Source organism: Bradyrhizobium sp. SZCCT0153, from assembly GCF_018129995.1.
Classification (GTDB): Bacteria; Pseudomonadota; Alphaproteobacteria; order Rhizobiales; family Xanthobacteraceae; genus Bradyrhizobium; species Bradyrhizobium japonicum_G.
This window is the reverse complement of the sequence record NZ_JAFCKS010000003.1, coordinates 1-914,534: the sequence shown is the minus strand read 5'-3', so window position 1 is coordinate 914,534 and position 914,534 is coordinate 1. Positions and strand designations below refer to the sequence as shown.

General features: G+C 64.8%; 842 protein-coding genes, 9 tRNA genes, 4 pseudogenes and 3 riboswitches (1 of these 858 running past the window's edge). Of the genes and pseudogenes, 430 read left to right on the top strand and 425 right to left on the bottom strand.

Going from position 1 to position 914,534, the window contains the following annotated elements; translation table 11 throughout:
* Positions 1-381, bottom strand: partial view of a response regulator gene (locus tag JQ572_RS17910; RefSeq protein ID WP_211384034.1) — the start only. It extends 546 nt beyond the left edge of the window; the window shows 381 of its 927 coding nt (coding positions 1-381); its start codon is at positions 379-381; its stop codon lies beyond the left edge, outside the window.
* A complete protein-coding gene (locus JQ572_RS17905; protein WP_211384035.1) occupies positions 365-3,736 on the bottom strand; it encodes a hybrid sensor histidine kinase/response regulator in 3,372 nt (1,123 codons plus the stop codon). Before JQ572_RS17905 ends, JQ572_RS17910 begins: the two co-directional genes overlap by 17 nt.
* A 167-nt stretch (positions 3,737-3,903) precedes the next feature.
* Here JQ572_RS17905 and urtA (JQ572_RS17900) point away from each other — a divergent pair, with 167 nt between their 5' ends.
* The 9 genes from urtA (JQ572_RS17900) to JQ572_RS17860 all read left to right on the top strand — a co-directional run bounded on the left by urtA (JQ572_RS17900) (position 3,904) and on the right by JQ572_RS17860 (position 15,032).
* Positions 3,904-5,163: an urea ABC transporter substrate-binding protein gene (gene urtA, locus JQ572_RS17900; protein WP_211384036.1), complete on the top strand. Its 1,260-nt coding sequence runs from the start codon at positions 3,904-3,906 to the stop codon at positions 5,161-5,163.
* A gap of 132 nt (positions 5,164-5,295) precedes the next feature.
* The gene (urtB, locus tag JQ572_RS17895; RefSeq protein WP_211384037.1) at positions 5,296-6,222 is read left to right on the top strand and encodes an urea ABC transporter permease subunit UrtB; all 927 of its coding nucleotides are present in this window, start codon (positions 5,296-5,298) and stop codon (positions 6,220-6,222) included.
* A gap of 17 nt (positions 6,223-6,239) precedes the next feature.
* On the top strand, positions 6,240-7,382 hold the full coding sequence (urtC, locus tag JQ572_RS17890; RefSeq protein ID WP_211384038.1) for an urea ABC transporter permease subunit UrtC: 1,143 nt from the start codon (positions 6,240-6,242) through the stop codon (positions 7,380-7,382).
* Between the two features lie 10 nt (positions 7,383-7,392).
* Positions 7,393-8,148 carry an urea ABC transporter ATP-binding protein UrtD gene (urtD, locus tag JQ572_RS17885; RefSeq protein ID WP_211384039.1) on the top strand — a complete coding sequence of 252 codons (756 nt, stop codon included), beginning with the start codon at positions 7,393-7,395 and terminating at the stop codon, positions 8,146-8,148.
* A gap of 11 nt (positions 8,149-8,159) precedes the next feature.
* A complete protein-coding gene (gene urtE, locus JQ572_RS17880; protein WP_211384040.1) occupies positions 8,160-8,849 on the top strand; it encodes an urea ABC transporter ATP-binding subunit UrtE in 690 nt (229 codons plus the stop codon).
* Positions 8,850-8,876: 27 nt separating this feature from the next.
* On the top strand, positions 8,877-10,106 hold the full coding sequence (gene fmdA / locus JQ572_RS17875; RefSeq protein WP_211384041.1) for a formamidase: 1,230 nt from the start codon (positions 8,877-8,879) through the stop codon (positions 10,104-10,106).
* 95 nt (positions 10,107-10,201) lie between these two features.
* Positions 10,202-10,579 (top strand): FmdB family zinc ribbon protein, encoded by a 378-nt coding sequence (locus JQ572_RS17870; protein ID WP_211384042.1) that lies wholly within the window; start codon positions 10,202-10,204, stop codon positions 10,577-10,579.
* Positions 10,580-10,623: 44 nt separating this feature from the next.
* On the top strand, positions 10,624-11,664 hold the full coding sequence (locus JQ572_RS17865) for an aliphatic amidase (RefSeq protein ID WP_211384043.1): 1,041 nt from the start codon (positions 10,624-10,626) through the stop codon (positions 11,662-11,664).
* Between the two features lie 371 nt (positions 11,665-12,035).
* Positions 12,036-15,032 (top strand): autotransporter outer membrane beta-barrel domain-containing protein, encoded by a 2,997-nt coding sequence (locus JQ572_RS17860; RefSeq protein ID WP_211384044.1) that lies wholly within the window; start codon positions 12,036-12,038, stop codon positions 15,030-15,032.
* 3 nt (positions 15,033-15,035) lie between these two features.
* Here JQ572_RS17860 and JQ572_RS17855 read toward each other — a convergent pair whose 3' ends face one another.
* From JQ572_RS17855 to JQ572_RS17840, 4 genes are all read right to left on the bottom strand, one after another.
* Positions 15,036-15,866: an MlaD family protein gene (locus JQ572_RS17855; RefSeq protein WP_211384045.1), complete on the bottom strand. Its 831-nt coding sequence runs from the start codon at positions 15,864-15,866 to the stop codon at positions 15,036-15,038.
* Positions 15,867-15,968: 102 nt separating this feature from the next.
* Positions 15,969-18,188 carry an acetate--CoA ligase family protein gene (locus tag JQ572_RS17850; RefSeq protein ID WP_211384046.1) on the bottom strand — a complete coding sequence of 740 codons (2,220 nt, stop codon included), beginning with the start codon at positions 18,186-18,188 and terminating at the stop codon, positions 15,969-15,971.
* 114 nt (positions 18,189-18,302) lie between these two features.
* Positions 18,303-18,878 carry a class GN sortase gene (locus JQ572_RS17845; protein WP_211384047.1) on the bottom strand — a complete coding sequence of 192 codons (576 nt, stop codon included), beginning with the start codon at positions 18,876-18,878 and terminating at the stop codon, positions 18,303-18,305.
* Positions 18,879-18,977: 99 nt separating this feature from the next.
* The gene (locus JQ572_RS17840; RefSeq protein ID WP_211384048.1) at positions 18,978-21,239 is read right to left on the bottom strand and encodes a marine proteobacterial sortase target protein; all 2,262 of its coding nucleotides are present in this window, start codon (positions 21,237-21,239) and stop codon (positions 18,978-18,980) included.
* Positions 21,240-21,424: 185 nt separating this feature from the next.
* Between JQ572_RS17840 and JQ572_RS17835 the strand changes: the two genes are divergently transcribed.
* Positions 21,425-22,195 carry a helix-turn-helix transcriptional regulator gene (locus JQ572_RS17835; protein WP_211384049.1) on the top strand — a complete coding sequence of 257 codons (771 nt, stop codon included), beginning with the start codon at positions 21,425-21,427 and terminating at the stop codon, positions 22,193-22,195.
* Between the two features lie 76 nt (positions 22,196-22,271).
* On the opposite strand, the gene JQ572_RS17830 is transcribed toward JQ572_RS17835, so the two are convergent.
* On the bottom strand, positions 22,272-23,492 hold the full coding sequence (locus JQ572_RS17830) for an ABC transporter substrate-binding protein (protein WP_211384050.1): 1,221 nt from the start codon (positions 23,490-23,492) through the stop codon (positions 22,272-22,274).
* A 78-nt stretch (positions 23,493-23,570) separates the two neighbouring features.
* Positions 23,571-25,121, bottom strand: coding sequence for an acyl-CoA synthetase (locus tag JQ572_RS17825; RefSeq protein WP_211384051.1), 1,551 nt, complete (start codon positions 25,119-25,121; stop codon positions 23,571-23,573).
* Positions 25,122-25,375: 254 nt separating this feature from the next.
* Here JQ572_RS17825 and JQ572_RS17820 point away from each other — a divergent pair, with 254 nt between their 5' ends.
* From JQ572_RS17820 to JQ572_RS17790, 7 genes are all read left to right on the top strand, one after another.
* Complete coding sequence (locus JQ572_RS17820; RefSeq protein ID WP_211384052.1) at positions 25,376-26,512, top strand: acyl-CoA dehydrogenase family protein; 1,137 nt, start codon at positions 25,376-25,378, stop codon at positions 26,510-26,512.
* 127 nt (positions 26,513-26,639) lie between these two features.
* The gene (locus JQ572_RS17815) at positions 26,640-27,803 is read left to right on the top strand and encodes an acyl-CoA dehydrogenase family protein (RefSeq protein WP_211384053.1); all 1,164 of its coding nucleotides are present in this window, start codon (positions 26,640-26,642) and stop codon (positions 27,801-27,803) included.
* Complete coding sequence (locus tag JQ572_RS17810) at positions 27,803-28,459, top strand: glutathione S-transferase family protein (protein WP_211384054.1); 657 nt, start codon at positions 27,803-27,805, stop codon at positions 28,457-28,459. The genes JQ572_RS17815 and JQ572_RS17810 overlap by 1 nt, the downstream gene beginning before the upstream one ends.
* Positions 28,460-28,646: 187 nt before the next feature.
* Positions 28,647-29,447, top strand: coding sequence for an AraC family transcriptional regulator (locus JQ572_RS17805; protein ID WP_211384055.1), 801 nt, complete (start codon positions 28,647-28,649; stop codon positions 29,445-29,447).
* A 197-nt stretch (positions 29,448-29,644) separates the two neighbouring features.
* Positions 29,645-30,511 (top strand): beta-keto acid cleavage family enzyme, encoded by an 867-nt coding sequence (locus JQ572_RS17800; protein ID WP_211384056.1) that lies wholly within the window; start codon positions 29,645-29,647, stop codon positions 30,509-30,511.
* Between the two features lie 114 nt (positions 30,512-30,625).
* Positions 30,626-32,242, top strand: coding sequence for an acyl-CoA carboxylase subunit beta (locus JQ572_RS17795; protein WP_211384057.1), 1,617 nt, complete (start codon positions 30,626-30,628; stop codon positions 32,240-32,242).
* Positions 32,239-34,215 carry an acetyl-CoA carboxylase biotin carboxylase subunit gene (locus JQ572_RS17790; RefSeq protein ID WP_211384058.1) on the top strand — a complete coding sequence of 659 codons (1,977 nt, stop codon included), beginning with the start codon at positions 32,239-32,241 and terminating at the stop codon, positions 34,213-34,215. Before JQ572_RS17795 ends, JQ572_RS17790 begins: the two co-directional genes overlap by 4 nt.
* A 101-nt stretch (positions 34,216-34,316) precedes the next feature.
* On the opposite strand, the gene JQ572_RS17785 is transcribed toward JQ572_RS17790, so the two are convergent.
* From JQ572_RS17785 to JQ572_RS17755, 7 genes are all read right to left on the bottom strand, one after another.
* Positions 34,317-35,312 carry an ABC transporter ATP-binding protein gene (locus tag JQ572_RS17785; RefSeq protein WP_211384059.1) on the bottom strand — a complete coding sequence of 332 codons (996 nt, stop codon included), beginning with the start codon at positions 35,310-35,312 and terminating at the stop codon, positions 34,317-34,319.
* On the bottom strand, positions 35,309-36,316 hold the full coding sequence (locus JQ572_RS17780) for an ABC transporter ATP-binding protein (RefSeq protein ID WP_211384060.1): 1,008 nt from the start codon (positions 36,314-36,316) through the stop codon (positions 35,309-35,311). Before JQ572_RS17780 ends, JQ572_RS17785 begins: the two co-directional genes overlap by 4 nt.
* Positions 36,316-37,209 (bottom strand): ABC transporter permease, encoded by an 894-nt coding sequence (locus tag JQ572_RS17775; protein WP_211384061.1) that lies wholly within the window; start codon positions 37,207-37,209, stop codon positions 36,316-36,318. Before JQ572_RS17775 ends, JQ572_RS17780 begins: the two co-directional genes overlap by 1 nt.
* Before the next feature lie 9 nt (positions 37,210-37,218).
* Entirely contained in the window at positions 37,219-38,166 is a 948-nt protein-coding gene (locus tag JQ572_RS17770) for an ABC transporter permease (protein ID WP_211384062.1), read from the bottom strand.
* A gap of 40 nt (positions 38,167-38,206) precedes the next feature.
* On the bottom strand, positions 38,207-39,805 hold the full coding sequence (locus JQ572_RS17765; protein ID WP_211384063.1) for an ABC transporter substrate-binding protein: 1,599 nt from the start codon (positions 39,803-39,805) through the stop codon (positions 38,207-38,209).
* A gap of 265 nt (positions 39,806-40,070) precedes the next feature.
* Positions 40,071-41,621: an AMP-binding protein gene (locus tag JQ572_RS17760; RefSeq protein WP_211384064.1), complete on the bottom strand. Its 1,551-nt coding sequence runs from the start codon at positions 41,619-41,621 to the stop codon at positions 40,071-40,073.
* A gap of 18 nt (positions 41,622-41,639) precedes the next feature.
* Positions 41,640-42,794: an iron-containing alcohol dehydrogenase gene (locus JQ572_RS17755; protein WP_211384065.1), complete on the bottom strand. Its 1,155-nt coding sequence runs from the start codon at positions 42,792-42,794 to the stop codon at positions 41,640-41,642.
* 523 nt (positions 42,795-43,317) lie between these two features.
* On the opposite strand from JQ572_RS17755, the gene JQ572_RS17750 reads away from it, so the two are divergent.
* From JQ572_RS17750 to JQ572_RS17740, 3 genes are all read left to right on the top strand, one after another.
* Positions 43,318-44,523, top strand: coding sequence for an efflux RND transporter periplasmic adaptor subunit (locus JQ572_RS17750; protein ID WP_211384066.1), 1,206 nt, complete (start codon positions 43,318-43,320; stop codon positions 44,521-44,523).
* Positions 44,520-47,687 (top strand): efflux RND transporter permease subunit, encoded by a 3,168-nt coding sequence (locus JQ572_RS17745; RefSeq protein WP_211384067.1) that lies wholly within the window; start codon positions 44,520-44,522, stop codon positions 47,685-47,687. Before JQ572_RS17750 ends, JQ572_RS17745 begins: the two co-directional genes overlap by 4 nt.
* A 164-nt stretch (positions 47,688-47,851) precedes the next feature.
* Positions 47,852-49,042, top strand: a complete 1,191-nt coding sequence (locus JQ572_RS17740; RefSeq protein WP_211384068.1) for an ABC transporter substrate-binding protein — start codon at positions 47,852-47,854, stop codon at positions 49,040-49,042.
* Between the two features lie 82 nt (positions 49,043-49,124).
* On the opposite strand, the gene JQ572_RS17735 is transcribed toward JQ572_RS17740, so the two are convergent.
* The 4 genes from JQ572_RS17735 to JQ572_RS17720 are packed head-to-tail and all read right to left on the bottom strand — an operon-like array spanning position 49,125 to position 53,723.
* The gene (locus JQ572_RS17735; protein WP_211384069.1) at positions 49,125-49,511 is read right to left on the bottom strand and encodes an MAPEG family protein; all 387 of its coding nucleotides are present in this window, start codon (positions 49,509-49,511) and stop codon (positions 49,125-49,127) included.
* Positions 49,512-49,538: 27 nt separating this feature from the next.
* Complete coding sequence (locus tag JQ572_RS17730) at positions 49,539-50,621, bottom strand: lipocalin-like domain-containing protein (protein ID WP_211384070.1); 1,083 nt, start codon at positions 50,619-50,621, stop codon at positions 49,539-49,541.
* A complete protein-coding gene (locus tag JQ572_RS17725; RefSeq protein WP_211384071.1) occupies positions 50,611-53,073 on the bottom strand; it encodes an ABC transporter permease in 2,463 nt (820 codons plus the stop codon). Before JQ572_RS17725 ends, JQ572_RS17730 begins: the two co-directional genes overlap by 11 nt.
* A complete protein-coding gene (locus tag JQ572_RS17720; RefSeq protein WP_211384072.1) occupies positions 53,070-53,723 on the bottom strand; it encodes an ABC transporter ATP-binding protein in 654 nt (217 codons plus the stop codon). The genes JQ572_RS17725 and JQ572_RS17720 overlap by 4 nt, the downstream gene beginning before the upstream one ends.
* A gap of 143 nt (positions 53,724-53,866) precedes the next feature.
* On the opposite strand from JQ572_RS17720, the gene JQ572_RS17715 reads away from it, so the two are divergent.
* On the top strand, positions 53,867-55,192 hold the full coding sequence (locus JQ572_RS17715) for an MFS transporter (RefSeq protein ID WP_211384073.1): 1,326 nt from the start codon (positions 53,867-53,869) through the stop codon (positions 55,190-55,192).
* 109 nt (positions 55,193-55,301) lie between these two features.
* On the opposite strand, the gene JQ572_RS17710 is transcribed toward JQ572_RS17715, so the two are convergent.
* The 10 genes from JQ572_RS17710 to soxX (JQ572_RS17665) form a co-directional block, all read right to left on the bottom strand.
* Complete coding sequence (locus tag JQ572_RS17710; RefSeq protein WP_211384074.1) at positions 55,302-56,510, bottom strand: MFS transporter; 1,209 nt, start codon at positions 56,508-56,510, stop codon at positions 55,302-55,304.
* A 156-nt stretch (positions 56,511-56,666) separates the two neighbouring features.
* Positions 56,667-56,867 carry a hypothetical protein gene (locus JQ572_RS17705; RefSeq protein WP_211384225.1) on the bottom strand — a complete coding sequence of 67 codons (201 nt, stop codon included), beginning with the start codon at positions 56,865-56,867 and terminating at the stop codon, positions 56,667-56,669.
* Between the two features lie 61 nt (positions 56,868-56,928).
* Positions 56,929-57,969 carry an MBL fold metallo-hydrolase gene (locus JQ572_RS17700; protein ID WP_211384075.1) on the bottom strand — a complete coding sequence of 347 codons (1,041 nt, stop codon included), beginning with the start codon at positions 57,967-57,969 and terminating at the stop codon, positions 56,929-56,931.
* Between the two features lie 153 nt (positions 57,970-58,122).
* Positions 58,123-58,581 (bottom strand): DsrE family protein, encoded by a 459-nt coding sequence (locus tag JQ572_RS17695; protein ID WP_211384076.1) that lies wholly within the window; start codon positions 58,579-58,581, stop codon positions 58,123-58,125.
* A gap of 2 nt (positions 58,582-58,583) precedes the next feature.
* Positions 58,584-60,329: a thiosulfohydrolase SoxB gene (soxB, locus tag JQ572_RS17690; RefSeq protein ID WP_211384077.1), complete on the bottom strand. Its 1,746-nt coding sequence runs from the start codon at positions 60,327-60,329 to the stop codon at positions 58,584-58,586.
* Positions 60,330-60,384: 55 nt separating this feature from the next.
* Positions 60,385-60,702: a hypothetical protein gene (locus JQ572_RS17685; RefSeq protein WP_211384078.1), complete on the bottom strand. Its 318-nt coding sequence runs from the start codon at positions 60,700-60,702 to the stop codon at positions 60,385-60,387.
* On the bottom strand, positions 60,699-61,562 hold the full coding sequence (gene soxA / locus JQ572_RS17680; RefSeq protein ID WP_211384079.1) for a sulfur oxidation c-type cytochrome SoxA: 864 nt from the start codon (positions 61,560-61,562) through the stop codon (positions 60,699-60,701). Before soxA (JQ572_RS17680) ends, JQ572_RS17685 begins: the two co-directional genes overlap by 4 nt.
* Positions 61,562-61,873: a thiosulfate oxidation carrier complex protein SoxZ gene (gene soxZ / locus JQ572_RS17675; RefSeq protein WP_211384080.1), complete on the bottom strand. Its 312-nt coding sequence runs from the start codon at positions 61,871-61,873 to the stop codon at positions 61,562-61,564. Before soxZ (JQ572_RS17675) ends, soxA (JQ572_RS17680) begins: the two co-directional genes overlap by 1 nt.
* 11 nt (positions 61,874-61,884) lie before the next feature.
* Positions 61,885-62,370 carry a thiosulfate oxidation carrier protein SoxY gene (gene soxY / locus JQ572_RS17670; protein ID WP_211384081.1) on the bottom strand — a complete coding sequence of 162 codons (486 nt, stop codon included), beginning with the start codon at positions 62,368-62,370 and terminating at the stop codon, positions 61,885-61,887.
* 37 nt (positions 62,371-62,407) lie between these two features.
* The gene (soxX, locus tag JQ572_RS17665; protein ID WP_211384082.1) at positions 62,408-62,761 is read right to left on the bottom strand and encodes a sulfur oxidation c-type cytochrome SoxX; all 354 of its coding nucleotides are present in this window, start codon (positions 62,759-62,761) and stop codon (positions 62,408-62,410) included.
* A gap of 301 nt (positions 62,762-63,062) precedes the next feature.
* On the opposite strand from soxX (JQ572_RS17665), the gene JQ572_RS17660 reads away from it, so the two are divergent.
* On the top strand, positions 63,063-63,737 hold the full coding sequence (locus JQ572_RS17660; protein ID WP_211384083.1) for a DUF938 domain-containing protein: 675 nt from the start codon (positions 63,063-63,065) through the stop codon (positions 63,735-63,737).
* Between the two features lie 177 nt (positions 63,738-63,914).
* Here JQ572_RS17660 and JQ572_RS17655 read toward each other — a convergent pair whose 3' ends face one another.
* On the bottom strand, positions 63,915-65,984 hold the full coding sequence (locus JQ572_RS17655) for a prolyl oligopeptidase family serine peptidase (protein ID WP_211384084.1): 2,070 nt from the start codon (positions 65,982-65,984) through the stop codon (positions 63,915-63,917).
* Positions 65,985-66,183: 199 nt separating this feature from the next.
* On the opposite strand from JQ572_RS17655, the gene JQ572_RS17650 reads away from it, so the two are divergent.
* On the top strand, positions 66,184-67,431 hold the full coding sequence (locus tag JQ572_RS17650; protein ID WP_211384085.1) for an MFS transporter: 1,248 nt from the start codon (positions 66,184-66,186) through the stop codon (positions 67,429-67,431).
* 130 nt (positions 67,432-67,561) lie between these two features.
* Positions 67,562-68,800, top strand: coding sequence for an MFS transporter (locus JQ572_RS17645; protein WP_211384086.1), 1,239 nt, complete (start codon positions 67,562-67,564; stop codon positions 68,798-68,800).
* 69 nt (positions 68,801-68,869) lie between these two features.
* On the opposite strand, the gene JQ572_RS17640 is transcribed toward JQ572_RS17645, so the two are convergent.
* Complete coding sequence (locus JQ572_RS17640; protein WP_211384087.1) at positions 68,870-69,364, bottom strand: VOC family protein; 495 nt, start codon at positions 69,362-69,364, stop codon at positions 68,870-68,872.
* 89 nt (positions 69,365-69,453) lie between these two features.
* Entirely contained in the window at positions 69,454-69,999 is a 546-nt protein-coding gene (locus JQ572_RS17635) for a carboxymuconolactone decarboxylase family protein (protein ID WP_211384088.1), read from the bottom strand.
* 139 nt (positions 70,000-70,138) lie between these two features.
* Between JQ572_RS17635 and JQ572_RS17630 the strand changes: the two genes are divergently transcribed.
* Together JQ572_RS17630 and JQ572_RS17625 are read left to right on the top strand one after the other, a co-directional pair.
* Positions 70,139-71,338 carry an acyl-CoA dehydrogenase family protein gene (locus JQ572_RS17630; RefSeq protein WP_211384089.1) on the top strand — a complete coding sequence of 400 codons (1,200 nt, stop codon included), beginning with the start codon at positions 70,139-70,141 and terminating at the stop codon, positions 71,336-71,338.
* A gap of 146 nt (positions 71,339-71,484) precedes the next feature.
* On the top strand, positions 71,485-72,624 hold the full coding sequence (locus tag JQ572_RS17625; protein ID WP_211384090.1) for an acyl-CoA dehydrogenase family protein: 1,140 nt from the start codon (positions 71,485-71,487) through the stop codon (positions 72,622-72,624).
* 240 nt (positions 72,625-72,864) lie between these two features.
* On the opposite strand, the gene JQ572_RS17620 is transcribed toward JQ572_RS17625, so the two are convergent.
* The 13 genes from JQ572_RS17620 to JQ572_RS17560 form a co-directional block, all read right to left on the bottom strand.
* Positions 72,865-73,902 carry an amino acid ABC transporter substrate-binding protein gene (locus tag JQ572_RS17620; protein ID WP_211384217.1) on the bottom strand — a complete coding sequence of 346 codons (1,038 nt, stop codon included), beginning with the start codon at positions 73,900-73,902 and terminating at the stop codon, positions 72,865-72,867.
* A 132-nt stretch (positions 73,903-74,034) separates the two neighbouring features.
* Positions 74,035-74,628 carry a L,D-transpeptidase gene (locus JQ572_RS17615; protein WP_211384091.1) on the bottom strand — a complete coding sequence of 198 codons (594 nt, stop codon included), beginning with the start codon at positions 74,626-74,628 and terminating at the stop codon, positions 74,035-74,037.
* Positions 74,629-74,869: 241 nt separating this feature from the next.
* Positions 74,870-75,844 carry a hypothetical protein gene (locus tag JQ572_RS17610; protein ID WP_211384092.1) on the bottom strand — a complete coding sequence of 325 codons (975 nt, stop codon included), beginning with the start codon at positions 75,842-75,844 and terminating at the stop codon, positions 74,870-74,872.
* Between the two features lie 106 nt (positions 75,845-75,950).
* Positions 75,951-76,079, bottom strand: coding sequence for a DUF2474 domain-containing protein (locus JQ572_RS17605; protein ID WP_211384093.1), 129 nt, complete (start codon positions 76,077-76,079; stop codon positions 75,951-75,953).
* Positions 76,079-77,089: a cytochrome d ubiquinol oxidase subunit II gene (gene cydB, locus JQ572_RS17600; RefSeq protein ID WP_211384094.1), complete on the bottom strand. Its 1,011-nt coding sequence runs from the start codon at positions 77,087-77,089 to the stop codon at positions 76,079-76,081. The genes JQ572_RS17605 and cydB (JQ572_RS17600) overlap by 1 nt, the downstream gene beginning before the upstream one ends.
* Entirely contained in the window at positions 77,086-78,495 is a 1,410-nt protein-coding gene (locus JQ572_RS17595; protein WP_211384095.1) for a cytochrome ubiquinol oxidase subunit I, read from the bottom strand. The genes cydB (JQ572_RS17600) and JQ572_RS17595 overlap by 4 nt, the downstream gene beginning before the upstream one ends.
* Positions 78,496-78,636: 141 nt before the next feature.
* The gene (locus JQ572_RS17590; protein ID WP_211384096.1) at positions 78,637-79,200 is read right to left on the bottom strand and encodes a thioredoxin family protein; all 564 of its coding nucleotides are present in this window, start codon (positions 79,198-79,200) and stop codon (positions 78,637-78,639) included.
* A gap of 31 nt (positions 79,201-79,231) precedes the next feature.
* Positions 79,232-79,930 carry a cytochrome c biogenesis CcdA family protein gene (locus JQ572_RS17585; RefSeq protein WP_211384097.1) on the bottom strand — a complete coding sequence of 233 codons (699 nt, stop codon included), beginning with the start codon at positions 79,928-79,930 and terminating at the stop codon, positions 79,232-79,234.
* A 506-nt stretch (positions 79,931-80,436) separates the two neighbouring features.
* Positions 80,437-81,048 (bottom strand): sigma-70 family RNA polymerase sigma factor, encoded by a 612-nt coding sequence (locus JQ572_RS17580; RefSeq protein ID WP_211384098.1) that lies wholly within the window; start codon positions 81,046-81,048, stop codon positions 80,437-80,439.
* Positions 81,049-81,350: 302 nt separating this feature from the next.
* Positions 81,351-82,088, bottom strand: a complete 738-nt coding sequence (locus JQ572_RS17575) for a response regulator (RefSeq protein WP_211384099.1) — start codon at positions 82,086-82,088, stop codon at positions 81,351-81,353.
* Positions 82,089-82,098: 10 nt separating this feature from the next.
* The gene (locus tag JQ572_RS17570; protein WP_211384100.1) at positions 82,099-83,844 is read right to left on the bottom strand and encodes an ATP-binding response regulator; all 1,746 of its coding nucleotides are present in this window, start codon (positions 83,842-83,844) and stop codon (positions 82,099-82,101) included.
* Positions 83,814-85,844 (bottom strand): sensor histidine kinase, encoded by a 2,031-nt coding sequence (locus JQ572_RS17565; protein WP_211384218.1) that lies wholly within the window; start codon positions 85,842-85,844, stop codon positions 83,814-83,816. The genes JQ572_RS17570 and JQ572_RS17565 overlap by 31 nt, the downstream gene beginning before the upstream one ends.
* Positions 85,845-85,898: 54 nt before the next feature.
* Positions 85,899-86,894 carry a TRAP transporter substrate-binding protein gene (locus tag JQ572_RS17560; protein ID WP_211384101.1) on the bottom strand — a complete coding sequence of 332 codons (996 nt, stop codon included), beginning with the start codon at positions 86,892-86,894 and terminating at the stop codon, positions 85,899-85,901.
* 162 nt (positions 86,895-87,056) lie between these two features.
* Between JQ572_RS17560 and ugpB (JQ572_RS17555) the strand changes: the two genes are divergently transcribed.
* The 10 genes from ugpB (JQ572_RS17555) to JQ572_RS17510 all read left to right on the top strand — a co-directional run bounded on the left by ugpB (JQ572_RS17555) (position 87,057) and on the right by JQ572_RS17510 (position 98,305).
* A complete protein-coding gene (gene ugpB, locus JQ572_RS17555; protein WP_211384102.1) occupies positions 87,057-88,421 on the top strand; it encodes a sn-glycerol-3-phosphate ABC transporter substrate-binding protein UgpB in 1,365 nt (454 codons plus the stop codon).
* Between the two features lie 222 nt (positions 88,422-88,643).
* Positions 88,644-89,603 (top strand): aminoglycoside phosphotransferase family protein, encoded by a 960-nt coding sequence (locus JQ572_RS17550; RefSeq protein WP_349643098.1) that lies wholly within the window; start codon positions 88,644-88,646, stop codon positions 89,601-89,603.
* Between the two features lie 237 nt (positions 89,604-89,840).
* Positions 89,841-91,463 carry an ABC transporter substrate-binding protein gene (locus JQ572_RS17545; protein ID WP_211384104.1) on the top strand — a complete coding sequence of 541 codons (1,623 nt, stop codon included), beginning with the start codon at positions 89,841-89,843 and terminating at the stop codon, positions 91,461-91,463.
* 200 nt (positions 91,464-91,663) lie between these two features.
* Entirely contained in the window at positions 91,664-92,677 is a 1,014-nt protein-coding gene (locus JQ572_RS17540; protein ID WP_211384105.1) for an ABC transporter permease, read from the top strand.
* A gap of 3 nt (positions 92,678-92,680) precedes the next feature.
* A complete protein-coding gene (locus JQ572_RS17535) occupies positions 92,681-93,580 on the top strand; it encodes an ABC transporter permease (RefSeq protein WP_211384106.1) in 900 nt (299 codons plus the stop codon).
* A 190-nt stretch (positions 93,581-93,770) separates the two neighbouring features.
* On the top strand, positions 93,771-95,573 hold the full coding sequence (locus JQ572_RS17530; protein WP_211384107.1) for a dipeptide ABC transporter ATP-binding protein: 1,803 nt from the start codon (positions 93,771-93,773) through the stop codon (positions 95,571-95,573).
* 26 nt (positions 95,574-95,599) lie between these two features.
* Complete coding sequence (locus JQ572_RS17525) at positions 95,600-95,779, top strand: DUF4089 domain-containing protein (protein WP_211384108.1); 180 nt, start codon at positions 95,600-95,602, stop codon at positions 95,777-95,779.
* Between the two features lie 7 nt (positions 95,780-95,786).
* Positions 95,787-97,184 carry an AtzE family amidohydrolase gene (locus JQ572_RS17520; RefSeq protein WP_211384109.1) on the top strand — a complete coding sequence of 466 codons (1,398 nt, stop codon included), beginning with the start codon at positions 95,787-95,789 and terminating at the stop codon, positions 97,182-97,184.
* Between the two features lies 1 nt (position 97,185).
* The gene (gene hpxZ / locus JQ572_RS17515; protein ID WP_211384110.1) at positions 97,186-97,578 is read left to right on the top strand and encodes an oxalurate catabolism protein HpxZ; all 393 of its coding nucleotides are present in this window, start codon (positions 97,186-97,188) and stop codon (positions 97,576-97,578) included.
* Positions 97,579-97,582: 4 nt separating this feature from the next.
* Entirely contained in the window at positions 97,583-98,305 is a 723-nt protein-coding gene (locus tag JQ572_RS17510; protein ID WP_211384111.1) for a GntR family transcriptional regulator, read from the top strand.
* A 173-nt stretch (positions 98,306-98,478) separates the two neighbouring features.
* On the opposite strand, the gene atzF (JQ572_RS17505) is transcribed toward JQ572_RS17510, so the two are convergent.
* A complete protein-coding gene (gene atzF, locus JQ572_RS17505) occupies positions 98,479-100,284 on the bottom strand; it encodes an allophanate hydrolase (RefSeq protein WP_249129081.1) in 1,806 nt (601 codons plus the stop codon).
* Between the two features lie 208 nt (positions 100,285-100,492).
* Positions 100,493-100,981 (bottom strand): MarR family winged helix-turn-helix transcriptional regulator, encoded by a 489-nt coding sequence (locus JQ572_RS17500; protein WP_211384113.1) that lies wholly within the window; start codon positions 100,979-100,981, stop codon positions 100,493-100,495.
* Positions 100,982-101,133: 152 nt separating this feature from the next.
* Between JQ572_RS17500 and JQ572_RS17495 the strand changes: the two genes are divergently transcribed.
* Positions 101,134-102,990, top strand: a complete 1,857-nt coding sequence (locus JQ572_RS17495) for a feruloyl-CoA synthase (RefSeq protein ID WP_211384114.1) — start codon at positions 101,134-101,136, stop codon at positions 102,988-102,990.
* A 410-nt stretch (positions 102,991-103,400) separates the two neighbouring features.
* On the opposite strand, the gene JQ572_RS17490 is transcribed toward JQ572_RS17495, so the two are convergent.
* Positions 103,401-103,907: a MarR family winged helix-turn-helix transcriptional regulator gene (locus JQ572_RS17490; RefSeq protein WP_211384115.1), complete on the bottom strand. Its 507-nt coding sequence runs from the start codon at positions 103,905-103,907 to the stop codon at positions 103,401-103,403.
* An 83-nt stretch (positions 103,908-103,990) separates the two neighbouring features.
* Here JQ572_RS17490 and JQ572_RS17485 point away from each other — a divergent pair, with 83 nt between their 5' ends.
* From JQ572_RS17485 to JQ572_RS17475, 3 genes are read left to right on the top strand one after another with little or no spacing between them, the layout of a single operon-like run.
* On the top strand, positions 103,991-105,199 hold the full coding sequence (locus JQ572_RS17485; protein WP_211384116.1) for a cytochrome P450: 1,209 nt from the start codon (positions 103,991-103,993) through the stop codon (positions 105,197-105,199).
* Positions 105,200-105,210: 11 nt separating this feature from the next.
* On the top strand, positions 105,211-105,534 hold the full coding sequence (locus tag JQ572_RS17480) for a 2Fe-2S iron-sulfur cluster-binding protein (RefSeq protein ID WP_211384117.1): 324 nt from the start codon (positions 105,211-105,213) through the stop codon (positions 105,532-105,534).
* A gap of 57 nt (positions 105,535-105,591) precedes the next feature.
* Positions 105,592-106,803, top strand: a complete 1,212-nt coding sequence (locus JQ572_RS17475; RefSeq protein WP_211384118.1) for an ABC transporter substrate-binding protein — start codon at positions 105,592-105,594, stop codon at positions 106,801-106,803.
* A 137-nt stretch (positions 106,804-106,940) separates the two neighbouring features.
* On the opposite strand, the gene JQ572_RS17470 is transcribed toward JQ572_RS17475, so the two are convergent.
* Positions 106,941-107,738, bottom strand: a complete 798-nt coding sequence (locus tag JQ572_RS17470) for a slipin family protein (protein WP_249129083.1) — start codon at positions 107,736-107,738, stop codon at positions 106,941-106,943.
* A 186-nt stretch (positions 107,739-107,924) separates the two neighbouring features.
* Positions 107,925-109,187 carry an NAD(P)/FAD-dependent oxidoreductase gene (locus JQ572_RS17465; protein ID WP_211384119.1) on the bottom strand — a complete coding sequence of 421 codons (1,263 nt, stop codon included), beginning with the start codon at positions 109,185-109,187 and terminating at the stop codon, positions 107,925-107,927.
* 308 nt (positions 109,188-109,495) lie between these two features.
* Here JQ572_RS17465 and JQ572_RS17460 point away from each other — a divergent pair, with 308 nt between their 5' ends.
* Positions 109,496-110,668, top strand: a complete 1,173-nt coding sequence (locus JQ572_RS17460; RefSeq protein ID WP_211384120.1) for an ABC transporter substrate-binding protein — start codon at positions 109,496-109,498, stop codon at positions 110,666-110,668.
* Between the two features lie 177 nt (positions 110,669-110,845).
* On the opposite strand, the gene JQ572_RS17455 is transcribed toward JQ572_RS17460, so the two are convergent.
* The 10 genes from JQ572_RS17455 to JQ572_RS17410 form a co-directional block, all read right to left on the bottom strand.
* Positions 110,846-112,717: a bifunctional sugar phosphate isomerase/epimerase/4-hydroxyphenylpyruvate dioxygenase family protein gene (locus JQ572_RS17455; protein ID WP_211384121.1), complete on the bottom strand. Its 1,872-nt coding sequence runs from the start codon at positions 112,715-112,717 to the stop codon at positions 110,846-110,848.
* Positions 112,714-113,772: a Gfo/Idh/MocA family protein gene (locus tag JQ572_RS17450; protein ID WP_211384122.1), complete on the bottom strand. Its 1,059-nt coding sequence runs from the start codon at positions 113,770-113,772 to the stop codon at positions 112,714-112,716. The genes JQ572_RS17455 and JQ572_RS17450 overlap by 4 nt, the downstream gene beginning before the upstream one ends.
* Positions 113,769-114,506 (bottom strand): ABC transporter ATP-binding protein, encoded by a 738-nt coding sequence (locus JQ572_RS17445; RefSeq protein WP_211384123.1) that lies wholly within the window; start codon positions 114,504-114,506, stop codon positions 113,769-113,771. Before JQ572_RS17445 ends, JQ572_RS17450 begins: the two co-directional genes overlap by 4 nt.
* Positions 114,507-114,518: 12 nt before the next feature.
* A complete protein-coding gene (locus tag JQ572_RS17440) occupies positions 114,519-115,262 on the bottom strand; it encodes an ABC transporter ATP-binding protein (protein ID WP_211384124.1) in 744 nt (247 codons plus the stop codon).
* The gene (locus tag JQ572_RS17435; protein ID WP_211384125.1) at positions 115,259-116,257 is read right to left on the bottom strand and encodes a branched-chain amino acid ABC transporter permease; all 999 of its coding nucleotides are present in this window, start codon (positions 116,255-116,257) and stop codon (positions 115,259-115,261) included. The genes JQ572_RS17440 and JQ572_RS17435 overlap by 4 nt, the downstream gene beginning before the upstream one ends.
* The gene (locus JQ572_RS17430) at positions 116,254-117,129 is read right to left on the bottom strand and encodes a branched-chain amino acid ABC transporter permease (protein ID WP_211384126.1); all 876 of its coding nucleotides are present in this window, start codon (positions 117,127-117,129) and stop codon (positions 116,254-116,256) included. Before JQ572_RS17430 ends, JQ572_RS17435 begins: the two co-directional genes overlap by 4 nt.
* A gap of 107 nt (positions 117,130-117,236) precedes the next feature.
* Positions 117,237-118,367, bottom strand: coding sequence for an ABC transporter substrate-binding protein (locus tag JQ572_RS17425; protein ID WP_211384127.1), 1,131 nt, complete (start codon positions 118,365-118,367; stop codon positions 117,237-117,239).
* Between the two features lie 65 nt (positions 118,368-118,432).
* Positions 118,433-119,311, bottom strand: a complete 879-nt coding sequence (locus tag JQ572_RS17420) for a shikimate dehydrogenase (RefSeq protein WP_211384128.1) — start codon at positions 119,309-119,311, stop codon at positions 118,433-118,435.
* Positions 119,312-119,455: 144 nt separating this feature from the next.
* On the bottom strand, positions 119,456-120,394 hold the full coding sequence (locus tag JQ572_RS17415) for a LysR family transcriptional regulator (protein WP_211384129.1): 939 nt from the start codon (positions 120,392-120,394) through the stop codon (positions 119,456-119,458).
* A gap of 198 nt (positions 120,395-120,592) precedes the next feature.
* The gene (locus JQ572_RS17410) at positions 120,593-120,769 is read right to left on the bottom strand and encodes a hypothetical protein (protein ID WP_211384130.1); all 177 of its coding nucleotides are present in this window, start codon (positions 120,767-120,769) and stop codon (positions 120,593-120,595) included.
* Between the two features lie 166 nt (positions 120,770-120,935).
* On the opposite strand from JQ572_RS17410, the gene JQ572_RS17405 reads away from it, so the two are divergent.
* From JQ572_RS17405 to JQ572_RS17375, 7 genes are all read left to right on the top strand, one after another.
* Positions 120,936-121,664, top strand: coding sequence for a helix-turn-helix transcriptional regulator (locus JQ572_RS17405; protein ID WP_211384131.1), 729 nt, complete (start codon positions 120,936-120,938; stop codon positions 121,662-121,664).
* Between the two features lie 82 nt (positions 121,665-121,746).
* Positions 121,747-122,406: an acyl-homoserine-lactone synthase gene (locus JQ572_RS17400; protein ID WP_211384132.1), complete on the top strand. Its 660-nt coding sequence runs from the start codon at positions 121,747-121,749 to the stop codon at positions 122,404-122,406.
* A gap of 1 nt (position 122,407) precedes the next feature.
* Entirely contained in the window at positions 122,408-122,626 is a 219-nt protein-coding gene (locus JQ572_RS17395) for a hypothetical protein (RefSeq protein ID WP_211384133.1), read from the top strand.
* Positions 122,627-122,929: 303 nt separating this feature from the next.
* Entirely contained in the window at positions 122,930-123,847 is a 918-nt protein-coding gene (locus JQ572_RS17390) for a branched-chain amino acid ABC transporter permease (RefSeq protein ID WP_211384134.1), read from the top strand.
* Positions 123,844-124,788, top strand: a complete 945-nt coding sequence (locus tag JQ572_RS17385; protein ID WP_211384135.1) for a branched-chain amino acid ABC transporter permease — start codon at positions 123,844-123,846, stop codon at positions 124,786-124,788. The genes JQ572_RS17390 and JQ572_RS17385 overlap by 4 nt, the downstream gene beginning before the upstream one ends.
* Positions 124,781-125,548 carry an ABC transporter ATP-binding protein gene (locus JQ572_RS17380; RefSeq protein ID WP_211384136.1) on the top strand — a complete coding sequence of 256 codons (768 nt, stop codon included), beginning with the start codon at positions 124,781-124,783 and terminating at the stop codon, positions 125,546-125,548. The genes JQ572_RS17385 and JQ572_RS17380 overlap by 8 nt, the downstream gene beginning before the upstream one ends.
* Positions 125,541-126,269, top strand: a complete 729-nt coding sequence (locus JQ572_RS17375) for an ABC transporter ATP-binding protein (RefSeq protein ID WP_249129084.1) — start codon at positions 125,541-125,543, stop codon at positions 126,267-126,269. Before JQ572_RS17380 ends, JQ572_RS17375 begins: the two co-directional genes overlap by 8 nt.
* A gap of 82 nt (positions 126,270-126,351) precedes the next feature.
* Here JQ572_RS17375 and JQ572_RS17370 read toward each other — a convergent pair whose 3' ends face one another.
* From JQ572_RS17370 to JQ572_RS17360, 3 genes are all read right to left on the bottom strand, one after another.
* Positions 126,352-126,732: a hypothetical protein gene (locus tag JQ572_RS17370; protein WP_211384137.1), complete on the bottom strand. Its 381-nt coding sequence runs from the start codon at positions 126,730-126,732 to the stop codon at positions 126,352-126,354.
* Positions 126,733-127,083: 351 nt separating this feature from the next.
* Positions 127,084-128,520: a glutamine synthetase family protein gene (locus JQ572_RS17365; protein ID WP_211384138.1), complete on the bottom strand. Its 1,437-nt coding sequence runs from the start codon at positions 128,518-128,520 to the stop codon at positions 127,084-127,086.
* A 130-nt stretch (positions 128,521-128,650) separates the two neighbouring features.
* Positions 128,651-130,009, bottom strand: a complete 1,359-nt coding sequence (locus JQ572_RS17360; RefSeq protein WP_211384139.1) for an aromatic ring-hydroxylating dioxygenase subunit alpha — start codon at positions 130,007-130,009, stop codon at positions 128,651-128,653.
* Positions 130,010-130,124: 115 nt separating this feature from the next.
* Between JQ572_RS17360 and JQ572_RS17355 the strand changes: the two genes are divergently transcribed.
* Together JQ572_RS17355 and JQ572_RS17350 are read left to right on the top strand one after the other, a co-directional pair.
* Positions 130,125-130,910 carry an IclR family transcriptional regulator domain-containing protein gene (locus JQ572_RS17355; RefSeq protein ID WP_211384140.1) on the top strand — a complete coding sequence of 262 codons (786 nt, stop codon included), beginning with the start codon at positions 130,125-130,127 and terminating at the stop codon, positions 130,908-130,910.
* A gap of 69 nt (positions 130,911-130,979) precedes the next feature.
* The gene (locus tag JQ572_RS17350) at positions 130,980-131,312 is read left to right on the top strand and encodes a PRC-barrel domain-containing protein (protein WP_211384141.1); all 333 of its coding nucleotides are present in this window, start codon (positions 130,980-130,982) and stop codon (positions 131,310-131,312) included.
* 75 nt (positions 131,313-131,387) lie between these two features.
* Here the strand turns inward: JQ572_RS17350 and JQ572_RS17345 are convergent, their stop codons facing one another.
* Complete coding sequence (locus tag JQ572_RS17345) at positions 131,388-131,783, bottom strand: group II truncated hemoglobin (RefSeq protein WP_211384142.1); 396 nt, start codon at positions 131,781-131,783, stop codon at positions 131,388-131,390.
* Positions 131,784-131,796: 13 nt separating this feature from the next.
* Positions 131,797-132,705, bottom strand: a complete 909-nt coding sequence (locus JQ572_RS17340) for a helix-turn-helix transcriptional regulator (RefSeq protein ID WP_211384143.1) — start codon at positions 132,703-132,705, stop codon at positions 131,797-131,799.
* 142 nt (positions 132,706-132,847) lie between these two features.
* Between JQ572_RS17340 and JQ572_RS17335 the strand changes: the two genes are divergently transcribed.
* From JQ572_RS17335 to boxB (JQ572_RS17315), 5 genes are all read left to right on the top strand, one after another.
* A complete protein-coding gene (locus JQ572_RS17335; protein WP_211384144.1) occupies positions 132,848-134,389 on the top strand; it encodes a benzoate-CoA ligase family protein in 1,542 nt (513 codons plus the stop codon).
* Positions 134,390-134,639: 250 nt separating this feature from the next.
* On the top strand, positions 134,640-135,458 hold the full coding sequence (locus JQ572_RS17330; RefSeq protein WP_211384145.1) for an alpha/beta fold hydrolase: 819 nt from the start codon (positions 134,640-134,642) through the stop codon (positions 135,456-135,458).
* Positions 135,459-135,479: 21 nt separating this feature from the next.
* Positions 135,480-136,004: a DUF309 domain-containing protein gene (locus tag JQ572_RS17325; RefSeq protein WP_211384146.1), complete on the top strand. Its 525-nt coding sequence runs from the start codon at positions 135,480-135,482 to the stop codon at positions 136,002-136,004.
* A gap of 121 nt (positions 136,005-136,125) precedes the next feature.
* Positions 136,126-137,814, top strand: a complete 1,689-nt coding sequence (gene boxC, locus JQ572_RS17320; RefSeq protein ID WP_211384147.1) for a 2,3-epoxybenzoyl-CoA dihydrolase — start codon at positions 136,126-136,128, stop codon at positions 137,812-137,814.
* A 178-nt stretch (positions 137,815-137,992) separates the two neighbouring features.
* Positions 137,993-139,444, top strand: coding sequence for a benzoyl-CoA 2,3-epoxidase subunit BoxB (gene boxB / locus JQ572_RS17315; RefSeq protein WP_211384148.1), 1,452 nt, complete (start codon positions 137,993-137,995; stop codon positions 139,442-139,444).
* 175 nt (positions 139,445-139,619) lie between these two features.
* Here boxB (JQ572_RS17315) and JQ572_RS17310 read toward each other — a convergent pair whose 3' ends face one another.
* The gene (locus tag JQ572_RS17310) at positions 139,620-140,420 is read right to left on the bottom strand and encodes an SDR family oxidoreductase (protein ID WP_211384149.1); all 801 of its coding nucleotides are present in this window, start codon (positions 140,418-140,420) and stop codon (positions 139,620-139,622) included.
* A gap of 179 nt (positions 140,421-140,599) precedes the next feature.
* Positions 140,600-141,658, bottom strand: coding sequence for a polysaccharide deacetylase family protein (locus JQ572_RS17305; protein WP_211384150.1), 1,059 nt, complete (start codon positions 141,656-141,658; stop codon positions 140,600-140,602).
* 165 nt (positions 141,659-141,823) lie between these two features.
* On the opposite strand from JQ572_RS17305, the gene JQ572_RS17300 reads away from it, so the two are divergent.
* Both JQ572_RS17300 and JQ572_RS17295 read left to right on the top strand, forming a co-directional pair.
* Positions 141,824-143,218, top strand: coding sequence for an OmpA family protein (locus tag JQ572_RS17300; protein WP_211384151.1), 1,395 nt, complete (start codon positions 141,824-141,826; stop codon positions 143,216-143,218).
* A 2-nt stretch (positions 143,219-143,220) separates the two neighbouring features.
* Positions 143,221-143,517, top strand: a complete 297-nt coding sequence (locus JQ572_RS17295; protein WP_211384152.1) for a hypothetical protein — start codon at positions 143,221-143,223, stop codon at positions 143,515-143,517.
* A gap of 68 nt (positions 143,518-143,585) precedes the next feature.
* Here the strand turns inward: JQ572_RS17295 and JQ572_RS17290 are convergent, their stop codons facing one another.
* Complete coding sequence (locus JQ572_RS17290) at positions 143,586-143,843, bottom strand: hypothetical protein (protein WP_211384153.1); 258 nt, start codon at positions 143,841-143,843, stop codon at positions 143,586-143,588.
* Positions 143,844-144,431: 588 nt separating this feature from the next.
* Between JQ572_RS17290 and JQ572_RS17285 the strand changes: the two genes are divergently transcribed.
* From JQ572_RS17285 to phoB (JQ572_RS17250), 8 genes are all read left to right on the top strand, one after another.
* Complete coding sequence (locus JQ572_RS17285) at positions 144,432-145,487, top strand: putative bifunctional lysylphosphatidylglycerol flippase/synthetase (protein ID WP_211384154.1); 1,056 nt, start codon at positions 144,432-144,434, stop codon at positions 145,485-145,487.
* Between the two features lie 67 nt (positions 145,488-145,554).
* Positions 145,555-146,853, top strand: a complete 1,299-nt coding sequence (locus JQ572_RS17280) for an ATP-binding protein (protein WP_211384155.1) — start codon at positions 145,555-145,557, stop codon at positions 146,851-146,853.
* Between the two features lie 144 nt (positions 146,854-146,997).
* On the top strand, positions 146,998-148,011 hold the full coding sequence (gene pstS / locus JQ572_RS17275; protein ID WP_211384156.1) for a phosphate ABC transporter substrate-binding protein PstS: 1,014 nt from the start codon (positions 146,998-147,000) through the stop codon (positions 148,009-148,011).
* Between the two features lie 130 nt (positions 148,012-148,141).
* Positions 148,142-149,131 (top strand): phosphate ABC transporter permease subunit PstC, encoded by a 990-nt coding sequence (gene pstC, locus JQ572_RS17270; RefSeq protein WP_211384221.1) that lies wholly within the window; start codon positions 148,142-148,144, stop codon positions 149,129-149,131.
* Positions 149,132-149,135: 4 nt separating this feature from the next.
* Positions 149,136-149,981, top strand: a complete 846-nt coding sequence (pstA, locus tag JQ572_RS17265) for a phosphate ABC transporter permease PstA (RefSeq protein WP_211384157.1) — start codon at positions 149,136-149,138, stop codon at positions 149,979-149,981.
* On the top strand, positions 149,978-150,802 hold the full coding sequence (gene pstB / locus JQ572_RS17260; RefSeq protein ID WP_211384158.1) for a phosphate ABC transporter ATP-binding protein PstB: 825 nt from the start codon (positions 149,978-149,980) through the stop codon (positions 150,800-150,802). Before pstA (JQ572_RS17265) ends, pstB (JQ572_RS17260) begins: the two co-directional genes overlap by 4 nt.
* 11 nt (positions 150,803-150,813) lie before the next feature.
* The gene (phoU, locus tag JQ572_RS17255) at positions 150,814-151,530 is read left to right on the top strand and encodes a phosphate signaling complex protein PhoU (RefSeq protein ID WP_211384159.1); all 717 of its coding nucleotides are present in this window, start codon (positions 150,814-150,816) and stop codon (positions 151,528-151,530) included.
* A 22-nt stretch (positions 151,531-151,552) separates the two neighbouring features.
* Positions 151,553-152,260 (top strand): phosphate regulon transcriptional regulator PhoB, encoded by a 708-nt coding sequence (phoB, locus tag JQ572_RS17250; protein WP_014491300.1) that lies wholly within the window; start codon positions 151,553-151,555, stop codon positions 152,258-152,260.
* A gap of 131 nt (positions 152,261-152,391) precedes the next feature.
* Here the strand turns inward: phoB (JQ572_RS17250) and JQ572_RS17245 are convergent, their stop codons facing one another.
* Positions 152,392-152,904 carry a GcrA family cell cycle regulator gene (locus JQ572_RS17245; protein WP_211384160.1) on the bottom strand — a complete coding sequence of 171 codons (513 nt, stop codon included), beginning with the start codon at positions 152,902-152,904 and terminating at the stop codon, positions 152,392-152,394.
* Positions 152,905-153,359: 455 nt separating this feature from the next.
* Between JQ572_RS17245 and JQ572_RS17240 the strand changes: the two genes are divergently transcribed.
* The 3 genes from JQ572_RS17240 to JQ572_RS17230 all read left to right on the top strand — a co-directional run bounded on the left by JQ572_RS17240 (position 153,360) and on the right by JQ572_RS17230 (position 156,712).
* Positions 153,360-154,568, top strand: a complete 1,209-nt coding sequence (locus tag JQ572_RS17240; RefSeq protein WP_211384161.1) for an aspartate aminotransferase family protein — start codon at positions 153,360-153,362, stop codon at positions 154,566-154,568.
* Positions 154,568-155,491: an ornithine carbamoyltransferase gene (argF, locus tag JQ572_RS17235; RefSeq protein ID WP_211384162.1), complete on the top strand. Its 924-nt coding sequence runs from the start codon at positions 154,568-154,570 to the stop codon at positions 155,489-155,491. The genes JQ572_RS17240 and argF (JQ572_RS17235) overlap by 1 nt, the downstream gene beginning before the upstream one ends.
* A 201-nt stretch (positions 155,492-155,692) precedes the next feature.
* The gene (locus tag JQ572_RS17230; protein WP_211384163.1) at positions 155,693-156,712 is read left to right on the top strand and encodes an Hsp33 family molecular chaperone; all 1,020 of its coding nucleotides are present in this window, start codon (positions 155,693-155,695) and stop codon (positions 156,710-156,712) included.
* A 781-nt stretch (positions 156,713-157,493) separates the two neighbouring features.
* On the opposite strand, the gene apaG (JQ572_RS17225) is transcribed toward JQ572_RS17230, so the two are convergent.
* On the bottom strand, positions 157,494-157,886 hold the full coding sequence (apaG, locus tag JQ572_RS17225) for a Co2+/Mg2+ efflux protein ApaG (RefSeq protein ID WP_211384222.1): 393 nt from the start codon (positions 157,884-157,886) through the stop codon (positions 157,494-157,496).
* Between the two features lie 194 nt (positions 157,887-158,080).
* Between apaG (JQ572_RS17225) and JQ572_RS17220 the strand changes: the two genes are divergently transcribed.
* Genes JQ572_RS17220 through JQ572_RS17210 form a run of 3 tightly spaced genes read left to right on the top strand, consistent with a single transcriptional unit; the run spans position 158,081 to position 161,118 of the window.
* Positions 158,081-159,337 (top strand): OpgC domain-containing protein, encoded by a 1,257-nt coding sequence (locus tag JQ572_RS17220; RefSeq protein ID WP_211384164.1) that lies wholly within the window; start codon positions 158,081-158,083, stop codon positions 159,335-159,337.
* Positions 159,337-160,116 carry an SGNH/GDSL hydrolase family protein gene (locus tag JQ572_RS17215; protein ID WP_211384165.1) on the top strand — a complete coding sequence of 260 codons (780 nt, stop codon included), beginning with the start codon at positions 159,337-159,339 and terminating at the stop codon, positions 160,114-160,116. The genes JQ572_RS17220 and JQ572_RS17215 overlap by 1 nt, the downstream gene beginning before the upstream one ends.
* A 12-nt stretch (positions 160,117-160,128) precedes the next feature.
* Positions 160,129-161,118 carry an SGNH/GDSL hydrolase family protein gene (locus tag JQ572_RS17210; protein WP_211384166.1) on the top strand — a complete coding sequence of 330 codons (990 nt, stop codon included), beginning with the start codon at positions 160,129-160,131 and terminating at the stop codon, positions 161,116-161,118.
* Positions 161,119-161,241: 123 nt separating this feature from the next.
* Here the strand turns inward: JQ572_RS17210 and JQ572_RS17205 are convergent, their stop codons facing one another.
* Positions 161,242-162,438, bottom strand: coding sequence for an O-succinylhomoserine sulfhydrylase (locus JQ572_RS17205; protein ID WP_211384167.1), 1,197 nt, complete (start codon positions 162,436-162,438; stop codon positions 161,242-161,244).
* Between the two features lie 67 nt (positions 162,439-162,505).
* Positions 162,506-162,585, bottom strand: a riboswitch (SAM riboswitch).
* A gap of 109 nt (positions 162,586-162,694) precedes the next feature.
* On the opposite strand from JQ572_RS17205, the gene JQ572_RS17200 reads away from it, so the two are divergent.
* The 4 genes from JQ572_RS17200 (at position 162,695) to JQ572_RS17185 (ending at position 167,553) form a co-directional block, all read left to right on the top strand.
* Complete coding sequence (locus JQ572_RS17200; RefSeq protein ID WP_211384168.1) at positions 162,695-163,801, top strand: 2'-deoxycytidine 5'-triphosphate deaminase; 1,107 nt, start codon at positions 162,695-162,697, stop codon at positions 163,799-163,801.
* A gap of 218 nt (positions 163,802-164,019) precedes the next feature.
* The gene (locus JQ572_RS17195; protein ID WP_211384169.1) at positions 164,020-165,072 is read left to right on the top strand and encodes a hypothetical protein; all 1,053 of its coding nucleotides are present in this window, start codon (positions 164,020-164,022) and stop codon (positions 165,070-165,072) included.
* A 166-nt stretch (positions 165,073-165,238) separates the two neighbouring features.
* Positions 165,239-166,684: an MATE family efflux transporter gene (locus tag JQ572_RS17190; protein WP_211384170.1), complete on the top strand. Its 1,446-nt coding sequence runs from the start codon at positions 165,239-165,241 to the stop codon at positions 166,682-166,684.
* Between the two features lie 161 nt (positions 166,685-166,845).
* Positions 166,846-167,553, top strand: coding sequence for a hypothetical protein (locus JQ572_RS17185; protein ID WP_211384171.1), 708 nt, complete (start codon positions 166,846-166,848; stop codon positions 167,551-167,553).
* Between the two features lie 36 nt (positions 167,554-167,589).
* On the opposite strand, the gene JQ572_RS17180 is transcribed toward JQ572_RS17185, so the two are convergent.
* The 5 genes from JQ572_RS17180 to JQ572_RS17160 all read right to left on the bottom strand — a co-directional run bounded on the left by JQ572_RS17180 (position 167,590) and on the right by JQ572_RS17160 (position 170,642).
* Entirely contained in the window at positions 167,590-168,072 is a 483-nt protein-coding gene (locus tag JQ572_RS17180) for a hypothetical protein (RefSeq protein WP_211384172.1), read from the bottom strand.
* 100 nt (positions 168,073-168,172) lie between these two features.
* Positions 168,173-168,568, bottom strand: coding sequence for an SRPBCC family protein (locus JQ572_RS17175; protein WP_211384173.1), 396 nt, complete (start codon positions 168,566-168,568; stop codon positions 168,173-168,175).
* A 147-nt stretch (positions 168,569-168,715) separates the two neighbouring features.
* On the bottom strand, positions 168,716-169,075 hold the full coding sequence (locus JQ572_RS17170; RefSeq protein ID WP_211384174.1) for a VOC family protein: 360 nt from the start codon (positions 169,073-169,075) through the stop codon (positions 168,716-168,718).
* 56 nt (positions 169,076-169,131) lie between these two features.
* Positions 169,132-169,971, bottom strand: a complete 840-nt coding sequence (locus JQ572_RS17165; protein WP_211384175.1) for a helix-turn-helix transcriptional regulator — start codon at positions 169,969-169,971, stop codon at positions 169,132-169,134.
* Positions 169,972-170,066: 95 nt separating this feature from the next.
* The gene (locus JQ572_RS17160) at positions 170,067-170,642 is read right to left on the bottom strand and encodes a methylated-DNA--[protein]-cysteine S-methyltransferase (RefSeq protein ID WP_211384176.1); all 576 of its coding nucleotides are present in this window, start codon (positions 170,640-170,642) and stop codon (positions 170,067-170,069) included.
* A gap of 172 nt (positions 170,643-170,814) precedes the next feature.
* Here JQ572_RS17160 and JQ572_RS17155 point away from each other — a divergent pair.
* A tRNA-Gly gene (locus JQ572_RS17155) sits at positions 170,815-170,888 on the top strand.
* A gap of 416 nt (positions 170,889-171,304) precedes the next feature.
* On the opposite strand, the gene JQ572_RS17150 is transcribed toward JQ572_RS17155, so the two are convergent.
* Entirely contained in the window at positions 171,305-172,861 is a 1,557-nt protein-coding gene (locus tag JQ572_RS17150) for an ISL3 family transposase (RefSeq protein ID WP_211384177.1), read from the bottom strand.
* A gap of 211 nt (positions 172,862-173,072) precedes the next feature.
* Complete coding sequence (locus JQ572_RS17145) at positions 173,073-174,494, bottom strand: DUF1254 domain-containing protein (protein ID WP_211384201.1); 1,422 nt, start codon at positions 174,492-174,494, stop codon at positions 173,073-173,075.
* A gap of 316 nt (positions 174,495-174,810) precedes the next feature.
* On the opposite strand from JQ572_RS17145, the gene JQ572_RS17140 reads away from it, so the two are divergent.
* Positions 174,811-175,623, top strand: a complete 813-nt coding sequence (locus JQ572_RS17140; RefSeq protein ID WP_211384200.1) for an aminoglycoside phosphotransferase family protein — start codon at positions 174,811-174,813, stop codon at positions 175,621-175,623.
* Positions 175,624-175,810: 187 nt separating this feature from the next.
* Here JQ572_RS17140 and JQ572_RS17135 read toward each other — a convergent pair whose 3' ends face one another.
* Positions 175,811-176,299 carry a lipocalin-like domain-containing protein gene (locus tag JQ572_RS17135; protein ID WP_211384199.1) on the bottom strand — a complete coding sequence of 163 codons (489 nt, stop codon included), beginning with the start codon at positions 176,297-176,299 and terminating at the stop codon, positions 175,811-175,813.
* A 114-nt stretch (positions 176,300-176,413) separates the two neighbouring features.
* On the opposite strand from JQ572_RS17135, the gene JQ572_RS17130 reads away from it, so the two are divergent.
* Positions 176,414-177,319, top strand: coding sequence for a LysR family transcriptional regulator (locus tag JQ572_RS17130; RefSeq protein ID WP_211384198.1), 906 nt, complete (start codon positions 176,414-176,416; stop codon positions 177,317-177,319).
* A gap of 190 nt (positions 177,320-177,509) precedes the next feature.
* On the opposite strand, the gene JQ572_RS17125 is transcribed toward JQ572_RS17130, so the two are convergent.
* Positions 177,510-177,803, bottom strand: coding sequence for a hypothetical protein (locus tag JQ572_RS17125; protein WP_211384226.1), 294 nt, complete (start codon positions 177,801-177,803; stop codon positions 177,510-177,512).
* An 85-nt stretch (positions 177,804-177,888) separates the two neighbouring features.
* A complete protein-coding gene (locus JQ572_RS17120; protein ID WP_211384197.1) occupies positions 177,889-178,263 on the bottom strand; it encodes a hypothetical protein in 375 nt (124 codons plus the stop codon).
* Positions 178,264-178,685: 422 nt separating this feature from the next.
* Between JQ572_RS17120 and JQ572_RS17115 the strand changes: the two genes are divergently transcribed.
* Positions 178,686-179,639, top strand: a complete 954-nt coding sequence (locus JQ572_RS17115; RefSeq protein ID WP_249129114.1) for an ABC transporter substrate-binding protein — start codon at positions 178,686-178,688, stop codon at positions 179,637-179,639.
* A gap of 181 nt (positions 179,640-179,820) precedes the next feature.
* On the opposite strand, the gene JQ572_RS17110 is transcribed toward JQ572_RS17115, so the two are convergent.
* Together JQ572_RS17110 and JQ572_RS17105 are read right to left on the bottom strand one after the other, a co-directional pair.
* The gene (locus JQ572_RS17110; RefSeq protein ID WP_211384195.1) at positions 179,821-180,309 is read right to left on the bottom strand and encodes a cupin domain-containing protein; all 489 of its coding nucleotides are present in this window, start codon (positions 180,307-180,309) and stop codon (positions 179,821-179,823) included.
* Between the two features lie 182 nt (positions 180,310-180,491).
* Positions 180,492-181,421, bottom strand: a complete 930-nt coding sequence (locus JQ572_RS17105) for a transglycosylase SLT domain-containing protein (RefSeq protein ID WP_249129087.1) — start codon at positions 181,419-181,421, stop codon at positions 180,492-180,494.
* A gap of 1,056 nt (positions 181,422-182,477) precedes the next feature.
* Between JQ572_RS17105 and JQ572_RS17100 the strand changes: the two genes are divergently transcribed.
* Genes JQ572_RS17100 through JQ572_RS17085 form a run of 4 tightly spaced genes read left to right on the top strand, consistent with a single transcriptional unit; the run spans position 182,478 to position 184,268 of the window.
* Positions 182,478-182,981: a hypothetical protein gene (locus tag JQ572_RS17100; protein WP_211384193.1), complete on the top strand. Its 504-nt coding sequence runs from the start codon at positions 182,478-182,480 to the stop codon at positions 182,979-182,981.
* Positions 182,978-183,280, top strand: coding sequence for a hypothetical protein (locus JQ572_RS17095; protein WP_211384192.1), 303 nt, complete (start codon positions 182,978-182,980; stop codon positions 183,278-183,280). The genes JQ572_RS17100 and JQ572_RS17095 overlap by 4 nt, the downstream gene beginning before the upstream one ends.
* 2 nt (positions 183,281-183,282) lie before the next feature.
* Positions 183,283-184,002 (top strand): SOS response-associated peptidase, encoded by a 720-nt coding sequence (locus tag JQ572_RS17090; protein WP_211384191.1) that lies wholly within the window; start codon positions 183,283-183,285, stop codon positions 184,000-184,002.
* Entirely contained in the window at positions 183,999-184,268 is a 270-nt protein-coding gene (locus JQ572_RS17085; RefSeq protein WP_211384190.1) for a hypothetical protein, read from the top strand. The genes JQ572_RS17090 and JQ572_RS17085 overlap by 4 nt, the downstream gene beginning before the upstream one ends.
* A gap of 620 nt (positions 184,269-184,888) precedes the next feature.
* Here the strand turns inward: JQ572_RS17085 and JQ572_RS17080 are convergent.
* A complete protein-coding gene (locus JQ572_RS17080; protein ID WP_211384189.1) occupies positions 184,889-185,125 on the bottom strand; it encodes a DUF6894 family protein in 237 nt (78 codons plus the stop codon).
* 359 nt (positions 185,126-185,484) lie between these two features.
* Between JQ572_RS17080 and JQ572_RS35535 the strand changes: the two are divergent.
* Positions 185,485-185,838: pseudogene (locus tag JQ572_RS35535) on the top strand (Crp/Fnr family transcriptional regulator); the annotation flags it as partial.
* Between the two features lie 137 nt (positions 185,839-185,975).
* Here JQ572_RS35535 and JQ572_RS35070 read toward each other — a convergent pair.
* Both JQ572_RS35070 and JQ572_RS17070 read right to left on the bottom strand, forming a co-directional pair.
* Positions 185,976-186,173 (bottom strand): hypothetical protein, encoded by a 198-nt coding sequence (locus JQ572_RS35070; RefSeq protein ID WP_249129086.1) that lies wholly within the window; start codon positions 186,171-186,173, stop codon positions 185,976-185,978.
* 1,301 nt (positions 186,174-187,474) lie between these two features.
* Positions 187,475-187,630 carry a hypothetical protein gene (locus JQ572_RS17070; protein WP_211384188.1) on the bottom strand — a complete coding sequence of 52 codons (156 nt, stop codon included), beginning with the start codon at positions 187,628-187,630 and terminating at the stop codon, positions 187,475-187,477.
* A gap of 110 nt (positions 187,631-187,740) precedes the next feature.
* On the opposite strand from JQ572_RS17070, the gene JQ572_RS17065 reads away from it, so the two are divergent.
* Positions 187,741-188,097, top strand: a complete 357-nt coding sequence (locus JQ572_RS17065) for a hypothetical protein (protein ID WP_211384187.1) — start codon at positions 187,741-187,743, stop codon at positions 188,095-188,097.
* 296 nt (positions 188,098-188,393) lie between these two features.
* Positions 188,394-188,567, top strand: coding sequence for a hypothetical protein (locus JQ572_RS17060; protein ID WP_211384186.1), 174 nt, complete (start codon positions 188,394-188,396; stop codon positions 188,565-188,567).
* 140 nt (positions 188,568-188,707) lie between these two features.
* On the opposite strand, the gene JQ572_RS17055 is transcribed toward JQ572_RS17060, so the two are convergent.
* Positions 188,708-190,255: a winged helix-turn-helix domain-containing protein gene (locus JQ572_RS17055; protein WP_211384185.1), complete on the bottom strand. Its 1,548-nt coding sequence runs from the start codon at positions 190,253-190,255 to the stop codon at positions 188,708-188,710.
* Positions 190,256-190,368: 113 nt separating this feature from the next.
* Between JQ572_RS17055 and JQ572_RS17050 the strand changes: the two genes are divergently transcribed.
* The 5 genes from JQ572_RS17050 (at position 190,369) to JQ572_RS17035 (ending at position 193,973) form a co-directional block, all read left to right on the top strand.
* On the top strand, positions 190,369-191,328 hold the full coding sequence (locus tag JQ572_RS17050; protein WP_211384184.1) for a Bug family tripartite tricarboxylate transporter substrate binding protein: 960 nt from the start codon (positions 190,369-190,371) through the stop codon (positions 191,326-191,328).
* A 35-nt stretch (positions 191,329-191,363) separates the two neighbouring features.
* Positions 191,364-192,377 (top strand): methyltransferase, encoded by a 1,014-nt coding sequence (locus JQ572_RS17045; protein ID WP_211384183.1) that lies wholly within the window; start codon positions 191,364-191,366, stop codon positions 192,375-192,377.
* Positions 192,378-192,541: 164 nt separating this feature from the next.
* Complete coding sequence (locus JQ572_RS17040; protein ID WP_211384182.1) at positions 192,542-193,288, top strand: IS5 family transposase; 747 nt, start codon at positions 192,542-192,544, stop codon at positions 193,286-193,288.
* Positions 193,289-193,450: 162 nt separating this feature from the next.
* Positions 193,451-193,579 carry a hypothetical protein gene (locus JQ572_RS35350; RefSeq protein ID WP_283814081.1) on the top strand — a complete coding sequence of 43 codons (129 nt, stop codon included), beginning with the start codon at positions 193,451-193,453 and terminating at the stop codon, positions 193,577-193,579.
* 193 nt (positions 193,580-193,772) lie between these two features.
* The gene (locus JQ572_RS17035) at positions 193,773-193,973 is read left to right on the top strand and encodes a hypothetical protein (RefSeq protein ID WP_211384181.1); all 201 of its coding nucleotides are present in this window, start codon (positions 193,773-193,775) and stop codon (positions 193,971-193,973) included.
* A 178-nt stretch (positions 193,974-194,151) separates the two neighbouring features.
* Here JQ572_RS17035 and JQ572_RS17030 read toward each other — a convergent pair whose 3' ends face one another.
* A complete protein-coding gene (locus tag JQ572_RS17030; protein WP_249129085.1) occupies positions 194,152-194,565 on the bottom strand; it encodes a hypothetical protein in 414 nt (137 codons plus the stop codon).
* A gap of 294 nt (positions 194,566-194,859) precedes the next feature.
* Between JQ572_RS17030 and JQ572_RS17025 the strand changes: the two genes are divergently transcribed.
* The 4 genes from JQ572_RS17025 to JQ572_RS17010 all read left to right on the top strand — a co-directional run bounded on the left by JQ572_RS17025 (position 194,860) and on the right by JQ572_RS17010 (position 197,566).
* Positions 194,860-195,060 (top strand): hypothetical protein, encoded by a 201-nt coding sequence (locus tag JQ572_RS17025; RefSeq protein ID WP_211384180.1) that lies wholly within the window; start codon positions 194,860-194,862, stop codon positions 195,058-195,060.
* Between the two features lie 12 nt (positions 195,061-195,072).
* Positions 195,073-195,477 (top strand): hypothetical protein, encoded by a 405-nt coding sequence (locus tag JQ572_RS17020; RefSeq protein ID WP_211384179.1) that lies wholly within the window; start codon positions 195,073-195,075, stop codon positions 195,475-195,477.
* Positions 195,478-195,573: 96 nt separating this feature from the next.
* Entirely contained in the window at positions 195,574-195,783 is a 210-nt protein-coding gene (locus JQ572_RS17015) for a hypothetical protein (RefSeq protein WP_211384178.1), read from the top strand.
* Between the two features lie 226 nt (positions 195,784-196,009).
* Entirely contained in the window at positions 196,010-197,566 is a 1,557-nt protein-coding gene (locus JQ572_RS17010; protein WP_211384177.1) for an ISL3 family transposase, read from the top strand.
* 416 nt (positions 197,567-197,982) lie between these two features.
* On the opposite strand, the gene JQ572_RS17005 is transcribed toward JQ572_RS17010, so the two are convergent.
* Positions 197,983-198,056, bottom strand: a tRNA-Gly gene (locus tag JQ572_RS17005).
* A 172-nt stretch (positions 198,057-198,228) separates the two neighbouring features.
* On the opposite strand from JQ572_RS17005, the gene JQ572_RS17000 reads away from it, so the two are divergent.
* The 5 genes from JQ572_RS17000 to JQ572_RS16980 all read left to right on the top strand — a co-directional run bounded on the left by JQ572_RS17000 (position 198,229) and on the right by JQ572_RS16980 (position 201,281).
* Positions 198,229-198,804, top strand: a complete 576-nt coding sequence (locus JQ572_RS17000) for a methylated-DNA--[protein]-cysteine S-methyltransferase (protein ID WP_211384176.1) — start codon at positions 198,229-198,231, stop codon at positions 198,802-198,804.
* Between the two features lie 95 nt (positions 198,805-198,899).
* A complete protein-coding gene (locus JQ572_RS16995) occupies positions 198,900-199,739 on the top strand; it encodes a helix-turn-helix transcriptional regulator (RefSeq protein ID WP_211384175.1) in 840 nt (279 codons plus the stop codon).
* Between the two features lie 56 nt (positions 199,740-199,795).
* Complete coding sequence (locus tag JQ572_RS16990; protein ID WP_211384174.1) at positions 199,796-200,155, top strand: VOC family protein; 360 nt, start codon at positions 199,796-199,798, stop codon at positions 200,153-200,155.
* Positions 200,156-200,302: 147 nt separating this feature from the next.
* On the top strand, positions 200,303-200,698 hold the full coding sequence (locus JQ572_RS16985; RefSeq protein WP_211384173.1) for an SRPBCC family protein: 396 nt from the start codon (positions 200,303-200,305) through the stop codon (positions 200,696-200,698).
* A gap of 100 nt (positions 200,699-200,798) precedes the next feature.
* Positions 200,799-201,281: a hypothetical protein gene (locus tag JQ572_RS16980; protein WP_211384172.1), complete on the top strand. Its 483-nt coding sequence runs from the start codon at positions 200,799-200,801 to the stop codon at positions 201,279-201,281.
* Positions 201,282-201,317: 36 nt separating this feature from the next.
* On the opposite strand, the gene JQ572_RS16975 is transcribed toward JQ572_RS16980, so the two are convergent.
* The 4 genes from JQ572_RS16975 to JQ572_RS16960 form a co-directional block, all read right to left on the bottom strand.
* The gene (locus JQ572_RS16975; protein ID WP_211384171.1) at positions 201,318-202,025 is read right to left on the bottom strand and encodes a hypothetical protein; all 708 of its coding nucleotides are present in this window, start codon (positions 202,023-202,025) and stop codon (positions 201,318-201,320) included.
* Positions 202,026-202,186: 161 nt separating this feature from the next.
* Positions 202,187-203,632, bottom strand: a complete 1,446-nt coding sequence (locus JQ572_RS16970; RefSeq protein ID WP_211384170.1) for an MATE family efflux transporter — start codon at positions 203,630-203,632, stop codon at positions 202,187-202,189.
* Positions 203,633-203,798: 166 nt separating this feature from the next.
* Positions 203,799-204,851 (bottom strand): hypothetical protein, encoded by a 1,053-nt coding sequence (locus JQ572_RS16965; protein ID WP_211384169.1) that lies wholly within the window; start codon positions 204,849-204,851, stop codon positions 203,799-203,801.
* A 218-nt stretch (positions 204,852-205,069) separates the two neighbouring features.
* Positions 205,070-206,176, bottom strand: a complete 1,107-nt coding sequence (locus JQ572_RS16960) for a 2'-deoxycytidine 5'-triphosphate deaminase (protein ID WP_211384168.1) — start codon at positions 206,174-206,176, stop codon at positions 205,070-205,072.
* 109 nt (positions 206,177-206,285) lie between these two features.
* A riboswitch (SAM riboswitch) is annotated at positions 206,286-206,365 on the top strand.
* A gap of 67 nt (positions 206,366-206,432) precedes the next feature.
* Between JQ572_RS16960 and JQ572_RS16955 the strand changes: the two genes are divergently transcribed.
* The gene (locus JQ572_RS16955) at positions 206,433-207,629 is read left to right on the top strand and encodes an O-succinylhomoserine sulfhydrylase (protein ID WP_211384167.1); all 1,197 of its coding nucleotides are present in this window, start codon (positions 206,433-206,435) and stop codon (positions 207,627-207,629) included.
* A gap of 123 nt (positions 207,630-207,752) precedes the next feature.
* On the opposite strand, the gene JQ572_RS16950 is transcribed toward JQ572_RS16955, so the two are convergent.
* Genes JQ572_RS16950 through JQ572_RS16940 form a run of 3 tightly spaced genes read right to left on the bottom strand, consistent with a single transcriptional unit; the run spans position 207,753 to position 210,790 of the window.
* Entirely contained in the window at positions 207,753-208,742 is a 990-nt protein-coding gene (locus JQ572_RS16950; protein ID WP_211384166.1) for an SGNH/GDSL hydrolase family protein, read from the bottom strand.
* Between the two features lie 12 nt (positions 208,743-208,754).
* On the bottom strand, positions 208,755-209,534 hold the full coding sequence (locus tag JQ572_RS16945; protein ID WP_211384165.1) for an SGNH/GDSL hydrolase family protein: 780 nt from the start codon (positions 209,532-209,534) through the stop codon (positions 208,755-208,757).
* A complete protein-coding gene (locus JQ572_RS16940) occupies positions 209,534-210,790 on the bottom strand; it encodes an OpgC domain-containing protein (protein ID WP_211384164.1) in 1,257 nt (418 codons plus the stop codon). The genes JQ572_RS16945 and JQ572_RS16940 overlap by 1 nt, the downstream gene beginning before the upstream one ends.
* Before the next feature lie 194 nt (positions 210,791-210,984).
* Here JQ572_RS16940 and apaG (JQ572_RS16935) point away from each other — a divergent pair, with 194 nt between their 5' ends.
* On the top strand, positions 210,985-211,377 hold the full coding sequence (gene apaG / locus JQ572_RS16935; protein ID WP_211384222.1) for a Co2+/Mg2+ efflux protein ApaG: 393 nt from the start codon (positions 210,985-210,987) through the stop codon (positions 211,375-211,377).
* A gap of 781 nt (positions 211,378-212,158) precedes the next feature.
* Here the strand turns inward: apaG (JQ572_RS16935) and JQ572_RS16930 are convergent.
* From JQ572_RS16930 to JQ572_RS16920, 3 genes are all read right to left on the bottom strand, one after another.
* Positions 212,159-213,178: an Hsp33 family molecular chaperone gene (locus tag JQ572_RS16930; protein ID WP_211384163.1), complete on the bottom strand. Its 1,020-nt coding sequence runs from the start codon at positions 213,176-213,178 to the stop codon at positions 212,159-212,161.
* A gap of 201 nt (positions 213,179-213,379) precedes the next feature.
* Positions 213,380-214,303 carry an ornithine carbamoyltransferase gene (argF, locus tag JQ572_RS16925; RefSeq protein ID WP_211384162.1) on the bottom strand — a complete coding sequence of 308 codons (924 nt, stop codon included), beginning with the start codon at positions 214,301-214,303 and terminating at the stop codon, positions 213,380-213,382.
* A complete protein-coding gene (locus tag JQ572_RS16920) occupies positions 214,303-215,511 on the bottom strand; it encodes an aspartate aminotransferase family protein (RefSeq protein WP_211384161.1) in 1,209 nt (402 codons plus the stop codon). Before JQ572_RS16920 ends, argF (JQ572_RS16925) begins: the two co-directional genes overlap by 1 nt.
* A 455-nt stretch (positions 215,512-215,966) precedes the next feature.
* On the opposite strand from JQ572_RS16920, the gene JQ572_RS16915 reads away from it, so the two are divergent.
* Complete coding sequence (locus JQ572_RS16915) at positions 215,967-216,479, top strand: GcrA family cell cycle regulator (RefSeq protein WP_211384160.1); 513 nt, start codon at positions 215,967-215,969, stop codon at positions 216,477-216,479.
* Between the two features lie 131 nt (positions 216,480-216,610).
* Here JQ572_RS16915 and phoB (JQ572_RS16910) read toward each other — a convergent pair whose 3' ends face one another.
* The 8 genes from phoB (JQ572_RS16910) to JQ572_RS16875 form a co-directional block, all read right to left on the bottom strand.
* Positions 216,611-217,318: a phosphate regulon transcriptional regulator PhoB gene (gene phoB, locus JQ572_RS16910; RefSeq protein ID WP_014491300.1), complete on the bottom strand. Its 708-nt coding sequence runs from the start codon at positions 217,316-217,318 to the stop codon at positions 216,611-216,613.
* A 22-nt stretch (positions 217,319-217,340) separates the two neighbouring features.
* Positions 217,341-218,057: a phosphate signaling complex protein PhoU gene (phoU, locus tag JQ572_RS16905; protein ID WP_211384159.1), complete on the bottom strand. Its 717-nt coding sequence runs from the start codon at positions 218,055-218,057 to the stop codon at positions 217,341-217,343.
* Between the two features lie 11 nt (positions 218,058-218,068).
* The gene (gene pstB, locus JQ572_RS16900) at positions 218,069-218,893 is read right to left on the bottom strand and encodes a phosphate ABC transporter ATP-binding protein PstB (RefSeq protein WP_211384158.1); all 825 of its coding nucleotides are present in this window, start codon (positions 218,891-218,893) and stop codon (positions 218,069-218,071) included.
* Positions 218,890-219,735, bottom strand: coding sequence for a phosphate ABC transporter permease PstA (gene pstA / locus JQ572_RS16895; protein ID WP_211384157.1), 846 nt, complete (start codon positions 219,733-219,735; stop codon positions 218,890-218,892). The genes pstB (JQ572_RS16900) and pstA (JQ572_RS16895) overlap by 4 nt, the downstream gene beginning before the upstream one ends.
* Positions 219,736-219,739: 4 nt before the next feature.
* Positions 219,740-220,729, bottom strand: a complete 990-nt coding sequence (gene pstC / locus JQ572_RS16890; protein ID WP_211384221.1) for a phosphate ABC transporter permease subunit PstC — start codon at positions 220,727-220,729, stop codon at positions 219,740-219,742.
* A 130-nt stretch (positions 220,730-220,859) separates the two neighbouring features.
* Positions 220,860-221,873 (bottom strand): phosphate ABC transporter substrate-binding protein PstS, encoded by a 1,014-nt coding sequence (pstS, locus tag JQ572_RS16885; protein WP_211384156.1) that lies wholly within the window; start codon positions 221,871-221,873, stop codon positions 220,860-220,862.
* Positions 221,874-222,017: 144 nt separating this feature from the next.
* On the bottom strand, positions 222,018-223,316 hold the full coding sequence (locus JQ572_RS16880) for an ATP-binding protein (RefSeq protein ID WP_211384155.1): 1,299 nt from the start codon (positions 223,314-223,316) through the stop codon (positions 222,018-222,020).
* Positions 223,317-223,383: 67 nt separating this feature from the next.
* The gene (locus JQ572_RS16875; RefSeq protein WP_211384154.1) at positions 223,384-224,439 is read right to left on the bottom strand and encodes a putative bifunctional lysylphosphatidylglycerol flippase/synthetase; all 1,056 of its coding nucleotides are present in this window, start codon (positions 224,437-224,439) and stop codon (positions 223,384-223,386) included.
* Between the two features lie 588 nt (positions 224,440-225,027).
* Here JQ572_RS16875 and JQ572_RS16870 point away from each other — a divergent pair.
* The gene (locus tag JQ572_RS16870) at positions 225,028-225,285 is read left to right on the top strand and encodes a hypothetical protein (protein WP_211384153.1); all 258 of its coding nucleotides are present in this window, start codon (positions 225,028-225,030) and stop codon (positions 225,283-225,285) included.
* Positions 225,286-225,353: 68 nt separating this feature from the next.
* On the opposite strand, the gene JQ572_RS16865 is transcribed toward JQ572_RS16870, so the two are convergent.
* Complete coding sequence (locus JQ572_RS16865) at positions 225,354-225,650, bottom strand: hypothetical protein (protein ID WP_211384152.1); 297 nt, start codon at positions 225,648-225,650, stop codon at positions 225,354-225,356.
* A gap of 2 nt (positions 225,651-225,652) precedes the next feature.
* Positions 225,653-227,047, bottom strand: a complete 1,395-nt coding sequence (locus tag JQ572_RS16860; protein ID WP_211384151.1) for an OmpA family protein — start codon at positions 227,045-227,047, stop codon at positions 225,653-225,655.
* A gap of 165 nt (positions 227,048-227,212) precedes the next feature.
* Here JQ572_RS16860 and JQ572_RS16855 point away from each other — a divergent pair, with 165 nt between their 5' ends.
* Together JQ572_RS16855 and JQ572_RS16850 are read left to right on the top strand one after the other, a co-directional pair.
* Positions 227,213-228,271 (top strand): polysaccharide deacetylase family protein, encoded by a 1,059-nt coding sequence (locus JQ572_RS16855; RefSeq protein ID WP_211384150.1) that lies wholly within the window; start codon positions 227,213-227,215, stop codon positions 228,269-228,271.
* Between the two features lie 179 nt (positions 228,272-228,450).
* The gene (locus JQ572_RS16850) at positions 228,451-229,251 is read left to right on the top strand and encodes an SDR family oxidoreductase (protein ID WP_211384149.1); all 801 of its coding nucleotides are present in this window, start codon (positions 228,451-228,453) and stop codon (positions 229,249-229,251) included.
* A gap of 175 nt (positions 229,252-229,426) precedes the next feature.
* Here JQ572_RS16850 and boxB (JQ572_RS16845) read toward each other — a convergent pair whose 3' ends face one another.
* The 5 genes from boxB (JQ572_RS16845) to JQ572_RS16825 form a co-directional block, all read right to left on the bottom strand.
* Positions 229,427-230,878: a benzoyl-CoA 2,3-epoxidase subunit BoxB gene (gene boxB / locus JQ572_RS16845; RefSeq protein ID WP_211384148.1), complete on the bottom strand. Its 1,452-nt coding sequence runs from the start codon at positions 230,876-230,878 to the stop codon at positions 229,427-229,429.
* A 178-nt stretch (positions 230,879-231,056) separates the two neighbouring features.
* Positions 231,057-232,745, bottom strand: a complete 1,689-nt coding sequence (boxC, locus tag JQ572_RS16840; protein ID WP_211384147.1) for a 2,3-epoxybenzoyl-CoA dihydrolase — start codon at positions 232,743-232,745, stop codon at positions 231,057-231,059.
* A 121-nt stretch (positions 232,746-232,866) separates the two neighbouring features.
* Complete coding sequence (locus tag JQ572_RS16835) at positions 232,867-233,391, bottom strand: DUF309 domain-containing protein (RefSeq protein ID WP_211384146.1); 525 nt, start codon at positions 233,389-233,391, stop codon at positions 232,867-232,869.
* A 21-nt stretch (positions 233,392-233,412) separates the two neighbouring features.
* On the bottom strand, positions 233,413-234,231 hold the full coding sequence (locus tag JQ572_RS16830) for an alpha/beta fold hydrolase (protein ID WP_211384145.1): 819 nt from the start codon (positions 234,229-234,231) through the stop codon (positions 233,413-233,415).
* Positions 234,232-234,481: 250 nt separating this feature from the next.
* The gene (locus tag JQ572_RS16825; RefSeq protein ID WP_211384144.1) at positions 234,482-236,023 is read right to left on the bottom strand and encodes a benzoate-CoA ligase family protein; all 1,542 of its coding nucleotides are present in this window, start codon (positions 236,021-236,023) and stop codon (positions 234,482-234,484) included.
* Between the two features lie 142 nt (positions 236,024-236,165).
* On the opposite strand from JQ572_RS16825, the gene JQ572_RS16820 reads away from it, so the two are divergent.
* Both JQ572_RS16820 and JQ572_RS16815 read left to right on the top strand, forming a co-directional pair.
* Positions 236,166-237,074, top strand: a complete 909-nt coding sequence (locus JQ572_RS16820) for a helix-turn-helix transcriptional regulator (RefSeq protein ID WP_211384143.1) — start codon at positions 236,166-236,168, stop codon at positions 237,072-237,074.
* A gap of 13 nt (positions 237,075-237,087) precedes the next feature.
* Positions 237,088-237,483, top strand: coding sequence for a group II truncated hemoglobin (locus JQ572_RS16815; protein WP_211384142.1), 396 nt, complete (start codon positions 237,088-237,090; stop codon positions 237,481-237,483).
* Positions 237,484-237,558: 75 nt separating this feature from the next.
* Here JQ572_RS16815 and JQ572_RS16810 read toward each other — a convergent pair whose 3' ends face one another.
* Positions 237,559-237,891, bottom strand: coding sequence for a PRC-barrel domain-containing protein (locus JQ572_RS16810; protein WP_211384141.1), 333 nt, complete (start codon positions 237,889-237,891; stop codon positions 237,559-237,561).
* A 69-nt stretch (positions 237,892-237,960) separates the two neighbouring features.
* The gene (locus JQ572_RS16805) at positions 237,961-238,746 is read right to left on the bottom strand and encodes an IclR family transcriptional regulator domain-containing protein (RefSeq protein ID WP_211384140.1); all 786 of its coding nucleotides are present in this window, start codon (positions 238,744-238,746) and stop codon (positions 237,961-237,963) included.
* A gap of 115 nt (positions 238,747-238,861) precedes the next feature.
* Here JQ572_RS16805 and JQ572_RS16800 point away from each other — a divergent pair, with 115 nt between their 5' ends.
* The 3 genes from JQ572_RS16800 to JQ572_RS16790 all read left to right on the top strand — a co-directional run bounded on the left by JQ572_RS16800 (position 238,862) and on the right by JQ572_RS16790 (position 242,519).
* The gene (locus JQ572_RS16800) at positions 238,862-240,220 is read left to right on the top strand and encodes an aromatic ring-hydroxylating dioxygenase subunit alpha (protein WP_211384139.1); all 1,359 of its coding nucleotides are present in this window, start codon (positions 238,862-238,864) and stop codon (positions 240,218-240,220) included.
* A 130-nt stretch (positions 240,221-240,350) separates the two neighbouring features.
* Positions 240,351-241,787: a glutamine synthetase family protein gene (locus JQ572_RS16795; protein ID WP_211384138.1), complete on the top strand. Its 1,437-nt coding sequence runs from the start codon at positions 240,351-240,353 to the stop codon at positions 241,785-241,787.
* A gap of 351 nt (positions 241,788-242,138) precedes the next feature.
* Positions 242,139-242,519, top strand: coding sequence for a hypothetical protein (locus tag JQ572_RS16790; RefSeq protein ID WP_211384137.1), 381 nt, complete (start codon positions 242,139-242,141; stop codon positions 242,517-242,519).
* A gap of 82 nt (positions 242,520-242,601) precedes the next feature.
* Here the strand turns inward: JQ572_RS16790 and JQ572_RS16785 are convergent, their stop codons facing one another.
* The 7 genes from JQ572_RS16785 to JQ572_RS16755 form a co-directional block, all read right to left on the bottom strand.
* The gene (locus JQ572_RS16785; RefSeq protein ID WP_249129084.1) at positions 242,602-243,330 is read right to left on the bottom strand and encodes an ABC transporter ATP-binding protein; all 729 of its coding nucleotides are present in this window, start codon (positions 243,328-243,330) and stop codon (positions 242,602-242,604) included.
* Positions 243,323-244,090, bottom strand: a complete 768-nt coding sequence (locus JQ572_RS16780) for an ABC transporter ATP-binding protein (protein WP_211384136.1) — start codon at positions 244,088-244,090, stop codon at positions 243,323-243,325. The genes JQ572_RS16785 and JQ572_RS16780 overlap by 8 nt, the downstream gene beginning before the upstream one ends.
* Positions 244,083-245,027, bottom strand: a complete 945-nt coding sequence (locus tag JQ572_RS16775) for a branched-chain amino acid ABC transporter permease (RefSeq protein WP_211384135.1) — start codon at positions 245,025-245,027, stop codon at positions 244,083-244,085. Before JQ572_RS16775 ends, JQ572_RS16780 begins: the two co-directional genes overlap by 8 nt.
* The gene (locus JQ572_RS16770; RefSeq protein ID WP_211384134.1) at positions 245,024-245,941 is read right to left on the bottom strand and encodes a branched-chain amino acid ABC transporter permease; all 918 of its coding nucleotides are present in this window, start codon (positions 245,939-245,941) and stop codon (positions 245,024-245,026) included. Before JQ572_RS16770 ends, JQ572_RS16775 begins: the two co-directional genes overlap by 4 nt.
* 303 nt (positions 245,942-246,244) lie before the next feature.
* Positions 246,245-246,463: a hypothetical protein gene (locus JQ572_RS16765; protein ID WP_211384133.1), complete on the bottom strand. Its 219-nt coding sequence runs from the start codon at positions 246,461-246,463 to the stop codon at positions 246,245-246,247.
* Between the two features lies 1 nt (position 246,464).
* The gene (locus JQ572_RS16760) at positions 246,465-247,124 is read right to left on the bottom strand and encodes an acyl-homoserine-lactone synthase (protein WP_211384132.1); all 660 of its coding nucleotides are present in this window, start codon (positions 247,122-247,124) and stop codon (positions 246,465-246,467) included.
* 82 nt (positions 247,125-247,206) lie between these two features.
* On the bottom strand, positions 247,207-247,935 hold the full coding sequence (locus JQ572_RS16755; protein ID WP_211384131.1) for a helix-turn-helix transcriptional regulator: 729 nt from the start codon (positions 247,933-247,935) through the stop codon (positions 247,207-247,209).
* Positions 247,936-248,101: 166 nt separating this feature from the next.
* On the opposite strand from JQ572_RS16755, the gene JQ572_RS16750 reads away from it, so the two are divergent.
* The 10 genes from JQ572_RS16750 to JQ572_RS16705 all read left to right on the top strand — a co-directional run bounded on the left by JQ572_RS16750 (position 248,102) and on the right by JQ572_RS16705 (position 258,025).
* Complete coding sequence (locus tag JQ572_RS16750) at positions 248,102-248,278, top strand: hypothetical protein (protein WP_211384130.1); 177 nt, start codon at positions 248,102-248,104, stop codon at positions 248,276-248,278.
* A 198-nt stretch (positions 248,279-248,476) separates the two neighbouring features.
* Positions 248,477-249,415, top strand: a complete 939-nt coding sequence (locus JQ572_RS16745) for a LysR family transcriptional regulator (RefSeq protein WP_211384129.1) — start codon at positions 248,477-248,479, stop codon at positions 249,413-249,415.
* Between the two features lie 144 nt (positions 249,416-249,559).
* Positions 249,560-250,438, top strand: a complete 879-nt coding sequence (locus tag JQ572_RS16740; protein WP_211384128.1) for a shikimate dehydrogenase — start codon at positions 249,560-249,562, stop codon at positions 250,436-250,438.
* 65 nt (positions 250,439-250,503) lie between these two features.
* On the top strand, positions 250,504-251,634 hold the full coding sequence (locus tag JQ572_RS16735; RefSeq protein WP_211384127.1) for an ABC transporter substrate-binding protein: 1,131 nt from the start codon (positions 250,504-250,506) through the stop codon (positions 251,632-251,634).
* Between the two features lie 107 nt (positions 251,635-251,741).
* Positions 251,742-252,617, top strand: a complete 876-nt coding sequence (locus tag JQ572_RS16730) for a branched-chain amino acid ABC transporter permease (RefSeq protein WP_211384126.1) — start codon at positions 251,742-251,744, stop codon at positions 252,615-252,617.
* Entirely contained in the window at positions 252,614-253,612 is a 999-nt protein-coding gene (locus JQ572_RS16725; RefSeq protein ID WP_211384125.1) for a branched-chain amino acid ABC transporter permease, read from the top strand. The genes JQ572_RS16730 and JQ572_RS16725 overlap by 4 nt, the downstream gene beginning before the upstream one ends.
* Positions 253,609-254,352, top strand: a complete 744-nt coding sequence (locus JQ572_RS16720; protein WP_211384124.1) for an ABC transporter ATP-binding protein — start codon at positions 253,609-253,611, stop codon at positions 254,350-254,352. Before JQ572_RS16725 ends, JQ572_RS16720 begins: the two co-directional genes overlap by 4 nt.
* Before the next feature lie 12 nt (positions 254,353-254,364).
* Positions 254,365-255,102: an ABC transporter ATP-binding protein gene (locus tag JQ572_RS16715; protein WP_211384123.1), complete on the top strand. Its 738-nt coding sequence runs from the start codon at positions 254,365-254,367 to the stop codon at positions 255,100-255,102.
* Positions 255,099-256,157 carry a Gfo/Idh/MocA family protein gene (locus JQ572_RS16710; protein WP_211384122.1) on the top strand — a complete coding sequence of 353 codons (1,059 nt, stop codon included), beginning with the start codon at positions 255,099-255,101 and terminating at the stop codon, positions 256,155-256,157. The genes JQ572_RS16715 and JQ572_RS16710 overlap by 4 nt, the downstream gene beginning before the upstream one ends.
* On the top strand, positions 256,154-258,025 hold the full coding sequence (locus tag JQ572_RS16705) for a bifunctional sugar phosphate isomerase/epimerase/4-hydroxyphenylpyruvate dioxygenase family protein (protein WP_211384121.1): 1,872 nt from the start codon (positions 256,154-256,156) through the stop codon (positions 258,023-258,025). Before JQ572_RS16710 ends, JQ572_RS16705 begins: the two co-directional genes overlap by 4 nt.
* Before the next feature lie 177 nt (positions 258,026-258,202).
* Here JQ572_RS16705 and JQ572_RS16700 read toward each other — a convergent pair whose 3' ends face one another.
* On the bottom strand, positions 258,203-259,375 hold the full coding sequence (locus JQ572_RS16700) for an ABC transporter substrate-binding protein (protein WP_211384120.1): 1,173 nt from the start codon (positions 259,373-259,375) through the stop codon (positions 258,203-258,205).
* A 308-nt stretch (positions 259,376-259,683) separates the two neighbouring features.
* Between JQ572_RS16700 and JQ572_RS16695 the strand changes: the two genes are divergently transcribed.
* Both JQ572_RS16695 and JQ572_RS16690 read left to right on the top strand, forming a co-directional pair.
* Positions 259,684-260,946, top strand: a complete 1,263-nt coding sequence (locus JQ572_RS16695; protein WP_211384119.1) for an NAD(P)/FAD-dependent oxidoreductase — start codon at positions 259,684-259,686, stop codon at positions 260,944-260,946.
* Between the two features lie 186 nt (positions 260,947-261,132).
* Positions 261,133-261,930: a slipin family protein gene (locus tag JQ572_RS16690; RefSeq protein WP_249129083.1), complete on the top strand. Its 798-nt coding sequence runs from the start codon at positions 261,133-261,135 to the stop codon at positions 261,928-261,930.
* 137 nt (positions 261,931-262,067) lie between these two features.
* On the opposite strand, the gene JQ572_RS16685 is transcribed toward JQ572_RS16690, so the two are convergent.
* From JQ572_RS16685 to JQ572_RS16675, 3 genes are read right to left on the bottom strand one after another with little or no spacing between them, the layout of a single operon-like run.
* Entirely contained in the window at positions 262,068-263,279 is a 1,212-nt protein-coding gene (locus JQ572_RS16685; protein ID WP_211384118.1) for an ABC transporter substrate-binding protein, read from the bottom strand.
* Between the two features lie 57 nt (positions 263,280-263,336).
* Complete coding sequence (locus JQ572_RS16680; RefSeq protein WP_211384117.1) at positions 263,337-263,660, bottom strand: 2Fe-2S iron-sulfur cluster-binding protein; 324 nt, start codon at positions 263,658-263,660, stop codon at positions 263,337-263,339.
* Between the two features lie 11 nt (positions 263,661-263,671).
* Positions 263,672-264,880 carry a cytochrome P450 gene (locus tag JQ572_RS16675; RefSeq protein WP_211384116.1) on the bottom strand — a complete coding sequence of 403 codons (1,209 nt, stop codon included), beginning with the start codon at positions 264,878-264,880 and terminating at the stop codon, positions 263,672-263,674.
* A gap of 83 nt (positions 264,881-264,963) precedes the next feature.
* On the opposite strand from JQ572_RS16675, the gene JQ572_RS16670 reads away from it, so the two are divergent.
* The gene (locus tag JQ572_RS16670; RefSeq protein WP_211384115.1) at positions 264,964-265,470 is read left to right on the top strand and encodes a MarR family winged helix-turn-helix transcriptional regulator; all 507 of its coding nucleotides are present in this window, start codon (positions 264,964-264,966) and stop codon (positions 265,468-265,470) included.
* A gap of 410 nt (positions 265,471-265,880) precedes the next feature.
* Here JQ572_RS16670 and JQ572_RS16665 read toward each other — a convergent pair whose 3' ends face one another.
* A complete protein-coding gene (locus tag JQ572_RS16665; RefSeq protein ID WP_211384114.1) occupies positions 265,881-267,737 on the bottom strand; it encodes a feruloyl-CoA synthase in 1,857 nt (618 codons plus the stop codon).
* 152 nt (positions 267,738-267,889) lie between these two features.
* Here JQ572_RS16665 and JQ572_RS16660 point away from each other — a divergent pair, with 152 nt between their 5' ends.
* Together JQ572_RS16660 and atzF (JQ572_RS16655) are read left to right on the top strand one after the other, a co-directional pair.
* The gene (locus JQ572_RS16660; protein WP_211384113.1) at positions 267,890-268,378 is read left to right on the top strand and encodes a MarR family winged helix-turn-helix transcriptional regulator; all 489 of its coding nucleotides are present in this window, start codon (positions 267,890-267,892) and stop codon (positions 268,376-268,378) included.
* Between the two features lie 208 nt (positions 268,379-268,586).
* A complete protein-coding gene (gene atzF / locus JQ572_RS16655; protein ID WP_249129081.1) occupies positions 268,587-270,392 on the top strand; it encodes an allophanate hydrolase in 1,806 nt (601 codons plus the stop codon).
* Between the two features lie 173 nt (positions 270,393-270,565).
* Here the strand turns inward: atzF (JQ572_RS16655) and JQ572_RS16650 are convergent, their stop codons facing one another.
* From JQ572_RS16650 to ugpB (JQ572_RS16605), 10 genes are all read right to left on the bottom strand, one after another.
* Complete coding sequence (locus JQ572_RS16650) at positions 270,566-271,288, bottom strand: GntR family transcriptional regulator (protein WP_211384111.1); 723 nt, start codon at positions 271,286-271,288, stop codon at positions 270,566-270,568.
* Positions 271,289-271,292: 4 nt separating this feature from the next.
* Positions 271,293-271,685, bottom strand: coding sequence for an oxalurate catabolism protein HpxZ (gene hpxZ, locus JQ572_RS16645; RefSeq protein WP_211384110.1), 393 nt, complete (start codon positions 271,683-271,685; stop codon positions 271,293-271,295).
* A 1-nt stretch (position 271,686) separates the two neighbouring features.
* The gene (locus JQ572_RS16640) at positions 271,687-273,084 is read right to left on the bottom strand and encodes an AtzE family amidohydrolase (RefSeq protein WP_211384109.1); all 1,398 of its coding nucleotides are present in this window, start codon (positions 273,082-273,084) and stop codon (positions 271,687-271,689) included.
* Between the two features lie 7 nt (positions 273,085-273,091).
* Positions 273,092-273,271 (bottom strand): DUF4089 domain-containing protein, encoded by a 180-nt coding sequence (locus JQ572_RS16635; RefSeq protein WP_211384108.1) that lies wholly within the window; start codon positions 273,269-273,271, stop codon positions 273,092-273,094.
* A 26-nt stretch (positions 273,272-273,297) separates the two neighbouring features.
* Positions 273,298-275,100, bottom strand: coding sequence for a dipeptide ABC transporter ATP-binding protein (locus JQ572_RS16630; RefSeq protein ID WP_211384107.1), 1,803 nt, complete (start codon positions 275,098-275,100; stop codon positions 273,298-273,300).
* Between the two features lie 190 nt (positions 275,101-275,290).
* A complete protein-coding gene (locus tag JQ572_RS16625) occupies positions 275,291-276,190 on the bottom strand; it encodes an ABC transporter permease (RefSeq protein WP_211384106.1) in 900 nt (299 codons plus the stop codon).
* 3 nt (positions 276,191-276,193) lie between these two features.
* Entirely contained in the window at positions 276,194-277,207 is a 1,014-nt protein-coding gene (locus tag JQ572_RS16620; protein WP_211384105.1) for an ABC transporter permease, read from the bottom strand.
* A gap of 200 nt (positions 277,208-277,407) precedes the next feature.
* Positions 277,408-279,030 (bottom strand): ABC transporter substrate-binding protein, encoded by a 1,623-nt coding sequence (locus JQ572_RS16615; protein ID WP_211384104.1) that lies wholly within the window; start codon positions 279,028-279,030, stop codon positions 277,408-277,410.
* 237 nt (positions 279,031-279,267) lie between these two features.
* Complete coding sequence (locus JQ572_RS16610; RefSeq protein WP_349643098.1) at positions 279,268-280,227, bottom strand: aminoglycoside phosphotransferase family protein; 960 nt, start codon at positions 280,225-280,227, stop codon at positions 279,268-279,270.
* Positions 280,228-280,449: 222 nt separating this feature from the next.
* Positions 280,450-281,814: a sn-glycerol-3-phosphate ABC transporter substrate-binding protein UgpB gene (gene ugpB, locus JQ572_RS16605; RefSeq protein WP_211384102.1), complete on the bottom strand. Its 1,365-nt coding sequence runs from the start codon at positions 281,812-281,814 to the stop codon at positions 280,450-280,452.
* A 162-nt stretch (positions 281,815-281,976) separates the two neighbouring features.
* Between ugpB (JQ572_RS16605) and JQ572_RS16600 the strand changes: the two genes are divergently transcribed.
* The 13 genes from JQ572_RS16600 (at position 281,977) to JQ572_RS16540 (ending at position 296,006) form a co-directional block, all read left to right on the top strand.
* The gene (locus tag JQ572_RS16600) at positions 281,977-282,972 is read left to right on the top strand and encodes a TRAP transporter substrate-binding protein (RefSeq protein WP_211384101.1); all 996 of its coding nucleotides are present in this window, start codon (positions 281,977-281,979) and stop codon (positions 282,970-282,972) included.
* A 54-nt stretch (positions 282,973-283,026) separates the two neighbouring features.
* Complete coding sequence (locus JQ572_RS16595; protein WP_211384218.1) at positions 283,027-285,057, top strand: sensor histidine kinase; 2,031 nt, start codon at positions 283,027-283,029, stop codon at positions 285,055-285,057.
* Positions 285,027-286,772, top strand: coding sequence for an ATP-binding response regulator (locus JQ572_RS16590; protein WP_211384100.1), 1,746 nt, complete (start codon positions 285,027-285,029; stop codon positions 286,770-286,772). The genes JQ572_RS16595 and JQ572_RS16590 overlap by 31 nt, the downstream gene beginning before the upstream one ends.
* Positions 286,773-286,782: 10 nt before the next feature.
* On the top strand, positions 286,783-287,520 hold the full coding sequence (locus JQ572_RS16585) for a response regulator (protein ID WP_211384099.1): 738 nt from the start codon (positions 286,783-286,785) through the stop codon (positions 287,518-287,520).
* A 302-nt stretch (positions 287,521-287,822) separates the two neighbouring features.
* Positions 287,823-288,434, top strand: coding sequence for a sigma-70 family RNA polymerase sigma factor (locus tag JQ572_RS16580; RefSeq protein WP_211384098.1), 612 nt, complete (start codon positions 287,823-287,825; stop codon positions 288,432-288,434).
* 506 nt (positions 288,435-288,940) lie between these two features.
* Entirely contained in the window at positions 288,941-289,639 is a 699-nt protein-coding gene (locus JQ572_RS16575; RefSeq protein ID WP_211384097.1) for a cytochrome c biogenesis CcdA family protein, read from the top strand.
* A 31-nt stretch (positions 289,640-289,670) separates the two neighbouring features.
* Positions 289,671-290,234 (top strand): thioredoxin family protein, encoded by a 564-nt coding sequence (locus JQ572_RS16570; protein ID WP_211384096.1) that lies wholly within the window; start codon positions 289,671-289,673, stop codon positions 290,232-290,234.
* 141 nt (positions 290,235-290,375) lie between these two features.
* On the top strand, positions 290,376-291,785 hold the full coding sequence (locus JQ572_RS16565; RefSeq protein ID WP_211384095.1) for a cytochrome ubiquinol oxidase subunit I: 1,410 nt from the start codon (positions 290,376-290,378) through the stop codon (positions 291,783-291,785).
* Positions 291,782-292,792 (top strand): cytochrome d ubiquinol oxidase subunit II, encoded by a 1,011-nt coding sequence (gene cydB, locus JQ572_RS16560; protein ID WP_211384094.1) that lies wholly within the window; start codon positions 291,782-291,784, stop codon positions 292,790-292,792. Before JQ572_RS16565 ends, cydB (JQ572_RS16560) begins: the two co-directional genes overlap by 4 nt.
* Positions 292,792-292,920, top strand: a complete 129-nt coding sequence (locus tag JQ572_RS16555; protein ID WP_211384093.1) for a DUF2474 domain-containing protein — start codon at positions 292,792-292,794, stop codon at positions 292,918-292,920. The genes cydB (JQ572_RS16560) and JQ572_RS16555 overlap by 1 nt, the downstream gene beginning before the upstream one ends.
* Positions 292,921-293,026: 106 nt before the next feature.
* Positions 293,027-294,001: a hypothetical protein gene (locus JQ572_RS16550; protein ID WP_211384092.1), complete on the top strand. Its 975-nt coding sequence runs from the start codon at positions 293,027-293,029 to the stop codon at positions 293,999-294,001.
* Between the two features lie 241 nt (positions 294,002-294,242).
* Positions 294,243-294,836: a L,D-transpeptidase gene (locus JQ572_RS16545; protein ID WP_211384091.1), complete on the top strand. Its 594-nt coding sequence runs from the start codon at positions 294,243-294,245 to the stop codon at positions 294,834-294,836.
* Between the two features lie 132 nt (positions 294,837-294,968).
* The gene (locus tag JQ572_RS16540; protein WP_211384217.1) at positions 294,969-296,006 is read left to right on the top strand and encodes an amino acid ABC transporter substrate-binding protein; all 1,038 of its coding nucleotides are present in this window, start codon (positions 294,969-294,971) and stop codon (positions 296,004-296,006) included.
* Between the two features lie 240 nt (positions 296,007-296,246).
* Here JQ572_RS16540 and JQ572_RS16535 read toward each other — a convergent pair whose 3' ends face one another.
* Both JQ572_RS16535 and JQ572_RS16530 read right to left on the bottom strand, forming a co-directional pair.
* Positions 296,247-297,386, bottom strand: coding sequence for an acyl-CoA dehydrogenase family protein (locus tag JQ572_RS16535; RefSeq protein WP_211384090.1), 1,140 nt, complete (start codon positions 297,384-297,386; stop codon positions 296,247-296,249).
* A 146-nt stretch (positions 297,387-297,532) separates the two neighbouring features.
* Positions 297,533-298,732 (bottom strand): acyl-CoA dehydrogenase family protein, encoded by a 1,200-nt coding sequence (locus JQ572_RS16530; RefSeq protein ID WP_211384089.1) that lies wholly within the window; start codon positions 298,730-298,732, stop codon positions 297,533-297,535.
* 139 nt (positions 298,733-298,871) lie between these two features.
* Here JQ572_RS16530 and JQ572_RS16525 point away from each other — a divergent pair, with 139 nt between their 5' ends.
* Complete coding sequence (locus JQ572_RS16525; RefSeq protein ID WP_211384088.1) at positions 298,872-299,417, top strand: carboxymuconolactone decarboxylase family protein; 546 nt, start codon at positions 298,872-298,874, stop codon at positions 299,415-299,417.
* Positions 299,418-299,506: 89 nt separating this feature from the next.
* Positions 299,507-300,001, top strand: coding sequence for a VOC family protein (locus tag JQ572_RS16520; RefSeq protein WP_211384087.1), 495 nt, complete (start codon positions 299,507-299,509; stop codon positions 299,999-300,001).
* A 69-nt stretch (positions 300,002-300,070) separates the two neighbouring features.
* Here the strand turns inward: JQ572_RS16520 and JQ572_RS16515 are convergent, their stop codons facing one another.
* Together JQ572_RS16515 and JQ572_RS16510 are read right to left on the bottom strand one after the other, a co-directional pair.
* On the bottom strand, positions 300,071-301,309 hold the full coding sequence (locus tag JQ572_RS16515) for an MFS transporter (RefSeq protein WP_211384086.1): 1,239 nt from the start codon (positions 301,307-301,309) through the stop codon (positions 300,071-300,073).
* Positions 301,310-301,439: 130 nt separating this feature from the next.
* The gene (locus JQ572_RS16510) at positions 301,440-302,687 is read right to left on the bottom strand and encodes an MFS transporter (RefSeq protein ID WP_211384085.1); all 1,248 of its coding nucleotides are present in this window, start codon (positions 302,685-302,687) and stop codon (positions 301,440-301,442) included.
* 199 nt (positions 302,688-302,886) lie between these two features.
* Here JQ572_RS16510 and JQ572_RS16505 point away from each other — a divergent pair, with 199 nt between their 5' ends.
* The gene (locus tag JQ572_RS16505) at positions 302,887-304,956 is read left to right on the top strand and encodes a prolyl oligopeptidase family serine peptidase (protein WP_211384084.1); all 2,070 of its coding nucleotides are present in this window, start codon (positions 302,887-302,889) and stop codon (positions 304,954-304,956) included.
* Between the two features lie 177 nt (positions 304,957-305,133).
* On the opposite strand, the gene JQ572_RS16500 is transcribed toward JQ572_RS16505, so the two are convergent.
* On the bottom strand, positions 305,134-305,808 hold the full coding sequence (locus JQ572_RS16500; protein WP_211384083.1) for a DUF938 domain-containing protein: 675 nt from the start codon (positions 305,806-305,808) through the stop codon (positions 305,134-305,136).
* 301 nt (positions 305,809-306,109) lie between these two features.
* On the opposite strand from JQ572_RS16500, the gene soxX (JQ572_RS16495) reads away from it, so the two are divergent.
* The 10 genes from soxX (JQ572_RS16495) (at position 306,110) to JQ572_RS16450 (ending at position 313,569) form a co-directional block, all read left to right on the top strand.
* On the top strand, positions 306,110-306,463 hold the full coding sequence (soxX, locus tag JQ572_RS16495; RefSeq protein ID WP_211384082.1) for a sulfur oxidation c-type cytochrome SoxX: 354 nt from the start codon (positions 306,110-306,112) through the stop codon (positions 306,461-306,463).
* A 37-nt stretch (positions 306,464-306,500) separates the two neighbouring features.
* Entirely contained in the window at positions 306,501-306,986 is a 486-nt protein-coding gene (soxY, locus tag JQ572_RS16490) for a thiosulfate oxidation carrier protein SoxY (protein WP_211384081.1), read from the top strand.
* 11 nt (positions 306,987-306,997) lie between these two features.
* Positions 306,998-307,309 (top strand): thiosulfate oxidation carrier complex protein SoxZ, encoded by a 312-nt coding sequence (soxZ, locus tag JQ572_RS16485; protein ID WP_211384080.1) that lies wholly within the window; start codon positions 306,998-307,000, stop codon positions 307,307-307,309.
* Positions 307,309-308,172, top strand: coding sequence for a sulfur oxidation c-type cytochrome SoxA (gene soxA / locus JQ572_RS16480; protein ID WP_211384079.1), 864 nt, complete (start codon positions 307,309-307,311; stop codon positions 308,170-308,172). Before soxZ (JQ572_RS16485) ends, soxA (JQ572_RS16480) begins: the two co-directional genes overlap by 1 nt.
* Positions 308,169-308,486 carry a hypothetical protein gene (locus JQ572_RS16475; protein ID WP_211384078.1) on the top strand — a complete coding sequence of 106 codons (318 nt, stop codon included), beginning with the start codon at positions 308,169-308,171 and terminating at the stop codon, positions 308,484-308,486. The genes soxA (JQ572_RS16480) and JQ572_RS16475 overlap by 4 nt, the downstream gene beginning before the upstream one ends.
* 55 nt (positions 308,487-308,541) lie before the next feature.
* Complete coding sequence (gene soxB / locus JQ572_RS16470; protein WP_211384077.1) at positions 308,542-310,287, top strand: thiosulfohydrolase SoxB; 1,746 nt, start codon at positions 308,542-308,544, stop codon at positions 310,285-310,287.
* Positions 310,288-310,289: 2 nt separating this feature from the next.
* Positions 310,290-310,748 carry a DsrE family protein gene (locus JQ572_RS16465; protein WP_211384076.1) on the top strand — a complete coding sequence of 153 codons (459 nt, stop codon included), beginning with the start codon at positions 310,290-310,292 and terminating at the stop codon, positions 310,746-310,748.
* A 153-nt stretch (positions 310,749-310,901) separates the two neighbouring features.
* The gene (locus JQ572_RS16460) at positions 310,902-311,942 is read left to right on the top strand and encodes an MBL fold metallo-hydrolase (protein ID WP_211384075.1); all 1,041 of its coding nucleotides are present in this window, start codon (positions 310,902-310,904) and stop codon (positions 311,940-311,942) included.
* 61 nt (positions 311,943-312,003) lie between these two features.
* The gene (locus JQ572_RS16455; protein ID WP_211384225.1) at positions 312,004-312,204 is read left to right on the top strand and encodes a hypothetical protein; all 201 of its coding nucleotides are present in this window, start codon (positions 312,004-312,006) and stop codon (positions 312,202-312,204) included.
* A 156-nt stretch (positions 312,205-312,360) separates the two neighbouring features.
* Positions 312,361-313,569 (top strand): MFS transporter, encoded by a 1,209-nt coding sequence (locus JQ572_RS16450; protein ID WP_211384074.1) that lies wholly within the window; start codon positions 312,361-312,363, stop codon positions 313,567-313,569.
* 109 nt (positions 313,570-313,678) lie between these two features.
* Here JQ572_RS16450 and JQ572_RS16445 read toward each other — a convergent pair whose 3' ends face one another.
* Positions 313,679-315,004 carry an MFS transporter gene (locus JQ572_RS16445; protein WP_211384073.1) on the bottom strand — a complete coding sequence of 442 codons (1,326 nt, stop codon included), beginning with the start codon at positions 315,002-315,004 and terminating at the stop codon, positions 313,679-313,681.
* A 143-nt stretch (positions 315,005-315,147) separates the two neighbouring features.
* Here JQ572_RS16445 and JQ572_RS16440 point away from each other — a divergent pair, with 143 nt between their 5' ends.
* Genes JQ572_RS16440 through JQ572_RS16425 form a run of 4 tightly spaced genes read left to right on the top strand, consistent with a single transcriptional unit; the run spans position 315,148 to position 319,746 of the window.
* The gene (locus JQ572_RS16440; protein WP_211384072.1) at positions 315,148-315,801 is read left to right on the top strand and encodes an ABC transporter ATP-binding protein; all 654 of its coding nucleotides are present in this window, start codon (positions 315,148-315,150) and stop codon (positions 315,799-315,801) included.
* The gene (locus JQ572_RS16435; protein WP_211384071.1) at positions 315,798-318,260 is read left to right on the top strand and encodes an ABC transporter permease; all 2,463 of its coding nucleotides are present in this window, start codon (positions 315,798-315,800) and stop codon (positions 318,258-318,260) included. The genes JQ572_RS16440 and JQ572_RS16435 overlap by 4 nt, the downstream gene beginning before the upstream one ends.
* Positions 318,250-319,332: a lipocalin-like domain-containing protein gene (locus JQ572_RS16430; protein WP_211384070.1), complete on the top strand. Its 1,083-nt coding sequence runs from the start codon at positions 318,250-318,252 to the stop codon at positions 319,330-319,332. The genes JQ572_RS16435 and JQ572_RS16430 overlap by 11 nt, the downstream gene beginning before the upstream one ends.
* A gap of 27 nt (positions 319,333-319,359) precedes the next feature.
* Positions 319,360-319,746 carry an MAPEG family protein gene (locus tag JQ572_RS16425; protein WP_211384069.1) on the top strand — a complete coding sequence of 129 codons (387 nt, stop codon included), beginning with the start codon at positions 319,360-319,362 and terminating at the stop codon, positions 319,744-319,746.
* An 82-nt stretch (positions 319,747-319,828) separates the two neighbouring features.
* Here JQ572_RS16425 and JQ572_RS16420 read toward each other — a convergent pair whose 3' ends face one another.
* The 3 genes from JQ572_RS16420 to JQ572_RS16410 form a co-directional block, all read right to left on the bottom strand.
* Positions 319,829-321,019: an ABC transporter substrate-binding protein gene (locus tag JQ572_RS16420; RefSeq protein WP_211384068.1), complete on the bottom strand. Its 1,191-nt coding sequence runs from the start codon at positions 321,017-321,019 to the stop codon at positions 319,829-319,831.
* A 164-nt stretch (positions 321,020-321,183) separates the two neighbouring features.
* Positions 321,184-324,351: an efflux RND transporter permease subunit gene (locus tag JQ572_RS16415; RefSeq protein ID WP_211384067.1), complete on the bottom strand. Its 3,168-nt coding sequence runs from the start codon at positions 324,349-324,351 to the stop codon at positions 321,184-321,186.
* Positions 324,348-325,553: an efflux RND transporter periplasmic adaptor subunit gene (locus tag JQ572_RS16410; RefSeq protein ID WP_211384066.1), complete on the bottom strand. Its 1,206-nt coding sequence runs from the start codon at positions 325,551-325,553 to the stop codon at positions 324,348-324,350. The genes JQ572_RS16415 and JQ572_RS16410 overlap by 4 nt, the downstream gene beginning before the upstream one ends.
* 523 nt (positions 325,554-326,076) lie before the next feature.
* On the opposite strand from JQ572_RS16410, the gene JQ572_RS16405 reads away from it, so the two are divergent.
* From JQ572_RS16405 to JQ572_RS16375, 7 genes are all read left to right on the top strand, one after another.
* Positions 326,077-327,231 carry an iron-containing alcohol dehydrogenase gene (locus JQ572_RS16405; protein WP_211384065.1) on the top strand — a complete coding sequence of 385 codons (1,155 nt, stop codon included), beginning with the start codon at positions 326,077-326,079 and terminating at the stop codon, positions 327,229-327,231.
* A gap of 18 nt (positions 327,232-327,249) precedes the next feature.
* Positions 327,250-328,800, top strand: coding sequence for an AMP-binding protein (locus tag JQ572_RS16400; protein ID WP_211384064.1), 1,551 nt, complete (start codon positions 327,250-327,252; stop codon positions 328,798-328,800).
* Positions 328,801-329,065: 265 nt separating this feature from the next.
* Positions 329,066-330,664, top strand: coding sequence for an ABC transporter substrate-binding protein (locus JQ572_RS16395; RefSeq protein ID WP_211384063.1), 1,599 nt, complete (start codon positions 329,066-329,068; stop codon positions 330,662-330,664).
* A gap of 40 nt (positions 330,665-330,704) precedes the next feature.
* A complete protein-coding gene (locus JQ572_RS16390) occupies positions 330,705-331,652 on the top strand; it encodes an ABC transporter permease (RefSeq protein ID WP_211384062.1) in 948 nt (315 codons plus the stop codon).
* Positions 331,653-331,661: 9 nt separating this feature from the next.
* Entirely contained in the window at positions 331,662-332,555 is an 894-nt protein-coding gene (locus tag JQ572_RS16385) for an ABC transporter permease (protein WP_211384061.1), read from the top strand.
* The gene (locus tag JQ572_RS16380) at positions 332,555-333,562 is read left to right on the top strand and encodes an ABC transporter ATP-binding protein (protein ID WP_211384060.1); all 1,008 of its coding nucleotides are present in this window, start codon (positions 332,555-332,557) and stop codon (positions 333,560-333,562) included. Before JQ572_RS16385 ends, JQ572_RS16380 begins: the two co-directional genes overlap by 1 nt.
* A complete protein-coding gene (locus JQ572_RS16375; RefSeq protein WP_211384059.1) occupies positions 333,559-334,554 on the top strand; it encodes an ABC transporter ATP-binding protein in 996 nt (331 codons plus the stop codon). The genes JQ572_RS16380 and JQ572_RS16375 overlap by 4 nt, the downstream gene beginning before the upstream one ends.
* Positions 334,555-334,655: 101 nt before the next feature.
* Here the strand turns inward: JQ572_RS16375 and JQ572_RS16370 are convergent, their stop codons facing one another.
* The 7 genes from JQ572_RS16370 to JQ572_RS16340 form a co-directional block, all read right to left on the bottom strand.
* Positions 334,656-336,632 carry an acetyl-CoA carboxylase biotin carboxylase subunit gene (locus JQ572_RS16370; RefSeq protein ID WP_211384058.1) on the bottom strand — a complete coding sequence of 659 codons (1,977 nt, stop codon included), beginning with the start codon at positions 336,630-336,632 and terminating at the stop codon, positions 334,656-334,658.
* A complete protein-coding gene (locus JQ572_RS16365; RefSeq protein WP_211384057.1) occupies positions 336,629-338,245 on the bottom strand; it encodes an acyl-CoA carboxylase subunit beta in 1,617 nt (538 codons plus the stop codon). Before JQ572_RS16365 ends, JQ572_RS16370 begins: the two co-directional genes overlap by 4 nt.
* Positions 338,246-338,359: 114 nt before the next feature.
* Positions 338,360-339,226, bottom strand: a complete 867-nt coding sequence (locus tag JQ572_RS16360) for a beta-keto acid cleavage family enzyme (protein WP_211384056.1) — start codon at positions 339,224-339,226, stop codon at positions 338,360-338,362.
* A gap of 197 nt (positions 339,227-339,423) precedes the next feature.
* On the bottom strand, positions 339,424-340,224 hold the full coding sequence (locus JQ572_RS16355) for an AraC family transcriptional regulator (protein ID WP_211384055.1): 801 nt from the start codon (positions 340,222-340,224) through the stop codon (positions 339,424-339,426).
* A gap of 187 nt (positions 340,225-340,411) precedes the next feature.
* Positions 340,412-341,068, bottom strand: coding sequence for a glutathione S-transferase family protein (locus JQ572_RS16350; RefSeq protein WP_211384054.1), 657 nt, complete (start codon positions 341,066-341,068; stop codon positions 340,412-340,414).
* Positions 341,068-342,231: an acyl-CoA dehydrogenase family protein gene (locus tag JQ572_RS16345; protein ID WP_211384053.1), complete on the bottom strand. Its 1,164-nt coding sequence runs from the start codon at positions 342,229-342,231 to the stop codon at positions 341,068-341,070. Before JQ572_RS16345 ends, JQ572_RS16350 begins: the two co-directional genes overlap by 1 nt.
* A 127-nt stretch (positions 342,232-342,358) precedes the next feature.
* Positions 342,359-343,495: an acyl-CoA dehydrogenase family protein gene (locus JQ572_RS16340; protein ID WP_211384052.1), complete on the bottom strand. Its 1,137-nt coding sequence runs from the start codon at positions 343,493-343,495 to the stop codon at positions 342,359-342,361.
* A 254-nt stretch (positions 343,496-343,749) separates the two neighbouring features.
* On the opposite strand from JQ572_RS16340, the gene JQ572_RS16335 reads away from it, so the two are divergent.
* Positions 343,750-345,300: an acyl-CoA synthetase gene (locus JQ572_RS16335; RefSeq protein ID WP_211384051.1), complete on the top strand. Its 1,551-nt coding sequence runs from the start codon at positions 343,750-343,752 to the stop codon at positions 345,298-345,300.
* Between the two features lie 78 nt (positions 345,301-345,378).
* The gene (locus tag JQ572_RS16330; protein ID WP_211384050.1) at positions 345,379-346,599 is read left to right on the top strand and encodes an ABC transporter substrate-binding protein; all 1,221 of its coding nucleotides are present in this window, start codon (positions 345,379-345,381) and stop codon (positions 346,597-346,599) included.
* Positions 346,600-346,675: 76 nt separating this feature from the next.
* Here the strand turns inward: JQ572_RS16330 and JQ572_RS16325 are convergent, their stop codons facing one another.
* The gene (locus JQ572_RS16325) at positions 346,676-347,446 is read right to left on the bottom strand and encodes a helix-turn-helix transcriptional regulator (RefSeq protein WP_211384049.1); all 771 of its coding nucleotides are present in this window, start codon (positions 347,444-347,446) and stop codon (positions 346,676-346,678) included.
* Positions 347,447-347,631: 185 nt separating this feature from the next.
* On the opposite strand from JQ572_RS16325, the gene JQ572_RS16320 reads away from it, so the two are divergent.
* From JQ572_RS16320 to JQ572_RS16305, 4 genes are all read left to right on the top strand, one after another.
* Positions 347,632-349,893 (top strand): marine proteobacterial sortase target protein, encoded by a 2,262-nt coding sequence (locus JQ572_RS16320; RefSeq protein ID WP_211384048.1) that lies wholly within the window; start codon positions 347,632-347,634, stop codon positions 349,891-349,893.
* A 99-nt stretch (positions 349,894-349,992) separates the two neighbouring features.
* The gene (locus tag JQ572_RS16315) at positions 349,993-350,568 is read left to right on the top strand and encodes a class GN sortase (protein ID WP_211384047.1); all 576 of its coding nucleotides are present in this window, start codon (positions 349,993-349,995) and stop codon (positions 350,566-350,568) included.
* Positions 350,569-350,682: 114 nt separating this feature from the next.
* Entirely contained in the window at positions 350,683-352,902 is a 2,220-nt protein-coding gene (locus JQ572_RS16310) for an acetate--CoA ligase family protein (RefSeq protein ID WP_211384046.1), read from the top strand.
* Between the two features lie 102 nt (positions 352,903-353,004).
* Positions 353,005-353,835 (top strand): MlaD family protein, encoded by an 831-nt coding sequence (locus tag JQ572_RS16305; RefSeq protein ID WP_211384045.1) that lies wholly within the window; start codon positions 353,005-353,007, stop codon positions 353,833-353,835.
* Between the two features lie 3 nt (positions 353,836-353,838).
* Here JQ572_RS16305 and JQ572_RS16300 read toward each other — a convergent pair whose 3' ends face one another.
* The 9 genes from JQ572_RS16300 to urtA (JQ572_RS16260) all read right to left on the bottom strand — a co-directional run bounded on the left by JQ572_RS16300 (position 353,839) and on the right by urtA (JQ572_RS16260) (position 364,967).
* The gene (locus tag JQ572_RS16300; RefSeq protein ID WP_211384044.1) at positions 353,839-356,835 is read right to left on the bottom strand and encodes an autotransporter outer membrane beta-barrel domain-containing protein; all 2,997 of its coding nucleotides are present in this window, start codon (positions 356,833-356,835) and stop codon (positions 353,839-353,841) included.
* A gap of 371 nt (positions 356,836-357,206) precedes the next feature.
* Positions 357,207-358,247 carry an aliphatic amidase gene (locus tag JQ572_RS16295; RefSeq protein ID WP_211384043.1) on the bottom strand — a complete coding sequence of 347 codons (1,041 nt, stop codon included), beginning with the start codon at positions 358,245-358,247 and terminating at the stop codon, positions 357,207-357,209.
* A gap of 44 nt (positions 358,248-358,291) precedes the next feature.
* The gene (locus JQ572_RS16290) at positions 358,292-358,669 is read right to left on the bottom strand and encodes an FmdB family zinc ribbon protein (protein WP_211384042.1); all 378 of its coding nucleotides are present in this window, start codon (positions 358,667-358,669) and stop codon (positions 358,292-358,294) included.
* Between the two features lie 95 nt (positions 358,670-358,764).
* Entirely contained in the window at positions 358,765-359,994 is a 1,230-nt protein-coding gene (gene fmdA, locus JQ572_RS16285) for a formamidase (RefSeq protein ID WP_211384041.1), read from the bottom strand.
* A gap of 27 nt (positions 359,995-360,021) precedes the next feature.
* Positions 360,022-360,711 (bottom strand): urea ABC transporter ATP-binding subunit UrtE, encoded by a 690-nt coding sequence (gene urtE, locus JQ572_RS16280; protein WP_211384040.1) that lies wholly within the window; start codon positions 360,709-360,711, stop codon positions 360,022-360,024.
* 11 nt (positions 360,712-360,722) lie between these two features.
* The gene (gene urtD, locus JQ572_RS16275) at positions 360,723-361,478 is read right to left on the bottom strand and encodes an urea ABC transporter ATP-binding protein UrtD (protein WP_211384039.1); all 756 of its coding nucleotides are present in this window, start codon (positions 361,476-361,478) and stop codon (positions 360,723-360,725) included.
* A 10-nt stretch (positions 361,479-361,488) separates the two neighbouring features.
* Positions 361,489-362,631: an urea ABC transporter permease subunit UrtC gene (urtC, locus tag JQ572_RS16270; RefSeq protein ID WP_211384038.1), complete on the bottom strand. Its 1,143-nt coding sequence runs from the start codon at positions 362,629-362,631 to the stop codon at positions 361,489-361,491.
* Positions 362,632-362,648: 17 nt separating this feature from the next.
* A complete protein-coding gene (gene urtB, locus JQ572_RS16265) occupies positions 362,649-363,575 on the bottom strand; it encodes an urea ABC transporter permease subunit UrtB (RefSeq protein ID WP_211384037.1) in 927 nt (308 codons plus the stop codon).
* Between the two features lie 132 nt (positions 363,576-363,707).
* A complete protein-coding gene (gene urtA / locus JQ572_RS16260; RefSeq protein ID WP_211384036.1) occupies positions 363,708-364,967 on the bottom strand; it encodes an urea ABC transporter substrate-binding protein in 1,260 nt (419 codons plus the stop codon).
* Positions 364,968-365,134: 167 nt separating this feature from the next.
* Here urtA (JQ572_RS16260) and JQ572_RS16255 point away from each other — a divergent pair, with 167 nt between their 5' ends.
* A complete protein-coding gene (locus tag JQ572_RS16255) occupies positions 365,135-368,506 on the top strand; it encodes a hybrid sensor histidine kinase/response regulator (protein ID WP_211384035.1) in 3,372 nt (1,123 codons plus the stop codon).
* Positions 368,490-369,416 (top strand): response regulator, encoded by a 927-nt coding sequence (locus JQ572_RS16250; RefSeq protein WP_211384034.1) that lies wholly within the window; start codon positions 368,490-368,492, stop codon positions 369,414-369,416. Before JQ572_RS16255 ends, JQ572_RS16250 begins: the two co-directional genes overlap by 17 nt.
* 242 nt (positions 369,417-369,658) lie before the next feature.
* Here JQ572_RS16250 and JQ572_RS16245 read toward each other — a convergent pair whose 3' ends face one another.
* The gene (locus tag JQ572_RS16245) at positions 369,659-371,161 is read right to left on the bottom strand and encodes a flavin-containing monooxygenase (protein WP_211384033.1); all 1,503 of its coding nucleotides are present in this window, start codon (positions 371,159-371,161) and stop codon (positions 369,659-369,661) included.
* Positions 371,162-371,286: 125 nt separating this feature from the next.
* Positions 371,287-372,045, bottom strand: a complete 759-nt coding sequence (locus JQ572_RS16240) for a S1 family peptidase (protein WP_211384032.1) — start codon at positions 372,043-372,045, stop codon at positions 371,287-371,289.
* Between the two features lie 110 nt (positions 372,046-372,155).
* Here JQ572_RS16240 and JQ572_RS16235 point away from each other — a divergent pair, with 110 nt between their 5' ends.
* Complete coding sequence (locus tag JQ572_RS16235; RefSeq protein ID WP_211384031.1) at positions 372,156-372,791, top strand: HAD-IA family hydrolase; 636 nt, start codon at positions 372,156-372,158, stop codon at positions 372,789-372,791.
* A 121-nt stretch (positions 372,792-372,912) separates the two neighbouring features.
* Here JQ572_RS16235 and mtnA read toward each other — a convergent pair whose 3' ends face one another.
* The 3 genes from mtnA to JQ572_RS16220 all read right to left on the bottom strand — a co-directional run bounded on the left by mtnA (position 372,913) and on the right by JQ572_RS16220 (position 375,297).
* Entirely contained in the window at positions 372,913-374,019 is a 1,107-nt protein-coding gene (gene mtnA / locus JQ572_RS16230) for an S-methyl-5-thioribose-1-phosphate isomerase (RefSeq protein WP_211384030.1), read from the bottom strand.
* 18 nt (positions 374,020-374,037) lie between these two features.
* The gene (locus JQ572_RS16225) at positions 374,038-374,913 is read right to left on the bottom strand and encodes an S-methyl-5'-thioadenosine phosphorylase (protein WP_211384029.1); all 876 of its coding nucleotides are present in this window, start codon (positions 374,911-374,913) and stop codon (positions 374,038-374,040) included.
* A 111-nt stretch (positions 374,914-375,024) separates the two neighbouring features.
* The gene (locus JQ572_RS16220; RefSeq protein ID WP_211384028.1) at positions 375,025-375,297 is read right to left on the bottom strand and encodes a phosphopantetheine-binding protein; all 273 of its coding nucleotides are present in this window, start codon (positions 375,295-375,297) and stop codon (positions 375,025-375,027) included.
* A 360-nt stretch (positions 375,298-375,657) separates the two neighbouring features.
* On the opposite strand from JQ572_RS16220, the gene JQ572_RS16215 reads away from it, so the two are divergent.
* From JQ572_RS16215 to JQ572_RS16200, 4 genes are all read left to right on the top strand, one after another.
* A complete protein-coding gene (locus tag JQ572_RS16215) occupies positions 375,658-376,875 on the top strand; it encodes an acyl-CoA dehydrogenase family protein (protein WP_211384027.1) in 1,218 nt (405 codons plus the stop codon).
* A gap of 83 nt (positions 376,876-376,958) precedes the next feature.
* Positions 376,959-377,939: an amino acid--[acyl-carrier-protein] ligase gene (locus tag JQ572_RS16210; protein ID WP_211384026.1), complete on the top strand. Its 981-nt coding sequence runs from the start codon at positions 376,959-376,961 to the stop codon at positions 377,937-377,939.
* 37 nt (positions 377,940-377,976) lie between these two features.
* Positions 377,977-378,852: an acyl-CoA acyltransferase gene (locus JQ572_RS16205; protein ID WP_211384025.1), complete on the top strand. Its 876-nt coding sequence runs from the start codon at positions 377,977-377,979 to the stop codon at positions 378,850-378,852.
* 174 nt (positions 378,853-379,026) lie between these two features.
* Positions 379,027-381,894: a PAS-domain containing protein gene (locus JQ572_RS16200; protein WP_211384024.1), complete on the top strand. Its 2,868-nt coding sequence runs from the start codon at positions 379,027-379,029 to the stop codon at positions 381,892-381,894.
* Positions 381,895-381,941: 47 nt separating this feature from the next.
* Here the strand turns inward: JQ572_RS16200 and JQ572_RS16195 are convergent, their stop codons facing one another.
* Positions 381,942-383,636: a GGDEF domain-containing phosphodiesterase gene (locus JQ572_RS16195; RefSeq protein ID WP_211384023.1), complete on the bottom strand. Its 1,695-nt coding sequence runs from the start codon at positions 383,634-383,636 to the stop codon at positions 381,942-381,944.
* A 220-nt stretch (positions 383,637-383,856) separates the two neighbouring features.
* Here JQ572_RS16195 and JQ572_RS16190 point away from each other — a divergent pair, with 220 nt between their 5' ends.
* Complete coding sequence (locus tag JQ572_RS16190) at positions 383,857-384,117, top strand: hypothetical protein (RefSeq protein ID WP_211384022.1); 261 nt, start codon at positions 383,857-383,859, stop codon at positions 384,115-384,117.
* Between the two features lie 6 nt (positions 384,118-384,123).
* Here JQ572_RS16190 and JQ572_RS16185 read toward each other — a convergent pair whose 3' ends face one another.
* The 3 genes from JQ572_RS16185 to mtgA all read right to left on the bottom strand — a co-directional run bounded on the left by JQ572_RS16185 (position 384,124) and on the right by mtgA (position 385,926).
* A complete protein-coding gene (locus JQ572_RS16185; protein WP_211384021.1) occupies positions 384,124-384,762 on the bottom strand; it encodes a hypothetical protein in 639 nt (212 codons plus the stop codon).
* A 143-nt stretch (positions 384,763-384,905) separates the two neighbouring features.
* Positions 384,906-385,088: a 50S ribosomal protein L32 gene (rpmF, locus tag JQ572_RS16180; RefSeq protein WP_007598106.1), complete on the bottom strand. Its 183-nt coding sequence runs from the start codon at positions 385,086-385,088 to the stop codon at positions 384,906-384,908.
* Positions 385,089-385,251: 163 nt separating this feature from the next.
* A complete protein-coding gene (gene mtgA / locus JQ572_RS16175; RefSeq protein WP_211384020.1) occupies positions 385,252-385,926 on the bottom strand; it encodes a monofunctional biosynthetic peptidoglycan transglycosylase in 675 nt (224 codons plus the stop codon).
* Positions 385,927-386,087: 161 nt separating this feature from the next.
* Here mtgA and JQ572_RS16170 point away from each other — a divergent pair, with 161 nt between their 5' ends.
* Together JQ572_RS16170 and JQ572_RS16165 are read left to right on the top strand one after the other, a co-directional pair.
* Positions 386,088-387,011 (top strand): polyprenyl synthetase family protein, encoded by a 924-nt coding sequence (locus JQ572_RS16170; RefSeq protein WP_211384019.1) that lies wholly within the window; start codon positions 386,088-386,090, stop codon positions 387,009-387,011.
* A 7-nt stretch (positions 387,012-387,018) separates the two neighbouring features.
* A complete protein-coding gene (locus JQ572_RS16165; protein ID WP_211384018.1) occupies positions 387,019-387,708 on the top strand; it encodes a DUF1345 domain-containing protein in 690 nt (229 codons plus the stop codon).
* Positions 387,709-387,761: 53 nt separating this feature from the next.
* Here the strand turns inward: JQ572_RS16165 and JQ572_RS16160 are convergent, their stop codons facing one another.
* Together JQ572_RS16160 and JQ572_RS16155 are read right to left on the bottom strand one after the other, a co-directional pair.
* Complete coding sequence (locus tag JQ572_RS16160; protein ID WP_211384017.1) at positions 387,762-389,573, bottom strand: caspase family protein; 1,812 nt, start codon at positions 389,571-389,573, stop codon at positions 387,762-387,764.
* 184 nt (positions 389,574-389,757) lie between these two features.
* Complete coding sequence (locus tag JQ572_RS16155; RefSeq protein WP_211384016.1) at positions 389,758-390,186, bottom strand: GFA family protein; 429 nt, start codon at positions 390,184-390,186, stop codon at positions 389,758-389,760.
* A 93-nt stretch (positions 390,187-390,279) separates the two neighbouring features.
* Between JQ572_RS16155 and JQ572_RS16150 the strand changes: the two genes are divergently transcribed.
* The 3 genes from JQ572_RS16150 (at position 390,280) to JQ572_RS16140 (ending at position 393,266) form a co-directional block, all read left to right on the top strand.
* Positions 390,280-390,654 (top strand): nuclear transport factor 2 family protein, encoded by a 375-nt coding sequence (locus tag JQ572_RS16150; protein WP_211384015.1) that lies wholly within the window; start codon positions 390,280-390,282, stop codon positions 390,652-390,654.
* A gap of 98 nt (positions 390,655-390,752) precedes the next feature.
* Positions 390,753-391,610 (top strand): class A beta-lactamase, encoded by an 858-nt coding sequence (gene bla, locus JQ572_RS16145; protein WP_211384014.1) that lies wholly within the window; start codon positions 390,753-390,755, stop codon positions 391,608-391,610.
* Between the two features lie 45 nt (positions 391,611-391,655).
* Complete coding sequence (locus JQ572_RS16140; RefSeq protein ID WP_249129076.1) at positions 391,656-393,266, top strand: Na+/H+ antiporter; 1,611 nt, start codon at positions 391,656-391,658, stop codon at positions 393,264-393,266.
* A 25-nt stretch (positions 393,267-393,291) separates the two neighbouring features.
* Here JQ572_RS16140 and JQ572_RS16135 read toward each other — a convergent pair whose 3' ends face one another.
* The 6 genes from JQ572_RS16135 to JQ572_RS16110 form a co-directional block, all read right to left on the bottom strand.
* Positions 393,292-394,104, bottom strand: a complete 813-nt coding sequence (locus JQ572_RS16135; RefSeq protein WP_211384013.1) for an N-acetylmuramoyl-L-alanine amidase — start codon at positions 394,102-394,104, stop codon at positions 393,292-393,294.
* A gap of 3 nt (positions 394,105-394,107) precedes the next feature.
* Positions 394,108-395,445, bottom strand: coding sequence for a Rieske 2Fe-2S domain-containing protein (locus tag JQ572_RS16130; RefSeq protein ID WP_211384012.1), 1,338 nt, complete (start codon positions 395,443-395,445; stop codon positions 394,108-394,110).
* Positions 395,446-395,517: 72 nt separating this feature from the next.
* Positions 395,518-396,414: a TauD/TfdA dioxygenase family protein gene (locus JQ572_RS16125; protein ID WP_211384011.1), complete on the bottom strand. Its 897-nt coding sequence runs from the start codon at positions 396,412-396,414 to the stop codon at positions 395,518-395,520.
* Between the two features lie 245 nt (positions 396,415-396,659).
* Positions 396,660-397,943 carry a flavodoxin-dependent (E)-4-hydroxy-3-methylbut-2-enyl-diphosphate synthase gene (gene ispG / locus JQ572_RS16120; protein ID WP_211384010.1) on the bottom strand — a complete coding sequence of 428 codons (1,284 nt, stop codon included), beginning with the start codon at positions 397,941-397,943 and terminating at the stop codon, positions 396,660-396,662.
* A 12-nt stretch (positions 397,944-397,955) separates the two neighbouring features.
* Positions 397,956-398,909, bottom strand: coding sequence for a DMT family transporter (locus JQ572_RS16115; protein WP_211384009.1), 954 nt, complete (start codon positions 398,907-398,909; stop codon positions 397,956-397,958).
* Positions 398,910-398,944: 35 nt separating this feature from the next.
* Positions 398,945-399,439: a Fur family transcriptional regulator gene (locus tag JQ572_RS16110; protein WP_211384008.1), complete on the bottom strand. Its 495-nt coding sequence runs from the start codon at positions 399,437-399,439 to the stop codon at positions 398,945-398,947.
* 157 nt (positions 399,440-399,596) lie between these two features.
* Here JQ572_RS16110 and JQ572_RS16105 point away from each other — a divergent pair, with 157 nt between their 5' ends.
* Genes JQ572_RS16105 through JQ572_RS16095 form a run of 3 tightly spaced genes read left to right on the top strand, consistent with a single transcriptional unit; the run spans position 399,597 to position 402,796 of the window.
* Complete coding sequence (locus JQ572_RS16105) at positions 399,597-400,079, top strand: MarR family winged helix-turn-helix transcriptional regulator (RefSeq protein ID WP_211384007.1); 483 nt, start codon at positions 399,597-399,599, stop codon at positions 400,077-400,079.
* Complete coding sequence (locus tag JQ572_RS16100) at positions 400,072-401,235, top strand: HlyD family secretion protein (RefSeq protein ID WP_211384006.1); 1,164 nt, start codon at positions 400,072-400,074, stop codon at positions 401,233-401,235. The genes JQ572_RS16105 and JQ572_RS16100 overlap by 8 nt, the downstream gene beginning before the upstream one ends.
* 4 nt (positions 401,236-401,239) lie before the next feature.
* Entirely contained in the window at positions 401,240-402,796 is a 1,557-nt protein-coding gene (locus JQ572_RS16095) for an MDR family MFS transporter (RefSeq protein ID WP_211384005.1), read from the top strand.
* A gap of 56 nt (positions 402,797-402,852) precedes the next feature.
* Here the strand turns inward: JQ572_RS16095 and JQ572_RS16090 are convergent, their stop codons facing one another.
* The 3 genes from JQ572_RS16090 to JQ572_RS16080 all read right to left on the bottom strand — a co-directional run bounded on the left by JQ572_RS16090 (position 402,853) and on the right by JQ572_RS16080 (position 407,801).
* Positions 402,853-403,917: a phosphotransferase gene (locus tag JQ572_RS16090; protein WP_211384004.1), complete on the bottom strand. Its 1,065-nt coding sequence runs from the start codon at positions 403,915-403,917 to the stop codon at positions 402,853-402,855.
* 75 nt (positions 403,918-403,992) lie between these two features.
* Positions 403,993-405,684, bottom strand: a complete 1,692-nt coding sequence (locus JQ572_RS16085; protein ID WP_211384003.1) for a methyl-accepting chemotaxis protein — start codon at positions 405,682-405,684, stop codon at positions 403,993-403,995.
* Between the two features lie 341 nt (positions 405,685-406,025).
* Positions 406,026-407,801, bottom strand: a complete 1,776-nt coding sequence (locus JQ572_RS16080; protein WP_249129075.1) for a methyl-accepting chemotaxis protein — start codon at positions 407,799-407,801, stop codon at positions 406,026-406,028.
* On the opposite strand from JQ572_RS16080, the gene JQ572_RS35065 reads away from it, so the two are divergent.
* Positions 407,772-407,996: a hypothetical protein gene (locus JQ572_RS35065; protein WP_249129074.1), complete on the top strand. Its 225-nt coding sequence runs from the start codon at positions 407,772-407,774 to the stop codon at positions 407,994-407,996. The genes JQ572_RS16080 and JQ572_RS35065 overlap by 30 nt on opposite strands.
* Before the next feature lie 246 nt (positions 407,997-408,242).
* On the opposite strand, the gene pcaG is transcribed toward JQ572_RS35065, so the two are convergent.
* The 4 genes from pcaG to pcaF all read right to left on the bottom strand — a co-directional run bounded on the left by pcaG (position 408,243) and on the right by pcaF (position 411,828).
* Positions 408,243-408,845, bottom strand: a complete 603-nt coding sequence (gene pcaG, locus JQ572_RS16075; RefSeq protein WP_211384001.1) for a protocatechuate 3,4-dioxygenase subunit alpha — start codon at positions 408,843-408,845, stop codon at positions 408,243-408,245.
* Positions 408,846-409,547, bottom strand: coding sequence for a protocatechuate 3,4-dioxygenase subunit beta (gene pcaH / locus JQ572_RS16070; protein ID WP_211384000.1), 702 nt, complete (start codon positions 409,545-409,547; stop codon positions 408,846-408,848).
* 126 nt (positions 409,548-409,673) lie between these two features.
* The gene (locus tag JQ572_RS16065; RefSeq protein ID WP_211383999.1) at positions 409,674-410,567 is read right to left on the bottom strand and encodes a dioxygenase family protein; all 894 of its coding nucleotides are present in this window, start codon (positions 410,565-410,567) and stop codon (positions 409,674-409,676) included.
* Positions 410,568-410,619: 52 nt separating this feature from the next.
* Complete coding sequence (gene pcaF / locus JQ572_RS16060) at positions 410,620-411,828, bottom strand: 3-oxoadipyl-CoA thiolase (protein ID WP_211383998.1); 1,209 nt, start codon at positions 411,826-411,828, stop codon at positions 410,620-410,622.
* Positions 411,829-412,044: 216 nt separating this feature from the next.
* On the opposite strand from pcaF, the gene mutS reads away from it, so the two are divergent.
* Positions 412,045-414,783 (top strand): DNA mismatch repair protein MutS, encoded by a 2,739-nt coding sequence (gene mutS, locus JQ572_RS16055; RefSeq protein ID WP_211383997.1) that lies wholly within the window; start codon positions 412,045-412,047, stop codon positions 414,781-414,783.
* Positions 414,784-414,827: 44 nt separating this feature from the next.
* On the opposite strand, the gene JQ572_RS16050 is transcribed toward mutS, so the two are convergent.
* The 3 genes and pseudogenes from JQ572_RS16050 to JQ572_RS35530 form a co-directional block, all read right to left on the bottom strand.
* On the bottom strand, positions 414,828-415,622 hold the full coding sequence (locus JQ572_RS16050; RefSeq protein WP_211383996.1) for a hypothetical protein: 795 nt from the start codon (positions 415,620-415,622) through the stop codon (positions 414,828-414,830).
* A 43-nt stretch (positions 415,623-415,665) separates the two neighbouring features.
* A complete protein-coding gene (locus JQ572_RS16045; protein WP_211383995.1) occupies positions 415,666-416,175 on the bottom strand; it encodes an OsmC family protein in 510 nt (169 codons plus the stop codon).
* A gap of 70 nt (positions 416,176-416,245) precedes the next feature.
* A pseudogene (locus JQ572_RS35530) lies at positions 416,246-416,473 on the bottom strand (ABC transporter ATP-binding protein); the annotation flags it as partial.
* Between the two features lie 443 nt (positions 416,474-416,916).
* On the opposite strand from JQ572_RS35530, the gene JQ572_RS16030 reads away from it, so the two are divergent.
* The gene (locus JQ572_RS16030; RefSeq protein ID WP_211383994.1) at positions 416,917-419,706 is read left to right on the top strand and encodes a [protein-PII] uridylyltransferase; all 2,790 of its coding nucleotides are present in this window, start codon (positions 416,917-416,919) and stop codon (positions 419,704-419,706) included.
* Positions 419,707-419,718: 12 nt separating this feature from the next.
* Here the strand turns inward: JQ572_RS16030 and JQ572_RS16025 are convergent, their stop codons facing one another.
* Entirely contained in the window at positions 419,719-420,249 is a 531-nt protein-coding gene (locus JQ572_RS16025) for a methylated-DNA--[protein]-cysteine S-methyltransferase (protein WP_211383993.1), read from the bottom strand.
* Between the two features lie 39 nt (positions 420,250-420,288).
* On the opposite strand from JQ572_RS16025, the gene JQ572_RS16020 reads away from it, so the two are divergent.
* From JQ572_RS16020 to JQ572_RS16010, 3 genes are all read left to right on the top strand, one after another.
* Complete coding sequence (locus JQ572_RS16020; protein ID WP_249129073.1) at positions 420,289-420,705, top strand: DUF1304 domain-containing protein; 417 nt, start codon at positions 420,289-420,291, stop codon at positions 420,703-420,705.
* 135 nt (positions 420,706-420,840) lie between these two features.
* Positions 420,841-422,082, top strand: coding sequence for an ABC transporter substrate-binding protein (locus JQ572_RS16015; protein WP_211383991.1), 1,242 nt, complete (start codon positions 420,841-420,843; stop codon positions 422,080-422,082).
* A gap of 195 nt (positions 422,083-422,277) precedes the next feature.
* Positions 422,278-423,504, top strand: coding sequence for an ABC transporter substrate-binding protein (locus JQ572_RS16010; RefSeq protein WP_211383990.1), 1,227 nt, complete (start codon positions 422,278-422,280; stop codon positions 423,502-423,504).
* 211 nt (positions 423,505-423,715) lie between these two features.
* On the opposite strand, the gene JQ572_RS16005 is transcribed toward JQ572_RS16010, so the two are convergent.
* Positions 423,716-424,141, bottom strand: a complete 426-nt coding sequence (locus JQ572_RS16005; protein WP_211383989.1) for a DUF1330 domain-containing protein — start codon at positions 424,139-424,141, stop codon at positions 423,716-423,718.
* Positions 424,142-424,310: 169 nt separating this feature from the next.
* On the opposite strand from JQ572_RS16005, the gene JQ572_RS16000 reads away from it, so the two are divergent.
* A complete protein-coding gene (locus JQ572_RS16000; protein WP_211383988.1) occupies positions 424,311-426,509 on the top strand; it encodes a transglycosylase domain-containing protein in 2,199 nt (732 codons plus the stop codon).
* Between the two features lie 197 nt (positions 426,510-426,706).
* Here the strand turns inward: JQ572_RS16000 and JQ572_RS15995 are convergent, their stop codons facing one another.
* From JQ572_RS15995 to JQ572_RS15980, 4 genes are all read right to left on the bottom strand, one after another.
* Positions 426,707-427,546: a M48 family metallopeptidase gene (locus JQ572_RS15995; RefSeq protein WP_211383987.1), complete on the bottom strand. Its 840-nt coding sequence runs from the start codon at positions 427,544-427,546 to the stop codon at positions 426,707-426,709.
* A gap of 310 nt (positions 427,547-427,856) precedes the next feature.
* Positions 427,857-429,185, bottom strand: a complete 1,329-nt coding sequence (locus JQ572_RS15990; RefSeq protein ID WP_211383986.1) for a polyhydroxyalkanoate depolymerase — start codon at positions 429,183-429,185, stop codon at positions 427,857-427,859.
* A 121-nt stretch (positions 429,186-429,306) separates the two neighbouring features.
* Complete coding sequence (locus JQ572_RS15985; RefSeq protein WP_211383985.1) at positions 429,307-430,125, bottom strand: ABC transporter permease; 819 nt, start codon at positions 430,123-430,125, stop codon at positions 429,307-429,309.
* Entirely contained in the window at positions 430,122-430,925 is an 804-nt protein-coding gene (locus JQ572_RS15980) for an ABC transporter ATP-binding protein (protein ID WP_211383984.1), read from the bottom strand. Before JQ572_RS15980 ends, JQ572_RS15985 begins: the two co-directional genes overlap by 4 nt.
* Before the next feature lie 106 nt (positions 430,926-431,031).
* Here JQ572_RS15980 and JQ572_RS15975 point away from each other — a divergent pair, with 106 nt between their 5' ends.
* Positions 431,032-432,354, top strand: coding sequence for an ActS/PrrB/RegB family redox-sensitive histidine kinase (locus JQ572_RS15975; RefSeq protein ID WP_211383983.1), 1,323 nt, complete (start codon positions 431,032-431,034; stop codon positions 432,352-432,354).
* A gap of 103 nt (positions 432,355-432,457) precedes the next feature.
* A complete protein-coding gene (locus tag JQ572_RS15970; protein WP_008141807.1) occupies positions 432,458-433,012 on the top strand; it encodes an ActR/PrrA/RegA family redox response regulator transcription factor in 555 nt (184 codons plus the stop codon).
* Between the two features lie 108 nt (positions 433,013-433,120).
* Here the strand turns inward: JQ572_RS15970 and JQ572_RS15965 are convergent, their stop codons facing one another.
* Complete coding sequence (locus JQ572_RS15965; RefSeq protein WP_211383981.1) at positions 433,121-433,612, bottom strand: MmcB family DNA repair protein; 492 nt, start codon at positions 433,610-433,612, stop codon at positions 433,121-433,123.
* A gap of 126 nt (positions 433,613-433,738) precedes the next feature.
* Between JQ572_RS15965 and JQ572_RS15960 the strand changes: the two genes are divergently transcribed.
* Positions 433,739-435,436 carry an alpha-amylase family protein gene (locus tag JQ572_RS15960; protein WP_211383980.1) on the top strand — a complete coding sequence of 566 codons (1,698 nt, stop codon included), beginning with the start codon at positions 433,739-433,741 and terminating at the stop codon, positions 435,434-435,436.
* Positions 435,437-435,547: 111 nt separating this feature from the next.
* On the opposite strand, the gene JQ572_RS15955 is transcribed toward JQ572_RS15960, so the two are convergent.
* Positions 435,548-437,146, bottom strand: a complete 1,599-nt coding sequence (locus JQ572_RS15955) for an alpha-amylase family glycosyl hydrolase (RefSeq protein WP_211383979.1) — start codon at positions 437,144-437,146, stop codon at positions 435,548-435,550.
* Between the two features lie 185 nt (positions 437,147-437,331).
* On the opposite strand from JQ572_RS15955, the gene JQ572_RS15950 reads away from it, so the two are divergent.
* Positions 437,332-438,024 carry an MBL fold metallo-hydrolase gene (locus JQ572_RS15950; protein ID WP_211383978.1) on the top strand — a complete coding sequence of 231 codons (693 nt, stop codon included), beginning with the start codon at positions 437,332-437,334 and terminating at the stop codon, positions 438,022-438,024.
* Between the two features lie 3 nt (positions 438,025-438,027).
* Here the strand turns inward: JQ572_RS15950 and JQ572_RS15945 are convergent, their stop codons facing one another.
* Positions 438,028-438,402: a winged helix-turn-helix transcriptional regulator gene (locus JQ572_RS15945; protein ID WP_211383977.1), complete on the bottom strand. Its 375-nt coding sequence runs from the start codon at positions 438,400-438,402 to the stop codon at positions 438,028-438,030.
* Between the two features lie 167 nt (positions 438,403-438,569).
* Here JQ572_RS15945 and JQ572_RS15940 point away from each other — a divergent pair, with 167 nt between their 5' ends.
* Entirely contained in the window at positions 438,570-438,872 is a 303-nt protein-coding gene (locus JQ572_RS15940; protein WP_249129072.1) for a hypothetical protein, read from the top strand.
* A gap of 1 nt (position 438,873) precedes the next feature.
* Here JQ572_RS15940 and JQ572_RS15935 read toward each other — a convergent pair whose 3' ends face one another.
* Entirely contained in the window at positions 438,874-440,043 is a 1,170-nt protein-coding gene (locus JQ572_RS15935; protein ID WP_211383975.1) for an extracellular catalytic domain type 1 short-chain-length polyhydroxyalkanoate depolymerase, read from the bottom strand.
* A gap of 149 nt (positions 440,044-440,192) precedes the next feature.
* Positions 440,193-441,605 (bottom strand): MFS transporter, encoded by a 1,413-nt coding sequence (locus JQ572_RS15930; RefSeq protein ID WP_211383974.1) that lies wholly within the window; start codon positions 441,603-441,605, stop codon positions 440,193-440,195.
* Between the two features lie 170 nt (positions 441,606-441,775).
* On the opposite strand from JQ572_RS15930, the gene sthA reads away from it, so the two are divergent.
* From sthA to JQ572_RS15915, 3 genes are all read left to right on the top strand, one after another.
* Positions 441,776-443,167, top strand: a complete 1,392-nt coding sequence (gene sthA, locus JQ572_RS15925) for a Si-specific NAD(P)(+) transhydrogenase (RefSeq protein ID WP_211383973.1) — start codon at positions 441,776-441,778, stop codon at positions 443,165-443,167.
* Positions 443,168-443,447: 280 nt separating this feature from the next.
* Entirely contained in the window at positions 443,448-444,683 is a 1,236-nt protein-coding gene (locus JQ572_RS15920) for an LLM class flavin-dependent oxidoreductase (protein WP_211383972.1), read from the top strand.
* A 138-nt stretch (positions 444,684-444,821) separates the two neighbouring features.
* Positions 444,822-446,198, top strand: a complete 1,377-nt coding sequence (locus JQ572_RS15915) for a cytochrome P450 (RefSeq protein ID WP_211383971.1) — start codon at positions 444,822-444,824, stop codon at positions 446,196-446,198.
* Positions 446,199-446,348: 150 nt separating this feature from the next.
* Here the strand turns inward: JQ572_RS15915 and JQ572_RS15910 are convergent, their stop codons facing one another.
* Positions 446,349-447,191 (bottom strand): SDR family NAD(P)-dependent oxidoreductase, encoded by an 843-nt coding sequence (locus JQ572_RS15910; RefSeq protein ID WP_211383970.1) that lies wholly within the window; start codon positions 447,189-447,191, stop codon positions 446,349-446,351.
* A gap of 194 nt (positions 447,192-447,385) precedes the next feature.
* Between JQ572_RS15910 and JQ572_RS15905 the strand changes: the two genes are divergently transcribed.
* From JQ572_RS15905 to JQ572_RS15885, 5 genes are all read left to right on the top strand, one after another.
* Positions 447,386-448,351: a sensor histidine kinase gene (locus tag JQ572_RS15905; protein ID WP_211383969.1), complete on the top strand. Its 966-nt coding sequence runs from the start codon at positions 447,386-447,388 to the stop codon at positions 448,349-448,351.
* Positions 448,352-448,559: 208 nt separating this feature from the next.
* Positions 448,560-450,296, top strand: coding sequence for a putative bifunctional diguanylate cyclase/phosphodiesterase (locus JQ572_RS15900; RefSeq protein WP_211383968.1), 1,737 nt, complete (start codon positions 448,560-448,562; stop codon positions 450,294-450,296).
* Positions 450,297-450,487: 191 nt separating this feature from the next.
* Positions 450,488-453,601, top strand: a complete 3,114-nt coding sequence (locus JQ572_RS15895; protein ID WP_211383967.1) for a bifunctional diguanylate cyclase/phosphodiesterase — start codon at positions 450,488-450,490, stop codon at positions 453,599-453,601.
* A 1-nt stretch (position 453,602) separates the two neighbouring features.
* Positions 453,603-454,658: a sensor domain-containing diguanylate cyclase gene (locus JQ572_RS15890; protein ID WP_211383966.1), complete on the top strand. Its 1,056-nt coding sequence runs from the start codon at positions 453,603-453,605 to the stop codon at positions 454,656-454,658.
* Between the two features lie 59 nt (positions 454,659-454,717).
* Positions 454,718-454,794, top strand: a tRNA-Arg gene (locus JQ572_RS15885).
* Positions 454,795-454,886: 92 nt separating this feature from the next.
* Here the strand turns inward: JQ572_RS15885 and JQ572_RS15880 are convergent.
* The 4 genes from JQ572_RS15880 to JQ572_RS15865 form a co-directional block, all read right to left on the bottom strand.
* Positions 454,887-455,096 carry a hypothetical protein gene (locus tag JQ572_RS15880; protein WP_211383965.1) on the bottom strand — a complete coding sequence of 70 codons (210 nt, stop codon included), beginning with the start codon at positions 455,094-455,096 and terminating at the stop codon, positions 454,887-454,889.
* A 253-nt stretch (positions 455,097-455,349) separates the two neighbouring features.
* Positions 455,350-455,643, bottom strand: coding sequence for a hypothetical protein (locus JQ572_RS15875; protein WP_211383964.1), 294 nt, complete (start codon positions 455,641-455,643; stop codon positions 455,350-455,352).
* Positions 455,644-455,849: 206 nt separating this feature from the next.
* On the bottom strand, positions 455,850-456,143 hold the full coding sequence (locus JQ572_RS15870; protein WP_211383963.1) for a DUF1330 domain-containing protein: 294 nt from the start codon (positions 456,141-456,143) through the stop codon (positions 455,850-455,852).
* A gap of 28 nt (positions 456,144-456,171) precedes the next feature.
* On the bottom strand, positions 456,172-456,858 hold the full coding sequence (locus JQ572_RS15865) for a DNA-3-methyladenine glycosylase I (protein ID WP_211383962.1): 687 nt from the start codon (positions 456,856-456,858) through the stop codon (positions 456,172-456,174).
* A gap of 168 nt (positions 456,859-457,026) precedes the next feature.
* Between JQ572_RS15865 and JQ572_RS15860 the strand changes: the two genes are divergently transcribed.
* Complete coding sequence (locus JQ572_RS15860) at positions 457,027-457,854, top strand: metallophosphoesterase family protein (RefSeq protein ID WP_211383961.1); 828 nt, start codon at positions 457,027-457,029, stop codon at positions 457,852-457,854.
* Here JQ572_RS15860 and JQ572_RS15855 read toward each other — a convergent pair.
* The 5 genes from JQ572_RS15855 to JQ572_RS15835 form a co-directional block, all read right to left on the bottom strand.
* Positions 457,793-458,281 (bottom strand): Crp/Fnr family transcriptional regulator, encoded by a 489-nt coding sequence (locus JQ572_RS15855; RefSeq protein WP_211383960.1) that lies wholly within the window; start codon positions 458,279-458,281, stop codon positions 457,793-457,795. The genes JQ572_RS15860 and JQ572_RS15855 overlap by 62 nt on opposite strands.
* An 88-nt stretch (positions 458,282-458,369) precedes the next feature.
* Complete coding sequence (locus tag JQ572_RS15850; protein ID WP_211383959.1) at positions 458,370-458,903, bottom strand: GNAT family N-acetyltransferase; 534 nt, start codon at positions 458,901-458,903, stop codon at positions 458,370-458,372.
* A gap of 165 nt (positions 458,904-459,068) precedes the next feature.
* Positions 459,069-459,809, bottom strand: coding sequence for a di-trans,poly-cis-decaprenylcistransferase (locus tag JQ572_RS15845; protein WP_211383958.1), 741 nt, complete (start codon positions 459,807-459,809; stop codon positions 459,069-459,071).
* Between the two features lie 29 nt (positions 459,810-459,838).
* The gene (locus tag JQ572_RS15840; RefSeq protein ID WP_211383957.1) at positions 459,839-460,213 is read right to left on the bottom strand and encodes a winged helix-turn-helix domain-containing protein; all 375 of its coding nucleotides are present in this window, start codon (positions 460,211-460,213) and stop codon (positions 459,839-459,841) included.
* Positions 460,200-460,817 (bottom strand): hypothetical protein, encoded by a 618-nt coding sequence (locus tag JQ572_RS15835; protein WP_211383956.1) that lies wholly within the window; start codon positions 460,815-460,817, stop codon positions 460,200-460,202. Before JQ572_RS15835 ends, JQ572_RS15840 begins: the two co-directional genes overlap by 14 nt.
* 202 nt (positions 460,818-461,019) lie before the next feature.
* Between JQ572_RS15835 and JQ572_RS15830 the strand changes: the two genes are divergently transcribed.
* Entirely contained in the window at positions 461,020-462,267 is a 1,248-nt protein-coding gene (locus JQ572_RS15830) for a S1C family serine protease (protein WP_211384215.1), read from the top strand.
* 130 nt (positions 462,268-462,397) lie between these two features.
* Here JQ572_RS15830 and JQ572_RS15825 read toward each other — a convergent pair whose 3' ends face one another.
* Positions 462,398-463,372, bottom strand: coding sequence for a Bug family tripartite tricarboxylate transporter substrate binding protein (locus tag JQ572_RS15825; RefSeq protein ID WP_211383955.1), 975 nt, complete (start codon positions 463,370-463,372; stop codon positions 462,398-462,400).
* A gap of 125 nt (positions 463,373-463,497) precedes the next feature.
* Here JQ572_RS15825 and JQ572_RS15820 point away from each other — a divergent pair, with 125 nt between their 5' ends.
* Together JQ572_RS15820 and JQ572_RS15815 are read left to right on the top strand one after the other, a co-directional pair.
* Complete coding sequence (locus JQ572_RS15820; RefSeq protein WP_211383954.1) at positions 463,498-463,908, top strand: VOC family protein; 411 nt, start codon at positions 463,498-463,500, stop codon at positions 463,906-463,908.
* A gap of 224 nt (positions 463,909-464,132) precedes the next feature.
* Positions 464,133-465,713: an ATP-dependent acyl-CoA ligase gene (locus JQ572_RS15815; protein WP_211383953.1), complete on the top strand. Its 1,581-nt coding sequence runs from the start codon at positions 464,133-464,135 to the stop codon at positions 465,711-465,713.
* Between the two features lie 54 nt (positions 465,714-465,767).
* Here JQ572_RS15815 and JQ572_RS15810 read toward each other — a convergent pair whose 3' ends face one another.
* The 3 genes from JQ572_RS15810 to JQ572_RS15800 all read right to left on the bottom strand — a co-directional run bounded on the left by JQ572_RS15810 (position 465,768) and on the right by JQ572_RS15800 (position 469,902).
* Positions 465,768-466,862 (bottom strand): HD-GYP domain-containing protein, encoded by a 1,095-nt coding sequence (locus JQ572_RS15810; protein ID WP_211383952.1) that lies wholly within the window; start codon positions 466,860-466,862, stop codon positions 465,768-465,770.
* Between the two features lie 269 nt (positions 466,863-467,131).
* Positions 467,132-469,414 (bottom strand): xanthine dehydrogenase family protein molybdopterin-binding subunit, encoded by a 2,283-nt coding sequence (locus tag JQ572_RS15805; RefSeq protein WP_211383951.1) that lies wholly within the window; start codon positions 469,412-469,414, stop codon positions 467,132-467,134.
* On the bottom strand, positions 469,411-469,902 hold the full coding sequence (locus JQ572_RS15800; protein WP_027514647.1) for a (2Fe-2S)-binding protein: 492 nt from the start codon (positions 469,900-469,902) through the stop codon (positions 469,411-469,413). Before JQ572_RS15800 ends, JQ572_RS15805 begins: the two co-directional genes overlap by 4 nt.
* Positions 469,903-470,283: 381 nt before the next feature.
* On the opposite strand from JQ572_RS15800, the gene JQ572_RS15795 reads away from it, so the two are divergent.
* From JQ572_RS15795 to JQ572_RS15780, 4 genes are all read left to right on the top strand, one after another.
* Positions 470,284-471,057, top strand: a complete 774-nt coding sequence (locus JQ572_RS15795) for an alpha/beta fold hydrolase (protein WP_211383950.1) — start codon at positions 470,284-470,286, stop codon at positions 471,055-471,057.
* A gap of 42 nt (positions 471,058-471,099) precedes the next feature.
* Positions 471,100-471,435, top strand: coding sequence for a hypothetical protein (locus tag JQ572_RS15790; protein ID WP_211383949.1), 336 nt, complete (start codon positions 471,100-471,102; stop codon positions 471,433-471,435).
* 177 nt (positions 471,436-471,612) lie between these two features.
* Positions 471,613-472,284, top strand: a complete 672-nt coding sequence (locus tag JQ572_RS15785) for a dienelactone hydrolase family protein (RefSeq protein WP_211383948.1) — start codon at positions 471,613-471,615, stop codon at positions 472,282-472,284.
* A 177-nt stretch (positions 472,285-472,461) separates the two neighbouring features.
* Complete coding sequence (locus JQ572_RS15780) at positions 472,462-472,944, top strand: hypothetical protein (RefSeq protein ID WP_211383947.1); 483 nt, start codon at positions 472,462-472,464, stop codon at positions 472,942-472,944.
* 1 nt (position 472,945) lies between these two features.
* Here the strand turns inward: JQ572_RS15780 and JQ572_RS15775 are convergent, their stop codons facing one another.
* The 3 genes from JQ572_RS15775 to JQ572_RS15765 all read right to left on the bottom strand — a co-directional run bounded on the left by JQ572_RS15775 (position 472,946) and on the right by JQ572_RS15765 (position 475,117).
* Positions 472,946-473,692 (bottom strand): polysaccharide biosynthesis/export family protein, encoded by a 747-nt coding sequence (locus tag JQ572_RS15775; protein WP_211383946.1) that lies wholly within the window; start codon positions 473,690-473,692, stop codon positions 472,946-472,948.
* A gap of 262 nt (positions 473,693-473,954) precedes the next feature.
* Positions 473,955-474,611 carry a peptide-methionine (S)-S-oxide reductase MsrA gene (gene msrA, locus JQ572_RS15770; protein WP_211383945.1) on the bottom strand — a complete coding sequence of 219 codons (657 nt, stop codon included), beginning with the start codon at positions 474,609-474,611 and terminating at the stop codon, positions 473,955-473,957.
* A gap of 188 nt (positions 474,612-474,799) precedes the next feature.
* Positions 474,800-475,117 carry a hypothetical protein gene (locus JQ572_RS15765; protein WP_211383944.1) on the bottom strand — a complete coding sequence of 106 codons (318 nt, stop codon included), beginning with the start codon at positions 475,115-475,117 and terminating at the stop codon, positions 474,800-474,802.
* Positions 475,118-475,519: 402 nt separating this feature from the next.
* On the opposite strand from JQ572_RS15765, the gene rpsT reads away from it, so the two are divergent.
* The 13 genes from rpsT to JQ572_RS15700 all read left to right on the top strand — a co-directional run bounded on the left by rpsT (position 475,520) and on the right by JQ572_RS15700 (position 492,656).
* A complete protein-coding gene (rpsT, locus tag JQ572_RS15760; protein WP_211383943.1) occupies positions 475,520-475,786 on the top strand; it encodes a 30S ribosomal protein S20 in 267 nt (88 codons plus the stop codon).
* Positions 475,787-477,045: 1,259 nt separating this feature from the next.
* Positions 477,046-478,458 carry a chromosomal replication initiator protein DnaA gene (dnaA, locus tag JQ572_RS15755; RefSeq protein ID WP_249129102.1) on the top strand — a complete coding sequence of 471 codons (1,413 nt, stop codon included), beginning with the start codon at positions 477,046-477,048 and terminating at the stop codon, positions 478,456-478,458.
* 285 nt (positions 478,459-478,743) lie between these two features.
* Complete coding sequence (gene dnaN, locus JQ572_RS15750) at positions 478,744-479,862, top strand: DNA polymerase III subunit beta (RefSeq protein WP_211383941.1); 1,119 nt, start codon at positions 478,744-478,746, stop codon at positions 479,860-479,862.
* Positions 479,863-479,992: 130 nt separating this feature from the next.
* Complete coding sequence (locus tag JQ572_RS15745) at positions 479,993-480,358, top strand: endonuclease domain-containing protein (protein WP_211383940.1); 366 nt, start codon at positions 479,993-479,995, stop codon at positions 480,356-480,358.
* Between the two features lie 87 nt (positions 480,359-480,445).
* Positions 480,446-481,582: a DNA replication/repair protein RecF gene (gene recF / locus JQ572_RS15740; protein WP_211383939.1), complete on the top strand. Its 1,137-nt coding sequence runs from the start codon at positions 480,446-480,448 to the stop codon at positions 481,580-481,582.
* Between the two features lie 121 nt (positions 481,583-481,703).
* Positions 481,704-482,447, top strand: a complete 744-nt coding sequence (locus JQ572_RS15735) for a hypothetical protein (RefSeq protein WP_211383938.1) — start codon at positions 481,704-481,706, stop codon at positions 482,445-482,447.
* Between the two features lie 107 nt (positions 482,448-482,554).
* The gene (locus JQ572_RS15730; protein WP_211383937.1) at positions 482,555-484,738 is read left to right on the top strand and encodes a hypothetical protein; all 2,184 of its coding nucleotides are present in this window, start codon (positions 482,555-482,557) and stop codon (positions 484,736-484,738) included.
* Between the two features lie 353 nt (positions 484,739-485,091).
* Positions 485,092-487,527, top strand: a complete 2,436-nt coding sequence (gene gyrB / locus JQ572_RS15725) for a DNA topoisomerase (ATP-hydrolyzing) subunit B (RefSeq protein ID WP_211383936.1) — start codon at positions 485,092-485,094, stop codon at positions 487,525-487,527.
* Between the two features lie 489 nt (positions 487,528-488,016).
* Positions 488,017-488,487, top strand: coding sequence for a hypothetical protein (locus JQ572_RS15720; protein ID WP_211383935.1), 471 nt, complete (start codon positions 488,017-488,019; stop codon positions 488,485-488,487).
* 144 nt (positions 488,488-488,631) lie between these two features.
* Complete coding sequence (gene murA / locus JQ572_RS15715; RefSeq protein ID WP_211383934.1) at positions 488,632-489,927, top strand: UDP-N-acetylglucosamine 1-carboxyvinyltransferase; 1,296 nt, start codon at positions 488,632-488,634, stop codon at positions 489,925-489,927.
* A 190-nt stretch (positions 489,928-490,117) separates the two neighbouring features.
* Positions 490,118-491,512 (top strand): MATE family efflux transporter, encoded by a 1,395-nt coding sequence (locus JQ572_RS15710; protein WP_211383933.1) that lies wholly within the window; start codon positions 490,118-490,120, stop codon positions 491,510-491,512.
* On the top strand, positions 491,509-491,997 hold the full coding sequence (locus JQ572_RS15705) for a DUF2867 domain-containing protein (RefSeq protein WP_211383932.1): 489 nt from the start codon (positions 491,509-491,511) through the stop codon (positions 491,995-491,997). Before JQ572_RS15710 ends, JQ572_RS15705 begins: the two co-directional genes overlap by 4 nt.
* The gene (locus JQ572_RS15700) at positions 491,994-492,656 is read left to right on the top strand and encodes a 2-hydroxychromene-2-carboxylate isomerase (protein WP_211383931.1); all 663 of its coding nucleotides are present in this window, start codon (positions 491,994-491,996) and stop codon (positions 492,654-492,656) included. Before JQ572_RS15705 ends, JQ572_RS15700 begins: the two co-directional genes overlap by 4 nt.
* A 1-nt stretch (position 492,657) precedes the next feature.
* Here the strand turns inward: JQ572_RS15700 and JQ572_RS15695 are convergent, their stop codons facing one another.
* Positions 492,658-493,773: an FUSC family protein gene (locus JQ572_RS15695; RefSeq protein ID WP_211383930.1), complete on the bottom strand. Its 1,116-nt coding sequence runs from the start codon at positions 493,771-493,773 to the stop codon at positions 492,658-492,660.
* A 123-nt stretch (positions 493,774-493,896) separates the two neighbouring features.
* Here JQ572_RS15695 and JQ572_RS15690 point away from each other — a divergent pair, with 123 nt between their 5' ends.
* Entirely contained in the window at positions 493,897-495,264 is a 1,368-nt protein-coding gene (locus JQ572_RS15690; protein ID WP_211383929.1) for an MmgE/PrpD family protein, read from the top strand.
* A 56-nt stretch (positions 495,265-495,320) separates the two neighbouring features.
* Here JQ572_RS15690 and JQ572_RS15685 read toward each other — a convergent pair whose 3' ends face one another.
* On the bottom strand, positions 495,321-496,748 hold the full coding sequence (locus JQ572_RS15685; protein ID WP_211383928.1) for a serine hydrolase domain-containing protein: 1,428 nt from the start codon (positions 496,746-496,748) through the stop codon (positions 495,321-495,323).
* A gap of 146 nt (positions 496,749-496,894) precedes the next feature.
* The gene (locus JQ572_RS15680; RefSeq protein WP_211383927.1) at positions 496,895-497,956 is read right to left on the bottom strand and encodes an AraC family transcriptional regulator; all 1,062 of its coding nucleotides are present in this window, start codon (positions 497,954-497,956) and stop codon (positions 496,895-496,897) included.
* A gap of 286 nt (positions 497,957-498,242) precedes the next feature.
* Here JQ572_RS15680 and JQ572_RS15675 point away from each other — a divergent pair, with 286 nt between their 5' ends.
* From JQ572_RS15675 to JQ572_RS15665, 3 genes are all read left to right on the top strand, one after another.
* Entirely contained in the window at positions 498,243-499,160 is a 918-nt protein-coding gene (locus JQ572_RS15675; RefSeq protein WP_211383926.1) for a pirin family protein, read from the top strand.
* Positions 499,161-499,237: 77 nt separating this feature from the next.
* Positions 499,238-500,152 (top strand): phosphoribosylaminoimidazolesuccinocarboxamide synthase, encoded by a 915-nt coding sequence (locus JQ572_RS15670; protein WP_211383925.1) that lies wholly within the window; start codon positions 499,238-499,240, stop codon positions 500,150-500,152.
* A gap of 300 nt (positions 500,153-500,452) precedes the next feature.
* A complete protein-coding gene (locus JQ572_RS15665) occupies positions 500,453-502,669 on the top strand; it encodes an SLC26A/SulP transporter family protein (RefSeq protein WP_211384214.1) in 2,217 nt (738 codons plus the stop codon).
* A 5-nt stretch (positions 502,670-502,674) separates the two neighbouring features.
* Here the strand turns inward: JQ572_RS15665 and JQ572_RS15660 are convergent, their stop codons facing one another.
* The 4 genes from JQ572_RS15660 to JQ572_RS15645 all read right to left on the bottom strand — a co-directional run bounded on the left by JQ572_RS15660 (position 502,675) and on the right by JQ572_RS15645 (position 507,462).
* Entirely contained in the window at positions 502,675-503,811 is a 1,137-nt protein-coding gene (locus JQ572_RS15660) for a sugar ABC transporter substrate-binding protein (protein ID WP_211383924.1), read from the bottom strand.
* A complete protein-coding gene (locus JQ572_RS15655; protein ID WP_211383923.1) occupies positions 503,808-505,310 on the bottom strand; it encodes a sensor histidine kinase in 1,503 nt (500 codons plus the stop codon). Before JQ572_RS15655 ends, JQ572_RS15660 begins: the two co-directional genes overlap by 4 nt.
* A gap of 225 nt (positions 505,311-505,535) precedes the next feature.
* Positions 505,536-507,029, bottom strand: coding sequence for an NAD-dependent succinate-semialdehyde dehydrogenase (locus JQ572_RS15650; protein WP_211383922.1), 1,494 nt, complete (start codon positions 507,027-507,029; stop codon positions 505,536-505,538).
* A 112-nt stretch (positions 507,030-507,141) separates the two neighbouring features.
* Complete coding sequence (locus JQ572_RS15645) at positions 507,142-507,462, bottom strand: hypothetical protein (RefSeq protein WP_211383921.1); 321 nt, start codon at positions 507,460-507,462, stop codon at positions 507,142-507,144.
* Between the two features lie 348 nt (positions 507,463-507,810).
* Here JQ572_RS15645 and JQ572_RS15640 point away from each other — a divergent pair, with 348 nt between their 5' ends.
* The gene (locus JQ572_RS15640; RefSeq protein WP_211383920.1) at positions 507,811-509,004 is read left to right on the top strand and encodes a serine hydrolase domain-containing protein; all 1,194 of its coding nucleotides are present in this window, start codon (positions 507,811-507,813) and stop codon (positions 509,002-509,004) included.
* Positions 509,005-509,111: 107 nt separating this feature from the next.
* Positions 509,112-510,818 carry an AMP-binding protein gene (locus JQ572_RS15635; protein ID WP_211383919.1) on the top strand — a complete coding sequence of 569 codons (1,707 nt, stop codon included), beginning with the start codon at positions 509,112-509,114 and terminating at the stop codon, positions 510,816-510,818.
* A 121-nt stretch (positions 510,819-510,939) separates the two neighbouring features.
* Here JQ572_RS15635 and JQ572_RS15630 read toward each other — a convergent pair whose 3' ends face one another.
* Positions 510,940-511,941 (bottom strand): adenosine kinase, encoded by a 1,002-nt coding sequence (locus JQ572_RS15630; RefSeq protein ID WP_211383918.1) that lies wholly within the window; start codon positions 511,939-511,941, stop codon positions 510,940-510,942.
* Positions 511,942-512,066: 125 nt separating this feature from the next.
* On the opposite strand from JQ572_RS15630, the gene murJ reads away from it, so the two are divergent.
* From murJ to trmB, 16 genes are all read left to right on the top strand, one after another.
* Entirely contained in the window at positions 512,067-513,617 is a 1,551-nt protein-coding gene (gene murJ, locus JQ572_RS15625) for a murein biosynthesis integral membrane protein MurJ (protein ID WP_211383917.1), read from the top strand.
* Positions 513,618-513,690: 73 nt separating this feature from the next.
* Positions 513,691-514,743, top strand: a complete 1,053-nt coding sequence (trpS, locus tag JQ572_RS15620) for a tryptophan--tRNA ligase (RefSeq protein WP_211383916.1) — start codon at positions 513,691-513,693, stop codon at positions 514,741-514,743.
* A gap of 108 nt (positions 514,744-514,851) precedes the next feature.
* Complete coding sequence (locus tag JQ572_RS15615) at positions 514,852-515,346, top strand: universal stress protein (protein ID WP_211383915.1); 495 nt, start codon at positions 514,852-514,854, stop codon at positions 515,344-515,346.
* Between the two features lie 157 nt (positions 515,347-515,503).
* Positions 515,504-516,073, top strand: coding sequence for a NifU family protein (locus JQ572_RS15610; protein WP_211383914.1), 570 nt, complete (start codon positions 515,504-515,506; stop codon positions 516,071-516,073).
* Between the two features lie 170 nt (positions 516,074-516,243).
* The gene (gene tsaB, locus JQ572_RS15605) at positions 516,244-516,939 is read left to right on the top strand and encodes a tRNA (adenosine(37)-N6)-threonylcarbamoyltransferase complex dimerization subunit type 1 TsaB (RefSeq protein WP_211383913.1); all 696 of its coding nucleotides are present in this window, start codon (positions 516,244-516,246) and stop codon (positions 516,937-516,939) included.
* Positions 516,936-517,421, top strand: coding sequence for a ribosomal protein S18-alanine N-acetyltransferase (gene rimI, locus JQ572_RS15600; protein WP_211383912.1), 486 nt, complete (start codon positions 516,936-516,938; stop codon positions 517,419-517,421). Before tsaB ends, rimI begins: the two co-directional genes overlap by 4 nt.
* A 38-nt stretch (positions 517,422-517,459) precedes the next feature.
* The gene (locus JQ572_RS15595) at positions 517,460-517,915 is read left to right on the top strand and encodes a Fur family transcriptional regulator (RefSeq protein WP_211383911.1); all 456 of its coding nucleotides are present in this window, start codon (positions 517,460-517,462) and stop codon (positions 517,913-517,915) included.
* 52 nt (positions 517,916-517,967) lie between these two features.
* On the top strand, positions 517,968-518,648 hold the full coding sequence (locus JQ572_RS15590; RefSeq protein WP_211383910.1) for an HAD family hydrolase: 681 nt from the start codon (positions 517,968-517,970) through the stop codon (positions 518,646-518,648).
* A gap of 176 nt (positions 518,649-518,824) precedes the next feature.
* Entirely contained in the window at positions 518,825-520,213 is a 1,389-nt protein-coding gene (miaB, locus tag JQ572_RS15585) for a tRNA (N6-isopentenyl adenosine(37)-C2)-methylthiotransferase MiaB (RefSeq protein WP_211383909.1), read from the top strand.
* A gap of 64 nt (positions 520,214-520,277) precedes the next feature.
* Positions 520,278-521,273, top strand: coding sequence for a PhoH family protein (locus tag JQ572_RS15580; RefSeq protein ID WP_014438680.1), 996 nt, complete (start codon positions 520,278-520,280; stop codon positions 521,271-521,273).
* Between the two features lie 60 nt (positions 521,274-521,333).
* On the top strand, positions 521,334-521,843 hold the full coding sequence (ybeY, locus tag JQ572_RS15575) for an rRNA maturation RNase YbeY (protein ID WP_211383908.1): 510 nt from the start codon (positions 521,334-521,336) through the stop codon (positions 521,841-521,843).
* 1 nt (position 521,844) lies between these two features.
* On the top strand, positions 521,845-522,960 hold the full coding sequence (locus tag JQ572_RS15570; protein WP_249129069.1) for a hemolysin family protein: 1,116 nt from the start codon (positions 521,845-521,847) through the stop codon (positions 522,958-522,960).
* A complete protein-coding gene (lnt, locus tag JQ572_RS15565) occupies positions 522,957-524,570 on the top strand; it encodes an apolipoprotein N-acyltransferase (protein ID WP_211383906.1) in 1,614 nt (537 codons plus the stop codon). The genes JQ572_RS15570 and lnt overlap by 4 nt, the downstream gene beginning before the upstream one ends.
* A 231-nt stretch (positions 524,571-524,801) precedes the next feature.
* A complete protein-coding gene (locus JQ572_RS15560) occupies positions 524,802-525,215 on the top strand; it encodes a helix-turn-helix domain-containing protein (RefSeq protein WP_008131807.1) in 414 nt (137 codons plus the stop codon).
* Positions 525,216-525,299: 84 nt separating this feature from the next.
* The gene (locus JQ572_RS15555; RefSeq protein ID WP_211383905.1) at positions 525,300-526,457 is read left to right on the top strand and encodes a M20 family metallopeptidase; all 1,158 of its coding nucleotides are present in this window, start codon (positions 525,300-525,302) and stop codon (positions 526,455-526,457) included.
* The gene (gene trmB / locus JQ572_RS15550) at positions 526,454-527,164 is read left to right on the top strand and encodes a tRNA (guanosine(46)-N7)-methyltransferase TrmB (protein WP_211383904.1); all 711 of its coding nucleotides are present in this window, start codon (positions 526,454-526,456) and stop codon (positions 527,162-527,164) included. Before JQ572_RS15555 ends, trmB begins: the two co-directional genes overlap by 4 nt.
* Here the strand turns inward: trmB and JQ572_RS15545 are convergent.
* The gene (locus tag JQ572_RS15545) at positions 527,161-528,243 is read right to left on the bottom strand and encodes a DUF2336 domain-containing protein (protein WP_211383903.1); all 1,083 of its coding nucleotides are present in this window, start codon (positions 528,241-528,243) and stop codon (positions 527,161-527,163) included. The two genes, trmB and JQ572_RS15545, sit on opposite strands and share 4 nt — an antisense overlap.
* A 374-nt stretch (positions 528,244-528,617) precedes the next feature.
* On the opposite strand from JQ572_RS15545, the gene rimP reads away from it, so the two are divergent.
* From rimP to JQ572_RS15500, 9 genes are all read left to right on the top strand, one after another.
* On the top strand, positions 528,618-529,373 hold the full coding sequence (gene rimP, locus JQ572_RS15540; RefSeq protein WP_211383902.1) for a ribosome maturation factor RimP: 756 nt from the start codon (positions 528,618-528,620) through the stop codon (positions 529,371-529,373).
* Between the two features lie 2 nt (positions 529,374-529,375).
* A complete protein-coding gene (gene nusA, locus JQ572_RS15535) occupies positions 529,376-530,986 on the top strand; it encodes a transcription termination factor NusA (protein WP_211383901.1) in 1,611 nt (536 codons plus the stop codon).
* A gap of 23 nt (positions 530,987-531,009) precedes the next feature.
* Positions 531,010-531,693 carry an RNA-binding protein gene (locus JQ572_RS15530; protein WP_211383900.1) on the top strand — a complete coding sequence of 228 codons (684 nt, stop codon included), beginning with the start codon at positions 531,010-531,012 and terminating at the stop codon, positions 531,691-531,693.
* Positions 531,694-531,763: 70 nt separating this feature from the next.
* Positions 531,764-534,469, top strand: a complete 2,706-nt coding sequence (gene infB / locus JQ572_RS15525) for a translation initiation factor IF-2 (protein ID WP_211383899.1) — start codon at positions 531,764-531,766, stop codon at positions 534,467-534,469.
* 154 nt (positions 534,470-534,623) lie between these two features.
* Positions 534,624-535,055, top strand: a complete 432-nt coding sequence (gene rbfA / locus JQ572_RS15520; protein WP_211383898.1) for a 30S ribosome-binding factor RbfA — start codon at positions 534,624-534,626, stop codon at positions 535,053-535,055.
* Positions 535,052-536,170: a tRNA pseudouridine(55) synthase TruB gene (gene truB, locus JQ572_RS15515; protein WP_211383897.1), complete on the top strand. Its 1,119-nt coding sequence runs from the start codon at positions 535,052-535,054 to the stop codon at positions 536,168-536,170. The genes rbfA and truB overlap by 4 nt, the downstream gene beginning before the upstream one ends.
* Positions 536,171-536,172: 2 nt before the next feature.
* Positions 536,173-536,442, top strand: coding sequence for a 30S ribosomal protein S15 (rpsO, locus tag JQ572_RS15510; RefSeq protein WP_008131787.1), 270 nt, complete (start codon positions 536,173-536,175; stop codon positions 536,440-536,442).
* Positions 536,443-536,905: 463 nt separating this feature from the next.
* The gene (gene pnp / locus JQ572_RS15505) at positions 536,906-539,062 is read left to right on the top strand and encodes a polyribonucleotide nucleotidyltransferase (protein WP_211383896.1); all 2,157 of its coding nucleotides are present in this window, start codon (positions 536,906-536,908) and stop codon (positions 539,060-539,062) included.
* A gap of 207 nt (positions 539,063-539,269) precedes the next feature.
* The gene (locus JQ572_RS15500; protein WP_283814080.1) at positions 539,270-540,001 is read left to right on the top strand and encodes a superoxide dismutase; all 732 of its coding nucleotides are present in this window, start codon (positions 539,270-539,272) and stop codon (positions 539,999-540,001) included.
* A gap of 69 nt (positions 540,002-540,070) precedes the next feature.
* On the opposite strand, the gene katG is transcribed toward JQ572_RS15500, so the two are convergent.
* Positions 540,071-542,236 carry a catalase/peroxidase HPI gene (katG, locus tag JQ572_RS15495; RefSeq protein WP_211383895.1) on the bottom strand — a complete coding sequence of 722 codons (2,166 nt, stop codon included), beginning with the start codon at positions 542,234-542,236 and terminating at the stop codon, positions 540,071-540,073.
* A 114-nt stretch (positions 542,237-542,350) separates the two neighbouring features.
* Here katG and JQ572_RS15490 point away from each other — a divergent pair, with 114 nt between their 5' ends.
* From JQ572_RS15490 to JQ572_RS15480, 3 genes are read left to right on the top strand one after another with little or no spacing between them, the layout of a single operon-like run.
* Positions 542,351-543,277, top strand: coding sequence for a hydrogen peroxide-inducible genes activator (locus tag JQ572_RS15490; RefSeq protein ID WP_211383894.1), 927 nt, complete (start codon positions 542,351-542,353; stop codon positions 543,275-543,277).
* A 7-nt stretch (positions 543,278-543,284) separates the two neighbouring features.
* Positions 543,285-543,749 carry a GNAT family N-acetyltransferase gene (locus JQ572_RS15485; protein WP_211383893.1) on the top strand — a complete coding sequence of 155 codons (465 nt, stop codon included), beginning with the start codon at positions 543,285-543,287 and terminating at the stop codon, positions 543,747-543,749.
* The gene (locus JQ572_RS15480) at positions 543,746-544,342 is read left to right on the top strand and encodes a glutathione S-transferase family protein (RefSeq protein ID WP_211383892.1); all 597 of its coding nucleotides are present in this window, start codon (positions 543,746-543,748) and stop codon (positions 544,340-544,342) included. Before JQ572_RS15485 ends, JQ572_RS15480 begins: the two co-directional genes overlap by 4 nt.
* A gap of 9 nt (positions 544,343-544,351) precedes the next feature.
* Here JQ572_RS15480 and fabI read toward each other — a convergent pair whose 3' ends face one another.
* The 3 genes from fabI to fabA form a co-directional block, all read right to left on the bottom strand.
* Entirely contained in the window at positions 544,352-545,152 is an 801-nt protein-coding gene (gene fabI / locus JQ572_RS15475; protein ID WP_211383891.1) for an enoyl-ACP reductase FabI, read from the bottom strand.
* Positions 545,153-545,253: 101 nt separating this feature from the next.
* Positions 545,254-546,477 (bottom strand): beta-ketoacyl-ACP synthase I, encoded by a 1,224-nt coding sequence (gene fabB / locus JQ572_RS15470; RefSeq protein WP_211383890.1) that lies wholly within the window; start codon positions 546,475-546,477, stop codon positions 545,254-545,256.
* Between the two features lie 39 nt (positions 546,478-546,516).
* Positions 546,517-547,038, bottom strand: coding sequence for a bifunctional 3-hydroxydecanoyl-ACP dehydratase/trans-2-decenoyl-ACP isomerase (fabA, locus tag JQ572_RS15465; RefSeq protein ID WP_211383889.1), 522 nt, complete (start codon positions 547,036-547,038; stop codon positions 546,517-546,519).
* Positions 547,039-547,387: 349 nt separating this feature from the next.
* Here fabA and irrA point away from each other — a divergent pair, with 349 nt between their 5' ends.
* Positions 547,388-547,879: an iron response transcriptional regulator IrrA gene (gene irrA, locus JQ572_RS15460; RefSeq protein ID WP_211383888.1), complete on the top strand. Its 492-nt coding sequence runs from the start codon at positions 547,388-547,390 to the stop codon at positions 547,877-547,879.
* Between the two features lie 66 nt (positions 547,880-547,945).
* Here irrA and JQ572_RS15455 read toward each other — a convergent pair whose 3' ends face one another.
* Positions 547,946-548,476 carry an SH3 domain-containing protein gene (locus tag JQ572_RS15455; RefSeq protein ID WP_211383887.1) on the bottom strand — a complete coding sequence of 177 codons (531 nt, stop codon included), beginning with the start codon at positions 548,474-548,476 and terminating at the stop codon, positions 547,946-547,948.
* Between the two features lie 327 nt (positions 548,477-548,803).
* Here JQ572_RS15455 and JQ572_RS15450 point away from each other — a divergent pair, with 327 nt between their 5' ends.
* Complete coding sequence (locus JQ572_RS15450; RefSeq protein ID WP_211383886.1) at positions 548,804-549,805, top strand: 2-hydroxyacid dehydrogenase; 1,002 nt, start codon at positions 548,804-548,806, stop codon at positions 549,803-549,805.
* A gap of 67 nt (positions 549,806-549,872) precedes the next feature.
* Here the strand turns inward: JQ572_RS15450 and JQ572_RS15445 are convergent, their stop codons facing one another.
* Entirely contained in the window at positions 549,873-550,148 is a 276-nt protein-coding gene (locus tag JQ572_RS15445) for a DUF3303 domain-containing protein (RefSeq protein ID WP_211383885.1), read from the bottom strand.
* A 194-nt stretch (positions 550,149-550,342) separates the two neighbouring features.
* Positions 550,343-551,146 (bottom strand): HesA/MoeB/ThiF family protein, encoded by an 804-nt coding sequence (locus JQ572_RS15440; protein WP_211383884.1) that lies wholly within the window; start codon positions 551,144-551,146, stop codon positions 550,343-550,345.
* A gap of 233 nt (positions 551,147-551,379) precedes the next feature.
* On the opposite strand from JQ572_RS15440, the gene JQ572_RS15435 reads away from it, so the two are divergent.
* Positions 551,380-552,741 carry a serine protease gene (locus JQ572_RS15435; RefSeq protein WP_211383883.1) on the top strand — a complete coding sequence of 454 codons (1,362 nt, stop codon included), beginning with the start codon at positions 551,380-551,382 and terminating at the stop codon, positions 552,739-552,741.
* A gap of 3 nt (positions 552,742-552,744) precedes the next feature.
* Here JQ572_RS15435 and ggt (JQ572_RS15430) read toward each other — a convergent pair whose 3' ends face one another.
* A complete protein-coding gene (ggt, locus tag JQ572_RS15430; protein ID WP_211383882.1) occupies positions 552,745-554,424 on the bottom strand; it encodes a gamma-glutamyltransferase in 1,680 nt (559 codons plus the stop codon).
* A gap of 240 nt (positions 554,425-554,664) precedes the next feature.
* Between ggt (JQ572_RS15430) and JQ572_RS15425 the strand changes: the two genes are divergently transcribed.
* On the top strand, positions 554,665-555,408 hold the full coding sequence (locus JQ572_RS15425) for a ParA family protein (RefSeq protein ID WP_211383881.1): 744 nt from the start codon (positions 554,665-554,667) through the stop codon (positions 555,406-555,408).
* A gap of 128 nt (positions 555,409-555,536) precedes the next feature.
* On the opposite strand, the gene mutM is transcribed toward JQ572_RS15425, so the two are convergent.
* Entirely contained in the window at positions 555,537-556,418 is an 882-nt protein-coding gene (gene mutM / locus JQ572_RS15420) for a bifunctional DNA-formamidopyrimidine glycosylase/DNA-(apurinic or apyrimidinic site) lyase (RefSeq protein ID WP_211383880.1), read from the bottom strand.
* A gap of 81 nt (positions 556,419-556,499) precedes the next feature.
* Between mutM and ubiE the strand changes: the two genes are divergently transcribed.
* The 11 genes from ubiE to trxA (JQ572_RS15365) all read left to right on the top strand — a co-directional run bounded on the left by ubiE (position 556,500) and on the right by trxA (JQ572_RS15365) (position 573,554).
* Positions 556,500-557,261 carry a bifunctional demethylmenaquinone methyltransferase/2-methoxy-6-polyprenyl-1,4-benzoquinol methylase UbiE gene (ubiE, locus tag JQ572_RS15415; protein WP_211383879.1) on the top strand — a complete coding sequence of 254 codons (762 nt, stop codon included), beginning with the start codon at positions 556,500-556,502 and terminating at the stop codon, positions 557,259-557,261.
* Positions 557,258-558,832, top strand: a complete 1,575-nt coding sequence (gene ubiB, locus JQ572_RS15410; protein ID WP_211383878.1) for a 2-polyprenylphenol 6-hydroxylase — start codon at positions 557,258-557,260, stop codon at positions 558,830-558,832. Before ubiE ends, ubiB begins: the two co-directional genes overlap by 4 nt.
* A 56-nt stretch (positions 558,833-558,888) precedes the next feature.
* The gene (coaBC, locus tag JQ572_RS15405; protein WP_211383877.1) at positions 558,889-560,319 is read left to right on the top strand and encodes a bifunctional phosphopantothenoylcysteine decarboxylase/phosphopantothenate--cysteine ligase CoaBC; all 1,431 of its coding nucleotides are present in this window, start codon (positions 558,889-558,891) and stop codon (positions 560,317-560,319) included.
* A complete protein-coding gene (gene dut / locus JQ572_RS15400; RefSeq protein WP_211383876.1) occupies positions 560,316-560,774 on the top strand; it encodes a dUTP diphosphatase in 459 nt (152 codons plus the stop codon). Before coaBC ends, dut begins: the two co-directional genes overlap by 4 nt.
* 191 nt (positions 560,775-560,965) lie before the next feature.
* The gene (locus JQ572_RS15395; protein WP_211383875.1) at positions 560,966-563,470 is read left to right on the top strand and encodes a sensor histidine kinase; all 2,505 of its coding nucleotides are present in this window, start codon (positions 560,966-560,968) and stop codon (positions 563,468-563,470) included.
* Complete coding sequence (gene tsaE / locus JQ572_RS15390) at positions 563,467-564,981, top strand: tRNA (adenosine(37)-N6)-threonylcarbamoyltransferase complex ATPase subunit type 1 TsaE (protein ID WP_211383874.1); 1,515 nt, start codon at positions 563,467-563,469, stop codon at positions 564,979-564,981. Before JQ572_RS15395 ends, tsaE begins: the two co-directional genes overlap by 4 nt.
* Positions 564,982-565,099: 118 nt before the next feature.
* Positions 565,100-565,417 (top strand): PilZ domain-containing protein, encoded by a 318-nt coding sequence (locus JQ572_RS15385; RefSeq protein WP_211383873.1) that lies wholly within the window; start codon positions 565,100-565,102, stop codon positions 565,415-565,417.
* Positions 565,418-565,541: 124 nt separating this feature from the next.
* Positions 565,542-566,264, top strand: coding sequence for a nucleotidyltransferase family protein (locus tag JQ572_RS15380; RefSeq protein ID WP_211383872.1), 723 nt, complete (start codon positions 565,542-565,544; stop codon positions 566,262-566,264).
* Between the two features lie 252 nt (positions 566,265-566,516).
* Positions 566,517-569,663 carry a double-strand break repair protein AddB gene (gene addB, locus JQ572_RS15375; protein WP_211383871.1) on the top strand — a complete coding sequence of 1,049 codons (3,147 nt, stop codon included), beginning with the start codon at positions 566,517-566,519 and terminating at the stop codon, positions 569,661-569,663.
* Entirely contained in the window at positions 569,657-573,166 is a 3,510-nt protein-coding gene (gene addA / locus JQ572_RS15370; RefSeq protein WP_211383870.1) for a double-strand break repair helicase AddA, read from the top strand. The genes addB and addA overlap by 7 nt, the downstream gene beginning before the upstream one ends.
* Before the next feature lie 67 nt (positions 573,167-573,233).
* Complete coding sequence (gene trxA, locus JQ572_RS15365) at positions 573,234-573,554, top strand: thioredoxin (RefSeq protein WP_007598398.1); 321 nt, start codon at positions 573,234-573,236, stop codon at positions 573,552-573,554.
* A gap of 62 nt (positions 573,555-573,616) precedes the next feature.
* Here trxA (JQ572_RS15365) and JQ572_RS15360 read toward each other — a convergent pair whose 3' ends face one another.
* From JQ572_RS15360 to aroA, 12 genes are all read right to left on the bottom strand, one after another.
* The gene (locus JQ572_RS15360; protein WP_211383869.1) at positions 573,617-574,360 is read right to left on the bottom strand and encodes a metallophosphoesterase family protein; all 744 of its coding nucleotides are present in this window, start codon (positions 574,358-574,360) and stop codon (positions 573,617-573,619) included.
* Between the two features lie 37 nt (positions 574,361-574,397).
* The gene (locus JQ572_RS15355; RefSeq protein ID WP_211383868.1) at positions 574,398-575,741 is read right to left on the bottom strand and encodes a bifunctional folylpolyglutamate synthase/dihydrofolate synthase; all 1,344 of its coding nucleotides are present in this window, start codon (positions 575,739-575,741) and stop codon (positions 574,398-574,400) included.
* Complete coding sequence (gene accD / locus JQ572_RS15350; protein ID WP_211383867.1) at positions 575,738-576,679, bottom strand: acetyl-CoA carboxylase, carboxyltransferase subunit beta; 942 nt, start codon at positions 576,677-576,679, stop codon at positions 575,738-575,740. Before accD ends, JQ572_RS15355 begins: the two co-directional genes overlap by 4 nt.
* Before the next feature lie 112 nt (positions 576,680-576,791).
* Positions 576,792-577,628, bottom strand: coding sequence for a tryptophan synthase subunit alpha (gene trpA / locus JQ572_RS15345; protein WP_211383866.1), 837 nt, complete (start codon positions 577,626-577,628; stop codon positions 576,792-576,794).
* Entirely contained in the window at positions 577,625-578,842 is a 1,218-nt protein-coding gene (trpB, locus tag JQ572_RS15340; protein WP_211383865.1) for a tryptophan synthase subunit beta, read from the bottom strand. The genes trpA and trpB overlap by 4 nt, the downstream gene beginning before the upstream one ends.
* Positions 578,839-579,498, bottom strand: coding sequence for a phosphoribosylanthranilate isomerase (locus tag JQ572_RS15335; protein WP_211383864.1), 660 nt, complete (start codon positions 579,496-579,498; stop codon positions 578,839-578,841). Before JQ572_RS15335 ends, trpB begins: the two co-directional genes overlap by 4 nt.
* A gap of 81 nt (positions 579,499-579,579) precedes the next feature.
* Positions 579,580-579,972, bottom strand: coding sequence for a lipopolysaccharide assembly protein LapA domain-containing protein (locus JQ572_RS15330; protein WP_211383863.1), 393 nt, complete (start codon positions 579,970-579,972; stop codon positions 579,580-579,582).
* A gap of 70 nt (positions 579,973-580,042) precedes the next feature.
* Positions 580,043-580,348 (bottom strand): integration host factor subunit beta, encoded by a 306-nt coding sequence (locus JQ572_RS15325; protein ID WP_007598410.1) that lies wholly within the window; start codon positions 580,346-580,348, stop codon positions 580,043-580,045.
* 172 nt (positions 580,349-580,520) lie between these two features.
* Positions 580,521-581,501, bottom strand: a complete 981-nt coding sequence (gene sppA / locus JQ572_RS15320) for a signal peptide peptidase SppA (protein WP_211383862.1) — start codon at positions 581,499-581,501, stop codon at positions 580,521-580,523.
* Positions 581,502-581,742: 241 nt separating this feature from the next.
* Positions 581,743-583,449 carry a 30S ribosomal protein S1 gene (gene rpsA, locus JQ572_RS15315; RefSeq protein ID WP_211383861.1) on the bottom strand — a complete coding sequence of 569 codons (1,707 nt, stop codon included), beginning with the start codon at positions 583,447-583,449 and terminating at the stop codon, positions 581,743-581,745.
* A 266-nt stretch (positions 583,450-583,715) separates the two neighbouring features.
* Positions 583,716-584,354, bottom strand: coding sequence for a (d)CMP kinase (cmk, locus tag JQ572_RS15310; RefSeq protein ID WP_211383860.1), 639 nt, complete (start codon positions 584,352-584,354; stop codon positions 583,716-583,718).
* Positions 584,351-585,748, bottom strand: a complete 1,398-nt coding sequence (aroA, locus tag JQ572_RS15305; protein WP_372703242.1) for a 3-phosphoshikimate 1-carboxyvinyltransferase — start codon at positions 585,746-585,748, stop codon at positions 584,351-584,353. Before aroA ends, cmk begins: the two co-directional genes overlap by 4 nt.
* A gap of 110 nt (positions 585,749-585,858) precedes the next feature.
* Here aroA and JQ572_RS15300 point away from each other — a divergent pair, with 110 nt between their 5' ends.
* The 3 genes from JQ572_RS15300 to JQ572_RS35525 all read left to right on the top strand — a co-directional run bounded on the left by JQ572_RS15300 (position 585,859) and on the right by JQ572_RS35525 (position 586,829).
* The gene (locus tag JQ572_RS15300) at positions 585,859-586,266 is read left to right on the top strand and encodes a TIGR02300 family protein (protein ID WP_211383858.1); all 408 of its coding nucleotides are present in this window, start codon (positions 585,859-585,861) and stop codon (positions 586,264-586,266) included.
* 98 nt (positions 586,267-586,364) lie between these two features.
* A tRNA-Ala gene (locus JQ572_RS15295) sits at positions 586,365-586,440 on the top strand.
* Positions 586,401-586,829 carry a GIY-YIG nuclease family protein gene (locus tag JQ572_RS35525; RefSeq protein ID WP_211384212.1) on the top strand — a complete coding sequence of 143 codons (429 nt, stop codon included), beginning with the start codon at positions 586,401-586,403 and terminating at the stop codon, positions 586,827-586,829. The genes JQ572_RS15295 and JQ572_RS35525 overlap by 40 nt, the downstream gene beginning before the upstream one ends.
* Positions 586,830-586,847: 18 nt before the next feature.
* Here JQ572_RS35525 and JQ572_RS15285 read toward each other — a convergent pair whose 3' ends face one another.
* Positions 586,848-587,309: a MarR family winged helix-turn-helix transcriptional regulator gene (locus tag JQ572_RS15285; RefSeq protein WP_211383857.1), complete on the bottom strand. Its 462-nt coding sequence runs from the start codon at positions 587,307-587,309 to the stop codon at positions 586,848-586,850.
* Positions 587,310-587,463: 154 nt separating this feature from the next.
* Between JQ572_RS15285 and JQ572_RS15280 the strand changes: the two genes are divergently transcribed.
* The 8 genes from JQ572_RS15280 to JQ572_RS15245 all read left to right on the top strand — a co-directional run bounded on the left by JQ572_RS15280 (position 587,464) and on the right by JQ572_RS15245 (position 594,886).
* Positions 587,464-587,889, top strand: a complete 426-nt coding sequence (locus tag JQ572_RS15280; protein ID WP_211383856.1) for an organic hydroperoxide resistance protein — start codon at positions 587,464-587,466, stop codon at positions 587,887-587,889.
* Positions 587,890-588,081: 192 nt separating this feature from the next.
* Positions 588,082-589,299, top strand: a complete 1,218-nt coding sequence (locus JQ572_RS15275) for a CaiB/BaiF CoA transferase family protein (RefSeq protein ID WP_211383855.1) — start codon at positions 588,082-588,084, stop codon at positions 589,297-589,299.
* A 384-nt stretch (positions 589,300-589,683) separates the two neighbouring features.
* Positions 589,684-591,000, top strand: coding sequence for a sn-glycerol-3-phosphate ABC transporter substrate-binding protein UgpB (gene ugpB, locus JQ572_RS15270; RefSeq protein WP_211383854.1), 1,317 nt, complete (start codon positions 589,684-589,686; stop codon positions 590,998-591,000).
* A gap of 63 nt (positions 591,001-591,063) precedes the next feature.
* On the top strand, positions 591,064-591,945 hold the full coding sequence (ugpA, locus tag JQ572_RS15265; protein ID WP_211383853.1) for a sn-glycerol-3-phosphate ABC transporter permease UgpA: 882 nt from the start codon (positions 591,064-591,066) through the stop codon (positions 591,943-591,945).
* A 3-nt stretch (positions 591,946-591,948) separates the two neighbouring features.
* Positions 591,949-592,797: a sn-glycerol-3-phosphate ABC transporter permease UgpE gene (ugpE, locus tag JQ572_RS15260; RefSeq protein ID WP_211383852.1), complete on the top strand. Its 849-nt coding sequence runs from the start codon at positions 591,949-591,951 to the stop codon at positions 592,795-592,797.
* A gap of 4 nt (positions 592,798-592,801) precedes the next feature.
* Positions 592,802-593,881 (top strand): sn-glycerol-3-phosphate import ATP-binding protein UgpC, encoded by a 1,080-nt coding sequence (locus tag JQ572_RS15255; protein ID WP_211383851.1) that lies wholly within the window; start codon positions 592,802-592,804, stop codon positions 593,879-593,881.
* 255 nt (positions 593,882-594,136) lie between these two features.
* Complete coding sequence (locus JQ572_RS15250) at positions 594,137-594,562, top strand: Hsp20 family protein (protein ID WP_211383850.1); 426 nt, start codon at positions 594,137-594,139, stop codon at positions 594,560-594,562.
* 51 nt (positions 594,563-594,613) lie between these two features.
* The gene (locus JQ572_RS15245) at positions 594,614-594,886 is read left to right on the top strand and encodes a BQ00720 family protein (protein WP_011083553.1); all 273 of its coding nucleotides are present in this window, start codon (positions 594,614-594,616) and stop codon (positions 594,884-594,886) included.
* Positions 594,887-595,074: 188 nt separating this feature from the next.
* Here the strand turns inward: JQ572_RS15245 and ptsN are convergent, their stop codons facing one another.
* From ptsN to JQ572_RS15205, 8 genes are all read right to left on the bottom strand, one after another.
* A complete protein-coding gene (gene ptsN, locus JQ572_RS15240; RefSeq protein ID WP_008141251.1) occupies positions 595,075-595,536 on the bottom strand; it encodes a PTS IIA-like nitrogen regulatory protein PtsN in 462 nt (153 codons plus the stop codon).
* A gap of 222 nt (positions 595,537-595,758) precedes the next feature.
* A complete protein-coding gene (gene hpf, locus JQ572_RS15235; RefSeq protein WP_211383849.1) occupies positions 595,759-596,358 on the bottom strand; it encodes a ribosome hibernation-promoting factor, HPF/YfiA family in 600 nt (199 codons plus the stop codon).
* Positions 596,359-596,528: 170 nt separating this feature from the next.
* Positions 596,529-598,172: an RNA polymerase factor sigma-54 gene (gene rpoN, locus JQ572_RS15230; RefSeq protein ID WP_211383848.1), complete on the bottom strand. Its 1,644-nt coding sequence runs from the start codon at positions 598,170-598,172 to the stop codon at positions 596,529-596,531.
* Between the two features lie 91 nt (positions 598,173-598,263).
* A complete protein-coding gene (lptB, locus tag JQ572_RS15225; RefSeq protein WP_211383847.1) occupies positions 598,264-599,262 on the bottom strand; it encodes an LPS export ABC transporter ATP-binding protein in 999 nt (332 codons plus the stop codon).
* A gap of 223 nt (positions 599,263-599,485) precedes the next feature.
* On the bottom strand, positions 599,486-600,196 hold the full coding sequence (locus JQ572_RS15220) for an LptA/OstA family protein (RefSeq protein WP_211383846.1): 711 nt from the start codon (positions 600,194-600,196) through the stop codon (positions 599,486-599,488).
* Between the two features lie 5 nt (positions 600,197-600,201).
* On the bottom strand, positions 600,202-600,933 hold the full coding sequence (lptC, locus tag JQ572_RS15215; RefSeq protein WP_211383845.1) for an LPS export ABC transporter periplasmic protein LptC: 732 nt from the start codon (positions 600,931-600,933) through the stop codon (positions 600,202-600,204).
* A 145-nt stretch (positions 600,934-601,078) separates the two neighbouring features.
* On the bottom strand, positions 601,079-601,693 hold the full coding sequence (locus tag JQ572_RS15210) for a ribonuclease D (protein ID WP_211383844.1): 615 nt from the start codon (positions 601,691-601,693) through the stop codon (positions 601,079-601,081).
* A 295-nt stretch (positions 601,694-601,988) separates the two neighbouring features.
* A tRNA-Leu gene (locus JQ572_RS15205) sits at positions 601,989-602,075 on the bottom strand.
* Positions 602,076-602,223: 148 nt separating this feature from the next.
* On the opposite strand from JQ572_RS15205, the gene JQ572_RS15200 reads away from it, so the two are divergent.
* Positions 602,224-603,189: a complex I NDUFA9 subunit family protein gene (locus tag JQ572_RS15200; RefSeq protein ID WP_211383843.1), complete on the top strand. Its 966-nt coding sequence runs from the start codon at positions 602,224-602,226 to the stop codon at positions 603,187-603,189.
* A 46-nt stretch (positions 603,190-603,235) separates the two neighbouring features.
* On the opposite strand, the gene JQ572_RS15195 is transcribed toward JQ572_RS15200, so the two are convergent.
* Positions 603,236-604,042: an undecaprenyl-diphosphate phosphatase gene (locus JQ572_RS15195; RefSeq protein ID WP_211383842.1), complete on the bottom strand. Its 807-nt coding sequence runs from the start codon at positions 604,040-604,042 to the stop codon at positions 603,236-603,238.
* 169 nt (positions 604,043-604,211) lie between these two features.
* Between JQ572_RS15195 and JQ572_RS15190 the strand changes: the two genes are divergently transcribed.
* The 3 genes from JQ572_RS15190 (at position 604,212) to JQ572_RS15180 (ending at position 606,985) form a co-directional block, all read left to right on the top strand.
* The gene (locus JQ572_RS15190) at positions 604,212-604,904 is read left to right on the top strand and encodes a glutathione S-transferase family protein (RefSeq protein WP_211383841.1); all 693 of its coding nucleotides are present in this window, start codon (positions 604,212-604,214) and stop codon (positions 604,902-604,904) included.
* Positions 604,853-606,040 (top strand): tRNA epoxyqueuosine(34) reductase QueG, encoded by a 1,188-nt coding sequence (queG, locus tag JQ572_RS15185; protein ID WP_211383840.1) that lies wholly within the window; start codon positions 604,853-604,855, stop codon positions 606,038-606,040. Before JQ572_RS15190 ends, queG begins: the two co-directional genes overlap by 52 nt.
* Before the next feature lie 147 nt (positions 606,041-606,187).
* Entirely contained in the window at positions 606,188-606,985 is a 798-nt protein-coding gene (locus tag JQ572_RS15180) for an acyl-CoA thioesterase domain-containing protein (RefSeq protein ID WP_211383839.1), read from the top strand.
* 5 nt (positions 606,986-606,990) lie between these two features.
* Here JQ572_RS15180 and JQ572_RS15175 read toward each other — a convergent pair whose 3' ends face one another.
* The gene (locus tag JQ572_RS15175; protein ID WP_211383838.1) at positions 606,991-607,458 is read right to left on the bottom strand and encodes a nuclear transport factor 2 family protein; all 468 of its coding nucleotides are present in this window, start codon (positions 607,456-607,458) and stop codon (positions 606,991-606,993) included.
* A 34-nt stretch (positions 607,459-607,492) separates the two neighbouring features.
* Positions 607,493-608,305, bottom strand: a complete 813-nt coding sequence (locus JQ572_RS15170) for an alpha/beta hydrolase (RefSeq protein WP_211383837.1) — start codon at positions 608,303-608,305, stop codon at positions 607,493-607,495.
* A 247-nt stretch (positions 608,306-608,552) separates the two neighbouring features.
* On the opposite strand from JQ572_RS15170, the gene infC reads away from it, so the two are divergent.
* Entirely contained in the window at positions 608,553-609,092 is a 540-nt protein-coding gene (infC, locus tag JQ572_RS15165; protein ID WP_211384211.1) for a translation initiation factor IF-3, read from the top strand.
* Between the two features lie 167 nt (positions 609,093-609,259).
* On the opposite strand, the gene JQ572_RS15160 is transcribed toward infC, so the two are convergent.
* Positions 609,260-609,664 (bottom strand): hypothetical protein, encoded by a 405-nt coding sequence (locus JQ572_RS15160; protein WP_211383836.1) that lies wholly within the window; start codon positions 609,662-609,664, stop codon positions 609,260-609,262.
* 273 nt (positions 609,665-609,937) lie between these two features.
* On the opposite strand from JQ572_RS15160, the gene rpmI reads away from it, so the two are divergent.
* Together rpmI and rplT are read left to right on the top strand one after the other, a co-directional pair.
* Positions 609,938-610,138 carry a 50S ribosomal protein L35 gene (gene rpmI, locus JQ572_RS15155; RefSeq protein WP_007598540.1) on the top strand — a complete coding sequence of 67 codons (201 nt, stop codon included), beginning with the start codon at positions 609,938-609,940 and terminating at the stop codon, positions 610,136-610,138.
* Positions 610,139-610,219: 81 nt separating this feature from the next.
* A complete protein-coding gene (rplT, locus tag JQ572_RS15150) occupies positions 610,220-610,579 on the top strand; it encodes a 50S ribosomal protein L20 (RefSeq protein WP_211383835.1) in 360 nt (119 codons plus the stop codon).
* Between the two features lie 8 nt (positions 610,580-610,587).
* Here rplT and JQ572_RS15145 read toward each other — a convergent pair whose 3' ends face one another.
* Positions 610,588-611,013 carry a hypothetical protein gene (locus tag JQ572_RS15145; protein WP_211383834.1) on the bottom strand — a complete coding sequence of 142 codons (426 nt, stop codon included), beginning with the start codon at positions 611,011-611,013 and terminating at the stop codon, positions 610,588-610,590.
* A 151-nt stretch (positions 611,014-611,164) separates the two neighbouring features.
* Here JQ572_RS15145 and pheS point away from each other — a divergent pair, with 151 nt between their 5' ends.
* From pheS to JQ572_RS15125, 4 genes are all read left to right on the top strand, one after another.
* The gene (gene pheS / locus JQ572_RS15140) at positions 611,165-612,247 is read left to right on the top strand and encodes a phenylalanine--tRNA ligase subunit alpha (RefSeq protein ID WP_211383833.1); all 1,083 of its coding nucleotides are present in this window, start codon (positions 611,165-611,167) and stop codon (positions 612,245-612,247) included.
* Positions 612,248-612,327: 80 nt separating this feature from the next.
* Positions 612,328-612,792, top strand: coding sequence for an endonuclease domain-containing protein (locus tag JQ572_RS15135; protein WP_211383832.1), 465 nt, complete (start codon positions 612,328-612,330; stop codon positions 612,790-612,792).
* Positions 612,789-615,197: a phenylalanine--tRNA ligase subunit beta gene (pheT, locus tag JQ572_RS15130; protein WP_211383831.1), complete on the top strand. Its 2,409-nt coding sequence runs from the start codon at positions 612,789-612,791 to the stop codon at positions 615,195-615,197. Before JQ572_RS15135 ends, pheT begins: the two co-directional genes overlap by 4 nt.
* 55 nt (positions 615,198-615,252) lie before the next feature.
* A complete protein-coding gene (locus JQ572_RS15125) occupies positions 615,253-616,023 on the top strand; it encodes a sulfite exporter TauE/SafE family protein (protein WP_211383830.1) in 771 nt (256 codons plus the stop codon).
* Here the strand turns inward: JQ572_RS15125 and JQ572_RS15120 are convergent.
* A complete protein-coding gene (locus JQ572_RS15120; protein ID WP_211383829.1) occupies positions 616,020-617,417 on the bottom strand; it encodes a flavin monoamine oxidase family protein in 1,398 nt (465 codons plus the stop codon). The two genes, JQ572_RS15125 and JQ572_RS15120, sit on opposite strands and share 4 nt — an antisense overlap.
* 192 nt (positions 617,418-617,609) lie before the next feature.
* On the opposite strand from JQ572_RS15120, the gene JQ572_RS15115 reads away from it, so the two are divergent.
* Positions 617,610-618,584 carry a YiiX/YebB-like N1pC/P60 family cysteine hydrolase gene (locus JQ572_RS15115; protein WP_211383828.1) on the top strand — a complete coding sequence of 325 codons (975 nt, stop codon included), beginning with the start codon at positions 617,610-617,612 and terminating at the stop codon, positions 618,582-618,584.
* A gap of 34 nt (positions 618,585-618,618) precedes the next feature.
* Here the strand turns inward: JQ572_RS15115 and JQ572_RS15110 are convergent, their stop codons facing one another.
* Positions 618,619-618,894, bottom strand: coding sequence for a metal-sensitive transcriptional regulator (locus JQ572_RS15110; RefSeq protein WP_092027570.1), 276 nt, complete (start codon positions 618,892-618,894; stop codon positions 618,619-618,621).
* A 50-nt stretch (positions 618,895-618,944) separates the two neighbouring features.
* Here JQ572_RS15110 and JQ572_RS15105 point away from each other — a divergent pair, with 50 nt between their 5' ends.
* Positions 618,945-621,383 (top strand): heavy metal translocating P-type ATPase, encoded by a 2,439-nt coding sequence (locus tag JQ572_RS15105; RefSeq protein WP_211383827.1) that lies wholly within the window; start codon positions 618,945-618,947, stop codon positions 621,381-621,383.
* A 54-nt stretch (positions 621,384-621,437) separates the two neighbouring features.
* Positions 621,438-621,884, top strand: a complete 447-nt coding sequence (gene nikR / locus JQ572_RS15100) for a nickel-responsive transcriptional regulator NikR (RefSeq protein WP_211383826.1) — start codon at positions 621,438-621,440, stop codon at positions 621,882-621,884.
* Between the two features lie 63 nt (positions 621,885-621,947).
* Here nikR and JQ572_RS15095 read toward each other — a convergent pair whose 3' ends face one another.
* Complete coding sequence (locus JQ572_RS15095; RefSeq protein ID WP_211383825.1) at positions 621,948-622,895, bottom strand: hydroxymethylglutaryl-CoA lyase; 948 nt, start codon at positions 622,893-622,895, stop codon at positions 621,948-621,950.
* Entirely contained in the window at positions 622,892-624,064 is a 1,173-nt protein-coding gene (locus JQ572_RS15090) for a CaiB/BaiF CoA transferase family protein (protein ID WP_211383824.1), read from the bottom strand. The genes JQ572_RS15095 and JQ572_RS15090 overlap by 4 nt, the downstream gene beginning before the upstream one ends.
* A 105-nt stretch (positions 624,065-624,169) precedes the next feature.
* Here JQ572_RS15090 and JQ572_RS15085 point away from each other — a divergent pair, with 105 nt between their 5' ends.
* The 4 genes from JQ572_RS15085 to JQ572_RS15070 all read left to right on the top strand — a co-directional run bounded on the left by JQ572_RS15085 (position 624,170) and on the right by JQ572_RS15070 (position 630,077).
* On the top strand, positions 624,170-625,102 hold the full coding sequence (locus JQ572_RS15085) for a LysR family transcriptional regulator (protein WP_211383823.1): 933 nt from the start codon (positions 624,170-624,172) through the stop codon (positions 625,100-625,102).
* 236 nt (positions 625,103-625,338) lie between these two features.
* Positions 625,339-626,772, top strand: coding sequence for an MFS transporter (locus JQ572_RS15080; protein ID WP_211383822.1), 1,434 nt, complete (start codon positions 625,339-625,341; stop codon positions 626,770-626,772).
* A gap of 453 nt (positions 626,773-627,225) precedes the next feature.
* A complete protein-coding gene (locus JQ572_RS15075; protein ID WP_211383821.1) occupies positions 627,226-629,253 on the top strand; it encodes a S8 family serine peptidase in 2,028 nt (675 codons plus the stop codon).
* Between the two features lie 83 nt (positions 629,254-629,336).
* The gene (locus JQ572_RS15070; protein WP_211383820.1) at positions 629,337-630,077 is read left to right on the top strand and encodes a sulfate transporter family protein; all 741 of its coding nucleotides are present in this window, start codon (positions 629,337-629,339) and stop codon (positions 630,075-630,077) included.
* Between the two features lie 7 nt (positions 630,078-630,084).
* Here JQ572_RS15070 and JQ572_RS15065 read toward each other — a convergent pair whose 3' ends face one another.
* From JQ572_RS15065 to nth, 3 genes are all read right to left on the bottom strand, one after another.
* The gene (locus tag JQ572_RS15065) at positions 630,085-631,713 is read right to left on the bottom strand and encodes an MFS transporter (protein ID WP_211383819.1); all 1,629 of its coding nucleotides are present in this window, start codon (positions 631,711-631,713) and stop codon (positions 630,085-630,087) included.
* Positions 631,700-632,836, bottom strand: coding sequence for an HlyD family secretion protein (locus JQ572_RS15060; protein WP_211383818.1), 1,137 nt, complete (start codon positions 632,834-632,836; stop codon positions 631,700-631,702). Before JQ572_RS15060 ends, JQ572_RS15065 begins: the two co-directional genes overlap by 14 nt.
* 63 nt (positions 632,837-632,899) lie before the next feature.
* Entirely contained in the window at positions 632,900-633,694 is a 795-nt protein-coding gene (gene nth, locus JQ572_RS15055) for an endonuclease III (protein ID WP_211383817.1), read from the bottom strand.
* 22 nt (positions 633,695-633,716) lie between these two features.
* On the opposite strand from nth, the gene JQ572_RS15050 reads away from it, so the two are divergent.
* Positions 633,717-634,235 (top strand): DUF2244 domain-containing protein, encoded by a 519-nt coding sequence (locus JQ572_RS15050; RefSeq protein ID WP_211383816.1) that lies wholly within the window; start codon positions 633,717-633,719, stop codon positions 634,233-634,235.
* A 54-nt stretch (positions 634,236-634,289) separates the two neighbouring features.
* Complete coding sequence (locus JQ572_RS15045) at positions 634,290-635,186, top strand: methylated-DNA--[protein]-cysteine S-methyltransferase (RefSeq protein ID WP_211383815.1); 897 nt, start codon at positions 634,290-634,292, stop codon at positions 635,184-635,186.
* 113 nt (positions 635,187-635,299) lie between these two features.
* Here the strand turns inward: JQ572_RS15045 and JQ572_RS15040 are convergent, their stop codons facing one another.
* The 8 genes from JQ572_RS15040 to dnaK all read right to left on the bottom strand — a co-directional run bounded on the left by JQ572_RS15040 (position 635,300) and on the right by dnaK (position 642,711).
* The gene (locus tag JQ572_RS15040; protein WP_211383814.1) at positions 635,300-635,923 is read right to left on the bottom strand and encodes a 2,3-bisphosphoglycerate-dependent phosphoglycerate mutase; all 624 of its coding nucleotides are present in this window, start codon (positions 635,921-635,923) and stop codon (positions 635,300-635,302) included.
* 19 nt (positions 635,924-635,942) lie between these two features.
* Complete coding sequence (gene dapB / locus JQ572_RS15035; RefSeq protein WP_211383813.1) at positions 635,943-636,758, bottom strand: 4-hydroxy-tetrahydrodipicolinate reductase; 816 nt, start codon at positions 636,756-636,758, stop codon at positions 635,943-635,945.
* Between the two features lie 210 nt (positions 636,759-636,968).
* Entirely contained in the window at positions 636,969-637,280 is a 312-nt protein-coding gene (locus JQ572_RS15030) for a DUF1330 domain-containing protein (RefSeq protein ID WP_211383812.1), read from the bottom strand.
* A 97-nt stretch (positions 637,281-637,377) separates the two neighbouring features.
* Positions 637,378-638,091 (bottom strand): orotidine-5'-phosphate decarboxylase, encoded by a 714-nt coding sequence (gene pyrF, locus JQ572_RS15025; RefSeq protein ID WP_211383811.1) that lies wholly within the window; start codon positions 638,089-638,091, stop codon positions 637,378-637,380.
* Positions 638,092-638,097: 6 nt separating this feature from the next.
* Positions 638,098-638,676, bottom strand: coding sequence for an NADPH-dependent FMN reductase (locus JQ572_RS15020; protein ID WP_211383810.1), 579 nt, complete (start codon positions 638,674-638,676; stop codon positions 638,098-638,100).
* Between the two features lie 58 nt (positions 638,677-638,734).
* Positions 638,735-639,334 carry a class I SAM-dependent methyltransferase gene (locus JQ572_RS15015; protein ID WP_211383809.1) on the bottom strand — a complete coding sequence of 200 codons (600 nt, stop codon included), beginning with the start codon at positions 639,332-639,334 and terminating at the stop codon, positions 638,735-638,737.
* Between the two features lie 93 nt (positions 639,335-639,427).
* Positions 639,428-640,558 carry a molecular chaperone DnaJ gene (gene dnaJ, locus JQ572_RS15010; RefSeq protein ID WP_211383808.1) on the bottom strand — a complete coding sequence of 377 codons (1,131 nt, stop codon included), beginning with the start codon at positions 640,556-640,558 and terminating at the stop codon, positions 639,428-639,430.
* A gap of 251 nt (positions 640,559-640,809) precedes the next feature.
* Positions 640,810-642,711, bottom strand: a complete 1,902-nt coding sequence (gene dnaK / locus JQ572_RS15005) for a molecular chaperone DnaK (RefSeq protein ID WP_063198803.1) — start codon at positions 642,709-642,711, stop codon at positions 640,810-640,812.
* Positions 642,712-643,107: 396 nt separating this feature from the next.
* Between dnaK and JQ572_RS15000 the strand changes: the two genes are divergently transcribed.
* On the top strand, positions 643,108-644,049 hold the full coding sequence (locus JQ572_RS15000; protein ID WP_211383807.1) for a hypothetical protein: 942 nt from the start codon (positions 643,108-643,110) through the stop codon (positions 644,047-644,049).
* 120 nt (positions 644,050-644,169) lie between these two features.
* A complete protein-coding gene (gene pncA / locus JQ572_RS14995; protein ID WP_211383806.1) occupies positions 644,170-644,892 on the top strand; it encodes a bifunctional nicotinamidase/pyrazinamidase in 723 nt (240 codons plus the stop codon).
* Between the two features lie 140 nt (positions 644,893-645,032).
* On the opposite strand, the gene grpE is transcribed toward pncA, so the two are convergent.
* Both grpE and hrcA read right to left on the bottom strand, forming a co-directional pair.
* Positions 645,033-645,650, bottom strand: a complete 618-nt coding sequence (gene grpE, locus JQ572_RS14990) for a nucleotide exchange factor GrpE (RefSeq protein WP_211383805.1) — start codon at positions 645,648-645,650, stop codon at positions 645,033-645,035.
* Positions 645,651-645,746: 96 nt separating this feature from the next.
* Positions 645,747-646,835, bottom strand: a complete 1,089-nt coding sequence (gene hrcA / locus JQ572_RS14985) for a heat-inducible transcriptional repressor HrcA (RefSeq protein ID WP_211383804.1) — start codon at positions 646,833-646,835, stop codon at positions 645,747-645,749.
* A gap of 163 nt (positions 646,836-646,998) precedes the next feature.
* Here hrcA and rph point away from each other — a divergent pair, with 163 nt between their 5' ends.
* Genes rph through hemW form a run of 3 tightly spaced genes read left to right on the top strand, consistent with a single transcriptional unit; the run spans position 646,999 to position 649,500 of the window.
* Entirely contained in the window at positions 646,999-647,712 is a 714-nt protein-coding gene (gene rph, locus JQ572_RS14980) for a ribonuclease PH (protein WP_211383803.1), read from the top strand.
* Positions 647,713-647,723: 11 nt separating this feature from the next.
* Positions 647,724-648,359: an RdgB/HAM1 family non-canonical purine NTP pyrophosphatase gene (rdgB, locus tag JQ572_RS14975; RefSeq protein WP_211383802.1), complete on the top strand. Its 636-nt coding sequence runs from the start codon at positions 647,724-647,726 to the stop codon at positions 648,357-648,359.
* Positions 648,346-649,500, top strand: coding sequence for a radical SAM family heme chaperone HemW (hemW, locus tag JQ572_RS14970; RefSeq protein ID WP_211383801.1), 1,155 nt, complete (start codon positions 648,346-648,348; stop codon positions 649,498-649,500). The genes rdgB and hemW overlap by 14 nt, the downstream gene beginning before the upstream one ends.
* Before the next feature lie 150 nt (positions 649,501-649,650).
* On the opposite strand, the gene JQ572_RS14965 is transcribed toward hemW, so the two are convergent.
* The gene (locus JQ572_RS14965) at positions 649,651-650,883 is read right to left on the bottom strand and encodes a penicillin-binding protein activator (protein ID WP_211383800.1); all 1,233 of its coding nucleotides are present in this window, start codon (positions 650,881-650,883) and stop codon (positions 649,651-649,653) included.
* Positions 650,884-651,234: 351 nt separating this feature from the next.
* Between JQ572_RS14965 and rsmI the strand changes: the two genes are divergently transcribed.
* The 7 genes from rsmI to JQ572_RS14930 all read left to right on the top strand — a co-directional run bounded on the left by rsmI (position 651,235) and on the right by JQ572_RS14930 (position 658,430).
* Positions 651,235-652,185, top strand: coding sequence for a 16S rRNA (cytidine(1402)-2'-O)-methyltransferase (gene rsmI / locus JQ572_RS14960; protein ID WP_211383799.1), 951 nt, complete (start codon positions 651,235-651,237; stop codon positions 652,183-652,185).
* On the top strand, positions 652,172-652,573 hold the full coding sequence (locus JQ572_RS14955) for a YraN family protein (protein ID WP_211383798.1): 402 nt from the start codon (positions 652,172-652,174) through the stop codon (positions 652,571-652,573). Before rsmI ends, JQ572_RS14955 begins: the two co-directional genes overlap by 14 nt.
* A gap of 10 nt (positions 652,574-652,583) precedes the next feature.
* Positions 652,584-653,528: a glutathione synthase gene (gshB, locus tag JQ572_RS14950; RefSeq protein WP_211383797.1), complete on the top strand. Its 945-nt coding sequence runs from the start codon at positions 652,584-652,586 to the stop codon at positions 653,526-653,528.
* A 463-nt stretch (positions 653,529-653,991) separates the two neighbouring features.
* Entirely contained in the window at positions 653,992-654,807 is an 816-nt protein-coding gene (gene cpaB / locus JQ572_RS14945) for a Flp pilus assembly protein CpaB (RefSeq protein WP_211383796.1), read from the top strand.
* A 14-nt stretch (positions 654,808-654,821) separates the two neighbouring features.
* Complete coding sequence (locus tag JQ572_RS14940) at positions 654,822-656,339, top strand: type II and III secretion system protein family protein (RefSeq protein ID WP_211383795.1); 1,518 nt, start codon at positions 654,822-654,824, stop codon at positions 656,337-656,339.
* A gap of 70 nt (positions 656,340-656,409) precedes the next feature.
* On the top strand, positions 656,410-657,144 hold the full coding sequence (locus JQ572_RS14935; protein WP_211383794.1) for a CpaD family pilus assembly protein: 735 nt from the start codon (positions 656,410-656,412) through the stop codon (positions 657,142-657,144).
* Positions 657,141-658,430: a CpaE/TadZ family protein gene (locus JQ572_RS14930; protein ID WP_211383793.1), complete on the top strand. Its 1,290-nt coding sequence runs from the start codon at positions 657,141-657,143 to the stop codon at positions 658,428-658,430. The genes JQ572_RS14935 and JQ572_RS14930 overlap by 4 nt, the downstream gene beginning before the upstream one ends.
* A gap of 18 nt (positions 658,431-658,448) precedes the next feature.
* Here the strand turns inward: JQ572_RS14930 and JQ572_RS14925 are convergent, their stop codons facing one another.
* Both JQ572_RS14925 and JQ572_RS14920 read right to left on the bottom strand, forming a co-directional pair.
* Positions 658,449-659,234: a tetratricopeptide repeat protein gene (locus tag JQ572_RS14925; RefSeq protein WP_211383792.1), complete on the bottom strand. Its 786-nt coding sequence runs from the start codon at positions 659,232-659,234 to the stop codon at positions 658,449-658,451.
* A 79-nt stretch (positions 659,235-659,313) separates the two neighbouring features.
* Complete coding sequence (locus JQ572_RS14920; protein ID WP_027534981.1) at positions 659,314-659,559, bottom strand: PilZ domain-containing protein; 246 nt, start codon at positions 659,557-659,559, stop codon at positions 659,314-659,316.
* Between the two features lie 226 nt (positions 659,560-659,785).
* On the opposite strand from JQ572_RS14920, the pseudogene JQ572_RS35520 reads away from it, so the two are divergent.
* Positions 659,786-659,890 (top strand): annotated as a pseudogene (locus JQ572_RS35520) (ATP-binding protein); the annotation flags it as partial.
* A 22-nt stretch (positions 659,891-659,912) separates the two neighbouring features.
* On the opposite strand, the gene JQ572_RS14915 reads toward JQ572_RS35520, so the two are convergent.
* The 5 genes from JQ572_RS14915 to JQ572_RS14895 form a co-directional block, all read right to left on the bottom strand.
* Positions 659,913-660,218 carry a hypothetical protein gene (locus JQ572_RS14915; protein WP_211383791.1) on the bottom strand — a complete coding sequence of 102 codons (306 nt, stop codon included), beginning with the start codon at positions 660,216-660,218 and terminating at the stop codon, positions 659,913-659,915.
* Between the two features lie 108 nt (positions 660,219-660,326).
* Positions 660,327-660,713 (bottom strand): hypothetical protein, encoded by a 387-nt coding sequence (locus tag JQ572_RS14910; protein WP_211383790.1) that lies wholly within the window; start codon positions 660,711-660,713, stop codon positions 660,327-660,329.
* Entirely contained in the window at positions 660,713-660,889 is a 177-nt protein-coding gene (locus tag JQ572_RS14905) for a hypothetical protein (RefSeq protein ID WP_211383789.1), read from the bottom strand. The genes JQ572_RS14910 and JQ572_RS14905 overlap by 1 nt, the downstream gene beginning before the upstream one ends.
* A gap of 417 nt (positions 660,890-661,306) precedes the next feature.
* Positions 661,307-662,236 (bottom strand): ParB/RepB/Spo0J family partition protein, encoded by a 930-nt coding sequence (locus JQ572_RS14900; protein WP_211383788.1) that lies wholly within the window; start codon positions 662,234-662,236, stop codon positions 661,307-661,309.
* Positions 662,233-663,726: a recombinase family protein gene (locus JQ572_RS14895; RefSeq protein ID WP_349643097.1), complete on the bottom strand. Its 1,494-nt coding sequence runs from the start codon at positions 663,724-663,726 to the stop codon at positions 662,233-662,235. Before JQ572_RS14895 ends, JQ572_RS14900 begins: the two co-directional genes overlap by 4 nt.
* Positions 663,727-664,149: 423 nt before the next feature.
* Here JQ572_RS14895 and JQ572_RS14885 point away from each other — a divergent pair.
* From JQ572_RS14885 to JQ572_RS14875, 3 genes and pseudogenes are all read left to right on the top strand, one after another.
* Positions 664,150-665,601: pseudogene (locus JQ572_RS14885) on the top strand (YifB family Mg chelatase-like AAA ATPase); the annotation flags it as partial.
* A 98-nt stretch (positions 665,602-665,699) separates the two neighbouring features.
* A complete protein-coding gene (locus JQ572_RS14880; RefSeq protein WP_211383785.1) occupies positions 665,700-666,173 on the top strand; it encodes a hypothetical protein in 474 nt (157 codons plus the stop codon).
* Between the two features lie 125 nt (positions 666,174-666,298).
* Positions 666,299-668,524: an ATP-binding protein gene (locus tag JQ572_RS14875; protein WP_211383784.1), complete on the top strand. Its 2,226-nt coding sequence runs from the start codon at positions 666,299-666,301 to the stop codon at positions 668,522-668,524.
* A gap of 226 nt (positions 668,525-668,750) precedes the next feature.
* Here JQ572_RS14875 and coaA read toward each other — a convergent pair whose 3' ends face one another.
* From coaA to hisB, 7 genes are all read right to left on the bottom strand, one after another.
* A complete protein-coding gene (coaA, locus tag JQ572_RS14870; RefSeq protein ID WP_211383783.1) occupies positions 668,751-669,707 on the bottom strand; it encodes a type I pantothenate kinase in 957 nt (318 codons plus the stop codon).
* Between the two features lie 20 nt (positions 669,708-669,727).
* Positions 669,728-670,054: a phosphoribosyl-ATP diphosphatase gene (locus JQ572_RS14865; protein WP_211383782.1), complete on the bottom strand. Its 327-nt coding sequence runs from the start codon at positions 670,052-670,054 to the stop codon at positions 669,728-669,730.
* Between the two features lie 94 nt (positions 670,055-670,148).
* On the bottom strand, positions 670,149-670,925 hold the full coding sequence (gene hisF, locus JQ572_RS14860; RefSeq protein WP_129270185.1) for an imidazole glycerol phosphate synthase subunit HisF: 777 nt from the start codon (positions 670,923-670,925) through the stop codon (positions 670,149-670,151).
* A 10-nt stretch (positions 670,926-670,935) separates the two neighbouring features.
* Positions 670,936-671,670, bottom strand: coding sequence for a 1-(5-phosphoribosyl)-5-[(5-phosphoribosylamino)methylideneamino]imidazole-4-carboxamide isomerase (gene hisA, locus JQ572_RS14855; RefSeq protein WP_211383781.1), 735 nt, complete (start codon positions 671,668-671,670; stop codon positions 670,936-670,938).
* Between the two features lie 166 nt (positions 671,671-671,836).
* Positions 671,837-672,487, bottom strand: coding sequence for an imidazole glycerol phosphate synthase subunit HisH (hisH, locus tag JQ572_RS14850; RefSeq protein ID WP_211383780.1), 651 nt, complete (start codon positions 672,485-672,487; stop codon positions 671,837-671,839).
* Complete coding sequence (locus tag JQ572_RS14845) at positions 672,484-673,014, bottom strand: DUF2628 domain-containing protein (protein WP_211383779.1); 531 nt, start codon at positions 673,012-673,014, stop codon at positions 672,484-672,486. Before JQ572_RS14845 ends, hisH begins: the two co-directional genes overlap by 4 nt.
* A 67-nt stretch (positions 673,015-673,081) precedes the next feature.
* Complete coding sequence (gene hisB / locus JQ572_RS14840) at positions 673,082-673,675, bottom strand: imidazoleglycerol-phosphate dehydratase HisB (RefSeq protein WP_028150158.1); 594 nt, start codon at positions 673,673-673,675, stop codon at positions 673,082-673,084.
* A 189-nt stretch (positions 673,676-673,864) separates the two neighbouring features.
* Here hisB and hslV point away from each other — a divergent pair, with 189 nt between their 5' ends.
* The 4 genes from hslV to JQ572_RS14820 all read left to right on the top strand — a co-directional run bounded on the left by hslV (position 673,865) and on the right by JQ572_RS14820 (position 677,757).
* Positions 673,865-674,425, top strand: coding sequence for an ATP-dependent protease subunit HslV (gene hslV / locus JQ572_RS14835; RefSeq protein ID WP_211383778.1), 561 nt, complete (start codon positions 673,865-673,867; stop codon positions 674,423-674,425).
* A gap of 200 nt (positions 674,426-674,625) precedes the next feature.
* Positions 674,626-675,249: a DUF2585 domain-containing protein gene (locus tag JQ572_RS14830; RefSeq protein ID WP_211383777.1), complete on the top strand. Its 624-nt coding sequence runs from the start codon at positions 674,626-674,628 to the stop codon at positions 675,247-675,249.
* Between the two features lie 50 nt (positions 675,250-675,299).
* Positions 675,300-676,604 (top strand): ATP-dependent protease ATPase subunit HslU, encoded by a 1,305-nt coding sequence (hslU, locus tag JQ572_RS14825; protein ID WP_211383776.1) that lies wholly within the window; start codon positions 675,300-675,302, stop codon positions 676,602-676,604.
* Between the two features lie 28 nt (positions 676,605-676,632).
* Positions 676,633-677,757: a hypothetical protein gene (locus JQ572_RS14820; protein ID WP_211383775.1), complete on the top strand. Its 1,125-nt coding sequence runs from the start codon at positions 676,633-676,635 to the stop codon at positions 677,755-677,757.
* Between the two features lie 64 nt (positions 677,758-677,821).
* On the opposite strand, the gene JQ572_RS14815 is transcribed toward JQ572_RS14820, so the two are convergent.
* From JQ572_RS14815 to JQ572_RS14805, 3 genes are read right to left on the bottom strand one after another with little or no spacing between them, the layout of a single operon-like run.
* The gene (locus JQ572_RS14815; protein ID WP_211383774.1) at positions 677,822-678,412 is read right to left on the bottom strand and encodes a Smr/MutS family protein; all 591 of its coding nucleotides are present in this window, start codon (positions 678,410-678,412) and stop codon (positions 677,822-677,824) included.
* Positions 678,409-679,992 carry a murein transglycosylase A gene (mltA, locus tag JQ572_RS14810; RefSeq protein ID WP_211383773.1) on the bottom strand — a complete coding sequence of 528 codons (1,584 nt, stop codon included), beginning with the start codon at positions 679,990-679,992 and terminating at the stop codon, positions 678,409-678,411. The genes JQ572_RS14815 and mltA overlap by 4 nt, the downstream gene beginning before the upstream one ends.
* Entirely contained in the window at positions 679,970-680,665 is a 696-nt protein-coding gene (locus tag JQ572_RS14805) for a Tim44/TimA family putative adaptor protein (protein WP_211383772.1), read from the bottom strand. The genes mltA and JQ572_RS14805 overlap by 23 nt, the downstream gene beginning before the upstream one ends.
* 418 nt (positions 680,666-681,083) lie before the next feature.
* Between JQ572_RS14805 and secB the strand changes: the two genes are divergently transcribed.
* Positions 681,084-681,566, top strand: a complete 483-nt coding sequence (secB, locus tag JQ572_RS14800; RefSeq protein ID WP_211383771.1) for a protein-export chaperone SecB — start codon at positions 681,084-681,086, stop codon at positions 681,564-681,566.
* Here secB and dnaQ read toward each other — a convergent pair.
* From dnaQ to JQ572_RS14780, 4 genes are read right to left on the bottom strand one after another with little or no spacing between them, the layout of a single operon-like run.
* A complete protein-coding gene (gene dnaQ / locus JQ572_RS14795; protein ID WP_211383770.1) occupies positions 681,557-682,279 on the bottom strand; it encodes a DNA polymerase III subunit epsilon in 723 nt (240 codons plus the stop codon). The genes secB and dnaQ overlap by 10 nt on opposite strands.
* A gap of 31 nt (positions 682,280-682,310) precedes the next feature.
* On the bottom strand, positions 682,311-682,910 hold the full coding sequence (gene coaE / locus JQ572_RS14790; protein WP_211383769.1) for a dephospho-CoA kinase: 600 nt from the start codon (positions 682,908-682,910) through the stop codon (positions 682,311-682,313).
* A 23-nt stretch (positions 682,911-682,933) separates the two neighbouring features.
* Positions 682,934-683,542 carry a Maf family nucleotide pyrophosphatase gene (locus JQ572_RS14785; RefSeq protein WP_211383768.1) on the bottom strand — a complete coding sequence of 203 codons (609 nt, stop codon included), beginning with the start codon at positions 683,540-683,542 and terminating at the stop codon, positions 682,934-682,936.
* 20 nt (positions 683,543-683,562) lie between these two features.
* Complete coding sequence (locus JQ572_RS14780; RefSeq protein ID WP_211383767.1) at positions 683,563-684,402, bottom strand: pyruvate, water dikinase regulatory protein; 840 nt, start codon at positions 684,400-684,402, stop codon at positions 683,563-683,565.
* A gap of 455 nt (positions 684,403-684,857) precedes the next feature.
* Here JQ572_RS14780 and hemJ point away from each other — a divergent pair, with 455 nt between their 5' ends.
* The 7 genes from hemJ (at position 684,858) to JQ572_RS14745 (ending at position 693,597) form a co-directional block, all read left to right on the top strand.
* Positions 684,858-685,292 carry a protoporphyrinogen oxidase HemJ gene (gene hemJ / locus JQ572_RS14775; RefSeq protein ID WP_211383766.1) on the top strand — a complete coding sequence of 145 codons (435 nt, stop codon included), beginning with the start codon at positions 684,858-684,860 and terminating at the stop codon, positions 685,290-685,292.
* Positions 685,293-685,542: 250 nt separating this feature from the next.
* Positions 685,543-686,808, top strand: a complete 1,266-nt coding sequence (rho, locus tag JQ572_RS14770; protein WP_166811593.1) for a transcription termination factor Rho — start codon at positions 685,543-685,545, stop codon at positions 686,806-686,808.
* A gap of 315 nt (positions 686,809-687,123) precedes the next feature.
* A complete protein-coding gene (mnmE, locus tag JQ572_RS14765) occupies positions 687,124-688,479 on the top strand; it encodes a tRNA uridine-5-carboxymethylaminomethyl(34) synthesis GTPase MnmE (RefSeq protein ID WP_211383765.1) in 1,356 nt (451 codons plus the stop codon).
* A gap of 532 nt (positions 688,480-689,011) precedes the next feature.
* Positions 689,012-690,892: a tRNA uridine-5-carboxymethylaminomethyl(34) synthesis enzyme MnmG gene (gene mnmG / locus JQ572_RS14760; protein ID WP_211383764.1), complete on the top strand. Its 1,881-nt coding sequence runs from the start codon at positions 689,012-689,014 to the stop codon at positions 690,890-690,892.
* A 9-nt stretch (positions 690,893-690,901) separates the two neighbouring features.
* Positions 690,902-691,678 carry a 16S rRNA (guanine(527)-N(7))-methyltransferase RsmG gene (gene rsmG, locus JQ572_RS14755; protein WP_211383763.1) on the top strand — a complete coding sequence of 259 codons (777 nt, stop codon included), beginning with the start codon at positions 690,902-690,904 and terminating at the stop codon, positions 691,676-691,678.
* 30 nt (positions 691,679-691,708) lie between these two features.
* Positions 691,709-692,575: a ParA family protein gene (locus tag JQ572_RS14750; RefSeq protein WP_211383762.1), complete on the top strand. Its 867-nt coding sequence runs from the start codon at positions 691,709-691,711 to the stop codon at positions 692,573-692,575.
* A 137-nt stretch (positions 692,576-692,712) separates the two neighbouring features.
* Positions 692,713-693,597 (top strand): ParB/RepB/Spo0J family partition protein, encoded by an 885-nt coding sequence (locus JQ572_RS14745; protein WP_211383761.1) that lies wholly within the window; start codon positions 692,713-692,715, stop codon positions 693,595-693,597.
* Positions 693,598-693,743: 146 nt separating this feature from the next.
* Here JQ572_RS14745 and holA read toward each other — a convergent pair whose 3' ends face one another.
* The 3 genes from holA to leuS form a co-directional block, all read right to left on the bottom strand.
* Entirely contained in the window at positions 693,744-694,772 is a 1,029-nt protein-coding gene (gene holA / locus JQ572_RS14740) for a DNA polymerase III subunit delta (protein ID WP_211383760.1), read from the bottom strand.
* 64 nt (positions 694,773-694,836) lie between these two features.
* Entirely contained in the window at positions 694,837-695,388 is a 552-nt protein-coding gene (lptE, locus tag JQ572_RS14735) for an LPS assembly lipoprotein LptE (RefSeq protein WP_211383759.1), read from the bottom strand.
* Positions 695,375-698,011 carry a leucine--tRNA ligase gene (leuS, locus tag JQ572_RS14730; protein ID WP_211383758.1) on the bottom strand — a complete coding sequence of 879 codons (2,637 nt, stop codon included), beginning with the start codon at positions 698,009-698,011 and terminating at the stop codon, positions 695,375-695,377. The genes lptE and leuS overlap by 14 nt, the downstream gene beginning before the upstream one ends.
* Before the next feature lie 191 nt (positions 698,012-698,202).
* Here leuS and JQ572_RS14725 point away from each other — a divergent pair, with 191 nt between their 5' ends.
* Positions 698,203-699,246 carry a GGDEF domain-containing protein gene (locus JQ572_RS14725; RefSeq protein ID WP_211383757.1) on the top strand — a complete coding sequence of 348 codons (1,044 nt, stop codon included), beginning with the start codon at positions 698,203-698,205 and terminating at the stop codon, positions 699,244-699,246.
* A gap of 105 nt (positions 699,247-699,351) precedes the next feature.
* Here the strand turns inward: JQ572_RS14725 and JQ572_RS14720 are convergent, their stop codons facing one another.
* A complete protein-coding gene (locus JQ572_RS14720; protein ID WP_211383756.1) occupies positions 699,352-701,049 on the bottom strand; it encodes a diguanylate cyclase domain-containing protein in 1,698 nt (565 codons plus the stop codon).
* Positions 701,050-701,158: 109 nt separating this feature from the next.
* Between JQ572_RS14720 and JQ572_RS14715 the strand changes: the two genes are divergently transcribed.
* Positions 701,159-701,848, top strand: coding sequence for a YggS family pyridoxal phosphate-dependent enzyme (locus tag JQ572_RS14715; protein WP_211383755.1), 690 nt, complete (start codon positions 701,159-701,161; stop codon positions 701,846-701,848).
* A gap of 79 nt (positions 701,849-701,927) precedes the next feature.
* Here JQ572_RS14715 and JQ572_RS14710 read toward each other — a convergent pair whose 3' ends face one another.
* Positions 701,928-702,713: a 2-keto-4-pentenoate hydratase gene (locus tag JQ572_RS14710; RefSeq protein WP_211383754.1), complete on the bottom strand. Its 786-nt coding sequence runs from the start codon at positions 702,711-702,713 to the stop codon at positions 701,928-701,930.
* Between the two features lie 6 nt (positions 702,714-702,719).
* Positions 702,720-703,289 carry a L,D-transpeptidase family protein gene (locus tag JQ572_RS14705; protein ID WP_211384210.1) on the bottom strand — a complete coding sequence of 190 codons (570 nt, stop codon included), beginning with the start codon at positions 703,287-703,289 and terminating at the stop codon, positions 702,720-702,722.
* A gap of 203 nt (positions 703,290-703,492) precedes the next feature.
* Here JQ572_RS14705 and JQ572_RS14700 point away from each other — a divergent pair, with 203 nt between their 5' ends.
* Positions 703,493-704,179, top strand: a complete 687-nt coding sequence (locus JQ572_RS14700) for a response regulator transcription factor (protein WP_007598630.1) — start codon at positions 703,493-703,495, stop codon at positions 704,177-704,179.
* A gap of 58 nt (positions 704,180-704,237) precedes the next feature.
* Positions 704,238-704,681 (top strand): cyclic nucleotide-binding domain-containing protein, encoded by a 444-nt coding sequence (locus tag JQ572_RS14695; protein WP_211383753.1) that lies wholly within the window; start codon positions 704,238-704,240, stop codon positions 704,679-704,681.
* Between the two features lie 22 nt (positions 704,682-704,703).
* On the opposite strand, the gene xth is transcribed toward JQ572_RS14695, so the two are convergent.
* From xth to JQ572_RS14635, 12 genes are all read right to left on the bottom strand, one after another.
* Positions 704,704-705,519 (bottom strand): exodeoxyribonuclease III, encoded by an 816-nt coding sequence (gene xth / locus JQ572_RS14690; protein ID WP_211383752.1) that lies wholly within the window; start codon positions 705,517-705,519, stop codon positions 704,704-704,706.
* A 120-nt stretch (positions 705,520-705,639) separates the two neighbouring features.
* Positions 705,640-706,398: an outer membrane lipoprotein carrier protein LolA gene (locus JQ572_RS14685; protein WP_211383751.1), complete on the bottom strand. Its 759-nt coding sequence runs from the start codon at positions 706,396-706,398 to the stop codon at positions 705,640-705,642.
* A gap of 152 nt (positions 706,399-706,550) precedes the next feature.
* Positions 706,551-709,031 carry a DNA translocase FtsK gene (locus JQ572_RS14680; protein ID WP_211383750.1) on the bottom strand — a complete coding sequence of 827 codons (2,481 nt, stop codon included), beginning with the start codon at positions 709,029-709,031 and terminating at the stop codon, positions 706,551-706,553.
* A gap of 8 nt (positions 709,032-709,039) precedes the next feature.
* Positions 709,040-710,254, bottom strand: a complete 1,215-nt coding sequence (locus JQ572_RS14675) for an aminotransferase class I/II-fold pyridoxal phosphate-dependent enzyme (protein ID WP_211383749.1) — start codon at positions 710,252-710,254, stop codon at positions 709,040-709,042.
* Between the two features lie 224 nt (positions 710,255-710,478).
* Positions 710,479-710,883: a GFA family protein gene (locus JQ572_RS14670; protein ID WP_211383748.1), complete on the bottom strand. Its 405-nt coding sequence runs from the start codon at positions 710,881-710,883 to the stop codon at positions 710,479-710,481.
* A gap of 204 nt (positions 710,884-711,087) precedes the next feature.
* Complete coding sequence (locus JQ572_RS14665) at positions 711,088-712,536, bottom strand: ammonium transporter (RefSeq protein WP_211383747.1); 1,449 nt, start codon at positions 712,534-712,536, stop codon at positions 711,088-711,090.
* 37 nt (positions 712,537-712,573) lie between these two features.
* A complete protein-coding gene (locus JQ572_RS14660; RefSeq protein ID WP_008142813.1) occupies positions 712,574-712,912 on the bottom strand; it encodes a P-II family nitrogen regulator in 339 nt (112 codons plus the stop codon).
* Between the two features lie 432 nt (positions 712,913-713,344).
* Positions 713,345-713,947, bottom strand: a complete 603-nt coding sequence (locus JQ572_RS14655) for an ATP-dependent Clp protease proteolytic subunit (RefSeq protein ID WP_211383746.1) — start codon at positions 713,945-713,947, stop codon at positions 713,345-713,347.
* A gap of 42 nt (positions 713,948-713,989) precedes the next feature.
* A complete protein-coding gene (locus tag JQ572_RS14650; RefSeq protein WP_211383745.1) occupies positions 713,990-714,364 on the bottom strand; it encodes an SRPBCC family protein in 375 nt (124 codons plus the stop codon).
* Between the two features lie 12 nt (positions 714,365-714,376).
* Positions 714,377-714,691 (bottom strand): ArsR/SmtB family transcription factor, encoded by a 315-nt coding sequence (locus JQ572_RS14645; RefSeq protein WP_211383744.1) that lies wholly within the window; start codon positions 714,689-714,691, stop codon positions 714,377-714,379.
* An 85-nt stretch (positions 714,692-714,776) separates the two neighbouring features.
* Positions 714,777-716,078: an ammonium transporter gene (locus tag JQ572_RS14640; RefSeq protein ID WP_211383743.1), complete on the bottom strand. Its 1,302-nt coding sequence runs from the start codon at positions 716,076-716,078 to the stop codon at positions 714,777-714,779.
* A gap of 73 nt (positions 716,079-716,151) precedes the next feature.
* A complete protein-coding gene (locus JQ572_RS14635; RefSeq protein WP_008142802.1) occupies positions 716,152-716,490 on the bottom strand; it encodes a P-II family nitrogen regulator in 339 nt (112 codons plus the stop codon).
* Positions 716,491-716,727: 237 nt separating this feature from the next.
* On the opposite strand from JQ572_RS14635, the gene JQ572_RS14630 reads away from it, so the two are divergent.
* Positions 716,728-717,618 (top strand): DUF4339 domain-containing protein, encoded by an 891-nt coding sequence (locus JQ572_RS14630; protein ID WP_211383742.1) that lies wholly within the window; start codon positions 716,728-716,730, stop codon positions 717,616-717,618.
* On the opposite strand, the gene tesB is transcribed toward JQ572_RS14630, so the two are convergent.
* Positions 717,619-718,479, bottom strand: a complete 861-nt coding sequence (tesB, locus tag JQ572_RS14625; RefSeq protein ID WP_211383741.1) for an acyl-CoA thioesterase II — start codon at positions 718,477-718,479, stop codon at positions 717,619-717,621. It lies immediately after the preceding gene.
* Between the two features lie 148 nt (positions 718,480-718,627).
* Here tesB and JQ572_RS14620 point away from each other — a divergent pair, with 148 nt between their 5' ends.
* Positions 718,628-719,848 (top strand): ubiquinone biosynthesis hydroxylase, encoded by a 1,221-nt coding sequence (locus JQ572_RS14620; RefSeq protein WP_211383740.1) that lies wholly within the window; start codon positions 718,628-718,630, stop codon positions 719,846-719,848.
* A gap of 136 nt (positions 719,849-719,984) precedes the next feature.
* Here JQ572_RS14620 and JQ572_RS14615 read toward each other — a convergent pair whose 3' ends face one another.
* Positions 719,985-720,182, bottom strand: a complete 198-nt coding sequence (locus tag JQ572_RS14615; RefSeq protein WP_007598651.1) for a Trm112 family protein — start codon at positions 720,180-720,182, stop codon at positions 719,985-719,987.
* Between the two features lie 59 nt (positions 720,183-720,241).
* Positions 720,242-720,772, bottom strand: a complete 531-nt coding sequence (locus JQ572_RS14610; RefSeq protein WP_211383739.1) for a TetR/AcrR family transcriptional regulator — start codon at positions 720,770-720,772, stop codon at positions 720,242-720,244.
* A gap of 109 nt (positions 720,773-720,881) precedes the next feature.
* Between JQ572_RS14610 and JQ572_RS14605 the strand changes: the two genes are divergently transcribed.
* The 4 genes from JQ572_RS14605 to JQ572_RS14590 all read left to right on the top strand — a co-directional run bounded on the left by JQ572_RS14605 (position 720,882) and on the right by JQ572_RS14590 (position 725,065).
* On the top strand, positions 720,882-721,232 hold the full coding sequence (locus JQ572_RS14605; RefSeq protein ID WP_211383738.1) for a hypothetical protein: 351 nt from the start codon (positions 720,882-720,884) through the stop codon (positions 721,230-721,232).
* A 222-nt stretch (positions 721,233-721,454) separates the two neighbouring features.
* Positions 721,455-721,733, top strand: coding sequence for a PepSY domain-containing protein (locus JQ572_RS14600; protein WP_211383737.1), 279 nt, complete (start codon positions 721,455-721,457; stop codon positions 721,731-721,733).
* A gap of 43 nt (positions 721,734-721,776) precedes the next feature.
* A complete protein-coding gene (locus JQ572_RS14595; protein WP_211383736.1) occupies positions 721,777-722,370 on the top strand; it encodes a cytochrome b/b6 domain-containing protein in 594 nt (197 codons plus the stop codon).
* 193 nt (positions 722,371-722,563) lie between these two features.
* Entirely contained in the window at positions 722,564-725,065 is a 2,502-nt protein-coding gene (locus JQ572_RS14590) for an EAL domain-containing protein (protein ID WP_211383735.1), read from the top strand.
* Positions 725,066-725,077: 12 nt separating this feature from the next.
* Here the strand turns inward: JQ572_RS14590 and JQ572_RS14585 are convergent, their stop codons facing one another.
* Both JQ572_RS14585 and trxA (JQ572_RS14580) read right to left on the bottom strand, forming a co-directional pair.
* Complete coding sequence (locus JQ572_RS14585) at positions 725,078-725,755, bottom strand: LON peptidase substrate-binding domain-containing protein (RefSeq protein ID WP_211383734.1); 678 nt, start codon at positions 725,753-725,755, stop codon at positions 725,078-725,080.
* Between the two features lie 109 nt (positions 725,756-725,864).
* Positions 725,865-726,788 carry a thioredoxin gene (trxA, locus tag JQ572_RS14580; protein ID WP_211383733.1) on the bottom strand — a complete coding sequence of 308 codons (924 nt, stop codon included), beginning with the start codon at positions 726,786-726,788 and terminating at the stop codon, positions 725,865-725,867.
* A gap of 273 nt (positions 726,789-727,061) precedes the next feature.
* Between trxA (JQ572_RS14580) and JQ572_RS14575 the strand changes: the two genes are divergently transcribed.
* From JQ572_RS14575 to JQ572_RS14560, 4 genes are all read left to right on the top strand, one after another.
* Positions 727,062-727,136, top strand: a tRNA-Gly gene (locus JQ572_RS14575).
* A 76-nt stretch (positions 727,137-727,212) separates the two neighbouring features.
* Positions 727,213-728,199 carry an NAD-dependent epimerase/dehydratase family protein gene (locus JQ572_RS14570; protein WP_211383732.1) on the top strand — a complete coding sequence of 329 codons (987 nt, stop codon included), beginning with the start codon at positions 727,213-727,215 and terminating at the stop codon, positions 728,197-728,199.
* Between the two features lie 382 nt (positions 728,200-728,581).
* Positions 728,582-729,850 carry a PQQ-dependent sugar dehydrogenase gene (locus JQ572_RS14565; RefSeq protein WP_211383731.1) on the top strand — a complete coding sequence of 423 codons (1,269 nt, stop codon included), beginning with the start codon at positions 728,582-728,584 and terminating at the stop codon, positions 729,848-729,850.
* 191 nt (positions 729,851-730,041) lie between these two features.
* On the top strand, positions 730,042-730,623 hold the full coding sequence (locus JQ572_RS14560) for a c-type cytochrome (protein WP_211383730.1): 582 nt from the start codon (positions 730,042-730,044) through the stop codon (positions 730,621-730,623).
* Between the two features lie 21 nt (positions 730,624-730,644).
* Here JQ572_RS14560 and panE read toward each other — a convergent pair whose 3' ends face one another.
* The 4 genes from panE to JQ572_RS14540 form a co-directional block, all read right to left on the bottom strand.
* Positions 730,645-731,568, bottom strand: coding sequence for a 2-dehydropantoate 2-reductase (panE, locus tag JQ572_RS14555; RefSeq protein ID WP_211383729.1), 924 nt, complete (start codon positions 731,566-731,568; stop codon positions 730,645-730,647).
* Between the two features lie 117 nt (positions 731,569-731,685).
* On the bottom strand, positions 731,686-732,294 hold the full coding sequence (locus tag JQ572_RS14550) for a 2-hydroxychromene-2-carboxylate isomerase (protein ID WP_211383728.1): 609 nt from the start codon (positions 732,292-732,294) through the stop codon (positions 731,686-731,688).
* 95 nt (positions 732,295-732,389) lie between these two features.
* A complete protein-coding gene (locus tag JQ572_RS14545) occupies positions 732,390-733,739 on the bottom strand; it encodes an MATE family efflux transporter (protein ID WP_211383727.1) in 1,350 nt (449 codons plus the stop codon).
* Between the two features lie 86 nt (positions 733,740-733,825).
* A complete protein-coding gene (locus tag JQ572_RS14540) occupies positions 733,826-734,422 on the bottom strand; it encodes a DUF2239 family protein (RefSeq protein ID WP_211383726.1) in 597 nt (198 codons plus the stop codon).
* Positions 734,423-734,575: 153 nt separating this feature from the next.
* Between JQ572_RS14540 and JQ572_RS14535 the strand changes: the two genes are divergently transcribed.
* Complete coding sequence (locus JQ572_RS14535) at positions 734,576-735,241, top strand: glutathione S-transferase family protein (RefSeq protein WP_211383725.1); 666 nt, start codon at positions 734,576-734,578, stop codon at positions 735,239-735,241.
* Between the two features lie 3 nt (positions 735,242-735,244).
* On the opposite strand, the gene JQ572_RS14530 is transcribed toward JQ572_RS14535, so the two are convergent.
* Both JQ572_RS14530 and ggt (JQ572_RS14525) read right to left on the bottom strand, forming a co-directional pair.
* Positions 735,245-736,639, bottom strand: coding sequence for a serine hydrolase domain-containing protein (locus tag JQ572_RS14530; RefSeq protein ID WP_211383724.1), 1,395 nt, complete (start codon positions 736,637-736,639; stop codon positions 735,245-735,247).
* A gap of 79 nt (positions 736,640-736,718) precedes the next feature.
* Complete coding sequence (gene ggt, locus JQ572_RS14525; protein WP_211383723.1) at positions 736,719-738,470, bottom strand: gamma-glutamyltransferase; 1,752 nt, start codon at positions 738,468-738,470, stop codon at positions 736,719-736,721.
* A 98-nt stretch (positions 738,471-738,568) separates the two neighbouring features.
* Here ggt (JQ572_RS14525) and JQ572_RS14520 point away from each other — a divergent pair, with 98 nt between their 5' ends.
* Positions 738,569-739,954: an MFS transporter gene (locus JQ572_RS14520; RefSeq protein ID WP_211384209.1), complete on the top strand. Its 1,386-nt coding sequence runs from the start codon at positions 738,569-738,571 to the stop codon at positions 739,952-739,954.
* Between the two features lie 53 nt (positions 739,955-740,007).
* Here the strand turns inward: JQ572_RS14520 and purH are convergent, their stop codons facing one another.
* The 3 genes from purH to JQ572_RS14505 form a co-directional block, all read right to left on the bottom strand.
* Positions 740,008-741,600, bottom strand: coding sequence for a bifunctional phosphoribosylaminoimidazolecarboxamide formyltransferase/IMP cyclohydrolase (gene purH / locus JQ572_RS14515; protein WP_211383722.1), 1,593 nt, complete (start codon positions 741,598-741,600; stop codon positions 740,008-740,010).
* A gap of 25 nt (positions 741,601-741,625) precedes the next feature.
* Positions 741,626-741,707, bottom strand: a riboswitch (ZMP/ZTP riboswitch).
* Positions 741,708-741,766: 59 nt separating this feature from the next.
* Complete coding sequence (locus tag JQ572_RS14510) at positions 741,767-743,485, bottom strand: heparinase II/III family protein (protein ID WP_211384208.1); 1,719 nt, start codon at positions 743,483-743,485, stop codon at positions 741,767-741,769.
* Positions 743,486-743,641: 156 nt separating this feature from the next.
* Positions 743,642-744,988, bottom strand: coding sequence for an RsmB/NOP family class I SAM-dependent RNA methyltransferase (locus tag JQ572_RS14505; RefSeq protein ID WP_211383721.1), 1,347 nt, complete (start codon positions 744,986-744,988; stop codon positions 743,642-743,644).
* Positions 744,989-745,174: 186 nt separating this feature from the next.
* Between JQ572_RS14505 and JQ572_RS14500 the strand changes: the two genes are divergently transcribed.
* A complete protein-coding gene (locus tag JQ572_RS14500; RefSeq protein ID WP_211383720.1) occupies positions 745,175-745,384 on the top strand; it encodes a DUF1674 domain-containing protein in 210 nt (69 codons plus the stop codon).
* Between the two features lie 55 nt (positions 745,385-745,439).
* Positions 745,440-746,024, top strand: coding sequence for a thermonuclease family protein (locus JQ572_RS14495; protein WP_211383719.1), 585 nt, complete (start codon positions 745,440-745,442; stop codon positions 746,022-746,024).
* Positions 746,025-746,081: 57 nt separating this feature from the next.
* Here JQ572_RS14495 and JQ572_RS14490 read toward each other — a convergent pair whose 3' ends face one another.
* Together JQ572_RS14490 and acs are read right to left on the bottom strand one after the other, a co-directional pair.
* On the bottom strand, positions 746,082-746,597 hold the full coding sequence (locus JQ572_RS14490) for a L,D-transpeptidase (protein WP_211383718.1): 516 nt from the start codon (positions 746,595-746,597) through the stop codon (positions 746,082-746,084).
* Between the two features lie 398 nt (positions 746,598-746,995).
* Positions 746,996-748,942 (bottom strand): acetate--CoA ligase, encoded by a 1,947-nt coding sequence (gene acs, locus JQ572_RS14485; RefSeq protein WP_211383717.1) that lies wholly within the window; start codon positions 748,940-748,942, stop codon positions 746,996-746,998.
* A 411-nt stretch (positions 748,943-749,353) separates the two neighbouring features.
* Between acs and JQ572_RS14480 the strand changes: the two genes are divergently transcribed.
* Complete coding sequence (locus JQ572_RS14480) at positions 749,354-750,523, top strand: DNA topoisomerase IB (RefSeq protein ID WP_211383716.1); 1,170 nt, start codon at positions 749,354-749,356, stop codon at positions 750,521-750,523.
* Here JQ572_RS14480 and JQ572_RS14475 read toward each other — a convergent pair.
* Positions 750,520-750,990, bottom strand: coding sequence for an SRPBCC family protein (locus JQ572_RS14475; RefSeq protein ID WP_211383715.1), 471 nt, complete (start codon positions 750,988-750,990; stop codon positions 750,520-750,522). The genes JQ572_RS14480 and JQ572_RS14475 overlap by 4 nt on opposite strands.
* A gap of 101 nt (positions 750,991-751,091) precedes the next feature.
* Between JQ572_RS14475 and JQ572_RS14470 the strand changes: the two genes are divergently transcribed.
* Positions 751,092-752,186 carry an adenylate/guanylate cyclase domain-containing protein gene (locus JQ572_RS14470; protein ID WP_211383714.1) on the top strand — a complete coding sequence of 365 codons (1,095 nt, stop codon included), beginning with the start codon at positions 751,092-751,094 and terminating at the stop codon, positions 752,184-752,186.
* A 15-nt stretch (positions 752,187-752,201) separates the two neighbouring features.
* On the opposite strand, the gene JQ572_RS14465 is transcribed toward JQ572_RS14470, so the two are convergent.
* Genes JQ572_RS14465 through tsaD form a run of 3 tightly spaced genes read right to left on the bottom strand, consistent with a single transcriptional unit; the run spans position 752,202 to position 754,674 of the window.
* On the bottom strand, positions 752,202-752,615 hold the full coding sequence (locus JQ572_RS14465) for an EVE domain-containing protein (protein WP_211383713.1): 414 nt from the start codon (positions 752,613-752,615) through the stop codon (positions 752,202-752,204).
* Positions 752,616-752,617: 2 nt separating this feature from the next.
* Positions 752,618-753,598 (bottom strand): NAD(P)H-dependent glycerol-3-phosphate dehydrogenase, encoded by a 981-nt coding sequence (locus JQ572_RS14460; protein ID WP_211383712.1) that lies wholly within the window; start codon positions 753,596-753,598, stop codon positions 752,618-752,620.
* 2 nt (positions 753,599-753,600) lie between these two features.
* Positions 753,601-754,674, bottom strand: coding sequence for a tRNA (adenosine(37)-N6)-threonylcarbamoyltransferase complex transferase subunit TsaD (tsaD, locus tag JQ572_RS14455; RefSeq protein WP_211383711.1), 1,074 nt, complete (start codon positions 754,672-754,674; stop codon positions 753,601-753,603).
* A gap of 151 nt (positions 754,675-754,825) precedes the next feature.
* On the opposite strand from tsaD, the gene JQ572_RS14450 reads away from it, so the two are divergent.
* From JQ572_RS14450 to JQ572_RS14430, 5 genes are all read left to right on the top strand, one after another.
* A complete protein-coding gene (locus tag JQ572_RS14450; protein ID WP_211383710.1) occupies positions 754,826-755,572 on the top strand; it encodes a uroporphyrinogen-III synthase in 747 nt (248 codons plus the stop codon).
* Between the two features lie 65 nt (positions 755,573-755,637).
* A complete protein-coding gene (locus tag JQ572_RS14445) occupies positions 755,638-756,876 on the top strand; it encodes a COG4223 family protein (RefSeq protein ID WP_211383709.1) in 1,239 nt (412 codons plus the stop codon).
* 36 nt (positions 756,877-756,912) lie between these two features.
* Positions 756,913-758,661, top strand: a complete 1,749-nt coding sequence (locus JQ572_RS14440; RefSeq protein WP_211383708.1) for a heme biosynthesis protein HemY — start codon at positions 756,913-756,915, stop codon at positions 758,659-758,661.
* Positions 758,662-758,761: 100 nt separating this feature from the next.
* Positions 758,762-758,837: transfer RNA gene (locus tag JQ572_RS14435), tRNA-Thr, on the top strand.
* A gap of 242 nt (positions 758,838-759,079) precedes the next feature.
* Entirely contained in the window at positions 759,080-759,499 is a 420-nt protein-coding gene (locus JQ572_RS14430) for a hypothetical protein (protein WP_211383707.1), read from the top strand.
* Between the two features lie 74 nt (positions 759,500-759,573).
* Here JQ572_RS14430 and JQ572_RS14425 read toward each other — a convergent pair whose 3' ends face one another.
* Positions 759,574-760,623 carry a polysaccharide deacetylase family protein gene (locus JQ572_RS14425; protein WP_211383706.1) on the bottom strand — a complete coding sequence of 350 codons (1,050 nt, stop codon included), beginning with the start codon at positions 760,621-760,623 and terminating at the stop codon, positions 759,574-759,576.
* A 251-nt stretch (positions 760,624-760,874) separates the two neighbouring features.
* Here JQ572_RS14425 and JQ572_RS14420 point away from each other — a divergent pair, with 251 nt between their 5' ends.
* Together JQ572_RS14420 and JQ572_RS14415 are read left to right on the top strand one after the other, a co-directional pair.
* Positions 760,875-761,183 carry a hypothetical protein gene (locus JQ572_RS14420; RefSeq protein WP_211383705.1) on the top strand — a complete coding sequence of 103 codons (309 nt, stop codon included), beginning with the start codon at positions 760,875-760,877 and terminating at the stop codon, positions 761,181-761,183.
* Between the two features lie 168 nt (positions 761,184-761,351).
* Positions 761,352-761,567 carry a hypothetical protein gene (locus JQ572_RS14415; protein ID WP_211383704.1) on the top strand — a complete coding sequence of 72 codons (216 nt, stop codon included), beginning with the start codon at positions 761,352-761,354 and terminating at the stop codon, positions 761,565-761,567.
* Between the two features lie 39 nt (positions 761,568-761,606).
* On the opposite strand, the gene JQ572_RS14410 is transcribed toward JQ572_RS14415, so the two are convergent.
* Positions 761,607-763,295 (bottom strand): MFS transporter, encoded by a 1,689-nt coding sequence (locus tag JQ572_RS14410; protein ID WP_211383703.1) that lies wholly within the window; start codon positions 763,293-763,295, stop codon positions 761,607-761,609.
* 140 nt (positions 763,296-763,435) lie between these two features.
* Here JQ572_RS14410 and JQ572_RS14405 point away from each other — a divergent pair, with 140 nt between their 5' ends.
* The 7 genes from JQ572_RS14405 (at position 763,436) to JQ572_RS14375 (ending at position 771,193) form a co-directional block, all read left to right on the top strand.
* Positions 763,436-764,806: a hydrolase gene (locus JQ572_RS14405; protein WP_211383702.1), complete on the top strand. Its 1,371-nt coding sequence runs from the start codon at positions 763,436-763,438 to the stop codon at positions 764,804-764,806.
* A gap of 34 nt (positions 764,807-764,840) precedes the next feature.
* Positions 764,841-766,211, top strand: coding sequence for a cytochrome P450 (locus JQ572_RS14400; RefSeq protein WP_211383701.1), 1,371 nt, complete (start codon positions 764,841-764,843; stop codon positions 766,209-766,211).
* Positions 766,212-766,260: 49 nt separating this feature from the next.
* The gene (locus JQ572_RS14395) at positions 766,261-767,670 is read left to right on the top strand and encodes an adenylate/guanylate cyclase domain-containing protein (RefSeq protein WP_211383700.1); all 1,410 of its coding nucleotides are present in this window, start codon (positions 766,261-766,263) and stop codon (positions 767,668-767,670) included.
* Between the two features lie 137 nt (positions 767,671-767,807).
* A complete protein-coding gene (locus JQ572_RS14390) occupies positions 767,808-768,296 on the top strand; it encodes a tellurite resistance TerB family protein (protein WP_211383699.1) in 489 nt (162 codons plus the stop codon).
* 228 nt (positions 768,297-768,524) lie between these two features.
* On the top strand, positions 768,525-769,304 hold the full coding sequence (locus JQ572_RS14385; RefSeq protein WP_211383698.1) for an SDR family NAD(P)-dependent oxidoreductase: 780 nt from the start codon (positions 768,525-768,527) through the stop codon (positions 769,302-769,304).
* 129 nt (positions 769,305-769,433) lie between these two features.
* The gene (locus JQ572_RS14380; RefSeq protein WP_211383697.1) at positions 769,434-770,228 is read left to right on the top strand and encodes a glutamine amidotransferase; all 795 of its coding nucleotides are present in this window, start codon (positions 769,434-769,436) and stop codon (positions 770,226-770,228) included.
* A 152-nt stretch (positions 770,229-770,380) separates the two neighbouring features.
* Entirely contained in the window at positions 770,381-771,193 is an 813-nt protein-coding gene (locus JQ572_RS14375) for an enoyl-CoA hydratase (RefSeq protein ID WP_211383696.1), read from the top strand.
* Between the two features lie 120 nt (positions 771,194-771,313).
* On the opposite strand, the gene JQ572_RS14370 is transcribed toward JQ572_RS14375, so the two are convergent.
* A tRNA-Ala gene (locus JQ572_RS14370) sits at positions 771,314-771,389 on the bottom strand.
* Between the two features lie 204 nt (positions 771,390-771,593).
* Here JQ572_RS14370 and JQ572_RS14365 point away from each other — a divergent pair.
* The 3 genes from JQ572_RS14365 to folD are packed head-to-tail and all read left to right on the top strand — an operon-like array spanning position 771,594 to position 773,139.
* Positions 771,594-771,884 carry a YggT family protein gene (locus JQ572_RS14365; protein ID WP_007598721.1) on the top strand — a complete coding sequence of 97 codons (291 nt, stop codon included), beginning with the start codon at positions 771,594-771,596 and terminating at the stop codon, positions 771,882-771,884.
* 15 nt (positions 771,885-771,899) lie between these two features.
* Entirely contained in the window at positions 771,900-772,253 is a 354-nt protein-coding gene (locus JQ572_RS14360) for a DUF167 domain-containing protein (RefSeq protein WP_211383695.1), read from the top strand.
* A gap of 1 nt (position 772,254) precedes the next feature.
* Complete coding sequence (gene folD, locus JQ572_RS14355) at positions 772,255-773,139, top strand: bifunctional methylenetetrahydrofolate dehydrogenase/methenyltetrahydrofolate cyclohydrolase FolD (protein ID WP_211383694.1); 885 nt, start codon at positions 772,255-772,257, stop codon at positions 773,137-773,139.
* A 90-nt stretch (positions 773,140-773,229) separates the two neighbouring features.
* On the opposite strand, the gene ppa is transcribed toward folD, so the two are convergent.
* Both ppa and JQ572_RS14345 read right to left on the bottom strand, forming a co-directional pair.
* Entirely contained in the window at positions 773,230-773,766 is a 537-nt protein-coding gene (ppa, locus tag JQ572_RS14350) for an inorganic diphosphatase (RefSeq protein ID WP_007604168.1), read from the bottom strand.
* A 177-nt stretch (positions 773,767-773,943) separates the two neighbouring features.
* A complete protein-coding gene (locus JQ572_RS14345) occupies positions 773,944-774,453 on the bottom strand; it encodes a GNAT family N-acetyltransferase (RefSeq protein WP_211383693.1) in 510 nt (169 codons plus the stop codon).
* Positions 774,454-774,718: 265 nt separating this feature from the next.
* Between JQ572_RS14345 and JQ572_RS14340 the strand changes: the two genes are divergently transcribed.
* From JQ572_RS14340 to JQ572_RS14325, 4 genes are read left to right on the top strand one after another with little or no spacing between them, the layout of a single operon-like run.
* The gene (locus JQ572_RS14340) at positions 774,719-775,618 is read left to right on the top strand and encodes a dienelactone hydrolase family protein (protein WP_211383692.1); all 900 of its coding nucleotides are present in this window, start codon (positions 774,719-774,721) and stop codon (positions 775,616-775,618) included.
* Positions 775,615-776,082, top strand: a complete 468-nt coding sequence (locus JQ572_RS14335; protein WP_211383691.1) for a DUF2269 family protein — start codon at positions 775,615-775,617, stop codon at positions 776,080-776,082. Before JQ572_RS14340 ends, JQ572_RS14335 begins: the two co-directional genes overlap by 4 nt.
* Positions 776,083-776,090: 8 nt before the next feature.
* On the top strand, positions 776,091-777,410 hold the full coding sequence (locus tag JQ572_RS14330) for an SDR family oxidoreductase (protein ID WP_211383690.1): 1,320 nt from the start codon (positions 776,091-776,093) through the stop codon (positions 777,408-777,410).
* A complete protein-coding gene (locus tag JQ572_RS14325) occupies positions 777,410-777,817 on the top strand; it encodes a thiol-disulfide oxidoreductase DCC family protein (protein ID WP_211383689.1) in 408 nt (135 codons plus the stop codon). The genes JQ572_RS14330 and JQ572_RS14325 overlap by 1 nt, the downstream gene beginning before the upstream one ends.
* Before the next feature lie 26 nt (positions 777,818-777,843).
* Here JQ572_RS14325 and JQ572_RS14320 read toward each other — a convergent pair whose 3' ends face one another.
* From JQ572_RS14320 to JQ572_RS14295, 6 genes are all read right to left on the bottom strand, one after another.
* A complete protein-coding gene (locus tag JQ572_RS14320) occupies positions 777,844-779,091 on the bottom strand; it encodes a flavin monoamine oxidase family protein (protein WP_211383688.1) in 1,248 nt (415 codons plus the stop codon).
* Positions 779,092-779,191: 100 nt separating this feature from the next.
* Positions 779,192-781,018, bottom strand: coding sequence for a translational GTPase TypA (gene typA / locus JQ572_RS14315; protein ID WP_211383687.1), 1,827 nt, complete (start codon positions 781,016-781,018; stop codon positions 779,192-779,194).
* Positions 781,019-781,274: 256 nt separating this feature from the next.
* Complete coding sequence (locus JQ572_RS14310) at positions 781,275-781,535, bottom strand: hypothetical protein (protein WP_211383686.1); 261 nt, start codon at positions 781,533-781,535, stop codon at positions 781,275-781,277.
* A gap of 14 nt (positions 781,536-781,549) precedes the next feature.
* Positions 781,550-782,995 (bottom strand): radical SAM protein, encoded by a 1,446-nt coding sequence (locus JQ572_RS14305; protein ID WP_211383685.1) that lies wholly within the window; start codon positions 782,993-782,995, stop codon positions 781,550-781,552.
* Positions 782,976-783,692 carry a prolipoprotein diacylglyceryl transferase gene (locus JQ572_RS14300; RefSeq protein ID WP_211383684.1) on the bottom strand — a complete coding sequence of 239 codons (717 nt, stop codon included), beginning with the start codon at positions 783,690-783,692 and terminating at the stop codon, positions 782,976-782,978. Before JQ572_RS14300 ends, JQ572_RS14305 begins: the two co-directional genes overlap by 20 nt.
* A gap of 87 nt (positions 783,693-783,779) precedes the next feature.
* A complete protein-coding gene (locus JQ572_RS14295; protein ID WP_211383683.1) occupies positions 783,780-784,547 on the bottom strand; it encodes a Crp/Fnr family transcriptional regulator in 768 nt (255 codons plus the stop codon).
* 179 nt (positions 784,548-784,726) lie between these two features.
* Here JQ572_RS14295 and JQ572_RS14290 point away from each other — a divergent pair, with 179 nt between their 5' ends.
* Positions 784,727-785,110, top strand: a complete 384-nt coding sequence (locus tag JQ572_RS14290; protein WP_211383682.1) for a response regulator — start codon at positions 784,727-784,729, stop codon at positions 785,108-785,110.
* A 10-nt stretch (positions 785,111-785,120) separates the two neighbouring features.
* Here the strand turns inward: JQ572_RS14290 and JQ572_RS14285 are convergent, their stop codons facing one another.
* Together JQ572_RS14285 and JQ572_RS14280 are read right to left on the bottom strand one after the other, a co-directional pair.
* Positions 785,121-786,662, bottom strand: a complete 1,542-nt coding sequence (locus tag JQ572_RS14285; protein ID WP_211383681.1) for an alkaline phosphatase D family protein — start codon at positions 786,660-786,662, stop codon at positions 785,121-785,123.
* A 103-nt stretch (positions 786,663-786,765) separates the two neighbouring features.
* Positions 786,766-788,211, bottom strand: a complete 1,446-nt coding sequence (locus tag JQ572_RS14280) for a TAXI family TRAP transporter solute-binding subunit (protein ID WP_211383680.1) — start codon at positions 788,209-788,211, stop codon at positions 786,766-786,768.
* Positions 788,212-788,363: 152 nt separating this feature from the next.
* Here JQ572_RS14280 and JQ572_RS14275 point away from each other — a divergent pair, with 152 nt between their 5' ends.
* Together JQ572_RS14275 and JQ572_RS14270 are read left to right on the top strand one after the other, a co-directional pair.
* Entirely contained in the window at positions 788,364-788,666 is a 303-nt protein-coding gene (locus tag JQ572_RS14275; protein WP_211383679.1) for a 4a-hydroxytetrahydrobiopterin dehydratase, read from the top strand.
* 91 nt (positions 788,667-788,757) lie between these two features.
* A complete protein-coding gene (locus JQ572_RS14270) occupies positions 788,758-789,138 on the top strand; it encodes a YkvA family protein (protein WP_211383678.1) in 381 nt (126 codons plus the stop codon).
* Positions 789,139-789,219: 81 nt separating this feature from the next.
* On the opposite strand, the gene JQ572_RS14265 is transcribed toward JQ572_RS14270, so the two are convergent.
* Entirely contained in the window at positions 789,220-790,194 is a 975-nt protein-coding gene (locus JQ572_RS14265) for an NADPH:quinone oxidoreductase family protein (protein ID WP_211383677.1), read from the bottom strand.
* Between the two features lie 149 nt (positions 790,195-790,343).
* On the opposite strand from JQ572_RS14265, the gene JQ572_RS14260 reads away from it, so the two are divergent.
* From JQ572_RS14260 to argG, 6 genes are all read left to right on the top strand, one after another.
* Complete coding sequence (locus JQ572_RS14260) at positions 790,344-791,183, top strand: SDR family oxidoreductase (RefSeq protein WP_211383676.1); 840 nt, start codon at positions 790,344-790,346, stop codon at positions 791,181-791,183.
* 116 nt (positions 791,184-791,299) lie between these two features.
* Entirely contained in the window at positions 791,300-791,962 is a 663-nt protein-coding gene (locus JQ572_RS14255) for an invasion associated locus B family protein (RefSeq protein ID WP_211383675.1), read from the top strand.
* A gap of 201 nt (positions 791,963-792,163) precedes the next feature.
* Positions 792,164-793,366: a dual-specificity RNA methyltransferase RlmN gene (rlmN, locus tag JQ572_RS14250; RefSeq protein ID WP_211383674.1), complete on the top strand. Its 1,203-nt coding sequence runs from the start codon at positions 792,164-792,166 to the stop codon at positions 793,364-793,366.
* A 126-nt stretch (positions 793,367-793,492) separates the two neighbouring features.
* On the top strand, positions 793,493-793,987 hold the full coding sequence (locus JQ572_RS14245; RefSeq protein ID WP_211384207.1) for a hypothetical protein: 495 nt from the start codon (positions 793,493-793,495) through the stop codon (positions 793,985-793,987).
* Positions 793,988-794,044: 57 nt separating this feature from the next.
* A complete protein-coding gene (locus tag JQ572_RS14240; RefSeq protein WP_211383673.1) occupies positions 794,045-794,821 on the top strand; it encodes a phosphatase PAP2 family protein in 777 nt (258 codons plus the stop codon).
* A 94-nt stretch (positions 794,822-794,915) separates the two neighbouring features.
* A complete protein-coding gene (argG, locus tag JQ572_RS14235) occupies positions 794,916-796,259 on the top strand; it encodes an argininosuccinate synthase (protein WP_211383672.1) in 1,344 nt (447 codons plus the stop codon).
* Between the two features lie 157 nt (positions 796,260-796,416).
* On the opposite strand, the gene JQ572_RS14230 is transcribed toward argG, so the two are convergent.
* From JQ572_RS14230 to sdhC, 11 genes are all read right to left on the bottom strand, one after another.
* Positions 796,417-798,594, bottom strand: coding sequence for an OmpA family protein (locus JQ572_RS14230; RefSeq protein WP_211383671.1), 2,178 nt, complete (start codon positions 798,592-798,594; stop codon positions 796,417-796,419).
* 186 nt (positions 798,595-798,780) lie between these two features.
* The gene (locus JQ572_RS35060) at positions 798,781-799,023 is read right to left on the bottom strand and encodes a hypothetical protein (RefSeq protein WP_249129063.1); all 243 of its coding nucleotides are present in this window, start codon (positions 799,021-799,023) and stop codon (positions 798,781-798,783) included.
* Positions 799,023-799,508, bottom strand: coding sequence for a pyridoxamine 5'-phosphate oxidase family protein (locus JQ572_RS14225; protein WP_211383670.1), 486 nt, complete (start codon positions 799,506-799,508; stop codon positions 799,023-799,025). Before JQ572_RS14225 ends, JQ572_RS35060 begins: the two co-directional genes overlap by 1 nt.
* Before the next feature lie 72 nt (positions 799,509-799,580).
* Positions 799,581-799,967: a VOC family protein gene (locus tag JQ572_RS14220; RefSeq protein ID WP_211383669.1), complete on the bottom strand. Its 387-nt coding sequence runs from the start codon at positions 799,965-799,967 to the stop codon at positions 799,581-799,583.
* Between the two features lie 21 nt (positions 799,968-799,988).
* On the bottom strand, positions 799,989-800,813 hold the full coding sequence (locus tag JQ572_RS14215; RefSeq protein ID WP_211383668.1) for an FkbM family methyltransferase: 825 nt from the start codon (positions 800,811-800,813) through the stop codon (positions 799,989-799,991).
* A 109-nt stretch (positions 800,814-800,922) separates the two neighbouring features.
* Positions 800,923-802,881 carry an ABC transporter ATP-binding protein/permease gene (locus JQ572_RS14210; RefSeq protein ID WP_211383667.1) on the bottom strand — a complete coding sequence of 653 codons (1,959 nt, stop codon included), beginning with the start codon at positions 802,879-802,881 and terminating at the stop codon, positions 800,923-800,925.
* Positions 802,882-802,934: 53 nt separating this feature from the next.
* Positions 802,935-805,109: a hybrid sensor histidine kinase/response regulator gene (locus JQ572_RS14205; protein WP_211383666.1), complete on the bottom strand. Its 2,175-nt coding sequence runs from the start codon at positions 805,107-805,109 to the stop codon at positions 802,935-802,937.
* 192 nt (positions 805,110-805,301) lie between these two features.
* A complete protein-coding gene (locus tag JQ572_RS14200) occupies positions 805,302-806,084 on the bottom strand; it encodes a succinate dehydrogenase iron-sulfur subunit (protein ID WP_211383665.1) in 783 nt (260 codons plus the stop codon).
* 104 nt (positions 806,085-806,188) lie between these two features.
* Complete coding sequence (gene sdhA, locus JQ572_RS14195; protein ID WP_211383664.1) at positions 806,189-808,027, bottom strand: succinate dehydrogenase flavoprotein subunit; 1,839 nt, start codon at positions 808,025-808,027, stop codon at positions 806,189-806,191.
* A gap of 3 nt (positions 808,028-808,030) precedes the next feature.
* Entirely contained in the window at positions 808,031-808,435 is a 405-nt protein-coding gene (sdhD, locus tag JQ572_RS14190; protein ID WP_211383663.1) for a succinate dehydrogenase, hydrophobic membrane anchor protein, read from the bottom strand.
* Complete coding sequence (gene sdhC, locus JQ572_RS14185) at positions 808,432-808,830, bottom strand: succinate dehydrogenase, cytochrome b556 subunit (RefSeq protein ID WP_211383662.1); 399 nt, start codon at positions 808,828-808,830, stop codon at positions 808,432-808,434. Before sdhC ends, sdhD begins: the two co-directional genes overlap by 4 nt.
* Before the next feature lie 502 nt (positions 808,831-809,332).
* Between sdhC and JQ572_RS14180 the strand changes: the two genes are divergently transcribed.
* On the top strand, positions 809,333-810,193 hold the full coding sequence (locus JQ572_RS14180) for a sulfite exporter TauE/SafE family protein (protein WP_211383661.1): 861 nt from the start codon (positions 809,333-809,335) through the stop codon (positions 810,191-810,193).
* Positions 810,194-810,316: 123 nt separating this feature from the next.
* Here JQ572_RS14180 and JQ572_RS14175 read toward each other — a convergent pair whose 3' ends face one another.
* Positions 810,317-811,846 (bottom strand): malonate--CoA ligase, encoded by a 1,530-nt coding sequence (locus tag JQ572_RS14175; RefSeq protein WP_211383660.1) that lies wholly within the window; start codon positions 811,844-811,846, stop codon positions 810,317-810,319.
* 114 nt (positions 811,847-811,960) lie between these two features.
* On the opposite strand from JQ572_RS14175, the gene JQ572_RS14170 reads away from it, so the two are divergent.
* From JQ572_RS14170 to JQ572_RS14155, 4 genes are all read left to right on the top strand, one after another.
* A complete protein-coding gene (locus JQ572_RS14170; RefSeq protein ID WP_211383659.1) occupies positions 811,961-812,722 on the top strand; it encodes an SDR family oxidoreductase in 762 nt (253 codons plus the stop codon).
* Positions 812,723-813,021: 299 nt separating this feature from the next.
* Positions 813,022-813,576 (top strand): fasciclin domain-containing protein, encoded by a 555-nt coding sequence (locus tag JQ572_RS14165; protein WP_211383658.1) that lies wholly within the window; start codon positions 813,022-813,024, stop codon positions 813,574-813,576.
* A 182-nt stretch (positions 813,577-813,758) separates the two neighbouring features.
* Positions 813,759-814,388, top strand: a complete 630-nt coding sequence (locus tag JQ572_RS14160; protein WP_211383657.1) for a cytochrome b/b6 domain-containing protein — start codon at positions 813,759-813,761, stop codon at positions 814,386-814,388.
* Positions 814,389-814,402: 14 nt separating this feature from the next.
* Entirely contained in the window at positions 814,403-815,185 is a 783-nt protein-coding gene (locus JQ572_RS14155) for a molybdopterin-dependent oxidoreductase (protein ID WP_211383656.1), read from the top strand.
* Between the two features lie 33 nt (positions 815,186-815,218).
* Here JQ572_RS14155 and JQ572_RS14150 read toward each other — a convergent pair whose 3' ends face one another.
* Complete coding sequence (locus JQ572_RS14150) at positions 815,219-816,415, bottom strand: YbfB/YjiJ family MFS transporter (RefSeq protein ID WP_211383655.1); 1,197 nt, start codon at positions 816,413-816,415, stop codon at positions 815,219-815,221.
* A gap of 133 nt (positions 816,416-816,548) precedes the next feature.
* On the opposite strand from JQ572_RS14150, the gene leuB reads away from it, so the two are divergent.
* A complete protein-coding gene (gene leuB, locus JQ572_RS14145; protein WP_211383654.1) occupies positions 816,549-817,661 on the top strand; it encodes a 3-isopropylmalate dehydrogenase in 1,113 nt (370 codons plus the stop codon).
* A 136-nt stretch (positions 817,662-817,797) separates the two neighbouring features.
* Positions 817,798-818,433: a DapH/DapD/GlmU-related protein gene (locus tag JQ572_RS14140; RefSeq protein ID WP_211383653.1), complete on the top strand. Its 636-nt coding sequence runs from the start codon at positions 817,798-817,800 to the stop codon at positions 818,431-818,433.
* A 74-nt stretch (positions 818,434-818,507) separates the two neighbouring features.
* Here the strand turns inward: JQ572_RS14140 and JQ572_RS14135 are convergent, their stop codons facing one another.
* Together JQ572_RS14135 and JQ572_RS14130 are read right to left on the bottom strand one after the other, a co-directional pair.
* Positions 818,508-818,885 carry a hypothetical protein gene (locus JQ572_RS14135; protein ID WP_211383652.1) on the bottom strand — a complete coding sequence of 126 codons (378 nt, stop codon included), beginning with the start codon at positions 818,883-818,885 and terminating at the stop codon, positions 818,508-818,510.
* Positions 818,886-819,042: 157 nt separating this feature from the next.
* Entirely contained in the window at positions 819,043-819,834 is a 792-nt protein-coding gene (locus tag JQ572_RS14130; protein ID WP_211383651.1) for a hypothetical protein, read from the bottom strand.
* A gap of 116 nt (positions 819,835-819,950) precedes the next feature.
* On the opposite strand from JQ572_RS14130, the gene JQ572_RS14125 reads away from it, so the two are divergent.
* A complete protein-coding gene (locus JQ572_RS14125; RefSeq protein ID WP_211383650.1) occupies positions 819,951-820,985 on the top strand; it encodes an aspartate-semialdehyde dehydrogenase in 1,035 nt (344 codons plus the stop codon).
* A 203-nt stretch (positions 820,986-821,188) separates the two neighbouring features.
* Here JQ572_RS14125 and JQ572_RS14120 read toward each other — a convergent pair whose 3' ends face one another.
* Entirely contained in the window at positions 821,189-821,833 is a 645-nt protein-coding gene (locus JQ572_RS14120; protein WP_211383649.1) for a carbonic anhydrase, read from the bottom strand.
* A gap of 110 nt (positions 821,834-821,943) precedes the next feature.
* Here JQ572_RS14120 and JQ572_RS14115 point away from each other — a divergent pair, with 110 nt between their 5' ends.
* Positions 821,944-822,825 (top strand): HpcH/HpaI aldolase/citrate lyase family protein, encoded by an 882-nt coding sequence (locus JQ572_RS14115; RefSeq protein WP_211383648.1) that lies wholly within the window; start codon positions 821,944-821,946, stop codon positions 822,823-822,825.
* Here the strand turns inward: JQ572_RS14115 and JQ572_RS14110 are convergent.
* The 5 genes from JQ572_RS14110 to JQ572_RS14090 form a co-directional block, all read right to left on the bottom strand.
* Positions 822,822-823,643 (bottom strand): LssY C-terminal domain-containing protein, encoded by an 822-nt coding sequence (locus JQ572_RS14110; RefSeq protein WP_211383647.1) that lies wholly within the window; start codon positions 823,641-823,643, stop codon positions 822,822-822,824. The two genes, JQ572_RS14115 and JQ572_RS14110, sit on opposite strands and share 4 nt — an antisense overlap.
* Before the next feature lie 222 nt (positions 823,644-823,865).
* The gene (locus JQ572_RS14105; protein WP_211383646.1) at positions 823,866-824,285 is read right to left on the bottom strand and encodes a DUF6455 family protein; all 420 of its coding nucleotides are present in this window, start codon (positions 824,283-824,285) and stop codon (positions 823,866-823,868) included.
* A 338-nt stretch (positions 824,286-824,623) separates the two neighbouring features.
* Positions 824,624-825,409 (bottom strand): glycosyltransferase family 32 protein, encoded by a 786-nt coding sequence (locus JQ572_RS14100; protein ID WP_211383645.1) that lies wholly within the window; start codon positions 825,407-825,409, stop codon positions 824,624-824,626.
* Between the two features lie 137 nt (positions 825,410-825,546).
* Positions 825,547-826,152 (bottom strand): 3-isopropylmalate dehydratase small subunit, encoded by a 606-nt coding sequence (gene leuD / locus JQ572_RS14095; protein WP_211383644.1) that lies wholly within the window; start codon positions 826,150-826,152, stop codon positions 825,547-825,549.
* A gap of 81 nt (positions 826,153-826,233) precedes the next feature.
* The gene (locus tag JQ572_RS14090; RefSeq protein ID WP_211383643.1) at positions 826,234-826,632 is read right to left on the bottom strand and encodes a metallopeptidase family protein; all 399 of its coding nucleotides are present in this window, start codon (positions 826,630-826,632) and stop codon (positions 826,234-826,236) included.
* A gap of 253 nt (positions 826,633-826,885) precedes the next feature.
* Here JQ572_RS14090 and JQ572_RS14085 point away from each other — a divergent pair, with 253 nt between their 5' ends.
* From JQ572_RS14085 to JQ572_RS14075, 3 genes are all read left to right on the top strand, one after another.
* Positions 826,886-827,164 carry a hypothetical protein gene (locus tag JQ572_RS14085; RefSeq protein WP_211384206.1) on the top strand — a complete coding sequence of 93 codons (279 nt, stop codon included), beginning with the start codon at positions 826,886-826,888 and terminating at the stop codon, positions 827,162-827,164.
* A 42-nt stretch (positions 827,165-827,206) separates the two neighbouring features.
* A complete protein-coding gene (locus tag JQ572_RS14080) occupies positions 827,207-827,470 on the top strand; it encodes a hypothetical protein (RefSeq protein WP_211383642.1) in 264 nt (87 codons plus the stop codon).
* Positions 827,471-827,622: 152 nt separating this feature from the next.
* A complete protein-coding gene (locus tag JQ572_RS14075) occupies positions 827,623-828,174 on the top strand; it encodes a hypothetical protein (protein WP_211383641.1) in 552 nt (183 codons plus the stop codon).
* 51 nt (positions 828,175-828,225) lie between these two features.
* Here JQ572_RS14075 and JQ572_RS14070 read toward each other — a convergent pair whose 3' ends face one another.
* The 7 genes from JQ572_RS14070 to ffh form a co-directional block, all read right to left on the bottom strand.
* A complete protein-coding gene (locus JQ572_RS14070) occupies positions 828,226-828,435 on the bottom strand; it encodes a hypothetical protein (protein WP_211383640.1) in 210 nt (69 codons plus the stop codon).
* Between the two features lie 95 nt (positions 828,436-828,530).
* Positions 828,531-829,937, bottom strand: a complete 1,407-nt coding sequence (gene leuC, locus JQ572_RS14065) for a 3-isopropylmalate dehydratase large subunit (protein ID WP_211383639.1) — start codon at positions 829,935-829,937, stop codon at positions 828,531-828,533.
* Positions 829,938-830,355: 418 nt separating this feature from the next.
* On the bottom strand, positions 830,356-830,736 hold the full coding sequence (gene rplS / locus JQ572_RS14060) for a 50S ribosomal protein L19 (RefSeq protein ID WP_211383638.1): 381 nt from the start codon (positions 830,734-830,736) through the stop codon (positions 830,356-830,358).
* A 109-nt stretch (positions 830,737-830,845) separates the two neighbouring features.
* Positions 830,846-831,601 carry a tRNA (guanosine(37)-N1)-methyltransferase TrmD gene (gene trmD, locus JQ572_RS14055; RefSeq protein ID WP_211383637.1) on the bottom strand — a complete coding sequence of 252 codons (756 nt, stop codon included), beginning with the start codon at positions 831,599-831,601 and terminating at the stop codon, positions 830,846-830,848.
* Positions 831,602-831,635: 34 nt separating this feature from the next.
* Positions 831,636-832,205 (bottom strand): ribosome maturation factor RimM, encoded by a 570-nt coding sequence (gene rimM, locus JQ572_RS14050; protein ID WP_211383636.1) that lies wholly within the window; start codon positions 832,203-832,205, stop codon positions 831,636-831,638.
* A gap of 9 nt (positions 832,206-832,214) precedes the next feature.
* On the bottom strand, positions 832,215-832,547 hold the full coding sequence (gene rpsP / locus JQ572_RS14045) for a 30S ribosomal protein S16 (protein WP_014438992.1): 333 nt from the start codon (positions 832,545-832,547) through the stop codon (positions 832,215-832,217).
* A gap of 85 nt (positions 832,548-832,632) precedes the next feature.
* On the bottom strand, positions 832,633-834,177 hold the full coding sequence (ffh, locus tag JQ572_RS14040) for a signal recognition particle protein (RefSeq protein ID WP_211383635.1): 1,545 nt from the start codon (positions 834,175-834,177) through the stop codon (positions 832,633-832,635).
* Between the two features lie 316 nt (positions 834,178-834,493).
* Here ffh and JQ572_RS14035 point away from each other — a divergent pair, with 316 nt between their 5' ends.
* A complete protein-coding gene (locus tag JQ572_RS14035; RefSeq protein WP_211383634.1) occupies positions 834,494-835,558 on the top strand; it encodes an MBL fold metallo-hydrolase in 1,065 nt (354 codons plus the stop codon).
* 200 nt (positions 835,559-835,758) lie between these two features.
* Here the strand turns inward: JQ572_RS14035 and JQ572_RS14030 are convergent, their stop codons facing one another.
* The gene (locus JQ572_RS14030) at positions 835,759-836,460 is read right to left on the bottom strand and encodes an SIMPL domain-containing protein (RefSeq protein ID WP_211383633.1); all 702 of its coding nucleotides are present in this window, start codon (positions 836,458-836,460) and stop codon (positions 835,759-835,761) included.
* Positions 836,461-836,465: 5 nt separating this feature from the next.
* Complete coding sequence (locus JQ572_RS14025; protein ID WP_211383632.1) at positions 836,466-837,239, bottom strand: GyrI-like domain-containing protein; 774 nt, start codon at positions 837,237-837,239, stop codon at positions 836,466-836,468.
* A gap of 269 nt (positions 837,240-837,508) precedes the next feature.
* On the opposite strand from JQ572_RS14025, the gene dapF reads away from it, so the two are divergent.
* A complete protein-coding gene (dapF, locus tag JQ572_RS14020; protein WP_211383631.1) occupies positions 837,509-838,387 on the top strand; it encodes a diaminopimelate epimerase in 879 nt (292 codons plus the stop codon).
* The gene (gene mtaB / locus JQ572_RS14015; RefSeq protein ID WP_211383630.1) at positions 838,384-839,637 is read left to right on the top strand and encodes a tRNA (N(6)-L-threonylcarbamoyladenosine(37)-C(2))-methylthiotransferase MtaB; all 1,254 of its coding nucleotides are present in this window, start codon (positions 838,384-838,386) and stop codon (positions 839,635-839,637) included. The genes dapF and mtaB overlap by 4 nt, the downstream gene beginning before the upstream one ends.
* Positions 839,638-839,640: 3 nt before the next feature.
* Here mtaB and JQ572_RS14010 read toward each other — a convergent pair whose 3' ends face one another.
* Both JQ572_RS14010 and JQ572_RS14005 read right to left on the bottom strand, forming a co-directional pair.
* A complete protein-coding gene (locus JQ572_RS14010) occupies positions 839,641-840,750 on the bottom strand; it encodes a DUF2336 domain-containing protein (protein ID WP_211383629.1) in 1,110 nt (369 codons plus the stop codon).
* A 182-nt stretch (positions 840,751-840,932) separates the two neighbouring features.
* The gene (locus JQ572_RS14005; protein WP_211383628.1) at positions 840,933-841,634 is read right to left on the bottom strand and encodes an RluA family pseudouridine synthase; all 702 of its coding nucleotides are present in this window, start codon (positions 841,632-841,634) and stop codon (positions 840,933-840,935) included.
* A 60-nt stretch (positions 841,635-841,694) separates the two neighbouring features.
* On the opposite strand from JQ572_RS14005, the gene ftsY reads away from it, so the two are divergent.
* Entirely contained in the window at positions 841,695-842,642 is a 948-nt protein-coding gene (gene ftsY / locus JQ572_RS14000) for a signal recognition particle-docking protein FtsY (protein ID WP_211383627.1), read from the top strand.
* Between the two features lie 3 nt (positions 842,643-842,645).
* The gene (locus JQ572_RS13995) at positions 842,646-843,248 is read left to right on the top strand and encodes a septation protein A (RefSeq protein WP_211383626.1); all 603 of its coding nucleotides are present in this window, start codon (positions 842,646-842,648) and stop codon (positions 843,246-843,248) included.
* Between the two features lie 99 nt (positions 843,249-843,347).
* On the opposite strand, the gene JQ572_RS13990 is transcribed toward JQ572_RS13995, so the two are convergent.
* From JQ572_RS13990 to ccmA, 5 genes are all read right to left on the bottom strand, one after another.
* Positions 843,348-843,938 carry a DsbE family thiol:disulfide interchange protein gene (locus JQ572_RS13990; RefSeq protein WP_211383625.1) on the bottom strand — a complete coding sequence of 197 codons (591 nt, stop codon included), beginning with the start codon at positions 843,936-843,938 and terminating at the stop codon, positions 843,348-843,350.
* Positions 843,935-844,120 (bottom strand): heme exporter protein CcmD, encoded by a 186-nt coding sequence (gene ccmD / locus JQ572_RS13985; protein WP_211384205.1) that lies wholly within the window; start codon positions 844,118-844,120, stop codon positions 843,935-843,937. Before ccmD ends, JQ572_RS13990 begins: the two co-directional genes overlap by 4 nt.
* Positions 844,117-844,908: a heme ABC transporter permease gene (locus JQ572_RS13980; protein ID WP_211383624.1), complete on the bottom strand. Its 792-nt coding sequence runs from the start codon at positions 844,906-844,908 to the stop codon at positions 844,117-844,119. Before JQ572_RS13980 ends, ccmD begins: the two co-directional genes overlap by 4 nt.
* A gap of 90 nt (positions 844,909-844,998) precedes the next feature.
* Positions 844,999-845,667: a heme exporter protein CcmB gene (gene ccmB, locus JQ572_RS13975; RefSeq protein ID WP_211383623.1), complete on the bottom strand. Its 669-nt coding sequence runs from the start codon at positions 845,665-845,667 to the stop codon at positions 844,999-845,001.
* A 250-nt stretch (positions 845,668-845,917) separates the two neighbouring features.
* A complete protein-coding gene (gene ccmA, locus JQ572_RS13970; RefSeq protein ID WP_211383622.1) occupies positions 845,918-846,520 on the bottom strand; it encodes a heme ABC exporter ATP-binding protein CcmA in 603 nt (200 codons plus the stop codon).
* Between the two features lie 244 nt (positions 846,521-846,764).
* Between ccmA and acnA the strand changes: the two genes are divergently transcribed.
* From acnA to JQ572_RS13955, 3 genes are all read left to right on the top strand, one after another.
* Positions 846,765-849,485 carry an aconitate hydratase AcnA gene (gene acnA / locus JQ572_RS13965; RefSeq protein ID WP_211383621.1) on the top strand — a complete coding sequence of 907 codons (2,721 nt, stop codon included), beginning with the start codon at positions 846,765-846,767 and terminating at the stop codon, positions 849,483-849,485.
* A 232-nt stretch (positions 849,486-849,717) separates the two neighbouring features.
* Positions 849,718-850,494, top strand: a complete 777-nt coding sequence (locus tag JQ572_RS13960) for a DUF1223 domain-containing protein (protein WP_211383620.1) — start codon at positions 849,718-849,720, stop codon at positions 850,492-850,494.
* 590 nt (positions 850,495-851,084) lie between these two features.
* Positions 851,085-851,453: a DUF2794 domain-containing protein gene (locus tag JQ572_RS13955; protein ID WP_211383619.1), complete on the top strand. Its 369-nt coding sequence runs from the start codon at positions 851,085-851,087 to the stop codon at positions 851,451-851,453.
* Positions 851,454-851,460: 7 nt separating this feature from the next.
* On the opposite strand, the gene JQ572_RS13950 is transcribed toward JQ572_RS13955, so the two are convergent.
* The 4 genes from JQ572_RS13950 to JQ572_RS13935 all read right to left on the bottom strand — a co-directional run bounded on the left by JQ572_RS13950 (position 851,461) and on the right by JQ572_RS13935 (position 856,571).
* Positions 851,461-851,991 (bottom strand): GNAT family N-acetyltransferase, encoded by a 531-nt coding sequence (locus tag JQ572_RS13950; protein WP_211383618.1) that lies wholly within the window; start codon positions 851,989-851,991, stop codon positions 851,461-851,463.
* Between the two features lie 228 nt (positions 851,992-852,219).
* Positions 852,220-853,011: a Bax inhibitor-1/YccA family protein gene (locus JQ572_RS13945; RefSeq protein WP_211383617.1), complete on the bottom strand. Its 792-nt coding sequence runs from the start codon at positions 853,009-853,011 to the stop codon at positions 852,220-852,222.
* 270 nt (positions 853,012-853,281) lie between these two features.
* Positions 853,282-855,852, bottom strand: coding sequence for an ABC transporter permease (locus JQ572_RS13940; protein ID WP_211383616.1), 2,571 nt, complete (start codon positions 855,850-855,852; stop codon positions 853,282-853,284).
* Positions 855,849-856,571, bottom strand: coding sequence for an ABC transporter ATP-binding protein (locus JQ572_RS13935; RefSeq protein ID WP_211383615.1), 723 nt, complete (start codon positions 856,569-856,571; stop codon positions 855,849-855,851). The genes JQ572_RS13940 and JQ572_RS13935 overlap by 4 nt, the downstream gene beginning before the upstream one ends.
* Before the next feature lie 55 nt (positions 856,572-856,626).
* On the opposite strand from JQ572_RS13935, the gene JQ572_RS13930 reads away from it, so the two are divergent.
* Positions 856,627-857,262, top strand: coding sequence for an arylesterase (locus tag JQ572_RS13930; protein ID WP_211383614.1), 636 nt, complete (start codon positions 856,627-856,629; stop codon positions 857,260-857,262).
* A gap of 174 nt (positions 857,263-857,436) precedes the next feature.
* Positions 857,437-857,973 carry an RNA 2',3'-cyclic phosphodiesterase gene (gene thpR, locus JQ572_RS13925; protein WP_211383613.1) on the top strand — a complete coding sequence of 179 codons (537 nt, stop codon included), beginning with the start codon at positions 857,437-857,439 and terminating at the stop codon, positions 857,971-857,973.
* An 18-nt stretch (positions 857,974-857,991) separates the two neighbouring features.
* Here the strand turns inward: thpR and JQ572_RS13920 are convergent, their stop codons facing one another.
* Both JQ572_RS13920 and JQ572_RS13915 read right to left on the bottom strand, forming a co-directional pair.
* Positions 857,992-858,396: a type II toxin-antitoxin system VapC family toxin gene (locus tag JQ572_RS13920; RefSeq protein ID WP_211383612.1), complete on the bottom strand. Its 405-nt coding sequence runs from the start codon at positions 858,394-858,396 to the stop codon at positions 857,992-857,994.
* Entirely contained in the window at positions 858,396-858,650 is a 255-nt protein-coding gene (locus JQ572_RS13915) for a type II toxin-antitoxin system VapB family antitoxin (RefSeq protein WP_211383611.1), read from the bottom strand. Before JQ572_RS13915 ends, JQ572_RS13920 begins: the two co-directional genes overlap by 1 nt.
* A 196-nt stretch (positions 858,651-858,846) precedes the next feature.
* Between JQ572_RS13915 and zapE the strand changes: the two genes are divergently transcribed.
* The 10 genes from zapE (at position 858,847) to JQ572_RS13865 (ending at position 871,407) form a co-directional block, all read left to right on the top strand.
* Complete coding sequence (zapE, locus tag JQ572_RS13910) at positions 858,847-860,031, top strand: cell division protein ZapE (protein ID WP_211383610.1); 1,185 nt, start codon at positions 858,847-858,849, stop codon at positions 860,029-860,031.
* 221 nt (positions 860,032-860,252) lie between these two features.
* Positions 860,253-861,221, top strand: a complete 969-nt coding sequence (gene mdh, locus JQ572_RS13905; RefSeq protein ID WP_094972741.1) for a malate dehydrogenase — start codon at positions 860,253-860,255, stop codon at positions 861,219-861,221.
* A 220-nt stretch (positions 861,222-861,441) separates the two neighbouring features.
* Positions 861,442-862,638, top strand: coding sequence for an ADP-forming succinate--CoA ligase subunit beta (gene sucC, locus JQ572_RS13900; RefSeq protein WP_211383609.1), 1,197 nt, complete (start codon positions 861,442-861,444; stop codon positions 862,636-862,638).
* A gap of 4 nt (positions 862,639-862,642) precedes the next feature.
* Positions 862,643-863,122, top strand: a complete 480-nt coding sequence (locus tag JQ572_RS13895; protein ID WP_211383608.1) for a DUF1579 family protein — start codon at positions 862,643-862,645, stop codon at positions 863,120-863,122.
* Positions 863,123-863,156: 34 nt separating this feature from the next.
* Positions 863,157-864,041 carry a succinate--CoA ligase subunit alpha gene (gene sucD, locus JQ572_RS13890; protein WP_148755124.1) on the top strand — a complete coding sequence of 295 codons (885 nt, stop codon included), beginning with the start codon at positions 863,157-863,159 and terminating at the stop codon, positions 864,039-864,041.
* 137 nt (positions 864,042-864,178) lie between these two features.
* Entirely contained in the window at positions 864,179-867,148 is a 2,970-nt protein-coding gene (locus tag JQ572_RS13885) for a 2-oxoglutarate dehydrogenase E1 component (protein WP_211383607.1), read from the top strand.
* 177 nt (positions 867,149-867,325) lie between these two features.
* Positions 867,326-868,567 (top strand): 2-oxoglutarate dehydrogenase complex dihydrolipoyllysine-residue succinyltransferase, encoded by a 1,242-nt coding sequence (odhB, locus tag JQ572_RS13880; protein ID WP_211383606.1) that lies wholly within the window; start codon positions 867,326-867,328, stop codon positions 868,565-868,567.
* A gap of 55 nt (positions 868,568-868,622) precedes the next feature.
* Positions 868,623-869,384, top strand: a complete 762-nt coding sequence (locus tag JQ572_RS13875; protein ID WP_211383605.1) for an SDR family oxidoreductase — start codon at positions 868,623-868,625, stop codon at positions 869,382-869,384.
* A gap of 57 nt (positions 869,385-869,441) precedes the next feature.
* Positions 869,442-870,842: a dihydrolipoyl dehydrogenase gene (lpdA, locus tag JQ572_RS13870; RefSeq protein WP_211383604.1), complete on the top strand. Its 1,401-nt coding sequence runs from the start codon at positions 869,442-869,444 to the stop codon at positions 870,840-870,842.
* Between the two features lie 34 nt (positions 870,843-870,876).
* Positions 870,877-871,407: a hypothetical protein gene (locus JQ572_RS13865; RefSeq protein WP_211383603.1), complete on the top strand. Its 531-nt coding sequence runs from the start codon at positions 870,877-870,879 to the stop codon at positions 871,405-871,407.
* Between the two features lie 78 nt (positions 871,408-871,485).
* On the opposite strand, the gene JQ572_RS13860 is transcribed toward JQ572_RS13865, so the two are convergent.
* Both JQ572_RS13860 and JQ572_RS13855 read right to left on the bottom strand, forming a co-directional pair.
* Positions 871,486-872,076, bottom strand: a complete 591-nt coding sequence (locus JQ572_RS13860; RefSeq protein ID WP_211383602.1) for a DUF4337 domain-containing protein — start codon at positions 872,074-872,076, stop codon at positions 871,486-871,488.
* Positions 872,077-872,156: 80 nt separating this feature from the next.
* A complete protein-coding gene (locus tag JQ572_RS13855) occupies positions 872,157-873,122 on the bottom strand; it encodes a tyrosine recombinase XerC (protein WP_211383601.1) in 966 nt (321 codons plus the stop codon).
* Between the two features lie 111 nt (positions 873,123-873,233).
* On the opposite strand from JQ572_RS13855, the gene JQ572_RS13850 reads away from it, so the two are divergent.
* Complete coding sequence (locus JQ572_RS13850; protein ID WP_211383600.1) at positions 873,234-875,441, top strand: primosomal protein N'; 2,208 nt, start codon at positions 873,234-873,236, stop codon at positions 875,439-875,441.
* A gap of 175 nt (positions 875,442-875,616) precedes the next feature.
* On the opposite strand, the gene JQ572_RS13845 is transcribed toward JQ572_RS13850, so the two are convergent.
* Entirely contained in the window at positions 875,617-876,126 is a 510-nt protein-coding gene (locus tag JQ572_RS13845; protein WP_211383599.1) for a septal ring lytic transglycosylase RlpA family protein, read from the bottom strand.
* Between the two features lie 648 nt (positions 876,127-876,774).
* Between JQ572_RS13845 and JQ572_RS13840 the strand changes: the two genes are divergently transcribed.
* The 6 genes from JQ572_RS13840 to JQ572_RS13815 all read left to right on the top strand — a co-directional run bounded on the left by JQ572_RS13840 (position 876,775) and on the right by JQ572_RS13815 (position 883,674).
* Positions 876,775-877,335, top strand: coding sequence for a F0F1 ATP synthase subunit delta (locus JQ572_RS13840; protein WP_211383598.1), 561 nt, complete (start codon positions 876,775-876,777; stop codon positions 877,333-877,335).
* Complete coding sequence (atpA, locus tag JQ572_RS13835; RefSeq protein WP_140979601.1) at positions 877,335-878,864, top strand: F0F1 ATP synthase subunit alpha; 1,530 nt, start codon at positions 877,335-877,337, stop codon at positions 878,862-878,864. Before JQ572_RS13840 ends, atpA begins: the two co-directional genes overlap by 1 nt.
* Positions 878,865-879,006: 142 nt before the next feature.
* Entirely contained in the window at positions 879,007-879,882 is an 876-nt protein-coding gene (locus JQ572_RS13830) for a F0F1 ATP synthase subunit gamma (RefSeq protein ID WP_211383597.1), read from the top strand.
* Between the two features lie 52 nt (positions 879,883-879,934).
* Positions 879,935-881,377 carry a F0F1 ATP synthase subunit beta gene (atpD, locus tag JQ572_RS13825; RefSeq protein ID WP_211383596.1) on the top strand — a complete coding sequence of 481 codons (1,443 nt, stop codon included), beginning with the start codon at positions 879,935-879,937 and terminating at the stop codon, positions 881,375-881,377.
* Positions 881,378-881,468: 91 nt separating this feature from the next.
* Positions 881,469-881,876 carry a F0F1 ATP synthase subunit epsilon gene (locus JQ572_RS13820; RefSeq protein ID WP_211383595.1) on the top strand — a complete coding sequence of 136 codons (408 nt, stop codon included), beginning with the start codon at positions 881,469-881,471 and terminating at the stop codon, positions 881,874-881,876.
* Between the two features lie 151 nt (positions 881,877-882,027).
* Positions 882,028-883,674 (top strand): adenylate/guanylate cyclase domain-containing protein, encoded by a 1,647-nt coding sequence (locus JQ572_RS13815; RefSeq protein ID WP_211383594.1) that lies wholly within the window; start codon positions 882,028-882,030, stop codon positions 883,672-883,674.
* Between the two features lie 199 nt (positions 883,675-883,873).
* On the opposite strand, the gene JQ572_RS13810 is transcribed toward JQ572_RS13815, so the two are convergent.
* From JQ572_RS13810 to proB, 10 genes are all read right to left on the bottom strand, one after another.
* On the bottom strand, positions 883,874-884,374 hold the full coding sequence (locus tag JQ572_RS13810) for an RNA pyrophosphohydrolase (protein WP_211383593.1): 501 nt from the start codon (positions 884,372-884,374) through the stop codon (positions 883,874-883,876).
* A gap of 64 nt (positions 884,375-884,438) precedes the next feature.
* Positions 884,439-884,945, bottom strand: coding sequence for an RNA pyrophosphohydrolase (locus JQ572_RS13805; protein WP_211383592.1), 507 nt, complete (start codon positions 884,943-884,945; stop codon positions 884,439-884,441).
* A gap of 76 nt (positions 884,946-885,021) precedes the next feature.
* Entirely contained in the window at positions 885,022-886,239 is a 1,218-nt protein-coding gene (locus JQ572_RS13800) for a divergent polysaccharide deacetylase family protein (protein ID WP_211383591.1), read from the bottom strand.
* Between the two features lie 154 nt (positions 886,240-886,393).
* On the bottom strand, positions 886,394-887,752 hold the full coding sequence (locus JQ572_RS13795) for a S41 family peptidase (RefSeq protein WP_211383590.1): 1,359 nt from the start codon (positions 887,750-887,752) through the stop codon (positions 886,394-886,396).
* On the bottom strand, positions 887,749-889,113 hold the full coding sequence (locus tag JQ572_RS13790; protein ID WP_211383589.1) for a murein hydrolase activator EnvC family protein: 1,365 nt from the start codon (positions 889,111-889,113) through the stop codon (positions 887,749-887,751). The genes JQ572_RS13795 and JQ572_RS13790 overlap by 4 nt, the downstream gene beginning before the upstream one ends.
* Positions 889,114-889,146: 33 nt before the next feature.
* Entirely contained in the window at positions 889,147-889,629 is a 483-nt protein-coding gene (gene rlmH / locus JQ572_RS13785) for a 23S rRNA (pseudouridine(1915)-N(3))-methyltransferase RlmH (RefSeq protein ID WP_211383588.1), read from the bottom strand.
* Between the two features lie 94 nt (positions 889,630-889,723).
* Complete coding sequence (gene rsfS / locus JQ572_RS13780; RefSeq protein ID WP_027515020.1) at positions 889,724-890,080, bottom strand: ribosome silencing factor; 357 nt, start codon at positions 890,078-890,080, stop codon at positions 889,724-889,726.
* A gap of 208 nt (positions 890,081-890,288) precedes the next feature.
* A complete protein-coding gene (locus tag JQ572_RS13775; RefSeq protein WP_211383587.1) occupies positions 890,289-890,933 on the bottom strand; it encodes a nicotinate-nucleotide adenylyltransferase in 645 nt (214 codons plus the stop codon).
* Between the two features lie 20 nt (positions 890,934-890,953).
* Positions 890,954-892,249: a glutamate-5-semialdehyde dehydrogenase gene (locus tag JQ572_RS13770; protein ID WP_211383586.1), complete on the bottom strand. Its 1,296-nt coding sequence runs from the start codon at positions 892,247-892,249 to the stop codon at positions 890,954-890,956.
* 146 nt (positions 892,250-892,395) lie between these two features.
* Positions 892,396-893,517, bottom strand: coding sequence for a glutamate 5-kinase (gene proB / locus JQ572_RS13765; RefSeq protein WP_211383585.1), 1,122 nt, complete (start codon positions 893,515-893,517; stop codon positions 892,396-892,398).
* A 241-nt stretch (positions 893,518-893,758) separates the two neighbouring features.
* Here proB and JQ572_RS13760 point away from each other — a divergent pair, with 241 nt between their 5' ends.
* Entirely contained in the window at positions 893,759-894,724 is a 966-nt protein-coding gene (locus JQ572_RS13760; protein WP_211383584.1) for a Bug family tripartite tricarboxylate transporter substrate binding protein, read from the top strand.
* A 134-nt stretch (positions 894,725-894,858) separates the two neighbouring features.
* Here JQ572_RS13760 and JQ572_RS13755 read toward each other — a convergent pair whose 3' ends face one another.
* The 3 genes from JQ572_RS13755 to JQ572_RS13745 form a co-directional block, all read right to left on the bottom strand.
* Positions 894,859-896,493: an alkaline phosphatase family protein gene (locus tag JQ572_RS13755; protein ID WP_211383583.1), complete on the bottom strand. Its 1,635-nt coding sequence runs from the start codon at positions 896,491-896,493 to the stop codon at positions 894,859-894,861.
* Positions 896,494-896,563: 70 nt separating this feature from the next.
* A complete protein-coding gene (obgE, locus tag JQ572_RS13750) occupies positions 896,564-897,604 on the bottom strand; it encodes a GTPase ObgE (protein WP_211383582.1) in 1,041 nt (346 codons plus the stop codon).
* Between the two features lie 138 nt (positions 897,605-897,742).
* A complete protein-coding gene (locus JQ572_RS13745) occupies positions 897,743-898,222 on the bottom strand; it encodes a MaoC family dehydratase (RefSeq protein ID WP_211383581.1) in 480 nt (159 codons plus the stop codon).
* Positions 898,223-898,485: 263 nt separating this feature from the next.
* On the opposite strand from JQ572_RS13745, the gene JQ572_RS13740 reads away from it, so the two are divergent.
* Entirely contained in the window at positions 898,486-899,400 is a 915-nt protein-coding gene (locus tag JQ572_RS13740) for a DMT family transporter (protein ID WP_211383580.1), read from the top strand.
* A gap of 172 nt (positions 899,401-899,572) precedes the next feature.
* Here the strand turns inward: JQ572_RS13740 and JQ572_RS13735 are convergent, their stop codons facing one another.
* The 3 genes from JQ572_RS13735 to rplU all read right to left on the bottom strand — a co-directional run bounded on the left by JQ572_RS13735 (position 899,573) and on the right by rplU (position 901,077).
* The gene (locus JQ572_RS13735) at positions 899,573-900,166 is read right to left on the bottom strand and encodes a GNAT family N-acetyltransferase (RefSeq protein WP_211383579.1); all 594 of its coding nucleotides are present in this window, start codon (positions 900,164-900,166) and stop codon (positions 899,573-899,575) included.
* A gap of 154 nt (positions 900,167-900,320) precedes the next feature.
* Entirely contained in the window at positions 900,321-900,590 is a 270-nt protein-coding gene (rpmA, locus tag JQ572_RS13730; RefSeq protein ID WP_008137923.1) for a 50S ribosomal protein L27, read from the bottom strand.
* Positions 900,591-900,687: 97 nt separating this feature from the next.
* Positions 900,688-901,077 carry a 50S ribosomal protein L21 gene (rplU, locus tag JQ572_RS13725; RefSeq protein WP_211383578.1) on the bottom strand — a complete coding sequence of 130 codons (390 nt, stop codon included), beginning with the start codon at positions 901,075-901,077 and terminating at the stop codon, positions 900,688-900,690.
* A gap of 329 nt (positions 901,078-901,406) precedes the next feature.
* On the opposite strand from rplU, the gene JQ572_RS13720 reads away from it, so the two are divergent.
* The gene (locus JQ572_RS13720) at positions 901,407-902,552 is read left to right on the top strand and encodes an ROK family protein (RefSeq protein ID WP_211383577.1); all 1,146 of its coding nucleotides are present in this window, start codon (positions 901,407-901,409) and stop codon (positions 902,550-902,552) included.
* Positions 902,553-903,143: 591 nt separating this feature from the next.
* Here JQ572_RS13720 and JQ572_RS13715 read toward each other — a convergent pair.
* A complete protein-coding gene (locus JQ572_RS13715; protein ID WP_211383576.1) occupies positions 903,144-904,007 on the bottom strand; it encodes an alpha/beta fold hydrolase in 864 nt (287 codons plus the stop codon).
* 236 nt (positions 904,008-904,243) lie between these two features.
* Between JQ572_RS13715 and JQ572_RS13710 the strand changes: the two genes are divergently transcribed.
* Positions 904,244-904,333, top strand: a tRNA-Ser gene (locus tag JQ572_RS13710).
* An 82-nt stretch (positions 904,334-904,415) separates the two neighbouring features.
* Here JQ572_RS13710 and JQ572_RS13705 read toward each other — a convergent pair.
* Both JQ572_RS13705 and JQ572_RS13700 read right to left on the bottom strand, forming a co-directional pair.
* A complete protein-coding gene (locus JQ572_RS13705) occupies positions 904,416-904,637 on the bottom strand; it encodes a hypothetical protein (RefSeq protein ID WP_211383575.1) in 222 nt (73 codons plus the stop codon).
* Positions 904,634-904,924 carry a hypothetical protein gene (locus tag JQ572_RS13700; protein WP_211383574.1) on the bottom strand — a complete coding sequence of 97 codons (291 nt, stop codon included), beginning with the start codon at positions 904,922-904,924 and terminating at the stop codon, positions 904,634-904,636. The genes JQ572_RS13705 and JQ572_RS13700 overlap by 4 nt, the downstream gene beginning before the upstream one ends.
* Positions 904,925-905,649: 725 nt before the next feature.
* Here JQ572_RS13700 and JQ572_RS13695 point away from each other — a divergent pair.
* Positions 905,650-906,510: a DMT family transporter gene (locus JQ572_RS13695; RefSeq protein WP_211383573.1), complete on the top strand. Its 861-nt coding sequence runs from the start codon at positions 905,650-905,652 to the stop codon at positions 906,508-906,510.
* A gap of 11 nt (positions 906,511-906,521) precedes the next feature.
* On the opposite strand, the gene JQ572_RS13690 is transcribed toward JQ572_RS13695, so the two are convergent.
* Both JQ572_RS13690 and JQ572_RS13685 read right to left on the bottom strand, forming a co-directional pair.
* Positions 906,522-907,736, bottom strand: a complete 1,215-nt coding sequence (locus tag JQ572_RS13690) for an EAL domain-containing response regulator (protein ID WP_211383572.1) — start codon at positions 907,734-907,736, stop codon at positions 906,522-906,524.
* Positions 907,737-908,326: 590 nt separating this feature from the next.
* Positions 908,327-909,490 carry a hypothetical protein gene (locus tag JQ572_RS13685; RefSeq protein WP_211383571.1) on the bottom strand — a complete coding sequence of 388 codons (1,164 nt, stop codon included), beginning with the start codon at positions 909,488-909,490 and terminating at the stop codon, positions 908,327-908,329.
* 337 nt (positions 909,491-909,827) lie between these two features.
* Here JQ572_RS13685 and JQ572_RS13680 point away from each other — a divergent pair, with 337 nt between their 5' ends.
* Positions 909,828-910,451, top strand: coding sequence for a helix-turn-helix domain-containing protein (locus JQ572_RS13680; RefSeq protein WP_211383570.1), 624 nt, complete (start codon positions 909,828-909,830; stop codon positions 910,449-910,451).
* Between the two features lie 81 nt (positions 910,452-910,532).
* Here JQ572_RS13680 and JQ572_RS13675 read toward each other — a convergent pair whose 3' ends face one another.
* The 4 genes from JQ572_RS13675 to JQ572_RS13660 all read right to left on the bottom strand — a co-directional run bounded on the left by JQ572_RS13675 (position 910,533) and on the right by JQ572_RS13660 (position 913,072).
* Complete coding sequence (locus JQ572_RS13675; RefSeq protein ID WP_211383569.1) at positions 910,533-910,781, bottom strand: hypothetical protein; 249 nt, start codon at positions 910,779-910,781, stop codon at positions 910,533-910,535.
* Between the two features lie 162 nt (positions 910,782-910,943).
* Positions 910,944-911,321 carry an Hpt domain-containing protein gene (locus JQ572_RS13670; protein ID WP_211383568.1) on the bottom strand — a complete coding sequence of 126 codons (378 nt, stop codon included), beginning with the start codon at positions 911,319-911,321 and terminating at the stop codon, positions 910,944-910,946.
* Positions 911,322-911,474: 153 nt separating this feature from the next.
* Positions 911,475-912,173 (bottom strand): Crp/Fnr family transcriptional regulator, encoded by a 699-nt coding sequence (locus JQ572_RS13665; RefSeq protein WP_211384204.1) that lies wholly within the window; start codon positions 912,171-912,173, stop codon positions 911,475-911,477.
* A gap of 188 nt (positions 912,174-912,361) precedes the next feature.
* Positions 912,362-913,072 (bottom strand): Crp/Fnr family transcriptional regulator, encoded by a 711-nt coding sequence (locus tag JQ572_RS13660; RefSeq protein WP_211384203.1) that lies wholly within the window; start codon positions 913,070-913,072, stop codon positions 912,362-912,364.
* Positions 913,073-913,505: 433 nt separating this feature from the next.
* Here JQ572_RS13660 and JQ572_RS13655 point away from each other — a divergent pair, with 433 nt between their 5' ends.
* Complete coding sequence (locus JQ572_RS13655; RefSeq protein ID WP_372703282.1) at positions 913,506-913,988, top strand: response regulator; 483 nt, start codon at positions 913,506-913,508, stop codon at positions 913,986-913,988.
* Positions 913,989-914,534 lie beyond the last annotated feature (546 nt).

The following is a 914,534-nucleotide window of genomic DNA, read 5'->3' as shown; positions in this document are numbered from 1 at the left end:
ATGGACGCGGATGCGCGCCAGCATCTCCTCGATCACGATCGGCTTGGTCACGTAGTCGACGCCGCCGGCCTCCAGCCCGCGCACGATGTGCTCCGTTTCGGCAAGGCCCGTCATGAAGATCACGGGCACATTGGCAAGGCCGGCGTCGCGCTTCAGGCGCCGGCAGGTCTCAAAGCCGTCGATGCCGGGCATCACCGCGTCCAGCAGCACGATGTCGGGCGTGATCTGGTCGACGATGCGCATCGCCGAGGCGCCGTCGAGCGCCACCATTACCGTCATTCCGGCGCCGTCGAGCGCGTCGGTGAGCAGCCGCAGCGTCTCCGGGGAGTCGTCGACCACCAGCGCGACGTCGCGCTTTTTCGGCTCAGTGCTCATACGCATGCAATGTTTTCAATGTGGCCATGTACTGGTCGAGGTCGAAGCGGTCGACCAGCGATCGCATCTGCGCGACGAAATCGGCATGTTCAGGGTGCTCGCTGCCGATCTCGTCCAGCTTCAATTGGATGCCTTTGACGTAGCCGATCTGGCCAAGCCCGATCAGTGCCTCGATGTGCCGCACCGGCGGCCGCGAGCCGCTCTCCGGCTGCCACAACGGCACGAGGATCTCGTCCGAGCCGTATTGCCACTCGAGCTTGAGGAGCTGGCGAATCGTCTCCAGCAATCGCGGAATGTCGATCGGCTTCATCAAATAGCCGTCGTGGAAGGGCTGCGCCAGCGGCGTGCCGTGGGCTTCGAGCGCACTGGCCGACACCATCAGGATGCGCGCCTGGTGATGGCCGCTCGCGCGCAGCGTCTCCGCGACCGTCCAGCCGTCCATGCCCGGCATGGAAATATCGAGCAGGAACAGATCGGGCCGGCAATGCTGCGCCAGCGCCAGGCAGCCCGGCCCGTCGGGAGCGCTGAGCAGGATGAAGCCGAGCGGAGTCAGTACCTCGCGCAACAGGTCGCGATGAACGGGGTCGTCGTCGGTGACGAGAATGGTCTTGCGCGCGCCGTGATAACCGGAGACCGGAGCCTCCACCGGCGCGATGCGCCTGGGATTGGTGACCTCCGAGAGCAGTATCTTCACCTTGAAGGTGCTGCCGCGGCCGACCGTGCTGGCGACCTTGATGTCGCCGCCCATCACGCCGGCCAGCAGCCGGCTGATCGTAAGCCCCAATCCCGTACCGGTCTGTGGCTGCGAAACCCCGAGCGCGCCGCGCTCGAAGGGCGCGAAGATCCGTTCGAGATCGTCGCCCTGGATGCCGGGGCCGGTATCGATCACCTCGAACTCCGCGACGGGGCTGCGATAGTGCACGACGAACTGTACGCTGCCGGTCTGGGTGAATTTGATCGCGTTGGACAGCAGGTTGATCAGCACCTGGCGCAGCCGCTTCTCGTCGGCATAGACGACAACCGGCAGGTGCGGCGGCCGCCTGAATACGAAGTCGATGCCCTTGGCGGCGGCCTGAAGACGGAACATGCCGACGAGCTGGTCGAGGAACTCGCTCAAGCGCACTTCGTCGCGCGAGAGATAAAGCCGCCCCGCCTCGATCTTGGAGATATCGAGGATGCCGTCGATCAGGCCGGAGAGGTGATCGGCGCTGCGGCGGACGACGCGGACCTGGTCGCGCGGCTTGGTGTTGAGCGTCGAATCCTGTTCGAGAAGCTGGGCATAGCCGCTGATCGCGTTCAGCGGCGAACGCAGCTCGTGGCTCAGGCCCACGACGTAGCGGCTCTTGGCGAGGTTGGCGGATTCGGCGACCTCCTTGGCGCGCTGGAGCTCGGCGTCGGTGCGCTTGTGCGCGTCGATCTCCTGGATCAGCAGTGTGGTCTGCCGTTTGGTTTCGGCCTCCGCCGCGCGGCGGCTTTGCTGTGCCAGCACGAACAGCCAGGCGACCACGCCGATGATGATGCTGAGCGAGAAGAAGACCTTCCAGAGCACGTTGGAGACGAGCGTGTTCTCGCCATGAATGCTCGCCGAGGTCTGGAGATAAATCAGCCCGAGCACCAGCGCGACGAGGCCGGCGGAGACGACGAACACGCCGATGTAATGGCCGAACTGCGAGTTGATCCGCTGATAGATCGGCTGCGGCAAAATCCTGCTGAGCGCGTCGGCGAACTGTACCTGCGCGCGCGCATGTGGCTTGCAGAGGTCGTGGCAGCGCGCGTCGAGCGAGCAGCACAGCGAACATATGGGACCGGCATAGGCGGGGCAGGACGTCATGTCCTCGGGTTCGAAGCTGTGCTCGCAGATGCAGCACTGGATCGACTCGATGTTGGCCCAGCTCCGCTTCGGCTTGCGCGCGATGTAGTACTTACCGTCGGTGAGCCAGGCGATCACCGGCGCGGTGACGAAGGCGACGGTGAGCGCGACGAAGGCCGCGAGCGCCTTCATGGTCGGCCCGAACAGGCCGTAGAACGCCGCGATCGAGACGATGATCGCGAGCGTCATCGCGCCGACACCGACCGGGTTGATGTCGTAGAGATGCGCGCGCTTGAACTCCATTTGCGGTGGACGCAGGCCGAGCGGCTTGTTGACGACGAGATCGGACACCAGCGCGCCGACCCAGGCGATTGCGACGTTGGAGTAGAGCGCAAGCGTCTGCTCGAGCGCCTTGTAGACGCCGATCTCCATCAAGAGCAGCGCGACCATGACGTTGAACACCAGCCAGACGACGCGCCCGGGATGGCTGTGGGTGAGGCGCGAGAAGAAGTTCGACCAGGCGATCGATCCGGCATAGGCGTTGGTGACGTTGATCTTGAGCTGCGACAGGATCACGAATACGCCGGTCAGCGCGAGCGCGAGATCCGGCTCCGACAGCACGTATTGAAATGCGACCAGGTACATATGCGCGGGTTCGGCGGCCTCTTCCGGCGGCACACCGTGGCTCAGCGCAAAGAAGGCGAGGAACGAGCCGGCCAGAAGCTTTAGCGCGCCGAGCACGATCCAGCCCGGTCCCGCGCTCATCAGCGCAATCCACCACGACGCCCTGGAGGTGCGGCGGTCGCGTGGCAGAAAGCGCAGAAAGTCGACCTGCTCGCCGATCTGCGCCACCAGCGAGAAAACCACCGAGGAGGCGACGCCAAACAGCAGCAGATCAAAATGTCCGCCGAGGTCGCCGTGCTCGCCGGCAAATTTGTGCCATTCCGTGAAGGAGTGGGGATTGGCCCATGCAATCGCGGCAAAAGGCAGGATGTGCAGGACGACCCAGAGCGGCTGCGTCCAGAGCTGGAAGCGGCTGATCAGCGTGATGCCGTAGGTCACGAGCGGGATGATCGCGACCGCGCTGATGAGGTAGCCGATCGGACGCGGAATCCCGAGGCACATCTCGAGCGCGGTCGCCAGGATCACCGCCTCGACCGCGAAGAAGATGAAGGTGAAGGAGGCATAGATCAGCGACGTGATGGTCGAACCGATATAACCGAAGCCGGCGCCGCGGGTGAGCAGGTCAATGTCGATGCCGCATCTGGCGGCATAATAGGCAATCGGTACGCCGCAGCAGAAGATGATGGTTGAGACGACGAGGATCGCGGCAGCGGCGTTGGTGACGCCGTAATTCAGGGTGATGGTGCCGCCGATCGCTTCGAGCACCAGGAACGAGATCGCGCCTATGGCCGTGTTGGCGACGCGGGCGGCGGACCAGCGGCGTGCGCTCTTGGCGGTGAAGCGCAGCGCGTAGTCTTCCAGCGTCTGGTTGGCGACCCATTGGTTGTACTGGCGCCTGACGCGGTCTATTCGCTGCCGCCCTGCCACTGAAACCCCGCTCCCGAACTCGCCGGACCTCTCGCAAATCCCGTACCAAAAGCCTACGTCGCTATTTTGCGGTGCAGTATACGCGATCTTGCGTATGCTTGCGGTGCACAAATTCGAGCCATCCTCTCAGGACCAATCGCGTGTCCTCGAACAAAAGTGGGGTGCTCATGTCAGACGAAGCAAACAAGGGCCTGTTATCGCCGCTCCGGCGCAAATTATTGATGGGAATGGCCGCCGTGCCGGCCATCTCGATGCTGCCGCGGGCGTCTTTTGCGCAGACGCCGGCCACCTCGGCGGTCAATACGACGGGCCTTGCGGTCACCGACACCGAAGTGACCGTCGGCATCCTGCATTCGGCGACCGGCACCATGGCGATCTCCGAGACCGGCTCGATCGAAGCCGAGAAGCTCGCCATCGAGCAGATCAACGCCGCCGGCGGCGTGCTCGGGCGCAAGATCAAGTTCATCCAGGAGGACGGCGCCAGCGACTGGCCGACCTTCGCCGAGAAGGCCAAGAAGCTGCTCGTCAACGACAAGGTCGCGGCGATCATGGGCTGCTGGACCTCGGCCTCCCGCAAGGCCGTGCTGCCCGTCGTGGAGCAGTACAACGGCATGCTCTATTACCCGACCTTCTACGAAGGCCTCGAGCAGTCCAAGAACGTGATCTACACCGGCCAGGAAGCGACCCAGCAGATCCTCGCCGGCCTGGACTGGATAGCGAAGGAAAAGGGAGCGAAGTCGTTCTTCTTCATCGGCTCCGACTACATCTGGCCGCGCACCTCGAACAAGATCGCGCGCAAGCACGTCGAAAACGTGCTGAAGGGCAAGGTCGTCGGCGAGGAGTACTATCCGCTCGGCAACACCCAGTTCAACTCGGTCATCAACAAGATCAAGCTGACCAAGCCCGACGTGATCTTCACCGACGTCGTCGGAGGATCGAACGTCGCCTTCTACAAGCAGCTCAAGGCTGCCGGCATCGACCTGTCCAAGCAGGCGCTGCTGACGATCTCGGTGACCGAAGACGAGATCGACGGCATCGGCGGCGAGAACATCGCGGGCGCCTATGCCTGCATGAAGTACTTCCAGTCTCTCGACAATCCGAACAACAAGGCCTTCGTGCCCGCGTTCAAGAAGATGTGGGGCGAGAAGACCGTGATCGGAGACGTCACCCAGGCTGCCTATCTCGGCCCGTGGCTGTGGAAGTTGACGGTCGAGAAGGCCGGCTCCTTCGATGTCGACAAGATTGCGGCGGCTTCGCCCGGCGTCGAGTTCAAGGGCGCGCCGGAAGGCTATGTGCGCATCCACGAAAACCATCACCTCTGGTCGAAGACCCGGGTGGGACGCGCCAAGCTCGATGGTCAGTTCGAGCTGATCTACGAGACCGCCGATCTGGTCGAGCCGGATCCGTTCCCCAAGGGCTACCAGTAAAAGTCGCGGCGTCAGCCGCGGCTTCCCTCAAGATCACACCGCTCCCTGGCGTGGATTGCAAGTCCATACCCAAGACCCCCGCGTCGCGAACCTGCTCGCGACGCGGGACCCTATCCCCGACGGAGGACATCGATGTTCGGCGACTATTCGCTTGGTGATCTTGGTTCCATCTTCGTCATGCAGGGCTTTGCAGGACTGATCCTGTTCTCGGTCTACGTCCTGATGGCCCTAGGGCTCGCGATCATCTTCGGCCAGATGGGCGTCATCAACATGGCCCATGGCGAGTTCATGATCCTCGGGGCCTACGTCACCTGGATGACCTCGAATTTCTTTCAGACCTATTTGCCGAGCCTGTTCAGCGGCTATTTCTTCCTCGCCATGATCCTGGCCTTTGTCGCGTCCGGCGCATTGGGGATGCTGGTGGAGTGGGTGCTGATACGGCATCTCTACAAGCGCCCGCTCGACACCCTGCTGGCCACCTGGGGTCTCAGCCTGATGCTGCAGCAGGCCTATCGCTCCGTGTTCGGCGCGCGCGAGGTCGGCGTCGAGTTGCCGCAATGGATGCTTGGCTCGCTGCACGTCAGCGACAGCATCGAGGTGCCGATCAACGGTGTCTTCGTGATGTGTCTCACCGTCCTCATCACCGTCTGCGTCGCCTATGTGATGTACAAGTCGCGCTGGGGCCGCCAGGTGCGCGCTGTGGTGCAGAACCGCATCATGGCCGGCGCGGTCGGCATCAACACCGAGAAGGTCGACCGTTACACGTTCGGGCTCGGTTGCGGTATCGCCGGCGTCGCCGGCAGCGCCTTCACCATGATCGGATCGACCGGGCCGACGTCGGGTCAGCTCTACATCGTCGATACCTTCCTCGTCGTCGTGTTCGGCGGTGCCGCCAGCCTGCTCGGTACCATCGCGTCGGCATTCTCGATCTCGCAGACGCAATCCACCCTCGAGTTCTTCATGTCGGGCTCGATGGCCAAGGTGCTCACGTTGCTCGCCGTTGTCGGAATCCTGATGCTGCGGCCGCAGGGGCTGTTCGCCCTCAAGGTCCGCAAGTGAGAAATGGGGCTGATGCCATGACCGACAATCGGTTCTTCAATCGATCGGAGCTCATCGGAATTCTGGTGCTCGCGGTCTTCCTGGTCGTTGTCCTGCCGCTCACGCTGGATGTCTTTCGGCTCAACCTGGTCGCAAAATATCTGACCTATGCCTTCGTCGCGCTGGGGCTGGTGATCTGCTGGGGTTATGGCGGAATTCTCAGCCTCGGCCAAGGTGTGTTCTTCGGGCTCGGCGGCTACTGCATGGCGATGTTCCTCAAGCTCGAAGCATCGAGCGTCGAGAACACCAAGATCCAGTCGACCCCCGGCATCCCGGACTTCATGGACTGGAATCAGATCACGTCGCTGCCGCTGTTGTGGCAGCCGTTTCACAGTCTCACCTTCACCATCCTCGCCATTATCCTGGTCCCCGGCATCTTTGCCCTGATCATCGGCACGGCGATGTTCAAGCGCCGGGTCGGCGGCACCTACTTCGCCATCATCACCCAGGCAGTCGCGGCCATCCTCACCATCCTGATCGTGGGACAGCAGGGCTACACTGGCGGCATCAACGGCATGACCGATCTGCGGACGCTGAAGGGTTGGGACATCCGGCCCGATCACGCCAAGATAGTGCTGTACTTCTTCGAAGTTGGACTCTTGCTCGCCTGCATCATGATCGCGCAGTTCGTCCGGCACTCCAAGCTTGGACGTATCCTGGTTGCGATGCGCGAGAAGGAGGACCGGGTCCGCTTCTCCGGCTATAGCGTCGCGAACTTCAAGATCTTCGCCTTCTGCATCGCCGCCGTGTTCGCCGCGATCGGCGGCGCCATGTTCGCGCTCAACGTCGGCTTCATGTCGCCGTCCTTCGTCGGCATCGTGCCCTCGATCGAGATGGTGATCTACACCGCGGTCGGCGGCCGGTTGTCGATCCTTGGTGCAGTTTACGGCACGCTGCTGGTCAATTTTGCCAAGACCAGCCTGTCGGAATCCTTTCCCGAATTGTGGCTGTTTGGATTGGGCGGGCTGTTCATCACCGTCGTGCTGGCCTTCCCGAACGGCCTTGCGGGGATCTGGGGCGACTATGTGCAGCCGCGCATCGATCGTCTGATCTCGTCGCGCAAACCGAAACCCGAAGGCTGGACCGACAATTCGGTCGCCGACGGTGCCCCGGCGGAGTGAGGAGATCATCATGCTCGTAGGTCAACAGCCCAGGGAATTCCTGCTCGCCGTCGAAGCGCTGACCGTGTCGTTCGACGGGTTCAAGGCGGTCAACGATCTCTCTTTCTACGTCGATGAGAACGAGATCCGCGTCATCATCGGCCCAAACGGCGCCGGCAAGACCACCGTGCTCGACCTGATCTGCGGCAAGACCAGAGCGACATCCGGCTCGATCCAGTTCCGCGGCAAGGAGCTAACCCGGATGAAGGAAAACGAGATCGTCAAGACCGGCGTCGGCCGCAAGTTCCAGAATCCTTCGATCTATGACGACCTCACGGTGTTCGAGAATCTGGAGATCTCCTATCCGCGCGGCCGCTCGGTGTTCGGCGCGCTGACCTTCACCCGCGATGCGGCCGTCCGCGACCGCGTGCACGAGGTCGCGGAGATGATCTTCCTCCAGGATCGGCTGAACATGAGCGCCGACCTGCTCAGCCACGGCCAGAAGCAATGGCTCGAGATCGGCATGCTGCTGATCCAGGATCCGGACCTTTTGATGCTCGACGAGCCCGTCGCCGGGATGAGCGTGTCCGAGCGGGCCAAGACCGCCGAACTGCTCAACCGCATCATCAAGAACCGTTCGGTGCTGGTGATCGAGCACGACATGAAGTTCGTCGAGGACATCGCGCACAAGGTCACCGTGCTTCACCAGGGCCAGATTCTCTCCGAGGGGACCATGGACAAGGTGAAGAACGACCCCAAGGTCATCGAAGTTTACCTGGGACACTGAGGAGAATCTCGATGCTGGCTATTTCCGATCTTCACGTCGCTTACGGCCAGAGCGAGGTGCTGCACGGGCTCAACGTGAAGGTCGCCGCGAACGAGATCGTGGCGATCATGGGCCGCAACGGCATGGGCAAGACCACGCTGATGAAGTCGCTGATGGGTATCCTGCCGGCGAAGAGCGGCTCGGTCAGCATGGACGGCGCCGAGCTCGGCGGCCTGCCGAGCTACGAGCGGGTGGCCAAGGGCCTCGCCTATGTACCGCAGGGCCGCATGATCTTCTCGACCATGACGGTGAAGGAGAACATCGAGACCGGCCTCGTCGTCTCCGGCGGGACCGAAGTGCCCGCTGACATCTACGAATTATTTCCGGTGCTTCTGGAGATGAAGGGCCGCCGCGGCGGCAATCTCTCGGGCGGCCAGCAGCAACAGCTCGCGATCGCGCGCGCGCTCGCGACCAAGCCGAAAGTGCTGCTGCTGGACGAGCCGACCGAGGGCATCCAGCCGTCGATCATCAAGGAAATGGCGCGCACCTTGAAGCGCATCCGCGACGAAAAGGGGCTCTCGATCGTCGTGTCCGAACAGGTGCTGAGCTTCGCGCTCGACATCGCCGACCGCGTGCTGGTGATCGAGAACGGCGAGATCGTGCGCGACGATCCGCGCGATGCCGTCGATGCCGCGCAGGTCTCGAAATATCTGTCCGTCTAACCAACCGTGTAAAAGGGGAGCTTCTCGATGCCAGAGACACTGATCAAGGTCGATCTCACCAAGTCGGCTTACGAAAATGACATGGTGCATAACCGCTGGCACCCCGATATCCCGATCGTGGCCTGGGTCAATCCCGGCGACGATTTCATCATCGAGACCTATGACTGGACCGGCGGCTTCATCAAGAACAACGATTCCGCCGACGACGTGCGCGACATCGACCTGTCGATCGTGCACTTCCTCTCCGGTCCGATCGGCGTCAAGGGCGCCGAGCCCGGCGATCTCCTCGTGGTCGACCTGCTCGACGTCGGTCCGATGAAGGAGAGCCTCTGGGGCTTCAACGGCTTCTTCTCCAAGCAGAACGGCGGCGGTTTCCTCACCGACCATTTCCCCCTGGCGCAGAAGTCGATCTGGGACATCAAGGGTCTCTACACCTCGTCGCGTCACGTCCCCGGCGTGAACTTTGCCGGCCTCATCCATCCCGGCCTGATCGGCTGCCTGCCCGATCCGAAGATGCTGGACACCTGGAACAAGCGCGAGGCCGAGCTGATCTCGACCAACCCGACCCGCGTGCCCGGTCTTGCCAATCCGCCGTTCGCGCCGACCGCCCATGGCGGCCGCGCCAAGGGCGACGTCAAGGCCAAGATCGGAGCCGAGGGCGCCCGCACCGTGCCGCCGCGCGAGCATGGCGGTAATTGCGACATCAAGGACCTCTCGCGCGGCTCGAAGATCTACTTCCCGGTCTATGTGCCCGGCGCCGGTCTCTCGATGGGCGATCTGCACTTCAGCCAGGGCGACGGCGAGATCACCTTCTGCGGCGCGATCGAGATGGCCGGCTGGCTGCATCTCAAGGTCGAAGTGATCAAGGACGGCATGGCGAAGTACGGCATCAAGAATCCGATCTTCAAGCCGTCGCCGATCACGCCGAACTACAAGGACTATCTGATCTTCGAGGGCATCTCGGTCGACGAGCAAGGCAAGCAGCACTATCTCGACGTCCACATCGCCTATCGCCAGGCTTGTCTGAACGCCATCGAGTACCTGAAGAAGTTCGGCTACTCCGGCGCCCAGGCCTACTCGATCCTCGGCACCGCGCCGTGCCAGGGCCACATCTCCGGCGTCGTCGACGTGCCCAACGCCTGCGCCACGCTGTGGCTGCCGACCGAGATCTTCGACTTCGACGTCATGCCGTCGGCGGCGGGTCCCATCAAGCACATCACCGGCGATATCCAGATGCCGATCTCGCCGGACAAATAGTCTCCCTGCGCGACGGGATGCGGGACGGCACGGATTTGCCGCCCCGCATCCGCCGCGGGACTTCTCGAAACAGGCAAAAGCGTGGGGATGATGCGATGCCGGTCTACGAATATCTCTGTGACGATTGCGGTCCGTTCAAGGATCTGCGCCCGATGGCGGAATGCGACGACCCGCAGGAATGCCCGCATTGTGAAACCATGGCGCCGCGCGTGATCCTGACCGCACCAAATTTCTTCTGCATGCCGGCGGAGACCCGCAAGGCGCACGCCGTCAACGAGCGCAGCACGCATGCGCCGCAAACGCTTGCGCAATACAAGGCCTCGCATGGCCCCGGCTGCGGCTGCTGCTCGTCGGGCAAGACCGTGAAGGACAAGAGCGCGCCGGACAGGAAGAAGCCGGCGCGGCTGGTGACCAAGACCAGGAGCGGAGCAAAGGGCTTTCCCACGGCGCGCCCCTGGATGATCAGCCACTAACGCGCGCGGCAACCCAACACGAACAAGATACAGGAGCGCTCAAGATGCTTCACGGCGATATTTCCAGCAGCAACGACACCGTCGGCGTCGCGGTGGTCAACTACAAGATGCCTCGCCTGCACACCAAGGCCGAGGTGCTCGACAATGCCCGCAAGATCGCCGACATGCTGGTCGGCATGAAGGCCGGCCTGCCCGGCATGGACCTCGTGATCTTCCCGGAATACTCCACCCAGGGCATCATGTACGACTCCAAGGAGATGTACGAGACCGCCTCGGCGGTGCCCGGCGAAGAGACCGCGATCTTCGCCGAAGCCTGCCGCAAGGCGAAGGTATGGGGCGTGTTCTCGCTGACCGGCGAGCGCCACGAGGAACATCCGCACAAGGCGCCCTACAACACCCTGATCCTGATGAACGACAAGGGCGAGATCGTCCAGAAGTACCGCAAGATCATGCCCTGGGTACCGATCGAGGGCTGGTATCCCGGCAACTGCACCTATGTCTCCGACGGCCCGAAGGGGATGAAGGTCAGCCTGATCATCTGCGACGACGGCAACTTTCCCGAGATCTGGCGCGACTGCGCCATGAAGGGCGCCGAACTGATCGTGCGTTGCCAGGGCTACATGTATCCGGCCAAGGAGCAGCAGATCCTGATTTCCAAGGCGATGGCCTGGGCCAACAATGTCTATGTGGCGGTCGCCAACGCCGCCGGCTTCGACGGCGTCTATTCCTATTTCGGTCACTCCGCGATCATCGGCTTCGACGGCCGCACGCTTGGCGAGTGCGGCGAGGAAGATTACGGCATCCAGTACGCGCAGCTCTCGAAACATCTGATCCGCGATGCGCGCCGCAACGGCCAGTCGCAGAACCATCTCTACAAGCTGGTCCACCGCGGCTATACCGGCATGATCAATTCCGGCGAAAGCCCGCGCGGTGTTGCGGCCTGCCCCTACGATTTCTACAAGAACTGGATCGCCGATCCGGAAGGGACGCGGGACATGGTCGAGGCCATGACCCGCTCGACCCCGGGGACCGACGAGTGCCCGATCGAGGGCATCCCGAACGAGGCAGCGGCCAGCAATTACTGAGCCGTTGCGGATGGCGCAGGGCGGGTAGCATGTTTGGCGCACCCGCCCTTCATCGCGAATGATGTGAACGACCGTACACAAGGCCGGACCCCCTGGTGCACCTTCGCACGCGTGAATTGAGAGCCGGGCGCGGCAACGCGTGGCGCGGTTGCAACATGAGCTGTTGAATCTGCCTAAGTTGCAGCCTCCTTGGCTGATTCTTGCCTTGCCGTAGTTCTACTGGCCGTACCCATGCCCTACGTTCCGCGCGGCGCCGCTGAGAGCGCCGGGGGCAGGGGCTGAGCGTGGGAGCTGGATTTCCATCGAGCGGGCAGGGTTGCTCGCGCCGGGGTGTTGCCCCGGTTCGCACGGCATTCTGGCTTGGCCTCGCCTTGAGCGCGGCCGCCGCGACAAATCCCGTAGCAGCGCAGCAGGTCTTCAACGGATCGCAGACCACGCCGAACGGTGCCATCAACGGTGGCGGCGGGGTGTGGGACACCACCACCACGAACTGGACGGATGTCTTCGGTTCGACCAGCAGCGCCTACGATCCCGCGTCAGCCGGCACGATATTCGGCTACTCGGGAGTCTTGACGCCGGCCACGGCCGGCACCGTGACGGTCGCGCCGAGTGGCGTCCAGCTCACCGGCCTCGTTGGCTTCGACGTCACCGGCGACAATTCGGTCTACACCATCCAGGGCGGCGACCTTCGGCTAGCCCCGGGCGGCACCACGTTCTTCACCAACGATGTCACCGGCACGGCGGATCCGTCGGCCGTGATCGCCTCGCGCATCACCGGCAGCGGCGGGATCAACGTCCAGGGACCCGGTATCCTGGCGCTGCTCGGCGCAAATATCTATACCGGCGACACTTTCATCTGCTCCTGCGCGGCGTTGCAGCTTGGTGACCCGACGCATACCGCGAGCATCATCGGCGCCGTCGTCAACGACGGTCTCTTCAACGTCGTCAATGCCGACACGTCGGGCATCACGTCGCTCCTGAACAGTTTCTCCGGCACGACGATGTTTCTCAACGCAACATCCGCCGGCTCTATGGTCATTACCAACAACGGCCAGCTGTACTTTGGCGATCCGTTCGGAACCGGGACCGACACCGCCACGGCCGGCCGGGCGACCATCACCAACGATGGCGGCTTGATCGGCTTCTTTGGCCGGACCAATGCAGGCTCCGCCAGCATCACTAACCAGAACGGCGGCACCACCGCGTTCATCGATCAAGCCTCGGCGGGCTCGGCGACCATCGTCAACAAGGACTTTGGCGGCACGAGCTTCGGCGCCGTGCCGGGAAGCACCGCGACCGCCGACAACGCAACAATCATCAACGATGTCGACGGCCAGACCGCTTTCGGCGGATTGTCGACGGCCGCCAATGCCACCATCATCACCAAGGACGGCGGCGCGACCAAGTTCTATGACAATTCCACCGGCGGCAACGCGCGCTTCATCACCACCGGCACGGGCATCGTTGACTTCGGGATCAGCCGCGGCCTGAACGGTGACGGCCGCATCACGGCCGGTTCGATCGAAGGCAATGGCACCTACTATATCGGGGGTGGCAACACGCTCGTCGTCGGTAGCAATAATCGCTCGACGCTGGTCGACGGTGTCATCGGCGACTACGATCCCTGCGGGTGCGGTTTCATCGGCGCCGGTTCCCTCGAAAAAGCAGGCAGCGGAACGCTGGTCCTTTCGGGCACCAATACCTATACCGGCACGACGACCGTCAATGGCGGCATCCTGCGGGTCGATGGCGACATCTCCCAATCGAGCCTGACCACCGTGAACGCGGGCGGAGCGCTGTTCGGCGCCGGGATCGTCGGTAATACCACCGTCGCTGCCGGCGGCATCTTCGCGCCCGGTGACGGTGGTCCGGGCTCGAGCGTGCTGGTTCTGGGGGACCTCGCCTTTCAGTCCGGTGCGGTCTACCTCGTGCAGGTCGGCAGCGGATCCACCGCGAGCTTTGCCAATGTTCTCGGCAATGTTGGCCTGAACGGCACCGTCGGCGTCTCGTTGTACGCTGGCAGCGCCATCTTGCCGCAATACAAGATCATGCAGTTTTCCGGCTCTGCCTCCGACAACTTTGCCGGTGTCGCCGCTCCCGGCGGCCTGATTGGCACGACGACCGTGGATCCCAGCGGCACCGTCTATCTCAATTTCACGCTGGACTACGCCGCGAAGTACGCCCTCAACGTCAATCAGAAGAACGTTGCCGCGACGCTTCAGAATTTCTTCAACGCGAATGGCTTTCTGCAAGCCGAATTCGCAGGCCTCGGCCCGAACGGCCTGACACAGGCTTCCGGCGAACCGGCGACGGGTTCGCAGCAGACGACCTTCAACGCGATGAACCTGTTCCTCGGCTTGCTCACCGACGTGTTCGGCTCTGGGCGCAGTGGCACGCCTGGTGCGACGCCATACGCCGACGAGATCAGTGCGAACGCCTATGCCGCGACCGGCAAGGCCGCGCGTGACAAAAGCGCGCGCGACGCCTTTGCCTCGATCTCTCGCAAGGCACCGGCTCTGACGTTCGAGCAGCGCTGGGACGTGTGGGCGGCCGGCTATGGCGGCTCGCAGACCACCGATGGCAAGGCCGGCCTCGGTTCGAACAACACCACCAGCAGCGTCTATGGCACCGCCGTCGGTCTCGACTACCGCTTCTCGCCTTCGACGATTGCTGGCATCGCGCTTGCCGGCGGCGGCACCGGCTTCAACGTCAACGGGCTTGGCTGGGGCCGCTCCGACCTGTTCCAGGCCGGCGCGTTCGTGCGTCATACTGTGGGACCGGCCTACATCATGGCCGCGCTGGCCTACGGCTGGCAGGACGTCACGACCAATCGCATCGTCACCGCTGCCGGGGTCGATCAGTTGCGTGCGCAGTTCAAGGCCAATGCGTTCTCGGGCCGTATCGAGGGCGGCTATCGCCAGGCCACGCAGTGGATCGGCCTCACGCCCTACGCAGCGCTCCAGGCCACCATGTTCAGCCTGCCGGGCTATTCGGAGTTCGCGGTGGTCGGCAACAATACCTTTGCGCTCAACTATGCCGCCAAGGACATGACCAGCACCCGCACCGAACTCGGCCTGCGCGCGGACAAGTCATTCGCCGCGGCCGGCGGCCTGATGACCTTGCGCGGCCGCGTCGCCTGGGCCCATGACTACAATCCGGACCGCGCCGTCGGTGCGGTGTTTCAGACGTTGCCGGGATCGGCGTTCGTCGTGAACGGGGCCGTCCAGGCGCGCGATTCCGCATTGACCACGGCGGCGATACAGATGAGCTGGATGAACGGCTGGTCCGCGTCGGCGACCTTCGAGAGCGAGTTCTCGAACGTCACCCGCTCCTATGCCGGCAAGGGCGTCGTGCGTTACGCGTGGTAGGCGCTACCGCTTCTTCTGCGCCGGCTTGCGCGGCGGGCGCGGTGCGGCGGCGGGTGTGGGCGTCCCGCTCATCTTGTTGGCGGCCTCGCTGACGTCGAGCAGCGAGCGACGGATGTCGTCGAGGTAGCTCGCCGATTTCTTCTTCATGGTGTCGGCGAGCTCGCGCAGTCCCTGAACCTTTTCGAACAGCTCGTCGGCCTTGCCGTCGACGAAGCCGGGCACCACGCCTTCGATCTTCGTGACAGCCTTGTCGAAGCCCACGAAGGCACTGTCGACTTTGGCCATGACGGAATCGATTTCGTCGCCCTTGCTCTTGAGATCGGCGGTGTAGGTCTCGAACGTGCGCAGGCCCTCCTTGATCGCCGGGGCATTGCTCACGATCGTGCGGTCGACACTGTGCAGGGTGTCGACGATGGATTCGGCATCGCTGAGATCGGCGGTCAGTACCGGGACGCCGTCCGAGTCGAGGGGTACCGGCGGGGCGGAGGGGGCGCCGCCGATCAACGACACCGCGGCGACTCCGGTGAGGCCCTGGAACTCGATGCCGGCCACGGTATCCTTGCGGATCGGCGCGGCGTTATCGAGCGATACGAGCGCCACGACCTTGCGGGGATTGTCCAGCTTGATCGACAGGATCTGGCCGGCGGGCACGCCGTCGAAATTGACCGGCCCGCCGCGCCGCAATCCGCTGGCGGAGCCGCCCTCGAACACCACGCGCAACTGGCTGCGGCTCTGGAGGGTGCGCCATTTCTGCATGCCGAGCAGGCCGCCGAACGCCACGGCGATCACCGCCAGCGTCGCCGTTCCGATCACCAGATTGCTCGCGCGTGCCATCAGGGGCGATTCTACGGCCAAAGCAGGAAAGTTGGAAGGAGCCCGAATGGCCGCGATTCTAGGTAAGGCAGGTTAGGGAAGCGTAACCCGCCTTCCGCGACGTCAATGTCCGGCCGCACGCTTTGCCGCGGCATTGTTCAGGACGATGAGGGCATCGACGGCGACGCCCGTCCTGGCATTGATCAGGAACGGATTGATGTCGATCGAGGCGATCCGGTCGCCGGCATCCGCGATCAAATTGGACAGGCCGACCAGCGCCTTCACGGCGGAAGCCTCGTGCAAGGCCGGCTTGCCGCGATAGCCGCGCATCTTGATACCGGCCTTGGTGCGACCGATCAGGAGTCGCGCTTCGGCCTCGTCCAGCGGCGCTCCGGCGAGCGCCACGTCCTTCATCAGCTCGATGTCGATGCCGCCGGTGCCGAACAGCACGACCGGACCCATCTCGGCATCGAGCGAGGCGCCGACCACGAGCTCGAGATCGGCCTTGACCTGCTGCGCGATCAGGATGCCGTCGAGCTTCGGCTTGCCCTTCAGCTTGTTCACGCGCGCGGTGATGTCGCTGAACGCCTTCTTCACCTCGGCCGCGGTGGTGAGATTCAGCACCACGCCGCCGATGTCGGATTTGTGCAGGATCTCGGCGCTGACGAGTTTTGCCACGACCGGGAAGCCGATCTGCTTGGCGATCTTCACGGCCTCGGCTGCCGTCTGCGCGATCGCCTCCTTCGAGATCGGGATGCCGTAGGCTTTCAGGAGCTTCTTCGAGGCGACCTCGTCGAGCGCGGCGCCGGTTGCCGATCTCAGCGCCTTCTCCAGCACGGCACGCGCGGCAGGCTTTGAGCTCGAGGCGATGTCAGGCACCTCCTTGCGAAGCTTGGCATAGGCAAGCAGCGACCTGATCGCGGTCACCGCGCGGTCCATGCCCTGCATCACTGCAAGATGCGGCAGCGATTTGCGCAGGGACTTGGTGAACTCGGTGAAGCCGATCGACATCGCGCTGATGTAGATCACCGGCTTACCGGCCCGGCTCGCCATCTCGTTGACGATGCGCAGATTGCGCTCACGCAGCTCGTGCGGCGCTTTCGGCAGTTCGGCATCGATGATGACGATGTCGATATCGGGATCCTCGATCATCAGCTCGATCGACTTCATGTAGACGGAGGGATCGACCACCGCGGCAAAGCCGGCGTCGAGCGGATTGCCGACGATCGAGCCTGGCCCGAGCATTTTCGCAAGCTCCGAGCTGACATGCGTGCTCAGCGGCGCGAAGTTCAGATCTTCCGCGTAGAAGGCATCGATCAGCATGCCGCGCTTGCCGCCGGACAGCGTGACCGCGGCGAGCCGGTCGCCTTTGGGCACGACAGAGTGAACGAAGCATTCGGTGGTCTCGATCAGTTCGTCGAGCCCGCCAACCCGGATCACGCCCTCGCGCGTTGCAACGGCATCGAATGTCTCGATCGAGCCTGCGAGCGCTCCGGTGTGCGCCATCGCCGCCGCGCGGCCTCCCTCGGACGCGCCGAGCTTGAGCGCGATCACCGGCTTGCTCGCGGCACGTGCAGCCTTGCAGGCCTCCCGGAACGCCTTGGTGTTGCGCACGCCCTCGAGATAGACGACGATCACCTTGATGCTCGGATCCTCTGCGAAATAGCGCATCAGGTCCGGCGTCTCGAGGCCGGCTTCGTTGCCGGTTGTCACCATGTAGCCCACCCCGACGCCGCGATCCTCCAGCGCCTGGCGGATCGCCATGACGATGGCGCCGGATTGTCCGGCGATCGCCACCGCGCCCTGTTCCATGGTGACGATCCGGTCGTCGATATTGGTGAAGAGCTTTTCGCCTGCGCTCAGATTGCCGAGGCAATTCGGGCCGGTGACGGCCAGGCCCGTCTCGCGCACGGCCGCCTGCAGTTCGGCCGCGAGCTTCTGGCTCTCCTCATCCTGCAACTCGCTGAAGCCCGAGGTGACGATGGTGGCCGAGCGCGCGCCGGCCGCTGCGGCATCGCGGATCACTTGCACCGCAAAGCGCGCCGGCACCAGCACCAGCACGTGATCTGGCTTCTCCGGGAGGCTGGCAAAATCCTTGAAGCAGGGGACGCCCCAGATGGTCTCTCGCTTGGCATTGACCGGATAGAGTCCGCCCTCGAAGCCGTATTTGACCAGATTGTTCCAGATGCGCTCGGCATAGTTGCCGGGCTTGTCGGTCGCGCCCACCAGCACGATGTTGTGCGGGTGCAGCATGGCGTGGATGCCCTTGACGATGTCGCTGGCGTCGGGCGTTGGAGACCATGGGCGCGAAGAACCGGACGCAGCAGATACGCGAGCTTCCATGGCGTGACCTCACCTGTTGTTCTTGTTGGCGGTGCGTCACTCTGTTCTATGGCGAGTTCTTCGGACTGGCAACCACATGGTATGCCGCGTGATGGAATGAGCGATGCATCGCACTTATTCATCTTTATCGACGCCAATCAGGACGCCATGCAGGACATAACGTTCGGGCCCGGGCGTCACCGCCTCGAACGGCCAGCACGTGGTGAGCACGAGTTGGAAATCCTGCGCCGTGGGATCGATGCCGGATTCATCGAAGCGGACGATGGCCGAGGCGTCCGCGCGATAGCGGAACTGCCTACCGTCGCGACGGGTGATCTCGATGATATCTCCGATGGCGACGTTTCGCAGGAAACGGAAATGCGTGTCGCGATGGCCGGCATAGACGGCAACACCGCGCTCGCCCGCGTCAGCCGTTTGGAGGATATGGCCGGGACCGAAAGCGAGCGCCTGGCCGCTCGTGCCTTCCAGCACGATCGCGCTGGCGCCGATCCGCTTTACCTCGATCCGCGCGACGGGCCAGGTGTCGGCCCATGACCATGGCTTGACCACTTCGCCGGTCGCAACACTCCTGTCGAACGCGCGCTGCAGCAGCACCTGCGCGAGCCAGGCCTTGGCGTGGATGTAGGCGCCGTCGCCGAACAGGAGGATGCCTATCAGCGCCAGGACCAGGGGAGAGACGAAGCGGGTCATCGGTGTCTCTCGTTCGTCATTTCGAAAAAGGCGCGCGCGGCCGTTGGTGTGGGACGGGCAGCCGCGCGCGCTAACAGAGGAGTTTGGGGGGCTCCTCTCTCAAGCGGCGTCAGTGAGCAAGGTCTGACGCCGGTTGAACACGAACAGGACCAGGGCAAGCACGATCAGGACCAGGCCTGCGATCATCTTCAGCTCGGCCGAGGTTGCGGTCTTGGGCAGACGGATCGCATCGGGTGAAGCTGGTGTCGGCCGCCTTGCCGTCGGTTGATTGCGCGCATCGGCATGGCGCTCGCGCAACTGATCCGGCACCTGCGGCCGCTCGCCAAAGACCTTCTCGAAGTCCCAGCCGGCCGGCAGGTTGATCGGCAATTCGCTGAGCCTGAGCGGCTCGCCTTCGGGACGGCTCGGCGTCTTGTCGACCGCGACGAGGCTCGTCAGTCGCGTGACGATCTGATGGTCGAGCGCCAGCGCCAGGATCGCCTTGTCGGCCTGCTCCGGCGTGAGTTCCCGTATGGTGCGCGCCACTTCGGCGTCGCCGATCTTGCGCTTCGCCCACAGCTTCGACGGGCCCTTGCCTTCGGCTGCGCTCTGCAGCGGCAGCGTCACCGACCACGGACGGTCGCCGACGCGTCCCTTGATCTCGATCGAGCCCGCGAGCTTGTCGAGTTTTGCCGCCAGCACCAGCGGCTCGTCGCGATAGACATCCGGAATGATCGCCGGTGTCACGTCGGCCTTGGCTTCGGAGAACCTTACACTGAGGCCGGTCACCGCCGGGTTCTCCAGCTTGGCGAACAGACCGCGCATGCGTTCCTCGACCTGCTCGACGGAGCCGATATGGGTGAAGGCACCGCGGCCGAGCTCGGCGGCGCGCGTCATCAGGTAGGTGTTGGGCGCGGAGCCGATGCCGACCATGAACACACGTGAGCGGCCGCGCATCGCCGTGATCGTTTCGAACAATTGCTGCTCATTGCCGATGGCGCCGTCGGTCAGGAACACGACCTGGCGAACCATGCTGGTGTCGCCGAGCTTGTCGGTCAGCGCTGCACGCATCGCCGGCACCATCTCGGTGCCGCCACGCGCCTGCAGCGCATCGACGAACGAAGTCGCCTCGCGGACATGCGTGCCATCCGCCGGCACCGAGGTCGGAAACAGCACGTCCATGGTGTCGTCGAAGCGAATGACGTTGAAATGATCGGTCGGCTGGAGACGAGCGAGCGCATAAGTGAGGCTGGCCTTGGCCTGTACGATCGACGTTCCGCCCATCGAGCCGGAATTGTCGATCACGAACACGACTTCGCGCGGGAGCGGCTTCTGGGTCGCCTGCTCGGTGGTGGGCGGTGTAACGAAAGCGAGCAAATAGTCGGCATCGCCGACATGCTCGCGGAACAGGCCGACCGACGGCGCCTTCTCCGCGGCCGGTTTCCAGGTCAGCTCGAAATCGCGGTCGGCGGGGACAATGCCGTCGGAGAGCGTGACGATTCGTGTCGTGCTGTCCGGGCTCTCGATCTTGACGTTATGGTGAGGGCTCTTGACCTCACCCAGCGCAAACCCGGCCTTCAGGCGCACCGTGATGCTGGTCGGATTGACCGGCGCATTCCGGGCAGGATCCAGCACCGGCGGCGAGATGCGGTTGCGGTCCGGCACCGGGTCCGACGTCGTCGCGCCCCAGCCGGAGCCATCGTTGCGGAAGTCGACGCTCTGCACGATCGGCGCCGGATTGTAGCGTGGCCCGACCACCAGCGGCAGGCGCAGCGAATATTCGTTGGCGGATTGCTGCACCGGCTCCTGATATTCGATCTGCACCAGCACGGTTTCGCCGGGGCCGATATTGGCGACCGAGTTGGTGAAGATGTTCGGCCGCTCCTGCTCGGTGAGCGCGGCCTTCTGGCCGGCGCGTCGCGCCTCTTCGTAGATCACGCGCGCTTGCTGCCGCTCCTTGATGTCGCCGACGATGACGCGGTCGCCGACCACCATCTTCAGCGTATCGACGGCCCCGCCGGTGGGAAGCGGATAGACATAGGTCGCCTCGACCCAGTCCTTGGTCGGGTTGCGGAATACCTGCGTGACGCGGGCGCGCAACGTCGGGCCGGAGACCGTGACGTCGATATCGATGCCGAGGCGGATCGCTTCGATGGTGGCGCCGTCTTCTTTGAGGAGGAGGGTGCCGGATCGGGCATCGCGGGGCTGGAGCAGGCTGGCCTGCTCCGTCGTCGCCGACCAGCCCGGCTCGAAGCTCACCAGCAGGGCCACGAAGGCGACCAGCATCACCGCGATGCCCTGCGCCAGAAGGAACAGTCCGACCACAATGAGTCTGCCCAGCCAGGGGTGTTCGTTGCTGTCGACCGCGTCGTAATTGTCCATTTGGCTTGCTCCCGAAGGTGTTTGACGTTGCAGAGCATCGGTCGGGAGCGGGCGATTTCGCGAGCAGAATGATCGGCAATGTTCCGCCGCGGCCGGCCTGGATCGGCCGCCGCCGGGATGGCCAGGTGCGGTTTTGTGCTGGTTTGTCCGCCCTGCTAGGATGGCCGTCCTGGAGCAGGGCCACGATGCAGATGCAGGACAAATTCACCGACAAGCAGCTCTCGGACGAGCAGAGCCGCGAGGTCGCGGAGACTATTCGCGAGGAACTCGCCAGACGCCGGATCTCCCGGCAAGCGCTGGCCGAGCAGGCCAAGCTCAGCCTGTCGACGCTGGAGAAGGTCCTTGGCGGGCGGCGGCCGTTCACGCTGGCGACGACGGTGCGGCTGGAGCAGGCGCTGGGCGTCTCCTTGCGCAAAAGCGTCGTCGTGATGACGCCTCCGGCCGCAAGCGATGTCGCGCCCGACAGCCTTGGCTCCTACGCCCATCGCGCGGTGACCTGGCTCGAGGACGTCTACATCACGCTGCGGCCGTCGTTCGGGGACAAGGACGCGATCTTCGCCTACCGCACCGAGATCGTCTGGGAGCCGAGGGTCTCGTCACTGGTGTTCCGCGAAGGTGAGCGAACCGATGCCGCCTATGAGCACACCGGCGAGGTCGCAGTGCCGCATCAGTCCGGCTTCATCTATCTCGTCATCATAAAGCACGGACAGCATCGCGTGATCACGGTGTCGCGGCCGACGGTTGCCGGCGAAATGTACGGCATCATCTCGACGCTCCGCGCCGGGCCCGGCTCGCAGCTGACGCCGATCGCTGCGCCGATCGCCTATGTGCCGCTCAGGAATGTCCCGAAGCCGTCGCTGGGACGGGTCGCGCCTGATGACGCCAACCATGCGCTTTATCGCGGTCACTTGCGCCGCACGATCGACGAGTCTTTTGCGCTCTTCCTGCCGGGATAGCTCGCCCGCCGAGCGCACATAAAAAATAGCGGCCTTTCGGCCGCTATTTCGTTGAGACCTGTCCAATCGAGGTGAGCTAGCCTCCGGTCTCGGCGGTGATGATGTCGCCGAACAGCTCCCACTGGCCCTTCTTGAACCGCCACATCTTGAGCTGCTCGATCGGCGCGAAGTCCGTGGCGGAGGTGTTGATCTTGATCCCCGGGATCAGCGTGTCGGGCACGAAGTCCTTGAGGCTGGCCGCCTGCTTCATCACGTTTTCACGAGTCAGGTTGTCGCCCGACTGCTTCAGCACCTGCACCATCGTCTGGGCTGCTGCATAGGCGTAAACGAGATTGGCGTCGGAAATGTTCGCGCCGGGCATGTACTTGTCGATGAAGACCATGAACTTCTTCATGCCCTCGTCGTCCTTCCACTGCGGATCCGACGCGTCCTTCAGATAGCCGGCGGACAGCACGCCTTCGGAGGCCTCGAGGCCGGCGGGCTTCATCACCGCACCGATCGACACCGAGACGTCGGTCATCAGGTGCATCGGCTTCCACTCCAGCTCCGCGATCTTCTTGATGGCCTGCGCCGCGAACTTCGGGGTCGCGATGTTGACGAAAACATCGGCGCCGGTGCCCTTGAGCTTGACGATATGGGCGTCGATCGAAGGCTCCGAGGTTTCGTAGCTCTCTTCGGCCACGATCAGCTTCGATGCCTTGTCGCCGAACACGTCCTTGATGCCGGCGAGGTAATCCTTGCCGAAATCGTCGTTGGCATAGAAGATCGCGACCTTGGCGTCCGGCTTCTCCTTCAGGATGTATTTTGCGAAGATCTGTGCCTCGACCCGGTAGCTGGGCTGGAAGCCCATGGTCCAGGGGAAGTTCTTGGGGTCGTTCCACTTGCTGGCGCCGGTGGCGAGGAACAGCTGCGGCACCTTCTTGGCGTTGTGATATTTCTGCACGGCGGTCTGGGTCGGCGTGCCCAGCGCGTTGAAGATCAAAAATACCTCGTCGCTCTCGATCAGCTTGCGGACCTGCTCCACGGTCTTGGGCGGCGAATAGCCGTCGTCATAGGAGATCCAGGTGATCTTGCGGCCGTTGATGCCGCCCTGGTCGTTGATCATCTTGAAATAGGCTTCCTCGGTCTTGCCGATGACGCCGTAGGCGGAAGCTGGACCGGAATAGGCGTCGACGTTGCCGATCTTGATCTCGGTGTCGGTGACGCCGGTGTCGTATTTCTTTTGCGCCTGGGCGGATTGGGTCGCAAGCAGCGTCATCGCTGTTGCTGCGGCAAGCAGTGTCAGTTTCTTGTTCATGAAAATTCCTTGGGGTTTCTTTGGGTTTCTTCTGGGCAGGCACGCAAAAAAGAAAAGCGCCCGCAAGGGGCGCTCCGATCAGGCGTTGGCGGCCTTCTTGTCGACTTCCGAGGCCGCCGAGAATTCCTTGCGCAAGGTCGGTTTGTGGATCTTGCCGGTTGCGTTGCGTGGCAGCGCATTGACGAAGCGGATCTGGCGTGGGCATTTGAAACGCGCCAGATTGGCCGCGCAATGCGCGATGACATCGGCCTCGGTCAGCTTTTGTCCCGGCTTGACCGCAACAATGGCAAGGCCCACTTCACCCCATTGCGGATCGGGAATGCCGATCACGGCGGCTTCGGCGATGGCGTCGAGCTGGTGCAGGACGTTCTCGACCTCCGCCGGATAGACGTTCTCGCCGCCGGAGATGTACATGTCCTTCCGGCGGTCGACGATGTAGTAGAAGCCTTCCTCGTCGACGCGCGTTGCGTCGCCGGTGTGCAGCCAGCCGTCGGTGAAGGACGTCTTGTTGGCCTCCGGCCTGTTCCAGTAGCCGGGCGTGATGTTCGGCCCCTTCACCCAGAGCTCGCCGAGCTCGCCGACATCGGCATCGTTGCCATCGGGCCGCACGATGCGGACCTCCGTGTGCAGCACCGGCTTGCCCGCGGAGCCGGCTTTGCGCGCGGCATCTTCGCGATCCAGCACCAGCACGGCCGGCGAGGTCTCGGTCATGCCGTAGCCTTGCTGGAGCGCGACGCCGCGCGCTTCCCACGCTTTCAGCAGCGGCACCGGCATCGGCGCGCCGCCGACACCGCCGACGATCAATCGGCCGAGATCGGTGGTCGCGAAGGCCGGATGCTGCGCCATGAACTGGTAGTTCGCGGGCACGCCGAAGAACGCGTTGATGCCCTGCGCGGGATCGTTGATCAGGCCGAGCGCCATGCCGGGATCGAAGGCGCGCATGATCATCGCGGTGCCGCCGGCATGCAGCACCGGATTCGTGTAGCAATTGAGTCCGCCGGTGTGGAACAGCGGCAGCACGGTGAGCAGCACCGAAGACGGTCCGATGCAGGCCGGGCCGCCGAGATTGACGCAGTTCCAGAAGGTCATGCCATGGGTGATGGTCGCGCCCTTCGGATGCCCAGTGGTGCCCGACGTGTACATGATGGTCGAGACGTCATCGAGCGTGACCTCCTCGATCGCCGCGAGCGGTCTTGCGGCCGCGATGCCGGCTTCATAGCTCCCGCCGGGACCGAGCAGCAGGCTGGTCGCGATGCCGCAGAGTTTTGCGACGGCAAGCGCCGTCTCGGCCAGCTCGACGTCGTGGATCATCACCTTCGGCGCGCAATCGCCGGTGATGAACTGAAGCTCGGGAACGGTGAGACGCGTGTTCAGCGGCACGAAGATCGCGCCTAGCCGGCCGCAGGCAAACTGCACCTCCAGCGTATCGGTGGTGTTCAGCGCCAGCACCGCGACGCGGTCGCCGCGCGAGACTTCCAGCGTGTGACGCAGGAAGGAGGCGAGGCGCGAGATGCGGGCGTCGAGTTGCGCATAGGTGAAGCGGCGCTCGCTCGCCAGATCGATCACCGCAACCTTATCAGGTGTCCGGCGGCGATGGTGGGCGATCCAATCGTAGTAACGAACGGCCAAAAATCCCTCCCTCGGCGGTCTTGTGCCGCCTGCGCTCTATTGCCGTGCACCATGCCCGGCGTGGCCAAGGGAGGCCAGCCGGAGTTTTGTGCACCACTTTTTTTGACCCGGAGTTGGCCTGTGAGTGACGAAAATCGTCTTGCGTTGAGTTGCTAGATTGTCGCCATGGCCGCAGCCAGCCACTCCGCGCAAGTGAACCGCCAATGTTCCAGCGATGGTGGGCGAGATGAATCCGTCAACGAGGCAGGAGTGCGATGACGAGCCCGTTCTACACCGCCGAGCATGACGCTTTCCGCGACGTCATGCGCCGCTTCGTCGAGAAGGAGATTACGCCGTTCGCCCATGAATGGGACGAAGCGGGTGAATTTCCCCGCGCCCTCTATCGCAAGGCGGCCGAGATCGGCCTGTTGGGACTTGGATTCCCCGAGGAACATGGCGGGATCGCCGCCGACCAGTTCATGAAGATCGTGGCGAGCCAGGAGCTGGCACGGGCGGGCGCCGGCGGCATCAGCGCGAGCCTGATGAGCCACACCATCGGCTCGCCGCCGATCGCGCGGGCGGCGCGCCCGGAGGTTAGGGCGCGCGTGCTGCCGCAGGTGCTCGCCGGCGAGAAGATTTCCGCTCTTGCGATCACCGAACCGGGCGGCGGCTCGGACGTCGCCAATCTGCGGACCAGGGCTCGGCGCGAGGGCGATCACTACGTCGTGACCGGCGAGAAGACCTTCATCACCTCCGGGATGCGCGCCGATTATCTGACCGTTGCGGTGCGCACCGGCGGCGAGGGTGCCGGTGGCGTCAGCCTGCTCCTGATCGAGGGGGATACGCCCGGCCTGTCGCGGACAAAACTGAAGAAGATGGGTTGGTGGGCCTCCGATACCGCGACGCTGCATTTCGACGACTGCCGCGTGCCGGCCGAAAACCTGATCGGCGAGGAAGGCCAGGGCTTCAAGATCATCATGCAGAATTTCAACAGCGAGCGCATCGGCATGGCGGCGAGCTGCACCGCCTTCGCGCGTGTCTGCCTCGACGAGGCGATTGCCTACGCCAAGGAGCGCAAGACGTTCGGCAAGCCGTTGGCGCAGCACCAGGTCATCCGCCACAAGATCGTGGACATGGCGCAGAAGGTCGCCGCAAGTCAGGCAATGCTGGAAATGCTGGCATGGCGCCTGGAGCAGGGCGAAAGCCCCGTCGCCGAGATATGCATGATGAAGAATCAGGCGACGCAGACCATGGCGTTTTGCGCCTCGGAGGCCGTGCAGATTTTCGGCGGCGCCGGCTTCATGCGCGGTATCAAGGCCGAGCGCATCTACCGCGAGGTCAAGGTCAACGCCATCGGCGGCGGCACCGAGGAGATCATGAAGGATCTGGCGTCGCGGCAGATGGGGCTGTGAGTATTCTTCCTTGCGCCATTCCGGGGCGCGAGCGAAGCGAGTGAGCCCGGAATCCATAACCACCAGCCGTGGTTATGGATTCCGGGCCTGGCCCTTCGGGCCATCCCGGAATGACGATGGAGAGAGAATGCTATTCACCGCCGACCACGACGAGATCCGCCGGAGCTTGCAAAAATTCATCGCGGGCGAGATCAACCCCCATGTCGATGAATGGGAGAAGGCCGGCATCTTCCCGGCGCACGAGCTGTTCAGGAAAATGGGCAGCCTCGGCTTTCTCGGCCTCAACAAGCCGCTCGAGTTCGGCGGCTCGGGTCTCGACTATTCCTACGCGCTGATGATGGCGGAAGAACTGGGCGCCATCACCTGCGGCGGCGTGCCGATGGCGATCGGGGTGCAGACCGACATGGCGACGCCGGCGCTGGCGCGGTTCGGCTCGGACGAGGTGCGGCGCGAGTTTCTCAGCCCCTCGATCTCGGGCGACTTCGTTGCCTGCATCGGTGTCTCCGAGCCGGGCGCGGGCTCGGACGTCGCCTCGATCAAGACCAACGCGCGTTCGGATGGCGACGACTACGTCATCGATGGCGGCAAGATGTGGATCACCAACGGCACACAGGCTGACTGGATCTGCCTGCTCGCCAACACCGGCGACGGGCCCGTTCACCGCAACAAGTCGCTGATCTGCGTGCCCATGAAGACCAAGGGCGTCACCGTCGCGCGAAAGCTCGACAAGATGGGGATGCGCTCCTCCGACACCGCGCAGATATTCTTCGACGATGTCCGCGTGCCCAAGCGCAACCGGATCGGCGAGGAGGGCAAAGGCTTCACCTACCAGATGATCCAGTTCCAGGAGGAGCGGCTCTGGGGCGCCGCCGCCTGCCTGAAGTCGCACGAATACATCATCAATGAAACGATCGAATACACGAGAAACCGCAAGGCGTTCGGTAAGTCGATTCTCGACAACCAGGTCGTCCACTTCAAGCTCGCGGAGATGCAGACCGAGGTCGAGCTGTTGCGCGCGCTGATCTATCGCGCCGCCGAGCAGCTGGTCGCCGGCGAGGACGTGACGAAGCTTGCGACCATGGCCAAGCTGAAGGCCGGCCGGCTCGGCCGCGAGCTCACCGACGCCTGCTTGCAATATTGGGGCGGAATGGGCTTTACCAACGAGACGCCGGTCAGCCGCGCCTATCGCGACGGCCGGCTGACCTCGATCGGCGGCGGCGCCGACGAGGTCATGCTGATGGTCCTGTGCAAGATGATGGGCACGCTGCCCGGCAGCAAGGGAAGTTCCTGATGATCACGCTCTATCACTGCGACGCCGCGCGCTCGTTCCGCCCGCTCTGGATGCTGGAGGAGATGGGGCTGCCGTATGAGCTCAAAATGCTGCCGTTCCCGCCGAGGGTCTTTGCCAAGGATTATCTCGGCATCAATCCGCTTGGCACGATCCCTTTCCTGATCGACGGCGAGACGAAGATGACCGAGTCCTCCGGCATCTGCCACTATCTCGGCATCAAGCACGGGCCGACGCCGCTGATGGTCGGTCCGGAGGATCCCGCCTATGGCGCCTTCCTGAACTGGATGTATTTCAGCGACGCCACGTTAACCTTCCCGCAAACGCTGGTGCTCCGATACACCCAGCTCGAGCCGGAGGAGCGCCGCAATCCGCAGGTCGCCGGCGACTACGCCAAATGGTTTCTGGGCCGGCTGCGCGCCGTCGAGGCCGCCACCGCAAATGCCGAAACCCTGTGTGCCGGCCGCTTCACCGCCGCAGATGTCGTGATCGGCTATGCGCTCCGCCTCGCCGACAATATCGGGCTGGCCAAGGATTTTGGGCCAAATGTCGCAGCCTATTGGGCGCGTTTGCAGCAGCGCGACGGCTTCAAGCGCGCGGTTGCTGCAGAGCAGAAGGCCGGGATCGAGCAGAACATTGTGCCGAGGGTAAGGGCCTAAGACTTGTCGTCCCGGCGTAAGGCCGGGACGACGATTGTTGAAGGGTTCCGGATGCGGTTCGACAGCCGCCCGGGAATGCTGACCTTTTGCGCGCCATGACAGCGCTATCCCGCCGTGACACCGCCCGAATTTAGGCTAAGGTGATCTCCGTCCGCAGCGGCCAAAGAGCCGCGCGAGGAGGATCCCCATGGAAGATAACGGTCGCGAATCCGACCATCTGATGCTGATCACGCCGGAGCGGGTGTTCTATGCCGGCCTGCTCGGCCGCCCCCGCAAGCGGACGCCCGGCTGCTGTCACGTCTACGTGGCGGTCAAAGGCAGCCTGCATCTGACGATCGACGACGCCCTCGCCACCGGCGAGCTGTTCGTCACCCTGCCGAACCAGCGGCATTCCATCGCCAGCGACTACCGCACCGCAATCAGCGTGACGCTCGAGCCCGAGAGCTTGCCGGATGGCGTGATCGAGGCTCTGGCTGAGCGGCTGACCGGACCGGACAAGGCCGTCTATGCCCGCAAGATCCTCGCCGCTTATACGTTGCTGCGCCAGCGCCGCTATAACGACATCACCACCGCCGAATTCGACGAGATGTGTTTTGGCGAGGCGCTGCCGCGCCGCGTGCTCGACCCGCGCGTGATGCGCGCAGTGGCCCGCATCGGCCGCTTCTCCGGAGAGCCGGTGACCGCGGATACTTGTGCGGCCGAAGCGGGGCTCTCGGCGTCGCGCTTCCTGCATCTGTTCAAGGAAGAGACCGGCATCTCATTCCGGTCCTTCCGCGCCTGGAAGCGCGCGCGGCACCTGCTGCATTTCGCCAACCAGGACCTCAACCTCGCCCATCTCGCGCAGGACATCGGTTATCCCGACTCGACCCATTTCAGCCACTCGATCCGCCGCTTCTACGGATTGAAGCCGCGCGCGATCTTCGTCGGCTCGCGCGACCTCGCGATCTATCGCAGCAGCGAGACGGTACGGCTGGCGGAGGCGAGCTAGCGTCGCTCTTGCAGGGCGGGCAAAGCGAAAGCGTGCCCACCGCCTGCGCAAGGTCTGGAGAGATGGTGGGCACGGCGCAGGAGCGCCATTGCCCGCCCTGCAGCATCTCGCTTTCCAGCTTCTCCGCGCAAGAAGCCGCATGCCGCGCATCACATGATCGCAAGCGTTGAATTCTCAACGTGCGAGATATCTAGGGCATGAGCGACAAGGCCGTCATCACCTGCGCGCTGAACGGTGTGCTCACCGATCCGAAGCAGCACAACGTGCCGGTCACGCCTGAAGAAATGGCGCGCGAGGCCAAGGCTGCGTTCGATGCGGGCGCGTCCATCATGCACATCCATCTGCGTCAGCAGGCGCCGAACAAGGGACATCTGCCCTCCTGGGAGGTCAGCGTCAGCAAGGAAATCCAGCAGGCGATCCGCGAAGCATGTCCCGGCGTCCTCATCAATCACACATCCGGGGTATCAGGGCCGAACTACAGCGGCGCGCTCGAATGCATCCGTGAGACCAGGCCCGAGATTGCGGCCTGCAACGCCGGTTCGCTGAATTATCTGAAAGTGAAGGCCGACAACAGCTGGGCCTGGCCGCCGATGATGTTCGACAACGCGGTCGAGAAAGTGAAGGACTATCTCGACGTCATGAACGCGGTCGGCACCATCCCCGAGTTCGAATGTTTCGACGTCGGCATCGTGCGTTGTGTCGGCATGTACACCCAGGTCGGCATGTACAAGGGTCCGCTCGAATATAATTTCGTCATGGGCGTCGCCTCCGGCATGCCGTCGGATCCGGAGCTGCTGCCGATCCTGCTCAAGCTGAAGCGCCCCGAAGCGCATTGGCAGGTCACCGCCATTGGCCGCGAAGAGATCTGGCCGCTGCATCAGCGCTGCGCCGAGCTCGGCGGCCATCTGCGCACCGGCCTCGAGGACGCCTTTTATCTCGCCGACGGCAAGAAGGTGACGTCGAACGGCCAGTTGATCGAGGCCATCGCCGCCTGCGCCCGGCGCGCGGGCCGTGAGATCGCGAGCCCGGCGGAAGCGCGAAAGATATTTGGGACGAATCGGTAAGGTATCGCCTCATCCGTCATTGCGAGCGAAGCGAAGCAATCCAGAATCTTTCCGTTGAGGCAGTCTGGATTGCTTCGTCGCTTCGCTCCTCGCAATGACGAGCAGGATCAAGTCATGTCCATTCTCGAAAACACCGTTTCCCCTGGCAGTGCCGGCTACCGCGCCAACCGCGACGGCATGCTCGGACTGATCGACCGCATGCGCGCGCTGGAAGAGCGTACGCGCGCAGCCTCGGCCGCGGCAAAGGAGCGCTTCCACAAGCGCGGGCAGCTGCTGCCGCGCGAACGCGTCGCGCTGGTGCTCGATCCTGGCGCGCCGTTCATCGAGCTGTCGACGCTGGCCGGCTACATGTTCGATGTGCCGGATGCCGACAAGAGCGTGCCGGGCGGCGGCGTCATCGCCGGCATCGGCTTCGTCTCGGGAGTCCGCTGCATGGTCAGCGCCAATGATTCCGGCATCGATGCCGGCGCACTGCAACCCTATGGCCTCGATAAGACGCTGCGTGTGCAGGAGCTCGCGCTAGAGAACAAGCTGCCCTACGTGCAACTGGTCGAAAGCGCCGGCGCCAACCTTTTGCGCTACCGCGTCGAGGATTTCGTCCGCGGCGGCAACATCTTCCGCAATCTGGCGCGGCTTTCGGCGGCGGGGCTGCCGGTCGTTACCGTCACGCACGGCTCGTCCACTGCCGGTGGCGCCTATCAAACGGGCCTGTCCGACTACATCGTCATGGTGCGCGGCCGCACCCGCGCCTTCCTCGCGGGGCCGCCGCTGCTGAAGGCCGCGACCGGCGAGATCGCCACGGAAGAAGAACTTGGCGGCGCCGAGATGCACACGCAGGTCTCCGGCCTCGGCGACTATCTCGCCGAGGACGACCGCGATGCCCTGCGTATCGCGCGCGAGATCATGGCGGCTCTGGAGTGGGAGCGGCCGGGCCGGGCGGAAGCTGATCACAAGCCGCCGCGCTACGACCAGGACGAGCTGCTCGGTATCATGCCGATGGACCACAAGCGCCCCGTGGACATGAAGCAGGTGATCGCACGCATCGTCGACGATTCCGATTTCACCGAGATGGCGCCGAATTACGGTCCGGCCACCGTCTGTGGCCATGCACGCATCGAAGGGCAGGCGATCGGCATCATCACCAACAACGGCCCGCTCGATCCGGCCGGCGCCAACAAGGCAACGCATTTCATCCAGGCCTGCTGCCAGACCCGCACGCCGCTGCTGTATCTGAACAACACCACCGGCTACATGGTCGGCAAGGCCTATGAAGAAGCCGGCATGATCAAGCACGGCTCGAAGATGATCCAGGCGGTGACGTCGGCGACGGTACCGCAAATCACGATCTATTGCGGCGCCTCGTTCGGCGCCGGCAATTACGGCATGTGCGGCCGCGGTTTCCACCCGCGCTTTTGCTTCTCCTGGCCGAACGCCAAGACTGCCGTGATGGGCGGCGAGCAGGCCGCCGAGACCATGGCGATCGTGACGGAAGCCGCCGCAGCCCGCCGCGGCAAGCCGATCGAAAAGGACAAGCTCGACGCCATGAAGGCGCAGATCATCGGCGTGTTCGACGGCCAGATGGACGTGTTCTCGACCAGCGCGCGCGTGCTCGACGACGGCGTGATCGATCCGCGCGACACCCGCGCGGTCCTGTCTGAGGTACTTGCGATCTGCCGCGAGGGCGACGCACGGACACCTCAGCGCATGCAGTTCTCGGTGGCCCGCCCATGAGGAACGGATCAGTGCAGCACCGGCCGTACTTCAGGGTTCTGATCGCCAATCGCGGCGAGATTGCGCTGCGGGTGATGCGCAGCGCGCGCCGGCTCGGCCTTGGCGTCATCGCGGTCTATTCGGATGCGGATAGCGATGCCCTCCATGTGCGGCAGGCCGATCAGGCCGTGCGCATCGGCGAAGCGCTGCCGGCGCGGTCCTATCTCAACATTCCCGCGATCATTGCCGCGGCGAAAGCCAGCGGCGCGGATGCCGTGCATCCCGGCTACGGCTTCCTCGCCGAGAACGAGGATTTTGCGCAGGCCTGCAAGGACGCTGGCCTCGTCTTCATCGGCCCGTCGCCACAGGCGATCGAGGCGATGGGCAACAAGGCCGGCGCCAAGGAGATCATGAAGAAGGCCGGCGTGCCCTGCGTGCCCGGCTACCAGGGAGCCGACCAGGGCGACGATGTCATGCTTGCGGAAGCCAGGAAGATTGGCTTCCCCGTGATGATCAAGGCTGTCGCCGGCGGTGGCGGACGCGGCATGCGGCTCGTGACCGATGTAGCTTCGTTTCCGGATGCGCTGCGCAGTGCACGGTCGGAGGCCAAGGCCGCCTTTGGCGATCCGACCGTGATCCTCGAACGCGCCATCCAGAATCCGCGCCACATCGAGATCCAGGTCTTCGGCGACAGCCACGGCAACGCCATCCATCTCGGCGAGCGCGACTGCTCGGTACAGCGGCGACACCAGAAGCTGATCGAGGAGGCGCCGTCGCCGGCGGTGACGCCGGAGTTGCGCGCCAGAATGGGTGAGGTCGCGGTCGCCGCCGTGAAGGCGCTGCGCTATGAGGGCGCCGGCACGCTGGAATTCCTGCTCGATACGAACGGCGAGTTCTACTTCATGGAGATGAACACGCGGCTCCAGGTCGAGCATCCCGTGACCGAGGCGATCACCGGGCTCGATCTCGTCGAGCTCCAGCTGCGCGTGGCGCGCGGCGAGACATTGCCGGTGAAACAGCAGGACATTCGCTTCGAAGGCCATGCCATCGAGGTGCGGCTCTGCTCGGAAGATGCCGCACAGGATTTCATGCCGCAGTCCGGCCGCATGGCGCTCTGGCAGGTCCCGGAGGACATCCGCGTCGAGCATGCGCTGCAATCGGGCTCGGAGATCCCGCCGTTCTACGATTCCATGATCGCCAAGGTGATCAGCCACGGCGCCACGCGCGAGGAGGCGAGGGGACGGCTGATCGTCGGGCTGGAGCAACTGACAGCATTCGGCGTCACCACCAACCAGGCGTTCCTGATGGCCTGCCTGCGTCATCCCGGCTTTGCCAGGGGCGAGGCGACGACGGCCTTCATCGGCGCGCACCGCGACGAGTTGCTGGCGCCGCGCGCCGACGCCGCATTCGAAACGGCGTTGGCGGGCTTGCTGCTCTACGTGACAAATCCGCGCGCGCCGTCGTGGCACAGCGGACGGAGCCTTGCGGCTACGTTCCCTCTGCCCGCGAAAATCGAAATCGCGGGTCACGCGTGTGAGCTCGAGGTCACCCGCGAGCGCGATGGCGGCTACACCGTTGCCGTCGACGGACGGCAAGACAGGTTCGAGATCGACCAGCTCGATGCCGACGCGATCCGCTTTCGCCATGATGGCGTGATGGACAGCGCAAGATTCCTGCGCGGCGGGAACCAGCTCTACCTTCAACACCGCGGCATTCCGCTTGCGGTCACCGATCTCACCCTCGCCGCGCCGAAGGCTGCCGCGAGCAATGGCGGCGACGGAAAAGTCCGCGCCGCCATGAACGGCCGCGTCGTCGCGGTCCTGGTGAAGCCCGGCGAGCGCGTCACTGCCGGCCAACCGGTGCTGACGCTCGAAGCGATGAAGATGGAGCACGTCCACAAGGCCGGTATCGACGGAGTCATTGCCGCGATCGACGTCGCGGAGGGCGAGCAGGTGACGACGGGAAGGATCGTGGCCGAGATCGGGGCGGGGTAGGCCGGCACGACGCTATCGTAGGGTAGGCAAAGGCGCATAGGGCCGTGCCCACCAGTGCCGCGATTGCCATGGAATGGTGGGCACGCTTCGCTTTGCCCGTCCTACGGGATCGAGTTCGGTCGCCCCGTCCCCTCATTGAGCAAACACGCCACCTGATGACGATCACCGGTATCCACCAGCGCCGGCCGCTCCGTCCTGCATCGCTCCATCGCAAACCGGCAGCGGGTGTGGAACGCGCAGCCGGAGGGTGGATTGACCGGGCTCGGCACGTCGCCGTCGACCAGCGGCACGAGCTTCTTCGCGAGCGGGTTCGCAACCGGCACCGAGGCGAGCAGGGCCTGCGTGTAGGGATGGCGCGGACTGCGGAACAGCTCGTCCTTGTCGGCGATCTCGACGATGCGTCCGAGATACATCACGGCGACGCGGTGGCTGATATGGGCGACCACGGCAAGGTCGTGCGCGATGAAGAGATAGGAGAAGCCGTGCTGGCGTTGCAGGTCGATCAAGAGGTTGATCACCTGGGCCTGGATCGAGACGTCGAGTGCGGAGACCGGCTCGTCGCAGACGATCAGACGCGGCCCGAGCGCCAGCGCGCGCGCGATGCAGATGCGCTGGCGCTGGCCGCCGGAGAATTGATGCGGGAAATTGCGCATCTGGTCGGGCCGAAGGCCAACCTGCTCGAACAGCCTTGCTGTGCGTGCCTCCAGCGCCTTGCCGGTCGCGAGCCCGTGCACGGCGAGCGGCTCGCCGACGATGTCGCCTGCGGTCATGCGCGGATTGAGCGAGGCGAACGGGTCCTGGAACACGATCTGCATCGAGCGCCGGTGCGGGCGCAGCGCCGTCTTTGAGAGATGGGTGATGTCCGCGCCATCGAGGCGGATCTGGCCCGAGGTCGGCTCCACCAGCCGCAGCACGCTGCGTGCCACCGTCGATTTGCCGCAACCGGATTCGCCGACCAGGCCCAGCGTCTCGCCGACTCCAACTGAAAACGAGACGCCGTCGACGGCATGCACGGTGCCGACCTGCCGGCGCAACACGCCCGCGCGCACCGGATAGTGTTTCGTGAGATCGGTGACCTCGAGCAGCGCCTCGGTCATGCCACCTCCGCCACGTCGGCCGCGCGCCAGCATGCGGCGAGATGGCCGCCGCCCCAATCCGTGAGCGGCGGATATTCGGCCTCGCAGCGCTTGATCGCGAGCTTGCAGCGCGGCGCAAAAGCGCAGCCTTTCGGCAGCCCGACCAGCGACGGCACAGTGCCGGGAATTTCGTTCAGCCGTTCCTGCGCGGCGACACCCGACGCCGGCACGGCCGGGATCGAGGCCATCAGCCCGCGCGTGTAGGGATGCATCGGCGCGGCGAACAGCGCCTCGACGCTGGCTTCCTCGACTTTCCTGCCCGCGTACATCACGATCACGCGCTGCGCCGTCTGCGCGACGACGCCGAGGTCATGCGTGATGAGCACGAGCCCGGTGCCGAGCTCCTTCTGGAGGTCGAGGATCAGCGCCAGGATCTGCGCCTGGATGGTGACGTCGAGCGCGGTCGTCGGCTCGTCCGCGAGCAGCAGCGCCGGCCGGCAGGCCAGCGCCATCGCGATCATCGCGCGCTGGCGCATGCCGCCGGAGAGCTGGTGCGGATATTCCCGTGCGCGCCGCGCCGGTTCGGGGATGCGCACCAGGCGCAGCATCTCGACCGCGACGTCGCGGGCCTCTTTCGACGACATGTTCCGATGCAGCCGCACGGCCTCGACGATCTGGTCGCCGATCCGCATCACCGGATTGAGCGAGGTCATCGGCTCCTGGAAGATCATGGAGATGCGGTTGCCCCTGACAGCGCGCATCGCTGCCTCGTCCAGTGCCAGCAGATCGGTGCCTTCGAGCGTGATCGAGCCGCCGACGATGCGGCCGGGCGGGTCGGGTACCAGCCGCATCAGCGAGAGGGCAGTGACGCTCTTGCCGCAGCCGGATTCGCCGACGATGGCCAGCGTCTCGCCGCGCCTCACGGTGAACGAGACGTCGTCGACCGCCCTGAACAGGCCGGAATTGGTGAAGAACACCGTCTTCAGATTCTTCACCTCGAGCACGAGATCGGATTTTTCCGCCATCAGCCGCGCTGCCGGGGATCGAGGATGTCGCGCAGGGCGTCGCCGAACAGGTTGGCGCCGAACACGGCGAGGCTGATCGCGATGCCCGGGAAGATCACCAGCCACGGCGCGGTGCGGACATATTCGGCCGCGGATTCCGACAGCATGCGGCCCCAGGACGGATAAGGCTCTGGAATGCCGAGGCCCAGGAACGAGAGCGAGGCCTCGGTCAGGATGGTCGAGCCGAGTTGCGCGGTCGCAAGCACGATCAGCGGCGCCAGCGTGTTCGGCAGCACGTGGCGCAGTGCGATGCGCACTTCGCTCATGCCGATCGACTTGGCGGCCTCGACGAATGGCAGTTCGCGCAGCGCCAGCGTGTTGGCGCGGACGACGCGCGACACGGTCGGGATCAGCGGAATGGCGATGGCGATGATGACATTCGGGAGCGACGGGCCGAGCGCCGCCGTCATGATCAGGGCCAGAACCAGCAGCGGCAGCGCCTGGAGAACGTCGGAGATGCGCTGGAACACAAGATCGACCCAGCCGGAGAGATAGCCCGAGGTCAATCCGACGATGACGCCGATCGCGCCGCCGAGCGCGGTCGAGCCGATCCCGACCGCAAGGGAGATCCGCGAGCCGTGGATTATGCGGCTGAAGACGTCGCGGCCGAAGGAATCGGTGCCCATCCAGTGCGTCAGGCTCGGGCGCGCCAGCGCGCCGGCGGCGTCGATCGTCAGGGGATCATAGCGCGCGATGAAATCGGCGAAGATCGCCGTGACCACGAACAGTGTCATGATGACGAGGCCGGCCGCGCCCAGCACGTGCCGTTGCGCCAGAAACAGCACACGCCGCCAGCCGCCGGCAGCATGCGCGCCGGCGCGTCTCAGTTCGAGATCATAGTCGATCGTAGCCAAGCAGCTCTCCTAATCCGTGTACCTGATCCGCGGATCGAACACGGCGTACAGCATGTCGACGATGAAATTGGCGCTCACCACCACGACGGCGATCAGCATCACGAGGTTCTGCACGATCGGATAGTCGCGCCAGCGGATCGCCTCGACCAGGAAGCGGGCGACGCCGGGGATGTTGAACACGGTCTCCGTCACAATGAGGCCGCCGATCAGGAACGCGGCCTCGATGCCGATCACGGTGATGACGGGCAGGATCGCGTTCTTCAGCGCATGCTGATAATTCACGGTGGCATCGGAGGCGCCCTTGGCGCGCGCGGTGCGGATATAGTCCTGCCTCAGCACCTCCAGCATCGAGGATCGGGTGATGCGCATGGTCAGCGCGGCGCTGCGGAAGCCGACGGCGGCGGCGGGCACGGCGTAGGTGGCGAACGCCTCGAGCCAGGTCTGTGGATTTGGATTGAAGATCGGCATCCGATTGAACATCGCCACCGACGCGGTGAGGATGAGCAATCCAAGCCAGAACGAAGGCAGCGACAATCCGCTCAGGCTGACGACGCGGAGCGCGTAATCGAGCCGCGTGCCCTGCTTCACCGCGCTGATGACGCCGAGCGGAATGCCGATCGACGCCGAGAACAGCAGCGCCAGCCCGGCAAGCCGCGCGGTGATCGGAATCCGCGGCAAGATCTCCTGGAGCGCCGGCTTCTCGGAGACGTAGGAGTAACCAAAGTCACCACGCAGAAAACCGCTGATCCAGTGCCAGTATTGCAAGATCAGCGGCTGGTCGATGCCGAGCTCCTTTTCCAGATTGGCCTTGTCGGCGGGATCGACATAGCCGGCCGCGGCAAACAGGATGTCGACGATGTTGCCGGGCACGATGCGCAGCAGGAAGAAGATGACGACCGAGATCCCGAACAGGGTCACGAGCATCAGAAGCAGGCGCCGCACCAGATAGGCAAACATCCTTCGCCCTCCGCGAGCCGCTAGTCTTCAGCCTGGCGCGCTACTTGTCGAGCCACACGTCCTCGTAGCGAAAGCCGTTATAGGAGCTGTTCGACATGATCGTGACGCCCTTGACATAGGGCTGCCAGCAGGTACCGGCCCGGGCATGGAAGATGATCGGACGGGCGACGTCCTCCTGCAGCTTTTTGTCGATATCCCAGACCAGCGGCTTGCGCTTGCCGATGTCGGTCTCCTGCGACTGCGCGTCGAACAGCTTCTCGATCTCCTTGTTGCAGTAATTGGTGTAGTTCCGTTCTGAGCCGCAGGAATAGTTTTCGTAGAAGGATTGGTCGGGGTCGTCGACGGAATTGCCGGTCAGATTGAGGCCGAGCATGTAATCCTTGCGCGCGACTTTCGGGAACCAGTTCGCGGTCTCGACGACGTCGAGCTCGCCGTCGATATAGATGCTCTTGAGCTGATCGATCAGGATCACCGCGGGGTCGCGATATTCGGCGATATTGCGCGTCGAGATTTTTACCGCGAGGTGCTTGTCCGGGCCGTAGCCCGCCTTCTGCATCAGCTTCTTCGCTTCCTCCCGGCTCGCGTTCACGTCAGGGCCATAGCCCGGAATGGTCGCCAGCTTGTCCTTGGGCATGCCCCAGATGCCCTGAGGTGGCGGCAGCATGGTGCCGCCGATATCGGCCTGGCCTTCGAACAGGATATCGACGAAGGCCTTCCGGTCGAGTGCCATCGCCATCGCTCGGCGGATATCGATGTTGTCGAACGGTGGGGAGGTCGAATTGACGATGATGTTGGTCGAGACATTGGTCGGCTCGACGACGCAAACCGCGTTCGGCGCCTGCGACTTGATGTCCTTCAAGAGCGGAATCGTGATGTGCGTCGGGAAGGTCATGTCGAACTTGCCGGCGACGAAGGCGAGAATCGCGGTCGAGCGGTTCGTGATGATCGTGTACTCGATGCCGTCGAGATATGGCAGGCCCTTCTTCCAGTAGTCAGGATTTCGCGTCAGCTTGATCGATTCGTTGGCCTTGAACTCGACGAATTTGAACGGCCCGGTTCCGATCGGATGGGTGCGCATGTCCGCCGGCGAGACGTGACAGGGATAGACCGGCGTATAGCCGGACGCGAGCATCGCCAGCAGCGAAGGTTGCGGCCGCTTCAGATCGAAGGAGACCTCGAAATCGCCGTTGGGCGTGACGTCGTTGACTTCGCTGTACCAGGCCTTGCGTGGATTCTGCCGCAACTTCTGCTGCGATTTGCCCATCAGGAGATCGAAAGTGCACTTGACGTCGGCCGATGTGAACGGCTTTCCGTCATGCCATTTGACGCCCTGACGCAGCTTGAACGTCAGTTTCTTGTTGTCGCTGCTCCAGGACCAGCTCTCGGCCAGATCAGGCCTCAGGGTATCAGGGCTGTTCTGCGCGATGTGCTGGTCATAAATGACGAGATTATTGAAGACCCCCATGAACGGCACGTTGACCGAATAGGTCGCACCTTCGAGGATGGAGGCGTTGGCCGGACTGTCGCGATGATACATCCGCAGGACACCGCCCTGCTTGGGCTCGCCGGCGAGCGTAGTGGTTGAGGCCGTCAGCACAGATAGCGCCGCCATCGCGGCGAGCGCCCATACGCTCCGCATGCTCATCCTCCCTGGACATCGGCCTTTTGCGGCCTGTTTGTCGCGACGATAGCGACGCGGGCCCTGCGAAGCAACCCGCAAGGGCGGCAGCGCTCTCGACAATTCGGATGACGCGAGGCCGCAGGAGGTTCACACATTTCATAATGTGGGAGTGCAGGTGCGAACGGATGGTTCCTGTGCCGAGCCGCCGCGACAAGCTTCGCTGTCGTCCCGGGTCCGCGCCGACGTTGGTTCTGGATGACAGTGAAGTTTGTGGTTGTGCCTGTCACACGATCCTTGACGTCTTGTTCCCCCAATACCGGTCCCGCAGCAGGCGCTTGTAAAGCTTCCCCGTCGGCAGCCGCGGCAATTCCTTCTCGAAATCCACCGAGCGCGGCACCTTCTGCCGCGACAATGACGCGCCGCAGAAGGCGATCAGCTCCTCGGCGAGCGCCTCGCCCGGCACCACGCCCGGCATCGGCTGCACCACGGCCTTCACCTCTTCGCCGAGATCGGGATTGGGGACGCCGAACACCGCGGCGTCCGCGACCTTCGGATGGGTGATGAGCAAATTCTCGCATTCCTGCGGATAGATGTTCACCCCGCCCGAGATGATCATGAAGGTCGCACGGTCGGTGAGGTAGAGGTAGCGATCCGCGTCGACATAGCCGACGTCGCCGACCGTGCTCATGCTGCCGTCGGCCGAGCGCGCCTCTTTCGTCTTCTCCGGATCGTTGAAATATTCGAACGGCGATCCAGTCTTGAACCACACTTGCCCCGGCGTGCCGGTCGGGCACGCCTGCATGTTCTCGTCGAGGATATGGAGGTCGCCGAGCAGCACCTTGCCGACGGTGCCGCGATGGGCGAGCCATTCCTCGCTGTTGCAGGCGGTAAAGCCGAGGCCCTCGGTCGCGCCGTAATATTCGTGGATGATCGGGCCCCACCATTTGATGATGTCGTCCTTGACCAGCGCCGGGCAGGGCGCGGCGGCGTGGATCGCGATCTCCAGCGAGGACAAATCGTAGCGCTTTCGTACCTCCTCAGGCAGCTTCAGCATGCGCGAGAACATCGTCGGCACCAGCTGGGTATGGGTGATGCCCCACTGCTGCACGAGCTGCAGGTAGCGCTCGGGATCGAAATTCTCCATGATGATCACGGTCCCGCCCATGCGGATCGTGAGGTTGACCGCCGCCTGCGGCGCCGAGTGATAGAGCGGCGCCGGCGACAGATAGACCATGCCCTCGCGGTAGTGCCAAAGCTTTGTCAGGAAATCGAACAGCGGCAGATTGTGCTTCGGCGGCTCCTCCGGTAGCGGCCGCAGGATGCCCTTGGGCCGTCCAGTCGTGCCCGACGAGTAGAGCATCGCGGTGCCGAGCCATTCATCCGCAATCGGCGTCTTCGGCATGTCGGCGGTCACCTCGGCAAGTCCGACGATGCGGTCGCTCTCCCCGGGGCCGTCGGCGACGATGCAGAGCTTGATGTCGGGGCAGGCCTTGATCGCCTCGCGCGCGATGTCGAGTTTCGCCGCAGATGTGATCAGGATCTTCGACTGGCTGTTGACGAGGAGATAAGCGAGCTCGCCCGGCGTCAGGAACGAGTTGATGCAGGTGTAGTACAGCCCGGAGCGCTCGCCCGCGCCGCAGGCTTCGAGGTAGCGCGAATTGTTCTCCATGAAGATCGAGTAATGGTCGAGCCGCTTCAGGCCGCGCTTGCGGAACAGATGCGCCAGGCGATTGCTGCGCGCGTCGAGCTCGCGATAGGTGACCGCCTCGCCTGTTCCAGCCATGATGAAGGCAGGCTGGAGCGGGCGTAGGCGGGCATGCTGACCTGGGTACATCGATCCTCCGGCTTTGAATCATGCGGCGAGAAGCAGGATTTCGCGCAACTGCGCCGGGCTGTCGATCTTGCGCGGATTGCGCGGCACCCAGGGCGTGCGCATCGCCTGTTCGGCGATGGCGTCGAAATGCTCGGGCGAGACGCGCACGTCGGCGAGGCTGCGCGGCATGCCGAGCGAACGGATGAAGGCATCGAGCACGTCGGCGGCGTTGTGGCCGGGAAAGCCCATCGCGGCCGCGACGATCATCTGGCGCTCGGCATTCGCGCTCGCGTTCCATCGCATCACGGCCGGCAGCATGATGCAGGAGGTGTGGCCGTGCGGCACGTCGAAGGCCGCGCCCAGAACGTAGCCGATGCCATGGCTCGCCCCCATCGGCACGCCGGCTGCGAGCGCGCCCATCGACAGCCAGGTGCCGATCTGGGCGTCCATCCGCGCGTCGAGATCGGAAGGGTCGGCCTTCACCCGCGGCAGCGAGTCGGCCAGCATCGCGAGCCCCTTGACCGATTGCGCGTCGGCATAGGGATGGGTTTCGCGCGAGCAGATCGCCTCGACGCAATGATCGATGGCGCGGATGCCGGTCGAGAGGAACAGCCATTCCGGCGTGTGCACGGTGATGGCGGGATCGAGGATGGTCGCCCGCGGCACCGTCAGCGGGTGCCGCAGCATCTGCTTCACATGCGTGCTGCGGTCGGTGACGCCCGCGATCGATGAGAACTCGCCGCCGGCGATCGTAGTCGGCACGCTGATCTGGCGCACGACCGGCGCAGTCATCTCGGGCGCGACGCCCTTGTGCACCCGGATACGCTCGATGCCCTCGATGTCGTCGATGCCGTTGGCGAGGCAGAGCTGCACCGCCTTGGCGCCGTCGGTGATCGAGCCGCCGCCCACCGTGACGATCAGATCGGCGCCCGCCTCGCGCGCCGCATTGGTGGCCGCGATCACCGCTTCGCGCGGCGTGTGCGCCGGCATCGCGTCGAACAGGCCGGCGCAGCGCGCGCCCAGCGCATCTTTGATCTTCGTGATCTCGTCGGTCTGCCGGTTCAGCGTGCCGGAGACCATGAGGAACGCACGGCGCGTCCCCAGCCGGTCCATCTGCGCGACGATGGCCGCGGCCGCCGGGTGACCGAACACGACCTCCTCGATCGCGCCGTAAACGACACGTCCCTGGTGCACGCCTGTCCTCCCGGACAATTCGTCTTGCTTTTGTGAGGATAATCTAGCCGAGCCGGGCGCGCCCGTCATGTGCGAAGACGCTGGGGCAACTCTTGCCCTACCCCTCCAGGGCAGGGCTATCGCATATGACAGCGGGAGGTTTCCGAAAGACCTCGGCCTGCATGGTTCGAGACGCCCGCTTTGGCGGGCTCCTCACCATGAGGGTCTGATATCTCACCGCAAAACGCGACCTCATCCTGAGGGCCCGCCGTAGGCGGGCGTCTCGAAGGATGGGCCGCAGGCAAGCTGCCCGCCACGCTTTTCTTCATATGCGATAGCCCTGCCCTCCAGGGGAGGGTGACACCTTCAATGCGGCTCGAGCGCAGTCGACCATCCATCTGTCAACCCGCCATCCGGCCGGGGCGTCGTTCAAAGCAATGCGCGCGCTTTGGTCTTGAAGAGTTCATCATTGCCACCCATCTTGTGGCGCCCGCGGGGAGAAGAGTATCCTGCTTTTTCCGCGGCTTTTATGCGAGGACCTGGGATGGCTGGACCGGACGGAAGCGAGCAGTTTGTCAAAAAGCACGATTTCGTTTCGCCTCGGCCCTACACAATTGCCGGGCTTCTCGCCGCGGCGTTCGCGCTCACCGGTTGCGGACAGCCGACTTCGCAGGCGGGCGCCCCGCCGCCAGCGCCGGTCACCGTCGCTCAGCCGGTCAAGCGCACCGTCACCGATTGGGATGAGTTCACCGGCCGCTTCGAGGCGGTCGAGGAGGTGCAGGTGCGCCCCCGCGTCGGCGGCTTCGTCAACTCCGTCGAGTTCCAGGACGGCGCCATCGTGCACCAGGGCGATCTGCTCTACGTGATCGACCCGCGTCCGTTCGAGGCGGTGGCCGAACAGGCCGACGGCCAGCTGTCCGATGCGCGCGCCAAGGTGGAGCTTGCCAAGCGCGAGCTCGACCGCGGCCTGAACCTGGTTCAGACCAGCGCGGTCTCGGAGCAGGTCGTCGACCAGCGCCGCCAGGCCCTGCAGGCCGCACACGCCGCGGTGTCGCAGGCCGAAGGTGCGCTGAAGGCCGCCCGGCTCAATATCGAGTTCACGCATGTGACCGCGCCGATCACCGGCCGCGTCAGCCGCCATCTCGTCAGTCCCGGCAATCTCGTGCAGGGCAGTGACAACGGCTCGTCGACGCTGCTGACGTCGATCGTCACGCTCGATCCGATCTACGTCTATTTCGACATGGATGAGACCACGTTCATGAAGTACAGCAAGCTGTGGTTCGAGGGTAAGCGCCCGAGCTCGCGCGATACCGCGAACCCCGTGCAGGTGACGCTGGCCGGCGAGACCAAGCCGTCGCATGACGGCTCGATCAACTTCCTCGATAACCGCCTCGACGTCTCGACCGGCACGCTGCGCAGCCGCGCCGTGGTCAAGAACACCGATCTCTCGATCCTGCCCGGCCAGTTCGGCCGTATCAGGCTGATCGGCAGCGCGCCCTACGAGGCGCTGCTGATTCCGGACGTGGCGGTCGCGACCGACCAGTCCCGCAAGATCGTGTTCGTGGTCAAGCCTGACGACACCGTGGAAGCGCGTGCCGTGGTGCTCGGACCGCTGGACGAAGGTTTGCGCGTGATCCGCGAAGGCCTGAAGCCGGACGACCGCGTCATCGTCAACGGCATTCAGCGCGCCCGCGTCGGCGCCAAGGTCGCCCCGCAGACCGCGCCAGCGCCGGGCGGTGGCAAATCATGAACCTGGGCCGTCTCTCCATCAACCAGCCCATCCTGGCGATGGTGCTGTCGATCGTGCTGCTGATCGTCGGCGCGCTCGCCTACACCACGCTGCCGGTCTCCGAATATCCGCAGGTGGTGCCGCCGACCGTCGTGGTCACCACGCAATATCCGGGCGCGTCGGCGCAAACCGTGTCCGACACCGTCGCCGCTCCGATAGAGCAACAGATCAACGGCGTCGAGGACATGCTGTATCTCTACAGCCAGGCGACCTCGAACGGCCAGCTCACCATCACCGTCACCTTCAAGCTCGGCACCGACCTCGACAAGGCGCAGGTGCTGGTGCAGAACCGCGTCGCGATCGCGCAGCCGCAACTGCCCGACGAGGTGCAGCGCAACGGCGTCGTCACCCGCAAGAACTCGCCCGACATCCTGATGGTCGTGTTCATGCTGTCGCCGGACGACACCTTCGACCAGCTCTACATCTCCAACTACGCGCTGCTCCAGGTCCGCGACCAGCTGCTGCGGATCGACGGCGTCGGCGACATCCAGATCTTCGGCGCACGCGACTATTCGATGCGGCTCTGGCTCGATCCCGACCGGATCGCCAATCTCGGCCTGACCTCGGCCGAAGTGCTCGCCGCGATCCGGGCGCAGAACGTGCAGATCGCGGGCGGCCAGATCGCCGAACCTCCGATCGCCGACCGCGCCTTCCAGCCCAATCTCACCTTCACCGGGCGCTTGAAAGACCAGAAGCAGTTCGAGGATATCCTGATCAAGGCCGGCTCTGATGGCCGCACGGTGCGCCTGCGCGACGTCGCGCGCATCGAGCTCGGGGCGCTGGCGTATTCCACCAACAGCTTCCTGCTGCGCAAATCGGCGGTCGCCATGCTGGTGACGCAGCGGCCGGGATCGAACGCGCTCGCCACGGCAAAGAACATCTCCGACACCATGACGAAGCTCAAGGAGAGCTTTCCGAAGGGGCTCGACTACAATATCGGCTACAACCCGACCGAGTTCATCGCGCAGTCGGTCCACGAGCTGATCAAGACCATCTACGAGGCCATGCTGCTCGTGGTGATCGTCGTGCTGGTGTTCCTGCAAGGCTGGCGGCCGGCGATCATTCCGATCATCGCGATCCCGGTCTCGCTGGTCGGCACATTTGCAGTGATGGCGGCGCTGGGCTTCTCCATCAACAACCTTACCCTGTTCGGCCTCGTGCTCGCCGTCGGCATCGTGGTCGACGACGCCATCGTGGTGGTCGAGAATGTCGAGCGACATCTCGAGCACGGCATGAGCAGGCGCGATGCCGCGCTCAAGACCATGGAGGAGGTCGGCGGCGCGCTGGTCTCGATCGCGCTGGTGCTGTGTGCCGTGTTCGTCCCGACCGCGTTCTTAGGGGGCATATCCGGGCAATTCTTCCAGCAATTCGCCGTCACCATCGCGGTCGCGACCGCGATCTCCTGCTTCTGCTCGCTGACGCTGTCGCCGGCGCTGGCCTCGCTTCTCCTCGTTCCGCACGAGGAGAAGCGGCCGCCGGCGCGCTGGAATATCCTCGCCCGCGGCTGGAGCGCGTTCACGGGTGCCTTCAACCGCGTGTTCGACCGGCTGGCGCACGGCTATGCCGGTGTCGCCAATTTCGTCATCCGGCATTCTGTGGTGATGATCCTGATCTATGTGGTCCTGATCGGCAGTGCCGGCTGGCTGATCGGGACCACGCCGCAGGGCTTTATTCCGGCGCAGGACCGCGGCTACGTCATCATCTCCGTGCAATTGCCGGGTGCGGCCTCGCTGGCGCGCACCACCGAGGTCGTGCGCGAGATCGAGCGGATCTCGCTGGATACGCCGGGCATCGTCCGCGTCGCGGCCTTCGCCGGCTTCTCCGGCGCCACGCGCACGCAGGCCGGCAACGCTGCGGCGCTGTTCCCGGTATTCGAGGAGCCCGAGGCACGAATCAAGAAGGGGCTTACCGCAAATGCCATCACGGTCGAGCTGCGCAAGCGCCTGGCAGCGATCCAGGGCGCCTTCATCATCGTGATTCCGCCGCCGGCTGTGCCCGGCATCGGCACTGGCGGCGGCTTCACCATCCGCATCCAGGACCGCCAGGGTCGCGGGCCTGAACTGCTCGCCGCAGCCACCGACGAGCTCGTCGCCGCGGCGCGCAAATCGCCCTTGCTGCTCGCTCCGACGGTGTTCTCGCCGTTCTCGGCCAACACTCCGCAGCTCTTCGTCGACATCGACCGCACCAAGGCGCAGAAGCTCGGGGTGCCGATCGCCAACATCAACGACACGATCCAGACCTATTTCGGATCGACCTATGTCAACGACTTCAACCTGTTCGGCCGGACCTATCACGTCACCGCGCAGGCCGATTTCCCGTTCCGGAAAGAGCCGACCGACCTCGCGCGGCTACGCACGCGCAACGCCTCCGGCGACATGGTGATGCTCGGCAGCGTGGTCGACTTCAAGGATGTCTCCGGCCCTGACCGCGTCGCCCGCTACAATCTCTATGCAGCATCCGAGCTCCAGGGTGAGCCAGCGCCGGGCGTGAGCTCGACCACGGCGCTCAACACCATCAAGAAGCTTGCGGACGATACCTTGCCGAGCGGCTTCACTTTCGAATGGACCGACCTTTCCTACCAGCAAATCACCGGCGGCAATGCCGGCCTGCTGGTGTTCCCGATCTGCGTGCTGTTCGTCTATCTCGTGCTCGCCGCGCAATATGGCAGCTGGACGCTGCCGTTCGCGGTGATCCTGATCGTGCCGATGTGCCTGCTCGCTGCGACCATCGGTGTGCGCATCATGGGGCAGGACGTCAACATCCTCACCCAGATCGGATTTGTCGTTCTCGTGGGGCTCGCGGCGAAGAATGCGATCCTGATCGTTGAGTTTGCGCGCGACATCGAAAAAGAAGGCAAGCCGCGGCTGGAGGCCGTGATCGACGCCTGCCGCCTGCGCTTGCGGCCGATCCTGATGACCTCCTTCGCCTTCATCCTCGGCGTGCTGCCGCTGGTGATATCGTCCGGCTCGGGCTCGGAAATGCGTCAGGCTGTCGGCGTCGCCGTGTTCTTCGGCATGATCGGCGTCACCCTGTTCGGTCTTCTGTTCACACCGATCTTCTATGTGGTGGTGCGGAACCTGGCCGAGGGGCGGAACGACAAGAAGCCGGAGGTCGTGGCTCCATAGGGCCGGGGTTGACCACTGGCGTATCGACCACCTCGGTGTCGGGACGACGCCGTTTGCTTGGCGCTTCCTCCAACTAACGACCAACATGAAATGGATGGGCAGGCCCGGGGTTCTTCATTAGTATCCGCGCGATTTCAAAACAGAAAACTGCTGGGAGCCAACGAATGAAATCAGCACTTTTGGCCGCTGTCGCAACCTCTGCCCTGTTGCTGGCGGCGCCAGCCTCCGCGCAGGGCGTCAAGATCGGCATCCTCAACGACCAGTCCGGCGTCTATGCCGACTACGGCGGCAAGTACTCGGTCGAAGCCGCCAAGATGGCGATCGAGGATTTTGGCGGCGAAGTGCTCGGCCAGAAGGTCGAGATGATCACCGCCGATCACCAGAACAAGCCTGACCTCGCCACCTCCATTGCACGCCGCTGGTACGACGCCGACAATGTCGACATGATCACGGAACTCACGACATCGTCGGTGGCGCTGGCCGTGCAGGACCTGTCGAAGGAAAAGAAGAAGATCGACATCGTGGTCGGCGCGGCGACCTCGAGCATCACCGGCAGCGCCTGCTCGCCCTATGGCTTCCACTGGGCGTTCGATACCCATGCACTCGCGGTCGGTACCGGCGGTGCGCTGACCAAGGCCGGCGGCGATACCTGGTTCTTCCTCACCGCGGACTACGCCTTCGGCTACGCGCTGGAGAAGGACACCAGCGAGATCGTCACCCACAATGGCGGCAAGGTGCTCGGCTCGGTCCGCGTTCCGCTCAACTCGTCGGACTTCTCCTCCTTCCTGCTGCAGGCGCAGAGCTCGAAGGCGAAGATCGTCGGCCTCGCCAATGCGGGCCAGGACACCACCAACTCGATCAAGCAGGCGGCCGAGTTCGGCATCGTCTCCGGCGGCCAGAAGCTCGCCGGTCTGTTGATGACGCTTGCGGAGGTGAACGGCCTCGGGTTGCAGGCGGCGCAAGGCCTGGTCCTGACCGAAGGCTTCTATTGGGATCATGACGATGCGTCGCGGGCATTCTCCGAGCGCTTCTTCAAGCGCACCGGGAGAATGCCGAGCATGATCCACGCCGGCACCTATTCGGCGACGCTCAGCTACCTGAAGGCGGTGAAGGCCGCCGGCACCAAGGACACCGAAGCGGTCGCCAAGAAGCTGAAGGAGCTGCCGGTCGACGACGCCTTCGCCAAGGGCAAGGTGCTGCAGAACGGTCGCATGGTCCACGACATGTATCTGTTCGAGGTCAAGAAGCCCTCGGAATCGAAGAAGCCGTGGGACTACTACAAGCAGCTCGCCGTGGTCCCCGGCGACCAGGCCTTCCTTACCGCCAAGGAAAGCGGCTGCCCGCTGACCAAGTGAGGCGGGGACCGCGCTAATAGCTCCGCCGTCGTCCCGGCCTTCGCGCCGGGACGACACTGAGTGTGTTGAGGTTGCTCGAGCCTCACACCAGCCGCAGCACCACTGCCCCCAGAGCGCCTGCCCACAACGCAATCGCGGCGATGCCCTGGATCGCAAAGCCGGGGCCGCGCCTTGCGGCGGCCTTCGAATAGCCGATGAAATAGACGATGCGGCCGATGATCCAGACCGCGCCGATTCCGGCTGCGACGGCGTCGCCGATATGGATCGCAAACAGCCAGAGCGCCGGCAGGAAGATCGGCAACCATTCCAGCGTGTTCATCTGGATGCGGAAAGCGCGCTCGAAATCGGGATGGCCTGTCATCGCCGGCACCCTGACGCCCGTTTTGGTCCGCGACCGCGAGACATTGATGCAGGTAAAGAAATAAAATGCGATCGCCAGCAGCGTGACGAGGGCAGTGAGATGATACATGGCGAATCCCTTTGAAGAGGTCGCGGTTCAATACCCGGTCAGCTCGAGATAGCCAACGCCGTCATGCGTGCCGGCGAAGCTGATCGGTCCTTCCCAATAGGAGAAGCCGGTCCCCATCCAGGCCTTGGGATTGAGCGGCTTGCAGCGGATCGAGAACGACCGCGAGGGAATCGCGATCTGCCATTCCACCGGCAGCTTGCGTCCAGCAACCTCCGCCGTTGCGCTCGGAAACATCTGGATGTCGTTGCCTGCAATCATCTGCGTGCCGCCTGCGGCGGTGATCCAGTTGCCGAACGGATAATTCCGGCCGTCCTTCTGCCGCAGCCGGTACAGCATCAGCTTGTCGCCGGATGACAGGTGCAGCGACAGCCAGTCCCAGCCGGTCTGGTCGGCGTCGAGCGGCTGGCTGCTCCATTCGCGGTCCATCCAGGCCTGGCCGGAGACATCGGCCGGCTTGTCGTCGATGGTGAGCGTGCCCCGCGCGCGGTAGAACGGCTGGCTGTAATAGTACGACGCTTGCCCGCGCTCCGACTTGCGGCTGTAGCCGCCATCGCCCTGCAGCACCACGGGACGATCGGCCTCCAGTGTCAGCGCGTAGCTGAAGTCGGTACCCGCGGCCTTCAGCGTCAGCGGCGCCAGGGTGCGATCGTCGCTGCGCTCGAGACCCTTCATCTCCCAATCGTCGATCCAGGCCGCAAACGGTTTTGCCGTGACGCCGGCCTGTCCGATCCCGCCGCGGGAAAATACCTCGTTGAAGCGGTGGGTGTCCGCGCGCGTCACTGCGGCGTGCGCCATCCAGATCTGCTGATTGGCCCAGCCTTCGCCCTGCGGTCCCGGCTGCGCCGCCTGACGGAACAGCGTCCATTGCAGGCCGCAAGCCGCGCCGCTCGCGTCGACGAGATTTGCCGTGAGATACCACCACTCGATGCGAAAATCAGGATGCGGCCCGTGATCGGCGGGAAAGGCGAACGTCTTTCCCGGCGTGACCTTCGCAAAGCCGTCGGCCGTCTCGCCGAGCCCGGCATAGCCTTGCGCGCCCGCACGGCGTGCAAGCGCGAGCGCAGCGATGCCGCCGAACAAAGCGCGCCGCGAGATTTTGTCAGCGCTCATTGGCAAACACCTTGACGAGGTTCGCCGGTTGCATCCGCGCCAGCCTTATCATCGGCAGCAGTGCCGCAAGCAGCGACGCGACCAGCGCCACCGCGACCAGCCCCACCAGTTGCAGCGGAAACACGTGGAACGGCAGCCGCCAGCCGAACGCCTTCACGTTGACGATCGCGATCAGGCACCACGCCACGAGCAGTCCGAGCGGCACGGCAAGGAGCGATGTGAACAGCGCGACCGACAGCGTCTTGGTCAGCTCGATCGCGGCGAGGCGCGGCCGCGTGATGCCGATCGCCCACAGCGGCGCGAGCTGCGGCAGGCGGGAATTCGCCAGCGTCAGCAGGCTGGTCAGCAGCGCGATGCCCGCGACGCCGAGCGTGAAGGCGTTCAGCGCAGACGTCACCGCAAAGGTGCGGTTGAAGATGCGGATCGATTCCGCCTTCACCGTCGCCTGGTCGGCGACGCTGCGGTCGTCGAGCGCAAACTGCTTCTGCAACGCCGCGATCAGGCCTGGGATGTTCTGCTTCGCGACGATGAGGCCGATCCGCGTCTGCGGCGTCTGCGGAAACTGTCGAATGAGCGCGGCGACGTTGACGGCGAGCTGCCCCTTGGGGTTGCCGTAATCGGCATAGATCCCGGCGATGTCGAGCTCCCAGCTCCCGCCCGGCGCCGGGACGTCGATGACATCGCCGACCCGGACGTTCAGGCGCCGGCTCAGCTGCTCGCTGATGAAGGCGGCGTTGCCCGGCACGAGCAGGGTCCAGGCGCGCGGCGCGGCTTCCAGCAGCGGCCAGCGCTCGCGATAGAGCGGGTGATCGGGTAGGCCGAGCAATTCGACCGGCTGGCCCTGAACCTGCGTCTCGGCGCGCCCGCCCGAGAGGATCGCCTGCACGTCGCTACGCTCCTTCAGCCAGCTCCGGATCGCGACGCCTTGCGCATTGTCGGAGGCGCTGATGTAGACGTCGGCCGCGAGCCGTCCGTTGAGCCAGCCGATGAAGGTGCGGCTGAACGTTTCCACCATGGTGGAGACCCCGACGTTGACGGCGAGCGCGAGCAGCAGCGCCATCAGTGCCAGCGACAATCCGGAAAGCTGCTGGCGGCTGTCCGCCCAGAACCACAGCGCCAGCGGGCCCCGTGCGAAACGCTGGCCCGCGAGCAGGAGGATCTCGAGGAAGGCCGGCAAGATCAGTGCCGCACCGAGCATCAGCGCTGCCAGCACGCCGAAGCCCGCGATCAGCGATTGTCCGTAGTGAAGCAGCAACAGTGCGACCGCGAACACGGCGCAGGCCGCTCCGCTCTGCAGGATCAGCCAGCGGCGCTGTCGCTGCTGCCAGGCATGCGGCTGCGCGGTGGCCAGCACCGGCATCCTGATCGCCTTGATCAGGCTGGTCGCCGCCGCAACAAGCGCGCCGGCAATGCTGATGCCAATGCCGGCGAGCCACCATTCAGGTCGCAAGCTGAGCTGTCCCGGGATCTGCGCGCCGTAGAGCCCGCGCAGCGACGCCGCAACGTCGGGCAAGAGCGCAGCCGCGATGAAATAGCCGCAGGCGAGCCCGATCAGTCCGGCGATCAGTGCCAATGCCACCAGCTCGACCACCAGCGCGGTGTTGACCAGACGCGCCGAGGCACCGCAGGCTCGCAACGTCCGCAGCATCGGGAGCCGTTGTTCGAAAGCGAGGCCGACGGCGGAGTTGACGATGAAGAGGCCGACGAAGAACGACAGCAGGCCGAAGGCCGTGAGATTGAGATGGAAGCTGTCGGTGAGGCGTTCCAGCTCCGTCTCCGCATTGGGCTCGACCCGCTGCAATTGCTCGCCGACGACGCTTGCCAGCGGTGCGAGCTTGCCCCTGGGCTTGCCGATCAGCAGCCGCGAGACCTGGTCCGGCTTGTTCAGCAGCCGCTGCGCCACGCCGATGTCGACCACCAGCACATCGGGCACGAGCTGGGGCAATACGCGCAGCGGCGGCAGTTTTGCGCCGCTGCTGATCGCGGGTGCCGCGCCTTGCTGTTCCTGCAGATCGGCAAGCGTCTCTTGCGCGACCAATGTCTGGCCCGGCGCGGCAACAAAACTGCCCAGATCCGAAGCACCAAGGCGCGGCGCGTTGCCGACATCGGCCGGCAACGTCACCGGCTCGATGCCGAGCAATCGCACTGCGCGTCCGTTGATCTGGACGCGTCCCTCCAGCATCGGCGAGACCGGCCAGCCGGCGCGGCGGAGCTTGACGAAAAGGTCCTGCGAGAAAGTCGCGGTATCAGGTGCGACCAGCATCGCCGTGCGAGTGCCGCCGAACGTTGCCGCCGCGCGATCATAGGCGTTGCGGGCCTGCTGGTTGATCGCCTGCACGCCGCTCCACAGCGCGGTCGCCGCGATCAGCCCGATCAGGAGCGTCGCAAACTGCATCTTGTGGCGCCGCCAATGGCTGAGCAGCACCGCGAGGATCCACAGCGCGCGCTTCATGCGATCCGCCCCGCGTGCAAGGTGACTTGGCGGTCGAGCGTTGCGGCCAGATGCAGGCTGTGCGTCACCATCAGGAAGCCGCAGCCGGTGCGGATGACGAGATCGCGCGTCAGGGCCAGCACGTCCTCGGCGGTCGACTCATCCAGATTGCCGGTCGGCTCGTCCGCGAGCAGCAACGATGGCCTTGTCGCCAGCGCTCGGCCGATCGCGACCCGTTGCTGCTGTCCGCCTGATAATTGTTCCGGATAACGCTTGAGCAGGCTGCCGAGACCGAGCCGCTCGATCAATTCCCTGGACCAGGCCGCATCGTGGCGGCCGGCGATCCGCGCCTGGAAGGCGAGATTATCCGCGACGGAAAGGCTCGGGATCAGATTGAACTGCTGAAAAACCAGGCCGATCCGGTCGCGGCGCAGCTGCGCGCGCCCGGCATCGGAAAGCTTGGTGACCTCGGTGTCGTCCAGCCGGATCGTGCCGCCATCGGCGGCATCGAGCCCCGCGACGAGGTGCAGCAGCGTGCTCTTGCCGCTGCCGGACTCGCCGGTCAGCGCGACGCGTTCGCCGGCCTTGAGATCGAGATCGACACCGCGCAGCACATGGACCGGCTCGCCGGCCGAAGAGAATGTCTTGGAGAGGTTTCGGATACTCAGCACGATGGATGGCGCCGGAAGGAATTAACGGAATTGCTGCGTAGCACACCTGCTGCGGAAATGCCGGGTTGCGTTGGTCTCGAAGCCGTTGTTAGCTCGCAAAACGACCAAATCAAAAAAGTGCCAAAAAGACGACGGGGAGAATCATGAGCGCTCAAGGAACGCCCAAGGTGGCGAGCGAGACGACCGGGACGCCAAAGGGAGCCTGGACCGTCACCTTTCTGCTGTTTCTGTTCATGCTGGTAAACTTCGCCGACAAGATCGTCGTCGGCCTCGCCGGCGTGCCGATCATGTCGGACCTGAAGCTCGAGCCGGAGCAGTTTGGCCTGCTCGGCTCCTCGTTCTTCTTCCTGTTCTCGATCTCCGCGATCGTTGTCGGCTTCATCGTCAACAAGGTGCCGACGCGCTGGGTGCTGCTCGCGCTCGCGGTGGTCTGGGCGCTGGCGCAGTTTCCGATGGTCGGCACCGTCTCCTTCACCACGCTCTTGATCTGCCGCATCGTGCTGGGCGCGGGCGAAGGCCCGGCCTTCTCGGTCGCCGCGCACGCGATCTACAAATGGTTTCCCGACGAGAAGCGGACGCTGCCGACCGCGATCCTGTCGCAGGGCTCGGCCTTCGGCGTCATCCTCGCGGTGCCGGCGCTGAACTGGGTCATCGTCAATCATTCCTGGCACTACGCCTTCGGCGCGCTCGGTGTCGTCGGCCTGATGTGGGTCTGTGCCTGGCTCGCGTTCGGCAAGGAAGGCCCGCTCGAGGATACCCAGGCTCTGGCGGCGGCCGAGACGAAGATTCCCTACATTCAGCTGCTCACCTCCCGCACGTTCCTCGGCTGCGTCGCGGCGACGTTCGGCGCTTACTGGGCGCTGTCGCTCGGGCTGACCTGGTTCACGCCGTTCATCATCAAGGGCCTCGGCTTCTCGCAGAGCCAGGCCGGCTGGATCTCGACCCTGCCATGGCTGTTCGGCGCCACCATCGTGATCCTGACCGGCTGGATCTCGCAGCTGATGATGGCCCGCGGCTCGACCACGCGCATCGCCCGCGGCGTGCTCGGCTCCGTGCCGCTGGTCATCGGCGGCCTGATCCTGGCCACGATGCCGTATGTCCAAGGCGCGGCCCTTCAGCTCACCTTGCTCGTGGTCGGAACGGGCCTGTGCGGCGCCATCTACGTGGTCTGCCCGCCGATGCTCGGCGAGTTCACGCCGACCTCGCAACGCGGCGCGATCCTCGCAATCTACGGCGCGCTCTACACGCTTTCGGGCATCATCGCGCCCGCCGTGATGGGCACCGTGATCCAGCGGGCCGGCAGCATGCTCGACGGCTACATGACCGGCTTCACCATCAACGCCGCGATCATGGTCGGCTCCGGTCTGCTCGGGCTGCTCCTGCTCTGGCCGAACACTGAAAAGGCCCGGCTGACCGGCGCCGCCGCGCCGCAGGCCGGCGCGTTGAAGGGCGCGGTGTCGCCGACGTAGGGTCGGTGTTTCGCCCGCTCCAATCAATAGCTTCGTCCCGGCAAAGGTCGGGACGACATCCAGTGTGTTGATGCGGGACGACGATTGAATTTGTAGCGACCTTCGCCGCTCACGAACCGGTTTTCGCCCGCCGTTCGGTGAACGGCGACAGCACCACCGTTGCGAGCATGAAGATCACGGACGCCCCGAATACCCAGTGCGGCGCGCTCTGGTCCATGATCCAGCCGAACAGCAGCGGGCTGACGATGCCGCCGAGATTGAAGCCGGTGGAGACGATGCCGAAGGCGCGGCCGGCGGCACCGGGCGGCGCGGCATTACGCACCAGCATGTCGCGCGAGGGCGCGATCACGCCGGAGAGGAAGCCCGCGGCCGTCATCGTCGCGGTCAAAGCCCAGCCCGGCAGCGTCACCAAAGCGATCAGCAGCACGATTCCCGCGTTCGCGGCAAAGCAGGCCGCGGCGACGTAGCCGTGACGCTCGGTATGGTCGGCGAGGAAGCCGCCCGCGAGCACGCCCGCTGCACTGGCGCCGAGAAACGCGGTGAGCGCGATATTGGCGGCCGAATAGGACGTGCCATAGCCGCTCATCAGCGCCACCACGCCGAAATTGTTGATGCCGGCGACCGACAGGCTGAGCAGCATGAACAGCGCCGTGAGCGTGATCAGCGCCGGGGTGATCACGGCCTGCTTCGGCGCGTTCGCTGCGCCCGGCTTTGCCTTGTGGGCACCGGCATCGGGAATGTTCATGACGACCAGCAGCAACGCCACCGCAACGCCGGTCGCACCCGCTGCGATCAAAGCCCCGACACCGCCGGACACGACAACCAGCGCGGCGACAATCGCCGGCGCCACCGCGCCGCCGAAGTAGCCGGCAAAGGTGTGGATCGAGAAGGCGCGGCCCATCCGCGCCTCGTCCATGTGCTCGGCGAGGATGGCGTAGTCGGCGGGATGGTAGACGCTGTTGGCGAGCCCGAGCAGCACGGCGCAGGCGATCAGCGAGGCGTAGCTGAGGTGCAGGCCGAGCAGGATCAGCGCGACGCCGCCGAGCGTGAGGCCGCCCAGCAGGATCCTTCGCGCGCCAAAATGATCGACGAGATAGCCGGTCGGCGCCTGCGTCAGCCCCGACACCACCGCGGACACGGTGAGCGCGAAGCCGAGCTCGATATAGCCGACGCCGAGCTGGCCTTTGAGGAACGGAAACAGCATCGGCAGGACCAGCAGATGGAAATGGCTGACCCAATGCGCGATCGAGATTCCGGTCAGCGTGCGCAGTGCACTGTCCGCCTTGCCTTGCTGCGGTGCAGCGAGAACGTCGACCATTGCAGTTCCGTTTTACGTTCCTTGGGGACGCGCAAACTATCGGGCACAGCGGTTATTTGTCCATGAACGCGGGCGCATGGCAGCTAGCGCGGGTCGGGGCGAAGGCGGAGTTTGCAGCGCGAGCAGGTGTTTAGAACGTCCGCCGTCGATCGCTGCTTACAGGGGCTCGTCATCCGGCCCGTAGCGGTCGCGCTTCGGCGTCGCGATGTCGCCGTCCTCGTAATCATCGTCGTCGGTGTCGCGCGGAGGCAGGGGCTTCTTCGCCTTGTCTTCCGCTGGCTTGTCGTCCGCAATTTTGGGCGGCGCGCTCGGCTTGCCGATCTTGGCCATGGCTGGTCCCGGATGGTGATGCGTCATCCGACCCTATCCCGAAAACATGTGGAGAGCCTGACCTATCTCAAGGGTCGCGACAACGACGTCAGCCGTGCACCACCGGCCCGCCGGCCTTCTTCCAGGCGTCGATGCCACCGGCGATATGCGCGGTGTTGGTGAGCCCGGCCTCCTTGGCGGCGGCCACCGCCATCGCCGAGCGTTCGCCGAAGGCGCAGAAGAACACGACGCGGCGGCCCGTCGCGGCCGCAACCTCGCGCAGCATGCCGCCGGGCTTCAGGCTATCCTCGACGGACGGATAGGGCGTGTGCAGTGCGCCCTCGAGCATGCCGTGCTTCATCCGCTCGTTGGTCTCGCGCAGATCGACCAGCAGGATATCGGGTCGCCCGAGGACGCGGATCGCCTCGACCGCGCTCAGCGCGCGGCCCTCCTTCTCCAGCTCCTCCTGATGCAGGCCGACATGCATGTTGGCGGGCACCGCGACGTCCATCATCTTCGGATTGGGCAGCTTCAGATTGGCCATCAGCTCGATATATTCGTCGACCGAGCGCACCTGGAGCCGCGGATTGTAGCGCTTCTCCTCGCCGATGGTGGAGACGGTGTCGCCCTTGTAGTCGTGCGCCGGGAACACCATCGTCTCGTCGGGCAGCTTGAGCAGGCGGTTGAAGATCGACTCGTACTGCGCACGCGACGAGCCGTTCTGAAAGTCGGTGCGGCCGGTGCCGCGGATCAGCAGCGTGTCGCCGGTGAAGACGCGGTCGCCCATCAGATAGGAATAGGAATCGTCGGTGTGGCCGGGCGTGTACATCACGTCGAGCGACAGGCCCTCGATCGTCACCTTGTCGCCGTCGGCGACCCGCATCGCCACAACGTCGGCCTTGGTCTGGTCGCCCATCACGGTCATGCAATGGGTGCGGTCGCGCAACTCGCCGAGGCCAGTGACGTGGTCGGCGTGGAGATGCGTGTCCACCGCCTTGACCAGCTTGAGGTCGAGCTCGCGCAGCAGCTGGCAGTAGCGGTCGACCTTCTCCAGCACGGGATCGAGGATCAGCGCCTCGCCGCCGGGGCGGCTCGCGAGGACGTAGCTGTAGGTGCCCGAAACGCTGTCGAAGAGTTGGCGGAAGATCATGGCAGGGAGTCCGGCAATGGAACTGATTTCCAAGATTCTACTATGCCGAGGGCTATAAAGAGAAGCAATTCACTGTGCAAACAAGAAAATTTAGAAGATTCTTATTGCGGTGACGAGCTCCTGTCCTGCCCTCAAACTCGACGGGGGAGGGCCCTACGGCCGCACCAGCGTATACCCGTTCTCGCTGAGGAACAGGATCTGCCCGACCCCGACCTGCACCGGCGTAGCAGCGGGAATGAACTCAGGCCGCTTGCCCGTCTCCCGCTCCATCGTATCGACCGTGTTGAGGCAGATATCGAAGCGCACGCCCTGCGCGATCAGGCTTTCCACCTGCTTGCGGCGTTCGCTGCCGGACAGCAGCAGAGCGATGCCGGGGCCGAACGCCACCACCTCGATCGCGACCTTGTCGGGATCGTAGGCCTTCAGCAAATTGTTGGCGACGCTGAGCACCAGCGCCTGCTTCTTCGCGTCGCCGTCGGAGAGCTGCAGCACGATCCTGTGCTCGGCGAACGGCTTGTCCTGCAGCGGCACCTGTTGCGCAAAAGCGAGCGGTGTCGCGGCGCAGGTGAGCAGCACAAGCGCCAGCGCGCGAAAGACGAGCGACTGCATCATCACTATTCCGCAATGCCGGGGTTGTCCTCGACGCCTTTCAACGTGACGCCGTACCCAAGCCGTTCCGGCAACGTCCGGCCCGAGCGCAGATATTTGCCGACGACGTCCCACACCGGCGCACCTTGCTGGCCGTTGATCGAGGCCCAGCCGGCGACCTTGTAGCGGTGGTTCGCGCTGAGGGCTTTGCCGTTGCCGAGCTTGAGATCGGAGATGCGGCTGCCGATCGCGGCCGTCGGCGTGCAGGTGTAGCTGAGCCCGCCGGCGCGCACCATGTCGCCGCCCTGCTGGTAGTATGGATCGGCATTGAAGAGATTGTCGCAGATGTCTTCCAGCACGTCCTTGATCTGGCCGCCGGTCATCGCCTGCACATAGGTCTCGGGATAGGTGATCGCGGTTTCCGCGAGCACATCCTCCATGGTCAGCGCCTGGCCGGACAGCGCGGTGACGCCCCAGCGAAAGCCCGGCGACAGCGCGATCTCGGCGTCGAGCTCGGTGCGCAGCGCGGTGCAGATCAATTCGTCGACGGGGCCGGAGAAATTGCCGCGGCGATAGAGCAGGCGGTCGAGCGTTGCGACCTTCTCCGACCAGTCGGTGACGTGCGGGGCGCGCAGTCGCCCGATCAGCTCGGCCATGGCGGGGTCGGGCTTGAGCAGCTCGGAATAGACCGGCAGCAGATGATATCGGACGTCGCCGACCTTGCCTTTTTCGAGCGTGAGATCGAGCACGCCCAAAAACTTCCCGTTGGAGCCGGCATTGGTGACGAGCGTCGTGCCGCCGGCATTCTTCACGGGGATGGGCTGCGGCACGGCGTCATGGGTGTGACCGCCGAGGATGACGTCGATGCCGGTGACCCGGCTCGCGAGCTTGAGGTCGACATCCATGCCGTTATGGGACAGCAGGATCACGGCATCGACCTTGTCGTGGCCGCGCAACGCGTCGACGTGCTTCTGCAATTCCTCCTCGCGGATGCCGAAGGTCCAGTCCGGCGTGAACCGTTTTGGATGTGCGATCGGCACGTAAGGGAAAGCCTGGCCGACGATCGCGACGCGATGGCCGCCGAGATCCTTGATCACAGACGGCTTGAACACGCGCCCCGTGGCCTTGTCGAAGGCGATCGCGTCGTTGAAGGCGGCTTCCTCGGTCAGGAAGACGTTCTGCGCCAGAAACTCGCCCTTGAAGCGCTCGAGATTGTCGCGCAGCACCTGCTCGCCATAGGTGAATTCCCAATGCCCGGTCATCGCCTCGATGCCGAGCAGATTGGCGACCTCGACCATGTCGCGGCCCTGCATGACATTGGCAAGCCCGGTGCCCTGCCAGAGATCGCCGCCGTCGACGAGCAGCGAACGGGCCTCGCCGACATCGCTGCGCAGACGATCGACCAGTGTCTTCAGATGAGCGAAGCCGCCGAGCTTGCCGAAGCGGCCCGCGGACTTCTCGAACTCCAGGCAGGTGAAGGCGTAGGCATCGGCACTGTTGGGCCGGATGCCGAATCGCTCGAGGAAGGCGCGGCCGACCAGGTGCGGCGGCCGGCCCGCCATCTCGCCGATGCCGATATTGACGCTGGGCTCGCGGAAATAGACCGGATTGAGCTGCGCATGGGTGTCGGTGAGGTGCAGGACCCGCGCATTGCCGAACCGTTCGAGGTCGTAGATGCCGGCGGTCTCGGCGCCGCGCGCGAGCTGCGGCAGGCCGAGCGATGCGGCCGCAAGGCCTGCACCCTTCAGGAAATCGCGGCGGCGGATCGCCATCCAGAAATTCTCCGCGCCCCTCAATGGTCGCAAGGCTGTTCCACTGGCGAACAGTCTAGCGGATTTCCATCGCCTTCCAGGCTTCTTTTTCGGACGTGGCCTGGAAGATCGACGCCTTGGCCAGCGCCTCGGCCTCCCTGGCTGCGGCCACGGCACGGTCGAAATCGCCGCCGTCCCCCGCCTTCTTCGCCGCGGCCAGCGCCGAGACGGTCACGGTCCATTGGTGACGCAAGCCGGCAGCCTCCTTCGATGCGGCGTCCGCGGCAGCGTAGGCCGCCTTGTAATCCGCCTCATTTGCCGCGCGCGCCGCCGGCGCGAGGCCCAGGGCGAGCATGGGGGCGAGCAGCATGGCCAGGACAAATGACCACTTCATGGCCGCGCTCCCGGGCCCGATATCGGCAGGCCGTTGGCGACGTAGGAGAGGAAATATTCGACGTCGCGATATTCATCCGCCTGCGGCTCCAGCGGAACCGCGCGAGTCTGGCTGTTGCAGGTGACGAAGCGGCGGCTGGTCGTGCCCATGCCGCTCCATTCGGAGCGGTAGATCGGCATCGCGTTCAGGATGCCGAGCGCCGGCGCCAGGATCTCGGCGCGGATACGTTCGCCCGGGCTCTGCACATGGCAGCTCGCGCAGGAAAAATTCATCTGGCCGCGGCGGGTGTAGAAATAACGCTTGCCGTTCTCGAATGCCGCCAGTGCGCGCGGATCATCGGGAATCTTGATGTCCATCGGCTTGCCGCGCGAGGTGAACGCCATGTAGGCGGTGAGCGAGGCCATCTCGTCCTTGACGTAGGAATAGGGCGCCTCGCCATTGGCTTCGCGGCAGCGGTTGAGCGCGAGCTCCAGCGTGACGACCTTGCCTTCCTTCGTGTCGAAGTAAGGATAGTTCTGGCGGATGCCGATGCCGCCGTTCGGGAAGCAGTCGGCATAGGTCTTGCCGTTCTTGAACGGCGTCGTGAACATGTCCTTGCCGGCGTCGAGCGCGAACTCGTAAGGCGGGAATTCCTCTTTCTCCTGCCACTGCCGCTTCATGTCGGCATTCATCGAATAGGGACCGTTGACGAAATCCTCGTGCTTCACGTTGGGGAATTTCTGGAAGAAGAAGTTCTGGAACGCTTTCGCGTCGGCCACGGGATCGACCTTGTCGGCGGCCACCACGCGCGGAGAGGTGAGGGCGAACGCGACGAGCGCGGCGCCGAGCGAGCCAAGCAGGAGGGCGGACCGGGCCTTCATCACGAGATCTTCGCGGTGGTCGTATCCGACGCACCCTTGTTGTCGGTCCAGGATACCTTGAGGTCGTCGCCCTTCCTGGCGCCCTTGAAGCTGAACTTGACGTAGGGGTCCTTGGAGACCGCGGTGCCCCAATCGGCGATGAAGACGTCCTTGCCGTTACATTCGAACTTCAGCTCCTGGATGAAATGCGCCGGGATCAGTTCGCCCTTGGAATCCTTGACGAAGCCGGAGTCCATGGGATGCTGGATCAGCGCCTGCACCTCGGTGGTGTCGCCGTTGGCGGTGGCGCGGACGCGAATGCTGGATGCCATCTCGGTTCTCCCTAGCCGCCGCAGCCGCCGACGGTGACCTTGACCTCTTTGGTCGCGCTGTAGAGCTTGCCGTCGGCTTCCACGATCGCGGTCAATTTGGTGGTCTTTGCCATCTTCAGGCGGTTGGCGACACTCGGCATGGTGCCGTCGGGAATCCTGTAGCTTGCCGCGAGCGCGTTCGGATTCTCGGCCACGAAGAACGAGATCGAGGTGACCTTGTCGAGCGTCGTCGTCACCGAGATCGGCACGACGCCGCCGTTTTCGGCGATCTCGGGGGCATCGAGCTTGACCTTGTCGGACGGCTCGGCGGTCTTGCCATAGAGCGCCTTGATCGCATCGGCCTCGTTCTTCTGCTTGAAGGCGTCTTCCGGATATTTGTCGTTGGCCGCGGCGCGGGCGGGAGCGAACGGCAGATTGCCAAGGCCGAGCAGCGCGACCGAGGCCGCGCCCTGAAGGAGCAGGCGCCGCGTCGGATGAGGGCCGGTGGTCGTGGTCATCAGAGTTCTCCTGGACAATCTCTTGGCGTGCCGGCGGTCACAGTGTTTGCAGGAAATCAACGATCGCGCTGATTTCCTGCTCGGTCAAAATCCTGTTCCGGCCGAACGGCGGCATCATGGTCTGCGGATTGCGCTTGGTCTCGTCGAAGATGATCGCGCTCAGCTCGTTGCGGTCGGGGTACTTCGCCTTGAGGTCCTTCAGTTCCGGCCCGATCGTGCCCGGCAGGTCGCCGCCCTTGATGACGTGGCAGGTCAGGCAATTGCCCTTGCCGCGGTCGAAGGCGAGCTTCTGGCCCTCGGCCACGGCGGATTGCGCCAGCGCCGGGCCGGCGAGGCCGGCGGCGAAGGCCAGCAGGAGGAGCAGGGCAGGCGTCCGGGAAAAAGCGGTCAAGGCGTCATTCCGAGGCGTTATGTCGTTGGTCTCGATCGCGGAAATAGAAGCGTTCCAAAGCACAAAGGGCATCGCCTGACAATCAAGACTATGCACGGGGCAAAATGGAGTTAATATCTTCCGCATTGCAACTAAAGAGATTGTCTGTTCGGCGGGTTTGGCCCCGAGAGTAAGGTCACTGGCGCGGGGGGCGGCTGTTTTCTCGGCGTATTTCCTGGACGTGTTTCCTCGACGTGTTTCCTAGGCGTTTGGGCGCTCATCCTGTTTTCATCGCGTTCTCGTTTTTTCAAGGGGACCTCACTTGGCGGACTATGTCGTCGAATTTGGCAGGGATGGCGGACGGGTCGAGCCGGACGGCCGGCTCGATGCGCCGGCATTTCATCGCAATCACGAACCGCTCTGGGCAGCACTGCAGAAGCATCTTGCGGGCTGCACCGGCAACGTCGTCGAGCTCGGCAGCGGAACCGGCCAGCATGTGGTCCATTTTGCCCGCCATTCGCCGGGCCTGATCTGGTGGCCCAGCGACCTCAACCAGCGCCACCTCAAGAGCATCGAGGCCTGGCGCGTTCATTCGGGCCTGCAAAACATCCGCTCGCCGCTGCGGATCGATCTCACCGATCCGGACTGGTGTCCTGAGATGAAAAGCGGACAGGCGCCGACAAGCCTTGCCGCATTGTTCTGCGCCAATGTCATCCACATCGCGCCATGGAGCGTGGCCGAGGGCCTGTTCGCCGGCGCCGGCCGCCACCTGCGGGCGGACGGCAAGCTGTTCCTCTACGGCCCGTTCAAGCGCGACGGCAAGCACACTGCGCTCAGCAATGCGGTGTTCGACACGTCCTTGCGCGAAGGCAATCCCGATTGGGGCGTGCGCGACATCAGCGATGTCGAGACGCTCGCTCGCGGGGTTGGCCTCCGTCTCGTCGATACGATCGACATGCCCGCCAATAATCTCACGCTGGTGTTTGCGCGGGCTTGAGGCGCGGCGTTGCTGCGAAGCCGCTCGGCCTCTATGGTTCGAGACGCGCCGTAAGGCGGCGCTCCTCACCATGAGGGTCTAGGACTTCGCCGCGAAACGAGACCTCATCCTGAGGAGTCGCGGAGCGACGTCTCGAAGGATGGCCGCGAAGCTCCTGCATCTCAGAACACTAGCCCGTCACGCCTCGCCGTCCCGCCAGCCGATCTTGTCCTTCAGGAACCGGAAGCCGAGCACCTCGAAGCCGGCGCGCTCCCTGTTGTCCTTGCCGTAGCCGTGGCCGCCGGCTTCCGGCTCGTAGAACCAGGCCTCATAACCCATCGCCTGGAGTTTTGCCGTCATCTTGCGCGCATGGCCGGGATGGACGCGGTCGTCGCGCCGCGTGGTGGCGATCAGGATCGGCGGATAGGTTTGGCCGGCTTTGACGTTGTGATAGGCCGAGTAGGTCTTCAGCCAGTCCCACTCCTCCGGCTTGTCTGGGTCGCCATATTCCGCGATCCAGCTCGCGCCGGCGAGCAGCCTGGTGTAGCGGCGCATGTCGATCAGCGGGATGGTGCAGAACAGCGCGCCGAACCGTTCGGGGTAGCGCACCAGCATGTTGGTGATGAGGATTCCGCCGTTCGATCCGCCTTGCGCGGCGATGCGCTTTGCGCGCGTCACGCCACGGCGGACCAGATCGGCGGCAACGGCCGCGAAATCATCATGCGACAGCTTCTTGCCGGCGAGCCGGCCGGCATCGTGCCAGCGCGTGCCGAATTCGCCGCCGCCGCGCAAATTCGCCTGCACCGTCGTGCCGCCGCGCTCCAGCCACAGCTTGCCGAGCGAGGCGTTGTAATAGGGCTTCACCGAATGGGCGAAGCCGCCATAGGCGCTCATATAGACCGGCGCATCCCCGGTCTCGCCGGCGGGACCGGTCTGAACATAGGGAATGCGCTCGCCGTCGATCGAGATCGCCTCGTGCTGCGTCACCACCAGACCGTCGGCGGTGAACGTCTTCGGCGCCTGTTTCAGCACGGTCGGACCTGCAACGCCGCGTTCCATCAGCAGCAGCGACGGCGGCGTCAGCGGGTCCTGCACATTGGCGAGCAAATCGCCATTGCTTTCGGAGGGATGGCGGTCGAGCGGCCAGATGTCGACGACGCCGATCTGCGGCAGGCCGGGAAGCGTCTCGCGGCTCCAGCCGGTGGCTGATGGCGTGCAGATCTCGAAGCGCGGCCTGAGCTCGTCGAGGATCGAGAGCACCAGCCTGTCTGCCGCCCAGAAGAAGCCCTGGACGGCGCGGCGCGGCGCCGGCTCGAACAGCACCGTGAATTCGCGGCCGCCGGCCAGAAAGACCGAAAGCGAGATGCCGAGCACGGCATCGGCCTTGTACGTCCGTCCGTCCACCGGCCAATCCGCGCGCGGCTTGACCGTGAGCCAGTCGCCCTGGGCTTGCAGTTCTATGTTGGTGGGAAGGTCCATCTTCGAGAGCGGACCGGTCTGGTCTCCGATCGAGACGCTGAAGTTGAAGAAATCCAGCATGCGGCCGAACCATATCGTTCGGTTTGATGTCATGCGATCGACATGGCAATACGCCGCCATATCGCTCGCCGAGGCTTCGAACAGCACCGTGGCCTGTTCGACCGGTTGGCCGCGCCGCCACAGCCGCACGGTTCGTGCATAGCCGGATGTCGTCGCCATGCCCTCGCCATGGGCGCTCGCCAGCAGCAGCGCGTCGGCATCGAGCCAGTCCACGCCGCCTTTCGCTTCCGGCAACGCAAAACCGTCCGCAACGAAGCTCTTCGTATCGAGGTCGAATTCGCGCAAGGTCACGGCGTCGCTGCCGCCGCGCGACAGGCTCAGAATGGCGCGCGAGCTTCCCGGCATCGTGGCGATGCCGCTCAGCAGCCAGTCTTCGCCTTCCTTCGCCGCGAGCCGGTCGACATCCAGCATGATCTCCCACGCCGGATCGGCCTTGCGAAATTCCGCCAGCGTGGTCCGCCGCCACAGGCCGCGCGGATTGGTGGCGTCCTTCCAGAGGTTGTGCAGATCGTCGCCGCGCCGGCTGACATAGGGAATGTTATCCGGGCGATCGTAGATCGCCGCGAGAATGTCGCGGTCGCGCGCGAAGGCCGCGCCGCCGAACGCGTCGAGCGTCAGGCTGTTCTGCCGCGCGACGAAATCGAGCGCCTGCTTGCCTTCGATCTCCTCCAGCCAGAGCCAGGGATCGTCGTCGGGAGCGCTGAGCGTGGGCCTGTCGTCGACGGTCATGAACGAAACTCCCGGAAGATTGCGGCGGATAGGATTTGATCGAGCGCAAGCCGTCAAGAGCGCGGCCCGCTATCATCCGTTTGATTGCGTCAGAGGCATGGCCTGCGCCCGTTTGCGCCGGTTGCCCGCCCTCCCGCGCCCCTCCATAGTGCCGGGAATCAACAGAGCCCCTTGAAGGCCCTTTGGGGCGGAAATGCCGATGCTAGACGTGACTTCAGCCAACGAGATCGTCGACGACGTCCGCGTGCGCGCCAACGTGGTGCGCCTTGCCGCCGCGCAGGCGCTGACCGGCGCCAACTCGGCGGTGATCTTCGCGACGGGCTCGATCGTCGGCGCCACGCTCGCGCCGGACATGTCGTTCGCGACCGTGCCGATCTCGATGTATGTGCTTGGGCTCGCCGCTGGCACGCTGCCGACCGGTGCGATCTCGCGCCGCTTCGGCCGCCGCGCCGCCTTCATCGTCGGCACGGGTCTGGGCACGCTCACCGGCCTGTGCGGCTCCTTCGCGATCCTGCGCGGCTCGTTCGCGCTGTTCTGTCTGGCGACCTTCCTCGGCGGTCTCTACGGCGCGGTGGCGCAATCCTATCGCTTCGCCGCCGCCGACGGCGCCAGCGCAGCTTACCGGCCCAAGGCGGTGTCGTGGGTGATGGCGGGCGGCGTGTTTGCCGGCGTGCTCGGTCCGCAGCTCGTGCAATGGACCATGGACGTCTGGTCGCCCTATCTGTTCGCCTTCAGCTTCCTGGTGCAGGCGGCGGTGGCGTTGGTCGCCATGGGCATCGTCGCCGGCGTCGACATGCCGAAGCCGGCCCCGGCCGATCTGCATGGCGGCCGTCCGCTCATGACGATCGTGACCCAACCGCGCTTCATCGCGGCCGCTTTGTGCGGCGTCATCTCCTATCCCATGATGAACCTGGTGATGACTTCGGCGCCGCTCGCCATGAAGCTGTGCGGGCTGAGCGTCAGCGATTCCAATTTCGGCATTCAATGGCACATCGTCGCCATGTACGGGCCGAGCTTCTTTACGGGCGCGCTGATAAGCCGCCTCGGCGCGCCCAAGACCGTCGCGATTGGCCTGTTGCTGGAAGCCGGAGCGGCCACCATCGGTCTTTCCGGCATCACCGCGATGCACTTCTGGGCCACGCTGATCGTGCTCGGTATCGGCTGGAATTTCTCCTTCATCGGCGCCTCCGCGCTGGTGCTGGAGACGCACCGGCCGCAGGAGCGCAACAAGGTGCAGGCCTTCAACGATTTCCTGGTGTTCGGCATGATGGCGATCGGCTCGTTCTCGTCCGGCCAGTTGCTCGCCAATTACGGCTGGTCCGCGGTGAACATGGTGGTGTTCCCGCCGGTGGTGCTCGGCCTCGTCGTGCTCTTGCTGGTCTCCAGGGCGCGCCGCCGCAAGGCGCGGCTGGAAGCGGCGATGGGCGAGTTCCCGGATGCGATCTGAGTTGGCAGGAGGCTGTCAGCAGCGTTGATACTTCGATCGCGGTCGAAGTGATTTTCTGCTCCCACGTCGATACATGATGGTCGTCATGGACAGAAAATCACAACGCGGGGGATGCGAAGGAGAAGCGCAAATGCTCGACAATCCCCGTCACGGCGCACCGATCGACGAATCCTCCCTCCGTTACGAAGGCTGGCGCATCGTCGCGGTCTGCTTCCTACTCGCGACCTTCGGCTGGGGGCTCGGCTTCTACGGCCAGAGCGTCTACGTCGCCGAGCTCCAGCGTGCGCACGGCTGGTCGGCCTCGCTGATCTCCTCGGGCACGACGTTCTTCTATCTGTTCGGCGCGCTGCTCGTCGTGTTCGTCGGCGAAGCCGTCCGGAAATATGGTCCGCGGCTCTGCCTGATCGCGGGCACGCTGGCGATGGCGGCCGCCGCGGTCGCGATCGGCGCGGTGCGCGAGCCCTGGCAGCTCTATCTCGCCGATGCCGTGCTCGCCTTCGGCTGGGCCGGCACCAGTCTGGCCATGATCACCAACACCATCAGCCTGTGGTTCGACCACAAGCGCGGCATGGCCATCAGCCTCGCGCTGAACGGCGCAAGCTTCGGCGGCATCGTCGGCGTGCCGCTGCTGGTGACCTTGATCGGCCATACCGGCTTCGCCAGTGCGATGTTTAGCGTCGCCGGCGCCATGCTGATGCTGCTCGTGCCGGTGATCCTGATCGTCGTCGGCCGGCCGCCTGATCTGCATGGTTGGCACGCGGCGACGAATGCGAAGCCGCAATCGTCGGCGCAGATCCGCAAGGCCGCGCTGCGCGACGTTGGCTTCCTCACGGTGACGATCGCCTTCGCGCTGGTGCTGTTCGCGCAGGTCGGCTTCATCGTCCACCTGATCTCGTTCCTCGATCCCGTGATCGGGCGCGAGCGCGCCGCCGTGGCTGTCGCGGTGCTGACGGCGATGGCCGTGGTCGGCCGGGTGCTGTTCTCGCTGGTGATCGACCGGATCAACCAGCGCCTCGCCTCCGCGCTGTCGTTCCTGAGCCAGGCGGCGGCGCTTCTGGTCGTCATCAACCTGCACAACGACTACGTGCTGATCGCGGCCTGCGCGGTGTTCGGCTTCTCGGTCGGCAACCTCATCACCCTGCCGTCGCTGATCGTCCAGCAGGAGTTCGATTCCGCCTCGTTCGGCGTGCTGATCAGCCTCAACACCGCGATCAACCAGGTGACCTATGCCTTCGGTCCCGGCGTCGTCGGCTTCCTGCGCGATCTCTCCGGCGGCTATTCGCTGCCGTTTTATCTCTGCATCGCGCTGGAGGTGGCGGCCGCGGCGCTGATCATGGTGCGGGGTGCGCCACACGCGAAGACTTCGTAGAGACGCGGCGCCTCGACACACTCCGTCATTGCTTCGCTGCGCTCGCAATGACGAGAGGCGAAAGCGGCGTCACGCCTCCCGCTGTCGCAGCAGCTCCTCGACGTCCAGCCGCTTGGTGATCATCGCAAGCTTGCCGTCCGGCCCGAACGGCCACTGCTCCTTCGGCCGGTCCCGATACAGCTCCACGCCATTCTGGTCCGGATCGCGCAGATACAGCGCTTCGGACACGCCATGGTCGCTCGCCCCATCCAACGCAATGCCCGCCGACAGCACGCGGTGCAGCGCGTCCGCCAGCGCGGGGCGCGTCGGATAGAGGATCGCGGTGTGATAGAGCCCGGTGGTGCCTGGCGGTGGCGGCGAGCCGCCCTTGCTCTCCCAGGTGTTGAGCCCGATGTGGTGGTGATAGCCGCCGGCCGAGATGAACGCCGCGCCCGACCCCATGCGCTGCATCAGCTCGAAACCGAGCACGCCGCAATAGAAGCCGAGCGCGCGATCGAGATCGGCGACCTTGAGGTGGACGTGGCCGATCCTGGTGCCGGCATGGACGGCTTGGTTTTGCGACATGGTGCTGCTCCGTTGATCACCTCACATAAGGCGGGCCTCGGGACAGTGCTACCGGCCCATCCCGAAACCCAGCGTTTCCGGTTGGGCAATCAAGCCAGCTCCGACACCTCGCCCTCGGGCAGGCCGAACTCGAACGTGTTCAGCGTCATCGACACCAGCGTGTAATAGCCACACAGCCCGATCACCTCGACCACGCCGCGCTCGCCGAGCAGCTTCACGGCCTCATGATAGAGGCCCTTCTCGACGCCGTGGCCCTCATGCAGCGACTTTGCCACGTCGTAGATCATCCTGCCCTTGGGGTCGTCGAACTCAGGCGTGCGGCGGTCGCGGATGGCGTCGATGATCTCGGGCTTCATGCCGCCTGCAAGCGCGAGGCGCTTGTGCGCATACCATTCGTAATGAGCGGTCCAGTGCCGCGCCGTCACCAGGATCGCGATCTCCGAAAGCTTTGCCGGGAATATCGTGTCGTAGCGCAGGACCTCGCCGAGCCGCGTGGCATGACGCGCCATGTCGGGACTGTTGAGCCAGGCCATCATCGGCGCCGGCGGCTTGCCGCGCTTGCCGGCAATCGACTCGTCATAGGTCTGCCGCTGGCTCTCGTTCATTTCGCCAGGCGAAAGAAGTTTCAGGCGCATTGTTGTTTCCTCTTTGTTTTCAAGCCTCGCCGTGGCCGCGACTATAGCCGAATGCAGCGGCACGGAAGTGGTTGAATTCCACGAGACGATGGCCCAGAGTCGCGACCAATAAGTCGATTTTGCCTGATGGAAACGACGCATGACAGATTCTGAAACGGCTGATCTCGAACAATTCCGCAGCGAGACGCGCGCCTGGCTCGAAGCCAATTGCCCGCCGGAGATGCGCAAGCCCGCGACCTCCGACGCAGACGTGTTCTGGGGCGGACGCAATACGAGGTTCTCCTCCGAGCCGCAGCGCATCTGGTTCGAGCGCATGCGCGACAGGGGCTGGACCGTGCCGGACTGGCCTAGGGAATATGGCGGCGGCGGTCTGAGCGCGGCCGAGCACAAGGTGTTGCGCGCGGAGATGGCGAAGATCGGCGCGCGTCCGCCGCTGTCGAGCTTCGGCATCTGGATGCTCGGGCCGGCGCTGCTCAAATACGGCAACGAGGCGCAGAAGCAGGAACATCTGCCGAAGATCGCGGCGGGCCTGATCCGCTGGTGCCAGGGCTATTCCGAGCCGAACGCCGGCTCCGATCTCGCGTCGCTCCAGACCCGCGCCGAGAGCGACGGCGACGACTTCGTCATCACGGGGTCGAAGATCTGGACCTCCTACGCCAATTACGCCGACTGGATATTCTGTCTCGTCCGTACCGATTCCACGGCGAAGAAGCACGACGGCATCAGCTTCATCCTGTTCGACATGACCTCGAAGGGCGTGACGACCAAGCCGATTCTGTTGATCTCAGGCTACTCGCCGTTCTGCGAGACCTTCTTCGACGGCGTCCGCGTGCCGAAGTCGCATGTGGTCGGCACCGTCAACCGCGGCTGGGACGTCGCGAAATACCTGCTTCAGCACGAGCGCGCGATGATCTCGGGCATGGGCGAGCGCGGCGTCGGTCGTCCGCTCGGCCAGATCGCGGCCGATTCCGTCGGCGCCGACGCGCAAGGGCGGCTCGACGATGCGATGCTGCGCGGACGGATCGCCACCTTCGATGTCGATGAAGCCGCGCTTGCGGCCTGCGCCGAGCGCGCGGTCGATCTGGCCAAGGCGGGGCAGGCGCATCCGGCGTTCTCCTCGGCGATGAAATATTACGGCACCGAGCTCAACAAGCGCCGCTACGAGATCCTGATGTCGGCCGGCGGCGTCGATGCGCTGGAATGGGAGAGCGAGCGCTCCAGGCAAGGCGCCCGTCCGCGCGCCTGGCTGCGCACCAAGGCCAACTCGATCGAGGGCGGCACGAGCGAGGTGATGCTTGGCATCGTCGCCAAGCGTATCCTCGATCTGCCGGGGGCGTGAGGCTTTGCGTCATTCCGGGGCGCGCGAAGCGCGAACCCGGAATCCATTCATCCACCAACTCTGCCGCTCAATGGATTCCGGGTCTGGCCCTTCGGGCCATCCCGGAATGACGAAGCAAAAACAGATTTCGAATCGGAACCACGCACATGGCCCTCGTCCTCACCGAAGAACAATCGATGCTCCGCGATTCAGCGCGTGGACTGATCAGCGACAAGGCGCCGGTGCCGCATCTGCGCCAATTGCGCGATAGCAAGGATCCCACCGGCTTCTCCAAGGAGTTCTGGCATTCCTTCGCCGAGATGGGCTTTGCCGGCTTGCTGGTGCCGGAAGAGTTCGGCGGCTCTGGTCTCGGCTTCGTCGAGGCCGGCGTGGTGATGGAGGAGATCGGCCGCACCTTGATGCCGTCGCCGTTCCTCGCCACCAGCGTGGTCGCGGCCTCGGCGCTGAACCGCGGCGGCAATGCCGCGCAGAAATCCGAGTACCTGCCAAAAATCTCCAACGGCTCGCTGCTGGCGACGCTCGCGATCGACGAGGGCGCAAAGCATCGCCCGCTCCAGACCAGCCTCCAGGCAGTGCGCGCCGGCAACGGTTTCAGGCTGAGCGGTGCCAAGGCACTGGTCGTCGACGGCCACGTCGCCGACCTCTTCATCGTCGCCGCGCGCACCGCGGGTTCGGCCGGCGAGCGCGAGGGGCTGACGCTGTTCCTGGTCAACCCCAAGGCCAAGGGCGTTGCAATCGAGCGCACCATCATGGTGGACGCGCACAACGCGGCACGGATCGAGCTTGCCAATGTCGAGGTCAATGCCGACAGCGTGCTCGGCGAAATCGATCAGGGCGCCGGCCTGCTCGATGGCGTGCTCGACATCGGGCGCGGCGCGGTCGCCTCCGAAATGGTGGGCCTCAGCGAAGAGGTGTTCGGCCGCACCGTCGAGTATCTGAAGAGCCGCAAGCAGTTCGGCAAGCTGATCGGCGAATTCCAGGCGCTGCAGCACCGCGCCGCCGAGCTCTATGTCGACATCGAGATCACCCGCGCCGCCGTGATGAAGGCGCTGCAGGCGCTGGATACTGACGTTGCCAAGGCCACGTCAGCCGTCGCAGTCGCAAAGGCGCGCGCCGGCACCACCGCCACCCGCGCGGTGCAGGAAGGCGTGCAGATGCATGGCGGCATGGGCATGACCGACCAGTTCGACATCGGCTTCTTCATGAAGCGCGCGCGGGTGTGCGAGGAATTGTTCGGCGACGCCAATTACCACACCGAGCAGCTGGCCCGGGCGCGGGGGTATTGAGGCGGGGGCGGGGCAACACGGCACCCTGCGCTCCCTCCCCCCTTGCGGGGAGGGCGGGGGAGAGGGGTAGCCCAGGAAAAGGTGCGTCCGTCGCGACAGAGCCGCACGCCTCACGTAGAGCGCGAAGGATAGAGTGTGCCGTGTGGCACCCCTCTCCCTAACCCTCCCCCGCAAGGGGGGAGGGAACGCAGCGTACGCTTTGGCACCACCGTCAACGCAATGACGGCGGTTAGACCGCCCTTACCGCATCGGCGGCGCGTACTGCACGCCGCCGGCATTCCACAGCTGGTTCATGCCGCGCGGAATCTTCAGCTTGGACTTCGCGCCGATATTGCGCTCGTACATCTCGCCGTAATTGCCGACGTGGCGGATGATGCGGACGACCCAGTCCTTGGTGAGGCCGAGTTGCTCGCCGTAATTGCCCTCGGTGCCGACGAGGCGCATCACTTCCGGCTTCTTCGACTTCAAGGCCTCGTCGATGTTCTCGGAACTGACACCCAGCTCTTCCGCGTTGATCATCGCGTAGAGCGTCCACTTCACGATCATCATCCAGTCGTCGTCACGCTGGCGCACCACGGGGGCGAGCGGCTCCTTGGAGATCATGTCCGGCAGGATCATGTGGTCGCCGGGCTTCGACAGGTTCAGCCGCAGCGCGTAGAGCTGGGAGACGTCGGCGGAGAGCGTGTCGCACTTGCCGGTGTCGTAGGCCTTCACGACGTCGTCGAGCTTGTCGAACTTCATCTCTTCGTACTTCATGTTGTTGGCACGGAAGTAGTCGGCGACGTTGAGCAGCGTGGTGGTGCCGGACTGGACGCAGACCTTGCTTCCGGTCAGGTCCAGCGACGTCTCCTTGTTGCGTGCGCGCGGAAGCATGAAGCCGGCGCCGTCGTAATAGGCGACCGCGGGGAAATAGAGGTCGTAGTCGAGCTCGCGCGCCATGCTCCAGGTCGAGTTGCGCGAGAGGATGTCGACTTTCCGGCTCTGCAATTCCTTGAAGCGCTCGCTGGCGTCGAGCGGAACGAACTTCGCCTTGCCCGGATCGTCGAAGATCGCAGACGCCACCGCGCGGCAGAAATCCACGTCGAAGCCGGTCCAGTTGCCCTTGTCATCCGGGATCGAGAAGCCCGGCAGGCCCTTGTTGACGCCGCACAGAACCTCGCCGCGGCGAACCGTGCGCTTCAGGGTGCGGGTGTCGTAGAACTCATAGATGATGGCCAGAACCGCGACCAGCACGGCAACCGCGAGCCCGATCAGCAGGCCGCCTCGAAATGTGCGCATCATGTTGCTCTCTCGAAATAATCGGGAAAAGGAGTCCGAAGGAAGGCTGAGAGCATGATCCGGGCCCGGAGGGCCGCGCTAGCGCAAAGTGCGAAGCGGCTTTCCGGAAAGATCATGCTCAAATTACAAGACTTAGATTTCGGGCTTCTGCCGGATGACCACCTTGGTGCCAACAGGGACGCGATCGTAAAGATCGGCGACGTCATTGTTGACGAGACGGAAGCAGCCCGAGGACACCTTGGTCCCGATCGTATCGGGGCGGTTGGTGCCATGGATGCGGTAGACGGTGGTGCCGAGATACATGGCGCGGGCGCCGAGCGGATTGCCGGGGCCGCCGGCCATGAAGCGCGGCAGATAGGGCTGGCGCTGGATCATTTCCGCCGGCGGCGTCCAGTCCGGCCATTCCTTCTTGTTGGTGATGTTCACCAGCCCCTGCCACTGGAAGCCGTCGCGGCCGACGCCGATGCCGTAGCGGATCGCGCGCCCGCCGGGCTGCACCAGATAGAGGTGACGCTCGGAGGTCGAAATGATGATGGTGCCCGGCGCTTCGGTCGTGCGGTAGTAGACGACCTGCTTCTGCCATTCCGGATCGAGCTGGTAGGAATCGTCGGCGACCAGGCCGGGCTCGTCGCCGCGGTCGGGCTGCTGGGCGAAGGCTTGGGGTGCGGACAGGATCAGGCCGATCGCAGCCACAAACGCCCCGGTCAGGCGACGAAAATCCGTCATTTCAAGCTCTCCCCGCTGCCACAGCGCAAATCATTCGGAACCATCAAATCTCAGGGCCATGTTCATGGCAAGTTGATGGCGCGCCCGGCTGGTATGTCACGAGAATGCTTTGCTTTTTTGACGGTATCGGGCAATGCCACAAACAGGGGATGGCGCGAAAAGCCCAGATTGCTGCCCACGATGGCGGTGCGCTCCCTCCGCCGCGGTGAGATCAACTTCGCCAATTCGCGCTGGATGCTAGCTAGATCTTGTTGTTCTCCGGCGCGATCCCGAGCCGCCGGACGATTTCGGTCCCCACGGCGCGCGCCTCGAGCCGCGAGCCGATGCGCGGACTGCGAAACCGCTGTCCGGACTGCAATCGGATCACCACGATGCAATGCTCGTCCTCGGACCGGCCACGGCGCTCGACCGTGATCGTCTTCACCTCGCGCCCCGCGATATGGTCGGCGCGCAAGCTGCCGTCGCCCCACAGGCGCTCGACGCGAATGTCCTCCGGCCGAATGATCCAGAAGGCGCCGGTCACGAGATTGGCATATCTGTGCACGGCGAAAGCGGCGATCGCACCAACCGGCAGCAGCATGATGTCGACCGGGCCGGGCGGCAGGCCGCGCCAGAGCTTGTAGGCGTAGGGAACGGCACACAATGCGACGACGATCAGCGCGACGATCCTGATATCCCTTGCGGGAAACGGCTCGAGCGGATCGCCGAGACGCATCTCGGGATTGCTGGCATCGAGCGGATTGAGCGGTGCCTCGACGTCGGGGACGTCGAACTGCGCCGCGATCCGCGCCACCGTGTCGCGCACATGCGTGACGTCGGAGATCGGCGGGGAGGTCAGGCGCTCGCCCGAAGCCAGCGTGAAGGCCAGTTGGAAGCGGGCTTTCGCCCTCTTGCTGCCGGGGACCTGCAATCCGCTGATGTCGTCCTTGGCGACGATCCGCGTGCGGAGCTTTCCGAACGGACGTTGTTGCCCGATCAGGATCTCGGTCGGCGTGATGATCCACACCACCGCGGGCGCCAGCATGATGCCGGTGACGAACGCCGCTCCCAGCAGGAGCGCCGCCACGGAGATGGTCACCTCCATGGCGTCGTGGGTGAAAAGGCCCGGCGTGAAGCACAGCGCGACGGCGGCCGCGGAGCCGGCCATCACTAGCCGCTGCGCGATCGAGGAGCCTTCACGAAGGCGGATGTCGTTGCTGGTGGTCGCGTCGTCCATTGCGGGCGGCTGATTTCAAGGCCGCGAAACTCCACGGACGGGTCCGTGGAGTCAAGCCGCATCGGGGCCTGCCGCGTCAGCTATTGGGGTTCAGCGGCCGGGCCGATCATTTCGGCGCAAGCCACAGTCTGAGACCGAACGAAATCGCGGTCACGGCGCCCACCCCGCCGAGCCAGAGGATGGCGAACCACATCAGCCGCCGCCCGAGCTGCCCTGGCTCTGCCCTGCGCGGCATCAGTGATAACCGCTCCCGGCCCGGACCTTGCCGCGAAACACCCAATAGGCCCAGCCGGTGTAGCCGAGAATCAGCGGCACCAGTCCAGCCACGCCGACCAGCATGAAGATCTGACTGTTCTGCGGCGCGGCTGCCTGCCAGATCGTGATGCTCTGCGGCACGATGTAGGGATACATGCTGATACCGAGCCCGGCATAGGACAGGGCGAACAACATCAGCGAGAGCAGGAACGGTCGCGAGTCCTGCTTTTGCGCGAGGCTGCGCATCAGAAGCGCGGTGACCCCGGCGACCGCGATCGGAACCGGCGCGGCCAGGACGACGCTTGGCCAGGCGAACCAGCGCTGCGCGTACTGGATGCTGAGAAACGGCGTGGCGATGCTGACCAGAGCAATCGCCGCGAGCATCCCGAACAGCAGATACCAGCTCAGCCGATAGGCCTTGTCGCGCAGGGCGCCCTCGGTCTTCAGGATGAGCCAGGTGGCGCCCAGCAGGGAATAGCCGATGATCAGGGCGACGCCCGTCAATATGCTGAACGGCGTCAGCCAATCCCACCAGCCGCCGGCATAGTGTCGCGCCTCGACGTGCACGCCTTGCAGGATGGCGCCGAGCGCGACGCCCTGCGCCAGCGTCGCCAGCAGCGATCCGCCGGCAAAGGCAATGTCCCAGCGGTTTCGTGTGGCCGTGGTGCGCCAGCGGAATTCGAAGGCAACGCCGCGGAACACCAGACCGATCAGCATCGCGATCATGGGTGTGTAGAGCGCCGGCATCAGCACCGCATAGGCGAGCGGAAAGGCCGCCATCAGGCCGCCGCCGCCCAGCACCAGCCAGGTCTCGTTGCCGTCCCAGACCGGCGCCACCGTGTTCATCATGACGTCGCGGTCGGCCTTGGCGGGAAATAGGGGGAACAGCATTCCGAGGCCGAGATCGAATCCATCCATCACGACATAGACGAACACCGCGAAGGCGATGATGAATGCCCAGACTGTAGCGAGGTCAATGGCGGCGATCATGACAGCGCCCCTTGTCCCGCGACGCCCGAAGCCGGCGTGATTCCGGCGGCGCGCGTCGGCATGTCGCCGCCTGGCCCCTGTTCGCCGTGATGCGGCGAGGCCGCCATCAGACGCAGAATGTAGATGGCGCCCGCCGCGAACACGATGAAATAGACGGCCACGAAAGCCAGCAACGACGAGCCGACCGCGGGCGCGGCCAGCGGCGAGACGGCGTCGGCGGTTCGCAACAGGCCGTAGACCGTGAAGGGCTGCCGGCCGGTCTCGGTGGTGATCCAGCCAGCGAGCACCGCGATGAACCCCGCCGGCCCCATCGTCAGCGCGAAAATATGCAGCGGCCGGGAGACAAACAGGGTGCCGCGCCAGCGCGTCCACAGGCTGAACAGCCCCAGCGCGAAGATCAGGAAGCCGAGCGCGATCATGATGCGGAATGACCAGAATGTGATCGGCACCGGCGGCCAGTTTTCGCGCGGTACGGTATCGAGTCCCGCGAGCGGCGCGTCGAGAGAGTGCTTCAGAATCAGCGACGACAGTTTCGGGATGGCGATCTGATAGTCGACCCTGCCGGCCGCCTGATCGGGCAGGCCGAACAGGACCAGCGGCGCGCCGTCGGGATGGCTCTGGTAATGCCCTTCCATCGCCATCACCTTGGCCGGCTGATGCTCCAGCGTGTTGAGGCCGTGCTGGTCGCCCGCCAGGATCTGGATCGGCGCGACGATCGCCGCCATCCACATCGCCATCGAGAACATCACCCGCGGACCGGCAAGATGCGGGTCGCGCAGCAGGTGATAGGCGCCGACGGCGCCGACCACGAGCGACGTCGTCAGATAGGCAGCGAGCACCATGTGCACGAGACGGTAGGGAAAGGACGGATTGAAGATCACCTTGAACCAGTCGGCGACCACGAACTGGCCGTCGGCATTCACGGCGTAGCCGGCCGGGGTCTGCATCCACGAATTGGCCGAGAGGATCCAGAACGCCGAGATCAGGGTGCCGATCGCGACCATCAGCGTCGCGACGAAGTGCAGCCGCGGGCCGACGCGTTCGAGACCGAACAGCATGACGCCGAGGAAGCCCGCCTCGAGGAAGAACGCGGTCAGCACCTCGTAGGCCATCAAGGGACCGATCACCGGTCCGGTCTTGTCGGCGAAGACCGACCAGTTGGTGCCGAACTGGTAGGACATCACGATGCCGGACACCACGCCCATGCCGAAAGCGATCGCGAAGATCTTCAGCCAGTAGTGGAACAGGTTGATGAAGACCTCGCGGCCGGTCCATAGCCAGAGCGCTTCGAGCACCGCCAGGTAGCTGGCAAGCCCGATCGAGAACGCCGGAAACACGATGTGAAACGACATCGTGAAGGCAAACTGCGCGCGTGCGAGCACGATCGGATCAAGGTTCGATAACATCGGCGCTCCCGTCCAACACGACAAGTCGTGGCGATGCGGGCGCCGATCTGGCGGCTCAGCTAAGCCATCGCGCCCGGCCAGTGCATTGATGACCCATGCCGTGCTCGCATCCTATAGGACTCTTTGTCTACCTCCACGAAATCAGCTGCTGGCGTTCAGCAGCTTTGCCACGGTGCGGTCGATCTCGTCGTAGCGGCCTTCGCCGGCGTGCTGGAACACGATCTTGCCGTTCTGGTCGATGATGTATTGCGCCGGCCAATACTGGTTGCTGTAGGCGTTCCAGGTCTTGGAATCATTGTCCTGCGCCACCGGATAAGTGATGCCATGGCGCTTCAGCGCGGCCTGCACGTTGGAGGCCGAGCGCTCGAACGGGAATTCCGGCGTGTGCACGCCGACCACGACGAGGCCCTTGTCCTTGTATTTTGCATAGAGGTCGGTGACGTGCGGCAGTGTGTTGACGCAGTTGACGCAGCCATAGGTCCAGAAGTCGACCAGCACGACCTTGCCGCGGAGATCGGCAATGTTGAGCGGCTTCGAGTTGAACCAGGTGCTGATCCCGGTGAAGTCGGGCGCGGTCTGTAGGCTCGCGGCCGCGACCTGGATCGGCGCCGCGGGCGTGGCCTCGTCGCAGATGCCCGGAATGGCGGCGCCGGTCAGGGCGAAGCCGATCAGCGAGGCAGACACGGCGAGCAATTTCAGGGTCATTGAAGCGTCCTCCGGTTGAGATGCAGGGTGATCACAGGCCGATCTGGCCGGTGGGATAGAAGCCGGTGAGCCACGCCACGATCAGCGTGTCGTATTGGAAGTAGGCGGCGACCGCGAAGGCGATCACGACGAGTCCAAAACCCTGCTGGAGCCGCGGCGAGATGCGCGAAAGACTGCGCACCCGCGTGGTCGCGGCCTGTCCGCCATAGGCGATCGCCAGCATCGGGATCGCCGCGCCGATGGCGTAGGCGATCAGCAGCGTGCCGGCCCAGGCAAGATTTTTCGACGTCGCAACCAGCGTCAGGATCGAGCCGAGCACCGGGCCGGCGCAGGGCGTCCAGACCAGGCCGAGCGTGGTGCCGAGCACCAGCCCGCCGAGCGCGCCCTCGCGTTGCGTCGTGCTCGCATTGCCGAGATCGAGCCAGCCATTGAGGCGGATCGACAGCCATTCGAACGGCGCCGGCCACAGCATCAACAGGCCGAAGCCGAGCAGCAGGATCGAGGCGGCCTCGCGCAGCACGTTCGGATCGAAATCGAATGCCTGCGTGATCGCACCCAGCAGCAGCGCGGCCGCCGAGAACGAGACGACGAAGCCGAGCGCGATCATCGCGGGCCGCAGATGCCCCGCGCGCCCGATCGAAGCACCGAGCAGGATCGGCAGCATGGGCAACGTGCAGGGCGCGGCGATGGTGAGGATGCCGGCAAGGACGGCGAAGGTCAGCTCGAGCATGGGGCACTCGTGGAGGGAGTCACGAGGGCAGTTCGGGCCGGATGTGCCGGTCGTTACGTGGCGTCACACGTTCGTGACGTGTGGCTGCGTCGCGAGGCAACTGTGCCGGCGACGACGGTGGTGCGCTCCCTCCCCCCTTGCGGGGGAGGGCAGGGGAGGGGGGTAGCCCCAAGCGAGGTCGGAGTTCGTGGCACCCCCCTCCCTGCCCCTCCCCCGCAAGGGGGGAGGGAATGAGAAAGTGGTGGCCGCCTCACTCAAGTGGGCCACCGACGCCGGAGCTAGTAGCCGACAGGTAAGCCCCAGATACAAAACGACCCGGAGGGGGGCATCCCGTCCGGGTCGTTGGAGGTCTTGGGAGGTTTAAGCGAAACCGTGTGTGAGCTTTATAGGAGGGAAGTTTTTCCGCCTGATGTTGTGCTTTGTTTCAATTGTTTCGTCGGCGGTAACACTTCCGTGTCCGGGGACAGGGCCGAATGGGCGGTCCTATCCCGTTGAAATCCTTGGCCTTAGGCGGCGAAACGGTCGACGCCGGCGACCTTAAGCAACTCGGCCAATTGCTTGCGGGCGTAGAACATCCGGGTCTTCACCGTGCTCTGGGGGATGCCGATGATTTGGCCGACCTCCTCCACCGACTTCTCGTGATAGTAGACGAGGGTGATGATCTCGCGATGTGCGGGTGACAGTTTTTGCACACAGGCGCGCAGGATGGCGCTGGTGTCGCTGCGGTCGAGCGAGGTCTCCGGCGTGTCGCAATCATCCGCGATCTGGCGCACGTCTTCCTGGTCGATGTCCTCGAAGCGGCGCTGGCGCATCGCGGTCAGCGCCTTGAAGCGGGCGATCGAGAGCAGCCAGGTCGAAACCTGCGAGCGGCCCTGGAATTGACCGGCGGTCCGCCACACGTCCAGAAACACCTGGCTGACGAGGTCTTCCGCCGTGGTGGCATCGCGCACGATGCGCAGGATGAAGCGGTAGACGCGCACATTGTGACGGCAATAAAGGATGTGCATCGACGTCCGGTTGCCGTCGGCAATGCTTTCAAGAAGCATGTCGTCCGAGGTCGCCTGAGCGGCAATGATGCTCTGGCTGGCTTGGGCGTTGATGGCGATGACGTTCGGCATTGACTTGGCTCCCCGTAGCGCCGCAACCGAGCGGCGTTTCCTTGGACCAAAGTGTTAATGAGCCAACGTTTCGGGACGTCTGCACGAAAAGCGGAAAATGGTTTCGTGCGCCGCCAAATTGTTTCGTGGGACAGGGCGCGACGAAACATTCGGGGTAAAAAAGCGTGTAATTTCAATGTGCGGAAAATACGGGGGTCGAGATTTGGAGGCCGTCCGAGGCGCCGGGAACGAATTTCCGTCTGTTGCGTTCGGTTGCTGCCTCAATCTCGATGTCGTCCCGGCGAAGGCTGTTGTTATCGCCGCTACGCCTTCTCGCCTGCGGGCGAGAACAGATAGCCGCCGCCGCGGATGGTGCGGATCACGGCGGGTTTTGCGGGATCGGGCTCGATCTTGCGGCGGATGCGCATGATACGCAGATCCACGGCGCGGTCGAAGGCTTCGGCGTCGCGCGCGTTGGCCAATTCCAGCAGGCGCTCGCGCGACAGCACGCGCTTCGGATTGGCCGCGAACACCTTCAAGAGCCCGAATTCGGATGCGGTCAGCGGGTGCTCGTTGCCTTCGTCGTCGCGCAAGGCCTGGGCTTCGAGATCGAGCCACTTTGTCCCGAACCGTACCAATTGATCCTTGTCCGATTTCGCAGCCGCCGTTTCCGTCGCCGCCGCCTTCACCGGTGCGCTCCGGCGCAGCACCGAGCGGATGCGCGCCATCAGTTCGCGCAGCTCGCACGGCTTTGCCACGTAATCGTCGGCGCCGAGCTCGAGGCCGACGACGCGGTCGATCGGGCTCGCCGTCGCGGTGAGCATGATCACCGGCACGTTGATGCGGCTCTTGAGGTCGCGGATGATCGAGAGCCCGTCTTCCTCGGGCATGTTGAGGTCGAGCACGACCAGATCGGGCATGCCGCCCTGGATCGCGGTGCGCAAGCTCTTGCCGCCGTCGCACAGCGTCACGGTGAAGCCGTGCATCTTGAGGTAATCGCCGACCATCTCCCGGGCCGGGGCCTCGTCGTCGACGATCATGATGTGCTGGCTTTGGGTCATGGTCTCAACATCACGGCATTTCGGTCGCGGGAAGGGCGATGGTGAAGGTCGAGCCCTTGCCGGGGCCCTCGCTGTCGGCGGTCACTTCGCCGCCATGCATGTCGATAATACGCTTGACGATCGACAACCCAAGCCCCGTCGAGCTCTCGCCCGCGGTCGGTTTTGCCGACAGCCGCTGGAACCGGCCGAACAGGCGGCCGAGGTCTTCCGGCGACAGGCCGGCGCCCTCGTCGCTGACGCGGATGACGGTGTCGCCGCCCTCATGGCTGACGACGACGCCGATCTTGCCGCCGATCGGCGAGTATTTGATGGCGTTGCTGATGAGGTTGTCGATCGCCTCGCGGATGCGGTCGGTGTCGCACATGGTGACGATGTTGGACGGCGCGGTGACGCTGATCGCCTGCTGCTTGTTGACGGCGAGCGGCTGGTTGGCCTCGGCGACCTCCTTGACCAGGGCTGCGACGTCGACCGGCTCGCGGCGGATGGTGATGTCGAAGGCATCGGCCATCGCGTCCGAGATCAGGTGATCGACCATCGTGGTCAGGCGCTTGGTGGCGTCGCGGATGTGGTCGACCTGGGCGACCACTCCGCCTTCCGACGCGCCGGTCGAGATCAGCTCCTTCAACATCTCGGTGCGGCCGAGGATGACGCCGAGCGGGTTCTTCAGGTCGTGCGCGACGGTGCCCAGAATCTCGTTCTTGAAGCCATTGGCACGCTGCAGCCGCAGCCATTGCGCCGAGAGGCGGCGGTTGGCCTGCATCAGGGCGCGGGTGCGCTGGGCGACGCGGTCCTCGAGCTGCGTGTTGGCAGCCTGGAGCTGCTGGTAGAGGATGACGTTGTCGAACGCGATCGAGAGCCGGCTGGAGAAGATCTCGACCAGCGAGCGGTCGGTCTCGGACAGCTCGCGCTCGGCCTGGAGCAGCACCACCACCTCGCGGCCGCTTCCGGTGCGCAGATAGATCACGCTGCGATGGTCGGCGAATTCGTTCTTGCGGCGCTGGAAGGCGTCCTCCACCATCTGGCGCAGCTCCGGGTCGAGCGTCTTCGACGTGGTCATGCCGATGAAGCGGCTGTAGCAGCCGCTCCCGGCGAGCACCGAGAGCTCGGGGTCGACGCCGCCATTGTCGCGCAGGACCAGTATGCCGGCGCAATCGACGTTGAGCAGCGAGGCGAGCTGGGTCAGCACGCCCTCGGCGAGCCGCTGCATCGACTTGAAGTCGTACAGCGTCGAGGCGGCGTCGATGATGATCTCGAGCCCGCGCCGAGTCTGCAACATGCGCTCGAGCTGCTGGTAGGAGCGCAGTGCCGCGGTCAGCGACGTGAACAGCTTGTCGGCGGTGAGCTCGGTCTTGGCCTTGTAGTCGTTGATGTCGTACTGCACGATCACGCGCCGCTCGGGCGCCTGGCCCGGCTGGCCGGTGCGCAGGATGATGCGCACTGTCTCGTTCTTGAGCTCGTTGCGGATGAACTCGACGAGATCGAGGCCGGCGACATCGGTCTCCATGATGACGTCGAGCAGCACGGCGGCGATGTCGCTATGCGCGGCCATCAGCTTGCGACCTTCCGCCGCGGAATGGGCCGACAGGATCTCCAGGCCCTGGCCGTTGAGGCTGTAGTCGGACAGCGCGAAGCGGGTGCCGTCGTGCACGGCCTGATCGTCGTCGATGACGGCGATCTTCCATTTCCGGGCGTCCGTATCCTCCGACGCGCTACCGGTGTCGTCGATCAGGTGGAGGACATCGTCCTGTTCGGCCATTGAGAAGTCCCGTCGGTCTCTGTGCATTGCGTGCCGCCCTTGGCGACCCGCGGCATGATAATGCGAAAAGTAGTGCCTTGTCCCAGCTTGGATTCCAGCATCATGCGGCCGCCGAGCTGCTGGGTGACGAGGTTATAGACGATATGCAGGCCAAGTCCCGTGCCACCTTCATTGCGCCGGGTGGTAAAGAATGGGTCAAAGGCCTGGCGCTGCACGTCGGGGGTCATGCCGGCCCCGTCATCGCTGAAGATGATCTCGACGTCGTCGGCCCCCCGCGGCCGCGCCGAGATCGTGATGGTACCGGCCCGGCCGTCGGCAAAGGCGTGGTTGGCGGCGTTGAGGAAGAGGTTGGTCAGGATCTGGCCGTAGGAGCCGGGGTAGCCGTCGAGCAGCAGCCCCTCCGGCATGTCGACCTGGAGCGTGGTCGGCGAGCGCTTCAGCACCGGGCGCAGGCTCGCGATGATCTGGTCGGTGGCTTCGCTCAAGGAAAACTGCCGCCGCTCGGCATGCGAGCGGTCGACCGCGACCTGCTTGAACGACTGGATCAGTTCGCCGGCGCGCTGGAGGTTGCCGACCAGCTGCTGCGAGGCGTCGCGCGAGGACTGCACGAATTCCTCCAGCTGCGAGCGGCGCAGGCCGCCTTCGCCCTTGAGCTGGGCCTCGAACATCTCGGTGCGCCGGGCAAGGCTGGACGCCACCGTGAGGCTGATGCCGATCGGGTTGTTGACCTCGTGCGCGACGCCGGCGACGAGGCCGCCGAGCGCCGCGAGCCGCTCGGCGTCGATCAGATTCTGCTGCGCGGCGTTGAGCTCGAGCAGCGCGCTCTCGGCCTTCTCCTTGGACGCGCGCAACTCGTCCTCGGTCTGGCGCTTGGCGATCGCGTTCTCGCGGAACACTTCGACCGCGCGCGCCATGGCGCCGACCTCGTCGCGCGCCGTGATGCCCTGTACCTCGCGGTCGAGGTCGCCGAGCGTGATCGCGCGCATCGCCGCCATGATCTGCTGCAGCGGCAGCCGGATCGACAGCGCGATCAGCACGCCGGCGCTGAGGATGATGCCGAGGAAGATCACCGCGATCGACAGCACCCGCCGCGAAATATCGGCGAGCGCGCGGTCGAACGTCGCCTGCGCCTTCTGCTCGCGCTGGCGCATCTTGGTCGAGAGATCGTCGATGGCGCCGATGGCCTCGGCCTGGTTGGCGTCGATCGTGTTGCGCAGCAGCTCGGTGCGGCTCGTGAGCTGCTCGGAGAGCTTTGCGAAGCCCTCGCGCAGCGCGGCGGTGCGGGTCCCGAGCCGTTGCAGCGCCATCCTCTGCAGGTCGTTGTCGGCGAGATCGATCATCACGGGGACGGTCTTCTCGATCGTCTCGGTGTTGCGGCGCGCGTCGTCTGCCGCGCCCGATGACAGCGACAGATAATAGGAATTGGCCGCGACCAGCATCGCGGTGAAGGCCTCGCGCGACTTGCCGAGCGACGGCCAGATCAGCGCGTCGCGATGGCCGGTGGCGCCTTCGATGATGGAGTAGAGGCCGGCCATGTCCTTGGCCGGTCCCTGCACCTGCTCCTCATAGGTCTTGGCGATGGTGGCCTGGACGCTGCGCAGCTCGCCAAAGCCGTTGAGGAAGCGGTCGGTGGTGCGCTCCAGCTCCTCGACCGAGCCCGACAGCATCGGGTCCTTGGCGGCGCGGTTGGTCAGCGTGCCCAGCACCGCCTCGCGCAGCAGCAGAATTTCGGCGAACAGGTCCGGGCTCGGCTGGTTGATGTAGCGGTGGATCAGATTGTGCAGCCGCCCGGTCTCGCTTTCGAGCAGCGCCAGAATCCGGTCGGATTCACGCACCTGGCGCACGTCGTCCCAGGCCGAGCCCAGCACCTGCGAGCCGTTCCAGATCAGCGCGACCAGCACCACCACCACGGCGGAATTCAGCGCCGCGATCGACAGGATGCGCCAGCGGATCGGCACCGCGCGGAGCACGCCGACGAGCCGCGCGCGCAGCCGCCCGATCGGGCTGGGCGGCCTGTCTGCGTGCTCGCTGTGTCCAAGCCCGGGCAAGAGGCCTCACTCCACCTTGCGGATGCGTTCGATCAAAGCGGCGGCGGCGGGATCGCGCTCGGCCCCGACATAGATCCCGACCATCGCGTCCTCGAACGGCTTGCGGTCGATGTCCCTGACGATGGTGACGCCCGCCTCCTGCGCCGTGCGCTGCGACTGCTCCTCGAGGTCGCGCCATTTCTCGCGCATGAAGCGGCTGGAGCGCTGGGCGGCCTCCCTGAAGATGGTCTGGTCGTCGGCCGACAGGCTCTTCCAGGCCTTCAGCGAGATCACCAGCACTTCGGGGCTCATCGTGTGCTCGGTGAGCGCGAGGTAGCCGGCATGTTTGTAATGGTCTGTCGTCACGAAGGATGGCCAGTTGTTTTCGGCGCCGTCGATCAGGTGGTTGGCAAGCCCGGCGAGCACCTGCCCATAGGGCATCTCGACCGGCTCCGCGCCGAGCGAGCGGATCATCTGGCTCATCAACTCCGACTGCTGCACCCGGATCCGCAATCCCTTGAGGTCCGCGATGCTCCTGACCGGGCGGACGCCGTTGTAGATCGACCGCGCGCCGGAATCGTAGAAGGCGAGCCCGACGAAGCCGTAGGGCTCGAAGCTGTTCAGGATCTCGCTGCCGATCGGCCCGTCCAGCACCTTCTGCATGTGCTCGATGGACCGGAACAGGAACGGCATCGCAAGCACGTTCATCGCCGGAACGAAGTTGCCGATCAGCGCGACATTGGTCCGGTTGAGGTCGATCGCGCCGGCCCGGGTCTGCTCGATGGTCTCCTTCTCCTCGCCGAGCTGGCGGGAATGAAATACCTTGATCTCGTGCCGGCCTCCGGTGCGCTCGGCGATCAGGGCGCCCATGTAGCGCAGCGCCTGCACGGTGGGGTAATCCTCGGTCTGGGTGTCGGCAGCGCGGAATTCGCGCGCAACGGCGCCCGTCGCGCAGATGGCGATCAGAAGCGCGACGAAAACCACCCCGGTCCGCGAAAATTCGGCACGGTTCAACACTGGCACACTCAACCCCTCAGTGGTGGAGTCTATGGCGGGAGCAAAAGGTTCAATGCAATCTAGCAGATGGTTAAGGGAAGGCCATCCCGCCGGGCGCCACGGCGTAATTGTGCGGCGCGGCCGGCGCGCATTCCCGGTTGAAACTGGAAATGCCGCGCCGTAAGCAGGATGCGTCGCCTTTTGCCGCGCGACACGGAAACAGCCATCGTGATTTCAGCATTGCGCTTTTTGCAGGTCGTTGCCGCCGCCGCGGCCTTTACGTTCTCCGCGCAGGCAAACGCCGCCACCGACATCGCACTGTGGCACGCCATGTCGGGCGAACTCGGCAAGCAGCTCGACAAGCTCACCTCCGACTTCAATGCCTCGCAGTCCGACTACCGCATCGTGCCGAGCTACAAGGGCAACTACACCGAAACGGTGACGGCGGCGATCTTCGCCTTCCGCTCGCGCAGCCAGCCCGCGATCGTGCAGGTCAACGAGGTTGCCACCGCCACCATGACCGCGGCCAAGGGCGCGATCTATCCGGTGTTCAGCCTGATGCGCGACCAGGGCGAGCCGTTCTCGCTCAACGATTACCTTCCCGCCGTATCCGGCTATTACACCGATGCGGCCGGCAATCTGTTGTCGTTCCCGTTCAACTCGTCGACGCCGATCCTCTACTACAACAAGACCATGTTCCGCGATGCGAGCCTCGACCCGGAGACGCCGCCGAAGACCTGGCCGGAGCTCGGTGCGGCTGCAAAGCGCCTGCGCGACCGCGGCGCCGTATGCGGCTTCACCACGTCCTGGCCGTCATGGATCCATGTCGAGAACTTTTCGGCATTTCACAATCTGCCGCTCGCAACCCGCACGAACGGCTTTGCCGGGTTGGATGCCGAGCTGACGATCAACAATCCGGTCGTCGTCAAACACGTTGCCCAGCTCGCCGAATGGCAGAAGACAAAACTGTTCGACTACAGCGGCCGCGGCCAGTCGGCCGAGCCGCGCTTCCAGAACGGCGAATGCGGCATCTTCATCGGTTCCTCGGCGACGCGCGCCGACATCAAGGCGAACTCGAAATTCGAGATCGGCTACGGCATGATGCCGTACTGGCCCGACGTGAAGGGCGCGCCGCAGAACTCGATCATCGGCGGCGCCACGCTGTGGGTGCTGCGCGACCGCCCGCGCGAGGAATACAAGGGCGTGGCGCGATTCTTCGCCTATCTGTCGCAGCCCGGCGTGCAGGCCGCCTGGCACCAGAACACCGGCTATCTGCCGGTCACCCGCGCCGCCTTCGAGCTGACGCGCGCGCAGGGTTTTTACGAGCGTACCCCGGGCTCCGCGATCTCGTTCGAGGAGATCACGCTGCATCCGCCGACCGAGAATTCGAAGGGCATCCGGCTCGGCTCCTTCGTGCTGATCCGCGGCGCCATCGAGGACGAGCTGGAGCAGGCCTTTGCCGGCCACAAGAGCGCGCAGGAAGCGCTCGATTCCGCGGTCGAGCGCGGCAACAAGCTGCTGCGCCAGTTCGAGCGCGCCAGCCCGGACCGGTAGCATGTCGCGATTAGATGTCGCTGCCGCCGCGAACGCGGTGCGCTCCCTCCCCCGCTTGCGGGGAAGGGTTGGGGAGAGGGTGTCTCCGCAACGGGATAATCGCCAGGAGGAGAGAACCCCGACCCGGCGCTTCGCGCCGACCTCCCCCGCAAGCGCGAGAGGTGCACCGTCTGCCTGGTTTGCATGGAATCAATCAAAACCCGCCTGGCTGAGCGGGCGCCCGTGACCAAAGCCACTTTGCACGAGCTCCCTCAGCTCGACGATGCAGCCAGCTTTCGCGCCTTTCGCTCGGACCCGCAGCAATGGCTCCCCATCGCACTCGACATCGCGCGTAGCCACGGTCTTAATACCAGTGCGCCGCACGTATTCTCGACCGGCACCAATCTCGTCGTCGGCCTCGGCGAAAGGCTGATCCTGAAGATTTTCCCGCCGCTGCTGCGCGCGCAATTCGTCTCCGAGCGCGGATCGCTGACGCAGCTTGCCGGCCGCCTTCCTCTGCCAATCCCCGAGATCGTCGCGGGTGGGACACGCGACGGCTGGCCCTATCTGATCATCACCCGTCTTGCCGGCACGCTCGGCTCGGAGGTTTGGCCGCAACTCGCCGAAGCGCAGAAGGAACGCCTGCTGCGCCAGATCGGCGAGACCATCGCGGCCGTGCAGTGCGCGCCGCTCGGCCCGCTCGCGCACATCGAACCACGCTGGCACGACTTCATGCGCGCCCAGATGCAGGGATGCAAGGCGCGGCACACGCGTCTCGGCCTTGCGCCCCAATTCCTTGCCGGCCTCGACGATCTCCTGCGCGACGCGGCCGCGCTGATCCCGATGGATGCGCCGCCGGTGATTTTGATCGGCGAATACATTCCGGAGAACTTTCTGCTCGCCTGCGATGACGGCCAATGGTCGCTGGCCGGACTGTTCGACTTCGGCGACGTTTTGGCGGGATGGCGCGACTACGATCTGCTCGGCCCCAGCGCCTTCATGGCGGCCGGCCGGCCGGGGAGGGTCCGCAGCCTGCTTGAAGGTTTTGGCTATGCGAAGCTGGATTTCGCACTCAAGCGCCGGCTGATGGCCCTGATGCTGCTGCACCGCGCCAGCGACCTCAACAGCCACGTCTGCATCGAGGGCTGGCAGGAGCAGGCGCGTGATCTGATCGAGCTTCAGGAGTTGATCTGGCGGGGGTGAAGCAGGTCCCGGTTCTTGCTTAATTCGAAAGCGCCCCATTTTGTCGCCTAATTTAAGAGCAAAATCGTCTCTTTGTATGCAATTGAAGGGGCTGCTTAAAATATGACCTGCGTGGCAAAAGGCCGATAATTCTTTATATATCAGCGTGTTAATGGCCGGATTAGCGTCCCGCTAAGTTTTGGCACGAACTTTGCGAATCCAGTTCCAACCAGAAACTTTTTGAGTTGGAGCCGTTTCATGAAACGCCGCGATTTCCTCAAGTCCGCCACCGGATTGGCCGCAGGCGCGGCGCTTCCGGCCATGCCGTCGGTGATTTCGTCCGCCCAGGCGGACGCGCGTTCGGAGACGCTGCTGATCGTCTCGGAGGGCGGGCCCAACAATCTCGACATCCACGGCGTCGGCACCAACGTGCCCGGCTATGAAGTGTCCTGGAATTGCTATGACCGGCTGATCAGCCACGAGATGAAGAGCGGTCCCGGCGGCGTGCCCTATTACGACCGCGACAAGTTCAAGGGCGAGCTCGCCGAGGACATGAAGATCGACGACATGTCGGTCACCTTCAAGCTGAAGAAGAACGCCAAATTCCATGACGGCGCGCCCGTCACCGCCAAGGACGTGAAGTGGTCGCTCGATCGCGCCGTCAGCGTCGGCGGCTTCCCGACCTTCCAGATGAGCGCGGGCTCGCTGACCAAGCCGGAGCAGTTCGTCGTGATCGACGACCACACCGTGCGCGTGGATTTCCTGAAGAAGGACAGGCTGACGATTCCCGATCTCGCCGTCATCGTGCCCTGCATCATCAATTCCGAGCTGGTGAAGAAGAACGCCAGCGAGAAGGACCCCTGGGGCCTCGAATACACCAAGCAGCAGACCGCGGGTTCCGGCGCCTACAAGGTGACGAAGTGGACTGCCGGCACCGAAGTGGTGATGGAGCGCAACGAGGATTGGGTCGGGGGGCCCCTGCCGAAGATCAAGCGCGTGATCTGGCGCATGGTGCCGCAGGCCGGAAACCGCCGCGCGCTCCTGGAGCGCGGCGACGCCGACATCTCCTACGAGCTGCCGAACAAGGATTTCCAGGAGATGAAGGCGAACGGCAAGCTCAACGTCGTGTCGCTGCCGTTCTCCAACGGCATCCAGTATATCGGCATGAACGTCACCAAGCCGCCGTTCGACAATCCCAAGGTCCGTCAGGCGGTCACCTATGCGCTTCCCTATCAGAAGATCATGGACGCGGTGATGTTCGGTCTGGCGAACCCGATGTTCGGCGCACCCAAGGACAAGCCGACCGAAGTGGCCTGGCCGCAACCGCACAAGTACAACACCGACATGGAGAAGGCGAAGGCACTGATGGCCGAGGCCGGCCACGCCAACGGCTTCGAGACCACGATCTCGTTCGACCTGAATTTCGCCGGCGTCAACGAGCCGCTCTGCGTGCTGGTGCAGGAATCGCTCGCGCAGATCGGCATCAAGACCACCATCAACAAGGTGCCCGGCGCCAACTGGCGCACCGAGCTGAACAAGAAGGAAATGCCGCTCTTCACCAACGTGTTCTCGGGCTGGCTCGATTACCCCGAGTACTTCTTCTACTGGTGCTATCACGGCAACAATTCCGTATTCAACACCATGAGCTACAAGTCGGCGGAGATGGACAAGCTGATCGACGGCGCGCGCACCGCCGCCGCCATCGCCGACAAGGCGACCTACGATGCCGACGTGAAGGGCTTTGTCGATCTCGCCTTTACCGACATCCCGCGCATCCCGCTGTACCAGCCCTTCGTCAACGTCGCGATGCAGAAGAACATCAGCGGCTACCAATACTGGTTCCACCGCCGCTTGGATTATCGCGCGATGGCAAAGGGGTGACGTGTCATGGGTGAGGTGAGCTCGCTCTTCAGGCTCCCTCCCCCCTTGCGGGGGAGGGTTGGAGAGAGGGGTAGCCACGAACTCAGACCTCGCTTGGGGCCACCCCTCTCCCTAGACCTCCCCCGCAAGGGGGGAGGGAACGCAGCGGCGCAAGCCGTGCGAGGTTGCTCCCAATTGCAAGGCAGAAGGAGAGCGCTCTTATGCTGACCATGATCGGCAAGCGCCTGATGTTCGCGATCCCCTCGCTGATCGGCGTCGTCATCGTCACCTTCCTGCTGACGCGCGCTCTGCCGGGTGATCCCGCCGCTTATTTCGCCGGCCCCGCCGCGACCAAGGAAGCCGTCGAGCAGATCCGCAAGAAGCTCGGCCTCGACAGGCCGCTGATCGAGCAGTTCTTCCGCTACACCAACGATCTCGCCCATGGCGATTTCGGCAACTCGCTCACCACGGGCCAGCCGGTCGCAGCCGAGATCCGCAACCGCCTGCCGGCCTCCGCCGAGCTGACGCTGCTCGGTCTCGTCGTCTCGATCGTGATCGCGATTCCACTCGGTGTGCTGGCGGCGACGCGGCCGGGATCATGGGTCGATCATCTCTGCCGGGTCACGACGACGGCCGGCGTCTCGCTGCCGGTGTTCTTCACCGGCCTCGTTCTCGTTTACGTTTTCTATTTCCGGCTCGGCTGGTCGCCCGCACCGCTCGGGCGTCTCGATGTGTTCTACAGCGCACCGCCGACGGTAACCGGCTTCTACCTGATCGACACCCTGATCGCGCGCGACTTCGAGGCGTTCCGTTCGGCGCTGAGCCAGCTGATCCTGCCGGCGACGACGCTTGCGATCTTCTCGCTGGCGCCGATCGCGCGCATGACCCGCGCCTCGATGCTGGCGGTGCTGTCGTCGGAGTTCGTCCGCACCGCGCGCGCCAGCGGCCTGTCGCCGGCAACCGTCATCGTCACCTACGCCTTCCGCAACGCGATGCTGCCCGTCATCACCACGCTCAGCATGGTGTTCTCGTTCCTGCTGGGCGCCAACGTGCTGGTGGAGAAAGTGTTCGCCTGGCCCGGCATCGGCTCCTACGCCGTGGAAGCGCTGATCTCGTCGGACTTCGCACCGGTGCAGGGCTTCGTGCTGACCATGGCGGTGATGTACGTGCTGCTCAATCTCGTGATCGACATTCTCTACGGCGTGATCGATCCGCGCGTCAGGTTGGAGGGCTGAACCATGAGCTCCGTTGCACCTGCTGTTGAACCCGCCGGCCCCGCACGCACCTCGGGACTGGTCGCGATCCTCGAACAGACCCGCTACGTTCTCGGCGAGAACAAGGTCACGGGATTTTCCTTCGCACTGCTGATCGTGATCCTGCTTGCCGCGATCTTCGGTCCCTATGTGGTGCCGTATGATCCGCTCGCCTCCGATACCGCGGCGGCGTTGAAAGCACCCTCGGCCGCGCATTGGTTCGGCACCGACCAGCTCGGCCGCGACATCTTCAGCCGCGTCGTGGTGGCGACGCGGCTCGACACGTTCATCGCGGTGGCCTCGGTCGTGCTGGTGTTCCTGATGGGCGGGCTCGCCGGCATCGCCGCCGGCTATTTCGGCGGCTGGACCGACCGCATCGTCGGCCGCATCGCCGACACCATCATGGCGTTCCCGCTGTTCGTGCTGGCGATGGGCATCGTCGCAGCCCTCGGCAACACCGTGCAGAACATTATCCTGGCGACCGCCATCGTGAACTTCCCGCTCTACGCCCGCGTGGCGCGCGCGGAGGCCAACGTCCGCCGCAATGCCGGCTTCGTGCAGGCTGCGCGACTGTCGGGCAATGGCGAATTCCGCATCCTGCTGGTGCACATTCTGCCGAACATCATGCCGATCATGATCGTGCAGATGTCGCTGACCATGGGCTACGCCATCCTCAATGCCGCGGGCCTGTCCTTCATCGGCCTCGGCGTCCGCCCGCCGACCGCCGAATGGGGCATCATGGTCGCCGAGGGCGCGGGCTTCATGGTGTCGGGCGAATGGTGGATCGCGCTGTTCCCGGGCCTTGCCCTGATGATCGCCGTGTTCTGCTTCAACCTCCTCGGCGACGGCCTGCGCGACATCGTCGATCCCCAGCGGAGGACGTGATGATTGCTTCCTCGTTCACCGGTGCGCTCCCTCCCCCCTTGCGGGGGAGGGCGGGGGAGAGGGTGGCCCCGGGCGGAATGAGAGAGCAGTGCCCGCCCTTATGCATTCTCCGGCGGAAAATCCCCAATGATTCCAATGCCATTCTACTGTGCATGGGGTTGTTTTCGACATTTTTGAGTGGGAGCCAGCCATGACCGCCCAGCCGCTCCTCGACGTCCAGGACCTCACGGTCGAATTCACCACCCGCCGCGGCATCGTCAAAGCCGTGCAGCACGTCGACATCTCCGTCGCCAAGGGCGAGACGCTCGCCATCGTCGGCGAGTCCGGCTCCGGCAAGTCGGTGACGTCCTATGCGGTGATGCGCATCCTCGACCGCGCGGGGCGGATCGCCGAGGGCTCGGTGATGTTCTCCGGCATCGACGTCAAGGCCGCGACCGAAGACCAGATGCGCGACCTGCGCGGCCGCGAGGTCTCGATGATCTTCCAAAACCCGCGCGCCGCGCTCAATCCGATCCGGAAAGTCGGCGACCAGATCGAGGACGTGCTGCGCACCCATGTGCAGCAGGCCATGGTTTCGGATCACGGCGAGAAGGCGATCGAGGCGCTGGAGCAGGTCAAGATCGCCCGTCCGCGCGAGCGCTATCACGCCTATCCGTTCGAGCTGTCAGGCGGCATGTGCCAGCGCGTCGTCATCGCGCTCGCGCTCGCCTGCAATCCGCAGCTGCTGATCGCGGACGAGCCGACCACCGGCCTCGACGTCACCACGCAGAAGGCGGTGATGGATTTGATCGTCGAGCTGACCAAGCGCAAGTCGATGTCGACCATCCTGATCACGCATGACCTAGGTCTTGCGGCGGCCTATTGCGACCGCGTCGTTGTGATGGAGAAGGGCCGTGTGGTCGAGACCGCCAAGGCCGCCGACATCTTCGCCAATCCGCAGCACCCCTACACCAAGAAGCTGATGCGCGCGACGCCCCGACTTGGCGTGTCGTTGCGCGATCTGTTGCCGGAGGAAGAGGCTCTTGCCTCTCCCCGCGCGCGGGGAGAGGCCGATGCACGAAGTGCGGCGGGTGAGGGGGGCTCTCCCAGCGCCGTGCTCGCGGAAACAGCCCCTCACCCCAACCCTCTCCCCGTGAAGGACGGGGAGAGGGAGAAGACGCCCCTTCTCCTGATCGAAAAGCTGGTCAAGGAATATCCCCGCCAGGGCGCCACTGCGACGCTCGGCAAATTGTTCGGTCGCAAGCCGCCGGTCGAGCCGGATGTTTTCCGCGCCGTCGACGGCATCAGCTTCTCGATCGGCCACGGCGAGAGCGTCGGCCTCGTCGGGGAATCCGGCTGCGGCAAATCGACCACCTCGATGATGGTGATGCGGCTGCTCGACCAGACCTCCGGCCTGATCCAGTTCGACGGCGAGGACATCGGCGCCATGCCGCCTGCCTCGTTTGCCCGGCTGCCGCAACGCAGCCACATCCAGATGGTGTTCCAGGACCCGACCGACAGCCTCAACCCGCGCTTCACCGCCGTGCGCGCCATCGCCGATCCGATCATGCAGCTCGGCGACGTCAGGGGGCGCGACGCGCTCCGCGCCCGCTGCGAGGAGCTGGCCACCATGGTCGGATTGCCGCTCAACCTGCTGGATCGGTTTCCGCACCAATTGTCCGGCGGCCAGAAGGCCCGTGTCGGCATCGCCCGCGCCATCGCCCTGCATCCCAAGCTCGTCATTCTCGACGAGCCGACGGCGGCGCTCGATGTCTCGGTCCAGGCCGTGGTCCTGAACCTGCTCCAGGACCTCAAGGCGCGGCTAGGTATGAGCTATCTGTTCGTCTCGCATGATTTGAACGTAGTGCGCTTGTTGTGCGATCGTGTCATTGTGATGCGGACGGGTCGAATCGTCGAGGAAGGCTCTTCCGAGAGGGTTTTGAGCGATCCGCAGGACGACTACACCAAGGAGCTGTTGACGGCGATCCCGCATCCGCCGTTGCCAGTACACTGAGAGTGCACTGATTGTTTGGGAGCGTGATGGCCGAGCCGCTGGACGACTATATCGACGCCGTATCCAAGGCGCTGGCACTGCCGGTCGAGCAGGCCTGGAGGCCGGCGGTTCGCGCCAACCTCGAAGTGTCGCTGCGGCTCGGCCGCCTCGTCGACGAATTCGCGCTGCCGGACGAGACCGAGCCGGCGCCCGTATTCACCGTCTGACGCCGCCATGACGACCAAGCCAGAGATGACGGCTGCCGACATCGCCAAGGCGGTGGCCGGCGGCAAATTGTCCGCGCTCGATGCCACCGAAGCCGCGCTCGCGCGCATCAAGCAGCACGACACCATCCTCAATTCCTTCACCGACGTCACCGCCGATCGCGCCCGCGCCAAGGCGCGCGCGATCGATGCGGACATTGCCGCCGGCAAGACCGTCGGCCCGCTCGCCGGCGTGCCTTTCGCGGTGAAGAACCTGTTCGACGTCGCGGGCCTGCCCACGCGCGCAGGCTCGAAGATCAACCGCGATCTTGCACCCGCCAAGCGCGATGCCACGCTGATCGAACGCATGGAAGCCGCCGGCGCCGTGCTGGTCGGCGCACTCAACATGGGCGAATACGCCTACGACTTCACCGGCGAGAACGTCCATGACGGCCCCTCGCGCAACCCGCATGACACCACGCGGATGAGCGGCGGCTCCTCCGGCGGTTCGGGAAGCGCTGTCGGCGGCGCGCTGGTGCCGATCGCGCTCGGCTCGGACACCAACGGCTCGATCCGCGTGCCGTCCTCCTTCTGCGGCATCTTCGGCCTGAAGCCGACCTATGGCCGGCTGTCGCGCGCGCGGTCGTTTCCGTTCGTCGCGAGCTTCGATCATCTCGGCCCGTTCGCACGCTCCGTCACCGATCTCGCGCTCGCCTATGACGCGATGCAGGGGCCGGATGCCGACGATGCCGCCTGCACGACCACACGCGGTCTGGAACCGACGACGCCGCTGCTCGCCAATCCGGTTTCGGACCTGCGCATCGCCGTCGCCGGCGGTTACTTCCAGAAGAACGTTTTCCCGGAAGCGGTCGAAGCCGTCAGCCGTGTCGCCAAGGCGCTCGGTGCGACGCAGGTCGTCGAGGTGCCCGAAGCCGCGCGCGCCCGTGCAGCGGCTTACGTCATCTCCACCACCGAAGGCGCCTCGCTGCATCTCGACCGGCTGCGCAAGCGCCCGAACGATTTCGATCCCGCCGTGCGCGACCGGCTGATTGCGGGCGCGATGGTGCCGGCACCGCTGGTCGACCGCGCGCAAAAGTTCCGCCGCTGGTACCGTGCGCAATTCGCCGAGATTTTCAAGTCGGTGGACGTGCTGATCGCGCCGGCAACGCCCTGCACCGCGCCAAAACTCGGCCAGGTGAATTTCACGCTCGACGGCGTCGAATTGCCGGTGCGCGCCAATATCGGCATTCACACCCAGCCGATCTCGTTCATCGGCCTGCCCGTCGTCGCCGTGCCGGTGCCGCTCGAGCCGCTGCCGATCGGCGTGCAGATCATCGCCGCGCCATGGCGCGAGGACATCGCGCTGCGCGTCGCGTACGCATTGGAGAAGATGGGCGTTGCGTCCGCGCCGTCGCCGAGAGGAATTTAAAATGGAGATCGATCTCCCCGAGGTGATCGCGGAAGTGAAGGCCGCGTTCGATCGTTACGAGCAGGCCCTCATCACCAACGACGTCGCCGTGCTCGGCGAGCTGTTCCGCAACGACCCCCGCACGCTGCGTTACGGCATCGGCGAGAACCTCTATGGCTATGAGGCGATCTCCGGTTTTCGCGCGGGCCGCTCGCCGGTCGGGCTCAACCGCCGCACTGCAAAAACCGTCATCTCCAGCTACGGTCGCGACGCGGCCGTGGCCTCCACCCTGTTTTATCGCGACACGGCTCCCGGCAAGGTCGGCCGGCAGATGCAGACCTGGATTCGTTTCCCGGAGGGCTGGCGCGTCGTCGCCGCCCATGTCAGCATCATCGACGAGTCGAAAGAGACCTGACCGTATGACGCTTGACGATCTTCCGCCCGGAGCATTGCCGGCCGAGCCGGTGGTGCCGCGCGTCGACCGGGCGCAACCCAGCGTGCACAAGGTCACGCGCGCCGAGGAGCTGCGCCTTCAGCTCGCCGACGAGATCGTGCGCGGGACCCTCGCCCCCGGCGCGCCGCTGGACGAGACCGATATCGCGCGGCGCTTCAACGTGTCGCGGACCCCGGTGCGCGAAGCGCTGCGTCAGCTCGTGGCAAGCGGTCTCGTCGAAGCGCGGGCCCATCGCGGCGCGGTGGTGGCGCAGCCTTCATTCGAACGGCTGACGGGCATGTTCGAAGCGATGGCGGAACTCGAGGCGCTGTGCGCCGGCCTCGCCGCCGAGCGCATGTCCGCGGCCGAGCGCCACGGCCTGGAAGCCATCCACGAAGAGTTGCGGGTGTTGAGCTATGCCGGCAATCCCGATCGCTTCCACGAGGTCAACGAGCGTTTCCACAACGCGATTTATGCGGGCTCGCAGAACGGCTACATCGCCGAGATCACGCTGGCGACGCGCGTGCGCGTGCAGCCGTTCCGCCGCGCCCAGTTCCGCAACCTCGGCCGTCTCGCCAAATCGCAAGCCGAGCACGACCGCGTCGTCGTCGCCATCATGCGCGGCGACAAGCAGGGCGCCGCCGCCGCCATGCGCGCGCATATCGAACTGGTGCGCGGGGAGTACGAGATCTACGCGGTGTCGGTGTAGTGACGGCGCTTCAACGAACTCCGTGTCGTCCCGGCGAAGGCCGGGACCCATAATCCCGGGGCTTAGTTGTGACGCGAAGCTGATAACTCCGAGTCTTCGCCAATTCCAATCCTGTGGGTATGGTTCCCGGCCTTCGCCGGGACGACAGCATTTGTTGGGCCCGCAGGGTTGTCCTACGTCGTCGCAGCTTCCGCCATATACGCGCGCCAGCCGCCATACGCGGTGATCTCGCGGGCTTCGCTCAGCACTTCCGGCTCGACGAGAAAGCCTTTTACGCTGCGGCCATCCGCCAAGCGAACAGTGCCGATCGCCATCGGCGAAGGGATCGCGTTGACGAACTTGCCGAAGGCGGAGGATGACAGCGACCAGATTTCCAGCTCGATCGACGCGCCCTTGCCGGCTTCGACGCGCAGCATGCCCGGCTTCGGCGGCGTGGTGTTCAATGCGTAGAGCTTGTAGTCCGGTGCCGTCTTGGTCGCTTCGATCAGCTTTCCGTTCAGCGCCTTCAATTCGCCGTTCAGCGCCATGCCAGACAGATGCGCGCCAACGACGGCGATCGGAATCTCATCGCTGCTGTCAGCGGGAAGCGGCACGAGTGTAGCCTGCGCCGCGCCCTTGGCTCCAACCGTCAGCCTGGTATCGGCGTGAAACACGCGGCCGATGCTCGCGAGCAGCGCATCGCGTCCCGCGGGAGCGAGCAACGTGATCCCGAACGGAATGCCGTCCGCGCGCATCGACGCCGGCACGGCGAGGCCACAGAGGTCGAGCAGATTGACGAAATTGGTGTAGGTGCCGAGCCGGCTGTTGAGCTCGACCGGATTGGCCAGCACCTGGGCGGTCGTATAGGCCGTCGGCGCCGTCGGCAGCACCAGCGCGTCGATATTGGCGAAGGTGCGCTCGGCGATCTTGCGCAGGCCCTGCAGGCGATAGAGCGCGGAGAAAGTGTCGGCCGCGGTCAGTCGCGCACCGGCGGCGGTGATCTCGCGCGTCACCGGATGGATCGAGTCGGGCGCAGAGGCGAGCAGATTCTTGATCACGAGGTAGCGCTCGGCGACCCAGGGTCCCTCGTAGAGCAGCCGCGCCGTCTCGTAGAACGGCTCGAGGTCGAATTCGACCAGCGTCGCGCCAAGCGCAGTCCAGCGCTTCAGTGCATCGGCGTAAGCGGCTTCCGCCTTCTTGTCGCCGAAGAAGATCAGCTGTCCGTTGCGCGGCACACCGAGGCGCAGGTTTGCCGGGAGCGGCGTAAGCGCGCCAAGCGGCCGGTCGCGCGAGAACGGATCGGCCTGGTCGGGGCCGGCCATCACGGAGAGCGCGAGCGCGGCGTCATCGACCGTCAGCGCGAACACCGAGATGCAGTCCAGTGTGCGGCAGGCCGGCACGAGGCCCGCGGTCGAGATCATGCCGAGACTCGGCTTCAGCCCGACGATGTTGTTGAGCATCGCCGGCACGCGGCCCGAGCCGGCGGTGTCGGTGCCCAGCGACAGCGGCACCAGCCCGGCGCCGACGGCGGTGGCCGATCCCGAACTCGATCCGCCGGGAATGAGATCCTCGCGGATCGAATTCCTGGGGATGCCATAGGGCGAGCGCACGCCGACGAGGCCGGTCGCGAACTGGTCCAGGTTAGTCTTGCCGACGATGATCGCACCGGCCGCGCGCAGCCGCTCCACCGCGGTCGAATCGTGCGCTGGCGCATAGGAGAAGGCGGGGCAGGCCGCGGTGGTCGGAAAGCCCAGCGCGTCGATATTGTCCTTCACCGCGACCGGGACGCCGTACAGCGGCAGGCTGGCGGCGTCCTTCGCGGCCAGCTTTTCGGCTTCTGCAATCGTGTCCTTCTCGTCACGCAGGCTGATGAACACGGCGGGATCGTTGTGGTCGCGGATGCGCTGATAGGTCCGCGCGATCGTCTGCGCCGGCGTGACCGTGCCCGCGCGATGTGCGGCCACTATCGCGGCGATCGTTTCAGGCTGATCAGCCCCCATTTCAGCCCCCATGGCGACAAAACTCCGGCAACAGGTCCCCTTACCCGGTTTGAAGCAAGCGATGTGCCATTGTGTACAGAATCCGGGCAGGGCGGATGATCGGGATACTATCGCGAGATCAGTAGGTTGGGGGATATTTCGGTGGCCCTGCGGATCATCGCGCCAGCGCCCCGTTCCGGGCATTTGCGCAAATATTGGGCAGGCAGGATCAGGTGAAGTCCGCGAGGATTCGGAGCAGGCGTTCCCGGTTGTCCCTGCCGATCTTTTCCTCGACATGCCTTTCATGCTCGGCGGCGAGCCGCTTGAACTTTGCCAGCGCCGTCTCGCCCTGCGTCGTGAGGTGCAGCGCGTGGGAGCGCCGGTCCGTCTTCGACTTGACCCGCTTCACCAGCTTGCGCTGTTCGAGGCTGTCGAGCAGATGCACCAGCCGCGCGCGCTCGATACCGAGGCGTTTGGCCACGGCCATCTGGCTGAGGCCCGGATTGGCACCAATCACCGTCAGCACCGAATATTGCGTCGGCCGGATATCGACCTCGCCGAGCGTCCTGATGAAGTCCTGAAAGATCCAGATCTGGAAGCGCCGCACGGCGTAGCCGGCGTGCCCGACCAGCGCGTCGAGGCCGATCTCCTCCGCGTCGATCGGACGCACGGCGCCGTTGCCGGCGCGTTTGCGTGGGGACGACTGGGCTGCGGTCACGTCGCGTCTCCTGCCAAGCGTCCCTTGTAGCGCCTCGGACGGCCGCGCGAAAGATTGTTGTTGACGACAACAATTGTCGTGCCCAACATTATAGCCAACGCGGCCCGCTACGAGGCTGCGGCCGATCCCGGCTTCCGGGCGAGGAGGAAACCATGACAGCCGCCCCACGCGGTGATGCTTCAAGCCTGTTCGCGACACCGAGGACCGTTGTCGAGCATCGCTCCGACGGCAGCATCGTGCTGCGGTCGCCCGAGCCCCTGCGCGAGAGTGCGCGCTGCATCGGCGACTGGCTGGAGCAATGGGCGCGGCAGAGGCCTGACGCGATTTTCCTCGCAGAGCGCAGCGATACCGAAGCGCCCTGGACCACCGTCACCTATGCGCAGGCGCTGCGCCGGGTGCGGGCGGCCGCGTCCTGGATCCTGGCGCAGGGTCTCAGCGCAGAGCATCCGCTCGCGATCCTGTCCGACAACAGCATCGATCATGCGCTGCTCGCGCTTGCCGCCCAGCATGTCGGAGTGCCCTCGGCCGCGATCTCGCCGGCCTATTCGTTGATGTCGAAGGACTTCGACAAGCTCAAGAGCATGATCGCGCTGCTCGAGCCCGGCGCGATCTATGTGTCCGCGACAAAACCGTTTGCGGCGGCGCTGGCTGCGATCAGGCCGCTGCACCAGGCGCAACTCATCAGCGGCAATGGCGATGACAGCGATGCGCTGGCTTTCCACAGCATCGCGGCAACGCCCGAGAGTTCCGATGTCGCAAAGGCCTTCGCCGCGGTGACGCAGGACACGATCGCGAAATTCCTGTTCACCTCGGGCTCGACCGGCACGCCGAAAGCGGTCGTCAACACCCAGCGCATGCTGACCTCGAGCCAGCAGGCCAAGGCGCAGACCTGGACGTTTCTCGAACAGGGACGCGACGATCTCGTCATTCTGGACTGGCTGCCCTGGAGTCATACCTTCGGCGCCAACCACAATTTCAATCTCGTGCTGCGCAATGGCGGCTCGCTCTATATCGACGGCGGCAAGCCCGCGCCCGGTCTGTTTGCAACGTCGCTCGCCAATCTGAAAAGCGTGATGCCGACGGTCTATTTCAACGTGCCGCGCGGCTTCGACATGCTGATCGCGGCTCTGCGCGGTGACGAGGAATTGCGACGCCGCTTCTTCAGCGAGGTGAAGTTCGCCTTCTATGCAGGCGCCGCGCTGCCGCAGAATCTCTGGGACGCGCTCGAACAGCTTTCGGTCGCGACCGTCGGGCGCGCGATGCCCATGGTTTCGGCCTGGGGTTCGACCGAGACCTCGCCGCTCGCGACCGATTGCCATTTCCTCGCGGAACGTTCGGGCAATATCGGTGTGCCTATACCTGGCACTGAATTGAAGCTTGTCACCTCCGGCGACAAGCTGGAGGTGCGCGTGCGCGGGCCGAACGTCACACCGGGCTATTGGAAAGCGCCGGAACTGACCAGGCAGGCGTTCGACGACGACGGCTTTTATCTGATCGGCGATGCCGTGAAGCTTGCCGATGCCGAACGGCCCGAGCGCGGCCTGTTCTTCGACGGCCGCGTCGCCGAGGACTTCAAGCTCAATTCGGGCACCTGGGTCAGCGTCGGAACGCTGCGCGTCGCCGGCATCGCCGCGCTGGCGCCGCTCGCACAGGACATCGTCGTCACCGGCCATGGCGGCGACGAGGTTCGCTTCCTGGTGTTTCCGAACGTGGTTGCCTGCCGTGCCCAAGCCGGTTTGCCAGAGACGGCCGGGGTGAACGATGTGCTCGCACATGGCAAGGTCAGAGCCGCGATCGCGCAGGGACTGGCCAGCCTCAAGCAGCAAACCGCCAATTCCTCCGGCCACGCCACCCGCGCGCTGCTGCTTGCCGAGCCGCCATCGGTCGATGGCGGCGAGATCACCGACAAGGGCTACATCAACCAGCGCGCGGTGCTGACGCGGCGCGTCGATGCGCTGGCCCGGCTCAACGACGATGCGTCGGTTGAGTGGATCGGTTGCGGCGATTGAGCCGGCAACCCTCCGCGTCGGTGTGGCGGCGGCAAGTACCTTTTCTCCACATCGTTATTACGAGCGCAGCGAAGCAATCCAATCCAGAGTCTCTCCGCGGAGGGATCCTGGATTGCTTTGCTACGCTCGCAATGACGGAGGGAGTGAAGCAGCTCGCCAAATAAGCCAGCCATTCTGCCGTATTATCTCGCTGATTCTTTTGTTGCCTAAGCAACTAATTTATGCGAACCGTTCGGGCAAGGATGACGGCGGGGGAACCGCCGCGTCGGATATCGGAGGAGACAATGCTCGGCAGGAACGGTGCCGTCGGCAACCGCCGGCGCATGCCCGGACATGATAGGTCTGGAAATGACATGCCTGGAAAAGGCATGCCTGAAACAGACATGGTCCCGCGCCCGGCGCGAGGCCTGTCAGGTCCCGGTGCCGCCCGTCACTGCGCCGAGATTCTCGTGCAGCCGGCGCAACAGATCGATCAGCACCTCGCGCTCGTCCTTGCTGAGGCAGGACAGCAGACGCCGTTCGCGCTCGAACGCTGCGACGATCACCTTGTCATGGGTGGCGCGGCCCTTCGCGGTCAGCGAGATCGAATGGGTGCGGCCGTCGTTCGGGTCGGTGCGGATCGAGACCAGCCCGCGCTTCTCGAGTCCGGCCAATGTCCGGCTGACCGGGCCCTTGTCGAAACCGATGACGTGGCAGATGCGCGAGGCGGGAATGCCGGGCTCGATCGCCAGCAGCGACATGATCCGCCATTCCGTGACGTTGACGCCGAACTGCCGCTGATAGAATGCGGTCGCACTGTTCGAGAGCTTGTTGGCGATGAAGGTGATGAACGCCGGGACGTAGCGGTCGAGATCGAGCATCGGTCCCATGTCAGCGGGCGCAGGCTTGTGGCGGGATCTGGTCGGAGACGGCGGCATATCGGGCTTCTTGATCGCGGCGGGCCCGAAGACCTAAGGGCATGCGCCGCCCTTTCACAAGATCAAAATGAGGGAGGGCGTCCATGAGCGCATCCGGATCTTCGGCAATTGGCGTCCCGCATCTCGACGTCGATCCCTTCGACATGAATTTCTTTGCCGATCCCTATCCCACGCATGAGCTGCTGCGGGAGGCGGGGCCGGTCGTCTATCTCGACAAGTGGAACGTTTACGGCGTGGCGCGCTATGCCGAGGTCCATGCCGTCCTGAACGATCCTTCGACGTTCTGCTCCAGCCGCGGCGTCGGCCTCTCCGATTTCAAGAAGGAGACGCCGTGGCGGCCGCCGAGCCTGATTTTGGAAGCCGATCCACCCGCGCACACCCGCACCCGCGCCGTGTTGTCAAAAGTGCTGTCGCCGACCGTGATGAAGCAGGTGCGGGACCGCTTCGCCGCCGCAGCCGAGGAGCGGGTCGATGCGCTGCTGGAGAAGCGCAGCTTCGACGCGATCGCCGATCTTGCCGAGGCTTATCCGCTGTCGATCTTCCCGGATGCGCTTGGCTTGAAGCCGGAAGGCCGCGAGCATCTGATTCCCTATGCGAGCCTGGTGTTCAACGCCTTCGGTCCGCCGAACCAGCTGCGCCAGGACGCGATCGAGCGCTCGGCGCCGCACCAGGCCTATGTCACCGAACAGTGCCAGCGTGACAATCTCGCGCCGGGCGGCTTCGGCGCCTGCATCCACGCCCGCGTCGACGACGGCGAGATCACCGCGACCGAAGCGCCGCTCCTGGTGCGGTCGCTGCTGTCGGCCGGCCTCGACACCACCGTCAACGGCATCGGCGCCGCAGTGTACTGCCTCGCCCGCTTCCCCGATCAATGGCAGCGCCTGCGCAACGATCTCACCCTCGCGCGCAACGCCTTCGAGGAAGCCGTCCGCTTCGAGAGTCCGGTGCAGACCTTCTTCCGGACGACGACCCGCGAAGTCGAGCTGTCCGGCGCGAGGATCGGCGAGGGCGAGAAGGTCCTGATGTTTCTCGCCGCGGCCAATCGGGATCCGCGGCGATGGGACCAGCCCGACAGTTACGACATCACCCGCCGCTCCTCCGGCCATGTCGGCTTCGGCTCCGGCATCCACATGTGCGTCGGCCAGCTCGTCGCGCGCCTCGAAGGCGAGGTGATGCTGACCGCGCTGGCGAAGCGCATTGCCAGGATCGAGATCACCGGCGAACCAAAGCGCCGCTTCAACAATACGCTGCGCGGGCTCGACAGCCTGCCCGTCACCATCACTCCGGCCTGACGAGGAGCTTCATGCCCGCCATCATTTTCATCCTTCCCGACGGCAAGTCGGACCGCGTCGAGACCGGCGAGGGCGAGAGCGCCATGCAGGCCGCGACCCGTCACGGCCTCGACGGCATCCTGGCCGAATGCGGCGGCAACGCGATGTGCGCAACCTGCCACGTCCTTGTCGACGAGGGCTGGCTCGCGCGGCTACCTGCGATTGGCGCCGACGAGGACGCGCTGCTCGACGGCACCGCGACCGAACGGCAGCCGAACAGCCGGCTGTCCTGCCAGATCCACGTCACGCCCGCGCTGGACGGGCTCGTTCTGAGACTGCCGGAGCGGCAGATTTGACGTCTCGACCGCGCCGGCAACGACCGGCGCGGCATCACATCAACCGGGGAGGGAATCATGAAACATCTGAAGTGGACGCTTGCGCTGGCCGCGAGCCTGATCGGCGGCGCCGCAAGCGCCGAGATCTCGGACAACGTCGTGCGCGTCGGCGTGCTCAACGACATCTCCGGCATCTTCCAGGACACCAACGGCATGGGTTCGGTCGAGGCCGCGCGCATGGCGGCCGAAGATTTCAATGGCGGCGGCAAAGGCATCAAGGTCGAGATCGTGTATGCCGACCACCAGAACAAGGCCGACGTCGGCAGCGCGATTGCGCGCAAATGGCTGGATGTCGAAGGCGTCGATGCCATCGTCGACGTGCCGAATTCGGCCGTCGGCCTCTCCATCAACACGCTGCTGCGCGGCAGCCGCATGACCTTCCTGGCGTCCTCGACCGCAAGCTCCGACCTCACCGGCAAGGCCTGCTCGCCCAACACCATCCAGTGGGTCAACGACACCTGGGCGACCGGCAACGCCACGGCGGCCGCGATGATGTCGCGCGGCGGCAAGGACTGGTACTTCCTCACGGTCGACTTCGCGCTCGGCAAGGGCATCGAGGCAGAAGCGCAGAAATATATCGAGGGGCACGGCGGCAAGGTGCTCGGCTCCTCAAAGCATCCGCTCGGCACCTCCGACTTCGCGTCCTATCTGTTGCAGGCGCAGGGTTCGAAGGCCCAGGTGATCGGGCTTGCCAATGCCGGCGGCGACACCATCAACGCGGTGAAGCAGGCCGCCGAGTTCGGCATCCAGCAGGGCGGGCAGAGGCTCGTCGCCTTCCTGCTCTTCATCAACGACGTCCACGGCATGGGCATCAAGGTCGCGCAGGGCCTCCAGCTGATGGAAGCTTTCTATTGGGACATGAACGACGACACCCGCGCCTTCGCCAAGCGGTTCGCTGCGCGGCCCGGCATGAACGGCAAGATGCCGAGCGGCAACCAGGCCGGCGTCTATGCCTCCACGCTCGCTTATCTCAACGCGGTCGCCGCGACCGGCAGCGACAATGCCAGGGACGCCGTTCCCGAGATGAAGAAGTTCAAGGGCAAGGACAAGCTGTTCGGCGACACCACGATCCGCCAGGACGGCCGTGTCGTGCATCCGATGTATCTGTTCGAGGTGAAGAAGCTGGAGGAGTCGAAATATCCGTACGACTATTACAAGCTGGTCTCGACGATCCCGGCGGACCAGGCGTTCCGGCCGCTGGCGGAGGGCGGGTGCGAACTGGTGAAGTAGGTGCTGCGGGCGTTGTTTCATTCGCCTCTCCCCGCATGCGGGGAGAGGCCGGGATTTGCGGAAACAACCCCGTCACTCCGACCCTTCCCTAGTTTAGTAAGGACCGGGAAGAAAGGGGCAGGCGCATCGGCTCGTCTTCAACCCTTGCTCGCCACGACCTTAGCCGCATCCGCAATGCCCCTTGCCATCGCGACGAACTCGCTCGGCATCATGATGATGGTCATCGTGTTCTGCTCGGCGCCGACCTCGGTGATCATCTGCATGCGCCGCAGTTCGAGGCCGGCGGGGTTTTGCATGATGACCTCGGCGGCTTGACGGAGTTGTTCCGCGGCGTCGAGCTCGGCTTCTGCCTTGATCAGGCGGGCTCGCTTCTCGCGTAGCGCCTCGGCTTCCTGGGCCATTGCGCGCTGCATGCTCGGCGGTATCTCGACATTCTTCATCTGTACGAGTTCTACCTTCACGCCCCAGGGCTCGGTAATCGAGTCGATCGACTTCTGCATGACCTCGGCTATGGTGTCCTGCGCCTTCAGTATCTCGTCCAGCGTATGCTGGCCGAGCACGGCGCGCAGTGTCGTCAAGGAGACCTGCACAACCGCATTCGAGACCGCCTTCACCTCGATCACGGCGCGTTCAGGATCGACGATGCGATACCAGACCACGGCATCGACCTTGATCGGCACGTTGTCTCGCGTGATGCCCTCCTGCTGCTCGACATTGGCTGTGATGGTGCGCAGATCGAGCTTGGTCTGCCATTCGAGAAACAGCCAGACGAGGTAGAGGCCCGGGCCGGCGGTGCGGTTGAATTTGCCGAGCCGGAACACGACGCTCCGTTCATATTGATTGGCGACGCGGATGCTTCCGATGAGGTAGGCGAGTGCTGCAAGAGCGATGACGGTCAGAAAGGGATGCGCGGCGAAAAGCTCCATGATGAACATGGATGCCTCCTGTTATCCATTGCGCGGCGGATTAAGTGACGGCGATCCCGGCTTTCAAGGCCACAGGCTGTCCGCCGTTGCGGATAATTTTTCGTCGTCAACCACTTGACGGTCGCATCACGACGTCGCGATCGAGCGGTGTCGATACGGTGCCTCTTGTCTCTTCCCACGAAGGGAAGAGCCTCCCTACACCACCTTGCTGCTGCCCTGCGTGATTAACCTCGCCGCCCGCTGGTCGCGGGCGTAGATCCAAAGCCAGCTCAGGGCGACGCTGAGGCGGTGGCGCAGCCCGATCAGGAAGTAGATGTGGGCGATGCCCCAGATCCACCATGCAATGGTGCCGCGCAGCTTGATGCGGCCGAAATCGATCACCGCGAGCCGCTTGCCGATCTGCGCGAGGCTGCCGGCGTGCTTGTAGCGGAACGGGCCGGTCGGCGCGCCGCGCAGGCGTGCCTTGATGGTCTCGGCGACATGCTTTCCCTGCTGCTTGGCGGCCGGCGCGATGCCGGGCACCGGCTTGCCCTCCCAGGCGTTGATCAAAACGGTGTCGCCGATCGCAAAGATCTCGGGATGGCCGGGGATGGTCAGGTCGTCCTCGACCTGCACGCGCCCGGCGCGATCGCTTGGTGCGCCCAGCCACTCGGCCGCGGGCGAAGCGCGGACGCCGGCGGCCCAGATCCGGGTCTTCGCTTCGAGCAGCTTGCCGCCGAACACGACGCCCTCGCGGTTGATCTCGGTGACGGCTTGTCCCAGCACGACCTCCACGCCGATCTTTTCCAGCGACGCCTGGGCATAGGCCGAGAGGTCGTCGGGGAAGCCCGCGAGCACGCGCGGACCCGCCTCGATCAGCACCACGCGGGCCTTGGTCGTATCGATGTTGCGGAAGTCGCCGGGCAGCGTGTGGTGCGCCATCTCGGCGATGGTGCCGGCGAGCTCGACGCCGGTCGGGCCGGCGCCGACGATGACGAAAGTCAGCCGCGCTGCGCGCTTTGCCGGATCGGTCTCGCGCTCGGCGCGCTCGAACGCCACCAGGATGTGACGGCGCAGCGTGGTCCCGTCCTCCAGCGTCTTCAGGCCCGGCGCGAACTGCTCCCATTCGTCATGGCCGAAATAGGCGTGCCGCGCTCCGGTCGCGAGCACGAGGGTGTCGTACGGCACCTCGCTGCCGTCGTCGATCAGCACGCTGCGCCTCGCCGCATCGACGCCGCTCACGGTGGCAAACAGCGTCGTCACGTCACGCCGGTCGCGCATCAGGTGCCGGACCGGCCAGGCGATCTCGCTGGTCGCGAGCGAGGCGGTCGCGACCTGGTACAGCAGCGGCTGGAATAAATGATGATTGCGGCGGTCGATCAGCGTGATCGCGACCGGCGCGCCCGCGAGCCGGTAGGTCGCCTCCAGCCCGCCGAAGCCGGCTCCGACGATGACGACGCGATGCGGTGTCGTGGTCATGATGGCCCTCGAATCTCGCTGCTCTACTTATTCATTTAAGTGCGGATTGGGCGCCGCGGTCCAATAGCCGTCATCAATCGACGGATAGGGCGAATGTATCGATATACTGCGAAAAAGCGCCGCAGGCTTGGGCAGTCCTTGGCCGAAGTGAGTAGAATTATATTTCTTGCTATCCTCGATTGGGGCGAAATATGGTGCAGGGGCAGGAGCTGAGCCATTGGCGGCGCGATGAATTTTGCGTTCAATGGAGACGACCCGGGGCGGCGATCACCTCGTTTCCGGGATCAATAATAAGGAGGGGAGTGGTTATGAGGACGGCATTCTGGTTGGCGGGCGCGGCTGCGCTTGTGCTGGCAAGCCCGGCATCCGCCGGCGACACCATCAAGATCGGTTTCGTTTCGACCTTCAGCGGCCCGACCGCCGTGATCGGCAACGACATGCGCAATTCGTTCGAGCTCGCGCTGGATCACATCGGCCGCAAGATGGACGGCAAGCCGGTCGAGGTGATCTATGAGGACGACGGGCAGAAGCCCGATGTCGGCAAGCAGAAGACCGAGAAGCTGGTGCAGTCCGACAAGGTCGATTTCATCGTCGGCTACATCTGGTCGAACGTGCTGCTCGCCTCCCTCAAGACCGCGGTGGACTCGCAGACCTTCCTGATCTCGGCCAATGCCGGCCCGTCGCAGCTCGCGGGCGAGCTCTGCTCGCCTTACGTGTTCTCGACCTCCTGGCAGAACGACCAGACGCCGGCCGCGATGGGCCTCTACATGAACCAGAAGGGGGTCAAGAGCGTCTTCCTGATCGGGCCGAACTATGCGGCCGGCAAGGACATGCTCGCGGGCGTGAAGAGCACGTTCAAGGGCGAGGTCAAGGGCGAGGAATACACGGTCTGGCCGAGCCAGCTCGACTTCTCCGCCGAGCTGTCCAAGGCGCGTGCTTCGGGCGCCGAATCGATCTTCGTGTTCTATCCGGGTGCTGCCGGCGTGCAGTTCCTCAATCAATATGTGCAGGCTGGCCTCAAGGGCACGATGCCGCTCTATACGGCGTTCACCGTCGACGAGCTCTCGCTGCCGCTGCAGAAGGAGAACGCGCTCGGGGTACCCGGCGCGCAGGAATGGGTGAATGATTTGCCCAACGAGCAGAACAAGCGCTTCGTCGCCGACTACCGCAAGAAGTACCCCGGCCTCCGCCCGACCTATTACGGCGCGCAGGCCTATGACGCCGCCCAGCTCATCAACAGCGCTGTGGTCGCGGTGAAGGGCGACACCAGCAAGAAGGACGCGATCAAGGCCGAGATGGAGAAGGCCAACTTCAAGTCGCTGCGCGGCTCCTTCAAGTACGGCAAGAACCACATCCCGGTGCAGAACTTCTACCTTCAGGACGTGGTCAAGGACGGCGAAGGCCAGCTCTCGCTGAAGACGGTCGCCACCATCGTCGAGAACGACCAGGACCGCTTCCACGACAAGTGCGCGATGAAGTGAGCTGATTGTAGCCACAAGCGACGTAGCCCCTTCTCCCCTTGTGGGAGAAGGTGGCGCGGAGCGCCGGATGAGGGGTCTCTCTTCGCGAATTGGTTTCTATCGGCTTCGTCGAGAGATACCCCTCACCCGTCTCGCCGCTTCGCGGCGAGCCACCCTCTCCACAAGGGGAGAGGGTAATCACACCCTTGGCATACTGACAGGACGCACCTCGCGGGCTTGCGCCGCCAGCCTGATGCCGGCGTTGGCTGCGCCAAATCCCTGGTAGTTCCTTCGCTCGACGATCTCGAAGAAAAACCGCTCGTCGAAAATGTGCGTGTAGACCTGGAAGAACTCGCCGTCGCCCTCGCGGTCGTAGAGGATGTGGTTGGCGCGAAGCTGCGCCATCAGCTCGGGCGCAAGGTCGTATTTGGCTTCGATGTCGTCGTAGTAATTATCGGGGATATCCAGGAAATCAGCGCCGCGCTCGCGCATCGCGGCGACCGTCGCAAAGATGTCCCGGCACGAAAACGCGACGTGCTGCACGCCGGAGCCGAAGAACTCCGAGATGAAGCGCGCCGGCAGCGTGCGGTTGGCGGAGGAGCCGTTGAGCACGAAGCGCAGGCTCTGGTCGCCGTTGATGACGGCCTGGCTCTGCACGAGGCCCCTGGGATCGGCGATCTCCATCTGCGGCAGTCGCGTCAGGTCGAGAATGCCGGTGTAGAACAGCAGCCAGGACAGCATCTCGTCATAGGGCATCGACTGCGCGATGTGATCCACTGCCAGCAGCGCGTCTCCGTTCGTGTTGCTTGTGACCGGTTCGAAATCGGTGTCCCAGTTCTTGCCGGCCTGATCCAGGAAATACAGCAGGCTGCCGCCGACGCCGTGGATCGCGGGGATTTCCAGCTCGTCCGGCCCGACCGGCTGATAAAAGGTGCGCGTCTTCAGTGTTTCGGCGCGCTGCATGGCGAGGCCGGCATTGTCGACATCGAGCGCAATCGCGCAGACGCCCGGGCCGTGCGTGACATAGTGCGAATGCGCAAAGCCGTCGGTCTCGGAGTTGATGACGAGCTCGACCTTGCCTTGCGACCAGCGCTCCACCGCCTTGCTGCGATGCTTGCCGCTTTTGCGGAAACCGAGCTGCGACAGCAGGCGGGCGAGGTCGGTCGCCTTGGTCTCGTTGACGGCAAACTCGATAAACCCCGTGCCGCGGCTCCTGGCCTTCGGCGCCAAGGGCTCGCTGACGAGCTTTGGCCAGTCCGGCGCAAGCTGGTCCTCCAGCAGGATCAGCGAGCGCAGGCCGTCGACGGCGGTCTGAGCGGCCGAGCCGGCCCGGAACTGGTCGTTGAAGATCTCCAGCGACAGCGGTCCGGCATAGCCGGTCGCCGCGATCGCCGCCATGAACTCGCCGACCGGCAGATCGCCCTGGCCGGGGAAGGAGCGGAAGTGCCTGCTCCACGAGAGGATATCGAGCTCGAGCCTGGGCGCGTCCGCGAGCTGCACGAGGAAAATCTTGTCGCCTGGGATCGAGGCCATCGCGCGAACCGGAAAGCCCGGCGCCAGCGCGTGAAAGCTGTCGAGGATGACGCCGATCGCGGGGTGATCGGCGCGCCGCACGATCTCCCAGGCATCGCGGTAGTCGTGGACATGGCGGCCCCAGGCCAGCGCCTCGTAGCCGACGCGCAAGCCGCGCTTTCCTGCGCGCTCGCCGAGCTCGCGAAAATCGTCGGCCGCACGGTCGATGCCGCCGAGCGAACTGGGGGAGACGTTGGAGCAGATCAGTAGCAGATCGGTGCCGAGCTCCTGCATCAGATCGAATTTCCGCTCGGCGCGGGCAAAGTTGCGCGCGCGCTGCGGCTCCGGCATGCCCTCGAAATCACGGAACGGCTGGAACGCGCAGATCTCGAGCTTGAGGTCCCTGCAAAGCTGCCCTACCTCGCGCGGGCTCGCGCCGAACGACAGCAAATCGTTCTCGAAGATCTCGACCGCGTCGAAGCCGGCTGACGCGATGGCGCGGAGCTTTTCGTCGAGGGCGCCTGAGAGGGAGACGGTGGCGATCGAGCGCTTGTTCATGCTGCCTGCTCCATGATTCGCCCCGGTGAGATTGTCTGGCCCGTGCGCGCGGCCTCGCTGACGGCTTCGACGACGGCGAGCGTTCCCATTGCGTCTTCGGCGGAAATCAGCGGCTGTTCGAGGCCCCTGATGACCGCGCAGAAATGCCGGAGTTGCTCGGCCAGCGGATCGAAGGCGGCCGGTGCAACGGTTGCGCGCGACAGCGGCGTGTACCAGCCGGGTTGCTGCGCGTAGGACCACAGCTCCATGTTTGGCACGGACAGTGATCCCTCCGTGCCGGAGAATATGTAGCAGGGCTGGTCCTGTTTGGGATAAGCGGGGTTCTCGCCCGATGTCAGTTCCCAGCTCCACGGCGCCGGCGTCGCGTCCGACACGGTCACCGTCCCCAGCGCGCCACTCGCGAAGCGCAACAGCAGCGCCGCGGTGTCCTCGACGGCGAAGCCGCGCACCTTGTTCGAGGTCAGCGCCTGCACCTCGGCGATCTCGCCGCAGATGAAGCGGAGGTTGTCGATGTCGTGGACGAGGTTGATGAGCAGCGGCCCGCCACCCTGCTCGCGCCGCCAAGCCATCTCGAAATATTCGTCGGGCTTTTTGAGCAGCCACAACCCGACCACGGCGGTAAGCCGGCCGAGCCGGCCGGCTGCGACCGCCTCGCGTGCGGCCTTGATGATCGGATTGTGCCGGCGGTGGTGGCCCACCAGCATCGGAACGCCGGTTCGCTTGATTGCCGCGCAGAGGCGCTGCGCGGTGGCAACCGTATCCGTCACCGGCTTCTCGATCAGCGCAGACACGCGTGCGGCCGCGCAATCGAGCGCCATCGGCAGGTGCAGCGTGTTGGGCGAGGCGATGACGATGCCGTCGGGCTTTTCATGCTCCAGCAATGCGCGGTGATCGGCATACCAGCGCGTGGCGCGGGCTTGCGCATATTCCTTCGCGGCAGGCGAGGGATCCGCGATGCCGGCGAGCTCGCAGTCCGGCGACGCCGCGATCAGTTCCATATGGCGGCGGCCGATCAGGCCGGCACCGGCGACGGCGACGCGCATTCGCGCGCTCATGCTGCTGTCTCCTCCATGGCACCCCCGAGGAAGAGTTGCCCGATGCGAGGATCGTTCAATATCCGCTCGGCCTTGTCGATCATGCGGGTCTGGCCGAGCTCTAGCACGATGCCGATGTCGGAAATCTCCAGCGCCGAGCGCGCGTTCTGCTCGATCATCAGGATGGTGACGCCGCGGTCGCGCAGGGATTTCAGGATGTCGAAGGTCTGCTGCACCATCAGCGGCGACAGCCCGATCGAGGGCTCGTCGATCAACACGAGCTTTGGTTCGAGCAGCAGCGAGCGGGCGATCTCGAGCTGCTTCTGCTCGCCGCCCGAGAGCGTTGAGGCCTGCTGCGCGGATTTGCGGCGCAGCGCCGGAAACAAGTCGAGTGCCGCCTCGATCCGCTTGGGCAGATCGAGACCCTTCCCGGCGGCGACGCCGCCGAGCTCGATATTGTGGCGCACCGACAGCTCGGGAAAGATGTTGCGACCCTGGGGCACGTAGCAGATGCCGGCATTGAGCAGCGCGCGCTGGCTCAAATTCGTGACATCGCGGCCGGCGAAGCTGATCTTGCCCTCGCGCAGCTTGAGCAGCCCGAAGATCGCCTTGAACACCGTCGACTTGCCGGCCCCGTTCGGACCGATGATCGTGGTGATGGTCGCCTGCGGCACGGAAAAGGTCGTGCCGTTCAGGATCGTCATCTTGCCGTAGCCGCCGACGAGATTGTGAACCGAGAGGATCGGGTCGCTCATGGCTCGCTCTCCCTAATGTCCCAGATAGGCTTCGATCACGGCGGGATTCTTGCGGACCTCGTCCGGCCGTCCCATCGCCAGCACCTTGCCTTCCGCCATCACCATCACGCGCGAGCACAGCGACATCACGAATTCCATGTTGTGCTCGATCACGACGAAGGTGGCGTTCTTCTCGCGGTTGATCGCGACCAGGCGATCCTTCAGGTCGGCCAGCATCGACGGGTTGACGCCGCCGGCGGGCTCGTCGAGCAACACCAGGCGCGGGCCGCCCATGAAGGCCATGGCGGCGTCGAGCAGCTTCTGCTGGCCATAGGACAATCCGCCGGCCGGCTCGTCGGCGAGATGATCGAGCTTGAAGAAGCCGATCATCTGGTTGGCGGCCTCGGTCAGTCCGGCATCGGAGCGGCCGACCAGGCGCGAGGCCATGTTGCCCTGGTGCTCCTGTCCGGCGAGGATCAGGTTCTCGCGCACCGAGAGCTTTGGAAACACCTGCAACAGCTGGAAGGTGCGGCTGACGCCGAGCTTGTTGAGCTCCGCGGGGCGCAGGCCCGTGACGAGCTTGCCGTCCAGCTTCACCTCGCCGCCTGATGGCGTGAGCTGGCCGAGGATGCAGTTGAACAGGGTCGACTTGCCGCAGCCGTTCGGCCCGATCAGGCCGAGGATCTCGCCTTCGCGAACGTCGAAGGAGACGCCGTCGACGGCGCTGATGCCGCCAAAATTCTTCTTGATGCCGGTGACTTCGAGGACCGCGTTCATTGCACCGTCTCCAGCCGCGATTTCGCAACTGCGCGCAACGCGGAAGCCGCCTTGGTGCGCCGCTCGGCGAGATAGCGGTCGAGAATTCCCAGAATTCCGGTCGGCGACCAGATCAGCAGCAGCATCACCGCGACGGCGTAGAGCATCAGATAGTAGCCTTCGGTGAAGCGCAGCCATTCCGGCAGCAGCACCGCGATCATCGCGCCGAGGAAGGGGCCGAAGTAAAAGCCCGCGCCGCCGACGATCACCATCATCAGGAGGTCGAGCGAGAGCGACAGGTTGAACGGCACCGGATCGATATATTGCGTCAGTGGCGCATAGAGCGCACCGGCGACGCCGCCGAGTGCCGAGCCGATCGCGAACGCCATCAACGTGTAGCGTTTGGTATCGATCCCGAGCGACTGCGCGCGCAGCGGGTTTTCGCGCAGCGCCATGAAGGCGCGGCCCCAGGGCGAGCGGATCAGCCACCACACCGCCAGCGAGACGATCGCGAGCGAGCCGAGGCAGACATAGTAGAAGGGCAGCGGCTTGCTGGTCGCGATGCCGAGGATGTGCGGACGCGGAATGTTGGAGATGCCGTAGATGCCGCCGGTGAGCCAGCTCTCGTTGCGGAACACCAGGAAGGCCAGGGTGGAGAATGCGAGCGTGACGAAGGCGAGGTAGTGGTGCTGCACCCGCAGCGCGGGATAGCCGAGCACCCAGCCGACCGCGAAGCTCAACGCGATCGCGACGACGACCGCTACCGGCAGCGGCCAGCCATGCGTGGTCATGATCGCCGCGGCATAGGCGCCGATGCCGACGAAGGCGCCCTGCGCCAGCGAGACCTGCCCGGCGTAGCCGAGCGTAAGATTGAGCCCCATCGCGGCGATGGCCATCACCGCCCATTGGCTCAGGATGAACAGGCCGTAGCGGTTGAAATTCATGGGGACGATGATCAGGCCGGCGATGACGGCAAGGCCGAGCGCGATCTTCAGGGGTTTGGCGAAAGCGCTCATACCGTGCGCTCCTCGGCGCGGCCGAGCAATCCCTGCGGCCGGAACAGAATGACGAGGATCAGGAAGATCAGCGGCACCGCGGCGCGGTATTGCGTGGAGACATAGGATGCCGCCAGGTTGTCCAGCACGCCGATCAGCAGGCCGCCGGCGATCGCGCCGCGTACCTGGTTGAAGCCGCCGACGATCGCCGCGATGAAGGCGGCCTGTCCCAGCACCTCGCCGGAGGAGAATTTCGCGAGGTAGATCGGCGTGATCAGCAGTGACGCCAGCGCCACCAGGAATGCGTTGATCAGGAACGTCAGCAGGATCATGCGCTCGACCGGAACGCCGATGATGCGGGCCACCGTCGGGTTCTGCGCCGCCGCCTGCATCTGGTGGCCGAGCGAGGTGCGGTTGAGAAGGGCGGTCAGGCCGAAGACAGCGAGGATGGCGAGGACGAGAACGCCGATGCTTTGCAGCGATACGACATGGCCGAGAATGGAGATGTCGCCGGTCGGCACGATCGACGGGAACGGCGAGGCTTCGGCGCTGAAGAACTGTTTTACGGCTTCCTTGATGCCGATCGCCAGCGCCATGGTGGCGATCGCCAGCGGCAGCACGCCATGACGCATCATCGGGTCGACCAGCAGCATCTTGAAGGCGAGGCCGAGCAGGATCATCGACAGCAGGATGCCGAGGATGATCGCGAGCCAGAACGGCGCACCGGCATGCATCGCCGCCAGCATCAGGAACGCCGGCAGCATCACGAATTCGCCTTGCGCGAAGTTGATGGTCTGCGAGGTCTGCCACAGCAGCGTGAAGCCGACCGCGACCAGCGCATAGATCGCGCCAGTGGCAAGTCCGGCGACCAGAAGATCGAACAGATTGGACATGGGTTCTCTTTGATCGCTAGAGCCCGGGTAAACTGGTTCGACGCGAATTCAGGTCCATCGCTCCCTCTCCCCGTTCTTACGGGGAGAGGGCGGGGTGAGCGAGGAGGTCACTTCACCTTCGGCAGCACCTGCTTCACGACCTGCTTGCCTGCGACCACCTCGACCAGAAAGCTCTGGCGGTCGATGTCGCCGGTCTCGCTGAAGGTGACGTCCATCAGGATGCCCGGCTCGTCCGCGGCCTTGATGGTCAGGCCGTGCAGCGTGTCGGCGAACGCCTTGGAATCGACCTTGCCCATCTTCTCGGTGGTGGCCTTCACCATGTAGATGGCGAGGTAGCCCTTCAGGCCGTTATGGTCCGGCACGTAATTGTACTTCTTGACGAACTTGTCGCGGAACGCCTTGATCAGGTCTACCGGCGCATCGGTGGTGAGGCCGACATGGCCGCGCGCGCCGTTGGCGGCATCGCCCGCAAGCTCGATCACCTTCTGGCCGATCAAGGTGGTCTCGCCCATCAGCGGCGCGGTGACGCCCTGACGCTTCAGCTCCTTGAGGATGCGCGCGCTCTCTTCTTCATTGAGATAGACGAATACGGCATCGGGATTGGCGGCCTTGATCTTGCCGACGTCGGCGGCGAAGTCGGCCTGGCCCGCTTCGGTGGAGAGATCGGCGACGACCTTCGAGCCGAGCCGGTCGAGCTCCTTGACGACGACGTCGCGGCCGCCGCGGCCAAAATCGTTGTTGACCCAGACCACAGCGACCGACTTGGCCTTCATGTCGTCGTGGATGTATTTGGCGACCTTCGGCATCGAGGATTGCTGGCCGAACGAGGTGCGGAACAGGAATTTGTTTCCGGCTTGCGTCAGCTCGGCGGCTTCGCCGCCCATGATCTGCGCGATGCCCGCTTCGGCCGCCAGCGGCGCGGTGACCTTGACCGAACCGGAATAGCCGGGTCCGAGCAGCACATAGGGTTCGGCGTCGAGCGCCTTCTGCACCTGGGCGCGCGCGACGCCCGGGTTGGACTGCGAATCGGCATGGGTGACCTCGAGCTTGCGGCCGAGCACGCCGCCCTTGGCGTTGATTTCCTCGATCGCGAGGTCGATGCCGTTCTTCCAATTGGTGCCGACGGTGGCGCCGCCGCCGGAAAGCTCGGCGACGTCGGCGAGCTTGATCGCCTGGGCGTGGACGCTGGTTGCAGTCGCGAAGGCAAGCAGGGCGCCTGCCAGAATGGTCGATTTCATGATCTCTCCTCCCATTTTTCGTTGATGTTTGATGTTGTCCGCGGCCTTGTATCCGGCCGCTTCCGTCACGCCGCGTGATAGGCAGAACTTCGTGCCGCCATCACCTCGTCGAAAGCCTCTCCCATGACTTCGGTCGATGGGGCAAGGCCGGTGAACAGTTCGAAAGCGTCGGCGGCCTGATAGATCGCCAGCTCCCGCCCGGTCATGATCCGCGCGCCATTGGCCTGCGCGGCCGCCAGCAGCGGCGTGATCAGCGGCGAGTAGACCGCATCCGCAACCCATAATTCGTCGTGCAGCAGCGTGGCGGGGACAGGCAGGCCGCGGTTCGGCAGCATGCCGACCGGCGTGCCGTTGACGAGGCCGGTCGCGCCCTGCAGTGCGTCCTCGATGCTCGACGCCACCCTTGCGGAGCCCTGCGCGGCCAGCAGAGAAACCACCGTCTGCGCGCGCGCCGGCTCGCTGTCGAAGATGCGGATGTCGGTCACCTTCAGGCTCGCCAGCGCAAACGCGATCGCCTTGCCGACGCCGCCTGCGCCGATCACGGCGACGGCGTTGCCGGATGGCGCCAGCAGCGGTGCCACCGCGCGCGCAAAGCCGGTCGTATCGGTGTTGTGGCCGGTCAGCCGACCGTCCCTGGCGACGACCGTGTTGACCGCGCCCATGGCGGCGGCGCCAGGCGCCAGATCGTCGAGCAACGGGACCACGGCTTCCTTGTAGGGGTAGGTGACGTTGACGCCGGCAAAGCCGAGCCGGCGCACCCCTTCGAGCATCATGCGCAGCCCGGCCGCGTCGGCGCCGGCGACCTCGATGAGCTGGTAATGGCCGCGCAGGCCAAGCGCCTCGGCGGCGCGCTCATGCATGGCGGGTGATGCGGAATGCGCAATCGGCGCGCCGATCAGGCCGGTGAGGAGCTTTTTGCTGGCGGCGTATCCGCGCTTGGACATGGTTCGCTATCGTCTCGTTGGGAGCGTTCGGTCCCGGCCATTAGCGTGGAAATCCGCGCAATTCCAAGAGGACTTCCGGGTAAGACGATAGCCATTCTCCCGCCTAACACAATTACCCATTTATCGGACAAACCTAACATAATGTTATTTCTTTCGCCCGCGCGCCGGGGCGGCCTTGCCGTGGCCCCGGGACGGCTCCACCGCGCGCATCTCGGCGCGCAGCGACTCGATGAAGTACTCGACATGGAGCGACAGCGGCGCGCCGCGCTTCACCGCGATATAGGTGTCGAACCGCGTCGGCTCGGTGATCTTCAACAGCTCGATGCCGGGATAGCCGCCATGGGCGACCGTGAACTGGTCGATGATGGCGATGCCGAGCCCCGCCTTCACCAGCGCGCAGACCGTGGTGCCGAACCGCGCGCGGATCGTGATGTTGTAGTCGAGCCGGTTGCGCGCAAAGATCTCGGCCATGATGCGGCCGTAAGGGTCGTTCGGGTCGATGCCGATCAGCGGATAGCGGGTGATCTCGGCCGCGGAGACCTGCTTGCGGCCGGCGAGCTCGTGGCCCGGCGGCACGATGCAATAGAGCTCGCCCGAGGCGAGCGGCATGAAGTCGAGCCCGGAATGTTCCAGCCGGTAGCTCATCGCGACGCACTCGCCGCGGCCGAGCATGAGGTAGTCGATGGCTTCCTCGAGCTTGAGGATATTGATGTCGATGCCGAGATCGGGATAGCGGCGGCGGACGCGCTCGATCGCGCGCGGCACCATCACCTGCGAGATGCTCGGCACCGAGCCGATGCGCAGCTCCGACAATCCGCCGCGGCCGATCTTGGAGATGAGTTCGGAGAGATCGTCGACCTTCTTGTAGACGCCGTTGATCTGCTCGAAGATGTTCTCCGCTTCCGGCGTCGGGAAGTAGCGGCCGTTCTGACGCTGGAAGAAGCGGATGCCGAGCGAGCGCTCGGTGTATTTGACGAGACGGCTGATGCCCGGCGCGGACACGTTGAGCAGCTTCGCCGCGCCGCCGATGGTGCCCGTCACCATCACGGCACGGATCACTTCAACCTGGCGCAGCGTCATCATGTCGTGGGCATCCGAAAGAGGATCGTGGCGGCGATCATCTCACGGGAGCCGTGATGTCATCCAGCGGCAAGTGTGTTGATGCGGATGGAGAGGGCTGCGCTTTACCCTGTCAGATTGTCAGGACGAAAATCAGCGCGTTCGAACGGATGGCATCGTCGCGCGACTCGTTTCATCGGCGTCGTTTGCTGCAACTGCGTTCTAGCTCGCCGGGCCCTCGGGCGATGCGCTGTCTGCCGGCTTGGTGCGCTCGCTTTGCAGCACCTCGCGTGCGAACTCGATGATCTTCTGCTTGTTCGCCGTTTCGCAGACGGCAAAAAACACGCGGTTCAGTTCCAGGCCGAGCACGCTGTTGAGGGCAATGTCCTCGTCTTCCATCGTGGTTTTCCCGCTTCAGACGTCATAGGTGTAACTTGACGTCACTTCTTCCACAAGTAGATTAATCTTCGAGGTCAATGACATACCGGGAAACTACGGAAACCGTGAATTGAGGCAGTCACCGAAGACGTGCTATACTTGACGGCGAGGGTCAGGAAACGCACCGATGTCCGCCGTGGATTATGGCCGGGAGGCGCTCGACTTCATCGAGGGCCTGGGGACCTATCGCAAGGTGCCCGATGCCATGCTTGCGCTCGAATCGGCCTTCGGTCGCTTCGGCTTTGAAACCATCATCGTGACGGGGTTGCCCAATCCCGACCAGCGATTTGCGCAGATGGTGCTCGCCAAGCGCTGGCCGGCGGGATGGTTCAACCTCTACACTCAGAACAACTACGATCGCTTCGATCCCGTGGTGCGGTTGTGCCGACAGTCGGTCAACCCGTTCGAATGGTCGGAAGCGCCATACGATGCCGAACTCGAGCCGAACGCGGCCGAGGTGATGAACCGCGCCAGCGATTTTCGCATGTCGCGCGGCTTCATCGTGCCGATCCACGGGCTCACCGGCTATGAGGCCGCGGTGTCGCTCGGCGGTGTCCATCTCGACCTCAACCCCCGCAGCAAGCCGGCGCTGCACCTGATGGCGATGTACGGCTTCGACCACATTCGTCGTCTGCTGGATCCGGCGCCGTATCGGTCGACGCGTCTCACCCCGCGCGAGCGCGAGGTGATCTCCTGGGCCTCGCAGGGCAAGTCGGCCTGGGAAATCGGCGAGATCCTGCATATCACCCAGCGGACCGCAGAAGAACATCTTGCAACCGCTGCGCGCAAGCTCGGTGCCGTCAACCGTACGCATGCGGTTGCCTTGGCGATTCGCAACAAGATCATCAATCCCTAAGCGACGTACTGGGAAATTTCCCAATATCGAAGCTGCCTCTTTTCGCAGACTCTGCCCCCATTGAGAATGGATGGGGGCTTTCATGATTCACGCAATTTCAGCCGTTAATCGCCACTTATACGAAGACGTAATCGAGCAGCATTTCCGGCTGCGCCATGACATCTTCGTCGAGGAGCGGCGCTGGGAGGCGCTACGCAGGCCGGATGGCCGCGAGATCGATTCCTATGACGACGAGGACACTGTCTATCTGCTTGCGCTGGAGGGGCGCCGCGTCGTCGGCGGTCACCGGCTCTATCCAACGACCAAGCCTTCGATGATGAGCGAGGTCTTCCCGCATCTGGCGGTGGTGCGCGGCTGCCCCGCGAATCCGCTGGTCTGGGAATGGTCGCGCTATTTCGTCGTGCGTGATCGCCGCGACGGCGCGCTCAACCTGCAACTGATGGCGGCGGTGCAGGAGTTCTGCCTCGACCAGGGCATCGCGCAGGTCAGCGCGATCATGGAGACCTGGTGGTTGCCGCGCTTCCATGAGGCCGGCTTCGTCGTGACCCCGCTCGGTCTGCCGGCGCTGGTGGAGGATGCGTGGACCATGGCGGCGACGATCGACATTCGTCGGGAGACGCTCGATGCCCTGCATGATCGCATCGGCACGGCTTCGATCGTGCAACAGGACGGCCCGCGTCTGGACGCCGTCGCCCGTGCCAACCTCTGCGGCCTCGCTGCCGCGCAACGAAAGAGCGCCTGAGATGTCGAATATGATGCGGGACAGCCAGATCATGGCGCAGACCAAGGACGAGAATCTCGGCTACATGTCTGACATGGCGCTCGAGCTGGCACAGATGGCGGAAGACACCGGATTGGCGACGCTCGCCTATCTGTTCCGGATGGCGGCGCTGGAGGCCTCGACGGCCAACAGCGTGGTTGCCGAGCCGGATGACCTTCCCCGGCAGATGACGTCACACTAGGCGCATCTCGACGCGGCGACGGATTTCACACCCTCTCCCCGGCAACGGGGAGAGGGTGATCGTTTTGGGTGCGGCAGGTTGACCCATCCTGCACGGCAGCTTTCTTGCACGGGCGCACAAGGAGATTTCGATCGGATGCACCGGCATGCAACAAAGTGCATGTCTGGTGTCAAATCGCTCTTGCCTCGGAACGATACTGCCATTACCCATTTTTCTGCCTTGTAGAGGCAGGGGGAGCTCTTTCACTGATGGCGACCGTGTTCGAACATCGGCGCGAACCTGCGTGCGCCTGAAAGAGTTTTGATGCTGCTCGTCGTCGAACAGTTCTTGAACGGATTGCAGTTCGGCCTGCTGCTGTTCCTGCTGGCCGCCGGCCTGACGCTAGTGTTCGGGATCATGGATCTCGTCAACCTCGCGCACGGCTCGCTCTACATGATGGGCGCCTATTTCGCCGCGACTTTCGCGGCCTGGACCGGCAGCTTCCTGCTCGGCGCGCTGCTGGCGCTCGGCGCGACTCTGGTGCTCGGCATCGTGCTCGAGATGGGCGCGCTGCGGCATCTCTATGGACGCGACCATCTCGACCACGTGCTCGCGACCTTCGGCCTGATCCTGTTCTTCAACGAAGCCGTGCGGCTGATCTGGGGGCCGGCCGGCCTTGCGCTGCCGCTGCCGGCCTGGCTCACGGTGCCGGTGCCGATCCTGCCCGGCATCCACTATCCCGCCTATCGCCTCGCCATCATCGTCGTGGCGCTGCTGGTTGCGCTCCTGCTCTATCTCGGCGTGATGCGCACCCGCATCGGCATGCTGATCCGGGCCGGCGCCTCCAACCGCGAAATGATCGGCGCGCTCGGCATCAACATCAAGCTGCTCTACACCCTGGTGTTCGGGCTCGGCGCGGCGCTCGCCGGGCTCGCCGGCATGATGCAGGCGCCGATCCTCACCGTGCAAATCGGCATGGGCGAGAACATCCTGATCCTCGCCTTCGTCATCATCGTGATCGGCGGCATCGGCTCGATCCGCGGCGCGTTCCTCGCTGCGATCTTCGTCGGCATGATCGACACGCTCGGCCGCGCCTTCCTGCCGAACCTGTTGCGGCAGGTCTTGAGCGGCGCCGCCGCCTCCACCGCCGCGCCCGCCCTGTCCTCCATGCTGATCTACCTGCTGATGGCGATCGTGCTGGTGGTGCGGCCGGAGGGGCTGTTTCCGGCCAACCGTCGATGAAGTCTTTCACTGTAGCCAAGGCCGTGACGGCCCTGATGCTGGCGGGGCTCGTGCTGCTGCCGCTCTATTCGCAAGCATCGGGCAACATCTTCATCCTGACGCTGTTCACCCGCATCGTCATCCTGGCACTGGCGGCGGCGAGCCTCAACCTCATCATGGGTTTTGGCGGCATGATGAGCTTTGGTCACGCTGCCTATCTCGGCATCGGCGGTTACGCGGTCGGCATGCTGGCGCAGGAAGGCGTCGGAAGCGGCTTCATCCAGTTTCCGGTCGCGCTCGCGGCGTCCGCGATCTACGCACTGGTGATCGGCGCGCTCTCGCTTCGCACCCGCGGCGTCTATTTCATCATGATCACGCTCGCCTTCGCACAGATGGCCTATTACGTCGCTTCGGGGCTGGCGCGTTACGGCGGCGATGACGGCCTCACCGTCTACAAGCGCAGCGATTTCTCCGGCCTGGTCAACCTGTCGAACCGCACGCAGTTCTATTATCTCTGCCTTGCCTGCCTGTTCGCGGTGATCTTCCTGATCTGGCGCATCGTCAATTCGCGTTTCGGCCTCGTCGTGCAGGGGCTGCGCTCCAACGAGCAGCGCATGCAGGCGATCGGCTTCCCGGCCAAGCGCTATCAGCTCGTCTGCTTCGTCATCTCCGGCACCATGTGCGGTCTTGCCGGCGCGCTGCTCGCCAACAACACCGATTTCGTCAGTCCGGCCGTGATGTACTGGACCCGCTCCGGCGACCTCATGGTGATGGTCATCCTCGGCGGCATGGGCACGCTGTTCGGCCCGGTCATGGGCGCGGTGGTCTTTCTGCTGCTGGAAGAATTCCTGTCGCAGCTCACCGAATATTGGGCGCTGATCATGGGGCCGCTGCTGCTGCTGATCGTGCTGTTCGGGCGCGGCGGCATCATGGGACTGCTCGGGAGGCTCAATCGTGGCTGAGCCCTTGCTCCGCGTCGAGAAGCTGGTGCGCCGCTTCGGCGGTATCATTGCGACCGACAACGTCTCGCTCGACGTTGCGGCCGGCGAACTGCACGCCATCATCGGCCCGAACGGCGCCGGCAAGACCACGCTGATCAGCCAGCTCACCGGGCATCTCGAACCGCATTCCGGCAGCGTCTCGCTAGGCGGTCGCGACATCACTTACCTGCCGGCCTATCGCCGCTGTGCGCTTGGCCTGGCACGATCGTTCCAGATCACCTCGCTGCTGCTCGATTTCACCGCCGCAGACAATGTCGCACTCGCGGCGCAGGCGCATGCCGGCACCTCGTTCCGCTTCTTCGCGCGTGCGCGCAAGGAAAAGGGCCTGCGCGATGCCGCGCACGCCGCGCTCGATCGCGTCGGCCTGTTGCACCGTGCCGATGTCCTGGTGTCCAGGCTCAGCCATGGCGAGCGTCGCCAGATCGAGCTTGCGGTCGCGCTGGCCAGCAAGCCCAAGCTCTTGCTGCTCGACGAGCCCATGGCCGGCCTCGGCGTCACCGAATCCCAGCGCATGGTGCAACTGCTCCAGGAGCTGCGGAAGGAAGTCTCGATCGTGCTGGTCGAGCACGACATGCCCGCGGTGTTCGCGCTGGCCGACCGCATCTCGGTGCTGGTCTATGGCCGCGTCATCGCTTCCGGCGATCCGGCCGCGATCCGGGCCAACGAGGACGTCAAGCGCGCCTATCTCGGCGAAGCGCATGTGGTGACGCACCATGTCTGAAAAGGTGATGGCTGACACGCTGCTCGACGTCGAAGGCATCGAGACCTGCTACGGCCTCAGCCAAGTGCTGTTCGGCCTGTCGCTGTCGATCAAGCCGGGCGAGATGGTCTCGCTGATGGGTCGCAACGGCATGGGCAAGACCACCACCATCCGCTCCATCATGGGCCTGACGCCGGCACGTGCAGGCAGCATCCGCTTTGCGGGCGCGGAGGTGCGGACGCAGCCGTCCTACAGGATCGCAAAACTCGGCATCGGCCTCGTGCCCGAGGGGCGCCAGATCTTCCCGAACCTCACCGTGCGCGAGAACCTGGTCGCCGCCGCTGCCGACCGCTTCAACAGCGCCAATCCCTGGACGCTGGCGTCGATCTACGTGATGTTTCCGCGCCTCGCCGAACGCGCCTCCAACATGGGCAACCAGCTCTCCGGCGGCGAGCAGCAGATGCTGGCGATCGGCCGGGCGCTGATGACCAATCCAAAACTGCTGATCCTCGACGAAGCGACCGAGGGCCTTGCGCCATTGATCCGCGAAGAGATCTGGCATTGCCTGTCGCTGCTCAAGAGCCGGGGACAGTCGATCCTTGTCGTCGACAAGAACGTCGACCATCTCGCCCGCATCTGTGACCGTCACACCATCATCGAACGCGGCAAGACGGTGTGGAGCGGCACCTCCGACGAGCTGATGGCCGAGCCGGATTTGCAGCACAAATATCTGGGGATTTGAGGGTCGGATCTCATCTTTCCGCGGCGGCAATCAGGATTGCTTCGCTGCGCTCGCAATGACCGGGGGGAGATCTGTCCGCTCTTTACCAATAAATACCGTGCCGATGCAGTTCGCGGATCACGCGCGCTTCCGTGGACGGCTGGCGGCGCTTCGGCTTGGTTGTCCCGGTTGTGCTGGTCACCGCTGTGGCCGAGGGTTGCGCCGGCGTTGTTGCGGTGGGCGCTGTCGCGGTCGGCGGCGCGGTGGCAGCGGTTGAAGTCGGGGCGGTGGTCGCCGTCTGGACATTCGGCGCCTGCGTTGCCGCCGGGGCTTGCGTCGTCTGCGGCGTGGCCGTCGGCGAGGCCGGTTGCTCGGCGGCCGGCTGGCTTGCGCTGGTCGCCGCGAGGCTCAGACTACGCGGACCACCCGCATGGGCTTGTGTTGCGAGCAGCGACATCGCTGCTATCAGGATCAGCTTGCGCATGGCAACCCCGCTATCTGGTCAATCCGTCTTACCTAATTCGCATCCACCCGGGGCTAGCGCGCAAACCGATGCGTGCCGATTTCGATCAGAGTGGTCCGGCAGGACAGACGATAGATCAGGCTGAACAATTGACCCCACATGACCGAACTCCATTGTTGATCACGGATCAAAGCCTAACCCCGGTGTTTTTCCGGCGGTTTTCGGGGCGTGAGGAAAATGGCTTCGTCGCACCGCGATGTGATGTCGTTGGAACAGGTGGGACGAAGTCACCTCACGGGTGTGTGAGCTTTGAGCCGCTGCGCCCCCACCTCCAAGGGAGGTGGTCAGAGGGAGGATGTCAGAGTGAGGAGGTCAGAACATCTCGAAATATTCGCGGTGTTCCCAGTCGGTCACCTCGGACAGGAAACGGTCGATCTCGGCGTTCTTGATGTGGGTGTAATAGTCGACGAAGTCAGGCCCGAGCTTCTCCCGGAAGAATGGATCGTCCTTCAGCGCACCGACGGCATCGCGCAGCGATTTCGGCAAGAGCGGCGCCTTGGTCTCGTAGGGCGTGTCGGCCGACGGGCCGGGGTCGAGCTTGCGGTCGACGCCGTCGAGGCCTGAGAGTATCTGCGAGGCCATGTAGAGATAGGGATTGGCCGCGGGCTCGCCGATGCGGTTCTCGAGCCGTGTGGCGGGATCGCCGGCCGCCCCAAGCACGCGGATCATGACGCCGCGATTGTCCCGGCCCCAGATCGCGCGGTCCGGCGCCAGCGAATAGGAGCGGTAGCGCTTGTAGCCGTTGAGGGTCGGCGTGGTGAACACGGTGGAGGCGCGGGCGTGATCGAGCAGGCCGGCCAGGTACGCGCGGCCGAACGCGCTGAGCGGCTCGCCGCCGTCCTTCGCCATGAACTGGTTCTCGCCGCTCGTGCGCGAGACGATCGACTGATGCAGGTGCCAGCCGCTCGCGAACAGGTTCGGCAGTTTTGGCCGGCACATGAAGGTGGCGTGATAACCGTGGCGCCGCGCGATCTGCTTCACCGCCGAGCGGAACAGCACCATGTTGTCGGCGGGCTCCAGCCCTTTCTTCGGCGCGAAGGTGAATTCGCACTGGCTAGGCCCGAACTCGACCTCGACCGAGCGCAGGGGCAGCCCGAGCGCGACGACGTCGCGGCGCAGGATCTCCAGCACCGGCTCCATCTGATCGAAGCGCTGCTCGGTGAGATATTGATAGCCATGGCTGAGCAGGCTCACCGAAGGTGGCGTGCCGGGCTGGCCTGCGTCCTCGGCGCGCATATGCGGATCGTCGAGCTTGAAGATATGGAATTCGACCTCGAGCCCGGCGACGAAATCATGGCCGCGGCTTGCGAGATCGTCGAGCACCTTGCGGTAGAGCCCGCGCGTTGCGAACGGCACCGGGCGGCCGTCATTGAAATGGAGATCGCACAGCACCCAGCCCGTGGCCGGCGCCCATGGCAGCACGCGAAAAGTGGTGGGATCAGCGACCATCAGCACGTCGGCCGCCCCCTCCATCTCCTTCATGCCGAAGCCGCCGCCCGAGGTGAACACCGGGAATACCGTGCGGTGCGAGGTGTCCTTGGCGAGCATGGTGGTGGTGATGGAGCAGCCGCTTTCCAGCGAGGCGATCGCCTCCGACGCGATGATGGTCTTGCCGCGCAGGATGCCGTGCTGGTCGGGAAAGGCGAGGCGGATGACCTCGAGGTTCTTTTCCTCGACGAGGCGCCGCATGCGCGTCGCCGCGTCCTTCTGCTCATCCGACCACAGCGCATGACGCGCGACGAAAGTCACTTTGCCGCTCCTTCAGCTGCCGTAGGGTGGGCAAAGCGAAGCGTGCCCACCACGTCTGTCGTTCGCACGCGGGCATGGCGGGCACGGCGCTTTGCGCCTTTGCCCACCCTACGGGAGCCGACCACAGTCGTCACTCCGCCGCCGTCAACCGATGCACGTTGTCCGCGATCTCCTTCGGAACAGGCGCGGTCCACGGTGCGCCGCGGCGGCGCTTGACGTCGACTTCCATCCAGTAGGTCTCCCAGCCCCGCGTCGGCCCGATGCCGTCCATGGTCGCGGGTCCCTGGATGCTGCGCGCATTGGCCTCGTCCAGAAACAGCATCGGCTTCTCGCCGCCCAGAACCTTCTCGATTTCCTGCCGCAGCAGGCGGCGATACTGCACGATCGCCTTGTCGCTCGAGCCGAGATGCTCCTTGGTGCGATCCTGGATCGCGCCCATCGACTCCACCGCCCACTGGTCGTGGACGTTGATGTCGCTGCCCATGCCGGTATAGGTCGCGGTCTGCTGCTCGTGCGGATCGAAACCGTAATCGTTGCTGCGGTTTTTCCGCGACTTGTAGTCGGGCAGCTCGTACAGCTCGAGCCGCTGGTCGCGCATCTTCTGCTTGTCGACCGGGTTCGCGTAGCTGGTGAAGATCGCATACCAGTAGCAATTCTCGTCGTCGACCGGCACGTGCCATTGCGTGATCGTCATCTCCGTGCTCATGGGGATGACGAAGCCGTGCGGGAAGAGCTGGTTGGTGACGCGCACATGGGTGCGCTCCTCGTCGATCTCGCGCAGTGCGATCAGCCGCAATCCGTATTCGGTATGCTCGACATTGATGATCGGACGGTCGTATTCGCGCAGGATTTTTGTCATCGGAAGGTCGGAGCCGGCGGAGGCGCCGCGGAACTGCTTGCCGTAGGCCGTGGAGGTGTCCTCGTCCTCGAAGAAGCGATGCAGGTACGATGCGTGGGCGGGATCGATGCCGACTTCGAGTGCCTGGAGCCAGTTGCAGGCCATATGGCCTTTGAACGCAAAAGTGTGCGTGCCGGGCGCGACGAAGCAGTCGAGCTCCGGAAATGCCGGCGGCTCGCCCTCGCCGAGATAGGCCCAGAGGATCCCGCTCTTCTCCACCACGGGATAGGAGCGCTGACGGATGTTCTGGCAGAGCTTCGAGTCCTTCGGCTCAGCCGGGGTCTCGATGCACTGGCCGGTGGCGTCGAACAGCCAGCCATGGAAGGCGCAGCGCAGGCCGCCGTGCTCGAGCCGCCCGAAGGCGAGGTCGGCGCCGCGATGCGCGCAGTGACGGTCGATCAGCCCGTAGCGTCCGGTCTCGTCGCGGAACAGAACCAGGTTTTCGCCGAGCAGCCTGACCGGCCGGATCGGCCGCTCGCCCTCCAGCTCATCCACCAGCGCCGCCGGTTGCCAGTAGCTCCGCATCAGTCTGCCGCAGGGATCCTTCGGCCCGCTGCGGGTGATCAGGTCGTTCTGCGCCTGGCTCATCATGGCGAGTGCATCCTTCAATCTCGGAGTGGCGTTTGTTCGCCTATTGAACGAATGGGCGAATTATGACATGCCTTGGACCGGCAGCAAGCACTATTTTGCAGGAATGTCCGACGCCATGCCCAAGCTGAAGCGAAGCGAGACCGACGAGCGCGCGACGGATTTCGTCGAAAGCCTCGATCGCGGCCTGCGCCTGCTTCAGTCCTTCGGCACGACGGTAGGCCCGATGACCTTGAGCGATCTCGCCCGCGCCGCCGATCTTCCGCGCGCCACCGCCCGGCGCATGCTGTTCACGCTCCAGCGTGGCGGCTTCGTCGGTGGTGACGGCAAGCTGTTCACGTTGACGCCGCACGTGCTGACCCTTGCCGCCTCGTTTCTGCGCTCCAACCAGCTCGTCACGGTGCTGCAACCGGTGCTCGATCGCGCCGCGACTGCGGCAAATGAAATCGCGTCACTCGCGGTGCTCGACGGTGACGACGTCGTGTTCGTGGCGCGGAGCAGTCCGGCGCGGATGTTTTCAGGCGGGCTGGAGATCGGCTACCGGCTGCCGGCGTTCTGCACCTCGGTCGGCCGCGCCATGCTGGGTCAGCTCGGCGATGCCGAACTCGCCGCGCGCCTGAAAACAATGACGCGCGAAGCGCTGACGCCGCAGACGGTGACCGATCCCGGGGCGCTGCTGGCACGGATCGTCGCCGACCGCGGGCAGGGCTATTCGCTGGTCGACCGCGAGGCCGAGCCGCATTTCCGTTCAATCTCGGTTCCCGTCCGCCGCTACGACGATGTGATCGTCGCCGCGATCAACATGGGCGCCCATGTCGACCGCGTGCCGGCTCAGGAGCTGATCGACCGCTTCCTGCCGCTGCTGCGCGAGGGCGCCGACGCGGTCCGTTCGCAGTTGCTGTAGCTACAGCGCACTTCGCTCGGGCTGCCTGGCAGGCTATAATGCGCGGCACAAGAGAACAGGGAGGATGCCATGCACCATACCATGGTTCCCAGTGATCGCGTGGAGCACGTCGCCGTCTACGGGCGCGACGGCACGAAGCTTGGCACGATTGAGCGACTGATGCTCGACAAGGTCAGCGGAATGGTCACCTATGCCGTGATCAAGACCGGCGGGCTGCTCGGTACTCATCATCATTATCCGGTGCAGTGGAGCGCCCTGAAATACGATCGCGGCCGTCAGGCCTTCCAGGTCGAACTGACGATGGACGAGTTCAGCGGCGGTCCATGCGAGTTCGATGGCGATGAGTTCGATTGGGGCGACCGCTCGCGGTCCTACCCGCATCCGAATTACTGGTCGGTCTAGTCGCGTCGGAAGACTTGCAGCCCGGGTCAGCGGAGCGATAGCCGAGAGCGCTACACGTTGGCTTGATCGACGCGCTTACGGCCGGTTGCGCATCCAGTCGGCGAGACCGGACAGCGCGCGGTCGAGGTCTTGCCGCGCGGCCGCATCAGTCACCGTCTCCTCCAGCGCGCCGCGCATGCAGAGTAGCCACGCATCGCGCTCGGCATCGCCGATGGCAAAGCCGATATGGCGCTGGCGCAGCCGTGGATGGCCTTTTTCGACGGAGTAAAGTTTTGGCCCGCCGGTCCATTCGGTGAGATAGCGCTTCAGCACGTCCCTGATCAGGCCGAGATCGGCGGCATGCATCGCGCGAATGGCGTTTGCTTCCGGCAGGGTGTCCATCCGCTCGTAGAAGCGGTCGACCAGCCGGTCGATCGTGGCACTGCCCCCGATCCGCTCGAACATGGACGTTGCGACGTCGCTGTCGGCCATATCAAGTCCCGACCTACAGCGCCACGCTGCGCAGCCCGAAGCTGCGGGCTTCGTTCTGGAGCACCGGACGCACCGCATCGATCAGCCGCGCGGCCGCGGCGTCGACCGACAATCCCGCCGTATCCACCACCGCCGTCGCGCGTGCGTACAACGGCTCGCGGCTCAGCAGGATGTTGCGCAGCTCGGCCATGGCGGAGCGGTCGTCGGCCATCGGGCGGAGATCGCCCTGGCGGCGGACACGGGCCATGTGCTCCTCCGGCTCGGCCTTCAGCCAGATCGTGTAGAACGACGACAGGATCTGGTCGAAGGTCAGCGGTTCCGAGACGATGCCGCCGCCGGTCGCCAGCACCATCAGCTCGTTGCGCGCGAGCAGCTGTTGCAGCGCCGCCTGCTCCATGCGGCGAAAGCCTTCCTGGCCGTAGAGCGCGATGATCTCGGCGACCGAGAGGCCGTTCTGCTGCTCGACCTCCTTGTTGAGCTCGACGAAGCTCCAGCCGATCTTCTTCGCCAGCATCCGGCCGAGCGTGGATTTGCCGGCGCCGCGCAGGCCGATCAGAGCAATGCCGCAGAACGGCGCGCGCCGCGGCGCGGATGCGCTGCCGCCGGCGAGGACATCCTTGGCCTGAGCGATCTGTGCCGGCGTCGCCTTGCGCAGCAGATCGCGAAACATCTGCCAGTCGGGCGTCGGATCGGTCGAGGGGAGCAGGTCCTCGAGATGCGCGCCCATCGCGTCCGAGACGCGGCGCAGCAGCACGATCGAGACGTTGCCCTTGCCGCTCTCGAGCTGCGCGATGTAGCGCTCCGAAATCCCTGATACCTTGGCGAGCACTTTGCGCGACATGCCGCGCAGCGCGCGCATGGTGCGCACGCGCTGGCCGAGCTGTTCGAGGAAGCGGGATTCGGCGTCGGGACTGTCGGTCATGGACTACAGATCAGAGCCTTCTTTAGGGTTTAGGGGATGTCCCGCGGCGTGCTTTAATGAAACATAGTGCCTGCTAGCATTGACAGCAAGCCGCCACAGTGTCTTTGTATGAATTATAATTCTAAAATCGAGGGAGAAGTCCGTGAGCGAGGGATCCTATAACGCGGTGACCTGGCTGCTCGACCGTAACGTCGAGGCGGGCCGCGGCGGGAAGCTGGCTTTCGACGACACCGTCTCGCGGCTCACCTATGGCGAGCTTCAGCGCGAGACGCGGCGCGCCGCCAACATGCTGCGCCGGCTCGGCGTCCGCCGCGAGGAACGCGTGGCGATGATCATGCTGGACACGGTCGATTTCCCGATCGTGTTCCTGGGTGCGATCCGCGCCGGCATCGTGCCGGTGCCGCTCAACACGCTGCTGACGGCGGACCAATACGCCTACATCCTCGCCGATTGCCGCGCGCGCGTGTTGTTCGTGTCGGAAGCGCTCTACCCCGTCATCAGGGACGTCGTCGGCCGCATGCCCGATCTGGAGCATGTCGTCGTCTCCGGCGCCAAGCAGAACGGTCACAAGCAACTCGCCGAGGAGCTCGCGGACGAGAGCGACAAATTCACCACCGCCGCCACGCATCCCGACGAGCCGGCGTTCTGGCTCTATTCGTCCGGCTCGACCGGCATGCCCAAGGGCGTGCGTCACATCCATTCGAACATGCAGGCGACCGCCGACACTTATGCGAGCCAGGTCTTGGGCATCCGCGAGAGCGATGTCTGCCTCTCCGCCGCCAAGCTGTTCTTCGCCTATGGCCTCGGCAACGCGTTGACCTTCCCGATGTCGGTCGGCGCCAGCGTCATCCTCAACAGCGAGCGGCCGACGCCGGCGCGCATGTTCGACCTGATGAACCGCTACAAGCCGTCGATCTTCTACGGCGTGCCGACGCTGTTCGCGGCGATGCTCAACGACGAAACCATGAAGAGCGAGCGCGGCGGCGGCGCCCTGCGCATCTGTACCTCGGCCGGCGAGGCGTTGCCGGAATCCGTCGGCCTCAGCTGGAAGGCGCGCTTCGGCGTCGACATCCTCGACGGCGTCGGCTCGACCGAGCTGTTGCACATCTTCCTGTCGAACGCGCCCGGCGACATCAAATACGGCTCTTCCGGCAAGCCGGTGCCGGGTTATGCCGTGCGGCTCGTCAACGAATCCGGCCAGGACGTCGCCGACGGCGAAGTCGGTGAGCTCCTGGTCGATGCGCCTTCCGCCGGCGAAGGCTACTGGAATCAGCGCCACAAGAGCCGCCGCACCTTTGAAGGACCGTGGACCCGCACCGGCGACAAATATGTCCGCGACGGCGAGGGCCGCTACACCTTCTGCGGCCGCGCCGACGACATGTTCAAGGTTTCCGGCATCTGGGTCTCGCCGTTCGAGGTCGAGAGCGCGCTGATCACGCATCCCGCCGTGCTGGAAGCTGCCGTCGTGCCCGAGGCCGATCCGGAGGGCCTGCTGAAGCCGAAGGCCTTCGTCGTGCTGCGTCCGGGTGTGAAGACGACCGACTTGCAGGAAATGCTGAAGGAGCACGTCAAGCAGAAGATCGGCCCCTGGAAATACCCGCGCTGGATCGACGTGGTGGAGTCGTTGCCGAAGACCGCGACGGGAAAGATCCAGCGGTTCAAGCTGCGGGACGGGACGAATTGAGTGAGCGCATGTCGAACGTGACTGACACTGTCGCAGCGGACTCCACTGCGCTCCCTCCCCCGCAAGGAGGGAGGGCGGGGGACAGGGGTAGCCCAGCAAACGGTTTTCATTGTCGCGCGCCAGATGGTCTCCGCCACACCGGGAGTCCCCGTGTGGCACCCCTCTCCCTAGCCCTCCCCCGCAAGGGGGGAGGGAACGACGGAGCGCTTGGCCACGTCTCGTTCTCATCGCCCGAAGATTGAGTGACAGCATGACAAACCTCGCCCCCACCGGCTTCCTCAGCATCGATGGCGCCAGCCTCGAATACAAATGGCTCGCGCCGCAATCGGCTGACGCGCCGACCATCGTGTTGCTGCATGAAGGGCTCGGCTCCGTCGGCCTCTGGGGCGACTTCCCTGAAAAACTCCGGCAGGCAACCTCCGCCGGCGTCTTCGTCTATTCGCGCGCGGGCTATGGCCAGTCGAGCCCGGTGACGCTGCCGCGACGGCTCGACTACATGCATCGCGAGGCGCTCGACGTGCTGCCGAAAATCCTCGATGCGATCGGGTTCAAGCGCGGCCTCCTGCTCGGCCATTCCGACGGCGCTTCGATTGCGACGATCTATGCCGGCGCGCATCAGGACCACCGGCTGAGCGGCCTCGTGCTGATCGCGCCGCACTTCATCGTCGAGGACGTCTCGGTGAAGTCGATTGCCGAAATCAAGACGGCCTTCGAGACCACCGATCTCAAGGCAAAGCTTGCGCGCTGGCACAAGGACGTCGACAACGCCTTCCATGGCTGGAACGGCGCCTGGCTCGACCCCAAGTTCCGCGACTGGGATATTTCCGAATATCTCGCCTATATCCGTGTCCCTGTCATGATCCTGCAAGGCGCGAATGACCAATATGGGACACTGCGTCAGGTCGAAATCGCGCAGGAAGAGTGTTATTGTCCGGTAGATTTGAAAATCATTTCAGACGCGGGCCATTCCCCGCATCGTGAAGCGCCGGGGGCGACGCTTGACGCGATTGAGCAATTTGCAAGTGCGGCCCTGCGCGACGATCAGGGACTCCAGGGACGCGCCGCATGATGTTGCGGAGGCACGCCCTCAATGAGTGTGCCGTCGAACGCGAGCGGCCCGCTGCCGTGGCCGCAATGGGCCCACGTGCCGGGCGAGACCGGTGCGGTCGATGCGGACCACGAGACGCTCGACCTGGCCAAGGCGCTGGTGCCTTCGGCCTTTCGCGGCCATGTGCCGGCGCGCCATCCGGCGCTGCGTTACGGGCTCGCTCTCAACGACCGCGGCTATTTCTGGGAATCGCAGGAGGTGCTGGAAGCGGTGTGGGCCGCAGCGCCGCAAGGCGGCCGCGAGCGCATTCTGCTGCGCGCCTGCATCCACATCGCCAATGCGAATCTGCGGCTGCGCATGCAGCGGCTGCATTCGGCCGCCCGGCTGTTCGGCGAGGCGCTCGGCGAACTGCGGCCGCTGAATTCCCGCAAGGCGGCTGCGGCCGGCGATGGCTTCGTCGAGACCTTCCCTGTTCCGGCCCTGGTCGCGCTGTTGCAAGCCAAGCTCGGCCGGTCTGAGCTTTCCAAGGCAGACTGGATCGCCCTCGGCGCGATCGTGCGGTCCTGAATTGCGCGCATGAAACAAAATGCATGTCCATCCCGCTAAGGGGTAGACGGCTGTAAAAAGATGCACTATTGTGCATCTAACGCTAAAGCTCAGAACGCATAATCAAGCTCAAGGGTGGCCCATGGCCGGGGAAGATCGGCGCCTCGCAGGCGGCGCGACATTCATCGATTTCCAGACCGAGCCGTCCCGCTATCGGCACTGGAAGGTTGCGGTCGAAGGTGACGTCGCGACGCTGACCATGGATGTCGACGAGAACGGCGGTCTGTTCGAAGGCTATCTGCTCAAGCTCAATTCCTACGATCTCGGCGTCGACATCGAACTCGCGGACGCCGTGCAGCGGCTGCGCTTCGAGCACCCCGAGGTGAAGGTCGTGGTGATGCGCTCGGCCAAGAACCGCGTGTTCTGCGCCGGCGCCAACATCCGCATGCTCGCGGGCTCCACCCATGCCCACAAGGTCAATTTCTGCAAGTTCACCAACGAGACCCGTAACGGCATGGAGGATTCGTCGGAGAATTCCGGCCAGCGTTTCATCACCGTGGTGAACGGCTCGGCCGCCGGCGGCGGCTATGAGCTGGCGCTCGCCACCGACCACATCATCCTCGCCGACGACGGCTCGTCTGCCGTCGCTCTGCCCGAAGTGCCGCTGCTCGCGGTGCTGCCTGGCACCGGCGGCCTCACCCGCGTCGTCGACAAGCGCAAGGTGCGCCGCGACCACGCCGATTTCTTCTGCACCATCGAGGAGGGCGTGAAGGGCAAGCGCGCCGTGCAGTGGCGATTGGTCGACGAGATCGCGCCGAACTCAAAACTCGAAGCCAAGGTCGCCGAGCGCGCCAGGGAATTCGCAGCCGCCTCGAAACGCAAGGGCAGCGGCAAGGGCATCGCGCTCACCCCGCTCAAGCGCATCATCGACGAAACCAGCATCCGCTACGGCTTCGTCACGGTCGATATCGACCGCACGGCCCGCATCGCCACGATCTCGATCAAGGCGCCGGAGGCGCCGCCGCCGGCCGACATTGACGGCATGATGGCGCAGGGGGCGTCGTTCTGGCCGCTTCAGGTCGCGCGCGAGATCGACGACGCGATCCTGCACCTGCGCATCAACGAGCTCGAGATCGCGATGCTGGTGTTCAAGAGCCATGGTGACCGCGCCCACGTGCTCGCCAGCGATGCCTTCCTCGAAGCCAACAAGGTGCACTGGCTGGTCAACGAAATCCGGCACTACTGGAAGCGCGTGCTCAAACGCATCGACGTCACCTCGCGTACACTGGTGACGCTGGTCGAGCCCGGCTCCTGCTTTGCCGGCACGCTCGCCGAGCTCGTCTTCGCCGCCGACCGCTCCTACATGCTGATCGGCACCCGCCAGGGCGACAATCGTCCGCCGCCCTCGATCGAGCTGTCGGCGATGAATTTCGGTCCGTATCCGATGAGCCATGGCCTGACGCGGCTTTCGTCGCGTTTCCAGGCCGATCCGTCCGATGTGGAGCGCGCGGAAGCCACCATGGGTACCGCGATCGATGCCGAGCAGGCCGAAGAACTCGGCCTCGTCACCTTCGCGCTCGACGACATCGACTGGGACGACGAGGTTCGCGTGTTTCTGGAGGAGCGCGCCAGCTTCTCGCCCGACAGTCTCACCGGCATGGAAGCGAATTTGCGCTTCGTCGGTCCCGAGACGATGGAATCGAAGATCTTCTCGCGTCTCACCGCCTGGCAGAACTGGATCTTCCAGCGCCCCAACGCGGTCGGCGAGGAAGGCGCGCTGCGCCGCTACGGCAGCGGCCAGAAGCCGAAATTCGATATGACGAGAGTGTAGTTTTCGTGTCCCGGGCGCGCTGCGGCACCAAAAGCGCAACGCGCGTCTTCAACGCGCTATGGTGCCGCTGCGCAGAACCGGGACCCGGAACGGACCAGACAATAGGTCCCGGCTCAGCAGTGCAGCACTTCGCGCCGCACTGCGTCCGGGACACGAGACGGAGCAAGGAGATGCGGCCATGAACATGAACATCATGAACGTCGACTACTCGACCAAGATTCCGAACAACGTGAATCTCGCCGAAGACCGCCAGGTGCTCAAAGCGCTGGAAGGCTGGCATCCCGGCTACATGGACTGGTGGAGCGACATGGGCCCCGAGGGCTTCCAGGAATCGCTGGTGTATCTGCGCACGGCCTATTCAGTCGATCCGCGCGGCTGGGCCAAGTTCGACTATGTGCGCATGCCCGACTATCGCTGGGGCATCCTGCTCGCGCCGCAGGAGGAAAATCGCGTCGTCCCGTTCGGCGAGCATTTTGGCGAGCCGGCCTGGCAGGAAGTCCCGGGCGAGTATCGCGCCATGCTGCGCCGCCTGATCGTGATCCAGGGCGACACCGAGCCGGCCTCCGTCGAGCAGCAGCGCCATCTCGGCAAGACCGCGCCCTCGCTCTACGACATGCGCAATCTGTTCCAGGTCAATGTCGAGGAGGGTCGTCACCTTTGGGCGATGGTCTATCTGCTCCAGAAATATTTCGGCCGCGACGGCCGCGAGGAGGCCGATGATCTGCTGCGTCGTCGCTCAGGCGATGCCGACGCGCCGCGCATGCTGGGCGCCTTCAACGAGGCGACGCCGGACTGGTTGTCCTTCTTCATGTTCACCTATTTCACCGACCGCGACGGCAAGATGCAGCTGCACAGCCTCGCCCAGTCGGGCTTCGATCCGCTCTCGCGGACCTGCCGCTTCATGCTGACGGAAGAAGCGCACCACATGTTCGTCGGCGAGACCGGCATCACCCGCGTGGTGCAGCGCACCTGCGATGCAATGCGCGAAGCCGGCATCACCGATCCCACCGACATCGCCAAGGTCCGCGCGCTCGGCGTGATCGACCTGCCGACGATCCAGAAGAAGCTGAACCTGCACTACACGTTGTCGCTCGACCTGTTCGGCTCGGAAGTCTCGACCAACGCGGCGAATGCCTTCAACACCGGCATCAAGGGCCGCTATCACGAGACCCAGATTGACGACGATCACCAGCTCAAGAACGCGACCTATCCGGTGCTCAAGTTCATCGACGGCGAGATCAAGCTGGTCGATGAGCCGGCGCTGACCGCGCTCAACATGCGCCTGCGCGATGATTACAGCCAGGATTGCGTCAAGGGCATGCTGCGCTGGAACAAGGTGATCTCGACCGCTGGCTATCAGTTCCAGCTCAAGCTGCCGAATGTCGCCTTCCACCGCCACATCGGCGAGTTCAAGGACGTGCATGCGACCCCGGACGGTCTCTTGATCGACGATGCCACCTGGGCGAAGCGCAAGGACGAATGGCTGCCTTCGACGGCCGACGGCGACTTCATCTCCTCGCTGATGCAGCCCGTGACCGAAACCGGCCAGTTCGCCTCCTGGATCTCGCCGCCGAAAGTCGGCATCGACAACAAGCCCGGCGATTTCGAGTACGTGAAGATCGAGTCGTAGGCGACTTCTTCACCTCTCCCCGCTTGCGGGGAGAGGTCGGATCGCTCTTGCGATCCGGGTGAGAGGGTACAGGTGCGGCGACAATCTCACGTGAGGAGAGAGCCCCTCACCCCAACCCTCTCCCCGTAAGAACGGGGCGAGGGAGCGCACCGTCCGCGCCGCGGGCTCGCGCCGCCTACCCCGCGATCTCAAGCCCGGCATTGGCGTAGACCACGCCGCCGTCGACGGCGATGGTGTTGCCGACCACGTAGTCGCCGGCCCGCGACGCGAGATAGATCGCCACTCCCGCCATGTCCTCGTCGGTTCCGATGCGCCGCGCCGGAATACGCTTTGCGACGTCGTCCGCATGGTCGCGCGCGGCCCGGTTCATGTCGGACTTGAACGCGCCGGGCGCGATCGCGGTGACATTGATGTTGTCCTTGATCAGTTTCGTCGCCATGCGCCGCGTCAGATGGATCACGGCGGCTTTGCTGGCGGCGTAGGAATAGGTCTCGCTCGGATTGACGAAGATGCCGTCGACCGAGGCGATGTTGATGACCTTGGCCGGACGTTCTGCGCTTGCAGCCGCGCGCAGCGGTTTCGCCAGCGCCTTGGTCAGGAAGAACAGCGACTTGACGTTGAGGTCCATGACCTTGTCCCAGCCGCTTTCCGGGAATTCGTCGAACTCCGCGCCCCAGGCGGCGCCGGCATTGTTGACGAGGATGTCGAGCTTCGGCTCCAGCTTGATGATTTCGCCGGCGAGCTTGTCGCAGCCTTCGACGGTCGAGATGTCGATCGGCAGCGCGATGCACTCGCCGTGATATTGGCCTGACAGCTCTTTCGCCGTAGCCTCGCAAGGTCCCGCCTTGCGCGCGGTGATGTAGACCTTCGCAGCGCCTTGCGCGAGGAAGCCCGCCGCGATCATCTTGCCGATGCCGCGCGAGCCGCCGGTCACGAGTGCGATGCGGCCTTTGAGCGAGAACAGATCGTCGAACATGGTGCCTCCCTTTGGTTTGGCGACGTTTTGAGCGCGGCAGGGAGGGGAGTCAAGGAACCGTCGCGCGCTCCGCCCTCATCCTGAGGAGCGCGTCAGCGCGTCTCGAAGGATGCGGGCGGCCCATCCTTCGAGACGCGCTCCTTCGGAGCGCCCTCAGGATGAGGTCTGAGTGTGAAGGATCAGGCCGCCGCGATCCGGCGGAAGCCGTTCCACATCGCGGTCGCGGCGCCCGAGGTCAACACCGGCAGAATTCGCGCGTCCTGGTAATTGCCGTTGAGCGAGACGCGCGGCAGCGCGGTCATGTGGCCGGCGTTCTCGGCGAACAGCATGCCGGGCCGCGTCGTCACCGCGGTCTTGAATCCGGCGGCCGCAGCAAGGGTGAATTCGCGCGCGCCCGCCGCTCCACGGTCGCCATAGGGATAGGCGAAATGCTGCACCGTGCGGCCGAGCGCCTGCTCGATCCGCGCGCGGCTCGCCGCCATCTCCTGCGTGGCGATCTCTTCGCTTTGCCTGGCCAGGTTGCAATGGCTGACGGTGTGGGCGCCGATCGTGACGAGGGGATCGGCGGCAAACGTCTTCACCTCGTCCCAGGACAGGCAGAGGTCGCGGCACAGCGCGGCGATGTCGACGCCGTATCTCGTGCAGAGCGCCTCGATCTCGCGCTTGAGATCGTGCTCACCCGGCAGCGCGCGCAGCCAGTCGTGCAGACGGTCGAATGCGACCTGCTTGGCCGCGGGCGTGGTCGCATCGAGCCGCAGCGCCGAAGTGCCGATCTTCACCTCGATCTGCTCGGTCTTGGCGATCACGGCCTCCAGTGCCGCCCACCACAGCCGTCCGGTGCCCTCGGCGAAGTCGCTGGCGACATAGACCGCCAGTGGCGCGTCAAATTCGCGCAGAACGGGCAGCGCATGGTCGAGATTGTCGCGATAGCCGTCATCGAGCGTGAAAGCGGCGAAGCGGCGGGAGAACCGGCCCCGCACCAGCCGCTCATGCAGCTCGTCCATGCTGACGATGTCGATCTCGCGCGAGCGCAAATGGCTCAGGGCGGCGCGCAGGAATTCGGGGGTGACCTCGAGATGCCGGTTCGGCTGGAATGCGGCCTCGCGGGCCGGCCGCACGTGATGCAGCATGAAAATGGCGCCGACGCCCGACAAAAGCGGGCGCAACAGGTGGTGCGCCCCGCTGAAATAGAGTGCTTCCAGCCCGGCGCGGATGACGTTGTTACGAAGTTGTTTCATGACCGGCTGGCGGACTCTGGCATTCCACCCTCAACTTACGGAAGAACCCTTGAAGAAAAAGTTATTCCAATTGTCCATGCAAAGGCCTTGGGAGGGCCGCCATTTCCGGTTTGACAGCCTGACAAGGGTTTGTTTTGTCTCCGGTTCCAGAGTTCGGGTCGTCGAATGCAGAAGCTTTTCAGGTGGGCCAGCAAATGGTGGCCGGGGCTGATCCCCCTGGCTGTCATGTGGGGATTTGCGGCCTGGAAGAACACCTTACCGGTCGAGGCGGACCTGTCCGCCCGCAGCTCGGCGGCGCTCAAGGATACCGTTCTGGACAAGACCCGGATCGCGGTGGACGGCCGCGACGTCCGCCTGGCCGCGGACGCCTTTTCCGAGGAAGGGCGCCGGGACGCCGTGATGGCGGTGGAGATCGTCCCGGGCGTGCGCCTGGTCGACGACCAGACCCGCCTCGTTGCCGAGGCCAAGCCCTTCGTCTGGAACGCCGAGCGTGACGTGGTGCGGGTGACGCTGTCGGGCTCCGCGCCCTTGCCGTCGATCAAGGGCCGCCTGACCGAGGCGGCCCGCAAGGGGGGTGGCGGTGTCGAGGTGGCCGATCAGATGGGGCTGGCGCGGGGCGCGCCGCCGCGGTTCGAGGCGGCTGCGATGCTGCTGCTCGACCAGATCGGCAAGCTCAAGGACGGCAAGATCACGATAACGGACACCAAGGTCAACCTGTCGGGCATGGCGCGCGAACTCGGCGGCCGCGAAGCGGTCGCAGCCGCGCTCAAGAACCTGCCTGAAGGCTTTTCGATCGCCGCCAACGACGTCAAGGCGCCGCCCTACGTCTTCCAGGCCTACAAGGATCCGGTGGCCGCGACGGTGACGCTCACCGGCTACGTTCCCGACAACAATGTCCACGCAGCCATCGCCACAAGCGCGTCGCGAAAGTTCTTCAACGAAAAGGTCGTCGACAATCTCAAGGCCAGCGTCGGCGCGCCCGGCTCCTTCAACATCGCCGTGATTGCAGCGCTCGGCGCGCTGTCGCGGCTGTCGACCGGCACGCTCGTCGTATCCGACCGCGAGGTGAAGCTGTCGGGCGATGCGCTCTATGAAGGTGCGGCCAACGACATCCGCGCGGGCCTCGGCAAGGACTTCCCGAAAAACTGGCAATACAAGCCGGAAATCACGGTCAAGCCGGCGGCCGGCCCGGTCGACGGCACGGTGTGCCAGCAACTGTTCTCGGAGCTCCTGAGCAAGGCCAACATCCGCTTCGGACCCAAGCGCGCCGACATAGATCCGGATTCCGTCGGCATTCTCGATCATCTGATCGAGAATGCACTGCGCTGCCCCACCACCAATATCGAGGTCGCCGGCCACACCGATGCCGATGGCGAGGACGCCTTCAACCAGGCGCTCTCGGAGAAGCGCGCGCAGGCGGTGATCGACTATCTGGTCAAGGCCGGGCTGCCGGCCAGCCGCTTCACCGCAGTCGGCTATGGCAGCACGCGGCCGGTCGCCGGCAACGACACCGACGACGGCAAGGCGCAGAATCGCCGTATCGAATTTCTGGTGAGGTGACGATGCCCTATCTCGTCTCATTCCATCTGGGCTGGCTGATCGGCTCGCTGCTGCTCGGCTTTTGCATGGGCTGGATCTCGGTGGTCCAGCGCGGCAATGGCACCTCGAAAGTGACCGCGCGCTGGCTCGCGGTGCTCGCGATCGCTCTGGTCGGCGCTTCGCTTTCGCATGTGGTCCCCGGCCGCTTCGGCTACTGGCTCGACCTCGGCCTGATCATGTTCGCCTGCTACCTCGTCGGCTGCACCATTGGCGCCTGGCTCCGCGATCGGGTGGTCTCGCGTACCGCGCCGGCGGGCTGACCGAGTCCATATCGTGCTGGCGAAACGTCACTGACCTTGCGGCCGGGAAAACTCGTGCTGCGATGCGCTCAGTGAAAGCCGGCGCTCAAGTTGCGGTCGCGAATTCCGATGGCCTTGGCCTGCGCAGCAGACACGCCATCCCGGCACTGGATATACCGCAACACTTGCGCGTCAGTGCCCGCGGCGTGCGCGCGCCACATGTCGAGATTGAAACCGTTCTTGGCCATGCACGCCTGCGAATGCGGACTGTCGTTGCGCTCTCTGGCGCCGGCTGGAGCGGCGGCCATAACGACCACCGCGATGACGGCGCCGAGCTGAAACCTCATGGTTTCTCCCCCCTCTCATGCAAATTCTTGTTTGAAGCGACCGCTGCCGAGACCGGCGGCCGGCTATCTTGCTGCCGAGAACCTCGCCGATTGTCCGTTCGCTCGCCAGAGGCAGCGGAGAGATAACCACAGGTAGTTGCGGCGGGAGCGCTCAACGGCCCGGCCGATCGTCTCGTTGCACCGGCCCGGGTGCGGCAGGGGGCGGGCAGCCGGCAAGTCGGGTCCCCCCCTCTTTCAACAGGCGGGTGCGGCCCATAGATTGACGTCGGCTTAAGTCGTGACGGAACATTGTACGGTCGAAATCATCAAAACTTCATGGCGACTGCGCAGGATTGCCGTGGAGATTCGCGCCAGTCTTGCCGCCGAAAGCGCCAAACCGTGCATCAGGAGCCCGCAACCCTGCCTAAAATATTGAAGGCACGAGTTTTTGTTCGAATTGCCGAATTCCACTCCGCCCGGAAACGCGCTAGTGGAAGGGGAGCGGGCATGCGCGATGCCGGGGCCGGCGGCGAGGGGTCGTTGGGTACCTGCATGTCGTCCGCCTGTTCGCCGGCCACCCCGGCCGCTGAAGCGTTGTTCGAGGTCTAGATGCTGGAAGCCATCCGCAGGGCGATATCGTTTCTGCGCCAGAAGCAAATCCTGCATAAGCTTGGAGTTGTGATCAGCGTCGCGGTCATCGGCATCGCTTGCTATGTGCTCTATCACATGCTGCGAGGCATCGATTTCAACGAGGTCGTCGAAGCGATCAAGAGCACCGAGCCGAGCCAGATTGCGATGGCGGGGCTGTTCGTCGCTGCGGGCTATTTCACCCTGACCTTCTACGACCTGTTCGCGGTGCGGGCCATCGGCCACTCCCATGTGCCCTATCGCATCAATGCGCTCGCGGCCTTTACCAGCTATTCGATCGGCCACAATGTCGGCGCCAGCGTCTTCACCGGCGGCGCGGTGCGCTACCGCATCTATTCGGCCTACGGCCTGAACGCGATCGACGTCGCGAAAATCTGCTTCCTCGCCGGCCTGACCTTCTGGCTCGGCAATGCCGCCGTGCTCGGCCTCGGCATCTCCTATCATCCGGAGGCCGCCGCCTCGATCGACCAGTTGCCGCCGTGGCTGAACCGGGCGGTGGCGATGATGATCATCGTCGGGCTGGTCGCCTATGTGGTCTGGGTCTGGACCCAGCCGCGGGTGGTCGGCCGCGGGCCGTGGACCGTGATGCTGCCGGGCGGCCCGTTGACCCTGCTCCAGATCGCCATCGGCATCATCGACCTCGGCTTCTGCGCGCTCGCGATGTACGTGCTGGTCCCGGACGAGCCCAATCTCGGCTTCGTGGTGGTCGCGGTGATCTTCGTCTCGGCCACCCTGCTCGGCTTTGCCAGCCATTCGCCCGGAGGCCTCGGCGTGTTCGACGCCGCCATGCTGGTCGGCCTCTGGCAGATGGATCGCGAGGAACTTCTGGGCGGGATGCTGCTGTTCCGCGTCCTCTATTATCTTTCCCCCTTTGTCATATCTGTAATCTTGCTGACGTTTCGCGAAGTTATCATCGGCGCACGATCGAAGCGCCTGCAGCAGGCGGCGCTCAAGCTCGACCCCGGCCCGGCGCGTGAAGCCGCCTATGTGAGAGAGCGTAGCGACAGCGGCGCCTGACCGGCGCAAGTCATGAGTCTCAAGTCTTGAGTCTCAAGTCCAGAGCCTCCAGGAGAAGCCCGCCCCGATGGCGATCGACGCCCCATCTTCTCCCACCGCCCAGCCCTGGTCCGACCGGCTGCGGCACTCGACCATCATCCTGATCGCCGCAGCGCTGGCGCTGTCGGTGGTGGTTTCGCTCGACGAATTGTCGGTGATGCGGGCGGCGACGGTGTTCCTCTGCATCGCGGCTGCGGCGCTGATCCCCTGGCGGCTGCACGATAACGCGGCCTCGCGCGAGGATACCCGCCGCATCAATCCGGTCGAGAGCGCGGCGGTGGCCGCAGTCGTCGCCGGCATGCCGGATCCGGCGGTTCTGCTCGACCGTGCCGGCCGCGTCATCCACCTCAACGCCGCTGCCGCCCAGCTCGCCCCGGCGCTGCGGCGGAACGAGCTCGCCCAGTTCGCGCTGCGCTCGCCGGAGATCATCACGGCGCTGCGCGAGTCGATCGCGACCACCGAGCCGCGGCGCACGACCTATCTCGACCATGTCCCGGTCGACCGCTGGATGGAGCTGACGATCACGCCGGTGCCGGTGCCGACCTCGTTCGGCGGCGCCGACAAATGCATGCTGATGACCTTCCACGACCAGACGCCGCTGCGCCGGGTCGAGGAGATGCGCGCCGACTTCGTCGCCAATGCCAGCCACGAGCTGCGCACGCCGCTGGCCGCGCTGTCCGGCTTCATCGACACGCTGCAGGGCCAGGCCAAGGACGATCCCAAGGCACGCGAGCGCTTCCTCGGCATCATGCACAACCAGGCCACCCGCATGGCGCGCCTGATCGACGACCTGCTGTCGCTGTCGCGGGTCGAGCTGTCCGCCCATGTGCGGCCCGACACCCTGGTCGACCTGCTGCCGATCATCTTCCAGGTCGCCGACGGCCTCGAGCCGCTGGCCCGGGAACGCCAGGTCGAGGTCGAGACCCATCTGCCGGAAGCGCCGGTGATGATCGCCGGCGACCGCGAGGAGCTGCTGCGCCTGTTCGAGAACCTGATCGAGAACGCGCTCAAATACGGTGCCTCGGGCGGACGGATCATCGTGTCGCTCAATTCGGCTGCGGCCCCTGATGGAACTCCGGAAATCCGGGTCCTGGTCCGCGATTTCGGCCCCGGCATCGCGCCCGAGCACCTGCCGCGGCTGACCGAGCGGTTCTACCGGGTGGACGTCGGCGACAGCCGCTCGCAGGGCGGGACCGGGCTCGGATTATCGCTGGTGAAACATATTCTTAACCGCCATCGCGGCCGGCTTCTGATCGAAAGCGTGCCCAAGCAGGGCGCCACTTTCACCGCCTGTTTTCCCCAGGTCAGGACTGCGGCTTCAGCCTGAAATCCAAGTGATTTGAGCTGGTTGCGCGTGTCATCCGAGTGTCACGAAACCTTCGTAAAAGCACAGCCGACCGCTCCTAAAGGGACGGCACGGGGAGCGCGATCGGGCGCTGATGGCGCTTCGCTCCCCTGTATGGAGACCAGCATGAATTTCATCAAAACGATCGTCGCTGCCGGCTTGGTCGCCGCATCGACGACGGTGGCCTTTGCTGCCGATATCACCGGTGCCGGGGCGACCTTCCCGTTCCCGATCTATTCCAAATGGGCTGACGCCTACAAGAAGGAGACCGGCAACGGTCTGAACTACCAGTCGATCGGTTCCGGCGGCGGCATCAAGCAGATCCAGGCCAAGACCGTGACCTTCGGCGCGACCGACATGCCGCTCAAGGCCGAGCAGCTCGAGAAGGATGGCCTCGTCCAGTGGCCGATGGTGATGGGCTCGATCGTTCCCGTCGTCAACCTCGAGGGCGTGAAGCCGGGTGAGATGGTGTTCGACGGCGAGACGCTGGCCAGCATCTATCTCGGCAAGATCACCAAGTGGGACGACGCCGCGATCAAGAAGCTCAATCCCAATGTGAAGCTGCCTTCGGACGCGATTACCGTGGTCCGCCGCTCGGACGGTTCGGGCACGACCTTCAACTTCACCAACTACCTCTCCAAGGTCAGCCCGGACTGGAAGAGCAAGGTGGGCGAGGGCACCGCGGTCGAGTGGCCGGTCGGCGTCGGCGCCAAGGGCAACGAGGGCGTCTCCGGCAACATCGGCCAGACCAAGAACTCGATCGGCTACGTCGAGTATGCCTATGCCAAGCAGAACAAACTGACCTACACCAAGATGGTCAACAAGGGCGGCAAGACCGTCGAGCCGACCACCGAGGCCTTCCAGGCGGCCGCCTCCAACGCCGACTGGGCCAAGGCTCCCGGCTATTATGTCATCCTGACCGACCAGCCCGGCGACAAGTCCTGGCCGATCACCGCGGCGACCTTCATCCTCATGCACAAGGATGCGACCGACAAGGCGGCCGCGAAGGAGGCCCTCAAGTTCTTCACCTGGGCGTTCAAGAACGGCGACAAGATGGCTGAGGAGCTCGACTACATCCCGATGCCCGACAGCGTTGTGAAGCTGATCGAGAAGACCTGGTCCGCCGACATCAAGAGCTGAGTGCTCTGGTCCCGGACGCAGTGCCGGGATCTGCAAGACGTCCGCTCCGGATCGGCTTTGCGCCGCATCCGGAGCGCAAGACCGACAATAAGCGTATATAAAACGGGCACAGGGGATCGGCGTGGCTGAGATGGCTGTCGAGAGCAATGTAGTTGATGCCGCCGGACCGTATGATCGCGCCAAGGCGTTGAGCGCGTTCAAGCTCGGCGATGTCACCTTCTACTGGATCACCCGGCTGAGCGCGATCTCGGTGCTGCTGATCCTCGGCGGCATCATCATGTCGCTGGTCGTCGGCGCCTTCCCGGCGATGAAGGAGTTCGGCCTCTCGTTCCTGTGGACGCAGCGCTGGGCACCGTCGGCCGATCCGCCCGTGCTCGGCGCGCTCGGGCCGATGTACGGCACGCTCGTCACCTCCTTCATCGCGATGCTGATCGCCATTCCGGTCGGTATCGGCATTGCGATCTTCCTGACCGAGCTCTGCCCGCAATGGCTGCGCCGCCCGATCGGCATGGCGATCGAGCTGCTCGCCGGCATTCCCTCGATCATCTACGGCATGTGGGGCTTCTTCGTGCTGGGCCCGTTCCTGGCCAACACCTTCCAGCCCTTCATGATCAAGATCTTCGACGGCATCCCCGTGCTGGGCACAATCTTCGCGGGACCGCCGTCCTATCTCAGCCTGTTCAACGCGGCGCTGATCCTCGCGATCATGGTGCTGCCCTTCATCACCTCGATCTCGGTCGACGTGTTCAAGACGGTGCCGCCGGTGCTGAAAGAGGCCGCCTACGGCGTCGGCTGCACCACCTGGGAAGTCGTCCGCAGCGTGGTGATCCCCTACACCCGCGTCGGCGTCATCGGCGGCGTCATGCTGGCGCTCGGACGCGCGCTGGGCGAGACCATGGCGGTGACCTTCATCATCGGCAATTCGTTCCGCATCTCGGGGTCGATCTTCGCGCCGGGCACCACGATCTCGGCGGCGATCGCATCCGAATTCGCCGAAAGCGACGGTCTGCACCAGTCCGGCCTGATCCTGCTCGGCCTCTTGCTGTTCGTACTGACGTTCTTCGTGCTGGCCGCGGCGCGGCTGATGCTGATGCGGCTGGAAAAGAAGGCGGGGAACTAACGCGATGAACCCGATCTATGCACGTCGCCGCCGCAAGGACCTCATCATCCGCGGTCTTTGCTTCGCGGCTGCCGCCTTCGGCGTCACCTGGCTCGCGCTGATCCTGATCACGCTGCTGTACAACGGCCTTGCGGGCCTGAATGTTCAGCTGTTCACCGAGAACACGCCGCCGCCCGGATCCAACGAGGGCGGCCTGCTCAACGCCATCGTCGGTTCGCTGATGATGACCGTGATCGGCGTCGGTATCGGTGCGCCGCTCGGCATGTTCGCCGGCACCTATCTCGCCGAATACGGCCGCAACGACAAGCTGACGTCGGTGATCCGCTTCATCAACGACATCCTGCTCTCGGCGCCATCGATCATCATCGGCCTGTTCATCTATGGCGCCGTGGTGGTGCCGATGCGCGGGTTCTCGGCGGTCGCCGGCTGTCTCGCGCTCGCCGTCATCGTCATTCCGGTGGTGCTGCGCACGACCGAGGACATGCTGCTCTTGGTACCGAACGCGCTGCGCGAGGCGGCCTCGGCGCTCGGGCTGCCGCGCTCGCTGGTGATCAAGCGGATCGCCTACCGTTCGGCGCGCGCCGGCCTGATCACCGGCGTGCTGCTCGCCACCGCCCGCGTCGCCGGCGAGACCGCGCCGCTGCTGTTCACCGCGCTGTCGAACCAGTTCTTCAGCCTGGACCTGACCAAGACGATGGCCAACCTGCCGGTCACCATCAACAACTTCGTGCAGAGCCCCTACGCCTACTGGAAGCAGCTGGCATGGAGCGGGGCGCTGCTCATCACCCTGACCGTGCTTGCCCTGAACATTGGCGCGCGCATACTTGGCGCCGAGAGGACCGCAAAATGAGTGAACTTTCAGTATCGTCGATGAGCGCGGCCGGTGGCCTGCCCCAGACGGCAGCATTGCCCGAGGCTCCCCCCAAGGTGACGGTGCGCAACCTCAATTTCTATTACGGCGAGCACCACGCGCTGAAGAACATCAACCTGACGCTCGGCACCAACCGCGTCACGGCGTTCATCGGCCCGTCGGGCTGCGGCAAGTCGACCCTGCTGCGCATCTTCAACCGGATGTACGACCTCTATCCGGGCCAGCGCGCGACCGGTCAGGTGATGCTCGACCAGACCAACATCCTCGACGGCAAGCTCGACCTCAATCTGCTGCGCGCCCGCGTCGGCATGGTGTTCCAGAAGCCGACGCCGTTCCCGATGACGATCTACGAGAACATCGCTTTCGGCATCCGTCTTTACGAGAAAATCCCGAAGTCCGAGATGGACGGCCGGGTCGAGAAGGCGCTGCGCGGCGGCGCGCTCTGGAACGAGGTCAAGGACAAGCTCAACGCGTCGGGCCTGTCGCTGTCCGGCGGCCAGCAGCAGCGCCTCTGCATCGCCCGCACGGTCGCGGTGCGGCCCGAAGTGATCCTGTTCGACGAGCCCTGCTCGGCGCTCGATCCGATCTCGACCGCCAAGGTCGAGGAGCTGATCCAGGAGCTGTCCGAGAACTACACGATCGCGATCGTCACCCACAACATGCAGCAGGCGGCGCGCGTCTCCGACAAGACCGCCTTCATGTATCTCGGCGAGTTGATCGAGTTCGACGAGACCAGCAAGATATTCACGTCGCCGACCGATCGGCGCACGCAGGACTACATCACCGGCCGGTTCGGCTGAGGAGACAGGACATGGGTTCCGAACATACCGCAAAGGCCTTCGACACCGACCTCCAGGAGCTCACTCGCCTGGTCGCCGAGATGGGCGGAATCGCAGAGCGCATGATCGTCGATTCCGTCGATGCGCTGATCCGCCGCGACGTCGCGCTCGGCCAGCGCGTCGTCGCCATCGACGTCGAGCTCGACGCGCTGCAGAAGAAGATCGAGGAGCGCGCCGTCCTCACCATTGCGCGCCGCCAGCCGATGGCGGTGGATCTGCGCGAGATCGTCGGCGCCATGCGCGTCGCGACCGATCTGGAGCGTATCGGCGACCTCGCCAAGAACATGGGTAAGCGCGTCGCGGCGCTGGAAACGGATTTTCATCCGCTCAAGCTGTTCCGCGGCCTCGAGCACATGACCGACCTCGTGCAGCAGCAGGTCAAGTCGGTGCTGGACGCCTATGCCGCGCACGATCTGCCGGCGGCGATGGCGGTGTGGAAGGGCGACGAGGAAGTCGATGCCATCTGCACCTCGCTGTTCCGCGAGCTTCTCACCTACATGATGGAGGATCCGCGCAACATCTCGTTCTGCATCCATTTGATGTTCTGCGCCAAGAATATCGAGCGCATCGGCGACCACGCCACCAATATCGCCGAGACCGTGTTCTACATGATCGAGGGCCAGGCGATCACCGACAAGCGGCCGAAGGGCGACATGACGAACTTCGCCACGACGGTTCCGAATACCTGATCACGCAAGGAGCGACGACACCATGGGCGCACGCATTATGGTGGTTGAGGACGAGGAAGCTCTCACCGAGCTTCTTCGCTACAACCTCGAAGGCGACGGCTATGACGTCGAGACGGTGATGCGCGGCGACGACGCCGACACCCGGCTCAAGGAGCACATCCCCGATCTCATCGTGCTCGACTGGATGCTGCCGGGTCTGTCCGGCATCGAGCTGTGCCGACGGCTGCGCACCCGGCCCGAGACCAAGCAGCTCCCGATCATCATGCTCACCGCGCGCGGCGAGGAGAGCGAGCGGGTGCGGGGTCTTGCGACCGGCGCCGACGATTACATCGTCAAGCCGTTTTCGGTGCCGGAGCTGCTGGCGCGGGTGAAGGGCCTCTTGCGGCGCGCAAGCCCGGAGCGGCTCGCCACCGTGCTCGCCTATGGCGACATCGAGCTCGATCGCGACAAGCGCCGCGTGGCGCGCTCCGGCCGGCCGATCGATCTCGGCCCGACCGAATATCGCCTCCTGGAGTTCTTCCTGGAGCATCCGGGCCGGGTGTTCTCGCGCGAGCAGCTGCTCGACAGCGTCTGGGGCCGCGACATCTACATCGACGAGCGCACGGTCGACGTGCATATCGGCCGCCTGCGCAAGCTGCTCAATCTCGGCCGCGAGCAGGACCCGATCCGCACCGTCCGCGGCGCCGGCTATGCGCTGGACGACCGTTTCGCGAAGGCGGAGCAGGCGTAAGTTCAGCCGCGAACAGGCAAGTAAAAAGCGCGCCGGGCGGCGCGCATTTCCATTTTTCGATCGTTCCGGTCCCTACTGCGCAATTGCGCGCTAGCTAGTTAGGCCGGGACGATGTCGTTTGGAGCCGGGCTTCAGCGCGGCCCCGGCTTCGCCGGTGCGCGCCGGCGATCCGCCGCGGGCTGATACGCCACGCGCGAGTGCTGGGCGCAATAGGGCAGGCCGGAGAGGGCCTTGCCGCCGCAGAAGAAGAAGTCCGGGCTCGAGGGATCGCCGACCGGCCAGTGGCAGGTCGCCTCGTTCAGCTCCAGCAGCGACAGCCGCTGGCTCATCGGCACCACGTTGTCGTAGGTGACCGGCTCGGCCTCCACCTCGACCTCGAAGGCCTGCGCCAGCGCGGTGTTGCCGCGCGAGATCGGACGGGTCACCCGCATCATGTGCTGCGCGGGACGCGCCTTGCGCGGCCGGGGCGCTGCGGAAGATGGGCTCTTGGCGCGGCCCGACAGGCCGAGCCTGTGCACTTTGCCGATCACGGCATTGCGGGTCACATTGCCGAGCTCAGCCGCGATCTGGCTGGCCGAAAGTCCGGCCTCCCAGAGCTTTTTCAGCTGCTCGACGCGATCATCGGACCAGGTCAAAACCGTCATTGCACCCTTTCCCTCGCTGCGCGCCAGCCATCCTGGGGCCTCGCAGCGAATGCCTAAGCCTTAAAAACCCGTGCCGTCAGAATCCCTTAAGGCTCGCCGGGCGCGCCAATGACGCCCGAACGTTTACGCCGGTACATAAGGACTTAGAGATCAGAACCGCTGCACGAGATGTCGTATCTGACAATCCAAACGCTACAATATGGCGTGACTCCCGCGCAAGAGTCCGCCGACTCGCTTCCACATGTTCCGTGGTGAAAAACCCGCAAAATCGGCACCGCAAGACTACGGATTCTGCGTTTCGCGAGGCTTTCCGGGCGGCATTGACACCCGTCTTGCCAGGCATAAGATAGTGCTGCGTGCCGCCCTTAAAAGGCGGCACGTTTCGTTTTCCGGACCGGTCAATGGTGCGTTGCGCAATGCACATTCAGGCCGTCCACAACATTCAAGTGATCGTCATGACCAACAGCGCCGCGCCGCATTTGCTCCCTGTTTTCGCCAGGGCCGACCTCGGCTTCGAGCGCGGCGAGGGCTGCTGGCTGATCGCGACCAATGGCGAGCGCTATCTCGATTTCACTTCGGGCGTCGCCGTGAATGCGCTCGGTCATGCTCATCCCGCGCTGGTCGCAGCGTTGCAGGAGCAGGCGACCAAGCTCTGGCACATGTCGAACCTGTTCCAGAGCCCGGACGGCGAGAAGCTTGCGAACCGCCTCTGCAACGAGAGCTTTGCGGACTTCGTGTTCTTCTGCAATTCCGGCGCCGAGGCGCTGGAAGGTGTGATCAAGCTGGTCCGCCATCATCACTTCTCCAAGGGGCATCCGGAACGCTATCGCATCATCACCTTCGAAGGCGCGTTCCACGGCCGCACGCTGGCGACGCTGGCCGCGACGGGTTCTGCGAAATATCTCGAAGGTTTCGGTCCGCCGATGGATGGTTTCGACCAGGTGGCGCATGGTGACATCGAGGCCGTGAAGAAAGCGATCGGTCCGCAGACCGCCGGCATCCTGATCGAGCCGATCCAGGGCGAGGGTGGCGTGCGTTCGGCGCCTCCCGGCTTCCTCAAGGCGTTGCGCCAGCTCTGTGACGAGAAAGGCCTGCTGCTCGCGTTCGACGAGGTGCAGACCGGCATGGGCCGCACTGGCGATCTCTTCGCCTATAAGCGCACCGGCGTCACGCCTGACGTGATGTCGCTGGCCAAGGCGCTCGGCGGCGGCTTCCCGATCGGCGCGATTCTGGCGACCGCGGACGCGGCTTCCGGCATGGGGCCCGGCTCGCACGGCTCGACCTTCGGCGGCAATCCGCTCGCGATCTCGGCCGCGAACGCCGTGCTCGACGTCATGCTCAAGCCCGGCTTCTTCGATCACGTCCAGAGGATGTCGCTGCTGCTCAAGCAGAAGCTCGCCTCCGTGATCGACCGTCATCCCGATATCGTCAGCGAAGTGCGCGGCGAGGGCCTCCTGATCGGCATCAAGGCCGTGGTGCCCTCGGGCGATCTGGTCGCAGCTTTGCGCAACGAAAAATTGCTCACGGTCGGCGCCGGCGACAATGTCGTGCGTTTCCTGCCGCCTTTAATCGTCACCGAAGCCGAGATCGAGGACAGCGTCGGGCGGCTCGAGCGCGCCTGCACCGCGATCTCGTCCAGTCAGACCAAGCGGGCGGCAAGCTGATGAGCAAGTCGCCGAAGCACTTCCTCGATATCAACGAGCTGCCGTTGTCGGAGCTCAAGAGCATGCTCGCCGCCTCCTCCGCCATGAAGGCGAAGCAGAAGGCGCATCAGCCGGTCAGGCCGCTCGAAGGCAAGACGCTTGCGATGATCTTCGAGCGGCCCTCCACGCGCACCCGCGTCTCGTTCGACGTCGCGATGCGCCAGCTCGGCGGCGAACCGATCATGCTCACCGGTGCCGAGATGCAGCTCGGCCGCGGCGAGACCATCGCCGACACCGCGCGTGTGCTGTCGCGCTATGTCGACGCCATCATGATCCGCATCCTCAATCACGATGCGCTGCTGGAGCTTGCGGAATATGCGACCGTGCCCGTCATCAACGGCCTGACGCGCCGGTCGCACCCATGCCAGGTGATGGCCGACCTCATGACCTACGAAGAACATCGCGGCCCGATCGAGGGCAGGACGGTGGCCTGGACCGGCGACGACAACAACGTGCTCGCCTCCTGGGCGCACGCCGCCGAGCGCTTCAAGTTCCAGCTCAATGTCGCGACCCCGCCGGAGCTGGCGCCGAAGAAAGTGATGCGCGACTTCATCAAGGCGACCGGCGCGTCGATCGTGCTCGGCACCGATCCCGAAGCCGCCGTGAAGGGGGCCGATTGCGTCGTCACCGATACCTGGGTGTCGATGGGCGACAAGGAAGGCGAGCACCGGCACAACGTGCTCAAGCCCTATCAGGTCAATTCGAAGCTGATGTCGCTGGCCAAGCCCGACGCGCTGTTCATGCACTGCCTGCCGGCCCATCGCGGCGAGGAGGTCACGGATGAGGTGATCGACGGCCCGCAATCCGTCGTGTTCGACGAGGCCGAGAACCGCCTGCATGCGCAGAAGGGCATTCTGGCCTGGTGCTTCGACGCGGTGAAATGATCTGAACGCGTGTCGCGTTGCCGTCGCCTCACATGGCGCTGTCGTCCCTGACAAGCGTAGCTCATGGCAATGCATAGCGTTGCCGGGACCGAAGCGCTTGTCCGGGACGACAGCGAGTTCGAGGTTGCTTGGTACGGTTCAAACGGCTCCCGCGCACGCTACCCCCTTCCATTTTTCTCCTCCGACCCCAGATAAAGCGCCATGGTTTCCCAATCCCCTGACATGAAAACCGGGCCCGAAGGCCCGGTTCGCGCACCATCGGCGGTTCCGATCGATGACGCCGTGCTGCCCTACGAGGTCGACGCACTCGACGTGCGTGGGCGCCTGGTGCGGCTCGGTCCGGCACTCGACGAGATCCTGACCAAGCACGATTATCCTGCGCCGGTCGGCAAGCTGCTCGGCGAGGCCATCGTGCTGACCACGCTGCTCGGCTCGGCGCTGAAATTCGAGGGCCGCTTCATCCTCCAGGCCCAGACCGACGGTCCGGTCTCGTTCCTGGTCGTCGACTACATGGCGCCGGATCGCCTGCGTGCGTACGCGCGCTTTGATGCCGCGCGCCTCGGCGAGGCCAGGGATTCCGGCATGCAGTCCGGCGCCCTGCTGGGCCACGGTCATCTCGCCATGACCATCGACCAGGGCCCCGACATGAGCCGCTACCAGGGCCTGGTCGCGCTCGACGGCGGCAGCCTGGAGGACGCGGCTCACGAATATTTCCTGCGCTCCGAGCAGATCCCGACGCGCGTGCGTCTCGCCGTCGGCGAGGAGTGGCGCTCGAACGACGGCGGCAAGCATCGCTGGCGCGCCGGCGGCATGCTGATGCAGTTCCTGCCGAAGGCCCCGGAGCGCGCGCGGCAGGCCGATTTGCATCCCGGCGATGCGCCCGAAGGCGTCGAGGTGCACAGCGTCGCTGAGGACGACGCGTGGGTCGAAGCGCGTTCGCTGATCGAGACCGTCGAGGACGTCGAGTTGATCGATCCCGAGCTGTCCGGCGAGCGGCTGCTCTACCGTCTCTTCCATGAGCGCGGCGTGCGCGTGTTCAATCCGCTGTCCTTGAAGGCGCAATGCTCCTGCTCGCGCGAGGCGGTCGCCTCGATGCTGAAGAGTTTTTCGCCGGACGACCGCGCCGCGATGGTCAAGGACGACAAGGTCGTCGTGACCTGCGAATTTTGCTCGTCGGTGTACGAATTCACGCCGGATGAAGCGGGCGTCGAGGACGCGTAGGCACTCGGCCTGCGAGCCCTCGCGACCCGACGGGCAATACACCTGCGAGGCTGTCAATCCTCTCTGGCAAAATATTCCACTTTACCGAAATTCGGATTTATCGTAGATGTTGCCTATCCCGGCTCATCCTTGAGGGGCGATCGTACGTCGTCACGATATGCGAGCCGGGTTGCGGTGGACGCGGCAGCGTCGTGCGCGAGAGGTGCGGGCAGGGCGGGTAGTCCCTGCGAGCCCGTGGCCACGTGCGGACGAGCGACGCTGATGCGTACGGCAAAACCGTGTGGTCCTGACCGTCGTTGCTACGGTCAAGCTTTCGCGGAGATGCGCGCGAGCCCAACCGGGCGGACGGCATCGTCAATTCGCGGGGCGAGGGAGGCCAGAACGAACTCGGCTCCCGGGAGAGCACGGCATAAGCCGTCCGACCATCGCGCAGGGAAGGCCGAGTGATTGGCTACACCTGTATGCTGCTGTGCGGTTCTTTTGCGCTACATCTTCGCGCAGCGGACCGCGGGTGCCAGCCGGCACCCGGCCTTCCCTGCGCCCTCTTGGCTCAAGAGGGTGGAGAGATGGAGCAAAGCTCGGGCGAACGCGCCGCGAGACCGCAAAGGCGTGTCTGCAAGCTGAGTTGCCAGTTGGAAGCGCTCGCAATGACGAGGTTGGGGAAGCTGCGCGCCATAGACTCGGACATCGGTGGGCAAAGTGAAGCGTGCCCGCCACCTTATGCCGTGATCGAAATGGTGGACACGTTGCTTCGCGCCTTTGTCCACCCAACGGCATCCCGCTAGTTCAGCACCCGCTTGTTGTCCGGACTGTCCAGCGAGAACGTCGGTACGTCGATCTCGAAGCGCTCGCCGCTTTCGCTGACCATCTGGTAGCGGCCGGTCATGAAGCCGGAGGCGGTCGTGAGCGGCACGCCGGAGGTGTACTCGAACCGTTCGCCGGGGGCCAGGGTCGGCTGCTCGCCCACGACGCCCTCGCCCTTCACCTCCTGCTGCCGGCCGGTGGCGTCGGTGATGATCCAGTGCCGCGTCTTGAGCTGCACGGTCTCGTCGCCGGAATTGGTGATGACGATGGTGTAGGACCAGAAGTAGCGGGAGCGGTCGGCCGACGACTGCTCCGGAACAAAGTTCGGCTCGACGGTCACTTCGATCTGGCGGGTCACGGCGCGGTACATGGTTGCTATCATACCGAAATCCGCCCGGGAACCAAACGCCGGAGGCGGCCTGGGCGACATCGTCCCGCCAGAATTCGCAGGGAAGTACGCCCCCCGGGGTGTACTCACATGTGATCCGATCGCTTTGCGAGATGACGAACGGACCGGTACACTCCTTGACACGCCGCGATCTGCGGAAGGGTTTTTAGGCCCCGATGACCATTGCCGACCAAGTGACGGGATCGACGATCGCGGGAACCACGGGTGCCAAGCCCGCAGGCCCCAGGCCGCGCACCGCGGCGCCGGCGATTTCGCTACCCGCCATTGGCGAGCGCGAGCTTCGGCTCGACCTGTTCCGCGGCCTCGCGCTGTGGCTGATCTTCATCGACCATCTGCCGACGAGTCTGCTGACCTGGTTCACGATCCGCAATTACGGCTTCAGCGACGCCACCGAAATCTTCATCTTCATCTCCGGCTATACCGCCGCCTTCGTCTACGGCCGGGCCATGCTGGAGTCCGGCGTCGTCATCGCCACCGCGCGCATCCTGCGTCGCGTCTGGCAGATCTACGTCGCCCACGTCTTCCTGTTCACGATCTTCCTCGCCGAAATCTCCTATGTCGCGACCAGCTTCGAGAACCCGCTCTACACCGAAGAGATGGGCATCATGGATTTCCTCAAGCAGCCCGACGTCACCATCGTGCAGGCGCTGCTGCTGCGCTTCCGTCCCGTCAACATGGACGTGCTGCCGCTCTACATCGTGCTGATGCTGGCGCTGCCGCTGATCCTGTGGTCGATGAAATGGAAGCCTGACGTCACGCTCGGCCTCTCCGTCGTGCTCTACGCAGTGACCTGGGAATACGACCTCTACTTCTCGGCCTATCCGAACGGCTTCTGGGCCTTCAATCCGCTGGCCTGGCAATTGCTTTTCGTCTTCGGTGCATGGTGTGCGCTCGGAGGTGCGCGGCGGATGTCGCGCATTCTGGCTTCGCGGGTGACGATGTGGATCTCGATCGCCTATCTGGTCGCGGCATTCTACGTGACGCTGACCTGGTACGTGCCGCAGCTTTCCCACTTCATGCCGAAGCGGCTCGAGCAGTGGATGTATCCGATCGACAAGACCGATCTCGACGTGCTGCGTTTCACGCATTTCCTGGCGCTGGCCGCGCTCACCGTGCGCTTCCTGCCGCGGGAGTGGCCGGGCCTGAAGTCGCCCTGGCTGCGGCCGCTGATCCTGTGCGGCCAGCATTCCCTGGAGATATTCTGCCTCGGCGTCTTCCTCGCTTTCGCCGGCCATTTCATCCTGGCCGAGGTCTCCGGCGGCGCAGTCATGCATGCGGTGATTAGTCTCTCCGGAATCCTGATCATGTGGGGCGTCGCTTGGGTGATTTCGTGGTACAAGCGCGTAGCTGACAAGAGCGGTGCGAAAACCAAAATCGCCGTCGGCAACGCCGATATGGCGGGAGGGGGCTGATGAAGGCGAAGGTTCTCCTGAGCCTTGTCCTGCTATGCGGTAACCTCGCCGCGCCGCCGGCGCGCGCGGGCGATGCTGCGCCTGCCGCCTCCGCCGTGCCCGCGGCCTGCGAATTGCCTGCCTATCTGCTCACCAGCGAAAGCCAGCTTCCCAAGGTCGCCGATGCCATCAAGGCCGGCAAACCGCTCGAGATCCTGGTCATCGGCAGCGGTTCGACCAGGATTCCGGCTTCGGAGGACAGCTCTTATCCGGCGCGGATGCAGGCGGTTTTGAAAGACAAGCTGCCGCCGGCGGAGGTCGTGCACGTCTCCGTAGAAATACAGAGCAAGAAGACGGCCGAGGAGGCGACCGGATCCTTCGTTAAGCTGATGGAAGCAAAAACGCCTACTTTGGTCATCTGGCAGACCGGGACGGTGGATGCTATCCGAGCCATCGATCCCGACGATTTTCGTGGCGCGGTAACCGAAGGGGTTGCTGCGTTGCAAAAGGCAGGGGCTGACGTCGTCTTGATGAATTTGCAATACAGCCCGCGTACCGAAACCATGATCTCGGTGCCGCCATACCTCGACAATATGCGGGTGGTTGCACAGGAGCATGATATCCCGCTGTTTGATCGTTTCGCGATCATGCGGCAGTGGAATGATCAGGGGCAGTTCGACCTGTTCAGCCCGTCCCGCGGGCCCGAGCTGGCGAAGCAGGTCCATGATTGCCTTGGCCGGGCGTTGGCACAGTTCGTGATCGACGCAGCCCATCTGGAGCCGGCCCAGCAGCAAAATTGAGGTCTAGCGTTAATGAGTTCTCTCCGCCCTTTTTGCCTGACGGCATGGCTGGCTGTGCTCGCAGCAGCAGTGCTGCTGCTGACGCCGGCCTCGGAGTCGCGCGCGCAGGCACAGGCCACGCAGTCGCCGCCAGCTCCGCAGCAGTCGGCTAGTCCCGCTCCCGCTTCGCCCTCCCAGACCACCGTCGCCGCGACGTCACCCGAGCAGCGCGGCATCACGGCGCGCGCCATCGATAAGGTGAAACAGGTCGCGAAATCCGCCGGCGACATCTTCAGCCGTGTCCCCTGCCTGTCGCCGAAGGGCGTCTCGAAGACGATGGGCTCGCTGCCGCATGTCGCGGGCAAGCTCGTCGCCGGCCAGCCCGTCGTGATCGTCGCGTTCGGCTCGTCGTCGACCGCCGGCTATGGCGCGAGCTCGCCCGATTTCAACTATCCGAACCGTCTCGCCGCGCAGCTGCGTCGGCAATATCCGACCGCCGACATCACCGTCATCAATGCAGGTGTCGGCGGCGAGGACGCGCCCGAGATGATGAAACGCCTCCAGAAGGAGGTGATCGACGTGCATCCGGATCTGGTGATCTGGCAGGTCGGCACCAACGCCGTGCTGCGCAATCTCGATCCCGGCGAGACCGCCAGGCTCGTCGAGGACGGCATCTCCCGCATCCAGGCCGCCGGCGACGCCGACGTCGTGCTGGTCGATCCGCAATATTCGCCGGCCATCAACCAGCGCGCGGAGAGCGCCGGCAAGATGGTGAAGCTGCTCGGCAAGGTCGCCGAGCTCCGTCACGTCGGCATCTTCCCGCGCTTCGAGGTGATGCGCGAATGGCACGAGAAGCAATCGATTCCGGTCGAGAGCTTCGTCATCGCCGACGGCCTGCACATGAACGATTGGGGCTATGCCTGCTTCGCCCAGCTTCTCGGCGACGACATCATCCGCTCCGTCGGCCAGATCAAGCTCGGTGTCAACGTGCCCGCGGACGTGCGGACCTATCGGCCGATGTAAGGCCGCTGCGTAGCTGTGCAGGGTGGGCAAAGGCGCAAAGCGCCGTGCTCACCATCTATCGGCAATGTGATCGTGAAGTGTGGGCACGCTGCGCTTTGCCCACACTACGAGAGCTCGATCGCCTCACGCCTTCTCCAGCGCTGCCGTCAGATCCTCGATCAGGTCATCCGCGTGCTCCAGCCCCGCCGAGAAGCGGATGAACCCCTCGCTGATGCCGAGCGCGGCGCGATCCTCCGGCTTCAAGCGCTGATGCGTCGTCGTCGCCGGGTGCGTGACGAGGCTCTTGGCGTCGCCGAGATTGTTCGAGATCTTGGCGAGCTTCAGCTCGTTGAGTACGCGGAACGCCGCCGCCTTGCCGCCCTTGACCTCGAAGCCGACCAGCGTCGAGCCGCCGCGCATCTGCTTCTTCACCAGCGCCGCCTGCGGATGATCGGCGCGGCCGGGAAAGACCAGCCGCGAAATCTTCGGGTGGTCCGCCAGCACCTCGGCCACGCGCGCCGCCGTGTCGGTTTGCGCGCGCACGCGCACGGCCAGCGTCTCCAGGCCCTTGAGCAGGACCCAGGCATTGAATGGCGAGATCGAAGGGCCGGTCTGGCGCATGAAATTGTGGATGTGCTCGGCGATGAACGCTTCCGACGACAGGATGATGCCGCCCAGACACCGGCCCTGGCCGTCGATGTGCTTGGTCGCGGAATAGACCACGACGTCGGCACCGAGCGCGAGCGGGCTCTGCCAGATCGGGGTTGCGAACACGTTGTCGACGACGAGCCGCGCGCCGCCCTTGTGCGCGATCTCGGCGATCCCTGGAATGTCGAGCACGTCGAGCGTCGGATTGGTCGGACTCTCGAGGAAGAATGTCTTGGTGTTCGGCTTCAGCGCGCGCTGCCATTGGTCGAGATCGAGACCATCGACCAGCGTGGTCTCGATGCCGTAGCGCGGCAACAGGTCCTGAATGACGTAGAGGCAGGAGCCGAACAGTGCGCGCGAGGCCACGACGTGATCGCCGGCTTTCAGCGGCGCCAGGATCGCGGTCGTCACCGCCGCCATGCCGGTCGCGGCCGACCGTGCCGCCTCGGCGCCTTCGAGCTCGATCATGCGGCGCTCGAACATCGCGATGGTCGGATTGGAATAGCGCGAATAGATGAAGCCGGGGTCTTCGCCCTTGAACCGCGCCTCGCACTCCTCGGCGCTGTTGTAGACGTAGCCCTGGGTCAGGAACAGGGCCTCCGACGTCTCGCCGAATTGCGAGCGCAGGGTGCCGGAATGGACCAGACGGGTTTCGGGACGATATTGCGCGGTGGGCGCCGGTGACTTCGACATAGGACCTCCTGCGTGACCACCGAAATGGTCACAAAAAAACCGGCCTGGATAAAACCACGGGCCGGGATCACAGAGGTCCCCGGCCTGTTTAGCGACTTATTTAACGTGGCTGCAAGCCGGCCGGCTCAAATCACCACGGGATAAGTCATGCTCATATTCCGCAATGCTCTTTCCGTCAAGACGTCCATCGGATAGCCGTAAAACGCTTGTATTTCCCGCATGTCGGGATGTGTTTGACCCGGATGAGGGCCCCCGGTTGAGTTTCACGATCGCCGCCGACGCCAATGGTATCCTGCCCGACCGCATGATCGCGGCGATGGCGGAGGCAGGGCTCATCCTGCCCGCCTACGACTTCGTCGAAAGCCAGATCCAGCCGGCGAGCCTCGACCTGCGGCTTGGCGACATCGCCTATCGGGTGCGCGCGAGCTTCCTGCCCGGTCCCGGCGCCACCGTCGCCGAGCGCATCGACGAGTTGAAGCTGCACGAATTCAGCCTCGCCGACGGCGCGGTGCTGGAGACCAACTGCGTCTACATCGTGCCGCTGCTCGAGAGCCTCGCGCTGCCACCGGAGATCGTTGCGGCGGCGAACCCGAAAAGCTCGACCGGGCGGCTCGATGTCTTCACCCGCGTCATCGCCGACGGCACCCGCCGCTTCGACATGATCGGCGCCGGCTATCACGGCCCGCTCTATGCCGAGATCAGCCCGAAGACGTTCCCGGTGCTGGTGCGCGAGGGCTCGCGGCTGTCGCAGGTACGCTTCCGCACCGGTGACGCCATCCTCAATGCCGACGAGCTCGATGCGCTGCATGCCGCCGAGCGTCTCGTCGACATCGACGATGCCGATCTCTCAGGCGGCGTCGCCGTCTCCGTCGATCTCGCCGGCGAGAAGGGAAGCGGCTTCGTCGGCTACCGCGCCAAGCGCCACACCGGCGTGGTCGATGTCGACCGCCGCGCGGGCTACGCGGTGGAGGATTTCTGGGAGCCGATGTCGGCGCGTCCCGACGGCAGCCTGATCCTCGATCCCGGCGAATTCTACATTCTCGCGTCTAAAGAGGCAGTGCAGGTGCCGCCCGATTTCGCCGCGGAGATGGTGCCGTTCGATCCGCTGGTTGGCGAATTCCGCGTGCACTATGCCGGATTCTTCGACCCCGGCTTCGGCTATGCCGGCGCCGGTGGGCAGGGCTCGCGCGCCGTTCTCGAAGTGCGCTCGCGCGAAGTGCCGTTCATTCTCGAGCACGGCCAGATCGTCGGCCGCCTCGTCTACGAGAAGATGCTGGCCCGCCCCGACGCCATGTACGGCCAGCGCATCGGCTCGAACTACCAGGCGCAGGGCCTCAAGCTGAGCAAGCATTTTCGGGTGTAGCGCCAACCCAGCTTTCCGCTGTCGTCCCGGCCTGGTGCGCAATTGCGCACGGGGGCCGGGACCCTTCACCACAGGGAGCAGTTTGGCGAGGACTCAGGGTTGATCTCTCGTGCGAAAATGACGCCCTGTGGCTATCGGGCCCGGGTCGCGCTTCGCTTGCCCGGGACGACAGGGTAGGGTGTTGCGGCACCAACGATAACAACAATCCGGGAGCGCACATGACCGCTGCATCAGACACAGCGCAGCAAGCCCAGTGGAAACGCTGGCGCGCGGTCGCCGATCTCTACCATGCCTATTTCACCGGGCTGATCCTCACCGTGGTCACGCGGCGCGGCACGGCGGATGCCGCGGAGTTCGTGTTTCGCGTGTTCCGCCGCCAGCAGCAGGAGCGCTTCCTGCCGGGGCTGGAAAAGCTCGGGCTGAGCCATCTGCCGCCGGCGGTCGCCGCCGCGCAATATCACTACCTCTCCAACTGGATCGGCGGCGTGCATGTCGAATACATGCATGAGAGCGACCGCAAAGCCTGGATCCGCTATCCGCCGCCGCGCTGGATCTGGAAAGGCACCGCGATCTGCGGAGTGCCTGGTGAGGTCAGCCGCGCGATGCTGCGCGGCTGGCACGCCAACAACGGCGTGGCGCTCGGCGATACCAGGCTCGGCTTCGTCTGCACCAAGCAGAGCGTCGACGGCCAGGACGGGCTCGAAGGCTACTATCATCTCTACGACCATCCGCTCGAGCTCGACCAACGCCTTGTGTTCGCCCGGCATCTCGAAGCGCCGCTGTTCGACGCGGCCACGGCGCCGGCCTTGCCGGTCGCAAGCTGGCCAAAACCGCGACTGGAAAAGGCCTATCGCAACTACGCCATGGAATATGTCCGCACCGCCGCGCCCGTGATGGTGCAATTGTTCGGACCGGAAGATGCCGGCTATCTCCTGCACCTCACCGGCAAACTGATCGGCATGCAATATTTCGACGAGGTCGCCGCGGCGCTGGCCATGAGCCGCGGTGGCGCAGCCGAGTTCGCGTCCTTCCTCAACGCGCTGTTCGCCGCGCAGGACGACGTGGCTGACACCAAGCAATCGGAGGGTGGCTTCGAGATCCGTCAGCAGAGCTGGAAGCTGATGGACGACGTCACCGACTATCACCGCGCCTGCGCGAAGGTGCTGGAGGGGCTGTTCGAAGGGCTCGCCGCGGGATGCGGCCGGCACATCGGCGTGCATCTGCGCCCGACGGCAGGCGGACGACCGCCGCTGGCCTGGACGATCAGCTAATTCCACCATTTGAAATGCGCTGCCGCAGGGCACGCCTGCACAAGGCGCAGGAGGAATCGGCAATTGCCGTGGTAACAAGCCTCTTGCCGCGCGCCCTGCGCGCACAAATCATTGGCACACCAAGTGATTGCTGCGCCGCAAATGGCGCTTCCGCCCGGGAGACGATATGTCAGACATCGCCGAAATCCCGGTCGATGAACAGGAGCGCCCGCTGCCGCCGCCTCCGCCGCCGGTGAAGAGCGCGCTGACGGACGGGCCGATCCTGCGCACGCTGCTTGGGCTTGCCTGGCCGAACGTCGTCGCATTGTCGGCCGGCACCTGTACCGTGATCGCGGAGACCTCCTATATCGGCCGGCTCGGCGTCGAGGCATTGGCCGCGATGGCGCTGGTGTTTCCAACCGTGATCCTGACCATGACGATGTCCGGCGGCGCCATGGGCGGCGCGGTGGCTTCCGCGATCGCGCGAGCGCTCGGTGCCGGCGATCGCGAACGTGCAGGCACGCTCGCCGCGCATGCGCTCCTGATCGGCATCACCTTCGGCCTCGTCTTCATGCTGGGCATGCTGATCTACGGGCCCAAAGTGCTCGAGATGCTCGGCGGCCGCGGCGATGTGCTGACGCATGCGATCGCCTATACCCAGGTGTTTTTCGGTGGCGCCGTGCTGCCCTGGCTGCTCAACACCATGGCCGGCGTGCTGCGCGGCACCGGCAACATGAAGCTTCCGTCGTTCCTGATTCTCAATTCGGCGGCCTGGCAGATCGTGCTCGGCGGCACGCTGGGTCTGGGACTCGGACCGGTGCCGCAGTTCGGCATGCGCGGCGTCGCGGCCGGCGCGCTGATCGCCTATTGCATGAACATCGCCATCATGGGCTGGTACCTGTTCTCGGGCCGTGCCCGCGTCGTCCCGAAACTGCGCGGCCTGCGCATCCAATGGGCGATGTTCTTCGACATCCTGAAGGTCGGCGCCATCGCCTGCTTCTCGCCGCTGCAATCGGTGCTGACGATCTCGATCTTCACCCACATGCTGGCGAAGTTCGGCACCGCGATCCTCGCCGGCTACGGCATCGGCGCGCGGCTGGAATTTTTGCTGACCTCGATCGCGTTCTCGTTCGGCATCGCCTCGGTGCCGATGGTCGGCATGGCGATCGGCGCCGGCCGCACCGCACGCGCCCGCCGCATCGCCTGGATCGCGGGCGCGAGCGCCTTCGTCGCCGTCGGTGCGCCGGCGTGCCTGGTCGCGCTGTTCCCCGATCTCTGGGTCAACATCTTCACCGACAGCGCCACCGTGCGCGCCACCAGCCATCAATATCTGTCGACGGTGGCGCCGTTCTACGCCTTCATCGGGCTGGCCTCGACCATGTATTTCTCGTCGCAAGGCGCGGCCAAGGTCATCGGTCCCGTGCTGGCGCAGACCGTGCGGCTGATCTACATCGCGGCGGTCGGCTGGTGGCTGTCGACGCATGATGCCACCGCGCAAAGCTTCTTCTGGCTGGCGGCGAGTTCGATGGTCGTGCTCGGCCTGCTCTCGTGCTCCAGCGTGGTGCTGACGCGCTGGGGACCGCGCGAGACGAAGCCTGCGATCAGGCCTGCGCTTTCGGCCGCGGCTGACTAGGGCGCACGTGCCTCGGGCGCGCTTGCCGGATTTTTGTTTCCGAATATTTCCAATCATGGCTTGGCAATACCGGGTAACCGGAATGGCTCTTCGTCAAAGGCTCCGCGCCAGCTCCTGAGGACACCGTCACCGCGCGTTCACCAGAAGCACGGAAAGCCATCATGACCTCGATTTCGGCGCTCTCCTCTCACCACCACCACACATCACCATTGCAGCGGCTGCAAGATGAGCTGCAGGCGGAAGCCGGCTCCGGCACAATTAATTCGGCCGATCAGCCGGCGCTGTCGCCCGCGCTCGGCGACATCGATTCCGCCCTGCAATCGAGCAGTGCGAGCGATCAATCCAGCGGCGGCACATCGTCGCCTGAGGCTTTCAAGTCGAAGATCGACGGCCTCATCCAGCAGGAAGTTTCGGCCGGCAAGCTGACCGACCAGCAGGCCACCGAGCTGCAAGGTATCTTCAAGGCGGCGCTCTCCCATGGGCCGGGCGGGACAGGTGGGCCCGGTGGAGCAGGTGGCCCGCCGCCCGATGGTCCCGCTCGCGCCAGCGGCACGGATAATTCATCCAGCGGCAATTCGGCGTTGGACCTGCTTCAGCAATTCCTCGATTCGCTCAAAAGCCTGCTCGCGGATTCGACCTCGTCCAGCGGCACGGAATCGAGTGACACGACGAGAGCGGGCGGCTCGTCTTCGCCCAACGCCACGGACAGTTCGACGAGCGGCGATTCGGCGACGGACCTGCTCGAGCAATTTCTCCAGTCCCTGAAGAACTCGCTCGCGGATTCGACCTACAGCGCGGTGCGTTCAGGCGACCAGACGAACGCAAGCGACTCGTCGATTTCCGGCGTCCTCATCGACGATCGGATTTGATATCGGCGTCGCTTGCGTCCAGTCCGCCGGCGCGCCTCAGCGATGCTTGTGGCGGCGATGGCCGCCACCGCCGCCGACATTGGCCAGCCGCATCAATTGCGGGATCATCGCCATCATGTCGCCGCCGCCGGCGCCGCCGAGCATGCCCATGATATCGCCGCCGCCCATGCCGCCGAGCCCGGTCGGCATATAGCCGCCTCCGCCCATCGCGGTGTAGCCGCCATAATTGGGTGCGCCAAAGCCGCCGCCAAAGCCGCCACCTGTCATGCCGCCGATTCCGCCGCCGTCATTCTCCATCATGCGGCTCATCATCGGGCCCATGGTCTGCATCATAATGGCAAAGCGGCGCTTGCCCATCTTCGCCTTCATCATCTCCAGCATCGGGGCCATCTGGGTCATCATGTCCTCGCCGCCGGCACCGCCGCCGCCGAGGAACTGCGCCTTTGCCGGCGCGCTCGAAATCGAGAACATCAGCAGCACGGCGGCCGCCTGGCAGATCACCTTGTCCGCACCTCTCATGGCCTGCTCCTCGCGTGCGCGGCGCCGCCGGGAGAGCGGAGCCAACCGGACGCACGCCGCCATGGTTACGGCCGAGGAGAGGGAAGCTCTGTGAGAAAGATCACGCAGGCGGAAACGCCCGGTGGATCGCAGCGACGGCGTCCCTGGTTTGCCCCTGAACATAGGGCGCAAGCTCATTGGGTAGCATGTCGATGATCCAGAGCAGACGGCAGGCCTTGTCGCCCTCGGCGATCACCTGCACCGAGGCGCTGTAGTGCTTCAGCCGTTCGTTGTCGATCGCATAGACAAGCCGTTGCCGAGCATCGTCACAGTCGACCAGCACCTCGCGCGCCACCGATCCATTGGCGAAAGTGACTATGCGGGCATCGCCGTCGAGCGTGCAGGCCGTGACGAAGCCCGGCGCCAGCCGCTGATGCAACGCGCCGAAATCGCGGACGGCGTCCCAGACTTTGTCAGCGGAGGCGTTCAGGGGAACGTCGTTATAGACGGAGGTCATGAAAGGTGTCCTTGATCATGTTGGGTAGTCGCTACAAACGCCGTCATTGCGAGTTCCGCGAAGCAATCCAGAGATGTTGCCGCAGAGACAGTCAGGATTGCTTCGTCACAAGAGTTCCTCGCAATGACGAGAGCTAGTGGCCAAAGCTCACACACAAACCGCCTCGACGTTGTTACCGTCAGGATCGATCAGGAAAGCCGCATAGTAAGTCGGGCTGTAATCCTTGCGCGGGCCGGCGCCGCCATTGTCGCGGCCGCCGCTCTTCAGGCCTGCGCTGTGGAACGATTTGACCGCATCGTGGTCCTTGGCGCGGAAGGCGATATGCGTGCCATCCGCCTTGCGGCCCTTGTTCAGATGCAGCCAGAGCGCCGGCTCGCCCTTCGGTCCGAAGCCGGCATAGCCGTCGCCGCTCGAGCACAGGACATGACCGAGCGGGGCCAGCACCGCGGTGTAGAAGCGCGTGGCGGCGTCGAGGTCGGCAACGCGCAGTCCGATGTGGTCGTACATGGTCGTCTCCATTTCCAAAGCGCGCCGCAATCGGCGCGCGCCGGAGACGAACCTAGTCAGTTGAGGGCGAGCTGCTCTTGGAGAATCTTGCGCTTCCCCTTCGAGGCCTGCCGGAACTTGGTCGGCGATACGCCGGCGGCGCGGTGGAAGGTGCGGACGAAGTTGGAGAGGTCGCCGAAGCCGACGTCATAGGCGATGTCGGTGACCGCGATATCGTCGTCGGCGAGCAGACGCGCCGCATGCCGCAGCCGCGAGCGCACCAGATATTGATGCGGCGTGACGCCGAGCACGCTCGAGAACAGCCGCAGGAAATGAAACGGGCTGAGGCCCGCCTGCCGCGCCGCCTGTTCGAGATCGACCTCGGCATGCGAGTTGGAGTCGATCCACAGCGCAGCTTCCACGGCGCGGCGGCGGTCGCGCGCGGTCGGCGTGGTCGGCTTGCGCGGCCTGCCCGAGACGACATCGACGAACCGGCCGGCAAGGATCTGCCCGACCTCGTCGAGGCTCAGGTCGCTGTTGCCATCTGCCGCCGTCTGGGCGAGCTCGCCCAGCACCATCAGCTCGGGCAGCGGCGGCGTCGCACCGACCTGCCAGACCTCGCGCCGTCCGCCGAGGGCGTCGACCAGATCCTCACCGAGGAAGAACGACAGGCAGACGTCGCCGCTGACATGCTCATGCGTGCAGGTGTATTCCTCGCCGGGCGCGCCGACCAGCATCGAGCCCGCCACCAGCTCGAAGAACCCGGCGCGGCAATGGCAGCCAAAGCTGCCGGCTCGGACATAGGCGATGGAGTGGCCGGTGCGGCACTCGGCAAACGGGCTGTCGTCCGGCCCCGCATCGCAGCGAAACTCGGAGACCGTCATCGAGCGCGTGGTCAGCAGCGTGGTTGCGTCCATGCCACCTATCTAGGCATGATCCGGACAAGTGTGTAGCGGTTGTCCGACAAGATCATGCCCAAAAAACAAAGCTGAGGTGCGATTGCGATCGCGCCTTAGCTGGGCCTCGGCGGGGCAACGGGCAGCAGCACGTCGAACAGCGTCTTGCTGGCGATCGGATGGGCGCCCTCCAGCGAGAGCAGCCGCCGCTTGGAGATCACCCCGCCGTAAGGCGAGAGCCGGTCGGCGTAATTGCCGGCCTCCAGCACCCGGTGGCAGGGCACGATCAGCATGTAGGGATTCTTGGAGATCGCCTGCGCCACCGAATGCGCGGCGCCGGAGGCGCCCAGCGCCCTGGCGATCTCGTGATAGGTGCGGGTCTCCCCGCGCGGGATGGTGCAGGTGTGCTCGTAGACCCGGCGGTTGAAGCCGGGCACGCCACCGGCATCCAGGCTGACCTCGGAGAAATCGGGATCGCCGCCTTGCAGCAGGCCTGCGATCCCCTCGATCGCGAGCTCGACGTTCTCGGAAGGCCGCTGCTCGCGCGCCTCGGGATGGACCTGGAAAATCCGGCGGCGGGTGTCGATCTCCCGCGCCTCCGGCAATTGCACGGCGACGATTCCGGTGCTGCTCCAGATGATGCCGCAGCGCCCTATGGCCGTGTCGAATATCGCGTAGCCACGCCCCACCATGCACACGCCCCACTCAGTGCACGTCTCTCCCCAGACACATGATCATAACACCGCCACAATCCGGCGCACCTGGAATCTTGCCAGGACGTTAAGAAGCGTCGGGCCAGTAGCGCCAAAGCGCTTGGCTGGCGGCGCCGTCTCGGCTAATCAGAGGGGCGCAAGCTGCGCATCCGCGGGCGTAGTTCAATGGTAGAACGGCAGCTTCCCAAGCTGCATACGAGGGTTCGATTCCCTTCGCCCGCTCCAACTTGAAAAACTTAGCTAAACCAAAGATTTCTGTACTGTTCTAACGCGCTCGTCCCTGTCCCGCACAGATACCCCGTACAACGGTGATACAAATCCCGACTGCCGCGGGCTTTTTACATCGATCATCTGAGCAGGCGTCCTACCAATCGGCAGGCGGCCTCACGCAGTGCTGGATACGAACTTGAGGACTCCCGGCGCGCGCCTACGCGATTGTTCAAGGAATCGTAGCGGGCGCTCCTTATTTCGCTCGGTTGGCGCGAGCGCATGGCGAGAGAACCAGCTGAAGATGAATTCCCCCATTATCATCCGCGACGCATTCCCGTTTCAAATCCCAGATGATGAGAATCCACCTCTTAAGAACAGATTGTCATTCGGCCTGCAATATTGGCTCTGACGCAATTTTGGTGCAACTCCGATTATTCTGCGCCGATCAATCTGGCTTGAAGCAGATCGATTTTCCCGCGACCGTACATTTGACGTCTGACGAGCTTGAGGCGCGTGATCTGACCCTCAGTCTGTCCGTTGGACCAGGGCAAAGTAATTGCTGCTCGAACCGCTGCTTCATCTTTCGCGACGCCGCTGGCGAACGAGGCGACGAGACTGGCGCGGGCGCGCTCGATCCATGGCATGAGGCCCGCCTCGGTCTTGCGCCGGATCATCAGGTGAAATTCGGCGATGATCTCGCGTGCCTCGATCAGGGCTGGTACGCCGGCTTCGATCGCCGCGACCGTGACGGTCTCCGCTTTCGTGAGCAGGTCCCGACCGATGGTCATGAGGCGCGCAATCGTTCTGGCCGACGGAATCCGCTGAAGGTTTTTTGCGTCGGCCTTTTCGGCCCTTCGTCTGCGGGTCGCCCACTCGCTGACGACGCGGAGCGAGCCGCGGAAGCCACGCGCCGTTAAGCGGCGCCAAAGTTCGGCCCCATTGCGACAGCCAGCAGCCCACTGATCGTCCAGCCATGGCAAATGCAGATCCAAAGAACTTTGTCGGGTCCGGAAGACGTCGGTGCGTTCGCCGCGGATCACCTGCCGTACCAGCTTCCTGCTATGGCCAGTCTGGCGCACGATCTGCTTGATGGGTATGCCGCTCTTCGACAGAGCCAGGATGGCTTCATTGGCCTCCTCGCGGCGCAGATAGCCCTCATACTGGAGGCGCTCGGCGGCTGTTAGCAGCTTGGGATCAATTGTGGTCGCGCCGATGACGATGCGAATCTGGCGCATCGATTTGCGGACGGCGTCAAGGAAGGCCCGACTGGCGTTCTCCATCAGATGCCAGCGGTCGGCGACCTGCACCGCGTGGGGCAAGGCTTTGGCCGCCGCTTCGCCATATCCGCCGCCACGATCGCGGGCGACGATCGCGATCGTGCGATGCCCAGCGAGCCAGGCTTGGGCGGTCGCGGGCTCACGATCCGGCAGCAGGGTGACTACCCGGCGCCTTTCCAGGTTGCAGATGATGCTGGCGTATCGGTGATTGCGACGCCAGGCCCAATCATCGATGCCGATAACCTTGAGCGGGTCAGCCGGCGGACGGTGACGGCGTCGGACCACGCGCAGAAGCGTGTCGTTGCTCACGGGCAACATCAGCCGTTTTGCGAGGCCTGCTGCCGGCCGGCCGCCAAGCGCCAGACCAAGGTGATGGACGATAGAGTCCAGCCTCGCCGTGCGTCGCGCTGATGGAGCCAATATCCCGTCGGAGAAACGCTCAGTGAAGATCTGGCGTCCGCACAGGACGGCCTCGCAGCGGAAGCGGCGGGCGATCACCAGGAGCTCAACGACCCGCCCGGAAAGCGGCAGATCGGTCACGCGGCGTCGATACCGGCTATGGATACGCCGCGAAACTGTCCCACACGATGGACACAAGCCGAAACTTCCGGATGGCCGGACAGTGATGACGGCCTTATCACCCTCGTAGCACGCACTCTCTACAACAAACCCAGGCGGCACCAGACTGGAGCGGTGGAGTGCTTGCTGCATGGCGCTGATTCTCCCCAATCAAAGCGCCAGACATCCTCCGAACTGCATCAAAAGTGAGTCAGAGCCAATATTGCAGGCCGAATGACATCCGATGGGCCAACATGCGACATCGCGCAAAAAAAGGCCCCGGCGTTGAGGCCGAGGCTTTTGTCATTGCTGGCAGTGAACCCGATCTACTGCCGTGAATACATGCCATGAGGCGACGTTCCAATTAGTTAGAAACGGCTACTGCGCGCTTCAGTGGCGGCGCAGTCCACTTGCCATCAAGTGCTTCTTCTTTTGGCCAGTAGAGGCGCATGGCCATCACAAACGGCCCTTTGGGCGCGGGAAGCCAATTGGCTTCCTTATCTTTTCCGGGCGATTCGTTCTGGATGTGCACCATTAAGCCGCCATCGGCGTCGCGCTGCAACTGCGGGAGCATTGGCGAGTTGATCAGGTATCGATTGATGGGATTTGCCACAAGCAGGCTCTGCGGCATTCCGTACATTGTGACCGACCAGAAGGCGTTGACGGGTGGTAGCTTGCCCGGCGCAAATCGCAAAGTGTAGCGGTTGGTCCCATCGAGTGTCTGCTTATCGGCGTCGACACCGTAGAACGGATACATCGCCTCCTGCTTGGAATTTCCGTAGAGGCCAATCACGCCAGCGGCCATTCGATAGAGGTAATTATTCTTCAGGAACTGCCGGGTGCCGAATACGTCGCCGGAAGTGACTTGTCCCGTGTCAAATCGCGTCTTTTTGAAGTTCGCAAGTTCAGCCCATGCATCCGCCATGCCCTGTTCAAGAGCCGCTTTCATTTCGGGCGAGAGTTTGCTCACGTCAAAGTTCTTCCCCGCGCCGACTCCAATCTTGGCGAACCGCGCCATGAGCGCTTTCTCTGAGGGATTCGTCGGGCAGAATTGCAGGATGAAGCTCAGGATGTTGAGAAATTCGGGTGAGGTCTTCTGGGTCTCGGGCGTGAGCGGCTTGATGAAATTGATCGCTGCTGCGGTCTTAGGTGCGCCTTTGCCCAAAAACTCCGATAGTGGTTGCACCTTGTAGCCGGACTGGACCTTTTTCACGTTATCGATATCGCCGGGATCGAACAATTGCGTTCGGTACACGCCGAGCGCCAACTCAGTCTCCGAGTAAAATACCTTTTTCACGCGCCTGGGGGTTTCACCTTTCCAGTTCGGTCCGGCAATCATGTAGCTGCCGCCATCGTTACCGGTCGTGCGGCTCCCGATGTAATTGAAGTTGAACGTGTAGAGATCGATGAGCTGAACGCTGAAATAGCGTTTCTTCTCTATCTGCGGCACCGTGAGCACCACTGGTTCGGAACGAAGGTCCATACCGACCATGGAGTACGGCGTGTCCGAATTGGGCGACACGATTGCCTTGTCCTCCGGTGTGTAGACGCGAGGAATGTTACGAATCTGGTTCCATGGCGCTTTAAACTCCGGATTTTGGCGATCCACAAAGTATTCGTATTGGACGCGATATCCGTCAACCATGGGATAGCCGTAGATATAGGCTTCCTTGGCGATAGCGCGGGCCTCGGCGGGAGTGACATCCGCTGCGTGAGCGTTGGTCGTGAACGCCAGCGCGCCGACGGAAGCGACACCGAGAAACATTTGTCTGCGCGTGGTTTTCATCGCCGCATTCCTTCGTTGATGATCTGGTTGGAATGTTTAAATGAACGGCGGGAACCGATGTTTGAGGTGGATCAATTGCCGCCCCACAATGGCGAAAAGAGCCGACTCATGTCCGCAAGGGGTCATTCACGTCGGTTTGGCGCTCGGATGCAAACGTCCGGTCTACCCCTGTGAGGCGACACATAGCTGCACCGCGCCAACGGAAACGATGGGCCACAACCGGACTTGGGACCATTTAGCAATCATAATGTTCGGCTCGATGGGAGGGGTTCCTTTTTGCTCGCCGCTGGTGTTTCCTCTGCGGCGGAGAACGGGCATGCAGGGATCACTGGGGGAAAAGATCGGTGAAGGCGCCTTCTCCGAAGCCTACGCCTGGACGCCCGGTCAGGTCGTGAAGCTGTTCAAGGCCGGTGTCTCTCATCTGCTCGGCCGGCACGAGGTGCGCATGATCCGCGCCGTGCGCGCCGCCGGCGTCCCGGTGCCGGAGGTCTTCGGCGAGGTGACGTTGGACGGGCGCTTCGGCATCGTGATGCAGCGTCTCGATGGACCGACCCTGTGGCATCTCTCGCGGACCGGCGCGGTGACTTTCGAACAGGCGGGCGCGATCATCGCGGCTCTTGCCATGTCTCTTCACAAGACGGCCCCGCCGCCGGAGGTCATCTCCATGCGCGAGTATATGGAGAGCGAGTTGCGGCACGACGACGGCAAGGTCCCGAAGCACCTCGCTACGGATATCCTCGCGCTGATTGATCGCCTATCGCCCGGCGACGGGCTCTGCCATTGCGACCTTAGCCCCGGCAATGTGATCATGACGGTGGAAGGCCCAAAGCTCGTCGACTGGTCCTTCGCGATGCGCGGGCCTGCCGCCCTCGACCTGGGGTTCTTGCATGTCATCCTCTCCGAGCTCGCGCCGGAAGTCGCCGACAATCCGGAGCGTCCGCGTGCGACCCATGCGGCAGCGCAATCTGAATATGCGCGGCTGGCCGGCATGTCTCTCGCGGAGCTGACGGCGGCAATGGAGCCGTATCTGCCCATCGTCCGCACCTTCGTCGTCCTCGGCAACGTGGTGCCTTCCTTGCGGAAGCGGCTGATCCAGCGCATCGAAGCGGGGCTGCCCTCGGAAGACTGAACCGTCTTGGTCGCGCGCGCGAGCCGAAGTGGCCTGTCGAAGCGAGGCGTCAGTGTCTCCTTTGGGACATTCACGTCGGTTTGGCGCCCGGATGCAAACGTCCGGTCTACCCCTGTGAGGCGACACATAGCTGCACTACGCCAACGGAAGCGATGGGCCAATAAGAGACGAAGCTTGTTGTGCTCGCTCAATTGGCACGCCTCCAGGTAACGGTCCCGACGCCGCCGCTGGACGCCGTTGGGGTGATGTATTTCAGCTCGTCTTTGCTTACCGCGATAATGATTCGCTTCTGTGTAGTGCCGTTCCAGTTCGGAAATGTCGAGCTTTCGACCTCGAAGGTCAAAGTCTTGTTGGCCGCGTTGTGTGAATAGGTGCCGATCATGGCGATGCTCATCGACATAACTGCCTTGTTTTCCTCCGGTGTGCCGCCGGCGCGGTTGTTGGAAGCAAATCGCGGGAGATCGGGACCGATGATCGTCAGCATAAAATGCCCGCCGGCGTCCAGGGTCATCATGCCCGCGGCGCCGGAGCCGAACTGTTCGGTCTTCTTTCCATCCTTGTCGGTTACCGACGAAACAAGGACCCAAGTGCCGTGTAAATCGACGGAGGCTTCCGCCAAGGCGGACCTGGACAGCGCCATCACAGCGGCAGCAACCGCAAGGAATTTGGTCAACATGTCGACCTCTCAGAATTGATAGCTTGGCCAGAGCGCCACAATTTTAGGGAAGTTCCGCACCGCGGCATATAGTGTCAAACTAAGAAGGTCCCTTTCAGTATTTGGAACGCGGCCATGGACCGGTTCGAAGCTATGACCTTGTTGATTGCGGTGGCGGAGGCCGGCAGCATTTCGGCCGCGTCGCGGAAACTCCGGGCGCCAGTGGCAACGGTCAGCCGCAAGATTTCGGAGCTCGAAAAGCATCTGAATGCGCGGCTACTGATGCGGTCGACGCGGACGATCGCGTTGACCGAGGCGGGGTGTGCTTTCGTGGCGGCGTCGCGCCGCATTCTGGCCGATCTCGACGAGGCCGAACGCGACGCCGCGAGCGAAACCAAGACGCCGAAAGGTGAATTGGTTCTGTCCGCCCCGATCGCGCTCGGACGCTTTTATCTTCTTCCTGTCGTCACCGATTTCCTCAAGGACTATCCGGACATCGACGTGCGTATGATGCTTGCGGATCGCCGACTGAACATGATCGAAGATCATATTGACATCGGCTTGCGCGTTGGCGAACTGAACGATTTTAGTCTTGTCGCCAAGAAGGTCGGAGCCGTCAGGCGTGTCGTCTGTGCCAGCCCTTCGTATCTGGCGCGTCGCGGCACGCCGAAGACCCCCAATGACCTCAAGGATCACGATTGCATCACGTTCGAGAACACGCTCTCGGCACAAAGCTGGGCTTTCAAGATCGGCAGGGCCGAGAAGTCTTTTCCAATCCGTTCGCGCCTAGTCGTCAGCACCGCCGAAGCGGCGACCGACGCTGCCGTCTCAGGCTTGGGCTTAACGAGGATGCTGGACTACCAGATCGACCGCCAGCGCCGCGTCGGCAGCCTCAAGCTGGTGTTGGAGTCTTATCGCTCGCCGCCCAAGTCGGTTCATTTAATCTACGAGGCGGGCCGGCACTTGCCGATGAAAATCCGCACCTTCCTCGATTTTGCGGCGCCACGGCTGAAGCAGGCAATGTGCTCACTCGCCGATTGATCCCATCCTGGAATCGCGAAGTCATCGATTTGATGAACTTCTCCTTTGGGTCATTCACGTCGGTTTGGCGCCCGGATGCAAACGTCCGGTCTACCCCTGTGAGGCGACACATAGCTACACCACGCCAACGGAAGCGATGGGCCACGAGCAGAAGTCACGGCTAGAAGGGTTTCACGGGTCGGAGCTGGGACTAATTGAAAGCATCACGATCCTTCTTGATGATCGCTCGCTGATCGTCCGCGTACTCTTCAACAATGGCTAACCGTTCCTGCTCTGGCTCGCCAATCGGTGCTTCCTCTATACGGCCGTCCCATTCGCGCCAATGCGTTGGAAACACGTACACGGGCAAACCGGTCTGCGAATTGATCCAGCCCCGAAGCACGCGGCGACAGGGGAAGATCAGCGCATGGACTTGTCCGCCGGTGTCGATGACCGCCAGTTGCAAATTGCGATCAAACGGTGCCGCTGCCGTGGATTTCCACATGGCGCGCCCCCTCTACTGCAGGCGGGAGCGCAATCGGTCTCTCGGCTACCGACGCCTACGGGCAAAACCTCGGCCGGTGATGAAATCAGTGTATCAGGTTTCGTCGAGGACCTGTCGAAATTGTTCCGCCCGGCGAGTTGATCTTCGCGCGCAGGCGATGACAAAAATCTTCAAGCACCGTCTGCAAGTTTTCGCAGCTTACGAGCAGCGTCTCCGCGTGTTCGCGCTGGATTGTTCCGAAGGGGTGACCATCACGGATATCTCTCGCTTGGCTCACCCTGTTACGGCCCTCTGATGCTTTTTTCTCGACAAATTCAAGATGTTCCAGATCATGGGCGAGCTGATCCAACTCGGCGATCAGAAGCTTGGTAATGTTGGTACGTTTGTCAGGCGTCAGATCATTGCCGGTCAGAAGGCCGATAAAGTGATCTACGTTGGCCCTGGCGATAAATCGGTGCATCGGACCCCCTGATCCACGCTACTCGATGATTTAGCTTGCAGCCGATCCGAAGCGTAGGAAATATAGTTCTTTGTCGCGTCGGTGTGAAGCCACAAAGAGGCCGCCGTGGGGGATCGCGGCCTTGTCCCAATGGGGATAGTTCGCACTCGGGGGCTGAGCGCAACGCCCTTCTAGGGGCACGCCACGGTCGTTTTGAGCAGGATCAAAGTTGGACGTCATGTCTGCTCGGGGTCAAAAACGCGAAGAACTCAACCTGAGCAAATCTCGCCTGCTATTCCTCAGTGAGCGGACCTTGTTGAGAGGTGCCGCCACTTCGTCGATGGGCCAATAGTGACTCGTGCACCGCAACAAAGCGAGCCATCCCCGCAATGATCGTGCTAACATTTGGGATCATTGGACATCAAGAGAGGCTCGTGAGTCGAATGGTAACGCGTCGCGCGGTGCTTACGACGGCCTGTTCGATTGCTATCGCTGCTGTTGCAAATGCCGATTCATTGCGACCGCGGCGCGTCGGGCTGGTTACTTCTGGCTCAGGCGAGCGGATTATCGGTTGGTTCAGAGAAGCGTTCAGGTTGATGGGATACCGGGAAGGAAGCGACCTCATCATTGATCTGCGCGAGGCGAAAGGTCACTACTCTTTGCTGCCCGGTCTAGTCTCGGAGCTCATCGCTCTGAAGCCGGACGTTATCATCGCCGAAGCGACACCCGCGATTGCGGCGGCACAACGGGCGACCTCGACGATTCCAATTGTTATGTCGCCAGCCACCGATCCTGTCGGCTCAGGCTTCGTCAAGAGTTTTACCAGGCCCGGTGGCAATATAACCGGCACAGCGAATATGTTCGCAGATCTCACGGCCAAGACGCTGGACATTATTCGCCTGCTCTTTCCCAAAGTACAGAAGATCGGCGTACTCACCTCAAACAACCCCGTGCACCCGGCGATGGCACAAACTGCAACCAAGGCAGCAGCGACCATCGGCATTTCGGCGCAACGCTTCGTTGCGTCGAACCCGGAAGACCTTGAAAAGGCGTTCGCCGATATGAAAGCGGCCGATTGCGATGTCGTTTATGTACTTGCGGACCCTCCGCGCGATGCGTTGCCATCAATCGCTCTGAAGTATCGGCTGCCCACAGTATTTCAGGTCAACACTTATGCAGACCGGGGTGGATTGATGGCTTATGGGCCGGACCTGAAGGCTCTCTTTCTACTTGCGGCTGGCTACGTGGATCGCATTCTGAAAGGCGCGAATCCAGCGGACTTGCCGGTTGAGCAGCCGACGAAATTTGAGTTCGTGATCAATCTCCGGACGGCCAAGGCATTGGGATTGACTGTCCCTGAGCAAGTGCTTCTGATGGCGGACCGAGTGATTGAGTAGGGATCCAGCTTCCGAGGATGGCCGAAGTCCGCTCTGGGTCAAAATGCGAAGAACTCAACCTGAGCAAATCTATTCCGCCTTGCCTCACTGAGCGGACCTCAACGAGGTACGCCGCTACTTCGCTGATGGGCCAATTTCGGACTCAGCCTCTTAGCGCTTGCGGGCAAATGTTTGAGCCCGCCTAGTATTCTGCCCCATATTTGAGACCGATTGCGTTGATCTGCTCCCGCGTCAATTCTTTTCGCGGTTCGCCGGGTCGGCTGCAGGTTTCGCGAAAGAAACCGTCGAGGCCTGGGGGCACCATGATCCACAGCAGAACCAGTTCCTGATCTGGACTACTGAAACCATGCCACGTGTTCCTGGGTATGAAAATCGTTCCACCTCTTTCGCAAGAGTGACGCACATCGTTGAGTGTGACCGTGCCACTGCCTTCCAGAACGTAGAAGGCTTCGTCCCTGTCGAGGTGTCGGTGAGCCGGAATGCCTGAGCCCTTTGGTACTTGCTGAATGCCGAGGCCAAGATTATTGGACCCCGTTACGGGGTCGATCTTGATGAAGATGTTGCCGCCATCACGAAAATGGATCAGGTGTTCACCCTCTCCGGCACCAAGCACATAGCCCTGCGGCACCGGGTTGTGCGACTTCGCCTCGATCTCCTTGCTGTTTGGCATCGCGTGCTCCATTGGCCGAATTCAACAATGAAAAACCACAATAGCAGAATGCTGCACCACGAGCGACGCCCATGGCCAATGACGGTTTTGGGTCATGAGCGGTCTTGGTTTACCCAGCTGGGTCTGTTCGCCATGGCGGCTTAAGGCAATGCAATCGTGGCAAGGCCCTGCCGACAACGGGATTATTGGCTTGCCGCCGCAGCGGCGGTCGCCACATATTTCGTGTAGAAATCGGCGACCCGGCCGCGCCACATGCCGACGAACGCCTCTGACGTTACGTTGTCCACCGATTTCCAGATGCGCTTGAACGCCGGGAGTACATTGCCCCAGATCGCGCGTTTGCACCACCTCTCGCCCTTCTCCTTGCCTTCGCTGGTGGCGCACATGGATTTCCAGGCGGTGCGAGCGGGCCGGCTGATGTGCTCAGCGGCGCCTTCCCAGCCCTGCTGATGGATCAGGTAAAGATCGCTCATGTCTGGCGTCCGGTGCGTGATCCACTCGAACTGGACGCCTTCGGTAATAATTTTGTAGGCGGCCGCAACGGCGTTGTCCCGCGGGTTGCGAATCTGCCCGAAGCCGAACTTCCCGAACTCATATTGGCTCAATTGAAACAGGCCGATATACGACCCGGTGCGTTGATTGGGGTTGAAGCCGGATTCGATCTTGGCAACCGCCATCATGAAATTGAAATCGAGACCAAACGCGTCGGAAGCGCGCTTGATCTCTTCGGCCGGCGTTCCGACCGGAATGTCCTTGAACGCACGCAAGATGATCTCCGCCGGTTTCTCCGCGGGCGGCAGTTCGGACCAGACGTAGTAGACCAGATAACGGAAATCCTGTGTCGACGCCGCTTTCGGAGCATCGTCGGACGGATCGCGTGTTGCCGGCAGCGGCTGGACGATATCCTGTCCCAACGACGCCAATTTCGGCGCGACGGGATTATCGGCGATTTCGGCTTCGGTGCTCAACGGCCCGGAACCTGCAGACGTCACTGAGCGAAGCTCCGCTCCTTCTGCCCGAAGCGCTGCCGCAAGTCTGGCGGATGCCTCTGCGTACAACGCCGGCGTCACCATGTACTCAGGAGCCGTCATGTTCGCTGCAGCTTCCGGCATGACATCCGGCTCCGTCGCGGCCGGTCTGTTTCCGCCGGCCAGATAAAGTCCCACGGATGCGATAACGCACACGACGCAGCTCGTCGGCAAAACCCTCATTGCCTGAAGTCCACGGGTGGCTTCTGTGCAAAGGGTGTTCGCATGTTTCCTGCGGCCTGTGGTGAGCCTCTTTCGTAAAATCTTAAGGTTTAAATGTCGTGAACAAGAGCAGACTTTCTGCCTCGCCACTCATCGGACGCGTCCCGCTTTGGGTCACGAGCGGCCCCTGGCGGGAGACGCTCGTGGTGTCGGCTCTGGGTGATTCGCGTCGGTTTGGCGCTCGGATGCAAACTTCCGGTTACTCCTGACATATAGCTGCACCACGTCAATAAATGCGATGGGCACGAGCCGTCCTTGGTCGCGAACCAACAAAGAAGCTGCCGCTGATGGCCCAACCAACGTATAGGAGCCGCGTTCCTTTGGAACGCTGCATCACGGCAATCATTGAGCCCGGCGGGACGAAACTCCTTGGAGGAAGAAGGATATGCGTTCGATTTTGGCCTTGAGCGTCTTGATAAGCCTGTGCGGGTTCGCGAACGCGGCTACTGTGCATCATGGGCACCGCCCGCATGCGGTGCTTCGTCCCCATCATCACATGTACCCATCAGGTCGAGCCTCGGGTTTTGCCTATGCGCCGCGTCAACACCACCGGGCCGCCGACCCCTGTGATAGGCCAGAAGCGTATTTCGGCGCTTGTCAGGGTTATGCGCCTGGCGAAAAAGAGCAATTTCTCGATAGTGTGCTCAGCCCTTACTAGTTGGGAAGCGTACAACCGGGAGCCTTGGTAGGGCCGCTGTCTCCAGGGCAGCCCTCTCCGTGAGACAAATCTGAGGCACGTACTTCGGCGAGAGGCGGGGTCGAGAATATTCTTTCGAGTTCTGCAGCGAGAAGCAGACCCTCATTAATCAGTTACGTTGCCTTGATCGCCATCATTGACCAATGAGAAGTGGTTGCGCTGTTCTTACCCGCCACGCCTAGTGGCTTTTCATAGGAGGCGATTCGGGGTGATCATAATGGATGTCTCCTCGCATCATACCCATTCCGCTGTCTGGAGATCTGAGGAAAGCTCAGGCCAAAGGCGTTCGGTATGCCGACGGGCTGCACAACACCTATTTTGACCAAACGAAGCTGATCCGAAGCGCCGCGGAAGCTAAGATCCGTGAAGCCGACAGACTGGAATGTGAAGCTTGGAATGCATTGATGTGGGCTTGGGCCACTGATGAGATGCGTCCGGTGATCGATGACCAGCAGGCCAACCCCACAATCGGCAAGGCCATCAATGGTGGGTACGATCTGCTTGAGGCCAAGTGCAAACGTTGTCGACGGCTCTCGTTAGTGCCATTGCGTGCCGTGAAGCGACCTGCACGGACGCCGATCTTGATGCTTGAGGACGCGCTGTTCTGCGAGCCGTGCAGCGAGGGCAAACACTACACTCATCGGCAGCGGGCGTTTATTGTGGGTCTCACGTTCGCCAAACCGGACTCGGCCGGCAAGGCAAGCCGAGAAAGGCGAAAACCGTGACGATCTTCCGACTAGCGCCAATCGATATACGCGCCAACGACGAGAAATGGGCGGTCTCGACGATACGCGAAGCTGTCTGGGTCGAAGCGCGCGACGATATTCATGCTCGCCATCTTGTGGAAAATGCCACTCTCAAAATGGCCGAGATGCACCGGAAACGCAAAATCCTGTACTCGCCTTGGTTGGATCCTGTCATCACATCGTGCTTCCCAGATAAAGACGCGAAGCATCCTCCTAAGGGGAAGTTGCTGACAGCCGAAGGCGAAACGATTGAAATTCCAGGCGCCGAGACTGACTGACGATGTGCAATCTTTATAGCATCACCACGAACCAAGATGCGATCAGCGCGCTGTTCCGTGTCGTCAATCAATACGTCGGCAACTTGGCACCAATGCCCGGCGTCTTTCCGGATTACAGGGCGCCGATAGTGCGGACTGGTGTCAAAGGCCGCGAACTTGCCACCGCACGATGGGGCATGCCGTCGTCGTCCAAGGCGCTGATGGATGCCACCAAGAAGCGTGCCGAAAAGCTTCAGGCTAAGGGCAAGACAGTTGACTTCAAGGAATTGCTTCGGATGGAGCCCGACGGCGGCACGACCAACATCCGGAACGTGAAGAGCAAACATTGGACGCGGTGGCTAGGTCCAGAGCATCGCTGCGTGGTGCCGTTCAACTCATTCAGTGAGTTCAACAAGGCCGAAGGCGGGGACATTTGGTTTGCGCTTGACGACACCCGTCCGCTCGCGTGCTTCGCCGGCATCTGGACCAACTGGAAGTCGGTCCGGAAGGTCAAGGAGGGCGAGACCACGAACGACCTTTACGCATTCCTGACCACCGAACCAAATGCCGAGGTGGGTGCAATTCACCCGAAAGCGATGCCGGTCATCTTGACCAAGCCGGAGGAAGTCGAGACTTGGCTGAACGCTTCTTGGGATGAAGCCAAGAGCCTGCAGCGGCCTCTTCCAGACGGCGCGCTGCGAATCGTGGCACGTGGGGTGAAAGAAGATCAGGCCGCAGCATGAAACACGCCGAAGCACGCCCCTATTCCGATCCGGCTACCGCCGCGCGTAAGCTGGTCGAACTAGCGGCCAGCGTCGAAGCCGTGAACGGCCGCATCCATATCGAGAAAATCAACTCGCCTTTCCTCTCGCCAAACGGCTGCAAGGCTACCGGTCCGGAGTTCGGCGCCGGCATCAAGTATGCGATTGAGAAAGGATGGCTCGATTTGCATGAGAGCGGAACTTACGTCCAGTTGTTGACCTCACCCAAGGATCTGCTGGTGGGCTGAGCGAAGCCGTCCTGACTTACGATAATGGAAATTATTGAAAGTCTGGACGTCGGCGTCGCGGCCCGCGCTGCCCGGCCGCACAGCGACCTGGAGGAGGCCGCTTGCGCGGGCCAGCTCTCCGCTCCCTCCGAGGATAAGGCTAATCCGGCGCTGCTCCAGGCAGACGCGCTCCATGCGCGTGTTGATGCTGCCCCATATGGGTCCGATCAGACACCGGTGGTCAAGATATCTGGCCCCGGCGCCATCCGCATTTGCTCGCTCAGAATGAGCAAAACGATACAGCGGCGGAACTCCTAAAGTGTTCCACTTTGACGAACAGCCGTCCGACCTTTGGCACCCACGGGTGACTGAGGGCGCCGCGCTCCCGTCCAACTCAAGCGGAGGACGAACTCATGTCGTCGCTTCAACAACTTCAACGCCGGGAAATAAACGACAACACCCACTACACCCCAGGGCAGCTCGTTCAGCTACGACGCCAGATGCTGCGGTTCGCCCGATCCACGCCGCCTGGGACTGAGCGGAATGATCGTCGGCAGATTGCCCGGTCGCTGCGCAGTCTTTTCAGGAACAGGGAGTGGCTGGACTCTCACACTATTGAAGGTCCGGAGTAGCGCACCGAATTACTTGGCCGGATTTTCGTATGAAGGCCTGGAATACACAGGCACGGTGCCAATCTCGCGCCCCGCATCGTTGATGATGGAGACATGGCGCTCAGGATCGTCTTCGGGTTTGTCGAGTGAAACGCCGATGGCGAGCACCGCCGCCTTGATGAGCGCATCGGCATCGCCATCGCAAACAAAGCCAGAAGCGTCAGATAGCCTGTGGCCGTCCTTAACGTCAAAAAAGTAGCGGGGCATAGGTAACCTCCACATGTCCCAAGCGCGCGCAGACAGCGTTGTTCCGATCGTCAGGCCACCTCAGTTACCGCGATGCGGTCACCTTCCACACCCACGACGCGCAGTAGCTCGCGCGCTCCGTGGCCTCGCCCCACACTGCCATCGTGCGGACGTCGGAACCTGATATGGCCAATACTACTACTGCGGCGGGAACGGAGCACAACTAAAAGTGTTGGAAATCTGCTTCCGCAATTTTCAAGCATCCGCGGGTGACAGAGAGCGAGCAACAGCATGCAACCGGCATTTATGCCTGATCAGATTGACGCTCATCGCCTTCTCTAGGGGTCGCTACCGGGCGATCCACCGCCAGCTATAAAAACGATCAAAAAATCTTCAGCCAAGGTGAAGACGCTGCCTTCGTATTCTTTGTTCAGGAAGGTTGCGTAAGGCTTACGACGCTTAAGCATGGCGCAGAAAATCAGCTCGGGACAGCGCAGCAAGGACAATTTTTTGGGGAAGCATGCCTTCATGACGTGCCAGTACGGCGTGCTACAGCCACGGCAATAGGTGACTGCCGAATTACGTCAGTCACGAAAGAGGACATGCTTTTTTCGATTCGCAGCCAGCCCAGATTTGCAAGAAAGTTCATCGATTTCTTAGCGGATCAAAACAGTTGGACGCAGAAGCACTTGCTTGAGCATCTTTTGGAACCGCAGAAGTCGCCTGAATCGTAAGGAGCCGCCAAATGAGGCGGCCTCACAGATTGAAATACAGCATAGACGCTAGGACCGTCGAAAAGACGCTCAGCCCTACGATGGCAACTTTCAAAACACAGTCTGGTGGGATCACGCACCCCCCTTTGGTTAGGAAATCACTTCGGCGGCTGCAAGCCGGGCGAATTTAGCCACTCACTTATGTGAGCGCCGGTTTCGACTTGCCGAGCTTTGCGGATTGCTTGCTCCCGCTCGATACCAGGCGGAAGCGATTTGGCTTCCCTGCGGAGGCGTTGCGCTTGTTCGGCAAGGCGCTCTTCAAGAGACGTTGTTTGCTTGATACGGCGTCGCTGCATGGCGCTGCTCCATTCCTGAGGAAGGCGGGAGCGCTGACGGCGTTCTCATCACCGATAAAAGCCGAGGGCCGCGCGGTGATGCCGGAAGTTTGCCATGTTCGGTACCGCACATATGGTCAATTTTGCTCACATCGAAGGAACGTGAACGAGGCCACTGAGATCAGACGCTTGGCCGGACACAACCAGACTAGCGACCGATACAAAGCGGCCCCAGTCCGGGGCTAGACCAGGGCCACCTTGGAGGTGGAGCGCAGCGCGATGGCTGCCTCGCTGCGCGTCCGGCTAAGAGCCCAGCACACCCGGACTGCCGGCGCTGTTCAATATTGCTCAGCGTCCTTTGAAAGGCCCGCCAGCTTAGTCAATACGGCTGCGGGAGGCAGCCAACTGAGGCGGTGGCCTTAGTTCATTTTCTGAAGGGGTTTCTTGATGAACTCTCGCAGTTCATCGGCGTACTCGGCAATGATCTGCCGCGCCTCGTCGGAACGAGATGGTTTTGGCTCAGCTATGTGTTTGCTTGGCGGCTTCTCAGGCGCGGCCATGATCAAAGATACGGCGCAACCCGGAGGATCGTTTGATCAATCCAAATCAAGCTGCCGCAAACTAGGCCATCCATTTTGCAACAGGCGGCCCGGTTCCGTTAACCCAATCAGCGATTTACGTTGCGCCATAGGCACACACGCATAGCATCGCTGATGCCGGGGCTGGTCCATATTTCACCAAATTTTTTTAAACCCGGCGGGGCCGCAGTGTCGAAAGATGCTGCGGCTCTTTCCATTTGGACCGCGCCGGTTTTCTGACGGAAGAACACACGGATCCGAAAATGGGATTGGTGAGACTGCCGGAATCGTCCGTTCATATGACCGTAGGTCGCGAACATGGCGCGGCTTAGTCTCCAGCCCCCAATGCTCCCGGCTGCCGATCCAATTGCGGATCAGAGCGCCGGGAGTGCTGAGGCCGAAGCCGCTTTAAACTGGCAGCGAAGGTTTCTGCTGTCAGTGCGGCTTTTCCGGCTGCTGGCTCTGCGGCCTGACGTTCATGTTGCTATCCGGCATCTCGTCTCGCCCCTGGTCGCCGTTGTCATCCTTGCCGCCAGAAGTGGACGTACCGCTCCCGCTGCGCGAGCCGGGTGACATGCCAGTGGTGCTGCGCGGATCCGTACTTGGCGCCGTCGAGCTGGCCGCGGGATCACCGGTGACTGCCCCACGTCCGCTCGGTGAGCCGGCTTGCTGACCAGCAACGCTAACAGTCGACAGGGCGAGCACTGCGACGGCGATTGATAGTAGTCTTCTCATTAGGCGCTCCTAGTGCGTATTCGTCTTCTGCCAATTTTCAAGGTCGATGTCGGCCTTGTTACGCTGCTCTTTCTCCGGGTTGCCCTTCCAAGGCTTGTCCGTTTGCTTATGCGTCACCTGGTCGGCCTGTTTCCGCGGATCGTCTTTAGGGATCTCTTGGCTCATGTTTTCTCCCTTCTACCCAGCACAAGCTCCGAACTCCACAAGCGTTCCTCAAGACGGAACTAATCCGCTAAAGGCAGCTTGAATCCCGGTTCTGTGGTGTGGAGTTGTTTATGCGTCAGTCCCGATGGACCCCCTCGATCATCCCGGCAGGCGAGCCGACCGTTTATCTGGTGGCCGATGATTTTGGGAGAATGGGACGCGCGTGGCGCGAAGCGGATCTGGAAGCCGCAGACCTCGAAACAGTCATTCGGGATCTGATCTCGGGCGAATACAAGCGGCCGACCAGAGTCATTGCCTTCAACACGGGAGAGCACTGGTCCGAAGACGTTTCTGAGGATGTCGCCCGAAAAATCCAAAGCCGCTGTAATCTGCAACTAACCGACGTCCCCTCGCATCTCCAGGAGTTCGTCGATCGCTATGCCGTGCTGGACACGCGGCAGTTTAGCTTGCGCTTAGTTCAGCCGTAGCAATTCAGCGAAGCACGCAGCGTCAAAGTGTCATTCTCCGGGTGTGTGGGCGCAAAGGTTGCAATCGTTGTGTCAGAGCAAGTCCCTTAGGACGTCCACCACTAATCCTGCCGATAGGAGAGCAATCGCAATGTCGGCAAGGACGATCACAACTTGGCACTCGTCGTCTTCAATCAAAGAGCTTCCGCATTCCAATTCCAGCATTCGGCCCCTTTTGTCCGTCTCAACAAGCGTCACTGAGGTTCAAGAGGAACCAACCCGCCGATTCGTAGCTTGGTCTTCTTTAGGAGGAACCTATGGCCGTCAACAAACCCACTGGCGACAACGCACGCAAAGGCGCGGTGAAGAAGCGCACGCAGTTGAAGAACCCCCTGACGAAGACCTCCACCAAGCGCAACAAGAAGGGTGGTCAGTTCATGGCCGTCAAGAAGAGTGCGAAGAAGTTCAAGGGCGTCCGCAAGGAGAGGTAATGGGCCGGTTCTTTATCGGCATCATCATCCTGAGTGTGGCACTAGGGCGCGTACTCATTAATTTCGACCTGTCTGCTTCGCTCCGAAAGCGGCCGAGATCATGAGGTGGCGCATTATGTCGCACTTGGCATGCGCAGACATTAACTGCAAGTAGCGAGCTCACTCCACGCCTGTGCCATTGGATCGAAAACGGCAGCGTTTTTCCGTACGGTGACTGACCATACTGGCATCGTGAACGTGGGGTCTAGGTTCAAGACACGTTCTGCGGCCGATCTCGCCTCTTCGATTCGACCGAGCCGGACCAGGGCGATCGTTTGAAGGACGTGCGGCACACTGAATGAAGGATTGGCTTCGACTGCGCGAGCCGCCGCCTTCAGAGCTTCATCAAACCGATTGACATAAAGCTCAGTCACCGCGATCGCCATATGAGCAATCAGTGTATCGAAAGGACTGACCTCCAGGGCGTGTTGCGCCAGTTCAAGCGCACTTTGGCGGTCGCCCATGAACGCATGCGCGAATGCACTGTTTCCCAAGGCAACGACATTTGAAGGACTGATCGACAGGGCCCGGCGAAACACCTCGAACGCGTCACTGAAGTCAGGGTCAGCGAACCAGATCACCAGACCGGCAGCACCGAGCGCGGTCGCGTCATCACTTCTCGTCGCAGCGCGAGCATAGCGGACGGCGGTGGCGCGATCGGCCTCGCTCAGTCCACCGCGGCTGAATCTGATCTGAAAACATCGCGCCAGCTGTGCCTGAGCAGCCGAATAATCGGGCTCCAGCTCCAATGCCTTCCGCAAAAGCGGAATGGCTTCCCCAGCGCCCGTCGGCATGGTCGTGCGCATCGATGAGATCGCCCGCAAGACAAGATCATAGGCATCGAGACTGTTGGGACGCTCTCGTCGGACGCGGCTGATTTCGACCTTGCGCAGATTCGGTTCGAGTGCCCCGATCAGGCTCATCGCAATGGCGTCCTGAACTTCGAAAATATCGTCAAACCGGCGATCGTACCGCTCGGCCCACAATGCAGCACCCGTGTCGGATTCAACCAGCCTCGCCGTGATCCTTATGCGATTGTCGGCCTTGCGCACGCTCCCCTGCACGAGATAGCGGCACCCCAGCTTCCGCCCGATACTTCCCAGGTCGCCGGTGCCGGCTTCGAACAGCAAACTCGACGTGCTGCCGACCACCGATAGACCGGTGATACGGGATAGTCCCGTGATGATGTCCTCTACGATACCATCGGCGAAGTAATCCTGGCTGGAATCCCCACTGAGATTGGCGAACCGCAGCACGGCGACCGTGGTCCCGCGCGCCGGGATGTCTCCAGAGCCCGAATACGCCTGCATGTCTGGACCATTCTTGACTCCCACGAGGCGATAGCCTCGTCCCGGAACGGTAACGACGTAGCTCTGACCGTCGCTTCCGAGTTCAAGTGCCTTGCGCAAGGCGGACACGTGCACCTGGATCGCGTTCTCCTCCACCACGCGGCCCGCCCAGATTTTCTCCATCAGGCGATCCTTGCTCACAACCTCGCCCTGGACCGAAGCCAATTCGTAGAGGATATCGAGTGCCCGGCTTGGGAGCTTGACGGGCTGTCCCGAAAAGGTCAGCCGCCGCTCGACAAGATCCAGCACAAACTTTCCAAATCGAACAGTCTCTCGATCCGGTTTCGGATTGACCGCCATGCCTGTTCAGAACTCTTCAGACGCTGAAACAAGGACCTTAAGGGTATCGCTCCGTAGTGTCCATCGAGCCCGACAAATCGCCGTGCCGGCGATCGGGACGAGGAGGTTCCGTCATGCGCACCACGCATTTGGCTTTGGGACTGCTGACAACGATCGCTCTGTCGTTTACCGCGCTTCCGGGCAACGCCCAGTCGTGGCCAACCCAAGTCGTGAAGATCATCACGCCATTTCCGCCTGGCAGCGGTGGCGACGTCACGGCGCGTCCGTTCGCCGAAAAGCTTGCGGAGCGGTGGGGGAAGCCCGTCATCGTCGAAAATCGTCCAGGCGCCGACGGCATCATCGCCGCGACCGCGGTGCTCAACTCGAACGATGGTCATACTCTCCTCTATACGAACGGGGGACCGCTCACGAGCAACCTGCTCGCGCACGCGGGCAGCCTTCCATACAATCCCGATGATCTGCTGCCGGTTGCGGCTGCCGCTGAAGTCTACGTAGCGATAGGGGTTCCTGCTTCCCTGGCGACAAGCTCGCTGTCCGAATTTGTGGCGCAGGCACGCCTCAAGCGGGGCCAGTTCAATTGGAGCGGAACTCCCGGCAGTCTGGACTATCTGGTGCCGGGGTTTTTGAAGCGCGCCGGCATCGATCTCCCGCGTGTCCCATACCGAGAGGTGAGCATGGCGATGCAGGACCTTTCGCAAGATCGACTCCAATTCTATGCTGCTGCCCTCGCGACCCAGTTGCCGATGGCGCAAACCGGCAAGATCAAGATTATCGCGATCACGAATAGTCAACGATCACCCTTCTTACCGGACGTCCCCACGGCGCGCGAGTCGGGTTTTCCGGAGCTTGAGTACGAAGCGTTCCTTGGCTTTTTCGCGCCCCGCGGGATGTCGGCGGAGCTGCGTGAACGCATCGGTGCCGACCTGCACGCGATCGGCGCCGGCGCGGACTTGGCGGGACGCTTCAATGCGATCGGCATGCGGGTACGAGTCACCTCTCCGGCAGAACTGCAAAAGATCGTCATGGACGAGCGCGCGGCGCTCGCCCGTTACACCCAGGCGCCGCCGCGATAGGGACGCGCAAAGCACCGAGACAGGAGGAATGTCCCATGACCCACGAACATCCGCGTACCGATCGGCTTTTCGAGATCGGCAGCGCCTATCGGCAGGCGAAAGTTCTATTGAGCGCGGTCGAACTCGGAGTTTTTTCCGAGCTCGCAGCCGGCCCGCTCGATGCGAGGGATCTCGCGAGCCGCATTCGGGTCCACGGTCGCTCAGCTCGCGACTTCTTCGATGCACTCGTCGCGACTGGTCTTCTGACGCGAGATGACGAAGGGCGATATCGAAACACCGAGGAGAGCGATTTTTATCTAGACCGAGCAAAGCCGACTTATCTCGGCGCCAGCTTCGATCAGTACAACCGCCGCGAATACGTCTTATGGGGGTCGCTGACGCAGTCGCTGCAGACCGGCAATCCGGCGGCCGAAACGCATGGCCAGGATCACTTCGGATCTTTGTACAACGACGCAGCGAGACTCCGAACCTTCGTCACCGCGATGACATCCGGCAGCTTGCTCGCCGCTCAAGGTATCGCTCACCAGTTCCCCTGGGAGAATTATCAGACACTTTGCGACGTAGGCACCGCTCAAGGTTGCCTACCGGTCCAGGTTGCTTTGGCACATCCTCACGTCCGCGCGATCGGATTCGATCTCCCGATGCTGTGCTCGGCATTTGAGGAGTACGCGGTCGAACGCAACGTCGCTGATAGGGTGAGTTTCGCGGGAGGCGATTTCTTCAAGGATCCGTTGCCTCAGGCCGATGTCATCGTCTTGGGTCGCGTCCTCCACAATTGGGACCTTGAAGCCAAGAAGATGTTGCTGGACGAGGCGTATCGATCGATCCCGACAGGTGGGGCTGTCATCGTCTATGATATGCTGATCGATGACGACCGGCGCACAAGCACAACTGGCTTGCTCTCCTCTCTCAACATGCTCCTTTGGACGGCGGGTGGGTTTGGATATACGGCAACGGATTGCACCGGCTGGATGCGGTCGGCCGGGTTCACAAAGACGACGGTTCGCCACCTTCCAGGTGGCAACTCCATGATCATCGGCGAAAAATAGACGGCGCCATATCTTCCGGTGCGGACTCAGGATCATTTTGACTGATCCAGCCGGATAGTCCCTTGGTTGATGTCCGCTCCGCTCAAAAAGCAGCAAGGCAAATTAGGCGCATTGTGTTTGGTCGGATGCCTGTGATTCAAGCTGTCAAAATGGAGCTTCGAATCATGCGCTACGAACTTGCCGATTTTGAATGGGCCGCCCTCAAGCCGATGTTGCCCAACAAGCCGCGTGGCGTTCCTCGGGTAAACGATCGTCGTGTCCTAAACGGCATCTTTTGGGTCTTGAGATCGGGAGCACCCTGGCGCGATCTGCCTGAGGCGTTCGGCCCGTACACCACTTGCTATAACCGCTTCGTTCGCTGGCGGAGGGCTGGGGTCTGGAGCCGCATCATAGACGCACTTGCCGCTGCTCATGATGCCGCTGTCCAAATGATCGACACCTCGATTGTCCGCGTGCATCAGCATGGAGCCTGCATCATGCGAAACCAGCGCCAATCGATGGGGCGGTCACGCGGCGGTTTGACGAGTAAAATTCATGCAGTGGTCGATAGCAATGGTCTGCCGGTACGGCTGGCGTTGAGTCCTGGCCAAGCCCACGACGTTCGACTTGCGGGAAAACTGCTGTCTCGTCTGAAGTCCGGGTCAATGCTGCTTGCCGACCGTGGCTATGACGCCGACTGGATCAGAGCGCTTGCCATGAAGAAGGGGGCGTGGGCCAACATCCCGCCGAAAAGCAATCGCAGCGATCCTATCTGCTTCAGTCCCTACCTCTATCGGGCTCGTAACCGGGTCGAGCGGTTCTTCAACAGGATCAAACAATGTCGCCGGGTGGCGACGCGCTACGACAGGCTCGCCGCCAACTACCTTGCCTTCGTTCAACTCGCGTCAATCAGGCTATGGCTGCGCCTTTAATGAGTCCGCGTCCTAGTTCCTCGGCCCGTGGCGGCCCCAGCATCGGGCCGGGGGGCTTGATGATGCTGGGGCCTCCGGACAGGCTCTTGCCCTCTGAAGAGAGGCAGTCACCGCAGACACAAATCAATCACGGGCAGGGGGTTCCTAACTACAGAGAAGCACATGGCCAAGCGCGAGGAAGAGAGCGACGCGAAGGAAGCCAAGCCACCCGGACGGATGAAGCGCGGCGGCTCATCGAAGAGTACGTGGACGACCTACGCGAGTTTATCAAAACGCTGCGCGGCCGATTGAACTGAGGCAGCCTCACCGTAGCCTCCGCGGAATCTGCAAGTGGCCAATCTCGTCGGTCGGTGCCACGAAAAAAAGATCCGGCCGATTCACATTTGTGAAGGCAGGGATTTGTTAACCGGGAAATAATAGCATACCGGGCTGGCAGAGCCATTTCATTTCGGAATTATTTGAAACCCGGAAGCATGAGGGGGCGTTGTCTCAAAACAGCGGCCCCTTCTGCATTTTTAGCTTTAGCCAGCGCCACACGCGGAAGAGAAATCGCGACATTAAGCACCGCCATTCTCAAATCTCCTCCACCGTGCAGGCCGAGCAGATGCCCGACAAACCGCAGCAGCCGCTGCGGGAGGCAATGGCCGCCCTCCCTGCGGCGCCTCCTTCCGAGATCGAGAAATAAACGCAGACCCAGCATGTCAAGCGACTGACGAGGACGTCGAGAAGAACTCCCAAACGTCGGCTGGCCTTCGAACGGCACGTCCAGGTCTTCGGCGACTGGTGAGCGGAACGCCGGCCCCAATGAAAAGGCCGCGCCTTCGGGTGCGCGGCGTTGGTTGCGTTCGGATGGACTGATCTCATCAGTGGTGGTGGCGCCAGCGGTGCCGAACGACCGGGTAGGATCCGCGGTAATAGGCGTAGGCGGGGCGCACGACGCGGCGATAGCGATAGCCGTAGGATACGGGCGCCGTGTAGTAGGTCGTGGTGTAGCCGCCGCCCCAGCGATACGGCTCGTCGTAGCCGTAGGCGTAGGAGCCGCCGTAATAGCCGGCTCGATAGTAGCCAGGGCCGCCGTAGTAGCCATAGCCGGGGCCCCAGCCATACGCCGAGGAAGCAAGCCCGCCGATCACGGCGCCCGCGACCAAGCCGCCGGCGATGCCGGGTCCCCAACCGCCCCAACCTCCTCGCCAGTGGGCTTCGGCAGGAGAGGTCGTGGCCACCGAGGCCAGACCAAGGGCGCCGACCAGCAGCGCCGACATTGCAATCTTCTTCATCGGGAGTTCCTTTCACATTGCGCATGCCCTGCGGATAACGGGAAAAATAGGCAATGGTTGCTGCTGGCCCGGCGGCGAAGGGCAATGGAGCTCGGCGCCGGGGCAGCGTGATTCGACAGCTTCGAGTTCGGACCACAACACGCGAGGCCGCGCTGGGGTCGGCCCACGCTGCGGCGCAAAAGCTTTCAGGAGCGCACCCCGAACATCTGCCTGATCTCTGCGGGCATTAACAATGTTGATTCCACCGGAATACGTCTTTGCTGTAGGCTATCGCTTCTAGCGTTTTGGGTTCCCATGTTCGATCCGGCCACGACGGCGCTTTTGCGCGCCGTACTCGACGAGGTCTGTGAAGAGGTTTCGCGTTTCGAGACCGGTGCTCGGACCCATGTCGCTTCAAGAATTCTGGAAGCCGCCGCGACGGGCAACATCACGCCGGAGAGCCTGAAGCAGGTCAGTCGCGAGGCGCTCCATCAAGCCCCGAGCATGGGGCGATAGCGGAGCGTCGGGGTGAATTTCCAGGTCACAGTGCTCAAGATCCTGGTGAGTTATCCCGATGGATTCGCCGTCATGTCGGACCTCAAGCGCGACATGGCGATCCTGGCGACGAGCGGACGGGATTGGGCCGAGCGGACCATGCGCTTGGCCGCGCGCGTTCCGGATCTAGACATCTTCTCGCAAGCCTTGGTCGAACGCCTGAACGGCGGATGGCGGATTACGGAGAAGGGCAGGACGGTACTCGATTTCATGGAGGCCAGGTCTTCCGGGCCACAAACCGGACGGGATGGTCCGGTCGAGCAGCTGTCGTCCGAAGAGCGAGCGCCCAAACTTGTCGCCTTCACAAAGGTTGGCCGAAGCCAACGCCTGCAACGCCGCCGTGCGGCACGTGCGCGGGCGCGTGCCAAAGCATCCTGACTCTCCTCCCTTCGTCTACTCCCGGGAAAAACCGGAAACTTTCCAGAGTGCCTTGAGTTGGCAGCGACTGGGTCGGTCTCCAGAGAGAGAGTAAGTATGGTCGACGAAGTCGTCTTGAAGAACGCCACGGAGACCGCCTGGACGGTGTACCGGGCGCGGCACCCCGAGGTCGATGAGCACGACACCCGGCGCTGCCTGCTGGAGCGCCACCTCCGCAGGAGGTCGGAGGCGCGAGAGAGCGATACCGAAGAACCCGCTGGCTTCGGGATAGCCTATCTGCAGCGGCTTCCTCGAGACGAATGTTGACGGCCGTGAAGGCGCTCGCAGCGCGCGTGGCCCGGGGAAGCACGAGGCCAAATTGGACGCTGCTCGCGATTTCGGCTCTCATTTCCGCGACGGTCGTGGCTGTCCTGCGGTTCGTGTTCGGAGCCTAGCCGAGGCGGATTGTCATTCGGCCTGCAATATTGGCTCTGACTCACTTTTGATGCAGTTCGGAGGATGTCTGGCGCTTTGATTGGGGAGAATCAGCGCCATGCAGCAAGCACTCCACCGCTCCAGTCTGGTGCCGCCTGGGTTTGTTGTAGAGAGTGCGTGCTACGAGGGTGATAAGGCCGTCATCACTGTCCGGCCATCCGGAAGTTTCGGCTTGTGTCCATCGTGTGGGACAGTTTCGCGGCGTATCCATAGCCGGTATCGACGCCGCGTGACCGATCTGCCGCTTTCCGGGCGGGTCGTTGAGCTCCTGGTGATCGCCCGCCGCTTCCGCTGCGAGGCCGTCCTGTGCGGACGCCAGATCTTCACTGAGCGTTTCTCCGACGGGATATTGGCTCCATCAGCGCGACGCACGGCGAGGCTGGACTCTATCGTCCATCACCTTGGTCTGGCGCTTGGCGGCCGGCCGGCAGCAGGCCTCGCAAAACGGCTGATGTTGCCCGTGAGCAACGACACGCTTCTGCGCGTGGTCCGACGCCGTCACCGTCCGCCGGCTGACCCGCTCAAGGTTATCGGCATCGATGATTGGGCCTGGCGTCGCAATCACCGATACGCCAGCATCATCTGCAACCTGGAAAGGCGCCGGGTAGTCACCCTGCTGCCGGATCGTGAGCCCGCGACCGCCCAAGCCTGGCTCGCTGGGCATCGCACGATCGCGATCGTCGCCCGCGATCGTGGCGGCGGATATGGCGAAGCGGCGGCCAAAGCCTTGCCCCACGCGGTGCAGGTCGCCGACCGCTGGCATCTGATGGAGAACGCCAGTCGGGCCTTCCTTGACGCCGTCCGCAAATCGATGCGCCAGATTCGCATCGTCATCGGCGCGACCACAATTGATCCCAAGCTGCTAACAGCCGCCGAGCGCCTCCAGTATGAGGGCTATCTGCGCCGCGAGGAGGCCAATGAAGCCATCCTGGCTCTGTCGAAGAGCGGCATACCCATCAAGCAGATCGTGCGCCAGACTGGCCATAGCAGGAAGCTGGTACGGCAGGTGATCCGCGGCGAACGCACCGACGTCTTCCGGACCCGACAAAGTTCTTTGGATCTGCATTTGCCATGGCTGGACGATCAGTGGGCTGCTGGCTGTCGCAATGGGGCCGAACTTTGGCGCCGCTTAACGGCGCGTGGCTTCCGCGGCTCGCTCCGCGTCGTCAGCGAGTGGGCGACCCGCAGACGAAGGGCCGAAAAGGCCGACGCAAAAAACCTTCAGCGGATTCCGTCGGCCAGAACGATTGCGCGCCTCATGACCATCGGTCGGGACCTGCTCACGAAAGCGGAGACCGTCACGGTCGCGGCGATCGAAGCCGGCGTACCAGCCCTGATCGAGGCACGCGAGATCATCGCCGAATTTCACCTGATGATCCGGCGCAAGACCGAGGCGGGCCTCATGCCATGGATCGAGCGCGCCCGCGCCAGTCTCGTCGCCTCGTTCGCCAGCGGCGTCGCGAAAGATGAAGCAGCGGTTCGAGCAGCAATTACTTTGCCCTGGTCCAACGGACAGACTGAGGGTCAGATCACGCGCCTCAAGCTCGTCAGACGTCAAATGTACGGTCGCGGGAAAATCGATCTGCTTCAAGCCAGATTGATCGGCGCAGAATAATCGGAGTTGCACCAAAATTGCGTCAGAGCCAATATTGCAGGCCGAATGACAATCTGTTCTTAAGAGGTGGATTCTCATCATCTGGGATTTGAAACGGGAATGCGTCGCGGATGATAATGGGGGAATTCATCTTCAGCTGGTTCTCTCGCCATGCGCTCGCGCCAACCGAGCGAAATAAGGAGCGCCCGCTACGATTCCTTGAACAATCGCGTAGGCGCGCGCCGGGAGTCCTCAAGTTCGTATCCAGCACTGCGTGAGGCCGCCTGCCGATTGGTAGGACGCCTGCTCAGATGATCGATGTAAAAAGCCCGCGGCAGTCGGGATTTGTATCACCGTTGTACGGGGTATCTGTGCGGGACAGGGACGAGCGCGTTAGAACAGTACAGAAATCTTTGGTTTAGCTAAGTTTTTCAAGTTGGAGCGGGCGAAGGGAATCGAACCCTCGTATGCAGCTTGGGAAGCTGCCGTTCTACCATTGAACTACGCCCGCGGATGCGCAGCTTGCGCCCCTCTGATTAGCCGAGACGGCGCCGCCAGCCAAGCGCTTTGGCGCTACTGGCCCGACGCTTCTTAACGTCCTGGCAAGATTCCAGGTGCGCCGGATTGTGGCGGTGTTATGATCATGTGTCTGGGGAGAGACGTGCACTGAGTGGGGCGTGTGCATGGTGGGGCGTGGCTACGCGATATTCGACACGGCCATAGGGCGCTGCGGCATCATCTGGAGCAGCACCGGAATCGTCGCCGTGCAATTGCCGGAGGCGCGGGAGATCGACACCCGCCGCCGGATTTTCCAGGTCCATCCCGAGGCGCGCGAGCAGCGGCCTTCCGAGAACGTCGAGCTCGCGATCGAGGGGATCGCAGGCCTGCTGCAAGGCGGCGATCCCGATTTCTCCGAGGTCAGCCTGGATGCCGGTGGCGTGCCCGGCTTCAACCGCCGGGTCTACGAGCACACCTGCACCATCCCGCGCGGGGAGACCCGCACCTATCACGAGATCGCCAGGGCGCTGGGCGCCTCCGGCGCCGCGCATTCGGTGGCGCAGGCGATCTCCAAGAATCCCTACATGCTGATCGTGCCCTGCCACCGGGTGCTGGAGGCCGGCAATTACGCCGACCGGCTCTCGCCTTACGGCGGGGTGATCTCCAAGCGGCGGCTGCTCTCGCTGGAGGGCGCCCATCCGATCGCCAGCAAGACGCTGTTCGACGTGCTGCTGCCCGTTGCCCCGCCGAGGCCCAGCTAAGGCGCGATCGCAATCGCACCTCAGCTTTGTTTTTTGGGCATGATCTTGTCGGACAACCGCTACACACTTGTCCGGATCATGCCTAGATAGGTGGCATGGACGCAACCACGCTGCTGACCACGCGCTCGATGACGGTCTCCGAGTTTCGCTGCGATGCGGGGCCGGACGACAGCCCGTTTGCCGAGTGCCGCACCGGCCACTCCATCGCCTATGTCCGAGCCGGCAGCTTTGGCTGCCATTGCCGCGCCGGGTTCTTCGAGCTGGTGGCGGGCTCGATGCTGGTCGGCGCGCCCGGCGAGGAATACACCTGCACGCATGAGCATGTCAGCGGCGACGTCTGCCTGTCGTTCTTCCTCGGTGAGGATCTGGTCGACGCCCTCGGCGGACGGCGCGAGGTCTGGCAGGTCGGTGCGACGCCGCCGCTGCCCGAGCTGATGGTGCTGGGCGAGCTCGCCCAGACGGCGGCAGATGGCAACAGCGACCTGAGCCTCGACGAGGTCGGGCAGATCCTTGCCGGCCGGTTCGTCGATGTCGTCTCGGGCAGGCCGCGCAAGCCGACCACGCCGACCGCGCGCGACCGCCGCCGCGCCGTGGAAGCTGCGCTGTGGATCGACTCCAACTCGCATGCCGAGGTCGATCTCGAACAGGCGGCGCGGCAGGCGGGCCTCAGCCCGTTTCATTTCCTGCGGCTGTTCTCGAGCGTGCTCGGCGTCACGCCGCATCAATATCTGGTGCGCTCGCGGCTGCGGCATGCGGCGCGTCTGCTCGCCGACGACGATATCGCGGTCACCGACATCGCCTATGACGTCGGCTTCGGCGACCTCTCCAACTTCGTCCGCACCTTCCACCGCGCCGCCGGCGTATCGCCGACCAAGTTCCGGCAGGCCTCGAAGGGGAAGCGCAAGATTCTCCAAGAGCAGCTCGCCCTCAACTGACTAGGTTCGTCTCCGGCGCGCGCCGATTGCGGCGCGCTTTGGAAATGGAGACGACCATGTACGACCACATCGGACTGCGCGTTGCCGACCTCGACGCCGCCACGCGCTTCTACACCGCGGTGCTGGCCCCGCTCGGTCATGTCCTGTGCTCGAGCGGCGACGGCTATGCCGGCTTCGGACCGAAGGGCGAGCCGGCGCTCTGGCTGCATCTGAACAAGGGCCGCAAGGCGGATGGCACGCATATCGCCTTCCGCGCCAAGGACCACGATGCGGTCAAATCGTTCCACAGCGCAGGCCTGAAGAGCGGCGGCCGCGACAATGGCGGCGCCGGCCCGCGCAAGGATTACAGCCCGACTTACTATGCGGCTTTCCTGATCGATCCTGACGGTAACAACGTCGAGGCGGTTTGTGTGTGAGCTTTGGCCACTAGCTCTCGTCATTGCGAGGAACTCTTGTGACGAAGCAATCCTGACTGTCTCTGCGGCAACATCTCTGGATTGCTTCGCGGAACTCGCAATGACGGCGTTTGTAGCGACTACCCAACATGATCAAGGACACCTTTCATGACCTCCGTCTATAACGACGTTCCCCTGAACGCCTCCGCTGACAAAGTCTGGGACGCCGTCCGCGATTTCGGCGCGTTGCATCAGCGGCTGGCGCCGGGCTTCGTCACGGCCTGCACGCTCGACGGCGATGCCCGCATAGTCACTTTCGCCAATGGATCGGTGGCGCGCGAGGTGCTGGTCGACTGTGACGATGCTCGGCAACGGCTTGTCTATGCGATCGACAACGAACGGCTGAAGCACTACAGCGCCTCGGTGCAGGTGATCGCCGAGGGCGACAAGGCCTGCCGTCTGCTCTGGATCATCGACATGCTACCCAATGAGCTTGCGCCCTATGTTCAGGGGCAAACCAGGGACGCCGTCGCTGCGATCCACCGGGCGTTTCCGCCTGCGTGATCTTTCTCACAGAGCTTCCCTCTCCTCGGCCGTAACCATGGCGGCGTGCGTCCGGTTGGCTCCGCTCTCCCGGCGGCGCCGCGCACGCGAGGAGCAGGCCATGAGAGGTGCGGACAAGGTGATCTGCCAGGCGGCCGCCGTGCTGCTGATGTTCTCGATTTCGAGCGCGCCGGCAAAGGCGCAGTTCCTCGGCGGCGGCGGTGCCGGCGGCGAGGACATGATGACCCAGATGGCCCCGATGCTGGAGATGATGAAGGCGAAGATGGGCAAGCGCCGCTTTGCCATTATGATGCAGACCATGGGCCCGATGATGAGCCGCATGATGGAGAATGACGGCGGCGGAATCGGCGGCATGACAGGTGGCGGCTTTGGCGGCGGCTTTGGCGCACCCAATTATGGCGGCTACACCGCGATGGGCGGAGGCGGCTATATGCCGACCGGGCTCGGCGGCATGGGCGGCGGCGATATCATGGGCATGCTCGGCGGCGCCGGCGGCGGCGACATGATGGCGATGATCCCGCAATTGATGCGGCTGGCCAATGTCGGCGGCGGTGGCGGCCATCGCCGCCACAAGCATCGCTGAGGCGCGCCGGCGGACTGGACGCAAGCGACGCCGATATCAAATCCGATCGTCGATGAGGACGCCGGAAATCGACGAGTCGCTTGCGTTCGTCTGGTCGCCTGAACGCACCGCGCTGTAGGTCGAATCCGCGAGCGAGTTCTTCAGGGACTGGAGAAATTGCTCGAGCAGGTCCGTCGCCGAATCGCCGCTCGTCGAACTGTCCGTGGCGTTGGGCGAAGACGAGCCGCCCGCTCTCGTCGTGTCACTCGATTCCGTGCCGCTGGACGAGGTCGAATCCGCGAGCAGGCTTTTGAGCGAATCGAGGAATTGCTGAAGCAGGTCCAACGCCGAATTGCCGCTGGATGAATTATCCGTGCCGCTGGCGCGAGCGGGACCATCGGGCGGCGGGCCACCTGCTCCACCGGGCCCACCTGTCCCGCCCGGCCCATGGGAGAGCGCCGCCTTGAAGATACCTTGCAGCTCGGTGGCCTGCTGGTCGGTCAGCTTGCCGGCCGAAACTTCCTGCTGGATGAGGCCGTCGATCTTCGACTTGAAAGCCTCAGGCGACGATGTGCCGCCGCTGGATTGATCGCTCGCACTGCTCGATTGCAGGGCGGAATCGATGTCGCCGAGCGCGGGCGACAGCGCCGGCTGATCGGCCGAATTAATTGTGCCGGAGCCGGCTTCCGCCTGCAGCTCATCTTGCAGCCGCTGCAATGGTGATGTGTGGTGGTGGTGAGAGGAGAGCGCCGAAATCGAGGTCATGATGGCTTTCCGTGCTTCTGGTGAACGCGCGGTGACGGTGTCCTCAGGAGCTGGCGCGGAGCCTTTGACGAAGAGCCATTCCGGTTACCCGGTATTGCCAAGCCATGATTGGAAATATTCGGAAACAAAAATCCGGCAAGCGCGCCCGAGGCACGTGCGCCCTAGTCAGCCGCGGCCGAAAGCGCAGGCCTGATCGCAGGCTTCGTCTCGCGCGGTCCCCAGCGCGTCAGCACCACGCTGGAGCACGAGAGCAGGCCGAGCACGACCATCGAACTCGCCGCCAGCCAGAAGAAGCTTTGCGCGGTGGCATCATGCGTCGACAGCCACCAGCCGACCGCCGCGATGTAGATCAGCCGCACGGTCTGCGCCAGCACGGGACCGATGACCTTGGCCGCGCCTTGCGACGAGAAATACATGGTCGAGGCCAGCCCGATGAAGGCGTAGAACGGCGCCACCGTCGACAGATATTGATGGCTGGTGGCGCGCACGGTGGCGCTGTCGGTGAAGATGTTGACCCAGAGATCGGGGAACAGCGCGACCAGGCACGCCGGCGCACCGACGGCGACGAAGGCGCTCGCGCCCGCGATCCAGGCGATGCGGCGGGCGCGTGCGGTGCGGCCGGCGCCGATCGCCATGCCGACCATCGGCACCGAGGCGATGCCGAACGAGAACGCGATCGAGGTCAGCAAAAATTCCAGCCGCGCGCCGATGCCGTAGCCGGCGAGGATCGCGGTGCCGAACTTCGCCAGCATGTGGGTGAAGATCGAGATCGTCAGCACCGATTGCAGCGGCGAGAAGCAGGCGATGGCGCCGACCTTCAGGATGTCGAAGAACATCGCCCATTGGATGCGCAGGCCGCGCAGTTTCGGGACGACGCGGGCACGGCCCGAGAACAGGTACCAGCCCATGATGGCGATGTTCATGCAATAGGCGATCAGCGCGCCGGCCGCGACGCCGCGCATGCCGAACTGCGGCACCGGTCCGAGTCCCAGACCCAGCGTGCCGCCGAGCACGATCTGCCAGGCCGCCGAATTGAGAATCAGGAACGACGGAAGCTTCATGTTGCCGGTGCCGCGCAGCACGCCGGCCATGGTGTTGAGCAGCCAGGGCAGCACGGCGCCACCGAAAAACACCTGGGTATAGGCGATCGCATGCGTCAGCACATCGCCGCGGCCGCCGAGCATCTCGAGCACTTTGGGCCCGTAGATCAGCATGCCCAGCATGAAGACGAGGCCGAAGGTGATGCCGATCAGGAGCGCATGCGCGGCGAGCGTGCCTGCACGTTCGCGATCGCCGGCACCGAGCGCTCGCGCGATCGCGGAAGCCACCGCGCCGCCCATGGCGCCGCCGGACATCGTCATGGTCAGGATCACGGTTGGAAACACCAGCGCCATCGCGGCCAATGCCTCGACGCCGAGCCGGCCGATATAGGAGGTCTCCGCGATCACGGTACAGGTGCCGGCCGACAATGCGACGACGTTCGGCCAGGCAAGCCCAAGCAGCGTGCGCAGGATCGGCCCGTCCGTCAGCGCGCTCTTCACCGGCGGCGGAGGCGGCGGCAGCGGGCGCTCCTGTTCATCGACCGGGATTTCGGCGATGTCTGACATATCGTCTCCCGGGCGGAAGCGCCATTTGCGGCGCAGCAATCACTTGGTGTGCCAATGATTTGTGCGCGCAGGGCGCGCGGCAAGAGGCTTGTTACCACGGCAATTGCCGATTCCTCCTGCGCCTTGTGCAGGCGTGCCCTGCGGCAGCGCATTTCAAATGGTGGAATTAGCTGATCGTCCAGGCCAGCGGCGGTCGTCCGCCTGCCGTCGGGCGCAGATGCACGCCGATGTGCCGGCCGCATCCCGCGGCGAGCCCTTCGAACAGCCCCTCCAGCACCTTCGCGCAGGCGCGGTGATAGTCGGTGACGTCGTCCATCAGCTTCCAGCTCTGCTGACGGATCTCGAAGCCACCCTCCGATTGCTTGGTGTCAGCCACGTCGTCCTGCGCGGCGAACAGCGCGTTGAGGAAGGACGCGAACTCGGCTGCGCCACCGCGGCTCATGGCCAGCGCCGCGGCGACCTCGTCGAAATATTGCATGCCGATCAGTTTGCCGGTGAGGTGCAGGAGATAGCCGGCATCTTCCGGTCCGAACAATTGCACCATCACGGGCGCGGCGGTGCGGACATATTCCATGGCGTAGTTGCGATAGGCCTTTTCCAGTCGCGGTTTTGGCCAGCTTGCGACCGGCAAGGCCGGCGCCGTGGCCGCGTCGAACAGCGGCGCTTCGAGATGCCGGGCGAACACAAGGCGTTGGTCGAGCTCGAGCGGATGGTCGTAGAGATGATAGTAGCCTTCGAGCCCGTCCTGGCCGTCGACGCTCTGCTTGGTGCAGACGAAGCCGAGCCTGGTATCGCCGAGCGCCACGCCGTTGTTGGCGTGCCAGCCGCGCAGCATCGCGCGGCTGACCTCACCAGGCACTCCGCAGATCGCGGTGCCTTTCCAGATCCAGCGCGGCGGCGGATAGCGGATCCAGGCTTTGCGGTCGCTCTCATGCATGTATTCGACATGCACGCCGCCGATCCAGTTGGAGAGGTAGTGATATTGCGCGGCGGCGACCGCCGGCGGCAGATGGCTCAGCCCGAGCTTTTCCAGCCCCGGCAGGAAGCGCTCCTGCTGCTGGCGGCGGAACACGCGAAACACGAACTCCGCGGCATCCGCCGTGCCGCGCCGCGTGACCACGGTGAGGATCAGCCCGGTGAAATAGGCATGGTAGAGATCGGCGACCGCGCGCCAGCGTTTCCACTGGGCTTGCTGCGCTGTGTCTGATGCAGCGGTCATGTGCGCTCCCGGATTGTTGTTATCGTTGGTGCCGCAACACCCTACCCTGTCGTCCCGGGCAAGCGAAGCGCGACCCGGGCCCGATAGCCACAGGGCGTCATTTTCGCACGAGAGATCAACCCTGAGTCCTCGCCAAACTGCTCCCTGTGGTGAAGGGTCCCGGCCCCCGTGCGCAATTGCGCACCAGGCCGGGACGACAGCGGAAAGCTGGGTTGGCGCTACACCCGAAAATGCTTGCTCAGCTTGAGGCCCTGCGCCTGGTAGTTCGAGCCGATGCGCTGGCCGTACATGGCGTCGGGGCGGGCCAGCATCTTCTCGTAGACGAGGCGGCCGACGATCTGGCCGTGCTCGAGAATGAACGGCACTTCGCGCGAGCGCACTTCGAGAACGGCGCGCGAGCCCTGCCCACCGGCGCCGGCATAGCCGAAGCCGGGGTCGAAGAATCCGGCATAGTGCACGCGGAATTCGCCAACCAGCGGATCGAACGGCACCATCTCCGCGGCGAAATCGGGCGGCACCTGCACTGCCTCTTTAGACGCGAGAATGTAGAATTCGCCGGGATCGAGGATCAGGCTGCCGTCGGGACGCGCCGACATCGGCTCCCAGAAATCCTCCACCGCGTAGCCCGCGCGGCGGTCGACATCGACCACGCCGGTGTGGCGCTTGGCGCGGTAGCCGACGAAGCCGCTTCCCTTCTCGCCGGCGAGATCGACGGAGACGGCGACGCCGCCTGAGAGATCGGCATCGTCGATGTCGACGAGACGCTCGGCGGCATGCAGCGCATCGAGCTCGTCGGCATTGAGGATGGCGTCACCGGTGCGGAAGCGTACCTGCGACAGCCGCGAGCCCTCGCGCACCAGCACCGGGAACGTCTTCGGGCTGATCTCGGCATAGAGCGGGCCGTGATAGCCGGCGCCGATCATGTCGAAGCGGCGGGTGCCGTCGGCGATGACGCGGGTGAAGACATCGAGCCGCCCGGTCGAGCTTTTCGGGTTCGCCGCCGCAACGATCTCCGGTGGCAGCGCGAGGCTCTCGAGCAGCGGCACGATGTAGACGCAGTTGGTCTCCAGCACCGCGCCGTCGGCGAGGCTGAATTCGTGCAGCTTCAACTCGTCGATGCGCTCGGCGACGGTGGCGCCGGGACCGGGCAGGAAGCTCGCGCGCACCCGATAGGCGATGTCGCCAAGCCGCAGGTCGAGGCTCGCCGGCTGGATCTGGCTTTCGACGAAGTCGTAGGCGGGCAGGATGAGCCCTGCCTCCGCCATCGCCGCGATCATGCGGTCGGGCAGGATACCATTGGCGTCGGCGGCGATCGTGAAACTCAACCGGGGGCCCTCATCCGGGTCAAACACATCCCGACATGCGGGAAATACAAGCGTTTTACGGCTATCCGATGGACGTCTTGACGGAAAGAGCATTGCGGAATATGAGCATGACTTATCCCGTGGTGATTTGAGCCGGCCGGCTTGCAGCCACGTTAAATAAGTCGCTAAACAGGCCGGGGACCTCTGTGATCCCGGCCCGTGGTTTTATCCAGGCCGGTTTTTTTGTGACCATTTCGGTGGTCACGCAGGAGGTCCTATGTCGAAGTCACCGGCGCCCACCGCGCAATATCGTCCCGAAACCCGTCTGGTCCATTCCGGCACCCTGCGCTCGCAATTCGGCGAGACGTCGGAGGCCCTGTTCCTGACCCAGGGCTACGTCTACAACAGCGCCGAGGAGTGCGAGGCGCGGTTCAAGGGCGAAGACCCCGGCTTCATCTATTCGCGCTATTCCAATCCGACCATCGCGATGTTCGAGCGCCGCATGATCGAGCTCGAAGGCGCCGAGGCGGCACGGTCGGCCGCGACCGGCATGGCGGCGGTGACGACCGCGATCCTGGCGCCGCTGAAAGCCGGCGATCACGTCGTGGCCTCGCGCGCACTGTTCGGCTCCTGCCTCTACGTCATTCAGGACCTGTTGCCGCGCTACGGCATCGAGACCACGCTGGTCGATGGTCTCGATCTCGACCAATGGCAGCGCGCGCTGAAGCCGAACACCAAGACATTCTTCCTCGAGAGTCCGACCAATCCGACGCTCGACGTGCTCGACATTCCAGGGATCGCCGAGATCGCGCACAAGGGCGGCGCGCGGCTCGTCGTCGACAACGTGTTCGCAACCCCGATCTGGCAGAGCCCGCTCGCGCTCGGTGCCGACGTCGTGGTCTATTCCGCGACCAAGCACATCGACGGCCAGGGCCGGTGTCTGGGCGGCATCATCCTGTCGTCGGAAGCGTTCATCGCCGAGCACATCCACAATTTCATGCGCCAGACCGGCCCTTCGATCTCGCCATTCAATGCCTGGGTCCTGCTCAAGGGCCTGGAGACGCTGGCCGTGCGCGTGCGCGCGCAAACCGACACGGCGGCGCGCGTGGCCGAGGTGCTGGCGGACCACCCGAAGATTTCGCGGCTGGTCTTTCCCGGCCGCGCCGATCATCCGCAGGCGGCGCTGGTGAAGAAGCAGATGCGCGGCGGCTCGACGCTGGTCGGCTTCGAGGTCAAGGGCGGCAAGGCGGCGGCGTTCCGCGTACTCAACGAGCTGAAGCTCGCCAAGATCTCGAACAATCTCGGCGACGCCAAGAGCCTCGTCACGCACCCGGCGACGACGACGCATCAGCGCTTGAAGCCGGAGGATCGCGCCGCGCTCGGCATCAGCGAGGGGTTCATCCGCTTCTCGGCGGGGCTGGAGCACGCGGATGACCTGATCGAGGATCTGACGGCAGCGCTGGAGAAGGCGTGAGGCGATCGAGCTCTCGTAGTGTGGGCAAAGCGCAGCGTGCCCACACTTCACGATCACATTGCCGATAGATGGTGAGCACGGCGCTTTGCGCCTTTGCCCACCCTGCACAGCTACGCAGCGGCCTTACATCGGCCGATAGGTCCGCACGTCCGCGGGCACGTTGACACCGAGCTTGATCTGGCCGACGGAGCGGATGATGTCGTCGCCGAGAAGCTGGGCGAAGCAGGCATAGCCCCAATCGTTCATGTGCAGGCCGTCGGCGATGACGAAGCTCTCGACCGGAATCGATTGCTTCTCGTGCCATTCGCGCATCACCTCGAAGCGCGGGAAGATGCCGACGTGACGGAGCTCGGCGACCTTGCCGAGCAGCTTCACCATCTTGCCGGCGCTCTCCGCGCGCTGGTTGATGGCCGGCGAATATTGCGGATCGACCAGCACGACGTCGGCGTCGCCGGCGGCCTGGATGCGGGAGATGCCGTCCTCGACGAGCCTGGCGGTCTCGCCGGGATCGAGATTGCGCAGCACGGCGTTGGTGCCGACCTGCCAGATCACCAGATCCGGATGCACGTCGATCACCTCCTTCTGGAGGCGTTTCATCATCTCGGGCGCGTCCTCGCCGCCGACACCTGCATTGATGACGGTGATGTCGGCGGTCGGATATTGCCGACGCAGCTGCGCGGCGAGACGGTTCGGATAGTTGAAATCGGGCGAGCTCGCGCCATAGCCGGCGGTCGACGACGAGCCGAACGCGACGATCACGACGGGCTGGCCGGCGACGAGCTTGCCCGCGACATGCGGCAGCGAGCCCATCGTCTTCGAGACGCCCTTCGGCGACAGGCAGGGGACACGGCTGAAGATGTCGCCGGCGGATTTCGCGACCTGTTTCACCTTATCGATGGCGCGCGCCGTGATGCCGCGCTGCTCGGGTGACGTCGCGGCGACGGTGGTCTGGGAGGGCGAAGCGGGAGCGGGACTAGCCGACTGCTGCGGAGCTGGCGGCGACTGCGTGGCCTGTGCCTGCGCGCGCGACTCCGAGGCCGGCGTCAGCAGCAGCACTGCTGCTGCGAGCACAGCCAGCCATGCCGTCAGGCAAAAAGGGCGGAGAGAACTCATTAACGCTAGACCTCAATTTTGCTGCTGGGCCGGCTCCAGATGGGCTGCGTCGATCACGAACTGTGCCAACGCCCGGCCAAGGCAATCATGGACCTGCTTCGCCAGCTCGGGCCCGCGGGACGGGCTGAACAGGTCGAACTGCCCCTGATCATTCCACTGCCGCATGATCGCGAAACGATCAAACAGCGGGATATCATGCTCCTGTGCAACCACCCGCATATTGTCGAGGTATGGCGGCACCGAGATCATGGTTTCGGTACGCGGGCTGTATTGCAAATTCATCAAGACGACGTCAGCCCCTGCCTTTTGCAACGCAGCAACCCCTTCGGTTACCGCGCCACGAAAATCGTCGGGATCGATGGCTCGGATAGCATCCACCGTCCCGGTCTGCCAGATGACCAAAGTAGGCGTTTTTGCTTCCATCAGCTTAACGAAGGATCCGGTCGCCTCCTCGGCCGTCTTCTTGCTCTGTATTTCTACGGAGACGTGCACGACCTCCGCCGGCGGCAGCTTGTCTTTCAAAACCGCCTGCATCCGCGCCGGATAAGAGCTGTCCTCCGAAGCCGGAATCCTGGTCGAACCGCTGCCGATGACCAGGATCTCGAGCGGTTTGCCGGCCTTGATGGCATCGGCGACCTTGGGAAGCTGGCTTTCGCTGGTGAGCAGATAGGCAGGCAATTCGCAGGCCGCGGGCACGGCGGAGGCGGCAGGCGCAGCATCGCCCGCGCGCGCCGGCGGCGCGGCGAGGTTACCGCATAGCAGGACAAGGCTCAGGAGAACCTTCGCCTTCATCAGCCCCCTCCCGCCATATCGGCGTTGCCGACGGCGATTTTGGTTTTCGCACCGCTCTTGTCAGCTACGCGCTTGTACCACGAAATCACCCAAGCGACGCCCCACATGATCAGGATTCCGGAGAGACTAATCACCGCATGCATGACTGCGCCGCCGGAGACCTCGGCCAGGATGAAATGGCCGGCGAAAGCGAGGAAGACGCCGAGGCAGAATATCTCCAGGGAATGCTGGCCGCACAGGATCAGCGGCCGCAGCCAGGGCGACTTCAGGCCCGGCCACTCCCGCGGCAGGAAGCGCACGGTGAGCGCGGCCAGCGCCAGGAAATGCGTGAAACGCAGCACGTCGAGATCGGTCTTGTCGATCGGATACATCCACTGCTCGAGCCGCTTCGGCATGAAGTGGGAAAGCTGCGGCACGTACCAGGTCAGCGTCACGTAGAATGCCGCGACCAGATAGGCGATCGAGATCCACATCGTCACCCGCGAAGCCAGAATGCGCGACATCCGCCGCGCACCTCCGAGCGCACACCATGCACCGAAGACGAAAAGCAATTGCCAGGCCAGCGGATTGAAGGCCCAGAAGCCGTTCGGATAGGCCGAGAAGTAGAGGTCGTATTCCCAGGTCACTGCGTAGAGCACGACGGAGAGGCCGAGCGTGACGTCAGGCTTCCATTTCATCGACCACAGGATCAGCGGCAGCGCCAGCATCAGCACGATGTAGAGCGGCAGCACGTCCATGTTGACGGGACGGAAGCGCAGCAGCAGCGCCTGCACGATGGTGACGTCGGGCTGCTTGAGGAAATCCATGATGCCCATCTCTTCGGTGTAGAGCGGGTTCTCGAAGCTGGTCGCGACATAGGAGATTTCGGCGAGGAAGATCGTGAACAGGAAGACGTGGGCGACGTAGATCTGCCAGACGCGACGCAGGATGCGCGCGGTGGCGATGACGACGCCGGACTCCAGCATGGCCCGGCCGTAGACGAAGGCGGCGGTATAGCCGGAGATGAAGATGAAGATTTCGGTGGCGTCGCTGAAGCCGTAATTGCGGATCGTGAACCAGGTCAGCAGACTCGTCGGCAGATGGTCGATGAAGATCAGCCACAGCGCGAGGCCGCGGAACAGGTCGAGCCGAAGCTCGCGCTCGCCAATGGCGGGTAGCGAAATCGCCGGCGCCGCGGTGCGCGGCCTGGGGCCTGCGGGCTTGGCACCCGTGGTTCCCGCGATCGTCGATCCCGTCACTTGGTCGGCAATGGTCATCGGGGCCTAAAAACCCTTCCGCAGATCGCGGCGTGTCAAGGAGTGTACCGGTCCGTTCGTCATCTCGCAAAGCGATCGGATCACATGTGAGTACACCCCGGGGGGCGTACTTCCCTGCGAATTCTGGCGGGACGATGTCGCCCAGGCCGCCTCCGGCGTTTGGTTCCCGGGCGGATTTCGGTATGATAGCAACCATGTACCGCGCCGTGACCCGCCAGATCGAAGTGACCGTCGAGCCGAACTTTGTTCCGGAGCAGTCGTCGGCCGACCGCTCCCGCTACTTCTGGTCCTACACCATCGTCATCACCAATTCCGGCGACGAGACCGTGCAGCTCAAGACGCGGCACTGGATCATCACCGACGCCACCGGCCGGCAGCAGGAGGTGAAGGGCGAGGGCGTCGTGGGCGAGCAGCCGACCCTGGCCCCCGGCGAACGGTTCGAGTACACCTCCGGCGTGCCGCTCACGACCGCCTCCGGCTTCATGACCGGCCGCTACCAGATGGTCAGCGAAAGCGGCGAGCGCTTCGAGATCGACGTACCGACGTTCTCGCTGGACAGTCCGGACAACAAGCGGGTGCTGAACTAGCGGGATGCCGTTGGGTGGACAAAGGCGCGAAGCAACGTGTCCACCATTTCGATCACGGCATAAGGTGGCGGGCACGCTTCACTTTGCCCACCGATGTCCGAGTCTATGGCGCGCAGCTTCCCCAACCTCGTCATTGCGAGCGCTTCCAACTGGCAACTCAGCTTGCAGACACGCCTTTGCGGTCTCGCGGCGCGTTCGCCCGAGCTTTGCTCCATCTCTCCACCCTCTTGAGCCAAGAGGGCGCAGGGAAGGCCGGGTGCCGGCTGGCACCCGCGGTCCGCTGCGCGAAGATGTAGCGCAAAAGAACCGCACAGCAGCATACAGGTGTAGCCAATCACTCGGCCTTCCCTGCGCGATGGTCGGACGGCTTATGCCGTGCTCTCCCGGGAGCCGAGTTCGTTCTGGCCTCCCTCGCCCCGCGAATTGACGATGCCGTCCGCCCGGTTGGGCTCGCGCGCATCTCCGCGAAAGCTTGACCGTAGCAACGACGGTCAGGACCACACGGTTTTGCCGTACGCATCAGCGTCGCTCGTCCGCACGTGGCCACGGGCTCGCAGGGACTACCCGCCCTGCCCGCACCTCTCGCGCACGACGCTGCCGCGTCCACCGCAACCCGGCTCGCATATCGTGACGACGTACGATCGCCCCTCAAGGATGAGCCGGGATAGGCAACATCTACGATAAATCCGAATTTCGGTAAAGTGGAATATTTTGCCAGAGAGGATTGACAGCCTCGCAGGTGTATTGCCCGTCGGGTCGCGAGGGCTCGCAGGCCGAGTGCCTACGCGTCCTCGACGCCCGCTTCATCCGGCGTGAATTCGTACACCGACGAGCAAAATTCGCAGGTCACGACGACCTTGTCGTCCTTGACCATCGCGGCGCGGTCGTCCGGCGAAAAACTCTTCAGCATCGAGGCGACCGCCTCGCGCGAGCAGGAGCATTGCGCCTTCAAGGACAGCGGATTGAACACGCGCACGCCGCGCTCATGGAAGAGACGGTAGAGCAGCCGCTCGCCGGACAGCTCGGGATCGATCAACTCGACGTCCTCGACGGTCTCGATCAGCGAACGCGCTTCGACCCACGCGTCGTCCTCAGCGACGCTGTGCACCTCGACGCCTTCGGGCGCATCGCCGGGATGCAAATCGGCCTGCCGCGCGCGCTCCGGGGCCTTCGGCAGGAACTGCATCAGCATGCCGCCGGCGCGCCAGCGATGCTTGCCGCCGTCGTTCGAGCGCCACTCCTCGCCGACGGCGAGACGCACGCGCGTCGGGATCTGCTCGGAGCGCAGGAAATATTCGTGAGCCGCGTCCTCCAGGCTGCCGCCGTCGAGCGCGACCAGGCCCTGGTAGCGGCTCATGTCGGGGCCCTGGTCGATGGTCATGGCGAGATGACCGTGGCCCAGCAGGGCGCCGGACTGCATGCCGGAATCCCTGGCCTCGCCGAGGCGCGCGGCATCAAAGCGCGCGTACGCACGCAGGCGATCCGGCGCCATGTAGTCGACGACCAGGAACGAGACCGGACCGTCGGTCTGGGCCTGGAGGATGAAGCGGCCCTCGAATTTCAGCGCCGAGCCGAGCAGCGTGGTCAGCACGATGGCCTCGCCGAGCAGCTTGCCGACCGGCGCAGGATAATCGTGCTTGGTCAGGATCTCGTCGAGTGCCGGACCGAGCCGCACCAGGCGCCCACGCACGTCGAGTGCGTCGACCTCGTAGGGCAGCACGGCGTCATCGATCGGAACCGCCGATGGTGCGCGAACCGGGCCTTCGGGCCCGGTTTTCATGTCAGGGGATTGGGAAACCATGGCGCTTTATCTGGGGTCGGAGGAGAAAAATGGAAGGGGGTAGCGTGCGCGGGAGCCGTTTGAACCGTACCAAGCAACCTCGAACTCGCTGTCGTCCCGGACAAGCGCTTCGGTCCCGGCAACGCTATGCATTGCCATGAGCTACGCTTGTCAGGGACGACAGCGCCATGTGAGGCGACGGCAACGCGACACGCGTTCAGATCATTTCACCGCGTCGAAGCACCAGGCCAGAATGCCCTTCTGCGCATGCAGGCGGTTCTCGGCCTCGTCGAACACGACGGATTGCGGGCCGTCGATCACCTCATCCGTGACCTCCTCGCCGCGATGGGCCGGCAGGCAGTGCATGAACAGCGCGTCGGGCTTGGCCAGCGACATCAGCTTCGAATTGACCTGATAGGGCTTGAGCACGTTGTGCCGGTGCTCGCCTTCCTTGTCGCCCATCGACACCCAGGTATCGGTGACGACGCAATCGGCCCCCTTCACGGCGGCTTCGGGATCGGTGCCGAGCACGATCGACGCGCCGGTCGCCTTGATGAAGTCGCGCATCACTTTCTTCGGCGCCAGCTCCGGCGGGGTCGCGACATTGAGCTGGAACTTGAAGCGCTCGGCGGCGTGCGCCCAGGAGGCGAGCACGTTGTTGTCGTCGCCGGTCCAGGCCACCGTCCTGCCCTCGATCGGGCCGCGATGTTCTTCGTAGGTCATGAGGTCGGCCATCACCTGGCATGGGTGCGACCGGCGCGTCAGGCCGTTGATGACGGGCACGGTCGCATATTCCGCAAGCTCCAGCAGCGCATCGTGATTGAGGATGCGGATCATGATGGCGTCGACATAGCGCGACAGCACACGCGCGGTGTCGGCGATGGTCTCGCCGCGGCCGAGCTGCATCTCGGCACCGGTGAGCATGATCGGTTCGCCGCCGAGCTGGCGCATCGCGACGTCGAACGAGACGCGGGTGCGCGTGGAGGGCCGCTCGAAGATCATCGCAAGCGTCTTGCCTTCGAGCGGCCTGACCGGCTGATGCGCCTTCTGCTTCGCCTTCATGGCGGAGGAGGCGGCGAGCATGCTCTTGAGCTCCGACAACGGCAGCTCGTTGATATCGAGGAAGTGCTTCGGCGACTTGCTCATCAGCTTGCCGCCCGCTTGGTCTGACTGGACGAGATCGCGGTGCAGGCGCGCTCGAGCCGCCCGACGCTGTCCTCGATCTCGGCTTCGGTGACGATTAAAGGCGGCAGGAAACGCACGACATTGTCGCCGGCGCCGACCGTGAGCAATTTTTCGTTGCGCAAAGCTGCGACCAGATCGCCCGAGGGCACCACGGCCTTGATGCCGATCAGGAGGCCCTCGCCGCGCACTTCGCTGACGATATCGGGATGACGGTCGATCACGGAGGCGAGCTTCTGCTTGAGCAGCAGCGACATCCTCTGGACGTGATCGAAGAAGCCGGGCTTGAGCATGACGTCGAGCACGGCGTTCGCGGCCGAGATCGCGAGCGGATTGCCGCCGAAGGTCGAGCCGTGCGAGCCGGGCCCCATGCCGGAAGCCGCGTCCGCGGTCGCCAGAATCGCGCCGATCGGGAAGCCGCCGCCGAGCGCCTTGGCCAGCGACATCACGTCAGGCGTGACGCCGGTGCGCTTATAGGCGAAGAGATCGCCAGTGCGGCCCATGCCGGTCTGCACCTCGTCGAACGCGAGCAGCAGGCCTTTCTCGTCACAGAGCTGGCGCAACGCCTTGAGGAAGCCGGGAGGCGCCGAACGCACGCCACCCTCGCCCTGGATCGGCTCGATCAGGATGCCGGCGGTCTGCGGACCGATCGCTTTCTTCACGGCCTCGATGTCACCATGCGCCACCTGGTCGAAACCATCCATCGGCGGACCGAAACCTTCGAGATATTTCGCAGAACCCGTCGCGGCCAGCGTCGCCAGCGTGCGGCCGTGGAACGCGCCTTCGAAGGTGATGATGCGATAGCGTTCCGGATGCCCCTTGGAGAAGTGATGATGGCGGACCAGCTTGATCACACCTTCCAGCGCCTCGGCGCCGGAATTGCAGAAGAACACGAAGTCCGCAAAGCTCTCGTTGCAGAGGCGGTTCGCAAGCTTCTCGCCGTCCGGGCTCTGGAACAGGTTCGACATGTGCCAGAGCTTGGTCGCCTGCTCCTGCAACGCTGCGACCAGCGCGGGATGAGCATGACCGAGCGCATTCACGGCGACGCCCGAAGTGAAATCGAGATAGCGCTCGCCATTGGTCGCGATCAGCCAGCAGCCCTCGCCGCGCTCGAAGCCGAGGTCGGCCCTGGCGAAAACAGGGAGCAAATGCGGCGCGGCGCTGTTGGTCATGACGATCACTTGAATGTTGTGGACGGCCTGAATGTGCATTGCGCAACGCACCATTGACCGGTCCGGAAAACGAAACGTGCCGCCTTTTAAGGGCGGCACGCAGCACTATCTTATGCCTGGCAAGACGGGTGTCAATGCCGCCCGGAAAGCCTCGCGAAACGCAGAATCCGTAGTCTTGCGGTGCCGATTTTGCGGGTTTTTCACCACGGAACATGTGGAAGCGAGTCGGCGGACTCTTGCGCGGGAGTCACGCCATATTGTAGCGTTTGGATTGTCAGATACGACATCTCGTGCAGCGGTTCTGATCTCTAAGTCCTTATGTACCGGCGTAAACGTTCGGGCGTCATTGGCGCGCCCGGCGAGCCTTAAGGGATTCTGACGGCACGGGTTTTTAAGGCTTAGGCATTCGCTGCGAGGCCCCAGGATGGCTGGCGCGCAGCGAGGGAAAGGGTGCAATGACGGTTTTGACCTGGTCCGATGATCGCGTCGAGCAGCTGAAAAAGCTCTGGGAGGCCGGACTTTCGGCCAGCCAGATCGCGGCTGAGCTCGGCAATGTGACCCGCAATGCCGTGATCGGCAAAGTGCACAGGCTCGGCCTGTCGGGCCGCGCCAAGAGCCCATCTTCCGCAGCGCCCCGGCCGCGCAAGGCGCGTCCCGCGCAGCACATGATGCGGGTGACCCGTCCGATCTCGCGCGGCAACACCGCGCTGGCGCAGGCCTTCGAGGTCGAGGTGGAGGCCGAGCCGGTCACCTACGACAACGTGGTGCCGATGAGCCAGCGGCTGTCGCTGCTGGAGCTGAACGAGGCGACCTGCCACTGGCCGGTCGGCGATCCCTCGAGCCCGGACTTCTTCTTCTGCGGCGGCAAGGCCCTCTCCGGCCTGCCCTATTGCGCCCAGCACTCGCGCGTGGCGTATCAGCCCGCGGCGGATCGCCGGCGCGCACCGGCGAAGCCGGGGCCGCGCTGAAGCCCGGCTCCAAACGACATCGTCCCGGCCTAACTAGCTAGCGCGCAATTGCGCAGTAGGGACCGGAACGATCGAAAAATGGAAATGCGCGCCGCCCGGCGCGCTTTTTACTTGCCTGTTCGCGGCTGAACTTACGCCTGCTCCGCCTTCGCGAAACGGTCGTCCAGCGCATAGCCGGCGCCGCGGACGGTGCGGATCGGGTCCTGCTCGCGGCCGAGATTGAGCAGCTTGCGCAGGCGGCCGATATGCACGTCGACCGTGCGCTCGTCGATGTAGATGTCGCGGCCCCAGACGCTGTCGAGCAGCTGCTCGCGCGAGAACACCCGGCCCGGATGCTCCAGGAAGAACTCCAGGAGGCGATATTCGGTCGGGCCGAGATCGATCGGCCGGCCGGAGCGCGCCACGCGGCGCTTGTCGCGATCGAGCTCGATGTCGCCATAGGCGAGCACGGTGGCGAGCCGCTCCGGGCTTGCGCGCCGCAAGAGGCCCTTCACCCGCGCCAGCAGCTCCGGCACCGAAAACGGCTTGACGATGTAATCGTCGGCGCCGGTCGCAAGACCCCGCACCCGCTCGCTCTCCTCGCCGCGCGCGGTGAGCATGATGATCGGGAGCTGCTTGGTCTCGGGCCGGGTGCGCAGCCGTCGGCACAGCTCGATGCCGGACAGACCCGGCAGCATCCAGTCGAGCACGATGAGATCGGGGATGTGCTCCTTGAGCCGGGTGTCGGCGTCGTCGCCGCGCATCACCGTCTCGACGTCATAGCCGTCGCCTTCGAGGTTGTAGCGAAGAAGCTCGGTGAGAGCTTCCTCGTCCTCAACCACCATAATGCGTGCGCCCATGGTGTCGTCGCTCCTTGCGTGATCAGGTATTCGGAACCGTCGTGGCGAAGTTCGTCATGTCGCCCTTCGGCCGCTTGTCGGTGATCGCCTGGCCCTCGATCATGTAGAACACGGTCTCGGCGATATTGGTGGCGTGGTCGCCGATGCGCTCGATATTCTTGGCGCAGAACATCAAATGGATGCAGAACGAGATGTTGCGCGGATCCTCCATCATGTAGGTGAGAAGCTCGCGGAACAGCGAGGTGCAGATGGCATCGACTTCCTCGTCGCCCTTCCACACCGCCATCGCCGCCGGCAGATCGTGCGCGGCATAGGCGTCCAGCACCGACTTGACCTGCTGCTGCACGAGGTCGGTCATGTGCTCGAGGCCGCGGAACAGCTTGAGCGGATGAAAATCCGTTTCCAGCGCCGCGACGCGCTTACCCATGTTCTTGGCGAGGTCGCCGATACGCTCCAGATCGGTCGCGACGCGCATGGCGCCGACGATCTCGCGCAGATCCACCGCCATCGGCTGGCGGCGCGCAATGGTGAGGACGGCGCGCTCCTCGATCTTCTTCTGCAGCGCGTCGAGCTCGACGTCGATGGCGACGACGCGCTGGCCGAGCGCGACGTCGCGGCGGATCAGCGCATCGACGGAATCGACGATCATGCGCTCTGCGATTCCGCCCATCTCGGCGACCAGGCGAGTGAGCTCCTGGAGGTCGGTGTCGAAGGCCTTTGCGGTATGTTCGGAACCCATGTCCTGTCTCCTCAGCCGAACCGGCCGGTGATGTAGTCCTGCGTGCGCCGATCGGTCGGCGACGTGAATATCTTGCTGGTCTCGTCGAACTCGATCAACTCGCCGAGATACATGAAGGCGGTCTTGTCGGAGACGCGCGCCGCCTGCTGCATGTTGTGGGTGACGATCGCGATCGTGTAGTTCTCGGACAGCTCCTGGATCAGCTCCTCGACCTTGGCGGTCGAGATCGGATCGAGCGCCGAGCAGGGCTCGTCGAACAGGATCACTTCGGGCCGCACCGCGACCGTGCGGGCGATGCAGAGGCGCTGCTGCTGGCCGCCGGACAGCGACAGGCCCGACGCGTTGAGCTTGTCCTTGACCTCGTTCCAGAGCGCGCCGCCGCGCAGCGCCTTCTCGACCCGGCCGTCCATCTCGGACTTCGGGATTTTCTCGTAAAGACGGATGCCGAAAGCGATGTTCTCGTAGATCGTCATCGGGAACGGCGTCGGCTTCTGGAACACCATGCCGACGCGGGCGCGCAGCAGATTGAGGTCGAGCTTGCCGTCGAGGATGTTGGTCTGGTCGAGCATCACCTGACCGGTCGCGCGCTGGCCCGGATAGAGGTCGTACATCCGGTTGAAGATGCGCAGCAGGGTCGACTTGCCGCAGCCCGACGGGCCGATGAACGCCGTGACGCGGTTGGTGCCGAGCGTCAGGTTGATGTTCTTCAGCGCGTGGTGCTCGCCGTAATAGAAATTGAGGTTGCGCACCGTCACCTTGGGGGGAGCCTCGGGCAATGCTGCCGTCTGGGGCAGGCCACCGGCCGCGCTCATCGACGATACTGAAAGTTCACTCATTTTGCGGTCCTCTCGGCGCCAAGTATGCGCGCGCCAATGTTCAGGGCAAGCACGGTCAGGGTGATGAGCAGCGCCCCGCTCCATGCCAGCTGCTTCCAGTAGGCGTAGGGGCTCTGCACGAAGTTGTTGATGGTGACCGGCAGGTTGGCCATCGTCTTGGTCAGGTCCAGGCTGAAGAACTGGTTCGACAGCGCGGTGAACAGCAGCGGCGCGGTCTCGCCGGCGACGCGGGCGGTGGCGAGCAGCACGCCGGTGATCAGGCCGGCGCGCGCCGAACGGTAGGCGATCCGCTTGATCACCAGCGAGCGCGGCAGCCCGAGCGCCGAGGCCGCCTCGCGCAGCGCGTTCGGTACCAAGAGCAGCATGTCCTCGGTCGTGCGCAGCACCACCGGAATGACGATGACGGCGAGCGCGAGACAGCCGGCGACCGCCGAGAACCCGCGCATCGGCACCACCACGGCGCCATAGATGAACAGGCCGATGATGATCGATGGCGCCGAGAGCAGGATGTCGTTGATGAAGCGGATCACCGACGTCAGCTTGTCGTTGCGGCCGTATTCGGCGAGATAGGTGCCGGCGAACATGCCGAGCGGCGCACCGATACCGACGCCGATCACGGTCATCATCAGCGAACCGACGATGGCGTTGAGCAGGCCGCCCTCGTTGGATCCGGGCGGCGGCGTGTTCTCGGTGAACAGCTGAACATTCAGGCCCGCAAGGCCGTTGTACAGCAGCGTGATCAGGATCAGCGCGAGCCAGGTGACGCCGAAGGCGGCAGCCGCGAAGCAAAGACCGCGGATGATGAGGTCCTTGCGGCGGCGACGTGCATAGATCGGGTTCATCGCGTTAGTTCCCCGCCTTCTTTTCCAGCCGCATCAGCATCAGCCGCGCCGCGGCCAGCACGAAGAACGTCAGTACGAACAGCAAGAGGCCGAGCAGGATCAGGCCGGACTGGTGCAGACCGTCGCTTTCGGCGAATTCGGATGCGATCGCCGCCGAGATCGTGGTGCCCGGCGCGAAGATCGACCCCGAGATGCGGAACGAATTGCCGATGATGAAGGTCACCGCCATGGTCTCGCCCAGCGCGCGTCCGAGCGCCAGCATGACGCCGCCGATGACGCCGACGCGGGTGTAGGGGATCACCACGCTGCGGACGACTTCCCAGGTGGTGCAGCCGACGCCGTAGGCGGCCTCTTTCAGCACCGGCGGCACCGTCTTGAACACGTCGACCGAGATCGAGGTGATGAAGGGCAGCACCATGATCGCGAGGATCAGCGCCGCGTTGAACAGGCTGAGATAGGACGGCGGTCCCGCGAAGATTGTGCCCAGCACGGGGATGCCGTCGAAGATCTTGATCATGAAGGGCTGGAAGGTGTTGGCCAGGAACGGGCCCAGCACGAAGAAGCCCCACATGCCGTAGATGATCGAGGGAATGCCGGCGAGCAGCTCGATCGCCATGCCGATCGGGCGGCGCAGCCATTGCGGGCAGAGCTCGGTCAGGAAGATCGCAATGCCGATACCGACCGGAATGGCGATCAGCATCGCGATGAAGGAGGTGACGAGCGTGCCGTACATCGGCCCGAGCGCGCCGAGCACGGGCGGATCGGCCGACGGTGCCCAGCGCTGCGTCCACAGGAACGAGAGGCCGAACTCCTTCATCGCCGGGAAGGCGCCGACGACCAGCGACATGATGATGCCGCCGAGGATCAGCAGCACCGAGATCGCGCTCAGCCGGGTGATCCAGTAGAAGGTGACATCGCCGAGCTTGAACGCGCTCAACGCCTTGGCGCGATCATACGGTCCGGCGGCATCAACTACATTGCTCTCGACAGCCATCTCAGCCACGCCGATCCCCTGTGCCCGTTTTATATACGCTTATTGTCGGTCTTGCGCTCCGGATGCGGCGCAAAGCCGATCCGGAGCGGACGTCTTGCAGATCCCGGCACTGCGTCCGGGACCAGAGCACTCAGCTCTTGATGTCGGCGGACCAGGTCTTCTCGATCAGCTTCACAACGCTGTCGGGCATCGGGATGTAGTCGAGCTCCTCAGCCATCTTGTCGCCGTTCTTGAACGCCCAGGTGAAGAACTTGAGGGCCTCCTTCGCGGCCGCCTTGTCGGTCGCATCCTTGTGCATGAGGATGAAGGTCGCCGCGGTGATCGGCCAGGACTTGTCGCCGGGCTGGTCGGTCAGGATGACATAATAGCCGGGAGCCTTGGCCCAGTCGGCGTTGGAGGCGGCCGCCTGGAAGGCCTCGGTGGTCGGCTCGACGGTCTTGCCGCCCTTGTTGACCATCTTGGTGTAGGTCAGTTTGTTCTGCTTGGCATAGGCATACTCGACGTAGCCGATCGAGTTCTTGGTCTGGCCGATGTTGCCGGAGACGCCCTCGTTGCCCTTGGCGCCGACGCCGACCGGCCACTCGACCGCGGTGCCCTCGCCCACCTTGCTCTTCCAGTCCGGGCTGACCTTGGAGAGGTAGTTGGTGAAGTTGAAGGTCGTGCCCGAACCGTCCGAGCGGCGGACCACGGTAATCGCGTCCGAAGGCAGCTTCACATTGGGATTGAGCTTCTTGATCGCGGCGTCGTCCCACTTGGTGATCTTGCCGAGATAGATGCTGGCCAGCGTCTCGCCGTCGAACACCATCTCACCCGGCTTCACGCCCTCGAGGTTGACGACGGGAACGATCGAGCCCATCACCATCGGCCACTGGACGAGGCCATCCTTCTCGAGCTGCTCGGCCTTGAGCGGCATGTCGGTCGCGCCGAAGGTCACGGTCTTGGCCTGGATCTGCTTGATGCCGCCGCCGGAACCGATCGACTGGTAGTTCAGACCGTTGCCGGTCTCCTTCTTGTAGGCGTCAGCCCATTTGGAATAGATCGGGAACGGGAAGGTCGCCCCGGCACCGGTGATATCGGCAGCAAAGGCCACCGTCGTCGATGCGGCGACCAAGCCGGCAGCGACGATCGTTTTGATGAAATTCATGCTGGTCTCCATACAGGGGAGCGAAGCGCCATCAGCGCCCGATCGCGCTCCCCGTGCCGTCCCTTTAGGAGCGGTCGGCTGTGCTTTTACGAAGGTTTCGTGACACTCGGATGACACGCGCAACCAGCTCAAATCACTTGGATTTCAGGCTGAAGCCGCAGTCCTGACCTGGGGAAAACAGGCGGTGAAAGTGGCGCCCTGCTTGGGCACGCTTTCGATCAGAAGCCGGCCGCGATGGCGGTTAAGAATATGTTTCACCAGCGATAATCCGAGCCCGGTCCCGCCCTGCGAGCGGCTGTCGCCGACGTCCACCCGGTAGAACCGCTCGGTCAGCCGCGGCAGGTGCTCGGGCGCGATGCCGGGGCCGAAATCGCGGACCAGGACCCGGATTTCCGGAGTTCCATCAGGGGCCGCAGCCGAATTGAGCGACACGATGATCCGTCCGCCCGAGGCACCGTATTTGAGCGCGTTCTCGATCAGGTTCTCGAACAGGCGCAGCAGCTCCTCGCGGTCGCCGGCGATCATCACCGGCGCTTCCGGCAGATGGGTCTCGACCTCGACCTGGCGTTCCCGGGCCAGCGGCTCGAGGCCGTCGGCGACCTGGAAGATGATCGGCAGCAGGTCGACCAGGGTGTCGGGCCGCACATGGGCGGACAGCTCGACCCGCGACAGCGACAGCAGGTCGTCGATCAGGCGCGCCATGCGGGTGGCCTGGTTGTGCATGATGCCGAGGAAGCGCTCGCGTGCCTTGGGATCGTCCTTGGCCTGGCCCTGCAGCGTGTCGATGAAGCCGGACAGCGCGGCCAGCGGCGTGCGCAGCTCGTGGCTGGCATTGGCGACGAAGTCGGCGCGCATCTCCTCGACCCGGCGCAGCGGCGTCTGGTCGTGGAAGGTCATCAGCATGCATTTGTCGGCGCCGCCGAACGAGGTCGGCACCGGCACCGGCGTGATCGTCAGCTCCATCCAGCGGTCGACCGGGACATGGTCGAGATAGGTCGTGCGCCGCGGCTCGGTGGTCGCGATCGACTCGCGCAGCGCCGTGATGATCTCCGGCGAGCGCAGCGCGAACTGGGCGAGCTCGTTCCGCCGCAGCGCCGGGGCGAGCTGGGCGGCAGCGGCGTTGAGGTGGATGACGCGGCCGGCACGGTCGAGCAGAACCGCCGGATCCGGCATGCCGGCGACGACTGCGGCCACCGCCGCGCTCTCGACCGGATTGATGCGGCGGGTATCCTCGCGCGAGGCCGCGTTATCGTGCAGCCGCCAGGGGATCAGCGCCGCAGCCGCGATGCAGAGGAACACCGTCGCCGCCCGCATCACCGACAATTCGTCGAGCGAAACCACCACCGACAGCGCCAGCGCTGCGGCGATCAGGATGATGGTCGAGTGCCGCAGCCGGTCGGACCAGGGCTGGGCGGTGGGAGAAGATGGGGCGTCGATCGCCATCGGGGCGGGCTTCTCCTGGAGGCTCTGGACTTGAGACTCAAGACTTGAGACTCATGACTTGCGCCGGTCAGGCGCCGCTGTCGCTACGCTCTCTCACATAGGCGGCTTCACGCGCCGGGCCGGGGTCGAGCTTGAGCGCCGCCTGCTGCAGGCGCTTCGATCGTGCGCCGATGATAACTTCGCGAAACGTCAGCAAGATTACAGATATGACAAAGGGGGAAAGATAATAGAGGACGCGGAACAGCAGCATCCCGCCCAGAAGTTCCTCGCGATCCATCTGCCAGAGGCCGACCAGCATGGCGGCGTCGAACACGCCGAGGCCTCCGGGCGAATGGCTGGCAAAGCCGAGCAGGGTGGCCGAGACGAAGATCACCGCGACCACCACGAAGCCGAGATTGGGCTCGTCCGGGACCAGCACGTACATCGCGAGCGCGCAGAAGCCGAGGTCGATGATGCCGATGGCGATCTGGAGCAGGGTCAACGGGCCGCCCGGCAGCATCACGGTCCACGGCCCGCGGCCGACCACCCGCGGCTGGGTCCAGACCCAGACCACATAGGCGACCAGCCCGACGATGATCATCATCGCCACCGCCCGGTTCAGCCACGGCGGCAACTGGTCGATCGAGGCGGCGGCCTCCGGATGATAGGAGATGCCGAGGCCGAGCACGGCGGCATTGCCGAGCCAGAAGGTCAGGCCGGCGAGGAAGCAGATTTTCGCGACGTCGATCGCGTTCAGGCCGTAGGCCGAATAGATGCGGTAGCGCACCGCGCCGCCGGTGAAGACGCTGGCGCCGACATTGTGGCCGATCGAATAGCTGGTAAAGGCCGCGAGCGCATTGATGCGATAGGGCACATGGGAGTGGCCGATGGCCCGCACCGCGAACAGGTCGTAGAAGGTCAGGGTGAAATAGCCCGCAGCGACGAACAGCCCCGCCATCGCAATCTGGCTCGGCTCGGTGCTCTTGATCGCTTCGACGACCTCGTTGAAATCGATGCCTCGCAGCATGTGATAGAGCACATAGCAAGCGATGCCGATGACCGCGACGCTGATCACAACTCCAAGCTTATGCAGGATTTGCTTCTGGCGCAGAAACGATATCGCCCTGCGGATGGCTTCCAGCATCTAGACCTCGAACAACGCTTCAGCGGCCGGGGTGGCCGGCGAACAGGCGGACGACATGCAGGTACCCAACGACCCCTCGCCGCCGGCCCCGGCATCGCGCATGCCCGCTCCCCTTCCACTAGCGCGTTTCCGGGCGGAGTGGAATTCGGCAATTCGAACAAAAACTCGTGCCTTCAATATTTTAGGCAGGGTTGCGGGCTCCTGATGCACGGTTTGGCGCTTTCGGCGGCAAGACTGGCGCGAATCTCCACGGCAATCCTGCGCAGTCGCCATGAAGTTTTGATGATTTCGACCGTACAATGTTCCGTCACGACTTAAGCCGACGTCAATCTATGGGCCGCACCCGCCTGTTGAAAGAGGGGGGGACCCGACTTGCCGGCTGCCCGCCCCCTGCCGCACCCGGGCCGGTGCAACGAGACGATCGGCCGGGCCGTTGAGCGCTCCCGCCGCAACTACCTGTGGTTATCTCTCCGCTGCCTCTGGCGAGCGAACGGACAATCGGCGAGGTTCTCGGCAGCAAGATAGCCGGCCGCCGGTCTCGGCAGCGGTCGCTTCAAACAAGAATTTGCATGAGAGGGGGGAGAAACCATGAGGTTTCAGCTCGGCGCCGTCATCGCGGTGGTCGTTATGGCCGCCGCTCCAGCCGGCGCCAGAGAGCGCAACGACAGTCCGCATTCGCAGGCGTGCATGGCCAAGAACGGTTTCAATCTCGACATGTGGCGCGCGCACGCCGCGGGCACTGACGCGCAAGTGTTGCGGTATATCCAGTGCCGGGATGGCGTGTCTGCTGCGCAGGCCAAGGCCATCGGAATTCGCGACCGCAACTTGAGCGCCGGCTTTCACTGAGCGCATCGCAGCACGAGTTTTCCCGGCCGCAAGGTCAGTGACGTTTCGCCAGCACGATATGGACTCGGTCAGCCCGCCGGCGCGGTACGCGAGACCACCCGATCGCGGAGCCAGGCGCCAATGGTGCAGCCGACGAGGTAGCAGGCGAACATGATCAGGCCGAGGTCGAGCCAGTAGCCGAAGCGGCCGGGGACCACATGCGAAAGCGAAGCGCCGACCAGAGCGATCGCGAGCACCGCGAGCCAGCGCGCGGTCACTTTCGAGGTGCCATTGCCGCGCTGGACCACCGAGATCCAGCCCATGCAAAAGCCGAGCAGCAGCGAGCCGATCAGCCAGCCCAGATGGAATGAGACGAGATAGGGCATCGTCACCTCACCAGAAATTCGATACGGCGATTCTGCGCCTTGCCGTCGTCGGTGTCGTTGCCGGCGACCGGCCGCGTGCTGCCATAGCCGACTGCGGTGAAGCGGCTGGCCGGCAGCCCGGCCTTGACCAGATAGTCGATCACCGCCTGCGCGCGCTTCTCCGAGAGCGCCTGGTTGAAGGCGTCCTCGCCATCGGCATCGGTGTGGCCGGCGACCTCGATATTGGTGGTGGGGCAGCGCAGTGCATTCTCGATCAGATGATCGAGAATGCCGACGGAATCCGGATCTATGTCGGCGCGCTTGGGTCCGAAGCGGATGTTGGCCTTGCTCAGGAGCTCCGAGAACAGTTGCTGGCACACCGTGCCGTCGACCGGGCCGGCCGCCGGCTTGACCGTGATTTCCGGCTTGTATTGCCAGTTTTTCGGGAAGTCCTTGCCGAGGCCCGCGCGGATGTCGTTGGCCGCACCTTCATAGAGCGCATCGCCCGACAGCTTCACCTCGCGGTCGGATACGACGAGCGTGCCGGTCGACAGCCGCGACAGCGCGCCGAGCGCTGCAATCACGGCGATGTTGAAGGAGCCGGGCGCGCCGACGCTGGCCTTGAGATTGTCGACGACCTTTTCGTTGAAGAACTTTCGCGACGCGCTTGTGGCGATGGCTGCGTGGACATTGTTGTCGGGAACGTAGCCGGTGAGCGTCACCGTCGCGGCCACCGGATCCTTGTAGGCCTGGAAGACGTAGGGCGGCGCCTTGACGTCGTTGGCGGCGATCGAAAAGCCTTCAGGCAGGTTCTTGAGCGCGGCTGCGACCGCTTCGCGGCCGCCGAGTTCGCGCGCCATGCCCGACAGGTTGACCTTGGTGTCCGTTATCGTGATCTTGCCGTCCTTGAGCTTGCCGATCTGGTCGAGCAGCAGCATCGCAGCCGCCTCGAACCGCGGCGGCGCGCCCCGCGCCAGCCCCATCTGATCGGCCACCTCGACACCGCCACCCCCCTTGCGGGCCGCCTCGGTCAGGCGGCCCTTGATCGACGGCAAGGGCGCGGAGCCCGACAGCGTCACCCGCACCACGTCACGCTCGGCGTTCCAGACGAAGGGCTTGGCCTCGGCAACGAGGCGGGTCTGGTCGTCGACCAGGCGCACGCCCGGGACGATCTCCACCGCCATCACGGCGTCCCGGCGCCCTTCCTCGGAAAAGGCGTCCGCGGCCAGGCGGACGTCGCGGCCGTCCACCGCGATCCGGGTCTTGTCCAGAACGGTATCCTTGAGCGCCGCCGAGCTGCGGGCGGACAGGTCCGCCTCGACCGGTAAGGTGTTCTTCCAGGCCGCAAATCCCCACATGACAGCCAGGGGGATCAGCCCCGGCCACCATTTGCTGGCCCACCTGAAAAGCTTCTGCATTCGACGACCCGAACTCTGGAACCGGAGACAAAACAAACCCTTGTCAGGCTGTCAAACCGGAAATGGCGGCCCTCCCAAGGCCTTTGCATGGACAATTGGAATAACTTTTTCTTCAAGGGTTCTTCCGTAAGTTGAGGGTGGAATGCCAGAGTCCGCCAGCCGGTCATGAAACAACTTCGTAACAACGTCATCCGCGCCGGGCTGGAAGCACTCTATTTCAGCGGGGCGCACCACCTGTTGCGCCCGCTTTTGTCGGGCGTCGGCGCCATTTTCATGCTGCATCACGTGCGGCCGGCCCGCGAGGCCGCATTCCAGCCGAACCGGCATCTCGAGGTCACCCCCGAATTCCTGCGCGCCGCCCTGAGCCATTTGCGCTCGCGCGAGATCGACATCGTCAGCATGGACGAGCTGCATGAGCGGCTGGTGCGGGGCCGGTTCTCCCGCCGCTTCGCCGCTTTCACGCTCGATGACGGCTATCGCGACAATCTCGACCATGCGCTGCCCGTTCTGCGCGAATTTGACGCGCCACTGGCGGTCTATGTCGCCAGCGACTTCGCCGAGGGCACCGGACGGCTGTGGTGGGCGGCACTGGAGGCCGTGATCGCCAAGACCGAGCAGATCGAGGTGAAGATCGGCACTTCGGCGCTGCGGCTCGATGCGACCACGCCCGCGGCCAAGCAGGTCGCATTCGACCGTCTGCACGACTGGCTGCGCGCGCTGCCGGGTGAGCACGATCTCAAGCGCGAGATCGAGGCGCTCTGCACGAGATACGGCGTCGACATCGCCGCGCTGTGCCGCGACCTCTGCCTGTCCTGGGACGAGGTGAAGACGTTTGCCGCCGATCCCCTCGTCACGATCGGCGCCCACACCGTCAGCCATTGCAACCTGGCCAGGCAAAGCGAAGAGATCGCCACGCAGGAGATGGCGGCGAGCCGCGCGCGGATCGAGCAGGCGCTCGGCCGCACGGTGCAGCATTTCGCCTATCCCTATGGCGACCGTGGAGCGGCGGGCGCGCGCGAATTCACCCTTGCTGCGGCCGCCGGATTCAAGACCGCGGTGACGACGCGGCCCGGCATGCTGTTCGCCGAGAACGCCGGCCACATGACCGCGCTGCCGCGCGTCTCGCTCAACGGCAATTACCAGGACGCGCGAATTCTGCCGGTGTTGACCTCGGGCGCCGCGACCGCGATGTGGAACGGCTTCCGCCGGATCGCGGCGGCCTGATCCTTCACACTCAGACCTCATCCTGAGGGCGCTCCGAAGGAGCGCGTCTCGAAGGATGGGCCGCCCGCATCCTTCGAGACGCGCTGACGCGCTCCTCAGGATGAGGGCGGAGCGCGCGACGGTTCCTTGACTCCCCTCCCTGCCGCGCTCAAAACGTCGCCAAACCAAAGGGAGGCACCATGTTCGACGATCTGTTCTCGCTCAAAGGCCGCATCGCACTCGTGACCGGCGGCTCGCGCGGCATCGGCAAGATGATCGCGGCGGGCTTCCTCGCGCAAGGCGCTGCGAAGGTCTACATCACCGCGCGCAAGGCGGGACCTTGCGAGGCTACGGCGAAAGAGCTGTCAGGCCAATATCACGGCGAGTGCATCGCGCTGCCGATCGACATCTCGACCGTCGAAGGCTGCGACAAGCTCGCCGGCGAAATCATCAAGCTGGAGCCGAAGCTCGACATCCTCGTCAACAATGCCGGCGCCGCCTGGGGCGCGGAGTTCGACGAATTCCCGGAAAGCGGCTGGGACAAGGTCATGGACCTCAACGTCAAGTCGCTGTTCTTCCTGACCAAGGCGCTGGCGAAACCGCTGCGCGCGGCTGCAAGCGCAGAACGTCCGGCCAAGGTCATCAACATCGCCTCGGTCGACGGCATCTTCGTCAATCCGAGCGAGACCTATTCCTACGCCGCCAGCAAAGCCGCCGTGATCCATCTGACGCGGCGCATGGCGACGAAACTGATCAAGGACAACATCAATGTCACCGCGATCGCGCCCGGCGCGTTCAAGTCCGACATGAACCGGGCCGCGCGCGACCATGCGGACGACGTCGCAAAGCGTATTCCGGCGCGGCGCATCGGAACCGACGAGGACATGGCGGGAGTGGCGATCTATCTCGCGTCGCGGGCCGGCGACTACGTGGTCGGCAACACCATCGCCGTCGACGGCGGCGTGGTCTACGCCAATGCCGGGCTTGAGATCGCGGGGTAGGCGGCGCGAGCCCGCGGCGCGGACGGTGCGCTCCCTCGCCCCGTTCTTACGGGGAGAGGGTTGGGGTGAGGGGCTCTCTCCTCACGTGAGATTGTCGCCGCACCTGTACCCTCTCACCCGGATCGCAAGAGCGATCCGACCTCTCCCCGCAAGCGGGGAGAGGTGAAGAAGTCGCCTACGACTCGATCTTCACGTACTCGAAATCGCCGGGCTTGTTGTCGATGCCGACTTTCGGCGGCGAGATCCAGGAGGCGAACTGGCCGGTTTCGGTCACGGGCTGCATCAGCGAGGAGATGAAGTCGCCGTCGGCCGTCGAAGGCAGCCATTCGTCCTTGCGCTTCGCCCAGGTGGCATCGTCGATCAAGAGACCGTCCGGGGTCGCATGCACGTCCTTGAACTCGCCGATGTGGCGGTGGAAGGCGACATTCGGCAGCTTGAGCTGGAACTGATAGCCAGCGGTCGAGATCACCTTGTTCCAGCGCAGCATGCCCTTGACGCAATCCTGGCTGTAATCATCGCGCAGGCGCATGTTGAGCGCGGTCAGCGCCGGCTCATCGACCAGCTTGATCTCGCCGTCGATGAACTTGAGCACCGGATAGGTCGCGTTCTTGAGCTGGTGATCGTCGTCAATCTGGGTCTCGTGATAGCGGCCCTTGATGCCGGTGTTGAAGGCATTCGCCGCGTTGGTCGAGACTTCCGAGCCGAACAGGTCGAGCGACAACGTGTAGTGCAGGTTCAGCTTCTTCTGGATCGTCGGCAGGTCGATCACGCCGAGCGCGCGGACCTTGGCGATGTCGGTGGGATCGGTGATGCCGGCTTCGCGCATTGCATCGCAGGTGCGCTGCACCACGCGGGTGATGCCGGTCTCGCCGACGAACATGTGGTGCGCTTCTTCCGTCAGCATGAAGCGGCAGGTCCGCGAGAGCGGATCGAAGCCCGACTGGGCGAGGCTGTGCAGCTGCATCTTGCCGTCGCGGTCGGTGAAATAGGTGAACATGAAGAAGGACAACCAGTCCGGCGTCGCCTCGTTGAAGGCGCCCAGCATGCGCGGCGCGTCGGCATCGCCTGAGCGACGACGCAGCAGATCATCGGCCTCCTCGCGGCCGTCGCGGCCGAAATATTTCTGGAGCAGATAGACCATCGCCCAAAGGTGACGACCCTCCTCGACATTGACCTGGAACAGATTGCGCATGTCGTAGAGCGAGGGCGCGGTCTTGCCGAGATGGCGCTGCTGCTCGACGGAGGCCGGCTCGGTGTCGCCCTGGATCACGATCAGGCGGCGCAGCATGGCGCGATACTCGCCCGGGACTTCCTGCCAGGCCGGCTCGCCAAAATGCTCGCCGAACGGGACGACGCGATTTTCCTCCTGCGGCGCGAGCAGGATGCCCCAGCGATAGTCGGGCATGCGCACATAGTCGAACTTGGCCCAGCCGCGCGGATCGACTGAATAGGCCGTGCGCAGATACACCAGCGATTCCTGGAAGCCCTCGGGGCCCATGTCGCTCCACCAGTCCATGTAGCCGGGATGCCAGCCTTCCAGCGCTTTGAGCACCTGGCGGTCTTCGGCGAGATTCACGTTGTTCGGAATCTTGGTCGAGTAGTCGACGTTCATGATGTTCATGTTCATGGCCGCATCTCCTTGCTCCGTCTCGTGTCCCGGACGCAGTGCGGCGCGAAGTGCTGCACTGCTGAGCCGGGACCTATTGTCTGGTCCGTTCCGGGTCCCGGTTCTGCGCAGCGGCACCATAGCGCGTTGAAGACGCGCGTTGCGCTTTTGGTGCCGCAGCGCGCCCGGGACACGAAAACTACACTCTCGTCATATCGAATTTCGGCTTCTGGCCGCTGCCGTAGCGGCGCAGCGCGCCTTCCTCGCCGACCGCGTTGGGGCGCTGGAAGATCCAGTTCTGCCAGGCGGTGAGACGCGAGAAGATCTTCGATTCCATCGTCTCGGGACCGACGAAGCGCAAATTCGCTTCCATGCCGGTGAGACTGTCGGGCGAGAAGCTGGCGCGCTCCTCCAGAAACACGCGAACCTCGTCGTCCCAGTCGATGTCGTCGAGCGCGAAGGTGACGAGGCCGAGTTCTTCGGCCTGCTCGGCATCGATCGCGGTACCCATGGTGGCTTCCGCGCGCTCCACATCGGACGGATCGGCCTGGAAACGCGACGAAAGCCGCGTCAGGCCATGGCTCATCGGATACGGACCGAAATTCATCGCCGACAGCTCGATCGAGGGCGGCGGACGATTGTCGCCCTGGCGGGTGCCGATCAGCATGTAGGAGCGGTCGGCGGCGAAGACGAGCTCGGCGAGCGTGCCGGCAAAGCAGGAGCCGGGCTCGACCAGCGTCACCAGTGTACGCGAGGTGACGTCGATGCGTTTGAGCACGCGCTTCCAGTAGTGCCGGATTTCGTTGACCAGCCAGTGCACCTTGTTGGCTTCGAGGAAGGCATCGCTGGCGAGCACGTGGGCGCGGTCACCATGGCTCTTGAACACCAGCATCGCGATCTCGAGCTCGTTGATGCGCAGGTGCAGGATCGCGTCGTCGATCTCGCGCGCGACCTGAAGCGGCCAGAACGACGCCCCCTGCGCCATCATGCCGTCAATGTCGGCCGGCGGCGGCGCCTCCGGCGCCTTGATCGAGATCGTGGCGATGCGGGCCGTGCGGTCGATATCGACCGTGACGAAGCCGTAGCGGATGCTGGTTTCGTCGATGATGCGCTTGAGCGGGGTGAGCGCGATGCCCTTGCCGCTGCCCTTGCGTTTCGAGGCGGCTGCGAATTCCCTGGCGCGCTCGGCGACCTTGGCTTCGAGTTTTGAGTTCGGCGCGATCTCGTCGACCAATCGCCACTGCACGGCGCGCTTGCCCTTCACGCCCTCCTCGATGGTGCAGAAGAAATCGGCGTGGTCGCGGCGCACCTTGCGCTTGTCGACGACGCGGGTGAGGCCGCCGGTGCCAGGCAGCACCGCGAGCAGCGGCACTTCGGGCAGAGCGACGGCAGACGAGCCGTCGTCGGCGAGGATGATGTGGTCGGTGGCGAGCGCCAGCTCATAGCCGCCGCCGGCGGCCGAGCCGTTCACCACGGTGATGAAACGCTGGCCGGAATTCTCCGACGAATCCTCCATGCCGTTACGGGTCTCGTTGGTGAACTTGCAGAAATTGACCTTGTGGGCATGGGTGGAGCCCGCGAGCATGCGGATGTTGGCGCCGGCGCAGAACACGCGGTTCTTGGCCGAGCGCATCACCACGACCTTCACCTCGGGGTGCTCGAAGCGCAGCCGCTGCACGGCGTCCGCGAGTTCGATGTCGACGCCGAGATCGTAGGAATTGAGCTTGAGCAGATAGCCTTCGAACAGACCGCCGTTCTCGTCGACATCCATGGTCAGCGTCGCGACGTCACCTTCGACCGCAACCTTCCAGTGCCGATAGCGGGACGGCTCGGTCTGGAAATCGATGAATGTCGCGCCGCCTGCGAGGCGCCGATCTTCCCCGGCCATGGGCCACCCTTGAGCTTGATTATGCGTTCTGAGCTTTAGCGTTAGATGCACAATAGTGCATCTTTTTACAGCCGTCTACCCCTTAGCGGGATGGACATGCATTTTGTTTCATGCGCGCAATTCAGGACCGCACGATCGCGCCGAGGGCGATCCAGTCTGCCTTGGAAAGCTCAGACCGGCCGAGCTTGGCTTGCAACAGCGCGACCAGGGCCGGAACAGGGAAGGTCTCGACGAAGCCATCGCCGGCCGCAGCCGCCTTGCGGGAATTCAGCGGCCGCAGTTCGCCGAGCGCCTCGCCGAACAGCCGGGCGGCCGAATGCAGCCGCTGCATGCGCAGCCGCAGATTCGCATTGGCGATGTGGATGCAGGCGCGCAGCAGAATGCGCTCGCGGCCGCCTTGCGGCGCTGCGGCCCACACCGCTTCCAGCACCTCCTGCGATTCCCAGAAATAGCCGCGGTCGTTGAGAGCGAGCCCGTAACGCAGCGCCGGATGGCGCGCCGGCACATGGCCGCGAAAGGCCGAAGGCACCAGCGCCTTGGCCAGGTCGAGCGTCTCGTGGTCCGCATCGACCGCACCGGTCTCGCCCGGCACGTGGGCCCATTGCGGCCACGGCAGCGGGCCGCTCGCGTTCGACGGCACACTCATTGAGGGCGTGCCTCCGCAACATCATGCGGCGCGTCCCTGGAGTCCCTGATCGTCGCGCAGGGCCGCACTTGCAAATTGCTCAATCGCGTCAAGCGTCGCCCCCGGCGCTTCACGATGCGGGGAATGGCCCGCGTCTGAAATGATTTTCAAATCTACCGGACAATAACACTCTTCCTGCGCGATTTCGACCTGACGCAGTGTCCCATATTGGTCATTCGCGCCTTGCAGGATCATGACAGGGACACGGATATAGGCGAGATATTCGGAAATATCCCAGTCGCGGAACTTGGGGTCGAGCCAGGCGCCGTTCCAGCCATGGAAGGCGTTGTCGACGTCCTTGTGCCAGCGCGCAAGCTTTGCCTTGAGATCGGTGGTCTCGAAGGCCGTCTTGATTTCGGCAATCGACTTCACCGAGACGTCCTCGACGATGAAGTGCGGCGCGATCAGCACGAGGCCGCTCAGCCGGTGGTCCTGATGCGCGCCGGCATAGATCGTCGCAATCGAAGCGCCGTCGGAATGGCCGAGCAGGAGGCCGCGCTTGAACCCGATCGCATCGAGGATTTTCGGCAGCACGTCGAGCGCCTCGCGATGCATGTAGTCGAGCCGTCGCGGCAGCGTCACCGGGCTCGACTGGCCATAGCCCGCGCGCGAATAGACGAAGACGCCGGCGGAGGTTGCCTGCCGGAGTTTTTCAGGGAAGTCGCCCCAGAGGCCGACGGAGCCGAGCCCTTCATGCAGCAACACGATGGTCGGCGCGTCAGCCGATTGCGGCGCGAGCCATTTGTATTCGAGGCTGGCGCCATCGATGCTGAGGAAGCCGGTGGGGGCGAGGTTTGTCATGCTGTCACTCAATCTTCGGGCGATGAGAACGAGACGTGGCCAAGCGCTCCGTCGTTCCCTCCCCCCTTGCGGGGGAGGGCTAGGGAGAGGGGTGCCACACGGGGACTCCCGGTGTGGCGGAGACCATCTGGCGCGCGACAATGAAAACCGTTTGCTGGGCTACCCCTGTCCCCCGCCCTCCCTCCTTGCGGGGGAGGGAGCGCAGTGGAGTCCGCTGCGACAGTGTCAGTCACGTTCGACATGCGCTCACTCAATTCGTCCCGTCCCGCAGCTTGAACCGCTGGATCTTTCCCGTCGCGGTCTTCGGCAACGACTCCACCACGTCGATCCAGCGCGGGTATTTCCAGGGGCCGATCTTCTGCTTGACGTGCTCCTTCAGCATTTCCTGCAAGTCGGTCGTCTTCACACCCGGACGCAGCACGACGAAGGCCTTCGGCTTCAGCAGGCCCTCCGGATCGGCCTCGGGCACGACGGCAGCTTCCAGCACGGCGGGATGCGTGATCAGCGCGCTCTCGACCTCGAACGGCGAGACCCAGATGCCGGAAACCTTGAACATGTCGTCGGCGCGGCCGCAGAAGGTGTAGCGGCCCTCGCCGTCGCGGACATATTTGTCGCCGGTGCGGGTCCACGGTCCTTCAAAGGTGCGGCGGCTCTTGTGGCGCTGATTCCAGTAGCCTTCGCCGGCGGAAGGCGCATCGACCAGGAGCTCACCGACTTCGCCGTCGGCGACGTCCTGGCCGGATTCGTTGACGAGCCGCACGGCATAACCCGGCACCGGCTTGCCGGAAGAGCCGTATTTGATGTCGCCGGGCGCGTTCGACAGGAAGATGTGCAACAGCTCGGTCGAGCCGACGCCGTCGAGGATGTCGACGCCGAAGCGCGCCTTCCAGCTGAGGCCGACGGATTCCGGCAACGCCTCGCCGGCCGAGGTACAGATGCGCAGGGCGCCGCCGCCGCGCTCGCTCTTCATGGTTTCGTCGTTGAGCATCGCCGCGAACAGCGTCGGCACGCCGTAGAAGATCGACGGCTTGTAGCGGTTCATCAGGTCGAACATGCGCGCCGGCGTCGGCCGCTCGCTGTTGAGGATGACGCTGGCGCCGACCGACATCGGGAAGGTCAACGCGTTGCCGAGGCCATAGGCGAAGAACAGCTTGGCGGCGGAGAGGCAGACATCGCTCTCGCGGATGCCCAAGACCTGGCTCGCATAAGTGTCGGCGGTCGCCTGCATGTTCGAATGGATGTGACGCACGCCCTTGGGCATGCCGGTCGAGCCGGACGAATAGAGCCAGAACGCCGGCTCGTCGGGATGCGTGGCGGCGGTGGTGAATTTGTCGCTCTCGTCCGCGAGCTCCTCGGCGAGTTGCTTGTGACCGTTCTGCTTGGCGCCGGAGACGACGACATGCTCCAGATCGGGCATGCGGCCGACGACGTCCCTGATGACGGGGTAGAGCGCTTCCGACACGAACAACACGCGCGCGCGGCAATCGGCGAGGATGTAGGCGTATTGGTCCGCCGTCAGCAGCGTGTTGAGCGGCACCGGCACGATGCCGGCGCGGATCGCACCCAGGAACACGATCGGGAAATCGACCGTGTCCAGCATGATCATCGCCACGCGTTCCTCGCGGCGGACGCCGAGCCGGCGCAGCATGTTGGCGGCGCGCCGCGTCTCGCGCTGAAGCTCGCCATAGGTGAGCCGCGAGACGGTGTCGTCGAAAGCCAGCTTCCCGCCGCGGCCCGCCTCGACGTTACGGTCGAGCAGCCAGGTCACCGCGTTATAGGATCCCTCGCTCACGGACTTCTCCCTCGATTTTAGAATTATAATTCATACAAAGACACTGTGGCGGCTTGCTGTCAATGCTAGCAGGCACTATGTTTCATTAAAGCACGCCGCGGGACATCCCCTAAACCCTAAAGAAGGCTCTGATCTGTAGTCCATGACCGACAGTCCCGACGCCGAATCCCGCTTCCTCGAACAGCTCGGCCAGCGCGTGCGCACCATGCGCGCGCTGCGCGGCATGTCGCGCAAAGTGCTCGCCAAGGTATCAGGGATTTCGGAGCGCTACATCGCGCAGCTCGAGAGCGGCAAGGGCAACGTCTCGATCGTGCTGCTGCGCCGCGTCTCGGACGCGATGGGCGCGCATCTCGAGGACCTGCTCCCCTCGACCGATCCGACGCCCGACTGGCAGATGTTTCGCGATCTGCTGCGCAAGGCGACGCCGGCACAGATCGCTCAGGCCAAGGATGTCCTCGCCGGCGGCAGCGCATCCGCGCCGCGGCGCGCGCCGTTCTGCGGCATTGCTCTGATCGGCCTGCGCGGCGCCGGCAAATCCACGCTCGGCCGGATGCTGGCGAAGAAGATCGGCTGGAGCTTCGTCGAGCTCAACAAGGAGGTCGAGCAGCAGAACGGCCTCTCGGTCGCCGAGATCATCGCGCTCTACGGCCAGGAAGGCTTTCGCCGCATGGAGCAGGCGGCGCTGCAACAGCTGCTCGCGCGCAACGAGCTGATGGTGCTGGCGACCGGCGGCGGCATCGTCTCGGAACCGCTGACCTTCGACCAGATCCTGTCGTCGTTCTACACGATCTGGCTGAAGGCCGAGCCGGAGGAGCACATGGCCCGTGTCCGCCGCCAGGGCGATCTCCGCCCGATGGCCGACGACCGCTCCGCCATGGCCGAGCTGCGCAACATCCTGCTGAGCCGCGAGCCGTTGTACGCACGCGCGACGGCGGTGGTGGATACGGCGGGATTGTCGGTCGACGCCGCGGCCGCGCGGCTGATCGATGCGGTGCGTCCGGTGCTCCAGAACGAAGCCCGCAGCTTCGGGCTGCGCAGCGTGGCGCTGTAGGTCGGGACTTGATATGGCCGACAGCGACGTCGCAACGTCCATGTTCGAGCGGATCGGGGGCAGTGCCACGATCGACCGGCTGGTCGACCGCTTCTACGAGCGGATGGACACCCTGCCGGAAGCAAACGCCATTCGCGCGATGCATGCCGCCGATCTCGGCCTGATCAGGGACGTGCTGAAGCGCTATCTCACCGAATGGACCGGCGGGCCAAAACTTTACTCCGTCGAAAAAGGCCATCCACGGCTGCGCCAGCGCCATATCGGCTTTGCCATCGGCGATGCCGAGCGCGATGCGTGGCTACTCTGCATGCGCGGCGCGCTGGAGGAGACGGTGACTGATGCGGCCGCGCGGCAAGACCTCGACCGCGCGCTGTCCGGTCTCGCCGACTGGATGCGCAACCGGCCGTAAGCGCGTCGATCAAGCCAACGTGTAGCGCTCTCGGCTATCGCTCCGCTGACCCGGGCTGCAAGTCTTCCGACGCGACTAGACCGACCAGTAATTCGGATGCGGGTAGGACCGCGAGCGGTCGCCCCAATCGAACTCATCGCCATCGAACTCGCATGGACCGCCGCTGAACTCGTCCATCGTCAGTTCGACCTGGAAGGCCTGACGGCCGCGATCGTATTTCAGGGCGCTCCACTGCACCGGATAATGATGATGAGTACCGAGCAGCCCGCCGGTCTTGATCACGGCATAGGTGACCATTCCGCTGACCTTGTCGAGCATCAGTCGCTCAATCGTGCCAAGCTTCGTGCCGTCGCGCCCGTAGACGGCGACGTGCTCCACGCGATCACTGGGAACCATGGTATGGTGCATGGCATCCTCCCTGTTCTCTTGTGCCGCGCATTATAGCCTGCCAGGCAGCCCGAGCGAAGTGCGCTGTAGCTACAGCAACTGCGAACGGACCGCGTCGGCGCCCTCGCGCAGCAGCGGCAGGAAGCGGTCGATCAGCTCCTGAGCCGGCACGCGGTCGACATGGGCGCCCATGTTGATCGCGGCGACGATCACATCGTCGTAGCGGCGGACGGGAACCGAGATTGAACGGAAATGCGGCTCGGCCTCGCGGTCGACCAGCGAATAGCCCTGCCCGCGGTCGGCGACGATCCGTGCCAGCAGCGCCCCGGGATCGGTCACCGTCTGCGGCGTCAGCGCTTCGCGCGTCATTGTTTTCAGGCGCGCGGCGAGTTCGGCATCGCCGAGCTGACCCAGCATGGCGCGGCCGACCGAGGTGCAGAACGCCGGCAGCCGGTAGCCGATCTCCAGCCCGCCTGAAAACATCCGCGCCGGACTGCTCCGCGCCACGAACACGACGTCGTCACCGTCGAGCACCGCGAGTGACGCGATTTCATTTGCCGCAGTCGCGGCGCGATCGAGCACCGGTTGCAGCACCGTGACGAGCTGGTTGGAGCGCAGAAACGAGGCGGCAAGGGTCAGCACGTGCGGCGTCAACGTGAACAGCTTGCCGTCACCACCGACGAAGCCGCCACGCTGGAGCGTGAACAGCATGCGCCGGGCGGTGGCGCGCGGAAGATCGGCGGCGCGGGCGAGATCGCTCAAGGTCATCGGGCCTACCGTCGTGCCGAAGGACTGAAGCAGGCGCAGGCCGCGATCGAGGCTTTCGACGAAATCCGTCGCGCGCTCGTCGGTCTCGCTTCGCTTCAGCTTGGGCATGGCGTCGGACATTCCTGCAAAATAGTGCTTGCTGCCGGTCCAAGGCATGTCATAATTCGCCCATTCGTTCAATAGGCGAACAAACGCCACTCCGAGATTGAAGGATGCACTCGCCATGATGAGCCAGGCGCAGAACGACCTGATCACCCGCAGCGGGCCGAAGGATCCCTGCGGCAGACTGATGCGGAGCTACTGGCAACCGGCGGCGCTGGTGGATGAGCTGGAGGGCGAGCGGCCGATCCGGCCGGTCAGGCTGCTCGGCGAAAACCTGGTTCTGTTCCGCGACGAGACCGGACGCTACGGGCTGATCGACCGTCACTGCGCGCATCGCGGCGCCGACCTCGCCTTCGGGCGGCTCGAGCACGGCGGCCTGCGCTGCGCCTTCCATGGCTGGCTGTTCGACGCCACCGGCCAGTGCATCGAGACCCCGGCTGAGCCGAAGGACTCGAAGCTCTGCCAGAACATCCGTCAGCGCTCCTATCCCGTGGTGGAGAAGAGCGGGATCCTCTGGGCCTATCTCGGCGAGGGCGAGCCGCCGGCATTTCCGGAGCTCGACTGCTTCGTCGCGCCCGGCACGCACACTTTTGCGTTCAAAGGCCATATGGCCTGCAACTGGCTCCAGGCACTCGAAGTCGGCATCGATCCCGCCCACGCATCGTACCTGCATCGCTTCTTCGAGGACGAGGACACCTCCACGGCCTACGGCAAGCAGTTCCGCGGCGCCTCCGCCGGCTCCGACCTTCCGATGACAAAAATCCTGCGCGAATACGACCGTCCGATCATCAATGTCGAGCATACCGAATACGGATTGCGGCTGATCGCACTGCGCGAGATCGACGAGGAGCGCACCCATGTGCGCGTCACCAACCAGCTCTTCCCGCACGGCTTCGTCATCCCCATGAGCACGGAGATGACGATCACGCAATGGCACGTGCCGGTCGACGACGAGAATTGCTACTGGTATGCGATCTTCACCAGCTACGCGAACCCGGTCGACAAGCAGAAGATGCGCGACCAGCGGCTCGAGCTGTACGAGCTGCCCGACTACAAGTCGCGGAAAAACCGCAGCAACGATTACGGTTTCGATCCGCACGAGCAGCAGACCGCGACCTATACCGGCATGGGCAGCGACATCAACGTCCACGACCAGTGGGCGGTGGAGTCGATGGGCGCGATCCAGGATCGCACCAAGGAGCATCTCGGCTCGAGCGACAAGGCGATCGTGCAGTATCGCCGCCTGCTGCGGCAGGAAATCGAGAAGGTTCTGGGCGGCGAGAAGCCGATGCTGTTTCTGGACGAGGCCAATGCGCGCAGCATCCAGGGACCCGCGACCATGGACGGCATCGGGCCGACGCGGGGCTGGGAGACCTACTGGATGGAAGTCGACGTCAAGCGCCGCCGCGGCGCACCGTGGACCGCGCCTGTTCCGAAGGAGATCGCGGACAACGTGCATCGGTTGACGGCGGCGGAGTGACGACTGTGGTCGGCTCCCGTAGGGTGGGCAAAGGCGCAAAGCGCCGTGCCCGCCATGCCCGCGTGCGAACGACAGACGTGGTGGGCACGCTTCGCTTTGCCCACCCTACGGCAGCTGAAGGAGCGGCAAAGTGACTTTCGTCGCGCGTCATGCGCTGTGGTCGGATGAGCAGAAGGACGCGGCGACGCGCATGCGGCGCCTCGTCGAGGAAAAGAACCTCGAGGTCATCCGCCTCGCCTTTCCCGACCAGCACGGCATCCTGCGCGGCAAGACCATCATCGCGTCGGAGGCGATCGCCTCGCTGGAAAGCGGCTGCTCCATCACCACCACCATGCTCGCCAAGGACACCTCGCACCGCACGGTATTCCCGGTGTTCACCTCGGGCGGCGGCTTCGGCATGAAGGAGATGGAGGGGGCGGCCGACGTGCTGATGGTCGCTGATCCCACCACTTTTCGCGTGCTGCCATGGGCGCCGGCCACGGGCTGGGTGCTGTGCGATCTCCATTTCAATGACGGCCGCCCGGTGCCGTTCGCAACGCGCGGGCTCTACCGCAAGGTGCTCGACGATCTCGCAAGCCGCGGCCATGATTTCGTCGCCGGGCTCGAGGTCGAATTCCATATCTTCAAGCTCGACGATCCGCATATGCGCGCCGAGGACGCAGGCCAGCCCGGCACGCCACCTTCGGTGAGCCTGCTCAGCCATGGCTATCAATATCTCACCGAGCAGCGCTTCGATCAGATGGAGCCGGTGCTGGAGATCCTGCGCCGCGACGTCGTCGCGCTCGGGCTGCCCCTGCGCTCGGTCGAGGTCGAGTTCGGGCCTAGCCAGTGCGAATTCACCTTCGCGCCGAAGAAAGGGCTGGAGCCCGCCGACAACATGGTGCTGTTCCGCTCGGCGGTGAAGCAGATCGCGCGGCGCCACGGTTATCACGCCACCTTCATGTGCCGGCCAAAACTGCCGAACCTGTTCGCGAGCGGCTGGCACCTGCATCAGTCGATCGTCTCGCGCACGAGCGGCGAGAACCAGTTCATGGCGAAGGACGGCGGCGAGCCGCTCAGCGCGTTCGGCCGCGCGTACCTGGCCGGCCTGCTCGATCACGCCCGCGCCTCCACCGTGTTCACCACGCCGACCCTCAACGGCTACAAGCGCTACCGCTCCTATTCGCTGGCGCCGGACCGCGCGATCTGGGGCCGGGACAATCGCGGCGTCATGATCCGCGTGCTTGGGGCGGCCGGCGATCCCGCCACACGGCTCGAGAACCGCATCGGCGAGCCCGCGGCCAATCCCTATCTCTACATGGCCTCGCAGATACTCTCAGGCCTCGACGGCGTCGACCGCAAGCTCGACCCCGGCCCGTCGGCCGACACGCCCTACGAGACCAAGGCGCCGCTCTTGCCGAAATCGCTGCGCGATGCCGTCGGTGCGCTGAAGGACGATCCATTCTTCCGGGAGAAGCTCGGGCCTGACTTCGTCGACTATTACACCCACATCAAGAACGCCGAGATCGACCGTTTCCTGTCCGAGGTGACCGACTGGGAACACCGCGAATATTTCGAGATGTTCTGACCTCCTCACTCTGACATCCTCCCTCTGACCACCTCCCTTGGAGGTGGGGGCGCAGCGGCTCAAAGCTCACACACCCGTGAGGTGACTTCGTCCCACCTGTTCCAACGACATCACATCGCGGTGCGACGAAGCCATTTTCCTCACGCCCCGAAAACCGCCGGAAAAACACCGGGGTTAGGCTTTGATCCGTGATCAACAATGGAGTTCGGTCATGTGGGGTCAATTGTTCAGCCTGATCTATCGTCTGTCCTGCCGGACCACTCTGATCGAAATCGGCACGCATCGGTTTGCGCGCTAGCCCCGGGTGGATGCGAATTAGGTAAGACGGATTGACCAGATAGCGGGGTTGCCATGCGCAAGCTGATCCTGATAGCAGCGATGTCGCTGCTCGCAACACAAGCCCATGCGGGTGGTCCGCGTAGTCTGAGCCTCGCGGCGACCAGCGCAAGCCAGCCGGCCGCCGAGCAACCGGCCTCGCCGACGGCCACGCCGCAGACGACGCAAGCCCCGGCGGCAACGCAGGCGCCGAATGTCCAGACGGCGACCACCGCCCCGACTTCAACCGCTGCCACCGCGCCGCCGACCGCGACAGCGCCCACCGCAACAACGCCGGCGCAACCCTCGGCCACAGCGGTGACCAGCACAACCGGGACAACCAAGCCGAAGCGCCGCCAGCCGTCCACGGAAGCGCGCGTGATCCGCGAACTGCATCGGCACGGTATTTATTGGTAAAGAGCGGACAGATCTCCCCCCGGTCATTGCGAGCGCAGCGAAGCAATCCTGATTGCCGCCGCGGAAAGATGAGATCCGACCCTCAAATCCCCAGATATTTGTGCTGCAAATCCGGCTCGGCCATCAGCTCGTCGGAGGTGCCGCTCCACACCGTCTTGCCGCGTTCGATGATGGTGTGACGGTCACAGATGCGGGCGAGATGGTCGACGTTCTTGTCGACGACAAGGATCGACTGTCCCCGGCTCTTGAGCAGCGACAGGCAATGCCAGATCTCTTCGCGGATCAATGGCGCAAGGCCCTCGGTCGCTTCGTCGAGGATCAGCAGTTTTGGATTGGTCATCAGCGCCCGGCCGATCGCCAGCATCTGCTGCTCGCCGCCGGAGAGCTGGTTGCCCATGTTGGAGGCGCGTTCGGCGAGGCGCGGAAACATCACGTAGATCGACGCCAGCGTCCAGGGATTGGCGCTGTTGAAGCGGTCGGCAGCGGCGGCGACCAGGTTCTCGCGCACGGTGAGGTTCGGGAAGATCTGGCGCCCCTCGGGCACGAGGCCGATGCCGAGTTTTGCGATCCTGTAGGACGGCTGCGTCCGCACCTCCGCGCCCGCAAAGCGGATGCTGCCTGCACGTGCCGGCGTCAGGCCCATGATGGAGCGGATGGTGGTGGTCTTGCCCATGCCGTTGCGACCCATCAGCGAGACCATCTCGCCCGGCTTGATCGACAGCGACAGGCCGAACAGCACTTGGCTGAGGCCGTAGCAGGTCTCGATGCCTTCGACGTCGAGCAGCGTGTCAGCCATCACCTTTTCAGACATGGTGCGTCACCACATGCGCTTCGCCGAGATAGGCGCGCTTGACGTCCTCGTTGGCCCGGATCGCGGCCGGATCGCCGGAAGCGATGACGCGGCCATAGACCAGCACCGAGATGCGGTCGGCCAGCGCGAACACCGCGGGCATGTCGTGCTCGACCAGCACGATCGAGACTTCCTTCCGCAGCTCCTGGAGCAGTTGCACCATGCGCTGGGATTCGGTGACGCCGAGGCCGGCCATGGGCTCGTCGAGCAGCAAGAGCTTGGGCTTGCTGGCCAGCGCGACCGCAAGCTCGATCTGGCGACGCTCGCCATGGCTGAGCCTGGACACCAGGACATCGGCACGGTGCAACAGGCCGACGCGATCGAGCGCGGCGTGCGCGGCATCGCGCAGGCCCTTTTCCTTGCGCGCACGCGCGAAGAAGCGGAACGAGGTGCCGGCATGCGCCTGCGCCGCGAGTGCGACATTGTCTGCGGCGGTGAAATCGAGCAGCAGCGAGGTGATCTGGAACGATCGTGCCAGGCCAAGCGCACAGCGGCGATAGGCCGGCAGGTAAGTGATGTCGCGACCGCCTAGCGAGACGCTGCCGGAATGCGGTTCGAGATGCCCGGTGAGCTGGCTGATCAGCGTGGTCTTGCCGGCGCCGTTCGGGCCGATGATGGCGTGCAGTTCGCCGGCCGCAACGTCGAGCGAGACGTTGTCGGTCGCAATGATACCGCCGAAGCGGCGCACCAGCTTCTCGACGCGGAGCAAGGGCTCAGCCACGATTGAGCCTCCCGAGCAGTCCCATGATGCCGCCGCGCCCGAACAGCACGATCAGCAGCAGCAGCGGCCCCATGATCAGCGCCCAATATTCGGTGAGCTGCGACAGGAATTCTTCCAGCAGCAGAAAGACCACCGCGCCCATGACCGGGCCGAACAGCGTGCCCATGCCGCCGAGGATGACCATCACCATGAGGTCGCCGGAGCGGGTCCAGTACATCACGGCCGGACTGACGAAATCGGTGTTGTTGGCGAGCAGCGCGCCGGCAAGACCGCACATGGTGCCGGAGATGACGAAGCAGACGAGCTGATAGCGCTTGGCCGGGAAGCCGATCGCCTGCATGCGCTGCTCGTTGGAGCGCAGCCCCTGCACGACGAGGCCGAAACGCGAATTGACGATGCGCCAGATCAGGAAGATCACCGCGAACAGGCAGGCAAGGCAGAGATAATAGAACTGCGTGCGGTTCGACAGGTTGACCAGGCCGGAGAAATCGCTGCGCTTGTAGACGGTGAGGCCGTCATCGCCGCCGTAACGCGCCAGCCCCGAAGCGACGTAATAGGCCATCTGTGCGAAGGCGAGCGTGATCATGATGAAATAGACGCCGCGGGTGCGAAGCGAGAGCGCGCCGATCACCAGTGCGTAGATCGCGGACGCCGCGAGCGCGACCGGAAACTGGATGAAGCCGCTTCCGACGCCTTCCTGCGCCAGCATGCCGACCGCGTAACCGCCGATGCCGAGATAGGCAGCGTGACCAAAGCTCATCATGCCGCCAAAACCCATGATGAGGTTGAGGCTCGCCGCCGCCAGTGCCAGGATGACGATGCGGGTGAACAGCGTCAGGATGAAGATGTTGCCCGATGCTTGCGAATAGAGCGGCAGCAGCACGAGCCCCGCCAGCATCAGGGCCGTCACGGCCTTGGCTACAGTGAAAGACTTCATCGACGGTTGGCCGGAAACAGCCCCTCCGGCCGCACCACCAGCACGATCGCCATCAGCAGGTAGATCAGCATGGAGGACAGGGCGGGCGCGGCGGTGGAGGCGGCGGCGCCGCTCAAGACCTGCCGCAACAGGTTCGGCAGGAAGGCGCGGCCGAGCGTGTCGATCATGCCGACGAAGATCGCAGCGAGGAACGCGCCGCGGATCGAGCCGATGCCGCCGATCACGATGATGACGAAGGCGAGGATCAGGATGTTCTCGCCCATGCCGATTTGCACGGTGAGGATCGGCGCCTGCATCATGCCGGCGAGCCCGGCGAGCGCCGCGCCGAGCCCGAACACCAGGGTGTAGAGCAGCTTGATGTTGATGCCGAGCGCGCCGATCATTTCGCGGTTGGAGGCGCCGGCCCGGATCAGCATGCCGATGCGGGTGCGCATCACGCCGAGATAGAGCAGGAGCGCAACCAGCAGCGCCACGACGATGATGGCGAGGCGATAGGCGGGATAGTGGATGCCGGGCAGGATCGGCACCGGCACCGTGAGCCAGGCCGGCAGCGGCAGCGCAAGGCCGGCCGGCCCCCAGATCAGCCGCACGGCTTCGTTGAAGAACAGGATCAGGCCGAAGGTCGCGAGCACGTGGTCGAGATGGTCGCGTCCATAGAGATGCCGCAGCGCGCCCATCTCGAGCACGATGCCGAGCACCAGAGTCGCGCCGAGCGCCAGCAGCGCGCCGAGCAGGAAGCTGCCGGTCCAGGCCGCGAAAGTCGCGGCGAAATAGGCGCCCATCATGTAGAGCGAGCCGTGCGCGAGGTTGACGAGATCCATGATCCCGAACACTAGCGTCAGGCCGGCGGCCAGCAGGAACAGCAGCAGGCCGAACTGCAATCCGTTCAAGAACTGTTCGACGACGAGCAGCATCAAAACTCTTTCAGGCGCACGCAGGTTCGCGCCGATGTTCGAACACGGTCGCCATCAGTGAAAGAGCTCCCCCTGCCTCTACAAGGCAGAAAAATGGGTAATGGCAGTATCGTTCCGAGGCAAGAGCGATTTGACACCAGACATGCACTTTGTTGCATGCCGGTGCATCCGATCGAAATCTCCTTGTGCGCCCGTGCAAGAAAGCTGCCGTGCAGGATGGGTCAACCTGCCGCACCCAAAACGATCACCCTCTCCCCGTTGCCGGGGAGAGGGTGTGAAATCCGTCGCCGCGTCGAGATGCGCCTAGTGTGACGTCATCTGCCGGGGAAGGTCATCCGGCTCGGCAACCACGCTGTTGGCCGTCGAGGCCTCCAGCGCCGCCATCCGGAACAGATAGGCGAGCGTCGCCAATCCGGTGTCTTCCGCCATCTGTGCCAGCTCGAGCGCCATGTCAGACATGTAGCCGAGATTCTCGTCCTTGGTCTGCGCCATGATCTGGCTGTCCCGCATCATATTCGACATCTCAGGCGCTCTTTCGTTGCGCGGCAGCGAGGCCGCAGAGGTTGGCACGGGCGACGGCGTCCAGACGCGGGCCGTCCTGTTGCACGATCGAAGCCGTGCCGATGCGATCATGCAGGGCATCGAGCGTCTCCCGACGAATGTCGATCGTCGCCGCCATGGTCCACGCATCCTCCACCAGCGCCGGCAGACCGAGCGGGGTCACGACGAAGCCGGCCTCATGGAAGCGCGGCAACCACCAGGTCTCCATGATCGCGCTGACCTGCGCGATGCCCTGGTCGAGGCAGAACTCCTGCACCGCCGCCATCAGTTGCAGGTTGAGCGCGCCGTCGCGGCGATCACGCACGACGAAATAGCGCGACCATTCCCAGACCAGCGGATTCGCGGGGCAGCCGCGCACCACCGCCAGATGCGGGAAGACCTCGCTCATCATCGAAGGCTTGGTCGTTGGATAGAGCCGGTGACCGCCGACGACGCGGCGCCCCTCCAGCGCAAGCAGATAGACAGTGTCCTCGTCGTCATAGGAATCGATCTCGCGGCCATCCGGCCTGCGTAGCGCCTCCCAGCGCCGCTCCTCGACGAAGATGTCATGGCGCAGCCGGAAATGCTGCTCGATTACGTCTTCGTATAAGTGGCGATTAACGGCTGAAATTGCGTGAATCATGAAAGCCCCCATCCATTCTCAATGGGGGCAGAGTCTGCGAAAAGAGGCAGCTTCGATATTGGGAAATTTCCCAGTACGTCGCTTAGGGATTGATGATCTTGTTGCGAATCGCCAAGGCAACCGCATGCGTACGGTTGACGGCACCGAGCTTGCGCGCAGCGGTTGCAAGATGTTCTTCTGCGGTCCGCTGGGTGATATGCAGGATCTCGCCGATTTCCCAGGCCGACTTGCCCTGCGAGGCCCAGGAGATCACCTCGCGCTCGCGCGGGGTGAGACGCGTCGACCGATACGGCGCCGGATCCAGCAGACGACGAATGTGGTCGAAGCCGTACATCGCCATCAGGTGCAGCGCCGGCTTGCTGCGGGGGTTGAGGTCGAGATGGACACCGCCGAGCGACACCGCGGCCTCATAGCCGGTGAGCCCGTGGATCGGCACGATGAAGCCGCGCGACATGCGAAAATCGCTGGCGCGGTTCATCACCTCGGCCGCGTTCGGCTCGAGTTCGGCATCGTATGGCGCTTCCGACCATTCGAACGGGTTGACCGACTGTCGGCACAACCGCACCACGGGATCGAAGCGATCGTAGTTGTTCTGAGTGTAGAGGTTGAACCATCCCGCCGGCCAGCGCTTGGCGAGCACCATCTGCGCAAATCGCTGGTCGGGATTGGGCAACCCCGTCACGATGATGGTTTCAAAGCCGAAGCGACCGAAGGCCGATTCGAGCGCAAGCATGGCATCGGGCACCTTGCGATAGGTCCCCAGGCCCTCGATGAAGTCGAGCGCCTCCCGGCCATAATCCACGGCGGACATCGGTGCGTTTCCTGACCCTCGCCGTCAAGTATAGCACGTCTTCGGTGACTGCCTCAATTCACGGTTTCCGTAGTTTCCCGGTATGTCATTGACCTCGAAGATTAATCTACTTGTGGAAGAAGTGACGTCAAGTTACACCTATGACGTCTGAAGCGGGAAAACCACGATGGAAGACGAGGACATTGCCCTCAACAGCGTGCTCGGCCTGGAACTGAACCGCGTGTTTTTTGCCGTCTGCGAAACGGCGAACAAGCAGAAGATCATCGAGTTCGCACGCGAGGTGCTGCAAAGCGAGCGCACCAAGCCGGCAGACAGCGCATCGCCCGAGGGCCCGGCGAGCTAGAACGCAGTTGCAGCAAACGACGCCGATGAAACGAGTCGCGCGACGATGCCATCCGTTCGAACGCGCTGATTTTCGTCCTGACAATCTGACAGGGTAAAGCGCAGCCCTCTCCATCCGCATCAACACACTTGCCGCTGGATGACATCACGGCTCCCGTGAGATGATCGCCGCCACGATCCTCTTTCGGATGCCCACGACATGATGACGCTGCGCCAGGTTGAAGTGATCCGTGCCGTGATGGTGACGGGCACCATCGGCGGCGCGGCGAAGCTGCTCAACGTGTCCGCGCCGGGCATCAGCCGTCTCGTCAAATACACCGAGCGCTCGCTCGGCATCCGCTTCTTCCAGCGTCAGAACGGCCGCTACTTCCCGACGCCGGAAGCGGAGAACATCTTCGAGCAGATCAACGGCGTCTACAAGAAGGTCGACGATCTCTCCGAACTCATCTCCAAGATCGGCCGCGGCGGATTGTCGGAGCTGCGCATCGGCTCGGTGCCGAGCATCTCGCAGGTGATGGTGCCGCGCGCGATCGAGCGCGTCCGCCGCCGCTATCCCGATCTCGGCATCGACATCAATATCCTCAAGCTCGAGGAAGCCATCGACTACCTCATGCTCGGCCGCGGCGAGTGCGTCGCGATGAGCTACCGGCTGGAACATTCCGGGCTCGACTTCATGCCGCTCGCCTCGGGCGAGCTCTATTGCATCGTGCCGCCGGGCCACGAGCTCGCCGGCCGCAAGCAGGTCTCCGCGGCCGAGATCACCCGCTATCCGCTGATCGGCATCGACCCGAACGACCCTTACGGCCGCATCATGGCCGAGATCTTTGCGCGCAACCGGCTCGACTACAACATCACGATCCGCGCGCGGTTCGGCACCACGGTCTGCGCGCTGGTGAAGGCGGGGCTCGGCATCGCCATCATCGACCAGTTCACGGTCGCCCATGGCGGCTATCCCGGCATCGAGCTGTTGAAGATCACCGAGCCGACGCGGTTCGACACCTATATCGCGGTGAAGCGCGGCGCGCCGCTGTCGCTCCATGTCGAGTACTTCATCGAGTCGCTGCGCGCCGAGATGCGCGCGGTGGAGCCGTCCCGGGGCCACGGCAAGGCCGCCCCGGCGCGCGGGCGAAAGAAATAACATTATGTTAGGTTTGTCCGATAAATGGGTAATTGTGTTAGGCGGGAGAATGGCTATCGTCTTACCCGGAAGTCCTCTTGGAATTGCGCGGATTTCCACGCTAATGGCCGGGACCGAACGCTCCCAACGAGACGATAGCGAACCATGTCCAAGCGCGGATACGCCGCCAGCAAAAAGCTCCTCACCGGCCTGATCGGCGCGCCGATTGCGCATTCCGCATCACCCGCCATGCATGAGCGCGCCGCCGAGGCGCTTGGCCTGCGCGGCCATTACCAGCTCATCGAGGTCGCCGGCGCCGACGCGGCCGGGCTGCGCATGATGCTCGAAGGGGTGCGCCGGCTCGGCTTTGCCGGCGTCAACGTCACCTACCCCTACAAGGAAGCCGTGGTCCCGTTGCTCGACGATCTGGCGCCTGGCGCCGCCGCCATGGGCGCGGTCAACACGGTCGTCGCCAGGGACGGTCGGCTGACCGGCCACAACACCGATACGACCGGCTTTGCGCGCGCGGTGGCACCGCTGCTGGCGCCATCCGGCAACGCCGTCGCCGTGATCGGCGCAGGCGGCGTCGGCAAGGCGATCGCGTTTGCGCTGGCGAGCCTGAAGGTGACCGACATCCGCATCTTCGACAGCGAGCCGGCGCGCGCGCAGACGGTGGTTTCTCTGCTGGCCGCGCAGGGCTCCGCAAGGGTGGCGTCGAGCATCGAGGACGCACTGCAGGGCGCGACCGGCCTCGTCAACGGCACGCCGGTCGGCATGCTGCCGAACCGCGGCCTGCCTGTCCCCGCCACGCTGCTGCACGACGAATTATGGGTTGCGGATGCGGTCTACTCGCCGCTGATCACGCCGCTGCTGGCGGCCGCGCAGGCCAATGGCGCGCGGATCATGACCGGGCGGGAGCTGGCGATCTATCAGGCCGCCGACGCTTTCGAACTGTTCACCGGCCTTGCCCCATCGACCGAAGTCATGGGAGAGGCTTTCGACGAGGTGATGGCGGCACGAAGTTCTGCCTATCACGCGGCGTGACGGAAGCGGCCGGATACAAGGCCGCGGACAACATCAAACATCAACGAAAAATGGGAGGAGAGATCATGAAATCGACCATTCTGGCAGGCGCCCTGCTTGCCTTCGCGACTGCAACCAGCGTCCACGCCCAGGCGATCAAGCTCGCCGACGTCGCCGAGCTTTCCGGCGGCGGCGCCACCGTCGGCACCAATTGGAAGAACGGCATCGACCTCGCGATCGAGGAAATCAACGCCAAGGGCGGCGTGCTCGGCCGCAAGCTCGAGGTCACCCATGCCGATTCGCAGTCCAACCCGGGCGTCGCGCGCGCCCAGGTGCAGAAGGCGCTCGACGCCGAACCCTATGTGCTGCTCGGACCCGGCTATTCCGGTTCGGTCAAGGTCACCGCGCCGCTGGCGGCCGAAGCGGGCATCGCGCAGATCATGGGCGGCGAAGCCGCCGAGCTGACGCAAGCCGGAAACAAATTCCTGTTCCGCACCTCGTTCGGCCAGCAATCCTCGATGCCGAAGGTCGCCAAATACATCCACGACGACATGAAGGCCAAGTCGGTCGCTGTGGTCTGGGTCAACAACGATTTTGGCCGCGGCGGCCGCGACGTCGTCGTCAAGGAGCTCGACCGGCTCGGCTCGAAGGTCGTCGCCGATCTCTCCACCGAAGCGGGCCAGGCCGACTTCGCCGCCGACGTCGGCAAGATCAAGGCCGCCAATCCCGATGCCGTATTCGTCTATCTCAATGAAGAAGAGAGCGCGCGCATCCTCAAGGAGCTGAAGCGTCAGGGCGTCACCGCGCCGCTGATGGGCGAGACCACCTTGATCGGCCAGAAGGTGATCGAGCTTGCGGGCGATGCCGCCAACGGCGCGCGCGGCCATGTCGGCCTCACCACCGATGCGCCGGTAGACCTGATCAAGGCGTTCCGCGACAAGTTCGTCAAGAAGTACAATTACGTGCCGGACCATAACGGCCTGAAGGGCTACCTCGCCATCTACATGGTGAAGGCCACCACCGAGAAGATGGGCAAGGTCGATTCCAAGGCGTTCGCCGACACGCTGCACGGCCTGACCATCAAGGCCGCGGACGAGCCGGGCATCCTGATGGACGTCACCTTCAGCGAGACCGGCGACATCGACCGCCAGAGCTTTCTGGTCGAGGTGGTCGCAGGCAAGCAGGTCGTGAAGCAGGTGCTGCCGAAGGTGAAGTGACCTCCTCGCTCACCCCGCCCTCTCCCCGTAAGAACGGGGAGAGGGAGCGATGGACCTGAATTCGCGTCGAACCAGTTTACCCGGGCTCTAGCGATCAAAGAGAACCCATGTCCAATCTGTTCGATCTTCTGGTCGCCGGACTTGCCACTGGCGCGATCTATGCGCTGGTCGCGGTCGGCTTCACGCTGCTGTGGCAGACCTCGCAGACCATCAACTTCGCGCAAGGCGAATTCGTGATGCTGCCGGCGTTCCTGATGCTGGCGGCGATGCATGCCGGTGCGCCGTTCTGGCTCGCGATCATCCTCGGCATCCTGCTGTCGATGATCCTGCTCGGCCTCGCCTTCAAGATGCTGCTGGTCGACCCGATGATGCGTCATGGCGTGCTGCCGCTGGCGATCGCCACCATGGCGCTGGCGATCGGCATCAAGGAAGCCGTAAAACAGTTCTTCAGCGCCGAAGCCTCGCCGTTCCCGTCGATCGTGCCGACCGGCGACATCTCCATTCTCGGCCATGTCGTATCGCTGCAAAGCATCGGCGTTCTCGTCCTCGCCATCCTCGCTGTCTTCGGCCTGACCGCCCTTCTCAACCGCACCTCGCTCGGCCACCAGATGCAGGCGGCGGCGCAGAACCCGACGGTGGCCCGCATCATCGGCGTTCCGGTCGAGCGCATGATCCTGCTGACGTTCCTGATCAACGCATTCCTGGTGGCGCTGGCGTCACTGCTGATCACGCCGATCTACCTCGCGAAATTCTCCTCCGGCGAGGTGCTGGGACAGGCCGCCTTCATCGCGGCGATCGTCGGCGGCTTCAACCAGGTACGCGGCGCGATCGCCGGCGGCCTGCTGATCGGCGTGCTGGACAACCTGGCGGCATCCTATGTCTCCACGCAATACCGCGCCGCGGTGCCGCTGATCTTCCTGATCCTCGTCATTCTGTTCCGGCCGCAGGGATTGCTCGGCCGCGCCGAGGAGCGCACGGTATGAGCGCTTTCGCCAAACCCCTGAAGATCGCGCTCGGCCTTGCCGTCATCGCCGGCCTGATCATCGTCCCCATGAATTTCAACCGCTACGGCCTGTTCATCCTGAGCCAATGGGCGGTGATGGCCATCGCCGCGATGGGGCTCAATCTTACGCTCGGCTACGCCGGGCAGGTCTCGCTGGCGCAGGGCGCCTTCGTCGGCATCGGCGCCTATGCCGCGGCGATCATGACCACGCATGGCTGGCCGCTGCCGGTAGCGGTCGTCGTCGCGATCGCGTTGAGCTTCGCGGTCGGCTGGGTGCTCGGCTATCCCGCGCTGCGGGTGCAGCACCACTACCTCGCCTTCGTCACGCTCGCATTCTCCACCCTGGCCTTCCTGGTGTTCCGCAACGAGAGCTGGCTCACCGGCGGCATCTACGGCATCTCCAACATTCCGCGTCCGCACATCCTCGGCATCGCGACCAGCAAGCCGCTGCCCTTCTACTATGTCTGCCTCGGCTCGCTCGCGATCGTCTCGCTGGCGGTGTGGTGGCTGATCCGCTCGCCCTGGGGCCGCGCCTTCATGGCGCTGCGCGAAAACCCGCTGCGCGCGCAGTCGCTCGGGATCGATACCAAACGCTACACGTTGATGGCGTTCGCGATCGGCTCGGCACTCGGCGGCGTCGCCGGTGCGCTCTATGCGCCACTGACGCAATATATCGATCCGGTGCCGTTCAACCTGTCGCTCTCGCTCGACCTCCTGATGATGGTGATCGTCGGCGGCGCGGGCTTTTACTTCGGCCCCTTCCTCGGCGCGATGATCGCGGTGCTGCTGCCGGAATGGCTGCGCTTCACCGAAGGCTACTATCTGATGCTCTACGCCGTCGCGGTGATGCTGCTGCTGATCTGGTCGCCGACCGGAATTCTGGGAATTCTCGACCGCTATCTCGCCGAGCGGCGCACCAAGGCGGCTTCCGCGTTGCGCGCAGTTGCGAAATCGCGGCTGGAGACGGTGCAATGAACGCGGTCCTCGAAGTCACCGGCATCAAGAAGAATTTTGGCGGCATCAGCGCCGTCGACGGCGTCTCCTTCGACGTTCGCGAAGGCGAGATCCTCGGCCTGATCGGGCCGAACGGCTGCGGCAAGTCGACCCTGTTCAACTGCATCCTCGGCCAGCTCACGCCATCAGGCGGCGAGGTGAAGCTGGACGGCAAGCTCGTCACGGGCCTGCGCCCCGCGGAGCTCAACAAGCTCGGCGTCAGCCGCACCTTCCAGCTGTTGCAGGTGTTTCCAAAGCTCTCGGTGCGCGAGAACCTGATCCTCGCCGGACAGGAGCACCAGGGCAACATGGCCTCGCGCCTGGTCGGCCGCTCCGATGCCGGACTGACCGAGGCCGCCAACCAGATGATCGGCTTCTTCAAGCTCGATCATCTCGCCGACGAGCCGGCCGGCGGATTGTCCTATGGCCAGCAGAAGCTGCTCGACGCCGCCATGGCCTTCATGGGCGGCCCGCGCCTGGTGTTGCTCGACGAGCCCGCCGGCGGCGTCAACCCGTCGATGCTGGCCGACCTGAAGGATCGCCTGGTCGCGATCAACCGCGAGAAGAACGCCACCTTCGTCGTGATCGAGCACAACATGGAATTCGTGATGTCGCTGTGCTCGCGCGTGATGGTGATGGCGGAAGGCAAGGTGCTGGCGATGGGACGGCCGGACGAGGTCCGCAAGAATCCCGCCGTGATCGAAGCCTATCTGGGACATTAGGGAGAGCGAGCCATGAGCGACCCGATCCTCTCGGTTCACAATCTCGTCGGCGGCTACGGCAAGATGACGATCCTGAACGGCACGACCTTTTCCGTGCCGCAGGCGACCATCACCACGATCATCGGTCCGAACGGGGCCGGCAAGTCGACGGTGTTCAAGGCGATCTTCGGGCTGCTCAAGCTGCGCGAGGGCAAGATCAGCTTCGCCGGCCGCGATGTCACGAATTTGAGCCAGCGCGCGCTGCTCAATGCCGGCATCTGCTACGTGCCCCAGGGTCGCAACATCTTTCCCGAGCTGTCGGTGCGCCACAATATCGAGCTCGGCGGCGTCGCCGCCGGGAAGGGTCTCGATCTGCCCAAGCGGATCGAGGCGGCACTCGACTTGTTTCCGGCGCTGCGCCGCAAATCCGCGCAGCAGGCCTCAACGCTCTCGGGCGGCGAGCAGAAGCAGCTCGAGATCGCCCGCTCGCTGCTGCTCGAACCAAAGCTCGTGTTGATCGACGAGCCCTCGATCGGGCTGTCGCCGCTGATGGTGCAGCAGACCTTCGACATCCTGAAATCCCTGCGCGACCGCGGCGTCACCATCCTGATGATCGAGCAGAACGCGCGCTCGGCGCTGGAGATTTCCGACATCGGCATCGTGCTAGAGCTCGGCCAGACCCGCATGATCGACAAGGCCGAGCGGATATTGAACGATCCTCGCATCGGGCAACTCTTCCTCGGGGGTGCCATGGAGGAGACAGCAGCATGAGCGCGCGAATGCGCGTCGCCGTCGCCGGTGCCGGCCTGATCGGCCGCCGCCATATGGAACTGATCGCGGCGTCGCCGGACTGCGAGCTCGCCGGCATCGCGGATCCCTCGCCTGCCGCGAAGGAATATGCGCAAGCCCGCGCCACGCGCTGGTATGCCGATCACCGCGCATTGCTGGAGCATGAAAAGCCCGACGGCATCGTCATCGCCTCGCCCAACACGCTGCACCTGCCGATGGCGCTCGATTGCGCGGCCGCACGCGTGTCTGCGCTGATCGAGAAGCCGGTGACGGATACGGTTGCCACCGCGCAGCGCCTCTGCGCGGCAATCAAGCGAACCGGCGTTCCGATGCTGGTGGGCCACCACCGCCGGCACAATCCGATCATCAAGGCCGCACGCGAGGCGGTCGCAGCCGGCCGGCTCGGCCGGCTTACCGCCGTGGTCGGGTTGTGGCTGCTCAAAAAGCCCGACGAATATTTCGAGATGGCTTGGCGGCGCGAGCAGGGTGGCGGGCCGCTGCTCATCAACCTCGTCCACGACATCGACAACCTCCGCTTCATCTGCGGCGAGATCGCCGAGGTGCAGGCGCTGACCTCGAACAAGGTGCGCGGCTTCGCCGTCGAGGACACCGCGGCGCTGCTGTTGCGCTTCGCGAGTGGCGCGCTGGGGACGGTGACCGTGTCGGACGCGACGCCGGCGCCGTGGAGCTGGGAACTGACATCGGGCGAGAACCCCGCTTATCCCAAACAGGACCAGCCCTGCTACATATTCTCCGGCACGGAGGGATCACTGTCCGTGCCAAACATGGAGCTGTGGTCCTACGCGCAGCAACCCGGCTGGTACACGCCGCTGTCGCGCGCAACCGTTGCACCGGCCGCCTTCGATCCGCTGGCCGAGCAACTCCGGCATTTCTGCGCGGTCATCAGGGGCCTCGAACAGCCGCTGATTTCCGCCGAAGACGCAATGGGAACGCTCGCCGTCGTCGAAGCCGTCAGCGAGGCCGCGCGCACGGGCCAGACAATCTCACCGGGGCGAATCATGGAGCAGGCAGCATGAACAAGCGCTCGATCGCCACCGTCTCCCTCTCAGGCGCCCTCGACGAAAAGCTCCGCGCCATCGCGTCAGCCGGCTTCGACGCGGTCGAGATCTTCGAGAACGATTTGCTGTCGTTCGGCGCGAGCCCGCGCGAGGTAGGGCAGCTTTGCAGGGACCTCAAGCTCGAGATCTGCGCGTTCCAGCCGTTCCGTGATTTCGAGGGCATGCCGGAGCCGCAGCGCGCGCGCAACTTTGCCCGCGCCGAGCGGAAATTCGATCTGATGCAGGAGCTCGGCACCGATCTGCTACTGATCTGCTCCAACGTCTCCCCCAGTTCGCTCGGCGGCATCGACCGTGCGGCCGACGATTTTCGCGAGCTCGGCGAGCGCGCAGGAAAGCGCGGCTTGCGCGTCGGCTACGAGGCGCTGGCCTGGGGCCGCCATGTCCACGACTACCGCGATGCCTGGGAGATCGTGCGGCGCGCCGATCACCCCGCGATCGGCGTCATCCTCGACAGCTTTCACGCGCTGGCGCCGGGCTTTCCGGTTCGCGCGATGGCCTCGATCCCAGGCGACAAGATTTTCCTCGTGCAGCTCGCGGACGCGCCCAGGCTCGAGCTCGATATCCTCTCGTGGAGCAGGCACTTCCGCTCCTTCCCCGGCCAGGGCGATCTGCCGGTCGGCGAGTTCATGGCGGCGATCGCGGCGACCGGCTATGCCGGACCGCTGTCGCTGGAGATCTTCAACGACCAGTTCCGGGCCGGCTCGGCCGCTCAGACCGCCGTCGACGGCCTGCGCTCGCTGATCCTGCTGGAGGACCAGCTTGCGCCGGACTGGCCAAAGCTCGTCAGCGAGCCCTTGGCGCCGAAGGCCAGGAGCCGCGGCACGGGGTTTATCGAGTTTGCCGTCAACGAGACCAAGGCGACCGACCTCGCCCGCCTGCTGTCGCAGCTCGGTTTCCGCAAAAGCGGCAAGCATCGCAGCAAGGCGGTGGAGCGCTGGTCGCAAGGCAAGGTCGAGCTCGTCATCAACTCCGAGACCGACGGCTTTGCGCATTCGCACTATGTCACGCACGGCCCGGGCGTCTGCGCGATTGCGCTCGATGTCGACAATGCCGGCCTCGCCATGCAGCGCGCCGAAACACTGAAGACGCGCACCTTTTATCAGCCGGTCGGGCCGGACGAGCTGGAAATCCCCGCGATCCACGGCGTCGGCGGCAGCCTGCTGTATTTCCTGGATCAGGCCGGCAAGAACTGGGACACCGATTTCGAACCGGTCACAAGCAACACGAACGGAGACGCGCTGCTGGCAGTGGATCACATCGCGCAGTCGATGCCCTATGACGAGATGCTGTCCTGGCTGCTGTTCTACACCGGCATTCTCGACCTGACGCGACTGCCGCAGATGGAGATCGCCGATCCCAGGGGCCTCGTGCAGAGCCAGGCCGTCATCAACGGCGACCAGAGCCTGCGCTTCGTGCTCAACGGCTCCTCCGCCAACCGCACGCTGCCGGCGCGCTTCATCTCGGAGTTCTTCGGCTCCGGCGTGCAGCACGTCGCGTTTTCGTGCCGGGACATCTTTGCGACGGTCGCCGCGATGCGCGAGCGCGGCGCTGATTTCCTGGATATCCCCGATAATTACTACGACGACATCGAAGCCAAATACGACCTTGCGCCCGAGCTGATGGCGCAGCTTCGCGCCAACCACATCCTCTACGACCGCGAGGGCGACGGCGAGTTCTTCCAGGTCTACACGCACATTTTCGACGAGCGGTTTTTCTTCGAGATCGTCGAGCGAAGGAACTACCAGGGATTTGGCGCAGCCAACGCCGGCATCAGGCTGGCGGCGCAAGCCCGCGAGGTGCGTCCTGTCAGTATGCCAAGGGTGTGATTACCCTCTCCCCTTGTGGAGAGGGTGGCTCGCCGCGAAGCGGCGAGACGGGTGAGGGGTATCTCTCGACGAAGCCGATAGAAACCAATTCGCGAAGAGAGACCCCTCATCCGGCGCTCCGCGCCACCTTCTCCCACAAGGGGAGAAGGGGCTACGTCGCTTGTGGCTACAATCAGCTCACTTCATCGCGCACTTGTCGTGGAAGCGGTCCTGGTCGTTCTCGACGATGGTGGCGACCGTCTTCAGCGAGAGCTGGCCTTCGCCGTCCTTGACCACGTCCTGAAGGTAGAAGTTCTGCACCGGGATGTGGTTCTTGCCGTACTTGAAGGAGCCGCGCAGCGACTTGAAGTTGGCCTTCTCCATCTCGGCCTTGATCGCGTCCTTCTTGCTGGTGTCGCCCTTCACCGCGACCACAGCGCTGTTGATGAGCTGGGCGGCGTCATAGGCCTGCGCGCCGTAATAGGTCGGGCGGAGGCCGGGGTACTTCTTGCGGTAGTCGGCGACGAAGCGCTTGTTCTGCTCGTTGGGCAAATCATTCACCCATTCCTGCGCGCCGGGTACCCCGAGCGCGTTCTCCTTCTGCAGCGGCAGCGAGAGCTCGTCGACGGTGAACGCCGTATAGAGCGGCATCGTGCCCTTGAGGCCAGCCTGCACATATTGATTGAGGAACTGCACGCCGGCAGCACCCGGATAGAACACGAAGATCGATTCGGCGCCCGAAGCACGCGCCTTGGACAGCTCGGCGGAGAAGTCGAGCTGGCTCGGCCAGACCGTGTATTCCTCGCCCTTGACCTCGCCCTTGAACGTGCTCTTCACGCCCGCGAGCATGTCCTTGCCGGCCGCATAGTTCGGCCCGATCAGGAAGACGCTCTTGACCCCCTTCTGGTTCATGTAGAGGCCCATCGCGGCCGGCGTCTGGTCGTTCTGCCAGGAGGTCGAGAACACGTAAGGCGAGCAGAGCTCGCCCGCGAGCTGCGACGGGCCGGCATTGGCCGAGATCAGGAAGGTCTGCGAGTCCACCGCGGTCTTGAGGGAGGCGAGCAGCACGTTCGACCAGATGTAGCCGACGATGAAATCGACCTTGTCGGACTGCACCAGCTTCTCGGTCTTCTGCTTGCCGACATCGGGCTTCTGCCCGTCGTCCTCATAGATCACCTCGACCGGCTTGCCGTCCATCTTGCGGCCGATGTGATCCAGCGCGAGCTCGAACGAATTGCGCATGTCGTTGCCGATCACGGCGGTCGGGCCGCTGAAGGTCGAAACGAAACCGATCTTGATGGTGTCGCCGGCGGATGCCGGGCTTGCCAGCACAAGCGCAGCCGCGCCCGCCAACCAGAATGCCGTCCTCATAACCACTCCCCTCCTTATTATTGATCCCGGAAACGAGGTGATCGCCGCCCCGGGTCGTCTCCATTGAACGCAAAATTCATCGCGCCGCCAATGGCTCAGCTCCTGCCCCTGCACCATATTTCGCCCCAATCGAGGATAGCAAGAAATATAATTCTACTCACTTCGGCCAAGGACTGCCCAAGCCTGCGGCGCTTTTTCGCAGTATATCGATACATTCGCCCTATCCGTCGATTGATGACGGCTATTGGACCGCGGCGCCCAATCCGCACTTAAATGAATAAGTAGAGCAGCGAGATTCGAGGGCCATCATGACCACGACACCGCATCGCGTCGTCATCGTCGGAGCCGGCTTCGGCGGGCTGGAGGCGACCTACCGGCTCGCGGGCGCGCCGGTCGCGATCACGCTGATCGACCGCCGCAATCATCATTTATTCCAGCCGCTGCTGTACCAGGTCGCGACCGCCTCGCTCGCGACCAGCGAGATCGCCTGGCCGGTCCGGCACCTGATGCGCGACCGGCGTGACGTGACGACGCTGTTTGCCACCGTGAGCGGCGTCGATGCGGCGAGGCGCAGCGTGCTGATCGACGACGGCAGCGAGGTGCCGTACGACACCCTCGTGCTCGCGACCGGAGCGCGGCACGCCTATTTCGGCCATGACGAATGGGAGCAGTTCGCGCCGGGCCTGAAGACGCTGGAGGACGGGACCACGCTGCGCCGTCACATCCTGGTGGCGTTCGAGCGCGCCGAGCGCGAGACCGATCCGGCAAAGCGCGCAGCGCGGCTGACTTTCGTCATCGTCGGCGCCGGCCCGACCGGCGTCGAGCTCGCCGGCACCATCGCCGAGATGGCGCACCACACGCTGCCCGGCGACTTCCGCAACATCGATACGACCAAGGCCCGCGTGGTGCTGATCGAGGCGGGTCCGCGCGTGCTCGCGGGCTTCCCCGACGACCTCTCGGCCTATGCCCAGGCGTCGCTGGAAAAGATCGGCGTGGAGGTCGTGCTGGGACAAGCCGTCACCGAGATCAACCGCGAGGGCGTCGTGTTCGGCGGCAAGCTGCTCGAAGCGAAGACCCGGATCTGGGCCGCCGGCGTCCGCGCTTCGCCCGCGGCCGAGTGGCTGGGCGCACCAAGCGATCGCGCCGGGCGCGTGCAGGTCGAGGACGACCTGACCATCCCCGGCCATCCCGAGATCTTTGCGATCGGCGACACCGTTTTGATCAACGCCTGGGAGGGCAAGCCGGTGCCCGGCATCGCGCCGGCCGCCAAGCAGCAGGGAAAGCATGTCGCCGAGACCATCAAGGCACGCCTGCGCGGCGCGCCGACCGGCCCGTTCCGCTACAAGCACGCCGGCAGCCTCGCGCAGATCGGCAAGCGGCTCGCGGTGATCGATTTCGGCCGCATCAAGCTGCGCGGCACCATTGCATGGTGGATCTGGGGCATCGCCCACATCTACTTCCTGATCGGGCTGCGCCACCGCCTCAGCGTCGCCCTGAGCTGGCTTTGGATCTACGCCCGCGACCAGCGGGCGGCGAGGTTAATCACGCAGGGCAGCAGCAAGGTGGTGTAGGGAGGCTCTTCCCTTCGTGGGAAGAGACAAGAGGCACCGTATCGACACCGCTCGATCGCGACGTCGTGATGCGACCGTCAAGTGGTTGACGACGAAAAATTATCCGCAACGGCGGACAGCCTGTGGCCTTGAAAGCCGGGATCGCCGTCACTTAATCCGCCGCGCAATGGATAACAGGAGGCATCCATGTTCATCATGGAGCTTTTCGCCGCGCATCCCTTTCTGACCGTCATCGCTCTTGCAGCACTCGCCTACCTCATCGGAAGCATCCGCGTCGCCAATCAATATGAACGGAGCGTCGTGTTCCGGCTCGGCAAATTCAACCGCACCGCCGGCCCGGGCCTCTACCTCGTCTGGCTGTTTCTCGAATGGCAGACCAAGCTCGATCTGCGCACCATCACAGCCAATGTCGAGCAGCAGGAGGGCATCACGCGAGACAACGTGCCGATCAAGGTCGATGCCGTGGTCTGGTATCGCATCGTCGATCCTGAACGCGCCGTGATCGAGGTGAAGGCGGTCTCGAATGCGGTTGTGCAGGTCTCCTTGACGACACTGCGCGCCGTGCTCGGCCAGCATACGCTGGACGAGATACTGAAGGCGCAGGACACCATAGCCGAGGTCATGCAGAAGTCGATCGACTCGATTACCGAGCCCTGGGGCGTGAAGGTAGAACTCGTACAGATGAAGAATGTCGAGATACCGCCGAGCATGCAGCGCGCAATGGCCCAGGAAGCCGAGGCGCTACGCGAGAAGCGAGCCCGCCTGATCAAGGCAGAAGCCGAGCTCGACGCCGCGGAACAACTCCGTCAAGCCGCCGAGGTCATCATGCAAAACCCCGCCGGCCTCGAACTGCGGCGCATGCAGATGATCACCGAGGTCGGCGCCGAGCAGAACACGATGACCATCATCATGATGCCGAGCGAGTTCGTCGCGATGGCAAGGGGCATTGCGGATGCGGCTAAGGTCGTGGCGAGCAAGGGTTGAAGACGAGCCGATGCGCCTGCCCCTTTCTTCCCGGTCCTTACTAAACTAGGGAAGGGTCGGAGTGACGGGGTTGTTTCCGCAAATCCCGGCCTCTCCCCGCATGCGGGGAGAGGCGAATGAAACAACGCCCGCAGCACCTACTTCACCAGTTCGCACCCGCCCTCCGCCAGCGGCCGGAACGCCTGGTCCGCCGGGATCGTCGAGACCAGCTTGTAATAGTCGTACGGATATTTCGACTCCTCCAGCTTCTTCACCTCGAACAGATACATCGGATGCACGACACGGCCGTCCTGGCGGATCGTGGTGTCGCCGAACAGCTTGTCCTTGCCCTTGAACTTCTTCATCTCGGGAACGGCGTCCCTGGCATTGTCGCTGCCGGTCGCGGCGACCGCGTTGAGATAAGCGAGCGTGGAGGCATAGACGCCGGCCTGGTTGCCGCTCGGCATCTTGCCGTTCATGCCGGGCCGCGCAGCGAACCGCTTGGCGAAGGCGCGGGTGTCGTCGTTCATGTCCCAATAGAAAGCTTCCATCAGCTGGAGGCCCTGCGCGACCTTGATGCCCATGCCGTGGACGTCGTTGATGAAGAGCAGGAAGGCGACGAGCCTCTGCCCGCCCTGCTGGATGCCGAACTCGGCGGCCTGCTTCACCGCGTTGATGGTGTCGCCGCCGGCATTGGCAAGCCCGATCACCTGGGCCTTCGAACCCTGCGCCTGCAACAGATAGGACGCGAAGTCGGAGGTGCCGAGCGGATGCTTTGAGGAGCCGAGCACCTTGCCGCCGTGCCCCTCGATATATTTCTGCGCTTCTGCCTCGATGCCCTTGCCGAGCGCGAAGTCGACCGTGAGGAAGTACCAGTCCTTGCCGCCGCGCGACATCATCGCGGCCGCCGTGGCGTTGCCGGTCGCCCAGGTGTCGTTGACCCACTGGATGGTGTTGGGCGAGCAGGCCTTGCCGGTGAGGTCGGAGCTTGCGGTCGAGGACGCCAGGAAGGTCATGCGGCTGCCGCGCAGCAGCGTGTTGATGGAGAGGCCGACGGCCGAATTCGGCACGTCGACGATGGCATCGACGCCTTCGACATCCAGCCATTTGCGCGCAATCGCGCTGCCGACGTCGGCCTTGTTCTGGTGGTCGGCATACACGATCTCGACCTTGATGCCTTTGCCGCCGCCATTGAAATCTTCGGCCGCCATGCGCGCGGCCTCGACCGAACCCATGCCGTTGGTGTCCTGGAAGATGCCGGAGATGTCGTTGAGCACGCCGACGCGCACGACGTTGTCCGAGATCTCGGCGCTTGCGGCGCCGCCGATCAGGCTCGCGGCCAGCGCAAGCGTCCACTTCAGATGTTTCATGATTCCCTCCCCGGTTGATGTGATGCCGCGCCGGTCGTTGCCGGCGCGGTCGAGACGTCAAATCTGCCGCTCCGGCAGTCTCAGAACGAGCCCGTCCAGCGCGGGCGTGACGTGGATCTGGCAGGACAGCCGGCTGTTCGGCTGCCGTTCGGTCGCGGTGCCGTCGAGCAGCGCGTCCTCGTCGGCGCCAATCGCAGGTAGCCGCGCGAGCCAGCCCTCGTCGACAAGGACGTGGCAGGTTGCGCACATCGCGTTGCCGCCGCATTCGGCCAGGATGCCGTCGAGGCCGTGACGGGTCGCGGCCTGCATGGCGCTCTCGCCCTCGCCGGTCTCGACGCGGTCCGACTTGCCGTCGGGAAGGATGAAAATGATGGCGGGCATGAAGCTCCTCGTCAGGCCGGAGTGATGGTGACGGGCAGGCTGTCGAGCCCGCGCAGCGTATTGTTGAAGCGGCGCTTTGGTTCGCCGGTGATCTCGATCCTGGCAATGCGCTTCGCCAGCGCGGTCAGCATCACCTCGCCTTCGAGGCGCGCGACGAGCTGGCCGACGCACATGTGGATGCCGGAGCCGAAGCCGACATGGCCGGAGGAGCGGCGGGTGATGTCGTAACTGTCGGGCTGGTCCCATCGCCGCGGATCCCGATTGGCCGCGGCGAGAAACATCAGGACCTTCTCGCCCTCGCCGATCCTCGCGCCGGACAGCTCGACTTCGCGGGTCGTCGTCCGGAAGAAGGTCTGCACCGGACTCTCGAAGCGGACGGCTTCCTCGAAGGCGTTGCGCGCGAGGGTGAGATCGTTGCGCAGGCGCTGCCATTGATCGGGGAAGCGGGCGAGGCAGTACACTGCGGCGCCGATGCCGTTGACGGTGGTGTCGAGGCCGGCCGACAGCAGCGACCGCACCAGGAGCGGCGCTTCGGTCGCGGTGATCTCGCCGTCGTCGACGCGGGCGTGGATGCAGGCGCCGAAGCCGCCCGGCGCGAGATTGTCACGCTGGCACTGTTCGGTGACATAGGCCTGGTGCGGCGCCGAGCGCTCGATCGCGTCCTGGCGCAGCTGGTTCGGCGGACCGAAGGCGTTGAACACCAGGCTCGCATAGGGAATCAGATGCTCGCGGCCTTCCGGCTTCAAGCCAAGCGCATCCGGGAAGATCGACAGCGGATAAGCCTCGGCAAGATCGGCGATCGCGTCGAAGCTGCGCTTCTCCAGCAGCGCATCGACCCGCTCCTCGGCTGCGGCGGCGAAGCGGTCCCGCACCTGCTTCATCACGGTCGGCGACAGCACTTTTGACAACACGGCGCGGGTGCGGGTGTGCGCGGGTGGATCGGCTTCCAAAATCAGGCTCGGCGGCCGCCACGGCGTCTCCTTCTTGAAATCGGAGAGGCCGACGCCGCGGCTGGAGCAGAACGTCGAAGGATCGTTCAGGACGGCATGGACCTCGGCATAGCGCGCCACGCCGTAAACGTTCCACTTGTCGAGATAGACGACCGGCCCCGCCTCCCGCAGCAGCTCATGCGTGGGATAGGGATCGGCAAAGAAATTCATGTCGAAGGGATCGACGTCGAGATGCGGGACGCCAATTGCCGAAGATCCGGATGCGCTCATGGACGCCCTCCCTCATTTTGATCTTGTGAAAGGGCGGCGCATGCCCTTAGGTCTTCGGGCCCGCCGCGATCAAGAAGCCCGATATGCCGCCGTCTCCGACCAGATCCCGCCACAAGCCTGCGCCCGCTGACATGGGACCGATGCTCGATCTCGACCGCTACGTCCCGGCGTTCATCACCTTCATCGCCAACAAGCTCTCGAACAGTGCGACCGCATTCTATCAGCGGCAGTTCGGCGTCAACGTCACGGAATGGCGGATCATGTCGCTGCTGGCGATCGAGCCCGGCATTCCCGCCTCGCGCATCTGCCACGTCATCGGTTTCGACAAGGGCCCGGTCAGCCGGACATTGGCCGGACTCGAGAAGCGCGGGCTGGTCTCGATCCGCACCGACCCGAACGACGGCCGCACCCATTCGATCTCGCTGACCGCGAAGGGCCGCGCCACCCATGACAAGGTGATCGTCGCAGCGTTCGAGCGCGAACGGCGTCTGCTGTCCTGCCTCAGCAAGGACGAGCGCGAGGTGCTGATCGATCTGTTGCGCCGGCTGCACGAGAATCTCGGCGCAGTGACGGGCGGCACCGGGACCTGACAGGCCTCGCGCCGGGCGCGGGACCATGTCTGTTTCAGGCATGCCTTTTCCAGGCATGTCATTTCCAGACCTATCATGTCCGGGCATGCGCCGGCGGTTGCCGACGGCACCGTTCCTGCCGAGCATTGTCTCCTCCGATATCCGACGCGGCGGTTCCCCCGCCGTCATCCTTGCCCGAACGGTTCGCATAAATTAGTTGCTTAGGCAACAAAAGAATCAGCGAGATAATACGGCAGAATGGCTGGCTTATTTGGCGAGCTGCTTCACTCCCTCCGTCATTGCGAGCGTAGCAAAGCAATCCAGGATCCCTCCGCGGAGAGACTCTGGATTGGATTGCTTCGCTGCGCTCGTAATAACGATGTGGAGAAAAGGTACTTGCCGCCGCCACACCGACGCGGAGGGTTGCCGGCTCAATCGCCGCAACCGATCCACTCAACCGACGCATCGTCGTTGAGCCGGGCCAGCGCATCGACGCGCCGCGTCAGCACCGCGCGCTGGTTGATGTAGCCCTTGTCGGTGATCTCGCCGCCATCGACCGATGGCGGCTCGGCAAGCAGCAGCGCGCGGGTGGCGTGGCCGGAGGAATTGGCGGTTTGCTGCTTGAGGCTGGCCAGTCCCTGCGCGATCGCGGCTCTGACCTTGCCATGTGCGAGCACATCGTTCACCCCGGCCGTCTCTGGCAAACCGGCTTGGGCACGGCAGGCAACCACGTTCGGAAACACCAGGAAGCGAACCTCGTCGCCGCCATGGCCGGTGACGACGATGTCCTGTGCGAGCGGCGCCAGCGCGGCGATGCCGGCGACGCGCAGCGTTCCGACGCTGACCCAGGTGCCCGAATTGAGCTTGAAGTCCTCGGCGACGCGGCCGTCGAAGAACAGGCCGCGCTCGGGCCGTTCGGCATCGGCAAGCTTCACGGCATCGCCGATCAGATAAAAGCCGTCGTCGTCGAACGCCTGCCTGGTCAGTTCCGGCGCTTTCCAATAGCCCGGTGTGACGTTCGGCCCGCGCACGCGCACCTCCAGCTTGTCGCCGGAGGTGACAAGCTTCAATTCAGTGCCAGGTATAGGCACACCGATATTGCCCGAACGTTCCGCGAGGAAATGGCAATCGGTCGCGAGCGGCGAGGTCTCGGTCGAACCCCAGGCCGAAACCATGGGCATCGCGCGCCCGACGGTCGCGACCGAAAGCTGTTCGAGCGCGTCCCAGAGATTCTGCGGCAGCGCGGCGCCTGCATAGAAGGCGAACTTCACCTCGCTGAAGAAGCGGCGTCGCAATTCCTCGTCACCGCGCAGAGCCGCGATCAGCATGTCGAAGCCGCGCGGCACGTTGAAATAGACCGTCGGCATCACGCTTTTCAGATTGGCGAGCGACGTTGCAAACAGACCGGGCGCGGGCTTGCCGCCGTCGATATAGAGCGAGCCGCCATTGCGCAGCACGAGATTGAAATTGTGGTTGGCGCCGAAGGTATGACTCCAGGGCAGCCAGTCCAGAATGACGAGATCGTCGCGTCCCTGTTCGAGAAACGTCCAGGTCTGCGCCTTGGCCTGCTGGCTCGAGGTCAGCATGCGCTGGGTGTTGACGACCGCTTTCGGCGTGCCGGTCGAGCCCGAGGTGAACAGGAATTTCGCGATCGTGTCCTGCGTCACCGCGGCGAAGGCCTTTGCGACATCGGAACTCTCGGGCGTTGCCGCGATGCTGTGGAAAGCCAGCGCATCGCTGTCATCGCCATTGCCGCTGATGAGTTGCGCCTGGTGCAGCGGCCTGATCGCAGCCAGCGCCGCCGCAAACGGTTTTGTCGCGGACACATAGATCGCGCCGGGCTCGAGCAGCGCGATCATGCTCTTGAGCTTGTCGAAGTCCTTCGACATCAACGAATAGGCCGGCGAGATCGCGGCCGAGGGCACTCCGACATGCTGGGCGGCAAGCGCGAGCAGCGCATGATCGATGCTGTTGTCGGACAGGATCGCGAGCGGATGCTCTGCGCTGAGACCCTGCGCCAGGATCCAGGACGCGGCCGCCCGCACCCGGCGCAGCGCCTGCGCATAGGTGACGGTGGTCCAGGGCGCTTCGGTATCGCTGCGCTCTGCGAGGAAAATCGCGTCAGGCCTCTGCCGCGCCCATTGCTCCAGCCAGTCGCCGATGCAGCGCGCACTCTCGCGCAGGGGCTCGGGCGACCGCAGCACGATGCTGCCGTCGGAGCGATGCTCGACAACGGTCCTCGGTGTCGCGAACAGGCTTGAAGCATCACCGCGTGGGGCGGCTGTCATGGTTTCCTCCTCGCCCGGAAGCCGGGATCGGCCGCAGCCTCGTAGCGGGCCGCGTTGGCTATAATGTTGGGCACGACAATTGTTGTCGTCAACAACAATCTTTCGCGCGGCCGTCCGAGGCGCTACAAGGGACGCTTGGCAGGAGACGCGACGTGACCGCAGCCCAGTCGTCCCCACGCAAACGCGCCGGCAACGGCGCCGTGCGTCCGATCGACGCGGAGGAGATCGGCCTCGACGCGCTGGTCGGGCACGCCGGCTACGCCGTGCGGCGCTTCCAGATCTGGATCTTTCAGGACTTCATCAGGACGCTCGGCGAGGTCGATATCCGGCCGACGCAATATTCGGTGCTGACGGTGATTGGTGCCAATCCGGGCCTCAGCCAGATGGCCGTGGCCAAACGCCTCGGTATCGAGCGCGCGCGGCTGGTGCATCTGCTCGACAGCCTCGAACAGCGCAAGCTGGTGAAGCGGGTCAAGTCGAAGACGGACCGGCGCTCCCACGCGCTGCACCTCACGACGCAGGGCGAGACGGCGCTGGCAAAGTTCAAGCGGCTCGCCGCCGAGCATGAAAGGCATGTCGAGGAAAAGATCGGCAGGGACAACCGGGAACGCCTGCTCCGAATCCTCGCGGACTTCACCTGATCCTGCCTGCCCAATATTTGCGCAAATGCCCGGAACGGGGCGCTGGCGCGATGATCCGCAGGGCCACCGAAATATCCCCCAACCTACTGATCTCGCGATAGTATCCCGATCATCCGCCCTGCCCGGATTCTGTACACAATGGCACATCGCTTGCTTCAAACCGGGTAAGGGGACCTGTTGCCGGAGTTTTGTCGCCATGGGGGCTGAAATGGGGGCTGATCAGCCTGAAACGATCGCCGCGATAGTGGCCGCACATCGCGCGGGCACGGTCACGCCGGCGCAGACGATCGCGCGGACCTATCAGCGCATCCGCGACCACAACGATCCCGCCGTGTTCATCAGCCTGCGTGACGAGAAGGACACGATTGCAGAAGCCGAAAAGCTGGCCGCGAAGGACGCCGCCAGCCTGCCGCTGTACGGCGTCCCGGTCGCGGTGAAGGACAATATCGACGCGCTGGGCTTTCCGACCACCGCGGCCTGCCCCGCCTTCTCCTATGCGCCAGCGCACGATTCGACCGCGGTGGAGCGGCTGCGCGCGGCCGGTGCGATCATCGTCGGCAAGACTAACCTGGACCAGTTCGCGACCGGCCTCGTCGGCGTGCGCTCGCCCTATGGCATCCCCAGGAATTCGATCCGCGAGGATCTCATTCCCGGCGGATCGAGTTCGGGATCGGCCACCGCCGTCGGCGCCGGGCTGGTGCCGCTGTCGCTGGGCACCGACACCGCCGGCTCGGGCCGCGTGCCGGCGATGCTCAACAACATCGTCGGGCTGAAGCCGAGTCTCGGCATGATCTCGACCGCGGGCCTCGTGCCGGCCTGCCGCACACTGGACTGCATCTCGGTGTTCGCGCTGACGGTCGATGACGCCGCGCTCGCGCTCTCCGTGATGGCCGGCCCCGACCAGGCCGATCCGTTCTCGCGCGACCGGCCGCTTGGCGCGCTTACGCCGCTCCCGGCAAACCTGCGCCTCGGTGTGCCGCGCAACGGACAGCTGATCTTCTTCGGCGACAAGAAGGCGGAAGCCGCTTACGCCGATGCACTGAAGCGCTGGACTGCGCTTGGCGCGACGCTGGTCGAATTCGACCTCGAGCCGTTCTACGAGACGGCGCGGCTGCTCTACGAGGGACCCTGGGTCGCCGAGCGCTACCTCGTGATCAAGAATCTGCTCGCCTCTGCGCCCGACTCGATCCATCCGGTGACGCGCGAGATCACCGCCGCCGGTGCGCGACTGACCGCGGCCGACACTTTCTCCGCGCTCTATCGCCTGCAGGGCCTGCGCAAGATCGCCGAGCGCACCTTCGCCAATATCGACGCGCTGGTGCTGCCGACGGCGCCGACGGCCTATACGACCGCCCAGGTGCTGGCCAATCCGGTCGAGCTCAACAGCCGGCTCGGCACCTACACCAATTTCGTCAATCTGCTCGACCTCTGTGGCCTCGCCGTGCCGGCGTCGATGCGCGCGGACGGCATTCCGTTCGGGATCACGTTGCTCGCTCCCGCGGGACGCGATGCGCTGCTCGCGAGCATCGGCCGCGTGTTTCACGCCGATACCAGGCTGACGGTTGGAGCCAAGGGCGCGGCGCAGGCTACACTCGTGCCGCTTCCCGCTGACAGCAGCGATGAGATTCCGATCGCCGTCGTTGGCGCGCATCTGTCTGGCATGGCGCTGAACGGCGAATTGAAGGCGCTGAACGGAAAGCTGATCGAAGCGACCAAGACGGCACCGGACTACAAGCTCTACGCATTGAACACCACGCCGCCGAAGCCGGGCATGCTGCGCGTCGAAGCCGGCAAGGGCGCGTCGATCGAGCTGGAAATCTGGTCGCTGTCATCCTCCGCCTTCGGCAAGTTCGTCAACGCGATCCCTTCGCCGATGGCGATCGGCACTGTTCGCTTGGCGGATGGCCGCAGCGTAAAAGGCTTTCTCGTCGAGCCGGAAGTGCTGAGCGAAGCCCGCGAGATCACCGCGTATGGCGGCTGGCGCGCGTATATGGCGGAAGCTGCGACGACGTAGGACAACCCTGCGGGCCCAACAAATGCTGTCGTCCCGGCGAAGGCCGGGAACCATACCCACAGGATTGGAATTGGCGAAGACTCGGAGTTATCAGCTTCGCGTCACAACTAAGCCCCGGGATTATGGGTCCCGGCCTTCGCCGGGACGACACGGAGTTCGTTGAAGCGCCGTCACTACACCGACACCGCGTAGATCTCGTACTCCCCGCGCACCAGTTCGATATGCGCGCGCATGGCGGCGGCGGCGCCCTGCTTGTCGCCGCGCATGATGGCGACGACGACGCGGTCGTGCTCGGCTTGCGATTTGGCGAGACGGCCGAGGTTGCGGAACTGGGCGCGGCGGAACGGCTGCACGCGCACGCGCGTCGCCAGCGTGATCTCGGCGATGTAGCCGTTCTGCGAGCCCGCATAAATCGCGTTGTGGAAACGCTCGTTGACCTCGTGGAAGCGATCGGGATTGCCGGCATAGCTCAACACCCGCAACTCTTCGTGGATGGCTTCCAGGCCGTGGCGCTCGGCCGCGGACATGCGCTCGGCGGCGAGGCCGGCGCACAGCGCCTCGAGTTCCGCCATCGCTTCGAACATGCCCGTCAGCCGTTCGAATGAAGGCTGCGCCACCACCGCGCCGCGATGGGCCCGCGCTTCGACGAGACCGCTTGCCACGAGCTGACGCAGCGCTTCGCGCACCGGGGTCCGCGACACGTTGAAGCGCCGCGCGATATCGGTCTCGTCCAGCGGCGCGCCGGGGGCGAGGGTCCCGCGCACGATCTCGTCGGCGAGCTGAAGGCGCAGCTCCTCGGCGCGCGTGACCTTGTGCACGCTGGGTTGCGCCCGGTCGACGCGCGGCACCACCGGCTCGGCCGGCAATGCTCCGGGCGGAAGATCGTCAAGCGTCATACGGTCAGGTCTCTTTCGACTCGTCGATGATGCTGACATGGGCGGCGACGACGCGCCAGCCCTCCGGGAAACGAATCCAGGTCTGCATCTGCCGGCCGACCTTGCCGGGAGCCGTGTCGCGATAAAACAGGGTGGAGGCCACGGCCGCGTCGCGACCGTAGCTGGAGATGACGGTTTTTGCAGTGCGGCGGTTGAGCCCGACCGGCGAGCGGCCCGCGCGAAAACCGGAGATCGCCTCATAGCCATAGAGGTTCTCGCCGATGCCGTAACGCAGCGTGCGGGGGTCGTTGCGGAACAGCTCGCCGAGCACGGCGACGTCGTTGGTGATGAGGGCCTGCTCGTAACGATCGAACGCGGCCTTCACTTCCGCGATCACCTCGGGGAGATCGATCTCCATTTTAAATTCCTCTCGGCGACGGCGCGGACGCAACGCCCATCTTCTCCAATGCGTACGCGACGCGCAGCGCGATGTCCTCGCGCCATGGCGCGGCGATGATCTGCACGCCGATCGGCAGCGGCTCGAGCGGCACCGGCACGGCGACGACGGGCAGGCCGATGAACGAGATCGGCTGGGTGTGAATGCCGATATTGGCGCGCACCGGCAATTCGACGCCGTCGAGCGTGAAATTCACCTGGCCGAGTTTTGGCGCGGTGCAGGGCGTTGCCGGCGCGATCAGCACGTCCACCGACTTGAAAATCTCGGCGAATTGCGCACGGTACCAGCGGCGGAACTTTTGCGCGCGGTCGACCAGCGGTGCCGGCACCATCGCGCCCGCAATCAGCCGGTCGCGCACGGCGGGATCGAAATCGTTCGGGCGCTTGCGCAGCCGGTCGAGATGCAGCGAGGCGCCTTCGGTGGTGGAGATGACGTAAGCCGCTGCACGGGCGCGCGCGGCTTCGGGCACCTCGACGACCTGCGTCGCACCGAGCGCCTTGGCGACACGGCTGACGGCTTCGACCGCTTCCGGGAAAACGTTCTTCTGGAAGTAACCGCCGGCGACGGCGATGCGCAGGTCCGAAACCGGATTGGCGAGCAGCGGCGTCGTCGGTTCCAGACCGCGTGTGGTCGTGCAGGCGGCATCGTCGGCATCCGGCCCCTGCATCGCGTCATAGGCGAGCGCGAGATCGGTGACGGAGCGTGCGAACGGGCCGAGATGATCGAAGCTCGCGACGAACGGAAACGACCGCGCGCGCGACAGCCGGCCATAGGTCGGCTTCAGGCCGAAGATGCCGCAGAAGGAGGACGGCACGCGGATCGAGCCGTTGGTGTCCGAGCCGAGCGCGATCGGCACCAGCGCGCCGCCGACAGCGCTTCCCGAACCGCCGGAGGAGCCGCCGCTCATCCGCGTGGTGTCATGCGGGTTGCGCGAGGGGCCGTCATGGACGTTCTCGCCGGTGAAGTCGTAGGCGTATTCGCCCATGTTGAGTGCGCCGACCAGCACGGCGCCGGCGGCTTCCATGCGTTCGATCAGCGTGGCATCGCGCTTGGCGGGTGCAAGATCGCGGTTGATCTTCGAGCCTGCGCGCGTGGGCAGGCCCGCGACGTCGAACAGGTTCTTCACCGCGAAAGGCACGCCGGCGAGCGGGCCGACGGTCTTGCCGGCGGCAATGTCCGCATCGATCGCGCGCGCCTTGGCGCGGGCGCGATCGGCGGTGACGTCGGTGAAGGAATTGAGGATGGTGTCGTGCTGCTTGATGCGCGCGAGCGCGGCTTCGGTGGCATCGAGCGCGGACAATTTGCCGCCGGCCACCGCCTTGGCGATGTCGGCAGCCGTCATCTCTGGCTTGGTCGTCATGGCGGCGTCAGACGGTGAATACGGGCGCCGGCTCGGTCTCGTCCGGCAGCGCGAATTCGTCGACGAGGCGGCCGAGCCGCAGCGACACTTCGAGGTTGGCGCGAACCGCCGGCCTCCAGGCCTGCTCGACCGGCAGTGCCAGCGCCTTGGATACGGCGTCGATATAGTCGTCCAGCGGCTCGGCCATCACGCTCCCAAACAATCAGTGCACTCTCAGTGTACTGGCAACGGCGGATGCGGGATCGCCGTCAACAGCTCCTTGGTGTAGTCGTCCTGCGGATCGCTCAAAACCCTCTCGGAAGAGCCTTCCTCGACGATTCGACCCGTCCGCATCACAATGACACGATCGCACAACAAGCGCACTACGTTCAAATCATGCGAGACGAACAGATAGCTCATACCTAGCCGCGCCTTGAGGTCCTGGAGCAGGTTCAGGACCACGGCCTGGACCGAGACATCGAGCGCCGCCGTCGGCTCGTCGAGAATGACGAGCTTGGGATGCAGGGCGATGGCGCGGGCGATGCCGACACGGGCCTTCTGGCCGCCGGACAATTGGTGCGGAAACCGATCCAGCAGGTTGAGCGGCAATCCGACCATGGTGGCCAGCTCCTCGCAGCGGGCGCGGAGCGCGTCGCGCCCCCTGACGTCGCCGAGCTGCATGATCGGATCGGCGATGGCGCGCACGGCGGTGAAGCGCGGGTTGAGGCTGTCGGTCGGGTCCTGGAACACCATCTGGATGTGGCTGCGTTGCGGCAGCCGGGCAAACGAGGCAGGCGGCATGGCGCCGATGTCCTCGCCGTCGAACTGGATCAGGCCGGAGGTCTGGTCGAGCAGCCGCATCACCATCATCGAGGTGGTCGATTTGCCGCAGCCGGATTCCCCGACGAGGCCGACGCTCTCGCCGTGGCCGATCGAGAAGCTGATGCCGTCGACGGCGCGGAAAACATCCGGCTCGACCGGCGGCTTGCGACCGAACAATTTGCCGAGCGTCGCAGTGGCGCCCTGGCGGGGATATTCCTTGACCAGCTTTTCGATCAGGAGAAGGGGCGTCTTCTCCCTCTCCCCGTCCTTCACGGGGAGAGGGTTGGGGTGAGGGGCTGTTTCCGCGAGCACGGCGCTGGGAGAGCCCCCCTCACCCGCCGCACTTCGTGCATCGGCCTCTCCCCGCGCGCGGGGAGAGGCAAGAGCCTCTTCCTCCGGCAACAGATCGCGCAACGACACGCCAAGTCGGGGCGTCGCGCGCATCAGCTTCTTGGTGTAGGGGTGCTGCGGATTGGCGAAGATGTCGGCGGCCTTGGCGGTCTCGACCACACGGCCCTTCTCCATCACAACGACGCGGTCGCAATAGGCCGCCGCAAGACCTAGGTCATGCGTGATCAGGATGGTCGACATCGACTTGCGCTTGGTCAGCTCGACGATCAAATCCATCACCGCCTTCTGCGTGGTGACGTCGAGGCCGGTGGTCGGCTCGTCCGCGATCAGCAGCTGCGGATTGCAGGCGAGCGCGAGCGCGATGACGACGCGCTGGCACATGCCGCCTGACAGCTCGAACGGATAGGCGTGATAGCGCTCGCGCGGACGGGCGATCTTGACCTGCTCCAGCGCCTCGATCGCCTTCTCGCCGTGATCCGAAACCATGGCCTGCTGCACATGGGTGCGCAGCACGTCCTCGATCTGGTCGCCGACTTTCCGGATCGGATTGAGCGCGGCGCGCGGGTTTTGGAAGATCATCGAGACCTCGCGGCCGCGCAGGTCGCGCATCTGGTCTTCGGTCGCGGCCTTGACGTCGATGCCGGAGAACATCACCGAGCCCTCGGCGATCCGCCCCGCGCGGTCGAGGATGCGCATCACCGCATAGGACGTCACCGACTTGCCGGAGCCGGACTCGCCGACGATGGCGAGCGTCTCGCCCTTGGCGACGGAGATGTCGACGTGCTGCACGGCTTTGACGATGCCGCGGCGGGTGGTGAATTCGACCGTGAGGTCCTGGACGTCGAGGAGCGGCTGGGCGGTCATGGCTGGCTCCCACTCAAAAATGTCGAAAACAACCCCATGCACAGTAGAATGGCATTGGAATCATTGGGGATTTTCCGCCGGAGAATGCATAAGGGCGGGCACTGCTCTCTCATTCCGCCCGGGGCCACCCTCTCCCCCGCCCTCCCCCGCAAGGGGGGAGGGAGCGCACCGGTGAACGAGGAAGCAATCATCACGTCCTCCGCTGGGGATCGACGATGTCGCGCAGGCCGTCGCCGAGGAGGTTGAAGCAGAACACGGCGATCATCAGGGCAAGGCCCGGGAACAGCGCGATCCACCATTCGCCCGACACCATGAAGCCCGCGCCCTCGGCGACCATGATGCCCCATTCGGCGGTCGGCGGGCGGACGCCGAGGCCGATGAAGGACAGGCCCGCGGCATTGAGGATGGCGTAGCCCATGGTCAGCGACATCTGCACGATCATGATCGGCATGATGTTCGGCAGAATGTGCACCAGCAGGATGCGGAATTCGCCATTGCCCGACAGTCGCGCAGCCTGCACGAAGCCGGCATTGCGGCGGACGTTGGCCTCCGCGCGCGCCACGCGGGCGTAGAGCGGGAAGTTCACGATGGCGGTCGCCAGGATAATGTTCTGCACGGTGTTGCCGAGGGCTGCGACGATGCCCATCGCCAGCACGAACAGCGGGAACGCCATGATGGTGTCGGCGATGCGGCCGACGATGCGGTCGGTCCAGCCGCCGAAATAGCCGGCGGCGATGCCGGCGAGCCCGCCCATCAGGAACACCAGCACGACCGAGGCCACCGCGATGAACGTGTCGAGCCGCGTCGCCACCACGACGCGGCTGAAGATGTCGCGGCCGAGCTGGTCGGTGCCGAACCAATGCGCGGCCGAGGGTGCTTTCAACGCCGCCGCGGTATCGGAGGCGAGCGGATCATACGGCACCACATAGGGACCGAAGATCGCGGCAAGCAGGATCACGATCAGCAGTGCGAAGGAAAATCCCGTGACCTTGTTCTCGCCGAGAACGTAGCGGGTCTGTTCGAGGATCGCGACCAGTCCCGAGGTGCGTGCGGGGCCGGCGGGTTCAACAGCAGGTGCAACGGAGCTCATGGTTCAGCCCTCCAACCTGACGCGCGGATCGATCACGCCGTAGAGAATGTCGATCACGAGATTGAGCAGCACGTACATCACCGCCATGGTCAGCACGAAGCCCTGCACCGGTGCGAAGTCCGACGAGATCAGCGCTTCCACGGCGTAGGAGCCGATGCCGGGCCAGGCGAACACTTTCTCCACCAGCACGTTGGCGCCCAGCAGGAACGAGAACACCATGCTGAGCGTGGTGATGACGGGCAGCATCGCGTTGCGGAAGGCGTAGGTGACGATGACGGTTGCCGGCGACAGGCCGCTGGCGCGCGCGGTGCGGACGAACTCCGACGACAGCACCGCCAGCATCGAGGCGCGGGTCATGCGCGCGATCGGCGCCAGCGAGAAGATCGCAAGCGTCGTCGCCGGCAGGATCAGCTGGCTCAGCGCCGAACGGAACGCCTCGAAGTCGCGCGCGATCAGGGTGTCGATCAGGTAGAAGCCGGTTACCGTCGGCGGTGCGCTGTAGAACACATCGAGACGCCCGAGCGGTGCGGGCGACCAGCCGAGCCGGAAATAGAAAACGTAAACGAGAACGAGGCCGGTGAAGAACACCGGCAGCGAGACGCCGGCCGTCGTCGTGACCCGGCAGAGATGATCGACCCATGATCCCGGCCGCGTCGCCGCCAGCACACCGAGTGGAATCGCGATCACGATCGAGACGACGAGACCGAGCAGCGTCAGCTCGGCGGAGGCCGGCAGGCGGTTGCGGATCTCGGCTGCGACCGGCTGGCCCGTGGTGAGCGAGTTGCCGAAATCGCCATGGGCGAGATCGTTGGTGTAGCGGAAGAACTGCTCGATCAGCGGCCTGTCGAGGCCGAGCTTCTTGCGGATCTGCTCGACGGCTTCCTTGGTCGCGGCGGGGCCGGCGAAATAAGCGGCGGGATCACCCGGCAGAGCGCGCGTCAGCAGGAAGGTGACGATGACGACGCCGATCAGCGAGGGGATCGCGAACATCAGGCGCTTGCCGATCATGGTCAGCATAAGAGCGCTCTCCTTCTGCCTTGCAATTGGGAGCAACCTCGCACGGCTTGCGCCGCTGCGTTCCCTCCCCCCTTGCGGGGGAGGTCTAGGGAGAGGGGTGGCCCCAAGCGAGGTCTGAGTTCGTGGCTACCCCTCTCTCCAACCCTCCCCCGCAAGGGGGGAGGGAGCCTGAAGAGCGAGCTCACCTCACCCATGACACGTCACCCCTTTGCCATCGCGCGATAATCCAAGCGGCGGTGGAACCAGTATTGGTAGCCGCTGATGTTCTTCTGCATCGCGACGTTGACGAAGGGCTGGTACAGCGGGATGCGCGGGATGTCGGTAAAGGCGAGATCGACAAAGCCCTTCACGTCGGCATCGTAGGTCGCCTTGTCGGCGATGGCGGCGGCGGTGCGCGCGCCGTCGATCAGCTTGTCCATCTCCGCCGACTTGTAGCTCATGGTGTTGAATACGGAATTGTTGCCGTGATAGCACCAGTAGAAGAAGTACTCGGGGTAATCGAGCCAGCCCGAGAACACGTTGGTGAAGAGCGGCATTTCCTTCTTGTTCAGCTCGGTGCGCCAGTTGGCGCCGGGCACCTTGTTGATGGTGGTCTTGATGCCGATCTGCGCGAGCGATTCCTGCACCAGCACGCAGAGCGGCTCGTTGACGCCGGCGAAATTCAGGTCGAACGAGATCGTGGTCTCGAAGCCGTTGGCGTGGCCGGCCTCGGCCATCAGTGCCTTCGCCTTCTCCATGTCGGTGTTGTACTTGTGCGGTTGCGGCCAGGCCACTTCGGTCGGCTTGTCCTTGGGTGCGCCGAACATCGGGTTCGCCAGACCGAACATCACCGCGTCCATGATCTTCTGATAGGGAAGCGCATAGGTGACCGCCTGACGGACCTTGGGATTGTCGAACGGCGGCTTGGTGACGTTCATGCCGATATACTGGATGCCGTTGGAGAACGGCAGCGACACGACGTTGAGCTTGCCGTTCGCCTTCATCTCCTGGAAATCCTTGTTCGGCAGCTCGTAGGAGATGTCGGCGTCGCCGCGCTCCAGGAGCGCGCGGCGGTTTCCGGCCTGCGGCACCATGCGCCAGATCACGCGCTTGATCTTCGGCAGGGGCCCCCCGACCCAATCCTCGTTGCGCTCCATCACCACTTCGGTGCCGGCAGTCCACTTCGTCACCTTGTAGGCGCCGGAACCCGCGGTCTGCTGCTTGGTGTATTCGAGGCCCCAGGGGTCCTTCTCGCTGGCGTTCTTCTTCACCAGCTCGGAATTGATGATGCAGGGCACGATGACGGCGAGATCGGGAATCGTCAGCCTGTCCTTCTTCAGGAAATCCACGCGCACGGTGTGGTCGTCGATCACGACGAACTGCTCCGGCTTGGTCAGCGAGCCCGCGCTCATCTGGAAGGTCGGGAAGCCGCCGACGCTGACGGCGCGATCGAGCGACCACTTCACGTCCTTGGCGGTGACGGGCGCGCCGTCATGGAATTTGGCGTTCTTCTTCAGCTTGAAGGTGACCGACATGTCGTCGATCTTCATGTCCTCGGCGAGCTCGCCCTTGAACTTGTCGCGGTCGTAATAGGGCACGCCGCCGGGACCGCTCTTCATCTCGTGGCTGATCAGCCGGTCATAGCAATTCCAGGACACTTCATAGCCGGGCACGTTGGTGCCGACGCCGTGGATGTCGAGATTGTTGGGCCCGCCCTCCGAGACGATCAGCAGCGTCTCCGAACGCGCGTCCGCCTGGGCGGACGAAATCACCGACGGCATGGCCGGAAGCGCCGCGCCTGCGGCCAATCCGGTGGCGGACTTGAGGAAATCGCGGCGTTTCATGAAACGGCTCCAACTCAAAAAGTTTCTGGTTGGAACTGGATTCGCAAAGTTCGTGCCAAAACTTAGCGGGACGCTAATCCGGCCATTAACACGCTGATATATAAAGAATTATCGGCCTTTTGCCACGCAGGTCATATTTTAAGCAGCCCCTTCAATTGCATACAAAGAGACGATTTTGCTCTTAAATTAGGCGACAAAATGGGGCGCTTTCGAATTAAGCAAGAACCGGGACCTGCTTCACCCCCGCCAGATCAACTCCTGAAGCTCGATCAGATCACGCGCCTGCTCCTGCCAGCCCTCGATGCAGACGTGGCTGTTGAGGTCGCTGGCGCGGTGCAGCAGCATCAGGGCCATCAGCCGGCGCTTGAGTGCGAAATCCAGCTTCGCATAGCCAAAACCTTCAAGCAGGCTGCGGACCCTCCCCGGCCGGCCGGCCGCCATGAAGGCGCTGGGGCCGAGCAGATCGTAGTCGCGCCATCCCGCCAAAACGTCGCCGAAGTCGAACAGTCCGGCCAGCGACCATTGGCCGTCATCGCAGGCGAGCAGAAAGTTCTCCGGAATGTATTCGCCGATCAAAATCACCGGCGGCGCATCCATCGGGATCAGCGCGGCCGCGTCGCGCAGGAGATCGTCGAGGCCGGCAAGGAATTGGGGCGCAAGGCCGAGACGCGTGTGCCGCGCCTTGCATCCCTGCATCTGGGCGCGCATGAAGTCGTGCCAGCGTGGTTCGATGTGCGCGAGCGGGCCGAGCGGCGCGCACTGCACGGCCGCGATGGTCTCGCCGATCTGGCGCAGCAGGCGTTCCTTCTGCGCTTCGGCGAGTTGCGGCCAAACCTCCGAGCCGAGCGTGCCGGCAAGACGGGTGATGATCAGATAGGGCCAGCCGTCGCGTGTCCCACCCGCGACGATCTCGGGGATTGGCAGAGGAAGGCGGCCGGCAAGCTGCGTCAGCGATCCGCGCTCGGAGACGAATTGCGCGCGCAGCAGCGGCGGGAAAATCTTCAGGATCAGCCTTTCGCCGAGGCCGACGACGAGATTGGTGCCGGTCGAGAATACGTGCGGCGCACTGGTATTAAGACCGTGGCTACGCGCGATGTCGAGTGCGATGGGGAGCCATTGCTGCGGGTCCGAGCGAAAGGCGCGAAAGCTGGCTGCATCGTCGAGCTGAGGGAGCTCGTGCAAAGTGGCTTTGGTCACGGGCGCCCGCTCAGCCAGGCGGGTTTTGATTGATTCCATGCAAACCAGGCAGACGGTGCACCTCTCGCGCTTGCGGGGGAGGTCGGCGCGAAGCGCCGGGTCGGGGTTCTCTCCTCCTGGCGATTATCCCGTTGCGGAGACACCCTCTCCCCAACCCTTCCCCGCAAGCGGGGGAGGGAGCGCACCGCGTTCGCGGCGGCAGCGACATCTAATCGCGACATGCTACCGGTCCGGGCTGGCGCGCTCGAACTGGCGCAGCAGCTTGTTGCCGCGCTCGACCGCGGAATCGAGCGCTTCCTGCGCGCTCTTGTGGCCGGCAAAGGCCTGCTCCAGCTCGTCCTCGATGGCGCCGCGGATCAGCACGAAGGAGCCGAGCCGGATGCCCTTCGAATTCTCGGTCGGCGGATGCAGCGTGATCTCCTCGAACGAGATCGCGGAGCCCGGGGTACGCTCGTAAAAACCCTGCGCGCGCGTCAGCTCGAAGGCGGCGCGGGTGACCGGCAGATAGCCGGTGTTCTGGTGCCAGGCGGCCTGCACGCCGGGCTGCGACAGATAGGCGAAGAATCGCGCCACGCCCTTGTATTCCTCGCGCGGGCGGTCGCGCAGCACCCACAGCGTGGCGCCGCCGATGATCGAGTTCTGCGGCGCGCCCTTCACGTCGGGCCAGTACGGCATCATGCCGTAGCCGATCTCGAATTTCGAGTTCGCCTTGATGTCGGCGCGCGTCGCCGAGGAACCGATGAAGATGCCGCATTCGCCGTTCTGGAAGCGCGGCTCGGCCGACTGGCCGCGGCCGCTGTAGTCGAACAGTTTTGTCTTCTGCCATTCGGCGAGCTGGGCAACGTGTTTGACGACGACCGGATTGTTGATCGTCAGCTCGGCATCCAACCCGGCAAAGCCGTTCGTGCGGGTTGCGAGCGGCAGATTGTGAAATGCCGAAAAGTTCTCGACATGGATCCATGACGGCCAGGACGTGGTGAAGCCGCATACGGCGCCGCGGTCGCGCAGGCGCTTTGCAGCCGCACCGAGCTCCGGCCAGGTCTTCGGCGGCGTCTCCGGGTCGAGGCTCGCATCGCGGAACATGGTCTTGTTGTAGTAGAGGATCGGCGTCGACGAGTTGAACGGGAACGACAACAGATTGCCGGCCGCATCGGTGTAATAGCCGGATACGGCGGGAAGGTAATCGTTGAGCGAGAACGGCTCGCCCTGGTCGCGCATCAGGCTGAACACCGGATAGATCGCGCCCTTGGCCGCGGTCATGGTGGCGGTGGCAACCTCGTTGACCTGCACGATCGCGGGCTGGCTGCGCGAGCGGAAGGCGAAGATCGCCGCCGTCACCGTTTCGGTGTAGTTGCCCTTGTAGCTCGGCACGATGCGGTAGTCGGACTGCGAGGCATTGAAGTCGGAGGTGAGCTTGTCGAGCTGCTTGCCGAGTTCGCCCGACATGGCGTGCCACAGTGCGATGTCGGTGGCGGCGTTTGCCTGCGCGGAGAACGTAAAGGCCGCGGCGGCGGCAACGACCTGCAAAAAGCGCAATGCTGAAATCACGATGGCTGTTTCCGTGTCGCGCGGCAAAAGGCGACGCATCCTGCTTACGGCGCGGCATTTCCAGTTTCAACCGGGAATGCGCGCCGGCCGCGCCGCACAATTACGCCGTGGCGCCCGGCGGGATGGCCTTCCCTTAACCATCTGCTAGATTGCATTGAACCTTTTGCTCCCGCCATAGACTCCACCACTGAGGGGTTGAGTGTGCCAGTGTTGAACCGTGCCGAATTTTCGCGGACCGGGGTGGTTTTCGTCGCGCTTCTGATCGCCATCTGCGCGACGGGCGCCGTTGCGCGCGAATTCCGCGCTGCCGACACCCAGACCGAGGATTACCCCACCGTGCAGGCGCTGCGCTACATGGGCGCCCTGATCGCCGAGCGCACCGGAGGCCGGCACGAGATCAAGGTATTTCATTCCCGCCAGCTCGGCGAGGAGAAGGAGACCATCGAGCAGACCCGGGCCGGCGCGATCGACCTCAACCGGACCAATGTCGCGCTGATCGGCAACTTCGTTCCGGCGATGAACGTGCTTGCGATGCCGTTCCTGTTCCGGTCCATCGAGCACATGCAGAAGGTGCTGGACGGGCCGATCGGCAGCGAGATCCTGAACAGCTTCGAGCCCTACGGCTTCGTCGGGCTCGCCTTCTACGATTCCGGCGCGCGGTCGATCTACAACGGCGTCCGCCCGGTCAGGAGCATCGCGGACCTCAAGGGATTGCGGATCCGGGTGCAGCAGTCGGAGTTGATGAGCCAGATGATCCGCTCGCTCGGCGCGGAGCCGGTCGAGATGCCCTATGGGCAGGTGCTCGCCGGGCTTGCCAACCACCTGATCGACGGCGCCGAAAACAACTGGCCATCCTTCGTGACGACAGACCATTACAAACATGCCGGCTACCTCGCGCTCACCGAGCACACGATGAGCCCCGAAGTGCTGGTGATCTCGCTGAAGGCCTGGAAGAGCCTGTCGGCCGACGACCAGACCATCTTCAGGGAGGCCGCCCAGCGCTCCAGCCGCTTCATGCGCGAGAAATGGCGCGACCTCGAGGAGCAGTCGCAGCGCACGGCGCAGGAGGCGGGCGTCACCATCGTCAGGGACATCGACCGCAAGCCGTTCGAGGACGCGATGGTCGGGATCTATGTCGGGGCCGAGCGCGATCCCGCCGCCGCCGCTTTGATCGAACGCATCCGCAAGGTGGAGTGAGGCCTCTTGCCCGGGCTTGGACACAGCGAGCACGCAGACAGGCCGCCCAGCCCGATCGGGCGGCTGCGCGCGCGGCTCGTCGGCGTGCTCCGCGCGGTGCCGATCCGCTGGCGCATCCTGTCGATCGCGGCGCTGAATTCCGCCGTGGTGGTGGTGCTGGTCGCGCTGATCTGGAACGGCTCGCAGGTGCTGGGCTCGGCCTGGGACGACGTGCGCCAGGTGCGTGAATCCGACCGGATTCTGGCGCTGCTCGAAAGCGAGACCGGGCGGCTGCACAATCTGATCCACCGCTACATCAACCAGCCGAGCCCGGACCTGTTCGCCGAAATTCTGCTGCTGCGCGAGGCGGTGCTGGGCACGCTGACCAACCGCGCCGCCAAGGACCCGATGCTGTCGGGCTCGGTCGAGGAGCTGGAGCGCACCACCGACCGCTTCCTCAACGGCTTTGGCGAGCTGCGCAGCGTCCAGGCCACCATCGCCAAGACCTATGAGGAGCAGGTGCAGGGACCGGCCAAGGACATGGCCGGCCTCTACTCCATCATCGAAGGCGCCACCGGCCATCGCGACGCGCTGATCTGGCCGTCGCTCGGCAAGTCGCGCGAGGCCTTCACCGCGATGCTGGTCGCGGCCAATTCCTATTATCTGTCGCTGTCATCGGGCGCGGCAGACGACGCGCGCCGCAACACCGAGACGATCGAGAAGACCGTCCCCGTGATGATCGATCTCGCCGACAACGACCTGCAGAGGATGGCGCTGCAACGGCTCGGGACCCGCACCGCCGCGCTGCGCGAGGGCTTCGCAAAGCTCTCCGAGCAGCTCACGAGCCGCACCGAGCTGCTGCGCAACACGATCGACGCCAACCAGGCCGAGGCCATCGGCGCCATCGACGATCTCTCGACCAAGATGCGCCAGCGCGAGCAGAAGGCGCAGGCGACGTTCGACCGCGCGCTCGCCGATATTTCGCGGCGGGTGCTGTCGATCGCGGTGATCTTCCTCGGCATCATCCTCAGCGCCGGCGTGCTGATCGCGCTGTCGATCCGGCTGCCGCTGCAGCAGATCATGGCGGCGATGCGCGCGATCACGCTCGGCGACCTCGACCGCGAGGTACAGGGCATCACGGCGCGCGACGAGGTCGGCGCCATGGCGCGCGCGGTCGAAGTGTTCCGCGAGAACGCGATCGCCAAGCGCCAGACCGAGGACGAGTTGCGCGCGTCCAAGGAGAAGGCCGAGAGCGCGCTGCTCGAGCTCAACGCCGCGCAGCAGAATCTGATCGACGCCGAGCGGCTCGCGGCGCTCGGCGGCCTCGTCGCCGGCGTCGCGCACGAGGTCAACAACCCGATCGGCATCAGCCTCACGGTGGCGTCCAGCCTTGCCCGGCGCACCGAGATGTTCGAGGCCCAGCTCAAGGGCGAAGGCGGCCTGCGCCGCTCGCAGCTGGAGGAATTCGTGCAGTCCTCGCGCGACGCCTCGCAGCAGCTGGTCGGCAACCTCCAGCGCGCCGGCGAACTGATCCAGTCGTTCAAGCAGGTCGCGGTCGACCGCTCGCATGCCGAGCGGCGGCAGTTTTCCTTGAGCGAAGCCACCGACCAGATCATCGCGAGCCTGCGCCCGGTGCTGAAGCGCTCGCCGACCACGCTCCAGGTCGACATGCCGGAGGGGCTGCTGCTCGACGGCTACCCCGGCTCCTACGGCCAGATCCTGACCAACCTCTTCCTCAACGCCGCCAACCACGCCTTTGCCGACGGCCGGGCCGGTACCATCACGATCTCGGCGCGGCCGCGGGGGGCCGACGACGTCGAGATCATCTTCAGCGATGACGGGGCCGGCATGACCCCCGACGTGCAGCGCCAGGCCTTTGACCCATTCTTTACCACCCGGCGCAATGAAGGTGGCACGGGACTTGGCCTGCATATCGTCTATAACCTCGTCACCCAGCAGCTCGGCGGCCGCATGATGCTGGAATCCAAGCTGGGACAAGGCACTACTTTTCGCATTATCATGCCGCGGGTCGCCAAGGGCGGCACGCAATGCACAGAGACCGACGGGACTTCTCAATGGCCGAACAGGACGATGTCCTCCACCTGATCGACGACACCGGTAGCGCGTCGGAGGATACGGACGCCCGGAAATGGAAGATCGCCGTCATCGACGACGATCAGGCCGTGCACGACGGCACCCGCTTCGCGCTGTCCGACTACAGCCTCAACGGCCAGGGCCTGGAGATCCTGTCGGCCCATTCCGCGGCGGAAGGTCGCAAGCTGATGGCCGCGCATAGCGACATCGCCGCCGTGCTGCTCGACGTCATCATGGAGACCGATGTCGCCGGCCTCGATCTCGTCGAGTTCATCCGCAACGAGCTCAAGAACGAGACAGTGCGCATCATCCTGCGCACCGGCCAGCCGGGCCAGGCGCCCGAGCGGCGCGTGATCGTGCAGTACGACATCAACGACTACAAGGCCAAGACCGAGCTCACCGCCGACAAGCTGTTCACGTCGCTGACCGCGGCACTGCGCTCCTACCAGCAGCTCGAGCGCATGTTGCAGACTCGGCGCGGGCTCGAGATCATCATCGACGCCGCCTCGACGCTGTACGACTTCAAGTCGATGCAGCGGCTCGCCGAGGGCGTGCTGACCCAGCTCGCCTCGCTGCTCAACGTCGATTGCGCCGGCATACTGGTCCTGCGCGACAATGGCGGCGTCGACCCCGAGCTCTCGGTGCTCGCCGGGAGCGGCTGCTACAGCCGCTTCATCGGCATGACCACGTCGAAGACGCTCGACCCGGAGCTGCGCCAGATGGTGGAGGACGCCTTCCAGCGCCGCAAGAACGAATTCGCCGACCATCGCAGCGTGATCTATCTGCGCACCGGAAGCGGCCGCGAGGTGGTGGTGCTGCTCCAGGCCGAGCGCGAGCTGTCCGAGACCGACCGCTCGCTGGTCGAGATCTTCTCCAGCCGGCTCTCGATCGCGTTCGACAACGTCATCCTCTACCAGCAGCTCCAGGCTGCCAACACGCAGCTCGAGGACCGCGTCGCCCAGCGCACCCGCGCCCTGATGCAGGCCAACCGCCGCCTCTCGGCGCAATGGCTGCGGCTGCAGCGTGCCAATGGCTTCAAGAACGAGATTCTGGGCACCGTCGCGCACGACCTGAAGAACCCGCTCGGCGTCATCCTCGGCCGCACCGAGATGTTGAAGGAGCTGATCTCGACCGGCGCGTCGGAAGGCGGAGTGGTCGCCCAGGTCGACCACATCCGCGACGCCACCAAGCGCCTGACCACGATGGTCGATCACCTGATCTCGGACGCGATGGCCGATGCCTTCGACATCACCATCCGCCGCGAGCCGGTCGACGTCGCAGCCCTGGTCAAGGAGGTCGCCGAGGCCAACCAGCCGCTCGCCGTCAACAAGCAGCAGGCGATCAGCGTCACCGCGCCGTCCAACATCGTCACCATGTGCGACACCGACCGCATCCGCGAGGCGATCGACAACCTCATCAGCAACGCCATCAAATACTCGCCGATCGGCGGCAAGATCGGCGTCGTCGTCAGCCATGAGGGCGGCGACACCGTCATCCGCGTCAGCGACGAGGGCGCCGGCCTGTCGCCGGAAGACCTCGGCCGCCTGTTCGGCCGGTTCCAGCGGCTGTCGGCAAAACCGACCGCGGGCGAGAGCTCGACGGGGCTTGGGTTGTCGATCGTCAAGCGTATTATCGACATGCATGGCGGCGAAGTGACCGCCGACAGCGAGGGCCCCGGCAAGGGCTCGACCTTCACCATCGCCCTTCCCGCGACCGAAATGCCGTGATGTTGAGACCATGACCCAAAGCCAGCACATCATGATCGTCGACGACGAGGCCCCGGCCCGGGAGATGGTCGGCGATTACCTCAAGATGCACGGCTTCACCGTGACGCTGTGCGACGGCGGCAAGAGCTTGCGCACCGCGATCCAGGGCGGCATGCCCGATCTGGTCGTGCTCGACCTCAACATGCCCGAGGAAGACGGGCTCTCGATCATCCGCGACCTCAAGAGCCGCATCAACGTGCCGGTGATCATGCTCACCGCGACGGCGAGCCCGATCGACCGCGTCGTCGGCCTCGAGCTCGGCGCCGACGATTACGTGGCAAAGCCGTGCGAGCTGCGCGAACTGATGGCGCGCATCCGCTCGGTGCTGCGCCGGAGCGCACCGGTGAAGGCGGCGGCGACGGAAACGGCGGCTGCGAAATCGGACAAGGATCAATTGGTACGGTTCGGGACAAAGTGGCTCGATCTCGAAGCCCAGGCCTTGCGCGACGACGAAGGCAACGAGCACCCGCTGACCGCATCCGAATTCGGGCTCTTGAAGGTGTTCGCGGCCAATCCGAAGCGCGTGCTGTCGCGCGAGCGCCTGCTGGAATTGGCCAACGCGCGCGACGCCGAAGCCTTCGACCGCGCCGTGGATCTGCGTATCATGCGCATCCGCCGCAAGATCGAGCCCGATCCCGCAAAACCCGCCGTGATCCGCACCATCCGCGGCGGCGGCTATCTGTTCTCGCCCGCAGGCGAGAAGGCGTAGCGGCGATAACAACAGCCTTCGCCGGGACGACATCGAGATTGAGGCAGCAACCGAACGCAACAGACGGAAATTCGTTCCCGGCGCCTCGGACGGCCTCCAAATCTCGACCCCCGTATTTTCCGCACATTGAAATTACACGCTTTTTTACCCCGAATGTTTCGTCGCGCCCTGTCCCACGAAACAATTTGGCGGCGCACGAAACCATTTTCCGCTTTTCGTGCAGACGTCCCGAAACGTTGGCTCATTAACACTTTGGTCCAAGGAAACGCCGCTCGGTTGCGGCGCTACGGGGAGCCAAGTCAATGCCGAACGTCATCGCCATCAACGCCCAAGCCAGCCAGAGCATCATTGCCGCTCAGGCGACCTCGGACGACATGCTTCTTGAAAGCATTGCCGACGGCAACCGGACGTCGATGCACATCCTTTATTGCCGTCACAATGTGCGCGTCTACCGCTTCATCCTGCGCATCGTGCGCGATGCCACCACGGCGGAAGACCTCGTCAGCCAGGTGTTTCTGGACGTGTGGCGGACCGCCGGTCAATTCCAGGGCCGCTCGCAGGTTTCGACCTGGCTGCTCTCGATCGCCCGCTTCAAGGCGCTGACCGCGATGCGCCAGCGCCGCTTCGAGGACATCGACCAGGAAGACGTGCGCCAGATCGCGGATGATTGCGACACGCCGGAGACCTCGCTCGACCGCAGCGACACCAGCGCCATCCTGCGCGCCTGTGTGCAAAAACTGTCACCCGCACATCGCGAGATCATCACCCTCGTCTACTATCACGAGAAGTCGGTGGAGGAGGTCGGCCAAATCATCGGCATCCCCCAGAGCACGGTGAAGACCCGGATGTTCTACGCCCGCAAGCAATTGGCCGAGTTGCTTAAGGTCGCCGGCGTCGACCGTTTCGCCGCCTAAGGCCAAGGATTTCAACGGGATAGGACCGCCCATTCGGCCCTGTCCCCGGACACGGAAGTGTTACCGCCGACGAAACAATTGAAACAAAGCACAACATCAGGCGGAAAAACTTCCCTCCTATAAAGCTCACACACGGTTTCGCTTAAACCTCCCAAGACCTCCAACGACCCGGACGGGATGCCCCCCTCCGGGTCGTTTTGTATCTGGGGCTTACCTGTCGGCTACTAGCTCCGGCGTCGGTGGCCCACTTGAGTGAGGCGGCCACCACTTTCTCATTCCCTCCCCCCTTGCGGGGGAGGGGCAGGGAGGGGGGTGCCACGAACTCCGACCTCGCTTGGGGCTACCCCCCTCCCCTGCCCTCCCCCGCAAGGGGGGAGGGAGCGCACCACCGTCGTCGCCGGCACAGTTGCCTCGCGACGCAGCCACACGTCACGAACGTGTGACGCCACGTAACGACCGGCACATCCGGCCCGAACTGCCCTCGTGACTCCCTCCACGAGTGCCCCATGCTCGAGCTGACCTTCGCCGTCCTTGCCGGCATCCTCACCATCGCCGCGCCCTGCACGTTGCCCATGCTGCCGATCCTGCTCGGTGCTTCGATCGGGCGCGCGGGGCATCTGCGGCCCGCGATGATCGCGCTCGGCTTCGTCGTCTCGTTCTCGGCGGCCGCGCTGCTGCTGGGTGCGATCACGCAGGCATTCGATTTCGATCCGAACGTGCTGCGCGAGGCCGCCTCGATCCTGCTGCTCGGCTTCGGCCTGTTGATGCTGTGGCCGGCGCCGTTCGAATGGCTGTCGATCCGCCTCAATGGCTGGCTCGATCTCGGCAATGCGAGCACGACGCAACGCGAGGGCGCGCTCGGCGGGCTGGTGCTCGGCACCACGCTCGGCCTGGTCTGGACGCCCTGCGCCGGCCCGGTGCTCGGCTCGATCCTGACGCTGGTTGCGACGTCGAAAAATCTTGCCTGGGCCGGCACGCTGCTGATCGCCTACGCCATCGGCGCGGCGATCCCGATGCTGGCGATCGCCTATGGCGGACAGGCCGCGACCACGCGGGTGCGCAGTCTTTCGCGCATCTCGCCGCGGCTCCAGCAGGGTTTTGGACTCGTCGTGATCGCCTTCGCGGTCGCCGCCTACTTCCAATACGACACGCTGATCGTGGCGTGGCTCACCGGCTTCTATCCCACCGGCCAGATCGGCCTGTGATCACCCTGCATCTCAACCGGAGGACGCTTCAATGACCCTGAAATTGCTCGCCGTGTCTGCCTCGCTGATCGGCTTCGCCCTGACCGGCGCCGCCATTCCGGGCATCTGCGACGAGGCCACGCCCGCGGCGCCGATCCAGGTCGCGGCCGCGAGCCTACAGACCGCGCCCGACTTCACCGGGATCAGCACCTGGTTCAACTCGAAGCCGCTCAACATTGCCGATCTCCGCGGCAAGGTCGTGCTGGTCGACTTCTGGACCTATGGCTGCGTCAACTGCGTCAACACACTGCCGCACGTCACCGACCTCTATGCAAAATACAAGGACAAGGGCCTCGTCGTGGTCGGCGTGCACACGCCGGAATTCCCGTTCGAGCGCTCGGCCTCCAACGTGCAGGCCGCGCTGAAGCGCCATGGCATCACTTATCCGGTGGCGCAGGACAATGATTCCAAGACCTGGAACGCCTACAGCAACCAGTATTGGCCGGCGCAATACATCATCGACCAGAACGGCAAGATCGTGTTCCAGCACGCCGGCGAAGGCCGCTACGACGAGATCGACCGCACCGTGGCAAAGCTGCTGAACGCCAGCAGCTGATTTCGTGGAGGTAGACAAAGAGTCCTATAGGATGCGAGCACGGCATGGGTCATCAATGCACTGGCCGGGCGCGATGGCTTAGCTGAGCCGCCAGATCGGCGCCCGCATCGCCACGACTTGTCGTGTTGGACGGGAGCGCCGATGTTATCGAACCTTGATCCGATCGTGCTCGCACGCGCGCAGTTTGCCTTCACGATGTCGTTTCACATCGTGTTTCCGGCGTTCTCGATCGGGCTTGCCAGCTACCTGGCGGTGCTCGAAGCGCTCTGGCTATGGACCGGCCGCGAGGTCTTCATCAACCTGTTCCACTACTGGCTGAAGATCTTCGCGATCGCTTTCGGCATGGGCGTGGTGTCCGGCATCGTGATGTCCTACCAGTTCGGCACCAACTGGTCGGTCTTCGCCGACAAGACCGGACCGGTGATCGGTCCCTTGATGGCCTACGAGGTGCTGACCGCGTTCTTCCTCGAGGCGGGCTTCCTCGGCGTCATGCTGTTCGGTCTCGAACGCGTCGGCCCGCGGCTGCACTTCGTCGCGACGCTGATGGTCGCGATCGGCACCCTGATCTCGGCGTTCTGGATCCTCTCGGCCAATTCGTGGATGCAGACCCCGGCCGGCTACGCCGTGAATGCCGACGGCCAGTTCGTGGTCGCCGACTGGTTCAAGGTGATCTTCAATCCGTCCTTTCCCTACCGTCTCGTGCACATGGTGCTCGCTGCCTATCTGACGACGTCGCTCGTGGTCGGCGCCGTCGGCGCCTATCACCTGCTGCGCGACCCGCATCTTGCCGGTCCGCGGGTGATGTTCTCGATGGCGATGTGGATGGCGGCGATCGTCGCGCCGATCCAGATCCTGGCGGGCGACCAGCACGGCCTCAACACGCTGGAGCATCAGCCGGCCAAGGTGATGGCGATGGAAGGGCATTACCAGAGCCATCCCGACGGCGCGCCGCTGGTCCTGTTCGGCCTGCCCGATCAGGCGGCCGGCAGGGTCGACTATCAGATCGCCATCCCGAAACTGTCGTCGCTGATTCTGAAGCACTCTCTCGACGCGCCGCTCGCGGGACTCGATACCGTACCGCGCGAAAACTGGCCGCCGGTGCCGATCACATTCTGGTCATTCCGCATCATGATCGCGCTCGGCTTCCTGATCTTCGCGCTGGGGCTGTTCAGCCTGTGGACGCGCTGGCGCGGCACCCTGTTTGTCTCCCGGCCGCTGCATATTTTCGCGCTGACGATGGGGCCGGCGGGGTTCATCGCGGTGCTCGCTGGCTGGATCACCACCGAGACCGGCCGGCAGCCCTTCACGGTCTACGGCCTGTTGCGAACCGCCGACGCCGTCTCGCCGCTGGCCGCGCCCGCGGTCGGCTCGTCGTTGCTGGCTTTCGTGGCCGTCTATTTCATCGTGTTCGCGGCGGGCGCCATCTACATTCTGCGTCTGATGGCGGCCTCGCCGCATCACGGCGAACAGGGGCCAGGCGGCGACATGCCGACGCGCGCCGCCGGAATCACGCCGGCTTCGGGCGTCGCGGGACAAGGGGCGCTGTCATGATCGCCGCCATTGACCTCGCTACAGTCTGGGCATTCATCATCGCCTTCGCGGTGTTCGTCTATGTCGTGATGGATGGATTCGATCTCGGCCTCGGAATGCTGTTCCCCCTATTTCCCGCCAAGGCCGACCGCGACGTCATGATGAACACGGTGGCGCCGGTCTGGGACGGCAACGAGACCTGGCTGGTGCTGGGCGGCGGCGGCCTGATGGCGGCCTTTCCGCTCGCCTATGCGGTGCTGATGCCGGCGCTCTACACACCCATGATCGCGATGCTGATCGGTCTGGTGTTCCGCGGCGTTGCCTTCGAATTCCGCTGGCGCACCACGGCCACACGAAACCGCTGGGACATTGCCTTTGCCGGCGGATCGCTGCTGGCGACGCTGGCGCAGGGCGTCGCGCTCGGCGCCATCCTGCAAGGCGTGCACGTCGAGGCGCGACACTATGCCGGCGGCTGGTGGGATTGGCTGACGCCGTTCAGCATATTGACGGGCGTCGCCCTGATCATCGGCTATTCCCTGCTGGGCGCCACCTGGCTCATCCTGAAGACCGAGGGCGCCCTGCGCGACAAGGCCTATCGGCTGAGCTGGTATCTGCTGTTCGGGATGCTCGCGGCGATTGCTCTGGTCAGCATCGCCACGCCGTTTCTCAGCATCCAGTACGCGCAGCGCTGGTTCGCCTGGCCAAGCGTCGTCCTGGCCGCGCCGGTTCCGATCGCGGTCGCCGGGGTCACCGCGCTTCTGATGCGCAGCCTCGCGCAAAAGCAGGACTCGCGACCGTTCCTGCTCTCGCTGATGTTGTTCGCCCTGTCCTATGCCGGGCTCGGTATCAGCATGTATCCCTACATCGTGCCGCAGAGCATCACGATCTGGCAGGCAGCCGCGCCGCAGAACAGTCAGATCTTCATGCTGGTCGGCGTGGCTGGACTGGTGCCGCTGATTCTCGGCTACACCGGCTGGGCCTATTGGGTGTTTCGCGGCAAGGTCCGGGCCGGGAGCGGTTATCACTGATGCCGCGCAGGGCAGAGCCAGGGCAGCTCGGGCGGCGGCTGATGTGGTTCGCCATCCTCTGGCTCGGCGGGGTGGGCGCCGTGACCGCGATTTCGTTCGGTCTCAGACTGTGGCTTGCGCCGAAATGATCGGCCCGGCCGCTGAACCCCAATAGCTGACGCGGCAGGCCCCGATGCGGCTTGACTCCACGGACCCGTCCGTGGAGTTTCGCGGCCTTGAAATCAGCCGCCCGCAATGGACGACGCGACCACCAGCAACGACATCCGCCTTCGTGAAGGCTCCTCGATCGCGCAGCGGCTAGTGATGGCCGGCTCCGCGGCCGCCGTCGCGCTGTGCTTCACGCCGGGCCTTTTCACCCACGACGCCATGGAGGTGACCATCTCCGTGGCGGCGCTCCTGCTGGGAGCGGCGTTCGTCACCGGCATCATGCTGGCGCCCGCGGTGGTGTGGATCATCACGCCGACCGAGATCCTGATCGGGCAACAACGTCCGTTCGGAAAGCTCCGCACGCGGATCGTCGCCAAGGACGACATCAGCGGATTGCAGGTCCCCGGCAGCAAGAGGGCGAAAGCCCGCTTCCAACTGGCCTTCACGCTGGCTTCGGGCGAGCGCCTGACCTCCCCGCCGATCTCCGACGTCACGCATGTGCGCGACACGGTGGCGCGGATCGCGGCGCAGTTCGACGTCCCCGACGTCGAGGCACCGCTCAATCCGCTCGATGCCAGCAATCCCGAGATGCGTCTCGGCGATCCGCTCGAGCCGTTTCCCGCAAGGGATATCAGGATCGTCGCGCTGATCGTCGTCGCATTGTGTGCCGTTCCCTACGCCTACAAGCTCTGGCGCGGCCTGCCGCCCGGCCCGGTCGACATCATGCTGCTGCCGGTTGGTGCGATCGCCGCTTTCGCCGTGCACAGATATGCCAATCTCGTGACCGGCGCCTTCTGGATCATTCGGCCGGAGGACATTCGCGTCGAGCGCCTGTGGGGCGACGGCAGCTTGCGCGCCGACCATATCGCGGGGCGCGAGGTGAAGACGATCACGGTCGAGCGCCGTGGCCGGTCCGAGGACGAGCATTGCATCGTGGTGATCCGATTGCAGTCCGGACAGCGGTTTCGCAGTCCGCGCATCGGCTCGCGGCTCGAGGCGCGCGCCGTGGGGACCGAAATCGTCCGGCGGCTCGGGATCGCGCCGGAGAACAACAAGATCTAGCTAGCATCCAGCGCGAATTGGCGAAGTTGATCTCACCGCGGCGGAGGGAGCGCACCGCCATCGTGGGCAGCAATCTGGGCTTTTCGCGCCATCCCCTGTTTGTGGCATTGCCCGATACCGTCAAAAAAGCAAAGCATTCTCGTGACATACCAGCCGGGCGCGCCATCAACTTGCCATGAACATGGCCCTGAGATTTGATGGTTCCGAATGATTTGCGCTGTGGCAGCGGGGAGAGCTTGAAATGACGGATTTTCGTCGCCTGACCGGGGCGTTTGTGGCTGCGATCGGCCTGATCCTGTCCGCACCCCAAGCCTTCGCCCAGCAGCCCGACCGCGGCGACGAGCCCGGCCTGGTCGCCGACGATTCCTACCAGCTCGATCCGGAATGGCAGAAGCAGGTCGTCTACTACCGCACGACCGAAGCGCCGGGCACCATCATCATTTCGACCTCCGAGCGTCACCTCTATCTGGTGCAGCCCGGCGGGCGCGCGATCCGCTACGGCATCGGCGTCGGCCGCGACGGCTTCCAGTGGCAGGGGCTGGTGAACATCACCAACAAGAAGGAATGGCCGGACTGGACGCCGCCGGCGGAAATGATCCAGCGCCAGCCCTATCTGCCGCGCTTCATGGCCGGCGGCCCCGGCAATCCGCTCGGCGCCCGCGCCATGTATCTCGGCACCACCGTCTACCGCATCCATGGCACCAACCGCCCCGATACGATCGGGACCAAGGTGTCCTCGGGCTGCTTCCGTCTCGTCAACAATGACGTCGCCGATCTTTACGATCGCGTCCCTGTTGGCACCAAGGTGGTCATCCGGCAGAAGCCCGAAATCTAAGTCTTGTAATTTGAGCATGATCTTTCCGGAAAGCCGCTTCGCACTTTGCGCTAGCGCGGCCCTCCGGGCCCGGATCATGCTCTCAGCCTTCCTTCGGACTCCTTTTCCCGATTATTTCGAGAGAGCAACATGATGCGCACATTTCGAGGCGGCCTGCTGATCGGGCTCGCGGTTGCCGTGCTGGTCGCGGTTCTGGCCATCATCTATGAGTTCTACGACACCCGCACCCTGAAGCGCACGGTTCGCCGCGGCGAGGTTCTGTGCGGCGTCAACAAGGGCCTGCCGGGCTTCTCGATCCCGGATGACAAGGGCAACTGGACCGGCTTCGACGTGGATTTCTGCCGCGCGGTGGCGTCTGCGATCTTCGACGATCCGGGCAAGGCGAAGTTCGTTCCGCTCGACGCCAGCGAGCGCTTCAAGGAATTGCAGAGCCGGAAAGTCGACATCCTCTCGCGCAACTCGACCTGGAGCATGGCGCGCGAGCTCGACTACGACCTCTATTTCCCCGCGGTCGCCTATTACGACGGCGCCGGCTTCATGCTTCCGCGCGCACGCAACAAGGAGACGTCGCTGGACCTGACCGGAAGCAAGGTCTGCGTCCAGTCCGGCACCACCACGCTGCTCAACGTCGCCGACTACTTCCGTGCCAACAACATGAAGTACGAAGAGATGAAGTTCGACAAGCTCGACGACGTCGTGAAGGCCTACGACACCGGCAAGTGCGACACGCTCTCCGCCGACGTCTCCCAGCTCTACGCGCTGCGGCTGAACCTGTCGAAGCCCGGCGACCACATGATCCTGCCGGACATGATCTCCAAGGAGCCGCTCGCCCCCGTGGTGCGCCAGCGTGACGACGACTGGATGATGATCGTGAAGTGGACGCTCTACGCGATGATCAACGCGGAAGAGCTGGGTGTCAGTTCCGAGAACATCGACGAGGCCTTGAAGTCGAAGAAGCCGGAAGTGATGCGCCTCGTCGGCACCGAGGGCAATTACGGCGAGCAACTCGGCCTCACCAAGGACTGGGTCGTCCGCATCATCCGCCACGTCGGCAATTACGGCGAGATGTACGAGCGCAATATCGGCGCGAAGTCCAAGCTGAAGATTCCGCGCGGCATGAACCAGCTGTGGAATGCCGGCGGCGTGCAGTACGCGCCGCCGATGCGGTAAGGGCGGTCTAACCGCCGTCATTGCGTTGACGGTGGTGCCAAAGCGTACGCTGCGTTCCCTCCCCCCTTGCGGGGGAGGGTTAGGGAGAGGGGTGCCACACGGCACACTCTATCCTTCGCGCTCTACGTGAGGCGTGCGGCTCTGTCGCGACGGACGCACCTTTTCCTGGGCTACCCCTCTCCCCCGCCCTCCCCGCAAGGGGGGAGGGAGCGCAGGGTGCCGTGTTGCCCCGCCCCCGCCTCAATACCCCCGCGCCCGGGCCAGCTGCTCGGTGTGGTAATTGGCGTCGCCGAACAATTCCTCGCACACCCGCGCGCGCTTCATGAAGAAGCCGATGTCGAACTGGTCGGTCATGCCCATGCCGCCATGCATCTGCACGCCTTCCTGCACCGCGCGGGTGGCGGTGGTGCCGGCGCGCGCCTTTGCGACTGCGACGGCTGACGTGGCCTTGGCAACGTCAGTATCCAGCGCCTGCAGCGCCTTCATCACGGCGGCGCGGGTGATCTCGATGTCGACATAGAGCTCGGCGGCGCGGTGCTGCAGCGCCTGGAATTCGCCGATCAGCTTGCCGAACTGCTTGCGGCTCTTCAGATACTCGACGGTGCGGCCGAACACCTCTTCGCTGAGGCCCACCATTTCGGAGGCGACCGCGCCGCGCCCGATGTCGAGCACGCCATCGAGCAGGCCGGCGCCCTGATCGATTTCGCCGAGCACGCTGTCGGCATTGACCTCGACATTGGCAAGCTCGATCCGTGCCGCGTTGTGCGCGTCCACCATGATGGTGCGCTCGATTGCAACGCCCTTGGCCTTGGGGTTGACCAGGAACAGCGTCAGCCCCTCGCGCTCGCCGGCCGAACCCGCGGTGCGCGCGGCGACGATGAAGAGGTCGGCGACGTGGCCGTCGACGACCAGTGCCTTGGCACCGCTCAGCCTGAAACCGTTGCCGGCGCGCACTGCCTGGAGGCTGGTCTGGAGCGGGCGATGCTTTGCGCCCTCGTCGATCGCGAGCGTCGCCAGCAGCGAGCCGTTGGAGATTTTTGGCAGGTACTCGGATTTCTGCGCGGCATTGCCGCCGCGGTTCAGCGCCGAGGCCGCGACCACGCTGGTGGCGAGGAACGGCGACGGCATCAAGGTGCGGCCGATCTCCTCCATCACCACGCCGGCCTCGACGAAGCCGAGACCAGAGCCGCCGAACTCTTCCGGCACCAGCAAGCCGGCAAAGCCCATCTCGGCGAAGGAATGCCAGAACTCCTTGGAGAAGCCGGTGGGATCCTTGCTATCGCGCAATTGGCGCAGATGCGGCACCGGCGCCTTGTCGCTGATCAGTCCACGCGCTGAATCGCGGAGCATCGATTGTTCTTCGGTGAGGACGAGGGCCATGTGCGTGGTTCCGATTCGAAATCTGTTTTTGCTTCGTCATTCCGGGATGGCCCGAAGGGCCAGACCCGGAATCCATTGAGCGGCAGAGTTGGTGGATGAATGGATTCCGGGTTCGCGCTTCGCGCGCCCCGGAATGACGCAAAGCCTCACGCCCCCGGCAGATCGAGGATACGCTTGGCGACGATGCCAAGCATCACCTCGCTCGTGCCGCCCTCGATCGAGTTGGCCTTGGTGCGCAGCCAGGCGCGCGGACGGGCGCCTTGCCTGGAGCGCTCGCTCTCCCATTCCAGCGCATCGACGCCGCCGGCCGACATCAGGATCTCGTAGCGGCGCTTGTTGAGCTCGGTGCCGTAATATTTCATCGCCGAGGAGAACGCCGGATGCGCCTGCCCCGCCTTGGCCAGATCGACCGCGCGCTCGGCGCAGGCCGCAAGCGCGGCTTCATCGACATCGAAGGTGGCGATCCGTCCGCGCAGCATCGCATCGTCGAGCCGCCCTTGCGCGTCGGCGCCGACGGAATCGGCCGCGATCTGGCCGAGCGGACGACCGACGCCGCGCTCGCCCATGCCCGAGATCATCGCGCGCTCGTGCTGAAGCAGGTATTTCGCGACGTCCCAGCCGCGGTTGACGGTGCCGACCACATGCGACTTCGGCACGCGGACGCCGTCGAAGAAGGTCTCGCAGAACGGCGAGTAGCCTGAGATCAACAGAATCGGCTTGGTCGTCACGCCCTTCGAGGTCATGTCGAACAGGATGAAGCTGATGCCGTCGTGCTTCTTCGCCGTGGAATCGGTACGGACGAGACAGAATATCCAGTCGGCGTAATTGGCGTAGGAGGTCCAGATCTTCGACCCCGTGATGACGAAGTCGTCGCCGTCGCTCTCGGCGCGGGTCTGGAGCGACGCGAGATCGGAGCCGGCGTTCGGCTCGGAATAGCCCTGGCACCAGCGGATCAGGCCCGCCGCGATCTTCGGCAGATGTTCCTGCTTCTGCGCCTCGTTGCCGTATTTGAGCAGCGCCGGCCCGAGCATCCAGATGCCGAAGCTCGACAGCGGCGGACGCGCGCCGATCTTCGCCATCTCCGCGCGCAACACCTTGTGCTCGGCCGCGCTCAGACCGCCGCCGCCATATTCCCTAGGCCAGTCCGGCACGGTCCAGCCCCTGTCGCGCATGCGCTCGAACCAGATGCGCTGCGGCTCGGAGGAGAACCTCGTATTGCGTCCGCCCCAGAACACGTCTGCGTCGGAGGTCGCGGGCTTGCGCATCTCCGGCGGGCAATTGGCTTCGAGCCAGGCGCGCGTCTCGCTGCGGAATTGTTCGAGATCAGCCGTTTCAGAATCTGTCATGCGTCGTTTCCATCAGGCAAAATCGACTTATTGGTCGCGACTCTGGGCCATCGTCTCGTGGAATTCAACCACTTCCGTGCCGCTGCATTCGGCTATAGTCGCGGCCACGGCGAGGCTTGAAAACAAAGAGGAAACAACAATGCGCCTGAAACTTCTTTCGCCTGGCGAAATGAACGAGAGCCAGCGGCAGACCTATGACGAGTCGATTGCCGGCAAGCGCGGCAAGCCGCCGGCGCCGATGATGGCCTGGCTCAACAGTCCCGACATGGCGCGTCATGCCACGCGGCTCGGCGAGGTCCTGCGCTACGACACGATATTCCCGGCAAAGCTTTCGGAGATCGCGATCCTGGTGACGGCGCGGCACTGGACCGCTCATTACGAATGGTATGCGCACAAGCGCCTCGCGCTTGCAGGCGGCATGAAGCCCGAGATCATCGACGCCATCCGCGACCGCCGCACGCCTGAGTTCGACGACCCCAAGGGCAGGATGATCTACGACGTGGCAAAGTCGCTGCATGAGGGCCACGGCGTCGAGAAGGGCCTCTATCATGAGGCCGTGAAGCTGCTCGGCGAGCGCGGCGTGGTCGAGGTGATCGGGCTGTGTGGCTATTACACGCTGGTGTCGATGACGCTGAACACGTTCGAGTTCGGCCTGCCCGAGGGCGAGGTGTCGGAGCTGGCTTGATTGCCCAACCGGAAACGCTGGGTTTCGGGATGGGCCGGTAGCACTGTCCCGAGGCCCGCCTTATGTGAGGTGATCAACGGAGCAGCACCATGTCGCAAAACCAAGCCGTCCATGCCGGCACCAGGATCGGCCACGTCCACCTCAAGGTCGCCGATCTCGATCGCGCGCTCGGCTTCTATTGCGGCGTGCTCGGTTTCGAGCTGATGCAGCGCATGGGGTCGGGCGCGGCGTTCATCTCGGCCGGCGGCTATCACCACCACATCGGGCTCAACACCTGGGAGAGCAAGGGCGGCTCGCCGCCACCGCCAGGCACCACCGGGCTCTATCACACCGCGATCCTCTATCCGACGCGCCCCGCGCTGGCGGACGCGCTGCACCGCGTGCTGTCGGCGGGCATTGCGTTGGATGGGGCGAGCGACCATGGCGTGTCCGAAGCGCTGTATCTGCGCGATCCGGACCAGAATGGCGTGGAGCTGTATCGGGACCGGCCGAAGGAGCAGTGGCCGTTCGGGCCGGACGGCAAGCTTGCGATGATCACCAAGCGGCTGGACGTCGAGGAGCTGCTGCGACAGCGGGAGGCGTGACGCCGCTTTCGCCTCTCGTCATTGCGAGCGCAGCGAAGCAATGACGGAGTGTGTCGAGGCGCCGCGTCTCTACGAAGTCTTCGCGTGTGGCGCACCCCGCACCATGATCAGCGCCGCGGCCGCCACCTCCAGCGCGATGCAGAGATAAAACGGCAGCGAATAGCCGCCGGAGAGATCGCGCAGGAAGCCGACGACGCCGGGACCGAAGGCATAGGTCACCTGGTTGATCGCGGTGTTGAGGCTGATCAGCACGCCGAACGAGGCGGAATCGAACTCCTGCTGGACGATCAGCGACGGCAGGGTGATGAGGTTGCCGACCGAGAAGCCGAACACCGCGCAGGCCGCGATCAGCACGTAGTCGTTGTGCAGGTTGATGACGACCAGAAGCGCCGCCGCCTGGCTCAGGAACGACAGCGCGGAGGCGAGGCGCTGGTTGATCCGGTCGATCACCAGCGAGAACAGCACCCGGCCGACCACGGCCATCGCCGTCAGCACCGCGACAGCCACGGCGGCGCGCTCGCGCCCGATCACGGGATCGAGGAACGAGATCAGGTGGACGATGAAGCCGACCTGCGCGAACAGCACCAGCGCGAAGGCGATCGTCACCGTGAGGAAGCCAACGTCGCGCAGCGCGGCCTTGCGGATCTGCGCCGACGATTGCGGCTTCGCATTCGTCGCCGCGTGCCAACCATGCAGATCAGGCGGCCGGCCGACGACGATCAGGATCACCGGCACGAGCAGCATCAGCATGGCGCCGGCGACGCTAAACATCGCACTGGCGAAGCCGGTATGGCCGATCAAGGTCACCAGCAGCGGCACGCCGACGATGCCGCCGAAGCTTGCGCCGTTCAGCGCGAGGCTGATGGCCATGCCGCGCTTGTGGTCGAACCACAGGCTGATGGTGTTGGTGATCATGGCCAGACTGGTGCCGGCCCAGCCGAAGGCGAGCACGGCATCGGCGAGATAGAGCTGCCAGGGCTCGCGCACCGCGCCGATCGCGACCGCGGCGGCCGCCATCGCCAGCGTGCCCGCGATCAGGCAGAGCCGCGGACCATATTTCCGGACGGCTTCGCCGACGAACACGACGAGCAGCGCGCCGAACAGATAGAAGAACGTCGTGCCCGAGGAGATCAGCGAGGCCGACCAGCCGTGCGCACGCTGGAGCTCGGCGACGTAGACGCTCTGGCCGTAGAAGCCGAGCCCCCAGCCGAAGGTCGCGAGTAGGAAGCAGACCGCGACGATGCGCCAGCCTTCGTAACGGAGGGAGGATTCGTCGATCGGTGCGCCGTGACGGGGATTGTCGAGCATTTGCGCTTCTCCTTCGCATCCCCCGCGTTGTGATTTTCTGTCCATGACGACCATCATGTATCGACGTGGGAGCAGAAAATCACTTCGACCGCGATCGAAGTATCAACGCTGCTGACAGCCTCCTGCCAACTCAGATCGCATCCGGGAACTCGCCCATCGCCGCTTCCAGCCGCGCCTTGCGGCGGCGCGCCCTGGAGACCAGCAAGAGCACGACGAGGCCGAGCACCACCGGCGGGAACACCACCATGTTCACCGCGGACCAGCCGTAATTGGCGAGCAACTGGCCGGACGAGAACGAGCCGATCGCCATCATGCCGAACACCAGGAAATCGTTGAAGGCCTGCACCTTGTTGCGCTCCTGCGGCCGGTGCGTCTCCAGCACCAGCGCGGAGGCGCCGATGAAGGAGAAATTCCAGCCGATACCGAGCACGATCAGCGTGGCCCAGAAGTGCATCGCGGTGATGCCGGAAAGACCGATGGTGGCCGCTCCGGCTTCCAGCAACAGGCCAATCGCGACGGTCTTGGGCGCGCCGAGGCGGCTTATCAGCGCGCCCGTAAAGAAGCTCGGCCCGTACATGGCGACGATGTGCCATTGAATGCCGAAATTGGAATCGCTGACGCTCAGCCCGCACAGCTTCATGGCGAGCGGCGCCGAAGTCATCACCAGGTTCATCATGGGATAGGAGATGACGCCGCACAAAGCGGCCGCGATGAAGCGCGGTTGGGTCACGATCGTCATGAGCGGACGGCCGCCATGCAGATCGGCCGGGGCCGGCTTCGGCATGTCGACGCCGGCGACGATGCCCATGGCGACCAACGCCACCGCCGCCTGCACCAGGAAGCTGAAGGCGAACAGATAGGGCGACCAGACGTCCATGGTCCATTGCACGAGCTGCGGACCGAGCACGCCGGCAAACACGCCGCCCGCCATCACCCACGACACCGCCTTGGGCCGGTAAGCTGCGCTGGCGCCGTCGGCGGCGGCGAAGCGATAGGATTGCGCCACCGCGCCGTAGAGACCGCCGAGGAAGGTCGCCAGACAGAACAGCGCGAACGAGCCGCGCAGGATCGCGAAGGAGCCGCACAGGCCGGTGAGCGTGCCCAGACCCGTGCCGACGATGAAGGCGGCGCGGCGGCCGAAGCGGCGCGAGATCGCACCGGTCGGCAGCGTGCCAGCGGCGAGCCCAAGCACATACATCGAGATCGGCACGGTCGCGAACGACATGTCCGGCGCGAGCGTGGCGCCGACGATCGAGCCCGTCGCGAAGATCACCGCCGAGTTGGCGCCGGTCAGCGCCTGCGCGGCGGCAAGGCGCACCACGTTGGCGCGCACGCGGACGTCGTCGACGATCTCGTTGGCTGAAGTCACGTCTAGCATCGGCATTTCCGCCCCAAAGGGCCTTCAAGGGGCTCTGTTGATTCCCGGCACTATGGAGGGGCGCGGGAGGGCGGGCAACCGGCGCAAACGGGCGCAGGCCATGCCTCTGACGCAATCAAACGGATGATAGCGGGCCGCGCTCTTGACGGCTTGCGCTCGATCAAATCCTATCCGCCGCAATCTTCCGGGAGTTTCGTTCATGACCGTCGACGACAGGCCCACGCTCAGCGCTCCCGACGACGATCCCTGGCTCTGGCTGGAGGAGATCGAAGGCAAGCAGGCGCTCGATTTCGTCGCGCGGCAGAACAGCCTGACGCTCGACGCGTTCGGCGGCGCGGCCTTCGCGCGCGACCGCGACATTCTCGCGGCGATCTACGATCGCCCGGATAACATTCCCTATGTCAGCCGGCGCGGCGACGATCTGCACAACCTCTGGAAGGACGCCACCAATCCGCGCGGCCTGTGGCGGCGGACCACGCTGGCGGAATTTCGCAAGGCCGATCCGGCGTGGGAGATCATGCTGGATGTCGACCGGCTCGCGGCGAAGGAAGGCGAAGACTGGCTGCTGAGCGGCATCGCCACGATGCCGGGAAGCTCGCGCGCCATTCTGAGCCTGTCGCGCGGCGGCAGCGACGCCGTGACCTTGCGCGAATTCGACCTCGATACGAAGAGCTTCGTTGCGGACGGTTTTGCGTTGCCGGAAGCGAAAGGCGGCGTGGACTGGCTCGATGCCGACGCGCTGCTGCTGGCGAGCGCCCATGGCGAGGGCATGGCGACGACATCCGGCTATGCACGAACCGTGCGGCTGTGGCGGCGCGGCCAACCGGTCGAACAGGCCACGGTGCTGTTCGAAGCCTCGGCGAGCGATATGGCGGCGTATTGCCATGTCGATCGCATGACATCAAACCGAACGATATGGTTCGGCCGCATGCTGGATTTCTTCAACTTCAGCGTCTCGATCGGAGACCAGACCGGTCCGCTCTCGAAGATGGACCTTCCCACCAACATAGAACTGCAAGCCCAGGGCGACTGGCTCACGGTCAAGCCGCGCGCGGATTGGCCGGTGGACGGACGGACGTACAAGGCCGATGCCGTGCTCGGCATCTCGCTTTCGGTCTTTCTGGCCGGCGGCCGCGAATTCACGGTGCTGTTCGAGCCGGCGCCGCGCCGCGCCGTCCAGGGCTTCTTCTGGGCGGCAGACAGGCTGGTGCTCTCGATCCTCGACGAGCTCAGGCCGCGCTTCGAGATCTGCACGCCATCAGCCACCGGCTGGAGCCGCGAGACGCTTCCCGGCCTGCCGCAGATCGGCGTCGTCGACATCTGGCCGCTCGACCGCCATCCCTCCGAAAGCAATGGCGATTTGCTCGCCAATGTGCAGGACCCGCTGACGCCGCCGTCGCTGCTGCTGATGGAACGCGGCGTTGCAGGTCCGACCGTGCTGAAACAGGCGCCGAAGACGTTCACCGCCGACGGTCTGGTGGTGACGCAGCACGAGGCGATCTCGATCGACGGCGAGCGCATTCCCTATGTTCAGACCGGTCCCGCCGGCGAGACCGGGGATGCGCCGGTCTATATGAGCGCCTATGGCGGCTTCGCCCATTCGGTGAAGCCCTATTACAACGCCTCGCTCGGCAAGCTGTGGCTGGAGCGCGGCGGCACGACGGTGCAGGCGAATTTGCGCGGCGGCGGCGAATTCGGCACGCGCTGGCACGATGCCGGCCGGCTCGCCGGCAAGAAGCTGTCGCATGATGATTTCGCGGCCGTTGCCGCCGATCTGGTCCGCCGTGGCGTGACGCGCGCAAAGCGCATCGCCGCGCAAGGCGGATCGAACGGCGGAATCCTCATCACCAACATGCTGGTGCGCTACCCCGAACGGTTCGGCGCGCTGTTCTGCACCATCCCGCTGATCGACATGCGCCGCTACACCAGGCTGCTCGCCGGCGCGAGCTGGATCGCGGAATATGGCGACCCAGACAAGCCGGAGGAGTGGGACTGGCTGAAGACCTACTCGGCCTATCACAACGTCAAAGCCGGCCAAACCTATCCGCCGATCCTGATCGCCACCACGCGGCGCGACGACCGCGTCCATCCCGGCCATGCGCGCAAGATGACGGCAAAACTCCAGGCGATGGGTTATGAGGCCTGGTTCTACGAGCCGGAAGCCGGCGGCCACGGCTACGGCAAGGACAACAGGGAGCGCGCCGGCTTCGAGGTGCTCGGCTTCCGGTTCCTGAAGGACAAGATCGGCTGGCGGGACGGCGAGGCGTGACGGGCTAGTGTTCTGAGATGCAGGAGCTTCGCGGCCATCCTTCGAGACGTCGCTCCGCGACTCCTCAGGATGAGGTCTCGTTTCGCGGCGAAGTCCTAGACCCTCATGGTGAGGAGCGCCGCCTTACGGCGCGTCTCGAACCATAGAGGCCGAGCGGCTTCGCAGCAACGCCGCGCCTCAAGCCCGCGCAAACACCAGCGTGAGATTATTGGCGGGCATGTCGATCGTATCGACGAGACGGAGGCCAACCCCGCGAGCGAGCGTCTCGACATCGCTGATGTCGCGCACGCCCCAATCGGGATTGCCTTCGCGCAAGGACGTGTCGAACACCGCATTGCTGAGCGCAGTGTGCTTGCCGTCGCGCTTGAACGGGCCGTAGAGGAACAGCTTGCCGTCCGCCCGCAGGTGGCGGCCGGCGCCGGCGAACAGGCCCTCGGCCACGCTCCATGGCGCGATGTGGATGACATTGGCGCAGAACAATGCGGCAAGGCTTGTCGGCGCCTGTCCGCTTTTCATCTCAGGACACCAGTCCGGATCGGTGAGATCGATCCGCAGCGGCGAGCGGATGTTTTGCAGGCCCGAATGAACGCGCCAGGCCTCGATGCTCTTGAGGTGGCGCTGGTTGAGGTCGCTGGGCCACCAGATCAGGCCCGGCGAATGGCGGGCAAAATGGACCACATGCTGGCCGGTTCCGCTGCCGAGCTCGACGACGTTGCCGGTGCAGCCCGCAAGATGCTTCTGCAGTGCTGCCCAGAGCGGTTCGTGATTGCGATGAAATGCCGGCGCATCGAGCCGGCCGTCCGGCTCGACCCGTCCGCCATCCCTGCCAAATTCGACGACATAGTCCGCCAAGTGAGGTCCCCTTGAAAAAACGAGAACGCGATGAAAACAGGATGAGCGCCCAAACGCCTAGGAAACACGTCGAGGAAACACGTCCAGGAAATACGCCGAGAAAACAGCCGCCCCCCGCGCCAGTGACCTTACTCTCGGGGCCAAACCCGCCGAACAGACAATCTCTTTAGTTGCAATGCGGAAGATATTAACTCCATTTTGCCCCGTGCATAGTCTTGATTGTCAGGCGATGCCCTTTGTGCTTTGGAACGCTTCTATTTCCGCGATCGAGACCAACGACATAACGCCTCGGAATGACGCCTTGACCGCTTTTTCCCGGACGCCTGCCCTGCTCCTCCTGCTGGCCTTCGCCGCCGGCCTCGCCGGCCCGGCGCTGGCGCAATCCGCCGTGGCCGAGGGCCAGAAGCTCGCCTTCGACCGCGGCAAGGGCAATTGCCTGACCTGCCACGTCATCAAGGGCGGCGACCTGCCGGGCACGATCGGGCCGGAACTGAAGGACCTCAAGGCGAAGTACCCCGACCGCAACGAGCTGAGCGCGATCATCTTCGACGAGACCAAGCGCAATCCGCAGACCATGATGCCGCCGTTCGGCCGGAACAGGATTTTGACCGAGCAGGAAATCAGCGCGATCGTTGATTTCCTGCAAACACTGTGACCGCCGGCACGCCAAGAGATTGTCCAGGAGAACTCTGATGACCACGACCACCGGCCCTCATCCGACGCGGCGCCTGCTCCTTCAGGGCGCGGCCTCGGTCGCGCTGCTCGGCCTTGGCAATCTGCCGTTCGCTCCCGCCCGCGCCGCGGCCAACGACAAATATCCGGAAGACGCCTTCAAGCAGAAGAACGAGGCCGATGCGATCAAGGCGCTCTATGGCAAGACCGCCGAGCCGTCCGACAAGGTCAAGCTCGATGCCCCCGAGATCGCCGAAAACGGCGGCGTCGTGCCGATCTCGGTGACGACGACGCTCGACAAGGTCACCTCGATCTCGTTCTTCGTGGCCGAGAATCCGAACGCGCTCGCGGCAAGCTACAGGATTCCCGACGGCACCATGCCGAGTGTCGCCAACCGCCTGAAGATGGCAAAGACCACCAAATTGACCGCGATCGTGGAAGCCGACGGCAAGCTCTACAGCGCGACCAAAGAGGTCAAGGTCACCGTCGGCGGCTGCGGCGGCTAGGGAGAACCGAGATGGCATCCAGCATTCGCGTCCGCGCCACCGCCAACGGCGACACCACCGAGGTGCAGGCGCTGATCCAGCATCCCATGGACTCCGGCTTCGTCAAGGATTCCAAGGGCGAACTGATCCCGGCGCATTTCATCCAGGAGCTGAAGTTCGAATGTAACGGCAAGGACGTCTTCATCGCCGATTGGGGCACCGCGGTCTCCAAGGACCCCTACGTCAAGTTCAGCTTCAAGGGCGCCAGGAAGGGCGACGACCTCAAGGTATCCTGGACCGACAACAAGGGTGCGTCGGATACGACCACCGCGAAGATCTCGTGATGAAGGCCCGGTCCGCCCTCCTGCTTGGCTCGCTCGGCGCCGCGCTCGTCGCGTTCGCCCTCACCTCTCCGCGCGTGGTGGCCGCCGACAAGGTCGATCCCGTGGCCGACGCGAAAGCGTTCCAGAACTTCTTCTTCCAGAAATTCCCCAACGTGAAGCACGAGGATTTCGTCAACGGTCCCTATTCGATGAATGCCGACATGAAGCGGCAGTGGCAGGAGAAAGAGGAATTCCCGCCTTACGAGTTCGCGCTCGACGCCGGCAAGGACATGTTCACGACGCCGTTCAAGAACGGCAAGACCTATGCCGACTGCTTCCCGAACGGCGGCATCGGCATCCGCCAGAACTATCCTTACTTCGACACGAAGGAAGGCAAGGTCGTCACGCTGGAGCTCGCGCTCAACCGCTGCCGCGAAGCCAATGGCGAGGCGCCCTATTCCTACGTCAAGGACGAGATGGCCTCGCTCACCGCCTACATGGCGTTCACCTCGCGCGGCAAGCCGATGGACATCAAGATTCCCGATGATCCGCGCGCACTGGCGGCATTCGAGAACGGCAAGCGTTATTTCTACACCCGCCGCGGCCAGATGAATTTTTCCTGCGCGAGCTGCCATGTGCAGAGCCCGGGCGAACGTATCCGCGCCGAGATCCTGGCGCCGGCGCTCGGCATCCTGAACGCGATGCCGATCTACCGCTCCGAATGGAGCGGCATGGGCACGACCAGCCGCCGCTTCGTCACCTGCAACAGCCAGACTCGCGCGGTTCCGCTGGAGCCGCAGGCGGATGAATATCGCGACGTCGAATATTTCCTCTCCTACGTCGCCAACGGCCTGCCGATATCGGGCCCGGGAGCGCGGCCATGAAGTGGTCATTTGTCCTGGCCATGCTGCTCGCCCCCATGCTCGCCCTGGGCCTCGCGCCGGCGGCGCGCGCGGCAAATGAGGCGGATTACAAGGCGGCCTACGCTGCCGCGGACGCCGCATCGAAGGAGGCTGCCGGCTTGCGTCACCAATGGACCGTGACCGTCTCGGCGCTGGCCGCGGCGAAGAAGGCGGGGGACGGCGGCGATTTCGACCGTGCCGTGGCCGCAGCCAGGGAGGCCGAGGCGCTGGCCAAGGCGTCGATCTTCCAGGCCACGTCCGAAAAAGAAGCCTGGAAGGCGATGGAAATCCGCTAGACTGTTCGCCAGTGGAACAGCCTTGCGACCATTGAGGGGCGCGGAGAATTTCTGGATGGCGATCCGCCGCCGCGATTTCCTGAAGGGTGCAGGCCTTGCGGCCGCATCGCTCGGCCTGCCGCAGCTCGCGCGCGGCGCCGAGACCGCCGGCATCTACGACCTCGAACGGTTCGGCAATGCGCGGGTCCTGCACCTCACCGACACCCATGCGCAGCTCAATCCGGTCTATTTCCGCGAGCCCAGCGTCAATATCGGCATCGGCGAGATGGCGGGCCGGCCGCCGCACCTGGTCGGCCGCGCCTTCCTCGAGCGATTCGGCATCCGGCCCAACAGTGCCGATGCCTACGCCTTCACCTGCCTGGAGTTCGAGAAGTCCGCGGGCCGCTTCGGCAAGCTCGGCGGCTTCGCTCATCTGAAGACACTGGTCGATCGTCTGCGCAGCGATGTCGGCGAGGCCCGTTCGCTGCTCGTCGACGGCGGCGATCTCTGGCAGGGCACCGGGCTTGCCAATGTCATGCAGGGCCGCGACATGGTCGAGGTCGCCAATCTGCTCGGCATCGAGGCGATGACCGGGCATTGGGAATTCACCTATGGCGAGCAGGTGCTGCGCGACAATCTCGAGCGCTTCAAGGGCGAGTTTCTGGCGCAGAACGTCTTCCTGACCGAGGAAGCCGCCTTCAACGACGCGATCGCCTTCGACAAGGCCACGGGGCGCGTGTTCAAGCCGTCTGTGATCAAGGATCTCGGCGGCCATCGCGTCGCGATCGTCGGCCAGGCTTTCCCTTACGTGCCGATCGCACATCCAAAACGGTTCACGCCGGACTGGACCTTCGGCATCCGCGAGGAGGAATTGCAGAAGCACGTCGACGCGTTGCGCGGCCACGACAAGGTCGATGCCGTGATCCTGCTGTCCCATAACGGCATGGATGTCGACCTCAAGCTCGCGAGCCGGGTCACCGGCATCGACGTCATCCTCGGCGGTCACACCCATGACGCCGTGCCGCAGCCCATCCCCGTGAAGAATGCCGGCGGCACGACGCTCGTCACCAATGCCGGCTCCAACGGGAAGTTTTTGGGCGTGCTCGATCTCACGCTCGAAAAAGGCAAGGTCGGCGACGTCCGATATCATCTGCTGCCGGTCTATTCCGAGCTGCTCAAGCCCGACCCCGCCATGGCCGAGCTGATCGGGCGACTGCGCGCCCCGCACGTCACCGACTGGTCGGAGAAGGTCGCAACGCTCGACCGCCTGCTCTATCGCCGCGGCAATTTCTCCGGCCCCGTCGACGAATTGATCTGCACCGCGCTGCGCACCGAGCTCGACGCCGAGATCGCGCTGTCGCCGGGCTTTCGCTGGGGCGTCACCGCGCTGTCCGGCCAGGCGCTGACCATGGAGGATGTGCTCGCGGAAACCGCGATCACCTATCCCGAGACCTATGTGCAGGCGATGACCGGCGGCCAGATCAAGGACGTGCTGGAAGACATCTGCGACAATCTCTTCAATGCCGATCCATACTACCAGCAGGGCGGCGACATGGTGCGCGCCGGCGGGCTCAGCTACACCTGCACGCCGACGGCCGCGATCGGCAGCCGCATCTCCGATCTCAAGCTCGGCAACGGCAAAGCCCTCAGCGCGAACCACCGCTACAAGGTCGCCGGCTGGGCCTCGATCAACGGCCAGCAAGGTGCGCCGGTGTGGGACGTCGTCGGCAAATATCTGCGCTCGGGCCGGACGTTGCCGGAACGGCTTGGGTACGGCGTCACGTTGAAAGGCGTCGAGGACAACCCCGGCATTGCGGAATAGTGATGATGCAGTCGCTCGTCTTTCGCGCGCTGGCGCTTGTGCTGCTCACCTGCGCCGCGACACCGCTCGCTTTTGCGCAACAGGTGCCGCTGCAGGACAAGCCGTTCGCCGAGCACAGGATCGTGCTGCAGCTCTCCGACGGCGACGCGAAGAAGCAGGCGCTGGTGCTCAGCGTCGCCAACAATTTGCTGAAGGCCTACGATCCCGACAAGGTCGCGATCGAGGTGGTGGCGTTCGGCCCCGGCATCGCTCTGCTGCTGTCCGGCAGCGAACGCCGCAAGCAGGTGGAAAGCCTGATCGCGCAGGGCGTGCGCTTCGATATCTGCCTCAACACGGTCGATACGATGGAGCGGGAGACGGGCAAGCGGCCTGAGTTCATTCCCGCTGCTACGCCGGTGCAGGTCGGGGTCGGGCAGATCCTGTTCCTCAGCGAGAACGGGTATACGCTGGTGCGGCCGTAGGGCCCTCCCCCGTCGAGTTTGAGGGCAGGACAGGAGCTCGTCACCGCAATAAGAATCTTCTAAATTTTCTTGTTTGCACAGTGAATTGCTTCTCTTTATAGCCCTCGGCATAGTAGAATCTTGGAAATCAGTTCCATTGCCGGACTCCCTGCCATGATCTTCCGCCAACTCTTCGACAGCGTTTCGGGCACCTACAGCTACGTCCTCGCGAGCCGCCCCGGCGGCGAGGCGCTGATCCTCGATCCCGTGCTGGAGAAGGTCGACCGCTACTGCCAGCTGCTGCGCGAGCTCGACCTCAAGCTGGTCAAGGCGGTGGACACGCATCTCCACGCCGACCACGTCACTGGCCTCGGCGAGTTGCGCGACCGCACCCATTGCATGACCGTGATGGGCGACCAGACCAAGGCCGACGTTGTGGCGATGCGGGTCGCCGACGGCGACAAGGTGACGATCGAGGGCCTGTCGCTCGACGTGATGTACACGCCCGGCCACACCGACGATTCCTATTCCTATCTGATGGGCGACCGCGTCTTCACCGGCGACACGCTGCTGATCCGCGGCACCGGCCGCACCGACTTTCAGAACGGCTCGTCGCGTGCGCAGTACGAGTCGATCTTCAACCGCCTGCTCAAGCTGCCCGACGAGACGATGGTGTTCCCGGCGCACGACTACAAGGGCGACACCGTCTCCACCATCGGCGAGGAGAAGCGCTACAATCCGCGGCTCCAGGTGCGCTCGGTCGACGAATATATCGAGCTGATGGCCAATCTGAAGCTGCCCAATCCGAAGATGATGGACGTCGCGGTGCCCGCCAACATGCATGTCGGCCTGCATCAGGAGGAGCTGGAGAAGGAGGGCCGCGCGCTGAGCGCGGTCGAGGCGATCCGCGTCCTCGGGCGACCCGATATCCTGCTGGTCGATCTGCGCGAGACCAACGAGCGGATGAAGCACGGCATGCTCGAGGGCGCACTGCACACGCCCTATCCGTCCGTCGAGGATAGCCTGAAGCCCGGCGGCATGCTGCGCGAGGTTGCGGCCGCGACGGGCCGCCGCGTCGTGTTCTTCTGCGCCTTCGGCGAACGCTCGGCGATGGCGGTGGCCGCCGCCAAGGAGGCCGGGCTCACCAACACCGCGCATATCGCCGGTGGCATCGACGCCTGGAAGAAGGCCGGCGGGCCGGTGGTGCACGGCTGACGTCGTTGTCGCGACCCTTGAGATAGGTCAGGCTCTCCACATGTTTTCGGGATAGGGTCGGATGACGCATCACCATCCGGGACCAGCCATGGCCAAGATCGGCAAGCCGAGCGCGCCGCCCAAAATTGCGGACGACAAGCCAGCGGAAGACAAGGCGAAGAAGCCCCTGCCTCCGCGCGACACCGACGACGATGATTACGAGGACGGCGACATCGCGACGCCGAAGCGCGACCGCTACGGGCCGGATGACGAGCCCCTGTAAGCAGCGATCGACGGCGGACGTTCTAAACACCTGCTCGCGCTGCAAACTCCGCCTTCGCCCCGACCCGCGCTAGCTGCCATGCGCCCGCGTTCATGGACAAATAACCGCTGTGCCCGATAGTTTGCGCGTCCCCAAGGAACGTAAAACGGAACTGCAATGGTCGACGTTCTCGCTGCACCGCAGCAAGGCAAGGCGGACAGTGCACTGCGCACGCTGACCGGAATCTCGATCGCGCATTGGGTCAGCCATTTCCATCTGCTGGTCCTGCCGATGCTGTTTCCGTTCCTCAAAGGCCAGCTCGGCGTCGGCTATATCGAGCTCGGCTTCGCGCTCACCGTGTCCGCGGTGGTGTCGGGGCTGACGCAGGCGCCGACCGGCTATCTCGTCGATCATTTTGGCGCGCGAAGGATCCTGCTGGGCGGCCTCACGCTCGGCGGCGTCGCGCTGATCCTGCTCGGCCTGCACCTCAGCTACGCCTCGCTGATCGCCTGCGCCGTGCTGCTCGGGCTCGCCAACAGCGTCTACCATCCCGCCGACTACGCCATCCTCGCCGAGCACATGGACGAGGCGCGGATGGGCCGCGCCTTCTCGATCCACACCTTTGCCGGCTACTTCGGCGGCGCGGTGGCGCCGGCGATTGTCGCCGCGCTGGTTGTCGTGTCCGGCGGTGTCGGGGCTTTGATCGCAGCGGGTGCGACCGGCGTTGCGGTGGCGTTGCTGCTGGTCGTCATGAACATTCCCGATGCCGGTGCCCACAAGGCAAAGCCGGGCGCAGCGAACGCGCCGAAGCAGGCCGTGATCACCCCGGCGCTGATCACGCTCACGGCGCTGTTCATGCTGCTCAGCCTGTCGGTCGCCGGCATCAACAATTTCGGCGTGGTGGCGCTGATGAGCGGCTATGGCACGTCCTATTCGGCCGCCAATATCGCGCTCACCGCGTTTCTCGGCGCCAGTGCAGCGGGCGTGCTCGCGGGCGGCTTCCTCGCCGACCATACCGAGCGTCACGGCTACGTCGCCGCGGCCTGCTTTGCCGCGAACGCGGGAATCGTGCTGCTGATCGCTTTGGTGACGCTGCCGGGCTGGGCTTTGACCGCGACGATGACGGCCGCGGGCTTCCTCTCCGGCGTGATCGCGCCCTCGCGCGACATGCTGGTGCGTAATGCCGCGCCGCCCGGTGCCGCCGGCCGCGCCTTCGGCATCGTCTCCACCGGCTTCAATCTCGGCGGCATCGTCAGCCCGCTGCTGTTCGGCTGGATCATGGACCAGAGCGCGCCGCACTGGGTATTCGGGGCGTCCGTGATCTTCATGCTCGCAACGGTGGTGCTGTCGCCGTTCACCGAACGGCGGGCGAAAACCGGTTCGTGAGCGGCGAAGGTCGCTACAAATTCAATCGTCGTCCCGCATCAACACACTGGATGTCGTCCCGACCTTTGCCGGGACGAAGCTATTGATTGGAGCGGGCGAAACACCGACCCTACGTCGGCGACACCGCGCCCTTCAACGCGCCGGCCTGCGGCGCGGCGGCGCCGGTCAGCCGGGCCTTTTCAGTGTTCGGCCAGAGCAGGAGCAGCCCGAGCAGACCGGAGCCGACCATGATCGCGGCGTTGATGGTGAAGCCGGTCATGTAGCCGTCGAGCATGCTGCCGGCCCGCTGGATCACGGTGCCCATCACGGCGGGCGCGATGATGCCCGAAAGCGTGTAGAGCGCGCCGTAGATTGCGAGGATCGCGCCGCGTTGCGAGGTCGGCGTGAACTCGCCGAGCATCGGCGGGCAGACCACGTAGATGGCGCCGCACAGGCCCGTTCCGACCACGAGCAAGGTGAGCTGAAGGGCCGCGCCTTGGACATACGGCATCGTGGCCAGGATCAGGCCGCCGATGACCAGCGGCACGGAGCCGAGCACGCCGCGGGCGATGCGCGTGGTCGAGCCGCGGGCCATCATCAGCTGCGAGATCCAGCCGGTCAGGATCACGATGGTGGCGCCGAACAGCCATGGCAGGGTCGAGATCCAGCCGGCCTGGCTCTGCGAGAAGCCGAGGCCCTTGATGATGAACGGCGTGAACCAGGTCAGCCCGAGCGACAGCGCCCAGTAAGCGCCGAACGTCGCCGCGACGCAGCCGAGGAACGTGCGGGAGGTGAGCAGCTGAATGTAGGGAATCTTCGTCTCGGCCGCCGCCAGAGCCTGGGTATCCTCGAGCGGGCCTTCCTTGCCGAACGCGAGCCAGGCACAGACCCACATCAGGCCGACGACACCGAGCGCGCCGAAGGCGTAGTGCCAGGAATGATTGACGATGACCCAGTTCAGCGCCGGCACCGCGAGGATGACGCCGAAGGCCGAGCCCTGCGACAGGATCGCGGTCGGCAGCGTCCGCTTCTCGTCGGGAAACCATTTGTAGATCGCGTGCGCGGCGACCGAGAAGGCCGGGCCTTCGCCCGCGCCCAGCACGATGCGGCAGATCAAGAGCGTGGTGAAGGAGACGGTGCCGACCATCGGAAACTGCGCCAGCGCCCAGACCACCGCGAGCGCGAGCAGCACCCAGCGCGTCGGCACCTTGTTGACGATGAAGCCGACAACGATCGCGGAGATCGAGAACAGGAAGAAGAACGAGGAGCCGAGCAGGCCAAACTGCTCCGGCTCGAGCTTCAGGTCCGACATGATCGGCACGCCGGCGAGGCCGACGACGATCTTGTCGGCGAAGTTTACCAGCATGAACAGAAACAGCAGAAAGGTGACGGTCCAGGCTCCCTTTGGCGTCCCGGTCGTCTCGCTCGCCACCTTGGGCGTTCCTTGAGCGCTCATGATTCTCCCCGTCGTCTTTTTGGCACTTTTTTGATTTGGTCGTTTTGCGAGCTAACAACGGCTTCGAGACCAACGCAACCCGGCATTTCCGCAGCAGGTGTGCTACGCAGCAATTCCGTTAATTCCTTCCGGCGCCATCCATCGTGCTGAGTATCCGAAACCTCTCCAAGACATTCTCTTCGGCCGGCGAGCCGGTCCATGTGCTGCGCGGTGTCGATCTCGATCTCAAGGCCGGCGAACGCGTCGCGCTGACCGGCGAGTCCGGCAGCGGCAAGAGCACGCTGCTGCACCTCGTCGCGGGGCTCGATGCCGCCGATGGCGGCACGATCCGGCTGGACGACACCGAGGTCACCAAGCTTTCCGATGCCGGGCGCGCGCAGCTGCGCCGCGACCGGATCGGCCTGGTTTTTCAGCAGTTCAATCTGATCCCGAGCCTTTCCGTCGCGGATAATCTCGCCTTCCAGGCGCGGATCGCCGGCCGCCACGATGCGGCCTGGTCCAGGGAATTGATCGAGCGGCTCGGTCTCGGCAGCCTGCTCAAGCGTTATCCGGAACAATTATCAGGCGGACAGCAGCAACGGGTCGCGATCGGCCGAGCGCTGGCGACAAGGCCATCGTTGCTGCTCGCGGACGAGCCGACCGGCAATCTGGATGAGTCGACCGCCGAGGACGTGCTGGCCCTGACGCGCGATCTCGTCATCCGCACCGGCTGCGGCTTCCTGATGGTGACGCACAGCCTGCATCTGGCCGCAACGCTCGACCGCCAAGTCACCTTGCACGCGGGGCGGATCGCATGAAGCGCGCGCTGTGGATCCTCGCGGTGCTGCTCAGCCATTGGCGGCGCCACAAGATGCAGTTTGCGACGCTCCTGATCGGGCTGATCGCGGCGACCGCGCTGTGGAGCGGCGTGCAGGCGATCAACCAGCAGGCCCGCAACGCCTATGATCGCGCGGCGGCAACGTTCGGCGGCACTCGCACGGCGATGCTGGTCGCACCTGATACCGCGACTTTCTCGCAGGACCTTTTCGTCAAGCTCCGCCGCGCCGGCTGGCCGGTCTCGCCGATGCTGGAGGGACGCGTCCAGATCAACGGACGCGCAGTGCGATTGCTCGGCATCGAGCCGGTGACGTTGCCGGCCGATGTCGGCAACGCGCCGCGCCTTGGTGCTTCGGATCTGGGCAGTTTTGTTGCCGCGCCGGGCCAGACATTGGTCGCGCAAGAGACGCTTGCCGATCTGCAGGAACAGCAAGGCGCGGCACCCGCGATCAGCAGCGGCGCAAAACTGCCGCCGCTGCGCGTATTGCCCCAGCTCGTGCCCGATGTGCTGGTGGTCGACATCGGCGTGGCGCAGCGGCTGCTGAACAAGCCGGACCAGGTCTCGCGGCTGCTGATCGGCAAGCCCAGGGGCAAGCTCGCACCGCTGGCAAGCGTCGTCGGCGAGCAATTGCAGCGGGTCGAGCCCAATGCGGAGACGGAGCTGGAACGCCTCACCGACAGCTTCCATCTCAATCTCACGGCCTTCGGCCTGCTGTCGTTCTTCGTCGGCCTCTTCATCGTCAACTCCGCCGTCGGCCTCGCTTTCGAACAACGGCTCCCGATGCTGCGGACGTTGCGAGCCTGCGGTGCCTCGGCGCGTCTGGTCAACACCGCGCTGGTGGTCGAGCTGGTGGCATTGGCACTGATCGCCGGACTGATCGGGCTCGCCTGCGGCTATTTCATCGCGGCTGCGCTCTTGCCCGACGTTGCGGCGTCGCTGCGCGGGCTCTACGGCGCGCAGATCCCGGGACAGCTCAGCTTGCGACCTGAATGGTGGCTCGCCGGCATTGGCATCAGCATTGCCGGCGCGCTTGTTGCGGCGGCGACCAGCCTGATCAAGGCGATCAGGATGCCGGTGCTGGCCACCGCGCAGCCGCATGCCTGGCAGCAGCGACAGCGCCGCTGGCTGATCCTGCAGAGCGGAGCGGCCTGCGCCGTGTTCGCGGTCGCACTGTTGCTGCTTCACTACGGACAATCGCTGATCGCGGGCTTCGGCGTGCTGGCAGCGCTGATGCTCGGTGCGGCACTGATCTTGCCGGCCTTCCTCGAGATCCTCCTGCTCGCGGGCCAGCGTTTCGCACGGGGCCCGCTGGCGCTGTGGTTCTGGGCGGACAGCCGCCAGCAGCTTTCCGGATTGTCGCTGGCACTGATGGCGCTGCTGCTCGCGCTCGCCGTCAACGTCGGGGTCTCCACCATGGTGGAAACGTTCAGCCGCACCTTCATCGGCTGGCTCAACGGACGGCTCGCGGCCGACGTCTACATCAGCGCCTCCGACAATGCGCAAGGCGTCGCGATCCGGAGCTGGCTGAAGGAGCGTAGCGACGTGCAGGCGATCCTCTCGGGCGGGCGCGCCGAGACGCAGGTTCAGGGCCAGCCGGTCGAATTGCTCGGCCTACCCGATCACCCGCTCTATCGCGAGCGCTGGCCGCTGCTGGAAGCCGCGCCGCGCGCCTGGACCCTGCTCGTGCCGGGCAACGCCGCCTTCATCAGCGAGCAGCTGAGCCGGCGCCTGAACGTCCGGGTCGGCGATGTCATCGACGTCCCGGCGCCGGGCGGGAGCTGGGAGCTCGACATCGCCGGGATCTATGCCGATTACGGCAACCCCAAGGGGCAGCTCGCCGTCAACGTCGCCGCGCTCATTCGACAGTTTCCGCAGACGCCGCAGACGCGGATCGGCCTCATCGTCGCGAAGCAGAACATCCCAGGCCTGATCGCGGCGTTGCAGAAGCAGTTTGCGCTCGACGACCGCAGCGTCGCCGACCAGGCGACGGTGAAGGCGGAATCGATCCGCATCTTCAACCGCACCTTTGCGGTGACGTCTGCGCTGAACGCCTTCACGCTCGGCGTCGCGGGCATCGCGCTGCTGACCAGCCTGCTGACGCTGGCGAATTCCCGCCTGCCGCAGCTCGCGCCGCTGTGGGCGATCGGCATCACGCGGCCGCGCCTCGCCGCGATCGAGCTGACCAAGACGCTGTCGGTCGCGCTGTTCACATCGCTCCTTGCCGTGCCGCTCGGACTGCTCGTGGCGTGGTGCCTGATCGCGATCGTCAACGTGAAGGCGTTCGGCTGGCGGCTGCCGTTCCACGTGTTTCCGCTGCAACTGGTGGGGCTGGTCGCGGTGGCGCTGGTCGCGTCGCTGCTTGCGGCACTGCTGCCGATGATAAGGCTGGCGCGGATGCAACCGGCGAACCTCGTCAAGGTGTTTGCCAATGAGCGCTGACAAAATCTCGCGGCGCGCTTTGTTCGGCGGCATCGCTGCGCTCGCGCTTGCACGCCGTGCGGGCGCGCAAGGCTATGCCGGGCTCGGCGAGACGGCCGACGGCTTTGCGAAGGTCACGCCGGGAAAGACGTTCGCCTTTCCCGCCGATCACGGGCCGCATCCTGATTTTCGCATCGAGTGGTGGTATCTCACGGCAAATCTCGTCGACGCGAGCGGCGCGGCTTGCGGCCTGCAATGGACGCTGTTCCGTCAGGCGGCGCAGCCGGGACCGCAGGGCGAAGGCTGGGCCAATCAGCAGATCTGGATGGCGCACGCCGCAGTGACGCGCGCGGACACCCACCGCTTCAACGAGGTATTTTCCCGCGGCGGGATCGGACAGGCCGGCGTCACGGCAAAACCGTTTGCGGCCTGGATCGACGATTGGGAGATGAAGGGTCTCGAGCGCAGCGACGATCGCACCCTGGCGCCGCTGACGCTGAAGGCCGCGGGTACCGACTTCAGCTACGCGCTGACACTGGAGGCCGATCGTCCCGTGGTGCTGCAGGGCGATGGCGGCTACAGCCGCAAGTCGGAGCGCGGGCAAGCGTCGTACTATTACAGCCAGCCGTTCTACCGCGCGCGGGGCACGCTCACCATCGACGACAAGCCGGCCGATGTCTCCGGCCAGGCCTGGATGGACCGCGAATGGAGCAGCCAGCCGCTCGACGCCGACCAGACCGGCTGGGACTGGCTGTCGCTGCACCTGTCATCCGGCGACAAGCTGATGCTGTACCGGCTGCGGCAGAAGGACGGCCGGAATTATCCGTTCGGCAACTGGATCACCGCCGCAGGCGGCACGCAGATGATTGCAGGCAACGACATCCAGATGTTTCCGAGCGCAACGGCGGAGGTTGCTGGACGCAAGCTGCCGGTGGAATGGCAGATCGCGATTCCCTCGCGGTCGTTCTCGATCCGCTGCAAGCCGCTCAATCCCAAGGCCTGGATGGGGACCGGCTTCTCCTATTGGGAAGGACCGATCAGCTTCGCCGGCACGCATGACGGCGTTGGCTATCTCGAGCTGACCGGGTATTGAACCGCGACCTCTTCAAAGGGATTCGCCATGTATCATCTCACTGCCCTCGTCACGCTGCTGGCGATCGCATTTTATTTCTTTACCTGCATCAATGTCTCGCGGTCGCGGACCAAAACGGGCGTCAGGGTGCCGGCGATGACAGGCCATCCCGATTTCGAGCGCGCTTTCCGCATCCAGATGAACACGCTGGAATGGTTGCCGATCTTCCTGCCGGCGCTCTGGCTGTTTGCGATCCATATCGGCGACGCCGTCGCAGCCGGAATCGGCGCGGTCTGGATCATCGGCCGCATCGTCTATTTCATCGGCTATTCGAAGGCCGCCGCAAGGCGCGGCCCCGGCTTTGCGATCCAGGGCATCGCCGCGATTGCGTTGTGGGCAGGCGCTCTGGGGGCAGTGGTGCTGCGGCTGGTGTGAGGCTCGAGCAACCTCAACACACTCAGTGTCGTCCCGGCGCGAAGGCCGGGACGACGGCGGAGCTATTAGCGCGGTCCCCGCCTCACTTGGTCAGCGGGCAGCCGCTTTCCTTGGCGGTAAGGAAGGCCTGGTCGCCGGGGACCACGGCGAGCTGCTTGTAGTAGTCCCACGGCTTCTTCGATTCCGAGGGCTTCTTGACCTCGAACAGATACATGTCGTGGACCATGCGACCGTTCTGCAGCACCTTGCCCTTGGCGAAGGCGTCGTCGACCGGCAGCTCCTTCAGCTTCTTGGCGACCGCTTCGGTGTCCTTGGTGCCGGCGGCCTTCACCGCCTTCAGGTAGCTGAGCGTCGCCGAATAGGTGCCGGCGTGGATCATGCTCGGCATTCTCCCGGTGCGCTTGAAGAAGCGCTCGGAGAATGCCCGCGACGCATCGTCATGATCCCAATAGAAGCCTTCGGTCAGGACCAGGCCTTGCGCCGCCTGCAACCCGAGGCCGTTCACCTCCGCAAGCGTCATCAACAGACCGGCGAGCTTCTGGCCGCCGGAGACGATGCCGAACTCGGCCGCCTGCTTGATCGAGTTGGTGGTGTCCTGGCCCGCATTGGCGAGGCCGACGATCTTCGCCTTCGAGCTCTGCGCCTGCAGCAGGAAGGAGGAGAAGTCCGACGAGTTGAGCGGAACGCGGACCGAGCCGAGCACCTTGCCGCCATTGTGGGTGACGATCTCGCTGGTGTCCTTCTCCAGCGCGTAGCCGAAGGCGTAGTCCGCGGTGAGGAAGAACCAGGTATCGCCGCCGGCCTTGGTCAGCGCACCGCCGGTACCGACCGCGAGTGCATGGGTATCGAACGCCCAGTGGAAGCCATAGGGCGAGCAGGCGCTGCCGGTGATGCTCGAGGTCGCCGCGCCGACCACGATGTCGATCTTCTTCTTTTCCTTCGACAGGTCCTGCACGGCCAGCGCCACCGACGATGTCGTGAGTTCCGTGATCATGTCGACATTGTCGGCGTCGTACCAGCGGCGTGCAATGGAGGTGGCGAGGTCAGGCTTGTTCTGGTGATCGGCGGTGATCATCTCGACCTTCTGGCCGAGCACTTCGCCGCCAAAATCCTCGATCGCCATCTTGGCGGCTTCGACCGAGTACTTGCCGCCGTAGTCGGCATAGACGCCGGACTGGTCGTTGAGGATGCCGATCTTGACGCCCTGCGCGGAGGCTGGCGCCGCCAGCAACAGGGCAGAGGTTGCGACAGCGGCCAAAAGTGCTGATTTCATTCGTTGGCTCCCAGCAGTTTTCTGTTTTGAAATCGCGCGGATACTAATGAAGAACCCCGGGCCTGCCCATCCATTTCATGTTGGTCGTTAGTTGGAGGAAGCGCCAAGCAAACGGCGTCGTCCCGACACCGAGGTGGTCGATACGCCAGTGGTCAACCCCGGCCCTATGGAGCCACGACCTCCGGCTTCTTGTCGTTCCGCCCCTCGGCCAGGTTCCGCACCACCACATAGAAGATCGGTGTGAACAGAAGACCGAACAGGGTGACGCCGATCATGCCGAAGAACACGGCGACGCCGACAGCCTGACGCATTTCCGAGCCCGAGCCGGACGATATCACCAGCGGCAGCACGCCGAGGATGAAGGCGAAGGAGGTCATCAGGATCGGCCGCAAGCGCAGGCGGCAGGCGTCGATCACGGCCTCCAGCCGCGGCTTGCCTTCTTTTTCGATGTCGCGCGCAAACTCAACGATCAGGATCGCATTCTTCGCCGCGAGCCCCACGAGAACGACAAATCCGATCTGGGTGAGGATGTTGACGTCCTGCCCCATGATGCGCACACCGATGGTCGCAGCGAGCAGGCACATCGGCACGATCAGGATCACCGCGAACGGCAGCGTCCAGCTGCCATATTGCGCGGCGAGCACGAGATAGACGAACAGCACGCAGATCGGGAACACCAGCAGGCCGGCATTGCCGCCGGTGATTTGCTGGTAGGAAAGGTCGGTCCATTCGAAAGTGAAGCCGCTCGGCAAGGTATCGTCCGCAAGCTTCTTGATGGTGTTGAGCGCCGTGGTCGAGCTCACGCCCGGCGCTGGCTCACCCTGGAGCTCGGATGCTGCATAGAGATTGTAGCGGGCGACGCGGTCAGGGCCGGAGACATCCTTGAAGTCGACCACGCTGCCGAGCATCACCATGTCGCCGGAGGCGTTGCGCGTGCGTAGCCGCGCGAGGTCGGTCGGCTCTTTCCGGAACGGGAAATCGGCCTGCGCGGTGACGTGATAGGTCCGGCCGAACAGGTTGAAGTCGTTGACATAGGTCGATCCGAAATAGGTCTGGATCGTGTCGTTGATGTTGGCGATCGGCACCCCGAGCTTCTGCGCCTTGGTGCGGTCGATGTCGACGAAGAGCTGCGGAGTGTTGGCCGAGAACGGCGAGAACACCGTCGGAGCGAGCAGCAAGGGCGATTTGCGCGCCGCGGCGACGAGCTCGTCGGTGGCTGCGGCGAGCAGTTCAGGCCCGCGACCCTGGCGGTCCTGGATGCGGATGGTGAAGCCGCCGCCAGTGCCGATGCCGGGCACAGCCGGCGGCGGAATCACGATGATGAAGGCGCCCTGGATCGCTGCCAGGCGCTTGCGCAGCTCGACCGTGATGGCATTTGCGGTAAGCCCCTTCTTGATTCGTGCCTCGGGCTCCTCGAATACCGGGAACAGCGCCGCAGCGTTGCCGGCCTGCGTGCGCGTGGCGCCGGAGAAGCCGGCGAAGGCCGCGACGCGGACGATGCCCGGCGTATCCAGCGAGATCCGCTCGATCTCGCGCACGACCTCGGTGGTGCGCGCCAGCGAGGCCGCACCCGGCAATTGCACGGAGATGATGACGTAGCCGCGGTCCTGCGCCGGAATAAAGCCCTGCGGCGTGGTCCCGATCAGCCAGCCGGCACTGCCGATCAGGACCACATAGATCAGGATCATCACCACAGAATGCCGGATGACGAAATTGGCGACACCGGCATAGCCGTGCGCCAGCCGGTCGAACACGCGGTTGAAGGCACCCGTGAACGCGCTCCAGCCGCGGGCGAGGATATTCCAGCGCGCCGGCGGCCGCTTCTCCTCGTGCGGAACGAGGAGAAGCGAGGCCAGCGCCGGCGACAGCGTCAGCGAGCAGAAGCAGGAGATCGCGGTCGCGACCGCGATGGTGACGGCGAATTGCTGGAAGAATTGCCCGGATATGCCCCCTAAGAACGCGGTCGGGACGAACACGGCACACAGCACCAGCGCGATCGAGACCAGCGCGCCGCCGACCTCCTCCATGGTCTTGAGCGCGGCATCGCGCCTGCTCATGCCGTGCTCGAGATGTCGCTCGACATTCTCGACCACCACGATGGCGTCGTCGACCACGATGCCGACGGCGAGCACGAGGCCGAACAGGGTAAGGTTGTTGATGGAGAAGCCCAGCGCCGCCATCACTGCAAATGTGCCGACCAGCGAGACCGGGATCGCGATGATCGGAATGATCGCCGGCCGCCAGCCTTGCAGGAACACCAGCACGACGATCACCACGAGCAGCATGGCCTCGTAGATGGTCTTGATCAGCTCGTGGACCGACTGCGCGATGAACTCGGTCGGGTTGTAGCCGATATTGTAGTCGAGCCCCTTCGGAAAGCTCTCCTTGAGCTTCGTCATGGTGTCGGAGATGTTCTTTGCCGTGGCGAGCGCGTTCGATCCCGGCCGCTGCGTCACCAGCATGGCGACCGCCGATTTGCGCAGCAGGAAGCTGTTGGTGGAATACGCCAGCGCCCCGAGCTCGATGCGCGCGACGTCGCGCAGGCGCACCGTGCGGCCATCAGAGCCGGCCTTGATCAGGATATCCTCGAACTGCTTCTGGTCTTTCAAGCGCCCGGTGAAGGTGAGATTGGGCTGGAAGGCGCGGTCGGCGATCGGAGGTTCGGCGATCTGGCCGCCCGCGATCTGCACGTTCTGCGCCCGGATCGCGGCGAGCACTTCGGCCGAGGTCAGGCCGAGATTGGCGATCCGGTCGGGATCGAGCCAGAGCCGCATCGAATAGTCGCGTGCGCCGAAGATCTGGATGTCGCCGACGCCGTCGATCCGCAGCAGCTGGTCGCGGACCTGGAGCAGCGCGTAGTTGGAGATGTAGAGCTGGTCGAAGGTGTCGTCCGGCGACAGCATGAACACGACCATCAGGATGTCGGGCGAGTTCTTGCGGGTGACGACGCCGTTGCGCTGCACCTCGTCGGGCAGTTGCGGCTGCGCGATCGCGACGCGGTTCTGCACCAGCACCTGCGCCTTGTCGAGGTCGGTGCCGAGCTTGAAGGTGACGGTGATGGTGAGCTGGCCGTTCGAGGTCGCCTGGCTGTAGAGATACAGCATGTCCTCGACGCCGTTGATCTGTTGCTCTATCGGAGCGGCGACGGTGTCGGACACGGTTTGCGCCGACGCGCCCGGATATTGCGTGGTGACCACGACGGTCGGCGGCACCACCTGCGGATATTCGGAGACCGGCAGCGTGGTGTAGGCGAGCGCGCCGACGATCAGCAGCACGATCGACAGCACCATCGCCAGGATGGGCTGGTTGATGGAGAGACGGCCCAGGTTCATGATTTGCCACCGCCCGGCGCTGGCGCGGTCTGCGGGGCGACCTTGGCGCCGACGCGGGCGCGCTGAATGCCGTTGACGATGACGCGGTCGTCCGGCTTCAGGCCTTCGCGGATCACGCGCAAACCTTCGTCCAGCGGTCCGAGCACCACGGCACGCGCTTCCACGGTGTCGTCAGGCTTGACCACGAACACGATCTTGCGGGACTGGTCGGTCGCGACCGCCACGTCCGGAATCAGCAGCGCCTCGTAGGGCGCGCTGCCGATCAGCCTGATACGGCCGAACTGGCCGGGCAGGATCGAGAGATCGGTGTTCTTGACCACGGCGCGGCTGCGCAGCGTGCCGGTCGAGACGTCGAGGCGGTTATCGAGGAAGTTGATCGAGCCGTCATGCGACGGCTTGGTCTCGCCGGCCAGCGTCACCTGCACGGGGTTCGCGGTATCGCGCGAGCTCGGGCGCTTACCCTCGAACCACAGCTTGCTGTACTTCATGAACGTGGTCTCATCCATGTCGAAATAGACGTAGATCGGATCGAGCGTGACGATCGACGTCAGCAGCGTCGACGAGCCGTTGTCACTGCCCTGCACGAGATTGCCGGGACTGACGAGATGGCGGCTGACGCGGCCGGTGATCGGCGCGGTCACATGCGTGAACTCGATATTGAGCCGGGCGGCCTTCAGCGCACCTTCGGCCTGCGACACCGCGGCGTGTGCGGCCTGCAGGGCCTGGCGGCGCTGGTCGACGACCTGCTCCGAGACCGCGCTGGTCTGAACCAGGTTCAGGCCGCGGTCGAGCTCGCGCTTGGCAAGCTCCACCTTGGCGCGCGCATCGGACAGCTGGCCGTCGGCCTGTTCGGCCACCGCCTCGAACGGACGCGGGTCGATCACGTAGAGCAGATCGCCCTGGTGCACGATGGCGCCGTCCTGGAACTCGACGGAGTTGACGAAGCCGCCGACGCGGGGGCGCACCTGCACCTCCTCGACCGCCTCGAAGCGGCCGGTGAACTCATCCCAATCGGTGACGGTGCGCTTGACCGGCTGAGCGACGGTGACCGGCGCTGGCGGCGGGGCGCCCGCCTGCGAAGTCGGCTGTCCGCAACCGGTGAGCGCGAACGCCGCGGCGAGAAGCCCGGCAATTGTGTAGGGCCGAGGCGAAACGAAATCGTGCTTTTTGACAAACTGCTCGCTTCCGTCCGGTCCAGCCATCCCAGGTCCTCGCATAAAAGCCGCGGAAAAAGCAGGATACTCTTCTCCCCGCGGGCGCCACAAGATGGGTGGCAATGATGAACTCTTCAAGACCAAAGCGCGCGCATTGCTTTGAACGACGCCCCGGCCGGATGGCGGGTTGACAGATGGATGGTCGACTGCGCTCGAGCCGCATTGAAGGTGTCACCCTCCCCTGGAGGGCAGGGCTATCGCATATGAAGAAAAGCGTGGCGGGCAGCTTGCCTGCGGCCCATCCTTCGAGACGCCCGCCTACGGCGGGCCCTCAGGATGAGGTCGCGTTTTGCGGTGAGATATCAGACCCTCATGGTGAGGAGCCCGCCAAAGCGGGCGTCTCGAACCATGCAGGCCGAGGTCTTTCGGAAACCTCCCGCTGTCATATGCGATAGCCCTGCCCTGGAGGGGTAGGGCAAGAGTTGCCCCAGCGTCTTCGCACATGACGGGCGCGCCCGGCTCGGCTAGATTATCCTCACAAAAGCAAGACGAATTGTCCGGGAGGACAGGCGTGCACCAGGGACGTGTCGTTTACGGCGCGATCGAGGAGGTCGTGTTCGGTCACCCGGCGGCCGCGGCCATCGTCGCGCAGATGGACCGGCTGGGGACGCGCCGTGCGTTCCTCATGGTCTCCGGCACGCTGAACCGGCAGACCGACGAGATCACGAAGATCAAAGATGCGCTGGGCGCGCGCTGCGCCGGCCTGTTCGACGCGATGCCGGCGCACACGCCGCGCGAAGCGGTGATCGCGGCCACCAATGCGGCGCGCGAGGCGGGCGCCGATCTGATCGTCACGGTGGGCGGCGGCTCGATCACCGACGGCGCCAAGGCGGTGCAGCTCTGCCTCGCCAACGGCATCGACGACATCGAGGGCATCGAGCGTATCCGGGTGCACAAGGGCGTCGCGCCCGAGATGACTGCGCCGGTCGTGCGCCAGATCAGCGTGCCGACTACGATCGCCGGCGGCGAGTTCTCATCGATCGCGGGCGTCACCGACCGCAGCACGCATGTGAAGCAGATGCTGCGGCACCCGCTGACGGTGCCGCGGGCGACCATCCTCGATCCCGCCATCACCGTGCACACGCCGGAATGGCTGTTCCTCTCGACCGGCATCCGCGCCATCGATCATTGCGTCGAGGCGATCTGCTCGCGCGAAACCCATCCCTATGCCGACGCGCAATCGGTCAAGGGGCTCGCGATGCTGGCCGACTCGCTGCCGCGGGTGAAGGCCGACCCTTCCGATCTCGACGCGCGGATGGACGCCCAGATCGGCACCTGGCTGTCGATGGGCGCGCTCGCAGCCGGCGTGCCGATGGGGGCGAGCCATGGCATCGGCTACGTTCTGGGCGCGGCCTTCGACGTGCCGCACGGCCACACCTCCTGCATCATGCTGCCGGCCGTGATGCGATGGAACGCGAGCGCGAATGCCGAGCGCCAGATGATCGTCGCGGCCGCGATGGGCTTTCCCGGCCACAACGCCGCCGACGTGCTCGATGCCTTCATCCGTTCGCTCGGCATGCCGCGCAGCCTCGCCGACGTGCGCGTCTCGCCCGAGCATTTCGACGCCATCGCCGAACAGGCGATGCGCACGCCCTGGGTGCCGCGCAATCCGCGCAAGATCGACAGCCCGGCGCAGTTGCGCGAAATCCTGCTTCTCGCCGCATGATTCAAAGCCGGAGGATCGATGTACCCAGGTCAGCATGCCCGCCTACGCCCGCTCCAGCCTGCCTTCATCATGGCTGGAACAGGCGAGGCGGTCACCTATCGCGAGCTCGACGCGCGCAGCAATCGCCTGGCGCATCTGTTCCGCAAGCGCGGCCTGAAGCGGCTCGACCATTACTCGATCTTCATGGAGAACAATTCGCGCTACCTCGAAGCCTGCGGCGCGGGCGAGCGCTCCGGGCTGTACTACACCTGCATCAACTCGTTCCTGACGCCGGGCGAGCTCGCTTATCTCCTCGTCAACAGCCAGTCGAAGATCCTGATCACATCTGCGGCGAAACTCGACATCGCGCGCGAGGCGATCAAGGCCTGCCCCGACATCAAGCTCTGCATCGTCGCCGACGGCCCCGGGGAGAGCGACCGCATCGTCGGACTTGCCGAGGTGACCGCCGACATGCCGAAGACGCCGATTGCGGATGAATGGCTCGGCACCGCGATGCTCTACTCGTCGGGCACGACTGGACGGCCCAAGGGCATCCTGCGGCCGCTACCGGAGGAGCCGCCGAAGCACAATCTGCCGCTGTTCGATTTCCTGACAAAGCTTTGGCACTACCGCGAGGGCATGGTCTATCTGTCGCCGGCGCCGCTCTATCACTCGGCGCCGCAGGCGGCGGTCAACCTCACGATCCGCATGGGCGGGACCGTGATCATCATGGAGAATTTCGATCCCGAGCGCTACCTGCAGCTCGTGCAGCAGTGGGGCATCACCCATACCCAGCTGGTGCCGACGATGTTCTCGCGCATGCTGAAGCTGCCTGAGGAGGTACGAAAGCGCTACGATTTGTCCTCGCTGGAGATCGCGATCCACGCCGCCGCGCCCTGCCCGGCGCTGGTCAAGGACGACATCATCAAATGGTGGGGCCCGATCATCCACGAATATTACGGCGCGACCGAGGGCCTCGGCTTTACCGCCTGCAACAGCGAGGAATGGCTCGCCCATCGCGGCACCGTCGGCAAGGTGCTGCTCGGCGACCTCCATATCCTCGACGAGAACATGCAGGCGTGCCCGACCGGCACGCCGGGGCAAGTGTGGTTCAAGACTGGATCGCCGTTCGAATATTTCAACGATCCGGAGAAGACGAAAGAGGCGCGCTCGGCCGACGGCAGCATGAGCACGGTCGGCGACGTCGGCTATGTCGACGCGGATCGCTACCTCTACCTCACCGACCGTGCGACCTTCATGATCATCTCGGGCGGGGTGAACATCTATCCGCAGGAATGCGAGAATTTGCTCATCACCCATCCGAAGGTCGCGGACGCCGCGGTGTTCGGCGTCCCCAATCCCGATCTCGGCGAAGAGGTGAAGGCCGTGGTGCAGCCGATGCCGGGCGTGGTGCCGGGCGAGGCGCTCGCCGAGGAGCTGATCGCCTTCTGCGGCGCGTCATTGTCGCGGCAGAAGGTGCCGCGCTCGGTGGATTTCGAGAAGGAATTGCCGCGGCTGCCGACGGGGAAGCTTTACAAGCGCCTGCTGCGGGACCGGTATTGGGGGAACAAGACGTCAAGGATCGTGTGACAGGCACAACCACAAACTTCACTGTCATCCAGAACCAACGTCGGCGCGGACCCGGGACGACAGCGAAGCTTGTCGCGGCGGCTCGGCACAGGAACCATCCGTTCGCACCTGCACTCCCACATTATGAAATGTGTGAACCTCCTGCGGCCTCGCGTCATCCGAATTGTCGAGAGCGCTGCCGCCCTTGCGGGTTGCTTCGCAGGGCCCGCGTCGCTATCGTCGCGACAAACAGGCCGCAAAAGGCCGATGTCCAGGGAGGATGAGCATGCGGAGCGTATGGGCGCTCGCCGCGATGGCGGCGCTATCTGTGCTGACGGCCTCAACCACTACGCTCGCCGGCGAGCCCAAGCAGGGCGGTGTCCTGCGGATGTATCATCGCGACAGTCCGGCCAACGCCTCCATCCTCGAAGGTGCGACCTATTCGGTCAACGTGCCGTTCATGGGGGTCTTCAATAATCTCGTCATTTATGACCAGCACATCGCGCAGAACAGCCCTGATACCCTGAGGCCTGATCTGGCCGAGAGCTGGTCCTGGAGCAGCGACAACAAGAAACTGACGTTCAAGCTGCGTCAGGGCGTCAAATGGCATGACGGAAAGCCGTTCACATCGGCCGACGTCAAGTGCACTTTCGATCTCCTGATGGGCAAATCGCAGCAGAAGTTGCGGCAGAATCCACGCAAGGCCTGGTACAGCGAAGTCAACGACGTCACGCCCAACGGCGATTTCGAGGTCTCCTTCGATCTGAAGCGGCCGCAACCTTCGCTGCTGGCGATGCTCGCGTCCGGCTATACGCCGGTCTATCCCTGTCACGTCTCGCCGGCGGACATGCGCACCCATCCGATCGGAACCGGGCCGTTCAAATTCGTCGAGTTCAAGGCCAACGAATCGATCAAGCTGACGCGAAATCCTGACTACTGGAAGAAGGGCCTGCCATATCTCGACGGCATCGAGTACACGATCATCACGAACCGCTCGACCGCGATTCTCGCCTTCGTCGCCGGCAAGTTCGACATGACCTTCCCGACGCACATCACGATTCCGCTCTTGAAGGACATCAAGTCGCAGGCGCCGAACGCGGTTTGCGTCGTCGAGCCGACCAATGTCTCGACCAACATCATCGTCAATTCGACCTCCCCACCGTTCGACAACATCGATATCCGCCGAGCGATGGCGATGGCACTCGACCGGAAGGCCTTCGTCGATATCCTGTTCGAAGGCCAGGCCGATATCGGCGGCACCATGCTGCCGCCACCTCAGGGCATCTGGGGCATGCCCAAGGACAAGCTGGCGACCATTCCGGGCTATGGCCCTGACGTGAACGCGAGCCGGGAGGAAGCGAAGAAGCTGATGCAGAAGGCGGGCTACGGCCCGGACAAGCACCTCGCGGTAAAAATCTCGACGCGCAATATCGCCGAATATCGCGACCCCGCGGTGATCCTGATCGATCAGCTCAAGAGCATCTATATCGACGGCGAGCTCGACGTCGTCGAGACCGCGAACTGGTTCCCGAAAGTCGCGCGCAAGGATTACATGCTCGGCCTCAATCTGACCGGCAATTCCGTCGACGACCCCGACCAATCCTTCTACGAAAACTATTCCTGCGGCTCAGAACGGAACTACACCAATTACTGCAACAAGGAGATCGAGAAGCTGTTCGACGCGCAGTCGCAGGAGACCGACATCGGCAAGCGCAAGCCGCTGGTCTGGGATATCGACAAAAAGCTGCAGGAGGACGTCGCCCGTCCGATCATCTTCCATGCCCGGGCCGGTACCTGCTGGCAGCCCTATGTCAAGGGCGTCACGATCATGTCGAACAGCTCCTATAACGGCTTTCGCTACGAGGACGTGTGGCTCGACAAGTAGCGCGCCAGGCTGAAGACTAGCGGCTCGCGGAGGGCGAAGGATGTTTGCCTATCTGGTGCGGCGCCTGCTTCTGATGCTCGTGACCCTGTTCGGGATCTCGGTCGTCATCTTCTTCCTGCTGCGCATCGTGCCCGGCAACATCGTCGACATCCTGTTTGCCGCGGCCGGCTATGTCGATCCCGCCGACAAGGCCAATCTGGAAAAGGAGCTCGGCATCGACCAGCCGCTGATCTTGCAATACTGGCACTGGATCAGCGGTTTTCTGCGTGGTGACTTTGGTTACTCCTACGTCTCCGAGAAGCCGGCGCTCCAGGAGATCTTGCCGCGGATTCCGATCACCGCGCGGCTTGCCGGGCTGGCGCTGCTGTTCTCGGCGTCGATCGGCATTCCGCTCGGCGTCATCAGCGCGGTGAAGCAGGGCACGCGGCTCGATTACGCGCTCCGCGTCGTCAGCCTGAGCGGATTGTCGCTGCCTTCGTTCTGGCTTGGATTGCTCATCCTCACCGCGTCGGTGGCGATGTTCAATCGGATGCCGATCTTCAATCCAAATCCACAGACCTGGCTCGAGGCGTTCGCCACCTACGCCGTGCCCGCCGCCGCCGTCGGCTTCCGCAGCGCCGCGCTGACCATGCGCATCACCCGATCCTCGATGCTGGAGGTGCTGAGGCAGGACTATATCCGCACCGCGCGCGCCAAGGGCGCCTCCGATGCCACCGTGAATTATCAGCATGCGCTGAAGAACGCGATCCTGCCCGTCATCACCGTGATCGGCATCGAGGCCGCGTTCCTGATCGGCGGCCTCATTGTGACGGAGACCGTGTTCAACATCCCCGGCGTCGCCCGCTTCCTGGTCGAGGCGATCCGCTGGCGCGACTATCCGATCGTGCAGAACCTCGTGATGCTGATCGCCGTCGTGGTGGTGAGCGCCAATTTCATCGTCGACATGCTGTACGCCGTGTTCGATCCGCGGATCAGGTACACGGATTAGGAGAGCTGCTTGGCTACGATCGACTATGATCTCGAACTGAGACGCGCCGGCGCGCATGCTGCCGGCGGCTGGCGGCGTGTGCTGTTTCTGGCGCAACGGCACGTGCTGGGCGCGGCCGGCCTCGTCATCATGACACTGTTCGTGGTCACGGCGATCTTCGCCGATTTCATCGCGCGCTATGATCCCCTGACGATCGACGCCGCCGGCGCGCTGGCGCGCCCGAGCCTGACGCACTGGATGGGCACCGATTCCTTCGGCCGCGACGTCTTCAGCCGCATAATCCACGGCTCGCGGATCTCCCTTGCGGTCGGGATCGGCTCGACCGCGCTCGGCGGCGCGATCGGCGTCATCGTCGGATTGACCTCGGGCTATCTCTCCGGCTGGGTCGATCTTGTGTTCCAGCGCATCTCCGACGTTCTCCAGGCGCTGCCGCTGCTGGTTCTGGCCCTGATCATGACGGCGGCGCTCGGCCCGTCGCTCCCGAATGTCATCATCGCCATCGCCATTCCGCTGATCCCGACCGTGTCGCGCGTCGTCCGCGCCAACACGCTGGCGCTGCGCGAACTGCCATTCGTCGAGGCCGCCAAGTCGATCGGCATGAGCGAAGTGCGCATCGCACTGCGCCACGTGCTGCCGAACACGCTGGCGCCGCTGATCGTGCTTGCGACCGCGCAACTCGGCTCGACCATCCTGACCGAGGCCTCGCTCTCGTTCCTGGGCCTCGGCATTCCAGAGCCTTATCCGTCCTGGGGCCGCATGCTGTCGGAATCCGCGGCCGAATATGTCCGCACCGCGCCGTGGCTGGTGATCTTCCCGGGCATCGCGATCAGCCTCGCCGTGTTCGGCGCCAACCTGTTCGGCGACGCCCTGCGCGACATCCTCGATCCCCGGCAGCGCGGCTGATGGCGGAAAAATCCGATCTCGTGCTCGAGGTGAAGAATCTGAAGACGGTGTTCTTCACCAATTCCGGCCTGTTCAGGGCGGTCGACGACGTCTCGTTCACCGTGAGGCGCGGCGAGACGCTGGCCATCGTCGGCGAATCCGGCTGCGGCAAGAGCGTCACTGCCCTCTCGCTGATGCGGCTGGTACCCGACCCGCCCGGCCGCATCGTCGGCGGCTCGATCACGCTCGAAGGCACCGATCTGCTGGCACTGGACGAGGCAGCGATGCGCGCTGTCAGGGGCAACCGCATCTCCATGATCTTCCAGGAGCCGATGACCTCGCTCAATCCGGTGATGCGGATCGGCGACCAGATCGTCGAGGCCGTGCGGCTGCATCGGAACATGTCGTCGAAAGAGGCCCGCGACGTCGCGGTCGAGATGCTGCGCCTGGTGCGCATCCCCGAACCGGCGCGGCGCGCACGGGAATATCCGCACCAGCTCTCCGGCGGCATGCGCCAGCGCGCGATGATCGCGATGGCGCTGGCCTGCCGGCCGGCGCTGCTGCTCGCGGACGAGCCGACGACCGCGCTCGACGTCACCATCCAGGCGCAGATCCTGGCGCTGATCCTCGACCTCCAGAAGGAGCTCGGCACCGGGCTCGTGCTCATCACGCATGACCTCGGCGTCGTCGCGCAGACGGCGCAGCGCGTGATCGTGATGTACGCGGGCAGGAAAGTCGAGGAAGCCAGCGTCGAGGCGCTGTTCGCCGCGCCGATGCATCCCTACACGCGCGGGCTGATGGCCTCGATCCCGGCCGTGCCGGCGTCGGGTGTCGCCGCGCAGGAACGGCTGAACGAAATTCCCGGCACTGTGCCGTCGCTGGTCGGGCTGCCGAAAGGCTGCGCTTTTGCGCCGCGCTGCAAGCTCGCGATCAAGCGCTGCGAGGCCGAATATCCGCCGCTCACGGATTGGGGCGGCGGCCATCTCGCCGCATGCTGGCGCGCGGCCGACGTGGCGGAGGTGGCATGACCGAGGCGCTGCTCGAGGTCACCGATCTCACGAAACACTATCCGGTGCGCGCGGGCGTGTTGCGCCGGCAGGTCGGCACCGTGCATGCCGTCGACGGCGTCTCGTTTTCAGTTGGAGTCGGCGAGACGCTGGGCCTGGTCGGCGAATCCGGTTGCGGCAAATCGACGGTGGCACGCAGCGTGCTGCGGCTGGTGGAGCCGACCTCGGGCCAGATCCGCCTCGATGGCGCGGACATCACCCATCTCTCAAAGACGGCGCTGCGCCCGCACCGGCGCTCGATGCAGATCGTGTTCCAGGACCCGTTCGCCTCGCTCAATCCGCGCATGACCGCAGGCGACATCGTCGGCGAGCCGCTCGCCGTGCACGGGCTCGCGACCGGCAAGGCGCTGGAGGCACGCACAGCAAGGCTGTTCGAGCAGGTTGGCCTTCGGCCCGACCAGATGCGCAATTTCCCGCATCAATTCTCCGGCGGCCAGCGCCAGCGCATCTGCATCGCGCGCGCGCTGGCGCTCGGGCCGCGTCTGATCGTCTGCGACGAGCCGGTCTCCGCACTCGACGTCTCGATCCAGGCCCAGGTGATCAACCTCTTGATCGACCTGCAACGCCAGCACGGCTTCTCCTATCTCTTCATCGCGCACGACCTTGCCGTGGTCGCCCATATCAGCCACCGCGTCGCCGTGATGTATCTCGGACGCATCGTCGAGATCGCCGACAAGGACGAGCTGTTCCGCAGTCCGCGCCATCCCTACACGCAGGCCCTGCTCGCCTCGGTGCCGGTTGCGAACCCGCTCGCGAAGAAGCTCGTGCCGCTGGTCGACGGCGACGTGCCGAGCCCGGTCAATCCACCCTCCGGCTGCGCGTTCCACACCCGCTGCCGGTTTGCGATGGAGCGATGCAGGACGGAGCGGCCGGCGCTGGTGGATACCGGTGATCGTCATCAGGTGGCGTGTTTGCTCAATGAGGGGACGGGGCGACCGAACTCGATCCCGTAGGACGGGCAAAGCGAAGCGTGCCCACCATTCCATGGCAATCGCGGCACTGGTGGGCACGGCCCTATGCGCCTTTGCCTACCCTACGATAGCGTCGTGCCGGCCTACCCCGCCCCGATCTCGGCCACGATCCTTCCCGTCGTCACCTGCTCGCCCTCCGCGACGTCGATCGCGGCAATGACTCCGTCGATACCGGCCTTGTGGACGTGCTCCATCTTCATCGCTTCGAGCGTCAGCACCGGTTGGCCGGCAGTGACGCGCTCGCCGGGCTTCACCAGGACCGCGACGACGCGGCCGTTCATGGCGGCGCGGACTTTTCCGTCGCCGCCATTGCTCGCGGCAGCCTTCGGCGCGGCGAGGGTGAGATCGGTGACCGCAAGCGGAATGCCGCGGTGTTGAAGGTAGAGCTGGTTCCCGCCGCGCAGGAATCTTGCGCTGTCCATCACGCCATCATGGCGAAAGCGGATCGCGTCGGCATCGAGCTGGTCGATCTCGAACCTGTCTTGCCGTCCGTCGACGGCAACGGTGTAGCCGCCATCGCGCTCGCGGGTGACCTCGAGCTCACACGCGTGACCCGCGATTTCGATTTTCGCGGGCAGAGGGAACGTAGCCGCAAGGCTCCGTCCGCTGTGCCACGACGGCGCGCGCGGATTTGTCACGTAGAGCAGCAAGCCCGCCAACGCCGTTTCGAATGCGGCGTCGGCGCGCGGCGCCAGCAACTCGTCGCGGTGCGCGCCGATGAAGGCCGTCGTCGCCTCGCCCCTGGCAAAGCCGGGATGACGCAGGCAGGCCATCAGGAACGCCTGGTTGGTGGTGACGCCGAATGCTGTCAGTTGCTCCAGCCCGACGATCAGCCGTCCCCTCGCCTCCTCGCGCGTGGCGCCGTGGCTGATCACCTTGGCGATCATGGAATCGTAGAACGGCGGGATCTCCGAGCCCGATTGCAGCGCATGCTCGACGCGGATGTCCTCCGGGACCTGCCAGAGCGCCATGCGGCCGGACTGCGGCATGAAATCCTGTGCGGCATCTTCCGAGCAGAGCCGCACCTCGATGGCATGGCCTTCGAAGCGAATGTCCTGCTGTTTCACCGGCAATGTCTCGCCGCGCGCCACGCGCAGCTGGAGCTCGACGAGATCGAGCCCGGTGATCGCCTCGGTCACGGGATGCTCGACCTGGAGCCGCGTGTTCATCTCCATGAAGTAGAACTCGCCGTTCGTATCGAGCAGGAATTCCAGCGTGCCGGCGCCCTCATAGCGCAGCGCCTTCACGGCGGCGACCGCGACCTCACCCATTCTGGCGCGCAACTCCGGCGTCACCGCCGGCGACGGCGCCTCCTCGATCAGCTTCTGGTGTCGCCGCTGTACCGAGCAGTCGCGCTCGCCGAGATGGATGGCGTTGCCGTGGCTGTCGCCGAAGACCTGGATCTCGATGTGGCGCGGATTCTGGATGGCGCGTTCGAGGATCACGGTCGGATCGCCAAAGGCGGCCTTGGCCTCCGACCGTGCACTGCGCAGCGCATCCGGAAACGAAGCTACATCGGTCACGAGCCGCATGCCGCGTCCGCCACCGCCGGCGACAGCCTTGATCATCACGGGGAAGCCAATCTTCCTGGCTTCCGCAAGCATGACATCGTCGCCCTGGTCGGCTCCCTGGTAGCCGGGCACGCAGGGCACGCCGGCCTTCTTCATGATCTCCTTGGCGCCGGCCTTGTTGCCCATCGCCTCGATCGCCTGTGGCGACGGGCCGATGAAGACGAGGCCAGCGTCCTTGCAGGCCTGCGCAAAATCCTCGTTCTCGGCGAGGAAGCCGTAGCCGGGATGCACGGCATCCGCGCCGCTGGCTTTCGCCGCGGCAATGATCGCGGGAATGTTGAGATAGGACCGCGCCGGCAGCGCTTCGCCGATGCGCACGGCCTGATCGGCCTGCCGCACATGGAGGGCATCGCTATCCGCATCCGAATAGACCGCGATGACGCCAAGGCCGAGCCGGCGCGCGCTGCGCATCACCCGCAGCGCAATCTCGCCGCGATTGGCGATCAGAACCCTGAAGTACGGCCGGTGCTGCACTGATCCGTTCCTCATGGGCGGGCCACCGAGAACTGCATGCGCTGAGGTGTCCGTGCGTCGCCCTCGCGGCAGATCGCAAGTACCTCAGACAGGACCGCGCGGGTGTCGCGCGGATCGATCACGCCGTCGTCGAGCACGCGCGCGCTGGTCGAGAACACGTCCATCTGGCCGTCGAACACGCCGATGATCTGCGCCTTCATGGCGTCGAGCTTGTCCTTTTCGATCGGCTTGCCGCGGCGGGCTGCGGCGGCTTCCGTCACGATCGCCATGGTCTCGGCGGCCTGCTCGCCGCCCATCACGGCAGTCTTGGCGTTCGGCCAGGAGAAGCAAAAGCGCGGGTGGAAACCGCGGCCGCACATGCCGTAATTGCCGGCGCCGAACGAGGCGCCGCAATAGATCGTGATTTGCGGTACCGTCGCCGACGTCACCGCCTGGATCATCTTCGAGCCGTGCTTGATCATGCCGGCTTCTTCATAGGCCTTGCCGACCATGTAGCCGGTGGTGTTGTTCAGATACAGCAGCGGCGTGCGGGTCTGGCAGCAGGCCTGGATGAAATGCGTTGCCTTGTTGGCGCCGGCCGGATCGAGCGGGCCGTTGTTGGTGATGATGCCGATCGCCTGCCCTTCGATGCGTGCATGGCCACAGACGGTGGCCGGACCGTAATTCGGCGCCATCTCGGTGAAATCGGAATCGTCGACGATGCGTGCGATCACCTGCTTCATGTCCACGGGGCGCTTGTGGTCCATCGGCATGATACCGAGCAGCTCGTCCTGGTCGTAGCGCGGCGGCTTGTGATCAGCTTCCGCCCGGCCCGGCCGCTCCCACTCCAGAGCCGCCATGATCTCGCGCGCGATACGCAGGGCATCGCGGTCGTCCTCGGCGAGATAGTCGCCGAGGCCGGAGACCTGCGTGTGCATCTCGGCGCCGCCAAGTTCTTCTTCCGTGGCGATCTCGCCGGTCGCGGCCTTCAGCAGCGGCGGCCCCGCGAGGAAGGCGCGGGTGCGGCCGCGCACCATGACGATGTAGTCGGACAGGCCCGTTTGATAGGCGCCACCGGCAGTGGACGAGCCGTGCGTGACGGTAACGACCGGCAGCCCCGCCGCCGAAAGCCGCGCCAGATTGCGGAAGATGTTGCCGCCGCGGACGAAATCCTCGACGCGGTAGCGCAAAAGGTTGGCGCCGGCGCTTTCGACCAGTTGCACGTAGGGCAGCTTGTTCTCTAGCGCGAGCTCCTGCACACGCAGCGTCTTATCGAGGCCATAGGGTTGCAGTGCGCCGGCATCGATGCCGGAATCATTGGCGCTGACCATGCAGCGGACTCCCGAGACGAAGCCGATGCCGGCGATGACGCCGCCGCCCGGCACGCTCTTGTCGGCATCCGGCACATCGAACATGTAGCCGGCCAGCGTCGACAGCTCGATGAACGGCGCGCCAGGATCGAGCACCAGCGCGACGCGTTCGCGCGGCAGCAGCTGCCCGCGCTTGTGGAAGCGCTCCTTTGCCGCGGCCGAGGCTGCGCGCGTACGCTCTTCCAGCGCGCGCATGCGGTCGATCAGTCCGAGCATGCCGTCGCGGTTGGCGCGGTAGCCGGCACTGCCAGGGGAAACGGTGTTTTCGAGAATGGACATGACTTGATCCTGCTCGTCATTGCGAGGAGCGAAGCGACGAAGCAATCCAGACTGCCTCAACGGAAAGATTCTGGATTGCTTCGCTTCGCTCGCAATGACGGATGAGGCGATACCTTACCGATTCGTCCCAAATATCTTTCGCGCTTCCGCCGGGCTCGCGATCTCACGGCCCGCGCGCCGGGCGCAGGCGGCGATGGCCTCGATCAACTGGCCGTTCGACGTCACCTTCTTGCCGTCGGCGAGATAAAAGGCGTCCTCGAGGCCGGTGCGCAGATGGCCGCCGAGCTCGGCGCAGCGCTGATGCAGCGGCCAGATCTCTTCGCGGCCAATGGCGGTGACCTGCCAATGCGCTTCGGGGCGCTTCAGCTTGAGCAGGATCGGCAGCAGCTCCGGATCCGACGGCATGCCGGAGGCGACGCCCATGACGAAATTATATTCGAGCGGACCCTTGTACATGCCGACCTGGGTGTACATGCCGACACAACGCACGATGCCGACGTCGAAACATTCGAACTCGGGGATGGTGCCGACCGCGTTCATGACGTCGAGATAGTCCTTCACTTTCTCGACCGCGTTGTCGAACATCATCGGCGGCCAGGCCCAGCTGTTGTCGGCCTTCACTTTCAGATAATTCAGCGAACCGGCGTTGCAGGCCGCAATCTCGGGCCTGGTCTCACGGATGCATTCGAGCGCGCCGCTGTAGTTCGGCCCTGATACCCCGGATGTGTGATTGATGAGGACGCCGGGACATGCTTCGCGGATCGCCTGCTGGATTTCCTTGCTGACGCTGACCTCCCAGGAGGGCAGATGTCCCTTGTTCGGCGCCTGCTGACGCAGATGGATGTGCATGATGGACGCGCCCGCATCGAACGCAGCCTTGGCCTCGCGCGCCATTTCTTCAGGCGTGACCGGCACGTTGTGCTGCTTCGGATCGGTGAGCACACCGTTCAGCGCGCAGGTGATGACGGCCTTGTCGCTCATGCCCTAGATATCTCGCACGTTGAGAATTCAACGCTTGCGATCATGTGATGCGCGGCATGCGGCTTCTTGCGCGGAGAAGCTGGAAAGCGAGATGCTGCAGGGCGGGCAATGGCGCTCCTGCGCCGTGCCCACCATCTCTCCAGACCTTGCGCAGGCGGTGGGCACGCTTTCGCTTTGCCCGCCCTGCAAGAGCGACGCTAGCTCGCCTCCGCCAGCCGTACCGTCTCGCTGCTGCGATAGATCGCGAGGTCGCGCGAGCCGACGAAGATCGCGCGCGGCTTCAATCCGTAGAAGCGGCGGATCGAGTGGCTGAAATGGGTCGAGTCGGGATAACCGATGTCCTGCGCGAGATGGGCGAGGTTGAGGTCCTGGTTGGCGAAATGCAGCAGGTGCCGCGCGCGCTTCCAGGCGCGGAAGGACCGGAATGAGATGCCGGTCTCTTCCTTGAACAGATGCAGGAAGCGCGACGCCGAGAGCCCCGCTTCGGCCGCACAAGTATCCGCGGTCACCGGCTCTCCGGAGAAGCGGCCGATGCGGGCCACTGCGCGCATCACGCGCGGGTCGAGCACGCGGCGCGGCAGCGCCTCGCCAAAACACATCTCGTCGAATTCGGCGGTGGTGATGTCGTTATAGCGGCGCTGGCGCAGCAACGTATAAGCGGCGAGGATCTTGCGGGCATAGACGGCCTTGTCCGGTCCGGTCAGCCGCTCAGCCAGAGCCTCGATCACGCCATCCGGCAAGCTCTCGGGCTCGAGCGTCACGCTGATTGCGGTGCGGTAGTCGCTGGCGATGGAATGCCGCTGGTTCGGCAGGGTGACGAACAGCTCGCCGGTGGCGAGGGCGTCGTCGATCGTCAGATGCAGGCTGCCTTTGACCGCCACGTAGACGTGACAGCAGCCGGGCGTCCGCTTGCGGGGGCGGCCGAGCAGGCCGGCATAGAACACCCGCTCCGGCGTGATCAGCATCAGATGGTCGGATTCGCGACCGTTATCTTCCATGGGGATCCTCCTCGCGCGGCTCTTTGGCCGCTGCGGACGGAGATCACCTTAGCCTAAATTCGGGCGGTGTCACGGCGGGATAGCGCTGTCATGGCGCGCAAAAGGTCAGCATTCCCGGGCGGCTGTCGAACCGCATCCGGAACCCTTCAACAATCGTCGTCCCGGCCTTACGCCGGGACGACAAGTCTTAGGCCCTTACCCTCGGCACAATGTTCTGCTCGATCCCGGCCTTCTGCTCTGCAGCAACCGCGCGCTTGAAGCCGTCGCGCTGCTGCAAACGCGCCCAATAGGCTGCGACATTTGGCCCAAAATCCTTGGCCAGCCCGATATTGTCGGCGAGGCGGAGCGCATAGCCGATCACGACATCTGCGGCGGTGAAGCGGCCGGCACACAGGGTTTCGGCATTTGCGGTGGCGGCCTCGACGGCGCGCAGCCGGCCCAGAAACCATTTGGCGTAGTCGCCGGCGACCTGCGGATTGCGGCGCTCCTCCGGCTCGAGCTGGGTGTATCGGAGCACCAGCGTTTGCGGGAAGGTTAACGTGGCGTCGCTGAAATACATCCAGTTCAGGAAGGCGCCATAGGCGGGATCCTCCGGACCGACCATCAGCGGCGTCGGCCCGTGCTTGATGCCGAGATAGTGGCAGATGCCGGAGGACTCGGTCATCTTCGTCTCGCCGTCGATCAGGAAAGGGATCGTGCCAAGCGGATTGATGCCGAGATAATCCTTGGCAAAGACCCTCGGCGGGAACGGCAGCATTTTGAGCTCATACGGCAGCCCCATCTCCTCCAGCATCCAGAGCGGGCGGAACGAGCGCGCGGCGTCGCAGTGATAGAGCGTGATCATCAGGAACTTCCCTTGCTGCCGGGCAGCGTGCCCATCATCTTGCACAGGACCATCAGCATGACCTCGTCGGCGCCGCCGCCGATCGAGGTCAGCCGGCCGTCGCGATAGGCGCGGCTGACCGGCGTCTCGTTGGTAAAGCCCATTCCGCCCCAATATTGCAAGCAGGCGTCGGTGAGCTCGCGGCCGAGCCGGCCGGCCTTCAGCTTGGCCATGGTCGCAAGCTTCGTCACGTCCTCGCCGGCGACCAGCTGCTCGGCGGCGCGATAGATCAGCGCGCGCAACAGCTCGACCTCGGTCTGCATCTCCGCGAGCTTGAAGTGGACGACCTGGTTGTCGAGAATCGACTTACCGAACGCCTTGCGGTTTCTCGTGTATTCGATCGTTTCATTGATGATGTATTCGTGCGACTTCAGGCAGGCGGCGGCGCCCCAGAGCCGCTCCTCCTGGAACTGGATCATCTGGTAGGTGAAGCCTTTGCCCTCCTCGCCGATCCGGTTGCGCTTGGGCACGCGGACATCGTCGAAGAATATCTGCGCGGTGTCGGAGGAGCGCATCCCCATCTTGTCGAGCTTTCGCGCGACGGTGACGCCCTTGGTCTTCATGGGCACGCAGATCAGCGACTTGTTGCGGTGAACGGGCCCGTCGCCGGTGTTGGCGAGCAGGCAGATCCAGTCAGCCTGTGTGCCGTTGGTGATCCACATCTTGCCGCCATCGATGACGTAGTCGTCGCCATCCGAACGCGCGTTGGTCTTGATCGAGGCGACGTCCGAGCCCGCGCCCGGCTCGGAGACACCGATGCAGGCAACGAAGTCGCCCGAGATCGAGGGGCTGAGAAACTCGCGCCGCACCTCGTCCGAGCCGAACCGCGCCAGCGCCGGCGTCGCCATGTCGGTCTGCACCCCGATCGCCATCGGCACGCCGCCGCAGGTGATGGCGCCCAGTTCTTCCGCCATCATCAGCGCGTAGGAATAGTCGAGACCCGAGCCGCCGAACTCGAGCGGCTTGTTGAGGCCGAGAAAGCCGAGGCTGCCCATTTTCCTGAACAGCTCGTGCGCCGGGAAGATGCCGGCCTTCTCCCATTCATCGACATGGGGGTTGATCTCGCCCGCGATGAATTTTTGCAAGCTCCGGCGGATCTCGTCGTGGTCGGCGGTGAATAGCATTCTCTCTCCATCGTCATTCCGGGATGGCCCGAAGGGCCAGGCCCGGAATCCATAACCACGGCTGGTGGTTATGGATTCCGGGCTCACTCGCTTCGCTCGCGCCCCGGAATGGCGCAAGGAAGAATACTCACAGCCCCATCTGCCGCGACGCCAGATCCTTCATGATCTCCTCGGTGCCGCCGCCGATGGCGTTGACCTTGACCTCGCGGTAGATGCGCTCGGCCTTGATACCGCGCATGAAGCCGGCGCCGCCGAAAATCTGCACGGCCTCCGAGGCGCAAAACGCCATGGTCTGCGTCGCCTGATTCTTCATCATGCATATCTCGGCGACGGGGCTTTCGCCCTGCTCCAGGCGCCATGCCAGCATTTCCAGCATTGCCTGACTTGCGGCGACCTTCTGCGCCATGTCCACGATCTTGTGGCGGATGACCTGGTGCTGCGCCAACGGCTTGCCGAACGTCTTGCGCTCCTTGGCGTAGGCAATCGCCTCGTCGAGGCAGACACGCGCGAAGGCGGTGCAGCTCGCCGCCATGCCGATGCGCTCGCTGTTGAAATTCTGCATGATGATCTTGAAGCCCTGGCCTTCCTCGCCGATCAGGTTTTCGGCCGGCACGCGGCAGTCGTCGAAATGCAGCGTCGCGGTATCGGAGGCCCACCAACCCATCTTCTTCAGTTTTGTCCGCGACAGGCCGGGCGTATCCCCCTCGATCAGGAGCAGGCTGACGCCACCGGCACCCTCGCCGCCGGTGCGCACCGCAACGGTCAGATAATCGGCGCGCATCCCGGAGGTGATGAAGGTCTTCTCGCCGGTCACGACGTAGTGATCGCCCTCGCGCCGAGCCCTGGTCCGCAGATTGGCGACGTCCGAGCCGCCGCCCGGTTCGGTGATCGCAAGAGCGGAAATCTTCTCGCCGGCGAGCACCTGCGGCAGCACGCGCGCCCTAACCTCCGGGCGCGCCGCCCGCGCGATCGGCGGCGAGCCGATGGTGTGGCTCATCAGGCTCGCGCTGATGCCGCCGGCGCCCGCCCGTGCCAGCTCCTGGCTCGCCACGATCTTCATGAACTGGTCGGCGGCGATCCCGCCATGTTCCTCGGGGAATCCAAGTCCCAACAGGCCGATCTCGGCCGCCTTGCGATAGAGGGCGCGGGGAAATTCACCCGCTTCGTCCCATTCATGGGCGAACGGCGTAATCTCCTTCTCGACGAAGCGGCGCATGACGTCGCGGAAAGCGTCATGCTCGGCGGTGTAGAACGGGCTCGTCATCGCACTCCTGCCTCGTTGACGGATTCATCTCGCCCACCATCGCTGGAACATTGGCGGTTCACTTGCGCGGAGTGGCTGGCTGCGGCCATGGCGACAATCTAGCAACTCAACGCAAGACGATTTTCGTCACTCACAGGCCAACTCCGGGTCAAAAAAAGTGGTGCACAAAACTCCGGCTGGCCTCCCTTGGCCACGCCGGGCATGGTGCACGGCAATAGAGCGCAGGCGGCACAAGACCGCCGAGGGAGGGATTTTTGGCCGTTCGTTACTACGATTGGATCGCCCACCATCGCCGCCGGACACCTGATAAGGTTGCGGTGATCGATCTGGCGAGCGAGCGCCGCTTCACCTATGCGCAACTCGACGCCCGCATCTCGCGCCTCGCCTCCTTCCTGCGTCACACGCTGGAAGTCTCGCGCGGCGACCGCGTCGCGGTGCTGGCGCTGAACACCACCGATACGCTGGAGGTGCAGTTTGCCTGCGGCCGGCTAGGCGCGATCTTCGTGCCGCTGAACACGCGTCTCACCGTTCCCGAGCTTCAGTTCATCACCGGCGATTGCGCGCCGAAGGTGATGATCCACGACGTCGAGCTGGCCGAGACGGCGCTTGCCGTCGCAAAACTCTGCGGCATCGCGACCAGCCTGCTGCTCGGTCCCGGCGGGAGCTATGAAGCCGGCATCGCGGCCGCAAGACCGCTCGCGGCGATCGAGGAGGTCACGCTCGATGACGTCTCGACCATCATGTACACGTCGGGCACCACTGGGCATCCGAAGGGCGCGACCATCACCCATGGCATGACCTTCTGGAACTGCGTCAATCTCGGCGGCCCGGCCTGCATCGGACCGTCTTCGGTGCTGCTCACCGTGCTGCCGCTGTTCCACACCGGCGGACTCAATTGCTACACGAATCCGGTGCTGCATGCCGGCGGCACCGCGATGATCATGCGCGCCTTCGATCCCGGCATGGCGCTCGGCCTGATCAACGATCCCGCGCAGGGCATCAACGCGTTCTTCGGCGTGCCCGCGAACTACCAGTTCATGGCGCAGCATCCGGCCTTCGCGACCACCGATCTCGGCCGATTGATCGTCGGCGGTGTCGGCGGCGCGCCGATGCCGGTGCCGCTGCTGAAAGCGTGGGAAGCGCGCGGCGTCGCGCTCCAGCAAGGCTACGGCATGACCGAGACCTCGCCGGCCGTGCTGGTGCTGGATCGCGAAGATGCCGCGCGCAAAGCCGGCTCCGCGGGCAAGCCGGTGCTGCACACGGAGGTCCGCATCGTGCGGCCCGATGGCAACGATGCCGATGTCGGCGAGCTCGGCGAGCTCTGGGTGAAGGGGCCGAACATCACGCCCGGCTACTGGAACAGGCCGGAGGCCAACAAGACGTCCTTCACCGACGGCTGGCTGCACACCGGCGACGCAACGCGCGTCGACGAGGAAGGCTTCTACTACATCGTCGACCGCCGGAAGGACATGTACATCTCCGGCGGCGAGAACGTCTATCCGGCGGAGGTCGAGAACGTCCTGCACCAGCTCGACGCCATCGCCGAAGCCGCCGTGATCGGCATTCCCGATCCGCAATGGGGTGAAGTGGGCCTTGCCATTGTTGCGGTCAAGCCGGGACAAAAGCTGACCGAGGCCGATGTCATCGCGCATTGCGCGGCCAATCTGGCGCGTTTCAAATGCCCACGCCAGATCCGCTTCGTCAATGCGCTGCCACGCAACGCAACCGGCAAGATCCACAAACCGACCTTGCGCAAGGAATTCTCGGCGGCCTCGGAAGTCGACAAGAAGGCCGCCAACGCCTGATCGGAGCGCCCCTTGCGGGCGCTTTTCTTTTTTGCGTGCCTGCCCAGAAGAAACCCAAAGAAACCCCAAGGAATTTTCATGAACAAGAAACTGACACTGCTTGCCGCAGCAACAGCGATGACGCTGCTTGCGACCCAATCCGCCCAGGCGCAAAAGAAATACGACACCGGCGTCACCGACACCGAGATCAAGATCGGCAACGTCGACGCCTATTCCGGTCCAGCTTCCGCCTACGGCGTCATCGGCAAGACCGAGGAAGCCTATTTCAAGATGATCAACGACCAGGGCGGCATCAACGGCCGCAAGATCACCTGGATCTCCTATGACGACGGCTATTCGCCGCCCAAGACCGTGGAGCAGGTCCGCAAGCTGATCGAGAGCGACGAGGTATTTTTGATCTTCAACGCGCTGGGCACGCCGACCCAGACCGCCGTGCAGAAATATCACAACGCCAAGAAGGTGCCGCAGCTGTTCCTCGCCACCGGCGCCAGCAAGTGGAACGACCCCAAGAACTTCCCCTGGACCATGGGCTTCCAGCCCAGCTACCGGGTCGAGGCACAGATCTTCGCAAAATACATCCTGAAGGAGAAGCCGGACGCCAAGGTCGCGATCTTCTATGCCAACGACGATTTCGGCAAGGATTACCTCGCCGGCATCAAGGACGTGTTCGGCGACAAGGCATCGAAGCTGATCGTGGCCGAAGAGAGCTACGAAACCTCGGAGCCTTCGATCGACGCCCATATCGTCAAGCTCAAGGGCACCGGCGCCGATGTTTTCGTCAACATCGCGACCCCGAAGTTCGCGGCGCAGGCCATCAAGAAGATCGCGGAGCTGGAGTGGAAGCCGATGCACCTGATGACCGACGTCTCGGTGTCGATCGGTGCGGTGATGAAGCCCGCCGGCCTCGAGGCCTCCGAAGGCGTGCTGTCCGCCGGCTATCTGAAGGACGCGTCGGATCCGCAGTGGAAGGACGACGAGGGCATGAAGAAGTTCATGGTCTTCATCGACAAGTACATGCCCGGCGCGAACATTTCCGACGCCAATCTCGTTTACGCCTATGCAGCAGCCCAGACGATGGTGCAGGTGCTGAAGCAGTCGGGCGACAACCTGACTCGTGAAAACGTGATGAAGCAGGCGGCCAGCCTCAAGGACTTCGTGCCCGACACGCTGATCCCGGGGATCAAGATCAACACCTCCGCCACGGACTTCGCGCCGATCGAGCAGCTCAAGATGTGGCGGTTCAAGAAGGGCCAGTGGGAGCTGTTCGGCGACATCATCACCGCCGAGACCGGAGGCTAGCTCACCTCGATTGGACAGGTCTCAACGAAATAGCGGCCGAAAGGCCGCTATTTTTTATGTGCGCTCGGCGGGCGAGCTATCCCGGCAGGAAGAGCGCAAAAGACTCGTCGATCGTGCGGCGCAAGTGACCGCGATAAAGCGCATGGTTGGCGTCATCAGGCGCGACCCGTCCCAGCGACGGCTTCGGGACATTCCTGAGCGGCACATAGGCGATCGGCGCAGCGATCGGCGTCAGCTGCGAGCCGGGCCCGGCGCGGAGCGTCGAGATGATGCCGTACATTTCGCCGGCAACCGTCGGCCGCGACACCGTGATCACGCGATGCTGTCCGTGCTTTATGATGACGAGATAGATGAAGCCGGACTGATGCGGCACTGCGACCTCGCCGGTGTGCTCATAGGCGGCATCGGTTCGCTCACCTTCGCGGAACACCAGTGACGAGACCCTCGGCTCCCAGACGATCTCGGTGCGGTAGGCGAAGATCGCGTCCTTGTCCCCGAACGACGGCCGCAGCGTGATGTAGACGTCCTCGAGCCAGGTCACCGCGCGATGGGCGTAGGAGCCAAGGCTGTCGGGCGCGACATCGCTTGCGGCCGGAGGCGTCATCACGACGACGCTTTTGCGCAAGGAGACGCCCAGCGCCTGCTCCAGCCGCACCGTCGTCGCCAGCGTGAACGGCCGCCGCCCGCCAAGGACCTTCTCCAGCGTCGACAGGCTGAGCTTGGCCTGCTCGGCCAGCGCTTGCCGGGAGATCCGGCGTCTGGCGAGTTCCTCGCGAATAGTCTCCGCGACCTCGCGGCTCTGCTCGTCCGAGAGCTGCTTGTCGGTGAATTTGTCCTGCATCTGCATCGTGGCCCTGCTCCAGGACGGCCATCCTAGCAGGGCGGACAAACCAGCACAAAACCGCACCTGGCCATCCCGGCGGCGGCCGATCCAGGCCGGCCGCGGCGGAACATTGCCGATCATTCTGCTCGCGAAATCGCCCGCTCCCGACCGATGCTCTGCAACGTCAAACACCTTCGGGAGCAAGCCAAATGGACAATTACGACGCGGTCGACAGCAACGAACACCCCTGGCTGGGCAGACTCATTGTGGTCGGACTGTTCCTTCTGGCGCAGGGCATCGCGGTGATGCTGGTCGCCTTCGTGGCCCTGCTGGTGAGCTTCGAGCCGGGCTGGTCGGCGACGACGGAGCAGGCCAGCCTGCTCCAGCCCCGCGATGCCCGATCCGGCACCCTCCTCCTCAAAGAAGACGGCGCCACCATCGAAGCGATCCGCCTCGGCATCGATATCGACGTCACGGTCTCCGGCCCGACGTTGCGCGCCCGCGTCACGCAGGTATTCCGCAACCCGACCAAGGACTGGGTCGAGGCGACCTATGTCTATCCGCTTCCCACCGGCGGGGCCGTCGATACGCTGAAGATGGTGGTCGGCGACCGCGTCATCGTCGGCGACATCAAGGAGCGGCAGCAAGCGCGCGTGATCTACGAAGAGGCGCGACGCGCCGGCCAGAAGGCCGCGCTCACCGAGCAGGAGCGGCCGAACATCTTCACCAACTCGGTCGCCAATATCGGCCCCGGCGAAACCGTGCTGGTGCAGATCGAATATCAGGAGCCGGTGCAGCAATCCGCCAACGAATATTCGCTGCGCCTGCCGCTGGTGGTCGGGCCACGCTACAATCCGGCGCCGATCGTGCAGAGCGTCGACTTCCGCAACGATGGCTCCGGCTGGGGCGCGACGACGTCGGACCCGGTGCCGGACCGCAACCGCATCTCGCCGCCGGTGCTGGATCCTGCCCGGAATGCGCCGGTCAATCCGACCAGCATCACGGTGCGCCTGAAGGCCGGGTTTGCGCTGGGTGAGGTCAAGAGCCCTCACCATAACGTCAAGATCGAGAGCCCGGACAGCACGACACGAATCGTCACGCTCTCCGACGGCATTGTCCCCGCCGACCGCGATTTCGAGCTGACCTGGAAACCGGCCGCGGAGAAGGCGCCGTCGGTCGGCCTGTTCCGCGAGCATGTCGGCGATGCCGACTATTTGCTCGCTTTCGTTACACCGCCCACCACCGAGCAGGCGACCCAGAAGCCGCTCCCGCGCGAAGTCGTGTTCGTGATCGACAATTCCGGCTCGATGGGCGGAACGTCGATCGTACAGGCCAAGGCCAGCCTCACTTATGCGCTCGCTCGTCTCCAGCCGACCGATCATTTCAACGTCATTCGCTTCGACGACACCATGGACGTGCTGTTTCCGACCTCGGTGCCGGCGGATGGCACGCATGTCCGCGAGGCGACTTCGTTCGTCGATGCGCTGCAGGCGCGTGGCGGCACCGAGATGGTGCCGGCGATGCGTGCAGCGCTGACCGACAAGCTCGGCGACACCAGCATGGTTCGCCAGGTCGTGTTCCTGACCGACGGCGCCATCGGCAATGAGCAGCAATTGTTCGAAACGATCACGGCGATGCGCGGCCGCTCACGTGTGTTCATGGTCGGCATCGGCTCCGCGCCCAACACCTACCTGATGACGCGCGCCGCCGAGCTCGGCCGCGGTGCCTTCACCCATATCGGCTCCGTCGAGCAGGTCGAGGAACGCATGCGCGGTCTGTTCGCCAAGCTGGAGAACCCGGCGGTGACCGGCCTCAGTGTAAGGTTCTCCGAAGCCAAGGCCGACGTGACACCGGCGATCATTCCGGATGTCTATCGCGACGAGCCGCTGGTGCTGGCGGCAAAACTCGACAAGCTCGCGGGCTCGATCGAGATCAAGGGACGCGTCGGCGACCGTCCGTGGTCGGTGACGCTGCCGCTGCAGAGCGCAGCCGAAGGCAAGGGCCCGTCGAAGCTGTGGGCGAAGCGCAAGATCGGCGACGCCGAAGTGGCGCGCACCATACGGGAACTCACGCCGGAGCAGGCCGACAAGGCGATCCTGGCGCTGGCGCTCGACCATCAGATCGTCACGCGACTGACGAGCCTCGTCGCGGTCGACAAGACGCCGAGCCGTCCCGAAGGCGAGCCGCTCAGGCTCAGCGAATTGCCGATCAACCTGCCGGCCGGCTGGGACTTCGAGAAGGTCTTTGGCGAGCGGCCGCAGGTGCCGGATCAGTTGCGCGAGCGCCATGCCGATGCGCGCAATCAACCGACGGCAAGGCGGCCGACACCAGCTTCACCCGATGCGATCCGTCTGCCCAAGACCGCAACCTCGGCCGAGCTGAAGATGATCGCAGGCCTGGTCCTGATCGTGCTTGCCCTGGTCCTGTTCGTGTTCAACCGGCGTCAGACCTTGCTCACTGACGCCGCTTGAGAGAGGAGCCCCCCAAACTCCTCTGTTAGCGCGCGCGGCTGCCCGTCCCACACCAACGGCCGCGCGCGCCTTTTTCGAAATGACGAACGAGAGACACCGATGACCCGCTTCGTCTCTCCCCTGGTCCTGGCGCTGATAGGCATCCTCCTGTTCGGCGACGGCGCCTACATCCACGCCAAGGCCTGGCTCGCGCAGGTGCTGCTGCAGCGCGCGTTCGACAGGAGTGTTGCGACCGGCGAAGTGGTCAAGCCATGGTCATGGGCCGACACCTGGCCCGTCGCGCGGATCGAGGTAAAGCGGATCGGCGCCAGCGCGATCGTGCTGGAAGGCACGAGCGGCCAGGCGCTCGCTTTCGGTCCCGGCCATATCCTCCAAACGGCTGACGCGGGCGAGCGCGGTGTTGCCGTCTATGCCGGCCATCGCGACACGCATTTCCGTTTCCTGCGAAACGTCGCCATCGGAGATATCATCGAGATCACCCGTCGCGACGGTAGGCAGTTCCGCTATCGCGCGGACGCCTCGGCCATCGTCCGCTTCGATGAATCCGGCATCGATCCCACGGCGCAGGATTTCCAACTCGTGCTCACCACGTGCTGGCCGTTCGAGGCGGTGACGCCCGGGCCCGAACGTTATGTCCTGCATGGCGTCCTGATTGGCGTCGATAAAGATGAATAAGTGCGATGCATCGCTCATTCCATCACGCGGCATACCATGTGGTTGCCAGTCCGAAGAACTCGCCATAGAACAGAGTGACGCACCGCCAACAAGAACAACAGGTGAGGTCACGCCATGGAAGCTCGCGTATCTGCTGCGTCCGGTTCTTCGCGCCCATGGTCTCCAACGCCCGACGCCAGCGACATCGTCAAGGGCATCCACGCCATGCTGCACCCGCACAACATCGTGCTGGTGGGCGCGACCGACAAGCCCGGCAACTATGCCGAGCGCATCTGGAACAATCTGGTCAAATACGGCTTCGAGGGCGGACTCTATCCGGTCAATGCCAAGCGAGAGACCATCTGGGGCGTCCCCTGCTTCAAGGATTTTGCCAGCCTCCCGGAGAAGCCAGATCACGTGCTGGTGCTGGTGCCGGCGCGCTTTGCGGTGCAAGTGATCCGCGATGCCGCAGCGGCCGGCGCGCGCTCGGCCACCATCGTCACCTCGGGCTTCAGCGAGTTGCAGGATGAGGAGAGCCAGAAGCTCGCGGCCGAACTGCAGGCGGCCGTGCGCGAGACGGGCCTGGCCGTCACCGGCCCGAATTGCCTCGGCAATCTGAGCGCAGGCGAAAAGCTCTTCACCAATATCGACGACCGGATCGTCACCATGGAACAGGGCGCGGTGGCGATCGCCGGACAATCCGGCGCCATCGTCATGGCGATCCGCCAGGCGCTGGAGGATCGCGGCGTCGGGGTGGGCTACATGGTGACAACCGGCAACGAAGCCGGCCTCGAGACGCCGGACCTGATGCGCTATTTCGCAGAGGATCCGAGCATCAAGGTGATCGTCGTCTATCTCGAGGGCGTGCGCAACACCAAGGCGTTCCGGGAGGCCTGCAAGGCTGCACGTGCCGCGAGCAAGCCGGTGATCGCGCTCAAGCTCGGCGCGTCCGAGGGAGGCCGCGCGGCGGCGATGGCGCACACCGGAGCGCTCGCAGGCTCGATCGAGACATTCGATGCCGTTGCAACGCGCGAGGGCGTGATCCGGGTTGGCGGGCTCGACGAACTGATCGAGACCACCGAATGCTTCGTTCACTCTGTCGTGCCCAAAGGCGACCGGCTCGCCGCGGTCACGCTGTCCGGCGGCAAGCGCGGCATGCTGATCGATGCCTTCTACGCGGAAGATCTGAACTTCGCGCCGCTGAGCACGCATGTCAGCTCGGAGCTTGCGAAAATGCTCGGGCCAGGCTCGATCGTCGGCAATCCGCTCGACGCCGGCTTTGCCGCGGTGGTCGATCCCTCCGTCTACATGAAGTCGATCGAGCTGATGATCGAGGATCCCGATATCGACATCGTCATCATCGATGCCGAACTGCCGAAAGCGCCGCACGAGCTGCGTGAGCGCAATCTGCGCATCGTCAACGAGATGGCGAGCCGGGCCGGTAAGCCGGTGATCTACATCAGCGCGATGTCGATCGGCTTCACCGAGTTCACCAAGTCCCTGCGCAAATCGCTGCCGCATCTTGCAGTGATGCAGGGCATGGACCGCGCGGTGACCGCGATCAGGTCGCTGCTTGCCTATGCCAAGCTTCGCAAGGAGGTGCCTGACATCGCCTCGAGCTCAAAGCCTGCCGCGCGTGCCGTGCTGGAGAAGGCGCTGAGATCGGCAACCGGCGCCGCGCTCGACGAGGTCGCCTCGAAGAAGCTCCTGAAAGCCTACGGCATCCCGATCTCGAAGGAGGCGATCGCGCAGACGGCAGCCGAGGCCGTGAAGATCGCCAAGCAGATCGGCTTCCCGGTCGTGGCAAAACTCGTCAGCGCCGAGATCCTGCACAAATCCGACATCGGCGGCGTGGTGCTGAATCTCACCACCGCGGCCGAGGTGAAGAAGGCGTTCAGCGACATCACCGCGCGCGTGAACAAGCTGAAGGGCAAGCCGAAGCTCGACGGCATCCTGATCGCGCAGCAGGTCAAGGCCGATCTCGAGCTCGTGGTCGGCGCCTCGCTCGATGCCGAGATGGGTCCGGTCGTGCTGTTCGGCACCGGCGGCATCGACATCGAGCTGATGAAGGACGTGGCGCTCGCCGGAGCGCCGCTGGACGAGGCCGAAGCGCGACTCCTGATCGGTCGCACCAAGGCCGGTATCAAGATGCGCGGCTATCGCGGCAAGCCGGCCTTGCACGAGGCTTCCGCCGTGAAGGCGCTGGTCGGCCTGTCCAATTTGATCGCGGATGCCGGCGACCGGATCGCCTCGATCGACATCAATCCGTTCCTGATCAATGCCAGGACGGGCGTCGCCGTCGATGCCCTCATCGTCCTGAACAATGCCGCGGCAAAGCGTGCGGCCGGACATTGACGTCGCGGAAGGCGGGTTACGCTTCCCTAACCTGCCTTACCTAGAATCGCGGCCATTCGGGCTCCTTCCAACTTTCCTGCTTTGGCCGTAGAATCGCCCCTGATGGCACGCGCGAGCAATCTGGTGATCGGAACGGCGACGCTGGCGGTGATCGCCGTGGCGTTCGGCGGCCTGCTCGGCATGCAGAAATGGCGCACCCTCCAGAGCCGCAGCCAGTTGCGCGTGGTGTTCGAGGGCGGCTCCGCCAGCGGATTGCGGCGCGGCGGGCCGGTCAATTTCGACGGCGTGCCCGCCGGCCAGATCCTGTCGATCAAGCTGGACAATCCCCGCAAGGTCGTGGCGCTCGTATCGCTCGATAACGCCGCGCCGATCCGCAAGGATACCGTGGCCGGCATCGAGTTCCAGGGCCTCACCGGAGTCGCCGCGGTGTCGTTGATCGGCGGCGCCCCCTCCGCCCCGCCGGTACCCCTCGACTCGGACGGCGTCCCGGTACTGACCGCCGATCTCAGCGATGCCGAATCCATCGTCGACACCCTGCACAGTGTCGACCGCACGATCGTGAGCAATGCCCCGGCGATCAAGGAGGGCCTGCGCACGTTCGAGACCTACACCGCCGATCTCAAGAGCAAGGGCGACGAAATCGATTCCGTCATGGCCAAAGTCGACAGTGCCTTCGTGGGCTTCGACAAGGCTGTCACGAAGATCGAAGGCGTGGTGCCCGGCTTCGTCGACGGCAAGGCCGACGAGCTGTTCGAAAAGGTTCAGGGACTGCGCGAGCTCGCCGACACCATGAAGAAGAAATCGGCGAGCTACCTCGACGACATCCGTCGCTCGCTGCTCGACGTCAGCGAGGCCGCCAACAAGATGAGCGGGACGCCCACACCCGCCGCCGCACCGCGCCCGCCGCGCAAGCCGGCGCAGAAGAAGCGGTAGCGCCTACCACGCGTAACGCACGACGCCCTTGCCGGCATAGGAGCGGGTGACGTTCGAGAACTCGCTCTCGAAGGTCGCCGACGCGGACCAGCCGTTCATCCAGCTCATCTGTATCGCCGCCGTGGTCAATGCGGAATCGCGCGCCTGGACGGCCCCGTTCACGACGAACGCCGATCCCGGCAACGTCTGAAACACCGCACCGACGGCGCGGTCCGGATTGTAGTCATGGGCCCAGGCGACGCGGCCGCGCAAGGTCATCAGGCCGCCGGCCGCGGCGAATGACTTGTCCGCGCGCAGGCCGAGTTCGGTGCGGGTGCTGGTCATGTCCTTGGCGGCATAGTTGAGCGCAAAGGTATTGTTGCCGACCACCGCGAACTCCGAATAGCCCGGCAGGCTGAACATGGTGGCCTGGAGCGCTGCGTAGGGCGTGAGGCCGATCCACTGCGTGGCCTGGCGATAGCCGCCCTCGATACGGCCCGAGAACGCATTGGCCTTGAACTGCGCACGCAACTGATCGACCCCGGCAGCGGTGACGATGCGATTGGTCGTGACGTCCTGCCAGCCGTAGGCCAGCGCGGCCATGATGTAGGCCGGTCCCACAGTATGACGCACGAACGCGCCGGCCTGGAACAGGTCGGAGCGGCCCCAGCCAAGCCCGTTGACGTTGAAGCCGGTGCCGCCGCCGGCAAGCGCGATGCCAGCAATCGTCGAAGGCGAGAAGCGGTAGTCGAGACCGACGGCGGTGCCATAGACGCTGCTGGTGGTGTTGTTCGAACCGAGGCCGGCCTTGCCATCGGTGGTCTGCGAGCCGCCATAGCCGGCCGCCCACACGTCCCAGCGCTGCTCGAACGTCAGAGCCGGTGCCTTGCGAGAGATCGAGGCAAAGGCGTCGCGCGCGCTTTTGTCACGCGCGGCCTTGCCGGTCGCGGCATAGGCGTTCGCACTGATCTCGTCGGCGTATGGCGTCGCACCAGGCGTGCCACTGCGCCCAGAGCCGAACACGTCGGTGAGCAAGCCGAGGAACAGGTTCATCGCGTTGAAGGTCGTCTGCTGCGAACCCGTCGCCGGTTCGCCGGAAGCCTGTGTCAGGCCGTTCGGGCCGAGGCCTGCGAATTCGGCTTGCAGAAAGCCATTCGCGTTGAAGAAATTCTGAAGCGTCGCGGCAACGTTCTTCTGATTGACGTTGAGGGCGTACTTCGCGGCGTAGTCCAGCGTGAAATTGAGATAGACGGTGCCGCTGGGATCCACGGTCGTCGTGCCAATCAGGCCGCCGGGAGCGGCGACACCGGCAAAGTTGTCGGAGGCAGAGCCGGAAAACTGCATGATCTTGTATTGCGGCAAGATGGCGCTGCCAGCGTACAACGAGACGCCGACGGTGCCGTTCAGGCCAACATTGCCGAGAACATTGGCAAAGCTCGCGGTGGATCCGCTGCCGACCTGCACGAGGTAGACCGCACCGGACTGAAAGGCGAGGTCCCCCAGAACCAGCACGCTCGAGCCCGGACCACCGTCACCGGGCGCGAAGATGCCGCCGGCAGCGACGGTGGTATTACCGACGATCCCGGCGCCGAACAGCGCTCCGCCCGCGTTCACGGTGGTCAGGCTCGATTGGGAGATGTCGCCATCGACCCGCAGGATGCCGCCATTGACGGTCGTCGTGCCGGTATAGGTATTGGTGCCCGAAAGGACCAGCGTTCCGCTGCCTGCTTTTTCGAGGGAACCGGCGCCGATGAAACCGCACCCGCAGGGATCGTAGTCGCCGATGACACCGTCGACCAGCGTCGAGCGATTATTGCTACCGACGACGAGCGTGTTGCCACCCCCGATATAGTAGGTGCCATTGCCTTCGATCGAACCGGCCGTGATGCGGCCGTCACCGTTCAGGCCGCGGCTGATCCCGAAGTCAACGATGCCCGTGCCGGTGGTGATGAAGCGCGCGTTGCCGCCGGTGGAATTGTCATAGAACTTGGTCGCGCCGCCGTCCTTGGTGATGATGGTGGCATTGGCGGCCGTCGACAATCCGCCGAAAGCGGTCTGGCCGTCGACATCGTTGATGATTGTTGCGTTGTCGGCGGTCGCGGTGCTTCCCGGCACGGCGCCGAAGCTCGTGCCGCCAAAGTCCTTGTTGACGATGGTCGCCGAGCCCGCCGAGGCTTGATCGATGAACGCGGTGGTGCCGCCGTTCTGGTTAGTGATGCTGGCGGAGCCTGCATTGGTCCGGCCAAAGAAGCCGATCAAGCCGCCATCGTTGGTGATGGTCGCCCGGCCGGCCGTGGCGGTGTCGGTCCCGGTTCCGAACGGATCGCCAAAGTACAGCTGGCCGTTGTTGGTAATGACCATAGAGCCGGCGGATGTTGCGTTGAGAAACATCGTCGTGCCGGAGAAACTGTTCAGGAGCGACGTGATGCCCGACGTGTCGGCATTGACGACGTTGAAGAGACCGTCGTTGACGACGGCGCCGATGATGCTCGCGGTATGCGTCGGGTCACCAAGCTGCAACGCCGCGCAGGAGCAGATGAAAGTGTCGCCGGTATAGATATTTGCGCCGAGCAGCGCCAGGATACCGGGTCCCTGGACGTTGATCCCGCCGCTGCCGGTGATGCGCGAGGCGATCACGGCCGACGGATCCGCCGTGCCGGTGACATCGTTGGTGAAGAACGTGGTGCCGCCCGGGGCTAGCCGAAGGTCGCCGCCCTGGATGGTGTAGACCGAATTGTCGCCGGTGACGTCGAAGCCAACGAGGCCGGTGAGCTGGACGCCACTCGGCGCGACCGTCACGGTGCCGGCCGTGGCCGGCGTCAAGACTCCCGAGTAGCCGAATATCGTGCCGGCTGACGCGGGATCGTAGGCGCTGCTGGTCGAACCGAAGACATCCGTCCAGTTCGTGGTGGTGGTGTCCCACACCCCGCCGCCACCGTTGATGGCACCGTTCGGCGTGGTCTGCGATCCGTTGAAGACCTGCTGCGCTGCTACGGGATTTGTCGCGGCGGCCGCGCTCAAGGCGAGGCCAAGCCAGAATGCCGTGCGAACCGGGGCAACACCCCGGCGCGAGCAACCCTGCCCGCTCGATGGAAATCCAGCTCCCACGCTCAGCCCCTGCCCCCGGCGCTCTCAGCGGCGCCGCGCGGAACGTAGGGCATGGGTACGGCCAGTAGAACTACGGCAAGGCAAGAATCAGCCAAGGAGGCTGCAACTTAGGCAGATTCAACAGCTCATGTTGCAACCGCGCCACGCGTTGCCGCGCCCGGCTCTCAATTCACGCGTGCGAAGGTGCACCAGGGGGTCCGGCCTTGTGTACGGTCGTTCACATCATTCGCGATGAAGGGCGGGTGCGCCAAACATGCTACCCGCCCTGCGCCATCCGCAACGGCTCAGTAATTGCTGGCCGCTGCCTCGTTCGGGATGCCCTCGATCGGGCACTCGTCGGTCCCCGGGGTCGAGCGGGTCATGGCCTCGACCATGTCCCGCGTCCCTTCCGGATCGGCGATCCAGTTCTTGTAGAAATCGTAGGGGCAGGCCGCAACACCGCGCGGGCTTTCGCCGGAATTGATCATGCCGGTATAGCCGCGGTGGACCAGCTTGTAGAGATGGTTCTGCGACTGGCCGTTGCGGCGCGCATCGCGGATCAGATGTTTCGAGAGCTGCGCGTACTGGATGCCGTAATCTTCCTCGCCGCACTCGCCAAGCGTGCGGCCGTCGAAGCCGATGATCGCGGAGTGACCGAAATAGGAATAGACGCCGTCGAAGCCGGCGGCGTTGGCGACCGCCACATAGACATTGTTGGCCCAGGCCATCGCCTTGGAAATCAGGATCTGCTGCTCCTTGGCCGGATACATGTAGCCCTGGCAACGCACGATCAGTTCGGCGCCCTTCATGGCGCAGTCGCGCCAGATCTCGGGAAAGTTGCCGTCGTCGCAGATGATCAGGCTGACCTTCATCCCCTTCGGGCCGTCGGAGACATAGGTGCAGTTGCCGGGATACCAGCCCTCGATCGGTACCCAGGGCATGATCTTGCGGTACTTCTGGACGATCTCGCCCTTGTCGTTCATCAGGATCAGGGTGTTGTAGGGCGCCTTGTGCGGATGTTCCTCGTGGCGCTCGCCGGTCAGCGAGAACACGCCCCATACCTTCGCCTTGCGGCAGGCTTCGGCGAAGATCGCGGTCTCTTCGCCGGGCACCGCCGAGGCGGTCTCGTACATCTCCTTGGAGTCGTACATGATGCCCTGGGTGGAGTATTCCGGGAAGATCACGAGGTCCATGCCGGGCAGGCCGGCCTTCATGCCGACCAGCATGTCGGCGATCTTGCGGGCATTGTCGAGCACCTCGGCCTTGGTGTGCAGGCGAGGCATCTTGTAGTTGACCACCGCGACGCCGACGGTGTCGTTGCTGCTGGAAATATCGCCGTGAAGCATCTTGAGCGCTCCTGTATCTTGTTCGTGTTGGGTTGCCGCGCGCGTTAGTGGCTGATCATCCAGGGGCGCGCCGTGGGAAAGCCCTTTGCTCCGCTCCTGGTCTTGGTCACCAGCCGCGCCGGCTTCTTCCTGTCCGGCGCGCTCTTGTCCTTCACGGTCTTGCCCGACGAGCAGCAGCCGCAGCCGGGGCCATGCGAGGCCTTGTATTGCGCAAGCGTTTGCGGCGCATGCGTGCTGCGCTCGTTGACGGCGTGCGCCTTGCGGGTCTCCGCCGGCATGCAGAAGAAATTTGGTGCGGTCAGGATCACGCGCGGCGCCATGGTTTCACAATGCGGGCATTCCTGCGGGTCGTCGCATTCCGCCATCGGGCGCAGATCCTTGAACGGACCGCAATCGTCACAGAGATATTCGTAGACCGGCATCGCATCATCCCCACGCTTTTGCCTGTTTCGAGAAGTCCCGCGGCGGATGCGGGGCGGCAAATCCGTGCCGTCCCGCATCCCGTCGCGCAGGGAGACTATTTGTCCGGCGAGATCGGCATCTGGATATCGCCGGTGATGTGCTTGATGGGACCCGCCGCCGACGGCATGACGTCGAAGTCGAAGATCTCGGTCGGCAGCCACAGCGTGGCGCAGGCGTTGGGCACGTCGACGACGCCGGAGATGTGGCCCTGGCACGGCGCGGTGCCGAGGATCGAGTAGGCCTGGGCGCCGGAGTAGCCGAACTTCTTCAGGTACTCGATGGCGTTCAGACAAGCCTGGCGATAGGCGATGTGGACGTCGAGATAGTGCTGCTTGCCTTGCTCGTCGACCGAGATGCCCTCGAAGATCAGATAGTCCTTGTAGTTCGGCGTGATCGGCGACGGCTTGAAGATCGGATTCTTGATGCCGTACTTCGCCATGCCGTCCTTGATCACTTCGACCTTGAGATGCAGCCAGCCGGCCATCTCGATCGCGCCGCAGAAGGTGATCTCGCCGTCGCCCTGGCTGAAGTGCAGATCGCCCATCGAGAGACCGGCGCCGGGCACATAGACCGGGAAGTAGATCTTCGAGCCGCGCGAGAGGTCCTTGATGTCGCAATTACCGCCATGCTCGCGCGGCGGCACGGTGCGGGCGCCCTCGGCTCCGATCTTGGCCTTGACGTCGCCCTTGGCGCGGCCGCCATGGGCGGTCGGCGCGAACGGCGGATTGGCAAGACCGGGCACGCGGGTCGGGTTGGTCGAGATCAGCTCGGCCTCGCGCTTGTTCCAGGTGTCCAGCATCTTCGGATCGGGCAGGCAGCCGATCAGGCCGGGATGGATGAGGCCGGCAAAGTTCACGCCGGGGACGTGACGCGACGAGGTGTAGAGACCCTTGATGTCCCAGATCGACTTCTGCGCCAGGGGGAAATGGTCGGTGAGGAAACCGCCGCCGTTCTGCTTGGAGAAGAAGCCGTTGAAGCCCCAGAGGCTCTCCTTCATCGGACCGACGTCGAGCAGGTCGACCACGAGGAGATCGCCGGGCTCGGCGCCCTTGACGCCGATCGGACCGGAGAGGAAGTGCACGATCGACAGGTCGATGTCGCGCACGTCGTCGGCGGAATCGTTGTTCTTGATGAAGCCGCCGGTCCAGTCATAGGTCTCGATGATGAAATCGTCGCCGGGATTGACCCAGGCCACGATCGGGATATCGGGGTGCCAGCGGTTATGCACCATGTCATTTTCGTAAGCCGACTTGGTGAGATCGACCTTGATCAGTGTCTCTGGCATCGAGAAGCTCCCCTTTTACACGGTTGGTTAGACGGACAGATATTTCGAGACCTGCGCGGCATCGACGGCATCGCGCGGATCGTCGCGCACGATCTCGCCGTTCTCGATCACCAGCACGCGGTCGGCGATGTCGAGCGCGAAGCTCAGCACCTGTTCGGACACGACGATCGAGAGCCCCTTTTCGTCGCGGATGCGCTTCAAGGTGCGCGCCATTTCCTTGATGATCGACGGCTGGATGCCCTCGGTCGGCTCGTCCAGCAGCAGCACTTTCGGCTTGGTCGCGAGCGCGCGCGCGATCGCGAGCTGTTGCTGCTGGCCGCCCGAGAGATTGCCGCCGCGGCGGCCCTTCATCTCCAGAAGCACCGGAAATAATTCGTAGATGTCAGCGGGCACTTCGGTCCCGCCGGAGACGACGAGGCCGGTCTCGATGTTCTCCTTCACCGTCATGGTCGAGAAGATCATGCGGCCCTGCGGTACATAGGCGAGGCCCTTGGCCACCCGCTCGTAGCTCGGCAGGCCGCCGAGCTCGGCGCCGTCCATGCTGACCGAGCCGCTCTTCGCCGGCAGGATACCCATCAGCGACTTCATCAGCGTGGTCTTGCCCATGCCGTTGCGGCCCATGATCGCCACGATCTCGTTCGCGGCGACCTTCACGTTGAGCCCGTGCAGCACCTCGCTCTGGCCGTAAGCGACGTGAAGATCGGAAATAGCCAGCATCGAGATTCTCCTCAGTGTCCCAGGTAAACTTCGATGACCTTGGGGTCGTTCTTCACCTTGTCCATGGTCCCCTCGGAGAGAATCTGGCCCTGGTGAAGCACGGTGACCTTGTGCGCGATGTCCTCGACGAACTTCATGTCGTGCTCGATCACCAGCACCGAACGGTTCTTGATGATGCGGTTGAGCAGTTCGGCGGTCTTGGCCCGCTCGGACACGCTCATCCCGGCGACGGGCTCGTCGAGCATCAAAAGGTCCGGATCCTGGATCAGCAGCATGCCGATCTCGAGCCATTGCTTCTGGCCGTGGCTGAGCAGGTCGGCGCTCATGTTCAGCCGATCCTGGAGGAAGATCATCTCCGCGACCTCGTGCACGCGGTCGCGGACGGCCGCATCGCGGGTGAAGGTCAGCGCGCCGAACACCGAGCGGCCGCGCGGATAGGAGATCTCCAGATTCTCGAACACCGTGAGGTCGTCATAGATCGAAGGATTCTGGAACTTGCGGCCGACGCCGGTCTTGACGATCTCGTTTTCCTTCATCCGGGTTAGCTCCTTGCCGCGGAACTGGATCGAGCCGGATGTCGCTCTGGTCTTGCCGCAGATCAGGTCGAGCACGGTGGTCTTGCCGGCGCCGTTTGGGCCGATGATGACGCGGATCTCGTTCTCATCGACGTAGAAAGAGAGATCGTTGACCGCCTTGAACCCGTCGAACGACACGGTCAGCGCTTCGACGGCGAGCAGGAATTCCCTGGGCTGTTGACCTACGAGCATGATGATCTCCTCACTCCGCCGGGGCACCGTCGGCGACCGAATTGTCGGTCCAGCCTTCGGGTTTCGGTTTGCGCGACGAGATCAGACGATCGATGCGCGGCTGCACATAGTCGCCCCAGATCCCCGCAAGGCCGTTCGGGAAGGCCAGCACGACGGTGATGAACAGCCCGCCCAATCCAAACAGCCACAATTCGGGAAAGGATTCCGACAGGCTGGTCTTGGCAAAATTGACCAGCAGCGTGCCGTAAACTGCACCAAGGATCGACAACCGGCCGCCGACCGCGGTGTAGATCACCATCTCGATCGAGGGCACGATGCCGACGAAGGACGGCGACATGAAGCCGACGTTGAGCGCGAACATGGCGCCGCCGATCGCGGCGAACACGGCGGCGATGCAGAAGGCGAAGATCTTGAAGTTCGCGACGCTATAGCCGGAGAAGCGGACCCGGTCCTCCTTCTCGCGCATCGCAACCAGGATACGTCCAAGCTTGGAGTGCCGGACGAACTGCGCGATCATGATGCAGGCGAGCAAGAGTCCAACTTCGAAGAAGTACAGCACTATCTTGGCGTGATCGGGCCGGATGTCCCAACCCTTCAGCGTCCGCAGATCGGTCATGCCGTTGATGCCGCCAGTGTAGCCCTGCTGTCCCACGATCAGGATGGTGAGGATGGCCGCGACTGCCTGGGTGATGATGGCGAAGTAGGTGCCGCCGACCCGGCGCTTGAACATCGCCGTGCCGATGATCAGGGCAAAGATGCCGGGGACCAGGATAATGGCGAGGATGGTGAAGGTGAGACTGTGAAACGGCTGCCACAACAGCGGCAGCGACGTGATCTGATTCCAGTCCATGAAGTCCGGGATGCCGGGGGTCGACTGGATCTTGGTGTTCTCGACGCTCGATGCTTCGAGCTTGAGGAACATCGCCATGCAGTAGCCGCCGAGCCCGAAGAACACACCTTGGCCGAGGCTGAGAATTCCGCCATAACCCCAGCAGATCACCAGCCCCAGCGCGACGAAGGCATAGGTCAGATATTTTGCGACCAGGTTGAGCCGAAAGACATCCAGCGTGAGCGGCAGGACAACGACCAGGAAGACCGCGAGCACCAGAATTCCGATGAGCTCCGATCGATTGAAGAACCGATTGTCGGTCATGGCATCAGCCCCATTTCTCACTTGCGGACCTTGAGGGCGAACAGCCCCTGCGGCCGCAGCATCAGGATTCCGACAACGGCGAGCAACGTGAGCACCTTGGCCATCGAGCCCGACATGAAGAACTCGAGGGTGGATTGCGTCTGCGAGATCGAGAATGCCGACGCGATGGTACCGAGCAGGCTGGCGGCACCGCCGAACACGACGACGAGGAAGGTATCGACGATGTAGAGCTGACCCGACGTCGGCCCGGTCGATCCGATCATGGTGAAGGCGCTGCCGGCGACGCCGGCGATACCGCAACCGAGCCCGAACGTGTAACGGTCGACCTTCTCGGTGTTGATGCCGACCGCGCCGGCCATGATGCGGTTCTGCACCACAGCGCGCACCTGGCGGCCCCAGCGCGACTTGTACATCACATAGGCGACGCAGACGGTGATGAGGACGGTGAGACACATCACGAAGACACCGTTGATCGGCACCTCGATGCTGTCGCTGACGTGCAGCGAGCCAAGCATCCATTGCGGCAACTCGACGCCGACCTCGCGCGCGCCGAACACGGAGCGATAGGCCTGCTGCAGCATCAGGCTGAGACCCCAGGTGGCCAGCAGGGTGTCGAGCGGGCGCTTGTAGAGATGCCGTATCAGCACCCACTCCACCAGCATCCCCAATGCGCCGGACGCGACAAAGGCCAGGATCATGGCGAGGAAGAAATAGCCGCTGAACAGGCTCGGCAAATAGGTCTGAAAGAAATTCGAGGTCATCCAGGTGACGTAGGCCCCGAGGATCATGAACTCGCCATGGGCCATGTTGATGACGCCCATCTGGCCGAAGATGATCGCGAGCCCTAGGGCCATCAGGACGTAGACCGAGAACAGGATCAGTCCTGCAAAGCCCTGCATGACGAAGATGGAACCAAGATCACCAAGCGAATAGTCGCCGAACATCGATGTCCTCCGTCGGGGATAGGGTCCCGCGTCGCGAGCAGGTTCGCGACGCGGGGGTCTTGGGTATGGACTTGCAATCCACGCCAGGGAGCGGTGTGATCTTGAGGGAAGCCGCGGCTGACGCCGCGACTTTTACTGGTAGCCCTTGGGGAACGGATCCGGCTCGACCAGATCGGCGGTCTCGTAGATCAGCTCGAACTGACCATCGAGCTTGGCGCGTCCCACCCGGGTCTTCGACCAGAGGTGATGGTTTTCGTGGATGCGCACATAGCCTTCCGGCGCGCCCTTGAACTCGACGCCGGGCGAAGCCGCCGCAATCTTGTCGACATCGAAGGAGCCGGCCTTCTCGACCGTCAACTTCCACAGCCACGGGCCGAGATAGGCAGCCTGGGTGACGTCTCCGATCACGGTCTTCTCGCCCCACATCTTCTTGAACGCGGGCACGAAGGCCTTGTTGTTCGGATTGTCGAGAGACTGGAAGTACTTCATGCAGGCATAGGCGCCCGCGATGTTCTCGCCGCCGATGCCGTCGATCTCGTCTTCGGTCACCGAGATCGTCAGCAGCGCCTGCTTGGACAGGTCGATGCCGGCAGCCTTGAGCTGCTTGTAGAAGGCGACGTTCGATCCTCCGACGACGTCGGTGAAGATCACGTCGGGCTTGGTCAGCTTGATCTTGTTGATGACCGAGTTGAACTGGGTGTTGCCGAGCGGATAGTACTCCTCGCCGACGACCTTGCCCTTCAGCACGTTTTCGACGTGCTTGCGCGCGATCTTGTTCGAGGTGCGCGGCCAGATGTAGTCGGAGCCGATGAAGAAGAACGACTTCGCTCCCTTTTCCTTCGCTATCCAGTCCAGGCCGGCGAGGATCTGCTGGGTCGCTTCCTGGCCGGTGTAGATCACGTTCTTGGACTGCTCGAGGCCTTCGTAGAAGGTCGGGTAATAGAGCATGCCGTTGTACTGCTCCACGACGGGCAGCACGGCCTTGCGGGAGGCCGAGGTCCAGCAGCCCATGATCGCCGCGACCTTGTCGTTGACGAGCAGCTTCTTGGCCTTCTCGGCGAAGGTCGGCCAGTCGCTGGCGCCGTCCTCCTGGATGAACTTGATCTTGCGCCCGAGCACGCCGCCGGCGGCGTTGATCTGCTCGATGGCGAGCTTCTCGGCTTCGATCGAGCCGGTCTCGGAGATCGCCATGGTGCCGGTCGCCGAATGCAGGATGCCGACGGTCACTTCGGTGTCGGTGACCGCAAGGCCCGTCGTATTGACCGCCGAGGTGGCCGGCGTCTGCGCAAAAGACGCCCGCGGCAGCATCGAGATGGCCGGCACGGCGGCCATTCCCATCAATAATTTGCGCCGGAGCGGCGATAACAGGCCCTTGTTTGCTTCGTCTGACATGAGCACCCCACTTTTGTTCGAGGACACGCGATTGGTCCTGAGAGGATGGCTCGAATTTGTGCACCGCAAGCATACGCAAGATCGCGTATACTGCACCGCAAAATAGCGACGTAGGCTTTTGGTACGGGATTTGCGAGAGGTCCGGCGAGTTCGGGAGCGGGGTTTCAGTGGCAGGGCGGCAGCGAATAGACCGCGTCAGGCGCCAGTACAACCAATGGGTCGCCAACCAGACGCTGGAAGACTACGCGCTGCGCTTCACCGCCAAGAGCGCACGCCGCTGGTCCGCCGCCCGCGTCGCCAACACGGCCATAGGCGCGATCTCGTTCCTGGTGCTCGAAGCGATCGGCGGCACCATCACCCTGAATTACGGCGTCACCAACGCCGCTGCCGCGATCCTCGTCGTCTCAACCATCATCTTCTGCTGCGGCGTACCGATTGCCTATTATGCCGCCAGATGCGGCATCGACATTGACCTGCTCACCCGCGGCGCCGGCTTCGGTTATATCGGTTCGACCATCACGTCGCTGATCTATGCCTCCTTCACCTTCATCTTCTTCGCGGTCGAGGCGGTGATCCTGGCGACCGCGCTCGAGATGTGCCTCGGGATTCCGCGTCCGATCGGCTACCTCATCAGCGCGGTCGCGATCATCCCGCTCGTGACCTACGGCATCACGCTGATCAGCCGCTTCCAGCTCTGGACGCAGCCGCTCTGGGTCGTCCTGCACATCCTGCCTTTTGCCGCGATTGCATGGGCCAATCCCCACTCCTTCACGGAATGGCACAAATTTGCCGGCGAGCACGGCGACCTCGGCGGACATTTTGATCTGCTGCTGTTTGGCGTCGCCTCCTCGGTGGTTTTCTCGCTGGTGGCGCAGATCGGCGAGCAGGTCGACTTTCTGCGCTTTCTGCCACGCGACCGCCGCACCTCCAGGGCGTCGTGGTGGATTGCGCTGATGAGCGCGGGACCGGGCTGGATCGTGCTCGGCGCGCTAAAGCTTCTGGCCGGCTCGTTCCTCGCCTTCTTTGCGCTGAGCCACGGTGTGCCGCCGGAAGAGGCCGCCGAACCCGCGCATATGTACCTGGTCGCATTTCAATACGTGCTGTCGGAGCCGGATCTCGCGCTCGCGCTGACCGGCGTATTCGTGATCCTGTCGCAGCTCAAGATCAACGTCACCAACGCCTATGCCGGATCGATCGCCTGGTCGAACTTCTTCTCGCGCCTCACCCACAGCCATCCCGGGCGCGTCGTCTGGCTGGTGTTCAACGTCATGGTCGCGCTGCTCTTGATGGAGATCGGCGTCTACAAGGCGCTCGAGCAGACGCTTGCGCTCTACTCCAACGTCGCAATCGCCTGGGTCGGCGCGCTGGTGTCCGATCTCGTCGTCAACAAGCCGCTCGGCCTGCGTCCACCGCAAATGGAGTTCAAGCGCGCGCATCTCTACGACATCAACCCGGTCGGTGTCGGCGCGATGACGCTCGCGATCATCGTCTCGATCGCGGCGTTCTACGGCCTGTTCGGGCCGACCATGAAGGCGCTCGCGGCCTTCGTCGCGCTCACCGTCGCCTTCGTCACCGCGCCGGTGATCGCCTGGCTCACCGACGGTAAGTACTACATCGCGCGCAAGCCGAAGCGGAGCTGGGCCAACATCGAGTCGATCCAGTGCTGCATCTGCGAGCACAGCTTCGAACCCGAGGACATGACGTCCTGCCCCGCCTATGCCGGTCCCATATGTTCGCTGTGCTGCTCGCTCGACGCGCGCTGCCACGACCTCTGCAAGCCACATGCGCGCGCGCAGGTACAGTTCGCCGACGCGCTCAGCAGGATTTTGCCGCAGCCGATCTATCAGCGGATCAACTCGCAGTTCGGCCATTACATCGGCGTGTTCGTCGTCTCCGCCGGCCTCGTCGCGCTGGTGCTCGGGCTGATTTATCTCCAGACCTCGGCGAGCATTCATGGCGAGAACACGCTCGTCTCCAACGTGCTCTGGAAGGTCTTCTTCTCGCTCAGCATCATCATCGGCGTGGTCGCCTGGCTGTTCGTGCTGGCACAGCAAAGCCGCCGCGCGGCGGAGGCCGAAACCAAACGGCAGACCACACTGCTGATCCAGGAGATCGACGCGCACAAGCGCACCGACGCCGAGCTCCAGCGCGCCAAGGAGGTCGCCGAATCCGCCAACCTCGCCAAGAGCCGCTACGTCGTGGGCCTGAGCCACGAGCTGCGTTCGCCGCTGAACGCGATCAGCGGCTATGCCCAGCTTCTCGAACAGGATTCGACGCTCAACACCAAGCCGCGCGACCAGGTCCGCGTCGTCCGCCGCAGCGCCGATCACCTCTCCGGCCTGATCGACGGCATCCTCGATATCTCCAAGATCGAGGCGGGGCGGCTTTATCTCTCGCGCGACGAAGTGCGCTTGAGCGAGTTCCTCGACCAGCTCGTCGGCATGTTCCGTCTTCAGGCCGCCGCCAAGGGCATCGACTTCGTATTCAGGCGGCCGCCGCACCTGCCGGTTGTCGTCTATGCCGACGAGAAGCGGCTGCGCCAGGTGCTGATCAACCTGCTGTCCAACGCGATCAAATTCACCCAGACCGGCAGCGTACAGTTCGTCGTGCACTATCGCAGCCCCGTCGCGGAGTTCGAGGTGATCGATACCGGCCCCGGCATCCAGGGCGACGATCTCGAACGGATCTTCGCGCCCTTCGAGCGCGGCGCGCTCGGGGTTTCGCAGCCACAGACCGGTACGGGATTGGGGCTTACGATCAGCCGGCTGCTGGCCGGCGTGATGGGCGGCGACATCAAGGTCGCCAGCACGGTCGGCCGCGGCAGCACCTTCAAGGTGAAGATACTGCTCTCGGAGGTCACCAATCCCAGGCGCATCGCGCCGGTGGAGGCTCCGGTCTCCGGTTATCACGGCGCGCGCAAGACCATTCTCGTCACCGACGACGACCCCGTTCATCGCGACCTGTTGCGCGAGGTACTGACTCCGCTCGGCTTCATCCTGCTCAGCGCTCCCGACGGGCCGGGCTGCCTGGCGCTGGCGCAGCATTGCCGGCCCGATCTGTTCCTGCTCGATATTTCCATGCCGGGCATGGACGGCTGGACGGTCGCGGAGACGCTGCGCGCGAGCGGCCATCACCAGGCGCGCATCCTGATGGTGTCGGCCAGTGCGCTCGAAGCCCACGGCACGCCGCTGGCGCAGCCCTTCCACGACGGCTATTTGATGAAGCCGATCGACATTCCGCGATTGCTGGAGACGATTCGCCAGCTCCTCAAGCTCGAGTGGCAATACGGCTCGGACGAGATCCTCGTGCCGTTGTGGCAGCCGGAGAGCGGCTCGCGGCCGCCGGTGCGGCACATCGAGGCACTGATCGGGCTTGGCCAGATCGGCTACGTCAAAGGCATCCAATTGAAGCTGGACGAGATCGGCAGCGAGCACCCTGAACATGCCGATTTCGTCGCGCAGATGCGATCGCTGGTCGACCGCTTCGACCTCGACCAGTACATGGCCACATTGAAAACATTGCATGCGTATGAGCACTGAGCCGAAAAAGCGCGACGTCGCGCTGGTGGTCGACGACTCCCCGGAGACGCTGCGGCTGCTCACCGACGCGCTCGACGGCGCCGGAATGACGGTAATGGTGGCGCTCGACGGCGCCTCGGCGATGCGCATCGTCGACCAGATCACGCCCGACATCGTGCTGCTGGACGCGGTGATGCCCGGCATCGACGGCTTTGAGACCTGCCGGCGCCTGAAGCGCGACGCCGGCCTTGCCAATGTGCCCGTGATCTTCATGACGGGCCTTGCCGAAACGGAGCACATCGTGCGCGGGCTGGAGGCCGGCGGCGTCGACTACGTGACCAAGCCGATCGTGATCGAGGAGATGCTGGCGCGCATCCGCGTCCATCTCGGCAATGCCCGGCTGACCCAGAGCGCGCGCGCTGCGCTCGACGTGTCCGGCCGCTTCCTGTTCGCGGTCAACCGCCAGGGTCACGTGCTCTGGGCGACGCCGCAGGCGCAGAAGCTGCTGTCCGACCACCACGGCACACAGGCCGACGACTTCGTCCTGCCGCCCTCACTGCTGCAATGGCTGGGGCAGGCGAAGGGCAAGGGCAGCGCGAAGTCGCAGACGGCCTCCCTGCCAGACAATCCGCAACTTCGGTTCTACTACATGGGCGAAACCGCCCCGAACGAGTTCCTGCTGCGCCTCTCCAGGGAGTCCGGCACTGCGCTGCCGCCCGAATTCACCAGCGAGCTCGGCCTCACCACCCGCGAGGGCGAGGTGCTGGCCTGGCTCAGCAAGGGCAAGACCAACCGCGACATCGCACAGATCTTGGGATTGAGCCCGCGCACGGTCGACAAGCATCTGGAGCAGATCTACGCCAAGCTCGGCGTGGAGAACCGGACGGCGGCCGCGGCGATTGCGGCGAATGCGACACGGCGGAATTCGTAGCGATACTGCGAATGAGTCGAGACGCAACCTACCCAAAAAACAGTGTCGTCCCGGACAAGCGCAGCGAAGCGGAGCGCAGATCCGGGATCCATAGCCACAGGGAGAAATTTGGCGAAGACTCGAAGTTATCAGCTCGTCTTATAACCACTCCCTGGGAGTATGGGTCCCGGGCTCGCTTCGCGCCCCGGGGACGACAGCGGAGTTTGTGGCAATCGCGACCGGCCCTCACATGCACGGCCCCCTCACCCGTACACGAACGCCTTGTCGTCCAGATCCGTCTTCGGAATCTCGTCCTTCTCGGTCCAGTAGTCCTGGCTGTGCTGCCATTCCGGCTTGTCGCCGCGCTTGGGCAACAGGTTCATGTCGCGCATGATGTAGCCCGGATTGAAGTTTTCCGGATCGATCCAGGGCAGGATCGGCATGTTGTGGTCTTCGGCGCGGAGCTTGACCTCGACCTTCTTCGTGCCCTTCGCCTTCATGTGGCCGAGCAGCCGGCAGACGAAGTCGGCGACGAGATCGACGCGCAGCGTCCAGCTCGCGCGGAAATAGCCGAACACCCACACCATGTTCGGCACACCGGTGAACATCATGCCGCGATAGGTGACGGTGTCGCCGAAGGCGAGCGGCTTGCCGTCGACCTCGAAGGCGATGTCGCCGAGTGCGGCGAGATTGAAGCCGGTCGCGGTCACGATGATGTCGGCCTCGAGCAGTTCGCCGGATTTGAGCTGGATGCCGTTCTCGACGAAGCATTCGATCTCGTCGGTGACCACGGAGGCCTTGCCGCTGGCGATGCCCTTGAACAGGTCGGCATCCGGCACGAAGGCGATGCGCTGCCGCCACGGCCGGTAGCTCGGCGTGAAGTGCGTCTCGACGTCGTAGTCAGGACCGAGCACCGCGCTGATCTGGCCGATCAGCTCCTTCTTGACCTGCTCGGGCTTGGAGATGCAGAGCTTCGTGAACGCGTCCTGCTCGAACAGGATCTTGCGGCGAACGATCTCGTGGATCCATTTCTCGTCAACCTGAAGCCGGCGCAGCTCCTCCGCGATCTCGATGGCATTGCGGCCTAGCCGGAAATAGGTCGGCGAGCGCTGCAGCATGGTGACATGCGCGCATTTGTCCGCGATGTTCGGTACCAGCGTCGCTGCGGTCGCGCCCGAGCCGATCACGACGACCTTCTTGCCCGCAAGGTCGATGTCGTCAGGCCAGGTCTGCGGATGGACGATGCGGCCCTTGAAGCTATCAGTGCCCTTCCATTCCGGCGTGTAACCTTCCGAATGGCGATAATAGCCCTGGCACATCCAGAGGAAATTGGCGGTGAAGGTTTTCGGTTCGCCGGTGTCGGTCGTCACCGCCTCGATGGTCCAGAGATTGTTCTCGCTCGACCAACTCGCGGAATTGATCTTGTGCTTGTAGCGGATATGCCGGGCGATATCGTTGTCGTCGATCACCTCGTTCATATAGGCGAGGATTTCCTCGGCGGTCGCAATCGGCGGGCCGACCCAGGGCTTGAAGCTGTAGCCGAAGGTGTGGAGGTCGCTGTCGGAGCGGATGCCGGGATAGCGATGCGTGGTCCAGGTGCCGCCGAACGTCGCCTGCGTTTCCAGGATGACGAAACTCGCGCCCGGAAGCTGCTTTGTCATGTGATAGGCGCTGCCGATGCCGGAGATGCCGGCGCCGACGATCAACACGTCGAAATGTTCAGAAGCCTGTTTGGCCGTAGCGTGACTGCGAACAGCGACATTCATTGTTGCTTCTATGCCTTGCTTATTTTTGTGGCCGCCCTTGTCCGGGCAACGCGCTTCCTCCGCAACGGGCAGCATCGCTCGTCGCGTTTCCGCTACAAAATGACATAGATCAATTCGCGGTCAAATCACAGCGCCGCACCCCAGCTCCGCGCGGTCTGCAAGATCCAGTCGCGATAGAGCGTGAGCGGCGTGACGCCGGTCAGCCCGCCGCAACCGGCAGCGCCGTTCGGGCCCGTGGACCAGCTGATGACGCCGACCAGCACGGCACCGTTCGGCTTGTCCTCGAACACGGGACCGCCGGAATCACCCGTGCACGCACCGATTCCGTCGCGAACACCGTTGGTTACGGGATCGACCAGCCGGATCTGGAAGGCGCCGGGCTGACCCGTGGCGACGAGCGCAGCGACACGAATCGTGCCGCCACTCTTGCCGTCACCGCGCACGGTGACACCGATACCGGCAACCACGAAGCGGCTGCCGATCCGGATCGGAATATTCGGCATGCCGACCGGCACCGTGGATTTTCCCTTGAGTGGAATATCGAGTTGCAACAGCGCCACGTCGGCGGTGGCGCGATGTGCCTGCATCGCCTGCATGTTGAAGTTCGGATGGATCGCGACGGTGCGCACATTCAGCAATTGCGGTTGGCCGTCGGCGCCGCGGTCGATAATCTTGTAATCAGCCCCCGGCTGCACGCAGTGGGCGACGGTAAGCACCAGTCTTGGCGCGATCAAGCTCCCGGTGCAAAAGTTGCCGCGCGAGCCGACGATGGTGACGACGGCGCGCGCGACACCATCCGCCTGCGGCGTGCCGCCGCCGACGATCGCATGGGCGGGGGCCGCGAGCAGCAGCGTGGCTATGATGAGAATGACCGGCTTTTTCATGGGAACACGCTCTGACGACGGCATCGGTGACGGCGAAGGATTGCTTCAGACTGGCCCTTGCCGATATCGCATGCTAGCCCTCTTGGAAAGGAATTGACGAGGGCGGAACCTTGACGATCGAAGCTGTGATCTTTGATTTTGGCGGCGTGCTGACGAGTTCGCCATTCGAGGCGTTCACGCGATTCGAGGCCGAGCGCGGCCTGCCCGTCGACATCATCCGGCGCACCAATGCCGCCAATCACCTGGAAAACGCCTGGGCGAAGTTCGAGCGCGCCGAGGTCGATATCGACACCTTCGACCAACTGTTCGCCACCGAGTCGCTCGCGCTTGGCGCGGAGGTACGCGGGCGCGACGTGCTGCCGCTGCTCCAGGGCGATCTGCGCCCCGAGATGGTAGAGGCGCTGAAGCGCATCAAGGCGCAATTCAGGACCGGCTGCATCACCAACAATCTGCCCGCGAACGCGATCGGCAGCATGACCGGGCGCTCACTCTACGTCGCTGAGGTGATGGTGCTGTTCGACCACGTCATCGAGTCCGCGAAGATCGGGCTGCGCAAGCCCGATCCGCGCATCTACAAGCTGATGGTCGAGACGCTGCAGGTCGATCCGAACAATTGCGTCTATCTCGACGATCTCGGCGTCAATCTGAAACCCGCGCGCGAGATGGGAATGACGACGATCAAGGTCACCAGCGGCACGCAGGCGATCGCCGAGCTCGAGGCAGCCACGGGGTTGACGCTGGGTTAGTCTATCATCCCGGTCATTCCGAGCGCAGCGAAGCAATCCAGACTGCCTCCGCGGAAAGACTCTGGATTGCTTCGCTACGCTCGCAATGACGAGATTGGATCGACGCTCATCGCCAAACTTCTCACTCCGCCGCAGCGGCGACCCGTTCGGGGAACGCCGCCGCGAGCGAGGCGCGATCCGGCTTCAGCACGCCGCGCTCGGTGATGAGGCCGGTGACGAGACGCGCCGGGGTGACGTCAAAGGCGTAGTTCGCGACCGGCGAGCCCTCCGGCACGATCCGAACCGTCTCCAGCCTGCCATCCGCAGTGCGGCCGGTCATATCGGTGACCTCAGTGCCACTGCGCTGCTCGATCGGAATGTCGCGGATGCCGTCATCAACGGCGAAATCGATCGTCGGCGACGGCAGCGCGACGTAGAACGGCACGCAATTGTCGTGCGCGGCGAGCGCTTTCAGATAGGTCCCGATCTTGTTGCAGACGTCGCCGTTGGCAGCGACGCGGTCGGTGCCGACGATGGCGAGATCGACCATGCCATGCTGCATCAGGTGCCCGCCGGTGTTGTCGGGGATCACGGTGTGCGGCACGCCGTGATGGCCAAGCTCCCAGGCGGTGAGCGAGGCGCCCTGGTTGCGCGGACGGGTCTCGTCGACCCAGACATGGACCTTGATGCCGCGCTCATGCGCGAGATAGATCGGGGCGGTCGCCGTGCCCCAATCCACGGTGGCGAGCCAGCCTGCGTTGCAATGGGTCAGCACATTGACCGTCTCGCCCGGCTTCTTCGCCGCAATCGCTTCGATCAATTTCAGGCCGTTGCCGGCGATGGCACGGTTGATCTCGACATCCTGTTCCACGATCTCATCGGCGCGCGCATAGGCAGCTTCCGCCCGCTCCAGCGGATCAATCGGCGCGAGACTCGCGTGCATCTCGTCGAGCGCCCATTTCAGATTGATCGCAGTCGGCCGCGCCACGACGAGCCTGTCGTAGGCGCGTTTCAGGCCGGCATCGGAGGAATCCTCGCGCATCGCGAGCGCCATGCCATAGGCCGCAGTGGCGCCGATCAGCGGCGCGCCGCGCACCAGCATGTCGCGGATCGCGACCGCCGCGTCCTCGCACGAGGTAAGCCGCGCGACCACGAACTCATGCGGCAGCCGGCGCTGGTCGATCGCGCCGACCGACCAGCCATCATGCTCGCGCCAGATGCTGCGGAAATGCTTGCCGTCGACCTTCATGGCATTCTGCCTTTCGTCTCAACCGCGCAGGATGCGCCCCGCCACGGCATCGAGCTTCTTCAGGAGCTCGGGATCGCGCGCCTCTGGCGCAGTGATCAGCGCGGTGTCGAGCGCACGGTCCGAGCCAATCGGGCACGGCTCATGCTCGCGCGGAAAATCCTTGGCGAGCCGCGCCACCAGCGACTTCGCCTTGTCCGCGTTTGTGGTCAGCACGCGGATGATGTCCTGAACGGTGACCGCGTCATGATCGGGATGCCAGCAGTCGAAATCCGTCACCATGGCGACGGTGGCGTAGCAAATCTCGGCCTCCCGGGCGAGCTTCGCCTCGGGCATGTTGGTCATGCCGATCACCGAATAGCCCAGCGTCTTGTAGGTCATGCTTTCCGCATAGGTGGAGAATTGCGGCCCCTCCATGCAGACATAGATGCCGCCGCGCGCGAACGCGATGCCCTCGGCTTCGGCGGCCGCGGCGAGGTGAATACGCAAGCGCGGCGACACCGGATGCGCCATCGACACATGGGCGACGCAGCCCCGGCCGAAGAACGAGCTCTCGCGCTTGTGGGTGCGATCCACGAACTGGTCGACGAGGACGAAGGTGCCGGGTGGCATCTCCTCCTTGAAGGAACCGCAGGCCGACAGCGAGATCAGGTCGGTGACGCCGGCGCGCTTGAGGACGTCGATATTGGCGCGATAGTTGATGTCGGAGGGCGACAGCCGGTGACCCTTGTCATGGCGCGGCAGGAATACGATCGGCAGGCCGGCAATGGAGCCGCGCCGCAGCGGCGCCGACGGCTCGCCCCAGGGACTCTGGATCACCTCTTCGCGAGCATTCTCAAGCCCCGGCAGATCGTAGATGCCGGAGCCGCCGATGATGCCCAATACCGCCTGCGTCATGCCTGCTCCACTCTGTCAGCTACCTGCGACAAGGTTAAGCTATGCCAGTTTTGCGGCGGTTTTGGAACGGGGGTGGAGCGGTCTTGCAGTCCGGAAGAGACGAGCGTTTGACTAAGCCGCGGTCGCCGGCTGCAGCTGGGTCGCGACCATGCGCTCCAGCGTCTCGACCGACTGGAAGTTCTCCGGCGTGATCTCGGACTGGGGAATGGTGAAGTCGAACTCGGCTTCGACGCCGAGCATCAGGTTCACCATGTCCATCGAGGTCAGGCCGACGTCGACGAGCTTGGCCTGCGGCGTGACGTCGGCGACGAGCGAGTTCTGCTCGAGGATACCCTTCACCAGCTTGATGATGCGATTGCGCACGTCAGTATCGAAGGCCTGCATCGGCAAATTCCCGTTTGTCTGTCATAAGGTCGGACCGGTTGCCGGGTACGATGGGCACGACGCGACGATCCTGCAATGGTCGGTACCATTACTTCGCGTTTCTTAGTAAACGATGACTCAGATTGTCTGGAATTCGAGCTTCTTCCAGATTCCTAACGCGATTGCGGAAACTTGGGTGATGCAAACAACCCGACCTTAACTGTTCATTCGGAATTGCAGATCGTTTACCCTGTATTTCATCGACGAATTTGAATTAAATCCGTAGCCTCCAATCACAAGCAAAGATGGTCGGAAGATCGCTTTAAGCGGCATCGCGAATGATGCCGGCGATCTCGAACGGCAAACCGGAGGCGGACGAGCATGAACGTGCGTGAAGCAGTTCTCACTGTCGACGAGACGCAGACGAGCTTTCTCGAGCAGGGTCCTTCCCTCATCGAGCGCGCCGCCCGAACCGCCGCCGCGGCGGCGGCCGACGCAGACGGGGTCGATCGCGACGCCCGATTCCCGCACAAGGCTTTCGAGATCGCGCGCGAGCAAAAGCTGCTCGGCGTCATGGTCCCGGTCGAGTTCGGCGGGCTTGGTGCCTCGATCCACGACGTCACCGACATCTGCTATACGCTGGGACGCGCCTGCGCCTCGACCGCGATGGTCTATGCGATGCACACGACCAAGGTCGCCTGTGTCGTCAGGCACGGCCACGGCATTCCCTGGATGGAAACCATGATGCGGCGCGTCGCACGCGACCAGTGGCTGCTCGCCTCCTCCACCACCGAAGGCCAGAACGGCGGCAACATCCGCGCCAGCGCGGCTGCCGTCGATCACGCCGGCGACACCGTCTCGCTCGTGCGCGACGCCACCGTCATCTCCTACGGCGCCGAGGCCGACGGCCTCGTCACCATCGCCCGCCGCGCCACCGAGGCCGCCGCCTCGGACCAGGTGCTGCTGGCGCTCGCCAGGGACGATTATTCGCTGAAGCAGACGCAGGGATGGGAAACGCTCGGCATGCGCGGCACCTGCTCGACCGGTTTCGAGCTGAGGGTCGACTGCCCCGCCGACCGCGTCTTCCCTGAATCCTACGACAAGATCCACGCCCAGACCATGACGCCCTTCGCGCATCTGTGCTGGTCATCCGCCTGGGCCGGCATCGCCGCTGCCGCGGTCACGCGCGCGCAGGCCTTCGTCCGCAAGGCGGCGCGCGGCTCCGGCGGCCAGATGCCCCCGGCCGCGGCGCATTTCACCGCCGCGAAGATGTCGCTGGCCAAGCTGCGCGCGCTGATCTCGGCCAATATCGACGCCTTCGCCAACGCCGAGCATGACGAACGCGCCCTGAGTTCACTCGACTTCCAGTCTTCGATCACTCTGTTGAAGGTGCAGGCCTCCGAGCTCGCAGTCGAGACCGTGATGCATGCGATGCGCACGGCCGGTCTTTCGGGCTACCGCAACGACGGTGAGTTCACCATGGGCCGCCACCTGCGCGACGTGCTGTCGTCGCCGATCATGATCAACAATGACCGCATTCTGGCCAATGCTGCGACCTCGACGTTGATGAGCGGCGTGCCAACCAGCCTTCGCGATTGAAAAGCTTTCGGGACTGACGTGCCTTACGGACCGACAAATCTTCTCGACCAACAACAATAATTTCAAATAGCAGGAAGTCGAATATGAACATTGCTGTTCTTCCCGATTCACCCGAGACCGCCCCGCAAGCCATCGATCCGCTCGATCATCTCGCCGACAAGCTGTTTCACCCCATGGGTTCGGACGGCGTCTACGCCCGCACCGCGCTTTATGAGGGCGTTGTCGAAAAGCTCGCCGCACTGATCACGAGCCATCGCGAGGCCGGCACCGAGGTGATGCGCTTCCCGCCGGTGATGAGCCGGGCCCAGCTGGAAAAATCCGGCTATCTCAAGAGCTTTCCGAACCTGCTCGGCTGCGTCTGCGGCCTGCACGGCACCGAGCGCGAGATCAACGCCGCGGTGAGCCGCTTCGATGCCGGTGGCGACTGGACCAGTTCGCTGTCGCCCGCCGACCTCGTGCTGTCGCCCGCCGCCTGCTATCCGGTCTATCCGATCGCGGCGAGCCGCGGCCAGTTGCCGAAGGGCGGCCTGCGCTTCGACGTCGCCGCCGACTGCTTCCGCCGTGAGCCGTCGAAGCACCTCGACCGGCTGCAATCGTTCCGGATGCGCGAATATGTCTGCATCGGAAGCCCCGACGACGTCGCCGATTTCCGCGAGCGCTGGATGGTGCGCGCGCAGGCGATCGCGGCCGATCTCGGTCTCACCTTCCGCGTCGATTATGCCAGCGATCCCTTCTTCGGCCGCGTCGGCCAGATGAAGGCGGTGAGCCAGAAGCAGCAGCAGCTCAAGTTCGAGCTGCTGATCCCGCTGCGCTCGGAGGAGCAGCCGACCGCCTGCATGAGCTTCAACTATCACCGCGAGCATTTCGGCACGACCTGGGGCATCCAGGACGCCGATGGCGAGCCGGCCCACACGGGCTGCGTCGCCTTCGGCATGGACCGCCTGGCCGTCGCGATGTTCCACACCCACGGCACTGATCTTTCCGCCTGGCCCGCCAAGGTGCGCGAGCTCATGGGCATGCAGCCGCACGTCGCGGCCGATGCTCATGGCGAAGGCTGGCGCTAACGGAACGAGGCCTGTCATTTCCACGGGAAAGACGAGCGTGATCCACACCAAGGTCCGATGCCGCGAGATCACCGAGGCCGACGTCGAGGCGGTCGCAGACCTTTTGACGCGCGGCTTCGTGGGCCGCTCGCGCGACTATTGGATCCAGGGCCTGCGCCGGCAGGCCTTCCGGCCGGTGCCGGAAGGCTACCCGCGCTTCGGCTACATGCTCGACAATGACGGCACGCCGGTCGGCGTGCTGCTGCTGATCTACACGACGCGGAAGGCCGGCGACGAGGTAGCCATCCAGTGCAATTTGTCGAGCTGGTACGTCGATCCGGCTTACCGCAACTATGCGCCGCTCCTGACCAAGATCGCCCAGCGGCACAAGGACGTCACCTATCTCAACATCAGCCCGGCGCCTTGGACCTGGCCGATCATCGAGACGCAAGGCTTTCGCGCCTATTGCCGTGGCATATTCTTCTCCGTACCCGCGCTGGCACGCGTCCCGCGCTGGAGCAAGATCGAGGTCATCTCGCAGCACGCCAAGACGATCGATGGACTTTCCGAAGTCGAAACCGAGCTCCTGACGCGGCACGCGCGCTACAATTGCCTCAGCCTCGTCTGCCGTACCCCGAAGGGAACGTTCCCCTTCATCCTGCAACCGGTGCGCATCCGCCGCGGCTTCATTGCGCCGCCCGCGATGAAGCTGATCTATTGCCGCAACGCTGCCGAGTACGTCGAATGCGCAGGGCGCATCGGCCGGCTGCTGCTGCGGCTCGGCAAGATCTCGGTCGCCGTCGACTCCAATGGCCCGGTTCCCGGCCTCGTCGGCATCTACACCGAGCGGCGCGGCCGCAAATATTTCAAGGGTCCGCACCGGCCGCAGCTCGCCGACCTCACGGATACGGAACTCGTGCTGTACGGACCGTAGGAGGTCGCGCCCTCCTGTAGCCCGCATGAGCGTAGTCTGTACGGCCCACTCTCCGCCTTGCTGGTCACCCTCCGTAAACTACTGCGCTTAAGGGAATTTTCCCGCCTCTTCGCTACCCTCGGCGGCTGAATTACGCTGCGTTAAGTCTATTGCCCGCCGAGACCTGCCGATCCCATGACGTCGACCCGCGACAACGAGCTTGGTGCACGCCGCGAAGAGGGCCCGCAGGCCCTGGTCGGGCTGAGCCAGCTTGCGCTCGATCACATGGAGCAGGGCGTCTGCGTCTACGACGCCGCCAACCGGATCGTGCTGGTCAACCAGCGCTATCTCAGCCTGTTCAACATGTCGGCCGAGACCGTCCGGGTCGGCACGAGCTACCGCGACGTGCTCGCCCACAGCGCGACGCTCGGCAACATCCCCGCAGGGGAAGTCGATGCGCTCTATGCAGCGCGCATGGCGCGGATCGCGGCCGGCCAGCCGTTCCGGACTGAACAGACGCTCGCGAGCGGCCTCGTCATGGCGCTCGAGCTGAAGCCGCTCCCCGGCGGCGGCTGGATGACGATCTGTGACGACGTCAGCCGCCTCGCACGGCTCGAGGCGGAGCTGCGCGTGCAGACCGAGCGCAGCCAACACGCGCTTGCCAACATGTCGCACGGTCTCATCATGTATGATTCCGACAGTCGCGTCGTCGTCTGCAACGAACGTTTCCTGAAGCTCTACAATCTCGACCCCGAAATCGTGAAGCCGGGCGCCACGCACGGCACGGCCATCGATCACTGGCTGTCGCGCGGCAATTTGCCGGGGATGTCGGCCGACGAGTTCCATGACGCCAGGCTGGAGGACGTGCGCGCCAGGAAGGCGAAAACCCTGCTGGTGATGCGCTATGACGGGCGGATGGTGCAGGCGGTCTCCCGCTTCCTGCCGGACGGCGGCTGGGTGACGGTGCATGAAGACGTCACGGAGCGGCTGCAATACGAGGAGACGCTGCGGCAGCAGAACTTCATTCTCGATGCGGCGCTGGAGAACATGGCGCACGGGCTCGCCTTCTACGACAGCGGGATGCGCCTGCGTGTCTGCAACACCACCTACCGGAAGATCTATCGGCTGTCGCCGGAGGAGACCAAACCGGGGACGCATCTCGCCGAGTTGATCGAGCGCTCGATGGCGAAAGGTGCGTTCTCCTCCGAATATAGTCCGCAGCAGCTCCTGGAAGCCGCCAGCGCGAGGATCGCCAACCGCGATTCCTCGCCGATGCGCCGGCGCATGTCGAACGACACCATGATCTCGGTGCGCTACTGCGCGCTGGCCGAGGGCGGCTTCGTCGCCACCTATGAGGACATCACCGAGCGCGAGCACGCAATCGAGGAGTTGAGCGAGCAGTATCGGCGCTTCGACGCGGCCTTGAACAACATGAGCCAGGGCCTCTGCATGCTGGATTCGAGCCTGCACGTGATCGTCTGCAACCGCCGCTACATCGAGATGTACGGCCTGTCGCCGGACGTCGTGAAGCCAGGTGTCTCGATGCGCGAGATCATGGAGCACAGCTGCGAGCTCGGCACCCATCCGAACACCACCGCCGCGCGGCTCTATGCCGATTATGTCGAGAGGCTGCGCGAGGGCGAGCACACGCTGCACCGCCATTTGAGCGACGGCCGGATCATCAAGCTCAATCACAAGCGAATGGAGCACGGCGGCTGGGTCGTCACCTACGAGGACGTCACCGAGCGCCACAAGGCCCAGGCTCGCGTGGCGCACATGGCGCGGCACGATTCGCTCACCGACCTGCCCAACCGCACGCTGTTCCGCGAGAAGATGGGCGAGGGACTGAACCAGGTCGCGATCGCCGGCGGCGCGATGGCCGTGCTGTGCTTCGACCTCGATAATTTCAAGACCGTCAACGACCGCCTCGGCCACGCGGCCGGCGACCGGCTGTTGCGCTGGGTCGCGGCGCGGCTGAAGGAGAATGTCGGCGAGCACGACACCGTCGCGCGGCTCGGCGGCGACGAATTCGCCGTCCTCCAGCGCGGACCGCAGCCGCAATCGGCGGAAAAGCTCGCACGCCGCCTGGTGGAGATCATCGGTCACCCGCCGCCGCTGGAGAACCAGTCGATCCATGTCGGCGTCTCCGTCGGCATCGCCATCGCGCCCGATCACGGGCTCGATGCCGACGAGCTGATGAAATGCGCCGACCTCGCGCTGTACCAGGCCAAGGCCAAGGGGCGCGGCGCCTTTCAGCTGTTCGAGCCCGAGATGGAGGAAGAGGCGCGCAGCCGGCACGCGCTGGAGCACGATCTGCGCGGCGCGCTCGAGGCACGTGAGTTCGACCTGGCATTCCAGCCGCAGGTGCGGCTCGACACCACCGAGCTGACCGGCTTCGAGGCGTTGCTGCGCTGGAAGCATCCGTCGCGCGGTTTCGTCTCGCCAGCCGAATTCATTCCGATCGCGGAAGAGAACGGACTGATCGTCCCGATCGGCGAATGGGTGCTGCGCACCGCCTGCGCGACCGCCGTGTCCTGGCCCGATGTCACCGTCGCGGTGAACCTGTCGCCGGTGCAGTTCCGCTCGCGCGGGCTGGTGGCGATGGTCACGAGCGCACTTGCGGAAGCCGGCCTGCCGCCGCAGCGGCTCGAGCTCGAGGTCACCGAGACGGCGCTGCTCGACGACAGCGAGGCGACGATCGAGATCCTGCACCAGCTTCGCGCGTTAGGGGTGCGCGTCAGCCTCGACGATTTCGGCGTCGGCTATTCCTCGCTGAGCTATCTGCGCAAGTTTCCGTTCGACCGCATCAAGATCGATCGCTCCTTCGTCGGCACGCTCGGCGAAAGCCCGGAGAGCATTGCCATCGTCCGCACCATCGCCAGCCTCGGCTCAGTGCTCGGCGTCGAGACCACGGCCGAGGGTGTCGAAACGATCGAGCAGCTCGACTTCGTCCGTGAATGCGGCTGCACCGCCGTGCAGGGCTATTATTTCGGCAGGCCGTGTCCGGCGTCCGAGGTCGGACGCGCCATCGAGACGCTGAACGCGGTTCGACGCGTGGCGTAAGGATCTGCGTTGGGTGGGTTAGCTCGCAGCCGCGCGAAGCGCGGTCCCTACCCCGCCGCAGGCAGCGCGCTATCCGGCGGCGTGCCCCACGGCCGCTCGGCCGACGCCAGCCCGATCAGGCGACCCTGGATGTAGTCGCAGCCCCAGTCGCGAAGCATGTTTGCGGCTTCTTCGTCCTGCACCCATTCGGCGACCGTCTTGATGTCGAGGCGGCGGGCGAGATCGATCAGGGTCTGCACGAAGGCGCGGTCGTCGGCCGAATGGGTGATGTTCTGCACGAAGGCGCCGTCGATCTTGACGATATCGACGCCGAGCTTGCGCAAATTCCGGAACGAGGTGTAGCCGGCGCCGAAATCGTCGATGGCGATGCGGCTGCCGAAATTCTTCAGCCGGGTGACGAAGCCGCGCACGTCGTCGATGTCCTGGATCGCGACCGTCTCGGTGATCTCGACGATCAGCCGTTCGGCAACGCCGGGATGGGCCAGCATCAGAGACTCGATGCCCGCCCACCAGTCCGGATCCATCGTGGTATCCGGCGAGATGTTGAGGCTGAGGCAGATGTCGGGCGCGGCCGCGAGCTCGGCGACCACCAGCTCGAGCACGCGATGATCGACGAGGCGGATGAGGCCGAGTCGTTCGGCGACCGGCACGATGTCGGGCGCCAGCAGCACCTGGCCGTCGCCCTGGTCCATCCGCACCAGGCATTCATGGAACGCGCGCTCGCGCGAGGCGGCAGCAACCACCGGCTCATAGGCAAGCTTGATCCGGCGCTCGTTCAGCGCGGTGACGATCTCGTCGGTGACGCGGATGTTGACGCGGCGCTGGGCGTCGCGCGCGGCATCCGGGCGCCAGGCCGCGAACGAGCCGACGCGGCGCCGCTTCGCGGCGTCCAGGGTCTCGTGGGCGCGATTGACGGCCTCGTCGGTGTTGCGGGCATAGCGCGGCACGCTGACCGCGCCGATCGAGGCGGTGACCGAGACTGGGCCGGATTTGGTCGGCACAACCTCGTCGCGGATGCCGGCGAGGAAGCGCTCGGCGGCGACGTTCATGTCGTCGACGGTGCAGTTCTTGAGGATCAGGCCGAACTTGTTGCCGGAGAAGCGCCCGAGCACGTCGCCGCCGCGCAGGCGCGCGCGAATGCGCTTGGCGACGTCGAGGATCACGGCGTCGGCAACGTCGAAGCCGAAGGCGTCGTTGACGCGGGCGAGATGATCGATGCCGACCAGCATGAAGGCCGCGGTCGAGCGGAAGCGGGTCGTCTCCTCGATCGCCTCGGCCAGCGCCGCGATCAGATGCGAACGATTGAGCTCGCCGGTCAGCGGATCGAGCCGGGCCAGCTTCGTCAATTCCTCGTCGCGGGCGTGGCGCTCATTGTTGATGCGGACGGAGCCGATCGCACGCACCGGGCGGCCGTCGGGCCCGGCGAACCAGCGCCCGGTCTCCTCGATCCAGACCACGGGATCGGCGGCGCTCAAGCGTACGCCATATTCGACCCGGTAGGGCGTGCCGTCGGCGCCATGTACGGCGGAGGTTTGCGCCAGCGCCGCGGTCCGCAGCGATTGCGCGGGCTCGATCAGCTTGGCGAACTCGGCGCCGGTGGCCAGCCGCTCGGCGGGAATGCCGGGGAAGATGGCACTGGCCTGATCACCCCAGACGATGGCATCGCTGGCGACGTCCCAGGCGAACACGGCCTGGCCGAGAGCAGCCAGGATGTCGGAGGCTTGCGGCAATGCGGGGGTCAAAATCGCCTCGTTTCGGGACAGCGGAGAGTCCTGGGTCGGCACAGGATAGAGCCAGATTCGCCTTTGACCCTAGGCAAAGTTCATAAACAATTTGGAAACCACGTTCTGCAGGCCTGCGGAACCAAACCGGCCCGGCCGGCATAGGCCTTGCGAGTACGTGACACGCACCGGCGCCAGCGTTCCGAAACGCGACAGGCTCGCCGGACCAACGGTGATTGCGATGTTCAGTACTGATCGATCGGTCCAGGCGGACAACGGCACGGGCACGGCCCTGGTGCCGCTGCTGCCGCTTCTGCGCTTGGCCAACAAGGCGCCGCTGTCGCGCCCCGATTCGAGCTTCGTCACCCAGCTGATCGCCAATGCCGAGCACCTGCCGCAGACGAACCGGCTCCGCTGCGCGTCTTCCGAAGACGCGCAGATGGCCTATGGCAGCAAGCATCCGCTGGGAAGCGTCAGCGCGCGGACGCGACAGGTGGCTTGAGGCCGATCAGCGCGGCGGCGCGTCGGGAGACGGCGGCGTGCCGTTGCCCGGCTGCAAATCCGGCGAAGGCATGCTCTGGACGGGCTTCGGCGCCGGGTGGTCCATCAGCACGGATTCGGCGACCGACTGCGCAGTGGGCGCGGGCGGCGCCACCGGTGCCGGTTGCGGCGCAATCAGCGGCTCGAACTTGGGCTCGGCGACGGCTTCATCGGCCGGCGCTTCGGCCTGACGCCTGGCCTTGCGCGAAGCGGGCGCTGTCGTCTCGCCGGCATAGGCGACGCGGCGGCGCGTGCGCTGGGCGATGCCGCCGAGGAAATCGGCCATCGCGAGCAGCACCAGCAGGAAATAGGTGGAGTTGCCGAATTTCGGCCACATCACGAATTCGGCCGCAGCCGCGCCAAACACGATCAGCGACAGCAAATGATCCATCAGGAATCTCGCGCCCGGCCGCGCGCCCTTCACCACCTCGAGCAGCAGCAGCACGATTCCGAGCGCGAGCATCACGTCGGCGAGCGTGACCGGCCAGGCCTCGCCCGTGATCATGGGCACCTTGAACAGCACGTCCGTAAAGGACACGCTCGGCATCAGGAAGGCGATGATATTGTAGACCGCGAGCGGGATCAGGAGCAGCGGGAAACCGACCATCGGCGAAATGCCTTCTCGATCAAGATATCCAGACAGGACAATGCGGCGGCGAAGCATTCGCTCCGCCGCCGTCACCGTCATATCTCATGGGTTGGCCGAAATCAGGCAGGCGAAATGATCCCGCCCGGAGAAAGATCCTTAACTCAGGACTCTTTCTTCTTCAGGACCTGACGGCCCTTGTACATGCCGGTCTTGAGGTCGAGATGATGCGGACGACGGAGCTCGCCGGAGTCCTTGTCTTCCACATAGGTCGGCTTCTTGATGGCGTCTGCCGAGCGGCGCATGCCACGGCGCGACGGCGAGGTTTTTCTTCTCGGAACGGCCATTTCAATATCCTCTAGGGATTGGTGTCATCAGGGCATCGTCCACAGGACGGCTCAGCACCCAAACGGGGCGAGCGGAATGCCGATCAAGGCCGCGCTTATAGAGGAAGGCTGGCCCTAAAGCTAGGCTCTTGGACCGGAAAATACGTCCGGAAAGGGCCAGAAATCAGCGATTTTCCCGCCAACAGGTCGAAAGCGAGCTGGCCTGCGCCCTGGCAACATAGGTCCCGGCCAGGCGCCTGACACCCGGTCCAGGGGTCCTGGCGCTGCGTTTGACCGGATTCGGCAGGATCGAGGCCAGAAGGGCGGCTTCCCGGGGGGACAGGTTGGCCGCCGACTTGCCGAAGGCATAGGCGCTGGCGGTCTCCACCCCGAACTGGCCCTGCGGTCCCAGCTCGGCGATGTTGAGGTAGATCTCCAGGATCCGCGCCTTGGGCAGGACGAAGTCGATCCACAGCGCCAACGGGAATTCCAGCGCCTTGCGGACGAAGTCCCGCCCCTGCCACAGGAACAGGTTTTTTGCGACCTGCTGGGTGATCGTCGAGGCGCCCCGGAACGGCGTACCGTCTTCGTTCGCGTCGTCGATCGCCTCGCGCAGCGCGCCCCAATCGATGCCGTGATGCTTGCAGAAATGGGCATCCTCGGCCGCCACCGCCGATCGCGGCAGTGAGGCCGACATCGCCGCCAGATCGATCCATTCCCGATGCATCGGCGCGCCCCGCAAGCTTCGCCAGGCCATCAGCGTCGAAACCGGATGGCCGGTGCGGTAGAACGGCGCAATCACATAGGGCGCGAGAGCCACGACCGCGAGCGCTACCAGCAGGATTTTGACGATGCGCAAATCGACCTTCCCGGCGCAAAATGAAACGCGGCCACGGCTCTCGCCATTAAGTCTGTGATAATTCGGGCCTTTTCCAGCGCTTTTTAGCCCTTCCAAACGATTGACTGAAGCGGGCGCATAAAGGATTGTCCCGCCGAATTTTGGTTCTGGAGCCCTTCTTGATGACCGGCACGTCCCCGTCCGATTTCGCCAAACGTCTGGACAAGACCGCTGATGACACCGAGGCCCTGCTCGGGCGCCTGTTGGCGGACGACATCCTGCCCGATGAGATCGCCCGGCCCAAGCGACTGATGGACGCAATGCGCTATTCGAGCCTGAACGGCGGCAAGCGCCTGCGACCGTTCCTTGTGGTCGAGAGCGCGGCCGTGTTCGGCGTGCCGCGCGAGGCGGCGCTGCTCGCCGGTGCCGCGCTCGAATGCATCCACTGCTACTCACTGATCCATGACGATCTGCCGGCGATGGACAATTCGGACCTGCGCCGCGGCCGCCCCACCCTGCACAAGAAGACCGATGACGCGACCGCGATCCTCGCGGGCGACGGCCTGTTGACGCTCGCCTTCGACATCATCACCCGCGACGAGATCCACCGCGACGCCAATGTGCGGCTGCTGCTGACGCGCGCGCTGGCGCGCTGCGCCGGCATCGGCGGCATGGTCGGCGGCCAGATCCTCGATCTTGCCGGGGAAGGCCGTTTCGGCGACCGCGAGCCGGTCGATGTCGCCCGTCTCCAGCAGATGAAGACCGGCGCATTGCTGCGCTATGGCTGCATCGCCGGAGCGATCCTCGGCCAGGCCTCGCAAAAGGAATATCAGGCGCTCGACGATTACGGCCGCGCACTTGGCGAGGCCTTCCAGATCGCCGACGACCTGCTCGACGTGGAAGGCGACGCGGCTGCGCTGGGCAAGCCGTCGGGCCAGGACGCCGCGCTCGGCAAGACCACCTTCGTCACCCAGCTCGGCATCGAGGGCGCCAAGCAGCGCGTGCGCGACCTGCTCGCGCGAGCCGACAGCGCCGTGTCAATCTTCGGCGACCGCGCCGCAGTGCTGCAAGCCGCGGCGCGCTTCGTGGCCGAGCGGAAGAACTAGCCACGCGATGACGGGCGGCAACAAAGAGGATCCCGCCCTCGTCCGCTTCCGCCAGATGTCGCGGCCGATGCGGCTGATTTACGCCCGGCCGCGGACGTTCATCTCGCTCGGTATCGGCGTCCTCGTCTGCCTGCTCGCGCCGGGCTCACCCCGGCTGACGACGCGGCTCGTGCTCGGCTGGGATGCGCTGATCGCGGTTTATCTCGTGCTGGTCTATGCGATGATGCTGTGCAACGACCACGAGCACATCCGCCGTAGCGCCGCGATGCAGGACGACGGCCGCTTCGTGATCCTGCTGGTGACGGCAATCGGCGCGTTCGCCAGCATCGCAGCGATCGTGGTCGAACTTGGCACCCATCGCGGCGCGGCGGAGCTGACCATCGCGATCACCACCATCGCGCTGTCCTGGGCCGCCGTGCACACGACTTTCGCGCTGCATTACGCGCATGATTACTACCGCCACGCCGAGCCGGGCGGTCTTCAGTTTCCGAGCGGCGACAAGGAAGATCACGCCGATTATTGGGACTTCGTCTATTTTTCGTTCGTGATCGGAATGACCGCACAGGTCTCCGACGTCGGCATCACCGACAAGACCATCCGCCGCACCGCCACGGCGCACGGCATCGTATCCTTCATCTACAACACGGCGCTGCTGGCGCTGACGGTAAACATCGCGGCGAGCGCGATCGCGACCTGATCCCAGCGACATTGTCACGGCTTCGCCGGACAATGTCGAGGGACGCAGTGCCCTCAGTTGCAGACCTCGGCATTGGCATCAACGTGAGGGCCGCCGCCACCGCGATATACGAGGTGGCAGCCGCGCTGGACCGGACGGCAGAGAAGATCGTTGCAATAAATCTGACCACTGCCGCCCGAGGCGCGACCAGCGCCGGCCGCGGCGCCCGCGATGCCTGAGCCATACCCTCCGGCGGAGCCCGTCTGCACGCGCTTCTTTGCCTGACGATCCTCGCTGTCGTCACGTCGCGAGGTCGCGGGCTTGGAAGTCGTCGGCTTTGCGGCACGCTTCTTCTCGCATTCGTTGTCGTCGTTCAGCGCGAAGCCATCGCCGCAAACGATCCTGGTGCACTTGTCGCCGTCGACCTTGAAGCCGTGCTCGCACACCAGCGGGCAGACGCGCGACGGTTTTGACTTGACGGTGTCGAGCGCATCGGTGCTTGCCACCTTCACGTCGAGCTTGGTGCCAGCATAGCGGTTGAACTGCGACAGCGACCGCTGCGCGGACGTGTTCCAGTTGCCGTCGGCGGCGCCGGAGAAGCAGCCGACGCGGCCGAGCTCAGTCTGCACGGAACGGTTGAGATCGGCCGGCGCAGTGGCCGGTGTCAGCGAAGCAACGTTGGTGCCTGAGGGGCTCGCCGTGCTGGCTGGCGCAGCACTCGGCGCCGTTGCGGCGAGATTGACGCGCTGCTGCTCGGCGGCGGCCGCCTGCTGCTGTGCCTGTTCCTTGGCTTTCTGCGCGGCGAGTTGCACCTGCTCCGCGGCCTTTGCATCGGCCGCAGCCTTGGCCTGCGCATCCTTCTGCGCGCCAAGCGCGGCAAGACGATCTCGTTCAGCCTCGGCCTGCTTGGCCTTTTCCGTCGCCGCCGCATGGACCTGCTCGGCGCTGATTTTCTCGAGCTGAAGCTTGGCGAGGCTGGCATAGAAGCCGTCGGGGTGCTGGGCGAGAAACGCGTCCCATGCCGGCCTGTTGCCGACCTGGAGCGCGAGCTCGTAATCGCGGCGGATGTCGGCCTGAGGATTCGGCGCGGGCGCAGCGGCAGCCGTCACCTTGACCGGCACCAGCGGCACGTCGTCGCCACCGAGCGAGCCGTAGACGAACGGTTCCTGCTTGTTACCCGTCGACTTGAGCACGTCGTCGCGCACGAAGCCGAAGGCGCGGCGGACGTCGAGGCCGGGCGTCGTCAGGTGCTTCGACAGCGCCACGGTAAAGGGGCTGTTGGCGCCGTCGCCGTCCTGCGCCGTGAAACCGGCCTTGGCCGAATAGGCGATCAGCGTGTTGGAGCTGGTCGGCTCGACCTGGGCGAGGCCGCGGCCGATACCGCGCGAGGCAATCGTGCGCTTCATGGTCTTGCCGAACGGATTGTCGCGGCAGGCGTCCAGGATCACGAGGCGAAGCTGTTTTGCGGGTTCGACCGCGACCAGAACGCGGTCGAGCGACAGCGCCTCGTCAAACACGTCGGTGTCGCGCTCGAGCTTGGCGTCGACGGGGATCAGATAGTTCGAGCCTTCGACCTCGATGCCGTGGCCGGCATAGTAGACCACGGCGATATCGGCATCGCGGGTTGCGTCGGCGAATTCGCGCAACACACGCCTCGTCTCCAGCGCCGACAGGTCATGCCGGGAATCCACGATGTCGAAGCCGGCCTCCTTCAGCGTCCTGGCCATCACCGTGCCGTCGTTGACGGGATTGGCGAGCGACGGCGCGTGCTGATAGGCCGAGTTGGCGATCACCAGCGCCACGCGCTTTCCGGCGAACGCAGGCCCGGCGCCGAACAGCAGCGTGAGAGCGAGGAGAAGCGGACCAAGTCTGAGCAAATGGCGCATGACACGACTTCCGAGTTCAGGGCCGTACGGGCCCCCTTGGGATCGCTTTAGCAAGTTCCGGCGCGGGTGCTTGTGATGGAGGTCACGAAGGCCGCGCCCGCGGGGTGCCGCAAAAGGCCCCTTTTGTTTGTCGTGCCAGCCCTGCCGGGGTTCGCTGACGGGCGCACGCGCGGGCCGGGTTCCCTCAGCCATCTCCAATATGCCCCCGATATTGCGGTAGCTCGTCTGTAATTTCGTGCCAGGGCGCCTTCGAGCCCACGAAAATGTGGGCGCCCGGCCGGATCGAGGGGGCATCGACCAGGGTTCCCATGGCGACATGGACCCATTTTCCCTCGCGCACCCGGGAATAAAGCAGCGAGCCGCAGCGAGCACAGTGGGCGTCATGGGTGGTGTCGTCACCATAGATGGTGCGCTGGTCCTCACCCCTGACGATGCGCAGCTTGCTCCGCTCGATCCCGGCGAACGGCTTGAAGGCGGCGCCGGTGGTGCGGCGGCAATTCGAGCAGTGGCAGTTCATCGCATAGGAGAACGCGTCAGCCACCTCGTAGCGCACCGCGCGGCAATAGCATTCGCCGGTCAGGATGGGAGCGTTCGCATTCTCTGATCCGGTCATCACAGCGTCCTTGCGCAAATGGTACGGACACCATAGCGCATTTTGACATGTACGACTAAGTTCACCCCGAGCCATCATTCAAAGGGATGACCCATGAGCCAGAACCGTTCGGGCGTCGAAGCCGTCGTGCAATCCTATTTCGACGGACTTTACGAAGGCGACGCCGAAAAGCTCGGCGCCATCTTTCATCCCTCCGCCGATTTACGCTGGGTCGAGAAGGGCGAGCTCCAGGTGCTGACCGTGCCCGACTGGCTCGACCGCGTCCGCAAGCGTCCCTCCGGCAAGGCCGAAGGCAAGCCGCGCGAGGATTTCATCGTCACCATCGACCGTTCGGACGACAAGACCGCCTTCATCAAGGTCCGGTGCCAGTTGCCGCCGCGGTTTTTCACCGACTATCTGGTGGCGATGAAGCTCGCCGACGGCTGGCAGATCGTGTCCAAGTCTTATCGGTATGACCTGAGGGAATGAGGGGCCTGATCTTTCGTTGCCCGAAATCGGGCGCACTCGTTGCACGGATGGCGTGCACACCGCATCTCCACCTGCCCGTCTCTCTCAAAAGGCCCCCCATGCCTCTCGACCGCCGTTCTCTGCTCGCCTCGCTGTGCTGGTTTGCCGCCTCTCCCGCGCTCGCCGCGGAGACGCTGCCGGAACTCGAGGCCTATGAGCGCGACAGCGGCGGCCGGATCGGGGTCTATGCGGAGAACCTTGCGACCGGCGCGACGATCGCCTGGCGCGCCGACGAGCGGTTCGTCATGTGCTCGACCTTCAAGGCCTCGCTCGCGGCCTGCGTGCTGGCGCGGGTCGATCGCGGCGAGGAGCAGCTTGCGGCCATGATCCCTTACGGCCAGGCCGATCTTCTGGACTACGCGCCGGTCGCCAAGCAGAATCTCGCGGCCCGTGCGATGTCGGTCGCCGACATGTGCAAGGCGATCATCGAGCTCAGCGACAACACCTGTGCCAATTTGCTGCTGGCGCGGATCGGCGGTCCGGCCGCACTCACCGCGTTCTGGCGGTCGCTTGGCGACGCCACCTCGCGGCTCGACCACAACGAGCCCGAGCTCAACCGTTCCCCGCCGGGCGATCCCCATGACACGACGACGCCGGTGGCGATGGCCGGCAATCTGCGCCGGCTGGTGACGGGCGAGGCGCTGTCGCCGGCCTCGCGTGCTCAACTCACCGAATGGATGGTGGGCTGCAAGACCGGCGCGAACCGGCTGCGCGGCGGGCTCCCCGCGAGCTGGAAGATCGGCGACAAGACCGGCAACAACGGCAAGGACGCCTCGGGCGATATCGCGGTGGTCTGGCCCAAGCCGGATACACCGGTCCTGATCGTGGCCTATACCCAGGGCGGCACGCCGAGTGCGGCACGGATCGAAGCCGTGTTCGCCCGCATCGGCCGCATGGTGGCCGAGCGGCTGGCGTGAGCCGCGCGCATTGACCTTGCGGTTGCTTCCGGGCCAAGACAGGCCATGATCGCCGCTAAATTTCAGACCTTTCTCATCCTGCTCGCCGTGCTGGCGGGCACGGCACTTGTCGCGCGCCGCTTCAACATTGCGCCCGCCATTCTCCTGATGCTCTCCGGCGTCGGCCTCGCCTTCGTGCCGGGCATGCCGCCGGTCGAACTGCCGCCGGAACTGGTGCTGCTGATGGTGCTGCCGCCGCTGATCTACTCGGCCAGCGTCGCCATGAGCTGGCGCGAGTTCAGGAACAATCTGCGCCCGATCGTGCTGCTCGCGGTCGGCGCGGTGATCTTCACCGCAGCACTGGTGGCGGCCGCCACTCATTATATGATCGGGCTGCCCTGGACGGTCGGATTCCTGCTGGGGGCCATCGTCGCGCCGCCGGACGTGGTGGCGCCGCTCGCAATCGCGCGGCGACTGCACCTGCCGCGCAGGCTCATGGTCATCCTCGAAGGCGAAGGGCTCGCCAACGACGCCACCGCGCTGATCCTCTACCGCTTCGCGCTCGCCGCGATCATGGTCGGGAATTTCTCGCTGCCTCTGGCGGGCGGCGAGTTTCTGCTCATTATCGCCGGCGAGATCGCCTTCGGCATCGGCGTCGGCTGGCTCTCCTTGCGCTTCCGCAAATGGTCGGGGGATCCACAGGTCGAGCTGACACTGTCGCTGATCACGCCCTACGTCTCCTACTGGCTGCCCGAGCATCTCGGCGGCTCCGGCGTGATCGCCACGGTCGCCTGCGGCCTCTATGTGAGCTGGAACGGCCCGCTGCTGATCTCGGCATCGACCCGGCTGCAAGGCATCTTCTTCTGGGACCTCGTGATCTATCTCATCGAGGGCTTGCTGTTCCTGCTCACCGGATTCCAGATGCGCGCGCTCTACGAGAAGTCGAAGGCGTTTCCGCTCGACGACATCATGATCGCGACCGCCGTGGTGCTGGCGGTCGTCGTGATCGCACGCTTCGCCTGGCTCTATCCCGCGACCTATCTGCCGCGGATGCTCAGCAAGTCGCTGCGCGCGCGCGACCCGTCGCCGCCATGGCAATGGCCGTTCGTGCTCGCGTTCACCGGCGTGCGCGGCGCCGTGTCGCTGGCGGCAGCGCTGGCGCTGCCGTTCACGCTGCCGGGCGGCGAGGCGTTTCCGTTTCGCGACCTGATCCTGTTCGTCGCCTTCGGCGTCATTTTCGTCACGCTGATCGGGGTCGGCTTGACGCTGCCACCGGTGGTGGGCTGGCTCGGCGTCGCGGACGCCGGCCGCAACGAGCATGTCGCCGAGCACGAGGCCGAAATCGCGGCCCGGCGCCAGGCCCTCGACGCGGCGCTGAAGTCGCTCGACGCGCTGACCGGGGAAAAGGACGTGTCGGACGAGGTGATGCGGCTCCTGCGCGCGCGCCACGAGATCCGCGTCAACCAGCTTCCCGATTCGCTCGATCCCACCCACCATGACGTTTCCACCGCCGGCACCGCGCTGACCCGCGACCTGATCGCCGCCGAGCGCAAATTCATCCACGACCTGCTGCGCGACGGCCAGATCACCGACGAGACGCGTCGGCGGATCGAGCGCGATCTGGATCTGGAGGAAGCGAGTTTGGCGAACCGGGAGTATCGGGGGACACCGCTGTAGCTTCTGTCATCGCAAGCAAAACCGACTACCGCTTCCCGCAAAACTCCCGCGCCGCTACCGCCACGGCGTCCGCAATCTGGTCCTGTCGCTCCTGCGAGTTCATCGTCATTTCCTCGTCGCGGTTGATGATCGAGCCGGCCTCCAGCAGCACGGCGGCGCTGCGGGTTTGCGACAGCACGACGAGCCCGTCGTAACGGTAGACGCCGACATCCTTGTCGAGCAGCTGACGCCGGTAGCGGCCCATCACCGGCAGGGTGTATTGGCTGGCATAATGCAGTCCCTGCTCCTTCAACTGCCTGCCGATCATCCGGGCCAGCATCAGGCTGGTGGCGAAGTGCGGATTCCGCTCCGACACGAACAGCGAATGGCCTGAAAACCGGTCGCTGAAATAGCTGTTCGCGCCATCGAACTCCCACGTCTCGAGCAGCTTGTCCGGCACCGAATCGTGATGGATCGACAGGAAGAGATCGGCCCGGCCGTCATTCGCGGCACTGACGCGCTTGAACAGGCTCGGCCGCGCCTTGCCGTCCGTGACGAGCAGGCGGGTTGCGCCAAAGCCTTCGGACTTGAGCTTGCCCGTGATCAACCTTGCAAGCCGGAAATTGAAGCCGAACTCCGTGTCGTTGCGCGCGCTCAACGCGCCGTAGGAGTCCGGCGTGTGCCCGACATCCACGACGATCCGGAATTTCGACATCTCGCATTTGGCCGCGGATTGCGTCGGCTTCGGTTTTACCATTTTTCGCAGCGCAACGGCTTGACCGCTGCCGAGCGGCGACAGCACGATCGACGCGACGAGCGGCGAGACGAGAATTGCGATGATGCTCCGCGATCGCCTCAAGTCCTACTCCGCTGCCGCAATCCTGGGGTGGCCGACGAATCCCGCGACGTCGCCAAAGCGTTCCAGCATCACCGCGGGCAGGTCCTTGGCCTTGCTGGTGACGCAGGCGCCGGAGCGCACGGCGTAGCGATCCTGATGCGCAGCCTGCGGCGGCGGCACGCCCTGCTGGAGCGCACGCGCCAGCTCCATCACTGTCTTGCGGAAATGCATGATGCCGAGATCGGTCGGGCCGAGATGCTCACGGGTGCGGTCGGCAATCGGGCCCTGACTATCCTGCACGGCGGCGTCCTGTTCGGAGACGCCCTTGATGCCGGTATAGCTCCTGGTCTTCTGCAGCTTGCGGTCGATCAGATAGTCGTTGCCCTTGTGACGCAGTGGAACGTAATTGTCGTCGACTTCCGCGATCACGCCATTGCCTCGGTCGAAGGCGTCGCGCTCGGCTTGCGTCAGTGGACGATCCGGATTCCAGGCATAAGTGTAGATCCAGCAATTGGTGTCCGTGACCGGAACGAAGGTCTGGCCAAAGATGTTCTCGCCCGGCATCGCGCTCGGCGCATAGGCGTGGAACGGCATCAGGAACTGCGCGATGCGCCAGTAGATGTTGTCGCCGCCGGTGAGCCGGCCGCCTGCGATGGTGAGGCCGGCGTCGTGCGGGGCGATCTTGATCACCGGCCGCGGGTCCTCCGCGATCCAGCGCATGTGATCGCTCGACATCCGCGCGATCGGGTTCACGAAATGCTTCTTGATGTCCAGAATCTCGTTCTCCTCCTTGTCGAAGGAGAGATGCGCGAAGGTGAAGTGCGCGGTGTCGATCGAGCCTTCCAGCGCCTGCACCCAGTTGCAATCCTGCCATTTCTTGCTGACGTAGCGGTGCGAGGCCGGCAGCAGCGCCATCTCCAGATCGGGCAGCTCGGGCATCGCATTCGCGGGGCCCATATAGGCCCAGATCATCTCGCCCCATTCGCGCACCGGATAGGACTTGATGCGGATGAGATCCTTGGCGTTGAGATCGGGATAGGAGGTCGGCATGTCGACGCAGCGACCTTCGGTATCGAACTTCCAGCCGTGATAGACGCAGCGGATGCCGCATTCTTCATTGCGCCCGAGCCAGAGATTGGCGCCGCGATGCGGGCAGTACTGATCGATGATTCCGACGACGCCGCGTGAGTCGCGGAAGGCGAGCAGCTCCTCGCCGAGGACGATGATCTTCTTCGGCTCGCTATCGGGTTCGGGAAGCTCCTTCGACAGGAGCACGGGAATCCAGAAGCGGCGCAACAATTCGCCCATGCCCGTTCCAGGGCCGGACTCGGTCAGGAACTTGTTGTCCTCGGCTCGGAGCATGGCTGATCCCCCCGATTTGTTTTTGGGAAGATTGGCGCGGGAGCAGGAGGACGTCAACGCAAGAAGCGGCGTCTACACCGGCCTCTCGCCCTTCACCGTCACCCGCGTGCCGGACCGCGTATGGGGCCAATAGTCCCACATTGCGCGGTGCTGGGTGCAGCGGTTGTCCCAGAACGCGATGGCGTTCTCGGTCCAGCGGAAGCGGCACTGGAATAGCGGGTTTTCCGCGTGCTGATAGAGGTAGGCAAGCATCGCATCGCTCTCGTCGCGCGGGACGCCGTTGATGTGGCGGGTGAAGCCGCGATTGACGTAGAGCGCCTTCTTAGCCGTGACCGGATGCGTGCGCACCACGGGATGCTCGGCACTCGGATAGGATGGACGGTCGGCGACGCCGTAATTGGCGTAGAGCCCGCGATAGATCGGCTCGCCGTCGTGCAGCGCAGTCAGCCCGTCGAGATAGGCCTTCATCCGATCCGACAGCGCCTCATAGGCCGCATACATGTTGGCGAACAGCGTGTCGCCGCCGCGCGGCGGGCATTGCTTGATGTAGAGGATCGATCCCATCGGCGGCTCGAGATCGCAGGACACGTCGGAATGCCAGCCCTCGCCATTGGCACGCGGCGAGTTCGCATCGGCATAGATCTTCATCAGCGCCGGGTCTTCGTCCTCGTGCGGGGCGGCGGGATGGAAATGCAGCTCGCCGAACTTGCGGCCGAAGGCGAGATGCTGCTGCGGCGTGATGTGCTGGTCGCGCAAGAAGATGACGAGGTTTTCGGCCAGCGCGCGGTGGATCTCGTCCATCTGCCGGTTGGAGCGGGCATCGTCCGAGACGAGCTTGCCGATGTCTACGCCGGATATTTCCGCGCCGATGATCGGGGTCAGCTTTTCGACCGCGATGGTTTCGTAAGGCGTGCCGTCTTCCGCCGTGTGGCGGTAGCGCGGGCCCTGCTTGCCGGCGAGTGAGCTCATGGGTGTTGCTCCCAATCATTGTTGATTGAGAGCCATCGTAGCGCGCGGTGACAGATACGCAATCTGCGCTGCAAGCACAGCCGTCGTCCCGGGGCGCGCAAAGCGCGAGCCCGGGACCCATAACCGCAGAATTGGGTTTGACGATGATTCGGAGTGACAGTTCACCATAACCACAACGGCCTGTGGTTACGAGCCCCCGCCTTCGCGGGGGCGACGAGCAGAGCGCGGGCTACAGCTGAGTGAAATCACTCCGCCGCGGTCACCGGCACCTTGGCGCCCTGGCCGTAGCGCTGGTCGATGTAATCGATCACGAGCGCCTTGAAGTCGGCGGAGATGGTCGGGCCGCGCAGCGTGCGGAACTTCTTGCCGTCGACGAACACCGGGGCGGCCGGCGCTTCGCCCGTGCCCGGAAGCGAGATGCCGATATTGGCATGCTTGGATTCGCCGGGGCCGTTGACGATGCAACCCATCACCGCGACGTTGAGTTCTTCCACGCCGGGATATTTCGTCTTCCAGGCCGGCATCTCGTCGCGGATGAAATCCTGGATCGAGCGCGCCAGCTCCTGGAACGTGGTCGAGGTGGTGCGGCCGCAACCGGGGCAGGCCGCGACCAGCGGCACGAAGGTGCGAAAACCCATGGTCTGCAAGAGCTCCTGGCCGACCTGCACCTCGCGGGTGCGATCGCCGCCCGGCTCCGGGGTCAGCGAGATGCGGATGGTGTCGCCGATGCCCTGCTGCAGCAGGATGCCGAGCGCGGCCGAGGACGCCACGATGCCCTTGGTGCCCATGCCGGCTTCGGTCAGACCGAGATGAATCGCATAGTCGGAGCGGCTGGCAAGATCCTGATAGACCGCGATGAGATCCTGCACCGCCGAGACCTTTGCGGACAGAATGATGCGGTCCTTCGGCATGCCGAGCTCTTCGGCACGCGCGGCCGAGAGCAGCGCGGACTGCACCATGGCCTCGCGCGTCACCGCGCGCACGTCGCGCGGGTTGGCGGACGCGGCGTTCTCGTCCATCAGCTTGGTCAGCAGTTCCTGGTCGAGCGAGCCCCAATTGGCGCCGATGCGCACCGGCTTGCTGTTCTTGTTCGCGATCTCGATGATGTCGGCGAACTGGGTGTCGCGCTTGTCCTTGAAGCCGACATTGCCGGGATTGATGCGATATTTGGCGAGCGCCTCGGCGCAGGCCGGATAGGCGGCGAGCAGCTTGTGGCCGATATAATGGAAGTCGCCGATCAGAGGCGTGGTGATGCCTCGCTTGAGCAGGCCGTCGCGGATGTGCGGAACGGCGGCAGCGGCCTCCTCGCGGTCGACCGTGATGCGGACCATTTCGGATCCGGCGCGCGCGAGCGCTGCGACCTGGGCGATGGTGCCGTCGATATCGGCGGTGTCGGTGTTGGTCATCGACTGCACGACGATCGGCGCACCGCCGCCGACGGCGACGTCGCCGACCTTGACCTGGGTGGTCCTGTGCCGGGGCGCGGGGCCAGCGACGTCGGAATCGATGGGGTTTTCGAGCTTGTTCATGGCGTCCAAATATCAGGTTTTGGTGACGTTCAGCAATGCATCAGGCGGCGCCACAGCCGTTCGGCTGGGACGGTTAACCAGAAAAAGCCCAGCAATTACAAGGACGGCCGCCGCCCCGAAAGTCAGGCTCAAGGTGTCGTGCATGATGAAATAGCTACCCACCACGCCAAACAAAGGGGTGATGAAGGTAAAAGCCGACAATTTGCTGGCCGAATAGGTCTTCACCAACGCGAACCAAAGCGTGAACGTGGTTCCCACCACCCAGATCGCCTGAAAGGCCATCAGGCCGAGCGACAGCGGGGACGGCGTGTGGGTTATGGATTCGCCGAACAGCCAGGCTGCCAGCCCCAGGATCGGGATCGAGGTCGCGACCTGATAGCCCAGCGCCTTCTCGGGCGCGGCGAAGCGCAGCCGCGTGCTCTTGGCGACCAGTGTGGTCGCAGCCCACAGCGCCGCGCCGCCGACGATCATGAGGTCGCCGAGCAGAACGTGGGAATCGACATTGGGCTGCGGCACGCCGATGGCGAGCGCGACGCCGGCAAAGCTGATGGCGAGCCCCAGCCATTGCGTGCCGCCGAGCCGCTCGCCGAGCACCTGATAGGAGCCAAGCGCGACGAAAAACGGAGCGGTGTAGAGAAACACCACCGCGCGGGACGCAGGGGTGAGGCGCAGCCCCTGGAAGATCAGCACGAATTCGATGCCGAACATCAATCCGGCGATGAGGCCCGGTTTCCAGGTGCCGTCGCGCTCGAAGAATTTGACGCCGCGCAAGCTGCCTATGATGAACAGCACCGGCAACGCGCCCATCGAGCGGATCATCGCCTGAAGCATCGGCGGGATGTCCGGCAGCACCAGCTTCACCGCGATCTGGTTGAACCCCCAGGTCAGGCACAGCATGAGCATCAGCGCGATGGCGCCGGCACTGAGAGGGCGCCCGGTGGACGGTATGGCTTGTGGTGAGGACATGTCTTCCCGAAAAACCGGCTTTGCGCCGTTGTTGCTTATGCAGCTTTCTGACAATGGGCGCAGACGCCCGTGATTTCCACCACGGACAATTTGGGGGCGAAGCCTGAGCTGCGCGCGGCGGAGTTGAGGTCCCTGGCGAAGGAGGCCGACGGAATCTCGCCGACGAGGCCGCAGCGCTCGCAGATCAGGAACGTCACCGCCGACGTCGCGTCATGATCGTGGGCGGCGCAGGCCAGATAGGCATTTCGGCTTTCGATGCGGTGCACGAGGCCGTTGGCCATCAAGAAATCGAGAGCACGATAGATCGTAATCGGCGCCGGCCGCGGCATCGATTTAGCCAGTTCGTCGATCACCTCGTAGGCGCCGAGCGGACGATGGCTGGAGAGCAGCGCTCCCAGCACCTGGCGCCTGATCGGCGTGAATTTCTGCGCGCGTTGCTCGCAAACGGCCTCGGCATGCGACAGCGCGTCCGCGGTGCAGCGGCCGTGATCGTGGTCGGGCGTCGGAAATGCCGGCTTTGCGAGGGTCATGTGGCCTGACTTCTAGCATTTCGCCGATGGAACCCAAAGCGCGACCGGGGGTCTTGGCCACCAGCCATGCTTTCGCGGCGGGACAGCGTCCCGCTAACCCGCCGTGAAATAATCATAAGCTTGCTTATCATATGCGAGCTTATAGGAGACAAAGCTTATGACCCGCGGGTCGGTCGACCAGAACTTCCTGTTCACGCTCGGTGAGCTCTACCGCCTGTTGCGCGTCTACGCCGACAAGGAGGCCTCGCGCTTCGGCATCACCCGCGCGCAATGGGCGGTGCTGTCCAAGGTCGAGCGCAGCGAGGGCATGAAACAATCGGAACTCGCCGAGCTTCTGGAAATGCAGCCGATCACGCTGACGCGGCTGATCGACAAGCTCTGCGACAGCGACTGGATCGAGCGCCGCAACGACGCCTCGGACCGCCGCGTCAAACGGCTCTACTTGAAGAAGGCCGGCCGGACCTTGCTCGGCAAGATGAGCGGCCTCAAGTCCGAGCTTACGGCCAACGCGCTCGACGGCATCAATCCGGCGGACGCTCACCGTCTTCTCACCCAACTCGAATCCATCAAGGAAAACGTGCGTAACGCGATCCAGACCAGCGGAGCGGAACAAGCGCGTAAGGAGCAGCGCTATGGCTGACCAGGTTCTCAAATTCCAGCCTGAGCAGAAGAGCGACAGCGGCAAGCCGACCAAGAAGGCCGGCACCGATCCGCGCCGCCGGCTGATGGCGGGTCTGCGCCGCTATCGCCGCGTCCTCCTCCTGGTCGTGCTGCCGATCGTCGTCGCCATCGGCGGCATCACCTTCTATCTCAACGGCGGCCGCTATGTCGGCACCGACGACGCCTATGTCGGCGCCCAGAAAGTGCTGGTGACGCCCGACATCTCCGGCAAGATCCTGAAGGTGGTCGTGAAGGAAGGCCAGTCGGTCAAGCGCGGCGACGAGCTGTTCGAGATCGACCCCGTGCCGTTCCGCCTCGCGGTGGACGAGGCCAGGGCGCAGCTGATGCAGGCGCAGTCGACCTATGACAATCTCGTTGCCAACATCAAGATCTATGGCGACATGCTCAACCTTGCCCAGCAAGGCATCGATCTGAAGCAGCGCGACGTCGAGCGCAAGCAGGCGCTGGTGAAGAACAATTTCGGCTCGCAGCTTGATCTCGACAACGCTTCGAATGCTCTGGTCACCGCCGGCGCACAGGCGCAATACATCAAGCAGCAACTCTCCAACGCCAAGACGCAGCTGCTCGGCGACCCCGCCTTGCCGCTGGAGCAATTCCCGCCCTACGCACAGGCGAAAGCCAAGCTGGACGATGCCCAGCGCAACCTCGACCACACCGTGCTGCGCGCTCCGATGGACGGCGTGGCGACACAGGTCGAGCAGATCCAGCTCGGCCGCTTCGTCACAGCCGGCACGCCCGTCTTCTCCATCATCGACGTCGCCCATCCCTGGGTCGACGCCAATCCGAAGGAGAGCGACCTCACCCACGTTACCGAAGGGCAGGCCGTCACGCTCGAGGTCGACGCGTTCCCGAACCACGTCTTCAAGGGCAAGATCGGCTCGCTCTCGCCCGGCACCGGCGCGCAATTCGCGATCCTGCCGCCGCAGAACGCCACCGGCAATTTCGTCAAGGTGGTGCAGCGCGTGCCGATCCGGATCTATTTCGACGAAACCGACAAATACGTGCGGAAGCTGAAGGCCGGCATGAGCGTCTATGCCACCATCGACACCGGCCATCAGCGCTCGCTTGCCGGCCTGTTAGGCCTGTCGGCAACGGCGAACCAGGACAAGGACTGATCCGGTGTCCGGCCCCAATGCCCATTTGATGGTCCCCGGCCTGCGCCGGAACATGGTGACGATCTGCGCCATGACCGCGACCATCATGCAGGCGCTGGATACCACCATCGCCAATGTCGCCCTGCCCTACATGCAGGGCACGCTGTCGGCCTCGCAGGACCAGATCAACTGGGTGCTGACCTCCTACATCGTCGCCGCCGCGATCATGACGGCGCCGGTGGGCTGGATCGCCAACCGCTTCGGCCGCAAGCGCATCTTCATCATCTGCGCAGCCGGCTTCACCATGGCCTCGGTGCTGTGCGGCCTCGCGCAAGACATCAACCAGATGGTGCTGTTCCGGCTGCTGCAGGGCGTGTTCGGCGCGGCCCTGGTGCCGCTGTCGCAATCGGTGATGCTCGATTATTACACGCTGCAGGAGCGCGCCAAGGCGATGTCGATCTGGGGCATGGGCGTGATGATGGGCCCGATCATGGGCCCCTCACTCGGCGCCTGGCTGACCGAGACCTATTCGTGGCACTGGGTGTTCTTCGTCAACTTGCCGTTCGGCTTCATCACCGTGCTCGGACTGATCGTCTTCATGGACGAGACAGACAGGAATCTCAGCCTCAAATTCGACTGGTTCGGCTTCGCCGCGCTGGCGGTGGCGATCGGCTCGCTGCAGCTTGCGCTCGACCGCGGCGAGCAGCTGGGCTGGTTGGAATCCAATGAGATTCTCGCGGAGTTCATCATCTCGGCCGTCGCCTTCTACTACTTCCTCGCGCACTCCTTCACGACCTCGACGCCGTTCATCCGCTTCGCGCTATTCCGGGATCGCAACTTCGTCACCGGCTGCATGTTCATGGTCGTGATGGGGCTCGTGCTGTTCTCGACCATGGCGCTGGCTTCGCCCTACATGCAGAACGTGATCGGCTATCCCATCATCACCGCGGGCCTGCTGCTGGCGAGCCGCGGTTTCGGCACCTTCTTCGCCATGATGCTGGTCGGCCGCATGATGCGTTATTTCGAGGCGCGCACGCTGATCATCTCCGGCCTGACGCTGACCGCCGGCTCGCTCTACCAGATGACCGGCTGGACCGATTTGACCCAGGTACCGGAGATCGTGACCGTGAGCGTCATCCAGGGCTTTGGCTTCGGCCTCGTCTTCGTGCCACTCTCGACAGTGGCGTTCCTGACGCTGTCGAACAATCTGCGCACCGACGGCACCGCGATGCTGACCCTGATGCGCAACGTCGCGAGTTCGGTCGGCATATCCGTGGTCATCGCCCAGCTGACCCAGGGCACGCGGCGGACCTATGCGATCCTCTCCGAGGACATAAACCCGTTCAACCACGCGTTGCAGATGCCCAACGTCAGCGGCATGATCAACCTCTCCACCGACGCCGGCCGCGCCATGGCAGACAGAATGGTCAGCGTGCAGGCGCAGATCATCGCCTTCGCACACGACTACCAGCTGGTGATGGTCTTCATCCTCTGCACCATCCCGCTCGCTCTTTTGATCGGTTCGACCAAGGCCACTCTGCGCAAGCAGGCCGCGGGGCCGGAGCATGCGGTGATGGAGTAAGGGGGGTCACAACTTCCGCCGTCGTCCTGGACAAGCGAAGCGCAGGTTCAGCACCCCTACCCCAAAAACTCTTCGCAGCCGAGATCGTCGACAGCGAGCATCACGCGCTCCAGATTATTCCACCAGATCACCGGGGGGATATTGATGCTCCATTGCCAGACCGGCTTGGTGATGTGCCAGAGCACCGACCAGCGATAGTCCTGATCGAGCGCGCCGCGCGTATAGCCGCTGACGCCGTGCGCGATCAGCGTGTCGTGGTAATGGTTGAGCAGAAGGCGCTCGAGCGCCTGCCGGCGTTCCGGATACCAATGCAGCGCCATCATATAGGCGAGGTCGCGGGTCGGCACGCCGATCCGCCACTGGTCGAAATCGAAGATACGGACGGTGTCCGTCACGCCGGCACGCGGCAGCAGAAAATTCCAGATATGGGCGTCGCCATGGGTGATGGTGAGGTGGCGGTGCGAATGATAGCGCCGCAACAGCCGGTCGGACTGATCGATGAAGCGGCGGTAGAGCGTGCGGCGCTCTTCACTGAGACGATCGCCGAGCTGATCGGCGAACCGGTCGTAATGGGATGCGAACGTCTCCAAATCTGCGGCTGTATCGTCCGTGCTCGCCCAGGTCCCGGCGGTCTCGCCGAGACCGGCATGGTCCCACCACGCCGCGTGCCAGCGCGCGAGCGCGGTGACGATGGCCAGCGCCTGACCGCGCGATGGCGGCAGCGGCCATTGGCTCGCGATCTCGTGGCTGTCGGTGAGATCCTCCAGCAGGAGATGCCAGGCGAGGCTCTCCTCGTCGAAATTCCCGTCGAAGCAGCGCGGCACCAGCTGCGCCGGCATTCTGGGCGCAAGCTGTGTGTAGTAGGCCACCTCGTGGCGACCGGCATTCGCCAGCGGCTTGGCGAACGCGGCATGCGGCGTCTTGAGAATCAGAGACTGCGGCGAGCCGGCGGATTCCCCGACATAGCGCAGGCCGAGCCGGGTGATATGCGACACGACCGTGTCGCGCTCATGCAGCACCTTGACCTCGCGCACGGCACCTGCGTCCAGCGCGCCGGCCTTGCGCAGTGCCGCGGTGAGATGTGCGGCGTCCGCCGCCTCCGGCAATCGTGAATCTGTCATGAGCGCCCGACCCCCGTCGCGTTGCTCCATTCTGCACAACCGCGCTGCCGGGCGCCAGCGGCCGCAGCCGCCGGCTCAAGCCGCCGCTGTCGAGGCGCGCACCGTCCGGACCACGACCGACCGCAGCGCTTCGAGATTGGCCGCCATGCCGGCGATCGCCTGCCTGACCTCCGCGGCCCGCTCGTTCACGGAGGCGGCGTCGCGGCTGACATTGCCGATCTTGGCCGAGACCTCTTTCGCGGCGGACGCCGATTCGGAGATCGACCGCGTGATCTCGCGCGTCGCGGCGTCCTGCTCTTCCATCGCCGCGGCAACCGAGGTGGCAACGCCGTCGATCTCGACGATATGGCCTCCCATGGTTTCGACGGCGTCCACCGCGGCCTGCGTCGAGGCCTGGACCTCGGCAATCAGCCGCCCGATCTCCTCGGTGGATTTGGCGGTCTGGTCGGACAGGGATTTCACTTCCGCGGCGACCACCGCGAAGCCGCGGCCGGCCTCGCCAGCGCGCGCCGCCTCGATCGTGGCGTTGAGCGCCAGCAGGTTGGTCTGCCCCGCGATGCCGCCGATGAGGTCGGAGACCTCGGCGATCTTCTTCACCGCGCCCGCCAGCGCCTGGATGGTCGAACGCGCCTGCTCCCGACCGGCGACCGCCGATTTGGTGACCGTGCTGGTCCGCGCGACCTGGGTCGCGATCTCGCGGATCGAGGCACTGAGCTCTTCCGCCGCGGCCGAGACGGTCTGCGAGCTGCCAAGGGCCTGGGTGGAGGCCGCGGCGACCGCCTGCGACTGCGCGGAGAGCGACCTCGCGATCTCGGATAGGCCGGTAGCGGCGTGCTCCACGCCTTTTGTCGCCGCGCTCGCGGTGTCGACCGATCGGCCGGTCTCGCGCTCGACGATTTCGGCCATCTGGTGCAGGGCTCCGCGCTTGGCAAGCGCCGCGTCCTGCTCCTTTTGCAATTGCTCCTCGCGCAGGCGGGAATTCTCGACCGCGGCCTGCTTGAACACCAGCAGGGCGGCCGCCATCGAGCCGACTTCGTCCTGGCGGTGCGCGAACGGAATGTCGGCGGCCAGATCGCCGGTCGCGAGCTTCTGCATCGTGCCCGTCATGCGGACGATCGGGCGCACCACGCCGAGGGCAACCCCGAGCAGGCCGGCGGCGATGAAGGTGAGCACGGCGGCCGAGACGCCGAGGAGGACATAGAGCATCGAGCTGTCGCGCTCCGCGGCCAGCTTCTCGATGTCGGCATTCTGCTTGTTGGCGCTCTCGACGATGCTGTCGATGACGGCGCGATGCGCGGTGTAGGCATCCTTCAGCTGCGCATAGGCGCGCTCGGCGGCAGCCATGTCCTTGGCCTTGAGGGCCGGCAGTAGCTGGTCGGACAACAGCTTCCAGAACTTCTGCACCTCGGCATCGGACTTCGACACCAGCGCCGTCTTCAGGTCGGCAGAAAGGCTGGAGCCGACCCAGAATGCCTTGCGATCGTCGTAGTCCTTGCGGAGCTGGACCAGGCGCTCGCCATGGGCCGCCAGCTGGTCCGGCTCGCGCATGGCGAGGGTGGCCTCGAGATAGGCCTCGATGACGTATTCCGGCGGCGGCAGGATGTCCGCGATGAGGTCGTTGCCCAGCTTGATGTCGGAATAGAGCGGCCCGCCGACCTTCAGTTCTTTCAAGGCGTACAGGCTGGTCGAAACCACGGCGGCAAAGCCGATGGCGAGCGCGATTCCGAACGCGATGATCGCGGAGGACAATGACAAGCGAATGTTCATGGAAGGATCCGGAGCCCCGCATCAGATTCGGTGATCCTAGATCGTTACGGTAAATACGGACTTGCCCGCGGGAGCGACAGCAAGAGAAATGCTCCGCAAAACTACGGGAAGTAGGCCCTCAAGCGATCAGGTTTGAGTCAGCGAGACTGACACATAAGCGCGAAAGAGAACGATCTCAGGTGTGATTCGCCACACACCGGCCTCGCTTGCGCCGGATGAGAAAGCCTGCCGGCGACTGACACCGCCGGAGCGCCTCATCCCGAACGTCGAAGTCCCGTCTCGCCGTCGCCTGCGAAGGCAGGTCAAGCCGATGGACCGGCTGTCTACCTCGTGCGTCGCGATCAGGCCGCAACGGCCTCGCCGAAATTGCGGGCGAGCCAGCCAGCGAGATCGGCACTCTGAGCGGCGTCCAGCCTGAACGCAACATGTGCGGCCTCGCCATCGTGAGTTCGAACGGTAAATGGCAGCGCCGACGCCAAGCCCCTGATTTGCAGCAGGCCGGTTTCCCCGACATGGATTTGCGGCGCGCAACGAACCCAGGCGCCGCCTTCCGAAAGGTCGACCAGCGTCGTCGCGTGCACGGCCTGCCTGGCGTCGGTCACCGACACCTGCAGATCGGTCGGATAGCGCCGCGCCGAACGACGATCGACCTCTGCCGTCGAGCTGCGGACCGTGCGGACCAGGACGGATTTGAGCGACGCCAGGTTCGCCGACACGCTGGAGATTGCCTCACGCATCTCGCTGGCACGCTCGTTGACCGAATCGGCATTGTGGCTGACATGGACGATCTTGGTGGAGACCTCCTTGGCCGCGGACGCCGACTCCGAGATCGAGCGAGCGATCTCGCGCGTCGCGGCGTCCTGCTCTTCCATCGCGGCCGCGACAGAAGTCGCAACGCCATCAATCTCGATGATATGGCTGCCCATATCCTCGACGGCGGCAACGGCCGCCTGAGTCGATGCCTGGATCTCGGCGATCAGGCGCGCGATCTCCTCGGTCGATTTGGCCGTCTGGTTGGACAACGACTTGACCTCGGCGGCGACCACGGCAAATCCGCGTCCGGCATCACCCGCACGCGCCGCCTCGATCGTGGCGTTCAGCGCCAGCAGGTTGGTCTGGCCGGCGATGCCGCCGATGAGATCGGTGACCTCCGCGATCTTCTTCACCGAACCCGACAGGGCCTGGATGGTCGTGCGCGCCTGCTCGCGGCCCGCGACGGCTGATTTCGTCACCTGGCTTGCGCGCGCGAGCTGGCTCGAAATCTCGCGAATTGACGCGGTCAGCTCCTCGGCCGCCGACGATACGGTTTCCGCACTGGCCAGCGCCTGCTCGGATGCAGCGGCGACGGCTTGCGATTCCGTCGACAGCTCGCAGGCGATCCCCGAAAGGTTGGAAGCGGTCCGCTCCACGCCTTGCGTTGCCGCAGCAGCCATCTCGACCGACGCGCCGGTTTCCCGCTCGACTGTCTCCGCCATGCCCAAGAGCGCTTCACGCTTGGCTATGGCCGCCTGCTTTTCTGTCCGTACCTGTTCGTCACGCAGCCGGGCATTGTCCAGCGCGCTCTGCTTGAATACCGCAAGCGCACTCGCCATGGAACCGACCTCGTCGCGACGGGCGGCGTAGGGTACTTCCGCCGTCAAGTCTCCCGTCGCCAACTTCTGCATCGCGCCGGTCATGTTGACAATCGGGCGGACAACCCCGAGGACGACGAACGCGAGGCCTCCAGCGATCAGCGCGAGAACGGCGGCGGACACGCCTTGCACGACATATGAGATTGACGAGTCGCGATCGGCCGCGAGCTTCTCCATATCTGCGTTCTGCTTATTGGCGCCCGCCACGATGCCATCGATGATGGTGCGGTGAGCGCTGTAGACGTCTTTCAATTGGGCATAGATACGCTGGGCAGCGGCCTCGTCCTTGCTCTTCAGTGCCGGCAGAAGCTGGTCGATGACGAGTTTCCAGAACTTCTGCACTTCGGTGTCCGATCGCGTGACAAGCACGGTCTTCAGATCCTGAGCCAGCGGGGAAGTGCTCCAGAACGCCTTGCGATCTTCATAGTCCTTGCGCAGCTGAACGAGCCGCTCGCCATGAACAGCAAGCTGATCCGGCTCGCGCATCGCCAACGTCGCTTCCAAATAGGCCTCGAGCACATAGGCGGGTGGCGGCAGGATATCGGCGACGAGGTCATTGCCGAGCTTGATGTCGGAATAGAGCGGCCCACCAACCTTGAGCTCGCGAAGCGCGTAAGCACTGCTGGCGACGACAGCCACAAAGCCGAGGACGAGCAGAACGCCGAAGAGAATGATCGCTGAGGAGATCGACAAACGAAGCTTCATGAAAGGACCCGCAGTATGAGTTGTCCTATTCGTAGCCCGTTGTCCTCAACGGACATTGAATGAAGCTGTCGGAAACTGGCAGCGAGAGCTACGTACGATACCGGAGGTCGCGGGCTCGCGGGTGAAGGCCCATATCGAGATACCAATAACTTGTGAGCCAAAACGCGAATGCCCGGGCGGCCCCGGGCATCTCAACATGGACGGCCAACAAACTCCGTCGTTTCACACGTCGAAGAACACCGTCTCGTTGTCGCCCTGAAGCCGCAGGTCGAGGCGATAGACCGCCTTGCCGGCTTCGCGCACCGCCGTCAGCGTGGCGCGGCGGTCGGCGGGTACCAGCGCGAGCACCGGGTCGGCGGCATTGCCGGCCTCGTCGCTGAAATAGATCCGGGTATAGAGATGCCGCAGCATGCCGCGCCCGAACACCGCAAGAAGAATGTGCGGCGCCTGCGGCTTGCCGTCGGGATCCGGCACCACGCCCGGCTTGATGGTCTCGAAAGCGTAGTTGCCATCCTTGTCGGTGCCGCAGCGCGCAAAACCGCGGAAGCTCGCATTCGGCAACGCGCGCTTGTCCTGCGGGTCGGCAAAGCGGCCCTGCGCGTCTGCCTGCCAGATCTCGAGCATGACGTCAGGCACGACGACGCCGTCGCCATCGAACACGCGGCCCTCGATCCGGACGCGGTCGCCGGTAACGTCAGGCGTGAGCGTGGAGCTGGTGAACGCGTCGTTCCAGGCGTATTCGCCGGTCGGCGTCAGGCCGTATTTGAAGAACGGGCCGACCGTCTGCGATGGCGTGATCCCGTTGTCCTTCACATTGTCCTGCACTTAATGGTTCTCCATAGGCGTGGCGTTCTTGCCGCGCAGCACGATGTCAAAGCGGTAGCACAGCGCCCATTCGGGCTGGGTGTTCTCGAGGTCGAACGCGGAGACCATCCGCGCCCGCGCCTTCTCGTCCGGCACCGAGTTGAAGATCGGATCGAACGGAAACAGGGGATCGTTCGGGAAATACATTTGCGTCACGAGCCGCGTGACGAAGGAATGACCGAACACCGAGAGATGGATGTGGGCCGGGCGCCAAGCGTTGTGATGATTGCCCCAGGGATACGCGCCGGGCTTGATGGTGACGAAACGATAGTACCCGGAGGCATCGCTGACGGTGCGGCCCGCGCCGGTGAAATTCGGATCGAGCGGGGCCGGGTGCTGGTCGCGGACGTGAACGTAGCGGCCGCAGGAATTGGCCTGCCAGATCTCGACCAGCGAGTTCGGCACGCCGCGGCCGTCCTCGTCGCGCACATGGCCGTGCACGATGATGCGCTCGCCAATCGGCTCGCCCGTATGCTGGGTGGTGAGATCGCTGTCGCCCTCGCGCAAGGTCTCGTGGCCGTAGACGGGGCCGGTCAATTCCGACAGCGTGTGGCGCATCGGGATCAAGGGCTTGTTCGGCGCGCGCTTGATCGAACTCTTGTACTCGGGCGACAGCGGCAACGGATGCGCCTTGTTGCTGTCGACGGGATAGATGAATGTCATGGGCGAACTCCTCCCCGGCCATTTCGGATCGGCCGGTCAACGCTTCCGTCAATCATTATAGGATATAACTAATTTGGGGAAGCGAGTTTGGCAGTCCCCCTGCGCCCGGTGCCTGGCACAAGCGGCCTATTTGATCGGCGGACGCGGCAGCACGGCTTCGCCGGCCTCGAGCCGGTAGGTGTGGTCGAGCGAATACCAGGGCGTCGCGACATCGCGCTCGGTCGGATGCGGCGAATCATGGCGCAGGAAATGGCCGATCAGCGCTTGTGTCACACCGAACTGCACGTCGCTGTCGATATGCGGATCGGCGGGGTCGTAGACCTGCGAGATCAGCACCTTGAATCCGGGCTTGAAGACCAAAGCGTGCAGGTGTGCGGGACGATAGGGGTGCCGGGTCTGCGCCTTGAGCAGGCGGCCTACCACGCCATCGGTCGGGATGGGATAACCGATCATCATCACCGAACGGAAAGCGAAGCGCCCATCCTCATCGGTCGTGAACTTGCCGCGCAGGTTCATGTCGGCCTGCTCGGGATCCTGGTTCTCATAGAGCCCGACCGGTGAGGCGTGCCAGACATCGACCTCGGCGCCGGCGATCGGCCGGCCGGCCTTGTCCACGACGCGGCCGTTGACGAACAGCGACGCCCCCGGCGTCTCGGAGCGCACGATCGATCCGCCGTTCTCTACCCGCGGCGAGTTCAACCGCCAGAAGGGTCCGAGCAGCGACTGATCCGTCTCCGTATTGCCCTGATCGCCGTTGTTCAGCAGGCAGACGAGCGGGGAGACCCCGAGCGAGCCCGCCATCAACACGACTTCATTATGCGTGTCGGTGGTCAGCTTGCCGAGCTCGGCCACGATCGCGGTGGCGTCGCGGAATTCCTTCTCGGTCAGGCGCACATCGCGGACGAAGCCATGCAGGTGCTTGACCAGCGAGACCATGATCTGGCGCATCCGCGGATCGGAGGTTCGCTCCATCACCGCCAAGGCGGCGGCCGTGACGTCCTGCTCGCGCGCGATGATCATGGCACGATCCCTGAAACCCTCTCCCCGCAAGCGGGGAGAGGGAGGAGAGAGCTCAATTCAACTTCTCGATCGCGACGGCAACACCCTGGCCGACACCGACGCACATGGTGGCCAGCGCCAGCTTGCCGCCGCGCTTTTCCATGCCGTGCACGGCGGTGAGCGCCAGCCGCGCGCCGCTCATGCCGAGGGGATGGCCGAGCGCAATGGCGCCGCCGTGCGGGTTGACGAAATCCGCATCGTCGGCAACGCCGAGCTGGCGCATGCAGGCGATGCCCTGCGAGGCGAAGGCCTCGTTGAGCTCGATCAGGTCGAAATCGCTGATCTTCTTGCCGAGCCGTTCCATCAGCTTGCGCGTTGCTGGCACCGGGCCGATGCCCATGATGCGCGGCGGCACGCCGGCCGAGGCGAGGCCGAGGATACGCGCGCGCGGCGTCAGGCCGTGCCTCTTCACGGCCGCCTCCGAGGCGAGGATCATCGCGGCGGCGCCGTCATTGACGCCAGAGGCATTGCCGGCGGTCACCGTGCCGGGATTGCGCACGATCGGCTTCAGCTTGGCGAGGCCCTCCAGCGTGGTCTCGGGACGCGGATGCTCGTCCTTGTCGACCGTTATCGGGCCCGCCTTGCCGCCGGGAATGGTGATCGGAATGATCTCTTCGGCGAAATAGCCGGCGGCGATCGCCGCACCGGCACGCTGCTGCGAGCGGATCGCGAAGGCGTCCTGGTCGGCGCGCGAGACCTGGAATTCCTCGGCGACGTTCTCGCCGGTCTCGGGCATGGCGTCGACACCATACTGCGCCTTCAGCAGCGGATTGATGAAGCGCCAGCCGATGGTGGTGTCAAAGATCTCGGCGGAGCGGGAGAACGCTTCCTGCGCCTTGCCCATCACGAACGGTGCGCGCGTCATGGATTCGACGCCGCCCGCAATCGCAAGCTCGATCTCGCCAGAGCGGATGGCGCGGCCAGCGGCGCCGACCGCATCGAGGCCGGAGGCGCAAAGGCGATTGAGCGTCTGGCCGGGAACCGAATCCGGGAGCCCTGCGAGCAGCAGCGCCATGCGCGCGACGTTGCGGTTGTCCTCGCCGGCCTGGTTGGCGCAGCCGAAAAAGACTTCGTCCACCTGCGCCCAGTCGAGATTGGGATGTTTTGCCATCAGCGCCTTGATCGGGGCTGCCGCCAGGTCGTCGGCGCGAACCTTGGCGAGCGAGCCGCCGAAACGACCGATCGGGGTCCGCACGGCATCGCAGATAAAGACGTCACGCATCGCTGTTCTCCCTGAATGCCGCGGTTCGGCCAGAATTCTTCAATGACGGCGGAGTTTTAGGAGGGCGCCCGCGGCAGGTCAATTGACTGATACGCGCTTGTTCCGTGGGGGGCGCACGCCGGCCACGCATGCCGCGGTGCGGACAACGTGGAAAACCTCCCGTCCCGGGCCAAAGCGATAGTTTGGCTGGACGAAATTGGGTAGTTTCCGCCGCTCATGACACTACAGCAGCCCATTCCCGCGCCAGAACCTGAACCGACGCCCGCGCCGCAGGTAGAAGCCGCCGCGCGCGTCACGCCGATGATGGAGCAATACCTTGAAATCAAGGCGGCGCATCAGGGCCTCTTGCTGTTCTACCGGATGGGCGATTTCTACGAATTGTTCTTCGAGGACGCCGAGATCGCCTCGAAGACGCTCGGCATCGTGCTGACCAAGCGCGGCAAGCATCAGGGCGCGGACATTCCGATGTGCGGCGTGCCGGTCGAGCGCTCCGAGGATTATCTGCACCGCCTGATCACCGCCGGCCACCGGGTCGCGGTGTGCGAGCAGACCGAGGATCCCGCCGCCGCGAAAGCGCGCGGCAACAAGAGCGTGGTGCGCCGCGGCGTGGTACGGCTGGTGACGCCGGGCACGCTGACCGAGGACACGCTGCTCGACGCACGCGCCAACAATTACCTGCTGGCGATTGCGCGCGCCCGCTCCTCCGGCGGCGGCGACCGCTTCGGCCTCGCCTGGATCGACATCTCGACCGCCGAATTCACCGTGATGGAATGTTCGGGCGGCGAGCTCGCCGCGACACTGGCGCGCATCAACCCGAACGAGGCCATCGTCACCGACGCGCTCTATAACGACAGCGAGCTCGGGCAGACCTTGCGCGAATTGCCGGCAGTGACGCCGCTGACCCGCGACGTCTTCGACGGCGCCACCGCCGAGAAGCGGCTCTGCGGCTATTTTGCCGTCGCGACCATGGACGGGCTGGCGCAGCTGACGCGGTTGGAGGCCACCGCCGCGGCGGCCGCCGTCACCTATGTCGACCGCACCCAGGTCGGCAAGCATCCGCCGCTGTCGCCGCCAGCCCGCGAAGCCTCTGGCGCCACAATGGCGATCGATCCGGCGACGCGTGCCAATCTCGAATTGACGCGAACGCTCGCCGGCGAGCGCCGCGGCTCGCTGCTCGACGCGATCGACTGCACGGTGACCTCGGCCGGCTCGCGTTTGCTGGCGCAGCGGTTAGCAGCGCCCCTGACCGACGCTCCGGCAATTGCAAGGCGGCTCGATGCCGTCAGCGCCTTCGTTGCGGATTCGGCCGCGCGCGAGGACATCCGCAGCATCCTGCGCGGCGCGCCCGACATGTCGCGGGCGCTGGCCCGCCTCTCGGTCGGCCGCGGCGGACCGCGCGACCTTGCCGGCTTGCGCGACGGCATCGTCGCCGCCGACCAGGTGCTGTCGCGGCTCGGCGAGATCGACCAGCCGCCGCAGGAGATCGCCGCGGTCATGGCAGCCCTGCAACGTCCGTCGCGCGAATTGGCATCCGAACTTGCCTGCGCGCTCGACGATCAATTGCCACTGATCAAGCGCGACGGCGGCTTCGTTCGTCAGGGCTACGAGCCCGCGCTGGACGAAACGCGAAGCCTGCGCGACGCCTCGCGCCTGGTGGTCGCTTCGATGCAGGCGCGCTACGCCGACCACACGGGCGTCAAGGGTCTCAAGATCCGGCACAACAATGTGCTCGGCTATTTCGTCGAGGTCACCGCGCAGCACGGCGACAAGCTGATGTCGGCGCCCTTGAACGCCACTTTCATTCACCGCCAGACGCTGGCGGGACAGGTTCGCTTCACCACCTCCGAACTCGGGGAGATCGAAGCCAAGATCGCCAACGCCGGCGACCGTGCGCTCGGGCTCGAGCTCGAGATCTTTGAACGGCTCTGCGCCAGAGCACTGGATATCAGCGATGACCTGCGCGCCGCCGCCCATGCCTTCGCATTGCTCGACGTCGCGACCTCGCTGGCCAAGCTCGCAATCGACGACAATTACGTGCGGCCCGAGGTCGACGAGTCCCTCGGCTTCGCCATCGAGGCCGGCCGCCATCCCGTGGTGGAGCAGGCGCTCAAGCGCAACGGCGAGCCGTTCATCGCCAATGCCTGCGACCTGTCGCCGGGACCTGCGCAAAAATCCGGCCAGCTTTGGCTGCTGACCGGTCCCAACATGGCCGGTAAATCGACCTTCCTGCGCCAGAACGCGCTGATTGCGCTGCTCGCCCAGGTCGGCAGCTTCGTGCCGGCGACGCGCGCGCGGATCGGCATCATCGACCGCCTGTTCTCTCGCGTCGGCGCCGCCGACGATCTTGCCCGCGGCCGTTCCACTTTCATGGTGGAGATGGTCGAGACCGCCGCGATCCTGAACCAGGCCGGCGAGCGTTCACTCGTGATCCTCGACGAGATCGGCCGCGGCACCGCGACCTTCGACGGCCTCTCGATCGCCTGGGCCGCGATCGAGCATCTGCACGAGAGCAATCGCTGCCGCACGCTGTTCGCGACGCATTATCACGAGCTGACGGCGCTCTCGGCAAAACTGCCGCGGATGTTCAACGCCACCGTGCGCGTCAAGGAGTGGCAGGGCAATGTCGTTTTCCTGCACGAGGTGCTGCCGGGCTCGGCCGACCGCTCCTACGGCATCCAGGTGGCCAAACTCGCCGGCCTGCCGCCTGCGGTCATCTCGCGCGCCAAATCGGTGCTGGCAAAACTCGAAGCCCAGGATCGCGGCCAGACCGCGCGCGCCCTCGCCGACGACCTTCCCCTGTTCGCGGTGCCCTCGCGCGCCGCGGCCGAAGCAGCACCGCCGAGCGAAGCCGAACTGCTGATGGACGCGGTGAAGGCGCTGCACCCCGACGAGATGTCGCCGCGCGAAGCGCTCGATGCGTTGTATGCGTTGAAGGCGAAACTGCCGAAGCAGTGACAGACGCGGTCGGTTACGCCTTCGGCTAACCCACACACCGAAGCTCACGCCAGCCGCTTCCTGCGCCCGTACCACCACAGCGTCAGATTCCACGCGATGCAGGTCGTAAGCGCGAGGCTGAGGCCGATCGCGGAGCCGAAATTGGCCGCGCCGACATGCACCACGGCGATCGCCATGCCGAATCCGAGCAGACCCCAGGCCGAATTGGCCAGCACAGCCGCCGTCGGCGGACCGCCGATGCGCGGATGCAGGATCACCATGATGCTGGAGAACACCACCGGATACAGCGCGATGATGCCGCTGATCCTGGGGCCGACCCAGCCCGACGTCGAGACCACGATGGCGACAAGGGTTGCAACCAGCGCAGCGCGCATCGGCACGTCATACCAGCGGCGCGTCACCAGCGGCATCTTCACGTGGCGATAGCCCGCCAGCAGTGGAATGCAGATGCCGAACGCGATGAAGTTCACGACCAGCCCGGCGATGAGCGACCAGTCGAACTGGCGGATGATTGAGGCCAGCACGATCCAGACCGCGAACGCGCTTCCGCAACTCACCACGACACTGTGCCGCTGCGCCAGCACGACATAGGTGAGGCACATGAAGATCGTCGCCGCATTGACCGGCAGGCTCGACAGCGCGCCCTGCGCGATGAAGGCGGCGTCATGGTCGAGCGCGAGGAAGACATAGGACGGGCCGGCCGAGATCGGCAGGGTCGCCACCAGCGCGCCGATCACCGGGCCCGAACGCTCGGTGATGACAGACGCCGTCACGACGAACGCGGCCGCGATCGCCATGCGCAGTAGAAGGAAGAGGATGAAGTGGGGGTCGGGGGACATGGGTGGCCGTGAACACCCTCCCCTGGAGGGGGAGGGTAAGAAGTCACATCCGCTGCATCGACACCGAGACCTTCGGGCCGTTCTTGATGGTCTGGTAGACCACGCAATAGCGTTCGGTGAGCTTGAGCAGCAGATCGAGCTTGTCCTGCGGAGCGTCGGTATCAACCTCGAAGCGCAGGCGGATCTCGGCGAAGCCGACCGGGGTCTCCTTGTCGATGCCGAGCGTGCCGCGAAAGTCGAGATCGCCCTCGGCATAGACGTTGCCGGTCTTGAGCGGCACCTCGATCGCAGTCGCAACCGATTTCAGCGTGACGCCGGCGCAGGCAACCAGCGCCTCGAGCAGCATGTCGCCGGAGCAGAGCTCGAGGCCGGAGCCGCCGGTGCCCGGATGCAATCCGGCCATCGCGATGGCGCGGCCGGTCTCGACCTTGCAGGCGATGCCTTCGCTGTCAGTCGACCCCTTTGCCTTCAGCGTGATCATCGCGGTCTTGGGATCGGTCTTGTAGCGTTCCTTGATCGGAGCCTGCATCTGGCGCAGTTCGGCGGCGTCCATCTTGTTCTCTCCCGGAAAATTCGTCTCTACGAAGTACCGGCTTGCGATGTACCGGCCCAGAGAGAAAATGTCACCACCACATGGCCTGACCGGGACCCTGGGTTGCGTCAAGGTCGGGCACGCTGCGGTCGAGCGAACGGTCGAGTGACGTCAGCACACTTCGCTTGAAATTCTCGAACAGCGGCGAATTGCAGTCGCGCGGCCGGCCCAGATTGATCTCGATCCGGTCGAACAGCCGGCCCGGGCGGGGCCTCATCACCAGCACGCGGTCGGCCAGCACCACAGCCTCGTCGATGTCGCAGCGGATCAGCGCGGTCTTGCCGTCCGCGTGCTGAAGCAGCTCCGGCGCGATGTCCTTCTCGCTCAGGCCTGCGCCCAGCAGCGCGCGCACCAGGAAGATGTACGGATCGGCGCCGCGCGTCACCGCGACGCGCTCGCCCTTCAGATCGGCGACGCTTGCGGATTTCCTTGAGCGGATCCGCCGCCTTCGCCGCTTGGGTCACAGCAAGAGCCACCGCTCCCGCCAGCAGAATGCGTCGTATAATGTTTGTCCTGCCCAACCCCTCCGAAACTTCATTGTTTTTCAAGGAGTTATACCTAGAGATCAACGAGAAAATCCCGCCCTTGAAACCGGGTCGCCTGGGAACAACTTTGCCCGATGCCGGCCTTTTCAAGCATGGAACGACTATAGCCAGAGAATGGCGGGTGACAGCGCCTGCCGCCTCTTATATCCGGTGAAGCATGGACAGCGTCGCGACTGAGCAGAAGGCCGAGGTGGATGATCGCTTCGACACCGCGCGGATCACCGCCGCGGTCGATGCGCTTGCCGAAAGGCACCAGGGACGCGAGGACGCGTTCCGCACCGCCATGGCACAATTGCTCAAGGCCGAGCTGATCGCTGCGCGTGCCGCAGCACAGGCGATCCTGCTGAAGGACCGCCACGGCCGCCGCTGCGCAGAGCGGCTCTGCCACGTGCAGGACGAGATCATCCGCATCCTGTATTCGGCCGCGACCCGCCATCTCTACCGCTCGCCGATCCCCAGCGGCGCGGAGCGCATGGCGGTGGTCGCGACCGGCGGCTATGGCCGCGGCCTGATGGCTCCCGAGTCCGACATCGACCTGCTGTTCATCCTGCCCTACAAGCAGACCGCCTGGGGCGAGCAGGTCGCCGAAGCCATCCTCTATTGCCTCTGGGACATGGGGCTGAAGGTCGGGCACGCCACGCGTTCGGTCGACGAATCGATCCGCCAGGCGCGCGGCGACATGACCATCCGCACCGCGATCCTGGAGACGCGCTTCCTGACCGGCGACCAGCCGCTCTATGACGAACTGGTCGAGCGTTTCGACAAGGAAGTGGTCCAGGGCACCGCGTCCGAATTCGTCACGGCAAAGCTCGCCGAGCGCGAAGAACGTCACCGCCGCGGCGGCCAGTCGCGCTATCTGGTCGAACCCAACGTCAAGGACGGCAAGGGTGCCTTGCGCGACCTGCACACGCTGTTCTGGATCGCCAAATACGTCTATCGCGTCCGCGACACCGACGAGCTGGTCGAACGCGGCGTGTTCGACGCGCAGGAATACCGCACCTTCCGCCGCTGCGCCGACTTCCTCTGGTCGGTGCGCTGCAACCTGCACTTCTACTCCGGCCGCGCCGAAGAGCGCCTCTCCTTCGACCTCCAGCGCGAGATCGCGGTCCGGCTCGGCTACACCTCGCATCCCGGCATGCAGGACGTCGAGCGCTTCATGAAGCACTACTTCCTGGTCGCCAAGGAAGTCGGCAACCTCACCGCCATCCTCTGCGCCAAGCTCGAGGACCAGCAGGCCAAGCCCGCGCCGGTGCTGAGCCGGATGATGGCGCGGCTGCGCCCCACCCCCGTGAAACGGCGCGTCCCGGACAGCGACGACTTCATCGTCGACAACAACCGCATCAATGTCGCCGCGCCCGACGTGTTCAAGCACGACCCGGTCAACCTGATCCGCATCTTCCGCCTGGCGCAGAAGAACAACCTCGCCTTCCACCCGGACGCGATGCGTGACGTGACGCGCTCGCTCGGCCTGATCAACGCGCAGATGCGCGAAAACCCGGAAGCGAACCGGCTGTTCATGGAGATCCTGACCTCCGATAACGCCGAGATCGTGCTGCGGCGGATGAACGAGACCGGCGTGCTCGGCCATTTCATCCGCGCCTTCGGCAAGATCGTCTCGATGATGCAGTTCAACATGTATCATCACTACACCGTCGACGAGCATCTGATCCGCTGCATCGGCTTCCTCCAGGACATCGAGCGCGGCGGCATCGAGGAGTTCACGCTCGCCAGCGACCTCATGCGCAAGAGCCGGCCCGAGCACCGGTCGGTGATCTACATCGCGACGCTGCTGCACGACGTCGCCAAGGGACGGCCCGAGGATCACTCGATCGCCGGCGCCAAGGTGGCGCGGCGGCTGTGCCCCCGGCTCGGCTTCAGTCCGGCCGACACCGAGCTCGTGGCCTGGCTCATCGAGGAGCATCTGACGATGTCCACGGTCGCCCAGTCGCGCGACCTCTCCGACCGCAAGACCATCGAGAATTTCGCCGCCGTGGTGCAGTCGGTCGAGCAGATGAAGCTGCTGACGATCCTGACCACCGCCGACATCCGCGGCGTCGGTCCCGGCGTATGGAACGGCTGGAAGGCGCAGCTGCTGCGCTCACTCTATTACGAGACCGAGCCGGTGTTGACTGGCGGTTTCTCGGAAGTCGACCGCGGCAAGCGGCTGACAGCCGCGCACGCCGAATTCCGCATGGCCTTTGCCGAGTGGCCGCCGGAGGAGCTCGATGCCTATATCGGCCGCCATTATCCGGCCTACTGGCTCAAGGTCGAGCTGCCGCGCAAGATCCGCCACGCCCGCTTCGTCCGCTCCAGCGAGCAGGCCGGCCACAAGCTCGCGATCAATGTCGGCTTCGACGAGGTCCGCGGCGTCACCGAGCTGACCATCTTCGCCGCCGACCATCCCTGGCTGCTGTCGATCATCGCGGGCGCCTGCGCCTCGGCCGGCGCCAACATCGTCGACGCCCAGATCTACACCACGACCGACGGCCGCGCGCTCGACACGATCTCGATCTCCCGGGAATACGACCGCGACGAGGACGAGGGACGGCGCGCCACCCGCATCGGCGAGATGATCGAGGACGTGCTGGAAGGCAAGCTGCGCCTGCCCGAGGTGGTGGCACGGCGCACCGTGCGCAGCAAGGCGCGGCCGTTCGTGATCGAGCCGGAAGTGACCATCAACAACCAATGGTCCGACCGCTACACCGTGATCGAGGTCTCCGGGCTCGATCGCCCCGGCCTGCTCTACGAGCTGACCACGGCGATCTCCAAGCTGAACCTCAACATTGCCTCGGCCCATGTCGCCACCTTCGGCGAGCGTGCCCGCGACGTGTTCTACGTCACCGACCTCCTCGGCGCGCAGATCAACGCGCCGACCCGCCAGGCCGCGATCAAGAGCGCGCTGACCCATGTGATGGCGGGCGAGAAGCCGGTTCAGCCGGCGGCGTGAGCACGCCGAGACCTAAACCTCCACCCCTTCATGCCGCAGCAGCCAGCGCTTGCGTGCGAGGCCGCCGCCGTATTTCACCAGCGAACCGTCCGCGCCGATCAGGCGGTGACAGGGCAGCACCACGCTGATCGGGTTGGAGCCGTTGGCATGGCCAACGGCACGTATGGCCTTGGGCATGTCGATCTCTGCGGCGAGCGCACCGTAGCTCATCGTTGTGCCGGCAGGTATTTTCGTCAGCGCGGTCCAGACCTTCTGCTGGAACGGCGTGCCGGCAATGCGCCATGCGATGCCTGAGAGCTGGTCGAGATCGCCGTCGAAATAGCGCGACAGCGCAGTCCGCATGGCCGCCGGCGCGGACCGGTCACTCAGATCCACCGTGCCGTAGTGCAGGCGCAAAAGCTCGCGCATGCGGTGCTCGTAATCCTCCCAGTCGAGCGCGCGCAAGGAGCCGTCAGTATCGGTGACGAGCAGCGCGATCCCGATCGGCGTCGGCAGGCGATCGATGCCGAAGCTTGCAGACAGTTTGCTTGATCGCGCGGCCATTGCGGCACCATTGCATCGGAACATGCCATCGCACTTGCCATGCCGGCCGTGCTAACGTCCACCCGAAAGCTGACGCTTTTGGGGGAGCTCAACTTGATCTGGATCGCCAATGTTTTGGTGGCGCTGGTCGCCGCACTGCACATCTTCTTCCTGATCCTGGAGATGTTTCTCTGGGACCAGCCGCTGGGCCTGAAGGTCTTTCGCAACACGCCGGAGAAGGCCGAGATCACGAAAGTGCTGGCCGCCAACCAGGGGCTCTATAACGGCTTCCTGGCCGCCGGCCTGATCTTTGGCCTCGTCCACGGCAATCCGGCCTTCGCATTCCAGATCAAGGCATTCTTCCTGCTCTGCGTGATCGTGGCCGGCGCTTACGGCGCGGCGACCGTCAGCACGCGCATCCTGATGGTGCAGGCGCTGCCGGCGGCGGTCGCCCTGGTTGCATTGTTTCTCGCCTGAGACGCTACGGCGCAGTGCCGCGATCCTTGCGCGGCGGCGAACGTTCCTCCACACTCTTCGGCAGCGATGGCGACCGTTGCAATCAACGGGAAAAGACCATCGACCGGAAAATTCCGTCAGGAGGAACAACCCCACATGAGCAATCGCACAGCTTTTATAGCTACGACGGCGGCGCTCGCCTTCGCGTTCACCGCCAGCCAAGGCTTCGTAAGCCAGGCCCTCGCCCAGAAGAAATACGACACCGGCGCGAGCGACACCGAGATCAAGATCGGCCAGACCGTGCCGTTCTCCGGCGCCTACTCCGTCTACGCCAATATCGGCAAGACCCAGGCGGCCTACTTCAAGATGATCAACGATCAGGGCGGCATCAACGGCCGCAAGATCAATCTGATCCAGTATGACGATGCCTATTCGCCGCCGAAGACCGTCGAGCAGGTGCGCAAGCTCGTCGAAGGCGACGAGGTCCTCTTCACCTTCCAGATCATCGGCACCGCGGCCAACGCCGCCGTGCAAAAATATCTCAACGGCAAGAAGGTCCCGCAGCTGCTGGCCTCGACCGGCGCCGCGCGCTTCAACGATCCCCAGAACTATCCCTGGACCATTGCCTATAATCCCAACTACGTGTCCGAGGGACGCATCTACGCCAAGTACATTCTCAAGGAGCATCCGAACGCCAAGATCGGCGTGCTCTACCAGAACGACGACATGGGCCGCGATTATCTCGCTGGCCTCAAGAGCGGCCTCGGCGACAAGGCCGCCAGCATGATCGTCGGCGAAGTCTCCTACGAGGTCACCGATCCGACGGTAGACTCGCAGGTGGTCAAGCTGAAGTCGCTGGGGGCTGATCTTTTCTACGATGCCTCGACGCCGAAATTCGCGGCGCAGGCCATCAAGAAGGTCGCCGAGCTCGGCTGGAACCCGGTGCATATCCTCGACATCAATGCGAGCCCGATCTCGGCGACGCTGAAGCCGGCCGGCCTCGACATCTCCAAGGGCATCATCTCGACCCAGTACGGCAAGGAGCCAGGCGATCCCCAGTGGAAGGACGATCCGGGCGTGAAGGCCTTCTTCGCCTTCATGGACAAGTATTTCCCCGAAGGCGACAAGCTCAACACGGTCAATACCTATGCCTATTCGGTCGCCGAGCTGCTGACGCAGGTTCTGAAGCAATGCGGCGACGACCTGTCGCGTGAAAACGTGATGAAGCAGGTCGCCAACATCAAGGACTTCACCCCGAGCTTTGCGCTCCCCGGCATCAAGATCAACACCGGACCGAACGACTACCGCGTCAACAAGCAGATGCAGATGATGAAGTTCAACGGCGAACGCTGGGAGCTGTTCGGACCGATCATCGAGGATGCGGGACCCTCGGGTTAGCCTCCCTTGGCGGGGTGGGTTGCACCGGCGGACTACCCCTCGCGTAGCCGCGGGCGCACCCACCCTACGAACTGCGGGCGCGTCCCCGCCTTGCGTTGCAGCAACGCCTCCTCCACAATCGCCCTCAGCGATGACATCAGGTGCGCAGGAGTGCTCGGATCGATCATCGGCGATAACAAATTGAGGAAATTGCGAATGAGGAACGGTATTCTGCATCTGGCCACGGCAACGGCGCTGACCCTGGCGCTGTCGGTCTCAGCGGCCAATGCCCAGAAGAAATATGATCCGGGCGCGAGCGACACCGAAATCAAGATCGGTCAGACCAACCCGTTCAGCGGCCCCGCCTCCGCTTACGCCACGATCGGCAAGACGCAGGCCGCCTACTTCAAGATGATCAACGATCAGGGCGGCATCAACGGCCGCAAGATCAACCTGATCCAGTACGACGACGCCTATTCGCCACCGAAGGCCGTGGAACAGGTGCGCAAGCTCGTCGAGAGCGACGAGGTGCTGCTCACCTTCCAGCTTCTCGGCACCCCGTCGAACGCTGCCGTGCAGAAATATCTCAACGCCAAGAAGGTACCGCAACTCTTCGCGGCCACCGGCGCCTCGAAGTTCACGGACCCAAAGAACTTCCCATGGACGATGGGCTTCAATCCCAACTACTTCGTCGAAGGCCGCATCTACGGCCAGTATATCATCAAGAACCATCCGAACGCCAAAGTCGGCGTTCTCTACCAGAATGACGATCTTGGAAAAGACTATCTGAACGGCATCAAGGCCGGGCTTGGTGACAAGGCCTCCAGCATGATCGTTGCGGAAGCCTCATACGAGGTCTCCGATCCCACCGTCGATTCGCAGATCCTCAAGATCAAGTCGGCGGGTGCCGATTTGTTCTTCAGCGCCACGACGCCGAAACAGGCCGCGCAGGCGATCAAGAAGATCGCCGAGCTCGACTGGCATCCCGTGCACATTCTCGACATCAACGCCACTTCGGTCGGCGCCGTGATGAAGCCCGCAGGACTTGAAGCCTCCAAGGGAGTGATCAGCGTCAACTATGGCAAGGATCCGCTCGATCCAAGCTGGAAGAACGATCCGGGCATGAAGAAATATTTCGAGTTCATGGCCAAGTACTATCCGGACGGCGACAAGGACTCGAGCTTCAACAGCTACGGCTACTCGACCTCGCAGTTGATGGCTTACGTGCTCCAGAAATGCGGCGACGACCTAACCCGCGAAAACGTCATGAAGGTCGCCACCAGCCTGAAGGACGTGGAGCTCGACCTGTCCCTGCCCGGCATCAAGGCCAACACCTCGCCGACCGACTACCGCGTCAACAAGCAGCTTCAGATGATGAAGTTCAACGGCGAGCGCTGGGAGCTGTTCGGCCCGATCATGGAGGACGCAGGCCCGGCAGGTTAGCGGTTGTGCGAATTCTGAATTGCGATCGGCGGCCTGCGGGCCGCCGATTTTTTGGCGTCGCCCAGTCCATCACCGTCAGCCTGAGGTGGCCGCTTCTTCAGCGGCCCTCGAAGGGCGACGGCCCGGCTGGCAGCTTGGCCGTGCATCCTTCAAGGCTCGCAAGAGCTCGCATCTCAGGATGACTGGGAGAGATCGTCGCTTTGGGCGACGTCTACTCCGGTATTTCCCCAAAATTCTTCCCCACCGGCAGCACCGCGTGCCGGATCAGGCGCGAGTCCTCCACGGCCGCCTGCCTGTGCTTCACTGCTTCGCGATAGACGGGATCGCGGATCATTTCGACGAACGCACTGACGCTTGGGTATTCGGCGATGAAGCAATGGTCCCAGCGCTCCTCTTGCGGGCCGATCAGCATCAGCTCGAATTTGCCCTGCCAGACGATGCGGCCGCCGAGGCGCTCGAACACCGGGCCGCTCTCGCGGCCATAGGCCGCATAGGCTTCCGCGCCGCTCGCCTTGCGACCGTCGGGATAGGCCGCCTCGCTGCGCAGGCGCACCAGATTGAGCATGTGGATCGGACCGGGGCGGTCGTTGTCCCGGAACTGCGCGAAGATTTCCTTGGTCGGATCGATGTGGCCCATGCCGGTGTTCCCTCTTGTTTTATGACGGCGATCCTAGCTCCAGCCTCGAAGAGGCGGAACTGCGGCCAGCGAATGCCGCACCTCCTAATCGCGCGTTAACGTCCGGGTAACCGGGCCTTAAACAGCGACCGCTAGCGTGCGGCAGGGCGGGCTGACCGGGCGTTTGCGTATGGGGTTGGGAAAGAAAAAGGGTGGGCGGAAGGAGCCGCTGTTCGGCTTGCCCGCGGCGCTCTCCGATCTGCGCCTGAGCGCGGCGGACCGCATCCCCGGCGGCGACGACAAGCCGAAGAAATCAGCCAAATCGTCCGCCAAGCGCAAGAGCGAGGATTCCGGCGACGAGCCGCCGCGGAAGGCCCCGGCCCGCAGCGGCGCCAAGCGGCGATCCAAATCGCGCATCGGCGCCGGTCTCGGCCGCCTGGTCTATTGGGGCGCGGTGCTGAGCCTGTGGGGCGTGATCGCCGTGATCGGTGTCGTGATCTATGTCGGCGCCCATCTGCCGCCGATCCAGTCGCTCGAAATCCCCAAACGGCCGCCGACGATCCAGATCGTCGGCATGGACGGCAGCCTGCTGGCGCAGCGCGGCGAGATGGCCGGCGCCAACGTCTCGCTGAAGGACCTGCCGCCCTATCTGCCGAAGGCCTTCATCGCCATCGAGGATCGCCGCTTCTACTCGCATTTCGGCATCGACCCGGTCGGCATCCTGCGCGCGCTGGTCACCAACGTGCTCCATCGCGGCGTGTCGCAGGGCGGCTCGACGCTGACGCAGCAGCTCGCCAAGAATCTGTTCCTGACCCAGGAACGCACCATGGCGCGCAAGCTGCAGGAGGCGGAGCTTGCGATCTGGCTGGAGCGCAAGCATTCCAAGAACGAGATTCTCGAGCTCTACCTCAACCGCGTCTATTTCGGCTCCGGCGCCTATGGCGTCGAGGCCGCCGCGCAGCGCTATTTCGGCAAGCCGGCCAAGAATGTCACGATTGCCGAGGCCGCGATGCTGGCCGGGCTCGTCAAGTCGCCCTCGCGGCTCGCGCCGAACCGCAATCCGGAGGGCGCCGAAGCGCGCGCGCAGATCGTGCTCGCGGCGATGGCGGACGCCAAGTTCATCACCGAAGCACAGGCGCAGGCCTCGATCGGCCAGCCCTCCTACAACGTGAAGCCGGTCGGCGCCGGCACGATCAACTACGTCGCCGACTGGATCGGCGAGGTGCTGGACGATCTCGTCGGCCAGATCGACGAGAGCATCAAGGTCGAGACCACGATCGATCCGAAGCTGCAAAGCGTGGCGGAAGCCGCCATCATCGACGAACTCGCGGCCAAGAGCGTCAAGTTCAATGTCAGCCAGGGTGCCCTGGTGGCGATGACGCCCGACGGTGCGGTGCGCGCCATGGTCGGCGGGCGGAACTATTCCGAGAGCCAGTACAATCGCGCGGTGACGGCCAAGCGCCAGCCGGGCTCCTCGTTCAAGCCGTTCGTCTATCTGACCGCGCTCGAGCAAGGTCTGACGCCGGACACGGTTCGCCAGGACGCCCCGATCGAGGTCAAGGGCTGGAAGCCCGAGAACTACACCCATGAATATTTCGGCGCGGTGACGCTGACGCAGGCGCTGGCGATGTCGCTCAACACGGTCGCCATCCGCCTCGGCCTCGAGGTCGGGCCGAAGAACGTGGTGCGCACCGCGCACCGGCTCGGCATCTCCTCGAAACTCGAGCCCAACGCCTCGATCGCGCTCGGCACCTCCGAGGTCTCCGTGGTCGAACTGGTCGGCGCCTATGCGCCGTTCGCCAATGGCGGCCTCGCGGTGGCGCCGCATGTCGTCACGCGGATCAGGACGCTCGGCGGCAAGCTGCTCTACATGCGCCAGCCCGATGAGCGCAACCAGGTGATCGAGCCGCGCTATGTCGGCATGATGAACGCGATGATGCGCGAGACCTTGATCAGCGGCACCGCCAAGAAGGCCGAGATCCCCGGCTGGCCGGCCGCCGGCAAGACCGGCACCAGCCAGGATTACCGCGACGCCTGGTTCATCGGCTACACCGCCAACCTCGTCACCGGCGTCTGGCTCGGCAATGACGACAATTCGCCGACCAAGAAGGCAACCGGCGGCGGCCTGCCGGTCGAAGTCTGGTCGCGCTTCATGAAAGCGGCGCACGAGGGTGTGCCGGTAGCGAACTTGCCGAGCTCACCCGGTGGCTGGGGCCTGTCGAACCTCGCGCAGGCCGCCTCGCAGGTGTCGCCGCCAACAGCGGCCGCAACAGCTCCGGCAAGCAATGGCGGCTATCGCCCGCCGCCCACGCGCGCCAATGTGCGGCCGGAGGCGTCGGCAGGACTTGATGGCTGGCTGATGGACCGGCTGTTCGGCGGCAACAGATAGCTTCCGCCTGAGGCCTTGGTGGCCTCAAGACAAAACCGCGAAAACAACCCCATGCACAGTAGCCGGTGATTGCCGGCGTGATGCGCGCTGAATCCATCGAAGGGTTTGATGCGGCGGATCAATCAGGCGCCGTGACGCAAAGCGCTGGCATCGCCGCATTTTCCGTTGTCTTCGCCCGTGAGGCTGGCAGCGGAAGCCTAATCCTCGGCCCCGTAGCGGTGCAGGTCGTTGCCGTGGGTGTCGAGCCACTTCTTGGCGCGCTCCATCGACGGACACACCTTGCCGCACACGCGCCAGAACCGCGCCGAGTGGTTCATCTCGACGAGATGGGCGACCTCGTGGGCGGCGAGATAGTCGAGCACGAAGGGCGGCGCGAGGATCAGGCGCCAGGAGAACGACAGCGAGCCGGCCGAGGTGCAGGAGCCCCAGCGGCTGGACTGATCGCGGATCGAGAGCCGCTTCACCTTGACGCCGAGTTCCGCGGCATAGGCTTCCGCCGAGCGCTGGAGATCGCGGCGCGCCTCGCGCTTGAGGAAGTCGCTGACGCGGCGATCGACATGTTCGACGCCGCCGGCAACGCAGAGAATGCGTTCGCCGCTATCGCGCACCTCGGTCCACACCGTGCCGCGGGTACCGGCGCGATGCACGATCCGGTGGGAAACACCGCGAAGCGGTATCACCGTGCCAGGCTGAAACGGCGCGGCCTTCGGCAAACGGCCGAGACGCGCCGCGATCCACGCGCCGTGACGCTGCGCGAAATCCTTGGCTTCGGCCAGCGTGCCGCGCGGCGGCATGGTGAGGATGGCTTCGCGATCGCTCGGATGAATTCTGAGCGTATAACGGCGCGCGCGGCGATGCCGCCGCAGCCTGATCGCGAAATATTGCGATCCATGGGGGATGAGGAGGGTCTTGGGTTCGTGGGGCCGCCGATAGAGGAGCGCGCGAGTGGCCATGTCTGTCAGTCCGGGGGGCAGGAGTGCGCCCGGATTCTGCCATAACCGCCGCCAGGGAAAGCGCTCGGCGCAAAAACAAATCATTTGCCCAATATACAGGGGTCTGGCGTCCGGGAGACCCTACAGACTGGGGTTGGAACCAGCTTTTTTCGCCCCCTCCGGACGCATGCGGCACCCCCAAGAGGTGAGGGAGGACTCACTCCTATAAAGCTACCTAAATACCGCGAATCTGGCGGGAACCTGGCCTGTCGGAACCTCCGACAGGGCGACGATTTTCAGCGGGAAAGCCGAAAAACGCGCCCAGAGCCGCTCCGATGGAATCGGAACGGCTCTGGATTCCTATCTTGACGCGTTTTCTTTACGCGAACCGGACGCCACTTCGCTCGAAAACGCTCTATTCGGCCGCGAGAGCCTGCAACGAGCTCGGATTCGCAGCCGAGACCATGAAGTCATGGATGCGCGGCACGATTTCCGACTTGAAACGCGAGCCGTTGAACACGCCGTAATGTCCGACGCCCTTCTGCACGTAATGAACGCGGCGGTGATCGGGGATCGAGCTGCACAATGTGTGCGTCGCTTCGGTCTGACCGAGCCCGGAGATGTCGTCGTTCTCGCCTTCGACCGTCATCAGAGCCACGCGCGTGACCTTCGAGGGATCGACGCGTGTTCCACGATGGGTCATCTCGCCCTTCGGCAGCGAGTGCTTCACGAACACGGTGTCGACCGTCTGCAGGTAATACTCGGCGGAGAGGTCCATCACCGCGAGATACTCGTCGTAGAAGTCGCGATGCTTGTCGGCGAGGTCGCCGTCGCCTTTCACCAGATGGGCGAAGAGCTGCTTGTGGGCGTCCATATGGCGGTCGAGATTCATGCTGATGAAGCCGTTCAGCTGCAGGAATCCCGGATAGACGTCGCGCATCATGCCAGGATGCGGGAACGGCACCTTGGTGATGACGTGATTGCGGAACCAGTCGATGCCGCGCTCCTGGGCGAGGTCGTTCACCCCGGTCGGATTGCGGCGGGTGTCGATCGGCCCGCCCATCAACGTCATCGACGTCGGCACGAACGGATCGCGCTGCGCTTCCATGATCGAGACGGCAGCGACGACGGGCACGGAAGGCTGGCACACCGCCAGCACATGCGTATTGCCGCCGAGGACGTGCAGCATCTCGATGACGTAGTCGATGTAGTCGTCGAGATCGAAGCGGCCGTCGCTGAGCGGCACCATGCGGGCATCGGCCCAATCGGTGATGTAGACCTCATGCGCCGGCAGGAAAGCCTCGACCGTGCCGCGCAAGAGCGTCGCATAATGGCCGGACATCGGCGCGACGATCAGCACGCGCGGCTGCGGGCTGCGCAAGGGACGGGTGAACTTGCGATCGAAATAGAGCAGCCGGCAGAACGGCTTTTCCCAGACCGAGCGGACCTCGACGGGAACGCGGATGCCGTTGACCTCGGTGTCGTTGAGACCCCATTCCGGCTTGCCGTAGCGGCGCGTGGTGCGTTCGAACAATTCGCAGGCCGCGGCAACCGATTTGCCGACCTCGGTGCGCGCCCACGGATTCAGCGGATTCTGAAACAGCAGCTTGGTCGCGTCGGTGACTGCACGGGCCGGATTGAGAGAGGCGTGCGCCATCTCGTACATCCAGTACATCGGCGTCGTCAGGATCGGACTGCCCTCTGCAGCCAGGGGCGGGGCGCCGCCAAACTCACCAATAGGCATCGCTATATCCTTCTTCGCATCGCAGCATACTGCCGAATGCGTAATATTGCGTCAATGCATGGTTCCGTACATTTACGTGGTGATGACAGTTAAACCAGCCTGAATCCACGAGAAAGTGACGTTATTCGCCGCCTGACAGCAGCGACCCTTGCTTCCTGGCGCTACGCAAAAGGGCAAGGAATGCCCCAAAAGATGCAACCAGCAGCACCGCGTTGATGGCCAACGCACTCAACATCAGATCGGTCCTGAAGGCGTTTTCGATCAGCAACGCGCGCATGCCTTCGAACACGTAGGTCGGCGGCAGCGTCCAGGCGACATATTGCAGCCAGACCGGCAGCACGCTGACGGGATAGTAGACGCAAGCGAGCGGCATGATCCCGAACATCAAGGTCCAGACGATGCTCTCGGCGCCGAGGCCGTTTCGCAGCACCAGGCCGGATACGAAGATGCCGACCGACCAGCTCGTGAAGATCAGATTGCAGAATAACGCGATCAGCGGCAGGCCGAGCGCATAAACGTTGAAATGAAACAGGAACAGCGCGAGCAGCGTCATCGGGATGACGCCGATCGCGAGCCGGATCAGGCTCATGATCATCAGCGACAGCAGAAACTCGATGGGCTTGAGCGGGCTCATCATGAGATTGCCGAGGTTGCGCGCCCACATCTCCTCCAGGAACGAGATCGAGAAGCCGAGCTGGCCGCGGAACAGGATGTCCCAGAGGATGACGGCGCCGATCAGGGTGCCGCCGGCGCGCGCGAAGAAATTGGCGTTCTGGGCGATGTAGAGCTGGAGGAAGCCCCAGGTAATCACCTGCAGCGCCGGCCAGTACAGCAGTTCCAGCAGCCGCGGCCACGATGACAGCAGGAGGTACCAATAGCGCAGGATCATCGCACCGATGCGCTGCAAGGAGATGCCGCGATGGAGGGAGGCCTGGTTCATCGCGCCGTCTCCTGAACCCCGTTCACCCGGCCGCGCGCGACGTCGAGGAACACCTCCTCCAGCGTGGTGCGATTGTAGCGGGCCATGATGGCTTCGGGCGTGTCATCGTCCTCGATGCGGCCGCGCTTCATGATGATGACGCGGTCGCAGAGCCGCTCGACCTCGAGCATGTTGTGCGAGGCCAGCAGGATGGTGGCGTTGTTAGCCTTGCGGTAGCGCTCCAGATGGCTGCGGACCCAATCGGCCGTGTCGGGATCGAGCGAGGCGGTCGGCTCGTCCAGCAACAGCAGCTCGGGCTGGTTGATCAGCGCCTTGGCGAGCGCGACGCGGGTCTTTTGCCCTGCGGAGAGCTTGCCGTTGGCGCGGTCGATGAAATCGGTGAGGTCGAGATCGGCGGCGAGCGTCGCGATGCGGTCGGACAGGTTCTTCACCGCATAGAGATTGCCGAACACGGTGAGGTTCTGCCGCACCGTGAGCCGCATCGGCATGTCGACATAGGGGCTCTCGAAATTCATCCGCCCCAGCACGGCCGCGCTCTCCTCGGGCATGCGATGCCCCAGCACCTGCACGCGGCCGGAGGTCGGCAGCACCAGGCCCATGATCATCGCGATGGTCGTGGTCTTGCCGGCGCCGTTGCCGCCCAAAAGCCCGGTGATGCTGCCGCGCGGAAGCGAAAACGAGATATCGTCGACGGCGCGCGTCTGCTTGTAGACCTTGACGAGGTGATCGACCGCAATGGCCGCAGAGGAGCTGCGCTCCGCGACAGTCGGCGGACTTGAAGCTTTGTCGTTCCCGGTCATGCTGGGCGTTCTTCTGCTATTGCAGCTGATAGCGCAAGGCTTGTAATCCGGGTGGTTCCGCGAGCCCCGCGTTTGTGACCGAGAAGGCACCGCCACATTGGCCGACATGACCGAAATTGCCGCCTCCGACTTTCGCCCTTCGCAGAGGCATATCCGCCTGGACACGATCCTGCGGTTGCGCTGGCTGGCGGTGCTCGGGCAGCTCGCCGCGATCTTCATCGTGGCGCAGGGGCTGGAGTTCAACGTCGAGATCGTCCCCTGCGTCAGCATCATCGCCCTGTCGGCCGCGCTCAATCTGGCACTGCAAACCGTTTCCAATCCGATGCAGCGGCTGGAGCCGATGCAGGCGGCCGGACTGCTCGCGCTGAACATCGTGGAGCTGGCCGGCCTGCTGTTCTTCACCGGCGGGCTGCAGAACCCGTTCTCGTTCCTGTTTCTCGCACCCGTGCTGATCTCGGCCACCGCGCTGCCGGCCCGCTTCACCTTCGGCCTCGGCGTGCTCGCCGTGGCCTGCGCTTCCGCCCTGTTCTTCTTCCATCTGCCGCTGCCCTGGGATTCCGACGATCCGCTGGTGCTGCCGCCGATCTATCTCGTCGGCGTCTGGCTCTCGATCGTGCTCGCGATCGGCGTCACCAGCCTTTATTCGTTCCAGGTGACCGAGGAGGCGCGCAAGCTTGCGGACGCGCTGGCGGCGACCGAGCTGGTGCTGACGCGCGAGCAGCATCTGACCCAGCTCGACGGCCTGGCCGCGGCGGCCGCGCACGAGCTCGGCACGCCGCTCGCGACCATCTTCCTGATCTCGCGCGAGCTGCAAAACACGGTGAAGGACCCGGTCTTTGCCGCCGACCTGAAAACCTTGCGCGAGCAGACGCAGCGCTGCCGCGACATCTTGAGCAAGATCACCCAGCTTTCCTCCACCGGCGCGCCGTTCGACCGCATGAAGCTGTCGGAGCTGATCGAGGAAGTGGTGGCGCCGCATCGCGATTTCGGCGTCGACATCAAGGTGCGGATCGCGGTCGCGATCGTGGCCGAGCCGGTCGGCTCGCGCAATCCGGCGATCCTCTACGGCGTCGGCAACATCGTCGAGAACGCGGTCGATTTCGCCCGCACCACCGTCGAGGTGAATGCATGGTGGAACAAGGACACGATCGAGCTCGTGATCTCCGACGACGGCCCCGGCATTCCGCCGGATATCCTTAACCGGATCGGCGAGCCCTATCTGTCGCGGCGGCGCAACCTGGACGACGGCGGCGGCGAGCGGCGCGGCCTCGGGCTTGGCGTGTTCATCGCACGCACCTTGCTCGAACGCACCGGCGCCAAGGTCTCGTTTACCAACCGGACCTTTCCGGAACACGGCGCCGTGGTCCAGATCAGTTGGCCGCGAGAGCGTTTTGAGGCTATCGAGACCTTCGAGGAAACAATAGGATAGGCCGCGACCTTGCGTCGCACGGGCGGGCCGATCGACTATTGGCGGCCTTGGCACCGCCCGATTGCGACGCCATATGTAGATGTGCAGGACAAAGGACAACACCTTGAACGCCATCGCCGAACTGAACGAACAGACCGACCGCTCGCTTCTCATCGTGGAGGACGACAAGCCGTTCCTTGAGCGGCTGTCGCGTGCCATGGAGACGCGCGGCTTTGCGGTGACGTCGTGCGACACGGTTTCCGATGGTCTTGCGCAAATCGGCAAGGCCGCGCCCGCATTCGCCGTGGTGGATCTGCGGCTCGGCGACGGCAACGGCCTCGACGTGGTCTCGGCGCTGAAGAAGAAGCGTCCCGACGCCCGCGCGATCGTGCTGACCGGTTACGGCAACATCGCCACCGCCGTCACGGCGGTGAAGATGGGCGCGATCGATTATCTCTCCAAGCCCGCGGACGCCGACGACGTCGTCGCCGCGCTGCTGTCGACGAGCGCGGAGAAATCCGAGCTGCCGACCAATCCGATGTCCGCCGACCGCGTCCGCTGGGAGCACATTCAGCGCATCTACGAGATGTGCAACCGCAACGTCTCGGAAACGGCACGCCGGCTCAACATGCACCGCCGGACGCTGCAGCGGATTCTGGCGAAGCGCGCACCGCGGTAACGGTCTCGCAGGGCGGGCAAAGGCGCGTAGCGCCGTGCCCACCACCTCTGCTTCCATCTCGAGCGGCTTGAATGGTGGGCGCGCTTTCGCTTTGCCCACCCTGCGACTTCATTCCCAAAAATCCGCATGCCCTTGCGGATCGACCAGGCGGTTGATCCGCAACGCTGCCGCCATCGCGAAACGCACCGTCATCCGCTTGCGCGTGGCCGCAGCGATCTTGTGCTCGGGCGCCTCGCACTGCATGTGCGCGCCATAGGGGTCGGCGATGATCAGGCCGGTGCCTTCAGGAAAGATCTCGCACGGCAGGTCCTGCGTGAAGGCAAAGAACAGCCGATCGCAATGGGCGCGGTACTCGTGCCATTTCTGGTCCGCGCGCAGATCCTCGACCGACGACTTGATCTCGACGATCCAGATCTCGCCGCGCTCGTTGAGCGCCACGAGATCGGCGCGCCGGCCCGAGGGCAGCGGCAATTCGCTGATGCAGGAGAAGCCGAGCGAGCGCAGCAACCGTGCCGTGCCGCGCGCGATCGCCAGCGCCGTCTCGGACTGACGGCGATCCGGCGGCGGCACCAGGGCGATGTTACGGGCGGGGTTGTCCATGGGGCAAGTTTAGCCGATTCCATCCACCGTGTCGTCCCGGCCCTCGCCGGGGCGGGAACCTCCCTCCTTCCTCGCACTTATCACGCAGCCGCCGCACCTCGGCGGGGACCATCGAGGCTGCGGCGCATGATCGACGATCTCTGGTACAAGAACGGCGTGATCTATTGCCTGTCCGTCGGCACCTACATGGATGCCGACGGCGACGGCGTCGGTGACTTCAAGGGGTTGCTGCGCCGGCTCGACTATCTGCACGGGCTCGGCATCACCACGATCTGGCTGATGCCGTTCCAGAATTCGCCGGGCCGCGACGACGGCTACGACATCGCCGACTATTACAGCGTCGATCCCCGCTACGGCACGCTCGGCGATTTCGTCGAGTTCGCCCACGGCTGCAAGCAGCGCGGCATCCGAATCATCATCGATCTCGTCGTCAACCACACCTCCGACCAGCATCACTGGTTCAAGGAGGCGCGGCGCGACAGGAACTCGCCCTATCGCGACTGGTATGTATGGTCGGACAAGAAGCCGGCCAATGCCAACAAGGGCATGGTGTTTCCCGGCGTGCAGAAATCGACCTGGACGCGCGACAAGGAAGCGGGTGCGTATTATTTTCACCGCTTCTACGACTTCCAGCCCGACCTCAACACCTCGAACCCGCACGTGCAGGCCGAGATCCTCAAGATCATGGGCTTCTGGATCCAGCTCGGCGTCTCCGGCTTCCGCATGGACGCCGTGCCGTTCGTGATCGCGACCAAGGGCGCCAAGGTGAAGAAGCCGGTCGAGCAATACGACATGCTGCGCGCGTTCCGCGAATTCCTGCAATGGCGGAAGGGCGACGCCATCATCCTCGCCGAGGCCAACGTGCTGCCGGAAACCGACATGGAATATTTCGGCCGCGATGGCGACCGCATGCACATGATGTTCAACTTCCACGTCAACCAGCATCTGTTCTATGCGTTGGCGTCCGGCGACGCGCGACCGCTGGCGAAGGCGCTGAAGGCGACCAAGCCGCGGCCGGCCGCCGCGCAATGGGGCCTGTTCCTGCGCAATCATGACGAGCTCGATCTCGGGCGGTTGACCAAGGCGCAGCGCGATCTCGTCTTCAAGCGCTTCGGCCCCGACAAGGACATGCAGCTCTACGACCGCGGCATTCGCCGCCGCTTCGCGCCGATGATCGGCGGGGACCGCAGGCGGCTCGAGCTCGCCTACAGCCTGATGTGCACGCTGCCGGGAACGCCCGTGATCCGCTACGGCGACGAGATCGCGATGGGCGATGATCTGTCGCTGCCCGAACGCAATTGCGCGCGCACGCCGATGCAATGGTCGACCGAGCCCCACGGCGGCTTCACCAAGAGCGACAAGCCGGCATGCCCCGTCATCGACAAGGGCCCCTACGGCTACCAGCACGTCAATGTCGCCAAGCAGCGTCGCGATCCCAATTCCATGCTGAACTGGACCGAGCGCATCGTCCGTATGCGCAAGGAGGTACCGGAGATCGGCTGGGGCGATTTCGCGATCATCGCGACGCGCGATCCCGCCGTGTTCATCATGCGCTACGACTGGCGCAACAACTCCGTGCTGTTCGTGCACAATCTCGGCGACAAGCCGCGCGAGATCGCGTTCTCGGCAGGGCTGCCTGGTGATGCCGGCGCGCACCTCATCAACCTGCTCGCGGAGGACCACAGCCACGCCGACAAGCGCGGCCAGCATCGCGTCGTGCTGGAGCCTTACGGCTATCGCTGGTATCGCGTCGGCGGGCTGGATTATCTGCTGAAGCGGAGTGATATCGACGAGAATAGTGCGGGCAACAAGCATCCGGGATAATTTCGAGATGCTGGAGTTTGCTCCGCTGCTTCCACGATCGTCATTGCGAGCGCAGCGAAGCAATGACGGGGAGATGGCGGCGGCTACCGCTCTGATTTTGCGGGACGACCGCTAGGGCGGCGCCACGATCACACCCTCATTGCCGCGCAGATCCAGTACGCCTTCGAGCTTCTCGCCTTCGCGGTCCAGAAACGTCGACAGCAGGATCTCGCTGCCGAAACGGATCGCGCTGGTAGTCACCGCGATCGGTTCGGGGCCGAGATTGAGCGCCACGATGACCGCCCTGCCCGCGGCCTCGCGGCGATAGACCAGGAGATCGCCTTGCGCCGCGATCGGATGATAGTCGCCCGAAACCAGCGGCGGAGAGGCCTTTCGCAGCGCGATCAGGCGCTTGTACAGGCCGAGGAGCGAGCGCGCATCGGCTTCGAAATTGACGACGTTCTCGCGGATATGATCCTCGGGCAGCGGCAGCCACGGCCTGACCTCCGAGAAGCCGGCGAAGTTGGAGGAATCCCACTGCATCGGCGTGCGGCAGCCGTCGCGCCCGACGCCGATGCCGGGGACGTTCTTCTCGAAGGGATCGCGCACGTCCGCAGGCGCGAGTGCGAGCTGGTGCATGCCGATCTCGTCGCCGTAATAGAGCGTCGGCGTGCCGCGCAACGTCAGCAACAGCATGGCGGCGACGCGGGCCTGCTCCGGGCCGACGCGGCTGGCGACGCGCGGCCGGTCGTGATTGCCGAGCACCCAGTTCGGCCAGGCGCCTCTCGGCAGCGCCTTCTCGTAATCCTCGATGATCTTCTCGATCGAGCGCGCGCTCCAGAACGTCGAGAGCAGCGCGAAATTGAACGGCATCTGCGCGCCGGTGAGGTCGTTGCCGTAATAGGCCACCAGCCGGTGCAGCGGCAGATAGATCTCGCCGATCAGCACGCGGGCGCGATACGCGTCGGTGACGCGCCGCATCTGCGCGATCACATCATGCACCTCCGCCTGGTCGGTGGAATATTGCGTCAGGATCCTTTCGTTCGGCGGCCGGCCCTCGACGTAATGCGGGTTTGGCGGATTGTCGCGGAATTCGGCGTCCTTGATCAGGTGCCAGATCACGTCGACGCGAAAGCCGTCGACGCCCTTTTCCAGCCAGAACCGCATCACATCGTAGATCGCGGCGCGGACGTCCGGATTGCGCCAGTTGAGGTCCGGCTGCTGGGCGAGGAAGGCGTGGTAGTAATATTGACCCGTCGTCTCGTCGAGCTGCCACGCGCTGCCGCCGAACTCGGACACCCAGTTGTTGGGCGCACCGCCGCCCGGCGCCGGGTCGCGCCACACGTACCAGTCGCGCTTGGGGTTGTCGCGCGAGGAGCGGCTCTCGACGAACCAGGGATGCTGGTCCGAGGTGTGGTTCGGCACGAGATCGAGGATCAGCTTCAGGCCGCTGTCGTGCACGGCGCCGAGCAGCGCATCGAAATCCGCCATCGTGCCGAACAGCGGCTCGATGCCGGTATAGTCGGAGATGTCGTAGCCGAAATCGGCCATCGGCGAGGGAAAGATCGGCGACAGCCAGATCGCATCGACGCCGAGAGACTTCACATAAGGCAGCCGCTGGAGGATGCCGGCGAGATCGCCGACGCCGTCACCATTCGAGTCCTGAAACGAGCGCGGATAGACCTGATAGAAAATGCCGTCGCGCCACCAATTGTCATCGCCCTGAGCCATGCCGGAAAACCCACCCGAAAATCTGACTTGATCATCTTGCCTGCGCGAGAGAACGCGTGAGCAGCGCCGCGGGTTCAAACCAGCGGGCGAATTGGGACGGCCGTGTGACGGCCGGGGCGGCTGTTCCCGGTCCGGGCCACGAATCTTTTGCTTGGCCATAGGCCAAAAATCGGCATTGTGGCGCCATGACCGAGCAAAATGACACCCAAAAATCCTCGCAAGAGTCCTCGCAAGCCAAGGCCGGCGCGATCATCGTCCCCGTGACGCTGTTCGAGCAGAACTGCACCATCATCTGGGACGAGCCTTCCAAGAAGGCCGTGGTGATCGATCCCGGCGGGGACGTGCCGAAGATTCTGGAGGCGATCAAGCAGACCGGCGTCACCGTGGAGAAGATCTGGCTGACCCACGGCCATATCGACCATGTCGGCGGTGCAGCCGAATTGCGCGACGCGCTGAAGGTGCCGATCGAGGGCCCGCATGAAGCGGACAAGTTCCTGCTCGACAACGTGGTCGAGAGCGGCGCGCGCTTCGGCATGACCGGTGTGCGCAATTTCGCGCCGGACCGCTGGCTGGCGGAAGGCGACAGCGTGGCGATCGGCGGCCTGACGTTCGACATTTTTCACTGCCCCGGCCACTCTCCCGGCAGCGTGGTGTTCTTCAACAAGGACTTGCGTTTCGCCCACGTCGGCGACGTCCTGTTCGCAGGCTCGGTCGGCCGCACCGATCTGCCGGGCGGCAGTCACGCCACGCTGATCAACTCGATTCTGACCAAGCTGTTGCCGCTCGGCGACGACGTCGGCTTCATCTGCGGCCACGGCGCCGGCTCGAGCATCGGCCAGGAGCGGATGACAAATCCGTTCATCACCGGCGAGATGTAAGCGTTACTCGGCGGCGTCCACGAGCGCGGCGGATTCGCCGAGGTTACGATCGCCCCATTGCCGGATCGCGGCGACGACCGGGACGAAACTCTTGCCCTTGCGCGTGAGGCGATACTCGACCTTCGGCGGCACTTCGCCAAAATCCTTGCGGTCGATCAGGCCGCTCTCGGTCAGCGCCTTCAATTCGCGGCTGAGCACGCGCGGGGTAATCTCGGCGCTGCCTTCCATGCCACGCAGCAGGCCGCTTCTGATCTCGCCGTAGCGGCGCGGGCCGTCCTTGAGGTCCCAGACGATGCGCAGCTTGTACTTGCCGCTGATCATTTTTTGAAACGCCGCGACCGGACAGCTGCGCGCCGGAGCCGCTCTCGCCTTCGCCATGTCGTCTCCTCCCTGCGCCAGCCTTGCCCTTGCAGCCTTGCCCTTGCAGCCTTGCCGCCGAGGATAGGAGCGACGCCGAAAAAGTCCATACTATCAATTTTGTCCATACTTGCAGGATCGCATCCAGCGCGCAGATGATGACGCACAATGCGAACAGGGAGCGTCACATGAAGCACTTCATGATCAGATACGAGTTCAAGGATGGTACGACGGAGGCCTGGCACCAGCAGATCGGCCGCTTCATCAAGGCGATCGACGCCGATCCGGAGCTCAAGGGGCGGATCGGCTATCGCGTCCTGAAGAATCGCGACGATAACAGCTATTTCCACCTCGCCAGCGTCGCCGACGATGCCGCGCAAAAAACGCTGCAATCGCGCGACTTCTTCAAGGCCTATCAGGAGATGACGCGGAAGGTCGCCCGCGGCGAGGTGACGGCAACGCCGATCGAGATGATCGACGCGACGGCGTAGATTACTTCATCAATCCCGCGGCGGTAAGCGCGCGCGTGATGATCTGGCCGAGATCGAGACCGCGAGCCTGCTCGCGCTTCGGCTCGGCCGGTGCTTCGGCGACCGCCGCGCGGATCGAGCGGGCGAGGTGCGGCGCGGGCGAGCGGACCGGCGTCGGCTTTGGCTCCGCCTTCGTCTTGGACGCGTCGGGAATCCAGCCGGTCAGGCCGAAGAATTTTGCGATGTGGTAGGACGAGGAAATGCCGGCCTCGATCAGGAAGGCGCCTTCGATGCCATAGCGCTGGTCGTTGTCGGCGAGGCCGAGCGGCGTGCCGTGCGCCATGTCGGTGATGGCGTAGGACTCGACCAGCGTCTCGCCGTCCTTGTTCCACCAGGTCTGGCGCGGATAGCCGTCGACATCGGTTTCCGCCATCGGCATGTCAGGCAGATCGTGCAGATCGAGCCATTGCTTGACGATCTCGTTGGCATTGCCGGGATTGACGGTGCGGTCGGCGCTGCCGTGCCACACCGAAATCTTCGGCCAGGGCCCGCTATGCTGCGAGGCGCCGCGCACGAGATCGCCGAGCTCGCGCGCGGGACGCGCCGGGGAATGGAACATGCCGTCCAGCGCTTCGCGCAGGTTCGAGGCGATGCCGTAGGGCAGCCCGGCAATGACGGCCCCGGCCGAAAAGACCTCAGGATAGGTCGCGAGCATCACCGACGTCATGCCGCCGCCGGCGGAGAGGCCCGTGATGAAGATGCGCCCGGGATCGATGCGATGCGCCTGAACCATATGCGCGATCATCTCGCGAATCGAACGCGGCTCGCCGCTGTCGCGCGCGGTGTCTTCCGGACTGAACCAGTTGAAGCAGGTGTTGCCGTTGTTGACCCGCTGCTGCTCGGGCATCAGCAGCGCGAAGCCGTAGTGCTCCGCCAGCGTCGACCATCCCGCGCCGAGGTCGTAACTTGCTGCGGTCTGGCCGCAGCCGTGCAGCACGACGACGAGCGCGCGCGGCTTCTGCAGCTGCGCCGGCACGAACGCGAACATGCGCAAGGCCCCGGGATTGTCGCCAAAATTGGTGACCTCTACCAAAGGACTGGGCGCATCCGCGCTCCGGCCGAAATCGGCAAAGCGCAGTCCGTCCAGCCTTGGCAGACGTTTCAAGAGATCGACATTTCTGGCGAGCGACACGGCAACTCCTGGCAGGCGACGTACAACGTCAGCCAAACCAGATAGTTGCTGCGTTGCAAAATAAAAAGACCGTGCGCTGTCAATCCGGTGAAAATCGAGGGAAATCCGCGGAAAAACTGCAGGAATCCGCACGCATTAACAGCAGTGCCTCAACTTCGTGCAGATGCGCGGCGCATCCACGCCAGAAATGCGGCGCAGATCATGATTAATGCCGCAAACAACGCGAGCGAGACGAGAAAGCCTGCGCGCGGCGATTGCAAGGCTTCGATCGTGAAGAAGACGGCGCCGATTGCGGCCACTCCGGCCGCATTTCCGATCTGCGCCGTCGTGCCGTACATGCCGGAGGCTGAGCCTGCGGCGACGGGTTTGACTGTCGAAAGCACCGCGCCGGAGAGCGGCGCCATGACGAGCCCCTGGCCGTAGCCGAAAATGATCATGGTGAGCGCGAGCAGGAGCGCAGACGGCGCATCGACAGAGAACGCGACAAGCGCCAGCCCAGCGAGACCCGCGAGCTGAAGCGCGCAGCCTTCGATCAGGACCTTGGTACCGCGATGGCGCGCTCGCGCGCCGCTGTGACGCGAGGCCACGACGAAAGCGAGCGCGAGCGGAATGAACGCCATGCCGGCTGCGAGCGGCGGGATCTTCAGCCCCCGCTGCATGAACAGAGTCATGACGAGATAGAACGAGAGGTTGGCGGCGAAGAAGAAGAAGGCCGCGCCAAGCCCGCGCAGAAAGGCCGCATCCGCCAGCAGCGTGAGATCGATCAGCGGCATGCCGCCGCCGCGCGCCACCGCGCGCTCGAGCCTTGGGAATGCTGCGAGGATGGCGCCGCCGCTTCCCATCACCGCCCACAGCCACGGCGCCCAGCCGACATCGTGGCCGAACAGCAACGGCCCGATCAGGCACAACAGGCCTGCGAACAGCACGACGCTGCCCTTGATATCGAGCTTTGTGCCGGCGCGACGCGGCACCGACGGCATGATGCGCCAGGCAGCGGACGCGATGACGAGGCCGCAGGGCACGTTGACGAAAAACACCGAGCGCCAGCCGGTACCGGCGAGATCGATCGTGATCAGGAGGCCGCCGAGCAGGAAGCCGGCGGCGCCTGCGAGCCCGAGCACGATGCCATAGATGGCGAAGGCGCGGCCGCGCTGCTCATCCGTGAACAACAGATGCAGCGTCGCCAGCACCTGCGGCACCATCAGCGCCGCCGTCGCGCCCTGCGCCAGCCGCGCGACGATCAGCTCCGCGCCTGACCGCGCGAGACCGCACCAGAGCGAGGTCAGGGTGAATCCGAGCACGCCGGCCAGAAAGACGTTCCTGGTGCCGTGGATGTCGCCGAGGCGGCCGCCGGTGACCACCAGCGTGGCATAGGCGATCAGATAGATCGCGATGACGGATTCGATCTGCGCCGGCGTCGCTTGCAGCTCGACCGCGATGGTGGGGATGGCGACGTTGACCACGAAGGCGTCGACACCGAACATGAACTGGGCGGCGACGACGATTGCCAGCACCCACCAGCGGCGCGACGAATCGATCTGCTTTGTGACGATTTGATGCATCGGCGCGCAAACCTCTCGGGATTTATTTGCGCGCGATGCTCCCAGATCGACGTCGTCCGCGCGATTACCTCCGAGGTAGGCCTTGCTGTCCTCTTGCCGCGCCCTTGCTCCCTTGGCCCGATTGCTGCATGTCGGTTTCCGCTGGTCTCGCGGGGTTCGGAAGTCTTCCGATGTACGACTACGACATGGTGGTGATCGGCTCGGGCCCGTCAGGGCGCCGGGCCGCGGTGCAATGTGCCAAGCTCGGCAAGGCCGTGCTGGTGGTGGAGAAGGGCCGGCGCGTCGGCGGTGTCTCCGTTCACACCGGCACCATCCCCTCGAAGACACTGCGCGAAACCGTGCTGAACCTGTCCGGCTGGCGCGAGCGCGGCTTCTACGGCCGCTCCTACCGCGTGAAGCAGGACATCGCGGCGAGCGATCTGATGACCCGGCTCCAGAAGACGCTCGACCACGAGGTCGAGGTCCTCGAGCATCAGTTCAGCCGCAATCTCGTCCGCACCGCCAATGGCGAGGCGCGGCTGGTCTCGCCGCACGAGGTAGAGATCACCAGCGCCATCGGCGAGACCAAGACGGTGTCGGCCGCCTTCATCCTGCTCGCCTGCGGCACGCGTCCGTTCCGGCCGGACTATGTACCTTTCGACGGCACGACGGTGCTCGACAGCGACGAGATCATCGAGCTGCCGAAGCTGCCGCGCAGCCTCGCCGTGATAGGCGCCGGCGTGATCGGTGTCGAATACGCCACCATCTTCAGCGCGCTCGACGTGCCCGTGACCCTGATCGAGCCGCGGCCGACCTTCCTCGATTTCATCGACAAGGAATTGATCGACGAGTTCATGCACGAATTGCGCGACCGCAACGTCGCGCTGCGGCTCGGCTCGAAGGTCAACTCGATCGAGAAGAACGCGCAGGGGAGCATCGTCACGCATTTGTCCGACGGGCGGCATGTCACCACCGACATGCTGCTGTTCGCGGCGGGGCGCGTCGGTGCCACCGACCAGCTCAATCTGGAAGCCGCCGGCATCGTGGTCGACCATCGCGGCCGCATCTCGGTCGATCCCGTGACGTTGCAGACCAGCGTGCCGCATATCTACGCCGCCGGCGACGTGATCGGCTTTCCGAGCCTGGCCTCGACCTCGATGGAGCAGGGCCGCGTCGCCGCCTGCCACGCACTCGGCATGGAGCCGATGGCACCGCCGGAGTTCTTCCCTTACGGCATCTATTCGGTGCCGGAGATCTCGACCGCAGGCCTCACCGAGGAAGAGGTGCGCACCCGCGGCATTCCTTACGAGGTGGGCATCGCGCGCTTCCGCGAGACCTCGCGCGGCCACATCATGGGGCTGAACAGCGGCATGATGAAGATGATCTTCTCGACCAAGACGCGCCGCCTGCTCGGCGTGCACATTCTCGGCGAAGGCGCCACCGAGCTGATCCATATCGGCCAGGCCGTGCTCAACCTCAAAGGCACGATCGACTATTTCATCCAGAACACGTTCAACTATCCGACGCTGGCGGAGGCGTACAAGATCGCCGGGCTGGACGCCTGGAACAGGATGACAAGGTGATCTTCCTTCACCTCTCCCCGCCCTGGGGGGAGAGGTCGAAATTCAAACGCAGTTTGAATTCCGGGTGAGGGGGTACAGGTCTCACGACGATCTCATCTGCGGAGAGAGCCCCTCACCCCAACCCTCTCCCCGTAAGAACGGGGAGAGGGAGACGAGGCACCTCGCCTCGTCATTGCATGCCTGCATTCCGCCATGCGGGACATCGTGCGATTGCCTTCGCTGTCTTCAGCAATTAGCCTCACCGTCTCAACAAACAAAAAATCCAGCCGGAGAGAACGCCATGGCGCGCCTGAAGTTCGGAGCCTTTCTTGCCCCGCATCACCCGATCGGGGAGCATCCGATGCTGCAGTTCCGGCGCGATCTCGACCTGGTCGAGCAGCTGGATAGCCTCGGCTATGACGAGTTCTGGTGCGGCGAGCATCATTCCTCGGGCTGGGAGATGATCGCCTCGCCCGAGATGTTTCTGGCCGCGGCCGGCGAGCGCACCAAGCGGATCAAGCTCGGCACCGGCGTGGTGTCGCTGCCCTACCACCATCCCTACAACGTCGCGCAGCGCATGGTGCAGCTCGACCACATGACCGGCGGCCGCGCCATCTTCGGCTCCGGTCCCGGCGCGCTCGCCTCCGACGCGCATACGCTCGGCATCGATCCGATGACGCAGCGCGATCGCCAGGACGAGGCGATCGGCGTGATCCGTCGGCTCTTCAACGGCGAGCGCGTCACCGCCAAGAGCGACTGGTTCACCATGAACGACGCCGCTCTGCAAATCCTGCCGCTACAGGAAGAGATGCCGTTCGTCGTGGCCTCGCAGATATCGCCCTCGGGCATGACACTCGCCGGCAAATACGGCATCGGCATCATCTCGCTGGGCTCGATGACGACGCAGGGGCTGATGTCGCTGCAGCAGCAATGGCAGTTTGCCGAGGACGCGGCGAAAAAGCACGGCACCCGTGTCAACCGCGCCGACTGGCGCGTGCTCCTGACCTTTCACATCGCCGAGACCCGCGAGCAGGCGCGCAAGGAGGCCGGGGCCGGGCTGATGCGCTGGCACAACGAATATAATGTCGGCACGCTGCAGCGACCGGGCCTCACCGCCTTCGCCTCGCCCGACGAGGCCGTGGACAAGACCGCTTTCGTCGAGGGCGCAGCCTCCACCATCGGAACGCCCGACGATCTCGTCAAAACCATCAAGAACGTGATGCAGGTCTCGGGCGGCGTCGGCGCAATCATCGGCTTCGTGCACGACTGGGCCAATCCGGAAGCCACCCGCCGGAGCTGGGACATGGTGGCGCGCTATGTGGTTCCGGAGATCAACGGCTATATCGACGGCCTGCGCCGGTCGCAAAAATTCGTGATCGAGAACCGCGCGATCTTCGAGCGCGCGGGCCAGGCGGTGATGGCCAAGATCATGGAGAACGAGAAGGCCGCCGAGGCACTGAAGGTGACCGGCCCCGGCCGCGTCGCCATTCCCGCCGTCAACGCCCCGGATCTGCAGAAGGAAGCCGCCAAGCGGTAAGCCTCGTCGAACTGACACGCAACGATCACGAGCAGGAGATGCCGGCCTGTGATAGGTTGATGCGGTCAACGCGGCGCGGGCCGCCATAATGCCGCGGTCGCGCGATGTCCGTTCGGTCAGCCAACCGGAGCAATCGTCATGTCGATGCAGAATGTCGCTTCGCCCGCGCTCGGCTTCACCGCGCCCAAGCGCAACGAGCTGACGCACATCCCCGGCGACGAAGGCTGGCCGATCATCGGCAAGACTTTCCAGGTGCTGGCCGATCCCAAGGGCCATATCGAGGCGAACGCCGCCAGATATGGCCTGGTCTACCGCACGCATTTTTTCGGCGAGACCAATGTCGTGCTGCTCGGGCCGGAAGCCAACGAGCTCGTGATGTTCGACCAGCAAAAGCTGTTCTCGTCGACGCATGGCTGGAACAAGGTGCTGGGCCTGTTGTTTCCGCGCGGATTGATGCTGCTCGATTTCGACGAGCACCGGCTGCATCGCAAGGCGCTCTCGGTCGCGTTCAAGTCCGGACCGATGAAGTCCTATCTCGGCGATCTCGACCGCGGCATTGCGGCGCGGGTCGCGCAGTGGAAGGGCCAGCCGGGCGAGATGCAGCTTTATCCGGCCATGAAGCAGCTCACGCTCGATCTCGCCGCGGCCTCGTTCCTCGGCGCCGACATCGGGCCGGAGGTCGACGAGATCAACCGCGCCTTCGTCGACATGGTCGCCGCCGCAGTCGCCCCGATCCGCCGCCCTCTGCCCGGCACCCAGATGGCGGCCGGCGTGAGGGGACGCAAGCGCATCGTCGCCTATTTCCGCGAGCAGATTCCGCTGCGACGCGGCAATCAGGGCGGCGATGATCTGTTCTCGCAGCTCTGCCGCGCCACCCATGAAGACGGCGCGCTGCTCTCGGAGCAGGACATCATCGACCACATGAGCTTCTTGATGATGGCCGCGCACGACACGCTGACCTCGTCGCTGACGTCTTTCATCGGCGAGCTCGCCGCAAATCCCGACTGGCAGGACCGACTGCGCGCGGAAGTCCTGGCGCTGGGGCTCGCGCCCGATGCGCCGAGCAGCTTCGACGACCTCGAAAAAATGCCGCTGTCGGAGATGGCGTTCAAGGAAGCGCTGCGGATCAAGCCGCCGGTGCCCTCGATGCCGCGCCGCGCCATGCGCGATTTCACCTTCAAGGGCTTCACCATTCCCGCCGGCACCGCAATCGGCGTCAATCCGCTCTACACGCACCACATGAAGGACATCTGGCCGGAGCCGGATCGCTTCGATCCACTGCGCTTCGGCGAAGAAGCCCAGCGCAACCGCCACCGCTTCGCCTTCGTGCCGTTCGGCGGCGGCGCGCATATGTGCCTCGGCCTGCACTTCGCCTACATGCAGGCCAAGTGCTTCGCGCGGCACTTCTTGCAGAACATCGAGGTGTCACTGGAGCCCGGTTACAAGCCGGACTGGCAGATGTGGCCGATCCCGAAGCCCCGGGATGGCTTGCGGGTGCGGATGAAGGCGGTTTAGCCACAGCCGCCATTGCGAGCGAAGCGAAGCAATCCAGAATCTTTCCGCTGAGGGATTCTGGATTGCTTCGTCGCAAGGGCTCCTCGCAATGACGGCGCGCGAAGAGCGCGCCTTTGCCCATCCTGCGGCGCTGCGTCCGGGGTACGAGACCTACCCCGCCCCCTGATCGAACGCCTTGCGCAAGGCCACGTAGCCCTGCTGCTGCTGGCTCCAGTTGCGGCCGCCGGTCATTGCGCCGTCGATGACGAGGTCGTGGCCGTTGATGAAGCTGGACTCGTCGCTGGCCAGGAACACCGCGGCATGGGCGATATCGTCCGGCAGGCCCGCACGCGGGATCGGCTGCGCGGTCTTGTAGACATCGCGCATCACCGCCGGCGTCTTCTCGGCAGCCTCCGTCGACAGGCCGAGCGCCTTGCCAAAGATGCCGGTCGCGATCGCACCGGGCGAGATCGAGTTGACGCGGACATTGGACTCGCCGAGCTCCATTGCCACGCATTTGGTGAGATGGATCACCGCCGCCTTGGCCGCACCATAGACCATCGAGGACGAGAAGCCGGCGAGGCGGCCGGCGATGCTGCCATTGTTGATGATGCTGCCGGACCCCTGCTTCTTCATGATGGGCGCAGCGTGCTTCATGCCAAGCATGACGCTGCGCACCAGCGTCGCCATCGCCGCGTCGAAGCGCTCGACCTCGAGGGCTTCGACGCCGCCGGTCTGCGCCGGACCGCCGGCATTGTTGAACAGGCAGTCGATCCGGCCGAACTTCTCCACCGCGAGCGCGATCAGCGCCTGCATCTGCGCTTCGACCGTCACATCGGTCTGGCGGAAGACGCAAGTCGCCCCGAGTTGCTTCGCCAGCGCCTCGCCCTCCGGTATACGCCGCCCCGCGATCACAATTTTGGCACCTTCGGCAACGAAGACTTCTGCGGTGCGCAATCCGATCCCGCTCGTCGCGCCCGTGATCACCGCGACCTTGCCATCCAGCCTGCCCATGGAATGTTCCTGTTTTCGAACCATTTGACGCCAAATGGCGGACACCGATCGATGACGGCGCCGCGACAGTCGGCGCCGCAGCAGCCACTATTCCTGCCGGCTTCCGACATGGCAAGCTTTGCTTGCGCCGGCCACATGCGTAACATTCATGGCGACCGCTCGATTTTCGAACGCATATCGCAACCGGGCTGTGCATGGGGAAGCTGATCGACGAATTCCGCAAAGGCTGGCAGGGCGTGGCCCCGCCATCGCTCGGTCTGAGCCTTGCGTTTGCGGTCGCCTGCCTGCTGGTTGCGACGCTGGCGCGCTGGGCCCTCGCCCATGTGCGGCCCGACGTCTACTTCACGCCATATTTCCCGGCCGTGTTCTTTGCGGCCGCGTTCGGCGGCTTTCGCATCGGCGTCATCACGGCGCTGGCCGGCGGCATGCTCGGCGTCGTCGTGAATTTCGGCGATGCCTTCGCCGATCGCGCGCGCTTTGCCCTGCTGGCGCTCTATTGGGCGGTCTGCGCGCTCACCATCTGGGGCGTCGAGCATTATCGCTCGCTCCTCGTCGAGCAACGCCGGATCTCCAGACGCCTTATCGAGGAAGAAGACTATCGCAAGCTACTGGTCGACGAGCTGCAGCACCGGCTGAAGAACAAGCTGTCGACGGTCCATGCCGTGCTGCATCAGGTGCTGCACGACCAGCCGCAAGTCTGGGCCCGGATCGATCCGCGGCTGCGGTCGCTGGCTGCCACCGACGATCTGATCTCGCGGATCGACAAGGCCGGCTGCGACATCCGCGATCTCCTAATCTCCGAGCTCGGACCGTACGGGCATGTCCGTTTCACCCTCAACGGCGACCGGCTGTTCCTGCCGCCGAAGCTTGCGGTCACGCTGTCACTGATGTTTCACGAGCTCGCCACCAACGCCGGCAAGTACGGCGCGTTCTCCGCGCCGCGCGGATTGTTGCAGGTGTCATGGACCGTCAGCGACGACCGCCTGACCGTCACCTGGGATGAAACCGAGGGCCCGAGCGTCGACAAGGTCTCCGAGCCGGGTTTCGGCACCAAGCTGCTGAAGTCGGCGCTGTCAGCCTTCGACGGCAAGGCCGAGGTGTCGTATCTCAGGACAGGGCTTCATTGCATCATGCAATGCCGTATCCCCCAGGGCGGCTAGACACAGCGCGGGCGAAAACCGATCGCGCGGTCTGCTCGCGGTTTCGCACGCGCCGTTGACGCTCTGTTAATGACGATGGACTGCGCGCGTCGCATCGCCGCAAAACACCCCCGTATTTCTCCGGACCCCTTAACCAAACCTAAGAGGGAACCGCGCAAGATCGCGCTCATTGCAAAGGCGCGCTGAAACAACAAGATTCATGACTTCTATGAACGACAACAGATCTTCCGGCGCGAGCGAAGCCGAACTCGGATTTCTCAAGGAAATCGTTAGAATGCTGCCTGCCGGCCTGACCGTGCAGGACGCGCAAGGCGAACTTCTCCTGGTCAACGATGTCGCCGCCGCCCAGCTCGGCATGGACGGCAGCCGTCCCTCACCCGACCTCGCGCCGCGCCGGGAGGCCTGCCGCCAGGCCCTGAACTCCGGCCGGCCGGTCGTCTCCGAGGAAGCGCTCCACGACGGGACCGCACGCCAGGTGCTGCTGACCACCCATCGTCCGGTCCGCCTCGACGGACGCGAGCTCTTGATCTCGGCCTCCTCCGACATCACCGAGCAGAAGAATTTCGAGGACCAGCTGTTCCGCTCGGCCTATTTCGACGAGCTGACCGGCCTGCCCTCGCGGCGCGTGATCGAACATCGCGCCGCCAGCCTGCTCGCGCAGAGTCGCGGCGGCGAACGCTTTGCGCTCGCCTTCCTCGACGTCGACAATTTCAAGCACATCAACGACTATTACGGCCATGCCGTCGGCGACGCGCTGCTGGTCGAGCTGTCGAAGCGGCTCGGGCGCGACTTGCGCGATTCGGATATGCTGTCGCGCATCTCCGGCGACGAATTCCTGCTGCTGCTCTCCCCGATCCAGAGCCAGGAGGAAGTCGCCGAATTCATGCAGTCGACGCTGGAGCGGCTGACGGCGCCGTTCTTCATCGACAATTCGGAAGTCTTCGCCTCCACCTCCGTCGGCGTCAGCCTGTATCCCGATCACGGACGCAGCTTCGAGACGCTGCGCCAGAATGCGGACATCGCGATGTACCGCATCAAGAACAACGGCAAGGGAACGGCGGCCTTCTTCGATTCCGGCATGGAGCGCGAGGCGCTGGCGCGAACGAAGATCGAGCAGTCGCTGCGGCTCGCGATCCTCGAGAAGCGCTTCTGCTGCGCCTTCCAGACCAAGGTCGACATCCGCACCCAGGCCGTGAAGGGCATCGAGGCCCTGGTGCGGCTGCGCGACGACGAGGGCGTGATCCAGGCGCCCGGCTCGTTCATCAATCTTGCGGGCGAGCTCGGGCTGATCGACGAGCTGACCCATCTCGTGCTCGCCGAGATCGTCAAATCGGTCGACCTGATCAACGAGAGCTTCGGCGCGGAAGCGACCATCAGCATCAACGTCGCGGCCAAGCAGGCCGGCAACCCCGAATTCATGCGCAGCTTTGCGCAGGCGCTGGACGACACCGGCTTTCCGCAACGCTTCATGATCGAGGTGACGGAAGATGCCTTCGTCGCCAAGAATCATTTCCAGGCCGAGATCCTGCCGATGTTCCGCAAGCTCGGCGTCGGCATCTCGATCGACGATTTCGGCACCGGCTATTCGTCGCTCTCGGCGCTCGCCGACATCACCGCCGACGAGATCAAGATCGACCGCTCCTTCATCACCGACATCCATCAACGCCCGCGCAGCCAGGGCATCTTGCGCGCGATCGAATCCCTGAGCGAAGCGCTCGGGATGACCGTGATCGCCGAAGGCATCGAATCCTACGAGGAACTCGCCTATCTCCAGGCCGCAACCAAGATCCGCTACGCCCAGGGCTATTACTTCGCCCGGCCGATCTTCCTGGAGGAGTTGAAGCTCGCAACGCCCGTCTCGAGCGAGGCGCGCGCGAGCGTCGCAAGCCGGCCGCACCAGCACAACCGCCAGGGCTATTCGCGGGCGAGCGGGTATCGGCGGTAACCTCCCGGGCCTTCACCGTTGCGGCGCCGACAAGAGCGGCGCTATTCATTTTAAACCGCTGTTGATGATGCAATGCAGCGGCGCGCTGGATAAGACCGTGATCGCGCAACGAGATTAATGCTTAGGTAACTGGTTTTGCTAAGGTTTGCGCCATTTGTGCGGTGTATTCCTGTCCCTCCAGGGAGGGGGGAATGCTCCAGGTCATTGCAGGCATTGCAGCCGGAATATTCCTAGCCGCGAGGAACGGCTGGGAGGCCGTCATTCGGCGCGGACCGGTGCTGTGGCTGACCCTGTGCGGCGTGTTGCTGGTCGCGGGGATCTTCGCCGTGACCGCCATGGCGGTCGGCGAATTTCGCGAACGAACCCTCGCCAACCGCGAGCGCGAGCTGGAAAACACCGTGCAGCTGATCGCGCGGCACTTTGATCAGCAATTCGAAGATTCCGACGTCGTCGCCGCCGATGTGATCGGGCAGATGAACCTGCCGGAGATCACCTCGCCCGGGATGTTCCGTGAGCGCATGTCCGGACCGGTGACGAACCAGATGCTGCGCAGCAAGATCAGCTCCGTGTCCTATCTCGGCGACATCGCGATCTACGATGCCGACGGCGAGCTGATCAACTGGTCGCGGGCCCAGCCGCTGCCCAAGATCAACATCTCCTCGCGCGCCTATTTTCAGACGTTCAAATCGAATCCGATGGCCGAACCGGTGGTGCTGGAGTCGGTCCGCAGCTTCATCATCGGCAAATGGACCACGGTCGTCGCGCGCCGGCTGAACGGCGCGGACGGCACCTTCTTCGGCGCGATGGTCAGACGGATCGATCCGGACAGCTACCAGAACTACTTCGCATCCGTGGCGCTTGCCGAAGGCACGGCGATCTCGCTGTTCGACCGCGAAGGCAAGATGCTGGCGCGCTACCCGCATGTCGAGGAGCTGATCGGCAGGAACTTCAAGGACGCGCCGTTGATGCGCAAGATGCTGGCCGAAGGCGGCCGGCACACGCTGCGCGTCAAGGGTCCGATCGACGGCGAGGATCGCCTCGGCTCGGGGGCGTCGCTTTCGCATTTCCCGCTGGTCATCGTCGCGACCAGCACCACGAGCGCCGCGTTGGCCGACTGGCGGCAGCAGACCGGCTTCATGATCACCACAGCGACGCTTTCGGCGGCCGCGATCGCGCTGATCCTGTTCCTGATCATCCGTCAGATCAACCGGCAGAACCGCGAGGCCCAGCGGCGGCTGGAGGCGGAGCGGCAGCGGCTCGACACTGCGCTGAACAATATGTCCCAGGGGCTGATCCTGTACGATGCCGATGGGTACATCGTCACCTGCAATCGCCGCTATGCCGACATGTTCGGCCTCTCCCACGACGTCATCAAACCCGGCTGCCACATCCACGAAGCGATGCACCACCGCAAGGAGTGCAATGCGTTCAGCGGCAACGTCGAGGAATTTTGCGCCGAGGTCATGAGCGGCGTCGCCGAAGGCAAGGTCGCCACCCGGACCCATCAATTGCCCAACGGCCGCGCCTTCCAGGTCATCAACACCCCGCTTGCGCAGGGCGGATGGGTCGCGACGATCGAGGAGATCACCGAGCGGCGCAATCTGGAGCAGGAACGCGACCGCAACTACACGTTCCTGCGCGAGATCGTCGACCATATCCCCTCACAGATCACGGTGAAGGACGCCCGGACGCGGCAATATCTCCTGATCAACCGGACCGCCGAAGAGCAATTCGGCCAGTCGCGGGAAACCGTGGTCGGCAAGACGCCCTTCGACGTCTACCCGGAGGAGACGGCAAGACGCGTCACCGATGACGACAGCGACGCGTTGCAAGCCACCGACACTGGATTGTTCAAGGACGAGCATCCCTGGCCGAGCCTGACCAAGGGGATGCGCTATATCACCTCGACGCGGATCAGCATCCGCGATGGGTCCGGCGAGCCGCAGTATCTCATCAGCGTCGTCGACGACGTCACCGAGCGCCGTCGCGCCGACGAGAAGATCGCGCATATGGCGCATTACGATGCGCTGACCGACCTGCCCAACCGCACGCTGTTCCGCGAGCAGATCGAGCGCGAGCTGGCGAAGGTCCCCGGCGGCGGACAGTTCGCGCTGCTCTATATCGACGTCGACGAGTTCAAGGGCATCAACGATTCGCTCGGCCATCACGTCGGCGACGAGCTGTTGAAGGCGATCGCGGGCCGCCTCCGCGGCTGCCTCAAGAGGGGCGACCTGATCGCACGGCTCGGCGGCGACGAATTCGCGGTGATCCAGACCGGGATCGAATCGTCTGCCGATGTGCTGTCGTTCGTGACGCGGATCTACGAGGCGATCCGCCGGCCCTATCATTGCTTCGGCCATCAGCTCTCCACCGATGCCAGCATCGGCATCGCGCTGGCGCCGCAGGATGGCAACGATCTCGACCAGCTCATCAAGAATGCCGACCTCGCGATGTACGGCGCCAAGGCCGAAGGACGCCGCACCCACCGTTTCTTCGAGCCGGAGATGGATGCGTGCGCCAAGGCGCGCCTCTCCCTGGAGCAGGATTTGCGCCAGGCCCTGGTCGACGGCGGTTTCGAGATCCACTACCAGCCGCTGGTCGACCTGCGCTCGGGCGAAGTCGCCGGCTGCGAGGCGCTGCTGCGCTGGCGGCATCCCGAGCGCGGCATGGTATCGCCGGCGGAGTTCATTCCGATCGCCGAGGACACCGGCCTGATCAACGAGCTCGGCGACTGGGTGCTGCGCATGGCCTGCAACGAGGCCGCGACCTGGCCGGGGCATGTGCGCGTCGCGGTCAACGTCTCGCCGGTACAGCTCAAATGCGACACGCTGGCGCTGCGGATCGCCGGCGCGCTCGCCGCCTCGGGGCTCGCCCCGTCCCGGCTCGAGCTCGAAATCACCGAAGCCGTGCTGATCCGCGACGACGAGGCGGCGCTTTCGATCCTGCACCAGCTCCGCGCGATCGGCGTGCGCATCGCGCTCGACGATTTCGGCACCGGTTACTCCTCGCTGAGCTATTTGAAGCGTTTCCCGTTCGACAAGATCAAGATCGACCGCTGCTTCGTCGCCGACATCGCGGAGACGAGCGGCGCGCCCGTGATCGTGCAGGCGGTGGTGAACATCGCCGCCGCCAGCAACATGACCACGGTCGCCGAGGGCGTCGAGACCGAGGCCCAGCGCGAGATTCTGCGCGCGCTCGGCTGCACCCAGATGCAGGGCTATCTGTTCAGCAAACCGAAGCCGGCCAACGAGGTGCGAAAACTGTTCGGCCCGGGCGATGCTTTGCCCGTGGCGGCGGTGGCCTGAGATGGCGAAGCCGAGCAAAACTTCAGCCCAGACCGTCGACGTTGCGGATTCCTATGCCGTGCGGCTGATGCAGCATCTGGTGGTGCCGACTTTCGTGATCGATCCGAAGCGTCGCGTCGTGATCTGGAACCGGGCCTGCGAGCGGCTGACCGGGGTCGCCGCCTCCGAGGTGATCGGCACGACGAAACACTGGCAGGCCTTCTACGAGACCAGGCGCCCTTGCCTCGCCGATCTCGTCGCGCTCGACCGTCCCGAACAACTTCCCGAGTTCTATTCGGAATATGCGGCGCGCGGCCATAACGGACTCGGCTTCAGCGCCGAGAACTGGTGCGTGATGCCCAAGCTCGGCAGCCAGCTCTATCTCGCCATCGACGCCGGCCCGATCCACGACGAGGCCGGCCACCTGATCGCCGTGGTGGAGACGCTGCGCGACCTCACCGACCAGAAGCGCGCCGAGATGACGTTGAAGGAGCTTGCCACCAAGGACGGGCTGACCGGCCTGTCGAACCGCCGCTCGTTCGACCAGATGCTGATGAGCGAATGGGCCCGCGCCCAGCGGACGCGGAAGCCGATGGCGCTGCTGTTCGTCGATGTCGATCATTTCAAGCTGTTCAACGACCGGCACGGCCACCAGAGCGGCGACGAATGCCTGCGCGCGGTCGCCGCCGTCGTCAGCCGCCATGCCGTGCGCCCGCTCGACCTCGCCAGCCGCTATGGCGGGGAGGAATTCGCGCTGATCCTGCCGGACATGGATTGCGACGCCGCCTGCACCATCGCCGACGAGATCCGAAGCGCCGTCATGGCCTTGCGGATCGCCCACGGCGCCGAGGGGGCCGCCGACCACGTCACCCTCAGCGTCGGCGTCGCCAGCCACATTCCGGGCGAATCCGACGGCGGCCCCGACCGACTGCTGGGCGCGGCCGACGAGGCGCTCTATGCGGCCAAACGGCTCGGGCGCAACCGTGTCATCTGCGCCGAACGCGTGCTCGCCGAATTCGCCGGCCTCGGGCGGGATCCCGCGGCGGTTCCGGCGCCTTTCCGGCGCAAAACGGCCTAGCGGGGTGCAGCGGGAAGCGGTTGCCCGCCCCTCGCCAATCGGCTACATGAAGCCTCGTTGCACCCGTAGCTCAGCTGGATAGAGCGTTGCCCTCCGAAGGCAAAGGTCACACGTTCGAATCGTGTCGGGTGCGCCAGTCTCTTCCGTTGCGCGCTGGAGGCACCCTCACCCGAGTTGTCCTTGTGATAGCTCGCGTTGGAGGCATCGTCTGCTCAGCCGAGGACACGCTCAGGTCAGCATCGAGATGATCGCCTGGATCTGGTCGGAAGCCGACGTCACCAGTCCGTCGTACGACGTCTGACCGTGTGCGGCCGCCTTCAGGATGCATTCGGCTACGGCCGCTTTCAGGCCGAAGACCGATTGATCAGAGGGCACGCTCGCCATCACGGCCTCTAGCGCCCGACGCATGGTCTGAATGAACTCGGAGCTGTATTGCATTGGCTGTCCTCCGCAGATTCATATTAGATCGCGTGCCCATGCTTGCCACTCACAAGCCTGAGATTGCTCTTTGATGCATCCAACATGGATGGTCGGGAACCTCAATTCAACGGAGCCGCAGCCGACGTTCGGCATCTGGGCCGAACCGACGGGACTCTCGGCGAATGCAGAAAGCCGCACAGCGCGCTCGCTGTGCGAAGGGACGGTGGCGGGATTTTCAGACTCGCCACCGAAGGTCGATCCGCCGAGCCGATCAATGTCTCATGTGCCCGAACACGACGATCACGCCGGTCGGCTCGGGTTCGTGCGCCATCAGGCGCGTCAGGTCGGAATCGCCCCAGTCGGCAAGGCTGACGACTTCGCCGCTCTCGCGGTCGGCACCGGGCGACGCCGCGGGCTCGAGGACCTTCAGTCCCATCTCGTCGACGAAGAAGGTGTGCTCGCCGAACATGCTGTTGAGCTGCGGCATGGCGGGATGCTCGTCGGGCAGCACCTGAGCGCCGAGCTGGTTGACGGTCTGCTTCACCTGTTCGGATGTGAGCTTCATGAGCTGCTCCGTTTCTGTCATGTCGGTTTCATTGAGCCGAGCCAGAGCGGGTGTTCCCTGCGCCGATGTTCGCCTGGCTCAAGCTCCCGAACGGGTGCTGCGCACAAATGTTCCGACAGAAATGCATTTCGTGATCGCGCGCCGCATCTGCCGCGCGCGCGGCACGAGATCGCCACAGGATACACAAGATCTGCGCGGGGACAGCGCTAGTCGACGGCTTCTACGATCCGGATGTCGCGGTCGGCACCGTCTCCGAGCAGGTCGTGAGCGGCCTGATAGGCCGGACTCGCATAGGCAGCCCTGGCGCTCTCGACGCTGTCGAACTCGATGAGAACGACGCGTTCCATCTGACCGAGCTCGAAGGCCGCGGCCGGCATCCCGCGTGCCAGCACACGGCCGCCGGCCGCCTCGATCGCCGGACGCGACAATTTGGCATAGGCCGCCATGGCGTCGGGGTTCTTGATCGCACGGTAGGCGGCGATCCAATAGGCTTTGGCCATTCCTGTTCTCCTGATTTCCAGTGACCCGCTACTCGCTTCGGTTCTCGCCCACCGACAGCGCGCAGATACGTGACAGATATGTGTAGGACAGACCGGTCTCCTCGGCCCAGGCGTTGAACTGCGCCTGGACCTTGGCTAGATCGCCCTTCGATTTCACCTCTTCGGCAATGTCGAGACCCGCATCGCGCAGGCAGGCCACCACGTCCTTCGAGGTGACGAACCCGTCCCAGCCGACGAAGCGCAGCAGCATCTGGCCGGTGTTGCCGCCGAGACGGCTGCCGCGCCTGGTGAGGAGATCGAGCAGGCCGATCTCGTCGGACGGCGGCCATTTCGCCAGAAATCTGCCGAAGCTGCCGTGCTCTTTCGCGATCGCCTGCACGAAGGCGGCATTGTCGCGCACCGACATGATCTTGGCGCCGTTGCGCACGATGCGCGCGTCGCGCAGCAGGCCCTCCCAATAATCCTCGGGCTGGAAGGTGAGCTCGGCCGGCTGGAAGCGCAGGAACGCGTCCTCAAAGCCGTCCCATTTCGTCTCGATCACGCTCCAGGCAAAGCCCGCGCAAAACACGCGCCTCGTCATCTCGGCGAGGATGCGGTCGTCGCCAAGCTTCGCCAGCCTCTTCAGGTCGGGCTTGTCGGGCATCAGCCTGTCCAGCGCCTTGGGTCCGCCCTTGCGCTTCTCGGCGCGGGCACGGATGGTCTTGAAAGAGGTCATGCGGACACGAGCGGGTGAGGGTGCGCCAAGACTTCAGACACGACATCAGAATTCGACGAACCGGTCCAGCCCCGCGATTGACGGGAGGCGGCGGCCGTGCTGGTCTGCTTCTTGCCTTACGACATTTTGCAATTCCCAGACATTTTCAATCTCGCAAACGGATTTTCAATGCGCTGCCTGGTCGTGGCCGACCTGCACTATTCACTGCCGCAGCTCGACTGGCTGGTCAGCGCGGCTCCGCAATTCGACCTCGTGATCTTCGCCGGCGATGCGCTCGACATCGGCTCGATGGTGGATTTCCGCGCGCAGATCGTGGTGGTGAAGAAGTACCTGACGCTTCTTGCCGACACCACCCGCGTCATCCTCTGCTCCGGCAATCACGACCTCGACGAGCGCAATGCGGAGGGCGAGAAGATCTCGCGCTGGATCTCGGAGGTGCGCGAGCTGGGCATTGCCTGCGACGGCGACGACCTCACCCTCGGCGACACGCTGTTCACGGTGTGCCCGTGGTGGGATGGGCCGATGGTCAAGCAGCGCCTCGCCGACCAGTTGCGCGACGCCGCCGTCAGCCGGCCGCAGCGCTGGATCTGGGTGCATCATGCGCCGCCGGCGAATTCACCGACGAGCTGGGGCGGCAAGCGTTTCTTCGGCGATGTCGAGCTGGTGCAATGGATCATGCAGTACCAGCCCTCGATGGTGATCTCGGGCCACGTGCATCAGTCGCCCTTCATCCCCGACGGTTCGTGGTTCGACCGGCTGGGCCAGACCTGGGTGTTCAATACCGGCCTGCAACCGGGCCGGCCGCCGACGCATATCGTGCTGGACCTCGATGCGAACAAGGCATTCTGGCTGGCGGCGGGCGAAGCGCAGTGGATCGATCTCGCCGCGCCGCTGAAGCGACCGGCTTGCCATGTCGAGGAGCCGCCGGACTGGCTCACATCCTTGGATCGGATTGTCGATCCGAGCCTGGCGAGACCTCAAGCGGCGGCAGGTTGATCATGCTCTGAAGCACCTCGCTGACCATCGCGAGGTGAGTGCCATGACCGGCATATTGCCGCTTCAGATCGGCAAGATAGGTGTTGGCGACGTTGAGCCGCTGGGCCAGCGTGCGCGCGAGCAGCAGCGCCACCTCCGGCTTCTCTATGAGGAATGACGCCGCGTCCTCAAACTCGTAGATGACCGAATCCTTGGCGGCGCGCACCGTTGCGGTATGCGGCAGCCCGAGCAGCACGGACATTTCGCCGAACACCGCGCCGGGCTCGACGATGGTCGCGACCACCGTGTCGCCCTTGAGCACTTCGAGCCTGCCTTCCACGAGCACGTAGAGGTGACCGCTGCTGGTGCCGCCCTCGGTGACGACGAGCGTGCCGGCCGCGACCGGCCGCTCCGTTCCGCCGGTGCAATGATCCAGAACTGCGCGCATCTTGCGAAAGCTCCCATCGCCGGGGATACCCGGCGATACCAGAGCACATACTAGAGCACGATCCGTGCCACGCGGCAAATCAACGCGGCTACGGCACCCGCGACAGGCGCTTGGCGAGATGGACCGACTGCCAGTCACCGAGGCCGGTATCGGCGAAGCCCGCTTTCTTCGCAAGACCCCGCATTTCGGTATTGGCCCGCGCAGTCTCGGCCGCAATCATCTCGTGACCGAGATCGCTCGCGCGCCGCTCCATTGCGGTCATCATCTGGAAGCCAAGGCCCTTGCGCTGGAAGGCGTCGGCGATCGAGATGGCAAACTCGCCGTGCCGCGCGGTCGCATCGTAGGCGTAGAGCGCTTCGCCGATGATTGCGCTCTGCCCCTCCTGCGTGAGCTCGGCGAGCAGCGTAAAATGATCGGGACCGCTGGTCTTTGTCAGGCACTCGGCCGCGACCACGGCAAAGTCCGCCCGCGCGCCCATGAAGCGCCTGTTGCGCGTTGTCGCGGAAAGGCCCGTGAAATAGATCGAGAGGCTTTCAACATCGGAGGCATTGGCGACCCTGATGCAGAGTGCATCTCTCGTCTCATTCGGCTCGACAGCGGCATCCAGAGATAGCTGTGACATGCGCGAGGCTCTCGGCAGGTTGCGTCGAATGCACACCTAGCCGAGACCGCGCAATTGCCGCTTGGACGGTGCTGCCAATCTTGCGGCCGAAAACGAACAATACGTCGCCCTGGGCCGTGCGTCACATACGGGCCGCGCTCACGCGGCCTCGCGCCCCGCGCTGCGTCACGCCCGAGAGAGTGAAGGCACCTCTTCCGGCATGATCGCCTGGAGGCCGCCGAAGCGGCGTTCGCGGCCATGGAAGGAGGCCAGGGCCGCGGCGAGATCGGCCGCGTCGAATTCGGGCCACATCCGCTCGGTGAAGTGCAGCTCGGCATAGGCGCCTTCCCAGAGCAGGAAGTCCGACAGCCGTTTCTCGCCCGAGGTGCGGATGATGAGATCGACGTCGCGCAAACCCGCCTCGCCGGTGACGAGCTGCGAGAAGGCTTCGCGGGTGAGGCTCGTCAGCGCCGCCGCCTTCGCCGCCGCGGCGAGGATGGCGTCGCGCGCGGAATAGTCGACCGCGATGCGCAAGTGCAGCGTGCTGCCTTGCACAGTGGCGTCTTCCGCGCGTGCGATCGCATTGGCGATGCCGTCGGGCAGGCGGTCGCGGCGGCCGATCACCGTGAGACGCACGCCGTTCTTCACCAGACTCTGCACCTCGTTGGCGAGATAGAAGCGCAAGAGCGTCATCAGCGCGGCGACTTCGGCCTTCGGCCGGCGCCAATTGTCGGTGGAGAACGCATAGAGCGTCAGCGTGCCGATGCCCTGCTTGGGCGCGGCCTCGACGATGCGGCGGATCGTCTCGACGCCGGCCTCGTGGCCGCGTACGCGCGACAGGTTGCGGCGTGTCGCCCATCGTCCGTTGCCGTCCATGATGATACCGACGTGAAGCTTTTCGTCGCAGGACATAGCGCCACTTTGCATCGCAAAGTCTCCGGTCAAAAAAAGGGGGATCAGGTCGAAATGATGCCGAGACGGCCGAGCGGCGGCGCCTCGCGGCCGGCGGCTTTCGCCGCGTCGCGCACCAGGCGCTCGAGCACGGCGAGATAGTCGAGGAAGCGGCGGCGGCCGGCCTTGGTGAGGCGGCAGGTCGTGTGCGGACGATTGCCCTCATAACCCTTGGTCACCTCGACGAGGCCGGCTTCCTGGAGCACGCCGAGATGCCGGCTGAGATTGCCGTCGGTGAGGCCGCAGAGCTGCTTGAGGTCGGCGAACGCCAGACCCTTAGGATGCGCCATCAGCGAGGTCAGAAGGCCGAGCCTCGCCTTCTCGTGGATCACGCGATCCAGTCCCTCGTAAGAGAAGGGTGCGCTGTCAATCTTCGACATCATGGTCTCCGGACGCGAAATACAGAATGCCCGCCATCATCGACTGCCCGATCACGAAGGGCAGTCCCATGGTCCATGGTGACAGCGTATGGGTTCGGCTCGCCAGCACCACCACCACAAAGCCTGATACGAAATACCAGGCGCCGGCCAGCGCGACGGTGCGCGGCAGCGAGCGGACGGAAGCGAAGATGCCGAGCGACACCAGGATCTGCCACAGGCCCGGCAGCAGCCACAGCGTCTCGCCTGCGAACTTCCACACCACCACCGCAAGCAGCACGCCGGCAACGCCTGCGGGCAGGAACTGCTCGACCGCCTGGTGGATCATGGCATCGGCAAGGCCGGAATGATGCCGGCGGGAGCGCGCGCGCATCTCGATGCCGATCACCAGGACGGAGAGCACGGCGGCAATGAACCAGCCGAGAAAGAAGCCGAGCGGCTCGCCGGTGGGATCGCCGAGCAGCCAGAATTGCAGGATCGCGGTGAGAAGCGCGACCGCGCCGGTCGCGGCCATCGTCGCCGGGCCGTAGCCGCGGAACGCCGTGCCCGCCGCGATCTGGCTGCGGATCGCCACGATGTCGGCCAGTGCCTTGTCGAGATCGCGCATTGGCAACGCCAAGCCCCACTCCGCCCACGCTTTTCGGGACCGCTGATCCCCTCACTTTGTATTGCAAAGTATACGGCAAGGCAAAGTAAATGCAAGCCCGAAACTCGCGGCAAGGAGACTGCGCCCGAACAGACAACTGGCGGTTGCGTGGCACCACCTCCCACGGATAAGATGGAGGCAAAAGCATTTCCGGGGGGCTGGTATGTGGCTCAAGTCATTCGTCGTCGCGTCTTCGTTGCAATTGGCCGTCGTCAGCTTGGCGCATGCGGCGGGGCCGTTCGGCTCCATCCACGTCGGCAACTGGAACGGCGGCGCCTTTTCCAATGATTCGACCGGCGCATTCTCACACTGCGCTGCAAGCACACCTTACGCCAACGGCGTCACTTTGCTTGTTGGCCAGGATGCAAACAACTCCTGGCTGCTCGGCTTTGCCAATCCAGCATTTCGCTTCAAGAAGGGCGAGAACCTGACGATCGACGTAACCTTCGATGGCCAGACCGAGGCGAGGCTCTTCGGGACGGCGTTTTCCGAGGTCATGGTCTCCGCAGTTCTGCCCGCCAACGTCGCTCGCGCCCTCCAGAAGGCGAGCCTGATGGTAGCCGTGGCGAGGGGCACACCCTTTCAATTCAGCCTGACATCAACGGCGCCTTTGGTGGCCGCGGTGACCAATTGTGTCACCAGAGTTAAAGTCGACGGACTGGACAAGGCCGGCGACTTTACAAGGATTGCCGCCAAGCCGCAGGCCGCGCCGGACAAGCAGGCATCACCGGCAACCGGCAGCAAGTCTGCTCGAACCAAGAGCGGCACAGGCTTTGTCGTCAGCTCCAACGGGCACGTCGTCACCAACAATCATGTGATTGACGGCTGCGTTGGCGACATCAAGGGCAATCTCACCGGCGAAGCGGCGATGGTGCTGCGCGTGGTGTCGAGCGATGCCAACAACGATCTCGCTCTGCTGCAGGCGCCGTCGGCGACGGCGTTCAAGGACTTCGCCCGGATTCGCGACCGTTCGATCCGCTCCGGCGATTCCATCGTCGCGATCGGCTTTCCCTTCCACGGGCTGCTGACGTCGGATTTCACCGTGACGACCGGGATCGTCAGCTCGCTCAGCGGCCTGCGCAACGATTCGCGTTTCCTGCAAATCAGCGCGCCCGTGCAGCCCGGCAATAGCGGCGGCCCGCTGTTCGATACCAGCGGACAGATCGTGGGCGTGGTCACGGGCAAGCTCGACGGATTACGGATCGCCGCTGCGACCGGCAACATCCCTGAAAACATCAACTTCGCAATCAAGACCGGTGCGCTGCGCGACTTCCTCGACAACTCCGTGGTGCCCTACCAGACCGCGGAGCCGAAGGGCGAATTCAAGACCACCGACATCGCCGGCAATGCGCGGTCATATACGGTGCTGATCTCGTGCAACGGGACCGAGCAGGCCGAGGCGAAGCGGTAAGGCCGGGTTCATGCGCGCCATACAGCTGCGCGTTTCGCCGCACCGTTTCATTCCGGATCAAGGCGGCAAGGCACGCAAGAAAAAAGCCCTGCCTTGCGGCAGGGCTCCATTCCCGGTCATCGCAACATCGCTAATCGACTTTCAAGCCGGCGAACTCGACCACCTTTTTCCACTTCTCGGTCTCGGCCTTGATCTCCTCGCCGAACGCCTCGGGCGTCTGCACCCGCGGCTCACCGCCGAGCTCGACCAGGCGCTTGGTCATGTCCGGCTCCTTCATCAGCGCGTTGACCTCGCTGTTCAGCTTGGCGATGATCTCCTTGGGCGTGTTCTTCGGCGCACCCATGCCGAACAGCGCGCTCGCCTCATAGCCCTTCACGGTCTCGCCGATCGTCGGCACGTCGGGCAGTTGTGGCGAGCGCTCCGCGGTGGTGACGGCGATGGCGCGCAAGCTGCCGGAGCGGATGTGCTGGATGATCGAGGGCATGTTGTCGAAGATCACCTGGACCTGGCCGCCGAGCATGTCGGTGATCGCAGGTGCCGCACCGCGATAGGGCACGTGCTGCATCTTGCAGCCGGTCATCGCCATGAACATCTCGCCGGACAGATGCACCGAAGTGCCGTTGCCGGACGAGGCCATGTTGACCTTGCCGGGATTGGCCTTCACGTATTCGATGAACTCGGCGACGGTCTTGGCCGGCACGTCCTTGTTGACGGTCATCACGTTCGGCACGCGCTGGAACGAGGCGACCGGCGCGATGTCGCGCACGAAATTGAATTTCAGATTGGTATAGAGCGAGGCGTTGATGTAGTTGGCCGGATTGACCAGCTGCAGCGTGTAGCCGTCGGGCTCGGCATTGATCACCGATTCGGTGCCGATATTGTTGCCGGCGCCCGGCTTGTTCTCGATCACGAATTGCTGGCCGAGCTTCTCCGACAGCCGCTGGCCGATCAGCCGCGCCAGGATGTCGGTGGCCCCGCCCGGCGGATAGCCGACCACCCATTTCACCGGCCGGGCCGGATAATCGGCGGCAAGAGCCTTCGACAGCGGGCTGGCTGCAAGCGGACTGGCGGCGAGCAGGCTCAGCGCGGTACGGCGAGTGATCATCTCAAGGGTTCTCCCACGTGTTGTTCTTGAAAGCCGGATAGCTTGAAAGAGGCGTCGAGGCAGTTGTAACAAAGCTTGCCGCAGGCGGAAAGTGCACGGGGCATATCACGACGAAAGGATAAGCCATGCCGGTCAAGGTCGAAGCCCTCGATCATCTCGTGATCAACGTCGCCGACGTCGCAGCGACCGCTGCGTGGTACGGCAGGATTCTCGGGATGGAAGTCAAGCTGTTCGACCCCGGCGGCGGCAAAGCGCCGCGGACTTCGCTGCAATTCGGTAACCAGAAGATCAACGTCCGGCCGCGTGACGCCGACAAGGTGGAGTGGTTCACCGCCGACCACCCGACCGCCGGCAGCGAGGATCTGTGCTTTCTCACCTCCGCCACGCCCGACGAGGTGGTGGCGCATTTGCAGGCACATGGCGTCGCGATCGAGGAGGGCCCGGCTCCCAAGCAGGGCGCCCGCGGCACGCTGCGCTCGGTCTATTGCCGGGACCCCGATGGGAGCCTGATCGAGATTTCGTCGTACGCGGATTAGCGCGTTCGGGGCGTTCGCTGGCGTCCCAAGTACCTTCATTGCGAGCGAAGCAAAGCAATCCAGAAATGCCCCCGCAGCGGCAGACTGGACTGCTTCGTCGCAAGGGCTCCTCGCAATGTCGGCGGAGAGACTGCCCCGATTTGCTCCCCGCGCCATCCGATGGCAGGAAGACGCAATCATCAAAGGGCAGCCGCCATCAAGATGCAGGCTGCACGGGAGGAACCATGCCAATTCAACAAGCCACGGCCGGAATCGTCGGTCCGTTCGACGGGCTCGACGTGCCCTGGCTGCTGAAGCTGCGGGCCGAGGTGCGCAGCTCACATCCGTTCCTGATCTGGGCGCCGTTCGACGCGCCCGCGCGGCACTGGAGCTATGGCGAGTTTCACGAGCGGGTCGGCGCGCTCGCGGCGGGGCTTGCCAGGCGCGGCATCAGGCCAGGTGAATACGTGCTCATTCACCTGGACAATTGCATCGAGGCGTTGCTGGCCTGGTTCGCCTGCGTCGAACTTGGCGCCATCGCGGTCACCACCAATACCCGCTCGGCACCGGCCGAGATCGACTATTTCGCCGATCATTGCGGCGCGGTCGCCGCGATCACGCAGCCGGCCTATGCGGAGATCGTCGCGCAGAACTGCCGCAACATCCGCTGGATGGCGGTGACCTCGCACGATGCGGGCACGGCACCGGCGCAGGCGATCTCGCGCGGCGACAGTTTCGAATCGCTGTTCGCCGACAGCGCCGACCGTCCCAGGCGCGCGACCGATCCTTTCGCGCCGTGCAGCGTGCAATATACTTCGGGCACGACATCGCGCCCCAAGGCAGTGCTGTGGACCCACGCCAACGCATTGTGGGGCGCCAAGGTCAACGCCGCGCACGAGGATTTGCACGCCGGCGACGTGCACCAGGCCTACCTGCCGCTGTTCCACACCAATGCGCTGGCCTATTCGATGCTGGCGACGCTGTGGGTCGGCGCGACTTGCGTGATCCAGCCCCGCTTCTCCGCCAGCCGGTTCTGGCGCGCCGCGCGCGAGCACGGCTCGACTTGGACCTCGACGATTCCGTTCTGCATGAAGGCGCTGCTCGAGCAGGAGATCCCGACGGACCACAAATTCCGGCTGTGGGGCTCGGCGATCAACGAGCCGCCGGCCTTCGCCGCCTTCGGCGTCAAGATCATCGGCTGGTGGGGCATGACCGAGACCATCACCCACGGCATCGTCGGCGAGGTCGATCAGCCCAACATCCCGATGTCGATCGGCCGCGCCGCGAGCGAATACCAGATCCGCATCACCGACGATGACGGGCGGCCGACCGAGGTCGGCGACACCGGCAATCTTTCGATCAAGGGCATCGCCGGCCTGTCGCTGTTCGCCGAATATCTGCACAACGAGAAGGCGACGCGCGAAAGCTTCGACGAGCACGGCTTCTTTCTCACCGGCGATCGCGTGGTGCGGCTTGAGAACGGCTACATCCGCTTCGGGGACCGCAGCAAGGACATGCTCAAGGTCGGCGGCGAGAACGTGGCGGCATCCGAGATCGAGCAGGTGATCGCACTCGTCCCCGGCGTGCGCGAGGCCGCCGTGGTGGCGAAGACGCATCCGATGCTGGACGAGGTGCCGGTCGTCTTCATCATCCCGCAGGGCGGCGTCGCGGGCGCAGCCCCCGATCTGCATGATCGCGTGATGGCGGCCTGCCGCACCGGCCTTGCCGACTTCAAGGTGCCGCGCGAGATCAGGCTGGTCGACGACATGCCGCGCTCGACGCTGGAGAAGGTCGCGAAGGCGGAGCTGAGGAAGATGGTGGGGTGAGGATGTCATCCCGGCCTGGTGCGCAATTGCGCACGAGGGCCGGGACGACAAAACTCAGAACGACCCCAGCGCCACCGGACGAAACGCCTGCAACAGCTGCTGATCCAGCTTGCCGCCCATGCCTTCCATCATCGCGAACGCACGCGAATGGGTGAATGGCATGCGGTAGGCGCGCTTTTCCACCAGCGCGGCGTAGATGTCGACGATGGTAGTGACCCGCACGATATCGCTGATCTGGTTCGACGACAGGCCGTTGGGATAGCCGGAGCCGTCGAGGAATTCGTGGTGATGCAGCACGACGTCGAGCATCTCCGGCGGAAAGCCGCCCTGGGCGGCGAGCGCGTCATAGCCGCGGCGCGGATGCTGGCGGACTTCGGTCATCTCCTCGTCGGTGAGCTTGCCGGGCTTGTCGAGCAGCGCGGAGGGAACGAAGGCCTTGCCGACGTCGTGCAGCAGCGCGGCGCGGGTCAGCCGGCGCTGGTCGTCCTCGCGCATGCCGAGGTGCTGCGCGAAGGAGACCGCAAAGCCGGTCACGAACAGGCAGTGCCGGTAGCTGCCGACGTGGTGGCAGCCCACCGTGGTGAGCCACTCGCGCAGCGAGGAGTGCTTGATCGCCTTCAGGATCTTGGTCTCGGCGGCGATGACGTCGTCGAAGGTCAGGGGCACGCCGAGCGGTAGCTTATCGAACATCTTCTTCAGCACCGCATGCGCCGCCTCGACGCCGCGGTTGAGCGTCTTGCCGCGATCGGTCGCGTCGTAGACGGCGGTGTCGGGGAAGGCGGCGCGGATGCGCTGCAGGATAGCGTCGGGCTGAAGCGGCCGCGAGATCGTGTCGGTGGCGCCCAGCGCCCAGGCCTGCATGGTGCCGTGATGCAGGGCATCGGCGAGCACGAACAGCCGCGGCATCGAACGATAGGCATCGCCGCGCAGCTTGTTGCGCACCCGCTGCACGCTTTCGGGAGAGCGCAGGTTGATGTCGACCACGAGGCCGGAGAGATCGCGCGAGGGCTGCTCGGGAATCTCCTGCGTCGTCACCGTCGAGACCTCGCCGACCGCCTTCAGGATGCTGGCGAGCTCGGTGCTCTCGTCGCTCCGGTCGGAGGCGAGCAGAAGCCGGCGTTTGGCGGCGGATTTGGCTGGCGCGTTCATGGCTTCCCCAAAAGCACGGGACTGGATTTGGCGTCAGCCTAAGCCGGATCAGGTTCTCCGGCCCTTAAGAGGCGTGCTCAATGGAGCCTTCCGGAATTGCACGCAATTTTACGGATCCGGTTCCGCAAGGGGGCCCATCGAAAATGACGGAAAACAACCCCATGCACAGTAGCCTTCTCCTTGGAATGACTGGGGTTTCCTTTCACGAAAAACCCGCCGGGAGGTGCCCCCCGGCGGATCATCTCGCGTTACAAAATTGCAGGCCCGCCTTACGCCTTCATCGCACCCTTCACGGCCTCGGCCGTGATCGGCAGGGCCCGGACCCGGGCTCCGGAGGCGTTGAAGATGGCGTTGCCGATGGCGGGAGCCACCACCGTCACCGCGGGCTCGCCGACGCCGGTGGCCTTCTCGCCATTGGCGATCACGGCGACCGCGACCTCGGGCATCTGGCTCATGCGCAAGGGCGTGTAGCTATCGAAATTGGTCTGCTCGATGCCACCGTCCTTGAGCGTCGCCTTCTCGTACATCGCCAGCGACAGGCCCCACAGCGCCGCGCCCTCGACCTGGGCGCGGATGTTGTCGGGATGCACCTGGGTGCCGACGTCGGTTGCGACCGTGAGCTTCTTCACGGTCACCTCGCCCGACGGCGCCACCGCGACGTGGGCGACACAGGCCGTCCAGCTCGCGGTTGCGCGTTCCTGCGACGACACGCAGGCGACGCCCATCCCCTCGCCTTTCGGCAGTTGCCTCGTGCCGTAGCCGGACAGCCCCATCGCGGCGAGCAGCGTGTTGCGCAGCCGCTGCGCGCCGCCGTCGTTCTTGCCCTTGCCGTCGAGCAGCGCGATGCGGAACTGCGCCGGATCCTTGCCGGTGGCGGCCGCGATCTCGTCGATCATGCTTTCGACCGCCCAGAAGGTCCAGCCCGGCGCCACCGAGCGGAGCTGGCCGGACGGCGTGGCGTTGTGCGCGAGCTCGTTCTTGATCGCGCGCACATGATGGTTCGGCACCGTGTAGAAGAAATCGGCGCCGTTCACCGTGAAGCTGTCAAGCGGGCCCTTCTTGTCGACCGAGGGCGTCAGGAAATCGGGGATTCCCCAGCGCTCGGTCGGCCAGGCCGAGACCACGTCGTGGCTGAGCGCGACGAGCTTGCCGTCGCCGTCCACGCCGGCCTTCACTTTCTGGTAGGTGAGCGGACGCGAGAAATCCATCGTCATGTCGTTCTCGCGCGTATAGATCACCTTCACCGGCTTGCCGATGGCCTTCGCCGCCTGCACCGCCGGCACCATCATGTCGGCATCGAGCCTGCGGCCAAAGCCGCCGCCGAGCCACATCTGGTGCATGACGACGAACTTCGGATCGATTCCGGCGGCACCCGCCGCGATCGCACCGGAGCGCGTCGCGAACTGGTTGCCCGAATAGATGTGCAGGATGTCGCCCTTGAACTCCGCGGTGGCGTTCATCGGCTCCATCGGCGCGTGGATGTTGATGCTGGTGGTGTACTCCGCCTCCAGCACCTTGGCCGCCGAGCCGAAGGCAGCTGCGGGATCGCCGTCCTTGACGAAGAATTGCCCGGAATCCTCCTGCTTCTGAAGCCGCATCGCCTCGTCGAGCAGCGACTGGCTCGAGACCTTCGCATTCGGACCGCCGTCATAGGCGATCTTGAGCGCCTGCGCCGCCTTCTTGGCGTTGGCATAGGTGGCGGCGACCGCGACGACCCAGCCCGAGGTCGTTCCGGTCTTGTCGTCGAGGGTGACGGCCTTGATGAAGCCCGGCACCTTCTTCGCAGCCGAGTCGTCGACCGATTTGACCGTGGCGCCGAAGCGCACCGGCGGTGTCACCACCGCGCCATAGGCCATGCCCGGCAGCATCACGTCGATGCCGTACTTGGCCGTGCCGTTGGTCTTGGAGGGAATGTCGAGCTGCGGCACCGACACGCCTATCATGGTGTACTGATCCGGTGTCTTCAGCTTGATCGCCTTGAGCTCGTCCGGCGTGAAGGTTTTTGTCGCCTTGCCGCTCTTGACGACATCGGCGAACGACATCTGCTTCTTCGACTTCGGATGCGAGATCACGGAATCGCGTACCACGAGCTCCGAAGCAGGCACGCCCATGGAAGCTGCCGCCCCTTCCGTCAGCGCCATGCGACCGGCCGCACCGGCGCGGCTCATGGCTTCGAAGTTCATCATGGTCGACCAGCTTCCGCCGGTGATCTGCGCCCCCAGCACGGGGTCGTTGAATTTTGGATCGTTGGAGGCGAGGTTGACCCGCATGTCGCTCCACTTCGCGCCCAGCTCTTCGGCCACGATCTGCGCCATGGTGGAGGCGATGTGCTGGCCCATATCGGCCTTGCCGCAAGTCACGGTGACCAGACCATCGGGCGCGATCGCGTACCAGACGCTCGGCTCGAAGGTCGACGGCGCAGCGAGCGCCTCACCGATGCCGGGCACGCCGGCATAGCCGAGCACGAGGCCGGTCGCGGCGGTGCCGACGAGGAACGAGCGGCGGCTGAGATCGGTCGTCTCGGGTGTGACCGCCTTGATGTGCTTATTCATGTGGGCCTCCGTTCGTTGCCGGAGGCGGACGCGGTGCGCATCTCGGTGGCAGCCCGCATGATCGCCTTCTGGATCCGCGAATAGGTCATGCAACGGCAGAGATTGCCGTCCATGTGCGCCACGACCTCTTCCTTGGTCGGATTGGGATTCTTCGCGAGCAGCGAGGCCGCCTGCATGATCTGCCCGGACTGGCAGTAGCCGCACTGCGGAACCTGTTCGGCGATCCACGCCTTCTGCAAGGGATGATCGCCCTTGGCGGCAAGGCCTTCGATCGTGGTGATCTTCTTGCCGGCGACATCGCCGACCATGGTCTGGCACGAGCGCACCGCTTCGCCGTTGACGTGCACGGTGCAGGCACCGCACAGGCCGGCACCGCAGCCGAACTTGGTGCCGGTCATCTGCAATTGCTCGCGGATCGCCCAGAGGAGCGGCGTGTCGTTCGCCGCATCCACGGACATACTCCGCCCGTTGATGGTGAGAGTTGGCATAGGCGTCTTCCCCTGCCGGTGCATGAAGCCGCTTACGGCGGCAACTTGAAATGGCGGACGCCCACCGGGCCGGCGCCAGCCTTGACGCAAGAATGATCGGGTTCGCGTGCCGAAGCAAATGCAATTTGGAATCGATCGAAGCAAAGCCGGCGTTTGCGCGTTGTGCGTCGCGACAACGGCGCCGATGCAGCGCCTGAACGCAACAGAGTGCGCGTAAGGCATGAAAGCTGTCGCGGCATTGGCGGTTTCTTCCAGGTAACTTGGCAGGCTAGGGTATGACGAAGCGAGTTTGAGCTAATCGCCGAATTGGATGTCCCTCGTGGGAGAGGGCGCAGCGTGGTCGCGGCTGCAATGAACAAGAAGCGAGAAAGGATGGAAGCAATGCCAAGGATCGAACGGGACGGCGTCGGAATCTACTACGAGGTTCATGGCGAAGGGGCGCCGCTGCTGCTCACCCACGGCTATTCCTCGACCTCGGCGATGTGGCATGGACAGGTCGATGCGCTTGCGAAGGACCACAGGCTGATCCTGTGGGACATGCGCGGCCACGGCCAGTCGGATTATCCGGATGATCCCGGCGCTTACAGCGAAGCGCTCACCGTCGGCGACATGGCTGCGATCCTCGATGCGACCGGGACTGAACGCGCCATCATCGGCGGGCTCTCGCTCGGCGGCTACATGTCGCTCGCTTTCCATCGCGCACATCCGCAAGCCGCCTGCGCATTGCTGATCATCGACACCGGTCCCGGCTTCAAGAAGGACGACGCGCGCGAGGCCTGGAACGCCCGGGCGTTCGGCACCGCCGACAGGCTCGATCGCGAAGGTCTCGACGTGCTCAAATCGGCGACGCGCGAGCGCGCCACCGCGAGCCACCGCAACGCCAGGGGATTGGCGCTCGCCGCGCGCGGCATGCTGACCCAGCGCGATGCGCGCGTGATCGAATCGTTGCCCGACATCAACGTGCCGTCGCTGATCGTGGTCGGCGCCGACGACACGCCGTTCCTCGCCGCGTCCGATTACATGGCGGCAAAAATTCCCGGCGCACAAAAAGTCGTGATCCCCGCGGCCGGACACGCCGTCAACATCGATCAGCCACAGGCTTTTGTTGACGCCGTGCTGGCTTTCCTGAAGAACTTGCCTCAAGAACTTGCCTGAAGAACTTGCAGGCCCAGGACGGCTGGACGAGGACGCGAGGCCATGAAGCGAGCGATGTTGGCTGCGGGCGCGGTGTTGCTATCGTTATCCGCGCAGGCCGAGCCATTCGGCGGGCCACCGCCCCGCCTGCCTTTCGTCGCGACCCTGTCGAACAACACGCCGCTCGCCTTCGGCATGGATGCCGGAGAGACCGCACGCGCGCTCGGGCAACCCCTGCAATACGTGCGGGGACGCCCCGGCAACGAGATCTATCTCGCCCTTCGCAACATCGGTGGCAGCGGACTGATCCCCTACCGTCACCGCCTGTTCCTGCAGTTCCGTCATGGACGGCTGGCGGGATGGAAGGAAGATTACGGCGTGAACTGGATGTGGGAGTGAGGTGCGCGCGCGACTGCCTCCCCTCATCCCGAGGAGCTTGCGAAGCAGGCGTCTCGCAGGATGAAGGCCCCGCTGAAGCGTCACGGGCCTTTCATCCTTCGAGACGCGCGCGAAGGGCGCGTTCCTCAGGATGAGGGGAGAGACTAGAGTTCGTAATAACCAAGAAGGACAACCCGCGTGGGACAAGACATCAAGCTGACGGCCTCCGACAATTTTCAGCTCGGCGCCTATCGCGCTGATCCCTCAGGCACGCCTAAGGGCGCGGTGGTGGTGATTCAGGAGATTTTCGGCGTCAATCATCACATCCGCTCGGTCTGCGACCGCCTCGCCGGTGAAGGCTATGCCGCGATCGCGCCGTCGATCTTCGACCGGACGTCCCCGAACTTCCAGTCGGGCTATTCGCCCGACGAGATCGCGGAAGCGCGCAAGTTCGTCGCCAATCCGGACTGGGCCGCGATGCTGCGCGATACGCAGGCAGCAATCGATGCTGTGAGGAGCGTCGGGCCGGTCGGCATCATCGGCTTCTGCCTGGGCGGTAGCATCGCCTTCGTCGCGGCGACGCGGCTGTCGGGCCTGAAGGCCGCGATCGGTTACTATGGCGGCGCCGTCGTGCGCTTTGCCGACGAGACGCCGAAAGTGCCGACGCAGCTGCATTTCGGCGAGAAGGATGCCGGCATTCCCCTGACCGACGTCGAGACCGTCAAGGCGAAGCGGCCCGACGTGGAGGTCTTCATCTATCCTGGCGCGCAGCACGGCTTCCATTGCGACGAGCGGGCGAGCTACGACAAGGCCAGCGCCGACATCGCCTGGCCGCGCAGCATGGCGTTTTTCGCCAAGCATTTGAAATAGCCGCCCGTCATGCGCGGGCTTGACCCGCGCATCCATCAAGCGAAGCTTTTTCGTCAGGTCGATGGATTGCCGGGTCGAGCCCGGCAATGACACCTCAAGCAGGAAACGGGTGGCTGCATCATGGCGCGCGGCGATAGAGCTGGCTGATCAAGCCAGCTCTATCGCCGGGAGATCACCATGCAACAGGCCAATACGAACGTCGTCATCCGCAATCCGTTCGGCACTATGGACGTGCCCGAGCCGAACGATCGTGAGGTCATGGACTATGCCTCCATCGCCATGCTCGCCGGCGATGCCGCCGACGGCAACGCGGCGCATTGGGCATCGATGCCGACGTCCTCCGATCAGCTCGAGGGGGTCTGGGCGAGCCGCTGGAATGGCGGCGCCGATCCGACCATTGCCGGCGATACGCCGGAGCAGTGGAAAGTGGGGCGCGCGGAGGTGCGGGTCGCAGGCGAGCGCATCTATCTTCGCTTCGACTGGGACCATGGCCGCCGGCACGGGCTGATCGATGCGGCCCGCCAGGGCGCGGATCGTCTCGTCGGGAAATATATCAACCTGACCAACCCGGCCATCATGCGGCCATGGGTCGGGCTCGTGGTCGATGCCGTCAGGATCGATGGATGTTTCCCGAACGGGCGACTGGATTTCAGGCGGTGAGCTAGAACCAGCGCTCGCCGACGAACACGGTGTCGCCCGGTGCCAATGGCGTGCCGAGCGGAACCACGGCGCGCATCGAGCCGCCGGCTTCGGTGTGGGTGACGGTGACCACGTCGCGCTTGGCGCGCGGCGAGAAGCCGCCGGCAATCGCGACCGCGCTTTCGACCGTCATGTTCGGCACGTAGGGATATTGTCCGGGCGCGGAGACTTCGCCGAGGATGAAGAACGGCCGATAGGATTCGACCTCGACGGCGACCGAGGGCTCGCGGATATAGCCGTTGCGCAGCCGCGCGGCGATTTCACCGGCGAGTCCTGCCGGAGTGCGACCGCGTGCGGGCACTCCGCCGATCAGCGGCATGGTGATGGAGCCGCCGGCGTCGATGGCGTAGCTGTTGGTGAGGCCTTCCTGGCCGTACACCACGACGCGCAGCTTGTCGCCGGCGTCGAGATGGTAGGAGGCGTCGTAGCGGACCGGCGCCGCCATCGGTGCGGCATAGCCGACCGGCATGGCCGCGGGCGAAGAGGCAAAGGACGTGCGCAGCGCGCCGATGGCGCCGCCGCCATCGGCGACGACGACCGGCTGCGGCGTGCCGTAGGGCTGGCCATAGGCCATGGAGTCGAGATCGGCGCGCGGCTGCATCACCGCGACGGGACCGGCGGTCTGCATGCAGCCGCCAAGCGCAAGCGCGGCGAACGCTACCAAGGACGCTGCCGAGATCGACCATCGAAACGCGCGTGCAACTGGCACCGGACCTATCCCTCGAAACGAGACAGCTCCACTGATGCACCGGTTATGGTTAATAAAGCGTTGAGCGGGGCTTCAACCCTCCCCTGGAGGGGGAGGGTCGATCGCGCGAAGCGCGAGCGGGGTGGGGTGATCTCTCCGCTCGGGCAGTGTGGACGTGGAGAGATCTTCACCCAACCCCGTCTCACATCTTCGCTGCGCTCAATGTGAGCCGACCCTCTCCCTCCAGGGGAGGGTAAGCACATCACCGCTTCAACGTTTACGCTTACGCGCTCACACCCACGCCGATCGGGCAGGACACGCCGGTGCCGCCGAGGCCGCAATAGCCGGCGGGATTCTTCGCCAGATATTGCTGATGATAATCCTCGGCGAAATAGAACTCGCCGGCCGGTGCGATCTCGGTGGTGATGGCCCCGAGACCCTTTGCGGCGAGCGCCTTCTGATAGAGCGCCTTCGATTGGTCGGCCGCTGTCTTCTGCGCGCCTGAATAGGTGTAGATCGCGCTTCGGTATTGCGTGCCGACGTCGTTGCCCTGACGCATGCCCTGCGTCGGGTTGTGGCTCTCCCAGAACGTCTTCAACAATTTCTCGTAGGAGATCTTCTTCGGATCGAACACGACCAGCACCACTTCGGTGTGGCCGGTGCGGCCCGAGCAGGTCTCCTCATAGGTCGGGTTCGGCGTGTGGCCGCCGGCATAGCCGACGGCGGTGGCGTAGACGCCCTCGCCGAGCTCCCAGAACTTGCGCTCTGCGCCCCAGAAGCAGCCGAGCCCGAACACCGCCTGTTCGAGGCCCGCGGGATAAGGCGGCGCGAGCTTGGCACCGTTGACGAAATGGGTGGTCGCGGTCGGAATGGCTTGCGCACGGCCCGGCAGCGCTTCCTTGGCGCTCGGCAATGCGGTGGTCTTGCGCGTGAACAGCATGGACGGATCTCCTGGAAACGAGCTGTCCGTCGCCTGGGCCAGCTCGAGAGGTCGAGTGCTCAGGCGGCGTGCTCGCGATCAGTTGGGAATATAGGCATCTACGCAGCAAGGGGCAGCCTTGTTACGCGGCCGCCAGCGCGAGGCTCAATCGCGGGAATTGAAAGCCCTCAATCCCGGGAATTGAAAGTTCAATCCCGGGAATAGCCGATCAGCGGCTTGCGCGGGCGGAACAGGATCATCAGGAGGATGCCCGAAATGCCGAGGACGGCGAACACCGGCTGATCCAGCACCAGGCGGATCACCGAGGTCCAGAGCCACGGCGCCTTGGCCTCGACCCAGGTCCGGAACGCCGTCTGGCTGGCCTGATTGATGTCGTTCCAGAACTGGCCGAAGCGGGTGAACTTGAGGGTCTGGTCGGCGACCCAGCGGGCGCCGTCATAGACCATGAAGATGAACCCGCCGGCGAGCAGCAACAGCCCAATCAGTCGGAAAAAGCCGCGGATCATGCCTCACCTTATATGGTCGTCCGATCGGACGACCCCCTGAACGCCGCCAGCCAATACAAGGGAGACGGCAGAAATTCAACCACTTCAGGGCGTTACGGCACCCATTCGGGCCGCATGGGGCCGGTTTTCCGGTCCGGGAAAGCGTTGACGGTGCCAAAGACCCTCTCTATAAGGGCGCCAACTGGCGGCGGGCGCAATCCTGCCGCCGCTGTTCTTTGAGCAGTTGAAGGCTCCTTGAGCTTACAGGCTCTTTGGGCCTCAGAGACAGCCGCAAGGCCGTCGCTCATGTTCCGGGAACAGCCAGCAACCGAACACCCTAAATCCGAGCGTCGATTACGCGGTCAAGCAAGCCGGCGCTACCCGACCAAGACGCGACCGGTACCCGCAAAGGATATTGAGACCATGGCCAATACCACTTCCGCCAAGAAAGCGACGCGCAAGATCGCCCGCCGCACCGCCGTCAACAAGTCGCGCCGCACCCAGATGCGCGGCGCCGTGCGAAACGTCGAAGAAGCCATCGCGACCGGCGATCGCGCCGCTGCCGTGCAGGCGCTGGCGAATGCCGAACCGGCTCTGATGCGCGCCGCCCAGCGCAACATCATTCACAAGAACAATGCCAGCCGCAAAGTCTCGCGGCTCACCGCGCAGATCGCCAAGCTCGCCAAGTAATCCGGCAGGCGATCCGACAGACCGTCCGGTCGAGTTCGATCGGGCGATCAGATCGCACATCGCACGCGTCAAACAGCCCGGCATCGCGCCGGGCTTTTTTGTTGCCTGCCATGAACAAGCAAGCCGTCACGCGACGACCGATCTTCGACTGGAAGACCTCCATCGTCGCACCATGATGCGGTCCGTAGTTTTACCTGCGGGTGATTTTGCAACAGTGGAAACTTCCACCGCGGTGCAAAAAGTCCCTGCGAGGCGGGCTCAAGTTGAATTCGCGTGCCTGCGAGTTCTGCACACCGTAGATTCACCGGATCGAATCTACCGCTGGAGTTACCCTGTGAAACGAGACTCAAAAAACGATGTCTCGCTAATCACTTATCGACATAGTGACCTCAAGCGTTTGGAAAATTCGCCCGCGCGTCGCGCGCGTGACGCTTTTGTAAAAATTTTTTGGCGGTGACCGAGAATTGTCACATGAGGCGCGGCATCTTCGATTCTGTGCACGAATCCAAAAACTTGCTCTGGAGCCTGTGCACAAGTCGCGCGCGGCGTTAACCGAGGTCAAGTTTTTTGATGCCTAAAGTGTGAATCAATTCCGTTGCGAGTCTTTCCGCATAGTGTATTCCTTAAGACGTCAGCGGCGCCCACGATCTTGAGACCAGCGCGGTATCGGAAAACGGGGCGAGCGTGCAAATCGGCGGCGGTGTGCACGTAGGCGACGCTTCAACAAGCGATTGTCGGTTCAAAACCCACAGCAATGTGGGAACGGTAGCTCTTTGTCTGAATGTCTCCAAGCGGGATTTTTTCGCTCGCATATGAGAGACGTCGTGAAAGCTGCCTCGACAGGCATGATGGCGAAGCCGAGCGGACGACTAGGACACGGGCAGGCATCCGCGGCAGGAGTACAACGCGGTTGCCGTTTAGACACGCAGGACCTTGTCGTGAGCAATCACGGCAGGACGGGGAGGTATCATGTCTTACGGACTCAACGCGGTATTGAAACACACCTCGACTTTCAACTATGCCGTTTTAGATTCGTCGGACATCAAGCCTCCCGCGTGCAACGGAGCGCCGAGTACGCGCTGACCTCGCGACCCCTCCATCTCTGACATTGCTGATCGGACGCGGCGTTTCCGCCGAACGGTCGAGCCATGTCTGCAGGTGAAATCGCTTGAGGTCGCGCCATGGCAGAAACCCTGATGGCAGGAACTCTGCATGGCGCTCACCACGCAACCTTATCTCTCAAGAAAAGTTCTCACATGATGACAACACCGGAACAGGATCGCTGGTCGCGCGTGAAGAGTCGGCTGCGCTCGAACGTCGGCGAGGACGTCTACACCAGCTGGTTTGCGCGGATGGATCTGGAAGGCGTGCAGGACGAGAGCGTGCGTCTGTCGGTGCCGACCCGCTTCCTGAAGAGCTGGATCCAGGCCCATTATGCCGAGCGCGTGTTGTCGTGCTGGCAGGCCGAGATGCCGGAAGTGCATCGCATCGATCTCACCGTTCGCTCGGCCGTGCGTCCGGTCGTTCAGCAGAAGGAAGCGCCCGCGCCGGTCGAAACACGCCGCACGCCTGCGCCGGAGCTGCGCTCGACCGCGACCGCGCCGGTCTCGGCCAATCACGATGCGCTCGGCGGCTCGCCGCTCGATCCGCGCCTGACCTTCGCAAGCTTCGTCGTCGGCCGCTCCAACACGCTGGCGCATGCGGCGGCGCGCCAGGTCGCGGAAGGTCGCAGAGGCGACCCCGTGATGTTCAACCCGCTCTACATCCATGCCGGTGTCGGCCTCGGCAAGACGCATCTGCTGCAGGCTGTGACCTGGGCCGGTAATTCCGGCAACGAGCGCAAGGTGCTGTATCTCACGGCTGAAAAGTTCATGTACGGCTTCGTCGCCGCGCTGAAGACGCAGACGGCGCTCGCCTTCAAGGAAGCGCTGCGCGGCATCGACGTGCTCGTGATCGACGATCTCCAGTTCCTGCAGGGCAAGTCGACCCAGGCCGAATTCTGTCACACGCTGAACGCGCTGATCGACGCCGGCCGCCAGGTCGTGATCGCAGCCGACCGGCCGCCGTCCGATCTCGAAAGCCTCGATGACCGCGTGCGCTCGCGGCTGGCCGGCGGCCTCGTGGTCGAGATGGGCTCGCTCGGCGAGGAGCTGCGGCACGGCATTCTCAAGTCGCGCGTCGCCGCCGCCCGCGCCCATCATGCGACTTTCGAGGTGCCCGAGGAGGTGCTGACCTATCTGGCCCGCGCCATAACCCATAACGGCAGGGATCTCGAAGGCGCGATCAACCGTCTGCTCGCGCACTCGAAACTCAACAACCGGCCGGTGACGCTGGAGATGGCGGAGCACGAAGTGCGCGACCTGATCCGGCCGCAGGAACCCAAGCGGATCAAGATCGAGGACATTCAGCGCGTGGTGGCGCGGCAGTATAATGTCAGCCGCTCCGACCTCCTGTCCTCGCGCCGGACCGCCAACGTGGTCCGTCCGCGCCAGGTGGCGATGTACCTCGCCAAGACGCTGACCTTGCGCTCGCTGCCGGAAATCGGCCGCCGCTTCGGCGGGCGCGACCACACCACGGTATTGCACGCGGTGCGCAAGATCGAGGCCCTGGTGTCCAAGGACACGGCGCTATCGGACGAGGTCGAATCGCTCAAGCGCCAGCTTCAGGAATAAACGCCTAGGCCCTGCCCCTTCCAACCTGCCGCCGCCTCGGCCATGCCGGGGCGGCGGTCTTCGTCTTGCCTGGGCGGCGGGCCCTCGTTTTTGCCTGTAAATCGTGGGGAACTACCTCGCAATCCCTTGAATCCGGGGGCCATCCGCGCCACCTTGCGCGACCCTGACGGCTTTGGTCATATCGGCTGGATGATCCGGCTTTCCGGGGTCTTCGGTGCCGTGGCGCGCGTCCCGCCGCCCGGCTTTTCCAGATTTGGTTTCCTTGGGGATCGGGCGAGTAGTGCAATGAAGGTTACGGTCGAACGCGCGCAACTCCTGAAGTCGCTGGGCCATGTCCACCGCGTGGTCGAGCGCCGCAACACGATCCCGATCCTCGGCAACGTGCTGGTCCGGGCCGAGAATGCGAAATTGTCGCTGAAGGCGACCGACCTCGACCTCGAGGTGACGGAAACGCTGCCCGCGGAAACCGCGACCGCGGGCTCCACCACCGTGCCGGCGCACATGTTCTACGACATCGTGCGCAAGCTGCCGGACGGGTCGCAGATCGTGCTGGAGGCCGACGGCGACCGCGCCGTGCTTGCGATCCGCGCCGGCCGCTCGCGCTTCACGCTGCAGACCCTGCCGGAGAACGATTTCCCGGATCTGGCCGCCGGCGACATGTCGCACTCGTTCTCGCTCGCCGCCAAGGACGTCAAGCGGCTGATCGACCGCACCCAGTTCGCGATCTCCACCGAGGAGACGCGCTATTATCTCAACGGCATCTATCTGCATGCCGCAGGCTCCGCGAAGGCCGCAACCCTGCGCGGCGTCGCCACCGACGGCCACCGCCTCGCCCAGCTCGACCTGGTGCAGCCCAAGGGCGCCGACGGCATGCCCGGCGTGATCGTGCCGCGCAAGACCGTCGGCGAGGTGCAGCGCCTGATCGAGGACGCCGACGCCGAGATGACAATCGAGCTGTCGCAGGCCAAGATCCGCTTCACCATCGGCAACGTGGTGCTGACCTCGAAGCTGATCGACGGCACCTTCCCCGATTATGGCCGCGTCATCCCGCAGGGCAACGACAAGGAGCTCGTCGTCGACAAGAAGGATTTCGAGAACGCGGTCGATCGCGTCTCGACGATCTCGAGCGAGCGCGGGCGCGCGGTGAAACTGTCGCTGTCGCCGGGCAAGCTGGTGCTGTCGGTGACCAATCCGGATTCCGGCAGCGCGACAGAAGAGCTCGAGGTCGAATACGCCTCCGACGCCCTCGATATCGGCTTCAACTCGCGCTACCTGCTCGACATCGCCGCCCAGATCGAAGGCGACGTTGCAACCCTGAGGCTCGCCGATCCCGGCTCGCCGACGCTGGTGCAGGACCGCGACGACAAGAGCGCGTTGTACGTGCTGATGCCGATGCGGGTGTGAGGGAGGTGCTCCTCCCTCGCCGACAGGCCCTTCTTTCAGAGCCTAGCGCGATGCACGTTGCTGCGCCCTCTCCCCTTGTGGGAGAGGGCTACTCCGCTGGCGGATACACACTCAGTCGGGTGAGGGGTTAGTGCCGCAGGAACCATCCCATCGGCCGGTCCCCAAGCGTCTCCGCCAATTCGCGAAGAACATGCGGCACGAGCCGACGGATGCAGAGGCCGCGATGTGGCGCCTGCTCAGGGATCGTCGATTGTCCGCCTTCAAGCTTCGCCGACAGGTTCCGTTCAAAAGCTACATTCTCGACTTCGTCTGCTTCGAGAAACGCCTTGTGATCGAGATCGACGGCGGTCAGCACGCAGTATCACGAACCGATGCAGCGCGTGATGCGGCTCTCTCGGCGGAAGGTTTCTCGATAGCGCGTTACTGGAACAATGACGTGCTGCAGCAGCCAGCTTCTGTATTGGAGGATCTCCTTGCAAAGCTTGCCGGGCGGTAAGATACCCCTCACCCGTCGCCTCACTTCGTGAGGCGCCACCCTCTCCCACAAGGGGAGAGGGTGAGCAGAGCGTGCCACTGTTCCAACATGACCCCCTCCCGCATTCATCGCCTGACGCTGACGCATTTTCGCAATTATCGGGCGGCGGGGCTCGCGACGGCGGCTGACATGGTGGCGCTGGTCGGGCCGAACGGGGCAGGCAAGACCAATTGCATCGAGGCGATCTCGTTCCTGTCGCCGGGACGCGGCTTGCGGCGCGCCACGCTGGAAGACGTCGCCGACAACCAGGGCGACGGCTCCTGGGCGGTCTCGGCCCAGGTCGAGGGCGCGCTGGGGCTCGCCACACTCGGCACCGGCATCGATGCGCCGCGCGCCGACAGCTCCGTGAGCCGGCGCTGCCGCATCGACCGCGAGCCGGTCAATTCCGCCACGGCCTTCGGCGACCATATCCGCATGGTGTGGCTGACGCCGGCGATGGACGGGCTGTTCATGGGCGCGGCCTCCGAGCGGCGGCGCTTCTTCGACCGCCTGGTGCTGGCAATCGACAGCGAGCATTCCAGCCGCATCTCCGCGCTCGAACGCTCGCTGCGCTCGCGCAACCGCCTGCTCGAGACGCGCAATTACGACGACCATTGGTGCGACGCGATCGAGCGCGAGACCGCGGAGCTTGCGGTCGCCGTCGCCGCAACCCGCGGCCAGACCGCGGCGCGGCTCACCGGCATGCTGAATGCGCGCGCGCAGGCCTCGGCCTTTCCCTCGGCGCACATCGCGCTCGACGGCTGGATGGAGAATGCGCTGCTGAGCGAGACCGCAACGTCGGTCGAGGACCGCTACCGGCAGATCCTGCGCGACAACCGCCCGCGCGACGCCATCGCCGGCCGCACCACGGATGGTCCGCATCTCACCGATCTGCAGGTGATCTATGCGCCGAAAGGCATGCCGGCACGCGACGCCTCGACCGGCGAGCAGAAGGCGCTGCTGATCGGGCTGGTGCTGGCGCATGCGACGCTAGTCGCCGAGATGACCGGCATCGTGCCGCTGCTGCTGCTCGACGAGATCGTCGCCCATCTCGATCCGAACCGGCGCGCGGCGCTGTTCGACGAGCTGCGCAAGCTCGGCGCGCAGGTCTGGCTGACCGGCGCGGACCCGGCCGCCTTCGCCGAGATTGGCGCCGGCGGCGAGGTGTTTGACGTCGAGAGCGGACAGGTCAGCGCACGCCCGTGAGCCGCCGCATTGAACCCACGCGGTTGCGTCGGCGACTAGCTGTCTGAGGCCGCGCCGACGGTGTCGCAGCCCATTTTGCCATCGCGCGATGACATCACGCGCGATACCCCTGGAGCGTGAGATGCGGACGGCAAGGACCGGGGCTCGGGCCTCGGGACGATGGCAGGCGTTTGCGTGCGGCCTTGTCCTGCTCGCGATCTGCATGATCGCGGCAAGCGCCGGCGCCTGGGTGCCGCGTCTGTCGCCGCTGTTCTCGGCCGAGCTGACGCCGGATCCCGATACCAAGCTGCCCGCGCCGACCCGTTACAGCTACCGGGGAATTCACACCACCGTCGTCAGGGGCGTTGAAACGCCGCTCCGTACCAGGCTGGAGGCGACCGTGCCCGCCGAACTCGGCGACGTCCTCGCCTTCTACCGCACCGAGCTCGGCAAGCTCGGCTGGCAGGAGCAGCACGATGGCGCGGTGGTCTCCGCCGATCACGTCCAGCTCGCCTTCGCCTCGCCGCTCGGACCCGGCATGCTCGCGCTCGACCGCAAGGACAGCAGCACCAGGGTCAACCTCGTGCAGAAGAACGCATCCGTTGCGACCGATGCGAACGTCATGCCCGAGCCCGGCCAGGCGATGCTGGTGTTCTCCAATATCAGCGATACGGACGCCACGCTCACGATCAACGACCGCACCATCAAGCACGCCGCCGGCGCCCGCGCGATGTCGCTGGATCTGCGGCCCGGCAAATATTCCTACGAGGTGAACGTGCCGGGCCATCCAGCCACCACGCAGATCCTCAGCTTCACGGCCGGCGATACCTGGGAGCTCACGGTCGGGCGCGACGGAGAGGCATGGTCGCCGCTCCTGCTGTATTGAACCTCACGGGTTCCTGCCGCGACTAGTCGTCTGAGGCCGCGCCGACGGTGTCGCAGCCTGCAATTGCGCGAGGGATGAAGACCGCGCGAAATCCAGGAGTCTTGACAATGTCGACGATCCCGCGCGGGACGCAAGTCCCGGTACGCTGGCGGCTGCTTGCGTGCGGCCTCTTCCTGATGGCGAGTTGCTCGATCGCGGCCGCCGCCGATGCAGGTATCGTCGACGTCCACGCGCTGCCGCAGCTCGAGGGCGCGGTGGAAGACACCTCGCGCCCCGATCCCTACCGCGTCGAATATCGGATGCCGACGCCGGAAGCCGTGACATCGCCGGCGGTGAAAAAACTCCTCAGCGGCGAAGGCTGGGTGCCTTATGTACGGCCGCTGGAGGAGAAGAGCACCACGCTGAACTTCAAAAAGGGGCGGCAGGGCCTTTCGGTCTATCTCACCCAAGCCCTCGGCCGGCCCGACCAGTCCATGGTCCACTACTCGACCGACCGCATCTATTCGAACGTGCCGTTTCCCGACGGCGCGAGCGACATCATGTTCGATGGCACAAGGCCCTATCTCGGCTGCATTGCGTCCAGCGCGCTCGATGCGACGTCGAATTTCTACAGCAACGAGATGGCTGCGATCGGCTGGCAGAAGCTCACGCCGGAAACGGCCGCACGCTGGGCGACCAGCCTGGACGAGACCGTTCCCAACGGCCTGCGTGCGTTCTACGCGCACCCGGACAGCAAGGACACCGGCTTCTACCAGCAGAAGCCGGTCATGCTGACGCTGACGCGCCGCGACGATGGCCGCACCAATGTCGATATCCGGGTCGCGCCCTTCGCCTTGCCGAGCGAGCTCAAGGCCGACGGCGATCTTGCCGGCCTGCCGCGGCCGAATCCGACCAAGACGGCGAGGAGCCTCGGCAGTGCCGATTCCAACAAGCGTGAGATGTCAGCGGCCGCTATGGCCGAGCTGCCGGCCGTGCTCGCCTTCTATCATCGCGAGCTCGCCGCGCGCGGCTGGCAGGAAGACGGCAGCGCGCCGCTCGCGCCCGGCGACGAGGTCGCGATCAAGGTCTCCAATGCCGAGGAAACCGGCGTGCTCCGGCTCGGCCGCAAGTATGATTTCACCATGATCAGCCTGAACGTGCAGGTGAAGGAGTCGGCGCTGGCCGCCCGCGCCAGGGCGAAGAAGGAAGCCGATCAGAAGTTTCTTGGTGATGCGCTAGGTGCGGCCAAGCAACTCATCGCCGCCGACGAAGCGAGGCGCAAGGTGCAGGCCGCCGCGCTGTCCGACACGCCGCTCAATGCGCTCGCCGACAGCAAGACGCCGGTGCCGCTGCCCGAAACCGCCGAGGGCGTGAAGTTCGAGGGCGGCGACGGCCGGCTCGAATTCTCCTCCAATTCGAGCGTGAAGGCGCTCGGCGCCTTCTACCGCGCATCGCTGAAGAACGCGGGCTGGAAGGAGCAGCCCTCCGTCATCAACCAGCCCAACATGGCGGTGTTGGAATTCTCCAAGTCCGGCAAGTCGATCTCGATGACCGTGATGCAGATGGGTCCGAAGGTGAATGTCAGCGCCACCGGCTCCGGCCTGGTCGTGGCTGCGGCGAAGCCGGCCGAGACCAAATCGGCACAATCCAAACCGACGGAATCCAAGACGGTGCAGGCCAAATCGACCGAGCCGCTGAAGGCAGATCCCGATGGCGCGCTGCCCGTGCCGACGCAGCGCAGTTCGAGCGGGATCAGCTCGACGAAATTCCCCGGCAGCGACCAGTCGTTCCGCAAGGAGCTCGAGGCCAGCATTCCTGCCGAACTCTCGGATGTCCTCGCCTTCTATCGCACGGAGCTGACCAAGCGCGGCTGGCAGGAAAAGACCGACGGCGCGACCGTCACGGCCGACCGGGTGGAGCTGGCGTTCACCTCGCCGGAGGGACCGGCCATGCTGAAGCTCGGCCGCGCCAGGGACGAGACCACGGTCAGCCTGGTGCAACGGAATCCGCAGGCCGCAGCCAAGGCCGACATCATGCCCAAGGCGGGACAGGCCCGGGTGATGCTCGGCAACATGGGGCCGAAGGAAGCGTCGCTGACGATCAACAATCGAACGGTGAAGATCGCAGCCGGCGCCGGCGGCCCGCAATCGCCGAAAGGCCCGATGCTCGATCTGCCGCCTGGCAAGTACCAGTACGCCCTGCGCGTGCCTGGACGCCCTGCCCGCAGCGAAACCCTGACCGTGGCCGCCGGCGACGCCTGGGGCCTTCTGGTGGGGCCGAACGGCGACGTGCTGCCGCTGCAGATGTATTGAGGCTGCTATGTAGCAGGTGCGCTCCCTCTCCCGCTTGCGGGAGAGGTTGCGGCGAGCCCGCAGGCCGACCAACTTTACCCAGGACCAATGCTCTAACGGCACCTCGGAACACACCTCCCAGGCCCGCAAAAACCCCGCCTTTGCGAAGCCTCAAAAACCTCTCCGAATCGCGCTTTTTGCGAGCCCCAGAATCAGCCTTCGCGAGCCTTGAAAACCGGCTAAAAATCCCTATTTCATCAAAGGGTTGCCGGGAGATACTTTGCGCTAGGCGCAAGCTGTCTTTCATGGCACAAATAGCCTGCAAATCAGCGCCTTTTGCGCGGCTGATTCGGGCGACATTTCGAAGGCCTCTCATGACAGAACCTGCTCGGCAGACGCCTGCCGAAAACGAGCCCTCAAATCCAAGCGATTACGGGGCGGAATCGATCCGCGTGCTCAAGGGTCTCGACGCCGTCCGCAAGCGCCCGGGCATGTATATCGGCGACACCGACGACGGCTCGGGCCTGCACCACATGGTCTACGAGGTCGTCGACAACGCGATCGACGAGGCGCTTGCGGGCCACGCCACGCGCGTCGACGTGATCCTCAATGCCGACAATTCCGTCACCGTGCGCGACGACGGCCGCGGCATTCCCGTCGACATCCACAAGGGCGAAGGCATCTCGGCGGCCGAGGTCATCATGACCCAGCTCCATGCCGGCGGTAAGTTCGACCAGAATTCCTACAAGGTCTCCGGCGGTCTGCACGGCGTCGGCGTCTCCGTCGTCAACGCGCTGTCGAGCAAGCTCGGCCTGCGCATCTGGCGCGACAACAAGGAGCACTACATCGAGTTCGCCCATGGCGATGCGGTCGCACCGCTCGTGGTCGTCGGCGATGCGCCCGGCAGGCGCGGCACCGAGGTGACGTTTCAGGCCTCGACCGAAACCTTCAAGAACATCGAATATGATTTCGCGACGCTCGAGCACCGGCTGCGCGAGCTCGCCTTCCTCAATTCCGGCGTCAACATCGCGCTCTCGGACATGCGTCACGCGGTCGAGAAGCGCGAGGAGATGCACTATTCCGGCGGCGTCGAGGAATTCGTCAAATATCTCGACCGCAACAAGAAGGCGATCGTGCCGGCACCGATCATGGTGCGCGCGGAAGCCAACGGCATCGGCGTCGAGGCCGCGCTGTGGTGGAACGACAGCTACCACGAGAACGTGCTGTGCTTCACCAACAACATCCCGCAGCGCGACGGCGGCACGCATCTGGCCGGCTTCCGCGGCGCGCTGACGCGCCAGGTCAACGGCTATGCCGAGGGCAATGCGAAGAAGGAAAAGATCGCGCTGACCGGCGACGATTGCCGCGAAGGCCTCACCGCCGTGCTTTCGGTGAAGGTGCCCGATCCGAAATTCTCGTCGCAGACCAAGGACAAGCTGGTGTCCTCGGAAGTGCGGCCCGTGGTCGAGAACGTGCTCAACGAAGCGCTCCAGGCCTGGTTCGAGGAGCATCCGAGCGAAGCCAAGATGATCGTCGGCAAGGTGATCCAGGCCGCTGCCGCCCGCGAAGCCGCGCGAAAGGCGCGCGAACTGACCCGCAAGAGCCCCCTCTCGGTGTCCTCGCTGCCCGGCAAGCTCGCCGACTGCCAGGAAAAGGACCCGGCGAAATCCGAGCTCTTCATCGTCGAGGGTGACTCGGCAGGTGGCAGCGCCAAGCAGGGCCGCAACCGCGAATTCCAGGCGGTGCTGCCGCTGCGCGGCAAGATCCTCAACGTGGAGCGCGTCCGCCCCGACAAGATGCTGGGCAGCGAGCAGATCGGCACGCTGATCACCGCGCTCGGCACCGGCATCAGCGACGAGTTCTCGATCGAGAAGCTGCGCTATCACAAGATCATCGTGATGACGGACGCCGACGTCGACGGCGCCCACATCCGCACGCTGCTGCTCACCTTCTTCTACCGGCAGATGCGCGACATCATCGACGGCGGCTATCTCTATATCGCCCAGCCGCCGCTGTATAAGGTCAACCGCGGCAAGTCGGAGCAGTATCTGAAGGACGAGCGGGCGCTGGAAGATTATCTGATCGACACCGGGCTCGACGACTGCGTCTACATTCCGGGCACCGGCGGCGATCGCACCGGCCGCGATCTGCGTTCGCTGATCGACGACGCCCGCGCCGTCCGCGGCATCCTGCGCAGCCTGCACACCCGCTACAATCGCAAGGTGATCGAGCAGGCCGCCATCACGGGCGTGCTGAACAAGGCGATCTATGGCGACCCGGAGAAAGCCGCCGCAGCCGCGCAATACATCGCCGCCCGCCTCGACACGCTCGCTGACGAGGTCGAACGCGGCTGGGTCGGCCAGTACGTCGAAGGCCAGGGTTTCCAGTTCGAGCGCACGGTGCGCGGCGTCAAGGAAGCCGCTGTGATCGACGATGCCTTCCTGGGCTCGGTCGAAGCCCGCAAGCTCGACGAGTACACGGTGAAGCTCCAGGACGTTTATGCCCGGCCCGGCAAGCTGCGGCGCAAGGACGTCGAGCACATGGTCTACGGGCCGGTCGACCTGTTCGAAGCCGTCACCGACGCCGGCCGCAAGGGCGTCACGCTGCAGCGCTACAAAGGGCTGGGCGAGATGAACCCGGAACAGCTCTGGGAGACGACGCTGGATATCAATGCGCGTTCGCTGCTCCAGGTGAAGGTCAAGGAGGTCGACGAGGCCGACGACATCTTCACCAAGCTGATGGGCGACGTGGTCGAACCGCGCCGCGACTTCATCCAGGAACACTCGCTGAGCGCAACGATCGATATCTGAGGCCGGTTGGCTTTGCGTTTGATCTGCTAGCCAAGCGCTCGCCGCAACCTCTCCCGCTTGCGGGCAGGGCTATCGGATATGACAGCGGGAGGTTTCCGAAAGACCTCGGCCTGCATGGTTCGAGACGCCCGCTTTGGCGGGCACCTCACCATGAGGGTCTGATATCTCACCGCAAAACGCGACCTCATCCTGAGGGCCCGCCGTAGGCGGGCGTCTCGAAGGATGGGCCGCAGGCAAGCTGCCCGCCACGCTTTTCTTCATATGCGATAGCCCTGCGCTTGCGGTGGAGGTCGACGCGAAGCGGCGGGTGGGGGCTTTCTCCTCTTGGGGATTGTCCCGTTGCGGCGACACCCTCTCCCCTGCCCTCTCCCGCAAGCGGGAGAGGGGCGCACCGCCTTCGTAGCAACACCTCAGCTGAACCTCCCCTCCCGCCATCGCGACGAAGTGGCATGAACCCGTTGGCCAGTTCCGGCCGGGAAACGTCACGCCATGACCAGCTCGTCAGCGACCAGCACTGCTACGCCATCATCCCGCCGTCTTGGCATCATCGGCAGCATCGTCGGCGTGCTGGCGCTGATGGCCGCTGTCTTGCCGCATTGGGTCGTGCCGATGGTGTTTCCGCCGCCACCGGCGGACCAGGTCATCGTCGACACCGGCCATCGCATCAAGGATCGCGCGATCGCACGCGTGAAGGGTGTGGAATATCAGGCTCCCAGGATCGAAAAATCGGCCGGAAGAAGCTGGAGCGAAACGGCATCCGCGACCGCGATCTCGCTCGGCCTGCTTGCGATCCTGCTCTCGGTCCTTTCACTGATCTTCCGGGAGGAGCGGCTCCTGGCCGGCGTGGCCGCCATCCTCGGCACCGGCGCCATTGCGGTGGAGATCTCCTTCGTCATGATCGGTGCACTGATCCTCATCGCGATTCTCTACGTGGTGGCGAATATCATCGGCTTGTTCTAGGCCCTCCCCGCGCTCCTCACCATGAGGGTCTGGCAGGCACATCGGCGCGGGCGGCTGCGGCCAGCGCAATTGCTACCGCGCTCAATTCTCTGTAGTTTCCGCCCGAAACAGCCCGCCCCACCCAGCAGGACAGCGAGAGATCCCGTGGCGCCCATCCAGTACATCGTCGAAGGCGGTCACCGGCTCTCGGGCTCGATCGAGCCGTCCGGCAACAAGAATTCGGCGCTGCCGATCATCGCGGCCGCCCTGCTCACCGAGCATCCGGTGACACTGGAGAACGTGCCGCGAATCCGCGACACGGAGACGCTGGTCGAACTGATCCGCTCGGTCGGCGCATCCGCCGAATGGACCACCCGCAACACGCTTCATATCCACGCCAAGAGCATCCGCGCCGCCGATCTGGACCCGGAGCTCTGCGTGCGCATCCGCGCCTCGATCCTGCTGGCGGGGCCCCTGCTCGCCCGCTGCGGCGAAGTGATGCTGCCGCCACCCGGCGGCGACGTCATCGGCCGCCGTCGGCTCGACACCCATGTGCTGGCGCTCGAACAGCTTGGCGCCAAGGTCACCGCGACCGACCGGCTCGAATTCCGTGCGGCAAGGCTGGCCGGGGCTGACGTGTTCCTGGACGAGCCGAGCGTCACCGCGACCGAGAACGCGCTGGTCGCGGCGGTCGCCGCCGACGGCGTCACCTATTTGCGCAACGCCGCGTCCGAGCCGCATGTGCAGGACCTCGCCAACTTCCTGGTCGCGCTCGGTGCGAAGATCGAGGGCATCGGCACCAACACCATGGTCGTGCACGGGCCGGCAACGCTGGGCGGCGCGACCTACCGGATCCAGCCCGACCATATCGAGGTCGGCTCGCTGATCGGGCTTGCCGCCGTGACGCGCTCGCCACTGCGCATCCTGCGCGCCGGCGTCGAGCATCTGCGCTCGATCCGCATGGGCTTCGAGCGGCTCGGCATCGTCTGCCGCATCGAGGGCGACGATCTCATCGTGCCCTCGAACCAGACGATGAAGATCCAGGACGACTTTGGCGGTCACGTGCCGAAGCTGGAGGACCAGCCCTGGCCGGCCTTCCCGGCCGATCTGATGTCGATTGCGATCGTCACCGCTACGCAATGCGAGGGCGTGATCCTGATGTTCGAGAAGATGTTCGAATCGCGGATGTTCTTCGTCGACAAGCTGATCGCGATGGGCGCGCGCATCGTGCTGTGCGACCCGCACCGCGCCATCATCGCCGGCCCCAGCCGTCTGCACGGCGCGACGATGACCTCGCCCGACATCCGCGCCGGCATGGCGATGCTGCTTGCGGCGGTCTGCGCCGAGGGCACCTCGACCATCAACAACGCCGACCAGATCGAGCGCGGCTATGAGCGCATCGAGGAACGGCTGAACGCGCTGGGCGCGAAGATCAAGCGCGTGCCGGAACGGAAGGGCTGAGGCACTTCGCCTCCCAATCCGAAAATGATCTCGTGCGCCGGATGCAGCGCAGCACGTCAGTGATGCGCTGCTGAGCCGGGGCCCATACCGCAAAGACAGCGCTCGTGATCCTGGGTCGGCTCGCGCTCCGTGCATCCGGGACACGAGTGAGGCCATGTTTTCGTCGTCCGGTCGTGCTATTGAGCCGCCCATGCTCGACACCGCCCGACATCCTTCGCGGCCGCAAGCCGGCGTGCCGCCCAATCCTCTCGCCGACGAGTTCGTCGAGACGCTGCGGCTGGCCGTGCCGATGATGCTGACGCAGCTCGGGCAGATCGCGATGATCACGACCGATCTCGCGCTGATCGGACGGCTCGGCCAGGATGCGGTCGCCGCGGCCGCGCTGGCGCACACGGTCTATTTCGTCAGCTTCACCTTCGGGCTCGGGTTGATGGCGGCGGTGTCGCCGTTGGCCGCGCAGGCGTTCGGTGCCGGCGATGTCAGGCGCATCCGCCGCTCCCTGCGCGTCGGCCTCTGGGTCGCGTTTCTGATCTCGCTGCCGATGATGGCCTCGCCGCTCTATGGCGACCACATCCTGATCGCGCTCGGTCAGACACCGCAATTGGCCGCACTTGCGCAGCACTATCTCTACGGGCTGGCCTGGGGCATCGCGCCGGCGCTCGGATTCATCGCGCTGCGCAGCATGATGAGCGCGGTGAACCGGCCGCAGCCGCCGCTGTGGATCACGCTCGCGGCGATTCCCGTCAACGCGGCGCTGGTCTACGTCCTGATCCACGGCCTGTTCGGCCTGCCGGAGCTCGGCCTGTTCGGCGCGGGGCTTGCGACCACGCTGGTCAATCTCGGCACGTTCGTCGCAACGCTCGCCATTGCCGGCCTGCGCAAGCCGTTCGCGGACTATCACCCGCTCGCCCGTCTCTGGCGGATCGACTGGCCCCTGATGCGCGAGCTGATCGCGATCGGCGCCCCGATCTCGTTCTCGCTGCTGCTGGAATATGGCCTGTTCTCGTCGGCGGCGCTGTTGATGGGGCTGATCTCGACCGCCGCGATCGCCGCCCATCAGATCGCGCTCCAGGTCACCGCGGTGTTGTTCATGGTGCCGCTCGGCATCGGCATGGCGGCGACGGTGCGGGTCGGCCAGGCCTTCGGCCGCGACGATCCGCTCGCGGTGAAGCGCGCAGGGCTCGTCGCGGCCCTGCTCGGCGTCGCGCTGGTCTCCGCGCTGACGGTCGCGATCATCCTCGGCCGCTATGAGCTAGGACGGCTGTTCTTCGGCAGCGGCGCCGAGAGCACCGCCACCGTCGAGCTGACCGCAACGCTGCTGGTGGTCGGTGCGACCTTCTTCATTGCCGACGGCCTCCAGACCATCATGGGCGGCGCGCTGCGCGGCATCAATGACACCAGGATGACACTGATGTTCGCCGCGATCGGCTATTGGTGCGTCGCATTTCCCGTCGCCTGGGTGCTGGCTTTCCACGCCGGGCTGGGCGCGGTCGGCGTCTGGATCGGGTTCTCGATCGGGACGTTCGTCTATGCCGGGCTCTTGATCTTGCGCTTCCGAATGCTGACGCGCAGACTGGCGGGATGATCAGGACGGTCCGCGAAGTCACCCCCGATGTCGACGCCGGCACGCTGCTTGCCGGCGCGCAGTTCATCGATGCGTTTCGCGTGGAGATCGGCGCAGCGGCCGTGAACGCCCGCGAGGCCTGCACGAGGATGGTGCTGCACGGGCCGCGCTGGATCGATGCGCTGATACGCCTGCGCAACATCCTGGTAACGCCGTTCGGCTTGAAGACATCGGGCGAAGGCGCACCGGCGCCGGGCGGCTTGATCGGCCTGTTTCCGGTGCTGAGCGAGACGCCGGAGCGGCTGGTCGCGGGCTTTGACGATTCCCATCTCGATTTTCGTCTTGTCGTCGACGTGACCGGCGATGCCGCGGCTCGCGAGGTGACATCGACCACGCTGGTTCGCACCAACAATCTGCTCGGCCGCAGTTACCTCACCCTCATCATGCCCTTCCACAAGCTCGTGGTGCGCAGCATGATGGCGCGGATCGTGGAGCCGGCGCGATGACGCTCGTAACGCCCCTTGCCGTCGACCTCTTCTATTCCTACCGCAGTCCCTTCAGCTATCTGGCGTTGCCGAAGACGCTGAAGCTGGTCGCGGAGTACGATCTGGCGGTGAACCTGCGGCCGGTCTATCCGCTCGCGGTCCGCGTGCCCGGCTTCTTCAAGAAAGCCAGCCCGAACTTCATTCGCTATGTGGTGCTCGACAGCACGCGCGTGGCGCAGCACGAGGGCATTCCGTTCCGCTTTCCGAGACCGGACCCGATCGTGCAGGACAAGGTGACGTTCGATGTCGCGGCGGAGCAGCCCTACATCCACCGCCTGACCCGGCTGGGCGCGATGGCGCAGCTGGAAGGGCGCTCGCTCGCATTCACATACGCGATCGCGCGCGTGCTGTGGGATGGCTCGGTCGCGGGCTGGAACGAGGGCGACCATCTCGCGCGCGCCGCCGAGGCCGCCGGCTTCGATCTTGCCGCGATGGATGCTGCGATCAGCGCAGATCCGGATCGTTACGAGCAGGTGATCGCGGAGAACGAGAAGGACCACGCCGCATCCGGCCATTGGGGCGTGCCGACCTTCGTGTTCGAGAACGAGCCGTTCTTCGGCCAGGACCGCATCGACCTGCTGCTCTGGCGCATGCAGGGCAAGGGACTGACGAAACGGTAGCTCACTCCGCCAATCGCGCGGGCTTGTCGGACGCTGCCTCCGACCATTCGCCGACGACGCGGTCGAGATCGCAGAGATTCTGGTGCATCTGCTCCAGCGAGAAGCCGATGGCGAAGAAGCGCTCGGCGGTGTCGCCGGAATGGCCGCGGATCAGGCCGTCCTGGCGAACGGCGGCAACCGCGTCGGCGTAATGCTGGAGCGCGACATGCACGGGATGGATTGGCGGCGCGCCGGCACCCTCGCGCATGGCGGCGGCGGCCGAGCGCAGGAAGCGGTCGATCGCGTTCGAGACTTCCGCAAGCGGCGCGGCGAGGCGCATCTGCACCTCGGCCGGCAGCGGCACCACGGTGGCGCGGCCGATCATCACGACATCATGGCGGAGCCGCAGGATCGTGCGCAGCAACGGGCCGGTGTCGGGCCCGCCCGACAGCCGCGCGGCGCGCTCGCGCTCGGCCTCGGCGCCGATCGCATTGAGGCCGACCATTGCCGTGCCGATGCCGTCCTGGATCCGGTGCAGCGCATCGTTGTCGCGGCCGCGCGTCAGGCCGGCGAGCAATTCGGTGAAAGCCTCCGCGATCAATCCGAGCAGTTTTGCCGCGCTGGCGCGGATCTGCCGGACCGCGCGCGAGGGCAGCACCAGGAACGAGACCAGCAGCCCGGTAACGGCGCCAACCGAGACCTCGCTGACGCGATCGATCGCCGAGGCCATGGGATCGGCATGATGCATGGTCGGAAGCACGAGCACGATCACCGCCGTCACCGTTGCAGAGCTCAGGTTCGGATAGATCGCCGCGACAAAGGCAAGCGGCGCCACGGCCAGCACCAGCAAACCCAGAAGACCGAGTTCGCCGGAATAGGGGATCAGGATTGCGATCGCGCCACCATAGATGGCGCCGCCGATCGTGCCGATCATGTAGTCGCGCGTCGCCTTCAGCGAGCGTCCGACGCTCATCTGGGTCACGATGATGGAGGTGAGGACGGCCCAGAGCGGCAACAACAGGTGTAGGGCGGTGGCAAGTGCATAGGCCCCGGTGGCCGCCACCGTGACCCGGACCGCCAGCCCCAATTGCGTCTTTCGCGACCAGACCTGGTCGAACATTTGTCTTGCGAGTGCCATCGTCGAAAGTCCCGGTCCGATCCTCTTGCACCTGCCATAAGCATAGCTGGTGCCCGCGGCCGCAAGGCCGCTTGAAAGGCCCAATCAGCCCGCCTAATTTGCGCGCCAAAACGAGGAAACACGATGGCCCACGAAACCGCAACGCTCGCCGCCTATGTCGCCAGCCTGAAGTACCAGGATATTCCGGCGGAGGTGCTGGATCGCGCCAAGGTGCTGACGCTGGATTTCCTCGGCAGCGCGATCCGGGCCCGCAGCGAGGCGGAATCGACCCCCTCGATCCTGAAGATGCTGGAAGCGCTGGCGCTCGACACCAAGGGCGAGTCCACCGTGTTCGGCGATGCCAAGACCTGGACGCCGGCGGTCGCGGCGCTGCTCAACGGTGCGCTCGGCCATTCGCTCGACTTCGACGATACGCATGCCGATTCCTCGCTGCATCCGAGCGCACCGGTGGTTCCGGCGGCGTTTGCCGTTGGCGAGATGGTCGGCGCCTCCGGGCGCGACGTGCTGACCGCGATCGTGGCGGGCTATGAGGTTTGCTGCCGGCTCGGCAACGCGCTCGATCCGACCTCGCATTATGCGCGCGGTTTCCACCCAACCGCCACCGCCGGCACCTATGGCGCGGCGGCGGCTGCGGCCAAGCTGTTCGGGCTCTCCGAGCCGCAGATCATCGCCGCCTTCGGCGTCTCCGGCAGCCAGGCCGCGGGCTCGCTGCAATTCCTCGTCAACGGCGCCTGGAACAAGCGCTATCAGGTCGGTGCCGCCGCGATGAACGGCGTGATCGCCGCGACGCTGGCGCGCACCGATTTCGTCGGCGCGACGGAATCGGTGGAAGGCAAGCATGGCCTGCTCGCCGGATACACCGACGATGCGCATCCGGACAAGGCGGTCGCCGAGCTCGGCAAGGCCTATGAGACCATGAAGATCGGCGTCAAGCCGTATCCGAGCTGCCGCTACACCCATGCCGCGATCGACGCGCTGATCGCGATGCGGCGCGAGCACAATCTGACGCCGGACCAGGTCAAGCGCGTCGAGGTCGGCCTGCATCGCAACGGCATCACGCTGACCGGCGATGCCGCGACCAAGCGGCATCCGACCTCGATCGTCGGCGGCCAGTTCTCGATGTTCTTCACCGGCGCGCTCGCGCTCGACCAGGGCTCGTTCGGCTGGGACGACTATGGCCGCCTTGGTGACGCCGCCATCGACGCGCTCGCCGACAAGTTCGACGTCGTGCAGGACGACCGGCTCGAGGTCGGCCGCACCCATCCGTTCGGCGCCCGCGTCAGCATCACCACCGATGACGGCGTGCACGAGCGGCTCTACGCCGATCCCTCCGGCGAGCCGAATTCGTTCCCGGACGCACAGGCCATGCAGCAGAAGTTCCTGACACTGGCCCGCCCGGTGCTGAATGCGCGGGCGGAGAAGTTTGCGGATGCGATCATGACGCTGGAGCGGTTCGATCGCGTCGCCAAGGCGACGGAGCTGGGGCGGTAATAGAGTCGCGTTCGCGCGGCTTCGCTCCACCCTCCCCTGGCAGGGTGAGAGACAGCTCAATTCACTCCCGCCATCTTCCCCTTCTCGCGCGTCGCGGCGACCACGTCGCGGACGAGATCGAATACACCATCAGCTTGCGGTGGCGCGTTCGGCGAGCGACCGAGGCGCACAATCACCAGCCGCTCCGACGGGATCACGATGGTGTATTGCCCGATCGTGCCCTTGGCGAAGAAGGCATCGCGCGGCCAGCCGTGTGTGATGCGAAACTTCGCGCCAAAGCTGTCGCCCTGATTGGTCCAGAAGCCGGCGCCGATGCCGACCCAGGCGTGCGGCGTGGCCGTCGCGGAATAGTTCACCCAGCCCTCGGGGAGGATGCGCTTGCCGCCGGCGACGCCGTCGTTGAGATAGAGCTGGCCGAAGCGCGCCCAGTCGCGCGCGGACGCCAGCATTTCGCTGGAGCCCTCGATCGTGCCGGCGCCGTCGAGCTGAAGCGTGACATGCTTCATGCCGAGCGGCGCGAACAATTCGCGGCGCGCGAAGCGCAGCGCATCCTCGGGTTTGCCGCCGGCGGCGTTGCGGATCAGATGCGCGAGCATGATGGTGTTGCCGTCGTGATAATTCCACACCGTGCCCGGCGCGGTCGCGAGCGGCATGCTTGCGGCATAGGCAGCCATGTCATCCTCGGCGAATTTCATGGTGTTGACCGGCTCGAGCACGGAGCCGAGCGAGGCCTCCAACGAGCTTCCGAGCGCAATGCCTGCGGTGTGACGCAGCAATTGATCGACGGTGATGGCATGACGCGGATCATCCGGATTTTGCCAGGCGGCGACCGGCGCAGGCCCGTCGAGCTTCAGCTTGCCCTGGCGCACGAGGATGCCTGTCAACGCAGACATCACCGACTTCGTCATGGAGAAGCCGAGCAGCGGCGTCTCCGGTCCAATGCCATCCGCGTAGCGCTCGGCGATGATGCGGCCGGCCTTCATGACGACGATCGCGCGGGTGCGGCGATAGGGCGGCCGTGCGGGCTCGGCGAAGGCGCGGTCGAGCGCGGCTGACAGCTCCTCGCTTTGCGGCGACACCAGTCCCGGACCGGCAATCTCGGGAAGCAACGCCGTCTGCTTGTCGTCGGGCGGCAACGCGACGTCGGCGATCCCCTGTCCGTGTTCGAGCGTGCAGCCGAGGCCCTCGCGATAGACGGCGTGGCTGCGGCCGATGCCGAACAGCGTCACCGTGACATCCTTGCGAACGCGATCGACCTGAAGATTCATCCCCCAGGTGAGCAGACCCGTGCCCGGCATCGCGTCGGTGGTCTCGGCGAGGTCGCGCATGGGATCGAGGCCGGAGACGAACGTCTCCGAGCAGAGCGTGTCAGCGATGAAGCCGGTGGCAACCTTCGGCACGTCGCGGGCCCGCGCCGCGCCGAGGGCGAGGCCGGCAAAGGCGATGGCGGTGATAGCGAGGATGATCTTGCGGCGGCGGGTCACGGGCTTTCTCCGGCTTCGGGGCGAGTGGCGGAGAAGGAGCCGGATGCGGGCGAAGCGTGCTCGCCGGATTTGAAATACGGCCTCGCCGAAACTGACCGGGGCTAGCCGAATTTGAAATTCTGGCGTTGTTTCAACGGGATAATAATCTAAGCCGCATCGGCCTTGAGCCGTCGATACTCCGTCGGCGTCACGCCGGTGACCGCCTTGAAGGCGCGGTTGAACGGGCCGAGCGACTGGAAGCCGGCATCCATCGCGATGGTAATGACGGGGACCTCGGCCTGGGTGGGATCGGCCAGCGCGGCCTTGGCTTCCTCGATCCGGTGATTGTTCAGGAACACATTGAAGTTGCGGTAGCCGAGCCGCTGGTTGATCAGCCGGCGCAGCCGGTATTCCGGAATTTTCAGCCGGCCCGCCAGCACGCCAATGGTGATGTTCTCCAGGCGATAGACCCGCTCATCCGCCATCAGGCGCATCAGGGCATCGACAAGCTTCTGGTCGGCAGTGTCGTCTGCCGCAGGCTGACTGAAAGCAGTCGGCGGTGCGGGCTCCGCCGCGGCCGGAAACAGGTCCGCCCCGTCAACGCGCATCATGGCATAGACGATCGCCGCAACGGTGCCGGCGAGCACGCCGGCATTGATGGTTTCGGCGACATCGCCGACGTGGTGCCCGGCGACGGCAATCTGGAGCACCGCGTTCAGCCCGCCATAGAGCGCGGTTGCGCAGACGATGAAGACGCGAGCGCTGCGGCGGCGCTCGACCAGGTCGGCCGGCCAGGAGGCCATCGTCTGCCCGACCGCAAGCGCGATGAAACCGAGCACGATCAGATTGACCACCGTCACCGAGAACCGCACATGGCCGCTGGGTGCAATCCAGGCGCAGCCCGCGAAGCTGAAGGCCGTCACCAGCGCCCAGACCGATCCGTGCCACCAGCGGAGGTGAAACTCGTCGTCGAACAGGGAGCGTGTGAACAGCCAGAACACCACGATGCTGCCGGTCGACAATGCGATCAGCGGTGCATGCCAGAGCGGGATCCGCGACGTGACATCCAACGAATAGCTCACGGCATGCGCGGCCGAGCTCAGCGCGAACGCAGCGCCGAGCCGGGCCGCGAGCACATTGCGGAAATCCGAGACAAGTGACGCCGCCAGCACCAGCAGCAGCGCTACGGACGCGGCACGAAAGGCAAGTTCGGTTGCGGCAAGTGTCATCTGGTGATGCGATCGGTCGCGGTGGAAATCAACCAAACATCCTTCGTCAGGCCGCGCTTTTCAAGATGGATCACGCCGAATGAGGCGCAGTCTCGATCCCGGGACCGTCGACCTCGATCAGGTTTGCGCCCGGCTTGATCGGAGAAACCATCGTCCGCCCCAGTTTCCAGATTAGGTATCGCCGATATCGCACGATGACGGCAAATAGACCGTCGCGGCAATGCGGAGGCGTCGCGACGGGACCATCAAATCCTGTTACGATCGCCGCAATAAAAGGAGCCCACCGATGAGCTGGCAACCCTCGAACGATCCCGTGCTCGGCGATCCCATGTCCTGCGATGCGCTCGATCTCGTCATCGTGCCGCGCACGCGCGATCTCGGCGACGGCTTCGCCGTGCGGCGCGCGCTGCCGCATGGCAAGCGCCAGATGGTCGGCCCCTTCATCTTCTTCGATCATTTCGGGCCGGTGCAATTCGTTTCCGGCAAGGGCATGGACGTGCGGCCGCATCCGCATATCGGGCTTGCCACCGTCACCTATCTGTTCGACGGCTCCATCATGCATCGCGACAGCGAGGGCAACGTCTGCGAGATCCAGCCCGGCGCGATGAACCTGATGACCGCGGGCCGCGGCATCGCCCATTCCGAGCGCACGCCGGATGCGCAACGCGCCTCGGGCCAGCAGATGCTGGGCCTGCAAAGCTGGATCGCATTGCCGGCCGGATCGGAAGAGATCGCGCCGTCATTCCAGCACTACGGTGCCGGTGATCTGCCGATGATCTCCGAGCGCGATTTCACCGCGCGCGTGATCGCGGGCTCAGCCTTCGGCATCACCTCGCCTGTCACGATGGTCTCGCCCTGGTTCTACACCGAGGTCACGGCGGTTGCGGGCGCGAGCGTGCCGCTCGACCCCGACCACGAGGAGCGCGCGATCTACGTCGTCGACGGCGAGATCGAGATCGCGAACGAGCGCTATGAAGGGCCCCGGCTGCTGATCTTCCGGCCCGGCGATCGCATCACGGTGAAGGCGCTCAAAGCCACGCGGATGATGTTTCTCGGCGGCGATGCGCTGGAGGGGCCGCGACACATCTGGTGGAATTTCGTCTCCTCCAGCAAGGAGCGGATCGAGCAGGCCAAGCAGGACTGGAAAACCGGCCGCTTCGCCGCGGTTCCGCAGGAACATGAGTTCATTCCGCTGCCGGAATAGGCTATCCCGATCCTGGCCGGGCCATTCAGCGCGGCCGTGATCTCCTGTCGAAGGCCGTGCCTGCGAAAGATTTGCCGATGACCACCATGCTCTCCAGCGACCTGCCTTTGCCCAAGATCGGACGCGGCAAGGTGCGCGACATCTACGCCGTCGACGACGACCGCCTACTGCTCCTCACCACCGACCGCATCAGCGCCTTCGACGTCGTGATGGGCGAGACCATCCCGATGAAGGGCGCGGTGCTGACCCAGATCAGCGCGTTCTGGTTCAACGAGCTCGAAGGCGTGGTGCCGCATCACATGATCAGCGCCGACACCGACGAGATCATTGCCGCCGTGCCGGCCTTGAAGCCGCACCGCGCCGAGATCCTCGGCCGTGCCATGCTCTGCCGCCGCACCACCGTGTTCCCGATCGAATGCGTGATCCGCGGCTATCTCTCGGGCTCGGCCTGGAAGGAATATGCCGCCAGCGGCACGCTCGCCGGCGAGAAGCTGAAGGCGGGTCTGGTCGAAAGCGAGAAGCTGGAGCCCTCGATCTTCAGCCCGGCGACCAAGGCCGAGACCGGCCACGACGAGAACATCACCATCGCGCGGATGCGCGAAGTCGTCGGCGAGGAGGTCGCCTACACGCTCGAGAGCATGACGCGCGCGGTCTACACGCTCGGCGAGGAACTGGCGCGCGAGCAGGGCATCATCATCGCGGACACCAAGTTCGAGTTCGGCCGCGACAAGAACGGCCGCATCATCCTGATCGACGAGGTGATGACACCGGATTCCTCGCGATTCTGGGCGGCCAGTGCCTACAAGCCCGGCCAGCCGCAGGCGAGCTTCGACAAGCAGCCGCTGCGCGACTATCTCGACGTCGAGCGCCGCGCCGGCCGCTGGAACGGCGACGCCCCGCCGCCGCCTTTGCCCGCGAGTGTGGTGGAGGCGACGAGCAAGCGGTATCTGGAGGCCTATCGACGGGTGACGGGGAGCGAGCTGAAGATCTAGCCCGGCTGCTCGTCTCGCTCCGTCATTGCCGACCGGCTCGATGCCTCCCCGGCGCGTCCTGGCTTTCGCCAACACGACACCGATTGCAAGGCGGGCGCTTCGGCTCCTCCATCCACCACGTATGATTGGCCGTTCACACGCCAAAGATCGCGCGTCCGACCGGCGCGGAACCTGCCGACGGCTGAAGCCATCAGCATCGCTCAAACTTGTCGGATAACTCATACTTGCAAGAATCCTGTTGCGCTAGGCTCGCAGTCGTCTACGTCTCGAACAGGAATTTTCATGAGCGAGTTTCACGGCGTGACCGATCCTGCAATTGGCTTCACTCCGTCGGCCGGGCTCAATCCGGCCCTCAAGCGTGCGCTGAATGACATATTGGGCGGGAGCGCCGCCAGCGTCCTGACCGTCACCTTCGGACTTTCCTACGCGCTGCTGATCTTCGCGGGACCGCTCTCGCCCTATCTGTCCTACGGCATCGCCGCGACCTTCATCAGTTCCGCGGTGCTCGCGGCCGTCATCGGGCTGGGAAGCTCCCTGCCCTTCGCGGTTGCCGGCCCTGACAGCTCGACCGCCGCGGTGACGGGCATTTTGGCCGCCTCGCTGGTCGAACGCATCGAAGCAGCCAATTTATCGGCACCCCTGCTCTCGCCCGTCCTGATCACGCTAGGCCTCTCAACCGTGCTGACCGGGATCGTGCTGTGCGGACTGGGACTGACGCGGATGGGCCGCGCGATCCGCTACGTACCTTATCCGGTGATAGGTGGCTTCCTCGGCGCCACCGGGCTCCTGATCATCATGGGCGCGATCCGGGTGATCACCGATCATCCCATGCAGTTCGCCACGATGTTGCGCTTCACCAATGGCGTCACGCTTGCGGAACTGGGCGCCGCCTGCGCGATGGCGCTGGTGCTTTATCTGACGTGGCACCGCTCGCGCAGCCCGTTCGGATTGCCCGTCATTCTGATCGGCGGCATGCTCACGGCACATCTGGCGTTTTGGATCGCAGGGATCTCGCCGGAGGAGGCGCGTGCCCTGGGCTGGACCTTCCAGCCCCCGCCGCCCGCGGCCTTCATGCTGCCTTGGCACAGCGACGACCTCGCGCATTATCCGTGGTCCGCCGTGCCGGACCTGCTTGGCAATGTCGTCGCCGTCATCTTCGTCACGGCGTCCAGCACGCTGTTCAACACGACGGGAGTCGAGGTTGCCGTGCATCGCGAAACCAATCTGGAGCGCGAGCTGAACGTCACAGGTGTCGCCAACATCCTGACTGGCGCGCTCGCCGGCTATGCCGGCTGCATCTCGGTCAGCCGCACGATCCTGAATTTCAGCAGCGGCGGCCGGGGACGCCTGTCCAGCCTCACGGTTGCGGCCATCTCGCTGCTGATGCTCGCCGTCGCGCCGGAGCTGCTCGGCTTCATGCCGAAATTCGTGCTTGGCGGCCTGCTGCTCTATCTCGGCGCCGACCAGCTCCATAAATGGCTGATCGAGTCGCGCAAGCGGCTCTCAAGGCTCGAATATGTATCGCTGGTCGCCATCATCGCGATCATCGTCGTCTGGGGTTTCGTGCCGGGCATCCTGATCGGCGTCATCATCGGCTGCGCGACGTTTGCGTTCAGCGCCGCGCGGGTGAAGTCGATCAAATACAGTTTCGACGGATCGGAATATCGCTCCTCGCTCGACCGCTCGCGCGACGACCAGGACGTGCTGCTGGCCCATGGCGGCAAGATCCAGGGCCTCAACCTCCAGAGCTATCTGTTCTTCGGTTCCGCCAACCGGCTCTACCAGCACGTCAAGCGGCTGCTCCGGGAGCGCCCGGAATGCCGCTATCTGCTGTTCGATTTCAAGCTCGTCACCGGAGTGGATTCGTCGGCGGCCTATAGTTTTGCGCAGATCAAGCGCAGCGCAGGCGATCTCGGCGTCGAGCTGATCCTGGTGCATCTGTCGGCCGCGGCCGAGAAGGTGCTGCGCGCCAGCGACTTCGTCGGCGAGGGCGTCACCATCATCCCCGAGCTCGATCGCGCGCTGGAATGGTGCGAGAACGAGCTCATCTCGCAGCACCGGGAGCTGGCGCAGGAAGAAGCCAGCCTGCGCGACTGGTTCGCGCGCATCCTCGGCAGCGAGGACGACGCCGACGAGTTGATCCGCCGCTGCCACCGCATCGAGGTCGAAGCCGGGGAGGTGATCGTTGAGGCCGGCGACCCCGCCGATTCCATGCACTTCATCCTCGAAGGCCGCGTCGGCATCATGATCCCCGCCGACGACGACCGCACCACGCGCGTGCGCAGCCTCGGCCGCTACACCACGATCGGCGAGATGGGCCTGGTGTCGAACACGCCGCGCAGCGCTACGATCCAGGCCGAAGTCGACAGCGTGCTATACGTGCTCAACACGCATCAGTTCGACGCGATCAAGACCGAAGATCCCGCGCTCAGTCACAAGCTCTTGACCTACTTCGTGTCGGTGATGGCCGAGCGGCTGACGTTCGCGAACCGGACGATCGCGGTGCTGCGGCGGTGATCAAGCTACCTTCTTTCTGAAGACCACGGAAAGCTCACGTACTGATCGCGCGTGTCGTAGCAGATATTTCCGTACATCTTGAGGTAGTTATCCCGACGTGCGGGATCATTGAATACGGCCGCGGGATTCGCCAGGTCCGCTTCGTATTGACGGATATTCCCCGCCGTCAGCGCGCTTGGAAGAATGTCCATGGCTTGCGGAACGCTCTTGCCGTCCAGCCAGTCGGCTGCATGCTGACCCATGGCGTAACCGAACACCGAGGATGCGAGACTGATGCTGATCTTGTAAGGGCCGCCTTTCTTGATTTCAGTGACGGCTTCGACCTCTCCATCGATGCCGCCGAAGAACTGATCCGGCCTTTCCTTGCCTGCCTCCCTGACTGCCTGCAGAGCACCAAGGACGACGGTGTCGGCTCCCAGCACGACGTCCACGTCTGGATGCGCCAGCAGAATCGTTTGCATCATCCTGTACCCGCCTTCCTTGTTCACCGTCGGAGGGGAAATGTCCGCAACGACGTCGGCGCCGGGAATGTCCCTCAACACGTCGCGCATCGCCGCGAAACGCGGGGCGAGAAACTGCAGGCTGTCGTGAGTCAGCAGCACGACGTTGGCCTTGCCACCAAGCTTGATCCGAATGTAATTCGCCGCAGCATCGCCGAGCGCCTTGCCCGTGAGATATTGGGGCGCATTCAACAGGGACGTGGCCGGCGGCGGCACAACGGCGCCGACATAGGCGCCTTGCCAGATTGTTCTTCTCAAGGCCGGCGCCAACGATGCGGGATCGACGGGCGCAACAACAAGCCCACCCGTTCGCGCGGCTCGGAAGCCATCGACCTGTTCGACCATCTTGACCGCGTCGTTGTCTGCAATCGAAGTGGAAAAGCTGAGGCCACGGTCGTTTGCCGCCATCGCGAGGCCTCTCGCAATGCCTTTGACGAATTCGCGTTCATTGTCCTGCGCGAAGGCAAGAGACTTGGTAAGTGACGGAGGGAGACTGCAACCAGCGGCATTACGATCGAAGGGGTCAAAAACGCGAGGTATGGTGATGCCGGCTGGTCCGTCCTCCGCCCGTGCGCCCGCGTGACAGGCAATAAAGGTGCAGGCGATGAGGGCCGCGAACGAATTTCGTCTGTCAGATTTCATGCGGGCACGCTGTCGGCCACGGAAGGAAGAACCAGTTTGCGCGGCAAGACTATCCGGAAAGTCGTGCCCTGATCCAGTTCGGAGGTCGCAGTGATATCTCCCCCAAGATTTCTCAAAACCGTTCTCGCATAAGCGAGCCCGACACCCTCGCCGGTCTGGTCCAGCTTGCCGACCCTGCCGAACAGCTCGAAAATCCGCCCCAGATCCTGCGGAGCTATGCCTCGGCCATTGTCTGCAACCTCGATAGCGACCCGATCGCCGGGCAGCGTCGTACTGCTGACCTTGAGCTGAAGTGGCCGTTCCTTCGCGCGATACTTGACCGCATTGTCGAAGAGGTTGCCGATCACCTGCTCCAGCGAAAGCCGATCTGTCACGATCGAGCTGACTTGAAACTGTGTATCGATCTTTCCACCCGCCGCCGAAATCTGGTGCTGGATCGCGGAGGCGCTCGAGACAAACGTCCGCTCGAGGTCCACGGCTTCCGGCCTTGGATCGCGGCGCCCGTCCCGCGACAGCAGGAGCACGGCGTTCAGGAGTGTCTCCATCTTGGACGCCGACTTGCGGATATAGCTGATGGCTTCGGGCATCTCTTCATTGGTGATCTTCCTTGCATGCTGCAGATTCGGATCGATCGACCCGGTGCTCGACTGCTCGAGGTATTGCGCGAGATCCTTCGCGCCCTCTGCAAGCTCTTCAGAAAATCCCACAATGCTGATCAACGGAGCGCGAATATCGTGCGACACGAGATGCGTGAAGCGCTGCATCTCTTCGTTGGCCCTCGCAAGAGCTTCCGTCCGGTGTTTGACCCGATCCTCCAGGGACACGTTGAGCGCCGCAACCTCGTCGCGCGCTTGCGTCAACTCGCTGGTGTAACGCAGAAGCGTTACAGTCACGGCGCCGACGACCAGCACAATCAGGACTGACGCCGCGATCGACGCGAACCTCAAATTCGTCGCGTTCACCCTCTGCTGCACGACGCCCGACGTAAGACGATTGTCCATGGCCCGAACGATGCCCGAGACGAACAGGTTCAGCTCATCCATCAGCGCCTTGCCGCGGTTGGTATTGATGATGGCGAGGGCTTGGTCGTCCTTTCGGTCGTTCTTCAGCGCGATGGTCTGGTCCATTTCGGCGAATTTATCGGCGGTGAGGACATCAAGCCGCTTCAACACCGTCTTGAATTGTGGGTCGTCGCCGAGATTCCGCTTCAGGCTATCGAGCTGCCGGTTTGCCGACGTCTTTGCGGCGCCGTAGGGAGAAAGGTAGATCTGGTTGCCGGTCAGCAGCAATCCGCGCTGGCTCGCTTCCGCCGACTGGACCGCGCTGCGAAGCTCGACCGCGGCGACTCGAACATCACGCAATCTGACCACTTCATCGAAATGCTCGTTCGCGCGATCGCCGAGCCAAACGGTCATGCCGACAACTGCGAGCAGCGCGGCCAGGCCGACCACAAGCAGAACCAGCGAGATCGGCACGATGAAACGCTTCGCAATATACATGTCTTGTCAATCCAGCCCGGATGCCGGGAAACTCAATAGGATTACAAGAGCTTAAGGACGAAATAACATCAAGGCCCAACCGCCGGGTTCCATCCGGGACTCGGAGCCTGCACCTCGAATGCTGGGTGCAAATGTGCCAGCGCCCCGGCCGGATGACGGCCAGGGCGCTGCGATCGGACTTGCTCAGTTGGTGGACGAGCGTCAGGGACGTCCCCGACAAAGGCCTCACACCCCCGCCATCATCACGTATTTGATCTCGACATATTCTTCCATGCCGTGATGCGAGCCTTCGCGGCCAAGACCGCTTTCCTTGACGCCGCCAAAGGGCGCGACTTCGGTGGTGATGAGGCCGGTGTTGACGCCGACCATGCCGGACTCCAGCGCTTCGGCGACGCGCCAGACGCGGCCGAGATCGCGGGAATAGAAGTACGACGCCAGCCCGAACGGCGAGGCGTTGCACATCGCGACGACGTCGGCTTCGTCCTTGAAGCGGATCACCGGCGCGAGCGGGCCGAAGGTTTCCTCTTGCGCCACCAGCGAATCCGGCTTGACGTCGGCAAGGACCGTCGGCTCGAAGAACGAGCGTCCGAGCTCGCTGCGCTTGCCGCCGGTGACGACCTTGGCGCCGCGCTTGACGGCGTCGGCGATGTGACGCTCGACCTTGTCGACGGCTTTCAGGTTGATCAACGGGCCCTGCGTGACGCCGCTCTCGGTGCCGTCGCCGATCTTCATCGCCGCGACCTTCTTCGACAGTTTCTGCACGAACTCGTCGTAGATCTTGTCCTGGGCGTAGAGGCGGTTGGCGCAAACGCAGGTCTGGCCCATGTTGCGGTACTTCGAGACGATCGCACCTTCCACCGCGGCGTCGATATCGGCGTCGTCGAACACCACGAACGGCGCGTTGCCGCCGAGCTCGAGGCCGAGCCGCTTCACGCCGACGGAGGCCTGCTGGTAGAGTATCTTGCCGACGGCCGTCGAGCCGGTGAAGCCGACGAAGCGCACCGCCGGATGCTCGCACAGAACCTTGCCGATCGGCGGCGCGTCGCCCGTGACAATATTGAGAACGCCCTTGGGGATGCCGGCCTTCTCGGCAAGCACAGCGAGTGCCAGCGCCGACAGCGGCGTCTCGTTGGCAGGCTTCAGCACCACGGTGCAGCCGGCGGCAAGGGCGGGCGAGACCTTCCGTGTAATCATCGAGTTCGGGAAATTCCACGGCGTGATGGCACCGCAGACGCCGATCGGCTGCTTGATCGCGAGCAGGCGCGCATCGGGCCGCTGCGTCGGGATGGTCTCGCCATAGACGCGGCGGGCTTCCTCGGCGAAGAACTCGATATAGGCCGCGCCGATGTCGACCTCGCCAAGCGCTTCGGCGAGCGGCTTGCCCTGCTCGGAGGTGAGGATCAGCGCGAGGTCCTCGCGGTTGGCGATGATCAGCTCGAACCATTTGCGCAGGATGTTGGAACGCTGCTTGGCGGTGTGCTTGGCCCAGGCCGGGAAGGCGCGCTGGGCGGCCTCGACCGCCTTGGTCGTCTCGTCCGCACCGAGCTGCGGGACCTTGGCGAGCTCGACGCCGGTCGCGGGATTGTTGACGGCGAAGACCGGCGAGCCGACCCAGGCGCCGTCGATGTAGCAGGCCTCCTTGAGCAGCGAAGGGTCCTTCAACCTGTCCCGCAGGGTGGACGTGGCGTGCTGGGCGCGTGCGGCGGCAGTCGGGGTCATGGCGTTACTCCTCAGGGCACGATCGGATCGTGCCGGAATATAGGGACAGACGGCGCGCAATGCACCGTCCGGCAACGCACATCTGCCTATGACGAAATTGGGAGCCGCAGCCTCAGGCAGCGCCGCTCATATAGGTCTCGCGCCGGCCGATCATGCGCTCGGCGGCGGCCTTGGCATCAGCCTTCGAGGAGGTCGCGCACGTCCGGTATTCGAGATCGGGAGCGTCGGAGGTATGGCGGCGGCCGAACCAGGATTTCGAGCCGACCGGCAGCAGCGCCAGCGCCTGCGCCAGATTGTCGACCGCGCCGAAGGAATAGAGTGCGCCGGTGCCGGCGATCCGGACCTCGTAGATGCCGGGCGCGATCGGCGCCTCCAGATTGTCGCCCCGTCCGGGACGGGGATAGCGCTTCCATTCGCTCCAGGTCGAAATCATCTGAGGTCCCCCTCGCGGCCGGTCGAAGGCCGCCAAATTTGCATCAAATCTGAATCTCGGCCGTCGATTGGGCCGGGTGCTGAACGCCGCAACGCACAAAATGTTTCAAGTGCTCGAAAACTTTCGAAACATATCGCCCGGGCCCATCCGAGGTCACGGCTCGTTGCGGCCATCCACCGCAGATTGTGACGGAGTGTTGCAGTTCAGCCCTTTCTCGTCCTGCGTGAGTGACGAAGCGTCAAGTCACGACATCGCGACCGGCGAAGGTACGTGGATGCGCTTGCCGCGCGAAGCACGCGGGAGGACAATCGATCGCTTCCAACAATAAACAAACCGGAGGAAACGCGTATGCAAAGCCAAGCACAGATCGACGAGATTCTGCGCCAGAAGAGCGAGGCCAAGGAGATTCCCGGCGTCGTCGCGATCGCCGCCAGCGGTAGCGACGTGCTGTACCAGGGTGCGTTCGGCAAACGCGATTTGTCGAAGCCCGATGCGATGACGGCGGATAGCGTGTTCTGGATCGCCTCGATGACGAAGGCGGTGACGACGGCGGGCGCGATGCAGCTGGTCGAGCAAGGCAAGCTGTCGCTGGATGCGCCGATCGGCGAGCTGCTGCCCGATCTCGCCAAGCCGCAAGTGCTCGAAGGATTCGACGCCCGCGGCGAGGCGAAGCTGCGGCCGGCCAAAGGGCCGATCACGCTGCGCCAGTTGATGACCCACACCGCCGGCTTCTGCTACAACATGTGGAACGGCGACCTTGCGGTCTATCTGGACAAGGCCGGCATCCCCGCCATCACCACCTGCCAGAACGCGGCGCTGAAGACGCCGATCATGACCGATCCCGGCACGCGCTGGGAATACGGCACCAATATCGATTTCGTCGGCAAGGCCGTGGAAGCCGTCAGCGGCAAGCGCCTCGATGCCTATCTGCGCGACAATCTGTTCGCGCCGCTCGGCATGGGCGACACCGCTTTCAAGATCACCGACAACATGCGCAAGCGCCTGGTCGGCATGCATGCACGCGGCGAGGACGGCCAGCTCGCGTCGATCCCGTTCGAGCTCGAGCAGGAGCCGGAATTCCACATGGGTGGCGGCGGCCTCTATTCGACCGCGGCCGACTACATCAAGTTCACCCAGATGATCTTGAACAAGGGCCGCGGCAACGGCAATCAGGTACTGAAGGCCGAGACCGTCGCGACCATGGGGCAGAACCACATCGGCGATCTCGCCATGGGCAAGCTGACCACGGCGGCGCCGATGTACACCAACGACGTCGACCTCTATCCGGAGCAGGTGAAGAAGTGGGGCCTCAGCTTCATGATCAACACCGCCAAGACGGCGGAAGGCCGCAGCGCCGGCAGCCTCGCCTGGGCGGGCCTCGCCAACACCTATTACTGGATCGATCCGGCGCGCGACGTCACAGGCGTGATCCTGATGCAGCTGTTGCCGTTCGCCGACGCGAAGTGCCTGGAAGCGTTCGCGGGCTTCGAGCGCGGGGTCTATGCCGGCCTCGATGCCGGCAGCGGGCAAAAGGCGGCCTAACTCCTTAGTATGAGGCGCGCGGCGTCGCGCGCCTTCCCTGCAACGGATAGCCTCGTGCCCGAACGCCGTCGGCTTCGGGCACGAGGCGACAATCTGAGGAGACGAACTTGACGGGCGATCCTGCAGGCAAAGCCGACAGTTACGTTTGCGGCATCTCGGACACGCCGCTGCTCGGCGACACCATCGGTCGCAGTCTCGACCACGCCGTGCGGCGCTGGGGCGCGCGCGAGGCGCTGGTCTCGCCCAGCCAGGGGGTGCGATGGACCTGGACGGAATTCGCCGAACGCGTCGATGCGCTTGCAGCCGGTTTTCTCGCGCTCGGCCTGGAGCGCGGCGAGCGGATCGGCATCTGGTCGCTGAACCGGCCGGAATGGACACTGACCCAGTTCGCCGCCGCCAAGGCCGGCCTGATCCTGGTCACGATCAATCCGGCCTATCGGCTCAGCGAGCTGGAGTTCGCGCTGAAGAAAGTCGGCTGCGCGGCGATCGTGACCGCGACGGCATTCAAGACCAGCCAATACATGGAGATGCTCAACACGCTGTTGCCGGAGCTGGCGAGCGCAAGACCCGGACAGTTGCAGGCGGCGCGCCTGCCGTCCCTGCGGATGGTGATCCAGATCGGCGGCCCCCGGGCATCGGGCACGATCCCCTTCGAAGACGTCGCGCGCATGGGCGGCGCCAAGCATCGCGAGCAGCTTGCCGCGCTCGGCGCGACGCTTCAGTTCGACGATCCCGTCAACATCCAGTTCACCAGCGGCACCACGGGATCGCCGAAGGGCGTGACGCTGACGCATCACAACATCCTCAACAACGGCTATTTCACCGGCCGGGCGATGCGGCTGACCGAACAGGATCGCATCTGCATTCCGGTACCGCTCTATCATTGCTTCGGCATGGTGATGGGCAACCTCGCATCCGTCACGCTGGGCACGACCATGGTCTATCCCGGCGAGGGTTTTGATCCGCTCGCGACTCTCCGCGCAGTCGAGCAGGAGAGATGCACCGCGCTGTACGGCGTGCCGACCATGTTCATCGCGGAGCTCGATCATCCTGAGTTCTCGAAATTCAACCTGAAATCACTGCGCACCGGCATCATGGCGGGCGCGCCCTGCCCGATCGAGGTGATGAAGCGCGTCAACACCGAGATGAACATGCGCGAGGTCACCATCGCCTACGGCATGACCGAGACCAGCCCGGTCAGCTTCCAGAGCGCGACAGACGACCCGCTCGAGCGGCGCGTCTCGACCGTCGGGCGGATTCATCCGCATGTCGAGGTGAAGGTCGTCGATCTCGAAGGCAGGATCGTCAGGCGCGGCGAACGCGGCGAGCTCTGCACCCGCGGCTACAGCGTCATGCTGGGCTATTGGGAGGAGAAGGAAAAGACGGGAGACGTGCTTGATGCGAACGGCTGGATGCACACCGGCGATCTCGCCACCATCGACGACGAGGGCTATTGCAACATCGTCGGCCGCATCAAGGATCTGGTGATCCGCGGCGGCGAGAACCTCTATCCACGCGAGATCGAGGAATTTCTGTACCGCCACCCCAAGATTCAGGACGTGCAGATTTTCGGCGTGGCTGACACTCGCTATGGCGAGGAGCTCTGCGCCTGGATCCGCGTTCGGTCCGGCGAGACGCTGACGGCCGAAGAGGTCCGCGCTTTCTGCGACGGCCAGATCGCCCACAACAAGATCCCGCGCTACGTCGAGTTCGTCGACGAATTTCCGATGACCGTGACCGGAAAGATCCAGAAATTCGTAATGCGCGAGGCGGTCGAGCAGCGGCTGGGGCTGAAGGCGGCGAAGACGGCGTAGCTTGCCAACCCCGTAGTCATTGCCAGCGCAGCGAAGCAATCCAGAATCTTACCGCGGCGGCAGTCTGAATTGCTTCGTCGTTGCGCTCCTCGCGATGACGGGAGAGAGAGAGAGACGAGCGTTACGCCGTCAGCCCGCGCTGCTGGGCCAATTCCTTCAGCGACACCTGCGGGCGCGCGCCGATGTGCTGGATCACTTCGGCGGCCGCGAGCGCGCCGAGCTCGCCGCACTGCTTGTACGGCAGGTTGCGCGCCAGACCATACAGGAAGCCGGCGGCGAAGAGGTCGCCGGCGCCGGTGGTGTCGACCAGCTGCTTGATCGGCGAGGCGGGCGCGGCAACGGCGTCTTCCACTGACACCACCATGCAGCCCTTCTCGCTGCGAGTGACGACGCCGAGATTGACGTCGTTGCGCAGCTGCTTGAGCGCGGTGTCGAAATCCGAGGTCATGTAGAGCGAGTGCAGCTCGGATTCGTTTGAGAACACGATGTCGACGGTGCCGTTGCGCATCAACGATAGAAACTCGTCACGATAGCGATCGACGCAGAACGAATCCGACAGCGTCAGCGCCACCTTGCGCTTGGCGTCATGGGCGATCTTGGCGGCCTTGACGAAGGCGTCCTTGGCGTTCTTGGGGTCCCACAGATAACCCTCGAGATAGACGATGCCGGCCGCGGCGACCTCGGCCGGGTCGATATCGGCGGGCGACAAATCCTGTGCCGCGCCGAGATAGGTATTCATGGTGCGCTCGCCGTCGCCCGTCACCAGGATGTAGGAGCAGCCGGTGGCGGGGCCGTCCTTCGCGGCGGGCGTGTTGAAGGCGACGCCGGCGGCGCGGATATCGTGGACGTAGAGCTTGCCGATCTGGTCGTCCTTGACCTTGCCGACATAGGCGGCGCGTGCGCCGAGGCTGCCGATGCCGACGATGGTGTTGGCGGCCGAGCCGCCCGAAACTTCCGTCGCCGGGCCCATGTCCTGGTAGATGGCGACGGCCCGCGCCTCGTCGATCAGGGACATGCTGCCCTTGGTCATGCCGTGCTTGGCCAGAAAGGCTTCATCGGTCCTGACCAGCACGTCGAACAGCGCGTTGCCGATGCCGAGAACGTCATATTTCACGTCAGCCATTCACTTTGATCCCGTTGCCCGATTGCAGACCGGCGGAAAATCAGCTTCCTGTCTGCCTGAAAATGTAGCTCGCGGCCTATCACGACCGGACCTGTGCGGGCAAGCAACGGTATTATGCAGTTCCGATGATCCGCTCCTTCCTGACCGTCTCGACGGGGACGCTGGCCTCGCGGCTGCTGGGCTTCGCACGCGATTCCCTGATCGCGGCGCTGCTCGGCACCGGCGCCGTGGCGGATGCGTTTCTGGCGGCGTTTCAGCTCGTGAATGTGGTACGGCGCCTGCTCAGCGAGGGAGCGCTGAATGCCGCGCTGATCCCGGCCTGGCTGCGGGTCAGAGACCGCGACGGCGAAGTGGCTGCGGCCGCGTTTGCGGGACGCATGCTTGCCACCGTCAGCGCGGCCCTGATCGGGATCTCGATCGCCGTTGCACTGTCGATGCCATTGATCATCACCATCATCGCGCCGGGATTCCTCGGCAGCGGCACGCTCGACCTCGCCGTTCAGAACGCGCGGCTGATGCTGCCTTACCTCGCCTTCGCGGGACCCGTCACGGTGCTGATGGGGCTGCTCAACGCACAGGGGCGCTTTGCACTCACTGCGTTCTCGCCGCTGCTGTTCAACGTCGCGCTGATCGCCGCGATCGCGACACTCATGCTGTGGCACACCGATGCGACCTTCGCCGCGTGGATGCTGGCGGCCGCCGTCGGCGTCGCCGGCCTGCTGCAATTGTTGATGCTGCTGTCGCAGCGAAGCGCCCGCCTCGCCGCGCCGCTGCGCGTGAGCTTCGACGAGCAGATGCGCGGCTTCTTCGCCAAGGCGATCCCAGGCATGATCGCAAGCTCGGGGCCGCAATGGCTGATGATCGCAGGTGCAATCATCGCCTCGGCCACGCCCTCCGCCGTGTCGTGGCTGTATTTCGCCAACCGCCTGATCGAGCTGCCGCTCGGCATCGTCGGCGTCGCCATGGGCACGGTGCTGGTGCCGGAGCTGACGCGCGCGGTGGCTAGCGGCGACCGTGATGCCGTCGGGCAAGCGGAATCGCGCGCGCTCGAACTCGCGACCGGGCTGGCGCTGCCCGCGACGCTCGGCCTGATCGTGCTGGCCGAGCCGATCGTACGGCTGCTGTTCGAACATGGCGCCTTCGGTGCCAACGACAGCACCGCGACCGCACGCGCGCTGATGTGGCTGGCGCTGGGCCTGCCGGCGCATGTGCTGATCAAGGCGCTCTCGCCGGCCTTCTACGCCCGCAGCGACACGATGACGCCGCTGCTCGCAACGGCCAAGGGTTTTGCGGTCGCGGTCGTCCTCGCCGTGCTGCTCGGCCACTACTTTGGCGCAAGCGGAATCGCGGCCAGCATCGCGGCCGGGGCCTGGAGCAGCGCATTCTCCCTGCTCCGAAAAGGCACCGGCGAATTCGGCTTCTCGGTCGACGCTGCCGCGCGAAAGCGGCTGCCGCGGATCGTGCTCGCCGCTTTCGCCATGGGCGCCCTGCTGTGGCTGAGCGCGGGCCTCGTGCCTTCGGAGGCCCACGGGCTGATCCGCTTCATTGCGCTGGGCTTGCAGATCGCCGCCGGAATCTCCGTCTATGGCGTGCTCCTGCAAATCCTCGGCGTCGCGTCGTGGCGCGAGGCGGCCGGTGCCCTGAAGCGCCCCGTCCGACCCGATCCGGGCGCCTGAGCTCACAGAAATACCCTTGACGGGGCAGCGCCGCTGTTGGAAACGACGCCCCGTATCTCGCAGGAAAGCTGCCATGGCATTCGTTGAACGGGTTTTTTCGGGCGTCCAGCCGACGGGCAATCTGCACCTCGGCAATTACCTCGGTGCGATCGTCAACTTCGTGAAAATGCAGGAAACCCACAACTGCATCTACTGCGTCGTCGACATGCACGCGATCACGCAGGGCGTGGACGTGTGGGGCGGGCCGGTCGAACTTGCGCGTAACACCCGCGAGGTGACAGCGGCGTTCATCGCGAGCGGCATCGATCCGAGCAAGCACATCGTATTCAACCAGAGCCAGGTCTCGGGCCATGCCGAGCTCGCCTGGATCTTCAACTGCGTTGCGCGCATGGGCTGGCTCGGCCGCATGACCCAGTTCAAGGAGAAGGCCGGCAAGGACCGCGAGAATGCGTCCGTCGGGCTGTTCGACTATCCCGTGCTGATGGCCGCCGACATCCTGCTCTACCGCGCCACCCACGTTCCGGTCGGCGAGGACCAGAAGCAGCATCTCGAGCTCTCGCGCGACATCGCTCAGAAGTTCAACAATGATTTCGGCGATTCGATCCGCAGCCACGGCGCCAATGACGGACTGTTCTTCCCGCTGCCGGAGCCGCTGATCACGGGACCGGCGACCCGCGTGATGAGCCTGCGCGACGGCACCAAGAAGATGTCGAAGTCGGACGCGTCCGACAATTCGCGCATCAATCTGACCGACGACGCCGACACCATCGCGCAGAAGGTGCGCAAGGCGAAGACCGATCCGGAGCCGCTGCCGACCGAGGAGAAGGGCCTGGAAGCGCGCCCCGAGGCCGACAATCTCGTCGGCATCTTCGCCGCGCTCTCCGACCGTTCCAAGGCCGACGTGCTCCGCGATTTCGGCGGTGGCCAGTTCTCCAGCTTCAAGAACGCGCTGGTGGATTTGTGCGTCACGAAACTCTCGCCGATCGCCGGCGAGATGAAGCGCCTCGTCGCCGATCCCGGCCATATCGACGCGATGCTGAACGATGGCGCCGACCGTGCCCGCACCATCGCCGAAGAGACCATGAACCTCTCGAAGGATATCGTCGGCTTCATCCGCCGGCGCTGATCGCAGCATCTACGAAACACGGCCTGCGCCGCGGCGCCGGCCGCTTCTCCTCTCCCCAAGCGCGGGGGAGTGTGGCAGCATGTCGGTTGCGCACACGCCGGGACATGCATGACCAGCCAGCGACTTTGCTTCGAGCCGGGTCACAAGCCCAAATGCCTCGTCATCGTCGACGACACCGCCGAATGGGACCGTGCGGTCTATTATGCCAGCCGCTGGGCGATCCGCGCCGGCGGCGGCGTTGTGATGCTGCGCATCATCGAGCCCGAACAGCAGACCCAGGAATGGCTGGGTGTCGCCGACATCATGCGCGCCGAGGCGCAGGAAGCGGCGGAAGCCGCGCTCGACCGCGCCGCTGGCCGCGCCAATGGCATCGCCGCGATCACGCCGGAACGGGTGATCCGCGAGGGTGCCGCGATGGAACAACTGCTCGCGGTGATCGACGCGGACCCCGACATCGCCATGCTCGTGCTCGCCGCCAATCCCGGCGCGGAAGGTCCGGGGCCGCTGGTCTCGCTGCTGACGAACGCGCTGGGGACGTTCCCGGTGCCGGTGACGATCATTTCCGGCGCCCTCAGCGACGGAAGCGTGGATTCGCTGTCGTAGGCCGCGTCCTGCCCTCCCGCGCAGCGTAAGCACCGCCCTAACCCTCTGAAAATCATGGACGAATGCCCTCCGCCCCCTTGACCGTGCGTTCGCCGTCGCCATCTGCTACTGGATAGCTCACGCGCCGGCCTTGAACCGGCGACGTCCGGAGAAAACCATGTTCATTCAAACCGAAGCCACCCCCAATCCCGCCACGCTGAAATTCATTCCCGGCCGCGTCGTCGTCGATGGCGGTCCGATGGAATTTGCGAGCCGCGAATCGGCCTCTCGCTCGCCGCTCGCCGAAAAGCTGTTCGAGGTACCCGGTGTCACCGGCGTGTTCTACGGATCGGACTTCATCACCGTGACCAAGGCGAACGGTGAATGGCAGCAGCTCAAGCCCGCGATCCTGGGCGCCATCATGGAGCACTACATGTCGGGCGCGCCGTTGCTCGCCGACGGTGCGGCGCAAAGCGATGCCGATCTTGACGACGAGGACGAGTTCTTCGACGAGGCCGACGCAGAAACGGTCGACATGATCAAGGACCTGATCGAGACCCGGGTGCGGCCGGCAGTCGCCAATGACGGCGGCGACATCACCTTCCGCGGCTTCAAGGACGGCATCGTCTATCTCAACATGAAGGGTTCATGCGCCGGCTGCCCGTCATCGACCGCGACGCTCCAGCACGGCATCCAGAACCTGCTCAAGCACTTCGTGCCCGACGTGGTCGAAGTCCGGCCGATGTAACCCAGGGGCCGGATGCCCCCACACCGTCATGCCCGGCCGCGAGCGCGAAGCCCGTCTTCGCGCTAGACGCGCCGGGCATCCACGTTCTGGGGCTGCAAAGACGTGGATGGCCGGGACGAGCCCCGCCATGACGACGAGCATTCCCTGACGGATGATGCTACGATCGTTCCATGCTGATCCTTGCCATCGACACCGCGCTGGAGGCGTGTGCGGCCGCCGTGCTCGACACCGACGCCGGGCAGCTGCTTGCGCAGGAGCAGCTTCTCATGAAGCGCGGCCATGCCGAGGCGCTGATGCCGATGATCGCGCGCGTCATGCAATCGGCAAATCTGGCCTTCACCTCGCTCGACCGCATTGCCGTCACCGTCGGCCCGGGAAGTTTCACGGGCCTCCGCGTCGGCATTTCGGCGGCCCGCGGCCTTGCGCTTGCGGCAAAGCGGCCCGCCGTCGGGTTGACGACGTTATCCGCCTATGCTGCCACCGTCGTCGGGCAGAGCGGAACGGCACCGGTGATTTCGGCGATCGATGCGCGGCACGACCACGTCTACTTCCAGATCGTGGCCGGCGACGGCAGCCAACTGGTACGGCCGGGCGTTGTCCCCATCGACGAGGCGATCGCGGCCTCGCAATTCGGCGCGCCTCACCTGGTCGGCAATGCCGCAAATATCCTCGCCGAGCGCTGGCCAAAGGATGCACCTCAGCCGGCCGCGGTCGATGCGCAGCCCGCGCCCGACATCGGCTGGGTCGCATGGCTTGGCGCCGCGGCCGATCCCGAGGCCAATCCGGCGCGGCCGTTCTATCTGCGCGCGCCCGATGCAAAGCCGGTCGCGCAGCCGCCGCTCGCAGCACGAGCCGCGACCTCATGATGAGATGGTTGTCGGAATGGTGGCGCGGCGGCACGGCCGCCGTCGACCCCGCATCCGCGCGCGACGCCGCGCGGCTCGCGCAGCTTCACGGCGCCTCTTTCGCGCGCGGGTGGGGCGAAAGCGAATTCGAGAGCATGCTCACCGAGCGCAATACGCTGGTGCACCGGTTGCGCCTCGGCCGCAAGACGGTCGGCTTCGCGGTGTCGCGGATCGGCGCGGACGAAGCGGAAATCCTCTCGATCGCGGTCGACCATGCCCATCGCGGCCGCGGCCTCTCCCGCACGCTGCTGATGACCCATCTCGGCCATCTCGCGGGGCACGGCGTGCGCACAATATTTCTCGAGGTCGAGGAAAACAACCAGCCGGCACGGCGCCTCTACGACCGCGCCGGATTCGTGGTGGTCGGGCGCCGAGAACGCTACTATAACCAGCCGAACGGGGAACAATTGAACGCCCTTCTGATGCGGCGTGACTTGTCGTAACATTGATGGCAGAAAGCGCCCCGTCAGGCAGACAGATCATGACCGCACTGAAACCTTCCTCCGCATCCAAGGCGTCCGGCATCGAGGCGCGCTGTGCCGCGACCGGCATGCGCATGACCGAGCAGCGCCGCGTCATCGCCCGCGTGCTCGCGGAAGCGATCGATCATCCCGATGTCGAGGAACTGTACCGGCGCTGTGTCGCCGTCGACGACAAGATCTCGATCTCGACGGTGTATCGCACCGTCAAGCTGTTCGAGGATGCCGGCATCATCGAGCGCCATGATTTCCGCGAGGGCCGCGCGCGCTACGAGACGATGCGCGACAGCCACCACGACCACCTCATCAACCTGCGCGACGGCACGGTGATCGAGTTCACCTCCGAAGAGATCGAGAAGCTGCAGGCGGAGATCGCCCGCAAGCTCGGCTACAAGCTGGTCGATCACCGGCTCGAGCTCTATTGCGTCCCGCTCGACGACGACACGCCGACGTCCTAAGTGGCATGATCTTGTCGGAAAACCGCTTCACACTTTTCCGGATCATGCCTTAGTGCCGATAGATCTCATCATCTTCGATTGCGACGGCGTGCTCGTGGACAGCGAGGTGATCTCCTGTCGCGCGCATGCGGACGTGCTGACCAGGCACGGCTATCCGATCACATCGGAGCAGGTGTTCGAACGTTTCCTCGGCCGCTCGACGCGGCAGGCCAATCTCGAGATCGAGGCCGAACTCGGCTGCAAGCTGCCCGAAGCCTATCACGGTGATCTGCAGGACGAGCTGTTCCGCGCATTCGAAGCCGAGCTCGAAGCGATCCGCGGCATTCACGACGTGCTCGATGTCGTGACCCAGCACGTCTGTGTCGCCTCGAGCGGTTCGCATCAGCGCATGCAGGTGAGCTTGGGGAGCACTGGACTCTATGAGCGTCTCGCGCCAAACATATTTTCGGCCTCGCAGGTCAAGAACGGCAAGCCGTCGCCGGACCTGTTTCTGTTCGCGGCCAAGGAGATGGGTGTGGCGCCCGAGCGCTGCGTCGTGATCGAGGACAGTCTTGCCGGCATTGCCGGCGCTCGCGCGGCCGGCATGATCGTGTTCGGCTTCTGCGGCGGCGCACATTGCGGGGATGGCCATGCCGAGACCCTGCGCCGGGCCGGTGCCGACCTGACTTTCGCCGACATGCATCAATTGCCGGAGTTGGTCCGGCGGGTCGAGGCGGACGCCCTGGCGGGCTGATTTCGGCTATTTGGCCCATTTCGCAGCACCGCCCCGGCAATCTCGCCTCAAAACCTCTGGATTCCGGGTTCGCGTTGGCGCCGCCCCGGAATGACGGCCAGAAGGGGCTTCATTGCTGGATTTTCGCCGCTCCAGTCTATATCTGAGGGCTGTCCCCCACCTCCATTCCGGGTTCCATGACGCCGCCGCGCAAGCTGCACATCAAATCATATGGCTGCCAGATGAACGTCTACGATGCCCAGCGCATGGTGGACACGCTGGCTCCGGAAGGATTCGTGGAGACGGCCAGCGCCGAGGACGCCGACCTCGTCATCCTCAACACTTGCCATATCCGCGAGAAGGCCTCCGAAAAGGTCTATTCCGAGCTCGGCAGGCTGCGCCTTGCCAAGGACGAGGCCGCACGCGAGGGCCGCGCGATGCAGATCGCGGTCGCGGGCTGCGTGGCGCAGGCCGAGGGCGGGGAGATCGTGCGCCGCGCGCCCGTGGTCGACGTCGTGGTGGGACCGCAGAGCTATCATCATCTGCCGGAGCTTTTGAAGCGCGCCGCCGACGAGGGCCGCGCGATTGAGACCGAATTTCCGGCCGCCGACAAGTTCGGCTTCCTCGCCCAGCCCAAGCCCGACGCGATCCGCGCGCGCGGCATTTCCGCCTTCGTCACGGTGCAGGAAGGCTGCGACAAGTTCTGTACTTTTTGCGTCGTGCCTTACACGCGAGGCTCGGAAGTCTCGCGGCCCGTGGCGAAGATCGTCGACGACGTGAGGCGGCTCACCGAGAACGGCGTGCGCGAGCTCACGCTGATCGGGCAGAACGTCAACGCCTATCACGGCGAGGGACCGGACGGGAAAAGCTGGCCGCTCGGCAGGCTGCTGGAACATCTGGCGCGGATTCCCGGCGTCGCGCGGCTGCGCTATTCGACCAGCCACCCCCGCGACGTCGATGACAGCTTGATTGCAGCCCATCGCGATCTCGACGCCTTGATGCCGTTCGTGCACCTGCCGGTGCAGTCGGGCTCGGACCGGATTCTGGCCGCCATGAACCGGAAACATACCGCCGATGATTACCGGCGTGTCGTCGACCGATTCCGGTCCGCCCGCCAAGACATTGCTTTTTCATCAGATTTTATCGTCGGCTTCCCCGGCGAGAGCAAGCAAGATTTTCTCGCCACACTCGCGCTTGTCACGCAAATCGGCTACGCTGCGGCTTATTCGTTCAAATACTCCGCCCGGCCGGGAACGCCGGCCGCGGATATGCAGGAGACGGTGTCCCCCGCCGAGATGGACCAGCGATTGGTGCGGCTCCAGGAATTGATCGACAGCCAGCAATCGGCCTTCAACAAGGCTGCGATTGGCTCAACGGTCGATGTGCTGTTCGAGCGTCCGGCCCGCAAGGACGGCCAGATCGTGGGCCGCACTGCATTTCTCCAGCCGGCGCATGTGATGGCCTCGCCCGACATCATCGGACAAATCCTGCCGGTCCGGATCGACAGTCTCGAACGCTACAGTTTCCTCGGTGAGCTCGCCACGGCACGCGAGCCCGCTTTATCGCCCATTGCCACTGGAGCTTGAACCCTTGCCAAAAAGCGCATCGGATTCGTCTTCTATCGCTTCCAGCCGCAAATTTGACCGCGACATGCAGGTTCCGCCCGAGACCCAGGTCGTCATCGACTTCGACGACAACCGCGCCGCTTCCGCGCTGGTAGGCCCTTACGGCCAGCATCTCGCGCAGATCGAGCGGCGGCTCGGCGTCGTCGTCGACTCCAAGGGCAACCACATCACCATCGGCGGCTCGCGCGACGGCTGCGACGCCGCTCGCCGCGTGCTGGAGACGCTCTACGCGCAAGCGGTGAAGGGGCAGGACCTCGACCAGGGCGAGGTCGAAGGCGCGATCCGTGCGGTGATCGCGCAAGGCTCACTGTTCGAGTTCGACGCCAAGTCGGCCAAATCGACCTTCGACAGCATCAATCTGCGCAAGCGCCCGGTCCGCGCGCGCACGGCCGCGCAGGATTCCTATATCCGGGCGCTGAAGCGCCACGAGCTGGTGTTCGGCATCGGCCCCGCCGGCACCGGCAAGACCTGGCTCGCGGTCGCGCATGCCGCGCAACTGTTCGAGCGCAAGGAGGTCGACAAGATCATCCTGTCGCGTCCGGCGGTGGAAGCCGGCGAGCGGCTCGGCTTCTTGCCCGGCGACCTCCGCGAGAAGGTCGATCCCTATCTGCGCCCGATCTACGACGCGCTCTACGACCTCATGGATGCGCGCATCGTCGAGCGTGCGCTGCAGACCGGCGAGATCGAGATCGCGCCGCTCGCTTTCATGCGCGGCCGCACGCTGACCAACGCCGCCATCATCCTGGACGAGGCGCAGAACACCACGTCGATGCAGATGAAGATGTTCCTGACCCGTCTCGGCGAGAACAGCCGCATGATCGTGACCGGCGATCCCTCGCAGATCGACCTGCCGAACGGCCAGACCTCGGGTCTCGCCGAGGCGACCCGGCTGCTGAGCGGCGTCGAAGGCATTGCGCAAGTTCATTTCAAGGCCGAGGACGTGATTCGCCACGAGCTCGTGGCGCGGATCGTCTCCGCCTATGAAGGGCAGCCGCAGCGGCCGGCCGCCGGTAAATCCTGACGACAACAACCGGACAATTTGGGCGCGGACGCAGGCGCCTTTTCGTTCCGAACAAAGAGAATGTCACACCCCAACCTTCCCATCACCGAGGTCCTCGTCGTCGCCGATTGCTGGCAGCGTGAGCCCGATTCCGAAGCCGTGATCCAGCGCGCCGTTGCGGCCGCCGCAGAGAGTGTCGATGCAGACGTCGCGGAGGCGGAAGTGGCTGTAATGCTGACCGATGATTCCGGCATCCGCACGCTCAACAGCAACTGGCGCGGCATCGACAAGCCGACCAATGTGCTGTCGTTTCCCGCGCTTCAGCCGGAAGGCGAATGGAAGCCGGGCGACGCGCCGCGCATGCTCGGCGACATCGCGATCGCGTACGAGACCATGCGGCGCGAGGCGGACGAGGAGCAGAAGCCGTTCGATCATCATTTGAGCCATCTCGCCGTGCACGGTTTCCTGCATCTGGTCGGCTATGACCACGAGAACGACGGCGACGCCGAGGAGATGGAAGCCCTCGAACGGGAGATCCTGGCTCATCTCGGCATCCCCGATCCCTATGCCGACCGCGCGGGGACGCACTGAGATGCCGGATTCCGAACCGATCCACGACAATCCGCGCAACACGGCCAATCTGCCGGCCGTGGTGACGCCGGGCGAGATGACGCGCCCGACCGCGGAAGGCTGGCTGCTGCGTGCCATCCGCACGCTGTTCGGCTGGAAGGCGGGATCGGTCCGCGACGACCTCCAGGTCGTGCTGGACGCCACGACGCCCGACGACACCGGCTTCTCGACCGTCGAGCGCACCATGCTGCGCAACATCCTCGGCCTGCACGAGCGCCGCATCGCCGACGTCATGGTGCATCGCGCCGACATCATCGCGGTGAAGCGCGACATCCCGCTTGGTGAGTTGATGGACCGGTTCGAGAGCGCCGGCCATTCGCGCCTCGTGGTCTACAACGAGACGCTCGATGATCCCGTCGGCATCGTCCACATCCGCGATCTGCTCGCCTTCATGACCGCGCGTGCCCGCGTGTCGGAGGCCACGAAGACCAAGCGCAAGAAGCCGCTGCCGGCCGGTCTCGATCTGCGTACGGTCGATCTGGCGCTGCCGCTTCAGGATGCGCGCATCATCCGCAAGCTGCTCTACGTGCCGCCGTCGATGCGGGCGATCGACCTGCTCGCGCAGATGCAGGCCACGCGCATTCATCTGGCGCTGGTGGTCGACGAATATGGCGGCAGCGACGGGCTGGTTTCGCTGGAGGACATCGTCGAGCAGATCGTCGGCGAGATCGACGACGAACATGACAGCGACGAGCCGCCCTCGATCGTACGGCTGCCCGACAACGCCTTCATCGCCGATGCGCGCGCCAGCCTCGACGACGTCCGCACCGTGATCGGCGAGGATTTCGTCACCGGCGAGGCCGGCGAGGAAGTGGAGACGCTGGGCGGCTATCTCGTCAGCTTCGTCGGGCGTCTGCCGGTGCGCGGCGAAGTCATCTCCGGCCCCGGCCATTACGAGGTCGAGGTGCTCGATGCCGATCCGCGCCGCGTCAAGCGGCTGCGGATCTCGACGCGGAAGGAGCGTCCCGCGCCGCGCACCCAGCGCGAGAGCCGCCGCCGCGAGGTTACGCCGGATGGCAGTCAACCGGCGGCCAGCGACACGCCCACCCCGCCAAGCGACGGGACCGGTCCGCAGTGAGCCCGTTCCAGCGATTTCGGCAGATAGCGCTTGCCGTCATCCTCACCTGGGGATGGAAGCGCGCCGTCATCGCCATGGCCGCCGGCGCGCTGTCGGTGCTGGCGCTGGCGCCGTTCAACATCTTCCCGGTGCTGTTCATCACGCTCCCGGTGCTGGTCTGGCTGATCGACGGTGCCGGTGCTGGACGATACCGCGGCATTCCTGCCGCGGCGCTGACCGGCTACTGGTTCGGGCTCGGCTATTTCGTCCCCGGCCTCTACTGGATCGGCTACGCCTTCTTCGTCGATGCCGATACATTCGCCTGGCTGACGCCGTTCGCCGTGCTTGGCCTGCCGGCCTATCTCTCGATCTTCACGGCGATCGGATTTGCGCTCGCCCGCCTGCTCTGGACCAAGGATGCCACGCGCATTCTGGCGCTCGCCGCAAGCCTCACCATCGCCGAATGGCTGCGCGGTCACGCGCTGACCGGCTTTCCCTGGAATGCCTTCGGCTACGCCTTGTCCGAGCCGCTGCCGCTGGCGCAGACGGCCTCGCTGATCGGCCTGTGGGGCATGACGTTCCTCAGCGTTGCGATCTTCGCGAGCCCCGCGGCGCTGATCGACCGCACGCCTGATCGCCGCCCGGCGTGGCGCGCTCCGGCCGCTGCGATTGCGCTCCTGCTCGTCATGGGCATCTTCGGCGCGATCCGCCTGTCGCTGCATCCGACCACGATGGTCGCGGGCACCAAGCTGCGCCTGATGCAGCCGGACCTCCAGCAGGACGCGAAATTCAACTACGCCGCCAAGGCGGAGGTGATGAAGAAATATCTGGCGCTGTCGGACCGCGCCTCCGGGCCGCAATCGACCGGCGTGCGCGATGCCACCATCCTGATCTGGCCGGAATCCGCCTTTCCGTTCTTCCTGACCCGCGAAGCGGACGTGATGGCGCAAATCGCCGAGCTTCTGCCCAAGGGCACAGTGCTGATCACGGGCTCGGTCCGCGCGCCCGACCTGCCGCGGGGCACGCCGATCACGCGCGCCTATAATTCGATCTACGTGATCGACCACGACGGCAGCGTGCTCGCGGTCTACGACAAGTTGCATCTCGTGCCGTTCGGCGAATTCCTTCCCTACCAGGACCTGATGGAGAAGCTCGGCTTCGAGCAACTGACGCGCGTGCGCGGCGGCTTCATTCCCGGCACCGTGCGGCACGCGCTTCCAGTGCCGGGCGCGCCCAGCGCGCTGCCGCTGATCTGCTACGAGGCAATTTTTCCCGGCGAGGTTGCCGGGCGCAACGAGCGTCCGGGCTGGATCGTGAACCTCACCAATGACGGTTGGTTCGGCATTTCGACCGGTCCCTATCAGCATCTCGAGCAGGCGCGGATGCGCGCGATCGAGCTCGGACTTCCACTGGTGCGCTCCGCCAATACCGGCGTCTCGGCGGTGATCGATCCGGTGGGACGAACCGTTGCCAGCCTCGGCCTCGGCGTCGAAGGCATTTTGGATGCAAGTCTGCCCGCCGCAATCCCGCCGACCGTCTATGCAAGGGTGGGCGACATCCCCGCAGCCATGCTCGTCGCGCTGGCTGTGCTTCTGGCGGTACGGCGACGTGTTGCCAAACGGCATCCGTGATCACACCTCGCTAGCGGTTTTCGGTCGAGGCGACCGGAATCCTTTGACAACCGTAGTCCCACGGTTGACAGACTGCACGCGGCCTCCTCATTCTGCGCCGGCTGCAAAAGACAGTGGGCATTGCTAAATTTCTCCGCAATGTTTCCCAATAACAGGGTCTGATTTTGACGATGCTGACACCCGAGGCATTCCTGATGATTGCGCCGAAGGTGGTGTTTGGAGGCTGAGGAAATGTCGAAAGCGCCCAACCCTGTTGACAAATATGTCGGCAGCCGCGTGCGAATGCGCCGCATCATGTTGGGCATGAGCCAGGAAAAGCTCGGTGAAGCTTTGGGCCTGACTTTCCAGCAGATCCAGAAATATGAGAAGGGCACGAACCGGGTCGGTGCGAGCCGTATCCAGCAGATCGCCGAGATACTCCAGGTGCCGGTGTCGTTCCTGTTCGAAGGCGGGCCTAGCGGCGTGGCCGGCCCGGACGGCTTCGCCGAAGGCGCATCGCCCTCCTATGTCTCGGACTTCCTCGCGACTTCCGAAGGTCTTGCTTTGACCAAGGCGTTCACCCGAATCACCGATTCGAAGATGCGCCGCTCGATCGTCGATCTCGTCGAGCAGATCGCGGCCCGCGAAGGTCCCGACAAACGCTGACGCCCGTCTCAATCCGATTTGAGACTGCGTCAAATCTGGCCTATGTCGTCATTTGCGGCCGCGTTTTGATGCGCATCCGCTCCGATGATGCGATACAAGGGCACAGATGCACTCATGATCAGCTCCAATTGGTTCGATTCCCAAACTATTCTCGATGGCATCCGCAGCTGGGTCGAGATCGAGACGCCGACGGACTCGCCTGAACAGGTCAACAAGCTGATCTCCGTGGTCGCGGAGCAATACCGCGATCTGCCTGTCACGCTCGAGCGTGTCGCCGGCGTCGATGGCTGCGGCGATCATCTCGTGGTGCGCTCGACCTGGGGCCAGGACCGGCCGGGCATCCTCGTGCTGAGCCACCTCGATACCGTCCATCCGATGGGATTCATCACGCGCCTGCCGTTCAAGGTCGAAGGCGACAGCGCGTTCGGTCCGGGCATCTACGACATGAAGGGCGGCGCCTACATCGCACATCATGCCTTTGGTGCGCTCTGCGCCACCGCCGATCGCTCGCCGCTCGGCATCACCCACCTGTTCACCTCCGACGAGGAGATCGGCAGCCCCACCTCACGCACACTGATCGAGACGGAAGGCCGCAAGGCCAAATATGTGCTGGTGACGGAGCCGGCGCGCGACGGCGGCAAGATCGTCACCGGCCGCAAGGGTGTCGGGCGATTCGAGGTCTTCATCAAAGGCGTGCCCGCACATGCCGGCACGCGGCCCGAGGACGGCCGCAGTGCGATCCGCGAGCTTGCCAATGTCATCCTGGCGCTCGAAGCGATGAACGATCCGGCCCGCGGCGTTACCGTCAATGTCGGCGTGGTGCGCGGCGGCACGCGGCCCAACGTGACGCCGGAAGAAGCCCATGCCGAAATCGACCTGCGCGTGCTGAGCCTTGAGGACGCGGACGAATTCGTCGGCAGGATTCTCGCCCTGACGTCGAAGACGGATGGCGTCACCGTCAGTGTCACGGGCGGGCTCAATCGTCCGCCTTACGAGAAGAGCAATGCCGGCGCCTCGCTGTACGAGCATGCGAAGACGCTCGCCACCGAGATCGGCTTCGAGCTGGTCGACACCCACACCGGCGGCGGCTCGGACGGCAATTTCACAGCCGCGCACACCGCGACGCTCGACGGGCTCGGCGTCGACGGCAAGGGCGCCCACACCCATTATGAGCAGCTCTATGTCTCGTCGCTCGCGCCGCGGGCGCGGCTGCTCCATCGCCTCTACCAGACGCTGCGATGATCGAACGCAAATCGGATCCCGATCGCGACGACAGCGAGCGCGCCTTTTTCGGGCGCCGCAAGGGCCACAAGCTGCGGCAGCATCAGGCCGAGCTGATCGATCATCTGCTGCCGCATCTCGCGCTCGACATCGACGGTGAGGCGCCGGCGAATGCCGGCGAGATCTTCGATCCCGCGGCGGACGATGTGCGGCTCGAGATCGGCTTTGGCGGCGGCGAGCATCTTGCGGCCGAAGCGCAGAGCTTCTCCACGACCGGCTTCATCGGCTGCGAGCCCTATGTCAACGGCATGGCGAAAATCCTCGCGCAGATCGAGGCGACCAACATCGGCAACATCCGCCTGTTCGCAGGCGATGCCGCCGAGCTCCTGGCCTGGCTGCCCAAAGCCTCGCTGTCGCGGATCGACCTGATCCATCCCGATCCCTGGCCGAAACGGCGGCACTGGAAGCGGCGCTTCGTCCAGGACCGGACCATCGCCGCGATGGCGCGCGTGCTGAAAGCCGGCGGCGAATTCCGTTTCGTCTGCGACATCGACGATTACTGCGCCTGGACGCTGTCGCATCTGGCGCGCTCGGTGGATTTCGTCTGGCTGGCGGAGCGCGCCGACGATTTCCGGCAGCCATGGGCCGGCTACACCATGACGCGCTACGGCCGGAAGGCTGCACGCGAGGGCCGCAAGGCGGCCTATCTGCGATTCAAGCGGCTCTAGATCGTCTGCCGGTTGCGCCAGAAATTCACGACGCGCTCGGCAGTGGCCGGCATCAGGCGCGTGAAGTTCACGCGCGCCTGCTCGATATCGGCATCGGCTGGCGTGCGATTCGGGCCGTACCACATCAGGATCAGTGCGCGCACCGTCGGCCAGCCGAGATTCAGCACGCGACCCAGAACCAGAATCGGATCGTAGCGGTCACCGGCGATCAGGCGGTCGAGAACCGAGAGGCGGACGCCGGACATCGCCGAGAGCGAGGCGATGGACTCCTCGTATTTGTGCGCCTTGGCGAAGCTGAGCAGCGCGCTCTCGCCGAGATGGCCGCCGCGATGCAAGGCCAGCACCGTGCGCTGTGCCGCGGAGAAATCGCGGCGCGGCCCCGGCGGCAGTGCCGCCTCCTCGATCGCCGCCATGGCGCGCTTGATCTCGACCTGGCGCGCGGGATTGACCACGCTCGAGAGGCGGCGGCGGATGACGTCGAGTGTGCCGTCGAGAAGCTGTTTCAGGTGCTCGCCGGAGAGATCGTTGCGCTGGCCGATCCTGAGCGTCAGCACGCCGTCCTGCGCGGCGCGCTTGATCAGCTCGGAATAACCATCGGGCGAGAACGCCGCGCCGGCATTGCCCGCGGCGCGGCGCACCACGTCGCGATCGCCGCGCTCGACCAGCACGTCGGTGACGACAGCGGACAGCAGGGGGCGCTCGGTCATCGCCAGCAGATGGCCCTGGCCCTTCAGCCGCGCGATCTCGACGAGAGCGGCGTCGTCGAGCACGGGCGAATGGCGCAGCACGGGGCCAGCCACCATGATCTCGTTTTCACGCGCGAGCTGGCTCACCAGATGCCGCGGCGCGTTGTTCAGGCGCGAGAAGCGTTCGGCGAGATCGACGCGCGAGGCGAGCTCGGCATGCGGGACGAGATCGATCAGCAGATTGTCGAAGAGATCGACGAGATCGGGACGGAGCTTCTCGGCGTCCTGGAAGAACAATTGGGCGATCGCGCTCGCGATCTCGCCGCGCCGCCGCGGGTCGCCGCGTTTGACGATATCGTCCAGTCCGGGAATGAGCGACGTGGCAACGGTCATGAAAACGCAAACTCGTACAGGGCACGCCGCGGGTGCGCCCTTGGTCCAAGCCGCCCCACGATCGGGGAATTTAGGCCCCCGGAGGTGAAGGAAGCGTTGCGCGAGGGGCCGCGGACCGGACGCAAAAAGCCTCGCCCGCCCTGCGATGGGCCTTGTCCGGGAGGGCGGAAAGGGCTATATCAGCGCCAATTCATCTTCTCATACGATCCGCGTAGTGAGAGTGGGCCCGAAAGGACCCGCTCTTTTTTATTACCTGAACGCGGCTTGGTGGGAGATGCAGCCGACGCGCTGTCGGGAAAGTTCCGCAGCGGGCTTTCAAAGTCTTAACCAAGCCTTAACCCAAGCCTTATCCAACGAGCGCCTTGACCTCTGATATGACCGAACCGAACCTTGGTTCCACGGATGCCGAATTGCTGGCAGAGCCGAGGCTCGTGGTCGAGCCGGGCGTGGCGGCACGGGTGTCCGCGGTCGCAGGCCCGGTGCTCGAGGGCATGGGCTACCGTCTGGTGCGGATCCGCATTTCGGCGGAATCCGGCTGCACCGTGCAGATCATGGCCGAGCGGCCGGACGGTTCGATGCAACTCGAGGATTGCGAGGCGATTTCGCGGGCGCTGTCGCCGGTGCTCGACGTCGCCGACCCGATCGATCGCGCCTATCGGCTGGAAATCTCCTCGCCGGGGATCGACCGCCCGCTGGTGCGGCGCTCCGATTTCGAGCGTTATTACGGCTATCTGGTGAAGATCGACATGGCCGTCGCCCATGAGGGACGGAAGCGGTTCCGCGGCACGCTCGGTGCCGTCGAAGGCGACCGCGTGCACCTGCATCGCGAGGACGTCAAGGCGGGCGATAGTCCCGACGTTCTCCTGACCATGGAAGACATCGGCGAGGCACGGCTCGTGCTCACCGACGAGCTGATCGCGGAATCCATGCGCCGCGGCAAGGCCGAGGAGCGCAAGATGCGCCGCGATCTCGGGCTGGAGCCGCCGGCTGCGCCGCACGCGGAGATCAGCGCGAAGATCACCAAGAACACCAAGCCGAAGAAGAAGCCGGCCCCGACCAACACAAAGAAGCATCGCCTGGCCGCCGAACGCGCGCGACGGGGCGAGATCGAGCCTGACGAAGGAGACTAGCCATGGCAGTCAGCGCCAATCGACTTGAACTGCTCCAGATCGCCGATGCCGTCGCGCGCGAGAAATCGATCGACCGCGGCATCGTCATCGCGGCGATGGAGGACGCCATCGCCAAGGCGGCCCGGGCACGTTACGGCAGCGAAACTGACGTTCACGCCGAGATCGACCCGAAGAAGGGCGAGCTGCGGCTGTCGCGCCACATGCTGGTGGTCGAGAAGGTCGAAAACCACTCGAACCAGATCTCGCTGGTGGATGCGCAGCGCGCCAATCCCGGCGCCCAGGTCGGCGACACCATCGCCGACACCCTGCCGCCGCTGGAATACGGCCGCATCGCCGCGCAATCGGCCAAGCAGGTGATCGTGCAGAAGGTGCGCGAGGCCGAGCGTGACCGGCAATATCAGGAATTCAAGGACCGCATCGGCGACATCGTCAACGGCGTGGTCAAGCGCGTCGAATATGGCAGCGTGATCGTCGACCTCGGCCGCGGCGAGGCCATCATCCGCCGCGACGAGATGCTGCCGCGCGAAGTGTTCCGCAACGGCGACCGCGTCCGCGCCTACATCTTCGACGTCCGCCGCGAGACCCGCGGCCCGCAGATCTTCCTGTCCCGCACCCATCCCCAGTTCATGGCGAAACTGTTCGCGCAGGAGGTGCCCGAGATCTATGACGGCATCGTCGAGATCAAGGCGGTCGCCCGCGATCCCGGCTCGCGCGCGAAAATCGGCGTGATTTCCCGCGATTCTTCGGTCGATCCGGTCGGCGCCTGCGTCGGCATGCGCGGCTCGCGCGTGCAGGCGGTGGTGAACGAATTGCAGGGCGAGAAGATCGACATCATCCCCTGGTCGCCCGACATCGCGACCTTCGTGGTCAACGCGCTGGCGCCGGCCGAAGTCTCCAAGGTCGTCATCGACGAGGACCGCGAGCGCATCGAGGTCGTCGTGCCCGACACCAACAACCAGCTCTCGCTGGCAATCGGCCGCCGCGGCCAGAACGTGCGTCTGGCCTCGCAGCTCACCGGCTGGGACATCGACATCCTGACCGAGCAGGAGGAATCGGAGCGCCGCCAGGCCGACTTCGAGAATTCCACCCGAGTCTTCATGGAATCGCTCAATGTCGACGAAGTCGTCGGCCAATTGCTGGCGTCCGAAGGCTTCACCTCGGTCGAGGAACTCGCGATGGTGGACCTCAAGGAACTCGCAGGCATCGAGGGCTTCGACGAGGAGACCGCGCAGGAGCTCCAGAACCGTGCCCGCGAATATCTCGAGCAGCAGGAAGCCGAGATCGAAGCCAAGCGCAAGGAGCTCGGTGTCGAGGACGCCGTCAAGGACGTGCCCGGCGTCACCTCCAAGATGCTGGTGAAGTTCGGCGAGAACGACATCAAGACCGTCGACGACCTCGCCGGCTGCGCCACCGACGATCTGGTCGGCTGGACCGAGCGCAAGGAAGGCGGCGAGCAGACCAAGTTCGCCGGCGCGCTCGATGGTCTCGACGTCTCCCGCGACGATGCGGAAGCCATGATCATGCAGGCGCGCGTCAAGGCCGGCTGGATCACCGAGGCTGACTTGGCCAAGCCGGCCGAAGAGGCTGAGGCGGCTGAAGATCAGCCGGCTTAAGGGCAAAGGAGAATGCCGCTCGGATGCTCGCAGATACTGACCACGATCTCGACAATGGCCCGCGGACCGAAAGGTCCGCGACCATGCGGATGTGCGCGGTCAGCCGCGAGGTCCGGCCGATCGACGAACTGATCCGCTTCGTCGTCTCGCCCCAAGGCGATATAGTTCCCGATCTCAAGCGCAAGCTGCCGGGACGCGGCATGTGGGTCACCGCCTCGCGCGAGGTGGTTGCGGAAGCCGTGCGGCGTCACCATTTTGGTAGGGCCTTCAAGCGCGAGTTGCGCATTCCCCAGACGCTTCCCGCCGATATCGAGGCGCTTCTGGTTCGGAGCGTGACCGAAGCCCTTGGGATTGCCGCCAAGGCGGGCCAGATCGTGGCCGGCTTCGGCAAGGTCGAAAGCGCGCTTCGGGAAGGCACGGTCGAGGTCCTGATCCACGCCAGCGAGGGGGCCGCGGACGGAATCCGCAAATTGGACACGCTGGCGCGTCAAAGCGGCGGAAATCGCGGTGGCAAGCCGCAGATTCCCGTCGTTACCGCACTGAAATCGATAGAATTGGATTTGGCACTTACCCGGTCAAATGTGATACATGCTGCCCTGCTCGCGGGCCCGGCGAGCAAGTCATTCCTGTCACGTAGCCAGATGCTGGTCCGATACCGGATGGCGGACGCTGACAAGACTGCCGAAAAGCCCGGCCAGGATTTCTGAGAGACAACGACGACCCGATAGGACGGTGCGGCAACGCACAACGCTAACAGATCAGGATTAGGACTGCTGAATGGTTGATACCAAGACCCCTGACGACAAGAAGCTGAGCGTTCCGAGCAAGACGCTATCGCTCAAGCCGCGCGTCGAAACGGGCACTGTGCGCCAGAGCTTCAGCCATGGCCGCAGCAAGCAGGTCGTGGTCGAGAAGCGCGGCAAGCGCCGGATCGACGGCAGCCCCGAGCCGCAGGCGCCCACGGTTGTTGCAAAGCCGGCACCGGCTGCGCCAGCGCCGTCTCGCCCCGCCCCGCCCGCCCAGCCGCGCAACGCCGGATCCGGCGTGGTGCTGCGTACGCTGACCGAGGACGAACGTTCCGCCCGCGCCAGCGCGCTGGCCGATGCCAAGGTGCGCGAAGTCGAAGAGCGCCGCCATGCCGAGGAAGAGGCCCAGCGCCGCGCTGTCCGCGAAAACGCCGAGCGCGCCGAGCGCGAGGCCGCCGAAGCCCGCCGCAAGGCCGAGGATGAGCGTCACCGCCACGAAGAGGAAGCCCGGCGCAAGGCCGAAACCGAGGCCAAGAAGCGCTTTGGCGAAGGCGAGCAACCGCAATCCGCGGCGCGCCCTGCAGCGACGGCCTCGGCTGCTCCTGCACCGCGGCCCGGAGCACCTGCGGCCCGGCCCGGGACGACCACCACGGCCCGCCCCGGAACGACGACGGCGAGGCCTGGAACGACCACGCAGCGGCCGGGAGGCCCGGTGGGCCGCGCCCCCGCTGTCGCAGCCGGACCGGACGAGGACGAGGGTCCGCGCCAGATCCGCCGCGGCCCCGGCGGCGCTGCGCGGCCTGTGGTAGCCCCCAAGCCCACCCACAAGCCCGGCCCGCAGAAGGAGCGCGGCCGCCTGACGGTCGTCACCGCATTCAATGCCGACGACGTCCGCGAGCGCTCGATCGCCTCGTTCCGCCGCCGCACCCAGCGCCTGAAGGGCCATGCCGCGAACGAGCCGAAGGAAAAGCTCATCCGCGAGGTGATCATTCCGGAAGCGATCACGATCCAGGAGCTCGCCAACCGCATGGCCGAGCGTGCGGTCGACGTCATCCGCATGCTGATGAAGCAGGGCGCGATGCACAAGATCACCGACGTGATCGACGCCGACACCGCGCAGCTGATCGCCGAAGAGCTGGGTCACACCGTCAAGCGCGTTGCCGCGTCCGACGTTGAAGAAGGCCTGTTCGACGCGATCGAGGATTCCACCGACACCGAGACGCGTTCACCTGTGGTGACCGTGATGGGCCACGTCGACCACGGCAAGACCTCGCTGCTCGACGCGCTCCGCCATGCCAACGTCGTCTCCGGCGAAGCCGGCGGCATCACCCAGCATATCGGCGCCTATCAGGTGCTGTCGCCCGAAAGCGGCAAGAAGATCACCTTCATCGACACGCCCGGCCACGCCGCGTTCACCGCAATGCGCGCCCGCGGCGCCAAGGTGACCGACATCGTCGTGCTGGTGGTTGCGGCCGATGACGGCGTCATGCCGCAGACGATCGAAGCCATCAACCACGCCAAGGCGGCGCGGGTGCCGATCATCGTTGCCATCAACAAGATCGACAAGCCCGACGCCAAGCCAGAGCGCGTGCGCACCGAGCTGCTCCAGCACGAGGTGCAGGTGGAATCCTTCGGCGGCGAAGTCGTCGACGTCGAAGTGTCCGCCAAGAACAAGACCAATCTCGACAAGCTGCTCGAGATGATCGCGCTCCAGGCCGACATTCTCGACCTCAAGACCAATTCGGATCGCCCGGCCGAAGGCACCGTGATCGAGGCCAAGCTCGACCGCGGCCGTGGTCCGGTCGCGACCGTGCTGGTTCAGCGCGGCACGCTCCGTGTCGGAGACATCATCGTCGCCGGCGCCGAAATGGGCCGCGTCCGCGCGCTGATCTCGGATCAGGGCGACACGGTGCAGGAGGCGGGTCCTTCGGTGCCGGTCGAGGTGCTCGGCTTCAACGGTCCGCCGGAAGCCGGCGATCGTCTCGCCGTGGTCGAGAACGAAGCCCGCGCCCGCCAGGTCACCAGCTACCGCGCGCACCAGAAGCGCGAGAACGCGGCTGCCTCGATCTCCGGCATGCGCGGCTCGCTCGAGCAGATGATGTCGCAGTTGAAGACCGCGGGCCGCAAGGAATTCCCGCTGATCATCAAGGCCGACGTGCAGGGTTCGCTGGAAGCGATCCTCGGCTCGCTGGAGAAGCTCGGCACCGACGAAGTCGCCGCGCGCATCCTGCATGCCGGTGTCGGCGGCATCTCGGAATCCGACGTGACGCTCGCGGAAGGCTTCAACGCCGCGATCATCGGCTTCTCGGTTCGTGCCAACAAGGAGGCCGCTGCGGCCGCCAAGCGCAACGGCATCGAGATCCGCTACTACAACATCATCTACGACCTCGTGGACGACGTGAAGAAGGCCATGAGCGGCCTGCTCGCGCCGACCTTGCGCGAAACCATGCTGGGCAATGCCGCGATCCTGGAGATCTTCAACATCTCCAAGGTCGGCAAGGTCGCCGGCTGCCGCGTCACCGACGGCACCGTGGAACGCGGCGCCAATGTGCGCCTGATCCGCGACAACGTCGTCGTGCACGAAGGCAAGCTGTCGACGCTGAAGCGCTTCAAGGACGAAGTGAAGGAAGTCCAGTCCGGTCAGGAATGCGGCATGGCCTTCGAGAACTACCACGACATGCGCGCCGGTGACGTGATCGAGTGTTACCGCGTGGAGACGATCCAGCGCTCCCTGTAAGTCCAAATCTTACCGAAGCGCACGGATCTTTTTGAGCTGAAATAGCGAGAGTGCGGTGGCCGGATTTTTTCCGGCCATCCGCCTCTCATTCGTTTCAACAGGACAAATGACAATGCCCGTGTCCCAAACGCGGGCATGACGAGGTGATTTCCAGATGCCCCGCCATCATCAGAAGAAGAGTTCCGCGCCGGGCGGCTCGCAACGCCAGTTGCGCGTCGGCGAGCAGGTTCGCCATGCGATGGCCGAGATTCTGGCGCAAGGCAATGTGCATGATGCGGACCTCGAAGATCACATCATCACCGTGCCGGAGGTGCGGATGTCGCCCGACCTGAAGCTCGCAACAGTCTATGTGATGCCGCTCGGTGGCCGCGACACCGGGATCATCATCGCTGCGCTCGACCGCAACAAGAAATTCCTGCGCGGCGAGGTCGCGCGGCGCGTTAACCTGAAATTTGCACCTGATCTTCGCTTCCGCGTCGACGAACGATTCGACGAAGCGGAACGGATCGAGAAGCTTTTGCGAACACCTGCGGTGCAGAAGGACCTGGAACAGGATCCGGATTCGGATCGGGAAGAAGAGCAATGACGATGGACCCGGCTCACGGCACGATCGGCGGCGAAGAGACCGATCAGCGCGACGCGCAGAAAAATAATTTTGCGGACATGAGCGGCAATTCGCAGCCGGATCAGGAGCAGCGCCGCGTCAACAACGATCCGCGCGCAGGCAAGCAGAAGGGCAACCAGCCGCGCCGCGACCGGCGCGACGTCCATGGCTGGGTCGTGCTCGACAAGCCGATCGGCATGACCTCGACGCAGGCGGTCGCCGTGCTCAAGCGCCTTTTCAACGCCAAGCGCGCCGGTCATGCCGGTACGCTCGATCCGCTCGCCTCCGGCGGCCTGCCGATCGCGCTCGGCGAGGCCACCAAGACCGTCCCCTTCGTCATGGACGGCCGCAAGCGCTACCAGTTCACCGTGTGCTGGGGCGAGGAGCGCGACACCGACGACATCGAGGGCCGGGTGACCGCGATCTCCGACCAGCGCCCGACACGGGAGGCCATTCTGGCCCTGCTGCCCCGCTTCACCGGCGTGATCGAGCAGATCCCGCCGCGCTATTCCGCGATCAAGGTCCAGGGCGAGCGCGCCTACGATCTCGCCCGCGACGGCGAGATCGTGGAACTGGCTCCCCGCCCGGTCGAGATTCACCATTTAACCCTTGTAGATCAACCGGATAACGACCGGTCCGTGTTCGAGGCGGAGTGCGGCAAGGGCACCTATGTCCGCGCGCTGGCCCGCGATATGGGCCGGATTCTCGGGACTTACGGTCATATCTGCGCGCTGCGGCGGACCCTGGTCGGCCCATTTGACGAAAACGACATGATTCCGCTGGATCAGCTGGAGGCTTTGTGCGATAGAGCCGCGTCCGGCGAGGGCAGCCTCGCCGACGCGCTTATGCCCGTTGAGACCGCGCTGGACGACATCCCGGCACTGGCCGTCACTCGGGCTGATGCGGCAAGGCTCCATCGGGGCCAGGCCGTTTTGTTGCGCGGACGGGATGCGCCCACTTGTAGCGGCACAGTCTATGTCACGGTGGCAGGCCGGCTTCTCGCGCTTGCTGAAGTTGGCAATGGCGAAATCATCCCCAAGCGTGTGTTCAACCTGACCGGCCTGACTGCCAGCTCCGGTCGCAACGAGAGAAATTGACGATGTCGATTGCCGCAGAACGCAAAGCGGAAGTCATCAAGACGAATGCCAACAAGGCCGGCGACACCGGCTCGCCCGAGGTTCAGGTCGCGATCCTGTCGGAACGCATCAACAACCTCACCAACCATTTCAAGACCCACGTGAAGGACAACCATTCGCGTCGCGGCCTCTTGAAGCTGGTTTCGACCCGCCGTTCGCTGCTCGATTACCTCAAGAAGAGGGACGAGGCGCGGTACAAGGCACTGCTCGAGAAGCACAACATTCGTCGTTAAGAGTTCTTGCGCGCGCCAACGGCGCGCGTTTTTGCGCGTGGTTTCGAACGAAAGCGTTTGTTCAAAGGTTTTTGATCGAGGCTGCGTGCGCGTCGGGTGCGGGCCCAAAGCGCGATAAGAATCGCACTTTGGATTGTTGTTTGAGCATGATCTTGTCGGAAAACCGCTTCGCACTTTTCCGGATCATACTCGAGTGACGATTCGCATCCGGGGCATGATCGGCGAAGACCGCGGTTCGGTGTTCGCGTTCGTGCCGACTGACAGTCCAGCGGCAATCCGGCGGCTGGGCAAAACGGGCAAGGCGCCCGTATGACCCGAAGGGATGGACGCCATCCGAAATCCAAAAACCATGGCAGGATCGCAGGACGCTGATCGCCCTCTTCGATCAACGTCCCGCAATCTTGCGCATGGTTTTTGTTTTTCGATCCGTCCTTCTTTCGAGAACCCATGAAAGAAGACATCTATGTTCAATAAGCATTCGGTCGAGATCGACTGGGGTGGACGTCCCCTCAAGCTGGAAACCGGCAAGATCGCGCGCCAGGCCGACGGCGCCGTCGTCGCCACCTATGGCGAGACGGTGGTGCTCGCCACCGTCGTCGCGGCGAAGTCGCCGCGCGAAGGCGTCGACTTCCTGCCGCTGACCGTCGACTACCAGGAAAAGACCTACGCCGCGGGCCGCATTCCCGGCGGCTATTTCAAGCGCGAGGGCCGTCCGACCGAGAAGGAGACGCTGGTCTCCCGCCTGATCGACCGTCCGATCCGCCCGCTGTTCGTCGACGGCTGGCGCAACGAGACCCAGGTGATCGTCACCGTGCTGTCGCACGACATGGAGAACGATCCCGATATCGTCGCGCTGGTGGCCTCGTCGGCTGCGCTGACCCTGTCGGGCGCTCCGTTCAAGGGCCCGATCGGCGCCGCGCGCGTCGGCTTCGCCAATGACGAGTTCATCCTCAACCCGACGCTCGACGAGATGGTCGACACCCAGCTCGACCTCGTCGTGGCCGGCACCGCCGACGCCGTGCTGATGGTGGAATCGGAAGCCAAGGAACTGAACGAAGACATCATGCTCGGCGCGGTCATGTTCGGTCACCGTCACTTCCAGCCGGTGATCAACGCGATCATCGAGCTTGCCGAGAAGGCCGCGAAGGAACCGCGCGAAGTCACCGTGATCGACAACTCGGCGCTCGAAAAGGAAATGCTCGGCATGGTCGAGCAGGAGCTGCGCGCCGCCTACGCCATTCCGGTCAAGCAGGATCGCTACGCCGCGGTCGGCAAGGTCAAGGAAAAGGTGATCGCGCACTACTTCCCCGAAGGGCAGGAGCCGAAATACGACAAGCTGCGCATCGGCGGCGTGTTCAAGGAGCTCGAAGCCAAGATCGTTCGCTGGAACATCCTCGACACCGGCAAGCGCATCGACGGGCGCGACAGCAAGACCGTGCGCAACATCATCGCCGAAGTCGGCGTGCTGCCCCGCGCCCACGGCTCGGCACTGTTCACCCGCGGCGAGACCCAGGCGGTGGTCGTGACCACGCTCGGCACCGGCGAAGACGAGCAGTACATCGACGCGCTGTCGGGAACGTACAAAGAGACGTTCCTGCTGCACTACAACTTCCCTCCCTACTCGGTCGGCGAGACCGGCCGCCTCGGCGGCACCAAGCGCCGCGAGATCGGCCACGGCAAGCTGGCCTGGCGCGCGATCCATCCGGTGCTGCCGCCGCATCACGAGTTTCCGTACACGATCCGCGTGGTCTCGGAGATCACCGAATCCAACGGTTCCTCGTCGATGGCTTCGGTCTGCGGCGCCTCGCTCGCGCTGATGGACGCCGGCGTTCCGCTGAAGCGGCCGACCGCGGGCATTGCGATGGGCCTGATCCTCGAAGACAAGCGCTTCGCGGTTCTCTCCGACATCCTCGGTGACGAAGATCATCTCGGCGACATGGACTTCAAGGTCGCCGGCACGGAAGCGGGCATCACCTCGCTCCAGATGGACATCAAGATCGAGGGCATCACCGAAGAGATCATGAAGGTCGCACTCGGCCAGGCCAAGGATGGGCGTATCCACATCCTCGGCGAAATGGCCAAGGCACTCACCAACGCCCGTGCCGAGCTCGGCGAATATGCGCCGCGCATCGAAACCTTCAAGATCGCCACCGACAAGATCCGCGAAGTGATCGGCACCGGCGGCAAGGTGATCCGCGAGATCGTCGAGAAGACCGGCGCCAAGGTCAACATCGAGGACGACGGCACCGTGAAGGTCGCCTCCAGCGACGGCGAGGCGATGAAGGCCGCGATCAAGTGGATCAAGTCGATCGCCTCCGATCCGGAAGTCGGCCAGATCTATGACGGCACCGTCGTCAAGGTGATGGAGTTCGGAGCCTTCGTGAACTTCTTCGGCTCCAAGGACGGTCTCGTCCACATCAGCCAGCTCGCTTCGGCGCGCGTGCAGAAGACCTCCGATGTCGTCAAGGAAGGCGACAAGGTCAAGGTCAAGCTGCTCGGCTTCGACGACCGCGGCAAGACCCGCCTGTCGATGAAGGTGGTCGACCAGACCACCGGCGAAGACCTCGAAGGCAAGGGCGGCGACGGCGAGAAGGCCCCGCGCGAAGCGGCCGGCGAGTAATCGCTCGGGACCATCGGAAACACGAGGGGCGGCCGAGAGGCCGCCCTTTTCATTGGCCGTCAGCAGCCTGCATCACCGGAATGGCAATGCGCGATTCCGCCGCAGCGTCACAATGACTGCGATCGAAACCGGCGATGGTCGCTGCTGCGTACCTGTTGTCACGGCCGTCCGCCGTATCGGCGGATCGTCCCCAGACAGGAGAACCACATGTCATCCCTATCCCGGCGCCGTCTCATGGTCGCTGCAACCGGCCTCGTCGCGACTGCTGCTGCCCCGCGCCTCCTGTTCGCGCAGGCTGCCATGGCGGCCGCAGGTCCGTTCAAGCTAGAACCGCTGGCCTATCCGGCGAACGCGCTGGAACCGCATATCGATGCCAAGACGATGGAGATCCATCACGACCGCCATCACCAGGCGTTCATCACCAACCTGAACAATTTCGCCAAGGACAATCCGCAGCTCGCGGAAAAGCCTGTCGGCGAAGTGCTGGGCAATCTCGGCGCCGTGCCGGAAGCAATCCGCACCGGCGTCCGCAACAGCATGGGCGGCCACGCCAATCACACGATGTTCTGGCAGATCATGGGGCCGAACGGCGGCAAGCCGGAAGGTGCCCTGCTCGCTGCAATCGACAGCGATCTGGGCGGCATGGAAAAATTCCAGACCGACTTCAACGCAGCCGGCGGGCGCGTGTTCGGCTCGGGCTGGGTGTTCGTGACTGTCGGCAAGGATGGCAAGCTCGCGATCGAGACGCGGCCCAACCAGGACAATCCGATGATGGACGGCAAGCGCGCGCTGCTCGGTAACGACGTCTGGGAGCACGCCTATTACCTGAACTACCAGAACCGTCGCGCCGATTATCTCAAGGCATGGTGGAACACGGTGAACTGGAAGGTCGTGGGCGAACGTTTTACAGCCGCCAAGGCCGGCACACTCGACGTGTGACGACAATCCGGGCCAACGAAAAAGGGCGACCTCTCGGCCGCCCTTTTGTTTGTCGCTTGCTGATCGGGATCAGGCCGCGATGTCGTACCGGTCGAGGTTCATCACCTTGGTCCAGGCCTTGGCGAAGTCATTGACGAACTGCTCCTTGGAATCCGAAGTGGCATAGACCTCGGCGTAGGCGCGAAGCTGCGAGTGCGCACCGAAGATCAGGTCGGCGCGCGTGCCGGTCCACTTCACCGCATTGGTCTTGCGGTCGCGGGCCTCGTAGGTGCCGTCAGCCGCCGCCGTCCACTGCGCACCCATGTCGAGCAGGTTGACGAAGAAGTCGTTGCTGAGCGTGCCCACCTTGGCGGTGAGAACACCGTGCTTCGAACCGTTCGCGTTGGCGCCGAGCACACGCAGGCCGCCGACGAGCACGGTCAGTTCGGGACCGGAGAGCTTCAACAGCTGCGCGCGATCGACGAGGGCTTCTTCCTGCTGCAGGAATTGATGCCGCTTGCCGACGTAGTTGCGGAAGCCATCGGCCCGCGGCTCCAGCGGAGCAAAGGATGCAGCGTCGGTCTGCTCCTGCGAGGCATCCATGCGACCCGGCGTGAAGCCGACCTTCACGTCGACGCCGGCATCCTTCGCGGCCTTCTCGACCGCGGCGGTGCCGCCGAGCACGATCAGGTCCGCAAGCGAGACCTTCTTCGCACCGGCCGAGGCGTTGAACTCCTTCTGGATCGCTTCGAGCTTGCCCAGAACCTTCGAGAGCTGGGCCGGCTGGTTCACCTCCCAGTCCTTCTGCGGGGCAAGACGGATGCGTGCGCCGTTGGCGCCGCCGCGCTTGTCGGAGCCGCGGAACGTCGAGGCCGACGCCCATGCGGTCGAAACCAGCTCGGAGACCGAGAGGCCCGAAGCCAGGATCTTGGTCTTCAGCGCGGCGATGTCCTGATCGCTGGCCAGCTCGTGATTCACCGCCGGAATCGGGTCCTGCCAGATCAGCGTCTCCTTCGGCACCAGCGGGCCGAGATAGCGCTGGATCGGTCCCATGTCGCGGTGGGTGAGCTTGAACCAGGCGCGGGCAAAGGCGTCCGCGAACTGATCCGGGTTCTCCAGGAAGCGACGCGAGATCTTCTCATAGGCCGGATCGAAGCGCAGCGAGAGGTCGGTCGTCAGCATCGTCGGCCGGTGCTTCTTCGACTTGTCGAACGCATCGGGAATGATCGCGTCGGCGCCCTTCGCCGCCCACTGGTTCGCGCCGCCCGGGCTCTTCGTCAGCTCCCATTCGAAATTGAACAGGTTCTCGAAGAAATTGTTGCTCCACTTCGTCGGCGTCTTGGTCCATGTCACCTCGAGTCCGCTGGTGATGGAATCGCCAGCCAGGCCCGACGCGTGCTTGCTCTTCCAGCCGAGGCCCTGATCCTCGAGCGCGCCCGCTTCCGGCTCCGGTCCGACCAGCGACGGATCGCCCGCGCCGTGGGTCTTGCCAAAACTGTGGCCGCCGGCGATCAGCGCGACGGTTTCCTCGTCGTTCATCGCCATGCGGGCGAACGTCTCGCGGATGTCCTTGGCCGCGGCGACCGGATCCGGCTTGCCGTTCGGGCCTTCCGGATTGACGTAGATGAGGCCCATCTGCACCGCGCCGAGCGGTTCGGCGAGTTCGCGTTCGCCACTGTAGCGCTCATCGCCCAGCCACGTGCCTTCGGGACCCCAATAGAGCTCTTCCGGCTCCCAGACGTCGGCGCGGCCACCGGCGAAACCGAACGTCTTGAAGCCCATCGACTCCAGCGCGACATTGCCGGCGAGCACCATCAGATCGGCCCAGGAGAGCTTGCGGCCGTATTTCTGCTTGATCGGCCAGAGCAGCCGACGCGCCTTGTCGAGATTGGCGTTGTCAGGCCAGCTGTTGAGCGGGGCGAACCGCTGCTGACCGGCGCCGGCGCCACCGCGACCGTCGGTGGTGCGATAGGTGCCCGCGCTGTGCCAGGCCATGCGGATCATCAGGCCGCCATAGTGGCCGAAGTCGGCGGGCCACCATTCCTGCGAATCCGTCATCAGAGCGGTCAGGTCCTTGATGACCGCCTTGAGGTCGAGCGACTTGAATTCCCTGGCGTAGTCGAACTCCTTGCCCATCGGATCGGACAGGCCGGAATTCTTGTGCAGCATCTCGATGCTGAGCTGGGTTGGCCACCAATCGCGGTTCGCCGGCACGCGTTTTCCACCCGAAAACGGGCACTTTGAAGTGTCGTCCATGAATACCTCCTCTGGTGGCGTCGAACTCGCGCCTTTGACCAGGTCAAGCCACTCTAGGCCTCCCATTCCATCAGGGGAAGTTGACTTTAATGATCGCTGCGATAGGATTTTCTGATGGCTAACGTGACGATGCGCCAGCTCAGGTATTTCGACGCGCTGGCGCGTCACGGCCATTTCGGCCGCGCGGCGGAGGCAAGCGCCATCTCGCAGCCGGCCCTGTCGATGCAGATCAAGGAACTCGAGGAGGCGCTCGGCGGCCTGCTGCTGGAGCGCAGCGCCCGCCAGGTGGCGCTGACCCGGTTCGGCGAAGAGCTCGCGCCACGCGTCCGCGACATCCTGCGCTCGGTCGATGAGCTCGGCGATTTCGCGCGCGCCTCGCAGGACCGCTTTGCGGGCCGGCTGCGGATCGGCATGATCCCGACGATCGCGCCCTATCTGCTGCCCAAGATCACCAAGAATCTCACGCGCATGCATCCCGAGCTGGACATCCGCGTGCGCGAGACGATGACGCCGCGGCTGATCCAGGAACTGGTGGAAGGCCGGCTCGATACCGCCATCGTCGCGCTGCCGGTGTCGGAGCCCTCGCTCACCGAGGTCGCGCTGTTCGACGAGAAATTCCTGCTGGTGCGGCCGGGTTCCGATGAAGGCACGCCGGTGCCGTCGCGGGAGATGATGCGCGAGATGCGGCTGTTGCTGCTCGAAGAAGGCCACTGCTTCCGCGATCAGGCGCTGTCCTTCTGCAACATGCAATCGGCGCCGCCGCGCGAGATGCTGGACGCGAATTCGCTGTCGACGCTGGTGCAGATGGTCAGCGCCGGCATCGGCGTGACCTTGATTCCCGAGATGGCCGTGCCGGTGGAGACGCGATCGGCCTCGGTCTCGCTGGCGCGTTTCCGCGACCCGCAGCCGTCGCGCACCATCGGCATGGTCTGGCGCAAGACCAGCCCGCTGGCTCGGCAACTCCTGCAAATCTCCGAAGTGGTGTGCCTGTCGGCCGGCAAGGCGCGCGCACGGCCATCCGTGCGCAGTCAGCGGGCTTGACGCGGCGATGTCGCATCCGATCATCCGCCCAGCCCGCGCCGACGAATATGACGAGGTCGGCCGCGTCTGGATGGAAAGCTGGGTCTCGACCGGGCTCGGCGAAGCGAGCGCCTTCCTGCTGGCAAACCTGCGTGCGCGGATCCACCGCGAGATAGAGGCCGGCTGGAGCCTGTTCGTCGCCGACGACAACGGCACGCTCGCGGCGATGCTGGCGCTGCATCTGCCGAAGCTCTATCTCGACATGCTGTTCGTCGCCCCCGCCTATCAGGGGCAATCGCTCGGCCGCCAATTGCTCGCTTTCACGCGCACGCAAATGCCCGACGAGATGTACCTGCGCTGCGTCCGCGAGAACGAAAAAGCCTGGCGCTGGTACGAGCGCGAGGGTTTTGTGTTCGAGAAGGAAGAGATCGAGCCCTCGAACGGGTTCATGATGAAGTATTACCGGTGGAAGAACAAAGGAAACGCGCCATGATCAAACTCTACTGGTCGCCGCGCTCGCGTTCGTTCTCGACGCTCTGGCTGATGGAGGAGAGCGGACTGCCCTATGAGCGCGTGCTGACGGACATTTCGACGGGCGCGCAGAAGGCGCCGGACTATTTGAAGATCAATCCGATGGGCAAGGTGCCGGCGCTGACCGACGGCGATGCCGCGCTCGGCGAAGCCGCCGCTATCTGCGCCTATATCGCCGATCGCTATCCGGATACGAAGCTCGCGCCAGACGTGACCGATCCGCGCCGCGCGCGTTACCTGCAATGGCTGTTCTTCTCGCCAAGCTGCATCGAACCCGCCATCATCCAGATCTTCACCAGGATCGAGATCCCGACATCGACCGCGGCCTGGGGCAGCGCGACGCAGGTCTTCGACGTGCTGGAAGCCGCGCTTGCCAAGGGGCCGTGGATCCTCGGCGAGGAGTTTTCGGCCGCCGACATCACGATCGGCTCGGGCCTGAATTTCGCGGTGCGCGTGTTCAAGATGGTGCCGTCGCGCCCGGCCTTCGATGCCTATATCGCACGCTGCATGGCGCGTCCGGCGTTCCAGCGCGGAGAGAAGATCGCGGCGGGGTAGCGGCCCGCCCTAATCCGACGTTTTCAAATCGTCCGGCCTCGGCATCAGCACGGTGTTGTAGCCGGAATCGACATAGTGGATCTCGCCGGTCACGCCGCCGGAGAGATCCGACAGCAGATACAGCGCCGAGCCGCCAAGCTCGTCGAGCGTGACGCCGCGGCGGAGCGGCGAATGCTTTTGCATGAAGGCGAACATCGCGCGCGCCTCGCCGATGCCGGAGCCGGCGAGCGTGCGGATGGGACCGGCCGAGATCGCGTTGACGCGGATGCCGCGCGGTCCGAAATCGGAGGCGAGATAGCGCACCGAGGCTTCCAGCGCCGCCTTGGCGACGCCCATCACGTTGTAGTTCGGCATCGCGCGCTCCGAAGCGCCGAAGGTCAGCGTGACCATGCTGCCGCCCTCCGTCATCAGCTCCGCGGCACGCTTGGCGACTTCCGTGAAGGAGAAGCAGGAGATCACCATGGTGCGCGAAAAATTCTCGCGGCTGGTGTCGGCGTAACGGCCCTTCAGCTCGTTCTTGTCGGCAAAGCCGATCGCGTGGATCACGAAATCGAGCTGGCCCCACTTCTCGCGCAGCGCAGCGAAGGTGGCATCGACGCTGGCGATGTCCTCGACGTCGCAGGGCAACACCAGTTCCACGCCGAGAGACTCCGCCAGCGGCTTGACGCGCTTTCCCAGGGCCTCGCCCTGGAAGGTGAAGGCAAGCTCGGCGCCATGGGCATGCAGCGTCTTCGCCATACCCCAGGCGATCGAATGATCATTGGCGATCCCCATGATCAGACCGCGCTTGCCTTTCATCAAACCTTCCATTGCCTCGCAACTCCCATTATCCGAGGTCGTCGCTCACGCATGTGGGCGATACAATATTCTGGCGGCGATCATTGTAGGCCGGGAAACCGAAGGGTGCTGGCTCACACGTCCAGCCGGCTGAACACCAGCGTGGCGTTGGTGCCGCCGAAGCCGAAGGAGTTCGACAGCACGGTGCCGATTTTGACGTTGTCGATGCGCTTGCGCACGATCGGCATGTCGGCGAAGGCGGGATCGAGCTCCTGGATGTGAGCGCTCTCGCAGATGAAGCCGTTGTTCATCATCAGCAGTGAATAGATCGCTTCCTGCACGCCGGTTGCGCCCAGGGAGTGACCGGTCAGCGCCTTGGTCGCCGAGATCGGCGGACACTTGTCGCCATTTCCGAACACCCTGCGGAGCGCATCGATCTCCGGCGGATCGCCGGCCGGCGTCGATGTCGCGTGCGGATTGATGTAGTCGACCTTGGTCTTCACGGTCGACATTGCCATGCGCATGCAGCGCTCGGCGCCCTCGCCGGAGGGTGCGACCATGTCGTAGCCGTCGGACGTCGCGCCGTAACCGACGATCTCGCCGTAGATGCGCGCGCCGCGCGCCTTGGCATGCTCGAGCTCCTCCAGCACCAGCACGCCAGCGCCGCCGGCAATCACGAAGCCGTCGCGGTTGACGTCGTAGGGACGCGAGGCGGTGGCAGGCGTATCGTTGTACTTCGAGGACATCGCGCCCATGGCGTCGAACAGCACCGACAGCGACCAGTCCAGCTCTTCGCAGCCGCCGGCGAAGATGACGTCCTGCTTGCCGATCTGGATCGTCTCATAGGCGTTGCCGACGCAATGGTTCGACGTCGCACAGGCCGACGAGATCGAATAGTTCACGCCCTTGATCTTGAACCAGGTCGCAAGTGTCGCGGAGGCCGTGGACGACATCGCCTTCGGCACTGCAAACGGTCCGACGCGCTTCGGCCCCTTGGTGCGGGTGATGTCGGCAGCCTCGACGATGGTGCGGGCGGACGGACCGCCGGAGCCCATGATGATGCCGGTGCGGATATTGGAGATGTCGTCGGGCGACAGACCGGAATCCTGGATCGCCTGCTCCATCGCGACGTGATTCCAGGCAGCGCCCTGACCGAGGAAACGCATTGCGCGGCGGTCGACCACCGTCGAAGGATCGAGCGACGGCGCACCCTGCACCTGCGAGCGGAAGCCGAGCTCGGCATATTTCTCAGCCCGCGAAATGCCCGACTTCGCCTCGTGAAGGCTCGCAAGCACTTCCTGGGTGTTGTTTCCGATGGACGAAACGATGCCCATTCCGGTGACCACAACCCGCCTCATGACAGCCTCGCCTTACTCGTTGTCGTCTTGGTGATGCGCTCAGCCCAGGCTCGTGCCCTGCTTGAACAGGCCGACCTTCAAATCCTTCGCGCGATAGATAATCTGGTCGTCGACCGAAAGCCATCCGTCGGCGATACCGAGCACCAGCTTTGAACGCATCACGCGCTTGATATCGACGTTGTACACAACCTTGCGGGCCTCGGGCAGCACCTGACCGCTGAACTTCAGCTCATTCAGGCCGAGTGCCCGCCCACGACCCTCGCCCCCGGTCCAACCCAGATAAAAGCCGACCATTTGCCACAGCGCGTCGAGGCCGAGGCAGCCGGGCATCACGGGATCGTTCTTGAAGTGGCAGCCGAAGAACCAGAGGTCGGGCTTCACGTCGAGCTCGGCGCGCACCACGCCCTTGCCGAACTCGCCGCCATTGTCGCTGATGTCCGTGATGCGGTCGAACATCAGCATCGGCGGCAACGGCAGCTGGGCATTGCCCGGGCCGAACATCTCACCGCGGGCACATGCCAGCAGGTCTTCGTATTCGTATCCGTTGCGCCTGTTCAGCATGCACGAGCCTCTGTTCTAATCCCGATGGAGCGGCGTTTTGGCGAAAATGGGCCCGTCTCGGTCGGAGAGCAACGCCAATTGCCACCGTCAGGCGCGGCTTCCGCAAGCCCCGGATGGACTGCGGGCCTGGCCTTCAGGCCTGGCTGCCCCAAAATCGGCTGCGCGGAACCGCGGGCTCTCTAACACAGGCGATTTCAGTGGCAAAGCGCTCTCGTGAAGGTAAAATGACGTGGTCCTCGCCAGGTTCCAAGACTGATTAGAACCTCTCTAGTTGCGAGAAACTTGCATCTGCATCTTTCTGTTCTTATATTGCAGGGAGTTATTGTTCACGCGTGCCCGAAATCTGGAAATGAACGAGAATTCCGCGCCCCATCACGACGACGACGTCCATTCCGCGGCCCTTCTGTCCGGCCGCCAGCCGGCTTTGACCGGCTGCCCGTGGCACGATGTCAACGAAATGCTCCAGTCCGCGGGGCTTCGTCCGACGCGCCAGCGCATGGCGCTCGGCTGGCTCCTGTTCGGCAAGGGTGCGCGTCATCTCACGGCTGAAATGCTCTACGAGGAAGCGACCCTGGCCAAGGTCCCGGTCTCTCTGGCGACCGTCTACAACACGCTGAACCAGCTCACCGATGCCGGCCTGCTCCGTCAGGTCAGTGTCGACGGCACCAAGACCTATTTCGACACCAACGTGACGACCCACCATCACTACTACCTCGAGAACAGCCATGAGCTGGTCGATATCGAGGATCCGCATCTGGCGCTGTCCAAGATGCCGGAGGTGCCCGAGGGTTACGAGATCGCGCGCATCGACATGGTCGTGCGGCTGCGCAAGAAGCGCTGAGGTTTCCCTGCTCGGCTGATTTGACCATCATGGCCGGGAATTCCCGGCCATTGTCGTTTCAGGCCGTCAGTTCACCTGCTCGTCCGAATAGACGCCCCAGAGACGCTCCTGCTGGATCCAGCCGTCAAAGCCGTTGCCGATGACGTGGCACCAGTTTGCGCTGCACTTCTTCACCTGCGTGACGACGCCGGCCTGGAGTTTTGCTGCAACCGCGCTCTCGGGATCGGCCTGATCATAGATCGGTGCAAGCTCGTCCTTGTGCTTCATGGTGACGACCGCGGTGCGGCGGCCCGACAGCAGCGAATGGTAGACCCAGCCCTCGGCGCCCTCGGAATCGCGCACCCGGCGCCAGTTCTCGAACTCGGCGGTGATTTCGACCGGCAGGCCGGCGCGGGTATAGACCCAGGCGACGTCATTGTCCTTGGTCGGGCCGGCGCGGACGTTGACGTGATCCGATTTGAGGCTGACATAGCGCGGCACGGGGAGGCCGCTGGCGGTCTGGGGCGTGCTGTCCTTGGCTGAGTGCCCGGGGCTGACCGAGGCGCTCAACCAGGTGCAAACGAGCGCCATCACCGAACAAAAACGCCCCAACGCCATCAACCCGTCTCCTGTCGAAGACCCCTACCAAGCCGGGCCTTCACCTCACAATTCCACAACCGCGCCGCATTCTCCCCTGACCCGCCCCACGCGGGTGTTCCCGAGCCCTTTGCCCGTGGTTCTTGTCTTGGCCCGGCCTTCTGCTAGAGAGGACGGACATCTGAACAACCAGTTTGCCCGATTTTCCGGCCGGAAATGTCGGGAGAGCTTGAAGGAAACGCCGGGGACGACACGGCAATGGCAGTGTCGAACAACCGGGTTAATGAGGCCTCAACGGGCCGGCCTTTGGTGACAGAGGCGGCTTGCATCGCCTCATGAGGGCAGGACATGTCGGTGAAGAAAAAGCCCCTCGTCGTGGTGACGCGCAAGCTCCCGGACTCGATCGAGACCCGGATGCGTGAGCTGTTCGACGCGCGGATCAATCTCGACGACACGCCGATGTCGGGCGAGCAGATCGCGGAAGCCGCGCGCACCGCCGACGTGCTGGTTCCGACCGTCACCGATCACATCTCCGCCGACATCGTCAATCAGCCCGACTGCAGGCTTCGCCTGATCGCCAATTTCGGCAACGGCGTCGACAACATCGACGTCGAGGCCGCCCATGCCCGCGGCATCACGGTCACCAACACGCCGAAGGTTCTGACCGAAGACACCGCCGACATGACCATGGCTCTGATCCTCGCCGTGCCGCGGCGGATGATCGAAGGTGCCTCGATCCTGACGGAAGGAAAGCCCTGGCCGGGCTGGTCGCCGACCTGGATGCTCGGCCATCGCATCGGGGGCAAGCGCCTCGGCATCATCGGCATGGGCCGGATCGGCCAGGCGGTGGCGCGCCGCGCCCGCGCCTTCGGCTTGCAGATTCACTATCACAACCGCCGCCCCGTCGCGCCGAAGATCGCCGAGGAACTGGGCGCGACCTATTGGGAAAGTCTCGACCAGATGCTGGCGCGGATGGACATCATCTCGGTGAACTGTCCGCACACGCCGGCGACCTACCATCTGCTTTCGGCGCGCCGGCTGAAGCTGATCCGGAAAGACGCCTACATCGTCAACACCGCGCGCGGCGAGGTCACCGACGAGGACACGCTGATCAAGCTGATCGAAGGCGGCGAGATCGGCGGCGCCGGCCTGGACGTCTACGAGCACGAGCCCGCGGTCAATCCAAAACTGGTGCGGCTCGCCAAGGCCGGCAAGGTGACGCTGCTGCCGCATATGGGCTCGGCCACCATCGAGGGCCGCGTCGAGATGGGCGAGAAGGTGATCATCAACATCCGCACCTTCCTCGACGCCCACAAGCCGCCTGATCGCGTGCTGCCGAGCATGCTGTAAAGCGCTGCGGCCGGGGGCGCGCAGACTTGAACGGAGCGGCCGGCGTACCGCGGCCGCCCCGAGGCATTCACTGCTTCGCCAGGGCGGCCAGGATCGGGCCGGCTTCGGCGTCTTCCACGCATGGAGTGACAGTGATCTCCATGACGTTGGCCCATTGGGCGTACCATTGGTACATGGCCTTCGGGTCGTTGCTCTCCGAAATTGCAAAGCCCGTCCCGTTCATTCCGTGCCAGCGGCCGAGCATCTTCACGCCTTCCGGCGGCACGCCCCCTGTCTTCAGAAATTTTTCGATCGCGGAATCGATCAAATTCGGGGGCAATTTCCAGCTCGAGATGTACTTCATAGTAATCTCCAATCTGAAATATCCATTTGCCTTGCGGCGATGCGAATTCAATCACGAAGAAAGACACTTGCAAGTGTCGATTTAGGCCCGTCCCAATCCCTGTCGGGAACGGTAGGGGCGACGCGCAGGTTGCGACTGTTCCGCACTGCAACGTACCGCTTCTCGGTCATCGCTTGTGCTCTCGTGCGGCGTGCCTACTCCCGATGGATGCTTAGATCATCGAACACAGGCCCATCGCCGTTGAGCGGATTGGCCGGATCGCGCCTGTAACGCAGCGTCTCGAAGCGCATCGCGCGCGCATCGATCATCAGGAGGCGGCCGACAAGGCCGTCGCCAAAGCCGACGATTTCGCGGATCGCCTCCAGCGCCATCATCGAGCCGAGCACGCCCGCGAGCGCGCCCATGACGCCGGCCTCCGCGCAGGCCGGCACCGTGCCGGGCGGCGGCGCCTCGGGAAACAGGCAGCGATAGGTCGGATTGAATTCGCCCTGCTCGTTTGTCTCATGCGCGCGGATGGTAGTGAGCGAGCCGTCGAAGGTGCCGAGCGCCGCCGTGATCAGCGGCCGCTTCGCGAAGAAGCAGGCGTCCGAAGCCAGATAGCGCGTCGAGAAATTGTCGGAGCCGTCGAGCACGAGGTCGTAGTCGCCGATCAGGTTGAGCGCGTTGTCGGCGTTGAGCCAGGTGGCGTGGCCGACGAAGCGGACATGCGGATTGAGCGCGGTGATCCGTTCGGCCGCGCTCTCGACCTTGTGCCGGCCGATATCAGGCGTGGTGTGGATGACCTGGCGCTGGAGGTTGGACAGCGACACCACGTCGTCATCGACCACGCCGAGCGTGCCGATCCCGGCGGCAGCCAGATACATCAGCGCAGGCGCGCCGAGCCCGCCGGCGCCGATCACCAGCACGGAGGCCCGCTTCAGCGCGGCCTGGCCGGGACCACCGACATCGCGCAGCACGATATGGCGGGCATAGCGTTCGAGTTCGTCCGGGCTCAGCATCGTCGTCCTTCGTTCTCTCAACCCTCATGGTGAGGGGCGCGGAAGGCGCATCTCGAACCATGAAGGCCCCGATATCACCCGCGGCCATCCTTCGAGACGCGGCCCAAGGCCGCTCCTCAGGATGAGGGCCTGCGTTCGTGGCCTCTATCGCCAACTGAACCACCCCAACATTGTTCGCGACCAACGAGATGTGCTTCAATGGCATTGCGTTCAATGGGCTGGCTGGATTTGTCATGAGATCGATGCTTGCGGCAACACTGATGTTTGCGGCTGCCACAGGCGCGAGCGCCCAGATGACGACGCCGCAGGTCCCCGGCACCAAGCCGAAGGTGGTCCAGACCGTTCCGATCCGTCCTCCCGCCTTGCAGACGGCATCCGAGACCGCCGATGCGATGGCGCAGGCAGAACGGCTGTCGCTGCAGTCCGACCTCGCTTGGGTCGGCCAATATAACGGCGTCATCACCGGCGACGTCAGTGCGCGCATGGTCGACGCGATCAAGGAGTACCAGAAGAACAAGGGCGGCAAGCCGACCGGCGTGCTCAATCCGCAGGAGCGCGCCGCACTCGCCGAGACCGCAAGGCGGAAGCAGGACAGCGTCGGCTGGAAAATCGTGACGGAGATGACCAGCGGCGCCCGGCTCGGCATCCCCGGCAAGCTGGTGCCGCAGCAGGCGACCGACGCCAACGGCTCGAAATGGACCTCGCCGACGGGAACGGTGCAAGTGCTGCTCAGCCGCCGCAAGGAGGCAAACCCGAGCACTGCAAAGCTTGCGGAAGCGGAGAAGAAGGAACCGGCCGGGCGCAAGGTCGACTACACCGTGGTGAAGCCCGACTTCTTCGTGCTGTCGGGATTGCAGGGCCTGAAGAAGTTCTACGTGCGCGGCACCTTCAAGGGTGACGAAGTTCGCATCATGACGATCCTCTACGATCAGGCCACCGAGAACACGGTCGAGCCGGTCGTGATCGCGATGTCGAGCGCGTTCAATGCATTTCCGTCGGGCCCGCAGACCGGGCCGCCGCCGCGCAAGAACGTCGAATACGGCACCGGCATCGTCGTCAGCGACGATGGCGCGATCATCGCCGACCGGCTCGTCACCGATAGCTGTCTTGCGATCACCATCGCCGGCTATGGCAGCGCCGACCGTCTCGCCGAGGACAAGGAGCACGATCTCGCGCTGCTGCACATCTACGGCGCGCGTGGGTTGAAACCGCTCAACCTCGCAAATGGCGCGGCGAAGACGAGTGTCGATGTCGTCGGCATCGCCGATCCGCAGAGCCAGGGCGGAGCAGCCGGTGTGTCGAGCCTCAAGGGTGCGCTGGCGCCGGTCACGAGCAGCGATTCCGCACTGTCTCCGCCGCCGGCGGTCGGATTCTCCGGCAGCCCCGCGATCGACGGCGACGGCAAATTCGCCGGCGTCGCGCTGTTGAAGCCGGCGATGGTCGCAGGACCCGCGACAGCGGTGCCGGCCTCACAGGCGGTGATGGTCTCCGCGGAGACGGTGCGCGATTTCCTGAAGGCGAACGGTGTCACGGCGAACGGCACGTCGACGGATGCGAAGACCGCCGTCGTGCGCGTGATCTGCGTGCGGAAGTAGCGATCAGCTCAGCCTGAACCTGATCCCGGCCTTCGCGAGACCTCCTGAAATACCGACCGGCGTGCCGTCCGCGCGCCAGCAGGCGGCGCCGGTCATGGTGCCGTCGTCGTGGAAGGCGATGCCGTTCATGCCACCGGCGACCGTCGCAACGGGCTGGACCTTGTGACCGAGGCCCGTCAGCTTCGCACGCACGGCTTCCGGCACCTTCTGCTCGACCTCGAGCGCATTGCCCTCGGTCCAGACCCGCGGCGCCTCGACCGCCTCCTGCAGGCTCATGCCGTGGTCGATCAGATTGACCAGCGCCTGCATCGCGCTCGGGAAGATGCGTTTTCCCCCGGGCAGCCCAAGCGCGTAACGCAGCTTGCCACCGTTGAGCGCCATCATCGGCGACATCGAGGTCGTCACGCGCTTGCCCGGCGCCAGCGACAGCGCGTGGCCGGGACGCGGATCGAACAGGTTCATGTAATTGTTGGCGATGGCCCCCAGGCCCGGGATCATGATCTTGGCGCCGAACAGATTGTTGATGGTCTGCGTGGTCGCAACCACGTTGCCGAACGCATCCGCCGCCGTCATGTGCGTGGTGTGCGCGCCTTCGAGCTGCGACACGCCGGCGCCCCAGGCCTGCGCCCGCGCCGGATCGATGGCGCGGCGACGCTCGTCGGCATAGGATTTCGAGGTCAGCTTCTCCACGGGCACGCCGACATAATCAGGGTCGCCGCTGGCGGCAGCGCGATCGGCAAAGGCGATCTTCAGGACCTCGGCGAGATAGTGGATGGTCTCGGATGTGCCGAAGCCGAGGCTGCCGATGTCATAGCCTTCCAGGATGTTCAGCATCTGCGCGATGTGCACGCCCGACGCCGCCGGCGGCGGCGGCCCAAAAATGGTCCAGCCGCGATAGTCCGCGCGGATCGGCTGCCGCTCGACCGTCCTGTAGCTGGCCAGATCGGTGCGACGGATGAAGCCGCCGGCCTTCTCCATGTAATCGGCGAGGATGTCGCCGAGCGGCCCCTCGTAGAGCGCGGTCTCGCCGTGGTCGGCGATATGACGCAGCGTCTCGGCATATTCGGCCTGCACCACGCGCGCGCCGACCTTCAGCGGCTCACCATCGGGCAAATAGATCGCCGCGATCGGCCTGTCCTTGCGCATCTCGGCGGCGCTCTCGCTGATGCATTCGTGCAAGTACGGCGTCGCCGCATAGCCGCGCGCGGCGTGCTTGATGGCGGGCTGCATGACATCGACGAGGCTCATGGTGCCGAACCGGCGCAACGTCTCGCACCAGGCTTTCAGCGAGCCCGGCGTAGCAACCGCCTTGGGGCCGTTGAGATTCTCGTTGCCGACGGTGTCGAATACGTCATGCGCCGAGCCCGGCCTCGAGGTGTAGCTGTTGTCGCGCACCGCCGAGGGCACGGTGCTCTGGCCGTCGATGAAGCGATGGCTGCCGTCGGCCAGCCTGATGTGGGCCATGCCGCCGCCGATGATGCCGACCATCATCGGCTCAACCACGGTCAGCGTGAACAGGGTCGCGATCGCGGCGTCGATCGCATTGCCGCCCGCCGCCAGCATCTCGGCGCCGGCGCTCGAGGCCAGCGGATGGTTGCTGACGACCATGCCGCGACTGGAGACCGCAGGCATTTTCTGGCATTCAAAGGTCGTGGTCGTCCGGTCGCGCCAGTTTCCGCTCATGCCGCTCGTCCCCTCTCTATTCACGGCGGCGAGCACATCACACGCAGGATTACGGGTCCAGTAATGGTACGGATTAGCTGGCATTCCCGATTCTGCCATCATTGTTACCGTTGATTCGGACCACCGCGATCCCCTTTGGATCGGGCCGGCACGTCCTGAGCGAGAAGAGCTCAGCATCGAGATCGATGCACGTTCGCGTGGCGTATTCCTGACCCAAGCACTCCAAAGGATACACCTTCAATGCACACGATCGTACTGGCCACCCAAAAGGGCGGCAGTGGGAAGAGCACGCTCGCCATCGGCCTCGCGCTGGCAGCCAGGCAGGCCGGCTTCACCGTCCGCCTGATCGAGACAGACCCGCAGGGCACCCTGTCCAACTGGCAGCGCCGCCGCGCCGCCGATGATCTCGTCGTCGAGCCGATCTATCACGCCGCCGACATCGCGCCGCGCCTGAAAATGCTCGCCGAAAGCGGCCTCCAGCTCGCGATCGTCGATACCGCGGCCGGCCTCAGCGCCGCCACCACCGCCGCGATCCGCCATTCCGACCTCTGCCTGATCCCGGCCCGCCCGAGCGTCGCCGACATCGAGGCGACCGCCTCGACGCTGAGCGTCGCGCGGGCCTGGAAGCGGCCCTTCAGCTTCGTGCTGAACCAGACGCCGATCCGCGGCCAGCGCATCGACAATGCCGCCAACGCTCTCGCCGAAGAAGCCGCGCTGGATCTCATCGAGGTGCTCGCGCGTCCTCTGATCGTGATGCGCAACGACCACCAGGACTCGCTCGCGAGCGGCCTTGCGGTGAGCGAATTCGCGCCGAACGGCAAGTCGACCGAGGAGATCCGCGGCCTCTGGCAGTGGATCGAGACCCGTCTCGAGCTCACCGCCACGACCAATGTCCTGATCGACCAGGTCCTCTCGGCTGCCGATGGCATGCTGCACGCGGCCTCGGAACTCGCAGCGGACGAGACCACCACACTGGCGTCCTGAGCGGGGCGATCGCTCAGACGGCAGCCTGCCCTTCACCATCCGGAAGGGCCCCCGCGACGAAGCAATCCGGCCACCAACCGGCCGGACCCTCGCAGAAACTCACGGCCTCGCGGCCGCAGGCCAGATTCTCACTTCTGACATTTCGGACACCAGAACGTCGAGCGGCCGTTCTGGGTGAAGCGCTTGATCGTGCCGCCGCAGCCGGGCGTCGTGCATTTCTCGCCTTCGCGGTCGTAGACCTTGAACGAATGCTGGAAATAGCCGAGCTCGCCCGAGGTCTGGCGATGGTCGCGCAACGATGAGCCGCCGGCCTTGATGGCGTCGTTCAGCACGGTGTGGATCGCACCGACCAGCCGCTTGGCGTGATCCGTCGGCTCACTTTTTTTCGTCGACAGCGTCGCGGCGATGCGGCGTGGCGACAGATGCGAGCGATGCAGCGCCTCGCAAACATAGATGTTGCCGAGCCCCGCCACCACGCGCTGGTCGAGCAGCGCGGCCTTCAGGCTCGTGGTCTTGTCCTCGCAGGATCGCGCCAGCATCGCGGCGTCGAATTCGTTGCCGAGCGGCTCGGGGCCGAGGTCGCGGAGCAGCGGCTCCTCCTCGAGCGCATTGCGCGCGATCACTTTCATGTAACCGAAGCGGCGCGGATCGTTGAAGACGATGTCGGCGCCCGAGGACATCCGGAACAGAACATGGTCGTGCGTGGTGTTCTTCCCCTTCGGATAATGAAACTCGCCCGGCGATGCATCGTTGTCCGGCTTGATGACGCGGAACGAGCCCGACATGCCCAGATGCATCAGGAGCACGTCGCCGGAGGCGAGATCGGCCATGAGATATTTTGCACGGCGGCCAAGCCCGGTGACGACCTGGCCCTTCAGCCGGGCCACGAAATCCGGCTGGAACGGAAAGCGCAGATCCGGCCTGCGGGCCTCCGCATCGAGGATTTTCGCACCCTCCATGACGGGCTGAAGGCCGCGGCGGACGGTCTCGACTTCGGGCAATTCAGGCATGGTCGGGCATTCACCTTATGAGGGCGGTGTGATAGCGCCATTGCGGCGGCCGCGCTATGGTCCGCCCAGTGGAGTAGAGTAATGGATCGGCCGGGCGAAACCACGCATTTTGGCTTCAGGGACGTCCCCCTGGGGGACAAGCAGACGCTGGTGAACGATGTGTTTCACAGCGTGGCTTCGCGCTATGATTTGATGAACGATTTGATGTCCGGTGGCCTGCACAGGGTCTGGAAGGACATCATGATCACCGCGCTCGACCCGCCGAGGGGCGACCGGCCGTTCGCGCTGCTCGACGTCGCGGGCGGCACCGGCGACATCTCGTTCCGCGCCGCCAAGGCGGCGGGCGCGGGCTTCCATGCCACCGTCTGCGACATCAATACCGAGATGCTGAGTGTGGGCCGCGAGCGCGCCGCGAAGCGGCATCTCGAGACCCAGGTCGATTTCGTCGAAGGCAATGCCGAAGCGCTGGCCTTCGCCGACCGCAGCTTCGACGCATATACGATCGCTTTCGGCATTCGCAACGTGCCGCGGATCGACCTTGCGCTGCGCGAGGCCTATCGCGTGCTCAAGCCGGGCAGCCGCTTCCTGTGCCTGGAATTCTCCACCGTCGAGATGCCCGGCCTCGACCGGCTCTACGACCTGTTCTCGTTCAAGGTGATCCCGCCGCTCGGACGCATGGTCACGGGCGATGCCGAGTCGTACCAATATCTCGTCGAATCGATCCGCAAGTTTCCAAAGCCTGCCGCCTTCGCCGACATGATCCGCGATGCCGGCTTCGCCCGCGTGAACTGGCAGACGTTGACCGGCGGCATCGTCGCGCTGCATTCGGGCTGGCGTTTGTGATCTCTGCCATCACCCACACTGCGCGCCTGATGCGCGCCGCGTTCGTGTTCGCGCGCGAGGGCGTGTTCGGCTCGGTCGATCCAAGCCTCGTCCCGCCGCCCGGGCAACTCGCGCTGAAGCTGGCGCGCCTGATCGAACGGCGCGGGCCCAAACATGGACCAAGGCTGTCGCGCGCGCTGACGCGGATGGGCCCGGCCTATCTCAAGCTCGGACAATTCCTGGCGACGCGCCCGGACGTCGTCGGCGTCATCATGGCGCGCGACCTCGAAAGCCTGCAGGATCGCCTGCCGCCTTTTTCGCAGGAAGAAGCCGAGGCCGCGATCGCGACGTCGCTGGAACGGCCGCTGAAGGACGTGTTCGCAAGCTTCGGCCCGCCGGTCGCCGCCGCCTCGATCGCCCAGGTCCACCGCGCCGACGTGCTGCGCGACGATGTGCGCAAGTCGGTTGCGGTCAAGGTGTTGCGGCCCAATGTGGCCGCGCGCTTCCGCCGCGATCTCTCCGATTTCTTCTTCGTCGCGCACAAGGCCGAAGTCTATTCGTCCGAGGCGCGACGGCTGCGGCTGATCGAGGTCATCAATACCATGTCGCGCTCGGTCGCGATGGAGATGGACCTGCGGCTCGAGGCGGCAGCGCTGTCGGAGATGGCGGAGAACACGCGCGACGATCCCGATTTTCGCGTGCCGACCGTCGACTGGGACCGTACCACGCACAACGTTCTGACGATGGAGTGGATCGACGGCATCGCGCTGAACGATCACAAGCGTCTCGAAGACGCGCAGGTCGACCTGCCCGATCTCGGCCGCAAGGTGATCCAGAGTTTTCTGCGTCACGCGCTGCGCGACGGCTTCTTCCATGCCGACATGCATCCGGGCAATCTGTTCCTCGATGACGCCGGCCGTCTCGTTGCGGTCGATTTCGGCATCATGGGCCGGCTCGGCATGAAGGAGCGGCGCTTCCTCGCGGAAATCCTGCTCGGCTTCATCACCCGCGACTATCGCCGCGTCGCGGAAGTTCATTTCGAAGCGGGTTATGTCCCCGCGCATCACTCGGTCGAGAATTTCGCGCAAGCCATCCGCGCCATTGGCGAACCGATCCACAACCGCACCGCCGAGGAAATCTCGATGGCGCGGCTGCTCACGCTGCTGCTCGAGGTTACCGGCCTGTTCGACATGACGACGCGGCCCGAGCTGATCCTGCTGCAGAAGACCATGGTGGTGGTCGAGGGCGTGGCGCGCGCCTTCGACCCCAGGCTCGACATCTGGAAGGTCGCCGACCCCGTGGTGCGCGAGTGGATCGAACGCAATCTCGGACCGATCGGCCGGGTCCAGGGCGCACTGTCCGGTACCGGCGACCTCGCCCGCGTGCTGATGCGGCTTCCCGACATCGCACAACGCTCCGTCGTGGTGCTCGAACAGCTCGAGACCATGACGCGGGAGGGCATCCGGCTGTCGCCGGAGAGCATCGCCGCGATGGGCCGCAGCGAGGGCCGCAAGAACCGCTGGCGCACCGTGGCACTCTGGATCATCGCAGCGACCTTCATCGGCATCCTGATCGCCGTCCGGAATCTATGATTGCACTGCAATCATTGGAGTGATAGCATCGCTATCATTCCGTGCTGGAGGGCGCCATGGCAAGCCTGACCATCCGCAAGCTTGACGAGGGTGTCAAAACCTATCTCCGCTTGCGATCGGCCAAGAACCGTCGGTCGGTCGAGGAAGAGGTCCGGATCATCCTGGGCGAACTGGTCGAGGGCCGCGAGGAGCCGCTGACACCGTTTGCGATTCCTTCCGCCGTTCCCACCCCCCAGCGCGCCGCCTCCGTTCCGGAGGCCAGCGTCACCCTGATCATCGGCGGCGGGATCGCGGCCTACAAATCCCTCGACCTGATCCGCCGCCTCAAGGAACGCCGCATCGAGGTGCGCTGCGTGCTGACCAAGGCGGCGCAGCAATTCGTCACCCCGCTGGCCGTGAGTGCGCTCTCGCATGAGCGCGTCTACACTGACCTGTTCGATCCCCAGAGCGAATTCGACGCCGGCCATATCCGTCTCGCGCGCGAGTGCGATCTGGTTGTCGTCGCGCCTGCGACTGCCGACCTCCTCGCGAAGATGGCAGGCGGCCATGCCGACGATCTCGCCAGCGCCATCCTGCTCGCGACCAACCGAAAGATCCTGCTGGCACCAGCGATGAATCCGCTGATGTGGAACAATGCGGCGACCCGCCGCAACATCGGGCAGCTTCAGCGTGACGGTGTGGTGCTGATCGGCCCGAATTCCGGCGAGATGGCCGAAGCGGGCGAGGCGGGCGTCGGCCGCATGTCGGAGGCGATCGAGATCGCCACCGCCGCAGAGCGCCTGCTGCGGCCGCCGGTACCGCGCCCGCTCGCCGGCAAGCGCGTGCTGATCACGGCAGGTCCAACTCACGAGCCGATCGACCCGGTGCGCTATATCGCCAACCGCTCCTCCGGCAAACAGGGCTTTGCCATTGCCGCCGCCGCACAAGCCGCGGGCGCCGAGGTGATTTTGGTCAGTGGCCCGGTCGATCTCGGCGATCCCCAGGGCGTGACGGTCAAGCGTGTTGAATCGGCGCGGCAGATGCTGGAGCAGGTGCAGGCCGCGCTTCCCGCCGACATCGCGATCTTCGCCGCGGCGGTCGCCGACTGGCGCGTCGCCAATGAAGGCGAGCAGAAGCTGAAGAAGAGCTCGGCCGGCATGCCGCCGCTTCAGCTGGTCGAGAACCCCGATATCCTCGCCACGATCTCCAGGCTGGCCGACAGGCGTCCGCCGCTGGTGATCGGCTTTGCCGCCGAGACCGAGCACCTCATCGACAACGCCAAGTCCAAGCTTGCCCGCAAGGGCTGCGACTGGATCGTCGCCAACGACGTCTCGCCGGCGACCGGCGTGATGGGCGGCGACCGCAACACGGTGCACCTCATAAGTCGCGGGGCCAGCGAGATCGCGGTTGATTCCTGGCCGGTGATGACCAAGGAACAGGTCGCCATCGAGCTGGTCGCGCGTATCGCAAAAAGCGTGGCCGACAAATCCCGGGAGCCGGCATCTTGAGCACGAGAGTCACCGTCGAACTGCAACGCCTGCCGCATGCCGAAGGCCTCCCGCTGCCGGCCTATCAGACCAGCGACGCCGCCGGTCTCGACCTGATGGCAGCGGTTCCGGACACCGAGCCACTGACGCTCGCGCCCGGCCAATACGCGCTGGTACCAACGGGGCTTGCGATCGCATTGCCGCCCGGGCACGAGGCGCAGGTGCGGCCGCGTTCCGGGCTTGCAGCCAAGCATGGCGTCACCGTGCTGAACTCGCCGGGCACGATCGACGCGGACTATCGCGGCGAGGTCAAGGTGATCCTGATCAACCACGGCCAGGCCCCCTTCGTGATCCAGCGCGGCGAGCGCATCGCGCAGATGGTGATCGCGACCATGGTGCAGGCCGCGCTGGTTCCAGTGGCCGAATTGTCGGCAACCGACCGCGGCGCCGGCGGCTTCGGCTCGACCGGTCGCTAACGCGCGCCAATCCCGGCCGAATCATCCCGAAGAACGACGCGAACTGGAACGCTGTGCCCTGCATTTTTTTGGGGCGCCCTTTGCGTTCACGATCTGGACTCTTACCGGCCGAGTCACGGTGAGGGTATTGTCGTTTGATTCGCGCGCGACGGGGGTCGTCGCGCGCAAATCTGTGCGATCTTGGGGCAATGATGTCAGGCGTGATCGTGTCGATGCGTCGGACGCTGCTGTCGTGCACATCGCTCGTGCGCGACGGGCTTGTGGGGAGCGCTCTTGCGGCGCTGCTGCCGGCTGGACCGGCTGAAGCCGCCGACCTCGTCGACACACTCTCAATGATGCTGGATTTCAACCGGCAGGAACTCGCGGTGCTGGCCACCGCGCTGGCCTTGCTCGGCTTTTCGGTTGTGGCCGCGATCCTCCTGATGCGCACGCGCGTGCGTACGGCGAAGAACGAGGCGCAGCTGCGCGCGCGGATCGGGGAACTCCAGCTCCAGGCCGACCGCTTCGGCGCGCTGCTGTTCGCCGAGCCGCAGATCCTGATCTCCTGGCCGGCGGGCAACAATCGCGCGCAGGTTTCCGGCGATATCTCCCTGGTGCTGCCGCGCGACTCCTCTCCGCAGCGCGTGCTCGCGTTTGGAACCTGGCTGCCGCCGGAACCCGCGCTCCAGATGGATCACGCAGTCGATGCGCTGCGCGACCGCGGTGACGGGTTCCAGCTGACGCTGACCACCGCGCATGGCCATACGCTCGAGGCCATTGGCCGCGCCATCGGCGGCCAGGCCATCGTCAGGATTCGCGAACTCTCAGGGGTCCGCCGCGATCTGGCCGAGACCAATCTTCGCTACAAGGCGCTCTCCGACGAGACCGAGATGCTGCGCGGCTTCGCCGCTGCCGCACCCTGGCCGATCTGGGCCAAGGGCGAGAACGGCGCGCTGGCTTACGCCAACCCCGCCTATGTCCGTGCGACCGAGGCGGCCAGCATCACCGATGCCCAGGAGCGCAAGCTCGAACTGCTCGACAGCGCCGACCGGATCGCGATGGAGCGGGGACTGAAGGAAGCGGCCAATTTCACTTCGCGGCTGCCGATCGTGATCGGCGGCGAGCGCCGCATCTATGACGTCCGCGCCGTCAATGTCGGCAGCGGCAATGTCGGCGTTGCCATCGATGCCAGCGAGGCGAATGGGCTGAGTACGGCGCTGGTGCGGATGGCGGAGGCGCATCGGCGCACGCTCGACCAGCTCTCCTCCGGCGTTGCCGTGTTCGACGGTCAGCGGCGGCTCGCCTTCTACAATGATTCCTACCGGCGGCTGTGGGACCTCGACCGCACCTTCCTCGACGCAAACCCCGACGATTCCAGCGTCCTCGACAAGCTCCGCGCCGCGCGGAAACTGCCGGAGCAGCCGGACTTCCGCGCCTGGAAGGCCAAGCTGCATGAGGCCTATCGCGCGGTCGAGACCGCCAAGGACACCTGGTACCTGCCCGACGGCCGCGCGCTCTCCGTCGTCACCACGCCCAATCCGGAAGGCGGCGTCACCTATCTGTTCGACGACGTCACCGAGAGCCTGGAGCTTGCCCGCCGCTTCGACGGCATGATCCGGGTCCAGCGCGAGACGCTCGACAGCCTCGCCGAGGGCGTCGCCGTGTTCGGCAGCAACGGCAAGGCCCAGCTGTTCAACCCGGCCTTCGTCCGGATGTGGAAGCTGTCCAGCGACGCCATGCGCGACGAGCCGCACATCCAGACGGTCGAGGGCTGGTGCCATCAGCTGTTCGACGATCCCGTGGTCTGGCGGCAGATCCGCGAGGCCGTCACCTCGATCGAGAGCCGCGCCGACGTGCCGCTGAAGCTCGAGCGCAAGGACGGCAGCGTGCTCGACGGCATGATCCGGCCGCTGCATGACGGCGCCACCATGCTGACGTTCCAGGACATCACCGACACCGAGAACGTCGAGCGCGCGCTGCGCGAGCGCAACGAGGCGCTGGAGGCCGCCGACCAGATGAAGGTGGATTTCGTCCACCACGTCTCCTACGAGCTGCGCTCGCCGCTCACCACCATCATCGGCTTTGCGCATTTCCTCAGCGATCCCTCGACCGGGCCGCTGACGCCGAAACAGGCCGAATATCTCGACTACGTCACCAAATCGACCAACGCGCTGCTGGCGCTGACCAACAACATCCTGGATCTCGCCACCATCGACGCCGGCGCCATGAAGCTGGAACTCGGCCCGGTCGACGTCAGCAAGACCATCGAGCTCGCCGCCGAGGGCATCCAGGACCGGCTCGCCACCGACCGCATCCGCCTCAAGGTCGAGATTGCGCCCGATATCGGCAGCTTCATCGGCGACGAGAAGCGCGTGGTGCAGGTGCTCTATAACCTTCTCGCCAACGCCGTCGGGTTTTCTCCACAGGATTCCACCGTCGGCATCAGCGCCCGCCGCACCGAACACAGCGTGGTCTTCACTGTGACAGATTCCGGGCCTGGAATTCCTGCCGACATGAAGGACAAGGTGTTCAACTGGTTCGAAAGCCGCTCGCAGGGCTCGCGTCACCGCGGCGCCGGGCTCGGCCTGTCGCTGGTGCGCTCCTTCGTCGAGCTGCATGGCGGCAAGGTGCGGGTGGATTCGATCGTCGGCCGCGGCACGGTCGTGATCTGCGACTTCCCGACCGACCAGGCGGCGCATCGCGACGCCGCCGAATGACTGCGCCAACCACATTCTCCGTCGCGCTTCACAACGAGACGGCGACTGCGCAATTGATGGCCGACCTCGCGCTGCTGGTGGGTCCCGGCGACGTCATCACGCTCACCGGCGATCTCGGCGCCGGCAAGACCGCAGCGGCCCGCAGCCTGATCCGCTATCTCGCCGGCGACGAGGCGCTGGAGGTGCCGAGCCCGACCTTCACGCTGGTGCAGGGCTACGAGCTGCCGCCGTTCCCGGTGATGCATGCCGACCTCTACCGCGTCGAGGACGAGAGCGAGCTCGAGGAGATCGGATTGTCGCCGCTCCCGGACGCCACGCTCGTGCTGATCGAATGGCCGGAGCGCGCGCCCTCGGCGATGCCGCAGGATCGCATCGACATCGCACTGACGCATCGGCCGGCGCTGGGCTCGAATGCGCGCGCCGCCGACATCACCGGTTACGGCAAGGCCGCCGCGGCCGTCGCGCGGCTGCAGGCGCTGCGCGAATTCCTCGATGCATCCGGCTACATGGATGCGATGCGCAAGCGAATGGCGGGCGACGCCTCGACCCGCTCCTATGCGCGGCTGCTGCGTGACGACGAGATCGTCATTCTCATGAACTTTCCGCAGCGGCCCGACGGCGCGGCGATGTACAACGGAAAATCCTACAGCGCCGCGGTGCATCTCGCCGAGAACGTCCGACCGTTCGTGGCGATCGACGAAGGCCTGCGCGCGCAGGGAATCTCGGCGCCCGCGATCCACCATTCCGATCTCGACCATGGCTTCCTGATCACGGAAGACTTCGGCAGCGAAGGCGTGATCGAAGGGTATCCGCCGCGCCCGATCGCCGAGCGCTACGAAGCCGCGGCCGACGTGCTGGCCGCGCTGCACGGCAAGACGCTGCCGGAGACGTTGCCGCTGGACGGGCAGACCTACGCCATTCCAATCTTCGACACCGAAGCATTGTTGATCGAGATCGGCTTGATGCCGGAATGGTACCTGCCCGATCGCGATGCGCCGCTGAGCGAGGCGAAGCGCGCGGAATTTTTCGCGATGTGGCGCGAGCTGCTGCGAAAGCCGCTGGCGGCGCCGAAGACGTGGATCATCCGCGACTATCACTCGCCCAATTTGATCTGGCTTGCGGACCGCAACGGCATCGAGCGCGTCGGCGTGATCGATTTCCAGGACGCCGTGCTCGGACCGCAATCCTACGACGTGGTGTCGCTGCTCCAGGACGCCCGCATCGACGTGCCGGAAGGCCTCGAGCTGACGCTGCTGTCGCGCTACATCAAGGCGCGGCGCGCGGGTGACGCCAGCTTCGACGCGGCCGGCTTCGCCGAGCTCTACGCCATCATGTCGGCGCAGCGGAACACGCGCCTGCTCGGCACCTTCGCCCGCCTCAACCGCCGCGACGGCAAGCCGCATTATCTGCGTCACCAGCCGCGGATCTGGACCTATCTCCAACGCTCGCTGGCGCATCCCGCGCTTAGCTCCCTGCGCGACTGGTATCTCGCTAACGTGCCGGCGCCCTAGCGGGCAGCTGCAAGAGCGGCTCCAAGGCTGCTTCGGGGCCGGATTTACCGGCTGTTAGCCAAGTCACCGGTAATCTGGCGCCGAGGCAGCCGGGTAATTACGGGCTGGAGCAGGGCAGATGGCGGTGAAGACGGACCAGCGCGGCAACAGCCGGGTTGTTTTCGAGCGCGGGATCGCGGCCCAGATGATGGGGATCGACGGCACCTGGCGGCGCGACTGCACCATGGAGGATGTTTCCGATAGCGGCGCCAAGCTGACCATCGACGGCTCGGTCGAGGGCCTGCATCTGAAGGAATTCTTTCTGCTGCTGTCGTCCACCGGACTTGCGTATCGGCGTTGCGAACTGGCTTGGGTCAATGGCGACCAGATCGGCGTCAATTTCCTCAAGCTCGGTGACAGGAAGAAAAAGGCACGGTCCACAGCCATCGGGGCGTGACGGCAACACCCGTCGTACAACCGTCACCGCAGCTGGTTAAGGCGGTTAAGACGCGGTGCGGTCGGTCCAACCTCGTGTTAGGATTGCTGCGAACGCGAAATCAGCAGGCTTGAGAAAGCGAAGGATGTCCGTCAAACCGACCAAAGCCATGGTGCTCGCCGCAGGGTTCGGGCTGCGCATGCGTCCGTTGACGGACAAGATGCCGAAGCCGATGGTGCCGGTGGCCGGCCAGCCGCTGCTCGATCATGTGCTCGACAAGCTCGGCCGGGCCGGCGTGACCGAGGCGGTGGTCAACGTGCATTATCTGCCGGACCAGATCATCGATCACACCGCATCCCGCCAGCACCCGCGCGTCACCATTTCGGATGAGCGCGATCAGGTGCTCGGCACCGGCGGCGGCGTGGTCAAGGCGTTGCCGCTGCTCGGGGATGCACCGTTCTTCCACGTCAATTCCGACACGCTGTGGATCGACGGCGTACGTCCGAACCTGACGCGGCTCGCCGAAAACTTCGATCCTGCGCGGATGGACATCCTGCTCTTGATGGCGCCGACGACGACCAGCATCGGCTATAGCGGCCGCGGCGATTACGGCATGACGCCCGACGGTGCCTTGCGCAAGCGCAAGGAAAAAGAGGTCGTTCCGTTCGTCTACGCGGGCGCCGCGATCATGTCGCCCTCGATCTTCGCCGACGCGCCGCAGGGCGAATTCTCGCTGACGAAGATGTTCGACCGCGCGGGCGAGCAGGAGCGGCTGTTCGGCCTCCGCCTCGACGGTGTCTGGATGCATGTCGGCACGCCGGACGCCGTGCACGCGGCGGAAGAGGCATTTCTGGAGAGCGTGGCGTAAGTCGCCTCGAACACGGTGCCGCAGGGTGGGCAAAGCGACTTGTCCGCCGTGGCTCGAAGAGCGAAGGCGGAAGCATGCCAACCAACCAAGCTGAAATTCGCGGCAGACATGGTGGGCACGGCGCAAGTACGCCTTTGCCCACCCTGCAGCACCTGTTCTAGCCCGGCGAACAGCGGGGAAGATCTCCCCGCACCCATATCCATTTGAGTCCGCCCCCCTATATTGGCGCCTGATCCCCGAATCAGGCAGCCGATGCGCGTTTTCAGTGTTCCCATCTCAGTTCCGTTCCTGCGCACGGTCGTCTCGAGCCTGCTCGACGGCCGGCTGGTCGACGGCTTCGAGGCACGCAAGGAGCCGGCGCGACTGGCGGACGCTACGCTGTACCTGCCGACAAGGCGCGCCATGCGGGTCGTCCGCGAGATCTTCCTCGACGAGATGAAGGCCGACGCCGTCGTGCTGCCGCGCATCGTCGCGCTCGGCGACATCGACGAGGACGAACTCGCCTTTGCCGATGAAGGCGAGCAGTTTTCCGGCGCAACGCCGCTCGACATTCCGCCGCGGCTCGGCGAGCTCGAACGGCGGCTGACGCTGGCGCAACTCGTCGCGGCCTGGGCCAAGGGTCCGGTACTGTCGCCACTGGTGGTCGGCGGGCCCGCCTCGACGCTGGCGTTGGCTTCCGATCTCGCACGCCTGATCGACGATATGGTCACGCGCGGCGTCGACTGGAGCGCGCTCGATGGGCTGGTGCCGGACCTGCTCGATCGCTACTGGCAGCACTCGCTCGAATTCCTGCGTATCGCGCGCATCGCCTGGCCCGGCCACCTCGCCGAGATCAACCGGATCGAGCCCGCCGCGCGGCGCGATCTCCTGATCGCGGCGGAAGCAAAACGGCTGACCGCGCATCCCCGTGGACCCGTGATCGCCGCGGGTTCGACCGGCTCGATGCCGGCCACCGCAAAATTCCTCCACGCGGTCGCTTCGCTTCCGCATGGGGCGGTGGTGCTGCCGGGCCTCGACACCGATCTCGACGACGACGCCTGGCGGACCATCGGCGGCGTGCGCGATGCGCTCGGCAAATTCGTCGAGCATCCGGCGTCGAACCATCCGCAATACGCCATGCATGCGCTGCTGGATCGTTTTGGCATCAAGCGCAGCGACGTCGACAGTCTCCAACCACCGGCGGAAGGCGGTCGCGATCTCCTGGCGTCCGAATCGATGCGGCCTTCGGCCAAGACGGAAGTCTGGCACGACCGGCTGAAGCAGCCGGACGTGGCTGCGAAGATCACCGCCGGCATGAGCAATCTCGCTGTGGTCGAAGCGCCCAATCCCGAGATGGAAGCGCTCGCCATCGCCATCGCCATGCGCGAGGCGCGGCATCTGGACAAATCGGCGGCGTTGGTCACGCCGGATCGCGCGCTGGCGCGGCGGGTGATGGCGGCGCTGACCCGATGGGATCTCGCGTTCGACGATTCCGGCGGCGACGTCCTGATGGAAACCTCCGCCGGCGTTTTCGCGCGTCTGGCATCGGAAGCGGCGACCAGGGGATTGGAGCCGCCGACGCTGCTGGCGATGCTGAAACATCCGCTGTGCCGGCTCGGACGGCGACCTGGCGCGTGGAAGGCCGCGATCGAAGACCTCGAGCTCGCGGTCTTGCGCGGCACGCGCCCGCCTGCGGGCACGGCCGGGCTGCTGCGCGAGTTCAATCGTTTTCGCGAGGAGTTGGCGAAGCTGTGGCGCAGCGAGGTTTCCGCCCTGCACCGCGCGGAGCCGCGCGCGCGTCTGAAGGCGGAGGAACTCGATGCCGTCCAGGCGCTGGTCGATGGCTTGCGACGAGCCTTGGCGCCGATCGAGAGCCTGGCGTCGTCGAAACCGTATGACTTTGCCGAGCTCGCGCACCGGCATCGCGAGATCCTGATCGAACTGTCGCGCGACGACCAGGGCATCCCGCTAGCGTTCGAGGAACGCGAGGGCCTTGCGCTCGCAAGCGCCTTCGACGATCTCCTGCGCGGCGGCACGACGAGCGGATTGATGGTGCCGCTGCCCGACTATCCCGACGTGTTCCAGACCGCGTTCAGCGATCGCGCGGTGCGGCGGCGGGACAGACCGGGCGCGCGCCTGCAAATCTACGGCCCGCTGGAATCGCGCCTGATGCAGGCCGACCGCGTCATCGTCGGCGGGCTGATCGAGGGCGTCTGGCCGCCGGCGCCGCGCATCGATCCCTGGCTGAGCCGACCGATGCGGCACGAGCTCGGCCTCGATCTGCCGGAGCGCCGTATCGGCCTCTCCGCACACGATTTTGCGCAGCTGCTCGGCGGAGATGAAGTGATCCTCACCCATTCCGCCAAGGCCGGCGGCGCGCCGGCGGTGGCCTCGCGCTTTCTGCACCGGTTGGAGGCGGTCGCGGGCGACGCGCACTGGAAGGCCGCCATTCGCGCCGGCGAAAAATACGTGCAGTTTGCGAGCGCACTGGATCAGCCCGCCGAGGTCACGCCGATCAAGCAGCCCGAGCCGCGGCCGCCGCGCGCGACGCGGCCGTTGAAAATGTCCGTCACCGCGATCGAGGACTGGCTGCGCGATCCCTACACGATCTACGCCAAGCACATCCTGCGGCTCGACGTGCTCGATCCGGTCGACATGCCGCTGTCGGCCGCCGACCGCGGTTCGGCGATCCACGAGGCGCTCGGCGAGTTCACCGAAACCTATGCAACGAATCTGCCCGACGATCCCGCCGGCGTGCTGCGCGCGATCGGGGAGAAGCATTTTGCGCCGTTGATGGAACGGCCCGAAGCGCGCGCGCTGTGGTGGCCGCGCTTCCAGCGCATCGCGCGCTGGTTCGGCGAGTGGGAGACGGCGCGGCGCGGCACCATCGAAGCGATCGCTGCCGAGACCCGCGGCCAGATCTCGATCCGGCTCGACAACGAGCGCAGCTTCCAGCTCTCCGCCCGCGCCGACCGCATCGAGCGGCGCCAGGGCGGCCGCTACGCCATCCTCGACTACAAGACCGGCCAGCCGCCGACCGGCAAGCAGGTCCGCATGGGCCTGTCGCCGCAGCTCACGCTGGAAGCCGCGATCCTGCGCGAGGGCGGCTTTCCCGACATCGACGCCGGCGCCTCGGTGAGCCAGCTCGTCTATGTTCGTCTCAGCGGCAACAATCCGCCCGGCGAGGAGCGCATCCTCGAGCTCAAATTCAAGCAAGGCGACGAGCCGCAGCCGCCGGACACCGCGGCCGCAGAAGCGAGGGCCAAGCTGGAGGCGCTGATCCGCGCCTTCGAGGACGAGAATCAGCCATACACCTCGCTGAACCTGCCGATGTGGACCAACCGCTACGGCACCTATGACGATCTCGCCCGCATCAAGGAATGGTCGGCGGCCGGCGGCCTGGGGATCGAGGAATGGTGAAGGCTCCGCGCCCCATCCCGGATGAAGTGCGCGCCAGGCAGGCCCGCGCGTCCGATCCGACTTCGTCGGCCTTCGTGTCGGCCAATGCCGGCTCGGGCAAGACGCACGTGCTGGTGCAGCGCGTGATCCGTCTCCTGCTGGCGGGCGTGCCGCCGGAAAAGATCCTCTGCATCACCTTCACCAAGGCCGCCGCCGCCAACATGGCCGAGCGCGTGTTTACCACACTCGGTCATTGGGTCACGCTGGACGACACGGCGCTCGATGCGGCGATCCGCGCCGTCGGCATCCCGTACCCCAATGCAAAACTGCGGCGCGACGCACGAAAGCTGTTCGCCTGTGCGCTGGAAACGCCGGGCGGGCTGAAGGTGCAGACCATCCACGCGCTGTGCACGCGACTGCTCCAGCAGTTTCCGTTCGAGGCCAACGTGCCGGCACGTTTCGCCGTGATCGACGAGCGCGACCAGACCGACATGATGGAGCGCGCCAATCTGAAGGTGCTGCTGGAGGCCGCCCGCGATCCGGAGAGCGTCACCGGCCGCGCGTTGCTGACCGCGATGGCGAGCGCCGCCGACGTGACTTTCAAGGAGGTCGTGCGCGAGGCTTGCCTGAGCCGCGATCATTTCATGGCCTGGACCGACGAGGCCGGCAACGCGGAAGCTGCCGCGGCGCAGATGGCGGCGGCGCTGGGCGTGGACGCGAACGACCGCATCGAGGACGTCGAGACGGAAATTCTCGACGGTCCGTTCCTGCCGCGATCCCGCTGGGACGACATTGCCTTTGCGCTGGAAGACGGCAGCAAGTCGGACAATGACCAGGCCAGCCGGCTCCGCGAGGCAAAGGTGTTTTCCGGCGCGGCGCAGGTCGATGCCTATCTCGGTGTTTTCCTCACCGACGAAAAGCTGCCGCGCAAGGCGGTGCTGACCAGGAAGTTTGGCGATCACAATCCTTCGGTCGCCCGCCTGTTCGAGAACGAGGCGCAGCGCCTCGGTGGACTGATCGAGACGCGCCGCGCGGTGACCATGCGCGACCGCACCGCGGCCCTGCTGCATATCGCGACCGCGGCTGCCGCGAACTACCGCCGCGAGAAGCAGGAGCGCGGCCTGCTCGACTATGACGACCTCATCGACAAGACGCTGGCGATGCTGGACCGCGTCTCGTCGGGCTGGGTGCATTACAAGCTCGACCGCGGCGTCGATCACGTCCTGATCGACGAGGCCCAGGACACCAGCCCGCGGCAATGGGACATCGTCGCGCACATCATCTCGGAATTCACGGCCGGCGAAGGCGCACGCGAGGGGCTCAACCGCACGATATTCGCCGTCGGCGACGAGAAGCAGTCGATCTTCTCGTTCCAGGGCGCGCAGCCCCGGGAATTCGACGCACGCAGGCGCGAGCTGAATCGCAAGTTCACCGCGGCCGGATTGAAGTTCGACCCGGTCGCCTTCACCTATTCGTTCCGCTCGGGTGCGTCGATCCTGCACTCTGTCGACCACGTCTTCCGTGAACCCGAGATCTACAAGAGCATCCATTCGCCCGAGATCGGCCATCCCCTGCACAATGCGCTCGCCGACGCCGGTCCCAGCGTGATCGAGCTGTGGGACCTTGCAGAGGCCGACGACCGGCAGGACATCGAAGGCTGGCGCGCGCCGTTCGACGGCGTCGCCGTCACCAGCCCCGAGGTCAAGCTCGCGCGCCGCATCCAGATCGAGATCAAACGGCTGGTCGAGAGCGGTACGCTGACGGGGCACGAGGGCGAACGCCGGCCGCTGCGCTATGGCGACATGCTGATCCTGGTGCGCCGGCGCGGCAATGCGTTCGATGCCGTGATCCAGGCGCTGAAGCACGCCAACGTTCCGGTGGCCGGCGCCGACCGGCTCAAGCTGACCGAGCACGTCGCGATCATCGACCTGATGAACCTCGCCGACGCGCTGCTGCTTCCGCAGGACGATCTCGCGCTCGCGGTGGCCCTGAAGAGCCCGTTGTTCGGGCTCGATGACGACGACCTGTTTATGCTCGCCTGGAATCGCAAGGGATCGCTGCGCCGCGCGCTTGGCGAGCATGCAGCCACAAGCGAGAAGTTCGCCGCGGCACTGCGGCGGCTAGAGGCCTGCGAGGCACGCGTGCGCGAGGAAACGCCGTTCGCCTTCTACGCCTGGCTGCTCGGTGGCGACGGCGGACGGGCGCGCATCCTGCGCCGCCTCGGTCACGAGGCCAACGACGCGCTCGACGAATTCCTCGAGCTCGCGCTGAACTACGAGCGCAAGGCGCCGGCCTCGCTGCAGGGTTTCATGGCCTGGCTGCGTTCGGCCGACACCGAGGTGAAGCGCGACATGGAGATCTCGCGCGACGAGGTGCGGGTGATGACGGTGCACGGCGCCAAGGGCCTGGAAGCCTCGGTCGTGTTCATGGTCGACACCACATCGTCGCCCGCGGACTCGCAGCGGGTCCGGCTGATCCACGTGCCGCGCGGCAATGGCGGCGAGGTCGTGGTCTGGGCCGGCCGCAAGGCCGACGATCCCAAACCGGTCGCCGACGCGCGCAAAGCCATGATCGAAGAAACCGAGGACGAATACCGCCGCCTGCTCTACGTCGCGATGACGCGCGCGGCCGATCGTCTGATCGTCGGCGGTTGCATGCCCGGCAATATGAAGACGGTGCGCAAGCTGAGCTGGTACGATCTGGTCGACACCGGCCTCGCCGGCTCGGGCCTGGACAAGCAGACCATCGAGACGCCGCTCGGCAAGGTGACGCGATTTGCCCGGCCCGGGGATATCGAGGCATCAGGCACGCCGGCCACGTTCGTGGACCAGACGATTGCGCTGCCTGGCTGGCTGCGGATGCCGGCCCCTCGCGAGACCCTTGAAGACGATACAGTGCGCCCGTCGGGCCAGTCGGCCGAGGAAGGCCGCGCGGTGCGGACCGGCGAATCAGTGCAGTCCCGTTCGCTCGCACTGCAACGCGGCACCCTGGTGCACCGGCTGCTGCAATCCCTGCCCGACATCGCCACCGAGCGCCGGCGCGAGGCCGCGCTCGGCTTCATGGCCCGCAACGCCTCGGACTGGGCCGAGACCGACCGTGTTGCACTGGCCGACAAGGTGCTGGCCCTGATCGCCGAACCGCGGTTTGCGCCGGTCTTCGCCGCCGGCAGCCGGGCGGAGGTCGCCATCGTCGGCAGGCTGGAGCGGCCGGACCGCAGCCCGGCGCTGGTGTCGGGACAGATCGACCGGCTGGTCGTTCGTCCAGACGAGGTTTTGATCGTCGATTTCAAAACCAACCAGGCGGCGCCCAGGAGTGCAACCGAGGCGCCAGCGGCCTATGTCCGGCAGCTTGCGCTGTACCGGGCGGTGCTGGCCCGGCTTTATCCCCAAAAGCCTGTTCGAGCCGTCCTGCTCTGGACTGAGGCCCTTGAATATATGGAGATTTCGGCTCCCGCGCTGGACGCGGCGCTGGCATCCCTTCATGTCGACGTGAGCATCCTTGACCCGGCAAGGGGCCGTTCATAGGTTGACGCCATGATCCTTGGCGCGATTCCAGGTCGCGCCGATTCTTTCAACCGAGTGAGGTACTCCCATGGCCGTTGGCAAGGTTTCTGACACCGATTTCGAAGCCGAAGTGCTCAAGGCGAACGGCCCTGTCGTCGTTGATTTCTGGGCCGAGTGGTGCGGCCCCTGCCGCATGATCGCGCCCGCCCTCGACGAGATCGCCGGCGCGATGGGCGACAAGGTCAAGATCGTGAAGCTCAACGTCGACGAGAGCCCGAAGACGGCGTCGAAGTATGGCGTGATGTCGATCCCGACCCTGATGATCTTCAAGGGCGGCGAGATGGCCTCCCGCCAGGTCGGCGCGGCGCCGAAGGCGAAGCTGCAGCAGTGGATCACGTCGGCGGTCTGATCCGCGTCGCAAGTAACTGAGAATTCTGCAACGGCCGGCGATACGCCGGCCGTTTTGTTTTTTCACGATTTGATCCACCCCGTCGCCAGCGCGTTCGCCAGCTCCGGCTGGTTATTGCGACGTGCGAGCGCGGCCATCGTTTCGTGATCATAGGCGATGTTGCGGAAAGTGACCTGCCAGACACCGTCCGCCAGTTCGAGGATCGCATAACGCGCATGCGGCGTACCGGCCTCCACCACATGCGGGAACGGATGCTTGTCGCGATAGCCGGGGCTGCCGACGCTGCCTGGATTGACGATCAGCCGGCCGTCGTGAAGCCGCACGGCGCGGGCGAGATGGGTGTGGGCGCACAGGATCAGCGATTGCGAGATGCCTTGCGCGAATTGCTCGATCCGGTCGAGCGGGGATAGCGCGACCGTGCCGTCGGGATGCACGGTATCGAGCCAGTAGATCTCGTCGTTCCCGGGCGTCGCGTGGCACAGGAACACCTGGTCGCGAAACACCCGCGTCATCGGCTGCGCGCGCAGCCAGTCGAGCTGCGCTTCGTTGAGCTGGGCGTGAGCAGGACGATCCCACGAGCCCATCTTCTCCGGAGGACGGTCGAGCAGATAGCGGTCGTGATTGCCGAGCACGTGCACGGCATCGAGCTTCATCAGGATCTCGACGGTCCGACGTGCATCGAGCGGGCCGCTCAGCATGTCGCCAAGATTGACGATGTCGGCGATGCCCTGGACGCGGATGTCGGCGAGCACCGCCTCCAGCGCCAGGTAGTTTCCGTGCACGTCGGCAATCGCAGCAAAACGCATTGGCATTCCCAAGCTCGTATCCAGGACACGAGACTTTCTATGCAGGAGGCGTGCCGTTGATGGCGAGCACGTGGCCGGCGAGATAGAGCGAGCCGGTGATCAGGATGCGCGGCGGCACCTCGTAGGCGAGCTTGGCCAGGGCGTGCAGCGCGGCCTCGATGCCGGGCGCAATCTCGACGCGCATGCCGAGGCTGCGCGCGGCATCCGTGACACGGTCGACCGGCATCGCGTTCTCGGTGTCGGGGATCGGCACCGCAATGACGTGACGGGTCAGGCCGGCGAAATTGGCGAGAAAGCCCCGCGCGTCCTTGTTGGCCATCATGCCGGCGATCACCACCAGCGGCCGCGACACCCGCTCCTCGAGATCGCCGAGCGCGGCCGCCGCAACGCGGCCACCTTCGGCATTGTGCCCTCCGTCGAGCCAGATCTCGGACCCCTGTGGGCCGAGAGCGAGCAACTCGCCCGACGTGATGCGCTGCATCCGCGCCGGCCATTCCGCACCGACGATGCCGGCCTCGAACGCCGCCTGATTGATCTTGAAATTCGGGATGGCACGCAGCGTCGCGATCGCCAGACCCGCATTGTCGAACTGGTGGCGGCCGAACAGGCGCGGCGCCGTGAGATCCATCAAGCCGCGATCGTCGGAATAGACCAGGCGCCCATGCTCGACATTGACGTGCCAGCTTTCGTTCGCCGCAAACAGCGGCGCGCGCATGCGCTTGGCCTGCGCCTCGATCACGGCCATCGCCTCGCCCGACTGCTCGGCACAAACCACCGGCACGCCGCGCTTGATGATCGCGGCCTTCTCGCCGGCAATCGACGTCAAGGTGTCACCGAGAAAGTCCATGTGATCCATGCTGATCGGCGTGATCACGCAGGCCGCCGGCGTCTCGATCACATTGGTCGAATCCAGCCGCCCGCCGAGGCCGACCTCGAGCAACACGACATCAGCCGGGTTCTGCGCGAACAGATGAAACGCCGCGGCCGTCTTGAGCTCGAACACGGTCGCAGGCTCACCCGCATTGACACGCTCGACCTCTTCCAGCGCCGCGCGCAACTCGTCATCGCCGACCAGCACGCCGCCGCCGGCGCGGCCGAGCCGGAAGCATTCGTTGATGCGGACGAGATAGGGCGAGGTGTAGGCGTGGACACGCAGGCTGGCTGCCTCCAGCGTCGCGCGCAGATAAGCGAGCGTCGAGCCCTTGCCGTTGGTGCCCGCGATATGGATCACCGGGGGCAGCTTGCTTTCGGGATGACCGAGCCGCTCGAGCAGGCGGTGCATCCGCTCCAGCCCGAGATCGATCCGCTTCTGATGCAGGGCCGACAGCCGCCCGATCAATTCGCCGAGCGGCGGCTTTGCGCTGTCAGAGGATGCGTTCACGCGTGCGGCACGGCCGGCGCCGTCTCGGCCGCCGATACGATCTGCGCCGGGCTGACGACTGGCTGCACCGATTTCGATGCGGTCTCCTGTGCCGGCGCCTTGGTCAGCAGGCGGCAGAGCCGCGCCAGGGTCGGACGCAGCTCGTGGCGATGCACGACCATGTCGACCATGCCGTGCTCCTTCAAATATTCGGCGCGCTGGAAACCCTCGGGGAGCTTTTCGCGAATGGTCTGCTCGATCACGCGCGCGCCGGCAAAGCCGATCAGCGCACCGGGCTCGGCGATCTGCACGTCGCCGAGCATCGCGTAGGACGCGGTGACGCCGCCGGTGGTGGGGTTGGTCAGCACGACGATGTAGGGCTGTTTTGCTTCACGCAGCATTTGCACCGCAACGGTGGTGCGCGGCATCTGCATCAGCGACAAAATGCCTTCCTGCATGCGCGCGCCGCCGCTCGCGGCGAACACGATGAAGGGCGATTTCTTCTCGACCGCGAGCTCCAGCCCGCGCACGATGGCTTCGCCCGCGGCCATGCCGAGCGAGCCGCCCATGAAATCGAAATCCTGCACGGCGACGACGACGGCGGCACCTTCGAGCCTGCCATAGCCGACCTTGATCGCGTCGTTCAGATTGGTCCGCGCGCGGGCATCCTTGATGCGGTCGACATACTTCTTCTCGTCGCGGAATTTGAGCGGATCCGGCGTGACGTCGGGCAGCGCAACGTCGTACCAGGTCTCGTTGTCGAAGATCGACTTCAGGCGCGCCACCGCGCCCATGCGCATGTGGTAGTTCGAGCCGGGGATGACGAACTGGTTGGCCTCGACGTCCTTGTAGAACACGAGCTGTCCGGAATCCGGGCATTTGATCCAGAGATTCTCCGGCGTCTCCCGCCGCAGCATGTTGCGGATCTTCGGCCGGACCACATTGGTAAGCCAGTTCATGGTTTGCTCCGATGTGCGACCCCGCGCAGGGGATCGCCTGAAGGGATATATGGCGGCCGGACCTCGGCCCGGCAACCCGCCGTGTCAGCCGCCCCAAAAGCGGAATTATGGCCTATTCCGCCGCCTGTTGCGCGCCCTTGACGCCCTGGGCCAGCGCCGCCGTCAATTCGGCGACGGCGTTAACGGTTTTAGCGGTCGCCCGCCCTTCCGAATCGAGGCTGTTCTTGAGCGCATCGACCAGCGCGGTGCCGACCACCGAACCATCGGCCTTCTCGGCAATGGCGCGCGCCGCCTCCGGCGTGCGGATGCCAAAACCAACGCAGATCGGCAGCTTGGTATGCCGCTTGATGCGCGCGACAGCTTCACCGACGGCATTCGCATCCGCCGCCGCTGCACCGGTGATGCCGGCGATAGAGACGTAATAGACAAAGCCTGACGTGTTCGCGAGCACCGCGGGCAGGCGCTTGTCGTCGGTGGTCGGGGTCGCCAAGCGAATGAAGTTCAGGCCCGCCTTCAGCGCGGGAATGCAGAGCTCGTCGTCTTCCTCCGGCGGCAAATCGACGATGATCAGGCCGTCAACGCCGGCCGTCTTGGCATCAGCCAAAAACTTGTCGACGCCGTAAATGTAGATCGGATTGTAATAGCCCATCAGCACCAGCGGCGTGACGTTGTCGTCCTTGCGGAAGCCGCGCACGAGATCGAGCGTCTTCTTCAGCGTCATGCCGACCTTGAGCGCACGGAGCCCGGCGGCCTGGATCGACGGACCATCCGCCATCGGATCGGTGAAGGGAATGCCAAGCTCGATGACGTCGGAGCCTGATTTCGAGAGCGCCTTGACGATCTCGAGCGATGTCGCCGGATCGGGATCGCCGGCCATCACATAGGTAACGAAGGCCGCGCGGCCCTGCTTCTTCAGCTCGGCGAAACGGGTATCGATACGCGTGGTCACTTGCTCTTGCCCCTCAGGATGTCGCCGACCTGCGGGACGTCCTTGTCGCCGCGGCCGGAGAGGTTGACGACCATCAGGTGATCCCTTGGCCGCTTCGGCGCGAGCTCCATCACCTTGGCGATGGCATGCGCGGGCTCGAGCGCGGGAATGATGCCTTCCAGCTTCGACAGCAGCTGGAAGGCAGCCAGCGCCTCGTCATCGGTCGCGGAGAGATAGTTCACGCGGCCGATCTCGTGCAGCCAGGAATGCTCGGGGCCGATGCCGGGATAGTCGAGACCGGCCGAGATCGAATGCGCGTCCTGGATCTGGCCGTCGGCATCCATCAGGAGATAAGTGCGGTTGCCGTGGAGCACGCCGGGACGGCCGCCCGCGATCGACGCCGCATGCAGTTGCGTCAGCCCGTGGCCCGCTGCCTCGACGCCGAAAATCTCGACGGTGGAATCGTCGAGGAACGGATGGAACAGTCCCATCGCATTCGAGCCGCCGCCGATGCAGGCGACCAGCGAATCCGGCAGCCGGCCTTCGACCTCCTGCATCTGCACCTTGGTCTCGTTGCCGATGATCGACTGGAAGTCGCGCACCAGCATCGGATAGGGGTGCGGGCCCGCGACCGTGCCGATGCAATAGAAGGTGTCGTGCACGTTGGTGACCCAGTCGCGCAGCGCCTCGTTCATGGCGTCCTTCAGCGTGCGTGTGCCCGACTGCACCGGGACCACCTTTGCACCCAGCATCTCCATGCGGATGACGTTGGGCTGCTGCCGCTCGACGTCGACAGCGCCCATATAGACCACGCAGTCGAGGCCGAAGCGCGCGCACAGCGTCGCGGTGGCGACACCGTGCTGGCCGGCGCCGGTCTCGGCGATGATGCGCTTCTTGCCCATGCGTCGCGCCAGCATGATCTGGCCGAGCACGTTGTTCACCTTGTGCGAGCCGGTGTGGTTGAGCTCTTCGCGCTTGAGGTAGATTTTCGCGCCGCCGAGATGCTCGGTCAGGCGCTCGGCGAAGTAGAGCGGCGAAGGCCGGCCGACATAGTTCTTGAGATAGCCGTTCATCTCGGCCTGGAACGCCGGATCGGCCTTGGCCTCGGTATAGGCCTTTTCCAGATCGAGGATCAGCGGCATCAGGGTTTCGGCGACGAAGCGTCCGCCGAAAATGCCGAAATGACCGCGCTCGTCAGGGCCGCTGCGGTAGGAATTGGGTTTGGCGATGTTCATCGGACGCTCAACTCTTGGGTGGCGCGCGCGGCGCGAATGAAGGCTTTGATCATCTCCGGATCCTTCACACCGGGAGCGCTCTCGACACCGGAGGAGATATCGACGCCGCCTGCGCGGGTGACGCGAACGGCTTCGGCGACGTTCTCCGCATGCAGACCGCCCGAAACCATATACGGCAGTTTGAGCTCGAGGTTTTCGAGCAGGTGCCAATCGAAGGCTGTGCCGAGCCCGCCCGGCCGAGTCGCGTCCTTCGGCGGCCTCGCGTCGAACAAGATGCGGTCAGCAACCGCAGCGTAGCCTGGTAGCACGGCGAGATCGGCTGATGTCTCGACCGGCAGCGCCTTCATCACCGGGCGGCCGAATTTCTGCTTGATGTCGCGCAACCGTGCGACGCTTTCCTTGCCGTGGAGCTGGAAAATGTCCGGCGATAGCGCATCCATGATGTTGTCGAGCCTCGTGTCGTCGGCATCGACGGTCAGCGCGACCTTGAGCGCGCGCCGCTTCACCTGGCGGCCGAGGTCACGGCCGAGTTCCAGCGACAGATGCCGCGGCGACGGCGGAAAGAACACGAACCCCACCATGTCGGCACCGCCGTCGAGCGCTGTTTCGAGCGTCTCGGGCGTGGACAGGCCGCAGATTTTGACGAGCAGGGACATGTTCTCGAGGGATATGGGCTCAAAGCAAAGGGAGGCCGCGGGTCTGCGGCCGAAAACCGGGGTTTTCGGTTGCGGCCGCTTCTACAACGTCGCGCGCTGCTTGTCTCGCCCGACGGGCCCGTAAAGGCCCACCCCGGAGGGAACGGGGAGACGCTGGGGCTCGGGCCTTGCCGCGGCCGCCTGGGCCCGCAGACCGGCCAATTCGGTTCTGGCAGCCCGTGCATCCGCATCGTTCCGGCGCGCCGCACGGCGCCAGTGCCGCTGGCCGAACCAGACGGCACAACCGCCCGCCAGGACACCGACGGCGGCCACCAGGATCAGGAGCAGGAACAGCGGCAGCGTGACCGAGAAAGACGGGTCGTCGGACACGAAGGGATCGAATGAGACCGTGACGAAATGCCGGTTGGCGACGGCGAAAGTCACCAGGACCAGGCCCAGCGGAATCACGATCAGCGCGGTCAGAAACTTTCGCATCTCGCTTCGCTCGCCTTGAATCAAGCTTCGGGCCGCACCGTCGCGACCGCGGGAAACTCCGACGCCGGCCTCAGTCTGGCGCGCCTGGATCCGGATGGTCGCGATTCAGCCGTTCGCGCATTTCCTTGCCGGTCTTGAAGAACGGAACGCTCTTCTGGTCGACGGGCACATGAGCGCCGGTCCGCGGATTACGCCCGGCGCGTGCAGGGCGATGCTTGACCGAGAAGGCACCGAAGCCACGCAACTCGACGCGGTCACCGCGCGCGAGTGCCGCTACGATCTCTTCGAGAATCGCGTTCACAATGTTCTCGACATCCCGCTGGTACAGATGCGGGTTGTGCTCGGCGATACGCTGAACAAGTTCGGATTTGATCATCGAGAGATAGGACCCGGGAGCGTGCGGATGACCATTTCCGTGAAAATACCTTGATCTGTCAAGACGCTAAATCAAGGTTGAGCGTCGTGAAAATGCGTGACAAATGCCGAAAAAGCGGGCTGGCCCGGCACGCGTCAGACGGGAAAAACCTCGACGGCTCGCTCTGGTACCGTCAGTTCGACGCCGCCGGCTGCCACAGGGCCAGCATTCCATCCATTCCGAGCCGATCGACCGCCTGTGCGACGCCGGTTTGCCCGATTTGATGCGCAATCGAGCCCAAACCCAGCGCTTCCAGCGTTACGGCGGCGGCCGCCTTGAGGAACGGCAGATCGCCGAAGCGCGGCTGGAGCTTGTAATCGCGCACGGAGAGACCCTTCTTGACGCCCTTCTGCTCGACCAGCCAGGCCACTGCGGTCTTCTCGTCGCCGATCTGGTCGATCAGCTTGAGATCGATCGCCTGGCGTCCGGTGAAGACGCGGCCATCGGCCACTTTCTCGAGCAGCGTGTCATCCATGCCACGCCGTTCCTTCACCAATCCCTTGAACCAGGCGTAGGAGTCCTTCACCAGCGCATCGAGCGCGGCCCGTGCCTCGGGGCTGGTCGGCTCGAAACCGTTGGGCGCGGCCTTCAGCGGTGACGACTTCACCTCCTCGACCTTGACGCCGACGGTCTTCAAGAGCTCGGAGACGTTGGGAAACTGGAACAGCACGCCGATCGAGCCGACCAGCGAGCTCTGCTGGGCGACGATGTGGTCGCTGGCGATGGCCGTGATGTAGCCGCCGGAGGCGGCGAGGCCCTCGACCACGACGACGAGCGGCTTCTTCGCTTTCAGCCGTACCAGCGAATCGTAGAGCTGCTCGGAGCCGGCGGTGGTGCCGCCCGGCGAGTTGATATGGACGACGACGGCGGCGGCCTGGGAATTCTCCAGCCGCTCCAGCGCCTGGGTGCGATCGGAATCGCTGCGGATCAGGCCTTCGATCTGGACCCGCGCGATCGAGCCGGCGGATGCGAACGTGCCGCGCGCACCGGGTGTCGCGATCAGCGCGAAGCCCGCGATCGCCGCGATCGCGATCAGCGCGGCCACCACGCGCCAGAACGTCAGCTTGCGGCGGATCCTGCGGCGGTCGACGATGATGTCCGAATCGAGCGACATCGGAATATCTCCAAAATGAAAGACCACGCGCGTTGTGCCGTCACAGCGTGACCATTGGCTTATCTGGATACATCAATTGCGGCCCAATTTGTAGAAAACAAGGCCCGATGGCCGACTTCCCCGAAGGACCGGGACGTTGCCACACACTCCTCGTCGTCCCGGCGAAGGCCGGGACGACCATACCAACAAAAAAGCCCCGGCTCGCGCCGGGGCTTTGATGACAGCGAAACTTGCGTCTCGCTTACTTGCTGTCGCGGTTCTTGAGCGCGGTGCCGAGGATGTCGCCGAGCGTCGCTCCCGAATCGGAGGAGCCGTATTGCGCGATGGCTTCCTTCTCTTCGGCGACTTCGAGCGCCTTGATCGACACCTGGACCTTGCGGGCCTTCTTGTCGAACTGGATCACGCGGGCATCGACCTTCTCGCCGACGGCGAAGCGTTCGGCGCGCTGGTCGTTGCGGTCACGGGCGAGCTCCGAGCGCTTGACGAACGTGGTGAAGTCGGTACCGGCGATCTTCACCTCGATGCCGCTCTCCTTCACTTCGAGCACTTCGCAGGTCACGACCGCGCCCTTCTTGACATCGCCCGGCTCGGCGAAGGGGTCGCCTTCGAGCTGCTTGATGCCGAGCGAGATGCGCTCCTTCTCGACGTCCACATCGAGCACCACGGCCTTCACCATGTCGCCCTTCTTGTAGTTGTCGATCACCTGCTCGCCCGGAAGCTTCCAGTCGAGGTCGGAGAGATGGACCATGCCGTCGACGTCGCCCTCGAGGCCCAGGAACAGACCGAATTCGGTCTTGTTCTTGACCTCGCCTTCGACCGTCGAACCGGTCGGGTGACCTTCGACAAAGACCTCCCAGGGGTTGCGCATGGTCTGCTTGAGGCCGAGCGAGATGCGGCGCTTGACGGAATCGACTTCCAGCACCTGCACTTCGACTTCCTGCGAGGTCGAGACGATCTTGCCGGGGTGCATGTTCTTCTTGGTCCACGACATCTCGGAGACGTGGATCAGGCCTTCGATGCCCGGCTCGAGCTCGACGAACGCGCCGTAGTCGGTGATGTTGGTGACACGGCCGGTGAAGCGGGCACCCAGCGGGTACTTGGCTTCGATGCCCTGCCACGGATCGTCCAGCAGCTGCTTCATGCCCAGCGAGATGCGGTGCGTCTCGTGGTTGATCTTGATGATCTTGACCTTCACGGTCTGGCCGATCGAGAGCACCTCGGTCGGGTGGTTGACGCGGCGCCACGCGATGTCGGTGACGTGCAGCAGGCCGTCGATGCCGCCGAGATCAACGAACGCACCGTAATCGGTGATGTTCTTGACCACGCCGTCGATGACCTGACCCTCTTCGAGATTCTGCACCAGCTCCTGGCGCTGCTCGGCGCGGGTCTCTTCGAGAACCGTGCGGCGCGACACCACGATGTTGCCGCGGCGGCGGTCCATCTTGAGGATCTGGAACGGCTGCGAGTTGTTCATCAGCGGCGCAACGTCGCGGATCGGACGGATGTCGACCTGCGAGCGCGGCAGGAAGGCCACGGCACCGTCGAGGTCGACGGTGAAGCCGCCCTTGACCTGGTTGAAGATGACGCCGTTGACCTTCTCGTTGTTCTGGAACGCCTTCTCGAGCTTGCCCCAGCTCTCTTCGCGGCGCGCCTTGTCGCGCGACAGCACGGCTTCGCCGAGGGCGTTCTCGATGCGATCGAGGAACACTTCCACCTCGTCGCCGACCTTGATCTCGCTGTCACGGCCGGGGCCGGAAAATTCGCGAAGGGCGACGCGGCCCTCGGTCTTCAGGCCGACGTCGATGACGGCCATGTCCTTTTCAATTGCAACCACCTTGCCCTTGACGACGGAGCTTTCCTGCAGGTTGCCGCCTGCGAAGGACTCGTCGAGCATCGCGGCGAAATCGTCACGCGACGGGCTATAGGTATCAGCGGAAGTCGAAGCCATTTGTTCTCCAGTTGCGGATGTCGTGCCGGCCGTTGGGTTCATGGGCGGATCGCACGCGCAGTGTCGGAAGGTCCGCAAGACCTTCGAGCGACCGCTCGCTGCTCCGGCCTGGAGGCGGAACAGCGGAAGCGGGCCGGCTGAGGCCCGCGCGTTCGATACGTGGAAATCTGTGTCCGGAGCCTGGATCGCGACGGCCCCGAAACAGGGACCGAAGGTATCGACCTCATAGAGCGGGAGCGGGCGCTTCCTCCAATGACGGCAGCGGCTTAACCCCGCGACCGGCCCGCTCGGACGGCCTCGATAATGTCGATGGCGGCCCGGACGCCGCCCTCTATATCCAGTTGGGAGTTATCTAGCAAGTAAGCATCGGCGGCCGGCTTCAGGGGCGCAATCGGCCGGTTCTTGTCGCGTTCGTCGCGCTGGATGATGTCGGCGAGCACGGCCGCCTCGTCCGCCTCCTCGCCCCGCGCCCTGGCCTCCATGGTCCGGCGGCGGGCGCGGACCCTGGGGTCGGCGACGACGAAGATCTTCACGTCGGCATGCGGGCAGATCACGGTTCCAATGTCCCGGCCGTCCAGCACCGCTCCCGGCGGATCGGCGGCGAATTGCCGCTGGAAATTGATCAGGGCCTCGCGGACCCTGGGGATGGCCGAGACGATGGAGGCGCCCTCGCCGGCCTTCTGGGTTTTCAGGGCGGGATTGCCGAACTTTTCAGGATCGAGTTCCAGCGCCGCCGCGACCGCCGCCGCCTCGTCCCGGAGATCATGACCGGACTGCATCAGGGCGTAGGCCACCGCGCGATAGATCACGCCGGTATCGAGATGACGGTAGCCATAGTGGTGGGCAAGACGCTTGCCGAGCGTCCCCTTTCCCGAGGCCGCGGGCCCGTCGATGGCGATGATCATGAAAACTCGGCCCCGAGCGAACGCATCATCGGAATGAAATCCGGAAAGCTGGTGGCGATGAAGGCGGTGTCGTCGACGGTCACGGGCCGATCGGAGGCGCAGCCCATCACCAGCGCGGACATCGCGATGCGATGGTCCATGTGGGTGGCGACTGTGCCGCCGCCAGGGACGTGGCCGCGGCCCTCGACGATCAGATCGTCGCCGGAGACCTCGACCTTGACGCCGTTGACGCGCAGCATGTCGGCGGTGGCTTCCAGGCGGTCGGATTCCTTCACGCGCAGCTCCTGCAGGCCGCGCATGATCGTCGTGCCCTCGGCGAAGGAGGCCGCCACCGCCAGCACGAGATATTCGTCGATCATCGACGGTGCGCGCTCCGGCGGCACCTCGACTCCGCGCAGTTTCGAGGCGCGCACGCGCAGCTTCGCCATCGGCTCGCCGGCGTCGCCGCGCACCTCGCTTTCCTCGATCGAGGCGCCCATTTCGCGCAGCGTCGTGAAAAGACCGGTCCGCAGCGGATTGGTCATGACGTCGGACAGGACGATATCGGAGCCTTCTACGATCAGCGCGGCAACGACCGGGAACGCCGCCGACGAGGGATCGGCGGGCACCACGACGGTGGCGCCATGCAGCTCGGGCTGACCCGTGAGCGTAATGCGGCGGCCGTGCAGGCCCTCCGGCACGGAGATGATCTCCGCACCAAAATGCTTCAGCATCAACTCGGTGTGGTCGCGACTGGCCTCGGACTCGATCACCGTGGTGGCGCCGGGCGCGGCCAGGCCCGCCAGCAGCACGGCCGATTTGATCTGGGCCGAGGCGACCGGGGTCTTGTAGGTGATGGGCAGCGGATCGCGCGCGCCCTGGACGGTCAGCGGCAAGCGGCCGCCCTCGCCACCGGAGACGACCCGCGCGCCCATCTTTTCCAACGGATCCAGGATCCGGCGCATGGGGCGGCTGCGCAACGAGGCATCGCCGTCGAAGACCGCCGAGATCGGGCAGCCGGCGACGGCGCCCATGACGAGCCGGCAGCCGGTGCCGGAGTTGCCGAAATCGAGCGGCGCCCTGGGCTGGGCGAAGCCCGCGACGCCCACCCCCTGCACCTTCCAGGCGAAATCGCCGATGCGCTCGACCTTGGCGCCCAGGGCCTGCATGGATTTGGCGGTGTTGAGCACGTCCTCGCCCTCGAGGAGGCCCGAAATCCGGGTCTCGCCGACCGCGAGCGCGCCCAGGATGAGGGCGCGGTGGGAGATCGACTTGTCCCCGGGCACCCGTACCCTCCCGGTCAGGGGACCGCTTGCGCGCGACTGAAGCGGCGTCGGCTTGTCGGAATGGGTCAAGATTGCGTCCTTGGATAGGCCCAAAACATCCCTGCCGGGTTTCCGGGGCAGGTACCACATGGTCTCCCCGCCGTCACGGGCATGTCTTTCTCCCGTAATGCGCTATTGACAGCGGGCCGCCAACTAGCCAAGTGAAGCACCGCTTTTCAGACATCTCCAGGATTCCTGCCGTGGCCAAGTCCGAACTCGGAACCAAACGTATTTGCCCGACCACGGGCAAGAAATTCTATGACCTCAACAAGAATCCGGTGATCTCACCCTATACCGGTGAAGTCGTGCCGATTGCGCCCGTGGCGCCGGCGCGCGCGCCCCGCGGCGCCGAAGCCCGCCACGCAGCAGCCGCCGACACCACGCCGGAGCCGGCGGAGGTCGAGGAGGTCTCGCTCGAGGAGGCCGATGCCGAGGAAAACACCGGCAAGGTCAAGGCCGTGGTGCCCGAATCCGAGGACGACATCGAGGTCGACGAGACACTCGACGACGACGATGACGATGATTCGACCTTCATCCCCGACGAGGAAGAAGGCGACGAAGACGTGACCGACATCATTGGTGACGTCGGCGGCGATGAAGAGACTTGAGATCAGCCCTGATCTGTGAAAAAGGGTGCACCGCGCGAGTCGCTTAGGGCTCGCCGGCCGGGACGGGTCCCCCAGGACCCACCCAACTGGAAGACTAAGGGGCCATAGCTCAGCTGGGAGAGCGCTTGCATGGCATGCAAGAGGTCGGCGGTTCGATCCCGCCTGGCTCCACCAGCCTTCGCAGGCTGCGCCTGCTTCGGCTGGGCAAGCCCCATCGTAGCGAAGGCTGCCTCGCCGTAGCCCGAAGGGCGACGGCGGGCCTGGGCAAATTCCCAATCGCATCCTTAGACTGGTTTTGTATCCTGTCCTCGTGGGGGGTATGGGACACGAAGTACGTCTACATTCTCGAAAGTCTCGACCACGAGCATTTTTATGTGGGCGTCACCGACGACCTGCGGGCTCGTTTAGCCAAGCATAATGCCGGAGAGGTTCCTCACACGTCGAAATATGGTCCCTGGAGAATACGAACCTATTTCGCATTTGATGATGCCGCACGCGCCGTCGCATTCGAGCGATATCTTAAATCCGGCTCGGGGCGAGCTTTCGCAAAGAAATACTTCTGATTGCCCGCGCTAACCGCCCTACTCCCCGATCACCGCATTCAGCCGGTCGCGTAGCGCGACGATCTCGTCCTTCATCGCGACCAGTTCCGAGACCGAGCAGTCCGACGCCGCCAGGATCGATTGCGGAACGGCGCGCGCCTTGTCCTTCAGGGCGTGGCCCTGCGCCGTCAGCGCGATCAGCACCTGGCGTTCGTCCTCGCTCGAGCGCGTGCGCTTGACGAGATGGGCGGCCTCGAGCCGCTTGAGCAGCGGTGTCAGCGTGCCGGAATCGAGGAACAGCCTTTCACCGATGTCCTTGACCGGCACGTCGTCGCGCTCCCACAGCACCAGCATCACCAGATATTGCGGATAGGTCAGGCCGAGCCGGTCCAGCAGCGGCTTGTAGACGCGGTTGAAGGCATGCGCAGCGGAATAGACCGCGAAGCAGATCTGGTTGTCGAGGCGAAGCGGCTGGTCCGCTGCCGGATGTTTCCGGGGCATGGAGAATCTCACGGGGCTTTCCTCATTCTGGGCCCGGCAGGCGGCACATTCAATTGCGAACAATTAAATGTGAGACAGTCTGATTTCAATTGCGCACAATCTAATTGTTTGCGATAGAAGCGTCACCCCAACCCGAAGACCTGAGGAGACGAAAATGTCCGTGAACGTCCTCTACAAGACCAGCGCAAAAGCCACCGGCGGCCGTGACGGCCATGCTGCGACCCTCGACGGCGCGCTCGACGTCAAGCTCACCACGCCGAAGGAGCTCGGCGGCGGCGGCGGCGCAGGCAACAATCCCGAGCAGCTGTTTGCGGCCGGCTATGCCGCCTGCTTCATCGGCGCGATGAAGTTCGTGGCCTCGCAAGGCGGCCCGAAGGTTCCCGGCGATGCCTCCGTGACCTCGACGGTCGGCATCGGCCCGCGCTCGGCCGGCGGCTTCGGGCTCGACATCGATCTCGCCGTCTCGTTGCCGGGCCTTGCCCGCGCGGAGGCCGAGGCGCTGGTCGAGAAGGCGCACCAGGTGTGCCCGTATTCCAACGCGACGCGCGGCAATGTCGACGTTCGCCTGACGGTCGTCTGATCCAACGGCGGATTGGCTGGCCCGGGATCCCCCTCGGGCCGGCCGCTTCGGTTCGATTTGCCAGATTCTTGATTTGCCATCCCGCGGGATGGCGCGGCGGCACCGCATACGCCCCTACGCACCAAGCCATTGCTGGGGCAAAAAAACCTCGCTAGGCCTGTGATCAATGATCGACACAGGGGAAGCGAAGGCATGACTGAAGCCGCCAGTTCTGGAGCCGCACCAGGCGCAATGAGTGGACTGCGCGTCATCGATCTCACGCGCGTGCTCGGCGGCCCCTATTGCACCCAGATTCTCGCCGACCATGGCGCCGACGTGATCAAGGTCGAGCCGCCCGCCGGCGACGAGGTGCGCGACTGGGGCCCGCCCTTCCACGAGGAGGACGCGGCCTATTTCGTCGGCATCAACCGCAACAAGCGCTCGATCGGCCTCGACCTCGCCTCCGAAGGCGGCCGAACTGTTCTGCTCAAGATGCTGGAGACGGCCGACGTCCTGATCGAGAATTTCAAGCCGGGCACGCTGGAGAAATGGGGCATCGGCAGCGAGGTGCTGCGCGAAAAATTCCCGCGCCTCGTGCATTGCCGGATCTGCGGCTTCGGCGCCGACGGGCCGCGCGGCGGCAATCCCGGCTATGACGCCATCATCCAGGCCATGACCGGCATGATCGCTGCAACCGGCTCGCCCGAGAGCGGGCCGATGCGGATCGGCGTGCCGCTGGTCGACATCACCACCGGGCTGTATGCGGCGATCGGCATCCTGATGGCGCTGTCGGAGCGGCAGCGCTCGGGCCAGGGGCAGTTCCTGGAGACGACGCTGTACGAGACCGGCCTTGCCATCATGCATCCGCACACTGCGAACTATTTCATGCATGGCAAGCCGCCGTCGCTCACCGGCAACGAGCATCCCAACCTCGTGCCCTACGCGATCTTCCCGACCAAGACCGACGACATCTTCATCGGCGTCGGCAATGACGGCACCTTCCGCAAGCTCGCCAAGGAGATCGGCAAGCCCGAGCTCGGCACCGATCCGCGCTTCGCCCGCAACAAGGACCGCATCGCCAATCGCGAGGCGCTGCGGGCCGAGCTTGCCGCCGTGTTCAGCCAGCACGAGGCCGAGCCGCTGTGCAATCGCCTGCTTGCCGCGGGCCTGCCGGCGGGCCCTGTGCAGAAGATCGACCAGGCGTTGACGAACCCGCACACGATCCATCGCGGCGACATCATCGAGAAGGACTGGTACAAGGGTGTCGCCTCGCCGATCCGGCTCGATCGCAGCAAGCCGAGCCTGCGCCGCCTGCCGCCGAAATTCAGCCAGCACTCCCAGGAAGTGCTGGGCGAGTTCGGCTACTCCAAGGCGGAGATCGACGCGATGGTCGAGAAGGGCACCGTCTGCGGCCCCGAGCGCAAGCGCTGAGATAGGACGAAGATCGAGCGGCAGCGCAAGTGCGCTCCCTCCTCCGCTTACGGGGGAGTGTTGGGGAGAGGGTGTCTCCGCAATGGGACAATCCCCCGGAGGAGAGAACACTCACCCGTGCTACGCGCGACCTCTCCCGCAAGCGGGAGAGGTTTTGAACCCGCGGCCTGTTCGTCAGCCTCACAGATCCAATGCCGCACTGCGGCGCGGGCGCGCATGTGCACCGCGAACGGAGGCGGCTGCACGCTCGGCATTCGCCTATTTGACGGCTTCCCTTTTCCAGCGCTTGCCGCTTTCGTTTCGGCCGCTTACACAGTCATGTGAACGTCATATGGCGCTGCTAGCGCAAGCGATCATTTTGACGACCCAAGGGAGGTTTACTTGATGGCTCTTCGACGCTTTGGAGCGGCTGCCGCTGTTGCAGCCATGGTTGGTTCGGGCGCTTCGCCCGCGTGGGCCGTGACCGAAATCCAGTGGTGGCACGCGATGACCGGCCCGAACAACGACGTCGTGGTCAAGCTTGCCAACGATTTCAACGCGTCTCAGGGCGACTACAAGATCGTCCCGACCTTCAAGGGCAGCTATGCCGACACGTTGAACGCCGGCATCGCGGCGTTCCGCGCCGGCAACGCACCGGGCATCATGCAGGTGTTCGAGGTCGGCACCGCGACCATGATGGCCGCCAAGGGCGCCATCAAGCCCGTCTCGGATCTCATGAAGGAGCAGGGCGAGAAGTTCGATCCGCAGTCCTACCTGCCGGCAATCACCGGCTACTACTCGACCGCGAAGGGCGAGATGCTCTCGTTCCCGTTCAACTCGTCGAGCATGGTCATGTGGGCCAACCTCGACGCCCTGAAGAAGGCCGGCATCGACGCGCCGCCGAAGACCTGGCCCGAGGTGTTCGCGGATGCCAAGAAGCTGCATGCGACGAGCCCGACCTGCGGCTTCTCGTCGTCCTGGGTCACCTGGGGCTTCATCGAGCAGTTCTCGGCCTGGCACAATATCCCGATCGGCACGAAGGCCAACGGGCTCGACGGCTTCGACACCGTGCTGGAATTCAACAATCCGCTCGAGACCAAGCTTCTGGAAAATCTCGTCGAGCTGCAAAAGGACAAGAGCTACGACTATTCGGGTCGCACCAACACCGGCGAAGGTCGTTTCACCTCCGGCGAATGCGCGCTCTACATGACGTCCTCGGCCTTCTATCCGAACGTCAAGGCGAACGCGAAGTTCAACTATACGGCGGTTCCGATGCCCTATTTCCCGGACGCCAAGGACGCGCCGCAGAACTCCATCATCGGCGGCGCTTCACTGTGGGTCATGGGCGGCAAGTCCAAGGAAGAGTACAAGGGCATCGCGAAGTTCTTCACCTTCCTGTCCGACACGGACCGCCAGGTCTACCTGCACGAGGTCTCCGGCTATCTGCCGATCACCAAGGCGGCTTACGACAAGACCAAGGCGTCGGGCTTCTATGAGAAGAATCCGATTCTCGAAGTGCCGCTGAAGGAACTGACCAACAAGCCGCCGACGGACAACTCCCGCGGCCTGCGCTTCGGCGGAATGGTGCAGATGCGCGACGTCTGGTCCGAAGAAATCGAGGCAGCGCTCGCCGGCAAGAAGTCGGCCAAGGAGGCGCTCGATGCCGCGGTCTCGCGCGGCAACCAGATGCTGCGTCAGTTCGAGCGCACCGCGACCAAGTAGCGTCGTCACATCGTGGCTGCGGACGGGCCGCAGCCACGATCACACAATTGAGGCGGGGGCTTCATGGAGAACCGGGCGATCTTCTCAGGCAGGCTCCTCGCCTGCCTCCTGGTATTTCCGCAGCTTGCGATCTCCCTGATCTTCTTTTACTGGCCGGCGGCGCAGGCGCTCTGGCAATCCTTCCTGGTGCAGGATGCCTTCGGGCTCTCGACCGAGTTCGTCTGGTTCGAGAATTACGTCACCCTGCTGAAGACGCCCGAATATTATCACGCGATCGGCACCACCTTCTTCTTCTCGCTGCTCGTGGTGTTCTTCTCGCTCGCCATCGGACTCCTGCTCGCCGTCATGGCGAACCGCAACATCGCGGGCGTGCAGATCTATCGCACCTTCCTGATCATCCCCTATGCCGTCGCCCCTGCCGTGGCGAGCGTGCTGTTCATCTTCATGTTCCAGCCGGGGCTCGGCATGATCGCGCGCGCGCTCCAGCGCAACGGCATCGACTGGAATCCTGTGCTCAACGGCAACCATGCGATGATCCTGATCGTCATCGTCGCGGTCTGGAACCAGATCAGCTACAATTTCCTGTTCTTCCTCGCCGGCCTGCAGTCGATCCCGAAGAGCGTGATCGAGGCGGCCGCGATCGACGGGGCGAGGCCCGCGCGGCGGTTCTGGACCATCGTCTTCCCGCTGCTGTCGCCGACGACGTTCTTCCTGATCGTCGTCAACATCACCTATGCCTTCTTCAACACGCTCGGCATCATCGACACCGCAACCGAAGGCGGCCCGAACGGATCCACGTCGACGCTGGTCTACAAGGTGTTTCTCGACGGCAAGGCCGGCTCCGATCTCGGCGGCTCGGCGGCGCAATCGGTGATCCTCATGATCATCGTCATCGGGCTCACCGCGATCCAGTTCCGCTACGTCGAAAAGAAAGTGCATTACTGAGCCATGGTAGAGCATCGCCGATTTGGAAATCTGTTGCCTCACCTGGTGCTGCTGGCCGGCGTGGCCGTGGTCGCCTTCCCGGTCTATCTCGCGATCATCGCGTCCACCCACGACAACACCGTCATCGCCAACGGCCAGATGCCGCTCTATCCCGGCAGCCACGCGCTCGAGACCTATTGGAACACCATCGTCTCCGGTGCCGGCAGGACCACGCGCGAGCCGGTCGGCAGCATGCTGATGGCGAGCTTCATCATGGCGGTGGGGATCGCGGTCGGAAAAATCGCGATCTCCATCCTCTCGGCCTACGCCATCGTGTTCTTCAACTTCCCGTTCCGCATGGCGACGTTCTGGACCATCTTCGTCACGCTGATGCTGCCGGTCGAGGTGCGCATCTTCCCGACCTACAAGATCACGTCCGACCTGCACATGCTGGATTCCTATTCCGGCCTGATCCTGCCATTGATCGCGTCCGCGACGGCGACGCTGCTGTTCCGGCAGTTCTTCATGACCATCCCGAAGGAGCTGGTCGAGGCCTCGAAGATGGATGGCGCCGGCCCGATCCGCTTCTTCTTCGATACGCTGCTGCCGCTCTCGGTGACCAACATCGCCGCGCTGTTCGTCATCCTCTTCATCTACGGCTGGAACCAGTATCTCTGGCCGCTCCTGATCACCACGCGCGACGACATGCAGACCATCGTGATCGGCATCAAGAAGATCATCGATGTGAAGGACGCACTCACGGAATGGTCGGTCGCGATGGCGACCGCGGTGCTCGCGATGCTGCCGCCAGTGGCGATCGTCGTGCTTTTGCAGCGCCTGTTCGTGAAGGGCCTGATCGAAACGGAGAAGTAGGCCTATGGCCAATGTTACCCTGCGCAACGTCCGCAAGGCCTATCCCAACGGTTTCGAGGCGATCAAAGGCGTCGACGTCGATGTCGCCGACGGGCAGTTCTGCGTGCTGGTCGGTCCATCGGGCTGCGGCAAGTCAACGCTGCTCCGGATGGTTGCGGGGCTCGAGACCATCAGCTCGGGCGAGATCGACATCGGCGGACGCGTCGTCAACCAGGTCGAGCCGGCCGATCGCGACATCGCGATGGTGTTCCAGAACTACGCGCTCTATCCGCATATGAGCGTCTACAACAACATGGCCTACGGCCTGCGCAATCGCGGCATGCCGAAGCCCGAGATCGAGACGCGAGTGCAGGAAGCCGCGCGCATTCTCGAGCTCGGCACCATGCTCGATCGCAAGCCCGGACAATTGTCCGGCGGCCAGCGTCAGCGCGTCGCGATGGGCCGCGCCATTGTGCGCCAGCCTAAGGTGTTCCTGTTCGACGAGCCGCTGTCGAACCTCGACGCGAAACTGCGCATCGCGATGCGCGTCGAGATCCGCAAATTGCAGCGCCGGCTCAACACGACGTCGATCTACGTCACCCACGACCAGCTCGAGGCGATGACGCTCGCCGACATTCTCGTGGTGATGAATGGCGGCAAGGTCGAGCAGGTCGGCAATCCCCTGGCGATCTACGAGAAGCCGGCCACGACCTTCGTCGCCTCCTTCATCGGGGCGCCGCCGATGAATCTGATGTCGACGCGCGCCGACGAGATCAAATCGCAGCTCGGCAGCGCCGACGCCGGCATCCTCGGCATCCGTCCCGAGGATTTCGTCATCACCGACCAGACGCCCGCCGGCGGCGTCGCGCTTGCGTTGACTGTCGAGGCGATCGAGCGCGTCGGCGCCGAAACCTTCGTCTACGGCACGCGGGCGCAGGACGAGCAGCGCATCGCAGCCAATCCGGGCGAGCTGCCGCCCGGCGAGGTCATCGTCCGCATTCCCGGCTCCGAGGCGCCGCCGATCGGCCAGAAAATCCGCGTCGCAGCGGTGCGCCAAAAGCTGCATCTGTTCAGCGACGACGGACGGACGCGGATCGAGGCCTGACCGGTTTCGCAGGTCCGCGACCAAAACGGCGAAAACAACCCCATGCACAGTAGCCGGGGGGTTGTTTTCATTGGGATAAATCGCCCGCAGATTCGTCGTGTCCGGCTTGTCAAGGTCGAGGATGGCCGGGACGGTCCATCCACAGCCCCGGCTACGTCCTTGAACCGACATGGGGATATGACCATATTGCTGACCAAGGGGTGCCGTTTCAGGGCCCTGAAATGCCAAAGTCGCTTCGAGAGGACTTTGTAAACTATGTCTCGTGTTCCAACGCTTTCCAGTCCGTTCCTTCTGGGCTTCGACGAGATCGAGCGCGTGCTCGACCGCGTCGTCAAAGGCGCCGACGGTTACCCGCCCTACAATATCGAGCGGTGCGACCGGTCCGACGGCCAGCCCGAGCGGTTGCGCATCACGCTGGCGGTCGCCGGATTTACTCGCGACCAACTCGATGTAAGCATTGAGGAAAACCAGCTCGTGATCCGCGGGCGGCAGCAGGACGACAAGACCCGGCAATACATCCATCGCGGCATCGCCGCGCGCCACTTCCAGCGCACCTTCGTGCTGGCGGAGGGGATGCTGGTGCTGGGTGCGGATCTGAAGAACGGGTTGTTGTCGATCGATCTGGCCCGGCCGGAACCGGAGAGGATCGTTAAGACAATCGCTATCAATGAGCACGAATAATGGAACGAGTAGCGGACTCGACCGCTTAGTTTCTGTGAAGGAGTCGAGACCATGAGTGAAGGTCACGTTGCGTTCGAATACGAAGCCAAGAACGTCTCTCCGGAGACGCTGGCAACCCTCGGCGAAGGCCACATCGCCTATGTGAAGCAGATCCGCTCCGAAGACGTTCCGGGCCTGTTTCCCGAGGCGCCGAAAATCGCGCCGGGCCTCAAGCTCTTCGCGCTCCACGCCGCCGACGGCACCCCGATCATGCTGACCGACAGCCGCGAAGCCGCGGTCGCCAACGCCTGGAGCAACGAGCTGCAAGCGGTGAGCGTGCACTGAGCACGCGCGCGTCGCACGAATAGAGTTTCAAGCGGGCACGTCTTCAGACGAAGGCGTGCCCGTTTTCATTTGCGCAATGATGTCTTCGCGTCGGCAATGACGGAGTGTGAGGCTACGGCGCGCTCAACTCTCGCGTCCAGGGTACGAGAGCGAGATGAAACACTCGCACTCTCGCAGTCAGTGAGAAATTACGCCGCGGTCGCCGGCGGCAGGGCGAGCACCGAATAGATCGCCTGGGCATCGCGCGAGGCGCGGAGCTTCTTGGCGATGTCCTGGTCGCGGAGGAGACGGGCGATGCGGGCGAGCGCCTTGAGATGATCGGCGCCGGCGCCTTCGGGGGCGAGCAGCAGGAAGACGAGATCGACCGGCTGGCCGTCCATCGCCTCGAAATCGATCGGGCGATCGAGCCGCGCGAACAGGCCGAAGATCTTTTCCAGCTTGGGCAGTTTGCCGTGCGGAATGGCGACGCCGTAGCCGACCGCGGTGGTGCCGAGCTTCTCACGCTGCAGCAGCACCTCGAACACGGAGCGCTCGTTCTGCCCGGTCAGCTCGGCGGCCTTCGCCGCGAGCTCCTGGAGCGCCTGTTTCTTGCTGTTGACCTTCAATGCCGGGAGAATCGCCTCGGGTGCGACCAGATCGGTAATCGGCATGGAAATTTTCCGAGGTGAATTAAACCGTCAGGTTCCGAATTGGCCAGCTTGGAGAGAAACCATGCCGGGCCGGCGTCAAGAAGGTGAAGCAGGAAGAGGACTTAGCCCCGATCCTGATGTGGGGCGCTTCTACTCCAACGCAATCCCGGTGCCAACTGCTGCGTGCGGCTTTGCCCCGGTCATTGTTAAGGCCTGCGGATGCTACGGGGCCCGGTTCCGGCCCTAGCCGTCCGGTTTGGCCCCCGGCGGGTCGATCCAGCCCACATTGCCGTCGGCGCGGCGGTAAATGATGTTCACCCGGCCGCTGGAACCATGCTGGAATACCAGGCAGGGCGCTCCGCTGAGGTCGAGCTCCATGACGGCCTCGCTCACCGACAGCGGTTTCAGGGCGGTGGTGGCCTCGGCAATGATGACGGGGCTGTAGCCGGTGACCTCTTCCTCGTCCTCACCCTCGCCCGGCGCTTCCAGCACGTAGCTCGTGGCATCCATGGCCGCGAGCGCGGCGGAGGCGACATGGGCCTTGCGGGCGGAGCGGTCCTTGAGCCGGCTCTTGTAGCGCTTGAGCCGCTTCTCGATCATCAGCAGCGCCTGGTCGGCGCTGGCATAGGCGTCCGGCGCGTTCGAATCGGCTTCCAGCGTGATTCCGGAATCGAGGTGCAGCGCACAGTCGGTGCGGAAGCCGAAGCCGTCCTTGCTGAGCGTGATGTGGCCGGAATAATTGCCGTCGAAATATTTACGCAGGACCTCTTCGGTCCGGTCGGTCACGCGGCCGCGCAAGGCCTCGCCGACGCTGACGCTCTTGCCCGAAATCCGAAGAGTCATGTGATGCCTCGCTTGGTTTGCGCCCGCTGCGACGACGCGTCATCGCAGCCGGGGTTGTTCCCTGCGCGTGATCCGTTCGAAAAACCGCTTCACACTTTTCCGGATCATGCGCGTGCTTGGATCGGTCGCGAATGGGGGAAGGAGAGTAGCGCGATTTCGCGCCAGCGCAATCAGGCCGGCTCGGGGTTGCGGGAGCGATCGGGCATTGCGTTGGAGAGGACGTTACCAAGAGCGCTCTGCTTGTCGCGACGGCGTTGCACCGAGGATGGAATGCGCATGGCTTCGCGGTACTTCGCGACCGTGCGGCGGGCAATATCAATGCCCGAGGCGCGCAAGCGTTCCACGATGGTGTCGTCCGACAGGATCGCGGCAGGTGCTTCCGAATCGATCAGCTGCTTGATGTGGTGGCGCACGGCTTCGGCCGAATGCGCCTCGCCGCCGTCGGCCGACGCGATCGAGGCCGTGAAGAAATATTTCAGCTCGAACGTGCCGCGATTGGTCGCCATGTATTTGTTGGCGGTGACGCGCGACACCGTGGATTCATGCATCTGGATGGCGTCGGCGACGGCCTTCAGGTTAAGCGGCCGCAGATGCGCCACGCCGTGGGTGAAGAAGCCGTCCTGCTGGCGCACGATCTCGGTTGCGACTTTCAGGATGGTGCGGGCGCGTTGGTCGAGCGCTCGCACCAGCCAGGTCGCGTTCTGGAGCGCGTCGGTGAAATAGGACTTGTCGCCGTCCTTGCCGATCTTCTTCGACAGCTCGGAATAATAGGTCTGGTTGACCAGCACGCGCGGCAAGGTGTCGCTGTTGAGCTCGACATGCCAGCCGCCGTCCGGACCCGGGCGGACATAGACGTCAGGCACCATGGTCTGCAAACGGGCCGAGCCGAACTTCATGCCGGGCTTGGGATTGAGCCGGCGGATCTCGCCGATCATGTCGGCGATGTCCTCGTCGTCGACACCGCACAGCTTGCGCAACGAGGCGACGTCGCGCTTGGCGAGCAGATCGAGATGCTCGACCAGCGCCTGCATCGCCGGGTCGTAGCGATCGAGTTCGCGGAGCTGGATCGCCAGGCATTCGCTCAAATTGCGCGCGCAAACGCCGGGCGGATCGAATTTTTGCAGCACGGCAAGAACGGCCTCGATGTCCTGCTGCGGGGCGCCAAGGCGCTGGGCGGCCTGGCCGAGATCGGGCGGCAAATAGCCGGCCTCGTCGACGAGGTCGATCAGGTACTGGCCGATCATGCGCTGGGCAGGGCCGGCGAAGGCGACCGAAAGCTGCTCGGCCAGATGGTCGCGGAGCGTGGTTTCCGCGGCGACGAAGGCTTCGAGATTGTAGTCCTCGTCGCCGGAGGCGCCGCCGCCCCATTCCGTATAGGTGGTCGGCGCCACGTCCTGGGCGTTGCGGGCGGCAGCCTCGGCCGGCTCTTCGGAGAAGACGTTGTCGAGGCCGGTGTCCAGGGTCTGCTCGATCTCGGCGCGGGTGCCGAGATCCTTGTTCATCCAGTCTTCCTGGCCCGGCTCGAAGGCCTCGCCGCTGCCGCCAAAGCCGTCATCGCCCTGTCCGTCGCCCTGTCCGTCGCCCTGGCCGCCGGACTCCTCGCCATCGCTGAACTGGCGGGCCTCGGCGGGAGCCTCGCCCGCGGGGGGCTCGTCGTTGGCCCGTTCCAGGAGCGGATTACGCTCGAGTTCCTCTTCCACGAATGTCGTGAGATCGAGATTGGACAATTGCAGCAGCTTGATCGCCTGCATCAACTGCGGCGTCATGACCAGCGACTGCGATTGCCGGAACTCTAATCTCTGCGAAAGCGCCATGAAGCAAGAACCGATCCCGAAAAGTTGGTCCGATTTTTGCTTATCCTAGTCCGCGCCCGATGTACACGGCTTGACGAATTGGAAAAATGGGCTAGAGGCGGAATTCCTCGCCAAGGTAAAGGCGGCGCACATCCGGATCAGCGACGATCTCATCCGGGCTGCCCTCGGTCAAGATTTCACCGGCATAGACGATATAGGCGCGATCGGTGAGGCCCAGCGTCTCGCGCACATTGTGGTCGGTGATCAGCACGCCGATGCCGCGATTGGTGAGATGGCGGACCAGATCCTGGATGTCGCCGACCGCGATCGGATCGATGCCCGCGAAAGGCTCGTCGAGCAGCATGTAGTTCGGACGCGTCGCCAGCGCGCGCGCGATCTCGACGCGGCGCCGCTCACCGCCGGACAGCGCGATCGAAGGCGATTTGCGCAGCCGCGTGATGTTGAATTCGTCGAGCAGCGAGTCGAGCTGCTGCTCGCGCTTCTTGCGCGACGGCTCGACCACTTCGAGCACGGCGCGGATGTTCTGCTCGACGGTGAGGCCGCGGAAGATCGAGGCTTCCTGCGGCAGATAGCCGATGCCGAGCCGCGCGCGCTGATACATCGGCAGCTTGGTGACGTCGTGGCCGTCGAGCTCGATCGCGCCGCGATCGGGCTTGATCAGGCCGGTGATCATGTAGAACACGGTGGTCTTGCCGGCGCCGTTCGGACCGAGCAGGCCGACCGCTTCACCGCGGCGCACGTAGATGCTGACACCGCGCACCACCTTGCGGCTACCGAAGCTCTTTTCCACGCTATGCACAGCGAGGTAGCCCGGCCGCTTCAGGAGCTGGGGCCCGCCGGCGCCATTGGGCCTGGTGGCCGACCTGGCGGGGTGAGCCGCCTGCGCACGCTGCGGCTCGGCCTGATAATCGGTCTGGAACTGATCCGGCGCACGCATCGGCTGGTCGCGGGCAATCGACGGTGTGTCCCTGACAGGGCTGGGCACGAGCCCCCCGACGCCGTCACCGAGCGCGGTGATATCCTGACGCGCAAATCCTGGCCGGCCGCGCTTGGCGGGGCGCCGACGGAACATGCTGAAGAGATCGACCATCCCCGCCTTCTAGCCTTCCACGACGATCCTGAACGACATTCGCGCGATCTGCCGCGCCGGCCTTTCGTTTTGCCGACGCAGCATGAGTTGAGGAATGTCTCATGCCCAGTGAAACACGCCCGAAAAGCGGCGGACCCCGCTTCGAAAGCCCTTCGCGGTAAATACAGTCTCGCCGGCCAAGCTTCAACCTCGGATCGGGAGGCGTCAGCCCAACTTATTGAAGTTACTTTGGTTTACTTGCGCCGGGCAATTGCAGAGGCGCGCCCGGGCCGGGCTTGGCCGGGCTGCCGGATCCGCACTCGCTGCCGGCGCCCTGCGGCAGCAGTGCCTGCACCCGGCCGGTGTCGGATTCCACACGCGACACGCCCGTGGTCATGTCGACCGCCAGCCGGTCGCCGCGCAGCACGTTCTTGCACTGCGTCAGCACCACGCCGCCGAGCATGGTGATGAGGTTGGTCTTGGTGTCGAACACGGCGGTCTCGCCCGTCACCACCTGGTCCTTCTGGGTAACGACGACATTGCCGCGCGCTTCCAGCCGCTTGATCGAGGAACTGCCGCCCGGACCCGGCGTCGCCGACTGAATCGGCGCGGACTTCGCACCCTTGGCAGACGCAGGCTGCGGCGTGGCGGGCTTGTCGCCGCCGGACTCGTAAAACACCACCAGCGTCTTCGAGGTCATGGTGGTATCGCCCTGGATCACCTTCACATTGCCGGAGAAGGTCGCTTCCTTCTTCTTGTCGCGCATCTCAAGCGAGGCGGCTTCGATCTGGATCGGCTGGTCGCGGTTCTGCGAAAAACCCTGCATCGCGTTCGGCACGCCTTGCATCGTGCTCTGCGCGGTTGCCGCACCGGCCAGCACGACGCCGACGGCGAGCGCGGCGACGCTGCCGATGGCGCGCCGCTTGTTATCGTTGCGCGAGAAAAAAGGAGCCATGAAAATCACTTTGAATTGGCAGACTTGTTCTGGGGCGTACGCGTCTTCACCGGCGGCGCGGGCTCGGGCGGTGCAGGCTGAACGGCGGGGTCGTCCAGCTTGTCCAGGTGCATCACGACGTTGCCCTCGAAGCGAATGACGTCGCCGCCTTCCGTGATCCGCAGCCGATCGGCGGTCAGCGTGCCGTTGGTCAGCTTGACGTCGACATGCTCGTCCGAGGAGACCGTGCCCTTGCCCATGTCGACGAAGGCGGAGTTCAGCCGCGCCTCGTAGCCGGTCGAGGTGCGCAGGAAGATGTCCTTGTGCAGGTCGAGCTGCTGCTGCTTGTTGTCGAAGCGGCCGGTACGGGCGTCCAGGAACAGGGTGGATTGATCTTCCATCAGCACCTTGGCGCGCAGGTCGTGAAGATCGACGTGATCGGGATCGGTGATGTCCTGCGTTGCCGTCTTGGCCCAGAGCTCGTAGGGCCGCTGGTCCGGGGTGAAGCCGGCCATGTGCGGCGATTCCATCGTGATCTTGGTGCCTGACACCACCATGTTTCCGGAATCGAGCGGCAGTTTCGGCATCAGCATGCGGAACGGATTGAAGATCGAGACGCCGAGAATGGCGGCCAGGGACAACAGCACCGCGCCCGGCACGGCAATGCGCAGAATCCGCACCAGGCGGCTGTGGCGCGCCGCGCTGGCAAACTTCGCCGCAAGCGCGGCGTCGTAGGTGGGATTATGGGCCGAATTCACCTGGGCTCCTGAGGTGTCGCTCGCCGTGTCCGGTTGAAGGTCGCCCCATTGTAGCTGGCAACGCCCAAACATGCAGCCAGCGACAGGCCGTTACGAAAGTGTCCGAAACGGGGCGGCAACTCGCCTCAGCAGCCGGCCGAACCGCTCAGGAATGCGCAAAAATGTCCTCTTCGGCCCAGCCCTGGAGATCGAGCAAGGCGCGGGTCGGCAGGAAGTCGAAACAGGCCTTTGCCAGCGCGGCGCGGCCCTCGCGCACCAGCATGGCATCGAGCCGCTCGCGCAAGCCGTGCAGATGCAGCACGTCGGAGGCGGCGTAGGCGAGCTGCGGCTCGGTCAGGCTGTCGGCGCCCCAGTCGCTGGATTGCTGCTGCTTGGAGAGGTCGACATTGAGCACCTCGCGCACGAGGTCCTTGAGGCCGTGGCGGTCGGTATAGGTGCGGGTCAGGCGGGAGGCGATCTTGGTGCAGTAGATCGGCCCGGTCATGACGCCGAAGGTCTGGTACAGCACTGCGACGTCGAACCGCGCGAAGTGGAAGATTTTCGTGTTGGCGGGATTGGCCAGCAGGGCCTTCAAGTTCGGCGCATCGGTGTGGCCCTTGGGGATCTGCACCACGTCGGCGCTGCCGTCGCCGGGCGAGAGCTGCACCACGCAGAGCCGGTCGCGGTGCGGGTTCAGGCCCATGGTCTCGGTGTCGATCGCCACCGCTCCGGTGTAGCGGGAGAGGTCCGGCAGGTCGCCGCGATGCAGGCGTACGGTCATGGCGTTTCAAAACCTCGAGCGAATCGGTTGCGTCGGCACAATAGGCTAATTCGGATTGCCCGCGATGTACCCATTGCAGCCCGGCCGCGCAAGCACGGGCGTCCGCGACGGAGCGACCAGATCAAACGGGTGAAAAAAGCGACGACGTCGATCGCATCGCGCATGTCGCGGTGCGATCAAGACCTTACGATCAAGACGTTGCGACCAAGACCTTACGACAAGACGTCGCGACACTGCGACACACCGTGCGGAGCATCCCCCAAGGGGAGAATCGAACGGGAAACAGTGCCAAAGATGGTGCCCAGGAAAGGACTCGAACCTTCACGGCCGTTAAGCCACTGGCACCTGAAGCCAGCGCGTCTACCAATTCCACCACCTGGGCATGCCGGTTGGGCACGGAGGCGGTTACTACGGTTCAGTGACGCCGTTGTCAATTCATGCGTGCCCCGGGCTGGGGATGCGGATTGCGCATCGCAAACCGGCCCGATACAAGCCTGATAACACGCAGTCTTCCCGCAGGAATGGATCCCATGGCATCGAATCTGGAAACTCTCGTCACGGTTTTCGGCGGATCGGGGTTTTTGGGCCGGAATGTCGTCCGCGCGCTGTGCCGGCGCGACTATCGGGTCCGGGTCGCCGTGCGGCGGCCGGAACTAGCCGGATACCTCCAGCCCTCCGGCAAGGTCGGGCAGGTCCACACCGTCCAGGCCAACCTGCGCTATCCGGCCTCGGTCGAGGCGGCGCTGCGTGATTCGCATGTCGTGATCAACCTGGTCGGCATCCTCGCCGAGGGCGGCGCGCAGACGTTTGACGCGGTGCAGGCCAAGGGCGCCGAGGCCGTGGCCAAGGCCACCGCTGCGGCAGGTGCGCGCCTGGTGCACGTCTCGGCGATCGGCGCCGACGCGGAATCGCCCTCGCACTACGCCAGGGCCAAGGCGGCCGGCGAGGCCGCGGTGCTGGCCGCGGTGCCGTCGGCGACGATCTTCCGTCCCTCCGTGGTGTTCGGCCCCGAGGACCAGTTCACCAACCGTTTCGCGGCGCTGGCGCGGATGTCGCCGGTGCTGCCGCTGATCGGCGGGACGACCCGGATGCAGCCGGTCTATGTCGGCGACGTCGCCACCGCGATCGCCGATGCCGTCGACGGCAAGGCCAGGCCGGGCGCGACCTACGAGCTCGGCGGGCCGGAAGTCCTGACCATGCGCGAGATCATCGAAGCCATCCTGGAGATCGCCGACCGCGAGCGGATGCTGGTGCCGCTGCCGTTCGGGCTCGCCCGCTTCAAGGCCAACTTCCTGCAATTCGCGCCGGGCGCGTTCAAGCTGACGCCTGACCAGGTCACGCTGCTCGAGCGCGACAATGTCGTGTCGGATGCGGCCAAGGCCGCCGGCCTGACGCTGGAAGGTCTCGGCATCACCGCCGATTCGATGGAAGCCATCGCCCCGCAATATCTCTGGCGCTTCCGCGCCGCCGGGCAATTCCAGCGCAAGAGCGCGTAGGGTCTCTTCGCCTCGCCGTTCGCGGGCGCGGCGGCCCGTTCGACCTCTAGCGGCCGAGCGCCAGCGCGATCAGGCCGAGCGTGCCGACGATGACGCGCCACCAGGCGAACACCACGAAGCCGTGGCGGGTGACGTAGGACAAAAACGTCTTCACCACGATGATCGCGGTAATGAACGACACCACGAAGCCGATCGCGACGACGCCGATGTGGTCCATCGTCATTTCGGAGCGGTTCTTGTAGAAATCGTAGGCGAACGCGCCGATCATGGTGGGGATGGCGAGGAAGAACGAGAACTCCGCCGCCGCGCGCTTGTCGGCACCCAGGAACATCGCCGCCACGATGCTGGCGCCGGAGCGCGACACGCCCGGGATCATCGCCACGCACTGCGCGATGCCGATATAGAGATACATCAGCAGCGGAAACCGGGTGGCGTCGTGCTCACGCGCCTTGAAATCGAGCCGATCGACCCAGAGCAGGATGGCGCCGCCGACGATCAGCGAGAAGCAGACCACCCATGGATTGAACAGCATGCTCTTGATGTATTTGCCGGCGACGAGACCGACGATGACAGCGGGCAGGAACGCCACCAGCACGCCGATCACGAAGCGGCGCGCATCGGCGTCGCCCGTGAACATGCCGATCGCGACGTCCCACAATTTCTTGAAGTACAACACGACGATCGCGAGGATCGCGCCGAGCTGGATCAGAACCGTAAACGAATCCCAGAACGCGCCCTCGCCGAGATGGAAGAAGCGCTCCGCAAGCAGCAGGTGACCGGTCGAGGACACGGGAAGGAACTCGGTCACACCCTCGATGATGCCGAGGATCACTGCCCGTATTGCATCTGACATATTTACGGTCCATTTCCGCTGGAAAAACGGGGCTCTTCTCGCCCATCCGCCTCTTTCCCGCAATCGCAAAATGCGGCATCGCACCCTTGCTTCGCGGTTTTGAAGGACTAGTGTGGCGCCGCACAAACATTGATGGATTCTTAAGCACCATCAAATAGTCAAAGGCTTCATGTTTACGCTGTTTCATCATCCGTTCTGTCCGCATTCGCGGTTCATCCGCCTGATCGCGGGAGAATACGGGCTCGACCTGAAGCTGGTTGAAGAGCGCAGCTGGGAGCGGCGCGAAGCCTTTCTGCTGCTCAATGCGGCGGGCGCGACGCCCGTGCTGGTGGACGACGAGCAGCCGCCTATCCCGGGCGCGGCGATCATCGCCGAATATGTCGACGAGTCCTATGGGCACGACATGGGCCCCAAGCGGCTGATGCCGGAAACGATCGGCGAGCGCGTCGAGGTGCGCCGGCTGATGGCCTGGTTCAACGAGAAGTTCTTCGAGGAAGTCTCACACCCGCTCGTCACCGAGCGCATCTACAAGCGCTTCATGAGCGAGGACAATGGCGGCGGCGCGCCCTCGGCCGACGTGATGCGCGCAGCGAAGGCAAACGTGCGCTATCATCTGGCCTATATCGGCTGGCTGGCGCAGACGCGTAACTTCCTCGCCGGCGACCGGCTCACCTACGCGGATCTCGCCGCCGCGGCGCATCTCTCGGCGATCGACTATCTGGGCGACGTGCCATGGAGCGAGGACGACGCAGCAAAGGCGTGGTACGCGCGGGTGAAATCCCGCCCGTCGTTCCGTCCGCTGCTGAGCGAATGGCTGGCGGGCGTGCCGGCATCGCGGACCTACGTGGACCTCGACTTCTGAACTCCGACCCGACTGAGCTGAAGGCAGCGCTGGCCAACGAGGCACGCGCGCTCGGTTTCGACTGCATCGGCGTAACGGTACCAGGCACGATCGAAAGCGCCGGACAGCATTTCCTCGAATTCATCGCATCGGGCGGCCATGGCGACATGGACTGGCTCGCCGCGCAGCCGGAGCGCCGCGTCGATCCGCGCGGGCTGTGGCAGGACGTGCGCAGCGTCATCATGCTCGGCGTCAATTATGGCCCCGACCAGGATCCGCTCGCGATCCTGAAGCAGCGAACGCGCGCGGCGATCTCGGTCTATGCGCAGGGCGACGACTATCACGACCTCATCAAGAAGCGCCTGAAGGCGCTGGCGCGCTGGCTGGTCGCGGCCGCACCGTCCGAGGTGAAGGTGTTCGTCGACACCGCGGCGGTGATGGAGAAGCCGCTGGCGCAGACCGCGGGTCTCGGCTGGCAAGGCAAGCACACCAATCTGGTCTCGCGCGAGTTCGGCTCCTGGCTGTTTCTCGGCGCGATCTACACCACGCTGGAGCTGCCGCGCGACCCGGCCGAGATCGATCATTGCGGCTCGTGCCGGGCCTGTCTCGACATCTGCCCGACCGCGGCATTTCCCGCGCCCTACAAGCTCGATGCGCGGCGCTGCATCTCCTATCTCACCATCGAGAACAAGGGACCGATCCCGCGCGAATTCCGCAAGGCCATCGGCAACCGCATCTATGGCTGCGACGATTGCCTCGCCGCATGTCCCTGGAACAAGTTCGCGCAGGAAGGCCGCGAGGCAAAGCTCGCCGCGCGCGAGGCATTGCGCGCGCCGGGTCTTGCCGAGCTCGCACGGCTCGACGACGCTTCGTTTCGTGCGCTGTTCACGAAGTCGCCGGTCAAGCGCATCGGCCGCGACCGCTTTCTGCGCAATGTGCTGATCGCGATCGGCAATTCCGGCGATGCGGCGCTGGCTGAGGAGGCGCGGCGATTGCTCGACGACGCGAGTCCGCTGGTGCGCGGCGCGGCGGTGTGGGCGCTGGCGCAGCTGCTGTCGCGCGATGAGTTCGAGGCGATCAAGTCTGCCGCGATGAACAGCGAGCGCGACGACGGCGTGCATGAGGAGTGGCGGGCAGCTTCCCGACCCTCATCCTGAGAAGCGTGCGTCTTCGCGCGGGTCTCGAAGGATGCGGGCCAAGCTGCAGCAGCGGGGCTCTCATGGTTCGCGACGCGCGTGCCGCGCGCCTCACCATGAGGGTTGAGCATCTTGATTTCCCCGCCGCTTCCTTCAAGCTCGCGGGCCATGACAAACATGCCTTTCTTCACCCGCGACGGCGATACATTCCATCCGACGGAAGTCGCCAACGGTCCCTGGGATCCGAAATCGCTGCACGGACGCGTCATCGTCGGCCTGCTCGGCTTCGCCATCGAGGAGCGCCATTCGGGCCCGGAATTGGTGCCGGCGCGGCTGACCGTCGACATGTTTCGGCTTCCCACCATCGACAAGCCGATCGAGGTGACGACGCGGCTGGTGCGCGACGGCTTGCGCATCCGCGTGGTGGAAGCGGAGTTCCTGTCCGGCGGCGTCAGCATGGCACGCGCCTCGTGCCAGCTGTTGCGGCGGACGCAGAATCCGGACGGCAACGTCTGGTCGCCGCCGAACTGGGACGTGCCGAAACCGGCCGACATCCCCAAGCCGACCGATCCGCGGCTCGGCATGAACGGCAAATGGACGACACGGCCGATCGTCGGCCATATGGGCTCGCTGGGTCCGCGCCGGCTCTGGATGAGCGAGGTGCGCGAGCTGGTCGCGGGCGTGCCGATGACGCCCTTCGTCCATGTCGCTGTTGGAGCCGACTTCGCCAGCCCGTTTGCAAACGCCGGCGACAAGGGGCTCGGCTACATCAACAGCGACGTCACGATCTATCTGCACCGCCTGCCGGTGACGAACTGGATCGGCTTCGACGTGGTGAACCACCAGGCCACCGATGGCGTGGCGATCGGCGAATGCTGGCTCTACGACGAACAGGGCCCGATCGGCACCGCCACGGTCGCAGCCCTGGCGCAGCGCAAGCCGATGGCGAATCCGTCGAAGCGGTAGTGCAGCTAAAGCAGATGCCGCTTCATCTCCGGCCGCGCCTTCAGTTCCGCACCCTGCCTGGCGACGATCTTCGCGATTCTTTCAGGCGCGAACTTCAAATCGACGAACGCCGGCGCGGTGTTGGCGACCTCGTGATAGAAAGCGATCCTGCCGTCACGCAGCGTCATGATCGCGACACCCTCGAACATCGCCCGCGCGCCGTTCGCTTCCGGCAAGGTTGATCTGTAGCTGAAGGTGTAGCGCGCATAGAGCGTGGTGCCGTCGGTGACGGGATCGTGCATGTCCCAGCGGAAATCGGTCGCCGTGCGATAGAACCAGTCGTCAATCAGCGCGGCGATCTTCTCGCGGCCTTCGAAGGCGCCGTAGAACACGTCGTGATAGACGCCGTCCTCGGTGAAGAGATCGGCAAAGGCACGGCCGTTGCGCTGCTCGACGGCATCGCAGAAGGCGCGCAGCATTTCGGTGCTGGTCATCGGCGTTTCTCCCGGCTTCGCGTTTGGAGACACTTCACTCGATCTCGGCGACCGCGGCAAGAATGCGCGCGATGTCCTGTGGGCGCGACAGCCGATGGTCGCCGTCCTGGATCATCGTCAGTACGACATCGTCGGCCGGCAGGCGATGGGTCAGCGCGAAGGCGTGCTGCCAGGGCACGTCCGGATCCTGTGCGCCTTGCAGGAGGCGGACCGGGCAGCCGAGATCGATCGCGCTGCCGAGCAGCAGATGATTCCGCCCTTCCTCGATCAGTTTCCGCGTGATCGGATAGGGCGAGCCGTCGCCATAATCCGACGGCCGCATCCAGACGCCCTTGGTCTCGATCTCCTGCTTTACCGCGGGCGAAAAATTCTTCCACATCAGCTCCTCGGTGAAGTCGGGTGCCGGGGCGATCAGCACCAGGCCTGCGAGCGACGCCTTGGCTTGCGGTTTCTCTTGCCGCTTCCCGATCTCACGCGCGAGCAGCAGCGCCATCCAGCCGCCCATGGAGGAGCCGATCAGAACCTGCGGGCCGTCGCAGAAGCGTTCGACCACCGCGACGCTTTCCTCAAGCCAGCGCCCGATGGTGCCGTCGGCGAAATCGCCGCCGGATTCGCCGTGGCCGGAATAGTCGAACCGGACCACAGCGCGGCCCTGCGCCCGGGCCCAGTCGTCCAGCGCAACGGCCTTGCTGCCCTGCATGTCCGATTTGAACCCGCCGAGCCAGACCAGCCCGGGTCCTTGGCCAGATTGTTGGCCCGCGCGGCGGCGCACCGCGATCCTGCGCGCAGACTGGCCCTCGCCCACATCGATGAAGTCGAGCACGGCATCGGGAATTGCGTTGGTCATGGAACGTTTACTCTGGCTGTGCGGTTTGAGCTGCTCGGATCTGCTTTGCGGCGCATTGGACACCGGCATTGGCCCTTTGGGACGCTTGCGGAACAGAAGCAAGGTGTCTATGTGGTCAGCGTGCCCGGGCGTGGCCAAAATGCCTCGCATTTGAGGCTTTTTCGCCCCTCGCACGAGCGAATTGCTTGCCGGCAAACGTATCTTCCTGCAAGATAGCTGCCTCTTTCACAACTTTGGAGAACCACCCATTCGCCGTCCCAATAAAGCCCCGCCCGTTGCCGCCAAAGACGGGCCGCGCATCAATGACGATATTCGCAATGCGCAGATCCAGCTGATCGATCAGACCGGTGACAACAAAGGCACGGTCGAGACCGTCGCGGCTATCCGCATGGCCCAGGAAGCCGGCATGGATCTGGTCGAGATCTCGCCGAACGTCAGCCCTCCCGTCTGCAAGATCATGGACTACGGGAAGTACAAATATTCCGCGCAGAAAAAAGCCGCCGAAGCCCGCAAGCGGCAGAAGATCGTCGAGATCAAGGAGATCAAGCTCCGCCCGATGATCGACGACCACGATTACGAAGTTAAGATGCGCGCGATGCAGCGGTTCTTCGAAGAGGGTGACAAGGTCAAGATCACCCTGCGTTATCGCGGCCGCGAAATGGCGCACCAGGAGATCGGCACCAAGCTGCTCGACAAGATCAAGACCGACGTCGCCGAGCTCGCCAAGGTCGAGCAGGACGCGCGGTTCGAGGGCCGTCAGGTCGTCATGGTGCTGGCACCGCGCTGACGCCGGCTCTTGAGGCCCCGGCTCTTTAGGCCAAGGAATTCAACGGCCCGTCCGGATCTCCGGCGGGCCGTTTTGTTTTGGGCGAGGTGCAAGCCGCAAGCGCCGCTGCAACCTCTCCCGCCTGCGGGAGAGGCAGCCGATCGCCATCTTGGCGGTCGCTTTCCTCACTAGTTCCGCGTCGCCCGCCAGGTGCCGCTGCAGCGATCGCCGGAGATGATTCCGTTCCAGGAGCCGGTCCCGGCGACGCCGGCGAGCCGGCCGCCGCCAGTGGCGTGGGACGCCCCGACGGAAACCTGGACAGCGACCGCGCCGCCGCGATTGACCTTGCCGGAGACCCGGCCTCCGCCGGCGGACGAGACCCGGCTGCCGGTGACGGTGAAGGGGACGCTGTAGCCGGAGCTGCAATTTCCGCGCGTGGTGGCGAAGGTGACGTTCCAGACGCCGTCATATCCGCCGAGGCGGGCATCTGCGGTCGAGGGAAACGCAGCCACGGCGAGCACGGCCAACAGCGCCAGGCGGCGCGGACGAGCGACATCGGTCAAAGACGAAAGCATTCGGGAAAAAGGGGCCATTTGGGTCCTGCTCCGGGCGACAAGGCTTGGACATGAGGTCGCGATTCCGGATAGTCGCCGGGCAGGTTGCGCCGGTTCATCGTTGCCAATCGGCCTGTCCTCTGGCATAAGCCCAGCCTTCATCGCCCGGCTGATTAAGGGCTGCCGTGGCGGTGTTCCGTGCGGGTTTTGCGCTAGTTCGCAAAAACCTGAGCACAATCAACGCTCTAATAGAGCATTTTGACGGCCCAGCCGCCTTCGCGGGCGGATTTCTGTGGCCATTAGGAGAGCCAAATGCCCAAGCTGAAGACCAAATCGGGCGCTAAAAAGCGCTTCAAGGTGACTGCCACCGGCAAAGTGATGTTCGCCCATCGCAGCAAGCGTCACGGCATGATCAAGCGGACGAAGAAGCAGATCCGTCAGCTGCGCGGCACGGCCGTGCTGTTCAAGACGGACGGCGACAACGTCAAGAAGTACTTCTTGCCGAACGCCTGATCGCGTCCACGATCATTGCCGCCAGCGCCGCAGCTTTCGCGGCGATCCCAAACCTAAGTCATCTTTCGAAGGATATTTGTCATGTCTCGCGTCAAACGCGGTGTGACCGCCCACGCCAAGCACAAGAAAGTCTACAAGGCCGCCAAGGGTTTCCGCGGCCGCCGCAAGAACACGATCCGCACCGCCAAGCCGGCGGTCGAGAAGGCTCTGGTTTACGCCTTCCGTGATCGCAAGCGCAAGAAGCGGACGTTCCGCGCGCTCTGGATCCAGCGCATCAATGCCGCCGTCCGTCCGTTCGGCCTGACCTACAGCCGATTTATCGACGGCATGGCCAAGTCCGGCATCACCGTGGACCGCAAGGTGCTGTCGGATCTCGCGATCAGCGAGCCCGCGGCGTTCCAGGCGATCGCCGAGAAGGCCAAGGCCGCGCTGGCCGCCTGAGGCTTGCGCTAGCGGGCCTTCTGGCCCGCAGCCTTCAGCGCGCGTTGCGAGTAACGCTGGGCGACCTCCGCCCGGCAGAATGCCGTGAACGAGAGATACATGGTGCCGGACTTGTTCCGGTACTTGCCGTCGCACACGCGCATCTCGCGTTGGTAGGCCTGTGTCTGCGCGGCGTTGAGGCCGGGCTTGAAGTCCGCCTCGCATTTCTTCTCGACGGCGGCACCGAGTTCGACGTCGCCGCTCGCGGTCAATTCGCAATCCTTGAAGACCTTCATCGCGCTTTCGCAGCTCTTCTGGGCACTGATGGCGTCGGCGACCTCGTCCAGAGTCATGGATTTGTCCATGCAGACCATGGCGCGCGCAGGCGTCCCGGCGACGGATAGAACGACGGCGAGAGCGGCAAGAAGAACTTCAAGGCAGGATTTCGAAAGCATCGCGGAAGTCTCCTCGTTTCCCCCTTGGTGCCGGGCCCCCGCGTGAGGTTCAACCCAGCCGTTCTTCAGCCCGAAATGACCGGCTTTTTGCTTGACGTTACGCCCTTCGGGCGGCGACAACCCAGCCGAATTTGGCAGCAAGGATTTGACTGTGTCCGACCTCGCAACGCTCGAAACATCCATCCTCGACCAGATCGCCGCCGCCGGCGATGAAGCCGCCCTCGAAGCGGTGCGCGTCGCAGCCCTCGGCAAGAAGGGTTCGATCTCGGCGCTCCTCGCCACGCTCGGCAAGATGTCGCCGGACGAGCGCAAGACGCAGGGCGCTGCGATCAACCAGGCCAAGGACAAGGTCACCGAGGCGCTCACCACGCGGCGCGACGTGCTCAAATCGGCAGCGCTCGATGCGCGGCTCGCTTCCGAAACCATCGACGTCACCCTGCCGCTGCGCGATGCGCCGACTGAGGCCGGCCGCATCCACCCGCTGAGCCAGGTCTGGGACGAGCTCACCACGATCTTCGCCGACATGGGATTCTCGGTCGCCGAAGGCCCCGACATCGAGACCGACGACTACAACTTCACCAAGCTGAATTTCCCGGAAGGCCATCCCGCGCGCGAGATGCACGACACCTTCTTCTTCCATCCGAAGGAGGACGGCTCGCGCATGCTGCTCCGCACCCACACCTCGCCGGTGCAGGTGCGCACCATGCTGAGCCAGAAGCCGCCGATCCGAGTGATCTGCCCGGGCCGCACCTACCGCATCGATTCGGATGCGACCCACACGCCGCAATTCCACCAGGTCGAAGGCCTCGTCATCGACAAGCACTCGCATCTCGGCCACCTCAAATGGATCCTGCACGAATTCTGCAAGGCGTTCTTCGAGGTCGACCACATCAACATGCGCTTCCGTCCCTCGTTCTTCCCGTTCACCGAACCGTCGCTCGAAGTCGACATCCAGTGCCGCCGCGACAAGGGCGAGATCCGCTTCGGCGAGGGCGAGGACTGGCTCGAGATTCTCGGCTGCGGCATGGTGCATCCGAACGTGCTGCGCGCCTGCGGCATCGATCCCGACGAATACCAGGGCTTTGCCTGGGGCATGGGCATCGACCGCATCGCCATGCTGAAATACGGCATCGCCGATCTGCGCCAACTGTTCGACAGCGACGTCCGCTGGCTGTCCCACTACGGCTTCAAGCCGCTCGAAGTGCCCACGCTCGCGGGAGGGCTGAGCTCGTGATGGCTGCGCCCGGACACACGAAGGCTCTCTCCGTTCCCTCCCCCCTTGTGGGGGAGGGTCAGGGAGGGGGGTAGCCGCGGATGCCGCACGCAGTTGTAAGCGAACGTCAACGCCGCCGGGCGAAGCAGCTTCGCCAGGCGATGACGCGCGCCGAAACACTGCTGTGGCGATATTTGAAAGCCAACCGCATGGACGGTGTCGGCATCCGACGCCAGGCGCCGGTCGGAAATTACATCGCTGACTTCGTTTGTTTCTCCTCAAAGCTCGTCATCGAGGTCGATGGTGAATCTCACGATTTCGAAGAGCGTCAGAAGATGGACCAGCGTTGCGATGCATTCTTCGCAGCCGAGGGCTTTCGCGTTCTTCGTTTCACCAATGAGCAGGTGATGTCGAACCTGGAAGGCGTTGTTGAGGCCATCCGCCAAGCAGCTTCCGCCGGAGCCCGCGGCTCACCCCCCTCCCTGACCCTCCCCCACAAGGGGGGAGGGAACACTGACACCGACCAAAGCAATTCCACCGACAAGAGCCGAGGCAGACAGCCATGAAATTCACCCTCTCCTGGCTGAAGGATCATCTCGAGACCGACGAGCCGCTGGACAGGCTCGCCGAGAAGCTCACCATGATCGGGCTCGAGGTCGAGAACATCGAGGACAAGGCGACGGCGCTGAAGCCTTTCACCATCGCGAAGGTGATCTCGGCCGAGCAGCATCCGAATGCGGATCGCCTGCGCGTCTGCATGGTGGACACCGGGAACGGTGCCGCACCGGTGCAGGTCGTGTGCGGCGCGCCGAATGCGCGTGCGGGACTGGTCAGCGTGTTCTCAGCCCCCGGCACCTACATTCCCGGCAAGGACATCACGCTCGGTGTCGGCACCATCCGCGGCGTCGAGAGCCGCGGCATGCTGTGCTCGGCGGCCGAGCTGCAGATCTCCAACGACCATGACGGCATCATGGAATTGCCGGCGGACGCGCCGATCGGCGCTGCTTACGCCGAATGGGCCGCGGTCGGCGATCCCGTGGTCGAGATCAATCTGACGCCGAACCGGCAGGATTGCACCGGCGTGCACGGCATCGCGCGCGATCTTGCCGCCGCCGACATGGGCAAGTTCAAGGACCCGACCATCAAGCCGATCAAGGGCGAATTCCCCTGCCCCGTGAAGGTCACGGTCGAGGACGCGACGCTCTGTCCGGGCTTCGCGCTTCGCCTCGTGCGCGGCGTCAAGAACGGGCCGTCGCCGGAATGGCTGCAGAAGCGGCTGACCGCGATCGGGCTGCGCCCGATCAACGCGCTGGTCGACATCACCAACTTCATGACCTACGACCGCGCGCGGCCGCTGCATGTGTTCGACGCCAGGAAGGTCAAGGGCAATCTCGTGGTGCGCCGCGCCCGCGACGGCGAGACGCTGCTGGCGCTCGACGGCCGAACCTACAATCTCGATCCCGCTACTTGCGTGATCGCGGACGAGCACGGCGTCGAATCGCTCGCCGGCATCATGGGCGGCGAGGCCTCGGGCTGCGACGAGGCCACCACCGACGTGCTGATCGAATCGGCGCTGTGGAACGAGATCAACATCGCCCAGACCGGGCGCAAGCTCGGCATCAATTCGGATGCACGCTACCGGTTCGAGCGCGGCGTCGATCCGGCCTTCATGGTGCCCGGGCTGGAGCTCGCCACGAAACTCGTGATGGAAACGTGCGGCGGCACGCCGTCGGAGAACGTCGTGGTCGGCAAAGCCTTTGGCGATGACCGCGTGATCGATTTCCCGGTGACGGAAGTGAAGCGCCTCTCCGGGATCGAGGTCCCGCAGCCGGAGATGAAGCGCATCCTGACCCATCTCGGCTTCATGATGGCGGGCCCGGGTCCGGTGGTGAAGGTCGCGGTGCCGTCCTGGCGCACCGACGTGCACGGCAAGGCCGACATCGTCGAGGAAGTCGTCCGCATCTATGGCGTCGACAAGGTGCCGATGACGCCGTTCGAGCGCGGCGAGGACGCCCGGAAATCCGTGCTGACCCCGCTCCAGCTCCGCACCCGCCGCGCCAAGCGCGCGCTGGCGGGCCGCGGCATCGTCGAAGCGGTGACTTGGTCGTTCATCACGAAAGCTGCGGCAAAGCTGTTCGGCGGCGGCCAGCGCGAGCTTGAAGTCGCCAACCCGATCGCGGCGGATCTCTCCGACATGCGCCCTACCCTGCTGGCGGGCCTGATCGCCGCGGCGCAGGCCAATGCCGATCGCGGCTTTGGCGATGTCGCGCTGTTCGAGGTCGGCCAGATCTTCAAGGGCGATCGGCCGCAGGATCAGTTCATGGCGGCAAGTGGCGTGCGTCGCGGCTTTGCTTCCTCGGAAGGTCTCGGACGGCACTGGTCGGGCTCGGCGCAGGCTGACGTCTTCGATGCCAAGGCCGACGCGCTCGCTGTGCTGGCCGCGGCCGGTGCGCCGATGCAGGCGCTGCAGATCATCGCCGGCGGTCCGGCCTGGCTGCACCCGGGCCGTTCCGGCACGATCCAGATCGGGCCGCAGAACGTGCTCGGCCATTTCGGCGAGATGCATCCGCGCGCGCTCGAGGCGCTCGGCGCCGACGGCCCGCTGATGGTGTTCGAGGTAATCCTCGACCGCGTGCCCGAAGCAAAGAAGAAGCCGACCCGCGCCAAGCCCGTGATCGAGCTGTCGGCATTCCAGCCGGTGTCGCGCGACTTCGCCTTCATTGTCGACCGCACCGTGAAGGCCGGCGACATCGTGCGCGCAGCCCAGGGCGTCGACAAGAAGCTGATCACCGGCGTCAATGTGTTCGACGTCTACGAAGGCAAGGGCATCGATGACGACAAGAAGTCGATCGCGATCGCAGTGACGATCCAGCCGCGCGAGAAGACCCTGACCGACCAGGAGATCGAGGCCGTCGCCGCGAAAATCGTGGCCGAGGTCACGAAGAAGACCGGCGGCACGTTGAGAGCATGATGCCGAAAAGTGCGAAGCGGTTTTCGGACGACATTATGCTCCAGAAACCGAGAGCATGACCCTCACTGATTTTCTTCCCAAGGACGTGAGCCTCACCATTGCGATGGCGCTCTGCGCCGTCGCTTTCGTTTCGGGCACCGCGCGCGGCTTCTCCGGCTTCGGCTCGGCGCTGATCTTCATGCCGCTGGCGAGCAGCATCGCGGCGCCGCGTCTCGTCGCCGCCCTGCTGCTCGTGATCGATTTCGTCGCGGCCGCGCCGATGCTGCCCGATGCCTGGCGCAAGGCCGACCGCAAGGCCACCGCCGTGATCGTGCTGGGCGCGCTGGTCGGCGTCCCCGTCGGCACCTATTTCCTCAGCGTGCTCGAGCCCGTCACCACGCGCTGGATCATCTCCTGCTTCGTCGCCGCGCTGCTGCTTCTGCTGCTGTCGGGCTGGCGTTATCGCGGCAAGGACCACGCCTGGCTCTCGGTCGGCATCGGCGGCCTCTCCGGCTTCTGCAGTGGTCTCGCGCAGACCGGCGGCCCGCCGATCGTCGGCTATTGGCTCGGCCGTCCCATCGCCCCGATCGTCGCGCGCGCCAACATCGTGCTGTTCTTCGGCGCCTCGGATCTGTTCTCGATGATCAGCTACGCGACGACCGGGCTGATCAGCCGCGAATCGCTGGTGCTCTCGCTCATCGTCGGCCCGGTCTATGCCGTCGGCGTCGCGTTCGGCGCATCGCTGTTCGGCCGTGCCAGCGAAAAGGTGTTTCGCGGGATTTGCTACGCGCTGATCGCGACGGCGGTGATCGCGGGGCTGCCGGTGCTGGATGGCGTCTTGCGCTAGTTGGCCTGCCGCCGCGGCGCGCGCCGCTTCTTCGTCGACTGCGTCGGGACATCGGCCGGCTCGTCCTTGAGTGCGCCGATCTTGCGCAAGGCCGCATCCGCGGCGCGCTCGCCGCTGTCCCAGGCGCCGTCGACGGTGCCCCACAATGTCTCGTGCGTGGCTTCGCCGGCGAGGAACAGATTGCCGATCGGCTCGCTCAGGATTCTGCGCGAAAGCTGCCCGCCGGGTGCGGACGCCGACATTGCGCCCATCGCGAAGGGCGAGGCATTCCAGCGCGTCGCGCTGGCCTTCTGCACGGCAGCGGCGACTTCGCTGCCGAACAGTTTCGTGATCCATTCCCTGGCGAAGGCCGTCATCGCCTTTTCGCCCTGCTCGGAAAGATCGCGGCCGAACGAGCCGCCGACATCGATCGAGCACAGCGAGGAGCCGCCGATATTGGCGAACATCAGCGCCGTGCGTGTCGAATTGCTCTGCTCGATGAGGATGTCGTCGCGCGCGAGGCCGAGCGGATTGCCCGGCAGTTGCAGCACGATGTGATCGTAGCTGCCGAGGCTGAGCTTCGCGGCGGCATCGAGCGTGCGCTTGGGAATGTCAGGCCCGAACTTGATCGCGCCCGATGTCAGCACATTTGTCGAGACCGTGATGATGGCGGCGCGCGCGGCGATCTTGCCGGCTTGCGTCTCGACGCTGACATCGCGATTGCTCCAGGCGATTCGGCTTGCCGGCGTCGCCAGTGCGACCGGCACCTGCTCGCCGAGCCTGGCGATCAGCGTGCCGAGGCCCTGGCGACAGGCGATCGCGGCATTGCGGTCCTGGGCACGCGCCTTGTCGATCGCAGAAAACTCCTTAAGGTCCTTGCCGGCGAAGCTCGCACCCAGCATGAACTCGGCCGCGCCGGCCCAGTCGCCGAGATCCTTCGGCAGCACCGAGGCGCAGGCGGTGTCGAGCTTGCCGCGCGCGGCCTCGTCGATCGCGCGGTTGGCACGTACCAGCGCCGCCAGAAATTCCTCGGTCTCGCCGGCGCGCGCGTTGCGGCGGCCGATGCGCATCTTCTGGCCCGACGGCGCGGGCAGCACGTCGAGCCCAGCACTGCGGGCCAGCCGGATCATCGGATTGGTGTCGGGATTGTGCATCCAGCGTGCACCGCGATCGAACGGCGTGTCGAAGGTCGTGGTGTCGGTGATGCAGCGCCCGCCGATCTGGCCTGCGGCTTCCACCACCACGACCTTGCGGTTAGCCGCCATGATGCGCCGCGCTGCGGCAATTCCGGCTGCGCCCGCGCCGATCACGACGATGTCAGCCTCGCGCGGCAGGGGTGCGGCGGTTGCGCGCAGGACCGGCATCGCAACAAGGCCCGCCGACGCCGATAGGAAGCTGCGGCGCGTGATTGTCATGTCATGGTTTCCGGGGACTTGCGGCGAACGGGAACAGCCAGAGAACCTTGCCGTATCTGATGTTGCGCGGCAACCATCATGGTGAATCAATCGTGCTTGATCTCACAGAGCGATGAACCGAATTGCAACACGTTCCGACCATGATAGAGAAGGGAAAAAGGTGGCCGGAAAAGGCCGCGGGGGGAGTTTGAAATGGGGACGGTCCTGGATTCAGTCGGCAAGCTGATTGCCGCGTACCTCTCGAAGGAGGTGCCGGGCTACGAGCCGTTCACGCCGAGCGACCCGGAGCACCTGCGCGGCGTCATCGAACCCGGCGACGTGCTGCTGGTCGAGGGCAACAACCGCATCTCCGGCATCATCAAATATCTGACGCAGTCGACATGGTCGCATGGCGCGCTCTATGTCGGCCCGATCGAGGGGGCGCAGGAACCCGACGGCGAGCCGCACGTGCTGATCGAGGCCAATATCGGCGAAGGCGTCACCTCCGCGCCGCTGTCGAAATATTTTCCCTATCACACCCGCGTTTGCCGTCCGGTCGGGCTGTCCTACGAGGACCGCACCACCGTCTGCCGCTATGCGATCAACCGCATCGGCTTCGGCTACGACACCAAGAACATCGTCGATCTCATGCGCTTCCTGTTTCCGCTGCCGATCCCGCAGCGCTGGCGGCGCCGCATGATCGCGATCGGCTCGGGTGATCCCACCAAGATCATCTGCTCGGCGCTGATCGCGCAGGCGTTCGACGCCGTGCGCTATCCGATCCTGCCGAAGATCACCAAGGCCGGCAGCCGCGCGGCCCGCCGCGAGATCCTGCACATCCGCGATTCCTCGCTCTACATGCCCCGCGACTTCGACATCTCGCCCTATTTCGAAGTCGTCAAACCCACCATCGTGCACGGCTTCGACTACACAGCCCTGCACTGGGCCGACAAGCAAAAGCCGCTCGAGGAGGTAGCAGGCTCATTCGGGGTGTTTCCAGAAACGATCAGTGCGCCGCCGCTCGTTCCTGAAGCGGTTGACGAAGCGGCGCAAGATGAAATTCCGGCTGAGGAAGTAATGAGCGAAGCGGCGGCGGAGATGGCCGTCGCTTTCTCAGAGCATTTTGTGCTGCTCACCGAGCTCGCGATCTACCGCGCGCGGGGACGCGCGCAGGAGATGGCGGCGTAGCCGTCCTCGCTCCACCGTCGGCAATGACGGCAACCTACCGCTCCGCCCGACCGATCACCGCCATCAGCTCCGCAATCTTCTCGCGCTGATCGGCCTTGTCGCCGCTTGATATCGCGTGCTCGACGCAATGGGCGACGTGGTCCTTCAAGACCTCTTCCTCGACCCGGCGCAGCGCGGCGCGCACCGCCGAGATCTGCGTCACGATGTCGATGCAGTAGCGGTCATCCTCGACCATTTTCGAGAGGCCGCGAACCTGCCCTTCGATCCGGCCGAGACGTTTTCCGACAGATGCCTTGATGTCCTTGCGCATGCCGCCTATATACCCCCCTAGGGTATAAATTACAAGGCTGGAGCGAGGCAATGAACGACACCGAGCACGGGCACCATCACCAGTCGGAAACACCTTCCGGATGCGGCTGCTCCGCCAAGCCTGTTCCACCCGCCGACAAGCCCGCGGCTTCCTCCTGCTGCGGCGGGCACGGCGATCATGCCGGCCACGGCGCCGCTGCCGCAAAAGTCCGCGATCCCGTCTGCGGCATGACGGTCGATCCTTCGACCTCGAAGCACCGGTTCGAGCATCACGGCGAGACCTTCCATTTCTGCTCGGCCGGTTGCCGCACCAAATTCGCCGCCGATCCCGCCAAGTACCTCGCCAAGGACAAGGCGAGCGAGCCCGAGATGCCCGCGGGCACGATCTACACCTGCCCGATGCATCCGCAGATTCGCCAGGTCGGACCCGGAAGCTGCCCGATCTGCGGCATGGCGCTGGAGCCGGAGGTGGCGAGCCTGGAGACCGGCCCCAACCCGGAGCTTGCCGACATGACGCGGCGGCTCTGGATCGGCGGCACGCTGGCGCTGCCGGCCGTGGTGCTGGAGATGGGCGGCCATCTCGCGGGTCCGCACAACTGGATCGACCAGACCCTCTCCAACTGGATCCAGCTGGTCTTCGCCACGCCCGTGGTGCTGTGGGCCGGCTGGCCGTTCTTCGTCCGCGGCTGGCAGTCGCTGCTGACGCGCAACCTCAACATGTTCACGCTGATCGCGATGGGCACCGGCGTCGCCTACGTCTACAGCCTGATCGGCACGCTCGCGCCGCAGATCTTTCCTGCCAATTTCCGCGCCCATGAGGGTGCGGTCGCCGTTTATTTCGAAGCGGCCGCCGTCATCACCGTGCTGGTGTTGCTCGGACAGGTGCTGGAGCTTCGCGCCCGCGATGCGACCTCGGGCGCGATCAGGGCGCTGCTCCAGCTCGCGCCGAAGACCGCACGCCGCGTCGATGCCGACGGTGGCGAGCATGAGGTCGAGATCGAGACGCTCCACGCCGGCGATCGTCTGCGCGTTCGTCCGGGCGAGAAAGTGCCGGTCGACGGCACCATCCTGGAGGGGCGCTCCTCGCTCGACGAGTCGCTCGTGACGGGCGAATCCATGCCGGTCACCAAGGAGAGCGGCGCAAAAGTCATCGCCGGCACGCTCAACCAGTCGGGCGGCTTCATCATGCGCGCCGACAAGGTCGGACGCGAGACGCTGCTGTCGCAGATCGTGCAGATGGTCGCGGACGCGCAGCGCTCACGCGCGCCGATCCAGCGGCTGGCCGATCAGGTCGCCGGCTGGTTCGTGCCGACCGTCATTGCCGTTGCCATCGCGGCCTTTGCGGCCTGGGCCTGGTTCGGCCCGGAACCGCGGCTCGCCTTCGGTCTCGTCGCCGCCGTCAGCGTTCTGATCATCGCCTGCCCCTGCGCGCTTGGCCTTGCGACCCCGATGTCGATCATGGTCGGGGTCGGCCGCGGCGCGCAGGCGGGCGTGCTGATCAAGAACGCCGAGGCGCTGGAGCGGATGGAGAAGATCGACACGCTGGTCGTCGACAAGACCGGCACCCTGACCGAGGGCAAGCCCAAGGTCGTCGCGATCCTGCCTTCGGCTGGATTTGCGGAAGATGACATCCTCCGCATGGCTGCCAGCATCGAGCGCGCCAGCGAGCATCCCCTGGCCGACGCCATCGTGCGCGCGGCAAAGGAGAAGCAGCTCGCCCTTGGCGAAGTCGAGCAGTTCGATTCGCCGACCGGCAAGGGCGCGACCGGCAAGGTCGACGGCAAAACCATCGTGCTCGGCAATGCGCGATATCTGACATCGATCGGCATCGATACCAAAGCGCTCGACGCCGAGGCCGAGCGCCTGCGCGGCGACGGCGCCACGGTGATCAACATGGCCGTCGACGGCCGGCTCGCCGGCCTGTTCGCGATCGCCGATCCCGTCAAGGCTTCGACGCCGGAGGCGCTGAAGGCATTAGCTGCCGAAGGCATCAAGGTCATCATGCTGACCGGCGACAATCGAACCACGGCGGAAGCGGTGGCGCGCCGGCTTGGCATCGCCGAGGTCGAAGCCGAGGTGCTGCCGGACCAGAAGAGCGCGGTGGTGACAAGGCTGCAAAAGGCCGGCCGCATCGTCGCGATGGCCGGAGACGGCGTCAACGATGCCCCGGCGCTGGCCGCGGCCGAAGTCGGCATCGCCATGGGCACCGGCACCGACGTGGCGATGGAGAGCGCGGGCGTCACCCTGCTGAAGGGCGACCTCATTGGCATCGTGCGCGCGCGAAAACTGTCGCAGGCGACGATGAGCAATATCCGGCAAAATCTGTTCTTCGCCTTCATCTACAACGCGGCCGGCATTCCGATCGCCGCCGGCATCCTCTATCCGTCGTTCGGCATCCTGCTGTCGCCGATCATCGCCGCAGCAGCGATGGCGCTGTCCTCGGTCAGCGTGGTCGGAAATGCGCTGAGGCTGCGCGCGACGCGGCTGTGAGGGTCGCAAAATCCGTGTAAAACAGCTCCATTCGGCGTACGCGGAGAAGACCTGATGCAGCGGATTACGATCACGATCGAGGACGATCTCCTGGCGGAGATCGACGCGGCGGCCGAAGCGCGCGGCTACCAGAATCGCTCCGAGATCATCCGCGATCTCGCCCGCGCCGGCCTGCAGCAGAGCAGTGAGGATACCGCGCAGACCGGTTCTTGCGTCGCCGGCCTCGTCTATGTCTACGACCACGCCGCGCGCGATCTGTCGAAACGACTGGTGCAGGAATTCCACGGCCACCACGACCTCGCGCTGGCAACGCTGCACGTTCATCTCGACGACAACAATTGCATGGAGATGACCGCCCTGCGCGGCGACGCCGGCGAGGTCAGGCATTTCGCCGACCACATCATCGCCGAACGCGGCGTGCGCTACGGGCGCGTGGTGATGATCCCGACGGGGGATGGCAAGCAGGCGAAGGTGCGCAAGCACGGGCATCGGCATGAGTAGGTCGAACTGACAGCACGGTCCACTTCCCCTCTCCCCCTGCTTGCGGGAGAAGAGAAGAAAACCTCACGCCGCCTTCGCCGCGGTCCCGCCCGGCAGGCCCGCCCGCGCGATGCCGCCGTACAGCGCCTCGTTCGGCATTTCCTCGCGCAGGATCCTGCGCACCGCGATCAGCTTCTCGAGATCGATGCCCGTCGCAAAACCCTTGCTCTCGCAGAGGAACACCAGGTCCTCGAACACGACGTTGCCGGTTGCGCCGGGCGCGAAGGGGCAGCCGCCGAGGCCGCCGAGCGAGCCGTCGAGGATACGGACGCCTTCGTCGAGCGCGGCCGCCGCATTCGCAATGCCCATGCCGCGGGTGTCGTGGAGATGGATGCAGATCGGCTTTGGTCCCGCGAGCTTAACCGCAGCGCGCGTCAGCTCGGCCACCTGTTTCGGCCCGGCATAGCCGACGGTATCGGCGATCGCGACGAAGTCGACGCCGGCCTCAAGGCATTTGTCGACCAAGCGAAGCACCTCTGCAGGATCAACCGCACCGGTGATGGAACAGCCGAGCGCCATCGAGATCGCGGCATTCACCAGCGGCTTGTGGGAGCTCGCATCGCGCATGTCGCAGAGACGTTTCACATTGGCGATCGCGGATTCGCGCGAGCGGTGCGCATTGGCCTGGCTGTGCTCTTCCGTGGCCGAGACCACCGAGGCGATCTCGCCGACGCCGGATTGCAGCGCCTCGTTCACCCCGCGCTCGTTCAGGGCGAGCGCGATGCCATGCGCGCCGGGCAATGCCGCGACGGTCGCGACGACGTCGCGGACATCGACGAATTGCGGAAAGGTCTTTGCCGGCAGGAACGATCCGACCTCGAAATGCCGCACGCCGGCGGCATATTCCTCTCGGACCCAGCGCTGCTTGGCGCCTGTCGGCGGAATTTTCTTCACGAGCTGGAGCCCGTCGCGCAGACCCACTTCGCGCAGGCTGACGCGGTCTGCGGGGTAGATCTCCTGAATCCGGCTCATGCGCGCCTCCCTGTTTTTGACGTGACGTCTTGATCGTCGATCTCGGCGCGAACCGTCGCGGTGTCGGCGCCGAGCGGCGCGACCTTCAGGCCTTCGCCGATGTTGCGGCCGTTCCACTCGATCGGCAGCGCCGGCACCCGGAACGGTTTGCCGTCGGCGGTGACATTGTTGACGAGCCCGCCCGGCCGCAGCACATGGGGATCGGCAAAGAGATCCTCGGGCCGATTGATCGGCGAGAAGCAGATGTTGAGCGCATCGAGCTTCTCGGACAGCTTCGTCACGTCCCACTGCCTCACCACCTCTGCGGCGCGCGGAATGATCCGCCCGCGCGCGAGGATGCGATCGGTCGTGGTGCGCAAGGCGGGATCATCGAGAAACTCGGCCAGGCCAAATTCGCGGCAAAAGCTCCGCCAATGGCCTTCGGTGACGACGCCGATGAAGATGCGCTCGCCGCCGGCGGTCTCGAAGATGTCGTAGATCGGCCAGGCGTGCTCGCGCTCCGGCATCGAGCGCGGCTTGTTGCCGGTCATCTCGTATTCGACCATGTGCTGGGCGACCAGGAACAGGCAGTTCTCGAACAGGCCGATGCGGATGTCGGCGCCGTCACGTTTGCCTCCGCGCTTCTGGTAGAGCGCCGCGAGGATCGCGATCACGCCGAACATGCCGCCCATGATGTCATTGGCGGACGAGCCGACGCGCTGCGGTTTTTCCTTGGTGCCGGTCATGGCCGCGAGTCCCGACATCATCTGCACGACCTCGTCTAGCGCAGGGCGATGCTCGTAGGGGCCGGACAGGAAACCCTTGTGGCCGGCGATGATCAGATGCGGATGAAGGCGGCGCAATTCGTCCGCGCCAAGTCCCTGCTTCTCGAGCTGGCCGTCGCGGAAATTCTCCAGGAACACATCGGCGCTCGCGAGCAGCCGGTGCATGGTGTCGCGATCATCCGGCTGCTCGAAATCCAGCACCACGCTGCGCTTGCCGCGGTTGAACAGCGGAAAGAACGCGGTGCCCATGCCGCCAAGGGAGCGGGTCTTGTCGCCCGCGGGCGGCTCGACCTTGATCACCTCCGCGCCCAATTGGGCGAGGATCATACCGCAGGTCGGGCCCATGACCATGTGGGTCATCTCGACGACGCGCACGCCTGCAAGCGGCAGTCCGGTCTCGGCCATGCGTGTCTCCCTGTTCGTCCATCCCAAAGACTAGGCCTTCACAAGCCATCTGAAAAATATAATCTATCGAAGATTATCTTCACGATTATAGAACGCTTTTCTGCCATGGATTCACGCCAGCTCCGTTATTTCATCGCCGTCTACGAGCAGCGGAACCTGTCGCGTGCGGCCGACCAGGTCAATGTCGCGCAGTCCGCGCTGAGCCATCATATTTCGAACCTGGAGGCCGAGTTCGCAACGCCCCTGTTCGAGCGCAAGTCGCGCGGCATGGAGCCGACCGCGGCCGGCGAGCGGCTCTATGAACACGCGCGCATCATCCTGCGTGCGATGGCGGAGGCCGAGACCGAGGTGCGCGAGGGCGCTCGCGTCATTGCCGGCGACATCTCGATCGGCATGGCAAATTCCGGCGTCAAGGCGATCGGCGTCGAGCTGATGCGCACGGTGCTCACCAAATATCCCAAGCTCAAGATGTCGCTCACCGAGAGCCTGTCGGGCGCGACGCTGATGCATCTGATGGTGTCCAATGTCGATCTCGCGCTGGTCTACAATCCGCCGTCGGAGAAGGAGCTGATCACGGAAGCCGTGCTCGAAGAGGAGATGTTCCTCGTCGGCATTCCAAAACTGGTCGGCAAGAGCAAGGCGCCGATCCGCTTCGAGGAGCTGAACCGGCTGCCGCTGATCCTGCTTCGCTACGGTCTCGGCCTGTCCTCGCGCGCGCTGCTGGACGATCCGGTGCTGCTCAAGCGGCTGGAAGGCGGCGCCATCCTGCACGCCAATTCGATCACAGGCATGACCGGCGCACTGGTGGAAGGACTGGGCTGCACCATCGCGACAAAGCTGTTCGCACGGGAGGAGCTCGCGGCGGGCCGCCTGGTCGCGCGCGAGGTGATCGAGCCGAAGCTGACCCGCACGCTCTATCTCTGCCGCCTGCGCAACCGCCCGATGACCTATGCCATGGAGGAGATGCGTCGCCTGATGCTGGCGCTGATCGCCGGGCAGGTGCGCAGCGGCGGCTGGCAGGCGACGCTGGCGGAGTAGACACGATGGTGCGCTCCCTCTCCCGCTTGCGGGAGAGGTAAACGGGTTCGCGCCGCCGAGCGTCTGTCCTGCCTCTCATTAGCCGAGTTCGAAAATCTCGAACGCTTCCATCGATATGTTCGTCTGGATTTCTGGCTCGCGGACGCCAACATGGCCGCGATCCGGCAGAGCTTCAGCAAGAAAGCCGCCGGGAACCAGAGCCGCACGCAGATGCGCGCTCTTCCGGGGAGGATTTCATGAGCGTTGTCGGCATCGGCACTGGCTTTGAGCTCGGCACCGCATCCGCGGCACCGGACGAAATCTCGCAGCGCCTGGAGGCAATGCCCGGCTCCGCTTACGTCTGGCGCCTCGTCGTCCTGCTCTCGCTCGGCGGCTGCTTCGAGATCTACGATCTGTTCCTCACCGGCTATATCGCGCCGGGCCTCATTCGCAGCGGCCTGCTCTCCACGACGACGCAGGCCTTCTTCGGCTTCTCCGGCATCGGGGCTTTCGTCGCCGCGACCTTTGCCGGCCTGTTCGTCGGAACCTTCTTTCTCGGCTTTCTGGCCGACCGCTTCGGCCGCCGCGCGATCTTCACCTATGCCCTGCTCTTCTATACCGCGGCATCCGTGATCATGGCCTGCCAGACCTCCCCGGAAGGCCTGCTGTTCTGGCGCTTCCTCGCCGGCATCGGCATCGGCGTCGAGGTCATCACCATCGACGCCTACATCACCGAGCTCGTGCCGAGCCGGATGCGCGGCCGCGCTTTCGCGGTGAACCAGTCGATCATGTTCATCGCCGTGCCCGTCGTCGCCTTTCTCGCCTGGTGGCTGGTGCCGCTCGCGCCTTACGGCATCGACGGCTGGCGCTGGGTGGTGCTGATTGGTGCGGCCACCAGCATGATCGTCTGGGTGCTGCGACTGTTCCTGCCCGAAAGCCCGCTCTGGCTGGCGCGGCACGGCCGCGCCGAGGAGGCCTATCGCATCCTTGCAAGACTCGAACTGGCAAGGCTTGGAGCCGCCGGCGGAAACATTGCTCCGGCGCGACCGGCGCCGCCGCCCGCACCGCTGGCCACGCGCTCGGCCGCGGACGTCGGCTTCGCCGACCTGTTCCGCCCGCCTTATCTCTCGCTCGTCGTCCTCTTCATGGTGTTCAACCTCTGCCAGGCCTTCGGCTTCTACGGCTTCGCCAACTGGGTGCCGACGCTGCTGGTGGAGAAGGGCATCAACATCACCAAGAGCCTGCAATATTCCTTCATCGTCGCCTTCGCCTATCCCATCGCGCCGCTGCTGGCGTCGAGCTTTGCCGACAAATTCGAGCGCCGGTGGATCATCGCCGGAGCCTGCGTCGCCATCATCGTCTTCGGCATGGCGTTCGCGCAGCTGACCGAGCCCGTACTGCTGATCGTCTGCGGCGTGCTGCTGACGGCCTGCAACACGACGATGTCCTACGCCTATCACGCCTACCAGACCGAGGTGTTTCCGACCCAGATCCGGGCGCGCGCCTCCGGCCTCGTCTATTCGATGAGCCGGCTGAGCGCGACGTTCTCGGGCTTCATCGTCGCCTACATGCTGAAGGAGGCCGGCGTCACCGGCGTGTTCGGCCTGATTACCGCGGCGATGCTGATCGTGGTGATCGCCATGGCGCTGTTCGGCCCGAACGTGCGCGGCAGGCCGCTGGATACGGTGTGACGTTCCGCACGTCATGGCACTCAGCTGGTGCCGCGGTCGTCGTGCCGATGCCGTTGAGGAAGATCCGATAGCCGGCGGCGGGATCGGCGTCGCCGAGCTTGCCACGACGTGCTCCGCCTGCGGCCGGAAGACGGATTGTCGCGCCTCAACTCTAGGTGTAGTCTGAAGTCTGGATTGGTTCAGATACTGCGCGCCTTTTTTCCAGAACTGCCTTTATTGAACGACGGAACCGTCTGCGGCCCGAACCGGCACGTGATCGGTCAATAGCCCCGACCCATTCGACACCAATAAATTCGATCTAGGATTGTAACCGCCGGCCGACTTGGCCGACCAATGAAAGACGCTTGTCGAAGTCAAGCTGCGGAGACGCGTATCGCGGCGTGGCCTCGAGCCGGCGCTTTTGCCATCGCGGACAACAAAAACGGATGATGATTCAGGGAGAGCAGAACGGCCATGGCACAGATCACGATCAACGGCATCACGATCGATCCTTCGGCTCCGCATGCGGAACGCGCAGCGCTCTCGCTGGATCATGCTAATGCGAAGGAATCTGACTACATCATCGTGCAGACCAACCAGCCGCTCAATGCCGAGCGCAGAAAGCAGCTTGCCAAGGCGGGCGCCAAGATCCTGGAAGCCGTCCCGGGCAGCGCCGTCATCTGTCACTTTCCGGCGTCCGGGCTCGACAAGGTCCGGAAGCTGCCGTTCGTGACGTGGGCAGACGTTTATCCGGGCATCGTAAAGATCGCGCCGGCGCTGCGAAATCTGGACACTCAACCCGGCGGGGTCGCCGCGGCGCGCGCGCTTGCCGCAAAGCCGGCGGCGCTCGATCGCACCAGCGTGACCGTCGACGTCATGCTCCACCGCAATATCGGCGTGAAGGCCGCCGCAAAGGCGATCGCTGAAGCGGCGCATGTGCATCTCGACGACGTCGTCCCGGGCACCGCCAAGGTGCGCGTGACGCTGAAGATGCGCCGTCTTGCCGACGTCGCGGCGCTCGACGAGGTCCGCAGTGTGGAGAAGGTGTTTCCCCGCAAGCTGTTCAACAACATCGCGCGGGGAATTCTTCGCGTTCCCGCGGCGGCGCCGGGCAATGGTGGCGAGGGCACCGGCGAGATCATCGCGATCGCCGATACCGGTTTCGACAAGGGATCGACCACGAACACGCACCCGGCCTTCAAGGGGCGCGTCAAGAAGCTCTATGCGCTCGGCCGTCCCGGACGCAAGGACGATCCGGACGGCCACGGCACTCATGTTGCGGGTTCTGCCCTGGGCGACGGCGTGTCGAAGAGCGACGGCCCGATCCGCGGCACCGCTCCCGGCGCCAAGCTGGTCCTGCAATCCGTGCTCGACAGCGGCGGCAATCTCGGCGGCCTGCCCGACAGCCTCGATGCGCTGTTCGGCCCGCCCTACAAGTCCGACAAGGCGCGAATCCATTCCAACTCCTGGGGCAGCGTCGGAAACTTCGGCGTATACGACTCCCAGGCCAACGAGCTCGACACGTTCGTCTATGCGCATCGCGACATGCTGATCTGCTTCGCCGCGGGGAATGAAGGCAGCGACAAGGATGGCAACGGTCAGGTGGACCCCAACTCCGTGACACCGCCCGGTACGGCCAAGAACTGCCTCACCATCGGCGCCTGCGAGAACAATCGCCCCAACCAGACCATGACCTACGGAGCGGCCTGGCCACACGATTTTCCAGCCACTCCCATTCGATCCGATCGCGTGGCCAACAATCCCGAAGGGATGGTGGCGTTCAGCAGCCGGGGACCCACCAACGACGAACGCATCAAGCCCGACGTCGTGGCGCCGGGATCGTTCATCCTGTCAGCGCGCTCCCGCACCACGCAATCGGAGGGATGGCAGCTCTCGAAGGACCCGCTCTACATGTTCGAGGGCGGCACCAGCATGGCAACCCCCCTGGTCGCCGGGTGTGTTGCCGTGGTCCGGGCGTTCCTGAGAAAGAGCCACGGACTGAAGTCGCCGAGCGCGGCGCTGCTCAAGGCGCTCATCATCAACGGAGCACGCAGTCTTGCCGGACAATACAATCCGTCGGAGGCCGGCTCCGTCGCAAACAACAGTCAGGGCTTCGGCCGGGTCGACGTCCAGGCCGTGGTCGGCCCGCTCGCTGCGAAGGAAACCTTGCAGTTCTTCGACGAGAAAAAGAAGCTCGACGCCGGCGACCGCGAAGACCGCACGGTGACGATCCCCGCGGGAGGCCGTCGCCTGAAGATCACGCTGGTCTGGACCGATCCGCCCGGCGAAGGCCTGCAAAGCGACCTCGACCTCGTCGTGGTCGCCAACAAGCAGGAACGTCACGGCAACATGCCGGCCGGCTCGACGGATTTCGACCGCAGGAACAACGTGGAGCAGGTCATCTTCGATAATCTGCCGCCCGGCGAAGCCGTGATCTCCGTCATCGCGCATTCCATCGCCCTCGCGCCGCAGAATTATGCCCTCGTCATCAGGGTGAGCTAGAGCGTTCCCGGAAGGCTCGGCCTCTTGCTGAACCTTCCGGGTATGTCTACCTCTCGCGGGTGGTTTTCCCGAGAGGTACTCCCATGCTGGATGCCGCCGTCAAGGCGCTGTCGCAAATGATCTCGCCGCCGATGCGCTCGATCCTGTGGCGGTCGATCGGCGTCGCACTGGTGCTGATCATCGTGCTGGCGATCGGCCTGCAGCGGCTGCTCAGCTGGTTTGCGACCTATGGCGAGGTCTGGCTCGAAGGCCTGCTCGGTCCCGGCTGGCACGGCTCGCTCGAGGTCCTGGCCTGGATCGTCTCGATCGCGGCGGGCCTTGGCGTCGTGTTCGGCGCAGTGTTCCTGATGCCGGCGATCACCTCGCTGGTGGCGAGCCTGTTCGTCGACGACGTCGCCGACCATGTCGAGCGCGAGCATTATCCCGCCGAGCGTCCCGGCGTCGCGCTGCCGGTCGGCCAGGCGATCTACGAGGGCGTCAAGACCGCATTGTTGACCATCCTGGTCTATCTGATCGCGCTGCCCTTCGTGTTCCTGGCCGGCGCCGGTTTCCTGATCTTCTTCCTCGCCACGGCCTGGCTGCTGGGACGCGAATATTTCGAGCTCGCCGCGATGCGCTTCCGCTCGCCGGAGGAAGCCAAGGCGATGCGGCGCGACAATGCCGCGACCATCTTCGCTGCCGGCCTGATCATCGCGGCCTTCGTCTCGATCCCGATCGTCAATCTGGCGACGCCGATCTTCGGCATGGCCTTCATGGTCCACATGCACAAGCGGCTGTCGGGTCCACGGCCCGAGCTGATCGAGCCGGCACGGCAGATGCGGTGACGCTGACTTAAGTCACCTGCACTCCAAATTTGCGCAACAGCATCCTGGCGAAGCCGAACGGCGCCGGCGTGAACGGGCCGGGCGGCGCGCGGGTGAGCAGCGCGATGCAGCCGAGCGCGGCCATCGCCACCCAGAAGCACAGCCAGAACCCGTCGATATAGGCGAGCACATTGGCCTCGCGCTGGACCAGGCCCGCGAGCGTGCCGACCGCGCGGGCCTGCGCCGAGCCCGCACCATGGGCCGCGAAATGGTCGGCGAGCTGCTTCAGCATGCGAACCACATCGACATCACCGACGCCGAGATTCTGGCCGAGATAGAAGGAATGGGCCTGCTCGCGGACGCGCAGCCACGTCCCCATCAGCGCCACGCCGATCTCGGCGCCGCCGAGCCGCATGATCTGGATATAGGCGGCAAAGGAGGTCGCGCGGCTGGGATCGGAGTTGGACAGCAGCGTGATGATCAGCGGCAGCAGGGTCAGCGACTGCCCGATCGCCTGCAGCAGCACGATGCCGGCGAAATCCTCGCGCGCCCAGTCATGGCTGAGCTGCGTGCCCCAGAGATTGGCGGCGGCGAAGCAGGCAAATCCCACGACCACCACCGTCCGCGTATCGAAATGCCGCAGCAGCCAGATCGAGAGCGGCACCAGCACGAGCATCGGCAACGCGCCACAGGTGAGAAGCAAAAGGCCGCTCTGCTCCGGCCTGAGCAAGGCGATGGCGCCGAGGAAATTCGGCACCAGCGAGGCGTTGGACAGGCTGGTCAGCGTATAGAGCAGGATCAGCACCAGCCCCAGGCCGATATTGCGCGAGAACAGCACGTTGACGTGCGCCCATGGCTGCCTGACCAGGGACTCGTTGACGAGGAAGCCTGCGAACAGCACCGCACCGGCGGCCAGCAACGCCATCACCGTTCCCGATCCCAGCCAGTCCAGCCGATTGCCCTGGTCGAGCCCGGCATAGATCATCGAGACCGAGGCGCCGAGCAGCAGCATGCCGCCCCAATCGGCCTCGCCAAGCAGCGTGCGATTGACCGGCTCGTTGGGCGTGCCGAGATAGACCATCAGGCCCATCAGCGGCGCGATCACGACGCTTTGCCAGTACAGCCATTGCCAGCCGAGATGGTCGACATAGAAGCCGACCAGCGAGCTCGACGTGTCCAGCGCGAAGCCGACGCGGATCGAATAGATCGAGATCGCCGGCAGCCACCAGCGGATCGGCAGATTGCGAAACACGATCATCAGCGTCGCCGGCACGAAGGTGCCGAGCAGCAGGCCATGCACGACGCTGAAAGCGAGCAGCGTCGGATAATCGTGCACGAACGGGATGATCAGCGACACGCCGGCATAGACGAGGCTGGGGATGCCGAGCACGCGGCGCAGGCCGAATACGGTGGCAAGCCAGGCCACCGCGGGCGCGATGAAGATCTGCGAGCCGATGCCGGCCGTGGAGAGCCAGGCGCCCTCGTCGAACGAGAGCGAGAAAGCGCCGCGCAGGTCGGGCAACCCGACCGTGGTCAGCCGGCTGTCGAAATTGGCGAGGAACGAGCCGAGCAGCACGGCCGCGACGGCGAACAGGGGCTGTGGCGCGACGCCACCGCGCGAGAGGGGTCCGCGGCCGGCATCGTCACTTTCCGCCATTCGCGGCCTTCGTGTCGATGCTGGTGACGACCGACATGCCCGGCACCAGCCGCGCCGTGATCGGCTGGTTGTCGTCGAGCTGGATGCGGACGGGAATGCGCTGCACCACCTTGGTGAAATTGCCGGTCGCATTGTCCGGCGGCAACAAGGCGACTTGCGAGCCCGTCGCCGGTGCGATGCGCTCGACCCTGCCGCGCAGCGTCTCACGCGGGAAACTGTCGACGGTGATCTCGACCGGCTGGCCCGGCGCCACGTGCGTGAGCTGGGTCTCCTTGTAGTTTGCGATCACGTAGACCTTGGGCAGCGGCACGACGTTGATGAGGTTGGTGCCGATGTTGACGTAGTCGCCGGGCTGCACCTGACGCTCGCCGACGACGCCATCGAACGGCGCCGCAATCTTCGTATAGCCAAGCTTGAGTTTTGCGCCCGCAAGCGCCGCCTTGGCCGCCTCGACATCCGCGGCGCGCTGCTTCCTGGTGCCCTGCAGGACTTCGAGCTGATGCTGCTGGGCGGCGATCACGGCGCGGCTCGCGCGCACGTCGGCCTGCGCCTTGGCATAGCCCGCGACCGCCTGCTCGAACCGCTGCCGCGTGCCGGATTCACTCTGCGACAGCGATTGCTGGCGCTCCTGCTCCTGTTTCGCCTCGACCTCCAGGGCTTCGGCCGAGAGCCGCGCGGCTTGCGCCTGCGCGATCGTCGCATATTGCAGCTCGACCTGATTGGCCAGATTGTCGAGCGCGGCCTGAGCGGCGGCGACCGCAGCTTCGGACTGCGCGACTTGCGCCTGATAGTCCGCAGGATCGATCTGAACCAGCAGATCGCCGGCCTTGACGCGCTGGAAGTCGGTGACCCCAACGGTCAGTACTTCGCCGGAGACGCGGCTCGCAAGCTGTGTCAGCTCGGCGCGCACATAGGCGTCATTGGTGGTCTGGATCACCGCGTTGCCGACCCATTCGTCGAAGCGCTGCGTTGCCAGCGCGACGAAGCCGAGCGCGACGATCACCGCGAACAGCGGGATCGCGAGCCGGCTCCACAGCGAGCTCGCCGGCGGCTGCGTGGGCTTCGGCGGCGGGGCCGGCGCGGCGACCGGTGATGGCGACGAGACTTGTTCCTGCTGACTCACGACATCCCTCAAAACGACTTTGCCCCCAAGCGACCTTGCCCGAACGCAAGTCTTGCCGTTACCTCAGACCGTCTTCTCCGGCCAGCGGCAGAGATCGTTGATCAGGCATACCTCGCAGCGCGGCTTGCGCGCGAGGCAAGTATAGCGGCCATGCAAGATCAGCCAATGATGGGCGTGGAGCATGAACTCTGCGGGGATCACCTTTTCGAGACCGAGCTCGACCTCCAGCGGCGTCTTGCCGGGCGCAAGGCCGGTCCGGTTGCCGAGACGGAAGACATGCGTGTCGACCGCCATGGTGTGCTCGCCAAAGGCCATGTTGAGCACGACGTTGGCGGTCTTGCGCCCGGCACCAGGCAGCGATTCGATCTCGGCCCGCGTGCGCGGCACTTCGCCGCCGAACTCGCTGAGCAGTTTTGCCGAGAGCCCGATCACGTTTTTCGCCTTGGTGCGGTAGAGGCCGATGGTCTTGATGTAGTCGCGTAAGGACTCCTCGCCGAGGTCGAGCATCTTCTGCGGCGTATCGGCGACCTCGAACAAGGCGCGCGTCGCCTTGTTGACGCCGGCGTCGGTGGCCTGTGCCGACAGCACCACGGCGACCAGCAGCGTGAACGGGTTGACGTGCTCGAGCTCGCCTTTCGGTTCCGGGTTGGCTTTGCGAAAACGGCTGAAGACCTCGTGGATCTCGGCCGGCGTCCAAGGTTTGATAGATTTGATAGAATTGGGCCTTGTCGCTTTCAGGGATTTTTTGGCCGGCGCCGATTTTTTAGCGGGAAGCTTGGGCTTCGCGACCGTTGCCGTTGCCTTTTTCTTCGGCACGGGCTTTTTGCGCGGGGCCGGCTTGCGGGTGATTTTCGCCATGATCGGGATATACTGAGGGACGATGAGCACAGGCAACGAAATTGAGCGCGACAGCGAAGTGCAGATCTTCTCCGCGCTGCTGACCCCGCACCGCTCGCTGAACCGTACCGGCTTCCTCGCCGTGATGCTGTTCCTGAGCGCCGTCAGCTTCGTCACCGGCCTCGTCTTCCTGATGATGGGGGCATGGCCGGTGTTCGGCTTCTTCGGCCTCGACGTGCTGGTGATCTGGTGGGCCTTCAAGGCCAATTTCCGTAGCGCGCGCGCCCGCGAGGAGATCGTGGTCACGACATCCGAATTGCGCGTGCGGCGCGTCAGCCATCGCGGCCAGGTCGCCGAATGGACCTTCAATCCGCTCTGGGTCCGGCTCGACACGGAAGTCGACGAGGATTTTGGCATCGAGCATCTCTATCTGATTTCGCGGGGCCGCCAGATCCAGATCGCCCGCTTTCTCGGACCGGACGAAAAGGCAAGCTTCTACAAAGGCTTGATCGAGGCCTTGAACGCCGCCAAGCGCGGCCCGACCTACAATCCGGTGACCTGAGCGCTGTCGGAAATCGGGTGGTTTCGAAGCCTCCCCTCTCCTACATTTGCGGTCATGATGACACTCGCGATACATGACCAGCGCCTGGCCAGGCCAGGCTCCCAGAACGCCGCGCTGCGCGACTATGATTCCGTGCGCCGGGCGATCGCCTTCATCTCCGAAAACTGGCGCGCACAGCCGACCATCGAGGCGATGGCGGATGCGGCCGGCGTCACGCCGGACGAGCTGCACCATCTGTTCCGGCGCTGGGCCTCGATCACGCCAAAGGCCTTCATGCAGGCCCTGACCCTCGATCATGCCAAAGGCCTGCTGCGGGATTCAGCGAGCATCCTCGATGCGGCGCTCGACTCGGGCCTCTCGGGCCCGGGCCGCCTGCACGATCTGTTCGTCACGCACGAAGCGATGTCGCCGGGCGAATGGAAGAACGGCGGCGCGGGTCTCATCTTGCGCTACGGCTTCCACCCCTCGCCGTTCGGCACGGCGATCGTGATCGCAACGGACCGCGGACTGTCCGGGCTTGCCTTCGCCGACCCCGGCGAAGAGAAGATCGCGCTCGCCGACATGACGCGGCGATGGCGGAACGCGACTTACGTCGAGGATCACGAAGGCACCGCGCCGCTGGCACAGCGCATCTTCGACACCAAGCTGTGGCGGCCGGACCAGCCGCTGCGTGTGGTGATGATCGGCACCGATTTCGAGGTGCGGGTGTGGGAGACGCTGCTGAAGATCCCGATGGGCCGCGCGGTGTCCTATTCGGACATCGCCTGCAACATCAACAGCCCGAAGGCCTCGCGCGCCGTCGGCGCCGCGGTCGGCAAGAACCCGGTCTCGTTCGTCGTGCCCTGCCACCGCGCGCTCGGCAAGAGCGGCACGCTCACCGGCTATCACTGGGGCATCACCCGCAAGCAGGCGATGCTGGGCTGGGAAGCCGGGCAGCTGGGGATGCAGTAGATTTCGTAGGGTGGGCAAAGGCGGCGCACTTCGCGCGCCGTGCCCACCATTCTTTTGCGATCGTTGATGCATGGTGGGCACGCTACGCTTTTGCCCACCCTACGGTGTCGGCGCTACCCAGCCAGATCCAGCTTCGACGCCACCGTCGAATCCGCATTCAACCGATAGATGATCGGTACACCGGTGGCGAGCTCGCGCTTCAGGATGCCTTCGGGCGACAGCTTCTCCAAGACCATGATCAATGCGCGCAGCGAGTTGCCGTGGGCGGCAACCAGCGTGCGCTTGCCGTTGAGCACGCCGGGCAGGATCTCCTGCACATAGTAAGGCAATGCCCGCGCGAGGGTGTCCTTCAGGCTTTCGCCGCCGGGCGGCGGCACGTCGTAGGAGCGGCGCCAGATCAGCACCTGGTCCTCGCCCCATTTCTTGCGGGCGTCGTCCTTGTTGAGGCCGGAGAGATCGCCGTAGTCGCGCTCGTTCAGCGCGAGGTCCTTGCTCGTCGGCAGGCCTTTCTGATCGAGCTCGCCGAGGATGAGATCGAGCGTGTGCTGCGCGCGCGTCAGCACCGAGGTGTAGGCGACGTCGAACACGAGGCCCTGCGCCTTCAGCTTGCGGCCGGCTTCCTTTGCCTCGGCCACGCCGAGCTCGGTGAGATCGGGATCCTTCCAGCCCGTGAACAGGTTCTTCAGATTCCATTCGCTCTGGCCGTGGCGCACGAGCACGAGAAGACGTTCACTCATCAACTGCTTTCCGTTTTGTTCAGATGTCGGATAGGCCGAGCACGTCGGCCATGGAGTAGTGCCCCGCCGGCTTGCCATGCGCCCACAGCGCCGCCTTCAATGCGCCATGAGCGAACAGCATGCGGTCCTCGGCCTGGTGCGACAGCGTCAGCCGCTCGAACGGGCCGAGGAAGCTCACGCTGTGATCGCCCGCCACGGTGCCGCCGCGCAACGAGGCGAAGCCGATATCGCCGGGCCGGCGCGCGCCGGTGATGCCGTCGCGGCCGCGCGCCGCATGCTCGTCGAGCGCAACGCCGCGGCCGGCAGCAGCCGCTTGGCCCAGCATCAGCGCGGTGCCCGAGGGCGCGTCGATCTTCATGCGATGATGGGTTTCGACGATCTCGATGTCGAAGCTCTGGTCGAGCGCCTTGGCGACGCGCTTGACCACGGCGGCGAGCAGATTGACGCCCAGGCTCATATTGCCGGACTGCACCACGACGGCGCGGTTGGTGACGCTCTTGATCACGGCATTGTCGGAACCCGACAAGCCCGTCGTGCCGATGACGTGGACGAGGCCGCGCTCGGCCGCGATCGCGACATTGGCGAGGGTCGCAGCCGGCACGGTGAAATCGAGGATGCCGTCAGCCTCCTTCGACATCGCCCAGAGGTCGGCCGAGAGCTTGATCCCGTTGGCCGGCAGGCCTGCGAGCACACCGGCATCCTTGCCGAGCAGCTCCGAGCCCGGCGCCTCCAGCGCGCCCGCCAGCACCGCGCCTTTGCTCTCGGCGATCGCCCGCGTCAGCGCCCGGCCCATCCGGCCGCCGGCTCCAGCAACAATCAGGCGCATGTCCGACATGGTGTGATCCTCTTCGGGGCCGTTTTAGCGGGAGGACGCAGTTCCGGCAACCGAGGGGGATCGGGCAGGGTCGCCTGCGGCCATCCTTCGAGACGCCCGCCTGCGGCGGGCCTCAGGATGAGGTCGCGTTTCGCGGCGGGATATCAGACCCTCATGGAGAGGAGCCCGCGCAAGCGGGCGTCTCGAACCATGCAGGCCTGAGATCGCGCCTCAGCCGTCTGACGGCTGCGGGCCGTCATAGCCCTCGATGATGATGAGGTCGGCGATGGAGTGCGGCTGGCGTACCTTGATGTTGGCCTGGTACTCCGGCGAGTTGTAGCAGGCGATCGCGGTGTCGTAGTCCGGGAATTCGATCACGACGTTGCGGGTGCGGCTGGCGCCTTCGACGGTGGTGAACTTGCCGGCGCGGACCACGAAGCGGCCACCCCATTTCTTGAAGATCGGACCGTTGGCGACGGCATAGGGCTTGTAGCCCTCGTCGCTGCTCACATCGACGCGTCCGATCCAGTAGCCCTTTGCCATTGTTCTTCTCCCTGTGTTGTTGTTGATCTCTATTTGAGCATGATCTGATCGGAAAACCGCTGCACACTTTGCGCTAACGCGGCCCTTCGGGTCCGGATCATGCTCCGAGCGCCTGCGCGATCTCGGCCTGGATGGCCTCGGCTATTGCCTTGGGATCGGCGGCTTCCACCACCGGACGCCCGACGACGAGGTAATCGGCGCCCGCAGTGATCGCGCGCCCCGGCGTCATGATGCGTTTCTGGTCACCGGTTGCCGAACCCGCCGGGCGGATGCCGGGGGTGACGAGGCTCATCTGGTGGCCGACGATCTTGCGCAAGGCTCCCACCTCCTCGGGCGACGACACCAATCCATCGATGCCGAGCACCTGCGCCTGCTGCGCGCGCGCCTCGACCAGCTCGGAGACGCTGAGCCGATAGCCGGCTGCATGCAGATCGTCGTCGTTGTAGGAGGTCAGCACCGTGACGGCGAGAATCTTCAGGCTGGCACTGCCGCGGCCTTCGACGGCGCCCTTCATGGTCTGCGGATAGGCATGCACCGTGACGAAAGTTGCGCCCAGCTTCGCCACGCTCTCGACACCACGCGTCACCGTATTGCCGATGTCGTGCATCTTCAGATCGGCGAACACCTTCTTGCCCTTGTCGGCGAGCTTGCCGATCAGCGGCAAGCCGCCGGCATAAGCCAGCTGATAGCCAATCTTGTAGAACGTGACGCTGTCGCCGAGCTTCGCGATCATCGCCTCCGCGGCATCAACGCTCGGCAGATCGAGCGCAACGATCAGGCGGTCTTTCGGGGCGATCTCGGCTTGCGTCATGTCACCTCACATCATGCGTTGGGAAATGTCGATCAACTGCCGCACCAGCTCCTTCAACGCGGCGATATCGCCCTCGTTCTTCAGCCTGTCCATATCGTCATAGGCCTGATCGGCAAAGGCGAGCGTGAGCTGGCTGGCAATCACATTGGCGTGGCAGGAGGTCAGGATCAGCCGCAACGCCTGCAGCGCGCGAGCAGCACCGAGCCGGCTCTGCGAGGCACCGGCGAGCGCGAAGACACGGTTGCGGAAGACGTCGCCGCGCGCCTCGTGCAGCTCATGCACCCGGCTGACCCAGTCGATTGCGTTCTTCAGCAGCGGAGGCACCGAAGCATTGTATTCGGGCGAGACGATCAGCACGCCATGGTGCGCGCCGATCATGCGCTTGAGATTGATGGCGTGCTTGGGCACGCCGGATTTGGCCTGGAGATCGCCGTCGTAGATCGGCAGCGGAAAATCGGCGAGCGAGATGCGGGTGATGTCGACACCGGCTTTCGCGAATTCATGGGCAGCGACCGCCGCCAGCTTCGCATTGTGCGAGCCGGTGCGCAGCGAGCCGGGAATGACCAGGATTTTGGGTGCGGACATCCACTTCCATGCGTTCGGCGAAACGAGCCCGCCGCGCAAACTAAGGATGCCGGCGGAATTAGTGCTTGCGATACACCCAGACGCGGGCCGGCGGAAGGTTCATCCAGATCCGTTCGGAGGCCTCTGTGGACACGCCGGGCAGCGATTTCGGGATCGGCGGCACCACCGCATAGGTGAACTGGACGAAAGGCGCGCCGGGCGCCAGCGCGGTGAAGGCGTCACGGATGAGCCGCAGCCGCGTCAGCATCGGTTTTGTGACGAGCGGCAGGCCGGAGACGACCGCGGAAGCCGGCGCGCTCAGCACGTTCCAGAGCGTGTCGCGCAGGCGATAGGCATCGCCCTGCACCACCTTGGCCTGCGGATAGCGGTCGCGCAGCAGCGCACAGAAGCCGGGATTGTATTCGACCAGGACGAGACGCTTCTGATCGACGCCGCGCTCGATCAGGGCCGAGGTGATGGCGCCGGTGCCGGGCCCGAGCTCGACCACCGGAGCGTCCGAATTGACATCGACGTAATGGGCCATGGTCCGGGCCAGCAGCTTGCCCGACGGCATCACCGCCCCCATGTGCAGGGGCTTTTCGATCCATGACCGGAGAAAACGCACCTCGTCGTCAAGACGAGGCTTCTTCAACGCACGCGCGGACGACGGCAATGGCATGTCTGGACCGGACGGGACGAGACCGCGTGACCGCGGCGTGTCAGAAAATGGTCATAAACAGGTATAGGCCGAAGGCGGTACGGTCAAGACGGCTCAATTCGCCCGATTACCGAAGAAATCCTTGACCTTGGTGAAGAAGCCCTCGGATTCCGGCTGGGTGTTGCCGGAGGAGAGCTTTTCGAACTCGGCCAGCAATTCCTGCTGCTTCTTGGTGAGATTTTGCGGGGTCTCGACCACGACCTGGACGTACATGTCGCCCATCTGGCGCGAGCGCAGCACCGGCATGCCTTTCGACGCGATGCGGAATCGACGGCTGGACTGGGTCCCGGCCGGGACCTTCACCTTGGTCTTGCCCTTCTCGATCGTCGGCACCTCGAATTCGCCGCCAAGGGCGGCCGTCACCATCGAGATCGGCACGCGGCAATGCAGATCGGCGCCGTCGCGCTGGAAGAACTGGTGCTGGGCCAGCGAAAGGAAGATGTAGAGGTCGCCGGGCGGGCCGCCGCGGACCCCGGCCTCGCCCTCGCCGGCGAGCCTGATCCTGGTGCCGTCCTCGACGCCCGGAGGAATATTGACCGACAGCGTCCGCTCGCGGGTGACACGCCCCTGGCCCGAGCAGGACGGGCAGGCGTCCTCGATCATCTGGCCGCGGCCCTGGCAGCCCGGACAGGTCCGCTCCAGCGTGAAGAAGCCCTGCGACTGCCGCACCCGGCCGGCGCCGCCGCAGGTCGAGCAGGTCTTCGGCTTGGTGCCGGCCTTGGCGCCGATGCCCGAGCAGGCCTCGCAGGTGACCGAGACCGGAATCTCGATCTGCGCGGTCTTGCCGCCGAAGGCTTCCTCGAGGGTGATTTCCATATTGTAGCGCAGGTCGGCGCCGCGCTCGCGGCCGCCGCGGCCACGTTGTCCAGCCATGCCGAACAGGTCTTCGAAAATGTCGGAGAAGGAGGAGGCGAAGCCCGCGCCGAAACCGGCGCCGCCACCGCCACCCTGCTCGAAGGCGGCATGACCGAAGCGGTCATAGGCGGCGCGCTTGTCCTTGTCTTTCAGGACCTCGTAGGCCTCGTTGATTTCCTTGAACTTGACTTCGCTGGTGTCGTCCCCGGGATTGCGGTCGGGGTGGAACTTCATCGCCAGCTTGCGGAACGACGATTTCAGGACGGAATCGTCAGCATCGCGTTCGACTTCGAGAGTCTCGTAATAGCAGCGCTTGGTGGACGTGGACATGATGAACTCGGTCTATCCAATCGCGATTCAAGTCGGAGCGAAACAACGTCGCCATGCGACGATATAAGCGCCATTCCGCCTCGCGGCAGAGGACTGCAAGGCAGCGTTCAGAATAACAACTGGGAATTGATCGATCGTAACGAGGCCAGAGCCCTGGCCTGTCGAGCCCGACACGGCGGCCTCCCCCGCGAGGGAGGAGGCCGTTAGCGCGTGTGGGGTCCAAGCCGTCCGCATCATCACCCTCTTGGGGATCAGGCGGACTTCTTGTTGTTCTTGTCGTCGTCGACTTCGGTGAATTCCGCGTCGACGACGTCGTCCTTGGCCGCGTCCTTCTTGGCGTCGGCCTCGGCCTGCTGCTTGTACATGGCCTCGCCGAGCTTCATCGACGCCTGGGCCAGCGTTTGGGTCTTGGCCTTGATCGCCTCGGCATCGTCGCCCTTCAGCGCTTCCTTGAGGTCGCTGACGGCATCCTCGATGGCGCGGCGTTCGGTCTCGGCGACCTTCGAACCGTGCTCGGCAAGCGCCTTCTCGGTCGAATGCACCAGACCATCCGCCTCGTTCTTGGCGGTCACGGCCTCGCGGCGCTTCTTGTCCGCCTCGGCATTGGCCTCGGCGTCCTTGACCATCTTCTCGATGTCGGCTTCCGACAGGCCGCCGGAGGCCTGGATGCGGATCTGCTGCTCCTTGCCGGTAGCCTTGTCCTTGGCCGAAACGTTGACGATGCCGTTGGCGTCGATGTCGAAGGTCACCTCGATCTGCGGCATGCCGCGCGGAGCCGGCGGAATGCCCATCAGGTCGAACTGACCGAGCATCTTGTTGTCGGCGGCCATTTCACGCTCGCCCTGGAAGACGCGGATGGTGACCGCGTTCTGGCTGTCCTCGGCGGTCGAGAACACCTGGCTCTTCTTGGTCGGGATCGTGGTGTTGCGGTCGATGATGCGGGTGAACACGCCGCCCAGCGTCTCGATGCCCAGCGACAGCGGGGTCACGTCGAGCAGCAGCACGTCCTTGACGTCGCCCTGGAGCACGCCGGCCTGGATCGCGGCACCGATCGCCACGACTTCGTCCGGGTTGACGCCCTTGTGCGGCTCCTTGCCGAACAGCTGCTTCACGACTTCCTGGACCTTCGGCATGCGCGACATGCCGCCGACCAGAACCACTTCGCCGATCTCACCGGCGGTGACGCCGGCGTCCTTCAGCGCCTTGCGGCAGGGCTCGACGGTCTTCTGGACGAGGTCGTCGACCAGCGCCTCGAACTTGGCGCGGGTGAGCTTCATCGTCAGATGCTTCGGGCCGGTCTGGTCCGCGGTGATGAAAGGCAGGTTGATCTCGGTCTGCGTCGTCGACGACAGCTCGATCTTGGCCTTTTCAGCGGCTTCCTTCAGGCGCTGCAACGCGAGCTTGTCGTTGCGCAGGTTGATGCCCTGCTCCTTCTGGAACTCGTCGGCCAGATAGCCCACGAGGCGCATGTCGAAGTCTTCGCCGCCGAGGAAGGTGTCGCCGTTGGTCGACTTCACCTCGAACACGCCGTCGCCGATTTCCAGAATGGAGATATCGAACGTGCCGCCGCCGAGATCGTACACCGCGATCGTGCCGGTCTTGGTCTTGTCGAGACCATAGGCGAGCGCGGCCGCGGTCGGCTCGTTGATGATGCGCAGCACTTCAAGGCCCGCGATCTTGCCGGCGTCCTTGGTCGCCTGGCGCTGGGCGTCGTTGAAGTAGGCGGGAACGGTGATGACAGCCTGGTCGACCTTCTGGCCGAGATGGGCTTCCGCGGTTTCCTTCATCTTCTGCAGGATGAAGGCCGAAACCTGCGAGGGCGAGTAGGTCTGGCCATCGGCTTCGACCCAGGCGTCGCCGTTGGAAGCCTTCACGATCTTGTACGGAACGAGCTTCTTGTCCTTCTCGACCATCGGGTCGTCGTAGCGGCGGCCGATGAGGCGCTTCACTGCGAAGAAGGTGCGCTCAGGATTGGTGACGGCCTGGCGCTTGGCCGGTTGGCCGACGAGGCGCTCACCGTCGTCCGTGACGGCGACGATCGAAGGCGTCGTGCGCATGCCTTCGGAATTCTCGATGACTTTGGCGTTTTTGCCATCCATTACGGCAACGCACGAATTCGTGGTGCCGAGGTCGATCCCGATGACCTTTCCCATGGTCCTGATATCCTTCTTTTTGCGGCAGGTTGGCTGGGCCCAGAAGGCACCCGAACCGAAACCCCCTAAGATCAAACATTCGCGATATTGCGATGGTTGACGCTCATATAGGAGGGGGGGAGGGGCCCGCAAGGACCGAAGCTACGTTTCCGCCGTGAAAACATTGGGTTTTGGCAGATCATATCCGGGCTTCACCGCCCTTGCGGGTGAGGAATTATTAACAGGTCCGGGCCTGGGCAAGCCCCGCCACCGCGATCACCCCCCACCCCTGTTGCGGCAAGGCCAAAGCCGCTAAAAGGCGGCCGGCCGGACCGAAGCCGCGAGCCTGCTTCGCGCGACAAAGCGGCCCAGTGGCCGACCATCGAACGGCCTCAATGTGAACCAATCAGAGTGCCCATGACGCTGATCCGCCCCCTAGCCGCGCTCGCCCTCCTCGTCGCCTCCGCGCTTCCGGCCCTGGCTGCCGACGCGGTCTTCCCGCCCGGCCTGCGCCTCGGCATGGTGCCGCTGATCGGCCTGAGCACGGCAAAGACCTTCCCGGGCTTCGAAAGCGAGGACGGCAACGTCAAGGTGCTGATCACCGAGCTGCCGCCGGCGGCCTATGGCGAGGTCGTGAGCGCCTTCAATTCCAATCCGGCCGGCGCCAATGGCGTCAAGCAGGACAAGATCGAGACCCCCGCGGGTCTTGCCTATTTCACCACCGAAAGCGGCAAGGCCGGCGAGACCCCGGTGAAGCGCTATTCGATGATCGTGCCGGGCGCCGGCTTTTCCGGCTATGTCGCGGTGCAGATCCCGGACAATGCGACCAAGATCTACACCGACGAGGCGGTGCGGCAGATGTTCGCGAGCACCGTCACCCGCAAGCAAGTCTCGGCCGACGAGCAGATCGCGCTGATGCCGTTCAAGATCACCGATCTCGCCGACTTCAAGGACATCCGCACGCTGGCGCCGGGCAGCAGCATCATCCTGGCCGACGGCGACGAGACCACGGGCTATGAGTCGAAGCCGTTCATGATCCTCGGCCTGATCGGCGCCACCCCGCAGCAGGCCGACGACCGTGCCCGCTTCGCCCAGGAGGCGGCGCTGCAGATTCCGGGCCTGCGCGAGTCGCGCGTCACCATGTCCGAGCCGATCCGCATCAATGGCCAGCAGGGTTTCGAGACCCGGATCGACGGCATCAGCGGCAAGGACAAGACCGCGGTGACCGTGGTGCAATGGATCCGCTTCAGCGGCGGCGGCGCCTCGCTGCGCATCATCGCCAGCGCCCCGCGCGACCAATGGCCGGCCGCCTTCACCCGCTTCCGCGCCGTGCGCGACGGCATCCAGCCGAAGGGGTAGAATCCTAGGGCCGACAAGCCCGGCCACTCGCCAGGACCGCCTGCATTTTCGGGCTTCTGTTCGTGTACGAACGGAACTAGGCTCCCCCTTCCGTTGGATCATCCTGGAGGGAGGCGAACGATGCTTGATCGACGACAAATTTTGGCAGCGCTCGGGACCACGGCGCTGGCGACCCTCGCGCCAACCGCACTTCTTGCAGCGGCATCGATCAAGCCGGACGAGACATCCGCGCTGCTCGTGATCGACGTGCAAAACTGCTTCCTGCCGGGCGGCAGCCTCGCAGTGAAGGAAGGCGAGCAGGTGGTGCCGGTCATCAACAAGATAGCCAAGGCATTCGCGAACGTGGTGATGACGCAGGACTGGCATACACCCGGCCACGTCTCGTTTGCGTCGGTGCATTCGGGCAAGAAGCCGTTCGAGACCATCGATCTTCCCTACGGCAAGCAGGTGCTGTGGCCCGACCATTGCGTGCAGGGCACCGACGGCGCCGCGTTGTCGAAGGACCTCTCGATCCCGCAGGCCGAGCTGATCATCCGCAAGGGTTTTCACAAGGACGTCGACAGCTATTCGGCCTTCCTCGAAGCCGACGGCAAGACCTCGACCGGCCTTGCCGGCTATCTGAAGGCGCGCAAGATCAAGCGCGTCTTCGTCGCGGGGCTGGCGACCGATTTCTGCGTCGCCTGGACCGCGCTCGACGCGCGCAAGGCGGGCTTCGAGGTCTATGTGGTGGAAGACGCCTGCCGCGGCATCGACACGCAGGGCTCGCTGGCCAAGGCCTGGACGGATATGGCCAAGGCCGGCGTGAAGCGGATTCAGTCCGCGGACATCGCGGTCGGCGCGTAATCGACGCGAACAACTGCAAGACCCTCACCCCGAGGAGCGCGCTTCTTCGCGCGCGTCTCGAAGGATGAAGGCACCGCTGCGGCAGCTCGGCCTGCATGGTTCGGGACGGCGCTGACGCGCCTCCTCACCATCAGGATCGATCAATTCGCCGCGCTGTTTGGCTCGTTGGTGTTGGCCGCGGGCGCGGCCTTCGCGCCGCCCTTGGCGACGCCGACCAAAGCGGGGCGCAGCACGCGCTCGCCGATGGTGTAGCCGGCCTGCATGACCTGCACCACGGTGCCCGCAGGCACCGACGCGTCGGGCACCTCGAACATCGCCTGCTGGAAGTTCGGGTCGAACTTCTGGCCCGAGGGATCGAACTTCTTCACGCCGTGCTTTTCCAGCGCGTTGAGCAGCGAACGTTCGGTGAGCTCGACACCCTCGATCAGCGAGGTCAGGCCGGGATCGGCCGCGGCACGTGTTTCGGCCGGAATGGCATCGAGCGCGCGCTGGAGATTGTCGGCGATGTCGAGCACGTCGCGGGCAAAGCCGGTGATGCCGTAGAGACGGGCGTCAGCGACTTCCTTGGTGGTGCGCTTGCGCAGGTTCTCCATCTCGGCCAGCGTCCGCAGCATGCGGTCGCGCGCCTCGGCGACTTCCTTCTGCAACGTCTCGACCGAGCCGGGCTCCGGATCGTCGGGCATGATGTAGGGTTTTGACACCACGGGCTCGCCGGCCGCAGCACTCGTGTCTTCGGGTTGCCGGTCTCGATCGGTCATCGGCTCTCTTTTCGCATTCGTCTCAGGAGTTTTCTGGCCCGGATATCGTGCTTCGGGCGCCGAAAATCAAGCGCCCGTGATCGGGGGGAACTTCGGTCAGCCGCCCAGAAGCCGGCTGACGATGCGGGCGGCGTAGTCCACGGTCGGGATCACGCGGGCATAATTCAGCCGTGTCGGTCCGATCACGCCCAAAACACCGACAATTTGGCCGGCGGCATCCCGATAGGGCGAGATGATCGTGGACGAGCCCGACAACGAGAACAGCTTGTTCTCACTGCCGATGAAGATCCGCACGCCTTCCGCTGTCTCGGCCCGGCCGAGCAGGTCGATCACGCCGCGCTTGGTCTCGAGATCGTCGAACAGCAGGCGAACGCGCTCGAGATCCTCCAGCGCATGCAGATCCTCGAGCAGATTGGCGTGGCCGCGGACGATGAGCTGACGATCCTCGTTGTCGCCGCCGGACCAGTTGGCGATGCCGGCCGAGATCACTTTCTGCGTCAGCTGATCGAGCTCGGTGCGCGCCTCTCCGAGCGCGGTCTCGAGCTCGAGCCGCGCCTCGGCCAGGGTCCGGCCCCGGATTCGTGCATTGAGGAAGTTGCCGGCTTCTGTCAGCGCCGAAGATGGAACTCCCGGCGGCAGCGTCAAGACGCGGTTTTCAACCTGCCCGTCCTCGCCGACCAGGATCACCAGTGCCTTTTCCGGTTCCAGCCGGACGAATTCGATATGTTTGAGCCGCGCATTGGATTTCGGGGTCAGCACGACGGCCGCAGCCCGGGTCAGGCCGGAGAGCCGCGTCAACGCCTCCTCCAGCGCCGCCTCGACCGATTGCGCGTGGCCTACGGAGGTCAACTGGCTCTGAATCGTCTGCCGTTCGCTGTCATTGAGGTCACCGACCTGCATCAGGGCATCGACGAAGAAGCGCAGGCCGAGTTCCGTCGGCAGCCGGCCGGCGGAAGTATGCGGCGCGTAGATCAGGCCAAGCTGTTCCAGGTCGGCCATGACGTTGCGGACCGACGCCGGCGACAGCGGCATGGCGATCAGGCGCGAGATATTGCGCGAACCTACGGGCTCTCCGGTCGCCAGATAGCTTTCGACAATTTGACGAAAGATGTCGCGGGAACGCTCGTTGAGCTGGGCAAGGCCTGCGCGCGGCGCGATCAGATGGATCGGATCGTGATGGGCCACAGACGGCAACTCCTGTCAGGTGCTTGTAATCTGTCCATCCGCGAGGTCCCTGACAAGCGTGGTTTTGGACTTTGCCTGGGGACCGAAAAGGCCTTGCCGCTCACCCTCACCCCACCTACAAGCACCGCGAACAGCCTTTCCCGTGAGTTTTGGAGGATTTCCCATGCGGCCAAGCCGCCGTGCGCCCGACGAATTGCGCCCCGTGACGCTGGAGCGCGGCGTGGTCAAATATGCGGAAGGCTCCTGCCTGGTGAAATTCGGCGACACCCATGTGCTGGTCACCGCCACGCTGGAAGACCGCCTGCCGCCATGGCTGAAAGGCCAGGGCCGCGGCTGGGTCACCGCCGAATATGGCATGCTGCCGCGCGCGACCTCCGAACGCACCCGCCGCGAAGCTGCCGCCGGCAAGCAGAGCGGCCGCACCGTCGAGATCCAGCGCCTGATCGGCCGCTCGCTCCGCACCATCGTCGATCTCGAAGCGCTCGGCGAGCGCCAGATCACGGTCGATTGCGACGTGCTCCAGGCCGACGGCGGCACCCGTACGGCGTCGATCACCGGTGCCTGGGTCGCGCTCGCCGACTGCATCAACTGGATGAAAGCGCGCAACATGATCAAGGCCAAGGTGCTGCGCGACAACGTCGCCGCGATCTCCTGCGGCATCTACAACGGCACACCGGTGCTCGATCTCGACTATGCCGAGGATTCGGAAGCGCAGACTGACGCCAATTTCGTCATGACCGGCGACGGCCGTATCATCGAGGTGCAGGGCACCGCGGAACGCGAGCCGTTCACGCAGGACGAGTTCCTGGCGCTGATGGCACTGGCCCAGAAGGGCATTGCACGCCTCGTGGACTTGCAGAAACTGGCTGTCGCGTAGTCAATAGGCCCATGCACCGCCGAATCACCGGACAGCTCGTCATCGCGACCCATAATCCCGGCAAGCTCGCCGAGATGAAGGAGCTGCTCGCGCCTTACGGCATCGAGGCGGTGTCGGCCGGCGAGCTCGGCCTGCCCGAGCCGGAAGAAACCGGCAATGATTTCCGCAGCAACGCCGCGATCAAGGCGATCGCGGCGGCGCGGGCGACCAAGCTTCCGTCCTTCGCCGACGATTCCGGCATCGTGGTCGACGCACTCGACGGCGCGCCGGGCATCTACAGCGCGCGCTGGGCCGGCCCCTCCAAGGATTTCGCCGCGGCGATGGCGCAGATCGAGCGCCTGTTGCAGGAGCGCGGCGCCACCACGCCCGACAAGCGCAAGGCGCATTTCGTCTCCGCGCTCTGCGTCGCATGGCCCGATGATCATCTCGAAGAGGTCGAGGCGCGCGTCGACGGCACGCTGGTCTGGCCGCCGCGCGGCACCGCCGGCTTCGGCTACGATCCGATGTTCTTGCCTGACGGTCACAACCGCACCTTCGGCGAGATGATCAGCATCGAGAAGCATGGCCTGCCGCCGCTCGGCCTCGGCCTGTCGCACCGCGCCCGTGCCTTCGTGAAACTGGCGGAGATCTGCCTTGAGCCACGCTAAGGAAGCCTTCGGCGTCTACGTGCACTGGCCGTTCTGCCTGTCGAAATGCCCCTATTGCGACTTCAACAGCCACGTTCGCCATGCTGCGATCGACGAGGCGCGCTTCGCTTCCGCCTTCGCGCGCGAGATCGCGGCGACCGCCGAGCGCGTACCCGGCCGCGAGGTCACCTCGATCTTTCTCGGCGGCGGCACACCATCCCTGATGCAGCCCGCGACCGTCGGCGCCGTGCTCGATGCCATCGGCAAGCACTGGAGCGTGGCGAAGGACGTCGAAGTAACGCTGGAAGCGAATCCCACCAGCGTCGAGGCCACGCGCTTCGCCGGCTATCGCAGCGCCGGCGTCAATCGCGTCTCGCTCGGCGTGCAGGCGCTCGACGATGCCTCGCTGAAAGCGCTGGGCCGCATGCACAGCGCACGCGAGGCACTCGATGCCGTCGCGATCGCGCGCCGCTCGTTCGACCGCTATTCGTTCGACCTGATCTACGCCCGCCCCGACCAGACCCCGGCGATGTGGGCCGATGAGCTGCGTCTCGCGATCGATGAGGCCGCCGAGCACCTGTCGCTCTATCAGCTCACGATCGAGGAAGGCACGCCGTTCTTCGGCCTGCACCAGGCCGGCAAGCTGAAGACGCCGGACGAAGCGGTCGCGCGCGCGCTCTACGACGTCACGCAGGAGACCTGCGACAAGCTCGGCCTGCCCGCCTACGAGATTTCAAATCACGCGCGGCACGGCGCCGAATGCCGGCACAATCTGGTCTATTGGCGCGGCGATGAATACGCCGGCATCGGCCCCGGCGCGCACGGAAGGCTCGATATCGACGGTATCAGGCACGCCACCGCCACCGAGAAGCGTCCGGAAGCCTGGCTGATGCGCGTCGAGACCAACGGCCATGGAAACGTCACCGACGACCTCCTCAACAGCGAAGAGCGCGCCGACGAATTCCTGCTGATGGGATTGCGGCTGGCCGAGGGCATCGACCCCGAGCGTTACAGGGCGCTCTCCGGCCGCCCGCTCGATCCCAAGCGCATCGCGCTGCTGCGCGAAGAGGGCGCGATCACCGTGGATGCGACGGGCCGCCTGCGCGTAACGAGCAGCGGTTTTCCGGTGCTGGATGCGGTGGTCGCGGATCTGGCGGCGTAAATTTGAGCCAGATCGGCGGTGCGCTCCCTCGCCCGCTTGCGGGAGAGGGTTGGGGAGAGGGTGTCTCCGCAACGGGACAATCCCCCAGAGGACAGAACCCTCACCCGGCGCTACGTGCCGACCTCTCCCGCAAGCGGGAGAGGTGAACCATCAAGCCCCGAAACTCTTCGGCGATCCTGCCACCGCAACACCACCACCGTTCGTCACCTTCATTACCGCGAGCCCGCGCTCGTTGGTGCCGTCGGCGCGGAACCGGAACAGGCCGTCGATGCCGGCAAAGCCGGAAGGGTTGGTGAGCACGTCGGACGAGAAGCGCGTGGTGCCTTGCGTGCGCGCGAGCGCGGCGACGAGGGCGACGGCGTCATAGGCGAGCGTTGCCGTGCGGATCGGCTCGGCGCCGTATTTGGTGCGATAACGGCCGGAGAAGGCGCGGAAGCCGGCCGGGTCCGGCGCGGCGTAGAGGCCGCCTTGCAAGCTCGGGCTCGCATAGACCCGCGGGCTGTCCCACAGGCCGGTCCCGAGCAGCTGGATGTTGCGCAAATTCGCGCCCGCCGCGGTCATCGCGTCGGCCACTGTGACGACGGCATCGCCGTCATCGGCAATGAAAAGTGCGTCCGCACTGCCGAGCTGCTGCGCCACGGTGCGCGCCGGCGTGGCGCGATCGGCGCCGTATTTCTCGAACGCGACGATGCGCCCGCCCCGCCGCGGCACCGCCGCCTTCACCGCGGCCTCGACGACATTGCCATAGGCATTGTCGGGCACCAGCACGGCAACGGAGCGCTTTCCGATGCTGGCGGAATATTCGACGATGCGATTGACGTCGGACTCCGGCAGGAAAGAGAGCAGATAGACGCCGCGGCCGGCGATGCTGGAATCGGTCGAGAACGCAATCACGGAAATGCCGCGCGTGCGCGCGACCTGCGCGACCGCAGGCACCGATTGCGCGAACAGCGGCCCCAGGATGATCTCGGCGCCTTCGTCGACCGCCTGCTGCGCGCCGGCCTGGGCGCCCTGCGGGCTGCCATTGTCGTCCTTGATCAGGAGCTGGATGTTCGGATTCTGGAACTCGGCCAGTGCCATCTCGGCGGCATTGCGCATCGATTGCGCGGCAAGGCCGGCATTGCCGGCGGCCGAGAGCGGCAGGATCACCCCGACCTTCACCCCGCCGGTGCCGGCGGTCGTGGCCTGTTGCGGCGGGCCAGCCGGCTGGGCCGGCGCCGAGGAGCTGCTGAACGGGCTGGAGAACTGGCTCAGGCTCTGCTGCACGCCGGCGCAGGCCGACAGCACGGGCGCGCCGAGCAACAGGCCGAGCGCGCTGCGCCGGGTCGCTCCCGACAATCGGGGCCCCTGAATGGGAGACTTTGGATCACGCGGGCCCGGCATCGCAGCTTCTCTTCCGACCGGCCGTCGCCAGCCGGTCACAACATTCTTTCCACGACACAAGCCGTGGATTCAGGCATATTGTCGGCAAATAGTTAACTAAAACAAAAGGATAATAACCGCTTAACGCGGCCCCACCGCAAGTCCTGGCTAGCTGTCCACCGTCCGTCACCCAGCATCAAGGCGGCGTTTCCGCCGCGAATATGGCGCTGACGCTTCATTCCCTCTGGAATGTGATGCCGAATGGATCACATTCCAGTCCTTCCTCAGTCCTTGCCTCGCCCTGGCCTCGCCGCGATCTTTTTCGGAGGACCGGTTCCCAGCCTCGGGGATCATGCCTAAGTTCGTTTCATTATGCGCGCAAAGCCGGCCCCGATAAATACACCTGAGTCTACGGACGCCGCCTCGCGCGGTTTCTCCATCGACGCCCATCGGCTTGCCGCCCCGAAGGCCGCGCCGGGCCTGCACCTGGTCGCGACCCCCATCGGCAATCTCGGCGACATCACGCTGCGCGCGCTTCAGACCCTCGCCGGCGTCGACGTCATCGCCTGCGAGGACACCCGCATCACCCGGCGCCTGACCGAGCGCTACGCCATCACGGCGCAGCTCAAGCAGTATCACGAGCACAACGCGGAAGCGGCCCGTCCAAAGATCCTGGAGGCGCTTGCGGCAGGCGGTTCCGTCGCGCTGGTGTCGGACGCCGGCACCCCGCTGATCTCCGATCCCGGCTTCAAGCTGGTGCGCGAGGTCTGCGCCGCCGGCCATGCGGTCTACGCGCTGCCCGGCCCGTCCTCGGTGCTGGCGGCGCTCTCGGTCGCAGCGCTGCCGACCGACCGCTTCTTCTTCGAAGGCTTTTTGCCGGCGAAATCGGCCGCGCGGCGGTCGCGCCTGACGGAGCTCGCCCGCATCGATGCGACGCTGGTGATGTTCGAATCCGGCAACCGCGTGCAGGACACGCTCGCCGAGCTCGCCGGGATCATGGGCAGCCGCGAGGCCGCGATCTGCCGTGAGCTGACGAAACTGCACGAGCAGATTTCGCGCGCGACGCTGCATGATCTTGCACGCGACGCCGACACGCTGGAGACGCGCGGGGAATTCGTTCTGGTGATCGCCCCGCCTGCGGCGGATTCCGAAATGCTGACATCGGACGCGCTGGACGATGTCCTGCGCGAGCAGCTGGCCGCGCACAGCGTCAAGGACGCCGTGGCCCATGCGGTTGCGCTGTCGGGCCGGCCGCGCCGCGAGGTCTATGCCCGCGCGCTCGAGCTCGCCAAAGACCTGCGGGGCGGCGATGGCGAAGACTGAGGTCCCGGCGGAACCGAAGGTCGCCTCGCCCGAGCGCGTCGCCGCGTTCCGTACCGGCATCTCCGCGGAGAGTCGCGCCGCCGCCTATCTCATGGCCAAGGGCTATCGCATCCTCGCCAAGCGCTACCGCACGCCGCATGGCGAGATCGACATCGTGGCCCGCCGCCGCAACCTGATCGCCTTCGTCGAGGTCAAGGCGCGCGCGACGCTGGACGACGCCGCCTTCGCGGTGACCCCGCGCCAGCAGCAGCGCATCATCGACGCCGCGCAAGGCTGGCTCGCAGCGCATCCCGAGCATGCCGAATTCGAACTGCGATTCGACGCCATGCTGATTGCGCCGCGCTCACTTCCACGCCATGTGTTGGCGGCATTCGACGCCTCGACCTGAAAGGCAGACCATGAAACTGAACGTCGCCGTCCAGATGGACCCCATCGCCCGCATCAACATCAAGGGCGATTCCACCTTTGCGCTGCTCCTGGAGGCGCAGAAGCGGGGCCACGGCCTGTCCTATTACACGCCCGACAAGCTCTCGATGGTCGGCGAGGAGATCGTCGCTCCCGTTCAGCTTCTGACCGTGCGCGACGAGCCCGGCGATCACTTCACGCTGGGCGAGCCCAAACGCGAGGCGCTCAACGGCTTTGACGTGGTGCTGCTGCGCCAGGATCCGCCGTTCGACCTCGCCTACATCACCTCGACGCATCTGCTCGAACGCATCCACCCGAAGACGCTGGTCGTCAACGACCCCGCCTCGGTGCGCAACGCGCCGGAAAAACTGTTCGTGATGAACTTTCCGCAGCTGATGCCGCCGACCCTGATCTCGCGCGATCTCGACGAGATCAACGCCTTTCGCGACAAGCACGGCGCCGTCGTGATGAAGCCGCTGCACGGCCATGGCGGCGCGGCGGTGTTCCGCGTGATGCCGCAGGACATGAATTTCGGCTCGCTGTTCGACATGTTCTCGGTGACGTTCAAGGAAGCCTGGGTGATCCAGCAGTTCATCCCCGAGGTGAAGCACGGCGACAAGCGCATCATCCTCGTCAACGGCGAATTCGCCGGCGCGGTCAACCGCGTGCCCGCTGCGGACGACCTCCGCTCCAACATGGTGCGCGGTGGCGCCGCGCAGGAAACCGAGCTCACGCCGCGCGAGCGCGAGATCTGCGCCACCGTCGGCCCGGCACTGCGCGAGCGCGGCCTGCTGTTCGTCGGCATCGACGTCATCAACGGCAACCTCACCGAGATCAACGTGACCTCGCCCACCGGCATCCGCGCCATCGCGCGGCTCGGCGGTCCTGACGTTGCGGCCAGGGTCTGGGACGTGATCGAGCAGAAGCGGGCGAAGTAGGCGCTCGCACGCGACCTCCCCAATCTCCTCCCGGCGAAGGCCGGGAGCCATAACGACTGGGCGTGGCTTGGCGAAGATTCGTCGTTGGTAAGTCTGCCTTCTACACTCGAAAGATCACGCGGTATGGGTCCTGGCCTTCGCCAGGACGACACTGATCACTCATGATGTGGCACGTTGCTTCCGCCCCACGGCCATAGCAGCGCGGCATCAGCCCGCGCGCATCACTAACCACCCATTCACCATGACACCCTGCGCCTCGTGCGAACGAACGAGCCGCCGCTCGTAAATATACGGGGCCACTGGCCGACCGGCTAACGCGGCATTCACCATCTGCCCAGAACCCGCATCGTGACGGGCGATCACATCCGGCCTCGCAACACCCCTTATACTTTTACTCCCTACTCATCGACGCGGGGGAACCCGCCACGTGCGGTTCGAGTGCCCCGCGTAAGAGTAGAAGCGTATGAACACCGCACGCATTGTCGTTCTCGTCATCGCACTCGGCGCCGGCGGCGTCGCTGCGTATCTGGCGAGCGGCTACGACAACAAGCCCGCGCCCGCCCTTCCCGTCGCCGAGAAGCTGCCGACGGTCGAGGTTCTCGTCGCGAAAAACGACATCCAGCTCGGCCAGGCCGTGAAGGCCGAGGATCTGCTCTGGCAGACCTGGCCGTCGACCACAGCGAGCAGCGCCTTCATCCGCCGCGACGCCAGGCCCGAGGCGCAGAGCCAGATCGCCGGCTCGATCGCACGCGTGCCGTTGATGCAGGGCGAGCCGATCCGGGAGCAGAAGCTGGTCAAGGCCGAAGGCTCCGGCTTCATGGCCGCGATCCTGCCGTCGGGCATGCGCGCCGTCTCCACCGAGATTTCAGCCGAGACCGGCGCCGGCGGCTTCATCCTGCCGAACGACCGCGTCGACATCGTCCTGACCCGCCGCCTGAAGAATCCCGACGGCGCCAACGGCCCGACGGCCGGCAATGACCTCATCCTGTCCGAGGCCATCCTGAGCAACATCCGCGTGCTCGCGATCGACCAGGCGCCGAAGGAGAAGGATGGCCAGAACGCCGTGCTCGGCAAGACCGTGACGCTCGAGCTCAAGCCGGACCAGGTCGCAACTCTCGCAGCCGCGCGCCAGGGCGGCACGCTCCAGCTCGCGCTGCGGAGCATCGTCGATGCCAACGCCGCCGACGGCATGCCCGAGGACCCGGCAACCAAGCGTTCCGGAGGGGTCAACGTGATCCGCTACGGCGTCCAGACACGGCAAGTGACGTCACAGAAGTGATGGGGATACCCAAGATGAGACATGGGGACTATCGGACGGCGCTGCGCATTCGGGGGAATGGCGCACGCACGTTCTGGGCGGGGGTGATGCTGACGCTGGGGCTGGTCGCAGTCCCGCACCTGGCGAACGCCGCGGATGCGCCGGTCGGCGACCAGGCGCCGATGCAGGCGCCGGATCTCGAGGTGGCCTCGGTCGCGACCATCGCGCCGGCGAAGACGCGCTTCCTGTCGCTCGGCGTCGGCAAATCCATCGTCATCGACCTGCCGCGCGAGGTCAAGGACGTGCTGGTCGCCGATCCCAAGATCGCCAACGCGGTGATTCGTTCGGCGCAGCGCGCCTACATCATCGGCGGTCAGGTCGGCCAGACCAACGTCGTGTTCTTCGCCGCCGACGGCCAGCAGGTCGCCGCCTACGACATCGCGGTGAAGCGCGACCTCAACGGCATGCGAGCCGCGCTGCGCCAGTCGTTGCCGGGCGTGCAGATTGAAGGCGTGGGCGACAGCGTGATGCTGACCGGCTCGGTGTCGAGCCCGGTCGAGGCGCAGCAGGCGGGCGACGTCGCCGCAAAGCTCGTCGGCGGCTCCGAGAAAGTGGTCAACAACATCGTCGTGCGCGGCCGCGATCAGGTGATGCTCAAGGTCGTCGTCGGCGAGGTGCGCCGCGACATCGTCAAGCAGCTGGGCGTCGATCTCAGCGCCAGCCTGAATGCCGGCACCGCGGTCGTCAATTTCAACAATTCCAACCCGTTCTCGGTCTCCGGCGGCCCGCTCGTCAGCAGCAACGGGCTGGGCGTCGCCGGCCTCGCCAAGGGCGTTGCCACGGTCAGCGCCACGATGCGCGCGATGGAGAGCGCCGGCGTGATGCGAACGCTGGCCGAGCCGAGCCTGACGGCGATCTCCGGCGAGTCCGCCACCTTCATCGCCGGCGGCGAATTCCCGATCCCTGCGGGCTATTCCTGCGATCCGGTCACCCACGTCTGTACCACCCAGATCACCTACAAAAAGTTCGGCATCTCCCTGAGCTTCACGCCGGTCGTGTTGAGCGAGGGACGCATCAGCCTGCGCGTGATGACCGAAGTCTCGGAGCTGTCGAATCAGAACGCTATCTCCGTGACACAGGCGGTGTCGGCCAGCTCGACCAGCTCGATCACCATCCCTTCGATCCAGACCCGCCGCGCCGAGACCACGCTCGAGATTCCCTCGGGCGGCTCGATGGCGATGGCCGGCCTGATCCAGCAGCAGACCAAGCAGGCGATCAACGGCCTGCCCGGCGTCGATCAGGTGCCGATCCTCGGCGCGCTGTTCCGGAGCCAGGACTTCGTCAACAACGAGACCGAGTTGATGGTGATCGTGACGCCCTATGTGGTGCGCGCGGTCGCGCAGAAGGAATTGTCCCGGCCCGACGACGGCTTCGCGCCGGCCTCGGATGCACAGACGGCGCTGCTCGGCCGCATGAACCGCCTCTATGGCATCGCGCGCCGCGTCGATCCCATCGCCGGCACGCCCGGTGATTTCGGCTTCATCATCGACTGAGACGAGCGGACGGCTTCGGGGAATGGGGCAAAATGCGGGGCAAGAGACGGGGCAAGAGGGGGATGAGGCGATGACGAAGACCATGGCCGATCGACGTCGCAATCTGAGCATCGCGCTGGCACTGACGGGGCTCTCCGTCGTGCTCGGCGCCTGCAACACCACCGGCGAGATCGTCACCCAGACGGTGCCGACCGACTATCGCCAGCGCCACCCGATCGCGGTGCAGGAAGCCAAGAAGTCGATCGTGATCTTCGTCGGCAAGGCTCGCGGCGGCCTCTCGGCCGCGCAGCACTCGGACGTCGCCGGCATTGCCCGGGACTGGGTGCGCGAAGGCACCGGCTCGGTCGTGGTCGACGTGCCGGTCGACACCGCGAATTCGCGCGCGGCGGCTGCGACCTATCACGAAATCCGTTCCGTGCTCGCATCCGGCGGCGTGCCCTCGCGCGCCATCGTCCAGCACCCCTATCGGCCCGAGGATCCCGGACTGCTGCCCACCATTCGCCTGAGCTATTCCCGCATCGCCGCGGTCGCAGGCCCCTGCGGGCTATGGCCCGAAGACGTCGGCCCCTCCATCCTCGACCCCGGCTACAACGAGAACCGGCCGTATTTCAATCTGGGCTGCGCCAGCCAGCGCAATCTCGCGGCGATGATCGACAACCCCGCCGACCTCGAGCAGCCGCGGACCGAAACTCCGGCCTATACCGCACGTCGCGACATCGCCTTTGAACGCTATCGCAAGGGCACGCCGATCGCGACTCCCAACCCCGAGGCTGACAAGGCCAAACTCAGCGACACAGGCAGATGACAAGCGTCCACGACGAAGAGGCGGACGATCCGCAGCACCCCGAGGAACACATTGCGCCGGTTCCTCGCATTTCCGTACAGGCGTTTTGCGAAACCGAGCAGACGCTCGCCGCCGTGACCGCGGCCGGGCAGGATCGCCGTCTCGCCAAGGCGCATCTCACCGCCAAGGACGGTGGTCTCGCCGCGGCGATCGAAGTCTATGAAACGATGCCGACGCCGAATGTCATCGTGATCGAATCCGACGGCACGCGCGACATCCTCGAGGGACTCGACGATCTCGCCGGCGTCTGCGATCCCGGCACCCGCGTGGTCGTGATCGGCAATCCCAACGACACCGCGCCCTATCGCGAGCTGGTCCGCCGCGGCGTCAACGACTATGTTGTGGGCCCGGTCGAGACGCTCGACGTCGTCCGCTCGATCTGCAGCCTGTTCTCGGCGTCCGAAACCATCATCACCGGCCGCGTCATCGCGGTGGTCGGCGCCAAGGGCGGCGTCGGTGCGTCCACCGTCGCGCACAATGTGGCCTGGACCATCGCCCGTGACCTCGCGCTCGATTCCGTCGTGATCGATCTCGACCTCGCCTTCGGCACCGCGAGCCTCGACTACAACCAGGATCCGGTGCAGGGCATCGCCAACGCGGTGCTGTCGCAGGACCGGCCGGACACGGCGCTGATGGAGCGCCTGCTCGCCAAATGCACCGAGCGGCTCAGCCTCCTTGCTGCGCCCGCCACCCTTGACCGCGTCTACGATTTCGGCGCCGAGGCCTTCGACGCGGTGTTCGACACGCTGCGCATGACCACGCCCTGCATCGTGCTCGACGTTCCCCACCAGTGGTCGGGCTGGACCCGGCGCGCGCTGGTCAACGCGGACGACATCGTGATCGTGGCCGAGCCGGACCTCGCCAATTTGCGCAACACCAAGAACATGCTGAGCGTGCTGAAGGCGGCGCGGCCGAACGACCGGCCGCCGCTGTACTGCATCAACCAGGTCGGCATGCCCAAGCGGGCGGAGATCGAGGTCAAGGCATTCGCCAAGACCATGGAGAGCCAGCCGATCGCAGTGATCCCGTTCGATTCGAAACTGTTCTCGGCCGCGGCCAACAACGGCCAGATGATCGCGGAGGTCTCCAAGAGCCACCGCACCACGCTGCTGTTCCAGAACATGGCCAACCGCCTCGCCGGACGCGGCGAGGTGAAGAAGCCGAAGCGCTCGCTGCTCGGGCCGCTCCTCAAGAGGCTGAAGGCCAGGTCGGGGCGCGCATCCGCCCCGCATCGCAAGGCGTCCTGACGCGCGTGGCGCGGCCGGCTACTTGTCCGCCCGCTGCTGCTTCTTCGCCACCAGCTGCCGCAGCGCCGCGACTTTCGCCGCGGCCTGATCCGGCGGCAGGTCGGCCTTTACGATGGCCTCGGCCTCGGCCTGCTTTCCTTCCAGTCCCAGCACGAGCGCGAAATTGGCGCGCACGCGGGAATCGGCGGGATTGCGCTCATGCGCGCGGCGCATGGTTTCCTCGGCCCGCGGCAGATTGTTCTGGAGCATGTAGGACAGTCCGAGATTGGACAGGACCTGCGGCTCGTCGGGCACGATCTTCAAGGCAGTCGCATAATATTGCTGCGCCTCGTCGTTGCGGCCGAGCTGATCGAGCGCCGCGCCTTGCGCCGAAAGGATGCGCCAGTCGGGATCCTCGGGCGTATGCGCGCGGCTCAGCACATCGAACGCCTGCTGGAAATTGCCGCTGTCGGCGAGCGCGCGGCCATAGCCGGCGAGCAGCGCCTTGTTGCTGGAATGGGCGAGCACGGCCTGCTCCAGCACCGCGACCGCCTGCGCACGCTGTCCGGTCGCGCGCAGGGCCTTGCCGTATTCGAGCGCGGTGTTGGGGTCGCCGGGCCTCGCGCGATAGCGCTCGCGCAATGCGTCCATGTCCGGCTTCATGTCCGGCCTGGCGTCGGCCCTGTCGGCCGTTTCCGACTTGCCGCCGAGCGCGCCGGTGATGTCCTCGATGCCAGTGGTCTGGCAACCGCCGAGGGCAAGGATCAGAAGCGCGGAAAACAGATATCTCGCCGTAGGACAGGCAACGGACAAACGCTTGGACATACTCTGATCACTCGGCGACTGATCAGAGATGCTTACCGATTAACGCTAAAGTCCGGTTAAGGCCGCGGCCTTTACGAGCCTAGTCGGTGAATTCGGCACCGAATTCGCAGCCGATGCGCCAGCGCAGGCGGCACTGGCGGGAATAGTCCGGCGCGAAGATGATGGTGAATTGCGGCGGCACTTCCAGAAACTCGGCCACCACTTTCACGCCACCATCCGAAATATCCGTGATCGTGCAGTCCCGCGGCAGCGAGCCCGCGCCAAAATGGATCTTGGCAAGCCGCGTACACACTCGTCGTTCGCTTCTCCGGCGATTTGCAAGCATTTGAATTGTTCACCCGTTAGACCACGGCCCATCCCGCACCCCAAGGAGTAGCGGACATTCGTTGGGATGTGCTGAGTGGGGTCGTTCGCATTCGAGACGTAGTGTCTCCACCGCGTTTACGATGGGTTAGGGCTTTAGGGCCTCCAAACCTGTTCCCGTATTGTTCTTGCGGACACTCCCGCGCTCTGCTACCCTCGATTGTGCAAGAGGGCAGGCTGGTTCGGGCATGGTTCAGCGGGTTTCCACCGTCGCTTTTGAGGGGATCGAGGCCCGTGCGGTCGACGTGCAGGTGCAGGTCGCACCGGGCTTGCCGGCCTTCGCAAAGGCGGGTTGTCAATGACAACAAAACCACGTCATCGGGTCTGTTTCCGCTTTTTCCATAGCTGATGTTCGGCGGTGTATGGCGGTTCTTTTCCGCTAAACCGCTGCGCCGTTTCGATGAGATGGTCTTGCACCTTGTTTCTCAGTTCGCTCGGCGAATTGGCTTGTAGCTTTTGAATTTCATCAAGCATGTCGTCTCGTCGCGCTCGATGGACGTGTTCATCCAGCAAGGTCCAGATCATCAGGTCACAGAGAGCGCGCGTGTGGTTGACGTACTTGTTGAAGAGGCCGTACATCGCGGCGCAGAACACCGCCATCACGACAACCGTCGCTGTCATTGTCTGCTCCACGTTTGGGTCCCATCTACGTTACCGGGCCCCTTTTTGATCGAACCCCACCCCCTAAGTTCAAGCTACTCGACATAAAGGGGCTGGCCGCCACCAAGCTCACCGCAGAGGTGCGGTGATGAACGCTCCGGGGTGCGGCGAGAGAACACCACCGGTCATTCCAAAAAGGCGACCGGATGGAAGGTGATACCACTCGAAGCCGGTCCAGCAATCGTTCTCCGGCTCAATGATGATGGCACACGCCACTTGTGCAGCGGTCGGTTTTGCGTACTTGCGCTCGCCTGCAGGAAACAACGCTTTCCAACGTTTGCCGTCCCAACATTGGCCGCCTTGTAAAGCGTAGCATGCCAAGTCGGTCCCGGTGGGGATGAAGGCGCCGGGAGTTGCCGAGAGGGCCCCTGCCCGAATTCCAAACACCTTCACGTTCTCTGCCGATGCGTCTGTCGCGCCGAGCGATGCAAGAATGAAAACCAAAATCGCGCGCATCAATTGCTATGATACCTTGCAGCATCCGCCCATCCCTTCGCCGCAGCGCCGGGTGTGGACCGTTTGACCTCGTGATGCTTGCCCTTGTACGAACCCGTCGCAATCCAGACGGTTTTGGACTTCTGGTAGACGTCGATTTCCACAGGTTCGTCCCAGACCAACACGCGCTGCTTCATGCTTCTTCTCCCCTACCCGCAGCGATTGTAGACGGACGGGAGAACCATTCAACAGGGATACGGGCTTTCGGTGTTTTGGGGCCCTATGTGTCACCGGACCCACGACGAGGCGACCTTGCTTCCAAGGGGGGCGGCCGGTACCCGGTTTATGACTTATCGCCCCTTGGCTCCCTCATAGTCATAAACTTATCGGCTCGGACTTTCGCGCGGAGGGTACTGCGCCTCTGCCGGTTATAAACAATGGGGGCCTCCTTGTAGGCTCCGTTTTTTCGTCAAGCTATTGTAAACACATTAGAATTAGTGCTTTTGCCTCGCTTTCCACCTATGCAATTGCATACCTCCGCATGTCCTACGTGCACCCCCGCGGGATAGGCGCGTTTCCCTGTGCTCCCCGGTGGAAGCTCGGGGGAATGATCATCAATCATCACCCCCAAGCCGCCCATAGGCCTCCTGATCCTCAAGGTCCCTTTCGGCTTCTTGTTCGCTCCTCATGACCGCTTGTAAGGCCTCCACAAGCATTGGGCAGAGGTGCCGGTTGTAGAGCCACAGGGCCCGCGCGGTCACCTCGGGGTCGTCGGAGAGCTTGGTGGTCATCCGCATGACGAGATTGCGAGCGAGCTTGGCCGCCTCCTCGTTCATGTCCCACTCCCGGGGAGTGATGTCCAAGAGCACGGTCTTGACCTTGTTCCAAGAAAACCTACGCAGGTCGGGCCCCAGCGCAGTGGAGAGCTTCTCCCCGGTAGGGTGCTTCTCGACCCCTGATTTGAAATTGGCGTGCCACTTCACCACGCGCCGCATCTGCGCCACCGTGCCATCGCTCGCGCCGGTCAGCTTCACGATGTCGGCCTTGCTGCTGTTCCAGCCCTTGCCGTTCCAGTCCAACAATGTCCGCGTCCAAGCCGCCTCGCTTTTATCGGCTTGCTCCACCGGAAGATGGATTTTCTCGTTGCGCAGTAGCGCTGCGTCCATCGCTTCACGCGCTGTCCCTGCAAACCATTCACACTTGATTGGCGTGGTGAGCTTGAGCTTCCGATAGGCGGCCAAACGGTGATGCCCATCGACCACGACCCATCGGCCCGCGAGCTTCACGACCAACACAGGGTCCAGCTCACCCTTCCTTGTGATGCGCGTGGCGAGCCTCTTCACGTACTCCGTGTCTACCTCGCGTAAACCGTAGCCGGGCCTCCGTGGCTGAAACAGCTCCAAGCGCTCCCCGATGTCGTGCGGCCGAACCTGGACATACACTGGGGCACCGTTGGTGACCTCCGGTCTCTCAAGCTGGCTCTCGGCAACATGGAGAGCCTTCGCGGTTTCCAGAGGGGTGATCTTGCTGAGTTGGTGCTTCATCGTTCTTCTTGCTTGCGGTGGTCGGTGTTCGTGTTCTCAGGAAACAGCGCGTGCATCGGCGGCGTCGTCTCTCTCATCTCCGTGAAATCCATGTGCCGCGTGACACAAAGAATGTCCTGCACCTCGTCGGAGTGGTGCCACCGGACCCAGAGGTGCCCTTGCTGTGGGTCGAGCACTACGCGCCTAATGGCGTCCCTCAACACTTCGTTAACAGCCGCCACATCGTCTTTGCCGGTGAGCGCATGTTCCACGGCCTTGAGCCGGTCCTTCACACTGGCCGTTGTGATCGTCTCTCTCTTGGCCCTCAGCTCCCGTAGTTGCCTTTGGACGTTCTTCAACTCTCGCTCAGCGTTCCCAAGTCTGCGGCTCGCTGCGGGGCTTCTGTCGCGTGCGGCGAGGTCGGCCAAGTCGAACACCCACTGTTCCACTTGGTTGGCATTGGCCTGCAGTGCATCTATCTCCTTCTCCAACGCGGAGGTGCTCTTGCCTCGTGGCGCTTCTTTGACGAGACGGTGTGCGTTCTCTCTCAGTGCCTTTTCGACCGTGTCATACCGAACCGCCTGATAAGGGTGCTCCGTCGCCCGCATGTTTGCTCTGGAGCACAGGAGATAGACGTAGTCCCCTTTGGCCACCCTTGTGACCGCATGTCCGCATGTCGCGCAGAACACGATACCTGACACGATGGACTTCGGTGGCTGTTTGGCGTTCCGGCCACGGGCCGCTGTGGTGCTCAGCTTTCGCCGCACCTTCCAATACGTGTCTGCGTCCACCGCCGCAGGGAACATGCCCCCCACGGCCTCCACAGGCTCGTCTCTGCGTGCCCTCGTGGTCTCGTCATGGGTCGTGGTGTGCGGCGTGAAGGTGCCGATGGGCGCGGTGCTGGTGAGAACCTTGCGGATGTAGCTGGTTCTCCAGTGGTCGGCCGTCCTCTGGTTGCCGCTACGGCCCCACGTCGGAACACCGCGCTGGTTGAGGTCTCGGGCTATGCGGGTGAGCCCATCGCCTGCCGCCATGCGGTCGAACATCTCTCGCACGATGTCAGCGCGCTCCTTGATCAGCTCATAGCGCTTTTCGTCCTCACGCCACGTGATCCATGCGGGCGTCTGTCGGGTGTAAGGTTTGCCCTCAAGGCCGTGCTCCACGAGGCGCTTCTTCTTGCGCGCCTTCGCATCGCCAATCAGTTGTGCCTTGCGCACGCTCTCCTTGTTCGCCCTGATCAACTCCAGCACGACCAACAGGATGGCCTCGGGCTCCCGTTGGAGGCGCTCGGCTGAGTAGGCTTCACCGTTAGTGAGCGTCACAAGGTTGATGCCACTACCAACCAACTGGAGGAACAGCCCCTGCGCCGTGAGGATGTCGGCGCGTGAGAGCCGGTCCATGTTCTCAATCAGTAGGTAGTTGCCACGCTGGACGTATCCAGCATCGACAGCCTTGAGGAACCCCCCGAGTGCCCCCTGTGTGCGCGTTCTTTCCCCGGTAGGCTGAGACACCGAGGTCCATCATGTTCAGCTCGGTATCGAGCGTAAGCCCATGCTCAAGGGCATACTTCTTCGCCTTATCGGTCTGTCGCTGGAGGCTGGCGCCAGCGGCTTGCGATGGTGTCGAGAAGCGGACGTAGGAGTAGGCCTTGGTCAGGGCCTCGGAGCGCACAGGGGCATCCATGGGACTGTCTCAAGCCGTGGCGTCGGCAATCAGGGGCTCCGGCACGTCGGTCATGTCCACCCCGCTCCGGTGCGCCTGAGCGTCCAGCGCCTGCTCCAGACGTTCCCCAAGGGCTCCCAATGCCCGCGCTGCCGGTGCTATGGTCCATGCGAGCCTAACGGTGCTCCGAAGGGCTGCGAGGGTGACGTAGTTCCGCAATTCCATTGCAATCTCCGTGTGATGCTGTCGTATAGTGTTGGCATTCACACTCTGCAATGGCCATCGTCGGCCTGCCGGACAAGGCGGTGTCCGAGGCCCGCGAGCGGGTCCGCTCGGCGCTGATCGCCTCGGGGCTGGCGCTGCCGGCCCGGCGGATCACCGTCAATCTGGCGCCGGCCGATCTGCCCAAGGAAGGCAGCCATTACGACCTGCCGATCGCGCTCGGGCTGATGGCGGCAATTGGCGCTATCCCGCCGGACGCGCTGACCGGCTTCACCGTTCTGGGCGAGCTCGGCCTCGACGGATCGATCGCGCCGGTGGCCGGCGTTCTTCCCGCCGCGATCGGCGCCAATGTGCGCGAGGAGGGGCTGATCTGCCCGGCATGCTGCGGCTCGGAAGCGGCGTGGGCGAGCCCGGACATCCAGATCGTCGCTGCAAGCTCACTCATCCAGATCGCCAACCATTTCAAGGGCACGCAAGTGCTGTCGCGGCCTGTTCCGAAGGTGCACGAAGCCGCGGCCTCGCCGCTCGACCTGCGCGACATCAAGGGCCAGGAGAGCGCCAAGCGCGCATTGGAGATCGCGGCCGCCGGCGGACATCATCTGCTGATGATCGGCGCGCCCGGCGCCGGCAAATCGATGCTGGCGGCGCGGCTGCCCTCGATCCTGCCGCCGCTGTCGCCGGGCGAGCTGCTCGAGGTCTCGATGATCGCCTCCGTTGCCGGCGAGATCGAAGGCGGCGCGCTGACGGCACGGCGTCCGTTCCGCTCGCCGCATCATTCCGCCAGCATGGCCGCGCTCACCGGCGGCGGCATGCGCGCAAGGCCCGGCGAGATCTCGCTCGCGCATCAGGGCGTGCTGTTCCTCGACGAGCTGCCCGAGTTCGACCCGCGCGTGCTGGATTCGCTGCGCCAGCCGCTGGAGAACGGCGAGGTCTCGGTGTCGCGCGCCAATCACCGCGTCACCTACCCTGCCCGCTTCATGCTCGTCGCCGCGATGAATCCCTGCCGCTGCGGCAATGCGTTCGAACCCGGCTATGCCTGCAAGCGCGGCCGCATCGACCGCTGCACCGGCGATTACCAGGCGCGCATCTCGGGGCCGCTGATGGATCGCATCGACCTGCGCATCGAGGTTCCCGCGGTCACCGCAGCCGATCTGATCCTGCCGCCGCCGGCCGAAGGCTCGGCCGAAGTCGCCGCGCGCGTCGCGGCGGCGCGCGACATCCAGATCGCGCGTTATGCGGATGCGGGCCTGCCGCGTGTTCGCACCAATGCGGAAGCACCGGCCTCCGTGCTGGAACAGATCGCCAAGCCGGACGCACAGGGCCAGAAGCTGCTGCGCGATGCCGCCGAGACCATGCGGCTGTCGGCGCGCGGCTATCACCGCGTGCTGCGGGTGGCGCGCACGCTCGCCGACCTCGACGGCAGCGAGAAGATCGGCCGGCTGCATCTGGCCGAGGCGCTGTCCTACCGCGCACTCGCGGAGGATGTGCGCCAGATGGCCTGAAGGCCGCGCGCGTCAACCCGGCGGTAACGAGTTTCCTTTACGCTCTGCAAACCATAAGGCCCATCAGTTCCCGTACAGGGCCCGGCGAGTAGCGTGTCATGTTGCGTTTCAAGGTCCTGGCCTCGGTCATTCCCCTGTTGGCGGCCGTAGTGTTCGCACGCAGTGAGACCGGATCGGTCTCGCATCCCTGCATCGCCCTGGGCGAAACTTCGGTCGAGCTGACGTCGCTGTTCTGGACCGCCGGCATGCATGTCGCCTTCACCGAAGACCCCGCGCGGGCCACGGTGCGGGTCCAGATCACCGACGATGCGGACGCGGCGGACTTCGCCGTCGTCGACGACGGGCCCGGTTCGGAATCGGAGTCCTGCCAGGCCAATCCTTCGACCCGCCTCATCTCGATTGCCGCGCAGCCCGTCGACGGCGGCCAGGTGATCTATCTCTCCACCGAGGGACCGGCGGATTACCGCATCTATGTGCGCTCGAAGACGTTCTCGCAGCGCGAGGCCGCGGCCCTGATCGTCGGTGCTCGCGGCGGCCACCGCCCTCTCCCGCTGCAGGCCGCCTCGCTCTGACGCATTAACACCTCGTCAACCCTGTTTGGAGGCAGCGGCGAAGCCTCAAACTGTTCGCAAGGTCGAGGCGACATCGTCGCAGGCGGCGGTGGCGGAATTTCGCAAAAGAGTCGGGGTCGGTAGCGATGGGTCGGACGTTCCGGATCAAGGTGCGCATGCGCCGCTTCAGGCGGCAGCATCCCCGCATAGCCTTCGCGATTCGCTCCTTCATGATCTTCTCGGCGACGTTCGGCGGCGCCTATGGTTTCGTCTCCGGCAGCCGGTCCGAGAATTCCGGCTATGATCCCAACACCTTTGCGATCGGCGCGAGCTTCCTGTTCGCGCTCGCCTGCCTCGGCCTTGCCACGCTCAGCATGCGGCTGCGCTTCGTCAACAAGCGGATGCGCTCGCTCGCCGCTCACAACGAGGCGCTGATCGACCGCAATTGGGAACTGAAGGAAGCCGAAGAGCGCGCGCGCAGCCTGTTCGAGCAGCAGGGCGATTTGATCGTACTGCGCGATCGTCAGGGCCGCGTCACCTTTGCCAACGACGCCTATTGCGCACTCGCGGGGCAGGCGCGCGGCGCGCTGGTCGGCACGCGCTTCGACTTCGACGTGCTGGAGCAGGGCGACAGCGCCCGCGAGAGCAACGGCACGCGTATTCACGACCAGAAGATCACAACCCCGCTCGGCGCGCGCTGGATCGCCTGGCGCGAAGGCTATGTCCGGCTCGACGCCGGCCAGCCCGCCGAATTGCAGAGCGTCGGACGCGACGTCACCGACCGCACCGAGACCGAGCGCGCGCTGTCCGACGCGCGCGACCAGGCCGACGCCGCCAACCGCGCCAAATCGCGCTTCCTGGCGATGGCGTCGCACGAGATCCGCACCCCGCTCAACGGCATCATCGGCATGGGCGGGCTCCTGCTCGACACCACGCTGACGCCGGAGCAGGCGACCTACGCCAGGGCCGTGAAGACCTCCGGCGAAGCGCTGATGGCGCTGATCGAGGAGTTGCTCGACTATTCCAAGATCGAAGCCGGCAAGCTCGATCTCGAGCAGCGTCCCTTCGCGCTCTCCGCCCTGATCGAGGAAATCACCGAGCTGCTCGCGCCCCGCGCACAGGCCAAGAAGCTGGAGATCGCCGCCTATGTCGACGAGCGCCTGCCGCTCGAGGTGGTCGGCGATGCCGCGCGGCTGCGCCAGGTGCTGCTCAACCTCGCCGGCAATGCCATCAAGTTCACCGCGAGCGGCGGCGTCGCGCTGATCGTCGAACCCGGTATCTGGCCGAACGAGATCTGCTTTCTGGTGCGCGACACCGGCATCGGCATTGCGCCGGAGGCGCAGTCGCGCATCTTCCGCGAATTCGAACAGGCCGACGAGCGCGTCGCGCGCACCTATGGCGGCACGGGGCTCGGGCTTGCCATCAGCGAGCGGATCGTCAAGCGCATGGGCGGTCGCATCACGCTCACGAGCGAGCCGGGCAAGGGCGCGACCTTCGAGGTCGCGGTGCCGCTGGCGTCATCGCAGATCGGCGCGGAACAGACGGCGTTCCCCAGTCCCGACCTCACGGGCAAGTCGATCCTGCTGATTGCCGACGGCATCGAGGCCTCGCTGATCGCGCGGCGGCTGGAGCGCTGGGGTGGCCAGACCTGCATGGTGGCGGACGCGGCGGTGGCCGAAGCGCTGCTGCCGGAACGCTCGTGGCATTCGGTGCTGATCGACCGTGCGCTCGGCGCTGCCATCGCCGACCGCCTCGGCGAGGCCGCCCGGGCGCATGCGATGCAACGCCTCGTGCTGCTGACGTCGGGCTCGCGTCACGAGAAAATTTCGCCGGCCTTCACCGGCTTCCTGGTGAAGCCGCTGCGCGCGGCCTCGCTGGCCGCACGCCTCGCGCTGACGCCGGAGGTCGCCTCGCCCGATCTGGCGCCGGAGCCACCGGCCCAATCCACCGGCGCGGCACCGGCGAAGGGCTTTTCGGTCCTCGTCGCCGAGGACAACGAGATCAACGCGCTGTTGATGCGCTCGCTGCTGACGAAACTCGGCCACCGCGTCGTCATCGCCGTCCATGGCGAGGACGCGCTGGAATCCTGGCTTGCGGCATCATCGGCCGGCACGCCCTATGATCTGGTCCTGATGGACATCCAGATGCCGCAGCTCGACGGCATCGAGGCGACAAAACGCATCCGCACGCATGAGGCAGCCAAGGGTGGCCCCCACACGCCGATCCTGGCGCTCACCGCCAATACGCTGGTGGAGGATCGCTACGCCTGCTTCGAGGCGGGCATGAACGGATTCCTGATCAAGCCGCTCGATCGCGAGAAGCTGGAGGAGGCGCTGGCCGGGCTGGCGGCGTCGCGGCAGATCGCGGTGTAGAAAGGCTGTCCGCCGTCATTGCGGGGAGCCCTTGCGACGAAGCAAGCCAGACTGCCACCACGGAAAGATTCTGCATTGCCTCGCTGCGCTCGCAGTGACGATGTGGTGGCAGGCGCGAATCTCGTACGGTCGGCAAAGCGTGGCGTGCGCACCATTCACGTTCGACAATGCGGATGGATGGTGGGCACGGCGCTTCGCGCCTTTGCCCACCCTGCGACACCGAGCTCTACAGTCGTCGCAGCGCCACGCTCGCCACCGTGTGATCCGCGCCCTTCTTCAGGATCAGTGTCGCGCGGGGGCGGGTCGGCAGGATGTTGTCCTCGAGATTGGCGAGGTTGGTGCGCTCCCAGATCGCGATCGCGGTGGCGGTGGCTTCCTCGTCGGACAACAGCGCATAGCGGTTGAAGTAGGATTTTGGATTGGTGAACGCGGTGTCGCGCAGCGACAGGAAACGCCTGATGTACCACTGCCGCAGCGCGGCCTCTTCGGCGTCGATATAGACCGAGAAATCGAAGAAGTCGGAGACCACGGGCACGGCCTTGCCGTCACGCGGCAGCTTGCCGGTCTGCAGCACGTTGACGCCCTCGACGATCAGGATGTCGGGCTGGTCGATCTCGGCCCACTGGTTCGGTACGATGTCGTAGGTCAGATGCGAATAGACCGGCGCCCGCACGTGGCGGCGGCCGGCCTTGATGTCGGAGAGGAAGCTGAGCAGCAGCGGCAGGTCGTAGCTCTCGGGAAAACCCTTCTTCTGCATGATGCCCTGCCGTTCGAGCACGGCATTGGGATACAGGAATCCGTCGGTGGTGATCAGCTCGACCTTGGGACGCGGCGACCAGCGCGCCAGCAATGCCTGGAGCACGCGTGCCGTGGTGGATTTTCCGACCGCGACCGACCCGGCAACGCCGATGATGTAGGGCATCTTGCGGTCGCGGATGTTGAGGAACTGGCGCTCCGCGTAATACAGGCGCTGCATCGCATCGACATAGATCGACAACAGGCGCGACAGCGGCAGGTAGATGTCCTCGACCTCCTGCAGGTCGAGGCGATCGTGCAGCGAGCGCAGCCGGTCGAACTCGCCGGGCTCCAGCGTCATCGGCGTGTCGTCGCGCAGTCGCGACCACTGCTCGCGCGTGTAGACACGGTACGGATTATACTGCTGCTCGGGTGCGCGGATATCCATGACGCGACTCTCCACCTCGGCTAGTTGCCGCCCTTGCGCGACGCCTTTTCTTCCAACCCAGACATATTGGTCCGCTTGTCCAGTGCGGCCTCGACCTCCTCCAGCTTTACGCCGCGGGCCTTGAGCAACACAAGGAAATGGTACAGCAGGTCGGCGCCTTCAGCGATCAGATGATCGCGATCGTTTTCGACTGCTGCGATGACGGTTTCGACTGCTTCCTCACCGAACTTCTTGGCGCAATGTTCGGCGCCCTTGTCCAGGAGCTTGCGGGTGTACGAGGCCTCGCCGCCGGCCGCCGCCCGGGCGTCGATGGTCTGGGCCAGATCGTGGATCGTGAAACGCGGCATTCAGAATACTCGGAAAACGCGGCCTGACTGATGACCTTGGCGGGTGACAGCCGGTCCCCACCGGCTGATCTAGCATTTTTATCGACGGGAGTCGTCAGGCATCGAGGCGCATGGGCAGCCCGCGCCGGGACATGTGCTCCTTGGCTTCGCGAATGGTGAATTCCCCGAAGTGGAAGATGGAGGCGGCCAGCACCGCGGTGGCGTGGCCGTCGCGGATACCGTCGACCAGGTGATCGAGATTGCCGACGCCGCCCGAGGCGATCACCGGAACGGGAACGCTGTCGGCGATCGCTCGGGTCAGCGGGATGTCGAACCCCTGCCTGGTACCGTCGCGGTCCATCGAGGTGAGCAGGATCTCGCCCGCGCCGAGCGAGACCACTTCCTGGGCGTATTCGATGGCGTCGATCCCGGTCGAGTTGCGGCCACCATGGGTAAAGATCTCCCAGCGCTCTCCGCCACCGGCGCGCTTGACCCGCTTGGCGTCGATCGCGACCACCACGCACTGCTCGCCGAATTTTTCTGCGGCTTCCTTGACGAACTCGCGACGCGACACCGCGGCGCTGTTGATCGAGACCTTGTCGGCGCCCGCACGCAGCAGCGTCTTGATGTCGTTGACCTCACGCACGCCGCCGCCGACGGTGACGGGCATGAAGCAGGCCTCGGCCGTGCGCCGGACCACGTCCAGCATGATGCCGCGGTTCTCATGGGTCGCGGTGATGTCGAGGAAGGTGAGCTCGTCGGCGCCGGCGGCGTCATAGGCGATCGCCGCTTCGACGGGATCGCCGGCATCGCGCAAATCGACGAAGTTGACGCCCTTGACGACCCGGCCGTCCTTGACGTCGAGGCAGGGGATCACGCGCACCTTGAACATCGGATGTCTCCTAGCCGCGCGCGTTGCGGATCAGGGTGAGGGCAGAAGCTGGATCGAGCCGGCCGTCATAGAGCGCGCGGCCAGCGATCGCGCCGGCGAGCTTCTTGGCGCGCGGCGTCAGCATCGCCTTGACGTCCTCGATCGAGGCGAGGCCACCCGAAGCAATCACCGGGATCGAGATGGCGTCGGCCAGCGCGATCGTCGCATCGAGATTCAGGCCCTTGAGCAGGCCGTCGCGCGCGATGTCGGTGAAGATGATGGCGGCAACGCCGGCATCCTCGAAACGCTGCGCGATCTCCAGCACCGTCACCTGCGAGGTCTCGGCCCAGCCTTCGACCGCGACCTTGCCGTCGCGCGCATCGAGCCCGACCGCGACGCGGCCGGGAAACTCTTTCGCGGCAGCCTTCACCAGTTCAGGGTCGCGCACCGCGGCGGTGCCGATGATGACGCGGGTGATGCCCTTTGCGAGCCAGGCTTCCACGGTCTTGAGATCGCGAATGCCGCCGCCGAGCTGCACGGGGATGCTGATCGTCTTCAGCATCGCCTCGACGGCCTGCGCATTCACCGGCTTGCCGGCAAAGGCGCCGTCGAGGTCGACGACGTGGAGATACTCAAAACCCTGCTCGGCAAAGCTCTGCGCCTGCGCCGCGGGATTGAGGTTGAACACGGTCGCGCGCGCCATGTCGCCTTGCTCGAGGCGCACGCACTGGCCATTCTTGAGGTCGATCGCGGGAAAAAGAATCATCTGTCGGCAGCGTCCTTTCCGCGCAGACGGTCTGCTCCCTCCCCCCCTGCGGGGGAGGGTTGGGGAGAGGGGTAGCCACAGGCATGGCCGTTGGGGCTTACCCCCCTCCCGAACGCTGCGCGTTCGACCTCCCCCGCAAGGGGGGAGGTAACAAGAGCAGCTCGCATCACGGTTTCCATCGCAAGAAGTTCGAGATCAGGGCCAGGCCAAAGCGCTGGCTCTTCTCGGGGTGAAACTGCGTGCCGATGGCGGTGTCCTTCGCGACGATCGCGGTAACAGGCCCGCCGTAATCGGCGCGCGCGAGAACGTCCGCCTCGTTGGCGGCGTTGAGGTGGTAGGAGTGCACGAAATAGGCGTGCTGGCCTTTCGGGCCGAGCGACAGCCTCTCCAGCACCGGATGCTCGCGCAGCACGTCGAGCGTGTTCCAGCCCATGTGCGGGATCTTCAGGCTCTCGTCGCGCGGCGTGATCTTCTCGACGTCGCCGCCGATCCAGTTCAGGCCGTCGGTCGTGACATGCTCCTTGCCGCGGCTCGCCATCAGCTGCATACCGACGCAGATGCCGAAGAACGGCCGCGCCTTGACGCGCACCGCTTCGGTGATCGCCTCGACCATGCCGTTGACGGCGTCGAGCCCGCGGCGGCAATCGGCGAAGGCGCCGACGCCCGGCAGCACCAGACGGTCGGCGGAATAGGCCTGGTCCGGATCGCTGGTGACGAAGACCTTTTGCGGATTCTCCATGCTGCGCGCGGCGCGCTCGAACGCTTTCGCGGCGGAATGCAGATTGCCGGAACCGTAATCGATGATGGCGACGCTCATCTTGACCCTCCCGGTTCTGGAAACAATCCAATGATGCCGCCGGCCGGCAGCGGCGGCGGGTTCGAGAATTGCTGACCCGGCGTGTTGCGGGTCGGCGGCGGTCCGCCACGATCGACGGCCCATTGATCGTTGACGATGCCGTGCTGCTTCTGGCTCCAGCGCTCGAAGAAGCGGCGCTCGGCTGTGTCTTCGTCATCCCCGACAACGACATCGAGCTGGCGCCAGCTGCCGCGTGACAGGGTCCAGCGGCGCAGGCTCGACGCTTCAAACCCCATCAGCAGCGCGACGATGATGTCGGCAACGAAGATCGACAAACGGCCGAGTCCGAGGGTGGACAGCCCGGCGTTGAACGCGGCGACGAAGATCACCCAGCCGATCAGCGCCAGCCACAGCCGATTCCACAGCAGCCAGACCGGGCCGAAGATCATTGCCCAGAAATGGAAGCCGTCGCGTACGAAGACGAATTTGTCGGTCGCGCGCAGGTCGGCTCCGGCAGGGGAGGGAGCATGAACTGTGTAGACAGGCATGGTGATGCCCCGTTCTCAAGAATTCAGTGATACCGCAAGCGGCGCGTTTCGCCGCCGGACGGAGATGTCAGCCGCCGAGCGAGCCCTTGGTGGACGGGATCTCGCCCACAGCCTTCGGATCGATCGCGACGGCGGTGCGCAGCGCCCGCGCCAGACCCTTGAAGCAGGATTCGGCGATATGGTGGCTGTTATCGCCATATAGGGTCTCGACGTGGAGAGTCACGCCGGCGTTCATGGCGAAGGCCTGGAACCACTCGCGCACCAGCTCGGTGTCGAACTCACCGATCTTGTCGCGGGGGAAGTCGGCCTTGAACACCAGAAACGGGCGGCCCGAGATGTCGATGACCACGCGCGACAGCGTCTCGTCCATGGGCATGTGCACGCCGGCATAGCGGGTGATGCCCGCCATGTTGCCGAGCGCCTGCTTGACCGCCTGGCCGAGCGCGATGCCGGTGTCCTCGGTGGTATGGTGATGATCAATGTGCAGGTCGCCCACCGCCTTGACCGTGAGGTCGATGCGGGAATGGCGGGCGAGGAGATCGAGCATATGGTCGAAAAAGCCGATGCCGGTCGCGATGTTGGACACGCCGGTGCCATCGAGGTTTACGGTCACCTCGATATCGGTTTCCTTGGTCTTGCGCTTGATCGTCGCGGTGCGCATTGAAAGCTTTCGCTATGGTTTTGGGCCGAAAACGCCGGTCTTTTAACAGCCAAATGACGCCTTCGCTACTGCGGGAACGCCCCGGCAGGGCAGCACTTCCGCCTATGGTGAGCGAAATCTAGGGCCGGAACGGCCCGTTGTGCCCCCGCTCCCGACCCCCTAAATCAGGCCGGACAACGAGGATCATTCATGCAGGACTCCCCAAACAGCTCGCCGGGCTGGCACGGCACCACGATTTTGACGGTCCGCAAGGGCGGCAAGGTCGTGGTCGGCGGCGACGGCCAAGTCTCGATCGGCCAGACCGTGATCAAGCACAACGCCAAGAAGGTCCGGAAACTCGGCAAGGGCGACGTCATCGGCGGCTTTGCCGGCGCCACGGCCGACGCCTTCACGCTCTTTGAGCGGTTGGAATCCAAGCTCGAGCAATATCCCGGGCAATTGACCCGGGCCGCGGTCGAGCTCGCCAAGGACTGGCGCACCGACCGCTATTTGCGGCGGCTGGAGGCCATGATGATCGTGGCCGACAAGGACGTCTCCTTGGTGCTCACAGGCACCGGCGACGTGCTGGAGCCCGAGGCCGGGGTGATGGCGATCGGCTCCGGCGGCAATTACGCCCTGGCCGCCGCTCGCGCCCTGCTCGACACCGACAAGGACGCCGAGACCATCGTCCGCCGCTCCCTCGACATCGCCGCGGATATTTGCGTGTACACCAACCGCAACGTCACCATCGAAGCCCTGGCGGCGGGCTAGAACTGTGACTGAACAGCGGAGCCCGGGATGCGGTGTAACCTCTCCCGCTTGCGGGAGAGGTCGGCGCGAAGCGCCCGGTGAGGGTTTTCTCCTCCGGGGGAATCCCTCTGCGGAGACAGCCCTCTCCCGCAAGCGGGAGAGGGAGCGCAGCATCGCTCTGGTTGCGCATGACGGCCTCTCACTGCAATGATACGCGCCCAATGACCATTGCCGATGGCGCCAAGCAAAGCATACGCACGACGATCCCCCCAACCTACTGGGTCGGTATCGCGCTGTTGCTGCTGGCGCTGCAGGCCTCGATCCTGCTTGCGATGGGCCGGGTGCCGATCTGCACCTGCGGCTACGTCAAGCTGTGGCATGGCGTGGTCAACAGCTCGGAGAATTCGCAGCACATCGCCGACTGGTACAGCTTTTCGCACGTCCTCCACGGCTTCCTGTTCTACGGCCTGACCTGGCTGCTGTTCGCGCGGCTGCCTTTCCTGCCTCTGTCCTGGCCGGCGCGGCTGATCATCGCGATGCTGATCGAGGGTGCCTGGGAGATCGTCGAGAACTCGCCGTTCATCATCGAACGCTACCGCGCCGGCACGATCTCGCTGGATTATTTCGGCGACAGCGTCGTCAATTCGATCTCCGATACGCTGTCCATGATGCTGGGCTTCCTCGCCGCGCGCCTGCTGCCTGTACCGGTGACCGTCCTGCTCGGGCTCGCGTTCGAAATCATGCTGGCGCTGCACATTCGCGACAATCTGACGCTCAACGTCCTGATGCTGATCCATCCGGTCGAGGCCGTGAAACAATGGCAATCCGGACCGCCGATCATCTGACGCAAAAATGCGGCTTGTCCCGGCCCGCATCTGATCCTAGCTAAGGTCCCATGACAGACTTCTCTCCCCGCGAAATCGTTTCCGAACTCGACCGTTTCATCGTCGGCCAGGCCGATGCCAAGCGCGCCGTCTCGATCGCGCTGCGCAACCGCTGGCGGCGGCAGCAGCTCGAAGGTTCCTTGCGCGAGGAGGTGCTGCCGAAGAACATCCTGATGATCGGCCCCACCGGCGTCGGCAAGACCGAGATCGCGCGCCGGCTCGCCAAGCTCGCGAATGCGCCGTTCCTGAAGGTGGAGGCGACGAAATTCACCGAGGTCGGCTATGTCGGCCGCGACGTCGAGCAGATCGTGCGCGATCTCGTCGAGGTCGCGATCGCCCAGGTGCGCGAGCGCAAGCGCAAGGACGTGCAGGCGCGCGCGCAGCTCGCCGCCGAGGAACGCGTGCTCGATGCCCTCGTCGGCGCCAATGCCAGCGCCGCAACCCGCGAATCCTTCCGCAAGAAGCTGCGTGCGGGCGAGCTCAACGACAAGGAAATCGAGATCGAGACGCAAGGCGGCGGCAGCGGCATGCCGATGTTCGAGATCCCCGGCATGCCCGGCGCGCAGATGGGTGCGATCTCGATCGGCGACATCTTCGGCAAGCTCGGCGGCCGCAGCAAGACCCGGCGGCTGACGGTGGACAGCTCGCACGAGATCCTCGTCAACGAGGAATCCGACAAGCTGCTGGACACCGAGCAGCTGACGCTGGAAGCGATTGGCGCGGTCGAGAACAACGGCATCGTGTTCCTGGACGAGATCGACAAGATCTGTGCGCGCGACGGCAGGGTCGGCGGCGACGTCTCGCGCGAGGGCGTGCAGCGCGACCTGCTGCCGCTGATCGAGGGCACCACGGTCTCGACCAAGCACGGCGCGGTGAAGACCGACCACATCCTGTTCATCGCATCCGGCGCCTTCCACGTCGCCAAGCCGTCCGACCTGCTGCCGGAATTACAGGGCCGCCTGCCGATCCGCGTCGAATTGCAGGCGCTGACCCGCGACGACATGCGCCGCATCCTGACCGAGCCCGAGGCCTCGCTGATCAAGCAATATATCGCCTTGATGCAGACCGAGGGCGTCACGCTCGACATCACCGATAGCGCGATCGACGCGCTGGCGGACGTCGCGGTCGCGGTGAATTCGACCGTCGAGAACATCGGCGCGCGGCGGCTGCAGACGGTGATGGAGCGGGTGCTGGACGAGATTTCCTTCACCGCCCCCGACCGCAGCGGCGAGACCGTCAAGGTCGATGCGGAGTTCGTGCAGAAGCACGTCGGCGACCTCGCCAAGAATACGGATTTGAGCCGGTTCATTTTGTAATTCCGGGCGACCGCGCTATGGATGCCGCGTGACCGCACGCATCCTGCAAAACCCCTGGCGCATCCTGCTCGCGATCAACGCGGCGGTGATTGCCGGCGTCTTCATCCACAAGATCCAGCTGCCGCCTTACGTCCCCTACATCCATCTCCTCGTCGACTATCATTTCGGCTTCATCAAGCGCGCGCTGATCGGGGCGATCGTCGCGCTGGTCACCGACAAGGTGCCGGTATGGCTGGTGTTCGCGCTCGGCGGCGCGACGTGGCTGGTAACGCTGGGGCTGTACGCAAAACTGTTCCAGCGGACGTTCGGCTTCACCGCCAGGACGCTGCCGCTGTTCGTCTTCATCGCGGGCTCGCCGTTCTTCCTGAAGAACTTCATGCACACGCTCGGCCATTTCGACATCTATGGCTGCGCGCTGGCAATCATGCTGCTGCTGGTGCCGGCGGGCTCGCTGCTGTTCGTCGCCCTGGCCGCGCTGTTCTCGATCGTCCTCGTGCTGATCCACCACATCCATCTGCTGATGTATGTGCCGACGATCGTCACGATCGTGGTGATCAGGCATTATCTGGCCTGCGGCTGCAGCCGCAGCAACGTTGCATTCGGCATCGCCGCCCTCGCCCTCGTTTCCGCACTGTTTTTCACGGCGCAGTTCTGGGGAACGATGCCGATCCCGGAGGCGGATTTCGTCGCGTATCTGAAGAGCCGGATGGCCGATCCGGCGCGCACCGATCTGCTGCAATTCGCCTACATCTGGTACCAGCCGCTGGCGAAGGAAATCTCAGACACCTGGGGCCGCCTGCCGCACAACATCCTCGGCGTGCCCGTGTTCGCGCTCCTGATCTGGCTGCACACGCCGCTGTGGCGTTATTTTGCGAACCTGATCGCCGCGCTCGCGAGCGAAATGCACCGCCGTCTCGTGGTCGCCGCACTGATCGGCATCAGCCTCGCCTATCTCGTGATGTTCGCGATGGTGTTCGACTATTCGCGCTGGATCTCGAACTGGGCGGTGTGCATGTTCCTGATCCTGCACGCCGTGAAAATGCTGCCGGCCGCGCGCGAGACGCCGCCGATGCCGGCGCAGGACCGGAAGACGAACATCTTCGGCCTGATCATCACACTGATCCCGCGCGTCGGAATCGTCCGGCCGTTTTAGAGCCGCATCGGAAGTGCGCTCCCTCTCCCGCAAGCGGGAGAGGTGAACCGCGCCCGCCTCTAGTCTAATACCGCGCCCGCCTGATCCGGACATAAAGCGCGCCTTCGCCGCCATGGCCGATACCTGCCTCCTCGAACCCGACGACGAAGGCGCGGAATTCCGGCAGGCTCAGCCATTCCGGCACATGGCGGCGCAGCACGCCGCTTTCGCCGCCGCTTCGTCCCTTGCCGGTGATGACGAGCACGAAGGTCAGGCCGTCATGGTGGGCGCGGTGCAGGAAGCCGGTCAGAGCCCGATGGGCGCGCATCTGGGTCATGCCATGCAGGTCGAGCCGCGCCTCGATCTCGCTGCGGCCGCGCGACAGCTTTGTGCGCTCGCGCTTGCCGAGCGGTGCCAGCGGCGGTATCGCGGGCTTCGCTGCGCGCGGCGCCGGGGCAGCGGCGATCGGACGTGGCGATGGCGCAGGCCGCGTGGCGGACGCAGCGGGTGAAGGCTCTGCGCGCGGCGGCGCATGCGCTTTCGCCCCCCGATGCTTCCTCAGCGGCTTGACCTGCTTTGCCACCGTGTCCCACAGCTCGCGCTCCTCCTCGCTCAGCGCGCGGCGGCGCGGCGAGGGACGAGGCTCCAGCACGGGCGGACGGGACGATCGCTTCATTGCTGTCGATGGGGGCGATTCTTGATCGGCCGCCGCGGCTCCTGAACGGGCTCAATCACGGGACGCGGCACTGGCAACGGGACTGGATTGGCGACGGCGACCGTCTCGCCTTTGCCTTGCGCCACGGCTGCGGCCGCAGCCGCAGCCGCAGGCTTGGCCTGATCCTTCGCAGTATCCTTGGCCGGATCGGTTTGCGGAAAAAGTTTTGCAATCTTCTCCGACGGCCGCGGGTCCGGCACCGGGAGCCGCGCGGCGCGTGCCGTCGGATCGAGGCCCTTCGGCACCAGCATCACGAAATGCATGGGATGGCGCAGCCGGCCCGAAACGCGGCCGGCATCCGCGCCGGCACCGAAATAGAGGTCGGCGCGCGCGGGGCCGATGATCGCCGAGCCGGTGTCCTGCGCGATCATCAGGCGATGGAACGGCGTCTTCGACCGTTCTGAATCGATCGGCAACTCGCCCTCGATGAAGAACGGCGTGCCGTAGACGTGGAGCGATTTGTCGACCGCGATCGAACGGCCGGCCGTGAGCGGAATGCCTTGCGCGCCGACCGCCTCGTCCTTGTCGGACAGGTTGACCTCGCGGAAGAAGATGTAGGAGCGGTTCTGGCGCCGCAGCTCCTTGGCGCCGTCCGGGGTCTGCGCCATCCACTCCCTGATCTTCTGCATCGACATCTCTTCCTTCGGAATGATGCCGCGCTCGATCAGGATCCGGCCGACCGCCGTGTAGGGATAGCCGTTATAGGCGTCGTAGTTGAGCCGGACCATGCCGCCGTCCTCGAACTTGATCCGCGCCGAACCCTGGATCTGCGCGAACAGCAGATCGGTCGGGTCCTTCAGCCAGGCAATCTCCAGCCCACGGCCGGCGATCTTGCCGTCCTCGATCTCGGCGCGGTCGTAATAGGGCACGAGCTTGCGGCGGCCGATCTTGCGATAGACCGGGCCCTTGTTCGGCAGGCTGACCGAATCCTGCTTGTAGCCGCGCACGAACAGGTTCGAGGGCCGGCGATAGACCGGGACATTGTAGACATCGGTCTGCGTGCGCGATCCCTCCAGCACCGGCTCGTAATAGCCGGTGACGAAACCGTCGGGCTCGCCGAGCCGGGAGATGCGCAGCGGCGCAAAATTTTCCTCGAAGAACGTCTTGGCCCTGGCGTCGTCGGTGAGCTCGAGCGATTTGGCGGCGCGGCAAGGTTCTCTCAGCGAGGCGCCAAGTGCTTTGGATTCGCCCTTGATTTCGGCCTTGGGTTCGGCCGCGCCATTCTGCGCGTTGATCGAACGGCAGCTCGCGCGAAAGGTCTTGTAGGCGGCAAGATGATCGTCGTCGCTCCAGCCCTTCAAATCGGCCCAGGCCAGCGGCAGGTATTGCGCGCCGGGAATCTCGAACGGCAGGGGGAGCTGCGGATACGGCAACGCCCGCGGCGGCGCGGCAGGCAATGCCGGGAGATGATGGTGATGGCTGCGATAGTGCCGCCGCGCCGCTTCGGCGCCGAGCGAAAACGACGACAGCGCGACGACACCTGCGCAAAGCGCCGTCGCGCTGGTCTTCAGGAAAGCCTTAATTCGCGCTTCCGGTGCCAACCAGCTTCCAGTTCGGATCGCGAGAGGTGACGTCGCGGGCGAAAGTCCAGATGTCGGTAATGTCGGCGACCGTGTCGGCGCTGCCGTCGACGATGTTGCCGGCCTTGTCGCGGGTCGCCGAGATCATCTGCGAGACGAAGCGGATCGTGAGCTGGGCCATGCGATCGCGCAGCTCGGCGCCGACGAGCTCGGCCTTGTCGATCGAGACGAAGCGCGTCTCGGTCTTCTGCTCGTTCTTCTCGCGTTCCTTGATCGCGGCATCGAAGCTTTCATAGACCTCCGACGACAGCAGGTCGCGCAGCGCGCGGCGGTCGCCATTGGCGAAGGCCAGCACGATCATCTCGTAGGCGCCGCGGGCGCCGGAGATGAAATGGCGCGGATCGAAGGTGGAATCCTTGTCGACGATGGCGTCGAGGCCCTGCGCCAGCGTGGTGCCCGGCTCGGTCAGGCCCTTCCAGCGGTCGGAGGGCGGGGTCGGCTCGGCCGTCGGCGCGAGCGGGGCCTGGTCGATGACCTTGCCCGGCATGGTCACGACGTTCTTGTCCTGGGCGCCCTGGAGTGCGTTGCGGTCGAACGGCGGCCGCTCGCTGCCCGTGCGCTGCCCCAGCACGCTGCGCAGCCTCAGAAAGATGAAGACCGCCAGCGCCAGGAAGATGATGGTGTAGATGTCCACGTCGTATTCGCTTTCTGGTCTTCTGTCGAAAGGGGCCGTCTCGAAGGGATCGTTGCCGGGAAAATCAATCCGGCCAGTAGACCGTTCCATACGGAAACGGCAAGTCTACATCACCATTTTAGGTCCGCGCGTCAGGTCCGTGGGATGTAGGCACGAAATCTCGCCCGGCCAATGGCGCCTTTTGGCACAGCCCGAGTGTAGCGCCTTTTATCCTTAAGGGGAAACCCGATCCTGCCCGGAAATAGCGCATCTTCAATCGTTTAAGGCGTAGTGTCGTGGATAGGGCAGGGTGGAACGTCACGGTTGTGGGCGGAGCCTCAATTCCCCGGCCGGGACCGTTCGTCCTTGTGGAATGAGGCGGCCCTATGTTAGCCAACCGCCGCGAAATTCAGCCCAAATCGGGTAAGGAGACACTCTTATGACCAACGGTAACGGCATCCCTCCCGAGTCGGCCCAGGCTCCCCAGCTCAACGTGCTGGCGCAATATACCAAGGACCTCTCGTTCGAAAACCCGAACGCACCCAGCTCGCTCCAGCAGCAGAGCCAGCCGCCCCAGATCAACATCCAGATCAATGTCAGCGCCAACAACCTCAGCGAACAGGAGTTCGAGGTGACGCTGTCGGTCGAGGGCAAGGCCGAGACCGCGGGCAAGATCATGTTCTCGTTCGAGCTCGCTTACGCCGGCGTGTTCCGTATCGCCAACGTGCCGAAGGAGAACCTGCATCCGCTGGTCATGATCGAATGCCCGCGCCTGCTGTTCCCGTTCGCCCGCGAGATCATCGCGACCGCCGTGCGCGACGGCGGGTTCCCGCCCCTGATGCTGGATCCGGTCGACTTCGTCGGTCTCTATCGCCAGAACATGGAGCGGCAAATGGCCGCTCAGCCGAGCGGTCAGGCCTGACCGGCCGTCGGGGCGGCTGGAGCGGGCAGGTACTCGTTCCAGATCGCCTTGTCGCCGAGCGTTGCGATGAAGGCCCGGTGGGCCTCGTGCTCGGCGTCCGAAATCCGTGGCGCAAGCGGCACCAGCCGCTGCCGCCGCGGCGTATCGCCAGCCGCATTGGCGCGGCTCTCTTCCGTTTCCGCAGCCAGCAGCAGCTGCGACTGCCGCGCTCCGACCAGATCGACATAGACTTCCGCGAGCAGCTCGGCGTCGAGCAGCGCACCGTGCTTGGTGCGGCGTGAATTGTCGATCGCATAGCGCGAGCAGAGGTCGTCGAGCCGGTTGGACACGCCGGGATGCTTGCGCCGCGCCAGCAGCAGCGTATCGACCAGCCGCTCCCGCGGGATCGCGGCGCGCTTGATCCGGTCGAGCTCGGCATTGATGAAGCTGATGTCGAACGAGGCGTTGTGGATCACCAGCGGCGCATCGCCGATGAACTCGATGAACTCGTCGACGACCTCATGGAACAGCGGCTTCGTCGCCAGGAATTCGGCCGACAGCCCGTGCACCGCAAAGGCTTCCGCCGGCATGTCCCGTTCGGGATTGATGTAGACGTGGTAGCTCTGCCCCGTCGGCATGCGGTTGAACATCTCGACGCAGCCGATTTCGACCAGGCGATCGCCACGGATGGGATCGAGGCCGGTGGTTTCGGTGTCGAGGACGATTTCGCGCATGATCTTGAGAGGCCGTGTTGAGGGCAGCGAATCAGGCTCGCCGCTGCGGCATCTTAACGACCTCGGCCAGGATGTGCGTGATTTGCGCCCGCACCGGTTCAAGTCCGTGTGACGTATCCACTACGAAATCGGCGCGCTTGCGCTTTTCGGCGTCGGGAGTCTGCTTGGCAATGATCGCGTCGAGCTTCGCCTCGTCCATCGTGCCGCGCGCCAGCACCCGCTCCCGCTGCAGTTCCGGCGAGGTCGACACCACGACCACCGCGTCAACCCGTTTCTCGCCGCCGGTTTCGAACAGCAGCGGTATGTCCAGCACCACGACCGGCGCGTTGGCAGCTTCGGCGTCGGCGAAGAATTTTGTCCGGGACGCGCCGAGCATCGGATGGACGATCTGCTCGAGCTGCTTGATGGCGGCGGGATCGTGCACCACGCGCGCCGACAGCTTTGGCCGGTCAACCTTGCCGTTCACGGTCGTGCCTGGAAAGGCGGCTTCGATCGCGGGGGCCGCTTCGCCCTCATAGAGCTGATGGACGGCGGCATCGGCGTCGTAGACGGGAACGCCGGCCTCCGCGAACAGTTTCGCGGTGGTCGATTTGCCCATCCCGATCGAGCCGGTCAGTCCGAGGATCCGCATCAGCGTCCAGCCATCTCTGTCATTTACACCGCAACTAGCCGCTCGCCTCGCAGGAACGCAAGCAGCGGCAGCAGCGGCAGGCCGAGAATGGTGAAATGGTCGCCGTCGATGCGCTCGAACAGGTGGATGCCGAGGCTTTCGAGCTGATAGGCGCCGACGCTGGTGGTCACGGCATCGCCAGCCGCGTCGAGATAGGCCGAAAGCTCAGCCTCGCTCATCTGCCGCATCGACAGGCGGGCGACCGAGACGTCCTCGAAGATGATCTCGCCATCGCGTGCGATCGCCACGGCGGAATTCAGCTCATGGCTTTTCCCGGCCAGCTCACGCAGTTGGGCCAGCGCCTGGGGACGGCCGGCGGGCTTGTTGAAGAGACGATCGCCGAGCGCCAGTGTCTGATCGGCGCCGATCACATGGCTGCCGGGAAAATGCGCCGAAACGGCTTTGGCCTTTTCGCGCGCCAGCAGCAGGCCTATCTCGCGCGGATTCGAAAGCCCGGAGGCGGCCTGGATGCCGCGCTCGTCGATATCGGCCGTAACAGTCTTGAACTCTAGACCGGCATTGGCCAGCAGCATCTTTCGCGCGCTGCTCTGCGAGGCCAGGATCAACGGAGCTTTGCCGAGCCACAGACTCATCGCGAAAATTATTCCAAAGACTATTCAGTGGGACGGTTGCGCTGGCGATCACTGTAGAGCTTCATGATCGCCGCCGCGGTTTCCTCGATCGAGCGCCGCGTAACGTCCAGCAGCGGCCAATCGTGCTTGGCACTCAGCTTGCGTGCAAAGGCGACTTCCTCGGCGACGGACTGCTTGTCGGTGTAGGTGTCGCTGCTGGAATCGGCGCCCATGGAGAGGAGACGGTTCTGGCGCACCTGGATCAGGCGTTCCGGCGTCGCATGCAGGCTCACCACCAGCGGCCGCGTCAGCGTTTCCAATTGCGAGGGCACCGGAATGCCCGGAACCAGCGGCACATTGGCCGTGCGTATGCCGCGATTGGCGAGATAGATCGATGTCGGCGTCTTCGAGGTACGGGAGACGCCGACCAGCACCACATCGGCATCGTCGAGGCCTTCGACATGCTGGCCGTCGTCGTGAATCATCGTGTAGTTCAGCGCATCGATGCGCTTGAAATATTCCGCGTTGAGCACGTGCTGGGCGCCGACCCGGCCCGTGGTGGCGGCGCCGAGATAGGCCTCGAACAGCTGCATCACCGGCCCGATGATCGACAGGCTCGGAACGTTGATTCCCTTGCACTTGTCCTCGAGCCTGGAAACCAGATCCTTCTCGAGCAGGGTGAACAGCACGATGCCCGGCGCTTCCTCGATCTCGTCGAGCACGCGATCGAGCTGCTTCTGGCTGCGCACCAGCGGGTAGACGTGCTCGACCGGAGTCACATTCGCGTACTGCGCGGCGACGGCGCGTGCGACCGTGATCAGCGTCTCGCCGGTGGAGTCGGAGACGAGGTGCAGGTGGAAATAATTGTTCGAGGTCGGCACAAAATCCCTTTGTATGGAGTCGGTGTGGTCTGTGGATTTCTGTGGACCTTAACCGCTCGGAAAGGGTTGCGCGACACCAGGGGCGGGACAACTGCCAATTTTGTTCACACCGCTGCCCGCCGGAACAAGTCTGGCGCCCTGCCGAGACGGAAGCGGGATTGCGCGGACAACCCCTTTGATAAGCTGCCGATGGAAAGGCGCAAGTCATTGAAGCTGGCCGACTTATCGCAAGTCGCCGCAACTGTCCGGGATATGTTGATGGATGTGAACAAGCGCGCGTGAGCGTGCGGACGGAATTGCATGAGTCCAATCCACCGTCACTAAGACTCAAACCTTAAGAATCTAAGATTCTTAGAAGTAAGAGGGGCGCTACGGATGGACATGTGTGCAGGTAAGACCTTAACGAGGTCTTACTATCCCCAGCGTTCTCTGAGCTGGGCACCGGGACGCGCAAAATGTTTGAAGACGTCTATCTCTGGATCAAGGCGCTGCATGTGATCGCCGTCATCGCCTGGATGGCGGGCATGCTCTATTTGCCGCGGCTGTTCGTTTATCATTGCGAAGCCGAGATCGGCTCGAAGCAGTCGGAAACGTTCAAGGTCATGGAACGCCGGCTGCTCAAGGCGATCATCAACCCCGCCATGATCGTCACCTGGCTCGCCGGGCTGTATCTTGCCTGGTTTGGGCACTGGTTCTCGTTCGGCTGGCTGCACGTAAAACTGGCATTGGTCCTGGCGATGTCCGCGGTCCACGGCTTTTTTTCGCGATGGTGCAAGGATTTCGCGGCCGACCGGCGTCCGCGCAGCCAGAAATTCTATCGGATTATCAATGAGGTGCCGACCGTCCTGATGATTCTCATCGTCGTCATGGTGATCGTGAAGCCGTTCTAGGCAAGGATCGTGAACGATCGCTCAGCGCTTCGGCTTGCGCTGTGAGACGCGATTTTCTATATTGGTGATATCCCACCCAACGCAGGCGGATGTGGTTGTGTCTGAGCTTTTCAGAGGCCGGACACCGCATCAGGTTTGAAGCCTCTCCGGCACTCTCCTTGCCAGACCTGCGGACCTTATCTTCTCACGTCCGCATTTCAGAGCCTCCTCGCACCCCCTCCTCCCCAGGTTACCCCACAGGACCACCCCAATGCGGGAAATCAAACTTCAGGACCTCAAGTCGAAGACGCCGGCCGAGCTCGTCTCGTTCGCGGAAGAGAACGGGGTCGAGAATGCCAGCACCATGCGCAAGCAGGAGCTGCTGTTTGCCATTCTCAAGCAGCTTGCGCTCGCCGAGACCGACATCGTCGGCGAGGGCGTTGTCGAGGTTCTCTCCGACGGCTTCGGCTTCCTCCGCTCGCCCGATGCGAATTATCTGCCGGGCCCGGACGACATCTACGTCTCGCCCTCGCAGATCCGCCGTTTCGGCCTGCGCACCGGCGACACCATCGAGGGCCACATCCGCAGCCCGAAGGAAGGCGAGCGCTATTTCGCGCTGCTGAAGGTCAACACGCTCAATTTCGAGGACCCGGAAAAGGCCAAGCACAAGGTCAATTTCGACAACCTCACGCCGCTGTTTCCAAATCAGCGTTTCCGCATGGAGATCGACGATCCGACGCGAAAAGACCTTTCTGCAAGGGTGATCGACATCGTCGCGCCGATCGGCAAGGGCCAGCGCGCGTTGATCGTTGCGCCGCCGCGCACGGGTAAGACCGTGCTGATGCAGAACATCGCGCATTCGATCACGCACAATCATCCCGAGTGCTATCTGATTGTGCTTCTGATCGACGAGCGTCCGGAAGAAGTCACGGACATGCAGCGTTCGGTGAAGGGCGAGGTAGTGTCATCGACCTTCGACGAGCCGGCGGTGCGCCACGTCCAGGTCGCCGAGATGGTGATCGAGAAGGCCAAGCGCCTGGTCGAGCATGGCCGCGACGTCGTGATCCTGCTGGATTCGATCACGCGCCTCGGCCGTGCCTACAACACCGTGGTGCCGTCATCCGGCAAGGTGCTGACCGGCGGTGTCGACGCCAACGCGCTGCAGCGCCCGAAGCGCTTCTTCGGTGCCGCCCGCAACATCGAGGAGGGCGGCTCGCTGACGATCATCGCGACCGCGCTGGTCGATACCGGTAGCCGCATGGACGAAGTCATCTTCGAAGAATTCAAGGGCACTGGTAACTCGGAACTGATCCTGGACCGCAAGGTCTCGGACAAGCGCACCTTCCCGGCGATCGATATCTCGCGCTCCGGCACCCGCAAGGAAGAGCTCATCACGGATCCGCAGGTGCTCAAGAAGATGTACGTGCTCCGCCGTATCCTCAACCCGATGGGCACGATGGACGCGATCGACTTCCTGCTCGACAAGCTGCGCTCGACCAAGAGCAATTCGGAGTTCTTCGACTCCATGAATACCTGATTGCAGTGCAACATGAGATTGGGGCGCCTTCGGGCGCCCTTTTTGTTTGTGCGGCCCTGTTGCGGCTGAGGCGCAGCAAGGGAAGACGCTTTTCCTTCTCGCCCTTAAGATCTATTAAGTTATTGATATAATTTATAAATACTTGACTTATGCGGGGTCATTTTGATCGGAGCGGAAGCACTTTTTGCAGCAAATTGCTCCTTGATGCTGCATCGCAATATGCGATTTTGCTGCGGCGGATGATGCAGCAAAACTCTGCGATCCGATCGCTGAAACGGATGTTTGCCTTTTCCTCGGCAGCCGGACAAATAGGCCATGCATCCGCGAGACCAGACCATTTTTGCGCTGTCGTCGGGCCGGGCCCCGAGCGCGATCGCCGTGGTGCGCGTCTCCGGGCCGCAGGCCAGTCTGGTGCTGACGACGCTGGCGGGCAAGCCGGCAGCGCCACGGCAGGCCAGCCGCCGGCTGCTTCGTGACGGCGCAGGCCCGCCGATCGACGACGCGGTCGTGCTCTGGTTTCCAGGGCCGGGGAGCGCGACCGGCGAGGACGTCGCCGAATTCCACGTCCATGGCGGCCGCGCGGTGCTGGCCGCACTCCTCGCCGCAATTTCTTCTATTCCGAATACGCGGGCGGCCGAGCCCGGCGAGTTCACGCGGCGTGCCTTCGAGAACGGCAAGCTCGATCTGACCGAGGCCGAGGGCCTCGACGATCTCATTCATGCCGACACCGACCGCCAGCGCCGCCAGGCGCTGCGTCAGTTGCAGGGCCTGCTTGGCAATCGCGCGCGCGACTGGCGCGAGCGCATCATCGAGGCCTCGGCGCTGATCGAGGCTGGCATCGATTTTTCCGACGAGGGCGACGTCCCCGCCGAGTTGATGGCACCGGCCGTGAAAGCGATCGGAGCGCTGCAGGCGGAAATCGCAGAAGTCCTTGCGGCACAGGGACAAGCTGAACGCCTGCGCGACGGACTGGTGGTTGCGATCGCGGGCGAGCCGAACGTCGGCAAGTCGACGCTGATCAACCAGCTCGCGCGCCGCGAGGTCGCGATCGTCTCGCCCCATGCCGGCACGACGCGCGACGTGATCGAAGTGCAGCTCGATCTCGACGGCTACCCCGTCACGGTGATCGACACCGCCGGCATCCGCGAGACCGACGATCCCGTCGAGCAGGAGGGCGTGCGCCGGGCGCGAGCGCGCGCCGAAGACGCCGACCTCGTGCTGTGGCTGGTGGAGGGCGAGCAGCCCGTCGCCCCGGACGCGATGCGGTCGCTGAGAAAATCCGGCGACGGCAATCCCGCGGGTGGTCCGGTCTGGATCGTCCGCAACAAGATCGATCTTGGCGGAGCAAGTGACGCCGGGCCGCACGGCGAGTTCGGGATCTCGGCGTGCCGGGGGGACGGCATCCCCGAGCTGGTTGAGGCGCTGGTCAAGTTCGCGTCCGACTTCTTCGGAATGACCGAGGGCGCATTGGTGACCCGGGTCCGCCAACGCGATCTGCTGCGCCGGGCATCGGACAGCTTGCGCCGGAGTCTGGAGCTTGTTGAAGAGGGCGAAGAGCTCGCCGCCGAAGAGCTGCGCGCTGCGGCCTACGCCCTGGGCCGGCTGCTGGGCCGGGTGGACGTCGAGGACGTTCTCGGGGCGATTTTCCAGAAATTCTGCATCGGAAAGTAGCGCTAGTTCTTCAATGTAGAACTAGCGCTTGTTCCATTGTTTGTGTTTTACGTGAAACAGAGCGGGTTCCGTGCTGTTTCACGTGAAACACCGGTCGCCCGATCACCGCGCTGGAACTGAACGATCGTACGAAAGATCGACTTTGCGACGCCGCGTTGATGGTGATGAGCGTAGATACTGCCGCAACCCGTCGTTGCGAGGAATCCTGCGACCAAGCAATCCAGGCCGCCGCCGTCGAGGGATTCTGGATTTCTTCGCGGCGCTCGCAATGGCGGAACGCGCCGTCCGCTAGCCCTACGGGCAGTCCCATTTTGCCGAGGCAACAAACTTTCAACCACCTATTCCTTAGGCCGCACGAACCTGGTTTCGTTTCACGTGAAACAATAGACATTCCAGGGGGCCTTCTACTGTGCATGGGGTTGTTTTCACGAAGGTCCCTCGGCCAGCCAATGGGAGCCCGTTTCACGTGAAACACCCGCCTCACCCCAGTTTTGACTTCCGGCTTTTCCCCCACTGGGATAGAAGTCCGCCCATGCGAACAGAGCGAGAGAGCTTCGACGTCATCGTGATTGGCGGCGGCCACGCCGGCTGTGAGGCTGCGGCTGCGGCTGCCCGGATAGGCGCGGCGACCGCTCTTGTAACGCACCGTTTCTCGACGGTCGGCGCAATGTCCTGCAATCCCGCCATTGGCGGTCTCGGAAAGGGTCATCTGGTCCGCGAGGTCGATGCGCTCGATGGCCTGATGGGCCGCGTGGGCGATGCCGGCGGCATCCAGTTCCGCGTCCTCAATCGCCGCAAGGGTCCCGCTGTCCGTGGTCCGCGGGCTCAGGCCGATCGCAAGCTCTATGCTGCGGCGATGCAGGCCGCGATCCAGGAGTGCGAGGGTCTATCTGTTATCGAGGGCGAGGCTGACGAGCTGATCGTGGTCGAGGGTCGGGTGACCGGCCTCCGCCTGGCCGATGGCCGAGCGCTTCGGGCCGGGGCAGTTGTCGTCACCACCGGCACTTTCCTGCGCGGTCTGATCCATCTCGGTGAGAAGAACTGGCCGGCCGGCCGGGTCGGCGAAGCGCCGGCGATGGGCCTTTCCGCTTCCTTCGAACGCGCAGGGTTCACCCTTGGACGGCTTAAGACCGGCACGCCGCCGCGGTTGGACGGCACCACGATCGACTGGTCGGCGGTCGAGATGCAGCCCGGCGACGAACCGCCGGAGCCGTTCTCGGTGATGACCGAGCGGATCACGACCCCGCAGATCCAGTGCGGGATCACCCGGACCACGGCCGCGACCCATGAGGTGATCCGGGCCAATGTCCATCGCTCGCCGATGTACTCCGGCCAGATCAAGAGCTCCGGACCGCGCTATTGCCCGTCGATCGAGGACAAGATCGTCCGATTTGGCGACCGCGACGGCCATCAGATCTTCCTGGAGCCGGAAGGGCTCGACGACAGCACGGTCTATCCCAACGGCATCTCGACCTCGCTACCGGAGGAGGTTCAGCTCGCAATCCTCGCCAGCATTCCCGGCCTTGAGCGGGTCAAGATGGTCCGGCCGGGCTATGCCATCGAATACGACCACATCGATCCCCGGGAGCTCGATCCGACCCTCCAGACCAGGCGTCTGCGTGGCCTGTTCCTGGCCGGGCAGATCAACGGCACCACGGGATACGAGGAGGCCGCCGGCCAGGGCATCGTGGCCGGACTGAACGCGGCACTGGCCGCGAGCGGCGCCGCGCTGACGGTGTTCGATCGTGCCGATGGCTATCTCGGGGTGATGATCGACGACCTCGTCACCCGCGGCATCAGCGAGCCCTATCGGATGTTCACCTCGCGCGCCGAGTATCGGCTGACGCTGCGGGCCGACAATGCCGATCAGCGCCTGACCGAGAAGGGCATTGCCTTGGGGTGCGTCGGAGGTGCGCGAACGCAGCATCATCGGGCCAAGATGGATGCCTTGAACGCGGCCAGGGCACTGTCGAAGTCGCTGACTATCACCCCGAACGAGGCGATCAAGCACGGATTGTCCCTGAACCGGGATGGCCAGCGCCGATCGGCGTTCGAGCTGATGGCCTATCCGGACATCGGCTGGACCCAGGTCCGGACGATCTGGCCGGAGCTCTCTCCCATCGATCCCGTCATCGCCACCCATCTCGAGATCGATGCCAAGTACGACGTCTATCTGGAGCGCCAAAGCGCCGACGTCGAAGCCTTCCGGCGCGACGAAGGGATGGTGCTGTCGGAGGTCGACTTCCAGCAGGTCCCCGGTCTTTCCAATGAGGTCCGGGCCAAGCTGGAAAAGGCCCGGCCGTTCACGGTGGGCCAGGCCGGCCGGATCGACGGCATGACGCCGGCGGCACTCGGCATCCTCGCGGCTTATCTCCGGCGTGAGGCACGGAAGACTTCCAAGGCAATCGCATAGGCGTTTCACGTGAAACAGCGCGGACCTGGCGGGGATAAACCGCTATCGCGACGACCCGGGGCGGGCGAGGGCGCCGGTCGTCGGCCGGACCCAGCGCCGGCCAAGCCGAAGATCATCGACAAGGCCAGCGCCAACGATCGGGCACTCGACGCCGTCATCGCCGCGGACAAGCGCGAGGCCTTGAAGCTCGCGCCCGTTTCACATGAAACGGAAGCCCGGCTCGATCGCTACATCGCGCTGCTCCGGGAGTGGCAGGCCAAGACCAATCTGGTTGCGCCTTCGACCCTGCCGCATCTCTGGACCCGGCACATCGCCGACTCGCTTCAGCTTGTGGCTCTCGCACCGTCGGCCAAACGCTGGGCCGACCTCGGCAGCGGGGGTGGCTTTCCCGGCGTCGTGCTCGCCTGCGCCATGGCCGGGACGCCGGGCGCCAGCGTCCACCTCGTCGAGCGAATCACCAAGAAGGCCGCCTTTTTGCGCGAAGCCATCCGCGTCACCACATCTCCGGGAGTCGTACATCTCGCTGAGATCGGGGATAATGTGGATAGAATCACCGGCCCGGTCGATTGCGTCACCGCGCGTGCGCTGGCTCCGCTACATCAACTCATCGGCTTTGCGGAGCCGCTGATGCGCCATGGCGCAAAAGCGTTGTTTCTCAAGGGTCAAGATGTAGAGGCTGAATTGACCGAAGCCGCTAAATATTGGAATATTCAGCCTGAGCTCCACCAAAGCCGCACCGGTGACGGCTGGATCGTGGAGCTGACGTCCGTCGAACGGCGCAGGTGAGACGTTCAGGGGTGGAGTGGGGAATTGGCGATGAGCGTGATTGACGAACCGCAGGAGCAAAACGCCGCGCAAGAGACTGCAGTGGTCCCGCAGGGCCATCCGCGCATCCTCGCGCTGGCGAATCAGAAGGGCGGTGTGGGAAAAACAACCACAGCGATCAACCTCGGCACGGCGCTCGCGGCGATTGGCGAGCGCGTCCTGATCGTCGATCTCGATCCGCAGGGCAACGCCTCGACCGGCCTCGGCATCGATCGCCGCAACCGCTCCTGCTCGACCTACGACGTGCTGATCGGCGAAGCCGCCTTGCGTGAAGCGGTGGTGTCGACCGCGGTGCCGCGCTTGCACATCGCGCCCTCGACCATGGATCTGTCCGGCCTCGAGCTCGAGCTCGGCACCACGCCCGGCCGTGCGTTCAAGCTGCGCGACGCCATCGGCGCGCTCAACAACAACGTCTCGCCGGACGCCGACTACACCTATGTGCTGATCGACTGCCCGCCCTCGCTCAACCTGCTCACGGTGAATGCGATGGCGGCCTCCGACGCGATCCTGGTGCCGCTGCAGTGCGAGTTCTTCGCGCTCGAAGGTCTGTCGCAATTGCTGCAGACGGTGGAGCAGGTGCGCTCGACGCTCAATCCGAACCTGTCGATCCACGGCATCGTTCTGACCATGTTCGACTCGCGCAACAACCTCTCGAACCAGGTCGTTGCCGACGTCCGGCAGTTCATGGGCGAGAAGGTCTACAAGACCATGATCCCGCGCAACGTGCGCATCTCGGAAGCGCCGTCCTACGGCAAGCCGGTCCTGGTCTACGATCTCAAATGCGTCGGCAGCGAAGCCTATTTGCGACTCGCCACCGAAGTGATCCAGCGCGAGCGCGAGCTGCGCGTCACGCATTGACGATACCGCAGGATGGGCAAAGGTGTATTTGCCGTGCCCACCATCCTCCGCACAAAACTGGTGGGCACGCTTCGCTTTGCCCACCCTACGACAATTCAGTTCTGGAGTGCTGCAGCGTGAATCCAAGGGAGCTGGCGATGGCCGATGAAGCGCGTTCGCGACTGGGCCGGGGTCTTGCGAGTCTGATCGGTGACGTCGGCGGCGAAGCCCAGCATGTCGACCGTCCGCGCGCGCAGCGCAAGGTGCCGATCGAATTCATCAAGCCCAATCCGCGCAATCCGCGCCGCGCATTTTCGGAGGCCGAGCTCAGGGAGCTCTCCGACTCCATCAAGCAGCACGGCGTGATCCAGCCGATCGTGGTGCGTCCGGTGAAGGGCGCGCAGGACCGCTTCGAGATCATCGCCGGCGAGCGGCGCTGGCGCGCCTCGCAGATGGCCGGTCTGCATGAAGTGCCGATCGTGCCGGTCGACATCAGCGACAGCGATGCGCTGGAATTCGCGATCGTCGAGAACGTGCAGCGCGAAGACCTCAACCCGATGGAAGAGGCGCTGGGCTATCACGCGCTCGCCAACGAGTTCAAACGCAGCCAGGACGACATCGCAAAGGTCGTCGGCAAGAGCCGCAGCCACATCGCCAACATGATGCGGCTGACCAAGCTGCCGGCCGAGGTGCAGGCCTTGATCACGAGCGGCGAGCTGACTGCCGGTCACGCCCGCGCGCTGATCGGCGTGCCCGATCCGCTCGCAGCCGCCAAGCGCATCGTCGAGGAGGGCCTCAACGTCCGCCAGACCGAAGCGCTGGCGCATGAAGAGGGCGTGCCGGAGCGCAAGCCGCAAAAGGCGCGCGCCGGCGGCAAGGACAAGGATCCCGATACGATCGATCTCGAAAAGCGCGTCAGCGACGCGCTCGGCCTCAAGGTCACCGTCAGTCACCGCGATCCCGGCGGCTCGGTGCAGATCAACTACCGCAACCTCGATCAGCTCGACGAGGTGATGAAGCGGCTCGCGAAGGGCGCGCTTTAGGCCCCCGCACTTTCCTCGTCATTGCGAGCAAAGCGAAGCAATCCAGACTCTTGCGGCGGAGAGACTCTGGATTGCTTCGTCGCTTGCGCTCCTCGCAATGACTGGGGGAGAGAGATGTGCCCGCAATGTCGCGGAGAGCGTGCGGGCTAACTCCGCCGCTTCGCGTTCGCTGCGATCGCCATCAGCGTGCGCTGGGCGATGGCGGCGGCGAGGGTGGACTGCTTGCGGGTGTCGAGTGCAGCGGTTGCGAGCTGCTCGATGATGCCTGCGAGCCGCGCCACGCTGAAATTACGCAGCGCGGTTTCGACCATTGGCTTTCGTGAAAAATGGAGGCGCGGAAAGCCGCCGTCGAGCACCGCGGAAGCGGGCGTGCCGTCGGAGATCGCGAGCGCCGATTTATGCAGCCACGCTGCCTGGCGCTGCGCCGCGGAGATGATGACGCCGGGATAGGTGCCGGCGATCATGGCCTTGGCGAACTCGGTCTCGACGATGTCGGGCCGCCCGGCGAAGGCGCCGTCGACGATCGGATCGAGCTTCAGCTCGGAAGCATCGGCGACCACCGCCATCACGTCTTCGAGCGTGATCTCGCCCTTGCCATGGGCATAGAGCGTCAGCTTGCGCAGCTCGTTGCGCGAGGCCTGGCGGTCGCCGCCGAGGAACGACATCAGCGCGGCGCGCGCGTCCTGCGCGATGCGCAGATTGGCGATGCGGAGCTCGTCTTCCATCAGCTTGGCAAGGTCGCGCTCGGTGTCGGGATAGCAGCCGATCGCCACCGCCGCCTTGGCGCGCTCGCAGGCTTTGCGCAGCGGCGATTCCGGGCGCAGCTCGCCGGCCTCGATCACGATGCGGCAATCCCTCACGCCCATCTCCGCCAGCGTGTCGACGCCGCTGGCGAAGCTGCGCGAGCCGGCGCGGACCCGGATGGCGCGGCGGCCGCCGAACAGCGGCACCGTCATGGCCTCGTCGACCAGGCGCGACGGCTCGGCGGAGAGCTCGTCGCCATCGAGCTTGACCAGCGAGAAGGGATCGTTGGGATCGTCGACGGCCGATGCGATCAGCGCATCCGCGCGCTCGCGGACGAGGCCTGCGTCAGGACCGTAAAGCAGGATGATCGGTCGGCCCGCGTCGGGGCGGGCGAGGAAGGCGTCGATCTCTTTTCCGCGCAGCGCGACCATGTTGCTTGGGGTTCGTCGTTGCTTGGGGTCGTCATTCCGGACGGTTTGGAACGACTGGAGCGATCTACGTGCCCGCGGTGAAGAACGCGGCAAGCCTGGTGTTGATGTTCTCGGCGATCTCGTTGGCGGCACGATCCTCTGCATCGCGCACCGCGCGGTTGCGGGAGAAGCGCTGGTAGGAGCCGGGCATGTCATAGGACACCCGCGAGAACGTCGTGCCGCTCATCACCGACTTGCCGGACACGACCTCGATCAGGTTGTACTGGGCGTCGATTCCCAAATTCTCGCTGGTCGGCAGTCCCGTCGTCTGGCTGACGATCAGGGACGAGCGGGAGGAGGTGAAGCGGATCTCCAGACGGTGGGTCGGCGGCATGCCCGTGGCGGTGCCGTAGAGCTTGAAAGCCAGGGCGTTGCGGACTTCCACGCCGATGCGGGCCTCGCGGGAGGCGTTGGGCTTGCTGATCGGCGGGAGCTCGACCCCCATGAGCTTGTCGCGCAGGCCGGGGGTGCCGTCGGCGTGCTCGGCATACATCGGCTGGAAGCAGCCGGCTGTCAGCGCCGCCAGTGCGGCGACTGCCAGCAGGCGGGCTGCGATACGGATCCTAGCCGACAACATTCACGATCCTCTTGGGGACGATGATCACCTTGCGGACGGGCTTGCCGTCCAGGGCCAGTTTTACCGCATCGAGGGCCAAAACGGCAGCCTCGATTTCCGGATTCTGGGCCGCTGTTGCAACTGTGACCTCACCCCGCTTCTTGCCGTTGACCTGGACCACCAGGGTCACGCTGTCTTCGACCAGCAAATCGCGTTCGATTTGCGGCCAATTGACCTCCGAAACCAGCCCGCTGTGGCCCAGGACCTGCCAGCACTCCTCGGCCAGATGCGGCATCATCGGGGAGAACAGCTGGACCAGGATCTGGCTTGCCTCGCGGATCGCCCAAGCCAAATCTGGGGCGAGGTCGGGGGCCGGTTGGCCCGATTGCTGGAGCACCTCCGAGAACGTATTGGCGAATTCGCGGATATGGGCGAGGCAGACGTTGAAGTGCAGCCGCTCGATCCCGGTGGTGACCTTGTCCAGCGCGCCATGGGCGGCCTTGCGCAAGGCGGTGGCGTCCGGACCGAAGCTGGCCGGCCGGGCTGCCGGCGCGCTCTTGCCGAGTTCCACGGAGTCGTTCACCAGCCGCCACAGCCGCTGCACGAACCGCGAGGCGCCCTGGACGCGCTCGTCGCTCCAGATCACGTCGCGGTCGGGCGGGGAGTCCGACAGCATGAACCAGCGGGCGACGTCGGCGCCGTAGGTCTCGATGATGTCGTCCGGGTCGACCGTGTTCTTTTTCGACTTCGACATCTTCTCGATCGCACCGATCAGGACGTCCTCGCCGGTCGCAAGAAGCGTGGCGCGGCGGCCGTTGGCGCCGGTCTCGACCGTCACCTCGACCGGCTGCACATAGGTGCCGTCGGCCTTCTGGTAGGTCTCGTGCACCACCATGCCCTGGGTGAACATGCCGGCGAACGGCTCGTCTAGTGCGATGTGCCCGGTCGCCTTCATGGCCCGGGTGAAGAAGCGGCTATAGAGCAGATGCAGGATCGCGTGCTCGACGCCGCCGATATACTGGTCGACCGGCAGCATCCTGTTGGCAACCGCGGGCGTCGTCGGCGCGTTCTCATTCCAGGGATCGGTGAAGCGCGCAAAGTACCAGGACGAATCCACGAAGGTGTCCATGGTGTCGGTTTCGCGCTGCGCTTTCCCTCCGCATTGCGGGCAGGTGACGTGCTTCCAGGTCGGGTGATGATCGAGCGCGTTGCCCGGCTTGTCGAAGGTCGCATCGTCAGGCAGCGTCACCGGCAAATCGGCGTGTGGCACCGGCACCACATCGCACTTCGGACAGTGGATGACGGGAATCGGGCAGCCCCAGTAACGCTGGCGCGAAATGCCCCAGTCGCGCAGACGGAAGTTGACCTGACGCTCGCCGACCGGCGCGTTGCCGCGCAGTTCGCTCTCCAGGCGCTTCGCCACCTCGTCCTTGGCCTGATCGATGGTCATGCCGTCGAGGAAGCGCGAATTGATCATGCGTCCGTCACCGTCATAGGCGGTGTCGGTGATGACGAATGTCTTGGGATCCTGGCCCTCGGGACACACCACCGGCGTGACACCCAGGCTGTACTTGTTGACGAAGTCGAGGTCGCGCTGGTCATGCGCGGGGCAGCCGAAGATCGCGCCGGTGCCGTATTCCATCAGCACGAAGTTGGCGACATAGACCGGCAGCTTCCAGGACGGATCGAACGGATGCACCGCGCGGATGCCGGTGTCAAAACCCTGCTTCTCGGCAGTGTCGATGATCTCCTGCGCCGTGCCGATCTTCTTGATGTCGGCGATGAACTGCGCAAGCTTCGGGTTCTTCGCGGCCGCTGCCTGCGCCAGCGGATGATCCGACGAGATCGCCATGAATTTCGCGCCGAACAGCGTGTCGGGACGCGTCGTGAAAATCTTCAGCTCGCTCTCGCCGGCAGGCGTGGTCGCCGCATCGAGCGCGAAGCGGACCAGCAGGCCTTCGGAGCGGCCGATCCAGTTGCGCTGCATCAGCCGCACCTTGTCGGGCCAGCGATCCAGTCCATCCAGCGCCGACAGCAGCTCCTGCGAGTACTTCGTGATCTTGAAGACCCACTGGCTCATTTCCCGTTGTTCGACAACGGCGCCGGAGCGCCAGCCGCGGCCGTCGATCACCTGCTCGTTGGCCAGCACGGTCATGTCGACCGGATCCCAGTTGAGCTTGCGCTTCTCGCGCTCGGCGAGGCCGGCGGCGAGCATGTCCAGGAACATCTTCTGCTGGTGCTTGTAGTAGCTGGGGTCGCAGGTCGCGAATTCCCGTGACCAGTCCAGCGACAGCCCGATCGAGCGGAGCTGCTTCTTCATCGCGGCGATGTTGTCGTAGGTCCAGGCCTTCGGCGCGACCTTGCGCTCGATGGCGGCGTTCTCGGCCGGCAGGCCGAATGCGTCCCAGCCCATCGGATGCAGCACGTTGAAGCCCTTGGCGCGCATGAAGCGGGCCAGCACGTCGCCGAGCGTGTAGTTGCGGACATGGCCGATATGGATGCGCCCGGACGGGTAGGGGAACATCTCCAGCACATAGTATTTCGGCCGCGAATCGTCGTTCCTGGAGACGAAGATCGCCTGCTGGTCCCAGGCGGCCTGCCAGCGCGGTTCGGCGTCGCGGGCGTTGTAGCGTTCGGAGGTCATGGAATCGTTGGGTTTTCGTGGGTTCGGCCGTCTAAAGACGGCGGACTAGGCCATAGAAGTCCTCAAGGGGTCAATGGGTTGCCGCAACTTGGGAACCTTCGACACCGCCCCGCATAACTACTGAGGCCGCGTTGGGGTGTGATTAAGGGGTCGATGCGAGGTTGCGGCTGGCCAGGACCCAAATGCGTGCGATGGACGACAGCTTCGATCTCGATCTCGACTATGCCGTCTCCATCGCCGGACGGGCGCTGCGAAGCATGGCCGAACAGCGGATTGCGCCGACCCCGATCAATTTTGCGGTCTGGTTCCAGTATTTCGCAGGCAGCCATGACGATCTGCGCAACGCGATCGATCTCCTGATCGACCACAATCGTCCCTTCGACAGCCGCACCAATCAGGATCTGTTCGAGACCTACGTCGCGCCCCAGGTCAGCGCCATCGTCCTCGACACCTCCGAGCGGCTGCACGCTCTCATGGGCGCGGCGAAGGAGTTTCTGGCGACCGCGATCGCCGACAACCACTCCCAGATGGAGGCGATCAGCGAGGTCGCCGACCAGGGCAAGGCCGGCGTCGATCCGAAGGCGCTGGTCGCCCAGCTCATGAACGAGCTCGCCCGCGCCGCCGCCCGCGCGACGCGGCTCGAGGCAGGCTTTGCGGAGAAGACCCGCGAGCTCGACGTCATCAGAGACTCGCTCTCGAAGTCCGAGGAGCGGGCCCGGACCGACACGCTGACCGGCCTCGCGAACCGGCGGGCACTCGATGAATTCCTGCGCAAGGCGCAGGCTACGGCGGATTGGGGCGAGCCGCTTAGCGTGCTGATGCTCGACATCGACCACTTCAAGACCTTCAACGACAGTTTCGGCCACGGCGTCGGCGACCAGGTGCTGCGCCTGATGGCGAAGGTGTTGCGCGAAAAGGTGCGCGAGCAGGACCTGTCGGCCCGCTACGGCGGCGAGGAGCTGATCGCGGTGCTGCCGGCTGCCGATCTGGCCGCCTGTGCCGAGATCGCCGAGCGCATCCGGCATGCGATCGCCGAATGCACGATCACGCGCCGCTCGACCGGCGAGGTCCTGCCCGGCATCAGCGTGTCGATCGGCGTGGCGCAGTACCGGACGGGCGAAGCGATCACGGATCTGATCGAGCGCTGTGACCGCGCGCTCTATCTTGCCAAGAGCGGCGGCCGCAATCGCGTGGTGACGGAGCGCGAGCTCGATCGTGCCGGGGCTGCGGGCTAAAGCGTTTTCGAGCGAAGTGGATACCGGTTCGCGTAGAGAAAACGCGTCAAAGCAAGAGTCGAGAGCCCCGTTCCGAAGTCATTTGAACGCAATCGGCTCTGGCGATCAGCCCGCCAGCATCATGTCTGCCGCACCGTTCTCGATCGCCTGCACGCCGTGCTCGACGACGTTGTTGCGGCCGCGGTGTTTTGCGGCGTAGAGCGCGGCGTCGGCGGCTTCGATCAGATCGCCGGGGCGCAAGCTCTCGTTGGGCTTCGCCGCGGCGACGCCGATCGAGACGGTGACGATCATGTGGGCGGAGGTGATGTGCGGCAGGCACAGCTTCAGCACGGCCGCGCGCGCCAGCTCGCCGATTTCGACGGCGCGGGCCACGTCGGTGTTCGGCAGCAGCAGGCAGAATTCCTCGCCGCCATAGCGCGCCGCGAAGCCCATCGTGTCGGCGGCGATGCCGGACAGCGACTCGCCGAGCCTGGTCAGGCAGGAATCGCCTTCGAGATGGCCATAGGTGTCGTTGAACAGCTTGAAGTGGTCGACGTCGATCATCAGGAGCGCGAGCTCGCTGCCGTATTGCTGGGCGCGCATCCATTCGAAGTCGAGCCGGCTCTGGAAGCCGCGGCGGTTGGCAAGACCGGACAGCATGTCGATCGAGGCCATCACCGTGAGCCGGTCGTTGCTCGCGATCAGCTCGCGCTCGCGCTGGCTGAGCTGCGCGGCCATCGCGTTGAAGGCGCGGGCCAGCGGCACGAACTCGGCCGGCAGACGGTTGCGCGCCGCGCGCGCCGACAGATTGCCCTCGCCGAGACGCTTGGCCATGTCGGCCAGCATCTGGATCGGCTTGATCACCAGTTTCTCGGCGGCGATCAGCGCGCCGAGCAGGACGAACAGGACGACGAAAGCGAGCTGGAGATAGGCCGTGCGGATGTCGCGGCTCACGGCCGCGGACACCTTGTCCTCGTCGATGCTGGCGATCAGGCGCGCATTGGTCCCGGCGATGCGGATATAGCTGACCGCGCGGCGGGAGCCGTCGGCGGCGAGGAAAGAGAGCGAGCCTTCGTCCTGGTCCGACCGCAGCGCCTTGTCGGCGATCGCGGACATCAGCGGCAAGTTGTCGAGCGGACGGCCGATCGCGCTGTGCTGGTCGGCGGGCGCCGCAAGCACGGTGCCGGTGCTGTCGACGAGCACGGCGGTGATGCCGGGACGGCCACCGAGATTGCTCATGACCTTCGACATCCAGTCGAGGTTGACGGTGGCGAGGACCACGGCATCCGCCACGCCGCTGAACGCGGATACCGGGTAGACCGCCATCACGGTCGGTGACGGCACCGGCCGCGACAGGATGAAGTCGCTCAGCACGAAACGGCCGGTTTCCTGCGCCTGCTGGAAGTAAGGCCGGTCACTGAGGTCGAGGCCGACATACATGTTGTTGGTGGCGCACTGGATGCGTCCGTCCTGGCCGGCGATCAGAAGCGTGCGGATCCAGGGAAGATTCGACGGCAGGCTGGCGCGCAGCACGTCACAGCTCTTGCTGATGCCGCCGGCCGATGCCCGGATGAAGGCTTCCGATTTCAGGATGGTCTCGACCGACGAGATCACCTCGCGCTGCGCGTCCGCGCTGTGTCTTGCGACGGTAGTGAATTCAGCCGCGGCCTGCGCGATCTGCCGCGTGCGCGTGGTTTCGAGCGAACGGATGCGCTCGAACATCAAGGGCGCCACCAGAATCACCGCGAGCAACGCAAGCCGCGCCCGGATTCCGAGAACTTGCTTGAGTTTCGCTCGTTTGCGGTTGAAACTGACGTTTGCCATCTTCGCGACCCACCCCATGGGCCAAGGTAAAGCGAAGGGTTCAAAAACTCTTTCTTGAACTCGGTAAAATTGGAACTAGGCCCGCAACAATCAGTGCCGATGCGACATCATGACTGAACCCAACGCGGCGCCGGTAACCGGCCATTCACCAAACGCGCTCGCCGCGGTCGAAGCCGAAATCGCGCGCGCCTGCAGGGACGCGCGGCGCGAACGTGCGTCCGTCACGCTGATCGCGGTGTCGAAGACATTCGCCGCGGATGCGATTACACCGGTCATCGACGCCGGGCAGCGCGTATTCGGCGAGAATCGCGTGCAGGAAGCCAAGGGCAAGTGGCCCGCGTTAACGTCTGTTTACCCGGACATCGCGCTGCATCTGATCGGGCCGCTGCAATCCAACAAGGCGAAAGAGGCGGTCGCGCTGTTCGATGCCATCCATTCGGTCGACCGCCCGAGCATTTGCCAGGCGTTAGCCAAGGAAATCGAATCCCAGAACAAGCACCCGGAGCTGTTCGTCCAGATCAACGCCGGCGAGGAGCCGCAGAAGGCCGGCATCGCTCCCGGCGAGGCCGATGCCTTCATCGCGAGCTGCCGCGACACCTACGGGCTGACGATCTCCGGCCTGATGTGCATCCCGCCGGTCGACGAGCCGCCGGCGGCGCATTTTGCGCTCACCGCCAAGATCGCCGCGCGAAACGGGTTGAACAAGCTCTCGATGGGCATGAGCGCGGATTACGCGACTGCCATCATGTTAGGTGCCACCCATGTCCGCGTGGGCAGTGCGATCTTCGGGCACAGGTGAGAGCCGTCATCGACGGCAGAGAGCCATACTGACTCTCGAATTCGTCATTGCTTCGCTGCGCTCGCAACGACGGCGGTGATTAGTCGAACCCCACCGACACCTTCCCCAGCACGCCGAAATCCACCGCGAATTGATCGCCGGCCTGGATCGGCAGCGGCGGATGGCACGTGCCCGTTGTCACCACCTCCCCTGCCCGCAAGGTGATGCCGAGGCCACGCAGCTCGTTGGCAAGCCAGGCAAGTGCACCACGGGGGTCGCCGAGCACGTTCCTGCCGTGACCGAGATAGCGCTGGCCGCGCAGCGTGATCTGCGGCCGCTCCTCGACGAGGTCCATGGCGCGCCAGTTCGCGGTCGTCGCAGCGCCCAGCACGAACAGATGCGCGCAGGCATTGTCGGCGATGAGCTGCGCCTCGCCGGCGCCGGCGAAATCGACAAAGCGCGAATCGGGAATCTCGATCGCCGGATGGAAGCTGCCGACGGCGGCGAGGACCTCGTCCACGCCATAGGGCGCGGACCGGGGTGGCAGGTCGCGGCCCATGCGGAAGGCGAATTCCGGTTCGCCGACGCGCATCGCGTTGCCCTTCATCGAGGCCGTGCCGCCATCGGCGATCACGGTGTCGCTCATGATGCGGCCGGCCAGCGGTCCGGCGACGTTGATGTGCTTCTGTCCAGACTCGCTCGTTGCCGCGATCTTCCAGCCGAACAATTGTCCGAGCGATTGCGTTTCGAGCGCGGCCTGGATGGCATAACCGTCAGCGCGGCTATGCGGCCGCAACCGCGGCTCCAGCGCGTCGAACTTGGTGCCGTCGCGCCAATGTTTGACCAGCAGATGCGAAGCGGCGGCGATCTGATCCTTGTCCAGCATGCGTCCTCACCCGATGATGATTCTTGTTTTTGGTCCCAGCCGCCGCAGCAATTGCAGCATCGCCGCCTTCGTCATCGAGACGCAGCCCGCGGTCGGGCCGAAATTGTCGCGGGCCAGATGCAGGAACACCGCGCTGCCGCGGCCGGCGATGCGCGGCCTCGTGTTGTGGTCGATTTCGATGATGAAGTCATAGAGATGGTCGGCCCGCTTGAGACGGTCGCCGCCCTGCCCTTCGCCGAGCCGGATCCCCTGATTGTAGTGGCGGTCCATGGGGTCCTCGCACCAGGCGTCCTCGCCGGTGATGATCCGGGCCGGCAAAAACGTCTGCGGGCGACTGTGCCGGTCGCCCCGCCACCACAATTGCCTGGGACGGAAGCTGCCCCTCGGGGTGCCGCCATCGCCCTCGCGTTTGTTCGCCAGAATGCCGCCCCGCCCCAGCGCGACCGGAATGGTCAGCGCCCCCACGGTCAGCCAGCCCCGGCGCGGATTCCCCGCTGCAGGCTTAACGCGGATCGCAGATAATGGCCCGGCACGTCTGGGCATGGTGTAACTAGCTGAAGCGACTTTGCTTTTCATGTAAACATGCGATGTCGAATTCATTACAGGACATTCATCAGACCGCCCTGTTATTCTGGGTTAGAGTGGTTCTGGCTTGTGAATCGGTAACAGCCCACTACTTCAACACGAACAACAATAATAACGGCGACCCCCTAAACTTCCCTCGCGGCTGGGTGCAGCATTGGATGCGCGCCGAGCCGGCCCCAAAAGGATGACCCCCTATGGCCAATGCCCGCAAGATCCTGATCGTGGATGACGATACCGATCTGCGCGATACGTTGGTGGAGCAATTATCGCTGCACGAAGAATTTGAAGCCTCCGCCGTCGATACCGGCGCCAAGGGCGCGAGCGCCGCGAAGGCCAATGCCCCCGATCTCGTCCTGATGGATGTTGGCCTGCCCGATACTGACGGCCGTGAGGTTGTCCGTTCGCTGCGCAAGGGCGGCTTCAAGGCCCCGATCATCATGCTCACCGGGCATGATACCGATTCCGACACGATTTTGGGGCTGGAATCCGGCGCCAACGACTATGTCGCAAAGCCCTTCCGCTTTGCCGTGCTGCTGGCTCGCATCCGGGCCCAGCTCCGCCAGCACGAGGCCAGCGAGGACGCGGTGTTCTCGGTCGGCCCCTACTCCTTCCGTCCCGGCTCCAAGATGCTGACCGCCGCCAACGCGCGCAAGGTCCGGCTGACCGAGAAGGAAACCGCCATCCTCCGTTTCCTCTACCGGGCCGGCCAGATGCCGGTCTCGCGCGAGACCCTGCTCCAGGAGGTCTGGGGCTACAATTCCGGCGTCACCACCCACACGCTGGAAACCCACATCTACCGCCTCCGCCAGAAGATCGAGAAGGACGCCGCCAACCCGGAGATCCTGGTCACGGAAGCCGGTGGCTACAAGCTGGTGCCGTGATACGCTTCAGGGGCATGCGAATCGTTTTAGATTGCGTGCCCTCGAGCCTCGGACCTGAATGTCAATCGACGACGATGTAGCGCTTCTCGAGCGTGTCCCGACACTGCGCCTGTTGGGAGAGGCTTCGTTGCGCATGCTGGCAATCGGCTCCGAGCAGCGCGACTTCGTCCGCGGCGACATCCTGTTCAATCTCGGTGACGACGCCGATGCCGGCTTCGTGGTCCAGCGCGGCGCTTTCCGGGTTGACGATGGCGCCGGCGCGGAGATGATCGCTGGTCCCGGTGCGCTGATCGGCGAGCTTGCGCTGGTGGTGCCGATGAAGCGGCCGTCGAGCGCGATCGCGATCGAGCACGCCTCCGTCATCCGCGTCGCGCGCAGCCTGTTCCAGCGCGTGCTCGAGAGCGACCCTGCCGCCGCGGTGCGCCTGCGCGACGAATTCGCGGTCCGCTCCAGCCAGATCGCCAGCGATATCCTGATGGCGGGTGCGAAGCTGACGTCCTGAGCGGGTGACCGGCCTGCCGAAATCACACCTCCAGCGTCACCGTCACCGGCACATGGTCCGACGGACGCTCCCAGCTGCGCGCGTCGCGCAGGATGTTGAAATCACTGACCGCGTCCTTCAGCGCACGCGAGACCCAGATGTGGTCGAGCCTGCGGCCGCGGTCGCCGACGGTCCAGTCGGCGGAGCGGTAGCTCCACCACGTGTAGACCTTCTCCGACATCGGGATGCGATCGCGCGCAACGTCGACCCACTCGCCGGCTTCGAGCGCCGCCTTGAGCTTCTCGGTTTCGATCGGCGTGTGCGAGACCACTTTCAGAAGCTGCTTGTGCGACCACACATCGTTCTCGTGCGGGGCGACGTTGAGATCGCCAACCAGGATGTGGCGGTCCTCGCCGCGCGGATGCAGCGGCTCGCACGCTTTCATCTCGTCGAGGAAGCGGAGCTTGTGGTCGAATTTCTCGTTCAGCGCGGGATCGGGAATGTCGCCGCCGGCGGGAACGTAGAAATTATGCAGCACCAGCGGCTTTGCGATGCCGGCCTGCGCCCCGAAGGACACGGAGATGTGGCGCGAATCCACCTTGTCGCAGAAGGTGCGGATGTCCTTCGATTCGAACGGAATCTTCGAGACGATGGCGACGCCGTGATAGCCCTTCTGCCCGTTCAGCGCGACGTGCTCATAGCCGAGCCGCTTGAAGCGCTTCAGCGGAAAGGCATCGTCGATGCATTTGGTCTCCTGGAGGCACAGCACGTCCGGCCGTGCGCTCTTCAGAAACTTCGCGACCAGTTCGATGCGCAGCCGCACCGAATTGATGTTCCAGCTTGTCAGGGAAAGACGCATGAGGAGTGCGTCTTAGCAAGCCATCGTAGGGTGGGCAAAGGCGCAAAGCGACGTGCCCACCGTCTTTTCCGGGGCTGGATTGAATGGTGAGCACGCTTCGCTTTGCCCACCCTGCGGCACCTATCCCGGCGACGGGACGCTGTAATTTGTGAAGTCGATCTTGAACATGTTGGGATCGAGCTTCTTGCTGGTGTCGAGATTATAGACCGCAAAAGTGGTGTCGTAGCCCTGCGGGTCGGTCACGGTCCATTGCTTGAGCTGGCCGTCCTTGGCGCCGAGCATGAGCAGCAGTCGGCTGGTGCCGACGACCGCCTGCCTCTCCTCGATGGTGACGCTGATGAAGAGATCGTCCGCCGTCACGTTGACGACGTTGGTGTCCTTCATAAGGTCGATCCGGTCCGACAGCAGGAAACGTAGCGGCGTCTGCGACAGCGGATAGACGTCTTGCGTCGCCAGCTTGCGGTCGCGCACCACGACCGACGATCCGTCGGCGACGATGTCGATCGGGCTCGGCGCATCATACTCGACGCGCATCTTGCCGGGCTTCTGAATGTAGAAGTCGCCTTGCGTCTTGCTGCCGTCGGGACCGACCTGGACGAAATTCCCGACCAGCGTCGAGACCGAGGACAGATAGGCGCTGACCTTGGCAGCCTGCGCCTTCTGGTTGGCATCGAAGGTCTGGAAGATGCTGCTCGGCACGTTGCGGCGTGGATCCGGGATCACCGGGTTCGGCGGCGTCTGGGTCGCCCCGGTAATCGATGGCCCCCCCGAGGGCGGAGCATTGTCGCGGCCCTTCGGCGCGGGCTTCGGCACGGGAACGTTCTGCGCGAACGATGCCGTGGTCACCATCGCGGCGGCGACGAGAAGCACGCCGGCCACGCGCGCGCTTCGCGCGGCGATGGTGGCAGCGAATCGTATGTCCGGAGGTCTGATCAACGCGTCGTCCTGTATGGCTGGGCGCCCTTTTACCGTGGTTTCGGGCAAAAGCAGATATCGATTTTGTGTGAGATCACGTTTTGAGGCCGTTCGCCTCACATGTGGCTGTCTTCTTCCTCGACCAGAATCTCGCGCTTGCCGGCGTGGTTGGCGGGTCCGACGATGCCTTCCAGTTCCATGCGCTCCATCAGCGATGCGGCGCGGTTGTAGCCGATCTGCAGGCGGCGCTGGATGTAGCTGGTCGAGGCCTTGCGGTCGCGTTTGACGATCGCAACGGCCTGCTGGAACAGATCGCCGCCGCCATCCGCGCCCATACCGCTGGCGTCGAACACGGCGCCACCATCCTCGTCCTCGGTCGGCTCTTCGGCGGTGACAGCTTCGAGATATTCCGGCTGACCCTGCGTCTTGAGGTGACGCACCACCTTCTCGACTTCCTCGTCCGACGCGAACGGGCCGTGCACGCGGCTGATGCGGCCGCCGCCGGCCATGTAGAGCATGTCGCCCTGGCCGAGCAGCTGCTCGGCGCCCATCTCGCCGAGAATGGTGCGGCTGTCGATCTTGGAGGTGACCTGAAAGGCGATGCGGGTCGGAAAGTTCGCCTTGATGGTGCCGGTGATGACGTCGACCGACGGACGTTGCGTCGCGAGGATCACGTGCAGGCCGGCGGCGCGCGCCATCTGCGCGAGACGCTGCACCGCGCCTTCGATGTCCTTGCCGGCGACCATCATCAGGTCGGCCATTTCGTCGACGATGATGACGATGTAGGGCAGCGGGTCGAGCGAGAGCTTTTCTTCCTCGTAGATCGCCTTGCCGGTCTCCTTGTCGAAGCCGGTGTGCACCGTGCGCGTCGGCTCCTCGCCCTTTGCCTTCAATTCGAGCAGGCGCGTGTTGTAGCCGTCGATGTTGCGCACGCCGAGCTTGGCCATGTTCTTGTAGCGCTCTTCCATCTCGCGCACGGCCCATTTCAGCGCGACCACCGCCTTCTTCGGGTCGGTCACGACGGGCGTGAGCAGATGGGGAATGCCGTCATAGACGGAGAGTTCGAGCATCTTCGGATCGACCATGATCAGTCGGCACTGGTCGGGCCGCAGCCGGTAGACCAGGCTCAGGATCATGGTGTTGATGGCGACCGACTTGCCGGAGCCGGTGGTACCGGCGATCAGCATGTGCGGTGTGCGCGCGAGGTCGATGATGACGGGGTCGCCGCCGATGGTCTTGCCGAGGCAGAGCGGCAGCTTCGCAACCGTGTCGACGGTCTCCTTGGCGACCAGAAGCTCGCGCAGATACACCTTCTCGCGATGCGCGTTCGGCAGCTCGATGCCGATGGCGTTGCGGCCGGGCACGACGGCGACGCGCGCCGACAGCGCGCTCATCGAGCGGGCGATGTCGTCGGAAAGTCCGATCACGCGCGATGATTTGATGCCGGGCGCCGGCTCCAGCTCGTACAGCGTGACCACGGGACCCGGATTGGCCTTCACGATCTCGCCGCGCACGCCGAAGTCCTGGAGCACGCCTTCGAGCGAGCGCGAATTGGCTTCCAGCTCGGCCTTGCTGAGCGGCTGGCGATCGCCGGCCTTCGGCGCGGCCAGCACGGAGACGGACGGAAGCTCGAACTTGTCGGAGGATTTCCTGGAAGCGGCCTTCGGTACAGCCTTCTTGCGCGGGGCGCGCGCGGCCGGCTCCTCCTCTTCCTCCTCCTCGTCCTCGTCTTCGGGCTCGTCCTCGTCATCCTCGTTTGCGGACTGCGGCGAGATTGGCGGTGCTGTGCGGCCGCTGCCGCCGAGATTTGGCTCCTGGCGGCTGAACGAAACGGCCCTGGTCTTCGGCCCGCTTGAGACCAGCGAGCGGTAAGCGGCGCCAAGCAGCCAGATCAGCCGCGCCTTGGTGCTCATCAACGCGTGGAACAGCCAGCCCAGCGACACCGAGCCGCGGTCGCTCTCCTCGTCCTCGTCGAGCGGCTTGTCGTCGTCCTCGATCTCCGTGAGGTGGTCGTCATGCGCGCGTGCGCCAAGGCCGCAGGCCATCAGGAAGGTCGCAGCCATCGCGGCGAACAGGATCGCGCCCAGCACCATGCGGTAGATCGTGCCCGGCGGCCCGAAAATCACCGCGGGCGCGCGCACCAGCGCGTCGCCGACGACACCGCCGAGGCCGGTCGGCAGCGGCCATGCGCCGCCATGCGGCCAGCAGCTGACGAAGCCTGCCGCGATCACCGTGCAGAGAATCCACGAACCGATCCGCAGCGCCTCGCGATCGAACGGCCGATGGGTCAGCATGCGCCAGCCCCAGACCGCGACCGTCAGCACCAGCATGATCGCGCCGAGTCCGAGGATCTGCATCGCGAGGTCGGCGCCGATCGCGCCGGCATAGCCGAGAATGTTGCGGATCGGGCGCGAGGTCGCGTGGCTGAGGCTGGGATCCTGCACCGACCAGGTCATCAGCGCAGCCGAGGCGATGCCCGACAGCACGATCAGGCCGAGACCCGCGAGCTCGCGCGCGCGCCGCGCCAGCCCCTCGCGGATCGACGCCGGCAGATGGCCGACCAGTGGAATGACTCGTTCGATTGCCGACATGCTCATGGGCCCGCCTAACCCAGAGTCTCGACCAGCCGGTGCAGCGCCTGCGCCGTGGTCTCGCCATCCTGCACCAGCGCGAGGCGAATGTAGCCTGCGCCGGGATTGAAGCCGTCGGGCTGGAGCCGCGCCAGATAGCTGCCGGGCACCACGCGCACGCCTGCTTGCGTGAAGAGTTTCAGACACACCGACACGTCGTCGCCGAGCTCTGACGTGTTGAGCCAGACGCAGAAGCCGGCGTCGGGCCGGCGATAGCCGTAACGATTGCCGATGATCTGGTCGGCGAGATCGAACTTGATCCGGTAGAGCCTGCGGTTCTCCTCGACATGCGCCTCGTCGCCATAGGCGACGGTTGCGACATGCTGGAGCGGCACCGGCACCTGCGGCGCAGCGATGTTGCGCAGCTCGAGAAACATTCCGATGAATCTCTTGTCGCCGGCGGCGAAGCCGACCCGCAGGCCGGGCAGGTTGGAGCGCTTCGACAGCGACTGGAACGCAACCACGCGCGTGAAGTCGGGGCCGGCGCATTCCAGCGCGCTGCCCGGTGCCTCGCGGGTGTAGATCTCGGAATAGCACTCGTCGCTGAGGATCACGAAGCCGTAGCGGTCGGCGAGCTGCTTCAACCGCCGGAAATAGTCGGGCTTGGCGACCGAGCCCTGCGGATTGGCAGGCGAGGCCAGATAGAACGCCACCGTGCGCGCCAGGGTCGCCTCGTCGATGGCGTCGAGATCGGGCAGGAAGCCGTTCTCGGCCGTGGTCGGCAGATAGACCGGCTCGCAGCCGGCTGCGCCGGCGCCGGCGCCATAGACCGGATAGAACGGGTTCGGCATCAGGATGGCGGGCTTGCCGGGGCGCGGGCCGACGTAGCGGACCGCCGCGATCGCGGCGAGGAACAGCCCCTCGCGGCTGCCATTGAGGACGAGAATCTCGTTCTCGGGGTCGAGCGGCCGCGGCAGCTTGAAGCGCGACGACAGCCAGGCGCAGGCGGCCTTGCGGAACGGGTCCGTGCCCTTGTTCGCGGGGTAACGGCCGAAATCGGCGATGTGCTTGGCAAGGACCGGGCCGACGAAGTCAGGCACGGGATGCTGCGGCTCGCCGACGGCGAGGCTAATCAAGGGCTTACCCGGCTGATGGGGGGCCAGCAGCTCGTTCAGCCGGACGAAGGGAGAGCGTTCGCTATCGGAGCTTCCACCTTCCAGCGGCGCACGGGATGAAGCGATCATAGCCATTCTGGACGCCAGCACTCTTGGAACAGCCGGTCGCACCAAGGCGCCGGCGGGAAGCGGTTCAGTTCACCATAGATAGGGCGAGGTTAAGACGCGATTAACCATCGGTCGCCGGCTCCGTCCAGAGCAGGAATAATGAGGCCGGATAACAACGGGATGCGCGGCTGTTCCAACCTCCCCCGCTTGCGGGAGAGGGAGCACACCGTTTTCCGGGCTCGATTCGACCTTCAGTGCCCCGGCAGCTTCTCGAATGTCGCCATGCCGGCGGGGATCGCGTGAAACTCCTGCTTGTCGCAGGTGTAGATCGCCATCTGCGGATGGAACTGCGCGGGCTCGTCCAGGGTGCCGACCTTCACGATCGCGGCGGGCAGGCCTGGAACCTTGGTGACCAGATGGGTGCCGCACTCGGCGCAGAACTCGCGCGTCACTGCGCGCTCGAGGTCCTTGCGCGTGAACTGCTTGGGTTGTCCGGTGATGTAGCTGAAACTCGCCGCCGGCATCGCGATGAAGGTGTTGGGCGCCCCGCCCGAGATGTACTGGCACTCGCGGCAATGACACTGCGCCTGCATCATCGGATCGCCCTCGGCGACATAGCGCACTTCACCGCAATAGCATCCGCCTTCCAAACGCATGACGACCTCCCGATTGTTGTTCTTGTGGTCGATATTTCTGCGCCGTCGGGGCGGAATGGCAATCCTTTTCTTTTGCGCCCGTTCCAAAAAGAAAGGGGCTCCAACTTGCGCTGGAGCCCCTCAACGGTCGGGACATTGCCGGGTATGTGCCCCAAACCGTAGTTGTGGGTGCGACCCCCGAGGAGGCCGCGCCCGGGAGGAGACTTACATGTTGTAGGCGCGCTCGGTGTGCTCGGTGATGTCGAGGCCTTCACGCTCGGTCTCGACATTGGCGCGGAGGCCAACGATCACATCGACGACCTTGTAGAGGATCGCCGAACCGACGCCCGACCACACCAGCGTGGTGCAGACGGCCTCGATCTGGGAGATCATCTGCGCCGTGAAGTCGTAATCGGCAACCTTCGGCGGGATCGCGGTGTAGTCGATGATGCCCGCGCCGCCGAGAGCCGGGTTGACCAGGATGCCGGTGCCGAGGGCGCCGATGATGCCGCCGACGCAGTGCACGCCGAACACATCGAGGGAGTCGTCGTAGCCGAGCGCGTTCTTCACGACGGTGCAGAAGAACAGGCAGACCACGCCGACAACGAGGCCGAGGACGATCGCACCCATCACGCCGGAGAAGCCGGCGGCAGGCGTGACGGCCACGAGGCCCGCGACTGCGCCGGAGATGACGCCGAGTACCGACGGATGACCCTTGATGATCCACTCCGCGAACATCCACGACAGCGCGGCGGCTGCGGTGGCGACGAAGGAGTTGGTCATGGCGAGGGCTGCGCCGCCGTTGGCTTCGAGGTTGGAGCCGGCGTTGAAGCCGAACCAGCCGACCCAGAGCAGCGAGGCGCCGATCATCGACATGGTCAGCGAGTGCGGAGCCATCAGCTCCTTGCCGTAGCCGGTGCGCTTGCCGATCAGGAGAGCGCCGACGAGACCTGCGATGCCGGCGTTGATGTGCACCACCGTGCCGCCCGCGAAGTCGATCGCGCCCTTCTTGAAGATCCAGCCGGCGTCGGCGTTGATCTCGTCGAGCTTGGCCTGCGCCGCGGTCTTCGCTGCAGCGTCAGTGGCAGCAGCCAGAGCCTTGGCAGCGTCCTGGATCATGTCCGGGCCGGGCCAGTACCAGACCATGTGCGCGATCGGGAAGTAGATCAGCGTGACCCAGAGCGGGATGAAGAGAGCGATCGCCGAGAACTTCATGCGCTCGGCGAAGGCGCCGACGATGAGGGCGGGCGTGATCGCCGCGAAGGTCATCTGGAAGCACATGTAGATGAGCTCCGAGATGTTGGCGTCGACCGAGAAGGTCGCAGCCTTCGAATCGGTGGTGACGCCCATCATGAAGGCCTTGGAGAAGCCGCCGATGAAGTCGGAGCCGCCGGTGAAGGCGAGGCTGTAGCCGTACACGGCCCAGATCACGGTGACGACGCAGACGGTGTAGAACACCTGCATCAGGACGGAGAGCATGTTCTTGGAACGGACGAGGCCGCCGTAGAACAGCGCGAGGCCGGGGATCGTCATCAACAGCACGAGCACTGTCGATGTCAGCATCCAGGCGTTATCTCCCTTGTTGACCGTTGGCTCGGCATAGGCTGCGGTCGCAGCGAACAGGCCGACTGCGAGAGCCGCCAATCCCGCGCCATAGGGACGCTTGAACGTCATTTTATTCACTCCTGATTGGATAAGGTTGAGCGCGAAATCAGAGGGCCGCGGCATCGGCCTCGCCGGTGCGGATGCGAACCGCATGGTCGAGATTGATGACGAAGATCTTGCCGTCGCCGATCTGTCCGGTTTTCGCGGCGGACGTGATGGCGTCGATGGTCTTGTCGACCTGGTCGGAGGCGACAGCCACCTCGATCTTGATCTTGGGCAGGAAGCTCACGGCATATTCGGCGCCGCGATAGATTTCCGTATGGCCCTTCTGGCGGCCATATCCCTTGACTTCCGTCACCGTGAGACCGTGAACGCCGATGGCGGTCAGGGCGTCACGGACTTCTTCCAGCTTGAATGGCTTGATAATCGCCATAACAATTTTCATGGGTCCTATCCCCGCTTGGGCCCGGTCCGGACGTGGCCGGGCGTTTCTCGACTGGTTCGCCACGGAGAAGTTCACTACGCGGGCACAGCCGAGACCCTTAGAATCAAATGCCGTGCCAGATCGGGCGCGTTGCCTAACGGACTATGAAAACGGGCATTTTCGCGTTTGGCGGGTATTGCGGTGCAGTGCGCTATTACGTCGCGCTCAATCCGTGGTCATGCCTGGTCAAAAAACAGGCACGACAGGCTGTCGTCACATTGTTGCTCATGTGTCGGGCAGTCGAATGGTATCTGAATATGGAGCGGTACCTCGGCGTGACGCGAAATACCGAGATCGTCCGCGTCTCTGCTCACGAGATGCGCGACACCGTTCGTTCAGCTTGAGCGGAACGAGGCTCAGCCGGTATCCGGCTGAGGGCCATTGCTGGACCCGTCAGGCGGCGTCGCGCTCGGCAAAAACCCTGTCGATCAGTCCCCATTCGACCCCTTGCTGCGCGGTCATGAAGTGGTCGCGGTCCAGGGTCCGTTCCACCTCCTCCTCGGGGCGCCGGCAATGCTGCGCATAGAGCCGGATCAGGCGCCGCTTGGTTTCCTGCATTTCGGTGGCGTGGATCAGGATGTCGGACGCCTGGCCCTGGTAGCCGCCGAGCGGCTGATGCACGTGAAGGCTTGCATTGGGCAGCGCGGCGCGGTGACCGGGTTCGCCGGCCATCAGCAGGAACGAGCCCATGGAGCGCGCGGTCCCCATGCACAGCGTATGGACCGGCGCCTTGATGAACTGCATGGTGTCGTACATCGCCAATCCGCTGGTGACCACGCCGCCATAGGAATTGATGTAGAGATTGATCGGCCTGTTCGGATTCTCCGCCTCCAGGAACAGCAGCTGCGCGCAGACCAGTCCGGACATCGCATCGTTGACCTCGCCGTTGAGGAAGATGATGCGCTCGCGCAGGAGCCGCGAGTAGATGTCGAAGGATCGTTCGCCGCGGGCGGATTGTTCGACGACCATAGGGACGAGCTGAAGCATGTCGCGCATCGGCGACCTCCATTTCTGCAGGTGATGAAAGTCTGTTTGTGGTCAGGCCGCCGCGCGCATCATGCAGCGATTGCTGTTGGCCGCCTGCGGTAGCTTGGCATGGTCGTCGCAGGCTTGCTGGATGATGCGAAAGCGGGTGCCGCCGGCTTCGTTCGGTTCGATCCGGAAGATGACGTGGCTTTCGCGAAACGGCGGCTCGGAATCGCGAAGCCGGTAGCGCACCTCTTCGCCCACGATCGATGATTCGGGCTCGATGCCCACAACGTCGGAATCCGGCAGCCAGCGCTCGCGCAGGGCCGGAATGGTCACCGCGCGCCAGACCTTTGCCGGCGGCGCATCGAGGTCGTATTCGAGGACCAAGTCTGTCTCGAGCACCAAGTCTGCGTCGGGGTGATCAGGCTTCACTGCGTCGCTCATTGATCCAGATCCTTATTGATCCATGTCCTTCAAGAGATCGGCGAGAGCTTCCATGCGTTTCGGCCAGTAGGCGCGGTAGCGCGCAAGCCATGTCCCGATGGTGGCGATCCCGTCCGGATCGACCTCGTAGTTCACAAAGCGGCCCTGCCGCTGTTCACGCACCAGGCCTGCCGCACGCAGCACCGCGAGATGCTGCGACATCGCCGGCTGGCTGATCTCCAATCCATCGCGCAAGGCGCTGGCATTCAGGCTTCCGCCAGCGAGCTTTTCGAAGACCTTGCGGCGCGTCGGGTCGGCCAGCGCCTTGAAGATGTCTGCCTCGATCATGACGAGACATAAGCATACACTTATGTGTCATGCAAGCCCGAAGCGATCTCAGGCTGTCTAGCGCTTCGCGCTGCTGGTTTGCAGCCTATTGCAGCGCCTCGCCGTGCTGCGAAATATCGAGGCCCTCGAGCTCGTGCTCGCGGGATACGCGCAAGGGCACGAACAGGCCGACCAGCCTCAACAGGAGGAAGCTCACGCCTGCCGACCAGACGAAAGTGACGGCGACCCCATAGAGCTGGATCAGGAGCTGCTGCGGATGGCCTTCGAGCAGGCCGGCGGTGCCGCCGATCGCGCTGGTGGCGAACACGCCGGCCAGCAGGGTGCCGGTCAGCCCGCCGATGCCGTGGACGCCGAACACGTCGAGCGAATCGTCATAGTCGAAGCGGTGCTTCAGCCAGGTGCAGGCCCAGTAGCAGACGAGGCCCGCGATCATGCCGATGACGATGCCGTGCCAGGGGGCCACGAATCCCGAGGCCGGTGTAATGGTGCCGAGGCCGGCCACCGCGCCGGAGATCATGCCGAGCACTGAAGGCTTGCGCCGCGTCGACCATTCGATCGCGCCCCAGGTCAGCGCGCCGGAGCAGGCTGCGAGATGGGTCGCGATGATCGCCAGCACCGCGCGCGAATTGGCCGCACCCGCCGAGCCGCCGTTGAAGCCGAACCAGCCGACCCACAACAGGCCGGTGCCCATCACGGCGAGCGACAGATCGAACGGCGAGAGATTTTCGGTGCCGTAGCCATGACGGCGTCCCATCACCTTGGCAGCGACGAGGCCGGCGGTGCCGGCCGACAGATGCACCACGAGGCCGCCGGCGAAATCCAGCACGCCCATGCTGGCGAGGAAGCCGCCGCCCCACACCCAATGCGCCAGCGGAATGTAGACGAAGATGAACCAGGCGACGGAGAACAGCAGATAGGCGGAGAAGCGCATCCGGTCGGCAACCGAGCCCGCGACCAGCGCCACAGTGATGATCGCAAACGTCATCTGGTAGAGCATGAACAGTGCTTCCGGGATCGTCTTCGCCGCCGGATTGACGCTGTCCATGGTCATGCCGGCGAGGAACCAGCGGTCGAGCGTGCCGATCCACGGGCCGTCGCCGACGAAGCACAGCGAATAGCCGAACGCGACCCAGAGAATCGAGATCATCGTCACCGCGGCGAGGCTCTGCGCCATGGTGGCGAGCACGTTCTTCTTGCGCACCATGCCGGAGTAGAACAGCGCGAGGCCCGGGATCGTCATCATCAGCACCAGCGCGGTGGCGACGATCATCCAGGCGGTGTCGGCGGTGTTGATCTGGAACTCCGCGGCATGGGCAGGTGCGGCAATGACCGACGCAAATCCGATCGGCGCAGCCATAACGGCCGCGCGGCGCAACAATCCCGCCATGTCGTTTCCCCCAGCATATTGATTGCGTCGCACGCTGTGGCGTCGTTGCCCGGTGCGATCGAAGTAGTTCGAGTTAGAGCGCGTCGCTGTCGGTTTCGCCGGTGCGGATGCGCAGCGCGTGATCGATCGGCGTGACGAAGATCTTGCCGTCGCCGATTTGCCCGGTGCGTGCCGTCGCGGTGATCACCGCGACCGCCTTGTCGGCGACATCGGAGGCGACCGCGATCTCGATCCGCAGCTTGGGCAGGAAGTTCACGACATATTCGGCGCCGCGATAGATCTCGGTATGACCCTTCTGGCGGCCATAGCCCTTCACCTCGGTCACGGTCATGCCGTGGACGCCGATCGCGGTCAGCGCCTGGCGGACTTCATCGAGCTTGAAGGGTTTGATGATCGCGACGACGAGTTTCATGGTCAGGCCTATTCCCCGGGATGCGCCGCGCCGTATGTCCCCGGCGCCGCGTCAATCTGGCATCTTTCCGGGCAAATGGCATAAAAAACTTGCAGATTGAAGCGGAAAAACGTTTGGCCATGTGAACGGCCGCCTCTGTACAGGGCATCCGTTCATCCTCCACAATGCATTTTTGGCATGGATGCGGTGAACCGAAGCGTCCCGGCCGGTACAAAAGTATGTTTGGGGGGACGCTTCATGGCGAGTTGGTTCTACGCATCCGAGGGCAAGCAGCAGGGGCCTTACCCGGAAGGGCAATTCCGCGACTTGATCGCGCAAGGAATTGTGCGCCCGGATACGCTGGTGTGGTCGGAGGGCATGGCCGGCTGGCAGAAGGCCGCCGAAATTCCCGGACTGATCGGCGGCGGCGCGCCTCCGATGGTGCCGACCGGCGGTCCGCCGATGATGGGGCGCGCTGGTTATGGTGGCGCCGGTGGCGAAGGACCGCTGACGGCTGATTTCAGCGTGTTCGGTCTGCTTGGGCGGGCCATCGTGTTCGTCATCGGCATGATCCTGGTCATTCCGGCGCCGTGGGTCGCGGTCTGGTTCTACAAATATATAACGTCGCACATTCAGGTGCCGGGCCGCCCGAATTTCGATTTCGCGGGTCAGCCGATGGACATCTGGTGGGCGTTGATGGCCAACGCGCTCCTGACCTATGCCGGCGCCACCGGCATTTCGTACGCGCCGCTCGTTGCGACGGTGATCAATGCCTTCCTCGCCTGGGTGATCCTCCGCTGGATCGTGGCCAATCTCTCCTCCAACGGCGAGCGGCTGCCGATCTCGTTCCAGGGTAGTGCGATCGGCTATGTCGGCTGGTATCTGCTGATGCTCATCTCGACCATCACCATCATCGGCTGGGCCTGGGTGCTGGTGTTCTGGATGCGCTGGATCTGCCGCAATACCGAGGGCACGCGGCGCGAGATCGTGTTCAACGGCACTGGCTGGCAGGTCCTGTGGCGTACGGTGGTGTTCTCGCTGGCCTGTAGCTTGATCATCCCGATTCCGTGGATGCTGCGCTGGTACGGCCGCTGGTACGTGTCGCAATTCGGACTCGTCGACCGCGGGGCTGCCGCTCGCGGCTTCTGATCATCTGCGCTCGCGCACGGAGCCTTCCTGCGCGACGGAGGCCACGAGCGTGCCGTCGGGCTTGAAGATCGAGCCACGGGTCAAGCCGCGGCCGCTTCGCGCGCTCGGCGAATCCTGCGCGTAGAGCAGCCATTCGTCGGCGCGGAACGGGCGGTGAAACCACATCGCGTGATCGAGGCTCGCCGGCATCATGCGCTTGTCGAACAGCGTGCGGCCGTAGCGCGCCATGATTGCATCGAGCAGCGAGAAGTCCGACGCATAGGCCAGCGCGCACATGTGCAGCGCCGGATCGTCCGGCAGCGTTGCCGCGGTCTTGATCCAGACATGAATGCGGCCGTCCTCGATCTTCTGGCCGAAATAGCGGCCGAGCTCGACCGGGCGCAGCTCGATCGGACGGTCGGATTCATAGTAGCGGCGGATGAACTCCGGCATCTCCTTGAACATCGGCTGCTTCGCTATTTCCTCCGCCGTCAGCTTTTCCGGCGGCGGCACGTCGGGCATCCTGTCCTGATGATCGAACGCGCTCTCCTCCTCGGCATGGAACGACACCATGATCGAGAAGATCGCGTTGCCGTGCTGGATCGCGGTGACGCGGCGCGTCGAGTAGCTCTTGCCGTCGCGCAGGCGCTCGACCTGGTAGATGATCGGGATCTGCGGATCGCCCGGCAGGATGAAATAGCAATGCAGCGAATGCGGCAGCCGGCCCTCGACGGTGCGGCACGCCGCGACCATCGCCTGCCCGATCACCTGGCCGCCGAACACCCGCTGCCAGCTCGTCTTCGGACTGTTGCCGCGAAACAGATTCACCTCGAGCTGTTCGAGGTCGAGAATCGAGATCAGGTCGATCAGGCTTTTGGACATGGAATTGAGCTTTCCCCTTGCCGTCCCGGATTCGCTGCTCCGGAATGACACAATAGGGCCTTCCGCCCTTGTTTCACCGCACTGTTTCGCCCACCTCAAGTCTGCTAGCAAGACCAAGAAAAGGCGAAGCGTTAGCCGGGAACTGGGTATGTCGGTACAGGGTAGCATTGTCATTGGCGGCGGCGCATTTGCGGGCCTCGCGCTTGCGCTGGCGCTGCGCCAGGGGCTCGGGCCCGAGATTCCCGTCATCGTCGCCGATCCGGCGCTCGGCACGCGCCCGAGCCGGGACCCGCGCGCGACCGCAATCGTGGCCGCCTGCCGCCGCCTGTTCGAGGCGATCGGCGCCTGGGACGACGTCCGGGGCGAGGCGCAGCCGATCCTCGACATGGTCGTCACCGATTCCAAGCTGGAGGACGCCACCCGTCCGGTGTTCCTGAATTTCGCCGGCGACGTCGCGCCGGGCGAGCCCTTCGCGCATATGGTCGAGAACCGCCGCCTGATCGATGCGCTGGTGGTGCGCGCCGAGGCCGAGGGCATCGATCTGCGCGCGACCACCGTGTCGTCCTACGATTCGCGCAGCGAAGGCATCGACGTGACGCTCGGCGACGGCAGCGTCATTGCCGCGAGCCTGCTGGTAGCCGCCGATGGTGCAAGGTCGAAGCTGCGCGAGCGCGCCGGCATCGCCACCCATGGCTGGGAATATGACCAGTCCGGCATCGTCGTCACCGTCGGCCACGAGCGCGATCACGAAGGCCGCGCCGAAGAGCACTTCTTGCCCGCGGGCCCGTTCGCGATCCTGCCGCTATCCGGCAAGCGCTCCTCGCTGGTCTGGACCGAGCGGCGCAGCGAAGCTGCGCGCATCGTCGCATTGAGCGAGGAGGAATTTCACGCCGAGCTCGAGCAGCGCTTTGGCCTGCATCTCGGCGAGGTGAAGGCGCTCGACAAGCCGCGCGCGTTTCCGCTGTCCTATTTCGTCGCACGCTCCTTCATCGCCGAGCGCCTCGCGCTGGTCGGCGATTCCGCGCACGTCATCCACCCCATTGCGGGCCAGGGCCTCAACATGGGGCTGAAGGACGTCGCGGCGCTGGCCGAGGTCGTCGTCGATTCTGCGCGGCTCGGCATGGATCTCGGCGCAGCGGACGTGCTCGAGCGCTACCAGCGCTGGCGCCGCTTCGACACCATGGCGATGGGCGTTGCCACCAACTCGCTGAACTTCCTGTTCTCCAACCAGTCGACGCTGCTGCGCACCGTTCGCGACATCGGCCTCGGCCTCGTCGACCGCGCTCCGCCGCTCAAGAATCTCTTCATCCGCCAGGCCGCGGGTCTGACCGGCGAGATACCGCGGTTGCTGAAGGGCGAGGCGCTGTAGCAATCGCGCAAGCCTTGGCCCCTCATCCTGAGGAGCGCGCTTGCGCGCGTCTCGAAGGATGAAGGCCGAGGTGAGAATAGGGTTTTCATGGTTCGAGACGGCGCTGCCGCGCCTCCTCACCATGAGGGCTATCGGATCAATCGATCTTGCGCGCCTCTTCCGGCAGCATGATGGGGATGCCGTCGCGGATCGGATAAGCGAGCTTGGCGCTGCGCGAGATCAGCTCCTGCTTCGCGGAATCGAACTCCAGCGGGCCCTTGGTCAGCGGGCAGACCAGGATCTCCAGCAATTTGGGATCGACGCTGGCTTCGGGACGTTCGGTGGGCGCGTTCATGGGTGTCTCCGGCAGTCGGTTGCCTCTAGCATGGAAATCCGCATCCGCCCACCGCGGGCTCAGGCGGAGACCATCCGCAGGACCTCGTCGAGCAGGGCCTGGAGCCGCGCCGCCGGGACCGGTGCGCCGGACAGCGCGAAGCCGAGAAAGGTCCAGTACAGGATTTGCGCGCGGGCCTGCGCCGCCGCGGCGGCCAGCCCCCGCTTCGCCAGCAGCGCTTCGATATAGTCGAGCCTGCGCCGGTCGATGGCGCGGACCGCCGCTTGCGCCGCCGCATCGAACGCCGCCCAGTTCCGGACCGCGCGCTCGAGGTCGAGCCGCGCGCCGAACGATCTTCGGAGCAGGGCCTTCAGCGGCTCGTCCGTGGCGGCCTCGACGTCGGCAATGATCTGCTCGGCTGCGATCTCGCGCCAGCGCTTGAGCACGGCGGCGTGGAACGCGCCGAGATCCACGAAATGCCAGTAGAAGCTGCCGCGCGAAACGCCCATGGCTTTCGCCAGCGGATCGGCCTTCAGCGCAACGAAGCCGCTCCTGGCGAGTGCCTTGAGCCCCTCCCTGATCCAGTCGTCTGCGGAGAGCTGTTCGGTCATGTCCGGTTCCCGAAATCTGACCATACACTAGTGTATTGACAGGCGGCGCACCAGCGCCTATCTCACCATACATAAGTGTATGGATGTGAAATTTCGAGGAGTTCCGACGATGCGCGATCTCTTGCTCCAATGCGCCGGCGTCCTGACCATTGCCGTGGCCCTCATCCATGGCATTCTCGGCGAGACCAAGGTCTTCGCCCGCGCCCGCATCGAGCCGGAGCGGCTCCGCACCCTGATCCGCCTGGTCTGGCAGGCCTCGACCGTCGCCTGGATCGGCGGTGGCGTGCTCCTGATCGCGGTGCCCTGGATGGATTCGGAGCCGGCGCGCCACTGGATCGTCGCCACCATGGCCGTCGTGTTCGGCTTCTCCGCCGCCGCCAACGCATGGGCCACGCGCGGCCGGCACTTCGGCTGGATGGCGCTCAGCGCCGTCGTCGCCATGGCCGTTGCGGGCTACTAGGTGAGACGTCGCCAAATTGAGCCGTCATCGAGCCCATGAGACGTAAGGCCGCATCGATCCTTCAAATGCATGCTGCTTACGGAGAGCGCTGATCTTTTTCGGATCGTTAGAATATCTCTAAAGCCTGCAGGCCCCGAACCGGATTGACTTCATCATGTGCTTTGCTTCCTTCGGTCCCGCTTCGCGCCAGGCGTAGCGTCCACGACAGAAGAGGAGACGTTCGTGAAGGTCATTCGTGTTGTTGCCATTGCGTTGACGATCGGGATTGGCACGGGATCGGCGGCGATGGCCGACGGTTTCAAGAACTGCACCAAGCTCGACAAGGCGGCGTGGAAGCCGGCGAGCGAAGCCGAAGCCAAGGCCAAGGCGCTCGGTTACGAGGTGCGGCGCTCCAAGATCGAAGGCTCGTGCTACGAGGTCTATGGCGTCAAGGAAGGCAAGCTGTACGAGCTGTTCTACAGCCCCGAAGATCTCAGCCTGAAGCACACGATCGCCAAGTGAATCGCCAATTGAATTGCGTCAAGTGACGTCCTGGGATGCGGGCTTGATCGAAGAAGCGGGACCGGACGCGCGCGGGGAGTCCAGCCGGACCCCCGCGGATCGAACCACCTCGCGGACGGTCGCGGTCTGGGACCTCCCGCTTCGCCTCTGGCACTGGGCGCTCGCAGCCGGCATTCTGGCCGCCTGGTTCACGCCCACCGTCCATGACGGCCTTCACCGCATCGTCGGCTACACCGTGATCGGGCTTCTCGCTTTCCGACTGGTCTGGGGTTTCCGGGGAAGCCGCTATTCGCGTTTCCGCATGGTCGGCGTCAGGCTTCGTGCCGCGCCGCGCTACCTCTGGAATCTCCGCCGCGGCATCACCGGCCGCTATATCGGGCTCAATCCCGCCGGCACGTTGATGCTGGTGGCGCTGCTGGCCTCGCTCGCCGTCTCGACGATCACGGGCGCGATGTCGGTGACCGTGACCTTCTTCGGCGTCTGGTGGGTCGAGGACACCCACCATTATTCATCCGACGCGGTCATCGTCCTGGTCGTGCTGCACGTGCTGGGCGTGCTGTTGATGGGGCTGCTCCAGCGCGAGAACTTGATCCGCGCGATGATCACCGGACGCAAGCGCATTCGCAATCGCCTCTAGACGTTCGTTGCCGATCACTGCGCGTTCGACGGCCGTCGATGGCGCTACACCTCGAGCGCAAATTTTCGCAAATCAAATTGGACAAGCAGCGTTAACGCACCGGTAAGCATGCAATCAGGCGTTGCACAAAATTAACGCGATGAATGTTTAGCCCGTTCACCATCGACGATATTGACGAGGGAGCGCTATTTTGATGTTCCGCGTTTTTTCCTGCGTTACGGCCGAGCACGATTGGCGACTCGTCGTACTTGCTGGCTTGGTATGCTTCATTGCAAGTATTGTTGCGGTCAGCATCTTTCATCGTGCGATCGCCTCGCGAGCCTGGGCGCGGTTGATCTGGATCGCGATTGCCGGCGCCGCCATCGGCTACGGAATCTGGGCAACGCATTTTGTCGCAATGCTCGCCTATGAGCCCGGCGTCTCGACCAATTACGGCCTCGTTCTGACAGCGCTGTCGCTCGCCGCGGCGATGATCCTGACTTCAGGCGGTTTTGGCGTTGCGGTCGCCAATTCCGGCCGGTGGCGCGCAGCTGCCGGTGGCGGCATTATCGGCGCCGGCATTGCAAGCATGCATTATATCGGCATGTGGGCCCTCGAGGTGCCGGGTCGTGTGACCTGGTCGCCAGGGCTGGTGTTGATCTCGATCGTCCTCGGCATGGTCCTGGGGTACGCTGCGCTCGCGGTTGCCCTGGGCCGCAAGGACAAGTGGGGGACCTTTGCTGCGGCGCTGCTGCTGACGCTCGCCATCGTGTCGCACCATTTCACGGCCATGGGGGCCGTCCAGATCGTTCCAGACCCTACGCTGGCAAACGATACATTGTCGCTTTCTCCGGCCTTCCTCGCCGCGGCTATTGCTGGCGTGGCCCTATCTGTGCTCGGGATGAGCTTCGTCGGCGTGCTGGCGGATCGCCGCCTTGCGACCCGAACCAGCAGGTTCGAGCAAATCATCAGCGAGCTCTCGCTCGCCAGGCAACAGGTGGAAGATTCGCAACAGGAAATCCAGGACCAGAAACTCAGGCTCGATACAGCCATCAACAACATGGTCGAGGCCCTGTGCATGTTCGATGCGGAGAAGCGACTTGTCGTCTGCAACGAGCGCTATGCCCGGCTCTATCGGCTGCCACCAGAGCTTCTGAGAGCGGGGACGCCGCACGTCGACATCATCAGGCATCGCGTCGTGACTGGCATCCTCAAGAGCGACACCAGCGAAGGCGCTGCGGTGCAATTCCTCTCGAAACTGGCCGCGTTGCCGTTCGATGCAGTCTCGAGCAGAATCGACGAGTTCGCGGATGGTCGGTTGATCTGCGTGACGCGACAGCCCATGGCCGGCGGCGGGTGGGTGGCCACGCATCTTGACGTCACCGAGCAACGCCGGTCCGAGGCCAAGATCGCTCATATGGCACAACACGATGCGTTGACCGATCTGCCAAATCGCGTGCTGCTCAGGGAGCGGATGGAGCATGCCATTGCAGTTACGCGCAATGGCGGCCTCGATCTGGCTGTACTCATGCTCGATCTCGATCGCTTCAAGGAAGTCAACGACACGCTAGGACATCCGGCGGGTGATTCCCTGTTGCGCGCCGTTTCTGCGCGTCTGCGCGAATGCACCGCGGAAACCGCGTTGATTGCCCGGCTGGGCGGCGACGAGTTCGCGGTGATTGATTACGTGACCAACCCGGCCGTGGAGGCCGCCGCCCTTGCCGAGAACATCAGAAAGGCGCTTTGCGAACCGTTCGATCTCGGCGATCACCGGGTCACGGTGGGCACCAGCATCGGCATCGCCATCGCGCCACGCGATGGCAACGATCCCGACGTGATCATGAAGAGCGCCGATCTCGCTCTCTACTCGGCCAAGAGTGGTGGACGTGGCGCATTCCGTTTCTTCGAGCCGGAACTCGACGCGCTCATGCATGCGCGGCGCAACCTGGAGCGTGACATGCGGAATGCGATTGCCGGCCGCCAGTTCGAGCTCCATTACCAGCCGTTCGTCAGTCCCGTGACCGGCAAGGTCAATGGTTTCGAGGCCTTGCTACGCTGGCATCACCCGCAGCAAGGTCTGGTCATGCCGAGCGAATTCATCCCGCTTGCGGAGGAGACCGGCTTGATCGTGCCGCTGGGAGAATGGGTTTTGAGAACCGCCTGTGCGGAAGCCGCCAAATGGCCTGCGCATGTCAGGATCGCGGTTAACCTGTCTCCCGCCCAATTCAGGAGCACGGAGATTGTTCCGGTCGTTATCGGTGCGCTGTCGAGTTCGGGAGTTGCGCCGCACAGACTTGAGATCGAGGTCACAGAGACGGTGATCATGCATGACAGCGAAGCGGTTTTCGCGGTACTCGGCCAATTACGCGAGCTCGGTGTGCGAATCGCCCTGGACGATTTCGGCACCGGCTATTCATCGCTGAGCTTTCTGCAAAAGTTCCCGTTCGACAAGATCAAGATCGACCGCAGCTTCGTCAACGAACTGTCCAGCGCGAGGGTAGAGGCGCGCCATCTCGCGCGAGCGGTGCTTCGTTTCGCAGTCAGCCTCGGCAAGACGACGACCGCCGAAGGCGTTGAAACGAAGGAGCAGCTGGATATCCTCTGTGAGGAAGGGTGCGTAGAAACGCAAGGCTACTATTTCAGCCGGCCGATGCCTGCATCCGACATCGCCAGAATGCTGCGGCGAGGTGCCGGAGCAGCCGTCCGCGCTGCCTGAGCGTTCAGGCCCTTACTGCAGCGGCGGATCGCCGCTGGTGCGCTTCTTGGCGAGATCCATCTCGGTGACCGCGATCAAGATCTCGGCGCGGGTCTTCAGGTCGGGCGCTTCCAGCATGGCCTGCTTCTCCGCGGGGCCATAGGGCGACATCATCGCCAGCGCGTTGACCAGCGCCTCGTTGGGCGCGCTCTCGACGCCTTCCCAGTCGACCTTGAGATTGTTGGCTTTCAGGAAGTCCGCCAGCACCACCAGCAGCGCCTCGCGATCGACCTCGTCCTCGCCCATGCGGGCGGTGAAGTCGTCGACGAAGGCGAAGAAATCCGCCTTGCATTGCCGGTAGGCGGTCAGCACTTCCAGTTCCTCGACCACCTTGAAGCGCGAGACGCCGGTGAGCTCGAGGATGTAGCGGCCGTCGCCGGATTCGGCGAGCTGGGTGATGCGGCCGACGCAACCGACCCGGAACAGCGCCGGCTTGTCGGAATTCTTCGGCGAGTGCGCCGCGTCGGGCTGGATCATGCCGATCAGTCGATGGCCGTCGCGCAAGGAATCATCGACCATCGAAAGATAGCGCGGCTCGAAGATGTTGAGCGGCATCTGGCCGCGCGGCAGCAGCAGCGCGCCCGGCAGCGGAAACAGCGGAATGATCTCCGGAAGGTCGGCGGGCCCGCGATATTCGATGTTGATCGGCATCTGGTCCCCCGCTGACTCTGCTAGAGCATGATCCGGATTCGAAGGACCGCGTTGGCGCAAACTGTGCAGCGGTTTTCCGACAAGATCATGCTCCAGCAATAACCCCGCCCTACGAAAACAGGATCGTCGACAAGCGCTTGCGTCCGTCGACGGTTGCATCATCCATGCCGCCCCAGGCCTCGAAGAACTGCACGAGCTGCTTGCGGGCGCCGTCGTCGTTCCATTTGCGGTCGCGCCTGACGATCTCGAGCAGCTGCTCGGTGGCGGCTGCGCGGTTGCCTTGCGCGTTGAGAGCGGTGGCGAGGTCGAATCGTGCCTGATGATCGAGCGGGTCTGCGGCGACTTTCTGTTCCAGCTCGGCGACGGGCCCGAGCTGCTCCGCCTGCTCGGCGAGATCGATCGCGGTCTGCACCGCTTTCACCGCGGGGTCGTTGCGCTTGGATTCCGGCACCATGGCCAGCGTCTGCTTGGCCTGCTCCATCGCGCCGGAGACGGCGTAGCACTTCGCAAGCCCGGCAAGGGCCGCGACATTGGTCGATTCATGCTGCAGCACTTCAGCGTAGATCTGGGCGGCCGCGGCGGCATCGCCCTCGGCGAGCACAGCCTCGGCCTCTTGCAGGATTTCGGCGACGTTCGGCTCGCCCGGCGCGGTCACGCCCTTGGTGAGCTTGTCGATGAAGGCGTTGAGCTGGCTCTCCGGCACAGCGCCCATGAAGCCATCGGCCGGCTGGCCGTTGACGAAGGCGATCACCGCCGGAATCGACTGGATGCCCATCTGGCCCGGGATCGCCGGATGCTGGTCGATATTCATCTTGACCAGCTTGACCTTGCCCTTGGCCGCCTTGACCGCCTTTTCAAGCACGGGGGTGAGCTGCTTGCAGGGGCCGCACCACTCCGCCCAGAAATCGATCAGCACCGGCTGGCGCTTCGATTCCTCGATGACGTCCTTCACGAAGGTCTGGGTGGTGGTGTCCTTGATCAGATCGGTCGCAGCCGGGCCCGCCGCTCCGTTACCCTGGTCGATGATCGTCACGGGATCCCCTCGTCTGTCTGGAATGGCGGGTCTTTAGCACGTCGCCAATTCATATGCTTCGCTGTCGGCCCTAAAATTGGGCCGGGGCGGCCGAATTTCAATCCATCGCAGCCGATTCGGCGGTTCCCAGGCTTTTTTGATCGATTCGGCCGGGTTCGGGCCCTCATATGGGCCGGAAGATGCGAATCTATGCCGCCGGTAGCTGTTGCATTCGCCCTCCGCTTTTGGCATACGACAGCCGTTGCCGGCGCAGTCATGCGACCGACACAGGATGCGGGTGTAGCTCAGTGGTAGAGCACGACCTTGCCAAGGTCGGGGTCGAGGGTTCGAGCCCCTTCGCCCGCTCCAATTTTTGCCAGAGCATCCAGCCGATCTGGACGGAATCGTGGTTTTTCACGCTGCTGGCAGCTGTGTTGGATCCCACATGACAATTCTGGTCACCGGTAGCGCAGGCCATCTCGGGGAGGCCCTTCTCCGCACGCTGCGCGGGCGCGGGTCGCCGGTGCGCGGGGTCGATCTGAAACCATCGCTCTTCACCGATGCCGTTGGCTCGATCGTCGACCCCGACTTCGTGCGGCGCCAGATGGAGGGCGTCACGGCCGTGATCCACACCGCGACGCTGCACAAGCCGCATGTGGCGACCCACAGCAAGCAGGACTTCATCGACACCAACGTCACCGGCACGCTCAATCTGCTCGAGTCGGCCACGGCGGCCGGCGTGCGCAGTCTTGTCTTCACCAGCACCACCAGCGCATTCGGCTCGCGGCTCCGGCCGGAGGCGGGACAGGCCGCGGTGTGGGTCACCGAGGATTTGCCGCCGATCCCGAAGAACATCTACGGCACGACCAAGCTGATGGCGGAGAATTTGTGCGAGCTGTTCTTTCGCGAACGCGGGCTGCCCGTCGTGGTGTTGAGGACTTCGCGCTTCTTTCCGGAGGAGGACGACGATCCGGCGATGCGGACGGCTTACCCGCTGGACAACGCGCAGGCCAACGAGCTGCTCTATCGCCGGCTGGACATAGCGGACGCGGTGAGCGCCCATCTGCTTGCCGTCGATCGCGCGCCGCAGCTCGGCTTTGCGCGTTACATCATCTCCGCCACCAGCCCGTTCGAGCCGCGCCATCTTGCCGCGGTTGCGCGCGACGCGGCCGGTGTCGTGCGCGGGCTCTATCCGGAGTGTGTGCAGCTCTATGCGGCGCGTGGCTGGCGGCTATTCCCCGAGATCGACCGCGTCTATGTCAACGCGCGGGCGCGGCGCGAATTGGGCTGGCGGCCCGAGTTCGACTACGCGCATGTTCTGAACAGCCTGCGTGAGCGGACCGACTTTCGCAGCGCACTGGCGCGCGAGGTCGGGTCGAAGGGTTATCATGACACGGTGTTCGCGAGCGGGCCCTACCCCGTCGCCACGTAAGCGCCTTGATTGCCGTTTTGCCCGACGCATCAGACGACTGGCCGCCGTCACCGCGCGCAACTCGGCCCGAGCCGTTCTACTGTGCATGGGGTTGTTTTCGCATTTTTTGTGCGAGCCGGCCCCGGCTGCCCGCAAATGAGCCACGGGCCATTTCGATTCCGCGTTGCAGCGAGAGCATTTTGCCGTCGGCTGCCTCGCGCCTGAAGCAAATCCGTCTCAACTTTTATTGAGCGCAACCGCAGTGCACGGGGCGCGCTTCTCAGCGCTCGCAGATGTGCTAACCTTTTTGCGTCTGCCTGTCGGGCAGACCCATACTTCGCCTCTCGACTAGCCATAACAAAATAATGTGCAGCCCTGACGGCTGCCTTAGGGGAGTGACGCGATGAAATCGATGATCCATCGATCCGTGTTGGCGCTTGCAGCGGTTGCCCTTCTTGCGGGAACCAGCACCGTCAATGCCCAGGACAAAAGCAAACCGCTGAAGAAGTACGAATCCGGCACCAAGGAATTCTGGACCCATCCGCCGGATGACTGGTTCCTTGGCGACGAGACCGAGGCGCAGAAGGGCCTCGCGCCGCCCTCGGGCCCGCCCACCGGCGCGTCCGACGCCGAGCTCGCCAACATCGTCAAGAAGGTGAAGCTGCCGGCAGGCTTCAAGATGGAGGTCTACGCCTCCGGCGTGCTGGCGGCGCGGCAGATGGCCTGGGGTGACAAGGGCACGCTGTTCGTCGGCTCGTTCGGCCTCGGCAACGTCTACGCCATCAAGGACAACAACGGGAAGAAAGAGGTCAAGACCATCCTCAAGGGCCTGAACATGCCCACCGGTCTCGCCTTCAAGGACGGTGCGCTCTACGTGATCGCCGTCGACAAGCTGATCCGTTACGACAACGCGGAAGCCAATCTGGACAAGCTCGGCGACGGCAAGGTCGTCTATGACGACATGCCGTCCTATGCCGCGCATGGCTGGAAGTACATCGCGGTCGACAAGGAAGGCTGGTTCTACATTCCGTTCGGACCGCCCTTCAACATCGGCGTCCCCCCGACCAGCGTGTCGCAGATCCGCCGCGTCGATCCCAAGACCGGCAATGCGGAAATCTACGCGCTCGGCGTCCGCAACTCGGTCGGCGGCGACGTCGATCCGCGCACCGGCAAGTACTGGTTCACCGAGAACGCGCGCGATTGGGTCAGCGATGATCTGCCCAGCGACAAGCTGAACATGATCTCGAAGTTGGGTGAGCATTTCGGCTATCCCTATTGCCACCAGGGTGACCTGCCCGATCCGAAGTTCGCGATGGGTCACAAATGCTCCGAGTTCACGCCGCCCGTGCTGAACCTCGGCGCACATGTCGCTCCGCTCGGCATGAAGTTCTATACCGGCGACCAATTCCCCGCCGAGTACAAGAACAACATCCTGATCGCCGAGCACGGCTCCTGGAATCGCCACAAGTACCAGGGCGGTCGCATCATGCGCGTGATCGTCGGGCCCGACGGCAAGAACGCCAAGCAGGAGGTGTTCGCCTCCGGCTGGATCGAGGGCGACCAGGGCTATCTCGGCCGTCCTGACGACATCATCCTTGCCAAGGACGGCTCGATCCTCGTCGCCGACGACTGGGCCGGCGCGATCTACCGCATCAGCTACAGCAAGAAGTAGGGCGACGTAAGAAAGAGGCTGCGGTGGCCGACTGGCGCCGCAGCCTTTTTCACGCCGTGCGGCAGGCTTGTAGTGGAACACGTTCGTCATGCCCGGACTTGATCCGGGCATCCATCAAACAAGAAAACTCCTTGAATATGGGATGGATTGCCGGGCCTGCGCCCGGCAACGACAGTCGGGAGAAATCATCGATGCGGATTGTTCGGTTCGGACTGCTGTCGGCGGCGATTCTGCTCACGCCGGCTTCTCACGCCGCGGACAACGCCGCGATCAAGGAGAAGGCCGCGGTCTGCGCCGGCTGCCATGGCGAGAACGGCATCTCGCAGACCGAGAACATTCCCTCGCTCGCCGGCCAGCCGGATCAATTCATCCAGTGGCAGCTCGTGTTCTTCCGCGCCGGCTCGCGCAAGAACGAGCAGATGCAGCCGATCGCCGAGCAAATCACCAACGAGGACGTCCGCAATCTCGGCGCCTATTTCGCGGCGATGGCGCCGCCGACAGCGGCGGAGGACAAGGATCCGGACCTGTCGAAAAAGGGCGCGCAAGTGGCCGTCGGCCGCCGCTGCGCCTCATGTCATACGGATAGCTTCGCCGGCACCAAGGCCGTCGCGCGGCTCGCGGGCCAGCGCGAGGAATACCTCGTCAAGGCACTGCATGATTACAAGAGCAGTCAACGCGTCGGCGGCGGCGGCGCTGCGATGGCCGACGTCGCCTATCACATGAGCGACGAGGAAATCACCGCCGTCTCGCACTATCTCGCGTACTTCAAATAATGCGGAGTGCGGGGTTACGACCTACCCCGCCCGCTGCTTCTCATACGCCTTCAAATGCGTATAGGCGATGCGCAGCTTCGGCACCGGCACCTTGGCGGCATCGGCGCGCGCGATCAGGTCGCCGATGACGTGATCGGCTTCGACCGGCAGGCCAGCCTTGATGTCGCGGAACATCGAGGCCGTCATCGGCGAGCCCTCGGTGGTGAGATTGCCCTTCACGCGCTCGAAGAACGGCCCTCCCGGCGTGTAGCCCGACGCGGTGGCGATTGCGCTGGTCTCGTCCAGCATGCCGAGCAGAAAATCCCTGCCGCCGGGGGCAGCGAGAATGTTGCCGACCGAGGTGCGCATCAGGCTTGTGGACGCTGCGAGCGAGGACAGGAACACCCACTTTTCCCACATGTCCTGCATGATGTTCTGGCTGGCGGTGGCGCCATTGATGCCGCTCTTGAACGCCTCGTCGATCGCCTTGACCCGATCCGACAGCTTGCCGTCGCGCTCGCCGTAATTGATCGATTGCATCGGCTGCAGCTGCACCACCTCGCGCTTCTCGTTCAGCGTCGCGGCGATGGCGCACAGACCGCCGAGCACGCGCTCGACGCCGAATTTCCGGTCGAGGATCTCGAGATGCTTCATGCCGTTGAGCATCGGAATGATCGCTGTATCAGGCCCGACCGCCGCAGCGAACGAATTGATGGCGTCATCGAGGTCGAACGCCTTGCAGCTGAGCAGCACGATGTCGAACTTGTCCCTGAGCTTGTCGGCCTGAACGGTCGGCGGATTTTTCAAGGTCACGTCGCCGTTCGGGCTCTTGATGACGAGGCCGGCGCTCGCAAGTTCGGCGGCGCGGCGCGGCCGGACCAGGAAGGTTACGTCGCGGCCGGCCTGCAACAGCCTGCCACCAAAATAGCCGCCGATGGCGCCGGCGCCGACCACGAGGATGCGCATGGGATTGTCCTTGTTATTGCTATTGCTATTGGCGGTCTATCATAGTCGTCATTGCGAGCGAAGCGAAGCAATCCAGAATGCTGCCGCGGTCACATTCTGTCGCTGGAGAATGAGTGGCTATTTCCCCGACACCATCTCCTCGACCTCGCGCAACTGCTCCTTGCCGAAGAACATCTCGTTGCCGACGAAGAAGGTCGGCGAGCCGAACGCGCCGCGCGCGACCGCCTCCTCGGTGTTCTTGATCAGCCTGCCCTTGACCTCGGGCTCCTGGGCGCGGGCGAACAGCTTTTGGGCATCGAGACCGGAGGACGCCAGCGCCTTCGCCGCGACGTCCGGATCGTCCATCTTCTTCGGCTCGCGCCACATGTGGTGGAAGGCGGCCTCGACGTATTTTTCGAACACGCCCTCAAGCTGTGCCGCGATCGCGGCGCGCATCAGGTTCAGCGTGTTGACGGGGAAGTTGGGATTGAAGACGTAGGGCTGGACCTTGAAGCGCTTGATGAACCGCTCGGTCTCGACCGCCTGGAATTCGCGCTTGTTCTTGACGCCGGCGAGCGTCTCGGCCGGTGACTTGTTGTTGGTCGATTTGAAGATGCCGCCGAGCAGGATCGGAACGTACTCGAATTTGACTCCGATGCGCTGCTCGATCGCCGGGATCGCCAGATGGCTGAGATAGGCGTTCGGGCTGCCGAAATCGAACAGGAACTGCGGGGCTGTGCGGGTCAAAATCGTTCTCCCTGACGACGCTTTTGATCCATTGTGGCGCAGCGCGCGCCACAGGTCCACCGTTTAATGATGGTCATAATATCTTGATGATCGCGTCAGATCAGACGCCGGATCGCCCGCTTGCGCCACACCAGAAGGTAATAGCCCATCTGCAAAAGGAACATGGCGCAGAACACGATCGGATAGGCGGCCCACACACCCTGAAGGCCGATGGTGCGGCTGAGAATCACCGCGGCCGGCAGCTCGATCGCCACGATGGCGAAGATCGCGAGCAGCATCGGGGTCAGCGCCACGCCGGCCGCGCGCATCGCGCCTGAAAACACCGTCGCGAGGCCGAACGGCACCGAGCTCCACAGCGCGATGCGAAGCAGGCCTTTCGCCAGTTCGAGCACGGCATCGTCGGTGATGAAGATGCCGAGCACGGCGCGCGGCGCGAGATAGATCAGCGTCACCAGGCCGCCGGTCAGGACGATGTTGAACCCGAGGCCGGTGCGCACGATACCGTCGAGCCGCGCCCTGTCGCCGCCACCGACCGCCTGCGCGCCGAGGATCGAGACTGCGATCGAAATCGACATCGCCGTGAACTGCGTGTAGCCCATCACCTGGTTGACGGCGCCGTAGGCGGCGGTGGCGTTCGAGCCGAAGCCGTTGACGAGGCCGAGCAGCACCAGCTCGGCGATCGCCATCACCACCATGCCGATGGCGCTCGGCAGCCCGACGCCGAGGATCTTTCCGAGCATGGCGCGATCGAGCCGCAGATGACGCAGCATTGCCGCGTCCGGGGCTAGCGCATGTTTCTTCCGCAGCAGATGGATCGCCAGCGCGATCAGCGTCAGCGCGTTGGCAATCGCGGCTGCCCATGCCGGGCTGGTGATGCCGGTCACCGGCAGCCCGAACGAACCGCGGATCAGCATCGGCGTCAGGATCAGGCCGATTGCGGTCGACAACGCCAGCGCCAGCAGCGGCGTGAGCGCATCGCCGACGCCACGGATCATTGCCGTCATCAGCAGGAAGACGAAGCCGAGCGGCATCGTGAGCAGCATGACGCGGGCATAGGCGCTGGCCTGGTCGAGAATGTCCGCGGGCGTGGCGAGCGCCGTCATCAATTGCCGGCTGAACAGGCCGCCGACGAGCGCGACGGATATCGAGAGCAGCAGGCCGATCGCGAGCGTCGTGCCCACGACGACCTTGATCCTGCCGCGCTCGCCCGCGCCAAAGGCCTGGCCGATGAGGACCGTGGCGCCGGTGCTCAGCCCCATGACGAAGGCGAACAGGAAGAACATGACGGGGAAGAACACCGAGACCGCCGCCAGCGCGTCGACGCCGATCATCTGGCCGAGATAGACGTTGCTGATCGTCCCGAACAGCGATTGCAGCGCGTTGCTCAGCATCAGCGGTGCGAGGAAGCGGAAGAATGTTTTCCAGAGCGGCGTGGCGGCGGACATGGATTGGCCTTTCAACAGGGCGAGCGAAGCCGTTGCCGCACAAGGCGCGGCTCGGCCGTCGATGGGGTAGAGAAAGAGCGGTGCGCCTAGGCGCAGTCGCTGTAGGCGAGCTTGACGATGTGGTCGCGGATGTCAGTGGGCCAGTCCGCGATCAGTCCGGTGAAACGCCGCCGGTCGTCCGCGAACAGCGCCCGCGACGCCTCCTCGAACTGCGGCAGGTTGCCGGCCATGGTCGACATGAAGTGATAGGCCGCATCGCGCGCCTGCCGCTCGCGGTCCTTGTCGCCGCTTGCGCGGCGCGCTTCGTCGACGAGTTTTCGCAGTGCGACTGAGGCGCCGCCCGGTTGTGCGCTGAGCCACTCCCAGTGCCGCGGCAACAGCGTCACCTCGCGCGCGACCACGCCGAGCTTCGGCCGGCCGCGCCCGCGCGGTTCGCTCGGTGCTGCGGTCTCCTCCACCGGAGGCGGGACGAGCTTTGCCAGCCGCGCCAGCACCTCGCGATCCCCGCCGCGCAGATCGAAGTCGATCGATCGGCCCGTGCCGTCCTCGAAGATGATGATGGGCTCGTCCGGCCGCGGTGCCATCCGCTTGACCACCAGCGCGACTTCGCCTGCCGGCCCGGACGCCAGGCGGCGCGGGCCCTGGAAGGCGGTGAAAGTCCTTTGCATCGAAATCATTGCCATACTTGTCGACCTTTGGCCCATTTAATACCCGGATAAATTATCAACGTCAATATACCCGGGTTAAAATATCCGACCGGATGGCTCGACATTGCGGTCCCGGGCTGGCACGAACGGCGCGGCCGACCGACCACGCCCAGCCCCAAGGACCGCGCGATGCTGACCGTTCACCACCTCAACAATTCCCGCTCGCAGCGCGTGCTGTGGCTGCTCGAAGAGTTGGGTGTGCCCTATGAGATCGTGCGCTATCAGCGCCAGCCCGACATGCGCGCACCGAAGGAGCTGCGCGCCATCCACCCGCTCGGCAAGTCGCCCGTCATCACCGACAACGGCAACACCATCGCCGAATCAGGCGCGATCATCGAATATCTCATCGCCACTTACGGCAACGGCCGGCTGATCCCGCCGCCGAACACGCCGGAGCGGCTGCGCTTCACCTACTGGCTGCATTATGCGGAGGGCTCGGCGATGCAGCCGCTGCTGCTCAAGCTGCTGTTCACGCTGATGCCGAAGCGCGCGCCGGCGCTGCTTCGTCCGCTGGTGCGCAAGGTCTCGAACCAGGCGCTCACCGCGATGGTCAATCCGCAGCTGAAGCAGCACATGGTTTATTGGGAAGGCGAGCTCGGAAAGACCGAGTGGTTCGCCGGCAACGAGTTCACCGCCGCCGATATCCAGATGAGCTTTCCGCTCGAAGCTGCCCAGGCGCGGGGCGGGCTCGAGCTCGGCCATCCCAAGGCGATGGCGTTCCTCGAGCGCATCCATGCGCGGCCGGCCTACGCCAGAGCGCTGGAAAAGGGCGGGCCGTACCAGGTGGGGCGGTAAGGCCTATCGCACGGCCTCGATCACTTCCTTGATCAGCCGTGCCACGCCGCGGATGTCCCCGCTGGGATCGACGGAATCGCCAAGTCGCACGACCACCATGCGCTGCGAGGGGATGATGATGACGCGCTGGCCGAGATCGCCGGAGGCGAAGAACGCATCGCGCGGAATGCCGGCGCGGACCCGGCCCTTCGCATGTTCGTGTTCGCTGCGGTTGGTCCAGAAGCCGGCGCCATAGTCGGCGTCGAGCGTGGCCGCCGCGCAAAAATCTACCCATTCCTCGGGCAGGATGCGCCTGCCCCCGATCACGCCATCGTCGAGATAGAGCAGGCCGAAGCGGGCCCAGTCCCGTGCGCTCGCCAGCATGTAGGTGGTGCCCTGGATCGTGCCGGTACCGTCGAGCTCCAGCGTCACGTGGCGCATGCCGAGCGGATTGAACAATTCGCGCCAGGCGAAGGCGAGGCTCCGCTCGACGCCGCCGGTGCCGTCGCGGACGATGCGCGCGAGAATCTGCGTGGTGCCGCTCGAATAGTGCCAGCGACGGCCGACCGGCGCGATCAGCGCAGCCTGGACCGCGAACCCCGCCATGTCGTCGTGCAGATAAATCATCTGGCTCGATGGATCGAAGCCGCTGTTGGTCTCGTCCAGCGCGAGACCCGTCGTCATCCGCATGAGATGCTCGACCTCGATCTCGCGGCGGGGATCGGAGGCGCCGCGCCATTCCGGCACGGGCGCCGGTATCGACGGGCTGGTCTGGCCCCGCTGTGTCATGATGCCGATAAGCGCGTTGATGACGGACTTCGTCATGGAGAAGCCGAGCAGCTGGGTTTCGACGCCGATGCCCGCGGCATAGCGCTCGGCGATCACCCGGCCGTCGCGCACCACGACCACGGCCTTGGTGCGCCGGAACGGTGGCGTCGCCGGCTCCTCGAAGGCATGGTCGAGCGCGGCCTTGAGCGCGGGATCGCCGGGCTCGACCACGGCATCGTCGGCGATGTCGGGCAGCAGCGGTGGTGCCTTCGGCGTCTTCGCCGCGACGAGGTCGATCTTCGGCAGATAGGGCATGGTCGTCCCATGCTGCAGCACGCAACCAAAGCCGTCGCGAAAGATCGCGTGGCTGCGAAAGCCTCCGAGCACGGTGACGTCGGCCGTCTTCGCTGCGCGATCGAGATCAAGCCGCATCAGCGGGCGCAGGCGGCGTATGCCGTCGCGCTCGGTCGTCTCCGCGAACACGGCCTGCGGGTCGAGGCCGGAGACGAAGGTCTTGCTGCAAACGTTGTGCGCGACGAAGCCGGTCGCGACCCGGATCGCGTCGCCCGGCCGGTAGATGAAGTTGAGCGCGACGGCTGTCAGCAGCGCCAGCGCAACGAGCGCGGCTGAGATACGAAAGAAACGTTTCATGGAAGCTCGTCATGAAATCGGAGGCTGCGTCGATATCACGCCGCAGCCTGTCTCAAAAGCCCGGCGCCCGGCTCAGGTGCTATTGTCCCGCCGCCTCCGCGCCGCGGGTGCGCGGATCGGGCGCGCCGAGCGGACCGTTCGGCGTCACCGCGATCGAATTGGCCGATGTCTGCCCCATCGGCTCGACCACGAGATGACCCATCGCCTTTAGCTCGAACAGGACAGGGTCGGGAAAGCCGCGCTCGACTCGCACCTCGTCGGGCAGCCATTGGTGATGCAGCCGTGGCGCGGCCACGGCGGCCGCGACGTCCATCTTGTAATCGAGCACGTTGACGATCACCTGGAGCACGGTCGAGATGATGCGGCTGCCGCCGGGCGAGCCCGTCACTAGCACCGGCTTGCCGTCCTTCAGCACGATCGTCGGCGACATCGACGAGAGCGGCCGCTTGCCGGGCCCGGGCAAATTGGCCTCGTAACCGACGAGGCCGTAGGCATTGGAAGCGCCGACCGCCGCAGTGAAATCGTCGAGCTCGTTGTTGAGCAGCACGCCGGTGCCCTCGGCGACGAGACCAACGCCGTAGCTGAAGTTCAGCGTATAGGTGTTGCTGACGGCGTTGCCGCGGCTGTCGACGATGGAAAAATGCGTGGTATTGCTGCCCTCGCGCGGCGCGGCGGCGGCGGAAACGAGCTCCTTCGACGGCGTGGCGCGATCGGCGGAGATGGTTGCCCGCAGCTTGGCGGCGTAGTCCTTGGCGGTGAGCGTCTCGATCGGAGCGTTGACGAAGGCAGGATCGCCGAGATAGCGCGCGCGGTCCGCATAGGCGCGCTTCATGGCCTCGATCAGCAGATGCAGCGAGGCCGGCGAGCCCTGCTTCAAATCGGCGAGCTGGAAACCTTCGAGGATGTTGAGCGTCTCCACCAGCACCACGCCGCCGGACGATGGCAACGGCATCGACACGATGTCATAGCCCCGATAAGTGCCGCGCACCGGCGCGCGGATCACCGGCTGATAGGTCTTCAGATCGGCCGACGTCATGATGCCGCCGGCGTCGGAGATGGCCCTGACAAGCTTGTCCGCGACCGCGCCGTCATAAAAGCCGCGCGGGCCCTGTGTGGCGATGGCCGACAGCGTTTCGGCAAGATCGGTCTGCACCAGCCGGTCGCCTTCGCCGAGCGGCGTACCATCAGGCCGCGAGAATATCTTGGCCGAAGAAGGCCAGCGTGCCAGTCGCCGGTGCCAGCCCGGCAAAGTGTCGGCGATGTCGTCGCTGACGACGAAGCCATCGCGGGCAAGCGCGATCGCGGGCTCGAGCAATTGCGCCAGCGTGAACTGGCCCGAGCCATATTTTTCAAGAGCCAGCGCAAGACCTGCGACGGTTCCGGGCACGCCGACGCCGAGCGCGGAATCTCGCGATTTGGCAGCGTCGGGCTTGCCGTCAGCGCCGAGGAAGATCTGCGGCGTGGTCGCAGCCGGCGCGGTCTCGCGATAGTCGATCGCGATGTCCTCGTTGCGCTCGGCGGAATGGATCACCATGAAGCCGCCGCCGCCGATATTGCCGGCGCGCGGATAGGTCACTGCCATGGCGAAGCCGGTGGCGACCGCGGCATCGACCGCATTGCCGCCACGCCGCAGGATATCGGCGCCGACCTGCGCAGAGATATTCTCCTGCGCCACCACCATGCCGTGCTCGGCGGGAACGGCGTGCACTGTATCGAGTGCGGGCGGCACATAGGCCCGCCGCGCATCCTGCGCGGTCGCGGCCGGAACAGCGAACGCCAGAGTGGCAATGAAGGCGAGAAATGTCCGCCGTGTCGAAAATGACGACATCATCAAACTTCCGTCGTGGCCCCGGCAATTCACACGCGTCGCCATAATGCTATACCGTTTGCGCCAAGAGGGGCAAAACTGTTTGTGATGGGACATCAATGGTGACGACGATCGCCTCGGACACGCGCGTGGCTGGCACCGAGCGGACCTATCCGCCGCGCGCCGCCGTCGTCAGCTGGATCTTCTTCGACTGGGCCGCGCAGCCTTATTTCACGCTGATCACGACCTTCGTGTTCGCGCCGTATTTCGCCACCAGCATTGCGCCCAATCCGGCGACCGGCCAATCGCTGTGGGGCTTTGCGATGGCCGCCGCGGGCCTTGCGATCGCGCTGATGTCGCCGGTGCTGGGCGCCATCGCCGATGCCTCTGGCCGCAGGAAGCCGTGGATCGCGGGATTCGGTGCGGTGCTGGTGCTCGCGTCCTGCATGCTATGGATCGGCAGGCCCGGCGATCCCTCGATCATTCCGCCGCTGCTCACCGCTGTCGCGCTCGCCAGCGTCGGCGCCGAATTCGCCACCGTTTTCAATAACGCGATGATGCCGACCCTGGTGCCGCCGGAGCGGATCGGCCGGCTCTCCGGCACCGGCTGGGCGACCGGATATATCGGCGGTATCGTCAGCCTGATCATCGTGCTCGGCCTGCTCGCCGCCAATCCCGAAACCGGCCGCACGCTGCTCGGCCTCACGCCGCTGTTCGGACTCGATCCCGCCAGCCATCAGGGCGACCGCGCTGCCGGACCGTTGACCGGGCTCTGGTTCATCATCTTCGTGACCCCGATGTTTCTTTTCACGCCGGATTATCCGGCGAAGCGCCCGGTGCGCGAGGCGCTGCACGAGGGTCTGTCGGAGCTGAAGCAATCGATCAGAAGCCTGCCGAAGCAGCAATCGCTTGCGGCATTTCTGCTCGCCAACATGATCTACACCGACGGCCTGGTGTCGCTGTTTGCCTTTGGCGGCATCTATGCCGCGGGCACGTTCGGCTGGCACACGATCCAGATCGGCACCTTCGGCATCATGCTCGCAATCGCGGGCACGTTCGGCGCATGGCTTGGCGGCAAGCTTGACGATTCCCTGGGCCCGAAGCGCGTCATTGCCGGCAGCCTGCTGCTCCTCCTGCTCGCGGTGGCGGCGATCCTTCTGGTCGACAAGGACAGCGTGCTGTTCGTCAAGGTCGCAGCCCCCCAGCCGGGCGCGCCTCTGTTCTCGAGCGCCGCAGAGCGCGCCTATCTCGTGCTGGGCTGCCTGATCGGCGCGGCCGGCGGTCCGCTCCAGGCGGCTTCACGCACACTTCTCATTCGTCTGGCGCCGAAGGACCGCATCGCGCAGTATTTCGGTCTGTTCGCGTTGACGGGAAAAGTCACGTCCTTCATCGGTCCGTTGCTGGTCGGCATGATCACCGCGGTGACGGCGAGCCAGAAGGCCGGCATGGCCGTGCTGGTCGTGTTCTTCGTCGCGGGGCTGGGGCTGTTGATGCGGGTGCGAGAGTAGCCGCGCTTCGTAGCCCGGATTTCGCGAAGCGAATCCGGGCTACCGCTGATCAATCAGTGCCTGAAGTGCCGCGTTCCCGTGAACACCATGGCGATGCCGTGCTCGTCGGCGGCCTTTATCACCTCGTCGTCGCGCATGGAGCCGCCGGGCTGCACCACGGCGGTGGCGCCGGCCTCGATGCAGGCGAGCATGCCGTCGGCGAACGGGAAGAACGCGTCCGACGCCACCACCGAGCCCCTGGTGAGCGGCTCGGCGAGCTTCAGCTCGGCCGCCGCATCCTGGGCCTTACGCGCTGCGATGCGCGCTGAATCCACCCGGCTCATCTGGCCCGCGCCGATGCCGACGGTGGCGAGATCCTTGGCGTAGATGATGGTGTTGGACTTGACGTGTTTTGCGACACGGAACGCGAACTTGAGATCGCGCATCTCGGCATCATCAGGGGCGCGCTTGGTCACGACCTTGAAGGTCATGTCGTCGACGACGGCGTTGTCGCGGCTCTGCACGAGCAGACCGCCCGCCACGGTCTTGGCGGTGAGGCCGGGGGCGCGCGGGTCGGGCAGGCTGCCGGCGAGCAGCAGGCGCAGATTCTTGCGCGCGCCGATGATGGCGATCGCCTCCTCGCTGGCGTCGGGCGCGATGATCACCTCGGTGAAGATCTTCGTGATCTCGCGCGCGGTGTCGGCGTCGAGCGCGCGATTCATCGCGATGATGCCGCCGAAGGCGGAGGTGGAATCGCAGGCTAGCGCCTTGCGATAGGCGCTGACGAGGTCGGATCCCTCGGCGACGCCGCAGGGGTTGGCGTGCTTGACGATGACGCAGGCCGCGGTGCGCTTGGCGTCGAACTCGCCGATGCATTCATAGGCCGCATCGGTGTCGTTGATGTTGTTGTAGGAGAGCTCCTTGCCCTGCAACTGCCGCGCGGTCGAAACGCCCGGGCGCTTGTCGGGTGTCGCATAGAACGCGGCAGTCTGGTGCGGGTTCTCGCCATAGCGCAGCGACTGGATCAGCCTGCCGCCGAAAGCGCGGAAGTCGGGCGCGTCGATCTCGAGCTGGCGGTTGAACCAGTTCGAGATCGCGGCATCGTAGGCGCCGGTGCGCGCATAGGCCTTTGCGGCAAGGCGCCGGCGCAGCTTCAGCGTGGTCGCGCCGTCGTTGGCGGCGAGCTCGTCGAGCACCGCCTGATAGTCCTGCGCCTCGACCACGACGGCGACGTCGTCATGGTTCTTCGCGGCGGCGCGGATCATCGCGGGACCGCCGATGTCGATGTTCTCGATGCAATCCTCGAAGCCGGCGCCCTTGTCGACGGTCGCCTCGAACGGATAGAGGTTGACGACGAGGAGATCGATCGGCGCGATGCCGTGCGCCTTCATCGCCTCCGTGTGGTCCTTGTTGTCGCGGATCGCGAGCAGGCCGCCATGCACCTTCGGATGCAGCGTCTTGACCCGGCCGTCCATCATCTCGGGGAAGCCGGTCAGCTCCGAGACGTCTTTCACCTTCAGCCCGGCGGCGGCGATTGCCTTGGCGGTGCCGCCGGTCGAAACCAGTTCGACGCCATGCGCGGCAAGCGCCTTGGCGAATTCGATCAGGCCGGTTTTGTCGGAGACGGAGAGAAGAGCGCGGGTGACGCGGCGGGGGTGGTCAGTCATGAGCAAGATCCTCTGTCTTAAGGAGTGTCTATGCCCAGGCGCGCGGCTTCTATGTCCCGCGCTTCCCGATGGTGCTCCATCCAAGGTCGCCAGTCGCGCGAGCGAGGGCTCGATAGCAGTTTTCGCCCGCTTTCACAACGACGAGATGGGGCCGAATCGTGCGCGGTTACAGCGGAAGTTCCGGCTCCCGACGCGCATTCCTGCGGGCATTGGTGACCGCGGGCGAGGCGGTGGAGCGCACGAAGCTCCAGCGGATCGAGGGCGCCTGGCGCGCATCCTGGCGGATCACGATCTGCGCGGTGCGGCGGGGCCCGTCATTGCCGGCCAGGAACACGCTGTCCTCGAGGTCGACCTTGTCGTCCAAGGCCTCGAAGGTCCAGACGTCGCGGTTCGGCAGCACCAGCATGACGCCGCGGGCATCGGACAGCCGGCTCGCCTTCACCGCCGGATGCAAATGGAAGCGCACCGCGAAATCGGCGTCGGCACCCTTGAAGCGCCCGCCTTGCGGCGGCGACAGCGTGTCCTCTCCGTCGATGCGCGCGCCGTCATTGGCGATCATCAGCGCGCGGCGATGGATCGCGCCGAACTTGGCCAAGTAGCCGTCATGCGAGGTCGTGAGCAGCGTGCCGTTCTGCACGATTTCGCGATAGCTCTCGACCTCGACGGGGCCGCTGGTGACGGGCGCGCCGTGCAACAGCCGCTTCATCGCCGACATCTCCACGAACTGGCATGACGAGGTGTCGTGATAGGTCAGCGTCGAATGCGCCGGGGTGCCGCGCGCGAACGGCCGCCAATTGTCGCGGCCGGTGGTCGGCATGCCGCAATTGGTGACGATGCGGCTGATGCCGGATGAGAGTTCGAACGACAGGCAGCCGGCATGGGCGTCGTGGCTGACGCCGGCCGGCGGCGGCGGGCCGGTGTCGATGATCACGGTGGTCTGGCCGGCGTCGAGGCGCTGGAAGCCGGTATGCGGCATGTTAGCCATCGGCGCGCCGTGGGTGTCGTCATAGGCGAGCAGCGTGGCGAGCAGGTCCGATGGCGTCGCGCTCATGCCGTTGAACAGCGCGAAATTGCCGTCGCCGTGCCGGAAGAAGCGCAGCATCGGCATCATGCGGTCGATCGCGTTGAGCAGCGCCGGCGGCGGCGCGATGTTGCGCGCGGCAAAGGTCTGCCGCAGCGGCAGCAGGTCGATCAGGAGCTCGATCAGCGCGCCCGGGTTGCGGGAGATGTGGCCGCCGTCCGGCAGGATCTGCCGCTGCAATTCGTCCGACAGCTTTTTCGAGGCGCTGCGGATCTGGCGCGCCTGGTTGGCAAGGCACAGCGCCGCGTAGCACAACGCGATCAGCACCTGGAGCTTCGGCACCCCGTCCGGGATGTTGACCATGGTGTAGCGCAGGAAGCGGATCTCGCGCGCGAGGGCGCGCAAGTAACGGCGGTAGAATTTGTTGTCGGTGTCGTTGAGCACCAGCGGCGCCTGCGACAGCAGCGAGATCACGCGTCGCGCCAGCACGTCGGCGCGCCGGGCGACGGCACGACGCTTGTTGGCGGGGTTGGCGATCCAGTCCTCGACCAGCGCGCGCGCATTGGCGCGCGTCAGCGCGGTGTCGGCGGCACGCAGATGGCGCAGCCAGCCGAAGCCGAGCAGCGCAACCTCCCAATCCTCCGACGGCGGCTCGAGATCGAAGATCGAGCGGCCGTGACAATTGACGATCTTGCCGGCGAAGACGAAGCGGCCGGCATAGATCTCGGCGGCGCGGGTCGCATCCGCGGTGCGAAGATCATGCGGCGCTATGATCAGTCGGTCGGTGCGGCCGGGCCAGACCCGCGACAGCGCAACGGAACCGCCGCTCGCGCGCGCGAGCATGTTCCGCGCGAAGCGGTTCATCACCAGCGTCGAGATACGTCTGCGTTGAGCGACCGACACGCCTTGCCTTGAAGGGGGAGAGGATTCCGACGAATCCTTATTAATCCCAAAATCGGACGGCTGACACCACCTTGAACGGCGCGAATCAGCGACGGGGCGGGAAAATCCGGTGCAAAATCAGGATTTAACGAGCCGGGCCGCGAAAAATCCGTCGAGCCCGCCGAGCTTGGGATCGGCGTTCGGCAGATGGCTGGGCAGGGTACGCAAATCGCCCTCGGCGGTGACGATCTCGTTCAGCCCCGACACCTCGGAAGCCTCGACCGGGACCCGGCGAAGCGCGGGCTCCGCGGCCAGCAGCGCGGCGATCGCCTGCTCGCCCTCTTCGGGTTCCAGCGAACAGGTGCAGTAGACCAGCGTCCCGCCCGGCTTGAGCAGCGAGACGGATTTCTTCAGCAGCCGCTGCTGGAGCGTGGTCAGGGCGGCGATGTCGGACTCCTGCCGTAGCCAGGCCACGTCGGGATGACGGCGGATCGTGCCGGTCGAGGTGCAGGGCGCGTCGATCAGGATACCATCAAAACCTTCGGCAGGGCCGGCCCATTCCGCGGCGTCGGCGACGACGGTCTCGGCCTGGAGCGACAGACGCGCCAGATTCTCGCGCAGCCGCGCCACCCGGGCGGGCGAGCGGTCGATCGCCGTGACATGCGCGCCGGCCTGCGCCAGTTGCGCGGTCTTGCCGCCGGGGGCGGCGCAGAGATCGGCAATGGACTTGCCCTTGATGTCGCCGAACAGCCGGGCCGGCAGCGCGGCGGCGGCGTCCTGCACCCACCATTGTCCTTCGGCAAAGCCGGGCAGCATGGTCACCGACCCATGCAGCAGCATCCGCACCGTCCCGGTCGGCAGTGTCTCGCCGTGCAGGCGGCTCGCCCATTGCGCGGGATCCGATTTCACGGTGAGATCGAGCGACGGCTCGTGGCCGAGCGCCAGCGCCATGTCCCTTGCGGTCGCCTCGCCATAATGCGCGCTCCAGCGCGCAAGCAGCCATGGCGGCAGGTCCAGCGATTGCGCGGCGACTTCTTCGACCAGCGCCTGGCCCTCGCGCGCGCAGCGGCGCAGCACGGCATTGACGAGGCCAGCATAGCGCGCGGCGCGCCGGTCGGATTGCACGAGGCGAACGGAGAGATCGACGGCGGCGTGATCGGGGACGTCCATCCAGAGGATCTGCGCGGCTCCGATCAGCAGTGCGCTCTGCGCCCGCGGCGCGTCGGAGGGAATGCCCTTGTCGAGCAGGCGGGACAGCACATGGCCGAGCGTGCCGAGCCGGCGCAGCACAGTCGCAACCAGGCGGCGCATCAGCGCACGGTCGCGATCGGCGAGCGTCTTCAATCCGGGATGGGCGCCAGCGCCGTCGAGCTGCTCATCGAGCGCGCGGTGCTTGTGCAGCACGCTGTCGACGATATCGGCGGCGATCCGCCGCGCCGCAAGACCAGGCACTTCGGACGGAGGGGCGAAACGTTGAGATGGCATGCGGCTTAAGGTTCTTAGCGAGCGGCAGTTCCGCCGAAGGGGCGCATGCCTAGACAAATCGATCTCTGGCACGCGAATATGCCAAATGTAAGAATGGTCTCTGGCGTTTACATCCCGTCACGACCATTTCAGCAATGCTTTATTGGACGTCGCGCGCGTTCCGATCCTGCGCTAGGAACCCACACGATGAGTGACCAGCCCTCCGTTCCCGATCGCAAGCAGCTCACGCCGGCCGCCCAGCGCGCGCTGGCCGAAGCCGAGGCGCGCCGGCAGGCCGCGGCTGCGCATGCCAGGGACGGCGCCAAGTCGGCGCCGAAGGAATTGCAGGGACCGAAGGGACCCGAACCGACCCGCTACGGCGATTGGGAGCGCAAAGGCATCGCCTCGGATTTCTGAAGCTTGCTGTTGAGCTGTCTTGCCGGACTGCCCGACTCAGCCCTAGCGTGCGCGGATGTCGCGTTTCGACCCCAGCCATCCCTATCGGCCTTCGTATAGCGGCTCGCCGTTTGGCCGCCGGTTCTCAGGGCTGTTGCCGTGGATGTTCGTGGTCGGAATCGTGGTGGCCGTGGTGTTCGCGTTCCGGCACGGGATGAACTGGCCCTTCCCGCATGCGACCGATGGTCAATCGCGGGATGCCGAAATCATTCTGCAGGCCGATCCGAAAATTCGTCAGCCGGTCGATGTCATTCGCACGATCGACGGCGATACCTTCCTTGCCCGCGTGCGCCAGCGCGATGGACGCGTTCTTGCCGCGCGCGTTCGCCTGCGCGGCATCGATGCGCCGGAAATGAAGGCCTCATGCCGGGAAGAACTCGACAAGGCCGAAGCGGCGAGCGCTGCGCTGCGCGATCTGCTCCGCCAGGGCGATGTCACGATCACCAACCTCGGCCCCGACAAATATGGGCGCATCCTCGCTAACGTCGCAACGAAGCGTACGGCCGACGTATCTGCGGCGATGCTCGCCGGCGGTTACGCGCGGAGCTACAATGGCGGCCACCGCGATGGCTGGTGCGCGCGCAGCTGGCGCTTCTGGTAACGAAAAAGCCGCGTCGAAAGACGCGGCTCTGGTGTCTCGGCTTGTTGATTCCAGAGATCAGCGCGTCACGACCACCGTGGTGCCGACGGAGACGCGGCCATAGAGATCGGTGATGTCGTCGTTGAGCATGCGGATGCAGCCATAGGAGACGAAGCCGCCGATCGAGCCCGGCACGTTGGTGCCGTGAATCGCGTATTCGCCGCCGGCCAGCGTCATCGCCGCAACACCCATCGGATTGCGCGGCGAGCCGCCCGGAATGACGTCGGGGATGGTCGGCTTGTCGCGCTTCACCTCGGCGGGCGGCGACCAGGCCGGATTGCGGTACTTGCCGTCGATGCGGGTGGTGCCGGCCCATTGCTTGCCGGACTTGCCGACACCAACCGGATAGCGCACGGCGTGGCCGTTATCGAGGATCAGATAAAGCCGACGCTCGTTGGTTTTGACCACGATGGTGCCCGGCGAATAATCGGCCAGGTGCGCCCCCACCATTTCCGGCCGCGCCTGCGCCGCCGTCGACATCAAGACCCCTGCCGAAACGGTGGCGGCGACCGCCACAGCAATCCTCATTGACATCGATTTTCCCCTTGCCCCGAACGGACCGTCCAAAATTACGCAAAACCCGGCAATTGGCGCCGCGCCCCGATATTCTTAACCGCGCCTGTTAACCGGATGGTTTCCACGCACGGCCGCCAAGGGCCAGCCAGCAGAGGGAACAAAGGAAATGTTCGAAATAAAGTAAATGACAAGAAAACAACACTCGGCCGGAAAGATGCAGGCGTGCCGCAGAGCGCTCTGACGAATGCGTGAGGATGTGAACGGCCGTTGTCTCGGGGGCTTTGGCGGGGATGCGATTTCGTGTCCCGGACGCGGGGCAGCGCCGTAGGCGCGTTTACGCGAGTCTTCGACGCGCAAGGCAGGTGCAGCGCACCGCTCAAGGAGCGTTGCGCTGCGTCCGGGGCACGAGAGTCCTGCTACGCCGACTTCTTGTTCTGCCGGTTCTTGACGAGATCATCGACCACGGCGGGATCGGCGAGCGTCGAGGTGTCGCCGAGGCTGCCCGGTTCGTCCTCGGCGATCTTGCGCAGGATGCGGCGCATGATCTTGCCGGAGCGGGTCTTTGGCAGACCGGGCGCGAACTGGATCTGGTCGGGAGAAGCGATCGGGCCGATCTCCTTGCGCACCCAGGTGACGAGCTCCTTGCGTAGCTCCTCACTCGGCTCGATGCCGGCCATCAGGGTGACATAGGCGTAGATGCCCTGGCCCTTGATGTCGTGTGGGAACCCGACCACCGCGGCCTCCGACACTTTCTCGTGCGCCACCAGCGCGCTCTCGACCTCGGCCGTACCCATGCGGTGGCCGGAGACGTTGATGACGTCGTCGACGCGGCCGGTGATCCAGTAATAGCCGTCGGCGTCGCGCCGGCAGCCGTCACCGGTGAAATATTTGCCCTTGTAGGTCGAGAAATAGGTCTGCTCGAAGCGGGCGTGATCGCCATAGACCGTGCGCATCTGGCCGGGCCATGACCGCGTCAGGCAGAGATTGCCCGTGGTCTCGCCGTCCAGCACCTTGCCGTCGGCATCGACGATCTCGGGCACCACGCCGAAGAACGGCTGCGTCGCCGAGCCCGGCTTCAATCTGGTCGCGCCCGGCAGCGGCGTGATCAGGATGCCGCCGGTCTCGGTCTGCCACCAGGTGTCGACGATCGGGCAGCGGTCGTCACCGACGACGCGGTGATACCATTCCCAGGCTTCCGGGTTGATCGGCTCGCCGACCGAGCCGAGCAGGCGGAGCGAAGCGCGCGAAGTCTTCTTCACCGGCTCGTCGCCGCTCTGCATCAGCGCGCGGATCGCGGTTGGCGCGGTGTAGAAGATGTTGACCTTGTGCTTGTCGATGACGTTCCAGAACCTCGAATTATCCGGATAATTCGGCACGCCCTCGAACATCAGCGTGGTCGCGCCGTTGGCGAGCGGCCCGTAGAGAATGTAGCTGTGGCCGGTGACCCAGCCGACGTCGGCGGTGCACCAGTAGATGTCGCCGTCGTGATAGTCGAAGACGTATTGATGCGTCATCGCGGCGAACACGAGATAGCCGGCGGAGGTGTGCAACACGCCCTTGGGCTGGCCGGTCGAGCCGGAGGTGTAGAGGATGAAGAGCGGATCCTCGGCATGCATGTGCTCGACCGGGCATTCCGTCGTCACCATCGCCGCCGCCTCGTGATACCAGAGGTCGCGCGTCGGGTTCATGTCGATCTTGCCGCCGGTGCGCTTGACCACGACGACCCAGTCGACGCCGTCGGCCTTGGCGAGCGCCGCGTCGACATTGGCCTTGAGCGGCACCTTCTTGCCGCCGCGCAGGCCTTCGTCGGCGGTGATGATCACCCTGGATTGGCAGTCGTTGATGCGTTGGGCGAGACTGTCGGGCGAGAAGCCGGCGAACACCACGGAGTGGATCGCGCCGATCCGCGCGCAGGCCAGCATCGCATAGGCCGCTTCCGGAATCATCGGCAGGTAGATGGTGACGCGGTCGCCCTTCTTGACATTGCGGGTGCGCAGGATGTTCGCCATCCGGCAGACCTCGTCGTGCAGCTCCTTGTAGGTGATGTGCTTCGACTGCGAGGGATCGTCACCTTCCCAGATGATCGCGGTCTGGTTGGCGCGCTTGTGGAGATGCCGGTCGATGCAATTGTGGGCGACGTTGAGGACGCCGTCCTCGAACCATTTGATCGAGATGTTACCGGGCGCGAAAGAGACGTTCTCGATCTTCGTCGGCGCGTGCATCCAGTCGATGCGCTTGGCCTGCTCCGCCCAGAACGCATTCGGGTCCGAGATCGAGCGGGCGTACATGTCCTTGTACTTGGCCTGGTCGACCCAGGCACGCTTGGCCCATTCCGCGGGGACGTCGTAGATCTTCTCGGACATGTTTCCCTCCAGATACGGCAAGCCGAGCGCAGGTCACCGGCGAGCCGACTTGATCGTTGATCGATTATGCGTCGGGCTAACCGGGCCCGACAAGGTGCACAAGCTGGACCTTCGGCGAGCCGCCGGCCATGCGGAGGATCAAGGTGCAAAGGCTGGCTGTCGCAAATCTGAAACAGGCTGGGAGGCGGTCTTCGGCTCTTTACCCAGATCTTGGGAATAGGCCCGTGCAGGGCGCCCATGCGTCGCAGGCGGTATTTAGAAACCGCTTCTCACCGATTCGGGACTCGCAATGCGGTTCGGAACACCCTAAGTGGCTAACCCGGGTCCCAAGAGACCGTCCAAGCGACCCCTTGGAACAAAAATCAGAACAGCGGCATTGAACGGTAACAGATAGGGCCAAGGCTTAAGACTATGATGGATCAGCAGAATCTCGGGACGATGCGGCCCGCTTCGGCCGATCCTGCTGCCGTCGCGCTGGCCAAGGCCCTCGGACAATGGCCGAAACGGGCCGGTTCCGTCCGTCCCAGCCCGAAAAAACTGTTCGATACGGCGCCTGCGGCGACGGTCGAGGCCCTTGCCAAGGAGCTGGGCCTGCGGCTCGGCGACCAGAACGAGCTGACCATCCGCCGCATCAGGCGCGGCAAGGGCTATTCCTTCGTGCGGCCCAACGGCGCCCACATCCGCGATGCCCGCACCATCCGCCGGCTGCACGCCATGGCGGTACCGCCGGCCTATCGCGAGGTGCGCTATTCGGCTGATCCGAGCTCGCATCTCCAGGCGGTGGGACGCGATGCCGCGGGCCGGCTGCAATACCGCTATCACGCCGATTGGGAGAAGGTCCGCGAGCACCGCAAGGCGCATCGGCTGGAAAAGCTCGTCGGCGCACTGCCAAAGATCCGGCGCAAGGTCTCGGCGTTCCTGTCGGGCGACGAGCCGACGCGTGAATTCGCGCTTTCGGCGGTGATCGAATTGATCGCGCGCACCGCGATCCGTCCCGGCAACGAGTCCTATGCCCGCCTCAATGGCACCCGCGGCGCCACCACGCTGCACAAGTCCAACGTCACGCTGGAAGACGATTGCTTCGTGCTGACGTTCAAGGCCAAGGGCGGCAAGGCGGTGCGCAAGGAATGCGACGCGGCCAAGCTCGTCCGCGCCATCGGCATCCTCAACGGCGTTCCCGGCAAGCGCATGTTCCAGTATCGCGATGCCTACGGCATCGTGCGCGCGGTCAGCACCACGCAGGTGAACGCGTTCCTGCGCGAGATCGCCGGCATCAAGATCTCGCTGAAGGATTTCCGCACGCTAATGGCGTCTGCCGTCGTCGTGGAATCGCTGTCGCGGATCACGCCGGCGACCAGCCAGCGTGGCCGCAAGAAGCAGGTGCTGGAGGCGATCCGCGCCGCGGCCGATCAGCTCTCCAACACGCCGGCGATCTGCCGCAAGAGCTACGTCCACGACACCATCGTCACCGCCTTCGAGGATGGTATCCTCGAGCGCTTCGCCGCGACCATGAAGGGCCAGCGTTCGCAGGCCAGGCGCGAGCAGCTCTTGCAGCAGGTGGTGGCGACCGCGGCGGTTTAGCCTGGGCGTCGTTGCGCCTTGGTGGAAACGCCGTTGTCGGGACCGGGATCGCCGCCTGCGGCTGCAGTCGTGAGCCGTCCCAGATAATGCGCCCATCCCGTTGCGTGCGCGGCAGCCTGCTCCGCGGTTGGCAGCCCGCTATGGGTCATGCGCAGCAGCGTGCCGCCGTCGCGTTCGATCAGGTCGATCTCGATCAGGCTCGAGCCGGGCGGCACTTCCTGGCCGCCCTCCCAGCCGAACGTGTAGGCCAGACGATGCACGGGCACGACTTCGCGGAATGCGCCGCGGGCGTCGCCGCCGCGCGGGCCGATGCCCTTGAGCAGATACAGCCCGCCCGGATGCGGCTCCGTGGTGGCGTCGGAGCCCATCCAGCTCAGAATCTTCTCGGGATCGGTCAAATACGCGAAGACGGTGGCGCGCGGGGCTGCGATCTGGGTCTCGCGACGCACTACGAACGGCTCGGTCATTGGCGATCATTCCTGGGCTGACACTGGCACATGGCGGCCCCAAAGCAGCCCGTCAAGGATTGCCCGTGACAAAGACGGCCCATCTTCGCCATCATCGGACAATGCAACTCTCCCCGACCCTCGCCTGGCTTGTCGATGCTGCCTCGGACAGCCCCGGCGCCGACCGCCTGCTCGCGGATCTCGGCGCGCACCTGCTCGCCGACGGCGTGCCGCTTGCGGCGGGCAGCCTGACGCTGGAGGTGCCGCACCCGCTGATCGCGAAGCGGACCTGGCTGTGGCGCGCAGACGGCGGCCGCGTGATCGAGGCGCTCGGCTTCGCGCCGGGGGGCCTTGCGCCCGATCCGCCCAACGATGCCGGCCGCCGCTGGCTGCGCGACATCGCGGACGGCAAGGTGCACGAAGACGCGGTCGGACGGCCCGATGGTCCGTTGCTCGGCTGGATCGGGCCGCGTCCGTTCACCGCGGACGAGATCGAGCAATTGCGCCAGGCCGCGCGTTTCGCCGCGACGCCTCTTGCGGTGCTTGCCGCGCGTGCCACGTTGCGCGCGACGCTCGATGCCTATCTCGGCAAGCGCAGCGCGGAGCGTGTGCTGGCGGCGCCCCTGCGGCGCGATCTCGGCGAGACCATTCAGGCCGCGCTACTCTATGCCGATTTGCGCAACTTCACGCTGCTGTCGGAAACCACGCCGCCGGCCGATGTCATCGCGTCGCTCGACGCCTGGTTCGACCGCATCGCCGGTGCGGTCCACGCCTTCGGCGGCGAGGTGTTGAAATTCATCGGCGACGGCGTGCTCGCGATCTTTCCGGTGGTCGAGGCGTCACCGCGCCGCGCCTGCGATTCGGCCCTGCGCGCCGCGGGCGCGGCCGAAGCCGGAATGGTGTATCTCAACGCAGAGCGCCGTGCCCAGGGACTGCCGCCGCTCGCGTTCGGCGCCGCCCTTCATCTCGGCGAGATGCTGTGGGGCAATATCGGCGCTGCCAACCGGCTCGATTTCACGGCGATCGGCCCCGCCGTCAATCTCGCCAGCCGGCTCGAAGGATTGTGCAAGCCGCTCGGCAGGACCGTGCTGGTGTCGGGCGCGCTCGCCGCCGAGACCGACATGCCGCTCGTCGCGCTCGGTCCGCATCCGCTGCGCGGCATCGCCGCGCCATGCGAGGTCTTTGCGCTGCCGGAGCCGCAGGCCCGGATAGCGTAGCGAAGATGGAGCGAATTACATTCCGCCCATCTTGCAGACGAGCTTCCACTCCTCCGCCGTCACCGGTTGCACCGAAAGGCGCGAATATTTCACCAGCGCCATGTCGGCCAGCTTCTTCTCGGCCTTGATCGCCGCCATCGTCACCGGTGTCTTCAACGGCTTGTCGGCCTTGATATCGACGCAGACGAATTTTTCGGTCTTGTCGGTCGGGTCGGGGTAGGCTTCCTTGATGATCTCGGCGATGCCGACGATCTCCTTGCCCTCGTTGGAATGATAGAAGAACGCCTTGTCGCCCTTCTTCATGTTCACGAGGTTGATGCGCGCGGTGTAATTGCGCACGCCGGTCCAGGCTTCGCCCTTGGCGCCCTTCGCCACCTGCTGGTCCCAGGACCACACCGACGGTTCGGATTTCACCAGCCAGTACGCCATGTTCATTCCTCTGCCTTGAAGGGGCGCGTCAGCAGCCCCGAGATCGCGGCGTCGATCGTGCTCTTTCCGCTCAGGATCGCCGCGACCGCCTCTGACACCGGCATCTCGATGTTTTGCGAAGCTGCGAGTTCGATTAGCACCGGCGCTGTGAACTCGCCCTCGGCGAGCTTGCCGGCGGGCGGTTGCTCGCCGCGGCCGAGCGCCAGCCCGAGTGCAAAGTTGCGCGACTGCAGGCTCGAACAGGTCAGGATCAAATCGCCGAGGCCGGAAAGACCCATGAGCGTCTCACCGCGCCCACCGAGCGCGCGGCCAAGGCGCGTCAGCTCGGCAAAGCCGCGGGTCGTGAGCGCAGCCTGGGCAGAAGCACCGAGCTTGCGCCCGACCGCGATGCCAACCGCAATCGCCAGCACGTTCTTGGCCGCGCCGCCGATCTCGACGCCGCGCACATCCGTCGTGTGATAGGGCCGGAACGTCGCCGAGCCCAGTGCCTGCACCAGGCGGCTGGCGATGGCTTCGTCCTTCGCCGCCAGCGTCACCGCCGTCGGCAGGCCGCGCGCGACATCGTCGGCAAAGCTTGGGCCCGACAGGATCGCCGGCTGCGCGTGCGGCGCGGCTTCAGCGATGACGTCGGTCATGAACTTATGGGTGCCGTGCTCGATGCCCTTGGCGCAGGCGACGATCGGCACCGGTTTCGCCAGATGCGAGGCCAGCATGTTGACGGCGCCGCGCAGATGCTGCGCCGGCGTCGCAATCAGCAGCATGTCCGCGCGCGCTGCGAGGGACAGGTCGCTCGTGACCATGATCTCCGGCGCGAGCATCACGCCCGGCAGCCGCGGATTGTCGCGGGTCGATGCGATCCGCGTCGCGTGCTCGGCGTTACGCGCCCACAGCGCCACGGCGCGCCCGGCCCGCGCGGCGACCGTCGCCAGCGCCGTGCCCCAGGCGCCGGCCCCGATCACCGCGACGGAGTGGAACGCGGTCATTGCTAGTATCCCGCTCGCGTGTTGCCGTAGCCGGCCGGCGCCGTGGCGTTGGCATCGAGCAGCCAGCGCGCGCGGGGCTGCGCTTCCATCGTGTCGGTCATGCCGAGCGCAAGGCGCTCGGCGCCGGCCCAGGCGATCATCGCGCCGTTATCGGTGCAGAGTGCGGGCGGCGGCATGATGAGCTGCGTCTTGGCCTGTCGCGCGACGTCATGCAAGGCACCGCGGATCGCCAGATTGGCGGCGACGCCGCCGGCCGCAACGAGCGCGCGGGGGGTACCGAACTTTTCGCGGAAAAGCTTCAGGCCGACGCCCAGCCGATCGGCCGTCGAGTCCATCACCGCGGCCTGGAAGCTCGCGCAGAGATCGCTGACGTCCTGCGGCGTGATCTCAGTGAGCCGGCTCGCTTCGTTGCGCACGGCCGTCTTCAATCCCGACAGCGAGAAATTCGCGTCGGGGCGTCCCTGCATCGGCCGCGGAAACGCAAAGCGCGTGGCATCGCCGCTCTTCGCCGCCCGTTCGACCTGCGGCCCGCCCGGATAGGGCAGGCCCAGCATCTTCGCGACCTTGTCGAAGGCCTCGCCGATCGCATCATCCACGGTGGTGCCGAGGCGCACATACTGGCCGACGCCGGTGACGGCGACGATCTGGGTATGGCCGCCCGAAGCGAGGAACAGGCAATAGGGAAATTCGAGTGCGTCGGTCAGGCGCGGCGTCAGCGCGTGCGCTTCAAGATGGTTCACTGCGACCAGCGGCGTGTCGTGCACCATCGCGATCGCTTTCGCAGTGGTGAGCCCGACAATGACGCCGCCGATCAGCCCCGGCCCCGCAGCCGCGGCGACGCCATTGAGCTGGGCGAAGCCGATGCCGGCCTCCTGCATGGCGCGGTCGATGATGCCGTCGAGCAAGTCGACATGGGCGCGCGCGGCGATCTCCGGCACGACGCCGCCGAACCGGGCATGTTCCTCGATCTGCGACCGCACGATGTTGGACAGGATCTTGCCGCTGCCGTCAGGCGCGCGCTCGATCACCGCCGCGGCGGTCTCGTCGCAGGTGGTCTCGATGCCCAATACCAGCATTGGCGAATTGTTATCCAATTTGCGGCCTTGCGCTCATTCGTAAAGCAGAGTTCTGGTACGTCCGGTAGCATTCCGGGGTCGGCCTGCGCAATCGTCACGCGCAGCTCTCCTCGTGAATGCGTCACCGCCACGCGGTTCGGGAACACAAGCGATGTCCATTCTTGTCACACGGCCGCATCCCGACAATGAGGCGACGGCGGAAAATCTGCGCGCGCGGGGTCATCTGGTGCTGCTCGCCCCGGTGCTCAAGTTCGAGCCGGTCGCTTTCCACGATGAAAGCGAGGCCGATTATGATGGCATCATCGTGACATCGGCCAACGCGATCCGCGCCGTCGCACCGCAGTTGCAGGACCTCGATCTGTCACAGCTGCCGCTGTTCGCGGTTGGCGAGCATACCGCCGCCGCCGCGCGCGACGCCGGCTTTGCCGAAGTGATCGCCGCCGGCGGCGATGCCGCGGCCTTGCGCGACAAGGTCATGCGGAGCGTGCGAGCCAAGGTGCTGAAGAAGAAGAGTACGCTGCTCTATCTGGCGGGCGCGGATCTGTCGCGCGATCTCGGCGGCGAGCTCGGCGCCGAGGGATTCAACGTCGTCACGCAGACCACCTATCGCATGGCGCCGGTCAAGCTGTTGCCGCGCGAGGTCTGCGAGGGCTTTGCCGCCCATGGGATCGAGGCGGTGCTGCATTACTCCCGGCGCAGCGCGCGCGCCTTCCTGGATGCGGCGCGAGGCGAAGGCGTCGAAATCTCGGCCCTGGCAATTCCGCAATGCTGCCTGTCCGAGACGGTCGCAGGCGTGCTGCGCGAGGCCGGCGCCACGCAGGTTCTGGTGGCCGCGATGCCGGACGAAAATGCCTTGTTTGAGACCTTGGAGCGTGCTTTGCGGACCCGTTTGGCGTAAGAGAACGGGCCGAATCCGACGCAATCGGGTCCGCTCAGGGCATGTAAGTGTGAGGAACCGTCACGATGGCCGACGACAAGCCTGAAGACACAGGATTGGCTCCCGAGTCCGGCCGTGCCAAGCGCACTCCGCCCACCATCGACCTCGAGGCAACCGAAGTCTCCACCCAGCCGCACGAGGTTGCGGGCGAGCCGGAGGCTCAGCCGGCGACCGGCCAGGCAGGGGATGAGCAGGCCAAATTCGAAGAGGCCAAATTCGAGGAGACCAAGTTCGAGGAGACCAAGGCCGAACCTCAGCCCGAGGCCGCCGAGCGGCCGTCCGTTGCGGCCGCGCCCGTATCGCCTTCGATTTCGCCCTGGGTTATCGCTCCGGTCTCCGGCGCTGCTGCAGCCGCGGTCGTGATCGGGGTCGGCTGGATGCTGGGCTGGCCGGCGGTGCAGGCGCCGCCGGCCGCGCCGCAAGTGACGAGCGCAACCGTGGATGCGCTGAACGGGCGCGTTGCCGCGGTCGAGGCCAAGGCTGGCAAGCCCGCTGCCGATCCGGCCCTGCTGGCGCGGATCGACGCGCTGGAGAAATCCGCAAGCAGCCTGCGCAGCGACATCGCCAGTCTGCGCGCGCAATCCGACAAGACCGCGAGCGCCTTGAACGACGCGAAATCCGCGCCGCGCGATGCTGCTTCCGCCGATCTCGCCAATCGCATCGCGCAGCTCGAGCGCGCCAGCAAGACCGACCGTGCCGAACTCGCGCAGCAAAGCGAGAAGATCGCCGACGCCAGGACGATGGACGACAAGGCGCTGCGCCATGTGGTGGCCGCGGCCCTGCTCGACGTCGCCGTTCGCCACGGAGACGCTTACGGGCCGCAACTGGCCGCGGCGCGGTCGCTCGCGGCCAAACCCGATGGACTGAAGCCGCTCGACACCTTCGCGTCGTCAGGCATTCCGACGCCGGTCGCGCTGAGCCGCGAGCTCCTCAACATCGTGCCAAAACTGTCGCCGCCGGCGGAAGCCCAGACCGGCGGCGCCGGCATCGTCGAGCGCCTCCAGGCGGGAGCGTCAAAACTCGTCCGCATCGAGCGCACCGACGGGGTCGGCAACGATCGCGGTGCCATCGTCTCACGGGTGACGGCCGCGGCGCTCCGCAACGATTTCGTGGAGGCGCGGCGCGAGCTGAAGACGCTGCCCGAGGCCGATCGCGCCCCGGCACAGGCCTGGCTCGACAAGACCGATGCCCGCGACGCTGCGCTCGCCGCCTCACGCAAATTCGCCGACGATGCCATGGCGGATCTCGTCAAGCCCGCTCAATAAAGCTTCGCGCAACAATCTGCGCGTATAGGGATCGCCATGCTTCGCATCGTCCTCTTCCTCGTCCTGATCGCGCTGGCGGCGGCCGGCGCGGCCTGGGTTGCCGATCAACCCGGCGAGCTCGTCCTGACCGCGGGCGGTTTCCGCGCCACGACGACGCTTCCGAGATTCGTGTTCCTGCTCGGCCTCTTTGCCGCGGCGGTCGTGCTGGTCTGGAGCCTCGTGACGATGATCTGGCGTGCGCCGGGACGCCTGCGCCGCCGCCGTCACGACAAGCGCCACGCCCGCGGCCGCCATGCCATCACCCACGGCCTGCTCGCGATCGGCCATGGCGACACCGCGCTCGCCCGCCGCCACGCCGATACCGCGCGGCGGCTGGCCGCGAACGATCCGCTCGCGCTGCTCCTGCATGCGCAGTCCGCGCAGCTCGAGGGCAATCGCGACGAGGCGCAGCGCGTCTTCCGCGCCATGGCCGAGCGCGAGGACACGCGCCTGCTCGGCCTGCGCGGCCTGTTCATCGAGGCGCAGCGCGCCGACGATGCGGTCGGTGCCGTGATGATCGCGGAGGAAGCGATCAAGCAGTCGCCGTCCTCGACCTGGGCCTCGCATGCCGTGCTCGGCTTCCGCTGTGCACGCGGCGACTGGAGCGGCGCGCTCGCGATCCTCGATTCGAATCTGTCCTCGGGCCTGATCGACAGGCAGGCCTATCGCCGCCAGCGCGGCGTGCTGCTTGCCGCCCGCGCGCTGGAATTGGAAACGATGGATCGCGACGTCGCGCGCGAGAGCGTGATGGAGGCGGTCAAGCTCGCGCCGACGCTGGTCCCGGCCGCAGTGCTCGCCGCAAAATTCGAGAGCGAGGCGCATCAGGTGCGCCGCGCCATGAAGCTGGTGGAAGCCGCCTGGCTCGCCAATCCGCATCCCGATCTCGCGGATGCCTATGCGCATGTGAAGCTCGGCGATTCGGCGCGGCAGCGCTTGCAGCGGGTCGAGACACTCGCCGCCAAGGTTCCTGCCGACAGGGCCGGCCATGTCGAGGGCCAGCTCGCGATCGCGCGCGCCGCGATCGATGCGTCCGAGTTCGCCCGTGCGCGCGCGGTGCTGGCGCCTTACGTCAACGATCCGACCCAGCGCGTTGCGCTGCTGATGGCCGAGCTCGAGCGCACCGAGCATGGCGACAGCGGCCGCGCCCGCGCCTGGACCTTGCGCGCGGTGCGGGCCCGCCACGACCCGGCCTGGACCGCGGACGGCTATGTCAGTGACCGCTGGCGTCCGGTCTCCCCGGTCACCGGCCGGCTCGACGCGTTCCAGTGGCAGACGCCGGTCGCAAGCCTGCCGTCCGGCAAGGGCGACATGATCGAGTCATCGGCCTTCGAGGAAGCCATGCTGGCGGCCCCGCCCCCGAAGCGGGTGACCGCAGTTCCAATCGAAAGCCCCGCGGAACCGCCTGCGACGGCGCCCGATCCAGCGCCGGCGGCACAGGACAATTCGCCTCCCGTTGCCGAGGAAGAGCCCGCGGCCACGCCCGCCGAGCCGGTCCAACCAGCGCCCGAGCCGGCCGAATCATCGCCGGTGGTGGCGACGCCGGTGTTCCGGACCCGCGCCGACCTCGGCAAGCCCTCACCGGCGCCGATTCCCGCCGTCATCCCGATCATCCGCGCCCCGGATGATCCCGGGATCGATGACGAGGGTCCGAGCGATGAATTCACGGAACAAATCGGCACGCCCAGGGACGCTGCAAAGGCCCAGGCCGGCGGCTGGCGCGGATTCTGGTCCCGCTGGGGCGCGTGAGGGGCATTTCGAAGCCGGCGCCACCTTGCCAATTCGGGCCATGCCCGATATCAGGAGCGCGCGTAACGGGACCGGCTTTGCTTGGGTCCCGGCAGGGTTCGCCGCAATAGCTCAGTTGGTAGAGCACGTCATTCGTAATGACGGGGTCGGGGGTTCGAGTCCCTCTTGCGGCACCAGCGCTCCGAACGTCTACTCAGGTTCATCCGATCCTCGCAAGCGCGGCTCCTCGCAAGCCCGGTGTTTTTGCCGGCGCATCCAGCCCGCACGAGTGCACGGTCCAGATGGGTCGCGCAGAGCGCGGCCGTTGTATCACCGTGGGAGCGTTCGAGGTCGCGCAGCGGCCCGGGTGATCGCGATCACATAACTTCAGGCATGACTTCCGTAGTGTCGCGGCCACGCCAACACGGGGAGATTTCATATGCGCAAGATCATTCTGATCACCGCCATGGTCCTGGGTTCCGCGTCTGCCCAGGCAGACGGCGCACGCAGCCTGTCGCTGTCCGCGGCGAGTGAGCGTGCCGCCGCTCCGCAAGCCGCCACGACGGCGGCGACGACCGCCACGACGACGCAAGTCAGCGAGGTCGCGCCGGCCGTCGAAGCTCCGAAATATGTCGATCGTCCGCCGGCAATCCCGGCGCCCGCTCCTGTCCCTGCCCCTGCTCCTGTCCCTGCGCCCGTCGCGACGACAGCTCCCGCCGCGACCACGACGACCGCGTCAGTGCCGGTCAGGACGACCAAGCCCGCGAAGACGGCAAGGGCGGACAAGCCGAAGCACAAGCGCACCTGGACCGAAGGCCGCATCATCAGCGAGCTGCATCGCCACGGCATCTATTGGTAAGCTGGCCGCGTCCCCTTGAAAAGCAAATGGCCGGGCGAAAGCCCGGCCATGCGCGTATTGAAGCGGTGGTCTCGTTACTGCGAAACCGTTTGCACCACGCTTCCGATCGGGCGTGCGCTCGAGGTCGGCACCTTCAATTCCTTGAGCAGCGCTTCGTCATATTCCGGCAGCGTCTGGAAAGTCGTCTTGGCCTTCATCTGCACGATCTTGTAGCCGCCGGCCTTGAGGCGCGCGAGCAGCGCCGGCATGGCTTCGCCGGTGTGCTTCTGGAAGTCGTGCATCAGGATGATGCCCTTGCCGAGCTTGTCGAGCTTGGTCATCACGTTGCTGATGATCTTGTCCGGGGTGGCGCCCTTCCTGAAATCGAAGGAGTCGATGTCGGTCGAGAACATCGCGACGTTGCGGGTGCCGAAATAGGTCACGATCGCCGGATTGTGCTGAAGCTGCGGGAAGCGGAAGAACGGCGCCGGATTGGTGCCGAGCGCGAACTTCACGGCGCTGAAGCCTTTCTCGACCTCGTCCAGGGCCTGCTGCTCCGTCATCTTCTTGCCGTTCAGATTGACGTGCGACCAGGTGTGGGCGCCGATCGTGTGGCCCTGCGCCAGCACCTGGCGCAGGATTTCCGGATGATAGGTCGCGTGCTTGCCGACCGAGAAGAACAGGCCCTTGGTGCATTCGTCCGCGAGCGCCTTCAGCACCGCGGGCGTGTTCACGGGCCAGGGACCGTCGTCGAAGGTCAGCACGACCTCCTTGTCGGTGAGGAAGTCGAACTGCTTGAAATGGTCGAAGCCGAAGCCGGGTCCGCCCGTGGTGTCGATCTCGACCACGCGGGACACGCCCAGCGCGTTCGGATTGGCGCAGACCTGTTTCTGCTGCACCGGCATGGCCGGGGCCGGCACTGGCGCCGGAGCGGGGGCCGCCGGCTTGCCGGCGAGTGCGGCGGTGGTCTCGACGTCGTCCTTGGCGGCGAGCTTCGCCGGTGCCGGCAATGGATCGGCGGTACGGGCGGCCATTGTTTTGGGAGCGGCCTGATCGGCGCGCGAGGAATAATAAAACCAACCGCCGGCCGCGATCACGACCGCCGCAAGGACACTGGCCAACATCAGGCCCAACGCATTACGCATCGCTACTCTTTCCAATTACGCAACCAAACCTGCGGAATTTCCCGCGCGACGAGCCATTAATGCGAAGGAGCGGTTAACGTGACACCAACACGACGGCGTTTACGGAGGAATTTCAGATAGGTCGGCTTGTGTGACTGATGTCACAGTGACAGGGGCGCCTGTGACCATCATCACAGTGGAAAGGAGTTTGTTGGAGCATCTTGGGTCCCATCAACAACGGGCCCGCCGAGCGGTGCCAATGGGAGCTTCAAATGACCAACTCGCTGAACACCAAGTCCCTGAGTAGCAAGATCCGCGACACCAGCCTGGCTCTGGGCTTTGCCGCCATCGTTTCGATCGTTTCGACGACCTCGAGCTTCGCCTTCTCGTCCGAGGCGCAGCAGCAGTGCACCGGCGACGCCTTCCGCCTGTGCTCGTCGGAAATCCCCAACATCCCGAAGATCACGGCGTGCATGATGAAGCATCGCTCCGACCTGAGCGCCGGCTGCCGCGCAGTGATGGACAAGGATCTCGCCAAGGGCGCGTCACGCAAGGTCGCTGACGCCCAGGACAGCCAGTAAGCGCGCAACACAATAATCGTTGCGTCGGTCAGCTCCCCTCGCGATGTGCCCCGGCCACAAGCCGGGGCCACGCGATGGCGCCATTCAGCCTGCCAATAAAGCCGTTGCGGCTAAGGGATCGTCGCACTAGCTTCGCCCGCACATCTTCCGGGTTAGAGGCATTGCGCGATGACCAGATTTCTTTTCGTTATTTCTTTGCTCCTGTGCGCATCGGGCGCATCAGCGCAACAGCAGCCTGGACATGATGCCTGCGCGCGCGACGTCACGCGCTTCTGCCGCGCCGTGATGAACAATGGCGACCAGGCCGTGCTCGCCTGCCTGAAGCAGAATCGTCCGCGGCTGAGCAAGGGCTGTGAGAAGGTGCTGACGGATAACGGGCAGTAATTGTCTTCGCCGGGACGACGGCAGAGTGTTTGACAAAACCTACGTGCTGCTCCCCGCCGCGGTCGCGACCACGGGCAGCACCTCACTTGCCGCCTGGTCCGGCGTCTCCTCCTTCCAGCGCACCGAGCCGAACGGACGCTCCAGCATGCGGCGGATCCGCACCGGATCGGGACCGATGTGGAAGGCGATCGCCTCCTGATGCAGTGCGCGTTCGGACTGTGTCGAGCGGTTGCGCTGGCGCAAGTAGTCGAGCCAGGTCGGGCAATGATAGCGCTCGGTCCACAATTCGGGATCGGCGATGTCGCGCGCGATCGACCAGCCATAGGCGCCGTTGCGCTGCCGGGAGAGCTGCACGTCCTGCATCACGTTGTGAAAGCCGCGCGCGTTCTCCTGGGCGACCCGGTACTCGATCTCGACCACCAGCGGCCCGCTGCGCGCCGTGAGCGACAGCTTGACTTCCGGATCGGCCAGCAGATCGGCATCCTCGTTGCGGGCGCCGACGCGCGGCATCGTGAGCCAGAGTCCGAGCAGCGGCGAGATCAGCATCAGGCCGGCGGCCGTCAGCAGCGCGACCTCGACGCCGGCATAGTCGGTGAGATGGCCCCAGCCCCAGGCACCGATCGCGATGCCGCCGGAGATAGAGGCCTGGAACGCCGCGAGCGAGCGGCCCGCGACCCAGCGCGGCGCCGAGAGCTGCACGCCGATGTTGAACAGCGCGACCGCGGCCATCCAGACCGCGCCCGCGAGCACCAGCGCAGCCGCCGTCAGCACCGGCTCGGTGCTCACGGCCAGGGCGGCCATCGCGAACGCCATCGTGATGGTGCAGGCGCGGATCGCGGCCTCGCCGCTCATGCGCTTGCGCAATTCGTGGATGTTGAGCGCGCCGACCACGGCACCCATGCCGAAGGCGCCGAGCATGATGCCGTAGGTCTGCGCGCCGCCATGCAGCAGGTCGCGCGCGACCAGCGGCATCAGCGCCATGATGGCGCCGCCGATCAGGCCCATCACCAATGTGCGCAACAGCACGATCTTGATCGGCGGGGAATTGGTGATGTAGCGGAAGCCCGAGACCATGGCGCGGTTGAGCTTCTCCCGCGGCAGCCGCGAGGGCTCGGTGTTGCGCCGCCACAGCAACAGCACCACCAGCAGCGGCAGATAGAGGATCGCGTTGCAGGCAAAGGCGGCGACAGCGCCGAGCGCGGCGACGATGACGCCGCCGACCGCCGGACCGAAGCTGCGCGCGATGTTGTAGCTGATGCCGTTCAGCGCGACCGCCGACGGCAGCGCATCGGGGGGCACCTGCTCGCTGACGGAGGACTGCCAGGCCGGACCGAACAGCGCGTTGCCGCTGCCGACCACGAAGCAGAAGGCGAGCAGCGTTTCCGGGGTGATCAGGTTCAGTCCGGCCAGTACCGTGAGCGCGCTCGCGCCGGTCAGCGCGATCGAGAGCGAGACCAGGGTGACGATGCGGCGGTCATACATGTCGGCGATGGCGCCGGCCGGCATCGAGATCAGCATGATCGGCAGCATCAAGGCGGTCTGCACCAGCGCAACCTTGTCCGCCGAGGCCGCCATCTGCGTCATCGCCCAGGCGGCGCCCACGCCCTGGATCAGCAGGCCGAGATTGGAGAGCAGGCTGGCGAGCCAGATGCGCCGGAACACGGTGTAGCGCAGCGGCGCGGTGATGCCGTCGGCCGCAATTTTCTGACGGTTCGTCTGCTCGGTCATATCCCCTTCCAAATGGGCTGGCAGAAGTGGTCTTAGGGTGATTCCGGCAAGTTCAGTGATGCCCGCGAAAGTCCTTCGCTGTCCAGTGGTTAGGCCGGTATAAGCGGTGCAAAGACGTGGTTTTGCCGGAGGAGGAACAAATGAAGCTGTCGCGACGGACGATCCTGCAAGGTGCCAGCAGCCTGCCTTTCGCGGTTGCGAGCTTGCGGATGGGTGCGCTGGCCCAGAGCGCGCCCGCGGCACAGACGACCGAGGTGCCCCCGATCCTGTTCGTCCACGGCAATGGCGATTACGACGCGCTTTGGATCACCACGATGTGGCGGATGGAATCCAATGGCATCGCCCGAGATCGCATGGCAGCGATCAACTTCACCGATCCGCTGGCGCGCAGCGACGACAAGGTCGAGCAGGCGGGCCGCTCCTCGACCGAGGACCAGCGCCGCGAGCTCGCCGCCGCCATCGCGGATCTGAAGCGCCGCACCGGCGCGTCCCGCGTGGCGCTGGTCGGGAGCTCCCGCGGCGGCTATGCGATCCGCAACGTGATCAAGAGCGGTGGCGCCGGCGATGTCAGCCACGCCGTCCTGTGCGGCACGCCCAATCACGGCGTGTTCGCGACCGACGACCAGCCCAACAGCGAGTTCAACGGCCGCGGCACGTTCTTGCGCGGCCTGAACGAGGGCGAGAGCGAGGTGACCCCGGGTGTTGCCTTCCTCACCTTGCGCAGCGACGGCATGGACAAATACGCGCAGGCCGACGGCCGCTTCATCGGCAAGCCCGGCACCCCGACCGGCGTCACCGTTGAAGGTCCGGAGTTGAAGGGCGCCACCAATCTCGTGCTCGGCGCGCTCGATCATCGCGAGGTGGCGTTCCACCCGCGAGCCTTCCGCGAGATCTACAAATTCATCGCCGGCCGCGAGCCCGCGCGGATCGCGATCGTGCCGGAGCAGAGCGTCAGGCTGAGCGGGCTGGTGACGGGCATGCCGGGCGGCGCGCCGACCAATCGTCCGGTCGCGGGCGCAACCGTCGATGTCTTCCGCGTCGATCCCGAAACCGGAGAGCGCAAGGGCAATGCGGTGTACAGCGCCAAGACCGGCGCCGACGGCCGCTGGGGGCCGGCGCAGGTCGAGCCTTCCTGGTCGCTCGAACTCGTCCTCGCTTCGCCGGGTGCGCCGACGACGCACATCTATCGCTCGCCCTTCCCGCGCTCGTCCGACGTCGTGCATCTGCGCGCCGCGCGCCCGCTCGGGGCCGGGGACAAGGACGCCGGGGCTGTCGTGATCATGTCGCGTCCGCGCGGCTATTTCGGCCTGCCGCGGGACGTGGTGCTGCTCGACGGCAAGCAGCCGGCCGACGTGAAGCCGGGCGTGCCCACGGATTCGGCAGCGACCCTGCGGCTTCCGGCCAGCGAGGTCGGGCGTAACGTCGTGGCTCAGTTCGGCGAAGAACGAATTGTGGCGCGCGCCTGGCCCGCCTCCGAGAACAGGATTGCGATTGCCGAGCTGACTTACTAGCTATTTGCCTGGGTCACATCTGCGGGAGAGAGCAATGAACATCGCCAGCGTGCGTCGGCCCATCATCCCTCCGACCCCGCCGCGTGCGCCCGACGACATGTCGTTCCTCGGCCGGCTCGCTGTCCTCCGGCACAACATGATCGCGACCTGGGGGCAGCGCGCCTACGAGGAAGACATCATCAAGGGCCGCTTCTTCCTCCGCAACAGCTTCATCCTGAACCGGCCGGATGCGATCCGGCATGTTCTGCTCAGCAATTACGAGAATTACACGCGCACGCCGGCGGGGATCCGCATGCTACGTCCCGTGCTTGGCGACGGCCTCCTGATTGCGGAAGGTCATTCCTGGACGTTTCAGCGCCGCACCCTCGCGCCTGCCTTCACGCCGCGCGCCACTGCAAATCTGGTCCCGCACATGACGGCGGTGCTCGACGAAACCATCGCGAAGCTCGACACGCGCACAAGCGAGCCGGTTGATTTGCGTGAGATCATGCAGCGCATGACGCTGGAGATCGCCGGGCGCACCATGTTCTCGTTCGGTATGGACCGGCACGGTCCGACCCTGCGCAACTTCGTCATGGAATATGGCGAGCGGCTTGGCCGGCCCTACTTCCTCGACATGGTGCTGCCCGTGTCCTGGCCGACCCCGATGGACCGTGCCCGGGCGCGCTTCCGCAAGCGCTGGACCGAATTCGTCGCGGTGCTGATCGCCGAGCGCCGCGCGATGGGCAAGAAGGACGGCGCGCCGCCGCGCGACCTGTTCGATCTCATGGACGAGGCGCGCGATCCGGAAACCGGCAAGGGCTTTTCGGACGAGCAGCTCGTCGACGAGGTCGCGACCATGATCCTCGCGGGTCACGAGACCACCGCAACTGCGTTGTTCTGGGCGCTCTATCTGCTCGCGCTCGATCCGGACACGCAGGAGGAGGTGGCGTCCGAGACCCGAGGCGAGCATCTGGACAGCATGGCGGACATCGATCGCCAGAAATTCACCCGCGCGGTGGTCGAGGAGACGATGCGGCTTTATCCGCCCGCCTTCCTGATCGCCCGCGCGGCGCGCGAGAAGGACAACGCGGCCGGCGTCGAGATCGGCAAGGGCGACATCATCATGATCGCGCCCTGGCTGCTGCACCGGCACGAGAAGCTGTGGGATCAGCCCAACGCGTTCATTCCAAAGCGCTTCATGTCGGCGGATGCGCCCGATCGGTTCGCCTATCTTCCCTTCGGGGCGGGTCCGCGTGTCTGCATCGGCGCGCCGTTCGCGCAAGCCGAATCCGTGCTGGCGCTGGCCCGATTGATCGGCGCGTTCCGCGTCGAGCTTGCCGATACGGCAAATCCCGTGATCCCGCTCGGCGTCGTCACGACCCAGCCGGACCATTCACCCATGTTCCGCATCACGCGTCGGTGACAGGCGTTCGCCTGGCCGATCGCGTGATCAACCGAGACAGAGTTGCGCCATGAGCGACATCCAGGCCCAGTTTTCCGTTCTGAAGCAGACCGCCGATGCCAAGGTGGTCGATGCGATTACGCGCCTCATCGAGCACGGCGAGGATCACGCGCTCAACCGCGTCAATGTCCTCGACTTCGCCAGGCAGCACGGCCTCGACGAAGAGCGCGTGATTTCCGCCTTCCTGCATTCGGCACGGCTCGGCCTGTTCGATCTCGGCTGGAACGTGCTGTGCCCGGGCTGCGGCGGCGTGCTGGGGGCGCACTCGACCCTGAAGGCGCTCAAGCCGGGCGACTATCATTGCGCGCTCTGTGCCTGCGGCTACAAGGCCTCGGTCGACGACCAGGTCGAGGTCTCATTCACCGTGAATCCGCGCGTCCGGCGCATCGCCGCGCACGATCCCGACACGCTTCCGGTGTGGGAATATTTCAAGCAGGTGTTCTGGAGCTCCGGCGTCGACTTCAACAAGGATTCGTTCGCGACGCTGGCCAACGAGGTGACGCTGGATACGATGGAGCTGCCGGCCGGCGAGAAGGCGACCATGTCGCTGCAACTGCCGAACGACTTCATCATCATCTTCGAGCCGGTGACGCACGCCGCCCATTTCATCGACGTCCAGGGCGAGCCGACGAAGGACCGCCAGCAATTCGCCATCATGTACAACAAGGTGCAGGCGCCGACGGGTACCACGACGATGCGGCCGGGGCCGCTGCGGCTGTCGCTGGAAAACCAGGCCGGCGTGCGCGTGCTGCCGTCGGTGTTCATCGCGGCCGAGGCGCTCCACCATCTGATCGGCAAGCGCAAGCCATTCCTTACCGCCAAGCGGATGCTGTCGAACCAGACCTTTCGCGATGTGTTCAAGGCGGACAATCTCAGTCTCGACCAGCGGCTCCAGATCACGTCGCTGACCTTCCTGTTCACGGATTTGAAGGGCTCGACCGCGCTATACGAGCGGGTCGGTGATCTCGCCGCCTTCGATCTCGTGCGCGCGCATTTCCATGCGCTGCTCGAGATCATCTCCTCGGAGAAGGGCGCTGTGGTGAAGACCATCGGCGACGCCGTGATGGCGACCTTCGTCCGGCCCGAGCACGCCATCGTCGCCGGCCTGCGGATGCGCGCGGCCATGGACGAACTCAACAAGCAGCGCGGCACCGACGATCTCATCGTCAAGATCGGCATCCATGAAGGCCCGTGCCTTGCGGTGATGCTCAACGAGCGGCAGGATTATTTCGGCCAGACCGTCAACATCGCCGCCCGCGTCCAGAGCCTGTCGACCGCGCAGGAGATCCACATCACCGGCCCGGTGCTCGACGCGCCCGCCGTCGCCGAGGTGCTTCAGCAGCGCGCGATCAAGCCGATCCAGAAGCAGGCCGCGCTGCGCGGCATCGCCGACAAGATGGTGGTGTACGAGATACCGTAGATGCGTCCCGGCATCGAGATTGCCGAAACGTAATGCAGCGCACGGAACTGACGCACGTTGCGCCGGTTGAGTTTACCGCTCATATAATGCTGGTAGCGGCCGCGTCCCCGCGGCGTCATCGATTTCGGTAGGACCTTATGCTCGACGGCCTGCGCCAATTCATCGCCGACATTGTTGCTCCCCATGCCGGAGATCGCGCATTCGACGACAGCGATTATCGGCTGGCGGCGACCGCGTTGCTGGTTCACGTGGTCTCGCTGGACGGTCAGCCGACGGCGGCCGAACAGCGCAAGCTGCACAGCCTGATCGAAAGCCATTTCGGGCTCGATCGCGGCACGGCCGACCGCCTGATCGCGGATGCGACCCAGGTCGAGGGCGAGGCGGTGGACCTCTATCATTTCACCAGCGTCATCATGCGCTCGCTCGACGAAGAAGGCCGCAAGCGCCTCGTCCAGATGATGTGGGAGCTGGTCTATGCCGACGGCCAGGTCAGCGAGTTCGAGGACAACGTGGTCTGGCGCGCCTCCGACCTTCTCGGGATCGCCCAGCGCGACCGGATCGACCTGAAGCACGCGGTCGCGGACCGCGCCGGTGGTCAGGTCAAGGACAACGCCCTCGGCGGCTGACCCTTTTCTACGCGGCCGATTGCCGGTCGTCCGAACCACATGACAAAACTTTAATGTAGCTTCCAGCCGCGCGGGTCCGGGATTCGCCCGTAAATACCCGGGTTTTCCTGTCGTCCTGCCGCCCGCTCAGGCGCCCATGCTGCTGGCGCCGCTTGCCTGTCGCGCACGGCCTATGCTCTCGTTCCGGTATTGCGGGGCCAAAAAGCTTCAATTCAAGAGAATTCGATCGTGACTGAGCGGGTAACGTTGATCACCGGTGCTTCGGCGGGCATCGGCACCGAACTGGCGCGTGTGTTCGCCGCGAATGGACACCGCCTTGCGCTGACGGCGCGGCGCGCGGACCGGCTTGAGGCACTCGCGAACGAGCTCGCCGCCAAGGGCGGCAAGAAGCCGATCGTGATCGTCTGCAATCTCCAGGAGCCGGACGCCGGCGAGAAGATCGCCGCCGCGCTCGCAGCCGAAGGTGTCGAGCTCGATAACCTCGTCAACAACGCCGGCTTCGGCGTGTTCGGTGACGCCATCGAACGCGACCGCGTCGAGCAGGTCGGCATCGTCGACGTCAACGTTCGGGCCCTGACGGATCTGTCGCTACGCTTTGCCGATCAGCTGATCAGGAACAAGGGCGGTCTTCTCAATGTCGGATCGGTCGCCGGCTTTCTGCCGGGACCCGGCATGGCCGTCTACTACGCGTCCAAGGCCTATGTGATTTCCCTCACCGAGGCTTTGCGGGCGGAGCTGGCTCCGCACGGCGTTCGCGTCACGGTCCTTTGCCCGGGTCCGGTGCCCACCGAATTCCAGGCGCGCGCCGGCGTCGGGGCCGGACATGATACGGCCCTTCTCAATGTTCCTGCCGCCGACGTCGCGCAGCAGGCCTATCGCGGCCTGATGGCCAACAAACGGGCAGTGCTCCCCGGTCTCGGCATCAAGATTGTGCCGTTCGCGCTGCGTTTCTTTCCGCGCGGCTTCATCCTGGCTGCCACCAGCCGGTTCCAGAGGCAGCGGCACTAGAGAAAAGCTTGAAGCGTCAGTAGTGGCCCGGAGCTTGCTTCACTATCGGGCGTGTGTGCGCAAACTCACACGATATTAACGATCGCTTAGTTATGCTGGCGGTCTGAACCGATAGCACTTGGAAAGGCGATGTCGTTCCGGACGGACAGGTTTGCTGGCGCAGAAGTCGTGCCCTTCCCCAGAAGGACGCCGAGCATCGCCGCCTCCGAAGACCGGTTGCCGGTGCTGATCGTCCTGCATCAGGAATCCTCGACGCCCGGCCGTGTCGGCAATGCGCTGCGCGCGCTCGGCCATCGCCTCGACATCCGCCGTCCCCGCTTCGGCGATTCCCTGCCCGATACGCTCGAGCAGCATGCCGGCGCCGTAATCTTCGGCGGTCCGATGAGCGCCAATGATCCCGAAGACTACATCCGCCGTGAGATCGACTGGATTGAAATTCCGCTCCGCGAGCAGCGGCCGTTCCTCGGCATCTGCCTCGGTGCGCAGATGCTGGCGATGCAGCTCGGCGCCCGCGTCGCGCCGCATGCGGATTCGCTGACCCAGATCGGCTATTACCCGATCCGTCCGACCGCCGCGGGACGCGCGCTCTGCCCGCACTGGCCGGCACAGGTCTACCATTGGCATCGCGAAGGCTTCGAGCTACCGCTTGGCGCGGAATTGCTGGCGGAAGGCGACGATTTTCCAGTGCAGGCGTTCCGCACCGGCAATGCCTTCGGCGTGCAGTTTCATCCCGACGTGACCTACGCGATGATGCATCGCTGGACCACGCGCGGCTATGACGGCTTCAGCGCACCCGGCGCGCGGCAGCGGCATCATCATTTCGCGGACCGTGCGGTGTACGATGCCGCAGAACGCGCCTGGCTGGATCATTTCATCGACGGCTGGCTGGCGCGCCGGCCGGTGCTGGCGCAAGCCGCCGAGTAATCGCGCCTTCGCCAAGGTCCTTGCCGCAGATCCTTCGCCTAAGTCCTTGGCGCAAGCCCTTGCCTCATCCTCGAATATGCTAGGCTTGCCGCCAACGAGCGCGCGCGAACGCGTGCCGGCGAACGCGTGCCGGCGAACAAAGGGAGAGCGCCATGGCCTATGAACACATTCTCTACGACGTCAGCGACAAGGTCGCGACCATCACGCTCAACCGTCCCGATCGCATGAACGCGTGGACGCCCGTCATGGAGCGCGACGTCCGTCATGCGATGGAAGCATCGAGCGCTGATGACAATGTCCGCGTCATCGTGCTCACCGGTGCGGGCCGCGGCTTTTGTGCCGGCGCCGACATGGATGCGCTGAAAGGGCTCGATCCCAGCGACGTCAGGCGCGCGTCGAATCTGCCGCCTTTCGACATGAACCGCCGACCGGACTGGCAGACCCGCTACGGCTTCTATCCGTCGATCAAGAAGCCGATTATCGCCATGCTCAACGGCGCCACGGCCGGCATCGGCCTCGTCCATGCGCTCTATTGCGACCTGCGCTTTGCCGCCGACAACACGGTGTTCACGACCGCCTTCGCGCGGCGCGGCCTGATCGCCGAGCATGGCATCAGCTGGATGCTGCCGCGCATCGTCGGCCACGCCAACGCGATGGATCTGTTGCTCTCGGCAAGGCGTGTGGGCAGCGACGAGGCATTGCGGATCGGGCTGGTCAACCGGCTCTGCTCGCCCGAAAAACTCCGCGAAGAGACCTATGCCTATGCGCGCGACCTCGCCGATTTCGTCTCGCCGAGCGCGATGGCCGTGATCAAGCGGCAGCTCTACGAGGTGCCGTTCCAGACCCTGGCGGAAGCGACGATCGAGGCCAATCGCGAGATGATGGTGGCGCTGAACGGCAGCGATTTCCGGGAAGGCGTGGCGAGCTTCATGGAGAAACGGCCGCCGCGGTTTACGGGGAGGTAGGGGCTTTTCGGAGAGCGTCCGCCGTCGCCCTTCGGGCTATGGCGGGACAGCCTTCGCTTCCTTCGCTACGAAAGTGCTCGGCTGGCTTGCCTAGCCGTAGCTCGCGAAGCGAGTGAAGGCTGGTGGAGCCAGGCGGGATCGAACCGCCGACCTCGTCATTGCGAACGACGCGCTCTCCCAGCTGAGCTATGGCCCCGTTTGCTGGCCGCTCTGGTCAATGCGGCCGACAACCGGGCGCCATTTAAGTCCCCGCCAAGGTCAAGTCAAGGACGGGTGTCACCCGGTTTTAGCCATCCGGGCACCGACTTCCCTTGTTTGCGCCGGGGGGAACCGATATCTAGCAACAGGCGTCAATCCCGATCGCAGCCAGAGTTTTCAAAAGCCAGAGTTCTTAAAAGCCATGCGTGCCGTTCTCGACATCGTCATCATCGTGCTCGACCTCTACGTCTGGCTGCTGATCGCCTCCGCGATCCTGTCCTGGCTGATCGCCTTCAACGTGGTGAACACCCGCAACCAGTTCGTGTCGGCGGTGGCGGAGTTCCTGTACCGGATCACCGAGCCGGTGCTGGCGCCGATTCGCAATTTCCTGCCCAGTCTCGGCGGTCTCGACATCTCGCCGATCATACTGATCCTGCTCATCATGTTCATCGAGCGGGTGATTCTGTATTACATCTACCCGAACGTGATCTGAGCAGGCGGGAGCGCCTTGGTTGCCAAAGACGCTTTCAAGGAACCGTGGCGTTACTCCACCGCGGGCATCAGCATCGCGCTGCGGGTGACGCCGCGCGGCGGCCGCGACGACATCGACGGGATCGAGCAGCTGGCCGATGGCCGCAGCGTGCTCAAGGTGCGGGTGCGCGCGATCGCCGATGGCGGCGAGGCCAACAAGGCCGTTCTGGTGCTGCTGGCGAAATCGCTTGGGGTCCCCAAGGCGAGCGTCAGGCTGTTGTCCGGGGCGACCTCGCGGCTGAAGCAGATCGCAGTCGATGGCGATCCAGCGCGGCTCGGCGAAGCCTTGCGCCAGCTCGCTGCGGCGAAATCCACAGATCAAGGGAACTGACATGACCGCTGAGATCATCGATGGAAAAGTCATTGCCGCGGAACTCCGTGCCCGCGTCGCCGACGAGGTCGCCCGCGTCAAACGCGAGCACGATCTGGTGCCGGGGCTTGCGGTAGTTCTGGTCGGCAGCGACCCCGCCAGCGAAGTCTATGTCCGCTCGAAGCATACCCAGACCCAGGCCGCCGGCATGGCCTCGTTCGAGCACAAGCTGCCGGCCGACGTGTCGCAGGCCGACCTGCTGGCCGTCGTTGCAAAACTCAACCGCGATCCCGCCGTGCACGGCATTCTGATACAGCTGCCGCTGCCGAAGGGACTGAACACCGAGGCTGTGATCAATGCCATCGATCCCGCCAAGGACGTCGACGGGCTGCATCCGAACAATGCCGGCCGGCTTGCGGGCGGCTTCGAGGCGCTATCGCCCTGCACGCCGCTCGGCTGCATCATCCTGACCAAGAGCGTCCATGCGTCGCTCGAAGGCATGAACGCCATCGTCATCGGCCGTTCCAATCTCGTCGGCCGGCCGCTGGTGCAATTGCTGCTCAACGAGAACGCGACGGTGACGATCGCGCATTCGCGCTCGCGCGACCTGCCCGGACTCGTGAAGCAGGCCGATCTCGTTTACGCCGCAGTTGGCAGGCCTGAGATGGTGCGTGGCGACTGGCTGAAGCCGGGCGCGACCGTGATCGACGTCGGCATCAACCGGATCCCGAGGGACGACGGCAAGACGCGGCTGGTCGGCGATGTCGCCTATCAGGAAGCGCTCAACGTCGCCGGTGCGATTACGCCGGTGCCGGGTGGCGTCGGCCAGATGACGGTGGCGTGCCTGCTGGTGAACACGCTGCGCGCGGCCTGCGCGATTGCAGGGCTGCCGAAGCCGGCGGTGTAACTGACGCTCGTGCCCCGGCTCAGCGTCGCGTCACACCGGACGGTGCTTCGCATCGCCGGGACATGCCGCGCCGCGTCCGGGACACAAGACTTACGCCTTCTTCTTCTTTTCGCGATCGATGCCTTCGAGGATCAGCTTGTGGGCATCCTCGGGGCCGCCCCAGCGCAAAATCTTCACCCACTTGCCTGGTTCGAGATCCTTGTAGTGCTCGAAGAAGTGCTGGATCTGCTGCAGCGTGATGTCTGGCAGATCGCTGTACGACTTTACCTTGTCGTAGCGCTGCGTCAGCTTCGACGACGGCACCGCCAGAATCTTCTCGTCGCCGCCGGCTTCGTCTTCCATGAACAGCACGCCGACCGGGCGCACGCTCATGACGGCGCCGGGGATGATGGCGCGGGTGTTGATGATCAGCACGTCGCAGGGATCGCCGTCATCCGACAGCGTGTGCGGGATGAAGCCGTAGTTACCGGGGTAACGCATCGGCGTGTAGAGGAAGCGGTCGACGACCAGTGTGCCGGCTTCCTTGTCCATCTCGTATTTGATCGGTTCGCCGCCCACGGGGACTTCGATGATGACGTTGACGTCGTGTGGTACGTTCTTCCCGATCGAGACCGCATCGATACGCATTCAAGGCTCCGTTGTTGCCGAGGGTAAATCGCACCCGGCAGCGATTTTGGCATTGTCATACGCGGGCTTGGCCCGCCTATCCATCGTGTTTTTGTGAAATAATGAATCCAGCGATCACCGGCTCAAGCGGCAGCGGTATCGATGGAAGGGAAACGCTGCCGGCCGGACTTCAGCAGCTCAATTGGTCCAAGCGAAGGCAACCTTGTCGAGCGACTTCGGCCCGAAACGCTCCGAGGAGCGCGCCACCATGCGGCCGCCCAGCGCCCGGTAAAACTCGGTCGCCGGATCGTTGTCCGAGAGCGCCCACACCACCATGCTTTTCAGGCCGCTCTGCATCAAGTCGCGGCGGGCGGATGTGAACAGGCGGCGGCCGAAGCCAAGGCCCTGGAATTCCGGACGCAGATAGAGCTCGTAGATCTCACCGTCGAAGTGCAGGCTTCGGGCGCGGTTGCGGCCGTAATTCGCATAGCCCGCGATCTTGTCGCCGAACACGAGCACGCTGACGCGGCTGCCCTTGCGGATCGCGCTGTCCCACCATTGCGGACCGCGGCGGTTGATCAGCTTTTCCAGTTCGGAGCCGGGAATGATGCCCTGATAGGCCGAGCGCCAGGCTTCGTCATGGGTGGACGCGACCGCAGTTGCGTCTGCAGCTTTGGCCGGCCGGACCTCGATCAGGGTTGTGCTCATGGACGCAATCAAACCAAGTCGCCGCGCCGGCGGCAAGACCTATCGTTAATTATCGGTTAACCTGTGGACTTTCTGCATCAGTATTTAACCATGTTGTACCGAAAAAAGACAGGACGCCAATTCGAACGGCATCGGCATGCCAAGCGTCGGTGCAAAACTGCTTTGCGGCAACGAATGAACGGTAATGGCAGCGCAGAAAGTCTGCCGATATTGATTCGTTCCTACTAGTGTGGCCGTCGCTGTTCGTGTCCGCCTCCGGCAATTCATGCGGCTTCTCAACACCCTCGTGCTTCTGCCTCTGCTGGCCTTGATGACTGCGCCGCCTGTGTGCGCCCAGGTCACGTTTGGTCCGTCCGGAGCGGAGGGCGATCCGTTTCGCCGGCAAGAGTGGCGCGTGCCATCGCCGGACAGCGACATTGCCGCGCATGCTCTGCTGTTTCGCCCCTCGGGCGCCGGTCCGTTCCGGCTTGCGGTGATCGCGCATGCCTCGACGCAGAACGGGCTACGTCGAGCGCAAATGCCGCAGCCGGAATACCGCGCGCTGGCAGCGTTCCTCGTCGCGCGCGGCTTCGCCGTGCTGGTGCCGGAACGGCTCGGCCATGGCGCGACCGGCGGCGGCTATGTCGAGGACCAGGGCGGCTGCGATGAGGCGGATTATGCGCGCTCCGGCCGCGTCACTGCCGACGAAATCTTCCGCGCGCTGGACTATGTGCGCATGCAGGATTTCATTCGAAAGGACGCCGCCATCGTGATCGGCCATTCCGCCGGCGGTTGGGGCGCGCTGGCGCTCGCCAATGCCGATCCGAAGGCGATATCGAGCATCATCGTCTTCGCGCCGGGGCGCGGTGGCCATGCCAATGACGAGCCCAACCGGATCTGCGCGCCGCACACGCTTGTTGCGGCGGCGGCTGAATTCGGCAAGGCCGCGCGCATCCCCGTCGTTTGGCTCGTTGCGGCCAACGACAGCTACTTTTCACCGGCATTTTCGAAAGCGTCGGTCGACGCGTTTCGCCGCAGCGGCGGCACGGCCGACTTCCGCACCTTGCCGGCCGTCGGCAGCGAGGGCCACTGGATGATCGAGACCGAGGCGGGCGTCAAAGCCTCAAGCGGCGAGCTCGCGCGCGCGCTGAACCAGCTCAAGCCCGCGGCGACCAGGACGCCATGACGCTGTATTTCCTCGTCAAATACCTGCACGTGCTCGGCGCCATCGTCATCCTCGGCACCGGAACCGGCATCGCCTTCTTCATGCTGATGGCGCATCGCACGAACGACGTGGCGTTCATCGCGCGCACCGCTTCGGTCGTGGTGGTCGCGGATGCGATCTTCACGCTGTCGGCCGTGATCCTGCAACCGATCACGGGCGGCTTGCTGATGCTGCTCTCGGCGACCTCGATCACGGAGCGCTGGCTGCTGGCCTCGCTGGTGCTGTATGCGATCGCGGGCCTGTTCTGGATTCCCGTCGTCTTCATGCAGATCGAGATGCGCGATCTCGCGCGGACGGCGGCCGAGCAACGCAGCGCGCTGCCGGAGCGCTATGTCGTGCTGTTCCGCCGCTGGTTCGCATTCGGCTTGCCCGGCTTCGGCGCGACGATGCTGATCCTCTGGCTGATGATCGCAAAACCGTTTTGAGGAAGGTCATGAGCCGGCGAACCATTCTCGTGCTCGGCGCCTCCGGCCTGATCGGCCGCTTCGTCACCGACGATCTTCGCGCGCGCGGCTTTCGCGTTGCCGGTGTGGCGCGCCGCCTGTCGGTCGCGCAGACAATGAGCGCGCTGGACATCGAGCTGCCGATCCTCTCGCTCGATGCGGCGGCTCTGACGCGTCTCCTTGGCGAGCATGCGGTCGATGTCGTCGTGAACTGCCTCGGCGTGCTCCAGGACGGTCCCGGCAGCGATACCAATGCCGTGCATAGCGATTTCGTCGCGCGCCTGCTCCAGTCCATCGGCGACAGCGGCCGCGCGATCCGGCTGGTGCACATCTCGATTCCGGGAAACGCGAGCGAGGATCGCACCGCCTTCGCGACCACCAAGCGCGAGGCCGAACGTCTGATCGCGGCCTCCGGCATTCCCCACGCCATTTTGCGGCCTGGCTTCGTGGTCGCCCCGTCCGCCTATGGCGGCAGCGCGATGCTCCGGGCGCTCGCCGCCTTTCCCATCGACTTGCCGCGTGCGGAGATGGCGACGCCGTTCCAGCCCGTCGCCATCGAGGATATCGTCGCCGCCATCGCCTGGCTCGCTGCGCGCGATATCGACGACGCATCGGTGAAGTCCGTGAGCTGGGACCTGATGCAGGCCGAGCCGATCACCATGGCCGGTGTCATCGAGCAGTTTCGACACGCGTTCGGTACCGCCGGCTGGCCGCGCGTCGCGATGGCGTCGTTCATGCTCGATCTCGGCGCCAAAATCGGCGATCTCGCCAGCTATCTCGGCTGGATGGCGCCGATGCGCACCACCGCCATCGCCGAGCTGCGCCGCGGCGTGCGTGGTGATCCCTCGGCGTGGATTGCCGCCACGGGCATCAAGCCGAAGACACTGGCTGAGACGGTCGGGCGCCATCCGGCAACCATTCAGGACAAATGGTTCGCGCGGCTGTTTTTGGTGAAGGCGCTGATCTTCGCGAGCCTGGTCACGTTCTGGCTCGTCTCCGGCTTCATCGCGCTATTCGTTTCTTACCGCGCCGCCGCCGGCATCCTGATCGCGCACAATTTTCCATCCGCGCTGGTCGATCCCGTCACCATCGGTACCAGCCTCATGGACATGAGCATCGGCGTCCTGATCGCCTTCCGCCGCACCGCGGCGATCGGCCTGATCGCAGGCATTTTCGCTTCGCTCGGCTATATGTTCGGCGCGGCGATCCTAACGCCCGACCTCTGGATCGAGCCGCTCGGCGCGCTGGTGAAGACGGGACCGGCGATCGTGCTGATGTTTGTAGCGCTCCTGATGCTGGATAATCGCTGATGGGAAAATGGCCCGACGACGACGTGATCCTGTTCGACGGCGTTTGCATCTTCTGCTCGCGCTGGGTCCGCTTCGTCGCGGCGCGCGACACCGCGAGGCGATTTCGCTTCACGCCGATCCAGTCGGAATATGGGATCCAACTCGCGCGGTCATTCGGCATCGACCCTGAGGACCCCGACACCAATGCCGTGGTCCATGGCGGCGCGGTGTTCATGAAGTCGGACGCTGCGCTGACAGTGCTGTCGCAGCTTCCCGGCTGGGGCTGGACGCGAGCGTTGTTCGCCGTGCCAAAGCCGCTGCGGGACCCGGTCTACAACCTCGTCGCGCGCAATCGCTATCGCATCTTCGGGAAGTATGATTCGTGCTTCGTGCCGGACGCGGCTTTGCGGGCGCGGGTGATCGAGTAGCTCGCTCGCAATGATGGAGTTCGTGGTTACGGCTTGCCCAGAACCCCCAGCACTTCCTTCGCAGCCCGCTCGCCGCTGTCCCGGGCCCCGTGCGCCGTCGTGAAGAAATTCGGCGACGTTGCTTCTCCGGCAAAGAACAGCCGCCCGTCCACCGGCGCCGCCAGCACGGCGCGGTCGCCGGCGTGGCCTGGCAGCGCGTGCGAGTAGGAGCCTCTTGCGAAGGGATCATGTGCCCAGCGCGATTCGTACAGCGGCTTGAGCTTTCGCCTGATGTCGTTGCCGAGGAAGCCCGCGATCTCGTCGATGCTTTGCGCGGCGATGGCGCCGGCGCCGGCGTCTTCCAGCGCCCGGGCAAAGCTGCCGCCGAAAAAACCTTCGATGCAGGGCTGTCCGAACGGGCGGATGTGGTAGGTGCCCATCTCGGTGCGCATGGTGGCGCCGCGCAGATTGCCTTCAATCGGGAAGGCTTCGGCATCGCCGAGCGCCAGCGTCACCTTGTCGTCGACGCCGAGCGGCAGGCCGGCTGCGGCATCGACCTTGGCGGGCAAGGCGGGCGCGAAACGGATCGCTTGATCGGCGATGAGATTGGTCGGCACGGTGACGATCACCTTGTCCGCGGTCAGCGTGCCCCGCGACGTCTCGATGCGGATGCGCCGGCCGGAATGATCGATCAGCGTCACCTCGCAGGTCAGCGCCACCGGGCAGGGGGCGCCATAGGCCGCGATCAACGCGCCATAGCCGCGGCGGACGCGCCAATTGAGGTCGCTGTCCTCATAGGCGTCCCAGTCCAGCGTCGACATGTCCTTCAGTTCGCAGCCGTTGATGTAGGACGAGACCGCGTCGATCATGGGATTCCAGCGATTGCCGGGCTCCAGGCTCACGCTCGCGGGTTCGTCCTTGCCGTTTTGCGCGGCCTGCCAGAGGCGCTCGTAGAACGCCTCCATGGCGCGCATGAAATCGTCGCGCTGGCTTTGCGGAAATGCGTTGCCGAAGGCACGGTCGCGCCAAGGCGGCAGGTCCTTGTTGACCTCGAAACCGAGCTGCTTTGCGATTCCGACGAAGGAGTTTCGGTCCGCCGAATGCAGCCAGCCGCAGCCGACGTCGAATGTCACCTCGGACGAGGCCTGCACCGTCCAGGCGCGCCCGCCGAGGCGGTTGCGCGCTTCCAGCACCACCACGGAGAGGCCGGAGCTTTGCAGGGCATGTGCCGCACCGAGGCCGGCGGCGCCGGCGCCGATGATCGCGACATCGACGGAGGAGGGCAGGGAGCTCATGACCGGGCTCTAGCACGTTCGCCGGATGCGCTGAAGCCGGAGAGGCGTGCAGCTATCGTGTCCCGGACGCGCTACGCTGCGTCCGGGACACAAGAGTGGCTTACGCCACCGCTTCCTTGGATTTTTCCGCGCGCTTGCGCTCGTTCGGGTCGAGGTGCCGCTTGCGCAGGCGGATCGACTTCGGCGTGATCTCGACCAACTCGTCGTCCTCGATATAGGCCAGCGCCTTTTCCAGCGTCATGCGGATCGGCGGGGTCAGGCGCACGGCTTCGTCCTTGGAGGTCGTGCGGATGTTGGTGAGCTGCTTGCCCTTGAGCACGTTGATCTCGAGGTCGTTGTCGCGGGTGTGCTCGCCGACGATCATGCCCTTGTAGACCTTCCAGCCCGGCTCGATCATCATCGGGCCGCGATCTTCCAGCTTGAACATGGCGTAGGCCACGGCCTCGCCCTGGTCGTTGGAGATCAAGACGCCGTTGCGGCGGCCCTGGATCTCGCCCTTGTACGGCGCATAGCCGTGGAACAGGCGGTTCATGATCGCGGTGCCGCGGGTGTCGGTGAGCAGTTCGCCCTGGTAGCCGATCAAGCCGCGGGTCGGCGCGTAGAACACCAGCCGCAGGCGGTTGCCGCCGGACGGCTTCATCTCGATCAGCTCGGACTTGCGCTCGCTCATCTTCTGCACGACGACGCCGGAATGCTCCTCGTCGACGTCGATGACGACCTCCTCAATCGGCTCCAGGGTGGCGCCGGTGGCCTCGTCCTTCTGGAACACGACGCGCGGACGTGACACCGAGAGCTCGAAGCCCTCGCGGCGCATGGTCTCGATCAGGATCGCGAGCTGCAATTCGCCGCGGCCCGAGACTTCCATGGCGTCCTTGTCGGAGGCTTCAACCACGCGCAGCGCGACGTTGCCTTCGGACTCGCGCAGCAGGCGGTCGCGGATCATACGGCTGGTCACCTTGTCGCCTTCGGTGCCGGCGAGCGGCGAGTTGTTGACGATGAAGGACATCGACACGGTCGGCGGGTCGATCGGCTGCGCCACGAGCGGCGTATCGACCGACGGATCGCAGAAGGTGTCGGCGACCGTGCCCTTGGTCAGGCCGGCGATCGCGACGATGTCGCCTGCGTCGGCTTCCTCGAGAGGAGTGCGCTCGATGCCGCGGAAGGCGAGGATCTTGGTGATGCGGCCCTGCTCGATCGTCTTGCCGTCGGCGCCCAGCACCTTCACGGCCTGGTTCGGCTTGATCGAGCCTGAGGAGATGCGGCCGGTGATGATGCGGCCGAGATAGGGGTTGGCTTCCAGAATGGTGCCGATCATGCGGAACGGGCCTTCTTCGACCGTCGGCGGCGCGACATGGCGCACGATCAGGTCGAACAGCGGCTGCATGCCGGCTTCCTGAGATCCATCCGGGCTCTCGGCCATCCAGCCCTGCTTGGCCGATCCGTAGAGGATCGGGAAGTCGAGCTGTTCCTCGCTGGCGTCGAGCGCCGCGAACAGGTCGAACACCTCGTTGATGACTTCGGTCGCTCGCGCGTCGGGGCGGTCGACCTTGTTGATGACGACGATCGGCTTCAGACCGACCTTGAGCGCCTTGGAGACCACGAATTTGGTCTGCGGCAGCGGGCCTTCGGCGGCGTCCACCAGCACCAGCGCGCCGTCCACCATGTTCAGGATGCGCTCGACCTCACCGCCGAAATCGGCGTGGCCGGGGGTGTCGACGATGTTGATGCGGGTGTCCTTCCACTGCACCGAGGCCGCCTTGGCCAGGATGGTGATGCCGCGCTCGCGCTCCAGATCGTTGGAGTCCATGGCGCGCTCGGTCACCTTCTGGTTCTCGCGATAGGTGCCGGATTGCTGGAGGAGGCGGTCGACGAGGGTCGTCTTGCCGTGGTCGACGTGGGCGATGATGGCGATGTTGCGAAGGTTCATGAGTGGGCTTCTTTGCAGTCGGACAATGGGTTAAGCGCGATCTCGCCGGTCAGACCGGGACCTCTTCTCGAAACAACGCTGGAAGACTGGAAACGGGGCGCTTTCCGCCCAAAAAGGAAACCCGGCCATATCGACCGGGCACCCTATGCGTTGCGGCGCAATATAGGCAAAAACCGCCAAAAAACAATGCGTTCTTTGGGCCTTGGTTGACTGAATTTTGTCCGGGGATTCCCGGGGGTTAGGCGAAAAGCCCGGCTCAGACGCGCCGGCCCTTGATGGCGGCCCAGATCAGGGCGACCCCGCCCAGCCCCACGACCAGGCCCAGGAACACCAGGGGCGCGATATCGGAATCGATCCGGCCGCTGTCGGATATTGAAATTCCGCCGAACAACAGCGCGCAGACACCGGGCAGCAGCAGCATGATCCCGAAGATCGCCATCAGCGCGGTCAGGCAGCCGCTGCGCGGCGCGGTCGGAGGCGGAGGCGGTGCCGGTGGCATGCGGTTGGAATCGCTCATGGGTCCCTCGTCGCTCACCGCGGCACCTCCTCCTTCTGCCTTGCTTCCCGATAAGTCTGCCCGGCCAGCGCGGCTCGGATGCTGTCGATCTTCCCGTTGCGGTAGAACAGATTGTAGGTGTCGAAGGGAATGATCGCGCCCTGCGGCGTCACGAAATGGATGCAGCTGCGCTTGACGTTGCCCACGCAGAAATTGAAGCGATCGAGAAACTGCACAATGGTGACGCGGAAGACGTTCTCGTAAGTGAGGCCTTCCGGCACCTCGAAGCTCGGCAGGCAGCACAGCAATTCGCAGACGCGTTCGCTCGTGTTCAGCGGTCCCGAGGATAGCGAAAACAGATCGATGAATTTCTCCCGCAGCGCCGGATGCTTCTCCGGGCTGATCGTATTGGGCAACAATGCGACGAGTTGCTCCTGCGGGATCAGCGAGGTCAGCGGCAGCACCTTCTCGCCATTGCGCAGGCCGTAGCCGATCGAGATGCTTTCGGGGTTGCAGGGTAGGGGAATCATGTCCTTGTCGCCGAACACGCCGGTTTCGACCACGCGCTTGCGGATCTCGGACAGCATGATGCGGTCGGTGTTCTTGTCGAAATTCTCGTTGCGGCCGGCGTCCTGCACCGGCTGCAACGTGACGCCGCGCACGCATTTCCAGGTCAGCGCGTGACGAACGATGTCGCCGATCTCGGCATCGTTGACGCCGCGCTTGATGGTGGCCACCAGCGTGGTCGATACGCCAAAATGCTCGAGATTTTCCAGCGCCTGCTGGCGGATCTTGCGCAAATCCGCGCCGCGCAGATTGATCAACGCATCGCGTTCGAGCGAATCGAACTGGAGATAGACCTCGAGCCCGCGCTTGTTCTCGGCGAGCCGCGCCACGAAATCCTTTTCGCGGGCGATGCGCAGGCCGTTGGTGTTGATCATGACGTGGCGGATCGGGCGGGCACGGACGGCATCGAGGATCTCGAAGAAATCCGGATGCAGCGTCGGCTCGCCGCCCGAGATCTGCACCAGATCCGGCTCGCCTTCGCTGGCGACCAGTGCGTCCAGCATCGTCTCGACGGTGGCGAGCGGGGTGAACTGGGTTCGCGCAGGCGAGGATTCCGCGAAGCAGACCGGGCAGGTGAGGTTGCAGTGCTCGGTGATCTCGATCAGCGCCAGGCAGGAATGCTGCTCGTGATCGGCACACAGCCCGCAATCATAGGGACAGCCGAATTCCGTGCGCTGCTGGAATTGCAGCGGCCTGTCACCCGGCTTGATGAACTCCTTGCACAGGCGCCAATAGGCGGCATCCGTCGATACCAGCGTCGACTGGACGCCATGCTCGTTGCAGCGCTTCTCGTACCAGACCTCGTTGTCGAGGATCTGGATCTTGGCCGGCACCAGCTTCAGGCAGGTCTCGCAAAGTGACTGCGTCTGGCCCCAGAAGACGTAGGGACGCGACTTACGCAACGGCGCGTTCATGCATGGATCTCGCTTTGGGCGCCGTCGCCAGCATGATTGCGGCGTAGAGCAGGATGGACATCGACAGCAGGTGAAATAGCGTGAAGGGGCCGATCAGCGGGCCATAGGGCTTGAGGAATTCCCACAGGAATCGCTGCGCTCCATAATAGGCCAGGACGAGGTAGAAACCATTGGTGATCACAAACGCGTTCCGGTTCAACACCGCCAGCACATAGAGCAGCGCGAATACGGCCATTGCGGCGCTCTCGTAGAGTTGCACGGGATGGCGCGGGACGCCGTCGCCGAAATCATGGCCCCAGGGTAATGCCGTCGGCGTGCCGTAGGTGAAATCGTCGAGGCCGGCGAAATAGCAGCCGAGCCGGCCAATCGCGATGCCGAGCGCCAGCGGCAGCGCAAACCGCGCGCCGGTTCGCACGGTGATCCCCGCGGACCATTTGTAGAGTTCGATCGCCACGATGCCGCCGGCGAGCGCACCTTCCACCGAGCGCGCAATGCCGCTCTGGCCCGACAGCCACAGATTGGCGGAGCCGAACAGGTAGGCGCCGAGGCCCGCACCGAACACCAGCACGGCGACGTAGGGCAGCTCGAAGGATTGCGCCGGAAACCGCAAGCCCCGTCGCGCCAGCCAGTAGAGCGCAGCGGCGGCGGCAAGCCACGCCGCGACATCGAAGAGAGTGTGAAGGAAAGCCCCGCTCATGCGGGATGAGCATAGCACGGCGACCACGGCGTCGCACGCCGACCTCCTCCCCGGGGGCGGATCTATCGGGAGAGCAGGGTGGAGCGATTACCCTGCGTCGCGCGTTTCCTCGGTCGGATAGACCCCGCGCAGCACCTCCTCGAAGTGCATCTTCACGGCGTCGTTGCACAGGCAGGCGCGCAGGCGCAGGCCGTCGCGGTTGCGGACCAGGATCGATCCGCGCCGCGTGTCGAGCACGCCTTCCGCCTTGAACGATTGGAGCACGCGGCTGGCATAGCTGCGGCCGACGCCGAGCAGCGTCGCGAGCTGTTCGTGCGTCAGCGGCACGCTGTTCTCGTCGCCGGTCCGCTCCATCGCCGCCAGGATCCATTTGGCGGTACGTTGCTCGATCGAGTGAATGGCGTTGCAGGCCGTCGACTGGAAGATCTGTGCCAGCAAGCAATCGGCATAGCGGGCAAAGACATTGCGCAGCGACGCCGAGCGCAGCTTGGCCGCTTCCAGCTTGCCGACGTGAATGCGCGCAAACGGCCCGCCGAACTTCACGCAGATCCGGGTGTAGGCCGGCAGAAACCCCTCGCTGACGATGCCGCCCACCGCGCCCTCGCGGCCGACCAGGATGGTCTCGACGTCGCGGCCGTCCTCATTGGGGACGAGAAAGGTCGCGAGCGACGGTCCGCAGGGGAAGTGAACCACCTGGACGTCGTCGCCGGGGTTGTACAGCAGCTCGCTCGCCGCGGAATCCTCGACCGCCACGTGAGGCCCGAGCAGGGCGTAGTCGGCCTGGCTCAGGCGCCTCAGGAGATTGTTGGCCGGCCGGCTCTCGACCTCGGCTGCCCTACCGATCCGCGCATCCATCGTGAACTCCCCATCCTTCCTCTTACATAGCGGGTTCCGCCCGGCGCTTGTGTGCACAAGTGGACAGACTGGAGAACTATGATGTGGTGGGTTTCGTTCCAGGAACCCTTCGATGCGCTAGGTGAGGCGTCGTGGTGCGGCTGTCCCGATCAGAAAACCTCCAAATTCAAGATGAGATCATGACACCCGCACTTTCAGATGACCGAGCCTGGCCGGCCGATGTCCTGATCGTCGAGGACGATCCGATCATCGCGATCGATTTCGAGGATCGGCTGCTCGGATTCGGGGTCAAGGGCGTGCGGACCGTCGGTTCGGTCAGCCAGGCGCTGGACGCCATCGCGAAGCGTGCGCCGGATTTCGCGCTGCTCGACGTCGAACTGATCCGGGAGAAGAGCTTTGCGATCGCCGAGCGGCTGGCTTCCTTGAAGATTCCGTTCGTCTTCGTCACCGGTTACGGCGCCGATGCACGCATTCCGCCGGAATTCGTCAGCCAGCCGCGCCTGCAGAAGCCGTGTTCGACCGACGCGCTCGAGGCCGCGCTCCAGGTCCGCGCGGCCGATTAGCGATGCGGCGTCAGGCCTGCTTCGGATCGAGCGTGGTCGACCACAGCGCGACGTCGGCGCGGTCGCGCAAGGTCACCGTCATCCGGCCGGAGGCGCCGTCGATCTTGACGTGACCGAAGAACTGCATGCCGGCCGATGGCGGCAGGTTCTGGCTGTCCTTGTCCGGCGCCTTGACGAAGCGCACCTCGGGCCCAAAGGTGTTGTCGAGCGCGTTCGGACCGAAGGTGCCCGCATGCAGCGGTCCCGAGACGAATTCCCAGAACGGCTCGAACTCCTGGAATTGCGCCTTGTTCGGATCGTAATAATGCGCGGCGGCGTAGTGCACGTCCGCAGTCAGCCACACCGTGTTGCTGATCGGCGCCATCTTGATGAAGCGCAGGATGTCGGCGATCTCGAACTCGCGGCCGCGCACCGGGCCGTCGCCTTGCGCGAACGCTTCCGAGCCGCCCTTCGGCGTGTCCGCGACGACGAGGCTGAGCGGCATGTCGGAGGCGATCACCTTCCAGGTCGCGCGGGAATTCAAAAGGCCGCGCTTGAGCCAGGCCATCTGGTCCGGGCCGAGGAAGTAGCTGGCCGGCCCGTAAGCGGCTTCGAGATTGGCGCCGTTGGGGCCGCGATAGCTGCGCTCGTCGAGCACGAACACGTCGAGATGCGGGCCGTACGAGATCTGGCGATAGACCCGGCCGGGCTCATTGATGCTTTCGCGCATCGGATACATCTCGTGGAAGGCGCGGCCCGCGCGGGCCGCCAGTAGCGAGATGTCGCGCACCTTGTAGGTCGCGGGCAGCTCCTTCGACAGCGACCAGTTGTTGGTCACCTCGTGGTCGTCCCATTGAACGAAGATCGGCACTTCGGCATTGAAGGCGCGGACATTGTCGTCGATCAGATTGTATTTGTGCGCGGCGCGGTACTCGTCCAGCGTCTCTGCAACCTTGGCCTTTTCCGGAATCGTGACGTTCTTCCAGATCTTGCCGTCGGCGAGCTTCACCTCGGACTGGATCGGACCGTCGGCATAGATGGTGTCGCCGGAATGCAGGAAGAAATCCGGCTTGTGCTTGCGCATCGCGGCGAAGGTGACCATGCCGCCGTCATCGGGATTGATGCCCCAACCCTGGCCGGCGACGTCGCCGCCCCAGACGAAGCTGACATCGCGGCGGTCGGCCGGCGCGGTACGAAAGCGGCCGATCACCGGCTCGCCTTCCACCGCGGTGTGCGAGAGATCGCGAAAACGAACGCGGTAAAAGATATCCTGTCCGCCCGGCAGGTTTTCGATCAGCATCTTTGCGGTAAAGTCGCTCTCGGGCAGCGCCGCGATCGGCGGCAGCGCGCGGGCGTCCTTGAACGATTCCGTCGTTGCCACCTCGACCAGCATCTGCGACGGACGATCGGCGCGCGCCCAGACCACGCCGCCGTCGACGGTGACGTCGCCCGACTGCACGCCGTGGGTCACGGCCGGCCGGTCGGCCGCGCGGGAGAGATAGGGCATTGCGACCGCGCCAAGCGCGCCGGCGCTGGTCGTCAGGAAACGGCGGCGGGAGAATTTGATGTTCATGGGACGGTCTCGATCGCGTGGAGACGGCCGCCCCGGCGGCCGCAACGGTGAAGTCCGATGCTATATTGAGGCAATGTGACGCAGCGATTACGCGCGCAGGCGTCTACCCGTTGCCGGCGGCCCTGAACTGCGGGCCTGCGCGTTGCGGGCTCTGCGGCTGGCTGTACAGCACCGCCTTGCGGTCGGCGACAGCGGCGTGGAACTGGTCGAGCGCGATGTTGAAGGCAGTGAGGGCGCCTTCCTCGATCGCGCCGTGGTCGTAGCAGCGCAGCGTGTCACGCAGGATCTCGTCGGCCTCGGTCTGCATCTGGTCGAGATCTTCGGTGGTCTCGCTCTTCCGTGCGGCGGGGATCATGTCGAGCAGCCGCTCGCGCAGATGGCTGTTGTTGTCGCGCTCGTCCTTCTTCAGATAGCCCGCAAACCAGGCGCCGAGCGAGCCCATGGCCGAGAGCGCCATCAGGGTCCACCAGATGTAATCGCTGTATTTGTCGAGGAAGGTCTTCTCCTCGCCGTCGACGAAGGCGGCCGCGCCCGGATGCGCGGGGATCACCGCATCCTTGTCGGTGTCGGGCGTTTCGATCTTTGCCGTCAGCGGGAATTCCGTTACCAATTGCTGGCGGACCGCGAAAAGCTGGCGCGTGAACGCCGCGATGGTGGTTTCGGACACGGCCTTCCGCGCCACGATGTGGTGCGCGAAGCTGATGGTCTTGACCTCGTCGTCCGGACGAGAGGGCGAGCCGCCATAGGTGCCGGCGGGAATCTCCGATGCTTCATAGACCGGATGATTCTGTGCGATCGCATCCGCCGAATCGATCGCGAGGAAGGCCGGCGTGCCGAAATCCTTGGCGGATGCGGCGATCGCATCCGACGTGATCTTGCTGTTGACGGGGCCGGCCGCGAGATAGGCATCGGCCTTCTGGGCCTTGATCGCCTCGGCGGCTTCATTGGCCGGGAACTGAATGATCTCGACCTTGGCGGGATCGACGCCGTATTGCTGGAGGATCACCTTGAGCAGGTTGACGTTGGCCTGGGTGCGGCCGACCACGCCGACGCGATGGCCGGCGAGCTGCGTGATCTTGGTGATCTTCGCGCCCTTCTTCTTGCCCTTGCCGGGCACCGACCACAGCACCACGACGTTCTTGCGCAGGATTGCGACCGCTTGCGCGTTCTTCGGCACGTCGACGTCGCCGCGCACGATGGCGAGGTCGGCCTTGCCTTCCGCGAGCGCTTCGGCGCTGGCGGTGGCGCCGTCGGTCTGGATCGGGCGCAGCCGCACCTGGCTCTTGCTCTGCGCGAAGGCCTGCGTCAACGCCTGCACGACCTTGAGGTCATCGCTGTTGGCGGGACCGACCGCGATCTTCAGCGTCACCGGACGCATCGCGAAATAATAGCCGCCGGCCAGCGCTCCGACGATCGCAAGCACCAGTGCGAGAGTCACGAGCGCCGTCTTCCGCGCCGCTGATCGCGGCGAAGGCGGGTTGGGCGCTTCGGCCAGGTCCAATCCCCCGGTCATCGATCTCCCGAACAGTCGCTTGAGGCTCAGTTTCATCTTGGCCGGCGATTTACACCCGCAAGTGTAGCAAATTTCTTGTCCAGCGGGGTTACATCTCCGTCATGGTTAGCGGATGGAGCAAATCCCGGATGAACCCGGGGTGTCAGCACGGAGTTAGGGTAAAGTTCCCCTGAAGCAAGGAGGCGAGGATGGCAGAACGGCTTTCGGCGGAGGCGCGCAGGCAGGCGATCGGAGGACTATCGGGCTGGACCGAGATCGAGGGTCGCGACGCGATCGCGAAGACCTTTGTCTTCAAGGACTTCAACGAGGCGTTCGGCTTCATGACCAGGGCCGCGCTGGTCGCCGAGAAGATGGACCACCACCCCGAATGGCGTAACGTCTACAAGACGGTGGAGGTGGTGCTGTCGACCCATGATGCCGGCGGCGTCACCGCGCTCGACATCGAGCTGGCCAAGACGATGAACGCGATCGCCAGGCTGACACCAGGCTGACGTCTTGCAGCGACCGGGGGCATCCTTATCTTGTGGTCAGCACGGGATGCGGCGATCTGCCTCCCCTTGCTGAACCGGGAGTTTTCCGAACATGGCTGCCGAACACAGCGTCGGTTTCGAGCCGGCCGACCGGCTCGCGGAAGATCGCGAGGGCGTACGCCGCCGCTTCTGGCGCAAGCTGAAGCGCGTTGCCGCGCATCTGCCGTTCGCCGAAGACCTGCTCGCCGCCTATTACTGCGCGTTCGACCGGCAGACGCCGCGCCACGTTCAGGCCTCGCTGCTCGGGGCGATCGCCTATTTCATCCTGCCGTTCGACTTCGTTCCCGACGTGATGCCGATCCTCGGCTTCACCGACGACGCCGCCGTGCTCGCCACCGCCATCCGCATGGTCGCCGGCCATATCACGACGGAACATCGTGAGGCTGCGCGTGCTGTTTTGAAGCGTGGGCTGGGTGAGGGGGAAGCGCAGTAGCAGTGCGCTACTTGCACTCCAACGTCGTCCTGGCGAAAGCCAGGCCGACCCGTAGAGGAGTTTGCGATACGCCCTGCATCCTCACGGATGCAGGATCACCTTGCCCATGGCCTGACGTCCCGCCAGCACCTTCAGGGCGTCGGCGGTCTGCGCCAGCGGGAAGGTGCGGTCGACATGCGAGGAGATCTTTCCTTCCGCCGTCCACTTCACCAGCTTCTCGAGATTGGCGCGGTTCTTGGCCGGATTGAGCCGGGTCCAGGCGCCCCAGAACACGCCGCGGATGTCGCAGCCCTTCAACAGCGCGAGGTTCAGCGGCATCTTCGGAATGTCGCCGGCGGCGAAGCCGATCACGAGGAAACGGCCTTCCCAGGCGATCGAGCGCAGCGCCTGCTCGGCATACGCACCACCGACCGGATCGAAGATGATGTCGACGCCCTTGCCGCCGGTGAGTTTTCGCAAGCCTTCCTTCAAATCTTCCTTGCCGTAGTTCAGCGTCAGCTCGGCGCCATGCGCTTTGGCGAATTCGAGCTTCTCGTCCGACGAGGCGCAGGCGATCACCTTCAGGCCCATCAGCTTGCCGAGCTCGCAGGCTGCAAGGCCGGTGCCGCCGGCGGCGCCCAGCACCGCGAGCGTCTCGCCCGGTTTCGGGCTGGCGCGGTCTTCCAGCGCATGCAGCGCGGTGCCGTAGATGATGATGATGCCGGCCGCGCGGTCAAAGTCGAGATTGTCGGGAATCTTCACGATCGATGCCGCCGGCAGCGCGATCTTTTCGCGCGCGCCGTTGTGGCCGCAGGACGCGACGACACGATCGCCGACCTTCAGATCCGTCACGCCGGGGCCGATGCTCTCGATCACGCCGGCGACTTCCGCGGCCGGTGAGAACGGGAACGGCGGCTTGATCTGGTACTTGCCCTGGATCATCAGCAGGTCGAAGAAGTTCAGCGCCGCGGACTTGATCGCGATCACCGCTTCGCCGGGACCTGCCACCGGATCCGGTACGTCCGCGAGCACGAGATCGTCGGGCTGGCAATATTGCGAGCAGAGGATGGCTTTCATGGCGGCACCTTGGGGCGTTTCGAGGTGGAATTATAAGTTGGATCGTTTCTGCCGGATTTAGGCACGGCCGACAATCCGGTTTCTTTGTCTCAGGCAGCGCGAGGGCCTATCCTCGCAATGACGAAACAAGAAGAACAAGGATTCAAACGATGTTTGAAACAGGCCTGCTCAAGGACAAGCGCATCCTCGTCACCGGTGGCGGCTCGGGTCTCGGTGCTGCGATGGCGCGCCGCTTCCTCACGCTTGGCGCCGAGCTCGTGATCTGCGGCCGCAGGCTCGATCGGCTCGATGCGGCTGCGAGCGAGATGCGCGCGCAGACCGGCGGCAAGGTCACGGCGATCGCCTGCGACATTCGCGATGGCGCCGCCGTCGATGCGATGATGGACGCGATCTGGCGCGAGGCACCGCTGGATATTCTCGTCAACAATGCCGCCGCGACCTTCATCGCGCAGAGCGAACATCTGTCGTTCCGCGCCGCCGATGCGATCCTGGCGCCGACGCTGCACGGTGCGATGTATTGCACGCTCGCCGCCGGCAAACGCTGGATTGAAGCCAGGCATGGCGGCGTCGTGCTCTCGATCCTCTCGACCTCGACCATCACCGGTCGCGCCTTCACCGTGCCGTCGGCGATGGCGAAGTCGGCGGTGCTGGCGATGACCAAAAGTCTCGCGGTCGAGTGGGGCCCGAAGGGAATCCGTACCGTCGCGATCGCGCCGGGACCGTTCCCGACCGCCGGGGCATCGGGGCAGCTCCGCCCCGAGGGCCGTGACGAGGGCTGGACCGCGCGCAACCCGCTGGGGCGCACCGGCGAGCATGGCGAGCTCGCCGACCTCGCCAGCTTCCTGGTCTCGGACGGCGCCGGCTACATCAATGGCGAGATGGTGGTGATCGACGGCGGCGCGCATTTGCGCAGTTCCGGCGCCGAAGACCTGTTGCGCTGGACCGACGCGCAATGGGCCGAACAGCGCGCTGCGCGCATCAAAAGCTAGATGCTGCGTCCTCCTTAACTGCCTTCCCAAATTGGACTTTCCCGGGTATCCCTGCCGCGGGGACAACGCGCGGCCGGGCCATCTTCCAGTCACAATATTGAGGGAACCACTCCAGCATGTGGCGGGTGCTGAATTTAGCTTTGATGATTGGCGTTGCGGCCTTGGGAATCACCGATTCCGCGCGGGCGCAGACGGCGCAACCGGCGCCCAAGCCTGGACCGAAAGAGCCTGCACCGAAATCAGCCGCGTCGGCGGCCCATGCGACCGGAAAGACGGCCGCAAAGCCCGAGAGCAAGCCGGTGGCCCCGCCCGCGGCGGTTGCGGGCGGCGCCGAGCCGACCCTGATCGGCCAGTTCGGCACCTGGGGCGCCTATTCGGCCGCGCCCAATGGCAAGAAGGTCTGCTTCGCGCTGGCCAAGCCCTCGTCGTCGAAGACCAATCCACCGAATCGGCCGCGCGATCCCGCCTATGCCTTCGTCTCGACGCGGCCGGCGGAGAAGGTCAACAACGAGGTCTCGGTCATGATCGGCTACGCGCTGAAGCCGGGCTCGGAATCCTCGGCCGAGGTCGGCGGCGCCGCCTTCGCCATGTACACGCAGGGCGACGGCCTCTGGATCAAGAACGCGGCCGAGGAGGATCGGATGGTCGAAGCCATGCGCAAATCCGCCGATCTCGTGGTCAAGGGCGTCTCGGCCAAGGGGACCGAGACGACCGATACCTTCTCGCTGAAGGGTCTCGCCCAGGCGCTGGACCGGATCTCGCAGGACTGCCGACGGTAAGACTGCCGACAATAGGACTGCCGGCGTTAAGGCTGCAGGCGGTATCACGGTCGCAATCGGCGGTTCCGGTTGCTATATATGGCCGGTTCCAGATTTCTTCCGTCATTCCGGGGCGATGCGCAGCATCGAGCCTGGAATCTCGAAGTTCCGGGTCTGGTCATCAGGACCATCCCGGAACGACCAAGCCATTAGGTCCATTCAATGCAACCGACGACCGAGCCGCACAACGCAATCCTGGTGGAGAAGACTCCGCTCGAAACCTATGTGCCGCCGGCCAAGCCGTCTCTGATCGGCCTGTCGCGCACCGAGCTTGCCGATCGCCTCGACGAAATCGGCGTTGCGCCTGCGCAGCGCAAGATGCGCGTGCAGCAGCTCTGGCACTGGATGTATTTCCGCGGCGCCCAGAATTTCGACGACATGACGTCGGTCTCGAAGGGCATTCGCGCCGAGCTCGCGCAGCACTTCACCGTCGACCGGCCCGAAGTCGTGGCCGAGCAGATCTCCAACGACGGCACCCGCAAATGGCTGCTGCGTCTGCCGAGCGGCGACAATGTCGAGAAGGCGCATGAAGTCGAGTGCGTCTACATCCCCGAGACCGATCGCGGCACGCTCTGCGTCTCCTCCCAGGTCGGCTGCACGCTGAACTGCTCCTTCTGCCACACCGGCACGCAGCGCCTGGTGCGCAACCTTACCGCAGGCGAGATCGTCGGTCAGATCATGGTCGCCCGCGACCGCCTCAATGACTGGGCCGATCGCGAGGACGGCACCCGCCGCGTCACCAACATCGTGATGATGGGCATGGGTGAGCCACTCTACAATTTCGATGCGGTGCGCGATGCGCTGCTGATCGTCGGCGACAATGAAGGCATCGGCATCTCCCGTCGCCGCATCACGCTGTCGACCTCGGGCGTGGTGCCGAACATCGTGCGCGCGGGCGAGGAGATCGGCGTGATGCTCGCGATCTCGCTGCATGCGGTGCGCGACGAGCTGCGCAACGAGCTGGTGCCGCTCAACCGTAAATATCCGATCAAGGAGTTGCTACAGGCCTGCCGCGACTATCCCGGCGCCTCGAACGCGCGCCGCATCACCTTCGAATATGTGATGCTCAAGGGCGTCAATGATTCGCTCGACGATGCCAAGCTGTTGGTGAAGCTGCTCAAGGGCATTCACGCCAAGATCAATCTGATCCCGTTCAATCCGTGGCCTGGCACCGCCTATGAATGCTCGGACTGGGACCAGATCGAAAAATTCTCCGAATATATCTTCAACGCCGGCTATTCCTCGCCGGTGCGCACCCCGCGCGGCCGCGACATCCTCGCCGCCTGCGGCCAGCTCAAGTCGGAGACCGAAAAGCTCTCGGCCCGCGAACGCCAGACGCTGCGCGCCATGGCGATGACGGACTGATAGACAATGCACGCAGTCTCGCATCCTCGTCATTGCGAGCGAAGCGAAGCAATCCAGAGTCTTTCCGCGGAGACAGGATGGATTGCTTCGCTTCGCTCGCAATGAAGGGCAGTGAGTTTTCCCAGCATGTCCCTGATCGGCCGCCTCGTCGTCATCTTCATCGGCTTTCTCGCCGCCTGTTTCGTCGGCGGCATGATCGTGGTCGTCGCGCTGCTGTTTCCGGAGTTCGCCGATCTGGGCGCCGGTCCCGTCGATGAGGGCACGATCGACGTCCTGCTCGGTTTCGGCTTCATCTTCGTCTCGGGCTTTGCGCTGGTGCCGGCGGCGGTGATCGTCGCGATCACCGAGGCGCTCTACATCCGCAGCGCGCTGGCCTATGCCGTCGGCGGCGGCCTCGTCGGGCTCGCCTGCTATCTCGGCCTCGTTCCCTTCCACTCCGACACCTTGCAGTTCGAGGGCGTCGTGCGGCGGCATCTGGAGATCATGACGGGCGCGGGCATCGTCGCGGGCGTCGTCTACTGGCTGATCGCCGGCCGCAACGCCGGCGCCTGGCGCAATCCGCCGCTGCCGCGCAAGCCACCTCCGCCGCTGCCGTCGAATTCAAGGCCGGATGCGCACTGATTGTCTTGACCTTCCCCGGGGTTTTCATCTCCGCCCCACTCCGCTAAACCGCGCGCCATGAACCGGACTGGACTCTTCATCGCCCTGGCGCTGTGGCTCGTGATCGGCGTCGTCTTCGGCCTCTATCCCGAGCTCGATCTCAAGCTCGCCGCGCTGTTTTTCGACCCTGAGACGAAGACGTTTCCGCTCAAGCTGAACGACTGGGCGGCCTTCGCGCGCGACGCCGCGATGTGGGTTGCCTGGGCGTTCGTGCTGCCGCCGCTGGTCGCGCTCGTGGTCAAGATGATCCGGCCCGATCGTCCCTTGATGGTGTCGGGGCGCGCGATCGTGTTCCTGCTGGTCACCATCATCCTGTCGGCCGGCATTTTGACCAATCTCACCTTCAAGACCTATTGGGGCCGGCCGCGTCCGGTGGTGGTGACGCAGTTTGCCGGCGACCAGCAGTTCGTGCCGTGGTGGGATCCGCGCGGCGACTGCGCGCGCAACTGCTCGTTCTTCTCGGGCGAAGGCGCGACCGCGTTCTGGACGCTGGCGCCCGCCGCGCTGGCGCCGCCGGCATGGCGGCCGCTCGCCTATGCCGGTGCGGTTGTCTTCGGTGCCGTCACCAGCGGGCTCCGCATGGCCTTCGGCGGCCACTTCTTCACCGATGTCTCGATCGCCGGCCTCGTCACCTTCGTCGTGATCTGGTTCGCCTACGCGCTGATCTACCGCTGGCCGCGGACGCGATTTTCGGACGAGGCGGTCGATGCCGCCCTGACCCGGCTGAACATGCCCGCCTACCGGCTCCGCCAGCGCCTGTTCGGCAGCAAGACGGGCCCCGAGCCGTCGATTTGAGCCATTAAATGCGTGCCGAGGCGTGCGAAATTTGATATTCGCGCGGTCAACTCGCAAACGACATCAGCCCCCTTGAGACCCGATTGGAAGCCCCATGACCACGATCCTGAAAAGCCTGCCCAAGGGCGAGAAAGTCGGCATCGCGTTTTCGGGCGGCCTCGACACCAGCGCGGCGCTGCTCTGGATGAAGCAGAAGGGCGCGCGCTGCTACGCCTATACCGCCAATCTCGGCCAGCCCGATGAAGCCGACTACAACGAGATCCCGCGCAAGGCGCAGGAGTTCGGTGCCGAGAAGGCCGTGCTGGTCGATTGCCGCACGCAGCTGGTCCACGAAGGTATCGCCGCGATCCAGTCCGGCGCCTTCCACATCTCCACCGGCGGCATCACCTATTTCAACACCACGCCGCTCGGGCGCGCCGTCACCGGCACGATGCTGGTCGCGGCGATGAAGGAAGACGGCGTCAACATCTGGGGCGACGGCTCGACCTTCAAGGGCAACGACATCGAGCGCTTCTATCGCTACGGCCTGCTGACCAATCCGGGCCTGCGCATCTACAAGCCCTGGCTCGACCAGCAGTTCATCGACGAGCTCGGAGGCCGCGCCGAGATGTCGGCGTTCATGACCGCGCAGGGCTTCGCCTACAAGATGAGCGCCGAGAAGGCCTATTCGACCGACAGCAATCTGCTCGGCGCGACGCACGAGGCAAAGGATCTCGAAAGCCTCGACAGCGGCATAAAGATCGTCAACCCGATCATGGGCGTGCCGTTCTGGCGCGACGACTGCAACGTCAAGGCCGAGAAGGTCGTGGTGCGCTTCGAGGAAGGCCAGCCGGTCGCGCTGAACGGCCAGACTTTCTCTGATCCCGTCGCGCTGTTCCTCGAAGCCAACGCCATCGGCGGCCGCCACGGTCTTGGCATGAGCGACCAGATCGAGAACCGCATCATCGAAGCCAAGAGCCGCGGCATCTATGAAGCGCCGGGCATGGCCTTGTTGCACATCGCCTATGAGCGCCTCGTCACCGGCATCCACAACGAGGACACCATCGAACAGTACCGCATCAGCGGCATGCGCCTCGGACGCCTGCTCTATCAGGGCCGCTGGTTCGACTCGCAGGCCCTGATGTTGCGGGAGACCGCACAGCGCTGGGTCGCGCGCGCCGTCACCGGCGAGGTGACGCTCGAGCTGCGCCGCGGCAACGACTATTCGATCCTGAACACCGAGAGCCCCAACCTGACCTATGCGCCCGAGCGGCTCAGCATGGAGAAGGTGGAGGACGCCGCCTTCACGCCGGCCGACCGCATCGGCCAGCTCACCATGCGCAATCTCGACATCGCCGACACGCGCACGAAGCTGAAGCTGTACACGGAGACGGGCCTGCTCTCGGGCAGCGAAGGCTCGCAGATCTTCAGGCTGGAGAACGACAAGGGCCAGCCGTAGCCGGCACTGTTGCCTCATTCGTCATTGCGAGCGAGGCGAAGCAATCCAGAATCTTTCCGCAGCGATAGTCTGGATCGCTTCGTCGCTTCGCTCCTCGCAGCAACGAAGACAAAAATGGCCGGGATCGCTCCCGGCCATTTTGCATTTGGGTGTCGCCTCAGCGCGGCGGCGCGGTGCCGGGCGGGGGCGGCGGCAGCGAGGCCTGGCCGCCGTTGAGCAGCGGCGTGATGTTGCGGACGGTGACCCGCCGGTTGATCACGCTCGGCCCTTGCGTCTGCTCCTTCAGGTACTGCTCGCCATAGCCCTGCGACGTCAGGTTCTCAGCCGGCACACCGAACTGCTGGGTCAGCAATTCGGCCGCGGACTGCGCACGGCGGTCCGACAATGACAGATTGTCGACGTCGTTGCCGACCGCGTCGGTGTGCCCTTCGATCAGGAACACCACGCGCGGGTTGGCCTGGATCGCACGGTTGAGACCATCGGCGATCGACTGGAGCTTCGCCGCCTGGTCCGGCGGGATGGTCCACGATCCCGTCTCGAAGTTGATCGTGTTGACGTCGATGCTCGGCATCTGCATGCGAACATTGGGGCTGTAGCGGATTTCGTCGAGCGTGTAGCGACGGTCGATCCGCTGCACCGGCGGTGCCACCATGGTCTGGTAGATCACATCCGGCGACGCTTCCTGGGCGTCGACGATGTAGCGATCGTAGGGAATGTTGACCACCGGAGGCGGCGCGTCGACATAGAAGCCGCCGATCGACTGCGGATCGCGGTAGCTGTTGTCGATGATGACGATCTCGCGCCCGCGGGGGTCCCTGCGGATTCGCCGCAGCAGCCGACCGTCCGGACTGACCACGGTGATGATCTCGCTGCCGTCGGGACGGATCACGACGGTGCGGGTGTCGCCGCCGACGGTGTCGGTGCGGATGTCGCGGGCGCCGTAGCGGAAGCGATAGAGATCGTTGCCGCGGACGTATGTCTGCCCGCCCGGATCGCGGATGATGATGCGGTCCGGCTCGGTGTAGACGGTGCGGCCGCCTTCGACGGCCTCGCGCCGCTGGCTGTGGAGGTCGGCGATGGTGGCGCCGATCACGGCGCCGGCCACCACGCCCGCACCGATCGCGATCGGTGTCAGGTCACGCTGCGGCGGACGCGGCGCCGGCGGCAGGGGCGTGGTCGTCGTGGGCGCGGCGCGGAAAGCGGGCGCAACCGTCGGCGGAGCATTTTGCGTTCTGCCGGGCGGCGGCGTTGCGGCCGCCGAGCCGGAGACGGTGCTCGGGGCTGCGACGCCGGCGGGAGGAGCCGGCGGCCGGGGCGGGACGCCTGCCTGCGGCTGGGCTGGCGGGGTTCCGGCAGCAGGGGCGCCCGCGGGAGGCACGCCACCCTGACGTCCCGGCGGCGGTGTCACGGCGCCACCGGGCGCCGGCGTCGCAGTCGGGGACGGGGTTGCGCCGGGCGCAGGAGCCGAACCCGGACGGCCGGGTGGCGGCGTCGGAGCGCCACCAGGGGCAGGCGTCGCGGTCGGAGCGGGCGTTGCGCCTGGAGCAGGTGACCCTGCCGCCGGAGGCGCGCCAGGACGTCCGCCAGGGGGCGGTGCACCGGGGCGGCCAGTCGGCGGCGTGCTGCCCGGAGCCGGCGTTGCGGTCGGCGCAGGGGTTGCTGTTGGCGCAGGCGTGGCGGTTGGGGCAGCAGGCGTCGCCGGGCGCGCTGCGGGAGCAGCAGGTGCCGGAGTGGGCGTTGCCGTCGGCGCAGGCGCCGGCCGTCCCGAAGGACCCGCTGCCGGAGGCGGCGGAGGCGTGGGCGCATGCTGCTGCGGAGCCGCGGCGGGCGGCGGTGTGGGAGCCGGGCGTGCCGCGGGCGGTGCCGGAGGCGGAGGCGTGGGCGCGTGCTGCTGTGGGGCCGCGGCGGGCGGTGCGGGAGCCGGGCGTGCTGCGGGCGGTGCCGGAGGCGGAGGTGTCGGCGCGCGCTGCTGCGGAGCTGCTGCCGGCGGCGGCGAAGGCGGCTTCGGGGCGGCCGGCGGCGGTGGGGGCGGCGGCGGCGCCGGACGGGCCGCGGGGGGTGGTGGGGGTGCTGCCGGGCGCGGCGGTGCGGCCGCCGGCGGAGGCGCAGCGGGCGGATGCGGCGGTGCAGCCGCAGGCGGGGCCGGGCGCGCGGGCGGCGCGGCCGCTGGCGGTCCCTTCGGAGGCTGCTTCGGTTTTCCGTCAGGGCCGGTCTCTTGCGGCTGCGCCTGCGCGACGACGAGCGGCGGCGCGCCTTGCGCATGCGATGCGGAGCTTGCGAATTGCATCGCGGTCAGAGCCGTGGTGGCAAGCAGCACGAAACGAAGGTTGGTCATGTTGGTGAACTTCCCCGGAAGGTTCTTTGACGAAGTGTTGGGATGAACAGCTACGCGTTAGGCCGGAATGTGGCGGGCGAAGCCGTCGCGGCCCGATTTATTTCTGCACGCAAATCACCTCACGCTCGTGACGTTCATTGCGCATTCAGACGCAGGTTGCAATTGCCCCGCATGTGATGCTTCGCCTCACATGCGATCACGCGGCGGACTTGCGTCCGTCGCGGGGCTAGGCGTGAGCGGGCCGTTCGGCCCGCGTGATGGAATCTCTTCAGGCATGCGGCCCGGCAATTCGTCGGGCCGCGGTGGCGAGCCGGGCTCGCGCACCGGCGGCGTGATTTCAGGCTGCGGATTGCCGGGTGGAATCCCCGGCGGCGGTTCGCTCGGAGTGCCCGGCGTCGACGGCGGAATCTCGGGCGGCTCGATCGGCATCACATCGAGACCTTGCGGTTCTCGCCGATATCGGGGCGCGATCCCGTCACCGCCGCGGCGGCCATCTTCACATAGGAGATCACCGTTCCCGGCGAATCCCAGAACTCGGCGTCGTCCGGCGTGACCTTGAGCACGCGAATGTTGGGATCCTCGGCGCTGTCCCACCACGCCTTGGCCGGCGTCGAGAACAGCTGCTTGATCTTTGCGCGATCGTTGGAGACGACGGCGGTGCCCGTCAGCGACACGTATTTCTGGCTGCCGGCATCCGCGAACGACAGGTTGATGGAAGGATTGCGCGCGATTTCCTCGTCCTTGTGGCGCCGCGTATCGGTGAGGAAATAGATCGTGTTCGCGTCGCGATCGAGACAGGCGCTCATCGGCCGCGCGCGGAGCTTGTCGCCGTCGCGCGTCACCAGCATCGCGAATCCGATCGTCTTCATCAGATCCCAGGCGCGGTCGATGTCGCGGGCATTGTCGTTGGCCATATCGTGCTCCTTCTTGCAAGGGACGATAACGGCGCGCGCGGAACGATGTTCCTGCCGAACGATGGAACCCGTCTATTCCGCGGCGTGGCAAACCGCCTCGATGTTGTGTCCATCAGGATCGAGCACGAATGCGCCGTAATAGGTCGGATGATAATGCGCCCGAATGCCGGGCGGCCCGTTGTCGCGGCCGCCGGCGGCGATGGCCGCCTCGTAGAAGGCGTCGACCGTTGCGCGGTCCCTGGCCAGGATCGCGACATGCACAGGCTTGTTCAGCGCGCCCTCGCCGCCGATCCAGAAATCCGGCTTGCCGTCGGCGCCGAAGCCCGCGGCCGGATCGTGGCCGGTCTGCTCCTGCGTGACCTCCATGATCAGGCTGTAGCCGAGCGGCGCCAGTGCCTTGGCGTAGAACGCCTTGGCGCGCTCATAGTCGGAGACCGGGAAGCCCATATGGTCGATCATCGCAACCTCCGCCGTTCGTTGTCAGCGCGACAGGAATGTATTGCTCCGCGTCTTGCGCGCAACCGCAAAGCCGCGCGCGACCATGTCGGCGATACAATCTTCCTGCCATTCATTTTGTGACAGGTGCTCGATCACCACCGCGCGCGGCCACAGCGATTGCGTCGCGTCGCGGAAGAAGCCGATCAGCACGCGGTCCTCGAAGCCCTCGACGTCGATCTTCAAGGAGTCCACCTGCGTGACGCCGGCCTCGTCCAGAATGCGCGTCAGCCGCAGCGACGGGACCTTGATGGCCTCGGCACCGGCCGTGCCGGGGACGACGTGGGTGGCGCCGAGATTGCCGCCGCCGGTTTCGATCATCAGCTCGCCGTCGCTGTCGCTGGCGGCGGCCTGGACCAGGCGGACATGCGTTGCTTGCGATGCGGCCTGGTTGAACGACAGCCGTTCAAACGTCATCGGATGCGGCTCGATCGCGACCACCTTGCCCGAGGGCCCGACATGTCGCGCCATCACCAGCGCAAAGGTGCCGACATTGGCGCCGACATCGACGAACACGCCGCCGGCCGGCGTGTGCTGACGCAGGAAGTCGAGCTCGTCGAGATTGTAGTCGGGATTGAACAGCGCGCCGCGTTCGGTGGCGCTGCCCTGATGATAGAAGCGGAACGATGCGCCCTGATATTGCACGTCGACCGGACCGCCGCGCAGCAGGTTCACCAGCCGCGAAATCCAGGGCCGGAACGCGCCGCGCTTCAGCACCGAGCGGGCCGCGAGGCGAAGGATCGCGGCCTGCCCTGCGCTAGGTGCAAACGCGCCGAATGGCGCGGACGAAGGGGCATTGTCGGTCGTCAAGCGCTGGCCCTCGTTGCAAGCGGCGCATGCATAGCCGGTTTTGTCGGGGACTCCAATGTGGGGAAAAAAGAATGTAGCCCGGATGGAGCGCAGCGAAATCCGGGCTACGTCACGCCGCCTTTTTCGGCGGGACCTTGCGCTGGCGCAGGAAACGTCCGAGCAGCTTGCGCTTGCCCTTGCGCGGGATCAGGTCGACGTCGCTGACCAGTTTTGCGCCGCCCTTGCGACGCTCCAGCACGATCTTGCGGCTGTGGAAGGCTTCCAGCTCGACGCGGTGCGCGACGCTGACGATGGTCGCCTTCGGCAGTTCGCCGATGACCATCTTCATCATCTTGTCCTGGCTCTTCTCGTCGAGCGCCGAAGTCGCTTCATCGAGCACGACGATGTCGGGGTTGTGCAGCAACAGCCGTGCAAAGGCGAGGCGCTGCTTCTCGCCGCCGGACAGCGTCTGGTCCCATGGGCCCTCTTCCCCGATCTTTTCCTTGAGATGGTCGAGGCCGACCTTGTGCAGCGCCTCGCCGATCTCGTCGACGGTCCAGTCGTCCTCCGCGCCGGGATAGGCGACGGCGCGGCGCAAGCTGCCGGAGGGCACGTAGGGCCGCTGCGGCAGCATGAACAGCCGCCGGTCGGGATGGAAATTGACGCTGCCGCCGCCCCATGGCCACAGCCCCGCGATGGCGCGCACCAGCGTGCTCTTGCCGGTGCCGGATTCGCCGGCGACCAGCAGCCGCTCGCCGGGCTCGATCACCACCTCGGTCTCGCCGACCACCGCGGTGCCGTCGTCGAGCGTGACGGAAAGATCCTTCAGCTCCAGCATGGCCTCGTTGCTGTTTTCGCCGCGCTTGATGCGGCCGAGACCGTCGCCCTGCTCGGCGCGTTCCAGGCCATCGAGCGACATCATCAGCGAGGCGATGCGGCGTGCGCAGGCGTTCCAGTCGGCGAGGCGGGGATAATTGTCGACCAGCCAGCCGAACGCGCTCTGCACGATGGTGAAGGCGGAGGCCGCCTGCATCACCTGTCCGAGCGACATGCTGCCGTCGAGGAATTTCGGCGCGCAGAGCAGGAGAGGGACCACGGGAGCAACGAGGCTCGAGCCCTGCGACACCAGCGTGGTGCGCATGTGCTGGCCGGCAAGCCGCGCCCATTGCCGCAGGACGTTGGTGAAGTTGCGGTCGATGCCGTCACGCTCTTCTTCCTCGCCGCCGAGCAGCGCGATGCTCTCGCCGTTCTCGCGCACACGCGTCAGCGTGTAGCGGAAGTCGGCTTCGGCCTGGTTCTTGTCCTCGGAGACCTGCACGAATTGGCGGCCGATCGCCAGGATCGAGCCCGATGCGATTGCGGCATAGAGCATCGCGGCGATCACCAGGAAGCCGGGAATCGTAATCGACGATCCGCCAAGCGTGACCGTGAGCGCGCCGCCGATGGTCCAGAGCACGACGATGAAGGTCGCGGCCGACAGCAGCGCGGACGTCACGCCGGCGAGGAAATCCACCGGCGAATCGGTCGCGACGCGCAGATCCTCCGCGATCCGGTATTCCGGATTCTTGTGGTCGCCGTCGACGAGATTGAGCTGATAGTAGCGGCCATTGCCGAGCCAGCGCGTCAGCACGCTCGCCGTCAGCCAGGCGCGCCAGCGCCGCTGGATGCCCATGCGCGCGAACACCTGCGCCACGCCGAGCACGATGCTGCCGATCGCGAGCGGAAGGAACACCGCGGAGAGATGGAAGACGCTTGGGGCATCCCGTTTCTCGATCGCGTCGAAGATCGCGCGATTCCAGACATTGATGCCGTACTGGAAACCGACGGTCAGGACGATCAGCACGCCGAGGCCGATCGAGTAGAGCCATGCCAGCCGGTCGCCGTTGCGCGCCCAGAAGCCGCGCGCGCTGATCCAGAACCGCGTCAGCAGATAGTCCTTGCGGGCCTGCTCGGCCTCCTCGGGCGACAGCTCGGGATCGGGCTCGAGCAGCTCCGGCGGCGGCGGTGCGACCTCGTCGCCGCTCTCGCCCTTGATCTCGACAATGGGCGGCGTCTTGCCCTGTTTGCGCTTTTCGGCCGGCTTTTGCATGACCGGATAACGCCAGAAAAATCAAACGGTTCCCGCAAGTTCCGGCGCGGGGTTCATTCTGCCGCACCGTCCCGGACGCGCCGCAGCCGCGCTGCCCGGTGCAGCACGCGGGACAGCTCGTCGATCGCGTACGGCTTTTGCACGAGATCGAGACCGAGGCTTCCGTCCCGGGACAGCGCCTCGCTGTAGCCGGTGGTCAGCACGACCGGCACGCCGATGCCGCGGTCGCGGATCGCCTGCGCCAGATCGAGCCCGGTCATATCAGGCATCACGATGTCGGAGAACACCACGTCGAAACGATCTGCGTCCATGACCAGCTCGGCAAGCGCGTCGGTTGCGTTGTCGACCAGCGTGATGCTGTAGCCGAGCTCGGTGAGGCCGTCGGCGGCGAAGTTCGCAAGCTCGATATTGTCCTCGACCACGAGCACCGACATGCCGTTGCCGGCCACCGCCGGGGCCGTGCTCGGCGCCTGCCGCTGCGGCAGCAGATCCGCCGGCACGCGGGGCAGATAGAGCGAGAAGGTGCTGCCGTGTCCCACCTCGCTCGTGACCGTCACCTCGCCGCCGGATTGCCGGGCGAAGCCGAACACCTGCGACAGGCCGAGACCGGTGCCGTGGCCGACCTGCTTGGTGGTGAAGAACGGCTCGAAGATGCGCCCGAGACGCGCGGCGGGAATCCCTGTGCCGGTGTCGCTGACGGCGATGCCGACGAAGCCATGCTTGCTTCCAAGGTCATGGTTGCCGGTAAGGTCACGGCTGCTTGAGACAGGCGCCAGCGTGTCGGGAATGGTCGTCGCGGCCTCGACCTCGAAGATGATCCGGCCCTTGCCGTGCATGGCATCGCGCGCATTGGTCGCCATGTTGATCAACGCCGTCTCGAACTGGCTTGCATCGGCATTGACGAGGCAGGGCTCGGCCGGCAGCCGAATCGCGATTTCGATCGCGGGTCCGAGCAGCGTCGCCAGCATGTCGTGCAGCGACTGGATCCGGGCGCCGACGTCGAACACTTCGGGCTTCAGGGTCTGGCGCCGCGCAAAGGCGAGCAGCTGCGAGGTCAGCCTGGCCGCGCGCGCCACCGCGTCAGCGATGGCGGTGATGTAGCGCTGGCGTCGTTCCTCGCTCAGTTGCGGCCGATTCAACAGGTCGACCGAGGCGCGGATCACGGTCAGCAAATTGTTGAAGTCGTGCGCGACGCCGCCCGTGAGCTGTCCGAGCGCCTCCAGGCGCTGGCTGTGCTTGAGCGCCTCCTCGGCCTCGCGCCGCGCTGCGGCCTCGGCCTGGAGATGCTGCGTGCGCCGGATCGCCAGCGCCAGCAGCAGGAACAGGAGCGCGGTGGCGGGAATGCCGAACACCAGATGCTGGCCCATGGTGGCGAACCAGTGCGCCCGGATCGCCGAGGTCTCGAGCCCCGCGCTGACATAGATCGGATATTCGGCAATGCGCCGGTAGCCGACGCGCCGCTCGATGCCGTCCGAGGGCCATGCGACGGTCATGAGGCCGTGCTCGGGGCGAGCGGAGATGTTCCGGCCGACCGGGCCGTTCGGGTCGAGCCGGAAGTCGCCGTCGAGCCGCGGAAAATGCGCCAGCACCACGCCGTCGGCGCGTCCCATCGCGAAGAAGCTGCCGGGCTCGGTGCCGATCCTGGCATAGAAGCTCTCGAAATATTCCGGCAGCACCGAGGCCTGGATCACGCCGATGAAACGGCCGTCGTCGGTCTCGCGGCGGCGGCTCACGCCGAAGAAGCGCGCACCCTGATAAGGCGCGCGCGGCGTCAGCGAGGCGCCGATGAATGTGCCGATGGTCTGGTCGGCATGGGCATAGAAATAGTCGCGGTCCGCAAAGCTCAGTGCGGGCGGCGGCGAGGCGAGGCTGTTGACCAGCGACGTTCCGTCCGCGTCGAAGATCCAGGCCGATTTGAGCTGCGGCAGCGAATCGGTGAGCCGCTTCAGGCGCCGGTGCAGCACCGGCTCGCGCGCGCGGATGGTGTCGTCGGGAAGGCCGCGGACCACCTCGTTGAGCTCGGCGAGGCTGCGGTCGATCGTCTCGAACACCTTGAGCGCGTGCTCATGCACGACATCGAGGGTGCGCTCGATCTCCCGGTCGGCGATGTCTTTTGTCGAGGCGTAGGAGATCGTGGAGGCGATCGCGAACAGCGCAATCGGCAGCGCCAGGGATGCAGCCATCATCCACTGCAGCAATTTCAGCGAATTGCGTTGCGCGCCCTGCACGGTCGCTCCGGTCCCCCACCGGAGAGCTTACTTGAATTTCGCGGCGGGAAGGAAGCGGCTTGTGGCCGGAACCGGAGGTTGCAATCCCAAAGAATCGCGCGCGGCGCGCGGCGGCGGAAAAATCCACTCAAATTGACGCCGGCCGTAGCAGACCCCGGCCATCTCGGCCGGGGATCGAAGCATGAACGACGTCTAGACCTGCCGCTCGACCATCTTGAGCTTGAGCTCGGCGATGGCTTCCGCCGGGTTGAGGCCCTTCGGGCAGGCCTTGGCGCAGTTCATGATGGTGTGGCAGCGGTAGAGGCGGAACGGGTCCTCGAGATTGTCGAGACGCTCGCCGGTCGCTTCGTCGCGGGAATCGGACACCCAGCGGTTGGCCTGAAGCAGGGCTGCGGGACCGAGATAACGGTCGCTGTTCCACCAATAGCTCGGGCACGAGGTCGAGCAGCAGGCGCAGAGGATGCACTCGTAGAGGCCGTCGAGCTTCTCGCGGTCCTCGTGGCTCTGGCGCCATTCCTTCTGCGGCGTCGGCGAGGTCGTCTTCAGCCACGGCTCGACCGAAGCGTACTGCGCATAGAAATTGGTGAGGTCGGGAACGAGGTCCTTCACGACCGGCTGGTGCGGCAGCGGGTTGATCTTGACCGCGCCGTCCTTGACGTCGTGCATCGAGCGGGTGCAGGCCAGCGTGTTCTGGCCGTCAATGTTCATGGCGCAGGAGCCGCAGACGCCTTCGCGGCAGGAGCGGCGGAACGTCAGCGACGGGTCGATGTGGTTCTTGATCCAGATCAGGCCGTCCAGCACCATCGGACCGCAGTCGTTGGTGTCGACGTAATAGGTGTCGACGCTCGGATTCTTGCCGTCGTCCGGATTCCAGCGATAGACGCGGAATTCGCGGACGTCAGTCGCGCCCACGGGCTTCGGCCAGGTCTTGCCGCCGGTGATCTTCGAGTTCTTCGGAAGTGCGAATTCAACCATTAGTCCTGCCTCTGGTTTTCCGCGTCACTGCCGGGCTTGACCCGGCGATCCATCGCTTCGGAAAGATGGATGCGCGGGTCAAGCCCGCGCATGACGAGTCTTGATCAATACACCCGCGCCTTCGGCGGGATGTACTGCACGTCGTTGGTCATGGTGTAGTCGTGAACCGGGCGGTAGTCGATCTTGACCTTGCCGGCATCGTCCAGCCAGGCCAGCGTGTGCTTCATCCAGTTCTTGTCGTCGCGCGCCGAAAAATCCTCGCGGGCATGGGCGCCGCGGCTTTCGGTGCGGTTGGCGGCCGAGTTCATCGTCACCACCGCCTGCGCGATCAGATTGTCGAACTCCAGCGTCTCGACGAGGTCGGAGTTCCACACCAGCGAGCGGTCGGACACGGCGATGTCGGTGATGCCGCTGTGGACCTTCTCGATCAGGTTCTGGCCTTCGCTCAAAACCTCGCCGGTGCGGAACACCGCGCAATTGCTCTGCATCACGTGCTGCATGCCTTCGCGCAGCTTCGCGGTCGGCGTGCCGCCGGAGGCGTAGCGGTAATGGTCGAGGCGGCCGAGCGCCAGATCGGACGAGTTTGCCGGCAACTCCGGCTGGCTGGCGTTCGGCGTGAGCTTCTCGGCGAGGCGGAGCGCGGCGGCGCGGCCGAACACGACGAGGTCGATCAGCGAGTTGGAGCCGAGGCGGTTGGCGCCGTGCACGGAGACGCAGGCCGCTTCGCCGATCGCCATCAGGCCGGGGATGATGGCGTTGTCGTCGCCGTCCCTCTTGGTCAGCACTTCGCCGTGATAGTTCGTCGGGATGCCGCCCATATTGTAGTGCACGGTCGGCACGATCGGGATCGGCTCGCGCGTCACGTCGACATTGGCGAAGATCTTTGCGGATTCGGAGATGCCCGGCAGGCGCTCGGCGAGCACCGCGGGATCGAGATGGTCGAGGTGAAGGAAGATGTGGTCCTTCTTCTTGCCGACGCCGCGTCCCTCGCGGATCTCGATGGTCATCGCGCGCGAGACGACGTCGCGCGAGGCGAGGTCCTTTGCGGACGGCGCATAGCGCTCCATGAAGCGCTCGCCCTCGGCGTTGACGAGATAGCCGCCTTCGCCGCGGGCACCTTCGGTGACGAGGCAGCCCGAGCCGTAGATGCCGGTCGGGTGGAACTGCACGAACTCCATGTCCTGCATCGGCAGGCCTGCGCGCAGCACCATGCCGCCGCCGTCGCCGGTGCAGGTGTGCGCCGAGGTGCAGGAGGCATAGGCGCGGCCATAGCCGCCGGTCGCCAGGATCACGGTCTGGGCGCGGAAGCGGTGCAGCGTGCCGTCGTCGAGCTTGAGGGCGATGACGCCGCGGCAGGTGCCCTGGTCGTCCATGATCAGGTCGATGGCGAAGAACTCGATGAAGAACTCGGCCGCGTGGCGCAGCGACTGGCCGTACATCGTGTGCAGCATGGCGTGGCCGGTGCGGTCGGCGGCGGCGCAGGTGCGCTGCGCCTGGCCCTTGCCGTAGTCCATGGTCATGCCGCCGAACGGGCGCTGGTAGATCTTGCCGTCCTCGGTGCGCGAGAACGGCACGCCCCAATGTTCGAGCTCGTAGACCGCCTCGGGCGCGTTGCGCACCATGTATTCGATCGCGTCCTGGTCGCCCAGCCAGTCCGACCCCTTCACGGTGTCGTACATGTGCCAGCGCCAGTCGTCCTTGTGCATGTTGCCGAGCGAGGCCGAGATGCCGCCCTGCGCCGCGACCGTGTGCGAACGGGTCGGAAACACCTTGGTGATGCAGGCGGTACGAAGTCCGGCTTCGCTGCAGCCGACCACGGCGCGCAGGCCCGCGCCGCCGGCGCCGACCACGACGACGTCGTAGGTGTGGTCTTCGATCGGATAGGCCTTGCCGTTGGTGGCGGGAGCGCCATTGCTCTCTGCGGCCGATGTTCCGGTAACCATGGGTTACACTCCGGATGAAAGTTTCAGGATCGCGTAGGTCGAGGCGAGCGCCACGGCGATCGAGAAGAAGTTGTTGAGCATGATCGAGACGAGCTTCAGCTTCTCGTTATGGATGTAGTCCTCGATCACCACCTGCATGCCGATCTTCATGTGCCAGGCGCTGGCGAAGATGAAGAGCAGGAGGATCACCGCGATCGGCAGCGAGCCGAGGATCTGCGCGGCACCGGCCTGGTTGCGGCCGAGCAGCATCATGACGATCACGATCACGGGGATCATCAGCAGCGTCATGGCGACGCCGGTGATGCGCTGGCGCCAGAAGTCGGAGGTGCCGGAATGGGCGGCGCCGAGATTGCGGACGCGGCCAAGCGGGGTGCGCATGCTGCGCTTCGGCGTATCGGTCGCGCTCATCGTCCGCCTCCGATCGCATAGGCGACGATCCAGATCAGCACCGTCAGCACGATGCCGCCGATCAGCGCGCCCCAGGTCAGGGCCTCGCGCTCATTGGCCTTGAAGCCGTAGCCGAGGTCCCAGACGAAATGCCGGATGCCGCTCAGCATATGGTGCATCAGCGCCCAGGTGTAGCCGAACACGATCAGCCGGCCGATGATGCTGCCGGTGAAGGCCTGGACGTGGCCGTAGGCGGCAGGGCCGGAAGCCGCGGCAATCAGCCACCAGGCCAGCAGCAGGGTTCCTGCGTAAAGGGCGATTCCGGTGGCACGATGGACGATGGAAAGCGCCATCGTCAGCGTCCAGCGGTAGACTTGCATGTGTGGTGAAAGCGGTCGTTCGATCCGTGCGGTCATGGGCTTCGATTGCTTTATTGCGGCCCAGCATGGGGCGCGCGGGGATCGCGAGAGGTCGGCTCTATTTACGGAGTCGATTCCGCCTGCGCAATCACCAAATCGCCATAAATCGAACCTCGGTTCAGCGCTATGGCGTTGATGAAACAAGGCCAATCGGGTGCTTGGTATACCAGAGCGCTGGCCTATTCACCAAAAAAAGAATATTGATTCATTCTTTATGATAGCCATCCATGGCCTTTGAAATCGCTGTTGGAACGCCTCTAAACGGACCATCCCGTCCAAACCGATCAAGGCTCGGGCCAGGCGCCCTTCCGAACCGGTCCGCCACCCCACCGCCGCGCCAATTTTGCGGCTTGCCGCGGATATGCACACCCTGCATTCCACCCCAGCCAAGGGACGAGACGTGTCGACCTCGGAAACCGGATCGCCTACAGCTTTCCGCGCAGTTATTTCCGAGCGATGCATCGGACAAGTTGCGACCAGTCGCAGGGGCAGGTCAGGGGTGATTGCAGGACTCGATATCAAGGAAATCGTCGAGCTCGCCCTGCTGCTGATCGCAACGGGTGCGCTCTCGGGATTCCTGGCCGGCGTGTTCGGGATCGGCGGCGGCGCGATTCTGGTGCCGGTGTTCTACGAATGCTTCCGCATCGCCGGTGTGCCGCTCGAGGTCCGCATGCCGCTTTGCGTCGGCACCTCGCTCGCCGTGATCATCCCGACCTCGATCCGCTCGTTCCAGGCCCATTACAAGCGCGGCGCGGTCGACATGGCGATCCTGCGCGGCTGGTGGCTGCCGATCGTGATCGGCGTCGTCGCCGGCAGCGTGGTCGCGCGCCACGCGCCGGAGCGGCTGTTCAAGATCGTGTTCGTCGCCGTTGCCTGGTCAGCCGCACTGCGGCTGATCTTCGCGCGCGAGAGCTGGAAGCTCGGCGATGATTTGCCGAAGGGCGTGTTGATGCGTGCCTACGGCTTCTGCGTCGGCATCCTGTCGACGCTGATGGGCATCGGCGGCGGATTGTTCTCCAACCTGCTGATGACGTTCTACGGCCGTCCGATCCATCAGGCGGTCGCGACCTCGTCCGCGCTCGCCGTGCTGATCTCGATCCCCGGTGCGCTCGGCTATATCTATGCCGGCTGGCCGGCGGCGGCGAACTATCCAGGCGTTGCGGCTCTGCAAGTCCCGTTCGCGCTCGGATACGTCTCGCTGATCGGTGCGGTCTTGGTGATGCCGATGAGTCTGGTGACAGCACCGCTCGGCGTGAGGGCCGCGCATGCAATGTCGAAGCGGACGCTGGAGATGGCGTTCGGGGGCTATCTGTTTATCGTCGGCAGCAGGTTTGTGATGAGTTTATTGGGCGGACAGTAACCGCCGCAAATTCCGTCATTGCGAGCGCAGCGAAGCAATCCAGAGTCTTTCCGCGGAGGGTGTCTGGATTGCTTCGTCGCAAGGGCTCCTCGCAATGACGAGGCGAGAGAGCCGGGCACGCCCCTATTTCTTCGCGTAGATATCCTTGTACGTATCCCGCAGCACGTTCTTCTGCACCTTGCCCATCGTGTTGCGCGGCAGCTCGTCGACGACGAAGACGCGCTTGGGCATCTTGAACTTGGCCAGCCTTCCGTCGAGCGCCTTCAGCACAGCGGCTTCCGTGACATCGACGCCCTTGTTGCAGACCAGCACTGCAGTGACGCCCTCGCCGAAATCGGCATGCGGCACGCCGATCACGGCGGATTCGATCACGCCCGGCATGGCGTCGATCTCGCTCTCGATCTCCTTCGGATAGACATTGAAGCCGCCGGAAATCACGAGGTCCTTGCCGCGGCCGAGAATGTGGACGTAGCCCTTGGCGTCGATCTTGCCGAGATCGCCGGTGATGAAGAAGCCGTCGTCACGGAATTCGGCCTTGGTCTTCTCGGGCATGCGCCAATAGCCCTTGAATACGTTCGGGCCCTTGACCTCGATCATGCCGATCTCGTCGCGCGGCAATTCCTTGGCTGTCTCGGGATCGGTGACACGCACGGAGACGCCGGGCAGCGGGAAGCCGACCGCGCCGGGCACGCGCTCGCCGTCATAGGGATTCGACGTGTTCATGTTGGTCTCGGTCATGCCGTAGCGCTCGAGCACCGCATGTCCCGTCCGCGCCGACCATTCGCGATGGGTCTCGGCGAGCAGCGGCGCGGAGCCCGAGATGAACAGGCGCATGTGCTTTGTGGTCTCGCGCGACAGCGCGGAATTTTGCAGCAGGCGCGTATAGAAGGTCGGCACGCCCATCAGCACGGTGGCGCGCGCCATCAGCTTGATGATCAGGTCCGGGTCGAGCTTCGGCAGGAAGATCATCGCGGCGCGCGCAAACAGCGTCACGTTGGTCGCCACGAACAGGCCGTGGGTGTGGTAGATCGGCAGCGCGTGGATCAGCACGTCGTTGTCGGTGAAGCGCCAGTAGCCGACCAGGCTCAGCGAGTTCGACGCCAGATTGTCGTGCGTCAGCATCGCGCCCTTGGAGCGGCCGGTGGTGCCTGACGTGTAGAGGATCGCGGCAAGATCGTCGTTTGCCCGCGGCACCGTCGCGAATTCGCTGCTGGCCTTGTCGGCTGCTTCCGTCAGCGAGCCCTTGCCGTCGGGTCCGAGCGTCTCGACCCTGGCCTTCACCTTGGCGGCGATCGGGGCGAAGCCTTCCGCCTTGGCCGGATCGCAGACCACCAGCGACGGCTCGGCATCGCCGATGAAGTAATCGAGCTCGTTGAGCGTATAGGCGGTATTGAGTGGCAGATAGACCGCGCCGGCCCGCACGGTCGCCAGATACAGCACGATGTTGGTGACCGATTTCTCCACCTGCACCGCGACGCGGTCGCCCGGCTTCACGCCGCGCGCGACCAGCACATTCGCCATCTGCCCGGCCCGGGCGATCAGATCGCCATAGCTGATGCGGGCGCCGTCATGGGTCTCGATCGCGAGGCGTTTGGGATCGTCCAGGCCGTCGAACAGGCGGGAAAACAGATTGGCGTTGGCTGCTTGGTTCATGCAAGATTTCCTCGACCGCAAGGCTCGTCAGACAAGGCTCATCAGACAAGGCCGGTCAAAACCGAGGGCTGGATTAGCAAAAACCGCCCCGATGAAGCAACGGAGACAGTTTGCATGACAAAAAACGGGAAACGGGTGGCCTGGGTGACAGGCGGGGGCAGCGGGATCGGGGAAGCCGGCGCCGAGGCGCTGGCGGCCGACGGCTGGACGGTGGTTGTCTCGGGCCGCCGCAAGGACGCCCTGGAGACCGTGGTCGCCAAGATCACCGGGGCGGGCGGGGCGGCCGAGGCCATCGCGCTCGACGTGTCGGTCGCGGCCGAGGTCCAGAAGGCGGCCGATCAGATCGTCGCCAGGCACGGCCGGATCGACCTGCTCGTCAACAATGCCGGCATCAATGTCCCCAAGCGGAGCTGGAAGGACATGGAACTGGAGGGCTGGGACAGACTGGTCCAGGTCAATCTCAACGGCGTGCTCTATTGCATGCGCGCGGTGCTGCCGACGATGCGCAAGCAGCAGGACGGCTCCATCATCAACGTCTCGTCCTGGGCCGGCCGCCACGTCTCGAAGATGCCGGGCCCGGCCTACACCACCACCAAGCATGCGGTGCTGGCGCTGACCCATTCCTTCAACATGGACGAATGCGTCAACGGCCTGCGCGCCTGCTGCCTGATGCCGGGCGAGGTCGCGACGCCGATCCTGAAGCTGCGCCCGGTGGTGCCGAGCGCGGAGGAGCAGGCAAAGATGCTGCAATCCGAAGATCTCGGCCGCACCATCGCGTTCATCGCCTCGATGCCGCCGCGCGTCTGCATCAACGAGCTGCTGATCAGCCCGACGCATAATCGGGGGTTCATCCAGACGCCGCACAACAGGGATTGAGGGCAGGCGGGATCCTCCAAGCTCGTCATTGCGAGCGAAGCGAAGCAATCCAGAGATGTTTCCGCAGAAGCAGTCTGGATTTCTTCGTCGCCTTGCCCCTCGCAATGACGGCCCCCACGAACGTCCCCCCGCTTAGTTTCACTCATCACGATAAATTATTGTTCGAAACCGCTTCGCTAAACCTCCCGTAGTTCGGTCAACGACGCGCTACTGCCTCACGTCAAACTGTCGCAGGCGCCGTTGTTGCCCAACGCAAACGCCGGCAAATCGCCGGTCACAATTCAATCGGGAGACCCTCCATGTCGAAGCGTATTGCCTATCTCGCTGCCGCCGCTTTCAGCGCGCTGGCCATCACCGCGACCGTCGTTGCGCCCGTTCGTGCCGAGGAGAAGACCGTCATGGTCGGCGGCGCCGCGATGTTCCCGTCCAAGAACATCGTCCAGAACGCGGTCAACTCGAAGGATCACACCACGCTCGTGGCGGCGGTGAAGGCGGCCGGCCTGGTGCCGACGCTGGAAGGCAAGGGCCCGTTCACGGTGTTTGCGCCGACCAACGCCGCCTTCGGCAAGCTGCCGGCCGGCACCGTCGACAATCTGGTCAAGCCCGAGAACAAGGCGACGCTGACCAAGATCCTCACCTACCATGTCGTGCCCGGCAAGCTCGAGGCCTCCGACCTCACCGATGGCAAGAAGCTGAAGACCGCCGAGGGCGAGGAGCTGACGGTGAAGAAGCAGGACGGCAAGGTCTGGATCGTCGACGCCAAGGGCGGCACCTCGATGGTGACGATCTCCAACGTCAACCAGTCGAACGGCGTCATCCATGTGGTCGACACCGTGCTGATGCCGGCGACGTAAAACCGCGCGATCCTGTTTCATCCCCGTCAGGATGCGACGAAAACGGCGAGCCGGGGGTGCCCGGCTCGCTTTTTTGTGACCACCATAGCCCGGCGATATCGATTCGATGCCGCGCGGGGCGTAACGAAAGCGGAAGCATCGGCGTATAATTGCTGTCAGACGACGTTCAGGACGGAACCATCATGTCGAGCCTCACAGCCACCGACGAGCAGGTCAGCGCCACCCCGGCCAAGATCATCCAGCCGGCCTGGGTCCGCGTCATGCACTGGATCAACGCCTTTGCCATGATCCTGATGATCCTGTCGGGCTGGCAGATCTACAACGCCTCGCCGCTGTTCGGCTTCAGCTTTCCGCGCGACTACACGCTGGGCGGCTGGCTCGGCGGCGGCCTGCTCTGGCATTTTGCGGCGATGTGGCTGTTGATGATCAACGGCCTCGCCTATCTCGTCACCGGCTTCGCCACCGGCCGCTTCCGCAAGAAATTGCTGCCGATCACCCCGTCGGGCGTGCTCCACGACGTCAGGGCTGCCCTGACCTTCAAGCTCGGCCATGACGACCTCACCGTCTACAATTACGTGCAGCGGACGCTCTATGCCGGCATCATACTGGTCGGCGTGCTGATCGTGCTGTCGGGGCTGGGGATGTGGAAGCCCGTGCAGCTGCACTGGCTCGTGAGCCTGTTCGGCGACTATCCGACCGCGCGCTACGTCCATTTCTTCTGCATGGCCGCGATCTGCGCGTTCCTCGTCATTCATGTCCTGCTCGCGCTGCTGGTGCCGAAGAGCCTGCGTGCGATGATCATCGGCCGTTGAGCGGAGGGAGAACCATGGCCAAGCGTTCATTCCTGATCCCCGGCGTCGACAAGCGGCTGCTGATCAAGGACTCCATCAAGACGATGCCGGATGTCAGCCGCCGCCGCTTCATCGCGGGCGGCGCCAGCCTGGGCGCGCTGACGCTGCTCACCGGCTGCGACGTGATCGACTCGTCCTCGGCCGAGGAGATGCTGAAGAGTGTCTCGAAGTTCAACGACGCCGTGCAGGATTTCATCTTCAATCCCGACGCGCTGGCGCCGACGTTCCCGGAGAGCGCGATCACGAAGCCGTTCCCGTTCAACGCCTATTACGATCTCGACGATGCGCCCGAGGTTTCGGCCGCCGACTGGAAGCTCGAGGTGCGCGGCCTCGTCGACAACAAGAAATCCTGGACGCTTCCGGAATTGTACAAGCTGCCGCAGGTCACCCAGATCACCCGTCACATCTGCGTCGAGGGCTGGAGTGCGATCGGCAGCTGGACCGGCACGCCGCTGCGCGACTTCCTCAAGCTGATCGGCGCCGACACCCGCGCGAAGTATGTCTGGTTCCAGTGCGCCGACAAGGACGGCTACAATTCGCCCCTGGACATGCGCAGTGCGCTGCATCCGCAAACGCAGATGACGTTCAAATACGCGAACGACATCCTGCCGCGCGCTTATGGTTTTCCAATGAAGATCCGCGTGCCGACAAAACTCGGCTTCAAGAACCCGAAATACGTGGTCTCGATGGAGGTCACCAACGACTACAAGGGCGGCTATTGGGAAGACCAGGGGTACAATTCGTTCAGCGGCAGCTAGCTGTAGTCCCGGCCTTCGCCGGGACGACACCGTTTATGCTGAAACTTTCGGCCCCACCTTCCGCTGGCATAGCGCCGCAACCGCCCCCAGCGCCAGCAGCGCCGCCGACACATTGAGCGCATAACTCAAGCTCCCCAGCGCATCCGTAATGGCGCCGACCACGATCGGGCCGAGCGTCTGGCCGACGCCGAACGAGATCGTCATCGCCGCGATCGCGGTCGGCCACCTCTCCGGCGGATAGTTGAAGCGGACGAAGGCGGTGGTCGAGCCGACGACGGCGAAGAAGGCGACGCCGAACACCACCGCCGAGACCGCGAGCCATGCCGGCGAATGCCCGAGCATCGGCAAGGCGGCGCCGAGCGCGTTGGTGCCGAGGATGATGGCGGTGGCGAGGCCGCCGCGATCGAGCGCCAGAACGCCGCGCCAGACCCAGGGCGTGACGAAGGCGCTGAGACCGATCAGGCTCCAGAATGCGGCCTGCGCCGCGGCCCCGCCGCCGCCGTCGCGCACATAGGCGATCATGAAGGTCATGTAGGCGATGTAGCCGGCGCCGAACAGGAAGTAGGCGGCCAGATAAATCAGTATGGGAAGAATCGCGAACGACGCGTGGCTGCCTTCCGAGAAACGCGCGCCGCTCTCGATGCGGGTCAGGAACAGCGGCGCGGTCATGAGCGCCGAGAGCAGCGTCAGCGCCCACCACACCATCCACCACGAGCCCGGCCCGAAATATTGCAGCGTGAACGGGGCGATCAGCCCCGAAGAGAGAATGCCGATGCCGGGGCCGGCATAGAACAGGCTGAGCAGGAAATTGGCCCGCTCGGGGCGCGACTGCGCGATGGTCGCGGCCAGCGCGCCGCCGGCGACGAAGCCCGCGGCGGCGCCCAGGCCGAGCACGAGACGCGCGAGGCTCAGGGCGACGAAATTCCCGGTCAGCGCGCAGGTGGCGAGCGCGGCCACGCAGGCCAGGGTTCCGCCGCGGATCGCGGCCGACCAGCCGACCCGCTGGATCAGCCGGGATGCCACCAGGGCTCCGACGAGGTAGCCGACGGCGTTGATGGTGTTCATGAAACCGGCCGCCGAGTAGGACCAGCCGAGATCCTCCCGCATGTCCGGCAACACCAGCGCATAGGCAAAGCGCCCGATACCGAGCCCGACCGTCGCCGCCAGCGACAGGGTCAGGATCAGCCGCGCGGGGTGTGCGTCGGGCGGGGGGCGGTCAGGTGCGTGCAAGGAGGTACTCCGGCCCGCGCAGTGTGGCAGGCCCCGCCTGCCTTGCACAGCCGCGCCTCGGCAATGGTGTCTTGCCAAGCGCGCAACGCCGCTCTAGCACTCCGGCCGAAATTCGATCTCAGAGGAAACGACCATGGCGACCCACAAACTGCTGCTGCTCCCCGGCGACGGTATCGGCCCCGAGGTGATGGGCGAGGTGAAGCGGCTGATCGACTGGCTCAATTCGGCCGGGATCGCCAAGTTCGAGACCGACACCGGCCTCGTCGGCGGCTCCGCCTATGACGCGCACAAGGTCTCGATCTCCGAGGGCGACATGGCCAAGGCGCTTGCTGCGGACGCGATCATCTTCGGCGCGGTCGGCGGTCCGAAGTGGGATGCCGTGCCCTACGAGGTGCGCCCCGAGGCCGGCCTGCTGCGCCTGCGCAAGGATCTCGCTTTGTTCGCCAACCTGCGTCCCGCCGTGTGTTACCCGGCGCTGGCGGATGCCTCGAGCCTGAAGCGGGAGGCGGTCGAGGGCCTCGACATCATGATCGTGCGCGAGCTCACCGGCGGCGTCTATTTCGGCGAGCCCAAGACCATCACCGATCTCGGCAACGGCCAGAAGCGCGCCATCGATACGCAGGTCTACGACACCTATGAGATCGAGCGCATCGGCCGCGTCGCCTTCGAGCTTGCCAGGAAGCGCAAGAACAAGGTGACGTCGATGGAGAAGCGCAACGTCATGAAGTCGGGCGTGCTCTGGAACGAGGTCATGACGGCGGTCCACAAGCGCGAATACCCTGATGTCACGCTCGAGCACCAGCTTGCCGATTCCGGCGGCATGATGCTGGTCAAGGCGCCGAAGCAGTTCGACGTCATCGTCACCGACAATCTGTTCGGCGACATGCTGTCCGACATCGCGGCGATGCTGACCGGTTCGCTCGGCATGCTGCCCTCGGCCTCGCTCGGCGAGGTCGACGTCAAGAGCAAGAAGCGCAAGGCGCTGTATGAGCCCGTGCACGGCTCGGCGCCCGACATCGCCGGCAAGGGCCTTGCCAATCCGATCGCGATGATCTCGTCCTTCGGCATGGCGCTGCGCTATTCTTTCGACATGGGGGGTCTCGCCGACAAGGTCGACGCCGCGATCGCCGCGGTGCTGGCGAGCGGCCTGCGCACCGCCGACATCAAGTCGGAAGGCACGACCGCTGCCTCGACCACGCAGATGGGCGAAGCGATCCTGATGGAATTGCAGAAGCTTCACGCGTGAGGCAGGCACCTCTCTCGTAGGGTGGGCAAAGCGCAAGCGTGCCCACCCGCTATTTCGATCGGGAGAGATCGTGGGCACGGCGCAAGAGCGCCTTTGCCCACCCTATGGCACTGCCCGTAATCTCAGGAGCCACTTCATGGATTCCCCCCGCCCCAAGATCGCGGAAACGATCATCCATGAGACGGTGCGCCGGCGCGAGGCGCAGATCGGGCGGCGCTGCGAAATCCTCGCCAACACGCGCATCGAATATGCCTCGCTCGGCGACTACTCCTATCTCGGCGAGCACTGCGAGGTCGCCGACGCCGCGATCGGAAAATTCACCGCCATCGCCAACTCTGTGCGGATCGGCGCGCCCAATCATCCGATGGGACGTCCGTCCCAGCATCGCTTCACCTATTGCCCTGAATATTACGAGACGACGGCGACTCGCGACCGCGACTTCTTTGCGGATCGCCGTGGCGACCGGGTGATCGTCGGCAATGACGTCTGGATCGGGCACGCCGCGATCCTGCTGCCGGGCGTAACCGTCGGCGACGGCGCGGTGATCGCCGCGGGCGCGGTCGTCAGCCGCGATGTCGAACCCTACACGATCGTCGGCGGCGTTCCCGCGCGTCCCATCCGCAAGCGCTTTGAGGGTTCGGTCGCGGAAAGCCTGCGCCGCATCGCCTGGTGGGATTGGCCGGATGAGCTCATCTTCGAGCGCCTCGGCGATTTCCGCTCCGAGGCGATCGAGGAATTCTGCAGGCGCTACGACCCGGCCGCCAACGCGTAAGGCGGATGGATCTCTCACAAACAAAAATGGCCGGGCGAGAACCCGGCCATTTTGATTCGGATGATCGGTCCGCCTCAGTAGAGCGGGAAATTCTGCGGATAGCCGCCGACATCGGACGGCGTCGCCAGCGGCTGGCGATCGATCGGGCGGTTGAGGTTTTCGCGGGCGAAGGACGGATAGCCAACCGCCGGCGGGAAGGCATAGTCGGTGAACTTGCGATCGCCCGGATTGACCTCGGTGCCGCCATCGAGCCAGGAGCGCTTGCTCACATAGATGCGGGTGCGGCCCTGCTGATAGACCGCGTTGGGGCCGCTCGGACCGTAATAATGCCGGCCGCGCTCGTCATGGCGCTTGGTCTTGGTGTCGGCCGAGGCCGGCGTCGCAAGGCTCATTGCAATGACGGCTCCCGCCGCAAGCCACGTCGCCAATTTGCCAGAGAATTTCGAGCTCATCACGTCCCCTTCAGGCGGCAGGCCGCCAGTCGATTTCACGCCCATACTAGCCCAGCCGGGACGGCCGCAACTAGGTCTATTGGGTCACACCGGCGCGGAATAATCGTGCGCGCCGGCAAAAGTTGCATGAATACCAGCCACTTGAGCTTGATGCCGATCAAAGCGCTCCGCGCAATTGCGCGTTTGCGGCGCCCAGCAGCCAGTCCGACGAGCCTTGGGGTTCGCAACCCCTGCGCTTCAGCTCGGCACGGGCGAACAATTCGGCCAGCTTCGGCTCGTTGCCGGAGGCGAGCTGCGTCAGCCGGTTCAGCGTGCAGGCAATCGCCGCGCGCCGGGCTGGCATTGTATCGCCCTGGCAGGAGAAGCCGGAGATCTGGAGCGCCGGCTCCTCGCTGCGCTTGAGGTAGCCAAGGCAAGCCCGCGCGCCATCCGCCGTGCCGGTCGGCCGGAACAGGGCGACAGCGCCGAATTTGGTGTCGATCAGGCCGGCCTGCTCGAGCGAGGCGGCTGTGCCCAAGCCCATCTGGATAGCCAGGTCGGCTGTCGCCGGACGCGCCACGTCGAATTCGGCGCCCTCCCGGTAAATCTCGAGCGCGGCCACCGGCCTGTCGGCCTCGCCGGTCCAGCGCATCACGTCCCTGCGGCCGCCCCCGAGGTGCCGGAAGATGGTGTAAGAGGCTGTTTTTTCTGATGAATCGAGCCGGCCAAGGGCGAAGGCGGCAGGCGAGCGGTCGGCCACGCTCCAGCCCGGCTTCAGCGCCGGCCCATCGTCGTCGCGGAGATCAGGCAGCTGGCCGAGCGCCGCAAGCCCAAGCATGGCAAACAGCACCAGGGTCCCCACATAGGCGAACAGGCGCGCCAGCGTGCCGACGACCTCGTCGGCGAAGGCTGCAAGCGCCAGATGGGTCTGGGGGGAGGTTGCGGCCGTGCTGGCCTCAGGCGACTGCATCCACGGCCTTCAGGCATGGTCCAACGTTGTCTTGAGGCCGGTTCTCGCATAGAAGCGCTGCTCTTCCTGTTTAAGCGTCAGCTTCAGGAACGGGCTTTTTCGTCGGAGAGTGAACGATGGGTTACAAAGTCGCAGTCGTCGGCGCGACCGGCAATGTCGGACGGGAAATGCTCAACATCCTCGATGAGCGCAAATTCCCCGCGGACGAGGTCGTGGCCCTGGCGTCACGCCGCAGCGTCGGCGTCGAGGTCTCCTATGGCGACCGGACCCTGAAGTGCAAGGCGCTCGAGCACTATGATTTCTCCGACGTCGACATCTGCCTGATGTCGGCGGGTGGCGAGGTGTCGAAGGAATGGTCGCCGAAGATCGGCGCCGCCGGGACCGTCGTGATCGACAATTCGTCGGCCTGGCGCATGGATCCGGACGTGCCGCTGATCGTGCCCGAGGTGAACGCGGACGCAACGGCCGGCTTCAAGAAGAAGAACATCATCGCCAACCCGAACTGCTCGACCGCGCAGCTCGTGGTCGCGCTGAAGCCGCTGCACGACAAGGCGACGATCAAGCGCGTCGTGGTCTCGACCTATCAATCGGTGTCGGGCGCCGGCAAGGACGCGATGGACGAGCTGTTCTCGCAAACCAAGGCCGTCTACACCAACCAGGAACTGATCTCGAAGAAATTCCCCAAGCGCATCGCCTTCAACGTCATCCCCCACATCGACGTCTTCATGGAGGACGGCTACACCAAGGAAGAGTGGAAGATGATGATGGAGACCAAGAAGATTCTTGATCCCAAGATCAAGCTCACCGCGACCTGCGTGCGCGTGCCGGTGTTCGTCGGCCATTCCGAAGCCGTCAACATCGAGTTCGAGAATCCGATCACCCCCGATGAAGCACGCGACATCCTGCGCAAGGCGCCCGGCTGCCTCGTCATCGACAAGCAGGAGCCCGGCGGCTACGCCACGCCCTACGAGGCGGCCGGCGAGGACGCCACCTATATCAGCCGCATCCGCGAGGACGCGACGGTGGAGAACGGTCTCGTGCTGTGGTGCGTGTCCGACAATCTGCGCAAGGGCGCCGCGCTCAACGCGATCCAGATCGCGGAAGTCCTGATCAACCGCAAGCTGATCAGCGCGAAGAAGAAGGCGGCGTAAGCCTTCGTTCGACTGTCACAGCCCTCTCGTTGTCCCGGACAAGCGCGCCAAAAGCGCGCGCAGATCCGGGACCCATAACCACAGGAAGTGGTTTGGCGGGAAGCCGATAACTCCGAGTCTTCGCAAAATTACTGCTGCGGCGTATGGGTCCCGGATCTGCGCTTGCGCTTGTCCGGGACGACGAGCGTGGTTGACGAACCCGCCTACGCCACGCTTCGCGCGTTCCTGAATTCCTTCGCAACCTTGTCCAGCACGAACAGCGATCCCTCCGCGACGCCGAAATAGGCGCCGTGGGTCTGCATCTGGCCGCTTTCGACCGCCTTCTGCACGAACGGGAACGTCATCAGGTTTTCCAGGCTGCGGAACACCGCGGCCTTCTCGATGCGTTCGACGAACTGCGCCATGGTCTCGTGGTCGCGCTGCTCGACCACTTCGCCGGGCTTGATGAACATCTGCATCCATTTGCCGATGAAGTCGCCGGGCGTGAGCGGTTCGATCTTGTCGACGAAGGCGCGGATGCCGCCGCATTGCGCGTGGCCGAGCACCACGATGTGCTTCACCTTCAGCACCGTCACGGCGTATTCCAGCGCTGCGGAGACGCCGTGCGCGTTGCCGTCGGGCTGATACACCGGCACCAGATTGGCGATGTTGCGGACCACGAAGAGTTCGCCCGGGCCGACGTCGAAGATCACCTCGGGCGAGACGCGGCTGTCGCAGCAGCCGATCACCATCACTTCCGGGAACTGCCCCTTCACCGACAGCTCGCGATAGCGGGTCTGCTCGGTCGGCAGCCGCTGGGTGGCGAAGGCCTGGTAGCCTTCCAGCAAATGCTTCGGGAATGTCATCATGGCCCATGCCTAATCATATACCGCCGGAGCGAACAAGCCTTTCGAATAGGCAGGCCAGATGCTATCGGCTTCGGTCAGAATAAGACGAGGAAACCGGAAGGAATGCTTGCATGACCCGCCCGCGCCGCAGCCATCTGTTCATGCCCGGCTCCAACCCCCGCGCGCTGGAAAAGGCGCGCAATCTCGCCGCCGACGGCCTGATCCTCGATCTGGAGGATTCCGTCGCGCCCGATGCCAAGGCGGTGGCGCGCGACGGCATCGCCGCCGCGATCGCGGCCAAGGGCTTCGGCAAGCGCGAGATCCTGATCCGGACCAACGGCCTCGACACGCCCTGGTGGGCCGACGACGTCGCCATGGCCGCCAAGGCCTCGCCGGACGGCATCCTGGTTCCAAAAGTTTCAAGCATCGAGGATCTCGACCAGATCGGCCGCCGGCTCGCCGAGCTCGGCGCCGCGCCGACCGTAAGAGTCTGGGCCATGATCGAGACCGCGCGCGCCGTGCTCCATGCCGAGGAGCTGGCCGCGGCCGGGCGCGATCCATCGAGGCGCCTGTCCGGTTTCGTGTTCGGCCCGAACGACATCTCGCGCGAGACGCGTATCAAGATGCTGCCGGGCCGCGCCGCGATGATCCCGATGATCACCCATTGCATCCTGGCGACGCGCGCCCATGGCCTCGAAATCCTCGACGGGCCCTACAGCGACATTGCCAATTCGGACGGCTTTGCCACCGAATGCGCGCAGGGTCGCGATCTCGGCTTCGACGGCAAGACGCTGATCCATCCCTCGCAGATCGACGCCTGCAATGCAATCTTCACGCCGCCCGAAGAGGAAGTCGCGCGCGCGCGAAAAATCATCGCCGCGTTCGAATTGCCGGAGAACGTGTCGCGCGGCGCGATCCGGCTCGACGGCGCCATGGTGGAGCGGCTGCACGCCGACATGGCCCGGCGGACGATCGAGATCGCGGACGCGATCGCCGCGATGAGCAAGGGTTAGGGCTTGCCTTCGGCTTTCTGAGCGATGCCGTGCCATATGGCATCTTTCAGAGCAATGAGAGATGGCGGTGGAATGGTCGGAGGATCCGCCGGCCCATTTGCTGCTCCTGGCACCAGGACGGCAACGTGTATCTCGCCATCCGTGTGGTAGGGGTCGCCACCCCCGTTTCGGCCGAACAGAGTTGGGCCTATGCCCGAGATCTGAAAGAAACTGCCGACGACACGTGTCTCGCGCAAGTCGGCCATCAAGAGATCTCGCTCGGTATCGATGTCGGCCGCGATGTGATGGGTTACTTGTCCCGTGTCGTGGCTGAGCCCGACGCCCCGATCGAACGTCGCCGAGCCAAGCCAAACCGGACGACCATCATCGCCCTTCTCGAGGGCCTTCCAGAATCGAACGTGATTCCGCCGATCGGCGCTGTGCCCTGCAGGCTTCTCGAAGGCGTACTGCTCCTTCTTTCCAAGATAGTAGAGAGGGCTGACGGGGGCGCTACGATATGGCCGATCCAGCACCACGCTTCCGACGATCTCGATGCTCGAGCGCAGCGTCACGGCATCGGCTGCAAACCATCCGGCCGTGTTCATTGCGCGGACGACGTCTTCGTCGTTGCCAACGAGTCCAACGTTCAGGGGATCGGCAGGGATATCGTCCGACGTCCTGGTGATCATCGGCAATGAAGCCAGCCCTGCTTCGTGCTCGTGGTGAATCCACAGGGTGGGGACCAGAATGTACGCCAAGACCAGATAGGCGAGCAGGATAACGGCCAAGCGGTAAGGCCATCGTCGTTTCCTCGTCCCGTCCTTGGTGAAATCAGCCATGCGGTATCGTTTGAGTCAGGATGCTCCGCATAATACCTGCCCCGCTCGCTCAGTTCCAACATTTAGCAAAGACCGTTGGATCGAAGCTTCCTTTGAAGCCGACGGCACGAGCCTCAGATTGCTGCTTTTGAGCCTGAACCGAACGCCTCTCGGTTGAGGCGAGCTAGCTATAGCGCCATCCGGGAGTGAAGACTGTACCGCCTGACGAAATCTATGCGCGCGTCAGCGCGGTGCGTGATCGGCGCGATCGAGCGATTCCAGCGTCGACGCATTGCCGCAATAACCGTGATAGTTCTCCGCGGCGGTGCCGTCGGCGAGATCGCGGTCGCATTGAGCCTTGTGGCTGCACAGGGCGCACACACGCTCCATGTCGCGCAACAGCAGCGGCTGTGCGCGGCCGAGCCCTTCCGCATCGATGCCGAGCTGTTCGAGCATTTTCGGCAGTTCGTCGGCGGCGTGCTTGCCGTGACGGACCAGCTCCTCCAGATCGTCCGGCGCGATCCTGAGGTCGCTGGCGATCCGGTCGAACTCCGAACGATCGAGTTGCCGCATCTCGTTCAGCTCGCGGCGATGCTTCAGCCAGCTTGCAAAGGACTCGATGAGGTCCTGGACGATGGGATAAGGCCTGCTTGCAGTGCTCATGCGAAGCTCCATTCGGATAGCGATTGGAGCAAGGTTATGCACAATGATGCAGGAGCGCGTTGCGCTGGATCAAATTGAGAATGGATCGAGAAAACAGGTCGCGTGTCCCGGACGCGGGCAGGGTAATCGCATATGGGAGCGCTTCCCCTGTGTCCATCCTTCGAGACGCCCGCCGTTGGCGGGCCCTCAGGATGAGGACCGAGTGTGCGGCCATAGTTTTGACGAGCACCGATGCCGCTTAGCCTCCTCCTGAGGAGACCGCGAAGCGGTCGTCTCGAAGGACGAGGCGCGCGCTCAGGTGGTGCCATATGCGATCGCACTGGGCTTGCAGCGGAGGATTACCCAAACCGCTCCGCTGCCCACGCATACAGGCTGCCCGGGATCGGCTTCTCGCCGCCGCGACCCTTGGGCGAGATGTGCAGGCCGATGATCTCGGGGTTGGTGACGAGGCCGAGATAGCTCGAGGGATCGAAGAACAGCTTTGGCTCGGCATGCACGGCGTAGAACGACTGCTTCGGCAGTGCGCAGGCCAAATCGCCGGTGCGACGCGCCAGCGCGGTGAGTGCCGCCGGCCCGAAGATCGCGACGCGGATGTCGGAGAGACGATTCGAGCCGCCGCGCAGGCGGCGCATCAGGAAGGTGATGCGATGGCGCAGCGAGAGCCAGTTCGGCGTCAATTCCTCCTGCTCCATCAGCTCTTCGTACGCGGCGACGATGCCGTGCGCGGGCGGAAGGTAAATCACGGAATTGCCGAGCTGGCGCGGCCGCTCCCAGGCGAAGTAGGGCTTTGCCGGATCGATCATGACGGGTTTGAGCAGCAGCACGTCGGCATCGAGCCAGAGACCCAATCCCTTCGCCATCAGCTTCATGCGGAAGAAGTCGCTGAACTGGAGCGTGGTCCAGTCGCGCCAGCTTCCGTCCGGCTGCGGCGGCCGCAATCGTTCGGAGAACGCGTGCGGCAGGATCGCTTCGGCGTCAGCGTTGCCGACACCGGCGGGGAGGCCTGGAATGGTGTCGAAACTGTAGACCGTGATTTTGTGGCCGGCAGCCAGCTGCGAGCGCAGACAGGTCTGGCGCAGGGCGTCCATCGGACCATGCCAGAAGGTGACGATCTCGGGCAGCATGCGGGGAAGCCTAGAGCATGATCCGGAAAAGTGTGCAGCGGTTTTCCGAAAAGTTCATGCTCAAACGAGAGGTGATATCGAGGGCAAAGAAAAAGCCCCGGCGCGCGTGGCACCGGGGCTCGAACAGGAATTTGGGCTCAGGCCCAGGCGCGTTCGCGCTTGAGCTTCGCCTCATAGGTGTCGATCGAGGCCTTCTTCTCCATCGTCAGGCCGATGTCGTCGAGCCCGTTGATCAGGCAGTGCTTGCGGAACGGGTCGATCTCGAACTTGACCTTGCCGCCGTCGGGGCCGCGGATCTCCTGGTTCGGCAGATCGATCGTCAGCGTCGCGTTGGCGCCGCGCTCGGCGTCGTCGAACAGCTTGTCGAGGTCTTCCTGGGCAACGCGGATCGGCAGGATGCCGTTCTTGAAGCAGTTGTTGTAGAAGATGTCGCCGAACGAGGTCGAGATCACGCAGCGGATGCCGAAGTCGAGCAGCGCCCAGGGCGCGTGCTCGCGGCTCGAGCCGCAGCCGAAATTGTCGCCGGCGACCAGCACCTTGGTGTTGCGATAGGCCGGCTGGTTCAGCACGAAATCCGGGTTCTCGCTGCCGTCGTCCTTGTAGCGCTGCTCGGAGAAGAGCCCCTTGCCAAGGCCGGTGCGCTTGATGGTCTTGAGGTACTGCTTCGGAATGATCATGTCGGTGTCGACATTGATGATCTTCAGCGGCGCCGCGACGCCTTCCAGCGTGGTGAACTTGTCCATGGTTGCGCTTTCCCGGGGTGGTTCAGGGGAACGGTTATTTATCGCGATCGGGGCCGAAATCCTAGGCCGAATTCGGCAGGTCTAGTCTGCTTGCGCCTCGATCGCGGCCATATCGTCGTCCGAAAGGCCGAAATGGTGGCCGATCTCGTGGATCAGGACGTGGCGGACGATGTGGCCGAGGCTTTCGTCGTGCTCGGCCCAATAGTCCAGGATCGGCCGGCGGTAGAGCCAGACCATGTTGGGTAGCCGCGCCACGTCGCCGAAACTCTGCTGCGGCAGGCCGATGCCCTGGAACAGGCCGAGCAGGTCGAACTCGCTCTCGCATTCCATCTCGTCGAGCACCTCCTCGGTCGGGAAGTCGTCGACGCGGATGATCACGCCCTCGCACAGCTTGCGAAACTCCGCCGGCAGGCGCTCGAAGATGTCATGGGCCGTCGCTTCCATCTCGGCCAGCGAGGGCGCTTTCAATTCCGTCCACATGGGCTTCTCCATGGCGTTTTCGAGCGAAGCGGACACCGGTTCGCGTCAGGAAGACGCGTCAAAATGAGAATCTAGAACCCCGCTCCGATTTCATCGGAACGGGGTTCTAGCGCGGGTTCCGCGGCGATGCATCCGGCTTTATAAGCGCGGTGAGGTTGACGGGCGCCGCCAAAACGGGGAGCGTGGGGCCTCGGAAAAGACGTTTCAGGTGGGCGGTAAAATGCGAGCGAAAACAGCGCTGACGCTACTGTGCATGGGGTTGTTTTCGCAGATTTGCGGCGTGGCCGAAGCCCAGACGGCCGGCCGCGAGATTCGGCTGGCCCAGGCGGGCGTGCCCGACGCCCCGCCGCCGCGCAAGCGGGCCCCGGCGCGGCTGCGCGTCACGCCCTATTACAGCCCGGATGGAGTCTATCCGCGCTACAACCCCGGTCCCGACGCGGTCCGCGAGTGCAATGCCACCTATGTGCAGGAATTCCGGCCGAGCGGCACGGTGATCGTGCCCCATATGAGCTGCTACTGGCGCCGGGGCTGAGTTGGCCGGCAGCGCCGCATGCGGACGCAGCGGAGGTCGATCATGACGAACTGGATCGGGATCGCGGTGGCCCTCGGGCTGATCCTCGGCTTGCCCGGCGTCTCCATTGCCGCGACGCATGCCGCAGCGTCAAAGGCATCAGCGCCCGCAATGGACATCGGTGCACGGCGCCACGCGCGCCATCATGACGCTGTGCGCCACCTCGCATCCGATGCGCCGCGCTATTACGCACGGCCGGTTTACTACCGTCCCTATCCTTACGGCGTGCCCGCGCCCTTCGTGCTCGGCTTCGGGCCGTGGTGGTGACGCCGCCGCGCCGCGTCGACATCGTCGTTCATTCATGAGGCATTCACGTCGCTGTCCCTAGCTTAATGTTGGGAGCGACCGTCAATGAACAGCGATGACGCGGGCCGGCAACGAGCATCGCAACGCCGCTGTCCGGATTCAGGGAGGATGCCATGCTGAGGAGTTTGGGTCTCAGGGCGAGCCCGCTGCGCTTGCTCGGGATCGCGGCGGCCGCGACGCTGATGCTGTCGGCGGGGACCGCGCGCCGCGCTGAAGCGCTGACCTTGATCAATCCGGCGACGTCACCCGCGGCGAAGGCTGCGACCGACGACATCATCCCGGTTCGCCACGGCGGCGGCGGTGGACATGGTGGCGGGCATGGCGGCGGCGGCTTTCATGGCGGCGGCTTCCATAGAGGAGGCGGCTTCCACGGTGGCGGAGGACATTTCGGCGGCTTCCGCGGCGGTGTCGTTCGTGCCGCACCGGCCTTCCACGGCGGCGGCTATCGCTATGGCGGCGTCCGCTACGGCGGATATGGCGGCTATCACCGCCACTGGGGCTATCGCCCGCATTACGGCTATCGTCACTTCCACCGGCGCTATTATTACGGCGGCTACTATCCCTCTTACCACTATCCGCGCCGCTGCCGGGTGATCTGGACCTATTACGGCCCGCGCCGCATCTGCCGCTGGCATCGCTGGCACCATCCGTATCGCTATTGGTGAGTGCGATCGACATCAAAAGGGCGCCTCAGCGGCGCCCTTCGTTCATGTGGCCTAAAGCCAATCCTTGAGCTTCCACGATGCCGATTTCCAACGCGCCAGGTTCTCCAGCTTCCACTGCTTGAACATCGCGGGCGGCCAGCGGCTGAGCTTCGAGGTCTCCTCGGCCTCGGGCCTGGCGACGATGCGCCGCGGCGCCGCGCGCCGCCGGTGCTGGCGCGTGGCCTCGCCGATCAGATCGACATATTCAGGCTTGTTGGCCATGGGCTCGTGTCCGCGCGAAATGTTCGCGCGGACGCAGTGTGGGCGCCGGCGATTAACGGCGGTTTGCCGCGATCGCTCAAATTGCAGGGAGCAGCTTACCGCCACTCCCTGACGTCGACGAAGTGACCCGCGATCGCTGCCGCTGCCGCCATCGCCGGCGACACCAGATGCGTACGACCCTTGAAGCCCTGGCGGCCCTCGAAATTGCGGTTCGAGGTCGAGGCGCAGCGCTCCTCCGGCTTCAGCTTGTCCGGGTTCATGGCGAGGCACATCGAGCAGCCCGGCTCGCGCCATTCGAAGCCGGCCTTGATGAAGATCTTGTCGAGACCCTCGGCCTCGGCCTGCTCCTTCACGATGCCGGAGCCCGGCACCACCATGGCGTTGACGCTGCCAGCAACCTGCTTGCCTTCCGCGATCTTGGCGGCGGCGCGCAAATCCTCGATGCGGCCGTTGGTGCAGGAGCCGATGAAGATGCGGTCGAGCTTGATGTCGGTGATCTTCGTTCCCGCCGTCAGGCCCATGTACTTCAGGGCGCGATGCTTGGACAGACGCTTGGCCTCGTCCGCGATCTTGTCCGGATCGGGCACAAAGCCGGTCACCGAGATCACGTCCTCAGGGCTGGTGCCCCAGGTCACGATCGGCGGCAGCTTCGCGGCATCGAGGCGCAGTTCGTGGTCGAAATGCGCGCCGTCGTCGGAGCGCAGTTTCTCCCAGTAGCGCATTGCTGCGTCCCAGTCCGCGCCCTTCGGCGCCTTCGGCCGGTCGCGCAGGAAGTCGAACGCCTTCTGGTCGGGCGCGACCAGGCCGGCACGCGCGCCGCCTTCGATCGACATGTTGCACACCGTCATGCGGCCTTCCATGCTGAGCGCGCGGATGGCGTCGCCGGCGTATTCCAGCACGTAGCCGGTGCCGCCCGCGGTGCCGATCTCGCCGATGATGGCGAGGATGATGTCCTTGCCCGTGACGCCGTCAGGCAATTTGCCATCGACGTTGACGCGCATGTTCTTGGCCTTCTTCTGGATCAGCGTCTGCGTCGCCAGCACGTGCTCGACTTCCGAGGTGCCGATGCCGTGCGCGAGCGCGCCGAACGCGCCATGCGTCGAGGTGTGGCTGTCACCGCAGACGATGGTGGTGCCGGGCAGCGTAAAGCCCTGCTCGGGGCCGATGACGTGGACGATGCCCTGGCGCTTGTCGAACTCGTTGAAATATTCGATGCCGAATTCCTTGGCGTTGTCCGCCAGCGCCTTGATCTGCTCGATGCTCTCGGGGTCGGGGTTCGGCTTGGTGCGGTCGGTGGTCGGCACGTTGTGGTCGACGACGGCGAGCGTCTTCTCGGGCGCGTGGACCTTGCGTCCCGTCGCGCGCAGGCCTTCGAACGCCTGCGGCGAGGTGACTTCGTGCACCAGATGGCGGTCGATATAGAGCAGGCAGGTGCCATCGTCGGCCTCGTGCACCAGATGGTCGTTCCAGATCTTGTCGTACAATGTGGTCGGCTTGGACATGAGCGTCAGCTCCAGGAATGTTGTGTAGCGATATGCGCGGGGGGCGCGCGGGCAACAAAATCGTCAGCGCAGCTTTTAGGCTGCGCGCGTAAGCTCTGACGTTGCCGAGGTCGCGAAGCGTCCGAAGAACCGGCCAGGCAGCCGCGAGCGATCGTCGATGACGACGTGCTTGACGGGGGCGAGGCTGGTCAGATCTGGAAACATTCTAGAAGCTATATAGCATGCAGCCGTAAAAGCGCGAGACCTTAGCGGCGTCGTCATTGCGAGGAGCCCTTGCGACGAAGCAATCCAGAATCTTTCCGCAGAGACAGTCTGGATTGCTTCGCTTCGCTCGCAATGACGGGGGTGGACGTGCTGCAGCACAAAAAAAGCGCGGGGTTTGGCCCCGCGCTTTTCGAAACTCGTCTGTAAGCGGAGCTTACTCGTTGACGGCCTTGGCGTGCTCGGTCTTCTCGACGATACGGGCCGACTTGCCGCGCAGCTGGCGCAGGTAATAAAGCTTGGCGCGACGCACCTTGCCGCGGCGCACCACCTTGATCGAGTCGATCATCGGCGACATCACCGGGAACACGCGCTCCACGCCCTCGCCGTACGAAATCTTGCGAACGGTGAAGCTCTCGTTGAGGCCACCACCGGAGCGGCCGATGCAGACGCCTTCATAGGCCTGCACGCGGGTACGGTCGCCTTCGACCACCTTCACGTTGACGATCACGGTGTCGCCGGGGCCGAACTCCGGAATCTCCTTGCTGGCGGAGAGCTTGTCGAATTGCTCTTTTTCGAGCTGTTGGATCAGGTTCATGGGTAAATCTCCATCGGCGCGCCCAGCCTTTTCAACGGGGGCTGCGCGAAATTCGTCTATCCAGCTATTGCGGATTTGGCCGCTGCTATAAGGCAAGCCGGAGCGTTTGTCACCCGTCTGTCTTGTTTTTTGGCGTTTTTTGGCGTCCCGCCCGATTCGGGGGCTTGGGCGGGATCTGGGCCCACAAATCGGGCCGCCGGGCCGCCGTCAGGGCCTCGGATTGCGCCCGCCGCCAGCTCGCGACCCTGGCGTGATCGCCCGAGGTCAGGATCTCCGGGATCGGGACTCCCTCGAACAGCTGCGGTCGCGTGTATTGGGGGTATTCGAGCAGGCCCTCCGAAAAGCTCTCCTCGGTTCCCGAGGCTTCCTTGCCCATCACGCCCGGCAGCAGCCGGACGCAGGCGTCGATCAGGGCCAGCGCGGCGATTTCGCCGCCGGACAGGACGTAATCGCCGATCGAGACCTCCTCCAGCCCCCGTCCGTCGATCACCCGCTGGTCCACCCCCTCGAAGCGTCCGCAGACGATCAGCGGGCCGGGACCCTCGGCGAGTTCAATGACGCGGGCCTGGGTCAATGGCCGACCGCGCGGGCTCATCAGCAGGCGGGGCCGCTCAGGGTTGATCTCCGCGCCATCGATCGCCGCGGCCAGGACATCGGCCCGCAGCACCATGCCCGGCCCGCCGCCGGCGGGGGTGTCGTCAACGCTGCGGTGGCGATCGGTGGCGGAGGCCCGGATGTCCCGCGCCTCGATCTCCCAGAGCCCGGAGGCCAGCGCCCGGCCGGCCAGGCTCACGCCGAGCGGTCCCGGAAACATCTCCGGAAACAGCGTCAGCACCGTCGCGCGCCAGGGTGGGGGATTGGTCATTGCAAACAGCTTAGCCAAAAACCACGGCCAGTGGTTATGGGTCTTGGCTTTCGCCGGGACGACTCGGGGAGGAATCCTCCTCCGTGTCCTCTGCCTCGATCTCCTGCGGCAGCGCGATCACGACGCGGCCGCCGGCAAGATCGACCTCGGGCACCACCGCGTTCGTGAACGGCAGCAGCATCGTCGTGCCCTTTGCAGATCCTTTGGGCGGCGTGATCTCGATGATGTCGCCGGCGCCGAAATTATGGATCGCAAGCACACGGCCGAGCGGCTCGCCGTCCGTGGTGACGGCGGCGAGCCCGATCAGATCGGTGTGGTAATATTCGTCCTCATCGGTCGCGGGCAGCTTTTCGCGCGCGACATAGAGCTCGATGCCGTTGAGGCGCTCGGCCTCATCGCGGGTCGTGACGCCCTTGAACGTCGCGACCAGATGATCCCTGGCCTCGCGCGCCGTTGCGACCTCGAACTGGCGCTTGCCGTCCTTGGACAGAAGCGGACCGTAGCGCCTGACGGCAAAGGGATCTTCGGTGAAGGTCCACAATTTGACCGCACCGCGCACACCATGCGCGGCGCCGATCCGCGCGACGCAGACCAGCGCCGACATGATCTAGCCTTAGCCCTTCGCGGCGGCTTCGGCCTGCGCCTTGCGCTCCTTGCGCGGCACGGCCTTTTCCGGATTGTTGCGCGCTTCGCGCTTCTTGACGCCGGCGGCGTCGAGGAAACGCGACACGCGGTCGGACGGCTGCGCGCCCTTGGCGAGCCAGGCCTTCACCTTGTCCATGTCGAGCTTGAGGCGGGTCTCGTTGTCCTTCGGCAGCAGCGGGTTGAAATAGCCGAGACGCTCGATGAAGCGGCCATCGCGGGGGAAGCGCGAATCGGCGACGACGACGTGATAGACGGGACGCTTCTTGGTGCCTGCGCGGGCGAGGCGGATAACGACGGACATTTAGTTCTCCTTCAAAGTACGTTTTGTTCGGTTGATTGGTATTCCGCGTTGCGCGAGATGCTTGCGATCCCCCGCGACGAATTCCTCATTTCTTCTTGCCTGGGAAACCGCCGAGGCCCGGCAGCATCGGCTTGCCGCTCAGCCCGGTGATCCCCGGAACGTTCGGAAGACCCTGGCGCAGCCCGGCCGGCAAATCCTTCGGCAGATTCGGAAGGCCGCCGCCGCCACCCTGCATCTTCTCCTGCAGCGCCTTCATCTCTTCCGGCGAAGGCGGCTTCATGCCGCCGCCAAAACCCATCGCCTGCGCGATGCCGGCGAGCGGGCCGCGCTTGCCCGAGCCCATGGCCTTCATCATATCGGCCATGTTCCGGTGCATCTTCAGCAGCTTGTTGACCTGCTCGACGCTCTGGCCACTTCCCGCGGCGATGCGCTTCTTGCGGCTGGCCTTGAGCAAATCGGGATGACGCCGCTCGTCGCGCGTCATGGAATCGATCACCGCGACCTGGCGCTTCAGGATCTTGTCGTCGATGCCGGCGGCCGCGATCTGGTTCTTCATCTTGGCGATGCCGGGCATCATGCCCATCAGCCCGCTGATGCCGCCCATGTTCGCCATCTGCGACAGCTGCTCGCGCATGTCGTTGAGGTCGAACTGGCCTTTGCGCATGCGCTCGGCGGTGCGCGCGGCCTTCTCGGCGTCGATGTTGGCGGCGGCCTTCTCGACCAGCGAGACCACGTCGCCCATGCCGAGGATGCGGCCGGCGATACGATCGGGATGGAAGTCCTCCAGCGCGTCGGTCTTTTCACCGGTGCCGAGCAGCTTGATTGGTTTGCCGGTGACGGCGCGCATCGACAGCGCGGCGCCGCCGCGGCCGTCCCCGTCCACACGTGTCAGCACGATGCCGGTGAGGCCGACGCGCTCGTCGAAGGCGCGGGCGAGGTTGACGGCGTCCTGACCGGTGAGGCTGTCGGCGACCAGCAGCACTTCATGCGGATTGGCGGCGGCTTTGATCGCGGCCGCCTCCGCCATCATGTCTTCGTCGAGCGTGGTGCGGCCGGCGGTGTCGAGCAGCACGACGTCGTAGCCGCCGAGCTTGCCGGCTTCCAGTGCGCGCTTTGCGATCTGAGCCGGCTGCTGTCCCGCCACGATCGGCAGCGTCGGAATGTCGAGGTCGCGGCCGAGCACGGCCAGCTGCTCCATCGCCGCCGGACGATAGACGTCGAGCGAGGCCATCAGCACCTTGCGCTTGTCGCGCTGGACCATGCGGCGGGCGAGCTTTGCGGTGGTGGTGGTCTTGCCGGAGCCTTGCAGGCCGACCATCATGATCGGCACCGGCGGCACCGAATTGACGTCGATGGTCTGGCTTTCGGCGCCGAGCGTGTTGATCAGCTCGTCATGGACGATCTTGACCACCATCTGGCCGGGCGTGACCGACTTGACGACGGTGGCGCCGATCGCCTGCTCGCGGACGCGTTCGGTGAAGCTGCGCACCACTTCGAGCGCGACGTCGGCCTCCAGCAGCGCGCGGCGGACCTCGCGCATCGCGGCGTCGACGTCCTTTTCGGTCAGCGCACCGCGCCCCGTCAGACGATCGAGAATGCCACCAAGCCGTTCCGACAGATTGTCGAACAATGCCGTTGTCCTTGTCCTGCTCGCGAGAAACGCGATCTTCCAAACACCTTTGCGCCCGAGGGCGCACAGCGCTGTCGGGCGTTAGCCTCTGGCCTCCGGGGCCAGTCGGCGGTTCGAAAAGAAAGCCTTTCCGAGAAAGTGCGCGGGTTAAACGCCGCCCAGGCCCAAAAGTCAAGGAAAGTTGGGGTGGTGGGGGCCGCCTTAGAAGGCAAGACCTTGAAAATATGACCTTTTCGGCGACGGGTTCCTTTTCCCGCGGCCCCGCCCATATAGGCGGTGATGTCTTACCGCCCCGTCCATCCCTGAAACCCGCACCGTGCCGATCACCCGCCGCCGCCTCTTTGGATTGCTTGCCGGAGCGGGCACGTTGATCGGCGTTCCATCCCTTTGGATGTCCCGCATGAAAACCTATGACGGCCCGGTCTCCGACCATTTCGACGGCCTGAACTTCTTCGATCCGGACGGCGTGCCGCCGAAATCGCTTCGTGAGGTGCTGCGCTGGCAGTTCGGCGGCAAGCGGCAGCGCGCGATCTGGCCGGATTGGGCGCCGAGCCCCCATGCCGACACTCCGCCGGAGCGTGTCGACGGCGACAAGGTGCGGCTTTCCTTCGTCGGCCACGCCAGCTGGCTGATCCAGACCGGCGGCCTCAACATCCTCGTCGATCCCGTCTGGTCATCGCGGGTGTCGCCCGTCAGCTTCGCCGGACCAAAGCGTCACAACGACCCCGGCATCGCCTTCGAGAAGCTGCCGAAGGTCGACGTCGTGCTGGTTTCTCACGGCCATTACGATCATCTCGACATCGCGACGCTGTCGCGGCTCGCCAAGAATTTTGCCCCGCGCGTGGTGACGCCGCTCGGCAACGACGTGACGATGCGCAGTACCGACTCGTCGATCAAGGCTGAGGCGTTCGACTGGCACGACCGCGTCGAGCTTGGTGGCGGCATCGCCGTGCATCTGGTGCCGACGCGGCACTGGACGGCGCGCGGCATGTTCGACCGCAACAAGGCGTTGTGGGCGAGTTTTGTATTGGAGACGCCTGCGGGGAAAATCTACGTCGTTTGCGATTCCGGCTATGGCGACGGCACGCATTTCCGCCGCGTCGCGGAGAAGCACGGGCCGCTGCGCCTGGCGATCTTGCCTATCGGTGCTTACGAGCCGCGCTGGTTCATGCGCGACCAGCACATGAATCCCGAGGATGCCGTGAAGGCGCTCCTGGATTGCGGCGCGCAGGATGCGCTCGGGCATCATCACGGCACGTTCCAGCTGACGGATGAGGCGATCGACGCACCGGCGAAGGCATTGGCCGAGGCGCTGGATGCCGCGAAGATTCCGCAGGAGCGGTTCGTGGCGATGAAGCCGGGGCAGGTGGCGGAGATTTAGCTCCGCTGTTGCCGTACATGCAGCTCGTCGTCCCGGGCTCGCGACGAAGTCGCGAGCCCGGGAACCATAACCACAGGGAGATGTTTGGCGAAGACTCGGAGCTACCGGCTTCGCGCGACAACCACTGCCTGTGGTTATGGGTCCCGCCTGCGCGGGGACGACGGCTGTGTGCGGCGGCAGCAAGCCTCTTGCGAGCGCCGCTACTGCCCCTGCTTGATCGCCCAGCTCACATTCACCGTCACCGACAGTGTCTCCTCGCCTGGCGCGACGGCAGCCGGTGCTGCCATCGGCGCCGTCGCCATTCTCGCCTTGAACAGCGGTACCGGCGCGCCGGCCTCGGAGACGCTCAGCGGCGCACCCAACGTGATGCCGGTGGCCTTGGCGTAGATCTCGGCCTTGCGGCGGGCATCGGCGACCGCCTGCTCGCGGGCGTCGTCGAGCAGTTTTGACGCCTGCGTCACCTCGAAGGAGATGTTGCCAATGTCGTTGGCGCCGGCGCCGACCAGCGTGTCGATGATGCCGGCCACCTTGGTCACGTCGCGGATTTTCACGGTGACGCGGTTGCTGGCACGGAAGCCGACCACGGGCGAGGCGCCGGTGGATTTGTTCTGGCCGTATTGCGGCTGCAGCGACAGGCGCGAGGTCTGGTAATCCTTCTCGGCGATGCCGGCGCCCTTCAGCGCCAGCAGCACCTTGCCCATTGCGGCGTTGTTGGCGTCGGAGGCTTCCTTCGCACTCTTGGCATCGTTGGCGACACCGGCGTCGATCTGCGCGAGGTCGGGGGCGGCGGACACCGTGGCTTCACCGCTCACCGTGATGGCAGCGGGAAAATCATCGGCAAACGCAGGCGCTGCCAGCAGCGTGGCGGCGAGAGCGGCGGCGAGGACGGCAGGCTTTTTCATCGATCTCACTTCAGTGGCACGAACACGTTGATCACGAGCTTGTCCTCGGCCGTCTTCAGGGGATCGGTGAGGTACTCCTCGACAAATGTGTCCTTGGCTTCCAGCTTCTTGTCGTCGAGGTGATTGGTGATCGCCTCATAGGTGTTGTCCATGTTGTCGTAGGAGCCGCGATGGACGAATTTCAGCGCCTTGCCCTCCGGCGATTTGCCCATGCTCATGTCCTTGGGCAGCTTCTGCGGGTCCTGATCGACCGGGATCTCGGCGAGGAAGGTGAAGCCGGTGTCGTCGGTCGAGGTGTAGACGATCATCGAATTGCCGGCATGCTTGATGCCCTGCTTGTCCAGCAGCGCGTTCAGCGCCTTGAAGGCGTCGATCAGCGTGTCGAAGGCCGAATCCCAATTGGCGGTGCCCTTGACCATCACGACCTTCCTGGGCTCGAGCGTGGTCTCCTGGCCGAACGGATCGGCGGTCTGCACGGGAGCCGGCGTTGCGGCCGCAGCCGGCGCGGCCGGGCTGGGTGACGGTGAGGCGCTGGCGGCTGGCGCAGGTGAGGGCGTTGCCGCGGGTGCCGGCGAGGCGCTCGCGGCCGGAGCCGGCGAGGGACTTGTCGAAGAAGGACTTGTCGAAGAAGGACTTGTCGAAGAAGGACTTGTCGAAGAAGGACTTGCCGATGCAGCCGGCGCCGGGCTCGGGGTTTGCGCCAGCGTGGCGGACAGGCCAAACGACAAGGCCGCTGCCGGGATCAGCGCGGCCAGAGCGATACGACGAAAACGGTTCATTCTATTCTCCCCAAAACCTTACCCACCAAGGCCTTACGCCCCCAAAAGGCCTTAACCCGGCTGCGCGTCCCGGATCCGCGCGAACCGCGCCGTTCTAACACGCGAGCGTCGAATTCGTCCCATGACAGATGCGTCATGGCAGAAGACCTGGCAGGCGACTTGGTAGGCGTCCTGACAGACGTCATGGCAGACGTCCTGGCCATCGCGCCAAATCACTGGTCAAGCCGCCAAGGATCGCCATATAAGGCAGGCGAAATTCAGGAATTTTCATGAGCGCGCTGGCCAACCACGCATTTGCCAAGATGAACGGCATCGGCAACGAGATCGTCGTTGTCGACATGCGCGATTCCGCCGCGCCGGTGACGCCGGACGATGCCCGCGCGGTGGCGTCGGCTCAGGGCGGCGTGCCCTACGACCAGCTCATGGTGCTGCAGAAGCCGCGGTTCGACGGCACCGAAGCTTTCATCAGCATCTACAACAATGACGGCTCGGAGGCCGGCGCCTGCGGCAACGGCATGCGCTGCGTGGTGCGGCGCATCTTCGAGAGGACCGGGCAGACCACGGCGACATTCGAGACCCGCGCCGGCCTGCTCAATTGCTGGCAGGGCCCGGCGCCCGATCTCTACACCGTCGACATGGGCGCGCCAAAGTTCGGCTGGCAGGACATTCCGCTGGCGGAGGAGTTTCGCGACACCCGCTACATCGAATTGCAGATCGGGCCGATCGACAATCCGATCCTGCATTCGCCCTCGGTCGTGAGCATGGGCAATCCGCATGCGGTCTTCTGGGTCGAGGACGTCAATGCCTACGATCTCGAACGCTTCGGTCCGCTGCTCGAGAACCATCCGATCTTCCCCGAACGCGCCAACATCACGCTCGCTCATATCGTCGATCGCGACCACATCACGATCCGCACCTGGGAGCGCGGCGCGGGCCTCACCAGGGCCTGCGGCTCGGCGGCTTGCGCGACTGCGGTCGCGGCGGCTCGCCTGAAGCGCGCCGAGCGCAATGTCGAGATCACGCTGCCCGGCGGCAGGCTCGGCATCGAATGGCGCGAGCGCGACGACCATGTGCTGATGACGGGTACGGCGACCTTCGAATTTGAGGGCACCTTCGATCCGGCGCTGTTCGCGCCGGTCGGCGGATGACCGTCGACATCGTCACCTTCGGCTGCCGCCTCAATGCCTTCGAGGCCGAAGTGATCCGCCGCGAGGCCGAGGGCGCGGGGCTCTCCGACACCATCGTCATCAACAGCTGCGCCGTCACCAACGAGGCGGTGGCGCAGGCGCGGCAGTCGATCCGCAAATTGAAGCGCGAACGGCCCGGTGCGCGCATCGTCGTCACCGGCTGCGCGGCGCAGACGCAAAGCGGCATGTTCGCCGACATGGCCGAGGTCGATCGCGTCGTCGGCAACGACGACAAGATGCGCGGAGAAGCCTGGCGCGAGGCGCGCGACGCCTTCGCTCTCGGCACCAGCGAGAAGATCGCCGTCAGCGACATCATGGCGGTGGAGGAGATGGCGCCGCATCTGATCGACGGCTTTGCGAGCGGCCTGCCGCGGGTGTTCGTGCAGGTGCAGAACGGCTGCGACCATCGCTGCACCTTCTGCATCATCCCGTTCGGCCGCGGCAATTCGCGCTCGGTGCCGATGGGCGGCGTGGTCGAGCAGGTGCGCGCGCTGGTGCAGCGCGGCCATGCCGAGGTCGTGCTGACCGGCGTCGACCTCACAAGCTACGGTGCCGACCTGCCGGGTGCGCCAAAGCTCGGCATGCTGACGAAGCAGATCTTGCGGCATGTGCCGGAGCTGAAACGCCTGCGCATCTCTTCGATCGATTCGATCGAGGTGGACCGCGACCTGCTCGATGCCATCGCCGACGATGCGCGGCTGATGCCGCATCTGCATCTGTCGCTGCAATCCGGCGACGACATGATCTTGAAGCGGATGAAGCGGCGGCATTCGCGGAGCGATGCGATTGCGTTCTGCGACCAGGTCCGCCGCCTGCGCCCGGACATCGCCTTCGGCGCCGACATCATCGCAGGCTTTCCGACCGAGACCGAGGAGATGTTTTCGCGCTCGCTCGATCTGGTCGAGGAATGCGGCCTGACGTTTCTGCACGTCTTTCCCTATTCGCCGCGCCCCGGCACGCCTGCCGCGCGGATGCCGCAGCTTGCGGGTGATGCGATCAAGCAGCGCGCGAAGCGGCTGCGTGCGGCTGGCGAAGCAGCACTACGGCGCAGGCTGCAAGCCGAGATCGGCACGACGCGCGATGTGCTGATCGAGAGCGAGGGCCAGGGGCGCACCGAGCATTACCTGCCGGTGGCGATTGCGGGCGAACGCGTAGGCAGCATCGTGCCGCTGAAGATCGGCGGCAGTGATGGCGAGCGGTTGACGGTCTAACTGTTACGACGCCCGCACCTGCCAGAACCGCAGCGTCCGCCGTGCATTCTCCGGCGTCATTCTTGCGTAATGCCCCTGCGCTCTTGCAAGATCGGCCGGCTTCATTGCGCCGGTGGCGAAGCGGCTTTCGAGCACGGCGGCGGTGGTTTCCCAGCTGAGCTGCGCCGCCTTGCACGGCACCAGCAGGCCGTCGTCGCGCAGGCTCTGCATCAGCGGGCGAATCACCTCGACGGTCGATCCGGACAGTGCCGCCAGCGCTGCCGCGGCTTCTTCATAGCGTCGCTGCTTGGCGAAGCAGAGCAGTGTTGCTTCGTTGAGCTGGCCGGTTGCCTTGAGATTTGCGATGGCGCGCTTGGCGCCTTCGAAGTCGCGGACACCCGACATCTCGCGCTCGACACCAACGGTCACGGCGGCGATCGCGTTCTGGATTTCCTCGAACAGATGCGGCGGCGCGCGCGACAGCAGGCGGGTCCGCACGGCATCCGTCGCCGAGCGCAGCAACCGGCGGCGCAAGTCGGACGGCAAGTCGACGCGGACGCCGACGCTGATGGCGAGCTCCGGATCAGCCTCGGCCTGTCCGACGATGACGGCAAATCCGTTGCCTGAGAGGCGCGCGCCGGGATTGGCGGCGAGCCGCCGGCTGACGCTGGGATAGCGGCGCGCCAGCAACGCGTCGGTGACGATCTCCTTCAGCCACCAGCGGCCCGCGACCGCGAGCAGGTGCGGCTCGCCTTTGCTGGACGCGATCTTCACCAGTTCGCCCTCGTCGAGGCGAGCGGATTCCTGGAGCACGGGACCAGCAATGCGGATCTCGTCATTATTGGCGAGACGGCGGATCACCGACGGCGGCGCCTGCGCGATCGGCGCGAGCTGCGTGCTGATCTCGGCCAGCGCAACGCGGGCGCCCATGTCGGCGATGGCGCGCAGCTCGATGGTGCCGATCAGCCGATCGAGCACGTCGTCGAACAGAGCGATCTGCTCGTCGTCGAAATTGCCGGCGGAGGAGAGGAAAAGGTCGGTGACGCGGCGGGCCGTTGCCAGGCCCTTTTCCGGCGAGCCTGTCCGAAGCGCGGATTCGACCTCGTCGATGATCGATAGCTCGGCCGTGGACATGACGCGCAGCTCATCCTGAGCGGATTGACGGAAGCTTGTTCTAAGCAACCGCTATCATTAGAGACGAGCGCTGAACTTTTCGTAAACCAAGGGGAAGGTGGCGGCACGGAGCTTCGGCTCGATAGTCGCCGCGGAGGTAGTGCGCTCCCCCCCGCTGGCGGGGGAGGCGAACGACAGCGCGGCTATTCCCCATTCCACCCGCAGGCGCGGAGCTTCTCGTGCATGTGGGGCGGGGCGGGCGCCACGACGCGGATCGGCTCCTTGTTCCGGGAGATCGGCACCACGATCTCGCGGGAATGCAGGTGCAGCCGCGGCTCGCCGAAGCGCGGGCCGTTGCCGTAAATGTTATCGCCGAAGATCGGCCAGCCGGTCGAAGCCGAATGCACCCGCAATTGATGGGTCCGGCCGGTGACGGGTTCCATGGCGAGCCAGGTCAGGCCATCGCCCCGGCCCATCACCTTCCAGTTGGTGACGGCTTTCTGACCCTCCGGGTCCGGCTTCTGCCACCAGCCGCGCTCGGCATTGAGCCGGCCGAGCGGCATGTCGATGGTGCCTTCGTTCTCGGCAGGCCCGCCCTCGACCACGGTCCAATAGGTCTTGCCGATCTTGCCGTGCTTGAACAGCAGGCCGAGCGAGGCGGTCGCCTTGCGATGGCGGCCGAGCACGAGGCAGCCGGACGTGTCCTTGTCCAGCCGGTGGGCCAGCACCGGCGGCCGCGGCAGGCCGAAACGGAGCGCGTCGAACGATGCTTCGAGGTTCGCCCCGCCCTTGGGGCCGCGATGCACCGGCAGGCCGGCCGGCTTGTCGATGACCAGCATCAATCCGTCGCGATGGAGCACCCGGCCCAGGATTTCATCGGCGGTCAATTCGGGAACATCGAGCAATTGCAGGACTTTCGGTCAAGACTTTCGTTTGGAAGCCGGAACGGCTAACACACCGCCACCATGAACGATACCACCTCCGAGACCCCCAAGCTGAGCTGGTGGCGCCGCCTGTCCAACGGGCTGAAGCGCACCTCGTCCTCGCTCGGGACCGCGGTCGCCGATCTCGTCACCAAGCGCAAGCTCGACCGCGCCATGCTCGACGACATCGAGGACGTGCTGCTGCGCGCCGATCTCGGCACGCAGGTCGCCGTGCGGATCGCGGATGCCGTCGGCACCGGGCGCTACGACAAGGCGATCTCCGCGGACGAGGTCAAGGATGTCGTCGCGACCGAGGTCGAGAAGGTGCTGTCGCCGGTGGCCAAGCCGCTCGAAATCGACGCGGCCAGGAAGCCGTTCGTGATCCTCGTGGTCGGCGTCAACGGCTCCGGCAAGACCACGACGATCGGAAAACTCTCGCAAAAATTCGCATCCGAAGGCCGCAAGGTGATGCTGGCCGCCGGCGACACGTTTCGCGCAGCCGCCATTGAGCAGCTGAAGGTCTGGGGCGAGCGGACCAGGACGCCGGTCATATCAGGCGCGCAGGGGTCGGATTCGGCCAGCCTCGCCTTCAACGCGCTGACGGCGGCGAAGGAGCAGGCCATCGACGTGCTCCTGATCGACACCGCCGGGCGGCTGCAGAACAAGGCCGAGCTGATGAACGAGCTCGAAAAGGTCGTGCGCGTCATCCGCAAGGTGGACGCGACGGCGCCGCATGCCGTGCTGCTGGTGCTCGATGCCACCGTCGGCCAGAACGCGCTGTCGCAGGTCGAGGCGTTCCATCGCACCGCCGGCGTCACCGGCCTCGTGATGACGAAGCTCGACGGCACCGCCCGCGGCGGCATCCTGGTGGCGCTCGCGGAGAAATTCAAACTGCCGGTGCATTTCATCGGCGTCGGCGAAGGCGTCGACGATCTCGCGCCCTTCACCGCGCGCGACTTCGCCCGCGCCATCGCCGGAATCGAAAGCTAGAGAATGGACAAGACCCAGCCGCACCCGCTGTTCAAGCTTGCGACCGAGCTCGGTCCGCTGCTCGTGTTCTTCTTCGTCAATGCGAAGTTCAATCTGTTCGCCGCGACCGGGGCCTTCATGGTCGCGATCGTCGCGGCAATGGTCGCCTCCTACGTGGTGACGCGCCATATCCCGATCATGGCGATCGTGACGGGCGTCATCGTGCTGGTGTTCGGCACGCTGACGCTGGTGCTGCACGACGAGACCTTCATCAAGCTCAAGCCGACCATCATCTACGGCCTGTTCGCCGCGATCCTCGGCGGCGGCCTGTTGTTCGGCCGCTCCTTCATCGCCGTCATGTTCGACCAGATGTTCAACCTGACGCCGCAGGGCTGGCGCATCCTCACGCTGCGCTGGGCGCTGTTCTTCGCCGGCATGGCCGTGCTAAACGAGATCGTCTGGCGCACCCAAAGCACCGACTTCTGGGTGAATTTCAAAGTGTTCGGCGTCACGCCGATCACCATGATCTTCGCCATCGCCCAGATGCCGCTGACCAAGCGCTACCACCTCGAGCCGGTCTCGCTGGAGGCGAGCGAAGCCGATGCGGGGGATGTGAGTAAGGGGTGAGCTCTCTCCACTCGTCATTGCGAGCGAAGCGAAGCAATCCAGAATTTTTCCGCAGAGACAGCCTGGATTGCTTCGCTTCGCTCGCAATGACGGGCTTGGCTAAGACCCCGCTTTCAACGCCTTCTCCATCTGCGGCAACAACACCGTCCGCAGATTGTCCGGCGTGATCGGGCCGACCAGCTTGTAGACGATGGTCCCCTCGCGCCCGACGACGAACGTCTCCGGCACGCCATAGACGCCCCATTCGATCGAGGCGCGGCCGTTGGCATCCACGCCGACGCGGTTGAACGGGTTGCCGTAGCGCCCCAGGAAGCGCCGCGCATTGTCGGCCGCATCCTTGTAGTTGATGCCGACGAGCTCAAACCGCTTGTCCTTGGCGAACTCGGTCAGGAGTGGCGCCTCGTCGTGGCAAGGCACGCACCAGGACGCCCAGACATTGACGAGGCTGACCTTGCCCTTGAACGCGGCGGGATCGAGCCCCGGCACCGGCGCATTGTCGGCCTGCAATCCCTCGAGCGGCGGCAGGATGGTTTGTGGCGCGGGACGGCCGATCAGCGCGGAGGGAATCCGCGAGGGATCGCCGCTGCCGAGCCGGAACCAGAACAGCAGGGCGAGGCCGATGAAGGCGATCAGCGGCAGCACCATAAGGAAGGTGCGGCGCGGGGGCGCGGGGTTCGATTGATCGCTCATGGTGTATCAATCGCGCTGCGGCCCGAGCGGCGGGTGATGCCGCTGCGATCGAGCTCGCGCAGACGCTGCGTCTGGCTGCGATAGTCGAGCACGATCCAGCCGATCAGGATCGCGACCACGAGCGCTGCAGCCGCATAAGAGGTCACGATGAAGGACGCATAAGGACCGAGCGACATCGTCAGGCAGCCCCGGCTTCATTTGACGCGTTTTCGGCACGCGAACCGGCGCTTGACTCGCTCGAAAACGCGACGCGGCTCGCCTGCATCATCTGCAGGGAGCGGACGCGCCGGCGCAAAATCTCGTTGCGCATCGCCGCGATATGAAGCGTCGCGAACAGCAGCGTGAACGCGATCGCCATCACCAGCAGCGGGATCAGGAACGATTTGTCGAGTGTCGAGCCGCCCATGCGCATCACCGACGCCGGCTGGTGCAGCGTGTTCCACCAGTCGACCGAGAACTTGATGATGGGCAGGTTGATCGCGCCGACCAGCGTCAGCACCGCGGCGGCGCGGGCCGCGCGCGAGGGATCGTCGACCGCACGCCACAGCGCCATCAGGCCGAGATACATCAGGAAGAGAATCAAGACCGAGGTCAGCCGCGCGTCCCATTCCCAATAGGTGCCCCACATCGGCCGGCCCCACAGCGAGCCCGTCAGCAGCGCAAGGAAGGTGAAGGCGGCGCCGATGGGAGCTGCAGCCTTGGCGGCGACGTCGGCGAGCGGATGCCGCCACACCAGCGTGCCCAGAGATGCGATGCTCATCACGCCCCACACGAACATCGACAGCCAGGCATTGGGCACGTGGATGAACATGATCTTCACGGTCGCGCCCTGCTGATAATCGTCTGGCGCGAGAGCGGACTGATAGAGGCCGACGGCGAGCAGAATGACGGTCGCACCCGCAAGCCACGGCAACACCCGCGCCGTCAGCGCGAGGAACCGGGTCGGGTTGGCGAGGTCGATCAGCGTCATGGTATTCTGATAATCACAGCTAGGCACTCACGCAATCAGCATAAAAGCGCGTAGCGAAAGTTGATCGGGGTCAAGGTCAGCCGCGCCATCTCAGTCGAGTCCATGCCGCAGGCTCGCCGCGGCCGCGAACGGGCCGATCACGAGGCTGACCAGCGACAGCGCGCACAGGATCGAGAACGGCGCTCCGAACGTCATCGGACCGACGATCGCGGCCTGCGAGGCCGCGACCCCGAAAATCAGCACCGGGATCGACAGCGGCAGCACCAGCACCGCCATCAACAGCCCGCCGCGATGCAGCGTCACCGCCAGCGCCGCGCCGATCATGCCGGTAAATGTCAGGGCCGGCGTGCCCGCCAGCAGCGTCAATGCCACCGCGCCGGTCGCGACCATGTCGAGGTTGAGCAACAGGCCGAGCACCGGGGTTGCGACGATCAGCGGCAGGCCGGCCGCCAGCCAATGCGCCAGCGCCTTGGCGGCGCAGGCCAGTTCCAGCGGTGTCCGGCTCATCGTGATCAGGTCGAGCGAGCCGTCGTCGTGGTCGGCCATGAACAGCCGGTCCAGGGTGAGCAGGCTTGCCAGGAGCGCGCCCAGCCACAGGATCGCCGGCCCCAGCCGCGACAGCAGCGCCAGATCCGGCCCGACCGCAAACGGCATCAGCACCACCACGGTGAGGAAGAACAGCACGCCGATCAGCGCCCCGCCGCCGACGCGGAGCGCGATCCGGATGTCCCGGCGGACGAGAGCGGACAACGCGGTCATGGGGGGCTTCCTTCGCGCCCCAAGCGCGCAACGCTCCCTCCCCCCTTGCGGGGGAGGGCGGGGGAGGGGGGTAGCCCCGGGAGAGATACTCGTTGGGGGTGAGCCGCCAGCAACAGATCGCCCGTGTCCTCATTGCTGGAGCCGAGAGAGCACGCCCCGCGGCACCCCCCTCCCTGACGCTGCCCCGCAGCGAGGTCGGGAACGGAGAGAGCGGAATCCGGCCGCTTGGAAAACTGAGGGTCCATTGGAATCACACTGCACCCCCGATCCGAAGCTGCCGCGAATCGATCCCGAGGGGGGCGTGGGTGGCGGCGATGATCAGGCCGCCGCGCGCCAGGTGCTCGCGCATCAGGCCGCCGACCATGTCCTGCCCGGCAACGTCCAGCGCATTGGTCGGCTCGTCCAGCAGCCAGACCGGTCGGCGGACCGTGAGCAGGCGGGCCAGCGACAGCCGGCGGCGCTGGCCGGCCGACAGGAAGGCGGCGGGCAGATCGGCGGCATGGTCGAGGCCGACGGTGGCGAGGCTCTCGGCGGCGTCAAGGCGTTCGCCGCCGAGAAAATCAGCCCAGAATGACAGATTTTCCGCCACGCTCAGCGCCGGCTTCAGGGCGTCGCGATGGCCGAGATAGTGGCATTGCTCCGGCAGGGTCAGCTCGGCATCGCCTCCGTCCAGGGCGATCGTGCCGCCCGCCGGAATGAGCAGGCCGGCGATCAGCCGCAGCAGCGACGTCTTGCCCGATCCGTTGCGGCCGACCACCGCGACGGCCTCGCCGGAGGTGGCCTCGAAATCGAGCCCGGAAAACACCTCGCGCCCGCCCCGCACGCAAACCACCCCGCGTCCCGCCAGCTGCATCTTGCCTCGTATCAATCCGTTCAAAGTCAGGCCTCAGGAAAGCTTGGGGTAGCGCATGGGAATTTTTGGCTCGCGAATTGCTGCGGCACGATTGTGGCTGTGGCGGCGCGGTTAGAAAGCTTCTATAAGCCCGGAACTACTTGATGCAGCAACTCAACCTGCCCCTGCAAGCGACCCAGCCGGACTCGCTGACGGTGTTAAAGTACCCCTTGCCGGGTATAACTAACAATTGGGATTTTCCTACATGACCTCGCTCGACAGCTTCAAATGCAAAAAGACCCTCAAGGTCGGCGCCAAGACCTATGTCTATTACAGCCTGCCCACGGCCGAGAAGAATGGTCTGAAGGGAATTTCGAAACTCCCCTATTCGATGAAGGTCCTGCTCGAGAACCTTCTGCGCAATGAGGACGGCCGCTCGGTCAAGAAGGTCGACATCGTCGCGGTGTCGAAATGGCTGCGCAAGAAGTCGCTCGAGCATGAGATCGCGTTCCGCCCGGCCCGCGTCCTGATGCAGGATTTCACCGGCGTGCCCGCGGTGGTCGACCTCGCCGCGATGCGCAACGCGATGCAGAAGCTCGGCGGCGACGCCGAGAAGATCAATCCGCTGGTGCCGGTCGACCTCGTCATCGACCATTCCGTGATCGTCAACTTCTTCGGCGACAACAAGGCCTTCGGCAAGAACGTCGCCGAGGAGTACAAGCAGAACCAGGAGCGCTACGAGTTCCTGAAGTGGGGCCAGAAGGCGTTCTCGAACTTCTCCGTCGTGCCGCCCGGCACCGGCATCTGCCACCAGGTCAATCTCGAATATCTCTCCCAGACGGTCTGGACCAAGAAGGAGAAGATGACGGTCGGCAAGAAGACCGGCACCTTCGAGGTCGCCTATCCCGACTCGCTGGTCGGCACCGATTCCCACACCACCATGGTCAACGGTCTCGCCGTGCTCGGCTGGGGCGTCGGCGGCATCGAGGCGGAAGCCTGCATGCTCGGCCAGCCGCTGTCGATGCTGCTGCCCAACGTCGTCGGCTTCAAGCTGAAGGGCGCGATGAAGGAAGGCGTCACCGCGACCGATCTCGTGCTCACCGTCACGCAGATGCTGCGCAAGCTTGGCGTGGTCGGCAAGTTCGTCGAGTTCTTCGGCCCCGGCCTCGACCATCTCTCCGTTGCCGACAAGGCGACGATCGCCAACATGGCGCCCGAATATGGCGCGACCTGCGGCTTCTTCCCGGTCGACGCCGCCGCGATCGACTATCTGAAGACCTCGGGCCGCGCCGCTCCGCGCGTCGCCCTGGTGCAGGCCTACGCCAAGGCGCAAGGACTGTTCCGCACCGCCAAGTCGGCTGATCCGGTGTTCACCGAGACGCTGACGCTCGACCTCGCCGACGTCGTGCCCTCGATGGCCGGTCCGAAGCGCCCCGAAGGCCGCATCGCGCTGCCGTCGGTCGCCGAAGGCTTCTCGCTCGCGCTCAGCACCGAGTACAAGAAGGCCGAAGAGCCCAAGAAGCGCTTTGCCGTCGAAGGCAAGAATTTCGACCTCGGCCATGGCGACGTCGTGATCGCCGCCATCACCTCCTGCACCAACACCTCGAATCCGAGCGTGCTGATCGGCGCCGGGCTGCTTGCCCGTAACGCTGCCGCGAAGGGCCTCAAGGCCAAGCCGTGGGTGAAGACCTCGCTGGCCCCGGGCAGCCAGGTGGTCGCGGCCTATCTCGCCGATTCCGGTCTCCAGACCGATCTCGACAAGGTCGGCTTCAACCTGGTCGGTTTCGGCTGCACCACCTGCATCGGCAATTCCGGTCCGCTGCCGGAGGAGATCTCGAAGTCGATCAACGACAACGGCATCGTCGCGGCCGCCGTGCTCTCCGGTAACCGCAACTTCGAAGGCCGCGTCTCGCCGGACGTGCAGGCGAACTATCTGGCTTCGCCGCCGCTGGTCGTCGCCCACGCGCTCGCGGGGAGCGTCACCAAGAACCTCGCCGTCGAGCCGCTCGGCGAAGGCAAGGACGGCAAGCCGGTGTACCTGAAGGACATCTGGCCGACGACGAAGGAAATCAACGCCTTCATGAAGAAGTTCGTGACCGCGGCGATCTTCAAGAAGAAGTATGCCGACGTGTTCAAGGGCGACACCAACTGGCGCAAGATTAAGACCGTCGAGAGCGAGACCTATCGCTGGAACATGAGCTCGACCTACGTGCAGAACCCGCCCTATTTCGACGGCATGAAGAAGGAGCCGGAGCCGGTCACCGACATCGTCGAGGCGCGCATCCTCGCCATGTTCGGCGACAAGATCACCACCGACCACATCTCGCCGGCCGGTTCGATCAAGCTCACCTCGCCCGCCGGAAAATATCTCAGCGAGCATCAGGTGCGTCCCGCCGACTTCAACCAGTACGGCACGCGCCGCGGCAATCACGAAGTGATGATGCGCGGCACCTTCGCCAACATCCGCATCAAGAACTTCATGTTGAAGGGCGCTGACGGCAACATCCCCGAGGGCGGTCTTACCAAGCACTGGCCCGACGGCGAGCAGATGTCGATCTACGACGCCGCGATGAAGTACCAGCAGGAGCAGGTTCCGCTGGTGGTGTTCGCCGGCGCCGAATACGGCAACGGCTCCTCGCGCGACTGGGCCGCGAAGGGCACGCGTCTGCTCGGCGTGCGCGCCGTGATCTGCCAGAGCTTCGAGCGCATCCATCGCTCCAACCTGGTCGGCATGGGCGTGCTGCCGCTGACCTTCGAGGACGGCACCTCCTGGTCGTCGCTCGGCCTGAAGGGCGACGAGAAGGTCACGCTGCGCGGTCTCATCGGCGATCTGAAGCCGCGTCAGAAGCTGACCGCGGAGATCGTCTCCGGCGACGGCTCGTTGCAGCGCGTTTCGCTGCTTTGCCGCATCGATACGCTGGACGAGCTCGATTACTACCGCAACGGCGGCATCCTGCACTATGTGCTGCGCAAGCTCGCGGCATAAGCGCGGATTTGTGAACGGTGGCTCACTGCGAAGTGAGTAGAAGGTTAAACGAAGGCGGCCTATCACAAGGCCGCCTTCGCGCGTTTGCGGCAGCTTCGGACGGGCCCGCCCTGCGAAATACCTCGCTTTGGGTGGTTGTCTGGACGCTAGAGTGTGCCGCGCCCGTAAGACTACGGTGACCATCCGGCGGTAAGATTTCCCTTCTCACGAGCAATGGTGTGCGGCGTACGACATGACAACAATGACGGCTTCTCATCTGGTTTCACGTTGGTCTGGTGCCTTCTGGTCGGGAGCACTTGGTATCTGTGCGATCGTCGCCGTCATACGTCCTGCCGAGGCTGATCCTCGCGCCGTGGTCGAGCTCTTCACCTCCCAGGGCTGCTCGTCCTGCCCGCCGGCCGACAAGATCATCGGCGACCTCTCCAGCGATCCCTCGATCATCGCGCTGAGCATGCCGATCGACTATTGGGATTATCTCGGCTGGAAGGACACGCTGGCGGATTCACGCTTCTCGGCGCGGCAGCGTGCCTATTCGCGCATGCGCGGCGACCGCGAGGTCTACACGCCGCAAGTCGTGGTCAACGGCTCCACGCACGTCGTCGGCAGCGACCGCACCGGTATCGAGAATGCGATCGGCAAGACCGACAAGGGCGTGGGCGTGATGAGCGTGCCGGTGACGATGTCGCTGGCGGGCAAGCAGATCAACGTCTCGGTGGCCGCCAGCAAGGAGCCTGCGGTCTCGCATGGCGAGGTCTGGATCTGCTCGATTGCGAAGTCGGTGCCGATCGCGATCAGCCGCGGCGAAAATCGCGGGCAGCAGGTGATCTATCACAACGTCGTGCGCAACCTGCTCAAGGTGGGCGACTGGACCGGACGTCCGGAAAGCTGGACGGTGCCGATCGAGAACCTCACGCGCGACGGCGTCGACGGCGCGGTGGTCTATGTCCAGGACGGCAGCCGAGAAAAACCGGGCCCGATGCTTGGCGCGGCCTACACGTCGCTGCACTGAACTCGCTCGGCGCTTCGCTTTCTCTCCGACAAATCCCCGCTCTCAATCCTCATGGTGAGGAGGCGCGCCAGCGCCGTCTCGAACCATGCAGGCCCCGCTGATGCATCTCGGGCCTCGATCCTTCGAGACGCCGCTTCGCGGCTCTCAGGATGAGGGGCGAGAGTTTGCGCAGTGGTGGGGAGAACTTGGTCGAGCCGGAAACATCCGGACATAAACAAAAAAGGACCAACTCGCGTTGGCCCTCCTTGTGGCGCGAACAGACCCGATCCTGACGACCCCGGGGGGCTGGGGGCTGAGGAATCCGGAACCGAAAGGACCGGGTCAACGCACACAGGTCTTTTCGCAGTGCAGGGCGGCAGTCGCTGGGCGGAAAAGCGGCGACACTATGATTCCTGCTAACGATCCCGTGACGGTTCGCCGCGATATATTGCCACCGTTGCGTGTGTGCTGATTTGCAACCGATTTGGCCGGTGGAACCAGGAGCCTCTTGCAGAGGAGAACGGTTGGCGCAATCATGCAACTGTCATGATCCGCGGTTCCGGGGACGGTCTTCGCGGACGCGACCATGCTGATGCGACAGGAGGCGCTCCATGAGTCTGTCGGAGGATGCCGATCCGAGCGAACAGCGCGCGGCGGCGCGCCCCGCCGCTGCCAATGCTCAACTGAGCCGCGTGACGTTCAACCGGCTCGAGCTGCACCGTATTCTCAATCTCTACGGCCGGATGGTCGCCGATGGCGAGTGGCGCGACTATGCCATCGACTTCCTGAAAGACCGCGCCGTGTTCTCGGTCTTTCGCCGCGCCTCGGAAGTGCCGATCTATCGAATTGAGAAGGATCCGCGGCTCGCGCGCAAGCAAGGCATGTACAGTGTGATTTCGGCGACGGGCTTGATCCTGCGCCGCGGCCACGAGCTGGAGCGCGTGCTCCTGGTGATCGACCGGAAATTGGCGGTGGTCTGACGAGGCTCTACTTCCCCGGCACCGTGCTCGCGCCCTCACCGAGGTCGCGCTGCATCATCACGGTGTCCAGCCAGCGGCCGAATTTAAGCCCGACATTGGGATGGGTGCCGATCATCTTGAAGCCGCCCTTGGTGTGCACGCCGATCGAGCCGGCATTGGCGGAATCGCCGATCACGGCGATCATCTGGCGGAAGCCGCGCGCCTCGCATTCGACGATCAGCCGCTCCAGCAGGAGCGCCCCGATGCCGCGGCGGTGGAAGGACGGATCGAGGTAGATCGAGTTTTCGACCGTGAAGCGGTACGCCGGCCTTGGCCGGTAGGCACCGGCATAGGCATAGCCGGCGACGCGCCCGTCGAGGATGGCGACGAAATAGGGATAGCCACCGTCGACCAGCGCGCGGTAGCGGCGCGTCATTTCAGCCAGGTCGGGCGGCGCCAGCTCGAACGTCGCGGTGCCCTCGCGGACAGCCTGCTGGTAGATGGCGGTGATGGCGGGAAGGTCGGCCTCAAGGGCTGGTCTGATCTCAGGTGCGGACATGGGAGGAGATTAGAGCCTTACCGGGACGGCTGGAAGAGGCAACGATGCTTCCACATACTTCGTCATTGCGAGGAGCCCTTGCGACGAAGCAATCCAGAAATGCATCCGCGGAGGCTCTTTGGATTGCTTCGCTTCGCTCGCAATGACGGCGTTTGGGGAAGCATCCGGGCCCAAACAAAAACCCCGGCCTCTCGGCCGGGGTTCGTGTCCGTTCTCTCGTCTCAGCGCTTAGTCGCGCTGGCCGAGCAGCTGCAGGAGCAGCGTGAACAGGTTGATGAAGTTCAGGTACAGCGACAGCGCGCCGGTGATGGCCGCACGCTCTGCAACGTCACCGCCGGCCGACGCGTAGCCGTAGATGTAGTCGTTCTTCAGCCGCTGGGTATCCCAGGCGGTGAGGCCCGCGAACACCAGCACGCCGACCACGGAGACGATGAACTGCAGCATCGTGCTGGCCAGGAACAAATTGACCAGGCTCGCGATGATGATGCCGATCAGGCCCATGAACAGGAACGATCCCATTCCGGTCAGATCACGCTTGGTGGTGTAGCCGTAGAGGCTGAGCGCACCGAACGTGGCCGCGGTGATGAAGAACACCCGCACGATCGAGGTGTGCGTGAACACCAGGAAGATCGAGGACAGCGAGACACCCATCAGCGCCGCGAACACCCAGAACAGGATCTGGGCGGTCGAAGGAGCGAGACGGTTGATACCCGCCGAGATCACGAACACCATGGCGAGCGGCGCGAGCATGAACAGCCACTTCAGGGGGCTGACGAACATCGCGTAGCCAAACGGCGTCAGGAACAGCTTGCCGACGCGGACGGCTTCCGGGGTCGGAACGTCGGTCACGGCGGCCATGTAGACGCCGAGCGCGGCGAGGCCGGTGATGGCCAGGCCAATGCTCATGTAGTTGTAGATGCGCAGCATATAGGAGCGCAGGCCGGCATCGACCGTCGCGGCGTCAACACGCCCGGCGGCCCTGCCGAAAGGAGAAGCGTAGTTACGGTCTAGGTCCGACATGGTCGAATTCCCGTTGGTTGGCCGGTCCGGCATGAGGGTCGCCATGCCACCGGTTCGTCAAATTCTATCTCGGATACCGGTGTGTGCCGACATTAAATTTGGCTCACAATCGGGACTCCGAACCCGTTCGATATGTGGGAAACTAACACATCCGCTGCAACCATCCACGCGCGGCTGAATGTCGCCCTTTCCCGCAATCCTGGCGAGCGGACGTGGTTAATCGCCGGAATCGCGCGATTCCGACATCGCGTTGCCACCCGCTACCATTTGTCACAAATTCCGCAACACCGTGGCGGGCTTTTTGTTCAACGCCAGCAGCGTGCCGGCGAGCCCGAGCCCGACGGTGACGACGAGGGCGGCCGCGACCACGCCGGCCGCGCTGCCGGCCTGCCAGACGAAGCTCAGCGTCATCAGCCGCGTCACGATCATCCAGGCGGCGATGCTGCCGGCGATCACGCCGAACACCGCGGTGGCCAGCCCGATCAGGAGGTATTCGAGCGCATAGGCGCCGAGCAGCCGCAGCCGGGTCGCGCCCAGGGTCTTGAGGATCACGGCATCGTAGACGCGGTGGCGGTGGCCGGCGGCGAGCGCGCCGCCCAGCACCAGGATCGCCGACATCAGGGTGACCGCGCTGGCGCCGCGGATCGCGAGCGCAAGGTTGGTCACGACCGAGCCGACCGTCTCCATCACCTCGCGCACGCGCACGCTCGTCACCATCGGATAGGCGTCGGCGACCTCCTTGATGATCTTGCCGTCGCCCGCAGCGTCGCCGCCGGCCTCTGTCAGCGTTGCGATGTGGGTGTGCGGCGCGCCCTTGAAGGCGTTCGGCGAGAACACCAGGACGAAATTGATGCCGAGGCCCTGCCAGTCGATGGTGCGCAGATTGCCGATCCTGGCGGGGATGTCCCGGCCTAGAACGTTGACCACCACCTCGTCGCCGAGCTTGAGGCCGAGGCCGTCCGCGATCTTCTTCTCCATCGAGACCAGCGGCGGGCCGGCATAATCTGCGCTCCACCACTCGCCCTCGACCACCTTGGAGCCCTTCGGCAGATCGGCGGTGTAGGTCAGGCCACGGTCGCTCTGCAGCACCCATTCGGAATCGGTGGTGGGTTTGAGGTCCTCGGCGCGGACCCCGCGTGCGCCGACGATGCGGCCGCGCAGCATCGGCACGTCCTCGACCTTCGCGCCGGGCGCGATCTGGCGCAGATAGCCGTCGAATTGCGCGGCCTGCGTGCTCGGGATGTCGATGAAGAAGAACGACGGCGCGTGCTCGGGAAGGGCCGCAAGGAACTGCCGGCGCAGATTGCCGTCGATCTGGGTGATGGTGACGAGCACGGCGAGGCCGAGCCCGAGCGACAGCACGACCGAGGGCGTCAGCGCGCCCGGCCGGTGGATGTTGGCGATCGCAAGCCGCAGCATCGGAAACCGCGAGCGCGGCAGCCGTCGCGCGATCGTCATCAAGAGCGCGGCGATGCCGCGCAGCAGCGCGAACACGACGACGGAGGAGGCCACGAATACCGCGGCGATGGGCTTGTCGAAAGAAAGTCCGATGACCACCGCGACGAGCAGCGCGACCACGACGGCCATGAACACGAGGTAGCCCACGCGCGGCCGGTGCCATTCGGAACTGATGGTGTCGCGGAACAACGCCGCCACCGGCACGTCGTGCACGCGGCCGAGCGGCCACAGGCCGAAGGCGAGCGCGGTGAGAAGCCCGTAGACGAAGGACAGCGCAAGCTCGTCGGCATGCACCGCCGGCACCACCGGCAACGGCAACAGCTTGCCGAACAGGCCGACGATGGCGAAGGGCATGACAGCACCGAGTGCAAGGCCGATCGCCGAGCCGATCGCCGCGAGCAGGAGAACCTGCGCCAGGTAGATCCCGAAGACGTCGCGCCCGGTCGCGCCGATCGCCTTGAAGGCCGCGATCACCTCGAGCTTGCGGTCGATATGGCTCTTGACGGCATTGGCGACGCCGACGCCGCCCACCAGCAGCGCGGCGAGGCCGACCAGGGTCAGGAACTGCGTGAAGCGGTTGATGTTGCGCTCGAGTTGCGGCGAGGCATTGGAGCGGCTGCGGACCTCCCAGCCGGCCTGCGGCGCCGCGTTGCGCGCGTCCGCGATAAAGGTTTCGGTGGCGCGCTCGCTGTTGGCGGTGTCAGGCAATTTCACCCGGTAGACCCAGCGCACCAGGCTGCCGGGCTGGATCAGGCCGGTGGCGCGCAACCCCGCCTCGCTGATGAGAAATCGCGGGCCGAAGCCGATGCCGCTGGCGAGCTTGTCGGGCTCGGCCTCGACGGTGCTGCGGATCTGGAACGTCGCGGATCCGATGGTGACGCGATCGCCGGTCTTGAGCGACAGCCGCGCCAGCAGCGTCGGATCTGCGGCGGCACCGAACGCGCCGTCGCGCTCCGCGAGCAGATCGGGCATCGGCATTTGCGGCACCAGCGTCAGCTGGCCCAGCATCGGATAGGTGCCGTCGACCGCCTTCATTTCAACCAGCGCGAGCTTGCCCTCGGCCGAACGCGCCATGCCGCGCAAGGTCGCGGCGGTCGAGACCGTGCCGCGCGCGCGCAGGAAGGCGACTTCGTCCGGCTTGGCCTCGCGCTGGAACAGCACGAACGACACGTCGCCGCCGAGCAGCGTCCGGCCTTCACGCGCGAGCCCGTCGCTCAGGCTCGCCGAAACCGAGCCGACGCCGGCGATCGCCATCACGCCGAGCGCAATGCAGGCGATGAAGACGTAGAAGCCGCGCAGGCCGCCGCGCAATTCGCGCAGCGCGTAGCGCAGCGACAGCGCGACGCCGTTGGGCTTCGCGAACGGTTCGGCCGCGATGCTCATGCCGGCGCAGACTGCGTGTCGATGCGGCCGGAGCGCAGGCGGATGACGCGATCGCAGCGATGCGCGAGCGAGGAATCGTGCGTGACCAGCACCAGCGTCATGCCGCGTTCGGCATGTTTGCTGAACAGGAGATCGACGATCTGTTGTCCGGTGGCTTCGTCGAGATTGCCGGTCGGCTCGTCGGCGACGAGGATGGCGGGATCGGGTGCCAGCGCGCGGGCGAGCGCGACGCGCTGCTGCTCGCCGCCGGACAGCTGCGTCGGATAGTGATGCAGACGGTCGCCGAGCCCGACCGATTGCAGCTCCTGCGCCGCTCGCTTTGCGGCATCCGGATTGCCGGCAAGCTCGAGCGGCACGGCGACGTTCTCCAGCGCCGTCATGGTCGGAATCAGATGGAAGGACTGGAAGACGATGCCGACCTGGCGGCCGCGGAAGCGGGCCAGCGCGTCCTCGTCGAGGGCATTGAAAGCCGTGCCGCTGACCACCACCTCTCCGCTATCAGGACGTTCCAGCCCCGCCATCACCATCAGCAGCGTGGATTTGCCCGAGCCTGACGGGCCGATCAGGCCGATCGTCTCGCTACGGCCGACGCGCAAGCTGATATCCTTTAGGATGTGAACGCGTGCCGCGCCCGTACCCAATGACAGATTGACGTTGGAGATGGCGATGGTGTCCGGCGCGGTGCCGGCGAGCGAAGAGGAATCGAGGCGAGTGTCCATGGTCCGGTCATATGGCAACTCCGCACACGCGGTCGAGAGGCGTTACGGATTGTTCATGCACATAGCCGTGTTGATGCTCGCTTTGATGACGGTCGCGAACCCGGCCTGGGCGGAAACGACAAAACCGGTCAAGCTTGTCGTTCTGGGCGATTCCTTGAGCGCCGGCCTCGGCCTTCCGGCCCAGGAGGCGTTCCCGACAAAACTTCAAAAAGCCTTGCAGGCCAAAGGCATAGTGGGCGACATGACCAATGCGGGGGTGTCCGGCGACACCGCCTCCGGCGGCCGCGACCGGCTCGACTGGTCGGTCCCGGACGGAACCGACGGCGTGATCATCGAGCTCGGCGCCAACGACGCGTTGCGCGGCATCGAGCCCGACCTGACGCGCGCGGCGCTGACCGAGATCGTCCAGCGCCTCAAGGCACGCAAGATCGCGGTGATGCTGTGCGGCATGCTGGCGCCGCCCAATTACGGCGCGGACTATGCCGCGCGCTTCAATTCGATTTATCCGGATCTGGCGAAAAAATTCGGCGTGCCGCTCTATCCGTTCTTCCTCGACGGCGTCGCGGCCGACGCCAAGCTCAACCAGGCCGACGGCATTCATCCGACCGCGCCCGGCGTCGACATCATCGTCGGCAACATCATGCCCACGGTAGAGGCATTCATCGGCACGATAGCTGAGCAACGGCGTTGAAAAGCAGGCAGCGCTAACCCTAACCGAAAGGGTTATCCCGTGAGTTCACGGGTCATGCTTCGCAGAGTCACACAAACGCGATAGAAATCAGGGTACCGGTGATTCGTCGCCGGCTCTAAAATTTGGATATGATCCTGCCCAGGGATCATGTCCAAGCATCGGGAGTGCGAAACGATGCCGCGTTTGTTCACTGGTCTGGAAATCCCGGCTGAAGTCAGCCAGACGCTTTCCAATTTGCGGGGCGGCCTTCCCGGCGCCCGATGGATCGATCCCGAAAATTATCACGTCACCCTGCGCTTCATCGGCGATATCGACGGCATGTCCGCCAACGAGATCGCCTCGATGCTGTTTCGGGTCGATCGCAAGCCATTCGAGGTGAAGGTGCAGGGCTTGCAGAGTTTTGGCGGACGCAAGCCGCGCGCTGTGGTCGCGACCATCGCGCCGAGCAGGCCGCTGATGGAATTGCAGGCCGAGCTCGAGCGCATGATGCAGCGGATCGGTCTCGACCCGGAGGGGCGCAAGTTCATCCCGCACGTCACGCTGGCCCGGCTGCACGACGCCACCGACCGTGATGTCGCCGACTATCTCTCGATGCGCGGCTACTTCCCCAGCAAGGCCTTCGTGGCCGAACGCTTCGTGCTGTTCTCGTCGCGTGCCTCCACCGGCGGCGGCCCGTATGTGGTCGAGGACGCCTACGAGCTGTGTCCGTGAGGTCTTCGCTTCGGCGCGCTATCGCGGCGGTGCAACGCCCGGCCGGCTGACGTCGGTCTTCGCAAAGTCCTTGCCTGTGAAGAGCAGTGGTTCGCTGCGGGTCAAAGCCAGCGCATACGAAAAGCAATCGCCGTAGTTGAGTGACGCGGCATGACGCCCCTTCCCGTAACGCCGCCAGGCGCGCCGTGCTGCATCGGCTTGTCCGGCATCGACCGCCACGATCTCGGCGCCGATCTTGACGAGCCAGAGATCGAATTCGCGCCCGCCCGCATCACCGAGCCGTGTCTCGATCACCTTCGTCGCTTCAAGCACCGTTGCCGCAGAGATCAGGCGGATCGGATCGTCGACGATCAGTCGCTCGATATCCGCTGCATCGTCTTCGTTGAGCGCGATTGCCACGATCGCCGACGTATCGATCACCATCAGCGCGGCAATCCATGCTCGTCGTATCCGAGAATTTCCTCAGGCGTGCGGTCATCCAGGACGCGCATTTCGCTCCAGCGTCGCCTGATCTCGGCCATGTCTTGAAGCAGAGCGTCTTTGTGGGCTTGACCGCCGAGCCGGCGCAAACGCTCCTCGATGGCGCGCTTGGTTGCCGTCGTGATGTTCTCGCCGGTCAATTGCGCCAGACTTCGCGCCAACCGCTCCGTTTCGGGGTCCTTGATGCTAAGCGCCATACCGAGGTTCCTTGGTTCCTCAATAGGTATATTCTAGCCCGGCGGAGCGCAAGAATGATCCTCGTGGCGGCCCGGGTGCCGCGTCTCGCGCCAAGGTCCGTGCATGCATGCGATCTGTCCGCGACGGGTGGGGGCGCATAAGCCCTTGCGCCAATACGGAGTTGCAATTTTCGCTCATCTCTGGCGGTAAAGAGCCATGCTCTCGACCCCCAGTTCCTCATTCCGCGAGGCTTATCAGGCCCAGATCGCGTCCGGCGCGATCGAGCCCGATGCCGCGCAGGCCGAAGTCGCGGAAGCCTATGCGGCGCTCGACCAGCGGCTCGCAAACTACAAGCCGGCGCGCAAGCAGGGCCTGCTCAGCCGCCTGTTCAGCAGCGACAAGGACGAGGCGCCGCGCGGGCTCTACATCCATGGCGAGGTCGGCCGCGGCAAGACCATGCTGATGGACCTGTTCTTCCAGCACAGCACCGTCGAGCACAAGCGGCGCGCGCATTTCCACGAATTCATGGCCGATGTGCACGAGCGCATCTACGACTACCGCCAGAGCATCGCGCGCGGCGAGATCGCCGATGGCGACGTCATCGCGCTGACCGCGAACGCGATCTTCGAGGAGAGCTGGCTGCTCTGCTTCGACGAATTTCACGTCACCGACATCGCCGACGCGATGATCCTCGGCCGGCTGTTCGCAAAATTGTTCGAGCTCGGCACCGTGGTGGTCGCGACCTCCAACGTCGCGCCCGAAGATCTCTACAAGGGCGGCCTGAACCGTTCGCTGTTCCTGCCCTTCATCAAGCAGATCACGGATCACATGGACGTGGCGCGGCTCGATGCGCGCACCGACTTCCGGCTGGAGAAGCTCCAGGGCGTGCCGATGTGGCTGACGCCGGCGGACAGCGACGCGGACGCAGCGCTCGACCGCGCCTGGTCGAAGATGTCGGGCGGCGCCAAATGCAGGTCGCGCGATATTTCGATCAAGGGCCGCATCCTGCACGTGCCGTGCTCGGCCCATGGCGTCGCGCGCTTTGCGTTCGCCGATCTCTGCGAGAAGCCGTTAGGCGCATCCGACTACCTCAGGCTGGCGCACGACTACCACACCATCCTGGTCGACCATATTCCCGTGATGGATTTCTCCCGGCGCAATTCCGCCAAGCGCTTCATCACGCTGATCGACACGCTCTATGACAACGCCGTGAAGCTGATGGCCTCGGCCGATGCCAATCCGATCTCGCTCTATCTCGCCCACGAGGGCAACGAGGCCAACGAGTTCAAGCGCACCGCGTCGCGCCTGATCGAAATGAGCTCGGAATCCTATCTGGCGCTGCCTCACGGCCGCAAGGATTCCACCGCGAGCGGCTCGACCAAGGGCCTGGTGGAGACTTAAGTCCTATTTGCCAGCGCTGTCATTCCGGGCTCGCGACGGAGTCCGTCATCGGGCCGCGCTTTGCGCGGACCCGTTGGTCGCGAGCCCGGAATGACAGGGCTGCGTGCCCGAGGCATCGGCAAGCCCGACAATTGGGCATCCACCGACTTGAACGGCGGAAGCGAAAGGGATAACCACCCTGTCAGTTTTCCCCTCCTTACGTGTCTAAAGGACAGGTTCACATGGCGCGCGACAAGATTGCTTTGATTGGCTCCGGTCAGATCGGCGGAACGCTGGCTCATCTCATCGGCCTGAAAGAACTGGGCGACGTGGTGATGTTCGACATCGCCGAGGGTGTGCCGCAGGGCAAGGCGCTCGACATCGCGCAGTCCTCGCCGGTCGACGGTTTTGACGCGCACTATACCGGCGCGAATTCCTACGAGGCGCTCGACAATGCAAAGGTCTGCATCGTCACCGCCGGCGTGCCGCGCAAGCCCGGCATGAGCCGCGACGACCTCCTCTCCATCAACCTCAAGGTCATGGAGCAGGTCGGTGCCGGCATCAAGAAGTACGCCCCCGACGCTTTCGTCATCTGCATCACCAACCCGCTCGACGCCATGGTCTGGGCGCTGCAGAAGGCTAGCGGCCTGCCGCACAAGAAGGTCGTCGGCATGGCCGGCGTGCTGGATTCGTCGCGCTTCCGCTACTTCCTGGCCGACGAGTTCAACGTCTCGGTCGAGGACGTCACCGCGTTCGTGCTGGGCGGCCATGGCGACACCATGGTGCCGCTGGTGAAGTACTCCACCGTCGCCGGCATTCCGCTGCCCGACCTCGTCAAGATGGGCTGGACCTCGCAGGCGCGCCTTGACGAGATTGTCGACCGCACCCGCAACGGCGGCGCCGAGATCGTCAATCTGCTCAAGACCGGTTCGGCCTTCTACGCGCCGGCGGCGTCCGCGATCGCGATGGCCGAGAGCTATCTGCGTGACAAGAAGCGCGTGCTGCCCTCGGCCGCCTACCTCAACGGCGAATACGGCGTGAAGGACATGTATGTCGGCGTGCCCGTCGTGATCGGCTCCAAGGGCGTCGAGCGCGTCGTCGAGATCGAGCTCGCCGGCAAGGACCGCGAGGCCTTCGACAAGTCGGTCGGGGCGGTGCAGGGCCTGGTGGACGCCTGCAAGAAGATCGCCCCCGATCTTCTCGGCCGCTAAGCGCAAAATTCCCCGCCGAAGATCGAAAAACCGGTCTTCGGCGGTTTCACTTCCGGGGCCCGGCTGCAACTCTTGTTGAAGGCCTGGCGGGTTTTCCGGTTCGGCAGTCCAGATCGATGTCAAAGAATCCGTGTTGCAGTTCCTGTGGTATATGGTATGCCAGCCACAAGACTGAGGTGGGCCCAAGAGGTCACCGCCCGCGGGTTCAGGGAGCGACCATATGAATATCCATGAATATCAGGCCAAAGCGCTGCTGAACGAGTTCGGCGTGGCGATCTCCAAGGGCGTTCCCGTCCTGAAGCCCGCGGACGCGGAAGCCGCTGCCAAGGCCCTCCCGGGCCCGGTCTGGGTGGTGAAGAGCCAGATCCACGCCGGCGGCCGCGGCAAGGGCAAGTTCAAGGAAGCCTCCGCCGGCGACAAGGGCGGCGTCCGTATCGCCAAGTCGGCCGCCGAGGTCGCCGAATTCGCCAAGCAGATGCTCGGCGCCACGCTGGTGACGATCCAGACCGGCCCCGCCGGCAAGCAAGTCAACCGCCTCTACATCGAGGACGGCTCCGACATCGACAAGGAATTCTACCTTTCGATCCTGGTCGACCGCGAGACCTCGCGCGTCTCGTTCGTGGTGTCGACCGAGGGCGGCGTCAACATCGAGGACGTCGCGCACAACAGCCCCGAGAAGATCGTCACCTTCTCGGTCGATCCGGCGACCGGCATCATGGGCCATCACGGCCGCACGGTCGCCAACGCGCTGAAGCTGTCGGGCGACCTTGCCAAGCAGGCCGAGAAGCTCACCGCGCAGCTCTACGCGGCCTTCGTCGCCAAGGACATGTCGATGCTGGAGATCAACCCGCTGGTCGTGACCAAGCAGGGCCAGCTCCGCGTGCTCGACGCCAAGGTGTCGTTCGACGACAACGCGCTGTTCCGTCACCCCGAGGTGCTCGCGCTGCGCGACGAGACCGAGGAAGACGCCAAGGAAATCGAGGCGTCGAAATACGACCTCAACTACGTCACGCTCGACGGCAACATCGGCTGCATGGTCAACGGCGCCGGTCTCGCCATGGCGACGATGGACATCATCAAGCTCTACGGCATGGCGCCGGCGAACTTCCTCGACGTCGGCGGCAGCGCCAGCAAGGAAAAGGTCGCGGCCGCCTTCAAGATCATCACCGCCGATCCCAACGTGAAGGGCATCCTGGTCAACATCTTCGGCGGCATCATGAAGTGCGACGTGATCGCCGAGGGCGTCACGGCTGCCGTGCGCGAGGTCGGCCTCAGCGTTCCGCTGGTGGTCCGCCTCGAAGGCACCAATGTCGAGCTCGGCAAGAAGATCATCCGTGAATCCGGATTGAACGTGGTGCCGGCGGACAATCTCGACGACGCCGCACAGAAGATCGTGAAGGCCGTCAAGGGAGGCTGAGGCCATGACCCAGGACCATCTCGCTGCATCGTCCCCGCTTGCAGAGCATGCGCGTCTCGCCGCGTTCGCCGGCGAATGGAATGGCGAAGAGGTGGTCTTTCCGTCGCGCTGGACGGAAGGCGGGTCGGCCACGTCTCACGTCGTCGCGCACATGGATCTCAACGGGTTCTACTTGATCCAGGACTCGGTGCAGACGCGCGAGGGCAAGCAAAGCTTCGCCACCCACGGCATCTTCACCTTCGATCGCGAGGACCGGACCTACAAATTGTTCTGGTACGACTCGCTCGGCTACACGCCGCCCTCGCCCGCTTCGGGCGGGTGGGTCGGCAAGACCCTGACGCTGGTGCGCGGTTCGCTCCGCGGCAATGCGCGCCACGTCTACGAAATCATCGACGATGATTCCTATTCGTTGAAGATCCAGTTCTCGCCGGACGCGGAAGGCTGGGCTGACGTGCTCACCGGCGTCTACCGCCGCATCCACTGACCTCTCACTCGTTAGTTTCGCGAAAGCAGACCTCATGTCCATCCTGATCGACAAGAACACCAAGGTCATCTGCCAGGGCTTTACCGGCAAGAACGGCACCTTCCACTCCGAAGCCGCGATCGCCTATGGCACCAAGATGGTCGGCGGCACCTCGCCGGGCAAAGGCGGCGCGACGCATCTCGGCCTGCCGGTGTTCGACACCGTGCGCGAGGCACGTGAGAAGACCGGCGCCGATGCCTCGGTGATCTACGTGCCGCCGCCGGGTGCGGCCGACGCGATCTGCGAAGCCATCGACGCCGAGATCCCGCTGATCGTCTGCATCACCGAAGGTATCCCGGTCATCGACATGGTGCGCGTGAAGCGCTCGCTGGCCGGCTCCAAGTCGCGCCTGATCGGGCCGAACTGCCCGGGCGTCATGACCGCCGGCGAATGCAAGATCGGCATCATGCCGGCCAACATCTTCAAGACCGGCAGCGTCGGCATCGTCTCCCGCTCCGGCACGCTGACCTATGAAGCCGTGTTCCAGACCTCGCAGGAAGGCCTCGGCCAGACCACCGCGGTCGGCATCGGCGGCGACCCGGTCAAGGGAACCGAGTTCATCGACGTGCTGGAAATGCTGCTGGCCGACCCCAAGACCGAATCCATCATCATGATCGGCGAGATCGGCGGTTCCGCCGAGGAGGACGCCGCCCAGTTCCTCAAGGACGAGGCCAAGCGCGGCCGCAAGAAGCCGATGGTCGGTTTCATCGCCGGCGTCACCGCACCTCCCGGCCGCCGCATGGGCCATGCCGGCGCGATCATTTCGGGCGGCAAGGGCGACGCCGGTTCCAAGACCGACGCGATGAAATCCGCAGGGATTACAGTGTCGCCGTCTCCCGCACGCCTCGGGCATACGCTTGCCGAAAAGTTGAAAGGCTAGTTCACTTCTTCGTACTTTTCCGGGCGAAGTTTCGCAGCAAATAGGGTAAATGGTGCCTGTCGCGTCGAGCCTCTGCCGGGAGGCTCGACGCCAGCGCCGTTTGTTATGCGCGAACCGAAATCGCCAGGAACTCAAGTATGTCTCGCCAAGACGCGAACGCAGCCTTTGCCCTCTCCTCCTTTTTGCAGGGCACCAACGCCACCTACATCGACGAAATCTACGCCCGCTACGAGAAGGACCCGTCCTCGGTCGACGCCGAGTGGCAGGAGTTCTTCAAGAGCCTGAACGACCAGCCCGGCGACGTCCGGAAGAATGCCGAAGGCCCGTCCTGGGAGCGCGCCAACTGGCCGCTGACCCCGCAGGACGACCTGACCTCCGCGCTAGACGGCAACTGGGCCGAGGTCGAGAAGGTGGTCGGCGCCAAGATTGCCGCCAAGGCGCAGGCCAAGAGTGGCGACAAGGGTGGCGGCCTCTCCTCCGCCGACCTGCTGCAGGCCACGCGCGACTCCGTCCGCGCCTTGATGCTGATCCGCTCCTACCGGATGCGCGGCCACTTCCACGCCAAGCTCGATCCGCTCGGCATCGAAGCCCCGCGTAACCGCGAAGAGCTCGACCCGCGCACCTACGGCTTCAGCGAAGCCGATTTCGACCGCAAGATCTTCCTCGATCACGTGCTCGGCCTCGAATATGGCAGCCTGCGCGAGATCACCGCGATCTGCGAGCGCACCTACTGCCAGACGCTCGGCGTCGAGTTCATGCACATCACCAATGCCGCGCAGAAGGCGTGGATCCAGGAGCGGATCGAGGGGCCGGACAAGGAGATCTCGTTCACCCGCGAAGGCCGCAGAGCCATCCTGATGAAACTGGTCGAAGCCGAAGGTTTCGAGAAATTCTGCGACACCAAGTTCACCGGCACCAAGCGCTTCGGTCTGGACGGCGGCGAATCGCTGATCCCCGCGCTCGAGCAGATCATCAAGCGCGGCGGCAATCTCGGCGTGAAGGAGGTCGTGCTTGGCATGCCGCATCGCGGCCGCCTCAACGTGCTGACCCAGGTGATGGGCAAGGCGCATCGCGCCCTGTTCCACGAATTCAAGGGCGGTTCGGCCAACCCCGATGCGGTCGAAGGCTCCGGCGACGTCAAATATCACCTCGGCGCGTCCTCGGACCGCGAGTTCGACGGCAACCGCATCCATCTGTCGCTGACCGCCAATCCCTCGCATCTCGAGATCGTCGATCCCGTGGTGCTCGGCAAGGTCCGCGCCAAGCAGGACCAGCACGGCGATCCGCCGGACATGCGCATCTCGGTGCTGCCGCTGCTGATGCATGGCGACGCCGCGTTCGCAGGCCAGGGCGTGGTCGCGGAATGCTTCGGTCTGTCCGACCTGAAGGGCTACCGCACCGGCGGCTCCGTGCACTTCATCGTCAACAACCAGATCGGCTTCACCACCTATCCGCGTTACTCGCGCTCCTCGCCCTATCCGTCGGATGTGGCGAAGATGATCGACGCGCCGATCTTCCACGTCAACGGCGACGATCCGGAAGCCGTGGTGTTCGCGGCCAAGGTCGCGACCGAGTTCCGGCAGAAATTCCACAAGCCCGTCGTCATCGACATGTTCTGCTATCGCAGGCACGGTCATAACGAGGGCGACGAGCCGGCTTTCACCCAGCCGGTGATGTACAAGAAGATCGCGGCCCATCCGTCGACGCTCGAGCTCTACGCCCGCCGCCTCATCAACGAAGGCGTGCTGACCGAGGGCGAGGTCGAGAAGGCCAAGGCGGACTGGCGCGCGCGGCTCGATGCCGAGCTCGAAGCCGGCTCCGGCTACAAGCCCAACAAGGCCGACTGGCTCGACGGCAAATGGGCTGGCTTCAAGATCGCCGACCAGGAAGAAGATGCGCGGCGCGGCGTCACCGGCGTCGACATCGCCGAGCTCAAGGAAATCGGCCGCAAGATCACCAAGGTGCCGGACGGTTTCCGCGTCCATCGCACCATCCAGCGCTTTCTGGAAAATCGTGCCAAGGCGATCGACGGCGGCACCGGCATCGACTGGGCGACCGGCGAGGCATTGGCATTCTGCACGCTACTCAACGAGAACCACCACGTCCGCCTGTCGGGCCAGGATTCGGAGCGCGGCACCTTCTCGCAGCGCCATTCGGTCCTGATCGACCAGGAAGACGAGAGCCGCTACACGCCGTTCAACCATCTCGGCCACGAGCAGGGCCATTACGAGGTCATCAACTCGCTGCTGTCGGAAGAAGCCGTGCTCGGCTTCGAATACGGCTACTCGCTCGCCGAGCCGAACACGCTGACCCTCTGGGAGGCGCAGTTCGGCGACTTCGCCAACGGAGCGCAGGTCGTGTTCGACCAGTTCATCTCCTCGGGCGAGCGCAAATGGCTGCGCATGTCCGGTCTCGTCTGCCTCCTCCCGCACGGCTATGAGGGCCAGGGACCGGAGCACTCCTCGGCGCGGCTCGAGCGTTATCTCCAGATGTGCGCTGAAGACAACATGCAGGTGGTCTATCCGACCACGCCGGCGAACTACTTCCACGTGCTGCGCCGTCAGCTTCATCGCGAGATCCGCAAGCCGCTGATCCTGATGACGCCGAAATCGCTGCTCCGTCACAAGCGGGCGGTGTCGCGTCTCGAGGAGCTCGCGAAGGGAACGACCTTCCACCGCATCCTCTATGATGACGCCCAGATGCTGCCGAGCGAGCCGGTCAAGCTCGTCCCGGACGAGAAGATCCGTCGCATCGTGCTCTGCTCCGGCAAGGTCTATTACGACCTCTACGAGGAGCGCGAGAAGCGCGGCATCGACGACATCTACCTGATGCGTGTCGAGCAGCTCTATCCGGTGCCGCTGAAGGCGCTGGTGGCCGAGCTGTCGCGCTTCAAGAAGGCCGAAGTGGTGTGGTGCCAGGAAGAGCCCCGCAACATGGGGGCCTGGCACTTCATCGAGCCCTATCTGGAATGGGTGCTGAACCAGGTGAACGGTGCGAGCCGGCGTCCGCGTTATGTCGGCCGCGCCGCCTCCGCCGCGACCGCGACCGGTCTGATGTCCAAGCATCAGGCGCAGTTGAAGGCGTTCCTGGACGAAGCACTGAGCTGAACTTTTTGAACTGCGTCATGCCCCGCCTTGTGCGCAATCGCGCACCGGAGCGGGGCATCCGGTAAGTCGTGACGTCGTCGTGAATGCGAACGTTGCGGCTTGCCGGATGGCTTGCTTTTCGCAGGCGATGACATCCGCACTTATGACCGCATTGGCGATCTCCTTAAGGAAAAGACCATGACTGAAATTCGTGTGCCGACGCTCGGCGAATCCGTCACCGAGGCCACCATCGGCCGCTGGTTCAAGAAGGCCGGCGATCCCGTCGCCGTCGACGAGCCCTTGGTGGAGCTCGAGACCGACAAGGTCACCATCGAAGTCCCGGCGCCGTCCGCCGGCACGCTGAGCGAGATCATCGCTGCCGATGGCGCGACGGTCGCCGTGGGTGCGCTGCTCGGCCAGATCACCGAAGGCGCCGCTGGCGCTGCCAAGCCGGCTGCTGCGCCGGCCAAGCCCGCTGCCGCTGCTCCGGCGGCCGCTGCTGCTGCTGCTGCGCCGGCGCCGAAGGCGCCGCCGGCCGATGCGCCGCTCGCCCCTTCCGTGCGAAAACTCTCGGCCGAGACCGGCATCGACGCCTCGACCGTTCCGGGCTCCGGCAAGGACGGCCGCGTCACCAAGGGCGACATGTTAGCTGCGATCGAACGCGCGGCCTCGGCGCCGACCCCGGTCAACCAGCCCGCCGCAGCGGTTCAGGTCCGCGCGCCCTCGCCGGCCGATGACGCCGCCCGCGAAGAGCGCGTCAAGATGACCCGGCTGCGCCAGACCATCGCGCGCCGCCTCAAGGACGTGCAGAACACCGCCGCCATGCTCACGACCTTCAACGAGGTCGACATGACCAACGTCATGGCGCTGCGCGCGCACTACAAGGACGCGTTCGAGAAGAAGCACGGCAGCAAGCTCGGCTTCATGGGCTTCTTCACCAAGGCCGTCGTGCAGGGCCTGAAGGACATCCCGGCCGTCAACGCAGAGATCGACGGCACCGATCTGATCTACAAGAACTATTACCACATCGGCGTCGCCGTCGGCACCGACAAGGGTCTCGTCGTGCCTGTTGTCCGCGACTGCGACAACAAGTCGATCGCGGACATCGAGAAGGGGATCGCCGATTTCGGTCGCCGCGCCCGCGACGGCCAGCTCAAGATCGACGAGATGCAGGGCGGCACCTTCACCATCACCAATGGCGGCATCTACGGCTCGCTGATGTCGACCCCGATCCTCAACGCGCCGCAGTCCGGCATTCTCGGCATGCACAAGATCCAGGAGCGGCCGATGGTCGTCGGCGGCAAGATCGAGGTCCGCCCGATGATGTATCTGGCGCTGTCCTATGATCACCGCGTCATCGACGGCAAGGAAGCCGTCACCTTCCTGGTTCGCGTCAAGGAGAGCCTGGAAGATCCGGCGCGGCTGGTGCTGGACCTCTGATCCCTGATGCCTTGAAGACGCCGTCGCCTGAAGGGGCGGCGGCGTTTGTCGAAAGATGGAGGCAAGCTTGACGGATAAAGTCGTTGTCATCACCGGCGGCAGCCGCGGCATCGGTCGCGCGACTGCCATTGCTGCGGCCGCGCGCGGCTTCCGTGTCGTGGTCGGCTATGCCAGCAACAAGACCGCCGCCGACGAGGTGGTCAGCCTGATCGAGGCCAGCAACGGCAAGGCCATCGCGGTGAAATGCGATGTCGCCGAGGAAAGCGACATCGTCGAACTGTTCAAGCAAGCCGACAAGTTCGGCACGCTCGGCGCGCTCGTCAACAACGGCGGTATCGTCGGGACCAGCGGCGTGCGCGTCGACGAGATGTCGGCCGAGCGCATCCAGCGCGTCATGGCGGTCAACGTCACCGGCTCCATCCTCTGCGCGCGCGAGGCGGTGAAGCGGATGTCGACCAGGCACGGCGGCAACGGCGGCGTCATCGTCAATCTGTCATCGGTTGCTGCCAAGCTCGGCGCGCCCAATACCTATGTCGACTATGCCGCCTCCAAGGGCGCGATCGATTCCTTCACCATCGGCCTCGGCTACGAGGTTGCCAACGAGGGGATTCGCGTCGCGGGCATCCGCCCCGGCCTGATCGACACCGAAATCCACGCCTCTGGCGGCGAGCCCGATCGGCACCATCGTCTGGCCCATATGGTGCCGATGAAGCGCGTCGGTACCGCCGATGAAGTCGCCAATGCCATCGTCTGGCTGATGTCGGACGATGCCTCCTACGTCACCTCGGCCATTCTCGATGTGTCCGGCGGACGCTGACGCGCCGCGCGGACGCTGACACATCCTCATCACGCTAAACCTACGGGACTTTCTCTCATGGCTACCTACGATCTCGTCGTCATCGGCACCGGACCGGGCGGTTATGTCTGCGCGGTGCGTGCAGCGCAGCTCGGCATGAAAGTCGCCGTGGTGGAAAAGAACGCAACGCTCGGCGGCACTTGCCTCAATGTCGGCTGCATGCCGTCCAAGGCGCTGCTGCACGCGTCCGAGATGTTCGAGGAAGCCGGGCACTCCTTCGCCAAGATGGGCGTCAGCGTCTCCGCGCCGAAACTCGAGCTTCCGGCAATGATGAACTTCAAGCAGCAGGGCATCGACGGCAACGTCAAGGGCGTCGAGTTCCTGATGAAGAAGAACAAGGTCGACGTGCTCAAGGGCACCGGCAAGATCCTCGGCACCGGCAAGGTGGAAGTCTCCGCCGACGGCAAGTCGCAGGTGATCGAAACCAAGAGCATCGTGATCGCCACCGGCTCGGACATCGCGCGCCTCAAGGGCATCGAGATCGACGAGAAGCGCATCGTCTCATCCACCGGCGCGCTGTCGCTGGACAAGGTCCCCGGCAAGCTCCTGATCGTCGGCGCCGGCGTGATCGGCCTCGAACTCGGCTCGGTGTGGAAGCGGCTCGGTGCCGAGGTCGTCGTCGTCGAATTCCTGGACCGTATCCTGCCAGGCATGGATGGCGAAATTGCAAAACAATTCCAGCGCATCCTCGAGAAGCAGGGTTTTGCATTCAAGCTCGGCGCCAAGGTCACCGCCGTCGACACCTCGGGCAAGACGCTGAAGGCGACCATCGAGCCCGCCGCCGGCGGCGCCGCGGAGACGCTGGAAGCCGACGTCGTGCTCGTCTGCATCGGCCGCGTGCCCTACACCGACGGGCTGGGCCTGAAGGAAGCCGGCGTTGCGCTGGACAATCGCGGCCGGGTGCAGATCGATCCGCATTTCGCCACCAGCCTCAAGGGCGTCTATGCCATCGGCGACGTCGTCGCGGGCCCGATGCTTGCGCACAAGGCCGAGGATGAAGGCGTCGCGGTCGCGGAGATCATCGCCGGCCAGGCCGGCCACGTGAACTACGACGTTATCCCAGGCGTCGTGTATACCACGCCGGAAGTGTCCTCCGTCGGCAAGACCGAGGAGGAGCTGAAGCAGGCGGGCGTGGCCTATACGGTCGGGAAGTTTCCCTTTACCGCCAACGGCCGCTCCAAGGTCAACCAGACCACCGACGGCTTTGTGAAAATTCTCGCAGATGCGAAGACCGATCGCGTGCTCGGCGTGCACATCATCGGCATCGAGGCCGGCGAAATGATCCACGAAGCCTGCGTTCTCATGGAATTCGGCGGAAGTGCGGAGGATCTCGCCCGCACCTGCCACGCGCACCCGACGCGTTCGGAGGCCGTCAAGGAAGCGGCGCTTGCAGTCGGCAAGCGGGCCATCCATATGTAGGCGACGCTCCGAGCCGAATCGGGCGGGACAACATATGCTGCGCCGCCTCCTTCAACCGGTCTGGGTCCTGCTTGCGATCGTCTTCCTGATCGAAGCTTGGCTGTGGGACCATCTCGAACCGATCGTGGCGCGGGTCGTTGCGATCATTCCGCTCGCCCGGTTCAAGCAATGGCTGTCGGATCGCGTCGATGCGCTGTCGCCGGCGATGACGCTGATCGTGTTCGCGGTCCCCATCATCCCGCTGTTTCCGCTCAAGCTGGTCGGCCTGTGGCTGCTCACGCATGAATACTGGACCAGCGCGATCTTCACGATCCTGTTCGCGAAGCTGCTCGGCGTCGGCGTCACCGCCTTCGTCTTCGACGTGACGCGCGACAAGCTGCTGGAGATGCACTGGTTCGAGCGGATCTATGATCTGGTGCTGAAGCTCCGCGCCAAGGCCGCCGAACTGGTCGATCCGATCAAGCAGCGCATCCGCGAGCTGATCTCCGGTAACGGCGAGGGCTGGTCCTCCCGGACCCTCCGCCTGATCCAGCGCTTCCGCAAGAGCGTGCACGAAGCGCGGTAAGTGCGGTTCCTGAACCTGCGTCTCCGCCAAATCCTCAGGTGCCGGCCTGGCGAAGGGCGTGTCATGTGCCTCAGCGTCTCAATGCAAATGCAGCAGATGTGGCAACCACAGGCCGAGCGCGGTCATGGCGACGCCGCCGAGCGTCAGCAGGCCAGCGACATAGGCGAGCGCCAGCATTCCGGTGATGATCGTCGCCGACGCCAGCACGATGCCGATCTGGAAGGCCGCCGACGCCAGCTCGAAGTGATGGTACTTGGCGGTGGCTTCATCGCGCTCGTGCTCGGCATGTTTGGCCTTCTCGGCGAGTTGCTCGGTGCCTTCGCCGGTCTCGGGCTCGGAGCGGTAGCGCGCCGCGGTCTTCTGCCAGTCCTCGATCTGCTTCTGCACCGCCACCTTGTTGGCCTCGTCGCTCGCCGCGCCGAGGATGAGCTTGCCCTGGTCGGCCGCGGTCTGCACCACCGTGCGGCGGATGCTCTTGGCCTGGAAGAACGCCCAGAGATTGGAGGCCTCGACGTTCTTGCTGATCGATTCGGTCTGGGCGCCCTTGCCGAGCGTCTCCGAGATCGCCAGGAACAGCGCCAGAACGGCGATCAGGAGCGCGATCTTCTTGTTCGAGCCGGACGCGTGCTCGGCGTGTTCGGCGTGCTCCATGCTTTCATGTGCGCTCATAGATCCCTCCTGTCGGTTCCCCACGATTGACCGAACCGCGGGCGCCGCGCAAGAGGCAAGCAAGTTATGACGTCAGTGTGTCACCGCCGCGGATGCGCGCTCGCATAGACTTCGAGCAGGCGCTCCGAATCGATGCCGGTGTAGATCTGCGTGGTCGAGAGCGAGGAATGGCCGAGCAATTCCTGGATCGCGCGCAGATCGCCGCCGCGCGACAAGAGATGCGTGGCGAAGGAATGGCGCAGCGCGTGCGGTGTCGCGCTGTCGGGCAGGCCGAGCGCGCCGCGCAGCCGCTCCATCGCGAGCTGGATGATGCGCGGGCTCAAGGGGCCGCCGCGGGCGCCGACGAAGATCGGCCCCTCGGCGGGCAGCGGATACGGGCACATCGAAACGTATTCCTGAACGAGCGCGAGCACGTTCTGCAGCACCGGCACCATGCGGGTCTTGTTGCCTTTGCCGGTCACGATCAGCACGTCGCCTTCGCCGGGCCGCGGCACCTCGCGGCGCTTCAAGCCCAGCGCCTCGGAAATGCGCAGGCCCGAGCCGTAGAGCAGCGCCATCACCGCGGCATCGCGCGCCAGAATCCAGGTCTCGCGGTCCTCGCCGGCGCGCTCGTCGGCATCCGCTAGACGCTTGGCCGACGCCATCGGCAGCGGCTTTGGCAGGCTTTTCGCGACCTTCGGCGCGCGGATCGCCGAGAGCGCGCCGACCTTGCCCTTGCCCTCGCGTTCGAGGAAGCGGCCGAACGAGCGCAGGCCCGCCAGCGCGCGCATCAGCGAGCGGCCGGCGATGTCGTCGGCGCGGCGCATCGCCATGAAGGCGCGGATGTCAGTGGCTTCCAGCGCGGCGAAGCGCTTCAGCGTCACGCGCTCGCCCCAATGATTGCTGAGGAAATTCAGGCACTGCCGCAGGTCGCGGCCATAGGCCTCCAGCGTCTTCGGCGACAGCCGCCGCTCGGAGCCGAGATGCGACAGCCAGCGCGTCATCTGCTGCGCGATGTCAGGATCGGCGCTGGCGAGCTCGATCTGTGGGGCGGCCGCTTTGCTCATGCGCTCTGGACGTGGTGATTCCACCCAGTATATCGCATCACACTCGTTTATCGTTCGCTAAGGCGGCCTCAGGCCGCTAGCCTTGAAGCCCCGGGTTCCGATTCTCCATCCATGGATCACACACCGCGCAGCCCCGCTTCCGCAAACGCGACCCGCATGGTCGACGTGCTGGTGCCGGTCGCGCTCGACCAGACCTATTCCTACAAGGTGCCGCGCGGGATGGAGCTGAAGGCGGGTGATCTGGTCGGCGTGCCGCTCGGCCCGCGCGAGGTGCTCGCCGTGGTCTGGGCCGAGAACGCCGATCCCGATCCGCGCCTGCACAACCGCCTCAAGGAGGTCAGCGAAAAGCTCGACATCCCGCCGTTGAAGCCCGAGCTGCGCGCGGTCGTGGACTGGGTCGCCAACTACACGCTGAGCCCGCGCGGCATGGTGCTGCGGATGTGCCTGCGGATGGGCGAGAATCTCGGCCCCGAGCGGGTGCGCGCCGGCGTCCGGCTGGCCGGCGATCCGCCAAAACGGCTGACGCCGGCGCGGCAGCGCCTGATCGAGGTGCTGTCGGACCGTCTGCTGCACGGCAAGTCCGAGGCCGCCAGGGAGGCGGGTGTTTCGGCCGGCGTGGTCGACGGCCTCGTCGACGAAGGCACTCTGACGGTCGAGCCGATGCCGCCGCCGGCACCGCCACCGGCCCCCGACCCGGATTTCGCCCGGCCGGATTTTTCGCCGCTCCAGCGCACTGCTGCCGATACGATGCGCGCGCTCGCGGCCAACGGCACCTTCCACGTTGCGCTGCTCGACGGCGTCACCGGCTCGGGCAAGACCGAGGTTTACTTCGAAGCCGTGGCCGAGGCGATCCGCCGCGGAAAACAATCCTTGATCCTGATGCCGGAGATCGCGCTGACCGGCCAGTTCCTCGATCGCTTCGCGCAGCGTTTCGGCGTGCGGCCGATCGAATGGCATTCCGAGCTCACGCCGCGCACGCGTGCGCGCAATTGGGCCGCGATCTCCGGGGGCAGCGCGCCGGTCGTGGTCGGCGCGCGGTCGGCGCTGTTTCTCCCTTACGCCAATCTCGGCCTCATCGTGGTCGATGAAGAGCACGACCAGGCCTACAAGCAGGACGAGGGCGTGCATTACCACGCCCGCGACATGGCGGTGGTGCGCGCGCATGTCGCAAAGGTCCCGATCGTGCTGGCCTCGGCGACGCCGTCGGTCGAATCCGAGGTCAATGCGCGCAAGAACCGCTATCAGCGCATCGCGCTGCCGTCGCGTTTCGGCGGCCAGCACATGCCGCATATCGAGACGATTGATCTGCGCCGCGAGCCGCCGGCGCGCGGCCGCTTCATCTCGCCGCGGCTGGCTTCCGAGATCAAGAACGCGATCGAACGGCGCGAGCAGGCGCTGCTGTTCCTCAATCGCCGCGGCTATGCGCCGCTGACGCTGTGCCGCGCCTGCGGCCATCGCTTCGCCTGCACCATCTGCGATGCCTGGCTGGTCGATCACCGCTTTCGCCAGCGCCTCGTCTGTCACCATTGCGGCTTCTCGATGCCGCGTCCGCATATCTGCCCGCACTGTTCGGCGGAGGAATCGCTGGTCGCGGTCGGGCCGGGTGTCGAGCGCTTGCAGGAAGAGGCGGCGGCGCTGTTCCCGGAGGCGCGCACCATGGTGCTGTCGAGCGATCTCATCACCTCGATCGAGACGATGCGCAGCGAGCTTGCCGAGATCGCGGAAGGCCGCGTCGACATCATCATCGGCACCCAGCTCGTCGCCAAGGGCCACAATTTCCCGCGGCTGAATCTGGTCGGCGTGGTCGATGCGGATCTCGGCCTGTCCAATGGCGATCCGCGCGCCTCCGAACGCACCTGGCAATTGCTCAACCAGGTGATCGGCCGCGCCGGCCGCGAGCAGGGCCGCGGCGTCGGCTATCTGCAGACCCACCAGCCCGATCATCCCGTGATGAAGGCGCTGATCGCCTGCGACCGCGAGGCCTTCTACGACAGCGAGATCGACTTGCGCGAACGCACGCTCTATCCGCCGTTCGGACGCCTCGCCAGCCTGATCATCTCCGCCGGCGACCGGCCGAGCGCCGAAGCTTTTGGCCGCCGCCTCGTCGCGCTGGCGCCGCGCGACGAGCGCGTGGTGGTGCTGGGCCCGGCGGAAGCCCCGCTCGCCGTCATCAAGGGGCGCTACCGCTTCCGCATCCTGGTGAAATCGGCACGCGGCTTCGATCTGTCGGATTACCTGCGCAACTGGCTCGCCGTGTGCCCGAAGCCGAAGGGAAATCAGAAGCTCGAAGTGGACGTCGATCCGCAGAGCTTTTTGTAGAGATCATAAAAATGCTCCCCTCGTCATTGCTCGCAATGCAATGACGGCGGACGAGCAAAAAGCCCGCCGTCCCCCAAGACGGCGGGCTTGTTTCACCCGCGCCGATCCCGCGCTCACATGTCCATGCGGACGATGACGGGAACTGCGCTTGTGTGGTGAGGCGCGTCTCGCGCCGTCAGGAGACGACTTCCGCGGTGACGCGGCCGACGCCGGCCCCGGTGAGGCCGATGGCACGGGCAGCGCCCGTGGAGAGGTCGAGGACACGGCCGCGGACGAAGGGGCCACGGTCGTTGATGGTGACGATGACGCTCGAGCCGCCATGGGTGACGCGCAGCTTGGTGCCGAACGGCAGCGAACGATGCGCCGCGGTCATGGCGTTCTGGTTGAAGCGCTGGCCCGAGGCAGTCCGGCTGCCGGACTCGTTGCCGTAATAGGAGGCCATTCCGGAGAAGCTGTGGCCGCTACCCGACGACGGCGTCATCGACGCGTTGGCGTTGCGCCAATCGGAGGTCGTGTTGGCATCGTTCTGGGCGTGGTGGCGGTGATGATGCTGAGAGGTCCGGTGGTGATGCCTGGATTTGGCGGAAGCTTCGGTGGCAGTTCCACCGACGAGGAGAGTGGCGGCAACGAAAGCGATCGCCGTACGCGGCCGGGTCACAGAGCCCAGCGTCTTCAAAGACAGCATTTAGTGGTCCCTAAGCTAGTATTGCCACATATGTGGCAAGTGGAGCCCCCATGAGTTTGTGAGCGGGATGGCGTTTCGATTCCTAATGAGGCGTGAATTGGGCAGTAAATCCGTTCCGTGTCGTCATGAAATATCTTGTTACCGGTGACCGATATTCGGCCGATGCTCCGTAATCTTGTATTTAGCGATTTATTAACATGTTGATTACTTACAAATACTGAAAAACGAAGTCATCGCTTTCAGTGTTTAGAATTGGGTAAGTATTCGGCGGGTGCAGCCGGCGGGGCCGAAGTCACGCCTCAGTGATCCGTGTTCATGGCCGCTATGCGCTGATGGCAGGAACGAATTGGACAGGCACCGCTGGCGGGCCCGCCTCAATTCCGCCGGATGGCAGATCGTCATGCCGATCGTCGTCGCGCCTCGGGCACTGCGACGAACTGGCGACAGAACGTCGTGCCTTTAATTTGGCGTCATGTTGCACGTGCGCGCCTGCTATGTTAGCAAAGCCGCGATTTTAACGAGCCCGGCACTTCCCGTGCGGGGTCGAAAATCGAAGTCCCGCTTGAATTCCAAGGGCTTGGATCGCTAGGCGCCGCTTCGTGGCGACGGTTTTTCCCTTGCGAGTTTGACAGCAAAAAGAGCGCGTCTGTGGCTGCAGAAGATACGTCCGTTTCCGGTGTGTCGGGCCGTTATGCAACGGCCTTGTTTGAACTGGCCCGCGACCAGAAAGTGGTCGACGAGGTCAAGGCCGATCTCGACAAATTCGAGGGCTTGCTGAACGAGAGCGCCGATCTGAAGCGCCTCGTCCGCAGCCCGGTGTTCGCGGCCGAGGCCCAGTCCAGGGCGCTCTCGGCCGTGCTGGACAGGACCGGCATCGCCGGCATCTCCGCCAATTTCCTCAAAGTGCTGACCGCCAACCGCCGCCTGTTCGTGGTGGGCGACGTGATCCGCGCTTACCGCGCCCTCGTCGCCAGGTTCAAGGGCGAGGCGACGGCCGACGTCACCGTGGCGGAGGCGCTCTCGGACAAGAATCTCGACGCCCTCAAGGTTGCCCTGAAGTCGGTGACCGGCAAGGACGTCGCGCTCAACGTGAAGGTCGATCCCTCGATCATCGGTGGCCTCGTGGTCAAGCTTGGCAGCCGGATGATCGATAGTTCGCTTCGCACCAAACTCAATTCGATCAAGCACGCGATGAAAGAGGCAGGCTGATGGACATCCGCGCCGCGGAAATTTCCGCGATCCTCAAGGACCAGATCAAGAATTTCGGCCAGGAAGCTGAAGTCTCCGAAGTCGGACAGGTGCTGTCCGTCGGCGACGGTATCGCCCGCGTCTACGGTCTGGACAACGTCCAGGCCGGTGAAATGGTCGAGTTCGAGAACGGCACCCGCGGCATGGCGCTGAACCTCGAAACCGACAACGTCGGTGTCGTTATTTTCGGTGCCGACCGCGAGATCAAGGAAGGCCAGACCGTCAAGCGCACCCGCGCCATCGTGGACGCGCCGGTCGGCAAGGGCCTGCTCGGCCGGGTCGTCGACGCGCTCGGCAATCCGATCGACGGCAAGGGCCCGATCCAGGCCGACAAGCGCATGCGCGTCGACGTCAAGGCGCCCGGCATCATTCCGCGCAAGTCGGTGAACGAGCCGATGGCGACCGGCCTCAAGGCGATCGACGCCCTGATCCCGATCGGCCGCGGCCAGCGCGAGCTGATCATCGGCGACCGCCAGACCGGCAAGACCGCGATCGCGCTCGACACCATCCTCAACCAGAAGCCGCTCAACGCGCAGCCGGACGAGAACATCAAGCTGTATTGCGTCTACGTCGCGATCGGCCAGAAGCGCTCGACCGTTGCCCAGTTCGTCAAGGTGCTGGAAGAGCAGGGCGCGCTCGAATACTCGATCATCGTCGCCGCGACCGCTTCGGATCCGGCGCCGATGCAGTACATCGCGCCGTTCACCGGCTGCACCATGGGCGAGTATTTCCGCGACAACGGCATGCACGCGGTCATCATCTATGACGATCTGTCCAAGCAGGCCGTCGCCTATCGCCAGATGTCGCTGCTGCTGCGCCGCCCGCCGGGCCGCGAAGCCTATCCGGGCGACGTGTTCTATCTTCACTCCCGCCTGCTCGAGCGTGCGGCGAAGCTGAACAAGGACCAGGGCTCGGGCTCGCTGACGGCGCTGCCGGTCATCGAAACCCAGGCCAACGACGTCTCGGCCTACATTCCGACCAACGTCATCTCGATCACCGACGGCCAGATCTTCCTGGAAACCGACCTGTTCTTCCAGGGCATCCGTCCCGCGGTGAACGTCGGTCTGTCGGTGTCGCGCGTCGGTTCCTCGGCGCAGACCAAGGCCACCAAGAAGGTCGCCGGCAAGATCAAGGGCGAGCTCGCGCAGTACCGCGAAATGGCGGCGTTCGCGCAGTTCGGCTCCGACCTCGACGCCTCGACCCAGCGCCTGCTCAACCGCGGCTCGCGCCTGACCGAGCTGCTGAAGCAGCCGCAGTTCGCGCCGCTGAAGATGGAAGAGCAGGTCTGCGTGATCTGGGCCGGCACCAACGGCTATCTCGATCCGCTTCCGCTCAACAAGGTGCGCGCGTTCGAGGACGGCCTGCTGTCGCTGCTGCGCGGCAAGAACGCCGACATCCTCAACGCGATCCGCGACAGCCGCGACCTCTCGGACGACACCGCCGCCAAGCTGAAGTCGGTGGTCGAAGGTTTCGCCAAGAGCTTCGCCTGATAGCAAGCATGGCCGGTCGTTCCGGCCATGACCGCTTCGCAAGAGGCAAGACAACAAGAAGCGTGCCCGGCGCCCGGTCGGGCATTGCGACAGGGACAGGCTAGCGGTTCGGCTCGCGTCGAACCGCCGGGGTGAACGAAGAATGGCGTCACTTAAAGACATGCGCGTCCGCATCGCCTCCACCAAGGCGACGCAGAAGATCACCAAGGCGATGCAGATGGTCGCGGCCTCCAGATTGCGCCGCGCCCAGCAAGCGGCCGAGGCGGCGCGGCCCTATGCCGACAAGATGAGCGCGGTGATCGCCAACATCGCCAGCGCTGCCGCCGGTTCGCCCGGCGCGCCGGCGCTGCTGGCCGGCACCGGCAAGGACCAGGTCCACCTGCTGCTGGTCTGCACCGGCGAGCGCGGCCTGTCCGGCGCCTTCAACTCCTCGATCGTGCGCCTCGCGCGCGAGCGCGCCCAGGCGCTGATCGCGCAGGGCAAGGAAGTCAAATTCTTCTGCGTCGGCCGCAAGGGCTATGAGCAGCTCCGCCGTCTCTACGACAAGCAGATCGTCGAGCACCTCGACCTGCGCGGCGTTCGTCAACTCGGCTTCGTCAACGCCGAGGACATCGCCAGGAAGGTGCTGGCCCGCTTCGACAACGGCGAGTTCGACGTCTGCACCCTGTTCTACGCGCAGTTCAAGTCGGTGATCGCCCAAATCCCGACCGCACAGCAGATCATTCCGCTGGTCGTCGAGGAAAAGGCAGCGAACGCGCCGACGACGTCCTATGAATACGAGCCGGAGGAAGACGAACTCCTCTCCGGCCTGTTGCCGCGCAATATCGCGGTGCAGATCTTCCGCGCGCTCCTGGAAAACAACGCCTCGTTCTACGGCGCGCAGATGAGCTCGATGGACAACGCCACCCGCAACGCGGGCGAAATGATCCGCAAGCAAACCCAGATCTACAACCGAACCCGTCAAGCCCAGATCACCAAGGAGCTGATCGAGATCATCTCCGGCGCCGAGGCGGTCTGACGCACGAACCAAACGACGGTCGTTCAAGTACAGAATTTCGAAGGAGAGCTTCATGGCTACAGCAGCTAACCAGGTCGGTCGCGTCACCCAGGTCATGGGCGCCGTCGTCGACGTTCAGTTCGAAGGCCACCTGCCGGCCATTCTCAATTCGCTCGAAACCAGGAACGGCAACATCCGCCTCGTGCTGGAAGTTGCGCAGCATCTCGGTGAGTCCACCGTGCGCACGATCGCGATGGACGTGACCGAAGGTCTGGTGCGCGGCCAGGAAGTGACCGACACCGGCCAGCCGATCGCGGTTCCGGTCGGCGCGGGCACGCTCGGCCGCATCATGAACGTGATCGGCGAGCCGATCGACGAAGCCGGCCCGATCCAGTCCGAAGGCAGGCGCGCCATCCACCAGGAAGCGCCGAGCTATACCGACCAGTCGACCGAAGCTGAAATTCTCGTCACCGGCATCAAGGTGGTCGATCTCCTGGCTCCGTACGCGAAGGGCGGCAAGATCGGCCTGTTCGGCGGCGCCGGCGTCGGCAAGACCGTGCTGATCCAGGAGCTGATCAACAACGTCGCGAAGGCGCACGGCGGTTATTCCGTGTTCGCCGGCGTCGGCGAGCGTACCCGCGAGGGCAACGACCTCTATCACGAGTTCATCGAGTCCAAGGTCAACGCCGATCCGCACAACCCGGATCCGAGCGTGAAGTCGAAGTGCGCGCTGGTGTTCGGCCAGATGAACGAACCGCCGGGCGCCCGCGCCCGCGTCGGCCTCACGGGTCTGACCGTCGCCGAGCACTTCCGCGACCAGGGCCAGGACGTGCTGTTCTTCGTCGACAACATCTTCCGCTTCACGCAGGCGGGCTCGGAAGTGTCGGCGCTGCTCGGCCGTATTCCTTCGGCGGTGGGCTATCAGCCGACGCTTGCCACCGACATGGGCGCGCTGCAGGAGCGCATCACCACCACGCAGAAGGGCTCGATCACCTCGGTGCAGGCCATCTACGTTCCTGCCGACGACTTGACCGACCCGGCGCCTGCGACCTCGTTCGCGCATTTGGACGCCACCACGGTGCTGTCGCGCGCGATCTCGGAAAAGGGCATCTACCCCGCGGTGGACCCGCTCGACTCGACCTCGCGCATGCTCTCGCCGCTCGTCGTCGGCCAGGAGCACTACGACACCGCGCGCCAGGTCCAGCAGGTGCTGCAGCGCTACAAGTCGCTGCAGGACATCATCGCCATTCTCGGCATGGACGAGCTTTCGGAAGAGGACAAGCTGACGGTGGCCCGCGCCCGCAAGATCGAGCGCTTCCTGTCGCAGCCGTTCCACGTCGCCGAAATCTTCACCGGCTCGCCCGGCAAGTTCGTCGACCTCGCGGACACCATCAAGGGCTTCCGCGGCCTCTGCGAAGGCAAGTATGACCATCTGCCGGAAGCCGCCTTCTACATGGTCGGCACCATCGAAGAGGCGGTCGAGAAGGGCAAGAAGCTGGCGGCGGAAGCCGCCTGACCTGGCGAATGGCGAATAGGGAGTAGCGAACAGACGCTGCTCCCGTTCAATTGCCACTCGCTATTCGCTATTCACTACTCGCAGGTTTCCCATGGCCACCTTCCATTTCGATCTCGTCTCGCCGGAAAAGCTCGCATTTTCGGGTGAAGTCGACCAGGTCGACATCCCCGGCGTCGAGGGCGACTTCGGCGTGCTGGCGGGACATGCGCCGGTCGTGGCCGCGATCCGGCCCGGCATTCTCACCATCACCAGCGGCGGCAAGCACGAGAAGATCATCGTGCTCGGCGGTATCGCCGAAGTCTCCGAAAAGGGCCTCACCGTGCTCGCCGACGTCGCAACATCGATGGCGGAGCTCGACCGCGCCCAGTTCGCCGCGACCGTCTCGGAGATGGAAGAAGGGTTGAAGGAGCACGAAGGCGACGAGCTCGATCAGGCGATTGCGCGGCTCGATCACTTCAAGAGCATTCAGCAGCAGCTCAACTCCACGGCCATGCACTAAGCCCCGGCGCACTGCTCCGGGGCTCGAATGAGAAATTCCTGAATAAGTTCAGCGCTCGTCACGGCCGTGGCGGGCGCTGAAACTTTGTTGCACCGCGCGGTCGATAGCGGCATTCTGCGCTCGCGAAATTTGTTCCGGGGGCCGGTCGCAGATGAAACGCAAGATCGCAGCGATTTTCGCGGCCGATATTGCCGGCTACTCGAGACTGGTCGCGGAAGACGAAGAGGAGACGCTGCGGCGTCTCGCCTCCTATCGCGAGGTCGTCGACGATTTCATTGCGAAGGCCGGCGGCCGCATCTTCAACACGGCCGGTGACGCCGTGCTTGCGGAATTTCCGAGCGCGGTCGATGCGGTGCGTTGCGCCATCGACATCCAGGAATCCCTGCGAACCCGCAACATGGCCTATCCGCCGAGCCGGCAGATGTCGTTCCGCATCGGCATCACCATCGGCGACGTGGTCGAGCGCGACGGCGATCTGCTCGGTGACGGCGTCAATATCGCCGCCCGGCTCGAAGGTCTCGCCGAGGTCGGCGGCATCTGCGTCTCCCGCGCCGTGCACGAGCAGGTCGCCAACAAGCTGTCGGTGCAGTTCGCCGATATCGGCGCGCAGGAGGTCAAGAACATCCCGACGCCGGTGCACGCCTACATGGTGGCGATGCGGCGGGAGAACGGCACTTACGCAACGCCGCAGATCAAGAAGGTGGCGAAGGCCGCGCCCGCGCCGAACTGGATGTGGCCGCTGGTGGTCGGTGTCGTCTCCGTCGTCGCCATCGGCGTCGGCGGCTTCCTCTATTTCGCCAAGCTCGAGACCACCAGGACATCGGCGAGCGCCGCGGCGACGGCGCCAAATCCTGCGCCGAGCGCGGCGGCCCTCAGCCCGACGCCCACCATGTCAGCGAAAGCGCCGATGCCCATGCCGACGCAAATGGCTGCGGCAGGTCCGGCGCCGATGCCCTCGGCGCCCGCCACCTCAGGCGGCAAATTTCCGGCCGACATGGTGCCCTTCATCGGCGACCGCGTGCGCGGCTATCTCGCGGGCGAATATTCCGCCGCCGGCGACTACAAGGCCTTTGCACTGAACGTCGGCGGCTACACCGGCTCCGCGCTCAATCAGCCGAACGAGGAGGCCGCGCGCAACGCGGCGATCGAGCAGTGCCAGAAGCGCGCGGACGCCGCGCAGTCGCCGCGGCGCTGCGAGCTCTATGCGGTCGGCAACAATGTCGTCTACACGCACGGCAAGCCGCCGATGCCGCCGCAGCCGTTCATCCGGCACGATGCCATGACCGAGCGCGCCTTCGCCTCCAGGGATTTTCCGATGGTGCGCGATCCCGCGAAGGTCCGGCTCGAGAACACGTTCGTACCCGCGGCGAAATCGCGCTCGGTCGCGCTCGGCCCGGGCGGTCAGTATTTCATGGTGATGGGCGCATCAACCGCCGACGATGCCGCGCGGCGCGCCCTGGAATCATGCGGCGCGATCGCCGGCGTGGCCTGCCTGGTCGTCGCGGTCGACGAAAATTTCGTCGTGCCGATCCCGACCCTGTTCAAAATCACCGGCTTCTTCCATGCCGCCTCCAACGCCTCGATCGTCGCCGATGCGCGCGACGAGGTCGTGCGCAAGCTCGCCGATGGCATGGGCTGGAACGCCGTCGCGGTCGGCACCGCGGGCCGGCCGGGCCTCGGCCTGAAGGCCGCGGACGAGCAGACAGCGGTCAATTCCGCGCTCGCCGACTGCGCCAGGCGCGACAGCAATTGCCACGTCATCGCGATCGGCCCGTTCACGGTGGGACCGGTCAACTAGGGTTGCAGTGATTGGGCCCGACTCGCGCCCCGACGACGGTGCGTTCCCTCCCCCGCAAGGGGGGAGGGAACGCAGCGGAGCAAGCGGCGACGTTCGAGCTGGCGAGAGCATGGTGCCTCCCTCACACGCAAATTTCCAGTGAAAATTCGCTCATGATTTCAACCCCGGTTCTACTGTGCATGGGGTTGTTTTCGCGATTTCAGTTTCCGAAGGGCGCGAACTCTCGCGCCACCGCGCGGTAGACGTCGCGGCGGAACGGCACCACGACGTCGGCGACGCGGTCGAGCCGCTCCCAGCGCCAGGCGTCGAACTCCGCCGGCTGTCCGTTGCGCGGCGTCAGCGGATCGATCTCGTCGTCCCTGCCGGTGAAGCGCAGCGCGAACCATTTCTGGCGCTGCCCGCGGAATTTCGCCAGCCGGTGCGTCTGTGGTCCGTCGTAGGGCGGGAATTCGTAAGTCAGCCAGTCGGTCTCGCCGAGATAGGCTGCGCTTCTGACGCTGGTCTCTTCCCAGAGTTCGCGCAGCGCGGCATCGCGCAGGTCCTCGCCTTCGTCGACGCCGCCCTGCGGCATCTGCCAGTCGAGACCCGGCAGGATGATCTCGGGTCCGTCGCCCTTGAAGCGATGCCCGATCAGCACGCGGCCATCGGCATTGAAGAGGGCGATCCCCACGTTGGGGCGGTAGGGTTTCTGGTCGGTCAAGCGCGGGATCTTTCGTCGTCAGCCCAGGCGATGCATTAGCATCAACCCGGAACGACGACGCGAACTAATCCTCCGCCAGCGCGGAAAATTCCTTCACCACGCGCTCATAGACCGGGCGCTTGAACGGGATGATCAATCCGGTCAAGTTCTTCATCGGCTCCCAGCGCCAGCTGACGAATTCGGCCTTGTGGCCGCCGCCGCCGGGCTTCTCGACATTGATCTCGCTGTCCTTGCCGGTGAAGCGGACCGCAAACCATTTCTGCCGCTGGCCTCGGTAGCGGCCCTTCCAGGCACGGCCCGCGACCGTGCGCGGAATGTCGTAAGTGAGCCAGTCCGGAACCTCGCCGAGCCGTTCGACCGAGCGCACGCTGGTCTCCTCATAGAGCTCGCGCCTGGCGGCGTCCCAGGTGTCCTCGCCGGGATCGACGCCGCCCTGCGGCATCTGCCAGACATGGGTGTCGTCGACATGCTCGATGCCGCCGGCGCGGCGGCCGATGAACACCAGGCCCTTCGTATTGATCAGCATCACTCCGACGCAGGTCCGGTAGGGCAGATCCTCGTAACGCGCCATTCCGCCAGACCTCTTCCATGCTGTCGGTAAGGCTCGCGCAGGCCCCGCGAGACCCGTGCCGTACCAATCCGTTGATTTAGCTGGATTTTGATTTCAGCATCGCGGTTGTCAATGGCACCAATAGGATACCCCGGTCGCCCAATGTCTTGGTCCAGGCGCCGATGCGCTCGATCGAGACGGGCAGGGCCGAGGCGGTGCCGATGGCCGCGCCGCGCTCGCGCGCCGCCGCTTCGAGCTTGTTCAGGGCGCGGTCGATCTCGGCCGGGGTCGGCACCACGTCGATCGCGATGTCGCCCTTGCCGAACGGCATCGCCTGGCTTGCCGCGGCCTGGGGCGCGATGCTGCGGGGCGAGGAGCCGTCGTCGAAGAAGCCGAGGCCGCGCTTGGCCGCCTCGCGGATGATCGGCTGCATCGCCGCGTCCGTCGCGATGAAGCGGGCGCCCATGAAATTGGTGATCCCGGCATAGCCCTGCATCCGGCTCAGATGCCAGTACAGGCGGTCCATGTTCTGGTCGGCGCTCAGCGAGGTCAGCAGCGTCTGCGGTCCCGGATCGTTGTCGGGGAAGTCGTAGGGCTCCATCGGGATCTGGAGGAAGATCTCGTGGCGCTGGGCGCGGGCCCGCTCGGCGAGTTTTCCGGGATCGGAACCATAAGGCGTGAACGCCAGCGTCACCGCCGGCGGCAGCCTCATGATGGCATCGGTGGTCTTGGCGGCGCCGACGCCGAGGCCGCCGATCAGGATCGCGACGACAGGCATCTTCGCCGCCTTGGCGCGGTCGGCATCCGCCGCATAGACGTTGAACGGCTTCAGGCCCTCGGCGACCACGGGGATCATGCCGTAGCGTGATTTCTCCAGCAGTTTTGGGTCGATCCCGGCCATGACGGGCGGCGGCGCGGAGGCCGCCTCGCCCTTGTCGGCGGAAGCGCCGCCGCCGATCACCACGTCGTGGCGCGTGCCGGTGGAACCGTCGATCATGGTGACGGTCTTCTGCTCGCCGGCCTGCTTCGGCGCTTCCTTGGTCTCGTGCTTGCCTTCTTGCTTGCTGTCCTGGCCATGGCCAGCGACGGCCGGTTTTTCGTCCGCCGCCTTGGGATCGCGGATCGCGATCCGCGTCATCGGCTCGCCGCCGAACGGATCCTTGTTGAAGATGGCGAAGCCGGCAAAGGCGACCAGGAACAAGCCGAGCATGACGGCGAGCGCCTGCATGGCCGTGAACGGCAGCCGCAGCCGGCGTTTCCGGCGCGGCTTGTCCTGTCCGAGCGGGGCGCTCAGATCATCGGCCGTTTCAGTCATGCGCGATCCCGAATCACTCGCGCCGACGATACCACGCCGAGGTCAAGCGGCGGCAGGCCGGGATAGGCCGGGGATGCCGGGAGTTCGGGCGGCTCCAAACAAAAAGGGCGGCTCCCGGAGCCACCCTTTTGATTGGACCCCGCGGGGCGCCGAGCTAGTTTGCCGCCTTGGGCTTGTCGGTCGTGCCCTTGTTGTCGCCGCCCGCCGCGGGTGCCGCGGAGGCGCTGTTCTTGATGCCGTGGAGCAGGTCGTCGGCGAGCTTGAGCGCCTTGTCGTCCTTGGCATCCGGCGGGACATAGGATTGCGATCCGGTCTTCTCGTCGCCGTCGTTCTTGAGATGCCCGCGCAGCGAAGCCTCGCCCTTGGTGTCGGTGCGGGACTTCAGCTCGTCCGGCACGTCCTGGAGCACCTCGATGTCGGGCACGATGCCCTTGGCCTGGATCGACTTGCCCGACGGCGTGTAGTAGCGCGCCGTGGTCAGACGCAGCGCGCCATTGCCCGAGCCGAGCGGGATGATGGTCTGCACCGAGCCCTTGCCGAACGAGCGCGTGCCGACGATGGTCGCGCGCTTGTGGTCCTGAAGCGCGCCCGCGACGATTTCGGACGCCGAGGCGGAGCCGCCATTGACCAGCACGATGACAGGCTTGCCCTTGGTGAGGTCGCCCGCATGCGCGGTGCGGCGCTGCGTCTCCTCGGCATTGCGGCCGCGGGTCGACACGATCTCGCCCTTCTCCAGGAAGGAGTCGGAGACGGTGACCGCTTCCTCGAGCAGGCCGCCCGGGTTGTTGCGAAGGTCGATGACGTAGCCCTTCAGCTTGTCGCCGATCTGATTCGAGAGGTTGGCAACCTCGCGCTTCAGGCCTTCGGTGGTCTGCTCGTTGAAGGTCGTGATGCGGATATAGGCGATGTCGTCGGCCTCGATGCGGGCGCGCACCGAGCGGACGCGGATGTTGTCGCGCACCAGGGTAACGTCGATCGGATTGTCCTGGCCCTTGCGGATGATCTTGAGCTTGATCTTGGTGTTGACAGGGCCGCGCATCTTCTCGACCGCCTGGTTCAGGGTCAGGCCCTGCACCGCCTCGTCGTCGAGATTGGTGATGATATCGTTGGCCATGACGCCGGCGCGCGACGCCGGGGTGTCGTCGATCGGCGAGACCACCTTGATCAGGCCGTCTTCCATCGTGACTTCGATGCCGAGGCCGCCGAACTCACCGCGGGTCTGCACCTGCATGTCGCGGAAGCTCTTGGCGTCCATGTAGCTCGAATGCGGATCGAGGCCGGTGAGCATGCCGCTGATCGCGGATTCGATCAGCTTGGTGTCGTCGGGCTTCTCGACATAGTCCGAGCGCACGCGCTCGAAGACGTCGCCGAAAAGATTGAGCTGGCGATAGGTGTCCGCGGTGGCGGCTCGCGCGCTGGAGCCCATGAAGACCGCGCGCGGCTGGGTCACGAACAGCGTCAGCGCAGCACCGGTGGCCGCGCTGAGGAGGATAACTGAAGTCTTGCGCATCATCCGCGAACCTTCTCGCCTTCATTTGCGGCCCACCATGGGCCTGGATCGATTGGAGTGCCGTCTTTGCGGAACTCGACATACAACACAGGTTGACTCGCGTTCGTGGCGAGAATGGAGGCGACTTGAGAGGTCGACCCCATGGACGCGACCGGCTCCCCCGTGAGCACAAACTGTCCGATGTTTACCGAAATGCGCTCCATCCCGGCGATCAGGACATGATACCCGCCACCGGCATTGAGGATCAAGAGTTGTCCATAGCTGCGGAACGGGCCGGCATAGACCACCCAGCCGTCGCACGGCGTCGTGACCTGGGAGCCCGGCCGGGTGGCCAGCGAAATGCCCTTCTGGACCCCGCCGACCCCGTCGGAACCGCCGAAATCCCTGATCTTGTTACCGTTAACCGGAAGAGGCAGGAGGCCCTTGGCCACAGCGAAGGCAATCGCAGGGGTGGTCCGGGAGCGATCCTTGAATGCGGCCGGACCGGACTTTGTGCCGGCGTTGGCGCTGGCGGCCGCCTTGGCCTCGGCCTGCCTGGCAGCCTCGGCGGCCTTCTCGGCCGCCTTGGCGGCGCTTTGCAGATCCTGCTCCATCTTGGCGATGAGCCCCTGGAGGTCGCCCACCTGCCTTGAAAGCGCGATCGCGCGCGCGCTCTCGGCGTCGAGGTCTTTTTCCCGTGACGCCTGCTGGCGCTGCCGCTCGTCGATCAAGGCCGTGAGCCGGGTCTGGTCGCTGCGGACCTTGTCGCGGTCGGCGGCGAGCTGGTCGCGCTCGGTCGCGATGTTCTTGCGCAGGGCCACAAGCTCGCCGAGTTCGCCTGCGATTTTTTCCGCGCGGCCGCGCAGGTCCGGCACCACGGCGCCGAGCAGCATCGCCGTGCGCAGCGATTGCAGCGCATCTTCGGGGCGCACCAGCAGCGCCGGAGGCGAGCGCCTTCCGGCGCGCTGCAACGCCGCCAGCACCTCGACGATGTCGGCGCGGCGTGAATCCAGCGAGCTGCGCATCTGCTGCTCGCGGCCGTTCAGCGACCGCAGCCGCGCTTCGGCTTCGTCGATCTTGGTCTCGACTGAGCGCACATTCGCGGCGGTGTCGATCAATTGCTGATTGAGCTGGGTGCGGTCCTGGCCGAGCGAGGTGATCTCGGCCTTGAGCTTGGCCTGCGCTTCCTCCGCGCTCTTCCTGCTTGCGCGCGCTGCCTCCAGCTCCTGCTCGCGCTGCTTGATCGCATCGGGCGAGACCGCCGCTGTCTGCGGCGTCGTCGCCGTCTGAGCTTGCGCGAGGCTTGTACCAGCGAGGCTTGTGCTAGCGAGGCTTGCGCCCGCGAGGCTTCCGATCAGCAGCAGGTTGAGAATCGGCGCTCGCATCGCTTTAGGCAAAGGTGCTCGTTGTGGCGCGCATCACGCGCGGTGATAGGGATGGCCGGCCAGGATGGTGGCGGCCCGATAAAGCTGTTCCAGAAGCATGACGCGGACCATTTGATGCGGCCAGGTCGCAGAGCCGAACGCGATCGCGAGCTTGGCCTTACGGCGCAATTCGGGCGAAAGTCCGTCCGCCCCTCCGATGACGAAGATAGTATGACCGGCACCCTCGTCGCGCCAGCGCCCGAGATGCCGTGCGAATACGGTGGAATCCAGGTTCTGGCCGCGCTCGTCCAGCGCCACCAGGATCGATTTTTCCGGAATATGCGCGGAGATCGCCGCAGCCTCTTCGGCCATCCGCGTTGCGGTGTCGCGGGCGCGACTTTCAGGAATCTCGTGGATGGCGAGCTCGCGGAATCCGAGCTTGCGGCCGGCCTCGTCGAACCGCTCGAAATAGCGGTCGGCAAGCTCCCGTTCGGGGCCCTGCTTCAGCCGGCCCACCGCAATGACAGCAACACGCATGATGTTTTCAAGGTCGCGTTTTCAGGACCGCGCGCATTCCGCGCGCGCACGACGCTAGCATGCGCGTCAACCGATTCGAAATCGGCCAGTCGCTCTAGATCGCCTTCGCCGCCCCTGGGCCCTGCGTGTACAATCTCTCGAGATTGTAGAACTCGCGGACCTCGGGTCTGAACACGTGAACGATCACATCGCCGGAATCGATCAGCACCCAGTCGCAATTGGGCAAGCCCTCGACGTGGATGTTCTTGATGCCGTTTTCCTTGAGGCCCTTGGCGACGTTCTCCGCGATCGCGCCGACGTGCCGGTTCACCCGGCCGGTGGTGACGATCATGTAGTCGGAGTAGGCCGATTTGCCGCGAAGGTCGATGGTGACCGTCTCTTCCGCCTTCATGTCGTCGAGGCGGGAGAGGATCAGGCTCAGCGTCTTGTCGGCGTCGGGTTGCGCCTTCAAGGCCGCAGCTTGGGTCGATGTTTTACGCGTAGGCTTGGCAACCTTGGGTAAAACAGACTTGGACAATACAGATGTGGTCAGGGACCATTCCTTTCACTGTATCGCGAACGCCGAATCCGGCACTCACTGGTTACACTACATCATGTGGGGTTAAGGGTTTCAATATGCCAGAGAGCCCCAAACCCACACTCCGTTCGCACACTCGGTCTCACGTCGTACCTTTCCAGCTCCCGTCCGGGTTCCGTAAGCCCGTCGAGGACAGATTCAGCTTCAATCCGGACAGGAATACCCAGGCCGGGGCCGGCCGATCCGCGAGCAGCGGTGCCTTGTTCTCGGGCAGGCGGTAGCGCGCGAGCGCCCGGGCGGCGGGAGAGGCGAGGGCCCGAAAACTCTGTGGCGGCCGATCGATGACTGCAATCGGCACCTGGCCGGCGATGCGCCGCCAGTCCTGCCAACGGTGGAATTGAGCGAGGTTATCGGCGCCCATAATCCAGACAAAGCGCAGGCCGCGGAGGCGGCGGCGCAAGGTGTTGATCGTGTCGATAGTGTAGCGCGTGCGAATGACGGATTCGAGACAGCTCACCTCGATCCTGGGATCGTTGGCAACGTCGTGCGCGGCCTGCATGCGCTCGCCGAGCTCGTGCAGCGTGCCGTTCTGCTTCAGCGGGTTGCCGGGCGTTACCAGCCACCAGACGCGATCGAGTTGCAATCGCTTCAGTGCGAACTGGCTGATCGCGCGATGGGCCTGATGCGGCGGATTGAAGGAGCCGCCGAGCAGGCCGACGCGCATGCCCGGTGTCGAGGGCGGGATCGCTTGCGCCACGGAACGCGGCACGACGAAATTGTTGCTCAATGCCCCGTGCCCTGCGTCGTCTACGGCCGCGTCTGCCCGGTGCCGTGAACGCGATATTTGAAGCTCGTCAGCTGCTCGGCGCCAACCGGCCCGCGGGCGTGGAATCGTCCGGTCGCGATGCCGATCTCGGCGCCGAAGCCGAACTCGCCGCCATCGGCGAACTGCGTCGAGGCATTGTGCAGCACGATCGCGGAATCGACCTCGCTCAGGAACCGCTTTGCAGCCGCCTGATCCGCGCTCACGATCGCATCGGTGTGATGCGAGCCGTGGCTCTGAATATGCGCGATCGCGCCGTCGACGCCATCCACCACCTTCGCCGCGATGATCGCGTCGAGGTATTCGGTGTCCCAATCCTCTGCGCTCGCAGGCTTCACCCGCGCATCCGCCTTCTGCACGGCGTCGTCGCCGCGCACTTCGCAGCCGGCCTCGATCAGCATCTCGACCAGCGGCTTCAGGCTCGTTGCGGCAGCAGCGCGATCGACCAGCAGCGTCTCGGCTGCACCGCAGACGCCGGTGCGGCGCATCTTGGCGTTGAGCACGATCGACTTCGCCATGGCGAGGTCGGCGCTGGCATCGATGTAGACATGGTTGACGCCTTCGAGATGCGCGAACACCGGCACGCGCGCTTCCTGCTCGACGCGCGCGACGAGGCTCTTGCCTCCGCGCGGCACGATCACGTCGACGGCGCCGTTCAATCCGGACAGCATCATGCCGACCGCCGCGCGATCGCGCGTCGGCACCAGCGTGATCGCGGCTTCGGGCAGGCCGGCTTCGCGCAGGCCCTGGACGAGACAGTCATGGATGGCACGGCAGGAGCGGAAGCTGTCGGAGCCGCCGCGCAGGATCACCGCATTGCCCGACTTCAGGCACAGCACGCCGGCATCGGCCGCGACATTGGGCCGGCTCTCGAAGATCACGCCGACGACGCCGAGCGGCACGCGCACGCGCTCGATGGTCATGCCGTTCGGCCGCTGCCAGCTCTCGGTGACGATGCCGACCGGATCGGCGATGCCGCGCACGATGCCGATGCCCTCGGCCATGCCCTCGACGCGCGCGGGCGTCAGCGTGAGGCGGTCGATGAAGGAGGCGGTGGCGTTGCCGGAGGCGCGGGCCTCCGCGACATCCTCGGCATTGGCAGCGAGGATCGCCGCCGCATTGCCGCGGATCGCCCGATCCATGGCCTCGAGCGCCCGGTTCTTCTGCTCCGGCGGCGCCAGCGCCAGCACGCGCGCGGCGGCGCGGGCACGGGTACCGAGATCGGACATCAGCGCCTGGAGGTCGGCATTGCCGTCAACGGCTTTGAGGGGGGCGGCCATGGGAGTTTCAACCTTTTGCTAAGGCGGTGTCCTAGCACGGAAATCCCGCTTTTGCGAAGGGTCGGGAGGGTATGGCTGGTCTCCCCGGCCGCACGACGGCTGCGTCATTTGCCCAGCAAGATCAGCCAAAGGGGCCGTGCCGGCCCTTACCCGCCCACCACCAGATCGTCGCGGTGGATCATCTCTGCGCGGCCGCTGATGCCGAGGATAGTCATCACGTCCGGAGAGGAGCGGCCTTTGATCCGCTCGGCGTCGTCGGCGTCATAGGCAATCAGGCCGCGGCCGATCTCGCTCATGTCGGGGCCGCGCACGATCACGGCGTCGCCACGGGCGAACTGGCCCTCGACCTTGATCACGCCCGCCGGCAGCAGGCTGGCACCGGCCCGCAGCGCCGCGACGGCGCCGGCGTCGATCGTCAGCGTGCCCTTCGGCTCAAGCGTGCCCGCGATCCAGCGCTTTCGCGAGGTGATGGGATTGGCCGGCGTCAGGAACCAGGTGCAGCGGCCGCCATCGGCGATCGCCTGCAGCGGATGCTCGATCTTGCCGGAGGCGATCAGCATATGGGTGCCGCCGGTGGTGGCGATCTTGGCGGCCTCGACCTTGGTGCGCATGCCGCCGCGCGACAGCTCGGACTCGGCGTCGCCCGCCACGGCCTCGATCTCCGAGGAGATGCTGTCGACCACGGGAATGAGCTTTGCGTTCGGGTTGTTCTTCGGCGGGGCGTCGTAGAGCCCGTCGATGTCCGACAGCAGCACCAAGAGGTCCGCGCTCGCCATGGTGGCGACGCGCGCGGCGAGGCGGTCATTGTCGCCGTAGCGGATCTCGGTGGTGGCGACCGTGTCGTTCTCGTTGATCACGGGGATGGCGCGCCACTCCAAGAGCTTGCCGATGGTGGAGCGCGCGTTGAGATAGCGGCGGCGCTCCTCGGTGTCCTGGAGCGTCACCAGGATCTGGCCGGCGCCGATGCCGTGGGCCCCTAGCACCTCCGACCAGATGCGCGCCAGCGCGATCTGGCCGACCGCGGCGGCGGCCTGGCTCTCCTCCAGCTTCAACGGGCCGCGCGGCAGCTTGAGCCGGCTGCGGCCGAGCGCGATCGAGCCGGAGGAGACGACGAGGACGTCGCGGCCCTCGCGGTGCAGCTTGGCCATGTCGTCGGCGAGCGCGGCGAGCCAGGACGCCCGCACCTCGCCCTTGTCGGAATCGACCAGCAGCGCGGAGCCGACCTTGACGACGATGCGGCGGAATTGACTGAGTTCGGGGCTGGCCATGTGTGTATGTGCTGGCGCGTGTGACGAATTGCTCTGCATCGGAAACGGCGGAGCGGAAAGCGGCGCCGGCAAGGCCTGCTTTTGCAGCAGGACGATGGCCGGCGCAAGGCGGACGGAATGGTAAACGGGGCCAAGGTCGGCCTTGTCTTCCATCTGGTCTTGCACCTCGTGTTGGGCCTTGTCTTGGGCGCTGGCCCGGGTCTAATGCCGGCAACCAATAATGGGCTGGGGAGGGAGACGTATGGATCGCCGCAAATTCATGGCTGGGTGTCTGGGGCTGCCGTTGCTGGCGCAGGCGGGCGAAGCGCAAGCGCAGGCCGGATTGAGCAAGATCATTTTCCCGTTCGCGGCCGGGGCGGGCGGCGACACGCTGTGTCGTCTGATCGCGCAGGAGATGGCGCCGATGCTGCAACGGACCATGGTGGTCGAAAACCGCACCGGCGGCGACGGCCTGATCGGCATCAAGGCGGTGAAGGGCGGAAGTCCCGACGGCAGCATGGTGCTGGTGACAACCGGTCCCACCATGTACCTGCTGCCGATGGTGGAGACGACGCCGAGCTTCGACACGGCGAAGGATTTCATGCCGGTGTCGCTGCTGGCGCGGTTCGAATTCGCAGTCGTGATTGGTCCGGCGGTCGATGCTGCCGATTTCAAAGGCTTCGTGGCGTGGCTGAAGGCTCATCCCGACAAGACCTCGTTCGGCGTGCCGAGCAACGGCACCATTCCGCATTTCATGGGCTCCAAGCTCGAGAAGGATCTCGGCATTCCCTTGACCCGCGTGCCCTATCGCGGCAGCGCACCCATCCTCAATGATCTCATCGGCGGCCATCTGTCGTTCGGCATCGTCACATTGGCCGACGCGCTGCCGCAGCATCGCGCCAAGGGCGTGAAGATCATCGCGTCATCGAGCGCGGAACGTTCGCCGTTCGCTCCGGAGGTCCCGACGCTGAAGGAGAGCGGCATCGATCTCGTCGCGGACGCCTGGTACGGCATGTGGCTTCCCGCCGGCAGCCCGCCGGAATTCGCCAGCAAGCTCGGTGCGGCCGCAAGCGCCGCACTCGCCAAGCCCGAGGTGAAGGAAAAGCTCACCGCGATCGGCCTGATCCCGGTCGGCAGCAGTGCAGACGGGCTGACCAAGGAGCTCGCCGCAAACACGGCGTTCTGGCAGCCGATCGTGAAAGCGACGGGGTACAAGATCGAGAATTGAGTTTCGGCGGCGCCGCATACTCAGTCGTCATGGCCGGGCTTGACCCGGCCATCCACCTGTATCCGCGGTTGCCGTAAGGCGTGAATGCCCGGGTCAAGCCCGGGCATGACGAATTGAGAGAGCTTGTCCCTCTCTCACAGCTTCGCGCGTTGCTCGATCCCATCACGAATCGACGCCAGCTCCGCTTCGTCCCAGATGCCGATCAGGATCCCGCCCTTCACCTGGAGCTGGTTATCGGCATAGGCCGCGATCTTCTCGCGGGGCGTGGTGATGTGATCGTTGGGATGCAGTGCCCAGTCGAACAGCTCGGCCTGCAACCGCGCGATGATCGGGGCGCACTCCGGATCGTCGCCGCGATCCAGAAACTCTTCTGGATCGGTTTCGAGGTCGTACAGCATCGGGCGGAAGCCCGACGCGTGGATGTATTTCCAGCGGCCGTCGAACACCATGAACAGGCGGCAGCGCTCGATCGGCTGGTTCAGCTTCAGCCGCACGTCCTGCATGACATAATCGTATTCGGAGAACGCGACCTTGCGCCAATCGGCCGGCGTCGGCCCGCGCAGCAGCGGCAGCAGCGAGCGACCCTCGAGGATGTGGCCCGGCACCTTGCCGCCGAAATAATCGACGAAGGTGGGCGCGAGGTCGATGGCTTCGACCAGCGCGTCGCTGCGCGTGCCGCGGGTGGCGTCGGCCTCCTTCGAGGGATCGATGATGATCAGCGGGATCTTCGCCGACTGCTCGTGGAACAGATCCTTCTCGCCCATCCAGTGATCGCCGAGATAATCGCCGTGATCGGACGTGAACACGATCATCGTCGTGTCGAGCAGATCGTGCTCCTCCAGAAACTTCATCAGCACGCCCATCTGGTCGTCGATCTGGGTGATCAGGCCCATATAGGTCGGGATCACCTTCTCGCGGGCCTCGTCGCGCGCCATGTTGCGGGAGTAGCGCATGTCCATATAGGCGCCGAACACCGGATGCGGATTCTGCCGCTCCCGCTCGGAGCGGATCACCGGAATCATGTCGGATGTCGAATACATGCTGGCATAGGGTTCGGGCGCGATGTAGGGCCAGTGCGGCTTGATGTAGGACAGATGCAGGCACCACGGCCTGCCGTCGGTCTCGGCCTCGCTGATGAAGTCCATCGCGCGCCGCGTCATGTACGGCGTCTCGGAGTGCTCTTCCGGCACGCGCGCGGCCTTGTCGGCGTGCACCAGCAGCCAGCCGTTTTGCAAAGATCCGTCATCGGCCGCGCCGGAATTGGCCCAGTGCTCCCACGGGTTGGTGGCTTCAAAGCCCTGCTTGCGCAGATACTCGTCGTATTTCGGGCGCTGCCGGCCGGTCGGATGCAGGCCGTCGTCACGCTCATAGGGCTCGAAGCCGCATTCGGCGACGTGCACGCCGATCATCGATTCCGGCGGGATGCCGAGCGCCTTCATGCCTTCGAGATCGGGCGCCATGTGGGTCTTGCCGACCAGCACGTTGCGCACGCCGATCTTCTTCAGGTGGTCGCCGAGCGTGGGCTCGCCGACGCGCAGCGGCCAGCCGTTCCAGTGCGAGCCGTGCGAGCGCATGTAGCGTCCGGTGTAGAACGACATCCGCGACGGACCGCAGATCGGCGACTGCACATAGGCCTTGCTGAAGAGCACGCCGCGCTTGGCCATCGCGTCGATGTTCGGCGTCTTCAGCGTGGGATGGCCGGTGCAGCCGAGATAATCGTAGCGAAGCTGGTCGCACATGATCCAGAGAACGTTCTTCGCGCGCGCCATGCTTCGCCCCTGCCGTTTCTTGATTGCTTGATGCTGCGTCATCGAGGGCGCGAAGACAAGTGGAGCCGGATCAGGCCGACCAGGGCTCGGCTTCGGCTGCGCTCTTCGCCTTGGCGGAGACCGGGCTCTCGCCGATCACGTCGGCGAGCGCGCGCAAGGCTTCCTTGACGCCGTCGCCGGTGATGCCGGAGAGCAGCAGCGGCGTCTTCTTGGCGGCGCGCTTGAGCCGCTCCTTCTGCTTCTTCAATTCGTCCGGCTGGACCGCGTCGATCTTGTTCAGCGCCACGATCTCGATCTTGTCGGTCAGGAGCCCGCCATAGGCATCGAGCTCTTTCCGCACCGTCTTGTAGGCCTTGCCGGCATGCTCGCAGGTTGCATCGACGAGATGCAGCAGCACACGGCAACGCTCGACATGGGCGAGGAAGCGGTCGCCGAGACCCACACCTTCATGGGCGCCCTCGATCAGGCCGGGAATGTCGGCCAGCACGAATTCACGGCCGTCGGCATTCACGACCCCGAGCTGCGGATGCAGCGTGGTGAAGGGATAGTCGGCGATCTTCGGCTTGGCCGCGCTGACCTTGGAGAGAAAGGTCGATTTGCCGGCATTGGGCAGGCCGACGAGGCCGGCATCCGCGATCAGCTTCAGCCGCAGCCAGATCCAGCGCTCCTCGCCGGGCTGGCCGGGATTGGCGTTGCGCGGCGCGCGGTTGGTCGAGGTCTTGAAATGCGCGTTGCCGAAACCGCCATTGCCGCCTTCGGCGAGCACGAATTTTTCGCCGACATTGGTGAAGTCGTGGATCAGGGTCTCGCGGTCCTCGTCGAAGATCTGCGTGCCCAGGGGGACCTTCAGCGTGATCGGCTTGCCGTTGGCACCGTGACGGTCCGAGCCTGAGCCGTTTTCACCCTTCTGGGCCTTGAAATGCTGCTGGTAGCGGTAGTCGATCAGCGTATTGAGCCCATCAGTGACCTCGATGACGACATTGCCGCCGCGGCCGCCATTGCCGCCGGAGGGGCCGCCGAATTCGATGAATTTTTCGCGGCGGAACGCCACGCAGCCGTTCCCGCCGTCACCGGAGCGGATATAGACCTTTGCTTCGTCAAGGAATTTCATGGGCCATAGGTAGGCTAGCCGGTCCCGCGCGGCAACCCGGATTGACCCGCAAACCGGCCGAATTTCCGCGATTTTCGCCCCGTGCTTAACCCCAAGATGAGGTCCAAGACGAGGTCCAAGCCGACGTCCAAGCCGACGTCAGGCGGGCCGCCGCCGGATCAGGAATTTCTGCGCGCCCTCCAGCACCAGCTCCTTGCGCTGGTTGAACACGGTGCTTTTGAGCGTGACTGTCCCGGTCGTGCGTCCCGGCACGAGCTCAGTGACTTCGAGCGCAGGATAGATCGTGTCGTCGGCAAAGACGGGCTTGAGGAACCGGCTCGACTGCTCGAGGAAGCCGACCAGGGAATTCTCGACCATGAACGGAAACAGGCCGGCGCCGGGCGCGGTGTGGATCAGCGTCTGGAAGCCGTGGGCCAGCAGATGCGGCATGCCGCGGCTGCGGCAATACTCCACGTCGTAATGCACTGGATGGGTGTCGCCGCTCGCGGTCTGGAATGCCGCGAACACCGCCGAGGTCTGGGTGCGGCTCGGCAGCACGAAGCGCTCGCCGACCACGAAATCCTCAAACCAGCGTTGCGCGGGGATCATGCGATGCCGGGTCGGATCGAAATCGGTCATGTCCAAGCTCTCTGTTCGTGGGCGGCCTATCGCTACCGCGGCGCGAAGAGTGCGACAATCCGTTCAATTCGGCGAAGCGGGCTTGTCCCGGCTGCCCACGTCATTAAAACGACCGCAGACGACTCTATTCGCCGGTTTCCGAACGCTCTCTCCGCCCGTCATTGCGAGCGAAGCGAAGCAATCCAGATCGCCTCCGCGGACACAGTCCGGATTGCATCGTTGCAAGAGCTCCTCGCAATGACGGGTTTCCACGATCGACAGCAATGCCTCTCTTCAAAAACCTCTCCGCCTATGATGATCGCTCCGCGCGCCTGGCCGGCATCGCACTCATGGTGCTGTCGATCTTCATGTTCTCGTTCGGCGATGCCATGGGCAAGTTCCTGGTCGGGACGTATTCGGTGGGGCAATTGCTGTTCCTGCGCGCCTGCGCGGCGCTGCTGCTGCTGTCGCCGCTGGTCTGGCGGCAGCGCCACCAGTTCCTGCATCTGGAGCGGCCGCGCCTGCAGCTCTTTCGCGTCGTGCTGTCGACGCTCGAGGTCGCCGCCTTCTTCCTTGCGACCGTCTATCTGCCGCTTGCCGACGTCATCACCTATTATCTGGCCGGTCCCATTTTCGTCACCGCGATGTCGGCGGTGTTCCTGGGCGAGAAGGTCGGCTGGCGGCGCTGGACGGCGATCCTGATCGGCTTCTGCGGCGTCCTGATCGCGCTGCGGCCGTCGGCGCAGACCGTCAGCCTGCCGGCGCTGATCGCGCTCGGCGGCAGCCTGTCGTTCGCAACCTTGATGCTGATCACGCGCAGCCTGCGCAAGACGCCGGACATCGTGATGGCGTCCTCGCAATTCGTCGGCACGTTCCTGCTCGGCGCGGTGCTGTCGGCGTTCCACTGGGTGCCGCCGACATCGGGCAGCCTCGCGATCTTCGCGCTGGCGGGGTGCATCTCGGTGACCGCGCTGTTCTGCGTCAACCGCTCGCTCAAGCTCGCACCGGCCAGCGTCGTCGTGCCCTATCAATATTCGATGATCGTCTGGGCCGTGATCTTCGGCTTCGTCGTGTTCGGCGACGTGCCGTCCATCGCCACCATCGTCGGCGCCGTCATCATCATCGGCGCCGGCTTCTACATCTACTTGCGCGAGCGCGATCTGGGGCGCCCGAGTGCAGAGGTGAATCCGCCGGCGTAGCTCTTACCCTCCCCTGGAGGGGGAGGGTCGATCGCGCGAAGCGCGAGCGGGGTGGGGTGATCTCTCCGCACGGGCACTGTTGGACGGGCAGAGACCGTCACCCCACCCCGTCTCACATCTTCGCTGCGCTCAATGTGAGCCGACACTCCCCCTCCAGGGGAGGGTAAACGCCCTACCTCACCCGTCGCGCGCTGCTCCAGCTCTTCAGCGACGACCACACCCCGCGCGAGAGGCGGAAGCAGTCGACGGGCGTGGAGGAGCCCAGCGCCAGGAAGCGGTGCAGCTGGACCCCGCTCCACTGGAAGCCGCACTTCTCCAGCACGTTGCGCGACGCCGGATTGGTGACGCGCGCGCCGGCATGGAGGTGCTCGTCCTCGAACTCCTCGAAGAAGAAGTCGATCGCGCCGCGCGCGGCCTCGGTGGCAAAGCCCCGGCCCCAATGCTCGACGCCGAGCCAATAGCCGAGCTCGGCATTGTCGGGCGTCGAGCAGTCGATGCCGACCATGCCGACCGGTCCGCTGTCGTGCTCGATCAGGAACACGGTCTCGCTGCCGAGCGCGGCGGTGGCGCGGACGAATTCGACGGCGTCGTCCTGCGAATAGGGATGCGGCAGGCGGCGGGTGTTCTCCGCGACACGGCGGTCATTGGCGAGGAGGGCGATGGTCCTGACGTCGGCGAGTGTCGGCCGCCGCAAGGTCAGCCGCTCGGTGGCGACGACGCTGGGTCTCGCCTCCCGCAAGGTCACGCTCGAAAAATCCTGCAACATGTCCGGCTCCGTCGAAGTCACTAAGTGAAAAGTGAGGACGCAAACGAAAGGGGAGGCCGGTTTCCCTGCCTCCCCTGGAGCCTTCGATCTTTTGATCTTCAGGACTCCGCCGGTTCGGTCAAGGACCCGGCGGACTCCAGATTTGATCCGCCGTCTATTCAGCCGCCTCTGCGAGCGGGAGCACCGATACGAAGGTGCGGCCGTTGGCTTTGGCCTGGAACGTGACGCGACCCTCGATCTTGGCGAACAGAGTGTGGTCCGTGCCCATGCCGACATTAAGGCCGGGATGCCAGGTGGTGCCGCGCTGACGCGCAATGATGTTGCCGGGAATGACGACTTCCCCGCCAAACGCCTTGATACCGAGGCGCTTACCCTTGGAATCGCGACCGTTGCGCGATGAACCGCCTGCTTTTTTGTGAGCCATGGCTCGTCTCCGAAATCCTGCGTATGTCTAGATCAATTCCTTGACGGAATCATTTCACGATTTTCCACGCATCAATTCGTGATTGCGCGTGACCAAATTATGCGGCGGCTTCTTCGGTTGCCTTTTCCTTGACGACCTTTTCCCGCTTCGGACGCGGGCCCTTGGTGGGCTTGGCGTTGTCGGTCAGGATCTCGCTGATGCGAAGCACCGTGATCTCGTCGCGGTAGCCGCGCTTGCGGCGCGAGTTCTTGCGGCGGCGCTTCTTGAACGCGATGACCTTGGGGCCGCGCTTGTGGTCGAGCACCTCGACGGCCACGGACGCACCGGCCAACGTCGGAATGCCCAGGACCGGCGTGTCGCCGCCGACCAGCAGAACTTCGTTCAACTGCACGATCGTGCCGACTTCGGCTTCGATCTTGCCTACTTCGAGAACATCATCCGGCACGACGCGGTATTGCTTGCCGCCGGTTTTGATGACTGCGAACATCGTTTTTTCTCCGTGTTCAAATCCCGGCCTCGCGACGAAATTCGTCCGGGCCGGCTTTTTGTCAGTCGCTATGGGTTTATGCGAGTTTTGTGCGGGCGGGAGTTATCCCTTTGAAAACCCACGCAAAAACAAGCGGCGCGAGAAACGCCCCGCGCCGGTTGTGGGACTTATAGCCGCGATCCCCGCCGAGTCAAGGAAAACTGCCGAAAACGGCCCGGATTTGAAGGATTTGGCCGTTCGCATGCCCGCAATCGAATCCCGGTCCGCGCTGCAACCAACGGGTTCCCTCGTCGTTGTCCCCGCGAATTCTCGCGCGGGCAGGGCTTAGCATGGCAACAGACGAGCTGGTGAAGACGACGACGGGCATCGCCCATCACGGGGCGGAGCGGCTGCCCTCGGTGGACGTCGACAGTTTCAACATCGAGATGAAGGACGAGGACGGTTTTCTCGGCGACCGCGCCAGCAGGGGCGCGTTCCGCAAGATCCTCGAGCGCTGGCGCAAGCCGCTGCGCAAGACCGGCGAGGATCCGTTCGGCAAGGAGCCCTCGGAGAACGTCAGCAAGAAGACGCTGGACGCCATGCTGGCCGGCGACGACACCGAGGCCTCCGCGGTGGTGCACAGCGCGATCGAGGATTTCGCCCAGGAGCTCGCTTACGTCACGCGGCGTTTCCTCAAGTCCAAGGCCTGGGGGAAGACCGAGCGCATCGTGGTCGGCGGTGGATTCCGCGATTCCCGGCTGGGTGAGCTCGCGATCGCGCGCACCGAGATCATCCTCAAGGCCGAGGAGTTCAAGATCGACATGACGCCGATCCGCCATCACCCGGATGAAGCCGGCCTGCTCGGCGCGCTGCATCTGGCGCCGTCCTGGATCTTCGAGGCCCATGACAGCATTCTGGCCGTCGACATCGGCGGCACCAACATCCGCTGCGGCCTGGTGGAGACCAGCTGGAAGAAGGCCAAGGACCTCTCGAAGGCCAAGGTCGTGAACTCCGACCTGTGGCGTCATGCCGACGACGAGCCGACGCGCGAAGGCGCGGTGAAGCGGCTCACCAAGATGCTGAAGGCGCTGATCGCCGAGGCCGAAAAGGAAGGCTACAAGCTCGCGCCCTTCATCGGCATCGCCTGTCCCGGCGTGATCAACGCGGACGGCTCGATCGAGAAGGGCGCGCAGAACCTGCCGGGCAATTGGGAGAGCAGCAAGTTCAACCTGCCGGCGAGCCTGATCGAGGGCATTCCGCAGATCGGCGAGCACGACACCGCGATCCTGATGCACAATGACGGCGTGGTTCAGGGCCTGTCCGAGGTGCCGTTCATGCAGGACGTCGACCGCTGGGGCGTGCTCACCATCGGCACCGGGCTCGGCAACGCCCGCTTCACCAACCGCCGCAAGGACGGCGGCAATGGCAAGGACAAGGACAAGGATTCTACCGAGAACGGCAAGGACAACGGGAAGAAAAAGAGCAAGGGTGACTGAAGAGAATGCTTCAGGTTGGATCACCGGCCGCGGGCTTGCTCCGCCTCTCCCGCTCGCGGGAGAGGCGGACGCGCCTCGGGCGATGCGAAGCATCGTCCCGCGCGCGGCGGGTGAGGGTCTCTCCACGCGGGAGTTCTCGATGGGGGAGACACCGGCTCCAGAGTAACCTTGACTGGTTAGGTTAAGGACCGGATTGCGTTGCGGCGCACGGCCCGCACGCTAGGGTCGAATCGTCGCCTCACCTGGCTGGCGAAGCCGCCCTTCCCAGCCAGTATTTCAATGAGCGGCACGGGACCGCCAGTGTTTACCGCGTCTGGCGGTCCCACCCCTGCTCGAGAGCATGATGAGACGGGACTCGCGCCCTAACAAAGGTGCGTTCCCTCCCCCCTTGTGGGGGAGGGCTAGGGAGAGGGGTAGCCCAGGAAAAGGTGACGGTCGTTGATGGCGTGGCGGGACGGATGCGCGACGAAGAGAATTCCCGTGTGGCACCCCCCTCACTGCCCCTCCCCCACAAGCGGGGAGGGAACGGAGAGAGCGCTGCCGTCGGCCAAGCGCGATCGACTTCACCCATCCGCTCCAGCTTCCCCGAATTCAACCCCAGCCGATTCTCTGAAAGAACGCCGCGATCTCGGCTGCCGCGCGATCGGGATCTTCCCGATGCGGGAAGTGTCCAACGTCGGGAAACATCGCAACATCGACATTGCCAAAGGTCTCCCCGAGCCGGTCGGTCCAGGCATAGGGAAACAGCGGATCGTGCTCGGCCCAGCGGACGCAGGTCGGCACGTCGATTGGCGGCAGTCGTGACGCCTCGCCCTTCATCATCGCGACACGCCCGGCATGCGACGCGCGATAATGCGCAAAGCCGCCGGCGATGTTGCCCGGCTTGAAAAAATTGTCGGCGAAGGCGTCGAGGACGTCGTCGAAGGCATTCTTTCGATGCGCCCAGCCCTTCAGGAAGTGGCTGATATAGAGCTGGCAGGTCTCGCGGCTCGCGCCCACGAGCGCGGGCGCCATCTCCATCTGGTGGAAAGATTGATACCAGATGTGGTTGAGCCGGTCGGGCGCCGCCATGCGCGGTCCGATGCCGGGATAGACGAAATCGAAGAAGAACAGCCCGGCGATCCGCTCCGGTGCCTGCCGGGCCAGCGGCTGCATCACGGCGCCGCCGACATCATGGCCGACCACGGCGAATCGCGCGATGCCGAGCCCGTCCATCAGCGCCAGCACGTCCGCCGCATGGCCATCGGGCCCGTAAGGCCCCTCTGGCTTGTCGCTGCCGCCGAAGCCGCGCAGATCGGGCGTGACCAGCATGAAGCGATCGGCCAGCCGGGCCATCACCGGCTCCCAGGTCAGCCAGAATTCCGGCCAACCATGCAGCAAAAGCAGCGGTTTGCCCCGTCCGGCGCGGGCCACGTGGAAATTGGCGCCGTTGGCCTTGATCGTGAGATGCTCCATGGCAATTCCTTCCGGCGACGAGAGCGTTTTCGAGCGAAGTGGAGACCGGTTCGCGTCAAGAAAGCGCGCCAAAACAAGAATCTGGAGCCCCGTTCCGATCCATCGGAACGTAAGTGGCTCCAGCACAGGGATGAAAGAGGCAGCGGATTTTCCCCTTTGGCGCCTTGTCTGGCCCGCCAACCTCGCCTATTAACGCCCCCAACCACAGGGGCCCTGCTCCTACCTTGGCGCCTTCAGGAGAGGTGGCAGAGTGGTTGAATGCACCGCACTCGAAATGCGGCATAGGTGCAAGCCTATCGGGGGTTCGAATCCCTCCCTCTCCGCCATACTGATTTAATCCCTTGCGACTTTTCCTGTTCAACCTCCGACCTGACCCCATGTGGGCAAGGCTCGCGAGAGGCGTTCGGTTCATCCAAGTGCTGGTCGTGTTAGGTGGGGCTTCGGTGCCGGTCCTTCCTCGGGCCAAATGACCGCAACGATCCGCTGGCTAAATTGCTTCCGGACGAAGCCGTCCCAGCCGCCGAGCCCTCCGTCCACGTTGCGGAAGGCCGCCAGCTTGTCGGCCACCTGAACCGCCCCAGCGGCGCGCAGCCTTTCCACCGCCATTTGGTGGGTGACAGGGTCGTTCATCGCTTCTTCCTTACTTCGAGATGCTCGGGGCCGAGCCAGCAACTAGGCAGGGTATAGTCGTTCGCAAAGTTGCCGGCATAAAGCGACCTGGCAAAAGTGGCCGCTTGAATCTCCGCCCGGACTTTATCTTTGGTAAGGTCGAGTGCGCGGTCGTTATCATCAATCTTCGCCACTGCCTCTGTTCGGTGGCAGGTACGCAAATTCGCGCTGGCATATTCTGCCAGGATTTTCAGCTTCGGCAGTTCGTCTGCAAGATGAATCCCGTGCGGATCGACGATGTCCGCCACGGATAGTTCCGTCAGCATGTTCGGAGAAGAAGATGAAGTCCGGCCGCACGATTTTAATTTCGTCGCCGTCTTTGTATGTCACTCCTAGAGAATCCTGACTTGCTCGGTCCGGGTTGCGATACCAAGCGATAGTACCTTCTCGCTGCAATTCGGCCGCGACAACACTACCCTCCCATGAATTGAAATGCTCCGGGAACGGCCATCGCTGTCACATAAGAGGTGCTTCTCTAAGCGCGGTAGATCGAACACCGTCCCATTCGGCTCACGCGCTGTCGTCGGTTGCATCCAACTGTTGGGGCGAGCAAGATCAACATCCAATGGGTGCGCGCTCATTTCTCGGATTTGCCGCCGATGCTGCGGACGAACCGCAACGTGAAGCCGGAATGATCGGGCGCGTCCGAAGAGAAAATCGCCTGCGTTTGCTGCGGCAGGTTCACTGATGTCCGTTGCTCTCACGGGCCCTGCAATGATGACATCATGCTCCTGTGTTGTCCGACGAGTCAAACGACGCGCGACGTCATCCGAATCCTCCGACACTAGGATCGCCGCCCGGTCAAACGAGTCCGGGCCCCGCGTAAGTCATTGATCCTGCATCCGCCGCCTACTGTGCATGGGGTTGTTTTCGAGCTTTTTTGGCGTCCCGCCCCGAAAGGCTTAAGGGTAATCCTCACGCCACCCCGGCTGGCCTCTCCAGATCGGATCACCATCCACCAAGCGAGACCAACATGCACTCTTCCGCCACCGGCTGGGGCAACGGGCTTCTCGGCGTCATCATCTTCAGCGGCTCGCTGCCGGCGACGCGCGTCGCGGTCGGCGGGTTTTCCGCGCTGTTCCTGACCTCGGTGCGCGCGGTGATCGCGGCGCTGATCGGCGTGGCCGTGCTCGGCCTGCTCCGCCAGGCGTGGCCGCAGCGCAAGGATCTCGCCTCGCTCGCCATCGTCGCCATCGGCGTCGTGGTCGGCTTCCCGCTGCTGACGGCGCTCGCGCTGCAGCACATCACCTCGGCGCATTCGATCGTCTTCATCGGGCTGTTGCCGCTCTCCACCGCGATCTTCGGCGTGCTGCGCGGCGGCGAGCGGCCGCAGCCGATGTTCTGGCTGTTCGCCGTGCTCGGCAGCGCCACGGTCGCGGGCTTCGCCCTGTCCAACGACGACACCGCATCGCTTCGCGGCGACCTCCTGATGGTCGCCGCGATCGTGCTGTGCGGGCTCGGCTATGCCGAGGGCGCCGCGCTGTCGCGCCGGCTCGGCGGCTGGCAGGTGATCTCCTGGGCGCTGCTGCTGGCGCTGCCGCTGATGGTGCCGCTCGCGGTCTGGACCTGGCCGCCGGACTGGAGCGGCGTCGGTGCGCCCGCCTGGATCGGGCTCGCCTACGTGTCGGTCTTCAGCATGTTCGTCGGCTTCATCTTCTGGTACCGCGGACTTGCGATCGGCGGCATCGCCCGTGTCGGCCAGTTGCAGCAGCTCCAGCCGTTCTTCGGTCTTGCGCTCGCCGGCCTGCTGCTGCACGAGCCCGTCGCCTGGAGCATGATCGCGGCGACCGCGCTGGTGGTCACCTGCGTCTTCTTCGCGCGGCGGTTTGCCTGAGGCGGGCGGCCTCACTCGCCCCCCATCACGGTCCGCGTCAACGTGCTTCTTGCAAACTTCTTCAGCGGCATCGGCTTTCCGAACAGGAAACCCTGCACGAGGTCGAAGCCGAGTTCGCTGGCGACGACGAGGTCGGCGCGGCTCTCGACGCCCTCGGCGACCGCGTGCACGCCATAGCCATGCGAAAGCTCGACGATGTGGCGGCACACCGTGCGCTTGAGCCGGTCATTGCCGCTGCCGGTGACGAAGTGCCGGTCGGCCTTCAGCTTGATGAAGGGAATCTTGCCGAGGTCCATCAGCGACGGCCAGTTGGCGCCGAGATTGTCGACCGACAGGCCGATATTGTGCAGACGCACTTCGCGGGCGACCTCGACGAGGAGATCGAGATCGCGGATCGCCTCCTCGCTGTCGATCTCGATCGTCAGCCCGCCGAAGGCCGGATGCGTCGGCATGCGGCGGCAGAGATCGCGCACGGCCTGCGGCTCCTTCAGATACGCCGCCGGCAGGTTGATCGAGAGATCGACCGGGCTCTGCCGCTCCAGCAGATAGTGCCAGTCCTGCACGGCGCGCTCGATCACGAATTCCGAGAGGTCGCGCAGATGCGGGTCGTGCGCCTCGGGGATGAAATAGGCCGGCGGCACCACGCCCCAGGTCGGATGACGCATCCGCACCAGCGCCTCGGCGCCGCTGCGGACCAGCGTGCGCGCGTCGATCCTGGGCTGGTACCAGAGCTCGAGCCAGCCGGCATGCAGCGCCTCGCCGACGTGCACGGCCGGGCTCGGCGCCGGCTCGTCCGGCAGCAGCATTGCGACGCGCTCGCGCAACGTCTCCGCGGCAAAGGGCGTCGTCAGCGGCGGCAGCATCGCAAGGCCGTATTCCTCGCCGACCTGCTGCACGGCCCGAACGATGATCGACTCGCGGGCGCCGACGGCCAGAACCTTGCCGTCGAAGGCCTCGCGCACCAGCGTCTCCAGGAACGTGCCGGGCTCGATGCCGTCGGCGGCGATGCCAAGCAGAATCAGGTCGGGCAATTCGCGCGTCAGCACGCCCTGCAGCTCGTCGGCGCTGGCGCATTCGGTGGTGACGAAGCCGAGATCCTCCAGCACTTCGGCGAGAAAGGCGCGCAAATGGCGCTTGCCGTCGGCAACGCATGCTCGCGGCGTTACCTTTCGCCGTCCGAAGGTTTTTGGCCTTCGTGCGGCGAGTTCAACAATTTCGTCGTTCATCGCAAACCACTCCCGTTCCGCGACGGTGTTAGCGACGTGAGCAGTTTCAAATATGGAAGGCTTCAGCCGAATGCTGGATTATCTGGGTAACGTTAAAGCGCGCATCATTCCTAAAATTGTTCGGATCTCCTTCGCGAAGTTTTCACGTCTGGACACGCGTGGCGTGCAGGCCTGCGACAATCATGCGGGGATTTCGCGACGCGCGGTTCGACGACCCGCGCGCCCGGTGTCCTGCAATTGGACGGGCCTGCGCGCACTTCGCCCAATTGAATAATGCCGGCCTCAATTGGCCGTATGCGCCCGAGCATGGAAGCGAGCGACGCGATCGAAGAACTCATCTTCGCGCGACGTGCGCATATTGCCGCCTGGCTCGTGACAGTTCCGCGACAATGCGCCGGCGGCAAATGTGAAGCACGTCACATGCGCATTGCTGCACCTGCGCTAATGCTCGCGACAGCCGGTGGTGGGCTGTCGAAGGATCGCAGCAATGACGACGCGGCGACTATTGTATTGGTGGTTCAGATTCGTGCTGTCGGGACGATTTCTCGACCGCTTCCTTTGCCTGCCGCGCTAGCGCTCGCGGCACAAGATCAGGTTTGCCCGATCAATTTGCGGAACGCCGCCGCGCCGTCCTCGATCGCATCGCGTCCCTTCCAGGCCAGATAGGACAGCTTTCCGCCCAGCGTGTCGTGGCTGCGCAGCCGGCGCGATCCGAGAATGTGGCCGACATTGGAAGGGAAGCGGCTCACCTCGGCGGACACCAGCGCCGCGATCGCGTCCATCAATTGCTGCAGGCGGATGCCCCATTCGCAATGTTCGATGCCGTCGATGCGCACCTTGAGCGCGTATTCGGTGTCGTAGATCTCGGCGAGCAGGTCGCGCGCGACCAGCACCCGGTTGTGCCGGAGTGCGATGCGCAAGGCGAGGCGCTTGTCGTCGAGTTGGTCGAGCGCCATGTGGACGACACAGGCGTAGGGCGTGGCGGCGACGTCGGCGGCGCTCTTGCTCGCGGCGGCCTTGGTGGCAAGGCGCACCAATTGCCACGGCGTCTTCAACCGCCTCGCCACCAGCGCCAGCGCAAAGGGCAGCGCTTCGGGATTCGCCTTCTTGAAGGCATCGAGCCGCGCGGTGATCTGATCAACGAGGCCGTCGTCGAATTTCGCGATCTTCTCGGGCAGCTTTTCGCCGAACTTGGGCAGTGCGGCGCCGGCGCGCAGCACGTGCTGCATCTTCTTCACGTCGTCGAAGGCGGTGCGCGAGGCGGTGTATTGCGCGAGCTTGCCGCGCGCGAACTCGGTGCTCTCCGCCGAAGCGAAAGTGCTCTCGAGGACCTTGACGACCTTGGTCTGGAAGGTCGATGCGATCTTCAGCACTTCCTTGGGATTGTTGGCGGTGACCTGGTCATTGATCGCCTTGATGTAGTCGCGCGCCATGGTCGGCAGCAGGTCGCGGCAGATCCATTCCCAGATCGGGGTGAGGGTGTTGCGCGAGATCCGCCCCATATTGGCATGCTCGGGTGCGCCGTCGATCAGGAGCAGCTCGAGCGGCGCGAAGAAATAGCGCGAGGGACTGGTGGCGCGCGCCTGGGTCGATCCGTCCTTGCGAAACTCGGCGCGCAGGCGCGACTGGATCTCGGGCGAGCCCGGCATGTCGATGCCGCACAGCTCGAGCCGCTCGAGTTCGCTGAGCAGACAGCTCCGCGACAGCGGCGTGAGCCTCTGCAGGAATTCCGACAGGCGGTCGATCTCGTTCATGGCACGCAGTCTTTCGCAGCGTTTCCCGCAAGGCTCGCGGGCCCAATGCGTGGAGGCATTTGCGCGCTCTCAATCGTGCTAAGAAAGCAAGCCGCCGTTAATTAATTCGTAAAATCCGGGGAACCGGCGTCGGGCGGGGTTGGGTGGTGGAGCGGCTTTCCACCTCGCGGCTCAAGATTTGAGCGGAAATCTCAACCTTTGCGGGGACGGCGACAGCCCCGCGCAAGCACAAATTGTGCCGACGCCGTTGTTTGAGCGCAAAACTGTCGAAATCACCGTAGTCTTACGGAGCAAAAAGTTAACCACAGATCGCCTCCGGTTCCGCTAAATGAGTGACATGGGGTCACAGAATGATACGGCCACCGATTCGCGGCCGTCGGAACGGTACGAAAGCGGCGCTTCTCCAGCTGAAGAGCTCGATTTCGTCCGCCTGAACGCGGCTGGGGCCAAGGCGGCCGACGAGATGGCCGCGGCCATCGCCCGCGAGCTCAACGGCCCCCTCACGGCGCTGCTGCTTTACATGGGCGAGATCAAGCATCACAGCGATCAGCTCGCGCCTGTCACGGGTGACCGCGCCTATTTGCAGCGGGTGGTGGAGAATGCGCTGACGCAGACCGAGCGCGTTTGTGGCCTGGTCAAGCAGCTTGCGGGTCCTCACACGGGCGGCCCGCCGGTCCCGTCCAGGACCGAGGACGCCGAATCGAGAGCCGCGCGCGCGCCGCAGTCGCAGCGCGTGCCGAGCGCCGAGTTCCTCGGCCTGTCGGGCCAGAAGCGGCTGACCAAGCGCGAGCGCGAGGTGCTGAGGCTGATCAGCGAGGGCTATTCGAACAAGCAGGGTGCGCTTCGGATGCAGATCAGTCCGCGTACGTTCGAGAGCCATCGCGCGGAGGCGATGCGCAAGCTCGGTGCGCGCAACACCGCGGACCTCGTCCGTGCGGCGCTGCTGCATGCGATCGACTGAAGGTCTCGTATTGTGCCGTCCGCCGGCGGCGTGGGCCGCGCTTGAGCGATTGCTCGAGAAAGCCCGGGAATCCGATCGCGCTCAGAAATAATCTTCAGCGAAGGGACGCGTGCGCGGCGAGGGGCGCAGCGGCTTAAGCTCTTCCTTCGGTGCGTTGGGAATGATGGTGATGGTCCAGCGCGGCGGCATGCTCGATTCCTGCTCTACCACCGAACGCACGAAGCCGGTCACCGTCGATGCGCCAGCGGTCACCGTCGCCATCCGGCCGTTGAACTGCGCGATGCGGAAGCGACGAACTTCTTTCTGATCCGCGGTCTCGTATGTGAACATGGAAACCCTCCTGGTTTCCCGCGACTATCGCTACCTATGATTAGCCATCTGTGAAAATCCCAAACCGTAGAAGTACGGCGGGTTTGCACGCGCGAGGGGTTGGAGCGTTTTCGAGCGAAATGGATGCCGGTTCGCGTGAAGAAAACGCGTCAAAACAGGAATCTAGCCCTCCGGCTCCTGCGCGCGCGCGGCGGCGTAGGCGGCGTCCATCAGGTCGAGGAGGTCGCGGAATTCGGCGTCGCCGAGCTTCTCGGCGGTCTTCTCCAACCGCAGCGCCAGCGCAGCGAGCCTGACATAGCCGAACGTTCCCGCGGCGCTCTTCAGCGAATGCGCTTCGCGCGCGATCCTGGCGCGATGCTGCGCAAGCCAGAGCGCACGGAACAGTTGCAGGCGCGCACAGGTCTCGCTCCAGAACACGTCGCGCACTTCCCCGGCACCATCCTCGCCGATCTCGCGCACCAGCGCCTCGTACGCGCCCGGCTCGCGTGCAGTCTCGGCATCGAGCACTGTCTGCGCCGGCGCGACGGATACTTCAAACATGGCTTTGCCTGCCTCGATCACGATTGGCCCGCTGCGCGGCCCGTACCGGCGCAAGGCACGCTCGTGTCTACGGCATTCGAATTTCAGTTCCGGTAGCGGGACGCCCCGTATTTGCAGGCCGCAATTAGCCGCCGGTTTACCACGACGCGCCGGTCAGCGCGGGCCGAGCAGCCGGTCATACTGCGCCTTCACGGTGGCGTAGCATTCGCACGCCGTCCGGCGCAGGCCGTCCAGATTGAGGATCTGGATGTGGCCGCGGCTGTAGTGGATGAAATTGGCCTGCTGCAGGCTATTGGCGACCAGCGACACGCTGTTGCGCCGCGCGCCGATCATCTGCGCCATCGCCTCCTGGGTCAGCAGCAGCCGGTAGTCGCCCGAAAGGTCATGGGTGTGCAACAGACAGCGCGACAGCCGCGACTCCACGGGATGGGCGGCGTTGCAGCCCGCGGTCTGCTGGATCTGCACGTAGACCGCCAGCCCATGGCGCGTGAGCAGCGTCCGCAAGGTGGCGCTCTGATCGGCCGCGACGCGCAGCCGGTCGAGATCCACCACCGTCGCGACGCCGGGTACCAGCACGATTGCCGTATTCAGCGCGCATGCATCGCCCAGGGTCGAGAAAGCCCCGAACAGGCTGTCACGGCCGATCATGGCGACTTGCACATGCTCTCCCTTGGCGAGTTCCACCACCAGCGAGATGACGCCGCGATGGGGAAAGTAGGCGCGCTTGAGCGTCTCGCCGGTCTCGACCAGCACCGCGTCATGCGGCAGATCGACCGTACGCAGGTGCGGACGGATCAGTTCATAATCGTCTGCCGAAAGGGCGGACAGGAAACCGTTGGAGGGACGCACCATCGTTTCCAAAGCCGCCTCCCGTCTCCTGCACCTGCGACTCGCCGCAGGCGACGTCGCTTCCCGTGCGGGCAAGTTCCATCATGTTCCCGCCGGGATATATTGGCAATTGGGACAAGATGTCCGACCACGATGATCGCCGCTGCGTTGCTGCGTGCGCTTCGGCTTACGGGCTGATCGCGTCGCGGGCATCACCGCGAGGTTCCGACCAGGCGCGCGTGGCTGGCCTTCACCGCCGAATAGCAATCGCAGGACGTGGTCTCCAGCGCCAGCGGATCGATGATTTCGATCTGGCCGCGGGTGTAGCGAATGACGCCGGCACGCTGGAGCGCATGTGCGACCAGGGAAATGGCGTTGCGCCGCACGCCGATCATCTGCGCCAGCACCTCCTGTGTCAGCGGGAGGATTTCGCTGTCGCACAGGTCGCGGGCCCGCAACAGCCAGCGCGCCAGCCGTGCCTCGATCGGGTGGAGCGTGTTGCAGAGCAACGATTGCTGCGCGTGCGCGAGCATGGCCTGCTCATGGCGGACCATCAGGCTGCGAAACGCCGTGCTTGCGGCAGCAACCGTGCGGAAGGCCGTGATTTCGAGCATGGAAGCGGTTCCGGGGAACAGCACGACGGCGTCGGCCAGCGCGATGCCGTCGGCAAGCGCCGCACCGCCGCCCACGACGCTGTCGCGGCCCAGCATCGCGACTTCGATCGTCTGTCCTTCCGAAAGGCTGACCGTGATCGATACCGATCCGCCGTGCGGGAAGTAGATGTGTCTCAGCGCGGCACCGGCTTCACTCAAGACAGATTCCCTGACCATTTCGACCGTCGCGAGATGGGGACTCAGCAGATTCAAATCAGCCGCGTCGAGCAGTTGCAGCAACAGGTTGGGCGGCTGGTCGCTCGCGGTCATCAGGTCGATCCGGCGCGTTCGATAAATGCTCGGCATCGCGCTCTGTTCGGCGTCCAGTTGCGCGATGGCCAAAACATATTATACAGGTTGCGTCGCTATCCATATACCCGTTGGGAGGCAGACAGCCTGAGGCATTTGCGGCGGAAATGAGAATAGCGCGCTGATTCGCTCATGAGCCTGCGTGCCAATCCTGCGAGGATCGCAGGAAGAGGCGGCAAGGGGGCCATCATGAGCCGGAAGCATTGCATCCGCGGTGCCATCGGACGCCGGCCGAACCGCGCGGCCTCATTCGTTGGGCGCGCGCTTACAGCCCTCCAACATTGCTCCGATCCCTGGCGCCGGGTGGCGGCAGATCTTGCGTCCCTCGTCTTCCCCGTTCGGCCAACGAACCTCGCGACCATCCATTTTTCGGCTGAAAGCAAAGGAGAAAGGCGTGCCCCACGGTTCGATGATTGAATCGCCGAAACGGGAAGCTCAAATGGGGACAGATGGTCTGCGCCATATTCTCGTTGTCGACGACGACCCGATGGTCTGCATGGCCATCGAGATCTATCTCCAGCGCAACAATTTCCGGGTGACGATTGCCGAAGGAGGGGAAGCCGGACTCCGCGCCCTCGAACACGAACAGTTCGACCTGATGATCATCGATATCTTCATGCCGCACATGCGCGGGTTCGAATCGATCCGGCTCTTTCACGAGCGGGCGCCGGCCATTCCGCTGATCGCGATGTCCGGCTACGCCTTCGCAAATCTGAATTCGCCGGCCCCCGATTTCCTCCGGATGGCGCTGGAGCTCGGTGCGGCGCGCTGTCTGCGCAAGCCGTTCACGCCGCATGCCCTGCTCGCCGCCATCAACGATTGTCTGTCGGAGCACCGTCCCGATGCCGACGCCGCCTCCGCCGCACGGCTGGGTTAGCGCGGCACCAACCGCCTCGGACGCGGGGTAACCCTTCGTTTACCGCAATGGCTGGCCTTGGGGATCCCGGCACGCCACGAAGCGACGGTGGCGCGAGCGCCCCTGTTTGCAGGCGGCGCGATCCAATTGCGCGAAGGCGCGCATATCGTCCTTGACGCGCAGGCCTTTCGCGCGGGTCTCGCCCCGCCGTTATCGGCACGTTTACCCAACGCGTCTCGCGCTCGCGGCGCAGTGCCGATCTTGTTAAAAAACGCTGTCTCATGCGGCCGAACCGCAAACTTGTCTTCAATATCCGTATTAGCACGGAGGATGAAATTAACGGGACCGTGAAAAGGGATGTCTAACGATCCAGGGTAGGGCTTCCGTCCATGCCAAGCGCGGCTCAGGCGTAAAGGTCCAGGTCAGTAAGGCGTAGCTCATGGATGATCTGTTGCGGGAGTTTCTGACGGAGACCAGCGAGAGCCTGGACACCGTGGACAACCAGCTGGTGAAGTTCGAGCAGGAGCCGAACAACGCCAAGATCCTGGATAACATCTTCCGCCTGGT

Coding starts and splice junctions, on each gene's coding strand:
- urtC (WP_211384038.1), top strand. CDS start 6,240: ATGACCGACAATCGGTTCTTCAATCGATCGGAGCTCATCGGAATTCTG.
- JQ572_RS14545 (WP_211383727.1), bottom strand. CDS start 733,739: ATGTCCGCCGCCACGCCGCTCTGGAAAACATTCTTCCGCTTCCTCGCA.
- JQ572_RS17105 (WP_249129087.1), bottom strand. CDS start 181,421: ATGCCGGAAGCTGCAGCGAACATGACGGCTCCTGAGTACATGGTGACG.
- JQ572_RS17415 (WP_211384129.1), bottom strand. CDS start 120,394: ATGATGACGCTGCGCCAGGTTGAAGTGATCCGTGCCGTGATGGTGACG.
- trpB (WP_211383865.1), bottom strand. CDS start 578,842: ATGAACATCGCCAAACCCAATTCCTACCGCAGCGGCCCTGACGAGCGC.
- JQ572_RS14620 (WP_211383740.1), top strand. CDS start 718,628: ATGTCGGTACAGGGTAGCATTGTCATTGGCGGCGGCGCATTTGCGGGC.
- leuS (WP_211383758.1), bottom strand. CDS start 698,011: ATGACCTCCGAACGCTACAACGCCCGCGACGCCGAACCGCGCTGGCAG.
- JQ572_RS15560 (WP_008131807.1), top strand. CDS start 524,802: ATGTCGAAAGCGCCCAACCCTGTTGACAAATATGTCGGCAGCCGCGTG.
- JQ572_RS16535 (WP_211384090.1), bottom strand. CDS start 297,386: ATGGCCCTCGTCCTCACCGAAGAACAATCGATGCTCCGCGATTCAGCG.
- JQ572_RS17205 (WP_211384167.1), bottom strand. CDS start 162,438: ATGTCGAAGTCACCGGCGCCCACCGCGCAATATCGTCCCGAAACCCGT.
- JQ572_RS14715 (WP_211383755.1), top strand. CDS start 701,159: ATGACTGAACCCAACGCGGCGCCGGTAACCGGCCATTCACCAAACGCG.
- pstB (WP_211384158.1), top strand. CDS start 149,978: ATGAGTGAACTTTCAGTATCGTCGATGAGCGCGGCCGGTGGCCTGCCC.
- boxB (WP_211384148.1), top strand. CDS start 137,993: ATGAACATGAACATCATGAACGTCGACTACTCGACCAAGATTCCGAAC.
- JQ572_RS13980 (WP_211383624.1), bottom strand. CDS start 844,908: ATGACGCTGATCGACCTCGCCAACCCGACCCGGTTCCTCGCGCTGACG.
- JQ572_RS17215 (WP_211384165.1), top strand. CDS start 159,337: ATGAAGGCGAAGGTTCTCCTGAGCCTTGTCCTGCTATGCGGTAACCTC.
- JQ572_RS14475 (WP_211383715.1), bottom strand. CDS start 750,990: ATGACCGAGCCGTTCGTAGTGCGTCGCGAGACCCAGATCGCAGCCCCG.
- JQ572_RS14935 (WP_211383794.1), top strand. CDS start 656,410: ATGACGAAGACCATGGCCGATCGACGTCGCAATCTGAGCATCGCGCTG.
- JQ572_RS15330 (WP_211383863.1), bottom strand. CDS start 579,972: ATGCGAAAGTTTCTGACCGCGCTGATCGTGATTCCGCTGGGCCTGGTC.
- ybeY (WP_211383908.1), top strand. CDS start 521,334: ATGTCACACCCCAACCTTCCCATCACCGAGGTCCTCGTCGTCGCCGAT.
- argG (WP_211383672.1), top strand. CDS start 794,916: ATGACCACGATCCTGAAAAGCCTGCCCAAGGGCGAGAAAGTCGGCATC.
- JQ572_RS16525 (WP_211384088.1), top strand. CDS start 298,872: ATGCGCCTGAAACTTCTTTCGCCTGGCGAAATGAACGAGAGCCAGCGG.
- JQ572_RS15110 (WP_092027570.1), bottom strand. CDS start 618,894: ATGCGCAAGGACATCAAGGCATCTGTCGGAAAACGTCTCGGCCGGATC.
- JQ572_RS16345 (WP_211384053.1), bottom strand. CDS start 342,231: ATGCTATTCACCGCCGACCACGACGAGATCCGCCGGAGCTTGCAAAAA.
- leuB (WP_211383654.1), top strand. CDS start 816,549: ATGGCGACCCACAAACTGCTGCTGCTCCCCGGCGACGGTATCGGCCCC.
- rpsT (WP_211383943.1), top strand. CDS start 475,520: ATGGCCAATACCACTTCCGCCAAGAAAGCGACGCGCAAGATCGCCCGC.
- mtnA (WP_211384030.1), bottom strand. CDS start 374,019: ATGAAGGTCGACGGCAAGCATTTCCGCAGCATCTGGCGCGAGCATGAT.
- JQ572_RS17840 (WP_211384048.1), bottom strand. CDS start 21,239: ATGGACAATTACGACGCGGTCGACAGCAACGAACACCCCTGGCTGGGC.
- JQ572_RS17490 (WP_211384115.1), bottom strand. CDS start 103,907: ATGCCGCCGTCTCCGACCAGATCCCGCCACAAGCCTGCGCCCGCTGAC.
- JQ572_RS15445 (WP_211383885.1), bottom strand. CDS start 550,148: ATGAAGTACATCTCGAGCTGGAAATTGCCCCCGAATTTGATCGATTCC.
- urtE (WP_211384040.1), top strand. CDS start 8,160: ATGCTGGCTATTTCCGATCTTCACGTCGCTTACGGCCAGAGCGAGGTG.
- JQ572_RS15080 (WP_211383822.1), top strand. CDS start 625,339: ATGAGCGTTGTCGGCATCGGCACTGGCTTTGAGCTCGGCACCGCATCC.
- JQ572_RS17480 (WP_211384117.1), top strand. CDS start 105,211: ATGCCCGCCATCATTTTCATCCTTCCCGACGGCAAGTCGGACCGCGTC.
- fabI (WP_211383891.1), bottom strand. CDS start 545,152: ATGGAAGGTTTGATGAAAGGCAAGCGCGGTCTGATCATGGGGATCGCC.
- urtD (WP_211384039.1), bottom strand. CDS start 361,478: ATGCTCGTAGGTCAACAGCCCAGGGAATTCCTGCTCGCCGTCGAAGCG.
- trxA (WP_007598398.1), top strand. CDS start 573,234: ATGGCCGTTGGCAAGGTTTCTGACACCGATTTCGAAGCCGAAGTGCTC.
- JQ572_RS15780 (WP_211383947.1), top strand. CDS start 472,462: ATGCAACAGGCCAATACGAACGTCGTCATCCGCAATCCGTTCGGCACT.
- JQ572_RS17385 (WP_211384135.1), top strand. CDS start 123,844: ATGAAGTCTTTCACTGTAGCCAAGGCCGTGACGGCCCTGATGCTGGCG.
- JQ572_RS16740 (WP_211384128.1), top strand. CDS start 249,560: ATGTCCAAGCGCGGATACGCCGCCAGCAAAAAGCTCCTCACCGGCCTG.
- JQ572_RS17160 (WP_211384176.1), bottom strand. CDS start 170,642: ATGGTGGGGCGTGGCTACGCGATATTCGACACGGCCATAGGGCGCTGC.
- fabB (WP_211383890.1), bottom strand. CDS start 546,477: ATGAGGCGGGTTGTGGTCACCGGAATGGGCATCGTTTCGTCCATCGGA.
- rpsO (WP_008131787.1), top strand. CDS start 536,173: ATGTCGATTGCCGCAGAACGCAAAGCGGAAGTCATCAAGACGAATGCC.
- JQ572_RS17645 (WP_211384086.1), top strand. CDS start 67,562: ATGCTCGACAATCCCCGTCACGGCGCACCGATCGACGAATCCTCCCTC.
- JQ572_RS15455 (WP_211383887.1), bottom strand. CDS start 548,476: ATGGCGTTGGGGCGTTTTTGTTCGGTGATGGCGCTCGTTTGCACCTGG.
- JQ572_RS13670 (WP_211383568.1), bottom strand. CDS start 911,321: ATGTTTGAAGTATCCGTCGCGCCGGCGCAGACAGTGCTCGATGCCGAG.
- rimM (WP_211383636.1), bottom strand. CDS start 832,205: ATGTCGGCGCTGGTCTGCGTCGCGCGGATCGGCGCCGCGCATGGTGTG.
- JQ572_RS14090 (WP_211383643.1), bottom strand. CDS start 826,632: ATGTGGACGGAATTGAAAGCGCCCTCGCTGGCCGAGATGGAAGCGACG.
- JQ572_RS15480 (WP_211383892.1), top strand. CDS start 543,746: ATGATCAAACTCTACTGGTCGCCGCGCTCGCGTTCGTTCTCGACGCTC.
- JQ572_RS14710 (WP_211383754.1), bottom strand. CDS start 702,713: ATGCTGGACAAGGATCAGATCGCCGCCGCTTCGCATCTGCTGGTCAAA.
- JQ572_RS16855 (WP_211384150.1), top strand. CDS start 227,213: ATGAAACAACTTCGTAACAACGTCATCCGCGCCGGGCTGGAAGCACTC.
- JQ572_RS16460 (WP_211384075.1), top strand. CDS start 310,902: ATGATCTTCCGCCAACTCTTCGACAGCGTTTCGGGCACCTACAGCTAC.
- JQ572_RS14500 (WP_211383720.1), top strand. CDS start 745,175: ATGAGTGACCAGCCCTCCGTTCCCGATCGCAAGCAGCTCACGCCGGCC.
- JQ572_RS14105 (WP_211383646.1), bottom strand. CDS start 824,285: ATGAGCACTGCAAGCAGGCCTTATCCCATCGTCCAGGACCTCATCGAG.
- JQ572_RS16170 (WP_211384019.1), top strand. CDS start 386,088: ATGACCGGCACGTCCCCGTCCGATTTCGCCAAACGTCTGGACAAGACC.
- JQ572_RS14700 (WP_007598630.1), top strand. CDS start 703,493: ATGGCCAATGCCCGCAAGATCCTGATCGTGGATGACGATACCGATCTG.
- JQ572_RS16185 (WP_211384021.1), bottom strand. CDS start 384,762: ATGGTCGGTTTCCCGCTGCTCCTGATCCCGCTCGCGGTCTACAATATC.
- JQ572_RS15135 (WP_211383832.1), top strand. CDS start 612,328: ATGCCGCACGCAGTTGTAAGCGAACGTCAACGCCGCCGGGCGAAGCAG.
- JQ572_RS17785 (WP_211384059.1), bottom strand. CDS start 35,312: ATGACCGAGGCGCTGCTCGAGGTCACCGATCTCACGAAACACTATCCG.
- JQ572_RS15735 (WP_211383938.1), top strand. CDS start 481,704: ATGCGGACGGCAAGGACCGGGGCTCGGGCCTCGGGACGATGGCAGGCG.
- JQ572_RS16545 (WP_211384091.1), top strand. CDS start 294,243: ATGACGGATTTTCGTCGCCTGACCGGGGCGTTTGTGGCTGCGATCGGC.
- typA (WP_211383687.1), bottom strand. CDS start 781,018: ATGAACCTTCGCAACATCGCCATCATCGCCCACGTCGACCACGGCAAG.
- JQ572_RS15015 (WP_211383809.1), bottom strand. CDS start 639,334: ATGCCATTGCCGTCGTCCGCGCGTGCGTTGAAGAAGCCTCGTCTTGAC.
- rph (WP_211383803.1), top strand. CDS start 646,999: ATGCGGCCAAGCCGCCGTGCGCCCGACGAATTGCGCCCCGTGACGCTG.
- rpsP (WP_014438992.1), bottom strand. CDS start 832,547: ATGTCCGTCGTTATCCGCCTCGCCCGCGCAGGCACCAAGAAGCGTCCC.
- JQ572_RS14115 (WP_211383648.1), top strand. CDS start 821,944: ATGACCCGCCCGCGCCGCAGCCATCTGTTCATGCCCGGCTCCAACCCC.
- JQ572_RS13680 (WP_211383570.1), top strand. CDS start 909,828: ATGGGGTCACAGAATGATACGGCCACCGATTCGCGGCCGTCGGAACGG.
- JQ572_RS15440 (WP_211383884.1), bottom strand. CDS start 551,146: ATGCTGAGCCCGGACGAACTCGAACGCTATGCCCGCCATATCGTGCTG.
- JQ572_RS13860 (WP_211383602.1), bottom strand. CDS start 872,076: ATGAGCGCACATGAAAGCATGGAGCACGCCGAACACGCCGAGCACGCG.
- JQ572_RS15120 (WP_211383829.1), bottom strand. CDS start 617,417: ATGACAATCACGCGCCGCAGCTTCCTATCGGCGTCGGCGGGCCTTGTT.
- dapF (WP_211383631.1), top strand. CDS start 837,509: ATGAGCGCGCTGGCCAACCACGCATTTGCCAAGATGAACGGCATCGGC.
- tsaE (WP_211383874.1), top strand. CDS start 563,467: ATGACTGCGCCAACCACATTCTCCGTCGCGCTTCACAACGAGACGGCG.
- ccmB (WP_211383623.1), bottom strand. CDS start 845,667: ATGACCGCGTTGTCCGCTCTCGTCCGCCGGGACATCCGGATCGCGCTC.
- JQ572_RS16995 (WP_211384175.1), top strand. CDS start 198,900: ATGGACGCAACCACGCTGCTGACCACGCGCTCGATGACGGTCTCCGAG.
- JQ572_RS16510 (WP_211384085.1), bottom strand. CDS start 302,687: ATGCTAGACGTGACTTCAGCCAACGAGATCGTCGACGACGTCCGCGTG.
- JQ572_RS15105 (WP_211383827.1), top strand. CDS start 618,945: ATGAACGACACCGAGCACGGGCACCATCACCAGTCGGAAACACCTTCC.
- JQ572_RS16870 (WP_211384153.1), top strand. CDS start 225,028: ATGAGGTTTCAGCTCGGCGCCGTCATCGCGGTGGTCGTTATGGCCGCC.
- JQ572_RS17170 (WP_211384174.1), bottom strand. CDS start 169,075: ATGTACGACCACATCGGACTGCGCGTTGCCGACCTCGACGCCGCCACG.
- JQ572_RS15875 (WP_211383964.1), bottom strand. CDS start 455,643: ATGAAGCTCACATCCGAACAGGTGAAGCAGACCGTCAACCAGCTCGGC.
- JQ572_RS15675 (WP_211383926.1), top strand. CDS start 498,243: ATGAGCTGGCAACCCTCGAACGATCCCGTGCTCGGCGATCCCATGTCC.
- JQ572_RS14640 (WP_211383743.1), bottom strand. CDS start 716,078: ATGGCGGGATTGTTGCGCCGCGCGGCCGTTATGGCTGCGCCGATCGGA.
- urtD (WP_211384039.1), top strand. CDS start 7,393: ATGCTCGTAGGTCAACAGCCCAGGGAATTCCTGCTCGCCGTCGAAGCG.
- hslV (WP_211383778.1), top strand. CDS start 673,865: ATGCAGGACTCCCCAAACAGCTCGCCGGGCTGGCACGGCACCACGATT.
- JQ572_RS13770 (WP_211383586.1), bottom strand. CDS start 892,249: ATGGCCGCCCCCCTCAAAGCCGTTGACGGCAATGCCGACCTCCAGGCG.
- JQ572_RS16690 (WP_249129083.1), top strand. CDS start 261,133: ATGTTCATCATGGAGCTTTTCGCCGCGCATCCCTTTCTGACCGTCATC.
- JQ572_RS15630 (WP_211383918.1), bottom strand. CDS start 511,941: ATGGCTGACGTGAAATATGACGTTCTCGGCATCGGCAACGCGCTGTTC.
- folD (WP_211383694.1), top strand. CDS start 772,255: ATGACCGCTGAGATCATCGATGGAAAAGTCATTGCCGCGGAACTCCGT.
- JQ572_RS35070 (WP_249129086.1), bottom strand. CDS start 186,173: ATGCAGCGACGCCGTATCAAGCAAACAACGTCTCTTGAAGAGCGCCTT.
- soxA (WP_211384079.1), bottom strand. CDS start 61,562: ATGAAGGCCCGGTCCGCCCTCCTGCTTGGCTCGCTCGGCGCCGCGCTC.
- pheT (WP_211383831.1), top strand. CDS start 612,789: ATGAAATTCACCCTCTCCTGGCTGAAGGATCATCTCGAGACCGACGAG.
- JQ572_RS17815 (WP_211384053.1), top strand. CDS start 26,640: ATGCTATTCACCGCCGACCACGACGAGATCCGCCGGAGCTTGCAAAAA.
- JQ572_RS17135 (WP_211384199.1), bottom strand. CDS start 176,299: ATGTTGACCAAATTCCTTGCGGTTGCTGCCGCTGTGATGGCGCTGTCC.
- JQ572_RS17445 (WP_211384123.1), bottom strand. CDS start 114,506: ATGAGCGACCCGATCCTCTCGGTTCACAATCTCGTCGGCGGCTACGGC.
- JQ572_RS16580 (WP_211384098.1), top strand. CDS start 287,823: ATGCCGAACGTCATCGCCATCAACGCCCAAGCCAGCCAGAGCATCATT.
- JQ572_RS15360 (WP_211383869.1), bottom strand. CDS start 574,360: ATGCGTTTTGCTGCGATTGCCGACGTGCACGGAAACTACCTGGCGCTG.
- JQ572_RS16390 (WP_211384062.1), top strand. CDS start 330,705: ATGTTTGCCTATCTGGTGCGGCGCCTGCTTCTGATGCTCGTGACCCTG.
- aroA (WP_372703242.1), bottom strand. CDS start 585,748: ATGTGGTACCTGCCCCGGAAACCCGGCAGGGATGTTTTGGGCCTATCC.
- JQ572_RS15115 (WP_211383828.1), top strand. CDS start 617,610: ATGGGGACGGTCCTGGATTCAGTCGGCAAGCTGATTGCCGCGTACCTC.
- JQ572_RS15910 (WP_211383970.1), bottom strand. CDS start 447,191: ATGGGCAGGCTGGATGGCAAGGTCGCGGTGATCACGGGCGCGACGAGC.
- JQ572_RS16640 (WP_211384109.1), bottom strand. CDS start 273,084: ATGACGACCAAGCCAGAGATGACGGCTGCCGACATCGCCAAGGCGGTG.
- JQ572_RS17195 (WP_211384169.1), top strand. CDS start 164,020: ATGACCGCTGCATCAGACACAGCGCAGCAAGCCCAGTGGAAACGCTGG.
- JQ572_RS17150 (WP_211384177.1), bottom strand. CDS start 172,861: ATGCAGCAAGCACTCCACCGCTCCAGTCTGGTGCCGCCTGGGTTTGTT.
- rsmI (WP_211383799.1), top strand. CDS start 651,235: ATGCGCGCAAAGCCGGCCCCGATAAATACACCTGAGTCTACGGACGCC.
- JQ572_RS15850 (WP_211383959.1), bottom strand. CDS start 458,903: ATGTCACAGCTATCTCTGGATGCCGCTGTCGAGCCGAATGAGACGAGA.
- JQ572_RS15200 (WP_211383843.1), top strand. CDS start 602,224: ATGGCATCGAATCTGGAAACTCTCGTCACGGTTTTCGGCGGATCGGGG.
- JQ572_RS14155 (WP_211383656.1), top strand. CDS start 814,403: ATGGCCAAGCGTTCATTCCTGATCCCCGGCGTCGACAAGCGGCTGCTG.
- JQ572_RS15435 (WP_211383883.1), top strand. CDS start 551,380: ATGAGATCGATGCTTGCGGCAACACTGATGTTTGCGGCTGCCACAGGC.
- JQ572_RS16370 (WP_211384058.1), bottom strand. CDS start 336,632: ATGAGGAACGGATCAGTGCAGCACCGGCCGTACTTCAGGGTTCTGATC.
- JQ572_RS16790 (WP_211384137.1), top strand. CDS start 242,139: ATGCGCAAGCTGATCCTGATAGCAGCGATGTCGCTGCTCGCAACACAA.
- mutS (WP_211383997.1), top strand. CDS start 412,045: ATGACACTACAGCAGCCCATTCCCGCGCCAGAACCTGAACCGACGCCC.
- JQ572_RS16030 (WP_211383994.1), top strand. CDS start 416,917: ATGGACAGCGTCGCGACTGAGCAGAAGGCCGAGGTGGATGATCGCTTC.
- JQ572_RS16725 (WP_211384125.1), top strand. CDS start 252,614: ATGAGCGCTTTCGCCAAACCCCTGAAGATCGCGCTCGGCCTTGCCGTC.
- JQ572_RS17765 (WP_211384063.1), bottom strand. CDS start 39,805: ATGCGGAGCGTATGGGCGCTCGCCGCGATGGCGGCGCTATCTGTGCTG.
- katG (WP_211383895.1), bottom strand. CDS start 542,236: ATGGACGACACTTCAAAGTGCCCGTTTTCGGGTGGAAAACGCGTGCCG.
- JQ572_RS14335 (WP_211383691.1), top strand. CDS start 775,615: ATGACGCTGTATTTCCTCGTCAAATACCTGCACGTGCTCGGCGCCATC.
- JQ572_RS14480 (WP_211383716.1), top strand. CDS start 749,354: ATGATGGATCAGCAGAATCTCGGGACGATGCGGCCCGCTTCGGCCGAT.
- JQ572_RS16715 (WP_211384123.1), top strand. CDS start 254,365: ATGAGCGACCCGATCCTCTCGGTTCACAATCTCGTCGGCGGCTACGGC.
- JQ572_RS17750 (WP_211384066.1), top strand. CDS start 43,318: ATGGCTGGACCGGACGGAAGCGAGCAGTTTGTCAAAAAGCACGATTTC.
- nth (WP_211383817.1), bottom strand. CDS start 633,694: ATGGCGAAAATCACCCGCAAGCCGGCCCCGCGCAAAAAGCCCGTGCCG.
- JQ572_RS16820 (WP_211384143.1), top strand. CDS start 236,166: ATGACCGACAGTCCCGACGCCGAATCCCGCTTCCTCGAACAGCTCGGC.
- apaG (WP_211384222.1), bottom strand. CDS start 157,886: ATGTACCGCGCCGTGACCCGCCAGATCGAAGTGACCGTCGAGCCGAAC.
- JQ572_RS16475 (WP_211384078.1), top strand. CDS start 308,169: ATGAAGTGGTCATTTGTCCTGGCCATGCTGCTCGCCCCCATGCTCGCC.
- JQ572_RS14655 (WP_211383746.1), bottom strand. CDS start 713,947: ATGCGCGACATGCTTCAGCTCGTCCCTATGGTCGTCGAACAATCCGCC.
- JQ572_RS16295 (WP_211384043.1), bottom strand. CDS start 358,247: ATGCTTCACGGCGATATTTCCAGCAGCAACGACACCGTCGGCGTCGCG.
- JQ572_RS17525 (WP_211384108.1), top strand. CDS start 95,600: ATGGCCGAGCCGCTGGACGACTATATCGACGCCGTATCCAAGGCGCTG.
- JQ572_RS15895 (WP_211383967.1), top strand. CDS start 450,488: ATGCTCCAGGTCATTGCAGGCATTGCAGCCGGAATATTCCTAGCCGCG.
- JQ572_RS16315 (WP_211384047.1), top strand. CDS start 349,993: ATGACCCGCTTCGTCTCTCCCCTGGTCCTGGCGCTGATAGGCATCCTC.
- ugpE (WP_211383852.1), top strand. CDS start 591,949: ATGGTAGAGCATCGCCGATTTGGAAATCTGTTGCCTCACCTGGTGCTG.
- acs (WP_211383717.1), bottom strand. CDS start 748,942: ATGTCCGAGAAGATCTACGACGTCCCCGCGGAATGGGCCAAGCGTGCC.
- apaG (WP_211384222.1), top strand. CDS start 210,985: ATGTACCGCGCCGTGACCCGCCAGATCGAAGTGACCGTCGAGCCGAAC.
- mtaB (WP_211383630.1), top strand. CDS start 838,384: ATGACCGTCGACATCGTCACCTTCGGCTGCCGCCTCAATGCCTTCGAG.
- JQ572_RS16155 (WP_211384016.1), bottom strand. CDS start 390,186: ATGACCGGATCAGAGAATGCGAACGCTCCCATCCTGACCGGCGAATGC.
- urtC (WP_211384038.1), bottom strand. CDS start 362,631: ATGACCGACAATCGGTTCTTCAATCGATCGGAGCTCATCGGAATTCTG.
- JQ572_RS15730 (WP_211383937.1), top strand. CDS start 482,555: ATGTCGACGATCCCGCGCGGGACGCAAGTCCCGGTACGCTGGCGGCTG.
- JQ572_RS17405 (WP_211384131.1), top strand. CDS start 120,936: ATGTCCGCCGTGGATTATGGCCGGGAGGCGCTCGACTTCATCGAGGGC.
- JQ572_RS17850 (WP_211384046.1), bottom strand. CDS start 18,188: ATGGAAGCTCGCGTATCTGCTGCGTCCGGTTCTTCGCGCCCATGGTCT.
- JQ572_RS15790 (WP_211383949.1), top strand. CDS start 471,100: ATGAAGCGAGCGATGTTGGCTGCGGGCGCGGTGTTGCTATCGTTATCC.
- JQ572_RS17735 (WP_211384069.1), bottom strand. CDS start 49,511: ATGTATCATCTCACTGCCCTCGTCACGCTGCTGGCGATCGCATTTTAT.
- JQ572_RS15940 (WP_249129072.1), top strand. CDS start 438,570: ATGAAGCACTTCATGATCAGATACGAGTTCAAGGATGGTACGACGGAG.
- JQ572_RS15210 (WP_211383844.1), bottom strand. CDS start 601,693: ATGACCGTACGCCTGCATCGCGGCGACCTGCCGGACCTCTCCCGCTAC.
- JQ572_RS15500 (WP_283814080.1), top strand. CDS start 539,270: ATGTCATCCCTATCCCGGCGCCGTCTCATGGTCGCTGCAACCGGCCTC.
- rpmA (WP_008137923.1), bottom strand. CDS start 900,590: ATGGCTCACAAAAAAGCAGGCGGTTCATCGCGCAACGGTCGCGATTCC.
- trpS (WP_211383916.1), top strand. CDS start 513,691: ATGGCATTCGTTGAACGGGTTTTTTCGGGCGTCCAGCCGACGGGCAAT.
- urtA (WP_211384036.1), bottom strand. CDS start 364,967: ATGTCAGACGAAGCAAACAAGGGCCTGTTATCGCCGCTCCGGCGCAAA.
- JQ572_RS16045 (WP_211383995.1), bottom strand. CDS start 416,175: ATGGACGCCGCCGAACTGCGCCAGATGCAGGCTCCGATCAAGGAACGC.
- JQ572_RS16760 (WP_211384132.1), bottom strand. CDS start 247,124: ATGATTCACGCAATTTCAGCCGTTAATCGCCACTTATACGAAGACGTA.
- JQ572_RS15955 (WP_211383979.1), bottom strand. CDS start 437,146: ATGGCTCAGGGCGATGACAATTGGTGGCGCGACGGCATTTTCTATCAG.
- JQ572_RS14025 (WP_211383632.1), bottom strand. CDS start 837,239: ATGAACCGTTTTCGTCGTATCGCTCTGGCCGCGCTGATCCCGGCAGCG.
- JQ572_RS15385 (WP_211383873.1), top strand. CDS start 565,100: ATGGCGGTGAAGACGGACCAGCGCGGCAACAGCCGGGTTGTTTTCGAG.
- JQ572_RS14630 (WP_211383742.1), top strand. CDS start 716,728: ATGGCGAGTTGGTTCTACGCATCCGAGGGCAAGCAGCAGGGGCCTTAC.
- JQ572_RS17350 (WP_211384141.1), top strand. CDS start 130,980: ATGCACCATACCATGGTTCCCAGTGATCGCGTGGAGCACGTCGCCGTC.
- JQ572_RS13815 (WP_211383594.1), top strand. CDS start 882,028: ATGAAACGCAAGATCGCAGCGATTTTCGCGGCCGATATTGCCGGCTAC.
- JQ572_RS16150 (WP_211384015.1), top strand. CDS start 390,280: ATGAGCCAGAACCGTTCGGGCGTCGAAGCCGTCGTGCAATCCTATTTC.
- hpxZ (WP_211384110.1), bottom strand. CDS start 271,685: ATGGAGATCGATCTCCCCGAGGTGATCGCGGAAGTGAAGGCCGCGTTC.
- infB (WP_211383899.1), top strand. CDS start 531,764: ATGGTTGATACCAAGACCCCTGACGACAAGAAGCTGAGCGTTCCGAGC.
- JQ572_RS14470 (WP_211383714.1), top strand. CDS start 751,092: ATGCAACTCTCCCCGACCCTCGCCTGGCTTGTCGATGCTGCCTCGGAC.
- JQ572_RS17050 (WP_211384184.1), top strand. CDS start 190,369: ATGCGCACCACGCATTTGGCTTTGGGACTGCTGACAACGATCGCTCTG.
- JQ572_RS14605 (WP_211383738.1), top strand. CDS start 720,882: ATGCGCGATCTCTTGCTCCAATGCGCCGGCGTCCTGACCATTGCCGTG.
- JQ572_RS14320 (WP_211383688.1), bottom strand. CDS start 779,091: ATGAGCTCCCTGCCCTCCTCCGTCGATGTCGCGATCATCGGCGCCGGC.
- JQ572_RS17085 (WP_211384190.1), top strand. CDS start 183,999: ATGAAACACGCCGAAGCACGCCCCTATTCCGATCCGGCTACCGCCGCG.
- JQ572_RS15990 (WP_211383986.1), bottom strand. CDS start 429,185: ATGCCTATTGGTGAGTTTGGCGGCGCCCCGCCCCTGGCTGCAGAGGGC.
- JQ572_RS13740 (WP_211383580.1), top strand. CDS start 898,486: ATGCCTCTCTTCAAAAACCTCTCCGCCTATGATGATCGCTCCGCGCGC.
- rimI (WP_211383912.1), top strand. CDS start 516,936: ATGATGAGATGGTTGTCGGAATGGTGGCGCGGCGGCACGGCCGCCGTC.
- JQ572_RS17730 (WP_211384070.1), bottom strand. CDS start 50,621: ATGAGCGCTGACAAAATCTCGCGGCGCGCTTTGTTCGGCGGCATCGCT.
- dnaN (WP_211383941.1), top strand. CDS start 478,744: ATGAAGGTTACGGTCGAACGCGCGCAACTCCTGAAGTCGCTGGGCCAT.
- JQ572_RS16310 (WP_211384046.1), top strand. CDS start 350,683: ATGGAAGCTCGCGTATCTGCTGCGTCCGGTTCTTCGCGCCCATGGTCT.
- JQ572_RS16015 (WP_211383991.1), top strand. CDS start 420,841: ATGAGCAATCGCACAGCTTTTATAGCTACGACGGCGGCGCTCGCCTTC.
- atzF (WP_249129081.1), bottom strand. CDS start 100,284: ATGGGGGCTGATCAGCCTGAAACGATCGCCGCGATAGTGGCCGCACAT.
- JQ572_RS17510 (WP_211384111.1), top strand. CDS start 97,583: ATGACGCTTGACGATCTTCCGCCCGGAGCATTGCCGGCCGAGCCGGTG.
- JQ572_RS16770 (WP_211384134.1), bottom strand. CDS start 245,941: ATGCTGCTCGTCGTCGAACAGTTCTTGAACGGATTGCAGTTCGGCCTG.
- JQ572_RS16705 (WP_211384121.1), top strand. CDS start 256,154: ATGAACAAGCGCTCGATCGCCACCGTCTCCCTCTCAGGCGCCCTCGAC.
- hpf (WP_211383849.1), bottom strand. CDS start 596,358: ATGACTCTTCGGATTTCGGGCAAGAGCGTCAGCGTCGGCGAGGCCTTG.
- JQ572_RS14420 (WP_211383705.1), top strand. CDS start 760,875: ATGACCAACTCGCTGAACACCAAGTCCCTGAGTAGCAAGATCCGCGAC.
- JQ572_RS17640 (WP_211384087.1), bottom strand. CDS start 69,364: ATGTCGCAAAACCAAGCCGTCCATGCCGGCACCAGGATCGGCCACGTC.
- JQ572_RS16670 (WP_211384115.1), top strand. CDS start 264,964: ATGCCGCCGTCTCCGACCAGATCCCGCCACAAGCCTGCGCCCGCTGAC.
- JQ572_RS15180 (WP_211383839.1), top strand. CDS start 606,188: ATGACAAACATGCCTTTCTTCACCCGCGACGGCGATACATTCCATCCG.
- soxB (WP_211384077.1), bottom strand. CDS start 60,329: ATGGCGATCCGCCGCCGCGATTTCCTGAAGGGTGCAGGCCTTGCGGCC.
- JQ572_RS17430 (WP_211384126.1), bottom strand. CDS start 117,129: ATGTCCAATCTGTTCGATCTTCTGGTCGCCGGACTTGCCACTGGCGCG.
- leuC (WP_211383639.1), bottom strand. CDS start 829,937: ATGTCCAAGCCGACCACATTGTACGACAAGATCTGGAACGACCATCTG.
- JQ572_RS15805 (WP_211383951.1), bottom strand. CDS start 469,414: ATGAATAAGCACATCAAGGCGGTCACACCCGAGACGACCGATCTCAGC.
- JQ572_RS16785 (WP_249129084.1), bottom strand. CDS start 243,330: ATGTCTGAAAAGGTGATGGCTGACACGCTGCTCGACGTCGAAGGCATC.
- JQ572_RS13960 (WP_211383620.1), top strand. CDS start 849,718: ATGACAACAATGACGGCTTCTCATCTGGTTTCACGTTGGTCTGGTGCC.
- JQ572_RS14220 (WP_211383669.1), bottom strand. CDS start 799,967: ATGATCGACCATATGGGCTTCCCGGTCTCCGACTATGAGCGCGCCAAG.
- JQ572_RS14245 (WP_211384207.1), top strand. CDS start 793,493: ATGTCCCTGATCGGCCGCCTCGTCGTCATCTTCATCGGCTTTCTCGCC.
- rdgB (WP_211383802.1), top strand. CDS start 647,724: ATGCACCGCCGAATCACCGGACAGCTCGTCATCGCGACCCATAATCCC.
- urtE (WP_211384040.1), bottom strand. CDS start 360,711: ATGCTGGCTATTTCCGATCTTCACGTCGCTTACGGCCAGAGCGAGGTG.
- JQ572_RS14650 (WP_211383745.1), bottom strand. CDS start 714,364: ATGAGCGACGCAGTGAAGCCTGATCACCCCGACGCAGACTTGGTGCTC.
- JQ572_RS14165 (WP_211383658.1), top strand. CDS start 813,022: ATGTCGAAGCGTATTGCCTATCTCGCTGCCGCCGCTTTCAGCGCGCTG.
- atzF (WP_249129081.1), top strand. CDS start 268,587: ATGGGGGCTGATCAGCCTGAAACGATCGCCGCGATAGTGGCCGCACAT.
- JQ572_RS15020 (WP_211383810.1), bottom strand. CDS start 638,676: ATGTCCGCACCCAAAATCCTGGTCATTCCCGGCTCGCTGCGCACCGGC.
- JQ572_RS14125 (WP_211383650.1), top strand. CDS start 819,951: ATGGGTTACAAAGTCGCAGTCGTCGGCGCGACCGGCAATGTCGGACGG.
- JQ572_RS15765 (WP_211383944.1), bottom strand. CDS start 475,117: ATGATCCGCGGCTTTTTCCGACTGATTGGGCTGTTGCTGCTCGCCGGC.
- JQ572_RS14085 (WP_211384206.1), top strand. CDS start 826,886: ATGGGGTTGTTTTCGCAGATTTGCGGCGTGGCCGAAGCCCAGACGGCC.
- JQ572_RS16930 (WP_211384163.1), bottom strand. CDS start 213,178: ATGGTTTCCCAATCCCCTGACATGAAAACCGGGCCCGAAGGCCCGGTT.
- tsaD (WP_211383711.1), bottom strand. CDS start 754,674: ATGCTGGTATTGGGCATCGAGACCACCTGCGACGAGACCGCCGCGGCG.
- JQ572_RS16980 (WP_211384172.1), top strand. CDS start 200,799: ATGAGAGGTGCGGACAAGGTGATCTGCCAGGCGGCCGCCGTGCTGCTG.
- JQ572_RS16115 (WP_211384009.1), bottom strand. CDS start 398,909: ATGTCCTCACCACAAGCCATACCGTCCACCGGGCGCCCTCTCAGTGCC.
- ugpB (WP_211384102.1), top strand. CDS start 87,057: ATGCGTCGCCTTTTGCCGCGCGACACGGAAACAGCCATCGTGATTTCA.
- JQ572_RS14660 (WP_008142813.1), bottom strand. CDS start 712,912: ATGAAAATTGTTATGGCGATTATCAAGCCATTCAAGCTGGAAGAAGTC.
- ftsY (WP_211383627.1), top strand. CDS start 841,695: ATGAACGATACCACCTCCGAGACCCCCAAGCTGAGCTGGTGGCGCCGC.
- JQ572_RS14400 (WP_211383701.1), top strand. CDS start 764,841: ATGAACATCGCCAGCGTGCGTCGGCCCATCATCCCTCCGACCCCGCCG.
- JQ572_RS17400 (WP_211384132.1), top strand. CDS start 121,747: ATGATTCACGCAATTTCAGCCGTTAATCGCCACTTATACGAAGACGTA.
- JQ572_RS15085 (WP_211383823.1), top strand. CDS start 624,170: ATGGATTCACGCCAGCTCCGTTATTTCATCGCCGTCTACGAGCAGCGG.
- JQ572_RS16730 (WP_211384126.1), top strand. CDS start 251,742: ATGTCCAATCTGTTCGATCTTCTGGTCGCCGGACTTGCCACTGGCGCG.
- JQ572_RS15275 (WP_211383855.1), top strand. CDS start 588,082: ATGACTGAAGCCGCCAGTTCTGGAGCCGCACCAGGCGCAATGAGTGGA.
- JQ572_RS16875 (WP_211384154.1), bottom strand. CDS start 224,439: ATGCTGGAAGCCATCCGCAGGGCGATATCGTTTCTGCGCCAGAAGCAA.
- JQ572_RS14325 (WP_211383689.1), top strand. CDS start 777,410: ATGGGAAAATGGCCCGACGACGACGTGATCCTGTTCGACGGCGTTTGC.
- JQ572_RS14210 (WP_211383667.1), bottom strand. CDS start 802,881: ATGCAAAAGCCGGCCGAAAAGCGCAAACAGGGCAAGACGCCGCCCATT.
- soxY (WP_211384081.1), bottom strand. CDS start 62,370: ATGACCACGACCACCGGCCCTCATCCGACGCGGCGCCTGCTCCTTCAG.
- JQ572_RS16630 (WP_211384107.1), bottom strand. CDS start 275,100: ATGACCGCCCAGCCGCTCCTCGACGTCCAGGACCTCACGGTCGAATTC.
- JQ572_RS14725 (WP_211383757.1), top strand. CDS start 698,203: ATGGACGACAGCTTCGATCTCGATCTCGACTATGCCGTCTCCATCGCC.
- JQ572_RS15680 (WP_211383927.1), bottom strand. CDS start 497,956: ATGACACTTGCCGCAACCGAACTTGCCTTTCGTGCCGCGTCCGTAGCG.
- mutM (WP_211383880.1), bottom strand. CDS start 556,418: ATGCCTGAATTGCCCGAAGTCGAGACCGTCCGCCGCGGCCTTCAGCCC.
- JQ572_RS16005 (WP_211383989.1), bottom strand. CDS start 424,141: ATGGGCCACATCGATCCGACCAAGGAAATCTTCGCGCAGTTCCGGGAC.
- JQ572_RS14305 (WP_211383685.1), bottom strand. CDS start 782,995: ATGAACGCGCCGTTGCGTAAGTCGCGTCCCTACGTCTTCTGGGGCCAG.
- JQ572_RS17010 (WP_211384177.1), top strand. CDS start 196,010: ATGCAGCAAGCACTCCACCGCTCCAGTCTGGTGCCGCCTGGGTTTGTT.
- JQ572_RS15705 (WP_211383932.1), top strand. CDS start 491,509: ATGATCAGGACGGTCCGCGAAGTCACCCCCGATGTCGACGCCGGCACG.
- JQ572_RS16835 (WP_211384146.1), bottom strand. CDS start 233,391: ATGAGTGTGCCGTCGAACGCGAGCGGCCCGCTGCCGTGGCCGCAATGG.
- JQ572_RS17460 (WP_211384120.1), top strand. CDS start 109,496: ATGAGGACGGCATTCTGGTTGGCGGGCGCGGCTGCGCTTGTGCTGGCA.
- JQ572_RS15645 (WP_211383921.1), bottom strand. CDS start 507,462: ATGATTTCGACCTGGAGCGAATGGAAGCGCTATCCCCGTCCCGGACGG.
- JQ572_RS16755 (WP_211384131.1), bottom strand. CDS start 247,935: ATGTCCGCCGTGGATTATGGCCGGGAGGCGCTCGACTTCATCGAGGGC.
- JQ572_RS14300 (WP_211383684.1), bottom strand. CDS start 783,692: ATGAGCGGGGCTTTCCTTCACACTCTCTTCGATGTCGCGGCGTGGCTT.
- JQ572_RS14845 (WP_211383779.1), bottom strand. CDS start 673,014: ATGCCTGTCTACACAGTTCATGCTCCCTCCCCTGCCGGAGCCGACCTG.
- hslU (WP_211383776.1), top strand. CDS start 675,300: ATGACAGACTTCTCTCCCCGCGAAATCGTTTCCGAACTCGACCGTTTC.
- trmD (WP_211383637.1), bottom strand. CDS start 831,601: ATGACCAATCCCCCACCCTGGCGCGCGACGGTGCTGACGCTGTTTCCG.
- truB (WP_211383897.1), top strand. CDS start 535,052: ATGACGATGGACCCGGCTCACGGCACGATCGGCGGCGAAGAGACCGAT.
- JQ572_RS15145 (WP_211383834.1), bottom strand. CDS start 611,013: ATGCTTTCGAAATCCTGCCTTGAAGTTCTTCTTGCCGCTCTCGCCGTC.
- JQ572_RS17760 (WP_211384064.1), bottom strand. CDS start 41,621: ATGTACCCAGGTCAGCATGCCCGCCTACGCCCGCTCCAGCCTGCCTTC.
- JQ572_RS13955 (WP_211383619.1), top strand. CDS start 851,085: ATGAGTCTGTCGGAGGATGCCGATCCGAGCGAACAGCGCGCGGCGGCG.
- JQ572_RS17055 (WP_211384185.1), bottom strand. CDS start 190,255: ATGGCGGTCAATCCGAAACCGGATCGAGAGACTGTTCGATTTGGAAAG.
- JQ572_RS16975 (WP_211384171.1), bottom strand. CDS start 202,025: ATGACCTCGATTTCGGCGCTCTCCTCTCACCACCACCACACATCACCA.
- JQ572_RS14910 (WP_211383790.1), bottom strand. CDS start 660,713: ATGCGCGCGATTTTGGTTTTCATTCTTGCATCGCTCGGCGCGACAGAC.
- JQ572_RS17025 (WP_211384180.1), top strand. CDS start 194,860: ATGTTCGATCCGGCCACGACGGCGCTTTTGCGCGCCGTACTCGACGAG.
- sdhC (WP_211383662.1), bottom strand. CDS start 808,830: ATGACCGCACGGATCGAACGACCGCTTTCACCACACATGCAAGTCTAC.
- atpA (WP_140979601.1), top strand. CDS start 877,335: ATGGACATCCGCGCCGCGGAAATTTCCGCGATCCTCAAGGACCAGATC.
- fmdA (WP_211384041.1), top strand. CDS start 8,877: ATGCCAGAGACACTGATCAAGGTCGATCTCACCAAGTCGGCTTACGAA.
- JQ572_RS16415 (WP_211384067.1), bottom strand. CDS start 324,351: ATGAACCTGGGCCGTCTCTCCATCAACCAGCCCATCCTGGCGATGGTG.
- JQ572_RS16810 (WP_211384141.1), bottom strand. CDS start 237,891: ATGCACCATACCATGGTTCCCAGTGATCGCGTGGAGCACGTCGCCGTC.
- JQ572_RS17710 (WP_211384074.1), bottom strand. CDS start 56,510: ATGGTCGACGTTCTCGCTGCACCGCAGCAAGGCAAGGCGGACAGTGCA.
- JQ572_RS17715 (WP_211384073.1), top strand. CDS start 53,867: ATGAGCGCTCAAGGAACGCCCAAGGTGGCGAGCGAGACGACCGGGACG.
- JQ572_RS15045 (WP_211383815.1), top strand. CDS start 634,290: ATGATGACACTCGCGATACATGACCAGCGCCTGGCCAGGCCAGGCTCC.
- JQ572_RS17125 (WP_211384226.1), bottom strand. CDS start 177,803: ATGTGGAAATCCACGGCAGCGGCACCGTTTGATCGCAATTTGCAACTG.
- JQ572_RS13675 (WP_211383569.1), bottom strand. CDS start 910,781: ATGTTCACATACGAGACCGCGGATCAGAAAGAAGTTCGTCGCTTCCGC.
- JQ572_RS17570 (WP_211384100.1), bottom strand. CDS start 83,844: ATGGCCGAACAGGACGATGTCCTCCACCTGATCGACGACACCGGTAGC.
- sppA (WP_211383862.1), bottom strand. CDS start 581,501: ATGTCGCTCGATTCGGACATCATCGTCGACCGCCGCAGGATCCGCCGC.
- JQ572_RS15795 (WP_211383950.1), top strand. CDS start 470,284: ATGCCAAGGATCGAACGGGACGGCGTCGGAATCTACTACGAGGTTCAT.
- sucD (WP_148755124.1), top strand. CDS start 863,157: ATGTCCATCCTGATCGACAAGAACACCAAGGTCATCTGCCAGGGCTTT.
- JQ572_RS15650 (WP_211383922.1), bottom strand. CDS start 507,029: ATGACCCCGACTGCCGCCGCACGCGCCCAGCACGCCACGTCCACCCTG.
- JQ572_RS14705 (WP_211384210.1), bottom strand. CDS start 703,289: ATGAAAAGCAAAGTCGCTTCAGCTAGTTACACCATGCCCAGACGTGCC.
- pstC (WP_211384221.1), bottom strand. CDS start 220,729: ATGGCTGTCGAGAGCAATGTAGTTGATGCCGCCGGACCGTATGATCGC.
- JQ572_RS14745 (WP_211383761.1), top strand. CDS start 692,713: ATGGCCGATGAAGCGCGTTCGCGACTGGGCCGGGGTCTTGCGAGTCTG.
- JQ572_RS13820 (WP_211383595.1), top strand. CDS start 881,469: ATGGCCACCTTCCATTTCGATCTCGTCTCGCCGGAAAAGCTCGCATTT.
- JQ572_RS15595 (WP_211383911.1), top strand. CDS start 517,460: ATGACCGCACTGAAACCTTCCTCCGCATCCAAGGCGTCCGGCATCGAG.
- nusA (WP_211383901.1), top strand. CDS start 529,376: ATGGCAGTCAGCGCCAATCGACTTGAACTGCTCCAGATCGCCGATGCC.
- JQ572_RS16350 (WP_211384054.1), bottom strand. CDS start 341,068: ATGATCACGCTCTATCACTGCGACGCCGCGCGCTCGTTCCGCCCGCTC.
- JQ572_RS17360 (WP_211384139.1), bottom strand. CDS start 130,009: ATGATGAGCCAGGCGCAGAACGACCTGATCACCCGCAGCGGGCCGAAG.
- JQ572_RS17685 (WP_211384078.1), bottom strand. CDS start 60,702: ATGAAGTGGTCATTTGTCCTGGCCATGCTGCTCGCCCCCATGCTCGCC.
- JQ572_RS14570 (WP_211383732.1), top strand. CDS start 727,213: ATGACAATTCTGGTCACCGGTAGCGCAGGCCATCTCGGGGAGGCCCTT.
- phoB (WP_014491300.1), bottom strand. CDS start 217,318: ATGGGCGCACGCATTATGGTGGTTGAGGACGAGGAAGCTCTCACCGAG.
- odhB (WP_211383606.1), top strand. CDS start 867,326: ATGACTGAAATTCGTGTGCCGACGCTCGGCGAATCCGTCACCGAGGCC.
- JQ572_RS17845 (WP_211384047.1), bottom strand. CDS start 18,878: ATGACCCGCTTCGTCTCTCCCCTGGTCCTGGCGCTGATAGGCATCCTC.
- thpR (WP_211383613.1), top strand. CDS start 857,437: ATGCCGCGTTTGTTCACTGGTCTGGAAATCCCGGCTGAAGTCAGCCAG.
- JQ572_RS35065 (WP_249129074.1), top strand. CDS start 407,772: ATGAACAGCAAGCTGATCCGGCTCGCGCATCGCCAACGTCGCTTCCAA.
- JQ572_RS16505 (WP_211384084.1), top strand. CDS start 302,887: ATGACCGTCGACGACAGGCCCACGCTCAGCGCTCCCGACGACGATCCC.
- JQ572_RS15825 (WP_211383955.1), bottom strand. CDS start 463,372: ATGATCACTCGCCGTACCGCGCTGAGCCTGCTCGCCGCCAGTCCGCTT.
- rpoN (WP_211383848.1), bottom strand. CDS start 598,172: ATGGCGCTTTCGCAGAGATTAGAGTTCCGGCAATCGCAGTCGCTGGTC.
- JQ572_RS14160 (WP_211383657.1), top strand. CDS start 813,759: ATGTCGAGCCTCACAGCCACCGACGAGCAGGTCAGCGCCACCCCGGCC.
- JQ572_RS16000 (WP_211383988.1), top strand. CDS start 424,311: ATGGGGTTGGGAAAGAAAAAGGGTGGGCGGAAGGAGCCGCTGTTCGGC.
- JQ572_RS14905 (WP_211383789.1), bottom strand. CDS start 660,889: ATGAAGCAGCGCGTGTTGGTCTGGGACGAACCTGTGGAAATCGACGTC.
- JQ572_RS15720 (WP_211383935.1), top strand. CDS start 488,017: ATGACCAGCTCGTCAGCGACCAGCACTGCTACGCCATCATCCCGCCGT.
- JQ572_RS16570 (WP_211384096.1), top strand. CDS start 289,671: ATGACCCTGAAATTGCTCGCCGTGTCTGCCTCGCTGATCGGCTTCGCC.
- lpdA (WP_211383604.1), top strand. CDS start 869,442: ATGGCTACCTACGATCTCGTCGTCATCGGCACCGGACCGGGCGGTTAT.
- JQ572_RS16105 (WP_211384007.1), top strand. CDS start 399,597: ATGACCCGCGGGTCGGTCGACCAGAACTTCCTGTTCACGCTCGGTGAG.
- pstA (WP_211384157.1), bottom strand. CDS start 219,735: ATGAACCCGATCTATGCACGTCGCCGCCGCAAGGACCTCATCATCCGC.
- JQ572_RS14675 (WP_211383749.1), bottom strand. CDS start 710,254: ATGGCTATGATCGCTTCATCCCGTGCGCCGCTGGAAGGTGGAAGCTCC.
- JQ572_RS14750 (WP_211383762.1), top strand. CDS start 691,709: ATGAGCGTGATTGACGAACCGCAGGAGCAAAACGCCGCGCAAGAGACT.
- JQ572_RS14080 (WP_211383642.1), top strand. CDS start 827,207: ATGACGAACTGGATCGGGATCGCGGTGGCCCTCGGGCTGATCCTCGGC.
- JQ572_RS14460 (WP_211383712.1), bottom strand. CDS start 753,598: ATGACCGCGTTCCACTCCGTCGCGGTGATCGGGGCCGGCGCCTGGGGC.
- JQ572_RS17390 (WP_211384134.1), top strand. CDS start 122,930: ATGCTGCTCGTCGTCGAACAGTTCTTGAACGGATTGCAGTTCGGCCTG.
- JQ572_RS14445 (WP_211383709.1), top strand. CDS start 755,638: ATGGCCGACGACAAGCCTGAAGACACAGGATTGGCTCCCGAGTCCGGC.
- JQ572_RS15655 (WP_211383923.1), bottom strand. CDS start 505,310: ATGTATATTGCGAAGCGTTTCATCGTGCCGATCTCGCTGGTTCTGCTT.
- JQ572_RS16065 (WP_211383999.1), bottom strand. CDS start 410,567: ATGATCATCGCGCGCGAGCAGGACGTCACGGCCGCCGCCTTGGCGGTG.
- rlmH (WP_211383588.1), bottom strand. CDS start 889,629: ATGCGTGTTGCTGTCATTGCGGTGGGCCGGCTGAAGCAGGGCCCCGAA.
- JQ572_RS17790 (WP_211384058.1), top strand. CDS start 32,239: ATGAGGAACGGATCAGTGCAGCACCGGCCGTACTTCAGGGTTCTGATC.
- JQ572_RS14075 (WP_211383641.1), top strand. CDS start 827,623: ATGCTGAGGAGTTTGGGTCTCAGGGCGAGCCCGCTGCGCTTGCTCGGG.
- JQ572_RS17375 (WP_249129084.1), top strand. CDS start 125,541: ATGTCTGAAAAGGTGATGGCTGACACGCTGCTCGACGTCGAAGGCATC.
- JQ572_RS14380 (WP_211383697.1), top strand. CDS start 769,434: ATGTCGTTCCGGACGGACAGGTTTGCTGGCGCAGAAGTCGTGCCCTTC.
- xth (WP_211383752.1), bottom strand. CDS start 705,519: ATGCGTCTTTCCCTGACAAGCTGGAACATCAATTCGGTGCGGCTGCGC.
- JQ572_RS17145 (WP_211384201.1), bottom strand. CDS start 174,494: ATGAAAACCACGCGCAGACAAATGTTTCTCGGTGTCGCTTCCGTCGGC.
- JQ572_RS16550 (WP_211384092.1), top strand. CDS start 293,027: ATGGACGACGCGACCACCAGCAACGACATCCGCCTTCGTGAAGGCTCC.
- JQ572_RS17040 (WP_211384182.1), top strand. CDS start 192,542: ATGCGCTACGAACTTGCCGATTTTGAATGGGCCGCCCTCAAGCCGATG.
- JQ572_RS15865 (WP_211383962.1), bottom strand. CDS start 456,858: ATGACCTCTTTCAAGACCATCCGTGCCCGCGCCGAGAAGCGCAAGGGC.
- atpD (WP_211383596.1), top strand. CDS start 879,935: ATGGCTACAGCAGCTAACCAGGTCGGTCGCGTCACCCAGGTCATGGGC.
- JQ572_RS15125 (WP_211383830.1), top strand. CDS start 615,253: ATGACCCTCACTGATTTTCTTCCCAAGGACGTGAGCCTCACCATTGCG.
- ggt (WP_211383723.1), bottom strand. CDS start 738,470: ATGATGTCGTCATTTTCGACACGGCGGACATTTCTCGCCTTCATTGCC.
- argF (WP_211384162.1), bottom strand. CDS start 214,303: ATGAGCAAGTCGCCGAAGCACTTCCTCGATATCAACGAGCTGCCGTTG.
- JQ572_RS15820 (WP_211383954.1), top strand. CDS start 463,498: ATGCCGGTCAAGGTCGAAGCCCTCGATCATCTCGTGATCAACGTCGCC.
- JQ572_RS15065 (WP_211383819.1), bottom strand. CDS start 631,713: ATGGCGGAAAGTGACGATGCCGGCCGCGGACCCCTCTCGCGCGGTGGC.
- JQ572_RS16800 (WP_211384139.1), top strand. CDS start 238,862: ATGATGAGCCAGGCGCAGAACGACCTGATCACCCGCAGCGGGCCGAAG.
- JQ572_RS17535 (WP_211384106.1), top strand. CDS start 92,681: ATGAGCTCCGTTGCACCTGCTGTTGAACCCGCCGGCCCCGCACGCACC.
- JQ572_RS17780 (WP_211384060.1), bottom strand. CDS start 36,316: ATGGCGGAAAAATCCGATCTCGTGCTCGAGGTGAAGAATCTGAAGACG.
- pstS (WP_211384156.1), bottom strand. CDS start 221,873: ATGAATTTCATCAAAACGATCGTCGCTGCCGGCTTGGTCGCCGCATCG.
- JQ572_RS15380 (WP_211383872.1), top strand. CDS start 565,542: ATGTCCGTCAAACCGACCAAAGCCATGGTGCTCGCCGCAGGGTTCGGG.
- JQ572_RS16340 (WP_211384052.1), bottom strand. CDS start 343,495: ATGACGAGCCCGTTCTACACCGCCGAGCATGACGCTTTCCGCGACGTC.
- hpxZ (WP_211384110.1), top strand. CDS start 97,186: ATGGAGATCGATCTCCCCGAGGTGATCGCGGAAGTGAAGGCCGCGTTC.
- JQ572_RS17115 (WP_249129114.1), top strand. CDS start 178,686: ATGGTAACGCGTCGCGCGGTGCTTACGACGGCCTGTTCGATTGCTATC.
- mnmG (WP_211383764.1), top strand. CDS start 689,012: ATGCGAACAGAGCGAGAGAGCTTCGACGTCATCGTGATTGGCGGCGGC.
- hisF (WP_129270185.1), bottom strand. CDS start 670,925: ATGTTCAAGGTGCGCGTGATCCCCTGCCTCGACGTCAAGGACGGCCGG.
- lptE (WP_211383759.1), bottom strand. CDS start 695,388: ATGTTGTCGGCTAGGATCCGTATCGCAGCCCGCCTGCTGGCAGTCGCC.
- boxB (WP_211384148.1), bottom strand. CDS start 230,878: ATGAACATGAACATCATGAACGTCGACTACTCGACCAAGATTCCGAAC.
- murJ (WP_211383917.1), top strand. CDS start 512,067: ATGATCCGCTCCTTCCTGACCGTCTCGACGGGGACGCTGGCCTCGCGG.
- JQ572_RS15090 (WP_211383824.1), bottom strand. CDS start 624,064: ATGGCCGAGACCGGACTGCCGCTTGCAGGCGTGCGCGTCGTCGAGATG.
- JQ572_RS16380 (WP_211384060.1), top strand. CDS start 332,555: ATGGCGGAAAAATCCGATCTCGTGCTCGAGGTGAAGAATCTGAAGACG.
- JQ572_RS15960 (WP_211383980.1), top strand. CDS start 433,739: ATGATCGACGATCTCTGGTACAAGAACGGCGTGATCTATTGCCTGTCC.
- purH (WP_211383722.1), bottom strand. CDS start 741,600: ATGACTGACCACCCCCGCCGCGTCACCCGCGCTCTTCTCTCCGTCTCC.
- JQ572_RS13850 (WP_211383600.1), top strand. CDS start 873,234: ATGGATCACACACCGCGCAGCCCCGCTTCCGCAAACGCGACCCGCATG.
- JQ572_RS16565 (WP_211384095.1), top strand. CDS start 290,376: ATGTTATCGAACCTTGATCCGATCGTGCTCGCACGCGCGCAGTTTGCC.
- JQ572_RS13795 (WP_211383590.1), bottom strand. CDS start 887,752: ATGATGCGCAAGACTTCAGTTATCCTCCTCAGCGCGGCCACCGGTGCT.
- JQ572_RS16080 (WP_249129075.1), bottom strand. CDS start 407,801: ATGCGCGAGCCGGATCAGCTTGCTGTTCATGGCGAGCGGCTCGTTCAG.
- JQ572_RS13735 (WP_211383579.1), bottom strand. CDS start 900,166: ATGTTGCAGGATTTTTCGAGCGTGACCTTGCGGGAGGCGAGACCCAGC.
- JQ572_RS14565 (WP_211383731.1), top strand. CDS start 728,582: ATGAAATCGATGATCCATCGATCCGTGTTGGCGCTTGCAGCGGTTGCC.
- JQ572_RS16585 (WP_211384099.1), top strand. CDS start 286,783: ATGACCCAAAGCCAGCACATCATGATCGTCGACGACGAGGCCCCGGCC.
- JQ572_RS16435 (WP_211384071.1), top strand. CDS start 315,798: ATGAAGCGCGCGCTGTGGATCCTCGCGGTGCTGCTCAGCCATTGGCGG.
- grpE (WP_211383805.1), bottom strand. CDS start 645,650: ATGACCGATCGAGACCGGCAACCCGAAGACACGAGTGCTGCGGCCGGC.
- JQ572_RS15570 (WP_249129069.1), top strand. CDS start 521,845: ATGCCGGATTCCGAACCGATCCACGACAATCCGCGCAACACGGCCAAT.
- sdhA (WP_211383664.1), bottom strand. CDS start 808,027: ATGGTTACCGGAACATCGGCCGCAGAGAGCAATGGCGCTCCCGCCACC.
- tsaB (WP_211383913.1), top strand. CDS start 516,244: ATGCTGATCCTTGCCATCGACACCGCGCTGGAGGCGTGTGCGGCCGCC.
- JQ572_RS15830 (WP_211384215.1), top strand. CDS start 461,020: ATGTGGCTCAAGTCATTCGTCGTCGCGTCTTCGTTGCAATTGGCCGTC.
- JQ572_RS16940 (WP_211384164.1), bottom strand. CDS start 210,790: ATGACCATTGCCGACCAAGTGACGGGATCGACGATCGCGGGAACCACG.
- JQ572_RS17580 (WP_211384098.1), bottom strand. CDS start 81,048: ATGCCGAACGTCATCGCCATCAACGCCCAAGCCAGCCAGAGCATCATT.
- JQ572_RS17190 (WP_211384170.1), top strand. CDS start 165,239: ATGTCAGACATCGCCGAAATCCCGGTCGATGAACAGGAGCGCCCGCTG.
- hisA (WP_211383781.1), bottom strand. CDS start 671,670: ATGATTCTTTTTCCCGCGATCGACCTCAAGAATGGCCAGTGCGTGCGC.
- JQ572_RS13705 (WP_211383575.1), bottom strand. CDS start 904,637: ATGAACGACCCTGTCACCCACCAAATGGCGGTGGAAAGGCTGCGCGCC.
- JQ572_RS15695 (WP_211383930.1), bottom strand. CDS start 493,773: ATGGCACTCGCAAGACAAATGTTCGACCAGGTCTGGTCGCGAAAGACG.
- JQ572_RS17370 (WP_211384137.1), bottom strand. CDS start 126,732: ATGCGCAAGCTGATCCTGATAGCAGCGATGTCGCTGCTCGCAACACAA.
- JQ572_RS16200 (WP_211384024.1), top strand. CDS start 379,027: ATGACGTCGACCCGCGACAACGAGCTTGGTGCACGCCGCGAAGAGGGC.
- pncA (WP_211383806.1), top strand. CDS start 644,170: ATGCTTGATCGACGACAAATTTTGGCAGCGCTCGGGACCACGGCGCTG.
- JQ572_RS35060 (WP_249129063.1), bottom strand. CDS start 799,023: ATGCCGATCGAGCCGCCCGAGATTCCGCCGTCGACGCCGGGCACTCCG.
- JQ572_RS17030 (WP_249129085.1), bottom strand. CDS start 194,565: ATGAAGAAGATTGCAATGTCGGCGCTGCTGGTCGGCGCCCTTGGTCTG.
- ugpB (WP_211384102.1), bottom strand. CDS start 281,814: ATGCGTCGCCTTTTGCCGCGCGACACGGAAACAGCCATCGTGATTTCA.
- JQ572_RS17615 (WP_211384091.1), bottom strand. CDS start 74,628: ATGACGGATTTTCGTCGCCTGACCGGGGCGTTTGTGGCTGCGATCGGC.
- JQ572_RS14830 (WP_211383777.1), top strand. CDS start 674,626: ATGACCATTGCCGATGGCGCCAAGCAAAGCATACGCACGACGATCCCC.
- phoU (WP_211384159.1), bottom strand. CDS start 218,057: ATGGGTTCCGAACATACCGCAAAGGCCTTCGACACCGACCTCCAGGAG.
- JQ572_RS16970 (WP_211384170.1), bottom strand. CDS start 203,632: ATGTCAGACATCGCCGAAATCCCGGTCGATGAACAGGAGCGCCCGCTG.
- irrA (WP_211383888.1), top strand. CDS start 547,388: ATGAACGAGAATTCCGCGCCCCATCACGACGACGACGTCCATTCCGCG.
- JQ572_RS17130 (WP_211384198.1), top strand. CDS start 176,414: ATGGACCGGTTCGAAGCTATGACCTTGTTGATTGCGGTGGCGGAGGCC.
- JQ572_RS16625 (WP_211384106.1), bottom strand. CDS start 276,190: ATGAGCTCCGTTGCACCTGCTGTTGAACCCGCCGGCCCCGCACGCACC.
- JQ572_RS15690 (WP_211383929.1), top strand. CDS start 493,897: ATGGCCCACGAAACCGCAACGCTCGCCGCCTATGTCGCCAGCCTGAAG.
- JQ572_RS15555 (WP_211383905.1), top strand. CDS start 525,300: ATGATGCGATACAAGGGCACAGATGCACTCATGATCAGCTCCAATTGG.
- JQ572_RS14130 (WP_211383651.1), bottom strand. CDS start 819,834: ATGCAGTCGCCTGAGGCCAGCACGGCCGCAACCTCCCCCCAGACCCAT.
- sucC (WP_211383609.1), top strand. CDS start 861,442: ATGAATATCCATGAATATCAGGCCAAAGCGCTGCTGAACGAGTTCGGC.
- JQ572_RS15285 (WP_211383857.1), bottom strand. CDS start 587,309: ATGCCCCGGAAACATCCGGCAGCGGACCAGCCGCTTCGCCTCGACAAC.
- JQ572_RS14670 (WP_211383748.1), bottom strand. CDS start 710,883: ATGCGTTTGGAAGGCGGATGCTATTGCGGTGAAGTGCGCTATGTCGCC.
- recF (WP_211383939.1), top strand. CDS start 480,446: ATGACCCCCTCCCGCATTCATCGCCTGACGCTGACGCATTTTCGCAAT.
- JQ572_RS16020 (WP_249129073.1), top strand. CDS start 420,289: ATGCCGGCCGTGCTAACGTCCACCCGAAAGCTGACGCTTTTGGGGGAG.
- JQ572_RS13915 (WP_211383611.1), bottom strand. CDS start 858,650: ATGGCGCTTAGCATCAAGGACCCCGAAACGGAGCGGTTGGCGCGAAGT.
- JQ572_RS17475 (WP_211384118.1), top strand. CDS start 105,592: ATGAAACATCTGAAGTGGACGCTTGCGCTGGCCGCGAGCCTGATCGGC.
- JQ572_RS13800 (WP_211383591.1), bottom strand. CDS start 886,239: ATGACTGAAACGGCCGATGATCTGAGCGCCCCGCTCGGACAGGACAAG.
- mdh (WP_094972741.1), top strand. CDS start 860,253: ATGGCGCGCGACAAGATTGCTTTGATTGGCTCCGGTCAGATCGGCGGA.
- JQ572_RS15890 (WP_211383966.1), top strand. CDS start 453,603: ATGGCGAAGCCGAGCAAAACTTCAGCCCAGACCGTCGACGTTGCGGAT.
- JQ572_RS17295 (WP_211384152.1), top strand. CDS start 143,221: ATGCCCTATCTCGTCTCATTCCATCTGGGCTGGCTGATCGGCTCGCTG.
- JQ572_RS14310 (WP_211383686.1), bottom strand. CDS start 781,535: ATGAGCGATTCCAACCGCATGCCACCGGCACCGCCTCCGCCTCCGACC.
- JQ572_RS16450 (WP_211384074.1), top strand. CDS start 312,361: ATGGTCGACGTTCTCGCTGCACCGCAGCAAGGCAAGGCGGACAGTGCA.
- hisH (WP_211383780.1), bottom strand. CDS start 672,487: ATGAGCGTCGCCATCATCGATTACGGTTCCGGCAATCTGCATTCCGCC.
- JQ572_RS13945 (WP_211383617.1), bottom strand. CDS start 853,011: ATGTCGGACCTAGACCGTAACTACGCTTCTCCTTTCGGCAGGGCCGCC.
- JQ572_RS17410 (WP_211384130.1), bottom strand. CDS start 120,769: ATGGAAGACGAGGACATTGCCCTCAACAGCGTGCTCGGCCTGGAACTG.
- JQ572_RS17545 (WP_211384104.1), top strand. CDS start 89,841: ATGAAACGCCGCGATTTCCTCAAGTCCGCCACCGGATTGGCCGCAGGC.
- JQ572_RS15930 (WP_211383974.1), bottom strand. CDS start 441,605: ATGCATCAAATCGTCACAAAGCAGATCGATTCGTCGCGCCGCTGGTGG.
- JQ572_RS14955 (WP_211383798.1), top strand. CDS start 652,172: ATGGCGAAGACTGAGGTCCCGGCGGAACCGAAGGTCGCCTCGCCCGAG.
- addB (WP_211383871.1), top strand. CDS start 566,517: ATGCGCGTTTTCAGTGTTCCCATCTCAGTTCCGTTCCTGCGCACGGTC.
- soxZ (WP_211384080.1), bottom strand. CDS start 61,873: ATGGCATCCAGCATTCGCGTCCGCGCCACCGCCAACGGCGACACCACC.
- rlmN (WP_211383674.1), top strand. CDS start 792,164: ATGCAACCGACGACCGAGCCGCACAACGCAATCCTGGTGGAGAAGACT.
- rpmF (WP_007598106.1), bottom strand. CDS start 385,088: ATGGCCGTTCCGAGAAGAAAAACCTCGCCGTCGCGCCGTGGCATGCGC.
- JQ572_RS16615 (WP_211384104.1), bottom strand. CDS start 279,030: ATGAAACGCCGCGATTTCCTCAAGTCCGCCACCGGATTGGCCGCAGGC.
- JQ572_RS15000 (WP_211383807.1), top strand. CDS start 643,108: ATGACGCTGATCCGCCCCCTAGCCGCGCTCGCCCTCCTCGTCGCCTCC.
- JQ572_RS16695 (WP_211384119.1), top strand. CDS start 259,684: ATGACCACGACACCGCATCGCGTCGTCATCGTCGGAGCCGGCTTCGGC.
- JQ572_RS13720 (WP_211383577.1), top strand. CDS start 901,407: ATGGCAACAGACGAGCTGGTGAAGACGACGACGGGCATCGCCCATCAC.
- JQ572_RS13695 (WP_211383573.1), top strand. CDS start 905,650: ATGCACTCTTCCGCCACCGGCTGGGGCAACGGGCTTCTCGGCGTCATC.
- JQ572_RS16360 (WP_211384056.1), bottom strand. CDS start 339,226: ATGAGCGACAAGGCCGTCATCACCTGCGCGCTGAACGGTGTGCTCACC.
- JQ572_RS15170 (WP_211383837.1), bottom strand. CDS start 608,305: ATGACCAACGCAATTCCCGATGCCGTGCTCGACTTCATCGATGTGGGC.
- dnaK (WP_063198803.1), bottom strand. CDS start 642,711: ATGGGAAAGGTCATCGGGATCGACCTCGGCACCACGAATTCGTGCGTT.
- JQ572_RS15905 (WP_211383969.1), top strand. CDS start 447,386: ATGGGGAAGCTGATCGACGAATTCCGCAAAGGCTGGCAGGGCGTGGCC.
- JQ572_RS17835 (WP_211384049.1), top strand. CDS start 21,425: ATGCAGATGCAGGACAAATTCACCGACAAGCAGCTCTCGGACGAGCAG.
- addA (WP_211383870.1), top strand. CDS start 569,657: ATGGTGAAGGCTCCGCGCCCCATCCCGGATGAAGTGCGCGCCAGGCAG.
- JQ572_RS15450 (WP_211383886.1), top strand. CDS start 548,804: ATGTCGGTGAAGAAAAAGCCCCTCGTCGTGGTGACGCGCAAGCTCCCG.
- JQ572_RS15840 (WP_211383957.1), bottom strand. CDS start 460,213: ATGTCGAAGATTGACAGCGCACCCTTCTCTTACGAGGGACTGGATCGC.
- JQ572_RS14940 (WP_211383795.1), top strand. CDS start 654,822: ATGAGACATGGGGACTATCGGACGGCGCTGCGCATTCGGGGGAATGGC.
- JQ572_RS13745 (WP_211383581.1), bottom strand. CDS start 898,222: ATGACCGATTTCGATCCGACCCGGCATCGCATGATCCCCGCGCAACGC.
- JQ572_RS16915 (WP_211384160.1), top strand. CDS start 215,967: ATGACGGTTTTGACCTGGTCCGATGATCGCGTCGAGCAGCTGAAAAAG.
- JQ572_RS17140 (WP_211384200.1), top strand. CDS start 174,811: ATGCAGGGATCACTGGGGGAAAAGATCGGTGAAGGCGCCTTCTCCGAA.
- JQ572_RS13790 (WP_211383589.1), bottom strand. CDS start 889,113: ATGCGAGCGCCGATTCTCAACCTGCTGCTGATCGGAAGCCTCGCGGGC.
- JQ572_RS16665 (WP_211384114.1), bottom strand. CDS start 267,737: ATGACAGCCGCCCCACGCGGTGATGCTTCAAGCCTGTTCGCGACACCG.
- JQ572_RS17630 (WP_211384089.1), top strand. CDS start 70,139: ATGACAGATTCTGAAACGGCTGATCTCGAACAATTCCGCAGCGAGACG.
- JQ572_RS17705 (WP_211384225.1), bottom strand. CDS start 56,867: ATGACGCATCACCATCCGGGACCAGCCATGGCCAAGATCGGCAAGCCG.
- JQ572_RS16720 (WP_211384124.1), top strand. CDS start 253,609: ATGAACGCGGTCCTCGAAGTCACCGGCATCAAGAAGAATTTTGGCGGC.
- JQ572_RS13895 (WP_211383608.1), top strand. CDS start 862,643: ATGACCCAGGACCATCTCGCTGCATCGTCCCCGCTTGCAGAGCATGCG.
- JQ572_RS15975 (WP_211383983.1), top strand. CDS start 431,032: ATGACCGAAATTGCCGCCTCCGACTTTCGCCCTTCGCAGAGGCATATC.
- JQ572_RS14965 (WP_211383800.1), bottom strand. CDS start 650,883: ATGCCGGGCCCGCGTGATCCAAAGTCTCCCATTCAGGGGCCCCGATTG.
- JQ572_RS17465 (WP_211384119.1), bottom strand. CDS start 109,187: ATGACCACGACACCGCATCGCGTCGTCATCGTCGGAGCCGGCTTCGGC.
- JQ572_RS13665 (WP_211384204.1), bottom strand. CDS start 912,173: ATGGTGCGTCCCTCCAACGGTTTCCTGTCCGCCCTTTCGGCAGACGAT.
- JQ572_RS17230 (WP_211384163.1), top strand. CDS start 155,693: ATGGTTTCCCAATCCCCTGACATGAAAACCGGGCCCGAAGGCCCGGTT.
- JQ572_RS15255 (WP_211383851.1), top strand. CDS start 592,802: ATGGCCAATGTTACCCTGCGCAACGTCCGCAAGGCCTATCCCAACGGT.
- JQ572_RS16945 (WP_211384165.1), bottom strand. CDS start 209,534: ATGAAGGCGAAGGTTCTCCTGAGCCTTGTCCTGCTATGCGGTAACCTC.
- ptsN (WP_008141251.1), bottom strand. CDS start 595,536: ATGCCGATTACCGATCTGGTCGCACCCGAGGCGATTCTCCCGGCATTG.
- JQ572_RS15325 (WP_007598410.1), bottom strand. CDS start 580,348: ATGATCAAATCCGAACTTGTTCAGCGTATCGCCGAGCACAACCCGCAT.
- JQ572_RS13995 (WP_211383626.1), top strand. CDS start 842,646: ATGGACAAGACCCAGCCGCACCCGCTGTTCAAGCTTGCGACCGAGCTC.
- JQ572_RS15950 (WP_211383978.1), top strand. CDS start 437,332: ATGACCGAGCAAAATGACACCCAAAAATCCTCGCAAGAGTCCTCGCAA.
- rho (WP_166811593.1), top strand. CDS start 685,543: ATGCGGGAAATCAAACTTCAGGACCTCAAGTCGAAGACGCCGGCCGAG.
- JQ572_RS14865 (WP_211383782.1), bottom strand. CDS start 670,054: ATGCCGCGTTTCACGATCCACGATCTGGCCCAGACCATCGACGCCCGG.
- msrA (WP_211383945.1), bottom strand. CDS start 474,611: ATGCTGTTCACGCGCAAGACCACCGCATTGCCGAGCGCCAAGGAAGCG.
- JQ572_RS14405 (WP_211383702.1), top strand. CDS start 763,436: ATGAAGCTGTCGCGACGGACGATCCTGCAAGGTGCCAGCAGCCTGCCT.
- acnA (WP_211383621.1), top strand. CDS start 846,765: ATGACCTCGCTCGACAGCTTCAAATGCAAAAAGACCCTCAAGGTCGGC.
- JQ572_RS15530 (WP_211383900.1), top strand. CDS start 531,010: ATGCTCGCAGATACTGACCACGATCTCGACAATGGCCCGCGGACCGAA.
- JQ572_RS17610 (WP_211384092.1), bottom strand. CDS start 75,844: ATGGACGACGCGACCACCAGCAACGACATCCGCCTTCGTGAAGGCTCC.
- JQ572_RS16430 (WP_211384070.1), top strand. CDS start 318,250: ATGAGCGCTGACAAAATCTCGCGGCGCGCTTTGTTCGGCGGCATCGCT.
- JQ572_RS16225 (WP_211384029.1), bottom strand. CDS start 374,913: ATGACGCAGGCGGTATTGGGCATCATCGGCGGCTCCGGCATCTACGAT.
- JQ572_RS16125 (WP_211384011.1), bottom strand. CDS start 396,414: ATGAGCTCACTCGCCGGCAAGCAGGGCCCGCGCTACCGCCACACGGCG.
- dnaQ (WP_211383770.1), bottom strand. CDS start 682,279: ATGCGCGAAATCGTCCTCGACACCGAAACCACCGGCCTCGATCCCATC.
- JQ572_RS16850 (WP_211384149.1), top strand. CDS start 228,451: ATGTTCGACGATCTGTTCTCGCTCAAAGGCCGCATCGCACTCGTGACC.
- JQ572_RS15660 (WP_211383924.1), bottom strand. CDS start 503,811: ATGAAATCTGACAGACGAAATTCGTTCGCGGCCCTCATCGCCTGCACC.
- dnaJ (WP_211383808.1), bottom strand. CDS start 640,558: ATGTCCACGTCCACCAAGCGCTGCTATTACGAGACTCTCGAAGTCGAA.
- JQ572_RS13755 (WP_211383583.1), bottom strand. CDS start 896,493: ATGGCGCGCGCGAAGAACGTTCTCTGGATCATGTGCGACCAGCTTCGC.
- JQ572_RS17625 (WP_211384090.1), top strand. CDS start 71,485: ATGGCCCTCGTCCTCACCGAAGAACAATCGATGCTCCGCGATTCAGCG.
- pstS (WP_211384156.1), top strand. CDS start 146,998: ATGAATTTCATCAAAACGATCGTCGCTGCCGGCTTGGTCGCCGCATCG.
- JQ572_RS14230 (WP_211383671.1), bottom strand. CDS start 798,594: ATGACCAACCTTCGTTTCGTGCTGCTTGCCACCACGGCTCTGACCGCG.
- soxZ (WP_211384080.1), top strand. CDS start 306,998: ATGGCATCCAGCATTCGCGTCCGCGCCACCGCCAACGGCGACACCACC.
- bla (WP_211384014.1), top strand. CDS start 390,753: ATGCCTCTCGACCGCCGTTCTCTGCTCGCCTCGCTGTGCTGGTTTGCC.
- JQ572_RS17740 (WP_211384068.1), top strand. CDS start 47,852: ATGAAATCAGCACTTTTGGCCGCTGTCGCAACCTCTGCCCTGTTGCTG.
- JQ572_RS15425 (WP_211383881.1), top strand. CDS start 554,665: ATGCACACGATCGTACTGGCCACCCAAAAGGGCGGCAGTGGGAAGAGC.
- JQ572_RS14200 (WP_211383665.1), bottom strand. CDS start 806,084: ATGGTTGAATTCGCACTTCCGAAGAACTCGAAGATCACCGGCGGCAAG.
- JQ572_RS13855 (WP_211383601.1), bottom strand. CDS start 873,122: ATGAGCAAAGCGGCCGCCCCACAGATCGAGCTCGCCAGCGCCGATCCT.
- JQ572_RS16735 (WP_211384127.1), top strand. CDS start 250,504: ATGAAATCGACCATTCTGGCAGGCGCCCTGCTTGCCTTCGCGACTGCA.
- JQ572_RS14270 (WP_211383678.1), top strand. CDS start 788,758: ATGGCTGCCGAACACAGCGTCGGTTTCGAGCCGGCCGACCGGCTCGCG.
- boxC (WP_211384147.1), bottom strand. CDS start 232,745: ATGGCCGGGGAAGATCGGCGCCTCGCAGGCGGCGCGACATTCATCGAT.
- JQ572_RS17855 (WP_211384045.1), bottom strand. CDS start 15,866: ATGGCACGCGCGAGCAATCTGGTGATCGGAACGGCGACGCTGGCGGTG.
- miaB (WP_211383909.1), top strand. CDS start 518,825: ATGACGCCGCCGCGCAAGCTGCACATCAAATCATATGGCTGCCAGATG.
- JQ572_RS17355 (WP_211384140.1), top strand. CDS start 130,125: ATGCCCAAGCTGAAGCGAAGCGAGACCGACGAGCGCGCGACGGATTTC.
- JQ572_RS14815 (WP_211383774.1), bottom strand. CDS start 678,412: ATGAAGCGATCGTCCCGTCCGCCCGTGCTGGAGCCTCGTCCCTCGCCG.
- JQ572_RS14560 (WP_211383730.1), top strand. CDS start 730,042: ATGCGGATTGTTCGGTTCGGACTGCTGTCGGCGGCGATTCTGCTCACG.
- rbfA (WP_211383898.1), top strand. CDS start 534,624: ATGCCCCGCCATCATCAGAAGAAGAGTTCCGCGCCGGGCGGCTCGCAA.
- JQ572_RS17820 (WP_211384052.1), top strand. CDS start 25,376: ATGACGAGCCCGTTCTACACCGCCGAGCATGACGCTTTCCGCGACGTC.
- JQ572_RS14010 (WP_211383629.1), bottom strand. CDS start 840,750: ATGTCCACGGCCGAGCTATCGATCATCGACGAGGTCGAATCCGCGCTT.
- coaBC (WP_211383877.1), top strand. CDS start 558,889: ATGGCAAGCCTGACCATCCGCAAGCTTGACGAGGGTGTCAAAACCTAT.
- JQ572_RS16220 (WP_211384028.1), bottom strand. CDS start 375,297: ATGCAGGCCTTCGATACTGACGTGCGCAATCGCATCATCAAGCTGGTG.
- JQ572_RS35350 (WP_283814081.1), top strand. CDS start 193,451: ATGGCCAAGCGCGAGGAAGAGAGCGACGCGAAGGAAGCCAAGCCACCC.
- JQ572_RS14495 (WP_211383719.1), top strand. CDS start 745,440: ATGTCGCGTTTCGACCCCAGCCATCCCTATCGGCCTTCGTATAGCGGC.
- JQ572_RS13930 (WP_211383614.1), top strand. CDS start 856,627: ATGCACATAGCCGTGTTGATGCTCGCTTTGATGACGGTCGCGAACCCG.
- tesB (WP_211383741.1), bottom strand. CDS start 718,479: ATGTCCAAAAGCCTGATCGACCTGATCTCGATTCTCGACCTCGAACAG.
- JQ572_RS16320 (WP_211384048.1), top strand. CDS start 347,632: ATGGACAATTACGACGCGGTCGACAGCAACGAACACCCCTGGCTGGGC.
- JQ572_RS14290 (WP_211383682.1), top strand. CDS start 784,727: ATGACACCCGCACTTTCAGATGACCGAGCCTGGCCGGCCGATGTCCTG.
- JQ572_RS15220 (WP_211383846.1), bottom strand. CDS start 600,196: ATGGCTCCTTTTTTCTCGCGCAACGATAACAAGCGGCGCGCCATCGGC.
- gshB (WP_211383797.1), top strand. CDS start 652,584: ATGAAACTGAACGTCGCCGTCCAGATGGACCCCATCGCCCGCATCAAC.
- JQ572_RS14340 (WP_211383692.1), top strand. CDS start 774,719: ATGCGGCTTCTCAACACCCTCGTGCTTCTGCCTCTGCTGGCCTTGATG.
- JQ572_RS17800 (WP_211384056.1), top strand. CDS start 29,645: ATGAGCGACAAGGCCGTCATCACCTGCGCGCTGAACGGTGTGCTCACC.
- JQ572_RS17065 (WP_211384187.1), top strand. CDS start 187,741: ATGCGTCAGTCCCGATGGACCCCCTCGATCATCCCGGCAGGCGAGCCG.
- JQ572_RS15485 (WP_211383893.1), top strand. CDS start 543,285: ATGTCGCATCCGATCATCCGCCCAGCCCGCGCCGACGAATATGACGAG.
- JQ572_RS15490 (WP_211383894.1), top strand. CDS start 542,351: ATGGCTAACGTGACGATGCGCCAGCTCAGGTATTTCGACGCGCTGGCG.
- JQ572_RS15040 (WP_211383814.1), bottom strand. CDS start 635,923: ATGAGTGAACGTCTTCTCGTGCTCGTGCGCCACGGCCAGAGCGAATGG.
- accD (WP_211383867.1), bottom strand. CDS start 576,679: ATGAACTGGCTTACCAATGTGGTCCGGCCGAAGATCCGCAACATGCTG.
- JQ572_RS17530 (WP_211384107.1), top strand. CDS start 93,771: ATGACCGCCCAGCCGCTCCTCGACGTCCAGGACCTCACGGTCGAATTC.
- JQ572_RS15815 (WP_211383953.1), top strand. CDS start 464,133: ATGCCAATTCAACAAGCCACGGCCGGAATCGTCGGTCCGTTCGACGGG.
- zapE (WP_211383610.1), top strand. CDS start 858,847: ATGCTCTCGACCCCCAGTTCCTCATTCCGCGAGGCTTATCAGGCCCAG.
- JQ572_RS15030 (WP_211383812.1), bottom strand. CDS start 637,280: ATGGCAAAGGGCTACTGGATCGGACGCGTCGATGTGAGCAGCGACGAG.
- mnmE (WP_211383765.1), top strand. CDS start 687,124: ATGCATCCGCGAGACCAGACCATTTTTGCGCTGTCGTCGGGCCGGGCC.
- JQ572_RS14590 (WP_211383735.1), top strand. CDS start 722,564: ATGTTCCGCGTTTTTTCCTGCGTTACGGCCGAGCACGATTGGCGACTC.
- JQ572_RS16765 (WP_211384133.1), bottom strand. CDS start 246,463: ATGTCGAATATGATGCGGGACAGCCAGATCATGGCGCAGACCAAGGAC.
- JQ572_RS16965 (WP_211384169.1), bottom strand. CDS start 204,851: ATGACCGCTGCATCAGACACAGCGCAGCAAGCCCAGTGGAAACGCTGG.
- JQ572_RS17830 (WP_211384050.1), bottom strand. CDS start 23,492: ATGAACAAGAAACTGACACTGCTTGCCGCAGCAACAGCGATGACGCTG.
- JQ572_RS16455 (WP_211384225.1), top strand. CDS start 312,004: ATGACGCATCACCATCCGGGACCAGCCATGGCCAAGATCGGCAAGCCG.
- JQ572_RS16750 (WP_211384130.1), top strand. CDS start 248,102: ATGGAAGACGAGGACATTGCCCTCAACAGCGTGCTCGGCCTGGAACTG.
- JQ572_RS17060 (WP_211384186.1), top strand. CDS start 188,394: ATGGCCGTCAACAAACCCACTGGCGACAACGCACGCAAAGGCGCGGTG.
- JQ572_RS14120 (WP_211383649.1), bottom strand. CDS start 821,833: ATGATGACATTCCCGAAGCATTTGCTGGAAGGCTACCAGGCCTTCGCC.
- JQ572_RS17585 (WP_211384097.1), bottom strand. CDS start 79,930: ATGCTCGAGCTGACCTTCGCCGTCCTTGCCGGCATCCTCACCATCGCC.
- pnp (WP_211383896.1), top strand. CDS start 536,906: ATGTTCAATAAGCATTCGGTCGAGATCGACTGGGGTGGACGTCCCCTC.
- JQ572_RS14785 (WP_211383768.1), bottom strand. CDS start 683,542: ATGAGTCTGTGGCTCGGCAAAGCTCCGTTGATCCTGGCCTCGCAGAGC.
- fabA (WP_211383889.1), bottom strand. CDS start 547,038: ATGCTGAACAGGCGCAACGGATACGAATACGAAGACCTGCTGGCATGT.
- JQ572_RS14585 (WP_211383734.1), bottom strand. CDS start 725,755: ATGCCGATCAACATCGAATATCGCGGGCCCGCCGACCTTCCGGAGATC.
- nikR (WP_211383826.1), top strand. CDS start 621,438: ATGCAGCGGATTACGATCACGATCGAGGACGATCTCCTGGCGGAGATC.
- JQ572_RS17300 (WP_211384151.1), top strand. CDS start 141,824: ATGCAGAAGCTTTTCAGGTGGGCCAGCAAATGGTGGCCGGGGCTGATC.
- JQ572_RS17655 (WP_211384084.1), bottom strand. CDS start 65,984: ATGACCGTCGACGACAGGCCCACGCTCAGCGCTCCCGACGACGATCCC.
- JQ572_RS14535 (WP_211383725.1), top strand. CDS start 734,576: ATGCTGACCGTTCACCACCTCAACAATTCCCGCTCGCAGCGCGTGCTG.
- sdhD (WP_211383663.1), bottom strand. CDS start 808,435: ATGAGCGCGACCGATACGCCGAAGCGCAGCATGCGCACCCCGCTTGGC.
- JQ572_RS13885 (WP_211383607.1), top strand. CDS start 864,179: ATGTCTCGCCAAGACGCGAACGCAGCCTTTGCCCTCTCCTCCTTTTTG.
- queG (WP_211383840.1), top strand. CDS start 604,853: ATGGCTGGCGGGCGTGCCGGCATCGCGGACCTACGTGGACCTCGACTT.
- JQ572_RS15640 (WP_211383920.1), top strand. CDS start 507,811: ATGCAAAGCCAAGCACAGATCGACGAGATTCTGCGCCAGAAGAGCGAG.
- JQ572_RS13875 (WP_211383605.1), top strand. CDS start 868,623: ATGGAGGCAAGCTTGACGGATAAAGTCGTTGTCATCACCGGCGGCAGC.
- JQ572_RS16085 (WP_211384003.1), bottom strand. CDS start 405,684: ATGAACATTCGCTTGTCATTGTCCTCCGCGATCATCGCGTTCGGAATC.
- cydB (WP_211384094.1), top strand. CDS start 291,782: ATGATCGCCGCCATTGACCTCGCTACAGTCTGGGCATTCATCATCGCC.
- JQ572_RS16590 (WP_211384100.1), top strand. CDS start 285,027: ATGGCCGAACAGGACGATGTCCTCCACCTGATCGACGACACCGGTAGC.
- JQ572_RS14695 (WP_211383753.1), top strand. CDS start 704,238: ATGTCAATCGACGACGATGTAGCGCTTCTCGAGCGTGTCCCGACACTG.
- JQ572_RS17435 (WP_211384125.1), bottom strand. CDS start 116,257: ATGAGCGCTTTCGCCAAACCCCTGAAGATCGCGCTCGGCCTTGCCGTC.
- JQ572_RS17605 (WP_211384093.1), bottom strand. CDS start 76,079: ATGCCGCGCAGGGCAGAGCCAGGGCAGCTCGGGCGGCGGCTGATGTGG.
- soxB (WP_211384077.1), top strand. CDS start 308,542: ATGGCGATCCGCCGCCGCGATTTCCTGAAGGGTGCAGGCCTTGCGGCC.
- JQ572_RS14440 (WP_211383708.1), top strand. CDS start 756,913: ATGCTTCGCATCGTCCTCTTCCTCGTCCTGATCGCGCTGGCGGCGGCC.
- JQ572_RS13715 (WP_211383576.1), bottom strand. CDS start 904,007: ATGGAGCATCTCACGATCAAGGCCAACGGCGCCAATTTCCACGTGGCC.
- pstC (WP_211384221.1), top strand. CDS start 148,142: ATGGCTGTCGAGAGCAATGTAGTTGATGCCGCCGGACCGTATGATCGC.
- JQ572_RS17595 (WP_211384095.1), bottom strand. CDS start 78,495: ATGTTATCGAACCTTGATCCGATCGTGCTCGCACGCGCGCAGTTTGCC.
- JQ572_RS13685 (WP_211383571.1), bottom strand. CDS start 909,490: ATGAACGAGATCGACCGCCTGTCGGAATTCCTGCAGAGGCTCACGCCG.
- JQ572_RS17120 (WP_211384197.1), bottom strand. CDS start 178,263: ATGCACCGATTTATCGCCAGGGCCAACGTAGATCACTTTATCGGCCTT.
- JQ572_RS17325 (WP_211384146.1), top strand. CDS start 135,480: ATGAGTGTGCCGTCGAACGCGAGCGGCCCGCTGCCGTGGCCGCAATGG.
- lptB (WP_211383847.1), bottom strand. CDS start 599,262: ATGGTCGATCTCTTCAGCATGTTCCGTCGGCGCCCCGCCAAGCGCGGC.
- JQ572_RS13935 (WP_211383615.1), bottom strand. CDS start 856,571: ATGGACACTCGCCTCGATTCCTCTTCGCTCGCCGGCACCGCGCCGGAC.
- JQ572_RS16330 (WP_211384050.1), top strand. CDS start 345,379: ATGAACAAGAAACTGACACTGCTTGCCGCAGCAACAGCGATGACGCTG.
- JQ572_RS16375 (WP_211384059.1), top strand. CDS start 333,559: ATGACCGAGGCGCTGCTCGAGGTCACCGATCTCACGAAACACTATCCG.
- JQ572_RS16985 (WP_211384173.1), top strand. CDS start 200,303: ATGACCTCCGTCTATAACGACGTTCCCCTGAACGCCTCCGCTGACAAA.
- JQ572_RS17290 (WP_211384153.1), bottom strand. CDS start 143,843: ATGAGGTTTCAGCTCGGCGCCGTCATCGCGGTGGTCGTTATGGCCGCC.
- JQ572_RS17450 (WP_211384122.1), bottom strand. CDS start 113,772: ATGAGCGCGCGAATGCGCGTCGCCGTCGCCGGTGCCGGCCTGATCGGC.
- JQ572_RS16920 (WP_211384161.1), bottom strand. CDS start 215,511: ATGACCAACAGCGCCGCGCCGCATTTGCTCCCTGTTTTCGCCAGGGCC.
- JQ572_RS16290 (WP_211384042.1), bottom strand. CDS start 358,669: ATGCCGGTCTACGAATATCTCTGTGACGATTGCGGTCCGTTCAAGGAT.
- JQ572_RS15710 (WP_211383933.1), top strand. CDS start 490,118: ATGCTCGACACCGCCCGACATCCTTCGCGGCCGCAAGCCGGCGTGCCG.
- JQ572_RS17795 (WP_211384057.1), top strand. CDS start 30,626: ATGTCCATTCTCGAAAACACCGTTTCCCCTGGCAGTGCCGGCTACCGC.
- JQ572_RS14375 (WP_211383696.1), top strand. CDS start 770,381: ATGGCCTATGAACACATTCTCTACGACGTCAGCGACAAGGTCGCGACC.
- JQ572_RS14635 (WP_008142802.1), bottom strand. CDS start 716,490: ATGAAACTCGTCGTCGCGATCATCAAACCCTTCAAGCTCGATGAAGTC.
- JQ572_RS16650 (WP_211384111.1), bottom strand. CDS start 271,288: ATGACGCTTGACGATCTTCCGCCCGGAGCATTGCCGGCCGAGCCGGTG.
- JQ572_RS17240 (WP_211384161.1), top strand. CDS start 153,360: ATGACCAACAGCGCCGCGCCGCATTTGCTCCCTGTTTTCGCCAGGGCC.
- JQ572_RS17210 (WP_211384166.1), top strand. CDS start 160,129: ATGAGTTCTCTCCGCCCTTTTTGCCTGACGGCATGGCTGGCTGTGCTC.
- JQ572_RS15175 (WP_211383838.1), bottom strand. CDS start 607,458: ATGACCAGCACCGAAATGCTGCGCGCCTTCTGCGATGCCGTCGAGCAG.
- JQ572_RS17745 (WP_211384067.1), top strand. CDS start 44,520: ATGAACCTGGGCCGTCTCTCCATCAACCAGCCCATCCTGGCGATGGTG.
- JQ572_RS17340 (WP_211384143.1), bottom strand. CDS start 132,705: ATGACCGACAGTCCCGACGCCGAATCCCGCTTCCTCGAACAGCTCGGC.
- pstB (WP_211384158.1), bottom strand. CDS start 218,893: ATGAGTGAACTTTCAGTATCGTCGATGAGCGCGGCCGGTGGCCTGCCC.
- JQ572_RS14645 (WP_211383744.1), bottom strand. CDS start 714,691: ATGATCGAGGCAGACATCTTCAAGGCGCTGGCCGACCCGACGCGCCGC.
- proB (WP_211383585.1), bottom strand. CDS start 893,517: ATGGCCAGCCCCGAACTCAGTCAATTCCGCCGCATCGTCGTCAAGGTC.
- JQ572_RS15545 (WP_211383903.1), bottom strand. CDS start 528,243: ATGACCGTTGCCACGTCGCTCATTCCCGGACTGGACGATATCGTCAAA.
- JQ572_RS14540 (WP_211383726.1), bottom strand. CDS start 734,422: ATGGCAATGATTTCGATGCAAAGGACTTTCACCGCCTTCCAGGGCCCG.
- JQ572_RS14175 (WP_211383660.1), bottom strand. CDS start 811,846: ATGAACCAAGCAGCCAACGCCAATCTGTTTTCCCGCCTGTTCGACGGC.
- phoB (WP_014491300.1), top strand. CDS start 151,553: ATGGGCGCACGCATTATGGTGGTTGAGGACGAGGAAGCTCTCACCGAG.
- JQ572_RS17695 (WP_211384076.1), bottom strand. CDS start 58,581: ATGATGCAGTCGCTCGTCTTTCGCGCGCTGGCGCTTGTGCTGCTCACC.
- JQ572_RS17310 (WP_211384149.1), bottom strand. CDS start 140,420: ATGTTCGACGATCTGTTCTCGCTCAAAGGCCGCATCGCACTCGTGACC.
- JQ572_RS16775 (WP_211384135.1), bottom strand. CDS start 245,027: ATGAAGTCTTTCACTGTAGCCAAGGCCGTGACGGCCCTGATGCTGGCG.
- hisB (WP_028150158.1), bottom strand. CDS start 673,675: ATGCGCACCGCGACGATCAAGCGCAAGACCAAGGAAACCGATATCGAG.
- JQ572_RS15810 (WP_211383952.1), bottom strand. CDS start 466,862: ATGAACGCGCCAGCCAAATCCGCCGCCAAACGCCGGCTTCTGCTCGCC.
- JQ572_RS16100 (WP_211384006.1), top strand. CDS start 400,072: ATGGCTGACCAGGTTCTCAAATTCCAGCCTGAGCAGAAGAGCGACAGC.
- JQ572_RS16955 (WP_211384167.1), top strand. CDS start 206,433: ATGTCGAAGTCACCGGCGCCCACCGCGCAATATCGTCCCGAAACCCGT.
- JQ572_RS15880 (WP_211383965.1), bottom strand. CDS start 455,096: ATGCAATACAGCTCCGAGTTCATTCAGACCATGCGTCGGGCGCTAGAG.
- JQ572_RS16190 (WP_211384022.1), top strand. CDS start 383,857: ATGTTCAGTACTGATCGATCGGTCCAGGCGGACAACGGCACGGGCACG.
- JQ572_RS14260 (WP_211383676.1), top strand. CDS start 790,344: ATGTTTGAAACAGGCCTGCTCAAGGACAAGCGCATCCTCGTCACCGGT.
- JQ572_RS14070 (WP_211383640.1), bottom strand. CDS start 828,435: ATGGCCAACAAGCCTGAATATGTCGATCTGATCGGCGAGGCCACGCGC.
- JQ572_RS17245 (WP_211384160.1), bottom strand. CDS start 152,904: ATGACGGTTTTGACCTGGTCCGATGATCGCGTCGAGCAGCTGAAAAAG.
- JQ572_RS14505 (WP_211383721.1), bottom strand. CDS start 744,988: ATGCCATCTCAACGTTTCGCCCCTCCGTCCGAAGTGCCTGGTCTTGCG.
- JQ572_RS14510 (WP_211384208.1), bottom strand. CDS start 743,485: ATGAACCGCTTCGCGCGGAACATGCTCGCGCGCGCGAGCGGCGGTTCC.
- JQ572_RS14930 (WP_211383793.1), top strand. CDS start 657,141: ATGACAAGCGTCCACGACGAAGAGGCGGACGATCCGCAGCACCCCGAG.
- JQ572_RS17090 (WP_211384191.1), top strand. CDS start 183,283: ATGTGCAATCTTTATAGCATCACCACGAACCAAGATGCGATCAGCGCG.
- panE (WP_211383729.1), bottom strand. CDS start 731,568: ATGCGCATCCTCGTGGTCGGCGCCGGCGCCATCGGCGGCTATTTTGGT.
- gyrB (WP_211383936.1), top strand. CDS start 485,092: ATGACAGAACCTGCTCGGCAGACGCCTGCCGAAAACGAGCCCTCAAAT.
- JQ572_RS14925 (WP_211383792.1), bottom strand. CDS start 659,234: ATGTCCAAGCGTTTGTCCGTTGCCTGTCCTACGGCGAGATATCTGTTT.
- JQ572_RS14610 (WP_211383739.1), bottom strand. CDS start 720,772: ATGACCGAACAGCTCTCCGCAGACGACTGGATCAGGGAGGGGCTCAAG.
- JQ572_RS16805 (WP_211384140.1), bottom strand. CDS start 238,746: ATGCCCAAGCTGAAGCGAAGCGAGACCGACGAGCGCGCGACGGATTTC.
- JQ572_RS15615 (WP_211383915.1), top strand. CDS start 514,852: ATGACCAGCCAGCGACTTTGCTTCGAGCCGGGTCACAAGCCCAAATGC.
- JQ572_RS17485 (WP_211384116.1), top strand. CDS start 103,991: ATGAGCGCATCCGGATCTTCGGCAATTGGCGTCCCGCATCTCGACGTC.
- coaE (WP_211383769.1), bottom strand. CDS start 682,910: ATGCGGATCCTCGGACTGACCGGCTCGATCGGGATGGGCAAATCGACC.
- JQ572_RS15280 (WP_211383856.1), top strand. CDS start 587,464: ATGTCCGTGAACGTCCTCTACAAGACCAGCGCAAAAGCCACCGGCGGC.
- JQ572_RS15095 (WP_211383825.1), bottom strand. CDS start 622,895: ATGAGCCGGATTCAGGAGATCTACCCCGCAGACCGCGTCAGCCTGCGC.
- soxY (WP_211384081.1), top strand. CDS start 306,501: ATGACCACGACCACCGGCCCTCATCCGACGCGGCGCCTGCTCCTTCAG.
- JQ572_RS16420 (WP_211384068.1), bottom strand. CDS start 321,019: ATGAAATCAGCACTTTTGGCCGCTGTCGCAACCTCTGCCCTGTTGCTG.
- JQ572_RS15395 (WP_211383875.1), top strand. CDS start 560,966: ATGTCAGGCGTGATCGTGTCGATGCGTCGGACGCTGCTGTCGTGCACA.
- pcaF (WP_211383998.1), bottom strand. CDS start 411,828: ATGCGTGACGTCTTTATCTGCGATGCCGTGCGGACCCCGATCGGTCGT.
- JQ572_RS17575 (WP_211384099.1), bottom strand. CDS start 82,088: ATGACCCAAAGCCAGCACATCATGATCGTCGACGACGAGGCCCCGGCC.
- JQ572_RS16465 (WP_211384076.1), top strand. CDS start 310,290: ATGATGCAGTCGCTCGTCTTTCGCGCGCTGGCGCTTGTGCTGCTCACC.
- JQ572_RS14880 (WP_211383785.1), top strand. CDS start 665,700: ATGTTGCGTTTCAAGGTCCTGGCCTCGGTCATTCCCCTGTTGGCGGCC.
- JQ572_RS17345 (WP_211384142.1), bottom strand. CDS start 131,783: ATGGCCGACAGCGACGTCGCAACGTCCATGTTCGAGCGGATCGGGGGC.
- JQ572_RS15335 (WP_211383864.1), bottom strand. CDS start 579,498: ATGTCCCTGCTCGTCAAAATCTGCGGCCTGTCCACGCCCGAGACGCTC.
- ggt (WP_211383882.1), bottom strand. CDS start 554,424: ATGAGCGGAAACTGGCGCGACCGGACGACCACGACCTTTGAATGCCAG.
- JQ572_RS17770 (WP_211384062.1), bottom strand. CDS start 38,166: ATGTTTGCCTATCTGGTGCGGCGCCTGCTTCTGATGCTCGTGACCCTG.
- JQ572_RS13990 (WP_211383625.1), bottom strand. CDS start 843,938: ATGAGCGATCAATCGAACCCCGCGCCCCCGCGCCGCACCTTCCTTATG.
- JQ572_RS16685 (WP_211384118.1), bottom strand. CDS start 263,279: ATGAAACATCTGAAGTGGACGCTTGCGCTGGCCGCGAGCCTGATCGGC.
- JQ572_RS16365 (WP_211384057.1), bottom strand. CDS start 338,245: ATGTCCATTCTCGAAAACACCGTTTCCCCTGGCAGTGCCGGCTACCGC.
- rpsA (WP_211383861.1), bottom strand. CDS start 583,449: ATGGCTTCGACTTCCGCTGATACCTATAGCCCGTCGCGTGACGATTTC.
- JQ572_RS14365 (WP_007598721.1), top strand. CDS start 771,594: ATGCGTGCCGTTCTCGACATCGTCATCATCGTGCTCGACCTCTACGTC.
- JQ572_RS15670 (WP_211383925.1), top strand. CDS start 499,238: ATGACCACCATGCTCTCCAGCGACCTGCCTTTGCCCAAGATCGGACGC.
- JQ572_RS15945 (WP_211383977.1), bottom strand. CDS start 438,402: ATGGCGAAGGCGAGAGCGGCTCCGGCGCGCAGCTGTCCGGTCGCGGCG.
- JQ572_RS16860 (WP_211384151.1), bottom strand. CDS start 227,047: ATGCAGAAGCTTTTCAGGTGGGCCAGCAAATGGTGGCCGGGGCTGATC.
- JQ572_RS15075 (WP_211383821.1), top strand. CDS start 627,226: ATGGCACAGATCACGATCAACGGCATCACGATCGATCCTTCGGCTCCG.
- ugpA (WP_211383853.1), top strand. CDS start 591,064: ATGGAGAACCGGGCGATCTTCTCAGGCAGGCTCCTCGCCTGCCTCCTG.
- JQ572_RS16025 (WP_211383993.1), bottom strand. CDS start 420,249: ATGGCCGCGCGATCAAGCAAACTGTCTGCAAGCTTCGGCATCGATCGC.
- ugpB (WP_211383854.1), top strand. CDS start 589,684: ATGGCTCTTCGACGCTTTGGAGCGGCTGCCGCTGTTGCAGCCATGGTT.
- JQ572_RS16140 (WP_249129076.1), top strand. CDS start 391,656: ATGATCGCCGCTAAATTTCAGACCTTTCTCATCCTGCTCGCCGTGCTG.
- JQ572_RS17810 (WP_211384054.1), top strand. CDS start 27,803: ATGATCACGCTCTATCACTGCGACGCCGCGCGCTCGTTCCGCCCGCTC.
- JQ572_RS16680 (WP_211384117.1), bottom strand. CDS start 263,660: ATGCCCGCCATCATTTTCATCCTTCCCGACGGCAAGTCGGACCGCGTC.
- pcaH (WP_211384000.1), bottom strand. CDS start 409,547: ATGACATTCATCTATCCCGTCGACAGCAACAAGGCGCATCCGTTGCCG.
- JQ572_RS14680 (WP_211383750.1), bottom strand. CDS start 709,031: ATGAGCATGTCGGCAATCGAACGAGTCATTCCACTGGTCGGCCATCTG.
- rplU (WP_211383578.1), bottom strand. CDS start 901,077: ATGTTCGCAGTCATCAAAACCGGCGGCAAGCAATACCGCGTCGTGCCG.
- JQ572_RS16540 (WP_211384217.1), top strand. CDS start 294,969: ATGCGCACATTTCGAGGCGGCCTGCTGATCGGGCTCGCGGTTGCCGTG.
- dnaA (WP_249129102.1), top strand. CDS start 477,046: ATGACAACACCGGAACAGGATCGCTGGTCGCGCGTGAAGAGTCGGCTG.
- ppa (WP_007604168.1), bottom strand. CDS start 773,766: ATGCGTATCGATGCGGTCTCGATCGGGAAGAACGTACCACACGACGTC.
- JQ572_RS15845 (WP_211383958.1), bottom strand. CDS start 459,809: ATGCAAAGTGGCGCTATGTCCTGCGACGAAAAGCTTCACGTCGGTATC.
- JQ572_RS16815 (WP_211384142.1), top strand. CDS start 237,088: ATGGCCGACAGCGACGTCGCAACGTCCATGTTCGAGCGGATCGGGGGC.
- JQ572_RS15980 (WP_211383984.1), bottom strand. CDS start 430,925: ATGACCGGGAACGACAAAGCTTCAAGTCCGCCGACTGTCGCGGAGCGC.
- JQ572_RS15995 (WP_211383987.1), bottom strand. CDS start 427,546: ATGATTTGTTTTTGCGCCGAGCGCTTTCCCTGGCGGCGGTTATGGCAG.
- dapB (WP_211383813.1), bottom strand. CDS start 636,758: ATGTCGGACATGCGCCTGATTGTTGCTGGAGCCGGCGGCCGGATGGGC.
- JQ572_RS14430 (WP_211383707.1), top strand. CDS start 759,080: ATGCGCAAGATCATTCTGATCACCGCCATGGTCCTGGGTTCCGCGTCT.
- JQ572_RS17185 (WP_211384171.1), top strand. CDS start 166,846: ATGACCTCGATTTCGGCGCTCTCCTCTCACCACCACCACACATCACCA.
- secB (WP_211383771.1), top strand. CDS start 681,084: ATGACCAACGGTAACGGCATCCCTCCCGAGTCGGCCCAGGCTCCCCAG.
- JQ572_RS15860 (WP_211383961.1), top strand. CDS start 457,027: ATGCGCTGCCTGGTCGTGGCCGACCTGCACTATTCACTGCCGCAGCTC.
- JQ572_RS16515 (WP_211384086.1), bottom strand. CDS start 301,309: ATGCTCGACAATCCCCGTCACGGCGCACCGATCGACGAATCCTCCCTC.
- JQ572_RS16675 (WP_211384116.1), bottom strand. CDS start 264,880: ATGAGCGCATCCGGATCTTCGGCAATTGGCGTCCCGCATCTCGACGTC.
- JQ572_RS16410 (WP_211384066.1), bottom strand. CDS start 325,553: ATGGCTGGACCGGACGGAAGCGAGCAGTTTGTCAAAAAGCACGATTTC.
- JQ572_RS14135 (WP_211383652.1), bottom strand. CDS start 818,885: ATGAGCTCGAAATTCTCTGGCAAATTGGCGACGTGGCTTGCGGCGGGA.
- JQ572_RS17070 (WP_211384188.1), bottom strand. CDS start 187,630: ATGAGCCAAGAGATCCCTAAAGACGATCCGCGGAAACAGGCCGACCAG.
- JQ572_RS14110 (WP_211383647.1), bottom strand. CDS start 823,643: ATGGCTGATTTCACCAAGGACGGGACGAGGAAACGACGATGGCCTTAC.
- JQ572_RS16425 (WP_211384069.1), top strand. CDS start 319,360: ATGTATCATCTCACTGCCCTCGTCACGCTGCTGGCGATCGCATTTTAT.
- JQ572_RS17305 (WP_211384150.1), bottom strand. CDS start 141,658: ATGAAACAACTTCGTAACAACGTCATCCGCGCCGGGCTGGAAGCACTC.
- rplT (WP_211383835.1), top strand. CDS start 610,220: ATGTCTCGCGTCAAACGCGGTGTGACCGCCCACGCCAAGCACAAGAAA.
- cpaB (WP_211383796.1), top strand. CDS start 653,992: ATGAACACCGCACGCATTGTCGTTCTCGTCATCGCACTCGGCGCCGGC.
- sthA (WP_211383973.1), top strand. CDS start 441,776: ATGTACGACTACGACATGGTGGTGATCGGCTCGGGCCCGTCAGGGCGC.
- JQ572_RS15160 (WP_211383836.1), bottom strand. CDS start 609,664: ATGGCCCCTTTTTCCCGAATGCTTTCGTCTTTGACCGATGTCGCTCGT.
- argF (WP_211384162.1), top strand. CDS start 154,568: ATGAGCAAGTCGCCGAAGCACTTCCTCGATATCAACGAGCTGCCGTTG.
- JQ572_RS14170 (WP_211383659.1), top strand. CDS start 811,961: ATGACAAAAAACGGGAAACGGGTGGCCTGGGTGACAGGCGGGGGCAGC.
- JQ572_RS17495 (WP_211384114.1), top strand. CDS start 101,134: ATGACAGCCGCCCCACGCGGTGATGCTTCAAGCCTGTTCGCGACACCG.
- JQ572_RS35525 (WP_211384212.1), top strand. CDS start 586,401: ATGCAAGAGGTCGGCGGTTCGATCCCGCCTGGCTCCACCAGCCTTCGC.
- JQ572_RS16400 (WP_211384064.1), top strand. CDS start 327,250: ATGTACCCAGGTCAGCATGCCCGCCTACGCCCGCTCCAGCCTGCCTTC.
- JQ572_RS17285 (WP_211384154.1), top strand. CDS start 144,432: ATGCTGGAAGCCATCCGCAGGGCGATATCGTTTCTGCGCCAGAAGCAA.
- JQ572_RS17000 (WP_211384176.1), top strand. CDS start 198,229: ATGGTGGGGCGTGGCTACGCGATATTCGACACGGCCATAGGGCGCTGC.
- JQ572_RS15855 (WP_211383960.1), bottom strand. CDS start 458,281: ATGCGCGCAGTTCTGGATCATTGCACCGGCGGAACGGAGCGGCCGGTC.
- JQ572_RS16530 (WP_211384089.1), bottom strand. CDS start 298,732: ATGACAGATTCTGAAACGGCTGATCTCGAACAATTCCGCAGCGAGACG.
- JQ572_RS13760 (WP_211383584.1), top strand. CDS start 893,759: ATGGATCGCCGCAAATTCATGGCTGGGTGTCTGGGGCTGCCGTTGCTG.
- JQ572_RS17620 (WP_211384217.1), bottom strand. CDS start 73,902: ATGCGCACATTTCGAGGCGGCCTGCTGATCGGGCTCGCGGTTGCCGTG.
- JQ572_RS14100 (WP_211383645.1), bottom strand. CDS start 825,409: ATGCTGCCCGAGATCGTCACCTTCTGGCATGGTCCGATGGACGCCCTG.
- leuD (WP_211383644.1), bottom strand. CDS start 826,152: ATGGACAAGTTCACCACGCTGGAAGGCGTCGCGGCGCCGCTGAAGATC.
- JQ572_RS14900 (WP_211383788.1), bottom strand. CDS start 662,236: ATGAAGCACCAACTCAGCAAGATCACCCCTCTGGAAACCGCGAAGGCT.
- JQ572_RS17520 (WP_211384109.1), top strand. CDS start 95,787: ATGACGACCAAGCCAGAGATGACGGCTGCCGACATCGCCAAGGCGGTG.
- JQ572_RS17015 (WP_211384178.1), top strand. CDS start 195,574: ATGGTCGACGAAGTCGTCTTGAAGAACGCCACGGAGACCGCCTGGACG.
- JQ572_RS15190 (WP_211383841.1), top strand. CDS start 604,212: ATGTTTACGCTGTTTCATCATCCGTTCTGTCCGCATTCGCGGTTCATC.
- JQ572_RS14530 (WP_211383724.1), bottom strand. CDS start 736,639: ATGAAACGTTTCTTTCGTATCTCAGCCGCGCTCGTTGCGCTGGCGCTG.
- JQ572_RS17330 (WP_211384145.1), top strand. CDS start 134,640: ATGACAAACCTCGCCCCCACCGGCTTCCTCAGCATCGATGGCGCCAGC.
- JQ572_RS16240 (WP_211384032.1), bottom strand. CDS start 372,045: ATGAAAAAGCCGGTCATTCTCATCATAGCCACGCTGCTGCTCGCGGCC.
- JQ572_RS17635 (WP_211384088.1), bottom strand. CDS start 69,999: ATGCGCCTGAAACTTCTTTCGCCTGGCGAAATGAACGAGAGCCAGCGG.
- ispG (WP_211384010.1), bottom strand. CDS start 397,943: ATGAACAAGCTCGAAAACCCCATCGATTCCGACGTCGCTGGCCCCGCG.
- JQ572_RS14425 (WP_211383706.1), bottom strand. CDS start 760,623: ATGCGTAATGCGTTGGGCCTGATGTTGGCCAGTGTCCTTGCGGCGGTC.
- JQ572_RS15965 (WP_211383981.1), bottom strand. CDS start 433,612: ATGGACAACCCCGCCCGTAACATCGCCCTGGTGCCGCCGCCGGATCGC.
- obgE (WP_211383582.1), bottom strand. CDS start 897,604: ATGAAATTCCTTGACGAAGCAAAGGTCTATATCCGCTCCGGTGACGGC.
- JQ572_RS17590 (WP_211384096.1), bottom strand. CDS start 79,200: ATGACCCTGAAATTGCTCGCCGTGTCTGCCTCGCTGATCGGCTTCGCC.
- JQ572_RS16110 (WP_211384008.1), bottom strand. CDS start 399,439: ATGACCCTCGCAAAGCCGGCATTTCCGACGCCCGACCACGATCACGGC.
- JQ572_RS13940 (WP_211383616.1), bottom strand. CDS start 855,852: ATGAGCATCGCGGCCGAACCGTTCGCGAAGCCCAACGGCGTCGCGCTG.
- urtA (WP_211384036.1), top strand. CDS start 3,904: ATGTCAGACGAAGCAAACAAGGGCCTGTTATCGCCGCTCCGGCGCAAA.
- JQ572_RS14875 (WP_211383784.1), top strand. CDS start 666,299: ATGGGTCGGACGTTCCGGATCAAGGTGCGCATGCGCCGCTTCAGGCGG.
- JQ572_RS17100 (WP_211384193.1), top strand. CDS start 182,478: ATGTCTCCTCGCATCATACCCATTCCGCTGTCTGGAGATCTGAGGAAA.
- JQ572_RS16050 (WP_211383996.1), bottom strand. CDS start 415,622: ATGTCCCCCGACCCCCACTTCATCCTCTTCCTTCTACTGCGCATGGCG.
- soxA (WP_211384079.1), top strand. CDS start 307,309: ATGAAGGCCCGGTCCGCCCTCCTGCTTGGCTCGCTCGGCGCCGCGCTC.
- JQ572_RS16165 (WP_211384018.1), top strand. CDS start 387,019: ATGACGGGCGGCAACAAAGAGGATCCCGCCCTCGTCCGCTTCCGCCAG.
- trmB (WP_211383904.1), top strand. CDS start 526,454: ATGATCGAACGCAAATCGGATCCCGATCGCGACGACAGCGAGCGCGCC.
- ubiE (WP_211383879.1), top strand. CDS start 556,500: ATGGATCGGCCGGGCGAAACCACGCATTTTGGCTTCAGGGACGTCCCC.
- JQ572_RS13920 (WP_211383612.1), bottom strand. CDS start 858,396: ATGGTGATCGATACGTCGGCGATCGTGGCAATCGCGCTCAACGAAGAC.
- JQ572_RS15195 (WP_211383842.1), bottom strand. CDS start 604,042: ATGTCAGATGCAATACGGGCAGTGATCCTCGGCATCATCGAGGGTGTG.
- JQ572_RS17725 (WP_211384071.1), bottom strand. CDS start 53,073: ATGAAGCGCGCGCTGTGGATCCTCGCGGTGCTGCTCAGCCATTGGCGG.
- JQ572_RS15870 (WP_211383963.1), bottom strand. CDS start 456,143: ATGGCCAAAGCCTATTGGATCGCCGCCTACCGTGCGATCAAGAACCCC.
- JQ572_RS14390 (WP_211383699.1), top strand. CDS start 767,808: ATGCTCGACGGCCTGCGCCAATTCATCGCCGACATTGTTGCTCCCCAT.
- JQ572_RS16090 (WP_211384004.1), bottom strand. CDS start 403,917: ATGACAGATTCACGATTGCCGGAGGCGGCGGACGCCGCACATCTCACC.
- JQ572_RS14665 (WP_211383747.1), bottom strand. CDS start 712,536: ATGACGTTCAAGCGTCCCTATGGCGCGGGATTGGCGGCTCTCGCAGTC.
- JQ572_RS15610 (WP_211383914.1), top strand. CDS start 515,504: ATGTTCATTCAAACCGAAGCCACCCCCAATCCCGCCACGCTGAAATTC.
- JQ572_RS15900 (WP_211383968.1), top strand. CDS start 448,560: ATGAACGACAACAGATCTTCCGGCGCGAGCGAAGCCGAACTCGGATTT.
- JQ572_RS17080 (WP_211384189.1), bottom strand. CDS start 185,125: ATGCCCCGCTACTTTTTTGACGTTAAGGACGGCCACAGGCTATCTGAC.
- JQ572_RS14030 (WP_211383633.1), bottom strand. CDS start 836,460: ATGAAAAAGCCTGCCGTCCTCGCCGCCGCTCTCGCCGCCACGCTGCTG.
- JQ572_RS14275 (WP_211383679.1), top strand. CDS start 788,364: ATGGCAGAACGGCTTTCGGCGGAGGCGCGCAGGCAGGCGATCGGAGGA.
- JQ572_RS16635 (WP_211384108.1), bottom strand. CDS start 273,271: ATGGCCGAGCCGCTGGACGACTATATCGACGCCGTATCCAAGGCGCTG.
- JQ572_RS16990 (WP_211384174.1), top strand. CDS start 199,796: ATGTACGACCACATCGGACTGCGCGTTGCCGACCTCGACGCCGCCACG.
- JQ572_RS14225 (WP_211383670.1), bottom strand. CDS start 799,508: ATGGCCAACGACAATGCCCGCGACATCGACCGCGCCTGGGATCTGATG.
- JQ572_RS17455 (WP_211384121.1), bottom strand. CDS start 112,717: ATGAACAAGCGCTCGATCGCCACCGTCTCCCTCTCAGGCGCCCTCGAC.
- JQ572_RS16160 (WP_211384017.1), bottom strand. CDS start 389,573: ATGCGCCATTTGCTCAGACTTGGTCCGCTTCTCCTCGCTCTCACGCTG.
- JQ572_RS17110 (WP_211384195.1), bottom strand. CDS start 180,309: ATGCCAAACAGCAAGGAGATCGAGGCGAAGTCGCACAACCCGGTGCCG.
- JQ572_RS13845 (WP_211383599.1), bottom strand. CDS start 876,126: ATGCTGTCTTTGAAGACGCTGGGCTCTGTGACCCGGCCGCGTACGGCG.
- coaA (WP_211383783.1), bottom strand. CDS start 669,707: ATGGATATCCGCGCACCCGAGCAGCAGTATAATCCGTACCGTGTCTAC.
- cmk (WP_211383860.1), bottom strand. CDS start 584,354: ATGATCATCGCCATCGACGGGCCCGCGGCCTCGGGAAAGGGGACGCTC.
- JQ572_RS14615 (WP_007598651.1), bottom strand. CDS start 720,182: ATGAACGCGCCCACCGAACGTCCCGAAGCCAGCGTCGATCCCAAATTG.
- JQ572_RS15245 (WP_011083553.1), top strand. CDS start 594,614: ATGAGTGAAGGTCACGTTGCGTTCGAATACGAAGCCAAGAACGTCTCT.
- urtB (WP_211384037.1), top strand. CDS start 5,296: ATGTTCGGCGACTATTCGCTTGGTGATCTTGGTTCCATCTTCGTCATG.
- JQ572_RS16865 (WP_211384152.1), bottom strand. CDS start 225,650: ATGCCCTATCTCGTCTCATTCCATCTGGGCTGGCTGATCGGCTCGCTG.
- JQ572_RS13830 (WP_211383597.1), top strand. CDS start 879,007: ATGGCGTCACTTAAAGACATGCGCGTCCGCATCGCCTCCACCAAGGCG.
- JQ572_RS14240 (WP_211383673.1), top strand. CDS start 794,045: ATGAACCGGACTGGACTCTTCATCGCCCTGGCGCTGTGGCTCGTGATC.
- cydB (WP_211384094.1), bottom strand. CDS start 77,089: ATGATCGCCGCCATTGACCTCGCTACAGTCTGGGCATTCATCATCGCC.
- JQ572_RS14140 (WP_211383653.1), top strand. CDS start 817,798: ATGGATTCCCCCCGCCCCAAGATCGCGGAAACGATCATCCATGAGACG.
- phoU (WP_211384159.1), top strand. CDS start 150,814: ATGGGTTCCGAACATACCGCAAAGGCCTTCGACACCGACCTCCAGGAG.
- JQ572_RS17870 (WP_211384042.1), top strand. CDS start 10,202: ATGCCGGTCTACGAATATCTCTGTGACGATTGCGGTCCGTTCAAGGAT.
- JQ572_RS17425 (WP_211384127.1), bottom strand. CDS start 118,367: ATGAAATCGACCATTCTGGCAGGCGCCCTGCTTGCCTTCGCGACTGCA.
- JQ572_RS13950 (WP_211383618.1), bottom strand. CDS start 851,991: ATGTCCGCACCTGAGATCAGACCAGCCCTTGAGGCCGACCTTCCCGCC.
- JQ572_RS14490 (WP_211383718.1), bottom strand. CDS start 746,597: ATGTCAATGAGGATTGCTGTGGCGGTCGCCGCCACCGTTTCGGCAGGG.
- JQ572_RS16745 (WP_211384129.1), top strand. CDS start 248,477: ATGATGACGCTGCGCCAGGTTGAAGTGATCCGTGCCGTGATGGTGACG.
- hemJ (WP_211383766.1), top strand. CDS start 684,858: ATGTTTGAAGACGTCTATCTCTGGATCAAGGCGCTGCATGTGATCGCC.
- JQ572_RS16355 (WP_211384055.1), bottom strand. CDS start 340,224: ATGGAAGATAACGGTCGCGAATCCGACCATCTGATGCTGATCACGCCG.
- JQ572_RS14415 (WP_211383704.1), top strand. CDS start 761,352: ATGACCAGATTTCTTTTCGTTATTTCTTTGCTCCTGTGCGCATCGGGC.
- JQ572_RS17045 (WP_211384183.1), top strand. CDS start 191,364: ATGACCCACGAACATCCGCGTACCGATCGGCTTTTCGAGATCGGCAGC.
- JQ572_RS17440 (WP_211384124.1), bottom strand. CDS start 115,262: ATGAACGCGGTCCTCGAAGTCACCGGCATCAAGAAGAATTTTGGCGGC.
- JQ572_RS17280 (WP_211384155.1), top strand. CDS start 145,555: ATGGCGATCGACGCCCCATCTTCTCCCACCGCCCAGCCCTGGTCCGAC.
- JQ572_RS14410 (WP_211383703.1), bottom strand. CDS start 763,295: ATGACCGAGCAGACGAACCGTCAGAAAATTGCGGCCGACGGCATCACC.
- JQ572_RS13805 (WP_211383592.1), bottom strand. CDS start 884,945: ATGGCGCGTTACGAGGATCTGCCCTACCGGACCTGCGTCGGAGTGATG.
- JQ572_RS17220 (WP_211384164.1), top strand. CDS start 158,081: ATGACCATTGCCGACCAAGTGACGGGATCGACGATCGCGGGAACCACG.
- JQ572_RS17395 (WP_211384133.1), top strand. CDS start 122,408: ATGTCGAATATGATGCGGGACAGCCAGATCATGGCGCAGACCAAGGAC.
- JQ572_RS14345 (WP_211383693.1), bottom strand. CDS start 774,453: ATGAGCACAACCCTGATCGAGGTCCGGCCGGCCAAAGCTGCAGACGCA.
- JQ572_RS13865 (WP_211383603.1), top strand. CDS start 870,877: ATGCTGCGCCGCCTCCTTCAACCGGTCTGGGTCCTGCTTGCGATCGTC.
- JQ572_RS13690 (WP_211383572.1), bottom strand. CDS start 907,736: ATGAACGACGAAATTGTTGAACTCGCCGCACGAAGGCCAAAAACCTTC.
- JQ572_RS17540 (WP_211384105.1), top strand. CDS start 91,664: ATGCTGACCATGATCGGCAAGCGCCTGATGTTCGCGATCCCCTCGCTG.
- JQ572_RS16395 (WP_211384063.1), top strand. CDS start 329,066: ATGCGGAGCGTATGGGCGCTCGCCGCGATGGCGGCGCTATCTGTGCTG.
- JQ572_RS14920 (WP_027534981.1), bottom strand. CDS start 659,559: ATGCTTGCAAATCGCCGGAGAAGCGAACGACGAGTGTGTACGCGGCTT.
- JQ572_RS16130 (WP_211384012.1), bottom strand. CDS start 395,445: ATGCTCCGAGCCGAGGACAACAAGTTCCTGACCGAGTCCGGCCCTGGA.
- JQ572_RS14330 (WP_211383690.1), top strand. CDS start 776,091: ATGAGCCGGCGAACCATTCTCGTGCTCGGCGCCTCCGGCCTGATCGGC.
- JQ572_RS17420 (WP_211384128.1), bottom strand. CDS start 119,311: ATGTCCAAGCGCGGATACGCCGCCAGCAAAAAGCTCCTCACCGGCCTG.
- JQ572_RS16215 (WP_211384027.1), top strand. CDS start 375,658: ATGAACGTGCGTGAAGCAGTTCTCACTGTCGACGAGACGCAGACGAGC.
- JQ572_RS16710 (WP_211384122.1), top strand. CDS start 255,099: ATGAGCGCGCGAATGCGCGTCGCCGTCGCCGGTGCCGGCCTGATCGGC.
- JQ572_RS15050 (WP_211383816.1), top strand. CDS start 633,717: ATGAGCACAGGCAACGAAATTGAGCGCGACAGCGAAGTGCAGATCTTC.
- ccmA (WP_211383622.1), bottom strand. CDS start 846,520: ATGCAGCTGGCGGGACGCGGGGTGGTTTGCGTGCGGGGCGGGCGCGAG.
- JQ572_RS17700 (WP_211384075.1), bottom strand. CDS start 57,969: ATGATCTTCCGCCAACTCTTCGACAGCGTTTCGGGCACCTACAGCTAC.
- JQ572_RS17470 (WP_249129083.1), bottom strand. CDS start 107,738: ATGTTCATCATGGAGCTTTTCGCCGCGCATCCCTTTCTGACCGTCATC.
- JQ572_RS15580 (WP_014438680.1), top strand. CDS start 520,278: ATGCAGGTTCCGCCCGAGACCCAGGTCGTCATCGACTTCGACGACAAC.
- boxC (WP_211384147.1), top strand. CDS start 136,126: ATGGCCGGGGAAGATCGGCGCCTCGCAGGCGGCGCGACATTCATCGAT.
- JQ572_RS15920 (WP_211383972.1), top strand. CDS start 443,448: ATGGCGCGCCTGAAGTTCGGAGCCTTTCTTGCCCCGCATCACCCGATC.
- JQ572_RS17175 (WP_211384173.1), bottom strand. CDS start 168,568: ATGACCTCCGTCTATAACGACGTTCCCCTGAACGCCTCCGCTGACAAA.
- JQ572_RS16325 (WP_211384049.1), bottom strand. CDS start 347,446: ATGCAGATGCAGGACAAATTCACCGACAAGCAGCTCTCGGACGAGCAG.
- pyrF (WP_211383811.1), bottom strand. CDS start 638,091: ATGACGCAAGCCGAGATCGCCCCGAAAGACCGCCTGATCGTTGCGCTC.
- JQ572_RS16520 (WP_211384087.1), top strand. CDS start 299,507: ATGTCGCAAAACCAAGCCGTCCATGCCGGCACCAGGATCGGCCACGTC.
- JQ572_RS16950 (WP_211384166.1), bottom strand. CDS start 208,742: ATGAGTTCTCTCCGCCCTTTTTGCCTGACGGCATGGCTGGCTGTGCTC.
- pstA (WP_211384157.1), top strand. CDS start 149,136: ATGAACCCGATCTATGCACGTCGCCGCCGCAAGGACCTCATCATCCGC.
- JQ572_RS14255 (WP_211383675.1), top strand. CDS start 791,300: ATGTGGCGGGTGCTGAATTTAGCTTTGATGATTGGCGTTGCGGCCTTG.
- JQ572_RS14285 (WP_211383681.1), bottom strand. CDS start 786,662: ATGAACATCAAATTCTCCCGCCGCCGTTTCCTGACGACCAGCGCCGGC.
- JQ572_RS16575 (WP_211384097.1), top strand. CDS start 288,941: ATGCTCGAGCTGACCTTCGCCGTCCTTGCCGGCATCCTCACCATCGCC.
- JQ572_RS14265 (WP_211383677.1), bottom strand. CDS start 790,194: ATGAAAGCCATCCTCTGCTCGCAATATTGCCAGCCCGACGATCTCGTG.
- JQ572_RS14465 (WP_211383713.1), bottom strand. CDS start 752,615: ATGGCGTACTGGCTGGTGAAATCCGAACCGTCGGTGTGGTCCTGGGAC.
- JQ572_RS16305 (WP_211384045.1), top strand. CDS start 353,005: ATGGCACGCGCGAGCAATCTGGTGATCGGAACGGCGACGCTGGCGGTG.
- JQ572_RS17165 (WP_211384175.1), bottom strand. CDS start 169,971: ATGGACGCAACCACGCTGCTGACCACGCGCTCGATGACGGTCTCCGAG.
- urtB (WP_211384037.1), bottom strand. CDS start 363,575: ATGTTCGGCGACTATTCGCTTGGTGATCTTGGTTCCATCTTCGTCATG.
- JQ572_RS15070 (WP_211383820.1), top strand. CDS start 629,337: ATGCTGGATGCCGCCGTCAAGGCGCTGTCGCAAATGATCTCGCCGCCG.
- JQ572_RS16250 (WP_211384034.1), top strand. CDS start 368,490: ATGCGTATGAGCACTGAGCCGAAAAAGCGCGACGTCGCGCTGGTGGTC.
- JQ572_RS16210 (WP_211384026.1), top strand. CDS start 376,959: ATGAACATTGCTGTTCTTCCCGATTCACCCGAGACCGCCCCGCAAGCC.
- JQ572_RS15700 (WP_211383931.1), top strand. CDS start 491,994: ATGACGCTCGTAACGCCCCTTGCCGTCGACCTCTTCTATTCCTACCGC.
- JQ572_RS14450 (WP_211383710.1), top strand. CDS start 754,826: ATGTCCATTCTTGTCACACGGCCGCATCCCGACAATGAGGCGACGGCG.
- JQ572_RS15250 (WP_211383850.1), top strand. CDS start 594,137: ATGTCTCGTGTTCCAACGCTTTCCAGTCCGTTCCTTCTGGGCTTCGAC.
- JQ572_RS14720 (WP_211383756.1), bottom strand. CDS start 701,049: ATGGCAAACGTCAGTTTCAACCGCAAACGAGCGAAACTCAAGCAAGTT.
- JQ572_RS14280 (WP_211383680.1), bottom strand. CDS start 788,211: ATGAAACTGAGCCTCAAGCGACTGTTCGGGAGATCGATGACCGGGGGA.
- JQ572_RS17865 (WP_211384043.1), top strand. CDS start 10,624: ATGCTTCACGGCGATATTTCCAGCAGCAACGACACCGTCGGCGTCGCG.
- JQ572_RS16880 (WP_211384155.1), bottom strand. CDS start 223,316: ATGGCGATCGACGCCCCATCTTCTCCCACCGCCCAGCCCTGGTCCGAC.
- holA (WP_211383760.1), bottom strand. CDS start 694,772: ATGGTCGCGCTGCGCGGAAAAGAGATCGACGCCTTCCTCGCCCGCCCC.
- JQ572_RS15800 (WP_027514647.1), bottom strand. CDS start 469,902: ATGCCAACTCTCACCATCAACGGGCGGAGTATGTCCGTGGATGCGGCG.
- JQ572_RS14915 (WP_211383791.1), bottom strand. CDS start 660,218: ATGACAGCGACGGTTGTCGTGATGGCGGTGTTCTGCGCCGCGATGTAC.
- JQ572_RS16245 (WP_211384033.1), bottom strand. CDS start 371,161: ATGAATGTCGCTGTTCGCAGTCACGCTACGGCCAAACAGGCTTCTGAA.
- JQ572_RS14395 (WP_211383700.1), top strand. CDS start 766,261: ATGAGCGACATCCAGGCCCAGTTTTCCGTTCTGAAGCAGACCGCCGAT.
- JQ572_RS17650 (WP_211384085.1), top strand. CDS start 66,184: ATGCTAGACGTGACTTCAGCCAACGAGATCGTCGACGACGTCCGCGTG.
- JQ572_RS16010 (WP_211383990.1), top strand. CDS start 422,278: ATGAGGAACGGTATTCTGCATCTGGCCACGGCAACGGCGCTGACCCTG.
- JQ572_RS15835 (WP_211383956.1), bottom strand. CDS start 460,817: ATGCGCGATCTCGACAAGGCACTGGCCGACATCGTGGCGATCCGCAGC.
- rplS (WP_211383638.1), bottom strand. CDS start 830,736: ATGAACCTGATCCAACAGCTCGAAAAAGAGCAATTCGACAAGCTCTCC.
- JQ572_RS16555 (WP_211384093.1), top strand. CDS start 292,792: ATGCCGCGCAGGGCAGAGCCAGGGCAGCTCGGGCGGCGGCTGATGTGG.
- JQ572_RS15915 (WP_211383971.1), top strand. CDS start 444,822: ATGTCGATGCAGAATGTCGCTTCGCCCGCGCTCGGCTTCACCGCGCCC.
- JQ572_RS16620 (WP_211384105.1), bottom strand. CDS start 277,207: ATGCTGACCATGATCGGCAAGCGCCTGATGTTCGCGATCCCCTCGCTG.
- JQ572_RS14295 (WP_211383683.1), bottom strand. CDS start 784,547: ATGGATGCGCGGATCGGTAGGGCAGCCGAGGTCGAGAGCCGGCCGGCC.
- JQ572_RS17180 (WP_211384172.1), bottom strand. CDS start 168,072: ATGAGAGGTGCGGACAAGGTGATCTGCCAGGCGGCCGCCGTGCTGCTG.
- JQ572_RS16830 (WP_211384145.1), bottom strand. CDS start 234,231: ATGACAAACCTCGCCCCCACCGGCTTCCTCAGCATCGATGGCGCCAGC.
- JQ572_RS15985 (WP_211383985.1), bottom strand. CDS start 430,125: ATGAACCAGGCCTCCCTCCATCGCGGCATCTCCTTGCAGCGCATCGGT.
- JQ572_RS17805 (WP_211384055.1), top strand. CDS start 28,647: ATGGAAGATAACGGTCGCGAATCCGACCATCTGATGCTGATCACGCCG.
- JQ572_RS16700 (WP_211384120.1), bottom strand. CDS start 259,375: ATGAGGACGGCATTCTGGTTGGCGGGCGCGGCTGCGCTTGTGCTGGCA.
- JQ572_RS13660 (WP_211384203.1), bottom strand. CDS start 913,072: ATGACCGCGAGCGACCAGCCGCCCAACCTGTTGCTGCAACTGCTCGAC.
- fmdA (WP_211384041.1), bottom strand. CDS start 359,994: ATGCCAGAGACACTGATCAAGGTCGATCTCACCAAGTCGGCTTACGAA.
- rimP (WP_211383902.1), top strand. CDS start 528,618: ATGACCGAACCGAACCTTGGTTCCACGGATGCCGAATTGCTGGCAGAG.
- JQ572_RS16445 (WP_211384073.1), bottom strand. CDS start 315,004: ATGAGCGCTCAAGGAACGCCCAAGGTGGCGAGCGAGACGACCGGGACG.
- rpmI (WP_007598540.1), top strand. CDS start 609,938: ATGCCCAAGCTGAAGACCAAATCGGGCGCTAAAAAGCGCTTCAAGGTG.